746 protein-coding genes, 14 tRNA genes, 1 pseudogene and 2 riboswitches are annotated in these 922,746 nt (G+C 42.3%); of the genes and pseudogenes, 276 read left to right on the top strand and 485 right to left on the bottom strand.

What is annotated here, in order from left to right:
• Window positions 1-22: 22 nt before the first annotated feature.
• Window positions 23-1,216 (top strand): pyridoxal phosphate-dependent aminotransferase, encoded by a 1,194-nt coding sequence (locus AAFF35_RS08840; RefSeq protein WP_342332073.1) that lies wholly within the window; start codon window positions 23-25, stop codon window positions 1,214-1,216.
• Between the two features lie 456 nt (window positions 1,217-1,672).
• Here the strand turns inward: AAFF35_RS08840 and AAFF35_RS08835 are convergent, their stop codons facing one another.
• On the bottom strand, window positions 1,673-2,914 hold the full coding sequence (locus AAFF35_RS08835; RefSeq protein ID WP_342332071.1) for an ABC transporter permease: 1,242 nt from the start codon (window positions 2,912-2,914) through the stop codon (window positions 1,673-1,675).
• Window positions 2,915-3,143: 229 nt separating this feature from the next.
• On the opposite strand from AAFF35_RS08835, the gene queA reads away from it, so the two are divergent.
• Both queA and AAFF35_RS08825 read left to right on the top strand, forming a co-directional pair.
• Window positions 3,144-4,193, top strand: coding sequence for a tRNA preQ1(34) S-adenosylmethionine ribosyltransferase-isomerase QueA (gene queA, locus AAFF35_RS08830; protein ID WP_342332070.1), 1,050 nt, complete (start codon window positions 3,144-3,146; stop codon window positions 4,191-4,193).
• Between the two features lie 85 nt (window positions 4,194-4,278).
• Window positions 4,279-4,953 carry a 2-C-methyl-D-erythritol 4-phosphate cytidylyltransferase gene (locus AAFF35_RS08825; protein ID WP_342332069.1) on the top strand — a complete coding sequence of 225 codons (675 nt, stop codon included), beginning with the start codon at window positions 4,279-4,281 and terminating at the stop codon, window positions 4,951-4,953.
• Window positions 4,954-4,991: 38 nt separating this feature from the next.
• On the opposite strand, the gene AAFF35_RS08820 is transcribed toward AAFF35_RS08825, so the two are convergent.
• From AAFF35_RS08820 to AAFF35_RS08795, 6 genes are all read right to left on the bottom strand, one after another.
• Window positions 4,992-5,153 (bottom strand): lmo0937 family membrane protein, encoded by a 162-nt coding sequence (locus AAFF35_RS08820; RefSeq protein ID WP_124577488.1) that lies wholly within the window; start codon window positions 5,151-5,153, stop codon window positions 4,992-4,994.
• 198 nt (window positions 5,154-5,351) lie between these two features.
• Window positions 5,352-5,573, bottom strand: a complete 222-nt coding sequence (locus tag AAFF35_RS08815) for a DUF2795 domain-containing protein (protein ID WP_008240955.1) — start codon at window positions 5,571-5,573, stop codon at window positions 5,352-5,354.
• A gap of 85 nt (window positions 5,574-5,658) precedes the next feature.
• Entirely contained in the window at window positions 5,659-6,207 is a 549-nt protein-coding gene (locus AAFF35_RS08810; protein WP_342332064.1) for a cob(I)yrinic acid a,c-diamide adenosyltransferase, read from the bottom strand.
• A 96-nt stretch (window positions 6,208-6,303) separates the two neighbouring features.
• Window positions 6,304-7,062: an ABC transporter ATP-binding protein gene (locus AAFF35_RS08805; RefSeq protein WP_073234406.1), complete on the bottom strand. Its 759-nt coding sequence runs from the start codon at window positions 7,060-7,062 to the stop codon at window positions 6,304-6,306.
• A 63-nt stretch (window positions 7,063-7,125) separates the two neighbouring features.
• Window positions 7,126-7,416, bottom strand: coding sequence for an Asp-tRNA(Asn)/Glu-tRNA(Gln) amidotransferase subunit GatC (gene gatC / locus AAFF35_RS08800; RefSeq protein ID WP_342332063.1), 291 nt, complete (start codon window positions 7,414-7,416; stop codon window positions 7,126-7,128).
• Window positions 7,413-8,147, bottom strand: a complete 735-nt coding sequence (locus tag AAFF35_RS08795; protein ID WP_342332062.1) for a lysophospholipid acyltransferase family protein — start codon at window positions 8,145-8,147, stop codon at window positions 7,413-7,415. The genes gatC and AAFF35_RS08795 overlap by 4 nt, the downstream gene beginning before the upstream one ends.
• A gap of 140 nt (window positions 8,148-8,287) precedes the next feature.
• Here AAFF35_RS08795 and trpS point away from each other — a divergent pair, with 140 nt between their 5' ends.
• The 10 genes from trpS (at window position 8,288) to AAFF35_RS08745 (ending at window position 23,229) form a co-directional block, all read left to right on the top strand.
• Entirely contained in the window at window positions 8,288-9,286 is a 999-nt protein-coding gene (gene trpS / locus AAFF35_RS08790) for a tryptophan--tRNA ligase (protein ID WP_124577498.1), read from the top strand.
• A 51-nt stretch (window positions 9,287-9,337) separates the two neighbouring features.
• Entirely contained in the window at window positions 9,338-9,952 is a 615-nt protein-coding gene (locus AAFF35_RS08785; RefSeq protein WP_074605561.1) for a deoxynucleoside kinase, read from the top strand.
• Between the two features lies 1 nt (window position 9,953).
• Window positions 9,954-10,685, top strand: coding sequence for a 3-deoxy-manno-octulosonate cytidylyltransferase (gene kdsB, locus AAFF35_RS08780; RefSeq protein WP_342332060.1), 732 nt, complete (start codon window positions 9,954-9,956; stop codon window positions 10,683-10,685).
• Entirely contained in the window at window positions 10,682-11,233 is a 552-nt protein-coding gene (locus AAFF35_RS08775; RefSeq protein WP_342332059.1) for a hypothetical protein, read from the top strand. The genes kdsB and AAFF35_RS08775 overlap by 4 nt, the downstream gene beginning before the upstream one ends.
• A 339-nt stretch (window positions 11,234-11,572) precedes the next feature.
• Window positions 11,573-14,353 (top strand): outer membrane beta-barrel protein, encoded by a 2,781-nt coding sequence (locus AAFF35_RS08770; RefSeq protein ID WP_342332058.1) that lies wholly within the window; start codon window positions 11,573-11,575, stop codon window positions 14,351-14,353.
• 2 nt (window positions 14,354-14,355) lie between these two features.
• A complete protein-coding gene (locus tag AAFF35_RS08765; RefSeq protein ID WP_342332057.1) occupies window positions 14,356-15,117 on the top strand; it encodes a GLPGLI family protein in 762 nt (253 codons plus the stop codon).
• Window positions 15,118-15,273: 156 nt separating this feature from the next.
• Window positions 15,274-16,890, top strand: a complete 1,617-nt coding sequence (locus AAFF35_RS08760) for a CTP synthase (protein WP_342332056.1) — start codon at window positions 15,274-15,276, stop codon at window positions 16,888-16,890.
• 20 nt (window positions 16,891-16,910) lie between these two features.
• Window positions 16,911-18,713 carry a membrane protein insertase YidC gene (gene yidC / locus AAFF35_RS08755; RefSeq protein WP_342332055.1) on the top strand — a complete coding sequence of 601 codons (1,803 nt, stop codon included), beginning with the start codon at window positions 16,911-16,913 and terminating at the stop codon, window positions 18,711-18,713.
• Between the two features lie 251 nt (window positions 18,714-18,964).
• Entirely contained in the window at window positions 18,965-21,808 is a 2,844-nt protein-coding gene (locus AAFF35_RS08750; RefSeq protein ID WP_342332054.1) for a prolyl oligopeptidase family serine peptidase, read from the top strand.
• Between the two features lie 149 nt (window positions 21,809-21,957).
• Complete coding sequence (locus tag AAFF35_RS08745; RefSeq protein ID WP_342332053.1) at window positions 21,958-23,229, top strand: nucleoside recognition domain-containing protein; 1,272 nt, start codon at window positions 21,958-21,960, stop codon at window positions 23,227-23,229.
• A 63-nt stretch (window positions 23,230-23,292) separates the two neighbouring features.
• Here the strand turns inward: AAFF35_RS08745 and AAFF35_RS08740 are convergent, their stop codons facing one another.
• The 3 genes from AAFF35_RS08740 to AAFF35_RS08730 form a co-directional block, all read right to left on the bottom strand.
• The gene (locus AAFF35_RS08740; RefSeq protein ID WP_342332052.1) at window positions 23,293-24,726 is read right to left on the bottom strand and encodes a SusD/RagB family nutrient-binding outer membrane lipoprotein; all 1,434 of its coding nucleotides are present in this window, start codon (window positions 24,724-24,726) and stop codon (window positions 23,293-23,295) included.
• Window positions 24,727-24,737: 11 nt separating this feature from the next.
• Window positions 24,738-27,962 carry a SusC/RagA family TonB-linked outer membrane protein gene (locus tag AAFF35_RS08735; RefSeq protein WP_342332051.1) on the bottom strand — a complete coding sequence of 1,075 codons (3,225 nt, stop codon included), beginning with the start codon at window positions 27,960-27,962 and terminating at the stop codon, window positions 24,738-24,740.
• Window positions 27,963-28,103: 141 nt separating this feature from the next.
• Window positions 28,104-28,343 (bottom strand): hypothetical protein, encoded by a 240-nt coding sequence (locus AAFF35_RS08730; RefSeq protein WP_342332050.1) that lies wholly within the window; start codon window positions 28,341-28,343, stop codon window positions 28,104-28,106.
• Between the two features lie 154 nt (window positions 28,344-28,497).
• Here AAFF35_RS08730 and AAFF35_RS08725 point away from each other — a divergent pair, with 154 nt between their 5' ends.
• On the top strand, window positions 28,498-28,902 hold the full coding sequence (locus AAFF35_RS08725) for an OsmC family protein (RefSeq protein ID WP_342332049.1): 405 nt from the start codon (window positions 28,498-28,500) through the stop codon (window positions 28,900-28,902).
• A gap of 580 nt (window positions 28,903-29,482) precedes the next feature.
• On the opposite strand, the gene AAFF35_RS08720 is transcribed toward AAFF35_RS08725, so the two are convergent.
• Window positions 29,483-29,556: transfer RNA gene (locus AAFF35_RS08720), tRNA-Arg, on the bottom strand.
• Window positions 29,557-29,735: 179 nt separating this feature from the next.
• On the opposite strand from AAFF35_RS08720, the gene AAFF35_RS08715 reads away from it, so the two are divergent.
• On the top strand, window positions 29,736-30,206 hold the full coding sequence (locus AAFF35_RS08715; protein ID WP_342332048.1) for a YciI family protein: 471 nt from the start codon (window positions 29,736-29,738) through the stop codon (window positions 30,204-30,206).
• On the opposite strand, the gene AAFF35_RS08710 is transcribed toward AAFF35_RS08715, so the two are convergent.
• On the bottom strand, window positions 30,203-31,573 hold the full coding sequence (locus AAFF35_RS08710; protein ID WP_342332047.1) for an exonuclease domain-containing protein: 1,371 nt from the start codon (window positions 31,571-31,573) through the stop codon (window positions 30,203-30,205). The two genes, AAFF35_RS08715 and AAFF35_RS08710, sit on opposite strands and share 4 nt — an antisense overlap.
• Before the next feature lie 271 nt (window positions 31,574-31,844).
• On the opposite strand from AAFF35_RS08710, the gene AAFF35_RS08705 reads away from it, so the two are divergent.
• Window positions 31,845-32,120: a hypothetical protein gene (locus AAFF35_RS08705; RefSeq protein ID WP_073234326.1), complete on the top strand. Its 276-nt coding sequence runs from the start codon at window positions 31,845-31,847 to the stop codon at window positions 32,118-32,120.
• Between the two features lie 170 nt (window positions 32,121-32,290).
• Here the strand turns inward: AAFF35_RS08705 and AAFF35_RS08700 are convergent, their stop codons facing one another.
• Window positions 32,291-32,845, bottom strand: coding sequence for a GNAT family N-acetyltransferase (locus AAFF35_RS08700; protein WP_342332046.1), 555 nt, complete (start codon window positions 32,843-32,845; stop codon window positions 32,291-32,293).
• A 340-nt stretch (window positions 32,846-33,185) separates the two neighbouring features.
• Here AAFF35_RS08700 and AAFF35_RS08695 point away from each other — a divergent pair, with 340 nt between their 5' ends.
• From AAFF35_RS08695 to AAFF35_RS08685, 3 genes are all read left to right on the top strand, one after another.
• Window positions 33,186-34,685 (top strand): acyl-CoA dehydrogenase family protein, encoded by a 1,500-nt coding sequence (locus AAFF35_RS08695; RefSeq protein WP_342332045.1) that lies wholly within the window; start codon window positions 33,186-33,188, stop codon window positions 34,683-34,685.
• 129 nt (window positions 34,686-34,814) lie between these two features.
• Window positions 34,815-38,783 (top strand): Pls/PosA family non-ribosomal peptide synthetase, encoded by a 3,969-nt coding sequence (locus tag AAFF35_RS08690; RefSeq protein WP_342332044.1) that lies wholly within the window; start codon window positions 34,815-34,817, stop codon window positions 38,781-38,783.
• Between the two features lie 3 nt (window positions 38,784-38,786).
• On the top strand, window positions 38,787-39,296 hold the full coding sequence (locus AAFF35_RS08685; protein WP_342332043.1) for a hypothetical protein: 510 nt from the start codon (window positions 38,787-38,789) through the stop codon (window positions 39,294-39,296).
• On the opposite strand, the gene AAFF35_RS08680 is transcribed toward AAFF35_RS08685, so the two are convergent.
• Entirely contained in the window at window positions 39,293-40,294 is a 1,002-nt protein-coding gene (locus AAFF35_RS08680; RefSeq protein WP_342332042.1) for an NADP-dependent oxidoreductase, read from the bottom strand. The two genes, AAFF35_RS08685 and AAFF35_RS08680, sit on opposite strands and share 4 nt — an antisense overlap.
• Before the next feature lie 113 nt (window positions 40,295-40,407).
• On the opposite strand from AAFF35_RS08680, the gene AAFF35_RS08675 reads away from it, so the two are divergent.
• Entirely contained in the window at window positions 40,408-40,746 is a 339-nt protein-coding gene (locus AAFF35_RS08675) for a helix-turn-helix domain-containing protein (RefSeq protein ID WP_342332041.1), read from the top strand.
• 3 nt (window positions 40,747-40,749) lie between these two features.
• Here AAFF35_RS08675 and AAFF35_RS08670 read toward each other — a convergent pair whose 3' ends face one another.
• The 5 genes from AAFF35_RS08670 to AAFF35_RS08650 form a co-directional block, all read right to left on the bottom strand.
• A complete protein-coding gene (locus AAFF35_RS08670; protein ID WP_342332040.1) occupies window positions 40,750-43,158 on the bottom strand; it encodes an ATP-binding protein in 2,409 nt (802 codons plus the stop codon).
• Window positions 43,159-43,340: 182 nt separating this feature from the next.
• Window positions 43,341-44,390: a DNA polymerase IV gene (gene dinB, locus AAFF35_RS08665; RefSeq protein WP_342332039.1), complete on the bottom strand. Its 1,050-nt coding sequence runs from the start codon at window positions 44,388-44,390 to the stop codon at window positions 43,341-43,343.
• Window positions 44,391-44,535: 145 nt separating this feature from the next.
• Window positions 44,536-44,712: a hypothetical protein gene (locus tag AAFF35_RS08660; protein WP_062547595.1), complete on the bottom strand. Its 177-nt coding sequence runs from the start codon at window positions 44,710-44,712 to the stop codon at window positions 44,536-44,538.
• Between the two features lie 249 nt (window positions 44,713-44,961).
• Window positions 44,962-45,825, bottom strand: a complete 864-nt coding sequence (locus AAFF35_RS08655) for an RNA polymerase sigma factor RpoD/SigA (RefSeq protein ID WP_342332038.1) — start codon at window positions 45,823-45,825, stop codon at window positions 44,962-44,964.
• 399 nt (window positions 45,826-46,224) lie between these two features.
• Window positions 46,225-47,307, bottom strand: coding sequence for a Gfo/Idh/MocA family oxidoreductase (locus AAFF35_RS08650; RefSeq protein ID WP_342332037.1), 1,083 nt, complete (start codon window positions 47,305-47,307; stop codon window positions 46,225-46,227).
• A 131-nt stretch (window positions 47,308-47,438) separates the two neighbouring features.
• On the opposite strand from AAFF35_RS08650, the gene AAFF35_RS08645 reads away from it, so the two are divergent.
• From AAFF35_RS08645 to AAFF35_RS08635, 3 genes are read left to right on the top strand one after another with little or no spacing between them, the layout of a single operon-like run.
• Window positions 47,439-48,344 carry a J domain-containing protein gene (locus AAFF35_RS08645; RefSeq protein ID WP_342332036.1) on the top strand — a complete coding sequence of 302 codons (906 nt, stop codon included), beginning with the start codon at window positions 47,439-47,441 and terminating at the stop codon, window positions 48,342-48,344.
• A gap of 11 nt (window positions 48,345-48,355) precedes the next feature.
• Window positions 48,356-48,643 (top strand): chaperone modulator CbpM, encoded by a 288-nt coding sequence (locus tag AAFF35_RS08640; protein ID WP_342332035.1) that lies wholly within the window; start codon window positions 48,356-48,358, stop codon window positions 48,641-48,643.
• A 40-nt stretch (window positions 48,644-48,683) separates the two neighbouring features.
• Entirely contained in the window at window positions 48,684-49,355 is a 672-nt protein-coding gene (locus AAFF35_RS08635; protein ID WP_342332034.1) for an SOS response-associated peptidase, read from the top strand.
• Between the two features lie 3 nt (window positions 49,356-49,358).
• Here AAFF35_RS08635 and AAFF35_RS08630 read toward each other — a convergent pair whose 3' ends face one another.
• A complete protein-coding gene (locus AAFF35_RS08630; RefSeq protein ID WP_342332033.1) occupies window positions 49,359-49,589 on the bottom strand; it encodes a hypothetical protein in 231 nt (76 codons plus the stop codon).
• A 180-nt stretch (window positions 49,590-49,769) separates the two neighbouring features.
• On the opposite strand from AAFF35_RS08630, the gene AAFF35_RS08625 reads away from it, so the two are divergent.
• The 6 genes from AAFF35_RS08625 (at window position 49,770) to arsB (ending at window position 55,423) form a co-directional block, all read left to right on the top strand.
• On the top strand, window positions 49,770-51,167 hold the full coding sequence (locus AAFF35_RS08625) for a DNA/RNA non-specific endonuclease (protein WP_342332032.1): 1,398 nt from the start codon (window positions 49,770-49,772) through the stop codon (window positions 51,165-51,167).
• 129 nt (window positions 51,168-51,296) lie between these two features.
• Window positions 51,297-52,835 (top strand): SulP family inorganic anion transporter, encoded by a 1,539-nt coding sequence (locus AAFF35_RS08620; RefSeq protein ID WP_342332031.1) that lies wholly within the window; start codon window positions 51,297-51,299, stop codon window positions 52,833-52,835.
• 105 nt (window positions 52,836-52,940) lie between these two features.
• Window positions 52,941-53,270: a metalloregulator ArsR/SmtB family transcription factor gene (locus AAFF35_RS08615; RefSeq protein WP_342332029.1), complete on the top strand. Its 330-nt coding sequence runs from the start codon at window positions 52,941-52,943 to the stop codon at window positions 53,268-53,270.
• A gap of 37 nt (window positions 53,271-53,307) precedes the next feature.
• On the top strand, window positions 53,308-53,877 hold the full coding sequence (locus tag AAFF35_RS08610; RefSeq protein WP_342332028.1) for a DUF6428 family protein: 570 nt from the start codon (window positions 53,308-53,310) through the stop codon (window positions 53,875-53,877).
• A 30-nt stretch (window positions 53,878-53,907) separates the two neighbouring features.
• Complete coding sequence (locus AAFF35_RS08605; protein WP_342332027.1) at window positions 53,908-54,324, top strand: arsenate reductase ArsC; 417 nt, start codon at window positions 53,908-53,910, stop codon at window positions 54,322-54,324.
• 4 nt (window positions 54,325-54,328) lie between these two features.
• Window positions 54,329-55,423 carry an ACR3 family arsenite efflux transporter gene (arsB, locus tag AAFF35_RS08600; RefSeq protein WP_342332026.1) on the top strand — a complete coding sequence of 365 codons (1,095 nt, stop codon included), beginning with the start codon at window positions 54,329-54,331 and terminating at the stop codon, window positions 55,421-55,423.
• Window positions 55,424-55,585: 162 nt separating this feature from the next.
• Here the strand turns inward: arsB and AAFF35_RS08595 are convergent, their stop codons facing one another.
• From AAFF35_RS08595 to AAFF35_RS08570, 6 genes are all read right to left on the bottom strand, one after another.
• Window positions 55,586-55,888, bottom strand: a complete 303-nt coding sequence (locus AAFF35_RS08595; RefSeq protein WP_342332025.1) for an SMI1/KNR4 family protein — start codon at window positions 55,886-55,888, stop codon at window positions 55,586-55,588.
• A 119-nt stretch (window positions 55,889-56,007) separates the two neighbouring features.
• Window positions 56,008-56,217: a hypothetical protein gene (locus AAFF35_RS08590; RefSeq protein ID WP_342332024.1), complete on the bottom strand. Its 210-nt coding sequence runs from the start codon at window positions 56,215-56,217 to the stop codon at window positions 56,008-56,010.
• Between the two features lie 4 nt (window positions 56,218-56,221).
• Entirely contained in the window at window positions 56,222-56,611 is a 390-nt protein-coding gene (locus AAFF35_RS08585) for a hypothetical protein (protein WP_342332023.1), read from the bottom strand.
• Between the two features lie 89 nt (window positions 56,612-56,700).
• The gene (locus AAFF35_RS08580) at window positions 56,701-57,231 is read right to left on the bottom strand and encodes a hypothetical protein (protein WP_342332022.1); all 531 of its coding nucleotides are present in this window, start codon (window positions 57,229-57,231) and stop codon (window positions 56,701-56,703) included.
• A complete protein-coding gene (locus AAFF35_RS08575; RefSeq protein ID WP_342332021.1) occupies window positions 57,232-60,483 on the bottom strand; it encodes a DUF6443 domain-containing protein in 3,252 nt (1,083 codons plus the stop codon). It abuts the gene before it with no gap.
• A 12-nt stretch (window positions 60,484-60,495) separates the two neighbouring features.
• Window positions 60,496-63,909: an RHS repeat domain-containing protein gene (locus AAFF35_RS08570; protein WP_342332020.1), complete on the bottom strand. Its 3,414-nt coding sequence runs from the start codon at window positions 63,907-63,909 to the stop codon at window positions 60,496-60,498.
• 273 nt (window positions 63,910-64,182) lie between these two features.
• Here AAFF35_RS08570 and AAFF35_RS08565 point away from each other — a divergent pair, with 273 nt between their 5' ends.
• The 7 genes from AAFF35_RS08565 (at window position 64,183) to AAFF35_RS08535 (ending at window position 74,817) form a co-directional block, all read left to right on the top strand.
• A complete protein-coding gene (locus AAFF35_RS08565) occupies window positions 64,183-64,503 on the top strand; it encodes a DUF6660 family protein (RefSeq protein ID WP_342332019.1) in 321 nt (106 codons plus the stop codon).
• Between the two features lie 90 nt (window positions 64,504-64,593).
• Window positions 64,594-69,021, top strand: coding sequence for a CusA/CzcA family heavy metal efflux RND transporter (locus AAFF35_RS08560; RefSeq protein ID WP_342332018.1), 4,428 nt, complete (start codon window positions 64,594-64,596; stop codon window positions 69,019-69,021).
• Window positions 69,022-69,025: 4 nt separating this feature from the next.
• Window positions 69,026-70,264, top strand: a complete 1,239-nt coding sequence (locus AAFF35_RS08555; RefSeq protein WP_342332017.1) for an efflux RND transporter periplasmic adaptor subunit — start codon at window positions 69,026-69,028, stop codon at window positions 70,262-70,264.
• Between the two features lie 19 nt (window positions 70,265-70,283).
• The gene (locus tag AAFF35_RS08550; protein WP_342332016.1) at window positions 70,284-70,673 is read left to right on the top strand and encodes a VOC family protein; all 390 of its coding nucleotides are present in this window, start codon (window positions 70,284-70,286) and stop codon (window positions 70,671-70,673) included.
• Window positions 70,674-70,676: 3 nt separating this feature from the next.
• Entirely contained in the window at window positions 70,677-71,096 is a 420-nt protein-coding gene (locus AAFF35_RS08545) for a transcriptional repressor (protein ID WP_342332015.1), read from the top strand.
• A 59-nt stretch (window positions 71,097-71,155) separates the two neighbouring features.
• The gene (locus AAFF35_RS08540; protein WP_342332014.1) at window positions 71,156-73,195 is read left to right on the top strand and encodes a heavy metal translocating P-type ATPase; all 2,040 of its coding nucleotides are present in this window, start codon (window positions 71,156-71,158) and stop codon (window positions 73,193-73,195) included.
• Window positions 73,196-73,290: 95 nt separating this feature from the next.
• Complete coding sequence (locus AAFF35_RS08535) at window positions 73,291-74,817, top strand: hypothetical protein (protein WP_342332013.1); 1,527 nt, start codon at window positions 73,291-73,293, stop codon at window positions 74,815-74,817.
• Between the two features lie 480 nt (window positions 74,818-75,297).
• Here AAFF35_RS08535 and AAFF35_RS08530 read toward each other — a convergent pair whose 3' ends face one another.
• The 28 genes and pseudogenes from AAFF35_RS08530 to AAFF35_RS08395 all read right to left on the bottom strand — a co-directional run bounded on the left by AAFF35_RS08530 (window position 75,298) and on the right by AAFF35_RS08395 (window position 127,742).
• On the bottom strand, window positions 75,298-76,722 hold the full coding sequence (locus tag AAFF35_RS08530; protein ID WP_342332012.1) for a GDSL-type esterase/lipase family protein: 1,425 nt from the start codon (window positions 76,720-76,722) through the stop codon (window positions 75,298-75,300).
• A gap of 11 nt (window positions 76,723-76,733) precedes the next feature.
• A complete protein-coding gene (locus tag AAFF35_RS08525; RefSeq protein ID WP_342332011.1) occupies window positions 76,734-78,269 on the bottom strand; it encodes a DUF4955 domain-containing protein in 1,536 nt (511 codons plus the stop codon).
• 95 nt (window positions 78,270-78,364) lie between these two features.
• The gene (locus AAFF35_RS08520) at window positions 78,365-79,693 is read right to left on the bottom strand and encodes a polysaccharide lyase 6 family protein (RefSeq protein ID WP_342332010.1); all 1,329 of its coding nucleotides are present in this window, start codon (window positions 79,691-79,693) and stop codon (window positions 78,365-78,367) included.
• A 7-nt stretch (window positions 79,694-79,700) separates the two neighbouring features.
• The gene (locus AAFF35_RS08515; protein WP_342332009.1) at window positions 79,701-81,137 is read right to left on the bottom strand and encodes an alpha-L-fucosidase; all 1,437 of its coding nucleotides are present in this window, start codon (window positions 81,135-81,137) and stop codon (window positions 79,701-79,703) included.
• Between the two features lie 109 nt (window positions 81,138-81,246).
• Entirely contained in the window at window positions 81,247-82,032 is a 786-nt protein-coding gene (locus AAFF35_RS08510; RefSeq protein WP_342332008.1) for a heparin lyase I family protein, read from the bottom strand.
• A gap of 59 nt (window positions 82,033-82,091) precedes the next feature.
• Window positions 82,092-83,276, bottom strand: a complete 1,185-nt coding sequence (locus AAFF35_RS08505) for a glycoside hydrolase family 88 protein (RefSeq protein ID WP_342332006.1) — start codon at window positions 83,274-83,276, stop codon at window positions 82,092-82,094.
• A 40-nt stretch (window positions 83,277-83,316) separates the two neighbouring features.
• Window positions 83,317-85,197 carry an alpha-L-fucosidase gene (locus AAFF35_RS08500; protein ID WP_342332005.1) on the bottom strand — a complete coding sequence of 627 codons (1,881 nt, stop codon included), beginning with the start codon at window positions 85,195-85,197 and terminating at the stop codon, window positions 83,317-83,319.
• A gap of 29 nt (window positions 85,198-85,226) precedes the next feature.
• Entirely contained in the window at window positions 85,227-86,390 is a 1,164-nt protein-coding gene (locus AAFF35_RS08495; protein WP_342332004.1) for an alginate lyase family protein, read from the bottom strand.
• Window positions 86,391-86,394: 4 nt separating this feature from the next.
• Window positions 86,395-88,539 carry a TIM-barrel domain-containing protein gene (locus AAFF35_RS08490; protein ID WP_342332003.1) on the bottom strand — a complete coding sequence of 715 codons (2,145 nt, stop codon included), beginning with the start codon at window positions 88,537-88,539 and terminating at the stop codon, window positions 86,395-86,397.
• Window positions 88,540-88,542: 3 nt separating this feature from the next.
• Complete coding sequence (locus tag AAFF35_RS08485) at window positions 88,543-91,113, bottom strand: glycoside hydrolase family 95 protein (RefSeq protein WP_342332002.1); 2,571 nt, start codon at window positions 91,111-91,113, stop codon at window positions 88,543-88,545.
• Between the two features lie 9 nt (window positions 91,114-91,122).
• On the bottom strand, window positions 91,123-93,576 hold the full coding sequence (locus AAFF35_RS08480; RefSeq protein WP_342332001.1) for a glycoside hydrolase family 2 TIM barrel-domain containing protein: 2,454 nt from the start codon (window positions 93,574-93,576) through the stop codon (window positions 91,123-91,125).
• Entirely contained in the window at window positions 93,573-94,334 is a 762-nt protein-coding gene (locus AAFF35_RS08475; RefSeq protein ID WP_342332000.1) for a hypothetical protein, read from the bottom strand. The genes AAFF35_RS08480 and AAFF35_RS08475 overlap by 4 nt, the downstream gene beginning before the upstream one ends.
• A 10-nt stretch (window positions 94,335-94,344) precedes the next feature.
• Window positions 94,345-95,895, bottom strand: a complete 1,551-nt coding sequence (locus AAFF35_RS08470) for a RagB/SusD family nutrient uptake outer membrane protein (RefSeq protein ID WP_342331998.1) — start codon at window positions 95,893-95,895, stop codon at window positions 94,345-94,347.
• A 4-nt stretch (window positions 95,896-95,899) separates the two neighbouring features.
• Window positions 95,900-99,037 (bottom strand): TonB-dependent receptor, encoded by a 3,138-nt coding sequence (locus tag AAFF35_RS08465; RefSeq protein ID WP_342331997.1) that lies wholly within the window; start codon window positions 99,035-99,037, stop codon window positions 95,900-95,902.
• 191 nt (window positions 99,038-99,228) lie between these two features.
• Window positions 99,229-100,101, bottom strand: a complete 873-nt coding sequence (locus tag AAFF35_RS08460) for a helix-turn-helix domain-containing protein (protein ID WP_342331996.1) — start codon at window positions 100,099-100,101, stop codon at window positions 99,229-99,231.
• A 217-nt stretch (window positions 100,102-100,318) separates the two neighbouring features.
• Window positions 100,319-104,383, bottom strand: a complete 4,065-nt coding sequence (locus AAFF35_RS08455) for a two-component regulator propeller domain-containing protein (protein WP_342331995.1) — start codon at window positions 104,381-104,383, stop codon at window positions 100,319-100,321.
• Window positions 104,384-104,447: 64 nt separating this feature from the next.
• Entirely contained in the window at window positions 104,448-105,203 is a 756-nt protein-coding gene (locus AAFF35_RS08450; RefSeq protein WP_342331994.1) for a LytTR family DNA-binding domain-containing protein, read from the bottom strand.
• Between the two features lie 96 nt (window positions 105,204-105,299).
• Window positions 105,300-106,625, bottom strand: coding sequence for a RagB/SusD family nutrient uptake outer membrane protein (locus tag AAFF35_RS08445; RefSeq protein ID WP_342331993.1), 1,326 nt, complete (start codon window positions 106,623-106,625; stop codon window positions 105,300-105,302).
• Window positions 106,626-106,636: 11 nt separating this feature from the next.
• Entirely contained in the window at window positions 106,637-109,996 is a 3,360-nt protein-coding gene (locus AAFF35_RS08440; protein ID WP_342331992.1) for a SusC/RagA family TonB-linked outer membrane protein, read from the bottom strand.
• Between the two features lie 37 nt (window positions 109,997-110,033).
• The gene (locus AAFF35_RS08435; RefSeq protein WP_342331991.1) at window positions 110,034-112,721 is read right to left on the bottom strand and encodes a zinc-dependent metalloprotease; all 2,688 of its coding nucleotides are present in this window, start codon (window positions 112,719-112,721) and stop codon (window positions 110,034-110,036) included.
• 128 nt (window positions 112,722-112,849) lie between these two features.
• The gene (locus tag AAFF35_RS08430; RefSeq protein WP_342331990.1) at window positions 112,850-114,478 is read right to left on the bottom strand and encodes a histidine kinase; all 1,629 of its coding nucleotides are present in this window, start codon (window positions 114,476-114,478) and stop codon (window positions 112,850-112,852) included.
• Between the two features lie 140 nt (window positions 114,479-114,618).
• Window positions 114,619-116,037: a Gfo/Idh/MocA family oxidoreductase gene (locus tag AAFF35_RS08425; RefSeq protein WP_342331989.1), complete on the bottom strand. Its 1,419-nt coding sequence runs from the start codon at window positions 116,035-116,037 to the stop codon at window positions 114,619-114,621.
• A 111-nt stretch (window positions 116,038-116,148) separates the two neighbouring features.
• Window positions 116,149-117,588 (bottom strand): annotated as a pseudogene (locus AAFF35_RS08420) (sulfatase).
• Window positions 117,589-117,694: 106 nt separating this feature from the next.
• Window positions 117,695-120,154, bottom strand: a complete 2,460-nt coding sequence (locus tag AAFF35_RS08415; protein WP_342331988.1) for a glycoside hydrolase N-terminal domain-containing protein — start codon at window positions 120,152-120,154, stop codon at window positions 117,695-117,697.
• Between the two features lie 102 nt (window positions 120,155-120,256).
• Window positions 120,257-120,853: an RbsD/FucU domain-containing protein gene (locus tag AAFF35_RS08410; RefSeq protein ID WP_342331987.1), complete on the bottom strand. Its 597-nt coding sequence runs from the start codon at window positions 120,851-120,853 to the stop codon at window positions 120,257-120,259.
• A gap of 29 nt (window positions 120,854-120,882) precedes the next feature.
• Window positions 120,883-123,603, bottom strand: coding sequence for a GH116 family glycosyl hydrolase (locus tag AAFF35_RS08405; RefSeq protein WP_342331986.1), 2,721 nt, complete (start codon window positions 123,601-123,603; stop codon window positions 120,883-120,885).
• A 183-nt stretch (window positions 123,604-123,786) separates the two neighbouring features.
• Complete coding sequence (locus AAFF35_RS08400; RefSeq protein ID WP_342331985.1) at window positions 123,787-126,072, bottom strand: glycoside hydrolase family 95-like protein; 2,286 nt, start codon at window positions 126,070-126,072, stop codon at window positions 123,787-123,789.
• 86 nt (window positions 126,073-126,158) lie between these two features.
• Window positions 126,159-127,742, bottom strand: coding sequence for a thioredoxin domain-containing protein (locus AAFF35_RS08395; RefSeq protein ID WP_342331984.1), 1,584 nt, complete (start codon window positions 127,740-127,742; stop codon window positions 126,159-126,161).
• Window positions 127,743-128,025: 283 nt separating this feature from the next.
• Here AAFF35_RS08395 and AAFF35_RS08390 point away from each other — a divergent pair, with 283 nt between their 5' ends.
• Window positions 128,026-128,316, top strand: a complete 291-nt coding sequence (locus AAFF35_RS08390; RefSeq protein WP_342331983.1) for a putative quinol monooxygenase — start codon at window positions 128,026-128,028, stop codon at window positions 128,314-128,316.
• Between the two features lie 7 nt (window positions 128,317-128,323).
• Here AAFF35_RS08390 and AAFF35_RS08385 read toward each other — a convergent pair whose 3' ends face one another.
• Entirely contained in the window at window positions 128,324-129,088 is a 765-nt protein-coding gene (locus tag AAFF35_RS08385; protein ID WP_342331982.1) for a methyltransferase domain-containing protein, read from the bottom strand.
• 66 nt (window positions 129,089-129,154) lie between these two features.
• Window positions 129,155-130,528, bottom strand: a complete 1,374-nt coding sequence (locus tag AAFF35_RS08380; protein ID WP_342331981.1) for an OmpA family protein — start codon at window positions 130,526-130,528, stop codon at window positions 129,155-129,157.
• 358 nt (window positions 130,529-130,886) lie between these two features.
• Between AAFF35_RS08380 and AAFF35_RS08375 the strand changes: the two genes are divergently transcribed.
• Complete coding sequence (locus AAFF35_RS08375; RefSeq protein ID WP_342331980.1) at window positions 130,887-131,765, top strand: alpha/beta hydrolase-fold protein; 879 nt, start codon at window positions 130,887-130,889, stop codon at window positions 131,763-131,765.
• A 94-nt stretch (window positions 131,766-131,859) separates the two neighbouring features.
• Here AAFF35_RS08375 and AAFF35_RS08370 read toward each other — a convergent pair whose 3' ends face one another.
• Complete coding sequence (locus AAFF35_RS08370; protein WP_342331979.1) at window positions 131,860-132,318, bottom strand: GNAT family N-acetyltransferase; 459 nt, start codon at window positions 132,316-132,318, stop codon at window positions 131,860-131,862.
• 167 nt (window positions 132,319-132,485) lie between these two features.
• On the opposite strand from AAFF35_RS08370, the gene AAFF35_RS08365 reads away from it, so the two are divergent.
• Window positions 132,486-133,955, top strand: coding sequence for a PLP-dependent aminotransferase family protein (locus AAFF35_RS08365; RefSeq protein WP_342331978.1), 1,470 nt, complete (start codon window positions 132,486-132,488; stop codon window positions 133,953-133,955).
• Window positions 133,956-133,977: 22 nt separating this feature from the next.
• On the opposite strand, the gene AAFF35_RS08360 is transcribed toward AAFF35_RS08365, so the two are convergent.
• The 8 genes from AAFF35_RS08360 to AAFF35_RS08325 form a co-directional block, all read right to left on the bottom strand.
• The gene (locus AAFF35_RS08360) at window positions 133,978-136,317 is read right to left on the bottom strand and encodes a glycoside hydrolase family 95 protein (RefSeq protein WP_342331977.1); all 2,340 of its coding nucleotides are present in this window, start codon (window positions 136,315-136,317) and stop codon (window positions 133,978-133,980) included.
• Between the two features lie 9 nt (window positions 136,318-136,326).
• On the bottom strand, window positions 136,327-138,711 hold the full coding sequence (locus tag AAFF35_RS08355; RefSeq protein ID WP_342331976.1) for a discoidin domain-containing protein: 2,385 nt from the start codon (window positions 138,709-138,711) through the stop codon (window positions 136,327-136,329).
• A gap of 15 nt (window positions 138,712-138,726) precedes the next feature.
• Window positions 138,727-140,391 (bottom strand): RagB/SusD family nutrient uptake outer membrane protein, encoded by a 1,665-nt coding sequence (locus tag AAFF35_RS08350; RefSeq protein WP_342331975.1) that lies wholly within the window; start codon window positions 140,389-140,391, stop codon window positions 138,727-138,729.
• Window positions 140,392-140,411: 20 nt separating this feature from the next.
• Window positions 140,412-143,807 (bottom strand): TonB-dependent receptor, encoded by a 3,396-nt coding sequence (locus AAFF35_RS08345; protein ID WP_342331974.1) that lies wholly within the window; start codon window positions 143,805-143,807, stop codon window positions 140,412-140,414.
• 303 nt (window positions 143,808-144,110) lie between these two features.
• Window positions 144,111-145,262 (bottom strand): FecR domain-containing protein, encoded by a 1,152-nt coding sequence (locus AAFF35_RS08340; RefSeq protein ID WP_342331973.1) that lies wholly within the window; start codon window positions 145,260-145,262, stop codon window positions 144,111-144,113.
• A 147-nt stretch (window positions 145,263-145,409) separates the two neighbouring features.
• Complete coding sequence (locus AAFF35_RS08335) at window positions 145,410-145,961, bottom strand: RNA polymerase sigma-70 factor (protein WP_342331972.1); 552 nt, start codon at window positions 145,959-145,961, stop codon at window positions 145,410-145,412.
• 79 nt (window positions 145,962-146,040) lie between these two features.
• Window positions 146,041-147,438 carry a sugar porter family MFS transporter gene (locus AAFF35_RS08330; RefSeq protein ID WP_342331971.1) on the bottom strand — a complete coding sequence of 466 codons (1,398 nt, stop codon included), beginning with the start codon at window positions 147,436-147,438 and terminating at the stop codon, window positions 146,041-146,043.
• A 57-nt stretch (window positions 147,439-147,495) separates the two neighbouring features.
• Window positions 147,496-149,331 (bottom strand): class I mannose-6-phosphate isomerase, encoded by a 1,836-nt coding sequence (locus AAFF35_RS08325; RefSeq protein ID WP_342331970.1) that lies wholly within the window; start codon window positions 149,329-149,331, stop codon window positions 147,496-147,498.
• 229 nt (window positions 149,332-149,560) lie between these two features.
• Here AAFF35_RS08325 and AAFF35_RS08320 point away from each other — a divergent pair, with 229 nt between their 5' ends.
• Window positions 149,561-150,292 carry a GntR family transcriptional regulator gene (locus tag AAFF35_RS08320; RefSeq protein WP_342331969.1) on the top strand — a complete coding sequence of 244 codons (732 nt, stop codon included), beginning with the start codon at window positions 149,561-149,563 and terminating at the stop codon, window positions 150,290-150,292.
• A 79-nt stretch (window positions 150,293-150,371) separates the two neighbouring features.
• On the opposite strand, the gene AAFF35_RS08315 is transcribed toward AAFF35_RS08320, so the two are convergent.
• The 8 genes from AAFF35_RS08315 to AAFF35_RS08280 form a co-directional block, all read right to left on the bottom strand.
• Window positions 150,372-151,673 (bottom strand): hypothetical protein, encoded by a 1,302-nt coding sequence (locus AAFF35_RS08315; protein ID WP_342331968.1) that lies wholly within the window; start codon window positions 151,671-151,673, stop codon window positions 150,372-150,374.
• Between the two features lie 277 nt (window positions 151,674-151,950).
• Window positions 151,951-153,036: a nitronate monooxygenase gene (locus AAFF35_RS08310; RefSeq protein WP_342331967.1), complete on the bottom strand. Its 1,086-nt coding sequence runs from the start codon at window positions 153,034-153,036 to the stop codon at window positions 151,951-151,953.
• A 10-nt stretch (window positions 153,037-153,046) separates the two neighbouring features.
• Entirely contained in the window at window positions 153,047-153,418 is a 372-nt protein-coding gene (locus AAFF35_RS08305) for a nuclear transport factor 2 family protein (RefSeq protein ID WP_342331966.1), read from the bottom strand.
• Window positions 153,419-153,420: 2 nt separating this feature from the next.
• Window positions 153,421-154,155 carry an SDR family oxidoreductase gene (locus tag AAFF35_RS08300; RefSeq protein WP_342331965.1) on the bottom strand — a complete coding sequence of 245 codons (735 nt, stop codon included), beginning with the start codon at window positions 154,153-154,155 and terminating at the stop codon, window positions 153,421-153,423.
• A gap of 13 nt (window positions 154,156-154,168) precedes the next feature.
• Window positions 154,169-154,387, bottom strand: a complete 219-nt coding sequence (locus AAFF35_RS08295) for a 4-oxalocrotonate tautomerase family protein (RefSeq protein ID WP_342331964.1) — start codon at window positions 154,385-154,387, stop codon at window positions 154,169-154,171.
• A gap of 28 nt (window positions 154,388-154,415) precedes the next feature.
• On the bottom strand, window positions 154,416-154,934 hold the full coding sequence (locus AAFF35_RS08290; RefSeq protein WP_342331963.1) for a YceI family protein: 519 nt from the start codon (window positions 154,932-154,934) through the stop codon (window positions 154,416-154,418).
• A 71-nt stretch (window positions 154,935-155,005) separates the two neighbouring features.
• Window positions 155,006-155,578: a Crp/Fnr family transcriptional regulator gene (locus AAFF35_RS08285; protein WP_342331962.1), complete on the bottom strand. Its 573-nt coding sequence runs from the start codon at window positions 155,576-155,578 to the stop codon at window positions 155,006-155,008.
• Window positions 155,568-155,729, bottom strand: coding sequence for a hypothetical protein (locus AAFF35_RS08280; protein WP_342331961.1), 162 nt, complete (start codon window positions 155,727-155,729; stop codon window positions 155,568-155,570). Before AAFF35_RS08280 ends, AAFF35_RS08285 begins: the two co-directional genes overlap by 11 nt.
• 68 nt (window positions 155,730-155,797) lie before the next feature.
• Between AAFF35_RS08280 and AAFF35_RS08275 the strand changes: the two genes are divergently transcribed.
• The 7 genes from AAFF35_RS08275 (at window position 155,798) to AAFF35_RS08245 (ending at window position 161,962) form a co-directional block, all read left to right on the top strand.
• On the top strand, window positions 155,798-156,487 hold the full coding sequence (locus AAFF35_RS08275) for a MarR family transcriptional regulator (RefSeq protein ID WP_342331960.1): 690 nt from the start codon (window positions 155,798-155,800) through the stop codon (window positions 156,485-156,487).
• 12 nt (window positions 156,488-156,499) lie between these two features.
• Window positions 156,500-157,702, top strand: coding sequence for an FAD-dependent monooxygenase (locus AAFF35_RS08270; RefSeq protein WP_342331958.1), 1,203 nt, complete (start codon window positions 156,500-156,502; stop codon window positions 157,700-157,702).
• 179 nt (window positions 157,703-157,881) lie between these two features.
• Window positions 157,882-158,313, top strand: coding sequence for a DUF1810 domain-containing protein (locus AAFF35_RS08265; protein ID WP_342331957.1), 432 nt, complete (start codon window positions 157,882-157,884; stop codon window positions 158,311-158,313).
• A 136-nt stretch (window positions 158,314-158,449) separates the two neighbouring features.
• On the top strand, window positions 158,450-159,769 hold the full coding sequence (locus AAFF35_RS08260) for a serine hydrolase domain-containing protein (RefSeq protein ID WP_342331956.1): 1,320 nt from the start codon (window positions 158,450-158,452) through the stop codon (window positions 159,767-159,769).
• A 59-nt stretch (window positions 159,770-159,828) separates the two neighbouring features.
• Window positions 159,829-160,383: a hypothetical protein gene (locus tag AAFF35_RS08255; protein ID WP_342331955.1), complete on the top strand. Its 555-nt coding sequence runs from the start codon at window positions 159,829-159,831 to the stop codon at window positions 160,381-160,383.
• A 70-nt stretch (window positions 160,384-160,453) separates the two neighbouring features.
• The gene (locus AAFF35_RS08250) at window positions 160,454-160,582 is read left to right on the top strand and encodes a winged helix-turn-helix transcriptional regulator (RefSeq protein ID WP_342333357.1); all 129 of its coding nucleotides are present in this window, start codon (window positions 160,454-160,456) and stop codon (window positions 160,580-160,582) included.
• A gap of 144 nt (window positions 160,583-160,726) precedes the next feature.
• Window positions 160,727-161,962 (top strand): IS256 family transposase, encoded by a 1,236-nt coding sequence (locus AAFF35_RS08245; protein ID WP_342327959.1) that lies wholly within the window; start codon window positions 160,727-160,729, stop codon window positions 161,960-161,962.
• A gap of 29 nt (window positions 161,963-161,991) precedes the next feature.
• On the opposite strand, the gene AAFF35_RS08240 is transcribed toward AAFF35_RS08245, so the two are convergent.
• Window positions 161,992-162,384, bottom strand: coding sequence for a helix-turn-helix domain-containing protein (locus AAFF35_RS08240; protein WP_342331954.1), 393 nt, complete (start codon window positions 162,382-162,384; stop codon window positions 161,992-161,994).
• A gap of 253 nt (window positions 162,385-162,637) precedes the next feature.
• Between AAFF35_RS08240 and AAFF35_RS08235 the strand changes: the two genes are divergently transcribed.
• The 3 genes from AAFF35_RS08235 to AAFF35_RS08225 all read left to right on the top strand — a co-directional run bounded on the left by AAFF35_RS08235 (window position 162,638) and on the right by AAFF35_RS08225 (window position 165,898).
• Entirely contained in the window at window positions 162,638-163,651 is a 1,014-nt protein-coding gene (locus AAFF35_RS08235) for a hypothetical protein (RefSeq protein ID WP_342331953.1), read from the top strand.
• A 167-nt stretch (window positions 163,652-163,818) separates the two neighbouring features.
• Window positions 163,819-164,442, top strand: coding sequence for a nuclear transport factor 2 family protein (locus tag AAFF35_RS08230; protein WP_342331952.1), 624 nt, complete (start codon window positions 163,819-163,821; stop codon window positions 164,440-164,442).
• 253 nt (window positions 164,443-164,695) lie between these two features.
• Window positions 164,696-165,898 (top strand): IS256 family transposase, encoded by a 1,203-nt coding sequence (locus AAFF35_RS08225; RefSeq protein ID WP_342331951.1) that lies wholly within the window; start codon window positions 164,696-164,698, stop codon window positions 165,896-165,898.
• A gap of 278 nt (window positions 165,899-166,176) precedes the next feature.
• Here AAFF35_RS08225 and dnaE read toward each other — a convergent pair whose 3' ends face one another.
• Complete coding sequence (gene dnaE / locus AAFF35_RS08220; protein WP_342331949.1) at window positions 166,177-169,119, bottom strand: DNA polymerase III subunit alpha; 2,943 nt, start codon at window positions 169,117-169,119, stop codon at window positions 166,177-166,179.
• A gap of 4 nt (window positions 169,120-169,123) precedes the next feature.
• Window positions 169,124-170,281 (bottom strand): DNA polymerase IV, encoded by a 1,158-nt coding sequence (gene dinB / locus AAFF35_RS08215; RefSeq protein WP_342331948.1) that lies wholly within the window; start codon window positions 170,279-170,281, stop codon window positions 169,124-169,126.
• A gap of 203 nt (window positions 170,282-170,484) precedes the next feature.
• Here dinB (AAFF35_RS08215) and AAFF35_RS08210 point away from each other — a divergent pair, with 203 nt between their 5' ends.
• Window positions 170,485-171,027 carry a GNAT family N-acetyltransferase gene (locus tag AAFF35_RS08210; RefSeq protein WP_342331946.1) on the top strand — a complete coding sequence of 181 codons (543 nt, stop codon included), beginning with the start codon at window positions 170,485-170,487 and terminating at the stop codon, window positions 171,025-171,027.
• A gap of 163 nt (window positions 171,028-171,190) precedes the next feature.
• Window positions 171,191-171,523 carry a TfoX/Sxy family protein gene (locus AAFF35_RS08205; RefSeq protein WP_342331945.1) on the top strand — a complete coding sequence of 111 codons (333 nt, stop codon included), beginning with the start codon at window positions 171,191-171,193 and terminating at the stop codon, window positions 171,521-171,523.
• Between the two features lie 170 nt (window positions 171,524-171,693).
• Here AAFF35_RS08205 and AAFF35_RS08200 read toward each other — a convergent pair whose 3' ends face one another.
• On the bottom strand, window positions 171,694-172,551 hold the full coding sequence (locus tag AAFF35_RS08200; protein ID WP_342331944.1) for an AraC family transcriptional regulator: 858 nt from the start codon (window positions 172,549-172,551) through the stop codon (window positions 171,694-171,696).
• 81 nt (window positions 172,552-172,632) lie between these two features.
• Here AAFF35_RS08200 and AAFF35_RS08195 point away from each other — a divergent pair, with 81 nt between their 5' ends.
• From AAFF35_RS08195 to AAFF35_RS08185, 3 genes are all read left to right on the top strand, one after another.
• Window positions 172,633-173,733: an alkene reductase gene (locus AAFF35_RS08195; protein ID WP_342331943.1), complete on the top strand. Its 1,101-nt coding sequence runs from the start codon at window positions 172,633-172,635 to the stop codon at window positions 173,731-173,733.
• 138 nt (window positions 173,734-173,871) lie between these two features.
• Window positions 173,872-174,408 carry a DUF2975 domain-containing protein gene (locus tag AAFF35_RS08190; RefSeq protein ID WP_342331942.1) on the top strand — a complete coding sequence of 179 codons (537 nt, stop codon included), beginning with the start codon at window positions 173,872-173,874 and terminating at the stop codon, window positions 174,406-174,408.
• Between the two features lie 3 nt (window positions 174,409-174,411).
• Window positions 174,412-174,621: a helix-turn-helix transcriptional regulator gene (locus AAFF35_RS08185; protein WP_342331941.1), complete on the top strand. Its 210-nt coding sequence runs from the start codon at window positions 174,412-174,414 to the stop codon at window positions 174,619-174,621.
• A 307-nt stretch (window positions 174,622-174,928) separates the two neighbouring features.
• On the opposite strand, the gene AAFF35_RS08180 is transcribed toward AAFF35_RS08185, so the two are convergent.
• Entirely contained in the window at window positions 174,929-175,222 is a 294-nt protein-coding gene (locus AAFF35_RS08180) for a hypothetical protein (RefSeq protein ID WP_342331940.1), read from the bottom strand.
• 141 nt (window positions 175,223-175,363) lie between these two features.
• Here AAFF35_RS08180 and AAFF35_RS08175 point away from each other — a divergent pair, with 141 nt between their 5' ends.
• From AAFF35_RS08175 to AAFF35_RS08160, 4 genes are all read left to right on the top strand, one after another.
• The gene (locus AAFF35_RS08175) at window positions 175,364-175,591 is read left to right on the top strand and encodes a DUF4385 family protein (RefSeq protein ID WP_342331939.1); all 228 of its coding nucleotides are present in this window, start codon (window positions 175,364-175,366) and stop codon (window positions 175,589-175,591) included.
• Window positions 175,592-175,751: 160 nt separating this feature from the next.
• Window positions 175,752-177,926 carry a sensor histidine kinase gene (locus tag AAFF35_RS08170; protein WP_342331938.1) on the top strand — a complete coding sequence of 725 codons (2,175 nt, stop codon included), beginning with the start codon at window positions 175,752-175,754 and terminating at the stop codon, window positions 177,924-177,926.
• A complete protein-coding gene (locus AAFF35_RS08165) occupies window positions 177,919-178,548 on the top strand; it encodes a response regulator transcription factor (protein ID WP_342331937.1) in 630 nt (209 codons plus the stop codon). The genes AAFF35_RS08170 and AAFF35_RS08165 overlap by 8 nt, the downstream gene beginning before the upstream one ends.
• Window positions 178,549-178,657: 109 nt before the next feature.
• A complete protein-coding gene (locus tag AAFF35_RS08160; protein WP_342331936.1) occupies window positions 178,658-179,131 on the top strand; it encodes a hypothetical protein in 474 nt (157 codons plus the stop codon).
• Window positions 179,132-179,203: 72 nt separating this feature from the next.
• Here the strand turns inward: AAFF35_RS08160 and AAFF35_RS08155 are convergent, their stop codons facing one another.
• Together AAFF35_RS08155 and AAFF35_RS08150 are read right to left on the bottom strand one after the other, a co-directional pair.
• Window positions 179,204-181,717, bottom strand: coding sequence for a WG repeat-containing protein (locus AAFF35_RS08155; protein WP_342331935.1), 2,514 nt, complete (start codon window positions 181,715-181,717; stop codon window positions 179,204-179,206).
• 1 nt (window position 181,718) lies between these two features.
• Complete coding sequence (locus AAFF35_RS08150) at window positions 181,719-183,995, bottom strand: WG repeat-containing protein (protein WP_342331934.1); 2,277 nt, start codon at window positions 183,993-183,995, stop codon at window positions 181,719-181,721.
• Between the two features lie 337 nt (window positions 183,996-184,332).
• Between AAFF35_RS08150 and AAFF35_RS08145 the strand changes: the two genes are divergently transcribed.
• Entirely contained in the window at window positions 184,333-184,554 is a 222-nt protein-coding gene (locus AAFF35_RS08145; protein WP_342331933.1) for a hypothetical protein, read from the top strand.
• Between the two features lie 28 nt (window positions 184,555-184,582).
• On the opposite strand, the gene AAFF35_RS08140 is transcribed toward AAFF35_RS08145, so the two are convergent.
• The gene (locus AAFF35_RS08140) at window positions 184,583-185,320 is read right to left on the bottom strand and encodes an SDR family oxidoreductase (RefSeq protein WP_342331932.1); all 738 of its coding nucleotides are present in this window, start codon (window positions 185,318-185,320) and stop codon (window positions 184,583-184,585) included.
• Window positions 185,321-185,414: 94 nt separating this feature from the next.
• Here AAFF35_RS08140 and AAFF35_RS08135 point away from each other — a divergent pair, with 94 nt between their 5' ends.
• Both AAFF35_RS08135 and AAFF35_RS08130 read left to right on the top strand, forming a co-directional pair.
• On the top strand, window positions 185,415-185,768 hold the full coding sequence (locus AAFF35_RS08135; protein WP_342331931.1) for a helix-turn-helix domain-containing protein: 354 nt from the start codon (window positions 185,415-185,417) through the stop codon (window positions 185,766-185,768).
• A gap of 246 nt (window positions 185,769-186,014) precedes the next feature.
• The gene (locus AAFF35_RS08130; protein WP_342331930.1) at window positions 186,015-186,638 is read left to right on the top strand and encodes a DUF5710 domain-containing protein; all 624 of its coding nucleotides are present in this window, start codon (window positions 186,015-186,017) and stop codon (window positions 186,636-186,638) included.
• Between the two features lie 140 nt (window positions 186,639-186,778).
• Here AAFF35_RS08130 and AAFF35_RS08125 read toward each other — a convergent pair whose 3' ends face one another.
• From AAFF35_RS08125 to AAFF35_RS08115, 3 genes are all read right to left on the bottom strand, one after another.
• Entirely contained in the window at window positions 186,779-187,072 is a 294-nt protein-coding gene (locus AAFF35_RS08125) for a hypothetical protein (protein WP_342331929.1), read from the bottom strand.
• A 118-nt stretch (window positions 187,073-187,190) separates the two neighbouring features.
• The gene (locus AAFF35_RS08120; protein ID WP_342331928.1) at window positions 187,191-188,105 is read right to left on the bottom strand and encodes a helix-turn-helix transcriptional regulator; all 915 of its coding nucleotides are present in this window, start codon (window positions 188,103-188,105) and stop codon (window positions 187,191-187,193) included.
• Window positions 188,106-188,123: 18 nt separating this feature from the next.
• The gene (locus tag AAFF35_RS08115) at window positions 188,124-188,867 is read right to left on the bottom strand and encodes an SDR family oxidoreductase (RefSeq protein WP_342331927.1); all 744 of its coding nucleotides are present in this window, start codon (window positions 188,865-188,867) and stop codon (window positions 188,124-188,126) included.
• 487 nt (window positions 188,868-189,354) lie between these two features.
• On the opposite strand from AAFF35_RS08115, the gene AAFF35_RS08110 reads away from it, so the two are divergent.
• Complete coding sequence (locus AAFF35_RS08110) at window positions 189,355-189,678, top strand: hypothetical protein (RefSeq protein ID WP_342331926.1); 324 nt, start codon at window positions 189,355-189,357, stop codon at window positions 189,676-189,678.
• A 61-nt stretch (window positions 189,679-189,739) separates the two neighbouring features.
• On the opposite strand, the gene AAFF35_RS08105 is transcribed toward AAFF35_RS08110, so the two are convergent.
• From AAFF35_RS08105 to AAFF35_RS08075, 7 genes are all read right to left on the bottom strand, one after another.
• Window positions 189,740-190,477, bottom strand: a complete 738-nt coding sequence (locus AAFF35_RS08105) for an SDR family oxidoreductase (protein ID WP_342331925.1) — start codon at window positions 190,475-190,477, stop codon at window positions 189,740-189,742.
• A gap of 76 nt (window positions 190,478-190,553) precedes the next feature.
• The gene (locus AAFF35_RS08100; RefSeq protein WP_342331924.1) at window positions 190,554-191,120 is read right to left on the bottom strand and encodes a Crp/Fnr family transcriptional regulator; all 567 of its coding nucleotides are present in this window, start codon (window positions 191,118-191,120) and stop codon (window positions 190,554-190,556) included.
• A gap of 50 nt (window positions 191,121-191,170) precedes the next feature.
• Window positions 191,171-192,352, bottom strand: a complete 1,182-nt coding sequence (locus tag AAFF35_RS08095; protein ID WP_342331922.1) for a TlpA disulfide reductase family protein — start codon at window positions 192,350-192,352, stop codon at window positions 191,171-191,173.
• 253 nt (window positions 192,353-192,605) lie between these two features.
• Complete coding sequence (locus AAFF35_RS08090; RefSeq protein ID WP_342331921.1) at window positions 192,606-193,025, bottom strand: hypothetical protein; 420 nt, start codon at window positions 193,023-193,025, stop codon at window positions 192,606-192,608.
• Window positions 193,026-193,310: 285 nt separating this feature from the next.
• Window positions 193,311-193,916 carry a hypothetical protein gene (locus tag AAFF35_RS08085; RefSeq protein WP_342331920.1) on the bottom strand — a complete coding sequence of 202 codons (606 nt, stop codon included), beginning with the start codon at window positions 193,914-193,916 and terminating at the stop codon, window positions 193,311-193,313.
• Between the two features lie 40 nt (window positions 193,917-193,956).
• The gene (locus AAFF35_RS08080) at window positions 193,957-194,301 is read right to left on the bottom strand and encodes a DUF2019 domain-containing protein (RefSeq protein WP_342331919.1); all 345 of its coding nucleotides are present in this window, start codon (window positions 194,299-194,301) and stop codon (window positions 193,957-193,959) included.
• 61 nt (window positions 194,302-194,362) lie between these two features.
• Window positions 194,363-195,280 (bottom strand): hypothetical protein, encoded by a 918-nt coding sequence (locus tag AAFF35_RS08075; protein WP_342331918.1) that lies wholly within the window; start codon window positions 195,278-195,280, stop codon window positions 194,363-194,365.
• Window positions 195,281-195,758: 478 nt separating this feature from the next.
• Between AAFF35_RS08075 and AAFF35_RS08070 the strand changes: the two genes are divergently transcribed.
• The 6 genes from AAFF35_RS08070 to AAFF35_RS08045 all read left to right on the top strand — a co-directional run bounded on the left by AAFF35_RS08070 (window position 195,759) and on the right by AAFF35_RS08045 (window position 205,176).
• Window positions 195,759-196,664, top strand: a complete 906-nt coding sequence (locus AAFF35_RS08070; protein ID WP_342331917.1) for an SMP-30/gluconolactonase/LRE family protein — start codon at window positions 195,759-195,761, stop codon at window positions 196,662-196,664.
• 240 nt (window positions 196,665-196,904) lie between these two features.
• Window positions 196,905-197,483, top strand: a complete 579-nt coding sequence (locus AAFF35_RS08065; protein WP_342331916.1) for an RNA polymerase sigma-70 factor — start codon at window positions 196,905-196,907, stop codon at window positions 197,481-197,483.
• 79 nt (window positions 197,484-197,562) lie between these two features.
• Complete coding sequence (locus tag AAFF35_RS08060) at window positions 197,563-198,702, top strand: FecR domain-containing protein (RefSeq protein ID WP_342331914.1); 1,140 nt, start codon at window positions 197,563-197,565, stop codon at window positions 198,700-198,702.
• 219 nt (window positions 198,703-198,921) lie between these two features.
• Window positions 198,922-202,398: a SusC/RagA family TonB-linked outer membrane protein gene (locus tag AAFF35_RS08055; protein ID WP_342331913.1), complete on the top strand. Its 3,477-nt coding sequence runs from the start codon at window positions 198,922-198,924 to the stop codon at window positions 202,396-202,398.
• Between the two features lie 18 nt (window positions 202,399-202,416).
• On the top strand, window positions 202,417-203,832 hold the full coding sequence (locus tag AAFF35_RS08050; RefSeq protein ID WP_342331912.1) for a RagB/SusD family nutrient uptake outer membrane protein: 1,416 nt from the start codon (window positions 202,417-202,419) through the stop codon (window positions 203,830-203,832).
• Window positions 203,833-203,856: 24 nt separating this feature from the next.
• On the top strand, window positions 203,857-205,176 hold the full coding sequence (locus AAFF35_RS08045; protein WP_342331911.1) for a redoxin domain-containing protein: 1,320 nt from the start codon (window positions 203,857-203,859) through the stop codon (window positions 205,174-205,176).
• 424 nt (window positions 205,177-205,600) lie between these two features.
• Here AAFF35_RS08045 and AAFF35_RS08040 read toward each other — a convergent pair whose 3' ends face one another.
• The 10 genes from AAFF35_RS08040 to AAFF35_RS07995 all read right to left on the bottom strand — a co-directional run bounded on the left by AAFF35_RS08040 (window position 205,601) and on the right by AAFF35_RS07995 (window position 211,894).
• Window positions 205,601-205,834 (bottom strand): hypothetical protein, encoded by a 234-nt coding sequence (locus AAFF35_RS08040; protein WP_342331910.1) that lies wholly within the window; start codon window positions 205,832-205,834, stop codon window positions 205,601-205,603.
• Window positions 205,835-205,930: 96 nt separating this feature from the next.
• Window positions 205,931-206,164 (bottom strand): hypothetical protein, encoded by a 234-nt coding sequence (locus AAFF35_RS08035; RefSeq protein ID WP_342331909.1) that lies wholly within the window; start codon window positions 206,162-206,164, stop codon window positions 205,931-205,933.
• Window positions 206,165-206,260: 96 nt separating this feature from the next.
• Window positions 206,261-206,494, bottom strand: coding sequence for a hypothetical protein (locus AAFF35_RS08030; RefSeq protein ID WP_342331908.1), 234 nt, complete (start codon window positions 206,492-206,494; stop codon window positions 206,261-206,263).
• A 409-nt stretch (window positions 206,495-206,903) separates the two neighbouring features.
• Window positions 206,904-207,143, bottom strand: a complete 240-nt coding sequence (locus AAFF35_RS08025; RefSeq protein WP_342331907.1) for a hypothetical protein — start codon at window positions 207,141-207,143, stop codon at window positions 206,904-206,906.
• Window positions 207,144-207,817: 674 nt separating this feature from the next.
• Window positions 207,818-208,966, bottom strand: coding sequence for a site-specific integrase (locus AAFF35_RS08020; protein ID WP_342331906.1), 1,149 nt, complete (start codon window positions 208,964-208,966; stop codon window positions 207,818-207,820).
• A 330-nt stretch (window positions 208,967-209,296) separates the two neighbouring features.
• Window positions 209,297-209,370 (bottom strand) — tRNA-Pro (locus AAFF35_RS08015).
• Between the two features lie 53 nt (window positions 209,371-209,423).
• A tRNA-Pro gene (locus AAFF35_RS08010) sits at window positions 209,424-209,500 on the bottom strand.
• A 59-nt stretch (window positions 209,501-209,559) separates the two neighbouring features.
• A tRNA-Pro gene (locus AAFF35_RS08005) sits at window positions 209,560-209,633 on the bottom strand.
• An 87-nt stretch (window positions 209,634-209,720) separates the two neighbouring features.
• Window positions 209,721-209,807, bottom strand: a tRNA-Ser gene (locus tag AAFF35_RS08000).
• An 80-nt stretch (window positions 209,808-209,887) separates the two neighbouring features.
• On the bottom strand, window positions 209,888-211,894 hold the full coding sequence (locus AAFF35_RS07995) for an HDIG domain-containing metalloprotein (protein ID WP_342333356.1): 2,007 nt from the start codon (window positions 211,892-211,894) through the stop codon (window positions 209,888-209,890).
• A 217-nt stretch (window positions 211,895-212,111) separates the two neighbouring features.
• Here AAFF35_RS07995 and AAFF35_RS07990 point away from each other — a divergent pair, with 217 nt between their 5' ends.
• From AAFF35_RS07990 to AAFF35_RS07960, 7 genes are all read left to right on the top strand, one after another.
• Window positions 212,112-212,969, top strand: coding sequence for an SPFH domain-containing protein (locus AAFF35_RS07990; RefSeq protein ID WP_342331905.1), 858 nt, complete (start codon window positions 212,112-212,114; stop codon window positions 212,967-212,969).
• A gap of 24 nt (window positions 212,970-212,993) precedes the next feature.
• A complete protein-coding gene (locus AAFF35_RS07985; RefSeq protein ID WP_342331904.1) occupies window positions 212,994-213,179 on the top strand; it encodes an Arc family DNA binding domain-containing protein in 186 nt (61 codons plus the stop codon).
• Window positions 213,180-213,251: 72 nt separating this feature from the next.
• Window positions 213,252-214,430 carry an acetyl-CoA C-acyltransferase gene (locus tag AAFF35_RS07980; RefSeq protein ID WP_342331903.1) on the top strand — a complete coding sequence of 393 codons (1,179 nt, stop codon included), beginning with the start codon at window positions 213,252-213,254 and terminating at the stop codon, window positions 214,428-214,430.
• Window positions 214,431-215,351, top strand: coding sequence for a hypothetical protein (locus AAFF35_RS07975; RefSeq protein WP_342331902.1), 921 nt, complete (start codon window positions 214,431-214,433; stop codon window positions 215,349-215,351). It begins immediately after the preceding gene.
• A gap of 182 nt (window positions 215,352-215,533) precedes the next feature.
• Window positions 215,534-217,303: a peptide MFS transporter gene (locus AAFF35_RS07970; protein WP_342331901.1), complete on the top strand. Its 1,770-nt coding sequence runs from the start codon at window positions 215,534-215,536 to the stop codon at window positions 217,301-217,303.
• 64 nt (window positions 217,304-217,367) lie between these two features.
• Window positions 217,368-218,921 (top strand): peptide MFS transporter, encoded by a 1,554-nt coding sequence (locus AAFF35_RS07965; protein WP_342331900.1) that lies wholly within the window; start codon window positions 217,368-217,370, stop codon window positions 218,919-218,921.
• A 102-nt stretch (window positions 218,922-219,023) separates the two neighbouring features.
• Window positions 219,024-219,752 carry a polyprenol monophosphomannose synthase gene (locus AAFF35_RS07960; protein ID WP_342331899.1) on the top strand — a complete coding sequence of 243 codons (729 nt, stop codon included), beginning with the start codon at window positions 219,024-219,026 and terminating at the stop codon, window positions 219,750-219,752.
• Window positions 219,753-219,755: 3 nt separating this feature from the next.
• Here AAFF35_RS07960 and AAFF35_RS07955 read toward each other — a convergent pair whose 3' ends face one another.
• From AAFF35_RS07955 to proS, 5 genes are all read right to left on the bottom strand, one after another.
• The gene (locus tag AAFF35_RS07955; protein WP_342331898.1) at window positions 219,756-220,271 is read right to left on the bottom strand and encodes a YdeI/OmpD-associated family protein; all 516 of its coding nucleotides are present in this window, start codon (window positions 220,269-220,271) and stop codon (window positions 219,756-219,758) included.
• A gap of 288 nt (window positions 220,272-220,559) precedes the next feature.
• Window positions 220,560-221,414 (bottom strand): TIGR02757 family protein, encoded by an 855-nt coding sequence (locus AAFF35_RS07950; protein WP_342331897.1) that lies wholly within the window; start codon window positions 221,412-221,414, stop codon window positions 220,560-220,562.
• Window positions 221,415-221,420: 6 nt separating this feature from the next.
• Entirely contained in the window at window positions 221,421-222,560 is a 1,140-nt protein-coding gene (locus tag AAFF35_RS07945) for a cystathionine gamma-synthase (protein WP_342331896.1), read from the bottom strand.
• Window positions 222,557-223,252, bottom strand: coding sequence for a hypothetical protein (locus tag AAFF35_RS07940; protein WP_342331895.1), 696 nt, complete (start codon window positions 223,250-223,252; stop codon window positions 222,557-222,559). Before AAFF35_RS07940 ends, AAFF35_RS07945 begins: the two co-directional genes overlap by 4 nt.
• A 46-nt stretch (window positions 223,253-223,298) precedes the next feature.
• Window positions 223,299-224,771 carry a proline--tRNA ligase gene (gene proS, locus AAFF35_RS07935; protein WP_342331893.1) on the bottom strand — a complete coding sequence of 491 codons (1,473 nt, stop codon included), beginning with the start codon at window positions 224,769-224,771 and terminating at the stop codon, window positions 223,299-223,301.
• Window positions 224,772-224,875: 104 nt separating this feature from the next.
• On the opposite strand from proS, the gene AAFF35_RS07930 reads away from it, so the two are divergent.
• Both AAFF35_RS07930 and AAFF35_RS07925 read left to right on the top strand, forming a co-directional pair.
• Window positions 224,876-225,814, top strand: coding sequence for a hypothetical protein (locus AAFF35_RS07930; RefSeq protein ID WP_342331892.1), 939 nt, complete (start codon window positions 224,876-224,878; stop codon window positions 225,812-225,814).
• A gap of 116 nt (window positions 225,815-225,930) precedes the next feature.
• Window positions 225,931-227,418: an outer membrane protein transport protein gene (locus tag AAFF35_RS07925; protein WP_342331891.1), complete on the top strand. Its 1,488-nt coding sequence runs from the start codon at window positions 225,931-225,933 to the stop codon at window positions 227,416-227,418.
• Window positions 227,419-227,522: 104 nt separating this feature from the next.
• Here the strand turns inward: AAFF35_RS07925 and AAFF35_RS07920 are convergent, their stop codons facing one another.
• Together AAFF35_RS07920 and AAFF35_RS07915 are read right to left on the bottom strand one after the other, a co-directional pair.
• Complete coding sequence (locus tag AAFF35_RS07920) at window positions 227,523-229,337, bottom strand: UbiD family decarboxylase (protein ID WP_342331890.1); 1,815 nt, start codon at window positions 229,335-229,337, stop codon at window positions 227,523-227,525.
• Window positions 229,338-229,440: 103 nt separating this feature from the next.
• Window positions 229,441-229,920 carry a DNA starvation/stationary phase protection protein gene (locus AAFF35_RS07915; RefSeq protein ID WP_342331889.1) on the bottom strand — a complete coding sequence of 160 codons (480 nt, stop codon included), beginning with the start codon at window positions 229,918-229,920 and terminating at the stop codon, window positions 229,441-229,443.
• Window positions 229,921-230,103: 183 nt separating this feature from the next.
• On the opposite strand from AAFF35_RS07915, the gene AAFF35_RS07910 reads away from it, so the two are divergent.
• Both AAFF35_RS07910 and AAFF35_RS07905 read left to right on the top strand, forming a co-directional pair.
• Window positions 230,104-231,384, top strand: coding sequence for a LysM peptidoglycan-binding domain-containing protein (locus tag AAFF35_RS07910; RefSeq protein ID WP_342331888.1), 1,281 nt, complete (start codon window positions 230,104-230,106; stop codon window positions 231,382-231,384).
• A complete protein-coding gene (locus AAFF35_RS07905) occupies window positions 231,374-232,024 on the top strand; it encodes a uridine kinase (protein ID WP_342331887.1) in 651 nt (216 codons plus the stop codon). The genes AAFF35_RS07910 and AAFF35_RS07905 overlap by 11 nt, the downstream gene beginning before the upstream one ends.
• 564 nt (window positions 232,025-232,588) lie before the next feature.
• Here AAFF35_RS07905 and AAFF35_RS07900 read toward each other — a convergent pair.
• The 6 genes from AAFF35_RS07900 to AAFF35_RS07875 all read right to left on the bottom strand — a co-directional run bounded on the left by AAFF35_RS07900 (window position 232,589) and on the right by AAFF35_RS07875 (window position 242,442).
• On the bottom strand, window positions 232,589-236,278 hold the full coding sequence (locus AAFF35_RS07900) for a gliding motility-associated C-terminal domain-containing protein (protein WP_342331886.1): 3,690 nt from the start codon (window positions 236,276-236,278) through the stop codon (window positions 232,589-232,591).
• Window positions 236,279-236,983: 705 nt separating this feature from the next.
• Complete coding sequence (locus tag AAFF35_RS07895) at window positions 236,984-237,643, bottom strand: CoA transferase subunit B (RefSeq protein ID WP_342331885.1); 660 nt, start codon at window positions 237,641-237,643, stop codon at window positions 236,984-236,986.
• 17 nt (window positions 237,644-237,660) lie between these two features.
• On the bottom strand, window positions 237,661-238,362 hold the full coding sequence (locus tag AAFF35_RS07890) for a CoA transferase subunit A (protein WP_069380508.1): 702 nt from the start codon (window positions 238,360-238,362) through the stop codon (window positions 237,661-237,663).
• A 48-nt stretch (window positions 238,363-238,410) separates the two neighbouring features.
• The gene (locus tag AAFF35_RS07885; protein ID WP_342331882.1) at window positions 238,411-239,508 is read right to left on the bottom strand and encodes a PQQ-dependent sugar dehydrogenase; all 1,098 of its coding nucleotides are present in this window, start codon (window positions 239,506-239,508) and stop codon (window positions 238,411-238,413) included.
• A gap of 49 nt (window positions 239,509-239,557) precedes the next feature.
• Entirely contained in the window at window positions 239,558-241,930 is a 2,373-nt protein-coding gene (locus AAFF35_RS07880) for an endonuclease MutS2 (protein WP_342331880.1), read from the bottom strand.
• A gap of 8 nt (window positions 241,931-241,938) precedes the next feature.
• Window positions 241,939-242,442: a DUF4296 domain-containing protein gene (locus tag AAFF35_RS07875; protein WP_342331879.1), complete on the bottom strand. Its 504-nt coding sequence runs from the start codon at window positions 242,440-242,442 to the stop codon at window positions 241,939-241,941.
• Window positions 242,443-242,513: 71 nt separating this feature from the next.
• On the opposite strand from AAFF35_RS07875, the gene AAFF35_RS07870 reads away from it, so the two are divergent.
• The 6 genes from AAFF35_RS07870 (at window position 242,514) to AAFF35_RS07845 (ending at window position 250,133) form a co-directional block, all read left to right on the top strand.
• Window positions 242,514-243,206 (top strand): YggS family pyridoxal phosphate-dependent enzyme, encoded by a 693-nt coding sequence (locus AAFF35_RS07870; RefSeq protein ID WP_342331878.1) that lies wholly within the window; start codon window positions 242,514-242,516, stop codon window positions 243,204-243,206.
• Window positions 243,206-243,673, top strand: a complete 468-nt coding sequence (locus AAFF35_RS07865; protein WP_342331877.1) for a GNAT family N-acetyltransferase — start codon at window positions 243,206-243,208, stop codon at window positions 243,671-243,673. Before AAFF35_RS07870 ends, AAFF35_RS07865 begins: the two co-directional genes overlap by 1 nt.
• A gap of 71 nt (window positions 243,674-243,744) precedes the next feature.
• Window positions 243,745-244,551 carry an RsiV family protein gene (locus tag AAFF35_RS07860; RefSeq protein WP_342331876.1) on the top strand — a complete coding sequence of 269 codons (807 nt, stop codon included), beginning with the start codon at window positions 243,745-243,747 and terminating at the stop codon, window positions 244,549-244,551.
• A gap of 2 nt (window positions 244,552-244,553) precedes the next feature.
• Window positions 244,554-245,831: an aspartate kinase gene (locus tag AAFF35_RS07855; RefSeq protein ID WP_342331875.1), complete on the top strand. Its 1,278-nt coding sequence runs from the start codon at window positions 244,554-244,556 to the stop codon at window positions 245,829-245,831.
• An 11-nt stretch (window positions 245,832-245,842) separates the two neighbouring features.
• On the top strand, window positions 245,843-247,024 hold the full coding sequence (locus tag AAFF35_RS07850) for a hypothetical protein (protein WP_342331874.1): 1,182 nt from the start codon (window positions 245,843-245,845) through the stop codon (window positions 247,022-247,024).
• 103 nt (window positions 247,025-247,127) lie between these two features.
• A complete protein-coding gene (locus AAFF35_RS07845) occupies window positions 247,128-250,133 on the top strand; it encodes a DUF2723 domain-containing protein (protein ID WP_342331873.1) in 3,006 nt (1,001 codons plus the stop codon).
• Between the two features lie 22 nt (window positions 250,134-250,155).
• On the opposite strand, the gene AAFF35_RS07840 is transcribed toward AAFF35_RS07845, so the two are convergent.
• The 4 genes from AAFF35_RS07840 to AAFF35_RS07825 all read right to left on the bottom strand — a co-directional run bounded on the left by AAFF35_RS07840 (window position 250,156) and on the right by AAFF35_RS07825 (window position 253,830).
• Window positions 250,156-250,677 carry a MepB family protein gene (locus tag AAFF35_RS07840; RefSeq protein ID WP_342331872.1) on the bottom strand — a complete coding sequence of 174 codons (522 nt, stop codon included), beginning with the start codon at window positions 250,675-250,677 and terminating at the stop codon, window positions 250,156-250,158.
• A gap of 69 nt (window positions 250,678-250,746) precedes the next feature.
• Entirely contained in the window at window positions 250,747-251,382 is a 636-nt protein-coding gene (locus AAFF35_RS07835; RefSeq protein ID WP_342331871.1) for a peroxiredoxin, read from the bottom strand.
• A 52-nt stretch (window positions 251,383-251,434) separates the two neighbouring features.
• Complete coding sequence (locus tag AAFF35_RS07830) at window positions 251,435-252,382, bottom strand: DUF72 domain-containing protein (RefSeq protein ID WP_342331870.1); 948 nt, start codon at window positions 252,380-252,382, stop codon at window positions 251,435-251,437.
• Between the two features lie 125 nt (window positions 252,383-252,507).
• Window positions 252,508-253,830, bottom strand: coding sequence for an alpha/beta fold hydrolase (locus AAFF35_RS07825; RefSeq protein WP_342331869.1), 1,323 nt, complete (start codon window positions 253,828-253,830; stop codon window positions 252,508-252,510).
• Window positions 253,831-253,895: 65 nt separating this feature from the next.
• On the opposite strand from AAFF35_RS07825, the gene AAFF35_RS07820 reads away from it, so the two are divergent.
• Window positions 253,896-254,576 (top strand): winged helix-turn-helix domain-containing protein, encoded by a 681-nt coding sequence (locus AAFF35_RS07820; protein WP_342331868.1) that lies wholly within the window; start codon window positions 253,896-253,898, stop codon window positions 254,574-254,576.
• 72 nt (window positions 254,577-254,648) lie between these two features.
• On the opposite strand, the gene AAFF35_RS07815 is transcribed toward AAFF35_RS07820, so the two are convergent.
• The gene (locus AAFF35_RS07815; RefSeq protein WP_342331867.1) at window positions 254,649-255,746 is read right to left on the bottom strand and encodes a serine protease; all 1,098 of its coding nucleotides are present in this window, start codon (window positions 255,744-255,746) and stop codon (window positions 254,649-254,651) included.
• Window positions 255,747-255,753: 7 nt separating this feature from the next.
• Complete coding sequence (locus AAFF35_RS07810) at window positions 255,754-256,320, bottom strand: sigma-70 family RNA polymerase sigma factor (protein WP_342331866.1); 567 nt, start codon at window positions 256,318-256,320, stop codon at window positions 255,754-255,756.
• Between the two features lie 211 nt (window positions 256,321-256,531).
• Between AAFF35_RS07810 and AAFF35_RS07805 the strand changes: the two genes are divergently transcribed.
• On the top strand, window positions 256,532-256,744 hold the full coding sequence (locus AAFF35_RS07805) for a hypothetical protein (protein ID WP_069380494.1): 213 nt from the start codon (window positions 256,532-256,534) through the stop codon (window positions 256,742-256,744).
• Between the two features lie 168 nt (window positions 256,745-256,912).
• Here the strand turns inward: AAFF35_RS07805 and AAFF35_RS07800 are convergent, their stop codons facing one another.
• The 4 genes from AAFF35_RS07800 to AAFF35_RS07785 all read right to left on the bottom strand — a co-directional run bounded on the left by AAFF35_RS07800 (window position 256,913) and on the right by AAFF35_RS07785 (window position 264,739).
• A complete protein-coding gene (locus AAFF35_RS07800) occupies window positions 256,913-257,371 on the bottom strand; it encodes a hypothetical protein (RefSeq protein ID WP_342331865.1) in 459 nt (152 codons plus the stop codon).
• A 232-nt stretch (window positions 257,372-257,603) separates the two neighbouring features.
• The gene (locus tag AAFF35_RS07795; protein ID WP_342331864.1) at window positions 257,604-258,158 is read right to left on the bottom strand and encodes a hypothetical protein; all 555 of its coding nucleotides are present in this window, start codon (window positions 258,156-258,158) and stop codon (window positions 257,604-257,606) included.
• A complete protein-coding gene (locus AAFF35_RS07790) occupies window positions 258,155-261,325 on the bottom strand; it encodes a DUF6443 domain-containing protein (RefSeq protein ID WP_342331863.1) in 3,171 nt (1,056 codons plus the stop codon). The genes AAFF35_RS07795 and AAFF35_RS07790 overlap by 4 nt, the downstream gene beginning before the upstream one ends.
• A gap of 12 nt (window positions 261,326-261,337) precedes the next feature.
• The gene (locus AAFF35_RS07785) at window positions 261,338-264,739 is read right to left on the bottom strand and encodes a hypothetical protein (protein WP_342331862.1); all 3,402 of its coding nucleotides are present in this window, start codon (window positions 264,737-264,739) and stop codon (window positions 261,338-261,340) included.
• A gap of 874 nt (window positions 264,740-265,613) precedes the next feature.
• On the opposite strand from AAFF35_RS07785, the gene AAFF35_RS07780 reads away from it, so the two are divergent.
• From AAFF35_RS07780 to AAFF35_RS07770, 3 genes are all read left to right on the top strand, one after another.
• Complete coding sequence (locus AAFF35_RS07780; protein WP_342331861.1) at window positions 265,614-265,826, top strand: hypothetical protein; 213 nt, start codon at window positions 265,614-265,616, stop codon at window positions 265,824-265,826.
• Between the two features lie 140 nt (window positions 265,827-265,966).
• The gene (gene purB, locus AAFF35_RS07775; protein WP_342331860.1) at window positions 265,967-267,313 is read left to right on the top strand and encodes an adenylosuccinate lyase; all 1,347 of its coding nucleotides are present in this window, start codon (window positions 265,967-265,969) and stop codon (window positions 267,311-267,313) included.
• 77 nt (window positions 267,314-267,390) lie between these two features.
• Window positions 267,391-267,942, top strand: a complete 552-nt coding sequence (locus AAFF35_RS07770; RefSeq protein WP_342331859.1) for a NifU family protein — start codon at window positions 267,391-267,393, stop codon at window positions 267,940-267,942.
• A 74-nt stretch (window positions 267,943-268,016) separates the two neighbouring features.
• Here the strand turns inward: AAFF35_RS07770 and AAFF35_RS07765 are convergent, their stop codons facing one another.
• From AAFF35_RS07765 to AAFF35_RS07745, 5 genes are all read right to left on the bottom strand, one after another.
• Window positions 268,017-268,811 (bottom strand): inositol monophosphatase family protein, encoded by a 795-nt coding sequence (locus AAFF35_RS07765; RefSeq protein ID WP_342331858.1) that lies wholly within the window; start codon window positions 268,809-268,811, stop codon window positions 268,017-268,019.
• 11 nt (window positions 268,812-268,822) lie between these two features.
• Window positions 268,823-269,977 carry a prolipoprotein diacylglyceryl transferase family protein gene (locus AAFF35_RS07760; protein WP_342331857.1) on the bottom strand — a complete coding sequence of 385 codons (1,155 nt, stop codon included), beginning with the start codon at window positions 269,975-269,977 and terminating at the stop codon, window positions 268,823-268,825.
• A 32-nt stretch (window positions 269,978-270,009) separates the two neighbouring features.
• Complete coding sequence (mtaB, locus tag AAFF35_RS07755) at window positions 270,010-271,329, bottom strand: tRNA (N(6)-L-threonylcarbamoyladenosine(37)-C(2))-methylthiotransferase MtaB (protein WP_342331856.1); 1,320 nt, start codon at window positions 271,327-271,329, stop codon at window positions 270,010-270,012.
• A 53-nt stretch (window positions 271,330-271,382) separates the two neighbouring features.
• Complete coding sequence (locus AAFF35_RS07750) at window positions 271,383-271,949, bottom strand: UbiX family flavin prenyltransferase (protein ID WP_342331855.1); 567 nt, start codon at window positions 271,947-271,949, stop codon at window positions 271,383-271,385.
• 179 nt (window positions 271,950-272,128) lie between these two features.
• Complete coding sequence (locus AAFF35_RS07745; protein ID WP_342331854.1) at window positions 272,129-274,243, bottom strand: sulfatase-like hydrolase/transferase; 2,115 nt, start codon at window positions 274,241-274,243, stop codon at window positions 272,129-272,131.
• A gap of 180 nt (window positions 274,244-274,423) precedes the next feature.
• Between AAFF35_RS07745 and AAFF35_RS07740 the strand changes: the two genes are divergently transcribed.
• The 4 genes from AAFF35_RS07740 (at window position 274,424) to AAFF35_RS07725 (ending at window position 278,198) form a co-directional block, all read left to right on the top strand.
• Window positions 274,424-275,293 (top strand): helix-turn-helix domain-containing protein, encoded by an 870-nt coding sequence (locus tag AAFF35_RS07740; RefSeq protein ID WP_124578145.1) that lies wholly within the window; start codon window positions 274,424-274,426, stop codon window positions 275,291-275,293.
• 56 nt (window positions 275,294-275,349) lie between these two features.
• The gene (locus tag AAFF35_RS07735; RefSeq protein WP_342331853.1) at window positions 275,350-277,194 is read left to right on the top strand and encodes an alpha-L-fucosidase; all 1,845 of its coding nucleotides are present in this window, start codon (window positions 275,350-275,352) and stop codon (window positions 277,192-277,194) included.
• A 125-nt stretch (window positions 277,195-277,319) separates the two neighbouring features.
• Entirely contained in the window at window positions 277,320-277,706 is a 387-nt protein-coding gene (locus AAFF35_RS07730; RefSeq protein WP_342331852.1) for a hypothetical protein, read from the top strand.
• Window positions 277,707-277,802: 96 nt separating this feature from the next.
• Window positions 277,803-278,198: a hypothetical protein gene (locus tag AAFF35_RS07725; RefSeq protein WP_342331851.1), complete on the top strand. Its 396-nt coding sequence runs from the start codon at window positions 277,803-277,805 to the stop codon at window positions 278,196-278,198.
• A 98-nt stretch (window positions 278,199-278,296) separates the two neighbouring features.
• Here the strand turns inward: AAFF35_RS07725 and AAFF35_RS07720 are convergent, their stop codons facing one another.
• From AAFF35_RS07720 to AAFF35_RS07690, 7 genes are all read right to left on the bottom strand, one after another.
• Window positions 278,297-279,553 carry a DUF2264 domain-containing protein gene (locus AAFF35_RS07720; protein WP_342331850.1) on the bottom strand — a complete coding sequence of 419 codons (1,257 nt, stop codon included), beginning with the start codon at window positions 279,551-279,553 and terminating at the stop codon, window positions 278,297-278,299.
• Window positions 279,554-279,637: 84 nt separating this feature from the next.
• Entirely contained in the window at window positions 279,638-281,080 is a 1,443-nt protein-coding gene (locus AAFF35_RS07715) for a sulfatase (protein WP_342331849.1), read from the bottom strand.
• A 4-nt stretch (window positions 281,081-281,084) separates the two neighbouring features.
• A complete protein-coding gene (locus AAFF35_RS07710) occupies window positions 281,085-281,855 on the bottom strand; it encodes an SDR family NAD(P)-dependent oxidoreductase (protein WP_342331848.1) in 771 nt (256 codons plus the stop codon).
• A gap of 11 nt (window positions 281,856-281,866) precedes the next feature.
• Complete coding sequence (locus AAFF35_RS07705) at window positions 281,867-283,006, bottom strand: DUF4861 family protein (protein ID WP_342331847.1); 1,140 nt, start codon at window positions 283,004-283,006, stop codon at window positions 281,867-281,869.
• A 62-nt stretch (window positions 283,007-283,068) separates the two neighbouring features.
• On the bottom strand, window positions 283,069-283,911 hold the full coding sequence (gene kduI / locus AAFF35_RS07700) for a 5-dehydro-4-deoxy-D-glucuronate isomerase (protein WP_342331846.1): 843 nt from the start codon (window positions 283,909-283,911) through the stop codon (window positions 283,069-283,071).
• Between the two features lie 103 nt (window positions 283,912-284,014).
• A complete protein-coding gene (locus tag AAFF35_RS07695; RefSeq protein WP_342331845.1) occupies window positions 284,015-285,217 on the bottom strand; it encodes a glycoside hydrolase family 88 protein in 1,203 nt (400 codons plus the stop codon).
• A 50-nt stretch (window positions 285,218-285,267) separates the two neighbouring features.
• Complete coding sequence (locus tag AAFF35_RS07690; protein ID WP_342331844.1) at window positions 285,268-286,302, bottom strand: LacI family DNA-binding transcriptional regulator; 1,035 nt, start codon at window positions 286,300-286,302, stop codon at window positions 285,268-285,270.
• A gap of 258 nt (window positions 286,303-286,560) precedes the next feature.
• Here AAFF35_RS07690 and AAFF35_RS07685 point away from each other — a divergent pair, with 258 nt between their 5' ends.
• The 3 genes from AAFF35_RS07685 to AAFF35_RS07675 are packed head-to-tail and all read left to right on the top strand — an operon-like array spanning window position 286,561 to window position 289,265.
• Entirely contained in the window at window positions 286,561-287,301 is a 741-nt protein-coding gene (locus AAFF35_RS07685; protein WP_342331843.1) for a (Fe-S)-binding protein, read from the top strand.
• 4 nt (window positions 287,302-287,305) lie between these two features.
• Window positions 287,306-288,682 (top strand): LutB/LldF family L-lactate oxidation iron-sulfur protein, encoded by a 1,377-nt coding sequence (locus AAFF35_RS07680; RefSeq protein ID WP_342331842.1) that lies wholly within the window; start codon window positions 287,306-287,308, stop codon window positions 288,680-288,682.
• Window positions 288,675-289,265, top strand: a complete 591-nt coding sequence (locus AAFF35_RS07675; RefSeq protein WP_342331841.1) for an LUD domain-containing protein — start codon at window positions 288,675-288,677, stop codon at window positions 289,263-289,265. The genes AAFF35_RS07680 and AAFF35_RS07675 overlap by 8 nt, the downstream gene beginning before the upstream one ends.
• Before the next feature lie 2 nt (window positions 289,266-289,267).
• Here AAFF35_RS07675 and AAFF35_RS07670 read toward each other — a convergent pair whose 3' ends face one another.
• Together AAFF35_RS07670 and AAFF35_RS07665 are read right to left on the bottom strand one after the other, a co-directional pair.
• Window positions 289,268-289,657: a VOC family protein gene (locus AAFF35_RS07670; RefSeq protein WP_342331840.1), complete on the bottom strand. Its 390-nt coding sequence runs from the start codon at window positions 289,655-289,657 to the stop codon at window positions 289,268-289,270.
• Between the two features lie 162 nt (window positions 289,658-289,819).
• Window positions 289,820-291,742: an ATP-binding protein gene (locus AAFF35_RS07665; protein ID WP_342331839.1), complete on the bottom strand. Its 1,923-nt coding sequence runs from the start codon at window positions 291,740-291,742 to the stop codon at window positions 289,820-289,822.
• Between the two features lie 249 nt (window positions 291,743-291,991).
• On the opposite strand from AAFF35_RS07665, the gene AAFF35_RS07660 reads away from it, so the two are divergent.
• Entirely contained in the window at window positions 291,992-293,521 is a 1,530-nt protein-coding gene (locus AAFF35_RS07660; protein WP_342331838.1) for a choice-of-anchor I family protein, read from the top strand.
• Window positions 293,522-293,598: 77 nt separating this feature from the next.
• Here the strand turns inward: AAFF35_RS07660 and AAFF35_RS07655 are convergent, their stop codons facing one another.
• Complete coding sequence (locus AAFF35_RS07655; protein ID WP_342331837.1) at window positions 293,599-294,141, bottom strand: GNAT family N-acetyltransferase; 543 nt, start codon at window positions 294,139-294,141, stop codon at window positions 293,599-293,601.
• A gap of 144 nt (window positions 294,142-294,285) precedes the next feature.
• Here AAFF35_RS07655 and AAFF35_RS07650 point away from each other — a divergent pair, with 144 nt between their 5' ends.
• Together AAFF35_RS07650 and AAFF35_RS07645 are read left to right on the top strand one after the other, a co-directional pair.
• On the top strand, window positions 294,286-294,837 hold the full coding sequence (locus tag AAFF35_RS07650) for a GNAT family N-acetyltransferase (protein WP_342331836.1): 552 nt from the start codon (window positions 294,286-294,288) through the stop codon (window positions 294,835-294,837).
• The gene (locus AAFF35_RS07645; protein ID WP_342331835.1) at window positions 294,824-295,579 is read left to right on the top strand and encodes a carbon-nitrogen hydrolase family protein; all 756 of its coding nucleotides are present in this window, start codon (window positions 294,824-294,826) and stop codon (window positions 295,577-295,579) included. Before AAFF35_RS07650 ends, AAFF35_RS07645 begins: the two co-directional genes overlap by 14 nt.
• An 11-nt stretch (window positions 295,580-295,590) precedes the next feature.
• On the opposite strand, the gene AAFF35_RS07640 is transcribed toward AAFF35_RS07645, so the two are convergent.
• The 5 genes from AAFF35_RS07640 to AAFF35_RS07620 form a co-directional block, all read right to left on the bottom strand.
• Entirely contained in the window at window positions 295,591-296,991 is a 1,401-nt protein-coding gene (locus AAFF35_RS07640) for a pyridoxal-dependent decarboxylase (RefSeq protein ID WP_342331834.1), read from the bottom strand.
• A gap of 101 nt (window positions 296,992-297,092) precedes the next feature.
• On the bottom strand, window positions 297,093-297,512 hold the full coding sequence (locus AAFF35_RS07635; RefSeq protein WP_342331833.1) for an OsmC family protein: 420 nt from the start codon (window positions 297,510-297,512) through the stop codon (window positions 297,093-297,095).
• A gap of 95 nt (window positions 297,513-297,607) precedes the next feature.
• Complete coding sequence (locus AAFF35_RS07630) at window positions 297,608-297,907, bottom strand: GNAT family N-acetyltransferase (RefSeq protein WP_342331832.1); 300 nt, start codon at window positions 297,905-297,907, stop codon at window positions 297,608-297,610.
• Between the two features lie 28 nt (window positions 297,908-297,935).
• Window positions 297,936-298,244 carry a GNAT family N-acetyltransferase gene (locus tag AAFF35_RS07625; protein ID WP_342331831.1) on the bottom strand — a complete coding sequence of 103 codons (309 nt, stop codon included), beginning with the start codon at window positions 298,242-298,244 and terminating at the stop codon, window positions 297,936-297,938.
• A 15-nt stretch (window positions 298,245-298,259) separates the two neighbouring features.
• On the bottom strand, window positions 298,260-299,132 hold the full coding sequence (locus AAFF35_RS07620) for a pirin family protein (RefSeq protein ID WP_342331830.1): 873 nt from the start codon (window positions 299,130-299,132) through the stop codon (window positions 298,260-298,262).
• Window positions 299,133-299,395: 263 nt separating this feature from the next.
• Here AAFF35_RS07620 and AAFF35_RS07615 point away from each other — a divergent pair, with 263 nt between their 5' ends.
• Window positions 299,396-300,367 (top strand): phosphatidylinositol-specific phospholipase C, encoded by a 972-nt coding sequence (locus AAFF35_RS07615; RefSeq protein ID WP_342331829.1) that lies wholly within the window; start codon window positions 299,396-299,398, stop codon window positions 300,365-300,367.
• Between the two features lie 90 nt (window positions 300,368-300,457).
• Here AAFF35_RS07615 and AAFF35_RS07610 read toward each other — a convergent pair whose 3' ends face one another.
• Entirely contained in the window at window positions 300,458-301,345 is an 888-nt protein-coding gene (locus AAFF35_RS07610) for an AraC family transcriptional regulator (RefSeq protein ID WP_342331828.1), read from the bottom strand.
• Window positions 301,346-301,596: 251 nt separating this feature from the next.
• On the opposite strand from AAFF35_RS07610, the gene AAFF35_RS07605 reads away from it, so the two are divergent.
• The 3 genes from AAFF35_RS07605 to AAFF35_RS07595 all read left to right on the top strand — a co-directional run bounded on the left by AAFF35_RS07605 (window position 301,597) and on the right by AAFF35_RS07595 (window position 304,167).
• Window positions 301,597-302,505, top strand: coding sequence for a M57 family metalloprotease (locus tag AAFF35_RS07605; protein WP_342331827.1), 909 nt, complete (start codon window positions 301,597-301,599; stop codon window positions 302,503-302,505).
• Between the two features lie 210 nt (window positions 302,506-302,715).
• Window positions 302,716-303,405 (top strand): aspartate/glutamate racemase family protein, encoded by a 690-nt coding sequence (locus AAFF35_RS07600; protein ID WP_342331826.1) that lies wholly within the window; start codon window positions 302,716-302,718, stop codon window positions 303,403-303,405.
• Complete coding sequence (locus AAFF35_RS07595) at window positions 303,406-304,167, top strand: transporter substrate-binding domain-containing protein (RefSeq protein ID WP_342331825.1); 762 nt, start codon at window positions 303,406-303,408, stop codon at window positions 304,165-304,167.
• A gap of 84 nt (window positions 304,168-304,251) precedes the next feature.
• Here AAFF35_RS07595 and AAFF35_RS07590 read toward each other — a convergent pair whose 3' ends face one another.
• Window positions 304,252-304,392 (bottom strand): hypothetical protein, encoded by a 141-nt coding sequence (locus AAFF35_RS07590; RefSeq protein WP_342331824.1) that lies wholly within the window; start codon window positions 304,390-304,392, stop codon window positions 304,252-304,254.
• Between the two features lie 164 nt (window positions 304,393-304,556).
• On the opposite strand from AAFF35_RS07590, the gene AAFF35_RS07585 reads away from it, so the two are divergent.
• The 3 genes from AAFF35_RS07585 (at window position 304,557) to AAFF35_RS07575 (ending at window position 307,007) form a co-directional block, all read left to right on the top strand.
• Complete coding sequence (locus AAFF35_RS07585; RefSeq protein ID WP_342331823.1) at window positions 304,557-305,138, top strand: Crp/Fnr family transcriptional regulator; 582 nt, start codon at window positions 304,557-304,559, stop codon at window positions 305,136-305,138.
• Between the two features lie 104 nt (window positions 305,139-305,242).
• Window positions 305,243-306,214, top strand: a complete 972-nt coding sequence (locus tag AAFF35_RS07580) for a zinc-binding dehydrogenase (protein WP_342331822.1) — start codon at window positions 305,243-305,245, stop codon at window positions 306,212-306,214.
• 199 nt (window positions 306,215-306,413) lie between these two features.
• Window positions 306,414-307,007: a sigma-70 family RNA polymerase sigma factor gene (locus AAFF35_RS07575; protein ID WP_342331821.1), complete on the top strand. Its 594-nt coding sequence runs from the start codon at window positions 306,414-306,416 to the stop codon at window positions 307,005-307,007.
• 109 nt (window positions 307,008-307,116) lie between these two features.
• Here the strand turns inward: AAFF35_RS07575 and AAFF35_RS07570 are convergent, their stop codons facing one another.
• Genes AAFF35_RS07570 through AAFF35_RS07550 form a run of 5 tightly spaced genes read right to left on the bottom strand, consistent with a single transcriptional unit; the run spans window position 307,117 to window position 315,458 of the window.
• On the bottom strand, window positions 307,117-307,788 hold the full coding sequence (locus AAFF35_RS07570; protein ID WP_342331820.1) for a DUF4998 domain-containing protein: 672 nt from the start codon (window positions 307,786-307,788) through the stop codon (window positions 307,117-307,119).
• A 21-nt stretch (window positions 307,789-307,809) separates the two neighbouring features.
• Window positions 307,810-308,988 carry a DUF5000 domain-containing lipoprotein gene (locus AAFF35_RS07565; RefSeq protein ID WP_342331819.1) on the bottom strand — a complete coding sequence of 393 codons (1,179 nt, stop codon included), beginning with the start codon at window positions 308,986-308,988 and terminating at the stop codon, window positions 307,810-307,812.
• A gap of 19 nt (window positions 308,989-309,007) precedes the next feature.
• On the bottom strand, window positions 309,008-310,912 hold the full coding sequence (locus tag AAFF35_RS07560) for a RagB/SusD family nutrient uptake outer membrane protein (RefSeq protein WP_342331818.1): 1,905 nt from the start codon (window positions 310,910-310,912) through the stop codon (window positions 309,008-309,010).
• A gap of 11 nt (window positions 310,913-310,923) precedes the next feature.
• Window positions 310,924-314,385, bottom strand: a complete 3,462-nt coding sequence (locus AAFF35_RS07555; RefSeq protein ID WP_342331817.1) for a TonB-dependent receptor — start codon at window positions 314,383-314,385, stop codon at window positions 310,924-310,926.
• A gap of 53 nt (window positions 314,386-314,438) precedes the next feature.
• Window positions 314,439-315,458, bottom strand: coding sequence for a FecR family protein (locus tag AAFF35_RS07550; RefSeq protein ID WP_342331816.1), 1,020 nt, complete (start codon window positions 315,456-315,458; stop codon window positions 314,439-314,441).
• A 261-nt stretch (window positions 315,459-315,719) separates the two neighbouring features.
• Between AAFF35_RS07550 and AAFF35_RS07545 the strand changes: the two genes are divergently transcribed.
• A complete protein-coding gene (locus AAFF35_RS07545) occupies window positions 315,720-316,742 on the top strand; it encodes an LLM class flavin-dependent oxidoreductase (RefSeq protein ID WP_342331815.1) in 1,023 nt (340 codons plus the stop codon).
• On the opposite strand, the gene AAFF35_RS07540 is transcribed toward AAFF35_RS07545, so the two are convergent.
• Window positions 316,743-317,561 (bottom strand): DUF6266 family protein, encoded by an 819-nt coding sequence (locus tag AAFF35_RS07540; protein WP_342331814.1) that lies wholly within the window; start codon window positions 317,559-317,561, stop codon window positions 316,743-316,745.
• A gap of 330 nt (window positions 317,562-317,891) precedes the next feature.
• On the opposite strand from AAFF35_RS07540, the gene AAFF35_RS07535 reads away from it, so the two are divergent.
• Window positions 317,892-318,587, top strand: coding sequence for an FCD domain-containing protein (locus tag AAFF35_RS07535; protein ID WP_342331812.1), 696 nt, complete (start codon window positions 317,892-317,894; stop codon window positions 318,585-318,587).
• A gap of 50 nt (window positions 318,588-318,637) precedes the next feature.
• On the opposite strand, the gene AAFF35_RS07530 is transcribed toward AAFF35_RS07535, so the two are convergent.
• From AAFF35_RS07530 to AAFF35_RS07485, 10 genes are all read right to left on the bottom strand, one after another.
• Window positions 318,638-320,434 (bottom strand): SGNH/GDSL hydrolase family protein, encoded by a 1,797-nt coding sequence (locus AAFF35_RS07530; protein WP_342331811.1) that lies wholly within the window; start codon window positions 320,432-320,434, stop codon window positions 318,638-318,640.
• Window positions 320,435-320,487: 53 nt separating this feature from the next.
• On the bottom strand, window positions 320,488-322,461 hold the full coding sequence (locus AAFF35_RS07525; protein ID WP_342331810.1) for a beta-N-acetylhexosaminidase: 1,974 nt from the start codon (window positions 322,459-322,461) through the stop codon (window positions 320,488-320,490).
• A complete protein-coding gene (locus AAFF35_RS07520) occupies window positions 322,458-323,654 on the bottom strand; it encodes an AGE family epimerase/isomerase (RefSeq protein ID WP_342331809.1) in 1,197 nt (398 codons plus the stop codon). Before AAFF35_RS07520 ends, AAFF35_RS07525 begins: the two co-directional genes overlap by 4 nt.
• Before the next feature lie 10 nt (window positions 323,655-323,664).
• A complete protein-coding gene (locus tag AAFF35_RS07515) occupies window positions 323,665-325,767 on the bottom strand; it encodes a GDSL-type esterase/lipase family protein (protein ID WP_342331808.1) in 2,103 nt (700 codons plus the stop codon).
• 32 nt (window positions 325,768-325,799) lie between these two features.
• Entirely contained in the window at window positions 325,800-327,374 is a 1,575-nt protein-coding gene (locus tag AAFF35_RS07510; protein WP_342331807.1) for an exo-alpha-sialidase, read from the bottom strand.
• A 24-nt stretch (window positions 327,375-327,398) separates the two neighbouring features.
• Window positions 327,399-328,655, bottom strand: a complete 1,257-nt coding sequence (locus AAFF35_RS07505; protein ID WP_342331805.1) for an MFS transporter — start codon at window positions 328,653-328,655, stop codon at window positions 327,399-327,401.
• Window positions 328,652-329,782, bottom strand: a complete 1,131-nt coding sequence (locus AAFF35_RS07500; protein WP_342331804.1) for a galactose oxidase — start codon at window positions 329,780-329,782, stop codon at window positions 328,652-328,654. The genes AAFF35_RS07505 and AAFF35_RS07500 overlap by 4 nt, the downstream gene beginning before the upstream one ends.
• 28 nt (window positions 329,783-329,810) lie before the next feature.
• A complete protein-coding gene (locus AAFF35_RS07495) occupies window positions 329,811-330,734 on the bottom strand; it encodes a dihydrodipicolinate synthase family protein (protein WP_342331803.1) in 924 nt (307 codons plus the stop codon).
• Window positions 330,735-330,828: 94 nt separating this feature from the next.
• A complete protein-coding gene (gene nanU / locus AAFF35_RS07490) occupies window positions 330,829-332,400 on the bottom strand; it encodes a SusD family outer membrane lipoprotein NanU (protein WP_342331802.1) in 1,572 nt (523 codons plus the stop codon).
• A gap of 12 nt (window positions 332,401-332,412) precedes the next feature.
• A complete protein-coding gene (locus tag AAFF35_RS07485) occupies window positions 332,413-335,715 on the bottom strand; it encodes a TonB-dependent receptor (protein WP_342331801.1) in 3,303 nt (1,100 codons plus the stop codon).
• 167 nt (window positions 335,716-335,882) lie between these two features.
• Here AAFF35_RS07485 and AAFF35_RS07480 point away from each other — a divergent pair, with 167 nt between their 5' ends.
• On the top strand, window positions 335,883-336,584 hold the full coding sequence (locus tag AAFF35_RS07480) for an FCD domain-containing protein (RefSeq protein WP_342331800.1): 702 nt from the start codon (window positions 335,883-335,885) through the stop codon (window positions 336,582-336,584).
• A gap of 23 nt (window positions 336,585-336,607) precedes the next feature.
• Here the strand turns inward: AAFF35_RS07480 and AAFF35_RS07475 are convergent, their stop codons facing one another.
• From AAFF35_RS07475 to AAFF35_RS07465, 3 genes are all read right to left on the bottom strand, one after another.
• Window positions 336,608-337,612, bottom strand: coding sequence for an ATP-binding protein (locus tag AAFF35_RS07475; protein WP_342331799.1), 1,005 nt, complete (start codon window positions 337,610-337,612; stop codon window positions 336,608-336,610).
• Window positions 337,609-337,962 (bottom strand): hypothetical protein, encoded by a 354-nt coding sequence (locus tag AAFF35_RS07470; RefSeq protein ID WP_342331798.1) that lies wholly within the window; start codon window positions 337,960-337,962, stop codon window positions 337,609-337,611. The genes AAFF35_RS07475 and AAFF35_RS07470 overlap by 4 nt, the downstream gene beginning before the upstream one ends.
• 215 nt (window positions 337,963-338,177) lie before the next feature.
• Window positions 338,178-338,630 carry a helix-turn-helix domain-containing protein gene (locus AAFF35_RS07465; protein ID WP_342331797.1) on the bottom strand — a complete coding sequence of 151 codons (453 nt, stop codon included), beginning with the start codon at window positions 338,628-338,630 and terminating at the stop codon, window positions 338,178-338,180.
• Window positions 338,631-338,779: 149 nt separating this feature from the next.
• Here AAFF35_RS07465 and AAFF35_RS07460 point away from each other — a divergent pair, with 149 nt between their 5' ends.
• From AAFF35_RS07460 to AAFF35_RS07450, 3 genes are all read left to right on the top strand, one after another.
• A complete protein-coding gene (locus tag AAFF35_RS07460; protein ID WP_342331796.1) occupies window positions 338,780-339,637 on the top strand; it encodes an SDR family oxidoreductase in 858 nt (285 codons plus the stop codon).
• A 123-nt stretch (window positions 339,638-339,760) separates the two neighbouring features.
• Entirely contained in the window at window positions 339,761-340,882 is a 1,122-nt protein-coding gene (locus AAFF35_RS07455) for a hypothetical protein (RefSeq protein ID WP_342331794.1), read from the top strand.
• A 364-nt stretch (window positions 340,883-341,246) separates the two neighbouring features.
• Window positions 341,247-341,714 (top strand): RidA family protein, encoded by a 468-nt coding sequence (locus AAFF35_RS07450; protein WP_342331793.1) that lies wholly within the window; start codon window positions 341,247-341,249, stop codon window positions 341,712-341,714.
• Between the two features lie 2 nt (window positions 341,715-341,716).
• On the opposite strand, the gene AAFF35_RS07445 is transcribed toward AAFF35_RS07450, so the two are convergent.
• Complete coding sequence (locus AAFF35_RS07445) at window positions 341,717-342,346, bottom strand: phytanoyl-CoA dioxygenase family protein (protein WP_342331792.1); 630 nt, start codon at window positions 342,344-342,346, stop codon at window positions 341,717-341,719.
• A gap of 127 nt (window positions 342,347-342,473) precedes the next feature.
• Here AAFF35_RS07445 and AAFF35_RS07440 point away from each other — a divergent pair, with 127 nt between their 5' ends.
• On the top strand, window positions 342,474-343,295 hold the full coding sequence (locus tag AAFF35_RS07440) for a metallophosphoesterase (protein ID WP_342331791.1): 822 nt from the start codon (window positions 342,474-342,476) through the stop codon (window positions 343,293-343,295).
• Between the two features lie 29 nt (window positions 343,296-343,324).
• A complete protein-coding gene (locus AAFF35_RS07435; RefSeq protein ID WP_342331790.1) occupies window positions 343,325-343,783 on the top strand; it encodes a DUF1569 domain-containing protein in 459 nt (152 codons plus the stop codon).
• A gap of 84 nt (window positions 343,784-343,867) precedes the next feature.
• On the opposite strand, the gene AAFF35_RS07430 is transcribed toward AAFF35_RS07435, so the two are convergent.
• The gene (locus tag AAFF35_RS07430; protein WP_342331789.1) at window positions 343,868-345,685 is read right to left on the bottom strand and encodes a DUF4153 domain-containing protein; all 1,818 of its coding nucleotides are present in this window, start codon (window positions 345,683-345,685) and stop codon (window positions 343,868-343,870) included.
• A gap of 334 nt (window positions 345,686-346,019) precedes the next feature.
• Here AAFF35_RS07430 and AAFF35_RS07425 point away from each other — a divergent pair, with 334 nt between their 5' ends.
• Together AAFF35_RS07425 and AAFF35_RS07420 are read left to right on the top strand one after the other, a co-directional pair.
• Window positions 346,020-346,493 (top strand): hypothetical protein, encoded by a 474-nt coding sequence (locus AAFF35_RS07425; protein WP_342331788.1) that lies wholly within the window; start codon window positions 346,020-346,022, stop codon window positions 346,491-346,493.
• Window positions 346,494-346,495: 2 nt separating this feature from the next.
• The gene (locus AAFF35_RS07420) at window positions 346,496-346,978 is read left to right on the top strand and encodes a hypothetical protein (protein WP_342331787.1); all 483 of its coding nucleotides are present in this window, start codon (window positions 346,496-346,498) and stop codon (window positions 346,976-346,978) included.
• A gap of 2 nt (window positions 346,979-346,980) precedes the next feature.
• Here the strand turns inward: AAFF35_RS07420 and AAFF35_RS07415 are convergent, their stop codons facing one another.
• Window positions 346,981-348,474: a PAS domain-containing sensor histidine kinase gene (locus AAFF35_RS07415; protein ID WP_342331786.1), complete on the bottom strand. Its 1,494-nt coding sequence runs from the start codon at window positions 348,472-348,474 to the stop codon at window positions 346,981-346,983.
• 198 nt (window positions 348,475-348,672) lie between these two features.
• On the opposite strand from AAFF35_RS07415, the gene AAFF35_RS07410 reads away from it, so the two are divergent.
• On the top strand, window positions 348,673-349,680 hold the full coding sequence (locus AAFF35_RS07410; RefSeq protein ID WP_342331785.1) for a sterol desaturase family protein: 1,008 nt from the start codon (window positions 348,673-348,675) through the stop codon (window positions 349,678-349,680).
• On the opposite strand, the gene AAFF35_RS07405 is transcribed toward AAFF35_RS07410, so the two are convergent.
• Together AAFF35_RS07405 and AAFF35_RS07400 are read right to left on the bottom strand one after the other, a co-directional pair.
• Window positions 349,671-349,922, bottom strand: a complete 252-nt coding sequence (locus AAFF35_RS07405; RefSeq protein WP_342331783.1) for an alpha-1,2-fucosyltransferase — start codon at window positions 349,920-349,922, stop codon at window positions 349,671-349,673. The two genes, AAFF35_RS07410 and AAFF35_RS07405, sit on opposite strands and share 10 nt — an antisense overlap.
• Before the next feature lie 18 nt (window positions 349,923-349,940).
• On the bottom strand, window positions 349,941-350,573 hold the full coding sequence (locus AAFF35_RS07400) for a LysE family translocator (protein WP_342331782.1): 633 nt from the start codon (window positions 350,571-350,573) through the stop codon (window positions 349,941-349,943).
• Window positions 350,574-350,903: 330 nt separating this feature from the next.
• On the opposite strand from AAFF35_RS07400, the gene AAFF35_RS07395 reads away from it, so the two are divergent.
• Window positions 350,904-351,893, top strand: coding sequence for a hypothetical protein (locus tag AAFF35_RS07395; RefSeq protein ID WP_342331780.1), 990 nt, complete (start codon window positions 350,904-350,906; stop codon window positions 351,891-351,893).
• 15 nt (window positions 351,894-351,908) lie between these two features.
• Window positions 351,909-353,240, top strand: a complete 1,332-nt coding sequence (locus tag AAFF35_RS07390) for a S41 family peptidase (RefSeq protein WP_342331779.1) — start codon at window positions 351,909-351,911, stop codon at window positions 353,238-353,240.
• Between the two features lie 56 nt (window positions 353,241-353,296).
• Here the strand turns inward: AAFF35_RS07390 and AAFF35_RS07385 are convergent, their stop codons facing one another.
• The 6 genes from AAFF35_RS07385 to AAFF35_RS07360 form a co-directional block, all read right to left on the bottom strand.
• On the bottom strand, window positions 353,297-353,935 hold the full coding sequence (locus AAFF35_RS07385) for a class I SAM-dependent methyltransferase (RefSeq protein ID WP_342331778.1): 639 nt from the start codon (window positions 353,933-353,935) through the stop codon (window positions 353,297-353,299).
• 149 nt (window positions 353,936-354,084) lie between these two features.
• On the bottom strand, window positions 354,085-354,942 hold the full coding sequence (locus tag AAFF35_RS07380) for an AraC family transcriptional regulator (protein ID WP_342331777.1): 858 nt from the start codon (window positions 354,940-354,942) through the stop codon (window positions 354,085-354,087).
• Window positions 354,943-355,030: 88 nt separating this feature from the next.
• A complete protein-coding gene (locus tag AAFF35_RS07375) occupies window positions 355,031-356,104 on the bottom strand; it encodes an NAD(P)-dependent alcohol dehydrogenase (protein WP_342331776.1) in 1,074 nt (357 codons plus the stop codon).
• 86 nt (window positions 356,105-356,190) lie between these two features.
• On the bottom strand, window positions 356,191-357,063 hold the full coding sequence (locus AAFF35_RS07370) for a helix-turn-helix domain-containing protein (protein ID WP_342331775.1): 873 nt from the start codon (window positions 357,061-357,063) through the stop codon (window positions 356,191-356,193).
• Window positions 357,064-357,119: 56 nt separating this feature from the next.
• A complete protein-coding gene (locus tag AAFF35_RS07365; RefSeq protein WP_342331774.1) occupies window positions 357,120-357,710 on the bottom strand; it encodes a pentapeptide repeat-containing protein in 591 nt (196 codons plus the stop codon).
• A 27-nt stretch (window positions 357,711-357,737) separates the two neighbouring features.
• Window positions 357,738-358,286, bottom strand: a complete 549-nt coding sequence (locus tag AAFF35_RS07360) for a TetR/AcrR family transcriptional regulator (RefSeq protein WP_342331773.1) — start codon at window positions 358,284-358,286, stop codon at window positions 357,738-357,740.
• A gap of 86 nt (window positions 358,287-358,372) precedes the next feature.
• On the opposite strand from AAFF35_RS07360, the gene AAFF35_RS07355 reads away from it, so the two are divergent.
• On the top strand, window positions 358,373-358,627 hold the full coding sequence (locus AAFF35_RS07355) for a hypothetical protein (protein WP_342331772.1): 255 nt from the start codon (window positions 358,373-358,375) through the stop codon (window positions 358,625-358,627).
• Between the two features lie 2 nt (window positions 358,628-358,629).
• On the opposite strand, the gene AAFF35_RS07350 is transcribed toward AAFF35_RS07355, so the two are convergent.
• On the bottom strand, window positions 358,630-359,157 hold the full coding sequence (locus AAFF35_RS07350) for a hypothetical protein (protein ID WP_342331771.1): 528 nt from the start codon (window positions 359,155-359,157) through the stop codon (window positions 358,630-358,632).
• A 222-nt stretch (window positions 359,158-359,379) separates the two neighbouring features.
• On the opposite strand from AAFF35_RS07350, the gene AAFF35_RS07345 reads away from it, so the two are divergent.
• The 10 genes from AAFF35_RS07345 to AAFF35_RS07300 all read left to right on the top strand — a co-directional run bounded on the left by AAFF35_RS07345 (window position 359,380) and on the right by AAFF35_RS07300 (window position 372,366).
• Window positions 359,380-359,571, top strand: a complete 192-nt coding sequence (locus AAFF35_RS07345; protein ID WP_342331770.1) for a cold-shock protein — start codon at window positions 359,380-359,382, stop codon at window positions 359,569-359,571.
• 246 nt (window positions 359,572-359,817) lie between these two features.
• Window positions 359,818-360,717: an NAD(P)H-binding protein gene (locus AAFF35_RS07340; protein ID WP_342331769.1), complete on the top strand. Its 900-nt coding sequence runs from the start codon at window positions 359,818-359,820 to the stop codon at window positions 360,715-360,717.
• Between the two features lie 12 nt (window positions 360,718-360,729).
• The gene (locus AAFF35_RS07335; protein WP_342331768.1) at window positions 360,730-361,656 is read left to right on the top strand and encodes a helix-turn-helix transcriptional regulator; all 927 of its coding nucleotides are present in this window, start codon (window positions 360,730-360,732) and stop codon (window positions 361,654-361,656) included.
• A gap of 101 nt (window positions 361,657-361,757) precedes the next feature.
• Complete coding sequence (locus tag AAFF35_RS07330) at window positions 361,758-362,321, top strand: RNA polymerase sigma-70 factor (RefSeq protein WP_342331767.1); 564 nt, start codon at window positions 361,758-361,760, stop codon at window positions 362,319-362,321.
• A gap of 87 nt (window positions 362,322-362,408) precedes the next feature.
• Entirely contained in the window at window positions 362,409-363,557 is a 1,149-nt protein-coding gene (locus tag AAFF35_RS07325) for a FecR domain-containing protein (protein ID WP_342331766.1), read from the top strand.
• A 149-nt stretch (window positions 363,558-363,706) separates the two neighbouring features.
• On the top strand, window positions 363,707-367,141 hold the full coding sequence (locus AAFF35_RS07320) for a TonB-dependent receptor (RefSeq protein WP_342331765.1): 3,435 nt from the start codon (window positions 363,707-363,709) through the stop codon (window positions 367,139-367,141).
• Window positions 367,142-367,182: 41 nt separating this feature from the next.
• Window positions 367,183-369,018, top strand: coding sequence for a RagB/SusD family nutrient uptake outer membrane protein (locus AAFF35_RS07315; protein WP_342331764.1), 1,836 nt, complete (start codon window positions 367,183-367,185; stop codon window positions 369,016-369,018).
• 35 nt (window positions 369,019-369,053) lie between these two features.
• Window positions 369,054-370,382, top strand: a complete 1,329-nt coding sequence (locus AAFF35_RS07310) for an IPT/TIG domain-containing protein (protein WP_342331763.1) — start codon at window positions 369,054-369,056, stop codon at window positions 370,380-370,382.
• 14 nt (window positions 370,383-370,396) lie between these two features.
• Entirely contained in the window at window positions 370,397-371,842 is a 1,446-nt protein-coding gene (locus AAFF35_RS07305; RefSeq protein ID WP_342331762.1) for a right-handed parallel beta-helix repeat-containing protein, read from the top strand.
• Window positions 371,812-372,366 carry a LacI family DNA-binding transcriptional regulator gene (locus AAFF35_RS07300; RefSeq protein ID WP_342331761.1) on the top strand — a complete coding sequence of 185 codons (555 nt, stop codon included), beginning with the start codon at window positions 371,812-371,814 and terminating at the stop codon, window positions 372,364-372,366. The genes AAFF35_RS07305 and AAFF35_RS07300 overlap by 31 nt, the downstream gene beginning before the upstream one ends.
• Here AAFF35_RS07300 and AAFF35_RS07295 read toward each other — a convergent pair.
• Window positions 372,290-374,437: an alpha-N-acetylglucosaminidase gene (locus AAFF35_RS07295; protein WP_342331760.1), complete on the bottom strand. Its 2,148-nt coding sequence runs from the start codon at window positions 374,435-374,437 to the stop codon at window positions 372,290-372,292. The two genes, AAFF35_RS07300 and AAFF35_RS07295, sit on opposite strands and share 77 nt — an antisense overlap.
• Before the next feature lie 211 nt (window positions 374,438-374,648).
• Between AAFF35_RS07295 and AAFF35_RS07290 the strand changes: the two genes are divergently transcribed.
• Window positions 374,649-377,027, top strand: a complete 2,379-nt coding sequence (locus tag AAFF35_RS07290; RefSeq protein WP_342331759.1) for a beta-galactosidase — start codon at window positions 374,649-374,651, stop codon at window positions 377,025-377,027.
• A gap of 51 nt (window positions 377,028-377,078) precedes the next feature.
• Here the strand turns inward: AAFF35_RS07290 and AAFF35_RS07285 are convergent, their stop codons facing one another.
• The 5 genes from AAFF35_RS07285 to AAFF35_RS07265 all read right to left on the bottom strand — a co-directional run bounded on the left by AAFF35_RS07285 (window position 377,079) and on the right by AAFF35_RS07265 (window position 382,727).
• Window positions 377,079-377,753: a hypothetical protein gene (locus tag AAFF35_RS07285; protein WP_342331758.1), complete on the bottom strand. Its 675-nt coding sequence runs from the start codon at window positions 377,751-377,753 to the stop codon at window positions 377,079-377,081.
• A 22-nt stretch (window positions 377,754-377,775) separates the two neighbouring features.
• Window positions 377,776-378,771: an alpha/beta hydrolase gene (locus tag AAFF35_RS07280; protein WP_342331757.1), complete on the bottom strand. Its 996-nt coding sequence runs from the start codon at window positions 378,769-378,771 to the stop codon at window positions 377,776-377,778.
• Between the two features lie 72 nt (window positions 378,772-378,843).
• Window positions 378,844-379,959 carry a helix-turn-helix domain-containing protein gene (locus AAFF35_RS07275; protein WP_342331756.1) on the bottom strand — a complete coding sequence of 372 codons (1,116 nt, stop codon included), beginning with the start codon at window positions 379,957-379,959 and terminating at the stop codon, window positions 378,844-378,846.
• A gap of 273 nt (window positions 379,960-380,232) precedes the next feature.
• Entirely contained in the window at window positions 380,233-381,783 is a 1,551-nt protein-coding gene (locus AAFF35_RS07270; protein ID WP_342331755.1) for an MFS transporter, read from the bottom strand.
• 110 nt (window positions 381,784-381,893) lie between these two features.
• Window positions 381,894-382,727: an alpha/beta fold hydrolase gene (locus AAFF35_RS07265; protein WP_342331754.1), complete on the bottom strand. Its 834-nt coding sequence runs from the start codon at window positions 382,725-382,727 to the stop codon at window positions 381,894-381,896.
• Between the two features lie 236 nt (window positions 382,728-382,963).
• On the opposite strand from AAFF35_RS07265, the gene AAFF35_RS07260 reads away from it, so the two are divergent.
• Entirely contained in the window at window positions 382,964-383,170 is a 207-nt protein-coding gene (locus tag AAFF35_RS07260; RefSeq protein WP_342331753.1) for a hypothetical protein, read from the top strand.
• Between the two features lie 65 nt (window positions 383,171-383,235).
• Here the strand turns inward: AAFF35_RS07260 and AAFF35_RS07255 are convergent, their stop codons facing one another.
• From AAFF35_RS07255 to AAFF35_RS07225, 7 genes are all read right to left on the bottom strand, one after another.
• Complete coding sequence (locus AAFF35_RS07255; protein WP_342331752.1) at window positions 383,236-384,924, bottom strand: sodium:solute symporter family protein; 1,689 nt, start codon at window positions 384,922-384,924, stop codon at window positions 383,236-383,238.
• A 10-nt stretch (window positions 384,925-384,934) separates the two neighbouring features.
• Complete coding sequence (locus tag AAFF35_RS07250; protein ID WP_342331751.1) at window positions 384,935-385,837, bottom strand: DUF4886 domain-containing protein; 903 nt, start codon at window positions 385,835-385,837, stop codon at window positions 384,935-384,937.
• A 72-nt stretch (window positions 385,838-385,909) separates the two neighbouring features.
• The gene (locus AAFF35_RS07245; RefSeq protein WP_342331750.1) at window positions 385,910-389,377 is read right to left on the bottom strand and encodes a hypothetical protein; all 3,468 of its coding nucleotides are present in this window, start codon (window positions 389,375-389,377) and stop codon (window positions 385,910-385,912) included.
• On the bottom strand, window positions 389,374-391,959 hold the full coding sequence (locus AAFF35_RS07240) for a glycerophosphoryl diester phosphodiesterase (protein ID WP_342331749.1): 2,586 nt from the start codon (window positions 391,957-391,959) through the stop codon (window positions 389,374-389,376). Before AAFF35_RS07240 ends, AAFF35_RS07245 begins: the two co-directional genes overlap by 4 nt.
• Window positions 391,949-393,514: a RagB/SusD family nutrient uptake outer membrane protein gene (locus AAFF35_RS07235; protein ID WP_342331748.1), complete on the bottom strand. Its 1,566-nt coding sequence runs from the start codon at window positions 393,512-393,514 to the stop codon at window positions 391,949-391,951. Before AAFF35_RS07235 ends, AAFF35_RS07240 begins: the two co-directional genes overlap by 11 nt.
• 32 nt (window positions 393,515-393,546) lie before the next feature.
• The gene (locus AAFF35_RS07230; RefSeq protein WP_342331747.1) at window positions 393,547-396,699 is read right to left on the bottom strand and encodes a TonB-dependent receptor; all 3,153 of its coding nucleotides are present in this window, start codon (window positions 396,697-396,699) and stop codon (window positions 393,547-393,549) included.
• 145 nt (window positions 396,700-396,844) lie between these two features.
• Window positions 396,845-399,121 carry an FAD-dependent oxidoreductase gene (locus AAFF35_RS07225; protein WP_342331746.1) on the bottom strand — a complete coding sequence of 759 codons (2,277 nt, stop codon included), beginning with the start codon at window positions 399,119-399,121 and terminating at the stop codon, window positions 396,845-396,847.
• Window positions 399,122-399,263: 142 nt separating this feature from the next.
• Here AAFF35_RS07225 and AAFF35_RS07220 point away from each other — a divergent pair, with 142 nt between their 5' ends.
• Window positions 399,264-400,277, top strand: a complete 1,014-nt coding sequence (locus AAFF35_RS07220; RefSeq protein WP_342331745.1) for a LacI family DNA-binding transcriptional regulator — start codon at window positions 399,264-399,266, stop codon at window positions 400,275-400,277.
• 112 nt (window positions 400,278-400,389) lie between these two features.
• Here the strand turns inward: AAFF35_RS07220 and AAFF35_RS07215 are convergent, their stop codons facing one another.
• The 7 genes from AAFF35_RS07215 to AAFF35_RS07185 form a co-directional block, all read right to left on the bottom strand.
• Entirely contained in the window at window positions 400,390-401,169 is a 780-nt protein-coding gene (locus tag AAFF35_RS07215; protein ID WP_342331744.1) for a hypothetical protein, read from the bottom strand.
• Between the two features lie 111 nt (window positions 401,170-401,280).
• On the bottom strand, window positions 401,281-402,219 hold the full coding sequence (locus AAFF35_RS07210) for a hypothetical protein (protein WP_342331742.1): 939 nt from the start codon (window positions 402,217-402,219) through the stop codon (window positions 401,281-401,283).
• Between the two features lie 2 nt (window positions 402,220-402,221).
• Complete coding sequence (locus tag AAFF35_RS07205) at window positions 402,222-403,331, bottom strand: DUF3696 domain-containing protein (RefSeq protein ID WP_342331741.1); 1,110 nt, start codon at window positions 403,329-403,331, stop codon at window positions 402,222-402,224.
• A complete protein-coding gene (locus AAFF35_RS07200) occupies window positions 403,328-404,425 on the bottom strand; it encodes a DUF262 domain-containing protein (RefSeq protein WP_342331740.1) in 1,098 nt (365 codons plus the stop codon). Before AAFF35_RS07200 ends, AAFF35_RS07205 begins: the two co-directional genes overlap by 4 nt.
• A gap of 256 nt (window positions 404,426-404,681) precedes the next feature.
• The gene (locus AAFF35_RS07195; protein ID WP_342331738.1) at window positions 404,682-405,464 is read right to left on the bottom strand and encodes a HEPN domain-containing protein; all 783 of its coding nucleotides are present in this window, start codon (window positions 405,462-405,464) and stop codon (window positions 404,682-404,684) included.
• Complete coding sequence (locus AAFF35_RS07190) at window positions 405,465-406,580, bottom strand: DUF262 domain-containing protein (RefSeq protein WP_342331737.1); 1,116 nt, start codon at window positions 406,578-406,580, stop codon at window positions 405,465-405,467.
• 98 nt (window positions 406,581-406,678) lie between these two features.
• Entirely contained in the window at window positions 406,679-407,311 is a 633-nt protein-coding gene (locus AAFF35_RS07185) for a DUF6266 family protein (RefSeq protein ID WP_342331736.1), read from the bottom strand.
• A 511-nt stretch (window positions 407,312-407,822) separates the two neighbouring features.
• Between AAFF35_RS07185 and AAFF35_RS07180 the strand changes: the two genes are divergently transcribed.
• A complete protein-coding gene (locus AAFF35_RS07180; RefSeq protein ID WP_342331735.1) occupies window positions 407,823-409,256 on the top strand; it encodes a hypothetical protein in 1,434 nt (477 codons plus the stop codon).
• A gap of 26 nt (window positions 409,257-409,282) precedes the next feature.
• The gene (locus tag AAFF35_RS07175; protein WP_342331734.1) at window positions 409,283-409,594 is read left to right on the top strand and encodes a hypothetical protein; all 312 of its coding nucleotides are present in this window, start codon (window positions 409,283-409,285) and stop codon (window positions 409,592-409,594) included.
• 77 nt (window positions 409,595-409,671) lie between these two features.
• Here AAFF35_RS07175 and AAFF35_RS07170 read toward each other — a convergent pair whose 3' ends face one another.
• Window positions 409,672-412,044: an ABC transporter permease gene (locus AAFF35_RS07170; RefSeq protein WP_342331733.1), complete on the bottom strand. Its 2,373-nt coding sequence runs from the start codon at window positions 412,042-412,044 to the stop codon at window positions 409,672-409,674.
• Between the two features lie 229 nt (window positions 412,045-412,273).
• Between AAFF35_RS07170 and AAFF35_RS07165 the strand changes: the two genes are divergently transcribed.
• Window positions 412,274-412,966 (top strand): CPBP family glutamic-type intramembrane protease, encoded by a 693-nt coding sequence (locus AAFF35_RS07165; RefSeq protein WP_342331732.1) that lies wholly within the window; start codon window positions 412,274-412,276, stop codon window positions 412,964-412,966.
• 98 nt (window positions 412,967-413,064) lie between these two features.
• Window positions 413,065-413,898, top strand: a complete 834-nt coding sequence (locus AAFF35_RS07160) for an alpha/beta fold hydrolase (RefSeq protein ID WP_342331731.1) — start codon at window positions 413,065-413,067, stop codon at window positions 413,896-413,898.
• A 24-nt stretch (window positions 413,899-413,922) separates the two neighbouring features.
• Here AAFF35_RS07160 and AAFF35_RS07155 read toward each other — a convergent pair whose 3' ends face one another.
• Together AAFF35_RS07155 and AAFF35_RS07150 are read right to left on the bottom strand one after the other, a co-directional pair.
• Complete coding sequence (locus tag AAFF35_RS07155; RefSeq protein WP_342331730.1) at window positions 413,923-414,396, bottom strand: HAD domain-containing protein; 474 nt, start codon at window positions 414,394-414,396, stop codon at window positions 413,923-413,925.
• Window positions 414,393-415,349 (bottom strand): hypothetical protein, encoded by a 957-nt coding sequence (locus AAFF35_RS07150; RefSeq protein WP_342331729.1) that lies wholly within the window; start codon window positions 415,347-415,349, stop codon window positions 414,393-414,395. Before AAFF35_RS07150 ends, AAFF35_RS07155 begins: the two co-directional genes overlap by 4 nt.
• A gap of 187 nt (window positions 415,350-415,536) precedes the next feature.
• On the opposite strand from AAFF35_RS07150, the gene AAFF35_RS07145 reads away from it, so the two are divergent.
• On the top strand, window positions 415,537-416,370 hold the full coding sequence (locus tag AAFF35_RS07145) for a hypothetical protein (protein ID WP_342331728.1): 834 nt from the start codon (window positions 415,537-415,539) through the stop codon (window positions 416,368-416,370).
• 18 nt (window positions 416,371-416,388) lie between these two features.
• Here the strand turns inward: AAFF35_RS07145 and AAFF35_RS07140 are convergent, their stop codons facing one another.
• The 5 genes from AAFF35_RS07140 to AAFF35_RS07120 form a co-directional block, all read right to left on the bottom strand.
• Complete coding sequence (locus AAFF35_RS07140; RefSeq protein WP_342331727.1) at window positions 416,389-416,967, bottom strand: YdeI/OmpD-associated family protein; 579 nt, start codon at window positions 416,965-416,967, stop codon at window positions 416,389-416,391.
• 11 nt (window positions 416,968-416,978) lie between these two features.
• Window positions 416,979-417,362, bottom strand: a complete 384-nt coding sequence (locus tag AAFF35_RS07135) for a DoxX family protein (RefSeq protein WP_342331726.1) — start codon at window positions 417,360-417,362, stop codon at window positions 416,979-416,981.
• Between the two features lie 34 nt (window positions 417,363-417,396).
• Entirely contained in the window at window positions 417,397-417,861 is a 465-nt protein-coding gene (locus AAFF35_RS07130) for an SRPBCC domain-containing protein (RefSeq protein WP_342331725.1), read from the bottom strand.
• 6 nt (window positions 417,862-417,867) lie between these two features.
• Entirely contained in the window at window positions 417,868-418,188 is a 321-nt protein-coding gene (locus AAFF35_RS07125; RefSeq protein ID WP_124578472.1) for a metalloregulator ArsR/SmtB family transcription factor, read from the bottom strand.
• Window positions 418,189-418,289: 101 nt separating this feature from the next.
• Window positions 418,290-418,460, bottom strand: coding sequence for a hypothetical protein (locus AAFF35_RS07120; RefSeq protein WP_342331724.1), 171 nt, complete (start codon window positions 418,458-418,460; stop codon window positions 418,290-418,292).
• A 406-nt stretch (window positions 418,461-418,866) separates the two neighbouring features.
• Here AAFF35_RS07120 and AAFF35_RS07115 point away from each other — a divergent pair, with 406 nt between their 5' ends.
• Window positions 418,867-419,508 carry a DUF6266 family protein gene (locus AAFF35_RS07115; RefSeq protein ID WP_342331723.1) on the top strand — a complete coding sequence of 214 codons (642 nt, stop codon included), beginning with the start codon at window positions 418,867-418,869 and terminating at the stop codon, window positions 419,506-419,508.
• A gap of 48 nt (window positions 419,509-419,556) precedes the next feature.
• Here the strand turns inward: AAFF35_RS07115 and AAFF35_RS07110 are convergent, their stop codons facing one another.
• Complete coding sequence (locus tag AAFF35_RS07110) at window positions 419,557-422,292, bottom strand: glycoside hydrolase family 78 protein (RefSeq protein ID WP_342331722.1); 2,736 nt, start codon at window positions 422,290-422,292, stop codon at window positions 419,557-419,559.
• A 251-nt stretch (window positions 422,293-422,543) separates the two neighbouring features.
• Here AAFF35_RS07110 and AAFF35_RS07105 point away from each other — a divergent pair, with 251 nt between their 5' ends.
• Together AAFF35_RS07105 and AAFF35_RS07100 are read left to right on the top strand one after the other, a co-directional pair.
• On the top strand, window positions 422,544-425,714 hold the full coding sequence (locus tag AAFF35_RS07105) for a two-component regulator propeller domain-containing protein (protein WP_342331721.1): 3,171 nt from the start codon (window positions 422,544-422,546) through the stop codon (window positions 425,712-425,714).
• A complete protein-coding gene (locus tag AAFF35_RS07100) occupies window positions 425,699-426,463 on the top strand; it encodes a response regulator (protein ID WP_342331720.1) in 765 nt (254 codons plus the stop codon). Before AAFF35_RS07105 ends, AAFF35_RS07100 begins: the two co-directional genes overlap by 16 nt.
• Before the next feature lie 8 nt (window positions 426,464-426,471).
• Here the strand turns inward: AAFF35_RS07100 and AAFF35_RS07095 are convergent, their stop codons facing one another.
• From AAFF35_RS07095 to AAFF35_RS07020, 16 genes are all read right to left on the bottom strand, one after another.
• Window positions 426,472-428,763, bottom strand: a complete 2,292-nt coding sequence (locus tag AAFF35_RS07095) for a GH92 family glycosyl hydrolase (protein ID WP_342331719.1) — start codon at window positions 428,761-428,763, stop codon at window positions 426,472-426,474.
• Window positions 428,764-428,769: 6 nt separating this feature from the next.
• Entirely contained in the window at window positions 428,770-429,741 is a 972-nt protein-coding gene (locus tag AAFF35_RS07090; RefSeq protein ID WP_342331718.1) for a DUF4973 domain-containing protein, read from the bottom strand.
• A 6-nt stretch (window positions 429,742-429,747) separates the two neighbouring features.
• Window positions 429,748-431,724 carry a RagB/SusD family nutrient uptake outer membrane protein gene (locus tag AAFF35_RS07085; RefSeq protein WP_342331717.1) on the bottom strand — a complete coding sequence of 659 codons (1,977 nt, stop codon included), beginning with the start codon at window positions 431,722-431,724 and terminating at the stop codon, window positions 429,748-429,750.
• An 11-nt stretch (window positions 431,725-431,735) separates the two neighbouring features.
• Window positions 431,736-434,804, bottom strand: a complete 3,069-nt coding sequence (locus AAFF35_RS07080; RefSeq protein WP_342331716.1) for a TonB-dependent receptor — start codon at window positions 434,802-434,804, stop codon at window positions 431,736-431,738.
• A 17-nt stretch (window positions 434,805-434,821) separates the two neighbouring features.
• Window positions 434,822-436,147: an IPT/TIG domain-containing protein gene (locus AAFF35_RS07075; protein WP_342331714.1), complete on the bottom strand. Its 1,326-nt coding sequence runs from the start codon at window positions 436,145-436,147 to the stop codon at window positions 434,822-434,824.
• Window positions 436,148-436,473: 326 nt separating this feature from the next.
• Window positions 436,474-438,993 (bottom strand): DUF4965 domain-containing protein, encoded by a 2,520-nt coding sequence (locus AAFF35_RS07070; RefSeq protein WP_342331713.1) that lies wholly within the window; start codon window positions 438,991-438,993, stop codon window positions 436,474-436,476.
• A gap of 24 nt (window positions 438,994-439,017) precedes the next feature.
• Window positions 439,018-440,181, bottom strand: coding sequence for an aldose epimerase family protein (locus AAFF35_RS07065; RefSeq protein ID WP_342331712.1), 1,164 nt, complete (start codon window positions 440,179-440,181; stop codon window positions 439,018-439,020).
• A complete protein-coding gene (locus tag AAFF35_RS07060; protein WP_342331711.1) occupies window positions 440,181-442,643 on the bottom strand; it encodes a DUF4965 domain-containing protein in 2,463 nt (820 codons plus the stop codon). Before AAFF35_RS07060 ends, AAFF35_RS07065 begins: the two co-directional genes overlap by 1 nt.
• Before the next feature lie 28 nt (window positions 442,644-442,671).
• Window positions 442,672-444,504, bottom strand: coding sequence for a sugar-binding domain-containing protein (locus AAFF35_RS07055; RefSeq protein ID WP_342331710.1), 1,833 nt, complete (start codon window positions 444,502-444,504; stop codon window positions 442,672-442,674).
• Window positions 444,505-444,692: 188 nt separating this feature from the next.
• Entirely contained in the window at window positions 444,693-445,784 is a 1,092-nt protein-coding gene (locus AAFF35_RS07050) for a glycoside hydrolase family 76 protein (protein ID WP_342331709.1), read from the bottom strand.
• Window positions 445,784-446,938: a glycoside hydrolase family 76 protein gene (locus tag AAFF35_RS07045; protein WP_342331708.1), complete on the bottom strand. Its 1,155-nt coding sequence runs from the start codon at window positions 446,936-446,938 to the stop codon at window positions 445,784-445,786. The genes AAFF35_RS07050 and AAFF35_RS07045 overlap by 1 nt, the downstream gene beginning before the upstream one ends.
• Window position 446,939: 1 nt before the next feature.
• Window positions 446,940-448,076, bottom strand: coding sequence for a SusE domain-containing protein (locus AAFF35_RS07040; protein WP_342331707.1), 1,137 nt, complete (start codon window positions 448,074-448,076; stop codon window positions 446,940-446,942).
• A 29-nt stretch (window positions 448,077-448,105) separates the two neighbouring features.
• Window positions 448,106-449,737 carry a RagB/SusD family nutrient uptake outer membrane protein gene (locus AAFF35_RS07035; RefSeq protein WP_342331706.1) on the bottom strand — a complete coding sequence of 544 codons (1,632 nt, stop codon included), beginning with the start codon at window positions 449,735-449,737 and terminating at the stop codon, window positions 448,106-448,108.
• Between the two features lie 10 nt (window positions 449,738-449,747).
• A complete protein-coding gene (locus tag AAFF35_RS07030; protein ID WP_342331705.1) occupies window positions 449,748-453,101 on the bottom strand; it encodes a TonB-dependent receptor in 3,354 nt (1,117 codons plus the stop codon).
• Window positions 453,102-453,224: 123 nt separating this feature from the next.
• Entirely contained in the window at window positions 453,225-454,361 is a 1,137-nt protein-coding gene (locus tag AAFF35_RS07025; protein ID WP_342331704.1) for a FecR family protein, read from the bottom strand.
• Between the two features lie 106 nt (window positions 454,362-454,467).
• Window positions 454,468-455,031 carry an RNA polymerase sigma-70 factor gene (locus AAFF35_RS07020; RefSeq protein WP_342331702.1) on the bottom strand — a complete coding sequence of 188 codons (564 nt, stop codon included), beginning with the start codon at window positions 455,029-455,031 and terminating at the stop codon, window positions 454,468-454,470.
• 315 nt (window positions 455,032-455,346) lie between these two features.
• Here AAFF35_RS07020 and AAFF35_RS07015 point away from each other — a divergent pair, with 315 nt between their 5' ends.
• Complete coding sequence (locus AAFF35_RS07015) at window positions 455,347-457,869, top strand: beta-L-arabinofuranosidase domain-containing protein (RefSeq protein ID WP_342331701.1); 2,523 nt, start codon at window positions 455,347-455,349, stop codon at window positions 457,867-457,869.
• Window positions 457,870-457,918: 49 nt separating this feature from the next.
• Window positions 457,919-459,523, top strand: coding sequence for a solute:sodium symporter family transporter (locus tag AAFF35_RS07010; protein ID WP_342331700.1), 1,605 nt, complete (start codon window positions 457,919-457,921; stop codon window positions 459,521-459,523).
• Here AAFF35_RS07010 and AAFF35_RS07005 read toward each other — a convergent pair whose 3' ends face one another.
• The 13 genes from AAFF35_RS07005 to AAFF35_RS06945 all read right to left on the bottom strand — a co-directional run bounded on the left by AAFF35_RS07005 (window position 459,524) and on the right by AAFF35_RS06945 (window position 483,634).
• Window positions 459,524-461,527, bottom strand: a complete 2,004-nt coding sequence (locus AAFF35_RS07005; RefSeq protein ID WP_342331699.1) for a sialate O-acetylesterase — start codon at window positions 461,525-461,527, stop codon at window positions 459,524-459,526.
• A gap of 19 nt (window positions 461,528-461,546) precedes the next feature.
• A complete protein-coding gene (locus AAFF35_RS07000; protein WP_342331698.1) occupies window positions 461,547-463,754 on the bottom strand; it encodes an alpha-galactosidase in 2,208 nt (735 codons plus the stop codon).
• Window positions 463,755-463,780: 26 nt separating this feature from the next.
• Window positions 463,781-465,796 (bottom strand): alpha-galactosidase, encoded by a 2,016-nt coding sequence (locus tag AAFF35_RS06995; protein WP_342331697.1) that lies wholly within the window; start codon window positions 465,794-465,796, stop codon window positions 463,781-463,783.
• Window positions 465,797-465,834: 38 nt separating this feature from the next.
• Window positions 465,835-468,174, bottom strand: coding sequence for a glycoside hydrolase family 95 protein (locus AAFF35_RS06990; protein WP_342331696.1), 2,340 nt, complete (start codon window positions 468,172-468,174; stop codon window positions 465,835-465,837).
• Between the two features lie 80 nt (window positions 468,175-468,254).
• Window positions 468,255-469,430 (bottom strand): DUF4998 domain-containing protein, encoded by a 1,176-nt coding sequence (locus tag AAFF35_RS06985; RefSeq protein WP_342331695.1) that lies wholly within the window; start codon window positions 469,428-469,430, stop codon window positions 468,255-468,257.
• 20 nt (window positions 469,431-469,450) lie between these two features.
• The gene (locus AAFF35_RS06980) at window positions 469,451-470,635 is read right to left on the bottom strand and encodes a DUF5000 domain-containing lipoprotein (RefSeq protein WP_342331694.1); all 1,185 of its coding nucleotides are present in this window, start codon (window positions 470,633-470,635) and stop codon (window positions 469,451-469,453) included.
• Window positions 470,636-470,668: 33 nt separating this feature from the next.
• Entirely contained in the window at window positions 470,669-472,564 is a 1,896-nt protein-coding gene (locus tag AAFF35_RS06975; protein ID WP_342331693.1) for a RagB/SusD family nutrient uptake outer membrane protein, read from the bottom strand.
• Between the two features lie 18 nt (window positions 472,565-472,582).
• On the bottom strand, window positions 472,583-475,774 hold the full coding sequence (locus tag AAFF35_RS06970; protein WP_342331692.1) for a TonB-dependent receptor: 3,192 nt from the start codon (window positions 475,772-475,774) through the stop codon (window positions 472,583-472,585).
• Window positions 475,775-476,053: 279 nt separating this feature from the next.
• On the bottom strand, window positions 476,054-477,076 hold the full coding sequence (locus tag AAFF35_RS06965; RefSeq protein ID WP_342331691.1) for a GntR family transcriptional regulator: 1,023 nt from the start codon (window positions 477,074-477,076) through the stop codon (window positions 476,054-476,056).
• A gap of 1,076 nt (window positions 477,077-478,152) precedes the next feature.
• Window positions 478,153-479,340, bottom strand: coding sequence for a cation:dicarboxylase symporter family transporter (locus AAFF35_RS06960; protein WP_342331690.1), 1,188 nt, complete (start codon window positions 479,338-479,340; stop codon window positions 478,153-478,155).
• A gap of 51 nt (window positions 479,341-479,391) precedes the next feature.
• On the bottom strand, window positions 479,392-480,987 hold the full coding sequence (gene pckA, locus AAFF35_RS06955; protein WP_342331689.1) for a phosphoenolpyruvate carboxykinase (ATP): 1,596 nt from the start codon (window positions 480,985-480,987) through the stop codon (window positions 479,392-479,394).
• A 5-nt stretch (window positions 480,988-480,992) separates the two neighbouring features.
• A complete protein-coding gene (locus AAFF35_RS06950; RefSeq protein WP_342331688.1) occupies window positions 480,993-482,300 on the bottom strand; it encodes a cation:dicarboxylase symporter family transporter in 1,308 nt (435 codons plus the stop codon).
• Between the two features lie 14 nt (window positions 482,301-482,314).
• Window positions 482,315-483,634 (bottom strand): hypothetical protein, encoded by a 1,320-nt coding sequence (locus AAFF35_RS06945; protein WP_342331687.1) that lies wholly within the window; start codon window positions 483,632-483,634, stop codon window positions 482,315-482,317.
• 154 nt (window positions 483,635-483,788) lie between these two features.
• On the opposite strand from AAFF35_RS06945, the gene AAFF35_RS06940 reads away from it, so the two are divergent.
• Both AAFF35_RS06940 and AAFF35_RS06935 read left to right on the top strand, forming a co-directional pair.
• Window positions 483,789-484,883, top strand: coding sequence for a sensor histidine kinase (locus AAFF35_RS06940; protein WP_342331686.1), 1,095 nt, complete (start codon window positions 483,789-483,791; stop codon window positions 484,881-484,883).
• The gene (locus tag AAFF35_RS06935) at window positions 484,880-485,557 is read left to right on the top strand and encodes a LytTR family DNA-binding domain-containing protein (RefSeq protein WP_342331685.1); all 678 of its coding nucleotides are present in this window, start codon (window positions 484,880-484,882) and stop codon (window positions 485,555-485,557) included. Before AAFF35_RS06940 ends, AAFF35_RS06935 begins: the two co-directional genes overlap by 4 nt.
• A gap of 50 nt (window positions 485,558-485,607) precedes the next feature.
• On the opposite strand, the gene AAFF35_RS06930 is transcribed toward AAFF35_RS06935, so the two are convergent.
• From AAFF35_RS06930 to ligD, 3 genes are all read right to left on the bottom strand, one after another.
• The gene (locus AAFF35_RS06930) at window positions 485,608-486,096 is read right to left on the bottom strand and encodes a hypothetical protein (RefSeq protein WP_342331684.1); all 489 of its coding nucleotides are present in this window, start codon (window positions 486,094-486,096) and stop codon (window positions 485,608-485,610) included.
• Window positions 486,097-486,178: 82 nt separating this feature from the next.
• Window positions 486,179-486,943 (bottom strand): Ku protein, encoded by a 765-nt coding sequence (locus tag AAFF35_RS06925; protein WP_342333355.1) that lies wholly within the window; start codon window positions 486,941-486,943, stop codon window positions 486,179-486,181.
• 16 nt (window positions 486,944-486,959) lie between these two features.
• Window positions 486,960-489,575, bottom strand: a complete 2,616-nt coding sequence (gene ligD, locus AAFF35_RS06920; RefSeq protein ID WP_342331683.1) for a DNA ligase D — start codon at window positions 489,573-489,575, stop codon at window positions 486,960-486,962.
• A 173-nt stretch (window positions 489,576-489,748) separates the two neighbouring features.
• Between ligD and AAFF35_RS06915 the strand changes: the two genes are divergently transcribed.
• Window positions 489,749-490,534, top strand: coding sequence for a hypothetical protein (locus AAFF35_RS06915; protein WP_342331682.1), 786 nt, complete (start codon window positions 489,749-489,751; stop codon window positions 490,532-490,534).
• A 77-nt stretch (window positions 490,535-490,611) separates the two neighbouring features.
• Here the strand turns inward: AAFF35_RS06915 and AAFF35_RS06910 are convergent, their stop codons facing one another.
• Window positions 490,612-491,379, bottom strand: coding sequence for an NAD(P)-binding domain-containing protein (locus AAFF35_RS06910; RefSeq protein WP_342331681.1), 768 nt, complete (start codon window positions 491,377-491,379; stop codon window positions 490,612-490,614).
• A 216-nt stretch (window positions 491,380-491,595) separates the two neighbouring features.
• On the opposite strand from AAFF35_RS06910, the gene AAFF35_RS06905 reads away from it, so the two are divergent.
• Window positions 491,596-492,666 (top strand): class I fructose-bisphosphate aldolase, encoded by a 1,071-nt coding sequence (locus tag AAFF35_RS06905; RefSeq protein WP_342331680.1) that lies wholly within the window; start codon window positions 491,596-491,598, stop codon window positions 492,664-492,666.
• A gap of 21 nt (window positions 492,667-492,687) precedes the next feature.
• Here the strand turns inward: AAFF35_RS06905 and AAFF35_RS06900 are convergent, their stop codons facing one another.
• Complete coding sequence (locus AAFF35_RS06900; protein ID WP_342331679.1) at window positions 492,688-494,067, bottom strand: MBL fold metallo-hydrolase; 1,380 nt, start codon at window positions 494,065-494,067, stop codon at window positions 492,688-492,690.
• 163 nt (window positions 494,068-494,230) lie between these two features.
• On the opposite strand from AAFF35_RS06900, the gene AAFF35_RS06895 reads away from it, so the two are divergent.
• Window positions 494,231-495,187 (top strand): 1-phosphofructokinase family hexose kinase, encoded by a 957-nt coding sequence (locus AAFF35_RS06895; protein ID WP_342331678.1) that lies wholly within the window; start codon window positions 494,231-494,233, stop codon window positions 495,185-495,187.
• On the opposite strand, the gene AAFF35_RS06890 is transcribed toward AAFF35_RS06895, so the two are convergent.
• A complete protein-coding gene (locus tag AAFF35_RS06890; RefSeq protein WP_342331677.1) occupies window positions 495,144-497,633 on the bottom strand; it encodes a cation-translocating P-type ATPase in 2,490 nt (829 codons plus the stop codon). The two genes, AAFF35_RS06895 and AAFF35_RS06890, sit on opposite strands and share 44 nt — an antisense overlap.
• Before the next feature lie 191 nt (window positions 497,634-497,824).
• Between AAFF35_RS06890 and AAFF35_RS06885 the strand changes: the two genes are divergently transcribed.
• The gene (locus AAFF35_RS06885; RefSeq protein ID WP_342331676.1) at window positions 497,825-498,865 is read left to right on the top strand and encodes a response regulator; all 1,041 of its coding nucleotides are present in this window, start codon (window positions 497,825-497,827) and stop codon (window positions 498,863-498,865) included.
• On the opposite strand, the gene AAFF35_RS06880 is transcribed toward AAFF35_RS06885, so the two are convergent.
• On the bottom strand, window positions 498,862-499,752 hold the full coding sequence (locus AAFF35_RS06880) for a universal stress protein (RefSeq protein ID WP_342331675.1): 891 nt from the start codon (window positions 499,750-499,752) through the stop codon (window positions 498,862-498,864). The two genes, AAFF35_RS06885 and AAFF35_RS06880, sit on opposite strands and share 4 nt — an antisense overlap.
• Window positions 499,753-499,960: 208 nt before the next feature.
• On the opposite strand from AAFF35_RS06880, the gene AAFF35_RS06875 reads away from it, so the two are divergent.
• Both AAFF35_RS06875 and AAFF35_RS06870 read left to right on the top strand, forming a co-directional pair.
• A complete protein-coding gene (locus AAFF35_RS06875) occupies window positions 499,961-500,386 on the top strand; it encodes a hypothetical protein (RefSeq protein WP_342331674.1) in 426 nt (141 codons plus the stop codon).
• 11 nt (window positions 500,387-500,397) lie between these two features.
• Window positions 500,398-501,360 carry a 2-hydroxyacid dehydrogenase gene (locus AAFF35_RS06870; RefSeq protein ID WP_342331672.1) on the top strand — a complete coding sequence of 321 codons (963 nt, stop codon included), beginning with the start codon at window positions 500,398-500,400 and terminating at the stop codon, window positions 501,358-501,360.
• Here AAFF35_RS06870 and AAFF35_RS06865 read toward each other — a convergent pair.
• The 12 genes from AAFF35_RS06865 to AAFF35_RS06810 form a co-directional block, all read right to left on the bottom strand.
• Complete coding sequence (locus tag AAFF35_RS06865) at window positions 501,347-502,096, bottom strand: universal stress protein (protein ID WP_342331671.1); 750 nt, start codon at window positions 502,094-502,096, stop codon at window positions 501,347-501,349. The genes AAFF35_RS06870 and AAFF35_RS06865 overlap by 14 nt on opposite strands.
• Window positions 502,097-502,135: 39 nt before the next feature.
• A complete protein-coding gene (adhP, locus tag AAFF35_RS06860) occupies window positions 502,136-503,155 on the bottom strand; it encodes an alcohol dehydrogenase AdhP (protein WP_342331670.1) in 1,020 nt (339 codons plus the stop codon).
• A 39-nt stretch (window positions 503,156-503,194) separates the two neighbouring features.
• Complete coding sequence (locus AAFF35_RS06855; protein WP_342331669.1) at window positions 503,195-504,076, bottom strand: universal stress protein; 882 nt, start codon at window positions 504,074-504,076, stop codon at window positions 503,195-503,197.
• 6 nt (window positions 504,077-504,082) lie between these two features.
• A complete protein-coding gene (locus tag AAFF35_RS06850) occupies window positions 504,083-505,588 on the bottom strand; it encodes a L,D-transpeptidase family protein (protein WP_342331668.1) in 1,506 nt (501 codons plus the stop codon).
• Between the two features lie 101 nt (window positions 505,589-505,689).
• Window positions 505,690-506,409, bottom strand: a complete 720-nt coding sequence (locus tag AAFF35_RS06845; protein ID WP_342331667.1) for a TIGR00730 family Rossman fold protein — start codon at window positions 506,407-506,409, stop codon at window positions 505,690-505,692.
• 141 nt (window positions 506,410-506,550) lie between these two features.
• Window positions 506,551-506,988 (bottom strand): Hsp20/alpha crystallin family protein, encoded by a 438-nt coding sequence (locus tag AAFF35_RS06840; protein WP_342331666.1) that lies wholly within the window; start codon window positions 506,986-506,988, stop codon window positions 506,551-506,553.
• Window positions 506,989-507,018: 30 nt separating this feature from the next.
• Window positions 507,019-507,231, bottom strand: coding sequence for a hypothetical protein (locus AAFF35_RS06835; RefSeq protein ID WP_342331665.1), 213 nt, complete (start codon window positions 507,229-507,231; stop codon window positions 507,019-507,021).
• A gap of 26 nt (window positions 507,232-507,257) precedes the next feature.
• Window positions 507,258-507,620, bottom strand: coding sequence for a hypothetical protein (locus tag AAFF35_RS06830; protein ID WP_342331664.1), 363 nt, complete (start codon window positions 507,618-507,620; stop codon window positions 507,258-507,260).
• A 411-nt stretch (window positions 507,621-508,031) separates the two neighbouring features.
• The gene (locus AAFF35_RS06825; protein WP_342331663.1) at window positions 508,032-510,218 is read right to left on the bottom strand and encodes an alpha-galactosidase; all 2,187 of its coding nucleotides are present in this window, start codon (window positions 510,216-510,218) and stop codon (window positions 508,032-508,034) included.
• 274 nt (window positions 510,219-510,492) lie between these two features.
• Window positions 510,493-510,930 (bottom strand): Hsp20/alpha crystallin family protein, encoded by a 438-nt coding sequence (locus AAFF35_RS06820; RefSeq protein ID WP_342331662.1) that lies wholly within the window; start codon window positions 510,928-510,930, stop codon window positions 510,493-510,495.
• Window positions 510,931-511,143: 213 nt separating this feature from the next.
• Window positions 511,144-511,467 carry a hypothetical protein gene (locus AAFF35_RS06815; RefSeq protein ID WP_342331661.1) on the bottom strand — a complete coding sequence of 108 codons (324 nt, stop codon included), beginning with the start codon at window positions 511,465-511,467 and terminating at the stop codon, window positions 511,144-511,146.
• Window positions 511,468-511,500: 33 nt separating this feature from the next.
• Window positions 511,501-513,435: a KUP/HAK/KT family potassium transporter gene (locus AAFF35_RS06810; RefSeq protein WP_342331660.1), complete on the bottom strand. Its 1,935-nt coding sequence runs from the start codon at window positions 513,433-513,435 to the stop codon at window positions 511,501-511,503.
• A 129-nt stretch (window positions 513,436-513,564) separates the two neighbouring features.
• On the opposite strand from AAFF35_RS06810, the gene idi reads away from it, so the two are divergent.
• The 3 genes from idi to AAFF35_RS06795 all read left to right on the top strand — a co-directional run bounded on the left by idi (window position 513,565) and on the right by AAFF35_RS06795 (window position 515,687).
• A complete protein-coding gene (gene idi / locus AAFF35_RS06805; RefSeq protein WP_342331659.1) occupies window positions 513,565-514,104 on the top strand; it encodes an isopentenyl-diphosphate Delta-isomerase in 540 nt (179 codons plus the stop codon).
• 27 nt (window positions 514,105-514,131) lie between these two features.
• Window positions 514,132-514,725, top strand: a complete 594-nt coding sequence (locus AAFF35_RS06800) for a hypothetical protein (RefSeq protein WP_342331658.1) — start codon at window positions 514,132-514,134, stop codon at window positions 514,723-514,725.
• 272 nt (window positions 514,726-514,997) lie between these two features.
• The gene (locus AAFF35_RS06795; RefSeq protein ID WP_342331656.1) at window positions 514,998-515,687 is read left to right on the top strand and encodes an OmpW family outer membrane protein; all 690 of its coding nucleotides are present in this window, start codon (window positions 514,998-515,000) and stop codon (window positions 515,685-515,687) included.
• 59 nt (window positions 515,688-515,746) lie between these two features.
• On the opposite strand, the gene AAFF35_RS06790 is transcribed toward AAFF35_RS06795, so the two are convergent.
• The 4 genes from AAFF35_RS06790 to AAFF35_RS06775 all read right to left on the bottom strand — a co-directional run bounded on the left by AAFF35_RS06790 (window position 515,747) and on the right by AAFF35_RS06775 (window position 518,773).
• Window positions 515,747-516,187: a hypothetical protein gene (locus tag AAFF35_RS06790; RefSeq protein WP_342331655.1), complete on the bottom strand. Its 441-nt coding sequence runs from the start codon at window positions 516,185-516,187 to the stop codon at window positions 515,747-515,749.
• A gap of 331 nt (window positions 516,188-516,518) precedes the next feature.
• Window positions 516,519-517,292, bottom strand: coding sequence for a type 1 glutamine amidotransferase domain-containing protein (locus AAFF35_RS06785; RefSeq protein ID WP_342331654.1), 774 nt, complete (start codon window positions 517,290-517,292; stop codon window positions 516,519-516,521).
• Window positions 517,293-517,404: 112 nt separating this feature from the next.
• Entirely contained in the window at window positions 517,405-517,938 is a 534-nt protein-coding gene (locus AAFF35_RS06780; RefSeq protein ID WP_342331653.1) for a Crp/Fnr family transcriptional regulator, read from the bottom strand.
• Between the two features lie 121 nt (window positions 517,939-518,059).
• Window positions 518,060-518,773 (bottom strand): hypothetical protein, encoded by a 714-nt coding sequence (locus tag AAFF35_RS06775; RefSeq protein WP_342331652.1) that lies wholly within the window; start codon window positions 518,771-518,773, stop codon window positions 518,060-518,062.
• A 116-nt stretch (window positions 518,774-518,889) separates the two neighbouring features.
• On the opposite strand from AAFF35_RS06775, the gene AAFF35_RS06770 reads away from it, so the two are divergent.
• The gene (locus AAFF35_RS06770; RefSeq protein ID WP_342331651.1) at window positions 518,890-519,195 is read left to right on the top strand and encodes a hypothetical protein; all 306 of its coding nucleotides are present in this window, start codon (window positions 518,890-518,892) and stop codon (window positions 519,193-519,195) included.
• A gap of 28 nt (window positions 519,196-519,223) precedes the next feature.
• Window positions 519,224-520,024: a hypothetical protein gene (locus AAFF35_RS06765; RefSeq protein WP_342331650.1), complete on the top strand. Its 801-nt coding sequence runs from the start codon at window positions 519,224-519,226 to the stop codon at window positions 520,022-520,024.
• 267 nt (window positions 520,025-520,291) lie between these two features.
• On the opposite strand, the gene AAFF35_RS06760 is transcribed toward AAFF35_RS06765, so the two are convergent.
• Window positions 520,292-521,587 carry an esterase-like activity of phytase family protein gene (locus tag AAFF35_RS06760; RefSeq protein ID WP_342331649.1) on the bottom strand — a complete coding sequence of 432 codons (1,296 nt, stop codon included), beginning with the start codon at window positions 521,585-521,587 and terminating at the stop codon, window positions 520,292-520,294.
• A gap of 103 nt (window positions 521,588-521,690) precedes the next feature.
• Here AAFF35_RS06760 and AAFF35_RS06755 point away from each other — a divergent pair, with 103 nt between their 5' ends.
• A complete protein-coding gene (locus tag AAFF35_RS06755; protein WP_342331648.1) occupies window positions 521,691-522,167 on the top strand; it encodes an NUDIX domain-containing protein in 477 nt (158 codons plus the stop codon).
• A 200-nt stretch (window positions 522,168-522,367) separates the two neighbouring features.
• On the opposite strand, the gene AAFF35_RS06750 is transcribed toward AAFF35_RS06755, so the two are convergent.
• Window positions 522,368-523,060, bottom strand: coding sequence for a DUF2461 domain-containing protein (locus AAFF35_RS06750; RefSeq protein ID WP_342331647.1), 693 nt, complete (start codon window positions 523,058-523,060; stop codon window positions 522,368-522,370).
• Between the two features lie 116 nt (window positions 523,061-523,176).
• Window positions 523,177-523,509: a hypothetical protein gene (locus AAFF35_RS06745; RefSeq protein WP_342331646.1), complete on the bottom strand. Its 333-nt coding sequence runs from the start codon at window positions 523,507-523,509 to the stop codon at window positions 523,177-523,179.
• 119 nt (window positions 523,510-523,628) lie between these two features.
• On the opposite strand from AAFF35_RS06745, the gene AAFF35_RS06740 reads away from it, so the two are divergent.
• Window positions 523,629-523,898, top strand: coding sequence for a hypothetical protein (locus tag AAFF35_RS06740; protein WP_342331645.1), 270 nt, complete (start codon window positions 523,629-523,631; stop codon window positions 523,896-523,898).
• Window positions 523,899-523,974: 76 nt separating this feature from the next.
• On the opposite strand, the gene AAFF35_RS06735 is transcribed toward AAFF35_RS06740, so the two are convergent.
• The 7 genes from AAFF35_RS06735 to AAFF35_RS06705 all read right to left on the bottom strand — a co-directional run bounded on the left by AAFF35_RS06735 (window position 523,975) and on the right by AAFF35_RS06705 (window position 534,383).
• Window positions 523,975-525,159 (bottom strand): TlpA disulfide reductase family protein, encoded by a 1,185-nt coding sequence (locus AAFF35_RS06735; protein WP_342331644.1) that lies wholly within the window; start codon window positions 525,157-525,159, stop codon window positions 523,975-523,977.
• 14 nt (window positions 525,160-525,173) lie between these two features.
• Window positions 525,174-526,244 (bottom strand): TlpA disulfide reductase family protein, encoded by a 1,071-nt coding sequence (locus tag AAFF35_RS06730; protein ID WP_342331643.1) that lies wholly within the window; start codon window positions 526,242-526,244, stop codon window positions 525,174-525,176.
• Between the two features lie 6 nt (window positions 526,245-526,250).
• Complete coding sequence (locus tag AAFF35_RS06725) at window positions 526,251-527,426, bottom strand: TlpA disulfide reductase family protein (protein WP_342331641.1); 1,176 nt, start codon at window positions 527,424-527,426, stop codon at window positions 526,251-526,253.
• A gap of 34 nt (window positions 527,427-527,460) precedes the next feature.
• Complete coding sequence (locus AAFF35_RS06720; protein ID WP_342331640.1) at window positions 527,461-528,867, bottom strand: RagB/SusD family nutrient uptake outer membrane protein; 1,407 nt, start codon at window positions 528,865-528,867, stop codon at window positions 527,461-527,463.
• 18 nt (window positions 528,868-528,885) lie between these two features.
• Window positions 528,886-532,311: a TonB-dependent receptor gene (locus tag AAFF35_RS06715; protein WP_342331639.1), complete on the bottom strand. Its 3,426-nt coding sequence runs from the start codon at window positions 532,309-532,311 to the stop codon at window positions 528,886-528,888.
• A gap of 240 nt (window positions 532,312-532,551) precedes the next feature.
• Window positions 532,552-533,715 (bottom strand): FecR domain-containing protein, encoded by a 1,164-nt coding sequence (locus tag AAFF35_RS06710; protein ID WP_342331638.1) that lies wholly within the window; start codon window positions 533,713-533,715, stop codon window positions 532,552-532,554.
• 83 nt (window positions 533,716-533,798) lie between these two features.
• Window positions 533,799-534,383 (bottom strand): RNA polymerase sigma-70 factor, encoded by a 585-nt coding sequence (locus AAFF35_RS06705; protein ID WP_342331636.1) that lies wholly within the window; start codon window positions 534,381-534,383, stop codon window positions 533,799-533,801.
• 289 nt (window positions 534,384-534,672) lie between these two features.
• Here AAFF35_RS06705 and AAFF35_RS06700 point away from each other — a divergent pair, with 289 nt between their 5' ends.
• Window positions 534,673-534,903, top strand: coding sequence for a hypothetical protein (locus tag AAFF35_RS06700; protein WP_342331634.1), 231 nt, complete (start codon window positions 534,673-534,675; stop codon window positions 534,901-534,903).
• A gap of 18 nt (window positions 534,904-534,921) precedes the next feature.
• Here AAFF35_RS06700 and AAFF35_RS06695 read toward each other — a convergent pair whose 3' ends face one another.
• The 11 genes from AAFF35_RS06695 to AAFF35_RS06645 form a co-directional block, all read right to left on the bottom strand.
• Complete coding sequence (locus tag AAFF35_RS06695) at window positions 534,922-536,961, bottom strand: tetratricopeptide repeat-containing sensor histidine kinase (protein WP_342331633.1); 2,040 nt, start codon at window positions 536,959-536,961, stop codon at window positions 534,922-534,924.
• 101 nt (window positions 536,962-537,062) lie between these two features.
• Complete coding sequence (locus AAFF35_RS06690; RefSeq protein ID WP_342331632.1) at window positions 537,063-537,851, bottom strand: hypothetical protein; 789 nt, start codon at window positions 537,849-537,851, stop codon at window positions 537,063-537,065.
• Between the two features lie 13 nt (window positions 537,852-537,864).
• Window positions 537,865-538,296 carry a TQO small subunit DoxD gene (locus AAFF35_RS06685; RefSeq protein WP_342331630.1) on the bottom strand — a complete coding sequence of 144 codons (432 nt, stop codon included), beginning with the start codon at window positions 538,294-538,296 and terminating at the stop codon, window positions 537,865-537,867.
• A gap of 78 nt (window positions 538,297-538,374) precedes the next feature.
• Window positions 538,375-539,208 carry an AraC family transcriptional regulator gene (locus AAFF35_RS06680; protein WP_342331628.1) on the bottom strand — a complete coding sequence of 278 codons (834 nt, stop codon included), beginning with the start codon at window positions 539,206-539,208 and terminating at the stop codon, window positions 538,375-538,377.
• A gap of 6 nt (window positions 539,209-539,214) precedes the next feature.
• The gene (locus tag AAFF35_RS06675) at window positions 539,215-540,186 is read right to left on the bottom strand and encodes a DUF1080 domain-containing protein (protein WP_342331627.1); all 972 of its coding nucleotides are present in this window, start codon (window positions 540,184-540,186) and stop codon (window positions 539,215-539,217) included.
• A 65-nt stretch (window positions 540,187-540,251) separates the two neighbouring features.
• Complete coding sequence (locus tag AAFF35_RS06670) at window positions 540,252-540,872, bottom strand: hypothetical protein (RefSeq protein ID WP_342331626.1); 621 nt, start codon at window positions 540,870-540,872, stop codon at window positions 540,252-540,254.
• 74 nt (window positions 540,873-540,946) lie between these two features.
• On the bottom strand, window positions 540,947-543,286 hold the full coding sequence (locus tag AAFF35_RS06665; protein ID WP_342331625.1) for a multicopper oxidase domain-containing protein: 2,340 nt from the start codon (window positions 543,284-543,286) through the stop codon (window positions 540,947-540,949).
• 3 nt (window positions 543,287-543,289) lie between these two features.
• Window positions 543,290-543,754: a heme-binding domain-containing protein gene (locus AAFF35_RS06660; protein WP_342331624.1), complete on the bottom strand. Its 465-nt coding sequence runs from the start codon at window positions 543,752-543,754 to the stop codon at window positions 543,290-543,292.
• Between the two features lie 9 nt (window positions 543,755-543,763).
• A complete protein-coding gene (locus AAFF35_RS06655) occupies window positions 543,764-544,339 on the bottom strand; it encodes a DUF3347 domain-containing protein (protein ID WP_342331623.1) in 576 nt (191 codons plus the stop codon).
• 33 nt (window positions 544,340-544,372) lie between these two features.
• A complete protein-coding gene (locus AAFF35_RS06650; protein WP_342331622.1) occupies window positions 544,373-544,846 on the bottom strand; it encodes a DUF3347 domain-containing protein in 474 nt (157 codons plus the stop codon).
• A gap of 74 nt (window positions 544,847-544,920) precedes the next feature.
• Entirely contained in the window at window positions 544,921-545,376 is a 456-nt protein-coding gene (locus tag AAFF35_RS06645) for a hypothetical protein (RefSeq protein WP_342331621.1), read from the bottom strand.
• Window positions 545,377-545,561: 185 nt separating this feature from the next.
• Between AAFF35_RS06645 and AAFF35_RS06640 the strand changes: the two genes are divergently transcribed.
• Together AAFF35_RS06640 and AAFF35_RS06635 are read left to right on the top strand one after the other, a co-directional pair.
• The gene (locus AAFF35_RS06640; protein WP_342331620.1) at window positions 545,562-546,524 is read left to right on the top strand and encodes a 3',5'-cyclic-nucleotide phosphodiesterase; all 963 of its coding nucleotides are present in this window, start codon (window positions 545,562-545,564) and stop codon (window positions 546,522-546,524) included.
• A gap of 55 nt (window positions 546,525-546,579) precedes the next feature.
• Complete coding sequence (locus AAFF35_RS06635; protein ID WP_342331619.1) at window positions 546,580-549,855, top strand: carboxypeptidase regulatory-like domain-containing protein; 3,276 nt, start codon at window positions 546,580-546,582, stop codon at window positions 549,853-549,855.
• Window positions 549,856-549,930: 75 nt separating this feature from the next.
• Here the strand turns inward: AAFF35_RS06635 and AAFF35_RS06630 are convergent, their stop codons facing one another.
• The 5 genes from AAFF35_RS06630 to AAFF35_RS06610 all read right to left on the bottom strand — a co-directional run bounded on the left by AAFF35_RS06630 (window position 549,931) and on the right by AAFF35_RS06610 (window position 554,044).
• Entirely contained in the window at window positions 549,931-551,088 is a 1,158-nt protein-coding gene (locus AAFF35_RS06630; RefSeq protein WP_342331618.1) for a DUF3095 domain-containing protein, read from the bottom strand.
• A gap of 45 nt (window positions 551,089-551,133) precedes the next feature.
• Window positions 551,134-551,892 carry an SDR family oxidoreductase gene (locus AAFF35_RS06625; protein ID WP_342331616.1) on the bottom strand — a complete coding sequence of 253 codons (759 nt, stop codon included), beginning with the start codon at window positions 551,890-551,892 and terminating at the stop codon, window positions 551,134-551,136.
• A 74-nt stretch (window positions 551,893-551,966) separates the two neighbouring features.
• Window positions 551,967-552,350: an AraC family transcriptional regulator gene (locus AAFF35_RS06620; RefSeq protein WP_342331615.1), complete on the bottom strand. Its 384-nt coding sequence runs from the start codon at window positions 552,348-552,350 to the stop codon at window positions 551,967-551,969.
• A 141-nt stretch (window positions 552,351-552,491) separates the two neighbouring features.
• Window positions 552,492-553,133 carry a class I SAM-dependent methyltransferase gene (locus AAFF35_RS06615; RefSeq protein WP_342331614.1) on the bottom strand — a complete coding sequence of 214 codons (642 nt, stop codon included), beginning with the start codon at window positions 553,131-553,133 and terminating at the stop codon, window positions 552,492-552,494.
• A complete protein-coding gene (locus AAFF35_RS06610; protein WP_342331613.1) occupies window positions 553,130-554,044 on the bottom strand; it encodes a hypothetical protein in 915 nt (304 codons plus the stop codon). The genes AAFF35_RS06615 and AAFF35_RS06610 overlap by 4 nt, the downstream gene beginning before the upstream one ends.
• Before the next feature lie 188 nt (window positions 554,045-554,232).
• Between AAFF35_RS06610 and AAFF35_RS06605 the strand changes: the two genes are divergently transcribed.
• Complete coding sequence (locus AAFF35_RS06605; protein ID WP_342331612.1) at window positions 554,233-555,024, top strand: M12 family metallopeptidase; 792 nt, start codon at window positions 554,233-554,235, stop codon at window positions 555,022-555,024.
• Between the two features lie 89 nt (window positions 555,025-555,113).
• Here AAFF35_RS06605 and AAFF35_RS06600 read toward each other — a convergent pair whose 3' ends face one another.
• Window positions 555,114-555,701 carry a murein L,D-transpeptidase catalytic domain-containing protein gene (locus AAFF35_RS06600; protein ID WP_342331611.1) on the bottom strand — a complete coding sequence of 196 codons (588 nt, stop codon included), beginning with the start codon at window positions 555,699-555,701 and terminating at the stop codon, window positions 555,114-555,116.
• Between the two features lie 98 nt (window positions 555,702-555,799).
• Between AAFF35_RS06600 and AAFF35_RS06595 the strand changes: the two genes are divergently transcribed.
• A complete protein-coding gene (locus AAFF35_RS06595; RefSeq protein WP_342331610.1) occupies window positions 555,800-555,922 on the top strand; it encodes a hypothetical protein in 123 nt (40 codons plus the stop codon).
• On the opposite strand, the gene AAFF35_RS06590 is transcribed toward AAFF35_RS06595, so the two are convergent.
• Window positions 555,919-558,684, bottom strand: coding sequence for a TonB-dependent receptor (locus AAFF35_RS06590; RefSeq protein WP_342331609.1), 2,766 nt, complete (start codon window positions 558,682-558,684; stop codon window positions 555,919-555,921). The genes AAFF35_RS06595 and AAFF35_RS06590 overlap by 4 nt on opposite strands.
• A gap of 327 nt (window positions 558,685-559,011) precedes the next feature.
• On the opposite strand from AAFF35_RS06590, the gene AAFF35_RS06585 reads away from it, so the two are divergent.
• Window positions 559,012-562,083, top strand: a complete 3,072-nt coding sequence (locus tag AAFF35_RS06585; protein ID WP_342331608.1) for a SusC/RagA family TonB-linked outer membrane protein — start codon at window positions 559,012-559,014, stop codon at window positions 562,081-562,083.
• 16 nt (window positions 562,084-562,099) lie between these two features.
• Complete coding sequence (locus AAFF35_RS06580) at window positions 562,100-563,611, top strand: RagB/SusD family nutrient uptake outer membrane protein (RefSeq protein WP_342331607.1); 1,512 nt, start codon at window positions 562,100-562,102, stop codon at window positions 563,609-563,611.
• A gap of 92 nt (window positions 563,612-563,703) precedes the next feature.
• Here AAFF35_RS06580 and AAFF35_RS06575 read toward each other — a convergent pair whose 3' ends face one another.
• Window positions 563,704-564,936 (bottom strand): BamA/TamA family outer membrane protein, encoded by a 1,233-nt coding sequence (locus AAFF35_RS06575; protein WP_342331606.1) that lies wholly within the window; start codon window positions 564,934-564,936, stop codon window positions 563,704-563,706.
• A 114-nt stretch (window positions 564,937-565,050) separates the two neighbouring features.
• Window positions 565,051-565,662, bottom strand: a complete 612-nt coding sequence (locus tag AAFF35_RS06570) for an SMI1/KNR4 family protein (protein WP_342331605.1) — start codon at window positions 565,660-565,662, stop codon at window positions 565,051-565,053.
• Between the two features lie 89 nt (window positions 565,663-565,751).
• Here AAFF35_RS06570 and AAFF35_RS06565 point away from each other — a divergent pair, with 89 nt between their 5' ends.
• Together AAFF35_RS06565 and AAFF35_RS06560 are read left to right on the top strand one after the other, a co-directional pair.
• Window positions 565,752-566,732, top strand: coding sequence for an AraC family transcriptional regulator (locus AAFF35_RS06565; RefSeq protein WP_342331604.1), 981 nt, complete (start codon window positions 565,752-565,754; stop codon window positions 566,730-566,732).
• A gap of 2 nt (window positions 566,733-566,734) precedes the next feature.
• Entirely contained in the window at window positions 566,735-567,784 is a 1,050-nt protein-coding gene (locus AAFF35_RS06560; protein ID WP_342331603.1) for an AraC family transcriptional regulator, read from the top strand.
• 22 nt (window positions 567,785-567,806) lie between these two features.
• Here the strand turns inward: AAFF35_RS06560 and AAFF35_RS06555 are convergent, their stop codons facing one another.
• Entirely contained in the window at window positions 567,807-568,256 is a 450-nt protein-coding gene (locus AAFF35_RS06555) for a hypothetical protein (protein ID WP_342331602.1), read from the bottom strand.
• Window positions 568,257-568,334: 78 nt separating this feature from the next.
• Window positions 568,335-568,574 carry a hypothetical protein gene (locus AAFF35_RS06550; RefSeq protein WP_342331601.1) on the bottom strand — a complete coding sequence of 80 codons (240 nt, stop codon included), beginning with the start codon at window positions 568,572-568,574 and terminating at the stop codon, window positions 568,335-568,337.
• Between the two features lie 113 nt (window positions 568,575-568,687).
• On the opposite strand from AAFF35_RS06550, the gene AAFF35_RS06545 reads away from it, so the two are divergent.
• A complete protein-coding gene (locus AAFF35_RS06545) occupies window positions 568,688-568,990 on the top strand; it encodes an isochorismate lyase (protein WP_342331600.1) in 303 nt (100 codons plus the stop codon).
• A complete protein-coding gene (locus AAFF35_RS06540) occupies window positions 568,990-569,331 on the top strand; it encodes a hypothetical protein (RefSeq protein ID WP_342331599.1) in 342 nt (113 codons plus the stop codon). Before AAFF35_RS06545 ends, AAFF35_RS06540 begins: the two co-directional genes overlap by 1 nt.
• 18 nt (window positions 569,332-569,349) lie before the next feature.
• On the opposite strand, the gene AAFF35_RS06535 is transcribed toward AAFF35_RS06540, so the two are convergent.
• On the bottom strand, window positions 569,350-570,183 hold the full coding sequence (locus tag AAFF35_RS06535) for a DUF6266 family protein (RefSeq protein WP_342331598.1): 834 nt from the start codon (window positions 570,181-570,183) through the stop codon (window positions 569,350-569,352).
• 358 nt (window positions 570,184-570,541) lie between these two features.
• On the opposite strand from AAFF35_RS06535, the gene AAFF35_RS06530 reads away from it, so the two are divergent.
• The gene (locus AAFF35_RS06530) at window positions 570,542-573,427 is read left to right on the top strand and encodes a TonB-dependent receptor (RefSeq protein WP_342331597.1); all 2,886 of its coding nucleotides are present in this window, start codon (window positions 570,542-570,544) and stop codon (window positions 573,425-573,427) included.
• A gap of 91 nt (window positions 573,428-573,518) precedes the next feature.
• Here the strand turns inward: AAFF35_RS06530 and AAFF35_RS06525 are convergent, their stop codons facing one another.
• A complete protein-coding gene (locus AAFF35_RS06525; RefSeq protein ID WP_342331596.1) occupies window positions 573,519-574,487 on the bottom strand; it encodes an AraC family transcriptional regulator in 969 nt (322 codons plus the stop codon).
• Window positions 574,488-574,557: 70 nt separating this feature from the next.
• Here AAFF35_RS06525 and AAFF35_RS06520 point away from each other — a divergent pair, with 70 nt between their 5' ends.
• The 7 genes from AAFF35_RS06520 to AAFF35_RS06490 all read left to right on the top strand — a co-directional run bounded on the left by AAFF35_RS06520 (window position 574,558) and on the right by AAFF35_RS06490 (window position 585,713).
• A complete protein-coding gene (locus tag AAFF35_RS06520) occupies window positions 574,558-575,196 on the top strand; it encodes a chloramphenicol acetyltransferase (protein WP_342331595.1) in 639 nt (212 codons plus the stop codon).
• Window positions 575,197-575,524: 328 nt separating this feature from the next.
• On the top strand, window positions 575,525-577,729 hold the full coding sequence (locus AAFF35_RS06515) for a peptidase domain-containing ABC transporter (protein WP_342331594.1): 2,205 nt from the start codon (window positions 575,525-575,527) through the stop codon (window positions 577,727-577,729).
• A gap of 27 nt (window positions 577,730-577,756) precedes the next feature.
• Window positions 577,757-579,070 (top strand): HlyD family efflux transporter periplasmic adaptor subunit, encoded by a 1,314-nt coding sequence (locus tag AAFF35_RS06510; protein ID WP_342331593.1) that lies wholly within the window; start codon window positions 577,757-577,759, stop codon window positions 579,068-579,070.
• Window positions 579,071-579,188: 118 nt separating this feature from the next.
• Complete coding sequence (locus tag AAFF35_RS06505; protein ID WP_342331592.1) at window positions 579,189-580,232, top strand: hypothetical protein; 1,044 nt, start codon at window positions 579,189-579,191, stop codon at window positions 580,230-580,232.
• A gap of 391 nt (window positions 580,233-580,623) precedes the next feature.
• Window positions 580,624-582,456, top strand: a complete 1,833-nt coding sequence (locus tag AAFF35_RS06500; RefSeq protein ID WP_342331591.1) for a M60 family metallopeptidase — start codon at window positions 580,624-580,626, stop codon at window positions 582,454-582,456.
• Window positions 582,457-582,618: 162 nt separating this feature from the next.
• Entirely contained in the window at window positions 582,619-585,009 is a 2,391-nt protein-coding gene (locus AAFF35_RS06495) for a TonB-dependent receptor (RefSeq protein WP_342331590.1), read from the top strand.
• Window positions 585,010-585,119: 110 nt separating this feature from the next.
• The gene (locus AAFF35_RS06490) at window positions 585,120-585,713 is read left to right on the top strand and encodes a class I SAM-dependent methyltransferase (protein ID WP_342331589.1); all 594 of its coding nucleotides are present in this window, start codon (window positions 585,120-585,122) and stop codon (window positions 585,711-585,713) included.
• On the opposite strand, the gene AAFF35_RS06485 is transcribed toward AAFF35_RS06490, so the two are convergent.
• The 4 genes from AAFF35_RS06485 to AAFF35_RS06470 all read right to left on the bottom strand — a co-directional run bounded on the left by AAFF35_RS06485 (window position 585,691) and on the right by AAFF35_RS06470 (window position 591,417).
• Window positions 585,691-585,960, bottom strand: coding sequence for a hypothetical protein (locus AAFF35_RS06485; protein WP_342331588.1), 270 nt, complete (start codon window positions 585,958-585,960; stop codon window positions 585,691-585,693). The genes AAFF35_RS06490 and AAFF35_RS06485 overlap by 23 nt on opposite strands.
• Before the next feature lie 51 nt (window positions 585,961-586,011).
• Complete coding sequence (locus tag AAFF35_RS06480) at window positions 586,012-588,222, bottom strand: family 20 glycosylhydrolase (RefSeq protein WP_342331587.1); 2,211 nt, start codon at window positions 588,220-588,222, stop codon at window positions 586,012-586,014.
• Window positions 588,223-588,376: 154 nt separating this feature from the next.
• Window positions 588,377-590,512 carry an ATP-binding protein gene (locus tag AAFF35_RS06475; RefSeq protein ID WP_342331586.1) on the bottom strand — a complete coding sequence of 712 codons (2,136 nt, stop codon included), beginning with the start codon at window positions 590,510-590,512 and terminating at the stop codon, window positions 588,377-588,379.
• A 125-nt stretch (window positions 590,513-590,637) separates the two neighbouring features.
• Window positions 590,638-591,417 (bottom strand): hypothetical protein, encoded by a 780-nt coding sequence (locus AAFF35_RS06470; protein ID WP_342331585.1) that lies wholly within the window; start codon window positions 591,415-591,417, stop codon window positions 590,638-590,640.
• Between the two features lie 108 nt (window positions 591,418-591,525).
• Here AAFF35_RS06470 and AAFF35_RS06465 point away from each other — a divergent pair, with 108 nt between their 5' ends.
• Together AAFF35_RS06465 and AAFF35_RS06460 are read left to right on the top strand one after the other, a co-directional pair.
• Complete coding sequence (locus tag AAFF35_RS06465) at window positions 591,526-592,017, top strand: GNAT family N-acetyltransferase (RefSeq protein ID WP_342331584.1); 492 nt, start codon at window positions 591,526-591,528, stop codon at window positions 592,015-592,017.
• Window positions 592,014-592,490, top strand: coding sequence for a MarR family transcriptional regulator (locus AAFF35_RS06460; protein WP_342331583.1), 477 nt, complete (start codon window positions 592,014-592,016; stop codon window positions 592,488-592,490). The genes AAFF35_RS06465 and AAFF35_RS06460 overlap by 4 nt, the downstream gene beginning before the upstream one ends.
• A gap of 15 nt (window positions 592,491-592,505) precedes the next feature.
• On the opposite strand, the gene AAFF35_RS06455 is transcribed toward AAFF35_RS06460, so the two are convergent.
• Genes AAFF35_RS06455 through pepE form a run of 5 tightly spaced genes read right to left on the bottom strand, consistent with a single transcriptional unit; the run spans window position 592,506 to window position 596,898 of the window.
• On the bottom strand, window positions 592,506-593,684 hold the full coding sequence (locus tag AAFF35_RS06455; protein WP_342331582.1) for an NRAMP family divalent metal transporter: 1,179 nt from the start codon (window positions 593,682-593,684) through the stop codon (window positions 592,506-592,508).
• Window positions 593,681-594,481, bottom strand: coding sequence for a 5-oxoprolinase subunit PxpA (locus tag AAFF35_RS06450; protein ID WP_342331581.1), 801 nt, complete (start codon window positions 594,479-594,481; stop codon window positions 593,681-593,683). The genes AAFF35_RS06455 and AAFF35_RS06450 overlap by 4 nt, the downstream gene beginning before the upstream one ends.
• Entirely contained in the window at window positions 594,474-595,439 is a 966-nt protein-coding gene (locus AAFF35_RS06445; protein ID WP_342331580.1) for a biotin-dependent carboxyltransferase family protein, read from the bottom strand. Before AAFF35_RS06445 ends, AAFF35_RS06450 begins: the two co-directional genes overlap by 8 nt.
• Window positions 595,429-596,139, bottom strand: a complete 711-nt coding sequence (gene pxpB, locus AAFF35_RS06440; RefSeq protein WP_342331579.1) for a 5-oxoprolinase subunit PxpB — start codon at window positions 596,137-596,139, stop codon at window positions 595,429-595,431. Before pxpB ends, AAFF35_RS06445 begins: the two co-directional genes overlap by 11 nt.
• A 57-nt stretch (window positions 596,140-596,196) precedes the next feature.
• Window positions 596,197-596,898, bottom strand: a complete 702-nt coding sequence (gene pepE / locus AAFF35_RS06435) for a dipeptidase PepE (protein ID WP_342331578.1) — start codon at window positions 596,896-596,898, stop codon at window positions 596,197-596,199.
• Between the two features lie 198 nt (window positions 596,899-597,096).
• On the opposite strand from pepE, the gene AAFF35_RS06430 reads away from it, so the two are divergent.
• Window positions 597,097-597,900, top strand: a complete 804-nt coding sequence (locus AAFF35_RS06430) for a glycoside hydrolase family 16 protein (protein ID WP_342331577.1) — start codon at window positions 597,097-597,099, stop codon at window positions 597,898-597,900.
• Window positions 597,901-597,984: 84 nt separating this feature from the next.
• Here AAFF35_RS06430 and purL read toward each other — a convergent pair whose 3' ends face one another.
• Both purL and AAFF35_RS06420 read right to left on the bottom strand, forming a co-directional pair.
• Window positions 597,985-601,650 carry a phosphoribosylformylglycinamidine synthase gene (gene purL, locus AAFF35_RS06425; protein ID WP_342333354.1) on the bottom strand — a complete coding sequence of 1,222 codons (3,666 nt, stop codon included), beginning with the start codon at window positions 601,648-601,650 and terminating at the stop codon, window positions 597,985-597,987.
• A gap of 194 nt (window positions 601,651-601,844) precedes the next feature.
• Window positions 601,845-602,864: a WYL domain-containing protein gene (locus AAFF35_RS06420; protein WP_342331576.1), complete on the bottom strand. Its 1,020-nt coding sequence runs from the start codon at window positions 602,862-602,864 to the stop codon at window positions 601,845-601,847.
• Between the two features lie 105 nt (window positions 602,865-602,969).
• On the opposite strand from AAFF35_RS06420, the gene AAFF35_RS06415 reads away from it, so the two are divergent.
• The gene (locus AAFF35_RS06415) at window positions 602,970-604,544 is read left to right on the top strand and encodes a TROVE domain-containing protein (RefSeq protein WP_342331575.1); all 1,575 of its coding nucleotides are present in this window, start codon (window positions 602,970-602,972) and stop codon (window positions 604,542-604,544) included.
• Window positions 604,545-605,015: 471 nt separating this feature from the next.
• Window positions 605,016-605,609, top strand: coding sequence for a hypothetical protein (locus AAFF35_RS06410; protein ID WP_342331574.1), 594 nt, complete (start codon window positions 605,016-605,018; stop codon window positions 605,607-605,609).
• 215 nt (window positions 605,610-605,824) lie between these two features.
• Here AAFF35_RS06410 and AAFF35_RS06405 read toward each other — a convergent pair whose 3' ends face one another.
• The 4 genes from AAFF35_RS06405 to AAFF35_RS06390 form a co-directional block, all read right to left on the bottom strand.
• A complete protein-coding gene (locus AAFF35_RS06405; RefSeq protein WP_342331573.1) occupies window positions 605,825-606,826 on the bottom strand; it encodes an NADP-dependent oxidoreductase in 1,002 nt (333 codons plus the stop codon).
• Between the two features lie 11 nt (window positions 606,827-606,837).
• Complete coding sequence (locus AAFF35_RS06400; protein ID WP_342331572.1) at window positions 606,838-607,602, bottom strand: SDR family NAD(P)-dependent oxidoreductase; 765 nt, start codon at window positions 607,600-607,602, stop codon at window positions 606,838-606,840.
• A 20-nt stretch (window positions 607,603-607,622) separates the two neighbouring features.
• Window positions 607,623-608,351, bottom strand: a complete 729-nt coding sequence (locus AAFF35_RS06395; protein ID WP_342331571.1) for an SDR family NAD(P)-dependent oxidoreductase — start codon at window positions 608,349-608,351, stop codon at window positions 607,623-607,625.
• A 114-nt stretch (window positions 608,352-608,465) separates the two neighbouring features.
• Window positions 608,466-609,560, bottom strand: coding sequence for an alkene reductase (locus AAFF35_RS06390; RefSeq protein ID WP_342331570.1), 1,095 nt, complete (start codon window positions 609,558-609,560; stop codon window positions 608,466-608,468).
• Window positions 609,561-609,655: 95 nt separating this feature from the next.
• Here AAFF35_RS06390 and AAFF35_RS06385 point away from each other — a divergent pair, with 95 nt between their 5' ends.
• Window positions 609,656-610,072 carry a helix-turn-helix domain-containing protein gene (locus tag AAFF35_RS06385; protein ID WP_342331569.1) on the top strand — a complete coding sequence of 139 codons (417 nt, stop codon included), beginning with the start codon at window positions 609,656-609,658 and terminating at the stop codon, window positions 610,070-610,072.
• A gap of 287 nt (window positions 610,073-610,359) precedes the next feature.
• Here the strand turns inward: AAFF35_RS06385 and AAFF35_RS06380 are convergent.
• Window positions 610,360-610,436, bottom strand: a tRNA-His gene (locus AAFF35_RS06380).
• A 177-nt stretch (window positions 610,437-610,613) separates the two neighbouring features.
• Here AAFF35_RS06380 and rnhA point away from each other — a divergent pair.
• Window positions 610,614-611,087, top strand: coding sequence for a ribonuclease HI (gene rnhA / locus AAFF35_RS06375; RefSeq protein WP_342331568.1), 474 nt, complete (start codon window positions 610,614-610,616; stop codon window positions 611,085-611,087).
• A 19-nt stretch (window positions 611,088-611,106) separates the two neighbouring features.
• On the opposite strand, the gene fbp is transcribed toward rnhA, so the two are convergent.
• From fbp to AAFF35_RS06360, 3 genes are read right to left on the bottom strand one after another with little or no spacing between them, the layout of a single operon-like run.
• A complete protein-coding gene (gene fbp, locus AAFF35_RS06370) occupies window positions 611,107-612,162 on the bottom strand; it encodes a class 1 fructose-bisphosphatase (protein WP_342331567.1) in 1,056 nt (351 codons plus the stop codon).
• Between the two features lie 22 nt (window positions 612,163-612,184).
• Window positions 612,185-612,676 (bottom strand): metallophosphoesterase family protein, encoded by a 492-nt coding sequence (locus AAFF35_RS06365; protein ID WP_342331566.1) that lies wholly within the window; start codon window positions 612,674-612,676, stop codon window positions 612,185-612,187.
• Between the two features lie 45 nt (window positions 612,677-612,721).
• A complete protein-coding gene (locus tag AAFF35_RS06360; protein ID WP_342331565.1) occupies window positions 612,722-613,372 on the bottom strand; it encodes a methyltransferase in 651 nt (216 codons plus the stop codon).
• 841 nt (window positions 613,373-614,213) lie between these two features.
• Between AAFF35_RS06360 and AAFF35_RS06355 the strand changes: the two genes are divergently transcribed.
• Both AAFF35_RS06355 and AAFF35_RS06350 read left to right on the top strand, forming a co-directional pair.
• Window positions 614,214-616,400, top strand: coding sequence for a glutamine synthetase III (locus tag AAFF35_RS06355; RefSeq protein WP_342331564.1), 2,187 nt, complete (start codon window positions 614,214-614,216; stop codon window positions 616,398-616,400).
• A 116-nt stretch (window positions 616,401-616,516) separates the two neighbouring features.
• The gene (locus tag AAFF35_RS06350; protein ID WP_342331563.1) at window positions 616,517-617,698 is read left to right on the top strand and encodes an AIR synthase related protein; all 1,182 of its coding nucleotides are present in this window, start codon (window positions 616,517-616,519) and stop codon (window positions 617,696-617,698) included.
• Window positions 617,699-618,085: 387 nt separating this feature from the next.
• Here the strand turns inward: AAFF35_RS06350 and AAFF35_RS06345 are convergent, their stop codons facing one another.
• The 3 genes from AAFF35_RS06345 to AAFF35_RS06335 all read right to left on the bottom strand — a co-directional run bounded on the left by AAFF35_RS06345 (window position 618,086) and on the right by AAFF35_RS06335 (window position 622,217).
• A complete protein-coding gene (locus AAFF35_RS06345) occupies window positions 618,086-618,421 on the bottom strand; it encodes a hypothetical protein (RefSeq protein WP_342331562.1) in 336 nt (111 codons plus the stop codon).
• Between the two features lie 306 nt (window positions 618,422-618,727).
• A complete protein-coding gene (locus AAFF35_RS06340) occupies window positions 618,728-620,932 on the bottom strand; it encodes a S46 family peptidase (protein ID WP_342331561.1) in 2,205 nt (734 codons plus the stop codon).
• 64 nt (window positions 620,933-620,996) lie between these two features.
• A complete protein-coding gene (locus tag AAFF35_RS06335; protein WP_342331560.1) occupies window positions 620,997-622,217 on the bottom strand; it encodes an MFS transporter in 1,221 nt (406 codons plus the stop codon).
• Window positions 622,218-622,313: 96 nt separating this feature from the next.
• Here AAFF35_RS06335 and AAFF35_RS06330 point away from each other — a divergent pair, with 96 nt between their 5' ends.
• Window positions 622,314-623,186: a LysR substrate-binding domain-containing protein gene (locus tag AAFF35_RS06330; RefSeq protein WP_342331559.1), complete on the top strand. Its 873-nt coding sequence runs from the start codon at window positions 622,314-622,316 to the stop codon at window positions 623,184-623,186.
• A 127-nt stretch (window positions 623,187-623,313) separates the two neighbouring features.
• Here the strand turns inward: AAFF35_RS06330 and AAFF35_RS06325 are convergent, their stop codons facing one another.
• The 11 genes from AAFF35_RS06325 to AAFF35_RS06275 form a co-directional block, all read right to left on the bottom strand.
• A complete protein-coding gene (locus AAFF35_RS06325) occupies window positions 623,314-624,435 on the bottom strand; it encodes a metallophosphoesterase (RefSeq protein ID WP_342331558.1) in 1,122 nt (373 codons plus the stop codon).
• Between the two features lie 8 nt (window positions 624,436-624,443).
• On the bottom strand, window positions 624,444-625,913 hold the full coding sequence (locus tag AAFF35_RS06320; protein ID WP_342331557.1) for a RagB/SusD family nutrient uptake outer membrane protein: 1,470 nt from the start codon (window positions 625,911-625,913) through the stop codon (window positions 624,444-624,446).
• A gap of 18 nt (window positions 625,914-625,931) precedes the next feature.
• The gene (locus AAFF35_RS06315; protein ID WP_342331556.1) at window positions 625,932-629,168 is read right to left on the bottom strand and encodes a SusC/RagA family TonB-linked outer membrane protein; all 3,237 of its coding nucleotides are present in this window, start codon (window positions 629,166-629,168) and stop codon (window positions 625,932-625,934) included.
• Between the two features lie 321 nt (window positions 629,169-629,489).
• Entirely contained in the window at window positions 629,490-630,638 is a 1,149-nt protein-coding gene (locus tag AAFF35_RS06310; RefSeq protein ID WP_342331555.1) for a FecR domain-containing protein, read from the bottom strand.
• A 79-nt stretch (window positions 630,639-630,717) separates the two neighbouring features.
• Window positions 630,718-631,296: an RNA polymerase sigma-70 factor gene (locus tag AAFF35_RS06305; protein ID WP_342331554.1), complete on the bottom strand. Its 579-nt coding sequence runs from the start codon at window positions 631,294-631,296 to the stop codon at window positions 630,718-630,720.
• A 121-nt stretch (window positions 631,297-631,417) separates the two neighbouring features.
• The gene (locus AAFF35_RS06300) at window positions 631,418-631,966 is read right to left on the bottom strand and encodes a ClbS/DfsB family four-helix bundle protein (protein WP_342331553.1); all 549 of its coding nucleotides are present in this window, start codon (window positions 631,964-631,966) and stop codon (window positions 631,418-631,420) included.
• Window positions 631,950-633,305, bottom strand: a complete 1,356-nt coding sequence (locus AAFF35_RS06295) for a rhodanese-like domain-containing protein (RefSeq protein WP_342331552.1) — start codon at window positions 633,303-633,305, stop codon at window positions 631,950-631,952. The genes AAFF35_RS06300 and AAFF35_RS06295 overlap by 17 nt, the downstream gene beginning before the upstream one ends.
• 86 nt (window positions 633,306-633,391) lie before the next feature.
• Window positions 633,392-633,805: a DUF6691 family protein gene (locus tag AAFF35_RS06290; RefSeq protein ID WP_342331551.1), complete on the bottom strand. Its 414-nt coding sequence runs from the start codon at window positions 633,803-633,805 to the stop codon at window positions 633,392-633,394.
• Between the two features lie 31 nt (window positions 633,806-633,836).
• Window positions 633,837-634,394, bottom strand: coding sequence for a YeeE/YedE thiosulfate transporter family protein (locus tag AAFF35_RS06285; protein ID WP_342331550.1), 558 nt, complete (start codon window positions 634,392-634,394; stop codon window positions 633,837-633,839).
• A 4-nt stretch (window positions 634,395-634,398) separates the two neighbouring features.
• Entirely contained in the window at window positions 634,399-635,190 is a 792-nt protein-coding gene (locus AAFF35_RS06280) for a sulfite exporter TauE/SafE family protein (RefSeq protein ID WP_342331549.1), read from the bottom strand.
• 77 nt (window positions 635,191-635,267) lie between these two features.
• Window positions 635,268-635,909 carry a Crp/Fnr family transcriptional regulator gene (locus AAFF35_RS06275; protein WP_342331547.1) on the bottom strand — a complete coding sequence of 214 codons (642 nt, stop codon included), beginning with the start codon at window positions 635,907-635,909 and terminating at the stop codon, window positions 635,268-635,270.
• A 37-nt stretch (window positions 635,910-635,946) separates the two neighbouring features.
• Here AAFF35_RS06275 and AAFF35_RS06270 point away from each other — a divergent pair, with 37 nt between their 5' ends.
• From AAFF35_RS06270 to AAFF35_RS06260, 3 genes are all read left to right on the top strand, one after another.
• A complete protein-coding gene (locus tag AAFF35_RS06270) occupies window positions 635,947-636,837 on the top strand; it encodes a helix-turn-helix domain-containing protein (RefSeq protein WP_342331546.1) in 891 nt (296 codons plus the stop codon).
• 65 nt (window positions 636,838-636,902) lie between these two features.
• Entirely contained in the window at window positions 636,903-637,481 is a 579-nt protein-coding gene (locus AAFF35_RS06265) for a DUF417 family protein (protein WP_342331545.1), read from the top strand.
• Window positions 637,482-637,585: 104 nt separating this feature from the next.
• Window positions 637,586-640,570, top strand: coding sequence for a glycoside hydrolase domain-containing protein (locus tag AAFF35_RS06260; protein WP_342331544.1), 2,985 nt, complete (start codon window positions 637,586-637,588; stop codon window positions 640,568-640,570).
• A gap of 75 nt (window positions 640,571-640,645) precedes the next feature.
• Here AAFF35_RS06260 and AAFF35_RS06255 read toward each other — a convergent pair whose 3' ends face one another.
• Complete coding sequence (locus AAFF35_RS06255) at window positions 640,646-643,789, bottom strand: TonB-dependent receptor (RefSeq protein WP_342331543.1); 3,144 nt, start codon at window positions 643,787-643,789, stop codon at window positions 640,646-640,648.
• 333 nt (window positions 643,790-644,122) lie between these two features.
• On the opposite strand from AAFF35_RS06255, the gene lpdA reads away from it, so the two are divergent.
• The 3 genes from lpdA (at window position 644,123) to AAFF35_RS06240 (ending at window position 647,059) form a co-directional block, all read left to right on the top strand.
• Window positions 644,123-645,511: a dihydrolipoyl dehydrogenase gene (lpdA, locus tag AAFF35_RS06250; RefSeq protein WP_342331542.1), complete on the top strand. Its 1,389-nt coding sequence runs from the start codon at window positions 644,123-644,125 to the stop codon at window positions 645,509-645,511.
• Between the two features lie 83 nt (window positions 645,512-645,594).
• Window positions 645,595-646,434 carry an MBL fold metallo-hydrolase gene (locus tag AAFF35_RS06245; protein ID WP_342331541.1) on the top strand — a complete coding sequence of 280 codons (840 nt, stop codon included), beginning with the start codon at window positions 645,595-645,597 and terminating at the stop codon, window positions 646,432-646,434.
• A 295-nt stretch (window positions 646,435-646,729) separates the two neighbouring features.
• Entirely contained in the window at window positions 646,730-647,059 is a 330-nt protein-coding gene (locus AAFF35_RS06240) for a YegP family protein (protein ID WP_074605043.1), read from the top strand.
• Window positions 647,060-647,096: 37 nt separating this feature from the next.
• On the opposite strand, the gene AAFF35_RS06235 is transcribed toward AAFF35_RS06240, so the two are convergent.
• Window positions 647,097-647,309: a helix-turn-helix transcriptional regulator gene (locus tag AAFF35_RS06235; RefSeq protein ID WP_342331540.1), complete on the bottom strand. Its 213-nt coding sequence runs from the start codon at window positions 647,307-647,309 to the stop codon at window positions 647,097-647,099.
• A 475-nt stretch (window positions 647,310-647,784) separates the two neighbouring features.
• On the opposite strand from AAFF35_RS06235, the gene AAFF35_RS06230 reads away from it, so the two are divergent.
• Both AAFF35_RS06230 and AAFF35_RS06225 read left to right on the top strand, forming a co-directional pair.
• Window positions 647,785-648,645, top strand: a complete 861-nt coding sequence (locus AAFF35_RS06230; protein ID WP_062547391.1) for an RNA polymerase sigma factor RpoD/SigA — start codon at window positions 647,785-647,787, stop codon at window positions 648,643-648,645.
• Window positions 648,646-648,755: 110 nt separating this feature from the next.
• Complete coding sequence (locus AAFF35_RS06225; protein WP_342331539.1) at window positions 648,756-650,204, top strand: glyceraldehyde-3-phosphate dehydrogenase; 1,449 nt, start codon at window positions 648,756-648,758, stop codon at window positions 650,202-650,204.
• Between the two features lie 70 nt (window positions 650,205-650,274).
• On the opposite strand, the gene AAFF35_RS06220 is transcribed toward AAFF35_RS06225, so the two are convergent.
• Window positions 650,275-651,258, bottom strand: a complete 984-nt coding sequence (locus AAFF35_RS06220) for an aldo/keto reductase (RefSeq protein ID WP_342331538.1) — start codon at window positions 651,256-651,258, stop codon at window positions 650,275-650,277.
• 98 nt (window positions 651,259-651,356) lie between these two features.
• Between AAFF35_RS06220 and AAFF35_RS06215 the strand changes: the two genes are divergently transcribed.
• Window positions 651,357-652,367: a M20/M25/M40 family metallo-hydrolase gene (locus AAFF35_RS06215; protein ID WP_342331537.1), complete on the top strand. Its 1,011-nt coding sequence runs from the start codon at window positions 651,357-651,359 to the stop codon at window positions 652,365-652,367.
• 3 nt (window positions 652,368-652,370) lie between these two features.
• On the opposite strand, the gene AAFF35_RS06210 is transcribed toward AAFF35_RS06215, so the two are convergent.
• From AAFF35_RS06210 to AAFF35_RS06190, 5 genes are all read right to left on the bottom strand, one after another.
• Window positions 652,371-652,637 carry a hypothetical protein gene (locus AAFF35_RS06210; RefSeq protein ID WP_342331536.1) on the bottom strand — a complete coding sequence of 89 codons (267 nt, stop codon included), beginning with the start codon at window positions 652,635-652,637 and terminating at the stop codon, window positions 652,371-652,373.
• 144 nt (window positions 652,638-652,781) lie between these two features.
• Window positions 652,782-654,467, bottom strand: coding sequence for a S41 family peptidase (locus tag AAFF35_RS06205; protein WP_342331535.1), 1,686 nt, complete (start codon window positions 654,465-654,467; stop codon window positions 652,782-652,784).
• A 78-nt stretch (window positions 654,468-654,545) separates the two neighbouring features.
• Window positions 654,546-655,160 carry an HAD hydrolase-like protein gene (locus AAFF35_RS06200; protein ID WP_342331534.1) on the bottom strand — a complete coding sequence of 205 codons (615 nt, stop codon included), beginning with the start codon at window positions 655,158-655,160 and terminating at the stop codon, window positions 654,546-654,548.
• 22 nt (window positions 655,161-655,182) lie between these two features.
• Complete coding sequence (locus AAFF35_RS06195) at window positions 655,183-655,677, bottom strand: hypothetical protein (RefSeq protein WP_342331533.1); 495 nt, start codon at window positions 655,675-655,677, stop codon at window positions 655,183-655,185.
• Window positions 655,678-655,771: 94 nt separating this feature from the next.
• Entirely contained in the window at window positions 655,772-656,422 is a 651-nt protein-coding gene (locus tag AAFF35_RS06190; RefSeq protein WP_342331531.1) for an ABC transporter ATP-binding protein, read from the bottom strand.
• 65 nt (window positions 656,423-656,487) lie between these two features.
• Here AAFF35_RS06190 and sucC point away from each other — a divergent pair, with 65 nt between their 5' ends.
• Window positions 656,488-657,678 carry an ADP-forming succinate--CoA ligase subunit beta gene (gene sucC, locus AAFF35_RS06185; RefSeq protein WP_073231105.1) on the top strand — a complete coding sequence of 397 codons (1,191 nt, stop codon included), beginning with the start codon at window positions 656,488-656,490 and terminating at the stop codon, window positions 657,676-657,678.
• A 496-nt stretch (window positions 657,679-658,174) separates the two neighbouring features.
• Here the strand turns inward: sucC and AAFF35_RS06180 are convergent, their stop codons facing one another.
• A complete protein-coding gene (locus AAFF35_RS06180; RefSeq protein WP_342331530.1) occupies window positions 658,175-659,509 on the bottom strand; it encodes a HAMP domain-containing sensor histidine kinase in 1,335 nt (444 codons plus the stop codon).
• Window positions 659,510-659,650: 141 nt separating this feature from the next.
• Here AAFF35_RS06180 and asnS point away from each other — a divergent pair, with 141 nt between their 5' ends.
• On the top strand, window positions 659,651-661,099 hold the full coding sequence (asnS, locus tag AAFF35_RS06175) for an asparagine--tRNA ligase (protein ID WP_074605033.1): 1,449 nt from the start codon (window positions 659,651-659,653) through the stop codon (window positions 661,097-661,099).
• A gap of 883 nt (window positions 661,100-661,982) precedes the next feature.
• Here the strand turns inward: asnS and AAFF35_RS06170 are convergent.
• The gene (locus tag AAFF35_RS06170; protein ID WP_342331529.1) at window positions 661,983-663,641 is read right to left on the bottom strand and encodes an FMN-binding glutamate synthase family protein; all 1,659 of its coding nucleotides are present in this window, start codon (window positions 663,639-663,641) and stop codon (window positions 661,983-661,985) included.
• Between the two features lie 77 nt (window positions 663,642-663,718).
• Here AAFF35_RS06170 and AAFF35_RS06165 point away from each other — a divergent pair, with 77 nt between their 5' ends.
• The gene (locus AAFF35_RS06165; protein ID WP_342331528.1) at window positions 663,719-664,339 is read left to right on the top strand and encodes an L-threonylcarbamoyladenylate synthase; all 621 of its coding nucleotides are present in this window, start codon (window positions 663,719-663,721) and stop codon (window positions 664,337-664,339) included.
• Between the two features lie 39 nt (window positions 664,340-664,378).
• Window positions 664,379-665,563 (top strand): Na+/H+ antiporter NhaA, encoded by a 1,185-nt coding sequence (gene nhaA / locus AAFF35_RS06160; protein ID WP_342331527.1) that lies wholly within the window; start codon window positions 664,379-664,381, stop codon window positions 665,561-665,563.
• Here nhaA and trpA read toward each other — a convergent pair.
• The 4 genes from trpA to trpD all read right to left on the bottom strand — a co-directional run bounded on the left by trpA (window position 665,553) and on the right by trpD (window position 669,234).
• Window positions 665,553-666,320 (bottom strand): tryptophan synthase subunit alpha, encoded by a 768-nt coding sequence (gene trpA, locus AAFF35_RS06155; protein WP_342331526.1) that lies wholly within the window; start codon window positions 666,318-666,320, stop codon window positions 665,553-665,555. The two genes, nhaA and trpA, sit on opposite strands and share 11 nt — an antisense overlap.
• Window positions 666,321-666,328: 8 nt before the next feature.
• Window positions 666,329-667,510: a tryptophan synthase subunit beta gene (gene trpB, locus AAFF35_RS06150; protein WP_199756964.1), complete on the bottom strand. Its 1,182-nt coding sequence runs from the start codon at window positions 667,508-667,510 to the stop codon at window positions 666,329-666,331.
• Between the two features lie 93 nt (window positions 667,511-667,603).
• Window positions 667,604-668,248 carry a phosphoribosylanthranilate isomerase gene (locus AAFF35_RS06145; protein WP_342331525.1) on the bottom strand — a complete coding sequence of 215 codons (645 nt, stop codon included), beginning with the start codon at window positions 668,246-668,248 and terminating at the stop codon, window positions 667,604-667,606.
• Window positions 668,248-669,234: an anthranilate phosphoribosyltransferase gene (gene trpD / locus AAFF35_RS06140; protein ID WP_124578841.1), complete on the bottom strand. Its 987-nt coding sequence runs from the start codon at window positions 669,232-669,234 to the stop codon at window positions 668,248-668,250. The genes AAFF35_RS06145 and trpD overlap by 1 nt, the downstream gene beginning before the upstream one ends.
• Window positions 669,235-669,431: 197 nt before the next feature.
• Between trpD and AAFF35_RS06135 the strand changes: the two genes are divergently transcribed.
• Window positions 669,432-670,400, top strand: coding sequence for an ion channel (locus AAFF35_RS06135; RefSeq protein ID WP_342331523.1), 969 nt, complete (start codon window positions 669,432-669,434; stop codon window positions 670,398-670,400).
• Between the two features lie 412 nt (window positions 670,401-670,812).
• On the opposite strand, the gene AAFF35_RS06130 is transcribed toward AAFF35_RS06135, so the two are convergent.
• Genes AAFF35_RS06130 through recR form a run of 3 tightly spaced genes read right to left on the bottom strand, consistent with a single transcriptional unit; the run spans window position 670,813 to window position 673,094 of the window.
• Window positions 670,813-671,652: an alpha/beta hydrolase gene (locus AAFF35_RS06130; protein ID WP_342331522.1), complete on the bottom strand. Its 840-nt coding sequence runs from the start codon at window positions 671,650-671,652 to the stop codon at window positions 670,813-670,815.
• A 3-nt stretch (window positions 671,653-671,655) separates the two neighbouring features.
• Window positions 671,656-672,471, bottom strand: coding sequence for an SDR family oxidoreductase (locus AAFF35_RS06125; RefSeq protein ID WP_342331521.1), 816 nt, complete (start codon window positions 672,469-672,471; stop codon window positions 671,656-671,658).
• A gap of 5 nt (window positions 672,472-672,476) precedes the next feature.
• Window positions 672,477-673,094, bottom strand: a complete 618-nt coding sequence (recR, locus tag AAFF35_RS06120) for a recombination mediator RecR (RefSeq protein WP_124578849.1) — start codon at window positions 673,092-673,094, stop codon at window positions 672,477-672,479.
• Between the two features lie 78 nt (window positions 673,095-673,172).
• Between recR and AAFF35_RS06115 the strand changes: the two genes are divergently transcribed.
• Both AAFF35_RS06115 and AAFF35_RS06110 read left to right on the top strand, forming a co-directional pair.
• Complete coding sequence (locus tag AAFF35_RS06115; protein ID WP_342331520.1) at window positions 673,173-674,753, top strand: sodium:solute symporter; 1,581 nt, start codon at window positions 673,173-673,175, stop codon at window positions 674,751-674,753.
• A 19-nt stretch (window positions 674,754-674,772) separates the two neighbouring features.
• Entirely contained in the window at window positions 674,773-675,480 is a 708-nt protein-coding gene (locus AAFF35_RS06110) for a TIGR00730 family Rossman fold protein (protein WP_073231079.1), read from the top strand.
• Between the two features lie 443 nt (window positions 675,481-675,923).
• On the opposite strand, the gene AAFF35_RS06105 is transcribed toward AAFF35_RS06110, so the two are convergent.
• Together AAFF35_RS06105 and AAFF35_RS06100 are read right to left on the bottom strand one after the other, a co-directional pair.
• Window positions 675,924-676,514, bottom strand: coding sequence for a DUF502 domain-containing protein (locus AAFF35_RS06105; protein WP_124578852.1), 591 nt, complete (start codon window positions 676,512-676,514; stop codon window positions 675,924-675,926).
• Between the two features lie 9 nt (window positions 676,515-676,523).
• The gene (locus AAFF35_RS06100; protein WP_342331518.1) at window positions 676,524-678,983 is read right to left on the bottom strand and encodes a bifunctional UDP-N-acetylmuramoyl-tripeptide:D-alanyl-D-alanine ligase/alanine racemase; all 2,460 of its coding nucleotides are present in this window, start codon (window positions 678,981-678,983) and stop codon (window positions 676,524-676,526) included.
• 423 nt (window positions 678,984-679,406) lie between these two features.
• Between AAFF35_RS06100 and AAFF35_RS06095 the strand changes: the two genes are divergently transcribed.
• The 6 genes from AAFF35_RS06095 (at window position 679,407) to AAFF35_RS06070 (ending at window position 684,598) form a co-directional block, all read left to right on the top strand.
• Complete coding sequence (locus AAFF35_RS06095; protein ID WP_342331517.1) at window positions 679,407-680,252, top strand: GNAT family N-acetyltransferase; 846 nt, start codon at window positions 679,407-679,409, stop codon at window positions 680,250-680,252.
• 64 nt (window positions 680,253-680,316) lie between these two features.
• Complete coding sequence (locus AAFF35_RS06090; RefSeq protein ID WP_342331516.1) at window positions 680,317-681,768, top strand: PLP-dependent aminotransferase family protein; 1,452 nt, start codon at window positions 680,317-680,319, stop codon at window positions 681,766-681,768.
• Between the two features lie 64 nt (window positions 681,769-681,832).
• Window positions 681,833-682,321: a regulatory protein RecX gene (locus AAFF35_RS06085; RefSeq protein ID WP_342331515.1), complete on the top strand. Its 489-nt coding sequence runs from the start codon at window positions 681,833-681,835 to the stop codon at window positions 682,319-682,321.
• A gap of 137 nt (window positions 682,322-682,458) precedes the next feature.
• Window positions 682,459-682,531 (top strand) — tRNA-Gly (locus tag AAFF35_RS06080).
• Window positions 682,532-682,580: 49 nt separating this feature from the next.
• Window positions 682,581-682,665: transfer RNA gene (locus AAFF35_RS06075), tRNA-Leu, on the top strand.
• Between the two features lie 364 nt (window positions 682,666-683,029).
• Window positions 683,030-684,598 carry a serine hydrolase gene (locus AAFF35_RS06070; RefSeq protein ID WP_342331514.1) on the top strand — a complete coding sequence of 523 codons (1,569 nt, stop codon included), beginning with the start codon at window positions 683,030-683,032 and terminating at the stop codon, window positions 684,596-684,598.
• A gap of 48 nt (window positions 684,599-684,646) precedes the next feature.
• Here the strand turns inward: AAFF35_RS06070 and AAFF35_RS06065 are convergent, their stop codons facing one another.
• Both AAFF35_RS06065 and AAFF35_RS06060 read right to left on the bottom strand, forming a co-directional pair.
• Window positions 684,647-685,171 carry a DinB family protein gene (locus AAFF35_RS06065; RefSeq protein ID WP_342331513.1) on the bottom strand — a complete coding sequence of 175 codons (525 nt, stop codon included), beginning with the start codon at window positions 685,169-685,171 and terminating at the stop codon, window positions 684,647-684,649.
• A gap of 119 nt (window positions 685,172-685,290) precedes the next feature.
• Window positions 685,291-686,298 carry an AraC family transcriptional regulator ligand-binding domain-containing protein gene (locus AAFF35_RS06060; protein WP_342331512.1) on the bottom strand — a complete coding sequence of 336 codons (1,008 nt, stop codon included), beginning with the start codon at window positions 686,296-686,298 and terminating at the stop codon, window positions 685,291-685,293.
• Window positions 686,299-686,466: 168 nt separating this feature from the next.
• Here AAFF35_RS06060 and AAFF35_RS06055 point away from each other — a divergent pair, with 168 nt between their 5' ends.
• On the top strand, window positions 686,467-686,862 hold the full coding sequence (locus tag AAFF35_RS06055) for a nuclear transport factor 2 family protein (RefSeq protein WP_342331511.1): 396 nt from the start codon (window positions 686,467-686,469) through the stop codon (window positions 686,860-686,862).
• Between the two features lie 139 nt (window positions 686,863-687,001).
• Here AAFF35_RS06055 and AAFF35_RS06050 read toward each other — a convergent pair whose 3' ends face one another.
• Entirely contained in the window at window positions 687,002-687,400 is a 399-nt protein-coding gene (locus AAFF35_RS06050; protein ID WP_342331510.1) for a hypothetical protein, read from the bottom strand.
• Between the two features lie 38 nt (window positions 687,401-687,438).
• Window positions 687,439-688,824: an MFS transporter gene (locus tag AAFF35_RS06045; protein WP_342331509.1), complete on the bottom strand. Its 1,386-nt coding sequence runs from the start codon at window positions 688,822-688,824 to the stop codon at window positions 687,439-687,441.
• A 94-nt stretch (window positions 688,825-688,918) separates the two neighbouring features.
• Here AAFF35_RS06045 and AAFF35_RS06040 point away from each other — a divergent pair, with 94 nt between their 5' ends.
• The 10 genes from AAFF35_RS06040 to AAFF35_RS05995 all read left to right on the top strand — a co-directional run bounded on the left by AAFF35_RS06040 (window position 688,919) and on the right by AAFF35_RS05995 (window position 699,031).
• Window positions 688,919-689,782 (top strand): AraC family transcriptional regulator, encoded by an 864-nt coding sequence (locus AAFF35_RS06040; protein ID WP_342331507.1) that lies wholly within the window; start codon window positions 688,919-688,921, stop codon window positions 689,780-689,782.
• Window positions 689,783-689,894: 112 nt separating this feature from the next.
• Window positions 689,895-693,101 carry a chemotaxis protein CheB gene (locus AAFF35_RS06035; RefSeq protein WP_342331505.1) on the top strand — a complete coding sequence of 1,069 codons (3,207 nt, stop codon included), beginning with the start codon at window positions 689,895-689,897 and terminating at the stop codon, window positions 693,099-693,101.
• Between the two features lie 162 nt (window positions 693,102-693,263).
• Window positions 693,264-694,124 carry a helix-turn-helix domain-containing protein gene (locus AAFF35_RS06030; protein ID WP_342331504.1) on the top strand — a complete coding sequence of 287 codons (861 nt, stop codon included), beginning with the start codon at window positions 693,264-693,266 and terminating at the stop codon, window positions 694,122-694,124.
• Window positions 694,125-694,284: 160 nt separating this feature from the next.
• Window positions 694,285-694,357 (top strand) — tRNA-Gly (locus AAFF35_RS06025).
• Between the two features lie 51 nt (window positions 694,358-694,408).
• A tRNA-Leu gene (locus AAFF35_RS06020) sits at window positions 694,409-694,493 on the top strand.
• Between the two features lie 242 nt (window positions 694,494-694,735).
• The gene (locus AAFF35_RS06015; RefSeq protein WP_342331502.1) at window positions 694,736-695,500 is read left to right on the top strand and encodes a glycoside hydrolase family 11 protein; all 765 of its coding nucleotides are present in this window, start codon (window positions 694,736-694,738) and stop codon (window positions 695,498-695,500) included.
• 129 nt (window positions 695,501-695,629) lie between these two features.
• Complete coding sequence (locus AAFF35_RS06010) at window positions 695,630-696,154, top strand: hypothetical protein (protein ID WP_342331501.1); 525 nt, start codon at window positions 695,630-695,632, stop codon at window positions 696,152-696,154.
• Between the two features lie 421 nt (window positions 696,155-696,575).
• Window positions 696,576-697,214 (top strand): class I SAM-dependent methyltransferase, encoded by a 639-nt coding sequence (locus AAFF35_RS06005; protein WP_342331500.1) that lies wholly within the window; start codon window positions 696,576-696,578, stop codon window positions 697,212-697,214.
• A 214-nt stretch (window positions 697,215-697,428) separates the two neighbouring features.
• Window positions 697,429-697,767 carry a hypothetical protein gene (locus AAFF35_RS06000; RefSeq protein WP_342331499.1) on the top strand — a complete coding sequence of 113 codons (339 nt, stop codon included), beginning with the start codon at window positions 697,429-697,431 and terminating at the stop codon, window positions 697,765-697,767.
• 19 nt (window positions 697,768-697,786) lie between these two features.
• Window positions 697,787-699,031: a hypothetical protein gene (locus AAFF35_RS05995; protein WP_342331497.1), complete on the top strand. Its 1,245-nt coding sequence runs from the start codon at window positions 697,787-697,789 to the stop codon at window positions 699,029-699,031.
• 56 nt (window positions 699,032-699,087) lie between these two features.
• On the opposite strand, the gene AAFF35_RS05990 is transcribed toward AAFF35_RS05995, so the two are convergent.
• The 9 genes from AAFF35_RS05990 to hxlB form a co-directional block, all read right to left on the bottom strand.
• Complete coding sequence (locus AAFF35_RS05990; RefSeq protein ID WP_342331496.1) at window positions 699,088-701,250, bottom strand: c-type cytochrome domain-containing protein; 2,163 nt, start codon at window positions 701,248-701,250, stop codon at window positions 699,088-699,090.
• Window positions 701,251-701,259: 9 nt separating this feature from the next.
• The gene (locus AAFF35_RS05985) at window positions 701,260-702,285 is read right to left on the bottom strand and encodes a hypothetical protein (protein ID WP_342331494.1); all 1,026 of its coding nucleotides are present in this window, start codon (window positions 702,283-702,285) and stop codon (window positions 701,260-701,262) included.
• A gap of 8 nt (window positions 702,286-702,293) precedes the next feature.
• Window positions 702,294-703,745 (bottom strand): DUF1501 domain-containing protein, encoded by a 1,452-nt coding sequence (locus AAFF35_RS05980; RefSeq protein ID WP_124578914.1) that lies wholly within the window; start codon window positions 703,743-703,745, stop codon window positions 702,294-702,296.
• A gap of 3 nt (window positions 703,746-703,748) precedes the next feature.
• Entirely contained in the window at window positions 703,749-706,067 is a 2,319-nt protein-coding gene (locus AAFF35_RS05975; RefSeq protein ID WP_342331493.1) for a PSD1 and planctomycete cytochrome C domain-containing protein, read from the bottom strand.
• A gap of 110 nt (window positions 706,068-706,177) precedes the next feature.
• A complete protein-coding gene (locus AAFF35_RS05970; RefSeq protein ID WP_342331492.1) occupies window positions 706,178-707,359 on the bottom strand; it encodes a DUF418 domain-containing protein in 1,182 nt (393 codons plus the stop codon).
• Window positions 707,360-707,428: 69 nt separating this feature from the next.
• Window positions 707,429-707,935 (bottom strand): DUF302 domain-containing protein, encoded by a 507-nt coding sequence (locus AAFF35_RS05965; protein WP_342331491.1) that lies wholly within the window; start codon window positions 707,933-707,935, stop codon window positions 707,429-707,431.
• Window positions 707,936-708,115: 180 nt separating this feature from the next.
• Window positions 708,116-709,048: an AraC family transcriptional regulator gene (locus AAFF35_RS05960; protein ID WP_342331490.1), complete on the bottom strand. Its 933-nt coding sequence runs from the start codon at window positions 709,046-709,048 to the stop codon at window positions 708,116-708,118.
• A 275-nt stretch (window positions 709,049-709,323) separates the two neighbouring features.
• Window positions 709,324-709,959: a 3-hexulose-6-phosphate synthase gene (gene hxlA / locus AAFF35_RS05955; protein WP_342331489.1), complete on the bottom strand. Its 636-nt coding sequence runs from the start codon at window positions 709,957-709,959 to the stop codon at window positions 709,324-709,326.
• Between the two features lie 56 nt (window positions 709,960-710,015).
• Entirely contained in the window at window positions 710,016-710,591 is a 576-nt protein-coding gene (hxlB, locus tag AAFF35_RS05950) for a 6-phospho-3-hexuloisomerase (protein ID WP_342331487.1), read from the bottom strand.
• Window positions 710,592-710,766: 175 nt separating this feature from the next.
• On the opposite strand from hxlB, the gene AAFF35_RS05945 reads away from it, so the two are divergent.
• Window positions 710,767-711,621, top strand: a complete 855-nt coding sequence (locus tag AAFF35_RS05945) for a helix-turn-helix domain-containing protein (RefSeq protein WP_342331486.1) — start codon at window positions 710,767-710,769, stop codon at window positions 711,619-711,621.
• Here the strand turns inward: AAFF35_RS05945 and AAFF35_RS05940 are convergent.
• Window positions 711,598-712,200 (bottom strand): cyclic nucleotide-binding domain-containing protein, encoded by a 603-nt coding sequence (locus tag AAFF35_RS05940; RefSeq protein WP_342331485.1) that lies wholly within the window; start codon window positions 712,198-712,200, stop codon window positions 711,598-711,600. The genes AAFF35_RS05945 and AAFF35_RS05940 overlap by 24 nt on opposite strands.
• A 145-nt stretch (window positions 712,201-712,345) precedes the next feature.
• Here AAFF35_RS05940 and sufB point away from each other — a divergent pair, with 145 nt between their 5' ends.
• From sufB to AAFF35_RS05905, 7 genes are all read left to right on the top strand, one after another.
• The gene (gene sufB / locus AAFF35_RS05935) at window positions 712,346-713,791 is read left to right on the top strand and encodes a Fe-S cluster assembly protein SufB (protein WP_342331484.1); all 1,446 of its coding nucleotides are present in this window, start codon (window positions 712,346-712,348) and stop codon (window positions 713,789-713,791) included.
• Between the two features lie 28 nt (window positions 713,792-713,819).
• Window positions 713,820-714,584 (top strand): Fe-S cluster assembly ATPase SufC, encoded by a 765-nt coding sequence (gene sufC / locus AAFF35_RS05930; protein WP_342331483.1) that lies wholly within the window; start codon window positions 713,820-713,822, stop codon window positions 714,582-714,584.
• Between the two features lie 27 nt (window positions 714,585-714,611).
• Window positions 714,612-715,916 (top strand): Fe-S cluster assembly protein SufD, encoded by a 1,305-nt coding sequence (sufD, locus tag AAFF35_RS05925; RefSeq protein ID WP_342331482.1) that lies wholly within the window; start codon window positions 714,612-714,614, stop codon window positions 715,914-715,916.
• A 1-nt stretch (window position 715,917) separates the two neighbouring features.
• Window positions 715,918-717,162, top strand: a complete 1,245-nt coding sequence (locus tag AAFF35_RS05920) for a cysteine desulfurase (protein ID WP_342331481.1) — start codon at window positions 715,918-715,920, stop codon at window positions 717,160-717,162.
• On the top strand, window positions 717,162-717,605 hold the full coding sequence (locus tag AAFF35_RS05915; protein ID WP_342331480.1) for a SufE family protein: 444 nt from the start codon (window positions 717,162-717,164) through the stop codon (window positions 717,603-717,605). Before AAFF35_RS05920 ends, AAFF35_RS05915 begins: the two co-directional genes overlap by 1 nt.
• Before the next feature lie 3 nt (window positions 717,606-717,608).
• Window positions 717,609-717,923: an iron-sulfur cluster assembly protein gene (locus AAFF35_RS05910; RefSeq protein ID WP_069380273.1), complete on the top strand. Its 315-nt coding sequence runs from the start codon at window positions 717,609-717,611 to the stop codon at window positions 717,921-717,923.
• A 127-nt stretch (window positions 717,924-718,050) separates the two neighbouring features.
• The gene (locus AAFF35_RS05905; RefSeq protein WP_342331479.1) at window positions 718,051-718,515 is read left to right on the top strand and encodes an Rrf2 family transcriptional regulator; all 465 of its coding nucleotides are present in this window, start codon (window positions 718,051-718,053) and stop codon (window positions 718,513-718,515) included.
• Between the two features lie 3 nt (window positions 718,516-718,518).
• On the opposite strand, the gene AAFF35_RS05900 is transcribed toward AAFF35_RS05905, so the two are convergent.
• The 3 genes from AAFF35_RS05900 to AAFF35_RS05890 are packed head-to-tail and all read right to left on the bottom strand — an operon-like array spanning window position 718,519 to window position 722,520.
• A complete protein-coding gene (locus AAFF35_RS05900; RefSeq protein ID WP_342331478.1) occupies window positions 718,519-719,424 on the bottom strand; it encodes a hypothetical protein in 906 nt (301 codons plus the stop codon).
• A gap of 11 nt (window positions 719,425-719,435) precedes the next feature.
• Window positions 719,436-720,632 carry a family 16 glycosylhydrolase gene (locus AAFF35_RS05895; RefSeq protein ID WP_342331477.1) on the bottom strand — a complete coding sequence of 399 codons (1,197 nt, stop codon included), beginning with the start codon at window positions 720,630-720,632 and terminating at the stop codon, window positions 719,436-719,438.
• A 34-nt stretch (window positions 720,633-720,666) separates the two neighbouring features.
• On the bottom strand, window positions 720,667-722,520 hold the full coding sequence (locus AAFF35_RS05890; RefSeq protein ID WP_342331476.1) for a glycoside hydrolase family 30 beta sandwich domain-containing protein: 1,854 nt from the start codon (window positions 722,518-722,520) through the stop codon (window positions 720,667-720,669).
• Window positions 722,521-722,848: 328 nt separating this feature from the next.
• Here AAFF35_RS05890 and AAFF35_RS05885 point away from each other — a divergent pair.
• Window positions 722,849-722,919, top strand: a tRNA-Cys gene (locus tag AAFF35_RS05885).
• 144 nt (window positions 722,920-723,063) lie between these two features.
• Here AAFF35_RS05885 and AAFF35_RS05880 read toward each other — a convergent pair.
• The 9 genes from AAFF35_RS05880 to AAFF35_RS05840 form a co-directional block, all read right to left on the bottom strand.
• A complete protein-coding gene (locus tag AAFF35_RS05880) occupies window positions 723,064-723,447 on the bottom strand; it encodes a VOC family protein (RefSeq protein ID WP_342331475.1) in 384 nt (127 codons plus the stop codon).
• A gap of 4 nt (window positions 723,448-723,451) precedes the next feature.
• Window positions 723,452-724,474, bottom strand: coding sequence for a YCF48-related protein (locus tag AAFF35_RS05875; protein ID WP_342331474.1), 1,023 nt, complete (start codon window positions 724,472-724,474; stop codon window positions 723,452-723,454).
• Window positions 724,475-724,906 carry a DUF2147 domain-containing protein gene (locus tag AAFF35_RS05870; RefSeq protein WP_342331473.1) on the bottom strand — a complete coding sequence of 144 codons (432 nt, stop codon included), beginning with the start codon at window positions 724,904-724,906 and terminating at the stop codon, window positions 724,475-724,477.
• Window positions 724,907-724,970: 64 nt separating this feature from the next.
• The gene (locus AAFF35_RS05865) at window positions 724,971-726,707 is read right to left on the bottom strand and encodes a HAMP domain-containing sensor histidine kinase (protein WP_342331472.1); all 1,737 of its coding nucleotides are present in this window, start codon (window positions 726,705-726,707) and stop codon (window positions 724,971-724,973) included.
• A 101-nt stretch (window positions 726,708-726,808) separates the two neighbouring features.
• On the bottom strand, window positions 726,809-727,576 hold the full coding sequence (locus AAFF35_RS05860) for a LytTR family DNA-binding domain-containing protein (protein WP_342331471.1): 768 nt from the start codon (window positions 727,574-727,576) through the stop codon (window positions 726,809-726,811).
• Entirely contained in the window at window positions 727,557-728,648 is a 1,092-nt protein-coding gene (locus AAFF35_RS05855) for a sensor histidine kinase (protein ID WP_342331470.1), read from the bottom strand. The genes AAFF35_RS05860 and AAFF35_RS05855 overlap by 20 nt, the downstream gene beginning before the upstream one ends.
• Before the next feature lie 40 nt (window positions 728,649-728,688).
• Entirely contained in the window at window positions 728,689-729,684 is a 996-nt protein-coding gene (locus AAFF35_RS05850; RefSeq protein WP_342331469.1) for an NAD-dependent epimerase/dehydratase family protein, read from the bottom strand.
• Window positions 729,685-730,479: an SDR family NAD(P)-dependent oxidoreductase gene (locus tag AAFF35_RS05845; protein ID WP_342331468.1), complete on the bottom strand. Its 795-nt coding sequence runs from the start codon at window positions 730,477-730,479 to the stop codon at window positions 729,685-729,687. It abuts the gene before it with no gap.
• An 8-nt stretch (window positions 730,480-730,487) separates the two neighbouring features.
• Window positions 730,488-731,054: a hypothetical protein gene (locus tag AAFF35_RS05840; RefSeq protein ID WP_342331466.1), complete on the bottom strand. Its 567-nt coding sequence runs from the start codon at window positions 731,052-731,054 to the stop codon at window positions 730,488-730,490.
• 256 nt (window positions 731,055-731,310) lie between these two features.
• Between AAFF35_RS05840 and AAFF35_RS05835 the strand changes: the two genes are divergently transcribed.
• Together AAFF35_RS05835 and AAFF35_RS05830 are read left to right on the top strand one after the other, a co-directional pair.
• Complete coding sequence (locus AAFF35_RS05835) at window positions 731,311-732,750, top strand: inorganic phosphate transporter (protein WP_342331465.1); 1,440 nt, start codon at window positions 731,311-731,313, stop codon at window positions 732,748-732,750.
• A gap of 40 nt (window positions 732,751-732,790) precedes the next feature.
• On the top strand, window positions 732,791-733,615 hold the full coding sequence (locus AAFF35_RS05830) for a universal stress protein (RefSeq protein WP_342331464.1): 825 nt from the start codon (window positions 732,791-732,793) through the stop codon (window positions 733,613-733,615).
• A 16-nt stretch (window positions 733,616-733,631) separates the two neighbouring features.
• Here AAFF35_RS05830 and AAFF35_RS05825 read toward each other — a convergent pair whose 3' ends face one another.
• Window positions 733,632-733,838 (bottom strand): SymE family type I addiction module toxin, encoded by a 207-nt coding sequence (locus AAFF35_RS05825; protein WP_342331462.1) that lies wholly within the window; start codon window positions 733,836-733,838, stop codon window positions 733,632-733,634.
• 350 nt (window positions 733,839-734,188) lie between these two features.
• Between AAFF35_RS05825 and AAFF35_RS05820 the strand changes: the two genes are divergently transcribed.
• Window positions 734,189-734,770, top strand: a complete 582-nt coding sequence (locus AAFF35_RS05820) for a YceI family protein (RefSeq protein WP_342331461.1) — start codon at window positions 734,189-734,191, stop codon at window positions 734,768-734,770.
• Window positions 734,771-734,838: 68 nt separating this feature from the next.
• Here AAFF35_RS05820 and AAFF35_RS05815 read toward each other — a convergent pair whose 3' ends face one another.
• Window positions 734,839-735,300 carry a DoxX family protein gene (locus AAFF35_RS05815; RefSeq protein WP_342331460.1) on the bottom strand — a complete coding sequence of 154 codons (462 nt, stop codon included), beginning with the start codon at window positions 735,298-735,300 and terminating at the stop codon, window positions 734,839-734,841.
• 226 nt (window positions 735,301-735,526) lie between these two features.
• Here AAFF35_RS05815 and AAFF35_RS05810 point away from each other — a divergent pair, with 226 nt between their 5' ends.
• Window positions 735,527-735,730 carry a hypothetical protein gene (locus AAFF35_RS05810; RefSeq protein WP_342331459.1) on the top strand — a complete coding sequence of 68 codons (204 nt, stop codon included), beginning with the start codon at window positions 735,527-735,529 and terminating at the stop codon, window positions 735,728-735,730.
• A gap of 126 nt (window positions 735,731-735,856) precedes the next feature.
• Here the strand turns inward: AAFF35_RS05810 and AAFF35_RS05805 are convergent, their stop codons facing one another.
• Window positions 735,857-736,387 (bottom strand): NAD(P)H-dependent oxidoreductase, encoded by a 531-nt coding sequence (locus tag AAFF35_RS05805; RefSeq protein ID WP_342331458.1) that lies wholly within the window; start codon window positions 736,385-736,387, stop codon window positions 735,857-735,859.
• 167 nt (window positions 736,388-736,554) lie between these two features.
• Here AAFF35_RS05805 and AAFF35_RS05800 point away from each other — a divergent pair, with 167 nt between their 5' ends.
• The gene (locus tag AAFF35_RS05800; protein WP_342331457.1) at window positions 736,555-736,923 is read left to right on the top strand and encodes a helix-turn-helix domain-containing protein; all 369 of its coding nucleotides are present in this window, start codon (window positions 736,555-736,557) and stop codon (window positions 736,921-736,923) included.
• Window positions 736,924-736,933: 10 nt separating this feature from the next.
• Here AAFF35_RS05800 and AAFF35_RS05795 read toward each other — a convergent pair whose 3' ends face one another.
• The 5 genes from AAFF35_RS05795 to AAFF35_RS05775 all read right to left on the bottom strand — a co-directional run bounded on the left by AAFF35_RS05795 (window position 736,934) and on the right by AAFF35_RS05775 (window position 742,274).
• Complete coding sequence (locus AAFF35_RS05795; RefSeq protein WP_342331456.1) at window positions 736,934-737,917, bottom strand: hypothetical protein; 984 nt, start codon at window positions 737,915-737,917, stop codon at window positions 736,934-736,936.
• A 123-nt stretch (window positions 737,918-738,040) separates the two neighbouring features.
• Window positions 738,041-738,124: transfer RNA gene (locus tag AAFF35_RS05790), tRNA-Leu, on the bottom strand.
• Between the two features lie 21 nt (window positions 738,125-738,145).
• Window positions 738,146-738,910, bottom strand: coding sequence for an MBL fold metallo-hydrolase (locus AAFF35_RS05785; RefSeq protein ID WP_342331455.1), 765 nt, complete (start codon window positions 738,908-738,910; stop codon window positions 738,146-738,148).
• Between the two features lie 93 nt (window positions 738,911-739,003).
• Window positions 739,004-739,654, bottom strand: a complete 651-nt coding sequence (locus tag AAFF35_RS05780) for an outer membrane lipoprotein carrier protein LolA (protein ID WP_342331454.1) — start codon at window positions 739,652-739,654, stop codon at window positions 739,004-739,006.
• A gap of 19 nt (window positions 739,655-739,673) precedes the next feature.
• Window positions 739,674-742,274 (bottom strand): DNA translocase FtsK 4TM domain-containing protein, encoded by a 2,601-nt coding sequence (locus tag AAFF35_RS05775; protein WP_342331453.1) that lies wholly within the window; start codon window positions 742,272-742,274, stop codon window positions 739,674-739,676.
• A gap of 320 nt (window positions 742,275-742,594) precedes the next feature.
• On the opposite strand from AAFF35_RS05775, the gene AAFF35_RS05770 reads away from it, so the two are divergent.
• Window positions 742,595-743,245, top strand: coding sequence for an ankyrin repeat domain-containing protein (locus tag AAFF35_RS05770; protein WP_342331452.1), 651 nt, complete (start codon window positions 742,595-742,597; stop codon window positions 743,243-743,245).
• Here the strand turns inward: AAFF35_RS05770 and AAFF35_RS05765 are convergent.
• Genes AAFF35_RS05765 through pyrF form a run of 4 tightly spaced genes read right to left on the bottom strand, consistent with a single transcriptional unit; the run spans window position 743,242 to window position 746,516 of the window.
• Window positions 743,242-743,466 (bottom strand): PspC domain-containing protein, encoded by a 225-nt coding sequence (locus AAFF35_RS05765; RefSeq protein WP_074604959.1) that lies wholly within the window; start codon window positions 743,464-743,466, stop codon window positions 743,242-743,244. The two genes, AAFF35_RS05770 and AAFF35_RS05765, sit on opposite strands and share 4 nt — an antisense overlap.
• A gap of 1 nt (window position 743,467) precedes the next feature.
• Window positions 743,468-744,748, bottom strand: coding sequence for a DUF2851 family protein (locus tag AAFF35_RS05760; RefSeq protein ID WP_342331451.1), 1,281 nt, complete (start codon window positions 744,746-744,748; stop codon window positions 743,468-743,470).
• A 35-nt stretch (window positions 744,749-744,783) separates the two neighbouring features.
• Complete coding sequence (locus AAFF35_RS05755) at window positions 744,784-745,689, bottom strand: EamA family transporter (RefSeq protein ID WP_342331450.1); 906 nt, start codon at window positions 745,687-745,689, stop codon at window positions 744,784-744,786.
• Window positions 745,686-746,516: an orotidine-5'-phosphate decarboxylase gene (gene pyrF / locus AAFF35_RS05750; protein ID WP_342331448.1), complete on the bottom strand. Its 831-nt coding sequence runs from the start codon at window positions 746,514-746,516 to the stop codon at window positions 745,686-745,688. Before pyrF ends, AAFF35_RS05755 begins: the two co-directional genes overlap by 4 nt.
• A 272-nt stretch (window positions 746,517-746,788) precedes the next feature.
• On the opposite strand from pyrF, the gene rho reads away from it, so the two are divergent.
• Both rho and pssA read left to right on the top strand, forming a co-directional pair.
• Window positions 746,789-748,477, top strand: a complete 1,689-nt coding sequence (rho, locus tag AAFF35_RS05745; RefSeq protein ID WP_342331447.1) for a transcription termination factor Rho — start codon at window positions 746,789-746,791, stop codon at window positions 748,475-748,477.
• Between the two features lie 20 nt (window positions 748,478-748,497).
• The gene (gene pssA / locus AAFF35_RS05740) at window positions 748,498-749,202 is read left to right on the top strand and encodes a CDP-diacylglycerol--serine O-phosphatidyltransferase (RefSeq protein WP_342331446.1); all 705 of its coding nucleotides are present in this window, start codon (window positions 748,498-748,500) and stop codon (window positions 749,200-749,202) included.
• On the opposite strand, the gene AAFF35_RS05735 is transcribed toward pssA, so the two are convergent.
• Entirely contained in the window at window positions 749,199-749,576 is a 378-nt protein-coding gene (locus tag AAFF35_RS05735) for an Hpt domain-containing protein (protein ID WP_342331445.1), read from the bottom strand. The genes pssA and AAFF35_RS05735 overlap by 4 nt on opposite strands.
• A gap of 17 nt (window positions 749,577-749,593) precedes the next feature.
• Window positions 749,594-750,088, bottom strand: coding sequence for a 2-amino-4-hydroxy-6-hydroxymethyldihydropteridine diphosphokinase (gene folK, locus AAFF35_RS05730; RefSeq protein ID WP_342331444.1), 495 nt, complete (start codon window positions 750,086-750,088; stop codon window positions 749,594-749,596).
• Between the two features lie 57 nt (window positions 750,089-750,145).
• Here folK and sppA point away from each other — a divergent pair, with 57 nt between their 5' ends.
• The 5 genes from sppA (at window position 750,146) to AAFF35_RS05705 (ending at window position 755,905) form a co-directional block, all read left to right on the top strand.
• A complete protein-coding gene (gene sppA, locus AAFF35_RS05725; RefSeq protein WP_342331443.1) occupies window positions 750,146-751,921 on the top strand; it encodes a signal peptide peptidase SppA in 1,776 nt (591 codons plus the stop codon).
• A 154-nt stretch (window positions 751,922-752,075) separates the two neighbouring features.
• A complete protein-coding gene (locus AAFF35_RS05720) occupies window positions 752,076-753,752 on the top strand; it encodes a helix-hairpin-helix domain-containing protein (protein WP_342331442.1) in 1,677 nt (558 codons plus the stop codon).
• Window positions 753,753-753,771: 19 nt separating this feature from the next.
• Window positions 753,772-754,374 carry a DUF4254 domain-containing protein gene (locus AAFF35_RS05715; RefSeq protein WP_342331441.1) on the top strand — a complete coding sequence of 201 codons (603 nt, stop codon included), beginning with the start codon at window positions 753,772-753,774 and terminating at the stop codon, window positions 754,372-754,374.
• Between the two features lie 3 nt (window positions 754,375-754,377).
• Window positions 754,378-755,442 carry a glycosyltransferase family 9 protein gene (locus AAFF35_RS05710; RefSeq protein ID WP_342331440.1) on the top strand — a complete coding sequence of 355 codons (1,065 nt, stop codon included), beginning with the start codon at window positions 754,378-754,380 and terminating at the stop codon, window positions 755,440-755,442.
• The gene (locus tag AAFF35_RS05705; RefSeq protein ID WP_342331439.1) at window positions 755,402-755,905 is read left to right on the top strand and encodes a histidine phosphatase family protein; all 504 of its coding nucleotides are present in this window, start codon (window positions 755,402-755,404) and stop codon (window positions 755,903-755,905) included. The genes AAFF35_RS05710 and AAFF35_RS05705 overlap by 41 nt, the downstream gene beginning before the upstream one ends.
• Here the strand turns inward: AAFF35_RS05705 and AAFF35_RS05700 are convergent.
• From AAFF35_RS05700 to AAFF35_RS05680, 5 genes are all read right to left on the bottom strand, one after another.
• Window positions 755,902-756,762, bottom strand: a complete 861-nt coding sequence (locus tag AAFF35_RS05700; protein WP_342331438.1) for an AMP nucleosidase — start codon at window positions 756,760-756,762, stop codon at window positions 755,902-755,904. The two genes, AAFF35_RS05705 and AAFF35_RS05700, sit on opposite strands and share 4 nt — an antisense overlap.
• A gap of 164 nt (window positions 756,763-756,926) precedes the next feature.
• The gene (clpX, locus tag AAFF35_RS05695) at window positions 756,927-758,168 is read right to left on the bottom strand and encodes an ATP-dependent Clp protease ATP-binding subunit ClpX (RefSeq protein ID WP_342331437.1); all 1,242 of its coding nucleotides are present in this window, start codon (window positions 758,166-758,168) and stop codon (window positions 756,927-756,929) included.
• Window positions 758,161-758,862 (bottom strand): ATP-dependent Clp endopeptidase proteolytic subunit ClpP, encoded by a 702-nt coding sequence (clpP, locus tag AAFF35_RS05690; RefSeq protein WP_069380235.1) that lies wholly within the window; start codon window positions 758,860-758,862, stop codon window positions 758,161-758,163. Before clpP ends, clpX begins: the two co-directional genes overlap by 8 nt.
• Window positions 758,863-759,092: 230 nt before the next feature.
• Entirely contained in the window at window positions 759,093-760,439 is a 1,347-nt protein-coding gene (tig, locus tag AAFF35_RS05685; protein ID WP_342331436.1) for a trigger factor, read from the bottom strand.
• 296 nt (window positions 760,440-760,735) lie between these two features.
• Window positions 760,736-760,817: transfer RNA gene (locus tag AAFF35_RS05680), tRNA-Leu, on the bottom strand.
• Window positions 760,818-761,033: 216 nt separating this feature from the next.
• On the opposite strand from AAFF35_RS05680, the gene AAFF35_RS05675 reads away from it, so the two are divergent.
• Window positions 761,034-761,405 (top strand): nuclear transport factor 2 family protein, encoded by a 372-nt coding sequence (locus AAFF35_RS05675; RefSeq protein ID WP_342331435.1) that lies wholly within the window; start codon window positions 761,034-761,036, stop codon window positions 761,403-761,405.
• A gap of 95 nt (window positions 761,406-761,500) precedes the next feature.
• Here AAFF35_RS05675 and AAFF35_RS05670 read toward each other — a convergent pair.
• The 10 genes from AAFF35_RS05670 to AAFF35_RS05625 form a co-directional block, all read right to left on the bottom strand.
• Window positions 761,501-761,582 (bottom strand) — tRNA-Leu (locus AAFF35_RS05670).
• A gap of 167 nt (window positions 761,583-761,749) precedes the next feature.
• On the bottom strand, window positions 761,750-762,547 hold the full coding sequence (locus AAFF35_RS05665) for a helical backbone metal receptor (protein ID WP_342331434.1): 798 nt from the start codon (window positions 762,545-762,547) through the stop codon (window positions 761,750-761,752).
• A 14-nt stretch (window positions 762,548-762,561) separates the two neighbouring features.
• Window positions 762,562-764,940, bottom strand: coding sequence for an FtsX-like permease family protein (locus tag AAFF35_RS05660; RefSeq protein WP_342331433.1), 2,379 nt, complete (start codon window positions 764,938-764,940; stop codon window positions 762,562-762,564).
• Window positions 764,941-764,975: 35 nt separating this feature from the next.
• A complete protein-coding gene (locus AAFF35_RS05655) occupies window positions 764,976-765,665 on the bottom strand; it encodes an ABC transporter ATP-binding protein (protein ID WP_342331432.1) in 690 nt (229 codons plus the stop codon).
• A gap of 39 nt (window positions 765,666-765,704) precedes the next feature.
• Window positions 765,705-768,098 (bottom strand): ABC transporter permease, encoded by a 2,394-nt coding sequence (locus tag AAFF35_RS05650; protein WP_342331431.1) that lies wholly within the window; start codon window positions 768,096-768,098, stop codon window positions 765,705-765,707.
• A gap of 21 nt (window positions 768,099-768,119) precedes the next feature.
• Complete coding sequence (locus tag AAFF35_RS05645; RefSeq protein WP_342331430.1) at window positions 768,120-770,498, bottom strand: FtsX-like permease family protein; 2,379 nt, start codon at window positions 770,496-770,498, stop codon at window positions 768,120-768,122.
• 25 nt (window positions 770,499-770,523) lie between these two features.
• Complete coding sequence (locus AAFF35_RS05640; protein ID WP_342331429.1) at window positions 770,524-772,899, bottom strand: ABC transporter permease; 2,376 nt, start codon at window positions 772,897-772,899, stop codon at window positions 770,524-770,526.
• A gap of 14 nt (window positions 772,900-772,913) precedes the next feature.
• On the bottom strand, window positions 772,914-775,265 hold the full coding sequence (locus AAFF35_RS05635) for an ABC transporter permease (RefSeq protein WP_342331427.1): 2,352 nt from the start codon (window positions 775,263-775,265) through the stop codon (window positions 772,914-772,916).
• A gap of 8 nt (window positions 775,266-775,273) precedes the next feature.
• Window positions 775,274-775,972, bottom strand: a complete 699-nt coding sequence (locus AAFF35_RS05630) for an ABC transporter ATP-binding protein (RefSeq protein WP_342331426.1) — start codon at window positions 775,970-775,972, stop codon at window positions 775,274-775,276.
• 34 nt (window positions 775,973-776,006) lie between these two features.
• Entirely contained in the window at window positions 776,007-777,251 is a 1,245-nt protein-coding gene (locus AAFF35_RS05625) for an efflux RND transporter periplasmic adaptor subunit (RefSeq protein WP_342331425.1), read from the bottom strand.
• 310 nt (window positions 777,252-777,561) lie between these two features.
• On the opposite strand from AAFF35_RS05625, the gene AAFF35_RS05620 reads away from it, so the two are divergent.
• Both AAFF35_RS05620 and AAFF35_RS05615 read left to right on the top strand, forming a co-directional pair.
• Window positions 777,562-778,932: a sigma-54 dependent transcriptional regulator gene (locus tag AAFF35_RS05620; protein WP_342331424.1), complete on the top strand. Its 1,371-nt coding sequence runs from the start codon at window positions 777,562-777,564 to the stop codon at window positions 778,930-778,932.
• The gene (locus tag AAFF35_RS05615; RefSeq protein WP_342331423.1) at window positions 778,929-780,290 is read left to right on the top strand and encodes an ATP-binding protein; all 1,362 of its coding nucleotides are present in this window, start codon (window positions 778,929-778,931) and stop codon (window positions 780,288-780,290) included. Before AAFF35_RS05620 ends, AAFF35_RS05615 begins: the two co-directional genes overlap by 4 nt.
• 3 nt (window positions 780,291-780,293) lie before the next feature.
• Here AAFF35_RS05615 and AAFF35_RS05610 read toward each other — a convergent pair whose 3' ends face one another.
• Together AAFF35_RS05610 and AAFF35_RS05605 are read right to left on the bottom strand one after the other, a co-directional pair.
• Entirely contained in the window at window positions 780,294-781,568 is a 1,275-nt protein-coding gene (locus AAFF35_RS05610) for a glucose-1-phosphate adenylyltransferase (protein ID WP_342331422.1), read from the bottom strand.
• A gap of 14 nt (window positions 781,569-781,582) precedes the next feature.
• On the bottom strand, window positions 781,583-782,989 hold the full coding sequence (locus AAFF35_RS05605) for a glycogen synthase (protein ID WP_342331421.1): 1,407 nt from the start codon (window positions 782,987-782,989) through the stop codon (window positions 781,583-781,585).
• Between the two features lie 376 nt (window positions 782,990-783,365).
• Between AAFF35_RS05605 and AAFF35_RS05600 the strand changes: the two genes are divergently transcribed.
• Window positions 783,366-784,352 (top strand): helix-turn-helix domain-containing protein, encoded by a 987-nt coding sequence (locus tag AAFF35_RS05600; protein WP_342331420.1) that lies wholly within the window; start codon window positions 783,366-783,368, stop codon window positions 784,350-784,352.
• A 126-nt stretch (window positions 784,353-784,478) separates the two neighbouring features.
• The gene (locus tag AAFF35_RS05595) at window positions 784,479-785,168 is read left to right on the top strand and encodes a DJ-1/PfpI family protein (protein WP_342331419.1); all 690 of its coding nucleotides are present in this window, start codon (window positions 784,479-784,481) and stop codon (window positions 785,166-785,168) included.
• A 172-nt stretch (window positions 785,169-785,340) separates the two neighbouring features.
• On the opposite strand, the gene AAFF35_RS05590 is transcribed toward AAFF35_RS05595, so the two are convergent.
• Genes AAFF35_RS05590 through AAFF35_RS05565 form a run of 6 tightly spaced genes read right to left on the bottom strand, consistent with a single transcriptional unit; the run spans window position 785,341 to window position 792,564 of the window.
• On the bottom strand, window positions 785,341-786,591 hold the full coding sequence (locus tag AAFF35_RS05590) for a GTP-binding protein (RefSeq protein ID WP_342331417.1): 1,251 nt from the start codon (window positions 786,589-786,591) through the stop codon (window positions 785,341-785,343).
• A complete protein-coding gene (gene cysD / locus AAFF35_RS05585) occupies window positions 786,591-787,496 on the bottom strand; it encodes a sulfate adenylyltransferase subunit CysD (RefSeq protein ID WP_342331416.1) in 906 nt (301 codons plus the stop codon). The genes AAFF35_RS05590 and cysD overlap by 1 nt, the downstream gene beginning before the upstream one ends.
• Before the next feature lie 10 nt (window positions 787,497-787,506).
• Entirely contained in the window at window positions 787,507-788,211 is a 705-nt protein-coding gene (locus AAFF35_RS05580; RefSeq protein ID WP_342331415.1) for a phosphoadenylyl-sulfate reductase, read from the bottom strand.
• Between the two features lie 2 nt (window positions 788,212-788,213).
• A complete protein-coding gene (locus AAFF35_RS05575; protein ID WP_342331414.1) occupies window positions 788,214-789,683 on the bottom strand; it encodes a TSUP family transporter in 1,470 nt (489 codons plus the stop codon).
• Window positions 789,684-789,688: 5 nt separating this feature from the next.
• The gene (gene cobA / locus AAFF35_RS05570; RefSeq protein ID WP_342331413.1) at window positions 789,689-790,477 is read right to left on the bottom strand and encodes a uroporphyrinogen-III C-methyltransferase; all 789 of its coding nucleotides are present in this window, start codon (window positions 790,475-790,477) and stop codon (window positions 789,689-789,691) included.
• Entirely contained in the window at window positions 790,477-792,564 is a 2,088-nt protein-coding gene (locus AAFF35_RS05565) for a nitrite reductase (protein ID WP_342331412.1), read from the bottom strand. The genes cobA and AAFF35_RS05565 overlap by 1 nt, the downstream gene beginning before the upstream one ends.
• A 387-nt stretch (window positions 792,565-792,951) precedes the next feature.
• On the opposite strand from AAFF35_RS05565, the gene AAFF35_RS05560 reads away from it, so the two are divergent.
• Window positions 792,952-794,139, top strand: a complete 1,188-nt coding sequence (locus AAFF35_RS05560) for a metallophosphoesterase (protein WP_342331411.1) — start codon at window positions 792,952-792,954, stop codon at window positions 794,137-794,139.
• Window positions 794,140-794,211: 72 nt separating this feature from the next.
• Here AAFF35_RS05560 and AAFF35_RS05555 read toward each other — a convergent pair whose 3' ends face one another.
• Window positions 794,212-795,378 carry a cysteine desulfurase family protein gene (locus AAFF35_RS05555; RefSeq protein ID WP_342331410.1) on the bottom strand — a complete coding sequence of 389 codons (1,167 nt, stop codon included), beginning with the start codon at window positions 795,376-795,378 and terminating at the stop codon, window positions 794,212-794,214.
• Between the two features lie 99 nt (window positions 795,379-795,477).
• A riboswitch (SAM riboswitch) is annotated at window positions 795,478-795,580 on the bottom strand.
• A gap of 205 nt (window positions 795,581-795,785) precedes the next feature.
• Between AAFF35_RS05555 and AAFF35_RS05550 the strand changes: the two genes are divergently transcribed.
• The 4 genes from AAFF35_RS05550 (at window position 795,786) to AAFF35_RS05535 (ending at window position 798,383) form a co-directional block, all read left to right on the top strand.
• On the top strand, window positions 795,786-796,511 hold the full coding sequence (locus AAFF35_RS05550) for a CDP-alcohol phosphatidyltransferase family protein (RefSeq protein WP_342331409.1): 726 nt from the start codon (window positions 795,786-795,788) through the stop codon (window positions 796,509-796,511).
• Window positions 796,511-796,957, top strand: coding sequence for a GtrA family protein (locus AAFF35_RS05545; protein WP_342331408.1), 447 nt, complete (start codon window positions 796,511-796,513; stop codon window positions 796,955-796,957). Before AAFF35_RS05550 ends, AAFF35_RS05545 begins: the two co-directional genes overlap by 1 nt.
• 104 nt (window positions 796,958-797,061) lie before the next feature.
• Window positions 797,062-797,931, top strand: a complete 870-nt coding sequence (locus AAFF35_RS05540) for a helix-turn-helix transcriptional regulator (RefSeq protein ID WP_342331407.1) — start codon at window positions 797,062-797,064, stop codon at window positions 797,929-797,931.
• An 11-nt stretch (window positions 797,932-797,942) separates the two neighbouring features.
• Window positions 797,943-798,383, top strand: coding sequence for a DUF983 domain-containing protein (locus tag AAFF35_RS05535; RefSeq protein WP_342331406.1), 441 nt, complete (start codon window positions 797,943-797,945; stop codon window positions 798,381-798,383).
• 102 nt (window positions 798,384-798,485) lie between these two features.
• On the opposite strand, the gene AAFF35_RS05530 is transcribed toward AAFF35_RS05535, so the two are convergent.
• Window positions 798,486-799,286 carry an AraC family transcriptional regulator gene (locus tag AAFF35_RS05530; protein WP_342331405.1) on the bottom strand — a complete coding sequence of 267 codons (801 nt, stop codon included), beginning with the start codon at window positions 799,284-799,286 and terminating at the stop codon, window positions 798,486-798,488.
• Window positions 799,287-799,381: 95 nt separating this feature from the next.
• Between AAFF35_RS05530 and wrbA the strand changes: the two genes are divergently transcribed.
• The gene (wrbA, locus tag AAFF35_RS05525) at window positions 799,382-800,584 is read left to right on the top strand and encodes an NAD(P)H:quinone oxidoreductase (RefSeq protein ID WP_342331404.1); all 1,203 of its coding nucleotides are present in this window, start codon (window positions 799,382-799,384) and stop codon (window positions 800,582-800,584) included.
• Here the strand turns inward: wrbA and AAFF35_RS05520 are convergent.
• The 16 genes from AAFF35_RS05520 to AAFF35_RS05445 all read right to left on the bottom strand — a co-directional run bounded on the left by AAFF35_RS05520 (window position 800,565) and on the right by AAFF35_RS05445 (window position 815,383).
• Window positions 800,565-801,032, bottom strand: a complete 468-nt coding sequence (locus tag AAFF35_RS05520; protein ID WP_342331403.1) for a DinB family protein — start codon at window positions 801,030-801,032, stop codon at window positions 800,565-800,567. The two genes, wrbA and AAFF35_RS05520, sit on opposite strands and share 20 nt — an antisense overlap.
• Before the next feature lie 104 nt (window positions 801,033-801,136).
• Entirely contained in the window at window positions 801,137-801,610 is a 474-nt protein-coding gene (locus tag AAFF35_RS05515) for an acyl-CoA thioesterase (protein WP_342331402.1), read from the bottom strand.
• A gap of 83 nt (window positions 801,611-801,693) precedes the next feature.
• The gene (locus AAFF35_RS05510; RefSeq protein WP_342331401.1) at window positions 801,694-802,662 is read right to left on the bottom strand and encodes a putative sulfate exporter family transporter; all 969 of its coding nucleotides are present in this window, start codon (window positions 802,660-802,662) and stop codon (window positions 801,694-801,696) included.
• Window positions 802,663-802,698: 36 nt separating this feature from the next.
• Window positions 802,699-803,595, bottom strand: coding sequence for a LysR family transcriptional regulator (locus tag AAFF35_RS05505; RefSeq protein ID WP_342331400.1), 897 nt, complete (start codon window positions 803,593-803,595; stop codon window positions 802,699-802,701).
• A 190-nt stretch (window positions 803,596-803,785) separates the two neighbouring features.
• Entirely contained in the window at window positions 803,786-804,181 is a 396-nt protein-coding gene (tssD, locus tag AAFF35_RS05500; protein WP_342331399.1) for a type VI secretion system tube protein TssD, read from the bottom strand.
• A 119-nt stretch (window positions 804,182-804,300) separates the two neighbouring features.
• On the bottom strand, window positions 804,301-804,696 hold the full coding sequence (tssD, locus tag AAFF35_RS05495) for a type VI secretion system tube protein TssD (RefSeq protein WP_342331398.1): 396 nt from the start codon (window positions 804,694-804,696) through the stop codon (window positions 804,301-804,303).
• Window positions 804,697-804,831: 135 nt separating this feature from the next.
• Window positions 804,832-805,227 carry a type VI secretion system tube protein TssD gene (gene tssD / locus AAFF35_RS05490; protein WP_069377472.1) on the bottom strand — a complete coding sequence of 132 codons (396 nt, stop codon included), beginning with the start codon at window positions 805,225-805,227 and terminating at the stop codon, window positions 804,832-804,834.
• A 38-nt stretch (window positions 805,228-805,265) separates the two neighbouring features.
• Complete coding sequence (tssD, locus tag AAFF35_RS05485) at window positions 805,266-805,661, bottom strand: type VI secretion system tube protein TssD (RefSeq protein ID WP_069377473.1); 396 nt, start codon at window positions 805,659-805,661, stop codon at window positions 805,266-805,268.
• A 180-nt stretch (window positions 805,662-805,841) separates the two neighbouring features.
• Window positions 805,842-806,411, bottom strand: a complete 570-nt coding sequence (locus AAFF35_RS05480; protein ID WP_074609953.1) for an NAD(P)H-dependent oxidoreductase — start codon at window positions 806,409-806,411, stop codon at window positions 805,842-805,844.
• 144 nt (window positions 806,412-806,555) lie between these two features.
• Window positions 806,556-807,947, bottom strand: a complete 1,392-nt coding sequence (locus AAFF35_RS05475; RefSeq protein WP_124579111.1) for a DUF5458 family protein — start codon at window positions 807,945-807,947, stop codon at window positions 806,556-806,558.
• Window positions 807,948-807,985: 38 nt separating this feature from the next.
• On the bottom strand, window positions 807,986-808,432 hold the full coding sequence (locus tag AAFF35_RS05470; protein ID WP_124579113.1) for a hypothetical protein: 447 nt from the start codon (window positions 808,430-808,432) through the stop codon (window positions 807,986-807,988).
• A gap of 73 nt (window positions 808,433-808,505) precedes the next feature.
• Complete coding sequence (locus tag AAFF35_RS05465; protein WP_342331397.1) at window positions 808,506-811,022, bottom strand: ATP-dependent Clp protease ATP-binding subunit; 2,517 nt, start codon at window positions 811,020-811,022, stop codon at window positions 808,506-808,508.
• A gap of 10 nt (window positions 811,023-811,032) precedes the next feature.
• On the bottom strand, window positions 811,033-813,390 hold the full coding sequence (gene tssR, locus AAFF35_RS05460) for a type VI secretion system protein TssR domain-containing protein (RefSeq protein ID WP_342331396.1): 2,358 nt from the start codon (window positions 813,388-813,390) through the stop codon (window positions 811,033-811,035).
• A 6-nt stretch (window positions 813,391-813,396) separates the two neighbouring features.
• Window positions 813,397-814,341, bottom strand: coding sequence for a PKD domain-containing protein (locus AAFF35_RS05455; RefSeq protein WP_342331395.1), 945 nt, complete (start codon window positions 814,339-814,341; stop codon window positions 813,397-813,399).
• A gap of 29 nt (window positions 814,342-814,370) precedes the next feature.
• Window positions 814,371-814,859, bottom strand: a complete 489-nt coding sequence (locus tag AAFF35_RS05450) for a type VI secretion system transmembrane protein TssO (protein ID WP_342331394.1) — start codon at window positions 814,857-814,859, stop codon at window positions 814,371-814,373.
• A gap of 5 nt (window positions 814,860-814,864) precedes the next feature.
• Window positions 814,865-815,383 (bottom strand): hypothetical protein, encoded by a 519-nt coding sequence (locus AAFF35_RS05445; protein WP_342331393.1) that lies wholly within the window; start codon window positions 815,381-815,383, stop codon window positions 814,865-814,867.
• Between the two features lie 153 nt (window positions 815,384-815,536).
• Between AAFF35_RS05445 and AAFF35_RS05440 the strand changes: the two genes are divergently transcribed.
• On the top strand, window positions 815,537-815,971 hold the full coding sequence (locus tag AAFF35_RS05440) for a GPW/gp25 family protein (RefSeq protein ID WP_074609939.1): 435 nt from the start codon (window positions 815,537-815,539) through the stop codon (window positions 815,969-815,971).
• Window positions 815,972-816,054: 83 nt separating this feature from the next.
• Window positions 816,055-817,908, top strand: a complete 1,854-nt coding sequence (locus tag AAFF35_RS05435; protein ID WP_342331392.1) for a hypothetical protein — start codon at window positions 816,055-816,057, stop codon at window positions 817,906-817,908.
• Here AAFF35_RS05435 and AAFF35_RS05430 read toward each other — a convergent pair.
• The gene (locus AAFF35_RS05430) at window positions 817,905-818,843 is read right to left on the bottom strand and encodes a type VI secretion system baseplate subunit TssG (protein WP_342331391.1); all 939 of its coding nucleotides are present in this window, start codon (window positions 818,841-818,843) and stop codon (window positions 817,905-817,907) included. The two genes, AAFF35_RS05435 and AAFF35_RS05430, sit on opposite strands and share 4 nt — an antisense overlap.
• 119 nt (window positions 818,844-818,962) lie before the next feature.
• On the opposite strand from AAFF35_RS05430, the gene AAFF35_RS05425 reads away from it, so the two are divergent.
• Complete coding sequence (locus tag AAFF35_RS05425) at window positions 818,963-819,856, top strand: TssN family type VI secretion system protein (protein WP_342331390.1); 894 nt, start codon at window positions 818,963-818,965, stop codon at window positions 819,854-819,856.
• Between the two features lie 9 nt (window positions 819,857-819,865).
• Window positions 819,866-821,023, top strand: a complete 1,158-nt coding sequence (locus AAFF35_RS05420) for a hypothetical protein (protein WP_342331389.1) — start codon at window positions 819,866-819,868, stop codon at window positions 821,021-821,023.
• A gap of 1,277 nt (window positions 821,024-822,300) precedes the next feature.
• Here the strand turns inward: AAFF35_RS05420 and AAFF35_RS05415 are convergent.
• The 11 genes from AAFF35_RS05415 to AAFF35_RS05365 all read right to left on the bottom strand — a co-directional run bounded on the left by AAFF35_RS05415 (window position 822,301) and on the right by AAFF35_RS05365 (window position 839,997).
• Window positions 822,301-825,528 carry a DUF6443 domain-containing protein gene (locus AAFF35_RS05415; RefSeq protein ID WP_342331388.1) on the bottom strand — a complete coding sequence of 1,076 codons (3,228 nt, stop codon included), beginning with the start codon at window positions 825,526-825,528 and terminating at the stop codon, window positions 822,301-822,303.
• 549 nt (window positions 825,529-826,077) lie between these two features.
• Complete coding sequence (locus tag AAFF35_RS05410; protein WP_342331387.1) at window positions 826,078-826,674, bottom strand: NAD(P)H-dependent oxidoreductase; 597 nt, start codon at window positions 826,672-826,674, stop codon at window positions 826,078-826,080.
• Window positions 826,675-826,799: 125 nt separating this feature from the next.
• Entirely contained in the window at window positions 826,800-829,166 is a 2,367-nt protein-coding gene (locus AAFF35_RS05405; RefSeq protein ID WP_342331386.1) for a PDZ domain-containing protein, read from the bottom strand.
• Between the two features lie 23 nt (window positions 829,167-829,189).
• Window positions 829,190-830,638: a RagB/SusD family nutrient uptake outer membrane protein gene (locus AAFF35_RS05400; protein WP_342331385.1), complete on the bottom strand. Its 1,449-nt coding sequence runs from the start codon at window positions 830,636-830,638 to the stop codon at window positions 829,190-829,192.
• Window positions 830,639-830,657: 19 nt separating this feature from the next.
• The gene (locus AAFF35_RS05395) at window positions 830,658-833,936 is read right to left on the bottom strand and encodes a TonB-dependent receptor (RefSeq protein ID WP_342331384.1); all 3,279 of its coding nucleotides are present in this window, start codon (window positions 833,934-833,936) and stop codon (window positions 830,658-830,660) included.
• A gap of 284 nt (window positions 833,937-834,220) precedes the next feature.
• The gene (locus AAFF35_RS05390; protein ID WP_342331383.1) at window positions 834,221-835,375 is read right to left on the bottom strand and encodes a FecR domain-containing protein; all 1,155 of its coding nucleotides are present in this window, start codon (window positions 835,373-835,375) and stop codon (window positions 834,221-834,223) included.
• A 65-nt stretch (window positions 835,376-835,440) separates the two neighbouring features.
• Window positions 835,441-836,028, bottom strand: a complete 588-nt coding sequence (locus AAFF35_RS05385) for an RNA polymerase sigma-70 factor (protein ID WP_342331382.1) — start codon at window positions 836,026-836,028, stop codon at window positions 835,441-835,443.
• A gap of 122 nt (window positions 836,029-836,150) precedes the next feature.
• Window positions 836,151-836,966 (bottom strand): class I SAM-dependent methyltransferase, encoded by an 816-nt coding sequence (locus AAFF35_RS05380; protein ID WP_342331381.1) that lies wholly within the window; start codon window positions 836,964-836,966, stop codon window positions 836,151-836,153.
• Window positions 836,967-837,010: 44 nt separating this feature from the next.
• Window positions 837,011-837,445, bottom strand: coding sequence for a SufE family protein (locus AAFF35_RS05375; RefSeq protein ID WP_342331380.1), 435 nt, complete (start codon window positions 837,443-837,445; stop codon window positions 837,011-837,013).
• Window positions 837,446-837,470: 25 nt separating this feature from the next.
• On the bottom strand, window positions 837,471-838,724 hold the full coding sequence (locus tag AAFF35_RS05370; protein ID WP_342331379.1) for a cysteine desulfurase: 1,254 nt from the start codon (window positions 838,722-838,724) through the stop codon (window positions 837,471-837,473).
• A 340-nt stretch (window positions 838,725-839,064) separates the two neighbouring features.
• Entirely contained in the window at window positions 839,065-839,997 is a 933-nt protein-coding gene (locus tag AAFF35_RS05365) for an AraC family transcriptional regulator N-terminal domain-containing protein (RefSeq protein WP_342331378.1), read from the bottom strand.
• Window positions 839,998-840,135: 138 nt separating this feature from the next.
• Between AAFF35_RS05365 and AAFF35_RS05360 the strand changes: the two genes are divergently transcribed.
• The 4 genes from AAFF35_RS05360 (at window position 840,136) to AAFF35_RS05345 (ending at window position 843,327) form a co-directional block, all read left to right on the top strand.
• Window positions 840,136-841,641 (top strand): aldehyde dehydrogenase family protein, encoded by a 1,506-nt coding sequence (locus tag AAFF35_RS05360; RefSeq protein ID WP_342331377.1) that lies wholly within the window; start codon window positions 840,136-840,138, stop codon window positions 841,639-841,641.
• Between the two features lie 68 nt (window positions 841,642-841,709).
• Window positions 841,710-842,084: a DUF779 domain-containing protein gene (locus AAFF35_RS05355; RefSeq protein ID WP_342331376.1), complete on the top strand. Its 375-nt coding sequence runs from the start codon at window positions 841,710-841,712 to the stop codon at window positions 842,082-842,084.
• Between the two features lie 85 nt (window positions 842,085-842,169).
• The gene (locus AAFF35_RS05350; protein WP_342331375.1) at window positions 842,170-842,430 is read left to right on the top strand and encodes an Ada metal-binding domain-containing protein; all 261 of its coding nucleotides are present in this window, start codon (window positions 842,170-842,172) and stop codon (window positions 842,428-842,430) included.
• Window positions 842,431-842,460: 30 nt separating this feature from the next.
• Window positions 842,461-843,327 (top strand): hypothetical protein, encoded by an 867-nt coding sequence (locus tag AAFF35_RS05345; protein WP_342331374.1) that lies wholly within the window; start codon window positions 842,461-842,463, stop codon window positions 843,325-843,327.
• Window positions 843,328-843,384: 57 nt separating this feature from the next.
• On the opposite strand, the gene AAFF35_RS05340 is transcribed toward AAFF35_RS05345, so the two are convergent.
• The 5 genes from AAFF35_RS05340 to AAFF35_RS05320 form a co-directional block, all read right to left on the bottom strand.
• Complete coding sequence (locus AAFF35_RS05340; protein WP_342331373.1) at window positions 843,385-844,467, bottom strand: AhpC/TSA family protein; 1,083 nt, start codon at window positions 844,465-844,467, stop codon at window positions 843,385-843,387.
• A gap of 11 nt (window positions 844,468-844,478) precedes the next feature.
• Window positions 844,479-845,867 (bottom strand): RagB/SusD family nutrient uptake outer membrane protein, encoded by a 1,389-nt coding sequence (locus tag AAFF35_RS05335; protein ID WP_342331372.1) that lies wholly within the window; start codon window positions 845,865-845,867, stop codon window positions 844,479-844,481.
• 10 nt (window positions 845,868-845,877) lie between these two features.
• Window positions 845,878-849,201, bottom strand: a complete 3,324-nt coding sequence (locus AAFF35_RS05330) for a TonB-dependent receptor (protein ID WP_342331371.1) — start codon at window positions 849,199-849,201, stop codon at window positions 845,878-845,880.
• Between the two features lie 287 nt (window positions 849,202-849,488).
• Window positions 849,489-850,622: a FecR family protein gene (locus AAFF35_RS05325; RefSeq protein WP_342331370.1), complete on the bottom strand. Its 1,134-nt coding sequence runs from the start codon at window positions 850,620-850,622 to the stop codon at window positions 849,489-849,491.
• Window positions 850,623-850,696: 74 nt separating this feature from the next.
• Window positions 850,697-851,266, bottom strand: coding sequence for an RNA polymerase sigma-70 factor (locus tag AAFF35_RS05320; RefSeq protein ID WP_342331369.1), 570 nt, complete (start codon window positions 851,264-851,266; stop codon window positions 850,697-850,699).
• Between the two features lie 320 nt (window positions 851,267-851,586).
• Between AAFF35_RS05320 and AAFF35_RS05315 the strand changes: the two genes are divergently transcribed.
• The gene (locus AAFF35_RS05315) at window positions 851,587-852,498 is read left to right on the top strand and encodes a response regulator (RefSeq protein WP_342331368.1); all 912 of its coding nucleotides are present in this window, start codon (window positions 851,587-851,589) and stop codon (window positions 852,496-852,498) included.
• Here AAFF35_RS05315 and AAFF35_RS05310 read toward each other — a convergent pair.
• From AAFF35_RS05310 to AAFF35_RS05230, 17 genes are all read right to left on the bottom strand, one after another.
• On the bottom strand, window positions 852,470-852,967 hold the full coding sequence (locus AAFF35_RS05310) for a hypothetical protein (protein ID WP_342331367.1): 498 nt from the start codon (window positions 852,965-852,967) through the stop codon (window positions 852,470-852,472). The two genes, AAFF35_RS05315 and AAFF35_RS05310, sit on opposite strands and share 29 nt — an antisense overlap.
• A 1-nt stretch (window position 852,968) precedes the next feature.
• A complete protein-coding gene (locus AAFF35_RS05305; protein WP_342331365.1) occupies window positions 852,969-854,240 on the bottom strand; it encodes a condensation domain-containing protein in 1,272 nt (423 codons plus the stop codon).
• Window positions 854,237-855,490 carry a condensation domain-containing protein gene (locus tag AAFF35_RS05300; RefSeq protein WP_342331364.1) on the bottom strand — a complete coding sequence of 418 codons (1,254 nt, stop codon included), beginning with the start codon at window positions 855,488-855,490 and terminating at the stop codon, window positions 854,237-854,239. Before AAFF35_RS05300 ends, AAFF35_RS05305 begins: the two co-directional genes overlap by 4 nt.
• A 5-nt stretch (window positions 855,491-855,495) precedes the next feature.
• Window positions 855,496-856,704: a nucleotide disphospho-sugar-binding domain-containing protein gene (locus AAFF35_RS05295; RefSeq protein ID WP_342331363.1), complete on the bottom strand. Its 1,209-nt coding sequence runs from the start codon at window positions 856,702-856,704 to the stop codon at window positions 855,496-855,498.
• Window positions 856,705-856,719: 15 nt separating this feature from the next.
• Entirely contained in the window at window positions 856,720-857,919 is a 1,200-nt protein-coding gene (locus AAFF35_RS05290; protein WP_342331362.1) for a nucleotide disphospho-sugar-binding domain-containing protein, read from the bottom strand.
• 12 nt (window positions 857,920-857,931) lie between these two features.
• Window positions 857,932-858,693 carry an alpha/beta fold hydrolase gene (locus tag AAFF35_RS05285; protein ID WP_342331361.1) on the bottom strand — a complete coding sequence of 254 codons (762 nt, stop codon included), beginning with the start codon at window positions 858,691-858,693 and terminating at the stop codon, window positions 857,932-857,934.
• Window positions 858,684-858,983 carry an acyl carrier protein gene (locus AAFF35_RS05280; RefSeq protein ID WP_074609884.1) on the bottom strand — a complete coding sequence of 100 codons (300 nt, stop codon included), beginning with the start codon at window positions 858,981-858,983 and terminating at the stop codon, window positions 858,684-858,686. The genes AAFF35_RS05285 and AAFF35_RS05280 overlap by 10 nt, the downstream gene beginning before the upstream one ends.
• Window positions 858,971-863,266, bottom strand: coding sequence for a beta-ketoacyl synthase N-terminal-like domain-containing protein (locus AAFF35_RS05275; protein ID WP_342331360.1), 4,296 nt, complete (start codon window positions 863,264-863,266; stop codon window positions 858,971-858,973). The genes AAFF35_RS05280 and AAFF35_RS05275 overlap by 13 nt, the downstream gene beginning before the upstream one ends.
• A gap of 2 nt (window positions 863,267-863,268) precedes the next feature.
• Complete coding sequence (locus AAFF35_RS05270) at window positions 863,269-870,285, bottom strand: SDR family NAD(P)-dependent oxidoreductase (protein ID WP_342331359.1); 7,017 nt, start codon at window positions 870,283-870,285, stop codon at window positions 863,269-863,271.
• A gap of 726 nt (window positions 870,286-871,011) precedes the next feature.
• Window positions 871,012-871,782 carry a hypothetical protein gene (locus AAFF35_RS05265; RefSeq protein WP_342331358.1) on the bottom strand — a complete coding sequence of 257 codons (771 nt, stop codon included), beginning with the start codon at window positions 871,780-871,782 and terminating at the stop codon, window positions 871,012-871,014.
• A gap of 439 nt (window positions 871,783-872,221) precedes the next feature.
• Window positions 872,222-873,124 carry a polysaccharide lyase gene (locus AAFF35_RS05260; protein WP_342331357.1) on the bottom strand — a complete coding sequence of 301 codons (903 nt, stop codon included), beginning with the start codon at window positions 873,122-873,124 and terminating at the stop codon, window positions 872,222-872,224.
• Window positions 873,125-873,369: 245 nt separating this feature from the next.
• A complete protein-coding gene (locus AAFF35_RS05255; RefSeq protein WP_342331356.1) occupies window positions 873,370-874,356 on the bottom strand; it encodes a glycoside hydrolase family 43 protein in 987 nt (328 codons plus the stop codon).
• A 104-nt stretch (window positions 874,357-874,460) separates the two neighbouring features.
• Entirely contained in the window at window positions 874,461-876,923 is a 2,463-nt protein-coding gene (locus AAFF35_RS05250; RefSeq protein ID WP_342331355.1) for an outer membrane beta-barrel protein, read from the bottom strand.
• 161 nt (window positions 876,924-877,084) lie between these two features.
• Window positions 877,085-877,906, bottom strand: coding sequence for an SUMF1/EgtB/PvdO family nonheme iron enzyme (locus AAFF35_RS05245; RefSeq protein ID WP_342331354.1), 822 nt, complete (start codon window positions 877,904-877,906; stop codon window positions 877,085-877,087).
• 37 nt (window positions 877,907-877,943) lie between these two features.
• Complete coding sequence (locus AAFF35_RS05240) at window positions 877,944-878,675, bottom strand: hypothetical protein (protein ID WP_342331353.1); 732 nt, start codon at window positions 878,673-878,675, stop codon at window positions 877,944-877,946.
• A 72-nt stretch (window positions 878,676-878,747) separates the two neighbouring features.
• The gene (locus AAFF35_RS05235; protein WP_342331352.1) at window positions 878,748-879,284 is read right to left on the bottom strand and encodes a methyltransferase; all 537 of its coding nucleotides are present in this window, start codon (window positions 879,282-879,284) and stop codon (window positions 878,748-878,750) included.
• A gap of 99 nt (window positions 879,285-879,383) precedes the next feature.
• A complete protein-coding gene (locus AAFF35_RS05230; protein ID WP_342331351.1) occupies window positions 879,384-881,036 on the bottom strand; it encodes an alkaline phosphatase family protein in 1,653 nt (550 codons plus the stop codon).
• Window positions 881,037-881,349: 313 nt separating this feature from the next.
• Between AAFF35_RS05230 and AAFF35_RS05225 the strand changes: the two genes are divergently transcribed.
• The 5 genes from AAFF35_RS05225 to AAFF35_RS05205 all read left to right on the top strand — a co-directional run bounded on the left by AAFF35_RS05225 (window position 881,350) and on the right by AAFF35_RS05205 (window position 885,753).
• Entirely contained in the window at window positions 881,350-881,838 is a 489-nt protein-coding gene (locus AAFF35_RS05225) for a hypothetical protein (RefSeq protein ID WP_342331350.1), read from the top strand.
• 45 nt (window positions 881,839-881,883) lie between these two features.
• Window positions 881,884-882,696, top strand: coding sequence for a 4-hydroxy-tetrahydrodipicolinate reductase (gene dapB / locus AAFF35_RS05220; RefSeq protein ID WP_342331349.1), 813 nt, complete (start codon window positions 881,884-881,886; stop codon window positions 882,694-882,696).
• Between the two features lie 114 nt (window positions 882,697-882,810).
• The gene (locus AAFF35_RS05215) at window positions 882,811-883,698 is read left to right on the top strand and encodes an oxidoreductase (RefSeq protein WP_342331348.1); all 888 of its coding nucleotides are present in this window, start codon (window positions 882,811-882,813) and stop codon (window positions 883,696-883,698) included.
• 77 nt (window positions 883,699-883,775) lie between these two features.
• Window positions 883,776-884,594: an AraC family transcriptional regulator gene (locus AAFF35_RS05210; RefSeq protein WP_342331347.1), complete on the top strand. Its 819-nt coding sequence runs from the start codon at window positions 883,776-883,778 to the stop codon at window positions 884,592-884,594.
• 70 nt (window positions 884,595-884,664) lie between these two features.
• The gene (locus AAFF35_RS05205; protein ID WP_342331346.1) at window positions 884,665-885,753 is read left to right on the top strand and encodes a metallophosphoesterase; all 1,089 of its coding nucleotides are present in this window, start codon (window positions 884,665-884,667) and stop codon (window positions 885,751-885,753) included.
• 10 nt (window positions 885,754-885,763) lie between these two features.
• Here AAFF35_RS05205 and AAFF35_RS05200 read toward each other — a convergent pair whose 3' ends face one another.
• Entirely contained in the window at window positions 885,764-886,372 is a 609-nt protein-coding gene (locus AAFF35_RS05200) for an alpha-ketoglutarate-dependent dioxygenase AlkB (RefSeq protein ID WP_342331345.1), read from the bottom strand.
• A gap of 169 nt (window positions 886,373-886,541) precedes the next feature.
• Here AAFF35_RS05200 and AAFF35_RS05195 point away from each other — a divergent pair, with 169 nt between their 5' ends.
• Together AAFF35_RS05195 and AAFF35_RS05190 are read left to right on the top strand one after the other, a co-directional pair.
• Window positions 886,542-886,949 (top strand): transcriptional regulator, encoded by a 408-nt coding sequence (locus AAFF35_RS05195; RefSeq protein WP_342331344.1) that lies wholly within the window; start codon window positions 886,542-886,544, stop codon window positions 886,947-886,949.
• A gap of 38 nt (window positions 886,950-886,987) precedes the next feature.
• Window positions 886,988-887,554 (top strand): sugar O-acetyltransferase, encoded by a 567-nt coding sequence (locus AAFF35_RS05190; protein WP_342331343.1) that lies wholly within the window; start codon window positions 886,988-886,990, stop codon window positions 887,552-887,554.
• A gap of 58 nt (window positions 887,555-887,612) precedes the next feature.
• Here AAFF35_RS05190 and AAFF35_RS05185 read toward each other — a convergent pair whose 3' ends face one another.
• From AAFF35_RS05185 to AAFF35_RS05120, 14 genes are all read right to left on the bottom strand, one after another.
• Window positions 887,613-889,445, bottom strand: a complete 1,833-nt coding sequence (locus AAFF35_RS05185; RefSeq protein WP_342331342.1) for an arylsulfatase — start codon at window positions 889,443-889,445, stop codon at window positions 887,613-887,615.
• Between the two features lie 11 nt (window positions 889,446-889,456).
• Window positions 889,457-890,200: a rhodanese-like domain-containing protein gene (locus tag AAFF35_RS05180; RefSeq protein WP_342331341.1), complete on the bottom strand. Its 744-nt coding sequence runs from the start codon at window positions 890,198-890,200 to the stop codon at window positions 889,457-889,459.
• 26 nt (window positions 890,201-890,226) lie between these two features.
• Complete coding sequence (locus AAFF35_RS05175; RefSeq protein ID WP_342331340.1) at window positions 890,227-891,846, bottom strand: arylsulfatase; 1,620 nt, start codon at window positions 891,844-891,846, stop codon at window positions 890,227-890,229.
• A gap of 19 nt (window positions 891,847-891,865) precedes the next feature.
• A complete protein-coding gene (locus AAFF35_RS05170; RefSeq protein WP_342331339.1) occupies window positions 891,866-893,416 on the bottom strand; it encodes a RagB/SusD family nutrient uptake outer membrane protein in 1,551 nt (516 codons plus the stop codon).
• Window positions 893,417-893,435: 19 nt separating this feature from the next.
• Window positions 893,436-896,606: a TonB-dependent receptor gene (locus AAFF35_RS05165; RefSeq protein WP_342331338.1), complete on the bottom strand. Its 3,171-nt coding sequence runs from the start codon at window positions 896,604-896,606 to the stop codon at window positions 893,436-893,438.
• Between the two features lie 100 nt (window positions 896,607-896,706).
• The gene (locus AAFF35_RS05160; RefSeq protein ID WP_342331337.1) at window positions 896,707-897,672 is read right to left on the bottom strand and encodes a sterol desaturase family protein; all 966 of its coding nucleotides are present in this window, start codon (window positions 897,670-897,672) and stop codon (window positions 896,707-896,709) included.
• Window positions 897,673-897,709: 37 nt separating this feature from the next.
• Window positions 897,710-897,874: a hypothetical protein gene (locus AAFF35_RS05155; protein ID WP_342331336.1), complete on the bottom strand. Its 165-nt coding sequence runs from the start codon at window positions 897,872-897,874 to the stop codon at window positions 897,710-897,712.
• A gap of 44 nt (window positions 897,875-897,918) precedes the next feature.
• Entirely contained in the window at window positions 897,919-898,143 is a 225-nt protein-coding gene (locus tag AAFF35_RS05150) for a hypothetical protein (protein ID WP_342331335.1), read from the bottom strand.
• A gap of 435 nt (window positions 898,144-898,578) precedes the next feature.
• Entirely contained in the window at window positions 898,579-898,881 is a 303-nt protein-coding gene (locus AAFF35_RS05145) for a DUF3817 domain-containing protein (RefSeq protein ID WP_342331334.1), read from the bottom strand.
• A gap of 3 nt (window positions 898,882-898,884) precedes the next feature.
• Entirely contained in the window at window positions 898,885-899,214 is a 330-nt protein-coding gene (locus AAFF35_RS05140) for a hypothetical protein (RefSeq protein ID WP_342331333.1), read from the bottom strand.
• Window positions 899,215-899,420: 206 nt separating this feature from the next.
• Entirely contained in the window at window positions 899,421-900,011 is a 591-nt protein-coding gene (locus tag AAFF35_RS05135) for a TetR/AcrR family transcriptional regulator (RefSeq protein WP_342331332.1), read from the bottom strand.
• 56 nt (window positions 900,012-900,067) lie between these two features.
• A complete protein-coding gene (locus AAFF35_RS05130) occupies window positions 900,068-900,808 on the bottom strand; it encodes an SDR family oxidoreductase (RefSeq protein WP_342331331.1) in 741 nt (246 codons plus the stop codon).
• Window positions 900,809-900,965: 157 nt separating this feature from the next.
• Window positions 900,966-902,405 carry a SusD/RagB family nutrient-binding outer membrane lipoprotein gene (locus AAFF35_RS05125; protein ID WP_342331330.1) on the bottom strand — a complete coding sequence of 480 codons (1,440 nt, stop codon included), beginning with the start codon at window positions 902,403-902,405 and terminating at the stop codon, window positions 900,966-900,968.
• A gap of 5 nt (window positions 902,406-902,410) precedes the next feature.
• Window positions 902,411-905,599: a SusC/RagA family TonB-linked outer membrane protein gene (locus AAFF35_RS05120; protein ID WP_342331329.1), complete on the bottom strand. Its 3,189-nt coding sequence runs from the start codon at window positions 905,597-905,599 to the stop codon at window positions 902,411-902,413.
• Window positions 905,600-905,847: 248 nt separating this feature from the next.
• Window positions 905,848-905,958: riboswitch (SAM riboswitch) on the bottom strand.
• 427 nt (window positions 905,959-906,385) lie between these two features.
• Between AAFF35_RS05120 and AAFF35_RS05115 the strand changes: the two genes are divergently transcribed.
• A complete protein-coding gene (locus tag AAFF35_RS05115; RefSeq protein ID WP_342331328.1) occupies window positions 906,386-907,225 on the top strand; it encodes a DUF6266 family protein in 840 nt (279 codons plus the stop codon).
• A gap of 10 nt (window positions 907,226-907,235) precedes the next feature.
• Here AAFF35_RS05115 and AAFF35_RS05110 read toward each other — a convergent pair whose 3' ends face one another.
• The gene (locus AAFF35_RS05110; RefSeq protein ID WP_342331327.1) at window positions 907,236-908,255 is read right to left on the bottom strand and encodes a hypothetical protein; all 1,020 of its coding nucleotides are present in this window, start codon (window positions 908,253-908,255) and stop codon (window positions 907,236-907,238) included.
• A 135-nt stretch (window positions 908,256-908,390) separates the two neighbouring features.
• Between AAFF35_RS05110 and AAFF35_RS05105 the strand changes: the two genes are divergently transcribed.
• Window positions 908,391-909,047 (top strand): HAD family phosphatase, encoded by a 657-nt coding sequence (locus tag AAFF35_RS05105; protein ID WP_342331326.1) that lies wholly within the window; start codon window positions 908,391-908,393, stop codon window positions 909,045-909,047.
• 31 nt (window positions 909,048-909,078) lie between these two features.
• Here the strand turns inward: AAFF35_RS05105 and AAFF35_RS05100 are convergent, their stop codons facing one another.
• The 5 genes from AAFF35_RS05100 to AAFF35_RS05080 form a co-directional block, all read right to left on the bottom strand.
• Window positions 909,079-909,516: a DUF4822 domain-containing protein gene (locus AAFF35_RS05100; protein ID WP_342331325.1), complete on the bottom strand. Its 438-nt coding sequence runs from the start codon at window positions 909,514-909,516 to the stop codon at window positions 909,079-909,081.
• Between the two features lie 88 nt (window positions 909,517-909,604).
• Window positions 909,605-910,102 carry a hypothetical protein gene (locus AAFF35_RS05095; protein ID WP_342331324.1) on the bottom strand — a complete coding sequence of 166 codons (498 nt, stop codon included), beginning with the start codon at window positions 910,100-910,102 and terminating at the stop codon, window positions 909,605-909,607.
• Window positions 910,092-910,565: a sigma factor-like helix-turn-helix DNA-binding protein gene (locus AAFF35_RS05090; RefSeq protein WP_342331323.1), complete on the bottom strand. Its 474-nt coding sequence runs from the start codon at window positions 910,563-910,565 to the stop codon at window positions 910,092-910,094. The genes AAFF35_RS05095 and AAFF35_RS05090 overlap by 11 nt, the downstream gene beginning before the upstream one ends.
• Window positions 910,566-910,830: 265 nt before the next feature.
• Window positions 910,831-911,346, bottom strand: a complete 516-nt coding sequence (locus AAFF35_RS05085) for an FKBP-type peptidyl-prolyl cis-trans isomerase (protein WP_342331322.1) — start codon at window positions 911,344-911,346, stop codon at window positions 910,831-910,833.
• 34 nt (window positions 911,347-911,380) lie between these two features.
• Complete coding sequence (locus AAFF35_RS05080; RefSeq protein WP_342331321.1) at window positions 911,381-912,331, bottom strand: NAD(P)-dependent oxidoreductase; 951 nt, start codon at window positions 912,329-912,331, stop codon at window positions 911,381-911,383.
• 129 nt (window positions 912,332-912,460) lie between these two features.
• On the opposite strand from AAFF35_RS05080, the gene AAFF35_RS05075 reads away from it, so the two are divergent.
• Entirely contained in the window at window positions 912,461-914,458 is a 1,998-nt protein-coding gene (locus AAFF35_RS05075) for a M3 family metallopeptidase (protein ID WP_342331320.1), read from the top strand.
• Window positions 914,459-914,587: 129 nt separating this feature from the next.
• Here AAFF35_RS05075 and AAFF35_RS05070 read toward each other — a convergent pair whose 3' ends face one another.
• The 4 genes from AAFF35_RS05070 to AAFF35_RS05055 all read right to left on the bottom strand — a co-directional run bounded on the left by AAFF35_RS05070 (window position 914,588) and on the right by AAFF35_RS05055 (window position 919,770).
• A complete protein-coding gene (locus AAFF35_RS05070) occupies window positions 914,588-916,957 on the bottom strand; it encodes a mechanosensitive ion channel domain-containing protein (protein ID WP_342331319.1) in 2,370 nt (789 codons plus the stop codon).
• A 158-nt stretch (window positions 916,958-917,115) separates the two neighbouring features.
• The gene (locus AAFF35_RS05065; protein WP_342331318.1) at window positions 917,116-917,592 is read right to left on the bottom strand and encodes a VOC family protein; all 477 of its coding nucleotides are present in this window, start codon (window positions 917,590-917,592) and stop codon (window positions 917,116-917,118) included.
• A 66-nt stretch (window positions 917,593-917,658) separates the two neighbouring features.
• On the bottom strand, window positions 917,659-918,480 hold the full coding sequence (locus AAFF35_RS05060) for an AraC family transcriptional regulator (protein ID WP_342331317.1): 822 nt from the start codon (window positions 918,478-918,480) through the stop codon (window positions 917,659-917,661).
• A gap of 51 nt (window positions 918,481-918,531) precedes the next feature.
• Window positions 918,532-919,770, bottom strand: coding sequence for an MFS transporter (locus AAFF35_RS05055; RefSeq protein ID WP_342331316.1), 1,239 nt, complete (start codon window positions 919,768-919,770; stop codon window positions 918,532-918,534).
• Window positions 919,771-920,133: 363 nt separating this feature from the next.
• Here AAFF35_RS05055 and AAFF35_RS05050 point away from each other — a divergent pair, with 363 nt between their 5' ends.
• Both AAFF35_RS05050 and AAFF35_RS05045 read left to right on the top strand, forming a co-directional pair.
• Window positions 920,134-920,397, top strand: a complete 264-nt coding sequence (locus AAFF35_RS05050) for a hypothetical protein (protein ID WP_342331315.1) — start codon at window positions 920,134-920,136, stop codon at window positions 920,395-920,397.
• 126 nt (window positions 920,398-920,523) lie between these two features.
• Entirely contained in the window at window positions 920,524-921,432 is a 909-nt protein-coding gene (locus AAFF35_RS05045; protein WP_342331314.1) for a metallophosphoesterase, read from the top strand.
• Here the strand turns inward: AAFF35_RS05045 and AAFF35_RS05040 are convergent.
• Window positions 921,429-922,562 carry an MFS transporter gene (locus AAFF35_RS05040; RefSeq protein ID WP_342331313.1) on the bottom strand — a complete coding sequence of 378 codons (1,134 nt, stop codon included), beginning with the start codon at window positions 922,560-922,562 and terminating at the stop codon, window positions 921,429-921,431. The genes AAFF35_RS05045 and AAFF35_RS05040 overlap by 4 nt on opposite strands.
• Window positions 922,563-922,746 lie beyond the last annotated feature (184 nt).

Below are 922,746 nucleotides of genomic sequence, written 5' to 3'. Positions count from 1 at the left end.
ATTTGCTTGCGCACAAATTATTATGACATTTTTATCCAAAAGAATCAATAACCTTTCAGAGTCACAGACCATTAAAATGGCTAAGTTAGGCAGAGAACTATCCGCAAAAGGGATAGATGTAATCAATCTGAGCTTTGGTGAGCCGGATTTCTTCACGCCTGAATTTGTTAAGGAAGCAGCGAAGACCGCTGTAGACGAAAACTACTCGTATTATACGCCTGTATCAGGATACCCGGAGTTGCGTAAGGCGATTGCCGAAAAATTATTGAGAGAAAATGGATTGAGCTATAGCTTCGATCAGATTGTGGTATCTACCGGTGCCAAACAATCCTTAGCCAATGCCGTAATGTGCCTGGTAAATCCTGGAGAAGAGGTAATTGTGCCTACTCCATACTGGGTTTCTTATTCAGAAATGATCAAACTTGCAGAAGGTGAAACCGTATTCATCAATGCTACAGTAGAAAACAACTTCAAAATCACCGGTGCACAATTAGAAGCAGCCATCACCCCAAAAACAAAGGTGTTCATGTTCTCTTCTCCTTGTAATCCAACCGGATCAGTATACAGCAAAGAAGAACTTGCAGATCTGGTTGCCGTATTCGAAAAATACCCAAACATTTATATCATCTCAGACGAAATCTATGAGCACATCAACTTTGTAGGCAAACATGCTTCCATCGCTGAATTTGACTCTATAAAAGACAGAGTAGTCCTGATCAATGGATTTTCAAAATCCTATGCAATGACGGGGTGGCGCGTAGGTTATATGGCTGCCAATAAAGAACTTTCCAATGCCTGCGACAAAATGCAGGGGCAAATCACTTCAGGAACATCTTCTATCGCTCAACGTGCAGCTTTAGCAGCTTACCAAGGTGGATTAGAGACTGTAAATGCGATGGTACAGGAATTCAAGAGCCGTAGAGACATCGTTTATGCTTTGTTAAAAGAAATACCTAACGTCAAAGTAAACCTTCCTGACGGAGCCTTCTATTTCTTCCCTGAAGTGAAAGCTTACTTCGGTACCAGCACTGGCGATTACAAAATCAACAATGCCGAAGACCTTTGCTTATATCTGTTAAACGAAGCTCATGTATCTACCGTTACCGGCGAAGCTTTCGGAAACGAAGATTGTATCAGAATTTCTTATGCTGCTGCAGAAGATAAATTAAGAGATGCCGTTTCAAGAATCAAAGCTGCTTTAGAAAAACTAAGCTAGTTACTAGGTTAAGGTTAACATATAGAAAAAGGCCGGTTTCTTAAAGAAACCGGCCTTTTTCTATTTTTCTCTATTGGTTTAGTCTTCTCTGTAAGAGAAATTAAGAACTAATAAAAATGTCCATTTCCTTTTCATCCCCGAATCTTTGCTGAAGGGCAAATATTCGAATGTCTTCAAAGCAAACGGACATTTTTATTTGAAACAATGATTGCTCCATCACATGATGCAAAAACACATCTCTAAAAAACGCGATGAAGGAAAAAAGAAAAACCAACTAAGCTTACACGGGTCGAGGCCCGTCAGTGGAGCGAGTAACAAATCAGTGCAATATTTCTTCAATAAAAAAAGGGCGTGTTCAGAAAAGGCCTGGAAAGATTTTGCCGCCCTTCAGCGTGCAAAAGATTTCAGCCTTTGAAGAATATGCCCTTTTTTTATTGAAGAGGGAGCAAGATTTCGTTAGGAGCGAATTGCTTCAACAGGGTCTAGTCGTGATGCCGAAAATGCCGGCCAAAATCCAGAGATCGTACCGATCACCACAGATATCGTTACTCCCAGCATCACATTCTTCCAGAACAGGATCATTTCAAATCCGCCTGCGGTCAAAGCTAAAGTCAGCAGGTATACCAATAATAAACCCAATGCTCCACCGAGTAAGCAGAGTGCGATCGCTTCAAACAGAAATTGTAGCAGTATAAAATAGTTTTTCGCACCCAAAGACTTCTGAATTCCAATAATATTGGTTCTTTCTTTCACGGATACGAACATGATATTTGCAATTCCGAATCCGCCCACAAGAATCGAGAATCCACCGATTACCCATCCAGCAATATCGACTACACCAAACATCTGATCCAGTTGATTGGAAGCAATGGTACTTTTATTCAGGGCGAAATCATCTTCTGCACCTGGTTTGGTTCTTCTAATGGCCCTCATAGCGCCTCTGATCTCACTTTCTACCTCTTCTAAAGCAATATAATCCTTTCCCCTTACAGTGATCGTTGGATCGTAGCGTTCACTTTCCACATCCATTATACCTTTGGCGAAGTTAAGTGGAATCAGGATGTTTTTATCCTGGGACATGCCCATCATATCTTCTCCTTCTTTCTTGAATACCCCAACAACGGTCAGTCTTCTGGCCATTACGGTAATCGATTTACCGATTGCGGGTTCTCCATTAAAGAGGCCTTCGGCGATATCGGCACCGATAATAATTACGGGTGATCCGGATTTACCTTCATTATCAGTAAAGTATCGTCCTTCCTGAAAATCGAGGTTCCATGTTTTATTAAAATCCTGAGAGGCGGCTCTGATGCCACCACCTTCTACGGAGTTACTTCTGTATTTGATTGTTCTGCCGTTTGCAGAAATTTCGTAGGACACACCTTCTACATATTCCAGTCTGTCTTTTAGTCCTTCATAATCTCTGAGTGAGGCTTCGGGTCTGTTCATATATTTCCACCATGGGTAATCACCGAAACCACCCCATGGCCATTTTTGCACGAACACGGTACTGGAACCTAGTTTATCGATACTGGCCTGCAGTTTACTCCTGAGGGTATCTACGGCCGAGAACACGAAAATGATGGTAAAGATCCCGATGGTAATCCCCAATAGGGAGAGCATTGTCCGCATTTTGTTCTGGCGCAGTGCATCTAATGCAAACCGAAAACTTTCGCCTATTAGTCTGAAAATAATCATAATTGAGGGTTAGACCAAAAGTACTTAAAAAGGTTACAGCAAAACCTTATATAATATAAAAAATACAATTCTGAACGATACGACCTGCTCATTATTAGCGAGGCCATCACATAACGAAATGAACACTAAGATCACGATAGCTTCATCACCGTTAAAAAACAAATGGAATCTAATGAAAAAGAAAATTATATTTCTTAAATTTGCGCCCTTAATTATCACATCGAAAAATATGAAGTTATCTCAATTTAAGTTTAATCTCCCTGAATCATTAGTTGCCAATAATCCTTCAGAACATAGGGACGAAGCCCGTTTAATGGTTTTGCATAAAGATAGTGGCAAAATTGAACATAAAATATTCAAGGATGTTTTGAGCTATTTCGATGATCAGGATGTCATGATCTTAAACAATACCAAGGTTTTTCCTGCCCGTTTATACGGCAATAAGGAGAAGACTGGTGCAACTATTGAGGTCTTTTTATTAAGAGAATTAAATAAAGAATTGCGTTTATGGGATGTTTTAGTAGATCCTGCACGTAAAATTCGTGTTGGAAATAAATTATATTTCGGTGATGACGATTTGTTGGTTGCTGAGGTTGTTGACAACACCACTTCCCGCGGACGTACCATCCGTTTCTTATTTGACGGTACTGACGAAGAGTTCAGAAAAAATATCGAAATTCTAGGAGAGACTCCACTTCCAAAATACATCAAACGTAAAGCTACTGCTCAGGATAAAGAACGTTATCAAACAATTTTCGCGAAGCATGAAGGTGCTGTTGCGGCTCCTACTGCAGGTTTACACTTCAGCAGAGAGTTGATGAAACGTCTGGAACTGAAAGGTATTAACTTCGCTGAGGTGACATTACATGTTGGTCTTGGTACGTTCAGATCTGTCGAAGTAGAAGATTTAACAAAACACAAAATGGATTCTGAGCAGTTCATTATAGAGCAGAAAGATGCTGATATTGTGAATAAAGCTATTGAAGAGAAAAGAAAAATCTGTGCAGTAGGTACCACTTCTATGCGTGCAATTGAATCGGCTGTTTCTTCAGGAAGAATGCTTAAACCAGCAAATGACTGGACCAGTAAATTCATCTTCCCTCCATACGATTTCAGCATTGCGAACTCGATGATCACCAATTTCCATACTCCTGAATCTACTTTATTGATGATGGTGAGTGCATTTGGCGGTTACGACTACGTTAGAAATGCTTATGAAGTAGCATTGAAAGAAAAATACCGTTTCTACAGTTATGGAGATGCGATGTTGATCATCTAATTCCTATAAAAAAACATTGAAAATAGGAGATTTTAAGCCATTATGGACTTAGATCTCCTATTTTTGTTTTAAAGACAAAATACAAATGAAGTATTACGCAATTATCGTCGCAGGTGGATCCGGAAGCAGGATGCAGCATAAAATTGCCAAGCAGTTTTTACTGTTGGATGGGAAACCTATATTGATGCATACCCTGGAGGCCTTTGCGGCATGTCCTCTAAACCCTGCAATACTCCTTGTGCTGAACATTCATCAGCATCAATACTGGGAAGAGCTTTGCAAGGCCCACAGCTTCACGATTCCACACCAGCTCATCAAAGGTGGGGAACAGCGGTTTCATTCCGTTAAAAACGGGCTGAAGGCCATAAAAGGCAAAGGTATCGTCGCTGTACATGACGCCGTACGACCATTGGTAAGTCCTGCTTTGATTTTAAGGTCTTTCGAGGCAGCGGAAGCACATGGAAATGCGGTAGCCGGGATTCCTCCTACGGATTCCGTCAGAAAGGTTTTGTTCGATGGAAAAACAGAAGCTTTGAACAGAAATGAGCTATTGCTCATTCAAACACCGCAAACTTTTGCAATAGAAATATTAAGGAAAGCCTACCAGCAGCCTTTCAGAAATGAATTTACGGACGATGCTTCCGTAGCAGAGTACTCCGGATTTACCATTCACATTATTGAAGGGACCAGGGAAAACATCAAAATCACCTATCCTGAGGATCTGGAGATGGCCTCCATTTTAAAAAAGAAAGGTTCCTGAGTAATTCAGGAACCTTTCTTTTTTATATAATCTGATGATTACGCGGCTCTGTTGATGACTTTCAACAGGATTGCAATGATGGCAATCACAAGAAGGATGTGAATTAAATTTCCTACGTTCGGTCCGAAGCCTCCGAAGAAGAAACCAATGACCCATAGTATAACGAATACTACTGCTACCAAATAAAGTAAATTTCCCATAACGTTTAATTTTAAGTATGTGTTTTTTTAGATAGTTGAAGAGAATTGTCAAACAATCTCATGACAATACATAAACAATGTTCGTTCCAAAAAGTTCATTTTAAAAAAATTGCACAAAAGATGTACAGGAAAAAATGATAAAAAAGAAAGGCCCCGTAACACGGAGCCTCTAAAAACACTACTAAGAAGTACTAAAGATTAATATTCGTCTTCGTTGAAGAAGAAGTCGTCTTTAGTAGGATAATCAGGCCAAATTTCTTCGATGGTTTCATATGGTTCCCCATCATCTTCCAAAGCTTGTAAATTTTCAATCACCTCTACAGGTGCGCCTGATCTTATACCGTAATCAATTAATTCGTCTTTTGTTGCAGGCCATGGAGCGTCTTCCAAATGCGATGCGAGTTCTAATGTCCAATACATATTTCTTATACTATTAAGTTATTCTAATTCGTTTCGCAAAAGTATATTAAAAAACATGAGCAAAACAAACTTTTTTTCAACGTTTTTATAGACGCGGAATCCAGATGTTTTCATCTGTTTTTGCATCTAAATTCAGTTTTCGTGCCAAAACAAATAAATAATCGCTTAAACGGTTTAAATAAATCGTCATTTTTTCGTCAACAAAGCTTTCTGAGGCTAAATGTACCGTTAAACGCTCTGCACGGCGACAAATACAGCGTGCCACATGGCAAAAAGAAACTACCGTTGTTCCACCCGGCAATACAAAATGTTTCAATTCTGGCAGCGCCTCATTCATTTGATCCATCTCCTGCTCCAACAAATTAATGTCGCTTTCATGTAAATCAGGGATTTTCATTCTTGATTTTTCAGGATCTGCAGCCAGCGAAGCGCCTACAGTAAACAGTCTGTCCTGGATTTCTTTCAGTATTTTCTGATGATGAGCGTCAATATCCTGGCACATGATCAATCCGATATAAGAGTTGAGTTCATCTACTGTTCCATAACATTCTATGCGCAAATGGTATTTCGGCACCCTGGTCCCTCCAATCAGTGAGGTTAAACCCTTATCGCCTGTCTTGGTATATATTTTCATTGGAATACAACTGTTTTTTAGCGATTATGAAGCTATCATACGCCTATTCATTACTTTTTGTAAGCGGTAAGCTTATGATGATTTCAGGAAAGAATATTAGCTTATTTTTTCAAAATCATCGCCTTTGGCTTCCAGTTTGGTTAGACGTGGCGATACCGTTTTGATGTCAGTATTCAGGTAATCTTTTTCGATCAGCCCATCACGCATCCGTACAATGCGGTGTGCATGTTGTGCAATGTCCTCTTCGTGGGTCACCAGGATAATTGTATTTCCTTTGCTGTGGATCTCTTCCAGCAAACCCATAATTTCTATGGATGTTTTTGTATCTAGGTTACCTGTTGGCTCATCCGCAAGAATAATAGAAGGATTGTTGATCAGTGCCCTGGCTACCGCTACCCTTTGGCGTTGTCCACCGGAAAGCTCATTTGGTTTATGCGTTACCCTGTTGCCCAGGCCCACATTTTCCAGTGCCTTTTGCGCTCTGGCATCGCGTTCTTTTTTATTTGCTCCGGCATAGATCAGCGGAAGTGCCACATTATCTAAAGAAGTGGAGCGGGGTAACAGGTTAAAAGTCTGGAAAACGAAGCCGATTTCCTTATTACGAACTTCTGCAAGCTCATTGTCTGTCATCTGACTTACATTAATGCCATTCAGGACATAGTCGCCCTTACTTGGGGTATCCAGACAACCGAGGATGTTCATTAAAGTAGACTTTCCGGAACCTGAAGGCCCCATCAGTGCGACGAACTCCCCTTTGTGTATATCCAATGAAACTGATTTTAGCGCATGGATGACTTCTGACCCTATCACGTATTTACGACCTATATCTTTGATGTTGATTAACGCTTTTTCCATTGAAATTTATTTATTCCTGTTTCGTTTTAGACGGTCATCTACCCCCGGATGTTACATCTGTCTTTATTTTTCTATGATCTTTGGGACCATAAAGAAGTTTTCATTGTGTCTGGCGGCATTCTTCAGTCCCTCTGCTACTGTAATCTCCTGCTTCACCTGATCTTCGCGCCATACATTCTCCTCTGTGTTCATATAGACCAGCGGTGCCACCCCGGTTGTATCCAACTCATTGAGCTTCTCCATAAATGTAAGGATCTTATTCATATCAGCCATCAATGTATCGACTTCTTTATCTTCGATCGCAATTCTCGCCAGGTTGGCAACTTTATCTATGGTTTGTTTATCGATGGTCATGCTTTAATGAGTTTACTGTTTATTAAATCAAAGATGCGTTCTTTTAAAAGGTCAGCATCTGCTATTGTTAAATCTGTTGTGTCTACAGGCTTATGGATGTAAATATCACAAATTCCCGGCGTACTACCATACTTCGAGCCATCATCCCACATTTTTTTCCATACATCCGTCAGGCTGACTGCAAGGATGGGAATATTTTTCTCTATGGCCAAGCGGAATGGTCCGTTTTTAAAAGGATGCAAAAACGGAGGGTAATGTGTTCCATCAATCTTTCCTTCAGGAAATATAATGAGGCTCCAACCCTGCTCCAGCGTCTCCTCTGCTCTTTTGAAAGCCCGGAAAGCAGAAATTTTACTTTCCCTGTTTACGGAAATATCTATGGTATTAAAGAAAATTTTCAGGACCGGATTGCTCCGAAGTTCGTCTTTCCCCATAAAATGAAACTTTCCTTTCGCCAGGATACAAAAAAGCATAATGTCCAGATTGGAAGCATGATTGGCACAGTAAATATAGGTCTGGTTTTTATCTAAAGGTTGCTCATAGGTAAAGCGGAAAAATATCCCCGTCAGCCAGCTGCTGAGGATACTTTTTAGTTTTCTCAATTTATTTAAGGTGCTATATCCCTTTGGAGATTGCGCTGCCAGATAATAAAACGGATAAAAAACCACCGACAATACTAAAATAACAAAGATCGAATAGAGGCGGTGGGTGTGCTTAAGCAGGCGGATCATTGCGCCAAAACTACAAAAATTACGATATAAGCGTTAAAAAACGTTCATTCAAATGTAAATTCCCGACAATCCCTATTTATAAAGCATAAAAATAAAATTATAGGCAGACCTAATACCTGTTTTTTATTAATTTCGTCCCTATGAAAGAAACGGTAGTTAGCGGGATTCGTCCTACAGGAAATTTACACCTGGGAAATTATTTTGGTGCAGTAAAGAACTTTGTAAAGATGCAGTATGATTTTAATTGCTTCTTTTTTATTGCCGACCTTCACTCTCTGACCACTCATCCGACACCTGGTGACCTTCATGGCTATGTAAAACACGTTTTAGTAGAATACCTGGCTTGCGGAATCAATCCGGAAGAAACCACCATTTATATCCAGTCTGACGTGCCTGAGGTTACAGAATTATATTTATACCTGAACATGAATGCCTATATGGGCGAACTGGAGCGCAGTGCTTCTTTTAAAGATAAAGTCAGAACCCAGCCAGATAACGTGAATGCGGGTCTGTTAACTTACCCAACACTTATGGCTGCTGATATTCTGATCCATAAAGCGGTTAAAGTTCCTGTAGGAAAAGATCAGGAACAACACTTAGAAATGACCCGAACCTTTGGAAACAGATTCAACAGGTTGTATAATCATGAAATGTTCCCGGAAGTACAGGCCTTTAACTTTGATGAGAACCTGGTAAAAGTTCCCGGTTTGGATGGAAAAGGAAAGATGAGCAAGTCTTCAGGTGATGGCAGCTGCATCTATTTAGCCGATAGCCCGGAAATCATCCGTAAGAAAGTTTCCCGTGCGGTAACTGATGGTGGTCCTACAGAAGACAATCAGCCAAAACCGGAAGCCATTCAAAACTTATTTGACCTGATGAAAATCGTTTCTCCGGCAGATACCATGAAGCATTTTGACGACCTTTACAATACCCGCGCCATCCGTTACGGAGATTTCAAAAAGCAACTGGCAGAAGATATGATCGTCTTTAATACGCCTATTCGTGAAAAAATTGAAGAGATCTCAAAAGATACTTCATACCTCCGTCAGGTGGCCAAACATGGTGCACTAAAAGCAAGAGAAAGTGCACAAAAAACGATTAAAGAAGCAAGGGAACTGATCGGATTTAAATCCTTTTAACCTTATAGTATAAATGATATAGCTACAATAGCTACCTTAAAAGAAAAATATATGCACATAGCTATAGTTGGAAATATTGGTGCCGGTAAAACCACATTAACAGGGTTATTGGCCAAACATTATGGCTGGGAAGCTTTATATGAAGCGGTAGAGGACAATCCTTATCTGGAAGATTTTTATAGCGACATGAAAAGGTGGAGCTTTAACCTGCAGATTTATTTTTTGAACAGCCGTTTTCAGCAGATTGTAGATATTGAGAGTAATAAACGGAATGTCATTCAGGACAGAACGATTTATGAGGATGCGCACATCTTTGCAGAAAACCTGCATGAAATGGGCCTGATGACGACCAGAGACCACCACAATTACCGGGCGATCTTTGAGAACATCACTTCCTTTATCAAACCTCCCGATGTACTGGTTTACCTGCGCGCTTCCGTACCTACACTGGTTAATAATATCCAGCGCAGGGGACGTGAGTATGAAGCAAGCATCAGAATTGATTATCTATCTAAGCTAAATGAGAAATATGAAGCCTGGATCAAAGATTATAGCCTTGGAAAATTACTGATCCTGGATAAAGACAAGCTTGATTTCACGAATAATCCTGAAGATTTGGGTACGATCATTCAATCAATTGACGCAGAAATAAACGGTTTATTCTAAGATGAAAGTATTAGGTGTCATTCCTGCCCGCTACGCCTCTACCCGTTTCCCCGGGAAACCTCTGGTGGATATTCAGGGGAAAAGCATGATCCGCCGGGTGTATGAACAGGCGGCTAAAGCTTCCGGAATAGACAAGGTTGTGGTTGCGACTGATGATGAACGCATTGCTGCAGAAGTTAAAAGTTTTGTCGGGGAATTCATCATGACCGGCAGTCAGCACCAAAGCGGTACTGATCGTTGCGCAGAGGTGGTTGAAAAGGTTCCCGGATTTGATGTCATAGTGAATATACAGGGTGATGAGCCCTTTATTGATCCTGCACAAATCGATCTTTTGATTTCCTGCTTTACCGATCCACAGGTACAGCTGGCCACCTTAATTAAGGAAATTCATACACCTGAAGAGTTGTTCAACCACAACCTTCCGAAAGTGATCCTGAACAGCAAAAGAGAAGCCGTTTATTTTAGCCGCCAAACCATTCCCTATATCAGAAATGCGGAAAAAGAAAACTGGCTGAAGGCACATCAGTTTTACAAACACATCGGCATTTATGGCTATACAGTTCCTGTTTTATTGGAAATAACGAAACTCGCTCCCTCGAGTCTGGAAATCGCAGAAAGCCTGGAGCAACTGCGCTGGGTAGAGAATGGCTATTCCATTCAAACGAGGGTAACGACCATAGAGACCATTGCTATTGATACCCCTGAAGATCTGAATAAAATCATTCGCTCATGAGAAATACCTATTATATCTTTTTGTTACTTTCCCTGGGATTCTTTAGTGCGTGTAACAGCAACACAGGAACGGAGGGAACACAAAGCGGGAAAGCAAACGTGGAGGGCCAAACCTTGTTGAAACCTTTCAGCGATTCGGTAAAACTGGATACGTTTAGAATTGCCCTTAAAGGGGAATCACTGAAAGACATGGTCATGAGTTTTAACATTACCGCACACGATGGGGCTAAAATCTATCAGAAAGATTTTAAAGTAACTGATCTGATCAAGAATTATGAATCTACGCTTGACCTGAAGAAAGAATCGAAACAAAAGGAATTTATTCAGCAGGAACTGAAGTTGTTCTTTGAGGATGAAAATTTTCTGGAGCCCGCAGTAACGGAGAATGAAAATCCGGATGCCAATACCCCGGATAAAGCGTTCTTCGCTGAATTAAAGCACTCAGCTTTAAACGGCTTCAAGTACAGGACATCAAATGAGCAAAAAGTGTATATTGCCTGGTCTGAAAAGGAACATAAAGTGCTTCCCTACTATAGCTGTTGCAAGTAACATTCATAAAAATATAAGCCTCTGGGCGACCACAAAAAGGCTTCCAGGTGCTAAAACAGCATATTTTCGTTCGCTTTATGAAAAAAGTTGAAAATTATATTGCGATTAAAATATATTTTACATTATATTTAGATAATGAAACTGTAAAAAACTAGATTGTAAACAACCAAAACCAGCATATTCTAACCAAATATAATTTAAAAATTGCCCGGAGTTTTTCGGGCATTTTTTTTTATCCTTACTTTTTCTTTCAAAAACCAACAATATTCCTGAAAATTAATAGTTACAAAAAAATAGTTATTAGATTTAGGAACTCTCGATGAAGTTACCCGGTAATTTATGCTGAAAAAAATTTTCATTTATATACTTTTCACTTTATTTTCTTTTACCGTTTTAGCACAAAAGGCAAGTATTAAAGGGATAGTTGTCGATACATTGGAGAAAAAGGTGTTGGAAAACAGCTCGGTGCTCTTGCTCCGTTCTACCGATTCTATATTGGTAAAAACGACGCGTGCGGATAAAGACGGGCGTTTTGAATGGAATAACCTCGCTAAAGGAGATTATAAATTACTCATCAGCTACCCGAAAATGGCCGATTATATCCGTAATTTAAGAATAGCCGAAAATACAGTGCTGGACCTGGGCAGGATCAATATGGAATTAAAATCAAAGCTGCTCAATGAAGTCGTCATCGCTGCAACAAAAAACGCCGTCCGAATGCGGGGCGACACCCTTGTCTTTCAGGCCGATAGTTTTGCGGTACGAACCAATGCCAATGTGCAGGAGCTTTTAAAAAGACTTCCTGGATTTGACATCGATAAAAACGGAATGATCAAAGCACAGGGAAAAGAAGTAAAGACGGTACTGGTAGATGGGGATGAATTTTTTGGAGACGACCCACTACTGGCTACAAAATACCTGAAAGCCAATGCCGTGGAAGAAGTACAGGTGTACGACAAAAAGAGTAAAACCGCAGAATTAACCGGCATTGATGACGGGGTAAAGAATAAAACCATCAATATAAAGCTCAAAGAAAATGCGAAGAACGGATACCTGTCTACACTGGATGCCAATGTTGGCAGTGATGCCTTTCAGGATTACGGCGGCATGATGGGGATCTTTAAAAATAAGCTCAAGACCGCCATTTTCGGTACCTACTCCACCCTCGACAATGAGTCAAAGATCAACAATTCCATGCGAAAGCTGAAAGGAGAAGAATACGACCAGATCGAAGTTGGCGATGATGGCAGTTCGATCATGTATTCCTCAGGAGGTGATGACGATGACGATTATTATTCTTCCACAGGTGGATTACCTAGTAATCTAAACCTGGGAGCACATTACTCTGATAAATTTGACCATAATAAGATGGGCTTAAAGTTAAACTTCAAAGTTTTTGACAATAAGAACACGAACATCAAAACTTCCAGTGCCCAGGAGCTCCTCCCTGATGGAAAACGCTTTTTTAGCAGAGGCAGAACAGAAGACCATTCCAAAGTAAACGGAGAGAATATCCGTGGTACTTATAACTATCACATAGATTCTTTGTCTACACTTAAGATCTCCTTTGGCTTAAAAAAGAACAGAAGTTATACAGAATCCAATACGAAAAATGGCAGTACCAGCGAATCGGATAAAATCATTAGTCAGAATAACCAGTCCAATATTGGCAGCGGCTCCGCCGATGCTTTTAACGGAAACATCAACTGGTCCAAAAGGTTTCGAAAAAAAGGCCGGGTATTGTCTATCGATATCCAACCGGAAAACCAGAATAACAAAGGGCTGGAACGAAGTCTAAACCATACCGAATATTTTGACGCCGACGGATACTGGAACCGCAGTGAAGACATCAACCTGATCAAAGACAACTCCGGAACACAAAATTCTATCGGGACCAGAATAAGTTATGCAGAAACATTGACCAAAAGATGGTCTTTGGAAGCCGGTTATACCTTTAAAACCATTTCCTCCAGCAGCAACAGACTGGTTTCGGATTATGTAACGGGAGTTAAAGCAAAAATAGATTCCCTGAGTAACAATTTTAAATTCATCAATTTCTCGAATATAGGGAAAATGATCTTTCAGTATAAAGCAAAGAATTTCTCCATCTCCAGCGGGCTGGAAGCGACCATAACGACATTTGAACTGAAAGATCTTGACCGTGGCAGTAATTTTCAGCGTAAATACCTGAACCTCTCCCCACGAACCAATCTCTATTACAAACTCAGCAACAATACCAGCCTCGCACTAAACTACAATGGTTTTACCCAACAGCCCAGCATTGAGCAAATTCAACCGGTAAGACAAATCAACAACCCACTGTTTCAGGTGATTGGAAACTCCTTATTGAGGCCTTCTTTCACCAATAACTTTGGTGTTTCCTACAACAGCTTTTTAATGAATTCTGATCAATACATTTCTGGATATCTGAATTATGGCTTTACCAATAATGCAATTGTAAATTCAGAGCATGTGGATCAGTTTAACAAAAGGATCTCCAGCTTCATCAACCTGGATGGAAACAATTCCCTGAGCGGCAATATGTATTATTCAAAAGGCTTTTCCAAGCTTCATTTCCGGATGGGCCTGGATCTGAGTTTCTATAGGTCCAACAATGTGGCCATCATCAATGAGGTGAAAAATAAAACCGCAAATACCCAATATAATGTAAAGGGTTCGTTTAACTATTATACTTCAAAAGTAGACCTCAGTTACTCCCCTTCCGCAACGATCATGTTTGGTAAATCATCCATTGGTGGAATCAATGATGGAAAGAGTATTACCCATAACCATGAGTTTTCGGGTACCGTTCAGCTGCCTTACCGCACAGAGTTCAACAGTACGGTCTCCATTTCCTTAAGACCTGCAAACGCTTCTTTCGGCCAGGACCTGAATGTAGTGATCTGGAATAGCTATCTGGCGACCAAGGTTGGAAAAAGTGAAGCATTGGAACTAAAGCTAACGGTGACTGATATTCTGAACCAAAAGATTGGTTACAACAGATTTGTTGGAGGAAATGTGATTAGCGAAAACACATTTAGCTATATTCCGCGTTATGTATTATTTGGAGCAAGCTGGAATTTAAGTGGTAATTTCACAAAAACTCCGGTTAATAAATAAAGATGATGAAAAGGCTGGCTTCCTTCTTGCTTTTAATTTCCGCATGGACAGGTCTGAAGGCCCAGCAGCTCTTTATTCCATATGGTAAGATCAGCTTTGAGAAAAAAGTCAATCTGCAGCGGAGCCTGGCAGAATGGGACATCCCGGATGAAGCCAAAGAAAAAATAAAAAAATACAAGAGTACGAACTGGGAGTTGTCCTTTAACCGGACAAAATCGATCTTTAAATCCGTAAAACAAGAAGAGGAACAGACAAACAACCTGTTTTTTGACTTTGCAGGAGAACCGGAAAACGAATTATATGCTGATTATCAAAAACAGAACAGGGTATTAAAAAAAAGAATCATGGGAGACGATTATCTCCTGAATGATACCATTCCTAAGGTCGACTGGAAGATTATGCACGACATAAGGAACATCGCTGGCTATGAATGTAGAAAAGCCATCGGCAAAATTAATGACACGGTTTATGTCGTTGCCTTTTATACAGATGAGATCTTATTAAGGGGTGGTCCGGAAGGATTCAGTGGTTTGCCCGGCATGATCCTCGGCCTTGCCATCCCCCGTTATTATACCACCTGGTTTGCAACAAAAGTTGCGGCATTTACCAACCCTTCCACAGACATTGTGCCTCCCTCTAAAGGAAAAAAAACAGATACAGAGAAAGATTTAAAGAAATTGCTGGAAATATTTACCCGATATGATGAGCAAAAAAAAGAAAAACCTGAAGAGCACAAAAAGCGGCTCTATGGTTTCATCCTGTAACATTTTCAGCGATAAGCGCTTACCTCTTCTTTTCCTTAGACAATTTTATTTGTATAATTTGCCCTTCAGCTTCCGTTTTATTTGCTAACTTTGTATCCCGTACAAAAACAATAAAAGTAGCATAAAAGCTGCTTTTATATCAGAAACTCACAAAGCATGACTAAGTATATTTTTGTTACGGGCGGTGTTACTTCCTCATTAGGTAAGGGCATCATCTCCGCTTCATTAGCCAAATTATTACAAGCAAGAGGTTACAGTGTAGCCATTCAGAAATTTGATCCCTATATCAACATCGATCCGGGAACATTAAATCCGTATGAACATGGGGAATGTTATGTGACTGAAGACGGTGCTGAAACAGATCTTGACCTTGGTCATTATGAGCGTTTCCTGAACGTCCCTACTTCACAGGCAAACAACATTACTACCGGAAGGATCTATCAAAATGTGATCAACAAAGAGAGACAGGGAGAATATCTTGGAAAAACAGTTCAGGTAGTTCCTCACATCACTGATGAGATCAAACGCAACATGCGCATTTTAGGTGATAGCGGTAAGTATGATATCGTCATCACTGAATTGGGCGGAACCGTTGGTGATATCGAATCTTTACCATTTATCGAAGCGGTACGTCAGTTTAAATGGGAAGAAGGTGCAAACAATGCAATTGTAATCCACTTAACACTCATTCCTTTCCTTGCTGCTGCCGGTGAGTTAAAAACAAAACCTACACAACACTCTGTAAAAGCATTATTGGAATACGGTATTCAACCGGATATCCTGGTATGCCGTACAGAACACCACATCAATTCAGATATCCGTAAGAAAATCGCTTTATTCTGTAATGTAAACATCAATGCCGTAGTAGAATCTATTGATGCCTCTACTATTTATGATGTTCCATTGCTCATGATGAAAGAGCAACTGGATAAAACAGTATTGAGCAAATTGAAACTTGCGCAGAAAAATGAGCCTGATATGGAGAGTTGGAAAGATTTCCTTGGCCGTTTAAAAAATCCTACTGCCGAAGTGAAGATCGGTCTGGTTGGTAAATATGTAGAACTTCCTGATGCTTATAAATCAATCATTGAATCTTTTGTACACGCAGGAGCGAAAAATGAATGTAAAGTAAAAGTAGAATATATCCATTCTGAAAGCATTTATCCTGATAATGCCAAAGAACGTCTGATGCATTTAGATGGTGTATTGGTTGCTCCTGGCTTTGGAAGCCGCGGTATTGAAGGAAAAATTGATGCCATTAAATATGTACGTGAACATGATGTTCCTTTCTTTGGTATCTGTTTAGGAATGCAATGTGCGGTGATCGAGTATGGCAGAAACGTTTTAGGTTTAAAAGACGCCAATACTACTGAAATTGATGAAAACACAGTAAATCCTGTGATCAATATGATGGAAGATCAGAAAGAGATAACGAATAAAGGAGGAACTATGCGTTTGGGATCTTATCCATGTGACCTTAAAAAAGGCACTAAAGCTTATGCAGCTTATGGCAAAACCCACATCTCTGAGCGTCACAGACATCGTTATGAATTTAATAATGATTACCTGGCTCAATATGAAGCATCAGGAATGATTGCTTCAGGATTAAATCCTGACAGCCATTTAGTGGAAATTGTGGAGTTGAAAAACCATCCTTTCTTCGTTGGTGGACAATTTCACCCAGAATTAAAATCAACAGTTGCTAATCCTCACCCACTTTTTGTTAAATTTGTCGCCGCCGCGATGGAATTTGCGAAGAAGAAAATAAAATAATACGAGTTTAAATAACAATAATGGATAGAAATACGTTTACAGGCCTGTTCCTGATCATGATCGTTTTGGCCGGTTCTTTTTACTTTTTTGGTCCCAGTCAGACTGAAATCAATAAGGAAAAGGAAAGAATTGCAGCAGATTCTTTAAAGAAAGTTGCCGCCGCTACGAAAACTACTGCTCCTGCAATCGCAGCAGCAAAACCTGCTGTAGATTCAGCAACATTATCAGGTCCTTTTGGTGGCAACATTGCGGGTACCGTTCAAACTACCGTCCTGGAGAATGAAAACCTTAAATTAACACTAACCAATAAAGGTGGTAAAATTTTATCTGTAGAGGTAAAAGGCCAGAAAACCTATGATGGAAAGCCAGTGATCTTATTTGATGGAGATCAAAATAAGTTTGGCTTAAAAATGAATATCGGCGGGAAAGAAGTAAATACCAACGACCTTTATTTCGCGGCTACAAAAGCAGGAAACCTGGTGAGCATGCGCGCCAACTATCTGGGTGATAAATACATTGAGTATACTTATGACCTGAAGCCTAAAAGCAATAACGTAGCCTTCAATATTAACCTGAACGGTTTAAATCAGGTGATCCAAACAGATTCTATCGCCCTGAACTGGGAGACAACTTTACTGGAACAGGAAAAATCAGGCAAAAAAGAAAAAGAGCATGCTGCTCCTTTCTATAAATACGTAAATGAAACTCCGGATCACTTGAGCATTGCTAAAGACGAAACTGAAGAGTTGAAAAAAGGAAAAATCGAATGGTTTTCCTTCAAGCAACAGTTTTTCTCGGCAGTATTGTTACCTAAAGTAGCTTTCGAAAGTGGAAAATTGGGTGTTACCGTACTGACACAACCAGGAGAGATCAAACGTTATTCGGCAGACATGAAAATGCATTTCGGACAACTGGCTTCTCAAAACTATGCAATGGACTTCTACTTCGGTACGAATAAATTCGATGTACTAAAAGCACAAGGTCACGAAATTGAGAAACAGGTAGATATGGGTTACTGGCCATTGAAATACATCAACAGGTTTGTAGTATTGCCGGTATTTAAATTCCTGGAAGGCTTTGGCTGGAACTATGGTCTGATCATCCTGATCTTAACCATCCTTCTGAAAGTAGCCATGTCTCCGTTAACCTACAAATCTTATATATCCATGGCTAAGATGAGAATTCTTAAACCGGAGATGGATGAGATCAAAGCTAAGGTTGGTGAGGATAACCCTACCCTATTACAGCAGGAATATCTGAAATTGTATAAGCAGGTTGGTGTAAATCCTTTGGGAGGTTGTTTACCAATGCTCCTTCAACTTCCTTTCGTAATGGCCTTCTTCTTCTTTTTCCCGAACTTATTTGAGCTAAGGGGAGAAAGCTTCCTATGGATGAAAGATCTTTCCACCTATGATGATTTCATCAAATTTGGATTCACCATTCCATTCATTGGAGATCACTTGAGTCTGATGTGTGTATTGATGACGATTTCTACGTTGATCTATACTTATTTCAATAACCAGATCTCTGGTGCTACAGGACAAATGAAATACATTGGATACATTATGCCAGTGGTTTTCTTAGGTGTACTGAACAGCTATCCTTCAGGATTGAACTACTATTACTTCCTGGCGAATATGTTGACTTTCGCACAACAGTTCCTGATCAAATCTATGGTTGATGATGAGAAGATTCACCGTACTCTACAGGATAATAAAACAAAACCTGTGGAGACAAAAAAGAAATCTAAGTTTCAAACCAGATTAGACGATTACATGCGTCAGCAACAACAAACGCAGATCCAGTCTAAAAAGAATAAATAGTCTTTTACAGACGACAGAAGACTATTTCCTAGTCTACATAGCCGGAAGATAAACTCTTCCGGCTTTTTTATTTTCCTTTTCTCCGCCATTCCGGTACTCCTCTCCCTAAGACGCTTGGTACATTGCCTTTTTCAGCTAAAGCAGATCATTCGCATAACCAGCCCTTTCACGAGGCCCTTTTATTGTAAAAATTTGGTTTGTAATAAGGATATGTGTTAAAAAATCACAATTTTTAACAAAAATACCCTTTTATGATGCACAAAAAACTTACTCTAATTTTTCTATTGTTTGGTAGCGCCGCTTTCGCGCAGAAAAAACCGCTGGATCATAGCGTTTATGATTCCTGGGAATCCGTTGGCGCAAAGCAACTTTCCAACAATGGCCAATGGGCGATGTATGGAATTAATCCTCAGGAAGGAGATGCAAATTTATACCTGAGTAACCTGATTAACAATTCAAAGATAAAAGTACATAGGGCTACCAATGCGCAATTCAGTGCAGATTCGAAATATGCAGTGTTTGCCATTAAAGCCTTTCAAAAAGACATCCGCCAGGCCAAAATTAAAAAGAAGAAAGCCGATGACATGCCCAAAGACAGCTTAGGACTGGCTAACCTGACTAGCCTGGGCGTCGTAAAGATCGCCCGCGTAAAGTCTTTCAAAATGCCTGAAAAAGTGGGAGGCTTCCTGGCTTATCAATTGGAAAAACCAGTAGATACCACAAAAAAAGCTCCGGCTTCCAGCAGCCCTGATAAAAAAGACAACCAGGATTTCTTCGCTGATGATGAATCTGCAAATGCAGCAAAACAGGAAGGAACAGACCTGATCTTTAAAAACCTGACTACAGGACAGGAACGTATTTTTAAATATGTTAGTGAGTACGCTTTCAGCAAAAACGGAAAACAGCTTGTTTTTGCCTGTACAGGTGCGAAAAAAGATAAATCGGCTCCCACAGGCGTATTTACATTAAATACAGAAAAAGGAACCTTGAAAACACTCGTTAAAGGAAAAGGAACATTTAAAAACTTTGCCTTTGCAGAAGATGGTGAATACCTTGCCTTTGTTGGAGAACAAAGTCCGGAGAAAACAGAGATCAAAACCTATAATGTATATTACAATTCATTGTCCCTGGATACTGCACAAATTCTGGTCGACAATGAAATCCCTGGTATGCCTTCAAAATGGGCGGTAAGCGGTGATGGAAAAGTGAACTTCAGCAAAGACGGAACCAAATTATTTTTTGGTATCGCTCCGGTTAAAAAAGCAAAGGATACGACATTGGTCGACTTTGAAAATGCAAAGCTGGATGTATGGGGATATAAAGATGATTACCTACAACCGATGCAATTAAAAAATGCAGATCGGGATTCAAAAAAGACTTACCTCAGCGCAATTGAGATCTTCAACAGCGATCCTAAAATAGTTCCTTTAACAGATGTTAAATTACCTGATGCCACGATCATTAATGAAGGAAATGCACCTTTTGCATTGGCTTCTACTGATTTTGGAAACAGAGTGCAACAACAATGGACTGCAAACTCCATCAGAGACTATTACCTGGTTGATGTAAAAACAGGCAGCAGAAAGAAAATCATTGAAGGCTTGAGTGGCAATGCCTTCGCTTCTCCAAACGGAAAATATATTATTTATTTTGACCAGAGTAAATCCAACTGGTATACCTATACCATCGCTACCGGGAAAGTGACCCATTTAAACAATGGCATGAACGTAAAACTGGTAGATGAGGAAAATGATGTGCCGGATGATCCTTCCGCTTATGGAATCGCCGCCTGGACAGAAGAAGACAAAACAGTTCTGATCTACGACAGGTACGACATCTGGGAATTCTCTCCTGAAGGAAAAAATCCACCTAAAAACATGACCAACGGATTCGGCAGACAAAATAGCCTGACCTTCCGTTACCAGAAATTAGATCCGGAAAGCCGTTTCCTGGAAAAGAAACAAACAATCATTATGGATGCGTTAAACAACCTCACTAAAGAGAATGGCTTCTATAAAACCAATGTTGGCGACACTAAGAACCCGGAACTGATGGTGATGGGTAAATTCAAGTACTCCAACCTTGTAAAAGCCAAAGACGCGGAAGAATACATCTACGACAAAGGAAACTACAGCATCTCTCCTGACGTATATGTCTCAAAAGACCTGAAAACAGAGATCAAACTGAGCAATACGAACCCTCAGCAACAAAACTACAACTGGGGAACGGCAGAACTGGTAAAATGGGAAACGCCTAAAGGATATCAATCCAATGGCATCCTGTACAAACCAGAGAACTTTGATCCGGCAAAAAAATATCCTATGATCGTTTATTTCTATGAAAAACTTTCTGATGGCTTGTATAGTTATAATGCGCCGGCTCCTACCCCATCCCGTTTAAACATTCCTTTCTTTGTGAGTAATGGTTACCTGGTTTTCGCACCGGACATCAGCTATGAAAAAGGATACCCGGGAAAATCTGCCGAAGAGTTTATCAATTCAGGTGTAGAAGCTTTAAAGAAAAACGCATGGGTTGACGGTACTAAAATCGGTATCCAGGGACAAAGCTGGGGTGGTTATCAGGTAGCACACCTGATCACACGTACCAATATGTATGCTGCAGCATGGTCTGGTGCACCGGTAGTCAACATGACTTCTGCTTATGGCGGAATGCGTTGGGAAAGTGGTATGAACAGACAGTTCCAATACGAAAGAACACAAAGCAGAATCGGGGCAACCTTATGGGAAAAACCGGATTTGTATATTGAAAATTCTCCTTTATTCTCTTTACCTAAGGTAAACACCCCGGTAGTGATCATGGCAAACGATGCGGATGGTGCCGTACCATGGTACCAGGGAATAGAAATGTTTACGGGACTAAGACGCTTAGGAAAACCAGTCTGGATGTTAAACTACAACAACGAAGCACACAACCTGGTACAACGTCAAAACAGAAAAGACATCCAGATCAGAGAACAACAGTTTTTTGATTATTACCTTAAAGGTGCAAAAGCACCGGCATGGATGACCTCCGGAATTCCTGCTACAGAAAAAGGAAAAACATGGGGTTTTGAACTGACAGACGAAAAACCATAATCATCTAAAAGGTCCTGTAAAGCTTGCAGGACCTTTTGCTTTTTAGCTATTTTTAGATTCTTTTATCCAGACCCGCATTTTATTCTGCTTTATAAACGGATTATTAGAATCAAAACTATAAATTTAACGACTCAACTAATTTTATTTTAATGGCATTAAGTAGAATCTGGTCCGCTTTCATCATCATTGCGATTGTGGTTGCCAGTATAAAATGTTTCTTTTTAGGCGAAACCGAAATCTTCAATCTGATGATCGTTGGAAAAGCCAGTGACCCGGGAAATGTATTAAAAGTAGATGGCATCATTGAAACTTGCTGGACGGCAGTCAACATTTGCTTAAAACTAATCGGTATCATGGCCTTATTTATGGGCTTTATGGCCATCGCCGAAAGAGCCGGAGGCATCCGCTTATTGTCCAGAATCATTGGGCCATTTTTCTCCAAACTTTTCCCTGATATCCCTAAGGGACACCCTGCAACCGGACATATGGTGATGAACTTCTCAGCCAACTTATTGGGTCTGGACAATGCAGCCACTCCTTTCGGATTAAAAACCATGGAAAGCTTACAGGAACTCAACCCCAGTAAAGACACCGCCTCCAATGCACAGATCATGTTCCTTTGTTTACATGCTTCTGGTTTATGCCTGATTCCAGTGAGTATCATTGCCGTGCGTGCTTCTTTAAATTCTGCTAATCCTACGGACATTTTTATTCCTTGTATGATCGCCACCTTTGCAGCGACAATGGCTGCGATGCTCATTGTTTCCTTTAAACAAAGGATCAATATTTTTCAGCCGGTGATTCTGGCTTGGGTGTTGAGCATTTCTGCGGTAATTGCGGTGTTGGTTTTATATCTTACCAGTCTTAATACTGCCGGCTTGCAACAATTCTCCGGAATTCTGAGCAATGGTTTATTACTATTGATATTTCTATTAATTGTCTTGGGTGGACTCTACAAGAAAATCAATGTATATGACGCTTTTGTAGAAGGTGCCAAGGGTGGTTTTGAGACTTCTATCCGCATCATCCCCTACCTGGTAGGAATGTTGATCGCCATTAGTTTACTGCGCACCAGTGGCACTTTTGATATGGTCATCAATGGAATAAAACATGTTTGTGCACTATTGGGCGCGGACACTCGTTTTATCGACGGAATTCCAACTGCATTGATCAGACCATTGAGTGGAAGTGGGGCAAGAGGAATGATGATTGATACGATGACCACTCATGGACCGGATTCCTTTGCAGGAAGGTTATCCAGTATTTTACAAGGCTCTTCAGATACGACCTTCTATGTTATTGCGGTATATTTTGGTTCGGTAAGCATCACCAATACGCGTTATGCCATTGGTGCCATGTTACTGGCTGATTTAGTAGGCGTTTGTACCGCAATCGGTCTATGCTATATGTTCTTTGGATAGACGTTTTATCTAGTCATAAAAAAAGGCAGGTATTTAGAAAAATACCTGCCTTTTTTTATGTGGTTATGGTTTGTCCCACCATACCCGGGCATTCAGATCATCGGCTCCCCCATAAGGGAAGGCTGTGACTGCTGCGTTATAATTTAGTCCATTAGTTGAAATTTCCTGAGTAGGATATCCTTCTCTTCTGGGAATAGCAAGGTTGTTATTGTTCGGTGCAGGGCTTAGCAAAGGATAGCCCGTTCTTCTCCATTCCGCCCAGCCTTCATAACCATGCATAAAGAGATGAATCCAACGTTGTTCTGCGATCTGACGAAGTCCTGTCGCCGGATTATAGATGATTTCTGGTTTTGCCATAAAGGCAGCCAAGCCTGCAGAACTATTCGTCCATTGAAGGATGGATTGTTCTATCGCTTTATCGTAATTGATTTTTGCATCCGTGTCACCTCCTGGAATCCAACCTAGTTTGGCCGCTTCTGCTTTTGCAAATAAAGCCTGAGCATAAGTCACCAGATAAACCGGCGAATTTTGCTGACGGAGTGCCGAACCCAATAAAGAAATGTTGTTGATCACCACGGTTACCGAGCCTGGAAGCCCATATTCTAATCCTACATAATTACCCGCTACATTTTTATCGGCAAAGACAGGTAAACGCGGATCATTCAGTGGCTGCATATAATCGACAACAGGTTTACTTACGGCAAACCATTTTCTGCTTTTCCTGGTGAATGAAGTATACCAAAAGTTCTCATTGACTTCATCTACCAGGTGAACATAGGTAAAGTTATCCTCGTTCTTTTCCATGATTCCGTTTGCCACCGCTTTATTAAACTCTTCTGCTCCTTTAACCGGGTTTACCTTCGAAAGACGCAAGGCCATTAACATGTGAATGGTATTGCCTAATTTTTTCCATTTCGCCATGTCTCCGCCGTAGATAATATCATTTTTGATGGTACCACCAGCTATAAAAGCAGCGTTAGCTTCGTCCAGAGATTTGAAAAGGCCATCATAGATTTGTTGTTGCGAATCGTATTTAGGGGTAAAATTATCACGTCCCTGAAATGCTTCACTATAAGGAACTGCTCCCCAGCGGTCGGTCACATGCCAGAGATAATAAGCCTTTAGCACAGTTGCAACTGCGATCTGATTTGGAATGGGCCCTTCATTTGGGTTATTTGCCATTCTGATCGCCTCTGTCAGGTCCATTAATGGTCCCGCATAGATTGGGTAAAAATTAAAATTCACCGTATTGTAGCGGCTGTTCTCTGTAAAAGAAGTTCCGGAAATGTACTGAGGATAATGTATTCCATAAGGAGAGGCATTTTTATCGAATGCCGAACCAAGATTAGGTAAAGATTGCTGCGCACTGGCGATCAATTGCGTTGCAGAAGCCTTTTCCGGAAAATTGGGATCTTTATTGATATCATCATCAAATTTATTGCAACCTGTTGCCATTAAAGCCAAAATAGCGACCAGGCCTATATATAGTTGTTTCATGTGAGTATAGATTAAAATGTCAGATTCAGGTTTATACCATAAGAACGTACGGTTTGAAACTCTCCTTTTTCCAGCCAGCTGATGGAAGCGCTTCCGGTAGACAATTCCGAAGGATCAAGTCCTTTTGGTGCTTTTTGCCAGATCATCCAGGGATTTCTGGCGATAACAGACAGCTTAGCCGTTTTAAAAGGAGTTTTCTTCATAAAGTCACCCGTAAAATTATAGCCCAGACTAACTTCTCTCAATTTGATATAAGAAGCACTGTACAACCACTCTTCATAAATTTTGGTACCAATAGAATTTCTGAAATAGGATCTTGCATCTACATATCCGTCAAACTCCTGTCCGCTGACATCCACGCCTGCGATTTTAGTTCCGGGACCATAAATTCCGTTCAGCCTTACCCCACCATTACTGGTCAGCGGATCACGTACATTTGCACCCCTGTCGTTCATTACTGCCGTTTCCGCTCCCTGCCCGGATTTTGTAGCCAGCATTTTGGTCCAGCTAAAGAATTTTCCACCGCTTTGGAAATCGATCATGGCAGAGATGTCAAATTTCCCAATTTTAAAGCTGTTCAGGAATCCTCCGGTAAATTCCGGTAACACACTTCCAAAGTCATGATTAGTTTCAACTAATGGTAAATTATCCGATCCCAGAAGAATTTTTCCGGACTGAGGATCACGCGCGTATGCTTGTCCAACCAGACTTCCAAAGCTCTTGTTAACTGTCGCATTCAGGTACATATTTACGCTGGAATACGTATTGATATCCAGTTGATAAACTGTCAGATCCTTGTATAACTCTTTGATCACACTTTTATTACGGTTAAAATTCAGGGTGGCGTCCCAACTGAACAGCTTGGAACGAACAGGTGTTCCCGTTAGTGAAAATTCTATTCCCTGATTTTGAATCATCCCTGCATTCACCACATCCATCAAATATCCACTCGTTCCGGATATAGGTAGTTCGATGATCTGATTTCTATTTTTCTGTTGATAATAACTAAATTCAAAACCTAACCTGTTGTCCAGAAATTTCAGGTCTGTTCCTATCTCAAAAGAGTTTGCAAAAGCAGGTTTCAGGCCAGGGTTATTTAGTTTATCCGGAACAGATAAAGTGTTAATATTAACATTGGTATTCTTATACACGCTTCCAGGAGAGTAGTAAGGGTTTACCCGATAAGGCTTAACATCAGATCCTGCTACCGCATAACTGGCCCTGAGTTTACCAAAAGAAAGTGGTTCCCATTTCAGTAGCTGACTAAATACAAAGCTACCTGAAACAGAATAATACCAATAAGAATTATTGTTCTTTGGCAATGTCGATGAATTGTCGTTTCTAAGAGAAGCATCAAGGAAATAAGTATCCTTATACCCGACCGAGGCCATGGCATAGGCACTTCGAACTTCTTTTCTACGAATATATGAGGTGCTTTCCGGACGATCTACTGAAGCCGCCATACTATAAAAATCCGGGCTTGATAGGCCACCTACTGTGGCTTGAAAAGTTTGCGTAAACTTCTCCATATATAAATTGGCACCTAAGTTCCCTGTTAAGGAAATATCGCCAATCTGTTTGTTATACTGACCTAAAAATTCGTAATTATTGTCGATTCCCTGGTATTTCCCAACAGAGTAGGCATCATTCAGACGACCTCCAAAAGCCTCCTTATGGGAGATATTCTGAGTATAACGGTCTGAGCGCACAAAAGCACTTAATTTCAGTTCCGGTAAGACTTGATAGTTCAGGTTTACATCCCCGAATAAGCGGTCACGATCATCATTATTTAAACTCTTATAAGCATCAAAGAATGGGTTGTTCCAGTCACTGGGCCTATTATTTGCAGCAGTGATCATTCCGGTAGCAGTATTCGGGTTCACATTCCAATTCATGATCGTGCCATCAGCATATTGGTAATTGCGTAACCGGTTGATGTCGATATTACGCTGGAACCATTGTGTTGCTCCTGAGAAGGACCCCTGGTATCCCTGTTCCGGTCGTTGCCCGTTATTATTGGCATAATTTGCATTTACACCAACAGTCAGCTTATCGGTCAGCTTCAAGTCAGAGCTTAAGCTCAAGTTGTTTCTTTTCAGCCAGGTATTTGGTATTGTTCCATTAATATAGGCATTGTTATAGCTCAACCGATAAGAAGAGTTCTCATTTCCACCTGTTACGGATATACTGTTATTAACGTTAATTCCAGTTTCATAAAAGTCACGAATGTTATTCGGTTGAGGAGAAAAAGGAGTTAGTTTTCCAAATTCCGGATCCTGAGGGTAAAAGCTATAATACATCCTTACTGGCGTTCCATCCATTTTAGGTCCCCAGCTTTCGTCATTTCCATTAATGTATTTTTCGCCATTTGCCAGAGTAAGAAAAGTCTGGTTGTTCCCTACCCCATATAGGTTCTGCAAAGGCAAAAAATTGGCGACTTTTTCAATGGAGAAACCGGAATTGAAACGTACGTCTACTTTTTTAGTGCCTTTACTTCCCTTTCGGGTCGTGATCATAATCACCCCGTTTTGTCCGCGGATTCCATAGAGTGCAGAGGCTGTTGGACCTTTTAGGACGTTGAGTGATTCAATATCCTCCGGATTGATGTCCTGAGAGATGTTCCCAAGATCAACACCATTTCCACTGTCGGTACTGAAGTTGGCATCAGAGACAGGTGTACCATCTACAACGATCAATGGAGAACTACTACCACTTAAAGAGTTAACCCCACGGATTTTGATCTTCTGCGTCCCTCCCATGCTTGCTCCCGAAGATCCAACAACTTGTACACCGGCAACCTTTCCAGCCAGAGAGCCCAACACATTTTGCTCTTTTGTCATCGTCAGGTTATCCCCTTTGACCGTTTGTGTCGAATAACCGATGGATTTTTCACTGCGCTTGATGCCCAATGCGGTCACCACTACTTCTGTAAGTGATGTTTCATCCGGCATTAAGTTAATGTTGATCAATGTCCGGTTGTTAACAGGAACCTCCTGTGTCAAAAAACCAAGGTATTTTACAACGAGTGTCGTTGCATTTGCCGGCAAGGTAATGCTATATGTACCATCCGGCTGAGTTGAAGTTCCTGAGGTGCTGCCTTTAACAAGGACACTTGCACCCGGAATGCCTGCTCCATTACCCGCATCACTTACCTTTCCCCGAACAACTTGCTGGGCAAAACCACTGAATGCGAATAAAATAAAACAGGAACAAATAAGGGTAAATCTTTTGTTCATTTGGTTAGTATTTAGGTTTCGATAAAGGAAAATACTAAAAAAATGACCAGAATATCAATAATTGATACGCTTTAGCTAAATTGATACACGATTACCATTAATATGGTTGGCTCAAGTAAAGATATTTACAGAAACTGAAAATCAGGAGGCAAGTTTACTGAGCGACAAGCGATTGATAATTTGTTCGAGTATCCCAGGTTCAACACTTGTATATTTTGAAGACCTCCAGGTACTGGAAGAATCCAGCCATACGCAAAAAGAATGATAGCCATCCAATACTACGGCATAGGTTTCATGAAAATCATCCTGAATCCTCATGCAAAAACCCTTCACAGGTTTTCCCTGAACATCAAATTGAAAGTTTAGATAATTACTTAGCATATTTATATGAGGTTAGGTATTGACAACAAATTTATTGTTGAAATGTTTAGGTAATCTTAACTAAATAATATTTAATTGTGAAATGAGCAAACGTTTTGTACATCCTGTTGTTCCAATATTTACATCAGTTTAACCATTATATCTATTTATCAATATGTCAGACAAACAAATCACCGCAATAACCGAACTGGATAGGTCAAATTATAAGACTAAAGTGTACTCCGATGGACACTTTATTTACTCCGATGAGCCGGAAGAACTTGGTGGAACAAATGAAGGGATGGCACCGGGTGCATTGCTACTTGCCAGTCTGGGCAGTTGTACAGCGATCACGATAAGGATGTATGCAGACCGGAAGGGGCTTAATCTCGAATTTATCCGGATTGAGCTGGCGATATGTAAAGAGAAAGATATGAATGAGGCTACGGTAATCACCAGAAAAATTGAATTAACCGGAGCGCTGACAGGAGAGCAACACGACCGCTTGATGCAAATAGCAGATAAGTGTCCTATTCATAAAATTTTGACTAACCCAATTAAGATTGAAACCAAAGGCTAACGACATAAAAGATCTTCTTTACATGATGCCAAGGTTATCTCTTATTCTATTTTTTGTACTGCATGGGATACATGGTATAGATTTTTCATCCTTTAGTGCTTTTTAAATAACTAATTAGCTTATAGGAAATCCCGATCACCGCAACTGGAATCAATGCACCCAAGACTGTAAAAAATAAGCCAGCACTGTTATAATAATGACCAAGGACGTAAAACTCATACCAGAAATTTATCAGGCAGGCCGCAATGATAACTATTAGAATGTAAAATATTATTTTCATATTGATTTTAATACTTAGTTAAATTTACTGCAAAAGATATGAAAAAGCGCTTCATTTTCAATAATAACAAAAAGAAACCCCATGTCGATTATCATCATGGAGTTTCTTTTTTACATAGAAATCCGTTACTTTATTTTCTTGGTGTAAACAATGGTGTCAACAAATTGAAGCATGAAACACCTAAAATAAATGCCAATACTGATTCATATTTTGCTTAGGAAAGCTGTCTAAAAAACCCTTTAAACAAAAAAAGACGAAGTCTGGAGCAACTTCGCCTTAATTTAAGAGATAAATCCCTTGTACACCCAATAGGATTCGAACCTATGACCTACGGTTTAGAAAACCGTTGCTCTATCCAGCTGAGCTATGGATGCGTTTTCCCTTTTTTGGAGCCCCAAAGATAGGAGTAAAAATGAAGAACCGCAAATCTATTTTACAAATAAATTCAGGTCTAATGCGTATTTCACTGCTTTTAAGCACGATAGGATGCAAAAAAAAATGTAATTTAGAAATACAGAAATAACACGGGGGATTCACCACAATTTAACATCACATGAAAAAACGCTACCTTATAACCACATTAATTATTTGTTTAACAGCTTTTTACGCAGGGGTAAATGCTCAGGAAACCAACAAAAATTACGATGAAAAGCTGGCAAAGGAATTAAATGCCGATGAGTACGGAATGAAGACCTATGTACTCGCTATTTTAAAAACAGGAACGGAAAAAAGTCTTTCCAAAGCAAAACAAGACAGTGTTTTTAAGGGACACATGGTAAATATTGGAAAATTAGTGACCGATGGGAAATTAGTTGTTGCCGGACCTTTAGGTAAAAACGACAAGAATTACCGTGGTATCTTTATCCTTGATGTCCCTACCATTGAAGAAGCAAAAAAATTAGTAGACACGGATCCGGCTATCCAATCAAAATTACTGGATGCAGACCTGATCATCTGGTATGGATCGGCAGCTTTAAAAGAAACCTTGAAAATTCATAGTAAGATCGAAAAGCGGAGCCATTAAACCGCGATTCGTTTTTGGGGATATTGCTCTGTATGTGTCAGGATCAGATGCATAATATAGTCATTCGACGGATACGCCTTTAATGCGGATTTAAGAAGATCAGGCGCATTAACATCTGCATACTGGGAAATATACCCCATTCCATATAATTTGCCCTGCTCTACTAAAATACAGCTCTGCTCATCTTCTGTTCTTCCAGCATCGATAACAGCAAAACTAGGAAGCATAGATCTCAACTGCTCAATGGCGTATTTCACCCTGACATTATATGCAGGGGCCGATTCCTTGCCTACGCAGGCCCCGCTGCAACTTCCCTCCTCATGACCGGTACAGGAGATCCTGTTTTTCTGGATATAGCACAGCTTCTCACATAAAAAATGGTCTTTTATCAAAATCCGTAAAATATGGTGACCTTCAAGAATCGTATTGAAACTATACAATACCGGCATGTTCTTCTTAAAGGTATCGATACCTAACCTGAGGTACCCTTTCTGGTCTTCAAAAGAATATATCGCATATTTTTGCTCATACCGCTTTAACGCGCGGTTATTTTCCGGCCATAGCCTCTTGATTTCTGTTGCTTCCAGAATGAAAGCCATCAATTCAGTCCCACAGACCTCAAAATCTACACTATAAATGTTTTTCAGAAAATCCTGACGTTGTTTACCTGCATTGTTTCCACTGAAATGCGAACACACTCTCTTCTTTAACGTTTTCGCTTTCCCGATATAAATTACTTTGCCCTTCTCGTCTTTAAAATAATAGACACCAGGATTTAATGGAAGCTTGTCTATCTCCGATTTTGGCAAATTAGGAGGCAATACCTGTTCTTTAGAACTAGATTTAAGCGACTGATGAATGAGCCCCTCCGAATCATTCTGAAGCAACATGTGCAACAATTCCGCAGTAGCTTTAGCATCTCCCCCAGCCCTGTGGTGGTTATTAAGCGAAATTTTTAACGCAGCACACAGCTTACCGAGGCTATAGGATTTATGTCCCGGCAATATTTTACGGCTTAACCTTACCGTACATAATTTATTACATTGTAAATCATAGCCCGCTTCGCTGAGGTTGTGTTTAATGAAAGAAAAGTCAAAATTCACATTATGTGCCACGAAAACCTTATCATGCAATAAATCATAAATCTCCGAAGCCACATCAGCAAATACGGGTGCATTCGCCACCATACCATTACTGATACCCGTCAGCGCCTCAATATGATCAGGAATATATTGCTTTGGATTAATCAATGTCTCAAATGAATTGATTACTGATACCCCATCATGAATCAGAATGGCAATTTCCGTAATCCCATTTCCTGAGGCATAACCACCAGTGGTCTCTATATCTACAACAGCGTACAGCATGATTTATTTAAAAGTAGTGATTTCAGGCCGTAAATATGCTAAAAAAATTAGTATAACAAAGGTTAATATAAAATAATATCCCGGATTACAGCTTTCTTAAGAACAAAAACACCTGGCCCCTTCAGTTAAGATAAAACAAATTTCTGAAAGCAACCACACCACAAACTGATTAAAAACACCGGCAGAAACGTCGGATTCCAGTCAAAAACAAGGCTTTAGTCGCAGGACCATTATATTATCCGTATCTTTGTTTATTAAAGTAATATGTGATATGATGGATTATAGTGAATTGATTAATAACGACAAAAGTTCTGGTAGAATTAAAGATCTTGAAGATGCCTTAAATGGTGTTGAAGTAACTTATTCCCGCTGGTTACTGAGTCGTGAAAATATCCACACCGGAGAGAAACCAGATAGATTGGGCAATTATTTCCGTTATTTTTATGATGAAAACGGAATCCAGTTTTATGTAAAAGACGGACTTCCTACAGATATAAAAAACGCATGCTGGTCTGCTTTTAAAGGCGTATTCGTCAACAAAAAGTAGTTTTAAAAGTATTCTTCAGGCAAATAGCAAAGGCAGACGCGGAATTTAATTTCAGCCCTGCCCTGCTCCTACTCAAGCCACAGCCTCAGTAGTAAATCCCCTTCATTAATCAACAAAAAATCTGATTAGTGAGCTGAGAATTGTGCGCCCAAAAAAGCAGGTAAAAAAAACTAAGCTTCCTTAAATTTCAACCAGTTCTCCCGGCTCAATTCCCATATTTCACTTTCTGTAAAAAGGGGATCTACAAACTTTGTCGCCCTGTGACCGATCAGCTGAGCACCAGTTTTCTCTTTAATTCTTCGCGAGCCAACATTACCAAGCGCATTGGCGAACAGCAAACGGTCGAAACCAAGCTCCGCAAAGGCAAGGTCAATCACCGGAAAGTTTGCTTCCGTCATGATTCCTCTTCCCCAAAATGGCTTACCCAACCAGAAACCCCGGTGTTCCGGCTTTCCTTCCCTTCTCAGGTCTATGGTACCAATTAACTGATCTGGTTGTTCTTTTAAAAAAATCCCCCATACCCAATGCCCATTACCTTGTTGAGGTAATACAATATGTTGTAGGTATTCTTTTACCCCGTTTTCCGGATATGGCCAGGGCACTTCTGCCGATAAATAACGGACCACATCGTAATCAACAAAATACTTGGTGTAAGACGCTACGTCTTCCATGCTTACGCCTTTCAGGATAAGCCGCTCGGTGTTTAAGGTCGGAATTGACTGCATAATTGTAAATATAAGAAATTGCCATAGGCCAAAAAAATCGCTGATTCTTACCATTCTTTTGATTTAAACCGTATATTTCCATACTCTCTTTAGCGTGCCCTGGAAGACATAGACTTCCTTCAGGACCTATGGAAAGGATTAAACAGCTGTGTAAGAAGGAATAGGGACCTACTTGGTCATACTAAATCAGAGCAATGTGACCGTGATCATTTTATAGTTCGCCGTATTGTCATTATTTTGAATTTGATATCCAGCAAAAATTGTTTATTATTTATAAAGATTCTAGATAAATATTCACTTATTTGCGAAACGATCTTATTAAAATATTTGTATTCTATATATGACATTAACCGACATCAAGTTTTCTGATTACATCAAAGACTTCGAGCAAACTTTAAAAAATCTATTCCATGTACAGTCCGATATTGATAAGCTAAGTCTGGAAAGAGGTTTACCTCCTGAAATACTGAAGGGAATCATGGACCAGCAGCCCCTTTCGGTCGCTATCCCTACTGAATTTGGCGGACGGGGAAGTATCGTTAAAGAATGCCTGGGCGTTCTGGCTGCAGCATCTTACGAATCCCTCCCACTATCTTTGACCTTTGGAATCAATATCGCCCTTTTTTTAGAGCCGGTTTCTAAATATGCTGATGAGTCCGTAAAATCAGGGATCTTCCATAACTTCCTTGAAAAAGGTCAAATGGGCGGCCTCATGATTACTGAGCCTGATTATGGCAGTGATGCCCTCAATATGAAAACAACCTCCAAAGCGCTGGAGCAAGGTTATCAGATCAAAGGCACCAAACATTGGCAGGGACTTACAGGCATGGCCGATTACTGGATCATCGCTGCAAGAAATGCAAATGAGAATGGCGACCTGGGCAGGGACATTGATTTCTTCCTATGTGACATCACACAGCCAAAACAACACATCGTTGTAGAAGAAGTTTTTGACAATGCCGGCCTTTATATGATCCCTTACGGATTAAATAAACTTGACCTTGTAGTACCTCATAATTTCAGACTGAAACCGGAAACCACCGGAATCAAAATGATGCTGGATATCCTCCACAGAAGCAGAATGCAGTTTCCGGGAATGGGAATGGGCTTTATCAAAAGAATGCTGGACGAAGCCATGCAACACTGCCATAGCCGTATCGTAGGTGCCGGTAATTTAATGGCAATAGACAATGTGCAGTTCCAAATTTCCAGAATCCAGTCGGCATATACCATTTGCTCTGCCATGTGCGCGCACAGCAGTGAAATCAGTGGAATTCAACACAACTTAGCCACTGAAGGTCTGGAAGCAAACACCATGAAAGCAGTGGTGACCGACCTGATGCAGGAATCAGCGCAATTACTGGTGCAGCTTTCCGGTGCTAACGGATACAGAACAACCCATATTGGTGGTCGTGGAATCATGGACAGCAGACCTTTCCAGATCTTTGAAGGCTCCAATGAAATGCTGTATAATCAAACCGCAGAAATGATCACCAGAACGATGAAGAAGCAGAAACAATCAAATCTGTTTGATTTCTTAAACGTATTCAACCTCACCGCAGAAGCTTGTCAGCATTTCAAAAAAGACTTATCTTTTAGTCTTTCAGAGAACCTTTCGCAGCGTAAAATGGTGGATCTGGGTAAAGTATTAACCCGTGTTATTTGCATCGGATACGTACTCAACTTACAGAAAAAAGGATTCAGAAAAGACCTGGTCGACAATTGCATCACCACGGTTAAACAAGAAGTAGCTGCTTTAATCGCCTCCTTCCAATTCGACAATAGCGTTAAGGTAATTGATGATTATTCGGCCGACAGCTCCTGGCTGAATTTCGCATAAACTACCAAACACCAACTCATTCATACCAGCATTCACCTCAAAGGGTGGATGCTTTTTTATTCCATTTCATTTCCCTTGTTTTACCAAAAATTTTCGGTTATTTCGATAAATTAAATTTAACATCGCTTAATGGACTCGAAGAGTATTGTCATCGGCAAACAACATCCGGAATTTATCCGGGAAGAAACAATAGGCGATATTTTCAGGTCTGCCGCAACAAGCTACCCTCAAAAAACAGCTTTTATATTTAATGAGCAATCATTAACCTATCAGCAGCTGGATCAATGGAGTGATGCTGTTGCTGCTTTCCTTCAATCCAAAGGGATCGGAAGAGGCCAGTCTGTAGGCCTTTGGTGGCCCAGAAGTATGGAATTACAGGTTGCCATCCTGGGTATCGCAAAATCCGGCGCCGCATATGTTCCTTTAGACCGGGAAATGCCCGAAGAACGGGTCCATGTGGTGATGGAAGAAGTGGGGGCCGCTGCCTGCTTCAGCGATGCGCTGAGCCCAAACGGTTGCCCTGTCCTTAGCATCCCTCCTTTTCCAACTGAAATCAACCCATTCTCTATAGCCGCCCTGCCCGACGACCGTGCCTATGTATTGTATACTTCCGGAAGCACAGGAAAACCGAAAGGGATCCCAATCAGTCACCGCCAAATTTGTCACCTGATCAGATCGGAACAAAGTGTCCTTCAGATTATGGCAGAAGACAGGGTCTATCAGGGATTTTCGGTATCATTTGATATGTGGTGCGAAGAAACCTGGATCAGCCTTTCTGCCGGAGCAACCATCTGGGTAGCCGATGCCACTACCGCTAAATCTATCGATGAACTGAGTGATATCTTACGCGCGCAAAAAATAAGCATACTACATGCTGTACCAAGCCTTTTAGCGGTCATTGACGATGATATACCAAGCCTTCGCTTAATCAATGCAGGCGGAGAAGCCTGTACCAGTCAGGTGCTGAACAGGTGGAGCAAACCCGGACATAACGTCTTTTACAACAGCTACGGGCCAACAGAAACAACAGTAACCGCCACCATGATCCCTTTAAGGCCCGGTGATGCGATTACGATTGGAAATCCACTGCCAAATTACAACCTTGCTGTGGTAGATGATCAGTTTCAGCTCGTCCCATTGGGAGAACAGGGACAACTGATCATATCAGGCCCCGGTGTATGTGACGGTTACGTGAACCGTCCCGACCTGACTGCAGAAAAATTTCTTGATAAACCGGCCTCCCTTCATGAAGTTCCCGGCGACAGGATTTACCTGAGCGGAGATGCAGTAGTGATGCATGCGGATGGCAGTGTTGATTTTCGCGGCCGACTGGACGATCAGGTAAAACTTCGTGGCTACCGGATAGAGCTGGGAGAAATAGAAGTAAAACTGAATGAACTGGAATACGTTTCCGCAGCTGCAGTAGCTTTAAAGAAAGACGCCAACCAACAGGAACAACTGATCGGTTACGTCACACTTAAATCAGATGCAGCATTTAACGAACATCAGTCAAGAATCGAGCTGGGAAAAGTGCTTCCTCCATACATGGTTCCATTGGTCATTGTGCTGATGGATAAAATGCCACGCCTTCCAAGTGGCAAGATCAATAGAAAAGAATTGCCTGTTCCCGAAGTATTGATGCAGGTAAAACCGGAAGAAACGATTGTCATTCAGCCTGATGACCCATTGCAGAAAAGGGTGATGGCAGGACTGGCCTACCTCTTTCCCGGAAGAACCATCAACCTTGAGGACGACTTCTTCATGGACCTCGGCGGACATTCCCTCCTCGCGGCCTCACTTTCCTCCTGGCTGAGAAAAGAAGGTGGCGTTCATCAGGCTTCCTTAAAAGACATTTACACCAACCGTCCAATCAGTAAGCTGATCCAAACCTGGGAACTGGCAGCAGAAAAAGCGGAAAATAACATTCAAAAAGAAAAAGAACCTTTTCATAAGATCAGCTCTTTACGTTACTGGATCTGCGGCATCGCACAAGGTTTTTCGTTATTGGTCATTTACGGCCTTTTTGCGGCGCAGATCTTTGTTCCTTATCTCGGCTATTATTATGAAGTGGCGAAAAGTGAAACGGATAAAGGGGATACCTTCTGGGCCATCATCACCGCACTGGTCTTGTTCTGCTTCATTGCTCCCTTGTTTTCATTGTTAAGCATTGTCTTAAAATGGCTCTTACTGGGTAAAACGAAAGAAGGGGATTACCCGCTTTGGGGAAGTTATTATTTCCGCTATTGGCTGGTCAAATCTATCCAGCGGCTGGTTCCGCTTCAATTTATGAATGGCACACCATTGTATCCTTTCTATCTGCGGATGATGGGCATGAAAATGTCGCCGGATTCCCAAATCAGCTCCATTACGGTAGGTGTGGAAGATCTGCTGGAGATAGGAAGCGATGTGAGCATCAGCTCAGGTGTAGTCCTCAATAATGCAACCGTAGAAAACGGATTATTGAAACTTCGGAAGATCAAAATTGCAGACCATGCCTATATCGGAAGTGGCGCTGTAATTTCCGGAGGAACAACCATTGAAGCCTGGGGCGAACTTCAGGACCTGAGTCATTTGCAGGCAGGACAAACCATTGCCACAGGGGAAGTCTGGAAAGGAAGCCCTGCCGAACCTGTGGACAAGAAAACACCGGAAGAACTGCCTCAACCGCTCTATGTCTCAGGTTTCAAAAGAAAGTGTTATGGTTTTCTATATACCATCTTACTCATTCTCTTTCCTATTGTGATCTTGCTGCCCTTAATACCGGTAATTGAGATCTTAAATTATATGGACACACAGGCCCCGGATTACAGCTTCAACTACTTTGTTCATATTCCACTGCTCACCATCCTTTACCTGTCACTCTATACCCTGGAAACCGTGGTCCTTTCCAGGTTACTTCTATATAAAATGAAACCAGGCACCTACCCGGTTTATGGCGGGGTATACGTCCGGAAATGGCTCTCAGACCAGCTGATTTCAACCTCACTCATCGTTCTTCATCCTTTATATGCTACGGTCTACATTTCTTCCTTTTTCAGGATGTTGGGTGCAAAAATCGGCAAAAACACAGAAATATCAACGGCCAGCAATGTCACCCACACCATGCTGGAGATTGGCGATGAATCCTTTATCGCCGATGCCGTAACCTTAGGTGAAGAGGACATCCGCGGACAACAGCTGATCCTCGACCATACTAAAGTCGGAAACCGGAGCTTTGTAGGCAACAGCGCCCTGATCCCACAGGGCTATGAACTGGGCGATGACATGCTGATCGGTGTTTTATCAACTCCACCTACCACAGAACAATTGGAACAAACGCATGCCAAAGACTGGTTTGGATCTCCGGCAATTGCCCTCCCTAAAAGACAGGATAGCGGAAATTACCCGGCCTCCTTAACTACTAACCCTTCCATGGGCAGGAAAGCAGCACGTTTTCTCATTGAAGGCATCCGCATTATTCTTCCGGAAACGGTCATCATCTGTTGCAGCGTTTTGTTTGTTGCCTATTGCCATGACCTGGTGAAAGACCGTACACTGTCACAAATCCTGAAGGAAACACCGAAACTTCCATTTTATTATTTATTCTATATGGGGGGCCCTGCATTACTGGTTACCCTTTTGCTGAAATGGATTTCCATAGGAAAGTTCAAAGCAGAACAGCACCCGATGTGGACACATAAAGTATGGCGCAGCGAAGCCAATACCACAACCTATGAGGCACTTGCCGTCCCTTTCCTCCTGGAATTTATGAAAGGAACGCCTTTTCTCCCAATGGTCCTGAGCCTTTTTGGGGTGAAATTCGGAAAAAGGGTCTGGCTGAATACGACCGACATTACCGAGCATGATATGGTGAGCATTGGCGATGATTCGGCATTGAATGAAGATTGTGGTCCACAAACCCACCTTTTCGAAGATCGTGTCATGAAGGTCGGCACTGTAAAAATCGGAGCGAGATGTAGCATCGGAGCCAGATCTATCATCCTTTACGATAGTGAAATTGGTGATGATGTGAAACTGGAACCACTTTCTTTGGTAATGAAAGGTGAAAAACTAGCCAATGGAACAGAATGGACCGGAAGTCCAATCAAATTATTATAAATAATGGAAAACAATCAGGATTTAATTAAAGAACTCATTACCCTCCTTGCAAATAACAGATGGCATGAAGAGGACATCGACGAAATTTCAGAAACAGCAACCTTCGCTTACAATGACCCCGAAGCCTACATTGATTCGGATGAAGGCGCCGAAATGGCCTGGCTACTTGAGGTAGATCCTGAAGGGATCACCGCCTGGGTGATCTTTAATGAATTGTTTGATGTTTTCGTTGTCTGTGATAAGATAGACGAATTACATGAACAAATTCAGGAAGTATTCCCTGAAGCACCCATGCCTGATTTCCCTTACGGTCAGTTCCCTACCACCCCCGACTATTTTATATGGCTGGATAAACTGCTAAAGGGAACACCTCCGGGCTACCAGTTGATTTCATTTGGCGACAGCTATGGCGACAATCTTCAGGGCCTGATCATCAGCCGGGCAGATACAGAAAGGATTATGGATTTATGTAAACAACTGAACATTAAAGCCAGTAAATCCATGTTAGATTAACTGACTTTCATCACGCTTTTCCGACCCTGTCCCTGGTTATTTTCCATTAGCAGATGGGCTTCCTGTACCGTTTTTACACTAAGTTCCCCAACAACATGTATTGCCGGGGGACTAATTTCACCAGCTTCAATCAAGGCGGCAACCTGATTCAACGCTTCCCTGTAATAGCCCAGATTATTGCCTAAAGCATGTGCATAATTGGAAATATTTATCACTACACAGCCCTTATCAAAGAGTAAACCTCTTGTTCGTTCTGTACCTAAAAAGGTCACATCAAGATAGGTACCATTTACTTTCAGCACTTCCGCGGCGACTTCCGAGATCTCCCCTCCAACAATCTCCACCACAAAATCAAATAACAGCCCTTCATTCGCTGTAATGAGTTCCGCAGTAAGGTCTGTATTTCTGTAATCGATCACCTGACTTTCATCCAGGCCCAGCGCCCATAAAGCTTCCGTACTTTTCTGGCTTCCGGCAGTACTGATGATCTGATGGATGCCATGGTATTTCAGAATGCGAATCAGAAAGCTTCCCACCGCCCCGGAGCCTCCGGTAATAAAAACCCTTTGTTCCGCTTGTATATTCATTCGCTTAAAACATTGCCAGGCTGTTAATCCCGCAGAAGGAATTGCCGCAGCTTCTTCAAAACTGATATTGGAAGGTTTATGTGCGATCATTATCGGGTTTATAGCCATATATTCTGCATAACTTCCATTTGATCCTTTACTTCCTGAAGCCGCCATCACTTCATCACCAGGCAGAAAACCAGCTACCTGGCTCCCAACAGCCACAATCACTCCAGACATTTCCCTCCCCTGGATGGAAGAAGTCATGAGTTGTTTCTCCCGTCGCCCTTGTCTCATTTGATAATCTATCGGATTAAATGCTGCCGCTTCAATCCTGATCAATACCTCTTCTGCTTTTGGAACAGGATTTTCTATCTCAGCCAGATGAAAATGATCCACATCACCGAAACCTTCTAATACAATTGCTTTCATTTTAACTTTAGTTTTATATTTGTGAATAGCACCGATACAAACCTACGGGACAAAAAAACAATTATTCATCACTCCCTTTTTTGGAAGTAACTCATAAAAAAATGAGTAGCCCTATGATCAAAGAAAACTCCTCAAATGCAGTCAACAAAGCCTTTCTGCTTCAGTCATGCCGGATTAATGCGGCTCTGGATGCAATTTCCGGAAGATGGAAAGCACTGATCCTCATTCACATCTCGGAAGGCGTAAACCGCTTCAGTCTGTTAAAGACAGTATTACCAGGAATCTCAGATCAGACTCTGGGTAAACAGCTCAAAGAGATGGAGAGAGATGGCCTGCTATATAAAGAGATCATTGCGGAAGTCCCGGTACGGGTAGATTATCATTTGTCTGAGAAAGGAAAAGCCTTACAACCGATCCTGGTTAGCCTTTCCGAGTGGAATGACATGAAATAAGCATTAGGCGTTATTATTGATTACTTCCAGCAGCAAACCGTGCATTTCATCAGGATTAAAGGGTTTGGATAAAACGTATAAAATCCCCATCTCCGTTAACCTCATTCTCACTTCCTCCAGGATATCCGCAGTAAAGATGACCACTTTCGTCGCCGGATGGTCTATCTGCACCTGTCTTGCCAACTGATATCCATCCATTCCAGGCATGTGCAGATCGATTAAGATAATGTCAAATTCTTTCTCTTTAAGCATCTCCAATGCAGTATATCCATTATCAGCCTGTTCCGCATCGATCCCAAAATTCACCAGTTGACGCCTTGCGACCAGCAGGTTAACCGGGTTATCATCCACAATCAACAGCTTTAATCCAGGCAAGATATTGCGGACCTGTCCTTCTCCTTTAAATACTTTCCTCAGTTCCGGTCCTTTGACAATTTTAAAGTCGATTTCGAACTCAAACACCGTTCCTTCATCCATTCTGCTTCGCAGGATGATTTCGCTCTTAAACAGACTCACCAGGCCTTTGGTGATGCTCAAGCCCAATCCTGTTCCCTGCTGTTGCCTGTGGCTCGCCTGCTGAACCTGATGGAACTTATCAAACACCAGGTTATGAAGGTGGTCCGGGATCCCTATCCCCGTATCCTCAACCTTAAAACGCACCCTCACAACCTCCTCTTTTTTACTTACGGTAGTCAGACTCACCACAACTTCACCTTTTTCAGTAAATTTAATCGCGTTCCCAATCAGGTTATTCAGGATTCTTCCGAGGCGCAGTTCATCAAAAATAATAGTGGAAGGAATCCCTTTATCTGCATGAAACTTCAGTTCCAGACCTTTCACCTCGGCCAGTGAATCAAACTGCTTAATGATGTTACCTACCAAAGCGCTAAGGTCCCCCTCAACTTCATTGAGTTCCATTTTTTTATTCTCAATCTTTTCCAGATCCAGGATATCATTCACAAGATTTAGCAAATGGTTGGAAGAAAAACTCAGGTGACTAACATACTCCCTGGTTTGAGGGTCAGGAAAATCCTTCTGATCCAATAGGTTACAAATCCCGATAATCCCATTCAGTGGTGTTCGTATTTCATGGCTCATAATAGAAAGAATCTCTGTTCTCTTCCTTGCAATCTGCTCAGCCAGATTTTTAGCCGCAATCAGCTCCTCCTGATTTTTCCTGTTATGTGTAATGTCTTTTAAAATCCCCCGGAACGACTGCACGGTTTCGTTTTCAAAAACCGGAACTCCTGCAAGTCTGACCCATTTCTTTTGCTGAGTAGCAGAAGTCAGCTCCAGCTCAATATCAAAGGGCACTGACCCTTTAAAAGCCTCGCTAAGCACATTCAGTAAAATTATTTTATTGGAATGGTCAAAATAATCAAATACAGTTTTATAGTCCAGGACGACGTCATGACTCAGGTCCTTGATGTCGTTGATTTGCCGCGTGACAAAGAGATCTCTACTGAGCAGGTGATATTCCCAGCCCCCCATCTTAGAGATATCCAAACCAATGTCAAGTAAATTATTGATCCTTTTCAGCTCTACTGTGTTTTGTTGCAGCTGATCGCTCATCAGCTTTTTGGAGGTAATGTCTTCGATCACACAGATGACCCTCACTCCCTCATTTCCTACATCAATCTTCTGGAATTTTGCGCAGTACCACAAATCTTTATTCAGATCAAAATCAGGATAAACACATTCCTGTCGTTCTCCTGAGATGAGCAAGGTTTGTATACATTCGATAAAAACATAGGCAAAGCCACCCATTACCTCTGTTAAAGTTTTGTCGATAAAGAGTTCCGGTGGCATAAAAAGCTTGGTCTTATCCTTTACCCAGACTTTTTTAATAACAGTATGTTCGTCCAGCTCCAGAATAATATCATCAAGCGATTCTATCAGCGATTGTAAGCTCGCGGTTTTTCTCAATTGAAGCGCAAGCTCCGGAGCGGTCTTATCAGATAGGTTAATAAAAGCCAGCATCCCATTGATCACAGGTATTGCTGATTTTACACCTGCATAATCCTCCGCGGTAAAGGCGCTCCCCGAACGAATAAGGTATAACAAGCCAAGAATTCCATCTGCATCTCTAATACTGCAGATCAGCATGCTTTGTCCTCCAATTTTTTTAATCTGGTAATTTTTTCCGGCAGTAGCACGCGTATTTTGAAAGGTAGCATGCAAAAGACCAACCTGACCGTCGTTTACAAAAATATCTGCTAACCTGTTTTTATTATTGATCAATCCGGCACAATTGCTTTTCGTAACCTCGCACAATTCATGAAGCAACTGTGTCAACACCTCTTCTTTATGCTCCGTTAAATAAAAAGCATTCTGAAACTGCAAAAGCTTATTAAAAAAAGCCAGGTCAGACTCCTTCAGATAATTGTTAGATAGATCAGCTAAGGATCGCATAGGATATATATTATTCTTTAGACGCTTGCTCAATTTACATAAATAACCCAAAAACAAACCTTCTTACCGGAGATTTATGGCATAAGTTAAATAGCAGGCAACATTATTTAGAGAAAGTCATTCTCACCTATGAATCTGGAAACCACCTCCTTACAAAACCGGCATTTCCAGAGCTGCTGAAGCTATGGAAAGAGTCTGGGTTGGTATAACATTCCCTGATCGGCAGCCAGTGCAAAGTTGGAAATGGAAACCCCCAGGAGCCGGACCTTCTTTCCTTCCAGATCTACCGCAGCCAATAAGGATTGAGAAACCTCATTCACCATAGCTATCGTTCTGATCTCTTCCGTAAAAGACTTACTCCTGGTAATCTGCTTAAAATCACTGAATTTAATTTTTATCGTCAAGGTCCTCCCATAGAGCTTATAAAGACTCACCCTTTGAAATACGATCAGCGCGATTCTTTCCAGTTCAGGATTCATTTCCGACAAGGTCTCGAGGTCGTAAGAAAAAGTATCTTCAGCGCCGATGGATTTGGTTTCCTGGTTGGGCTCTACTTTCCGCTGATCAATTCCCCTTACGATCTTATAAAAAAACCGGCCACTCTTCCCAAACAGGTGAACAAGTTCTGCTTCGGTTAATTTCTTCAGGTCAGCGCCGGTGTGTAAACCCCTGATTTTCATCTTTTCGGCAGTCACCTTCCCTACTCCATGGAATTTTTCTACAGGCAGCTGCCCGATAAAGCGTTCTACTTTCGAGGGCCCGATAAAGGTAAGGCCATCCGGTTTATTCATATTGGAAGCCACCTTGGCTACAAACTTATTTATCGATACACCAGCAGAGGCGGTCAGGTTCAGCTCGCTTTTAATCGCTGCCTTGATTTCTTTGGCGATATCTATAGCCGATCCAATACCTAATTTATCATTACTCACATCCAGATAGGCTTCATCCAGCGACAAAGGTTCGATCAAATCGGTATATCGGCTAAAGATCTCCCTGATTTTTCGGGAAACATCTTTATACACTGCAAATCTTGGGTAAACGAATAAGAGATGAGGACAGAGCTGTTGCGCTCTTTTTGAAGACATCGCGGAATGAACGCCAAAAGCCCTCGCTTCATAACTGGCCGTAGCAACCACACCTCCACGCCCTTCCGGTCCTCCGCCAACGGCTACAGGTTTCCCCCGAAGGGAAGGGTTGTCTCTTTGCTCCACAGACGCATAGAATGAATCCATATCGATGTGTATAATCTTGCGCTGGGGCTGTTGCTCTAAAGGATTCATAAGGCCGGGGCCCTAAAATTATAAAATAAAATCCTGAATAGTGATAAACAAGAAAGGCCCGCAAATTGCAGGCCTTTCTCTTGACATTTAAAGTAGATTACTTTGTGTTTTTTTTCTCAGTTACTTCAGTACGGATGTCCTGAGCAAGGCCTTTTAAATCCTGCATTGCTTTACGTACTCTTGTACCAGCAGCACCGTTTCCTGAATTATAAAATTTGTCTGCATCAGCTTCAACGCTTGCAATAAGTTCTTTAAGTTTCGAGAATTTTTCCATGTTTTTCTTTCGTTTAAGATTTTAAATATATGATATAACGCTTTAAAGTTAATAATTATTGGATTTCCACCAAATGAATATTTATGGATAAGACTCTTTTTTTATTCAAAAAGCCCATTTTCCTATAAAAAGCCCCTTAAAAGGCCTGTTTCGTTTAAATAAAACAAGCAAATAGATAAACAAAACAGCACAAATATATTTTCAAAAAAATTACCTGAGGGCCTAAAATAAGGCATCATTGCCATGTTTTTAGTACAAATACTCCCGTAGAAGCGCCGATTTTGAGCTTCTTTGTAAGGTTTTTATCGCTTTATCTTTCAATTGACGGATACGCTCCTTACTCAGTTTAAAGATAGAGACCATATCATCAAGCGTGGTCTGAGGATAGCCATCCAAACCATAATAGTAATAGATGATCTTACGTTCCCTTTCCGACACGATCGTTAAAAAACGACGCATATCTACAGCCAGTGACTCCTGCCATAACTGATGATCCGCAGCTGGTGTATTTTCATTCGGAATCAGGTCTTTTACCGTAGTTTCACCATCCTCGCTAAGCAATGCATCCAAAGATTGCGACAATGGCGCATGAGAAAGAAAATCCATAGCCTGCTCGTCGGAAACTCCCATCTCCTCCGCAATTTCTTCCGCAGTAGGAAAACGCCCCAGTCTCTGTTCCAACACTTCGGCCGCCCTATAAGCTTTCGTAATTCCTACAACCTGGTTTCCCGGCAAACGTACAATGCGCCTGTTATCCGAAATGGATGCCATAATGCTCTGGCGAATCCACCACACGGCAAAAGAGATGAATTTAAAGCCTTTGGTCCCATCAAACCTCCCGCTCGCTTTAATCAACCCCTTATTGCCCTCACTAATCAGATCAGAAAGCCTTAAGCCATGGTCCTGGTAACCTTTCGCCACAGACACCACGAAACGCAGGTTTGCCTTGATCAGCTTATCAGCAGCAGCGCGATCTCCGGCATTAATTCTTTTAGCAAGCTCAAGTTCTTCATCCGGGCTCAACAAATCAATCTTTCCAATTTCATTTAAATACCGCTCCAGTGAATCCGTTTTCCGGTTGGTAATGGATGGTGATATCCTGAAATGTCTCATAAAAAATTTCAATAGGTTAATAATTCAATTGATTAATTAAAATCTGTGATGTAAATCCACAAAGATTTGCCGTTCAAAAAAAACCCTATAGATTAGTTTATAAGAGCACAAGATATTATGAATTATTATCGCAAATAGAAGCCCCGACAAACACCACAAACATGGCTTTCAGCGCCTTCCGAAAACAAACGTATAAAAAAATAAATACACTAAGTGCAAATTAAAAAAATATATTTTATTGATAAAAAGCCCATAAAAAGCACTTTTATACCAACAAAACAAAAAATTATTTAATAATAATATACACTAAGCAAAAATTTGATTAAACATAATTTTATGTGACAAAAAAAAGCCAGCAATCACTTGCTGGCTTCTTTAAGACAATAAGAAATAATACCGTTATTCGATCTTCACTACCGCACCAGTCCTTACAGACTCATCACTGGCAAAAGCAACATTCAAACTATTGAGTGCATCTTGTGTAGGGCCACTGAGGTCCAGGTCCTCCAATATTGCCCTCAGGAAATGGCGCTGCTCCCTACTACAAAGCTCCTGATGATCAGGCTCGTCGCTCAGATCAATCCACTCGTCCGGTCTTAAAAACTGGCTGTGCTCATCCAACGCTGCATAATGAACTTTAATAGACTCTGTCTTGGTATGTGCATCAATCAGGTCAGATTTCCCCGCCGCTCCGGCTTCCTTTGCAACAATCGAAACGGAACCTTTCGGCCCAATCACATCTTTCACAAAAAATGCAGTTTCACTAATCATCGGTCCCCAGCCAGATTCATACCAACCCACGGAACCATCTTCAAAACGAATCTGTAATTGCCCGTAATTATAATTACCCTCAGGAATATCCTCCGTTAAACGCGCACCAATCGCAGTCACCTGTACCGGTTTCGATCCCGTCATCTGACACATCACATCAATATAATGCACCCCGCAATCCACAATCGGACTCAGGCTCTTCATCAAATTCCGATGCACCATCCATTTAGCACCCTGGCTTTGCTGGTTCAGGTTCATGCGCATCACCAAAGGCTTTCCCATGTCCTGCGACAACTCAATAAACCGTTTCCAGGAAGGATGATACCGCAAAATATAACCTACCAATAACTTCTTATCATATTTTTTAGCGGCATCTGCCACCCGCTGTGCGGCTTCCATACTATCCGCCAATGGCTTTTCTATAAAAACATGACAACCCTGCTCCATTGCCTTTATTGCAAAAGCTTCGTGCGTATCCGGATAAGTAGAAATACAGACCGCATCGGGCTTTGTACTTTCCAGGGCCGCTTCATAATCATTAAACAAAGCATAACCACCACCTAACTTTTCATTCAACAGGCTTTTACTCACTCCTCTTGATACCAATCCGCAAATCTCAAATCCATCCAGCTCGTGATAAGCTGCAGCATGGGAGGCGCCCATATTACCGCAACCCACCACAAGTACCTTAATTTTTTTTTCTGACGACATAGCTCAAATTTATTATTTTAATTGAGAAAACGAAGACATCCCCAACACCATCTCAAATCAATCTGATGAAATTTGATTAAGCCTGAAAATCTGAAAATAATACTTAAATTTGAGAACAGATCAATCATTAAATGGCATTCATCGACTATTATAAAATTCTGGGTATTGACAAGAAGGCTTCTCAGGACGATATAAAAAAAGCCTACAGAAAATTAGCAAGGAAATATCATCCGGACCTCAACCCCAACGATAAGGAATCGAATAAGAAATTTCAGGAAATCAACGAAGCAAACGAAGCGCTTAGTGATCCCGATAAAAGAAAAAAATATGACGAATACGGCGCAAACTGGAAAAACTCAGAACAGTTTGAGCAATCTCAAAGGTCTCAATCCAGAGGACGTACTCAAAATCCGTTTTCCGGAGGAGGATATGGTGGTGCCGACTTCGGTGCCGGAGGAGACTTTTCAGACTTCTTTGAATCCATGTTCGGTGGCGGAAACAGAAGCTCAGGCAGAAACAACCTAAAATATAAAGGACAGGATTACCAGGCTTCACTACAGCTTAAACTCCGGGATGCTTATAAAACCCACAAACAAACCTTAACCGTTAACGGGAAAAATATCCGCATTACGATACCTGCCGGTATTGCAGACGAACAGGTCATTAAATTAAACGGGCATGGTGGCCCAGGTGTAAACGGAGGCCCTGCCGGCGACCTTTACATCACCATCAATATTGAAGAAGATGCTATGTTTAAAAGACTAAATAACGACCTTTATATCCAGCAGGAGATCGACCTGTACACCGCTGTATTGGGAGGTGAAGTCACCATAGAAACCCTGGATGGAAAGGTAAAACTCAAAGTTCCGGCAGGAACACAGAATGGCACCAAGGTGAGGCTAAAGAACAAAGGATTCCCTGTCTATAAAAAAGAAGGAGAATTTGGAAATATGTTCATCACTTATTCCATTCGTATTCCTGCTGAACTGAGCGACAAACAAAAAGAACTGTTTAAAGAACTACAAAACCTGAGTTAACACCAGCAGCCATGGAAACAGAATTCATCACCATCACTGAATATTGTATCAATTATGACATAGACCCTTCTTTTATTATTTCTCTGGAAGAGTCAGGCATTATCATATTCACCATCATCGGAGAAGAAAAGTTTATCCATCAGGAACAATTCAGCGAACTGGATAGATATATCCATTTACATTACGACCTGCAGATCAATATTGAAGGAATAGATGCCATCAGGCATTTACTGCAGAAAGTCAGCCAGATGCAGGAAGAGATCAGGGAACTGAACAAAAAACTCCACCTGCACGAATAAAATCAGGCTTGCATTTTACAAAAAATTACTAAATTCACAGATGGCTTCATCTTATTCTCTCGCCGAAGATCTTTCCACCCTCCAGCAATACTACCCTTACGAGCTTGAGGAGCCCTATACACCTGTTTATAATATTGGTATTTACATGCCCGGAATGGTCATCACTGCCGATCAACCCAAGCTGATCAGAAAAATGCACTTCTCTATGGTGCCCTTCTTCTTTAAAGAACGTAAATCAGCGATGTGCAATGCGAGAAGTTCCCAGATCCTGGTCAACCCCATATTCAAACAACTGGTAACTGCCAATAAACGTTGCCTGATCTTAGCCGATGGCTTCTACATCTGGCAGAGATTTGGTGCAGAGAAATACCCTTTCCGCTTCCACTTAAAAGACCGTCAGGTCTTTGCAATGGCAGGGCTGTGGTCTGCCTGGATTGATCCGGAAACAAAAGAAAGATATGAGTCTTTCTGTATCGTCACCACACCTGCCAACCCATTGGTTAGAGAAATCAGGAAGTCTATGCCGGTTATTTTAACTCCGGAGACCGAAAAACTATGGCTGAACAAAGAAACAAGCGAAGAAGAATTACTGGCAAGCTGCATCGCCTACCCAGAGGAACAGATGATCAGATTCCTGGTTTCCAGAGACATTGCCGACAGAAGCATCAACGATGCAAGCCTCATCAAACCCCTGAATTACGTCCCTGCTTAATCCTCAACTCTTTTTAAAATGACTGATCAGGGCAGAAAGCTCCGACTGCCCAATGAGCCGGGGATCTGTAAATTGCTTTTTTAATAAATTTCGGGGAATCTTTACCAGACCAGTGGTCGTCTGCAAAATCACTTCTTTTTCTAACAGGGTATGCGAAAAATAATCTCCTACATTAGGGTTCAGCTCGGATAACCTGATCAACAGCTCATAAAATACAAAAACGGGAATACTCACAGCCCAAAGGTAAAGGAAGCCGCTTTTAATGTTAAATTATCATTACATCAACAAATGCATCAGAATTAACATAGCATTAACCAATCCTTCAAAGCCAAGGTTAAAAAAGATTATCCACATCTGAATAAATTAACATTATTGTAACATTTAACTCATTATTTTGCGACAAATATCAAAACTATGAGAATAAAACACCTACTTATCTACAGCTGCCTGACTATCTTTACGATAGCAGGTTGTTCAAAAAAAGACGACACCCCTACTACCTACAAAATTTCAGAAGATTTCGAAAATGGCCGTAAAACGAGCTATGCTGTTAAAACCGATTCACTCATTACCGGAGTATGGGACTTTGACGATGCATTGGTAGGCAATCAGGCCGGCGATCTAAAAAACGGATTGAGAAGTGCCCGTTTAAGAACGGGTAAGATCACCATGAATTTTGATGTAAGCGGACTAAAGACCTTATACATCAGTCATGGTAAATTTGGTAAAGACGCCAACTCCAGCTGGCAGTTATTAATGTCAACAGATGGAGGTACCACCTTCAACCCGGTTGGTGCAGAAATTCAGGAAAGCAATGTTGCTTTAGTAACAGACTCCTTCCAGATTGATGTAAAAGGAAAAGTACGTTTCCAGATCAGGAAGACAAGCCCGACAACAAGGGTAAATATCGACGACATCACCTTTAAAGGAACGGGAGAGTCAGGAATCGTAATAGGCAAACCTAAACCAGAGACCAACCCTGGAGACGGTGGCGAAAACCCTAATCCAGGCCCGGCTTCCAGAGATCTTGAGGTTGGACCGGACGCACAGCCCCTAACGGGAGATGATAGCAATGCCCTGCTCGGAAACCCTTCAGATGCAAGCACACTTACACCAGAGAACTACCTTTTAGACATGCGTTATTACATGCAATCTTATAGCAGCAGCAGAGGCATACCAAACTGGGTAAGCTGGCATATAGATGCAAAGAGCCTGGTTAAAGGAACCGAAAGACTGGATAATTTTGCTTCCTATACAGGTCTGCCTTCTGCATTCTACAAGGTATTAAACAGCAGTTATAGCGGTTCTGGCTTTGACAGAGGTCACAACTGTCCTTCCGGAGACCGCGTAAGTTCCAAAGCGGCCAATGGCGCTACCTTCTTCATGAACAACATGATCCCTCAGGCACCAAATAACAACCAAAAAACCTGGGAAGGACTGGAAAGCTATCTGCGCGCTCAGGTGACTTCCGGAAACGAGGTTTATGTAATTATGGGTAGTTATGGAGCTGGTGGTGTAGGAAGCACAGGAGCGATGAGCACGACGATTGACAATGGAAAAGTTACGGTACCAGGTTATGTATGGAAAATCGCAGTTATTATTCCTGAAGGAAATGGCGATGTTCAGCGCATAAACGCTTCTACAAGGGTAATCGCAATCAATACACCAAACATCAACTCGGTAGATTTCGACTGGAAAAAATACATTGTAACGGTAAGTGACATCGAGAAAGCAACAGGATACAAACTCCTTTCCAGCTTATCTCAACCGGTTCAGGACGTTTTAAAAATTAAAAAGGATACAGGCAACTAAGCCGGAATCCAAGCCTGTAAAAAACGGTTGTCCCAGGTAGGGCAACCGTTTTTTTATTTCATGACGCGTCATAAAAAGCCGGTTATTTAACGCCTCAATCCTAAGCCGATATCCTATCTTTGCAAAGACATGAAACCCTACCTCCGACTTTTCGACTTTTCCCAGAAAATCAACTATAAAATTGAAATCCTGGCTGGCCTGACCGTAGCCATGACCATGATGCCCGAATCCCTATCCTTTGCCATTCTTGCGGGATTTCCACCTCTGGTAGGCTTATATGCCGCGTTTATTATGGGACTGGTAACGGCCATTTTTGGCGGAAGACCTGGCTTAATCTCCGGCGGTGCGGGCGCTACCGTCATCGTTCTGATCGCTTTAATGAAATCACATGGACTCGATTATGTCTTTGCTGCAGTGTTCCTGGCGGGTATCTTTCAGATCAGCATAGGTCTGTTTAAACTTGGCAAATTTGTACGCCTTGTCCCTCAACCCGTCATGTTTGGCTTTGTAAACGGTCTCGCCATCGTCATCTTTATGGCGCAGCTGGAGCAGTTTAAGGTCAATGTGAACGGAGAAATGCAATGGATGAGCGGCAATGCACTGTATCTTATGCTTGGACTCGTTGCCCTGACGATTGCCATTGTCGTCGTATTACCAAAATTCACAAAGGCTGTACCTGCTTCTCTGGTGGCCATTATTATTGTTTTTCTATTGGTCTTAGGATTTAATATTGATACCAAAACCGTTAAAGACATTGCCTCCGTTAGCGGAGGGTTCCCTCCTTTCCATATTCCGGAGGTGCCTTTTAACCTGCAAACCCTTCAGGTCATCTTTCCCTACGCCCTGATCATGGCTGCCGTGGGACTAACTGAAGGCCTGCTGACCTTAAATCTCGTCGACGAAATTACCGACAGCAAGGGAAACAGTAACCGGGAATGCATTGCCCAGGGAACCGCAAACATGCTCAACGGGGTTTTCTTTGGGATGGGTGGATGCCCGATGATCGCTCAAACATTGGTCAATCTTTCTGCAGGTGCCAGGGCCCGTTTATCGGGAATTATTGCTGCACTAACCATTCTGATCATCATTCTCTTTGCTGCACCAATTATCGAAAAAGTACCTATGGCTGCTTTAACCGGCGTAATGATCATGGTGGCCATTGGCACATTCGAGTGGATGAGTTTCAAAATCATTAACAAAATGCCCCGGCAGGATATATTTGTTGGCATTCTTGTGGCCGGAATTACGGTCTGGCTTCACAACCTTGCTTTAGCCGTGCTGATTGGTGTCATTGTCTCTGCATTGGTCTTTGCCTGGGAAAGCGCCAAAAGAATCAGGGCTAAAAAGTACCTGGATCACCATGGAATCAGGCATTACGAAATCTATGGACCGCTGTTTTTCGGTTCCGTAGCAAATTTTAACGAGAAATTCGATATTGCCAATGATCCACAAGAAGTAATTATTGATTTTAAAGACAGCAGAATTGCCGATATGTCGGGGATTGATGCGCTCAATAAACTCACAGAGCGATACCATAAAGCAGGAAAGAAACTACAGTTGACTCACCTGAGTGAGGATTGCAGAAACCTGTTAAAAGACGCAGAAGAGGTAATTGTAGTCAACATTCTGGAAGATCCCACTTATAGAATCGCTACAGAAAAGCGTTAAAACTGCCAAAATAACCTCCAAAGGCTCATTTCTAAAAAAAAACAATCACATGACTTTGAATTCTCTATATTAATCGTATTATTGCAATGTATTAATCAAGCCAATATGGGACTTACCAGATCAGAGATCTTTACCGACGAGCAAAACCAGTTGTCACAGCTGCTGAAAGCCATGGCACATCCGGCCAGGATTGCCATTTTGCAAAGAATTCTGATTTCCAACACCTGTATCTGCGGAGACCTGGTAGAAGAACTTGGTCTGGCACAAGCCACCATTTCCCAGCATTTAAAAGAACTGAAAACAGCAGGATTGATCCAGGGAACGATCGAAGGTGTAAGCGTATGTTATTGTATCAACCCGGTTACCTGGAAATTGATGGAAAAGCAATTGGGCGCTTTCCTGTCTTCTTACAAAGGCGAAGTCAAATGCTGCTAAAAAAAATTGTCTATATCAATCGTAAAATTGCAATATTATGAACACAACCACATTAATGAACTGGCAAAGCTTTAAATCAAAGCTACAGGAACATCCGGAACTGACACTGCAATTTCAATATGCAGTGAACAAATGGGTAGATGCTTCTTACCACATCACAGAAATCAAACAGGCCCCTATCGTATCGGTAGATTGCGGCGGAGTGATGAACTCCTGGACGGAAATCATTGTTCAGCTTTGGGAACCTTCAGAAAAAGACAGTGATAGGGCCATGCAAGTGAGCAAAGCCTTGTCCATCGTTCAGCTCGTAGAGAAAACATTGCCCCTAAACCCATTGGGTACGGTAAAGATTGAATTTGGAAACTCTCAATTCGACACCAGGCAGATGTTTCCGGGAGAAATCAGCCTGGATGGCGAAAACCTGATCGTTAACCTCATCCCTGATGCCACACAATGCAAAGCCATCGGTCGCGGGGGCAGTTGCGGTACCACCGATACCGGAGAAGAATGTTGTGCTCCTGCTGCGAGCGAATCAAAACCTAAAATCCAATTGATCAACCTTGCTGCTGATGGTCCGGTATGTGGCCCGGATTCAGGATGCTGCTAATTGCTAATTTATAAAAACCAGGAACCCACTATGAAAAAAGTATTGGTATTGTGCACTGGAAACAGTTGCCGAAGTCAGATTGCAGAAGGTTATTTAAGACATTTTGCCGGAAATAAAGCCCTCATTTACAGCGCAGGCATAGAAACCCATGGCGTAAACCCAAAGGCCATCGCAACGATGCAAGCAGATGGGCTGGACATTTCTGCCCATACCTCCAATAACATCGACGAATATCGGAACATCGATTTCGATTTCGTAATCACGGTCTGCGATAACGCCAAAGAAAACTGTCCTTATTTCCCAAGCCAGGCTGTTAAATTCCATTATAACTTCCCTGATCCGGCAAAAGCTACAGGAACCGAAGCGGAAATCAACGCGCAATTTGCAGAAGTACGTGAAATGATCAAACATTATGCGCAAAACTTTGTAAACGAAAACCTCCATTAGTCCTATGTCTGCAAACCATTGTTCCCCCGCAAGCGAAAGAAAGAAACTTAGCTTTTTAGACCGCTACCTCACCTTATGGATCTTTCTCGCCATGGCCATTGGCGTTAGTGTTGGGTATTTTATCCCCTCTTCTTCGGGTCTGATCAATTCCTTTTCCAGTGGCACGACCAATATCCCGTTGGCCATAGGATTGATCCTGATGATGTATCCACCACTCGCAAAAGTGAAATATGAAAAGATGGGGGAAGTGTTTAAAGACAGCAAAGTATTGAGTACTTCGCTGGTATTGAACTGGATTGTGGGCCCCGTCCTTATGTTTATCCTGGCCATTACCTTCCTCAGGGATTATCCCGAATACATGATCGGACTGATCCTGATTGGTCTGGCCAGGTGTATTGCCATGGTAGTGGTCTGGAACGAGCTGGCCGAAGGGAACCGGGAATATGCTGCCGGACTCATCGCGTTAAACAGCATTTTCCAGGTCTTATTGTACAGCGTATATGCCTATGTGTTCATTACGGTACTGCCTCCTTTATTTGGATTGAAAGGACTGGCAGTAAACATCAGTATCGGGCAAATCGCAGAAAGTGTAGCCATTTACCTGGGCATTCCTTTTGCCATGGGCATCATCAGCCGATACAGCCTCATTCGCTTAAAAGGAGAAAAATGGTTTCAGGAGCGGTTCGTCCCCTTTATCTCCCCCATCACCCTGATCGCTCTGCTGTTTACGATTGTCATCATGTTTAGTTTGAAGGGAGAACTGATTGTTCAGATTCCGATGGACGTAGTTCGCATTGCGATTCCATTAACCATCTATTTTGTCCTGATGTTTGTGTGTAGTTTCTTTGCAGGAAGATATTTTGGTGCGGATTATTCCAAAAGCACGTCAATTGCCTTTACCGCTACCGGAAACAACTTCGAACTGGCCATTGCCGTAGCGATTGGTGTCTTTGGCATCAACTCCGGACAAGCTTTTGCAGGTGTAATCGGTCCTTTAGTGGAGGTTCCGGCCCTTATTGCATTGGTCAACGTTGCTTTCTGGTTCAGAAAAAAGTATTACTTGCCTGCCTCTAATTCTTCAGAGAACCAAGACGCCTAACCTACTACTTCAGGATAATCGCATCTAAAGATGCCAATTCTAGAAAAAATCAAACTATTGATTATATAAATATTCAGCAAATTCTAAAAAAGTTTTCCCACAAAACGATATTGCATCTGTCTCAAAATTAAACATCAAGCCGAAAGAATGAATGGTTTTGTCTCATTTATGAAATGCGTATCCGGTGTCTGCAGCATCTTTACCAAACAAGAAATAATCAGGTATCTGTTCCATTAGGAGTTTATAATCGCTATTAGCAATTACCAAATCTTCAACTGGAAATAAGCAAAGCCAACCATTTTCGCCTATTTCACCCTCACCAGCATTGAAATTTTTCATCAATTGAATATAATCTTGAGATAATTCAAAAGCTATCTGCTTTTGTAGCTCCTGAATAGATTTTTCAGACGCACCGATATCATTTTTAACAATTTTCCTTAAAAAATTTAATAATTTGTACATCATCGGTAAAGAACTTAACAAATGGTTGCCCATCTCTATACACTAAATCGAATGTTTCTTCATCCGTTACATTCAGCCAGATAATATTTAAATCAGTCTCATCAGATAAGCCATTAAATTCCTTAGTGATAAAAATACTCCGGTCTTTTAATAAGGGAATATTTGATATACCAATATTCTGCCTGAAATCGCAAAGAGAATTCAACAAATGGCTCAACTTCAAACTCTCCGTAGAGCTTGACCTTTTGCTTAAGTTTTAATAAATCCTTTAAAAAGGCTAAACTTGTTGGTCTATTAATTACTTTGTTATAAGCCGGCACTTCGTTTTCCATTTTTTTAATAGGTGTGTTTATGTGGATTTGATTTTCCTGTTTCTCCATGAGTTGTAAAATGCGTGTCACTCCTTTTTCTACCCTTTGCGTCAAAAGTTGTGCGTTGCGCATAGTTTCCGGAAGCATCTTCTCTTAATTGAGTATGAGCAACTCCTCTTCCTTCCTCGTCTATTTTTGGATTTCCTGCTTTTGTTTTTGTAGTTTTTATCGTAGCTCCAGTTTCGTCCTTTGGGATGAATGGTGTTTTACCAAAAATAGAACTTTCTTTAGAAATAGTTTTTCCAATAGCGCTTACACCTTTTCCAATTCCTTCAGTTGTCGCTACAACGACCCCTTCTGCTAATTTTTCGCCAAATACTTCACCCAACTTTTCAAAATTTCCTTTTGAATCCATCTTGGGTATCCATTCATTATACTGTGCCACCTTGGTCCATTGGGATACTCTCTTATGCAAATGTTTTAAGCTCGCCCTAGAGAAAACTATCAGTTATATTCATAATACCAATTCTCATTTAATTTTTTTAACCCCTTCAAATATTTCATCCATTCTTCATTTTTTATGACTTTAGAATCTGACACATATAATAAAACATCTAATGAATTAAAATATATCTTCATATCAATACCTTGATTTCTAAATTCACAGCTAACGTCCCGTATATCGTAATCATCCATTATTTGGATCTTTTTTTTCAAAAAGGATATGAGCTCTTTGCCATATACTGTCTTATCGTTGAAATGTTCTTTATCGTATTCTATACTATCTTTGCTTACCACATACTCATTTTCTTTTCCCTTTTGAAAAAAAAAACGATTCTTTAATTTGCTTTTGTAGATATCTAGAATAACTGTGTTTTTGCCACGACTTCTTATTATGCTATAATTTAAAAACTCTTTAGCTATGAACACTCTATCCTTAAAAACTCTTTTTGCATATTTATTGGTATAACTACATCCAAAGACTATGTTTAATGTAAAGATTAAGACCGTGGTATTAAAAATTAAGTTTTTCATTTATTTAGGATTATATTTTGGATAAGAATGCAACTCTTTTCTTTTTAACTCAGGATATTTAGGTCCAGACATATACCCTCTAATAAGAGCCTGCTGATCAGCTGCAGAATCAAATACGCCGGGACTGTTATAAGTACCAGGGCCAAAATCATAAGCTGCTGTTTTTTGCCTGCGTCCAAAAAGCATATTATTTCCATGTGCACCAGTCGATGCCATAGTAAGTTCAATACCTAACTCAGACATTCCCCGTCCCCACAAATAATTCCCTATATCCCCTAAATTATAAGCAGTCCCCTCTCTGATGTAAAATGTATTAGATGCTAAATCTCCATTTTGCATTCCTCTTAATCCATAATCCATCCTTGAGCCACCTTCTTGCAATGCAAACAACACTCGATTTGATTTTACATTTTTCACTCCACTTTCATTGATTTGTTTTTCTACTTTCTCGTCGCTCATAATTTCAACATGCGTTATAGCACCATTTCTTATAGCTTTTGTATCAGTTTCTGGATCGTTAAAGTCATACGATTTTGATTTACCAGTTTCAGTATTTTCGATCACCAATTTATCCGGCTTATCGTTTTTGTCAACTCTTTTAAAAACACCATTCTGATCAAAAACAAAATTATCTTGCGGCCCCAGCCCATCAGAATACTCATCAACTATTCCATGATCCGCAAACCTGCTCCATCCATCAGCAAACATCCCATCCGGGTCTGTAAAACGCAAAGGATTGTTAAACACATAAACATAAGGAGAATACCTTCTTCCCTGTTCTGCCAATGGATCAATAACCGTCCAGCGGGCTATCACCGGGTCATAGAACCTGGCCCCATAGTCATACTGTCCTAAACCATCCTGCAGCTCCTTATCATTATAAAGGTAATTATTTTTCGTCCCCAATAAATAACCATTAAACCGCTTTCCAAACGGATAATAATCATCGTGCTGGATCTCCCTTGCTGCTCCGGAAAAGATGTCAAAACTCAATCTGTTGTTCCCCAGATGATCCGAAAGGTTGTATTCATACAAATAACTGCTGCCACTTTTCCTCGCCCTTCCCTCTTCAGTCTGGATAAAATCTATCGCCCCGGAAGTATACTGGATCCCCCCGATATAATCTACGGTTACCCCTGCATTCACCGCCCTCAACTTCCTTCCTCCGGCATCATAGGTATAGGTGATTGAAGTTCCCCCACTCACCGTCTGAGGCAGGTTCAGGTAATTATAAGTAAAGGTGTTTGTGCCATCAGTCAGCACATTCCCATTCAGGTCATAAGTATAAGTTCTCGACGCCCCTCCGCTCACACTGCTCAGCCTGTTTCCGCTATAACTGTAACTCTGAGCAGTCCCGTTATCCCTGGTCAGGCTCAGAATGTTCCCCATCACATCGTAACTGATGCTCTTTTCATCATTCCCGGTTCCGGAGATACCCGATAACAAACGCCCTAACTGATCATAATTGTAAGCATAATTCTTAGTCAGGTTTCCCGGGGTTCCCCAAAGCTGCCCGGTCACATCTCCATTGTACCGGGGCACTGATCCATCATTATATTTCAGCTGAATGGCCAACAGCGAAGCACTTTTATGGGTCAGCCAGCCCCGGGAATTATAAGACATGCTAACCGTCTGGAGACCATTGTGCAGTTTTCTGGTACTTTCCTGTCCCAGTTCATTATACCCCACCTCCGACAACAGCACTTCCGCATCTGTATTGATCTTCTGATAGGTTTTCGTTTTCCTGCCCGAATGGTCATATTCATACCGCATGGCAACCGTTACACTTCCCCCGCTGCTGCTATGCGTCCTGACACTGGCCGTCAGGTCACCTGTAAAATCCCAGGTATTGACCACCCGGTCGGTGCCGCTAAGGTGGTGATCACTGATGCTTTCCTTTAACCTGCCCCGCTCATCATAATAATTCACCGTCAGCAGCATCGTAGCCGTGCCAAGGATGTTCACCTTAGTTCCTGTTGCCAGTCCCTGGGTCCGGCTCGTGACCGTCTGTGTCGCATCATAGGTACTCGTTTTACCCGGAATGGTATAATTATCGTAATAGCTGATCAGCAGCACCTGACTCAGGCTGGTTGGATAAGTATTGGCCGTATATCCCGTTCCTGTGGCTACAGAAGTTTCCCAGAGGGATGCATTTCCGTCAACAGCAGTTTGTTGAGTACTGCGGTAATTTGTATTCGCCGAACTTCCGGTATGACTGTAAATCCCGGTAAATGCCGCCCTGCCCAGTTCATCATACTTAAAGACCGTCCATTGCTGAGGTGTTTTGGAACGCTGAACCGCATCCTGACTCATCACCAGTTTGTCCAGTTTGTTATAGACCAGAAACTCCCAGCCTTTCCCCGGCAGCTTCTTTTCGGTCATCAGCCTTTTACCATTGTAATGGTACCCATAGATAAACTGGTCAAAAGCAGCATCACTCTCGATAAAGCTTGTTCCTGTAAATCCCGGAGGGATCACATAGCGCAGGTTATTCAGCTCATCATAGACATAATAAGTGCTCAGGAAGCCAGCTGGTCCCTGCACCCGTTTCAAAACCACCCGGTTCTGGTCATCTTTAAACGACACACTTTTGTTCCCGTTTTCATCGGTCAGCGTATCTACATAAAGCTTTCCCTTGGGGTAATAACTACTTCCCGTGGCGCCATTGGGCGTTACCTTCCACATCCTCACATCTGTAGCCACATTTGCCGCATACCCGCTACGCAGGGTATGCCCACCATTGATCTTCCAGTCTCCTCCGGGAAAGCCCTGCTGCTGCACCCGGCTCAGCGGGGAAGCTTCAAACTTTGTTTCAGAATAAGCCACCTGCCCCGATCCCGATGGAATACTGACAACCCCGGCAGGCGGGCTGTTGTAAAATGACTGCTGACTGCCCAGTGCAGCAGCCCGGTAATTCCCGGTTGCCGTGCCGTTGTCGGTATAAGGAAGATATTTCTTCGCTTCACGCCCATAGTCATCGTAGGCGAAAGGCAGAATCACATCTTTTCCTAAAGGGCTCCACTGATACTGCACCTGCTGCATCGGACGCCCGAGACCATCCAGGTAATTCACACTTACCTGAACCTTGGTTTTATCGGTAATTACGCTATTCAGCCCGGCTTCGGTGGTAATTCCACTCACCTGTACTTTAGCGGTTTTGATATAGTTCTGATCGGCAGATTGCCCAAAAACAGACAACTGACCACTCAGCAGGAACAACAATACCATCCGTATGATAAGAATATGTTTCATCGTCTTAAAACTTTAAGGTTTATAATGGTACCATTGATTTTCTACAATCTGCCCATCCGCATCTTTCGCCCGTTTCAGCCTGCCAAACGTATCATATTCATAATACACCGTTTCCCCCCTGGCATCGGTCATACTGGTCATTCCCCTTAATATGGCATAGGTATAGCTCGTTACTTTGGCCTTCGGTTGAGTAATGGCGAGGCCGGTACGGATCTTGTTCAGTTCCGTGCGCATTATCGCATCGCTGGGGGGGTCATTGATGATTGCGGTATCGACCAACGCCATTACAGTATTGTAATCACTGCTCAGAACCCTGGCAACGATATATCTCTTTTTATATCCCCAGACCAGCACTTCCTTTACGTCTCCCTCTTTGCGCTGCTCCACTACATTTCCATACGTATCGTACTTATTAAACAGCAACTGGCGTTGATATCTGCTGTCTTTGGCCGCTGTACTTACGGTAAAATTTGCCGGGACAAAATCACTCAGCCCTGTGGTATTGATCAGACTATAAACCGTGTCCGCAGCCGGGATATCCACCTTAAAGGAAGCCAATTGTGCGCTTACCGTCTTTGCCGTTCCTGAAGCCGGTTTCTTCTCCACATAAGTCTCCACCGGAACAGCGATCACATGTTTATCCTGAAGGTTCTTGATTCCTTTGGAAAAAGCAAGGGAACTTGTTCCGGAAATCGTATAATCATAAGGATACTTAAAATTGGTAATGGTGGTATCCCCATCGGAGTTTACGCTGGTCACCTTTGAAGGATTGATAAACCTGGTATTATTGTACGTATACTTTGTCATTTGTTTCAGCGTATCTGTACCATTGAAATACCAGGCAGAATCTATACTGGGGGCAATCATGTTCTGGGTAAAACTATAAGAAGCCCAGGTGGTCCCATAATTATTTCCCGGATTGACAGGCCCTGAAAAGGGATTTACCCTAAGGTACAGGAAACTATTGCCGGGAACTCCGCTCGGCAAAAATGCAAACCTATGTGCCTCCTGACTGATTTTCTTTCCTGAAGCATCCATAGACCATGCTTTTTTCATTCTTCCTCTCAACGAAGAATTATTGTTCCCTGCACGCTCAAAAACCATCAGGTCTGACAAAGCAGTGTAAAAATACTCGTCTTGAATTCCATCAAACAGGGGATCCTGAATGCCATCAGAATAGCCGTTAGTAAACTGCATCACCCTTTTTCGCCCGTCATTCATACTTTCGGTAACCTGCGCATAACCGACCACGCCCCCCTTACCATTCCCCAGGGGAACCAGATTGTTCTGGTTGAGCAGGAAAAAGGTACAGATCTGCGGACCTATGACCACATCCTCACCTTGAGGCCCCTGTCCATATTTTATCCTCATTTCCCCCCAGTAAAGCTTTGAAGTCAGGTTAAAAAAGGGAACCTCAAAAACACCGGAAGTAATGCCTTTATAACTGTAATCATAATTCTTTTCAAAAGAAGAACTGTTTACAGGGCTGGTAAATTTGATTTTTTTAATCCGGATCCCGCCGGCATTATAGACATAATAAGTATTACCGGACTGAGTCCTCCCCGGCTTTTTATACTTGAATTCGCTGTTCTGCTTTATTTCTGCACTGAAACCATAACCCGGGATCTCTGTCTCCAGTTTGTACCTTCCTTCAGTAAGGCTTATGGGGTAGTTTTGCGTGGACGTCCCTTTAGGTTTAACAGTGCCAAAACCGATGCCCGGATTAGGGGCACCAATCCCACCAACCGCAGTAACCGGGTTGAAAGACCAATTGTTTAGCAAATCAAAGACTCCGGTAGCCTCATTATACTTATAAATCCGGGCCATAGCAGGTGCCCCAAGCCCTCCCATATATACATAATTCTGGTAATCAGTCCAGGTATTGATATAGCCTGCCATTCCGAGTTTAGTCTCCAGATTTACGGTCTGATTGTGATGCAGAATAAACTCTGCAGTCTTGGTCATCACAGGAGGAAATCCGCTGGGACAACTCGTTTGTCGGAGGGAATCCATAGCCATTGAGCTCGATTCTTCCGGAAAAACAGGGTAAGCATATTCATTACCTTCGTATTCAAATTCTGTTTTACCGCCTGTAGGATAGCTGATGCTTTTTAAAGCCCCAATCCTGGTGTATTTGAAATCCGGGTTTTTAAAACTGCTGTTGGCAATCGAACCCAGCGTTACGCCGTTACCGTGCAAATACTTAAACCGGAGTAAAAAGCGTTGATCATCAGCAAAAAGCATCTGATCTTCCCCGTTATAATAACCCCAAAAATCTTGCCCCTGATTATTTGGTCCCGGCATTTTCTTACCCATATAAGGTCCGAAATAACTGAAGCGGTAAGCCGGTTCATCATTAATATTCAAACTGTCCAGCAGCATTTTCTTAGCCAGGCTATCGGTAGTGCTGTCACTATAAGTATAAGCAAACCTGGTCCGGCTAATCATTTGTGTTCCGCTAAATAGTTTAATACTATCTAACCTGATCTTATATACATCGGTCCTGGCGCTGTTGTTCCGGTAAAATTTGATCGTATCAGTTTTATGAATGATCGATTTTAACAACAGGTTATTGGTTTTAGTTTGTTCTGATACCGCTCCAACAGCATGCGTCGGATCACAAGCCGGATTTCCCCATCCGTCCTGAGGTGAGCGGTCTTCATACCTGAAGATTTCGTAATAGTCTGTCGGATAATAATTCATCCGATAGGTATTACTGCCTTCGCTTTCATAATTAAATTCGATCTGTTCGTTTTTAAAAGGCTGTCGGATTTTGGTTAAATACCAGGCACTGAAATAAGGATAGGCGCCTCCGGTATTGGTTTCAGCAACGTCAAAATAATACTCCAATCCATTTCCGTCGATAAACTTAAATTTATCACTGGCAAACTCCCCATACAGGTTATTCACCTCCTTCATCATTATTTTACCATCCTGCCCGAAGATGAAATTACCACTGAAACCCATAAAATTAAAATAATACTCATCGCCTTCGGTATCCAGTTTACCCGTGGAAAATTCAGCATCTACATTCGGCATCTTCCTGGCGTCAGGATAAGGCGGTGTAATGCCCCAAAGTGCAGGCCCCGGAAGTCCGCGGACAATCCTCGTAATCACTCCACCCGCATTCAGGCTAAACCCTGCTCCAACCCATCCCGGAATCTCCCGGCATTTTACCCCGGAAGCATGATAGCTCAAAGTAACAGGAACACTAAAATCTTTGGTTTGTAAAACACATAATGGAATGCCAATCTCCGGAATGCCACTGTAATAACTGACTGGCATTTCTACATATTTACCCAGAGATGCGGCATTGGGAGATAAAGGCTGGGACACTGTGGTTTGCATCCCTATTTGAGCTGAACTGCCTGGAACAAAAAAAACCGACAGCAGCAATAAAGCAAGAGCGTTTAAAATTCCTTTCATTGTTTTGATGGTTAAGCGTTAAACGCTGTGACCCATTATCCATTGAGGATCAACAGCATGACCATGACTAATCTATAGATAAACATTCAAAAGAAAAAAATATTCCTTATTATTTTCAAAACAATATTTTGTGTAAAAATTTATTTCTTTGACAAATAAAAATAAATAATCACAATGACTTTAAAATTTTCATAAGAGCAATAAAAATTATGATAAAAGCAGAAAATAACAGAAAATGTAGCCATACTTTAAAAAATTATATAAGTTTGCGATGTGAGATACTTAGCTATTCTATTTACGTTCTGCGTTCTGGCCCTTTCGGTATGGCCATGCTGTGACGATGAAGCTAACCTGAGTACGCATGAAACCCAATACAACGAGGTAAAAGAGGTCCCTTGCGATGCTGAAGAGAGTCCGCATACCTGCTCCCCTTTCTTTCATTGCAGCAGCTGTCAGGCTTTCGCACTGACCAGTCCTGCTTATCTTGTACAAACTACCGCTCCCTTTAAAAAAGAAATCAGTTATCCTGAATTGCCCATTTCTCCTGTAATCGTATTTGCAGGCGACATCTGGCAACCGCCTCAGTTGGTATAAATCCGTTCTCTTTCCCGGTTTATTTATTTACCCAACCATTCATGGCCAGGATTTCCTGCCATTTAACAGGCTATAAAACAGACACGACGTATGTTTGACAAGATTATTTATTTCTCCATCAAGAATAAACTAGCAATAGGTTTAATGACCCTCTCCCTCATCATTTGGGGCGTCTATTCCTTAACAAAGCTCCCCATCGATGCAGTCCCCGACATCACCAATAACCAGGTACAGATCATTACCCAGGCTCCAAGTCTGGGTGCTCAGGAGGTGGAACAATTCATCACCGCCCCGATCGAACTGGCCATGGCCAATATCCCGGAAGTGATCGAGAAACGTTCCATCTCCAGATCAGGAATCTCGGTCATCACCATCGTTTTTGAAGATGAAACCGACATTTACTGGGCAAGACAACAGGTGGGTGCCCAATTGAAAGAAGCAGAAGCCAATATCCCGAAAGGCCTCGCTTCCCCCACCCTTGCCCCGATTACAACCGGGCTGGGAGAGATTTACCAATATGTGCTCCATACCAAAAAAGGATATGAGAAAAAGTATTCTGCCACAGACCTCAGAACCTTACAAGACTGGGTAGTCCGGACACAACTGGCCGGAACCAAAGGCGTAGCCGAAGTGAGCGGATGGGGAGGTTATGTCAAACAATACGAAATCGCCCTGGATAATGATAAACTCAATTCCCTTAACATTACCATTGCAGACATCTATAAAGCCCTGGAAAATAACAATGAAAACACCGGGGGTTCTTACATCGAGCAACAGAGTAATTCTTATACCATTCGTGGTGTAGGTCAGGTAAAAAGCCTGGCTGATATTGAAAAGATTGTCGTTAAAAATATGGGTGGTGTGCCAATTCTCATCCGTGATGTCGCCACCGTTCAGTTTGGAGCAGCCACCAGATATGGAGCCGTTACCCGCGATGGTGAAGGCGAAGTGGTGGCAGGAATCACGCTCATGTTAAAGGGAGAGAACTTCAATGAAGTGATCAAACACGTCAAGCAAAGGATTGTTCAGATTCAGAAATCACTTCCCGAAGGCGTGGTCATCGAACCTTTCATCGACCGGACAGAACTCGTGGGCAGATCCATCAGTACGGTTCAGAAAAACCTGATTGAAGGAGCCCTGATCGTAATTTTTGTCCTGTTATTATTACTGGGCAACTGGAGAGCAGGCCTGGTGGTTGCTTCTGTGATCCCCCTTTCCATGTTGTTCGCCTTTGCAATGATGCGTTTATTTGGCGTTTCCGGAAACCTGATGAGCCTTGGGGCCATCGATTTCGGGCTCATTGTAGATGGCGCCGTCATCATTGTGGAAGCGATTATATTCCGCCTCAGTGCGAGAAATGCCGGCCAGGATGCCATTCCTTTAACTCAAGCCCAAATGGATGAAGAAGTATACACCGCTTCTTCTAAAATCAGAAACAGTGCTGCCTTTGGGGAAATCATCATCCTGATCGTTTACCTTCCGCTGTTATCACTCGTTGGAATTGAAGGAAAGATGTTTAAGCCCATGGCTCAAACGGTGGTATTTGCCATTGTCGGAGCATTTATCCTCTCCATGACCTATGTTCCAATGATGACGGCTTTATTCCTCAGCAAAAACACCACGCATAAACCCAATATCTCGGATAAAATCATGGATGGCCTGCGCAGGGTCTATCAGCCGGCCCTCGTACAGGTCCTGAAATTCAAGAAATTAACCGTCGCCTTTGCGATATTGCTGTTTGTCTTTACACTTTGGGTATTCAACCGGATGGGTGGAGAATTCCTGCCACAACTCGAAGAAGGTGATCTTGCGGTAGAAATCGCGATGTCGCAGGGAACCTCTCTGACACAGGTGGTGGAAACCTTCAGCAAGGCCGAAAAAATCTTAAAAGAACAATTTCCTGAGGTGAAACAAGTCGTCACAAGAATTGGAAGTGCCGAGATCCCAACCGACCCTATGCCGGTAGAACGGGGAGACATGATGGTGGCCATGAAACCTAAAGAAGAATGGACAAGCGCCAGCTCAAAAGCCGAAATGTCGGAGAAGATGGAAAAAGCACTATCCATCTTGCCAGGCGTCAATATCGAAATCACGCAGCCGATGCAAATGCGCTTCAATGAACTGATGACGGGTGTCCGCCAGGATGTAGCGATAAAAATTTATGGGGAAGACCTGGATATTTTAACCCGGCAAGCCAACAAGATTTCCGGATTAATTGCCCCCGTGCAAGGCGTAAATGAACCCTTTGTAGAACAAGTGACCGGTCTGCCGCAAATTGTAGTAGAATACGACCGCGACAAAATTGCACAATACGGACTGACGATTTCCGATGTCAACACCTTGCTAAAAACGGCCTTTGCAGGAAATACAGCAGGTGTCATCTTTGAAGGTGAAAAGCGGTTTGAGATGGTGGTCCGTTTGGAAAGAGAACTTAGAGAAAACATTTCCAGCATTGAAAACCTATACCTGCCCCTTCCTTCGGGAAACAAAGTACCCTTAAACCAGGTGGCGAGTGTTGCGCTAAAAAATGCGCCTGCCCAGATCTCCAGAGAAGATGGGAAACGCAGGATTTATGTAGGTTTCAACGTCAAAGGACGGGATGTGGAACGCACAGTATCGGAGATTCAGCAAATCCTGGATAAGAAATTAAAACTGCCTTCAGGGTATTACCTGACTTACGGCGGGCAATTTGAAAACCTGAACAAAGCCAAAGACAGGCTGTCTATAGCAGTCCCAATCGCCTTGCTATTGATCATGGGCCTCTTATATGCAACCTTCAAATCGTTCGGACAGACAGTCCTCATCTTCAGCGCTGTTCCCCTTTCGGCAATTGGCGGAGTGTTCGCCTTATTGCTTAGAGACATGCCTTTCAGCATCTCTGCCGGAGTCGGTTTCATTGCACTTTTCGGTGTTGCCGTCCTCAATGGAATCGTATTGATCGGATATTTCAATCAACTAAAAGAAGAAGGAATGACAGACATTTATCAACGGGTAATCGAAGGGACTAAAGTCAGACTTCGCCCCGTCATCATGACTGCTGCCGTGGCCTCTCTTGGCTTCCTGCCAATGGCCTTATCCGGCAGCGCAGGTGCAGAAGTACAAAAACCACTGGCGACTGTAGTGATCGGAGGACTCCTTTCTGCTACCCTGCTGACCTTATTCGTCCTGCCTTGTTTATACCTTTTGTTTGCGGATAAAAAGCTGACAAAAATCAAAACAGGAACTTCAGCTAAAGTTCTGATCCTTGCTGCGGTTTTTAGTTTTACGCTTGCAGGAAACAGCAACCCCGCTCAGGCACAAAGCAACCCAATTCAAACGCAAAACACTCAAAATCAGACACAGCATATCAACAGCCCGCTTACTTTAGACAGCATCCTGTCCATGGCGGTCCGCAATAACCTGAAACTGAAATCTGCCAACCTAGGAACCGCACATGCCAAAGCCCTGCAGAAAACAGGCTTTGATCCTGGAAAGACAGAATTTTCCCTTTCTCAGGATCCAACCAGTGGAGGAGGTAACGACAACGCCATCAATGTCACCCAGACTTTTGCATGGCCGGGTTTATACAAGAACCAGCAGAAGGTCTTGAACCTGCAAACTTCCCTCTCCGAGCAGTCGGTCCGTTATACCCGCGCAGAAATCGTCAGAGATACTAAAATCGCCTATTACCATTACCTCTACTTTCAGGAGAGTCTGAAGGTCCTTAATTTCCAGGACAGCGTTTACCGGAACTTCATCAAGAAAGCGGAAGTCCGTTTTAAATCAGGAGAGACCTCCAACCTGGAACTCATCACTGCCAGAAACAAATACCAGGAAGTACAAACCTTAAAAAATGCGGCCAAAGCAGGGTTAAGAGTCCAGGAGTTACAGCTTCAGCAATTGCTGAACACCAAAGCACCGATCTTACTTACAGAAAAAACACTTCCTGTGCTATCGCCTCAGGCAAACGAAACTTTAGGCATCAGCAGCAATCCGCTGATGGATTTTCATCAGCAGCAGATGGAAGTGGCAAAGGCAAAAATCGCTCTTCAAAAGGCGAAAGCTTTACCTGATTTCACCCTTGGTTATAGTCAGCAGCTCGTGATCAGGTCTTTCGACCCCGCAAAGCTGAACCGTGATTATACACCGGGCACCAGGATTGCAGGTCTTCAGTTTGGCGTCGCCGTTCCCTTGTTCAATGGCGCAGGCCGTGCAAAGGTAAAAAGCGAAAAGATCGCAGCACAGATTGCAGAAACAGAGTACCAGAATGCGCAGCATCAATTTGAAATTCAATATGAACAGGCATTTCAGGAGTACCTGAAAAACAAGCAGACCGTTGATTATTACACTTCTGAAGGATTAAAACAGGCCAGGGAACAGTTGCGCATTGCACAAGTCTCCTTTGATCTCGGCGAAATCGGCTACATGGAATACGTCCAGAACATTTCGCTTGCGGTTCAAAGTAAGATCACTTACCTGGAAACCCTCAACCAATTAAACCAAACCACCATTCAATTAGCATTTATCAAAGGAGAATAATCAGATGAACTTATATAAAAAACAATTCCAGCTTGCCCTTATGATCGCCATTTCCATGAGCATCAGCCTGAGTTCATGTACCGGAAGCCAGGAAAAATCAACAGAAAAAACAGCGGCGGTCAAAGAAGAAGGCCATAGTGAAGAAGAACACGGAGAAGAGGGCCATAGCGATGAAATCGAATTAACAGAACAACAAATGAAGGCCGTAGACATTCAGATCGGCAAAATTGAAGAGAAAAACCTGACAGCCGTGGTAAAAGCCAGCGGACAACTGGCTGTACCGCCACAAAATGAAGCCAAGGTAAACCTACTTTCCGGTGGAATTATCCGCAGAATCAGTGTACTGGAAGGTCAGAAAGTAAAAAAAGGACAAGTTCTGGCCATTATAGAAAATCAGGATATGATCCGTTTACAGCAGGATTACCTGTCTTCAAAGAATGGGTTCAGCTTTGTGGATGCCGAATATAAGCGTCAGCAGCAGCTTAAAGCAGCAGATGCAGGAACGGGCAAATCCTTCCAGCTTGCCGAAGCAAATTACCATGCAGAGCAGTCTAAAATCAAAGCTTTGGAACGTCAGCTGCAACAACTGGGCATCTCTCCTTCCAGAGTCTCTTCCGGTAAGATCAGCTCAGAAATCCCTGTCGTTGCCCCTATCGCCGGAACAATAGGTACGATTGCCGTCACCACTGGCGCTTTCATCCAGCCGGGAACTTCATTAATGGACATCGTAGACAATTCCAAGATTCACGCAGACCTCCTCGTCTATGAGAAAGACCTTTTTAAGGTTCACATCGGACAAAAAGTAAGCTTCAGGTTAACCAATCAGGAAAACCAACAGATTGAAGGGGTCTTAAACGGGATCAACAAATCTTTTGAAGACGATACCAAGGGCGTAATTGTCCATGCGGTCATCACAAGACCATTGAGCAACCTCATTCCAGGAATGTATGTAACCGGACTGATCAGCGTAGGCACAGCGCTTGCTCCGGCAGTACCGGTTGATGCCGTGGTTAAAGCAGAAGGCAAGGAATATATTTTCATTGTAGAAGAAGAAAAAGCGGAAGCAAAAGAGGCTGGTCATGGCACACATTTCAAAAAAGTAGAAGTCGTTACCGGAGTTTCGGAACTGGGTTATATCAACATTACCCCATTGGAAAAATTGCCGGCAAATACGCGCCTGGTGACCAAAGGTGCATTTTACCTGCAGTCAAAATCTTCAGGCCCTGCAGAACACAGCCATTAAATTCCTGATTTAGCAAACCATGAAACAACAGATTGGGTACATGGCACTGGTAGTTGCCGATTATGACGAAGCCATTGCGTTCTATACCAAAAAGCTTCATTTCATTTTATTAGAAGACACGGTTCAAAGTCCCACAAAACGCTGGGTTAGAATTGCTCCTCCCGGATCTCCGGAATCCGGGCTTTTACTGGCAAAAGCAGCGAACGCGGAACAGAAAAGCCGGATTGGAAACCAAACCGGCGGCCGGGTCTTTCTGTTTCTCTACACCGATGATTTCTGGAGAGATTATCAGGACATGACCAATAAAGGAATTAATTTTATAAGACTACCAAAAGAAGAAGATTACGGAACTGTGGCCGTTTTTGAAGATCTTTATGGTAACTTATGGGACCTCATAGAATCAAAATAACAGATGACAAAAGACATAGAACACCGGCTCAAAAACAAGGACATCAATCCTACAGCCATGCGCTTACTGGTACTGGAATTTTTGATTAAACAGGTCGCTGCCATTAGTCTAAATGATCTGGAAAAGGGAATGGGCCCTTCAGACCGGATCACCCTGTACCGCACCTTAAAGACTTTTGAGGAAAAGGGGTTGGTGCACAGCATTGAGGATGGAACCGGAGCAACGAAATATGCTTTATGCGAGGACAATTGTGATGGCGATCACCACCATGACCTCCATGTCCATTTCTATTGTAACACCTGTAAAGAGACTTTTTGCCTGCCAAATACCAAAATTCCCGAAATCTCCTTACCTAAAAGATTCCAGTCGGAAGAAATGAACCTGATCATCAAAGGAATTTGTGATCAGTGCCATCCCGGCTAACATTGCAATAGCATTGCATCGTCGTAGCGGCTACATTTGTAGTATCAAAATCTATGACGATGCAAGAATCTAAGAAACTCAAAGACTGCTGCTCTACAGAAGAAGTTACCACTACTCACAAGCACAACGGTCAGGCACATGACCATACAAATCATAACCATGCGGGCCATGATCATAAAGATCATGGCCATTCAGGAGAAGAACACGACGACGACGATGGACACAACCATGGCTCCGGAGAACCTGAAGGATGGCAAAGCCACTGGCCATTGTTAACCTCACTGGCCATCGTTCTCCTGATGTTAACCCTGGAATATGGCTTCAACACCACCTTCAACAATTACATCCAGCTGGCCATTTTCATCCCTGCCTATCTGCTTGCCGGATACAACGTATTGGAACTTGCCTTCAGAAAAGCGCTGAGACTGGATTTTTTCAATGAATTTTTCCTGATGAGCGTCGCCACTCTCGGTGCTTTCGCCATCGGTTCCTATAGCGAAGGCGTAGCCGTAATGGTGTTCTATTCTATCGGCGAATGGTTCCAGGATGCTGCTGTAAACCGGGCAAAAAGAAGCATTAAAGCCTTGCTGGACATCAGACCGGAAAGTGTAGATGTGATCCGCGAAGGAAAAGTAAACACCATTGCCCCTGCAGAAGTACAGATCGGAGAGATCATCCAGGTAAAACCGGGAGAAAAGGTGGCCTTAGACGGGGTTTTATATTCCGACAAAGCGACTTTCAATACCGCAGCCCTGACCGGAGAATCTAAACCGGATTCCAAAGCCAAAGGCGAACAGGTCCTGGCCGGAATGATCAACCTGAACCAATTGGCACAGGTAGAAGTGAAATCCCTGTTTAAAGACAGCAAGCTGAGCAAGATTCTTGAAATGGTACAGGATGCGACTGCCAGAAAATCCCAAACCCAATTGTTCATCTCCCGTTTTGCCAAAGTATATACGCCAATTGTATTCCTTCTTGCCGTACTGGTGGTGGCCCTTCCCTATTTTATTGTCGCCAATTACAGCTTTCAGGAATGGTTTTACCGCGGATTGGTCTTCCTGGTGATCAGTTGTCCATGTGCCTTGGTAGTTTCTATCCCATTGGGCTATTTTGGAGGAATCGGACTCGCATCCAGAAACGGGATCCTGTTTAAAGGATCAAATTTCCTTGATGTGATGACTAAAATTGATACCGTGGTGATGGATAAAACCGGAACCCTGACCAAAGGAGTCTTCCAGGTGCAGAAAGTGGTTACCGCAGGAATTGCAGAAAAAGAGTTCATCCAGCTCCTCGCCGCAATAGAAAGCAAGTCGACGCATCCGATCGCCACAGCGATCGCTCAGTACGCCGAAACGGAACCAAACCACGATAGCATTGGCGAAGTAGAAGAAATTGCAGGACACGGCTTAAAAGGGCTGATCAGTGGCAAGGAAGTACTGGCAGGGAATGCCAAACTGTTAAAAAAATACAATATTCCATATCCTGAAGAAGTGGATGCCATTGTAGACTCTGTAGTCGTGGTGGCCATTAATCAGCAGTTTGCCGGATACGTGACCATTGCCGATGAGATCAAGGAAGATGCAAAACAAGCCATTGCCGACCTCCATGCTTTAAACATTAAAACCGTGATGCTTAGTGGCGACAAACAAAGCGTCGTTGCTAAAGTTGCAGCCTTCCTGGGCATTGACTTCGCCTTTGGCGACCTCCTTCCGGAACACAAAGTGGAGAAAGTAGAAAACCTTAAAAAAGAAGGAAGGTCAATCGCCTTTGTCGGAGATGGGGTAAATGACGCGCCGGTAGTGGCATTGGCCGATGCAGGAATTGCAATGGGTGGCCTTGGAAGTGATGCGACGATAGAAACTGCCGATATTGTGATCCAGAATGACCAGCCTTCAAAAATCGTTTCTGCCATAAAAATCGGAAAAGTAACGAGAAGCGTGGTTTGGCAAAACATCATCCTCGCCATGAGCGTAAAAGTGATCGTGCTGATCCTTGGTGCAGGAGGCGTAGCAACCCTTTGGGAAGCGGTAATTGCCGATGTGGGTGTGGCTTTAGTCGCCATTCTCAACGCAGTACGCATCCAGAGAATGAAAATTTAATTGCCAACCTGATTGAATAATCTGCTCATTTGAGCGACAAGAAAGTCGGATATTATCGCGGTATTGCGTTTGCAACCGATAATATCCGATTTCTAATGAAACACCAATCCATTTTCTCCCTGCTGATCCTTTCGCTCAGCGCGCTGCTCTTTTCTTTTATCAACGACAATGGAATCTGGACTTCCAGATTCCTCCACGTCAATAAAAATGGCAGCATCACCTACCATCCTGATGAAAAAGGCAATACCATTCCTGATTTTAGTGCAGTAGGCTATCACCATGGATTAAAGGAAATTCCGCAAGTCGCGGTTGTGAAAACCTTAAATCCGGTAAACGGCGATGCGGGTAAGATGATTCAGAATGCCATAGATGAGATTTCTGCTCTTCCTGCCGATGCAAATGGGCATCGAGGGGCCATTTTATTGACAAAAGGAACTTATGCCATTGCAGGGACCCTGAACATTGAATCCAGTGGCATTGTTTTAAGAGGCGCAGGAGACCAGGCAGAAGGAACAAAACTCATCGCCTCCGGAAAAGGATTGCGCTCGCTGCTTAAAATCAGGGGTAAAGGGAAAATCACAGAAATTCCGGGCAGCAGGGTTCAGATTACCGACAAATATGTTCCTACAGGCGCTAAATCTTTCAAAGTCAGCAGTACCAAAGGCTTAAAATCCGGCGATAAGATCATTCTTTTCAGACCTGGAACGGACAACTGGATTCATGACCTTCAAATGGACCGGATTGAGGCCAGAGAAGGCACCAAACAATGGACAGGAGCAGATCACAACCTCAGCTATGAACGGGAAATCGTTAAAACACAAGGCAATACCGTTTTCATAGACAATCCGGTGGTGATGGCCATGGATCAGCAATATGGTGGCGGAAGTATCTTTAAATACGAATACAAAGGCAGAATCCAGGAAGTAGGAATAGAAAACATCCTTTTTGAATCCGAATATGCCAGTGATACCGACGAAGACCATGGCTGGATCGCAGTAGACTTCGACCATATCGAAAACGGGTGGGTGACCGGAGTCACTTCCCGCTTTTTTGGCTATGCCTGTGTTAGTCTGGATGGCGGAGCGAAAAACATCACCGTAAAAGATTCCAGATGTCTGGATGCAAAATCGGTGATTACAGGTGGAAAAAGGTATTCTTTCAATAATAACGGACAGCAAAACCTATTCATGGACCTGGAAACGACTGAAGGCAGGCACGACTATGTGACCGGTGCAAAGACCTGTGGACCAAACGTATTCTATCATTGTAAGTCGAGAAGTACCCATGCCGACATTGGCCCTCATCATCGCTGGGCCAGTGGAACGCTATACGACAACATTGATACCGATGGAGAAATCAATGTTCAGGACCGAGGAAACTGGGGAAGCGGACACGGCTGGGCGGGAGTAACACAGGTGGTCTGGAACTGTAAGGTGAAGTCTGCAGCGATCCAAAACCCCTGGGTATCAGGCAAAAACTATGCGATTGGGTTACAGGGTAAAAAGCTTGAAGGGCGGTTAAAAGGTAAACCAGATGGGGAATGGGAAGGGCAGGATCAAAAAGGTTTACAACCAACCTCTCTGTTCCAGGCACAGCTAAGGGCCAGAGAATTGAAGAAATAAAATGTAATTCCATATCCTACAGATATTAGAACGTCTAAGCTGTAAAAATTGACTACTCTTTTTACATTTCGTGCCCCTTCTGGAACTACCGAGTTTTTCTCGGTAGTTCCATGTTTCTGTAGTTAACCATTGGACGAAAAACTACGCTGGCAAAACAAAACACTTTACCGTTAATTAAAATTAAATAATTATCTTTATACAGCAACTCCATTTAACCCGATGATTTCGGAATCATTCGATAGAAAATCAAAAATCCGTTTTCACCTTCCATAATATCAAGCCTGACACCCTCCCTATTCGGGTCGATATCCGGTCGTACTAAGTCCACAGTAAGTCCACGGTAAGTCCACAGTGAGTCCACGTTTTTCCGGTAAAAGCTGGACTCACCATGGACTCACTGTGGAGCAAGCCTGGATTCAGTACGAATGATACCCGGCCACACCCTAACCACAATTAACTTGAACTTAAAACAAGCTGAATTTACTGCCCTGTTGCTTTTAGAACAAAATCAACAATAACCTGCGGATTGGGAAGACTATGGGGGTGGTGTTTCCCTTCCGGCTTATGAATGATTTGAATATCCCCACCGGCAAGTTTAATCTTTTCCGCAAAAGGAAGGCTGTTTTCTGCCATTGGAACGACCTCATCTATATCGCCGCAAACATGCAACATGGGATACTTTCCTTTTACAATGGCTTCAATCTGATCAATCGGACTGCCTTTAAAGGCCATCGCATCTGCATCTGTCTGATAACCATAATCTTTTAGGAAGATTGCCCAGCTTTCTTTACTTCCAGGCCCCTGCCCTTTTCCTCCCGGCCAGCTTTTAAGGTCCAGCACCGGATTATCTGCATACACGCAAGCCACTTTGCCAGGATTGGCGGCCGCCCAGTTATAGACATACACGCCACCCCTGCTCATTCCTTCCAAAACAGCCTTTTTCGCGAAGCCCATCTTTTGCAGCGAAGCGTAAAAATCATTCCAGATCCGGATGGATTCCGCATTGCCAAATAGCTCCGCGACATCACAATACACCAAATAAAAGCCTCTTTCTAACAAGGCAATATCTGTTTGCGGCTCATGGCCCCAAAACCTTGCCCTCCAGATCCAGGGCATTCCTTTGGCCACTTTTTTAGGCTGTACAATTCTGGCTTCACGCCCCTGAAAGGAGAATTTAAGGCTTTCATAGCCATAAAAGGAATCCACTTGTACCGGCGCTTTAAGTTTGGCAGCCAGCGACTTTACCTGCTTTGTTTGTTGTTTGATGAAGGATTCCAGACGAAGCGCAATGAAATTATCACCGGTAGCATTGGGATGGATTTTATCTGCCAGTAGGGCTTCTTTATCGGCAAATAAGGAATAAAGATCCAGGATTTCCAGCTGCTCATCATAGGCAATTTTCTGAATCACGGGAATCATACTGCTTTTGAGGTAAGTTCCGGAAATGCCAAATTTCTCATCCGAAAAGGCCTTGACTGGAAGCAACAAAACTACTCTTGGCTTCGTGCTTAACCCTTTAAAAGCCCGGATCATTTCTTTATAATCAGCTTCAAACCCAGGCATTTCCGCCCGGTTGATCTGCTTGCTGTCGTTGGTCCCCAGTTTAATGAAAACCAGGTCAGGTGCGGAGTTCATGACCTGCTGATATTCAGGCGTATTCCAATAAGGTTTATTCCCCTTTTTCAGCATCGTCGCCCCGCTTACGCCAAAGTTCAACACCTCATATTTGCTCCCCAGTAAAGCTTGTAAGCGGGCAGGGTAAGATTCAGTTAGGCGGTCTTTTAATCCCGAACCATAGGTGATGCTGTTTCCCACACAGGCAATCCGAAATTTCGATTGTGCATAAATCTGGCCGCAAAACGACCACAAAGCCCATATTAAGCAATACTTTAACAAGATTTTCATTCGTATATATTTTATCTGGTCGTTACGATATCCGTTCCTTTTAACCTCAGTTGAAGCTGTGCTTCGAATAAAGAACGCGGAAGAACGGGTGTTCCCTGCAACTCATTTACTCCTGCATTTTCAAAGGTAACTAATCTGTCGGAAGTAAAACCTTCCAGTATCGGCGCAGCGATGGTATAGTTTCTTCTCCTGCTCCTATCCCAGAAATTATAGTGCTGATCCTTAGCAGATTTATGATGAAAATTCCAGAGCACCAATTGCTTACCATGGTGTGGATGTCCGGGTTCCGGACCTCCGAGGTTATAAAATACCCCGCCATCAATATCATCATATAAAGTCGCATAAGGCTGCCCGGAATGGATGTCGAAATTCTGGTCTGTTCCTAAAGAACAATGCGTGATGACCGTTCCAACGGCACTGTAGCCCGTTCCGGCACCGTGATGTTGTGCGCCATTAAAAGAACAGTTTTTAATTAGCACGCCATAGCCGGTGCGGGCATGGATAGATGCATGTCCCTTCTTTCCTCTGAAATGCGTGTTTTCTATGGTAATCTGATATCCTGAACGGATAAAAATGCCTTCATTCAGATCATGAAACTCACAATTCCTGATCCAGCTGTTCTTGACGTATTCCATTCCAACAGCTTCATAAGCATAATCATGGATTTCATTCTTATGGTGAATAAATTCTTCCGGGTAATTTTTCCAGTTGCTGGAAAACAAAAGATCTTCAATGCCACATTCCGTAATGGAAACATAGCTTTCCAGGGTCCAGCTCGCAGCGCGGACCATTTTGATATCCAGGTGTAGCGGGTTCTTAAAAGTGACCTTATTTCCTTCGATCTTTTCAATCGTATGGATCTCATAAATCTGCATTCCACCGGCTGTTCCGAACAGCCTTGACCATTGTGGTTTCAGCTCGAGGGGAGCAAAGTACGCCCTTGTAAATTCTTCACTTTTATGGCGGATCACCACGTCCTGTCCAACCCGAAGCTGAGCCCCGTTTCCGACCCTTACACTGAAGCTTTCTCTTCCTGCATCTTCGACAATTTCGGTTAACTTTTCCGGCGCTGCTCCGGAGGGTTTGAAGAGAAACTGGCGCCCGTTGATCCGCCTGTTTTCCTGGTAGATTTCAGTGCCTCCAACGGTACTTCCACTACCCTTTAAAACGATCCCGCTTTTGGAAATCCGGATCTGTTTTTTAGCATCTCCATCGGGGGATATTAGGTACTTTCCAGGGGAGAAAAAAACGATGCCCCCCTCAGGATTTGCTGCTGCGGCATCCACCGTTTTTTGAATGGCTTCGTCATCGTATTTTTCATCATTCGGCACTCCTCCGTAATCGTCTACTCTGAAGATCTTTTTACCTTCCGGCGCAGGCAGACTTCTTTCCGACCAGTGGTAACCGGCATAAGAGAAATCGGGGAGGACCGGCGTTTTCCCAGTCTGTTTTGCCTTCACAAAATCAACCCAAAGTGGCGCTGTTTTTTGTGCTTTCACAGGCAATACCATCAGTAAGAAAGGAAAGGCAAGAATTGCTTTATTCATGTGTTACATAAGAGATATCAGGGCTATTTTGGTCATAACCTCTGGTAATACGCTATTTTACTTAAAATATAAATACCTAATCCTCAGAACAAAAACTAATTTATGATAATCTTTTTATTTAGATTAGAAAAACCAGATGGCCCGACCTGCTCCGATTTCCAGAAAGGCTTAAAATCAGCTTGTCCTGGTCTTAAAAAAAGCCCATCGCTGTTCTTTTTTAACTGCTCATTTTTGAGTTCAAATCCCCTACCCTTCTCTCCTGAAAAGGAAGTACTGTAGATCAGGTTGTCTTCAAAATTTACGATTACTTTTTCATCGTACCACTTCAAAGGATCGCTATTGCTGACGATGATATTCTTTGCAAAATAAGTATTCAAAGCCGGCAAATACCGGTCCTTTCTATAACCCGCGGCGATGGCAAAAGGCTCCTTACAATTGACAACCAGGTTGTCAGTAATCACCGCATTTTTCACCTGCCAGTGACTCACAAGAATGGGGTTCGGCAAGCCTGCCATCACAGAAATTGCAGCACTGTTTCCGGTACCCGTCAGGTCCTGAAAATAGTTGTCATGAACCCGGTGGTCTTCCCCGATAATCCGGACACCTCCGGTGCCTGGCTTCCCGTTTCCGATGAAGTAATTTCCGGTCACTTCCGAATGGTTTCCATGCCTTAAAGTAAGGGTCGCTTTGCACTCATAAAAGAGGTTATTGCGAATGATATTTTTTCCCGATTTCACAGAGACTGCTTCGATTTCTCCATCGCAATGTTCAAAGATATTTTGCTCCACGATGGTAAAGGAATCATGAAAAGACCAGGTGCTCGTTCCGATCCTGATCGTCTCTCCGCCATTCCTTCCCAGCTCCGGACGCGGACCGAAATAGTTATGGTCGATCTGATGGTAATTTGGTTTTTCGGAAAGCCAGACCACCATCGTTACTCCCTGGTGACTTTTCCCCTGTAGCAGGCAATGGTCAACACGGTTGTGTGTTCCCCTAAGCGAAACCCAGGTATAATCCACCTTATCATCAACACTGTTGTAATCTGTAATGCTGGTATTGGTAAGCCGGCAGGAAAAAGATTTTTCGGAAAAATTGATCACCTCTCCTGAATCCAAAGCACCCTTGGCAAAAGAAAGTCCATCGACCAATAACCATGAACCATCAATGTCCAGCGTAGAGTTTCCATTTAGAATCGTTTTCCCTTGATTTGCGGCCATTAAAACTATAGGACGACCTTGTAAGCCCATCCCTTTAAATTTCAACTGCTGATCCTTCCAATTGCCTTCCTTCATCAGGACGCGGTCGCCGGGTTTTAAGTGAAGGGCGGAAAGTTCTTTTGCAGAACTCACCGGATAATCTTTTGCTGTTGCGCTGAAACCGCCAGCCAGCAACAAGGCAAGACTCAAAAATGTAGTTTTTATCATGATCGTTCTAATCTAATGCCCCTGTTTTCATTTCTTTCTTTGGCTGGTCGCCATGCTGATTGGCAATGCTTCCTTCAAATTCAACCTTAATGACACTCGCTACGGCATCAGGTGCCTGAGCAGGTAAAGTCAATAACAAATCAAATCCTTTTGTCTCTGCAGATACTTTGCCCTTTCCTGCCAGTAACCGCGCAGAAATCACTTTATTTTTCACACCAGGAATCAGCAATTGGCCGTTTGAAGGCCAGTTGAACACCGAAAAATACAGTGTCGTTCCTTTTTTAGTTTCTTTCTTTGTACAACGTCCCCAATCTAATGGCGACAATGGGCTGGCTTTCGTTCCATAGATGGATTCGCTGTTTACTTTCATCCATTTTCCGATATCGCTCAGTCTTTTTACACTTTCCTCCGGGAAGGTTCCATCCGGCTTAGGACCAATATTTAACAGGTAATTTCCTCCTTTAGAAGCAATATCCGAAAGGTTACGGATCAATGTTTCACTGGATTTCCATTTATGATCTGAAGTTCTGAAGCCCCAGGTGCCATTCATGGTCATACAGGTTTCCCAGTCCTGGCCATCCAATTCTGCCTGGTTCGGGATTTTCTGCTCCGGAGTTTTGGTATCTCCAGGGAAGTTCGGCCGTTTTAAACGGTCGTTAGTAATGATATAAGGTTGTGTTTTTAAGGCGTTCTGAAGCTTTAAGGCCGCTTCGTCGGTCATATTTGTGGGCGTATCCCACCAAAGTACCGCAATGTCGCCATAATTGGTCATCAGTTCTTTTACCTGTGGAACGGCAACGTCATCGATGTACTGGTCAAAAGTTTTAGTTTGTTGTGCAGGGTCCCAATGGCCTTTATTGGCCAAAGTATAAGCATCAACCTTTACAGAATCCGGGTTTGCCCATCCTTCATTCATAACTTTTCTCGCGGCTGCACCACCGGGATTGTTCCAATCCTGTGCCTGAGAGTAATAAAACCCCAGCTTTAGCCCATATTTTTTACAGGCTATTGCCAGGGGTTTTAACAGATCTTTACCATAAGGAGTAGCGTCGGTAATGTCCCATTTGCTTGCTTTAGAGTTAAACAGCGCAAATCCATCGTGGTGTTTTGCGGTAATGATCAGATATTTCATCCCTGCATCTTTGGCCATCTTCACCCAGGCATCAGCATCATACTTTGTTGGGTTAAAGCTTTTTGCCATTTCCTGATACTCAGCAACGGGGATTTTGGACCTGTTCATGATCCATTCGGCACCCCCTCTTCGTTGTTCTTCTCCACGGTAGACTCCTGCAAACTGTGCATAGATGCCCCAATGGATGAACATCCCGAATTTCGCTTCACGCCACCAGGCCATGCGCTCATCTTTAGAGATGGATTGCTGACCATTGGCCAGTTGGATAAAGAAAGAAAATGCCAGAAGCAGGGAAAATGATATTTTACGCATGTTGTTTATTGATGGTTTGGTTATACTCGTCTAATTTAACTTCTATTTGGGAATCGGCAGGCTACTCAATTGGCTTATGGTTCAGCAATTTTATCATTTTTTTGTTCGTTTACTGAGCTGCATCGGCATAGGTAGTACCGATTCTGATCTTTTTCACGAAATGGGTCACTTGTGAGGAATCCCCACCGTAAACGCCCCATTTAGGATCGCATTCCGGTACCGCATCCAGGGTTCTGCAATATAAGCGGTCACTGCCGTTGGAGAGCGTTTGTTTCACGCCATTGTACCAGAACTCAATGAATCCTACGGTCTTGTCTCTGGATACTTTCATGCGGATCACGAACTTAAGCCAGGTGCTGGTAGAAAGCGTAACAGACCAGGGAACTGTAGCCACGTGCTGATCGTCAAAATGCTGCAGTTCCAGTTTTCCGTTTTTGGTACGGACCATTAAGGGGTGGTTTTGAAGCGAACCATCTGTAGGATAGGATTTCCATTGGAAAAGGGCGTCAGTTTTCAGGTCGGTCGGCATATAGATCTTACTTGTCCAGCCGATATAGATTTCATCTCCCTCCTGAGCGCTATAGTTTTTAGCCCCACGACCTTCGGTTCTATGGCTTCCCGATGGTTTTAAAAATTTCCAGACCAGGGTCCCTGTTTCATCATTTACAGTGGTTACCGCTCCTGTTCCTTCAATGTTGATGTTTTTCCAAACGTTTGACGAGCCATTGCTCGCATCTCCGTTAAACAGGACAGACATGATCCCGACATCGCCAGACGCACTGGCTAATGCTTTGGAAGCAGACAGGGCCGCATCCGGTTCTTTTTCCTTTTTACAACTCGACAACAATAGGCCTCCACTCATCAATACAGCAATCATTACTTGGTTTGTTTTCATAATTTTTAGGTATATAATTAATATTTGGTTGATTCTTATTGGTTGTAAAAAGGCCTGCCCTATTTCAATTTCTCTGCCCTGAGCAATGCTTCCAGATAGTAATAATCTGCATAAGATAAGGGCTCATTAACCTCTGTATCTGAAGGCTTTGAACCTGTACTGCTGGTGAGGATAAATCCTTTGTTCTCCCCTACCCTGGCAGTATAAATATTGGCCATGCTCTGCATCATCACTGCTGCTTTCTCTCTATAGTTTTTCTTTTGAGCACTATAATCACTCAATTCATAAAGTGCGGAAGCGATCACGGCTCCTGCCGATACATCCCTTGGTTCATTCGGAATATTCGGCGCGTTAAAGTCCCAATATGGAATCAGGTCTTTCGGCATATTCGGATGGTTCAGGATAAAAGCAGCAATATTTTCTGCCTGTTTCAAATACACCGGATCTTTCGTGTAACGGTAGCATAAGGTATATCCATAAAGTGCCCAACCCTGTCCTCTGGACCATGCCGACTCATGACTATAGCCCTGATGTGTGTTCTTTTTTAATACTGCGCCCGTAACAGGATCGTAGTCAATGACGTGGTAAGAGCTGTAATCCGGACGGAAATGATTCTTTATTGTCGTGTTTGCATGACTCACCGCAATCTTATGGAATGAAGAATCACCGCTTAACCTGGTCGCCTCAAAAAGCAGTTCCAGGTTCATCATGTTGTCGATAATTACCGGGTTTACCCATTTCTCGCGACTATGGTCCCAGGAACGGATCACCCCTGTTTTTGGATTAAAACGGGTAGCCAATGTTTTTGCAGACTGAAGAATCACCTCCTTGTAATGTGGATCATTGGTCAGTCGGAATCCTGTCCCGATGCTGCAATAGATCTTAAAGCCCATATCATGAGTTACTCCATTCCATTTTTCTTTTTCGATCTCAGCGGAGAATTTTTCTGCTTCCTGCTTCCAGCTCTGCTGTTTTGTATATTCATAGAGAAACCATAAGACTCCTGGGAAAAAACCACTCGTCCAATCCTTTGAAGCCACGAGCTTCAGTTTTCCATGTTCTATTGTTCTCGGAGAAACCAATCCGGCTTTTCCTGAGCTGTGTTTTGCTTTGTCCACCTCCCCTAACATCACCTTAGTTTGCAGGGCAGCTTTATCAAAAGCCTTTTTAACGTTTACCTTTTGTGCGAAAGTGCTTGTCTGTAATAATGAGAGGGCTAATACGGTAAAGAAGTATCTTTTCATTTTTTATGTGCTTAAGTTTTATACGGTTGAACCCGGCTCGTTAAGGAACAGGGACCAATTGAATTTCCAATAGTTTCATCAGCTCAGTTCCGGAAATCTGAACAGGGCTGATTTTAAGTTGTGTTGCTTCTTTTTTTAAATGAACAATGCCAATTTCCTGAGTCTGTACTCCGGTTTTTAAAGGCAATACCGGAAGCTCTTTTTTGAAATCACCAAGCTGAACAAGGTAAGTCCCTCCGGCTCCTTCCGGCGCCAGGTACCTGATCAGCACCTTATACTTCGAGGCTTGTAATGTCTTAAGCTCCCAGGTAAAAAACTGCGTTGAGGTTTTCCATCCATCCACAAAGTAGCGGCCTGTTTTTCCATCCCCAAAGCCGAAAGCTTTACCATGAAGCAGGGCATCAAAGGATAGGAATCTGTTGGTATTTTGACTGGACAACAGGCGGACTGGCTTCGCTTTTACCGGAGCATTCAGCTCCAGGACAAGCACCGCATCCGAGCCATCAGGCGACAATGCAGGAACATCAATGCGAAGATCCGAACTACTCAAACGCTTTACATTAAGTTTCTTTTTAGTTTCATCTGCAAGCAGGTAAGCAGATTTCACTTCAGTTTCCAATCCCCCAAGAAGCAATTTTCCGTCCTTTGGCCAGTCAAACACATGCAGGTAAACGGTCTGATCTTTCTGCGTCGCTACCCCCCATCCTGGAATGGGTAAGGTAGAGCGCTGAGTTCCGAATACCGCAGCAGCATTCTGCTGCAGCCAGTTTCCTATGCTGTCCAGAATCTGACCGTCCTTCTGGTCGAAACTGCCGTCCCCTTTCGGGCCGATGTTCAATAAAATATTGCCTCCGCGTGAAGCGGCATTCGCCAATAACCGGATAAAGAATTTAGCAGGTTTATGGCTATGATCATGTTTCGAATACCCATAAGATTCGTTCGTTGTCGGAATGGCTTCCCAATCTCCATCTACGCTGCGAAGCTCCGCAGGGCGGTCTCCGGTATTCAGGTAATCCCCAAAATTTTGGGAAGCACTTCTCGCCAAACGCCCGTTAACTACAATGTTCTGATCTGTTTCCCGGATGGCCTGAAGGATGCGCAGGTTCTCCGAAAGCGGTAATTTATGTGGCGTATCAAACCAAAGAATGTCCGGATGGTATTTATTGATCAATTCCTTAATCTGAGGAATCGCCTTCTGGTCTACATATTTCGCCGCTTTTGGCAACCATTCCGGATGGTTATCGAACCAGTTTGCACCGCCAATGAGCTGGTCTCCTCCCGGGTTTTGGTACTCCCAGTCGTTCCCGGGTGCATCGGGATGCTCCCAGTCGAAAGCATGGGAATAATAAAACCCGAACTTCATTCCGTGTTTCTTTGCCGCAGCGGCGAGTTCCGCCATCGGATCACGTTTAAAGGGAGTCTGGTCTATAATGTCAAAATCGGAAAATTGAGAATCAAATAGTGCAAAACCGTCATGGTGTTTTGCGGTGACGATAAAATAATGCATCCCTGCTTTTTTCGCGTTCAGAATCCATTCTTCTGCATTAAATTTCAAGGGATTAAACTCATGGGCAAGCTCCAGATAGGCCGCCCTGCTGATTTTTTCCTTTCTCATCAGGTGCTCGGCATAGCCGTTTACGACTTTACCCTTCCATTCCCCTTCGGGCTTAGAATAGAGCCCCCAATGTACAAACATGCCGAATTTAGCCTCCCTCCACCATTGCATCCGCTGCTCATGGTCTTTCCTGGAATCCGCCCACCATCCGTTTTTGGCAGTATTGATGGCATTTTCATCGCGAAGCTTTGCCTGATTGAACATTTCCTTATCCTCATCACCTGCCACCTGAGCGTATCCGGCACCTGCAATCAAAGAAAGGGAGCAAAATAAAAAGGCCGACTTACAATTCATCCTGAGCTTCATATCTGTTTTGATATTGATATATTATAAGGTTAATTGATCCAGATAATTGGGTTTCTAACCGGCAGGTTGCGAACCACTTCCTCCACCTGAGGATCATGATCCAGCTTTTGCCAGGTCTGCAACCAGTCTTTCTGCTTAAATTCTGAAGCACCCAGAAGTAAAAAGGGTTGTGCCACCGGCCAGTTCTCCCAATGCATCACATCCGGTTTCAAAGGCCATTTGCTTTTGTCTTTTATAAATGGATATAGGTAAGCAATCCCTTTTTTAATGGATTTGCCGTCCGTCGTTTCATACTTCCAGAGGTCATCTGCCGGAGTAGAAAGAATCTGACACAGGGTAGTCATCGCATCTAAATTAAAGATGGAATAACCATAAGGTTTGGTGCGGCTCAGCTCTCTTGGAAAGCTGCCATCCAGGCCCATTTGATTGGGCAAAAGCACTGTTTTATAACGCTCTCTGCAAAAAGACAGGAGCTTTTCATTCCCCGTTAACTTGGCAAAAGCCGCGACCTGCAGGATAAAACAGGTACCGTGGTTGTTCTGCGCATTCATTTCATCCTTACCATAAGGATGGCTCATCAGCCAGTTCAGGTAATCGCCAAACCATTGCCTTGTTCCGGAAAGCACCTCCCTGCTCAATGCTTTTTCCATCACCAGGACACCTTGCGATACTTCCAGCAGCTGAATGGTATCGATAATGCCGATTCCTCTTCCGGTAAATCTTCCCTGAATCGCCTGTGCAAAGGTTAAGCTCGGGTTCATCCGGCTTCCTTCGTTGATGAACCAGGCCTGCAAATGAACCATTGCCTGTTTAGCATATTTTTTATCTCCGGTAATTTTATAGGCGGAAGCCAGGGCACCGATGATTTTACTAAAGCGGATCATCGCCAGTCTGTGGGCGACAAAATTATCCGGGTTCGTCATCCCATCACGCTGGATATAAGGCCCTGCAGGGTTTGCAGGATCCGGCCACCAGTAATCCCCTTCCGAGTAAAAATCATGGATCCCTCCCGCACTTCTGGGAGAACTTGCCGCGGTTACCGTTACCGGTTCCTGCTGCATCGCCCATGCAGCCTGTGCAAGCACTGTTTTTTTCAAAGTCAATACGGCCTGCTTTTCCGGGCTTTGGGAAAAAACATTCCCACTGAAGCCTATCTGAAGCAAGGTAAAGCCTATTATGATTAATCTTTTCATCCTGTTAATTGCTGGTCATTGCTTTAAAAACGATTTGATCAAGGGTATTGGGCTTTCCCTTTTCTGCTTTGGAAACCGAGGTCTTTAACATGCCATCAGCCCCTTTTGTAATGTTGATCTCTCTGAAACTGAAATCTCCTTTTTCATAATTAAAACTCTCCCCATCATCATCATAAAGCAGGTATTTACCTGGTTTACTTCCATAATACCTGATCTCCAGGTTAATCTTATCTGTAGGTTTCGGGGCATGCATCAAAGCAGGGCCCATAGGGATGATCCCACCGTCTTTCACATATACAGGAATCCGGTCCAGTCCGGGGGTAACGGTAATCACTTCTCCATCACCTGCAAATTTGCCGGTATAGAAGTCAAACCACTTTCCCCTTGGCAGGATCACCGTTCTGCTGGATTTACCGGCAAACATCGGCGCCACCAATAGGTATTCTCCGGCCATGTACTGGTCTTTCACTTCTTTACTCACCGCCTCTACGTATGGGTTATCTTCCAGGTTAGTACTTTTCAGTTCCTTTTGCACTTCCGACAGGAATCCCTCTTCCAGGTTCATCGCCCGGAATGGCGGAATCCCCTGAAAATGGTACTTCGCAAACTCACTATACCAGTAAGGCATCATTTGCATGCGCAGCAGGGCCATCTCTTTTACCTGTTGTTCGACTTCAGGATAAGACCATGGTTTTGTTCCGCTGGACCAGGCATTGATCATCGCCATTGGCGAGAATACCACCGACTGCATCCTGCGCAACCACTCTTCTCCCGTTTTCGAAGCCCTGGCTTCCGGAGTCCAGAGTACGCCGGAGAAACTGCTGTTGATCAGCGCGGTGATGAAATCTTCGTGGTTATAGTAATCATTGTAAATCACGTAAGGCAAGGCGGTTCCACCTCCGTTGGAGGCACGAACCAGGCCATAGGTACGCTGATTTCGCTGATGAAAAAGCTCCGCACTGTAACGTTGAATCAGCAGGCCATAGGTCTGACGCAGTTGTTCCGCGCTTTTTCCCGAAGGAAAACTGGTTACATCCGGCCATAAATAATGGTCATAGCCATCCACCTCGTCAAATTTATAGCCGCTCACGCCCAGGTCTACCTGGCCTTTTTTGAGTTGTCCGAACAGGATAGCTCTCGCCTCCGGCATCGTCAGGTCTGCCACCGCGCCCAGCCATACGGTATGGTCGGCAGTATAAGGTTTAATATCTTTATAGATCGATGCAGCAGGAGAAACGTATGGATTGGTCCATAAATTTAGCCTGATGCCTTTGCTGAGCATGTTTTTAACAAAACCAGCAGGGTCAGGATAGCGGCTTTTATCCCATTCAAAAGTACAGGGATAGGCTTTACTTTGCCATCCTGGTTCCAGACCGATATAGTCCAGCGGGAAACCTTTATCCGCAAATGCTTTGGCTTCGTTTTCTACTTCTGTTGAAGTATAAAGAGTTTTTACCCTTTGGGTGAAGCCCAATCCCCAGCGTGGAGGCAAGGGACCGCCACCATTGAACAGGTTGTAACGGCTTACGGCATCCAAAGGTTTAGGGCCTGCAAAAACGTAGAATTCTACTCCTTCTGCAGGGACCAGGATTTCTACGGCATCCGAATAAGGGCGGGAAGACCAGGTTTTATCGGTATTGCGGTCTTTCGCTTCCGGCGCATCTTTGCTGTCTCTTCTTACCGCAGAACCGGCATAAACTTTCAGGTAACGTGCAGAATTGATGAATACGCCATAGCCATCCGAAGACACATAAAAAGGAGTCGGTGCATGGGTCCGCCCGTTGTCTTTACCGCCATAATGGTCTACATGAAGTTCGAGGATTTTCCCTCTTTGATGAACGGTTTGAAAGTTAAGTCCGAAGCCATAAAGCTGTTCTTTTTTGGTCAAAGGGAACCGGAGATAGGTTTTGCCATCATTAAGTCTGGCCACAATTTCTTCTTTAACCAAAGGGAAACCGGCATCGCCAAGGCGTTTTAATCCAGCCATTGCCGGATTTGCACCAGAGGCGGTCAGCAGGTTATAGCTTTCCGGCTTGCCTACGCTTCCTTTCCAGATTCCCGGGGCCACCTGTTCCCATTTAATCTCCTGTGCCTGTACCAACAGGCCCGTCAATAAAAATGCTGCACAAATTAAGATCCTTCTATACATGATTTACAGGGCTATGATTTGATATGTTTTTCCTTTTTCCGTCTTAAAATCGAGCAGGTATCCATGTCCGATATCCAGTTTTTCCAGGCGTACTTTTGAATTGTTCTGATAAGGAGGCAGGTAAGCTTTCTGCGTAAGCGGGTTGCTGTTTCCCCCTTCGACGTCCTTTCCGCTCGCAGCCAGTACTTTTCCATTGACATCAAGCACTTTAACAGGTTCTAACGTTCTCAGTCTGCAATTCCCTCCTATTTCAGATTTTAACCTTGCCGAAGCCAGTTTTCCTTTTTTCCAGCTGATGTCTGCCACAAAATTCCCGCGGGCTTTGATGCCCTGAATGCGGCCTTGTTGCCAGATTTCCGGTAATGCAGGCAATAAACTGATCATGCCATCCTGACTTTGCAACAGCATTTCGGTGATTCCGGCGGTAGCACCAAAATTGCCGTCGATCTGGAATGGCGGATGTGCATCAAACAGATTCGGATAGGTTCCACCCCCGCTCATTTGCGCTTTCGTTAAGGTCGGATCGATATAAGTAAAGGCATCTTCCAGAATTTTGTAAGCATGATTGCCATCCTGTAACCTCGCCCACCAGTTGATTTTCCAGGCCATAGACCATCCTGTGCTCACATCTCCCCTGAAGATCAGACTTTGCCTCGCCGCACTGGCCAGCTCCGGAGTTCCGAAAACGGAAATCTGGTTGCCGGGAAACAGGCTGAACAAATGAGAAATATGGCGGTGTGTATCTTTTGGATCATCCCAGTCCTGGAACCATTCCTGTACCTGACCATACTGTCCGATATGAAAAGGGTATAATTTTTCGCGTGCAGCAGTCAGTTCTGTTCTGAATGCAGCATCTATATTTAAAGCCTCAGTGGTCCGGATTAAATCCGTAAACAATTGTCTGAGGATCGACATGTCCATTGTGGAAGCTTTGGAAAGCTGGTATTCTTTGCCCTGAATTTTAACGGTATTTTCGGGTGAAGTGGAAGGACTGGTTACCAGGTAACCCGTCTTCTCATCCTTGATTAACCATTGCAGCATAAATTCAGCAGCACCTTTCATTAGCGGATAAGCAGTTTGTTTCAAAAAAGCTTTATCGCCGGTAAACTGATAATGTTCAAATAAATGGGTACTGAACCAGGCGCCACTCATCGGCCATGCCGACCATCGCGGCATTCCCTTCGGATCCCAGTCGTAACCTCCCGGAGGAGAAGTTTTGGCCCAAAGGTCTGAATTGTGGTGTGCTACCCATCCTTTATCGATGTTGTAATTTACTTTTGCCGTCTTTGCTCCGTTCAGCGCCAGCTCCTTCATAAAGTCGAACAGCGGCTGATGGCATTCGGAAAGGTTGGCATTTTCGGCCAGCCAGTAATTCATTTCTGTATTGATATTGGTGGTATAATTGCTTCCCCATGGTGGTTGTACCAGGTCATTCCAGATCCCCTGAAGGTTGGAAGGCCTCGATCCCGGGCGGGAAGCGGCAATCATTAAATACCGGCCAAACTGATAATATAAGGCTTGTAATCCCTGATCATTTTTTGTTTTTGCATATTGTTTCAGGCGTTGATCTGTCGTTTGCTTTTCTGCAACAGGGTTGGGGTTAAGTTCAAATTTAACCCGGTTAAACAAAGCCTGATAATCTTTAATGTGTGCTGACTTTAAGCTTTCAAAGCTTTTAGAAAATACCTGGTTCATATTTGCCAGCGTTTCTATTGCTGGATTTTTACCCTGCAATCCGGGAGATTTATCGAAACCATTGAAACTCGTTGCTTCGGTAAGGTAAATGGTCACTGCATTGGCATTTTTTACGACCAGCTGATCCCCCGTTCCGCTGAGGGAGCCGCCTTCATTTTTGATTCTTAAACGAATCTCAAAGGTCATCCCCTCCTGCTCATCGTATTCCACCTGTTTGGGTTCGTAATCCCTGTTGGCGACAAACTTCGGAGCTTTTCCTTTCAGAATCAGCTCATTGCTTCCTGAACTATTGGTTTTAAACCTCAGCTTGCTGATTAATCCGGTATGGAAACTGATGGAGCCGGGTTTATTGGCGGTAATCCTCATCATCAATGCCTTGCCTGGAAAACTCGTAAAGACCTCTCTTTTATAAGAGACTCCTTTTAAAGTATAATTTAGGGTAGAAATTGCATGGTGAAGATTCAAATCTCTTTGGTAGCTTTCGGGAATGCTGTCCTGCTGGTTAAACTGAAGAAACAGTTCTCCCAATGGGAGGTATCTCGCCGAATAAGGCCCCTGCATTTTCTTCCAGAGTACCGCTGCCTCGTCATATTTACCATCTTCAATTGCTTTTCTGACTTCTGGAAGGACTTTAGGTCCGTTTGTATTGTTCCCCGGATCAGGAAAACCCGACCATAAGGTATTGTCATTTAAAGCAATGCGTTCCCTGCCCACGCGGCCATAAACCATTGCTCCGGTTTTCCCATTCCCCAAAGGCAGGGCTTCCTCCCAGACTTTCGCAGGGCGGTCATACCATAGCCGGAGGGGGCCATTGTTTTGCGCATCGGCATTTACACTGATGAATACGGCTCCTACTAACAAAAACTGGGTAAATTTCATTTCAAATCGTTAAAGTTCAATAAATGTGGAAGGCAGGCCATCGGCTTTTACACTTGCCACGCTCTTTCCATTATTTAGTTTGATGCTGATCTCAGCACGTCCATTTCCTAACTGCACCCTGCGTGAACCACGGGCAGTTCCCTGATCATCGATCAGTTTGCCATCACCGGTCAGGCCGAAGCTGATGTAATTTTGTGCATCCAGACATAAGACATTGTTCTTGTCCAGGATTTTTACACGGATCACTGCAATACCTTCCTTTTCGGAGACTTTCTCCAGGATCATTTTTGCAGGTTTATCCCATTTTGCGGTCTGGTATTCCTGGGTAATTTCGTCGGTAATTACTTTACCATCTTTCTTGCCTACTGCTTTGATGGTATTTTTGCCTTCATTGAAACTGACCATCCACCTCAAACCCGCTGCCGGAAAGTCCTGCGAATCGCGTTTCTTCCTGCCCAGGCTTTTGCCGTTCAGGAACAGCTCTACTTCATCCAGGTTGGCATATACTTTTATCATTTTCTGCTCATCCGCATTGCCCCACCTTACCGGCCATGAATGCCCGTAGATGTGCACCATTGGTTCGCTCGTCCAGTACGACTGGAACACGTAATACGCTTCTTTTTTTGTAAAATCACGTTCGATGACTCCTTTCTGGTTCATATACGGAACCGGATTGTCCGGGCGTACAGGTGTAGAAAAGTCTTTAAAAGGCCAGTAGGCCGCTCCGGTTAACCAGGGCATGGTTTCCTGCTCTTTTAAATGCCAGTCGATGAGGTTAACGATGTAACTTTCACTCCAGTCGCCATCTTTAGACACTCTTGCACTTCCTCCAAACAGGGAAGCATCTCCAGCCCTTTCATCCGCTCCTTTGCCTGTTTTTACCTGACTCAAGGCATTGTCAGGATTTTCAGAATGTCTGCCGGCATGACTATCACCACCCCATTCTACATGGAGAAAATGATCTACCTTATCAAATTCCGTTTTGGAAACCTCTTTATACTCCGTATAGATTCCGCGGTACCATCCTGCCCAGATGGAAGGAGAATAGACATCTACAATGTCTTTACAGAAATCACATCTTCTGATCGCTGTTTTTCTGGATGGATCCAGGCGATGAGAAAGGTCATTCAGTTCTTTCATGAATTCTCTGATCTTGTGCTGGTCAAATTCGCTGAAATCTCCGGGCCAGTCGTTTTCATTGCCCATTCCCCAGATGATGATGGAAGGATGGTTAAAATGCTGCTCCACCATATTGGTCAGCATGGTACGTGCCTGATTTTTATAAGATTCTCCACCTAAGCCACCCCTGCACCAGGGAATTTCTTCCCAGACCAGGATGCCCAGGCTATCGCAAAGCTCGAGTACAATTCTGGACTGCTGGTAATGACCGAGGCGGATAAAGTTGACTCCCATATTTTTCATCAGCACCATTTCCTCGCGGATCTGCTCTTCCGTCATCGCTGCTGCTACTCCTGCATGGTCTTCATGGCGATGCGTCCCTCTTAACAGGAGCCTTTTGCCATTGAGCATGAACGGTCCTTTTTTAACGAACTCAAAGTTTCTGAAGCCCACCTTTTCTTTGTGCACTGCAGTTTCTCCATTGGCAAGGATGCTCGTTTCAACCGTATAGAGGTTCGGGTTTTCCGTCGACCATAATTTCGGGTTCTTTATCGTTGTTTCCCAAAGGTCTTTGGTTCCATAAAATGCTTTTAATTCTTTCTTCCAGCTGCTAACTAATTTTCCCTGAGGGTCTTTAACTTCTACCTTAACCAGCACGGTATCTACGCCATCAGGATTCCATAACCTTGTTCCTATTTTTAGCTGTCCGAGGGCTCCTTTCACATCCACACTGGCATGGGCAAAGACCTTTTCTGCGGACACCTGCGGCGCATAAACCAAGTTTAAGTATCGGTACAGACCGCCATAGATGTTAAAATCAGAAAGGTCTGAAGGGATCATTTCCAGATCTCTGGAATTATCACAACGGATTTCCACCGGGATTTTCCCTTTAAACTGCTTTTGAAACAAAGGGTTTTTACGGAAAGCCTCCACGGCTGCCGTAATATCGGCTGTCCATTCATCGTAACCGCCTACATGTTCTGCTACTTTAACATCGTAGATATAGACCTGTGTCTTCTGTCCGGAGCCTTCAAAATGAAGCAATGTCCGGCCATTCTGATAAGGATTGCTGACCGTTAACTGGCTGCGATACCATCCTGGTCCCTGATAATAGTTCAAATCCGGGTCTACGGCATCTGTCGCATTGAAACAATGCGGCAGATTGACGTTTTCCCATAGCGGTACACTTTCCGGGTTTCCTGCTTTCACAGGTCTGATGGCTTCATAAATACCACCCAGATCACCTTTCAGATATTCCCAGTTTTGCGTTAAACGTTGGGTTTGTTGTGCTCGTAAATGACTAAAAAGGATCGTGCAAAAAAGGGTTAAAATTAGTTTTCTCATGGAGTTTTCGGTGTTCTGAAAGGATAGATGGTAGTGCCGTAAACATGTACGACCGAATTGGTAGCAATATAACCTCCAGACCTGTTGACCGTTTTGTCGTTGATCATGATCGGGGCCAGATCATCATTGTTAAGGATTTTCAGTTCCATCTTTCCCTCCTGATCAAATCCGGTTCCGCCATTCAGAAGACCAAGAGAAGAACTTTTGCTGGCGATGCTTCCCGGAGGCAGCATCGTTTGTACGGCGATATTGTTCAATGGAATGTTGTTAAAGTTATAGGTCCCCTGTATCATCAGGTACAGGAAGAAGTTTTTGACATCTTCCTTAGGGTAATCCTCCCATTTTTCCGCGATACGGGTGGGAAAAACTCCTGTTGCCGGATTTGCCGGACCTGTAATGATCGGAAAGTCTACCCATAGACCTGCAGATGTTTTTTTGGTTTTGGAATCATAAACCCTCACGGCATCATTGTGCAGAAAAATGAAGGTCATCCCCTGTTTTTCATAAGTGGCAAGGTCAATTCCTGCATAGTCCAGTCCTTTTCTCATCCATTTAAAAACCGTATCCTTCGTGTTAGTTGCGGATTCATAAGAGCGGTTTTCTAAAAACTGCCTGGCCGTCATATTGATATTCGGGTCCAGTGTTTTATGTTCGTAATCGTATTTTTTCTGCAAGTCCATATCGAATAAAGTACATCCTGATAAGGGCAGCAGTAATAAGAAAGCATATCTTTTTAAGATTAATCTGATCGTATTCATAAGGCTAATTTTAATCTGTGTAACCAGGGTTTTGAACTAATTTGCGATTGGAATTCAGCACATTTCTGTGTAAAGGCCAGTAAGATTTCGTTTCAGGATCAGGGAAGCCCGGAGCTTCAAGGTTTCCTGCAGCGATTTGCCTTCTTTTAAGAATCGGGTCCATTACTTGTTTTACATGGTTGGTACGCACCAGGTCAAACCATCTTTTACCTTCACCGAACAGTTCCAGTTGTCTTTCATTCAGAATCGCATTTTCCATTGCGGTCTGATCGGCAACCAATGGATCATTGGCCAGATATTCCGGTATTCCTGCACGCTTACGAATAAAATTCAGGTATTTCAATGCACCTGCCAGGTCGCCACTGCCATTCAAAGCTTCCGCATATAAAAGATAAATATCTCCCAGGCGGTACATGGTCAGGTAGACCGGCAAATACTGATTGCTTGCAGGAAACAGATCTGCAGCAGTTGGTGCAGCTGCCGTCGGATACCATTTCAGGAAGCGGTCTCTGTTTGGTTTCGGCTGTGCAACAAATACATCCGCAGTTTGTCTTGGTCTGATGTCGGTAGATCTCGTGTTCTGCGACTGAGGCTGGAACCAGGTTGCCCAGATGCCTTCGTCTATATTGATTTGTTTATTGTTGCTCGTCCATGAGGTTTGCATACAGGCACAACCATTTTTCAGGAAATCCCAATGGATGCTCCAGATGGATTCATTGCTCGTTGCCGGTGCGGCGAACAAGGTTTTCCAGCTTGCAGAAGGCTGTAGATTCGCCTCACTCAATCCTGCATAAACGGTCCCCAGTGGTCCTTTTGCCGCAAACAGGTTCTTGATCCATTTGATGGCATTCGGATAATCTTTCTTCCACATGTACACATCAGCGAGGGTCGCGCAGATCGCAGCTTCGCCCATATTGTAGACGATTGGTTTTGACCCTTTTACCACGAGGCTATAGGCTTTTTCCAGATCCGGAATGATCACCTGAGAAATGACCTTATCTTTTGATTCCCTTGGATAATCTGCCTGCTCTGAAATGTCAAGATAAGGCTCCGTTCTGATCGGGGCATCTCCCCAAACCCTAACCAGGTAAAAATAACTTACCGCACGCAAGGCATAAGCCTGAGAAAGGTAGCTATCTGCCAATGCAGGAGTCAGGGTAACGTCCAGGGCTGCTGCCTGAGGCATAAATTTAATGGTGCTATTGGCCCTTCCGATTACGCCATACAAGCCTGTCCAGTCTGAAAACTGATTGGTCGGTGTCAAACCGTTTAATGCAATTTCATCTACGTAATCTTTGGTATAGGCAAGGAAACGGTCAAAATTGTCGGCACGGTATTCCCCCCAGTACAGGTATTTTTCTGTATACTGATCTTTACCGATCATTTCCTGCTGGAAGGCGGAATATACCCCAGCCAGCGAGGCTTCCATATCGTACCTGTTTTTATAAAAATCACCTATGGCTACCTGAGCTAAAGGTTTCTCAGTTAAAAATTTCTTACACCCGCCCAGTAAAAGCACTGTAGCCAGGGCAGACATCGCGATTAACTTTCTCGTCTTCATCTTATTATAAATTAATGTTTACACCAAAACCAAACTCTCTTCTTCTCGGGTATTTTCCGGTATCATCTCCCGGAGTCAATACGTTACCGGAACTGAACTCAGGGTCATAACCACGGTAATTGGTCCAGGTCAGGAGATTGGTACCATAGACATAGGTGGTTAAACCTTTAAGGAAAACACGTTTTGCCCAATCCGGATTTAAACGGTAAGAAAGACGGGCACTCGACAACCTGATGAATGAAGCATTTTCGATATAAAGGCTATTTTGATTGGTTTTAAGGTTTCCACGGTTATTACGCTCCACATAATAAGGGTATTTGGCATTGTCTCCGGGTTTTCTCCAGGAATTGTAGACCATATCCGGAGATCCGGCCCCTGTGTTGGAAGGGTTATTCTGGGTTTGCAAAAGCGAATTGTATACTTCAGCACCAAATGAACCGTTGAACAGGAAAGACAAAGAGAAGTTCTTGTAACGGACATTGTTCATGATTCCGAGGTAGTAATCCGGAGTGGCATTGCCAAGGATCTGACGGTCTGCATCATCGATCACGCCATCAGGTCTGACTTCTTCCCATTCTGCATCTCCACCTTTCAGTTTACCATCCGGAGCACGTTTACTTTTCACACTGCCCGTGTATTCCTGGCCATCTAAAGTATATACTGCTTTTCCATTGGCATATTTAGGTTTGCCATTCTCCAGAACGACATCCAGTTTTCTCCAATTGGCGTCATAGGCATTGGATTCATCCCAGGCATAAACACCCAGGTTTTTCCAGCCATAGAAGTTCCCCATACGTCCACCCTCTTCCACATACCATTTGTTGCCGGCGAAGAAAGGAACGCCATCTGCCAGTGACAACACTTTACCTTTTTCAAAAGAGATGTTGGCGGTCACGTTCCATTCAAAGTTTTTCGTGGCGATAGGTGTGCCATTGAGCACAAACTCCAGACCTTTGGTCTGTATCGCACCTACATTCACCTGTACTTTACTATATCCGGTTTCCTTTGCAATTTCCCTTGGATACAACAGATTCGACGTCTTTTTTATATAATAATCTCCGGTAAAGCCCAGGCGACCTTTAAAGAAGCTCAGGTCTAAACCAATGTTATTTTGTGTGGTAGTTTCCCATTTGATGAATTTATTTCCAAGGATAGCAGTTGGTGCGGCAGAACCCAGACCATTGTAGCTGCCCGAAAAAGCAATCCTGGTCACCGACTCATAATCCCCAATCTGATCATTTCCTAACTGACCAAAGCTGTAACGGATCTTCGCATCTTCCAGGAACGATTTGGACCATGACATGAATTTCTCATCAGAGAAGCGCCATGCTGCAGAGCCCGACAGGAAATTTCCCCAGCGGTTTTCAGGACCAAACCTGGAAGAACCGTCCCTGCGGTAAGTTCCCTGTACGATATACCTTCCTTTATAGTTGTATCCCAATCTGGAAAACATAGATGCAGTCGAATTTGCACTGGCTTCAGAATAGGTATTAGGCCCATTCACATAGTCAGGAAGGGTCACTACGATCTCTTCACTTACACTATTTAAATATTCAGTATGCACACGGTCCATCTTTTTCCTGTCGGCACTGAATCCCAATAAAGCGGAGAAATTATGGTGTTCACCGATGGTCTTATTGTAGTTCATAAATGCCTGATATTCCCAGCTAAAGTTTTTTCTCAGTTCATTTCTTCCTGAATTCTGATCTCTTTTACCGGAAAGGATTCTTGGTGAGAAATAGAGGTTCTGGAAATTATCCAGCTTGGCATTGAATAAGGTGGTAAATTTCAAATCCTTGGTAAACTGATAATCCAGCTGGTTATTGAACTGTCCGGAAAAGGTTTCATCCTCGTCCCTTTCGAATAAAGCCTGGGCAATTGGATTTCTTTTAGAGGCAATATAACTCGTCAACGTCCCATCAGGATAGTAAATCAGGGAATACGCAGGCCTGTCGATCACCACTCTAACCGTATTTCCGACCGGGATCTGATTTCCTTTTTGCCAGCTGAAAGACATGTTATTGGAATATTTCAACTTCTCATTCACCTGATAGTTGACATTGATCCTCGACTGTAAGCGTTTTGCCCAGCTGTTGATGATGATGGACTTATCGTCCAGGTAATTGATACTGGTATAATAGCTCAGCCCTTTTTGGCCACCACTAATGCCCAACTTGATCTCTTTCTTTTGTGCAAGATTTCCCAGCAGGAGTTCCTGCAGGTTGTTATCCGCATTGAAGCTCGGATTCAGGGAATCTGTTCCGTTTGGCCTGGCCTGAATATTTCTGAATTCACGTACTTCGGCCGCGTTGCTCACCGGAATACCATGTGCCAGACGTCCGAATACATGGTTATAGGTCAGGTCGATCATCGGTTTTCCGTCCTGTCCTCTTTTGGTGGTAATCAAAATTACCCCGTTTGCCGCTCTGGAACCATAGATGGAGGCCGATGCTGCATCTTTCAAGACTTCCACATTGGCAATATCTGTAGGGTTGATGTTCGCCCCATCAGGGTTGATCACTCCGTCTACTATATATAAAGGTCCGTTACCACCGTTTAGTGTCGAGGCGCCACGAATCTGGATAGAGCCCGTTGCTCCCGGTGCACCACCGCCATCGTTCACGATCAAAACCCCTGCTGCCTGCCCTTGTAAAGCGTCAAAAAGGTTGACAGGCTGACGTTCCAGGATTGTTTTTTCATTGATGGAAGAACTCGCGCCCGTCAAATCTCTCTTTTTCGCCACCCCACCATAACCTGTTACCACGACCTCATCAAGGTCGGAGAAGTTTTCTTTCAGGCTGATGTTGATGCTTGTCTTAGTTCCTACCGTTACTTCCTGTGAAACGTAACCGATATAACTAAATATCAGTACCGAGGTTTCTGCGGGAACAGTCAGATTGTATACCCCATCTACATTGGTAGAGGTTCCGAGACTCGTCCCCTTTACCTTAACACCTACACCGGGAAGTGGAACGCCTTTATCGTCTTTCACGATCCCTTTTACTTTGTTTGTTTTTTGTGCGAATACAGCGGGTGAAAATAGCATTCCCAGTGCCAGTAAGACGATTACGCCAACCTGACGGATATTGCACACTTTCCATTTGTTAGACAAATAGAGGTTCTTAGTATAAATTTCCTTCATACTTCTGTTTTAAAAAAATGAGTAAATATTTTAATTGATCATCGACTGATTCATCCGGTTTTTCCGGGTTACAGTCGCTCAGGAGGGTGATGCCGGTAATCCCTTAGGCTCGTTTTAATGGTGGTTCTCATGCTCGTTTTGGTTAGGTTTATATTGGTTGGGTATAAGGGATGATTTTCGTTTGTTTTTCTTTATTCGGTTACAAATTCCCGCTGGTAACACAGCGGACTTTTCCCGGTAATCTTCTTAAAACACTTATGAAAGCTGGCAAAATTATTAAAGCCGCTGTTATAACAGATTTGTTTTAAGTTGAGGTGTGCTTCGATCAGGAGCTTACAGGCTTGTCCGACTTTAATTTCGGTGAGGAACTGCGAATAGGTTTTGCGTGTTCTTGATTTAAAATAGCGGCAAAAGGAGTTCGGACTTATTTTGGCAACGTCTGCGATTTCTTCCAGACAGATCTTATTCCTGAAATTGGCATAAGTATATTCATAGATATCGCTGATGCGGTCTCTCTCTACCTGTTCCAGGTCGTATTGAAAACCGATAGAAGCCAATGTTTCCAGCTCTCCACATTTGGCAATTTCCACTAAAGCCTGCATGAGCATAATGATTCTTTCGGTTCCTTCGGCTTTCAGCATTTTCGTAAGCAGGTCTGCCACTTGCTGCCTGTTTTTGCCGGTCACCTTTACCCCTCTTTTGGATTTCTCCAGGACTTCTTTTAACAGCCTGTTTTCCGGCAGGTTCAAAAAGAAATCTCCCCAAAGGGCCTCAGAGAAATGGGCGACTTTCACATCGAGGTTTGCCGTTTTTCCGCCTTCATCAAAATACATCTCATCGAACTTCCAGTAATGTGGCAGGTGTGCCCCTACCAGGACGATATCTCCGGAGTTAAAAGGCTGGATATTGTCGCCGATAAACTGGGTTCCTTTACCTTCATTGAAATAGATCAGTTCCAGTTCCTGATGGTAATGCCATTTGTTATTCACAAAAGGTTCGATATCCTGTCTTACACTAAATGATTGAGCAGGAGCCATAGATACTTTAAGTAGTTGCGCTTTCATAATCAATAATTATTTAGTTGAGGACTCGGGGAATCAGCGTGCTGCAAAACCTCCTTATAACAGGAAGCCACAGAAAGAAGGATCATCGGATACTCGTTCATAGATTGCTTAATCTTAACAGATATTTATAATTGGTTTTGCTAATGTAAGTCTCATCGCAATATCCGAGGGGGTGAAATCTTAAAGAAAAGGGGTGAAATTCTTAAATCAGCGGCCTTTATTCTTCAAAAGCATAATCAGAGGGGGTTCTTCCGAATTGTTTCACAAATTCTTTACTGAAATATTTGGGGTCATTGAAACCCACGATATAAGCAATTTCATATACTGTATATACATTCTGGCGAAGCAGCTGGGCTGCTCTTTTCAGGCGGACGGATTTGATAAAGTTGTTTACGGTAAGCCCGGTGAGGACCTTAATCTTTTTATAGAGGATTGGCGTACTCATGCCCAGATCTGAAGCAAGGGTGTTCACACTGAATTCAGCTTCGGCAAAATTCTTTTCAATGATGCCCATCACTTTGTCCAGGAATTCCTCATCTGCAGACTCTATTAAAATATTGGAAGGCTGCAAGGTAATCTGCTGAGAAAACTTGCGCCTCATATTGGCCTGCAACATCAGCAGGTTGGAAATGTTGAGCTGAAGGCTGTTGATGCTGAAAGGCTTGGTCAGGTAAGCTTCTGCTCCCGTTTTCAATCCATTCACTTCGTGGATATTTCCGGACCTTGCCGTCAGCAGGATGATTGGAATATGGCTCGTACGGACATCTGTTTTTAAAGTGCGGCACAGCTCCAGGCCATCCATTACCGGCATCATGACATCGCTGACAATCAGGTCGGGAATTCTGGCGATGGCCAGCTCCACTCCTATTTCTCCGTTTTCGGCGACCAGAATCTGATAATAAGGACTTAAAGACTGAACAATGAAATCCCTTACTTCGGGGTTGTCTTCGACAATCAGCAGCGTTAAGGTTTCCTCTTCACTGCTTTCCGGGAGCTGTGGGCTCCAGGTATGTTCAGGATCCGTTTCAAATTGATAGTGTTCCGGATTTTCGCTGTTCAGGAACTCTTCCACCAGCTCATCCTTAGAAAAATGATTTTGGCCGAGCTTCAGCTTGAGGCGGAAGCAGGTATGCATTCCCGTCTCCCGGATGTCTTCTTCCTCTGCCAGGAACAATCCCCCATAATGCAGTTGTGCGATTTTTTTAGACAGCGCCAGTCCGATTCCTGTACCACTATTTCTGGACAGGGGATCTTTTACCTGGTAAAAATTGGTAAACAGTTGTGCCCTGCTTTCTTCGGGAATCCCTTTCCCATTGTCAGAAATACTGATCTCCACGAAACCGTAAGCTGTTTTCCCGATAGATAAGTGAATGGCACCACCATCCGGGGTAAATTTAAAGGCATTGGACAGGAGGTTAAACAGGACCTTTTCCAATTGCTCATTGTCGAAATAAACTTCGATCTGCTCTTCTTCTGTTAGAAACTGATAGGAAATCTGATGTTTGATCGCGAGGTATTGAAAGGAAAGGAAAATCTCTTTGGCAAAGGGAATGATATTTCCGGGGGAAATGTTCAGCCTCAGCTTTCCGGACTCCGCTTTTCTGAAGTCCATCAGCTCATTGACCAATCTCGTGAGTCTTCCTGCATTTTTCCTTACCGTGAGCAGTTTCCGGTTTAGTGCCGGAGATTCCTGGGTTTCATTGATCAGGTTCTCCAGCGGGCCAACAATCAGCGTTAACGGTGTTCTGATCTCATGAGAAACATTGGTAAAGAAATCCAGTTTCATTTGATACAATTCATGCTCCCTTCTCAGCAGTGCCCTGATCCATAAAAATCTGGAGAACAGAAACAGCAGACCGAGAAAGCAGCTCAGGTAAATCAGGTAAGCCCACCATGTTTTCCAGAAAGGCGGATTTACATGGATCGTTAAACGTGCCGGTGCAGCGGTCCAGACCCCATCATTATTGGAACCTCTGATCAGCAAGGTATACGTTCCTGAAGGAAGATTGGTGAAAGTGGCTGAAGGGCTGTTCACATAATTCCAGTCTTTTTCAAAACCTTCCAGTTTATAAGCGTACCTGTTCTTTTCCGATTTGATATAATTGAGCAGGGCAAAATCTACGGTAAAAATGTTCTGGTGGTGGGAAAAGGTGACCGCTTTCGTCAGGCTGAAATTTTCAGAGAGCAATTCCGTTTCATCGTTAATGCTCACCAGTTTATTAAAAAGCTTCAGGCGGGTAAATACCGCTTTGGGCACCATGTTATTGTCTTTGATCTGTTCCGGAAAAAAGCTGACCATGCCATTGAATCCACCAAAGAAAAACTCGCCCTTGCTGTCCTTAAAAAAAGAATTGTAATTGAATACATTTCCCGGAAGGCCATCCCTTACGGTATAGGTCTTAAACACCTTATGGTCGAACTTGGAAAGGCCGTTGTCTGTACTGATCCATAAATTCCCTGTGGCATCTTCCAGCATCCCCAATACCACATTACTTGGAAGGCCATCTGCTTTGGTAAAGAAGCGTGTCGTTTTCAGTTCCGGAATATAACGCATCAATCCCGATTCATAACCACCCAGCCAGATGGTTCCTTTGGAATCTTCCTGAATAAAATTGATGTCGTTAAACATGGTATGGTTGTCCCGTGTTTTAAAACGCCTGACGATATTGGAATTGTGTTCCAGAATATAGGTTCCCGAACTGCAGGCGATCCAGATGTTCTTTTTGGAATCCTCAAAGAAACAGCGGACTACTTTTAAATCATGTTGGGCATCCTGACCCGTATAAGGTGCAAAATTATCGGATTTTTCATTGTAAAGGTAAATTCCCTGTGCCCTCGTGCCGATCCAGAAGCGCTGCTGACTATCGTGAAGCAGGGCGACAATCCGGTTGGAGTTCAAGGCATAAGGATCTCCGGGATTGGGCTTATAATGTTTGAAGCTTTGCGATTCGGGAAGAAAAAGGTCCAGTCCGCCTTCATAAGTACCGACCCAGACTTTTCCATTGTGGTCTATCGAGACTGCTTTGACCAGGTTAGAGCTTAGGGAAGCCGGATTTTCAGGATCATGCCTGAAGCTGTTGAACTTCCCCGAACTGCGGTCGTAATAATTTACCCCTTCTGCTTCGGTCCCGATCCAGAGGTTGTGTTTTTTATCTTCGAGTACCGAACTTACCACATTACTGCTCAATGCATTTTTGCCGGTATTTGATTTATACTCTCTGAAAGGGGTAGAATTTTCATGGTATACATTGACCCCTCCATAATACGTCCCCACCCAGATCGATCCGGCAGCATCCTGCATCATGTCGTAAATAGAATTCTGGTTCAGACTGGAAGGATCATCCGGATGGTGGTTCAACACCCTGACAGAATGATCTTCCACATCGATGATATTGATACCGTTTAAGGTCGAAACCCATAGTTTCCCATCCTTTGCCAGCATCATTTTCCGGATCACATTGCTGCTGATGCTGTTGCTGCTTCCTTTTTTGGACCTGAAATGCCGGAAAGCAGTCCTCGCCGGGTCCATCAGTTCCAATCCGGCGCCATGGGTTCCGATCCATAAATTATGCTGACGGTCTTCGAGGATAGAGGCGATGTCATTGTCGCTTAAACTTTCCGGGCGTTTGGCATCATGAACATAAGACTGATAACGGTATTTACCTTTTTCCAGGGTCATGCTGTTCAGCCCTTGTAAGGTTCCGATCCACAATACATTGTTATGGTCCTGATGGATGGCTTTAATGAGGTGATGAACCGGGCCTTTCCCAAGGTCTGCTTTGGTAAAATAACGTTCAAAGCGGTCCTGACCAACGAGTTTATTTAACCCGCTGTCTGTTCCTACCCAAATGTGTCCCTGACGGTCTTCATAGATACACCTGATGACATTATTACTCAGGCTGTTCTTTTGTTCTTTATGGTACTGAAAACGCTTAAAGGAATTGGTCTTTGGCAGGTATAGGTTGAGTCCCTTTTGTGTGCCTACCCATAAATTCCCTTTGCGGTCGGTGAGCAGGGCATTGATGTTCTGGCTGCTCGTTAAAGAAGACTTGTCTTTTCTATGGTATTTATAAATTTCGAAATTCTGGGTATTGAATTTATTGAGGCCGTCTTTGGTGCCAAACCACATAAAACCCATGCTGTCCTGAGTGATGGAGAGCACACTGCTTTGGGAAAGTCCGTTTTCTACGGTCAGGTGGTTAAAACTAATGTTAGACTTTTGCGCATGAGCTCCAATAGCACAGCACAGCAGGAAAAAAAACAATAGTCTGTTAGGGTTCATAAAGGTTGGGGCACTGCATTTGGTCGGAGGTAAAAGTATCGAATTTAATGGAAATTAAAAGCGATTATTGATTTAACCAGTTTTTAAACGCTTCCGCCCTTTCTTCACTGACCACCACTTCCAGTCCTTCTACCGGTGCAGGTTCGAGTACAATTCTCACCCGGTTTCGGGAAAGCTTGTACATCTCCCTGATCGCTTTGATGTGGATGATGAACTTGCGGTTGATGCGGAAGAAGTCGGAACTATCCAGCTGGGGTTCCAGACTGCCTATCGTTTCTTCAATGATGTAATTCTGCTTGTCGTTGGTGACCAGGAACAGGTATTTATCATCCGCCATAAAATAAGCCACATCATCAGACTGTACGGTCTTGATAAGTTTGCCCAGTTTGACCATAAAGCGGTTGCGGATTCTGGCCAAAGGCTCCTCTGCTTTAAAGCGGATCTGAGGGATATTGATTTCAGAAAATTTACGGATGCTGTCCAGTTTGTTCAGGGCTGAAGCTACATCTTCTTCGTCGAAAGGTTTAAGCAGGTAATCGATGCCTTGATTTTTAAACGCTTTTAAGGTATACTGATCGTAGGCCGTGGTAAAGATCACCGGGCTTTCTACGGTCACCTGTTCAAAGATCTGGAAGCTCTCTCCATCGCCCAGGTGGATGTCCATGAACAGCAGGTCTGCCGTGTTTTTGCTCAGCCAGGATACCGCAGCTTCGACGGTTCCCAGGATAGCGAGGACTTCTATTTTCGGATTCAGTTTCAACAGCGTCTTGTGCAACGTATCCGCCGCCAGTTCTTCATCCTCAATAATTAATACCCTCATCTTTTTTTGCTGAACTGTAAATGTAAAAAAAAACTCCGGCCTGTAAAAACAGACCGGAGTAATTCACGTTCAAAAGACGTATACTATATCTCCCCCCTATTGAAGACCAGGATTGTTAGCGATCGCTTCTCTTGGGAAACGGATCGTGTATCTTGGATCATTTTTTTGAAGCGTAAAAGTTACGCCTAACGAAGTATGGCTTAATGCCGGCTGACCATAACGTCTTAAATCGTACCAGCGGTGACCTTCCAGCGCCAGTTCTCTTTCTCTTTCGTTGATGATCTCCTGTAAAAGCGCAGCTTTATCAAGTCCTGAGATCCTGGTTTGTTCTGTCGCGAAATAAGCAGGCGTCAGACGTTTTGCTTTCAGGGCCATTAAACTTTGCAGGGCCAGCGACAAGTTATCGCTCTGTAACGCCGCTTCAGCCTGGATCAAATACAATTCTGAGTTATGGAAAGAAATCTTTAAGGCGTCTAAATTACCTTTAACCGATCTGTAATCCGTTCCTCTTTTACTGAAATACTTTGCAAACCTTTTGTCGTTAACCTCATCATAAATTCCGATCAGGTGTGCAGAGATTAAGGAAGAATTGGTCGCTCCCGGATCAAATGCTTTTTCCATAGACATGATGTTTTCTTTCGACTGGTAGTGATTCGGTAAAACTGAGGTCGCTACATTCAGGTCTTCCAGTTCTCCGTTCAGCGCTAAAGCATCCTGACTGGCCTTCAAGGCATTTGCCCAATCTCCTCTGAATTCGTAAATCCTTGCAGCAAGTGCCAGGGCAGCGCGTTTGCTAAACCTATAGTTCTTGCCCGCCTCGAAAGTCGTTACATTAATCAGTTTCAATCCCTCTGAAAGATCGGCAAAGATCTGATCATATACTTTCTCTACAGATACCGGAGTATATTTTTGTTCCAGATCGATGGTTAAAGAAAGTGCTACACCGCGATCTGTTGCTGCCGTATTTTTATCATAAGGTTTCGCGTACAGGTTGAGCAGCTCAAAATGGCCATAGGCACGAAGTAAGTAAGCCTCTCCTTTTATCTGTTCTGTTTCTGCATTCTTTCCGGCTTTATCGATCACATCTGCAATTACGGTGTTCGCATAAAAGATGGATTTATACATCGACAGGTAAGGAAACTGAAGGGAAACAGGATCCGGAGTAACGTCATTCCATTTATAGATATCGCGGTAATTGTTGGTTTCCGAGTTGTCTTCATTCAACAACAATTCTTCCGTACGATAAGCAAGTAAGGATTTATGGTTAGGAAAGCCCGCGTATCCCGAATTCAGCAATGACCTGAAGTCATCCGCAGTTTTAGGAATGACCCTTCCTATCGGTTCTATATCTAAATATTTCTTACAGCTGCTGGCCGACAAAATCAGGCAGATTACAGCGGTTAATTTTATGATCTTATTCATCAGATTTTTATTTAAAAAGTGGCATTTAAACCGATAGAAATGCTTCTTGTAATCGGTTGTGAATAAATATTACCATAGGTCTCCGGATCAAAGAAGCCTTTATAGCTTGTTCCGAATACAAATGGATTTCTGCCTTCTACACTAACTCTCAAGCTATTTGCTTTAATTTTACCGGCAATCTTAGATGGCATGGTATAACCAAGACGGATGCTGTTGATCCTCACATAGCTGATTTTCTTTGCAAAGATGTCCAGGTCGTTATAGGTATTTCCAGGATCGTTACCACTTTGCCATTTATAAGCCATCCAACGGCTTCCGGCATAGGTATCGTAGCCATAAATTCCAGGCAAGTTACTACCAGGATTCTGTGGCGACCAGGCGTTCAGTACATCTCTCGAGTAATTCCTTCCACGGTCTACTTCAGCTGCGCTATAAGTAGGTCTCGCTTTCACCCACTGGTCAATGTTAAAGATAGCGGTTACCGACAAATCGAAATTCGCATAGCGGAAACGGTTGGTTAAGCCCCCTGTAAATTTAGGGTCCATATCACCGGCATAAGTATACAAGTCCTGGAATCCTTTTCCATCCAATCCACTGCTCACCAATTGTCCGTCAAATATGCCTGCAAGCGGATCATATAATTTATAGAAATCTTCCAGGGAAACTGTTTTTCCATCTCTCTGGAACTGAGGAATGCCGTTGGCATCCAGTCCGGCTGTTTTAAGTACGAACAATGCATTCACCGGATACCCTTCTTTAGATGGGTTCAGCTGGTTCGGGCGAACTTTCTCCCTGATCACCTTGCTTTTGTTACGGGCGATGTTAAAATCTGTAAACCATTGGAAATTATGCGTGCTGATGTTTCTTGTGGAGACAGAGAACTCAATTCCCTGATTCCTTACCTGGGAGAAGTTTGAGCTGGTAAAATCAAATCCATTTTCCAATTGCAAAGCTTCAGTTCCAATCAGGTCATCACTGAAACGATGGTAATAATCTACCGTAAACTGAACGGCATTATTCAATATTCCGAAATCCAGACCCGCATTATAGGTAGTCGTTCTTTCCCATCTCAGTTTATTGTTTGGTGGGCTGTTTACAGAGATTACAGGCTGATTCCCACCCGGAAGGATTGGAACATTACCATAATCACCCACTACAAACGGCGAGGTATTTTTGTCGATATTTCCCTGAAGTCCGTAGGAACCACGAACGCGCAGATTGGAAATCCATTTGACATTTTTAATAAAATCTTCTTCATTGGCATTCCAGGCACCTGAAATCGAATAAATCGGCAGGTATCTGTACTTAGGATCTACCCCAAAAAGATCTGATCCATCGTAACGGATACTTCCATAAGCGGTATATTTTCTGTCGTAAGTATAAGATAAGGTACCATAGAAAGAGGCAAAGGCATTTTCACCTTTTGTTTTCTGATACGCACGGTATGGAGATGATTTTCCATCGTAATTACCATTTGGAAATATAATGTTCTGGTTGGTCAGTGTCTGTTCGTTAAAACCAAAAGCTTTGACATTGATGTCTTCTCTGTTGTTTCTTCTCAACTCTGATCCTGCAAGGGCTTCAATTTCATGTTTATCAGCAAAGACCTTTTTGTACTCCAGAATGGATTTCCAGTTGTATTGAAATAAGGAAGAGGTCTGATTTTGATTCGTTCCACCTACCGGTAAAAAGTACTCATCTTTTTTAGTTGCAGAGTTGTAATATTTGGTTCCTTCTCTCAGTTTACGTAAAAAATAAGAAGACTGACCCGCATATTTCTCTACGCCAACATCCTCAAACTGAAGGCCCAGTTCCGTACGGATTTTCAGGTCTTTATTGATCTGATAACCCAGGTCCATAACCGTTTTCACACTCTTACTGTTGAGGGTATAGCGGGTATTTTCACGTTCTTCTACCAGGTTAAAAGGAAGGTAAACATCTCCGTTTATGTTCCCAAACATATCCGGATCGTAGTTAAAAGCACCGGAAGCATCTCTTACCGTTTGGTAAGGATTTACATTCCTGGTATAAGTGGCCAGATTCGTAAATGAATCTGCATCTGTCAGGTAATTATTACGTTTGGTTTTGGAACCAAAAATGGCCACTCCCGCTTTCAATTTCGGAGAAATGTTAAAATCCGTTTTCAGGGTCATGTTGTAGCGTTCCATTCCGGTTTGCTTCGTCGTTCCTTTTTCGTTATAATAACCACCCGAGAAGTAATAGCTCGCCTGTTCCGTTCCACCAGACAATGCCATCGTGTATTGCTGGTTAATGGCCTGCTGATACAATTCCTTTTCCCAGTCTGTACCTTGTGTCCTCAATGCATTGATTGCATTTTGTGTAGCCGTACTTAAACCTGAGAAACCATTGGTTCTATACGTATTCAGTTCTCCGCTTTTATTAAGAATTCTGGAGATTGCACCCTGGTTATCTCTCCAGGTCAGATCAGATCTGGAGGCTAAGCCCAATTCAAAATCTACCTTTTCATTGGCATTCATCAAATTTAGTTTGCCGAGGTCAGGTCTTTGTGCGATAAAGGTATTGGCGCTGAAATTGATCGACATCGGTCCTTTTTTACCCTTTTTTGTAGTAATCACAATTACGCCATTGGCAGCCCTTGCTCCATAAATAGAAGTTGCGGCAGCATCTTTCAGGATCGTAATGTCCTCGATATCGTCCGGGTTTAGTCCGGCGATCGGCAAATTACGCAACTGGTCAATATTGTCTTTATCTGCAAGTCTGCTTGGCAGATCTGTTCCTTCCAGTGGAAGGCCGTCCAATACCCATAAAGGATCCTGGGTTCCGTTCAAAGAAACCGTACCACGGATTCTGATCTTAGGTGCTGCGCCTGGTCCGCCGGTAATGGTACTTACATTTACCCCTGCTACCTGTCCGGCCAGCATCTGATCAATTCCGGATACCCCGGTCTGACGGATTTTACTGTAATCCAGTTTGGTAGTTGCAGTCGTATTTTTACGTTTGGCAATGTCCGAATATCCATTCACGACAACCTCACCCAATGTATTGTCACTGTTTTTCAGGGAAACAGTGATATTGCTTTTATTGATGATATTGATCAGCACGGCATTGTACCCAAGGTAACTTACTTTTAAAGCAGTAGTTCCTTCCGGTACTTTTAAGCTAAACTTACCATTGCTATCGGTTACCGTTCCGATCACAGAATTCTGGATCACACCAGGAACTCCACTCTGCTCACCAATTACGGCATTGTCTACAAATACAGAGGCCCCCGGGATGGGCAAGCCATCCTTTTCGTCCAGCACCGTTCCGGTGATGGTCGTTTGTTTCTGACTGAAACCCGTCAGGCTTATGCCTAACAGGAACAGTATTAAAAGTAATTGTTTATTCATATCCCCTATATTATTTTATTAGTTTGTTGGTTGTTCTTTAGTTCATTTTAAGGCTCTGACGAATCCTCAGGATCAGGTCCATATAATGGCCTTTTGTGGCATCATCCCCTCTGCCTTTATTTTTTTCTAATAGTGTGACAATCTGTAACAGCTCTCCGCGTTTCGCTGCGGCTACATCAGAGGTCCTGCTCATGGAACTGAATTGAATGTTTCTTAATGAAGTATGATCAGCTCCTGCGGCAGCCTTGCCATTATCGCCGAAATCACAGATCTGCAATTCATTTTTCAGTTTAAATGTGTTTTCTTTTAAGGAGTTTTTGGTGATTTTCTCCAGCATTTTATCTGTGCTTACCAGCAATACATCTACGTAATTTTGCTCCAACATGCGGTCTTCCACAGAAAGGGTTTTACCGCTTAACGTTTTTGCAAAGGCTGTTGATCTCAGTTCTTTCAGTAATTCGGCTACTGTAAAAACGTTTTCTTTACCCAGCATGACTTCCATTTCCATCATTCTCAAGAGGCGCTCCTGGCTGACCAGGCTATACAAGAAACCATATTGAAATTCACGTTTCAGGTTATAAGGGGCATATTCAAACGGACCCATTGGTGATTCTTTAACCGGGAAAGTTTTTTTTAACAGGTCTTTATTGAACAACCATTCCGGAGCGGTGATGGCCTCTTCTTTTAAAAACTTTAATGCTTTTACCTGCATGGTTTTAGGAACCGGTGTATAGGCATTTTTATCGTCTCCTGCTACCGGTTTTTCCAGGTATAAACCACCAATGTTCGCCATCACGTGCTCTGCATAGGTTTGCCATTGATAGATGGCTGCCATAAAGAGTTTTCCAGCCTGAAGATAGTCTTCGCCATCATTGGAAGCCCAGGTGCTGATTTGTGGCACCAGACGCTTCAGGTTTGCCAATCCATATTGACTTGCTTTCACCGCATCGTCTCCTAAATCTTCAGATTGTGCCCTTGGATCGATCACATTTTTAGAGTCCTGTTGTTCTCCATAGTGGTATAAAGGATCGTTGGCATGTACTTTAATCCACTCTCTGAGGATAGGAAGTTCCTGATGCGGATCTTCTACATCTAACCAACGGTATCCCCATGCAATGGCATATTTATCATAAAGTCCGATCTGAGGTGTAATATTAGTCACCTTATCTTCCGGTTGTGCCACATAATTGAAACGTGCATAATCCATGATGGAAGAAGCTGTTCCGCCCATACGGTTGGTAAAGGAAGGGGAACGCAAAGAATCTACCGGAAAGGAGAAAGAAGAGCTCATATTGTGTTTCAGACCTAAAGTATGACCGATCTCATGAGAAGATACAAATCGGATGGCATGTGCCATGCGTTCATCAGAAAGCTTGTTTTTTCTTGCTTCCGGATCAATCACCCCTGTTTGCACCCTCATCCAGAAATTCAAAGAGGTCATGACGTTATGCCACCAGATCACATCTGATTCCAGGATTTCTCCGGAACGTGGGTCAACCACTGCGGGTCCCATTGCATTAGACTTCGGTGAAGCCGCGTAGGTGATCTCCGAATAACGGATATCATCTCCATCATAATCAGTGGTATCGGTCACTTCTCTCGCCTGAATCGCATTTTTAAACCCGGCTTGCTCAAAAGCTTTCTGCCAGTCTGTTACTCCTGCAATGATTTGTTTTCTCCATTGTGGAGGAGTGGATGGATCGATATAAAAGATGATTGGCTTTACCGGCTCCACCAGTTCTCCTTTAAGGTAACGGGCGCGGTCTTCCGGTTTAGGCTCCATTCTCCATCTCGTTAACAGCGCTCTGGTTTCCAGTTTATGCTGGGCATCAGAGAAATACCATCTTGGGGTGGTAAAAAAACCAACTCTATCATCTGCAAAACGAGGTTTCATCGGCTTTTCCGGCAATAAAAGCAGGTTTGTAGTCACCGCCATACTCACGGGTATCGTTGTTGTGCCTTCGGTTACTTTGGTCGTCAACAACGCACGCACCACAATATTTTCCGGAAAGCTCTTGATGTGCTCAATACCGGATAAACTGGTTTTTGGCGCAGTCCCCAATCCAATATCTGTAAAAACATCATTAAAACTCTTCTCCGTTCCATCAAAAACCTTATTCATTTTGATCACTACTGCTGAAGAGTCCGGCGAGTATGCTTCGATCTTGAAAGATTCAATTACAGAACCCACGAAGTTATCTTTCACGGAGCGGGTGATGGCATCCCCTGCCGGCGATTCCACCTGTGGAACAATCGATTTTACCCATATCGTTTTAGCCAGTTTGTTCTGAGAAAAACGAATCACTTTATTGTCATAGTTAACCCCTTTATTTACCCCTAACTCATTTATCGACAGTGGTACGGAAGAGATCTTATTGACAATCAGAAAATCCTTTCCCATTAATTTTAAAGGAATCTCAAAGTAATAATCCATTTCTACCTGATGAACTTTAAACAAGCCATTCAGGGTCTTGGCTTTCTTTAAAAGCTCGGTATAATTTTTAAGGTCTTTGCCTTTGGTGGTATCGGCAAGGTTCTTCTTTTTTAAGGTATCAGTAACTGCTTTCTTAACAATTTTCTTAGGCAATTTATTGGGAGTCTGTGCGTTTACATTGAACGCAAAGAGGCATACCATGCCCAGAAAAAGAGGCATCCTTACAGTATCGGCTAGTTTAATCTGGTGTTTTTTTCCGGTTGAAAAAAATGAAGTCTTATTCAAAATCATGTTCCAAAGTGCTGCATAATTGGCACATTATGAAATTATTAGGAGTGGAATGGCGCATTATGTTTAGTGAAAGCGCAGTTTTAAGGAGTGAAAAAAATCATTGTTAATTAAATATGATGTCCTGATTATTATTCAGTTAAATACAAAACAGGAAGAAAGCACTGATATTGATCCCCTTCCACGCCATACTTTAGTTGTTGATTTCCAAAATAAGCATAGGTACTTTGCAGGTAATTTAAACCCTGTTTTCCGGAATCGCGGACATCGGGGCGGAGTTGCAGGTTATTGCTCACCATAATTCCTTCACCCAGGCTCTCGATCCTGATTTTTAACGGGTTGGATTTGGATAGGATATTGTGCTTCACTGCATTTTCAATCAGGGTTTGCAAACTCATAAAAGGGATTTTCCCTTGCAGGTGTGCTTCAGAAATCTGCAGGGTTAAAGGTTCCAGTCCTTCTCCAAAACGGATCTTCAATAAGAAAAAATATTCATTCATGAAGCGAAGCTCTTCTTCCACAGTTGCCAATCCGTTGGGATAGGATTCCAGTACATAACGGTAAACTCTGGATAGCTTGACCACAAAAGATTTTGCCAGATCAGGATCCTGTGCAATCAAGGCGTTTAAAGAGCTGAGGGAATTGAACAGGAAATGCGGATTCACTTTCTCTTTTAGTTTTCCGAGTTGCAACAGCGCATTTTCCTTTTGTTGCCGCTCGGCAATGAGATTCAAAGCTTGTTTCTCCATAGAGAGTTCCTGCAGGTTGATTTCCACTTCCCTTCTGATGATAAATTCCTTTTGCCATCTGCGCTGATACAGCCAGATCAGCCCTATGATGATGCTTACTGCGATCAGTCCCAGATAAACGGAATAATTCTTGATCGCCGTTACGTCTTCTTCCAGGAGAAAGCTTGGAACATCTACCACCAGTGTCCATTTTAAACCTACGATCGCATTGGGGATATAGTACCTCTTCACCGGGATTTGAATGGAATCTGACATCGCCTTTTCGCTTCGGATTTTTCCACCTCCGATCACCCTCGTGTTCATTTTTTCCATCCGCATCTGGTACAGCTTTTTTCCGATCACTTTTTCGTATGGACTGTAGATACAAACGCCGTTTTCATCCACCAGAAATCCAAAAGTGAAGGTAATGGGGTCGATATCATAAAAGGCAAGCCGGAGTTCCTGCAGGTTGATGTCCAGGCCAAAGATCAGCTTACCTTTTGGGGATTGCAGCAGATCTGAGGCCGTAAGCCAATGCAGGGTATCCCTTTTATCGCTCATACTGGACCTGACCATAGGCCCATTCTGAATAAAAAACTGTTGCTTTGCCCAGGTTTTCACTTCATCCGGCATTGCCGCCTTGTGAACACCTTCCTTGTTACGCACCAGGTAAAAGAAGGAAGTATCCCTTCCTTTTACGACGGCATACCAGGCGCGGTTCACCTTTTTTTCTGCCAGTACAACCTGTCGAAGTGTTTTCTGCAGGTTTTCATCGCTCAGCTCTTCCGTGTAAGGGCCTTTCCCCTCCTCAAACACCTTCACCGCATTCCGGTTGATATTCAGGATATTATTAAACTCATAATTAAAGACGCTGAGCTTTTGCTTGAATAAAATCGCCCCTGCAAATTCCGAAATCCGGGTCATGCGTTTTTCCACAAGACTACCGGTAAAAAGAATGATCCCGATGATACACAGAAATACGGTTAAACCGATGACTATCAGGTATCGGGGTTTTTGTAGGGCAAGCTTCATTGCCGCAAAGATAAGAAAATCAAGCCCATAGCCTCTACAATTTTTAACTCATCAACATTGTGGAGGCAAATCAAAAAGCCCGGGACTGCACAAACGTTTGCGGCAGCTCCGGGCTTCTTATAAAAACGGAATATTCCTACTTATTTCATACTTCTAACCGTGGTATTTCCACCACCTTCCAGGGTTAGGCTAACTGGCTTATTGGCCGTCCATCCACCTCTGGTGAAATCAGGAATATCTACACTGGAAGACCGCTTTGAAACAGATTTCTTGCTCAATGGTACAATACAGCTCCAGGCTGCAGCATCATAAACATCCTGATCTAAAGGAAGTCCGTTGCGCAGGCAATCGATCAGTCGCCAGTCCATCATGAAGTCCATTCCGCCATGTCCACCGACTTTTTTAGCGATATCTCCCACATGTTTGATCAGTTCCGGGGTATACTTATCATATAATTTTTTCATTTCATCCTCTTTCAGCCATTCTTCCCCAAAGGTGATGCGTTCCGGATCAGGCCATTTGCTGGCAAATCCTTTTGTTCCGCTCAACAGGTGGATTCTGGAATATGGTCTTGGAGAGGTCACATCATGCTGCAGCATTAAGGTTTTCCCCTTGCTCGTTCTGATGGTGGTGGTATTCATATTACCTCTGTAGTTTCTACCTACAAATTCATTGTAGAAAGCATCTTTTTTCGCCCTTTCTTTAGCTTCATCACCCATCATAAAATCATTGGTAGATACGGAAACCAGGTAATCCATTTTATCCCCTCTGTTGATGTTCATACATTGTGCAATCGGCCCTAAACCATGTGTAGGATATAAGTTTCCATTGAAATCAATGTTTTCTTTTAATCTCCACATGCTCTCATACCCTTTCTTGTTAAAGTTCAGCCCTAACAGATCATGAATATAAGCCCCTTCTGCATGGATCAGCTCTCCGAACATGCCCTGACGAGCCATATTTAAGGTCAGCATTTCGAAGAAGTCATAACAGCAGTTTTCCAGCATCATACAATGCTTCCGGGTCTTTTCAGAGGTTTCTACCAGTTTCCAGCAATCTTCGATTGTGAGCGCCGCAGGAACCTCTGTAGCGGCATGTTTGCCATGCTCCATCGCATAAACTGCCATTGGGGTATGTAAATGCCATGGGGTACAGATGTAAACAAGGTCCAGGTCTTCTTTATCGATCATTTCCTTCCAGCCATTTTCGCCGGAATACTCTGTTGCTTTAGGCAGGCCTTTTTCGGTCAGGAATTTTTGTGCAGCAGTTGCCCTTTCCGGAAGTTTATCACAGAGGGCTTTGATCTCCACCCCTTCAATAAAGGACATGCGCCCTACCGCACCCGGTCCGCGCATTCCAAGGCCAATAATTCCAATGCGAACTTTATCTATCTTTGGTGCCGCATATCCGCACATGTTAAATTTTGGCGCCGCTTCGCTATAGCGATAACTGCTTTCGGCTTCAGCTCCTGCCTCTTTTGAGAAAGCAGGCAATCCGATGGCTACTGCTCCCGTGCCAATGGCCAGTGATTGTAAAAATTTTCTACGGTTAGGTTTCATTTGTGGTCTTGTTTGGTTAGAATTAATGTATTAAACGAATATAACGAATCTGCCTGCTCCTTTTTAGCGCTTTGTCAACGCAAACGCTTGCGTAAAAATCAGGTGACTGATTTATTCCATTAATCCGGCAGCTTCCTGATCTTCATATTTAAGAATCTGTGCTTTCAACACTCCTTTTAATTCCTTTGTAATCGAATCATATCCCTTTTTTCCGAAAAGGTTATTTTCTTCGCTGGGATCCTTTTGAAGGTCATAGAGCTCCCAGGTATTCACCCGCTCATAGAAACGGATCAACTTGTACCTGTTGGTCCTGACGCCAAAATGTGGTGAAACAGAATGAACGGTATTTTCATAGTAATGGTAGTACATCGCCTCCCTGCCCTTGGTTTTAGGATTTCCTTTGAGTAAGGGCATAAAAGATTTCCCCTGTACCTCTTTTGGCACTGCCAACCCCGCAGCATCCAGCATGGTTGGGGCGATATCCAGGTTCATCACAAAATCTTCAGATTTGCTGCCCGGCTTGATCTTTCCCGGATAACGCATCATCATTGGTGTCCTGAAGGATTCTTCATACATAAAGCGTTTGTCAAACCAACCGTGTTCTCCCATATAAAAACCCTGATCGGACAGGTAGACGACGATGGTATTCTCTTTTAAATCATGTTGGTCCAGATAGTCCAGTGTGCGTCCTATATTGCGGTCTAAAGAAGCTGCAGTACTCAGGTAATCTTTCATATAACGTTGATATTTCCATTCTACCAAGGCTTTCCCTTCCAGTTTTCTGGCTTTAAAATCAGCTTCCACCGGTTGGTAATAGGCTTCAAACTTCGCACGCTGTGCCTCATTCATGCGGTTCACCGCAGGTTCTCCCTTCTTGCTGTAAGAAAGCATTTTCAGGTCGTAACCCAAAGTCATGGTTTTATCTATGGTCATGTCCTGAACCTTTGCCGCTTCCCTGTTCAGGTAAGCATCATAAAAGTTCGCTGGCATTGGAAAGTGCTGCTTTTCAAAACGCCCCATATCTGTGGTATCCGGCATCCAGGAACGGTGCGTGGCCTTATGTCCGATAACCAGGCAGAAAGGTTTGGAAGGATCTCTTTTCTCCATCCATTCCTCTGCGGCATCTTCAATCAGGTTGGACACATAACCTGTTGTCTTTTTCCTGCTCCCATCCATCATCAAAAAATCAGGATTGTAATAATCCCCTTGATCGGGAAGAATCTGCCAGTAGTTAAAACCCTCCGGATTACTTCCCAAATGCCATTTCCCGATCCATGCCGTCTGGTATCCTCCGGATTGCAAATGTTTCACAAAAGTATCCTGGTTTCCATCAAACCTGGAATGGTCGTTGTCTTTGAAGCCATTTTTATGACTGTATTTTCCGGTCAGAATCACGGCTCTGCTGGGGCCACAAATGGAGTTGGTGACTTATGCCTTGTTGAAGATCATCCCTTCCTTTGCAATCCTGTCGATATTTGGGGTTTGCATCAATTTGCTTCCGTAAGCACTGATCGTTTGGAAAGCATGGTCATCAGAAACGATGATCACCATATTGGGCTTTTTCTGGGCAAATAACGCAGAAGACAAAAGCAACAAGCTAATAAAAAGAGGGATTTTTTTCATAGAATAAATATAGTCATCGTCTTTTAATTCCGGGTTAACGGCTTTCGAAACGGTAAGATGAACCTTTAACAGCGTTGAAGCTAAGCACCCCGGCTTTATCTTTTGTCCGGGCAATCGTTTTACCCCCGGCATCTTTCAATAGGGTATTTTCAGGTAAAGCCACCTGACAAGGCCCGGCATTCAGCGCAAGTATTTTACCGCTTTTCAGCCTGGAGTTTTGCCATTCAAAATCAACTACAAAAGCATTTCTGGCCCTCATTCCTTTCACACTTCCATCTTTCCAATCTCTATTGGAAGGCAATGCCGGCAATAAGCGGATCACATTGTCTTTTCCATGGCTCTGCATCAGCATTTCTGCGATCCCTGCTGTTCCTCCAAAGTTCCCATCAATCTGGAATGGCGGATGTGCACAGAACAGGTTCGGATAAGTTCCACCGGAATGCATGTTTAATTTACGGATGGGGTCTACCGGAGTAACCAGTTGTTGAAATAGTTTCAAAGCGTGATCACCATCTCCTAGTCTTGCCCAGAAATTGATCTTCCAGGCTTTCGACCAGCCCGTACCATCATCGCCTCTTTGTTTCAGTGTTTCTCTTGCCGCATTTGCCAGTTCCGGGCTATCCCATGGGGTAATTTCTTCGTAAGGATGTAAGCCATATAAATGTGAGGTATGGCGATGCTGAGGCTCCTCATCTTTCCAATCGTTCAGCCATTCATTAATGTCTCCGGCAGCACCGATCTGATTAGGCGCAAGCCGCTTTCTGATCTTGGTTAATTTTCCTGCCCAGTCCTGATCTTTATCTAAAATTTTTGCAGCTTCTATGCTATAGCCAAAGATTTCCCTGCAGATCTGCATGTCCATCGTTGGCCCCATTGCCGTTTGTCCTTTAAAACCATCTGGCATGATATAGGTGTTTTCCGGTGAATTCGAAGGAGCGGTGACCAGCCATTTGTGTGTCGGCTCTTCAATGAGGATCGCCGATAAAAAGTTAGCGGCTTCTTTAAGTACCGGATAATATTTTGCGAGGAAAGCCTTATCTCCGGTAAACTGATAATGTTCCCAGATGTGTTCACACATCCATGCTCCTCCGGTAAGCGTAGAACCCCATTGCGCCCCCTCTCCCGGAGAAGTGTATCCCCATGGATTGGCAATCACATGTGCTACCCATCCCGGCGCATTGTAATAGGCTTTTGCCGTCTTCATACCAGGTTTAACGAGGCCCGCAATAAAGCGGTGTAAAGGATCTGCAAGGTCTCCTAACCCGGTAGGCTCGGCCAGCCAGTAGTTCATCTGAATGTTGATGTTCATGTGATAATCACCATTCCAGGGCGTCTGGTATTCTTCCGCCCAGAGGCCTTGCAGGTTGGCAGGTAAACTCCCCCGTTGTGAGGAAGAGATCAGTAAATAACGTCCGAAATTATAATACAATGCCGGAAACTGAGGATCGGGCAATTGTTTTGCATAGCGGACTAAGCGTTCCGGGGTACTTAAACCTGCAACTTCAGTACTTGCTCCTTTAAGGTAAAACCGGTTTCTGTTGAAAAAGCTGCCAAAGGCATTGACATGTGCTTTTTCCAGTTGTAAAGGGCTAAGTTTCTCTGCGCGAAGCAGGTTGTTTTTTACAACCTGTACCGGATCTGCCCCTCTTTTGCTGTAATCAGCGATGTTATAATCTGTAGCAGCCGTCCAAAGCAAAATACATTCATCGGCATTGAGAACTTCGATCTCCGTTCCTTTAATGGATTTCCTGCCCCCATTGGCCTGCACCTGTAATCCTGCAGCAAAGCGTAATCCTGCTTCTTTGCCATTTGGCAATTGCCCGGTCATCATCAGGCGCTGGCCCTCACTTTTTACGCTTGCATTTTCTTTCCTGTTGATGCTGGTGGAAAAGCTGATTTTCCCTTTTTCCGAAGCCCTGATTCTGATCATCATGATGTTTCCGGGAATGCTGATCAATGCTTCCTGCGTATAGGTAACCCCGTTCCGCTTCCAGCTCGTTTTCGCGATGGCCTTTTCCAGGTTTAAGGTTCTGTGATAATCTGAATAAGCAGCAGTGGTATCCTTCCAGGAGATGAACAAATCGCCCATGGTCTGATAACAGCCATAAGGAACATTTTGCCCGTTTCCGGAACCGGAGCCTGCTCCTTTCGCTACAAACTGTTGTTGTAACAACTCCTGAGCTTCTTTATTCTGACCTTTCAGCAGTAAATCCTGAATGGGTTTCAGGTGGTTGTGGGCATTTTCATTGTCCGCATCCTGTACCCCGCCAGACCATAAGGAGATCTCATTGAGCGTGATTTTGTCTTTATTAGGGTTTCCACCAATCAGTGCACCGAGACGGCCGTTTCCTAATGGCAAAGCCTCCTGAAAGGAGGCCGCTGGTTTTTTAAAATAAATCTGTATATCGGAGGATTGTGCATGACAGGTTCCGCTCATTGCAAAGAGCAGGCTCTGGCCAATTGCCCCTAAAAAAAAGTGTTGGTACAACTTCATATTTGGTTTGGTTTCAGGTGTGTTACCCAAAGAACGGTACAATTCGCCACCAGAAATTTTACCTTTCTGTCAAATTATTAAGGGATTTTGGCTTTAACTCCTTTATTTCCCCATGGCCGTTCTCAATTCTGATTCTTTAGCTGCATTCCAATATCCACAATCCAGCTGTAGAAATACCGAGGTATAGGGAATGGTTTCATTGGTTTTGATCACCAATACCTTAAACAATTTTGATTCCGCATCCAGTTTCTTAAACACCTCGTCGTGAAGCAAGGTCTGAACGTTTTGTGTGCCAAACATGGCTTTGGAATCCTGAATAAATTGAGTCACTCCTTTTGCCTGTTCTTCTTTAATAAAGCCCAGTTCTTTATCCCGGTAAATGATCGGCTTCACATGTGTAGACTGATTGACCTGACCTAAAACGAGCTTTAACACCGGCAAAAGGTCTTCATTGGCATAGATGTATTCCATACCCGGCGCATTTTGTTCCGGAAAGGCTTTATCTACGATAAGAATCCAGTTCCGATGCCCAAGGAGGGGAAGTTTTTCATCAAACTGTTGTTTCCAGTTGCTTTCTTTCTTTAGGGAAGTAACCGTTGTTTTCTGATTTGCTGCGAAATTACATCCGGCAATCAGGAAAACACTGCTGATCCCTATCGAGAGCAGCAGTGTTTTTGAAGTTGTTGAGCATATTTTCATAAGGATATTTTTTTTAGCAGTTCACTGCATTAAGAAAAAACGACGGTTAAACTTTGGTTTTCTCTGATCAGCAACCGGCTATCAAAAACAAGCTCTAATGCTTCTCCTTGTTGTTTAAAGCGCAATGGCACCTTCAATTGACCAACTGTCGCCGTTACCGACTTCAACGCTCCGCTTCCGATCTTTTCCAGTATCAGCTTTTGCAGGGATAACTCACCATAACTAAGTTTTATGCTGTGCGACTGCTTCATTCCGGTTTTCTTTTGCGCATACGTACCCCATGCTTTGGCCGTAGTAAATGGTGCTTTAAAGTCCTCTTTGTTCCATTTCGGTGCAAAGCCCAGTTCTCCTTTCGGGCCATGACAGGTAAAACCACAAGCCGTGATAAAAGTTCCGTAACTCGCCATTGCCCTGGCATAATGGTCACTACATTCTATTTCATTAAACGGATTTCTTTTTGAAGCATGGTAACGATCCTGAATCACACGGGTCAACACGAGGCTTTCCCCAATCATGCCTTCTGCCATCATGTGTGCAGCCACCTGGTGCTCAAATCCGCTCATACATTCATGGAAATACCCCAGTTGCCAGGTTACATTTTCACCAAAAGGTTGCGATTCATTGTGAGGATTGGTATTCATCACCATCCCACCCTCACCTTCAAGGGCATAAGGACGGCCACCAATATGGGTTTTAATGTAAGGTCCAACATCCATCGTGAAATTGTATTTCCATAATGCTTTCAATGCTGCCAGCGCTTTATCTTTAGCAAGGACCCGGGGCAAGCCCACCTGAAAAGCCCAGCTTTGTCCGTATACCTGATCAATATGACAAGTATTGTAAGAACCTAATTTCTTCCGGCCCTGTACCGGATCAGGACGATGAATAAAGTACTCTCCGTTAAAAAGTTCCTTTTCCATATTCTTACGGCCATTGTCGACATACGTTTCACATATTTTAGCAAAAGTCTTATCGTCCATTTCTTCTGCCATGAGCTGCGCCGCTTTTGCTGCTGCAATACAGAGACCCACAATCCAGGCGATTTCTCCTTCCCAAACCGCATCCAGTGTATTTTCCATCGGCGTATCTGTCATTCCATCTCCGTTTTTATCCTGGGCCAGCATAAACTCTACTGCTTTTTTGATCTTTGGCCAGTTGGTACGCAAAAAGGAGTCGTCGGCATTCATTTGATGCTCCCTGTAAAAGCGCAATACCGTTCCTGCCTGTCCGTCGATTGCGGGATGGGTTTCATTTTCGCCACGGAACATGATCGCCCCGCTTTCTTCTTTAAATCCAAGGCCAAGATCTACACGTTGGCGCAAGTCTCTTTCTAATTCGGGAAAGATCCGGGCAACGGCATGTGCATATTGCCAGACATGGGTACAGGTTCCGGCACAGGCCCCCACTCCTTCCCAGCTCCAGAATCTTCCATCTGCAAACCGATAAGTGTTGGCGGTGGCCAGGGTTCCAATGTTTAAAAACGTCCGCTCCATAAACCAATGCGGTAAAGTCGTGTCGTTCCAGGTTTTTACCCAGCGCTCAGTTGTGTTCGTTAATTTATCAAAATGATCGTTCAGATAAGTACTTACTGCTTTCGCATCTTTAAACCTTTGGCCATATTGATAACCTGCTTCGGCATTCTTCACCAGATTTTTCAGTTTGGGATTGGCATTATTGAAATGCCAGCTGACAGAATAATCGGCAGTCACAGATTTTCCCGGAGCGAGATTTTTATGAGTGCCAATCGCGGCAACCAGCTTTTCGGGGGCCAATGCCGTAGCCGATTCCAATGGAGTCCCGCTAAAACTCTGCGCCTTTACCGGCCAGGGTTGAAAAGCCGCATAGCCCTTCGCATTGCTGCCATGAAAGCTGAAACACATCGTACCATGGTCTATTGCTTTAGCGAGCTCTTCCGATCCCCCAAAAGTGGAATAGATATGGGTAGCGTTTGTCGTAGAAATCACTTCATTTTTGCGTTTCCCGGAACCGTCTTTAGCGCTTAATTTATTGACTCCATTTTCCATCCAGCCAATCAGGGAAACTTCTGCAGGGCTGTTGGTGGTATTTTTAACTTCCAACCTCAATACTGTTGCCGGCAGTGCCGAATCTGCAGCATCCAGGGGAATAAAAGGGGCATAGACTTTCAATTGAACAGCCAGCGGAAAATCCTTGCTGCTATAGCTGATCGTCGCCATCGGATAGGCAGGTGTAAAAGTCACCTCATCCCAATGATCTTCATTGAGTTCTTTTACAATGGTTTTCCCATTGATGACCAATTTAACGGCAAAGCCCTGCTCTAACACCCGTTTATTGCCTGCAATGGCTGGTTCTACATAAGCGGCACCATCCCTCACACGAATCTGTCTTACCGAAGTTCCATCATTCCAGTTCAGGACTTTAGGATCAATTCCTTCCTGATTCCCCTCAAAGGTTTCATTGTAAATCTGCCAAAGCCAAAGTCTTCCATCTCCACCAACATATACCGTTCCTGCATGTAAACCTCCGACAGGCATTCCGATATATTTCAATTCATTCTTAGTTTTAAGATAGGCAGTAGCCTGCCCACGGTTAAAAAGTGATTTCAACCATTGCGGATCGATGTTCTTTTCTTCTGGAATATTGTGTTTAGGATAGTCGAGGGCAAAAATACTTTTTGCCCAGACGGGGAATTGCAAAAGGGCAAAGCCTGCGGTCAGCAAACCTGCTTTTTTGAGAAAGTCCCTTCGGTCTGTAGCGGTGGTTTTTATCATATTTGGTTCTTTGTGTGTGCATCAGGAGATCAGAAGCGCCCGGAGCATCTATAAATAGCAGCCTCTTCAACTAAATCTAATTGGTTTAGCTGAGATAATTTCTGTTATGCCAAAATCACTTAATACAATGTTGAAAGGACACAATATTTACCTGCAGACTGACCGGAGCTGATCACCTGACCCTTAATTTGAACCGGCGAAGGGCTTGGTTTTCAGGCCCCAGCTCCAATTTGTTCTGATCATCGGCTTTACAGGCAGGATGTTAAATTTGCTCGTATCATATCCCTCAGAAAGTAAGATCGTTTCGCCGGGAATGGTAGAAAAACTAAGGTTCATTTTCCCTTCATGTTCAAATACCGTGAAGGCCAGTTCTTTCCTTTTATCAGAACTCACCATGCTCACTTTCATATCCGTCTGTACCTGACAGGTATCTCCTTTGGTGCTAAAGATCCTGATGAATGAAGTGGCTCCATCTTCCCTGTTCGCAGAAACCAGAAAGCCGCCTTCTGCACGGAACTTATCAAAGGATACATTTTTCCATTGATCGGGAACTGCAGGGAAAACCCTTATTTTTCCAGCCCAGCTTTGGATCAGCATTTCCTGAATAGAAGTAGCCGCCGAAAGTGGGGTTTCGATTACCGGACCGGACTCCTGATAAAGGGTATTGGGCTTGATGAACTGATCAAAAAGTTGATTTAACAAATCATAGGACTGATTTCCTTTTCCCATCATCGCATTGATCGAAGCTGCACCGGTAAAGGTGTAACCCTGCAAAGCCCCTTTGAGTGAAATCCAGTGGTTCAGAGATTTCTCGATGAGTTCCCTGTGCTCCGGCTGATCGGTATTGATCAGGCGATAAGGATAAATCATCAGCAGGTGAGAATAATGACGGTGTGAACTGGTCAGCGGTACGTCCTTACCAATCATCAGACCGGTATCGTCTACCGGATAAGGAACCAGATGTGCTAATATCGATTCCCATTTTCCACGGTCTGCATCTTTCAGTTCTTCTTTTTTATCCAGTGCAATCAGCGTTTGTAATCCCCAGCGCAGGCTGGATAAGGCATAATTGGCATCCTCGGCATATTTGTACTCCGGAGAAAAAGAAGAAGGTAAATGAAAAACGCCTGCCTCATCTTTTTTCAAATGATACAAAAGATGGTTTACAGACCTTTTTAACAAAGGGTAAATGTATTTGGTCAGTTCTTCCCGGTCTTTGGTATAGGAATAATATTGATAGTAGTAAAACATCACCCAGGTGAGGTTCCCGAGTTCGAATTGTCCATGCTCTTTATTTGCCTCGAGCAAGGGAGAAACCAGGTCATATCCGGTGGTCCGTCCAATAGCCGCCGCATCTTTCCGCCATTCTTCAGGAACATTACTGATCAGGTTTGCTAAGTTTTTATTCAGGGTATTAAACAGCGATTTTCCCAGTTCCAAATGATTGGAAGCGAAAATCGGGGAATAGGTTAATTGTGTATTGAGGTTCCACCAAATGCCCGGCCATGGCGTTTTACTGGTAAACCATGGCCCCATCAGGTCGACCATCGGCTTATTGGCCCTCGTTGCAGCAGCGAGCTTATACAACTGAATCCAGTAAAAACTTTCCATCCGCTGATCCGGAAGAGAAAGGAAACTTTGCTGGTAAAACTGATGCCACCATTTTTGATGGGCCGCAAAAACAACCGGCATTTTTGTAACCAGGAAGCTGTTGATCGCAGTGGTTGCCTCCTTTATTTCATCCAGCTGCCCTTCTGCATCATATCCGACAGAAATCAGCATGGTGCTTTCGTTTAGCCCTTTTTTAGCCGTCCAGGCTGTGGCATATCCACCACCATTTAACAGCAACTGATGACAAATGGAAAATATTCCTGATTTTTTAAGGGAGAAGGCTGGGTTTTCCGGATATACTTCCGGATTCCCGGTATTGTTCTGGTTCATGCGCGGACTTTTACTGCTTTCCGCCACGAACTGCCAGTTGATATTTTTTTCCTGCTGCGTACCTTTTGCCCGGATATAGATGACATTCGTATTTGCGGGAACAAAGGCGCTGAATTCCAGGGTCCCTTTGCTGGTATAGATCGTCCCCCCGGCTTTGGCGTTATAGAGGTCCAGACTCATCTTAGCTCCGGTGATTTTGCCAATGGTCTTTAATGTCATCCTTCCTATAGGCAACCTTGGCCTGGAGATCAGCGCTTCCGAGAGTGCTGTCCCCTGATGTTGCCGTTGATCAGTTACATCGGTTCTTCCGACATCAAACCGGATGGTATACTCATCTTCTTTGTAGATATTGGTCCCCAGCAAGCCATTCCCCAATAAGATTCCTGTATAATAGCTTGTGCTGATGGAATCCCAACGCATGGTTTGGCGCTTCATGTAATCCGCCCAATTGATTTCCGGATTTTTCACCTGTGCAACCACAGCGATGCTGCATAGCAAAAAGACAAAACAAGCGTAAATCTGTTTCATAAGATTAAATCCTTTAGTTAAATCTAATCAGATTTACTTAAAATTCCGTCAATATGCCAAAATAGCTTAATGTTATACCGAAATCCCTAAATATCCATGAACTGGATATCTTCCAGTCTGTAGGGATCCATTAGCTTATATCCATTGACTAGAATGGTCGGTGTAAAAGTAATTTCAGCCATTTCACACCAGGCCTTTTGCTTCTCCGTTACCGTATTCATTTCCTCATTGATGCTTACCGGATATTGACTGGCCCAGGTATCGTAATCTTTGCTGCTTTGTTTGTACCATCCGTTTAGTGCTTCACCTACATATTTTCCATCTTTCGAAAGGCTTAATGCGGTTACATGTCTGGCTACTTTTGTGCGGGCATCTTCCTCCTTATTTGCAGTGGTAAACAGGATCTTCAACTGCAGGTCTTCTCTGGTCAGCAACCATTCATCCAGCATTTTATGGGTAGCAGCACATGGACCGCAGAATGGGTTGGTGACCATAGTGATGATCGTTTCTGCATTTGGGTTGCCTAGTCTAATGGCTTTCAGGTCTTCGGGCACTGCATAACGCGGTTGTCCGGTGAGCAATTTATTGAACAAATCACTATTGTATTTAAATCCCTTAAGTTGTTGTTTCAGATGTTTGGTTTGTCCGGCTTTAGTAAGGAAAGGTTTAATGAATGCCCAGATGGCGATTGGAAGCAGAAAACAAATGGCAACAGCCGGAAGTACGGAAAAAGGAATGTTAAAAGTAAAAGAGGAATTCATCAGGAAAGCAAAGGCCTCCAGCCAGAGTACGCCTTGTATCGTGCAACAAAGTACACACCAGTTTTTAATCTTCATCTGGTATCCGATGGAGTAAAAGGTATAAGGTAAGGAGGCGACACACAACCAGGCCAGTAAACTGATGGACTGAGGATATAATAACAGGCAAAGAAAGGAGCCTGCAAAATAGAACATGCCCACCTCACTCCAGCTCAGCCAGCTGGTCACTTTAGCGGCGTCCGACTTCAAGATCGCGTTACAGTTGTTTTCCTTTCCAAGACTACATAAATTCTGTATAAAAGGATTATTGCCATCTATACTGTGCATCAATAACAACACGCTGACCACCAGGCCAACCAGTTTTACAGCCAGTAAACCCGCATAAGCAACACTTATTCCTGAGTAATTGATGGAGGCTGCAATACAAGTCAGCAACAGCAGGATTAAAAAAGGAGCACGGGCCTGATCAAACCAGCCTTTAAGCAACTCCATGTTATAGTTTTCTTCACCGCTATCTGTTTCTTTTTGGGCGTACAATATAATCCCATCCCAGTTCCTGAGGAACTCAGCCTCTTCCATCACGGCCTTTTTCTCCCTTTCGTTGGTATAGGTTACTTTCCCGTTTGCAATCCCATGGATCAGCAAAAACCTTCCGCCACTATCTTTGAAATGCGCAATTAAAGGAAAAGAAAGGTCTGCCGCATTATAATCGGCTTTATCTATTCTATACGTTTCATGAGGAATTCTCCAGCCATTCAAGGAATCGCTGATGGCCAGTAAACTCGGGTATTCCGGATGCTCATTCAAATTATTGATGGCCGTAAACTTGCTTACATTAACATTAAGCTCTTTTATAAGAGAGATAACAACGGCTTCAGAATTTTCCAGCCTGGATTGCAATAGGTTTATCATATAGAGAACAGTTGATTTACAAAAAGGAATTTTTACACCTGAATAAATTTACTTTACAAACATTAGGAACAATTGGATTAAACTAATCTACAAAAAACATCATTACATTTGCAATATATTTTCTTATTATAATTTAAATAATTATCACTTTCTTTATTAAATCTGAAAAAGGCAGGAGTTTCATTTGAACGAACATCAGAATTATAATACAAGGGCATGATTCATCTGATGAGAGGAATAGAAAAACTGCCTTACCTTTGCCCCGACATTAAAACATCAAGAAATGAATATATACTTAACCGCTATTGTAAAAAGTAAAGAAGGCGCATCTGATGCGATGAAACCTTTGCTGCAACAACTTGTTGTGGAATCCAGGAAGGAAAATGCCTGCCTGCAATATGACCTTCATCAGGATCATGGAAATAGAAATGTTTTTATTTTCCATGAAATCTGGGAAAGCCATGCAGGATGGGACCTTCACAATGCCCAACCTCATATTGCCCGTTTTATAGCAGATTCAGCAGACATTATTGAGGGCACGGTACAAATTTATCATACAGAAAAGATCAGCTGATCCGGCATTAGAATATTCCCGACATAATGATTCGTTTAAACGGATAGAAAACAGGTTGTTGGGGATATTCTTTTAGCAGTCTCTTTTGATATTCTTTGATAAAATCTTCTTTTAAGTCGCCCTCCAGTCTTTCCACATAAGGGATCATTGCCGTACCCGAGGTCCAGTCGTAGATGGCCATGGCATCTTTCAGCACATGCGGATAAATCTTTTCATAAACGGTGATTTCCCGCGCAGCATTGTCGAACAAAATCCTGGAATAGCTTTCGATGGAAAGTACGGATACTCCCCTTTGCCAACCATTGAACGTGCTTTTAAAGGGTTCTTTCGCGGCGATATCTCTTAGCGTGCGATGGGTAAAATGCTCATGATTTGAGGGGACCTGAACGGCGAGTTGTCCGCCTTTTTTGAGGGAAGAAATAATTTTAGGAAGCAATTGGGGATGTCCGTCGATCCATTGCAGTGCGGCATTTGAAAAAATCAGGTCGTATTTTTCTCCGTTTTGAAGATGTGCCTCAATCTCAGACTGCTCAAAACTCAGGTTCTTCCGGCTAAACGTACTGGCATCTCTCAACATCTCTGCCGAAGCATCAATGCCCAGGACCGCGGCGCCAGGTAAGTAATCGCTCAGCTTACGCGTCAGTTCTCCGGTTCCGCAACCGAGATCTATCACTTTCAAATCCGGCTTCACTTTTATTAAGGACAGTAAATCGTAAAAAGGTTGGTAGCGTTGCTCTTTAAAAGTGTTATAGATATCCGGATTCCATGCCATAAGTGTCCTGTCTTTTTATAAATGCCCGGCCTGTTTCCGGCCGGGCATTGTGTTCGTTGTTAATGATTATTTTTGAATTACGCGAATGTCAATACGACGGTTTTGTGCCCTTCCTTCAGGCGTATCATTGCTGGCAATGGGATGCTCAGGACCATAACCTTCCGCCTCCAGACGCGTCGCATCGACGCCCAGTTTCACCAGTTCCTGCACTGCTGCATTTGCCCTTTCGTTTGATATTTTCTTGTTCACCGCAGCAACACCGGTGTTATCAGTATAACCACCCATTTTGAGCCTTACGTTTGGATAGGCTTTTAAAATGGCAGTGATGTTTTTTAACTGCTCTTGTGATTCTGCCTTTAGTGTACTCTTTCCTGTTTCAAAATATAACCTGTCAAAAGTAAACCAGGTGGTTTTATCAACGGCTTTATCCTTGTCTTCAATAAAGGAGATCAACCTGTTTTCTACAGAATTCTCTCCAATACTGATTTCAGTGCCGTCTGCTAGTTTTTTAGTGATTTTAGCACCCAGGTCCCTTACAAAATCTCCGGCTTCATTTAATTTACCGGCAACAGCGCTTGCCACGGTCCCTGCTCCTGTTTTAATCGCAGTTCCAGCAGAATCGATGCGACTTCCCATGGAATCTACTTTCGCCGATAAAGAGTCTGTAGCATTGCTCATTGATGATTTGTTACAGCCCGACCGGCCCATGATCCACCAGGCGCCTACAAGGATAATCAACAAAGGAATCAGCCATTTTAGAAAACCGCCTCCCGATTTGGTATCGTCGGATGGTCCATAATTTATCGGGGCAACTTTCGGAACTTCTACTTTTGGCACTTCCACTTTGGGGATCTCTACCCTGGGAACTTCTACTTCAGGTATTACTTCTTTAGGAATCTCGACATTTGGCATATTGATGTTGGCTAAGCCTAAAGAGTCGCCTAGGCCTTGCGGAAGGGCGGCGCTAATCTCCGCTTTACTTTCAAAAATTTTACCTAATAAATCGGTCATACTCCATCCTTTACTGGCCATTATCTTTGCAATGAAGCCGGTAACCAAGGGGGCGATCATGGCCAGTAAACCTGAAGATTTATCCGCAGACAATCCGCTGGCCGCAGAAACGGAATTGCTGACTGCATCGCTGTCCTGACCAAATAAGCCACCTAACATTGACTTTCCTTTCTCTAGTAAAGAATCATCGCCACTACCCAATAAATCTTCCGTCTGACTTACCGTACCTGAATTGGTCACATTAGAGAGCATTTTACCCAGAAAGCCTGAATCCCCTCCGGCACCATTTTTAAGGATACCGGCAAGGATGGCGGGGATGCCTGCAGAAAACCCGGTTTGCACCTGGTCTTCAGTTACGCCAGCTTTCTGGCTTAAAGATGAGATCACACTTGGGCTTACCTCATTCTTTAACATTTCAATTAAATTCATGTTTATAGGTTTTAGGTTAGAAATTTTAAATCATCATGCATCTTTCGCAAAAAATATATCCTAACTCGTAATATTCAAACAAACATGACACCGCCCACCTTTAATTTCAATTCGATACTATAACAGCATCTACACCAATGTAAATTCAAACACTTACAGTTGAAAATCAACACCTTAAAACAAATCAACAACAAAATAAGTTTTTTGTTTGCCTATTGTTTATCATCGAATCAGTAATACCTTCTATATACTTACAGGTAAAATATTAATGACGTATGATCCTGTTGCTTTTTGATCCTGCAAAAGCTCCCTATATTTGACGGCATTACTTTTTATGAATAGAAAAAAAAATCACCCGATGAAAACAGCCTCCTTAGTATTATTTCTCAGCTTTTTTATGAACTTCTCTTTTGCTCAAAAGAAAGCAAAAGACACCGATAAAAGCACACCTATGGTCATTGGATCGATCCAAAAGATCCCCTCAAAAATATTAGGAGAAGAAAGAAAAATCAGCATTTATCTCCCTGAAGACTACAAACAAAACGATACCACAAAGTACCCGGTCATCTATATCCTGGATGGGGGTGTAAATGAAGATTTCATCCATATTGCAGGAATTGTCAGGTTTAACACCCAGCCCTGGATCAACAGGTTTCCTAGATCTATAGTTGTAGGGATAGAGAATACAAACAGAAAACGTGATTTCAGCTTTGCGGTACCTAACCTGGATTTCGTGGAGAAAATGGGATTTAAGAAAGAAAGCTTCCCCACAGTAGGCGGATCTGCTAAATACATCGCTTTTCTGGAAAAAGAATTACAGCCTTACATTAGCAAAAAGTATAAAACAACGGCTCAAAAAACGGTGATCGGAGAATCTTTTGCCGGATTGTTGGCCACAGAGATTCTATTGAAACACAGAGATTTATTCAGTACTTATATTATTGTCACACCCAGCCTATGGTGGGGAAATGAGTCTTTATTGGCAGAAGCACCAAAATTACTAAAATCCGGAAGCAAAAATAAAGTTCAGGTTTATGTAGGCGCCTGTAATAAAGAGGAGGATTTAACGATGTATAATGATGCGGTTGCCTTAGCTGAGGTGCTAAAGGAAAACCAGGAAAACCTGAAGCAGGTTCATTTTGACTATATGCCGAATGAGATCCATTCTACAGCCATCCATCAGGCGGTGTACAACGCCTTTAAATTGTTGTATCCTAAAACAGAATATCAAAAATAAGCCGGCAAATCTCCTCCTGTAACAGGAGGTATAATGCCCAACAAAGCCCTTAGCAGGAAATTGCTAAGGGCTTTGTTGCAAATATGCCAGGCGCTTATTTCCTCAGGTCCTTCTTCCACCAATTGTAGTAGTTGTGTTCTTCATCTACTTCAAATCCACATCTTGGATAAAGTTTATTCCCGATATCGTTGGTCTTTTGCGTTTCCAATAAAAGACCACAGGCACCTGTCTCCTCACAAAAAGCCTTACACCGGTCGATGATTTTTACTGACAAGCCAAGGCCCCTGTATTCAGGGTCGACAAACAGGTCGCTCAACAACCACTGGCGTTGTAGTGTTTTGTAATGAAACAAAGAATAAAGCTGTGCAAACCCAACCGCTTTACCATCTACCACAGCCAGAAAGGTATCCGACTCCCCATTGCGGATCCGATCCTTCAAAAAAGCAGTCGCTTTTTCCAGGTCACTTTCCTGTTGATAGAAAATTCTGTAACTATTGAATAGTGCTGAAAACTCCTCCAAATGCTCCATGCCTGCTTTTACGATTTTTTCCATATAGATTTAAATTTTAAAGATTAATAATGCGGCAAAGTTTCCCAAAAACCGAAGAATTGTATTCCTCCAGTTTTTAGAATCTGATGGGTCCAGATCGTTTATCACAGAAAAACAATTTAAATTTGGACCGTTAAGATTACAAGATTCACAGATAAGTATAGGGCCGGATGTTAAGACCATGGAAAACGATTTTCAATATTTCTTTTAATGCTGAACAGACACTTGTGGAGCAAATTGCTTCGGTGATCAGGCAGGAAATTACCAGAGGAAGGTTGGAGAAAGGGGCTTCCTTACCCGGAAGCAGGGCTCTGGCACAAGATCTTGGCGTAAATCGTAAGACGGTCATCTTTGCGTACCAATCACTCATCGCCGATGGCTGGGCAGAAAGCAGGTTTAAGTCAGGAACCTTTGTATCGGAAAATCTGCCGGAAATAAGGAGAGATAAATTCCAAAAAGAGCGGAAGGTAAATGCCAATTTCCAGTTCAGGGAATTTGCCCCGGATCCGCTCACAGATCGCCCGCTATCAGAAAATCTTATTGTTTTTAATGAGGGTGCTCCCGACAACCGCCTGGCCCCTTTGAAAGAATTGTCCAGAGCTTACCGACGCATCCTGGAACGCCAGGGAAGATGGCAGCTGCTGGGCTATGGCGCGGAACGGGGGGATTTAAAGCTCAGAGAGATGCTCGTCCTGTTGTTATCCAGAGACAGGGGTTTTCAGGTGGATGTAAACAACATTTGCATCACCAGAGGGAGCCAAATGGCTTTATACCTCGCTGCAAAAGTGCTGATCAACCCAGGCGATGTGGTTATTTTGGAACAACCTGGCTATCCTGCGATCAGAAAAATCTTTGCCGAAGCAGGTGCAAATGTAAAAAGCATCGAACTGGACCAGGAAGGACTCGATCCGGAGCTGCTGGAATCCATGTGCAAAAAAATGCAGGTCAAAGCGATTTATGTGACCCCGCACCATCAGTTTCCAACCACCGTGACGATGAAAGCCGGCAGGAGAATCAAGCTCCTGGAACTTTCCATAACGTATGGTTTTGCGATAATAGAAGATGATTACGACCATGAGTATCACTTCGGGGCAGGAAATAACCTCGCATTGGCCAGCAGCGATATGGCAGCCAATGTGATTTACATCAGCTCTTTCAGTAAACTCCTGGCACCGGCAATCAGGGTTGGTTATATCACAGGCCCGAAAGCATTTATGCAATCCCTTGTCAACCTACGCATCCAGGTAGACCGACAAGGGGATAACATACTTGAACATGCCATTGCCGAACTGATGGAGGAGGGCATCATCGGCAGGCATTCCAGAAAGGCATCGATGGTTTACCGGCACAAACGGGACTTAATGGCGGACTATCTTCATCAATATTTTGGTGCTGCTATCAAATTCCATAAACCAGAGGGGGGACTGGCTTATTGGCTGGAATTCAATGAAGGCATTGATTTTGAGGCCTATATTCAAGAACTAAAGTATAAGAACGTTCAAATCGTACCTCCCGGAGGTTTTTACGAGGACAACAAAGCAAGAAAAGGGATGCGCCTGGGTTATGGCTCATTAACTGAAAATGAACTAAAAGAAGGCATCCAGTTATTGGCCGATGTTTACCGAAGCATTCAGGGATAAATGAAGGCCATAAGCTGGATTGCTATTCCTTGCTGGAAACGATCTCCGTGGTGATTCCGTTCACCCTTACCTTTACTTTCGATGGTTTAACCGAAGCGATGCGGTAGCTGGTAATTTTTCCGTCTTTCCAGCTCATGTCAACCGTATAATTGCCTCTTGCTTTAAGCCCTTTCACCTTACCGTATTTCTTCCAGGCATCTGGCATTGCCGGCAATAAATCGATAAATCCATCATGACTTTGCAAGAGCATTTCGGCGATGCCCGCTGTGGCGCCGAAATTACCATCAATCTGGAATGGTGGATGTGCGGAAAATAAATTGGGATAAACTCCTCCTCCTCCCCCGCTATTCTTCGGACTGAGGATGGGCCTTAAAATTTCTTTAATCAGCTTGAAGGCCCGGTTGCCATCCTGTAACCTTGCCCAAAACAGTATTTTATAGGCAATAGACCAGCTCGTTCCTACATCTCCTCTTACCTCCAGTGTTTTCCTCGCTGCTTGTGCAAGCTCCGGACTGGACAAAGGGCTAATCAGAGAAGCGGGATACAAGCCATACAAATGAGAAACATGCCTGTGTTTCGGTTCCGTTTCTTTATAGTCTTCCAGCCATTCCTGAATCCGCCCGTCTTTGCTGATGACTCCTGCCGGAGGTACAGATTTTAAACTTTCTTCCAGCTCCTTCCTAAAACCGGCATCGATATTTAAATGTTTTGATGCGGTAATTACGTTCCCGAACAACTCTCTTACAATCTGATTGTCGATCGTTGGCCCCATACAAATACTGGCTATTTTTCCATCAGGCAGGTAAAAGGAATTCTCCGGCGAAACCGAGGGCGAGGTAACCAGCCAGCCGGTTTTCGGATCTTTGACCAGGACACTTTTGTAAAACTCCGCAGAACCTTTTAATACCGGATAAATGCTTTTCAGGTAGCCAAGGTCATTGGTAAAGGCGTAATGATCCCATAAATTATTACACAACCAGCCTGATCCTGCATTGGAGGCACCCCATGAAGCATTTTCGCCGGGCTCCGTAAAACCCCAGACATTGGTGATGACATGTGCAATCCAGCCCTTTGCATTGTAATAGGCTTTTGCGGTTTTTTCTCCCGGTTTAACCAGGCTTTTAACCAAGTCGGCAAGTGGCAGATTTAGCTCGGAAAGATTGGTCACTTCCAGTGGCCAATGGTTCATCTGTACATTGACATCCAAATGGTAATCGCCATTCCAGGCGGTATTGATCTCATGCGCCCATAAGCCCTGCAAGTTCGGCGGCAACAAGCCCACTCTGGTACTGCTGATGCTCAGGTATCTCCCATATTGAAAGAACAGGGAGGCGAGCGCAGGATCCTCACTAAAGTCATCGTAAAATCCTTCCAATCTTTTAATTGTTGTCAGACCTGAAGAGGGCCCCGCTCCGAGGTCCAGATCTACCCTTTTAAATAACTTACTAAAATTAAGAATATGCCTGCTTTTTTGTAATTCGTAGGGCTTTTTCAAAGCAGCAGCTAAAAACTGTTTTGTTTTCTCTTTAAATGCAAAACCTCTGAAACCGGTACCGGCAGAAACATAAATCAGGACTTCAGTAGCGTCCTTAATCACTAAAGTATGACCTTCAGTGCTAACAGAACCGTCTTTTAATTTTGTTTTCAGTCGGGCCAGGTATTGCATCCCTTTGCCATCCGTACCATTGTCCAGCTGGCCAAACATCTGCAGCTCTGTACCTACCGTTTTAAGGGCATATCTTTCCGGCCGGTTCATGGAAATACGGCAGTTCAGCTGCCCTTTCTTATCCGCCGTTAACCTGATGATGCTCACATCATCATCAAAACTGGTAAAATATTCTCTTTTATACTTTACTCCCTGAAGTGTAAAGCTGCAATTAGCCGTAGCCTGATCTAAAGACAAGGCCCTGCTGTAATCTTTAACCTCCGGCTGACCAGCCCGCGAACCTGCACCTGGGTACATAAAATCAATTTCCACCGCGCCCATGGTCTGATATTTACCCCATTGCACACCGGCAGACCCGGGCCCTTTGCAAACAAAATTCTTGTTCACCAAGGCCTGTGCTTCCACATTCTTTCCTTCCAAAATGAGCTTCCGGATATCCGGCAGGCTTTTATAAGCTTCATAATTGTTGGCATCCTGCGGACTGCCAGACCACAGGGTGATGTCGTTGAGTACGATTTTCTCTTTTAAGATCCCGCCATCCGGGGTCATCCCCAGTCTGCCATTACCAAGCGGCAACGTTTCCTCCCAGATTTTAGCGGGTTGATCGTACCATAATTTCAAAGGTTTTTGCTGCGCAATTACCGCAGTAAAAGCGGAGCAATACAGGCAAACCAGGGTTAACAATTTTGTCGTCATGTTCTTTGATTATTTATCTCCGTAAACCTTAAATTCATAAATCCCTGCTATGGTTTTATCGGCAGCAGGCATCAGCGTAAGGCGCACCCACCTGGCCTTGGCAGAACTTTCATCCACGTAACAAGGAATAGATTTTTTGACATTGGCCAGCTGATCTGAAAAAACGGTCCACTTCAGGTTATCCGTTGAATATTCAATTTTATACTGTAAACTTTTATCCACGAAATCTGTAAAAGTTTCGCACCTGGCCATCTTTTGGACGGTTCCAAGATCCACAGTTAAGGTCTGCGCAGCTCCATCTCCTCTGGCACGCCATTTCGAAAGACTATTGCCATCAAATGCATTGATCAGCTCATTACCACTGGGATCTGCAGGAGAACTTGCGGGTTTCCATCCTGACAACAGTTTTCCCGATGCCGGTGTATAGTTGAGCAGCAAATTGTCAAATTTAGCGACGTTAAATCCTGAAACATAACCTGCAGCACCGATCGAATAGCGATCGTCTTTTACATCGGCAACTAGCTTACCATTGAGAAAAGCTTTAATGCTATTTCCTTTACCAACCAGTTTCAGGTTATTCCATTTGCTGACGTCCACATGTCCACTGGCCAGGGTATCGGTTTTAGTCTGCAGTTTCCAGGTTCCATCTTTGTAGATATTGAAACGATAGCCGAAAGGAATATTTGCCTGTGAAGCTTTATCATAAGCGCCTCTTAAAATGATACCGGCATAACCTTTTCCGTTAAAGGCATCATTTTCTACAAAGACATCTGAAGAAATCTGCCCCTGATCCCATTCTGTCCCCTGTGCCACAAAGGTATAGGCACACTCGTCAGGGATCCAATGGGTAATGTCATTCAGCAGCGATTGTCTTAGATATTTATTGTTACCGGCCGACTGATGCAATTCAAAAGCACCGGAGTTGTCGTAAAAATATTTGGGCGATAAAGGTGCCTGTTCCAATGAATACTGGTCGAAATTATCTGCGTAGTTTACAGGGAATGCCTTTTCTTTAGGGATGTCGTGTGTTCCTTTTTGCTGACCTGTAGTGGTCGTGATGGAGTAAATACTTTCTGCATCCAGCGATATGGTAATCGTACCATTGATCGCAATCAGATCGGCCTGCTGCTGAAACTGGTTTTCACTATTCGATTTCCAGACCTGCAATTTATCTTTCTTCAGGTCTGAAATGTTAAAAGTCAGTTGCTGAACTTTTGTACCGTTTGCAATAACAATACTATAATCATTGCTTCCATCCAGGTTTTTATACGTACAATACGCACCTTCTCCTTCCAGTTCGCCGCAGCCACTGTCTATGTATTTCCATCCGGGTTTGGCAAACTGGTTAAAATGCGCCACGGCCCAAATGGTTGGCCATACCTCGTAATAACCAGACCAGGGATTGGTCCCTTTCATAATCCCTACGTTAGAAAAGCAGGAAATATCAGGCATAGAAGCAATAGGACACCACATGTTCACTTTTACTATTTTCTTCTTGATATAGCATTTCAGGATGTTCTTTGCCATATACATGGTATTTCTCCAGGATTTCCCCGGTAAAGAGAAGTCCTCTCCGGACCATAATGGCAATCCGCTGTCGAGCGCATTCTGGTTCATCTCCTCTTTGTTATCACTCCACATGTAAGAATCCGGATAATGATAACTGATCGAAGAAAGGGTGTTTTTGAATTCCTCATCCCTGACCAATAAATCAGCGATCCCCCAGGCTTTACCTGCTCCTTCGGGTGCATTGATTTTAATGTGGCTCAAGCCATTTTTGTTCAGCGTTGGCCTTAACGTATTGACGATCCAGTCGCGGTTGTAATCGCGCTCATTCCAGCATCCGGCAATGTATTTCAAATTGAGGCCCCAATGTTTTGCCCCCTGAATAAACTTAACCAGGTAATCGGCGTTGTCTTGCGACCAGACGCCATTAAACCAACCCGGCATGCTCCATTCCAGTGCATCCAGCTCAATCCCGGGATTTCTGTTTACCGCTTCCCGCATCAGCCAATACTCATACCCTCTGTTGAAATTTGGGTTTTCCATTTCGGCTTTTGTCCTGGCAAAACTTGGTTCCGAGCCACAGGTCGTATTGCCATCACCACCGATTTCGGTTTTAAGGTAAGTAAAGCCGGCACCAAAGCCCGGCTTAAAGAGGTAATCCAGGATATCACTTCTGGATTTATCGGAATAATCGATTAACAATCTGGAAGATCCGCCGGCGCTCACTGCACCGATTCCATCAAAGATTCGCCCTGAGCCATTGCCATCGACTTTAATGAGGCCGGCTGATTTGCTTTGTATCGTATTGCTTTGTGTGGTATGGGTTTGCCCTAAAACTGTCTGCACAAAGAGCGACAGGCAAAGGGTGGTCATCGTAATTTTAAACATCGTTGATTTCTTTATTTACCAGTTTGGATTTTGTGTCAATTTGCCTTTGTACAAGGCGATTTCTCTTGTAGGTAATGGTCTGAGGTAGTGTTTATCCGGACTAAAAGTTCTCGCCGATACCGGCTGAGCAATTAAAAAGCCCATCGCATCTGTTCTGGACTGATAACCAGCTCCACTATAGGGCGCAATATTTTGCCATTCCGATCCTTTGATTTTAATCCCTTTAATGTCCTGCACCAATTCCGTTTCTGCAGTTTTCCACCTTCTGATGTCATCATACCTGAAGCCTTCCAATGCAAATTCTACATTTCTTTCTCTCCTCAATTCGGTCTTCAGGTCCAATCCGTTAGCGGCTAAAAATGAATTGCTCAGCGAGGGCATATTTGCTCTTGTCCGGATCAGATTTACCGTCTTGTCCAAATCAGCATCAGAAAGCATCCCATTTTTTTCAAACTGAGCTTCCGCATAGATCATCAGCACTTCTGCATAACGGATGATGTGGTGGTCGTATCCGAAATTATCTCCGTTATTGGTGTTCCCGTAAACATTTTCTGAAAGGTATTTGTAGGTGATGTACCCGGTATTTCCATTGCGTTGAGGTGAATTAGGCCAGTTAATGACAGGAACAAGTGGATTGAATACTTCAACAATCGAAGTCCCCGGAATTACCATGGTCATCGTCATCCGCGGATCGCGGTTGTCATATTCAGAGCTAATGGTGTTGTATCCCTTAAATTGTGCAGACTTTGTGATGGGCAATCCATCTTTACACAAATACATATCGGCTAACTTTCTGGTAGGAAGGTAACAAACCGTCCCCACCACAGAATAAGGATATTGTTGTCCGGAGATGTTCACTTCATGCCTGCGGTCCAGGATACTTTCTTTCGAATCATCGCCCTCTTCAATAAAGAGATAGCGGTAACTCTGGGCACCTTTAGCGGTATACAAGCCATACTCATTGCTGCTCATTACTGCATTTGCCGCATTGATGGCCGTGTTTAAATATTCCGCAACATCAGCACCCCTGTATTTTTGCCAGGTACCTTCAAATAGTGCGACTCTTGCCATCAGTGCGCTGGCGGATCCACTGCTGATCCGGCCGACATCCATTCCGGCGATTTTACTTTTTAAAGGAAGGTCCAGCGCTGCATCAGCCAGGTCTTTAAGGATCAGATCAACGGTTTCTTTCCTGCTTGCCCTTGGGCTATACAGCTCCGGATCGTCCACATCAAGCACCCTGGTAATTAAAGGAACGCCACCAAAAAGGCGGAACAAAAGCCAGTAGTTATAAGCCCTGAAAAACCGGGCTTCTGCCACATAGTTTTTAATGCCCGGATCGGTTTTACCTGCCCCCTGACTGATGAGGTTATTGGCATTGCGAATGTAGTAGTAAGCATCGGTCCAGCTTTGGACTGTTTCTGAGGGTAAATAATCTCCGGAACTCAGGGAATTGGCGTTGTTAAAAGCAATATCGGTTTCGGTATCACTGAAATTAAAGCCTTCCAGCGAGTTGTACAACCCATTTGCTCCGAGCTTAAAATCTGCCGGAGTTTTATAGAAGATCACATCAGATAAGGTGTCCTTCGGCTTCAGATCCAGTTGTTTTTTACAACCTGAATTAAATATCAACCCGATGCTGAATATGATGGTCAGGAATAGTTTAGAATAATGTTTCATAATCGTCTCTTTATCGAATTCTAAAATTTAACATTCAGGCCAACAGAAGTTACCCTGGTAAAAGGATAGGTTTGCTCAGTGGTGGTCTTATACCCTTCTTCCGGATCAAAAGAATGTCCCCATGTTCCTTTGGAAATGGTAAACAGATCCTGTCCGCTGGCATACAATCTGATCCCTTTGAGCTTTAGCTTTTTACAAAAAACTTCAGGCACATTATACCCGATGGTGATGACCTTGAAGCGCAGGTAGGCCAGATTGTTTACCCGCATGGAAGAGTATCTCCAGTTGTAGCCCAGCAGGCCATCGAAACCTACAGATCCGGGAATCAATCTTGGATAGGGCGCATCCGTATTTTCCGGGGTCCAGTTTTTTCCATGAAAATATTGGAGTGGCTGGAAATAGATCGCACTCATCGGCACGGCGAATGAACCATCTCTGATGTTCATTTGCTTGCCTACCCCTTGCATCATGACAGAAAGATCAAAATTTGCGTAAGACACATTTAAATTTGCAGAAAAGGTATAGCGGGGTAACGTATTGCCCAGGTTCAGCAGGTCACCTTTAGTTCCTTTTGCAGGATCTCCATAAGGCGTAATATTTCCGTCGCCATCCCTATCGCGATACATGACATCGCCAATGGCGATGTTATTCGGAATGCCACCCAGTTTTTTATAATTCGCCAGTTGTTCTGCATTTTGAATGATTCCGGCAAAGTCATAACCGAAATAACTGTTTAAGGAGTAGCCCTGATGGGTAAAATTGAGTCCCTGGAGCAATACATCATTGCCTTTCAGCTCCACGAGCTTATTCTTACTGTCGTTCAATATCGCAGTGATGCTGTATTTAACTTTTCCAACCTCGTCTTTCCATCCAAGGGAGAAATCGAAGCCTTTAGTCACCAGATGACCAAGGTTCTGACTCGGTGGTGTACCGCCCAACGTTGCAGGAACCTGTACATTCACCAGCATATTCCGGTTTTCTTTGTTGTAAACATCGATGCTGCCCGTTAGCCGGTTGTCCAGAAATCCAAAATCAATTCCAAGGTTGGCGGTTTCAATGGTTTCCCATGTTCTTTTATCAGATGCAATACCTGATACTGCTCCCGGAAACCTTGCATTCGGAGTACCAAGAGGATACCCACCACTCACCGTAATCAGCGGAATATAACCGTAATTGCTAAAAGCTTTGATTTCCTGGTTTCCTGCCTGTCCCCAGGAAGCCCTGAATTTAAGGTTACTGATGACGTTTAAAGACTTAATGAATTTTTCTTCCGAAAGGTTATAGGCTACTGATACACCTGGAAATGCCGCACTCCAGCGTTTATCAGGCGAAAACTTGGAACTGCCATCTAAACGAACGGTAGCATCCAGAAAAAGCTTGTTTTTAAAGCCATAGCTGAACCTTCCAAAATAAGAATTCAATGCCCAGTCGGTATTAAAGCCGCTTAAACTCGTATAATCTGCTTTGGTCTGGTCAGCTAAGCCGAAGGTAAAGATTTCGTTCCCGCTGAAGTTGGAACCCGTCACATCTGTTCCCAGATCGGTATTCTTTTCGAAAGACGTTCCTGCCATCAGGCTCAGGTTATGGTCATTTCCAATGACCTTCGCATATTCAATTAAACCGGTGTAGGACTTAAACAAATTCCTGCTATTGGCATAATAGGCCGAATTTAGAGGATTTCGATAACCATCAATATTGCCTTCATAATCGTATAAAGTAAAGGTTCTTGTGTTTGCATGGTCATTGTAATTGCTGGTATTTACTCCCGCCTGTCCGGTAATTTTAAGCCCTTTTAAGATTTCGACATCTGCTTTAACATTAAAGGAGAAAGCATTTGAATTGGATTCCCGAATGCCCCCTTCTTCCAGTTGCTGCGCAGGATTGATATAGCCCTGGTAGGTGTAATACTGGCCCGTGGTATTCTTTAAAGGCACAAAATTAAACAACCTTGGGCTGTGCGACATGATTTCGCCCAGTGCAGAAGGTTCTCTTACGATTTCGTTGTTAAAGCTATTCCGCGTCTGTACATTGATCTTATCCAAAAGTTTAAAATCATAGTTCATCCTCAGGTTGTAGCGGTCTGAGTTATTTTTGCCGTATTTAAAAACGCCATTGTCATTTGCATAACCAGCCGAGAATAAATAAGCACTATTTTCGCCACCACCAGTTACACTGATGTTATGCGTTTGCTGCAGGGCATTTCCATATAATATTTTATTCCAGTTGTTGTCGGTATAAAAGCCCGGATAATCCTGAAGGTAAGTTACCCAGCCTTTATTGAGATCTGCAGGAGCACCTTGTCTGATTTTAGCAAACACATCCTCCGGCACTCCTGGTAAACCCACATTCAGAAGCGCTTCGTTGGTCATTTCTGCAAATTGCTGTGTGGTGGTTACTTCTTTGAGGTAATCGGGCATTTTTAGTCCGAAGTTTGCGGAATAATCTACCTGTGGAGGACCTTTTACGCCATTCTTAGTGGTAATCAGCACCACACCATCCGCTGCACGTGCCCCATAAATTGATGCTGCCGCATCTTTTAATACCGTAACTGTACCAATATCATTGGGGTTTAAACCATTGAGGTCACCAGGGACCCCGTCAATCAGCACCAGTGGTTTATTCCCATTTACGGAAGAAAATCCGCGGATCTGAAGGTCATAACCCTGGCGGCCAGGCTGACCGCTGCTTCTGACCACAGTAAGTCCGGATACGGCTCCCTGCAAGGCACTGGATGCATTTACCAATGGTCTCGATTCAAACACCTTTTTATCTGCCTGAGAAATTGCCCCCGTAACTGATGCTTTATCCTTTGTGGCATAACCGACAACGACAATTTCCTGCAACTGCGAATCGTCGTCATTTAAGCGAACATTGATCTGTTTTCTGCCGGAGAGGGGTTCTTCTTTGGTCTGAAATCCGATGAATTTAAAGACAAGTATTCCATTTCCATCCGGTAAACGAAGCGCATAATTCCCATTGTCGTCTGTCGTTGTTCCGATTTTTGTTCCTTTCAGGATGACAGATGTTCCCGGTAAAGATTTTCCGGTCTGATCAGCAACATTCCCCCTGATCTGAAGGGTATCCTGCAGCCCTTTGTCGAGATTAAAGGCCTGGCTAACCTGCTTTGCAGCCCCTTTAAGAATAATGTTATGGTCTACAATTTTGTATTCAATGGAAAGTCCTTTAAATACCGACTTTACCGCCTCATGAATCGTTACATTTTTGAGTGAAACGCTGATTTTAGGTTTATTCAGGTCATAGTCCCGGCTAAAAAAAACATATCCTGTTTGCGCTTCTATGGTGTTCAACACCACTTTAAGCGGGACATTTTTTTGCTCGAGATTTACTTTTTGACCGAATGTACTGGCATAGACATTCACCAGTGATAAGATCAATATGAAAATGGTCAGTTTCATAATCAATAATAGTTTGAGCGGCAGCCAAAGCTTGGGCATGCCTAGGTAGAAAGTATTTAATTTCATACTTTTGATTGGTTTGGGCTAATTGCTAAATCGGTTCGCATTGATTTATCCCGGTTTTCCGGGAAGGGTTGACCCAAGCTATTTCCGCAGAGGTGCTAGAACACTTCTGCGGTTTTTACCGGCCACCAAATGGACGCTAAAGCCCCTTTCGTAACTGTCTTTTCATAAATTATTTGGTTAGGTTTGGTTTATATATTTGGTTATAGGTTTTGTTTGTTTGCAGGCTTCCCCTTAATCTCAGGGCATAATGACGATGGTTTTCCCTTCTATTCTGAACCTCACATCGGCATATTTCAACACTTCCAGCACTTTTGAAAGGTTCAGGTTGCGGTACACTTTACCATCAAAAATTGCTTTAGGGATCTTTCCTTCATATTTCACATCCATGTCATACCATCTCGAGATCTGTCGCATCACCGTCGGTAAATCATCTTTTTCAAATAAGAAAAATCCGTTTTTCCATCCTATGGCTTCGGCGATATTGGCCTTCCCTACCCTCATGTTCCCACTGGCTGATAACTGCGCCTGCTCGCCAGGTTTCAACAAGGTCTGCTCATTTATTTTTACTGATCCTTCCAGTAAGGTGGTCAGCGTCTGACCTTCATCCGTATAACTATTGACATTAAAATGTGTCCCCAATACCACCAGATTTTGCTGAGCTGTTTTGACGATAAAAGGGTGTGACGCGTCTTTTGCAACTTCAAAATAGGCTTCTCCATTCAAGGTCACGGTTCGGTTCTTTAATGTAGCAAAGGAAGCCGGATAGGTTAAGGTGGAGGCTGCATTGATCCAGACCTGCGTTCCGTCTGGCAACCTGACCTGATAGGTCTCTCCCCTGGCTGTCTGCAGCGTATTTGTTTTGGCCCCTGCAACATTTCCCTGATCTTTAACCTCATATATGAGCTGTCCATCGCTGGTTTTCGTGATCAGGACACCAGCTTCCCTGGCGAGTTCACCAGTACGAACACCGTCCAATGCGATCTTTTGCCCATTCGCCAGGATTAGCGTCGCCGCGTTTTTACCGGGAACAATATCCTTCGCCAGTACGGGCAGATGTTGACTAACCGGATGTTGAGGAAAGAAATAGAGGTATCCACCAAAGGTACAGGCGATTAAAACAGAAGCGGCAATACTGATGCTAAGCCAAAGTTTTTTTGCAGGTTTGATGTATTTACGTTCAAATTCGGAATAGGCATCTGTGGCGTTGAACTTATAAATTATTTTCAATTCCTCCCTGAGCTGATCCTCAGAGGTTAGCCGCTCAAAGAGTAATCGGTTATGCTCCTTAAGTGCCATCCAATCTTCCAGTTCTTTTTTACCAGCTTCCGTAATTTCTCCTGAATTGTAACCGGCAATCAGTGTAATGATCTTATCGTAATCTTGTTTCATGCTAATCTCTTATATCTGGTATATGGTTTAAACCACAGGAGTCTAAAAAAGTACCGGAAAAATTTAAATTATTCTGATGGAAGAGCTCATTGTTCCTGATGCGGGATTACCATACGAAACCGGGATCACCTTTTGGGAAATAGAAAATTATGGATAACCGATCTCTAAACTGTAGATAAGTAAGAAAAGGGCGAAAACGTCAGGTCTGAGATAACGCTTCAAACCATCGAGCCCTTTGGATTTTAGATTTTTCACCGTTTGTACGGAAAGCTCCAGAATGGCTGCAATCTCCTCGTTTTTAAGGCCTTCAAAATAGCTCATTTTGATGATCTCTCCGGAGTGGCCCGGTAGTTTATCGATGACTTTCATCACCTCACGCAACACTTCTGCCTGGATCAGCTCCTCCACATAAGCCTGCTCTTCTGCAGGCAGGCCAGCGTTATAGTGCCATTGTCTTTCTTTCGCTTTTGTCTTGGTTTTTATACGGTTTAAACAGGAATTTTTAACCGCCGTATACAGATAGGCGCGGATGTTCTCCTCTTCAGATGCCGTCGTTTTACGGTGAAGTACTTTCAGGAATACATCTTCCACAATATCTTTTGCTTCCTCCTGATCGTCTAAAATCTTAAATGCGAAGTAGCAAAGGGCCGCATAAAAATCAAGATACAACTGTTTAAAATCCAAAACCACTGTAGACATATTAGCTCAAATATTGATTAATGATGTAAAAGGTAAGAATACAGCTTATTTCTGAAATATTAAGAACCTTCAGATTTTTTTATGATCCCACCTTTTTCTCCTCCCAAAAAGACTCGATCTCTTCCAATGATTTTCCTTTTGTTTCCGGCAGCAGTTTGTAAACGGTGATAAAGGCGATCAGACAGAAAAAGCTGAAGACCCAAAACGTAGCAGGTGTCCCTGCATATTTCAGTAACATCGGGGTCAGCTGTCCCATGATCGTATCCGCAACCCACATCACCATAATACTGATTCCAAGCGCTTTGCCACGGATTCGGGTAGGAAAAATTTCAGAGGCCACTACAAATTTTAATGGTCCTATAGAAAAGGCAAAACAGGCCAGAAAAACAGTCACACTGATAACGAGTAACCATCCGGAGGTCAGGCCCTGGGCAAAAAGAAAACCCGTGACAAATAAACTGATAAAAGCACCTATTGTTCCAACGAGATAAAGGGGCCTTCTACCCCATTGATCGACTTTCCATATCGCTATAAATGTGAAGACCAGATTGGCCGCTCCAAAGATCACTTGCCCAAGAAAAGAGTTCTCCAAGGCAATTCCGGCATCGTTCAGAATCGAAGGCCCATAATAGATGATGGCATTGATGCCACTCAGCTGAGAAAATAAAGGCAATAAGATGCCCAGCAACATGGCCTTTCTCAGTTTCGGAGAAAACAATTCTTTATAAGTCGCCTGTTCTTCCTTGCTTTCGACAGCTACGGTCGCTTCCATTGGTTCTGTTTGTCCATTATTCAAAGCCTTAAGGATGGTCATCCCCTCCGCAGTACGTCCTTTTCTGATCAGCCACCTCGGACTTTCCGGAACAAAAAACAATCCTGCCAAAAACAGCATGGCCAGTACTCCTCCCATGCTGAACATCCCCCGCCAGACTTCCTTCACGTAAATAAGGTCTGTAAGCGCGGAGAACCCTGCAGCAGATGGCGAGGCAGAATAATTCAACAACAGGGAGTTGGACACATAAGCAATTAAAATACCCGCCGTAATCGCCAGTTGATAACAGGTCACCAGGCGGCCTCTGATGGCTGCCGGTGCGATTTCTGAAATGTACAACGGAACAACAATGGAGGCAACACCTACCCCCAGACCACCTACTAAACGGGCAGCAATCAGCAGATCCAGGGAATGAACAAGCGAACATCCTATGGCCGAAATCAGGAACAGGATGGCAGAGAGGAACAACATTTTTTTACGGCCTATTTTATCGCTTAAGCTTCCTGAAAAGGATACGCCGATAATGCAACCTACCAATGCTGAGGACACGAAAAGCCCTTCGTAGAAAGCCGTTAAATCAAATTTCTTTTCTACAAAAGGCAATACACCCGATATCACCGCCATATCGAAACCGAAAAGCAGTCCGCCTAAGGAAGCGACAAGCGTAATCAGCCCCAGATAGCGTTTGTTGTTGTGGTTCATCATTTTATATTTGGTTAGGTTGTTATTTGGTCAGGTTATTATTTAGTGTTTCAATGGTTTTTAGCCCAGGAGCTGGTCTTTAAGGAAAACCTTAATCACTTTGGCCCGAAGCTTTCCGTGATTGATCAGTTTGTAACTACCCGTTGCTGCAGGTACAATGAAAGTCTCTGCATAATTAAACCGGTAGGCATCCCCATCCTTAACTTCCGCTGAAATGGCGGTTCCTTCTACCAGCATCAGGATATGACACTTCTCTTCTGTAGCGATCAGCAGCTCTGTATCAAATTCTACCCTTTCTATTTCGTAAAAGTGGTCCTGATGGGTAGGCAATTTTACCAGCTCCCAGTCTGTTCCTTTTTCTATCACCTGCTGCTTAGAAATTAATTCTTCCCGGACCTTTGCCCCTTTACGTTCAAAGCGCAGGTTGTTAAATGCATGTTCTATATTGATGGGCCGCGGTTTTCCATCCAGTCCCAGGGACAACCAATCGTACATTTTAAAAGTAAAAATATAAGGTGTCGCACTGATTTCAAGCACCATATTGTTGGTTCCGGAGCTGTGGACAGTTCCGCCGGGAATTAAAAACAATTCGTGTTTACGGGATGGAAAGCTCTGAACATACTTCCCGATCTCGATCTTTTCATTATTCCGTTGACTGCTTTCCAGTTCGTTGCGAAATTCTTCCGGATTGATATCCTCCTGAAAACCAAGGTAAACTTTCGCATCCGGCTCACAATCCATGATGTAATAGGTTTCATCCTGGGTAATCGTCTCGCCAAAGTTATCCTGTATATATGCCTTTGAAGGATGACATTGAATGGAAAGGTTTCCGCCCTGAAAAGTATCCAGAAAATCGAACCTGATGGGGAAATACGTTCCAAACTGCGCTGCATGTTTACCCAGGATGGCTTGAGACTCCAGTTCCATTAAAAGGTCGAAGGTAATCTCCAGTAACTTCCCGTCGCTTTCCAATACAACCCCATTTTCAGGCGTAATCAGTTCAAATGACCAGGCGTAATTAATTTCTTCCTTATTCAGGCCTTCGAGATGCGTTTTCATCCATTGACCACCCCATGAGCCACTTTCAAACCAGGGCCTGGCCCTCAATACCGCATGACTCAGTTGGCGCAATCCTTTCTCCAGCTCTTCTTTTAATATCCAGTTGACCTCATCCAACCATTGTCCATCAGCAACGACAGAAATCCTGTTTAGCAATGCCGATCTATGGCTGTTAAGCACTACCCAGTCTACAAAGTAAAACCGCTTATAGAGATAAAAAGGGGGATCAGTAATGCTGCTGCCCAGGTTAGTGACCACCCCGGCTTTCATCCGATACTGAATTTCATTTTTAGGGATTTCAAAATAGATGACAGGAGCATCCCATTTTACTAACCCTGCCCCTGCACCTATAATGATATTCAGCAACTTTGTTTCTTCTTTTTCTATCGCTAAAATTTCATCATACCTGAAGAAATCCTTCAATTCAAGATCGGTTTTCCTACCCCAGACCTCATTTTCGCCACCCAGAAAAGGAGCAGTCAATTGTTCAATTTCTGTTTCGGGTTTAAAGTAATCCGACATCTGGTGCCATTTCACGGAAATGCCACGTTGATCAAGTTCCTTTTGAATCTGAAGCTGTATTTCTTTAAAAAACACCCCGCCGTAACCATCAATGAGGACAGCACCTTGCTGAATGATCCAACTGGTCAGTTCTTCAAATCCATTCGCTATCTTTTGGCTTCCTAACTTGAAAAAAGGTGTCGGTTCATAGTTTTTACTATTCGATACATTACCAGCATCTATAGGCAACAATGGTTGCGAACTCCGTCGCCAGTTATTTATCCCCATCTCCTCATTAGTTTTTGTTTCGGGTATATTTTCAGAATCTTCAATCATATTTACGGGTGTGTTACTAGAATCAACAGTATTCAATATGTACAAACATAAAGAATCAACAAAAATAGGTTTTAACAAACAAAATTAAGCGTTTAACCAAAAATCATTTCAATAAAATTCTATCAAAACCCATATATGTACAAACATAGTTATTTATCAAATATATCCAAATATATTTTCATAATTTTGCTACCTACCTATTCACTAAGGGGGAAGAGAAAAAACAGACATGAAGATAGCGATCAACCACAAAAGCCCGATTCCATTGCATATACAGGCTGAGGAGTTATTACGTAAAATGATAAAATTGCCTGAATTTCAAGACGGCAAGCTTTTGCCTAACGAAATCGATCTTGCTAACCAGTTGGCTATTTCCCGTACTACATTGCGACAAGCATTAAACAAACTGGTTTACGAAGGTTTGCTGATCCGGAAGAAAGGTGTTGGCACCAAAGTAGCTGATGCATTGATCAGTTCTAAATCTGTGAACTGGCTTAGTTTTTCTCAGGAAATGCAGGCAAGAGGGATTCCTATAAAAAATTTCGAACTTCATGTCAGCTGGATTTATCCGACCGAGATCATTGCCAACTTTTTCAACATCAAAACAGATCAAAAAATATTAAAGCTGGAACGGTTGCGTGGCCGGCCGGAAGGTCCGTTCGTTTACTTTGTATCCTACTTCCATCCCCGTACCAGTTTAACCGGAGAAGAAGACTTTAAAAGACCACTTTACGATATACTGGAGACAGATTACAGCATCATTGCTGAACTTTCCAAGGAAGAGATCAGTGCAACCGCAGCAGATAAATTTATCGCATCAAAACTGGAAACAGAACCCGGCAGTCCGATATTGTTCCGCAAAAGATATGTATATGATCAGGCAGAGCGGCCAATAGAATATAACCTCGGATATTATAAGGCCGACAGCTTTGTATATTCTGTAGAAAGCAGAAGAGGATAATCGTACTTAGCTAAACCTGACAACAAGAAAAGCCTGGATGTGTACCATCCAGGCTTTTCTTGTCTAAACCTCTTGCCCGCTATTTCGTTTTCTGTTCAAGCTCCGTGATCGCGCTCCACAACACCCCTGCCTCTCCTCTAAAGCTGGCAGATCCCTGTGGCCTGTTATCCGGGGTATACCATTCATAAAAACCTTTATTTTTAACCACACGGTCCAACATAGGTTTCATTGCTTCACACGCTTCAGCTAACAGGTTATAACGGATCAGCTGAGAGATCATCCGACCTCCAAACCAGGTCCAGTCTCCACCATTCTGATAAGAGTAAGGCCCCATTCCCTTATTCTTGAAGAAACCTTCAGGATATACAGGGTAAATCGTCAGACCTATGGTCGCTGCATTTGCTTTCTTTACATTTTCCTGCATCTTTCTATAAGCTGTTTTCACTTCATCTTTAGTTAAGAGGCCAGCTTCAATTGCCACAGCCGTTCCACCATGGTAATAGACTTCTGCTTCGTTAAATGAGGCAGGAAAAGGCGAACCATTTAAATAAATATGCGGCAGGAATTTCTGACGTTTTTTATCCCAAAGGTGCTTGCGTACATTGCTGGCAATTTTTGTTTTGACCCCTTTCCAGTGTGCCGATATTTTTGGCGACAAGCTTGCGATTTCCAAAAAATCATTGATCGCAATGATAAACATGGCATTGTCGTAAATGTCGATGCTTAAATGCGAATTGGAATCCAACACAACACCCCAGCTATGTTCCGGTTGCACGTCTCCCCAATCGACTGTTGTTGCTCCCCATAACAGGCCATGTTTCTTGTCAAACCGCTTGGTCAGCAAAAACTCCATTGCCTGTTCCAGGCGTTTCTGTACAGGTATTCCGGCGATGGTATTCTTCAGGATGCTTTTATCCCCCGTTCTTCTGATGTATTTCGCTACTGCCTGTACCAATGAAGTTTCCTGATCGGTTTCTACTGTATTTTTATGTCCGGCATATTCTGGTGCCAGATCAGAATGATAATAATCATAACCCACTGCCCCCTTTTTAATTGGCACGTAACCATCTAAAATGGCACCATCCGATTGTTGAAATTGAAAGAAAGTAAGTAAATGTTTTTTTATTAATGCTTTATCATTCACCTTGCTCGCCACAGCAACAAAGGTATTCAGGTCCCTGATCCAGACTTCTCCATAACCATCACCGGCAGTAAAGCCTTTTTGCACCAATTCCTCCGCCATTATTCTTACTGAATCGGCCAAGGGTCTGATGGATTCCAGCTTTTTTGAAACATTTGCAGGCAAAACAGATTGTGCGGTTGTATGCTCGCTTAATGCAAAGACACTCAGACAACCTAACATTAACATTTTTACGTTCATTCGTGTGTAGTTTTATGTGGATTAACATTTAAAATTCAGAAAAACACGCTTTAATTCATCACAGACTTAGTTTTTCAAAGAAAAGCAGTCATCTTAAATTAATTTGTATGTACATATATACATAATCCCAATTCAGCATCAAAATTTTTTAGAAAAAAATAACTTAACCTGACGATTACTCGTCAGGTTAAGTTAAAGGCAGTCAATCCTTAAACACTTTTCATCAGAAAATAAAAATCCGGCCTGTCTATGGGTAATAATGCCGCCATTTCTGAATTTAAGCTTTCAAATCATCAAAATAATTGTTCGCTTCTTCCAGAATAGATTTCATCAACTCAGAGGCCTTTGTATGTTTCAATACAGGTGTAATCTGACCAGCCCAAAACAAGACCATATCCCATTTTTCGTTTGCCATCGCTGCTTTTCTTAAATGCGACATGAACGTTGTCTGGAGTGGAAAAGGTAAAAAGTCTTTTTCCAGGGACACCAGGTCTTTTGCAATGCGGCTGCTGATCCCTCTTCCCAGTCGGCCGGTATATGCCCGTGACAGGGTGGTATACTTTGCAGCATCAGACAACAGCATCTGTTTATGAATCGCTGTGGCATTGGATTCATCTGTTGCCAGAAAAGCAGTACCAATTTGTGCGGCATCTGCCCCAAGGGCCAGTGCAGCGGCCACTCCTTTTCCATTTGCAATGCCTCCGGCAGCAACCACAGGGATCTTTACCCGCTCTTTGATCAGTTGCAGCAGCACAAATGTCCCAATGGTAGAGCTCTCTGCTGAGGCCAGAAACGATGGCCGATGACCACCTGCTTCAAATCCTGATGCGATGATCATATCGACCCCTGCAGATTCCAAAACAATGGCCTCATCCAGGGTAGTTGCCGCCCCAATCGTGACGATACCAAGCCGATGACATTGTTCAAGAATATCAGCCGAGGGGCTACCAAACATAAAGCTGAACACTGGTGGACGTTGATGCAAAATCATCTCGATCTGGTTTTCGAACCTGCTTTTGAATGGCTCAGGTTTTCCGGGAAGCGCGATGCCCAGTTCGTCAAAATAAGGTTTAAATAACTGTTGAGCCCGGTTAAAGTGTTCGTCAGACACGGTACCATTCACCGCATCGGTTTCCGACACAAATAGGTTGATATTGTATGGTTTATTCGTAGCCAGGCGGATCTGTTTGTCCACTTCAAGGATCTCCTGAGGGCTCAAATTATAGGCCCCATACCCTCCAAGGCCCCCCAGGTTTGAGACTGTTGCAACCAACTCTACAGAGGACAGGTTACCACCGAAGGGCCCTTGCAGGATGGGATACTGAATACCTAATATTTTAGACGCTTTTGTTTGATACCACATCGACTTATATTTAAAGGTTTACATCACTGAGCATTTTGTTCACGATCATCCATTGATTGTTGATTTTGTGAAAAGACAGAAACTCGTCATAGTTAAAGTCGTACATTTTAACATGAACTTTAGCAACCGCTATGGTATTGATCACATCGATGGAAATAATCGTTCCCTTAAAAGGTTTCCCGGAATCTTTCACACTTTGCCGGTTCTTTACCACCTCAAGATATTGATTACGGGTTTTCGCATAGGGTTCCCCCTTTACATCTCCAAACAACAGGCTGTCGGAATACATCGCACGGCCTAGCTTTTCTATGTCACCTTCATAAATTCCCTGGAAATAATCATTTTCCAGTACTGCGGTGATCGCTAATGAATCTTCTTTCATAATTAGTTCAGGTTATGACCGGCAGCCATGCCACCATCAACATTAATAATAGCACCACTAACGAATTTGTTTTTCGCAATGGCATAAACCATTTCTGCAACATCCTCTACTTCACCCACCCGGTTCAATAAATGCAAACCTGCGCTCTGATCAGCGGTATCGCCATGCATAGGGGTACGAATTACGCCTGGCGCCACGGTGTTTACCCTGATGTTATTTTTACCGAACTCAGCTGCCAGTTGCAAAGTCAAGGCATGTATCGCAGCTTTCGAAGCAATCGGAGCGGTTGAGGGCGCTCCCCCCAATGCGTGATGCACCAATGGAGTACCGATATTGATGATCACACCTCCCGACTGCTTCAGCATTTGCGGCAGAATGGCCTGAGTGGTAAAAAAAGTCCCCTTCAGGTTGGTATCCAGAAAACGGTCCAGGTAAGCTTCATCAACTTCCAGAAAAGGCCTCGTTTCATAGATCCCGGCATTGTTTACCAATACATCCACGCCACCAAATCTTTCAATAGCCACTGCCAGCAACTGCTCCCCGGTGTTTTTATTTTTCACATCCCCTGCTACCTGTGCCAGCTGATCACCGGCACCTAATTCCTGATACACTTCTTCCAGTTTTTCTGCTGTTGAAGAATTTATGATCACATTATCGCCGTTTTTCAAAAAGTGGCGGGCGATCTCCTTACCGATGCCCGAAGAGGCACCGGTAACAATTATGGTTTGTGTTTTCATTTGATTTTTAAGCTTATTTTTTATCTGCTGTAATTCCCTTAGCCCTTAGTTCCGAGACCTGTTCCCCGGCAAATCCCCAGTCGTCCAGGTCATGTTCCTGAATCACTACATGGGTCAGTTGCGGATCCTTGTTCAATACTTCAGTGATCAGGTCCGTTACCCCTTTGATCAGGGCTTGTTTTTGTGCTTTGGTAACGCCTTCACGGGTTACTTCTATTTTTACAAATGGCATAGCTTTATGATTTATGCGAATGAACTGATTACTCAGCTTTAGCGGTTATACTTACATTTAACTCAAAATCATTATAGATCAGGGTGTCACCCAGATTCTGGAAAAAATTTCCTGAACGGAACTTCATTCCATATTTGGTTCTGTCGATGATTATTTTACCGCTGGCAGTAAATGTATCACCCGCTAAATTGACGACCGTGTCAAAATCTACAGGATGTGTAATGTCTTTAATGGTGAGCTCCGCGTTGATGTGATTTCCGGAAACGGCAATGATGTTCAGACTTGCTTCTTTAAATTGTTCTGTAGAGAAGAAATCGTCAGAGATCAGATGTCCCAGGAATTGGGCATTCGTATCAGGATCAGTAATGTCCAGTATTTTAATAGAAGTGGTATCTACGATAAAGCTACCCTTTGTGATTTGACCTTCATTCAAAATGAATTGGCCTTCTTTAATGGCGATTGTACCATTGTGTGCGCCCGTTACTTTTTTTCCTGTCCAGTCAATATTGCTCTGCGAAGGAAGGATGGTGAATTGTTGATTTTCCATGTGATTTGTTTTTAATTACACCACAAAGTACGGGAGGAAAAACGGTCGGAGCGTGTGACCTACATCACATTTTAGGGATGGTAAAGTCGGCTTAAGGTTTCCCGGGATACACCAAGATAAGCGGCGATCAGGTTTTTAGGGACCATGTTATAGAGTTCCGGATACAGCTTCATTAATTCTTCGTATCGGAATTTGACGTTATTATTCATGAACGACAATAATCGTTTCTGACTGGCCACATAACCTTTATTTGTTCGCCAGCGAAAGAAGTGTTCTACGGAATGGATCTCTCTGCAGATTTTCTCCCGGTTTGCATTGCTAAGGCATAAGACTTCTGCGTCTGTGATGCAATCTAATGCGATGTTTGCTTTGGTCCCATTATAAAGTGCTTCAAAATCGGAGGCCCACCAGGTTGGCATCGCAAATTGCAGAATGAACATTTTCAATTCGTCGTTGATATAAAAGGATTTCAGGCAGCCGGAAATCACAAAGTATTCGCAATCAACCTCGCTTCCTTCGGAAATAATGACCTGTCCTTTTTTAAATTTCTGAAGCTCAAAAAGGGAAAAGAAATAATCGAACTGATCGTCCGTCAGTGTGGTGTTTTTTAAAACATGAGCCTTTAAAACTTCCTTAGCATCCATATAAATTGTAATTTCTAAAAACTTCGTCTAAAATAGAAATGATACCGGGATATTGAGATTGATTTTCGATTAATCCTTCCTGCTTTTTCAGAACGGGGGTAATTCCGTTGCTCATCACTACATAAGCCAACAATAGTACGTAAACATCCATATTTATCAGTTAAAATTATCAATTTTGATTTAGTTTTGTATTTTTGATACGTAAACACACTACAATTAATGAGTAAGAAAGAAATCTTAAAGCAACTGATCGATCATCTCTTTGACTTCGACAGCCAGTATCAGGGGGAAAAGGAATATACGATGGCCGACTTTGCCGGGTACCTGAACGCCAGTCATGGCAGTCAGCTTTCCGGACACAGAGATCTGGCAGGTGGCGAAGAGCAATGGGTAAGCACGCATCAGGACGATAACACACAAATAGCAACCATGCTCGTTTTTATTTACCGTTATGCAGTCATGTATTTTAAAAAAGCGATTAAGGAAGGTAAGATCCATACGCTCGATGAATTTTCTTTTTTGATCGTATTGATGACCTATCCTTCCCTGAGCAAAACGGAGTTGATTCATAAGCTGGTTATGGAGAAAACTTCCGGGACCGAAGTCATCAAACGTTTGTTGAAACAAGAGATGATTGAAGAATTTGCCAATCCGAACGACAAGCGGAGTATTCTGGTGACCATTACAGCTAAAGGAAAAAAGGAAATAGCAGACTTATTGCCGAGAATGGGTTTAGTGGGAGGCGTGGTTGTAGGCAACCTAAGTCAGGCGGAAATAAGTTCCTTGTCATTTCTGCTGCGTAAACTGGATGATCACCATAACGATATCTTTCTAAATCATCGGAATTTAAGCCTGGAAGAACTCAGCGAGAAGACAAAGCACAATCAGATCTCAAGATTGCAATCCTAAAAATTTAAGAATATGAAGCGTGGAAGTAAAAAGGTTCTGATATCCGGAGCCAGTATAGCAGGCCCAACACTAGCTTTTTGGCTAGCTAAATATGGGTTTGATGTCACCGTAGTAGAACGTTCGAAATCGCTGAGATTGGGCGGACAAAACCTGGATGTGAGGGGTGCTGGCCGGGCAATAGCCAGAATGATGGGCATAGAAAAAGAAATCCTGGCTGCGAATACCGGAGAGATCGGCCTTCAGTTTGTGAATAGTAAAAATAAGGTTGAAGCTGCATTTCCCAGAGATGGTGCCGATGGGTTTACAAGTGAAGCCGAAATTCTGCGGGGCGACCTCGTCAATATTCTATACCAGCACACAAAAGAAAAGGCAAAATATGTCTTTGGGAAATACATCACCGTGATTGACCAGCGCGATGACAGCGTTAAAATAACCTTTAGCGATGGCGGGACAGAGGTCTTTGATCTGCTAATTGCTGCAGACGGTGTACGGTCAACGACAAGACAGCTGCTGTTTGGCGATGAGCCGAAAGTTAAGTTTGTTGGACTTTACAATGCCTGGTACACCATTCCCAAAAGAGAAACAGATTCAAAATGGGCGCGCTGGTATACGGCACCGGGATCCAGGGTCATGGTGATCCGGCCGGACAATCAGGGCACTACGAGGGCATCGTTCAGCTTTCTTTCCGACGACAGAAATTATCAAAATTTACCTGAGGACGAACAGAAAAAAATATTAAAAGAAAAGCTTTCAGATGCCGGCTGGGAAGCGGATCGTTTGATGGAAGAAATTGACAAAAATGAAGATGTATATTTTGATGGCATTAGCCAGATACATGCACCAAGATGGTTCAGTGGTCGTGCTGGTATGATTGGAGATGCAGCCTACTGTCCAACTCCGCTCACCGGTATGGGCACCACCTTAGCCATCGTAGGGGCTTACCTGCTTGCCGGAGAACTTGCGCAACATGACCAGCATGAACATGCATTTGCAGCCTATGAAAAACGCATGCGTCCTTTTGTAGAAGATGTTCAACGCCTACCACCAGGTGTTCCCTGGCTCGCACATCCAAAATCGAAGTTTGGTGTGTCGGTCGTGAATACGGTGGCCGGAATCCTGGCAAGCAGTGCTGTTAAGAAAATCAGCAAGCTCTTTGGCAGTAAAGAAAAGGAGGTGACAAAAGATAAGATCGAATTGCCTGAGTTTGGGAAATAACGATCAAAATCAGGGCTTAGGCCAAGGTCCATCATAAATTTCCCGCCAATGATATGATCTGAAGAACTTTCCTGGTTGATATTTGTTTCATTAATACCTAAAAAAACTGTTATGGAAACCAGAGTGAATATGCAAGATAATTACCGCCAGCCACAAGCAGAATTTTAATTTGGCCCTCTATGAAAGCGCATCTCCTGGAACGATTTATCACCGCACAGAAAGCAGTCTATCAGACCGCATTAAATGAGCTAAAGGCTGGAAGGAAGCATGGCCATTGGATGTGGTATATTTTCCCGCAAATCCAGGGACTGGGATTTACAGAAACATCCAGACACTATGCCATTGAAGATTTAAGTGAAGCAACTGCCTATCTTGCTCACCGGGTTTTAGGTCCGAGGCTGATTTTAGCCTGCAATACCCTGATGGAACTGGAGACCAATAATGCACAGCAGGTATTCGGCAGTCCCGATGACCTGAAGCTAAAATCAAGCATGACCTTATTCTCGGCTGTACCCAATGCGGATCCCATTTTTGAGAAAGTACTGCAAAAATTCTACGATGGTTTAAAAGATCACATTACGCTGAAAATACTTAAACTTCAAGATATTTAAAAAACTGATGAGTCTCAAAAGTTAAGCTTAGTAAAACTACACCTATCATCGGGTAAAGAAATCTATTGAATATATATCACAATACAGTGACTTAATATTACATTTGTCATCAGTTGCTAATGCCTCATCCAGAAATATGAAAAAAATATTTATCCTCAGTTTTTTAAGCCTGGCTACCTTAACCGCTTTTTCACAAAATTTTGCTGCCCAAAAATTAGACAGTCTATTTCAGGTATTAAAGAAAAAAGATAAATTTATGGGGAGTATTGCCCTCAGTCAAAATGGCAAAACAATCTATTCAAATGCAATTGGATACAGCGATTTGGCAACCTCTAAGCTAGCAAGCACAGCAACCAAATATAGAATCGGCTCCATTTCTAAAGTGTTTACCGCAACATTATTATTTAAGGCTATTGAAGAAAAAAAGCTGTCATTAAATACAACTATTGACCGTTATTTTCCGCAAATCGAAAATTGTAAAAAAATAACTATTGAGCACCTGCTTAATCACAGAAGTGGCATCCATAACTTTACAGATGACGTTGATTATTTGGCCTATAATACGCAACCAAAAACCGAAAAGCAAATGGTGGAGATCATTGCTAAGGGAAAAAGCGATTTTGAACCTAATAGTAAAGCTAAGTACAGCAATTCAAATTATGTGCTGTTGAGTTACATTTTGCAGAAAGCATATAAAAAGGATTACGCGTCAATTTTAAACGAAAAAATCCTCAGGCCAGTAGGATTAAAAAACACCTATTTCGGAACGAAGAAAACAAATATCCTAAATAACGAGAGCTACTCCTATCATTTTAAAAACGAATGGATCAAAGAAGACGAAACTGACCTGAGCATTCCTATGGGCGCAGGTGCATTGATCGCTAACCCGACCGATCTAACTACTTTTATTACTTCACTTTTTGAACAAAAAATAGTTGGTCAAAAATCATTAGCATTAATGAAAACCATAAAGAATGGTTATGGAATGGGCTTATTCGACCTTTCTCATTCCGATACAAAAAGCTATGGGCATGATGGAGCAATTGACAGGTTTCAGTCTATAGTGGCTTACTATCCGGAAGAAAAACTAGCTATAGCCATTTCCTCTAATGGATCAATCTATAAAATTCCGAATATTTTAGCCTGCGCGGAAAGCTGCTACTTTAACAGGCCATTTGAAATACCAACATTTGAAAAGCTGGCAGTTGCTTCAGAAATATTGGACACCTATGTTGGAACATACGCGAGCGGGCAGATCCCAATCAAAATCAACATCACCAATAAAGAAGCCCAATTATTTGCACAAGCAACCGGTCAGGCAGGATTTGCGTTAGAAGCTACCACCCCTACTATTTTTAAGTTTGATCAAGCGGGAATTGTATTGGAGTTTAAACCAGAGCACAAACAAATGACATTAAAACAAAGTGGCAAAGAATTCTTGTTTAAAAAAGAATAAATTTTAGCGCTTATTTTATTTCCTCACCTATTTGACACCAGAAGAAAATTTCAATTAAAATGAAAAACCTTTTTTTACTCCTTGCAATTTTTCCATTTATGATTTCCTGTAACGGACAAAACGATCCCGACTACAAATATTCAGATCATGAAACTGAACAATTTTTAAATGAAATAACAAAAAATGCCAAGGTTAGCATTACCGACATTACTGAAATAAAAAAACAGCCGACTGATGAATTTGGCGTCATAACAAGGTTTCCTTTATCAAAGAAGGAAGTCGATGAGTATCATAAAAATCACGGAACCATTATAGTTAAAAATGATAATATTTATGATTTTGCGACTTATACTTTAAAAGATTTTGAACTTACAAATGAAAACAATGAAAAACTACGAATTGTAGATAATGAAAGGTCTAAAAACCTGCAAGAACTTCCATTATGGGAATATGAAAAGATCTTGTATAAAAATTTAGGGATTGTATTTAAACTAAACAAAAAATTTGAAAAGCTTAATGGCTTTATAAAAATTGAATTTAAAATGCCAAATGGAATGGAAAAAGAAATAAAAATTCCGGTAAACATCACGATAAATGACACAGTTCCTGAATAAACACCTCCTGAATACATTGCCACGTAGATTTTTTTCCCTGTCACTTTTCTGACCGGACCATTTTTATGAAATCACTGGCATATCTTCTAAGATACTCGCTAAAGAATTAAAAGATCTGGAATTGAATGACTTCATCACATGTACCTTATATCCAACCAACCCGGTAAGTATTATTTATGAAGCCACGGAGCATGTATAGAGCGTTCCCGCAAAACATTGATTGCACAAACGAACAAACAATAGCAATGTTTGAATAATTTTAAATGTATCGGAAAGTTTCAGACAGGAAGAGGGTGTTTCACAAACTGTGTCAATAGTGTAACTTTAAACTATCGACATAATTATGGCAACACAAGAAGACTTTGATTTCGAAAGCTTCAAAAAGGAAGCTATAGCTGGCTTATATGCCGGCAAGAAAATGACTGGCACGGATGGGGTACTAGCCCCGATGATGAAACACTTTCTGGAATCTATGATGACCGGAGAGCTGGAGCACCACATTTCAGAAAGTAAGCTAGCCGGTCAGTCCAACCGTAAGAACGGGAAAAGTAAGAAGACGGTTCGCAGCTTGAGCTCGGGAGAGTTTGAATTGGAAACCGGTCGGGACCGCCTGGGCACTTTTGACCCTAAGGTTGTCCCCAAACGCCAACTGATCATTACAGAAGAACTGGAAGGGAACATCCTCTCGATGTATGCAATGGGGATGAGTACGCGTGCTATGCGTGATTATATCCAGGAAATGTACGCCATGGACATTTCTGCAGCTGAGATCTCACGCATTACTGACAGCGTACTACCAGCCGTGCAGGAATGGCGCAACAGACCCTTAGAAGCAGTTTACCCCTTTGTCTTCCTGGATTGCATGTTCTTTAAGGTCAGGGTAAATGGTGTAGTGGAAACCCGTGCAATCTACAATATCCTGGGTGTGGATATTGAAGGCAAAAAAGATGTTTTGGGGCTTTATACGGCTGAAAACGAAGGCGCCAAATTCTGGCTTTCGGTACTCACTGATCTAAAAACGCGTGGTGTTGAAGATATCCTGATCGCCTGCATTGATGGACTAAAGGGCTTCCCTGAAGCTGTAGAGGCTATCTTTCCAAAGACCAGGGTACAGCTTTGCATTGTTCACCAGATCCGCTGTTCTATGCGCTATGTTCCTGAGAAAGATAAAAAGGCAGTAATGGCCGATATGAAGCCAATCTATCAGGCGAATAATGAACAGCTGGGATATGAAAAATTGCTGGAGTTCGAAGAGAAATGGGGGACGAAATATCCCCTGAGTTGTAAGTCCTGGCTGGACAACTGGGTAAACCTTTCTGCATTCTTTGAATACGATCAAGGGATCCGTAAGATTATTTACACCACCAATCCGATTGAGGGCGTACACCGCCAAATCCGCAAAATTACCAAGACCAAGGGGGCTTTTTCTTCTGAGCAGGCACTGATGAAACTCATGTATCTGGTCATCAAAAACATCAGTAAGAAATGGACGATGCCAATCCATAATTGGGGACCGGCATTTTCACAACTTTATATTAAATTTGGTGACAGAATTCTTCAAGAGAATAAAGGATTCTGAGAGGCGTTAATTTTTGAAACTGACACAGTTCATGTTACACTCCCGACAGGAATGCAAGATTGCTCACCGATCAATTTTTTATGGCTTGTGCCCCAAACTTCTAATTCCATGATAACTGACTTCAATGCATATCCAATTTCTGTCAGCTCATATTCTACACGTGGCGGTACTTCTGCATAAACAGTCCGGCTGATTATTTTATTCTCTTCGAGCTTACGCAATTGCAAGGTCAACATCCTTTCAGTAATACCAGGTAATTTCTTCTTTAGTTCTCCAAATCTAAGTTTACCACTTAATAGCCACGAACATATTACCAATGTCCATTGTCCGCCGATGATATTTGAGGCATATGCTTCCGAACATTCATCGCTCAGAGCAACCTTATTCGAGAAGTTTGTTGAGGTTTGCTTGATCTCACTCATTACTTACATTTTTTATAGTACCTAACAATTAGCAGGCAATATACAAAAGTTTATATGCAACCCTAACTTTGTCTTAAATACACTAATCATTGAAATATGAAAACTTTAATAATTGTGGTGCATCCTAATCTTACTGAGTCTGTGATAAATAAAAAATGGCTTGATGAACGGTTTACCCATGGATGAGTTGTGACCGACTTCACACTTAAAATGAATTGCAAAATGTAAAATTATATAATTTAAAAAATTTAATATGGAATCACAGAAAAAACGAATCTTAATTGTGGGCGGTTATGGGATGGTTGGAAGTAACATCGCAAGACTAATCAGACAAGCTGATAAGCGTATCGAACTTATTCTTGCAGGTAGAAATCCGCAAAACGGAATATCTTTAGCGAAGGAATTAAATCATTCAGAAACAGCCTATATCAATCTCGCAGAAGGCTTCGATCTAAGTGAATTTAAGAAAATTGATCTGATTATATCAGCGGTGGATGATCACAGTAATATATTAAGAGAAACTGCTATCTTAAATGGCATTGCATGTATTGCTGTAAGCGAATTAGCGGATCAAATTTCTCCCACAGCATTTTTGAGCCTTCACAAAACAATTGTTGCGCCTGTTGTATACGCAGGTCATTGGCAAGCGGGATTATTAACTCTTATGGTCAAACAGCAAGCGAATAAATTCAGTCAAATAGAAACTATCGAACTTGCAGGATTATATGACCCAAAGGATAGCGTAGGGCCGTTAGTTGCAAACGAAGTTAGTGGTTTTGTTGGTGAGGCGCTAATTCGCAAGGGGGGAAATTGGCTATCAGTACAAGCAAAAGAAAACCCGAGAACTATTGATTTGCACAATCATTCGTCAGCAATAGGTTACCCACTCAGCACGCTGGATATTCCGAGTATAGCCGCTTTTACGAGTGCGAAAAATATTCGGTTCGACTTTATTATTGGGGAATCGATAGGGACTAGTAATGGCCTGGAAGCTTCCCATGATTTATACATTACTATTGATGGTACCCTACTATCCGGCGAAAAAAGAAAACTCAGCACGATCGTATCCGGCCCAAAAGGGAATTCCCATCTCACAGCTGTGGGCGTATATTTAATCACAGAAAAGATATTGGGCCTAAATGGACAATCTGAACAAAAGACCGGGGGTTTGTACCTTCCAGAAACTATTATCTCAACTCATCATATCAGCAACCGATTAAAAGAATTTGGAATCGAAATAATTGAAGAAACCTTGGAAAGTTTGTAGAACTTATTCAGGATATTCTAAGCACAATTTAACAAAATCACAAAATTGAGCATGACGATTAAGATTAACAAATGGACATATGAAAGAGCGTATAAAGATTAGACATTCAAGGGTTGGATGGAAAGAAAAGAAGTAATAATTAATTGGCACATAATTAAAATAATAACGTGAAAAAACTAACATTAACAATATCCATCTTACTGTCAGCCGGTATCGAAATCATAGCACAACCGGTAAGTTACCTTCCTAATCAAAACACATTTCAGCCTGTTACAAATCCTCAAAAGATAAGGAACTGGGATGACGAAATACGAACCATTGATCTTTATAACTCCAATGCAGGGAAGGTAATTTATTACGGAGAAAGCTTAGCAATAAAATTATATGAAAGCACGCCAGATTCAAGCATTACTGAATCGATTCACATCCAAAAACAAACAAAAATGAAAAACGCAACGATATTACACAAGGCCAACGAATTCGTAAAAAAGGGAAACTATGAAAGTTTTCTAGTCTATTGTACACAGGATACCAAATGGGTTTTTGTAGGCGAACGTATCCTTGAGGGTAGAGATAAAGTACGAGAGTATATGAAAGAATTCTATTTGGAACCGCCCGTATTTACCGTCGAAAAGACCATTGAGGAGGGTAGCTATGTAACCGTAACAGGTGAAATCACCTTGAAGGCTGCAAATGGAACCTATAACCACTATGATTATTGCGACGTCTGGCGCTTCGAAAATGGAAAAATTGCAGAATTGAAAGCTTTTGTCATAGAAAAGAAATCTTGACAAATGAATCGTTAAATGAAACTAAAAGTGGCAATTGGGCGCAATACGGCCACTAAAGCTTTACTGCTGTAACGGAATTATAAATCTGTTAAAAGACCCTAATTAAAATAAGAATAGTAAAAACCGGAGATTTCGCAAGGTGCTAGTCATGTCATTAAGATTATAAGGCAGTATCCAAAAAACTGTGTAAATGGGATTTGAGGTAAAAACTTAGATCCCATTTTTATGTAAATTAGAGAAAGGAATTTAAAAGATGCAAGCAGAAGATTTTTTAAATGACGATTTCCTTAAACAGTTTAAGGACGGCAAAGATTTCATGAGCTTCATGGATCAGATGTATAAACGAGGCGTTGAAAAGATGCTTGAAGGGGAGCTTGATTCTCATCTGGGCTATGTTAAGCACGATAAACAACGCAAACAAACCGATAATTCCCGTAATGGTTATGGCGAAAAGAAGGTAAAAACAGAACATGGAGAACTGGATATCAAAGTCCCCAGAGACCGGGATTCCAGTTTTGATCCACAGATCCTTCCCAAACGGAGTAAACTCTCAGAAGGCATAGAAAAGTTGGTAGTTTCTTTATATGCCAAGGGGATGTCCAATGCTGACATTGAAGAAGAACTTCGTGAGTTATATGACTTTCGTTTACCACCCTCTACCATTTCGACCATAACAGCAAGAGTAACTGATGATATTTTAGCCTGGCAGAATCGCCCACTTGATCCGGTATATATGATTGTGTGGATGGATGGCATTGTTTTCAAAGTAAGAGAAAGTAATAAGGTCATCAATAAAACGATCTATCTGGCTGTTGGACTTAATATGGAAGGCCGTAAGGAAGTATTGGGGCTATGGCTGGGAAAGAATGAAAGTAGTGCTTTTTGGATGAGTGTGCTCACTGATTTGCAGACCAGAGGTGTTCAGGATATTCTGATCACATGCACCGATAACCTGGGTGGCTTTACTCAGACCATCCGTTCTGTATTTCCGCAATCTACCACTCAGATTTGTGTGGTTCATCAGATTCGTAATGCCTGCAAGTATGTGGTATGGAAGGATAAAAAGCCATTTACGGAAGATATGAAGCCCATTTATTCAGCTCCCAATAAGCAGGCAGCAGAAGCTGAACTCACAACATTTGAGTTAAAATGGGGAATAAAATATCCTTATGCGATTCGAAGCTGGCGGATAAACTGGGATGACCTGACGGCATTTTTTGAGTTCCCCCTGGAAATCAGGAAAATCATTTATACAACTAATTTAATTGAAAATTTGAATGGAAAGATCAGAAAATACACCAAAAATAAAATGTCTTTTCCAACCGATGAGGCTGTGAAAAAATCTGTTTACCTGGCCTTAATGGAAGCCACTAAAAAGTGGACGATGCCCATTCATAACTGGCCGTTGATTATAAATCAGTTTATTGCTATTTTTGAACAAAGGGTTAAGGTCTGATACCCTAACCCCAAATTTCATTTACACAGATTTCTGTACACTGCCGATTATAAGCCAATGTGCTTCGCTCAAACTGACCACTATAACATATTGATTGGTTAGTCTCGGCGAAATCTCCATATATACCTATTAACAATATCTCTTTGTGCGGTAAGTTCAAACCTTGTTAACGCTAAGCAGGATGTACTAAATGCCTTCTTCACAATTGCTACTTCGTAAGACAACCTGAGTAGTTACCAAAAAGCAGTTTACCTTCCAGTTCAAAAAAACACTTTAAATCAATCCATTACAGGATTATTGACAATAGGCAATTTCGCAAACTTGATCACCTCAATACTCGGAAAACCAAAATCTTCCACCACTTTTCCTAAAATCAAATAACAACCTGCTCCTCTAAAAGGATAAGTTGGGGTACTATTAGGAAAATGCGTGGTGTCAAAAAAGTTCCCATCTACATCGAGAAAGGTTCCAAACCACATTTTTTTATTGTTTTTGGTATGTACAGTCTTCTCACAGACATATAAACCTACCATTTTAACGGTTTGTCCAATATATTTAATGAGATCATCCGTACGGATGTCGCCACGATATTCCGTTTTAAGTAAATCGAACATGGAAAGTGTAAGTGGAAAACCCAACAATTCCAGTTCATGGTAAGCATCCTCTAATTTGGTATTGATCAGATCGGGCATGATATACTGTTTAGCTTCTACATGGAATAGTTCTGCATGGCTATTTGGTTTCGTTTTATTGCCTAACATGCCATGAGCATCCCATAGCAGCGCTTTTTTACTTTTTCCTATAAAACGTAAACACCCGCAGCGAATTAAAATAATCAATTGTTCCAGACCAATTTCCGTGCGTTTTACAAAATCTTCCAGATCGAGATAATCACCACCTAGTTTTCGTTCTTCCGGGATCAGTTCAATCAATCTTCCTTCGAGCCCTTGTATGCCGACAAATCCAAGATAGGCGTCAGTTCCCTTGATAGAAACTACGGGGCTACTTTTGTTTACACAAGGTAAATGGACATTTGCTCCGGATTTTTTAAGTTCATGAACATATAGCCATCGGGTATAAAAACCACCATAGTTATTCAACACACCCACCATAAACTCCATCGGATAATACGTTTTCAAGTATAGACTCTGATAACTCTCCACCGCAAAACTGGCGGAATGTGCTTTAGAAAAGCTATACCCTGCAAAGGACGAGACCTGCCTCCAGACTTCCTTTGTAATATCTGCTGGCCTCCCTAATGCCATTGCTCCTTCATGGAATTTTTCTACCAGCCGATCAAACTCCACACGGGAACGGTATTTTCCACTCATCCCACGTCTTAGAATGTCAGCATCTGTTCCATCCATGCCTCCGTAATGGATACACACCTTAATCACATCTTCCTGGTAAACCATTACTCCAAAGGTTTCTTTCAGTTGCTCTTCCATTACCGGATGAAGGTATTTGACCTGATCAGGCGCATGGAAGTTCTGGATGTACGTTTTCATCATACCAGATTGGGCCACTCCCGGACGAATGATAGAACTGGCGGCAACGAGTGTGAGGTAGTTATCGCAAGTCAGCTTTGTATTGAGCTGTCGCATTGCCGGAGATTCTATGTAAAAACAGCCGATGGTATGGCCTGTCTTCAGACGATTGTTCAGATTGGGATCTTTGATAAATTCCTGTACCTGATGGATATCCAGTCGTTTTTGCTGATTTTGTTCTACCAATTTGACCGCTTCCTTAATGTGACCAATGCCCCGCTGGGAAAGGATATCGTACTTATCATATCCAATTAATTCTGCTTCATACATGTCCCATTGTACCGTCGGCATTCCTTTAGGCGGAAGGTCTAAAGCAGTATAGTACGTAATTGGTTCTTCTGAGATCAGCACTCCACCTGCATGAATACTTCGTTGATTTGGCATATTGCCCATCATGGAATGTATCGCCATGATCTTTTTAAAAGTATTGTTGTCCCGGTTAACGGCTGCGCGACTCGGATCAGTAAAACCATCGATTTCAGTTTTAGGAAGTCCCATTACTTTACCGATCTCCCGGATTACCGAACGGTCTTTGAACGTAGACATGGTGCCCAACAAGGCCGTATGTGCTTTACCATAGCGTTTGAAAATATAATCCTGCACATCTTCCCGTTCGTCCCAGCTGTAATCAATATCAAAATCCGGAGGTGAGGAGCGTTCCGCATTTAGAAAGCGCTCAAAGTATAAATCCAGTGCGATAGGATCAACATCGGTAATGCGCAGACAATAGGCAACGATACTATTTGCTCCTGATCCCCGCCCAACATGATAATATCCCCTGCGCATAGAATACTGAATGATGTCATTTGTAATCAGGAAATAGGCACAAAAATCCATTTCGACAATCACCTTCAACTCCTGTTTTACGCGTTTCAAAGCCTCCCGGTTCTTATTTCCGTAGCGGTAGCGCATTCCTTCTACAGCTAATTTTTCCAGAAGCGCTCTATCATCGTTTTTGTTTCCGGTAAAGGTTTTACGATTTAACTTAATTTTTCCCTCCGGATAATCCATCGTACAGCTATCCATGAGCCTGCGGGTATTGTCAAGGATAAAAGCATATTTGGAAAACTTCGCTTCCAGCTCTCCAGGTTGGAGAAACAGATCTGTGTCTTTGCATCTGTCTTCTTTTTCAACCATTGTAATTAAGGTATTCAGATCGATTCCTCTCAGGTATTCATGCAGACGGTATTCAATTTTATTAGCCACAAAGACGGGTTGCAGTGCAAGCAGTTTATCCTGATGGTCTTTTAAGTCCTTATTGAAAAGCTGATGTAGTTCATCGAACCGAACGCCTATGTATTCATTACTTTTTAATTCGGCCTTGTGACCATGAGGATAAATAATGTACGCGTTTTTAAATTCCTTCGGCTCATCGGGTAGCTCCTTTTGTTCAAGATTATAATCACTCAAATAATCGTTCAGTTCCTTCATCCCTTCCCTATTCTTAGCGATACCGATATACAGCAGCTTTTTATCTCTGCGGAATTCTATTCCTCCAATAGGTTTAATTTTTTTTGAACGGCATTCGCGCATAAATTCCATGACCCCGGTAGAATTATTGATGTCAGTAATTACCATCTGGGTAATGCCTCGTGCTTGTGCTTCCTCGACTAATGTCTTGATCGACATCGTGCCGTAGCGAAGGCTATAGTGAGAATGGACGTTTAAATACATAGGATTATAATTTAATGTCCATTGTGGAGGCTCTGGTTACCGCGTCCTGCCCGAAACGTCTCCTGATTTTATCTAATGCCTGGACCAGACTGTATTGCTCCTGGGATTCACTGTACAGATCAATCTGTTCAAAACCTGTTACTAAATTGGATAAGCTAACGCCTACGAGCCTCAAAAGCATCCTGCGGTTATATATTTTTTTGAACAAATCTTTTACGGTAGCTATCAGTACGCTATCCAATGAGGTATAAGAAATGGTAGTCTGTTTAGTTTCCGTTTCAAAATTGGCGTACCGGATCGTAACAGTGACGCAGGCGCAAAGCTTCTTTTTTTCTCTAAGCTGATAAGCAATATCCATCACCTGAGCGACCAGTAAGTTATTGATCATGTCGATATCAATGGAATCCGCATGAAAGGTGCATTGGGTACCAATTGACTTTTGTTCTGTATAAGGAATGACCAGGCTATTGTCAATACCCTTTGCCTTTTGCAGCAACGAGAGCCCGGATTTACCCAAAAGTGAATTCATCTGATCCGGATGGATCTGTGACAGGGTGATGATTTTTTTAATGCCCATATCACTAAGCTTGACGAACGTTTTTTCGCCTAAGCCCGGTATTTTACGAATAGATAGTGGATTTAAAAAAGGCTGTACTTCTTGCTGTTTCACGTTCCTCTCGCCACCGGGCTTACATTCATTGGTAACCATTTTAGCTACGGTCTTATTGACGGAAAGTCCGAAAGAAATAGGTAAATCCATTTCCTTGATAATGGTTTGCCTTAATTCGTGGGCATATTGCATACAGTTATGAAACCGGTCCATGCCAGTCATATCAATATAGTGTTCATCAATGCTCGCCTTTTCAAAAAGCGGCACTTTTTCACGGATGATCGCTGTAATTTCATGGGAGGCTTTTGAATACTCGTCCATATTTCCCTTTATAAAGGTAGCATGAGGGCAAAGCATCTTAGCCATGCGGGAAGGCATAGCGGAGTGTATTCCAAACTTGCGGGCTTCATAACTACAGGAGGCAACGACACCTCTGTCAGAAGTTCCTCCGATAATTACTGGCTTCCCCTTTAATGAGGCATCTTTTCTTACCTCAACTGAAACAAAAAAAGCATCCTGATCCATGTGGATGATTTGCTTGCCGCTATCCATGATTTAAAATTTAGGTAGCGACAAAGTTATGCTAATATTTTTAGTATTCTGATTGATCTTCCAGTTTTTTTAGCGATTTACCCTTGTGTAGTTTCTTTATAAAAATGGCGACAATAGCTTGTATAATTAAGAGATTTAATGTTACCATCATTGGCGCCGTAATAATATCCCTTAATGGCATGGAATCTGCTTAGGGATCTCACATGTTTAAGCCTGTTTCTTTTGAAAATGAGAATTTATTGATTCACCCCTTGCGTCCGGAAGATCTGAATAGATATGACGATATCGTAAATGATATTTATAAAATTCTTTCTGATGAAAAGACCCTAAAATTTCTGCCAAGCAAGCGTTTGAACAATCTTTCTGAAGCTGGAGTCTTTTTGAATAATATGATCATCAACTACCATTCAAATCGTAACTACCTCCATTTTATAACTAAAAAAAATTCAGGTAAAGTAATCGGACTTATTGACCTCATATCTCCGAACGTAGCTATGGAACATTATAAAATTGAGCATTACCCCTTTTTCATTGAGTTTTATCTAAGTGGTAACTCCTGCGGATGCGCTATCATGAGTAATATCTTACCCCCTATTATTGACTTGATATTAGACCAGGGTATCACCAGCATCGGAGCAATAGTGCACAGCAAGAATATTGCGGCTAGAAAGGTTCTGGAAAAATCTAAGTTTACCTATAGCGCCAAATTCGATAGAATCCAGGACTTGTTTAAAACGATTGGATAAACATCCAATTTTTAAATCAAAGTCAAACCCAAAAAAATATATAAGAGCAGAATAGTTTAATACAATAATAAATTTCCCCTGGATTTCAGCAATAAAAATGTAATCTGAAAATTGGGTAGCAAGATTACTTTTCTCTAATTTGTGCTACCCAATTTTTAACCATATGGCAACGGATCAGAAATACATAGATTACATTATCGACCAGATCAATCATCCCGCTGGTATCAGCTATAAAAAAATGTTTGGTGAGTACGGCCTGTATGCCGGGATTCGGATCTTTGCATTGGTATGTGACAATAGGCTATTGATCAAACCCACGGAAGCAGGCCAGGCATTTATTGGAAAACCAAACTTAGCACCTCCTTTTCCCGGAGCTAAATCATATTTTTTAATACAGGAGGAATTGGATGATCACGAATGGGTTTCAGGTTTGGTAAAGGTTACAGTAAATGAACTCCCTGATCCTAAGCCGAAAAAACTCAAAAAAAAGATTTAATGTCTCGGTTCTTCTTTCCTCGTTTATTGTCGGGAATCATATTACCAAAAAATGGCGACAAACAGATTCTTAAAAATGGTAAGCTTAGATTACAGGCTACATCCCGAGAAAAAATGTATTGTGGATTATTTTATACCGATTCTGTAGTTTATTCGTTTACTTCGTCAATTTTAATATTTAAACTGTTTTCTGTAAGTAACAGCGGTTATCCCTTTATGTTTTTTGAATTGCCGGCTTAAATGACTTTCATCAGAGAAGCCTAAATCATCGGCGATTTGCCCGATGGATTGCTCGCTATAGGTTAACCGCTGTTCCACAATATTCATTTTATATTGGGTCAGGTAGCAGTGTAGACTGTCTCCGGTCAGGTTTTTAAAATATTCACCTATATAGTTTGCAGACAAGTTAAATTGTTCTGCAAGGTGCTTTATTCTTAAATTTTTCGGACAACCAATATTTTGGTGCAGATAAACCAACATTTTATTAATCAGAGGCTCCTCCATTTTTGCAGGAGAGGTGATCCGCTGAGGATTAACGTTGCGGGAGATGATATTTAACACAAGAATCACCAAATGCTGTATATTTTCATCGTAATAGGAAGGCTTGTTGTTGTACTCGATCAACATGTTTTCAATTAATCCGGCAATCATATCACAATCTCTCTTCTCTTTAATCAAGACCTGATCAAAACGGTTATGGCTGGAGAAAATAGTTTCTAATTGTTTCAACCATTGTATCAGTTTCTCTTTTTCCTGTTGGGTTTTATATTGTTCAAGAAAGACTTCAGAAAAACGGATGGAACAATAACGGGTATCCGTCGTACTTTCAAAACCTCTGCAATCCAAGGGGGTGAATAAAAATACACTTCCTTTGCTATAGGGGAATTTGTTGTCATTTACAATCCTAATGCCTTCTCCATCTATAATCTGTACAATTTCGAAGAACTGATAGATCAGTGGACGCTCATTCCAGTGCTCCATATTGGAGACAAAGATGTCTAAAGGTTTATGTAAATGTTTAGTCTTCATTAGTCGAAATGTACAAAAAAAACCATTCTTTATCCATGTTTTCACATATCACTTAAGACTAATTTTGGTAAAAAAAATATCATGTCACAGAAAAAATTAGTCAGGCCATTTATTAATGAAAATGTTTCTTTTGCTAACAGAGTTGTAATGGCTCCAATGAATCGTCGCAGGGCCATTAAAGGAATCCCTCCCCTATCTATGGTTACGTATTATCAACAAAGGGCCAGCGCTGGATTATTAATAACAGATAATATTGCCATTTCTTCTAATGGCGGTGCTTATATGGATACCCCGGGAATATACAATGAAGAACAAAAAAATGCCTGGAAAAAAGTGGTAGACGCCGTACATGCAAAGGGAGGAAAAATCTTTGCTCAATTGGTTCAGGCTGGTCGTATCGGACATCCGGCAATACAAAACAATGAGCCTTTGGTAGCGCCATCGGCGATACCAGTGAATGAAACCATTCGTATTCCTGATCGTACTCATCAACTCATGACAGTGCCGGTTTCTATAAACATTGATGAAATTCCATTGTGGGTAAATGCTTTTAAACAGGCGACAATAAATGCATTAGAAGTAGGATTTGATGGTATTGAAATTCATGCAGCACATGGTTTTCTGATCGACCAATTTATCAACCCTCTTAGTAACATCAGAACAGATAAATACGGAGGGAGCATCCACAACAGAACGCGTTTTTTGCTGGAAGTAATGCAGGAAGTGGTTGCTGTAGCCGGGAAAAACAAAGTAGGAATCAGGCTTTCGCCTTTTCGTGAAATTTATGATTTGAAACCTTATCGGGAAGAGCTGGCGACACACCAGTATATTCTTGAAGAGTTACAGAAATTAGATATTTTATACCTCCACTTTTCCAATGCAATTACAAATGGAAAAGACTCGATTCCGGTAAGTTTTCTCCACAGCGCTCGACAGCTTTTTAAAAACATCATTATAATTGCCGGTGGCTTTACAGTAGAAACTGCTGAAGAGATTTTGCAAAATCGGTTTGTAGATTTTGTGGCTTTTGGCAAACTGTATATTTCAAATCCTGATTTGGTGGAACGCATAAAAAATGATAGTCCATTGGCAGACTGGGATGAGGAAACGTTCTACCACGGTGGAGATAAGGGTTATATTGATTATCCAAATCTGATTTTTAATAAAGAATGTATTAAATAGCCGGAGCAAATTTAGTGGGTGAAATACGACAGCGGTACGGTAAAGTTGAGCAAATGTGTTTTTATTGAAAAAAAACCTATATTTATTGTTTATCAATAAATATTTATTACCTTTAGGTATGATTTAAATTTTACTACCATGTCAAAAACAAACAACATCGTATTTAAAGGCCTGCATATTATTGCATGGATCATCTTCGTAGGATTGTGTATAGAAGCAGGTGCCTTCCTGGTCAATTTCATTTTTAGCGTCTTCAAGCCTGAATTTGTTGCAAAACTCTATCAAAAACTGGACTTGAGCCAAATGTATAATAGCAGCAAATGGGCTTTTTTCAGTATCTATAGCTTTATCTTATTAATATCACTTCTGAAAGCCTATTTATTTTATATAGTCGTCATGCTATTACACAAGTTAGATCTGTCAAAGCCTTTCAACACTTTCGTCTCCAATCAAATCACGAAAATCAGTTACTTTACTTTCTCTATTGGCCTGCTTAGTTATATCGCGCAACAAACAGCCAGTGACTTTAAAAATTATGGCTACAATATTGGCAACCTTAATGAGTTTTGGACAGACGGGCAGGCATTTATACTAATGGCAGCAGTAGTCTATGTCATTGCAACTATATTTAAAAAGGGGGTAGAAATCCAGAACGAAAACGACTTAACTATTTAAGCTATGCCAATCATTGTAAACTTAGACGTGATGATGGCGAAGCGAAAAATTTCGCTGAATGAACTTTCTGAAAGAGTTGATTTGACATTATCTAACCTGTCTATTCTAAAAACCGGAAAGGCAAAGGCAATCCGGTTTAGTACCCTGGAAGCTATTTGTAAAGCCTTAGACTGCCAACCTGGGGACATTTTAGAGTTCGTAAACGATAAATAAGAACAACGGGCGGCAATACTTTGGATTATTCACTTGCAAATACCTTTAATAAAATCAGCGGATGCATAAACACTGATGTATCTTATAACGAATGCTAAGTCCCTGTCCACGAACAATTCCTCCTCCCATAAAACCATATTTATTCTGCTGCAGTGTAAATACTTCGAGAAATTCCTTCCCTTTCCATATCCGGAAAAGATTAAAAAATCCGGCAACGGGGGGTTCCATAATTTAGGTGTTACACAACACAAATTGAGCTGGTGAATAGTTTTTGGTTGTACCAATTTCAATGCTTAGCTATCGCAACTTATTCCTCAGCTTCCAGATGGTGCAGCTCAATTTCACTTCCAATAGTTTCTACTGTTTGTTCATTCAACTCAATCTCAATTCTTTCTCCTTTTTGGTCCGGTGTATACTGCGGTAAATCCCCGGCCTCCATTTCTTCCGGATCAATTGGCTGCCATTCTCCGTCGGCGGCGAATCGGACGCCTCCAATAATTCCACCGAAATAGATGACTTTATAATAATCTGCCTGCCTCAGGATGGTAAGCGTGACTTCTCTGCTTCCATAGCCAATTTTAATATTAAATGCTTCTTCCATCGTTCTTTTTATTAAAGTTCAAACTGCCACCTTTCACAAATAATCCGTATGCCCGATAACAAATCACGTTTCGCTTGTTCCGCAAGCCTTTAACCATTGCGAAGATGAAATGTTTGGAAGCAGACATAAAAAACAATTTGTATGGCAAGGAAGTATCTCCAAATGGGCTACACGCGGGCAAGACGCTATGCGAACTACAAAGGCGGAAAGAAATATGATAAAACTAACAATCATGCTCCTCTCGATCGGGGAACTGGCGAACAACAAAAAGCAGCAGCGGCAGATATCTTTTATGAAAAATGGAAATTGGCTGAATCTGATCCCCATTATACCAGAATGAAGTTGGAATGGAAGAAGCAAGAAATCTGACCTCAATATGTTCAGCTACCGTTGCACCAGGCAGTACTAAAGCAAGCGCTATAGGAAAGAACAATAGCAAGCAACCATTGGTTAACAAGAAATAGCAGCCCATAATCATTTAGCAGGTTTTAGCATCTCCTTGGCTTGAAACTTGCTCTGAAGATCACCAATGAAAACCCCTAAAAAATTACAATATTATCTGGTGTTCATGATGCTCACGGGGCTTTCCTGGAATTCAAAGGCTCAGAATGCCGTTGAAACCGCAGCCACCGCCTACCATAAGGTTAAAACAGGTAGTGATGAACAATTTTTGCTGGCAGGTAAGTATGCTCATGCCCTCTTCTTCAATGGCCGCAAGAAAGAAGCCATGCAATTATTGCAGAAAAACATCAATAGTGCTGCCAAAAAAGCGGACGGACAATATGCGGCGCAATTAAGCGGTATCGCTGCCATGAACAGCAAAATACTCGATGATACTGTAGCTGCTATGAAATATCTGAAACAGGCAAAAAGATTTGCGGAGCGAACAAAAGAACTAAGCATTAAGGGCTATGTCAGGTATTGTGAGGGCTGGATGCATGCCCGGAACGATCAGGAGCATCAGGCGATCCGGAGTTTCCAGCAGGCCCTGACTTTTTTTGATAAAGCTCCTCAAACTGAAGTCGTCATTTCAAGAAAAACAGCAATTTATAAAGAACTCTCCTCCATATATTCGAATTGGAAGGCCTATGATCTGCAAGAAAAATACGCCACCCTCATGTTGGAAATTGCCAAATCAAAGAACAAGCCGATGGACGTCTTTGATGCCTTCATGTCTATGGGCTATAATTACCAGGAACAATACATCAACCAACCGGATCAACACAAGCTCCGCGACCAGGCAGAAAGGTATTACCTTCGGGCGATCCACTTTTATCAGAAAAATAAAGATAAAATGGCAGTGCCTTCCGATCTGTCATTTGCAGCAATCAACCTTGCCAATCTTTACCTGCAGTTTTATCCCCCATCCTATAAGGAAAAATCAATAGCGTACGCGCAATTGGGGTTGGAAATCGGACAGCAGACCGCACAATTTGCACAGGTGGCTTCAGCCTATGGAATTATGGCAGAATATAGTATGAAAGCGGGCGACAATACAACCGCTAAAAAATATCTGCTGGCTGCCTTAGCTGCACTCGGAAAAGATGCAGTGGTAGAAAATACCATTGCGCTAAGCCTGTACCAAAAACTTGCAGAAGTATACGAAGCAGAAGGACAATATAATGAGGCCTATCATTATTATAAACAATATGTAAAGGTCTATGAAGAGGTTTATAATACAAACAAGATGGAACAGGGCCGCAGGCTGGAAGCGCAGTTTGAAAAAGAAAGGCAACAACAGCAAATCTCCCTGATGCATGCCCTTACCGCTACACAGCGGCAGGAACTGAAAAACCTGAAACTGAGTAAAGAAAATCAGCGCCAGCAAATGGAGGTGATCCAGCTCGAGGCAGAAAACAGAGGACAGGAGCTGAAACTATCGCGCGTTGAGACACAACGACGTGCAGCAGAGCTCGCAATTTCCCAAAAAGAGCTTGCCTACAAATCAAGGATGAATACCGTTTACTTTCTGCTGATCCTAACGTTCATCATCGCTGCAGCGCTGGTATATTATGCGTACCGGCAGCGCCTGAAAGCATTAAAGCAGAAAGAAAATCTGCAGGTTTTAAGTTCGATGCTTCAGGGACAGGAAACAGAACGTGCACGCCTGGCGAGAGACCTGCATGACGGACTGGGAGGTATTTTATCCGGAACAAAAATTACGCTGTCCGGACTAACGCTGAACAACCAGGATAACACGACCAAAAGTACGGTCAGCAAATCACTGGATCAGTTGGATGTTGCTGTAATAGAACTGCGCCGCATCGCTCATAACCTGATGCCGGAGCTGCTGGACAAATATGGCATTGAGGAAGCCCTGAAGGAATATGCAGCGCGGATGAGCAGCGAAGAACTTGAGGTCTCCTGCCATTTTGTAAATTATAAAGACAGCCTCGAAAAAGAAAAACAAATAGTGGTTTACCGGATCATTCAGGAACTGGTTAACAATGCGGTGAAACATGCTGAAGCTGCACAAATTATGATACAACTTTCAGAATACAATCACCAGATCCTGATCACAGTAGAGGATGATGGCAAAGGTTTTGACCTTAACCTTGCAAATGACAGAAAATCAGCGGGAATCCACAATGTCCAGTCGCGGCTTGAGTTTCTGAGTGGCAAGATGCACATCGATTCCATTGCCGGTACAGGCACCACCATAGAGATAGAATTTCCAATTGACAACAACGTAAAATATGGTTAATATAGTAATTACTGATGACCATCCGATGATGCTGGAAGGTTTGAAAAACATCCTTGCCGCAGAGGTCGATTTTAAGGTCCTGAACTGCTTTACCGATGGCAAAATGACGTTGGAGTTCATTGGAACCAGCCAGCCCGACATCCTGTTGCTCGACATCAATCTTCCTGACAGTAACAGCATAGAACTTGTTTCCTTACTGAAGAAAAAGTGCCCGGATATGAAGATTCTGGCAATCAGTGTTCATAATGAGTATGCAGTGATCAATAGTATGCTGGCAGAGGGAGCAAACGGATATATTCAGAAAAATGCCTCAGGACTGGAAATTATTGCGGGTATCCGGACGGTGCTTCAGGGACAGCGTTTTTTATGTTCGCAAACCAGCCTTAAGATGAGCAAAGATGCAGATGGAAGCCTTCAAAAGGTTCCTAAACTTACCCGTAGAGAGAAGGAAATCCTGCTGGAAGCGGTCAGGGGATTAACGACTGCACAAATGGCAGAAACTCTTTTTATCAGTCCTCACACTGTGGAGAGTCATAGAAAAAATCTGATAGAGAAATTTGGCGTTAAGAGCATTACCTCCGTGATCAAACTGGCGCTGGAATATGGCATCATCCGTGAATAGCGAACAAAAACCACGGTATTCAGGGATTTACCGGCATTACCTCATCAGTTAAATTTGTCATGCCCCCAAAGGCATTTAACAAATTATAAAACCTATAAAATTTAAAAAGATGAGAAAAGCAATTTCGAAAGGTACTGTGCTCCTGGCGCTATGTGCAGTTGTTGGCTGTGGTCAAAAAAAAGACGCCGTAGCCTACAACAACGAACTAATGACCGTGATCAATAGTGAAGAGCATCACATCAGTGAAATGAACAGTGCAATGCAGTCAAAAAAATATGAGGAGGCTGAAAAAGTAGCGCTTAAATGGAAAGATGCGGTAAAAGAAGACCTTAAAAAGGTAGAAGAGCTGGGAGATTTTAATGGCGATGATGGACTGCAAAAAGCAGTTCTTACCGGCCTGCAGGGTTATGGTAAAATCGTTTCAGAAGATTACCCGAAGCTGATCAGCATCAGGAAAAACGGCACTCAGGACCCGGCAACAGAGCAAAAGCTGTTGAACAACATTAACAATGCATTTGAAAAGATGGCGAATGGAGTCAACATTGCATCAGATAAGTTTGAGAAAGATTACGCCAACAAATAACTGGTAAAAAACAAGTTAAATAGCCGGTGAGTTCTCCTCAGCGGCTATTTTATAGAAATTTTACTGCTGCTTTTAGTAAACCAGGCGATCTGCTATGATAGGAAGTTTGTCTCCTTTCTCCCTAAGGTACCGCCATTTGTCTCCTTCCTTTACCGGTAAGGGGAAAAGTTGCACTGGTGAAGAATAACCATAAAAATCATACACCCTGAGTCCGAGATCATCATATTGTAAAGGAACCACCCATTTACCATTTGCGTCCGTAAGTCCATATTTACGGTCTTTTTCTATCAATAAATATTGATCATCCCGGACGGCGCTAATCCGGTCATATATGGGTTCTAGAAATACTTTCCCGGTATTGTCGGCAATTCCCAGCTTCAGTTCACCGTTTTCAGGATTATATTTCGACAGCAGAATTTTTCCGGCCAGAAAATGATTGTCATAGAAGGCATCCGCATAACAACTGGTTAATGGAATCACAAACGCTCCTTTTTTGTTCAGGAAGCCCAGTTTGGAATACCTCCTCTGAGTATCTGAACTATCCCGTGCCACAGCTGCCACTCCAAGGCTGTCAAAAGCGGTGGCCTTATCAAATGTTGCCGGCACAATTACCTTCCCCATTTCGTCTATATACCCCAGTTTATTGTGCTGACCGAACTGTGCCATACCATTTTTAAAAAGGTAAAGGTCAGGCAGAGCTGCAGAGATCGGTTTGGGCTCATTCCTGAACGAAAAATGATAAGTTTGCGGAAGTGTTCTTGAAGTATGGAAATTGTAAAGCTTCGCCTGTCCATCTTCATTGGACACTGCCAAGACCTGCTTTGACCCGATATAGCCTACAAAGTTAAAAGCCAAAAGCCTGACCGACTTTTTCACTGCATCATATAAGCCATACTGATTGCTTTTCCAGTCGCCCAGTAAAAAGGTTGTGCTGTCGATACTGGTAATTTCAGTATAGTATTTTTCAGAAAGCAACTGACCATCTTTGAGCATACGCAATTCTATGCGCGGGGATTCATAATTGCCTGAGCGGCAAACCATAGTTTGTTTGTCAGGACCAATAAAATCAAAATAGTCACGATATATGGTTGGAATCATTTCCTGCTGGGTATCCAGATGATAAAGGCCAATTTTTCCTTCTCTTTGTACCTGGACACGCTTGTCACCAAGCTGAGCCAAGAAAGTATAACCATTGTATTTACCGGGAAGCAGTATGTTTCCGTCTAAATCGAACACCGTCTTTATCCCCTGTCTCTCTCCCACAATCAGATCATAGGTTTTACTTCCTGCTTTATGATCCAGGTCAATCTTATAAAACAGCGGTTCATGATACTTATCCGTATTCGCAAAATACAAACCGAAATAAGCCTTCTGAGCAATTCTGAAGATAGGGAGCGGCGCTATTCCTCCCTCATCGCTGCCGTCGATATAAGTGATCTCTCCATCCTCCACACTTTTCAGCTCCTGAAGCGCGCGATTGGTAAGCATTGTTTTGTTTCCCACTTTCAGCACAAAATAATTACCACAAACCTTTACCCGGTCATATTGAGGCGGAATTATAACTTTTCCGGTCAGATCTATCACTCCCTGATGTTTTCCTTTGGTCATTAACAGGTAATTGCCTGGATAGTTCTGATACGCACCAGCTCCCTCCGCATCTATACGATCGTAAATAAAGGGTAAGGTTAGCTTCCCGTTCTGGTCATAAGCACCAAACTTGCCCTGCTCGCTGTAAATCAGCATTCCTTTTAAAATCGCGCTATTTTCCTGCACATCAAACTGTTGCCCGCTATTGACATTCACAATTACGGGTACGTTATTTTTTGAGAAAGACTGTACCCAATTATCACTACGCATTTGCTGATGTTGATGATCATACTCAAATGGAACACGAACCTTCCCATCAAATCCTACTATACCCCATTTGCCTCCGCTTTTTGCATAGACATAATCTGATGTTTTCGCGCATCCGCCACAATAGTCAAAAGCTTCATAAACCGCATTGATGGCCAGCGTTGTTTCCTTTGCATCATAGACCCCCCATTTGTCGCCTTGCCTGATGTCAAAGTAACGTCCGTCAAGATAATTGATCTCCTCAAAAAAGGGAAGCGCTACCCCACCGGGCAGGTAGAGGCTTTGCTTCCCATTTAGCGAGAGCTTCCAGTAGTTCCTGTACGTTAAATCCACCTGATCATATTTTGCTGGTAATATGATCTTTCCATCGGGCGACAACACCCCTGTTTTACCATCTTTTATAAACGGAATGACCGTTTTAGGCATTTCATCTGTATCCAGGATTTCTTTTTGGTAATCCTGAATATCATATTTATCGCCCAGTTTAGCCTGAGCATCGCCCAACATGTAATCAAAGGCTTTCCCTCCATTGATGTCAATGTAAAATTCCTGCCCATCTTTAGAAACCCGGGCATAGCCCCACCTGAAGGGACTAATCTCGGTACCTTTTACCGGCGGGTCCTGATGCCCCGGCTTATATTCAACACTTCCTGCTACAGGTGGCGAAACGACCTGAGCTTTTGAATCAGCAGCAACAAGTACAGTAAGTATCAACAAGCAATTTTTCATCATCTTATTCAATTTTCGATTTTCCTGTAATCAGGGCATGGCTTGCACCTTCATTAATAAATGAGAACTCCTCACCTTGCTGCACCAGGATTGGCCAGGTGCGCTTTATCCCCTCGTAATTTCTCCTGATGGTATCGAACCTGGGTTCCAGGACTATTTTTCCATCTTTATCTGCCAAACCAGACTTATCTTTTAAGCTAAGCTCCAACAGCTCCGGCGTCCATGCACTGATCAGATCGTACCTGGGTTCCAGAATAACCTTGCCCTGGTCATTCACTACGCCATACTTCCCTCCTTTCCTCACCCGTACCAGGTTGACGTGGTCATTGAGCACGTCCAATTGGTCGTACTGCGGTTCCAATACCACATTCCCTTTGATATCAATCAGACCATATAATCCCTGTTCTCCTTTTTCCCGAACTACCCAGGCCAGATTGTTGTAGAATTCGCCCACATAGGCAAAGCCGGGAAAGCGAACTTCTTTTCCCGTTTCATCAATAAACAGGTTGTCATCCTTGATCCGAATCTTGAAAAGCCCGCTTTGAAAAGGACTGGCATGTGCTGTTTTTTGGTCTGGGGTGGTATACTTACGATAATAACTATTCCTGTTCCATTCCGGGTGCTCGAATACTGTTTTCCCTTTGGTGTCAAAAATCAGGTATTTCGATATCGTTTCTGCCATCAGGAGCTGATCGCTCAGCATCTTCAACTGATAAATATCTTGGGTATAAGGGAACAGCAATTCTCCGTTGCTGTGATAAACCGCTGATTCTTTAGTATAGCTGCTGCCTTCCACCTGTCTGGTAACTTCAAAACATTTTTCATTCAACCAGCTAACCTCTACCTCACTTACAGGAATAATAAATTTCTTCTTTTGTACGTCGTAAAGCCCGAGTCGTTGCTCATCGTATACCGGGAAGACATACGGACTGGTATTCAGGTCTCCATAGTTGTATTTCCTGTTCACATACATATCGGTTCCCAGGTTGTATTTCATCGGTAATATTTCATTACCCGGCCTACCGTAAATGGCATAACGGTTCCCGTCAAAAGCATGGAAATAAGTCGCGCCATGCTGATACACTGCGCTGATCTCTGTAAATTTTTCCGGTAGAATAACTTTTGTGCTTTCCCAGTCGAAAACACCAGCTTTCTGATTAAAATTCTTTACCAAAATATAATAAGGTAAGGCCTTCATTTTATCTTCCGCGGCTTTTATTTTAAGGTACGCTGGAGAGAGGTTCGGTACAGGTGACAGGTCTGACATTGTCACGACCGGATCTCCAAAAACCAGTTGTCCCGATGAGTTTCTGAATTCGATCTGATGATAGACCGGCGACAATATCAGCGATCCATTTTTATCTATTACACCCTTCCTGCCTGCCTTTTCTACAACGGCATGCCCTCTTACAAAGTCATTGATCTTATCGTATAACGGCGGGGTGACTTCTTTACCGTTAACATCAATCAGTCCGTATAGGCCACGTTCCTCCATCCGAAGAAAATCACTGCCATTGCAGGAGCTCAACGATCCGTAGACTGCGGGAAGTACGATTTTCCCCAGCGAATCCATCAGTCCCGATTGCTTATCTTTAAAAAACTGCAGATATTTTCCGGTTTTAAGGTAAATATTGTACAGGCGCTCATGTTCCGGGTTGATCATTACTTTGCCACTTTCATGTGCAATCCCCTGCTTGCCCTTGAGATGGATTACGACGCTATGTGCAAACAAATAACTTTTACCGAGTTCGTCATACAATGGCGTCTGCATAATTTTTCCGTCTGCAACGCGCAGCCAGCCCCATTTACCATCTTCCTTAAAGCCGATGATATCGCTGCTCATGACCATCAGTTCCTGAAAACGTGGTTCAGCAATGACCTTTCCCTGCTGGTCAATAAGTCCATACTTCCCGTTTTTCTTTACCTGTGCAAACTGGTAATTGTAAGGAATGCCAGCATACCATTGCCCGGTATAATCGGTTAGTAAGGTAACCTCGTTGTAATCAAAGCTGCTCAGTAAATTCCCGTTTTCATGCATAACGCCATATCCCCCATCTTTAACTACACAGAACAGAGCACCGGCATGATCTTTCAGTTCGTCAATAAGCACCATGGTCTGCGGGTGACAGAGATAAACTTTTCCTTCTTTTCGCACCTTAACAAAGGGTCCACTATCCCGATCAAAACCGATGGCATCGTAGACCATAGGTGTTTGTGCTGATGCGGATACCATTACAAATAACAACAACGGGATTGAGAGCCATGCGCATTCTTTCTTCATAATTACTGTTTTTTCGATTAAAATTTTGGTCAGCGGAAATGTCATTGAGCAAAACTAGGGACACGATGTCTGAAATACAATCCCTGAAATCAGCCAGATTTTCAATGACTTTTTTTAACCTGGCTACTTGCTACAGCCTACCGGAAACACGTATACGATATTTTACCTATTTTTATACCGCAGGGCATTTACTGCTTCGCCCTATTGATATTTTTTGCCTGTGGAAGAAAATAATAACGAGCTGTTCTCTATAACTACGATGCCACCAACCCGGCCGGCCGACTACTACCTATGCTACCTCGATGGTTGCGTTTTTATTGATTTTAATAAAAATCAGATGAAGCAGATACAGCTGGTAAGGATTTCATTTGATGGCTATGGTTGCTGCAATGTACAAAACGCGACACCAATGGAACCAAATGATGCAAAAGCGTTTAAGGCCATGATGAAAGCGCAGATGCTCGATCAATCATTGCTGGAAACCATCGTAAAGAAAACCATAGCCGCGAATAAAGCGCTGCTTTGGGAAGATGCTTTAGCGAGGTACGATCTGTTATAAACAGGCCGCACCTGGGCCTTACCAGCAACTATACCAGTAAGCTGCCACCATCAACCACAATTATTTGCCCTGTGCTGAAACTACCACGCATCAGGTAGAGGTAAGCTTCGGCAAGTTCTTTCGTATTGCCGACCCTGCCAGTTAATAATTTGTCTCCAATACTGCTGAAAAAAGCTTCCCGCTCCAATTCCGGCATACTGGCCAAAAGATTGGTCTTCACCGTGCCTGCGCAGACCGCATTCACTCTGATTGGTGCAAGTTCGACGGCAAGTGCACGGGTAAGCCCTTCGATAGCGCTCGCCATTCCTGAGATCACGAGGGTTCCCTTTCTTGGCCTCCTCCCCAATGCACCGGTGGTCAGTGTAACGGAACCACCGGTTCTAATGTGCGGCGCTCCATGTTTCACCGCCATAATTGCCCCCCAAAAGCGCAGGTTGATCGCTTGTTTTGCGGCGTCAATGTCTAATTCAGGCAAATCACTAAACTTCAATTCATCACCTGCAGTAAAAATCAGGTGGTCAAATTCGCCTATCTTTTTGAAAAGCTGTGCTACCTGTTTTTCATCCCCAAGATCGGCAATGAAGCCCTTACTGCCTTCAGGTAGAACAATCAAAGCGCTATCGACCTTCTGCTGACTGCTCGAAACCACAATGACCGATGCACCTTCTTCTGCCGCAGCCATTGCAGTCTCTAAGCCAAAACCTGATGTTCCGCCTAACAAGATCACTTTTTTACCGGATAAACTGCTTTCTCTACTAGTTCTCATACTGTTGATCATTTCCTTTCTTTTAATGGAACAAAACTATTGTACGAATACAATACTTTTGCTATCCCTTACCTCTGGGATAGTGACTATTTTTATGGAGAAATTTAAATGTGAATCCGCATCTACCGTTGACAGGCAATTGGCCTTAAAGGATGCAATTGATTTACTAAGTGGCAAATGGAAAATTGTGATTTTGCGAATTTTATACCTGGATGGCTCCATGCGGTTCAAAGACCTGCAGGAGAAGACAACGGGAATAACACCCAAAGTGTTGTCGAAGGAATTAAAACAATTGGAGGAAAATCTGCTGATTACCCGGACGGTGAACAATACAAAACCTATCACGGTAAATTATGCCCTTACTGACCATGCCATCGAAACGCTGCCTGTCATTAATGCTTTGATTGAATTTGGTTTGAAGCATAGAAAGAAGATCAAAAACAAATGACTATATCTTCCCTCTACAAATTGCGAACCTTGTCCTGAAGGATTTACGGTTGCTATCTAATATGCTAACATTTTACGCTCCATCAAATTATTGCAGATTATCTACTTATTTGTAAAGCCAAAGCGTTGATTTCGAATCGAATTTTGTAAATTAGGATACTAAAAATTAAAACCGTGGCGAATGTGAATGAAAAAACTTTGCCGCTGTAATATAATTGCGTTAACCATAAAACTTTAAACGTCTCAGATGTCTATAAAAATTAATGTTCCATTTAGCCAAAAAGACGAGGCAAAACAAAAAGGAGCTATCTGGATGAATGATGCAAAAACATGGGTAATCCCTGACTATATTGAGAATATAGATCCTTTCGATCGCTGGTTGCCGGGAGATGGTTTTATTGTCAAGGATCCCTATCTTATCTGTAAGAGCAGCCGCCAATGCTGGAAATGCCAAAAAGAAACGCCACTAATCGCATTGGCTGCAAGAACTTACTACACATGCGATTTGGCATCGGAAATAAATCTTAAATGGCAAAAGATTAAATACCCGGCTTTTTTTATAGGTATCCGATATATGGATCCCATACTTTTGCCGCTACTAAAAGAAAAATATCCCTTTTACCGGGAGATGCCCGCAAAAAAAACAGGAATACTAACCTGGGTGAACACCTGCCGCTATTGCCAAACAATACAAGGGGATGACTATAATACAAACAACTCCGGTTCTCCTTTTGGAGGATACCAAAATGAAAAGAAGACATTGTTCAGAGGTAAAAATATGGAACAAATTCAACTCAGATTTGATTATTATATAGATGGAGTAGTATTTGAAGGAATTTATTATTGGGATGGCTTCTCCGAGGCCGAATAAAAAAATAACAGTAGAGCTACCGAGAAAATAAAAACCTCCGCAAATGCAGAGGTTTTTATCAGCTTCAGACCCAAGTCGTCTTCCCGGTACAATTTTCGAATCATTTTATGACGGATTTAAGCCTATGTAGTAAAGTCGGGCTAACCTGCTTTCAAAGTCAAAAATTCTACCAGATGTTGTTCCAACAATTCCGTATTGTATGTTCCCTCGGTGGTGTGATCTGTGATCTCCAGACTATTGTCACCAACGGTGATCGTATATGCATTACCGTCGATTATTTCAGGAAAACTAATATTAACAATGTCAGATACATGGGCAAACTCAACCGCTAGATTGCTGCCAAGCTGCTCATTTACATAAGCTGGAAATTCAGTTTTCAACAACTCAAATAAGCTTTCAGGACTCAAAGGTTGTACGTTGTTTATAGAAATCATATATTTTTTCCATAACTATCCAATAATGGTGCCCCGAAAGCTAAACAGCCTGCAATGGTCCGACAAACGTTTCAATGGGTTAAATGCACTAAAAAGTGTATGATTTAGACTAACAGTATTAGTTAAACGATTGCCTAAATGCCAAAGGCGACAAATCCGTCTTAGATTTAAAAAGTTTGCTAAAAGACTGAGGATGTTCAAACCCGAGTTTATAAGCAATTTGGCTCACAGACAAATTAGTTGCAGAAAGCTTTTCTTTTGCTTTTTCGATAATTACCTGTTGAATGTATTGTTGTGTGTTCTGCCCCGAAAACGAACCCAGCATATCACTCAAATAACGGGGAGACAATTGTAATGATTGACTGACATACTGAACTGATGGCAAACCATTTTCTAATCCTTTATTTTCCTTAAAATAATTGTCTAGCAATTGATCTAATGATGTGATGATCTCATGATTGACAGCCTTCCTTGTCAGGAACTGCCGATTGTAAAACCGATTGCTGTAATTCAACAGTAATTCGATCTGGTTTACTAAAATATCCTGGCTGAAGCTGTCCGTGTTTATTTCCAACTCATTTGCCATGGTTCCGAATAACTGGCTAATGATCTCTTTTTCTTTTGCTGATAAAAACAATGCTTCAGAAACGGCATAAGAGAAAAAGCCGTATCCGGTTATAGAACTGCCCAATGGATAGTTCCGGATAAAATCTTGATGAAAATATAAGGCAAAGCCCTGGTAACTATCCGCATCTTCAGGTGCGGATACAATTTGCTTTGGCTTCAAAAAAGCCAATCCTCCCTCTTCGAAGTCATAATAACCCTGCCCGTATTTCGTCTGCCCCTTAAATGAAAGTTTGAAGGAGACTTTATAAAAGTCAATGCTGATTTTTTCTCCCTTTTTCAACAGAGGAACCGAAACGTTATCATAATCTACCAGCGCGATCAAAGGATGCAGCGGCGCGGGCAATCCAAGTTCCCGCACTAACTGAGAAATACTTTCAATATGATGTATGTCTGATTTTCGTTGCATTTTCTTGTTTATAAGGTATCAATTTTGTTTTGCGGGGCGAATGACAATATCGCCAATTTCAACGTCTTTTGGCTGGCTGATTGCATAAATTACCGCATGGGCAATGGCTTCAGGACTGATGGCCATACGTTCTACCGCCTCGGAAGCTGCCGTTTTCATCTCCCCGGTATGTACGCTTTTAACCGCAAAATCCGTTTTGATATAGCCGGGCGATATTCCCGTGATCCTGATGCAACCGTCAGATTCCTGCCTGAAAGCCTCCGCAATAGTGCGAACCGCATTTTTTGTGCCTGCATATATGCCTTGTTCCGGTACGATCTTTATTCCGGATGTAGAAATGATATTGACGATATGCCCCGACTGTTGTCGCTTGAATACAGGAAGTGCAGCCGCCATTCCATACAATGTACCTTTGAGATTAACATCAACCATTTCGTCCCAACCGTCAATATCCAAATTGTCTATTCTGCTAATGCGGGCAACACCCGCATTATTCACAATAACATCTAACTTACCGTATTTTTCAACTGCCAAATTTACTAAAGCAACTAAATCAGTTCTATTACTTACATCCGTTTTCAGAAATATAGCTTCACCACCGTGATTTTTAATATCTTCAACCAGGCTTTTCAACTCTTCTGCTCTTCTCGCTCCTAAAACAACTTTTACACCATTGTTTGCCAATTCAATTGCAATGGCTTTACCAATGCCGCTACTTGCGCCCGTAATAACGGCCACCTTGTCTTTCAAATTTTGCATCATATATCTGTTTGTTGGAACAAAATTGATGATTACAGATTTACGAAAAGTAGCCCAATTGGTGTTTGATGTAGTTAAATTGGTAAGTCTATACTTGGGTTAACTCTGAGCTATTTTCTATTAGGTAGTTAGCTGTAATACAGACAATAATGCGCTAACACTCATCAATGAGGGAGCAATGATATAAGATTAATTCCCTTTGTTAATCGATCCAGCACCTTATCTAAGGTCTCATTATAGAGAACAATGTTAAAGTCGGTACTCATCCATTGCGGATAGACAAGCTCGCTTTTAATGAGCTTATCTATCCGAAGAATAAACCTGGCTAATCGGTTGGCATCACGGAAATTGACGATTACCGGGTCTTGTCTTAATATTCCGGATTACTATCTCTGGAAGATATGATATTTCTCCTCTAGCTACACCTAATGATCAGGCATTGATAAGCCATTCTCTATGTGCAGAAGCACATTAATTAATTCAGTTCAGGTTGAATAATAATTTCCGGGCGGCCGATTCAGTTAGAAGGTCCCATGCGGTGCAGTATATCGCCAGTCCAAATTTCGACTGGCCGTTCCTGCGTGAGCGCTTTCCCGAAAAACATGAAAAGGGAATGCCCTCTGACATTGACCCTAATGGTTGGTTTCATGTAAAGCTGGTCCTGTTGACCCGGTCAATAGCGGTATATATCAATAACGATAAGGTTCCCGTTCTTAGGACAAAGCCTTTACTTGAGGCAAAGGGAAAGATGATCGGGTATTTTACCGGCACTGGTTCCGGTGGTGAATGGAAAAACCTCCGGATTAAAAAATAATGCAACCCCCAGGAATCAACACCCAAGCCGGAGTTACTGGCTTGGGTGTTGATTTATCCGCTTACCATGGAATTTCGCCTGTTTCCGGGTTGCTTTCTTCACTAAAAAACTTGCCTGTTGGTCCGTCTTTATCCATCAACGCATATTTCAGTATGCGATTTGCAGCGATCCCTACCTCTCCCCCGTTTTGGTTGGTGAAATCTGTTTTGGTATAACCCGGACAAACCGCATTTACCTTAAAAGGTGTGTCGCGCAACTCATAAGCTAAATGAACGGTATACATATTCATTGCGGCTTTTGACGAGCCATACACTGCATATTTAGCATAATTGTATGCTGGCCAATCCGGATTGCTTTGCAGGGAAAGAGAGCCCACACTGGTACTCACATTTACAATCCTTGGCTCAGGCGATTTTCGCAGTAAGTCGATGAAGGACTGTGTAACCCTAACTACGCCTAATACATTGGTATCAAATGCAGTCATAAATTGCGCTGCGCTTCCTTCAAGCGCGGTATAGGGCATACCTCCGTTGATACCGGCATTATTGATAAGCAGGTCTAATCCCCTTGTTTTCTTTCCGATTTCCTCACGTGCATTTTTTACAGAGCTTTCATCTGTGACGTCTAGCTGTATCGCTTCAACCTGGCTTAATCCCTCAGTTTTAAGTTTTTCAACCGCTTTAATTCCGTTTTTTAAATCGCGGGTTCCAAGATATACGAAAAATCCTTTTTGTAATAATTGTTTTGCTGTTTCAAGGCCTATGCCTTTGTTTGCTCCGGTAATTAATGCTGATTTCATTTTTATATTTTTTAATTGACGAAGCAAAATTGCATCTTATAAAAATGAGGCCGTTTACCATTTGGTAAAAACGAAATTAACGGATATTTTTTCTGATCCTGCTTAATGATTGTTGCGTAACACCCAGGTAAGAGGCGATGTATGCCAATGGAATGCGGTTGATCAGGGAAGGGTAATTTCCCATAAATTCCAGGTAACGGGTCGTCGCATCCTGTGAAATTACCGGAGTTTTCCTCGACTTTTGGTAAAGGCATTTCTGAACCATTTTGTTTTTAATGTTGTCCCATCCAACAATCGTACTTGAAAGTCCTTCCCAATTTTGCTTTGAAAATACAATGAGTTTGCAGTTGGTGCTGGCTTGCAGGTATTCGGAAGAAGCCATGTTGGCCTCAAAATTGGCATAATCAACAGCTAGGCTATTTTCACTGATGAAACAACGTGTAATTTCTTCGCCTTTATTGTTGTAATAACAACCACGCAGCACACCTTCCAGAACATAGGCTACCTGTCCCGGAACTTTTCCTGCTTCGGAAAAGTATTCGTCCTTTTTAAGCGCTATTGCTGAGCTATTTTTTTCAATCAAGTCTATTTGCTGGAGATTCAAATTGCCAAACTGCAAAATGTATTCAATCAGTTCTTCCATCAATATAAATTGGTCTTCTATCGTTTTAAATCAGTGCATTTCAGAGCGATCTAAATACTTTTATCAATCAGTTCCGTTATCTTCTGTGTATCTAATTTACCCGAATAAATAATCAGTCCGGCTTTATCTATCAGGACAACCTGTGGGAATGCGGCAATGCCATAGTTCTTATTTAGCTCCGGATTATTGCCCCAAAAAACAGGGTATTCCACTTGGTTCTTCTTAATAAATACACTTATTGCATTTTGATTATCCTCTGTATTCAGACCCAGGACCCTGAAGTGGGCAGATTTATATTTTTTGTTTAAGGCATTTAGTTTCGGTACCGCTTCAATACAATAACCGCAGTTTTTTATCCAGAATTCAAGCAGTACCACATGTCCCAGAAATTTAGAAAGTTCTTCTTTCAAATCCGTTTCATAATTGGTTAAACTAAAATCAGGCGCAACCTCCCCTGCTTCTATAATCGCTATCGACTGCTGTTTCTCAGGTTTGTACTCATTAAGATAACTGGAATAATACCATGAATGATCTGTCGGCGGCACCGGATTCATCTTGATTGCTGTAAAATCTGTGCGGTTTAAATCTTCGCTTCCTTTTTTTGTCTGGAGTAGTGTTAAAGGCAATAATGTCTTCTTATTCACGATCAACCTGTTGTAAAATATAAGGTCCTGAGTTGTGGTTGAAAATCCTGTTCCCAGGTAATCCGGATATTTATTCCGGGTCTCAAACGTTAGTAAATAATAAGATTTGTTTGCGATCAAAGTATCAGAAACCTTTTTGATGATGCTTTGATCTTCAATGACTAAAGGAAGAATATTTCTCAAAGTGATGATCGAGTTGTATATCGGCGACCTCCCCTCAAAGCTGGATTTATTCAGTTTGCCCACAATATTTATGGTCTTCCGATAGATATTGACATCAAAAGCCTCTGCATTATTAAAAACGGACAAGCCGGCAGAATCCCGGTATTGATACCTGAAACCAACCAGATCATTTTCTTTACTAAAATCCAGATACATTTCGCCGCTGGATTTCGAATGGTAACTTTCTGAAGGATAGCTGAATTCGCGATTATAATGATAGCTAATCGCCTTTATAGTCCTTAATTTTTCGGCGACATTCCGGAACAATGATAAATTATCAAAAGCAATTGTGCTGGTGCTATTGCCGGTAAAAGGAAATAGAAGCAAAAAGCAAACGGAGAAGAGGATAGTATATTTTTTAATCATTGGTATAAAATCAATTCCACTGCAAGTATCAATACTGTAAAAATATATTTCATCTTTAATACTTTAGTGATTACCATATCCTAATACATGGTCAATTAAAGTAAGTTAATAACAATAAAATTAAAGATTGAAAAAAAAAGTAAATAGCACCATAAAAAGTATAATTTCAACCATAAAAATTAGATCCTAGTTAACCCTGTAACAATTCCTCGGACTTGAGCAAAAACTTTTCACATTCGACTTCATTTTATCCTTAGCCCTTTTTTGATTTTAATTTCCCTAAAGCTGCTAAGGCTTGAGGAGCAACCTCATCATCTTCGAGCAGATCTATTAATATACCTTCAGATTTCTCTGTTTTTACAGCGCTTAAAGCCGATACCATTTGTCGTCGGCTTCTACCGTTACTTTTATCCAAGACTGTAGAATATACCCAATCTATTTCATTTAACGTTAATACAGTTGCTATAGCATTTCCGATTATCCATCTTAAATTATCATTTTCCTTCGGCGTTTTTTGGTATTCAGCGATCAATGCGGAAGCTGCTTTTCCTTTTGCTTCCATTACAGTTAAGGCCCTAATTATCCCTTCTTTGTTTTTATCATGATAGGGTTTTGGCAAATGCCTTAGTAAAATATCAATGGCTGTAGGATATTTAACTTTAGTATTTACCAAATCTCACACATCTGAGCATTGAATTCCGATTTCGTTCAATTCGCTGGTCAAATCCGCTAATTCTTCACGCAATTCCATTTCAAATAAGTAAGCAAACTTATTCATGTCATTAATCTCTTGCCTGGACTTCACAGGCTTTCGCAAAAGTTCTAAGAATTTTAATTCGACATTAGATTTCATAATATTTACTTTCTATAGACCACTTACACTCAAATGGTCATTATGCTTGAAGGATTTTTATGATAATAATTTATTATGGAAAGGCAATTCCCGCAACAGCATATTTTATTCAGATTTGACAATAAAGTCGTATTCATGTTCAGTAAAATAGATGGGAATATCTGACCAGCTTAAATATTGCTTTTTTGCTAGTAAGTGAACGTTTCTCATGAGTTCCATGAACCGAATGATGATAATTTGTTCGCACCAATCTCTTGCATCCTGCATTTCCTTAGTCCAATCTCCATTTAGTTTTTTCTTATCTATCTCTGAAAAGGCTGACTGTAGCGCACGATAATCTTCTATATAAAAAACAGAACCTGTTTCTGTACGTGCATCCGTCATAAAATCGGATAACCAATCCATGTCATCAGGATCGGTGTCGCAGTCATCATAAGCGAAACCATCAATAAACCAATAGTCAGTATTGATATCAAACTCATTCAATTCAAAATATAGACCGCAAACCGCAGCGCGTTTTTTGGCTCCATCATAAAAATCATCAATCCAGTTTGCCAAATGTTTAGTCATATGCATTAATGACCTCCCTATTATTGCATGGAAGGGAGAAACAGGTAACGTTTGAAGCTCAGTCTGGGCAATGAGTAACGCTCCTTCAAAGTCAAAAACTTCTAGCCTGGGATTTATTTTTTCGGCGAAAGTGAAATTCATACAATGTCTTTTTTTAAGTATCTAAAACCATAATTGTAATTTACATTTTAAGATTCCCCTTCGTCCATTCACTCAAGGTTGTCTCTGCTATAAGAGAATGAATACCAGCACCTTTAGCAATATCCTCCAAGACCTTTGTAGCTGCTGGTTCATCAAATGTCAATAAAAAAGAGGCTGACCATAAGCGAACTCCTATATTTGGATTAGTCATATAATTTTTAAGACTTGTAAGTTCATCTCCATTTTTCAGGTAATTAACAGCCTTCATAATATTTTTATAAGCTTTATTACCAGTTTTGTAATCTCCATTTTCAGTTGCCTCCGCATGTATTGAGCAAGCTTCTTCAAAAGTGTCTAATGCAGTTTTAATATCTTTAATTTTCATTTAAGCAGCTTTAGATAACAGATAATCGTTACCAGATTGATTTATATGTTTAAAATAATCCTTATAGGTTTTTATATCCTTGAAAATATGTATCACCAAAAAACTCCTTGTTGTGTGTATAATGGCTTCTATTTCTATAAGAAATGGCCTTTAGCTTTTTCAATTTTAAAATCGGCCTCAGATCTCCGTCTTCGATATTTGTAGAGCCAAAAAACATAAACATTTCCAGATCGCTAAGCGCTTCAATCCCATGTATGGTTTTTATTTTTGTCATATCAGTAATAATAAGCCGTTTTAAATGGTGTAATGAAAAGATTTCCTCAATAGCGTTTACCCCCATACAGCGCTGAATCATCAGTATCTGCAACCGGCTCAAATTCCCGATACCATCAAGCATTTTGATTCTATTGAGATTAGCTATTCTTAAATATGTTAAATTGGTCAATGAAGAAAGCCCCCTCAGATCCGCTAAACCAGAATTCATTAGAGTTAGTTCCTTAAGTCTTACGAGTTCAGAAAATACTGAGCTATTTTTTTCCTTATAATTATTGATAGAAAGTGATTCAAGTTTAACAACATTAAATAACGACTCAGACCCCTTTCGCCATTCAATCGTACAATGGATAAGATTTGGAAAAACACTAAAGTCTATTGGAGTTTCACAATAAGTTGAAATATTAATTGTGTATAGCTCTTTTAAATAATAAATAGCTTTAATGGATTTTATGCGAAGATCAAGTATTATCAACGATTTAAGATTAGGCAGAAATTGCAAAAAATCGAGGTTATCGCCTTTCCAGCCTTTTCCCATATTAAGTTCCAATTCTTCCACGTTTTTCTTAAAAAACAGTTTTAAGAACGAACTCTCCCAGGGTGAAGTAAGTATTGCCTTTACTCCATAATCGCCATTTTCAAATTTAACTTTACTCACAAAATAACTTTCCCTTAAGGCAGATAAATATTCTCTGGCTTTTATCAATAGGATTCCGCACATTTTATAAAAAGTTGACACCTCTATTTACTTAGTTCAGTATATGTTTGATGTATGTCTAATTTATATCAGAAATTTTAAATAAAACACAAAATCTCTGAAGATATTTTAGTGAATGCCCAATCTATGCAGCATATACACGCAAAAACAAGTTTTATAGGGCTGTACCAGACGATCAATGACCATACCGAACTAACTTACAGCACCTTATAAATATTAAAAAGCATACTAATCAATCTTATATAAACAATATCCCTCCATATTGTCGGCAATAAATTTATTGACATACTGCTCCGGGAGCTGTTGGTAGTTCACCTCTATCTGATTCTTACCAGTGTATACATCTCACAGAAAAGAGGAAACAGACCTAAAAGTGTTGGCTAATACGGGGTCTTTTAACTTTAGTCAGCTTCAGTTTATTAAATAGTTATAGATTAGGCTTATCTTTTGACAGATCCACACAGAAATGAATATTTATAGAATTAGTTTTTTAATCACAGTAGGATTACTTGCGCCATTTTTTTTGAATGCGCAGTCAGGTATTAGCGCGCCTCTCTTTGTTCAGTCCGACCTTAAACTGGTTTCTTCGGAATTCAGTTTTACGGAAGGTTGCTCTGTTGATAAAAACGGAGATGTGTTTTTTACCGATCAGCCGAATGATAAGATCTGGAAATATAAGGCAAGGGATCAGCAGCTTTCTATTTTTCTGAATAAATCGGGCAGGGCCAACGGAACTTATTTCGATAAAAAGGGTAACCTGATTACCTGTGCTGACGAAGAGGGACAGCTATGGTCTGTAAGTCCTTCCGGTAAAATAAAAATTGTCCTAATTAGCAAGCCTGGCAAACAATTCAACGGACCAAACGATATCTGGATCCATCCCAATGGGGGAATGTATTTTACCGATCCCTATTACCAGCGTGATTACTGGAAAAGGACTGCCCCGGATCTTAAAACTGAAGATGTGTATTATATTCCAAAAGGGAGTAATAACGTAAAAGTAGCTGCCAGCGGGATGGTTAAACCGAATGGTATTGTTGGTACACCCGATGGTAAATATCTGTATGTGGCAGATAACCGGACCGGAAAAACCTACAGATTCCGTATCGAAAAGAACGGAGACCTGATTGGAAAAGAACTGATCATTGAACGGGGTTCTGATGGCATGACACTGGATAACCAGGGGCGTTTATACCTGACTGGTGCCGGAGGTGTTTTTATCTATAGTCCTGATGGCAGGCTGCTCGATCAAATTAAAGTTGCAGAGATCCCTACCAATGTTTGTTTTTTTGGAAAAGATAGGGATCATTTATTTATCACTGCACGCAAAGCCGTATATGTGATAAAGATGCAGAGTCAAGGAGTGGAATAGCATTGGGCGTAGTGTCTTTTAAGATATCGTGGCAATAATTTAATTTCAGATTTGATTGCCTGAAATTGTTCAAGTGATTTATTTTGGCGCTTGATATTTTTTTTATCAATCGTGAATGAATCATAATGTTAACATTTACCAAATATATTTTTAACATTGCACTGGAATTTTAGTAATTTTATATCTAATCTCTATTGAATAATTGATTACGCCTTGTCATATAAATTGGTGAACGTTGTAATGAGATTGTATCATAACCTTTCCGATGTGGAATTGACCGCTTTATTAAAAAAGCATGATCATGTTGCATTTACAGAAATTTACGATCGTTATCGAGGCGTACTTTACTTACATGCCTTCAAACTGACTCAGGATACTGTTGAGGCGGAAGACATCGTTCAGGAAATTTTTATTTACCTATGGGACAAGGTAGCTACAATTGTTTTTCATACAGGAATTAAGTCTTATCTCTATTCTGCGGTACGCTATAAATTCTTCAACCTTCTGGATCATAAAAAAGTGGTTACCAGGCATGAGCAAACATTCAATGACTTTATTAGCAAAGGTGAATTTATTACCGACAACCAGGTGCGTGAAAATGAACTGACCCGCCTTATTGAAATGGAAATTGCCAAATTGCCTGAAAAGATGCGCATTGTCTTTGAGTTGAGTCGAAAAGAGCATTTGTCTGTTTCTGAAATTGCAGGCAGATTGAACATTTCCAACGGTACCGTAAAAAAGCAACTGGGCAATGCGATAAGAATTCTTAGATTAAAGTTTGGAAGCTTGTTCTATGTGTTGTTCACGGGAATTTTATAATTTCTTAAAATTATTCTAACTACTTCTACTCCTTTTTGCTGAGTTGCCTTACATGTACTAAAACGAATCTTGTTTAGACATGAGTAATCAATACAATTTTAAGACGCTAATTGGCAAATACAGGGATGGACAATGCTCCGAAGAGGAAAAGATAGTAATTGAAAGCTGGTTAGCATCTGAATTACAAAAGGATCTACTTTCACCGTCAGTATTCGAGATTGAAGCAGCAGATGTTCGCATGCGTGAGGTAATCGACAAGCATACTCTTATCAGACAAAGCAACTCCTCCCCTCTTTGGCCACGGCTTGTGGCTGCGGCATCAATACTAATCTTTATTGGAATTGGATTTTATTTCTATCAAAACTATGATCCCCTCATTCCTACAGCCAGTTCACAACATGACATTGCACCTGGCGGAAATAAAGCTTTCCTGACCCTGGCCAATGGAAAACGTATTACTTTGACTGATGCCAAAAATGGAGAATTAGCAGAACAGTCTGGAGTTAAAATCACAAAAGCTGCTGATGGGCAACTGGTCTACACAGTTTCTAATGTTTCTAACGAAAACAATAAAAAAGCTTATAACACTATAGAAACTCCAAGGGGTGGAACCTATCAGGTGCGTTTGCCAGATGGGACAAAAGTATGGCTAAATGCCGCATCAACACTCAGATTCCCTTCATCGTTTGCCAGGTTAGTTAATCGAAGGGTGGAGTTGTTGAGCGGCGAAGCCTACTTTGAAGTAGCTAAGGATAAAAAACATCCGTTTATTGTACAGACAGATCGACAGGACGTTGAAGTATTGGGAACTCATTTTAACATCAATAATTATCCGGATGAAGCTAGCGTCAAAACCACTCTCCTTGAAGGTTCAATAAAAATTCGTAACAAATTTAGCCTGGAATCTAAAATTCTCAAACCAAATCAACAAGCGGCATTCACTAAAGAGGAAATAAATGTTACTAATGTAGATGCTGAAGAAGCAATAGCTTGGAAAAATGGCTTATTCACGTTTGACAATGAGTCGATTGAAAGTGTGATGCGTAAAATAGCACGCTGGTATAATGTTGATGTTGAATTTAAGAGCAAGAATAAAGATCAGGTTTTTTCAGGAACGATATCACGTTTTGAGAATGTGTCTAAGGTCCTGGAGAAATTAGAGTTAACAGGTGGTGTTCATTTCAAAATTGAAGAAAGGAGGATTTTGGTTATGAAATAACTTATACTGATTTATACTTATAAGAACGAAAATCAAAAAGAAATTATTTACCAGCAAAAAACCGGAAGTGGTTGCACACTCCCGGTAGTGTTTGATTTCGTTTAAAAATTGCATCTAAACAACCTTAGTACCTAAACCAAAACAATCAAATGTATGAAATTAATTCATGTATTTCGGCACTCCCTACCTTTTAAAGTGCCCAATCAAATAGTGCGAATTATGAAATTAGCCGCTATCATAATGACTGTTTTTCTGCTACAAGTAAGCGCATCAGGTGTTGCGCAGAAAGTGACATTAAATCAAAAGAGTTTTACACTAAAGGAAGTCTTTAAGGAGATCCAGAAACAAACTGGATATAATGTATTGTGGCAGTCTGGAAAACTAGATGATAAAAAGAGGATCGACGTAAAGCTTACTAATGAACCGTTGGAAATAGCTTTAAATAAAATACTGGCAAAAGAACCGTTCACTTATGCAATAAAGGATAAGACAATTGTAATCAGAGAGAAAGAACCATCGATCAGGGATAAGGATATTATTATTCGAGGTAAGGTCGTTGATGAAAACGGTAATCCGATTGCTGGTGCGACCGTTACCGAAAAAGGAACTGATAATCGAGCTATTGCTGGTGAAAATGGAGAGTTTATATTAACTAATGTCGCGGAAAATGCCACAATTGTAGTAACATTTATAGGATTCACTCCAGAAGAGTATCGTTTAACTGGGAAAAAATCAGGAATTAGCATTGTTTTACAGCGAAGTTCTATTAAGCTCGAAGAAGTTGAAATACTTAGTACAGGTTATCAGAAACTACCAAGGGAGCGGTCTACTGGCTCCTTCGAAAAAATTGATAATAAATTATTCAATAGATCAGTTAGTACAGATGTATTAAGTAGATTAGAAGGAATTACAACCAGTTTGTTGTTTAATAAAATCTCAAACGTAAATTCAACAAAAAGCCCGCTTCAACAATTATCCATTCGAGGGAGAGGTACGCTTTCATCTTTTTTTGCCCCGCTCATTGTTGTTGATAATTTTCCATACGAAGGAGATATCAATAATATCAACCCGAACGATGTAGAAAATATTACTATTCTTAAAGATGCAGCCGCCGCATCGATTTGGGGAACCAGGGCTGGAAATGGAGTTATTGTAATTACCACAAAAAAGGGAAACTACGATAGTAGTTTGAAAATTTCATTAAATACAAACGTTGCAATTAAAAGCAAACCTGATTTGTTTTATTACAATGTTATTAACAGCACTGATTTCATAGGGATTGAAAGATTTTTATTTTCAAAAGGATATTATGACGGTCAAGTTGGGGATATGTTTTCTGTTCTGACTCCGGTAGTTCAGATTCTGGATAAACAAAAGAATGGAATAATTGATTCTATTTCAGCAGAAAACCAAATTAATTATTTAAAACAGCAAGACAGTAGAAATGACTATTTAAAATATATATATCGACATTCTGTAAATCAACAATATGCATTAAATGTAAGTGGTGGTAGCCGGCAAATAAATTATTTAATTTCAGGAGGATTTGATAAGAATTTAAATAGCCTTGTTACTTCTAATGATAGCAGGACAACTCTCCGTTCTATAGCCAGCTTTAAACCTATTAAAAATCTTGAGGTACAATCCTCCATTCTTTATACAGAAACCCAATCGAAAAATGCAGGTTCAAAGAATCCAGTTGAGTATGGAGTTATGGATCATTTTATTCCTTATCAACGTATTGTTGATGACAATGGAAAACCAATTGAAAACGATGTTAATACTGCAATTGTCTATCTCAACAGAGCATATAGAGATACTGCTGGGAGTGGTCGTTTACTTGATTATCATTATAGACCACTAGCCGAATTAGATCAAAGCTCCAATATCTTAAAGGCAAGAGAAATTCTACTAAATTTAGGTGCCAGCTATAAACTGAATCCTATATTTAATTTGTCGATAAAATATCAGTACCAAAGAAAAAGCACGCAGGGAGTAGATTGGTCTGGAATTGGCAGTTATTATACACGGGATTTAATAAACCAATTTACTGAGTATGATGAATCTTCTTTAACTCGAGCAATTCCCATTGGAGATATACTAAGTTATAATAATCAAGAATTAAAAGGATATGCTTCTCGTGCTCAAGTAGATGCAAATAAAACCTGGGGTACGAATGAACTAGTTGCAATAGCTGGTGTCGAAATAAGAGAAAACAACAATCGGGCTCAGACAAACATGGTATATGGATACAACGGTGATTTGCTGCAAGCTAGACCTGTTGATTTTGCAGGTGATCATACCGTATGGAACGGTAATGATTCACCACAAAAAATCCCTAATGGCATTAATTTTAGTAATTTGACTGACAGATATACTTCTGTATTTGCCAATGCAGCATACACTTACTTAGGAAGGTACACGCTTTCAGCAAGTGCCAGAAAAGATGGGACAAACTTTTTTGGAGTAAAAAGTAATCAAAAAGGACAGCCTTTATGGTCAACCGGGTTGAGTTGGATTCTATCGAAAGAAGGTTTTTACAAATCTTCTTTAATAGAATTTGTTAAGTTACGAGTAACTTATGGCTTCAATGGGAACGCGGTAAATAATGCCCCTGCCCTTGCTGTATTAAACTATAATTCTGAACCTAATCCGATAACAGGATTACCTTTTGCCTTCGTACCTAACCCACCTAATCCAAATCTCAGATGGGAAAGAGTGCGTGTATTGAACTTGGGAGTTGACTTTTCAGCGTTGAAAAATCGTCTAACTGGTACAGTCGAGTATTTTGATAAACAGTCTTCAGATTTAATTAACCTTGGCCCAATTAATCCTACAACAGGATTTTTAAACTCTCAAACTAACAGTGCCAATATGCGAGGGAAAGGAATTGACGTTAACATCAACTCCATAAATATCCAATCCAAGAATTTCTCATGGTCTTCAAATCTATTATTTAGCTATAACCGAAATAAAATTTCACGTTATTTAGCCAGCAATACGAACTACAATGTACTTATTGCGGCAATAACAGGTACACAAATAAATCCTGTTGAGGGAAGAGATGCTTATGGTATTTACACCTATAAGTGGGCCGGGCTAGATCCTAAAACAGGCGATCCACAAGGTTTTTTGAATGGAGTTATCAGTACAAATTATTCCGCATTGGATTTTCCTACAAAAATTGAAGACCTTGATTACCATGGATCTAGTTTGCCTATATATTTTGGAGCCGTGAGAAATTCAATTTCATGGAAAAAATTCACCATCTCGGCTAACATACAATACAAACTAGGCTACAAGTTTAGACGGCAAGGTATTAGCTATAGCGATCTCTTTGGCTCTTATGGATCCTCAGGCAGTGGTGAATTTGAAAATCGCTGGAAAAACAGTGGGGACGAAAACCATACAAATGTACCTTCAATGGTTTACCCAAATAACTTTTTAAGAGATCAGTTTTATAGGGGTTCTTCTATCAATATTCTGAACGGAAATCATATACGCTTGCAGGATGTTAACCTCAGTTATTCATTGAAGAAGAAAACATCTTATTTTCAGAATGCCAAAATTTATGCAAATGTCAGCAATCTAGGAGTCATATGGCGTGCAAATAAATATGGAATAGACCCAGACTTTGGTCCCGGTCAATTTCCTAATCCAAGAATTTTGGCATTCGGTATAAACGCTGATTTTTAACTTTTAAAAAATATCGAGATGAAGATTAAAAAAAAGAAAGATGAAAGAAACATAGTTTTTTTCGCTAAAATATTTTTTATAATTATTGCTGTATTAAGTTTAGCCTCTTGTAAAAAGTATCTAGATTTAAAACCAAACGCATCACTATACGTTGCATCAAGCTTAAGGGATTGTCAGGCATTGCTAGATGATTACTCGGTCATGAATCTTGCTTATCCGGTGGATGGTGAAGCATCAAGTGATAATTATTACCTAACTGATGCAAGTTGGTCCTCATTACCTGATGTAGAGGCGCAGGAAACCTATATTTGGGCTCTTCAGGCACAGCATAGAACTTCTCAATGGTCAGCACCATATAAAGCCGTATTTAATAGTAACTTAGTCTTACAATTATTGGAGAAAATTAGTCCCTCATCTGGATCTGACTATAATGCAATTAAAGGAGCTGCCTTATTTTTCCGGGGCTATTCGTTTTTTAACATTGCATCACTATTCTGCAAACCATTTGACGCTGCATCCGCCCAACAGGACCCCGGCATTCCCATCCGACAAAGTACGGATGTTGAGGTAGAAGATGACAGAGGTACTGTTCAACAGACTTACAATCAGATTATTCAGGACCTAAAAACGGCATTCGAGTTGTTGCCTGAGACAAGTCCAATTAAGTCAAGGCCAACAAAAACTGCCGCACTAGCTGCATTAGCACGAGTATATTTGGCTATGGGAGACTATAAAAATGCAGGGGAGATGGCGGATGCCTGTTTAAAGAAATATAATATTTTATTAGATTTTAAGCTGATCAATAGTTCCGCGCCATTTCCGTTTTCAAGATTTAATACAGAGGTAATATTTAGTGCATCGATGCCTCCTTCATCATCTTTAACTCAGAATAACGCAAAAATTTTAAAATCATTATACGATTCTTATGATGTTAACGATATTAGAAAAACAGCATTTTTCAGAGCGAATACAGGAATAAATATTGGAACTTTTGCCTTCAAAGGAAGTTACGATGGATCATCTAATTTATTTTGTGGTTTTGCGACTGATGAAGTTTATCTCATAAGAGCCGAGTGCTATGCAAGGGATGGCAAAATTACTGAAGCCTTGAAAGATCTGAATGATTTACTAATTACAAGATGGAAAGATCAAACCATAAACGGGATAACAACTACAACATATACCAAATACGTTACAAGTAGTGCTGATGTAGCGCTAGGGTTCGTATTGAATGAACGTAGAAAAGAACTAATATTTAGAGGAATCAGATGGACAGATCTTCGTAGGTTAAATAGAGAAAGTCAGTTTTCTGTGATTTTAAATCGTTCTGTAAATGGCAATTCTTACACTTTACCCCCTAATGATTTAAAATATACTCTGTTGATTCCAAGAGATGTTATTTCTAATTCGTCGATCTCACAAAACCCAAGATAATCCCTTTTTTAAAGTTAAAAACTCATGAAATTACTAAAAATCACAGCTATACTTTTCTATCTTGTACTTAGTACAGTAGTATATGCCCAACAAAAGACAAAGACAGAATTTAGTCGTCGTCCTGATCCTGACCCTAAAATTCGTAACATAAAGGTAGGCGATAGAGTTCCTGATATCATCATTCCCAAAATTATTAGAGATACCAAATCGAGCGCAAAGATATCTGATTTCAAAGATAAGTTACTTATCATAGACTTCTGGGATACTTTTTGTGGCAGCTGCATTGAAGCTTTACCAAAAATGGATTCATTGCAAAGCAAATTTGGAAGCAGGATAAAGATTCTACCAGTAAGTTATCAAAGTGAGGAAGTAATGACTAAATTCTTTAAAAATAATGGATTCGTAAAAAACGTAAAATTACCTTGTGTTGTTGAGGATAAGGCATTAGGATCCTATTTTCAATATAAGTTAATTTCACATGAAATATGGATATACAAAGGGATTGTTGTTGCGATAACAGGAGCAGATTATGTGACAGAAAAAAATATACAAACGATTTTGGATGAAAAAAAAGTTAATTGGCCAATAAAAAATGACATGGTTATTTTCGATCCTAAAAAACCTCTTTTTGTTCAAACAGATGCAGACCAATATAATACAAAAAGCTTATTTTTGCATTATTCAGGGATCACAGGTCATAGAAATGGTATTGATTACAAAGGTGGGCTTACCGAAACCTATGATTCTATAGGTCGGGTCTATAGATCAACTTTCTACAATTACACCATAGTGGGTGCTTTCAACTATATTACCTATTTGATTAAACCTAGAAACTTTGTACCTCATAAAGACAGACTAATTCTTGAAGTAAAAGATAGATCCAGATATGTATATGATAAGAGTTATGGGTTTAGAAGTGATTGGAATCAAGAAAATGAATTTTGCTATGAGCTATGCACGACGAGACCTATTGAAAAGAAAGCTAAATTTCAATACATTTTGGACGATTTAAATCATATTTTGGGTGTAAATGCGCGTTGGGAAAAAAGGCCAGTTAAATGCTTGATATTGATTAAAACAAAAGAAATCAGCAATTTGGACTCGATTAATTTAAGCAGAAAAGTAATTAATGGTTATAATACAGAGATGTCAGGTATCCCATTGCTATTTTTAGATCAGGCGGAGATTTATCCCCCGGGAATTGATGAAACTGGATTTAAAGGTAATGTAAGAATTGGGGCATTTAAAAATATTCAGGGATTAAGGGAACAACTTCAGGTTTACGGATGCGACGTCATTGAAACTGAAAGAAATATTGATGTATTAGTAATTACTGAACTTTAGCTTATACTGCTTGTTCTAATTTAAATAAGCATGAGTGACTGTATTCATGCTTATTTAAATAGTTATGAACGTTCAATGATGTCCTTTTCTCAAAACTCAACAATTCGATCTTAACGTTACACATGGCTGATCAATACCTAAGCTTAATGCTAAAATCATTTGTTGCATTAAACATGAATCAATGACCGGATAGCCGGTTCCATCGTCTTGGGCACAAATTGAACATACTTTCCCGGTGCCTGGACAACTTGGGGGATTTGACCCCATGAAAGTATAACTTGTTGGAAGAGTTGGATCAGCACCACAAATCCTAACATACCATTTACAATTGCTACAACACATACATTGGAATGCTTTATATATCAAAAGCAAGCGAAAAACTTTAATTTATCGGTTTCAAAAATACAGTAATACCTGCTCGCTTCTAACAAGCTGACCTTAGCAGCACCAATGGCTGATCCACTCCGGTGCTCAATGCAGTTACCATCTGCGATTGAAGTGTCGGTGTAATTATTGGACGCCCGGTGCCATCATCTTCCGCAAAAATTGCACAAATCCGCGTCGAACCTGGGCAAGACGGTTTACTGGAACCAGTTGAAGTATAACTTTCCGGATCATTTGGATCAGCACATAAATGCCTTAAATACCAGTTAAACATAAGCAAGAATGCTTTTATACATCAAAAAACAAGCGAAAAACTTTAGTAAAAAATAGATAAAAGCATGAGGTTTTGTCTCATGCTTTTATGATAATTTTAGGTCGCTGACCTTAATAAAGCATTCGGCTGATCGACATTTGTGCTTAATGCTGCAGCTATTTCAGATTGAAGCGCAGGTGTAATAATGGGTAAACCAGTGCCATCATCATCAGCTTTGATTGAGCAAATTTTTCCTGTTCCTGGACAGGAAGGAGGATTAATGCCCACAAGCGTATAACTTGCTGGAAGAGTTGGATCAGCTCCTGTGATCCGTACATACCAATTTGCCATAATTATAGGATATCTTTATAAATCAAAAGACATCAGAAAACTTTAGTTAGATAATAAATTTAAATTAGTTTTTTTCAGAAAAGTAGATATTCACTTCTAGTCCAAAAACCTAAGAACTACTAATGGCTGGTCTACTCCTGTACTTAATGCTGTTACCATTTGTGCTTGAATCTGTGATGTAATAACCGGATGACCAGTTCCATCATTTTCAGCAAGTAGTGAACAAATCTTACCTGTACCAGGACATCCAGGTTTGGTGCTGCCTACTGAAGTATAACTCAATGGGTCGTTTGGATCTGCAAAATTGATCCTTAAAAAATATTCTGACATCGCATTACTGCTTTTATAAATCAAAAAGCATAAACTTTAATCATATGCTTACTCTATTCCAGGGTTTTCAGCATCTCCCTCTTGCCTACTATGGTAAGGATATTCGGCAACTTCCTTTTACTAATTTGTTTTGCAAAACTTTTAGTATGAACTGTTTTAAGAATCCTTAATACTTTTGATAAATTGTTATCCATTAGATCCTCCCATAAATGCGGATGAAAATTTTGATTATACTCAGCGATTCCTTTGATGTTTGGTTAGCATTATGTACCTGTGAGTGTTATTTCAAAATTTATCAAACGTTAAATATCATCCGATATCTAATGTTAAGTTCGGTAGACTTAAATTCTATTCATAGGGTCAAATGACCCAAAAACTTTTTGAACCAGTTGTTGTCCGAGATTATTAATTAAGGCAGCGACCTTAAGAGTACGTCTTGTTGATCCACACCTGTACTTAAAGCGATAGTTATTTGATATTGCAATGCTGGTGTCAGATTAGGTTTACCTAAGCCTGAACCATTGTCTTCCGCCCGTACCGCACATACATACCCGTTACCGGGACAAGCCGGCGCACTTGAGCCAACAAAAGTATAACTGTTTGGGTCAAATATATTAGCGCCATTACTCCGTAAATACCAATCTGCCATAATAATCAATGCTTTTATACATCAAAAAGCAATAAAAACTTTATGCCTACTCTTCTTCGGATTTTCGGCTATCTCCTTTTTTACCTACTCTATTCAAGGTTTTCGGTTTATCCCCTTTTACTAAGTTGTTTTGCAAAACTATCGGTGTTTATACTTTAAGACCTAATAGAGATTCGATCAAGTCAGTTATCTCTCATTAAATCTTTTAATAAAATCTGTATGAAGATTTTGAATGTGCTCAACCTGCCCTCTGATATTTGGTTAGCATTGTGTACCTGTGAGTCTTATTTCAAAGTTTTTCATACTTTAATATCATCCGATATCTAGTACTAAGTTCGGGAGACTTAAATTCTATTCATAGGGCCAAATGTCACATAATCAACAAGTTGCATTTAAAAAACAATATCCAGCACTTCACAACAAACGAAAGGCCCTCTGAAAGGGCCTCTTGTTCATAATACACTATCGTTATGCCAACGTCCCTTGTATCAGTTGCGATGGTTCAGTCACCAGTACCTTTCACATTTTACTTCATTACAGCTTTTTTCTCCGGGGCACTGTAATAATTTCTGACACAATTACCCCTCCGGGAAAGAGGGTCACACCAGGTACTTACACAAGATTAAAAAACTTCCAATAGTTTTACTTGTAATTTTGCTCTAAGACCTATCATATCATTCAGAACCTTCTTCTTTTTTACTTTTGAATATCTGAGTTGTTCTGATACTTGCGTGCCCAAGCATGTGCGATACACTTTCCATTGGAACCCCGTTTTCAAGTGTAACTGTTGTAGCAAAAGTGTGCCTAGCCAAGTGAAAGGTGACTGATTTATTAATATTAGCCACCTCGGCGATAATTTTAAGATAACGGTTTACAATCTGATTTGAAAAGGATGGGAAAATCGTTTTATTTTCTATCGCAAACTGGTTGTTTTTATATCTTTTAATAATCTCCAGTGCTTCAGAGAGCAATAGAACATGAAATTTACGTTGTGTAAAGTTTCTATTTTTCTGCCTGATCATCTCAATCCAATACTCCCCGCCACTATCTTTAACCAGATGCTCTTTAGCAAGACTTACCAAATCACAATACGCCAGTCCAGTTAAACAACAAAACACAAAAAGATCACGAACGATTAATTGACCGCTTTTCAATCCATCAAGGGCTCTGGTTCGGTTCAATTCTTCAATTTCGAGACAGTCACCATCTTTATGTATTATTTTCCGTTCAAAATGAAGGAAAGGCTGATTCATAGTCCATCCGTTTTTCAAAGCAACTCCAAATACCTTCTTAAAGCGTTCCATGTGCTTCATAAGTGTGTTATTTCCACAAGGCTTCTGCCCCTTATCTGGCACACGGTTAAGCATATATATACCAAAATCGGTTATGAACTTATTGTCAATTTTATCTAGATAAATATCTTTCACCTTTCTCTGTTTTATCAAAAATTCTTTTAAAAAACGTTCGGTAGAAAAATAATTTTTTAAAGTCCCAGGTTCGATTAATGATGCCAGGTCAATATTATGGTGACTCAATAGAGAATTCAGGGTACATGGTTCCTTATCATACCCTTCTACCCTTGCTTTTATAGTTTCCGAAGACAATGGCTTATTTTCATATTTCAGGTCGTTATATGCGTTATTAATATCATTTATCAGTAACCGAATTTTCTCTCTAACTAGTGCTTCTTCCTTACCATTGCCAGAAAGAGTTTGTTTAGTTTGATTCCATGCAGAAACATCAACCCTTTTCTTGGTTGAAATATCAGAAAATTTACTATTTAAAGTAATCCGAACAAATAATGGGGCTCTACCTTCTTTCATTTTGTCCTTTTTTAGGAAAAATGATAGACTAAATGTGTTTGGGCTTTTCATATTTTAATATGATTTATGCCCTTTTATGCCCTTATGCCCTCTCCTGTTTTTAAAGAATTAGAGGAACAAAACACAGGGTTAAAAAAGGCGGTATAACAAAAAACTCAAGTAGTCATTTTTACTTTTTTTTGAAGGACAATTATAGCTGAAAAAAAGAGGGTGTAGAATAGGGCATAAAAACCTTGATATTCATTGCTTTTCTTTGATATGACTAAAACGAAAAAAACCTCTAAACTGTGAAATTTAGAGGGTTTTTGATAGAATTTGACATCTATGTTGTCGGGGTGGCAGGATTCGAACCTACGACCTCCTGCTCCCAAAGCAGGCGCGATACCGGGCTACGCTACACCCCGAACTGGTATCTTCTTTTTTACTGGTCAATATTAAACTACTCTTCCAAGTAATTTGGTCGGGGTGGCAGGATTCGAACCTACGACCTCCTGCTCCCAAAGCAGGCGCGATACCGGGCTACGCTACACCCCGAACTGGTATCTTCTTTTTTTAACTGGTCATTATAAAACTACCTTTCCAGGTAATTTGTGTCGGGGTGGCAGGATTCGAACCTACGACCTCCTGCTCCCAAAGCAGGCGCGATACCGGGCTACGCTACACCCCGAACTGGTATCTTCTTTTCCCTTTTTCGAAGGGCTGCAAAGGAACGATATTAAAACTACATATCCTATTTTGCAAATCACTATTTCAGCGGAGAGGGCGGGATTCGAACCCGCGGTACCGTTGCCAGTACGACAGTTTAGCAAACTGTTCCTTTCGGCCACTCAGGCACCTCTCCTTTTCAATTCTTTTCCGAAAAACGCTCCTGTTTTTCGGGATTGCAAATATAGTAACTTCATTCATTGATCCAAAAAAAATTTACACATTTTGTAAGTAATCTATACGCACATGATAGATGCTCATAAGCATCGTCTTGAAGATCAGCTTTATAGTTTCTAAATCTTTTAAAGTAATATCGCAGTTATCTAATTGATTTTGTTCTAATTTATAGTTAATGATCCGTTCGACGATGTCATTTATACTTTGAGCGTCCGGATTTTTCAGGCTTCTTGAGGCCGCTTCCACCGAATCTGCGAGCATTAAAACACCAGTTTCTTTAGAAAAAGGGATCGGACCAGGGTATCGGAAGATATTTTCATCCACAAATTTCTCCGGAGAATTCTTTAAAAAGCTCTGATAAAAATAATCGACCCTGGTATTTCCATGGTGTGTTCTGATAAAGTCGATGATACTTTCCGGCAATTGATGCCTGCGCGTAATCTCGATACCCTTGTGAACATGTTTAATAATGATCTGGGCACTTTGCTCATATGGCAACTTATCATGCGGGCTAAGGGCTGTATTTTGATTCTCTATAAAATACTGAGGGTTCTCAATCTTACCGATGTCATGATATAAGGCACCCGCTCTTACCAATAGGGAATTCCCTCCTATTTTAAAGATCGCTGCTTCAGCCAGGTTGGCCACTTGTAAAGAATGCTGGAAAGTACCCGGAGCTTTAAATGCAAGCTCCCTTAGGAGTTTGTTGTTCGTATTGGTCAGCTCGATCAGGGCCACATCGGAAGTGATGCCAAACATCCTTTCAAAAGCATAGATTAAAGGGTAAGCCAGTAAAGACAACAATACACTGATGATGAAAGGAACAAAATTAATCCATTCGATCTGGTCGAACGATCCCTCTCTTAATAAACCGATGCCTACAAAGGAAACAAAGTAAGCGGATAAGATGAATAAAGCGGACAATAGCAATTGTTCTCTTTTGATCAGATTCCTGATGCTGTAAATCGCCACCATTCCGGAAGTAATCTGATAGAAGACGAATTCAAAACTATTAGGCACAAAGAAGCCCGCAATGAGAATCACCAGCAAATGCAGGTAAAGCGCCAACCTGGTATCAAATAAGATCCTGATGATGATCGGAACGATACAGAAAGGAATATAATAGATGCTTGGCAGGTTCAGCTTAATCGCCCAGGTCAGACACAACAACATGGTAGTAATAACCAGCAGCAATAAAGACAATTGCCTGTTGTCTGCAAAGATGTCTTTCCGGAACAGTTTCAAAAAGAACATCAGTAAGCTCACAATAAAGCCAACCAACAATATTTGACCCAAATAAACCAATTTGCTATCGCCTATGGTCTTGGTTTGTGCTTCGTAGGCTTCTTTAAAGGAAAGTAGCTTTTGATAGATCTCATCATCCACCACATTATCTTTGGCTATGATCAACTCCCCTTTCTGCACCATCCCTCTGGTGGTAGAAAGACTGCTTACGGTATTGTTCTGTACAATGGTGGTTAATTTTTCATCGAAAGTGATATTGGGGGTCAAATGATCTTCTACGAGATTAACGATCATTTCTTTAACTTTCAGATTGATCGAATTGTAGTTCTTATCAAAATACTCCAGTGCGGACTGAACAGTAAACACATCCTGAGTACTTAAATTCCTGCTGATGTTATTGGTCATCAAAGCAAAATCATAATATTTATTCCCCTTTTGATGTTTGGCATTCATCGCAATGATTCCCCGGGTATAAATCGCTTCGAGCAATTTAAAGGAAGAACTCTTATAACCCGCCTTTTCGTTTTCAGGAAAAGCGTTGGTTTTCCATTTGACATCAAACTCATTCAGGTAAGCTTCTTCCACCGAATGGATCAGGTCCTTATTCATTTTATAAATGGGAAGTACATTATTCAATGCATCCTTCTTATCCGTCGTTACCTGCGGGGTAGTTTTTAAAATGGCAAAGCTGAAAGGAGAAACTAAATCCTTGTTTTTCCATATTTCTCCCTTTTCGAATTCATACCTGAACCGGGGCTGTTTGGGTAAAAATACAGTTATGATCAATACGGAAAGCACCATCATCACATATTTGATGTTTGATGAATACTTACGGTAAAGCACCCTATGGGAATTCTTTTTGATTTTAGCCAAGATAGATATAGATTGATTTCATTCAAAAATAATACAATTTTTCTTCAAATCGTGTTTTGGAAGAGGTAATCATGCGAAAGGATGGGATTTACCTTGTTTATCTGCATAATTATTCTTTACTTTATGATATCAAATCAATATCATTATGTATCAGGAAAAAATCATCACTCCGCCATCTGGCTATTTAACCTTTGTATTATTCCTAGCCTTATTGGGTGGCGGAATTTTTGCATTGGCTGTCGAACAATTTACTGTTGGAGCCATCGCTCTGGCCTTGAATTTCATCCTGGTACTGCCGGGACTGATCATCAACAACCCTAATGAATCCAAAGTACTCACCCTGTTCGGGAAGTATGTAGGCACCGTAAAAACAGACGGCTTCTTCTGGGTGAATCCACTAACCGTTAAAAAGAAGGTTTCCCTTAAAGCAAGAAACCTGAACGGCCATCAGATCAAAGTGAACGACAAACTGGGAAATCCGATCGAGATTGCCGCCGTAGTGGTATGGCAGGTTCAGGAAACCGCAAAAGCGATGTTTGCGGTAGAAGATTACCATCAATATGTAAACATACAAAGTGAAGCTGCGGTAAGACACCTGGCCAATATCTTTCCCTACGACAATTTTGAGGATGAAGAAGCAACAATTACACTGAAAGACGGCGCAGAGAAAGTAAGTTCTCTCCTGGAAGCAGAATTGAGTGAAAGGCTGTCAAGAGCAGGGATAGAAGTGGTGGAGGCCCGGATCTCACACCTTGCCTATGCGCAGGAAATTGCGAGTGCGATGTTGCAACGCCAGCAGGCAACTGCCGTAATCGCTGCCCGTAAACTGATTGTGGAGGGTGCAGTAGGTATGGTAGAGATGGCCCTGGAAAGACTGTCAGAGAAAAACATCGTGGAACTGGATGAGGAACGTAAAGCCGCAATGGTGAGCAACCTGCTTGTTGTCCTTTGTGGCGACCGCAATGTACAACCGGTAGTCAATACAGGAACTTTATACAATTAACATTACAAGGAGTACAAAAAAGATATGTCTGAGAAAGATAAAAAGGCTTTTGTGCTAAGAATCAACCCCGCCCTGCTCAAAGAGATTGAGAATTGGGCCGGGGATGAGTTTAGAAGCACCAACGGGCAGATAGAATACCTGTTGAATGAAGCACTGAAATCGAAAAGAAAACGACGGATAAACAAAAATGATACAGAGGGAGAACGTTAAAAATAACCGACTTTAACCAGCAGATGCCAGTAATTACTTAACTTTGCTTTTAACCAAAATTAAAAGACATCAATGAGAGAAGTAGTTATAGTATCAGCCGTTAGAACCCCAATAGGAAGTTTTGGTGGTTCATTAGCAGGTTTTTCAGCTACCCAACTGGGTGGTTTAGCGATTAAAGCGGCTGTAGAAAAAGCGGGCATCAGCCCTGCTGACGTTCAGGAAGTTTATATGGGCAATGTCTTGTCCGCTAATATTGGTCAGGCCCCAGCTACACAGGCCGCAAAGTTTGCCGGATTACCGGATGTTCCCGCTACCACCATCAATAAAGTTTGTGCTTCAGGAACGAAAGCCATCATGCTTGCCGCACAAAGTATCGCCCTTGGTCAAAACGACATCATCGTGGCCGGAGGTATGGAAAGCATGAGTAATGTCCCTTACTATTTAGATAAAGCAAGAAACGGATATCGTTTAGGTCATGGTCAGATTACTGACGGATTGGTAAAAGACGGTCTCTGGGATGTATACAATGATTACCACATGGGTTCTGCTGCAGAGCTATGTGCTGCTGACTGCACAATTACCCGCGAAGAACAGGATGCTTTCGCCATCAGCTCTTACAAAAAATCGCAGGCAGCCCAGACAGAAGGTAAGTTCGACTCAGAAATTATCGCTGTAGAAGTAAAAGACCGCAAGGGCGATGTCACCCTGATCTCAAAGGATGAAGAACCTTTTGCTGTTAAATTTGATAAAATTCCAGGCTTAAAACCTGTTTTCAAAAAAGACGGAACAGTAACCGCAGCAAACGCTTCGACCCTAAATGATGGCGCTGCAGCATTGGTACTGATGAGTGCTGATAAAGCAAAAGAACTTGGATTAAAGCCATTGGCGAAGATTCTTGCTTATGCAGATGCACAACAGGCACCGGAATGGTTTACTACTGCTCCTGCAAAAGCAATCCCATTAGCGCTTAAAAACGCAAGTAAAAGCATTGCTGACGTTGACTTTTTTGAGATCAATGAAGCTTTCTCTGTCGTTTCTCTGGCCAACAACAAACTACTGGAACTGGACAGCAATAAAGTGAATGTAAATGGAGGTGCGGTTTCTCTGGGTCATCCACTGGGTGCTTCAGGTGCCAGAATCGTCGTTACTTTACTCGCTGTACTGGCTCAAAATAACGGAAGCATCGGCGTAGCCGGAATCTGTAATGGCGGTGGTGGTGCCAGCGCAATCGTTATCGAAAAATTAAACTAAATGGCGAAGGCTTCAAAACCTTTCCTGTTGATCATATTGTTATGCTGCGCAATGACCACAGTCTATGCGCAGCATAGCTTTAAGCTGACCAATATCCCGGGAATGACGAGGTATCAGGATTCGCTGATCAACTTCAGTGAAGGCGTTCAAAATGCTCCGGACAATGCCGCACGCTTTGCTTTAAATGCCCAGTTCATTAAGACACTGGTCAACGCCTTAAAAACCCCATCCTCCTACAGTTACCCTTTCGATTCTTTAAAAAGAATCTCCATACTTCAGTCGCCGGATAAAAACTTTCGCATCTTTTCCTGGTACCTTCCTTTAGACGATGGTTCTTACCGCTATTTTGGCGCGATACAAATGGCGACAAAAGATGGCAAGTTAAAACTATACCCGCTTATTGATGGTACAGACAACCTGAAGGACACCAATGCCCCAACGAGTAATAAAAACTGGTATGGTGCAAATTATTATGAAATCATCCCAGTTACTGCCAATGGCAAAACCTCTTGTTATGCCCTGATTGGATGGAAAGGGAACAATACCAAAACCTCCAAAAAACTGATCGAAGTACTTTCTTTTGAAAAGGGAGAACCAATCTTTGGAAAAGCCATTTTCGATCAAAAGCAAAACCCCGGAAAAAACAGAATCATCTTTGAATACAATAAATTGAATTCAATGACGCTGACGATGGAAAAAAGCATGAACATGATCGTATTTGATCACCTTGCTCCTTTTAATCCGGAAATGACAGGAAATTTTGAATTTTATGCATCCGACCTCAGCTTTGATGCGTATAAACTTAGTGGAGGACGACTAAAACTCGTTGAGAATGTGGAACTAAAGAACGCTCCAAACGATAAGGACGAACTCTATGTAGACCCTAAAAATAAAAAGATACAACCTATTAAGAAGCTTTAAACAATGATTATGGAGTTTTAATCTACGCTAAAAATTTGTGAGTTTGAGTCTGTGTGCCTATCTTGCGCGATGGTTTACTTCAAGAATACACAAAAATCCTACCGAAACACTCCCTACCACCATATTTATTAATAAGAACTAACTGAACCTTTCTATAAATTATTACACAAAAAAACCAACACATGAATGCACAAAATTTGGACTCTCCAAATAACTTTTTTGAGAGTAAAGTACTAGGACATCCGGCGGGGCTGTTTGTTCTATTCTTTACGGAGATGTGGGAAAGATTTTCCTACTATGGGATGCGGGCATTACTCGTGCTTTTCCTGACCTCTTCCATTATCGGCGACAATCCGGGATGGGGATGGCCAAGAGCTCACGCACTGGCAATCTACGGTTCTTATACCGGCTTGGCTTACCTGACCCCTATCTTAGGTGGATATATTGCCGATAGAATCATTGGCTATCGCTGGGCAGTAGTTGTGGGCGCCTTGCTCATGACCTTAGGTCACTTATCTATGGCGATCGAAGTGGACCATATTTTCATGTACTTAGGCCTTTGTCTATTGGTACTTGGTAACGGTTTCTTCAAACCAAACATGACTTCCATCATCGCTCAGATGTACAAACAACACCCGGAGAAAAAAGATGGTGCTTATACCATTTTCTATATGGGTGTGAATTCAGGTGCCTTTTTAGGAATGTTATTATGTGGTTATATCGGAGAAAGTAAAGACTGGGGATGGGCCTATGGCTTCGGATTAGCCGGTATCTTTATGTTTATAGGAATGCTTCAGTTCTATTTCACTCAAAACATTTTCGGTAACATCGGTCTGAAACCAGTTAAAAACAAAGAAGAAGAGGTTTCAGATAACCTGGAAGAATCCACCAGAAATCCATTTTCGAAGTTTGACCTGGTATTAATAGGTCTGATCTCTGTCATCGGCTTATCATGGATCATCAACGATCCGGTTTCCAAAATCACGAGCATGAACCTGTTCGATTTCAAAATCGGCAGCATGGAAGGTAGTAACATCATGATCATGGTTGCACTGGTACTTTTCTTGTTTATCCTGATCAAAAGGATCTCTCAGTACACTCCTGTATTGCGCGATAAGATGATTGCAGTAATCGTTCTCGCCTTCATTACCATCTTTTTCTGGGCTTCTTTTGAACAGGCAGGTGGATCGATGACGATCTTTGCGAAAGATTATACACAACGCTTGTTAACGGGAGATTCCAAAGTCATTTTCAATATTGTGAACACCCTGATTACGGTTGTTCCACTAGTGATCATCTCTTACGTTTTATTGAAACTTTTCGCTAAAACTTTCGGTAAATATTCTATAGGTAACATTATTTTAGCTTGTGGTTTCCTCATCATCTGGGTGATCGTTATTTACATGCTTAAAAACCAATACAGCGAAGTAAAATCTGAAGTTCCTGCCACCTGGTTCGGAATCTTAAACTCTCTGTTCATCATCAGCTGTGCACCACTGGTATCCAAAATCTGGGAAAGTAAATACAACCCTTCTGCAACGTATAAAAACGGTTTCGGAATGATCTTACTAGGTATCGGTTTTGCGGCATTAGCTTACGGTGCAAGTACCATCCCTCAGGGAGCTGCAGTTGCTTCTGTAAGTATGGTTTGGTTAGTTCTTGCTTATTTCTTCCATACCATGGGTGAGCTCTTCATCTCTCCGGTAGGTTTATCTTATGTAAGTAAACTGGTTCCGGGCAGAATGATCGCCATCATGTTTGGTATCTGGTATCTGGCGATTGCAATTGGTAATAAGATTGCTGGTACAATGGGTGGAATGATCGATGAAATCACTTCTAAATACTCCATGACGACCTTCTTCCTGATCTTCACGTTCATTCCAATCGGATTGGGTCTGATCATCATGATGCTGACTCCGGTTCTGAAAAAATTAATGCACGGTGTAAAATAACAAAATCAAGCCTTTGGATCACTCCAAAGGCTTTTTTTGCGCAACAGATAAAATAAATTAAGAGATGGCAGAAAACCTCACCCTCGAACAAATACAGAATTTTAAAGGCAAGTACCCACGGCAACTTTGGTACCTGTTCTTCTCCGAAATGTGGGAGCGTTTCTGCTTCTACGGAATGCGGGGAATGCTTACCTTTTTCATGGTCAGTCAGTTGACCATGACGGATGAAAATGCCAATTTACAATACGGTGCAACACAAGCATTCGTCTATGCATTCACCTTTATCGGTGGTTTGTTTGCCGATAAAATCCTTGGTTTTAGAAAGTCTCTTTTCTGGGGCGGTATTCTGATGATTGTCGGAAGTGCCATTTTAGCCTACGACCCACACCAGTTCTTCTTTCTTGGAATCAGCTTTACGGTAGTCGGAACAGGTTTCTTTAAACCGAACATCTCGACGATGGTAGGTGCCTTATACAAAGGAAATGATGTTCGTCGTGATGCAGGTTTCTCCCTGTTCTATGCGGGGATCAATATTGGAGGTCTATTGGGTGGATATGCTTGTATCTACCTCGGAAAAGAGTATTCCTGGCACCTGGCATTCGGCCTCGCCGGAATCGTAATGACGATCAGTTTACTGACTTTCATCTTTACTAAAAAAAGCCTTGGTCCTATCGGATTATCGCCATTCAGAGATGAAGCGATAAAAGAGACTTTTACAGATGGCATTGATCCAAAAAGCCCTTCAGGCGCAGTAACGATAGAGAGTAAAGCAATCGGTAAGAAATGGTACGATTACGCGGTGTACGCAGGTTCCCTGGCCATCATTCCGGTCATCATGATCATGGTCGCTAAAACCCAGTATACAGACTGGTTTATGTATACCATCGGTCCAGCCACATTAATTTACCTCATCTATGAGATGACTAAATATTCATGGGCGGAAAACAAAAAACTGATTGCAGCCATTATCTTCATTTTGTTCGCCATCATTTTCTGGGGAATCTATGAACAAAGCGGAGGCTCGATGTCGCTGTTTGCAGCCAGAAACCTGGACAATAAATTACTTGGGGTACTTACACTGGATCCAAACGGAGTTAACAATTCTGCAAACTCTTTCTTTGTGATCATTTTTGCCTTTATTTTCAGTCTGGTATGGATTGGACTGGCAAAGAAAAAGATCGAACCAAACACAGTAGTGAAATTCGGTATGGGCTTCTTATTCTTAGCGGGAGGTTTCTTCATCTTGTATAGCACGAGATTTTTTGCCAATGCACAGGGTATTACTTCTCTGGACGCCTTTACTTTGTCTTACCTGGTCATTACCTTCGGTGAGCTTTGCCTCTCTCCTATCGGCTTATCGATCATGACAAAATTATCTCCGGTAAAACTTCAGGGGGTAATGATGGGAATGTGGTTTCTTGCAGCTGCTTATGGCCAGTATGTAGCCGGTATTATTGGCGCAAATATGGCTAAGGGTGGTCAAAATGATACGACCGTACAAAAGCTGGTGACCTTTACTGATGGTTATAAACAGCTCGCCATTTACGCACTAATTGCCGGTGTCCTGCTAATTGTCATCTCTCCTTTGGTGAAAAAACTGATGCAGGATGTCAAATAATCAGCTTTTATAGCTTTTAACATAATTTAACCCTCAGTATATGCGATATACTGAGGGTTTTTTCGTTTAGAATCCATAATTTCGCTCATTAATTTATTTTACGTGTCAGACAGTCTAATTATAATCCCCACTTACAACGAGAAAGAAAATATTGAAAAGATCATCAGGAAGGTTTTTTCCTTACCCTATTTCTTTGAAATATTAATCATTGATGATGGATCCCCTGATGGAACTGCTGACATCGTTAAAAAATTACAACAGGAATATCCGGCATTACATCTGGAAGAACGAAGGGGAAAACTAGGATTAGGCACGGCGTATATTCATGGCTTCAAATGGGCATTATCTCATGCTAAGTATGAGTATATTTTTGAAATGGATGCCGATTTCTCGCATAATCCGGATGACCTGATCAGACTTCGTGAAGCTTGTGTAAATGGTGCAGATCTGGCCATCGGATCCCGCTATGTAAATGGAGTAAATGTAGTCAACTGGCCAATGAACAGGGTACTGATGTCGTACTTTGCCTCGATGTATGTTCGCATCATCACGAGAATCAATGTTCAGGATGCTACAGCAGGTTTTAAATGTTATCGTAAACAGGTTTTAGCAACGATCCCTTTAGATAAAATCAAGTTTGTAGGTTATGCCTTCCAGATTGAAATGAAGTTCACAGCAATCAAATATGGCTTTAAAGTAGTAGAGGTTCCAATCATCTTTACGGACCGTACAGAGGGTACTTCTAAAATGAGTACAAGGATCTTTAGAGAAGCTTTCATCGGAGTAATTCAAATGAAGGTCTGGAGCTGGTTCAGGAATTATAAGAGGTAAGCGCTAAGCTTTTGGCGGCTTGCCCTCCCGCATCATCGTACCGAAATCCCAGTTTTTAGCCATGGCAGAGATAATTCTCACGATTCTTTTTGTTCTTGTGGGTTCTGTTTTCGCAGAATTTAACCAGTTGATGTACCAGTTTTGATGGGACTTAGGGAGCTTTAAGAAGCTTTTTAGGAGTTCAGGTTCATCGTCGGATAAACACAGTTCAAGATCTTCGGGCATTTCTATTTTGAAGGTAGTATCCTCTTCGAGGGAAACATCAAGTACTGCGCCTTTGTCTTTTTTTAGCTTTTTGCGTATGGTGGCGTTTAAGGAGATGATAAAATCGCCCTCTCCCATCGGGATAAGCGCAAGTCCTTCAAAAGGGATCTGGTCTAGTTTGCCTTTGACTCTATAGCTCTTTTTGCAGTTTGCTTTGATTTCACTGGCGATAATTGAGGGAATGAAGATGTAGGTCCAGCCTGTTTTTTCACCCATTTCGGCGAAACGCTCTATTTCTGCTTTGAAAGTTACCATAATAATAAAGGTAAATATATTGTTCGCTATCTCTTAAAAAAAGAGGTGTTTTGTTCTGGCTGGAACCTTTGCCTGAAGGGGCAAAATTCCTAGGCCATCACATTAACACCTCTTTTTTTATAATATTGCTCCTTTGCGGGGAGGCAAAAGCAGGATGTTGGAGCAGGTTTTGTTGAGCAGGGTTATTAAGCAAGATGCCTGAGCAGGATGTTGGAGCAGGGTTTGTTGAGGCTATTAAGCAGGAGACCTAAGGGGAGTGTTATTCCTTAGGTCTGGATGCGATATGTTTTAGAACTTTTCTTCAACGCCGAGGCCGAATAAAGCGAAGTCGTATTTCACAGGGTCGATTGGATCGAATTTGGATAACTCAGCACTTAACTCTACGGCGGTTTGCCAGTCGGTTTGTTTTCTGCTGATCAACCCGAGTTTGCGTGCTACGCGGTCTACGTGGACATCACAGGGACAGATGAGATCCGCAGGTTTAATGGTAGTCCAGATGCCGAAATCTACGCCTTTATTGTCCTTTCTTACCATCCAGCGTAAAAACATATTCAGACGCTTGCAGGTAGACTTTTGTAAGGGGGAAGAGACGTGTTTGATGGTTCTTCGTGGGAAATCAGGGAGACTGAAAAAGTAAGATCTGAAATGGTTCAGGGCACGCTCTGTAGCCGGCACTTCCTTTAATTCAGATTGCAGGCAGGCAGAAGAAGCATATTGTTTTACTGTTGCACTGTCTTGCGTCAGGTATTCCTCTCTGAAGATCGGCTCAGGAGCTAAAAAGGCAGACTCGAGACTTTCAGATTGTTCGTAATGGTGCTTGAAGAAAGACACGAAATACAACAAATCGGTATCGTTGAAGGTACGGTGCTTGAAGTTTAATAAGCGCTTCAGGTCGTCATCACTATGGTTCAACATGAAGTCGTAGGGCTCATTATCCATTCGCTGGAAGAGCTCTGTACATTTGTTAATGATCGTTTTGCGTTGCCCCCAAGCTAAAATTGCCGCAAAGAATGCGGCAATTTCAACGTCTTGTTTTTTAGAAAAACGATGTGGAATGCAAATCGGATCATTTGTGATGAAGTTAGGCCGGTTGTATTGTTCAACTTTGTGGTCCAAAAAATCTTTAAGTTCCAGGAATTCCAATGTTTCTTATTTTAAAGCTTGTTCTAAATCTGCGATTAAATCATCGATATCTTCTACACCTACACTTAAGCGTAAAAGGTTGTCTGTAACGCCCACTTTTTCACGTTCTTCTTTCGGGATAGAGCCGTGTGTCATGCTGACAGGGTGATTGATCAGGGACTCGACACCACCTAAGGATTCCGCAAGCGTAAATACTTTGAAAGAAGAAGCAATTCTGAATGTTTCCTGAAGATCAGCATCCTTTAAAGTGATGGAAACCATACCTCCGAAACCGCGCATTTGCTTTTTAGCGATGTCATGGTTAGGGTGATCTTCAAATCCAGGCCAGTAGATCTTATCTACTTTTGGATGGGTTTTAAGGAAACGGGCAACTTTCTCTCCGTTTTCACAATGTGCTTTCATGCGTAAATGAAGGGTCTTGATGCCTCTAAGTACTAAAAAGGCGTCCTGAGGTCCCGGAGTCGCACCACAGGCATTATAGATAAACCAAAGGTCTTTGTATAATTGATCATCATTTACCAATAAAGCACCCATAACTACGTCAGAGTGACCTCCGATGTATTTGGTTACGGAATGCATAACGATATCAGCACCAAGGTCAATAGGGTTTTGCAGGTAAGGAGAAGCAAAGGTATTGTCTACCGTCAGGATCAGTTTACGCTCCTTTGTAATTTTGGCAATCCCTTCGATGTCAATGATCTGCATCGTTGGATTTGTAGGGGTTTCAATCCATACCAACTTTGTTTTATCATTGATGTAGGGCAGCATGTTCTCTGGTTTTGACAAATCCAGGAAATGGAACTTAATGCCATATTTTGCATATACTTTAGTGAAGATGCGATAAGAACCTCCGTAAAGATCATTACCGGTGATCACCTCATCTCCTGGTTGTAACAGCCTCAAGACTGTATCTGTAGCCCCCATTCCGCTGGAGAAAGCCAAACCATGTTTTGCATTTTCCAAAGCGGCAAGGCAATCTTCTAAAGCCTTACGTGTAGGGTTTGTTCCTCTTGAATATTCGAAGCCCTGGTGGTCGCCAGGAGATTTCTGCCAATAGGTAGAAGTTTGATATATGGGAGTCATTACTGCTCCGGTAGATGGGTCAGGTTCCTGACCGGCATGTATTGCTTTCGTTGCGAACTTCATATGTTATTATTTTGCTCTATTTCTGCTTTAAACTGATATCCAAGGTGTTTGCCTGTCGGGTACCCGCTTGCAGCCAACATGGATTGTTTTTGATTTAAAGTTACTTCTTTTATTTGCGCAAATGGAGGAATTACCAGATCGGAAGCCAAACAGAACAAAATTGACCTTTCAATGATGTCCGTCAGCTTGTCTTCGGTAACCAGGTTATTGGCAATGTCCTGATAAAGGAAATCCAATGCGCCCTCCCCTTCCACCATAAAGTGTTTGTCTTTATTGATGAGGATACGGGCGATCAGTGAACCTTCATCCGCCAGGCGGTTGTATTTAATGGAATCTGCCAAAAAATTATGGATGTAAATCACCCCGCAATAACTCAATGATGGATCTTCCTTAATGTATTTCGTTTGAAATATAGAATGACTGGGTTCAAAATTGAAGATATTACTATGCATCGATACCATCAGCATATCACCGGAAAACTTCAGCTGCGCTTCAAACTTATTGTTCTCTTTATAATCGATTTCTACAGAGGTATCCTTTGCACCGTAATCGTGTTTTAGTCGCCCGGCAGTCTTTGACAATTGCTTTTTTAACAAGTCGAAGATTTCCGTTGTATTTCGATAAATAGACTGCTTTAAAGAAGCTTTATTTTCAAATTCCTTGAGTATTCTACCGTAGTTTTCCGTATCCATTCAGTTTCAGTTTATTTACTGGATTAGCTTAATGCTTCAATCAATATTAATAAGCTCTGGCGAACAATACCCTTTGCTTAGATGGCTGACCAGAATAGATACAAACACCATCTTCCAGCTTATTGTTTAAAGGAATACACCTGATCGTTGCCTTGGTCTCTTCCTTGATCTTTTGCTCCGTTTCCGGTGTTCCATCCCAATGTGCAGAAATGAATCCGGCTTTACCATCCAGCAATTCTTTAAACTCATCATAAGAGTTCGCCTCTGTGGTATGTTCATCTCTGAATGTAGCGGCTTTATTGTAAATATTAGCCTGAATTTCTTCCAGCAACTGAGCGATATGAATGTCAAGGCCTTCCTGAATTACGGTTTGTTTCTCTCTTGTATCCCTGCGGGCAAGTTCAACAGTACCATTTTCCATATCTCTTCCACCAATGGCCAGACGGATCGGTACGCCTTTCAATTCGTATTCAGCAAATTTGAATCCCGGACGTTGGGTGTCACGGTCGTCATATTTTACCGAGATGCCCATCTTTTTCAATTTCGGCATTAGTTCATCGACAAAAGCAGAGATATTTTTAAGGTCTTCTTCTCCTTTATAGATCGGAACAATCACCACCTGGATAGGTGCTAATTTCGGAGGCAATACCAATCCGGCATCATCACTATGTGCCATGATCAAAGCGCCCATTAAACGGGTGGAAACACCCCATGAAGTCGCCCATACATGCTCGATCTTGCCTTCTTTATTGGTAAATTTCACATCAAATGCTTTCGCGAAGTTTTGGCCAAGGAAATGAGATGTTCCTGCTTGTAAAGCTTTTCCATCCTGCATTAAAGCTTCGATACAATAGGTTTCTAATGCACCTGCAAAACGCTCATTTGCTGTTTTTATTCCTTTAACTACCGGTACGCCCATCCAGTTTTCTGCGAAATCGGCATACACATCCAGCATTCTTTCTGTCTCCTCAACAGCTTCCTGTGCGGTAGAATGCGCAGTATGCCCTTCCTGCCAAAGGAATTCTGTCGTACGAAGGAACAAACGCGTACGCATTTCCCAACGTACCACGTTAGCCCATTGGTTAATCAATAGCGGAAGATCACGGTAAGATTGAATCCATCCTTTATAAGTGTTCCAGATAATGGTTTCAGAAGTTGGTCTTACGATCAGTTCCTCTTCCAGTTTTGCCGTTTCATCAACGATAATGTTGCCATTTCCGTCATTTTTAAGACGATAATGTGTCACAACTGCACATTCTGTCGCAAAGCCTTCCACATGGGAAGCTTCCTTCGAAAAATATGACTTAGGAATGAATAAAGGAAAGTAAGCGTTACTATGGCCTGTATCTTTAAATTTTTGATCTAAAACCGCCTGTATCTTCTCCCAAATGGAGTATCCATAGGGTTTTATCACCATACACCCTTTTACAGAAGAGTGCTCTGCAAGGTCAGCCTTTATAACAATGTCGTTATACCACTGGGAATAATCTTCGTTTTTACTTGTAATACCTTTGCTCATAACTATTTGGAACGTTTTTTGTGTAAATTTGCTTGTAATGTAGGCTACAAATTTATAAATTTATACCTACAAAAAACGTGCACACACAAAGAAAACATATAGTTATGAAACCTAACCATTTATTCACCAGCATGCTGGCCCTGACAACAATTGTTGTTGCGTCCTGCTCTGCGCCAAGGTACGCGCAGCAAAGCACTCATGAGGATGATGTTTACGGTTCTACTGCAAAGGCGCAGATCTATACGCCGCAGGAAAGACCAAGAACACAGGCAACTCAGGACGATTACGATCAAAGTGACGAATATTATGGCACCAGTGATCCATATTATGACATGGATTACTCTTCGCGTATCAATAGATTCTCTTACTCCAGTCCATGGAGATCATACTACGATCCATATTTTGACAACGGCTATTATGGCTATGGCAACGGATATGGCTATAATGGCTTTTCTCTAGGCTTAAGCTTCGGTTCTGTATGGAATTCTCCATATTATGGATGGGGTAATTATTACTCTCCGTTTGGCTATAACCCATGGGGATGGAATAGCTATTATGGTGGAGGCTACGGTGGTGGTTACTATGGTGGCGGATACTATGGAGGCGGTTATTACGGCGGTGGATACATCGGCGGAGGAACTTATACCGGCAGAACAACCAACGCACCAAGAGCAACAAGATCATATGGAGACGGAGCAAGATCATCCTACGGATCAGGTAACAGAAGGTCATCAGGAACGGTACGGACTGACTTCAATGGAAATGTAATTTCCAGAGGAGGAAGAGCTGAAGCCTATGCACCGAACAGAGAATCAGGAAGAACCAGCAGAGAAAACACCAGATCATCACGTGGAGAAGGGTACAACCCACCACGTCAGGAAAGATCCAGCCGCGGTGAAAGCTACAGACCAGAACCTCAGCAAAGCAGGCCAACTTATACTCCTCCACCATCACGTGGCGGTAACGAAGGTGGCGGCAGTGGCAGATCTTCAGGTGGAAATAGCGGCGGTGGTGGCAGATCATCGAGAGCAGGAAGAGGCTAACCGAATCAAATATTCTATTATTCAGACATACCAATGAAACCATTATAAGCAGCGCTCTTGCAAATCGCAATGTACCTGCTTATGATTGCTTCGTAATCGTAAAAACATATTTTCCAATGAAAAAACTGATACTATCTTTAGTAGCTACAGTAGCTACTGCAGGATCATTATATGCCCAATATACCCCTGATGCCCTTCGTTTTTCTCAAACAAATTACGGAAGCTCTGCGAGGTTCAAAAGCATGGGCGGCGCACAAATCGGCGTAGGTGGAGACATGAGCTCTTTAGGAGGCAATCCTGCAGGCTTAGGTCTGTTCACAAAATCAGAGTTCAGCCTGACCCCAGAATTCAATATGGTAAAGGGAAAGGCCGACTTTCTGGGTCAGACAACAACGGCCTCAAAAGACAGGTTAAACCTCAATAATATCGGTGCAGTATTCTACAGTCCTACTTTTAAACCTAAAGGCCAGGATCCTTCAAAAGGGGTCATCAGTGCAGTCTTTGGAGTAGGTTATAACCGCAACAATGATTTCACGGCCGACCATACTTACGAGAGTTCAAAGGTACCAAACTCGGTAACCGGTTACTTTTCTGAAGAAGCAAACCGATTCAAATCAGGCTCATCACTGGACGATTATACCATTGAAAAAATGGCTTATGACCAATTCCTGATCGACTACAATGCAGTTTCAGACAAATTCTCCTCAAATGTTCAATCTATAAGCAACCAAAAGCAATCAGAAATCAGAACAGGATCTACCTCAGAACTGAACGTTGCAGGAGCATTAAACATCTCTAATCAATTCTATATCGGAGCGAGTATTGCTTTCGTAAATGTCCGCTACCTGAACGACCGTAATGTAAGTGAATCAGGGTTTAATGGCGTTTATGATTCCAAGTACGACCTGAGCTATAATGTGAGTTCAGAAGTTAAAGGTTCTGGTATCAATGGCCGTCTGGGCTTAATCTACAGACCAGAAAGTAATTTACGTCTTGGGGTAACTTTTCAAACACCTACCTGGCTATATTTTGATGATGTGGAATCGACTAACTTAAGTTCAAAACTATATGCGGGATCAGAGGCTGGAATTTCTTCAAGTCCAACAGCAACATCAAGCCTTACTTATCAATTGCGTACGCCTTTGAAAGGTTCATTTGGCGCAAGTTACGTGATCGGAAACAGAGCATTAATTTCTGCAGACATCGACTATATCGATTACAGTACCATGCATTACTCCTTGGATCAGGACAACAATCAGGGAGCGATAGACGCGGCCAACCAAACGATAAAAGCAAACTACAAAGAAACCGTAAATTATAGAATTGGTGCAGAATATAAGCTGGATAACGCTTTTAGCCTTAGAGCTGGTTACGGCAACAATGGCAGTGCTTTAAAAAATGATAAGGACAATTATTTCGCCACCAAAATATACACCGGAGGCTTAGGCTATCGCATCAACAACTATTACTTTGATCTTGCTTACCAACGTGTTGAAAACAATGTAGACCTGAGTGGTTATTATTTAAATAACGAATCGGAACCTGTTGCAAATATTAAAGTAGCAAGAAACAATGTTTTCTTAACGTTTGGTGTTAGGTTCTAATCAGACATAAAAACAGCTCAGCTTAAATAGAGGGCATAAAAAAAGGAAGTAACTACTTCCTTTTTTTATGCCCTTATCTTTTTTATTTGAACCGCCGCTCTATTTTATTTGAACAATGCGGCAAAGCGTTCAATTTTCTTTTCTACTTCCGGATCTTTAATCAGCTCAGGTGCATGGTGTGGCTTCTTACGCGCATCGATGATCACCGGACCTGTGCAGCCCCAATGTTTATGCTCCGTAAAAGCGCCGATTCCATGAATATCTGACGCAGGGTTACTTCTGGTGAAAGTAATCCAGACCAGGTTATTTATAGTCGCAGCGGCAAATGTGCTGTCGTCAGATAACACGATTAATGCAATCCCCTCCAGGTTTTGCCCTTTTAAGTGTTGATTTAAAGATTCCACTTCCTGATTTGCCTGATCCTGACTTTCGTAAGGCAGCCCCTGAATTGTCAACACCCCCGGAATCGCAACCTGTGCATCCTTAAAAGATACAGGCAGACTGAATCCCGCCGGAAGCTGAGCAGATAATGTTCTGCGCTTTGCTCCCGCAGCAGCGAACACGACTTTAGAACCGCTGTTCAATCCATCGCCACTATAATCCAAGGTATCAATCGTTGTATTGGTATGGAAGTGCAGGTCGGTGCGAAAATCTATCCTGCTCAGCACATGCTGCATAAAAGCAGAAATATCGTGTGTATCTAAAGTTTCGTCATCTTCCCGGGCGGTAATAAAGAGGTATTTCGCCAGACTGAGCTGGTTTTTGCCGAGGATATGATTGGCAATGGTCAGAATCTCCTGAGGTCTGCGTTCCTTAAGAAATGGCGTATAACGCTCACTTCCAATAGCAAACAGCAAAGGGTGTACCCCTGCTGCATCGACTGCATTCAGCTCTTTTAACCCGTGAATCTCTTTTGGCAATGCCGATCCCGCGATTTCATGGATCAGCGCACCGAAGCTGGTGTCCTCCTGGGGAGGTCTTCCAACCACCGTAAACGACCAAATGGCGTCCTTGCGGTGATATACGTTATGGACCTTCATCAAAGGAAAAGGATGAGTTAAGCTATAATAACCCAAATGATCTCCAAAAGGGCCTTCAGGTTTGTTTTCCTGAGGATAAACCGTACCCGTGATGACGAAATCAGCATCTGCAGAAATACAGAAACCTTCCTCATCATAGAAATACCGGAACCTTCTGTTCCCCAATGCACCGGCAAAAGTCATTTCTGACAACCCTTCCGGCAATGGCATTACTGCTGCCAATGGATGAGATGGCGGCCCTCCCACAAAGATGCTCACCTTTAGAGGTTGCCCCTTTGCATTGGCCTTAGACTGATGTACGCCTATCCCTCTATGGATCTGGTAATGCAATCCGATCTCTTTGTCTTTTATATAATCATTGCCGGCAAGCTGGATGCGGTACATCCCCAGATTGGCATTCATGATTCCCGGCTTGTCAATATCTTCCGTATAGACCTGTGGCATGGTGATAAATGGTCCGCCATCCATAGGCCAGTTTACAATCTGTGGCAAAGCACTGATGGTGGTTTTGCTGAACGTAGATTTAAAAGTCTGTTTTAAGGGTAAAGCAGTTAATGCCGTGAAACCTATTCCCGGGAGCTTCAAGGGGTTCTTTAGCACCTTCATCGGATCAGACCTCAACCCTACCAGCTGCTCCACTTTATCCAGGCTATCTCTGAACATAAACTTAGCCCGCTCCAATGTCCCAAACAAATTAGATACTGCCGGAAAAGGACTTCCTTTAACTTTTTCAAAAAACAGGGCAGGTCCCTGCTGTTCATATACCCGTAAATGAATTGCTGCCATCTCCAGATATGGATCTACTTCTTCTTTGATCCTGATTAAATGACCGTGCTTCTCTAAATCGGCAACACATTCTGCTAAACTTTTATATCCCATTACGTGCCAAAGATATTAAACAATTGTTGTTTGACATAAAACCCCATTAAATAGAAAAGACCACACATAAATGCATGGTCTTTATCATTGGGGGGAAGTTGTATTATTTTTTACCGGCAAACGAACGCAACATCCAGGTGTTTTTTTCCTTGAACTGCATAAACCTGTTCACCATATCGTTAGAGCCATCGTCGCCAGCCGCATCGGTTGCATCTAATAACTCTCTTTCTATTTGTATCAACTGAGACATGTCGTCCAGAATGGCATCTACCATATCCAGATCCTTCATTCCAATCGTATCTGCTTCTTTAATCACGGACTCTTTGATATAGTCTGAAAAACGGCTGTGCGGGGCTTTTCCCAGTGTGAGTACACGCTCGGCAATTTCATCTATTGTTAACTGGGCATTGGTATATAATTCTTCGAATTTGATGTGCAGGGTGAAAAAGTTTTGACCTTTGACATTCCAGTGACAGCCTCTTAATTTTTGGTAATGCATGTGATAATTAGCCAGATAGTCGTTCAACATGTCTACTACTGGTTTTACTTTCTTCTCATTTAAACTGATTTCTTTTGCGTCCATGGTATTTATTTTTTTATTTTGTTCCGATCACAGGGATCGCATATATAACAATAGGGGGTATAAATGGTTTTGAAAATTGTTATTTTGGCGTACAATACCACTTTGGAATGAGCGTTTAATATTCAAAATTCCCGCTTTCTTTTATTATTCGTATAATTGCTCATTAAATTTAACAGGACATTAATGTATAAATATTATATAGTATCGTTATTTGCAGTGGTTTTAAACCTATCTACTGCCAATGCCAATACCAACACAAGGGATTCTATAGGTGTAGAAAACCGCAACGGAAAAAAGCTAATTATCCATCAGGTAGTTGCCAAAGACACTTATTATTCTATCGGAAGAAGATACAGTGTGATTCCAAAAGACATTATGAGCTTCAATGACAACAAGTTTTTACAAATTGGCGTCATCATTAAAGTACCTACCAATGTTCCCTTCGTTTCAGAGCCCGCTCCGGGAAGAACAACAGCTTCCGGAAAAACAAGCCCTGCTGCTCAAAGTAACAACGCCAATAGCAGCGTAAATGAGGTAGCAGAAGGTGGCTTGATCGAACATACGGTCCAGAAGAAGGAAAACCTGAATATGCTTGCTGAAAAGTATGGCACCACGGTAAATGAGATCAAGAGGGTCAATAACTTAAGGTCAATAAACCTTCAGATTGGCCAGTTGTTAAAGATTCCTGCAAAAAATGCAGTAGAAGAACAACCCGCAGAAACAGCAAGCACGACAAAACCGAATACCCCTCCTGTCGCAGCTCAGCAGACCCCTCCTATAGAAATTAAGAAAAAAGAAGACGTTCTGGTTCCTATTTTCCCAAAAAAACAACCGGCTAACGTTACTCAAAACACAGCAAATCAAACAAATCCGGTACAGAACACCCCAACTACAACCTCTCCTTCTTCTGCTTCTGAAGAACTTCTGGTACATACGGTTGCTTCCAATGAAACGATATATTCCATTGCCACTACCTATAGGATGACAATGGATCAGCTGAAAGCAAAAAACGGACTCACTAACAACTCACTAAACGTAGGGCAAAAATTATTAATCAGAGGCCAGTATCCGCCAAAACCAGTACCATCAGCCCACAATGAAGTCGAAAATCCGACTGATACCTTAAATTCTATAAAAAATCCTTCGTTGAGGTTACCGGCCAGCAGATATGGCCTGAACCAAATGGACGAAAAAGGAACAGGAATCTGGATTGCTGATCCTGATCTTGACCCCTCAAAAATGCTGGTATTACATCGCACTGCGCCCATCGGAACAGTCATGAAAATCACCAATCCAATGAGCAACAGATCAACCTTTGCAAAGGTTGTTGGTAAATTTACAGAGAATGAGTCCACAAAAGATGTTATCATTGTAATGACTAAAGCTGTTGCTGATGCATTAGGGGCCTTAGACAAAAGATTTTTTTGTAATTTAACGTACGGTGGACAAGACAATGAACAATAAACCATTTATCATTGGTATTGCGGGGGGAAGTGGTTCCGGTAAAACCTTTTTTTTAAATTGTTTCTTACATCATTTTAAAAATGATGAAGTTACCCTGGTATCCCAGGATGACTATTACATTCCTGTGGGGGAAATGACTCAGGAAGAAAACAAACTATATAATTTTGATTTACCTTCTACCATTGATAAAGAGCAGTTTTTGTTCGATATTAAAAAACTGGTAAAGGGTGAAGTGATCTACAAAAAGGAATATAATTTCAATAATCCTTTGGCTGTAACTAAAATTCTGGAGATTAATCCAGCTCCTATTATTATTGTAGAAGGACTTTTCATCCTGCATTTTGAAGAGATCGCAGCCATGCTGGATCACCGGATATTTGTAGAGGCGGAAGATGCAGTTGCCCTGGCAAGAAGAATCAAACGCGATGGAATGGAACGTGGGTATTCTGAAGAAGATGTGACTTACAAATGGGTAAATCATGTGGTTCCGGCATATCATGAATACTTACTGCCTTACCGGGAAAGTTGCGATAAAGTAATCGTCAACAATTTCGATACTCCCGATGACATCATTAAAATCACAGATGAAATCTCTGTTGATTTAAAAGTAAAATACTGTAAACACAAACAAGAAGAATAAAAAAAGGGACGCTAAATGCGTCCCTTTTTATTTTACCCGCCTTTCTCAGCACATTATATTTTCCTGTATTGACTTAGGTCTGAAAAAAATAAATTATTCCAGCTTTCTTCTTAACACCTTAACAGCACACGATACGGGTTAAACGGAGGCGGGCCCGGAAGGCGTTGAGGAGTACCACTAGTCAATGCTATCGGAATCAGATCCAAAATATTTGGATCTATACCCACTGGAGTAGTTGTAGTCTGATTAAGAAAAATAGCGCAGATTCTACAACCAGTACTGCATCCTGGAGGGCTCTCCAGAGTATAAGACAGTGGTAATATTCTATAACTAGTATCAACTAATGGATTTCCATCAATATAAGCATACCATGCCATAATGTAAGCTACTTTTATACATCAAAAAGTATCAAAAACTTTAATATTGCCTACTTTATTAGAGGATTTTCGGCTTCTTCCATAAATTTAATCTACGATTTACATCGTGCTAAATTTATATAAGAAATATCGGGTATAATAGGGACAAAAGTCTCAAAATGAATATTTTTGGTCGCTCAAGTCCTTGTTATCGCAAAAGAGTCAGTGATCCCGAGATAATCTTTCTCCCATTATGTGGATCTATCACATAATAATATACACCAACAGGTACATCTCTACCTTCATACTTCCCATCCCAATTCTTTGATCCTACTGAAGTCGAGCTAAATACTTTCTGTCCGTATCGGTTAAAAACGGTTATTGTAGCATTCGGATAACTACTTAAATACTTGATGTTCCATTCATCATTAATGTGATCTCCGTTGGGAGAAAATGCATTGGGAATTTCTGGGTTCCTTAAAATCCGGACAGATACTTCATCGTTGGCCGCACAACCACCATTTGTCATTACTTTTAGTTTATAGATGATATCCCTATCCGGGCTTGCCAGCGGATTCGGGACATCATCTCTGTTCAGACCTGTAGGAGGGCTCCATTTATAGCTCAAATCAGCTGGATTTAACGCTGTTCCGAGCTGAACCTGGCCACCTTCCAGCAGTACTTGATCTTCACCTGCATCTGCCAATGGCTTGGGAAGAACAGTAATCGTTTGTGTTTTAGAAACAGATACACAGCCGTTATCACTAACGTAGGTATAATTCAGTTGATGGCTTCCCACACCAGCTATTGATGGACTAAAAACTCCGTTTTCTGTAACTCCGGATCCGGAATATTTCCCTGAACCGGAAACTATTCCCCAAATCTCCTTTCCCTGTGTCAGCTGAACAGGGTCTGCATCCTGGCATATAGGAGGAATGACATCAAACCTGACTTCAGGAACGGCATTCAAATGAATAGTTTTAGTGACCTCATCTACGCAGGAGGTACCAGAATAAACAACCATCCTGACGTTGACAGGTTTAACTCCCGGGCTTCGAAACATCGGGTAAGTGTGCGGGTATAAACGGGCAGGCACCTCGCTCCTTTTTTGGGGATGATCTTCAATTTCTACCAAACCAGGAGCGTTTCCTGCGTCGAAATACCATTCAATTCTGGTAATTTCACCAAAATCTACCGAAGCCTTATCTTCAAATATCAGTGTTTCTCCGCTGCAAAGGACTGTGTTTTGCAGTGAAAAGTCGGCTTTTGGAATACTTCCATTAACCGTAAACTCTTTTGATAAGATTGTAGGACAACTCCCCTCTTTGTAAACAGTTAAAGTAATGTTGTAATGACCAGTACGGACATATTTATGTAACCCATCCTTCCCAGAAGAGTGATTTGGATTATTGGAAGTCGAATTCTCTGCGTCACCGAAATCCCAGAGATAAGTTAAGTCAGCATCATCTTCAATTACCGTTTTATTTTTGAATATGGCGGTGCCATCCTTCAGGCAAATATCAGGAAGTTCAAAATCAACAATAGGTAAAGGCTTCAACACTTTAAAAAACACAACATTACTGGAACTTGTCGCGGAAATACATCCCAAAGAAAACACCTGGCGACGGTAATAAGTGGAAACAGTAATCGGTGCAGGATCAAGGTCTTTGGAAACCTCCCCAGAGATATCCGTAAAATTGATGTGATCAGCCGATTGTTGCCATTGGTAGGAAAAACCAGCTCCTATCCCGGTCGGCACCGTTCCAGCAATCAAACCCGGATTTCCGCTGATGCAAATGACCTGACCAGGAGGGATACTGATCACATTATTCTCTATCGATATCGTCTTAATCACCACATCATCGGCAGTACTTGCAGCCAGATTTCCATCGTAATTGCTACCAGGAACATTACCCGCAGATCCGGTTTCATAGCGGGTCTGCGTGTCTTGAAATGCATTGATCAATGGACTTACTCTTCTGTTTGAATCCAGCACCGTGCGTGTCGGATCGAGATACAAAGCCTGCGCACTGCTGTGGTAGGTTCCCGGAGCTGTACTACAAGCTACCTTTGCCTTTATCGTAAGCGTAATTTCATCGCCGGAGAAAAATATAAAATCTCCAAATAAGGGCCGGTTCGGATTGTTACTCAGGTTAGAGATCACATCCGGTCCTGCAGAATATCCCGTATAAGCGGCTGTTGCGCTGCTGAAAGTAAAACCTGAGGGAAGCTGAACTTCCAATCTGACACCAGCAGCATTGGCGGTAGAGGGAGCATTTCTTGTTTTCACTACATAGGTCACTTCATCACCAGGATGTTTTACCAGCCCTGCATTACCTTGCTCCATCGTGGCGCTTAATTCAGGATAACAAGTGCCCATTCTTAAATATGGAGGTAAATCTGAGGACTTAAATGTAACGATATTACCATCCTGGCCTGCTTCACCAAGCGGTCTTGGTTCATTGGGCCTTGGTCTTCCTGCCGTACCTCCTTTCACATTTATAGTTGCAATCCCCGGTGGAAGATTGTGAAAAACCTGTCCACCACCACCGCCGCCGCCTAAACCGGGCATGTAATCATAACCAAATGCTGTTTTATCCCCTGCCGGACCACCACTTGCGTCGATTTCTAACTTTAAGGAGGAAAGAGGAGAATAAGGATTCATCACATTGAGAAAAATGGTTCCCCCTGCTCCTCCTCCATCCCCTTGAGTACCGATACCCTGAGCAAATAAATAAGAATCCCCCTTCAAGCTCCCTGCATGGATCAAGATGATTCCTGCACCCAAACCAGGATAGTTCTGCCAATGCCCCTTTGTTGGAAAAAGATATTGGCTATCTCCTCCTCCTCCTGCCCCGCCCATAATCAAGCGGCTAAAATCAGAAGAACCAGCCCTATACACAGCACTCCCTGGCCGACCTTCGGTCCCAGGTTCACCACCTCCCCGACCTCCGGCTCCACCATTTCCTCCTCCCCCTCCCCCAGCTCCACCTCCGCCAGCATTTCCTGCTGCACCTCTTCCATAATCTCCCATAGGAAGTCCCTGAAAGCCTTGATCTATAGGATATACCCCTAAAGTTGTATACCTGGGTGTTCCGGCAATGCCTTCTCCTTTTACGAGGGAGAGTCCATCCGCTAAAGAAGTCGTATAAGCAGTTCCGGCACGAAAGTCGTCACTCTTATAGCCCGGCCGGAATCCTCTTTGCCCGACATAGAAGCCGGACAAGGTTAGATCTAACATTTGAGCAACATGTATCGCATAGATTCCTCCGGTTCTTCCGTTAAAACAGGAAAGATTCAGAGCACCATAATCGAAATCATTATTTAAAATATTGCTAAACTGAGGAATTCTAACCACCTGAAAAGTTCGTGTGCCCCGGGAGGGAGTCGGCAAACTACTCACATAATTATTAACCGTTCCTCTACCTGATCCTGAACCTATAAAGTTTAAAACTCCACCCGTAGCCGGCACTGAGTTGGTTGCCACAACATATTCATATTTTCCTGTATTTCCCAAATCAGTATAGCCTGTCCCCCCCAGTTGATCCGGACCTGAGTTTGCCGAGTTCCCCCCATACAAAACATCGTTTGAAGCATGAATCGTAGCATCCTGCATTTGAATAATCAAAAGCAGATCACCTGGTTCAACATCAATGAATACTGGAGTAAGATCCCTCCTTACCCCATCAAGCCTGATCTGCCGGGATCCGGCGGGAAGATCCATCTCCCCCGAAGGTGAAAAATAGGTATTCAGAAAATAATCTGAACTATTTACTTTTTTTCTACCAACCCCATCTTTTCCGGGAGTTCCACAAACCTGCCCAGCTGCCTGTAAAAACAAGAAGGAAAGAAAAAATAAAATATAAGTTATCCAATAAAATCTTTTTTTGGAGTTCATTTTTCAGAAATTTATTTCCCCCGTTTAGTCTAGTACCGATACAACTAAAGCAAGGTTAAATAAAGTAGAAAGAAAAAACAAAATTTACCAAACAAACATTTTGATATAAAAATCAATAATTTTTCAATACAAACAAATAACATACAATCTCTAACAAGAAAAGGCTGAAAACTCCCGGGAAGAATTTTCAGCCTCTTTTTTAACACCTTAACAATACATCGTAAGGCGGAGGTGGGAAACCTGCAGGACGTTGCCGAGTTCCTGTAACCAAACCGGTTGCAATCCGATTCATAAGACCTTCACTTATTATCGGTATGTCTGAATTTCCCTCGACAAAAATAGCGCAGATTACGCAACCAGAACCACATGGAGGAGGATTCTCTAGCGTGTAGCCAGGTAATAACCTGTATCTCGCTGCGACCGTTGGATCTCCATTCATTAAAGCATACCATGCCATAACATCAGGTTACTTTTATACATCAAAAAGCACCAAAAACTTTAATAGCGCCTACTCTATCCAGGATTTTCGGCTTCTTCCGTAAATTCTAATCCGAGATATACATCGTTATCTAAATTTAACTAAGAAAACCGTCCTACCATAGGGCTAAAAGTCTCATAATCACTAATATTTAAACAAAAAAAAAAACCGTTAAAGAACTCCTAAACTCAGTTCCTTAACGGTTTCAATTCTATAAAATACCCGTACTAATCAAAAATCATTTCCGGAACATTGTCATCTGCAAACAATTTACCTGTCGTCGCCTGTCTGATATAATCCACACTCACTCCCGGTGCTCTTTCAATCAGTTTAAAACCTCCTTCAGGAAGCACATCCAATACCGCAAGCTCAGTCACGATCTTCTTGATACAATTCACTCCGGTAAGCGGCAGCGTACATTTCGGCAGAAGCTTACTTTCCCCTGCTTTATTTACATGCTGCATCGCTACAATAATATTCTTTGCAGAAGCCACAAGATCCATTGCACCACCCATTCCTTTCACCATTTTCCCTGGGATCTTCCAGTTCGCAATATCACCGTTCTCCGACACTTCCATAGCCCCTAAAATAGTAAGATCTATCTTCTGACTCCTGATCATGCCAAAGCTCAATGCAGAGTCAAAGATCGAAGATCCAGGCAATGTTGTAATCGTTTGTTTTCCCGCATTGATCAAATCTGCATCTTCCTCTCCTTCAAAAGGGAATGGTCCCATTCCCAATAACCCGTTTTCCGACTGCAATACCACATTGATTCCTTCAGGAATATAATTGGCCACCAAAGTAGGAATGCCGATCCCTAAATTCACATAAAATCCGTCTTTGATTTCTTTTGCGATACGCTTCGCAATTCCGTCCTTATCCAACATACTAATAATTTATAGGATTAATTTTTTGTTCTAACTGTACGTTGCTCGATTCTTTTCTCATAACCGGCACCTTGAAATATGCGGTGAACGAATACACCGGGCGTATGAATGTGATCAGGATCAAGCTCCCCTGCTTCCACCAGCTCTTCTACTTCAGCAATCGTAATCTTTCCTGCCATCGCCATTACGGGATTAAAATTCCTGCTCGTCGACCTGAAGATCAGGTTTCCTGCAGTATCTCCCTTCCAGGCTTTAACAATTGCAAAATCAGCATCAAAAGCATATTCCATAAGGTAGTCCTTGCCATTAAAATTCCGCACTTCCTTTCCTTCGGCCACTTCTGTACCTACTCCTGCCGGAGTAAAAATTGCAGGCATTCCATATCCGGAAGCCATGCACCTTGTTGCCAATGTTCCTTGTGGAATCAGCTCTACTTCCAACTCACCACTCAGCAGCTGACGTTCAAATTCCGCATTTTCACCTACATAGGAAGAGATCATTTTCTTTACCTGACGTTGTTGTAACATCAGTCCGATTCCGAAATCATCTACGCCTGCATTGTTGGATATACATGTTAAATCTTTCACGCCTTTCTTTACCAGAGCGGTAATGCAATTTTCAGGAATACCGCACAGTCCAAAACCGCCGAGCATTAAGGTATTCCCATTCTCGATATCGCTGATGGCTTCATCAGCACCCGAAACTACTTTATTGATCATATATAAGGTTTTGCTACTAAATTATAGTATAAAATGTGTTCCAACAATTTATTTAGCTATTTCTATAATTTTATCATTGCCCCCATTACTGCTTCCAATATAAATCTTCCCATCCGGCGACTGACAAATGGCCCTCAACCGGCCAAATTCATTGACCAGAAAATCTTTCGCTCCCGTGATTTTATCCCCCGCAGGGTTGAGGCTCAGCTGTGTCAGCTTAGAAGCCTTCAGGCTAACGAGTAACAAAGAGTTTTTCCATTGCGGGATATAATCCGAATTGTAATAGGAAATGGACGCAGTGGCGATGGTAGGTGTCCAGGCGAACAACGGTTCAACCACATTATTAATCGTACAAAAACCCTGCTCTGCTGTAGTGTTGCAAAACCCTTCCACATTCGGCCAGCCATAATTCCTTCCTTTTAAAATCAAATTGATCTCATCATCGCTATTTGCTCCATGTTCAGAAGCATAGATCTTATCTCCTACCTGGATTAATCCCTGAGGATTTCTATGTCCGAAGCTCCAAAGTGGGCTACCCGCATTTGGATTATCCGCAGGAATGCTGCCATCCAGATTTAAACGAAGGATTTTACCGGAAAGAGAATTAGTATTTTGAGCACTGGAAGCATTACTCGCATCCCCCGTACTGATCATTAGTTTCTGATCGGAGGTAATCAGCAATCTGGAGCCATTGTGAATGTTGGAAGCAGGAATCTGATCTATGATCGTAAACGGGGCAGTCAAAGCTCCATTTGCATAATTAAAACGAACTACCTTTTCCCTGTAATTTCCGCCAGTCGTATAATTATACACTACATAAACCCATGGACTAGTCGTAAAATTGGGAGGTAAAGCCATCCCCAGCAAACCACCCTCTCCATTAGAGACAACATCAGAAATGGTATGCAATAAGGTTACCTTTCCCGTCTGAGGGTCTACTCTGCTGATCCTTCCCGGTCGCTCGGTCATCCAGATCTGCTGATCAGGACCATAAATCATTTCCCAGGGATGAACCAGGCCTGAACTCAGTACACGGGTTTTTAATTCCGCATCGGGAAGCGGATTTCCGTTTCCTCCGGATTTACTTTTCTTGCAGGCAGAAATGCTCAACAAAACTGCAACTACACTGATTATTAAGGATTTCATAGGACATTGCTTTTTATAAATATAACAGCAATGTCCTGAATATGTTTATTTAATTGAAATATACGTAGGTGATGCCATCGCCCCCTCTATCCGCATGTTCATCTTCTACCCGGTTTACCTGACTGTATTTTTTCAGGTATTCACGGATCAGCTTTCTTAAAATTCCGTCTCCTTTTCCATGGATCAGCTTAATGAAAGGAAAGCCCAGCATAATAGATTTGTCCAGATACTTCTCTACTTCATGAAGCGCATTATCGCCACGCATTCCCCTAAGATCCAGTTCTGCCGTAAAGTTGCCAATCGCCTCAGAAATACTTCCGGTATAAGAGTTGTTCTGGATGGCTTTTTTAGCCTGTTTATTGCTGATTTTGTAGACCCTGTTTTTCTTTAAAACAGAACGCAAATCACCTAAGGCGACCACCAGATTATCCCGGTTGATTTCCAATACCTGACCCGTGGTCTCGCTATTGTTCAGCTGTACCCAGTCTCCTACCTCGATAGGCGTATTTAATGGAACCGCAACCTCCGGTTTCTTTTCTTCTTTGACCTGATTTTGAACCAAGACCTTTTGCAGGTTTTGGCGCAATTGCTTGGTAACCGTTTTATCGGCCTGGTTCTCTTTAATTTCGGCAATGGTATTTTCGACCAGCTTATTGGCATTCTTAATGATCGCCTGCGCTTCCAGCTTCGCTTCTTTGAGGAGCACTTTCTTGTTTTCATCTAAAAACAGCTTCAGTTTCTCATTTTCAGCCACCAGGTTTTTCACCTTATTCTGTTGGGTAGATAAATGCAGTTTCGTATCGTAAATCTGCTTTTTCTCCCTTTCCAGATCTACCAGTAAGCTGTCAATCCTGTTCTGGTTCGTTCCTGTTTTTGCTCTGGCCAGTTCTAACACTTCTTTCTGAAGTCCGATGTTCTGCGCAATTTCAAAAGCATAAGAACTTCCGGGTTTTCCCAGCTCCAACACATAAAGCGGCTTCATTCTGTCGTTATCAAACAACATCGATGCGTTTTCCAGTCCGGGGGTATTGCCGGCAAAAAGCTTCAGGTTAGAATAGTGGGTCGTAATCACTCCCCTTACTTTCTTATTGTTTAACACTTCCAATACCGCTTCGGCCATTGGTCCTCCAAACTGAGGATCAGTACCTGTTCCAAACTCATCGATCAGCACCAGTGTTTTCGGAGAAGCATGGGCTACGAAATGACGCATTTTTGTTAAGTGGGCACTATAGGTACTCAAATCACTCTCTATAGATTGATCATCACCGATATCGGCGAAGATATTTTCAAAAATCCCCACCTCACTCGATTCATGAACAGGAATCAGCAAACCCGATTGCACCATCAGCTGCAAGAGTCCTACTGTTTTCATACAAACCGACTTTCCACCCGCATTTGGGCCGGAAACCAATACGATTCTAAGCTCCGGGGTAATGTGAATGTTCAGTGGAACAACAGTCTTTTTATCGGCCTTAAAAGAAAGGTATAGCAAAGGATGACGGGCATTGATCAGCTTGGTTTGTGCCTCCTTGATTAGTACCGGCATATCGCCTTCTACTTCTATCGCAAACAAGGCCTTTGCGCGAACAAAATCCAGTTTGGTCAGGAATCCATGGTACGACAATAACAAGGGCGTATAAGGCCTCAGATCAGTCGTCAGCGCAATCAGGATCTTAATGATCTCTCTGCGTTTATCAAACTCCAGATCTCTCAGCTTATTATTTAAGGTAAAGACCTCTTCCGGTTCCATATACACCGTTTGTCCGCTGGCAGACTCATCATGAATGAAACCTTTCAGTTTTCTTTTATTTTCAGCGAGGATTGGGATACACATCCTTCCATCTCTAATGGTCAGACTTCCATCTGCCACCCAGTTGTTACCCACAGCCTGCTTAAAAATGGAATCCATCCGTTTCCGGACGTCCTGTTCTGCTTTGGAAATCTCGCCGATAATGGTCTGCAAAGTCACAGAAGCATTTGGCTTAATTTTCCCTTTGGGATCAAGAACAGTCTCAATTCTTTTCAGGATATTCTTTTCAACAGGAAGGTGTTCCAATAAGGCTTCCAGGTTAGGGTAAACTTCTTTTCTCTCCTCAAAAAACCTGAGCACCGAAAATACGGTCTGCAGGGAGGCATACATTTGGTGCAATTCCTCTTCTACGAGGTACGTTCCTTCTACTTTGATCTTATCAGCAAGGCTTTTAATGTCAAAAAAGGTACTGATTTGCAGGGGTTCCTGGTTTTCCAGGATACTTTTAAATTCATTGGTTTGTCGTAAAAACTTATTGATCTGATCATACTTCGTCATGACCTGCATTTTATCGACCATCTGCTGTCCCATCGGGCTTAAGCAGTGTTTATGAATAAGTTGTCTGACCTCATTAAAACCCAAACGCTCTAAACAATTCTCCGGATATAACATACTTATATTTATAATTTGGGTTCTTTATAAACCATCTTTGGTTGAATAAAATCGATTTTCTTCTTCGTGGTATCTTTCAGAAGAAAACGGATTTTGTACTCCGGATCCGCTTTCAATAGCGAATCAGCAGAGTTTTTTAACGATAACGCTTTTTGGATTTTCACATTCGACAAGGAGTCCGACTTGACCACAATCGATTTCTGTCTGCTCAGTTCGGCCACCACTTTGGTATAGATCTCATCCAATACTTTTGGCGCACTATTGTAATACGCCATGCTCTTTGCATATTTTGCAGAATCCACTCCATACTTCTTATAGATCCCATTATAATAGGATGCAGCCACTTTTTTCGCAGAATCTGAACTTGGAATCGACGATACATAACCGTCAATGATATGGATATCAGCCAGCATTCCCGACATCTGATCAGGTTGAATGATCTGCTTGGGAATACCGGGTTTACAGCCTGAAATCAGTAAAAAAAGGAAGACTATATATAGAAAGTTTCTCATTATGCTTAAAACATCATTATTTCTTAGACAAAGTTCGCTAAGGTTCTTAATTTTACCAAAAATACTGATAAATGAGTATAGCAGATAACTTATTAAAATATAAAAACGAATTGGATGAGATCGCGGTGAAATTAATTGCCGTCTCTAAATACCAGGAAGCGGCGGCCGTACAGGAAGCTTATGACGCCGGACAAAAGGTATTTGGCGAGAACATCGTACAGGAACTGGTAGAGAAACAAGCACAACTGCCACAAGATATTGAATGGCACCTGATCGGTCATTTACAGACCAATAAGGTCAAATATATTGCCCCTTTCATCAGCCTGATCCAATCTGTTGACAGCTTAAAATTGTTATTGGAAATTGATAAACAAGCGGCAAAAAATAAAAGAGTAATTGATTGCCTGCTTCAGATCTATATCGCAGACGAAGACACGAAGTTTGGTCTGGGCTTTGACGAAGCAATCGAACTGCTGCGCTCAGAAGAATTTGCCGCCCTGAAAAACGTCAGGATCGTCGGCTTAATGGGAATTGCCAGCAATAATGCCCTGGAAAAACAAACCCTTGATGAGTTTACGGAACTGAAAGTCCTTTTTGACGGTATTAAATTGAGCTTCTTCAGAAAAGAAGACAGCTTCAAAGAGGTCTCTATGGGCATGTCCGGAGATTATAAACTGGCCATCGAAGCAGGAAGTACCATGGTTCGCGTGGGCAGCAGTATATTTGGTAAAAGAAAAATTAAACACTGGAAAGAGGAAGCCTAATGGATAACATCATCATCAGAGTTGCAAAACAAGAAGATTGCGCCAGACTTTTAGAACTGATCAATGAACTTGCTATATATGAAAAAGCACCGGAAGAAGTAACTGTAACCCTCGCAGAATTTGAGGATGCCGGATTTGGCGCAACACCGGTATGGAAAGCTTTTGTGGCCGAAGATGAACATCAGATCATCGGCTTTGCCTTATATTACACCAGATATTCGACCTGGAAAGGTTGCCGTTTATACCTGGAAGACTTCCTGGTTACGGAAAGCTACAGAGGGAAAGGTGTAGGGAAAATCCTTTTTGAAACAGTGATGAAAGAAGCACAGGAAAAGAACTATAACGGAATGACCTGGCAGGTGCTCGACTGGAATGAACCGGCGATCAATTTTTACAATAAGTATGCTGCCCAGATTGAAACCGGCTGGTTAAATGCTTCCTTTTCAAAAGAACAGATTTCACAATAATCCGGTGGATACAGATCGACAGGCATGACCTTTGCAGTAAGCAGGGTTGTATTAACTAAATAAAATAACAGATGAAAAGACTAGGTATACTATTGATTTCTTTAAGCGTTATCGCTTGTCAAAGTGAAAAGAAAACAGCCAACTCCGTAGACAGCACTGCCAACAGCAGTTTAACTTACAAGTACGACAGCCTCCAGGTTTTCAGTAAGTCTACTACAGCCGCTGAAAAAGGCAAAGCCGATACCGCTTATGCAAAGATCGTCTATCCGGTATTTTCAAATGAACAATTAAACCAGCTGGTAGAGAAAAAAACCATTGATGCTGCAGGAAATCCAGATAGCCAGAAACCAAAGAATTACAAGGACATGGCCGCTTCTTTTGTTGCAGGTTTTGACCAGGTTAATGCGGATCCGGAAATCGCACAATACGGCGCCTGGTTTTTAGACGATCAAACGAAAGTGCTCGTTAACCAACCGGATTACCTCTGTCTGGAGCATAGTAATGTAAGTTATGCCGGTGGTGCCCATCCAAATAGTGCCATGGTGTACTGGAACCTGGATCCAAAGACCCTGAAAGAAATTACGCTGGAATCGCTGATCAAAGAAGGAAGTCTTCCTGAACTGAATGCTATCGCAGAGAAAATCTTTAGAAAAAATGAGAAGATCAGTCCTGCAACGAGCCTGAAAGACACTTATTTCTTCGAAAAAGATACCTTCGCTTTAAACCGGAACTTTACCATTACTAAAGAAGGATTAAAATTCCTTTACAATCCATACGAAATTAAAGCTTACGCTTATGGAAGCACTGAATTGTTGATTCCCTTCCCTGAACTAAAAGCCGTTGCTAAACCTAATACTTTACTCAGTCCGACACTATAATTATGCTCGTATTTAAATTTGGAGGTGCTTCTGTGAAAGATGCAGAAGGCGTGATCAATCTTGCGCAAATTGTTAAACGCTATCCCAAAGAAAAACTCCTGATCGTGGTCTCTGCGATGGGAAAAATGACCAATAAGCTGGAAGCACTCACCCGCGCCTATTTGCATGGCGAACAGGAAGAAACGCATCAGCTTTTTGAAGAAGTAAAAGCCTATCATTTTGGCATCCTGGAAAAGTTATTCCCGGACCATGAAAATCCGGTATATAATGACATTGCCAATAGCTTTGTGGAGATCGACTGGCTGATTGAAGAAGAGCCGACAGATGCCCCGGATTATATCTATGACCAGATCGTTTCCATCGGTGAAATTGTGTCTACAAAGATCGTGGCCGCCTATTTAAACTTTGCAGGCCACCCTACAAAATGGCTGGATGCCAGAAACTTTATCCAGACCGACAACAATTACCGCGAAGGAAATGTAAACTGGGAGAAAACGGAGGAAGAAATTAAAACCGGGTTAAGCCCTGTTCTCGAGCATCAGATTGGCGTTACCCAGGGTTTTATTGGCGGTACAAGCGAAAACTTCACCACCACCTTAGGGCGTGAAGGATCTGATTACTCGGCAGCGATCTTCGCTTCCTGCCTGAATGCACAATCCTTAACCATCTGGAAAGATGTTCCGGGCGTACTCAATGCAGATCCCAAATGGTTTGATGAAACGGAGCGGATTCCACAGCTGTCTTACCATGATGCCATAGAACTAGCCTATTATGGGGCAACGGTGATCCACCCGAAAACCATTAAGCCAATTCAGAATAAAAACATTCCTTTATATGTGCGTTCTTTCCTTCATCCTGAAGCAGAAGGAACTGACATTACCGCATCGGAAAACCAGTTGCCTGTCCCTTCTTTTATCTTTAAAGTACAGCAGGTCCTGATCTCCATTTTCCCTAAAGATTTCTCTTTCATTATCGAAGAAAACTTAAGCGATATTTTCAGCCTTTTCCATAAGCATAAAGTGAAGATCAATACCATGCTGAACTCTGCCATCAGCTTTTCGGTAAGTATTGATGAGGATCCTGAAAAATTACAAAAACTGATTGAAGCGCTGTCTGTACAGTATAAAGTGAAGTACAATACCGGCCTGGAATTGGTAACCATCAGGTATTACAACCAGCAAACGATTGATCGGGTGACGGTCAATAAAAACATCTTGCTGGAAGTGAAAAGCAGACATACCTGTCAGATTGTAATGAAAGACCAGACTACAGCCTCCTAAATCATCAGCTTTTGAACCCTCATATTTTAGATAGCGAAGTACAACAATACATCAATCATCATTTAAATGATGATGTATCTAAAATCGCTATGGCTAAAAGTCCTTTTCCTGAGGTCAGTTCGAAAGAACTGGCCAACCAGATTGCCGCCAAAAATAAGTCTGTAAAGAAACTACCTACCTGGTATCATCAGGAAGGCATCTATTACCCCCTGCTGCTATCTATTGAGCAATGTTCTTCTGAAAGTACAGCGACCTATAAAGCAAGCCTGACACAAGGAGAAACACTGATAGACCTGACCGGTGGTTTTGGCGTAGACAGCTTTTATTTTTCCAAAAGACTGAAATCTGTGACGCATTGCGAGATCAATGAAGATCTTTCAGCGATTGCAGCCCAGAATGCAAAAGCCCTGGGCCAGGACAACATTCAGTTTCTGGCCACGGATGGCATCGCATACCTGGAAAACACAAAAGCACCATTCGATAATATTTACATTGATCCTGCGAGAAGAAGTCAGGCGGGAAAAGTGTTTATGCTAAAGGATTGTACCCCTGATGTGGTCACCAATCTGGACCTGCTCCTGTCCCATTCCAACAGGGTCATCATCAAAACAGCCCCGCTGCTGGACATTAGCGCGGGTTTAAAGGAACTGAAAAATGTAGCAGAAATCCATGTGGTCAGTGTCAGAAATGAATGCAAAGAACTGCTCTGGATCCTGCAAAAAACAACGGTAGCACAGGTAAAGATCGTCTGTACTACCCTCAATGAACAGGAGAAAAGCTTTAGCTTTTTCAAAGGAGAAGAGGATACTGCTGCAGAAATCACCGCTGTGGAGTTACAACAATACCTTTATGAGCCGGATACCGCCTTGCTTAAAGGAGGCGCATTCAACCTGATTGCTTCCCGTTACGGTCTTCAAAAGCTACATTCACAAACGCAACTTTATACCTCAGCGCATATCGTTCCTGAATTCCCGGGCAGAAGGTTTCGCATCAATCGCCTCCTCCCTTCCACTGAGCTTAAAAAAGAAAAAGATTTAAGGGGAAATGTCATTGCCAGGAACTACCAGGACAAGGCCGAAAACCTCGTAAAGAAGTACAAGGTCAAACCAGACAATCACCGGTTCCTGATTTTCACCCAAAGTAAAAAGGACGGATACCTGATTATTGATGCGACCATCGAGCAGCATTACTAACGCACTATATTTTAACATTCTTTAACATACTTTAACATTTACAAAAGGCTATACTTTAATGATTTAGTTATTTTTGATTAACCAAAAATCAAAACCTTTAATCATGAAAAATTATCGCCGAATCAATAACCTGGTTGGTTTCCTTCTTTTCGGAGTAGCCAGTTTTGTCTACTGGCTGACCATGGAACCTACCGTCAGCTTCTGGGATTGTGGGGAGTTCATTTCCGCCAGTTATAAATTGCAGGTAGGACATCAGCCAGGAGCCCCTTTGTTCATGATGATCGGCAAATTATTTTCTTTTCTCGCCATGGGCGATACCACAAAGGTTGCCTACTGGATGAACTTCAGTTCCGTTTTATTCAGCGGGGCGACGATCATGTTCCTCTATTGGACCATTACCGCATTGGCATCCAAACTCTATTCAAAAGAAAAAAGTAAACTGGAAGTTCTGGGTGTCATTTCTGCAGGTGTGGTGGGTGCATTGGCTTATACCTTTTCCGATACGTTCTGGTTTTCAGCAGTAGAAGCCGAGGTTTATGCCCTCTCTACCCTCTTCACTGCCATCGTCTTCTGGGCAATCCTGAAATGGGAAGCCGACCTGGATAACCGCTGGCTGGTTTTCATTTCCTTTCTTGTCGGTTTATCCATCGGTGCACATTTACTGAGCTTACTGACCATTCCGGCAATTGTATTGGTCTATTACTTCAAAAAAACAAAGCAGGTCACCTGGCTGGGTACATTGAAAGCATTTGCAATGGCCTGCCTGATTGTAGGGACCGTTCAAATTGTGATCGTGCAATACCTGGTATTGTTTGCCGCTAAGTTCGACCTCTTCTTCGTCAACACACTTGGTTTTAGCTTTGGCTATGGCGCAATGACCTTTATCCTCTTGCTCATTGGCGCGATCAGTTATGGCATCTATTATTCTATTCAGCATCGAAAATACAACATGAACCTAAGCTTGTTGTGTCTGGCATTTATACTATTCGGTTTCAGTTCTTACTTTGTTACCCTGATCAGGGCCAATGCCAAACCCAATATCAACCTATCCAATCCAGACAACCCTTTTGCTTTATACAGCTATCTTGGCAGAACCAATTACGGAGAAACCCCGCTGTTGTACGGCAAAACTTTTGATGCCAAACAAACAGACTATAAGGATACCGGAACAGAATACCGCAAAGGAAAAGACCAATATGAAGTTTCCGGTAAATCCTTTAAAGTAAACTATGATAAAAACCTTCTTTTCCCACGTACCCATAGTGGGAAAGACGGACATGCTGCCTATTACAGGCAATGGCTGGGAATGGCAGAAGGCGAGAGCCCAACTTTCCAGCAGAACCTGAGTTTCTTCAGTTCTTATCAGGTCGGCTTTATGTACATGAGGTATTTCCTGTGGAACTTTGTTGGCCGTCAGAACGACATTCAGGGAAATGGAAGTCTGGATGCAGGAAACTGGATCAGTGGAATCAAACCCTTAGATGGATTAAGACTGGGCTCACAAAAGAACCTGCCTCCTTCGATTCAGTCCAACGAAGGACACAATGTTTATTATGGACTGCCCCTGATCCTCGGGATTGCAGGACTCTTCTTCCTTTATAGAAAGAACAAACAAGCCACTTTAGTGATCACTACGCTGTTCTTTTTCACCGGACTGGCGATTATCCTCTACCTCAACCAGGATCCTTTACAACCAAGGGAACGGGACTATGCCTATGTAGGTTCATTTTATGCCTTCTGTATCTTTATTGGATTTGGGGTATTGGCGCTGAAAGAAGCATTACAGCGATTTGCTCCCGGCAGGTTAAGCCTGATCACCGCATCCCTTGTCGCCCTGCTTGCCGTTCCGGTATTAATGGCCAGTCAGGGATGGGACGACCATAACCGTTCTGCGAAAACAACTGCCAGAGATTGGGCACGCAATTACCTGAATTCCTGTGCACCCAATGCCATTCTGTTCACCAATGCAGACAATGATACTTTTGCCATGTGGTATGCCCAGGAAGTAGAAGGAATCCGGACAGATGTCAGGGTGATTTGTATGCAATTTCTAAGCGATGATGATTACATCAATCAATTGAAAAAACAGGTCAACAATTCCGCTCCGCTTCCGGTTACGATGCCCGGCGAGAAATACCAAAAAGGAGTTCGCGACTATATCCCGTATGTTGACTATGGTTTTACCGATAGCGTAGAGCTGAAAGACCTGATGGCGGTGCTGACTTCCGACAATAAAGCCGATAAAATAGAAATGGCTGATGGTTCTTTTGAAAACTTCCTGCCGAGCCGAAAGCTGAAACTGAGTGTAGATGCGGATCAATTGGTAAAAACACAAACGATCAAAGCCGAAGATAAAGAGAAAGCAACCTCAAGCATGGAATGGACAATCGATAAAAAGTTTATCGGCAAGGCAGATCTTGCAGTGTATGATATCCTGATCAATAACAACTGGAAAAGACCGGTTTATTTTGCAGCCAGTTCTTCTCAGGACACCTATATGGGACTGGACAAGTATCTTTATCTGGAAAGTTACGCCTATCGCCTGCTTCCTTTAAAGAGAGATCCGAAAGACACCAGAGATAAATCTCAAATTACAAACACCGAGGTTATGTACGAGAATGTGATGAATAAAATGGATTTTTCAGGTTTCCATAAAGCCAGCTTTCTCGATGAACAAAGTCGCGGGATTGCTCAGGGAACCTGGTCTTCCAATAATACCCTTGCTACAAACCTGATTAATGAGGGCAAAAATAAAGCTGCTCATGCGATCATGCTCAAAAGCGTTAAGGAGCTTCCGCTAAGAAATTATGAAATCCGGGATACGCTCAACAAATTCGATGCGATCAGCATCTTTTACCATCTGAATGACTTGCAGCATGCGAATATGATGGCCAAAGAAACCGTTTCTTTTCTCGATCAGGAGCTGACCTACATCGCTTCTTTATCGCCGGATATTCAGCGCGGCTACCTCAGAAACATACAATGGGGCATGTCTGTCTTGAATGGGCTGGATCAGGAAACGGAGAAAAGCAAACAAACAGCACTGAATAAGGAGATTAAAGACAAGTTCAAAAACTTCGAAAGCATATTTACAAGATCACTCGGATAGTGATGCAGAAAAGAGGCTCTTTTTATAAAAGGGCCTCTTTTTTATAATTATAAAGTCTGTTTGCAAAGCCAGGATCTAAGCCCTGTCCGGGAGAAATTTCCATGAAATACTCCAGTTGCCATTTCTGGGTTTTCATCGCCTGTTTATTAGTTGTCACATCCCATGGGGGATAAACACGAATTGCGCGTTTACCTTCTTTCCCATTATTACTGATGATGCCATGTTTAATCAAAGCCAATTTAGGAAAAACAAATTGCCCAAAGTGATGCGCTGTTCTTGTGCTGACCAGGAACAGGTCAATTTCATCAGCTACCTGATAAGGCTCGATTGGGCCTGCCCCTTTTCTCTTCCAGAGTGTTACAAACTGACCGGTTTTAGTTGGGGTAATCTTAGCTACCCGAAACCTTACTGCCAATCCGTTGAGTTTAAATGAACAAGCCCCATATTCAGCACTTTCCGGTTCGATAATTACTGGGCTGGATTCAAAGCCGAGGTGATCAAACACCTGTTCTTTAAGGATCAGCAAATCAGGAGGTAGCGTCATGGTATAAAATAAAAACCCTGCAATAACCAATCAGATTGATGCAGGGTGATGGTGTAAATTGAATAAATCTTATTTATTTGGCTGAGGTGTAGTTCTCAGATAAGGTTTGATCACTTTGTGTCCTTTAGGGAATTTAGCAGGAATATCTTCCGTTTTAATGCTGTTCATCACGACTACATCATCGCCATCTTTCCAGTCGGCCGGAGTGGCAACGCTATAATTTGCAGTCAGCTGAAGTGAATCGATCACCCTCAATACTTCATTGAAATTTCTTCCGGTAGAAGCAGGATAAGTCAGCATCAGTTTCACCTTTTTATCCGGGGAAATGATGAACAAAGAGCGTACGGTTAAAGTTTCTGATGCATTTGGATGAATCATATCATACAGGTCTGCTACTTTTTTATCTTCATCAGCGATGATCGGGAATTCTACGTTTGTATTTTGTGTTTCGTTAATGTCACTGATCCATCCTTTATGTGATTCTGCAGAATCTACACTCAGGGCCAGAACTTTCACGTTTCTTTTTTCGAACTCACCTTTCAACGCAGCTGTACGACCAAGTTCGGTAGTACATACCGGTGTATAATCCGCAGGGTGAGAGAATAAAACACCCCAGCTGTCTCCTAAGAATTCATAAAAATCGATCTCACCAATAGAGGTATCTGCTTTAAAGTTGGGAGCTGCGTCCCCTATTCTTAAACTCATAATGTTGTGGTTTTAGGGTATAAATATAATATCTACAAATTTAGTATACTTTTTAGAATAATTGTGTCTGTTTTGTAATATCTTCCTCTTTATCGCCAAGAAAAGAAATTTCAGCGATCTGACTTCCCAAATGTTTGTTAAAAGCTTTTATGGTATAGTTTGCCAGAATCGGGGTGTCTTTCTCATCATGTTGATGAAGGAAGAAATAAACCTTTTCCAGGCCCTGTCCCATCCATGTTTTGATCCGCGCTACCCATTCATCAATCCTGGCTTCATCTGAGGCCTTATGTTCCTGTCCATTGCCTACAAAGCGGATAAAGATCTCCGGAGTACTCAATTCCATATGAACGCAATCTCTTCTGCCACTGGCATCGGTAATCACTGCTCCTTTATTCAGCTTTGCCAGCATTTCAAAAAGACGGCTTCGGTTTTCCGCTATAGAGAACCACTCTGCATGCCTCAACTCGACAAATACCGAAAGATCTGTGGGCAGGTATTTTAAGAATTCTTCCAGCACATCAATATTCTTAGGGCCAAAATTATCGCCCATCTGCAAAAAACATGGCCCAAGGTATTTTCCAAATTCAGAGATGTTCGCCAGGAAAAGATCTGTCGGCTCCTCCGCACCTTTAAGCCTTTTGATATGGCTGATGGTTCTGGAGAACTTAGGACAAAACAGAAAGTTATTATTGGAATTTGCCTCTGCTTTTTCCTTCCATTTCCGGATCAGGTCCTGGTTAGGGATACTATAAAATACGGCATTCAGCTCGATGGAATTGAAGTGTTTCACATACTCATCCAGAAAATTGGCTTCCTTGGTTTTAGGCGGATAGATCATATTTACCCATTCCTTCCTCCCCCATTTGGCACAGCCTACATAGCATTCAGACTGCTTTGACGACGCCTTACCTTTCAGCGTTTTACGGGTTTGTTCACCATCTTCGGGCAAGCTGAAATCTACTGTTTTAAGCTCCTCATCGGAAACCTTTCCAAAATCCATATTGTTTTTATTTAAATAAAGCCAGCGAATTGCTATCTGTAAAACTATGAAATTTCAGGAATTGTTTAATTATTTTCATCAGTATATATTTACTTTTTATCGGTTATGAAGCTATCATAAGCATATTATTCATTGTTTTTTGTAAGCGGTATGCTTATGATGGTTTCAGTTCTTTTATCCGGCTTTTGCTGATGATAGGTTTTGCTGTCTTCAGGCGCTTCCTCCCGCTGGAACATCCCGTAATCTCTCCGCACCTGAGCAATCCTCAGCCGGTAATCCTTAAATACCCCATTTCTTCCTTTGGATTGCGTTTCCCGGTGTGCATCCAGGCTTCTCCATTCCTGAATGGCTGTTTCGCTTTCCCAAAATGACAAGGACAATATTTTTTCAGGTTGATAAATGCTTTGAAACCGCTCGATAGAAATAAAGCCTTTTATTTTCTCCAATTCCGGCTTAAGCTGTAAAGCCAGGTCTAAATAGGTTTCTTTAAAACCATCAGCAGGAATAACCTCAAAAATCACAGCAAGCGCATGTTCGTTCGACGCTTTCTTCGCCATCCCTGATTGTAAGAAATGAAGTGTTTCTTCATACAATTGATAACGGCTTTTCTCCAAATGCATCACATGTGTTCCTTTTTCAATGACTACATATTTTTTTTGAGGAGATTGCTTCATCGCAGAGAAGAGTTTTTCTGCATCAGCAGCATTCGGATACTGATCCCATTCCCCCCTGATCAGCAAAACAGGGATGCGGAGCTCAGCAGGGCGATAATAAGCCTGGCCATGCAGCAGGTCTTCCATATCCTGTAAGGGACCCGAAGGAAAATGCCCTTCCCATAAATCTTCCCAGGTCCCGAATATTTCCGGTTCCAGGCGACAAGCTTCGTCTTCAGGAGTTAAAGATTTCATCGCCTCAATCCGCGCGCTTGCAGTCATCCGCTCATAGCGATGCTTAATGATAAGGGGGTCTGTTGTCGCGGCCCTTTCTGTAATCGCTGCAAACAGTACCAGACGGGAAAGCTTATCCGGAAATTTTGTCGCATAAAGCACTGCAACAGAAGCGCCCCAGGAATGACCGATCAAATATACTTTTGATTTCCCCGTTCTTTTAAGAATGAGGTCAACAGCTTGATCTACATCTTTATAAAGCGCTGCAGCTCTTCCTAAAAGCTCCCCTGCAGCCGCGTTCTCTTCGATCTCAGGATACCGGTCGGCATTTCCATAACCTAAAAAATCCAGTGCATAGACCTCATAGCCATTTTCAGTCAAATGGTCCATCCAGGAATAATTATTCATTCGGAATCCAAAAGACTGTGCCGAAGGAAAAGAAGAGCCATGCAGCATCAATACCGCGTAGTCGTTGGAGGTTGTCTTTGCTGCTTTGTACCGCAGGGCGATTTTTAACGGAGCGAAATGGCTCTCTGTTCTTAAAATTTCATCATCATTCATTAAACAAAGTTGAGAAATCATTACCTTCCACACTTCATTCTGTACTTAACTATAGCTGTAATCAAATGAAACAAGAGATTGCTTATATTACCTCTCTGATTGGCGATCCGGTACGCACAAAAATACTGTGGACGCTACTGGATGGCAGGGCTTATACTGCCACTGAACTGGCCATCTGTGCAGATACCTCTCCACAAAACATGAGCATGCACCTGGGCAAATTGCTGCAAGCCAATTTACTGGTGGCTGAACCACAGGGAAGACATAAATATTATCGTTTCTCCCGACCAGAAGTTGCTTATGCGATTGAAGCCATTGGCAATCTTATTCCAGACGAAAAACATAGAAAAATCGTTGGCAATACCAGCAATGCAGCGATAAAACATTGCAGGACCTGCTACGATCATCTGGCAGGTGAAGTAGGTGTTTTACTCACCGCAGAATTTATTCAACAAAAATTCATTGAACAGGAAGGAAAAACTTATCTGGTGACGGAGAAAGGCAGCGCTTTTTTCTCCGAATTTGACATCGATACGGATGAACTTAAAAAGTCGCGCAGAATCTTTGCTAAACCCTGTTTAGACTGGACGGAAAGAAAACCACATCTTGCCGGTGCACTTGGTGCCGCCTTTCTGGAAAAGATGTTGTTGTCTGATTATTTCAGAAAGACGAAAGGTTCCAGAGCCATTGTCATCACTGCTAAAGGGCGACAACAATTGTACGACAGGTTTAAAATCTCCACATAAAAGCAGGTCTTTAAAACAAAAACCCCGAAACACAATTCAGCATTTCGGGGTTTTCAATTTCTTTTCCCTGTTCTATTTATAAACCTTGATCATAAATACATAATCCTGGATTTTCTCAACCTGTTTGTTTCTGCTCAGGCCTTGTAAAGAATTCCTTTTGTTAAAGGCTACTTTTTTACCCAGAGAATCATTAGGAATTGAGTTTAAAGCTTCCTGAATGTATTTCGATTTGATGGCAAATGTAGCACCATCCACTTGTTTTTCTTTCGCAGAGATCACTCCGATGATATTTCCCTGATGGTCTAATAAAGGACCACCGCTATTTCCCGGATTAACCGGAATAGATACCTGATATTGTGTGGTATCTCCGTTATAACCGCTTCTTGAACTGATGTACCCTTCGCCGAAGACTGCATCATCCTTAGGGAAACCAAGGGTATATACGATTTCTCCCATTCCATTTCCACTTTGTTTCAATCGGTAAGGAAGGTTAGACAGCGGGCTAAATGATTTGTCAATTATTTTTAAGATGGCCAGGTCATATTGAGAATCTGTTCTCACTACTTTAGCCTTATAAGAATCTCCTTTATTGTCCTGAACATATACAGAATCAGCGCCATCTACCACATGCAGATTGGTCAGCAGGTAACCATTTGCCGTTAAAGCGAATCCTGTACCGCCATAATTAGCTGGTTTCACATTCTTAGTTGCATTTGGTGTAGTCTTAGAGTTGATGATTCTGATCAGGCTGCTTTGAGAATTTTTGATTTTCGCCATTTCTCTGCTCATCAGTTCTACGCTACCAATTTGTTTGGTATTCTGTTGGATCGAATAAACCGTTACAATCGTTAACAAGATAAACGAAGCGGCCACAGCGATTGCGGCTTTATTCTTGCGCCACATGTTAATAATAAAAGAAGGATGAGGTCTTAGTTCTTCGGTTAAAGTCTCCACGTCGATCTGTGCATGTGCACGGTCCATCTTCGCCTTTAAATCCAATACCTCTGCATATTTTCCTAAAGACTCCAGAAAAACTTTGTGCGCTACCACTTTATGATCCACAATTGGATCATTTTTGCGAAGCTGCTCAAATGCTGTTCTTTCCGCTTCAGAAAGTTTACCATTTAAATAATCCTCAATTATACCCTCTAACTCAATCTCGTTTCTCATATCACCTTTAAACTTGAAAAAACAACTTCTTCAACCGCTGTAAGCATTTATATTTTTGAGTTTTGGCATTGTCCGTATTGGTGTAGCCAAATTTCTCGCAAATGTCCTGCATCGAGAGGTTGTTGATGTAAAAATCCTGAATAATCGTTTTGCAGGGTTCACCTAAATGAAGGAGTGCATCTTGCATTTTATCAAACTGCTTGTCCTTTTCTTCGTGCTGTTCCACATCTACCTCTACTGCCATTACATCCTCAAAGTCCGAAATGTTGCTGGTCTTCTTGCTTTGCTGTGAAAGCTTTTTCAACCAGATTCTTCTGCAAACTGAGTATATATAGGTTTTAAGTTTACTGCTCAATTCAAAATTTCCGCCTTTTATTTTATTATATAAAACGATGATTCCTTCCTGATACACGTCTTTTGCATCATCTTCACCACCGTTATTATTTAAAATAAACTGTAAAATCATCGGGAAATACCCCGTGTACAACTTATTTAGCGCATCTTCTGAGTCATTTAGTATCCCTAAAACTACCTCTCTATCTGTTGGAACTGAACTGCTTAACTTATTACTCACCAATTAATACATTTATACGTGAATGGTAACCCAATGATAGCCAAAAAAAATTTACTTTTTTCTCATCCACCACTTAATACAGTATTAACGTCAACAGTAACCCAAAACGTCAATAAAAATATTTTTATTTTTTTTTCAGATTGATGGGTTACCTTTTAATCTTTCCCGTATTAATCAGCAAAATTAATTAATTATTTAAAATAGAATTAGAATGAAAAACGCATTTAAATTTGGCTTTGTAGCTTTAGCAATCTCTTTATCAGTAGCAGCTTGTTCATCAGAAAAAAAAGGTGAATCAACTGATACTACTTTAACTGATTCAGGTGCAGTTGTTACTACTGTTGATACTAACGTTGTTGATTCAACTGTAAAAGACACTACTGTTAAAACTACTACAGTTGCTGTTGACACTGTAAAAAAATAAGCTGAATAAACTTATAACAAAAAAGGCGCTGGAAATTTCCAGCGCCTTTTTTGTTATTCACCTATACTCTGCGAGTGGGTCTACTATATTCTACCTCCCAATCATCGGATCATATAACTTTCCCCCATAATCGTACTGCTCTAGTTATCTCAATTTTGCTATCTAATCTCACTGATACCTTTTTAACACTTTTCTTTCTAATAGATTACTCGGCCATATTTCAATCTTATAAAAATCATCTCCCTTATCTCCGACAACACTATCCAGATTTGAAGAATACACTCTAATTCTGTATTTACCTGGTTTTAACTTAATTTCTAGTTCATTATTAAAATCCAGGCAGCCTACAACTTGTAAACTCCCAGACTTTAACTCAACCCCTCCCTCAACAACATGGTCATATAAGTTAGGATCGTATTGATTATTTACTGAATCCAAAACAATTAACTCACCTTTAACTGGTCCGTAGCATTCTGTTGCAATACCAATAATTCCATCTTCCATTGCTAACCTATCGCTGTTAGCCATTTTAGTCCAAAAATCGTCAGAATCAGTTCTTCCCTCTGAAGTTTTATCCTGGATATAAAATTGGTGGTATTCTGTATAGAAATTAAATGGATAATTCATCTTAATTCTCAAGTTTAAATAACCGCATGACTGAAAAATAAATAATAATAAAATAAATTTAGTATCGTATATCATTATAACTCTGCATTATTTCAATTTTGATTATACCTTTCGAAGTCATTTAACAATGTATGATCAAATATTGGAAGTGAGATTGTCATGATACTTTTATCGACAGTATCCCCTATAACACAGGTATTTCTGTTAACTATATTTAAAATATAATCCTCAATCAATATCCTGAATACTGCTTTAACACATTCCATTTCGTTGTACTATCTGGCCATATCTCTATCAAATAACGATCATCTCCTTCTTGCTCGCTAAAATCACTTGTTTTTAATCCAGAAGAGTAAACTCTTACACCGTAAATTCCAGGTTTTATTCTTTTTTTAAATTCAACGTGAGAATTTGGACAATCTAAAATCTGAATCTCACCAGTATGTACATCTAAGCCCGCTTCAACTATATGATCGTATTTATCATAGTCTATTTCTTCTCTTTTCATATTCAGAAAGGCCATTTCTCCTCTAATGTGCCCATAGCTTCCCGTTTTAACTATTAATGTGTTTTTAGCTTGTATTAACCGCCCCTCAGACTCCTCCTTGGGCCACTCCAATGCTCCCGGTGTTAACGCTATTTTGCCATTATCACTTGTTAAGTAAAAACCACTGTATTGTGTTTGAAAATCAAATTTATATTTCATTGTATTTTTGTTTTTATATAAGCCACACGATTGAAATATAGCAATAACAATCAAAGTGTAGAAAAATCTATTTGGTTTCATAATTCCATGTTATTACGGTTAGTATCTCGATTGTATTTATTAAAATCATTTAATAACGTTGGATCAAAAATTGGAAGCAACATTCTCATTATTCCATTCCATAATGGTTTTAGAGCTGGTACTGGACGAGGAGCTGGCAATGGAAAAGGCACTGTAACTGGTTTTCTTTCTGCATCAGGTTCTTTGTCTTTTGGAACTGGCAATACTAAAAAAGCTTCACCTTGCTTCATTGTCATGTACAAAGGCCCAAGTTCCGCATAACCTTGTCTCTCATTTTGATCTTTAGGTACATAAGCAACATCTGCACCTAATCCTCCCTCAAAGGTCGAGGCATAAGGATATTCATCTTTTACTAAGCCTTCAGAAAATCTTGACGGGTATAATCCTGTCGCCTCACGTCTCCTCCTCGCTTGTCGCTTTTTATCACTATCATAGTGTAAAATTGCTGGTTTGCCTTTTCTAAGTGAATTCAAAGTATGTCTGTATATATCAGGAGTTAGTGCCTCAGTTACATAATGGATCTTTAGAGATCCTGTTTGTCTATACTGTTCCTGGAGCGCAGTTAAAGCGAACCTTGCATCTTCTCCAGTATAAGATATTCCCCACCAATAATTATATATTTCCTTACCATCAGGATCAATAAATCTGATCGGATTGTTGATTGCATAATTATATGGAGACCATCGTCTTGACTTCTCAGCCAACGCATCAACCACAATCCACCTTCCTATCACCGGATCGTAGAACCTCGCCCCGTAATCGTACTGTCCCAATCCTCCCTGCAACTCCTTGCCATTATAAAGATAATTATTTTTTGCCCCCAGCAGGTAGCTGTTAAACGTCTTTCCAAAAGGATAATAATCATCATGCTGCACATCCCTTGCTGCCCCGCTGTAGATGTCAAAGCTCAGACGGGTATTCCCCAGATGGTCCTGAAGGTTATACTCATACAGGTAGCTGGCCCCACTCTTCCTTGCCCTTCCTTCTTCGGTCTGAATGAAATCTATTACCCCTGAAGTGTAATGAATACCATCAATATAATCTGTTGTTACACCGGTGTTTACAGTCCTAAGTTTTCTTCCGGCAGCATCATAGGTATAGGTAATTGGAGTTCCTCCGCTTACCGTCTTTGGCAGGTTCAGGTAGTTGTAGGTAAAGGTATTGGTGCCATCGGTTAGTACATTCCCATTTAAATCATAGGTGTAAGTCCTGCTGACCCCACCACTCACACTGCTCAGCCTGTTTCCATTATAACTGTAAGTTTGGGCGGTACCATTGTCCCTGGTCAGTGTCAGGATATTTCCCATCGCATCATAGCTGATGTTCTTTTCGTCATTTCCTGTACCGGAGATCCCTGACAGCAGCCGGTTCAGCTGATCGTAATTATAAGTGTAGTTCTTCGTCAGGCTTCCCGGTGTTCCCCAGAGCTGCCCGGTAATGTCTCCGTTATACCTTGGTGTAGTCCCATCGTTGTATTTCAGCTGCATGGCAAAGAGTGCTGCACTTTTCCCTGTCAGCCATCCCCTGGAGTTGTAGGACATGGTGGTCGTGTGCAGACCATTATTCAGTTTTTTGCTGAGCAACTGTCCCAGTTCGTTATAACCCAATTCTGAAAGCAAAACCTCGGCATCGGTATTGATCTTTTCATAAGTTTTGGTTTTCCTTCCGGCGTGGTCATATTCATAACGCATGGCAACGGTCACACTGCCCCCGCTGCTGGTATGTGTCCGGGTACTGGCCGTCAGTTCATCAGCAAAGTTCCAGGTATTCACCACCCGGTCCGTTCCTCCAAGCTGGTGATCGCTGATACTTTCCTTCAACCTCCCCCGTTCGTCATAATAATTCACCGTCAGCAGCATTGTCGAAGTGCCCAGGATATTCACCTTACTTCCCGTAGCCAGCCCTTGGGTACGGCTGGTGACCGTCTGGGTGGCATTGTAAGTACTGGTCTTCCCCGGGATGGTATAATTGTTATAATAACTGATCAGTAAGGTCTGGCTGAGTACCGATGGATAAGTATTTGCCGTATACCCTGTGCCTGTGGCAATCCGGGTTTCCCACAAATCGGGATCTGCATCCACAGCGGCCTGTTGTGTACTGCGGTAAGCGGTATTGGGCGTACTTCCGGTATGATCGTAAATCCCGGTCATCACCTGCCTTCCGGTATTATCGTATTTAAAGACCGTCCACTGCTGGGGAGAAATGGACCGCTGCATGGCGTCCTGGCTCATCACCAACCTGCCCGTCTTGTTGTACACAAAGAACTCCCAGCCTTTCCCCGGGATCTTCTTCTCGGTCACCAGTCTTTTTCCGTTATACCGGTAAGCATAGATGAATTGGTCAAATCCTGCATCACTTTCAACAAAGCTGGTTGCCGTAAATCCCGGTGGAATCACATAACGGAGGTTGCTGAGTTCATCATAGACGTAATAAGTATTCAGGAAACTGCCCCCATTTTGAAGCCGTTTTAGCACTACCCTTCCCTGGTAGTCTTTATACTCCATCGTCTTGTTCCCGTTTTCATCCGTCAGGGTATCCACATATAACCTCGCCTTTGGATAATAGGTACTTCCGGTAGCGCCATTACTGGTTACGACCCATTTTCTCACATCATTAACTGCATTAGCAGCATAGCCTTTGCGAAAAGTATGCGTCCCGCCAATCTTCCAGTCTCCCCCCGGAAAGCCTTCCTGCTGTACCCGGTCCAGCGGAGAAGCTTCGAATTTGGTTTCCGAATAAGCGACCTGTCCTGATCCTGAGGGAATACTGATTACACCGGAAGGCGGGCTGTTGTAAAATGATTGCTGACTGCTGATTGCTGCAGCCCGGTAATTACCGGTGGAAGTTCCGTTATCCGTGTAGGAAAGGTATTTCTTTACTTCACGCCCGTAATTATCATAGGCAAAAGGCTGGATCATATCCTTTCCTAGTGGACTGCCCTGGTACTGGACATTCTGTAAGGGACGCCCAAGCCCGTCCAGGTAGGCAACACCCACCCTTGCCTTGGTTTTATCAGAGATGACTGCGTTAAGCGCAGTTTCTGTGGTTATTCCGCTGATCAGCACTTTAGCCGTTTTCACATAATTCTGATCGGCTGACTGGGCCTGGGTAAATAAAGGAGCCATTAAAACCATTAACAGCATCCTGAATATGGAAATGTATTTCATGGTGGAGCGCGTTTAAGGTTTATAATGGTACCACAGGTGGTCTTTGATGTCATTGTCCGCGTTTTTTGTCCGCTTCAACCGACCAAAAATATCATATTCATAATACACTGTTTCTCCCCTAGGATCAGTCATACTGGTCATTCCTTTCAGTACGGCATAGGTATAACTGGTCACTTCTGCATCAGGGTTAGAAGAGGCCAGGTTGGTACGGATTTTATTTAGTTCCGTACGCATGGCCGCATCGCCGGATGGGTTATTGATCACGGTGGTATCTACCAGTGCCATCACTGTGGCGTAAGTACTTCCGGTAATCCTGGCCACGATATATCTTTTCTGATATCCCCAGACCAGCACTTCCTTCAATTCTCCTTCTTTACGCTGTTCCACCACATTACCATAACTGTCATATTTATCAAAGAGAATCCTGCGCTCATACCTGTTGTCCTTACTGGCCGTACTTACCGTAAAAACAGCGGGACTAAAATCGCTCAGCCCGGCGGTATTGTTCAGGCTGTATACCGTATCCGGAACCGGGATCTCCGGTTTATAGGAAACCAGCTGCGCCATCGTGACCTTTCCGCTCCCTCCCGCAGTTTTCTCCTCCACATAGCTTTCTACCGGGCTGGTAATGACATGTTTATCCTGCAGGTTTTTAATGCCTTTGGAAAAGGAAATAGAACTTGTGCCTGAAATCGTGTAATCATAAGGGTATTTAAAACGGGTAATGCTGCTGTCTCCTGCAGAATTCACCTTAACTATTGCTGAAGGGTTTGCAAATCCGGCATTGAGGTAGCTGTATTTAGTGAGCTCTTTCAGGGTATCTGTGCCGTTAAAATAATAGGCCGAGTCCAGCACCGGAACGAACTTGTCCTGCGTAAAATGGTAAGTTCCCCAGCTGGTTCCATAATTCACATCAGGACTGCCTGGAAGCGCATTGATGGAAAGAAACAGGGAAGTGTTCTGCAGGGAGCCGCTGGCCAGATTCGCAAACCGGTGTACCTCCTGCTTCATCTTTTTGCCCGAACCATCCTGGTACCATACCCTTTTCATCCTTCCCCGCCAGGAAGATTTACTATTGCCTGCCCTGTCAAAAACGGATTGGTCGCCCAGAGCAGTAAAATAAAACTGATCTTCATACCCGTCGAACAGGGAATCTGCATTTACATCGCTGTAGCCATTGGTAAACTGCATGACCGTTTTACGCCCGTCATTCATGGTTTCGGTCACCTGTGCATAACCTACCGTTCCGCCTTTTCCATTACCTAAAGGGACCATCGTACTCTGGTTCAGCAGAAAAAAAGTACAGATCTGGGGATCAAAAATCCCCTCTATCGGCGGATAATACCTGATCCTTTGTTCGCCCCAGTGAATTTTCGAGGTCAGGTTACAAAACGGGATTTCAGACACCCCGGAGGTGATCCCTTTATAACTATAGTCATAATTCTTTTCAAAAGAGGAACTGTTTACCGGGCTGGTAAAAGTGATCTTTTTAATCCGGAGCCCGCCTGCATTATAGATATGGTAATTAAAAGGCCCCTGACTCCGGCCTGGTCGTTTGTATTTAAACTGGTTGGTCACTTTAATACCCGCACTGAATCCATAAGCCGGAATTTCCGTTTCCATTTTATACCTTCCTTCAGTCAGGGACACCGATGGGCTTTGGGTAGAAGTCCCGTTAGGTTTAACAAATCCAAAACCGATGCCGGGGTTTGGAGCGCCGATGCCCGTTACCGGATTGAAACTCCAGGTATTCAGCAGGTCAAAAACACCTGTGCCTTCATTATACTTATAGAGCCTTGCGATACTCAAAGCGCCAAATCCACCATTATAGACATAATTCTGGTAATCGGTCCAGCTGTTGATATTTGGCGACATCCCCAGCTTGGTTTCAAAAGTTGCGGTCTGGTTTTGGTGCAGGATAAATTCAGCACTGTTGTTCGTGCTGGGGTAATTACTGGAGCTTCCCAGCTGCCTGAGCGAGTCCATCGCCATGGCCATACGTTCATCCGATTCCGGGACAACAGGATAGGCATAGTCATTGCCTTCATATTCGAACTCAGTCTTCCCTCCTGTAGGATAACTGACACTTTTCAATGCACCTACCCGGGCGTATTTATAATCCGGGTTTTTGAAGCTGCTGTTGTAGGCAGAGCCCAGGTTAACCACCGTGCCGTGAAGGTTTTTAAACCTGATAAAAAAAGGCTGGTTCTGAGGGCTTAAACTCTTTTCTTCCCCGTTATAATAGCCCCAGAAATCGGTTCCCAGGTTGTTTACCCCGGGCATTTTCCGACCCATATACGGACCAAAATAGCTGAAACGGTAGGCTGGCTCATCGTTGATATTCACACTGTCCAGCAGCATTTTTTTGGCCAGGCTGTCGCTGGTACTGTCACTATAGGTATAGGTAAACCGCGCCCTGCTGACCATCGTTGTTCCGTTAAACATTTTAATGCTGTCCAGCCGGATCTTATAAACATCGGTCCGGGAACTGTTGTTCCGGTAAAACTTCAGGGTATCGGTTTTATGAATGATCGATTTGATCAGCAGGTTATTGGTTTTAATCAGTTCGGGAAGTCCGGCCACGCCAATCACATCGTCACAATCGGGATTCAGAAGAAACTGGACCTGAGGGGAACGGTCCTCATACCGTATAAATTCATATTGCTCCGTTGGATAATAGTTCATCCGGTAACAGTTATTTCCTTCACTCTCATATTTAAACTCGATCACTTCATTTTTAAAAGGTAGCCGGATCCTGGTGAGGTACCAGGCACTGGAATAGGTGTATCCACTGCTCATGGTATTGGTCTCGGAAACATCAAAGTAATATTCGGTTCCCTTTTCATCAATGAACTTAAACTTATCTGCCGTGTATTCCGCATACAGGTTATTTACATCCTTCATCAACACTTTTCCATCACTGGTAAAGCTGAAACTGCCGCTAAGGCCCAGGAAGTTAAAATAAAACTCATCACATTCTGTATCTACTTTGGCCATGCCGTTTTCGTTCTCCACGTTCAGCATTCTGCGTCGATCGGGAGGAGTACCGGGAACATAAGCAGCGCCCAGACCTGGAAGTCCGCGGACAATCCTGGTCACCGAACCCCCGGCGTTCAAACTGAACCCTGCACCTACCCATCCGGGAATCTCCCTTGGTTTCACCCCGGAAGCATGATAACTCAGGGAAACAGGAACACTAAAATCCTTGGTTTTCAGTTCATACAAAGGCACACTGACCTCGGGAATCCCACTGTAATAACCCACCGGCATTTCTACATATTTCCCCAGTGCTGCCGCCTGAGGGGATAAAGGCTGGGTAACAGTGGTCAATAAATCAACCTGCGCAGTGCTGTTCAGAGGGACAAATAAAACAGACAGCACAAATAAAGCAAGCGCGTACAATCTTTTTTTCATCGTTTTAGAGTTTGGCGTTAAACGGCTGTGATCCGGTAACCATTGAGTATCAACAACCTGACGATGTCTAATCTATAGACAAATATTTAAAAGAAAAATATATTACCAATTATTTTCAAAACAATGTTTTGTGGGAAAATTCATGTCATTGATAAATAAAAGCACTTATTTGTAGTAAACTACAAATAAGTGCTATGAACATAAAAAAATGGCAAAACATAAAAAAAATCTGCACAATAAAGGAAATAGAAAACAGGTCAGACCTGCCTTACTAAGTTCGGAATATATCTGAAAAGCCAACAGGGCCAAATGGGTCAAAATTCATGGTAAAACACCATAACATCCGGATCTGATCTTTATAGTGTTATATCCTGATCAGGGCTGTCTTAGGGGTTGGTAAGGATTGGTGGCGTCAAAGGCCTTATCAACCCTCTCCAACCCCTCGGCAACCTCGAAGCCTATACAAATCCCACACTCAGCTTATTTAAATCAGGAAAGAAACAGCTTGCAGGAATACGCATTTCAAGCTCATTTTATACCAGTTGCTTACCCGCCTTTAACACGCTTCTGACCGAGTTAGCACCGAGTATAGACCGAGCTTAGACCGAGGTTAAACCTAGCTTGGGTAAAACGAGTTTTTTACAAGTCCCAAAGCAAGATTTTACCATCTTATTCCTAATCTAACTTTACATAAAAATCCAACTGATTTTGTGGTATTCCTGATAATGGCTTACATTGCCCCAATCCTGACCTGATTCCTTCCCTATCCCTGCCCTAAAAAAATATTTTAAATTATTTTCAAATACCCGGGTTACCTTTCTAACATTAGCGTATTAATCTGTAAAATTAGTTAATTACCTAAAAACAAAATAGAATGAAAAACGCATTTAAATTTGGCTTTGCAGCTTTAGCAATCACTTTATCAGTAGCAGCTTGTAACTCAGAAAAAACTGGTACTTCTACTGACACTACAGCAACTGATTCAGGTGCAGTTGTTACAACTGTTGATACTACTGTAAAAGACTCTACTGTAAAAGATACAACTGTTAAAACTACTACAGAAGCAACTAAACCAGCTGCTCACTAGTTTAAATTAACCCATAAAAAAAAGGCTTCAGATACATCTGAAGCCTTTTTTTTATGCCTTACATTTATTTTAGCCTGGCTTCCCTTCCCAAAAACGGCTAATAATGCGTAACTTCGCGCCTGTAAACAACCATAATATTCATGAATTTATCTCCACTTCAAGCTATTTCTCCAATAGATGGCCGTTATAGAAACACTACTCAAAGCCTATCTAAATACTTTTCTGAATCTGCCCTCATCAAATACAGGGTATATGTAGAAGTAGAGTATTTCATTTCACTATGTGAAATCGGATTACCTGGATTAGCTCAATTTGATAAAGCCAACTATGGAAAACTACGCCTGATTCATGAACAATTTAATGATGATCATGCGCAGGAGATCAAAGACACAGAGAAAATCACCAATCACGACGTTAAAGCAGTAGAATATTTCATCAAGAAACAATTTGATGAACTGGGTTTCCAGGACTATAAAGAGTTCATCCATTTTGGATTAACTTCTCAGGACATCAACAATACTGCCATCCCTTATACTTTCAAGCTGGCACTGAATGAAGTTTATTATCCGAACATCAGCGGACTGATCAGCAGAATTAAAGAGCTGGCTACAGACTGGAAAGATATTCCGCTATTGGCGCATACCCACGGACAACCAGCCTCTCCTACCAAACTGGGAAAAGAATTCCTGGTATTTGCAGAACGTTTAGAAATTCAGTTGAACAACCTTAAAAACATCCCGAACAGTGCTAAGTTCGGTGGTGCTACAGGAAACTTCAATGCACACCATATTGCTTACCCTTCCATTAACTGGGTAGATTTCTCCAACAACTTCGTCAATGAAGTATTGGGATTAAGTCGCGCGCAACATACCACACAAATTGAACATTACGATCAGTTTGCTGCACAGTGTGATGCCTTAAAGCGAATCAACAACATCATCATTGATCTTGACCGCGACATCTGGGCCTATATCTCTAAAAATTACTTCAAACAAAAGATCAAAGAAGGAGAAGTAGGTTCATCAGCGATGCCGCATAAAGTAAATCCTATCGATTTCGAAAACGCGGAAGGAAATGCTGGTGTAGCCAATGCTTTATTTGAATTCTTCGCAGCGAAACTGCCGATCTCCCGTTTACAGAGAGACCTGACTGATTCTACCGTATTGAGAAATGTAGGTGTTCCTATGGCACATACCGTAATCGCCATCGCTTCTACGTTAAGAGGATTGAACAAATTGTTGTTAAACAATGAAGCAATCGCTACAGACTTAGAAAACAACTGGGCAGTAGTGGCAGAGGCCATTCAAACGGTTTTGAGAAGAGAAGCTTATCCGAATCCGTACGAGGCTTTAAAAGACCTGACACGTACCAATCAAAAGATCACCGCAGAGACAATGGCGACCTTTATTGACGGCTTAAATGTTAATGAGGCGATTAAAACAGAGTTAAAGCAAATCACTCCATTTAACTATACCGGAGTATTTTAGGATATAATGACCTAAAACAGACATCGATAGCTTAAATTGCATGTTTGAATTATTTATTTTTGTAAGAAAAAAAGACAATGACGATCAACGTATATACAGAACAAACCCCTAATCCTGCCACCATGAAGTTCATGGTCAATAAGTTATTGATCAACGGCAGTGAAGATTTTGCGACTAAAGAGAGTGCTGAGCATTCCCCTTTTGCGAAGGAACTGTTCAAGTTCAACTTTGTGAACGGCGTTTTTTTTGCAAGTAACTTTGTGACCATCACCAAGACTGAAGATGCAGAATGGGCAGATATTGAGCCTATTTTGAAAGAATTCGTAAAAGGTGCGGTAGAGTCAGAATATAAAATCAAAGAAGAAACGAGCGAAGCGCCTACAGCTTTCGAAGGAACAGACCTGGAGATCAAAATTCAACAGATCCTTCACGATTATGTACGTCCGGCAGTAGAACAGGATGGCGGTGCCATCAGCTATAAATCATTTGAAGAAGGTGTCGTTACTGTAGAGCTTAGAGGTTCATGCAGTGGATGTCCATCCTCTACCATTACTTTAAAATCAGGTATCCAGAACTTATTGCAACGCATGGTTCCTGAGGTAAAAGAAGTGGTATCTGAAGCCTTGTAAAACAAGACCAACGATAAACAAAAAGGCCCATGACAAAAATCATGGGCCTTTCTTATGGAGAATAAATTCTTGTTCTAGCTATTAAAGTGCGTGTTCATGGTCGCAAGAATTTCCTCATGGATCAATCCGTTGCTGGCCAGTATTTCTCTTTTCTCCAGAAACTCTGTTCCGCCGGAGAAGTTCATGATATTTCCTCCTGCCTGCTGTACAAGATAAGCTCCTGCTGCCACATCCCAGGCATTCAGGTTGTATTCAAAAAAGGCATCGAACCTGCCACAGGCCACATAAGCAAGGTCTGTTGCTGCCGAACCAATCCTTCTCAGTCCATGGCATTTTTGCATCATTTCAGAGAAAAGCTGCAGGTATTGTGCCTGCTTATCAAACTGGTAATAAGGGAAACCGGTAGCGAGCAAACTATCCGCCAGTGAGGTCCTTGTAGAAACCTGGATTTCCTTATTGTTCAGGTACGCTGCCCCACCTTTATAGGTAAAGAACATCTCTCCTCTATTGATCTCATACACCACTCCTATAACCGGCTGGTCGTCCTCGTAAAGCGCCACACTGATGGCATAGGTAGGAATTCCATGGATAAAGTTAGTCGTACCATCTAAAGGATCTATAATCCAGTTGTACACCGCTCCCCTGCTGTTGATCGTTTCTTCTTCTGTTGTAAATCCTGCACCCGGAATCAGCTTGGCTAAATTTCTCACCAATTGCTTCTCCGCCGTTTTATCTACATAGGACACCAGGTCGTTCAGCCCTTTGAATTCTACTGCATTTGCGTCAAAATTCATGGACTCCTTGCGGATAAAATTGCCCGTCAGCCGTGTGATGGCAATTACTTTAGAACAGAGTAATTCGTAATTCAAATCTTTGGATATTAATAATTTGCATGCTTTTCTTTATTCTTCACAGAATAGAGTACCAGAAGCAGACCTGAAAGGAATAGGATGCTGGAAATTAATTCCGCCTGTGTAAAACGGATTCCGGCAACATCGTATTTCGTATTCACCCTGATCAGTTCCACAAAGAAACGCTCCAGGCCATTCATCATCAGGTAAATCCCGAACATCATGCCCGGCAGTTTAATGCGGTCACGGATCTTCCAGAGAATAAGGAATAAGATAAAACAAACAATCACCTCATAAATAGGCGTTGGATATACCGGAGCAGCTAACTCATGACAAAATTTACCGACACAACCGGGAATAAGATTCCCTTCATTGGCCACATTGTTTGGATAAGTATAAGCCCACATCCAGTCAGGAAGCCAGCTAAAAGGTTTAGGGTTAAGATTGGTAATTCCCCAATCCCCGTCGCCCGACATATGACAACCGATCCTGCCGACACTGTAAGCCAGCATCATTCCGGGACCACCAATGTCCAGCATGTGTAAGATTTTTACATTGTTCTTTTTGGCGATGTACAATACTGCAGCACCACCACAGATCAAACCACCGTAAAAAGTAAGTCCGCTGAAAGACAGCAAACTTCCGATCGGGTCCTGAACAAAAGTATCCCAATGCTCGAGGTTATCGAATATTTTAGCGCCTAAAAAGCCCCATACCGCTGCCCAGACAATCATATTGCCCATCAGCTCGTAAGGGTGTTGCGTCACCTCCACCGTTTTAGGAGCAGGTAATTTATGTCTGTTTTTTTCTTTATGGTCCCAGTAAGCAAAAAGACCGGCAAAGAATAGTCCGCCAAGCAGACTTCCTTTAGTAGACAGCAATACCGTTTGGGCATCACTTACAAAAAGTTTATAATTTAATAAAGCGTAGACCAGTTTATAGCCAATCAGGAAACCGAAAATACCATTATAGATCAACTCGATAGTCGTTGCCGGCTTACCAACAGTGATCAGTTTTTTTATCGGATGTAAAAGACCCAGGGCCTCTTTACGTTTGAATTCCTGGGTAAAAGCCCAGTAACCTGCGATAAATGCCAGCGCTACAAAAACGCCAAATGTATTAAAAGGAAGGGGTACCTGAACACCGAAAAGATATTCTATAAAATGAGATACGGTTGGAAACATACGGATAAAAAAAGTTTAATGCGAATATAGGATTAATGCGCTAAAACTTCTTCGGTTTCTGCAACTTCTACCTCCCCATCAGCAGTAAGTTCGATCAATTTTACAGTTTTGATCTCATTTACCATCACCGGGTCATATTTCGCTTTCACTTTCACATAGTTTTTAGTAAAACCATGCATGAAACCATCTTTCTGATCATCTTCAAAAAGCACTTGTCCTACTGTACCAATCTGCGACTGGTAAAAAGCTCTGCGTTTTTTGTCCGACAGGATGTGCAACATTTTACTGCGGTCTGCCCTGGTGCTTCCGGCTACACGGCCTTTCATATCCGCTGCAGCAGTCTGCTCACGTTCAGAATAAGTAAACACGTGCAAATAAGAAATGTCCAGTTCGTTTAAGAACTGATAAGTATCTAAAAAGTCTTCATGCGTTTCGCCTGGAAATCCAACGATCACATCCACCCCGATACAGCAATTTGGAATCAATGCTTTGATCGTCGCTACACGTTCAGTATAGAGTTCTCTCTGGTAACGTCTTTTCATCAATCCTAAGATCTTATTGGATCCGGATTGTAATGGAATATGGAAATGCGGTACAAAGCGTTTAGAATGGGCTACAAACTCAATGATCTCATTGCTCAGTAAATTCGGCTCTATGGAAGAGATCCTGATTCGTTCAATGCCTTCCACTTCATCCAATGCTTTGACCAGGTCGAAGAATTTATCTTCCCTCTGGCCATCTCTGATTCCGAAATCACCCAGGTTAACCCCGGTCAATACGATCTCTTTCACACCACTTTCTGCGATTTGCGTGGCGCGGTTCACCACATTTTCTATGGTATCACTGCGGCTTCCGCCACGGGCAAGTGGAATGGTACAATAGGTACATGGATAATCGCAACCGTCCTGAACTTTTAAGAAAGTCCGGGTTCTGTCGCCGATAGAATAGGCTGCAATAAAGTTATGGTTTACTTTCTCAATGTTCTGCTGATGAATAACGGCTTTAGGCTGTTTGGTCAGGTCAGAGATGTACTCGACGATGCGGAACTTCTCCGCTGCGCCCAAGACCATATCCACGCCTTCAATTTCGGCAATCTCCACCGGTTTAAGCTGCGCATAACAGCCCACAATGGTGATGTAGGCATTAGGTGCATATTTAAGTGCTTCCTTAACCACCTTCCGGCATTTCTTGTCGGCATGTTCCGTTACGGAGCAGGTATTGATCACATACACATCTGCTGCCGCTGTAAAATCCACGACTGCATAGCCGGCATCGGTAAATAACCTGCCTATAGTGGAAGTTTCAGAAAAATTTAACTTACAACCCAGTGTATAAAACGCAACCTTCTTCATTAGCCCTGATAAATGTTCATTAAGAATTTGCAAAGATAAGTTTTTAGATGAGATTATTCCTCATTCCAGCGGTAACTATCCATACTAAGCCCCGCCAGGTCGATCACACGGCTGACCACCGTTTGCGCCACTTCTTCAATGCTCTTTGGAAGGCTGTAAAAGGAAGGACTTGCCGGACAAATAATCCCGCCTGCTTCCGTTACCGTCTTCATATTATTGATGTGAATGAGGCTGAAAGGCGTATCCCGCACTACGGCGATCAATTTCCGGCGTTCTTTCAAGACCACATCTGCCGCCCGGCTGATGAGGTCATTGGAGATGCCATGTGCAATTCTTCCCAGCGTTCCCATGGAACATGGAATGATAATCATAGTGTCAAATTTTGCAGAGCCCGAAGCAAAGGGGGCATTGAAATCCATTTTCGGGTAAAAAGTGAAAGGGTAAAGATCATAGTCTTCATTGCCCAGTTCAAAGCGCCAGACTTCCTTCGCATTGTCGGACATCACCACCCCTACCTTTTCAATCTGGTCAGAAAGCTTCAGCAGGTTATCCAGGAGTAATTTAGCATAAATGGAACCACTGGCTCCGGTGATGGCAACGATGATTTTCTTCTTATTCATAACGCCGGTAAAGGTACGGAACCCCTATGAACAAAAAAGGGTCGAAAATAAATTTCCGACCCTACATCTACCTATGAAAAACATACCCTCGAAAGGGTAAGCCCAAATGTAATTAACTTTTTGATTAAATGAAAGTTTAAACACTTTTTTTTGCAATCTAAATGTTCTAAATACAAGGCTTAAAGCAAATATTTTACACCATACAGGTTTTTGTTGCTTAACAATGACCAATCAGATGTGCCTTCTTTATACTTCAGCACCAATTCTTCCTTTTTTCCACCGTTTTTCAACGCATAAATTTTAACCGGATGATATCCCGCTTTCAACTTCACTGTTGTAAAAATTTCTTTACCCGACGTATATCCAAAGTCCGCATCCAGTAATTCTGCCTCATGTAACCGTACATAAGCTTTACCTTTCGTCTGAAGAGAGAAAGTATAGTTTCCATCCTTAGGCGCCTTAAAATAGGCTTCATACAGGACCATCCCATCCGCAGTACCGACAGGAACCGGCTTTAAACTTTCAGCCCCTCCTTTTTGCGGCGTCGCTCTTCCTTTTTCGGAGATTACCCATGGAAAATCACCTTTAAAAAAGCGCCAGTTCAAACCAGGCTTGAGTCCTTTGGAAATGGGCGAAGCAGGAATGGCAGCTCCATCATAAGGGCGGGGAGCTTCGGAATCTACTCTCCTTCCCTGCAAGACCTTAGCCTTCATTTTTTCCTGAATCTTTTGATAGGCAGGACCAGCAGCAAGGTTCTTTGTCTCCCTAGGATCGGTAACGACATTGTAAATCTCAAAATCATCTTCGGCAGATTTGATCTGGTAACGGACGCCCACCAAATCCCCGAAACGAATCATCTGCATCTGATCACGCTTCCTTCCTCTCCGGCTTTCTTCAAACGATTTAAAATCCGGCGTTCTTCCGCCTTCGGTATATTCTACATAAACCTGTCCGGCTTCTTGTTTGCCTTTTCCGGTAAGGGAAGGCAATAACGATACGCCATCCGTTCTTGCCGGAACAGGGATCTTTGCTGCCTCTGCGAAAGTCGCCATCCAATCGGACAACATACTGGGGCTGCTGATGGTTTTTCCGGGAGCAATATGCCCCGGCCAGCTGGCCAGTACAGGCATTCTCAATCCACCTTCCCAGACATCTCTTTTGATCCCGTCGAAAGGGCCAAAGCTTCCAAAAAATTCAGGACTGTTAGGGGCAAATCCCTTTGGAAGGTACGATTCTATGGAAGGACCATTATCAGAGGTAAAAATCACCAGTGTGTTTTCTGCAATATTCAAATCCTGAAGCAATTGGGTCAAATCGCCAATGGCATCATCGATCCTTCTGTTTGCCGTTGCATAGCGTTTATACGTATCCGGCCAGGCCTTTTCAGGAGTACCGGCATTCTGATCATCGTCATAGGTGGCATTCGCATAATCCGGATGCACATAGGTATCAATCTCTCCGGAAGCGGTATTGATCATGCTTCCTCCCTTTCCGGTCCATTGCAATCCGCCTTTCAAACCGCCTCCTTTAGGATAGGCCTGAGTGGGCAATTCCAATACGGCATGAGGGGCATCATAAGCCAGAAACATGAAGAAAGGTTGTTTCGCATCTTTCCCCTGTTCATGGTCTACGATCCATTTTTTCGCATAGGCAGTCCACAAATCTGTGGTATAACATTTACTCAGCTCCGCAGCAACATCGGTATAATTGTCCCAGACCTGCTTTTTGCCCCGATATAATCCTTCATAGGGATAATGCTCGTGGCCATCGGCATGTCTCATATAACCAAAGAACTGATCAAAACCACGTTTTGAAGGATGGGCCGGCCAGTTGGGTTCCTCTTTTGTTTCGCCCTGCAAACCCCATTTTCCAATAGCTGCAGTGGCATATCCACCTGCTTTTAACATCGTGGCAACGGTATGGTTATTTTCGATCTGTTTGTCGAACTGGTTATCTCTTACACTGGCATTGCCCTGATTCATTCCGGTCATAAATGAAGCCCTGGAAGGGGCACAAACCGGGGCATTGCTATACTGATGGGTAAACTTAGCACCGGAAGCAGCCATCTGATCCAAATGTGGTGTCAATTGAAAAGGCAATGCTTTATTCGCTTTCTGCCGGCGCTGATTTTGAAAAAAAACACCAATATCACCGTATCCAAGATCATCGGTAAGGATGAAAATGACATTCGGGGCAGCTTTTGATTGGGTAACCTGCGCCTGAATATGGGCAGGAAAAAGGGCAATAGGGAGCAGAAAAACCATTACTGAGGCTTTCCAGGTTCTTTTAATCATAGTCTATTCGGTTTGTGTGTTGTTAAACCAAAGTTATCAGTTTTTATGAAATGGCATAATTGGAATTATTCAGCGAAATCGGCAATCATTAAGCAATATTGGCAGATTTAAGTGTAATTGTTAAATTACAAGGTATTTTTAAAAGATTTTTATACTTTTATCATTACCTAACCAAATATCATGAAGCCACAACTACTCAAAGTTTCAAATAACCTTGTGAATTCATTTAGTGCAAGAAGAGATAAGGTTCCTTATATCAACAACCGCTGGCATTACCATGCCGAGGTTGAGCTGATCTATTTCAAAAAGGGCAATGGCACTCAGTTTATCGGCGACAACATCAAGCGTTTCCGATCCGGCGATGTCGTTCTTGTAGGTGCACACCTGCCCCATTACTGGAGGTTCGACGACAGCTATTTTAATGAAGATGAGAAGAACAATGCTGATGTAGTCGTAGTGCATTTCAATGAAAACTTCTGGGGAAGTCATTTCTTAAACCTTCCGGAGAATAAAGCGTTAAAGCTAACCCTGGAAAAAGCACAAAGAGGGATTCAAATTCCCGATAAGAACAAAAAAGCCATTGGGGAGCTGATCGAGTCCATCTTGCTTTCTGAGGGCTCTAAACGCATCATCTTATTGATGGAAGCCTTGCTGGCCATTGAAAATTGTACCCCAAACCACCTGCTTTCTTCCATCGGTTTCCGTCATGACTTCGAGGAAATTGAGAACGACCGGATCAATGCCATTTACAATTACTCCCTGGCCAACTTCAAAAGAAAAATCCAGATGGAAGAAATGGCTTCCGTCGCCAATATCAGTCCGAATTCCTTTTGCAGGTATTTTAAATCAAGGACCAGAAAAACCTATACCCAGTTTATCAGTGAAATCAGGGTGGGACATGCTTGCAAACTGCTGATTGAGGACAGCATGAATGTGAAGCAGATCTGTTATGAAAGTGGCTTCCACAACTTCGCCAGTTTCCATAAACATTTCAAAATCATCACCGGAAAAAGCCCTTTAACTTATCAGAAGTCCTATTTACAAAAATAAGCTTACCAACACACACACAAATACAACATTAACAAACGAAACCTACACACAATTCTATGAACAAGAAGACCTTACTGTCTTTTCTGTTTTTGCTGCTGTTCTTTTCAGAGAACAAGGCACAGGAAAGCAAAACCCAGGACAAGAACAATGCTAAAAAAATGGAATGGTTTACCGATGCCAAACTGGGGATATTTATCCATTGGGGCATTTATTCGGTCAACGGAATTTCCGAATCCTGGGCATTTTTCAATAATTACATCAACCATGATAATTACATGAAACAATTGGATGGCTTTAATGCCGCCAGTTACCAACCCGAAGAATGGGTAAAGCTCATTAAAGAAAGTGGTGCCAAATATTCGGTCATTACTACTAAACATCATGATGGCATCTCTTTATGGGACACTAAAGCGCCTAACGCAACGACGACCATCAAACATAGCGCTGCAAAAAAAGACCTCATCAGCCCCTTTGTAAAAGCCTTAAAAGCTTCGGGATTAAAAACAGGATTGTATTTCTCTCTGCCCGACTGGAGTTATCCGGATTATGATGTTTTCACAAGAGAACATAAAAGATACAAGCTGACCGAAGAGCCTAAGCGATGGAACAAATACCTGAGCTATTACCATAAACAGCTGGATGAGCTTTCGGCTAATTTCAAACCGGACCTTTTATGGTTTGATGGAGATTGGGAACATTCAGGCGAAGAATGGCAGGCGCAAAAAGTGCTCAAAGGATTGCGCAGCTATAATCCCAACATCATCATCAATTCCAGACTCAACGGACATGGCGATTATGAAACTCCTGAACAGGGAATTCCAGTGGTAAGACCTGCCGGAGATTACTGGGAACTGTGCTATACGATGAATGATTCCTGGGGTTATCAGCCTTACGATTATAAATACAAATCCCCGAATATGATTGTCAGAACGTTGGTAGACTGTATCAGTATGGGTGGAAATTTACTGCTTGACATCGGTCCTAAACCAGATGGAACCCTACCTGAACAACAGGTAAAAGTGCTTAAAGGATTGGCCCGCTGGACGCAAAAACATGGAGAAGCAATTTACGGAACCCGTGCAGGAATTCCGGCAGGACATTTCGACGGAAAAACAAGCCTTTCCAAAGACCATAAAACATTATATCTATATGCAGACTGGGCACCATATGATGGAATTTTATACCTTAAAGGCATTCAGTCTAAAGTTAAATCTGCTAAAGTTGTCGGCAATAACAACAATGTCGTACTCAGCAAAAACGGAAATGACCTTACCTTAAAAATCTCCGAAAACTCAGTTGACGCTGATGTAACCGTACTTGCTCTTCAATTTGATGAACCTTTAAAACTGGAAAAACAAACCAGTGTCAGCGTAAACCTGAGGGAAAAGAAGAAAGAATCCGGCAAACAACAGATCACCGAAATTGCCAATGCATTGCAGGATGGAAACAATCCCTTCTTAAACACCAAACTGGCGGTAGACGGACTAGGATTTGAAACAGAAAAGAAAAACCTGAACCCTGAAGTATACCACTGGATCACTAAAAATGCAGAAGGCTTGTTTCAAACCGGAAAAGGACTTCCTGAAGGACATTATCAGGGCAACAGTGCCTTATCTGCTGATAAAAAAACCGTTTATCTTTTTGTAGAAGGACAGCCAACAGGGCCAATCGCCTTAAAGGGAATTAAGAACAAAATCGCGAGGATCAGGATTGTAGGTGAAGGCACAATGATGGAGCCGGAAATATATAATAAATTGTATTGGAGTGCGATTCCGGGTATCATTTACATTCCGGTTCCCCAAGATCGCCTGGACAAGAGTTTAACGGTTATTGCGGTTCTTCTGGACGGAGAAGTAGATTTATACCGGGAAAAAGTAGGGGCAATTGAAAGTAATTTATAATCTTTCAGCGCTTCGGATTTCTGATCTTTAAATGACTGATTAAAAAATCCTTAACCTAAAGATAACATCAGTTCCCTGTAGCACTTGTTCAACTATCAACGTTTAGGAAAGAAAAAACATGTTTTATGAAAAAAGGATTACTCTTATTATTCATCGCCATTTCAGGACTTTTCTTCTCCTGTAAAAAAAACAAGGACAAATCAGAAGCTGTGGAGATTTACGGCAAATGGAAACTGACAGAAACAATGGCCGACCCCGGCGACGGAAGTGGCAAATATATAAAGGCGACAGGTGAGCCAAAATACCTCAGCTTTAGTCAAGATGGCAAATTAGAGGGCGATGCCCTCTCTTTTGAAACCTTCCGGTATAGGATCCTGGATAGTGCAAGGATAGAAGTGCTTTATAACGTTTACCTTCAGCCACAAATTTACGGTTACAAACTGAGTTCGAAAACCTTAGAGATCTACCCTCCCTGCATTGAAGGATGTGGCCTGCGGTTCGTAAGACAGTAAAAAAATAGCTTGTCATTGCGGTTTCTTCTGATATAAAATCAGTTAACTGTAGCGTTTACCAAATCAGGATCGTTTAAGTAATAAATTTCTTTAGACATGAAAAAAGTATTACTTATATTATTTATCAGTATTTCCGGACTCAGCATCTCTTGTAAAAAAAGTAAGGCTGATCCAGCTCCGGGTCCCGGTGAGATTTACGGCAAATGGCAACTTACTGAAACCAGGAATTATGGTACAGAAAAAGGCAGTGGCAAATATCAAAAAGAAACCGGTCCGGCAAAGTACCTGACCATTGATAAATCTGGAAAAATAGAAGGACTTGGCCTGAGACAAGAAGTATTGAGTTACAAGGTTGTGGACAGTGTAAAACTGGAAATTACCTATAAGGATCATCCTAGCCCTCAAATCGTCTCCTACACGGTCAACGCAAAAATTTTAGAACTTAGTCCGCCATGTGTAGAAGGATGTAATTTTCGGTTTATAAGACTTTAGAAAATTAACCGAAAGCAATCTTTAATAAAAAAGCGGCTGTGTTTATGAACAAATTCATAAACACAGCCGCTTTCAATTTTAAAACCTTATTGCCTGTTTTAAAAATTTACCGCATGGTCTTCCTGGTACATGCCCCCTGACCAGGCCTTTTTCCCTGACCAGTCTTCTGCCGGACTTGTCCAGAAAACATCATCCGCAGGTAAGCCTAAAGGCAAAAACCCCACACTGCATAAATATAAACTTCCGGTACTGATATAGGTTTCTGCAGCCTGTGGCTGATGTCCGCAGAACCCCAGCTGTAACCATCCTGTTTTACTAAACGTACCTTTCATTTCGAATTGTCTTTTCATAACCGCCGTGAGTGCAGAACGAACCTGCGCCGGACTGATCATCTTTGGCAACTGACCATTCCATGCCAATTGTGCCAGTGGCTGGAAAGCCCCCACCCGATAAACCACAGACCTTCCGATTGCCGGATAAGTCGCTTCAGGAGAGATCATGCGCTCCTGACAGGCGGCATAACGCTGCATTCTTTTCAGCATCAGCTCATATTCCTCTGTTTTCGCCAATCCTTTTTCTACCAGAACTTTCAGAATATCCACCAGCATGGGCTGGATCACAAAGCCATTGTAATAGTCAAAATGAAACTTCTCACCATCGCCATACCAGCCATCCCCTTTGTACCATTCCTTATGTTTGTCAATGGCATAAGTTACCCGTTCCTGCTCCCATTCTGCACCAACTTTCAATAAAAATACTTCTACCATTGCCGAGAACAACAACCAGTTGCTTGGTCCGGGTTTAATCCAGCGAAGGCTTTTCAATGCACTGATGACCTGCTTTTTCCCCTCCTCCGGAAGCGGTTCCCAGAGTTGTAAAGGAGCGCGCAAAAGAGCGTGCGACAAAAATGCCGCATCGACAAGCAATTGAGATTCTCCCCTTTTTACAAAATCGGTATAATCAGGAGAAGCCGGATTAACGATATTCAGAATGCTCTTTCTCGCCATTTCCGCGAACTCGGCCCTCTTTTCACCTTCTGCACTTTGATCAGCAGGTAAAGACAGCCATCCTGAAATTCCTGCCAGCGTACGCCCCAATGCTTCAAGATAAGTAACCTCTTCTACCTTCTTTCCATAACCCACAGGTTTTTCCAAAGGCATATTTTTCTTTAACTCCCCTTTGCTCAGGTTTTTCAATACCGGCTCTGCAATGCGGGTCATCAGTGACACCCAATACTCCCGGTCCGACTTTGCAGGTATGAAAGTCTCTGGAATGGCAGCGATGGCCTTACCCGGACTTACAAACCCGAACAATCCGGCTAAAGGGGCAATCTTAAAAAAGTTTCTTCTTTTCATTAGAATATATTTGGTTGTTTTCGTATTAACCCATGATCAGCAAGGCAAAGGACCATGCTTTAATTTTCAATTTCATCATCAACATTAGTTTACTTTTCCTGCAGGTCTTCTGTTGGCCCCGATACGTTTCGTCAGGTCATCCCCCAGATCCTGCCTTGCTTCTTCTGCATATCCTTCGATTTTTTTAACGATCTCCGGATAGCTCGCCTGTACATCATATTGTTCTCCCGGATCGTGAGAAAGGTTGTACAAGGCCATTTTCACCGGAGCATCAGGTGCAGGTCCCGGATATCCGTTTTTACCCGGTAATCCGGCAGTATATGTTCTGGAGCTATGCGGAAAGACCAGCTTCCAATTTTGATAACGCACTGCTTTCAGGTTATTGACGTCATAATAATAGTAAAACACCGTTCTTGGTCCCTGCTCTGTTTTCCCGGTTAAGAGCGAAGAAAAATCCATTCCGTCGATTCTGTTTTTTGGCAAAGCCGCTTTCGTGATGGAAACGATCGTTGGTAATAAATCGATATTAACCATCAGCTGGGAGTTGACACTTCCTGCCGCGATTTTCCCTGGCCAGCGGATGATACAAGGTACTCTTGTTCCGCCATCCCAGGCCGTTCCTTTTCCTTCTCTTAAACCTCCTGAAGAGCCCGCATGATCGCCATAGTTTAACCATGGGCCATTGTCGCTGGTAATGATCAGGATCGTGTTTTCAGACAATTTCAGTTCGTCCAGGCGTTTCATGATCTGTCCTACCGACCAATCCAGTTCCATCACGACATCTCCAAACAGTCCTTGTTCACTTTTCCCCCTGAACGCCGCAGATGCTGCTAAAGGAACATGTGGCATCGGCTGTGCAAGGTATAGGAAAAAGGGTTCATTTTTATGACTGCTGATGAAATCAACCGCTTTCTTTGTTAAGGTTCCAGTGAGTTTTCCCTGGTCTTCCAGGTTGTCATTATAGGCCACAACACGATCTCCCTCCAGAAGGGGCAAACGTGGATACTTTCCTCTGTAAGTACTGGAATCCAATGGTTTTCCATCGTATCCTACCGGCCACATGTCATGAGAATATGGGAGGCCGTAAAAACTGTCAAAACCGAAATGCACAGGCAGGTAAGGTGCTTTTGAGCCCAGGTGCCATTTGCCCAGCATCCCTGTTTTATATCCTGCCTTTTTCAATAAGGAAGCAATTGTTTCTTCCGAAGTACTTAAAGCCGTTTTGGCTTCAGGACTTAAAGCATGGGCCAGGCTCAGTCTGGTTGGATAACATCCGGTTAACAATGCCGCTCTGGAAGGACTGCAAACTGCCTGCGCTGCATTAAAATGAGTCAGCCGCATTCCTTCTTTTGCTGCCCTGTTAAAATTAGGCGTTGGAATACCCGTCATCCCATAAGGTTCTGTATCTCCGTAGCCCATATCATCCATGTTGATGATGATGACATTGGGACGGCTCGCTTTTTTGTCTTGTGCGTGCATAGAAAGCCCTGACGTGAGCATTCCTATCAGAAGTAAAAGCCTTTTCATGCGCTTATCTCCCCATCCATCCGCCATCTACCGTCATCACTGTCCCATGCATGTAGTTGGAAGCTTCAGAAGCCAGGAAAACAGCCGGCCCTTTAAAGTCTTCCGCTTCTCCCCATCTTCCGGCAGGAATGCGTTCCATAATGGAGCGGCTTCTATTTTCATCAGCCCTTAAAGCCGTGGTATTATCGGTAGAGATATAACCCGGTGCAATGGCATTCACATTCACCCCTTTGGAGGCCCATTCGTTGGCAAAAGCCTTCGTCAGCTGACCAATCGCGCCTTTACTTGCCGCATATCCCGGAACGGTAATTCCGCCCTGGAAAGTAAGTAAGGAAGCGGTAAAGATCACTTTTCCACTCCCTCTCAAAATCATCTCTTTTCCAATTTCACGGGTCAGGATAAAGGGAGCCGTCTGGTTTACCGCAATCACCTCATCCCAATATTCGTCTGAATGTTCTGCAATCGGCTGTCTAAGGATCGTTCCGGCATTGTTTACCAGGATATCAATCACCGGATGCGCTGCTTTCACCGTTTCAATAAAGCTTTTCAAAGAATTGCGGTCGTTGAAATCACATTGATAAGCGGAGAAATTCCGGCCCAATGCTTTTACAGACTGCTCAACGGCACTATTTTCCAGTTCCAGGCTTGCAGAAACCCCAATGATGTCTGCTCCTGCTTCTGCAAGGGCTTCGGCCATTGCCTTACCAATTCCACGTTTACAACCGGTAACCAAGGCTATTTTGCCTTTTAAATTAAATAAATTCAATACTGACATATTTTATAAGTTTATTGAACAGTTACTTTTAGTGGCTGTTCCAGTGCTTGTTTAAAATTATTCAGGTAATCAAACCATGCGGCTGCAGTGGTGATTTCCTGTGCTTTGTTCCATGCCGTGCCATTGTAATACACGATCGCTGTTCCGTTTTTTGTACTCGTCTGGGTTAACAATTGTTCATTGCTCACCTTCATTTTCAGTTTAGGGTCAGCTACGATGGTACCGACTCCGGTGATGCCATCTGCGCCATGCTGAGGCTCCCAGTATCCCATGATCCCTTGTTGCTCATCCAATAAAAGCTTTCCGGGTTCTGCCCTTTTGATGATGCCCACCACGACTGGCAAGTCATCTGTCCCTGCATATTCATAATTCGCTTCCACCCTGTTCAAATGAGAACCGGCATCCAGTGAAATCGTTTTGGTCACTTTTACCGATTTTCCATCCACATCCCAGTTGTCGTAGATCAGCTGGAAGGTAAAGCGCAAAGGTCCCTGATCCAGGATTTTCCAGTTGCGGTAATTCATCGGGTAATAGATTTTATCTTTCACAACAGGCGCAATATCACCTCCACCCAAAGTAAGGCCGACATGGTAATAGTCGTTGCCATCCCCATGGTCTACATGGTATTCTCCTCTTTTATAACGCTCATTCAGAATCATCCTGCTGGTCCGTTTACCCCAGATGTCTACGCCATAAGCCATTTCTTTTGGGGTCGCTTCCAAAGCTTTGCCATACATTCTGAAGGCCACTTTATCATTTTCCCAGGCAAAATCATCTTTACGTTCCGGCACATAACGGCCGAAAGTCTTCTGAACAGCCTTAGCCGCTTTCCCCGGAACAATGGATAGTTTAACAGCAGCATTTGGCGCCACATCCAGTTGAACCAGCAATTGCTGAGGATCGGCCTGTCCTTTATAGATCAATTGAAAAGGGACTTCCTTCCGGGCAGCATTGAGGACTTTAAAATTTCCCGTATCAATGCCCGGGAATTTAGAAAGTATGCTTTTCCAGGAGATTGCCGTTACGGCTCCCGTTCTTTTAATTTTTGAAGTATTCTGAATGCTGACGATCGCTTTGCCATTTTTTGTTTGCGCAGAAAGCACAAAAGGCAAGGTCGCACATGCACACAAAAACAAGATTATTTTCTTCATTGGTTCCTACAGTTTAAGTTGATAAGGCTGCTCAGAAGATTCCGGGCAGCCTTATGAATGATTTATCTCAATTCGGTGATGGCACAATGGTCCATATCTCCGTAATCCAGGTTCTCTCCCGCCATGCCCCAGATAAAGGTGTAATTGCTCGTTCCTGCTCCGGAGTGGATAGACCAGTTCGGTGAAATGACCGCCTGCTCATTTTGCATCCAGATGTGTCTGGTTTCCTGAGGTTGTCCCAGAAAATGACAAACACTTTGTCCTTGTGGCACTTCAAAATAGAAGTATACCTCCATCCTGCGGTCGTGGGTATGTGCCGGCATGGTGTTCCATACACTGCCGCTTTTCAGCTCCGTCATTCCCATTTGCAGCTGACAGGTAGGCAGCACACTGTTCACGATCAGTTTATTGATCACCCTGTGGTTGGCCGTTGCTGCCGAACCCAATTCTACCACTTCCGCTTCTGCTTTAGAAACTTTCTTTGAGGGATACGTTTGGTGTGCCGGTGCAGAGTTAATATAGAATTTTGCAGGAGCATTGGCATCGGCCGAGCTAAAACTTACTTCCTTTGTGCCTTTCCCCAAGTATAAAGCTTCTTTGAAATCGATTTCATAACTCGTTCCATCAGCAACTACAGTTCCTTTTCCACCAACATTGATGATGCCCAGCTCTCTTCTTTCCAGGAAATAGTTTGCCTTCAGGTTTTCCGGATTAGAAAGTAATACCGTTTCCTTTACCGGCATCACACCACCAAAAATATAGCGGTCGTAATGAGATAAAGTCAGGTGGATGGCATCCGCTTCAAAAAGCTTTTCCATCAGGAAGTTATCGCGTAAAGCCTGGGTATCTAATTGTTTTCCTTCATTAGGGCTCAGTGCGAACCTGCTTTCAAAATATGTTTGCATCTTATGTTTTTTATGTTGTTAATGTTATGTTTTCGCCCCTATTCTTGCTTAATTAAACTAAAAAGTGATTTTCAGGCGTATTTTTAGTGTTTTATTGGATGTTTTATGATTTTAAGTACCAGTTTTTATAGCGGTGTAAAGCTTCCAGGAAGTAGTAATCCGCATAAGTTAAAGGCACATCAATTTCTGATTTATGAGGGATAGAACCTACGCTATGCATCAATAGAAAACCACCATTTTCTCCAAGTTTAGCACGGTAAGCATCTGAAGCAAGGGAGCGGATCATCTTTTCTGCTACAGCCACATACATTTTACGGTCTTTTTTATCCGAATATTGCGCCAGTTCCAATAAAGCAGAAGCATTTACAGCAGCTGCAGAAGCATCGCGAAGTGCATTCGGAATTTCCTCCGCATCAAAGTCCCAGTAAGGAACCAGGTCTTTCGGCAGGTGTGGATTGGTCAGGATAAATTTGGCTATATTTTTTGCCTGGGTCAGGTAACGTTTGTCTTTCGTAAAACGGTACATCATCGTATAACCATACAGTCCCCAGCTCTGTCCTCTGCTCCATGCCGATTCATCAGCAGCTCCCTGAGCCGTTTGTTTCTTTACAACTTTACCCGTTTTCATGTCATAATCTACGACGTGATAAGAACTGAAATCCGGACGGAAATGGTTTTTCAAGGTCGTGTTTGCATGGGTAATCGCAATCTCTTTATATTTTTTATCCCCGCCATGGTCGCTCACCCAGCTCAGCAATTCCAGGTTCATCATGTTGTCGATGATCACCGGACCGCCCCATTTTTTATTGGCATTCCAGGATTGGATCACTTTCGCTGCAGGGCGATATCTGGTCGTTAGCGAAGCCGCAGCAGTATCAATCGTGGCTTTATCTTCCGGTTTATTAAAAAGACGGTAGGCATTTCCAAAACTGCAATACATCATGAAACCAAGGTCATGGTTACCGGTATAATGCTTTTCTTTTTCCAGGATGCCAAGGCGGGCATTCGCTTCTTTCAGGATCTCTGCATCTTTGGTATACTCATAGATATATAAAAGGGTTCCGGGATAAAAACCACTACACCACCATTTGGTATCACTCGTTTGCACTTTATCTGTCTTGGCATTATAGGTCTGAGGCATTACATCTGCCGGAACATTTTTGGCCAGTACCTTGTATTGCTGCTCCGCAAATTTAAACTGTTCATCAATCAACTGCCCCATTCCAATCTTTCCCGCATCATTCTGGGCCATCGTGACCATGCTGTTCATCATCAAACAGCTAAAAAAAACTACAAGTTTCCGCATAATCAATTATTTATTTCAAATTTTATATTAAACACATTATTCATTGCCCCTTAAGAGGACATTCTTCTGATCAGGTCTACCGGAATCACATAAGGTCTGGCTTTGACCTCCGTGTTTTCATGTCCGTTCTTCAGTAAATCCATCAATACTTCTACAATCTTTTTGCCTACCAAACCTGGATGCTGTTCAATCGTGGACAAGGAAGGGGAAATGATCGAGGTCCTGGGATCATTGGAATAGCCGATCATTTTCAGCCCATCCGGAACAACAATCCCATTCTCTTTTGCAAATTCCAAAGCGGCGATGGCCGTCACATCATTGGCCGCAAACAAAGCGTCAGGAACCACTGGTCCTTCGAACATCCTTGTCATCGCTTCCCTGGCATTTTCATGCGTCAGTTCCTGATGAAACACCCAGTCTTCATTAACCGGAAGCTGGTGTTGCTCCATCGCCTTCCGGTATCCTGCCGTCCGGTCCTGGTAAAGGTTAGAAGTCAGTTTTCCGGAAATGTGCGCAATTCTTTTGCAGCCCGTTTCGATCAGGTGTGAAGTGGCCAGATAACCGCCTCTGAAATCATCTCCTTTAATAAAAGTAGCATTGTAAGGATCGAGCGGAACACGATCGTAAAAGATCACCGGAATTCCGCTGTCTACCAATCTATTGAAATGACTAAAATCTGTAGTTTGTAAGGTACAGGCCACGATCAATGCATCTACTCTCGAAGAATATAAGATCTCTGCCAGCTCCTGCTCCATCGTCAGGAGGTCATTGGATTGACAAATGATCAGGTTGTATCCATGTTTATGTAAGCTATTCTGAATGGTAGTGATGACTTCCGCATGAAAAAACATAGAAATACGGGGAACGATCAGTCCGACCGTATGGGTTTTATTGCTCCTCAATCCGGAAGCCATCTGGTTTCTTCTATACCCCAGTTGAGCCGCCATCTTCAGGACATCATTTTTCGTTTTCTCTTTTACATGAGGATGGTTATTCAGCGCCCTTGATATTGTTGCCGGAGAAAGCTTTAAAGCTTCCGCAATGTCAAGAATCGTGTTCTCTTGTGGTTTTTTGTCCTTATTCATTAATAAAATTGAAACTATTGGAAATTAAACAAAGGCAAGCTAGTCATTTCTGCAACAAAATGAAAACGTTTTCAGTAATTTAAAGGTGACAATATTTCCTTCATTATTTTGGCAATATATTAAGCGCAATTGACGCTGTTTCCGTAAATCCCCGTTCCCTTAAGATCAGGGCCAGAACGACCATACCAACGTTTTACCAAGGTTTTCATAATTCAATAAAAAAATCTACCTTCCATTTTTTATAGGAATTTTCCAGCTATGCGCGTAGGCCTTTTTATCCCCTGTTACATTGACCAGTTTTATCCGAATGCGGCAATTGCCACTTTGAAACTCCTGCAGAAATTGGGCGTTAAAGTGAGTTATCCCATTCATCAGACCTGCTGCGGGCAACCGATGGCCAACTCCGGATTTGAGCACCTCACGACCGGCTGTAATGATCTTTTCATTAAAAACTTTGCGGAGTTTGATTACATCGTCTCTCCTTCCGGGAGCTGCGTTTTACATGTTAAAGAACACCTGCACAGTCATGAGGAGGAAGAAAAGGCGGTCAGCGTCCGTAAAAAAGTATATGAGCTGACAGAATTTCTAACCGACATCTTAAAGGTGGAGCAGCTAACCGCACGTTTCCCTCATAAAGTAGGCGTACACCAAAGCTGCCATGGTCAGCGCGGATTAAAGATGTCGCAGATGACAGAACTCGTTGCCGCTCCATTTTCAAAACCGATGCAACTGCTGCAAATGGTGCAGGATCTGGAACTGGTAGAATTGAGCCGTCCGGATGAATGCTGTGGTTTTGGAGGTACCTTTTGCGTAGCAGAAGAAGCGATCTCCGTGAAAATGGGGAAAGACCGCGTGGCTGATCATGTCAGCCATGGTGCCCAATACATCACCGCGGCAGACATGTCCTGTCTGATGCACATGGAAGGAATCTTACGCCGCCAGAACAGCCAGGTGAAGGTTTTACATATCGCTGAGATCTTAAATGCAGAAGAAGTTTAAACAGATGAACACAGGAACAAAGGACCACGCAGGATTAGCCGATATATTTAACGAAGATGAAGCACGTGTAGACTGGCATGATGAAACCCTTTGGTTTGTTCGTGCCAAACGGGATAAAGCCGCTCATACCCTTCCGGAATGGGAAGCACTCCGCGAAAATGCTTCGCAAATCAAAGACAATGTACTTTCCAACCTGCACGATTACTTATTGCAGTTTGAAGCTAAGGCGCAGCAAAACGGCATCACCGTACATTGGGCTGCCGATGCAGAAGAACACAACCAGATCGTCCATTCCATCTTAAAAGCAAAAGGCGTTACCCGGATTGTAAAAAGCAAATCCATGCTAACGGAAGAATGTCACCTGAATGAGCACCTTCAAAAGAGCGGCATCGAAGTCATTGATACCGACCTTGGCGAGCGCATTGTTCAGCTCGCGGAAGAACCACCAAGTCATATTGTATTGCCCTGCATCCATAAAAAGAAAGAAGAGATCGGGGAATTGTTCCACGAACACCTCGGCACGCCTAAAGGGGAGTCAGACCCTCAGTTTCTGACTGCCGCCGCCAGGGTTCACCTTCGGGAAAAGTTCCTGACCCGGAAAGCCGCCATTACCGGTGTCAATTTCGCCATTGCCGAAACGGGAGAATTTGTCGTTTGTACCAATGAAGGAAATGCAGATATGGGAGCACACCTTTCTGAGGTACACATTGCCTGCATGGGCATTGAAAAGATCATCCCGAAAAGAAAACACCTGTCGGTATTTTTAAGATTACTTGCCAGAAGTGCGACCGGACAACCGATCACCACTTATTCCAGTCATTTTAACAAACCCAGAGCCGGACAGGAAATGCACCTCGTTCTGGTAGACAATGGACGGACCAAACAACTGGGAAGAGCAGATTTCCGCAATTCCCTAAAGTGTATCCGTTGTGGAGCCTGTATGAACACCTGCCCGGTTTACCGCAGAAGCGGCGGACACAGTTACCATACCGCCATTGCCGGCCCGATAGGTTCCATCCTTGCGCCTAACCTGGACATGAAGGAATATGCAGATTTACCCTTTGCCTCTACGCTTTGCGGTTCCTGCACCAATGTATGCCCCGTAAAGATCAACATCCATGAGCAGCTGTATAAATGGCGACAAGTCATCGTAAAAGAAGGTTATGCCGACACGAAGAAAGCAGTAGCCATGAAGGCGATGGACTTCACCTTATCCAGTCCTTTCGTCTATAAAACCGCAGGAAAAGCTGGCCGTTGGGTGATGAAAAATATACCTTTCCTGGTCAACAATAAGCTCAATGCCTGGTATAAACAACGCGATATGCCGGAGCCACCAAAACAGTCTTTCAGTGAATGGTACAAGAAAAATAACAATGAATAGCAGAGCAGAGATCCTTTCCCGCATCAAAGAAAATCAACCGGAATTAACCAGTTTACCTGCTGAATTAACAGCCCCGCTGCAATATGCGGATCCTGTAGCCATGTTCAGTACCGTGCTTGGCAACATTGGCGGAACCGCAGTTCCGGTAAGCAGTTATGAAGAGATTCAGGACTATATAAAAACACATTTTGCAGATCAAAAAAGGATCATTTCGACCCTGCCGGAGCTTTCCGGCGTTACAGAAGCAGGATGGGAAGGACAAGATCCGCACAGCTATGAAGACATAGACATCGCCCTGATCAAAGCCCATTTTGGGGTCGCAGAAAATGCCGCGCTCTGGGTAACAGAAGAGTTAATGCAACAAAGGGTGATTCCTTTTATTTGCCAGCAGTTGGCTGTGGTGGTTCAGCAGAAAGAGATTTACTCCAATATGCATGAGGCCTATGGACAGGTAGCCGATGCGGTGTATGGTTTCGGAACGTTCATTGCAGGGCCTTCAAAGACGGCTGATATCGAGCAGTCGCTGGTCCTGGGTGCCCATGGGCCAAAAAAAATGACGGTCTTTATTATGGCTGACAGTTAAGCTCAGTTCAGCTCTACCACAACCAGCTCATTGCCATACAAATCCAGACAATGAAGAAAGCGGAAGCTATCGCCCAGCATGGGTTTCTTACTGATCTGCACTTTATTCACGATCAGCTGCTGGTAGAGTTCTATGATATCGGAGGTATAAATCACCATTAAGGGTGCGCCTCCGGTCTGATGACCAACTTTTTGCTGCTGCTCCGCTCCTGTTGCCAGCATCAGCCAGATGCCAAGCACGTTTTCCCCCTTTGTGCCCAAATGAAGGTACCGCTCTCCCTCAGGCGAAGTCGTATCAAACAGGCGATGAAAGCCAAAGTTCTTTTCATAAAATTTTGCAGCGGCCTCATAGTCATTGACCAAAACGATCATTCTTCCTAAATAATTTTTCATCTGTATATCTTGTTTTCCGAGGGTGATGAGCCGATCATGCTTTCATCATGATAAAACTAGCGATTTAATTTTTCTTTAAAAAAAATATTTAGCGATCCTTTCCCTTAAAAGAACGGCTTGTAAAAAATAGAAATGAATAATCAGGAGATGGGAAAGATATTTTTAGTATCCGGCTTGGATCGGTAAACTGAAGAAGAAAACACTTCCCACCCCAGGCTCACTTTTCAAACCGATCTTCCCGTCGTGGCGGGCGATGATGTCTGCACAGAGGTACAGGCCGATGCCAAAACCCGAAGCATTCTTTACCTGGAGATCATCAATCCGGTAAAAGCGGTCAAAGATCTTTTTAGTATGGTTGTTGTCGATTCCAATTCCATGGTCTTCCACCGCAACCAGGACCTCCTGATCTTGTCGTTTTGCCGTCACCAATACCTTTCCTCCCTGAGGAGAATATTTAATCGCATTGCTGATCAGGTTGTCGATCACTTGTGTAATTTTATGACGGTCTGCGTAGATTAAAGGCAGTTCTTCCGCCTCAAAAGTAACGGGATGATTTTTCTCCTGAAACAGGTAATCACTGGCCACATCAGAAATGATCTGGTTCAGGTCGATCAGTTCCCTGGTCAGCTCTATTTTATTCGATTCTATTTTAGAAAGGTCAAGGAAGCTATAAACCAGCTTCGTCATCTTATTGATCTGACCTTCTATCCTCGTTCCAATGCTGCTTACAAAAGTCGGATCAGACACCCCTTTCCCTGTTTTAAGCAATTGGGCATAGGCCTTTAAAGAGGTTAATGGCGTTTTTAACTCATGACTAGCGATGGCAATAAAGTCGTTCTTTTGAATTTCCTCATGTTTGCTTTCCGTAATGTCCATGACCGTCCCCAACATCCTCAATGGTGTCCCCTCTTTGCTGAACAAGACTTTTCCCATCACTTTAATCCAGTAAATAACTTTGTCCGGGCGGATGATTCTGGCCTGATAATTATACTTCCCGGAGATCAGCGCAGTTTGAAAAGCGATTTCTACCGCTCCGGTATCTTCAGGGTGGATGAAAGCGCGAAGTTGCTCATGAGTCAGGTTAGTAACTCCCGGATACCCAAACAGGTCTGCCAGACTGGAAGAATAAATGATCTCCCGCGTTTGAAGGTCCAGGTCCCAGCTTCCTATTCCTGTGGCTTCAGATGCAAGGCGGAGTCTCTCCTCTGCATTTTCAATATTTTTTCTCGTCAACACCTGCTCTGTCACTTCATTTGCCAGGGAAAGCATGCCTGTAATTTCTTTCTTCAGTCCGTAGACAGGTTCCAGGTTCAGGTCAAAGTAATACGTTTCCATTACCCCGTTACGGTCGTAAGTCACAGGCGATTCTTTGCTGAGATAAGGAATACCTGTTTCGACCACCTGCTTATAGATTTCCCGGTAACCGGCTTCTTGTAAAGAAGGAATCAGGTCAAAGATGGAATGTCCAAGAACCTCTTCGGGTGCACCTTTGTTCCACATTTTACAAATGGCTTCATTGGCATATTCGATCACAAAATCGTCTTTTGAATATAAGGCAATCCCCATTGGTGCCTTCAAAAACATCTTGTTTAAGCGTTGCTGCTGCAAAACCAGGTTCTCTTCTGAAGTCGCAGCCATTTCTTTCAGCATCACCTGTGCCGTAACGTTACTGGTGGTATTCACGATATAGCTCACTTCTCCAGCTTCGTTGAAGATGGGCTGATTCGAGTTTGACCAATAAAAAGGTTCCATCTTACCGGTTTCACTGGAATAGATGTCGTATTTATAAATGGGAAGGTCTACTTTCTTTTTGGTTTTCATCACCTCTGTGATGGCCGACAACGCACGTTCCTTCCCTGAAGGATCTTTTGTATTGTCCGGAAAAACATCAAACAGGTTTTTTCCGAGCAATTCCCCCCTGCTTTTCAGCGAAATGTCTACAAAGCGGTCGCTGACTGCGAGAATGGTAAAATAAGGAGCATTTGCCTTAATCACAACAGATTGAGGAGCGTCTTTAAAAAAAGACTGAAACATCGCTCCTGTGTATAGAGAATCGTCCAAATCTTTTGAGTAACCATTATTCATATCTGTTGAAATTAACCTTTAAATCAGGTCTGGAGAAGTACAATTTTTATGCCCATGTTTCTTTTAAGCACGAAATAAGAAGGAAGTATTTTCAATAATGTCTTTTATCACTAAATGCTCCGCTATCGTTAACAATATCATAATCCAGACCTTAAGGCCCGATAACATCTCAAACCTACTTTTGTCGGATTGGAACCACCATAAATTTTATAATCAAGCCACATTTACTTACCTAAAGAACCTCCTTTTATGAAAAAAAACTTACTATTTGGTTTAATGTTACTCGCCTTCCTGGGTTGCAAAAAAGACACCGTTAAGACACCGGAAGAAACACCGGAAGTCATTGTTAACGAAGATCCTGCTACTTTTGCAGAGATCGGCAGCCTGGATATCGGCGATGAAGGAGCGGCAGAAATTACAGCCTTTGATCCGATCACAAACCGTTTATTTGTGGTGAACAATACCGCAAACAACAACAGGATAGATGTGATTGATTTCAAAGACCCGAAAAACATGACAAAGATCGGGACCATCAGCATCGCTCCATATGGCGGCCTCGTGAACAGCTTAAGCGTGCACGATGGAAAGCTTGCCGCAGCCATTGAAGCGGTTAACAAAACAGAAAATGGCAAAGTAGCTGTTTTTAAAACGAGTGATTACAGCGAAGTCAAAGTGATCACGGTAGGTGCACTTCCGGATATGATCACCTTCTCTCCTGATGGAAAATATATACTAACTGCCAATGAAGGTGAGCCAAGTGCAGATTATACCGTAGACCCTGTTGGTACCGTTTCCATCATTTCCGTAAATGAGAATTACCTGGTCAACACCCTTAATTTCGCTGGCTTTTCCGGACAACAAGAGGCATTGGCAAAAAAAGGCTTCCGCATTTTTGGTCTTGGTAAAGACTTCCTGAAAGACATCGAACCGGAGTACATTACCGTTTCTGAAGATTCAAAAACAGCTTGGGTAACCCTACAGGAAAACAATGCCATCGCAAAGATCAATATTGCCACGAAAACCATTACAGATATCTTCCCTTTGGGCTTCAAGGACTACAATACAGACGCAAACGGAATCGATCCAAGTGATAAAGACAAGGTGACCACCTTAGGAAAATGGCCAGTGAAAGGCATGTACCTTCCTGATGCCATCGCACTGCTAGAATCCGGAGGAACACCATATTTGTTCACTGCAAACGAAGGTGATGTGAGGGAATATGCGGCAGCTCCCTTCCTGGAAGCAAAAAGAATCAAAGATGTAAAGCTCGACCCAACCGCATTCCCTACCGCCAGCCTGTTGCAAAAAGAGGATCAACTGGGAAATCTCAACATCACGACGACTATGGGAGATACCAATGGAGACGGCATCTTTAAAGAACTGTATTCCTTTGGTGCACGCTCATTCAGTGTATGGAACGGCAATAGCGGTGCGCAGGTGTTCGACAGCAAAAACGAACTTGAAGTAAAAGCCATCGCTGCAGGTTTTTACGACGATAAAAGAAGTGACGACAAGGGTGTAGAACCGGAAGGCATAGCGATTGGCTCAGTAGGTACTAAAAAACTAGCCTTCGTTGGGATGGAAAGGGCGACTTCTGTCGCGACCTATGATGTAACCAATCCTTCAGCCCCTGTTTTTCTTCAGATATTAAAAACTGGTGTAGAACCGGAAGGGGTACTTTTTATCTCTGCCAAAAACAGTCCGACGAAAAAGAGTTTGCTGATTGTCAGCAGTGAAAAAGATGGTGTAGTCAAAGTGTACACGCCAAAAACGATATAAATCACTTGAATTTAAAAAGGCAATACCAGATTTGGTATTGCCTTTTTTTATCGCTTATACTGGTACAATATCCTGGACTAAGAAAGGGCGCTGATTAGCTTTGAACCAGGTTCTCTTAGCAGAAACCAATGCACCATCTCTTCTTTGATCACTTTCTGATAAAAGCCCAAACGTTCCAGGGTCTTGGTAGAACCTTCATTCACGTGCATACAGCGGGCGGTAATGACCTTCACCTGCCGTTGCTTAAATGCCCACTTGATCAGTGCTGCTCCGGCTTCAACGGCATAACCTTTGCGCCTTGCTGCATCAACAATGCCATAACCAAGGTCTACTGATCCTTCCAGATCCGGCTTCCCTTTAAAACCGATATCCCCGATGATTGCTTTACTGTCTTTCTCAACGATCAGCCAGGATTCAAAACCCGATGGCTCCTCCACCAACTCCAGATTGGTTACAATTCTGGGCAACGTTTCCAACATGTCTTCATCAGGCCAGCCCTGATTAAGATTCAGCCCCATATCCGACAAGATCGTGTATCGTTGATTCAGTACTTCCTCTGCAATGGGGATCGTAAATGGAATTAAGTAAAGACGTTCTGTAGTTATCTTCTTGATTTTCATAGTGATTGAGCGCTCAATATTAAGAATATTTTTCTTCCTTAAACTATAGAATCAAAAACTTATTTACAAATAAAAAACATCACTCAATTGAAATTGCAGAAGATTATGCCGATTTTGGCCAGCAGCGCCATAAAAAGAAGAGATATGAAAATTTTTGCAGAAACAGAACGGATCATTATGCGGGAGCTCCTATTATCTGACAGTCAAAAAATGTTTGAAATGGACTCAGATCCTGAAGTTCATCTATATCTAGGAAACAAACCTTATACCCAGCTTTCACAAAGCGAAGAAAACATCCGGTTCATCAGACAGCAATATGAAGAAAACGGCATTGGCCGATGGGCAGTTATCGATAAAGAAAGTAATGAATTTGTAGGTTGGGGTGGTTTAAAATTCATCACTACAGAAACCAATAACCGCATTCATTTTTATGAAGTAGGTTACCGCTTTCTTAAACAACATTGGGGCAAGGGTTATGCCACCGAATCGGCTAAGGCAGCCTTGAAATATGCTTTTGAGGCGCTTCAATTAACCCATGTCTATGCCATGGCACATGGAGAAAATGCAGGTTCAAGACATGCCTTGCATAAGTCCGGGCTTAAAATCACGGAACAATTTGACCATGAAGGGATCACCTGCGACTGGTTTGAAATCACAAAAGAAGACTGGTTAAAAAAACAACATGAAGGATCATAAAACCATTATAGCGGCTGCCCAATCCATTTCTAAACGAGGTGACGTGGCCGCCAATACCGAAAGCCACCTGCAACTGATTGCGCGCGCAGCGCAACATCAGGCAGGATTGATCTGCTTTCCGGAGTTGTCGTTAACAGGATATGAAATGGACCTGGCCGATGAGCTGGCATTCTCCTTAAATGATCAAAGACTGGAAGTTTTCTCTCAGGCAGCCCGGCAACACGACATGATCATCATCGTTGGGGCACCAGCACGGTCTGATTCCGGTCTTCATATCGGTTCCTTCCTCTTTTATCCGGATGGAAAAACAGACTTATACACCAAACAATTTCTTCATCTGGGTTCTGAAGATGCTTTTTTCACCGCTCAGGCAGATCAGAAAGACGTCATCATCCATCTGGATGAAGAAAGAATTTTCTGCGCCATCTGTGCCGATCTGACGCATCATGAACATGCAGCAAAGGCTTTTGAAAGCAAGAGCAGTATTTATTTCCCGAGTGCACTGATCAGTAAAAAGGGTTATGCAACAGACGCAGCCTTCTTAAAAAGTTATGCCTCAGAATTTCAGCTGACCGTGATCCTGTCCAACTATGGCGCCCCTTCCGGAGGTTACGATGCCGCAGGACGGAATGCCATCTGGACTGCCGGTGGAACGCTCCTGCATGAAGTGGAAGGAACAGGTGAAGCCCTGCTCATCGCCACAAAAGAAAATGGTGTCTGGTCTGCAAGAACAGCAAACTAAAGCAACAGGTCTTAAATCTTTTTTAAGGCCTCGTTTAATGCTCCAATCGCCATCAACACATCGTTTTCTGTAGTTCTCCAGTTCACAAAAGCAGCCCTGATCGCATGCTTCCCGTCGTAAACAGTGGGCGTCATAAAGACCACTCCCTGATCATTCAGGATCCTCAGAAATTCAAAGGCCTGATCCGCTGCTCCTTTCAGCGTAAAGCAAACCGTATTTAACCGTACCGGAGCCAAAAGCTCAAAGGCATCCTCTTTTTCAATAAAATCTGCCAGTTGCTCTGCTCTGGCAATACAGCCTTCCACAATATCCTGGTATCCTTTGGCACCATAAGCTTTCAGGGAAAACCAGGCCGGCAAAGCCTTCAAACGCCTGGAATTTTCAGGTAAGAAATTCAGGTAGTTAAAGTTGTCCAGGGGATCTCCAAGATAAGGAGCATTGGAATTTTGGAAACTGGCCATCTGCAACAGGCGATGTTCTTTTTTAACCAGGAAAAAGGCATTCTCATAAGGAACATTTAACCATTTATGGCAATCTACTGTGATGCTGTCTGCCTGCTCCCATCCTTTTAACAGATGCGCATAAGCCGGGGCACATGCCGCAAAAGCACCAAAAGCTGCATCGATATGCCACCAGAATTGATAGCGCTCCCTTAATTTAGAGATCGCTTCAAAATCATCAAAATCTACGGTATTTACCGTTCCTGCACTGGAAATCAGAATAAAAGGTGCTCCTTTTAATTCCAGCATCTGTTTTTCCAGATCGTTCAGATCCATGGCCTCCCTGTTGCCGGGCATCACCTTTACTTTGATCAGGTTCTGACTCCCCAATCCCAATAAAGCGAGTGATTTTACCGCAGAAGAATGTGGCATTGCCGATAAGACCTTCAACGTCCCGGAAACCCCGGTTTTAGCAATGTCTTCTCCCTGTTGTGCACCAAGCCATTGTCTGGCGACAGCCAGACAGCTGAAATTAGACATCGTTGCACCGGTTACAAAACCACCAAGATAGGCCTCCTCCGGAAGTCCGAGTAATTGCAGCAGCAACCGGACGGTTTCCAGTTCAATATTGGCAGAAATGTCTCCCTGTCCTTTAACCGTCTGGGTATTCTGATCGTAAATCGTAGCGAGCCAGTCGCCTGCAATGGCCGCCGGAGTTGATCCTCCGGTAACGAAACCCCAATATCTTGGGCCGGTAGAAGCCACAATAATAGCATCGAAACGGGATTTAAATGCGGCGAGCGCAGCAAGCGTACCTGAACCTTGTACTTCCAGATCATCGTACTGCATCGGCTCAGTGTTTGTACTTGTTCTCCTGTCGTTGATTCCATTTAAAAATTCCAGCCCCTCGGCTTTCACCTGATTTAAAATCAATTCCAGGTCATTCAGGTCCCCTTTTAAAATCTCGTTCATGTTATTTCTTGTTAATCGATAACACAAATTTTCAACAATAAATCTGCATAAAGACCATGCAGATTTATTTATTTTGAGGGTGACAGTTGGAAGAGGTAGAATTAAAAAACGTCGTCAATGATCTGCACTTCGTTCTTTAGAATTTTGGAAATCGGGCAGGATTGCGCGATTTTCAGCAGCCTGTCTTTTTGTTCAGCCTCCATCGGCTGGTTGAAAAAGATGGCCCTTTCAATGGTGGTGACTAGTTTTCCTGCTTCAATTCTCTGGAAGAGGTTTGCTTTCACCGTAATTTCAGGAACGCTCCATTCCTTACGGTCAATATACATGCGAAGGGTAGCGAGGGTACAACTTGCCAGGGAGGACAACAATAGAGTGTAAGGATCAGGCCCAAGGTCCTGTCCGCCTAAACTTACCGGCTCATCCGAAAGTAATACGCCATTTCTCCATTCTATTTTCGTCTGGTATTTGATCTCAGCAATGCTGGCCACCAAAGGTTCGGTCAGGATATATTTTTTTTCCATTTTTGTAAAAGCGTCTGTTCGTTTTTATAGGACTCGTTTTATAGGTCATTGCCTCAGCAGGCTTATCAGGCCTATTGAGGCAATGTGTGTATCATTTATTGACGGTGATATTCCGGGTCCAGCTGTTTGCGGTATTCCGGATGTTTCTTGATGAATCCGGAAACAAAAGGGCAATACACCATGACCGGTTTATGTTGCTCAGCGGCATACTGAAAAGCATACCTTGCCAATGCAGAAGCAATGCCTTTACCTTCCATTTCTTTAGGCACCGTGGTGTGCATCATGGCAATATCTTTCTTATACAAACGATAAGAGAGGATCGCTTTCTCCCCATTCAGGGCAACTTCAAACTGAAGCTGTTCTTTATTATGTGTGACTTCAAAAGTTTCAGACATCTGTATTTCAATTGGAGTGTTAAACCTCTTAATGAGGTTTAACACTTGGGTCTAAAATTCTGTTCCATTCCGGGTGGCGTTTCAGATAAGCCGCTACCAGCGGACAGATGGGAATAAGTGTATATCCGTTTTCTTCAAGATAAGCCAGGGTTTTCTCGATCACCGCTGTTGCGGCCCCTTTACCCTGCAATTCGGCAGGAGCTTCTGTATGAATCAGCCAGATCTTTTTATCGTGCTCCTTATAGTCGATAAATGCAGTATACTCACCTACCTTTAGTTCAAAACGTTTCTCCTCTGAGTTCTTAACCAGGGGAAGTACTTCATATTCCTCATTCATATCTTTAAATATTAATTAATCTGCTAATACACCAAATTTACCCATATTGAAATCAACGATAGCCTGACTGATTTCTTCTTCTGTATTCATTACAAAGGGACCATAACTGACGATAGGCTCATTCAAAGGCTCCCCACTCAATACCAAGATAACACTTTTCCGGTTGGCCTTAAGGTGAATTTCCTCTCCTTCGTTTCTGAACAAGACAAAGCTGTGTTCTCCGGCAATCTCTCCATTCACTTCGACGCTTCCATTGACCACCAACAATGCGGTATTGTGTCCGGCCTGGATGCTGGTACTCACTTCTCCACCTTCATTCAACTTGATGTCAAACAAATTCACCGGGCTGTAAGTTGCTGCAGGACCTGCCACACCATTAAAGTTTCCGGCAATGACATTCACTACGCCTGCATGATCCGCCAATTCTATTTTCCCCATTCCCGCAGCAGTCAACTCCTGATAATGTGGCGTAGTAGATTTGTCTTTTTTAGGAAGATTTACCCACAATTGCACCATTTCAAAAGGACCACCTTTTTTAGAGAAGGCTTCTTCATGGTATTCTTTGTGCAGGATTCCATTTCCTGCGGTCATCCATTGTACGTCTCCGGAATTGATGATTCCTGAGGCTCCGGTACTGTCATGGTGTGCAACCGTTCCTTTATAGGCGATCGTTACCGTTTCAAAACCTTTGTGTGGATGGACACCGACTCCTCTCATGTGATTTGAAGGACCGAAATCATATTCAGGATTAAAGTCCAAAAGTAAAAACGGACTTATTCTCTCCTGAGGAATGCCTGCTCCGGGGATATAATTAAATACCCTGAATCCATCACCAACCATATGTGGTCTGCCAGAATTTGTCACGATTTTTTCAATTAACTTTTTCATTTTGTTTCTCCTTTTTTTAGGTAATCACCCAAACAATATTCTTTGTTTGAATTATTGTATACAAAGATACCCAAGCGCTGCGACCCCCACATTGATGTAGGATAAGAAGTGATTCGAAAAAACTTAATCACTGATTAACACAGCTTTAATGAAAGACACGTTTATTTAGGGTCATGCATTATTCCTTTAACCAAAACGCTAAAACGCTTGAGCACAACAATTTAATTTCCTATCTTACTATTTAAATCAAACCCTAAATCATTATGAAAATCAATCCCTTAAAAGTCCAGCTCATCCTGGCCGCAGCCATTTCTTTTACCGCCTGTAAAAAACAGAACTCCGAAAATGCGCCAATGGGCATCAGATCCGAAAAATCAGTCATGGCCCTTCCCACTGTAACCAGCTTTACCATGAACAACTGGATGGGTGCTTTGTCAGACACGATGAGCCTTGCCCAGCTTTCCATTCCGGGTACGCATGATTCAGGTGCAAGGACTGAACCCATTTCCGGAACAGCAAAAACACAGAACTTAAGCATTGCAGAACAGCTGAATGCTGGTGTAAGGTACCTGGACATCCGCTGCAGACATATCGGCAACAGCTTCACCATTCACCATGGCGCGATCTATCAGAACTTAAACTTTGATGATGTCCTGAATGCCTGCATCAGTTTTCTGAACAGCAATCCCAGCGAAACGATCATCATGAGCGTAAAAGAAGAACATACCCCTACTGATAATACCCGCAGTTTTGAACAAACCTTTGATGCGTATGTGGCGCAGAATGCTTCAAAATGGGACTTAGGAAATGGCATTTCTACTTTAGGATCTGTACGTGGAAAGATCAAACTTCTGAGAAGATTCAGCACAGGCAATACCAAAGGAATCGATGCCACCAATTGGGCAGACAATACCACCTTTGAGATCAACAATCCTGCTGCGGGTTTAAAGATTCAGGATTACTATAAGGTAGAGGACCTGAATGCAAAATGGACAACGGTGGAAAGCCTTTTAAATGAAGCAAAAAACAGCACGGTTAAAAAGCTATATGTGAATTACGGCAGTGGTTATAAACCAGGGATCTTCGGAATTCCGAACATCAATACCGTAGCCAATTCCATTAACCCTAAGATCAATACTTATTTCAGTGGCGCTGCTCATGGAAGATATGGAATCATCCCATTGGATTTCATTGACGCCACCAGAAGTCAGTTGATCGTAAATACCAATTTCTAAAAAGACCTGAAATACAAAAGGCCGACAAATCTGTCGGCTTTTCTATAGTTAACGCTTTTATCTTTGCTCTTCGCTGCTCGTTAATATAGGTTAAGAAAAGCCCTTAATCTGCGATAAATTGCTGTTCTGATAATTTAAAGGGCTTAAACCTGTCATTTCCTTGAAGTGACGGTGGAATCCGGCAAGACTGGAAAAGCCACTTTCATAGCTCACCTGTTTCACACTTAAATCCCCTCTTCTTAAAAGCTGACAAGCATATTTCAGACGTGTTTCTATCAGGAAGCGCATATAGGTGCGCCCCGTCTCCGTTTTAAAATACCGGTAAAAGGAATTCGGACTGATATTGGCAATCCTGGCCATGTCTTCAATTTCTATCTTTCGCTGAAAATTGGCCATGATATAGTCGCAGATCGCACGAATGGGTTTGTTTCCAGCTCCCGGCATTGCATTCGGAGTCATTGCAGTGCATATCAGATTTTCATCAGTATACAGGTTCCCGATATAGATCAATACATCCATCAATAACAAGATTCTGGCAGCTCCTTTTACATGAACAATGCGGTGCATCAAATAGCCGATATACCGGTTCGTACTATCCTGCAAAAAAACACCTCTTTTAGATTTTTCAAATAAGGTTCTCAGCACTGCATTTTCAGGTAAAAAGAGAAATTCCGAGCCCCAGAAGTTCTCTGCAAAATGAATCACAAAGAGCTCTACCCCAGGACTGGTACGCTCACTAAGGTAGGTTGCGTCAAACTGATGCCGGTGAACCAAACCAGGGCCAATCAACAAGACATCCCCTTCTGCAAACCGCTGTTCTTCCTCTCCGAGGATCCAACGGCCTTTTCCCCGCTTTACATATACCAGTTCAGATTCAAGATGGTAATGTAAAAAATTATTAATGTTCGGAGAACGGTCGAATCGCACATGGAATGAGCTTCCTAAATTATCCGCCGATTTGATTAATTGTGGTTTCATTCTGAATGAGAAATTAAAATATTTGGTTTGCAGGTAACAAAGCCATTACACAGCTTCTAAAGAACAGACCCCATTCTCCTTCAAATTGCCTACAGGAAATAAAAATAGTCTTCTCTTTCTACAAAGCATACCAGATAAGTATACTTTCTATACAAAAGCATATACATTATTTACATAATCACTACAGTCCATAGCGGGAATATGCGCTTTAAGTATATTGAATCCATTAACTAAATTTATTCATCCCATTTATGAAAACAAACCTATTATTCAAATCAGGGACCATCACCCTGGCTGTGATGATGGTCTTCACGACGATCATCAGCTGCAAAAAAAACAGGAACAATGCTGAGGTACCTACAGAAACAGGATCAGTTTTAACCAAAGAAGAACAGCTCGGCATTGCCAAAGCTGGTTTTTCGCCAACAGGAGCTTTCAAAGCAGATGGCGGATACATTGTGGAAGGAGACATCTTCCTGAAGCCTTCAGATCTGATTACTCAGGCAGCCCTGATTAAAGAACTGCAATCTGGCAAGCCAGTTACGGAGCAGTACAAAACCACCTTCCAGGTCACCGGATTACCAAGAGTCCTCAAAATAAAAGTGAGTGCAGGCGCGGCCCAGAAAGTATTTACAGACGCCACCACAGAAGCCATTAAAAGGTATAATGACCTTAGCCTGAAGTTAACCCTGACTTTACTTGATTCGGCCTCAGCGACGACCGAAGACATCCTGATCAAAGGAGAAACTTTTAGCGATCCCAGAGTTTTAGGACAATCGGCCGGTTTTCCGGATGCCAATGGAAATCCTGCAACACCGATTAAACTCAGCAATACCCATTACAATAAAGACTTTACCAATAATAATCTACTGGCAACGGTTGTTGCCCACGAAATCGGACATGCGATTGGTTTCAGACATACGGATTACGCAGACCGGACCTATAGCTGTGGTTTAACGCCATGGGAAGCTTTTTTAAGGCAACTAGGCATCAGTGTGGGTAATGAAGGCGATGGCGGAGTTGGTGCCATTCATATTCCGGGAACACCAGTAGGTGGAGAACCAGGTTCATGGATGCTGGCTTGTTCTGATGGAACGAATCGTCCTTTCACTGCCAGTGATGTTGTAGCCATCAAAGCTTTATATCCAAAAACAAATTAATTCATCTGCATCGGTTGATGCATTTTATAAAGAAGGAGTTGCCCCTGTTCATCCGGTCTACCCATGGAAGAGCTTGCGGCAACTCCTTTTTAATGGTGCTCCATGTATCAGGTCAACTGCCGGCTCCGGCAAGTTTAAAAGATGAAAATTCTAAAAGAATAGATAGAGAAATCCAAAGACATCGTACTTTAGTATGAGCAAAACGAAAACATGAAATTATTAGGACTTATTGGCGGAACCAGCTGGGTATCAACAGTAGAGTATTATACCCTCATCAATCAGGGAATTAACGAAAAACTGGGAGGATTAAACTTCTCCGAGTGTATGATCTATTCTTTCAATTTCGCAGACATCAAGAAGAATATCGATGCCGGCGACTGGGACACCATTTTCCAAATGTTTTTAAAGGCCTGCAATGCTTTAACCGCCTCAGGAGCGGAAGCCATTGTTTTATGTGCCGCTACTGCACACAACATCGCAGACAGGCTGCAAAAAGAAACCCATTTGCCCATCCTCCACCTGGCTACCGCAACAGCGGTTGAAATCCAACGACAAGGTTTAAAAAAGGTGGCATTATTGGGAACCCGGTTCACGATGGAATTTGATTTCTTCAAAACAAAACTCGCCGGTCATGGCATTGAAACGCTGATCCCAAATGCCGAAGACCGGGCTTATATTCATGCTTCGATTTTTGACGAAATGGCCCAGGGCATTTTTAAAGCGGAAACAAAAGCCGGTTATTTGTCCATTATCCAGAGATTGATCAATGAAGGTGCAGAAGGCATTATACTCGGTTGTACAGAAATTCCTTTACTGCTGAAACCGGAAGATATCCCTGTCCCTTCATTTGACACGGTACAATTGCACACCAGAGCAGCCATAGATTTTTCCCTTTCTTAAATGAACACGATCCAACATTTCTACCGGTATTATCTGGCCTGTATTTTACTTCCTTTATTGCTTGTGGCCTGTAGTCCAAAAATCAGCAGGGATTCCATACTTCGGGTGGGCACCACCGGTGATTATCCACCCCTGACCAGCCTGGACACCCTGACCGGTAAGTTTAGCGGGGAAGACATCAATATGGCATTGGCACTCGCCAAACATCTGGGTAAAAAAGCGGTGTTCGTAAAAACAACCTGGAAAACGCTGAGCGAAGACCTGCTGGCCAACAAGTTTGACCTGGCGATGGGTGGGATTTCCATCAATGCAGCCAGAGCAAAAACATTTAATTTCTCCTCCCCGCTCCTGCTGGACCGGAAAGTGGCGGTTTTTCGTTTATCGGATCAATCCAGATTCCGGGATTTCAAATCTATAGACCAGCCAGACGTCAGGGTGATTGAAAACATTGGAGGAACCAATGAAGCGTTTGCCCGATTGCACATCCGACAGGCAAACCTGCAGGTGATTGCCGACAATCAGCAGGTTTTTAAAGCCTTGTTGAATAAAACTGCGGATGTCATGTTTACGGATGAGACAGAGGCAAAATATCAGCAAACAAAACACCCGGAACTTTCCTGGCTCCGACTGGACGAAAACATCAGTCCTCCCTATGCAAAGGCCATTATGTATGCCAAAAAAGATACCCTTTTGCTGCAGAAAGTAAATCGTTGGTTAAAAGTCAAGCCAAAGGTTACTGAAGGTACTCCATATAGAAAATAGCAGGTCGCTGATCAAATCAGCACATGGGGCTATTCAATTTCAACAATTGATCAGCCCCATGTTCAGTTTGGCCTGGTTCGAAGCTTACCTGTCGCAATTACAATTGCCTCTTTCGTCGCAATATCCACTCCCCAGACCGTCGTTCCCTCTGCAGGACAAATCGCAGGCGCGCTCGCCTTCAGTCCAGCAAATTTTAGGCTCAGTACCGCCCATTACGTTTTTCATTTCGGCGCGATTCAGTTTTCTTAGATTTAATGATTTTTCCATTGTTTTAAGTTTAAATTCGGTTTTGTTTTGATTAGAAAACAAGCTACGAATTAATTACATTAAAAGAAAAAACAACAATCATTCTTTACTATTTCTTATGTTAGAGAAAAATAACCATCGATATGTTTTTTCAATTTAAGGAACAACTGCCGCAGCTTGCAAAGTATTGGGATGCCTTTATGGCGATGCATCAACGTATTGAAGTGCCTGCAAAAACCATTCTTTTGGCGGAAGGCGAGGTTTCAAAGAAATCTTTCCTGATCGAGAAAGGCTGTTTGAGGGTTTGGTTTAACAACAATGGTAAAGATACCACCTTCCAGTTTTTCTTTGAAAACGAGGGGCTCTCCTCTCTGGAAAGTTTCCGGAAAAACATCCCAGGCATGTTTAGCATTGAAACAATAGAACCTTGTGTCCTTCATGTGCTTCAAAAGAAGGATTTCAACCGGATGATGGAGGAACTGGAGCAGCAGCCTGCAGTACTCAGGGAAATGATGAATGTGATGATGGAAAGGCAGCTGCACTACATGAAGGAATTCCTATCTTTCATCAGACATAGCCCCCAGGAGCGTTATTTAAACCTGCTCAGGGAGAAACCAAAGTTGATTCAGCGGGTTCCACAACATTATATCGCTTCTTATCTCGGAATTACCTCTGTTCATTTGAGCAGGATTAAGAACAAAATCCTTAAAGAAAAGCGGGTTTGATTTGATAACATATGTTATCGTCCATCCTGCTTATTGCCGCTACTTTTGTTAAAAAAGAATAGGAACCCAACCAAAGGTTCCGCCTCACTATTAAAAACAAATAAATGAAAGCAGCAATATTATACGCCCTTGGCGAAACCCCAAAATATGGAGAATTTAACACCCCAATTCCTCAAAATCCAGATCAGTTATTGATCAGCATTAAAGCAGCCTCGGTAAAAAATCTTGACAAAAGCATCGCCAGTGGCGCACATTATTCCAGCAATACAGGTTCATTTCAACCGATAGTGGTTGGCATAGACGGTGTTGGTGTATTGGAAGACGGCAGCAGGGTTTATGCCCCAGGTCTTCAGGGCATGATGTCAGAAAAAGCCTTGATTGATAAAAACCGGTTCGTCCGATTACCCGATCATCTCGATGAGGTGACCGCAGCAGCATTACCCAATGCAGTTCTTGGGGCAGCAGCAGGGTTGCGCTACCGTGCAGAAGTTAAACCCGGAGATACGGTATTGATCAATGGTGCAACAGGTGTTACCGGCAGGATTGCTGTGCAGATTGCAAAACACTATGGTGCCAAAAGAGTGATTGCTACCGGTAGAAACGCAGCCTCCCTGGAAAGCCTTAAAGCCCTTGGCGTTGATCAGGTCATCTCCTTAAAAGGGACTGATGATGAAATCCTTCAGGCCATCAGAGAAATCCACCTGCATACTCCCATTGATTCGATGATTGATTATCTATGGGGCCATCCGGCCGAACTGATCCTTCAGGCTTTAGGCGGAAAAGGGAAATTCACACATCCCCTGCGTTTTGTTACCGTTGGAGGAATGGCTGGCGACCAGATCCGGTTGTCGTCGGGAATACTGAGAAGTGCTGACATCACCTTGATTGGTTCGGGAATCGGGAGCTTATCGGAAGGATTGATGCAACAACTCTTCAAAGAGGTCTTACCGGAAATGTTCCTGCTCGCTGCCGATGGAAAGTTAAAAATTGATACGGTCACCGCTCCGCTTGAAGAGGTCGAAAGCGCATGGAACGAGGACATCGATTCGGGAAAAAGATTGGTGATCCTGATGTAGACACCAGGCCTAAAGTCACGGGCATGCCGCCGATAAAGGAAAATGAAGGAATATGTGCCCGGCCGGGATGGAGAAAATGGCGAAGAAATCTGGCTTTCCTTCGCCAAAATCACTTAATCAATAGACAAAATGATAAACTAAACTAAGCTGTAAAATGCGTTCTTTGAAATGACCAATAATAAATTTCAAAGAAAATCAGATGTCTACCCTGGAAGCAAAGATGAAGATCGATCTTAATGACCAGCAGTCATTATGGATCGGGTTGAGGGCAGGAGAAGAACCTGCACTTTTCAACTTATATAAGCAACTCTACAATCCCCTGTTCAATTATGCTTTTATCCTTTTTAAGGAAAGGGAAAATGTGGAGGATGCCATTAATCAGATGTTTCTGGAACTCTGGGAAAACAGGCTGAGTCTTAAACCCGTGAGCAATGTAAAAAGCTATCTGTTTACTTATCTGCGGCGGAAGATCAGCAGGGAAAAAGCGGTCATCAACAGAGCGGTCCTTCCAACAGTGGAAACCTTTGAACGATCCATCATGGATTACATCATTGAATTACAGGTGGAAGAAGAACTTAGGGACAGTATATTTAAAGCCATCAACAAATTAACAGGGCGACAAAAGCAACTGATCATGCTCCGGTTCTATGAGGACCTGGAGTATACTGAGATTTCAGAAAAAACGGGCCTGGCGACACAAACCGTTTACAACAACATCCACCAGGCGATCAAAATTTTAAGGACCGATTTAAAAATTCCAATGTACATCCTGATCTGGCTCCTCAAAAGATAAAGAACCAGGCCCCTCAAAAGAGCAGAAATCTGGTTCATAGAAAGACAGGAAAGAGGATCAGGATGACTCCCGGCCCGCTCTCCTGTCTTTTTCTTTTAAGCGGATCCCGCTAAGGATCAACCAGTAAAAAATCCTTCTTTGCGACCCTGAAAGTATCCGTAGATAAGGCTTCCGGAAGATAAAGGCCCTGAAAGGCAATTGAACTTCCTTTTTTCACCCTTTTGACCACTGATTTTTGTTCCGTAGATTTAACCAGGAGCCTGCGGTCTATACCATCAACATCGGTATAGGTCAGCGCTGTGGCTACATTTCCCCGCTCTGCACTGCCCCAGTTGATGAGGACAGAATCTGGGTTAACCGACGTGGAAACAATATTTCTGTTTAGAATTGAATTCTGGTAATTGTTACCATAAGCACTTCCGGCAATGGTTAAGCCTACAGATTTATTCCCGATCTGGTCTTCGGTAAATACGTTAAATAAATAAGAACCTTCGGCCATCGGATCCAGAAGCCCTTCATACATACCCGTAGCTGAAGCGGGCAAAATAAACTCTTTTGTGTTTTTACCGGCATTCCAGTGAATGATGGTTTTAACCGCTGTTTTATTCGGCGGGAGGATCCAGGTCAGCCTGATCCGTTCTTTGCCTCCGATCACCTTTAGGGAATCTACACGGGTTGCGTAAATGAGCTCCCCATTTTTCACGTATGCTGCAATGGGATCTCCCATTTTGGAACAGCCCGCCAATGTAACGGCCAATAACAATATGATGATATATTTCATGATGCGTAATTCTTAATTGATTTATAACTCAGGTTGTCCCCAGAATTGTAGTTCCATAATGTGTATAAAGTCGGTATTAGACCAGTTTTGAAGCATTTTAAGACGGATATACCTGACCGGTGGATTATTGATATCGAAATTAAACTCTTCTCCTGCCTGCGCATACTTGATGTCTTCAGATGAATTCTGCCCATTGGGAAGTCCGGAAGGCTTCAAAGATTCATATTCACCCAGTTTAATCCAATTCGTCCAGCTTCCATCTGAAGGAGGATCATTGGATCCCCAAAGTTCAAACTTCCGGACATTGCCATGGTTAAATTCATAGTAATTTTCTCCACGCTGATATTCTTTAAAGCGGCTCAATTTCGCTTTGGTTCCAAGATCAAAGGTGAACCAAAGCGGCAGTCCCAGCCCGGGATTGGTATGAAAACCAGTTCCACCGGTAGAATTGTTCCATAGATTTTCCATCACCCAGCCATAACCATCCCCCCTATCGGTGGGGAGCTGCACTTTGTTGAATTTCGTACGGTCGAGCCTGATTTCCAGAATGGGTGTAATCTCTTTAAACAAGGTATCAGACAAGTTGCCAAAACGGTCCCTGATATAAGCGCCTACCCGTATCGGTTTCGGCTCATATCCTCTGATGCTAAAATTCCCTAGTTTTGCTTTCGTATAATAAGTATCAATCGCAGCCATCTCCCCATTTTTATCCGGCATAATCACCACAATGGCAATATCCGATTCGTTTTTGTTTGTAAAGGCGACATTCATTCCTCCGAAATCATCTTTCAAAACCAGTTCCTTAAAAGCCTCTGTAAAAGGAGGACTTAATGGATTTACCGTAACCGTTACGGCATCCGACAGGTTCTCTCCTTTATCCACGGCATACAGCTTCACCTCATAAGCTTTGGTCTGCCCGAAACCATCCACAATCAGGGAATCATTACTGTAAGAAGCTTTTATTTCTCTCTTTACCCCCGGCCGGATTTCGTATTCTGCCTTGATGTAAGACAGGTCATTGTCTGCAGGAATTTTATAGGTAATCTTTGCCGCGCCATTTTTATTCGTTACGACCACACCGGTCACCACCCCCGGCTTCTGCCCGTCCTTAAACAAGGGTTTATTCAAGCCGTTGTCTTCCTTACAACCATACATCATGGCGAATAAAAGCACAGGAACCATTAATTTATATATTTTCATAATGCTGTTTTTCTAATGTCTACCAACCAATATTTTGAGCCAGATTTCTGTTGACCGTGATGTTACCTTCCTTGATCGGCCAGAAATAATCTTTCAGGGCAAAGGCCTGCACATACAATGTTTTCTGGCGGTAATACCCTTCTGCAGTTTCCTGCTCCAGGTCCCATCCTTTTACCGGTCCATTAAGCACTGCGGGCGCCTCCTTCCAACGGCGAAGGTCCCAGAAACGGCTTCCTTCAAATGCCATTTCGATCAACCTTTCCTGATGAATAATTTCCCTTAACCCATCTTTTGATCCTGGTTTTGCAGGATTTGTTGAAAATGCTGCCCAGGATTCTACCACTCCTTTTAATCCCGCCCTGTTCCTCACCTTATCCAGGTACTGGTAGGCTTCCTGTCCCGGCCCTCTGACTTCGTTCGCGGCTTCAGCATGCATCAGGTAAAGGTCGGCAAGGCGAACAATTGGCCATGGATAATCCAGGACCCTATAATCCGAACCATCGTTAATGACATTTAAATAGCTGACCAGCTTTTTGGGCCAGTATCCCGTTACGGAATAGAGCTGCGCTCCTTTTCTTGAGGCTGTCCCGCCCGCCCGTGCTTCTATAGGCCATACATCGCTTCCGTCTTTAAATTTCCCCAGACCATACCAGATTCCTCCGTCAAAGCCCATATCGGCATAAAAACGGGATTCTCTGTTGAAATGCAATTCTATGGTCTGGTAACCTGGTTTGATATAAAATTTTTCATTTTCCGTACCTGTTCTCAGATTTAAGCGGTTGGCATAATTCCAGGTTTTATCTTCTGTAATCGGGACGCCATTGCGGGTATAAAACAGCTCTGCAATCTTAATCGGCGGAGCAAGAATAGACTGTACCGTTTCATTCAGGAATTTTGAGGGGTCTAACCTCGCCTGGGCTTTTCTTTGCAGATCGTAGGTACGACTGTTGGAAGCCCCCCAAATCTGTTCCGTATTCCACCTTTCCGTCACGGCATTCTGAATGCTCAGCGTTCTTAACGTTTCCGGAGAAAGTGCGCCGGTAGTTGCGTTAGGGATAAATTCATATAGCTTAACGCCTGCGCTTTCTGCTACAGAAATCGCTTCGTTGCAGGCCAATAAAGCACGTTCCCATTTTTTCTGATCTGGAGCCGGATTAAAAAGTACAGTTCCATCCGGACTCTGCAAGCTGGAGAAATCAGGATTCCCATTAAAAAGAGGGCTGGCCACGAGCACCAGCATCCTTGCTTTAATCGCCAGAGCAATCGGTTTGGTGATCCGTCCAAGATCTGTGGTCGGCTTATCTAATATGTTGGGTAAATCTGTTGCCGCTTCATCCAGCAATCCGGCAAGGTAATCTGCACATTTATCGATGGGCTGCCGGAATACCTTGACCTCTTCAGGCGAAGCCGAAACGGGCATATTTTTATCAATGATGGGAATTGGTCCATACATCCTCAGGAGGTAAAAATGATAATAGGCTTTTAAAAATTTCACTTCTGCCCTCCATTTTTTCTTCTCAAAATCACTCATATCCAGTACAGAATTGATGTTTTCAAGAAAGATATTGCAGTCTCTGATCCCTCTGAACAAAGGCTGTCCCAGATTCTCTCCATCCCAAAAGTTAAGATAAGGACTGGTGACGCCCTGCTCCCCTTTTGCAATGCGCCAGGCCGTAGGGTCAATATTTTTAATGTTGTCAAAAAACCAGTATTCATCGCCCGCAAGCATGGCCGGATTTTCACTGGGAGAACCTTCTCTTGGCAGGTAAGAATAACAGGTAAACAGAAATTTCTCTGCCTGCGACCTCATAGAAAATGCGCTGCCGATAGTGGCGATATTATCAGGAACAACATCCAGGTATTTCTTACAGGAATTCAGCGTAGAAAGTACGATGATCAGGATTAGTATATTTAGTTTCTTCATTTCTTTATTTGTTAAAAGGTCACATTAACACCAAAATTGAATACCCGTTGAACCGGATAATTGAAGGCATTACCGCCCAGCTCGGGATCCCAGAGGGTGAATTTGCTAAACGTGAGCAAATTGCTGCCATTGGCATAAATCCTTAGCTTTTGAATGTAGAATTTGCTCGTCATTTTGGTAGGAAAGGTATAGCCCAATTCTACCTGTTTTAACCTGAGCAAAGCGCCATTACGCATAAACCAGGTACTCGTCTGACTGTTATTCGCAATATTATTGGTCGATAAGCGTGGCCATAAGGCATATAAATTTCGGTTGTCTTCAGACCAATGGCTGTTTGCATAAGCAGATAATAAAGCCCGGCTATCGTTAATAAAAGGAGAAGTATCTCCATTTCTGGCCAGATCACCATCTGTCTGATAATTGGTAATCCAGAAAGAAGTACGGCCCAGGCCATTAAAGAAACTTGAAAAATCAAAGCCTTTATACCCAACCGAGAAACCGAATCCATAGACAATCTCCGGAGAAGTTGGGAAACCAAGACCAATTCTATCGGCGGGTGTGATTTGTCCGTCGCCATTCAAATCACGGTATTTGATGTCGCCGGGTAAATAAGTTCCGAAAGTCTGCACCGGAGAATTTTTAATGTCTGCTTCGTCTATAAATAAGCGTTCCGCAATGTATCCTTCCTGCTGATTTAAAGGACGCCCCACTAAGGTACGGTAGGCTTCTGCATACTCCGGCTCTTCGACCTTCAGGTAGCTGTTGGTGGCATAGGTAAAGTTTGCAGTTGCACTCACAAAAAAGGAATTATCAAAGCTTTTGGTATAATTGACAGAGGATTCAAATGCTTTGGACCTTGCCTCACCAACATTTGCCCGGACTCCCGCAGATAAACCCATGGTAGTCGGAATAAAGGCCCTGTTCATCAGGATGCTTTCCCGTTTATCGGTTGAATAATCCGCAGTGATGTTAAAATCTTTGATCTGCAGATCGAAACCGAGATTGAGCCTCCTTGCGGTTTCCCAGGTGATGTTCCTGTTGTCGTACCTGTTTACCGATACACCGGGCCGGTAATATTCAAAATTTTGTCCGAAGGTAGCCCCTCTATCTCCATTATTCAGGTTAACATCAGAAAGGTAAAAGAAACGGTCGCTCTGATCGCCGATGGCGTCATTTCCGATTAAACCGTAGGTCGCACGCAGTTTAAAGCTGGAAACGATCTTCTTTAGTCCGCTCCAGAAAGCTTCATTGGAGATGTTCCAGGCAATTCCTGCCGATGGAAAAAAGCCAAAGCGTTTATCTTCAGAAAAGCGCTCCGATCCATTGTAACCAAAGTTCAGCTCTGCCGTATACCGGCTGTTATAGCCATAAGAGAAACGCCCGGAAAAGCCTACATTCCGGAAAGGAAGGGAAGCTTGTAAGGAACCGGAATTGGCAGCAATGCTATTGCGCAGGATGCCAACCAACATGCCGCTGATGGCATGTTTACCTCCAAAAACCTCATCATAATTCAGTGCTGTTTCCATATAGGAAGAGGTAGAAATCTCTTTGGAACCTTCCCTGTAATCCAGGGTTTCAGTTCCGCTGGATTCGTTGAGTACATTTAAGACATATTCATTCGTCGATTTATCGTAATTGCTTAAATTATAATAGAAGGGATTATAAGTTCTCTGCACATCGAAGTAAGACCTTCTTTGTGTACTGGCCATCAAACGCGCTTTTAATCCGGGGAAAAGGAAACCAGACAGGTCTTGTTTAATTTCTATCTGTGCCAGCATCAATGACCTGGAAGAATCTTTATACCCTTTAACCATATCTGCATAGGGGTTTAGAAAACCACCGGTTTCCGAATTCCCGAAAAGGATATGCTGGGTATGCTGGTTGGCTGCATCGGGTGCATAATAAGGAAGGAACAAGACAGGATTGGTATTCATAATTTTCTTATACACCCCTGTTCCCCCATCAACAGGTCCGGTATAGTCATCGAAATTTCCATAAAGCCTTACCGCCATCTGGGTGGTTGGGGTAATGTTGACATCCACATTGGAGCGCAGGGAGTAAGAGCTCAGTTTGATGTTATTATTGAAATTATTACGGTTGTCGACCTTCATAATCCCGTTGTCTTTATTCATCGTTCCGGTTACAAAATAGCTGGCTACTTTTCCTCCACCCGTGATGCTTAAATTGCTTCTTTGGTTCTGCGTGGTTTTCATCAACAGGAGGTCCATCCAGTCTGTGGCAGGATAAACGATCGGGTTAATTCCCGCAGCCGTGGCATCAATTTTATTCTGCGAATAGAGTAATTTCCCTAAGGGATCTCTGGTAGAGATCGCCTCATTATGGAGGCGCATAAAAGTAATGGGATCTGCAAGATCTATATTTTGAGTGGGCTGTGACAAGGAATAATTATGTTCAAGATTAATTTTCGCTTTCCCATCATACCCCCTTTTGGTCGTCACGAGGATAATCCCGTTTGCTCCCCTCGCACCATAAACAGCTGCAGAGGTCGCATCTTTAAGGACAGAAAAACTGGCAATATCATTGGGCTGCAAGCGAGCGAGGTCCGTTGCGGTCAATTCCAATCCGTCAATTAAAATCAGGGGTTCTTTTTTATAGCCGAAAGTTGCCGCACCGCGGATAAAGAACTCTGCATTGTCCTGTCCTGGTTCTCCACTGCGCTGGTAGGCAATCATCCCGGCCACACGTCCGGATAAGGCAGTGGTGAGGTTGCTGGAAGGAACCTTTAGTTCAGAGGGTTTAATCGTCGTAATCGCACCGACCACACTCTCCTTTTTCTGGGTTCCAAATGCGACTACCTGAACCTCATCGAGTGTAGAGTTGTCTTCTCTCAATGACACATTTACAATGGGCTGATTGGCCGGTTTCTCTACGGAAATATAACCCACCATTTTGAAAACGAGAATTGAATTTGCCGGTACTTTAATAGAGTAACGCCCATTGACATCTGTACTTGTCCCTACGCCGAGCTTAGTTTTTACATAAACGGAAACTCCCGGAAGCGGTCTTTGCAGGCTGTCCATTACTACGCCCTGAATCAGCGTATCTGCTTTTACTTTCTGCACAGGAATGGCTTTTTTCTCTGGTTCCAGATCGAAATCTTTCCGGGGCAGGACCGCAACAAGGTTCTTTGAAATGTTGAAATTAAGTCCTGATTTGGTGCTCAGTTCTTTTAACAGCTGAATGATGTTTCTTTCTTTCTCTGCCATCGTAATCGGGACTACCTTTTTCATATCCTCCCGGCTATACGAAAACCGTAAATCGGAAATCCGCTCAATTTTGGAGAAGACCTCCAGAATGGGTTCTTTATTAAAGCCGATGGAAAAGACCTCCTTTTTTTTCAAGCCCGTTGCCTGTGCTGTGGAGGTCGTCAGGATTGAGGGACCGGTCAGCAACAAGAGTAACAGTAAAAAGGAGAAAAAATCGTCCGCATGAAGTAGCTGCTTTTTTCTCATAGAATTAGAATGATTTGGTTGGTTTATATTTAGTTAATTAGGTTTATGGAGAATTATGGCAATGGTTCGAAAATAATGTGCTGTTCCTCATCAATCCTCCAGCTCAGGTGGTTGATATAGGCAATGGAACTCAGGATATTGGAAAGCGGCTGACCGGAATAATCACCAGTAATTTTCTTCAATTCGCCATGACAACGACTGATATCGATTTCTGCGCCATAGCAGATCTCCAGCTTATCGATCACATTGATCGTATTGCTGTCGTTGAAATACAGCTTCTGCTCCAGCAGTTCGTTCAGTTCCTGTTTGCTTACCGTTCTTTTCTCGGCAGCGCTGGTTTTATTGTTGACCAGCATCATCGTTCCAGGCTCCAGAATTTCGGCCTGCTGAATTCCGGGCGGTTGTACTTTTACGTTACCGTTGACCAGGATGACAGCCGATTGCAGGGCGTTTTTAAAATCCCGGACATAGAAAGCCGTTCCCAATGCAGTCGTCGTGGTATGCTTACTATAAGCGATGAAAGGTTTGTCTTTCTGAGGGAAGATTTTAAAATACACCTGCCCGTAAACGGCAACTTCCCTGAAATCATCATTGTAATCATCAGAGATGAGCAATTTCGCGCCGGGATAAATAATCGCTTCCGTACCATCCGCCAGGGTAATACTTTTTTGGCTTCCCTTCCCTGCTTCAACAGATCTTCCTGCTAAATTCTCATAAGTACTTTGCGGCCGCGTTCTGGTTTTAAAAAGAATAATGGCCGTACTGAATACAAGGAACAAGGAAGCGGCAATTCCTATCCACAAGTATGGAGGGCCTTTTTTAGCCTTTTCCTGCTGTACTTTTCTAAACAATGCGATGAAGTTAAGCTGCTTCGCTTCGATGAGCTCTTCCGGCATTTTCCCTTCCAGCAACCATATACATGTCTTTGCTTTTTCAAAGGTTTTCTGCTCCTGAGGATGATCCAGGAGCTGTTGCCGCCATTTGTCGGGAACCTGCGTACCTTCCGTTAAACAGTAATCTATAAATTCAGTATCGTTCAGTAATTCTTCAATCGTAAGTTCAGGCTGTTTCATTAAATCATGTCGTTGGTATTTTATAGTGCAGAAATGGGCTTTGTTCTACTCGTTTTTTTTGATAAAAAATACAAACAACTGATAATGAGTGAATTTATTTTCAAAATATATCAGTAAAGCAGATCTTACCATACCTCAAGATCAGTGTGATTTATCTTCCTTACGTTTGTATGTACCGGATGTTCGAGCATAAATATTTAGGAAGCACATCAGGGAAAATATAATTTTCAAAAAAAGACAGCAATTAAAACGAGGTTTGATATGGAATTAGGAATAGACAGTTTTGCAGCGAAGTTTAATATAGATGGGCCGGATGCCCCGACTGACGCAACAGCTATTGCGCAGTTACTGGAAAGGATTGAATATGCCGATCAATCGGGAATTGATGTTTTCGGAATCGGGGAACACCACAGGCGTGAGTTTCTGGATTCAGCACCCAGTAATATTCTTGCTGCCGCAGCCGGCAGAACAAAAAACATCAGGTTAACCAGTGCGGTAACGGTTTTGAGTGCCGCTGATCCGGTTCGCGCCTTTCAGGATTTTGCAACCCTGGATCTGATTTCTCAAGGTCGTGCGGAGATGGTCGTTGGCCGTGGTTCATTTACGGATGCTTTCCCATTATTTGGATATAAACTTCAGGATTACGATCAGCTGTTTACCGAAAAACTCGATTTGTTACTACAGATCCGTGACCATGAAAAAGTAACCTGGTCGGGTCAGTTTCGCCCGGCTTTAGTGAATCAGTCGATCTATCCAAGACCGGTTCAGGAGAAATTGCCGATCTGGCTTGGTGTTGGTGGTACGCCACAATCTTTTGCCCGTGCAGGAATGCTTGGATTGCCATTGATGGTAGCGATTATTGGCGGCCAGACACACCAGTTCCGCCCTCTGGTAGATTTATACCGTAAAGCAGGAAAAGAAGCAGGCTTTTCAGAAGATCAGCTGAAAGTGGGTATCCACTCCCTTGGATATGTGGCCGAAGGAAGTCAGCAAGCAGAGGATGAGTTCTATCCCGGATATGCTAAATCCATGACCAATATTGGTAAGGAACGCGGATGGCCACCAATGACCAGGGATCGTTTTGAATCTCAGTTGGGTCCTCAGGGCGCACTTTTAGTGGGTAGTCCCGAAGAAATAGCTGCAAAAATCCTTAGGCATTCGGAAGCACTCGGCGGTGTATCGAGGTTTACTTTCCAAATGGATACCGGGAATTTATCCCATGAGCAACAACTAAAATCCATCAATCTGATTGGTACAGCGGTAGCACCACTGTTAAAAAAATAATCAAGAGGGCGCAGTTCGCTTAGATAAAGGGGCCGGGCCGGAATTTTTCTGCCTGGCCCTGTTTTTTGGCAGCTTTCCTTTTTGTTTAACTACTTTTCTGTTTTGCAGGGTATCGGCCTTGATCTGCAGTGCAGGCAGGGTTTCTTCCTGATCTTTGCTTTCGATTTCCGGAATTTCCGGTTGAACCGCGTCGAATGCACCTGCATATACGCTGTCTGAAACCTGGGTTCCTTCGGCGTTGACAAAGGAAATATAGACTTCCATATGTTCCTCTTTATAGTCCTGATCAAAATAGAGCAGGTCTTTTCCTTCGATGCGCTTTGAACCACTTGGATGATAACTCACCAGGCCCAGCTCAGGAAAAGAAACCAGTAACATTGTACGGTCATGCCTGCGCTGACTCGAAATATCCGAGGTATCCCATGTAAATGCGATTCCATGCTCCGTTTTTTCAATCTGAACTTGTTTCGCAGCAGGAAGTTCCCCTTTACTCAGCAGTACTTTACTGTAATCGATACTGATGTCTGGATAGGCTCCCTGAAGGGCATTCATTTTGTTATAAGAAACAGCCTCATTATAGGCATTTCTATTGGTTCCGGCTGCTTCGAACCGAAAGCCCAGCTGGATAAAAGGAAGTGCTGGTTGTAAAAAATGGTTCACCACGGTCATTTTTTCACAATTCGCCCTCCTTGCCGGCGTTAAAGGTTTACTGCTCTTGCCGATCTTTCTCATGATGTTCTCTCCATTGAGCACATAAGCGACCAGATTTCCGACCCGTCCATGGAGCATTCCGAACGGACCACCTACTAATTTTCCCATTTATTTGTTTTTAAATTCTTTAATAAAAATTATTCTACTCAATATACGGAATAAGTTTCATATGCGATTAATTTGCGCTTTCTTTCTTTTCAGCTATGATTGGGAGATAAAAGAGGGTTTAAAGGTCCGTTGGACCAATGAAGGATCAATCAACCCCCTATGATAGATCAAGTATTGTTCAATTGAAAGTAAGCGGAAATAAAGCGCAGATACAACGCAGTTCTTAAAACCTTTTTCCATGCTTTTAAGCAAGCTTTAATTTTGTTTAATCTGTGCATACGACTATATTTGAGCTCCAACGCATAGGTTGTTGTTAAATTAATTCCCGATATGGAGCTTCTTGAATCTATTAAACTCGTTGATACCAGTTCTCTTGTCGATCGTGTAGAGGCCAATTTAGTTCAGCTGCTACAAGTAAAAAAACTGAAAATCGGCGACAGTATTCCGACAGAAATGGAACTCTGTACTTCCCTGGGTGTGAGCCGGACGGTAGTAAGAGAAGCCCTTTTACGATTGAGGATGATGGGATTAATTGAATCTAAAAAAAAGCGGGGAATGATCATCACCAGCCCCGATCTGTTTGGAATCCTCAGAAAAAGCATGAACCCTCACATCCTGGATGAGGAGACGTTAAAGGAAATTTTTGAAATCCGCCTGGTCTTAGAAATTGGAATGGCTGATTTCTTATTTAACCGCATCACTGCCGATGACATTAAAGATTTGAAAGAAATCATTGAAAAACAACCCGAAACACCAAAAGACTATATTTTTGAAATAGAACATGAGATCACTTTTCATGGAAAATTATATGAGATCGCAGGGAATAAAACCTTAAAGAACTTCCAGAAAATGCTGTTGCCCATCTTTGATTACGTACACAATAGCGGTCTGCTCAAAGAATCGGTGAACATTTCTAAGTTTGTATCTCATAAAGGCCTGGTCGACATTCTGGAAAATGGTTCTCCTGAATTGTTCAGGAATGCCATGCGGAACCATCTGGAAACTCATTTCCAGCGATTGTTCTAAATTAGCATTCCAGCTCCATCCTCAGCTTCAGTTGGGTTCAGGCATTCTTCCTATTTTTTTAGGGTGATGCGGCTACTGATAAATTTCCCCAAACGCTCATATCCGTTCTCATTTGGATGTAAACCATCGCTAAACAATGATTCATCAATCTGTTGATTTGATTTTAAAAAGAGTGTTCCTGCATCTGCATATGGAACTCCTTTCTTCTTAGCCATCAGTGCGATTTTTTTATTGAGATTTGAAACCCGGAGTTCCATCCCCCGGCGCGGCAGGATTCCCATGCACAATATCCCCGATCCAGCTTGTCTGGAACGGATGGCCTGCAACAGAAAATCCAGTCCTGCCACCATCTCCTCGTCGGTATTGACTTCCAGGTTATTGGTCCCAATCATCAGCACGATCTGCCGGGCAGAAAAACCATCCAATTCTCCATGGTAAATCCGCCATAAGACATTTTCAATGCGGTCCCAGCCGAAGCCCATATTGACGGTCTTAGGCCCACCGAAATAGGTTGACCATGATTTTTTCCCCCTTGCAACAGGTCCTTCGGGCATCCCTCCCCAGAAATGGGTAATAGAATTTCCGATGAGCACCATTTCCGGATGCTGTGTGGCAGCATATTTCAGTACTTCACGATGACGGGTCTCCCAATCATAGGTAGCGGCATCCCTTCTTTGTGTGCGTGGGATCATCGTGGAGTTTGCCCCTTCTGCTTCTTCAAAAATGGCTTTGATTTTCCTTTCGTAAGCATTTGCATAATTCATCATGCCCAGATCATTCGGATGCACCCCATCCACCATACTCTCTATATCCTGTCCGGTTTCCGCTTTTGAAAGCAGGTAAATCTTCTTTACTCCTGCTTTTTTCAGGGAATCAACTGTCAAATTCAGCAGCATGTTCACCCTTTCATATTCCGTTTTCTTCATTGGCTGCATGGCTGCTTCCGAATATCCATCATGTTCCGTTAAGAGAATAGGGATTCCGGGTCTTTTGAGCTGAATGCTTGCTACGGCATTCGCAATTCTCTTCCTGAACGTGGCATCAGTCATCTTATTACCGGTCATATTTGGCAGACAATCCAGTACATATAACCTGGCATCGATCTGTGTGATATAATCCAGTACTTCAGGTTCCAGCATCCCATTTCCCGAAAAACCAAGATTGACCAGCTGCCGGTCCAGCTTCCTTCCTAAAATGGAAGTCCAGGCCATCCCCGGGCGCGACGCACATGCTCCCTGAGCGATGGAAGTCCCGTAAACCACAATTGGTTGCTCCGGATTTACCGGCAATGCCTTAAAATCGCTCGCTTCCGGCACTTCAATCTCGAGCCAACTGACGCTGTTGTATAAAGGTAGGTACAAGGTATACTCCCTGTCTTTCAGGTGCTGGTCATTCCCGGAAATCTGGTTAAACCGATAGCTAATGGTATCACCGAAGGAAAATTTTCCCGCACACCAAAGCCATTTTCCATTCAGGTCTTTGGCATACAAATCTACCCCACTTACGCCTGTAGCAGGCATATGAGGCATCTGAAGCGCGCCTTTAACTGCAAATTTAACGACAATATTTTCTGCGTTTGTTCTGAACCTTAAAGTTAATCCTGCACTGTTTTCCGCCAAATTCCAGACTGCTTTCCTGACCTGCTTTTCCGCACTGGCCGGCAATCGGTCGTAATCACTTTTAAAGCCCTTAGACCAGCCCCTTCCCTGGATCACATTCAGCGTGTCGTTTACCGGATTCCATGATTTGAAGCCAATGTTGCTTTGTGCCACACAAAACCCGCCCGGGATTATGGACAGAATGCCGGAGATCATCGTCAGGGTCAGGATCAAAAAGTATCTTTTCATTTTTCAGGAATTATAGCGAACAAGGTTTACTAAGATAAAAGAAAGATTCCACATCAATAAGGTACCATCGTAAACATCCATTTTTGGGGATTTTTCCAGTCAGCCCCCTTAAAGGAGCCTATAGGAAGCTTGATCAGGACTTCGTTCCAGCCTTTTTTTAACCTGACTTTTGTGGGCTTCCGGAATTCATATCCCTCATCGGTTAATGGAATTTCCAGATCTCCTTTTAATCCCGGTTGGGCCCAATCCGGCGGAGCGATCGGCACTCCGTTTACCTGTATACCACTTTTACGATGGTCCCAGCTTCCTTTCTCCGGCGAATCGGAAGCATAAGAGCGCGACAAGTTATTGAACCCAATCCAAAACTCTTTACTTCCCTCCTGATCAGCCCATAACTTCGTATAAGCATACCAGGTGGTATTTTCCTGAGGGTTTTCCAGTTCGCCTTTTACCTCCGGCGCCCACCAATGCCTCAGGATGATCGTTCCGCCAACCGCTTCGAAAGCGGCCGGAAGCTGGTCTTTATCCTGTCCCTGTTGTTCCGGCATAAAGGAAGCAGACAAGTCCCCTGCATTGGTAAAAGGACCAAAAAACTTCCATTTCATTCCCGACTGGCGGACATAGGGAAATGGAAGCCCGGAGAAATACAATTCCTTATGGCGTAGTAAACGATTTTCAAAAACGGCAAAGCGGATGGCATCCTCCGATTCCGGCCGGCCAATGTTGGCAATCCAGCCTGACTTTCCTCCTCCTCTCCAGCTTCGTTCTGCAAAGGCCAGCATTGCCGGATAAACCGGATTCTGAATCAATGCATCTGCTGCTTTGGCGATCCTGCGGTCAGGCCAGTTGCAGATAATCCCACCCAGCGCATTTTCATTCCCCTGATCCAGGTTGGCAATTTGTCTGTTAAAAATAGTAACGACGCTCTCCAAAGGATCCATATGGTTCAGGTAAAGGTGCCTGGAATCAATGTACCGGATATTTTTATTCCGGCTTACTTTGGTCGCATCCTCCATCCAGAGCTGACGGATCGTGCCTTCTGTAAAATTCCCGCCGGGTTCCCATCCAATCATCTTCTTATTTAGCTTTTCAAGGGTTGCAGTGACCTCCGGAAGAAAGTTTGCATTCGTGATCCTGACCTCATCCGCCCCAATGTGCAGGTAAGGAAGGTCATAAGTCTGACAAAATTCAGTAATGATATTTTTGACGATGCGAAGACCTGTATCGCTTTGCATCTCTGTTTTCATCGCTCTTTTGAAGGCCGCACTATGTCCCGGCATGTCAATTTCAGGAATCAATTGAATATGCCGTGCTTTACAAAAGGCAATCAGCTCCTTCATTTCTGCCTCAGTATAATAATTTCCTTTGTTTCGAAGCATATTTTCCGGCGCGTGGAGCTGAGGATAAAGTTTACTTTCCAGTCTCCAGGCGATGTCTTCTGTCAGGTGAAGATGAAAAACATTTAATTTATAAGTCGCCATGACCTCAATCTGCTGTTTTAACAAAGCAACAGGCTGGAAGTTCCGGCCCACATCTGCCATGTATCCCCGCCAGGAGAAAGCAGGCCAATCTACGATTGTACAGGCGGGGATGCTTTGCGCTTTACCTGCCAATTGCCGCAAAGTTTGAAAACTATAGAACAGGCCTTTTCTATTGAATCCAAGAAGTGTGATTTTCTTTGCATTCACCTGAATCTGATAGGATTCTTCCGGAAAGGTTACCTTTTCTACCTTTCCGGTATCCAGCAGAATAAAGGAGGATCCCTTAACCGGGTTCATGCTGATTTTCAGGTTTAATCCAAGGTTGGCCAGCATCTTTTTCAGGATAACGGCCTCCTCCATCAGGCTCTTGTGCTTTAATACAATAAACTTGCAGGCCTTCAGGTCAAATGTCTCTTTTTCCCAATTCAGTTGCTGAGGTAAAGGGATTAAAGCAGGCCGTTCTGCGGTTTTCCACAGCGGTTGTGCAATTGAAATATCCGCTAAAAAAGCTAAAAGTGCAAAGATGACAAATTTCCGGAACCTCATACCTTGGTTTCTTTCTGCAGGTATTCTTCCAATAGTGTCGCACAATACCATTCCTGTCTTGGGAGATGGAAAGGTCCTTTAAACAGGTTTCCTTTTGCGGTTTGAGCCAGACTTCCATCTTTATGCAGGTACCCGAACCATTCTCCGTTTTCTTTATCGTGGAAATGTTTATAGGAATAGTCATGAACCATTTTATGCCATTTCGCATACTTTTCATCTCCGGTCATGGTATAGGCCAGTAAGGTTGCGATGATCACCTCATTATGTGGCCACCAGAATTTCATATCCTGCCAGTACTCCTGTACCGGTTTATCGTAAACATCTCTGAAATACAGGATTCCGCCATGTTCCTTGTCCCATCCCCGCTCCCACATATAGTCCAGCATCCGGCAACCAAGATCGATCAGCCGGGGATCATTGTCCCTGTATTTGGCCTCATGAAGGATAAACCAGGCCCCTTCTATCGCATGGCCCGGGTTTAATGTTCTTCCGTCAACATGGTCGATAATGCTTCCATCCGGTGCCACCTGCTCCATCACACAGCGGATATCGTCTTTCACGAAAAAAGTCTCAATCTCATTGATCCAATAGTCAATCCATTCGTCACATCTCGGATCACCAATAGTTTCTCTGAGCTGTTGTGCGGTATTCATCATAATCATCGGAACACCAATTCCTTTGGCAGGCCTGGTATCCGTAAACTTCGGCGGAAGCAGGCCTTTCTTGCTGGAGTATTCGATACATTTCCCGAACAGGTAGCGGGCTTTTTCGGCCGCTTCAGGATCTCCGCTTGCTTTTGCATAGGCTGCATTGGCAATTACCGCGAAAGTTTCTGAAAAGTAATACCGTCGTTTACGGATCGGTTTTCCATCTCGTGTGACATGGAAGAACATCTGTCCGTCTGTATCAAAGCAATATTTATTGAGAAAATCTATTCCCGATTTAGCAGCCGTCAGCCATTCGGCTTTGGCTTCAAAAGTAGTGTACAAAGTAGACAGCAACCAGGCTGCCCGGCCTTGAATCCATACGGCTTTATCGTCGTCGATCAATGTTCCATCCTGATCACGCATCAGGAGATAACCTCCAAATTCGGTATCTACAGATCTGGGAAACCAAAAGGGAACCGTATCATTTAATAATTGTTGTTTATAGAATTGACAAAGCTCTTCTAAGTGCTCTTTGGTATAGTTCATTTTTGTAAGTTTAGTTGATAGCGATGGGCATGGTAAATGTGGCGGCAGGCAATCCGGATTTATTGGTCAGATTGGCCCTGTTGAAGGGTCGCCAGCCATAACGGACCGTTTTTATCTCTTTTCCTGCCGGTAGCCGCAGCTGAACTTTATGGCCAACTATTGTTCCCGGTACCGCCAGCGTTTCCCCCTTTGCGGAGTTGAGTTCAAAACCGCTTAAAGGTTCATTATTTTTCGTTCTAAGTGTTGTACCCGGTGCAAATGAAAGCAGCAGGATTTCTCCCTGTTTTCGGGCTTTAATCGGGACAGGCCCCTTTGCGGTTACCCGTTTATGATACGTATTTTTCAGGGCCAGTAAAGCCAGTCGCATTCCGATTTCTTTCTTTTTCTTCGGATGGACATCCAGGGAATCTCCAAGATCGGAACTTACCGCCATGCCGCTATGGACAATGGCTTTTTCCAGTCTTTGCTGCATTGCTCTGAACTCCGGCCAGGCCGGATTGTCGAGCGCAGAAAGCTGGACATAGTAAACCGGAAAATCGTAGCCCCATTTCTTCCGCCAGCTATTCAGCAGGACGGGAAAGCTATGCGCATACAGTTCCGGATTGTGTACATTGCTTTCTCCCTGATACCAGATCAGGCCTTTGATTGGAAATTCAATCAGTTGAGCAATTCCGGATTCATAATTATAAGCAGGCTCATAAGGATGACGTTGCCTGATTTTAGCTGCATTTTTAAGATTGACATCCACCCTTCCCCGCGCCCATTCCATCATAAAGTCAGATTTTCGCCAGTTGGCCAGGACATCCACCAACTGTGCATCCTGTTCGAGGGTATTGCGGTCTATCCAGGATTCTATTGTTGATCCACCAACTGCCAGCTGGATCAGGCCGACAGGTACGTTTTCCGACTTCCCGATTTCCTTTCCAAAATAATAGGCGATGGCAGAAAAATCTGCCGCATTGGCGGCATTGCACAGCTTCCAATTGGCAGAGAAATAGTTCAGCTGATTTACGTTCTCCATCGTCAGGCTATCCCAGGCCGAGTTATTCGTTTCGGCGATAGACTTAAACTGCATCAGGCGTATGTTTTTATTTTCTGAAAGCCCGCTCAGTTCTGCTTTTCCTGTTTCCGCATTCCGAAGCGGGAAAACCATATTCGACTGGCCAGAGCAGAGCCATACCTCTCCCATCAAAATGTCATTTAGGGCGATGCTTCTTTTCTCCGTCTTTATGTGCAGTTCGTACGGCCCTCCTGCGGGCATTGCCGGAAACCAGACTTTCCATTTCCCATCCTTTCCCGCAGCAGTAATTTGTTTTTGATGATGAAAAACAACCTCTACCCTTTCGCCTGCATCTGCCATTCCGAATACCGGAATCGGTTGGTTCCTTTGCAAGATCATATGATCGGCAAATACGACCGGAAGTTTGAGTCCCCCGAAATTTCCGCTCAAGTTTTGGTAGACGGTTTGCGCAATGATTGCTGCCCCTTCTTTGTCCGGATGAAGGTTGTCGGCAAATAAATCCGGCCTCCGGTGCAGCGGTGTATTGAGGTCGATCAGTTCCGTCTGATTTGCTTTGGAAATCACGGGAATGAGTTGCTGAATCTGACCGTACCATTCCCTCGTACCCGATTTAAATCTCGGATGTTCGCTGAAGATCGGTGTTAACCGGCAGATGTACAGCTTAATTTCAGGATTGCTGTGCTTAAGTGTATCCAGCAACCAGGCATAATCCTTTTCAAAATCATTCCGGTATTGTGGCCAGTTTCTCGGATCAGTATCATTTAATCCAAGGTGGACAACCGCAATATCGGCTTTAAAATCAATTGCCTTAGCGAATGCCTTGGTTTGATCATAAGGCCGATGCCCTTTTTTTAACAGCGTTGCACCACTAAAGCCGAAGTTTTGAACGTCATAACCCTTTCCCAATAAATTTTGTAATACCGAAGGATAGGCTTCCTTTTCAGGGACTTTCAATCCATAACCAGCGGTCACGGAGTTGCCGATACAGGCTATTTTTATTTTTGCGTTTTGTGCCAATGCCTTGCTGTGGAAACACAGTAAACACAGGCAATAGCATGCTATTTTTTTCAAACTGCTGTTCAGGCTGATCATTTGATACCATTTTATTTGACGATCCTCTTTGTTTATTTGATAATGTCCTTTACGGGAATGCGGACAAAATAAAGGTCCCGGATTCCTTCGTATAAGATCCCCAGGGTATGGTCGTCGATCTTTGTCAGCGCCGAATAACCGAAAGAACCTCTTTCATCGACCAGCAATTGATTTGCATCCATCCAGGTTTCTCCCAGATCCAGACTCGCTTTTATCGTCAGGTCTTTACGTTCGGAAGAGGAATTGGGATTGCTAAAAAAAAGCACGTCCTTCATTACGCCTTTCACTTTGACCTTTGCTTTGATCAGGCTGCCCATGCAAACCGGATCTGCAAGGGTATGTTCGGTGGTCGGGTGACTGCTCCAGCTTTGTCCCATATCTGTGGTTGTGGCTACGCTTCTGAACTTACCACGGTTATCTCTCATGTTTAACATGATCGTTCCCGGACGGGTTTCTACCAGCTGACTTTCGGTGGTATTGGATTTTGCACCCAGACCTGCTTTCCAGCTTTGACCATGGTCATCACTATAGATCAAAGTAGAATGCGGCATTTTCTTTTCATCCCAGTATTGGGCAGGAAAAACAAGCTTCCCATCTGCCATGGCGATCCCATTTCCAGGACCCGGAAAGAACAATCTCCATAAAGGGTTTTTCACCTGAGCGGTGATGCTGTAAGGTTTTGTCCAGGTCAGGCCGTCATCGCTGCTGCTCGTCACTGCAAACTGCCCGGTCTCTTCTTCCGATAAACCCGGCCTGGAACCCGCGATCGAGCGGTTTCCCTTGCTCCATAATGCCGCAACCCAGATTTTTTTGGTTATCGGGTCAAATAAAACGGAAGGGTCCCCTACGCCATTGTTTTCATGGGGAGCACCCATATCCATAATCACTTTCATCGCTTCCCAGGTTTTCCCTCCATCTTTACTCCTGCTCATGCCCACATCAATATTTCCAGGCAGATCTGCGCTGTTCTTATAACGTGCATCATATACGGAGATCAAGGTTTCCTGGTCCGTGGTAACGATACCGGGAATCCGATAAGAGTTTACGTCGTCATCATTTGGCTTTCTCAGGGCAATTCCGATTCTGCTGTCCCGAAACTGCGGATTGCTGATCTGATGGGATTTATTCGTTTCATCAAGGACGTTCAGCAGCTTAATGGTCAGGTGATGATCCGGATCTGCGTTCTCTTTTAAACCCGCAGAGATCCAAAACAGGTGCTGACCAGGTTTCAGTTTCAAGGGCAATTCCATCTGAAAATTTTGCGATGAAAGGCTGATCGCGCTAATTAAATTCCGGGAATCCAGTTCCTGTTTTTCATTGCTGCCGTATATTTCCAGGCGCTGAACGTCCTGTAATGTTTCCTTACTGACTGCAGCACGGATCGACTTAAATGAAGTCTCCCCGGCGGCTTCCGGAACCTCCACCATAATGCTAATCAACGGATTTATGGCATTCCTTTTCAGAACCGGATGAACCGGTCTGCGTTCGGTGATTTTAATCCGGCCGGCGAGTTGCTGATCCGTATTTAGTCTTTGGCTGCAGCTGCTCAGGCCTACCATGACCAGGAGCATGGAAAAGAGGAAACATTTATATTGTTGTGAAATCATTTCTTTTAATTTTAATTTAAGACACTAGTTTTCTGCAAAGTCGTTGGCTTTGGGACGAAGGAAATAGAGCTGTACGATCAGGGCCAGCAGGACGATAATTGCCAGCATGGCAAAGTCTTTCCCCAGGCTGCCGGCATCTGAAGATTTACCCAGCAGATCGGTAATAAAAGCACCAAAGAATACCCCCGTCATGTTCATCAGCCCATAAGCAGTTGCCCTATACTTTGCAGAGACAAACTGACAAAGAATGGGCATGTTATTGGCATCAAACATACCGAAGCCCAGGCCAAAGCAAAGTGCAGCGCCAACCACATGAAAAAGGGAATGGCCAAAACCTAAAAACAAGAGCGAAGGGATCGTTAATCCCAGGCCGATGGCACTGGTATAGATTCTTCCTTTAATATTTTTTTGCACCCATTTATCTGACAATATTCCGCCGAATATTACGCCGATAAATGAAGAGGCAGCGATCGTAATCGTCGACAAAGGACCGGCAGTGGCCATAGGAATATCCAGATTTTGCGCAAAAAGCGTAGGCAACCAGTTCTTTGCTGCCCATCCCGGCAGACTTGGAACCGCAAAATAAAACAAGATGATCCAAAAGGAGATGTTGGTAAACAAAATGGCGAAACCTTTAAACAGAGCAGGTTTCGTGGCCTTCTGCAGGTTCATCTTTATGGCATCCACTGAAGGATCAAGATCATCCGTAATGTTCTTTTCTCTCAGAAAGAAAACGAGAATCAGGGCATACACCACCCCAATAATTCCAAATGAGTGGAAGGTGGCCTGCCATGAAAATCTATCGGCGATGGTCGCGCCAAATCCCCCCAGGGCCTGGCCCATGTATAAACCCGTCATATGGATTCCAATCGCCAGAGATCTGGTTTTCGAAGAATGGAAATCGGCGATCAGCGACAGTCCGGCGGGAATATATAAAGCTTCACTTACCCCCATTAAGGCCCTCAGCCAATAAATTTGATTGAAAGTTGTTGCATATCCCATCAGATAGGTAACCAGTGACCATACAAACAGACTTCCTACAATCAGCCATTTCCGGTTAAACCGGTCGGCGATAATTCCGGAAACCGGACTCATGAAGCCATAAATCCATAGAAAAATTGCCATCAGGTAACCAAAATTTGTGGCCGACTGTAATTCTGCGATATCTATTTGCATCGCAGGTTTCATCGTAGACAACATCTGTCTATCCATATAATTTAATAAAGCCACCACCCATAGCAATCCAACGACTACCCAGGCATATCTCTTTGAGTTCTTCATTTCTTATTCTTTATTTTCCCCAACATGATGTTGGGTGTCCGGATTCCTGGTTTAATCTCTCCGCTGGACAGTACAATCCCCCCGTCCCATTTTGTGGCACTGGCAGTTACCTGTGCAGGGAAAGGCAATTCCCCTATTTTAGTCCAGGTATTTGTGCTGATGCGGTATTGTAATATTCCTCTGTAAAAACCCTGATGCTGAGTACTCAGTTTGTTTTTTTCTGTAGTCAGCCTTGCCCGTTCTGCGGCATCATTACTTGTTGAAATCTTAGAAAGATAGGTTTCAATCTGATGAAAGACCTTTCCATTGTCGCCACCAAGAAGAAGGATATGGTCCTGGTCTGCCATGATCCCCGCACCTGCAGAGAAATTAAGGGTTTTTGTCCCCTCTGAAATACCCGCAAGCCGGGTCCAGCTTTGTTTGAGCGTATGGTAGGCAAACACCGTCGAGTTTAATCCGCTGATTCCCGAAGGATTTTTTGTTCTTCCACCGATCACATAAATAACGGCTTTCCCATCTGCGACCACCACTGCATTGGCCAGTGCAACCGGGAGATCCGGGTGTGCTTTCCATTCTGCAGCGGGAGTTTCCAGATCCAGGCTAAAAATGGCATTTGAAGAATGGTCAGACCCGTCTCCACCAACGGCATAAACTACGTTTCCAATGGCGGTTAATGCCAGGTTAGTCAGCGCTAAAGGCAGGTTTGGCAGCGGTTTGATTTCGATCTTATGATCGGAGGAATTCCAGTTGAGGAGGAAAGCCTTATCGGACAGTCCTTTTTCATTTTCTCCTCCCGCATACACCAATCCGGCTTTTGTCGAGGTATTTCCGCAATAAGCAATGGCCTCAGGCAATTGTTCGGTTATCTTTTTCCAGGCGAAGCCGGGACCTGATTTTTCCAGGATATGAATCTCTTTTGAATACTGTTTCCTGCCACCTTCCCAGGGCATTTTATCAGGAAAGTTAGCGCCACCGGCGATGATCAGCTGATCTGCAGATACGGCATTAATCGCTCCTGCAAAGCCAATGGAGGTACTGCCATCCTTATTTTGCAGTTTGGCTGCAACAGACCATTCGATTTGTTGCATGGGCGTTCTCTGAGCGAAAACAGCTGTTGTCGTCAACATAAGAGGGATTGATATATAAGATAAATAATTACGCATTTGATTTGAAAGTATCGAAGCCAAGTGCTTCTACCTCATTTTTAAAATCCCCGAACCGTTCCTCAGTCATATTTTTTACCGGCAGTCTGAAGCCACCACAATCCAGCCCTACGACTTTCATATAGGCCTTGCCGGTAGCTATTCCTCCATATTTACCTAATAATCTGATCATATCAATTGATTTTTGCTGGAGGAGTTGTGCTTTTTTAAGGTCGTTATTTTCAAAGGCGGCGATCATATCGTAATACAATGGCGCGGCATAATTGAAGGTACTTCCTACTGCGGCTTTAGTACCTAAGACCAATGCCGACAACATATTTTCATCACGCCCCCAAAGCATGTCGTATTTACCATCGTTGAAATGTATACAAGATAAGAAATCCATAAAATCTTCGTGGGTATATTTTACCCCTGCAAAATTAGGCACCCGTCCATCGATCGCCTGCAACAGATCATACATGGCAAAGCCCACACCGGTAAGGACAGGAATATGGTAATAATAAAAAGGCATTTTGGGAACTACTGCGGCGATCTCTGCGCAGATATCAGCCAGGACCTGCACGTTAGCCGGTTTGAAATAAAACGGAGCTGTAAAAGAAATGGCGTATAAACCGATTTGTTCGGCATATAACGCCAGATCCTTACAATCAGCAACGCTGGTTCCCCCCAGAAACATCATTACCTTAAAGTCTGTATCTTGTGTCGTGCAATCGGCCCATGCCTTTGCCACCTGTTTCTTTTCTGTCATGCTGAGCGAAACGCCTTCCCCCGTGGAACCACAAATGAAAGCTCCGGTCACCTGATTTGATTTTAGAAACTGATAATATTGTGGAATCAGCTCCAGGTTAACTGCGCCGTTTTTCTGCATTGGGGTAAAAGGGGCTGCAATCAGACCTTGTAAATGTTGAATTGTCATTCTATGTAATTTTAGCTTTCGAAATGTGTTTTCTTTTAGGAATGGCCTGAACTTAACGTCCCACCATTCCTAAGGTATAGCGGTAATAAAAAGGTTAAAACTGCGGATAACCCTCTGTCTGTTTCAGGGCCCGGTTATTGGTCAGCGAGGCCCTGTCTACCGGCCATAATAATTTATAGGCCTGTACAGAAGACAGCGTCGTATTGGCAAAAACAAAGCTATCGCCCATACGTCTGAGGTCATACCAACGCTTTCCTTCTCCAATAAATTCGAAGAAGCGTTCTTTCAAAATCGCTTGTTTGACCTCTGTATCACCTGGCATATTGGGAAATCCCTGAACAGCTTCGCTATAATTCGCGCCATAAGCTCTGGCCCTGATTTCGTTGATTTCTGAAGCCGGGCTTTCTCCCAGTACCTCTTTAGCCTCTGCCAATAACAAGAGCAGATCAGCATACCGGTAGATTGGAAAATCATCCGTATACTTTCTGTTTCCTGCATCCTGCTGTCCCTGATATTTTCTTAGGAAACACCCTGCAATCTTATACGTTCCCGGAGAAGGCAAGGTATAAGCCGCCTGAATAGAAACATCCCTTCTCGTATCCTTTTCATTGAATTTGCGGTAGGTAGCGGTTTTTACCGGAGCACGCAATAATCCCCCATAATTTTCGGCCGTTACCGTAAATTTCCTGTTCGCTAAAGAATCGTAAAAGTTGGCAATCAATCCTCCCTGAGGCGTAAATGCTGCCGGGATGAAACTCATTTCCGCTTCATTCAAGGCATTACGGCTGGCCAGAATAATTTCTTTATTTCCTTTATTTGTTCCCGAAAAAACTTCTGCATAAGGTTTGTTCAAAGGATTGGCAGAGGTGGTCAGTAATCCCAATCCGGGTACTTTGGACTGGATGTCTGTCAGCGCTGTTTTTGCGATCAGGGCATCGGCAGCTCCACCTGCCCTATGGGCAGTCCACAGGTAAACATCTGCTTTTAACATCAGCGTTGCTGCTTTAGACCAGTACCCTTTATTTCTCTTAATCGTATAATCTGTTCCGAAGTTTTCTTCAGAGCGGTTAATGTCCTCCTTAATGAGTTTCATGACCTCCGTTTCCGGTGAAGCTGCTTTGGCCAGGTTAAACAAATCCAGGGACCCTGCATCCACAAACTCGGTTTGAATCACCGTTTTACCCCAACTGCGGTACAGCTGGTAATAGTATTGTGCGCGCATGCCATAAGCAATGCCCAGGTAATATTTCTTATTCGTTTCCGTCACGACATTACCCGTATTGAGCTTATTGATAAAGAGGTTCAGCTGATTGATGTTCGTATAAAAACCACCGAAATTACTGATACCAGGAATGTCCAGGTTCAGATCATGGAGCCACATGCGCTCCAGCCCCTGGGAAGCCTCCCCGGTAAAAGAGCCTGTAGTTCCCGGATCATTTCCATAGATATCCGACCTGAGTTCTCCAAGGTACATAAAGCTGGAATTGTGACCACGGAATTTACTATGTACCCCGGAGAGAAATGCATCGTACTGATCCGTTGTTTTCCAGAAGTTCTCATCACTCAGGTTACTCACCGGTGCTAAGGCCAGGTCTTTTTTACAGGCACCTAAGGTGACCATCAGCAGGCCTGCAGCTGCTATTAAATTTCTATAATTCTTTTTCATGAGCTGTAATGATTAAAAAGAGACTTCCAGTCCGAATACAAATGATCTTGCTGTTGGGTAGGTTCCGGTATAAATACCGGTCATGTTGTTATTGGCATCTATTGGTGCTTCCGGTGTTGGACCGCTAAACTTTGTCAGATAAAACAGGTTGGTTCCCGTCGCATAGATTCTGGAATTGGCCAGAATTTTTGTCTTTTCCATCCACGCTTTAGGCAAAGTATAAGATAGTGTTACTTCCCTTAGCGCCAGGTAATCTCCTTTTTCATAGAACCTGGAATTATTGCCGTTTAAGACCGAAGATGCATTATTCGCCCTGGTGTAATTTTGTTTTGAGCCGACTACCTGATCTGCGAAATACACTTTAGGTACGTCCGTATCTGTATTGGCAGGTGTCCATGATTGTTTCATCAGATCGATGTAATTGAAGGTCCCCTGGTAATTCCCCATCGTTCTTGCAACCAGGTCATTGTAAATCGTATGTCCTAAGGCAAACTCAAATCTGGTATATAAGGAGATTCCTTTATAGCCCGCATTGATGTTAAAACCACCTGTCCATTTGGGCATGATGTTTCCCAGGTATACCTGATCACGGGAATCAATGATGTGATCTCCATTTACATCTTCCCAGTTTACATCTCCAGGCGTAATCTTCCCTCCTGTTCCTGCCGGAAGGTTTGGACCGGTAATGTTGGCAATGGCATCCGTTCTGTTTCCGGCGATGCTGGCAACTTCCGCTGCATCTTTAAATATAGAAAGCTGTCTGAAGCCATAAATATCACCTATAGCATGTCCTTCCTGAATTCCACCCACCCAGATCAGCTGGCCTGACTTCTGATCGAAGACCTGTAAACCACCCTGTCTGTTGTTTTCATTTCCATTGAAAGGAAGTTGCAATACCTTGTTTTTCACAAAACTCGCATTGGCGCCAAGGCTCAGGTTAAATCCACTTTCTGTGCTCAGCACCCTTGCATTTACGGCAAATTCATAACCTTTATTCTGCAGTGTTCCTGAGTTTGTTTTTAGTGGCGGATAGCCGATATAGCTTGGCAAAAGCAGGTCCGTTAACAAATCAGAAGTGCGGCGGTCGTAATAATCAAACAACAAAGTTACCCTGTCGTTCAGCAAACCGATATCAATCCCCGCTCCGGTTGTTTTGCTCTTCTCCCATCTTAAATCCTGATTGGGTAGTTTATCATGGAAAAATCCACCAACCCCATCATAATTTGCAGGAGAACTATAGACCCCCTGAACTTCATAACGGCCCAGGCCGGCAATGTTGCCATTTACACCATAGCTTAGTCGGGGTTTTAGGGTAGACACGTATTTATTCAAGCCTGATTTACTGAAGAATTCTTCTTTATGTACGTTCCATCCGGCAGAAATTCCGGGAAAATAACCCCATCTGTTCTGTTCCGGTAAACTCGATACGCCATCCGCTCTGAATACTGCAGTAAACAGGTATTTTTGATCGTAATCATACACGAATCTGCTGAATACCGAATTGATCTGGTATTGAGATTTTTCACTATAATTCACTTTTTCCCCGTTCAATGTCGCAGGGAACACTGTAGAGGCATTGATGGTTGGAATTTCGTCTGTAGGCGCATTCTGACCATACAGCTGTGAATTTATGGTCTTCACTAAAAATGTTTCCATTCCGCCCATGACATTAAAACTGTGCTTGCTGACTGTTTTATTGTAATTTAAGATCCCGTTAAACTGCGTTTGAAAATCTCTTCTCAAGGTATTCTTTGCATCTCTGCTGCTGCTGGCTACAGACTGGGGATTAGAAAAGATATTCGTGTAAAGCTGGGTTGATTTCTGAAAAGATTCATCCCTGCGGTCCAGTAGATAAGCATTTCCTGTTCCTTTAAAATATAGGCCAGGTAAGAGGTCCCATTTTACGGAAGCATTTGCCACCACTTTATTCACTTCATTGCTGCGTTTTAAGCGGCCCAGCCAATACAATGGATTTCCATCGCTAACACCGTTTCCCGGATTGGGTTGTGTTTTGGCTTCATCTATCCATGGATTAAAAGTAGGCCAGATGGCCATGCTCCGATACAGGGAATTCACTTCGCCACCCACGGTTCCGATTTGGGAAGAGGTAGAAAGCGTCACGCCTCCGGCAACTTCAACCGTTGGTTTCACTTTATAGGAACCGTTTATGTCGCCGGTATAACGTTTGTATTTAGAGCCGACAATTACGCCATCTTCATTATAGGCATCAAAAGCGGCGAAGAACTTACCTTTATCGTTGCCACCCATTGCATTGATATAATGGTCCTTAGTATAGGTATTTTGAAATACCAGGTTTTCAATTTCCCCACCATGATCTTTATACATGATCTGTCCACCATAAGGATCATCCATAATATCCCATCCGGAAGGGAGCTGTGTTGTTCCCGGAACATAAGAGCGGATGTCGAAACTCGCCAGGTTGGCCACATCAGTGAGCAGGCCCAGACCTCTTGAACTATTTACCTGGGCCAGCGTTCTGTTGGCATTCAGGTAACCCTGACGGGTATAATAGATATAATCTTTTGCCCCTAAATATTGGTAGCCTTCCCTGTTTTGGTTGTATCCGCCTGTAAATTTATAGGAGATCTGTGCGGCGCCCGCTTTACCGGTTTTGGTAGTAATTAAAATCACCCCGTTATTGGCTCTTGCGCCATAAATTGCTGTGGCAGAAGCATCTTTCAGGACTTCCATGGAAGCAATATTTTCAGAAGAAATGTCATTGTAATCCCTGATCACTCCATCTACGATCACCAAAGGTGACCCCGGACTATTGATCGAGGCCCCACCCCTGAGGAAAACGACTGGCCCGGCACCGGGTTGTCCTGTTTTGTTAATGACCTGCAGACCGGATATCGTTCCCTGCAAAGCACTTCCCACATTGGAGCGTGGCGCATTGGCCAGTACTTCCTTATCCAGCTTTGCAATAGAGCTGGTTACGCTGCGCCGGTTTTGGGTACCATACCCTACCACCACTACTTCATCCAGATTTGCGGAAGCAGGTTTCAATACCACTTTTAAATTGTTGGTGTTCCCGACCTTGACCTCTTGAGTCAGATAACCGACATAAGTAAAGACCAATACATCGTTTAAGGAGGCTTCTATGCTGAAGTTTCCACGGAGATCCGTTTGTGTACCTGATTTGGTCCCTTTCAGGGAAACACTTACACTGGGAATGGACTGCCCATCATCCTCGCCGGTAACCGTTCCGGTTACCTTTTTGCTCTGTGCAAATACGGCTGTTGAAAAAAGCAGGCCGCAGATCAGAACAATTGGTTTTAAGTAAAACTGGTTCATACTATTGGTTTATGGTTAGCATTATGTTATACATAATATCACTAATATGAGGGTTATATTTATTGAATGCAAGAAATATTTAAAGAAAAAATCTTTAAATATTGATAAAACGCCTTAATTATGGTATTTTAGGGTATTATTTAAATATTTTATTGTTATACATAATAATGAAAACTGATATACATACGTTTAGCCAACTGGATACCAGCAGCTTGGTGGATAAGGTGGAAGCCAATCTTGTACAATTATTGGTAGATCAGAAGCTAAAAATTGGAGATGTGATCCCGACAGAAATCGAATTGTCCAAAAATCTGGGGGTGAGCCGGACGGTGACCAGGGAGGCCCTCCTGCGACTCAGGATGCGGGGTCTGATTGAAACAAAAAAGAAAAAAGGTTCGGTGATCACCAGTCCGGATATTTTTGGCATCATCGGAAAGACCATGGATCCGCATTTACTGGACCAGGAAACCTTAAAAGAAATTTTCGAGCTCAGGCTTGTTCTGGAAATCGGGATGGCAGATTTCCTATTTCAGAAAATTACCGCAGCTCATATCCGGGAACTTAAAGCGATTGTAAAAAATGAACCCGATACTTCAGAGGATCATGTGTTTCATATAGAACATGAAATTGCTTTTCATGGGAAGCTTTATGAAATTACCGGTAACCAAACCCTTAAGAAGTTTCAGAAAATGCTCTTACCAGTATTTGATTATGTGCACAATAGTGGTCTGCTGAAGAAGCCGGCAACCGTAAAGAAATTTGTTTCCCATAAAGGATTGATCGACATCCTGGAAAACGGATCACCTGAACTGTTCAGGAATGGAATGAGAAATCACCTTGAAAATCATTTTCTAAGGATCTTCAGTTAACATTTTGGCTGGAACGGGAATGATTAAAGCGGCAGGAAAACAGAGAAGGAAGTTCCGTTTTTTCCGTCACTTTCCACCTGAATACTGCCATCATGTAGCTCTACAATTCTTTTGGTGAGGTACATCCCTAAGCCCGTAGTCGGTTCACCTGCAGTTCCCGGTCTTTTGGCACGGGTAAATTTATCAAAAATCTGTCCCTGAATATTTTCGGGAATGCCGATACCATTGTCCTTCACCACCAGTTTCAACATATTATCGGTGATTACCGTAGACAACTCAATTTTGCCATTCTGATTGGTAAATTTAATGCTGTTGGAGATCAGGTTGTAAATCGCTCTTTTAAACTTAGGGCGGTCCATCTTTACCGACTTGCCAAATCTCAGATTGGTTTGCAGCTCCAATTGCTTTTTTTCCAGTTCCGTAGAAAGGCCAGCCGCACATTCTTCCACCAGCTCATCAAAATTTTCTACCGAATAATTCACCATTTCCTCAAAGGTCTGCTCTGTCAGCAGGATATCTTCGATTATTTTCTGTGCAAAGTCACAGCTTTGGTTTAAATAATCTACCAGTTGTTTGTTCTCCACCAGGATCAGGTTCTCCTGCAGCATGTTCCCCAGCATTTTAATCGAGGCGATCGGGCTTCGCAGGTCATGGGCTACCGATTGCAGTGAAAGCCGCTGGCGGTTCAGATTGGCATGTAAATGATTGAGGATATCATGCTGTGAAATCGTACCCAGAAAAGTTTGCTGATCATAGACCATCAACACATCATGCCCGCTCCCCTTCATCACCTCCAGCACCTTACTGATCTTATCGACTTTGTCTACTGTAGGCTTCGGACTTAAACAGTCCATAATGATCGTGTGGTGTTTTCTGGCCAGGTCTACGGAGGTCAACACCCCTACAGGCAGGTTTTCGTCTAAGACCACCAGCCCGTTTGCGATAGCCGAATGGCTCCTTGCAACATGTACTCCCTGGTAACCATCAAGACTCACATAATCATATTTAATGAGAGAAGCTATATTCATAAATCCGAGTCTTTAAAGACGATATCTTTCACTGAAATATTTACTTTGAAATTCACGCTGATGAGTTCTCCTTCTGAGATAAAAGGAAACACATTATTTTGTAGAATCTGTATCACTTTTTCTTTTGAGATCTTGGCAAGGATGTTCTTATGGACAAAAATGGTTTCGATCATGCCTTCATTAATGTCAATAATCTCGAAACCATTTGGCACGAGTAATTCAAATGATTTAGAAAGTCCTATTTTCCCCTGTACCGAGTTTTTTGCGAGCACCAGAATATCCTGAAATGGCGGGAGCTTTATTTCCTCGAAACTTAAATTAATATTATAGGTCCTATCCACTTCATTCATAAAACGATTTTTTAATTAATTATTGAATCAAATATACATTTATCTACCAAAAAACAGGCAATAGTGCATGATTGCTGCCTTTTCTTTTTCCTATTTCTTAATCATATTCCTGAACAGTTTCAAATTCAAACCGTTATAAATCCGGGCAACAGCTCCTTTCCGACCCGGCTATTTTGCTGAATTCTCAGTCGCTATGTATAGATTTATCCTCCGGTTTATTTTTTATTCCGGAAAGCAAGAATTTCCGGACCATTTGCTTCGGCCCATCCAATAATTCCGGACAACTGCTGCATCAGGCTATTTCCCAGTTCGGTAAGCTCATAATCTACTCTTGGCGGTACCTCTGCATGAACCGTTCTTTTGATAAAGCCATCCCCTTCCAGGTTTCTCAGGGTGACGGTCAGCATCCGGTGGGAAATGCCGTCGATCTTTTGGATCAGCTCACTGAAGCGAAGTTTCCCGTAAGCACCTAAGGCATAAATAGCCAAAATGCTCCACTTATCACTGATTCTGGCAATGACATCTCTGACGGGGCAAATCTCATTGGCAATCGTATTCGCATTCTGAAAAATTTCCTGTAACTTTCTGCTATCCTTAAGCTCCTCATTCCCAGCAATAGTTACACCTGTGTTATTAGGTAACGTTGCTGTACCTTCTTGTTTATCCATTGGTTACCTCTTATTATTGTATTACTAAAAGTAACTATTGAAACCATCATGATCTTAAAAATCACGTAACGAAATGACTATCAAGACCATGATCGTTTCATGACCTTTAAAAAACAAATATATTCCGATGAAAATAAAATACAGAAAAAATGGCAAATAAAATTTTAGTAACAGGCGCTACGGGCGCAATTGGTAAAGCACTCATCAAAGCCCTTCAGGCAAAAAACATCCCCTTTCTTGCGGCAACCAGGAATATAGAAGAATCTAAAGCTAAGCTTGGATTATCAGATGAACTGGTTCATTTCTCTTTTGATGATCCTTCTACTTTTGAAGCGGCCACTGCCGGAGTAGATAAGGTGTTCCTGCTTGGCCCTGCTATGGTTTTGGAAATGGATCAGCTGATTAATCCTTTCCTTGATTTTCTAAAATCAAAAGGCATCTTAAGGGTAGTTTATCTATCTGCCTTAAAATCTGAAGAGATGGGCGAGCAGATGTCCTTCCACTTAAAAACAGAAGCCAGACTGGAGAAAGACGGCTTTGATTATACGATCCTGAAGGCTTCCTTTTTTGCACAGAACTTCAAAAATTACGAATGGGAAAACATTATGCAGAGAGGCATTACCTTTGCCACTGCAGGTGATGGTAAAGTAGGTTTTATCGACGTGGCAGATATAGCGGCTACTGCTGCGGCAGTGCTGACTGAGGATGGTCACCACAAAAAAACCTATGAGCTGACAGGCCCTGAAAGTTTAACTTATTTTGACGCTGCTGCGATTCTGACTGAAATCACCGGTAAAACAATCGTTTATCCTCAGCCAAGTCCGGAACAATACGTCGCAGTACTTAAAGAAGCAGGCGCTCCCGATTTTGTGGCACATTACATGAACTCGGTATACTCCGTAATTGCGAATCACCATGTCGGCTTTACGACCGGTGATGTGGAAAAGGTGACCGGAAAGAAACCGAATACATTGAAATCGGTCATCAGCAACGATTTCTCTAATTAATAAAAAATGTGCCCGGCTGAGCAAGATCTCCACCGGGCGCATTTGTGAATTAGGTTTTTACCCGCAAAAAATCCTAAAGGCGATTAGAATTCCATATCTTTAAGTAAAGCTTATGGTAACGCTATGAAAACGCTATTCAGATTAACGATCCTGCTCCTCTTGTTTTCTTCCTGTCAGTCTACTCAGAAACTCTTTGACAAAGGAGAATATGGCAAAGCCTACTATGCGGCAATTAACGATCTGAAGAAAAACCCTTCAGATATCAATGCGCAGAAAATCCTACCCATTGCTTATCAGGAAGCAGCTGCAAAATACGAGCAGGACATCGCTACAGCAAAAGACAGCAAAGGTAAAAGAGGTCAGGTTCTGGACCTGATCTACGATGGTTATGAATCCTTACAGAAGATGTACGATGCCGCAGCAGTTCTGAAGGCAGAAAGCGGTACTTTTCATCCAAAAAACTACCATAAGGAATTAGAGAAGGCTGCTTTAGAAGCCGCCGATGTCAGGTACAACAGAGGAATTGCACTGTTGGCACGCAACGACAGAATGAGTGCCCGAAAAGCTTATGATCTCCTGAAAATTGCCGACACCTATGTGCCCGGTTATAAAGACGTCATCCTCAAAAAACAGGAGGCTTACGATGCAGCAATCACAAATGTAGTGGTGAGCAAGCTGGATCAGCGCTTTGGCTATTATTCCATCAACGGCAATTTTTTCGAGAACGACCTATTGTGGAACTTAAATTCCATTGGAGAACGAAGTTATTATAAGTTCTTTGGCCTGTCTTACGGACAACAATCCGACATCAGGGTTGACCAGTTTATGGACATCAATATGTACGACATCTGGTTCAGCAACCTGGCTACCAATACTTATTCTTACAATGTTTCCAAAAAGATTCCTGTAAAAAGTGATAAAATGGCCGGCTCAGAAAGCAGCAGAACGATTTCTGCAACCGTATATGTGACCCGTAGAGTGATCAATTCAAGAGCAATAATGGATTACCGCATTACTGATGCACATACGCAAAAGATCATCGCTTCAGACCGGATTCCTGCACAATATACCTGGGAAAGTCTGAGCGGCAGGTATACCGGAGATTCCAACGCTCTTAGCGCAAGAGATCAGGCCATTATCAATGGGGTAGCCAATAACAAACCTAGTTATGATGAGCTGTACCGGGAACTGACCAGACAGATCATGACTCAGTTTAATTTCGCTATGAGGGATTTCTACCGTTAGCATTCTCCTCAATACCTTTAGGCTGTTGATCTTTTCATCGGAAATTTAAAAGTGGGTACGCGACCAAACGCACCCACAACCTAAACTACCATAGCGACCAAGCCATGATATTTCCTTTATAATTCCATTACGATCAGCGGATCATAACGATTTAATCCTTTAAACGGGTAGAGATAATAAATAAGGACGAAAGTAATGATTTTCTTTAAATAACCTGATTATAATTTCATGAAAAATATTTGTGATTATTTACAATAAAATGACGATTAGAACAAAAATAACAGAATTATACGACCATCAATGTAAATTTAATGTAGCAAAGCATTAAATGGTTTGGACTTTAATTAGGTTTACCATAAAAAAAATGAACAGGTTATTATTTTCGCTCTTCTTATTTTTCCCAATAGCCATGAATGCTCAACAAAAAAGTGATCCGGTAAAATTCTTCAGTACTCCTTCTGTTGCCCCTACGACAGGCTATTCTCAGGCCGTTGAGATCGACCTTGGCCATAGCAAAATGATTCTGCTTTCGGGACAGGTTCCACTGGATGTCGATAGAAAAGTAGTAGGCACCGGCGACCTTGGTCTGCAAAGTGAGCAGGTATTTGAAAATATTAAAAAGATTATTGAGGCTGCTGGCGGTACGATGAACGACCTTGTGAAGACGGTGATCTATACCACAGATATCTCACAAATTTCGAAGTTTCGGCTTGCCAGGGATAAATACATCAATTTAAAACAGCCACCGGTAAGCACGTTAGTAGAGGTAAGTAAACTTTTCCATGAAGAGGTGCTGATTGAAATTGAGGCCACTGCAATCATCAAAAAATAGAATTAACGCGGGTCCTTTTCTGCCCAATTGATTGCTTCGGGTAGTTCCCGTTTAGAAAATTCGATATGGATGACCCTCCTTTTACTGTTATTGGTGGTTCTTCCCGAACTGTGTAATAGCAGTGGTTTCATGATCATGACCCCACCTGAACTGACCTTGCAACTGGCTTCCTTTTCAATGGACAAGTCCAGCGCTGCCGGCCGGTAGATTCCCTTTAAATGAGATCCGGGAATTACTTTTAGTGCTCCGTTATTTTCATCCGTATCGTCCAGGTGAATTCGAACCGTATACATTTGCTCCAGGACATCCAAAGGCGGTTGAACTGCAAATTGCCCCTGCTTTACCGTCCAGTTTCCATAACCGGGAAGCGCTTCCTTTTTATCTACAGATATGGTCAGGTCCTGATGATAGGCGACAAACCAATTGGATTGCTCCGGTTTATCGAAGTAGATTGATTTCACCACAAAATAACCTTCGCCAAAATATTGCTGAATCAGATCTTCAAAATTCCGGTCAAAAATGATGGGATTGATTTCAGGGATTTCTCTCAGAAATTGCCGGATAGCGAATAAATCAGCTGATTTCCTGAACGTACTTTTAGAAGTATCGGCAGCTTCAATGATTCGGAGCATCTGTGTGACCTTTTCTTTTGAGAACACGGAATCAACAATAGTAAAACCGTTTTTTTCCAGCGCAGCGCAGTGTAACTCCAAATTCAACATGATAACGAATATATAAGAAAATTTGTAAATTAACCTCATGAATTCATCACGCAGACATTTCATCAAGAACCTCTCTTTTGCGACAGCTCTGCTTGTCGGAGGTGGGGTTAAATATTTAACCGCATCGGAAGTCCATGAACTAAAGACCGAGGTCAGGCTACGCTTTGTTGTCGCCTCTGATGGCCATTACGGGCAACCAAAAACTCCCTTCGATGAATCTTTCTCTGCCATTACTCAACACATTAATCAGTTTCATCAGCAATATCCGCTGGATTTCTGCGTCATCAACGGCGACATCATCCATGACCATAAAGATTTGCTGCTGACCGCAAAGCAAAAGCTTGATCATTTAACCATGCCTTATTATGTGACCAGGGGAAATCACGACAAAGTGACGCCTGCTCATTGGGAATCCGTTTGGAACAGCCCTTTAAATCATGATATTGTCGTTAAAAAGAACGCCATCCTGCTTGGCGACACCTCTAATGAGAAAGGAGAATACCTATCACCAGATCTAAAGTGGCTGGAAGCGAAACTCGAGGCACATAAAAAGTTAAAGCATGCCTTTATCTTTCTCCATATCCCACAGGCCAAATGGACTGCCAATGCCATTGATACCCCTGCTTTCTTTGATTTGCTAAAAAAATACCCGAATGTTAAGGCTGTTTTTCACGGACATGAGCACGACCAGGATGGCGTTAAGATGAGGGATAACATTCCTTTTTTGTTCGACAGTCATTTTGGTGGCAACTGGGGAACGAATTACAAGGGCTTCCGGGTGGTGGAATTGCTAAAAGACCATTCGATGCTGACCTATCTGATGAATCCAACAGAAAAAATTAACCTGAACACTTATTAGTTGTATTTTTATTAAAAGATATCACACCTATGGCCTTACCAAACATTTTCAGTCAGCCTGTTGCTGACGACACCATTCAACGCATCAATACCCTACGTTCGGATACTCCTGCACAATGGGGCAAAATGAATGTTTCTCAAATGCTTGCACATTGCTGTGTAACGTATGAATTGGTCTATGAAGACAAACATCCGAAACCAGGTGCCCTGATGAAACTGATACTGAAATTACTGGCGAAGAACAAAGTGGTTGGTGAAGCCCCTTTCAAGCAAGGCGGCCCAACAGCACCTGCATTTATTATAAAAGAAAGTAAAGATTTTGAATTAGAAAAAGGCCGGTTAATTGCTTTTATCCAAAAGACACAGCAATTAGGCGAGGCTCAGTTTGATGGAAAAGAATCCCATTCTTTTGGAATTTTGAATAAGACAGAATGGAACAATATGTTTTACAAACACCTAAACCACCATTTAACGCAGTTTGGGGCCTAATAATTTTTTCATACGCTGCACCTCATTCCTGATGTGCAGCGTTATGCTACAATTGATCCTCCCCGGGTCATTAACGGAGCGTTACTATTTCAACCTGATCAGTAAATAGCCGGAAAAGCTAGTCCAGTTGTCGCTCGCCTTATCGTTCTCAGCATCCTCATAGAGCGCAACAGAAGAGGCTACAAAGGTCAGGTCATAATCGTCAAACTTCTTAGTGATACTCATAGACTCCTGCGGCAGAGAATAAGTATTGCTACTGTTCTTTACCGGCATAAACTTATCCTTATTGCCGTGCTTAAATTCGTTTCTTAGTGCCTTTCCGAGAAGGAATAGATCAAAATCAGCCTTAACATCCTTTCCTATCCTCACCTTCAGCATCATCTCTGAATTTTGTCTTTCTATGACAATGGGCTTTCCATTTAACCTCTTTTCCTGTGCCCCTCCGTATTCCTCCATCTTAATCAGGTAATCATAACCTTTGATAGCGGTTAAGCCTGTACTTTCATTTACAAAAGTGAGGTATCGCTTGTTTGCGGCCGACAAATCTTTGTCGATTTTAAGTAAAGCCAAAGCGCTGTCAATTTTATCATATTTTAAATTATAGAAATCATTCCTTTTCCTCTTCTTCTCCATCCGGCTTTCCAGTTCTTCCAGGTTAACCTTTGTAAAAGGCTGTAAAGAAATCAAACCATGCCTTTCTACCAGGTATTCTACAACTTTCTCCCGCTGCAGGATATCTTTCTGAACCTTGGAAGCGAACAGGCTTTTTAACCGATTGATCTGCGCATATTTCGAGACCGAAGATGCACTTTGAGGACCATAGATGGCCAATATACTGAGGATACACAGACTGATTGGAATCAGCTTTATATTTTGGGCTTTGACCAGCAGGAAATACCCGGTAATGAACAATAGCCATAGGGAAAGCATCATCAACACATACCTGGATTCCGTAATGCCATAGTTCCCTACCCTTTTCCAGATCGCCAGCAACAATAAGACCACCAAAGGGATCATCATCACATAGAAAAATTTTGAAAACAGCTTGATCCATCCGTTCCCAGCTTTCTCCCGGATGGGATAAATCAGTAATAAGGACAGGATTCCAAATATGGCATAGCCTAAGATCAGCGAAGAGACCAGTCCTTTAGGAAGCTGCCAGTTGATGGCGATTTTCACTTCATAAACCAACAGGATCAACAAATAGACCGTCATAAGAGGGATCAGTACATACTGTGTAAATATTTTAAGTCCTTTAGGATAGAATTCTTCCTTGTCCAGCGCTTCGAAATCTTTCGGTACACCCGCCAGGAAAAAGACCGTCATAAATCCGGAAAAAACAACCGACATTAACCTGATATAGGTCGCACCGCTGATTTGTACATTGAACAATCCATTGATCGAGATCAGGGCAATAGCCAGGCCGGCATACAATACAGCTGCATATAAACCAGAGGTTAGAAACCTTAGAAATAAGGTCTTATTAAACTGCCAGAAACCGTTAAGCGTTCCCTTTCTGATGAAAGGTGCAAAAGCAACGAGCAGGTGTCCGGCAACGGCCAGAAAAGCAACACGGTAAAGATCTGCAGTAAAGCGGATGGGATGCAAGGCAAAATACAGGCCTGTACAAATCAGCAAAACCAATCCCCGGAGTCCCCATTTCTTTTTAGCATCAAAACCGTTCAGTTCGGCATACAGATCGGCCGAGAGTAAGAACGTTAAAGCCAGATTACAAATCAGGACGATCTTAGACAGATATTCCTCTTCTATAGCGCCCTTATGGGAGTCGGCCAGGTAACAGCAGACTCCTGTTGCGACCACTGCAGCAAGCACCTGAAGAGGAAAACGAAGTACAACCTGTTTTGCACTTAACCAGAGAGAATATATAGAAGGAAGTTTCATGTGATGATTTATCTTGCAAAGATGTAATTTACAAATTAATTATTATCCCGTTCTGCACAGTGATATTCCAACTTTTGGCCTGCAAACAAAAGAGTTCTATAAATTTAGGTACACACCAAATACCTGTCATTATTCCTAATAGAGAATAAAAATCATTTTTATTAACCAACAACTTAACTTGTTAACAGGTATTCATAAATATTTGTCTGATACAGATAACTCTTGGCATTAATTTTGTCCTTACAGATCTTTTCTTTGATACAAAGGAATATATTTTTAACAATTTTATATTTTATTATTCTAAAATTTAATCTCAAAACCTCTAAAACTCCCTATGAACAATTACAAATACTTTGAGCAGGAAGGCAACAAATACCACCTGAAGACACAATTCTTTTTTATCGGATTTATTGGCGGGCTGTTCTTAATTGGCGGACTTGCCTTGGTTTTCACTAAAGGAATGACAGACAAAGCGAACCTATGGATCGGCATAGGTATGGCGGTATTAGGTGCGATGTCCATACTTCGTCTTACGGCAAAAACAACCATAGACATGCAATCTAATCAGATTCTCATGAAAAAGAATTTTTTCTCTTCTGAAGTGGCCTATAGCTTAGACAATTTTGAAACCTTTCTTGTTTCCCGGACAGTTTCGTTATTTGGGCTGACGATGAATGGTGCAGGAAGTATGGTTCTGAATATCAATGGCAAAGAAAAAATCCTGTTGCTGAACCATTCCATTTTTACGATAAAGCCATTAAATGACATGGTTAATGAAGCTTTGCATATCATGAAAATAGAGGATTAATTATGGCACTCTATAATTTAGAATACTCAGGTAACAGGATGAGCTTTCAGCCCAACCTGAGTATATATACTAAAATAAAAGCCTTCCTGGTTGCTATTTTTATATGTTTTGCCGTTGTTCCTTTCTTACCGATCGGATTCGATGTAAAACGAATTGTTTACCTGATTGGAGCAGGTTTATGTGGTTATGTGATTTATGATTTTGTATTCATAGCCAAAGTCACCATGATTTTCGACAAAAACACACGTAAAGTATATAAAAAAATACCAGGTCTTTATACCAAAACGCTGATGGATTTTGATGAAGTAAGATTGGTAAATGACACCAGTTATGGGACATTGATGTATACTATTGGTGCGAAAACCACTCGTTTTGTCAACAACTATCCCATTAGTGATAATTTTTCAGACAGCAAAAAAGGCATTAAAAAGCAGGAAGAATTTGAAGCAACCATTCTGGAACCCTTGCTGGAATTCATCAAATAAGCTTAATCCTGCAATTGAAGCGGCAGTTTGAAAGAGAAGGTTGCTCCTTTTCCCAGACTGCTCTCCACCCAGATCTGTCCCTGGTGACGGTCAATAATTTCTTTACTGATGTACAAACCTATTCCCAAGCCTGATGCATTGCCATTAGGCTTTTTTATTTGGTAGAACCTGGAAAAGATATGTTCCTGCTCCTGCAAGTCTATTCCCGGTCCGAAGTCCTGCACAGACAGTTGCAGGTGATGCGGAGCATTCTGCACAGTAACCCTTATTTTGTGGGTATGGGACGCGTATTTGATGGCATTAGAAAGGAGGTTAATGATGACCTGTTCCAGGCGCTGCTTATCCGCATGAACCTGCAGCATTCCAGCGGGATGATTCAGGTTGATCTCATGACCGGGATGGTTCTGCTGCATCACTTCTACCACTTCTTTTAGTAAGTCATTGAAATCAAAGTTGGTAAAGGTATAGACTAATTTTCCGGTCTGGATTTTCGTCACGTCCAGCAGATCCGAGATCAGGGAAATCAGCTTTGCGACCTGATTTCTGGCCTTAAATACCAGCTCTTTTTCCCGATCTTCCAGCTTGAGTGAACGCTGGACCAGCTGGAGGAAAGCATCGATACTCGTTACCGGTGTTTTCAGTTCATGGCTTGCCATCCCAATGAACTCGTCTTTTCTGGAATTCATGGTCTGAATATCATCGTATAATTTTTGCAGTTGTGCTTCTGATTGTTTCTGTATACTGATGTCGCGCGCGATTTTAGAAGCTCCGATAATGCGTCCCTTTTGGTCTCTTATCGGTGATACGGTCAGGGAAATTGGAACAGATTTTCCACTTTTAGTGATGCGGACGGTTTCAAAATGTTCAATATTCTTGTTGTTGCGCACCCGGTCGATAATCAGGTTTTCTTCCTCGAGGCGATCTTTAGGTATCAATATAGAAATGTGCTTACCCAGGACTTCCTCTTCTGTATAGCCGAATAATTTTTCTGCCCCCTGATTCCAGCTCGTGATTAGGCCATCCAGCTTTTTACTTATAATCGCATCTTCAGAACATTCGATGATTGCTGCCAGCATTGCCTGCTTCTTTTCTCCTTGCCGCTGTTCAGTAATGTCCAGCAATGTATTTACAGCACCTTGCAACAGCCCCGATTCATCAAATATCGGAACCGGACTTGGCAGTATATTTTTCATCGTTCCATCGGGACACTGAATCACGATCTCCTCCTCTGTCACAGGCTGTCCTTCTTTCAAGGCACGGGCCATCGGACAAGCATCCAGTGCCATCGGTGTACCATCCGGCCAGAAAATCTTCCAGGAACCACACCAGAGCTCTTTTCCCAGTTCAGGTTCCCTCCCCCATAAATCAGCAGCAGCTTTATTATAAAAAGTAAGGTATCCCAAACGATCACAGATATATACTGCCACTGGCAGACAGTCATACAATTCAACAGGCAATAATCCTGAACTTAGGTTAGCGGGAATTTTAGTTATCATTTGTCTGATCCGGTCTCATTAGGTTATCTAATGAACAAGTTAAACAGTTTTCCACTGAAAATGTTTACCCCGCTGCAAATATGATGGCTTAGCTTTAATGCCAGGTAATACTTTAGCTACAAACTATTACAGATATGATTAAAATATCCTATTTTTATTAAAACGAGAAAATAACCAAATATTTAAATTACTGATACAATGACGGATTTCTTTAAAACGATTTATGAATGGGTTTATGGCTTTTTTGGGGTGGAACAATTTATCAAGATCCTGAATTCAGGAAATTACAGTGCCTTCCTCACTTACGACGGAATTGTTTCCCTGATTGCGCCATTGTTCCCAATTGTGCTGGTGCTGGAAATCCTGACTGCCTTGCTGTACAAAAAGTTCAAGGCGCTGGACTATAAAATTCCATTGTTCTCTTATATTCTAAATGCGGTTATCGGGCGGTTTATCTCTATTGGCGCGATTGCATTTTGTATTGGGTTGTTTCAAAAACATGCGGTTTTCCAGGCAACATTTACCTGGTACTGGTTTATTTACGGCTATATCGTCTGGGAATTTGGCCATTTCATTTACCATTACCTGGGACATAAGGTCCGGCTGTTCTGGTGTCTGCATTCTACGCATCATGCACCTCAGACGATGAACCTCTCGGTTTCCTACGCTCATTTTTTCCTGGAGGGCCCCTATGCCGATGTCATCAGGACCACCGTATGTATCTTATTGGGTGTCCCTCCCGCCATGTTGTTTGTCATTATGTTTATTGATGGTTTCTGGGGCAGTTTTATCCATATCGGAGAGCATATGCTGAAAGATGGAAAACTTGGTTTCCTATACCGGTTTATCCTTACCCCTTCCCATCACCGGGTCCACCATGCTAAGAACCCGGTCTATATGGATACGAATTTCTGCAATCTGCTGAACATCTGGGACCGTGCTTTCGGCACCTATCAGCCTGAAGACAGCCGCATCCCTATCGAATATGGCATTACCCGGGAGATGATTCCAAACAGCTTTCTAGACAGCTATTTCGGTGAATTTTCAGGATTGGCAAAAGACGTTGTAAAGGCGCCTGGTCTGAAGAATAAAATCCTATATATTTTCATGCCTCCCGGCTGGAGCCATACCGGCGATCATAAGACCGCAAGTAAGGTCAAAGCGGAGATTAATCCATTGAAATCTGTCGCCATTTATCAGGAATAAGATCCGTAGTATCCAGTGGGGATACTCAGCCATTCTTTAGGCGCAAGGATGAGGCTATTTTCAGTGCTTCCGGGATAGGCGGCCCACCATGAGAAGGAGCTATTCGCGATAATAAAGTGTTTGCACAGGTTCATCAGCTTAATATCCAGATTAAAAATGTCCGGATTAGAAGTTCTATCCGGATTTGCCGCCAGGCTGAGAGCATGATCGTCTATCAGCAATTGCCTGTTGAGCAGGAGCAACAAACGATCAGAAATCCCTTATTTTTTTGATAAAGCAACTTTTAATCCAAGGAGAATAAACACAATACCAGTTGTTTTATTCAGGATTGCCTCTGCTTTTTTGTTTCTATTGAAAAGGGCTGCCACTTTACTTCCCAATAAGGCCAGTAAGGTGCACCAAACCAAAGTAATAAAAAAGATAATGGAACCCAGTAATAAATAAGGGACTGGATTATTAATCGCTGAAGCATTGATAAACTGCGGTAAGAAGGCCAGGAAGAAAATAGCAATTTTCGGATTTAAAACATCACTTAGAAATGCAGTAAATAACATTTTGCTATTGCTGACCGGTTTTGCCTGACCGGATACAATTTCAGTTTGAGGTGTCTTGGCCCTAAGGGATTTATATCCGATATAGATCAGATAGGCGGCTCCCAGATATTTAATCAGGTTATAGGCGAATGCAGATTTCGCGAGAATCAAGGACAATCCAAACGTAGCCGCACAAGTATGTACCAGCAAGCCTAAACTTACGCCAATTGCAGAATATAAACCTGCAGTTTTCCCCTGAGAAATACTCCTCGTTAACACCATGATCGTGTCTATGCCCGGAGTGACGACCACAATAATCGCTGCCAGGACAAATGTTGCCAGATTTTCTATGCCGTACATTCTGATGTGATTTTAAGCTAAAATAATATTTTTATTACCAATAAAGAAATCAGCTTTCTGAAATTAGAAAAACAAGAAGACCTATCCAATCTGGATTTCAGCGTCAGAAGTTATTGCTCATTGTTGTTTGAAGATTCAACAGATCATTATTTACATGATGAATATAGTTCTTCTATAAGACCTCCTGATCAACGTTTCAGCGGAGGTTTACGAAAGGTTATTTGATAATTTCTCTATCAGATGACCTTTTTATTTGAAATGAAAAGCTTTTATTTATCTTCGAATTAGATTTACAGCGTTTTGATATCCGTTGTAACATAAGCTGTCTATATGAATAAATTTAAGCGTTCAGTAATCGTTTCATTTTGTCTGGTAAATCTGATTTTAGGTTGTACAACCAGTCAGAAGAAACAGGAAAAAGTAGCAAAGCAAGATACATCGGGCCATAAAGTGCCTGAACCAGCAATTTCAACCGACAGCCTGACTACTCCGCAACAAACGCTCCCCCAACTGATCAGTTTATTCCAACAACAACCCTCTTTCTCCGCGCTTGATTCGGTAGAAAATGCCATACAAATACAACTTCCCGGGCTCCCAATAGAACAACGGTATAAATTATTAGTCCAGTGGCAAAAAATACTAACGCCTAATGTTCATCGTCTGGATGCACGACAGGCAAAGTTATTGCCTCTATTTGATCAATTGGAAATCAGCTGGATTGATGGAGAAACCGACAATAACCGCAGGAAAAGAATAGAAACAAAATTCCAGAAGGGCTTGTCTCCAGAACAAAGGCTAGTTTTTCAGCAACTGCTCAACCACTATATTGAAATCAAACATGAAGAAGAAACAGGCGCCATTTTTCACCTCAGCCCCAGTTACTGGAAATCACTGTTTGCGTCAAATCTGGAAAAGGACGACCGGAAGTTCTGGGATCAGACGGCATTAGAGAATGATCCTGTCATTGATTATGATGCCGGTTTAGTAATAGACAGGGTTACGCTTGGCGACTGGGCCTTTTACTGGGAGCAATTTTTAAAGCAATACCCGAAAAGTCATTATAAAAAGGAAGCACAACAGAATTATCAGAATTACCTAAGCCATTTATTGGTTGGCCTGGAAAATACCCCTACAACAGAAGACAATTCGAATAAGGTCTTACCAGAAGTAGCGCAAGATTTTGATAAGATCAGCAAACGCCATCCCGGCAGTGATGTTGCCCTTTCAATTGCGGCTTTTAGAAAGGCATTAGCGGCATCTACCGAAAAAACAGACCTTCTTAACCTTGGCAAATCATCAATTATAACTGTAACTAAATAGCCTGAGGGCATAAATATGAAAAAAGCTTATACTTTACTGTTACTGGCGTTATTTTTTCTACCTGTTAAGGATGCCTTTTCTCAGGTTAAGCCTGACCATACTTTAAGCAAGCTAGAGATCCGTGGTTTGATTGACACTTTAAGAAGCACTTTAAAGCGCCATTACATCCTTCCTGAGCAAGCCGCCCGGATGGACAGTTATCTAAAGGCTAAACTACTTAAAGGAGGATACGATAAGCTCACAGATCCAGGTAAATTGGCCCGCCAGCTGGAAACAGATATCAACGCGATTCATTTTGACGCCCATATGCATATCATGTATGAACCTGGGATGCGTCCGCCGGCAGCACTCTCTCCGGAAGAACTTAGTAAAGCCCAACAAGAGCAATTGACCGTCGAAAAAGACAATAATTTCAACCTTCAAAGGGTGGAAGTACTTCCCGGAAACATCGGCTATTTTCTTTTTAATGGTTTTACGCCAAATGTGGAAGAGGTAAAAGCAACGATGTCTGCTGCCTTAACTTTTTTATCCAATACCAAAGCTTTGATTATCGACCTAAGGTACAATGGCGGAGGGAATACTGCCAACCAGTTCTCCAGTTATTTCTTCAAAGAGAAGACCCATTTATATGACCAGGTCAATACCTTTAGCAAGGATACCATTTCCTTATATACAGATCCACTGGTTACAAATCAGCTAACGCTGCTCATGCCCATGTATATTCTTACCAGCAAGAATACGGCTTCTGCTGCCGAAGCTTTTAGTGCTTCCATGCAGGCACTGAAACGCGCTACCGTTATAGGAGATACCACCCTGGGTGCCGCGCATGCGACAGGCTTCTTCCCGATGAGCAAAGGTTTCATCGCAAGGATACCCTTCGCCAGACCGATCAGCACTTCGACCTTTAAAGACTGGGAACGTATTGGGGTCATTCCTAACCTCCCTGTTCCGGCAGCCCATGCATTACAAAAAGCACAAGAGACCATTTATACAGATTTACAGTCTAAAGCAACAAGTGATAAAGAAAAGAGGTTTTTCCAATGGGCCATTAATGCGTTAAAAGCGAATGAAGGTGTTCCGGGTCCAAACGTGGAAGTATTAAACCGCTATAGCGGCACTTATGCAGGAGGCATTCGTTTTTACGTAGAAAATGGCAATCTTTTATGTAAAAACCCGGAACGCGGAAACAACGAGACTTTTACACTGAAAGCCGTTTCTGAAAGCACTTTCGTCCTTGACGAAAATGCTCAGGTCGAATTTGTAAAAGATCAGGATGGCGATTATTCCGGCATCAATTTATTATGGAAAGATGGAAGCATCAGTCAGAAAAGTAAAGAAGCAAAATAAGGTTTTGCAATCTATGATCATGATTAAGCCCTTTTGATAGTTCCTGAGGAGTTAAATCATCCACGTTTTATGCCTACAAATCTTACTACAGCACCTTTTCCAATGTGATACTTTCCTTCATTTAACACGATTTCCTCTTCTCCCAACATTAAAAGGTCATAGTTTTCAAAATCAGCTATGATTTCCTCTTTGGAGAGCAACATATCCAGTTCTGCAGGTCCGCCAACTTTAGGATCAAGTTCCTTTAGTTTCAGGTGTTCCTTACAAAATGCTTCCAAAATAATGAGCCCTCCAGGTTTGAGGTACTCATTTAATTTTTGATGAAATAAAGACTTCTGATCAGCAGCAAAATGGGCATATATCAGTCCGATGGCATCAAAGGAGGCAGGTTCAAACGTCAGTTGATCCAAATCCCCGACAATGTAAGAAATAGCAACATCCTGCGTTTCGGCAAGTTGTAATGCCTTTGACCGACCCTCTACACTCAGATCAAAGGAGATCACCTTCCATCCAAGTGCTGCAGCGAACACGCCATTCCGTCCTTCACCATCGGCGGGCATCAATATAGACCCGGGTTTAAATTTCTCGATCCATTCTTTAAAAAATAGATTTGGACCCTTTCCGTAAACATATTCTTCCTCTTTATAGCGTTGGTCCCACTTATCTTTATATTCCTCGTTCCAGGATTTATTCATGTCTGTTTTGTTTAAAATTTCAATAATAATTTCGTTGTTTGTTATCCCCCGGTGTGTCAATCGCAAACCTGCCGGCTTTTGTTTTGATGCAACAAAAGTAAGATCAGCATTACGCTGCAGTGTAGGACAAAAATTCAGTTGTATGGGATTTATCTAAAGTTCTGTCTGAAGGCCTCCGGTGAATGTCCGGTATACTTTTTGAAGAACCTGATAAAATAGGAAACATCTTGGTAGCCCAGACTATAGGCGATCTGATTGACCTGATTGGATGTTGCCAAAAGGTATCTTTTAGCTTCCAATACCAAGTATTCATTGATCAGCTCTGAACAGGTTTTACCCAGCATGGTCTTCGTGATTGCATTCAGCTGATAAGTGGAAAGGTTCAACATCTCCGCATATTCCGCGACCTGCTTATGACTAAAAACATGGCGTTCTAAAAGCGACAAAAGTTGCTCCAACCGTTCCTGATTATAAAGGCTACCCTGATCAGCAGTACTGCTGTTCTGTGCCCTGAACAACTCGATAAAGAAGATGCCCATATTTGCTTTAATCACCTCCTGGTACTGCTCCTGCTGATGGGTATACTCCTGAAAAACAGGAAGCAGGACCCGCATCAGCTTCGGAAACTGATCCGCATTCAGTTCGTAATGGTTCCGCTGGCTTAGCTTCCGCAACAGCTGACCCGCGTTCTGGTCATGAGGCAAATAAAATTCATCTCTGAAATGAATCAGATATCCTGTACTGCCTGCCTTTAGCTCAATCTGATGCACCTGACCGGGCCGCATAAAGAAAACAGTATGATCAGTGACGGTGTAAGGCCTGAAGTCGATTTCGTGATGCCCTTTTCCATTTTCCAGCACAAGAATATAGAAGAAATCATGCCTGTGAAGCTCCTGCAGCATGTCTTTTCCGCCAAGTAAATCGACAATCTTACGGATCCCGAAGTTTCCAAAAAGATCCGGTTCTGCTGCTGTCGTACTAAGATGTCTGATCGGTATTCTTTCCATTTAAATCATTACGATAAAGCAGCGGGTATAGACGTTAAGCTAATGTTTAGCCAAATGTAGCGACATTTGGCTAAACATTTCAGCGGAATTAATTCTTTGCTTTCAGCGATGCCATATCGATTACAAAGCGGTATTTCACCTCCCCTTTTAACAAACGTTCATAAGCATCGTTCACTTCATCCACACCGATCAGCTCAATATCGGAAACAATATTATGCGCCGAGCAGAAGTCCAGCATTTCCTGTGTTTCTGCAATACCACCGATCATTGATCCGGCAAAGCTTCTTCTTCCCAGGATCAAGCTAAAGGAAGTCACCGGAAGTGGTTCCATTGGAGCACCAACCAATGCCAACGCGCCATCAACTTTGAGCAGGTTAAGGTAAGCGTCCATATCGTGTTGTGCAGATACACAATCTAAAATAAAATGCAGGCTCTTCGCGTACTTAGCCATTTGTTCCGGATCGGTCGATAAAACAACTTCATCCGCACCCAGGCGTTTCGCATCTTCCTGTTTAGACAATGAAGTGGTAAAAACTACCACATGGGCGCCCATCGCTTTCGCAATTTTGATCCCCATGTGTCCGAGGCCACCGATGCCTACGATTCCCACTTTTTTTCCCAGGCCAACGTTCCAATGTCTTAATGGCGAATAGGTCGTGATCCCCGCACAAAGTAAAGGCGCTGTGGCGGCAAGATCCAGATTTTCAGGTACCCGCAAAACATAGTTTTCGTCTACCACTACACTTTCGGCGTATCCGCCAAAGGTTTGTCCGCCCAGATGTTTATCAGGTGAATTAAAGGTTAAGGTGCTTCCAGGTTCGCAAAACTGCTCCAGACCTTCCTTACAATATTCGCATTCTCTGCAAGAGTCGACCATACAACCTACTGCGGCCAGGTCTCCTACTTTAAACCTGGTTACATGAGGTCCAACATTTGTGACCCTTCCTACCACCTCATGGCCGGGAACAATGGGATAAATGGTATTGCGCCATTCATTTTTTGCGGAATGCAAATCCGAGTGGCAGATGCCGCAAAACAGGATTTCAATCTCCACATCATGTGCAGTGACTGTTCTACGTTGTATATTCAGTACTTTTAGAGAATCAGTGGCGGCAGCTGCGCCAAACGCTTTGATGTTATTTACTGTGCTATTTCCGTTCATGATCTTTTTTTGATTTCACAAAGCTCCGCCGAAAGCGGGTAGCTTACAAATAGATTTCAAACAGAAAAGTAAGAATTTCAAACAATCTACGCACGAAGTGATTTAGGGATTGTTCCGGTGATTCTTTTAAAGAAATTATTGAAATAGGTAGGATATTCAAAACCGAGCGCATAGCCGATGTCGGCAATGCTCCAGTCTGTATGGATCAACAAGGCTTTTGCTTCGCTGATCACCCTTTCAGAAACATGGGTAGTAGTAGATTTCCCCGTCACTTCCTTCACTGATCTATTGAGGTGATTCACATGTACTGCCAATCCGTTGGCATAATCCTGCGCTGTTCTTAAGCTCAAAGGTTGCTTCGGACTTTCTATTGGAAACTGTCGTTCCAACAATTCAAGAAATAGCGAGGTGATTCGGGCGGAGGCATTTTTATGTTTAAAGAAATTCTCCGTCGGCTGCATTTTTAAGGCTTCATGGATCAACAGATTGATGTAATTACACATCAGCTCTTCCTTAAAAAAGTAGGTTGTATCCTGTTCCGCTAACATTCTTTGAAAAATGGCGGTCATAAAAAGCTTTTGTCCCTCGTCCAGTTGAAAGATCGGCGTTCCTCCTATTTTAAATAAAGGCGATTGTTGCAGGCTTTCAAAACGTTCATGGCTTTTCAGAAAATCCTCTGTAAAAACACAGGCATAACCGGTATAGGTAGGAGAAAGAACTTCCCAGGAATAAGGAATGCGGGGATTGCCAAAAAAAGCAATCGTTCCCTCCGTCTGGATTCCTTTGTTGGCATAATGGATCAGACTTCTTCCGGTATTGATACAGATCTTATAAAAATCTCTTCTGTTATAAGTGGGCACGGCATTTACCCCGGTTCCCACTTCATACACTTTAAAGCCTTTTAGTTTCAGTTCGCTCGCATTACAATCCGCAGTCCCGGAAGGAATCTTCTTATCCATACCACAAAGTTAAGAAAATCAAACACATCCTTAAAGATCAATATCCTCAATAAAACTTAACCCTCATAATCGATATCCAGCTGATACTGGTAAAGCAATCCGGCCAGGTTTAGCGCCGAAAATTTCGCCTGCTTTACTTTATTCATTGCGGGGTCCAGACTAAAATTCCTTGCCGTCCGGAAATCTGTTTTCTCTAAAACACACCTCACAAAGCTTGCCCCTGACAAGTCGCAATTATGAAAAATGCCAGACGTTAAATCTGCTTCTTCAAAATCGGTTTCTTTAAGTGAGCAATCTATAAATTTAGTTTTCCTGAGTTTAGCGCCGTAAAAGATCGAATAATCCAGGTGACACTGTTCAAAATGGAAAGAAAACAAGAACTTATTACAAGTGGAAAAGTTAATGCCCAGAATTTTACAACCTGTAAATCTGGCATCTTTAAATCCGGTGCCTTTCACAATGGTCATGGAAAAATTGCACTGTTTAAAATCACACTCCATGAAATCATTATGACTTAAATCGCTCTTGGAGAAATCGCAGTTTATAAATTCACACCTTATAAATTCCCGGTTTTCCAACCGCTTTTCTGCATAATTGATACCAGTAAATGTTTTGCCCTCGTGGACTATAGTTTCTTCAAATCCCATCGTATATTTTATTTAAAGGGTGCTGTTTTATAAGGTCAGTAATTTGTCGATGATCTCCGCTTTCTTTTGCTCGCTAATGTTATAGACGCCAAGGTTGTCTGCAAACCAAAGGCCATCGGCCACCAGCATGATGATTAAACTGTTGACAGGCTGATCTGCAACTGCACCGGCAGTAATGTGCTCGGTAAACCAGTCCTCCCACATTGTCCTGTACTCTTCATTGACCAATGCTGCCTGTAAAATTACTTTCATCGTTCTTCGGTAATGCAGGTCGCCGCTCTTTTTGACCACAAAGCGAAGAAATGCCATAGGAGCAACTTCAATGCCCGAAGCTTTCTTTTCTTCTGTAATCCATTCCGTCAATTCAATGAGGCTTTGCCGTACCAATTCTGCCAGTAGTTCTTCCTTATTGCGAAAATGATGCATAATGCCCCCTTTACTCAATCCGATTTTATCGACTATGGCCTGAAAGGTCACCTGTTGCCAACCGGCTGTCGCTCCTATTTCCGCAGCAGCCTCCATGATCAGCTGTTTGTTAACTTCTGGTTCTTTCTTTCTCTTATATGGATTTTCCATACCTCAAAGATACCGTATGGTTTGTTTGTTTGCAAAAATATGATACATTTGTTACCTCAGTTATACCTATTCATTTAGCCTCAGTTATGTCCAGTCACATCATTATTCTATCAACAACAGTTAATAACGCCATTGATTTACAATACGTTTCTCAGGTAATCACCGGCTTTCCGGAGGTCAGGGAGTGGTCGGTTGACCTTGAAGATTGTGATAAAATATTACGGGTAGTCTGCGACCACAATATCGGGGAGAAGCTGGTAAAGCAGCTTGCTGTACTGGGAATGTATGCCGAAGTGCTTGAAGTTTTTAATGAAAGTGGCAGGTCCCTGAGCCAAATTTAAAATTATTCAAATTCGATCCATTTTTTATCTATAAAAACCCTGCCCAGAATCGCTTCTTCCTTCTTCACATTTACTTCTATAAACTTGTCCCCGTCCAAAACAAACTTCAGCTCCAGACCTTCCATCTCATTGGTTTCATAGAATGAACCATATGGACACCGGTATGGGTTTCCCTTTACATCGCTAGTGAAGATTGACAATAAAATCATCTTCTTCGAGTTCGTATCCGGTTTTTCGTAGCCAAATATTCTATGGTCAAGTCTCATATTTGCAGACAAACGGATCAGGCTGTCCTTCATAGAAACTTCAGCCTTGTTCAGCAGATCTTCGCTGATGACTTCCTTAGCCCCAATAATCGCCGTATCGGCCGGAACCATGGTCCCTTCCACAACGCCCTTATTTGCTGCAGCTTTCGTTACTCCTGCACTATCGACAGTGGCATTCCCGGTTTGCACCGGATTGGTTTCCCCTCGATTGTTACAGCTCAAAAAAAGCAATGAACTGAGTATGATCGATAATTGTATTCTCATTTGTTATCGCTTTATGATTAAGCCCAGAGGCAAAGATCCACCTGGACAGCGTTCCTGCAATTTAAGAAATTCAATTTTATTCAGCAACCTGATGTCCTAATCCATATGGCTATATTAAGGCAATCAAAATCCCCTGGCGGCCTTTGTTTTTTAAATTCCCATAAACAAAGTATAAAACTAAACTGTTATACAGGATCAAAAGAATCACTAATTAAAAACACCATGCCACAAGGAACAGTAAAATTTTTCAATGAAACAAAAGGATTTGGTTTTATCGTGCCCGACAATGGGGATGCTGAACTATTTGTTCACGCTTCAGGGTTAACTACCCCCGTAAAAGAAAACGACAAGGTCAGTTACGAAGTAGAAAACGGAAAAAAGGGACTCAATGCCACCCAGGTAAAGAAAATCTGATCGATTAAACGTCAGTATAAAGCATCCCTTTTTCGGGATGCTTTCTTTTTCCCCTAAAACTGCATCATCGCGTTCAAATTCCTGCAGAGCCATTTTGTATTTTGCTCCAAAAAACAATTGATACCGGCCTCATCCGCTCATTTCCTCCTTAAGCAAATCAGACTACAACAACAATAGATTCGGCTACATTTGCCAATTTTAGCATTCAGACCTTTGGTGTATAAAAAACAAGAAAACTATACCCCAATGAAAATCACAATAACGGGCTCATTAGGCCACATCAGCAAACCATTAACCGAAAATTTAATCGGGCAAGGTCATGAGGTTACCCTCATCAGCAGTAACCCTGAAAAAGAAGCAGATATTAAAAACCTGGGAGCAAATCCCGCCATAGGTTCACTGGAAGATCTTAATTTTCTGACGCATGCTTTTACCGGAGCAGATGCGGTTTATACCATGGTCCCCCCCAACAATTACTTTGACCATAGCCTTGACCTTCTTGCTTATTACCGCAGACTGGGCGGCAACTATACCAGGGCTATTGCACAATCCGGCGTAAAACGGGTGGTCAACCTCAGCACGATTGGCGCTCATTTAGCGCAAGGCTCAGGCATTTTAATTGGTGCTCATGATATAGAGCATATGCTTAACGAACTATCTCCGGAAATCGCGGTCACCCATATGCGCCCCACCTCTTTCTATTACAATTTATATGGATACCTGGATATGATCAGAACGGAGGGTTTAATCGCAGTGAATTACGGCGCAGAAGCGCTGATACCATGGGTTTCTCCGACAGATATCGCTGCTGCAATTGCAGAGGAAATCGCAATACCGCTTACCGGCAGAAAAATACGCTATGTGGCGAGCGAAGAACTTACCGGAAACGAAGTTGCCCGCATCCTGGGTACAGCCATAGAGAAACCCGATTTGAAGTGGGTCATTGTCTCCGATGAACAAACACAACAGGATTTGGAAGCGATAGGAATGAACCCGGGTATTGCGGCCGGTTTGGTGGAAATGTACGCCAGCCTTCATAACGGCTCGTTATCAGAAGATTACTACCGCAATAGGCCTGCAGTGATGGGAAAAGTAAAGATGACTGACTTTGCAGCTGAATTTGCAGCAGTCTTTCATCAAAAATAACTAAATTGGAAGATGGCAGGCACCACACCACATAGAATTAAAACCATCAGTGAATTTCATCAGTTCAGGCAATTGTCTAAACCGGAACATCCCCTGATCAGCGTCATTAATGTGGCATCCTTTAAGCGCCTAAACAACAATGAACCCATAAATATCGTCGCTGACTTCTACTTCATTGCGTTGAAAAGAAATTTCAGCGGCAAGATGAAATACGGGCAACAGGAATATGATTTTGATGAAGGCATAATGACCTTTATGTCTCCAAATCAGGTTTTTAGAATTGAAGTCGACCATCAGCCTAAATTTGAACAATCAGGATGGATGGTATTGATCCATCCTGATTTTCTCTGGAATACCCCATTGGCCTCCAAAATAAAGAAATACGAGTATTTTGATTACTCCGTACATGAAGCCTTATTCGTTTCTGAGAAAGAAGAGGTGATGCTTGGGAGCATTATGCAAAACATCGAACAGGAATACCGCGCCAACATGGACAAATTCAGCCAGGACCTCATTATCGCTCAACTGGAAGTCCTGCTGACTTATGCCGAAAGATTCTACCATCGCCAGTTTCTTACCCGAAAAATAAGCAACCATAAAATCCTGAACCGGCTGGAGGAGTTACTTACCGCATTTTTCAACAGCGATGATTTAATCAGAAAAGGATTGCCTACTGTCGGATACATTGCCGAGACCTTAAATGTATCGCCAAACTATTTAAGCGGCATGCTTAAAACGTTAACCGGACAAAGTACGCAGCAACACATTCATGAGAAACTAATTGAAAAAGCAAAGGAAAAATTATCTACGACCGATTTATCGGTCAGTGAAATTGCCTATGCATTAGGCTTTGAGCATTCACAGTCGTTCAGCAAGTTATTCAAGACAAAAACCAATCTGTCACCTTTGGAATTCCGGAATACTTTCCTCTTACCATAGCATCCCCATCTTGCCAGCCTGGCAATCCCTCCGTACCTGACCACAGCATCTTTTATTTTGATCAAAAATAATATTTATGTACGTTAGTGTATCCAAACAAGATGTCCTACAAAAGCCTTAATGATCAGGAACTAGCAGATTTACTCAAATCTGATGACAAATTAGCTTATGCCGAAATTTATAATCGTTATCATGCTGCCTTATACATTCATGCTTACAAAAGACTTCAATTAAGGGAAGAATGCAAAGACCTGGTCCATGAGCTGTTCACCACCTTATGGCACAAACGTCAGGAGATTACTTTTAAAACCAGCCTTTCTGCCTACCTTTATACCTCGGTTAGAAACAAAATATTTGACCTCCTTGCCAGGAAGAAACTAAAAACATCCTATACCCAGTCTATTCAGTCTTTTGCAGAAACTGGTGTGGTGACTACCGATTACCTGGCCCGACAAAACCAGCTTACTGCCCTCATTGATCAGGAAATCGCAAACCTTCCCGAGCGCGCCCGTCAGATTTTTGAATTGAGCAGGAAGAAATTCCTCAGCCATCAGGAAATCGCAAAAGAACTTAACCTCTCTGAACAATCCGTAAAAAGTGCCGTAAATGGTGCATTAAGGATACTTCGCATTAAGTTTGGCTCCATGCTCTTCCTCTCTTTATAATTTTTTTTATTTTCTTTACCCCCCAAGCACATTCTGCTTCGTCTCTACTCTCTAAATGCGGAAGGTACGCTCCTTCCCTAACCAAGAATGATGCAACAAGAGGAAATAGATCAGCTTTTAGAAAAAAAACAGGCAGGCAACTGTACACCTGAAGAAATCGCTTTTTTAGAAAGTTGGTATGTCCAGTGGAACAAAGACCTTCCGCTGGGCTTAACTGCAGAAGAACTGCATGAGGACCTGCTCGACATCAAGACGATGAACACCATCCTTCCTTCAGAAACCAAAACCAAAAAATTAAAACAAAGCTTATTGATCGCAGCATCGCTGTTCCTGATCCTGAGCACCGGCCTGTTCTTTTACCTGCAAACCCAAACTATAAAGAACGGCACCGATCAGCTGGCACTTCATGATATTGACCCGGGAAGCAACAAAGCAACCGTCACCCTGGCAAATGGCCGGAAGCTGAATTTAAACAGCCTTAAAGGCGGAGTGATGATCGACAAATCCGGTCTGGCATATGCCGATGGAACAGACATCAGCCAAATAAATCCCGCTCCTGAAGGAACCGCTCAGCAACTGACACTGGCGACCCCCAAAGGAGGTCAATACCAGATCACCCTTCCCGATGGAACCAGGGTATGGTTAAATGCCGCATCTGCTTTAAAATTCCCATCCAGCTTTGCAGGGCTTAAAGAACGCAGGGTTGAGTTGAGCGGTGAGGCCTATTTCGAAGTTACCCATAACGCAAAGCAGCCATTCCGCGTCCAGACGGCAACGCAAATTGCAGAAGATCTTGGAACATCCTTTAACATCAACAGCTATAGTGATGAAGCAAGTGCCAAAACAACGCTGATCAGCGGCGCCATGCAAGTTCAAAGCTTAAAAGAACCTCCCGGTAAAAAGCAAGCGGCACAGGTATTAAGCCCTGGTCAGCAGGCTTCTGTTGCGGCAAGCGGAATCATCAATGTGCGGACTGTAAATACCGCCGAATCCTTAGGCTGGAAAAACGGGGATTTCGTATTCGATGGCGAGAATTTAAAATCTGCCATGCGTAAGATCGCAAGGTGGTATGATGTCGAAATCGTTTACGAAGCCGGCGAAAAGACCAGTTCAACCCTGATTCTGGATGGATTGCTGTCCAGAAAAAGCAAATTATCTGAAGTACTGAAATGGATAGAAACCGTAGGTGGTATTCGTTTCAAAATTGAAGGAAGGAGGGTAACTGTGACAGAATAACTACCATTCAGAAATGCCAAATCACCAGGGGTGCTGGAAACACCCCCGATAATTAGCTGGCATCCGTTAATAAATAATTCTACTAACCGAAACTTGCAGTTGCCGAACAATTCGACCTGAGCGGCCCCTGCACAACCAAATATAACAAAATGTATAGATTTTATGCCAGCAAGCCGGGTATAACAGACCGTTATATCCGTAAAATATGGATGATTATGCGCCTAACCACCACAGTGCTCCTATTCAGTTTAATGCAGGTCAGTGCAGCAACCTTCGGGCAACGCATTACCCTTAATGAAAATCGGGTTTCTTTAAAAAATGCATTAGAAAAGATCCATCATCAAAGTGGATACAACTTTCTGTTCGACCGCAAAGTCATCAACGGAATCGACCCCATTACTATTTTCGTAAAGAACGAAGAACTGGAAGTCGCCCTGAAAAAAATTCTAACCAACCTTCCCCTGACCTATGTCATAGACGGAAAAACCATTCTGATTAAACCGAAAGAAAGTTCAGTGCTGGATAAGGCCGTCGACAAACTCGTAGACCTGTTCACAGCGCAGGAAATCCGTGGTCAGGTAACCGATTCAAAAGGTATGCCCATTCCCGGCGCAACAGTGTTGATTAAAGGCAGCAAAAAGGCAACCTCCACCGATTCCAATGGAAATTTTAAAATCCAGGTAGATCCAAAAGACATCCTCCTGATCCAGATGGTAGGCTTTGTCACCAAAGAAATCCCTTTAAATGGCCGGACGGAAATCAATATTACCCTGACAGAGGAAGACAAAGCACTGGATGAGGTCGTGGTGGTCGGTTATGGTAAACAGAAAAAAGTAACCATCACCGGAGCGGTCAGCACCATCAATATGTCAGATATGCTGACGCCTAACCGTTCCCTCTCCAATTCATTGGCCGGTAAAGTTGCCGGGGTCATCTCCATGCAGAGAAGCGGGGAACCGGGATATGACAACGCCTCCTTTACCATCAGGGGGATTGGTACTTTCACCGGGAATTCAGAACCACTGATTATTATTGACGGGGTGCAGCGGGATGACGTGAACAGCTCTTTCGGAGGCTCCTATAACAACATAGATCCAGAAGACATCCAAAGCATTTCCTTACTAAAAGATGCCTCTGCAACCGCCGTATACGGTGCCAGAGGTGCCAATGGGGTCCTGATCATCACCACCAAACGCGGTGTGGCAGGCAAACCGCAGATTTCCATTAAAACAGAAGCTTCCATGTCCGGTCTGACCAAAACGCCAAAAATGCTGGAAGGTGTTTCCTGGATGCGGTTATATAACGAAGCCAATATTAACGATGGCAACCAACCCGTATATTCTGAAGAAATCATCCAAAAAACGGCCAGCGGTCTGGATCCATACCTCTATCCAAATGTGAACTGGATAAAATCTACCTATAAAGACTGGGCACCAGGTTTCAATACCAATTTAAATGTAAGCGGCGGATCCCAAAGTGTAAGGTATTACGTGTCCGCCTCTTTTTACAACCAGGATGGCAGTTATAAAGTGACCAAACAAAACGGCTATAATCCGAATCTAAACTTTAAAAGATATGATTTCAGGACCAATCTTGATATCGATCTAAGCCCTACCACCCTCTTGTCCATGAACCTGGATGCCATGCTGGTGAGCAGCAGATATCCGGGCTTATCCGCCAGCAAAATCTGGTACAATGCTTATTTAACCCCACCCATTGCCTTTCCTATCCAGTATCCCGACGGATCATGGGCAGGCCCTTTTAACAATGGAGGGAGCAATCCACTTAACGAAATCCAGAATTCCGGTTATGCAACTGAGTTCAGGCCAACCATACAGTCTATTTTTGCCATCAACCAGAAATTAGACCGCTTTACAAAAGGATTAAGTGCTATGGCCAGGTTTTCCTTCGATTCCTATAGTGAAAACAACAACAGAAGATCCGGAAGAAACAACCTTTTCCTTGCCACTGCAAGAGATGCAGAAGGCAACCTGATCCTGAACCAATCCAGGGTTGGAGATCAGTTTCTCGGTTATTCCCAATACTCGCAGGCCGAAAAAAAGATGTACCTGGAAACCAATATCAATTACGACCGCAGCTTTGGCAATCACCATTTTGGAGGTTTGTTTTTATACAATATGCGTTCAAGGGTAGTGAGTTCTGCAGGAGACGTCATTTCTTCCATCCCTTACAAAAACCAGGGCATGGCATTCAGGGCGACCTATGCTTATGCAGACCGGTACATGGTTGAATTTGATGCCGGTTATACCGGTTCAGAGAACTTTGAACCCGGTAAAAGATTTGGATTTTTCCCTTCCGTTTCTGCGGGCTGGGTGATCTCCAAAGAACCCTTTTTCAACAAACTGTCTTCCAGCATGAACCTGCTGAAAATCAGAGGCTCTCATGGCATTGTAGGGAACGATCAGATCGGATATCAGGCTGGTCTGAAGAGGTTCCCTTACCTGAATCAGTTTGGCCCTGGCCGTTCTATAGGCTTAGGCTTTAATGGCGCCATCTTCAACGGGGTTACAGAAAGCGTGATCGGCGTAGAAAACCTCACCTGGGAAAAGGCCACTAAAGACAATATTGGGATAGAAATCGGTTTGTTCAATAAACTAAACCTCACCATAGACCTCTATAAGGAAAGAAGAAAGAACATTTTAATTTCCCGCAGCTCCCTCTCCGGAATCCTGGGTGTAACCGGAACGGTATACGCCAATTTAGGAGAAATGAACAACCACGGTGTGGATGCCAATATCGAGTATAACGAAAACATTGGGAATGTATCCCTTCGCCTCTATGGGAATTTCACTTATAATAACAATAAAATCATCCAGCGGGATGAGCCTAAACAGCTTTATGCCTATCAGCAGGCAACCGGACAAAAGTTAGGCGATAACCTCATGTATGTTGCTGAGGGTTTATTTACCTCTGCAGAACAAATTGCCGGCAGTCCAAGTCAGTTTGGCGCGGTATTGAGGCCCGGCGACATCAAATACAAGGATGTGAATGGCGATGGTGTCATCAACCCTTTTGACCGCGTATATACCGGCAAATCAGATATTCCTACCATCTTGTATGGATCAGGGTTTACAATAGGTTATAAAGGTGTAGACCTCTCCCTTTTCTTTCAGGGAATTTCCAATGCGACCTTTATGGCCAATGGTTCTGCGATCACAGGTGATGGTGCAACCGGAGCCGGCATTGTACCCTTTACCGGCATGGGCCAATATCCTTCGGGAATGCTGGCCAGTCTGGAAAACAGGTGGACCGTTGAAAACCCAAGACAGGATGCCTATTACCCTAGATTAGGAATAGCTAACCAGAACAGCAACAACTACCAACCCAGCACCTGGTGGTCTAAAGACGGTAGTTTCGTTCGTTTAAAACAGGCCACTTTAGGGTATAAACTCTCAGATACCTTTCTTACCAAATCCGGTATTAAGTCGGTCTACTTTTACCTGACCGGCCAAAACCTGCTCACCTTCTCCAAATTTAAGTTATGGGATCCGGAGCTGGGCGCGAACGCTTCAGGTTATCCACCTTTGAGAACATTTGCCCTCGGACTGAAAGTCGCATTTTAACAAGAACCATTGATCAATTACAAGCATTAAAAAATATTCCGATGAAAAAGAAATCTATCACTCTCTTCATTATAGCCGTAGGATCATTGTTTTTAACAAGCATTTTATCCTCCTGCAAACATCTGGACGAAAAACCGGATAACCTGCTCACCTCAGATATCCTGTGGAGCAACCGCGCCAATGCAGAATCCTATCTATACAACATCTATGGTGCCGTACTTGAAATAGACTATGCACATATTGGCATTAGCGATGAAGCCTCGGTTTCCATCCCAGGTACCAATATCCGGCAAATGGTGGCCGGGAACTGGAGCTCTGTAAATGCCTATTACGACCATTGGGACAATTATTACACCGGTATCCGTTCCTCCTTCATCTTTGAAGCCAATGTAGATAAAGTACCGGAATCCCAACTCGGTTCGGATTTAAAAGCCCAGTATAAAGCAGAGTCTAAATTCTTAAGAGGCTGGTTTTACTGGCAGCTGATCAAACAATACGGACCAGTGGTTAAGCTAACAGGTGCCCTTGCCTTAGATGAAGATTTCAATAAATATCCAAGGGCCACTTTCGACGAATGTAAAGACTATGTGAACCAGCTAATGGACGAAGCAGCAGTTAACTTACCCGTAAGCTGGGCCTCTTCCAGCAATTATGGCCGCCCTTCAAAAGGATCCTGCCTGGCCGTGAAATCACAGCTCGCGCTATGGGCAGCAAGCCCTTTGTGGAATGGAAACCCTGCCTTCAATTCCCTGAAAAATCAAGACGGGACCGCACTCGCTCCTGCAACATATGATGTCAACAAATGGAAAATTGCGGCAGATGCGGCAAAAGCAGTGATAGACCTCAATGCCTATAAGCTATTTACCAATCTGGACAATGGCGGAACCACCTTTGACCCCTACCTTTCCGTACGGGATCTTTTCCTGACCAACTGGAACAAAGAAATCCTGTTCTCCAGAAATTCCTGGAATTATTGGGGATATACCAAAGCATCTTCTCCCAACCCTGGAGGAATTAACCTGTACAACGCCACTCAAAACGTAGTGGATGCTTTTTACATGGATAATGGACGCAGTATTGAAGATCCTTCTTCAGGCTATGACGAAACCGGTTTTGCAGAAAACAACAGCAGTCAGTATTGGGCTCATAAAAAAGGCCAATGGAATATGTATGCCAACCGGGAACCTCGTTTTTACGCCTATATTCAATACAATGGCCGCCCGGTATTGCCGGCACCTACCATTGATGATAAAAATTACTACTCTTCAGCAGGTAATGTAGACGGGACAGGTCGTGTAGAATTCTATTACGGCGGGAAAGCAGGAGCTAAAGCCACCGGAATTACCAATAACATTACCGGTTACAATTTCCTGAAAAATGTGAGTCCGGCTGATAATATCAGACAGGATGCCACCAATTACAGGCCTTTTATCCTCATGCGCTTTGCAGAGATTCTCCTGAATTATGCAGAAGCCCTGAATGAGTACGCGCCTTCCAACCCGGATGTGGTGAACACGCTCAACCTGATCAGGTCCAGAGCCGGACTGCCAGGTATAGAAACCGTTTATCCTGCCGCCGTTGGAAACAAGGAACTTATGAGAAAGTACATCCTGAAAGAAAGACAAGTGGAGTTGTGTTTTGAAGGAGACCGGTATTATACCCTCATCAGAAGGTTACAGCTGGGGGCTACCGAAAACCAAACCATCTATACGATGAATGTGAATGAAGACGATGGAGGCCAGGGATTTGGGTTTACCCGCTTTTACAACCGTACCTTCTTTCAAAAAAGAGCCTGGGCGGATAAAATGTACCTGTTCCCTATTTCCCAATACCAGCTGGACCGCGACAGGGCCCTGGTACAGAATCCAGGTTGGTAAGACAACGCATCATTAATGTATTTAAAACAGCGATCATGAAACAATTCATCAATATAAAGGCTAAATGCAGGTATTTCTTATGCTTTGCAGCCTGCCTGCTCTTCCTTTTTACCGGCTGCAAAAAAGACAAAGAAGCCAGCCATAACCCTTCGGCTCCCATCAGCATTTCGGATTTCATTCCTAAAAAAGGCGGAGGTGGCACAGAAGTACTCATTACCGGAAGCAATTTTTCTTCCGACCTCTCTAAAATCTCCGTGACCCTGAATGGCCTGGCCCTTAAAGTAATTGGCGCCAGTGCAACACAGGTAATGGCCGTAATTCCAAAAAAATCAACCTCAGGCCCCTTAAAAGTAACCATAGAAAAAGCGGAAGCTTCCAGCGAAACCATTTTCAATTATGAGTATACCCGGACGGTGAGTACCCTTGCCGGATCTGGCGCCGCAGGATTTGCCAATGGCAAAGGAACTGACGCCTCCTTTAACTTTGCAGGTCAAAACTGGTACCGAAGTTCCGGTATCGTGGTAGACGATCAGCTCAATGTTTACGTCGCGGATCCAGGCAACCATTGCATCCGGAAAATCGACCCTGATGGAAACGTGACCACACTGGCCGGCAATCCCAATCTTGCGGGTTATGCCGATGGTAAAGGTACTGCCGCAAACTTCTCTTTGCCCTACGACCTTGCAATAGACGGACAAGGAAACCTGTATTGTGTAGACCCAGGGAATTGGGACATCAGAAAGATCACACCCGACGGACAGGCCACAACCTGGGGCTTCGGAAGTCAGGCACCATGGAGTGTCGCTTTTGATAAGGTGTCTGGAAAAACCTATTACGCCAGCTGCTCCAGTCCGGGAAATATTTATGAAATCAATGCCCAGGGTGTCAGCAAGGAAGTCATTTCCGGCCTCAATTATCCGGCAGGTATTAAATTCGACAATAAAGGCAATTTATTTGTCAGCGGACATGGTGATCAGGTGATCAGAAAATTCGATGCAGGTACCTGGCAGAGCAGCATTGTCGCCGGACAGCCGGGAAATGTCGGTTATATAAACGGACCGGCTACCGCTGCACAGTTCGCTTATCCCTGGGGAATTGCCATAGACCACAACAATAACATCTATGTTGCCGGCAACGGAACCGGCGGTGGAAGCACCAGCAATCCAGACCAGAGCATTCGCTACCTGCAGGCAAATACTTACGAAGTCAGCACATTTGCCGGAAGCGGAAAAGCAGGTTATACCGATGGATTTGGCGGATTGGCCACCTTTAGTGCACCCGGTGGAGTTGCAGTAGACAAAAACGGCACAGTGTACGTATTGGACAAAAACAACAACAGAATCAGGAAGATCATTTCCGAATAACACAATTTTAACCTATGAAACCATTTGCTTTTTTAAGCCTGGTTTTAGTTGTACAAACGCTCGTTTGTACAACTAAAACCTTTGCCGCTATATCCCAAACCAAGGAAAATCCGCGTAAGTATTATGTAGCCATGAATGGCTCCGATACCAATGCCGGAAGTATAAACGCACCTTTCCAAACCATAAATATTGCATTGAGTCATGCTGCGCCCGGAGATCAGGTCATTGTCAGAGCCGGAACCTACCATCAGGAAGTTAAATTCCCCAAATCAGGCGAACCTGGAAAAACCATCAGCCTGCAGCGCTATCCGGGAGAAAGACCAGTGATCGACGGCAGCAGGATTACCGTTACCGGATGGCAGGCATTGGTGACGATCAATAATGTAAGTTATGTAACCATCGATGGCTTTGACATTTGCAACCTCCACAGTTCTGCGGTGAATACCGATCCTCAGGGCATGGCGATTATAGGCAGCGGACAACACATCACAGTTAAAAACTGCAACATATACAACATCAAAAACAACACCACCCTGGCACAGGGACGAAGCGGACATGCCATACTCGCCATTGGAAGCGGCAAAACCCCGATCTCCAACCTGTTGATTACCGGATGTACCGTTCATGACACCCAAACCGGAACGAGTGAAAACGTGACCCTTGCCGGAAACATAGATGGTTTCCTTTTCAGTCACAATCAGGTATATGATACAGAGAACATTGGGGTGATTGTTGCTGGTGGCGATGGCCTGAATCCTCATGGTGCCGTTGAAAGCAATTATGCCCGCAATGGTGTCATCAGAGACAATATCTTTCACCACAATACCATGACCAGAACACCGGAAACCTGGGGGCCCGACCGCTTTGGCGCGATTTCCATTTATGTTTGCGGAGGCGCCAATACCCTCATCGAAAGAAACATTGTTTATGAGAGCGACAGGGGAATTGGTCTGGTCAGTGAAAGCAATATTTACCCTACAAGAACCACTACGGTAAGAAACAACCTCGTTTACAACTGTTACCGGGCAGGCATTTACATGGGTGATTATTTAAACTACACCATCGCCGGAACAAAAAACTGTGCGGTGCTGAACAACACCCTGTTTCAAAACAACCGCGTTGCCGGTGCATTTGGAGAGATTGAAGGAGAAATCAGGCTCACCGAACACTGCGACAGCAATGTGATCAAATACAACAAGGTCTATGCCGGGCCTAAAGATGTCCTGGTTCATAAATACACCTTAACCGGAAGCCATAACCTCATCGACCACAACAGTTATTTTAGCACAGGGCAACCGCAATGGATCTGGAACAGTACTAATGACGCTCCGGTTACCGACTTCCAAATCTGGAAAAAAACCAGCGGGCAGGATGCCAGTTCCAGTCATAAAATAGTGAGTCCTCAATTTTATTCTAATCTCCTCAGAAAATGGAAAAGATCCCCACAATCAAAGATATAGCCAGACAACTGAAACTTGATCCCTCTACCGTCTCCAGGGCATTGCGAGGACATCCCAGCATTGGGCTGGTCACGACCATGAGGGTCAATAAAATGGCCAAAGAGTTAAACTTCCATCCCAACCAGAATGCGGTCTTCCTGAAGCAGGGTAAGACCTTTACCATTGGTGTGGTCTTACCCGATATTGGAGAGACTTTTTACTCTTCCCTGCTCAGTAAAATAGAGCGTTATGCCCACAGCAAGAATTACAATGTGATTTTTGGTCAGTCATTTGAAAAACAGGAACGGGAGAAACAAGTGCTGGACAATATGAAGAACCTGAGAGTAGATGGGATTCTGATTGCGATGAACAAGCCTGCCGCACCTTCTGAGCAGATTGAACAGCTCAGAAGGTACAACATTCCCGTGGTCATTCTGGAGCAAAGGAATACCGATCAATCTTATCAGGCTATTGAACATTTGTTTTCAATTTTAGAATTTCAGCCATCACCTGATCTAAAGGCTTCGCAGAACTTTCCGGCTTGATCTCCATATTTCGCTCTACCCATGCGCGCTCCCACCAAAAAAAGTCGGGAGCCTGCATGTGCTTACCCTGCAGGTTGTTTTGTAGATGATCGATATACATTTCCCATCGTACGAGGTAATAATCCTTCATTAATCCGCCCCATTCTTTGTAAGCATATTCATGCAGGTTATCTTCCGCCGGAATGTTTTCCCCCCAATAGGTGATCAGCATCATGGCATTCCTGATGTTGAGCTTTTTCTCTTCTTCCGTTTTCCCCAACCTTAAGGCCTGAGCTTTGTAGGTATTTAACTGATAATACGGGTGTGTAGACAGCAGGTCGTCTGTTAAACGGATCATGTCCAGAAACTGCGCAGACAAGCAGTTAAACTGTTCCGTGTCTTTCGCGTTGTAGGCTTTTACCATCGCCTCAAAAACCTGTTCCCCATCATTGGCCAGCACCTGCCGGAAGACATTGATCAGGTCAATCTGATAGGTATCCGAGTTTTTAAATTCAGGCGCTGCTTTTGCAAATTCCAGAGCTGCCGCTTTAAATTTCAGCAGGTCGTAAGTTCTGATGCGTGTTCCCCAGCGGGAGGCGGGTTTGGAGTCCAGCGCAGGGCGGATACAAAACACCGATTCGCTTGCCCCTTCCTGGTAACCCGGGATGCTTTGGTAAATGGTTTCCAGGAAGCCTTGCCAGGCCTGATCAATATGGGAGTTTGAACTTCCATAACGATATTTAGTATAGCCGTTTAGCCAGTCTTTAACCTCCACATGTGCTGCCCGCCAACCCAGTTCCAGCATCAGGTCGTAAACCGGAGGATTGTTATTGAGGCCTTCAGGCATTACCCCTACGCCTTTTAATACGGCTTTATACGGCCCTTTCCTGATCCGGTCAACCTCATCTGCGAAGCGCTGTAGTTTTCCATACAGACCTGGTCTTTCGCCAAAGTTGTTCACGACACACCAGATGAACGGTGTGGAATCGTAGCCATTTCTCTTCTCCCAATTATTGGTAAACTCACCAAACAATTCCTGCACCAGGATATGTGATTTATCAAGACCTTCGAGCATTTGCTGTTTCGGATTGTCCTGCCAGCCCTGTAATACCCAGGTTGACCCTGGAAAACTATTTTGCATCTCGGTTTGAATGGATCTTCCGGCCTTGCTTAAATCTATCCCTTCGGTAATCCCGCCTTCATGAAAAGGATCTCCGGCAAAAAAACGAATGTTCTTGCCATAAGCTTTTTGTAATTCTTTATAATAGATCCCAGCTATTCTGGAAAAGTCAGGAGTACCGGGAACCAGGATATCCGGGCGTTTAAAGGCGCCCCAGGTCTTCTGGTCGATGATTTGTGCTTTGCTCTTTTCTTTCAAAGAACCAGGGACCATTCCATAAAAACCTTGCAATACGGGTTCTATACCCAGTTCTTTCATCCGCTTCATCATGCGCTGCTGTAAAGCCTTGCGGCCATCAATCTGACTTTGGGGCATCGGACCTCCCCAGCCCTGGATATTTCCCATGAGCCACCAGGCAGTATATGCAGGGCCGACTAAAAAATCATTCACTTCCTGATCGGTATATCCAATCTGTTTGAGTGTACTTTGCCACACCGACTCCATTCCGCTGACGGTGAGCATCAGGTTTACCCCGTTTAAAGCCATCCAATCGAGCTCATGCTCCCAATCTTTCCAATCGTAAAAACTCATGGTATAGTTATAAGTGCAATAGTTTAAAGCGTAACGGTATTTGGCCGGGGCCTCCACACGTACTTTCTCCTTTAACACCGGAATCGGATATACAGGGGCCAGGTTATCCCCCATGTGCGACATAGACCTGTTACAATAGTATTTCAAATACCAGTTCAAGCCCACTGCCGCAGCGTTTGGACCAGAGGCACTGATGAGAAGTTTATCTCCTGCACTCTGCAATTCCACCACGTCCTGCTGATCGCTTTTCAACGGCTTAAAAACAACATGTTGTGCCAACCAGGGCGTTCTTCGTTTCAACAGTTCCTGGATCGGTTTAAACTGCTGCGCCAAAAGGTTTAAAGGAAGTAAGAGTAAAAGCAAATAGCTGAATTTTCGCATAAAATTAACTGGTTTTTCCATTTCAAAGAGACCGAAACTAGTTAAAATCATTCGTAAAAAAACCCTTAAAGCAGGACCTTAACGGCTGTAAAAATCACACAATCGATTGTATGATGTTACGCAATCGATTGTGTGATTTTTCATTATTTTAATTCTTCTTTTTTTGCTTAGCATTGTAATAAACGTTCGTGTTTTTATCAGTTTTAATTTTATGAAGAAACAGCTAATTGGCTTATTATTTCTAATCCTATCCGGATCTTATGCACCACCTGTGTTTGCACAACAGAAAGCAGATGCCCAACAAAATACTTTCGCAAAGCAAGATGCAGATGCCCCTTTTAAGATCAGTACGGAATCCTTTATGTTAAATGGTAAGCCCTATGTGATTCGTTGCGGTGAGCTCCATTTTGCAAGAATCCCAAAAGCTTACTGGAGACAGCGCCTGAAAATGGTCAAAGCTGTTGGTCTAAATACGGTCTGCGCGTATTTGTTTTGGAATTACCACGAAACCAATCCCGGCAAATTCAATTGGGAAGGACAGGCGGATGCTGCCGAGTTCTGTAAAATAGCACAAGAGGAAGGGCTGTATGTGATCTTGCGCCCAGGTCCCTATTCCTGTGCAGAATGGGAATTTGGCGGTTTTCCATGGTGGCTGCTGCAAAAGAAAGACATCAGACTGCGGACTCAGGACCCTTACTTTTTAGAACGGAGCAGGCAGTACTTAAAAGAAGTGGGACGTGTGTTAAGCCCCTTGCAAATTACGCATGGCGGCCCCATCCTGATGGTACAGGTAGAAAACGAATACGGAAGTTACGGTACAGATAAAGATTACCTTTTAAAACTTAGGGACTACCTGAAAGAAGCGAAATTTGATGTGCCCCTTTTTACTTGTGATGGGGTGGTACAACTGAAAAATGATGTCCAGAAAGACCTTTTTGCAGTCGTCAATTTCGGGAGTAATCCGGAAGCAGGATTTAAAGCTTTGCGCGAAGTTCAGCCTGAGGGTCCTTTAATGTGCGGCGAATATTACCCTGGCTGGTTTGATTCCTGGGGAAATGCCCACCATACCGGTTCCAGCGACAGGATGGTAAAAGAGTTAGACTGGATGCTGCAACAAAAAGCTTCCTTCAGCATTTACATGATCCATGGTGGTACCTCTTTCGGTTTATGGGCAGGCGCCAATTGTCAGCCTTATTTACCCGAAACATCCAGCTATGATTACGATGCACCGATCAGCGAAAACGGATCTGCTAATCCTAAATTTTATGCCTTGAGGGACATGCTTAAAAAGCACCTCCAGCCAGGCGAAGTCTTGCCGGAAGTACCTGCCGGAATTCCCGTACAAAAGATAGCTCCGTTTAACCTGACGATGGTGGCCCCTATCTTGCCACAATTGACCAGGCCTATCATTTCTGACACCACACTGTTTATGGAAGACCTCGGACAGGGATATGGAATGATGGCTTATGAAACGACCCTTTCTGCCGGTGCAAAAAGCAGCCTCGATCTTACCGGAGTGCATGATTATGCAGAAGTTTATTTGGATCAGAAGCTCATTGGCGTATTAAACAGAATGAAAAATGAGCATCGCATAGACCTTCCTGCGTTATCTAAAAACACCAGACTTCGGATCCTGGTAGAAGCCATGGGCCGCGTGAACTACGGAGATTACATGCACGACCGTAAAGGACTGCAAGGCGAGGTTTACCGCATCTCCAATACGGCGAAGTTGCAACTCAAAGGATGGAAACATTATTCGATTCCATTGGGAGAAGGTAATCCGGCATTCAAATATCAACACATCAAAAAGACAGGAAAGTTAAACCAACCTGCTTTCTATAAAGGCAGCTTTAACACCAAAAACAAAAATGATTTTTACCTCGATATGCGCTGGTTCAAAAAAGGCGTAGTCTGGATCAATGGACATTGCCTGGGTCGTTACTGGAATATTGGCCCTACCCAAACCATGTATGTTCCGGGAGTCTGGTTAAATGCAGGAAAGAATGAAGTGGTGGTCCTTGACCTTCACCGCCCTTTTGCCCCGCGTTTGCAGGGTCTGGAAAAACCGATCCTGGATAGCCTTACCCAGGTGAAAGCACTGAGCAGCAATCATCGTAAAGCCGGACAACAGTTTGGCAACAATTCAGCTAATCTGATCTATAGCGGAACAATGGAAAACGCTGCCGCCTGGCAGAACGTTACTTTCCCGGTAAAGAGCGGCAGATATATCGCCCTGGAAGCCTTAAACAACTTTGCTGACAACCCATTTACTGCGGTGGCGGAGTTAGAGTTACTGGACGAAAATGGCAAACAAATTCCAAGGAATTTATGGAAAGTAGTCTATGTAGACAGCGAAGAACTGAACAGCGAAGATGGTAAATCGGAAAATGTATTCGATCTTCAGTATACCAGTATCTGGCATAGCCAATGGAAAGACAACAGTCCGAAACATCCCCATCAGCTGGTCATTGATTTAGGCGTACAAACGAGCATTAGCGGAATTAAAGTATTGCCCCGTCAGGATATGGAAACCGGAAGGATTAAAGATTTCAGACTGTACCTAGCCAGTAAGCCCTTTAAAGGCTTATAGACTACTCCAAATAATTTACCTGGCCGCTGATTTACAGTGGCCAGGTTGATCTTACCTAAGCTTAAGATTGTAACCTAATTGTATATAGATCGGAATCGTGGGTGATGTTTTAAAGTCCTGTGCAATAGTTTTTCCTCCTTTTAAATACACATCGCTATGATTGAAGGAATAACCAACCTGCATCCCACATTGGACATTCCCACCTGTTGAAGGCTCATACCAGCCATCTTTCACTTCAGGAAAATTGCTTTTGTAGGCATCTTTATGTTTAAAATGCGTCACAATGGCCTTGTCAAAACCAAACTCGCCGTTTACATACCATTTAGGTCCATAATAACCAATGATCACATTGGCCGTCGCTCCGAAGTTTGAAAGCCTGACCAGGGTATTTGCATATCGCCTGAAAACACCGTTAACATTTACGCTAACTGCGATATTACTAACTTCAAGCAATTTCACATGCGCTCCGATTTTAGTTTTAAAATCATCAAAAAATCGATTCCCTGATGGTATTGAAAACTCAGCATTGAATATTACCGGCAGTTTTGATTTGAGCTGATAGCCATAGCCGATGCCATAAATCACACCATAATCTATCCCTACATTTAGGTTTAGCAAGTGTCGGTCTTCTTCTTTTAATCCTGCCCAGTTTATACTTTGTGCATGGCAATAACTACAAACGGTGCACAACAACACCGTTATCATGATGATAATCTTATGTTTCATTTGAATATTTTCTTTGAGGGGCTTATTTTAAAGCGTTGAAATAGTTAAGAATTGTTGGGAGGGTATTGTTCCAGCCGGTTGAAAAAGAAAGCATATCATGCCCCGCAGCTTTGGTCTCAAACAGCTGAACATTTGGAAAGGCAGCGGATACTTTTTCTGCATGGGCTAAACCATAAGCTTTGTTTCGCTCGCTATAGATAAACAAGATCTTTGTTGTAAACCGGTTTAAATGGGTAGTCCAATCGGAATTTTCTTTTTTAATGAGGTCAAAGTAGACGTCCTGCAACACAAAACCGGAACGCCAGAAAGGCAAAAGTCCCTCATTGCCTACATTCTCATTCTCGTCGCCAGTTGAGGCCAGTAATTTATACTTGTAGTCTAAAATGGCATGTTCATCTTCTTTACCCGTCAGAAACTGATCCATATAGGTTGCATTGTTTAAGGCTTCGCCCGTAATGTCCATCTTCCGGGAGCGCTTTACATAGTCGTCAACATCCTTCCATTTTAAGCCCCCAGGTTCTGCCAATACGGCTCCATCTACGGCATTGGGATATTGGTTGATATAGGCGCCGGCCAGCATCGCACCCCAGGAGTGTCCCAATAAGAAAATTTTCTGTGCTGCTGATTTCCGGTAATGTGCAATTACGCCATTCAAGTCATCAAAAGAGGTTTGGATCCCTGTGTAATACGAACGGGGAAACCTTTGCGACAAACCGGTTCCACGCTGGTCATAAAACACCACAAAATATCCGTTGTCGGCCAGTTCCCTGCAATTGAGCAGGTATCGGTAATCTGATGCGGGTCCGCCATGTAAAATGAAAATAATCGGGTCGCCGGGATTGCCAAAAGTTTCCGCATGTAATTTTGCCCCATTGATCACAATGGAAGGAAGACTGGAATTCTGGTCTACTGTTTTTGGAACCAAGTTCCCGGGTGCATCAATTCTCATTTCCTTTTTACAGGAAAAGACAAAAACGGAGAGGAGAAAGATGGAATAAAATAAGCTGTTTCGATACATTTTTTGAGTTTTATAATGCTGCAAAAATGACCTAAACATCATGTCCCATCGTCCCAAAGGGTAAGTTGGTACTTATTTCAACTGTATTTTTTGTTCCTTTAAATAAGCGGTTGGGGTCTGCCCTGTTGTATTTTTAAAATTCCTGTTAAATGAAGTCTTAGAATTAAAGCCCACTTCAAAAGCCAAAGACAACAAGGTGAACCTGCTGTTTTCCGGTAAGGCAACGATTTCTAAAAATTCGGCGATCCGCTGTTCATTGATATAATCGAAAAAGTTTTTGTTTTCAAGGGAGTTAATTACCTGCGACAAAGTATTGGGATTAACATTTAGTCTTTGTGCCAATTCATTTAAGCTCAGTTCCGGATCCTTATACAACTTCTCCTGCTGCATTAAAGCCAGGAGATCCTGATGAATTTTTAACAATAAGGTTTCATCGGCAGTAGATCTTTGGTACTTGACTTTTTCTATGGCTTTCTCAGTTGCCTTTTCCTCTACACTCCCGGCAATCGTCTGACTGCTGGTGTTATTATTTGTAAAAATCCCAACTTGCTTTACGCCAAAATACCCGATAAACAGGATAAAAAGATCAATTATGGTAAAGGTAGAGATGTCATTGCCAAAAAACACAGATATCCAGGTTAGCCCGATTCCCAGTATTAAGTACCTTAACCAGTTTAGGTTTATCCTTTCCAGATCAGAAAACTGATCAGAAATATAGGCGGAGTATTTTTTCAGCAAAGACAAGGAGAAAATAACATATACCACTCCAGATAATAAGGTCAGCAGGTATATACACCTCAGGATATTTTCAAAACCAGCACCCGCTTCTATGTACACCTCAATCTTCTTGTCAAAAGAAAAAAGAAAGAATTTAAATAAGAGGCCAATTGCCATCACAAATGGCAAAAAATGAATGGCCCAATGTACCCTTCTTTTATTTTGGCTGGTTAAAGATCTGATGTATAGATACAAAAATGGCCCGTGGACTAGTGGCAGAGGAATTTCAAAGCCAAGAAAGTAAGGAAATTTAAGGTATTGACCGGTAATGTGAATGTAGAATACAGACAGATGAAAACCAATAAAGAACAGCCAGACGGCAAGAATTACATCAGCCTGTGATTTTCCCTTTTTTGTAAAAAGGATAATGGAAAGAAAAAGAGAAATGATGATTCCAATTAAATGCAGCATAATGTGGTATGGTTTATTTTGATCAGCGCTGCATTTTTCCTTAACATGGATCAGATGTACTACCTGTAAAGCTCCTGGTCTGCGAAACTACAAAAAGTACGGATGCCAGGTTAACAAATGTCATTAAAAATGTTCATTTCGATTCCATCACTCCCTCGATATTAAAAAAAACAGGGTCTAATGGAAAAAACGATCCAGAGATTTTTCATTAATTATTTTGCTTTGGCCAATATTGATAATTTACAGGCCAAAGCAATTAAAAAAATCCGGACGCTACTGAGGATTTATACTGATTTCCTCTACCCTCTTCCTGCCGAAAGTGAGAAAGCTTAACAGAGATAAAATCCAAACACCAATACCGCCATATAACAATATCCAGTCAAAGCCTTGCACAAGTGCCACGTGTACCGCAGTTCCGGAGGGATCTAAAACAGACAGTTGTGGAAAATCGCGCTGAAGTGTATCAAAGCTTCCAGAGGCTACTTTTTCGGCCAAAGCCCGCAATGGCAATCCATGGAGAGCATCCTGTGCAAATGCAATTTTCAAATGAGACAAAATTCCTTCTACCAGAATAAAACCCATAAGCGCAATATTAACGGCCAATGTAATTAACCTCGCACTCATATCTATTCCGGAAGCCATTCCCGCCCGATTGCTGGAAACAGAGCCCGTAGTGGTATTGGTTACAGGTGTATTGGTTAAGCCCAATCCAATACCAGCCAACAGGGAACCTGGGAGCATTGTGAGCCAGCTGGGCTGATCAGCAAGACTTCCATACCTCATCACAATAAATCCCAGGCCTATCGTAAACAACCCAAAGGGAATGACAATGCCCGGGCGATAACGAACAGAAAGACGCTCGGCTAAAGGAGGCATCACCAAGGTAGGAAGTGTATAGGCCAACAAAGAAAGTCCGACAGTCATCACATCGTAACCCAAACAACCCTGAAAATAAATAGGCAGGTAAATGATGAATGGCCAAAAGCTAAAATTCATGCCTATAGAACCAAAAATGGCCCCCGAAAAATTACGGATCTTAAATACCGAAAAGTCGAACATAGGGTGCTCATTGTTTTTTTCAACCCATACAAAAATGATAAAGCTTATCGCGGTAGCAATGAGGATACAGATCGCAATGGGGCTGCTAAAACCAATATCACCTCCCTGAGTGATAAAATAGGTTAAGCCAAAAACGGATAAGGATAAAGTAACCATTCCTAAAATATCCAGCTTTTTTGCCTGTGGATCTTTAGATTCGACCACATTGCCATAAACAAGAACTGAAGCAAGAACAGCGATTGGTGTATGTATCAGGAACACCCATTTCCAGGATAGTAAACCCACAATCCCGCTTCCTATAATCGGCCCGAAACCCAGGCCCAGTCCGAGGATAATGCCCCAAATACCAAAGGCCTGACTGCGCTCTTTTCCTTCCTGAAATTGGTGCGAAAGCGCTGATATTTGGCAAATCAACATCGCACCTCCACTTATTCCCTGAAAAAAACGGCTTACAATCAATACAGATGTATTTTCCGCCAAACCACAAACCAAGGAAGCAATGCCAAACAAAATCAGGGTAATCAGGAGTATTCGCTTGCGGCCATACTTATCAGCCAGTGTTCCTGCCGCCATTAGCACCGTTGTACAGCCAATCGTATAAATATTCATGATCCATTGCATATCTTTAAGGTTGGCGCCTAATACCTTTTCAAGGGTGGGGAGTATGACCGGGACACTGGAAATTTCTAATGAAAACATTAGTGTAGCCATACAAATAGCGATCAGAGCAATGTTGTTCTTACTCAAGTAATTTTGATTCTTCATTTTTACATTTATCATATGTGACAAAAATAAACTGAATATTATCAAAAAGTCAGTACATTTCAATGATAAAGAGGTACTATTATCATATAAAAAAGGAGAATGATGCAATGTTATCTTTCGATTTCTCTTAACAAGACCTCCCATATCCGGGTTCTTGATGGCTCCTGAAAGATCCCGAAATGCCCTATGCTCTTCCTATCAAAATCGCCGGGATTTAAATGAATCCTTGTAACCGCTGCCCCGCTATATTGTCCCGTTAACCAATCCACATTTTGTATAGGCGCAAAGGTATCGTCGTCTATACTGATGGAGGTTAATGGTGCAGTTATCCTGTTAAAATACAAATCGGCTTCCGGAGTACTTCCAAAAAGGTAATTCGGATCCATACACCATTTGCACCATTGCCTGGCCACATGCTTAGGCAGGTTCTCCATACCCATTAATTTCTTCGAAGGCATATATCCAAAAGTATAGACCAGTGCAGGAAAGAGAATATTCCAGTTGGCCCACATCCTATACCTTCTGAAACCGGTCCAGAATTTCCAGTATCCCGTTTGAGCGGCCACAAGAATAATCTTACTGGCATCAACAGCAGATTTTGAAAGACCAATAAGTTGTCCGCCAATGCTATGACCCATAATATTGATTTTTGACCCCGGATAATGTTCTTTTACATATTGAAGCATGGCCTCCAGGTCTATCTTCCCCCAATCAGATGCCTGGTTGTTATTGTCTTTGATGGCCCCTGTTAAAGAATGTCCAATTCCGGAATAGTCGAACGTAATTACTGTTATTCCAGTCGCAGCAACATATTCAGAAAATCTCTTGTAATAAGATTGTTTTACACCCGTGGCGGAGGAGATCAGCAAAATTGTCCGACTTCCTTTCGCCTCGAAAACAGTTGCAGTAATAAAATATCCTTTTTCCGTTTTAATTTGCTCCATGTTCCTAGCTGCAATGACACCTTATGTGATAAAGTTATAAGAATTAATTAAGTGCTTTCTATAATAGAATAAACTTTTAGGAGATGAACAGGTCTATGAAATGGTGTTTCTATAAATTGAACTAGACCGAAATTCAAAACCTCAGTCTTTTTTTCATCGCACAGGGTGAATGATGACCTCTTACTTTCGCGGTAGGCTATGCGGTTAAGAAAAATGAGGATCAGTTTTTATTTACAATGACAGACACACAGACGATACCAGCAAATGACCTCAATCTAACAGCAGCTCCATTTTTTAAGTTTAAAGGACTAGGTAAAGCGGACAGTAATGGAAAAACGGAATACAATAAACAGTTTGTAGCTTATGGAGACCTTGATGAGATTAAAATCAGCGCAGTAGATATGTATCATATCAGAAAATTTGACAACACACCGCTCTATTGATCAATTCGACAGATCTGAACTAACGACCAACAGGCAGACGATGTCTGACCTGTTGGTCGTTAGTTCTATCCTTCTATCGGAGTTTTTCTGGAAGCATTAAATGGAATCCAGGCACTCAACAATATAATCGTTGCTATTCCCGCAACCATCCCTGTCCCTTTCGCCGTAAACGCGCAAAGCACATATAACATCAGTGCAATAAAACCCAATGAAAATGAGATCACCTGTAAGCCAAACTTGTTTTGTCTTTTGATTTCAGCTGCTTCTTCTTCATCCACTACGATGACCTTTGCATTTCGTACCCCTTTACGCAGCTGTAATTGCTCGTATTCTGAACTGATTAAACCTTTTGAACGCGCATACAGTTCATAGGCCAATAACAATACAAAAGGAAGCAATACCCCCAGCAACATTTCATTTGCGCGGCTCAGCTTCTCCTCTGCCACAAGTGGCAATACGATCTTAAATACCAGGTTCACCGTTAAACTGATCATGGTAATCCAAATCGTCGCTTTACCAGTAATCCTTTTCGAAAATAATGCCCAGATCGGCGGCGCAAGCAAAGGGCCACCCGTGATTGCGCCAACACTCAGTGTAAACTCCACAATACCTCCGATATAAGGCACAATCAGCGCAATCAAAATCATCCCGAAACCAAAACACCAGGACGAGGCACGCGCCACCTTCATGAGCTTTTCATCAGATGCTCCCGGATTGATCGTTCCTTTATAAACATCATTGGTAAACACCGCAGACACGACATTCAAAGCCGTATTTGCGGAGGCTGAAGTCGAAAAATACATTCCCGTCAGAATCAAGCCCATCAATCCTGCCGGAAGCACCTGCTTACAAACCATTAAATAAGCGTTTTCTGTTTCCAGACCAGTTAAGCCAGGATTAATCGTTTGATAGATCATCGGTGGAAGCATCCATAAAACCGGACTTACAATGTACAATCCAGCAAAAAGGAAGGCTACTTTAGAAGCAGATTTTGGCGTATCCACACTTGTGTAACGTTGTACAAAAGTCCAGTTTCCACCAATATAAAAGATGTGGTAAAGGGCAAAGGCAGCAATAAAACCCCAGGTATACTCCCCATTAACGACATTAAAAAAGTTATCCGGAACCCTTGATACAAAGGAATGGATCCCTCCTGCTTCTGTAAAAGCCAATGGAATAATGAGCAGCACTGCAGTAGTTAAAATTGCAAACTGTAAAATATCCGTCACCATTACTGCCCATAAACCACCTACTGCGGTGTAAGCAATCATAAAGATCCCCAAGACCAGCGTAACCGGGATCAGCGGGAATTCCAATGAGGAACCTACCAGTTTAGATACAGAATACAATACGGAACCTTTAATGAATAGCGACACCAACATAAAAATATAGATAAAGCTCTTTTGAACATGTTCTCCAAGCCTTTCCTTAATAAATTCCGCAGCGGTCAGGCTCCCTGTTGCCTTCCATTTTGGGGCGATGTATAATCCGGTAACCAATCCTCCGATACACATCGTCCATTGAATGGTCACTGCTACCCAGCCGTATTTATAAGCAATTGATCCCCAGGCTACAAAAGTACCCGCAGAGAAGAAACTCATAAACAGCGATAAGCCTCCTATAAACCAGGGTACAGCCTCACCACCTGCAAAAAAAGACTTAAGATTTCGTCCTGTACGTGAAAACAGTAATCCTATAATCATAATGAATACTGAAAATACAACGATAACTGTGGTGTCTATTACTGAGTTCATATTTTTCTATTTATAAATCCTTAACCGTTTTTGCGGCAACACTTCTTAAATATGCAGCAAATCCTGCAGGAACTTCCTTTGGCTGATATTTTACTTTTTCCGGCGACTCCTTAAATAAAACCGCATACCAGATTAAAGAGCCCAGGTATCGTCCTGCTTCATTGGCATGATTAGGGTCAAATACCAGTACATTGTCTTTCCAGTAATAACCCATGTTTATGGAGTTGGTCTGGATGGGAAGATTTGGAAAGACCGGATGATCGTAGTCAAAATTCATATCTTTTGTAAAGCGGTATTCGCTCCCCGTAGCCACTGCGTTAAAAGCATCTCCCACAGGGATAAGACTCACATTCAATTGCTTCGCTACCGCATGGTAAGCAGCCCTTGATTTCTGCCACATTTCTTCCTGAGTTTTCGCTGGCTGTTCAGGAGCAACGCGACCGAACTTCTTTGCATCCGAGCGATATGCCCATCCCTGGTGTAAAAGAATCTTTGCATTGGGTTGCAATGATTTAATGTAATTATAAAGCTTTTGAGCATAAGGGCTGTAACTGTCCACATCTGCCGACAAATAAGAAAACTGCTGCATCGTTACCACATCCCAGGTTCCGGCAGATAAAAGCATCCGCAATGATTTTCCATTGTAGGGCTTGCCCTTAGGATCTTCAGGATTGGCCTCTGCAGCTTCCGCGTATTCCCAATGCTGCTGTAAAGAGTGGCCGCCAAGCTCAGCCCGGCCAACCACCAGTTGCTGATTATTTTCCTTGACCAAATTCGGTAAATAGGCCGTCGCATTTTGCGAAAAACTGTTGCCGATGATAAACAATCGTAAGGCTTTTTCAGCAACCTGTCCGAATGAAACCTGGCTGATCAACAGCAAGGAGAGCAATAAGGCTTTTTTTAGGTATTTCATTTTTTGTGTATTATATTTTAATCATTAATATTTTCAATGTCCGGGTCTAAGTATCCATCTGATCTTCCGGTGTTATTTTTTATCAACCTCAAAGACAACATTTACCTGTTGAACCTCAGTACTTCCCTCCTTCTTTAATTTTAAGCTGATCGAGGCTGGTTTAGCCGGATCAATCCCAGGAAAAGACCATTCAAAGGGATAGCCAACACACTTTACAACAGTAGCAGAATCTTCGTTCAACACCATCTCCGCCGCCGCTCCTGCCAGCGGTGGTGTGCTCAGGTAAGCATAGATAGAATCCCAGCCAAAGGGCGAGCGGATCCTGAAAGCGTGGAGCTTGCCCCATGGCGCACCAATGTTGATCTCCTGCATCCCATTTTTAACCGGTAACAAAACTGTCTCTGCGACAGGCTGCTGAAGCGGGAAGGAATAGGCCGTTAACCCTTTGCCCGCAATAACAGATTTCATTGTCTTTCCGGAAAGCACCATCTCTTTTGGTTTAGCCGTTATTCCCTCGTAAAATTTAATCCCTGTATTTTTAACTGCGAGCTGATCCGGATCCAGTCCGATTTCAACCTGCTGCTCCTGCTGAGCTTCATTTAACAGCACCAGCCAAAAACGATCATCCGAAATCCCTGTAATATAATTAATCGCGGGATTGCCGATATGAACAAGGCCTTTCTTTAGCCAAAGTTTTACACGGCTATCGTCAAAAACAGTTCCCTTGCCGGCCCCATAAATCCGGTTGTTAAACCAAACAAAGCCCTCTTGTTTCCCCCATGGGAAAGTGATCTTTCCTTTAGACCTCTGGATCGCTTCAGTAACCAGAAAATCAAGGGTAAAAGCAAGGTGTGGAGAGATGTGGTGGTAATAAATGGAATTGATATCCGGTCCTTTGTACGGGTAATTTGCCTGGTAAGTCAGGTCGGTAAAACCTGTTGCATAATACCCCGGATAATTAGAGAAACGACCAATGATGGAATTCCTCGCATAGATTTCAAAAATATCCTTGTTGCTTTCCGCAGAAAGGCGCAGTAAATGTGGCGCCCAGGTCGACATGAAGATATGGCGTACATTTTTATTGGGAAGAAAGAAGGTCACAGGTTGTTCGAGCCCCAGTCCTACCGGGGAGATCAGCGATTGAGGAACTTCTTTTTCTGTGACATCTCCGTCTATTCGTGGAAATCCTAAACGGAATTTCTTTCCGTCTTTCCACCATAAATTCGTATTGCCCTCGTAGCGCCCTCCTTCATGAATCCGCTGTTTTTGATTTTGAACAAGCGGATAGGAACGGATCCCCGCGATGGTAAAAAACGAAGCATATTTAGCTGCATCTAAAAAGACTTTGTCTTTATTGATTTCATACAGGTCCATCAAATCCCACCAATAGGGATAAAATGAGGTATTGTAAAATGGCTGTGCCGTTAAGACTTCTGTCTTTTGCCCATAAACTTCTTTTTGTAAAAATTCCCTGGCATGTAAAACTGCTTTATCCAGCCATTGTTTATCCTTTGTGAGTCGGTAGGCCGCCAATTCCTGTGTCCATGCCGGAAGGTTTACGCTATAGCCCGACAGCTTTCTGGGTTGCTGATCCGGCATTCCTACCTGAACCAGCCATGGGTTCTTTTCCTCCAACAACTGGTTTAACGCATCAAAATAGGCCGTATTAAACTGTACATTTTTATAAGGGTCTAATACCAATGAAGCCTCTTTGAGGTTATATGGCGCACCAACCGCCTTAGCCCATCTAAATGCACTTCTTGATAAAGTATATTCTATGGTAGGCAAAGCACGGCTTAGGTAAAGCTCTTCATCCCGGCCCATTATCGCTGCAGAGATCAGGGCCAGTGGGGCCGACTGAGCCACCGTTGGCGCAATCTTCGGATCGGCTTCTATATCGTAAAAGCCTTTCAATTGTGCATTCCATCCTGAAGCGTCGTCATTTTTGACCAGATCAATCATGTTAAATGCAGCATTGGTTAAGGAGCTGGAGTCCTGAGCACGATAGTCCTTTACCTCGTAAATAGAATTGGAGATGTATTCCAATGCCCCATTCCAGTTTTCAGCTACCGCTCCCAGGTTAAATGTTCTTTTTAAGGACTGACCTGCACGCAGTTTTGAATCTTCCAACCCCAGAACAGGTGCAAATGCAACAGGCTGAATCTGATTAAACGCATTCTTAAGGGAGAAACCAATCCGGGAGGTATTGTCCTTACCCCAGTCTAATGGAAAATCAGTTAAAGAACCCGTTACAAAGAAGCTCAGTGGCTTGTCCCGGCCAAGCTCCACGATGGCCAGAGGTTGGGGAGTCATCGCTCCCGGAATCAGGATCGGGTCTGTTGGCAAACGTTTATAATTAAACATCGGTGGAAGCTGTACCTGCTGCACCTCCTGCTCAGAAACATCCTGAAAGGCAGCAACTACAAAGCTGTAAAAGCCTTCTTCTTTGGCTGAATATTCCAAACTCAGCTCGTAATGCGATGCTCCGGGTTTAAGTGTCCAGATTCCTTTAACCTCTTCGCCTTTATCCGTCAGATAAGTTACCCAAAGCACTTCTGGAGACACCTGTTTCACCGCTGAAGGCTGACAAGCAGAAAGTTCGCCAGCCAGAAAAGGATTCTTCGCCCCGTTCTGATCCATAGGCTTATAGGTTTTACCTTTAACCACAAACTCCGTTAAACTTGCCGTATTCTTCCAGGAGGCAAAGTAAGCCCCAAATTCTATTTTAGCTTTTTTAGTACTCAACAGGAAGACCCGGTTTTCTTCTACCTGCGCTTTTAAAGTCGCCCATCCTTTATCCTGAAAGATGGCTGTAGTCGCCACTAGCTGACGTTTCCCCGTCTTATCGTTTATCACCTCTTCGAAACTCAGCTTTAGCTGAGCATTAGAAAGTGTACCAAGTAGTTTTTCCTTCTTCGCAAAAGAAGCCGCTTCGGCTATATTTAACACTGCGGGAGTTTCCTTCACCCGGGTTGGTTTTATGGCATAAGCTGTAAGGGATAAGCCTTCCTTACCCGGATTAAAAGCCTCATCGGTGCTCAACACTATCGCATCACAACGCACAAAATTCCCACTGGTATTTTTTAAGCTCAACACATTTTCACCAGTATCAAGATCAATACGACCTACCTTTTCCCATGCATATCCTTCAGAAAGATGTCTGCCGGACTCCAGACTCATCTCCTGCTCATTTACCGACAACAGGTACTTTCGCGTTCCCGGTTGATTCTCTGCATAGCCTCTGGATCTGGTCCAGACAAAAAAGCTGCCTTTCGTTTTTAGGGAGATCACCGTCATGGCATCCGGAACCGGATCTTTAGATGCCGCTGCAAATAAAGCCCCTTTACCAGAAACATTTGTTCCGGCTTCCTTACTAAAGACCCAACCCGCAGGAAACTGGAAATCTTCTGCTTCTATAAAATAAGTATTTTGTGCCTGTCCATACACTTTACCGGAGGTAAAAACACAGCAGGAAAACACCACATACCTAAAATAACAGGCGTAGCTCAGCTTGTTTATCTTCTTTATTGTCTTTTTCAATAGCATACTTCTATTACTTTTAAGCCAAAAGGGGCTAATTCAATATTCAGAGAATTGGAATTGCTGCTTAATACCGTTCGCTTGCCAGCTGTATCGATAACAGCAAGTTCTTTTGACAATGTCCCGGAAAAGCCCGGAATTTTCTCCGGATTAAGCAAAACCTCCGTCTTCAGGGGCTGCTCACTATTGTTCATCAGTACCACAAAACACTTTCGTTGATCCGCATTAAATGCCGTCACATATTCTACATAAGGACTTTCGACCTTCAGCAAGCCCTCCCTTAAAATTAAGGACGCGGTTGTGCCATACACTTTACCCGGAGCAAAACCATAAGTTTGATGCGGACCTACTTTAGGGGTAATGAAACCTCGCGGAAAGGAGATCTGTCCCTGCGAGCGAAGGTCTGCTTCTGAAAGCAAATAATCCATGATCCAGCCAATCTGCCACCAGGCATGATGCGGAAATGGACCTGCTCCCTTATCCATTGCATCCCAATAATAAGAAGCCACGCCTGTTTTTTGATCCACAAAAGCATCCCTGCCCCATGCCGCAGCTCTGGACATCGTTAGAAACAAAGAATCTTTGGTAATTGAAAACATCCGGAGAAACATCCCTGCATGACTCGCCAATAGAATTGGCCCATGGTGATTGGCAGATCCAAGGATCCCTCCATGCTCAAAACTTAATCCCGCCTGACTGATTTCCCAGTCTGCTCTTTTAACTCCATTTACCTGTTTTTGCGCCAGGGAAGGAATGGGATGCGTATAAACAGATGCCGTATAAATTTTAGCCGCAGCAATGGCCGCGTCTTGATATTTACTTTCTTTAACCACATCGTAAAGATCCAGTAAAGCCTGTACGCTCTGTGCCGTTGCAAAATCGGGTGCAAACCTCGTATCCCCACAAACACCGATAAAAGATCCTTTATTGATGGCCTGTTCGATATACCAGTCGGCCCCTTTTTTGGCCGCTGCTAAGTATTTTTGATCTCCTAATAATTTATAGGCAATGAATAAGCCGTAGAAGGTAGGCCTCAGGTCTAAAACATCCTTAAACATTGCTTCATTGGTCTTATTGTCGTAGGCAACTTCCCAGCTTCCATCCGGTTTCATCCAGGACAATAGTTTCTCAGCGGCCAGCTTTAATTCCTCACGCAGACCAGCATCCTCCGGATTAAACAACAACATGTTTCCAATGTCCATCATCAGGTAATAAGTACTTCCGATAGGTTCTGTATAAGGCCCCCACTCTTCCGTAAATTTCCCGCTGTTTTGCAAAAAGTATTGTCCTTCCGAAGCACCATAGAAAAAACCTTTGGCCGAATGCTGTTGCGCCAGTTTAAAGTTTCTCGCATAAGGAAGGCGGCTATTGATCAGTTTCTGATTGCCCGTTAACCTCGCAAGCATCCACATCGCTCCATAGTCTGAATTTTTGATCGCATCTTTTTGGGAGCCATACACGCCACCCAGGTATTTCTGCGCACCGATTTCCAGGTTTTTATAGGGCGACAACTGCCACATAGAAAGGCTGTCGTCCACTACATAGTTTGCCATTCTCCATACCCGGTTGGTCAAAGAAGAAGCTGTTTTCTTCAAGGCCAGCACCTCTTTAAACCGATATACGTCATTCGCCGCATGTTTCATGACCGCAAACCAATCCTCCGCGCGGATGGTATACCTGAAAGAAAAGCTAACCGAATCATTTTTCTCCAGATAAGATTTCTTTTCTCCCAGTACCGGGTGATATACCGTTGGCATCATATTGCCCTTTCTGTTCAGCACAGATAGCCCAATATTCCAGTTCCCCTGAGTTTTGGCATCAAATGCCCAGGGATCCCGTCCTGTTCCAGGCTCCGGAATTACCGCCAGGGTGATGTTTTGGCTGTTTTGCACCAAGGGCGATAATGTGGAAGCCGTACGCTCCCTTACCATCACCGGCACATCCGGGATTCCCTGCCCATAGGCATAGGCATTGATAAAATTAGCATTTAACTGATTCCCCTGAAAAACGCCCGGAACAGTAGCCCATTTAAAATTACTTTTATCAAAAAGAGCCAGCTCCGGCGAAGCAATGGAATAATAACCAGCCTTTTTCGCTTTCAATTTTATCGTCACTTTCAAGTCGTTCGGGTGCTGTGCATCAAAGGCCCAGGCAGCGTTTAGGGAAAACAGCTCATGTTCCTTCTGAAAGATCAGCTGGTCCCTGATTTCCTTTTTCCTGTCCGGATAAAAATCAATCGCTTTCCCCGCCTGATTTAGCTGAACAGCAGAAATCGCTTGCTTCCAGATCGGTATAATATAGCGGTAAATAGATTCCGGAAAATCAAGCCCCTTCGTTGTTGGTTTTACTTCCTTCAGGGATAGCGTATCCGCAGCATACAGGACAGAAAACTCCCCTGAGGTTTTTGCAGATAACTCCATCCATGATCCTTTGTTAAGGACCGATATTTTATTCAGGTGATACCCTTTTGCAGAATTTACCCATTCGAGATTCAACTGACCATTAGCAAGCGAAGGTCCTTGGGACTGCGCAAAAACGGAAAATGGAAAAAGGCATATCAGCCATCTTAATTTACCAGCCATTATTTTGTTTGATCAGCTTGTTTACAGTTAATTCAGTCGTAGGAATGGGAAAAAACACATCTCTTTCTGTCGTATTTTTACCGGCATTCGCTGCGTATTTATAGTTGGAAGGTGCTGTAGCCGTAATGCTCGTCCCTAAGTCGTTCATTGTTTTCACGTAGATGTCCCAACGGATCAGGTCATGCTTACGAATTCCTTCAAAACACAATTCTCTTGCACGTTCATCCTGAAGGGTCGCTAAAAACTGAGTTTTACTTAATCCTGCCGGGATATCACAAATGGCATTTGCAGTCCCCAGAGGTTTATTAAATGCCCTTCTTCTTACCTGATTGATCGCATCGTAAGCTGCCGGTGTAGGGCCACCATTGACTTCGTTTTCCGCTTCTGCCTTCATCAACAAGACATCTGAATATCGGATCACAGGAAAATTAGTCGAGGTAAAGCTCCTTGCTTTAGACCCGGTTTCATACTCTCTTCTCCATTTGCCGGGATTCCTGTCGTAGATCTGCTTGTCTGTAAAATTTGTCTTTACCGTATTGCCACCTGAGGCAACAAACCGGTAAGGCGCTATGCTCCAGTTTCTCCTTGCCGTATCTGCAGTACCAAAAAGTTCATACAATTTAGCCGTGATCTTCATCGCTCCTCCCGAAAAGCCAATTGCCTCACTTGGACACTCGATCCCATTTTCTACGCCCATGGATCCTGCAAGGTCTACTGTTCCTACTTTATTGCCATACATTCCAATTTCCCAGATACATTCTTTCTTTTCATTGATGTCCTGGGTATGGTTGATGAAGATCTGTTTATAATTCAGATTAAGCGCATGTTTGTTTGAGGAGATCACTTTGTCTGCATATGCTAAAGCATCTTTATAACGGTCCACGTCTTTTAACGGTGCTCCTGCCATTTTCAGAAAAACTCTTGCCAATATCGCCTGCACACCCGTTTTGGAGATCCGTTCGTTATAAGAGAAATAATCAATATCGTTCACCAGCTTTTCTGCCTGTTGCATGTCATTTACAATCGAAGCATAGACTTCCGCTAAAGGAGCGCGGGGAAGGTATGGATCATTAGGTGATTTGGTAGAAGTCAGTTTTAAGGGAACAGGACCAAAAAGATCTGCAAGGAGGTAATAATAATAGCCCCGTAAGAATAAGGTCTCCCCTTTGATGGCATCCCGTTGCTTTTGATCCATGCTCACCTGATCCACCTGTTCCAACAGCAAATTTGCCCGGTTCACTCCCTCGTACAATACTTCCCAAAGCCGTCCAATATCCAAATGACTTGCATCCATCGCCATTACGCGGATATTGTTAATTGAAATGCCTTTAAAAAACGCTTCATCACTCACTACAAAATAGCTGTATAATCCACGGCCATACATCCGTCCATTAGGATCAATTAATCTATTGTATACTCCATTAAGGCCATTTCTCAGGTCTTCTTCGGTGTTATAATAAGTATCTGGTGTTACGAAATCAGGATCTTTATTTAACAGTTTGGAGCAGGAAAGCATCATGATGCTCATCAGCAGTATTAATATTTTCGTTTTCATATCTCTATAATTTTTTTAGTGATAGATCTTATTTAAAAATTAGCATTCAATCCGATCGTGATCGACCGCGGTCTTGGATATGGCGACCAGTCGAATCCCGGAGTAAGGGCAGAATGTCTCGTCGACACCTCCGGATCCAGACCAGAATATTTGGTCCAGGTGAGGAGATTTTGAGCCGAGACAGAAAACCTCAGACTTCTCATTTTTAAGGATTTCATCACCGATACCGGTAAATTATAACCAAGAGATACCGTCTTTAACCTTAAAAAAGAGCCATCTTCGATCGTACGTGAAGAATAATAGGCCGGGCCTTGTCCGCCTAATCTGTATAAATCATTGGTTTGATTTTCAGGGGTCCATCTATTTGCAAAAGAAGCAAACATGTTCAGCAGGTTTCTTTGGGTCGGATCTCCTCCTTCAAACTCAATGCGATTGGCATTTAAAACATCATTGCCATAGCTCCATTGCAGGAAAATGTTCAGGTCAAAATTACCGTAGCTGAAGTTGTTGCTAAAACCGCCGATATGAACAGGATTTGGATCCCCGATCACACTGCGGTCCGAATCATCGATCTGACCATCACCATTCATATCCCTAAACTTGATATCGCCGGGAAGGATGTTCGCACGTGGATTCCCATTGTTTGGTACATTAGGTTTCAATACATAAGAACCATTTGGCTGAACATCAAAATCACTATACTGATAAACACCATCGAACTTCATCCCATAAAACTGGGCAATAGGTTTTCCCGGAACAGCGATGTAAGGGAAGGCATTGTTGAAATTCCCCCAGGTTACTCTCGAAAGCAGGTTTGGTTCGTCGTCATTGAGTGCAAGCACCTTGTTCCTGTTAAAGGCAATGTTGAAACTGGAATTCCAGGAGAACTTCTCCCCTTTAATATTATTCGTGGTAATGCTCAGCTCAATACCACTGTTGGAAACCTTCCCTACATTTTTAAATGCGGTTAAGAAACCCATGCTTGGTGGCAAGGTGGCATTCAGCAAAAGGTCATGTGTTTTTTTATGGTAATAATCGGCGGTGAAGGCGATCCGGCTATTAAAGAAACTCAGGTCAATCCCGACATTAGACTGCACGGTAGTTTCCCATTTCAACTTTGTATTTCCAAGGTTCACCGGCACGATTCCTTTTCCCGGAACATTTCCTGTAGGATATCCGGAAGAAGGCAACATTTTCAAAGCAGTAAGGGATGCATAGTCGTCCACCCGGTTATTCCCGGTATGTCCGTATCCTACCCTCAGTTTTCCATCAGCTAAAAAGCCCAGTTTCTTCATGAACGGCTCATCGGTAAAGCGCCAGGCAAATGCTCCTGAAGGGAAATATGCCCATCTGTTTGCTGTCGGAAATCTGGAAGACCCATCAGAGCGGAAGGATACCGTGATTAAATATTTCGATTTATAATTGTAATCGATCCTTCCCAGGTAGGAAAGCAAACCGTTCTTCAGATCTGAAGTTGGCGCCACTGTAATCTGCCCTTCGCCTATTCCATTCATTCCCAGCGACTCGTTAGGGATTAGAATCGAAGAGAAGCCATTCGAATACTCCCTGACATCCTGCATCGTTAAACCGGCCAGCACCTTTAAGGAATGTCCTCCCTTAAATTTGGTCTGGTAAGTCAGTGTGTTTTCGTTCAAAAGGTTGGTGATCTCGGTATTGTTAACCGAGCCATTTACTTTGTTATTGTTGTTTGGGTTTCCAAGACGGGAGGAGGAATTATTGAAAATATCCCGTCTGATGTTTGCTTTGTTTAGTCCCCCTGTAATTCTCAGCGACAGGTTCTTCAAGATCTTGTAATCCAGATAAGAATTGATCACGAATGTATTGTTAAAAACTGGTTTATACTCGTTCTGCGCTGCCAGGAGTGGATTAATCCGGTAATCTGCAGTTGCATTTAAATCCGGATCATAAAGCTCATCGATGATATTGGCGTCGAAATCAATATTTCCGGTTACCGGACGAAAGCCCCAGGCGCTGTACATCAAACTGGCAGTCGGACTGGTTTGTGACTCAGCCACCACTGTTCCAAATTTCTTTGAAGCCACATAGTTCAGGTTTACGCCTACTTTCAGTTTTTTATTGATCTCCTGATCCAGCACAATACGTCCCTGATAACGGCGAAAACCACTGTTTACAATGATCCCCGGTTGTTCTAACAATGATCCGGAGATGGCATACCTTGTTTGTTCGGTCCCTCCGCGTAAGGAAAGGCTATGGTTCTGCACATAGGCATTGCGAAAAATCTGATCCTGCCAGTTGACCCCTTTCCTGTCTCTGTAACTTTCCAGCGTTTGTCCATTTTTAAGGTAAATATCCCCGGACAATTCCGGATTTAATTCCAACTGATATTTAACAAACTCGTAAGGACTCAATACCGCTTGTTGTTTAAGGATAGAATTGATGCCTGTCCAGCCATCATAGCTGATTTGCGGCGTGCCGACTTTTCCTTTTTTGGTCGTAATCAAGACAACTCCGTTTGCACCACGGGCCCCGTAGATGGCCGTAGCCGAAGCGTCTTTCAATACTTCAATCGATTCAATTTCTTCACTGTTGATGCTGTTGGCCGTGGATGTCTCCGTAGGAAAACCATCAATGACGTATAAAGGTGCATTGTCCTGTGTAACAGAATTGGCTCCCCTAACTACGATATTGAGTTCATTTCCCGGTTGTCCATCGGTAGAAGAAACCTGTACCCCGGCAATCCTACCCGCCAAAGCTTCGGTAAAAGTACCCACAGGTGCTTTGTTCATGTCTTTCATATTTGCTGAACCCACCGAACCGGTCAGGTCCCGCTTCGTGGTGGTGCCGTAGCCAATTACAATCACTTCATTCAATCCCTTGGGATCCTCATTTAGCGTTACATTGTAGGTACTTCCTTCCGCCAGGCTGACTTCCTTTGCCACAAAGCCGACATAGGAGAATACTAAAATTCCTTTCCCACCGGGAACGCCAATTTTATAGCTCCCATTATTATCGGAAGAAACAACCGTTGTTTTTCCTTTTAACTGGATGCTAACACCAATAAGGGGCTTTCCTTCCTGATCGGATACGATTCCGGTAATCAATTTGACAGGTAAAGCTGACTGTCCGTAGAGCAATTGCAGGGACATACAGAGCACTATTGATAACAATAGCCTTGTTCCAAAAATCGGGTAAATTTTTCTCATGCACTTAGTTTATATTTGGTTATTTGGTTCAGGATCATTAGATCCGGGGTTTTATCTTCCCCGGACCCTGTGGCGGTTTATGCCGAAAATAGCAAAACAAGGTTACCTAAAGGATAACAAATGCTTTACGTAGGTCGGTAAAAACCTAATTATAGCATCGTATTGCAAATAATGCAGCTGGTATCTCCGCCGATGGATGTTCAAATTGCAAAGTCAATTCATCGGTTAACACGGTCTCTTTCAGTTCAATAATATTGATGGATTGGTAATTGTCTTTTTTAACAAAGAGCTGATTTCCGTTCCCATCTGTGATGGTATAATTTCTAATACAAAAAGGCATTGTTCTTTCCGGATGGGTCATCAGGACCGATTCCATGGGATGATCGTAATCGGTATCAAAACAAAGTTCTATCCTGCTGATGCTGGTTTGCTCCGCCCACTTTAAAGAGAGCTTAGGTTTTTGATCACTGATTGAAGACACCCAGGCATTCGGTTCATTGACAGGTCTGCCGATTCCATTTTTTAGTTGCTCAACTGTAAATGGATTCAATGGCGGATCTATTTTCAAGGCGATGTTATGACCTTCAGGTCTGCGTTGCGGGCACCAGAATTCAAACTCGTCCACGCCAATATCTTCTGTTGGCTTTTGACTGCCAAAATTGGAGACTGCTTTATTTACGGAGTTGAAAACGGATAACACACCAGTGATGCGGGTATTGGAAAAGCCGAGTTTAACTGCAGGATTTTTCCGGAAGCACAGGTATACGTAGGCGTTTTCGTTCAGCTTACAGCCGAAGCTGGTGCTCAATACCTGCGTGCCGGTTTTTACCGGAATTTGCTGAATTTCTAATAATTCATCCGGACTAAAGTTCCCGGATTTAGCACTGATTCTAAGTTCCACTTGTAAGGTGGTTTCTTCCGATGATTCCAACGTAAAAGTAAAAGAGGGAATTGTGCCAGCTTGTAAAGGAATCATTTGTCCGGCGGAGATGTCGAGGTTTTTCATGAAATCAAAAGGGATTTCTTGGAGCTGCATTTCAGTGGAAGCGGTAATATTTGCCGATTGAACCAGGTCTGCGGAATCTGTTAATGTCAGCCCTGGAATGTGCTGACCGCTCTTCATCAGTTCCAGTTGCAAGGATTTCATGATTCCTTGCTCGTTAAGTTCTTTGGGTTGCAGTTTGTTTTTCTTTGCAATGAAGGCTGCCATACCAACGGCTTGGCCCAGGTATGCTCCTGTGGCCATTACCCTCGAAGAGGCAAAAGCGACATGACTAGCGCTAATGATCCTGCCGGTAAGGAAGAGATTTTTGATGTTTCTACTGTACAGGCATCTGTATGGAATCTGATAAATGCCTTTACTATGCCATTGGTTACATCCTGGTTTATTGCTAAAAATCCCATCTGCCGGATGCAGGTCAATAGACCAGCCACCATAGCCGATGGCATCTTCATGCAGATGCTGCGAAACAATATCCTGCTGATTGAGCATGTAATCGCCTTCAAACCTCCGGCTTTCTCTTTTCCCAGGGATGCTTCCCACCCATTCCAAAGTCATGGTTTCAGCTTCTGGAAATTCACCAGAGTTTTTAATGTAATTCCAGACGCCGTATACCACTTTCCAAAGCTCTTGCTTGATGTTTTCACTTTCATGAACGGTATCCATGCGACCGCCATATTCCAGCCACCAAAGTTTACATCCAAACTCTTTGGCGTTAAAACTTTTGAACCTTGGGATCTTGGTGATGTCTTGTAATGCAAAAGAAGGGGCAATATATTTGACAGGTTTACCAGTGTCTTTACTATAGAAATAAATGCTATGTCCCAGCAGTTCTCCGTATTCCTGATCAGGCGCAAACTTCTCTCCAAATTCGTCTTTATTCTCTGCGCCCATTCTAAATGCAGCTCCGGCTAAAAAGCCTAAAATGCCATCGCCTGAAGCATCACAAAACAGATTGGCGGTTAAGATGTATTCCGTTGAATTCTGACTGCAGAAACATTTTACAGAGGAGATTTCATCGGCATCAGACTTTTCCAGATCATAGACCGCTGTATTTAACAGCAGCTTAATGTTGGGTTCCTGATATATTTTATCGAGTAATACGGTGTCAAAAATTACGGGATTGCCTTCCGGATTGCGCTGCATGTTTTCGAGCAGGATTTCATCGACCATCCCTCCTTCTCTTGCCCAGCGGTTGTTGTTTCCCATATGGGATGTTGCACCCAGGATCCACAACCTCACTTCACTTGAGGAGTTGCCGCCTAAAACCGGCCGGTCCTGTACAAGAACTACTTTGAGTCCTTTTCGTGCAGCGGTGATGGCACAGCATACACCGGATAAACCTCCTCCTACAACAACCAGGTCATAGCCGGCAGATTCTGATTTAACAGCTCTTTTCTTTTGAGATTCTTCCCTTATCATTTAGAAATATATTTGGTATTGGATTCAAATGTATCCGGTACCTGATAATTACGTATTGAAAATCAGGGGAAAATAAATTGGGAGCGTTCCCAATTTTAGGGACCGCTCCCATGAAACAGATTTTATGATATATTTGATTTGTATGAAAAATCATCAGATCACCATATTCGACCTGGCAAGGGAGCTGAACATCTCTAAATCAACGGTATCGAGGGTATTGACGGGTCATCCGAACGTACATCCGGATACCAGGAAACGGGTATTGGACCTGGCGGAGAAACTAGATTACCAGCGCAATATGATTGCGATACAATTGGCTACGCAACAAAGCAGGACGATTGGAATTATTATTCCCGAGATTTTGAGTTCGTACTTTCCTTATGTGATTGCAGCGATTCAGGAAGAGGCGCGGAATGAAGGATATAATGTGATTATTAGTCAATCTAATGAGTCGTATGAGACGGAGGTAACGAATGCGAAGGTGATGCTGGATAATCGCGTGGATGGGGTTATTGTGTCTATTACTAAAGAAACACTAAACTTCGATCATTTGAAGGTGTTTCAGAAAAAAGGAATCCCAATTGTGTTCTTTAACAGGGTGTGTAATGAGATGGTGGTACCAAAGGTTATTGTGGACGATTATGAAGGGGCATTTGGAGCGGTAGAACATTTGATCTTGTCGGGCAGAAAGCGGATTGCACATTTATCTGGTCCGTCATCATTGGCCATTAGCGTAAAAAGATTGAACGGTTACCTGGCTGCGTTAAAGAAACACAATATCCCGGCAGATCCGGAGCTGATCATATCCTATGATTTTAGCAAGGAGAAAATAGCCATTTATGTGAATCATTTGATTAATCTGGACAATCCACCTGATGCGATCTTTGCGATCAATGATCCGACTGCAATTGATACGATTCAGATTATTAAAAAAAATGGTTTAAGAGTTCCGGAGGACATTGCCGTGGTTGGTTTTAGCGACGATTATGTTTCTGCACTGATTGAGCCACCATTGACCACAGTTGCGCAACCAGTTAGAGAGATTGGAATCACTGCAGCGCAGTTGTTGTTTGATCAGATCAAGAAGGATTCCTCACAATGGAAGACACCTGTTAAGGTGCTTAAAACGAAGTTGATTATTAGAAAATCATCTTAAACCGATTATTCACTATCTTTCACTTTATGATCATGATTAAAATTTACTAGAAACATGTGAACTTAATTAAAGCGCCGAATTTTCAAGTATAACTTAAACATTAAGTTTAATACTAATTGCTAACTAAATAACTTTGAACTCTAAAATCGGGGTCGTCACCGTCAGCAATTTGATTACTGTAAAAATCAAGTAACTGTCCTTTATAACCTTGAGTTTTAGAATACAAAGCTAATAAAAAGGCCGAAACACGAAGCTCTGCCTCAATAGGATCTTTGCTCATACTGAATCCGCCAAGAATAAGATTACTCGTCCTTAGACTATCTAACTCAGCATCTAGTTGATGAATATCCGAGCATCCAGTGATATTTGTAATTTCTAACAAGTCCATTTTCATTTTCCCACCAATTAAAAGTCCATTTCCACAAACTTTTACCTTACAATTTTGGCATACGTGGTTAATCAACCTAGCCTGAATAGCAGTTAGCTGTTTTAATGCATTTGCAAACAATAAATTCTGGTCATTACTCTCGCCAATTTCTATCGATACAAAAAGTAATCCACTCCACATTTCTTGCAATTTGTCATCGTCACACAGTGAGCCATGTTCCAATAGCTCATTAGCGATTCTTGGGTGGAGGGAAAGTTGTAATTCACTATCTAAAAAATCAATCTTATTTTTTGACTTATCAATGATTTTAATGATGTTTTTTAATCGCCAGAACTTAATTTTATCCCTATACATTAATCCTAATTCTTCAGCCGCAGGTAAGCAAATCCTACTCAAAACAGCGCTAGCTGCATCAAATCCTTTTTCTATGACTAATTTTAGAGATTCCCCGTAAGGAGCAAGACCTAACAAGTCATTAACATTTGGTTTATTATTTGTTTCCATATAAGATTACATTAATTATTTCCCCCTACCCAAGTTTAAAACAAATTGTTCAAGTTTATATCAAAACTGCAGTCGGTCGAACTATATTTAACGTCATATTAGGGTTAATACTCATGCCTTCAATTTTATCGAATGATCCGACTTTTGCTCTCCATTTTTTTTCCCATTAAAAAGAATTTCTTTTGTGTGGGCGCCATTGTGATCACAAACTTCAAATGCACCTTTCTCAACATCTACAGAAAGATACCATTTTCTACCTTGCTTATTATTAGACACATAAATATCTCTTTTATGTTTAGAATCAGTGTTGAGTCTACTTAATTCTTTATCAAAACGATAGTGATTCAGAACTGCTACTCTTTTACCCATTGTCCGAGCCTCTGCTAATTTTTCTCTCTCACTCAATCCAGTAAATTTTTCGTAAAACTCAGAAATCCCTAACATTTCCTTACTTGATTCAACATTAGGGAGGTGGCTTTCCCATGGTTTCCAATCGTCAGGAACCGACTTTGAAGACAAACGGGACTCAGCATATGATTTGTGATCTTTTATATGCTCATCAGAAGATACGTTTCTGACCGATACTAAATGCATTCCAGTTCCGTCCTCTTCAAGATACTCATATAACACATTATGTATTTCAGAATCTTTCCAATCTTCATGAGTTTGGAAACTTACAACCACTGAAGATAGCAGATGAGCTGCCCCTAGTCCCTCCGATTTTATTGTTTTAAAACTGAAGTTACACCATTCCGCTTTTTCCATAATATCATTTTCATCAGTACTATGGAATAATGGTGCATTTAAAGACAGGCTTTTGAATCTACTTTTCAACTCTCTATTTCCTGTTTCACGTTTTTTAGCCCAAGAGCCTAAAGTTAAATCCAGACCAATCTGTACATCTAAAGGATAAATCGTAGACCTCATTTCTGTAAAACCAATATCTTTAAGACGAATACAATTCATCATAAAAAGGCAGATCTTTTCTTCCAATTGAATTTCATCAACTGGAAGATTGTTGAGAGAAAGCTCATTTAAATAAAATCTCATAACTATATCAGCTGGTCCAACATGTTATCCCACTCATCAAAAAAACCGTCAGGCCAATTATCAATTTTACCATCAGCGTGGAGTTTTGGTCTACTAATTTTCGTAGAATGTTTTTCGCTATTGATATCCCTACTAAAGTAAAACAAAGAAATTTTCTCATTATCCAGTTTTAGAATTTTAGTGGCTACGCGTATTCCATTTAGTACATGGTCACTATGTGTCTCTATAACAAGCTGTACGCCGCAGGAAGAAGCAAGAGCAAACAAATAACCCAATTTTGATTGCCCTCGAGGATGAATATGCGCTTCTGGGTTTTCGATTAACAAAAGATCTCCTGGTTTTGAAAACAGAATTGCGGTTAAAACTGGAAGTACATAGTTTAAGCCAAACCCAACATTCGTAGATCTGAATCTCTTGGTCCTTTCTCCTCCAAAATCAAATTCATAAAATTGCCTCGCCATTTCAGAATCAACGATAGATTGAGGTACAAAAGAAACTCCAGGAGATATCTCACTCAGCCAAGCATTAATTTGGATGCCTAAAGAATCTGTCTTATTATCGTCGTGAAGCAATTCTTTAATTGTAAGCGGTTCCTTTGAATACTTTTCCAAAAAATAGGTAGTATATTCACCATTAATTCCCAGCGACCTATTGTCAGAAACCATAATCTCAGAAGCAGGATAAGTATCCCTTTGACCGATACGTTCTGCATTTAAATATTGAAAATTATCATTAAAAAGGGAGTTCTTAAAGGTAAAATCATCAACACTATTAATACTTATAATTGGCAGCACATCTTCTTCCGCTAAATACTTAAATTCAGATTTAATCGAAGTATTATTATCCCATTCTAAATTAATAACAATTACATCCTCGTCTCCGTGGATCCAATATGCATCTTTCCCTTTACCAATTTTAACGTAATCACCATTTAAAAAAAGTCCTTTTTCGGTAAGCTTTTGCATTTGGTAAGATTGTCGCAAAAGCAATAAGGATTGGATAATAGTGGATTTACCCATTCCATTTAAACCCGTTATTAAGTTAAGAGAAGAAAGGTCCTCCTCAAATTCACCAAATGCTTTAAAATTTCTAAGTCTCAGTTTCTTAATCATAAAAATCGTCTAATCAACCCTTCAATCTCTCCATATCTTATTAGCACCGCATTTCGACTAGCAGTAGTTGTGGAAATGGACATATTGAATTCCGAATTTTCCAGTAACATAAAATATGCTGTAGTAAACTCTAGCCTATTGATAAGCAAAATATTTTTCTCTTCAAAAGCCAAATTCGCAAAACAAACCGTTAAAACTTCAAAAAGAGCTTTATTAAACTTACCCCTTCTATAATTTATTGATGGTTTACTAAAGACTTGATCCCCGAACAAATCCTGTAAAAGGATCAAACTTTCCTCAAAGCGGCGTCTTATCGAACGAATATGCTCTAAATCTATATTTTTCAGGTATTCCATCTCCCGATCAAGAAAAAGAGACATTGGCGGTTGATAATTATCAACATTTCGACGATAAAAAGAAATAAATCTTAGAGCAAGTTCATTATCCTCCATCCGATTTTTCTTAACTTTAACCAGAGTTTTAAATATCGGTATCGAAGTGAAATCAGTTAAAATAAGTGATGATTTATGATTCAGGGCATGTCGAATTTCTTGTGCATTGAGCACTACTCCACCAGTATTGAGTCTCCGAAAAATATCATAAATTACAAAACGAGGTACACCAGGTCTTAAATCATAAGTAACAACATTATACTCATAAATCCTTCTCTGATGTTGTTTTTGAAGGTCGGAAAACCTTAAACCGTTAATTTCAGATAAAACTGTCAATCCTTCTAATTTGAAACTACTCTCCAAAATAAAACTTTTGAAAGTCCATAATCTTTGAAGTCCATCGATCACAACACTTCTATCATTAAAACTCATAGCAAAGTATAATGGAGGAATCGGAAAATTCAATAAGATGGACTCAATAAGCTGGCTTTTAAGACGATTATTCCAAAGGTCAAATTTTCTCTGAAAATCGGGAAAGAGGTCAATTTCATTATGTTCTATCTTGCGAAGTAATGTACCTATCGAATAGTTTCTTATGTCAACAGAAACATCTTTAGGATCGAATTCTTTGAATGGGTTTTCAGATTGGCCTTCGTCATTCCACCATTTCTCTTCATCATTTATGTTCTTATCTGTGCTCACTTTAAATTTCCGAAATTAACTCATTAAAAAATCAAATCTAAGATATAAAAATGCTTCTTTTTAATGACAAAACATTCAATTTAGATCATCTATAAAAAAAATATTAATTTACATCTTTAGCCCAGAAGCAATCACAATACTGAGTACCGTCAACTAATCTTAGTAACAGCGAACTTACTAATAAAAACCATCCGTCAACAGTAATAGAAAAAGCAGAGGCTACATAGCTTTCTAAATACTTTAAGAAAAGTAAAAATTACAAGACAACAGGGTTACCACGTAGAGACAATAAATATGTTATAGATAGGAGCAATATTTCAATTTTCACGATATTAGATGCAATGGAAGTGTGGGAGACTGAATTAATCATACTTCCATGAGCTATTTTATGACGATCGGCTAATATAGCTTGAATAAAAATCTCCCAAAATTTATCTTTGGCAAGCGATGTTTGATCAACATTTAAAATCGAGTCATCTTGAATATATGGATAGACTTCCACTGAAGAAAGCAATTTTACCCTCAAAAAATCTCTTAGAAGTATATTTTCCGGATCAGTATTCGAAAAAACAGCAGAAAGATCAGAGTTATTTAATTTGAAAAACAGCTTATCTTCACCGAAATTTTCAGCTATATTATTTATAATACTCTCCTTAGGATTCTTATTAGACTGATAAAAAGAGTTAGCGTCAAATTTTGTTTCTAAATTCTCAAGCACAGCAATTAGCTCAACTATTTTCGCATGATTAAGTTTTCCTGTTGCTAATGGTGTTATAAATTTTTTGCAGTACGTAAACTTTAGATCATTTGATGAATTTTTAAAATCGGAGTTTGCATTTATATCATCTAGAATATTTTTAACAAGATCTTTTAAATAACCTTCAAAATGAGAAACCGAAAGTACTTGAATTGATCTACAAAGGGCAGAATACAATTTTTGTTGGCTAACTACATATTTATCTGCCTCTTCAAGAAGCACATTAAGTTCTTCAATCCTTTCAGCCAATAGTTGGATCCCATCTTCTACAAATGAACCCATTTAAAATATAGATCTTGTTGTATCAATCCTATAGATTATTTTACCACTATCTAGTATTGAGCCTGAAACAGATTCATGAAATTTGGCATCTGAAAACAGTTTTAGAAACTTCTCGCTAACCGAACTCATACTTTCATTGTGTTGACCTTTTTGTACGACTTCCGTTGCTACTGCGATTGCTAAAGCATCATAAACCGCTGCATTAAATTTAGATTGAAGCACCAATTTCCCACCTTCTTCTTTATATTTTGCGAACGCATTGTCACCAAAGCATTTTCTAATAAATGACATCGTCTCAGCAAATAATTTCGCATACTCGGCAATCTTCTTAGTTGTTAATCTATTCTTCTCGCCCAAGTTATCTGACAAAAAGTCTTTGAAGTTTTTGTCTTTTGATTTTTTGTATTTTTTATAATTATTTTCAATTAACGAAAAGAATCGCAAAACCAATTCTGCGTCTTCCATCTTCTTAACTTTTACATTGGTATCTGGAGATGTTAAAGAAATTTGATTTAAAACTCTAAAATCTTCGTTCTTAGCCAATAGTTTGCAAGCATTATTAAAAGGACCTCTCAAAACAGCATTTCTTAATTCATGAGAACCCAATACGACAGATCCAGAATTTAGTCGCTCGAAAATATCATATTTAACTTGTGGATCGACTGTGGAATCTATCCTTAAACATTTGATAGTTCTTTCTTCTAGTCTTCTCAATAAAAAGGGTGGTAGATCTCTATAAAAACAATTTTCAAGAGCTTCAAGTATATCCAACCCCTTTAATGCATATTTGTTGTCAAAAAAATTAAGGATTGCCGTTAATCGCTGTTGTCCATCAATAACAGAATACCTTGCTTCATTGTCCTCAGGATCTTCATCTACATCAACATCATATGAAAGATATACTGTTGGGATCGGAATATTTAGAATCAAACTTTCTATTAACTTAGATGACGTTTCAACATCCCATCTATGCCTCCTTTGATAATCAGGATCTAGTTTTATTACCCCTTTTTTAATCTTCTTAACTAATGTTTCTAAATCATACTCGATACTTTGAGTTCTGACAGTTCTCTCTTTGGCTATATTTTGAAGACTTTCTAAATCATTTTTCAGCATAGTACAAATGTATCAAAAGTAAATAAGTTTTTTAATTCAAATCAGGTAATTTACAACTTCAAAAATTAACTAATCCGTACATTTAATTAGATAAACTATTAAACGATGTTCATTGTTAAATATTGACTATCCGATTGCTTGGATCTATCTCTTGCTATCATTCCAATATAAACCTCCACTACTTTTCCAACCAAATCAACAGAAAGCCTCAGTACATCAGTTCCAGAACTCCTAAAACCACCATACGCTACATAACTCGCCTGCTTACCTTCCAAATCAATAGCCAACATCATTACCTGATCCTGCGGAGACGAATCTGGAACAAATTCCTTATCCCAATAAAACCTGAACAAATCCTTACCTTCCTTTTCCACCCTCACCTCCTTCAAACCTGGAAGCGTACCACCACTAAACCTAAATTCTTCCGGATCAATAGAATATGCTCCCTCCTCTTCCTTCACTGCAAACATTTTGTTATACGAAACTGCCCCCCTCATCCCACCTGTCTTTGTCCAATAGTTATTAAAACCAATCTTGATCAATTCCTTACAGCAATTCAAAGTATCCTGTACCAACTTAAACTTTGTTCTGTTCTTAATTTCTGCGACTGTGGCCGGAGCTATACGCTCAGGCAAACCTCTCATCCTGTCCACACCATAAGAATTGTAGCCGACAACACTGCCAACTTTACCACTAAACCCTCCTAAAATCCCATTTTTATTTCGTGCCATAATATCATTATTTAATTAAAAGATATACGAACATACTAAAAAGTACGTACCAGATTGTACGCTCACTTTTTGCTTACCCGACTTTCACTCACTACTTACACGACTTAAACTCGCTCATGACCGAGTTAGCACCGAGTATAGACCGAGCTTAGACCGAGTGTAAAGCCTGTTAACTTCAAACGAGTCCTGAACAAGGTAACAATCAGGTCAAAATCAGCTTAAAACCACATAAAAAGACCATTAATAGAACGATTACCTGTCCCAATAAATACAACAAAACAAGAATACCAGGATGAAAATTCAGCAAAAAAACTATACACATTTTCTATTTTCTCACCAAAAAAACATAACAAAAACACCGCTCCTTCCGTTCATGGATAAGAATGACAAATTGCCTATGGATACCCACCAAGACCATGAATCCACAGACAAAAACAGCAACAATATTTAACAATAGATTATTTTAGTATTCAAATTAATAAAGTATTTTAAATAATTTAATAAAAATTACATGAAAAAATTATGGTATGAAAACTTCAGATTAACGGGGGCCAAAATTACTTTCCCCCGACAAATTCAGGTCCAGATCGAAGCTAAAATCAAAACCGGGTTCAGGCCTCCAAACCTCCGTATGCCTGGGATCCAGGAGTTTGCAAACAGCCTGTCAAAGCACAACAAAGTGGACAAATTGTATCACGATGTAGAATCCGCCTACAAAGCCCTCTGTAAGGCAGGCATTCTATACACAAAAGGAAAGATCGGAACTTTTATTAGCCCCGAGGCATTACCCAATGAAAACGCCACAGCTTCACCAAAACAAGTTGCGGGTTTCAGTTTTAATAAACAGCAACTTCCGGAAAATACCTTTATCACCCTCGGTCCATACTACCCCGACCATCAGGTTCTCAACCTGCCTAAACCATCTTTACTCTATGAAGAATTACATGAATGTTCTACCGAATGCCCCGCGCAAACCAGGCGTATACCTGATCAGAATTTTCACAGCCTGATACATCGGGAAGTCAGAAGCCGCTGCCTGAATATTCAACCTTCACATCTCGCCATTATTCCAGGTGCAGGAATGGCATTAAAGATGGTATTACACACCTTGCTTAGAAACGCAGACAAAGTAATCCTTTCCGGCAAATGCGATTCGAGGGTTAAAGAACTCATCACATCGACAGGTGCGGAAATCATAGAAATCAGCTCCGATCAGCAAGGAATCAAGATGACTGAAATTGAAACAAATTGCAAGGCAGCACGCATAAAACTGGTGTATGTTGAACCCGCAGGACAATATCCGGATATGATCTACCTAAGCCCCAACCGAAGGGATCGTTTGCTGCAACTTTCAGAGCTCTATAACTTTGCGATCATAGAACATAACGAAGAACACGGATGTTATTACAGCGCTCCCGGAAGGTCATTGTTTGACAAAGACGAAAAAGCAAAGGTCATTTACATCAGCTCACTCAGCAGGCATACACCATGGCTCCATAATTTAGGTTTTGTGCTCGCACCCAAAAATTTCATCGATCATATCGTCATAAAATCAAGATACCTCTATGAAACCTGGGACATTCACTTTGAACGGGCACTGGTAAAACTATTGGAGAAGAGCATATTTCAAAGCATTATCCATAAGGTAAACCACTGGTTACGCAGCATTCAAAAAAAGGTAAAAAACCTCTTTAAAAACATGCAGCTGACCAGGTATGCGGTCCTGTCAGACACCAGGGCCGGAATCTTCATTTTTATCCATTTTGCCAATGACATCAACGCTTTAATTCCCAAGCTCATTGACTCAGGATTCTATGACCCACCTGATCAAAATCCAATTCCGCAGCATCAAATCACAGGTTTAAGAATCAGTTTGTTCCTAGGTAGTCAAACCAGATTCAATAACCTTTTTAAAATCCTGAAAGCTCATTTCAAAAATTCTTAATTCAATCACCCTAAAAACACACACAAATGCATTTACACGATTTTCTTTCCACCATCATTACCCTCCTGAAGGAACACAGTTCCCTATTCAAACAATTAACAGACCGGCAAGACAATGCCCCGCAACCGATCCAGCTGATCTCTCCTCCAAAAGACGAAATTCTGGACCTCAAAGAATTTATGAACGCCATGCACATCGGACCTTCCACCTACAGGCGAAGAATATTGGATGGAACATTTGTTCCTAAAATAATAGGCGGGAAAAAGTACTTTCTCAGATCAGAGATGGAACACCTGATCCGCCAGAAGAAAAACAAAAAACCTAAAAAACCAGTATAACACAATGATCACCATCAGGCCCTTAGATAAATCAGCAGGCGAAAAGACCTGCTGATTTACCGCTTAGACAGCTAGTTTTATTCGTACTTCAAGGCTTCAACAGGATTGGCTTTTGCTGCTTTATAAGCCTGAAAACTAACGGTCAAAAATGCAATAATTACCGTTCCGCTTATGGAGATCAAGACTATTGGCCAGGATATGGTGGTTCTGAACTCGAACTCGCCGAGCCATCTGTTCATGAGGTAATAAGCCAGAGGCACACCGATACACACGGCGATAAACACCATTTTCAGAAAGGAAACCGAGAGCAATCTCATGATATTGCCAATTGAAGCACCTAGTACACGACGCACACCAAACTCTTTGGTACGCTGCTCTGCGCTGTAAGCAACAAGGCCATAAAGTCCCAGACAAGAGATGAGTATCGCAATGCCTCCAAACAGATTGGCCAGAATGCCCAGAATCCTTTCCGACTGCAGTTTTTCCGAAAACAGGTCATTGACAAACTTGATTTCTACCGGATATTCCGGATTGATATTTTTGGTAATGGTCGAGATCAGCTCCACATTTCTGCTCACACTATTGGCAGGATTTAAGCGCATATTAATGTTTCCTCCCGGATTTTTATTAAAGATGATCACCATCGGATTTCCGGAACGATAAGGGGAAGACCAGATGAAATCTTTAAAAACGCCGATCACCTTCAGCTGATTTCCAAAGAGATTTACGTTCGTTCCCAATGGATTTTTAAGCTTCATCATCTTTACGGCGGTACTGCTCAGCATAATTCCAGCACTATCTGATGCGAAATCTCTGGAGAAATCGCGGCCTGCCACGAGTTCTACACCGTTGGTCTTTACGAAATCATATTGGGTCTCCAAACGGTTAAAAACAATTTCTTTTCCCTTTTCTTCCATTCCCGGCCATTGGAAGCCATAAAACCAGCTGCCCACATTGGTCATACCTCTGGAAGATTTGTTGACAGCAGTGACCGCTCCGCTTTTTAACAGTTGTGCTTTAAGCAGATCAAACTTATTATTCAATTCTCCATCCTGAGGCATCTCCGCCAGCAAATTAATGTTATAGCCTATCGGTCTGTTCTTTATAAACTGCATCTGTTTATAGATCACAAGCGTAGCGATGATGAGTATAATGGCAAAACAAAATTGCACCACCACCAACACCTGCCTGATGTTAAAAGGAATGAGTTTCGTCCTTGCTGTTTTCTTTTTTAAAGTCTGAATCGGGTTAAAAGAAGAGAGGAATAGCGCCGGATAAGTACCGGATAAAAGGCCAGTCAGCAATGCTACGGACAGGATACCCAGCCAATAGCCGGTATTGGTATAACCAATTGCAATGTCTATCCCCAGCAGGTTATTAAATACGGGTAAAGTAACTTCTACAATGGTAATGGCAATCAGGACAGCTACTGCAGTAAGGACCATCGCTTCGGTGAGGAACTGAATGACCAAAGATCCTCTGGTTGCGCCGATAGTCTTCTTGATCCCTACTTCCTTCGCCCTGCGCTCTGACTTAGCCGTGGCCATGTTCATGAAATTGATGCAGGCCACCAACAAAATACCAAAGGCCAATGCAATAAAAAGATAAACACGTTCAATGTCGCCACCTATACTTTTGCCGTTCAGAAATTCGCCATGCAAATGTATATCGGTTAAAGGGAACAGGAAATTCTCATTCCTTTGTGCCGTATAGTTTTCATTGAACAGTTTTTTCACCTTAGCATTAATCAACTCAATATTGGCCGGATCATTAACCTTTGCCATTACAGGAAAATTAAAATCTCCCCAACTCGGTTTCTTAACGTAATCATTTATACTTTCATAAAAAGACCAGGACATCAAATAATCAAACCGGAATGAAACATTGGCCGGCAAATTTTTGATTACACCAGTAACCTTTAAATCGTTTCGGTTTTGATACCTGACCGTTTTGTTCAGCACATCGGTACTACCGAATAAAATTTTCGCAGTAGTCTCTGTCAATATTATAGCATCAGGTGTATTTAATGCCGTCACTGGATTGCCGGTGATGAACTCGTAATTGAAAATTTTCAGGATCTCCGGATCGGCAAAGAGATCTGATTTTTTAAATATTTTTTCCTTATTGGCAATGAGCGATTCATCACCACCACCAATTCTGGCAATCGCGTCGACCTCTGGAATTCTAGTTTTAATGGCCATGGCGATCCCGTTTCCCGGTACATCTCCTGTACTTGTAATCTTTCCGTTAGCATCCTGAAAATTCGTCATCACCTGATAGACTTTATCTGAATCCTTAAAGTGACGGTCGAAATTCATCTCGTAATTGACATATAACAGCAATAGCAGACAGGCAGATAGACCAACCGCCAAACCAACAATATTAATAACGGAAGAAGTCTTGTTTCTCCAGAGATTACGCAAGGCGATTTTTAAATTGAGTCTGAACATGGCAGCAATTGGTTTGTCAATTAAACAAATACGATTGACCTGCAATTTACTAAGTTTATGCCAAGAGTGAATTAAATACCAAGCAACTGAAATACAGCGACTTAATTGTTTGCGTTTTATTAAACCGTTCATTATCGAACGGTAAGCGTACACTCTCGGACAGTTCAGAATTAAATACCTGTCAGAATCACACATCTTTATATATCTTTAGAAAATCCTGATACTGAAAATGATTGAAACGCTCTCCACCTATTGGCAATATCTAAAATACCCACGCTTACCCCTACAGCTCGCAGACAAGAAAGCAGTCTGGAAAGAGCTGTTATGGCTCCTTATTTTAGACCTTGCATTTGCCCTTGTCATTACCATAATTTATTATACGCTCCTGAAATTCCAATTAATTGTGAAATATGAGGATTCGGATCTCTTTAAATATGGATTCCCTCTAGCTATGCTTTTGGGAGTGGTAGTTGCGCCTCTTGCTGAGGAATTTGTCTTTAGATGGCAACTTAGAAAACCTAAGGTCAGCATCTGGTTTGTAGGAATCTCAGCTGCGCTGATTACCGGCTCTTTCCTCAAAAATGACAATGTGCTATTCGCTATATATATTGTCTTTTTCATCGCTACGCTGACGGTAACTATACTGACAGACAAATTGAAGCGACTGAAAGCTGTTCATCTATTCCGAAACTATTATGTATTCCTGTTTTACTATACGGCAATTATTTTTGGTTATGTACACATGAGTAACATCAAGGGCCTAACCTTGTCTGATCCTTCTTTTATACTATACATTAGTTCTCAGATATTCGGTGGTTTAACAATGGGATATATCCGGGTAAAATATGGCTTAAAGTATAGCATGTTGCTCCACGCAGTTTTCAATGCAATCATGGTCCCTTTAGCCTGGCTCAGCATGTAAAAAAACATTTTGAGGACTCACAACACTTGCCCGGCGGATTACAATTTAATAATATGGAGACTTTCATTTAATCGATTAGCTTTGCGAAAAAATTTGGAATGAAAAACGCTCATACGAAAATGATACTTATGGCTTTTGCCAGTCTTTTTTTGGTTTCTTCCTGTAAAAAAAAGAATGACCCAAAATCGGTTTTTACCGAAACGAAGATCAGTTTAAACACCCACAAACTAGCGTCATTCTCCGCAATAAAAAACTCGAAGTATTTGGTTGTTTTTGAATCTGGATTAGGCAATGACCATACCGTATGGAGCAGCAATGCTGTTGCTTCACAAATAAGCAGCGTTACCGACATACTCATGTACGACCGTGCAGGTTATGGGAAATCAGAGAATGGCCCGGGCCCAAGAAATATAGAACGGTTAAGAAGTGAATTGGAAAACGTAATTGATAAGTTTTCAAACGGAAGAAAAGTCATATTGATCGGGCATTCATTAGGCGGTATGATCATCAGAGATTATGCGATTAAAAACCCAGTCAAAACGGCAGCACTGTTATTTGTTGATCCTTCACACGAATTTTACAGTCACCCCACCCAAGCCGAGGAAGATGCGCTTTATGAGGCTTCCAAAAATGCCAATGGTGCAAATTTCGGAGGAACACTTGAAGCCAGGGAGTTCATAGAAGACTTACAGTACGCCGGCACCTTACCTTCTTTGCCAAACGTACCGGTAATTGTATTAACCAGTATGAAAGTGGATGCCAGCACTTCATCATCAGCTAAGCAAATCTTCTATAATGCACACGAGTTATTAAAAAATGGGGTAACCGATTTCACTCATATTGCCACCACAAATTCGGGACACTTTATCATGATTGACGAGCCAAACCTGGTAATTGATAATTTAAAATTATTGATTTCAAAATTGCCATAAAATAATGACGGTTCTTCTTATGAGTTAAAGGAAGCTATTTTTGGGCTTTCTGTTTAGAATTCTGCTTAAATCTGAATTGCTGTTCAAACCAATATAAGGATCTGTCAATACCAGTCTTTGCTTTAGATGAGCCGGCAATTCATTTAGCGATTTATCATCGTCAATGATGACAATTTCGTTCGGACTAAATTTACTTTCGCTCAGCCAATCCAGGATTTCAGTTTTTCTATTAGACTTATATTCAAGTGGCAGATTCAATATCGATAGTTTATTTATGGCTATTCCCCTACTCCGGAAAACTGCTATCCATTGTGGAATATCAAATCGAAATCTATGGGAAGTTGACAATATGAGTTCGTCTTCAACCTCGTCTATCATCGAATTTAGGACTTCAACGGCCAGCGGATTAAATTTATAAAATCCATCCTCCTCCAGCGCTACACGTCTATGTGGATTGGCATGAACCATCACTCCGTCTATATCTAAGAAGATCTTCATATTGATTTAAAAATTGTCTGTCCTTTTCGCAACATTGCGCAAGTTAGTTCAAAATTGAACCCGTATTCTTTTATGTCTTGGTCGTAGGGAATTACTGAGCTTGCCAATGGAGATGCAACCAATTCTTCTTCTTCACTAAAACTGTCTTTGATTTTCTGCGCTTCAAATCCTGCCACACTGTCTATAGGATCAAAACTATAACATATCCCATTAGTGATACCCTCTACTTCGATTCGGTACATAAATCCGTTTAACAGATACCTGGTTGTCAGATTGCCTTTTACCTGAAGCCTGCCGCCCGGCTCTCCAAAGTAACCGAATACCATATTACCTATCGTTGCGTTTCCTGCGACAATGATATCTAACCAGCCCGACAGGATAAGATTTTCTGCGTTTAGATCACCTGTGATGTATACAAATTGTGGAAGTGCTTCTATGTCCTGTCCGGCATCGAAATTACCTTTTATGGTCAGGTTGCCGTTCACGATGATGTTCCTTGTTTTAGTCTGAGCCGTTGTTGCCAGTTCAGAATAGTCAATAATGAGATCTCCGTCTATAAATGTATCCCCAGCATATACACAAAAATTACGGAGTTCAGGGCTTTCTAAGTATTCGTTAGGATCATTAAAAAAACCGGGATAGAATTGCATTTCTACTGCTGCCCAGGGAACAATATGACACGTCTCACCCTCCGGCTCTTTCCCCTCATTGGATAGCAAAGTCGCCGATGTTTTCAAATATCTGGCGTATTCGAATTCAGTTATAGAAATGTATCCCTGTTTTAATAAGCGCTCAAGAAAGCCAACAGACATTTTTTCATCTTTCGCCCAGGTTTCAAGTATACCTGAGGTGATCCGAAATCCTTTCATCTGAAGACTTAATTTCCCATCAAAGGCATTTGAGGCAGATAGAAGCCGTATTTCGCCTGGTGTCTGAAGAATGAAGTATTTCATATAAAAGTGAATGATTAATTGCTTCGTTTCGTAGGTAAGGAATATGCTTTAATCAAATATATTACTAATCAGAAGAAGTTTAGATGATCGTTAAAGCAAGATGTTAAAAATCGACAACAAAGACTCATAAATAAACTTAAAAGAAATACTATATATTTATTAAATTAATTATTTATACATTTGTTTAATGCTAAAGCAAAACAACAATAGAAGACAGGGTAGTCAATACGACAAAATCATCAGGGAGAATCTTGAAGTCACGCTTCCAATGATTGTCCATGATGTGCTGAATCTCGATGTTTTGGTGAGTGAAGAATTACCTGATGATGTACAACATACTAAAGAGAGAAAACCAGACTCACTTAAAAAAATAACTGATACTGATGGGAATACCTATGTATTGCAGGTAGAGTTCCAGCTTGAGGATGAAAAAGAAATGGTTTATCGGATGGCAGAATATAACATTATGTTGATGCGTAAGTATCGGCTACCCATAAAACAATATGTGATCTTTTTAAAAGAGAAGAAACCGGGTATGCCAACTTTTCTAGATACACCAAATCATAAATACAACTACAATCTTATTTTGATTACAGAAATAGATTACAAGCTATTTACAAAATCATCCAACATAGAAGTGAAAATGTTAGGTATTCTAGCTAACTTTGGAAAACAAAATAATCAAGAGGTAATAAATTACATTTTAAAGGAATTAAAACCCCTTATAAAGGGAGATTTTGCGACAAGTAGATATTTTAATCAATTGCGTATTCTCTCACAATTACGGACAGGTATTAAACTAGAATTTGAAAACACTATGCAGTCAATAAGCACATTTTTTAAGGAAGAAGACGATTTCTTTTGTTGTAAAGTTGAAAGAGAAACAAAAGAAAAAATGAGCCATGCATTTGTAAAAAATCTAATTGTAAAATTAGGATTTACAGATAAACAAGCGGCAGATTTTGTAGAAGTCGATGTAGACTTTGTTAAAAAAGTCCGTGCTGAAATGGGAAACAAATAAGGCTCCTATATACCATTACTAATCATCTAAGCCTTTTCCATTGAGGATCTGAGGTATATATTTTTCAACCCTAGACTCCCGGGTTTTGGCTTGTTTAGCTGCAGAAAAATGCAACAGATATCCTCTTTGCCTTCCCGGCGTCAATGCGTCAAAAGCAGCTTTTAGGGCAGGGATCTGATCTAATTTACATTGAAATTCAGGAGACATCTGAAATTCAGTAGTTTTTTTAAAATTAACTTTCAAACCTGCCTGCTCTACTTCGATCGCTTCCTGAATATAGGCTTTTAAGGTCGCCTTCATTGCCACTATTTCCAGCACATTGCTGAATCGAATCTGCCGCGTTGCCTGTGTATTTTTTGATTGCTGGACCAGAATACCGCCAGCATCATTTAACAAGGCGCCTTTGAAAAACAAAAGCGCACAGTATTCTTTAAACACATGTATTAAAACAATGTTGTTTCCCTGAAAGGTATAACAGGGAGAACCCCACTTCAACTCTTCAGTGAGCCCACAATCCAAAACGATCACTCTCAATTGCTCTATTGCTTTCTGCCACTTTTTGGCTTCCTTAAAATAAAAATCTGCTTTAGGGTTCATATGATTTATGATTATAAGTTAACGGAAACAACTTTTCTGTCTGCAGGCCTGAAATACCAGGATACCACAGTCAGGATTAACAATAACAATGAAGGTAATATTTCATTTATCGGATTACCAGAGGCAATATGCGAACATATCGCCCCGGACATGGCAAAGAAAAAGCCTGCATAAGCCCATTCCTTTACTAAAGGAAATTTAGGAAGAAGGACTGCGAGAACCCCTAAAAATTTCCAAATACCTAATATGGTTAAAAAATAGACCGGATAGCCCAAATGCGTAATCACATCTACTTCCGTTTTCACCTTGAATAGCTGTACGCCACCGGTTGACAGCATTCCCAATGCAAGCCAGAGGGTAGCAATCCAATAAATAATTTTGTTTCTCTTTGTCATAATCTGTTATTTTAGTTGGTTGATTTTGGTTGTTTTATTTTAATTTGTTAACGATATCCTGCAACCGGTTATGTGCCATATTGATGCCTGGTGCAAAACCCATTTTTATCATTTGATTTCGAAGTTCAACAGACCTATATACAATATGCATATTGAGTTTACTGGTGTCTTCTGTAAGTGATTCAAATGCTAAGAATTCCAGCTGGACAGCAAAAGCGGAATTCTCCATCTCAAATGTCCTTGTGATTTTCTCGTTCGGAACGAACTCATGAATCACCCCATTGAATCCATGTTTGTTTCCCTTAGGATCTGTTGTTTCAAACTGGTAACTGCCGTGTATTTTACTCTCGAGTTTCAAGACTTTAGTCCCCATCCATTGCGCCACAATTTCGGGTTCTACATACGCTTTGAAAAGCAACTCCACCGGTAAATCAAATTCCCTGGTAATCGTTAATTCCTGTTTGCCCTCTTCCGCGTTGATTTTTGTTTTCATTTCCATATCAGTCTATTTTTTCTTGTAGTTTTTCATGATGGCTTCCAATTTATTAAACCGCTCATCCCACATTTCGCGGAATGGCTCGATAAAGTCTGCTATTTCTATCATTTTCTTTGCGTTGATGTGGTAGAAAACTTCCCTCCCGTTTTGCTCTTGTTTCAGCAATTCGCACTCGGTAAGTATTTGCAGGTGCTTTGAAACGGTTGGCCTGGCGGTGTCAAAATTTGAGGCAATTGCTCCTGCGGTTAGAGATTGCGAAGCAACCAATAACAAGATGGCCCTTCTTGTGGGATCGGCGATGGCTTGAAATACGTCTCTTCTTAAATTCATTATGTAGCTATTTGACTACAAATATACATGTAGTCATTTAACTACGCAAATTTTTATTCATTTTTTTTAACGAATGCTTTATGTGTTGTTATTGGAGTCGATTATGCCTTTTTGGCATCTCTGATCAAGTCGTTCAACAGATCGAAAAAGTCTTTCGAAAATTTAGTAACATGCATTCCATCAAATCCTTTATCATTCAAAACGGTTTCCGCCGAATGCGCAAGTGAATCTGTACTAACGGAATGTACTCTTCTTCCCGGGTCTGATAACATGCTTCTAAATCCTCAAGCCGGTCCTGACTCCAGGCGATCCCACCTACAATCGTACAGGTTGCTACAGTTGTAGCAACAACCGCCGGGAATAAGAATTAATAGCATAAGAGCGAGTTTAATTTAACAATTAGAATCCATCGGGCTTCAACGGAAAGTCGCCAAATCACAATAAAGCTTAAATGAACTAAAATACTGATTGTTCAAAGACGTCTATTTTTGTTCAAACCCATCCAAATTAAACCACAACAAACAGACATACAAATAGTTAAAAATTATCGACTTATGTTTGTGGTGTAATAGTTCAGCGATGATTTAAATCTTCCTGCCGGCGGGAAAGGATAAAGAAAAGCAGCTTGCAAGCGAACTTACAATAAACAGAATTTTTAACATTTTAAATATTACCGTAATGGGAAAATATAAAAAAGGGATCCTCGGCCCTTTCCGCGGAATTATCGGAACTGTAATAGGCAGTATCTGGAATGGAGTTCAATACATGAGAAGTTTACCAGAACTGAGTGGTAAGAACCCATCCACCGAACAGTTGAACATCAGGTTTCGCTTTAGTCTAATCGGATCCTTCGTAAAAGTAATGCAGAACCACATCTCAGTGGGTTATCAATCTTTTAAAAATGGAATGACACCCGCCAATGCGGCGACTGGTTACCATCTGAAAAATGCAATAACAGGTATTGCACCGGATTATAAAATTGACTTCGCAAAAGTGGTTTTAAGCGTAGGTAAGCTGAACGATGCCAATAAGTGCAAAGCCGTTCCAACTGCCAACGTAGAGATCAACTGTGAATGGGAAGCCAGCAGTTCAACCGAGTACAACGACAAATTGGATCTGGCTACAATTGTAGTCTATCATCCGGAACGAAACATTGTTGTTTCTGCCAAAGGGGTAGCCCCCAGATCGGCACTGAAATACAAAATGACGCTTCCATTTGATTTTGCCGGAGACGAAGTCCATTGCTGGATCTACTTTGTATCTCCAACAGGTAAATCAGTAAGTAACAGTAGTTATCTGGGAAAACTAACTGTACTGTAATTCCTCAGAAATCCCCTGCAACGTTAGCAGGGGATTTTGTATAGGTAATTATAATTTTATCAGGTACTCGAATTGATAGGTTCCTGAACCAATATTGAACTCCATATCCTTGCCTTCAGTAGCGACTTTACCAAGTCCTTTGACGGCGTTTAATGCCGTTCCGCTTTCAGTAACGGTCTCATTGGCTGCACCGGGCAGTCTGATCTGTCCGCTGGTATTTGCAGGAATCACCACTTTTAATTTAAAAATCCCATTTTCTATCTTCCAGTCGCTCAGCGCCAGGCCGTATAAAGTTTCAAGTTCTGCCGAAGCATGGCTGATATTCCCGCCGGGCTTTGGGGAAATGATTACTTTTTTATAGCCAGGTGCAGACTCATCAGTATCCAGACCTGCCATCACCCTGTACATCCAATCGCCTATTGCACCATACGCATAATGATTAAACGAATTCATATCGGTAGTTTGGAAGCTGCCGTCCTGTTTAATCCCATCCCAGCGCTCCCAGATGGTCGTTGCCCCCATTTTGACAGGATACAACCAGGAAGGATAGCTTTCCTGCAGCAAAAGCCGGTAAGCCACATCCGTCCGACCAAAGCGGCTCAACACATGACAAAGATAGGGCGTACCCAAAAAGCCAGTTGTTAAATGATTGCCATAGCTTTCTATATTCCTGACCAGGAAATCCACCGCCTGAGCTCTTAAATTTTCCGGCAGCATATCGAAATTCAGGGCCAGAACATAGGCAGTTTGAGATCCTGAGACCATTCTTCCATTTGGGGTGATGTATTCTTTCAGGAATGCTTTTTTAATGCGATCCAATAATTCGGTATACTTTTCTTCGTCTGATTTTTTCCCTAAAACCTTTGCCGTATTCACTAATAATTGAGTAGAATGTGCATAAAAAGCCTGTGCGATCAGGTATTTATCGGTAATTGCCGAACGACCATCATTGTCGTCATTCGGACGGTAAAACAACCAGTCGCCGAAATGAAAACCTGTATTCCAAAGGTCGTCTTTACTTTTGCTGGTCATAAAATCAACCCAGCCTTTCATACTTGGATACTGTGTAGCCAATATTTCTTTATCACCATAGGCGATATACATATTCCATGGAATAATGGTCGCCACATCCCCCCAACCGGTTGAACCGGCATCATTGCTGCCAAGGACATTGGGTACTACAAAAGGGATACTTCCATTGCTCAACTGGTCTGAAGCCACATCTTTCATCCATTTGGTAAAGAAACCGGCTACATCCATATTAAAAGCTGAAGTACGGAAAAACACTTGCGCATCTCCCGTCCATCCCAGGCGCTCATCACGCTGAGGACAATCTGTTGGCACATCCATAAAATTACCTTTCTGCCCCCATTGTATATTGTGTTGTAATTGATTTAGCAAAGGATTAGAGGTATTAAACGTCCCTGTCGGAGCCATGTCTGAATACACCGCAATTGCTTTAAAAGACGTAGGATCGATCTGAGCAAGATCCCCCGTTACCTTTACATAACGGAATCCCTGATAAGTAAAATGAGGTTCATAACTTTCCAGCCCCTTTCCTTTAAAAATATACTTCACATGTTGCTTGGCATGTCTGAGATTGGCATCGTAAAAATTGCCTGCTTTATCCAGCACTTCGCCATGTTCCAGCTGAATCCAGGAGCCCGCCTTCGCAGTCAGTTTAAAGGAGACCCAGCCTACCAGATTTTGTCCAAAGTCAAGAACCGTTTCGCCCTTAGGGGTTTTGATGATTTTAACCACATTAAATTGTTCATGTTTCTGGGCAAGCGGACTGATGCTGCTCTCCAGCACTTCTTTATCAGCCTGAATGGTCCCGGCTTTTTTCCAGTCTGCATCGTTATAATCGGGACTTGCCCAATCTCCCTTTTCCAACCTGGCGTCATAAATTTCTCCATTATACAGGTCTGAAAAAAGAATCGGTCCTGTACTGTATTTCCAGCTGTCATCACTATTGATCGTTTCCTTTGTCCCATTGGTATATTCAATCACCAGTTGTACCAGAGCACTTAATCGCTTGCCGTAAAAGTCACGTCTCCGGTCAAAGGCCAGGTATCCACGGTACCATCCATCGCCTAAGCTAAACCCGATGGCATTCTGTCCCTTCTTTAACAAGGAGGTCACTTCATAGCTTTGGTATAACAGGCGTTTATGATAACTCGTCCAACCGGGTGCGAGATGATCATTCCCGATCCGCTTTCCGTTTAATTGCGCTTCGTATAAACCATGTGCAGTGATATAAAGCACAGCAGATTTCACCTTTGCTTCGGTAGAAAAGACCTTTCTGAAAATAGGGCTTGGTCCGACAACCGTATCTGCGGGGGAAGTGGTGATCCATTGAGCGGACCATTCCGCAGCACTCCGCAAACCGGTATGCCAGGAATTAACGGCGCTCCATGCAGAACTATTTCCCTGATTGTCTTTTACCCTTACCTGCCAGTAATAGCGGGTACCCGATTTTAAAAGCGAACCTCCATAACGCACAAAAACAGAAGCATCACTTTTCTGATTCCCGGTATCCCATACTACCGCCCTACCTGCTGATAGACCCGCAGAATCTATACCTACCCTGATCTGATAGGCACTTTGCATCACATTACGCCGGGAAGAGATGACCTTCCAGCTTAAACGAGGTTCAGCAGCATCGATTCCCATTGGGTTTTTACGATATTCCGTCCTTAAACCATTAACGCTTAACTGTTGGGCAAAGCCTGGTAAATTAAGCATCGTGCAAAATAGTACAATTCCTATATGGTAATTTCTCATAGCTGTTTGTTGAATATTTGGTGTTCCGGGTTCATTTTTTCAAGGAAACCACCCGAAGATAAACCAATGATTTACAGTCGGCAACCTGCTCCATCCTGTACGTAGTTTTATTGAATATGCTCCTAAAATAAAGCAATATTCTCCGTTGATCCCGCAGATTTGACTCAATATTTCAGCATTTTGTCTCAATCGCTCTGAGATACTAAAAGCAATGTTATCTTTAATATATTTGAACAACGAGCCAAATAATTTTGAAAATAACCGCCTTCATTTTCTTGCTGCTATTCGCGGAAATCTTACACGCGCAACCCTATTATTTTAAACACTATCAGGTAGAAAACGGACTGTCCAACAACAGCGTCTTTGCCAGTGTTCAGGATGATAAAGGCTTCATGTGGTTTGGCACAAAGGATGGATTGAACAGGTTTGATGGTTATTCATTCAAAACGTATCGTCATGATCCGGCAGATCCGGCAAGTCTGGGAAATGACAAGATCTATTCCCTGCTGAGCGACAAAACTGCGGGTCTTTGGATTGGTACAGACCTGGGGCTTTACCAGTACCACCCTGAAAAGGAAACCTTCAGCGCAGTAAAAGAAACCCTTCAGATTGGCATTCGCAGCATACACATTGACAAGATTGGCAACCTATGGCTCCTCTCCAACAGCAAGATCTATCGCTATAACCCGATAAAAAAAGAGTTTTTACAAATACCGATTGACGACTCATTTGAGGTCGGTTCCGTTTATTGCCAATCGGACGGAGCGATTCTAATCACGAGCTCTGATGGTAAGATTGCGGTATATAACCCGCGGAGCAAATCTTTTCAGACCCGTTATCAAATGAACAAAAAAGGTTCAGTTAACATTGGATGGATTCCGGTATTTACAGAAACCAGAGACCATCAGCTCCTGCTTGGATCCAGCAACCAGGGGATTAAGCTGTTTAACCCTAAAACAAACGTATTAAAAGATGTCATTACCCAGAATAAGGATAAAACACACATTTATGTAAGAGATATACAGTCCATAAATGGAGATGAATTCTGGATCGGCACCGAATCAGGATTATACATCTATAACCATCGGGATGGAAGTATTTCTCACCAGCAAAAACACTACAGCAATCCTTATACACTTTCAGACAATGCCATTTATTCGGTATGCAGGGACAGAGATGGGGGCATGTGGATGGGAACCTATTTTGGTGGGACCAACTATTATGCGCCCTCCTCTTCTATTTTCAATAAATACTTTCCGGAGCAGCAGCAGAACTCCATTAGCGGAAGCGATGTCCGCGAAATTTGTAAAGATAAAAACGGCAACTTCTGGATTGGAACGGAGGATGCCGGTCTGAATAAACTGGATCCAAAAACAGGTCGCTTTACCTCCTTTTTCCCTACCGGAAACAAGACTACGATTGCACACTCCAATATTCATGGTTTAGTGATCGACGACAATCACCTGTGGATTGGTACTTTCGAGCATGGTTTAGATGTGATGGATATCAATACGGGCATTGTCATCAAACATTATGTACCAGGAAAAGGAAATTCATTACGGTCCAGTTTCGTGCTGAGTATGTTTAAAACCAGGACTGGCGATCTGCTTCTGGCAACAACAGTAGGACTCTATAAGTACAACCGCAAAAAAGATGATTTTGACGCAATACCAGGAATCCCCTTTCATTTCTACAACAATATCCTGGAAGATAGTGAAGGGAACATATGGGCAGGAACCTATGATAAAGGGCTATTCCGCTTCAGGCTGGGCGACAATAGGTATACCAATTTTGTCAACGAACAAGGCAATAAAAACAGCCTGAGCAGCAACACCATCAATGGAATCTTTGAAGACAGCAAAAAGAACATCTGGGTAGTCACAGATGGAGGTGGTTTATCCTTGCTGGACAAGAAAAAATCAAGCTTTAAATCTTACAATACCAACCAGGGGCTTCCGAGTAATTTCCTTTTCAGAATCCTGGAAGATCATGACCATAAACTGTGGATCAGCAGTACCCGCGGACTGTTCCGATTTGATCCGCAGACGGCTGAAGTGAAAACATACACCAAGGCCGATGGCCTCCTGACCGATCAGTTCAATTACAATTCTTCTTATAAAGATACGGATGGCAGGATGTATTTCGGGAGTCTGAAGGGAATGATCAGCTTCTTACCCGAACAGCTCAATACCACTTCTAAAACCGCAGCTGTATTTTTAACCGGTTTCCAGATCGACAATACAGAAAGTACCGATCCCACAGTGGATAAGATCCTGAGCAAATCTGTTCTTTACACCGATCAGATCACCCTGAAGCACAACCAATCTTCCTTTAGTATAGATTTCGCCGGCCTCAGTTATGCGTCCCCGGTAACTACAGAATACGCCTATAAAATGACCGGATTATACAACAGCTGGGAATATTTAAAAACCAACAGAAAAGTCTATTTTACCAAACTGGCACCGGGAACCTATATCTTTGAGGCCAAGGCGATGATTAACGGAAGCAAGGAATGGAGCAAAAACAACGTTAAGCTCCGCATCGTGATCCTCCCCCCTTTCTGGAAAACCTCATTGGCTTATGCCCTTTATTCCATTCTGTTTTTGGGGATAGCTACCGCAGTGATCCTGCAGTACCATCAAAGAACAGACCTTAAAAATAAAAGAAGGATGAAGCTCTTTGAACATCAAAAAGAAAAAGAGATCTATCAGGCGAAGATTGAGTTTTTCACGAATGTAGCACATGAGATCCGGACACCCCTCACCCTGATCAAAGGGCCGATGGAAAAGATCATGAAACTTTCAAAAGAGGTGCCCGTCATTGAGAAGAATTTGAAAACGATGAACCGAAATACGGATCGTTTACTAAACCTCACCAATCAGTTGCTGGACTTCAGAAAGACAGAGGTTCAGGGCTATTCTTTAAATTTTGTGAAAGTAGACATCTCTGAACTTATTGAGGACATCAAAATGCAATTTCAGGATGCCGCGGAAAGCAAACAGATCAGTTTTGAAACCCTATTGCCCTCCGTACATTTTTTTGCTTATGTAGATACGGAGGCCTTGTACAAGATCATGAGTAATTTGGTAGACAATGCGATCAAGTATGGCAAATCGAAAGTAAAGATCGTACTTCGCATCAATCCGGAGGAAGACCAGTTTAGCATTCAGACCTTCAATGATGGACTTAAAATCCCTCCGGAAATAAAGAATAAAATTTTTGAGCCCTTTTTCAGGTCCAGGGAAACAGAAATGCAGCGGGGTACCGGCATTGGCTTATCCATCTCGAGATCGCTGGCAGAGTTACATCAAGGCCGCCTGTACCTGGAAGAAAGTGGGCCGGAAGGCAATGTATTTGTAGCAGTATTCCCGATTCATCAGGCCATGGAATTTAATTTAGACGGAAAATGGAAAAAGAGATAACGATTCTACTCGTAGATGACAACGAAGAAATTTTAGAGTTCATCGCTGATGACCTAAGTGAAAAATTTCAGATCCTGACGGCAACGAACGGTCTGGAAGCCCTTGCCATTTTGGAAACAGCGCTGGTCCATTTAATTATCAGTGACATTATGATGCCGGAAATGGATGGTTTTGAGTTTTGCATGAAGGTCAAGTCGAGCATTGAATTTAGCCATATCCCCTTAATTCTTTTGACGGCAAAGGATACCTTGGACTCAAAAATACAGGGACTGGAACTGGGCGCCGATGTATATGTTGAAAAACCATTTTCACCAGAGTTCCTGCAAGTGCAGGTGAGCAGTCTGATCGCCAACAGGAATAAGATCAAAGCTTATTTCTCCAGTTCACCACTATTGCACCTGAAAGGAATTGCCCATTCCAAAGCGGATGAACAATTCCTGGAGAAGATCCAAAACATCATTGATAAAGACATCAGCAACCCAGATCTGGATGTAGAACACCTGGCCAATCACATGAACATGAGCAGGCCTACTTTGTATAGAAAAATCAAATCGATTTCAAACCTCAGCCCCAATGAGCTGATCAATATTTCCCGTTTAAAAAGGGGTGCAGCGCTGTTGCAAGAAGGTGAATTAAAGATCTACGAGATTTCCGAATTGGTTGGATACAGCTCTCAAACTCATTTTGGAAGAGTTTTCTCCAAGCAATTCGGAATGTCACCTACGGAATATGCAAACCATAAATCATAACCTCAGCATTATTTACCTTTACCGGAACCAATACCGCTGCTTAAAGAAAACGGCTGATCTGCTTCGGCCAATCCTCTGCTCAACGCCGGCTGGTCTGACATTTCCAGTTTCAGGATCCCGCCGTTTACCAAATCGCTGTGGCGGATAAAATTAGCCGTATAAGGTTTTCCATTTAAAGTGGCAGATTTGATATATACATTTTTGGCGCTGTTTGCCGGAGCTTCAATAATAAACTGCTTTCCGTTTTCGAGATTGATGGTCGTTTTCTTAAACATAGGACTGCCCATCACATACTGATCTGTACCTGGGGTGACGCTATAGAATCCGAGGGCACTCAAGACATACCATGAAGAGGTCTGGCCCTGATCTTCATCACCGGGATAGCCATTTTCTGTAGCATCATAGAGTTTGCTCATCACATTCCTGGCATGAAACTGCGACTTCCAGGGTTGGCCTGCATAATTATACAGATAAACCATATGTTGAATAGGCTGATTTCCATGTGCATACTGTCCCATGTTTGCCATCACCATTTCCGTCATCTCATGAATCATCCCACCATAGGTACCTACATTCACGGTATTGGGTTCAGAGAATACAGAATCCAGTTTAGCCGTAAAATTTTGCGGACCTCCCATTAAATTGGCCAGGCCCCTGATGTCCTGAAATACGGACCATTGATAATGCCAGGCATTCCCTTCCGTATAGGGACCTCCCCATTCAAAAGGATCAAACTTTGGCGTCCATTGTCCTTCAGCATTCTTCCCCCTCATAAATTTGGTAGAAGGATCGTAGACATTTTTATAATTGTACATCTGCCTTTCGAAAATACGGGCATAGAAATCGTTTCCGGTCATCTTAGCCAGGGTCCATGCGCAATAATCATCATAGGCATATTCCAATGTTTTTGCCGTCGCCTCTCTGTATTTAGGATAAGGCACATAGCCCAGTTCAAAGTATTCCTTCCAGCCATCTCTGCCATTTGCAGGACCCCATGGGCCTTTATTGGTCGCTTCGTGTAAATATGCGGCTAAGGCTTCCTTAGGGTCAAACGTTCTGATTCCTTTTGCCCAGGCATCTGCAAGCAGGGAGATCGCATGGTTACCGATCATGCTCCCAGCCTCGCTTGGAAAAGACCAGGAAGGCAACCATCCGCATTGTTTATAGGCATCGATTAAAGCCTGCATATAGCGGCCATGCATCTCGGGATGCATGAGGGTATTTAAAGGAAACTGGGCACGGAAAGTATCCCAGAAACCAGTATCGGTAAACATATACCCCGGATGTACTTTTCCATCATAAGGACTGAAGTAATAAGGCTGCCCACCGGCATCGAGTTCGTAAAATTTCCTGGAGAAAATGCTTGCCCTGAAGAAACAGGAATAGAAGGTCGCTTTATCCGCTTCGGTTCCACCCTCCACCATCACTTTCGACAATGATTTGTTCCAAACTTCAGCAGCCTTAGCTTTGGTTACTTCCAGGCTTTTATCGGCCCCCAGTTCCCTGCTCAGGTTTAATTCCGCCTGTTCCATACTGATATAAGAAGAGGCTGTTTTAACCTGAACTTTTACGCCATCCTTAAACTGAAGATATGCCCCCTTGCCTGAACCTTCCGCCTCTTTATCATTTGCGTTAATCGTGTTTCCCTTGTTTTCCCAGGTTCCATAAGCGGTAAAGGGCTGATCAAAACGGACGACAAAGAAGCTCTTGAAACCTTCTTTGAAGCCCTCTCCATTGTTCACAAAGCCTGTGATCTTGTTTTCCTTAGGATAAATTTTAACTCCACTGATGCCGGTATATCCATCCAAAACCAGGAAGCTTTTCTTCCCTGCCGGATAGCTGAACCGCAAATGAGCACCCCGCTCAGAAGGGGAGATTTCGGTACTGATCTGGTTCTCAAACTTAACTTTGTAATAATTGGGTTTCGCAATTTCATCGTTGTGACTAAACTTCGCTTCCCGGTCATTTTCATTGACCACCAGCTGGTCTGTCATGGGCATCAAAGAGAATACCGCATAATCCCTGGACCAGGAACTGCATTGATGCGCCTGTTGAAATCCCCTTATTTTATCCTTAAAATATTGGTATTTCCAGCCATCTCCGTTTCTTCCGGTTTGAGGCGTCCAGGTATGCATGGCAAAGGGCAAGGCCGTAGTAGGATACGTGTTGCCCCTGGTCAGTTCATGTTTTGAATTGGTTCCTTGCAGCGTGTTTACATATTTTACGAGGTCGGCCTGTTGGGCCGAACCTCGCATACTCCACTGCAGACAAATAAAAAAGACAATAAATTTAAGTTTCATGTGTCGTTATGGTATAATGATCGTTCCCTGCTGATCTTCATCAGGAATTAAGGTATTTCTTTTTCTTTCCAGTACCATTGACCCAACAAAACGGTAAGCAATGGGGAAGGCCGGATTCGAAATATCGCTATACTCATATTCCAGCACAACGGTGGTATAGGTTCGCTCCAGATATGGGAGCACCCCATCCTTTTCCTTCTTTACCGTAAAGGTTCCGCGTTGCTGGGTAAATTTAATAGCCGGGTTTTCAGAACTCAAGGTGACGCTTTTAGTATCCGCATTAAAGGAAGCCTTGATCTTATACTCCCGACGGTCCAGCGCTTCTTCTTCCGTTACTCCTGCAAAGAAAAAAACCGTCTTTTCGTCTACTACATAGGCATTTCTGAAAGGCACCGTTAATGGCTTCTGCTCATTCTGAGGACGGCTCCTATCCCATACTTCACCGGCAACGGAATATCTCCCTGAGTAGTCATTAAATGGAACGATCCGCATCAGGGACTTTTTATAGCCCCTGCCTGTAGCGATGGCCAGTGATGAGGTGGAAATGATCTGCACAGGTAAAATATACTTGTTGCTAAAATCCAGACCTGCCAGTTTCAGATTCAGGTTAAATGACCCCATGTTACTGCCAGCCGGGATCGTCGTATTCATGGAGCTGAATTGATAATACTCCTTAGGAAGTTCATTAAAATATAAGTCGTTCCTCAGTCTGAACCGCTCGAAGTTCAGGTTCTGAAGGGTATCTGCATCCGTATTTATGGTCACACTCACCTCGCCGCTATTCTCTGTAGACCCGCTTACAATGATGGGTACCTTAACAGGGATGGCGCCCCCCTCAGCATTATATTTCACATGGACTTCCACCACTCCGTTATTCACGAAAGACACCGATTTCCGGAATAATTCATCCTCCCATTCTTTATTACAGGAGCTGACGAGCATGCAGCCGATTAAAGCCAATATATATCCTCTTTTCATAAAATTTTAGTTAAAAGTAGTCCAACCTGGGTTTTGGGTCAATTTTCTGTTTTTTCTCAGTTCGCTATGGGAAATGGGCCACAGGTACATTTTATCCACGAAAATGGTGGGCAAAGAGGGAATAGGTACAGGCGTATCAAATAGTTCCCGCTGGCTTTCCGTCATGTTCATGTTGCAGCCCACCACCGGGGTTGCTTCTTCTACCGGAGCATCTTTCCAGCGCCTGAGGTCAAAATACCGCTGGCCTTCTGCGAACAATTCAATCTGCCGTTCTCTTTTTATTGCCTTTCTTAACAGCTCCGGACTTCCATAAACATCATTTCCATAATCCGGAACACCAGCCCGGATGCGGACCTCACTGATGTATTTACTCATTTCTGCCATATCCCTGGTTACGGTTATCGTTTCCGTACCGGTATAGCTCGGAATGGAATAACTGCCTGTTAACTCGTTCAATGCTTCCGCATATATCAATAAGATATCCGCATACCTCATTGCCGGCTCTACTTTTGGTACGATGAAACCACCTTCCATATAAGAATCAATAGGGTTGTAATATTTCTTGATGCCCAGACCTGTCCTGATGTAGAAATCCGGAGAGGACGCCTGTTTCCCATTGGAATGATCTCTATAGTAAAAGACCTGTATATGGCGGTCGTCGGGCCTCAAGGCACTGATGTTTTCCCAGATACTTCCATTATAGGCCACAGAAGCATAAAAACGGGGCTCCCGCTCTGCATACTGCAAAGAAACTTTGGCAGGTAGCGGTAAATGAGAACTCGCATCAGTCGTGTAACCTTGTCGGCGGGGAGAGGTAGCAATATTAGTTCCGTCATTCATAGAGTAAGCATCCGCTTGTTTCTGTGTAATTCCATGGGTATTCCATCCTTTCATAGAAAACGGCATCTGATGCAGGACCATTTGATCAATCCCTTCGCTGCTTTGTTCTGTCACCCTGGAAAAAATCAGTTCAGGATTGTCTGAATAAGAAATGGCACCATTGAACAGCTGCCGGTAAGATTCAAAAGGGTCAATATTTTTCCATCCCATCGGGAAGTTCTGATCAGAATATTTTGCATTGTAGGGAGGCACAATAGTTTTGGCCTGGCCCGGTCCCTGGTCTGCAGCTTTGAAGGGCGCGGTGAAAAGACGGTATGCGTTCATATTGATCACATCCTTTGCCGCTGCTGCAGCTCTGGCCCATTTTTCATTATTATACTGCTGTGATACCAGTTGTCTACCCTCATGATCTACCAATCCGGCAAGCCCCGGGTTCCCGTTAAACAAAGGACTTGCGGCAAAAAGATAAACTTTTGCTCTTGCCGCCAGGGCAGCACCCCTGGTTGCACGTCCCTTATCCCTGTTGGTATTGGACAATGAAAGGTATTTTGCCGCTTCGGCAAACTCGGAGGTGATGAATGCCACACATTCATCGTACGAGCTTCTCGGTCTTGCGATCTCCTGATAACTTTTGGTATAGTCCTCCCCTTCATCAGGCAATAGCGGAATCGGCCCGTATTTCCTCAGTAGCAACCAGTAATAATAAGCCCTCAGAAAACGCGCCTGTGCCTTTGTATCGGCCACTTCGTTGGCAGTCATTTCTTTATTAAGGTCTATGTTGTGGATGAAAATCGAAGCGTTACGAATCCCTTCATAGCAGGATCCCCAGCTCCCCTGTTCATCTCCTTCCGTATATTCTCCGTTTTTGAACCTCTTGTAAGCATTACTCCGGTCGCCAAAGAACATATCATCTGAGATGAAATTAAATGGGGTAAGTCCTTTACTCGCCACCTCTGCGTTTGATCCGCGAAGATGCGTGTAGACATCAGCAAGCCACTGATTGGAATAATCTTTATTCGTAAAGACTTTATCCAGACTCAGACGGTCTTCTTTAAAATAATGCTCCGTGTTCAGGTATTTTTTACATGCTAACAAGGAAAGCAGTAAAACAGATAAGGTCGCTGTATAAATGTATTTGTTCATGTCTGTATGATTTAAAAATTTACAGTTAATCCTAAGGTCATTGTTTTCGAGATCGGATACTTCATTCCATCGCCGCTACCCAATTCCGGATCCCAGATTTTCAGGCTGTCCCAGACCGCAAGGTTATAGCCCATGACATATACCCTGGCCTTGTTGATATGAATGGATGAGGTCAATCGGGAGGGCAAGGTATAACCCAGCTCCACATTTTTCAGGCGCAGGTAAGCACCATCTCTGAGCCAATAGGTAGATGTCCTGTAGTTGTTGCCACTACCACCGTAACTTAATCTCGGGTATTTGGCATTGGGATTTTCCGTTGCCGGGTCACCTGAAATTTCTTTCGAAATCCAGCGGTTTTTAGGATTACCCAGATCTGTCAGCACATTTCCCCAGGCTCCCTCTGCGAAGGGATAAACACTTGGCCCGTTTATAAAATAAGAAGAGCTTCCGGCACCTTGTAAATGAATGTTAATGTCAAAACCTTTCCATAATACAGAAAAACCAAATCCATAGATCATGCTGGGAACACGCGATGCACCAATCGGCACCACATCGTCATCGTTGATGATCCCGTCGCCATTCACATCTTTGTATTTGACATCGCCCGGCATATATTCGCCAAACATCTGTTTAGGACTGTTTCTGATTTCTTCATAAGATTGAAACAAGCCTAGGTCGATCAGTCCTCTCGCCTGTTCGTAACGAAATCCCTGAGTCATCCGATAAGGTAAGTTATTTGCCTCTTCATCAAATTCAAGCACTTTATTTTTGGAGTAAGTGACATTCCCACGTAAAGTAAGCTCTACCTTATTAAAGCGTTTGTTCACATTAAACTGTCCGTCAAAACCTCTGGACTCCATCTTTCCAACGTTTGCCCAGGGCCTGCTTGGCACACCGACCATGTCAGACAAATGATCTCTACGTTTGAATATTTTTTCCCGGGTATCTTTAAATACATCTAATCTAAAAGAGAACAGATTCCCCAGCACGTTCATGTCAAAGCCTAAATTATGCTTCTTTGCCACTTCCCATGTCAGCTGATCAGAGGCGACCTGGGAGTAATACAATCCCGCGTAATAATTAGGGCTAATGCTCTCTCCGAAATTGTATCCCGCTCTTTCCTTGATCTCACTCAGGTAAGGAAAACGATTGGCACCAAAATTATCATTACCGACCTCACCATAAGAATAGCGGACTTTAAAAAGATCCAGCCACTTCGCATTTTTCTTCAGAAAAGCTTCTTCAGAGATGTTCCAACCTACCGAAACGGCAGGAAAAAACCCGAACTGGTGGCCTACTTTAAAGTTCTCTGAACCGGTATAGCCGAAGTTAAATTCTGCCATATAGCGGTCTCGGTAACCATACATTAAGCGACCGGATACGCCCATATTACGTCTGGCAATCCCCTTGATGATGTCTCCGCCAACGTTAGAGGTTTCCCTTTGTTCACGCTGGTTGTACTTAACTAAAGCACCTATATTATGTCTTTCGTTGATCACGGTATTATAGATCAGATCGGTTTCGAGTACATTGATCCGTTCTCCCCAGGCATTCGATTCCTGGAACATCAGTCTTTCCGGGGTGATCCTTTTCATGATCAGGTTGCCATCTCGATCCCTTCTGCGTTCTACATTATATTGTTCCGGCCATTTTAAGCGGTTGATGTTATTGTCGTTATTGGTATCATAGGCAAACCGGCCAATTGCCTGCAAACCTTTGGTGATAAAATCCAGCTTTTGTTCCAGGGTAACATTGATCTCATTTTTATTTTTCCAATACTCCCTGTATCCTGTTTGCGTGGCCATCACCCAGGGATTGGTGCGATCGCCGGTACCAAATGCAGGAACCAGGCCGTTGGAATACAAAATAGGTGTGGATACCGGCGACTGCCCCACCAATGAATTCCATATTCCTGAGGTGATGCCTGGAAAATTTTGCTTTTCCAAAAATCCGGAAACGCCCAGTTTCAATAAGGTGGTTTTGGTAATGTCCATATCTATATTGGCCCGGTAATTTGACCTCGTCATATTCGCATTGGTATTATAGTCTTTCAGCGACTGGTCTGATTTGTACATCCCTCCTTCGTTGAAATAACTTCCCGACACATAATAGCGAACGGTTGATCCCCCACCATCCAGGTTAACCGAGGCACGGTAAGTATTGGCTCCATCGCGCAGCATGACGTCCTGCCAGTTTACATTTGGGTACAGGTCTGGGTCCAGACCATTTTTAAAAAGCATCAGTTCGATGTCTGAATACATGGGTTCCTGATTACGGGTCACCTTTGCCTCATTCACCAGGGCGGCATACGCTGGTCCATCCACAAATTCCGGTGTTCTCGTCCGGGTCATGTAACCGAATTCGGATTTACCATTGATATTGATTTTCCCTGCATGTCCTTTTTTAGTGGTGATGAGGACAACTCCATTTGCGCCCTTTGACCCATAAATTGCGGTAGCAGAAGCATCTTTCAGAATGGAAAAGGATTCGATATCCTCGACATTAATTTCATTAAATGCCCGTTCAAATCCATCCACTAAGACCAGGGCCGCCGTATTGGCGCCAAAAGTAGAAATCCCGCGGATCCAGAATTCGGACCGGTTATTTCCCGGTTCTCCGGATCCCTGCATGGCGATCACACCGGCCACATTTCCGGCCAAAGCGTTAGTGATATTTCCTGTTGGTGTCCGCAGATCTTTTACGTTCACGGTGGTAATCGCTCCGGTTACCGTCACCTTTTTCTGGATTCCTGTCCCTGTGACCACTACATCCGTCAGGACATTGGCCTCACTTTCCTTTAGCAGGATAGAAATGACGGTTTTTCCCGCTACCTGAACTTCCTGTTTTTCGAAACCCAGATAGGAAAAAATCAGCGTGCTATACATTCCGGTTTTGATTTTATATTTTCCGGCTTCGGTCGTCATTGTTCCCAGTCCGGGACGGTCTTTTACGACCACAGTTACTCCCGGAATTGGTTTATTGTTCAGGTCTCTTACAGTTCCTGTTACCTCTATATCGCCCTGCGCATAAATGCTTATGCTGCAGAATAGCAGAAGTAATGTGATATAATATAGTTTCATTTTAAGGCGTTTTTAGGTTATTCGATGGAAATTGTGCGTATGCGACGGTTTATCAGATCAGCCACATAGAAGGTACCTGTTGCTGAATCGTAGATGATCCCATAGGGCTGATCAAACTGTGCATCCCTAAGCGCTCCATCTGCATAACCCGCACTGCGCGGCCTGCCTGCAAAAGTGCTGACCACCCCCTCCGGAGTTATTTTTCGGATACAATGATTGAAGATATCGGCCACATAGAAATTGTCATTTTCATCGAATGCCCCCTGATGAGGCTGATCGAACCTGGCATCTACGCCCACCCCATCATTGTGTCCCGCACGGCCTCTGCCTCCAACAAAATGTACCGGAGCCTCCAGTTTCCTCGTTTGGCGGTTATACCTTGATTTCAGAATATAATGTTGATTGACCACAACGATGTAAGCGAAATCCCCACTCGGTGCAAACTGGATGTTAAACTCCCAGTTATTGTCGTCCACCCGGAATAACAACTCCGAAACATTGTTTTCTTTGTTCCATTTAAATACCTCACCTTTTACATAGCTGTTGTAAAAATAATCTCCTGTCTGCGGATGCGCAGCCCCACCGTTAGTGGTTCTGTTATAGATCAGGGAGTTCCATTCGGTAAAACCGGAAGCGGGTGTCAAAGCGGCCGTACTCAGGCCTCTTTCATCCCACTGGTCATTGGTCACATATAAGGTATTCCAATCCGGACTGAAGGAAAGGGTTCTGGGTCTGTCCATTCCTTTACCCGTCCTGAACAAGGTTTTAACCTCTCTTTTTGCCATATTAATGAACCGTAATCCCCTGCGTTGCTCCAGTAAATAGATGTTTTTGTTCTGATCAAATGTCATCCAGTAAGGTTCTTCAAACTGGGCTTTTTCGAAAGGTCCGTCTACAATTGCGGTCCTTCCATCTTTATCTGTAAAGCCCACCAGCGTGCTTACCGCCGGTCTGAAAAGGTATCTGAATTCATTCTTTGAAATCGTTTCCTGAACCTGATCGCCCTTGCCCACCTGTACTTTTACCAGACCATTGTTGGCGCGGGAAGGAACCAACACATACAATGCGGAGGTACTGGCACCTATAAGTGGTGCACGTTTGTCATTGACGAATACTTTAATCATCGAGGTATCCGTTCCGAAGTTGCCACCTTCGATCACCATTTGTGTACCTACTCCTCCACTATCCGGAAGAAAACGTGTCATTTCAATGGGCTTATTTGGATCGTAGACCTGCTTAGCTTGTCCACTTTCTTTCTTGCATCCCCAAAGGAAGAAAAGGAGTGCAAGAAAAAAAAGGCATATCCTGATATGCACTTTTAGGAGGGTAAAATTTTTATTCATATTTGTTTATTTGGTTAGTGATTTAGCTCGTTAACTGACGGCTCATCCGGGCTCAGAATTTGTGCAATACAATCCCTGGCAACCCGAAATAGGTCGTCGATTAAACATTTAATAAAAACGCACAGAAGCTTTTCTGCAGGAGTTAACGAAAGGTTAACCTGCTAAGTTGAGTTTCCGAAATAACAGTTGCTGTTCATGATTTGGCTTGGTTTAATATATTGGGGTTATTCTTTTGAATTCAACTTAATTTTGTCGCTCACCACGTTTAAACTTCCTCTGCTTCATCACCTCATTTAAACAATATGGATTGAAAAAGCTTTTCAGGGCTACTTCTTTGTATGGGTATTTCCTTCTTTATGCTGGTTCCATTGATGCTCCAATAGCTTTATAAAATATCCACCCACCACGCTCCTTGCAGTAAAATTCTGACGAACAGCATCTTTTGTTTCATGCCAGTCGCTGATTGGGGAGCGGGAAGGTGTTTCTATCGCATATAAATAAATCGGATCTATAAAAGCATCAAAATCGGCACGATTGTCGGCCAGCACCGAAGTCCAGAGCACCCAATCCGATTTGGTATAAGATTTACGGCTATCCAGGGGTAAGCCATACTTATTCTGTTTACCTAAATAATACTTCACCTCTTTATCATAAACCGTTTTAGTAAATAGTCCAAGATTTAGCAATTTATCCCATACCAAATTATACTTCTGGCTCCAGGTTCCTTTCTGACCGAAAGCGAGGCTATAATGATCGCCATCATCGGCCAGTTCCGCCCATTTCTTAGCCATTTCTTTGGCCATATTCGTATACTTCACAGCAGTTGCTGTTTCTCCGAGTTCCTGTGCCATCCAGCCATAGGCCCCCAGTGCAACAATCGCTTTGACTGATAAATTTGCATTTCTGTTCAGGTGTCCGGCAAAATCATCCGTACACAATTGATTTCCGGGATCAAATCCCTCTTTACTCAGGTATTCAGCCCATATACTTAGGGTAGACCAGTGTTTTTTAGCATAGGCCGCATTGCCTTCCGCTTTGACCGTGGCCGCCGTAGTGATGATCATATTCCCGGATTCCTCTACCGGCATATCTTCCCCATAAGTCTGTCCATTTGCGACAGGATAAGTTCCCAAATCATGCGCAGGATATGGCTTTTTCCATCTTCCACTTTCACTGTATTCGAATATTCCATTCATCAGACCTTTCACCAATTCCGGGTTATAAGCCAGAAACAGCGGAGCAGATGGATAGGTAATGTCTACCGTATGAATAGAGCCATTGCTATAGTTCTCTTTTGACATAAACAGCAATTCTCCTTTTGGGCTCTTCACCAGTTTATGGGCAGAAATGGCTTGCCGGTAAGCGATGACACATAAGCCCGCGTATTTCTCTCCTCCGGATTGTACCGCAGCAGCATACATTTGGGCATCGAAAGCATTACATTTCTCTATGATTTGAGCATATTCATCCGCAGATTTTTGAAGCAGGGAGCTGAAGGTTCTTGTGCCACCATTGGTCCACCAGGCTTTCAGGTTTTCACCAAAATATTGTACAGATTCCAGATCCTCATAAGCCAGCATCACAAATTGCTGCTTTGTCTTATCGTCTACCTGACCGAAATCCAACACGGTATTCAGCGCGTACTTTGTTCCTTTAACTTTATTTGTGTTTATTCCGCTGGCCTTATCCCTGTTCAGACTTTTACTTCCCGATTGGAACAGCGCCGGAGTCCCGCTTGCTGCTGCGATAAACTGGGAACTTTTTTGTGATTGCGGCACTGCCACATATGCATATCCCCAATCTATGCGCACATTATCTCCGGTTTTTTGCAATACCGGCTGGGCAGTTGTTCCGGCTTTTAAAACGCATAATCCCTGCACATTTACCGATTCCGCTTCAATTTCCTGACTAGGCGTATTTACCGCGAGATCCGATGCTGCACTAAAAAGAACGCTGACCTGATGTTTCTTTTTATCATTGGATTTAACCCGGTAAGTAAGGTAAGATACCGGTCTGGAAATGAGTTCAAGATCATTCATCAGCAAGGGGGAAGTAAAAGTAAGGTCTAAATCTACACCTCCGCATTTAAATGAATACTCCGTCTGTGTCGCTTTGATCATCCGGTTGGTCTGCACCGCCTGAGCTATTTTCCCATTATTTGCAGGATCATCCGTCACCAGGCCTGCATCCAGCCATTGGCCGCCGCCGGTATTTTCAATATGAATGGCTAAGACATTCTTTCCCTTCTTCAGGCTTTTTAAGGCTACTCCTTTTATGGGAACATATAAGTATTTACCTGCTGTAAATCCTTCTTTACCAAGAATCTGCAGGCCGTTCAGATATACTTCAACACGATCATCATGATTGATTTTCAGATACATCACTTCTGGAATACGGTCATTAAGCTGAAAGTTTCTAATTGCCCAAAGCTTTTTGCTTTTCCATTCTGTACCCGCCTGAGCCCAGAGATCTCCAAAAGGTGCAGCTCCTGATTTCCATGCGGAAGCGTCAAAATCAGGTGCATTCCAATCCTCTTTTGGAGCCCTCTCCGTAAAACTGAACTGATAGGCTTTTTCATCTGCAGTGGCCAATATCGCTTTGTAAACTTTCTCCGTATGGCCCATGAAACGATAGGTTTTTCCATCTACCTGAATTAATCCGCCGAGTGCCTGTTCTGCACCGGTCCAGTGTGTCGTTGCCGATTGGTTCAACTGATCTGTATTGGACCAGATGCTAAAGTAAGGATCATGCGTAATTAAAGGATAGGAAGGGGCTTTACTTTGCTGAGCCTGAGCAGACAGCAAAGTAAGTCCTGCACCAATAAAGGTTAAAATTTGACGGATCATATTTTTAGGGAATCTTTTCAATGGTTATTTGGCTACTGAAAATTTATAAATGGACTGGCTTTGATAAGCCGCTCCTTTTTTTAGTACCGTAGTTGGAAAGGACGGTTGATTTGGGCTATCGGGAAAATGCTGGGTTTCTAAAGCAAAAGCAGTTCTGAAATCATCTTTATGATTTCCTTTCATCGTATTTTTACTTTGCATGAAATTTCCACTGTAAAACTGCAAACCAGGCTGATCGGTATAAACACTCATTACAATTCCGGTTTTATCAGCGGTAACGATGGCAACAGGATCAGTTATTTGGTGTGGATTTAAGACGAAATTATGGTCGTATCCCTTCCCGTTCTCCAATTGTAGATTTTTAACTTCGATATCCTTTCCTATTGTTTTCGCTTGTGTAAAATCAAAGGGCGTGTCTTTTAGCGCTTCTATTTTACCGGATGGAATTAAGGTAGAATCGACAGGGGTATATTTATCTGCATTGATTTGGAGTAAATGGTTTAAGATACTTCCGCTTTGCGATCCATTGAGGTTGAAAAAAGCATGGTTTGTAAGGTTTACCACTGTGTTTTTATCAGTAGTAGCCTTGTAGCTGATTTTAAGCGCATTGTCGTCGGTTAAGATATAGGTAACGGTAACATTCAGGTTCCCGGGGAAACCCTCTTCCATATCTTTGGATAGGTAACGTAGTTCTAAAGTTTGCGCATCAGGTTGTGTGGCATCCCAAACAACATCCTGATAACCTTTTTTTCCACCATGTAAGGTATTCGTTCCATTATTGGTAAAAATCTGGTAGGCTTTACCATCTAAGGTAAAGCGCCCTTTAGCAATGCGGTTTCCGTAGCGCCCAATCGTTGCCCCAAAATAGGGCTCCGTTGAATTCTGATATCCTTCAATGCTGTCAAATCCAGCCACAACGTCTATCAGTTTACCTTCCTTATCGGGCACAAATAATCCAACCAGCCGGCCGCCAAAATTGCTGACCAATGCTTTCGATCCGGATTTATTTTTAAGGCTGAACAAGTGGACCGGTTTACCATCTATCTCTTTCTCAAAAGCTTGTGCTGAAATACCAGTGGTATCTGAAACAACAGGAGCGGATTTTTGCGTTGTAGAATTACAGGCAACTGCGAAGAGCATTGTTCCTAATGCTAAAGCCGGGATGGTTTGTTTTAAATATGCTTTCATTACCTTTTATTTAACATATGATCCAATAATTTTATAGAATACCCACCCACTACACTACGTGCCTGGAAACCGGATTGTTTTCCATTCGTTGTCTCATGCCAGTCGCTCAACGGAACCCTGTCTTCGGTTTCCAGAGCAAACTTATACACCGGGTTTACCAGTTTATCAAAATCAGCGCGGTTGTCGGTAAGTGTTGCCGTCCAGATGATCCAATCTGATTTGGTATAGGTCCGGCGACTGTCCAGTGGCAGGCCAAATGCATTTTGTTTATTCAGGTAAAATTTGATTTCTTTTTGATATACCGCCTCAGGGAAAATATCCAGGTTCAGCACCTTATCCCATACCAGGTTGTATTTTTGGCTCCAGGTATCTTTATGATCAAAGGTCAGGGCGAAATGGTCTCCGGCATCGGCCATCTGAATCCACTTTTGCGCCATTTCTTTGGCCATATTTTTATACTTTTCTGCGATCTCCGTTTTACCTAATTTTTCCGCAAGCATGCCGTAGCTACCCAGGGCAACGATCGCTTTCACCGATAAATTCGTATTGCGGGCCAGGTGACCTGCAAAATCATCCGTACAGAGTTGGTTGGCCGGGTCAAATCCTTCTTTGCTCAGGTAATCTGCCCAGATGCTTAACGTTTCCCAATGCTTTTTGGCATACTCCGCATTTCCTTCCACCTTCGCGATGGCAGCCGTCAAAATGATCATATTGCCGGATTCTTCCACTGGCATATCTTCCCCATAAGTTTGTCCGTTTGCCAAAGGGTAAGTTCCCAGATCGTGTGCTGCAAAAGGTTTTTTCCATCGGCCACTTTCACTGTAATAGAAGATTCCGTTGAGCATGCCTTTCAGCAAATCCGGATTATAAGCAAGAAAGAGTGGCGCAGAAGGATAAGTCACATCTACCGTATTGATCGATCCATTGCTAAAATTTTCTTTGGAAAGGAACAGCAAGTCGCCCTCCGGGCTTTTCACCAGTTTGTGTGCGGAAATGGCCTGTCTATACGCCAATACACAAAGCTTAGCGTATTTCTCGCCTCCGGCTTCCAATGCAGTTTTGTACATTTTTGCATCAAAATCATCACATCTTTTGATGATCTGTTTGTATTGCTCTGCTGCACTGATCAACTCACTTTCGAAAGATTTGTCTCCATTGGTATTCCAGTATGCTTTCAGGTTTTTTCCAAAATATTGAACCGACTCCAGGTCATCATATCCAAGCATCAGGTATTGTTCTTTTGCTGAACTTCCTACCTGTCCGAAAGAAAGCAGGGTACTCAATGATAATTTAGTGCCCGTAGCAGCTGTTTGTCTGGCCGCGTTATTGGGTTTCACAAAGTCATCAACTGCATTTTTTAATGGAACTACATATTGACTGGTCGAAGCTGCAGATGGAGCGGCCACATACAGGTAACCCCAATCTATCCTGAGGTCATCACCCGATTTCTTCATGACCGGCTGATCCACCGTTCCTGCTTTCAGTACTGCCAGACCTTTCGCATTTGCTTTTGTCACTTTTACACGTTGTCCGGTCGTATTCACTGCAATATTCGTTGAAGCATTGAAAAGTACAGCTACTTCGTGTTGTTTTTTGTCGTTAGATTTTACGCGATACGTCACATAAGATATGGGTCTGGAGATCAAATGCAGGTCGTCCATCAATAAGGGAGAACTGAAGGTCAGGGAAAGATCTACCCCTCCTGCTTTGAACTCATAATTCGTTTGAGTGGCTGTAACCTTAGCCCCTTTTTGTTGCGCCTGAGCAATTTGCTTTACAGGTACCGCACTGGAAATCAGTCCGGCATCAAGCCATGCGCCACCAACCGTATTTTTGATGTGGATGGCGAGTACATTTTTACCTTTTTTAAGGTTTTTCAATACGGCATCCTTTAAGGGAATATAAGAAAAGCGGTTACTCGTCCAGCCGATAAAGCTATACACCAAGTCTCCATTTAAGAAAACCTCCACATTATCGTCGTGGTTTAGTTTTAAGGTCAGGTCTTTTAGTGCAGGGTTGCTCAGTTCAAAAGTTCTCCTAACCCAAAGTTCCTTTGAGGTCCATGCGGTACCTGCACCGTTGACCACATCACCGAAGGGAGCTCCGCCAGATCTCCATCCAGATTCTTTAAAGTCAATGCTGTTCCAATTTGCTGCCGGGGCAGACTCCGTATAACTGAACTGATAATCTTCATCGTCGGATGTTGGCAGTACATTGGCGTAAGGTTTTGACGTTGCCCCTAAAAAGCTATAAGGGACACCATCTACTTTAATGATGCCTGTTAATGATTGTTCTGCACCTGTCCAGTGTTTGGTAACAGATTGATTGACCTGATCTGTAGCAGACCAAATGCTAAAATAAGGATCGTGAGTAATTAAAGGATAGGATGGGGCAGTACGTTCCTGAGCGGAAGCATTCCACAGCATAGCCGATAAACCTAAAGTAATAAATAATTGTTTCATATGTTTGGTTGTGTGTTTTTAATAAAAATTAGGGCGTGATCAGGTACAATCTGTCGTTAGCCGCTTTTACTTTTGCTTCAGGCAGTTTTAAGATCCTGTCGTAGGTCATCAGTCCATTCGTTTCCTGCTCTACATCGGTGGTCTGGGTATACACCGCCGCAGACAATCCCTTTTTGATTAAACCTTCGATGCTTCGGATAAAGGAATCATACTTATCGAAAAGCTCATTGGCAGTTTTGAACGATTGATACCCCCAATTGTCTTTTTCTTTCCAGGTATGGCCCGGGACCGGTAGCCCCAGTCCGCCAAATTCACCTAAAACGATGGCATGTGTAGGGCCAAAAAGGTCTGGCCTTGGCATTTTTGGTTCCGGATAATGGTGTAAATCCACGATATCTCCGGTGATCACATGATTGCCTCCGCTTGCACTGTTTACCAGTCTGGAAGGATCTTTTGCTTTAGTCCATTCTGCAATCTCTTTGGTTTTAAATTGTCCCCAGGCTTCGTTAAATGGCGTCCAGACTACAATTGAAGGGAAATTATGAAGGACCTCCATGATTTTATTCCATTCTTTGCGGTACATCGCTTCTGATTCCGGAGTACGGTTCTTATCCGTCCCTCCCATTGTGCCAAGGTTAGGTTCCCAATGGTTACCAAGGTCACCGCTAGGCATGTCCTGCCATACCAGCATCCCTAATTTGTCGCATTCGTAATACCATCTTGCCGGTTCTACTTTGATGTGCTTCCGGATCATATTAAAGCCCATTTCTTTGGTCTTGATGATGTCAAAGATCATGGCTTCTTCTGTAGGCGCAGTATATAAACCATCCGGCCACCAGCCCTGATCTAATGGACCATATTGAAAGAGAAATTCGTTGTTAAGCAGCATTCTCTGGATGCCATTCTGATCCTTGCCCATCGATGATTTACGCATTGCAAAATAGCTGTCAGCCTGATCAATGACCTTTCCTTTGCGTAACAATTCAATTTTCAGATCATATAAGAAAGGTGTTTTTGTGGACCATAGTTTTGGATTTTCTATGGTTAAAGAAAGCTGCTCCGTAAGCGCTGCTTCTTTTTGGGAAATTTGATGTTTCCCCTCAAATGCAGTAATCCTCACCTGATCCCCCGGCTGGGCAGATTCCACGTTTACGCTTACAGTAAGTGTTTTTGCATCGATATCCGGAGTTTGTTTAGTCGCAATGATATGTGTTTTTGGAACGCCTTCCAGCCAAACCGTCTGCCAGATGCCGGTAACCGGGGTATACCAAATACTTTCCGGTTTTCTGACCTGTTTGCCTCTGGGTTGTGGTCCTTCATCTGTTGGGTCCCAGACCCGGACTTTGATTTCCTGTGTTCCTCCTTTTTTAAGCAGGCTGGTAATGTTAAAGGTAAAAGGATCAAAACCTCCCTGATGCTGACCGGCGCTTTTGCCGTTCACAAAGATTTCGGCCTGCCAGTCTACCGCACCAAAATGCAGCAATACTTCCTGACCCTTCATGGCAGCAGGAATGGTAATGGTATTTTTATACCATAATACACTGTCTTTACCTACCGTTTTTGCTACACCGGACAAGGCCGATTCTACTGCAAAGGGTACAAGAATACTTCCTTGATAATTAACAGGATCTTTTTGGTCTTTAGGGGTAATGGCATAACTCCATAAGCCGTTCAGGTTTTTCCAGTTTTGTGAACGTACCAATTGTGGGCGGGGATAATCCGGCAGGGGCGCTTTAGGATTTACCTTTTCTGCCCATGGCGTTACAATTCTATCTTTATTTAGCGTCCATTTTTTTTCTTGCGCATGTAATGAAGAATAACCGAGCAGCAACAGCACTGCGACAGATAGAAGTTTGTTCATAGAATTTAAATTTGGTTACCAAATATTGGACTTTTACCTTTATATCATTCTATAGTTTTGTATCATAATTTCTTCATTTCGTCTCTATTTAGTTAAAAATGAGACCGTAAAAAACAACCCTTACCGTTTTATTAATCGTGTTAACAAAACGGTAAGGGTTAATCCTACTGCTTTTAAAATGCCGAAAACTATTTAACTTGTTTTTCTAACTGTATCAGGCGGGCATAGATCTCCAGCATTGCGGCCTGATCAATTAAAGACTTTTGTGTATTCTTTCCAATCAGGTTCGCTCCATCCCTTTCGGCTGTCCAGATTCGTTGCGCCTCATTTCTGAAAATATCGATCCAGTCTTGATTCCTGTCGATTTTGTACAGTTCGATGCAGCCTCTCAACAGTACCGCATTAAACCAATAATGTCCGGGTAAGCGATTGTTTTTATAAAAATAGTCTTTTGACGCTTTGCCGATCTGTTGTGCTTCCAGCAGATATTTTTTATTCCTGGTGATGTTATACAACAAAGCATTGGCCTGAAGCATCGCACCAGCATTGTAAGTATAGAACTTGCGGTCGATTTCGCCACCGGGTATTTTCACATGATCATAGAACAGGCCTTCCGGAGAACGAAGCATTTTATTGGTCCAGTTGTACACTGCCAAAGCCGTTTCCAGATACTTCTTTTCTTTTGTAACCCGATACAACTGCAAAGCCACCAATACTGCAGGTGCATTGGAACAGGTATTTTTTGTGCTAAAGTCTCCCTCCTTCCAATACAGACCACCACCTGCTTTATCGTCCATTCCTGTGATCATATAATCATAGACCATGATCGCGTTCTTCAGATAATGTTTCTCCTTAGTGCGATTATAGGCATCCAGGTAAGCAATAGCGACCCATTGGTTATCGTCATAAAAACGGGAACTTAGCCGCTCTGCGGTCACATAATCCTGATAAGCTACCGGCGCTTTTTCACTATAATACTGATCAATCGCTTTCACTACCGGCTTCAGGTGTTCCTGCTTAGGATATAAGACATCCATTTCATTGGCTGCCTGTACCAGCGCACAAAGCGGCCATAACCAGGAATGTGGGTTTTCTTTCTGTACCGCATCCGTAGTTTCAAAATAGAGACCTGTTTCCCCGTCTTTCAGCCGGAGATTGATGTTGTTATTGATATCCGAAACATGCTGCTCAAAATCAGACTTTTGTGCAAAAGCAGCTGGTGTTACAGACCCGGTCATGAACACCAAAACAGTAAATATAATTTTTCTTCTATTCCTCATTATTTCAAAATTCCGGCCGCACTTAATTGTGCTGCCGCTTCTATTAACATCATCCCACTCAGTTGAGTGGTCAGGTCTGTTTTACTTTGGGGCGCTTTATTCCAGGCCGGGCTAATTAACAATCCAGGTCTGCTGATCCCCTGTTTATACAAGGTCTGCGCATTGTATTTCATAAATTTAATCAGCTTCTCTTTATCCGCTACAGGAACATCCGGTTCATTGACCAGTAAATTCAGGTAACGAACCCATACCCCTTTAAATAAACCTCCGTCTCCCTGTCCTTCATCTTTCATCAATCCACCAGGAGCCAACTCTACATCATTGATGCCCGCAATTGCCGTTTTAACTGCATCATCCAGATAGGTTTTCTCTTTGGTTGTTTTATACAACTCCAATCCGGCACCCATAAACAACCCTACATTATAGGTATACTTATTCTTCGAAATTACGCCGGTACCATCATAGTTAATTCCATCCCATACGGTAAAGGTAACCGGTTCTACCAAGGTACTTTTTAGCCAGGTATAAAGCGTTTTGGCAGTCTGCAGGTCTTCTGCTTTGTTCTGCAGGCGGTATAACCTCGCCGCCAGAATAATTGCAGGTCCGTTGGCTGGTGTATTTTTGAAGTTTGGCTTCCCCTTACTCCATCCCATGCCGCCACCCTGCACCTCAGTAATTCCTTTTTTCATGTCCGCCCATAAAATATTCGTCGCCTGAACATAGGCTTCCTCTTTAGTCGCGTCGTAGGCCCTCAGGGACGACAAGGCCAACCAACCCATATCATCATAAAAATCATTCGGAAAGGCATTGCCATTTTGCAGCCTAATGCCATTCAGCAAAGCCTTCATTTTTGCTACATAAACCTGATCTTTAGTCCTCAGAAAGCCATCCGCCAGGACATCCAAGACATGTGCATTGGGCCAGTAATGAAAAGTGGTATTGCCCTGGTTGTCCTGTATCAGGTAATTTCCATTGGAGGACAGATAAGTACTATAAAGTTGTCGTTGTAAGGAATCTGCCAGTCCGTTGTAATTGTAGCTCGTTAGCACAATCGCCTCGTTGTAAAGCGGAAACACGTCCTTCTCGCATGAATTCAGTAACATGGAGCCGGCAAATGTGCCGGCTACCATGATCAGTTTGGTTAACTTTCTCATCTTATTTAACAGTAACAGTATGGGTATAAGCTGATGTTGCATTTAGCTTTAAATTCACATCTACTTTCTTATTGTCCGCAGCCTTGATAAACTTGAATGCGAAATCATATTGAGAATTGTTGACCGCATAAATGTAAAAATAGGGAGCCGGGGTATCTGCTGTTGGCGGCTGGTTATCGCTATTTACACTACCCAACCATTCGGTAGCGCTGTTTCCATCGGGATTTTTCACTTTTACCTGAAATTTATAACGTTCATCTCTACCCCATGATTCCTGCTTAAAGGCAACCGGAGCGTCCGTCGCCACAAATTGCCCGTTGTTTGTATAAGGAAGGTCGATGATGACTTTATTATCGCCACTCAGGAATAAGCCAACTGAAGTAATTTCAGTATAAGTCACCGAAGCACTGTTAAAATCTACTTTAATCCGGTAAACCTTTGTCCCTCCTGTGGCCGTAATCTGTCCCAGATTTTTAAGATTCCCGTTCTCAGCAGAAAAAGTTTTAGGTGTACCACTGTTGCGCTCTGCAAAGTTGTAGGTACCATCTTTGATCCTGCTGTAAATCTCAAATACACCAGTCGCCGTTTTTTTAAACTGCCTGGCACTGGAAAGCTCAGCACCTGTTTCTGTAGCCGATCCCGTTAAGTAAAGGTCTGCAGGGATTTCCGAGAAGCCAGCCGGACGTTCCAACTCTATCGTACGTACCTGTGCCGATTGCTGAACATTGATCCCCTTCGACGAACGGACCGTCCATTTGATCTTTCCGCTGCTGAGCGGCTCGATGCCTCCGCTGGCCGCGATCTTATTCAATTCTGCATGGGAAAGACTCAGCTTATTGTACAAGCCATTCCCTTCCGAAGCATAGCTGAATAAAGGATTTGAAAAATCACCCGTCAGTTTATCAAAAACAACCTCGTATAAGACGACGCCATTGTCTGCTGCCCTGGCCTGTTCCCATTGGAAATCCATGGTACCAGCCTTGGGATCTAATTTTACGAATACATCATTTACCGGAGCAAAAAGTGTGTTTACTGCGGAAACCTGAGTGTGGTCAAGGCCTTTATCTTTTTTACATCCTGTGATGACAGTGAAGATCAGCAGACCTATGAAGGAAACTTTATATATGAAATGTTGCATGTGATGTTGAATTAATTAAGGTGAATAAATTACCAGCCCGGGTTTTGAGAAAGATTCGCATTTAAAGCTCTTTCATCCCTGGGAACAGGCCATAAATAGTGTTTATTGCTGTCAAAGACCCTTTGATTTGCGCGGATATACCCTCCATCAATAGAAGCAGGTCCATATTTGGCACCATGTGCCCATCCGTTTAACACCTGATCTGCGGTTTTCCATCTTCTGATGTCGAAAATACGGAGCCCCTCCATGGCAAGTTCTGATCTCCTTTCTACACGGATGGCGGTCCGCAGTCCTGTTTGTCCCAAACCTGCATTGAAATCAAGTGCTGCAGGATCTACAAATCCGGCCCTGTTTCGCAAGGCCGTTATCGTCTTAGCCCATACGCTGCCATCCATTTCATTCAGTTCATTTTTCGCCTCTGCATACATCAGCAATACATCTGCATAACGGATCAGAATCAGGTTTAATCCGGATACGAAATTCGCCAGCGAAGTAGGATCGTAATATTTACGCAGGTAATAGCCTGTAGGAGAACTCACTCCACCGGCTGCATATTCGTCCATCTTCTGACTCTGATCCGGATCTGTTCCCGGTTTGATATAAATCGTTTTGATGTTCCCATCCGGATTCTTCCATTTATAATTGTGGTACACCAGGGTATAGGTCAGCCTTGGATCCCGGTTCACATAAGGATTCTCCGCATCATAACCAGAGCCCGTTTCAGCAATCGATTTACCATTGCTCATCAGGTAATTGTCCACCAGCTCCTGTGTGGCCGACATCGCGTTCAATCTTGCACCAACAGAGATAGGCGCTAAATCGAACAGGTTGTTATAGGTCCTGTCTACCGGAACATACTGCAAATCCAGCAATACTTCCTTATTGTACTCATTGGCTGGGAGAAAAAGACCTTCGTAAGAAGGGAATAAGCCATAAGTTCCATTGTTGCCATTCATGATGGCCTCGCAGGTATTGGCGACCTCCTGCCAGCGGCCTTCATACAATAAGACCCTCGCTTTAAGTCCTAAAGCAGCACCTTTACTAATCCTTCCTTTATCTGCATCGGCATATGCGGTATTTAAAGGCAGCGCAGCAATGGCATCATCCAATTCCTTAAGAATAAATTCCAGGACCTGTGCACGGGGTGTTCTTCCGATTTTCAGCGATTCTTCCAGGCTGATGTCTTTATCAAACAGTGGTACATCTCCATACCAGGTCATCAGTTGAAAATACTGGAAAGCCCTGAGGAAACGGGTTTCTGCTTTCATTCTTGCTTTCAGCACGGGATCCATACCAGGGACCTTATCTACATTATCCATAAACAGGTTACAGGTTTTGATCCCGGTATAATGGTCGTTCCATTCATTTTTAATGCGTCCAAGCGAAGCATCATAGATTCCTGCAGCAATAGAAGCCACACCTTCCCCATCGCCCCGGCCACTATAAGCGTTATCCGACAGTGCTTCATTCAGAAAAAACCGGTTGTTGTTGAACATCTGGGAATAGGCTGTGTTAAGGACACCATTCGCCTTTTCTGCGGTGGTCCAATAGTTTAGGTCCGTAAAACGATCTGTGGGTACCAGGTCCAGCTTCTTGCAGGAAGAAACAAGGCATCCCAGAAACAGTACGGACAAGCTTATTTTTATGATAAATAATTTCATATCGATTCGATTAAAAAGTAACATCAAGCCCCATTCCCACATATACAGGAGTCGGATAGGCTCTGGCGCTATTGGCGCCACTACTGGACAAATTATTGCTAAATTCAGTGTTCTCCGGATCCAGGAACTTCAGTTTAGACAGCGTCAGCAGGTTCTGCCCCGTCGCATAAATCCTCAGCTTCTGCATGCCCATCTTTTTAGCCAGTCCCGGCGATAGAGAATAGCCAACCTGTACATTTTTAAGCCTCGCATAAGCCGCATCGTACAAATAGGCATCCGATCCTCTTCTAAAATTATTGGTATTCGACTGACTGCCATTGGCTGCTAATCTGGGATATCGGGCATTGGGATTAACTGGTGTCCAATAGTCCAGCTGGTGCTGATACATCACCTGTCCATAGTTGTAATGGAAAGGTTCTACCATCTCCCCGCGTATAAATGCATTCCGTTTACCTACGCCCTGAATAAAGACACTTAAATCAAAGTTTTGATAACTCATCGCGTAAGTGATGCCAAAGGTGTATCTCGGAAAAGCATTCCCCAAAACAAAACGATCCCTGTCGTTGATTACGCCATCTTTATTGACATCCACATAGCGGATATCTCCGGGAACGACCGTTAAACCTTCGGGTACCGGTCCATTGTTTACTTCGTCAATGTTCTGGAAGTATCCATCCGTTTTCAGTCCGACATAAGAATTGTAAGGCAATCCTTCACGGATGATGTATTGCATCTCATCTGAGCTGGAGATTTTCTCCCTTCCTTCGTAACCCAGCACCTTGTTTTTCGAGTCGCCGATGTTAAATCCGATCTGGTGTTTAAAATGCTCCGCGTTGATGTGGTAGTTCACACTTAGTTCCCAGCCTTTGTTCTGCATTTTAGCCGCATTAAAATCCGGCAATGAAGTTCCAAAGAGGCCCGGCACCGTTGGTGGCACAAGGATGTCCCTGGTTATTTTATTAAAGTAATCAAAAGAAACCGTCAGCTTATTCTTAAAGAAGGAAGCGTCAACGCCCATGTTAAAAGTCGCTGCTCTTTCCCAGCGGATATCTGGATTTGCAAAGGTAAAGCCGGTACCACTAACAGATTTATTACCGAAACTATACGCATTGGGGAAACTAAAATAGGTGGTCTGAAATTGATAATTACCTACATTCTGATTCCCCAGAATCCCATAAGATCCCCTGATCTTCAGGTCACCAACCCGGTTGCGGTAATCCTGCATAAAATCTTCCTGACTCAAACGATATCCCGCCGAGATCGCCGGAAAAAATCCCCATCGGTTTTGTTTACTAAATTTGGAAGATCCATCCACCCTGAAATTGATTTCCGTATAGTACTTATCCTTATAGGCATAGTTTGCACGACCAAATAATGAATTCAAGCTACTTTCCGAAGTACGTTGATTGCTGTTTGTGGAAGTCGCATTGATCACCGTTTCTGAAGTTGGGGTCCCCAGCTCCGGATCTGTAAATTTCCGGTAAATGGCATTGCTTTTATTATCAGCAGATTCATTGGAAATCCCCACCAGGGCCGTTACCTGATGGTCTTTATTAAAAGTTTTATTGAACTCAGCCATAAACTGAGTATTGAGGAAAAGGTTTTTATCATTTACATCATCGGTATTCCGGTCTGAACCGGAAATGCCTTTTGGAAAATAGTTCACCTGCATTGTTCTTGCAAATAAGTGATTTGCCGTTAACGTTCCGCCAAGCACCGCTCTTAATTTAAGGTAGTCTGTGGCGGCAAACTCGGCATTCAGGCTTCCGAAAAGATTGTCGTTGTCATATTTACGGTACCCTCCATTTCTTAAAATTCCTAAAGGATTAAATTCCGACAGGACTTCATTGGTCAGGTATCGGCCCTGCTCATCCTGGAGTTTATAGATCGTAGGTACCCTTCCCGCATCTACAATTAAAGTCGAAGTACTGGAAGCATGATCTTTGATCTGAGATTTCACATAAGATAAGATCGAGTTGAGTTTAAATTTACCATATTCATTATTTAGGTTGATCCGGTAATTGTATCTTTTTAAGCCATAATCGGGGCCAACGAGGTTACTTCGCTGATCGACATAACCCATGGAAACAAGGTAGGTCGACTGACTCGTTCCACCCGATACGCTGACATTGTGATTTTGTTGCAGGGAATTTTTCAGGATGGAGTTTAAAAACCATTCCTCATCTCCTCTTTTCTGAAAGTCTCTGATCTGGGCCGCATTATAAATGGGGGTCAGACCTGCATTTACATTGGCTTCATTTCTGAGAATGGCATTTTCATATCCTTTAACCGGTTTATACAAAATGTGTGGCACCTGTATACCAGCCATGCCATTCAAGACGATTTTCATTCCCGAGTCCTTTTTTCCTTGTTTAGTGGTGATCAGGATCACTCCGTTGGAGGACCTGGAACCATAAATCGCGGCACTCCCTGCATCCTTTAATACGGAAACACTTTCAATATCGGAGGGGTTCAGGAGGTTGATGTCGCCACCAACCAGACCATCTATGACCACCAAAGGGCTATTGTCGCCCATTGTGCCTACCCCTCTGATGTTCAGGTTCATTGCGCCGCCTGGTTCTGCATTACGCTGCTGAACGATCAGGTTGGGAGAAACGCCTTGTAAGGCCTGAGTCACATTCATGACCGGCTTTCCTTCAATAGCCGCCGCATTAATGCGATCCACGGCACCGGTCAGGCTCGATCTCTTCTGTGTTCCATAACCGACTACCACCACATCATTCAATGATTGTATGTTTTCAATCAGGGTGATGTTCAATTCGTTTTGGTTATTTACCGGCTTATCCTGGCTTTCAAAGCCCAGGTAGCTGAATGACAGTGTTCCGGAACCGTCTGGAAGGCTAAGGTTAAAGCGTCCGTTCTGATCGGTCACTGCTCCTATGTTCGTGCCTTTCAACCTGACATTAACGCCGGGCAATGGCGTGCCTTTAGTATCACTTACTTTACCTTTCACCGGAAAGACTACCGGATCGCCGGTTTTACCAGTTAAGGGCGTAATCGTGACGGTTTTTTTATTGATCTGATAGCTGAAGGGCTGGCCTTTCATACAGCTTTTCAATGCTTCTTCGATGGAAGCATCTTTTAGCGATAAGGAAACCGGCTTTGCCGTCTTGAGCAACTGTATGCCATAAAGGAAGTCATAACCACTCTGTTGCCTGATGGTCTGCAGGACCTCTTCCATTGGGGCATTCTCAAAATGGAGACTGATCTTCTGTGCGTAAGTCGATGCATTCACTTGTAAAACTGCAAGGAAAAATAGAACACACACCAGTTTGATCATACGGATAATTTTGAGCTTTACACAGGAATCCCACCTGCTTGATGCAGTAAATTTTTTATACATTTGGTCGTTAAGTTTAATTTATATTTGGTTGTTCGCGCAATCTTTAAGTTATCTTACACAATTGATATGGACCATACTGCGGCAAACGGTATGGTCTTTTTTTGTCAGGATAACTGTAATCTTTTAGTCCATTACAATAATCCTCCTTCCTTCAATTTTATAATGAATCATTCCCGTTAATTCCAGTCCTTTCATCAATTCATGAATGTCTTTATCCATGGAATAGGTTCCTCCAAACTGCTGATTGCTCCTATTGCCACGGTATTCTACCTCAAGGTCATACCATCGGCCTACCTGCTTCATAATGTCTTCAATCGTATCACCGGTAAACATAAAATAACCGTTTTTCCAGGCTACAGACTTATTTTTAACTGCGGTAGTAATGCGGATGTGTTGATTTTCTCTATTCAGATCTGCCTGCTGTCCAGGATATAGTAAGGATTGTTTGTGATTAGCGGCGACTTTTACAGCGCCTTCCAGCAAGGTGGTTCTGATGATTTTTTCATCGTCATAGGCCATGACGTTGAAATGGGTGCCCAATACTTCAATTTCCTGAAAAGTGGTCTTTACCCTGAAAGGCAAGCGTTCATTTCTGGCGACTTCAAAATAGGCTTCTCCATTCAACTCTACCTTCCTGCTGTCTTTTGCAGTGAAGGATACTGGATAAGTCAGTTTAGATGCCGCATTTAACCAGACTTTAGTTCCATCTGGCAAAAGAACCTGGTAACGTCCGCCTTTGGGTGTTTCGATCGTATTGATCAGGGTCTGGTCTGAGGCCCGCTGATCTTTGATGGAATAGACCAGTTGACCATCCCCTGTTTTACGGATCTCCACGCCGGCTTCTTTAGCCAGTTGTCCGCGGGAAGCATCGTTGAGTATAATTCGTTTGCCATTGCCCAGCGTTAAATAGGCTTTATTTCCACCGGGAACAATGGTCACTTTCTTAGCGGTCTCATTTTCTTTAACAGGGGGATGGAGATGGGGATAAAGGAAGGTGCCGACTGCAATCAATAGCACTGCTGCAATTGCGAGCTTAAAAATGAGCGGCCTTAGGGATAAGGTTGGTTTTGTACGAATCTGCGCAAAGACCAATTGATCCAGTTTCAATTTGAGCTCCTGCTGTTGCCCCATTTCAGACTCCTCCCATTCCTCAGATTTCTGGTAGGCATGGAAATATCGGTTGTACAAAGCGAGCTCGTGATCAGTCGCCATTCCATCCGACACTTTATGTATCAGCTGTTGGTATTCTTCCCTATTCATACTTGGTGTATATGATGTAAGGCACTTGCCGGAGACTCAGCACCCACGCTGATTTAAAATATTTTTTTATTTTGATAAAACGTTTTTTCAATTCCTACAAAAAAAGCTAAAGGCTCAGGAAGATAGAAAACTTACCGAGGTTGGTTTTCAGCTTTTTAATCGCTTTATTGATCTGGTTCTCCACTGTTTTTTCGGTGATTCCCAGTCGCTCAGCGATTTCTTTATTCGTCAGATATTCTTGCCGGCTAAGCCGGAACACTTCTTTACAGCGGTCGGGAAGCTCTTCTGTAAAATGGCGGATCATTGCGCTTAGCTCTTTGACCTCTAATGCTTCATTCGGAAAGGCCGAATCCAGATCTACCTTAGGAATTCCTTCATAAAAAGAAGCCCGTACTTTTCCACTCCTGATGTAATTAGCGACCTTATATTTTACTGCTGTCAGTAAATACCCTTTAATGGAATTGACTTCAAGCCGTTCCCGGTGTTCCCAAAACCAGATAAAGACCTCCTGCACCACATCCAAACTCCCTGCTTCTTCTCTAAGTACATTATAAGCGGAGCGATAGAGTACCGTCCAGTGCCGCTCATAGATTTCCTCAAAGGCAGCTTGATTCCCCGATTTCATAGAGACGATCAATTCCTGATCCGTAAATACTTCGTATGAATTCATGATGGTTATCTTATGAGAATGTTTGTCACGGTCTGTACAATTTTAAATAATTATTTTCACATTCTACCGCGCAATTAATCCGTTATGTCCATATGTTGAATCTCGTTGATCATAATTCTTTTATCATTTATCAGGGAAAGGCGTTATTATTTATCTAAATAAAGCCAAATGAGTTCTGCTGGTTTTAGCTAAAAATCAAAGATAAGTTAGGCTATTTGTATCAAAATTCTTCAGATCGTATCAATGTGTTCTTCTGCGATAAAATATCCGGTATTTTACAATAAACTTGTGCTGCAAACCACCATTTATAAAATTATGAGCATCAGGAAATCTATGATTTTGGCGTTGGCTATGGTTCCATCATGGCTATTTGCCCAACAGGAATCTGGCGGGTCATATGTATTTAACCGAAGTCCACTCTATGCAGCTGCTGATGTACAATTGCCATTAGGTAGTATCAAAGCTAAAGGATGGTTGCTAAAGCAACTTGAACTGCAAAAAGATGGTGCCACAGGAAATGCGGAAGCACTTTATCCGGAAAGCGGGAACCTTGGAGCTAATTCCGACTGGCTGGGTGGTACCGGCGAAAGCTGGGAACGTGCCCCTTATTACGTAAAGGGACTTGTTGCGCTTGCTTACACCTTAGGAGATCCCGGATTGAAAGCCAAATCAGAGAAGTGGATCAACTGGACATTGGACCAGCAACGGCCCGATGGTTCTTTTGGGCCAGTAAAAATGAAGGACTGGTGGCCAAGAATGCCCATGATGTATGCGATACAAAGTTATTATGAAGCTACGGGCGACAAGCGTGTAATTGGCTTTTTTAGCAGGTATTTCAAATACCAGCTCGACAATCTGGATAAACAACCTTTATCTGAATGGAGCAAGTCAAGAACGGCAGACAACATAGAAATCGTCTTGTGGCTATACAACAGAACCGGAGAAAAATCACTCTTACAGCTGGCAGAAAAATTAAAATCACAAGCTTATCCATGGACAGCTATTTTTACCGGCAATCAATTTTACCATTATGGAGATGATTTCCATACCAAACACAGCGTTAGTGTAGGTCAGGCACTGAAATTCCCTGCAATCTACTCCCAACTGAATAACAGCCCATTTTACAGAGCGGCTACTCAGAAAGGGATTGATCATTTGATGAGAGACCATGGGCAGTCGACAGGGATTGCTTCCGGTACCGAGTTTCTTGCGGGAAGAAGTTCCTTTCAGGGCACCGAAACCTGTACCGTAGTAGAATGGATGCAAAGTCTGGAAACCGCAGCAAGAATAATACATGATGCGAAACTTGGAGACCGGCTTGAAAAGATAGCCTTTAATACCCTACCGGCACAGTTTAGCAGGGACATTAAATCTCATTTATACTACACACAACCGAACCAGGTATATTGCAAACATGGCAATTCGGGTTTTGATGAAGACTATGATGGTGCTTTGCTGCTCAGCCCCTATTCCGGAATGGGCTGCTGCAGGTACAATATGCATATGGGCTGGCCCTATTTTGTTAAAAACAGCTGGGTAGCAACGCCAGATAAAGGCCTGGCGGTAATTGCCTACGCTCCGGTTGAGGTCAGTGCTTTTGTAGCAGAAAACGTCCCTGTAAAACTCCAGGTGATGACCAATTATCCATTCGAAGAAGAGATCAGAATTAAAGTATTGTTAGAAAAGCCAAGCTCATTTCCCCTAAAACTGCGCATTCCGGAATGGTGCAAAAACCCACAGATTTCCATTGATGGCAAAACATTGCCAGGCGTTAAAACCGGTCAGATTTATACCATTAACAGATCATGGAATACCAAGAATCTGGTGCTGATCAACTTTCCTATGGAAGTAAAACTCAGCAACCAGGTCAACAATTCAGTAACCGTAGAACGCGGACCAATTGTATACGGACTTAAGATGGATGCGAAATACAGCATCAGCAAAAAACATCCTGTTGATGGCTTTTTCGACTATGAAGTTTCCCCATCCGCCGCCTGGAACTATGGATTGGTTTTAAGTGGTAATGACCGTACCGGAACAATTAAAGTTCAGCGTAGTGCCATGCCCGAAAATCCGTTTATACAGGCCAGCACTCCGGTAAAACTAACGGTTACGGCAAAGAAAATACCATCCTGGACTTCGGCATATAATAAGATGCATGCACTTGAAGTACCACGCAGTCCTGTGGCTTCATCCGCACAGACGGAGGAAATCACACTGACACCATTTGGATCAGAAAACATCAGGATCAGTAACTTCCCCGTCATCGGTGTTCCGGAAACTGCCGGAAAAACATATCAGGAAAATTTCAGTCAGGCCACACTTAAAGACTGGCTCCTATATGGTGGCAGCTGGTTTATTAAAGATGGCGCCATCCATGCTGCCTCCAACAAAGGCTCCTGGGGGTATGGCATCCATGGATCTAAGGCTATTGCCGGCAGTACCCTTTTTGACGACCTCAGCTATGAGGCAACGGTACAACTAAACTCGAAAGGTGATGCCGGATTGATCTTTAGGGTTACAGATCATGTGATCGGAGCTGAGGCTTACAATGGCTACTATTTAGGCATCAACGCAGATTCCGGTCAGATACAACTGGGCAAATCCTCCAATCAAAAATGGATGGTTCTTGCCACAGCACAACAAAAACTGGAGCTTGGCAAAGCTTATCAGGTTAGCATAGAGGCCAAAGGTGCGGAGATTAAAGTCTATTTTAACAAGGGGTTAAAACCTATATTTTCTGTGACCGATGATGAATTCAAGAGCGGATCAATTGGCGTAAGGGCTTACGATGCGCTGGCCAGTATCGATAATTTAAGCGCCAGATCGCTCAAATGACAGCAGTCTTTTGTCTATATTAGGAGGACCGGTATTATACTCTTAAAAAATGAACGTTACTGCCTTTGCTACCTTTATTATCGTCACCTTTCTGGTTGCATTGATTTCCTGGTTTAAGACCCGAAGGCATAAAATAACCACCTCTGCAGGGCTCTTTTTGGCCAACCGGAAGCTCAGCTTTACGGCGGTCGGTACGGCTCTGTTTTTTACCAATATCAGCGCGGCGGAATTTGTAGGCAACAGTGAATCTGTATACCTCAACAACATGACGGTCATGGCCTGGGGAGTAAGTTCTGTATTCGCCATGCTGATTGTCTCTGAATTTGTGATCCCCGTTTATTTGAAGGGCGCCATGTCTACCACACCCGATTTCCTGGAAAACAGGTATGATCCGCAAACCAAGAAACTGGTGTCTCTTGTTTTTCTGATCGGCTACATGGTTAATCTCTTACCTATCGTATTGTACACCGGTGCCATCGCCTTAAATGGTCTGTTTCATTTTTCAGACATCTGGGACATCAGTTATGGCAGCAGCATCTGGATCCTGGTTTGGTGCATTGGACTGATCGGGAGCTTATATTCCATTCTCGGCGGACTAAAAGCGATTGTAATTTCGGACCTTGTTTTGGGTATCTGCATGTTCACCGGTGCTTTATTACTCGCCTACTTCGGATTAAGACATGTTGGAAATGGCGATTTTCAGCAGGGCATACACACCATTCTTTCTTCAAAAACAGCACATTTCAACTCCATAGGAACCGCCAGTGATGCTGTTCCCTTCTCTACCATTTTCACCGGGATGATCTTAATGAACCTGTTTTATTGGGGCACGGAACAGGTCATCGTACAACAAGCCCTGGCCTCCTCCAATCTTGAAGCCAGTCAGAAGGGCATTGCACTTGCCTGCGCAGGAAAGCTGCTTGGTCCCTTACTTTTTATTTTACCGGGGATTATTGCCGTTCATATGTACAGCAATATGGAAAACACGACTGAAGTATTTTCCAAGGTGGTCAGTGATGTATCTCCGCCTGTACTCAGTGGCTTTATTGCTGCCGTTATTTTCGGTGCAGCCATCACCTCCTATTCACCGGGACTGAACAGCGCAAGCACCTTGTTTATCTTAAACCTCTACAAGCCTTTTAAAGAGAAAAAAGGCATTCCGGTTACCGAAAAGAATTTGCTCAAGACCTCCAAACGGTTTGAAATGTTTGCTTCCTTACTGGCCATGTTCATTGCCCCGTTGTTTCTTTTTTCAAGCGATAGCTTTTACACCTTTATGCAGAAGATCAATGCCGCATTCAGCATCCCGATCTTTACCATCATGTTTGTGGGATTTGTCACCAAAAAGGTTCCACCAATTGCCGCAAAAATAGGTCTGGCATTTTGCCTTACCGGATATATACTCACACAAATGGTATTTGATACCGGCATCCATTTTCTACACGTACTTGCGATTCTCTTTGTCCTCACTTCGGCCATTATGCTGATCATCGGAAAACTATATCCGATGGAAAAAGCTTATATAGCGCAGGACAAGCCGGTTGTCGACCTCAAGCCCTGGAAGAATCGCCACTGGGTAAATGGGCTTCTTTTGCTCATCATGATCCTTTTGTTCCTGCTCTTCTCTCCTCTTTATCTTGCGGCGGCCGGGTAATTACTTTGTGCTATCGGCCCATTGATCTGTCCGGAATGGTGATGCAGGAAGTCCGGCTGCATTGACCAGATTACATACCGGGTTATTGCCCCAGGCATACCTTACTGAAACCGGATTGGTCACCTCAGTACTACTGACCATAATCTGATTCCCTTTTATTTCTGCTTTAGCCCAGTGAAATTTCTGGTCTGATCCGGCAATGGCAAAGCCTTTCAGTTCTGCACCATCACTGCTTTTTAAACCTTCGGCCGCAGTAAAGTTCAATTTAATAGTACCAGATTCTATTTTAGCAGATTGGTATACAGGACCTGTATAAGGAACATTAACACCATAGGTTTTTGCGAGTGCGATTAAAGCCAGTCTTTTACCGACATCCTGTTTGTTTTTTGGGTGGATGTCTGCGGCATCACCGAGATCGATAGACACCGCCATTCCGGTATTTGGAAGGGAGAGTGTTCCGCGTTGTGCATCTCTTAGTTCTGCCCATGCGGAAGCAGTTGGTGGTGTAGCATCAACCTGCATGAAGTTAGCCAGCTGTACAAAATAGAAAGGAAAATCTCCAACTCCCCATTGCTTTCTCCAGTCTTTGATCATTGCCGGGAAAAGGGTACGGTATTGATGCGCACGATCTGCATTGCTTTCTCCCTGATACCAGATGGCTCCTTTGATTGGAAATTGCAGGAAGGGATGAATCATGGCATTGTATAACACAGTCGTCCGGTTAGGGCCGTCATTTGAGGCCGGTGCTTTTGCGATATCTTTCAGGCTCATGCCCACTTTATACTGCCATTCTCCATCCAGGGAAAAATGGGCTCCACCTTCAGAAACAAGCGACATCCCCTCTTTATTGCCGTATATTCCACCGCCACCGGCACCATCAAATACCCTAACCACCAGCGCAAAGGTTCCTGCTTTTACTTTATCTCCCGGAATGGTATAGCTACGTGGTTTATTGTAGCCCTCCGTTTCTCCTATTTTTTGACCATCTAAAAACGTGATGTCATTGTCGTCAATAGTCCCCAGGTTAATGGTCAGCTCTTTGCCCTCCCAAGCCTGGGGAATGGTAATGTTTTTTCTAAACCAAACTACCCCATCAAATTCGGGCATTCCTGCTTGTTCCCATACCGTTGGCAAAGACATCGTTTTCCAGGAAGAAACATCCATTGAGTTGGCAATCCAGGCTGGCTTACCTGCTGCCATACCTGCGTCTTTTGCCAACACCAACTGTTGCCAGCTGGCCAATTGCTGCTCATAGCTGGGGCCGTTTTTATCCTTTTCCGAATTTTCAATTTTGTTGACCGCTTCCACAAAATCAGGCATTGTTTTAAGCGTCGAGCCACTGGTCCATGCTTCGGCAATCGTGCCACCCCATGAAGTATGAATTAATCCAATCGGGATTTTAGTTTTATTATAGATCTCTCTGGCAAAGAAATAAGCCACAGCCGAGAATTCAGGAACAAATTGAGGGATGCAAAGCTTCCATCCAGAATTGGCCACCTTAGCATCATCCAAAGGAACATTACTGGTCACATGATCCACCTGCAATATCCTGATCTCCGGATATCTGGCCGATGCAATTTCCTGCTCATAATCATTCACCTTTCCCCATCCCGCCAAAGGCATCTCCATGTTAGATTGTCCGGAACAAACCCATACTTCGCCAATCATGATATTCATTAAGATCAATGGATCTCCATCAGAGATCGTCATTGCATAAGGGCCGCCATAAGATGGGGTGGCCACCAGCATCTTCCAGTTTCCATGTTCATCTGCTTTTGAGGTATAATGTGCACGGCTCCAGGTGGTAGTGATGCTGATCGTTTTTCCCGGCTCTGCTTTACCCCAAACCGCAGCCTTTGTCTTTTGCTGGAAAACCATGTAATCGCTAAATATAGAAGGCAGCTTTACTTTTGCCTGAACAAAACTGCTGATACAAAGTATTACAGAAAATAGGGTTAGAGATAAAAGCTTTTGCTGTTTTTTCTTTTTAAGATTCATGGTCATGATTGGTTTTTAACAGGGCTTAATTTACGGCTTCAATTTTTAAAACCACACTTGTTCTTGATGAATTTACATCGGGATTAAATCCTGCTTTCATCAGGAAATCGCCGGTATAGGTTGCTTCCCCTTTAATGCTCGATTTTGTACCGGGATAAAGGTTTATTTCCTGGATCTTATAATTTTTTGCAGGGTCAAGTCCCTTTAACAGCATAGGCGAACTGCTGTTTACGGCATATCTGTAATTAACAAGGTAATTGAAGATAACGCCTGATGATTTGTTTTCATCAAGATAAAGCATGGAAGCGACGCTTGATTCTGTTGGATTGGACAAGCGGTATTGATTTCCCTGCCAGATGATCCCTTTTAATGCATCGTAATTTTTTATCGCATCCTGGCAATATTTAAGTTCATCTGCACTGAGTTTGCTCACCACAATATCAAAACCCAGTTTACCCATCATGGCAACGTCTGTACGGAATTTTATGGGTTGTTTACCCCAGTCTGTCACATGGTTTGAAGTCGCTATTGCCGGATAAAAGTAGGAATATTCCCATTGCATAAAAATACGCTCCAGGGGATCTGTATTGTCACTCGGCCAGAATTCGGTAAAGTACTGCAGCGCAGCATAATCTACCCTGCCACCACCACCGGAGCAAAGCATCATGGGTACTTTAGGATATTTTGCCCTGATTCGTTCCAACACTTTGTATAAGCCTTTTACATACTCTATATAAAAATGATTCTGGTTTTTAATCGTTGCCGAATGCGCATTATAAATTACCGCATTACAATCCCATTTAATATAGGCCAGATCGGGATTCTTGGTAAACAGTCCATCTATCACCCCATAAACAAAGTCCTGCACTTTCGGATTGCTGAGGTCCAGCGCCAGTTGGTTTCTGAAATAATGTTCTTCTCTTTGCGGCTGTTTAACGACCCAATCCGGATGTTTTTCGTACAATTCACTTTTAGGATTCACCATTTCAGGCTCTATCCATATCCCGAATTTCACCTGATTATTTTGTGCCTCTTTAACCAGAGAAGAGATCCCGTTTGGCAATTTCTTTTTATTTTCCTGCCAGTCGCCCAATCCCGCAACATCACCATTACGAGGGTATTTGTTGGCAAACCATCCATCATCCAGCAGGAAAAGATCTACTCCCAGTTTCCTGGTGTCTTTTAACAGACCGGCAAGCTTGCTTTCATTAAAATCGAAATAAGTGGCTTCCCAATTGTTTAAAAGTGTTAAGCGGGTCCCTTTACCATCTAACAATTTGTAATTTCTCGCCCATTGTTGCAGGTTCCTGCTTGCCAGACCTTTGCCGCCTGTAGATAAAGTATATAGGAATACCGGCGTTACAAAAGCTTCCTTTGGCTTTAAAGTATAGGTTGAAGCATAGTTGTTGATGCCGGAAACAATCCTTAGATTGTCCTGAAAGTCGACTTCCAGATCGGTCCGGAAATTACCACTCCATTCCAATGAACCAAATAAAACAGTCCCTTCATCTTCTGTTGCAGGTTTCCCCAGGGAGACCATAAACACTGGAGGCTGGAACAGATTGGCCCTTGTACCCAATTTGCTGTCCAGTGTTTTTATGCCATGTGTAAGTTTCGATTCTTCGGCCTGCATCTCTTTCGCCCAATCTCCATGATATTGATTTAACCAATAACCCGCACTTTTTATATATAAGTTTGCGGAAGCAAATTTATGTAAGGTCACATTGCCTTTTTCCTGATGCTGAATGGAGCTCCATTGTTCTACCACATCTTCTTTAAAATAAGTTTTATAGTAGAGTGTAACCGAGAAATTGTATACCGGATCTTTTAAAACAATGCTGAGTAAGGAAACATTGTTGTCAATTTGCTTTAAATCATGACTTACATATTTCAGGTCCAGGGAATTGTTCCCATCTGCATGGGTTACGCTGATGGCAGGTTCGACCAGATTCCTTGAACCAGACGAGGCATAGGCAGAATTGAGAACACCTGTATAATCTGAAGTTTGCTTGTACAAAGCTGGAACCTGTAAATATTCCTTGTTGTTTGTTAATTTCTTACCGAAATAAATGGTCCCCAGATGCTTATTGGTATCTGTTTGCAGGACCAATGCATTATTTTGTGTTTCAATAGGGATGATTACTGATTGTGCTACAGACCTGAGCGGAATGGAAGCGGAGAAAAGCAGTAGTAAGCAGAAAGGGATGAAGGTATTCAATGGGACTTTAAACATTATCAATGGTTTTATAGCTTATATAATTATTTCGTTATTTTAATCAGTGTGGCATCACCGGCAGGCAGCACAAATTCAGCAGCGTTAACAGAAGTTCCGGATTTATGGGTAAAAAGATCTTCCAGCTGGTATCCACTAAAGGTTTTTAAGCCAAGGGCAGCAGCGTTGACCACAAACTTCTTTTCTTTATCTCCATAATTGAAAATAGCCAGGTAACGGGTATTACCTGATTGCTTAACAAACATTTCCGAGGCTTCTTTATCTGCTTCAAGGGGTTGGAAGGATTTTCCATCTCTAATAACGGCCAATAATGCCTGATTCTGGAACAGTTCTTTTGCACGTCCGGTCCATGGACCTTTCGCTGAAAAATCATCGCCAACAATAAAAGAACCGGTCACAATTGCAGAAAGCGTTCTCGCCCGGTTGGCACCAATATCTTCGGCTCCAAGCACCACATGGTCTGCATCCATATAATCATACAAATGGGTCTGCCACCAGCCATAACTGAGGCTATTGAGGGTATATTTCGTGTCTCTAATAGACTTAAAAGCATCGCAGGCAATCCTTCTCACATGAATGTACCTACCCGAAGCCATGGTTGGAGAAATAGCAGCATAGACCAGCATTTTTCCATCCAGTTGTTTGAGCAAAAAGGACATCCCCTGGTCATAGGCCTGCATTCCTGTGGTCACTTTTGGATCATAAAAATGATCAGATTCTATGGCTGCATGTCCCAGGAAATCAATTTTGATCATTTCATAGCCACATTCTTTCAGCTTCCCGATCACGAGGGCGATTCTTTGCTGAGTGCCTGGATGCGTTGGATCTAATGCCCTGGCGCCGTCAATATCGTGGTAACCCGAGCCTACTTTGGTCCAGAGTTCCCCAAATTTGTAATTCCCGCCTTCTGCCCTTCTGTCGCCGCCCGACTTAAAGCCCCAGTCTGTAAAAGGAGCCCAGTAAATGCCCGGTTTTAATCCTCGTTTTTTAACGTAATCTGCAAATTCTTTTAGCTTTGAATAATCACCCTCCAGTCCGCCTTTCAGCATATTGTCCCAAAAGGAATCCAGGTCAACATATAAGGTGCCCTCACTTCTGAAAGCTTTCAGGCTGTCTGCAAAGAAATCTGTGACCTTTACAATTTTATCAAAGGAAATTTTTTCCTGCATCACGCCCCAGCTGTTCCATCCCAAAGGGGTCGGATGCTTCCATTTGAATACAATCGGGGGCTCCGCGGTTCGGTTTGCTTTGGCATAGGCCTCCATTCCCATTCTCCAATCTTCAAATAAACCATAAAAAACCTTCGGAGATTTAACCACATTGCCTGTTACTGTACCATGAGCAATGGTATCCCTGGTGATGCTTTTTTCTGTAAAACCAGCTTGTACGCTGATAAAGGTATTGCCTGCGCTGTCGATACCTGTAACCGTACCTGTTTTCCAAACCCGATGGTTTACTGATCCGGAGATCAGGCCTTTGAACGAACTGTTGTCGTAAATGGCCGCGACCTCTGAACTGACCTGTTGCTCATTTTTCGACAACTGCTTTGAATTATAGCTGATAAAGGTATCGTTATCGAAAGGAACAAATACACTTCTGAGTGCTTTGATCCCGTTCAAAATAGGAATAAGGCCCTGAACAGGAATCATTTCATTACTGCTGACACTCGTCCCTGAGACTTCGATTTCCACTAAAAAATAAGGCAGCTGATCGTAGGTGTAAAAGATCTGCCTCATATCCGGTTTTCCGGCAGCACTCAGGTTAATGGTATGTCTTATACCCTTTCCAAATTGATCTGAAATCTGAATACTGGTATAGTTCCTTGTTAAATAGTCTTTTGAACTATAGACCTTTCCATTTTCTTTAAGGGTTGAAAATCCGCTTTTTAAGAACTCATCGGAATTCTGGTAGACATTAAAAGTTCCTGATTTCAAGTCGTAGATAATTTTCCCTGACCTGCCAAATTTAAAGGTAAGGGCATTGGCCTGGCTCAGAAAAAAGACCAGGAAGAACAAACATGAAAGTATCTTATTTTTTATCATCTTATGTGTTTTGAAAAGATTTCCAACAGAATATCTTATTAAAGACGCTGAGCTACTACCTCTTTTAGCGCTCCATTTACTTTTACCTTTACTTTTTTGGCCATTGGCGATGCAATCCGGTAATTGACAATTTTGCCATCCTTCCAGCTCATGTCTATCGTGAAATTACCTCTGGCTTTAAAGCCTTTAATATTTCCGTACTTTCTCCAGGCATCCGGCAATGCAGGCAAGAGCTCGATAAAACCGTCATGGCTTTGCAAAAGCATCTCCGCAATACCGGCAGTGGCGCCAAAATTACCGTCAATTTGAAAAGGAGGTCCCGCCGACAAAATATTAGGATACACCCCTCCTCCTGCACCATAATTGATATCCGTCCTTAATGTTGGTTTTAAGATCTCTTTCAGTAGTTTAAATGCACGGTTCCCATCCTGCAACCTTGCCCAGAACAATAGTTTATAGGCTATCGTCCAGCTAGGTCCATCATCGCCCCGCACTTCCAGTGTTTTCTTTGCTGCTGCGGCGAGTTCAGGTGTAGAAAACGGGCTGATCAGCGATGCCGGATATAAGCCATATAGATGAGAAATATGTCTGTGCTGAAGATCCGTTTCTTTATAATCTTCCAGCCATTCCTGGATGCGCCCGTCTTTACTGATCACCCCAGCAGGTGGCACAGATTTTAACGTTTCCTTTAACTCCGCTCTAAATGTGGCGTCGGTATTTAACAGGATTGAAGCTTTGATCACGTTGCCAAATAGTTCTCTTACAATCTGGTTGTCGATCGTTGGTCCCATAGAAATGGCAGCAGTCTTTCCATTGGGAAGATAAAACGAGTTTTCAGGAGATACGGAGGGTGAGGTAACCAGCCATCCTGATTTTGGGTCTTTGATCTGCGCGCTTTTGTAAAACTCGGCAGAGCCCTTTAATATCGGATAGATACTTTTCAGGTATTTTAAATCCTGACTAAACTCATAATGTTCCCATAAGTTGTTGCACAGCCATCCCGATCCGGCATTGGAAGCACCCCAGGAAGCACTTTCTCCAGGCTCTGTAAAGCCCCAGACATTGGTGATCACATGTGCAATCCAGCCATTCGCGTTGTAATAAGCTTTAGCTGTTTTCTGACCTGGTTTTACCAGTCCCCTCACCAGCTCCGACAAAGGCAGGTTCAGTTCAGAAAGATTGGCGACTTCTACTGGCCAATGGTTCATCTGCACATTGACATCGAGGTGGTAATCACTGTTCCAGGGGGTATTTATTTCTTTGGCCCATAAGCCCTGAAGGTTAGGTGGAAGTAAACCCACTCTGGTACTGCTGATGCTTAAATACCTTCCAAACTGGAAGAATAAAGCCGCAAGAGAAGGGTCTGTTTCATAGTTTTTATAAAAGCCATCTAACCTGAGATTGGTAGGAAGCTTTGCCGATGTTCCTTCTCCAAGGTCAATGCTCAGCCTTTTAAAGAGCTTGCCATAGTTGGCGATATGTGTGCTTTTTTGCAATTCATATGGCTTTTTAAGCGCGGCTGCAAGCACCTGTTTCGTTTTTTCTTTAAAAGGAAAACTTCTGAAATCTGTTGCTGCAGCGATATAAATAGTGACTTCTGTAGCATCTTTAATGATCAGTGAATTGTGATTGGCGCTAAGTGTTCCGCCTTTCAGTTTGGCGCTAACCCTGGCCATGTACTGCATCCCTTTACCATCAGTCCCATTATCCAGTTGCCCGGTCATCTGCAATTCATTTCCCTCCGTTTGTACGGCATAGCGTTCGGGTCGGTTCAGCTGGATGCTGAGGTTAAGCTGACCAGGCTGATCGGCAGTTAAGCGGATCACACTGACATCATCATCAAAGCTGGTAAAGTAGGCTCTTTTATAGTTTACGCCATTTACATTAAAACTGCAATTGGCCATGGCCTGTTCCAAAGACAATTCCCGATGGTATTGTTTAACTTCGGGTTGTGCAGTGCCGATTCCCTTGTAACTGAATTCCATTTCCAAAGCGCCAAGGGTTTGATACTTCCCCCATTGCGGGCCGCCGGAACCAGGGCCTTTACACACAAAATCTCTGTTGACCAGGTCCTGAGCTTCGTCATTTTTTCCTTCAAGAATGAGCTGTCTTATTTTAGGCAGGCTTTTATAGGCCTCATAGTTATTGGCATCCTGCGGACTGCCAGACCATAAGGTAATGTCGTTGAGGACTGTTTTTTCTTTGGAAATGCCCCCATCGGGAGTCATCCCCAAACGGCCATTTCCTAAAGGGAGCGTTTCCTCCCACTGGGCAGCCGGTTGATGATAGAATAGCTTTAAATTTTTGTTCTGGCCAAAACTGAGTAAAGCAGCAGCAATACATGCAGTGGTGAGCAGGCATTTTTTGTTTAGGTTCATTATTTCAATTTGTGTGTGTGGTTCAATAAAAAAATCACCTATCGATCAATTTAACGAATCGATAGGTGATCAGGCAACAATTATAAGGCATATAACCTTAAACTTCTGATTTTCATATAATGATCAGTATTAAAGGACAAGACCATTCCCAAGGAAACTACAGTCGTTTGCTTTAACTCAAATTCAAAGCGATTGTTTCTAACTGCAGTACTGCCGAGCGCTGTTCCAAGGTCCTCGACATTTGGAATTCCAGTTCCCGACGCTGCCACGATATAGGCAGGTGGATTACCGTCGTAATTGTTGTCAGACAGCTCGCTGGTAAATGAATACTTGCCTGGAGGTAAGGTAATCGTCTGATAAATTTTTCCGTTAGTGATGGCACTTGAGCCCCAACCGGCTTCAATATTTATGATTCCATCATTATCACTGGCATATCCCCCCATCCCATTGTGGTTCTTCATGGCCGTGTTGGTTACCCAGTCGGCCAGGTCTCCCCATCTGTTATTGTCGTAAGCTGATCTCTTAAAAGGCACCATGTTATTTTTTAAATATATGGCACTTATTTCTCCTTTTAAAGAAAGTGTTTCATAGTTCGAGTAGAACTTATCTATGCTCAAAGGATCGGGCTTATTAATGATCCGGTATTCGATCGGATTACTTTTAAACTTAGGCAGGGTCACTACCTGATCTTTAAGCTGGGCAACAACTACAGTATCATGGATGGTATTGTCCGAATGTTTGTAGCGAATCTGCATCCCAATTGTACCACTTGCCGCGCTAATGTCCTGGAATTTAAGTTTTGCTTCCCCCTGGGTATTAAATTCTGTGCTTAGAATTGCCCTGTTGTTCAGTGCCGAACGGTAACGTTCACCGTAAACATTCCCCACCACATTCATAGGTACCGAAATATGTCCTTCTGAATCATAAGTACGAACCTCGAAGCTCAGTGGACCTTCCTCAAGGTTGCTGATCACGTAATTCACGCTGTCTACCCCTCCTGTACGTTTCACAGGCACATCAACAGAATCAAGCTTGCTGTTCCAGAATACCCTGAACCGGACTACTTTCGGATCCGGATTTAAAGCACCCGATACTTTAATCCTCCCATTTCCGGAGAGGATTCTTAAAGAATCGATCTTGGCAGGATAAACGACTTCACCATGCTCCGTAAATTTTTTATACTCATCTTTTTTCTGACATGCAGTGACCATTAAGGCAAGCCCCAGTATTCCGATGGTTTTATTTATATTTTTCATGTTTTCTATGCTAAAATCAATTAATATACGCCCCATATTGACACCTGAGCTATTTCCATGAAATAACTGCTTCGCCAGTTCTTCAGATTTTTTATCCTTAAATACTTGTATTTAGGGGCATCTTCAGGAAAATCAAATGACCAGCCTGCTTTACCATAGGCTTCATCCGCACCAGTGTCGGTACCTAGCGGTGATCCCGAAGGTTTTAGCACGTTACAGGTCATCAGTCTGGTCCAGCTCGCCCAGCTTCCATCCTGACTTGGATTATTGGATCCCCAGACCTCAAAATCTTTAAGGTTTCCTTTGTCATAGTACCCGGCTTCTCTTCTTGGATAGATTACAATCCTGCTCAACTTTGCTTCTTTGCCTATGCTAAAACTCACGGTTTGCGGACTGCCGGCACTTTCCTGAGTATACATACAAGGCCATTGCCCATTGTCGGTTCTTTTATCCCAGATCAGGTTCAAAGTGGTGCTGTACATGTATTCCGCATCGCCTGGCAACCTTACTTCCTGAAAAAGATCTTTGTTCAACAGGTTCTCTTCCAATGGTGTCAGGTCAATCAATAAGGTATCAGAACGGTTCAGCCACCTGTCGCGCACATAAAAAGCGAATTTTCCCCGCTTTGGTTTCAGCCCTCTGATACTGGCATTGATCACAGAATCCTGCGTGTACACATTCTCCAGATTGGCCCAGTCTCCGTTCCCTAAAGAATCCAGTAAGGGAACAATAGCTACTGTTGCTTTGAACTTGTTGATCGTGTTTACCCTGACCCCGCCAAACGTAGCGCTGGCTTTTAGCTCATTAAAGATCAATCTAAACGGAGCAATCAAAGGGGTAACCGTAACAGAAACCGGTTCAGAGGCTTTTTCACTTTTGTTTACTGCATATAATTTGATCTCATGCGGATTGGTATCTGCAAATCCATCTACAATCATCGTATTGGTATAGCCTGAAGCCAGGACTTCCCGTTGCTGCCCGGTGGCGATGCTGTACACCGCTTTAACATACAGCAGGTCTTTATTATCCGGCAGGTTATAGCTGATTTTTGCCTGGCCATTTTGGTTTTCTACACGCACATTGCTCACTTGTCCGGGTGCAGTCTTACTGTCTTCCAAAATCCCGTTGATCTCCGCTTTGTTGCAGGAAACCAGCACAAGCAGTACATACAAAATAGGGATTATGATATATTTATTTCTTTTCATCTTAAAATCAGTTTGAGGTGTATCCATATTTAATTACCATCCCGGGTTTTGAACAAGGTTGGGATTGACCAGTAAATTGTTCTCTCTGATCGGCCATAAATAATCTCTCGGCGCTATGAAACGCTGCGTATAAATATTTGTTAGCCTGTAAAACAACTCCGGATGGTCTTTATCCTGATCCCTGTCCCAGCCTGTTATATTTTTATTCAGCTCCTGCGCTGCCAGTTTCCAGCGGCGAAGATCCCAGAACCTGCTGCCTTCAAACGACATTTCAATATTACGTTCTCTGCGGATGATGGACTGTAAGCCCAGTTGAGTACCCGGTTTACCTGGATTAACCGAGTATTTGTTCCATGAATCCACCACACCTTCCAATCCGGCACGTTCCCTGATTTTGTCCAGGTAGGTATATACTTCTGAAGAAGGTCCGTCTGCTTCATTTAAAGCTTCCGCATACATTAGATAAAGATCCGCAAGCCTGATCATTGGAAAAGGATACTCTTCAATGTGATTGCTGTTCCCTTCTTTAAAAGCAAACTTCCAGTTGACCAGTTTTTTAGGATAATAGGTAGTTACGGTAATCGATAAACCACTGCCATACTGTCCCAGTTTAAGCTGGGCAGAAAAAGCATTGTCATCACTCCTGTTGCTTTCCATATACCACTTACCCCCATCAAAGCCCAGATCGGCATAAAACCTTGGTTCCCTGTCGAAATTTATCCTTGCCGTCTGATAATTTTCAACGATGTAATAGCGTTCGCTGTTTGTTCCCGTACGCAGTTGTGCTTTGTTAGAGAAATCCAGTGTTTTATCTTCATCAATTGGAACACCGTTTTTAGTATAAAACTGCTCCACAATTTTCATTGGAGGGGCCAGCGTTCCATGTACACTGTTGTTACCGGAGAAAGAGGGATCAATATGGGCCATAGAAGAATATTGCAGCTGCCATGTCCTTGAATTGGGATTCCCCCAAATGATCTCTGTATTCCATTTCTCTGTCACTGCATTTCTAATGCTCATTTCCCTCATCGTCGTACTGGAAAGTGGAAAGGTCGTACCGGGAAAAGTATACAGCTTAATCCCTGCTGTTTCCGCAGCGATAATTGCCTCTTTAGCCGCATTGGCAGCCTTTTTCCATTTATCGGTACTTACCGTCTGATTGAACAGCAGCTGTCCGTCAGGATTCTTAAAATTAACATAATCCTTATTCCCGTTAAACAGCGGACTTGCGGCGTACAACAGTACTTTAGCCTTTATGCTCAAGGCAATTGGTTTGGTAATGTGGCCGAGATCTGTTGCCGGAATCATCACATTGTTTGGCAACTTTGCAGCAGCCTCATCCAGTAATTTCACGATATAGTTGACCACAGAATCAACCGGCTGGCGTTTAACTTTCGTTTGTTCGATCGGGGCATTTACCGGGAGGTTTACATCAACAACAGGGATTGGCCCGTAGTGTCTGAAAAGCAGGAAATGGTAATAAGCTTTCAGAAATTCCACTTCTCCAAGCCATCGGTTGCGCTCATCAATGCTCATGTCGCGGACTTTGTTCAGGTCACGCACATTTTCCAGAAAAATATTGCAATCCCGAATGGCATTGAACATCCCTCCATCCCAGTAATTGACCAAAGGATTTACCACGCTCTGATTTCCCCTGGCCATCGCCCAGTTTGTGGCATTGATACTTCTCGATGGAAAATCCAGCCAGAATTCATCTCCACCCATATAGGCGATATTTTGGGTAGGCTCCCCATCATTTGGCAGGTAAGAATAACAGGTAGCCAGGTATTTGATGGCTTCATTGCGCATGGTAAAGGCATTGTCTAACGTGGGCACATTGTCTGGCACTACATCAAGGAAGCTTTTTTTACAGGCATTCAGGCTAAATAAAAGCACTAAAACCGGTATGATATATATTTTCGTTTTCATGATCTTCTTTATCTTTAATTAAAATCCAACATTCAGACCTATATTGTATACGGCCTGAACAGGATATCCAAGACCTTTCGATCCCATTTCCGGATCCCATAATTTAAAGGGGCTGAACACAGCGAGGTTGGAACCATTTAAGTATAATCTTAAACTGGCAAGCCTAAAACGGCTCAGTGCTTTTTTCGGTAAATTGTAACCAATTTCCACAGATTTTAACCGGAGGAAGCTGCCGTCACGCTGCCACCAGGTAGAAAACTGGTTATTGTTATTATTGAAACCATCGGTAAGTCTTGGCCATAAGGCGTGTAAATTCCGGTTATCTTCCGACCAGTGGTCGTCTGCAATTGCTTTAAGCAATCCATTCTGGAAAGAGCCATTCAATGCAAAAGGCGTAATGTTTCCCGGGTCAATAAAGAAGGAAGACCGTGCGGAGCCCTGGAAGAAAGTACTCACATCAAAGCCCTTAAATCCTAAAGAGAATCCAAAACCATAGATGATCTCCGGATCTGTTGATAAGCCAATCGGCACTTTATCCTTATCAGTGATCTGACCATCGCCATTAATATCGCGGTATTTGATATCTCCACCCATGGTAGGGATCAGTCCGCCAAAATTCTGTGTCGGCGAGTTTCTGGCCTCTATGTCGTCAACAAACAGACGCTCTGCAATCAAACCATATTTTTGTTCAAAAGGATAACCTAATCTTGAAAGGTGTTTTAAGCCCTCCGGATAATCAGGCTCTTCGTTCACCATGACTTCATTTTTTGCATAAGTGAAGTTACCCCTTGCCTGGATCCACCAATTGGAACCAAATGTTTTACTGTAGTCCAGTGCCAGGTCAAAGCCCTCGTTTTTTGCTTTACCAACATTGGCTTGCACAGTGGTATTAAAGCCCATTGTACTTGGAATATTAGAGCGGCCCATCAGGATATTACTGCGAACGGATTTGTAGTAATCAAACACCATTGAGAATCCATTTTTGAAGTTCAGGTCAAAGCCCAGATCTGTTGTCGTGGCCTTTTCCCAGGTGATGTCGTAATTCTCATACCTGCTGACATAATAACCCGGTCTGTAAAAATCCCATTTATCACCCCAGGTATACCCCCTGCCAGTACTATTCGGATCGACATTGGAAAGGTAAAAGAACCGGTCTTCAGACCTTCCGATCTGGTCATTTCCAACCAAACCATAAGTACCTCTAAGCTTAAGCCTTGTGATCACTGGTTTAAGCGGTTCAAAGAAGTCCTCCTCAGAAACATTCCATCCTACACCTGCTGAAGGGAAAAAACCAAAACGGTGGTTGGCGGCAAAACGCTCAGAACCATTATAGCCAAAGTTACCTTCGAAAAGATAACGGTTATCATAAGCATAGGTTAATCTACCTGAAACACCTAGATTCCTTGAAGGCAACGAAGCCTGCAGATCGCCCCCGTTAGCGGTAAGATAATTTCTAAGGATCCCGATGAGCATCCCTGTAACCGCATGTTTTTCTTTAAATGTTCTGCTGTAGTTAACTGCGAGCTCTCCATATGTGGTGGTATTCTGGTTTCTGTTTCCTTGATTATAACTTAGAAACTCAGTGCCTCCCAGGGGGTTTAAAGGAGAAAGAATCCGCTCCGTACTGCCTGGAATAACGGTCAGATTGTAAAAGAACGGGTTAAAACTACGGGCTACATCAAAATAGGAATAGCGTTGAGTATAAGCCATTAATCTGGTCGACAAGCCTTCTGTAATTGCCTTCAGGTCCTGTTTCAATTCCAGCTGGACGTTAACCGTTGAGGTATTGTATTGCTGATAGCCCGAAACCATCCTCGCATATGGGTTAATGTACATATTTTGTGAATCGCCTATAAAAGCGTTACCAAACAAGGGGTGTTTTGAAAACGGCGAATACTCTGCCGGATATACTGCGGGGAACATCACAGGATTAGACCACAGCGCCGTTTGAAATACTGCCGCACCACCATTGATCAGATTGCCCCATTCATCGCGGCCGCCAACCGGACCAGTATAATCATCAAACTGAGCAGAAGTCCTTACGATGGCTTCTGTAGTTGGTGTAAGCTTTAAATTCACATTAGAGCGCACCGCATAGTTCTTAATTTTAATGTTGTTATCTAAATTGTTTTTCTTGTCGGTTCTTAAAATACCATTGTCAACATTATAGGTTCCGGCAACATAATAGCGTGCGGTATTCCCTCCCCCGCTTACATTCATATTGAAACGCTGGTTATTGGTATAATCCTTAATCAGCTGTTCTATCCAGTTGTTATTTGGGTACAGTAATGGGTTGTCGCCCGCTGCAGTATGGTCAATTTTGTTGGGGAGATAAGGCAGGCTTTTTTTAGGATCTCTTGTTAAGACTGCTTCATTTGCCAGATTCATATATGTGATGTTATCTGCAAATTTGAAATTTCTGGTATTGGACGACAATGAGTTTTCAAACCTGACGTTAAACTTGGCGGCACCGATTTCACCCTGTTTGGTCGTCACCAATACCACCCCGTTTGCGCCCCTTGCTCCATATAAAGAAGAAGCTGCAGCATCTTTAAGTACGGAGAAACCGGCGATGTCATCTGGTTGAAGTCGGGCAAGGTCTGTTCCTGTCGATTCCATTCCGTCAATCAATATTAAAGGGTCTTTCTTTCCGGCACCAAAACTACCTACCCCTCTGATAAAGAAGGAGGCATTGTCCATACCAGGCTCACCGCTTCGTTGATAGGCCACCATCCCGGCAATACGCCCGGCCAGCATTGTGGTCAGATTTGAAGTAGGTCCCTTTAGTTCTTTTGGATCTATGGTGGTGATCGAAGCCACCATGCTGCTTTTCTTTTGTGTACCATAAGCTACAATTGCCACTTCTTCCAGGCGATCCTGTGCAGAGACCATCCTTACCGTTACAGGTTTGCCCTTCTGAACGTATAACTCTCTGGGTTTATAACTCACAAAAGAAAAAACCAAGGTGGCGCCTTCTCCGGAAACATCCAGGGTAAATCTTCCCATATTGTCTGTCTGAGTTCCCTGTTTTGTTCCTTTTATCATTACAGAAGCGCTTGGAATGGGTGCCCTATCGACGCTGTCAAGGACAACCCCTGTAAGCCGTTGCCCGGTGGTTTGCGCATTAAGCGAAGTTGCAGTACCAATGCAAACCAGCAGCAATAGCCAACAGCTGTACATTGAAAAAAATCTGGTAAAATTATATTTCATATTCATTTAGTTTGGTTCAGAGAAGAATAATAAACCAGACGAATACCCGCAGGTAGATCCCATAGATGCAGCATGCTTTCATAATTTATATTTGGTTGGCTCGTTGGTTTGTTCGTGTAGCTTAGTTACACTATACTACACTACACTAGTGCCAAGGTTGTGAAAATATTTTACATTCCAAAATTTATTTTTCAGAAGTCATTTTGAACAAACAGAATTAAGACCTTGCGAGCCATGACTCCGATAAGAGGATGAAAATCAACGCGATATAAAATTAAATTATAAAGAATTTCGTCTAATTAGCGTGTTCTTCATGATGTGTTGTATCGGTTTTCTGAAGAGTACAAACTCTGCGGCCATTTCGCCCATTTGAGCAAAATCAATAGAGAATGTGGTAATTCCGTCAAAGATTATTTCTTTAATATTATCGTCATTATGAGATAATATGCCTAAATCTTTTCCGGGTTTCAATCCTTTAATTTTAGAGTCTTTAAGGATTTCCCATAATTCTAAATTATGGATGGTAAAGTATACTTTATTTGGCGCTATGCTGCCCAACTCATATTTGCTTTTTATAACGCCATTGACATCATAGTCCTTGATAAAGCGTTGAAACGAGTCCATAACGTCATTTGGCTCCGCAGATTTTTGCTTAAAAAAGAAAACAAACTCCTCGAATTCCTTAATACGCTCTGCCAGTTCCACAAAGGCATTATAGGATGATTCCTTAAATTCCTGTACGATATAGGAATGTTCTTCAGTCAGGTTTAATTGTCTGTCGACGATCAGCAGCTTATTCATCGGAAACTGCGCAACCAGAGGGATGGACTCAGGAAGGTCAATCGGAGCGATCACATACATGCCATACTTGCCTTTGATGTTGTTGATCGTGTTCTCAAATACAGCAAAGTTATTATGATGAAAGAAAAGATCCAATTGGATGTTTTCGCCTAATTTATTTCTGAAACTCTGGTAAAATGTCTCCTGGAAGGTATCAAATGCATATAATAACAAACAGACCCTTAAATGCTGCTCCGTATCTTCTGTCGCAACAAAGTATCCCTTTCTGTTTTTGGATTCCAGGATACCTCTGCTCACCAGTTCTTTATAGGCCTTTGCAATCGTTTCCCCTGCAAAACCAATTTCCTTGATCATCCGGTTTACTGAAGGTAAAGCATCTCCCCTGACCAATATTTTCTGATCCAGCGCATTAATAATTCCCTGAACCAATTGTTCATGTTTCGAAAATGTGGATACATCTTCCAGCGCTTTAATTTCTGTAATTAATTGATCTAGTTTCATGCAGAAATGCGATAAACAGCAAAGATTAATATTGGCCGTTAATAATTATATTCTGCGGTGAAGATATAAAAGTTTTTAGATTTTTAGGATTTCGGAGATTTTTCTCACTTCATAGTACACCATTTGGCATTCTACATCAGGACATCTTTGCGATGTAAAAAATTATTGTAGTGCAACGCTAATCACTGACGTACATTTTACTTATACCATAGTATTCTCATTGGGATTTCATCTTTAAATTAAATATTGAATTATAATATTACATAAAAAAGAAATAAATACAGAACAGATCAGGTTTTTAACCAAATAATACTTAAAATCGCTTAACGACAAGAAAAAAATGTTTAACACCCCTTTGCCCTATAAACTCGTACAGGTGAAATCAAATAAGTATATCTCCACTGAGAGCTATTCCAATGAGATGATATTTAGATTTTATAGACACAATGAAAAATGTTGCATTAAATATATTGTGTCAATAAAAAGCTATGATAATTCCTTCCTAACATTAGACTTCTATCCAAAAATCAATCTTAGTCCCAAACGGCACTATTGCGATTCTATTCAGGATTTAAGATATAGAATGTTAACCGGACAAAACTCTTTTGGGTATATAGGAGGAACGATATTAGATATTATGAATTATATTCAACAGCAAACAAACATACGTACCTGGGGATTTCTAGCCGCGAATCTTCCAAATGAATTTACAAACTATAATAATAAGCGCTTTAACGTATATAAGGAAGTATTAAGGAGAACTTTTATCCGTCACCAGACCGTCTTTGGGAATAAAGACAAAAGCGCTATTTTTGTAATACCAAATAACAAACTGAAAAACAAGGATTTAATAACAACAAACCATGAGCAGATCTTTTCAGAAACAAATTAAATATACAGGACCAGTAGGCCTATCAGCTGATGTAGCGCGTTCAATAGCAAATCTTCGGCATCTGTCCGGATCTAAAGGAAAATGGTCTTCAACAGCTAAGGAAAACAAGTTTAAAGGAATGGCTGAAAACATTGAAGTTGTCCAACCTTTAATCATTCCAGGATATAAAATCCGGGGGTAAAACCTATTTTTCACTTTTAGATACCACCAATGCAGCCACACTATGCCCTATTGTGTTCGTGATCGCCCTGGCTTCACTCATAAAACGGTCGATACTTAGCAGTACTGCCAGGCCCTCTACCGGAATTTTATGAATACTGCCAACAGTGGTTACCAAAGCGAGAAATCCTGTGCCCGGTATCCCGGAAGCCCCCTTTGAAGTCAACAAAACAATCATCACGATGCTGCATAGTTCAGAGAATGAAAAGCTGATGTTATTGAGTTGTGCCAGGAACACGACCGACATTCCCAGATAAATACAGGTTCCATTCAGGTTCAGGGAGTTGCCGGTTACGGTAACAAGCCTCACTACTGGTTGTTTCAGGCCAAGCCCCTCCAGCCTTTCCATCAATAAGGGAATAACAGAACTGGACGAGGACGTACCCAGTGCATATAAAAGTTCATTTTTGATGTTCCCCAGGAAGGTAAAAACATTCACCTTGAAAGTGGCCAGGAGGCTTCCGAGTACGATGAGTACGAAAAGGAACATCGCGATGTAGGTCCCTGCCAGCATCTTACCTATAGGAACCAGGGTATCCAGTCCATAACGGCCAACCGTATAAGCGATCCCGCAAAAAGTAACGATTGGGGCCAGCAGAAAAATATACCTTAACAGCTTCAGCAAGGTCAGTTTTATTTGGTCAATGACCCTGATCACCTCATTTCTGTATTTGTACTGGTTGATAAACAAGCCTATCGCGATGGCCAAAACAAGGATGATGAGCATACTGTTTTGCAGGACCACGTTTAACCATTCATGATAATTGCTTTCTTCTACCTTTGGAGGAGAGATCGCGCCAAAAAAGCTTTTGTCTATTCGCCCCGGCTTAATCAGCAAGGCACTGCAGATGCCAAAAACAATTGCCATGGAACTCACAATGACGAAATAAACAAGGGCTTTAATCGTGATTCTTCCCGCAAGTCTCAGGTTTTCCAGGCTGCCAAACAAGCTCACAATACTCAGGAAAATGATCGGCGGCACAAAGGGTTCGATAACGGTGACGAACGAGGTTCCCACCCATTGCATTTGTATGGCAAGTTTCGGAAAATAAACACCGCACAAAGTTCCCATCACGATGGCACTGAGTATCTGTAAGCTTAAATAACGGTTCAGCTTATTCGGGTTCAGGTTTGTATTGGTCAGGATGCTCAAATCGTTTCGCTATAGTATTTGCTTCTTGATGAATATACTTAAAACCATCAATTAACCAAGAATCAATGGCGCTCCATTTTTTATCGCTTCAGTTGCCTGATCTTTATAATTCGAAAAATGTTGCTCAAAGCGTCTGGCCAGTTCATTTGCCTGGACATCATATTCCTCCTCATTTGACCATAAAGCCCTTGGGTTAAGGATTTCGGAAGGAACATTTGGACAGCTTTGTGGAACTGCAAACTGAAAAACAGGATGCGGAACAAAACCGACATCGCTAAGTTCTCCATTCATTGCCGCTGCAATCAATGAACGGGTATATTTCAGGCTGATCCGGTTTCCTTTCCCATAGGCTCCTCCAATCCAACCGGTGTTTACGAGCCATACATTTATCTCCGGATTTGCATCCAGCTTCCTCCCCAAAAGCTCCGCGTACTTTAACGGATGCAATGGCAGAAAAACCCGCCCAAAACAGGCAGAGAATGTAGATTGAGGTTCAGAAATTCCCATTTCTGTTCCCGCAACCTTGGCGGTATAGCCGGAAATAAAATGATACATCGCCTGTCCCTTATGAAGTTTAGCAATTGGAGGCAGAATTCCAAACGCATCACAGGTAAGGAAGAAAATATTTCGGGGTATTCCAGCCGAAGAAGGAATTTTAACATTTTCAATATAATCGATTGGATAAGCGACGCGGGTATTCTCAGTTTTACCCGTATCTGAAAAGTCGACGATGCCGGTCTTACCCTCAAGGACCACATTCTCCAGAAGGGCTGATTCTCTTATCGCTCCAAAAATCTCAGGTTCTTTGTCGGCATTCAGGTCTACAACTTTTGCGTAACAGCCACCTTCAAAATTAAAGACCCCATCATCAGACCATCCATGTTCATCATCTCCGATCAGGGAACGGTTAGGGTCTGCGCTAAGTGTCGTCTTCCCTGTTCCTGAAAGACCAAAAAACAGGGCCACATCTCCATCTTTTCCTTCATTGGCAGAGCAATGCATACTCAATACGTCTCGCCCTTCGGGCAAGAGATAGTTCAACACACTAAAAACACCCTTTTTCATTTCACCAGTATAGGCAGTACCACCTATGAGTATGATCTTTTTACTAAAGCTGACCGCCGTAAAATTCTGTTGTCTCGTGCCATCTGTTTCAGGATCGGCTAAAAAACCAGGCGCTTGTAAAATCAGCCATTCCCTGGTTTCCGCTAACTGATCCCCTTCATTTGGTCTCCCAAAAAGATGATGACAAAACAAATTTGCCCAGGGCGTTTCATTGACCACACGGATGTTTAATCTGTACCGCGGATCTGCACAGGCGTAGGCATCTCTTACCCATACTTCTTTGGCAGACAGATAGCTTTTCATTTTAGCATGCAACAAATCAAAATGTGCTTCAGAAATCGGTCTGTTCACCTCGCCCCAGTCGACCGTATTCAGGGTAATGTCGTCGATTACCGTGAATTTATCTTTCGGAGAGCGGCCCGTAAATTTGCCGGTATCCACACAAAGTACACCGGTGCTGCTTAAAGTCCCCTGTCCTTTTTCAAGAGATTGCCGAACAAGCACTTCCGCGCTTAGCTGGTAATGAACATGCTTCCCATATTCACTCATCTTCAGTTCCTGAAATGTTGCCGTTGTTTTCATTTGATTTAGTTAATGTTCGCAAGTTTTCCTTTTTCAATTTCTGTTCCTCCAAGGCTCCAATCCTGTTCCTCCCCGTTTTCTGTTACCGGATTGAACTCCTTCTCACTTTTGGCGATCACGATGGCTGCGACGCCATTACCGATGATATTGGTAAGCGCACGTGCCTCACTCATAAACTTATCTACGCCGAGTAAAAAGGCCAGTCCTTCGATCGGTATTTTGTGCAAGGCTGCCAAGGTAGAGGCCAGGACGATAAACCCGCTACCGGTAACCCCTGCAGCTCCCTTTGAAGTGACCATCAATATTCCAATAATGCTGAGCATCTCCAGCGCAGATAGTTCAACCCCATACAGCTGAGCAAGAAAAATCACCGACATAGAAAGGTAGATTGACGTTCCGTCGAGGTTAAAGGAATAGCCTGTTGGAATAACCAGTCCAACTACAGACTTGCTGCAGCCCATTTTTTCCAGCTTCTGCATAATCGATGGAAGGGCCGATTCTGAAGACGATGTGCCCAATACCAGCAGCAATTCTTCTTTTATATATTTAATGAATTTCCAGATGCTCATTTGATAATACTTCATAATTCCGCCGAGAACGAGGAAGATGAAAATCCCCATGGTCAGGTATACCGTCCCCATGAGTTTTGCCAATGGAACGAGCGTATGAAGACCGAATTTACCTACCGTGTAAGCCATTCCACCAAAAGCACCAAGGGGTGCCAGGTACATCACGTACTTTAGCCCGAGAAAGACGATTTTAGACAGGCGTCCTAAACCGTTGACTGCTTTTTCACGGTGTCTGGAGTAATTGAGAATAATCCCTACAATAATGGCCACCACCAGTACCTGAATGGTCACGTTGTTCATAAAGAAATGTACCCAATCAAAATCCTTTGCAGGTCCGGAAGTATATTTCGAGGCATCACCGATTTGAAGTTTAGACTTATCGATATTTCCGGGCTTCAACAAAACAGCCATTAAAATTCCGATGGCCAGAGAGAACGTAGATACGATTTCAAAATATAAAAGTGATTTCAGGCCTATCCTGCCCACCTTTTTCAGGTCTCCCATCCCACTGATTCCCAAAACGATGGTTAAAAAAATAATGGGCGCGATGAAGAGCTTGATGATGTCGATAAAGGTCTTTCCTATAATTTCCATTTTCACAGCAGTTGCAGGCGCATAACTGCCCAGCACTACACCGGCGATAATGGCGATGAGTACCCAGAAAGTTAAGTTGGCAAGGATCCGCAGCCATACTGGCTTTTTGTTCTGCTGAAAAGCAGGTTGAGGTGATTTTTCGATTAACATGTGGCTCTTTTTTATTAGTCTATATTGATATGGTACATCAGAACAAACATCATTTTCCTATCGGTAACTTGGAGTGCTGTTTCCTGGGTCGTATAAATTGGCCTGCTCTGGGCATTGAAAACAAATTTGGAGGAATGGTCTTTAAGTAGCAGGCTCAATCCGAGGTCATAACTGAACATGGGATCCGATAAGCGGTCGAAGCGGGAATATTGGATTCCAAAAGCGGGCATTAACCGGGTTTTTCTAGTTCGGCGGTTAAAATATGGCAGGGTAATTCCCGATTGAAGAATCAGGCTTTTTCCTGTTCCAACCACAGGGTAGGCATTTCCGGCTCCATTAAAGGCAGCTATTTTACTTTCCATACCATTTGCCATATTGTTTATTCCCAGGTTGCGAATATAACCAGGTCCATAATCATGGAGAAATGCGGCAGCATAAATATTCAGCGAAGTGCCGGTTTCTTTATTCAGCGGCGTATCAAAAAAGACATCTGCGCTGAAAATTTTCATGTTATTTAAAACCGTATCACCAGAATTGAGGCTCCATAACAGGTCTTTTTGATATTCTGCACCGATACCTATTGCCAGCACTTTTTTCTTGCCCAGGTAAGTTCCGGGAGAGATTGGAGAAACATTACTTTCTCTCTCAAAAAACTGCCATTTTATATAAGCAGAGAGGTTAGGTTTTACCTTCAGGTTATTGAAGTTAGCAATTCCTTCCTGGGGTTTCGCCGTTACCGGGATATAAGGTTTCGCTAGGATCAGTCGGTAATCTAATGACCCAAGCTGTCCCTTTGCAAATAGGTTCAGGTTTCGAAGGGTAAGGTCTGTACGGTTCACATTTCCAAGGATCAGGAATGGAACGTCATATAACAAAGTTGATCCTGGGCCTGAGGCAAATCTGGTGAGCCCTTTCCAGTTCGAACGCCCGCCGCCAAGGCTCAGCTGCTTATTCAACTGATATTCGCCATAGGCATCCAGCAGCTCAACCGGGCTTTCATTGTGGGATAAAGCGGTCAGATTGGTGGTACCTGCCTGAACCACAAACATCAGGTGATCCATTGGATTGGCAGTCACTTTCACTCTGAATCTTCTTAGAGACAGGTCTGCAGTATTCGCTACCTGACTTTCGTTGATCCTGCTGCCTGGGTTCATCATCGTATACCTTGCCCAGAACTGCGCATAGGCGGAAAACCTGATCAGTTTATCCGGCTTTTTCTCCTGACTAAAAGAAGGATCCGGAAAAAAAAGGGCAATTCCAAGGGCCAGGATCATTCCTAAAAAAAGAAGTCCTGTATTTCTGATCACCGAAAAAATAGAGATATTAGCCCTCATCTATTCTAAGTTTTATATTTGGTTGTTTCCCGGACAGCAAATAGCTGCACCCGGAAATTAAATATGAGTATAAGGACCGTCGAAAAGGATTTATATCAATAAACGACAGAATAAATAAACGAACGACCAGAACTGACCAAATCGCCATGAACAAATGATCCTGTTATTAAACCTTGTCTTTTTGATTTTGATCCTGAGGTTATCTTTTGAAAAAAAGGTCATGAACGTCCTGCTGAATGGAAAGTGGCCTGGCGTGATCTATATGCAGCATGTCTTGTTCTGGCTTGGATTTATTGGCGTTAGTGCTTACGTTTCCCTCAGCTTATTTAGCATGCAAGATGCTTTATATCGGTTGCTGTTTATGCTGGTTATCAATATCCCGCTGTACCTTTTATGCTTCAAAAGGCTCGTTCCTCAATACTACCAGACTAAAAGATATGGGGAATATGTGTTGTACACAGCTGGTGTTTTTGTGATCTCCAGTCTGATCAGAATCCTGCTTGAACCTGAACTTTTCGACAATGGGGTGGCAGCAGAGGGAAAATACATTTTCATGATCTACCTCACGCAGCTCATCATTATACTCGTTCCTTCCATGCAAAGTATCTCCAGGTATAAACTGATCGTGGAACAGGAACTTGTGGAACTCCTGATCAGGAAAAAAGAAGCAGATCTGGAACTGGTAAAATCAAAGATTAACCCGCATTTCCTCTTCAATACGCTAAACAACATTTATTCTTACAGCTATGCAACGGATAGCGTTTCGGCAAACCTGATCAAACAGCTCAGCCTCTTAATGCAATACACGACCTATGAAGTGGAGAAAAAAACGATCCCCATAGAACGGGAAATTCAAATGATTACCGCATTGGCTACCCTTTACCAGTTAAAAAGTAAAAACAAACTGGATATGGAGCTTGACTTTGAAGCGAATGAGCTTTTTAGTGTCGTAGAAATCCCCCCAACCATATACCTTACTCTTTTCGAAAATGCAGTCAAGTATTCCGTTATAGGGCAAGATGAAAAGGCCTATATCAGGCTTAAATTATCGCTAAAGGACGCTGTAGCTGAGTTTTCGATCTCAAATTCTATCGCTGATAAAAAGACAACAGACCATTCCCCATCCTATAGAGGGGCGGGACTCCAGGTATTAAAAATGATTTTGGACAATCAATATGGGGAGAACTATAATTTGGAATCTATGCAGAAGGGCGTAGATTACAGCACTGTATTAACCATCAGAATATGACCGCAATCAAAGCCATTTATGTGGATGATGAGTCTCCGGCATTGGAGCTCATTCGTAAATATTGTGACGACCTTCCTGAGATCGAACTTCTGGCCTGCTTCCTCAATCCAGTGGAAGCACTTAATTACAGTCGTCTTGATGAAGTGGAGTTGTTTATCCTGGACATTGAAATGCCCGGGCTTTCCGGAACAGAGATGTTAGCTCTGATTCCTAAGGGAAAATTAGGCATTTTTATTACCGCCGACCCTACCCATGCAGCGAAGGCATATGACCTGGATGTAATCGACTATCTGGTTAAACCGGTATTTCCAGAACGTTTCCTGAAGGCGGTTCAAAAGGCAATTGACTATAGAAAGCTGACTGACCCCGAGGTAGAAAAAGAATTCCTGACCTTCAGATCAGACTATATGTTAAATAAAGTACCCCTGAACGAGATCCAATGGATCGAGGGATTTGGAGAGTACCTAAAGGTCATCACAAGGTATAAACAGTACCTGGTTTTACAACGCTTTTCTGATTTCATTGAGAAGAATGTAAAGCTTGGTTTTGTCAGGATTCATAAATCTTACATCGTTCAAAAAACGCACATATTATCCCATAACTCACAGTTTGTAGTGCTGAAAGACGGCAAACAACTTCCGGTTGGAAGGACGTACAAAGATGCGCTTAAATAAAAATCAAAGATCTACCTCCTGTAATACAATGAGGCAGACCTTTTAAGACATTAATTAACTGGTTGTACTTTTTTAATGATTAGCCTGCCATTCGTTTTAACGATGTCAACGTTATTTAATTTTGCTTTATCGAGGACAGCTGCCTCACATGGCTCTTTTGATGGCTTAAGGGTGAAACTGAATACATCTACAGCCTCATTTCCTCCCGATATCGGTAATTTCATCAGGAGTGTATCTACAGATTCGGCGCCAATAGTGACTGTAAAATACCTTTGTGCACCGGATCCAATAACTTGCGGCTTCCAACCTTCTTTAAAAAGCTTATCTTTTGTCTTAAAAAAGGCAATTTGATCCACGGTATACCTTGGATTATCTGAGAAGAATAAGTCTTTCCCTGTACTTGCATCTACAACATTAAAGTTCATGTCGGAATACTTGATCTGCATTGAACAATAAGTAACTGGATCAGATTTAGTGCAGGCTGATCCTAAAACAACGATAAGGAGGGCGATAAAAAAGAATTTTGTTTGGTTTGTCATGATTTTTGGTTAGTGGCGATCAAAGATTACTTAGTATTAATTCCCTAAACGAGAGCAACATAGATTTCGCTACACCCTACGGTTATGCCCGCTTATTCAGACTTTGCAATAACTGCTCATATAAATCATCACTAACCGCCTTTTGAGGTTTAATCTTTTTAACGGTCGCGCGTTTCCCTTTGGCTTTAGATTTTATAATCTTTAACAGTTCTTTAGAATAATCATTTTTAAAAGCGGCAATATTAAAGGACCCTGAATATTCTTTGATTAAGGCCAACCCCACCTGCAACTCCTTCGGCTTAATAGTGATTTCTTCTTTCATTTGAACCTCTTTCGTACTACGTATCTCTTCCTGAAAGCGAACTTTTGTGATGACAATAATGCCATCCAGCGGATGAATGACACAAAGGTGTTCCTGATTTCTTAGTACAAAACGCGCTACTCCTGCTTTTTTTGATTTCAGCAATGCCTGAAGTAACAGCGCATAAGCTTTCTTACCCTGAGTTTCGGGTTGCGTATAGTAAGAAGTTTCATAATAAATCGCATTGATCTCCCTGATGTCTACAAAACTTTCTATTTCTATAATTTTTGTTTTTTCTGGTTTTACCTCCTCAAAGTCATGATCGTCCAGTATGATATACCGGTCTTTCAGAAAATAACCTTTTACAATATTTTCAAAAGGCACTTCTTTATGTGTTTTCTCATTTACCCTCTTGAATTTGATGTTGGAATGGTCCCGTTCATCGAGCATATCCAAATCAAGATTACTGCTGGTCACCCCTGAAAACAGTTTCACAGGAATATTCACCAAACCAAATCCAATAGCACCTTTCCAGATCGATCTCATCATTAAATTATTTAGGTTAGCGGTTTTTTTTAATAACGGCAGCAAGATTGATCCCTTTGCCAAGCACTGGTTTGAACAGGTCTCCCATTTCGTTTGCTCTGGAGACCGCATTATAAATATTAAAGTCCTTCATTTGCAGGCCTTTTTTTACCTCATCCCAATGCAAGGGCATCGAAACGGTAGCTCCAGGCTTAGGACGTAAGGAATAAGGGGCTGCAATGGTAGCCTGCGGCCTGTTTTGCAGGAAATCCAAATAGATCTTCCCTTTGCGATCAGCCACTCCCCGTTCCATGCTCGTCGTTTTTGGCAGCTCACGGTTAACAAGGGTGACGATAATTCTGGCAAACTCCTTACTCTGATCGTAAGTGTATTTATTTCCCAGGGGGATGTAAATGTGCAAACCTGTAGATCCACTCGTTTTACAATAACCTGGAACACCCATGTCATCCAAAATAGCTTTGGCTACCTGTGCTACCTCAATCGTTTGATCAAAGGGTTGTTTATCCGGATCCAGGTCGAGAATGCACCAGGTTGGATGGTCTGGTTTTTTAATCGTGCTGCTCCATGGATGTATTTCTATACACCCCAGATTGGCCATGTATAATAAGGTAGCTTTATCCTTTCCAACCAGAAAATGTTTATCAGTATCATCCCCCTCAGCATGATATAGATACGTTTTAATCCAGTCTGGCACTTTTCCGGTCACATCTTTCTGGTAAAAATTCTGACCTGTAATCCCATTCGGGTACCGGTTTAAAGACTGTGGACGGTCTTTCAGATAAGGCAAGATAAAGCCGGAGATCTGATCGTAATAATTGATCAGGTCGCCTTTGCTTATTTTTTCAACCGGCCAGTATATTTTGTCCGGATTGGTGAATGTTAACTCCTGTCCATTTATCTTTTTCACCTGTGTTTCTTCAGCTTCTGTAATTAACATGTCTTTAGGATTAATTGATTTAGGAACAATTTTATCGGTTTCAGCTGCCGTTTCCAGCACGACTTCTTTTGCTTTTTTATCCCCCCTGATCCCTTTAAACGAAGGATGTCTCATTAGTCCGTCTGTAGTCATTTCTGCAAAATTCACCTCGCAGATCAATTCGGGCTTTAGCCAGGTCGCTTTCGCCTGAGGGGAATTGAACCGAAACCTATTGGGTTTATTGACATCTGGTTCTTCAGAAAATGGGGGTTTATCTGTAATCAGCGGCTCGAACTGAGTAAGGAGTTCTTTTTGAGTATTCAAACTAAAGCCTGTCCCGATCTTTCCGGTATATATAAATTTTCCATTTTTGAACAGGCCTACCAGCAGCGAACTAAAAGGTTTTGGGCTCCCTGTAATTTTGGTAAAACCACCAATTACGACTTCCTGACCTTTGCTGGCCTTAATTTTTAACCAGTCATTTGTTCGGTTCCCGGTATGGTAAATACTGTCGGCCCGCTTTGCCATGATTCCTTCCAAACCAATGCGTTTTGCGGCATTTAGAAATTCAATCCCGGACGTTTCAAAAGCTTTGCTGAGCAGGATGGGAGATTGATCGGGAATGAGCTCAGCAAGAATTGCTTTTCGATCAAGCAAGGGCAAATGGCTGAGGTCATAGCCATTGTACCAAAGGATATCGAAAACATAGTACAGCAGTTCTCCGTCGGCTTCGCTATGCCAGTTTTGTAAGGCCCCAAAATTAGCGTCTCCCTTTTTATTTACCACTACAACTTCCCCATCTATAATTGCATTTATTTTCAATGCATTCAATTTCTCGTAGATGGGATAATATTTCTGGTTATAGGATTTATCATTACGGGATTTGAATGTCACCTTTCCCTTATTCATAAAGGCAATTGCGCGATAGCCATCCCACTTGATCTCGTATACCCAGCCAGGCTCATCAAAAGGCTCGCTAACCAGGGTCGCCAGCATAGGCTTAACCTGATCATAAAAAGCTTTTTTTACCGCTTTTTTTAGCAGGCCCTTCAACCTGGTACCGACAGCTGCGATAACTTTACCTTGCTTTTCCAGCACTCTGGTTACTTTTTCGGCCTTTTTATTGGGTTTATGATCAGCCTTCTTTTCCATTTGTGCAATCGTTTTCCCGGAAATAACAGATTTATCTTTTAAAAGGATGTCACTGTCCTGTGCGTACTTATCTTTCAGTTTCATGAGCAACCAGCCGTTATCTCCCCTGCCATAAGCTTTGACCAATGCATAGGCTCCTTTGAGTTTCTTACCCTTCAAAATGACTTTAAGCTTCCCAGCCTTTAACTGACTTAACAACTGTTTTTCCTGCTGCTGTAAATCATCAGATTCGGGCTCGAAGGGCGTGTAACTTCCCTCGTCCCATACGATTACCGTACCTCCTCCATATTCCTCCTCAGGAATGATTCCTTCAAAATTCCGGTAATCGTAGGGATGATCTTCCACCATCATGGCCAAGCGTTTAATTTCAGGATCGGCAGATGGCCCCTTTGGAACTGCCCAGCTTTTTAGTACCCCATCCATTTCCAAACGAAAATCATAATGCAAATGAGTAGCATCATGTTTCTGAATCACAAAACGCAATTCCTTTCCTGTTCCCTCTCCCCCTTCGGGCTCAGGTGTTTTCTTAAAGGAACGTTTCTTTTTATATTCAGTAAGACTCATGGAAAAATTATTTTGAAGGACTTAGCTATAAAACAACCTTTGGGGCAGAAAGTTTATTGGAATGTACTTCTGGTTCGGCATTCACAATATTTAACTATTTTTAACAGACAGTTGATGCAACTATGTTGTATATTTAAACATGATTTAATTAGGGATGATTAAATTAGTTGATTATGACTGGTAGCAGTTTGGTAGCTGCTACCACTTTTTCCTATCTTCGGGATATGAAATACATCCTCATCATGGCTTTCGTTTTAACGACCTTGAATGCCATAGCTCAAAAGGCAGTTTACAAATGGGAAGACGAGCTTTGCCTGTATGAAGGTACATACGATGCTAAAAAGGTCACAAAGGCACAACTCAAAGCCTGTTATCGCCTGGCCTTACAGAATGATTTAGACATCAACACCTCTCCTATGGTCTTTAAACCGGAAGACATTCAAAGCCGCTTGCAACCGGAAAAACTGGAAGAAGAATACGCCACCAAAAATGAACAGCTCAAGAAACTCGAACTCCCTCAAACGCCTTTCTGGAAAGGATTCAAAGCAGCCAAACTTAAAGAACAGCAACAACGTTACGAGTTTAACCGCAGCGCTTTCAAAGCCTATAAAGAGGTTAACGCGTTAAAAGAATACCAGTCAAAAAATGCAGCTGCACAACGCTATACAACCATACTGTTAGCTGGTGGCGATACCCTGCTGAAGGAATGGAAGGAATTGAGAAAGAAAATGGCCGAAAGAAACGGTGACCCTGAACGGATTATCCGTGAGTATGAGGCCCGTCTCGCATCTCCCGAAAGACTGAATTATGCATTTGTAGACGTGATGACTTTTGGATGGTTCAACAGTGCCAATGAAGGCATTGAACTGGCTGCCGACATTTACCCTTCCGAAATGGTAAATAAAGAATGGAAAAAACTGTTTATCAAAACAAAAACCATTCATTGTGATGAACCATGATGACAAATCTGTTTACCTTTAATTGCTAACTGTCTGTTTATGTATCAAAAGAAAATCCCGGAAGTGCTGGATTGCGGTCAAAGCATTACCATGAAGGTGCTGGGTGGAAAATGGAAAGTCTGGCTTTTAGGCTTGTAAAATTCATCATGGGCAATCACTTTTCCCATGTGTTCTAATTCTGCACCCAAAACCGGCGACAGCTTGTTCATCAGCGCACCAAAACCTTCCACATCTAAACCCTCTGTTTCGCAGATCAATGCCCCATGACAGAAGCCAATCCACTGCCCCGCAAGATAGGCCAACACTGCAGCGAATAATGAGGATGCACCTCCTATGGCTTCGCCCATAGGTATAAGATTGCCTGCCAGCGCTTTCATGATCGGCTCAATGTTTTCAAAAACCGGCTTCTTCCCAGACACCAATATGGTAGTCTCTTCTCCGCTAATATGGCTTGGCCAGGCTAAAATACTACCATCCAGATAAGCCACTCCTTTTGAGCTGATCAGTGCTTCCATATCACGGGCTTCTTTTGGGGTTCCGGTACTCAGCTGAATAAAGGTTTTATTTTCCAATGCCTCTGTTACCCCCTCTTGTGCTAATATGACAGTTGATACATTATAGTTCGACACACACATGATCGTTACCGGACTTGCGGCAATTGCTTCGGCAGCAGAACTTGCCAATTCGGCTCCTTTATGAATCAGTGGCTGCGCTTTATTAAGGTCACGGTTCCATATGGTTATTTTAAATCCTTTATCGATCAGTGTTCCGGCCAGCGCCGAACCCATGGAACCAAGACCGATCAGCGAGACGCTTAAATTGTTGTTGTTATTTGCTTTCATCATCTTTAATTATGCTGTAAATGTAGCGTCGCATTTTAAGCGTTGCAATGAAGGAAAAACTATTCAGGAGCCTGAAAAATTTCTCCCTATTAATTTCTTTAGACATCTATCACACAGGTCGCATCACAAAACTATAACATGACGAATAACAACCACTTACATGACATAAATCATTCTTCAGCAGTCTGATTAATTGAATATTTGTTAAAAACAATGGTTATGAATTTTGAAAAAATAGTGGAACTTGCGGGAACAAAAGAAGACCTTTTCTCTCATACCTGTCAGACCATTCCAAAAGAAAAACTACACCTTCCAGGCCCGGACTTTACGGACCGGATATTTAGTCAGTCGAACCGGAATATACAGACCCTTCGCAGCCTGGAGAGCATTTACAAATCAGGCAGGCTTTCCGGAACTGGTTACCTTTCTATTTTACCGGTCGACCAGGGCGTTGAACATAGCGCAGGTGCATCTTTCTGTACGAATCCTATGTATTTTGATCCTGAAAATATTGTTAAACTCGCCATTGAGGGCGGTTGTAATGCGGTGGCAAGTACGATCGGAGCCTTAGGTATAGTGGCCAGAAAGTATGCTCATAAAATACCATTCATTGTAAAACTGAATCACAATGAATTACTCAGTTATCCCAATAAGTACGATCAGATCCCATTTGGCTCTGTGCAGGAGGCCTGGAATCTTGGCGCCGTTGCCATCGGTGCCACCATCTACTTTGGCTCGGCAGAATCCAGCCGACAAATTGTTGCGGTTTCGCAGGCCTTTGAACAGGCACATCAGCTCGGAATGGCTACGGTTTTATGGTGTTATCTCCGCAATGAACACTTCGTTCAGGACGACGTAGATTACCATACTGCTGCCGATCTTACCGGTCAGGCCAACTACCTTGGCGTAAGCATTCAGGCCGACATCATTAAGCAAAAGCTTCCTGAAAATAACGGGGGTTATAAAGCCTTATGTAAATATGGAGCAAATTATGGTAAGTATAAAGAGGAAATGTACAGCAAATTAACCACCATTCATCCGATTGACCTTTGCCGGTACCAGGTATTGAATTGCTACCTGGGACGGGCCGGACTTATCAATTCCGGGGGGCCATCTACCGGAATGCAGGACCTGAGCGCCGCAGTCCGCACTGCAGTCATTAATAAACGCGCAGGTGGCATGGGAATGATCGCCGGAAGAAAAGCTTTTCAGAAACCTTTTGAAGAAGGAATTCAGCTCATTAATGCCATTCAGGATGTTTATTTGGAAAAACAGGTTGATATTGCCTGAGTACAACACCTTCAGGCGATATCATACGGTAAATAAAAGTACATCCTGATTGCGTTTCATAATTTTTACCGGAATTTGTAGTTCAGTTTGTATTTTAACCCGTAATGCTTCCTGGGCTGAAGGCTCTCCATGAACGAGCATAATTTGCTTGGGAGCCGGAACGTATTTCCTGATCCAGTCCATCAGTTCGGCCTGATCAGCATGAGCAGAAAGCCCCAGAATCTCAGCAACATTGGCTTTCACACCATAATACCTCCCATGGATTTTGAGCTCATGTGAATGGTTTAGCAAAGCCCTTCCCCGTGTTCCCTCTGCCTGGAAGCCAATGATCAAAATGGCATTAGAGGCGTTTGTGAGGTAATGTTTAAGGTATTCTAACACGCGTCCTCCCGATAACATGCCACTGGCGGCGATAACAATTTTGCTTCTTTTATCCCTGATGGTTTGAAGTGTACCTGCATATTCTTCATTGATCGTAACGCGATTACTTATCTTCAGATAGGTTTCTTTACTGATCGTGGAGTATTCATCGGCATAACGGGTAAAAATCTTTGTTGCCGAGGCCCCCATTGGGGTATCCAGGATGACCGGCAGATGAAAAGGGATTTTATGCTGCTCCTTTAACAATCCCAGCATATATATAAGTTCCTGTGCCCTTCCCACAGCAAAGCTGGGGATCAGCACATTTCCACCACGGGATACCGTTTCGTTGATCAGATCGGCCAGCGCCTGATAAACATCAGCATCGCCATGAAGCCTGTCGCCATACGTAGATTCCATTACAATGTAATCAGCATTGGTAAAAAAATCAGGCTTTGGAAGTAAGGCGCTTTGATTTCTACCAATATCTCCGGAGAAAACAATGGTCTTCCCATAACAGGAAAGCGCTACCGAACAGGCACCAAGGATATGTCCACAGGTTTTGAAACGAAAATGAAGGTGATCACTTAAATCAACCCTAACATCACAATCTACAATTACGAAATGTTTAAAAGAAGCCTTTGCTTCTTCAATGGTATATAGTGGCTTTGCTGGTTTATGTTTCGTATAGTGGTATCTGTTTGCTTTTTCTGCATCCTCTTCCTGTAGCTTTGCACTATCCAGCAGAATCAGCTCACAGAGCTCGCTCGTTGGCGCAGTCATGTAAATACGTCCCTTAAATCCTTTCTTCACCAGTAGCGGAATGTAACCACAATGGTCCAGATGTGCATGCGTTAAAACAATCAGGTCAATCGCTGATGCCTCTATATTCAGGGATTCCCAATTCTTTTCACGTAAGTATTTGATGCCCTGAAACAGACCACAATCGATCAGGATATTTAGCTCAGGTGTTTTCAACAAGTGTTTTGATCCTGTTACGGTCTCTGCAGCACCAAGCGATTGTAAGATGACTTCGTTCATTTTAATATAGATTATTTCAGCTAAAGTTGGGAGGATAATGCCACAACAACAATGATCCGAAACACCTGAAACCGTGACAAAAAACATGTCGATAAGTGTCTGATGTCATATCATTTAACACAATCAAAAGCGACATTTATCTACACCTAATTCCCTTTAAACCATGAGTTCAATTCTAACCATCACCTTTAATCCTGCTATTGATAAAAGTACCCTTGTACCTGAATTAATTGCCGAGAAAAAACTGAATTGCAGCAGCCCTGTTTATGAAGCAGGAGGAGGAGGTATCAATGTTTCAAGAGCGATCAAAAGACTTGGGGAAAACACAACGGCAATCTATATGGCCGGAGGATATACCGGAAGGGCGTTTACCAGACTCCTGACCAGAGAAGGTTTTGACCTTATTCCCATAAAAACAAAAGAAAGCACAAGAGAAAATCTGGTTGTAAAAGAAATCTCCACCCAGAAGCAATACCGTTTCGGAATGCCGGGACCTGAAACCAGCAAAAGAGAATGGCAGAACTGTCTGGCGGCAATGGCCGGTTTTAAACAGGCAAATTTCATGGTGGTGAGTGGTAGTTTAGCGCCAGGAATTCCAACAGATATTTTTGCAGAAGTCTCCCGCATTGCTAATAAAAATAAAGCGAAGCTGATTGTAGACACCTCCGGCGAAGCTTTAATACAAGCTGCAAAAGCGGGTGTCTACCTAATTAAACCCAATCTAAGAGAATTGGGAACCCTTGCAGGCCGGGAAGTCCTGACACTGGAGCAGGTACGTATTGCTGCCAGAGAAGTTATTAAAAGATTTAACTGTGAAGTGATTGTGACCTCTATGGGCCCGAAAGGAGCAGTACTGATCAGTAAAGACTTGTTTATTACCGTTCTCCCTCCGGATGTAGTGGTGCAAAGCACGGTTGGTGCAGGCGACAGCATGCTTGCCGGTATTGTACATAGCCTTGCTTTAAATAAAAGCCTGACTGAAGCGGTTCAATATGGTGTAGCCTGTGGAACCGCAGCCACGATGAATCCAGGTACAGAACTTTGTCACCCTGCAGATGTGGCCCATTTGTATGCACTTATCCGGTCCTCTTCCTCCATTTCAGCAATTCATACCAAATGACACTAAGGAAACCAGCCAATACACTGATGGACAGCTGAGTGGCACTCAATGATTCAAATTCGAAAAACCTGCGGAGTGGACCAATAAGGAGCAGCAGACCATAACTGATCACCGTAATACTGATCACCAATGGCACCAGGTTGTTTTTATATTTTATTGTGGTTAAAAGGCTGTAATAAAAAGAACGGTTCACCAAGGTTAAAAAAACATTTGCAGTGATCAGCACAGTAAATACCATCGTTCTGGTCACCTGTTCATTCCAGTTAAAATAAGTGGCATATCTATAAACGAGCAAGCTGCCAAGGGTAATGACCAATCCCTGCATCACGCTGCTGAATAACTCCTTACCATTAAAAAAAGTGTTGATAAATGGTCTGGGTTGCTGAAGCATGGTGTTCTTTTCCATCGGCTCATTTTCATAAATAATGGAACAGGTAGGCCCCATAATGAGTTCAAGAAAGATGATGTGAACGGGAGAAAATATATTTGGATAAATCCATCCCAAAGCAAGGGGAATAAATACGGTAAGAATAATCGGGATATGAATGGAAATGATGTACTGAATGGCTTTCTTCAAATTGGTGTAAATCCTTCTGCCCATCGCAATCGCGAAGACCATTTTTTCGAGGTCATCGTCCACAAGAATCAGAGAAGCGGCCTGTTTTGCGATCTCTGTACCTTTTTTTCCCATCGCAATACCGATATGAGCCGATTTTAATGCCGGACCATCATTTACACCATCTCCGGTCATGGCAACCACCTCATTGTTGGCTTTGAGTGCATTGATAATTTTAAGTTTTGCTTCCGGAAACATCCGGGTAAAAACAAACTGTTCGTTTACTGCTTTCCGCAACTCAGCATCTTCCATTTTCATCAGCGCTTCGCCACTAACAGATTGATCATAGCCTCTGAACCCTATTTGTCTCGCAATCGCAGTTGTAGTCAATGCATTGTCTCCGGTGATGATCTTAACAGCAATTCCGGCTTCATAAAAACGCTCAAATACAGACTGGATATTTTTCTTTGGCGGATCATAAAAAGCAAGGAGCCCTCTGAATACGAACTTAAAGTCCTGCTGTAGGGCAGGGAAATCAAGTCCTGGAAAAATGGCATCAGCTACTCCGAGGATCCGGTATCCCTGTCCCGCCAGTTCTTTTACAGCCGCTCCTATTTTGTTTCTTTCTTCTGTGGTCAGGCCGGAAACTTCCATTAAGGCCTCAGGTGCTCCCTTTGCAGCGATAATGCGGCTTCCGGAGTCGTCCTGAAAAACATGCGTCATCATTGGCGGTTTCCCTCCCAATGGATATTCATGAATCATTTTATAGTTGGGTCTTTCATCTATCTCATTTACTTTAGCATACACCTGATGCAGCGCAATTTCCATGGGATCAAAAGGAATCGGTTCACTAGCCCACATCGCCGTCCGAACCAGCGCCTGCTCCTCTGTCTTCAGTGTGTCTTCCGGGCTGGTCTTTTTTTGAAATAATGGCACATAGAGCCAGGCAAGGCTCATTTTATTCTCTGTAATGGTTCCTGTTTTATCCGTACAGATGACCGTAGCACTTCCAAGTGCTTCGACGGTTTTCATCTGTTTAACTACGACTCCCATCTTCATTAGCCGCCATGCCCCCAATGCCATAAAAGTGCTAAAGGCTACAGGAATTTCTTCCGGTAAAATACTCATAGCAATGGTTAAAGCCTTCATCAAACTATCAGTTACACTCCCTGAACGGTAGAAATTGATGGCCCAGACAATGATTAAGACAACCGCACCGGCCAGCACCATTTTCTTTACGAAATTGCCGATTTGCAATTCCAGAGGGCTTTGCTCTTCTTTAATGCTTTCCAGACTTTTACCGATTTTACCCAGTTTTGTTCCATCGCCGATGGCAGACACCTCAATAATCGCCAGTCCACTGGATACTGTGGTGCCTGAGTATACCTCTTTATCGTCTCCAATGTGGTCTTTATAGACCACCATAGATTCTCCGGTAAGAATGGATTCGTTCACAGAGAAATCATTTGCATGAATAATAGTTCCGTCAGCCAGAACAACGGTCCCTTCCTCAGCAATTAAACTATCACCTATCACAATGTCTTCGGTTTTGATCTGCCGGACCTCCCCATCCCGGATTACTTTTCCTTCAGGTTTGGTCAGTTGTTTGAGCTGAGCCAGTGCATTTCTACTTCTTGAGTCCTGATATAAGGAGATGACAGATACCAGAACTATGGCTGTAGCAAGAAAAAGCCCGTCTCCAAATTCCCCGTTAATAAAGTAAATACCTGAGGCAATAAACAGCAGAATCACCATTGGTTCTTTGGCCAGGCTTTTTAAGGCATACCAAAAACCATTTTCCTTTTTATGGGTCAAAAAATTAGCCCCATATTTTTGCCTGGATGCTATCACCTGGCCAGCATTTAATCCTTTGATATGATGTGTTTCCATCTGCTGTTCTGATTACAACATTTAAGATTGATAACAATAACTTAAAGCTAAGCAATTTAGTACCTGGAAAACCAGGGTATTGCACATTAGAAAAAATGATTATGATCATGGGAATGAATTGAAAAATAATATATAATTTTATTGTGTATTGAGTTCTCAATACAAATGAGTTGACTCTTAACCAGCTTATAATGAATACCATTCTGATCATAGAAGATGATGCGGATATTCGGGAAAGCTCCGCAGAAATACTTGAACTCTCAGGCTACCATGTTCTACAGGCCGAAGGTGGAAAATCTGGCGTTCAACTGGCCATTCAATATCAACCGGATTTGATTTTATGCGACATCGTAATGCCAAAACTGGATGGATACGGGGTACTTTACCTCCTGGCTAAAAACAAGGCAACATCCGAAATACCCTTTATATTTCTTACCGCTAAGACCGAACGTGATGATTTTAGAAAAGGGATGGAAATGGGTGCTGATGACTACCTGACCAAACCTTACAATGACATGGAGTTATTAAATGCTGTGGAAACCCGAATCAGGAAGCAACGCAGACAGCATGTGCATTATCAATCTATTTTTAAAGGACTTGAAACCATTGACTCAGCAGAGGGAATGGAATTGAAGGAACTAATTACGGACAAAAAGCCGAAACAAATTAAAAAGAAACAAATCCTCTATTATGAAGGAGATCATCCTCAGGGCTTATATCTGGTTGTGGAAGGAAGCGTCAAGACGATAAAGATTGCTCCCGATGGCAGACAGCTCATTACCGGCATCTATAAACCCAATGACTATATTGGGATGGATGCCCTGATTATGGATGAGCCTTTTAAAGACACGGCGGAAGCGGTAGAGCAGACCTCTTTATATTTATTGCCAAAGGAGTTGGTGCTGAACCTGATCAATAAATCACAAAAGATAAGCAGGCAATTCATCAGAGCCCTATGTAAGAATGTTCAGGAAAAGGAAGAACAGTTGTTGGAACTGGCCTACCTTTCTGTTCGCAAACGCCTTGCCCAGGTCCTGGTCCGTTTAAGTAAAAAATCGCCGGTTTCACAGCAGCTGAGCGTGTCAAGAGAAGAACTGGCCGAGCTGGCAGGAATTGCCATTGAAAGCGTAAGCAGGACATTAACGGATTTTAAAGACAGAGGAATGATTGAAAAAAATGGCAGTATGATCCAACTCCTGAATGTAGATAAGCTTTCAAAAATAAGAAACTAAGGCTTATTCATTCCGGGAGGAAAGATCAGCATCGGAAACTCCTGAGCAGCTAGAGATTTCCTCACTGTTCCTTCTTTGATCATTCTGGAAAGCAGGGAATGTGGCTGATGTGTCATCGATAGAAGATCTGCTTCTCTTTCTTTATAAAACTGTGCAAGGCGATGAGACAGATGTTTTCCTTTAATGTGCTGGAATAATACCCTTGGATAGATGTCTTCACTTAATTTCTTCACAAAACCCATGACTTCATTATTGTCGTCAACATCTTTAGAACCATATAAGCTAACGTGAACAACTTCCAGTTGATATTCAAACAACTTACCAAGTTCAACAAGATATTCAATGGCAAAAATATCGGATTTGCTGTAATTCGTTGCAAAGATAACGCGGTCTAAAGCGGTCATGGATCCGGTTGCCGGCACCACCAATACCGGACATCTTGCGGCTTCAATCACAGATGCAGTATCACTTCCTAACAAAACATGGTCAATTTTACTGCCCGAAGCTGCTCCCATAGCAATCATCTCTATATTTTTGCTTTTTTCAAGATCTGCCACATGACTCGCAAGATCTCCTTCAGCAATTGTACTGGAAACCGTCGGTTTACGCTGATCTGTCTTTATTAAGGAAAGGAATCTCCTGAGGTGATCCTTAACTTTATCCATCTCAGCTTCGCAATGCAGTTTCCATGAATTACTGTCTGCTTCCTGAAAAATTCCAGGATAAAAAGGGTTTACGGGAACCGAATAATCTGTGTGAAATAACAATAAGTTGGCATGGAGCTTTCCTGCAAGTATCGCAGCAGTTTCAGCGGCAATTAAAGCATTTTTTGAAAAATCTGTTAATACAAGAACCGTTTTCATGATCACAAACATTAGTTTCAGCATGACCAATTTCTTAAGATAACGGTCCTTTTCCTATGATTGTTATCAGACAATTCCATGATAGCGGTCATTTTTCGGGACTTCCCTATTCACTAAATTGTATTGGTTATTTTAATGAAACCATCATAAGCATACCGCTTACAAATAGCAATGAATATGCTTATGATAGCTTCATAACCACTAAAAAACAATTATATTCCAATGAAAAAAGATGCATAAGTCCAATAGAACATCAAGAGGCTTTTACCAGCAACTGGCAAAATTGTTTTATGCCGTTGCAGCAACAGATGGTAAGGTAAGACCCGAAGAAATAGAAGAACTGAAGAAAATTGTAAAAAATGAATGGCTGGCCATTGATAATTCCTTTGATGAATATGGAACCGATCTGGTTTATTATATTTTAATCACGTTTGATTGGCTACACGAAAATAATTGGGACATTAAGCAGTCCATCCCTGAATTCAAAATCTATAAGAAAAATCATGAAGAGTTATTTACTGCAGCTGTTAATCAGCTCATCTTCAAAACAAGTTCGGTTATTGCTTCCGCTTTTGCCCAAAGAAACAAATCTGAACTCGTATTTCTAAGCCAGCTGGAAGTGATATTGAATAACAACAATCAGCCCTTGAATAAATAGGAGATAAAATTATGAAAGCAATTTTTTACAGTACTAAAATCAATGAGAAGGATTTGCTCATAAAATCCAATCAGGATAAACATGAGATTACGTTCACTTCAAAGAAATTGAGTATAGATACCATTTCCTATGCAAAAGGCATGGATGCAGTGATAGTTTTCACTAATGATGAAGTAACGGCACCCGTCATCAAAGCACTGGCAGAACGTGGGATTAAATATATCGCGACCAGATCCGTAGGCATAGATCACATTGATCAGGAAGCAGCAAGAAAGCATGATATTAAGGTTGCTAATATTCCAGACTATTCTCCACAAGCCATTGCAGAACATGCAGTAATGCTTGCCCTGGCATTAAGCCGGCATCTCATTCAGTCAAACCGGCAATGCCGGGTATTTAATTTCTCTCTTGATGGCCTGACGGGTTTTAACTTTTATGGAAAGACAGTAGGGATAATTGGTTTAGGACACATCGGAACGGCCGCTGTCCCCATCTTTCATGGGCTCGGATGTAAAATACTAGGTCATGATATCCGTCCAAAAAAACTAAATCATGTGAAGTTCGTCGACCTGGATACCCTGTATCGGGAATCAGACATCATTTCACTTCATGTGCCGCTGAATCCGGAAACCAAACATATGATTAACACAGATTCCATAAAAAAGATGAAAGATGGCGTGATGATCATCAATACCGCAAGGGGAGAACTGATTAAAACAACAGCAGTACTGGATGCCCTGAAAAGCAGAAAAATAGGCTACCTGGGCTTAGATGTTTATGAATATGAAAAAGGGCTTTTTTTTGAAGACCATGAAACCGACGAGTTCAGAGACTTTTTGTTTTCTGAACTGATGAAATATCCGAATGTACTGATCAGTCCACATCAGGCATTTCTAACTAAAGAAGCTTTACAGGAGATTGCAACTCAGATCATTGCAACACTGGACCGTTGGGATGCTGCTATTCCGGAATAACAAGTAACGGAATTTCAGTGTGCCCGGATAATTTATCATCAAGGTTCTCTTTAAAAAAACGCTTAAGCAGGTTCGTTTTATGATGAACCATCGCCAGAACATCCAGGTGCCCATGGATTTTATCAGATGACACCTGACCTTTAACGTCATCGTCTATATGAACTATTGATAATTTTGCCTCAAAAGCACGGGAAAATTCCTGAAGAAAAGGACGATCAGGTATTTGATTAACGGACGAACCGCAGGCAAAGCCGATTTCTTTAACCTCATCCGGCAATGACTTATAAGGAACCAAAAGCACTGGAATATCAACCTGATCCAGTACCTGCTGACTGACACTGCCGATGAAAAGTCTGACAATTCTGGGGGCTCCATACATCCCCATTACAATCATAGAGATTTTCCTGGAAGCGATCAGTTCTGATATCAATACAGGAACCTCCCCTATTTCCGCTATGCAGCTGATTTCAGGAAAGTAATCTCCGGTAAGGGATTCAGCGTCATCGCGTAATTTATCCGCCAGAAAATCAAGCTGCAAGCGGGCTTCCTTAAGAATCGCTGCCGGATTTTCAAGCGTTACAGCTCCCTGAAAAGGAACCTGCGTTTTCATTGCCCTTACCCCGGCATGAAAGAGAATAAGGTCTGCTCCTGTATGCTTTGCCATGTGCCATGCGAACTCTGCCGCATTTAAAGCTGGAAGAGAAAAGTCAGTGGGCACCAGAATAGTTTTCATCATTGTCTCAGTTAAAATGTAATTTTAATTATTATCCGGAGATCAGGGTTTTGCTATTTCCAAAACCATACGCCCCTCAATTTCACCCACCTTCATCTGATCAAATACCGTATTAATATCGTCCAGCCGCGCAGCATGAACATCGGCCTTTACTTTTCCATCTACAGCAAAAGCAATGGCCTCCTGCATGTCTTTTCTTGTGCCGACAATAGATCCTCTCACGGTGATCCTGTTTAAAACAGTGTCAAAAATAGGCAGTGGGAAATCTCCCGGAGGCAATCCATTCAGAGCTAAAGTTCCCTTACGCCTTAAAGCGGAAAGCCCCTGACTAAATGCAACAGGAGAAACAGCGGTCACCAGTACCCCATGCATTCCACCTGTTAGTTTCTTTAAAAATCCGCCGGGATCTTCCTGTTTGGCATTAACGGTGATTTCTGCGCCCAACCTTTTGGCCAGCTCAAGCTTATTGTCGGAAACATCTATCGCTGCCACATGCATGCCCATTGCTTTCGCATACTGAACAGCAAGATGCCCCAATCCTCCAACACCGGAAATGGCTACCCATTCCCCGGGCTTAACCTCTGTTTCTTTCAATCCTTTATATACCGTTACTCCTGCACATATAATGGGAGCCATTTCGTTAAAACTAATGTTTGAAGGGAAATGTGCCACATATCTTGCATCTGCAATGACATATTCCGCAAATCCACCATCCACGCTGTATCCGCCATTCTGCTGTGTATCACAAAGTGTTTCCCAACCGGTAATGCAATATTCACAACCACCACAGGCACTATGTAACCATGGAACACCTACTATATCTCCTTCTTTCACCTGATGCACTCCTTTGCCCAGGGCAGCAACATATCCAATGGCCTCATGACCGGGTATGAGCGGCATTTTTGACTTTACAGGCCAATCGCCATTACAGGCATGAAGGTCGGTATGACAAACACCACAGGAAATCACTTTCACCAGAATTTGATTTTCCTGAGGCTCCTTTACCGGCATTTCTTCTATTTTAAGTGCGGCTCCGAATTCATGAATTACGGCAGCTTTCATCGTTTTTGGTATCATATGATCAATATACAGTGGTAAACATTAGAAATTTCTATGTAAAGATTCCGGAAGCACGAGCAAGGGAATATCTATCTTATTTTTAATACGCTGGGTATGGCTTCCTTTAAATATTCTGCTAAAAAGGCTTTTATTTCTATGGACCATCGCCAGTATACTGATCTTCCCTTGTGCAATGAGCCAGTCTAAACCACGATCAACGTCTACATTCCAGACGTATTCGTAATAGATTTTATGGTAATTGACTTTATTGGTAATTTCATTGAGAAAAATGTCTATCGCAGGCTGGTCCTTAGGCTGGTGATCTGCACTGGAATCACTGATGTGTATAAGAAGAATTTCTGCATCAAAAATACGGGCAAAACCCGCGAGAAGGTGGATCATCTCCACATCTCCATCACCTAAATCGGTTGCAAATGCAATTTTTTCTATTTTTTTGAACCGGGCCTCTTTCGGGATCAGCAGGATAGGGAAAGCTGCAGCCTCAATCAATGCACGGCTATTTCCTCCCATCAGAAACTTTTCCGGACCTGTAGCTCCCGACATTCCCATAACCACCAAACTGATGTCCTGATGATGAGCCAGGTTAGTCACTACATCTTTAACCCAACCCACGTCGGTTACAGCCTCAATTCTGGGATGATAAAAATCGGTCGGACTTTCCAGTTCAAAAAGTGCCTTCATATTTTCAACCAGGCTCCTCAGCTCTACCTCAGATTCAGATTTTAGCGTACTGTAATCTGCCAGTGGCCAGGCAACACGTTCCGCCATTGGTGCTTCCGCAGGCACCAGAATGGCATTACATAATTTTACATCTACTTTCATCTCTTTGGCCAGATGCATGGCATAATGTGCTGCATTTTTTGCAGCTGAAGAAAAATCGGTGGGTACCAGGATCTTTTTCATAATGAACTATTTAATGTTTTTTATTTTGGTAGTAAGCGCAGCTTCAGAACTTCCATATAAGGCCAATTCAAGCGCCTTGTCCTGGTTGTAGATGTCTTCATAGTTTTGAATGAGGCCATCTACAATTTCACAGCTGAGGTAAAGCGTTTGTATGGGAATCCTTCTTTTCAAAGTGAAGGTTTCAGGTTCGTAAAAGACCATTGCCCGATGTAATGTTTTGATATCTTGTGGCTTTCCATCGGCCTTTAATAAAAGGGAAGCCAGTTTTTCGGCATCTTCCACCCGGATACACCCATGACTTAAAGCACGTATGTCCCTGCGAAACAATTGCTGTTCCGGCGTATCATGAAGATAGATCCCAAAAGGATTGGAAAACCTGAAGACCACCCGTCCCAGGGCGTTGTCACAGCCGGCAGACTGACGGATAAAATACTTCCCTGGATTTCTCCGGACCAGGGCTAAATTCCGTTCATCAGGATCAAGATACTTCCCCTTAAGATCATAGATTGCAAAATGATTTGTTTCCAGAAAAGCAGGATTCTTGATGATTTTAGGCAACAGCTCCGTAATAAAAATTTTCCCCGGAACCCTCCAGTCCGGGGCGGTGCTAAAATGACTCAGCACACTTTGGAATACCGGGCTTGGCGAGCTGGCCTTTCCAACAATCACTTTAAACTGATAGACACTATCGGGCAGATGCAGGCTTAAAGTATAGGAAGGAATATTGATCCGGATCGAAGGTATTTCTTCCGCACCGGCCCAGCGTAACCTTTCCATATTGATGGCCAATTTCCTGACGCTTTCCTCCGGAGCCTCGTAGCAATCATCCAGATATTGACCTTTCATTAATCGCATCTGCTCTTGCATCAGACGATATACGCCCGATTTGGGCTGTGAATTTAAGACCAGGGTCATAAATTCTGGTTGCTGCTTCGCTTTATCTAAAATTTCCTCTGCACAAAAACCAGGAGCCTCCCCGTTATCTAATTTTTCTGTAGTATATACCGGGTTTAACTTTCCAAAATGAAGGTGATAGATAAAGGCAATCATCGCATCTGTAAGCATCATATCAAACCGGGCTTTTTGGTCAGGACTTACCTTGGAAGGCCTTCTGTAAATATCATGCATCATCGCATAATCCAGCTCATTGGGATGGTAATCCTTATGACTCAGCCCAAACTGTAAAACGCAATCCAGCATCAATAATGCCTCCCATGTTCTTCTGATCTCTTTTTCCTCTTTTATCCAGCCGGGATTATATCCTGACCGTAAATAAAAACGTTCCACCGATTTAGGATAGTGAAAAACCGGAGCCATTGTTTTCTTTGTCAGGATTTTCCTGATGGCAGCTTTTAGCGTAGTATCGTTTTCAATTAATGAAGTCCTGCCGTAAACAGGATAAACAGGAGATGATTTAGATTGAAAAGATAACTGCAGTAACCAAATAATCAAGGTCAAAATGGCGTATATTTTCCCTTTGTCAGCAAAATGAATGTTCTTCAACTGTTTCATAATCATCACATTTAATAGATTAAAGTTGAACACTTTCAGGCAGAAAAATAATGACAGAAATCACCTTTAACATTGATAATCAACACGAAACAGCATAAATATCAACCCCGTTCAAAAAGCCAGCGGAATGGCTTCAGTCTCTGTTCGGGCTTTAGCCCATATTGCGCGATACTTTTTTCTTTGATCAGCTGAACCGCTTCTTCAACACGGTCTGTGACCAAAAACATATGCCCGTCGGCAAGCGTAATTGTGCCTTCCTCTTGCATTTGTACAATGTGCTCAAGCAACTCCTTATGATAGGCTTTTCCGAAAATAATAATTGGAAAATCTTTAATCTTATGTGTTTGCATAAGTGTCAATGCTTCAAAAAACTCATCCAGAGTCCCATATCCGCCAGGCATCACTACAAAAGCAAAAGAATATTTAACCAGTAAAATTTTACGAATAAAGAAATGATGAATATATACCCATTTATCCAGATAGGAATTAGGTTTTTGTTCGGTTGGAAGTTGGATATTACAACCTACCGACCGACCGTTTACATCTTTAGCACCGCGATTTGCCGCTTCCATCAATCCAGGGCCTCCACCTGTGAGAATGGTAAATCCGAGTTTAGCGAATTCGACAGCTGCAGTACGGGTTAACGTATAATACGGATGCCCCTCTTTAAAACGGGCAGAACCAAAAATAGTAATACATGGTCCGAGAAAATGAAGTTTTCTAAAGCTCCGGACAAATTCCAGTAAAACCTTCAGGGTAAACACGAACTCCTTCCATCGCGATTGAGGCCCGGCAAGGAAGACAATTTCCGATTTGTTCATTTTGATCACATTTAGCTGCTACTAAATATCAGTACCTGAACAATCAAAAGAAATGACCACAAACACCTCAATTTTTGATATCGGTCATCAAGGCAAAAAATAACCGCCTCCTTACGAAGGCGGTCATACATAAACCCGGACTTATGTAATTTCAATCTTTCTGGTCACCTGTTTGGCTTCTTCTTTTTTGGCCACCTGAATATTGAGGACCCCATCTGTATAGCTGGCTTCTATCTGAGCATCATCGGCACTTTCAGGTAATGCAAAAGAACGTACAAAAGAAGTGTAACTAAATTCCCTCCGATTGAACTGTCTGTTTTTTTGCACATCCTGCTGTTGCTGCTCTACAGATACCGTAAGCATATTCCGGTCCAGCTTAATGTCAAAATCGTCCTTTTGTAATCCCGGAGCGGCCATTTCGATATGGTAATCATCTTCAGTCTCACTGATATTTACCGCAGGGACCCTTGATATCATCCTGTCGGAGAAAAACGAATCATTAAAAATGGATTCAAAAACATCATTGAATCCGCTGGTTAATGAATTAGATCTGTTTCCATTAAATTTGATAAGTGACATATTAAAATCCTCCTTCTTAATTTTTGATCGTTAATCTTTCTGATGATCTCTAACCAACTCAAGCAATCTGTCAAGTCTCATTTTCAGCAAATCAATTTGTCGTTGATTCTTTGAAAATCTGAGTTCAGTAAGATGGCTTTGAATAAATTGTTCTACATCAGTAATATATACGCCAGGCCAGAGCTTGACTTCCCCAGGCAGATTCACCTGCTCAAGTATGGCCTGATATTCATCGGCATTCATATGGTTAAATTAAAATCCCCCTGGAATTATATTCTGGTATATTTATGCTCCAGACCAGGATAATAGTTTTTCAAAAAGTTATTTCTTAATGAATCCATTTGCCTCATGAACGACTTCATATCAAACTCTTTATTCAGCCATTTTTGCATAAAATAATCCGGCTTGGTAAAGTTTTTATAAAATAGTTTATCATTCCAGACAGGTTGACCAAAGTTTTGTCTGAAGATGTAATTAAACTGTCCGTCAAAGTTTTTTCTAAAATTATTCAGGACACTGTCAACGCTTACCTGCCTGTGGTTTCCTCCGTCAGCGTATGACCATACATAGGTCGAATCATATCGGATCACATTGCCTTTATCATCGACCTCTTTATTTACTTTCCAACCCACTTGTGGTTGGTTTTGCTCAGTCTTTTTTGTCGTAATTACTGTTGTCTTTTTCTTATTTTGCTGAGCTTCGCAAGCAATGTTGCACAATATAAGAGACATTAAAAACACTAACGCTTTCATACTATTATTGCTACAAATTAATAATAACTGTTAAAAAAATTCTTGGATTGGGAGACGATCTGAATGGGCTGATTCGTCTGACCCGTTATCTAATTACCCGGGGCCGGGAACTGTAAGTTCTGATCGACCGATTGAATTAAAGACATAAATACCTCCTTTAATTTAATGATTAAACCATATTACAATTTTCTGTTTTAAAGGTGATTTCACCTTCTGTTTTTACCACAACTGCTGTGCCAATCTTAGCATAACTGACACCCTTTCTGTTTCATGTGGCTGTCTGTATCTCTCTTATTCTATCAGCACCCAGGTATAGCTTTCAGGCTCCAGCGTACAGGTATATTCAACTTCATAGTTCCTGTTCAAAGTATAGCTTTTTGCAGCTTTCCCCTTTTCCATCAGCTTAGCAACAGAGGTTAAACCGGTATAATAAAGAGGAACCTTAATTGTCCGCGTAATTTTCTCTTTTAATGGATTGTACAGCATCAACATTCCTTTGTTCTTTAGCCTAGGGTTTACATGGAGCAAACCATCCCAGTCTCTTCCATCCGCTCTGCGCAAATGGATGATTTCTGAATTCAGAATGTCACGGTATTTCTTATACCAGTCTATCACCTTGACTACGGTCAGTCTTGTATTTTCAGTATCGTACAACCTTGGGCCGCGATAGCAGGCCTGAACACCGGCACCATAATACTGCATCATCAATTGCTCGTAATCTTTAAGGTGGTCTTTTAAAGGTTCCAGGACAGCCTCAGGTCCTCCACCCTGATATTTAGTGAGTGGAACAAAGCCCCAGCTCATAGAAGCGGTCTTCTCCCAGGTCCCATCAAAGATATTCTGACGGTTCAGGATCAATTGGTTTTCTCTTGGCAAAGAAAAGTTCACTTCCCGGTAGCCAATTGCAATTTTATTCGTTCCGTCCAGAAAATACCAGTCGGGCGCATTGATATAGACGCCCCGTCCATTTAACCAGCGGTACAATTCCTTCTGAATATTGATCTGCTTCCATTGAGAATCTTCCAATCCCTGGTGTCCCGGATGACTGGTTGAAGCGCAGACATCGCCTGGATATGGCCCATCATTTTCCCAGATATCAAAACCTGTTTTCGAATAAAAGGCCTTAATCTTATCCCGGTATCCCAATCCCCATTTACTGCCAAAACATGGAGCATTGCCAAAAAAGGCGCCACCAGGTTTACCTGTTTTGGGGTTAATGACATCATCTTCATCGCTGATTCTGCGGGAGCTGAAAAGGGAATAACTGCCAATAAAAACCTTTTTTTGATGCGCATAGCCGGCAAGGTCTTTCCACTTCTTAATATTTGTGGCACTGGTATCTTCTACATTACAATGACTGCCAAAACTGAGTATAAGTGCTTCATACCCCGTTGCCGCACATTGGTCTATAGCATTGCGTACTTCATCATCGTTCTTGCTCACGAGGTGCATAAATATCGGATTTGCCGTTGTCCATGGTGCAATGGAATTATACATTTTCCGTATAGCAAGGCCTCTTCTTTCCCTGTCATAGCTGTCCATCAGCAATTCATAAGTACGTATGGAGTTAAATACTTCTCCTTTTTTAAATTCGATTCCGGAGACCTTATCCGGATAAATTTCCAGCAAACAGGGTGTTTGATAATCGTAATTTACTTGTGAGGTGTAGGTCGAATCTACCTTCCAATGGGTAGTCTGATCGCTCAGATCATACCTCATGGCATTATTAAAAGCATAATTACTTTCAAAATAAATGCCTTGAGGTTTTGCCATTTTATCTACCCCTCCCACTACCGCACTTTGTTCTTCTACCATTCCTAAGATCTCATTCACTACACGGCCAATCGTAAAGGTTTGATCACCCTTATTTTGGATGGACAGCGATTTTACAATTAAAGGAAGGCCATCATAGAGCTCATAGTTTATACTGACTTCCAAACCAGATAATTGAGGCGAACTTCCACGATAATGAAAGGAAAGTACTTTCCCAGTGGCTTGCTGATGATTGGATGCCCAGAATTTACTTTTCCAGTTTAATTGCGAACGGATTGGATTGACTTCAAAATTAATCATCTTAAAATCCTGATCACCCGGAGTAAAACGATCCAGCCATTCCGGTAAAATATAAGCATTCTCTTTCTGCCCGGTCAGGCCACCGATATTGTAATCTTTCCCATTGATATTAATCCTGGCCTCTGGTTTTACTGATCTCAGTAATTGTTGCCCGTTTACCTGGTTCAGGTAATCCATACAAACCACATTGGGTTCAATCCTGAATGTCCTTTTGACAAGACCATTATCGAGCGTGACTTCTTTCTTTGTTTCCTTTACTTTAACGCTTGCGGTATATGCAGTTGCGTTTAACAACCAGTCTTTTTTTATCGGTTTCTGAGCCATCAAGGCTGATGTAGAGCTGATCAGACCAAAACCAATCAGGGATAAATCAAGCAGGATCTGCTTAATGGTGATTTTTTTCATTCGTGTTTATTTGGTGTTTGTTGGTTAAGCAGCTGGCATATACTGATGCCAGCTGCTGTGGTTTCTTGTTTTAAAATTAATACATTTTAGCTAATGGAAGTGATAACTCTGCCTACAATTTATCGAATGCTTTTTTATGAACAGGCATTGGAAGGATATTCCGGATGGAAAAGTAATTGCAGGAAAAAGGAAAACTTAAGATCAAAAAAATAACCGCCCCTTATAAAGAGACGGTCGGGTTTGGAAAGGTATAGATAAACGCACAAATTTGAGTTTACGAGATTTCAATTCTTCTGGTCACCTGTTTGGCTTCTTCTTTTTTCGCCACCTGGATCTGAAGCACTCCATCCGTATAATTAGCTTCTATTTTTGCATCGTCAGCACTTTCAGGTAAAGAAAAAGAACGTACAAAAGAAGTATAGCTAAATTCCTTTCTGCTGTACTGCCTGTTTCCCTGAACCTCTTGATTTCGTTGCTCTACAGATACACTGAGTATGTTTCTATCCAGCTTAATATCAAAATCCTGTTTATTTAGACCGGGTGCTGCCATTTCGATATGGTAGTCATTTTCGGTCTCACTGATATTTACTGCCGGTATTTTTGACATCAACCTGTCAGAGAAGAAAGAATCGTTGAATACAGATTCAAAAATATCATTGAATCCGTTAGTTAGTGAATTTCTTTTGTTTTCATTAAATTTAATAAGTGACATAATAAATCCTCCTTTTTGTTTAGAAAATGATACATCAGATAAAAAAAATACATTTAATTTCGTAATGCATACTTCAAGTCTGGTGCCAATTCAAAAAAGCAGCGAAAAAGAAAGCAACAAAGTACCAATAAACTGAAATAAATTCATTATTAAGGAAAAAATGACAGTCTAAATGCCAGATTTTCCTGTAAGATCGTTTAAGCGTGATTTATCCTAACCAAGTTCCATTCCATTAGGAGCAGAAACTTGTCCTCCGGATCCGAATCTTGCGACCAATTGATAGAAATTACTCAATTGCCCATTTGCATTTCGATCTTTATATAAAAAGTCTAATTCTTCTTTTTCGAAATCATTAAAGAAATCTGCCCAGGTGATCTCTTCGAGGTCTTCCTGCTTTCCATGTTCTGAAAAATGGATTTTCAATATTCCTTCTCCCCCATTGGCCTCAGCTCCTGTCATCCTGCAAGGAATACCTTTTCGCTGCTCAGCCCATCTTCTGATGACCTGATGATCGTGTGTTTGATTGGAACTACTCATGATGAACTTGTTTAAACTGTTTATTTACTGATATTAAAGACGTATCAAATTTACCTCTTCTGTTTTTGAGACAATTAAAGGAACTTTTTCCACGGTAACAAAACTCAAATCCAGTCCGAATCCCTTTTCCTCAGATAAACTAAAATGTTTCAATGTATTATAGCAGGCAACGATAAACCTCTCCATAATACTTAAAGTATTACTGCGGGAAAGTACCTTTTGAAGTACCACAAATCTAAAATCTCCAATGATATGATGTTTTCTTAAAGATTGATATTGACTAATAATGTCTACTTCTTTACTTTTAACCAATTCCTGTACCACCAACCTGAACAAATGACTAATCCTTTGCTCTATCCTGAAACCTAATTTAAAATCTATTCTGATCAGCTTTCCAGAGATGAGAGGAATTACCTTGTAGTGTCGGCCATAAGGCTGATCCAGAACATCCACATGCACCAGCCAATACACATCAGCTCTTTTTGGCTGCTTTTGAAGGATAGAATAAATGATCGTCGACTCCAGCTCCGAGCTGAATTTAGCACTCGTTAAATAGACCAGTTGAGAAGCATATTTAGGAACAGAAATATCTGAACTTAATTCCCGGATGATGGAGTAATAATTTTCCAGGTCCACAAACCTGACATATTTATTCTTTATTTTTCTTCCTTTAGACCAAGACCACATGATAAAGAACAACACACAGCCTACAGTTAAAGCAAACCAGCCGCCGTGAAAAATCTTAGCCAGGTTTCCAATAAAAAAAGTAAGTTCAATTAATCCATAAGTCAATAAAAAAAGAACTACCAGATAACCTGGCACCTTTTTAAGCCGCAGATATATGGAAACCAATATCGTAGTCATTAACATCGCAATGGTAATTGACAAGCCATATGCAGCCTCCATATAAGTAGATCTTCTAAACAGGAAAATCACCGTAATACAACCAAGCCATAAAATGAGATTCATAGAAGGAACATATAATTGCCCCTTCTGAATGGTAGGATAGTTTATTCTCACCTTCGGCCAGAGGTTCAACCTGACCGCTTCCGCAATTAAGGTAAATGAACCTGAGATTAAAGCCTGACTGGCGATAATCGCGGCAAGGGTAGCAACCCCTATACCGTAGTAAAGAAACCAGTCGGGCATTAAATGATAAAAAGGATTCTTGTCATTCAGGCGAGTCCCCTCCTGTGTCATAAGCCAAATGCCTTGTCCGAAATAATTCAATAAAAGGCATGTTTTAACGTAAATCCAGCTGATTCGGATGTTGGACCTCCCACAGTGTCCCAAATCCGAATATAGGGCTTCCGCACCTGTGGTGCATAGGAAAACACCTCCAAGGATGATCAAAGCTTCAGGACTTGTCGTTAGAAGATGGTAGGCATAATAAGGATTTATCGCTTTAAAAACTTCAGGTGCTCTGATGATAAAGGTTAAGCCCAAAATTGCGAGCATCGTGAACCAGAGCCACATTACCGGCCCGAATGTTTTACCCACAATTGAAGTCCCATATTGCTGAATAAAAAAAATGCCGGTAATGATGATAAGAACAACAGGAATGGTAGGAAGTCCCTGATATTTAATTTCCAACCCTTCAATGGCGGAGGAAACAGTAATGGTCGGCGTGATGATCCCATCGGCCAGTAAAGCGGCCCCTCCAATCATCGCAGGAATGACCAGCCATTTCCCTTTCCGCCGTACAAGAGAATATAAGGAGAAAATCCCTCCCTCTCCTTTATTATCAGCCTGTAAGGTGATCAGAATGTATTTTACAGTGGTCTGGAGCGTAAGAGTCCAAAAAATACAGGATAAACTGCCAAGAACAAGCTCAGAAGTAATCAGCCTGTTTCCGATAATCGCTTTAAAAACATATAAGGGTGAAGTACCAATATCACCGTATATAATACCTAAACTGATCAATAGCCCCGCAGCCGATAATTTATGGACCCTTTTATCTGTTAACATGACCTATAAAAAACAAACGAAATTTGCTAAGGTTTAAAAAAGTTCTTCCTGTCTAAGACTTTATAAATAGAATGAGGATATCCCTAAAAACAAAGTATTTTTGCATCAGGAGTATAAAGCAATCAGATTATGATAGAAGAAGAGGAAGTGATACTTGTAAACACCAACGATGAGGTGATAGGAACGATGCCAAAATTGGAAGCACACCTCCAGGGCAAGCTTCACAGGGCATTCTCTATTTTCATTTTTAACGCATCAAAGCAACTGTTATTACAACAACGGGCGTTAAATAAATACCATTCTCCTGGCGAATGGACCAATACCTGCTGTAGTCACCCCAAGCCTGGAGAGGAAACTACTGATGCAACGGTAAGGAGGTTACAGGAAGAAATGGGCATGGAATGTAAAATGGAGCCGGTTTTTAGTTTTCTTTATGAAGCTGAAGTTGGGGATGGCTTGATAGAAAATGAATATGACCATGTGTACTTCGGAACAAGCGATAATCTGCCGCAACCCAATGCCGAAGAGGTTAGTGCTTTCAGATATGTAGATATGGAAGAACTAAAAGCCGACCTGATTGAACATCCGGAAAACTACACTGCCTGGTTAAAAATATCGTTTGAGCAGGTCCTGTTTCATTATTATAAAATGTTTGATAAGGAATTTTAGTAGATTTGTCTCTATAATAAACGCTCCATGCACAAAATCTGGTTTACTTCTGATCACCACTTCGGGCATAACGGAATCATTCAATATGCCGGAAGGCCATTTGAAAGTGTAGAGGAAATGGACGAAACCATGATCCGGAAATGGAATGAAAAGGTAAATGATAAAGATGCAGTCTATTACCTTGGAGATTTTGCACTCAACCGTCCCGAACGACTAAAAGAGATTCTTAAACGCTTAAACGGAAGCATTTACCTCATCACCGGTAATCACGAAGTCTCCGCCCTTTCCTGTAAAAAGAGGTTCGAGTGGGTGAAAGATTATTATGAACTGAAAGTGAATGACGATACCGTACCAGGTGGAAAACAAAAAATCGTGCTGTTCCACTATTCGATTAGAAACTGGAATGGCAAAGGAAAAGGAAGCTTCCATTTATATGGCCACTCCCATGGAACACTGGAAGAAGATAGGAATTCACTATCCTTTGATATTGGCGTAGACAACCATGATTTTTACCCACTTGAATATCAGGAGGTGAAGGCTATGATGTTAAAAAAGGAATCGGCACTTCAGATCCTCAGACGCGAGCCTACGGATAGCAAGTCCATAGAAAATCTACTGTAATCAGGCTAATTTACAGCGCTGATTTAAATGAACGTGGACTTTCTCCAACCTGTTTCTTAAAGAAATTATTGAAATTCTGTGGGTGGTAATAATGTATAAGGGTTTCTTGCTTATCCACAATGACCAAAATTACATATTTATACCTGCCGGCGATGCGAATTTCATCAAATCTGTATAAATATATATTGAGCAATATCATTTTTATACCTGCTTTAAGGCATTTTTATCCTTGGCATACACCTATAGATTTGCTTCAAATAAATATTACTGATATGAAAAAGTTAATTGTATCTATGGCGCTAATGATGGCCGGACTTTACGCTTATCCTCAATCCTCCCAAACCGGAGAACAGTGGAGAGTCAGACTTAGAGGAGTCGCAGTTATTCCTCAGGAAAGTGCTTCAATCGGAGTGATAGGTGGTGATGCCAAAATTTCAAACTCCTTTATTCCGGAACTGGATTTCACGTACTTCTTTAACAAACACTTTGCGGCGGAACTGATTCTTGGAACCACCAGACATAAGGTGAGTACGGTTGGTTCTGACCTCAGTGCAATAGGTGCAGCAAGCTCGGCAAAGGTAGATCTGGGCAAGGTATGGTTACTCCCACCCACCCTGACCTTACAATATCATTATCCCGTTGGAAAGTTTAATCCTTACCTTGGAGCAGGTGTCAATTACACCATTTTTTACAGTGCTGATGAAGGTCCGGTAGTCAAAGGAATAAAGTATAAGGACAAGTTTGCTTTTGCAGCACAGGCTGGCTTTGATTACGACATCAGTAAAAGGTTGTTCATCAATGTGGATCTGAAGAAAATATTCCTTTCTACCACCGCTACTGTTGATGCGTCGAACCTTACACCCTCAGGAAGCCCACAATTGGCTCCAGTGCTGAGCAATATAGAAGCAGATGTAAAAATCAGGCCCTGGTTATTGGGTGTAGGCATTGGCTGCAAGTTTTAGCCGTTTGAATTTCTTTGAAAACTATTTTACATGGCCTTTCCGGAATGATTTCGGAAAGGTCATATCTGCCCGTATAATGTGGCAATTCCTTCTTCTTTTTCTGCCAATTGAAGCAGTTCTTTCTGAAAACGATCAATCGCAGCCGGCTCCACAATAATTTCCAGCTTGAGCTTGTCTTTTTCCTCTTCCCGGTATTGGGTACATACATTAGATTCCAGATGTACTTCTACACCCACAATTCCATTTACCCCAACAGGATAGTATTTCATAGAAAAATAAGAGATGCTATCTTTCTCCCCTGCTTCATAAAATAAAACCTCCCTGCCTTTTGGATAAGCAATTAAAGACCTCGCAAAGGCTGATAAGGGCTTAGATTGTTCATATACTTCAGTCCTACCATAAAAGCCACCGTTAAAAGCACTGACAGACATTTCAAACATATCGTCATCTTTCCAAATCACTTTTACTTCAATAAATGGTTTTTGCAGGTTTAAATTCATTTTGACAAGTTAAGGATCAAACCTATCATTTCTTTTGATTAATTACTCCAAAATGATCACCTTTCGCTACCTGCCTTTTCGCAAACATCATCAAGGGACACTGCTCGGGTAGTGTTATGGTTGATTTTTATCGTTCTCTATGTTCTGGCCGAATATGGTGCGAAGTCTTTGCAAGTATTCTTCGACTCCGACCCGAAGAAGAGTCGAACGAAACATAGAGAAGAGTCGACCAGTATCACAACTCAACCATAACACTACCCGAGCAGTATACCGACTGTAGTTTTAATCGCAATTCAGCATTTCTTTATTTTGATCTGCTATGAACAGGAAGTTATAAATTCTCCAATGCTTTCTTTACGCCTTCACCTACTGCTTTCGCAGATTGTGGGTTTTGTCCGGTTACCAATCGCTGATCCGTTACCACATGTTCCTGCCATGGAGCTGATTTCTCATAAATTCCGCCACGTTCTTTCAATTGATCTTCCAGTAAAAACGGAACTACATTTTCCAGTTTAACAGCTTTCTCTTCTTCATTCGTGAACCCACTTACTTTTTTACCATCAATCAGGAATTTTCCGTTGCTTAGTTTGATGTTTACCAATCCGGCTGGTCCATGACAAACTGCACTAACCACCCCATTGTTTTCATAAATTTTAGTGGCAATACCTGCGATTTCCTGATTATCAGGAAGGTCCCAAACTGCTCCATGCCCCCCGGCATAATATATCGCTACGTAATCGTCTGCTTTTATTTCCGAAGGTTTATGGCTATTGCTGATCTTTTGATGATATACCTGATCTTCCCAAAACTCTTTGTTCACGGCATCCGAAAGATCGAATCCATCGACCGGTGGATTGCCACCTTTAGGACTCACAAAATCTATTTCATAACCGGCTTCTTTTAATACTTTCCAGGCGTGACTAACCTCTCCGAGGTAATAACCTGTAGCTTCTCCGGTACTTCCTTTTTTGTCATGGCTAGTCACCACAAATAAGACTTTCTTTTTCATCTGATTAGATTTGAGGGTTTGCGCATTTGCTGTATTTACAGAGGAGAAAATGGCGCAACATGCAAGAACCATCATTCCCTTTTTAATCATTTTCATAGTATTGAATTTAAACACCTCCATTATTACAATGGACAAGGGCACAAAGTTTCAATAAAAATAGAAGCACTAAAAGGAAGCTGGTCACAAAATTTATGTGATTACAATCACACTATGGATGACTGAGACGACTCAATGTTTCTCTTGATACGCCTATATAGGCAGCAAGCAAGGTTTTTGGTAAACGTTGCAAGAGCTTAGGATTCAATTTCAAAAACCGGTTATATCGTTCCTGTGGATTCTTGTTCAACAGGAACAAAATCCGTTGTTGTAAGGCAACATAACCGGCATGGGATTTCTTACGGAAAAAATTGGCCATCCCCTTTATCTCATTGCAAAGTAACTCCCTGTCTTCCGCAGAGATCACCAACAGCTCACTGTCTTCAATACAGTCGATATTAATGCATGCCGGAGTATGGTATACCAGAGATTGGTAGTCTGAAATCCACCAATCTTCCATCGCAAATTGAAGGATATGTATCTTTCCATCCTCATCGGTATGATAGGCTTTAAGCAGCCCTTTGACTACCCAGTAATCATGAAGCACCGTTGAACCCTCTTGTACCAAAAACTGATGTTTTTTAAGCTTCTTAACACTAAATTTAGAAATCACCTCATCAAACTCTGCATCTGTTAATATGGTCATTTTCTCTATGTGTTGACGGAAGGCTAGGCTCATCTTCAAATCTATTCAATTTTTCAAAATAGAAGTACACAATAAGTTTAAACATGGTCTTTTTTACTAAAACAAATACCGACTAAACTGATTATGGAAATTTACTCCTATTGTTTTCTACAAAGTGGTAAAGTGTATTGATAAGTACCGGTCTTTGTGTTTCAAACAAATTGCTTTGTGCGGTAAGTTCGGCTGTCTGGCTTACAAACCCATCTTTTTCTAAAAAAGCTTTTTGCTGAGGAGCCTGAGCGATAGCAATTGCCCGGGCTTCTTTTAAAGTCCCGGCTATTTCAGGCAACAAAAGTTGCCTATGGATCAGATCGGTTACCACATCCAGGTGAAAATATAACGCAGTTTCAAAATCCTCCCAACCAGCAAAACCAAGCCATTCCATCAGCATGACCAGACAAAACACTTCCGGTTGAAGCCGACTCAAAGCATCAGGATGCAGCCAGTATTCCCGGATCAGTTGCTCTTTTTCTACTACTGCCGCGGCGATTTTTTCCAGCGCTTCTTCCTTATCTTTATTTCTTCTGATGATCAGTTCTGTAAGGGTAAAGCGCGCTTCGTCAATATGCTTTAATGTCGCAGCAATATCAAAGTTATGCTCCAATAAATGTGCTGAGGCCTCCAATTCAGAAACACCGGTCTTCTGTACAATTAAGGCGATACACTCCTGTCTGAAATAACCTGCCGCCGCTTCCACATTTCCACCTGCCTTTTCAAGGAGACTAAGTCCATGACGCAGTCCTATAGGGAGCTGCTGCCTTAAATTTTCCAGTTTATGTTTATCAATTTCGTCCACAGTTCCAATTAAAGCTGATCATGCCAGTGCTTACCATTAAAAAAAAGCTTTGCGCTAAGGTAATTATTATTGACCCATGTGAACAAGAGTTTCGTTTTTTCATTATTTTGGGCATTATGGCATTGGATTTTCACCGGCTCGATAACAGCGACTACTTATTTGGACTCGACACAGCTAAATACAACAGGCTTGAAGAAATATTTGAAACCTTTAAACATTGGACGGGCTTAGCAATTGATCCTTATACGGACAATCGCCTGTCGGTCGACCATCAAAAAGTACTCCTCAGAATAATTGATGATTATGTGGCTAAAACAGACCTCAACAAGGATAAATCAAAGACCACTGCGATTTTGGAATTCAGGGGATTATTAGCCTATTTATCAACTAACAATTGGGAGATAGAACTCCTGGGAGATTAAAAAAACTCCTTTAAACCACTAACATATCATGACACATCAACAGATCCTGGCTAAAGTTGCCAATAAATATTTTGCACGTTGTATTGACGACGAGATTGCCTATCTGACCTACCAGGCAATGCTGGGTCCGCAGGCCAAAAACAAAGCTCCGGAAGAATGGCTGACAGAAATCCTTCCTCAACTATTAGCGAGATGGAACTGTTTGCTTGAAGCCCCTGAAGTAAGCGAATCAACAGTACATTCCACCTGGCTTGCCATCGCAATCACCTTACACAAATATGGATTTCAGGACAAAGACCTCACACAAAAAGCAATAGATGCGATTGACTATATGAACAAGCATGTGTTGTCAAGCGATGATTTATTTAGAAAATCCGAAGAGATAAAAACATTCCTGAAATCCAGTCCGGAGCCCTTAAAACGAAAACCGGCTTACCAGGACAGTGTCACCTTTTTTAGAGCGGAAGATGTCATTTCTATACAATACAACAAGCATTTCTACGTAGCCTATGTTCATGAAGTAAATACAGGAAATGAAAGGCCTGTGGTTGAGTTCTATGATGGTGTATTTGAAAGCATTCCAACTTTAGACCAGGTGAAAAATCTCAAAGCAAAAGGTCGGGGAATTGAAAAACCAGTCATTTCGAAATTTGGGATCTACAACAGAACACATTTACCGGATTTTGCGAATCAATTTGTTTTACTGGCCATTGGCGTAAAAGAAAAACCGGATAACAGTATGTTGGAAATACCTGCCGGACTTTATACCATGAGCAGTTTATATGACATTCAACTTAACATCAGACAACTATTTCTTCTAAAAGGCTAACCTTAAAGCAGGATTAATCCAGGTATAGATCTTTTAATTATTTAATTTCAGAACATTAAATTTTGGGACGAATTGCCCTATTTAACGGCAATGGAACTTCGTAAATTTAAAAACGAAGGGACATGCCGAAACCCCTGAAAGCAGTAGGCAAAAATTAGAGTTTTATTCTTTTTGATCTATAAAAGAAACGCGATGAACAATCCTGCTGATTTTCGGATCAGCAGGTTGTTTAATTGCGGCTATTTCATAAAAAAAAATCCCCTCACCTTACAACTTGACTTTCACAAAATACAACCTGTTCCGGTCTACAGATTTGGTAAAGGGCAAAATTTTCTGTGCAAAAGTTCCTCCCGGCCCTGGAATTACACCAAAATCATCGTCGTTGGAAATGACCAATGTATTTCCATTGATCAGCGCCAGGCCTTCTGCTTTATCATGAGGGTAAATCGAAGGCAAATTCTTTAGCAGATCCAGAACAACGGACTTACTTACGGGAACAATACCGGCGGTAGTCAAACCTGCCTGATCTTTCAGTTCTTCTACCGTCTTACCGGAATACAGCTTACCTGTAGCGGAATTGTTGGGATCAGAGATTTCAGTTGCTCCGGAAAGATCAATCTTAAAAACCTTTTTAAAGGTCGCAGCTGATGTTGACGCTCCACCATAACCTCCGTCTCTTTCGAGTGTCAGAAAAGTAGTTGCGTTGACCGCCAAAATCTCACTTACCCCTGTTAAAGAAGGGTTCTCCATTAAGTAAACGTATTGTTTTGTAGCTGCAGTGGCGATGTCAAAAGTAAGAATCCGCAATACGACAGAATTTGTTGCAGCTGCAGCATTAGGGTTGGACATTGGCGACTGCATAATACCGACCAGTGTTTTTCCATCCGGAGTAATGGCCAATCCTTCCATTCCGCGGTTTGCTTTGCGCTTCGCAAAAACAGCAGGGATACTCCTGCCACCTGTTCCATTGCCAAAAGGATTGATCCTTTCCATGGTACGTCCGTTCGCATCCACATGGAGAATATGAGGACCATATTCATCACTGATCCAGAAACTGCCGTCTGAGGCCCTTACGAGTCCTTCAGAATCTATACCATCGATACTTGGGTTAAGGGTCTTCCCTGTCAGGTCGATCGCTGTTTCACCAGTGGAACCTGATCCCTCTGGATTAGGCAATCCGTTTAACTTTTGTCCGAGGGCATTTTTAAGTTCTATAGTTTGCTCCAAAACAAGCTTTCCGTCTTTTAGTCGGAATTTACCAATCTGAGGCGTAAAATCAGCCTTGCCGAAGATTTTTATATTTGAAGTAGGCCCTTCGGCATTCGGACCACGGTCTGTTAAAAGGTAAAATATATCGGCCGCATTTGGATCTGTTGCCACTGCAGATCCAAATCCCCCATTGTATACTTTCACGCCATTGGATGCCTCGAATAACAATGCCGGATCTGAGGCCTCTGCCATATCAGGATAACTGATCTGTGGCTCAGTACGGTCATTGTGTTTTTTGCAGGAAGCAAAGAGTACCGCAAGGGCGACAGAAGAAAGTAGTAATGTTCTTTTCATAGGTGCTTATTTTTTACAAAAAGAGCATCAGACTATGAACAAATTGTTAAGCCCGGGATAAGTTCCTAAATTTAATACTGATATATTTACAACATCAGTTGAAATGGAATTGATAACGAACACGACGCCCGATAAGAAAGAACAAGAATACATGAATACTGAAATTGTAAAACTGCATACCGCAGGACTAGTGGTCCTGAAAGATGGAAAGCTACTCCTGGCTTTTAGCAAAAATAAAAAGGCCTGGTATCTGCCGGGCGGAAAAATAGATGCGGGAGAAACTTCGCTTCAAGCCATCATCAGAGAGGTAAAAGAAGAACTTAACCTTCACCTCAATAGTAAAAAGCTCATACTTTATAAGCACATTACCGCAGCGGCCTATGGTGAACATAGCCATATCCAAATGGAACAGGACTGTTTTATGTACAACCTGACAGAAAAAATAACACCCTGCAATGAAATTGAAGAGGTACGCTATTTTGATCTGGAAACCTATCTGCAGGAACCAGCTCAGGTTCCCGGTGTTTTAATGCTTTTCAAAAGCCTTGAAAAAGACGGAATAGTACCTGCTCATATTTAAGGGCAGCTAACTATCAACAAAATAACTTTTTTCCTCCGCTTTCTTTTAACACATTTTAACCTTTCTTTAACATTATTTAACGCAACTTGGTTGTATTTTAGAAGCTTTCAAAGTTAGCAATCAGGAAGTCCCCCCGACTTGATTGTTTTATCATTAAGCCAGGCAGATAGATGGATGTCTTTCTACCTGGCTTTGATTAATTAACCGTTGCCATCCGTGCTCAGTATCTCGCTCATATAATCGAAAAACGGACGCATTTCCAGAAAGGTTTGCCCTGCTTCTTTTAAAAAATCTTCACTAAGCACCTGCTCATCTGAAAATGACCTGATCAGCAAGAACTGCTTATACCTTAACAAATCAATTGCTTCATGCTCCAGATCGAATCCCTTAGGCTTTGTTTTTAACTGATCGCCCTTTAATCCGCCAAAACAGGAGACAAACGAAGGGCTGTTGATGATCTTTCTCAAAGGCCCATCATCAAAAGAGATGTCATCTCTGATGAGTTTTAAATCTGCAGATGATGGTCCCCAGAAACCTCCGCCAATAAAACTCCTGCCTTGTTCAAGATGGAAATAATATCCGCCTCTGCGGAATTTGGTGGCGCGGGTAAAGCTTCCGCCCCAATAGGTCTGATAAGGTGTTTTATCATGGGAGAAGCGAACATCTCTGTAGATGCGGTATAAAGCGCGTTTTCCGGAGGCAGTCTCGATCAGATCATGAGTCCGGAGTCCGGCTAATAAACCCTCTGCGAAACCTTCCATAAGGATCTTTTCCTGCTCAAATTCAGGTTTATGCTGATTGAACCAATCTCTGTTATTGTTGTTTTTTAACTGATTTAGAAAATCAAAGCCAGACTGATGTACTCGTAATGTTTTTTCAGAATAATTTGCCATGGGGCGTATAGAATATATTTTATGTTTATGCTTTAGCAAGCAGTTTAATATCTGTTACTTCGAGAATTTATTTTGGATAGCCTTTTAATACACTGTTGATCATGGCCAGTCCAACTTCATGCATGGTGCTGACGCGATCTGGCATCAGCATTTCTCTGCAAATATAGGATCGTATCATAAGTAATATGACTATAATCAGACTCATTTATGCCGTTTGAACTGATCCCTGCACAATAAAAACAAGCGTCACAACCGGTTAACTGCCCGGAAAATTCATCCGGATTCAGAAAAGAGGGAAGGATACATTCTTTCAACCGGGGATGCTTCAGGCCCTTGGATTTGCGGTTTACCATCAGTACTTCCTTTACCAGAGGATGTTCCAGGCAAGCCAGCAGCCCCCCTTCCCCCTCCAGGCCGGTAGCTCCTGTGAGGTTTACTTTGATTTCCATGATTCAATATACAAATATGAAAGCAAACCTATAAATATTACAAACCAGGTCCTGATCCGGAAGATTTATTTAGTAATATTGAATAAACACTTATTTCGAAACCTTATTATTTCTCAAACATGAAAATTACACTAGACCTTAAATCCATCATGATTGGATTTTTAGGGGCCGCTTTGCTGGTCTCTATCATTAGTTTCAAAAACAATAGCGATGAAAACGAGGGTAAATTTAAGACCGTCATCGGAGAACAGGGCATTGTGATTCTGGATTCACAAACAGGAGCCTATATCATTGCCCCGGTCATGAGGGATTTTGGTAAGGTCCAATGGATCAAAGGAGATTTTTACAATACCCATAAAACAGGGAAAGACAATAAAAAAGAAAACTAGAGCGTAAATCCCTGCCTTCTTACTTAGAAGACAGGGAATTTATTTAACGTAAAAATTGATTTAAACCACAATTCGACTACAACAACGCTTTCAGCTTCTGATCAATATCTTTCTCTTCTCCTGAACGAACAAGGATCTTTCCCTCCTTATCCAACAAAATGTAAAAGGGCAAAAAAGGAGCTTCATACTGAGAGATGACCCTGGCCGTTCTGTTTTTTACCGGGAACTCATCAGCCACCTGGATCCAGGGCATTTGTTCCTGATCCAAAGCCCTGATCCAATCCGATCTCCGGCTATCATTAGTAATGCTGACGATCTCAAATCCTTTAGGCTGATATTGCTGATAGACCTTTTTCCAATGAGGGATTCCTTCCCGGCATGGCTTACACCAGCTGGCCCAGAAATCAAGCATCACATATTTCCCTTTTAAGGAAGAAAGCTTAAATGAACTGCTATCCCTTTTTAAAAGCTGGAAGTCCGGCGCATTTTTCCCAACCATCACTGCCTTTCGGGAGTTGACACGCTTCAGAATCCCCCGGTAATAAACGGATTGCTTCGCTGCTCCATCCATTTTGCTCAACAGCGCATCTATTTCGGGGATGGCCATATCGGAATTCATCCGGTAATAATTGGATAAGATGTACGCGCCTGCTACCGATGACGGCTGTTTAACGAGGTATTCATTAATCCATTTCAACTGCCAGGCATTACTCAGTTTACCCAAAGAATCAAACTTCAATTTCATTTTTTCCTTTAGCTTCGGATCCTTCTCTGCATCATATGCTTTATTCAATCCTGCAAATGCATCCGCAAATTTCAGCTGTTGAGGCTCCTTGTCAAAGGTCTGGTAAGACTCCTGATTGCTGGAACCAGTAATGACCGGATCTTTTAAATTCGCCCCTTTATCGCCTCCATATCCGGTATAATCGTAATGGAGTGCCCCTGCAGTGTCCGATGCGAAAGTCATATCGCTGTTTTCTACAAAAACATTGGCTACCCAATTGCCGGGCTTAACGATAATCGTCATCATTTCCGGATTTTCCACTTTTCCTTTTAATTCAAAGGCACCATTCCTAAAGACGACACTGTCCAGCACTTTCCTGGTCCGTTCCTCTTCATCAAACTGCTGAAGGACCACGACTCCGCTATCCACTCCTTTTATGGTTCCTTTAATGCTAAAACTATCTGATGCAGAGGGCTTACAACCCGCTCCCAGCAGCAACATCAGGCCACCGGAAAGCATTATTGAAGTATATTTCATGTACAGTTTAAAGATTAATTGAACAATTCAGCCAGTTTTTTTGTCAGGGCTAAACCACGCAGGTCTTTGGCAATAATTTTCCCCTGAGGATCAATTAACAAGGTGCTTGGAATTCCCATGATGCCATAATAAGTGGAAACCTCATTTTTCCAGCCTTTCAGGTCTGAAACCTGTGTCCAGGGCATGTTGTCGTCCTTAATTGCCTTTTTCCAGTTTTCCCCTTTATCGTCAAGAGAAACCCCGACAACGGTAAAATTCTTGTCCTTATATTCATTGTAAAGCTTCAGAACATTAGGGTTTTCCGCACGACAAGGTCCGCACCAGCTCGCCCAGAAGTCTACGAGCACATATTTACCTTTGAACGCGGAGAACTGTACAGGCTTACCATCGGTATCATTCTGCCTGAAATCCAGCATCGGTTCTCCAATCGCACTTCTTTTTAAAATGGCCAGACGCTCAGAGATGCGCTTGCCCTCCTCACTTTGCTGCGCCGATGGAGCAAGTTTATCAAAGGCCAATGCCACCTCATCATAACTTCCCATCATTGCCTTTTCTGAAACCATACTAATGCTTAAAGGACTTGCAGGGTGTGCAGCAATGTAATTGTTGTTCCGCTCCCTCCGCTGTTTCCTTAAATCATCGACCTTTTCCTCCAATGCAATCTGCTCATCCTTGCTTACCTTCCCCCATTTTTTATACAAAGGAGATTCCTGATCATCAAGGTCTTTCAAGGTTTTATCATAAGCCTCATATTCGTCCTGCGACTTAGATCCGGTGATCTTTATTTCGTCAGTGCTTTTTCCTCCGCTGATTTTAATGTTTCCACTTTCCACGAAAAACTGATAATACCTTCCGAAAAGCATCGTGCCTACCTTCTGTGGTTCAGCCATTTTCGTCACCCATTTAAACTGGCCGTTATTGACCTTAACAGTATCCGTCACCGCTTTCCCATCTTTAAAGTAATAGATAGAGATTTCTTTTTCTTTCAAACCTTCCAGCTTACCTGATACGTTTGCCGTTTGCGCATAAACCGTAATGCCGCAGCACAACAAGGCGGGCATGATTAATTTTAATTTCTTTATCATCTTCGATTATTTTAATAGTTCTGCTAATTTTTTATCGAGGTCCTCATCAGAACCACCATTGTGATCTCCGTACCTGCCTATAATCTTTCCCGATGGATCGATCAGGATTTTTGTAGGTAAAGAATGAATGCCATACTTCTCAGAAATGTCTCCCGGATTAGGTAGATCTTTCATCCTCAGGTCCATATCCAAGCCACGCAAAACGTGATGCCAAATGCCTATTTTATCCTGATTTACTGCCTTTTTCCAGGCTTCATGATTGCGGTCATCATCAGAAACACCGATAATTTCCAGGCCCTTCTCATGGTAAGTATTGTACACATTAATCAGGTGTGGATTTCCCTTGCGACAAGGCACACACCAGCTGGCCCAAAAATCAATGATCACATATTTGCCTTTGAAATCTGAAAGTGACAGCGGCTGATCATTGAGGTCTTTCGCCGTAAAATTTGTAGCCACACTTCCAGGCATTCCGGATTCAATCTTGCGGATTTCCTTGTCCAGCTCCTTTACCGCTTTCTCTTTTTTCATCGCCGCGTTAAAGTTATTGTACACCCTTTTGGTCGAATCCAACCCCATTTGGGCGAGGTAAAACCGCATCATATCTGCAGTCACATAAGAATTGGGATGGGCGATAAAAAAATCATAGGTGATCTTTTTAATCCTGTCGTTATATGGTCCCAGCTGGTCCCGGATTTCTGAAGCTTTTTCATGATCTTTTTCTTTTTCTAAAGCATCGATCACGGGCTGCATCTCCTTTCGGATCCCGGCAATACTTCCCTGGAGCTCATTCAACTCCAATTGGGTTTTCGAACCGGTGATTTTAAAGTTTTTCGGCTCGGTGGAAATACCGGAAATCGTAAGTATTCCGGGCTCCAGGTATACTTCTGTCATCCTTTCCCAAAACTGTTGGCGGGGAATCACCTCCCCTTTCTTTTTAAATAGAATTCTGGCGCCCACAGGCTTATTGATTTTGCCGCTAAGGCTAAATTTCCGGTTCACAATCGGTTTGGATACCTGAACCTGTTTTCCTGCAGCATCGGCATAATAAAGCAGTACAGAATCTGCAGCGCTCACATTTCCGTTAAGCTGGAACTGATTTTTTGCTTGCCCCGTCTGGGCAAAAGATGCTTGTCCCTGGTAAAACAAAAAGGGCAGCAATAAAAGGTGACTTATTTTCATGATTTAGGGTTTTTATAGGTGTTAAAAAAAGGTGTTAATTTTTGCTATAGCCAGGGTTCTGATCACCAATCATTGGATTTTTATCAAACTCCTCTTTTGGAATTGGAAGAATAAAATGGTTCTTATCTGTAATTGCAGGCTTTACCGTCAATACAAAGGACAGTGGCATTCTCAATAGCGCAGACCAGTCCTGACCATCTTCAAAAGATAAGTTCCTGGCAGTTTCATTATAGATCTGAATCAATAGTGCATCTGGTGTATTGGCATTGTCTACTGCAGAGAAATCGCTTACCCCCGCATGTGTCAGCACCGTTTTAAGCAAGCCCTTTGCGGCATTAAGATCCCCACCTGAACGTGCAATCCCTTCTGCCTGGAGTAAATAAACTTCAGTCAACCTCAAGGCATAAGAAAACTCGACCTTTGGCCCTTTATATTTAAGAATCCCATCAGGTTCTGTCCCTACCACACCAATCATCCAGCTGTTTCTCGGATCAGTTGCAAAGAGCGCTTTTAAGGATGCTGTAGCAGTATAGCCCGGACTATTTCTATAAAAATAAGTATCGAATTTACTCACCTGGTTCACTTTTGGAAACAGTCCAAGCATTACTTCTTTACTTTCCAGTCCCTTAGCACTAAAGATGTCCTGAAGATGAGTTTCCAGCAAATACGGGGAATTCCGGATGATGTCGTCCGTCAAAGCAACCGCCTGCGCGTAGTCGCCGGCAGCTCCCCTTATCATAAGGACCCTTGCTTTAAACGCTTTGGCCACCCATCTGTTGGTATAGTAATTTACACTGCTCACTGGTCCATGCGCAATCGCATCATCCAGATCGGCCAGAATAAAATCGTAACTTTCTTTGACAGAGCTCCGCTTTTGAGCAATGTTATTGGTGGTGACGAATTCCTTCCTCAGCAATACACCATAATTGCTGTTGAGGTCATGAAACTCCGCGAAATACCGCAGCAAGCCCTGATGACCATAAGCCCTTAAAAGCCTTGCTTCAGCAATAATCTCCAACTTCCGGCTCCCGGAAAACTGTTGATCCTGAAGTTTAGAAACCTGCTCAATGACCCCATTTGCTGCATTCAACAGGCTATAATAGGTTTCCCACAACCTTGCAACAGAATAATCCGTTGCCGAAATGAGGTTGTTCTCATCCAATGATGATCCCCCATGCGGATAGGTAATATAACCGGCCAGATAAGTGGGGGTAATTTCATGGTTCCCGGACCACAGTATACTAGGTGTCCCCCGATCATCCCCACCCTCAGCCAACCGAAGGTAGACACCGTTTAAAGCCACTTCCGCACTCTTTTGATCAATGATCGCATTTCCTTCCACCTTAGACTGGGTAGGCAATGCATTTAGTTCCTTTTTGCAGGATACTGGAATCCCCAATGCCAAAAAGCACAGGCTGTATATCAGAATTAATTTCTTCATCGCTTTAATATTTTATGATTAAAATCCCATACGAACACCAAAGGTGTATGACTTCACTGTTGGATAAGTGCTCACATCACGTCCGCCTCCGATCACACTTCCCGGATCATCACTCACTTCAGGATCAGGCCCAGGATAATTGGTCACCGTGAAAATATTGGTCCCTGTCGCATATACCGACAGGTTGCTCATCCTCAGTTTCTTTAAGATCTTTTGAGAAACATTATAGGCCAGCGTAAGTGATTTAAGTTTCAGATAAGAGGCATCGTATACGTTTAAATCGGTGAGCATTGGTGTATCATTGAATACATACCTGGGTCTTTCTGATCCGGTATTGGATTCACTATAATGTTCCAGCGCCCTGATCCCTTTATTGGGCAAACTATTGAAGCCCATATCACTCACATCCTTCTGATAAATCAGGTCACCGCCATAAGAAAAAGTAAACAGGGAGATCAGGCTAAAATTCTTGTAGGAAAGCGTATTGGTATAGCCACCAAAGAATTTAGGAGCTGCATGTCCGATGATGTCCTGCTTCCAGAAACTATCTTCAATTTCATACGACATATCTCCGATGTTTAACAATGGGCTGAAAATGCTCCAGTAGGGAAAAGCATTTTTATAATCCTCCAGCTGTTGCGGGGTCTTGATCACCCCTTTTGCTACCCTGCCATACAACAGGCCCAGAGGCTCGCCTTCTTTCACTATACTGGTGCCCAGGTTCAGTGCATTCCGGTCATTTGGATTAGAAAAAGGACCGCCGTCTATATTGATGACTTTGGAAATGTTTCTTGAAATATTGATAGCACCATTCCAGCTGAAGCCTTTACTCCTGACAAAATCGCCATGAAGATCCAGTTCTAATCCCCTGTTCCTGATTTTGGCAATGTTGTAAATCACACTGCTGTAAGAAGAACTGGGTGCAGGTGTAAGGTTTAAAAGTGCGCCGTCGGTTACTTTATTGTAATAGCCGAAAGTACCACCGAGCCTGCCTTTAAAGAAGGAGAAGTCTAACCCAAGGTCCTGCTGACTGGTCGCTTCCCATTTGATATTTACGTTACCGAGTTGATTGGGGACCAGGGCATTTTTATCCGCATAAGCATCCGGAGCGTACAAAGTACGCCACATATGGTCGCCAATGCTTTGAGTTCCGGTCTTACCCATACTGGCCCTGATTTTAACCTCATCGATCCATTTCACTCCTTTCAGGAAGTTCTCCTGAGAAACTCTCCATCCGATGGCTCCCGAAGGAAAATAACCGACCTGATTGGAAGGAGAAAACTTGGAGGAAGCATCAGACCTGCCGGTAAAAGTGAAGAGGTATTTATCCTTAAATACATAATTCGCACGGATATAAAAGGACAAAAGGGAACTCTGGCTAGCCGGATTTGCGCCTTTTACCGATACTGCCGTCGCTGCCGAGCCCAGGTTATTGAGTATAAAATCATCCGGAAAACCTCTTCCTGTAGCGGAAAAGAAATCAGCTTTATTGTTTTCCCAGGAAGTACCTGCCAGAACGTTTAAACGATGATCATCATTAAACTCTTTATTCCAGGTCAGCGTATTTTCAATAAAACTACTCAAAGAGTTAGAACTGGCCTGAGTACCTAAACCGCCCTGGGAATTTTCACGACCATAAAAACCACCGATCTCGACAAAACTTGGCACATAATTTAATTGGTTATAGGCTCCATAGTTGACAGATAGTGTACTCTTAAATTTCAGGTCTTTCAGGATGTCGTATTCAGCGGAGACAGAACCCATCAAGGTATAATCTTTTGCTCTGTTGGTTCCTGCAATTACAGCCAATGGGTTTTGATAACCTCTGTAATCTGAACTGAGCAAACCCAGCTGGGAGTAGGAACCATCGCTGTTGTATGGAGAAAATGTAGGCGGCGCAGTGAGTGCCTGACCATAAACACCGTTCGTAATGTTGTTTTGTGTATAACCAAAATTCAGGTTAGTGATCAGACGTAAGCGTTTGGAGATTTCGCTGTCCAGGTTTATTTTCCCGGAAAGACGGGTAAAATCAGTTCCTTTTATCGTTCCGTTCTGATTGGTATAATTAAGCGAAGTATAATACCTGGACCCGATCCCACCACCGCTTAAAGCAAAATCCGCATTCTGGGTAACACCTGTTCTTAAAATCAGGTCCAGCCAATCGGTATCCGCATCTCCAAAGAAGGAAGGATCATTCAGGATGCTCAGGGCCTGTTTTGCCGTACCTGTTGTTAAACTCAGGTTCAGGCGTTTACGTTCATTGATGTAATTATTGGCTCCTTCTTTAAGTCCGGCTTTATACTGCTCCGCATTCAACACCTTTTCTTTAATCGGATTGTTAAGGCCTACATAATAATTGGCACTAAGGAGTGGTTTGGAGTTCAGCTTTCCCTTTTTCGTGGTAATGATCACTACGCCATTTGCCGCTTTCGATCCATAAATTGCCGTAGCAGAAGCATCTTTAAGGATATCAATACTCTCGATATCGGAAATGTTCAGGCCGGCAAGGTTGTTTAGCCCTCTGGAGAATGCGCCGGAAACACTGTTGTTAAAATCTTCTCCGTAATTGGCAGCCTCTACCGGATTCACGATGTCAGACTGCCCGTTGATGTAATTATTAGAGATCACGGTAGGAATTCCATCAATCACATACAGGGGATCATTTGTTCCAAGAAGAGAGGCCCCTCCACGAATTCTGATCCTTACCGCTCCACCCGGAGATCCGTCTGCCTTGGTTACCTGTACGCCTGGCGCTTTTCCGGCAAGTGCATTGTCGATACTCATAAAAGGAACATCTCTTACTTCATTCACATTTACGGAAGAAACAGATCCGGTCAGGTCCTTTCTTCTGGTGCTTCCATAACCCACTACGACCATCTCATTGAGTTTGTTCAGCTCAGGCTCCATCTGCACTACCATCCCCTGCTTTGCGGGCAGTTCTTTCGTAGCAAGGCCTACACAGGAAAAAACAAGAATCGTGTTTTCATCCGGCGCATTGATAGAAAACTGACCTTCTACATTGGTTGCAGTCGTTTTATTCCCTCCTTTAATTCTTACGCTGACCAGGTTAAGTGGATTTCCATTGAGGTCTTTAACGGTACCATTAATGATCATCACGGTCTTACTTTCTGTCCGAAACTGTGGCTCCCTGAGCTTTTCCTTCACCAGAATGGTTTTATCAAAGATGCTGAAGGTAAAAGGTTGCTGACTGAAGATCTGTTCCAGTGCAAAGGCAATCGGAACATTCGTCAGCGTTAAGGTAACGGGGCTCGACTTCTCAATGAGCTGTGCATCATACAGCAACTGATATCCGCTTAGTTTCCTAAGTTTTTGCAAAACATTTTTTAATGGGGTATTCTTCTCCGTCAAGGTGATCTGCTGGGAATACCCGGATGCTGAAACATGAAGACAGCAGATCAGGACGATAATTGCAGTCAATTTCATAATTAAAATTAATTTAGATTTTAAATCGAAGAATGAAGGGAGACCTTTTTTAGGGCAATAGGGTTCCTTGTATTGAATTTTGAAATTCATACATTTGTTAAGTTAAGGTTGTGGTTCGTTGATTGAGTTATTTTTTTTACGGCTGTGCCTTAATAGAACCAGATGCGGTGCAACGCATCTGGTTTAATTTTTCTTGGCGGTGTATAAATGACTACATAAGCATTGTTTTTAGGTTAATATTTAGTGTTTTAAGTTGATCACTTTAATGGTCTTTTGGTCTATTTCAAACTGTATCCCTCCCGCTATTTCCAACATCTCCAAGACCTTTGAAAGGTTCACACTCCTGGAAATAAATACGGTAAAAAATCTGTTTTCCGGAACATGGCTATAATCGACCTCTACATTATACCATCTGGAGAGCTGCTGTAAGATACTTTTCAGGTCCAGCTCATTAAACAGAAAATTCCCGTCTTTCCAGGCCGTAGCCATTTCAATATCTGCAGGACCAGTCTGAATGGTCTTCCGAAGTGTCGCTTGCTGACCTGGTTTAAGCAGTGCAAAATCTTTCCCCTCAATAGGATTCAAGATGTTCCCGAGACGGTGAACAAGTACTGCTCCCTGAAGCAAAGTCGTTTTCGTGACGTCCTCCTCAGCATAACTGCTCAGGTTAAAATGAGTTCCCAATACCGACAGTTCCTGACGGGCAGTTTTTACAATAAAAGGTTGCTTTTTATTATGGGCAACTTCAAAATAGGCTTCGCCGTTTAATTCAACTTCCCGTTTTTTCAAATTTGTAAACATGGCCGGAAAGCGGAGCGATGACGCGGAGTTTAGCCAGACTTTCGTCCCATCCGGCAGAACAACCTGATATTGCCCGCCTTTTGGCGTTTCAATCTTATTGTATATCGGTTGACCAGTTTTAGCTGTATTTGAAAGCGCAGAAAGGGTATAAATGAGCTGTCCATCTGCCGATTTACTAATGGCAACCCCGGTTTCCTTAGCCAATTCCCCGTTCGCGGCATCGCTTAATACAATTCGTTTTCCATCTGCAAGGGTCAAATAAGCTTTGTTGCCTCCGGCAGGAACATCTTGTTTTGCAATGCTCACAGAAGTTGATCCGCCACGGTGGAGATAAAAGAACAAACCGCTGCTCAGGGCAATCAGAATGACCGCTGCAGCTGCAAAGCGAGGCCACAAACGCAACGGAGTTTTTTGAACTTCCGGCTCCTCATCGAGTCTGCTCCAGATATGATCTATGCGTTGTTCGGCTTCTGCATCGGCGAGATCAATCTCTTCATCTGTTCTCCATTGCAAATACCAGCTTTCCAACATGCCGACCTCTTCTGCAGTACATTGCCCTGCATCGAATTTTTCAAGTAATGATTTTAGTTCTTCTTTGTTCATCTTCTGAGGACACTAATGATCTGGGTTTAAAGATATAGACCATCAACTCCTGCCGAACAGGTAGATCATTTTAAAAAAAATTATTAAGGTTTAATAAAAAAGGCCAGGAAGGTTAAAAACCAGAGTTTTGCCCGCAGGATTCTCAGTGCATTGGTCACCTGCTTGGAAACTGTTTGCTCAGAAAGCTGTAACTGATCAGCGATTTCTTTATGAGACAGATGGTGCTTTCGGCTCAACTCAAATATTTCTCTCATTTTCGAAGGAAGCGCAGCAATCTCTTTCTCAATGAGTACGGTCATTTGATGCTCCCGGACAAGATGATCCGTAATATTAACAGTGCTCTTTGCAGTTTCAAAAAAGGAAGTAATGTAGGCCGATTCGATGTCTTTATGCGCCATGAATTTAAAGACCCGGTTTCGCACCGCTGTATATAAATAACCGGACAGGTGTGTTTTTAAAACAAAGGTTTCCCGGTTGTTCCACAACACTGCAAAAAGATCATGAATGATGTCTTCCGCTTCATCGGCATTTCTTAAACGCTTGTAAACATGCAGGTATAAAAGATACTTATACCTGTTGTAGATCTCGGTAAAAGCAGCCCGGTCTCCCTGCTGCAATAAAATAGCCAATTCACCGTCACTAAGACCAGTATAAGTTATCATCCCCATGTTCCCCTTAACATAAAGGTAACAAACACCTGTCAATGTTGATTAAACAATTTTGAATTTTGAGGGTACTTCCTATTGGCCTTCAGACCTCAGACCATAAAACCATTGGTTAAAAGAAACGGTTAAAGGCCTTAAAAAGGCTTAACCAATTTCTAATAAGTAGAATGAAAAATAATTACAGAAATTAAAATACAAATCCACAACAGTTAAAAATATTTATTTTATAAATTAGTAAACATTTTAAACAAAAAACCGTTATAAGAGTTATAATCATCTAAAATATAAGCCAATGAACCCATTTGACATTGAAGTAACAGTGAGCAACAAAAAAGAAAAGCTACAAGTAGTTCCTTTTGACAAAGAAAACAAGTACAAGCTCCTTAATGGAGAGAAAGAAGTAGGAACAGTATGGCCTGCTGACGGAGAAAATGGCGGTCTATGGAAGTCAGATGTATTCATGACCCACCAGCAGCTGATTGAAATCGGTCAGAAAATTGCACAGCGTAACCAGTACGTATAACACCTACGGGTTACTTTTTTAAAGCGGAAGTTCGATATAGAAAATGGATCCTTTTTCAGGTTCACTTTCCACCCATATCCTTCCTCCATGAGTTTCAATAATCTGTCTGGAGATCGCAAGTCCAAGTCCATAAGGTTGTTCACCTGCAGTTCCCGACCTTTGTCCTTCGCCAGACATATCAAAGATTTTGGTTTTAATTGCTGCCGGAATTCCGATCCCGTGATCTTCCACAGCAATTAAAACCCTTTCTTTTTCTTCCTTTACGCTGATGTTAATGATTGCCGATTCCGGGCTAAACTTAACCGCATTTCCAATCAGGTTACTCATCACACGCCACATCTTTTCTGTGTTTACAGGTATGGTCACATGCACTGCATGCAAAATTAACTGCTGCTTCTTCTCTTCTGCTTTATGACGAAGCAGGTTTACACAGTAATTAAGCAATACATATAAGTCTACTGGTTCTTTCTGCAGGTTTTCGGTCTTACTATTCACCTTGAGCAGATCATTGACCAGATGAAGCGAATTTTGTCCCGATTTCTTAATCATTTCCAGCATCACCAGGTCGTCCTCAGGACGTTCCTGATCTACCAGCATTAAATCAGCCATTGAGGTGATGTTTCCAATCGGATTGCGGAGGTCGTGGGCCACAATCATCATCATCTTCACATTTTCTTCCTGGCTCTGTTCCAGGGAACTCAGTGTTTTCTGCATATTGATGTTCTGTTCAGAAATCTGCTTATTTATCCTTCTGGAATGCCGCAGGTTATACCAGATAAAGAAAAGAATGATCATGACCATAATGATACAGATCACTGCAGCAGCGAGGTAAGCGGTCTTCAATTGATTGTCTTTATTCAATAAGGCCAGACGATATTTCTGCTCGCTATCGCTGAAAACTTTATCAATATCAAAATCCTTTAACTCCCTGTCGGCCCTAATCACAGAGTCGCGGGACACATCGCTCTTTTGCAAATAAGGGTAAGCGAGTAAAGGCTCCCCTCTTTTATGGTAATACTCATACTTCAGCCTCACCCATTTTACCCTGATGTTATTGTTCCTTTGTCCTAAACCATATTTACCGGACAAATAGCCTTTCAGTTCATTTAAAAGCCTTTCCGCAGGGATAAAATCCGAACGTCTGATGTACAAATCAGCAAGCTTTAATTTAGCTGTTTGCGCATCCTGAATCTCATAACCCGCCCGGTCGTTGATGGCAATACTTTCCTTCAGGTATTTTTCCGCTTGTTGATCATCTCCTTTTTTAGCGTAAATCCCACCTAAATTTCCGTAGATCACCCCATTTGCCCCGGTTATAAAAGCTTCCCGTTTTGGAAAACGAGCCTTACTGGCAGCAATAAAATCCAGTGCTTTATGATAATAAACGATGGCGCTATCAAGCTCCCCCGATTTCTCAAAACACAACGCAATGGTGTTCAGATAATTCTGAGGATTGATAAAGAGGTAATCAAAGCCAAAGCCCGGGGTACAACCCTTATTTTCAATGATCGCTTCTTTAAAGAAAGGGATGGCCTTCCCGTATTCTTCCTGAGTATACCTGACCATTCCAAGCCTATAACTAAAAATAGAAAGCGGACAGCCTTCCAGGTTTTTATTTGCAAAAGACCGCCCATCATAAAAAGCCTTAAACGATTCTGTGTATCTCTTTTCGGCCATTAATACCTCTCCAAGAAAAAACAGCGCATTGGTGTATTCGTTTTTATAAATCGTTTCCTTCCCTTTTAAAAGGAAAAAAATACTGTCTGTATAAAGCTTGGCCTTTGGGATATTGAAATCATAATTCAGGTAAATGTTAAACAGGTTATCATATTTCCGGTATAGGTCCTTAATCCCCGGATGAGGAAAGACCCCATAAGCGGAATCCAGATGCTTAATTGCGCTTTTATTCTGACCATCACCAAGATAAGTGCTGGCCTGATTAATCACCGTATCGAAGTGTACCTGATGATTGGCCGGCTCCTTTACAATTTGTTTGCAGGAGAAAGTCATAAGCGTATAAACTAAACACAGAAAAAATAAGGTTACTCGAAAAGACATCAGCAGGTTTTATCCTTTGTTCATATCACAAATCATTCCATTGTCAAATGATCAGGACATCCTCCCTTTCTTAAGTCGGTTCTACGCTATGAAATCCATCTTTAAACGTACCTGCTCATGGAAGTTTCTAATACTTCTTTTGCGACTAAGTAAACATTCTGATCCGCATAAAACCCATGCATAGTATCGAAGTCCAGCTGATGCATGAGCGCTTTAATCCGTTTAATTTCTTCCAGAGGTAAAGGAATCCTGTTGGGATAACTGTACATCGCAGCCATATGTTTTTTACTTGGAGAAATGTAAAAGGTGTCCCCGCAAAGCACTACTCCCTTCGGAGAAAGAAAAGGAATATGTAAAATGCTGCTACCCGGAAAATGCCCACCTACATTGATGATGCTGATTCCATCCCAGAGTTCCTGCTCTGCCCCCTCCCAGAGCCTCACCTGATCTCCCTTATTGAAAATCCACTGCTCATCATTCTTGTGGATATATATCGGACAGTTAAAGGTGGCCGCCCATTCATTCATTGTCGTATAATAATGAGGATGAGAAAAAGCAATGGCCTTTAATCCGCCTTTGGAATTGATAAATTCAATGATGGGTTCATTTAGAAGGGAAATACAATCCCATAAAATGTTTCCTGCAGGTGTGATCACCAACAATGCCCTTTGTCCAATGCCAAACGAGGGCATCATCTTTAATTCATAAAGATGGTCGTTCAACTTTTTAGTAACCATAAGGTGATTTTTGGAGAGCTCATCCAGATCGGTCCAGGTCTGGCCTGTTTCAGGGATGTATTGCCGGTCGTCAACACAGATAGGACACAGTTTAATGGGTTTGCTGCTCATCGGCAACTGCGTACCGCAAGCGGTACAAATCTGATTCTTCATAGGGGATTTAAGTTTATCGGTTTTCTTTTTTTAAGATCAGTTCATCGATGCTCCAGGGATATTTTGGCGCAGTAGACAAGAGAAAGGCAGCAGCACTAAACGCAAACACAGAATAATCTAAGGGATCTTTGAGGCCAAAAGAATAGGTCATCGCCAATGCGAATGCTAAGGTTAATGCGGCAGCTCCAACAGAAATCCAGCGGATTTGATAACCGATGAGTAGCAGGATCGCAAAGCCAGCTTCAAAAATGGTACTTGCGATCGCAAGAATTAAAACTGAGCCCTCCGGAGCAAAAGAGTTTACCTTTCCAACATAAGCTAAAAAGTTCTCCCAGCCTGAAGAATGACTGCCTAACAAACCCAGTCTGCTGCTTACAGCAGATAAAAATCCCATGGCTAATGCAAATCGTAAGAGAAGTGTTGCGGTGTTCTGATATCTTTCCATATTTGTTTTGATTCAGCTATAAAGGTGCAACAAGAGGCCTCCCTAAAGAATAGAGAATCCCGGAAAAAGCATATAAGATTAATTCAATACCGTCTCTTTATAAGACTTTGGAGATATGCGCGTGTGTTTCTTAAAGAAATTAGAAAAGTAAAAAGGATCGTTAAAACCTAAAGCATAGGCCACCTCTTTCACCGATAATTTTTCGTAAGTAAAGAGCCGTTTTGATTCAGAAACAATCAATCCAAAGATCACGTTCTGTGCTGTTTTATTGGTATGAAGTTTTGAAAGCTCGTTGAGCTTTGCTTCCGTGGTCCCGAGAAGCCCGGCAATATCATTCACCGACAAGTTGTTCTTAAAATTACTCAATACAGCTTCCAGAAAACGAAGGAATAAAGCATCAGGCTTATAGAGCTCATCACCCCGGTTAATTTTGGTACGGTTGACCTCAATCAGGATCAGCTCAATCCTGCTGTGTACTGAAATCAGGTATTGATAAGGTCTGGTTAAAATTTCCTGTTCAATTTCTTTCAGCAGCTTAACGATCATTGTGCCATTTTCTACTTTGATGGCTTCATTCATCGCAAAATGACAAAATAAACCATTGTGAAAGATAAGTTCCATATCATGGTCTCCCTTGATAAAGAAGTCGTAGGTAAATTCCAGGATAATGCCTTCTGCGCCATCCAGTGCTTTGAAATAATGGATTTGGCCGGAAGTAATCGTAATCACGGTGTTTTCAGAAAGTTCAAATTCGTTTTCATCGACCACTAATGTTGCCTTCCCGGACGTACAAAAAACCAAGACGTATTTTAGAATACGTCTTGGCTGCTGCAAATCAATCGCGGTATCAAAGTTGGTGACATCAATCATTTGACGGCTATAAATAGAAACCCTGGTCAGCAAGGCCTCCATAAATATCTATTTTGCTGGTGTGATCACAATTTTTCTGAATTCGATCGGTCCATGATCTCCCTGAATGTAGATCGGTCCTGCTTCTCCCTCATTGCTGTCCAGTGCACCGCCGGTAATCCCCGGAATCTCCTGATTGCTGATCACCGTTTTCCCGTTTGCTACGACCGTTACCAGTCGACCAACCAGGGTAATATCATAGCTCTGCCATTTGTCTGGTCCTAAAGCAGCAATTTCATTGGGCGGTAAGAAACCATATATCCCGCTAAACAATACGCTCGAAGGATGTGCATCTTTCGGACTGTCTTCGATTTGCGCTTCATAACGTCCTCTTAAATACACCCCGCTATTGCTGCCTTTCTGATACCTGAATTCTACATGTAGCTTAAAGTCGTTAAACTTCCGATCAGAAATCAGATTGGCACCAGACTGCGGACTGGTCAATACCCCATTTTTAACCAACCACTGATTTTTACCCAGTGCCTTCCAGCCTTTAAGGTCTTTTCCATTGAATAAGGTAATAGGTTTTGCCCAGGCGGTTACTTTTCTTTTTAATGCTGGTGCTTTTACACCTTTCCAGCTATATTTTTTCCCTTCACTACTCACCAGGGTACCATGAATTTCAGTTCCTGATACTTCTCCTTCAATCACTACATCCTGAGTTCCTTCCTCCCATTGTGGTGGAATGGCAAAACTGAACTTGCCTTTATCAAAATTTACTTTTGAAATGGGACGTGCACTGCCTGACGGGCCTACAAAATAACCAACCAGTGTACGGTAACCGGAAAGCTTAACCTCCAGCCAGGAAGGTACAGACTTTCCATTTTCGTCCATGGTAATGTCCCAGCGACCGATTAAGTCTTTTGCAGTTACTTCCTGCTTAACGTCAGCGGATGGAAAATGGTCTGCTGCAAATAGTGTATTTGCCGACCGAAATGTTAACAGGCTGCTTAGCCCCAATAAGAGAAACTTTTTATTCATATGTGGTTCGAATGATAATAATTAGGTATCGTAAGATAGGATTTATTCCGCAATTGCACTAACGGCTATTTCTTCATAAGCAGCCTCAAATCGTTCAGATTTTTCTTTAAGCCAATGATCAGCCCGGTCAATAATTCCACGGTATGGTCATCATGATTCAACAAGCGGAAACTTTCCTCATCCGGAAGGACAAAACGCTTTTTCAATACCAATGGAATCTTATAACTCTCTGCCGTTAAAGCGCAGGCATAGAAATACAAGCTCTCAATAAACTCAGCCAACGACCGTTCATAATAAAGCTTTAACTTTTTATAGCTTTTGGACCTTTTAAAAACGAGTATATACGGCCTGAAACGTAAAGCCTGTACGACCATTAAAGGATCTTCCAAATCTTCCACCTCATCAATGCCAAATCTCAAAGTCAATTCTTGTTTACAATGGATCAGTTTCAACTGGGCTTCAAGGCAGTTTTGGACAAAGGGATCTTCAATTTTTTCGAAGAAATCCAGCTCCTCGATGCTTTGTTCCCATGGATCATTGAAATCTTTAGCATAGGATTTCATAGATTTCTTAAACGTCAGGAAGTAGGTATATTCATAAAGGTCGGAATGCATCTGCGTAAGCAACACACCTAAACCTCTGATACACAGATTCGAATCATAAGGGTCATTTCTTGAAATTTTCATACTACCTCTATTTTCTTAATCACCCAAAAACGGGGATTCCGCTCGGTTTTAAACTTAAAAATAAAAAAGCAGACTTAATAACTTAATGTGATTCCTCCACCATAGCCCATATCGCTATCATAGTGTGTAGACAAAGAGAAATATTTGGTAACGATATACCGGAAACCAGTCATGTATTCTTTGTCCGTATTTGCAGAAAAACTGAACCTTAATCTATTCGTAATCGGCACATCTTCACGTTTCAATTGAAAGCGCAGCTTGCCCTTGCTGTCGACCCTTGCTTCAGCAACAATCAACATTGGCAAGGTATACTGAATACCGGCAGTAATTGCCTTTCTGTTCTTCTGATTGCTCAGCTGTCCAAACATATTCTTTTCCCTTTCATTTCTGACCGGGTTATAATGATAATCGAAACCTATAAAAGGAAACAGCCATTGCGTTTTACCCAAATACCTGCCGAAATAAGTTTCGCTTTCCATGCCATGGTGTGCTTTGAAGCCTAATCTCCATTCCGTAGAAAGACGGTAACGGGTATTGGATAACATCAACTGTCCGTCGCTTCCATTGCTTTCCAATCCGGCCATTCCCATCAGATGAAACTTCCTGTCGTCGCTGTTTAACATGCGTTGCGCATACTTAGGATTTGGAATTTCAGGATTTGGAGGGGAGTTTTCATAACTGAAGACCCTTCCCATCCCACTCATCATGTGGTAAAGAATGTGGCAGTGAAAAAACCAATCGCCACTTTCTGTAGCCGCAAATTCCAGGGTATCAGTTTCCATAGGCAGGATATCCAGCACATTTTTTAACGGCGCGTATGCTCCCTGTCCGTTTAATACCCTAAAATCATGTCCATGTAAATGCATCGGATGACGCATCATAGAGTTGTTATAGAGGATAATTTTCACATTCTCTCCTTTTTTTATCAGGATTCTATCTGATTCCGAAACGGTTTTATTATCCAGCGTCCAGACATAGCGGTCCATATTTCCGGTCAGCTCAAACTTTAACAGCCTTTCCGGTCCTTTTCTCAACGTGGTCTTCTCTGTAGCACGCAACATTCCGTAGTTTAGGGTTACAATTTCGGATTCGGCTCCCCCCATCTCCATCCCTTCCATATTGCCCATGGTTTTCTTATGATCCATGGTTTCCATATCATGGCCTTTCTTTTCCGCTTTCTTTTTGGTTTTTCCCGCTTCGGCTCCTGTAATCTCCGGATACATGACATTGTTCATGTCCATTTGCTGATTGCTCATTTCCATCCCTTCCATTGGCGCCATGCTTCCATCCATTTTCATCATGTCGTTCATCATCTTCATCCCTTCAAAATACTTCAGTTTACCTAAAGGTTTTGCCGGCATTTTCATCCCGCTCCCCAACCAGATGGAAGTCGAATTGGTCCGGTCTTCTGCGGTGGATAAAAACTCGTACTGCATATTTTCAGGAATGGTGACCACCACATCGTAGGTTTCAGAAGGAGCAATAATCAGGCGGTCTACTTCCACAGGTTCGACATCGTTGCCATCGTTTCCGACCACAGTAATCTTTCCACCGGAGTAACTGAGCCAAAAATAAGTAGAGGCTCCCCCGTTAACCATCCTCAGTCTGACCTTATCCCCTGCCTTAAACTGAGCATAACTAAGCGTTGGTTTCCCGTTGCTGAGAAACTTTTCATAATAGACATCACTCACATCCATGGCACTCATCCGCTTCCATTCGTTGGTCAGCTTGGTCTTAAAATGGCCCTTTTGTATCGCTTCAGCATAACTTTGAGTCGTTCCTTTTTTAATGGCAAACCAGTCGTTCGCCGTATGTAAAAACCGGTCTGCCTCCATTGGATTCATATCTGTCCAGTCGCTCAATACCACGGGAATGGTCGGAATCTCCGGTTCATTCACCTTATTAAAGATCAGTGCTCCATACATTCCGCTTTGCTCCTGCATTTCCGTATGACTATGGTACCAATAGGTACCGTTCTGGATGACCGGGAATTTATAAACAAAGGTCTCATGAGCTTTAATCGGCATTTGTGTCAGATAGGGAACCCCATCATAGCGGTTAGGCAAAAAGACACCATGCCAGTGGATTGAAGTCTCCATATGCATGAGGTTGTGTACATATACAACCGCAGTATCCCCCTCGGTAAAGGTCAATACCGGTCCGGGAATACGACCATTAATGGCAATTGCCTTTTTCTCCTTTCCAGAATAATTAACCGTCGTATCCTTGATGTACAAGTCGTAACGCACTGATTTCGGTTGCGTTTTTACTTTCAAACTGCTTTTCTCCAATACAACGGGCTTTCCTGTTTCCGCTTTTTTCGGTTGTTTGACTGGCATTTGATGCCCTTCATGTTGTGCAAGAACCATTTGCGAAAAGCCAAACAACAGTATCATGATTAATGTCCTTTTCATAGGTTATTTGTTTAATGAAATGCGGTCCCTTGTGCTGTTCAGCCAATCCATAACCAGGGCTTTATCGCGTAAAGACAACGTTGCATTTTTGTGAATGAGGGTATAAGAAGACAAAGGCATGCTGTTGTCTTCTATACTACCTGCAATAGATTTTAATTTACTTTTCTGCTTACGCAGGGAATAAGTTCCAAACTCGTTAAAATTCAATTCTCTTTTACCTTCCCGGATGTGATCTGCCAGCCACCAGCCCAGAGGCTGAATCTCTGCGTACCAGGGATAAGTTGTGCTGTTGCTATGACAATCATAACAAGCCCTTCTAAAAATCCCATGTACCTGCTCCGGCATTCCATAAAGGCTCTTTATATCAGCTTCAGGAGCCTGCCCGCGTTCATTGCGGACAGGCCTGATCAACTGAATAATTAGAAATAAAGCGAATAAGGTCAATAGCACCACCTTTGTCCTTTTCATGAATATTGTCTAATTAAGTTCTTCCTTCAGCGATCCACAGGTAGGCATTGACTTCCCTAGATATGGATTTTGGATCTCTTTTGTTTCACTGATCCAATTCGCTCCTTTTTTGTCATTATACATTGGACAATGGTCAAAATACAACTTCTGACCAGTTCCTACAGCCTTTGCCAGGTCATAGATATCCTGACTTAAACTTTCAAAATGTTCTCTTTGATGGTGAATATTCCCAACATTCTCTCCGATATGCTCCGCGTGTTCTTTAACACCGGCTTCTATGTCATTATAGATTTTAGCCTGCTCAGCGCTTAACGCTGTTTTATCAAATGCAGCCATGGCTTTCGTCATTACATTTCCAGCCTCCGCTGCCGCTTTATCATCATCTGCCACCAATGCATTTTTCAGCTGCAGGTAGCCATTGATGATTCCGTCTGCCGGAGCAGGTTTTGTTTTTTCTGATGAGATGACGGATGCAGTGCTATCGGTATGTTGTGTAGCTTCAGATGGACTGGTCGTAGAACTGCTGTTGCTGCATGCAGCAAGAAATAAAGTAGAAAGCAGCGTACTAAAGATGAATAGTTTCATTTTATTAGATTAAGATAAGTTAATTTTTTAAGATTATTTAAGTGTTTCCGCTACTTTGCCGCAAGTCAGCATGGCGCTTCCGTAGTAAGGGTTTTTGATCGCCGATTCCTTACTGAGCCAATTGACCTTTTTCATCGGGCAATAGATCTTGTAAATCGGATCAGTGCTCAGCTTCACAGACTTTGCGAGTGCAAACATATGCTCGGAGAAATCCGCAAGATAAACCCGCTGTTCTTTCAAATCTTTTGTCGAAGAAATTGCCGCAGCATCTTTAAGAAGTACTTTACGATCAGCCTCAGGAAGGTCTTTTGACGCTAAGGCTGATTTTGAAAACGCTTCGGCCGCACCGGCTGCCAGCGTAGGATTACCCTTTACCAGGGCATCTTTGATCTGATAATATAAATCGAGTAACTGACCCGGTTTTGAGTCATTGTTATGGTCCTGTGCAAAACCATTTTGCACAGAGAAGGTTGCTACGAAAGCAACGATAAGAAATATCTTTTTCATTTTGATTGATTTGATGTTAAAAAGCAAATGGGATTAGCGCAGTGCTAACCGGAAAACGCTGTTAAAACATCATCTCAAATCTGAAAACTTTGCAGGGCAATCCTGATGTCAGGAATGGGGGGATGGTCATCCCGAACAAAATATTTGGGACGAAGGGTGTACAATGAAGACACCGAAGCCTCCAAAAGGACGTAATTGGGATAAATAAGGGTATAAAATGGCTGATAAGTACTGAACTCCAAAACCGGAGGACTCAGCTTATCGGTCTTTTCAATTTTTTGAACCTGATCTGTACAGCAGTCCTCGGTTGTTTTCTTTGAGGAATGATCGTGATCTCCTTTTACGGCATGATGATCATCTTCGCCTTGATGATGATGATGAGCTGCCTTCGATTCCTTAACCTCATGATGATGGGCTTTAACAGCTCCCATTCCCAGGCCTACACAACAGGCAAAACCAACCACCGTATTCAAAAGGAATACGATCAGCAGGAAAACTGCCTTTCGCGATATGCCAGAGTTTCTGTTCATCAGACACAAAGTTAATTCAGTTATGCTACAACAATTTATATAATTCTGTGAAAATTTTATAAGATACGGTCAGTACAAAAAGGCTGACAAACAAGCGCTTATTGAAAACGTTGAAATTCCTTTTTCAGGACCTGGGAATTACCGCTTTCTGAGCGGTATCTTTGCTCCGGTTAACACCATTGATTATGCTAAAAAGAATCTCCTGTATTTTATCATTCGTACTCCTTAGCGGACTAAGTTCCTTCGCACAGCAAACGAATACTTCCTTTAAAATTGTCCCTCTTGGCGTTAAAGGTGGCGATGATGAAAGCAATCTTTCTGCTTACCTCCTTGCCCCTCTTCAGAGCGACAACTATATCGCACTTGATGCGGGAACCATTCATGCAGGCATTCAAAAAGCAATTCAACGTGGCATCTTTAAAGGCTCCACTCAGGAAGTCCTGAAAAAACAGGTAAAAGGCTATTTAATATCCCATGCCCATCTGGATCACCTGGCCGGCCTGATCATCAATTCTCCGGCAGATAGTTCCAAAAATATCTATTCGATGCCAAAAGTTTTAAACATCATCAGGGATAAATACTTTACCTGGGATGCCTGGGCAAACTTTGCGAATGACGGAGAAAAACCTCAATTGAAAAAATATACTTATACCCCACTCGAAGAAGATAAATCTCAGGCTTTGGAAGGAACAGAGATGACAGTTCAGGCCTATACTTTGAGCCATGGTAACCCCTATCAAAGCACCGCTTTTCTCGTTAAAACCAATGAAAGTTATGTTTTGTATTTGGGAGATACCGGAGCGGACGAGATCGAAAAGTCAGACCGCTTAAAGAAATTATGGCAAAAAGTGGCACCATTGGTAAATTCAGGCCAATTAAAGGCGATATTCTTAGAAGTCTCCTTTCCGAATGAGCAACCCGAAAATCAACTCTTTGGGCACCTGACTCCAAAGCTCTTTTTTAAAGAACTTCAGCAATTACAACAACTAACTGAAGCCGCAGCTTTCAGGAAACTCTCCTTTATCATCACCCATCGGAAACCGCCAATTTATAAAGAAGAAAGAATCAAAAAACAACTCAAGGCAGCAAACGACTTAAATTTAAAGTTAATTTTCCCACAACAAGGACGGATGTTAATAATAAATTAACATCAAGCTACCATAAAGACTGCTTTCAAGAAGTAATTTTGCAGAAAAAAACTTCATGAAAAAACATCTATTCCTTTTTCTCTTTACTACGTTTTTGATGCTGAGCGGACAATTGGTCCGGGCACAAAATGAGACTACCGCTTCCATCAATGGTTTGGTTGCAGATGCAGGAGGCCCGATTGCCGGTGCATCTGTAATTGCAGTTCACGAGCCATCAGGAACCAGATATGCTACATCAACACGGTCAGATGGCCGATACAATATTCCAGCAATGCGAATTGGCGGTCCTTATTCGATCACTGTTTCCTTTGTGGGTTATAAAAGCAATACCGACCGCGTAGAAAAACTGGCCCTGAGTCAGAATGCAACCTTAAATGTGAAGCTGAGCGAAGACGCCAATAACCTGTCGGAAGTTACGGTGACCGCTACTCAGAGTAAGGTATTTAATTCTGGCAGAACAGGTGCCGCACAAAATATTTCCAGAACCGCAATTCAGAACCTACCGACGTTAAACAGGAGTTTTACAGATTTTGTAAAGCTTACTCCTCAGTTTTCAGTTCAGTTTGGAAGTCCGAGCTTTGCCGGAAGAAGCAATGTGGGTAATAATTTCACAGTAGATGGAGCCTTGTTTAACAATGCTTTTGGTTTACAGGGAACAATTGGTAGTCAGACCGGTTCTCAACCCATTAATATGGATGCATTTGAAGAGATCAATGTAAACATCGCCCCTTACGACATCCGTCAAAGTGGCTTCACCGGAGCTGCGATCAATGCAGTAACGAAAAGTGGAACGAACGAATTTCAGGGAACACTAAACAGCTACTTCAGAAACCAGGACCTGGTTAGTGATTATAACTATGCAGGTTTAAAAGCACCAGTAACAAATTTCAGCCTGAAAGGCTATGGATTGACCTTAGGAGGTCCGATCATCAAAAATAAATTGTTCTTCTTCTTAAGTGGCGAGCTGGAAAGACGTACCGATCCGGGAACCGGTTTCGTCGCGTCCCGTGGTAACACAGGCCCGAATGTTTCTCAGGTTAAAGCGGAAGACTTAGATGCATTGAGCGGTTATTTGCAAGGATTGGGCTATAATCCTGGTCCTTATGAAAACTATGCACTGAATACCAGAAGTGATAAATTATCAGCCAAGGTCGACTACAACATTGACGATAAGAACACATTAAGTTTAAAATACTTCTATTTCAGATCTTACAAAGACATCCTGCCAAGTAACAGTGGTGCACCTGCCAACAACCGTCAGCCTTCCAGACAAGGGCTTCCTTTTCAGTCTGCCGGCTATGGGATCAACAACAACATGGACAACCTGAACCTGGAGTTCAGAACCCGCTTCAGCAACAAGATCTCCAATCAGCTGACTGTCGGATTTAACAACATGAACGATTTCAGGGAGTCTAAAGGTGGTAAACCATTCCCATTGGTAGACATCATGAACTCTGATGGAACCTCCTCTACGGCTTTTGGTTACGAGCCATTCACGGCTTTCAACACCCTAAAAACAAAAGTATATCAGGTAACAGATAACTTAAATATTTATGCCGGACGCCATGAAATCACAGTAGGTCTTAATTACGAAGGATACAGAACCTTAAATGGCTTTGCTCCTAATTATTATGGAGCTTATTCTTTTAAAAGCCTGGATGATTTTTACAACAGTGCAAAAAATGGGTTATCTAATGCCGCCAATTACAGCATTCAATATTCTGTCCTTCCCGATGGTTCTTTTCCTTATGCCAAAACGCAATCTAACACCTATGGTTTATACGTGCAGGACGCTTTTACCATCAGTGATCAGTTTAAGCTAACCGCAGGATTACGTGCCGACTTAAACGACATCTCTTCTTCATCAGGTTTAAGAAACGAGAATGTAGAAAAACTAAGCTTTGTAAACGGAGAAAAGATCGACGTCAGCAGATTCCCAAAAGCCTCGATATTATGGTCGCCAAGGCTGGGCTTTAACTGGAATGTAAATAATGAAGGCAAAACACAGGTTCGTGGTGGAACAGGGCTATTCACCGGACGCCCTCCATTGGTATGGATCTCCAATCAAGCCAGCAATAATGGCGTTCAGTTTGGATCAGAAAACACCGCAAATCCGACAAACCGTCCATTTACCCCGGATGTTGATGCATACAGGAATGTAAACAAATCTACTGCAGCGAACAATACCGCTTACAGCCTTGCAGTTACCCAACCAAATTTCAAATTTATGCAGGTATGGCGCTCCAACCTGGCAATAGATCAGAAACTTCCCGGAGGTCTGAACGGAACAATTGAAGCCTTATATTCAAAAGATATCAATTCTGTTTATTTCAGAAACGTGAACCTGAATACCAACGATTCATCTCCATTGCCAGGTGCAGATAACCGTCCGGTATACAAAAGCTCCAGAATCTATGGCCCAGACGCGCCAACTCCTGCGAAACCAAACATTTCTGAGGCTATTGTGATGACAAATACGGATAAAGGCTACAGTCTTTCCTTAACCGGAACACTCTCTAAAGAATTCAAAGGAGGATTTTTCGCAACTGCGGGCTATACCTATACAGATTCCCGTTCCGTAAATGATGGTGGTACAATTGCTCAATCCATGTGGAGAGACAGACAGGTTTCAGGAGATCCCAATTCCGAAGCCATGTCTTACTCTACCTATATGGTTAAAAGCCGCTTCATCGCTTCTTTAGTTTACAGAAAAGAATACATCAACCACCTGGGAACAACCATCTCCATGTTCTATCAGTTACAGGATGGTTTCAGGTACTCCTACACGTATGCCAACGACCTAAACAATGATGGGCTGAAAGGCAATGACCTGATTTATGTACCGAGAGACAAATCGGAAATTTTATTAGTGGCTGAAAATACCGGCAAAACGCCAGACTTGCGTACACCAGATCAAATCTGGTCACAATTGGACAGCTACATTAGCCAGGACAATTATTTAAATAAAAGAAGAGGAAAATATGCCGAAAGAAACGGACTTGTAGGAAATATGGTAGGCACATTAGACCTGCGTATTGCACAGGATTTATTTACCAGTTTCAGCAACAAAAAACACGCTTTGCAGTTCACATTTGATGTTTTCAATTTCGGAAACCTGATCAACAAAACATGGGGTGTTCCTAAATTTGCGAACAGGGCGAATGGATTGCTAAGCTATAAAGGCATAGATCCTGGCACTAAAAAACCAACCTTCTCTTTCCCTTACATAGATGCAACGAGCGCTTCACCAATGGTGAATTCTTTCTCTAACAGCATCGATGAAACCGCAAGATGGAGAATGCAGTTCGGTATTAAATACCGCTTTAACTAATAAAAGACACCAAAAAACAGAAAAGGTGATGTAGGATAATATCCTGCGTCACCTTTCCTGTTTGGCAGTAAATCTTTAGATCTTATGAATGAGTTTTGCTTTCAACTGACGCGCGGCCTGTGTATAACCTCCCTCCGATCCGTCTACAAAATGAATATGCCCGTCTTTCAGGTCCCGGACATAACAGGACATCACCGAATCTCCGCTAACATGCACACCATAGACCAGCTCTCCTGCCTGCTCCAGTTCATCAAAAACCTTCAGCAACTGAAAACGTTCAGCTTGATTACCGGAAATCACAGTATTTATTCTCCCATCCATGACCAATGTATCTGACATTTCCACCAGGCGGTTCAGGTAATTCTTCCCGCTTGCCGTTTGAAAATAAATATAACCATACAGGTTGATCAACCAGCTCTTCAGGAGTTCAAAAAAACGAATCTTTCCGATCCTGGCGCGCATCTCCACACTCAACCGGTCGAAGCTGGATTTCAGTTTAAGCTTAGCTACCGAAATGGGTTGCCTTTTTTGAGGAGGCCCGTAAATCTCGTCAATGTGCCGGATCACTTTGCTAAAGACCAATGCCGGGGAAACAGTACCTACAGCCATAACCAGCAGGGTTACAATTTCCTGGCTGTGCTCCGGCGGATCAATTTTATCCCAGCGACATTGCATTCCGCTGAGGTCCAGCTCTCCTGCAGGCGCCAGTTCAGAGGCAAAAAGATAGTCTTCTGCTTTGATCAATTGCTCTGCAAAGCTTAAACCTTTCCCCAGTATAACAGGAATGGAGAAAGCATCAGAAAGGCTGAATTTGCTGATGTTCAGCTCATGGCCTTCCTGATAAATTTCCTGCACCGGCACCACGCCGACACGCAATTCAAGGTTAAAGTTCTCCGAAGTATTGAGCTGATATAACAACAAACCTTGCATGGCTTGATCTACAATAGATGGAGGAACGATAAATGTGGCCCCATCTCCCCCAAAAAAGAATGGAACCGTGATGCCTGCCCTGAAAGCTAAATTCAACACCGTCACAATGCTTCCTGTAGCGATCAGATTTACCGTTTCATGAAGACCAGACTGCACCGCCTGGGTTGATCCTTTAATGTCCGTGATGATCACATGCCAGTTCGCCGGAACGGGATGGAACAAGGAAGCTTTTACCAAAAGATCAGCAAGTGCCATTCGATTGGCAGGCAAGTCATTATAAAAATGATCCGTAAGTTGAGGCATCCATAAAAATAACCATCCTCTTTGTAATTACGATATTTATTTATCCTATCTGGTGGTATAACCTCCATTTGCAAAAATGGTCTGTCCGGTGATCCACCAGCCATCCGTTACCAAAAACTCCACCAATGGAGCAATGTCTTTGATGTTTGTTAAACCGCCCAAAGCAGAGGCCGATTGATGATAAGCTACCGCCTCCGGAGATTCCTGTCCATAAAAGAATGGCGTATCCATAGGTCCCGGAGCAACGGCCGTAACTGAAATCCCACGTCCCCCGAATTCTTTGGAAGCCGCACGGGTAAAATGTTCTACCGGTGCTTTCGCTCCCGCATAGGTGGAATATAAGCCGGTATAAGCAGCAAGTAATGAAGTCACAATGGTACAAATTCTGCCATGATCATTTATTTTCTTCCCCGCTTCCTGAAGGAAGAAATAAGCAGATTTGGAATTTACGCCAAACATGGTGTCATATTCAGCTTCCGTGGTTTCAGCAAAGGGCTTTTTAAGCACCATCCCTACCGTATTTATGGCGATATCAATCCCGCCAAACCTCGCAATGGCCGCATCAAAAAGCAGGGTTACATTGGCAGGAACCGTCAGATCACCTTGTATTATCATCGCTTCGGCACCTATGGCCTCTATTTCCGAAAGTGTTTTTTCGGCATCCGCTTTTGTACTGTCGCTATTGTAATGGACCACCACCTTCGCTCCTTTTTTAGCAAAATCAAGGCTCAGTAAGCCACCCAGGTTTTTAGCACCTCCGGCAATCAGTACCACTTTTTCTTTTAAATCTTTTCCAGACATCATGTTTCTTTTTAAGTTAAGACTGAGGTAAAGGTCTGGAGAAGAAAGTGCTACATTATGGTGAACTTTTCGGTTTTTTAGAAACCTTGTTTTTTTCTGAATTGTCCTGGTGTCTCTCCGGAGTACTTTTTAAAAAACTTGGAGAAATTGGAAGGATCGTAGGTTAAGCGTCTGGCAATCTCGGCTACGGGTAAGCTCGTCTCTTTAAGCAAGCGCCGGGCAACTGCTAAAATTTTAGAGTCGTAAAAATGACAGGGATGATTGCCGCTGCTTTGCTGAATCACAGCGATCAGGTGCTGATGAGAAACACAAAGTTCCCTGGAGATTTCACTTAACTCCAGCATCTCTGTAGCTTTACCTTCAACCAGTTCAGACAGGTGTTTATCCAGAAAGGCAAAATAGGCAGTTGTCAGTTCCTCTACCCTGGAGGATGGTTTCTTCAAACCCAGGCGATCGGTCATAGGTTAAGTTCTTTATAATCTCTCTTTATTTTATTTTTATACTGGGCTCCCCAATTGATCTTTTCCCTGAGTTCTGGCCCCAAGGGATAACGTGTTTTCTTCTAAATATGTTGTTGGACGGCTCCCAAAAAAACACAACGTTTAAACGAGTTTATTCTCTTTAAGATAAACCAAGCCATGAATGAAACCTCCGTAGTATAACTTATTGTCGATTACCCTGTAATTCGCCTGTTTAAAATAAGGTTCCATATCAATCAGTTCCGATGCCTCCACAATCCTGATGAGCTTAAAGAAAACATACATCACCTGAAGGAATATAGATTTCCACCATTTCCCACTCCCCCCATTCAAACTAAAATCTACAAAAAGCCAATGTCCTTTTTCTTCCAGCAAGTCATCCAGCTTTTCAAAAATCAGCCAGGCCCTGCGCTCAGAAAAGTTATCAAACAAAAACGGACTGGAAATCACGTCAAAACTTAAAGAAGAAGAAAAGTCTTCTATCCCCATGTTGACAAATTCAACGGTGTTCGCTCCTATATTTCTGACTTTAGAAAGCGCGATCATCTTTGCGGATATCTCCACATAAACGATATGCAGGCCAGCAGGATGAACTTTTGCAAGTTCTTCCAAAATCCAGCCCGTTCCTCCACCAACAATTAACACCCTGCTATTTTCGGGAATGTACTTCAGTTGATTAATCTGGGCATTTACCTGAGATTTAAAAAACACCAGACGACTCAGTCTGTCGTAATATCTGGCTATTTTATCGTAGTTATTGATCATAAGACCATGAATTGCATGGCAATGATGCCACAAACCGCTTTAAACAAAATCAATCCGTCAATAACCATCAGATAATATAAGATGTTTTTCCTTCTGCGCATGGAATAGGCGATATAAATCGTCAGGAGAAAAGGGAGTATATTCAATAAGGTCGGGATAGGTCCAAATCCTTTATACCCGGCAAATATAAAAAGGGAGACCATACCAATGATCAGCAAGGGAATCAGGATATAAAATATGGTTCGCCTTAAACCAAAACTGACGACAAATGTTTTGAGGTGTTTATTGGCATCCGTAGGATAATCCTTGATGTCGAATAAGATCGCGTTCACCGTGCAGAACATCCAGTTCTTGATGAACAGCCAGGTCCATAACAGTGGATCGTGATAACCGATCCCGGTTTCTATTTTGAGCATAATCAGCGGCAGAACATTTGCACAACAAGCCCATACAAAGCCAATTACAAAAGCTTTTAACCATCCGGTATTCCGTAAGTTGAAGTTCAGGAAAGACCTGGGCAAAAGCCGGTAATACAATCCTCCTGCGAGGATAATCACTACAATAGCGATCCAATAATTAAAGGGCAGATCCAAAATATTATTGTAGTTTACATAGAGCAGCCGGAAAGCCAAAGCCATACATAAACTAAAAAGAATCCCCTGACTCCAGCTGATAAAAATCCGATGTTTCGCGTACCACAGACTGCGTGGATTATTCGGAGCAGGCTGAGCCGAGATCTTGTGATAGGCGTAGGTATAATAAATGGTCGGGGCCAAAAACAGCAGTAAATAATAATTCAGGGAATTATAGGGAAGCCGGAGCTGCTGAGTCGCTTCTACGGTAAGCGCAACCGCAAGCAATCCTACAAAGTAATTCCCAAAAAAAACGAACCTGACGATTTTGTTGCCCATTAATAATTTAATCACAAAGCGATGTGCAGGCCAATTTCGGATATAAAATGAATATTCTTACTATAAACCACCGGTTTATTGATATCAAATATTTGATGTTGTTGACAAAAAAATATCAGTCATCCCATAATGTATCAAAAAAATTACCATACCTTGGGATTAGTATCTACCGAGAAACTAACCATTTTATGAAAATTACAAAAAACCTATTGTTCATTGCAGTTACGCTTTTAATCATGGCAGGCTGTAAAAAAAACACTGACAATTCATCCCAGGAAGAAGCACCTGTTTCAAAATCAGCATCCACTGCCCCGTTCTCTTGTGAAATGAAGGTCGATTCACCTGATGGTAAAACACCAGGTACAGAGTCGAACGGACCGGCCAATAAAATATGGCCAAATGGAAGTACCATCAAAGTTAGGTTTAGCGGAGGAAGTACTTATGTAAGATCTAAAGTTCAGCAGTATGCTAAAAGCTGGGAAACTTATGCCAACCTTACCTTTCAGTTTGTAGCAGACAATGCCGCAGCAGACATTAAGGTTGCTTTTGATGCAGGAGGATCCTGGTCTTACATCGGAATAGACACCAAAAACAAAACCGTTTCTATGAACTATGGCTGGTTCAATGACAATACCAGCGATACAGAATTCAGAAGGACAGTAACCCATGAATTTGGTCATGCTTTAGGCTTGAACCACGAACAATCGCATCCTGATGCCAATATTCCATGGAATACTCAAGCCGTTTATAATTACTACATGGGTGCGCCAAATTATTGGACAAAAGCACAGGTAGATTATAATGTGCTTGCTGTTTCTTCGAGAACCGGATTGTACTATTCCGCTTACGATAAAGCTTCGATCATGCACTACCCTGTTCAGGCTCAGTTTACAACGAACAATGTAACCATTGCCGCTAACAACACTACGATTTCAGCAAACGACGCATTATACATGACCAGCATTTATCCTGGCAGATAATCATCGTTAAACGCGCGCTCATAACTCATCCTAAAAATTCATTCGGGCAGATACTGAACCTTCGGAAGCAATGCTTCTGAAGGTTTTTTTTATCCATTGTAAATCCAGAGCAACACAGGTTTATTCTTTTTCTTTAACAGCCGATCAACCTTGCGCATCACATCATCTGCCAGGACCGGACATCCTGCACTTTGTCCAAATAAAGTGTTTGGATAAATCTCATGGTTCTGAACGGGTGAATAGGAATGCAACACGATGATCCGAGCATAAGCATTATCATTGCTTTTTTCCAGGCCATGCATCTTATAGTTGATGTGGATTCCCCAATTGCTATAACCGCGTTTCCCAATCCTGTATTTCCCCAACGCTGTGCAATTGCTTCCAATCGTGTTGCTAAATACCGGTTTATTCGCCGTACTTCCCCCGCCCACTCCATGTGCACAAAGACCGGTGATCAGCACTTCCTTTTTCTTAAAATCCCATACAAATATTCGGTTTTTACCGGAATGGATCCTCATGTCGACCAGAATACAGATCGAAGCATCCATATTTTTCTTTTTGACAAAAGCTTCCGCTTCTGCTATTGGCAGCTTTGTACTAAAGCCGGACTCTTGCGCGGAACCAGAAAAACAAAACAGGAGGCAAAAGCAGGTCAGGAGCAATATTTTACGCGTCATAAGTCTACAGGAAATACCTATAACGGCTATACCTGTTTTTAATTGTAAATCATTGGCTAATTGGTTTTTCTTCCTGTTTATAAGTGATAAATTTAGTCATGAAACAACTATTCTCCTCCCTGGCTGATCAATCGAAACAAATAGAAAATGGGGTAATGAAAAAGACCAGCACCATTCAGATTTCTCAGAATGATGCTGGTCCTGATCCCTATAGGTACTAAAAATTAAAACCGATCCTGGCAAAAATGCGCCTTCCATTTCCGCCCATCTGAACGGCATCAAACGGCCCTGCAGGCTCGTTATTATAAGCCCAGCCCTTGGCACCCGGGATATAGCCAAGATCAGGATGGACGTTGAATACGTTATCCGCGCCCAGCGAAATCCTTGCGTATTTATTCAGTTTATAAGATAAATACACATCGCTTACCAGCTTTCCGCTATAGTTGTAGAGGTCTGCAACTGAACCGGAACCATCATCTTTTGGAACCACAGGTGAAGTCCCGGTTCCGTCGCCATATCCATAGATGTCTACTTTTCCGAAATAAGTAAAACGCAGACCAACGGTCAGGTCCTGATGTCCATATTCAGGATTCAAAGAAAACTTTACTTTCGGCGCAGAGGCCAAAATGAATTTCTTCTCTCTTGAACTCAGAAAAGTCTCTTTTAAAGCCTCGGTCTTACCCAGAATAGTCGGGTAGTTTACTTTATCAATGTCCATGCTTTGGAAATTCCCGGTAAACAAAATCCTGTAGCGGTTGTCTCCTATTGTTTTGTTATAATCCAATACCACATCGAGTCCACGGTTGGTAGTGTTCACGGCATTGGCAAAGAACTGTGCGGTACCTACCCTCAGTGCTTTTAAAGCATCTGTAAAGGAAGGATCCAATGTCGCATCCTCTGCGCTAAACTGCCCCGACAATACCACCCGGTCTTTTACATTGATGATATAACCATCTACAGTAATGCTAAATTCAGGAACTGGTTTAAAGGTAAAGCCTAAACCTGCATTTTTTGAGGTTTCCTGTTTCAGGTTTGGAATTCCCGCCGCTTTGGTAATCGAACTGGTATTCGGTGCAATCTTTACTTCAGAAATGATAGATCCCTGCACATTAGTGAAGGTTGAGCTGTAATTGATCTGCTGTAAAGAAGGCGCACGGAACCCCGTACCTACTGAACCACGGATGTTAAAATTATCGGCGATTTTATAACGTGTGGCAAACTTGGTACTGAAGTTATAGCCGAAATCGCTGTAATGTTCCAGGCGGTTCGCAAAATTGATCAGCCATTTGTCGGTCGCATCCAACTCAAAATCAACAAAGCCTCCAAATACGGAGCGGTTCGAATTCGTGGCATCCCCGGGCTGAAAACCAGGAAAACCCTGTGATCCCGCAGCCTTAATCCCCGCCGGATCGTAATTCTTATAGGAAGCTTCCTCCCCTGCAGAAATTTTATAACGTTCGTAACGGTATTCGGCACCAAAACCGAGGTTAAATCCGGAAAGGACTTTATCAAAACGTTTACTGAAGTTCAGGTTTGTTGTATTCTGTAAAAATTCGGAACCTCCATCATCGAAAGAAGTTTTATCTGCACCCAGAGAAGCATTGAACGTCTTTTTTCCATAAAAATGAAAATCATTGTTTCCGGTATTATTGCTCAGGTCCCAGTTCCAGGCCTCTCCAAAGCTTCCTTTAATCCCCGCAGCAAAGCCCAGGTCTTTAATCTTTGTTTCAATGAGCGGATTGTAATAGGATTCCCCGTCAGGCGTCTTTATAATGATGCCATCCACAGGAATGATATTCGCACCATTGGTAGGGAAACGTTCCGGTCTGGAAGAGAAGTTACGGGTAAAAGCATAAGCATCCGAGCCTTTATAACTGTAACCACCAAAGCTGTAAAAGGTAGTCTTGGTACTTACCGGAATCTCACTGTTAAAAAAGATCGTCCCTCCTTCTGACGATCCATCGCCATTTGCCCGTCTTGGCGTATTTAAAGGCAATGCTTTAGGATTTGCAGTTGCCGTATCCTTTGTCTGACGGTAAGTCTTTCCGTTTTTAGAATAGTCGGCAGTCAGGTTAAGAAAACCAGTTTTTCCGATTTTCAGGCCATAGTTCGCGTCAAAAGTAAAGGCATTGCCGTCAATAGTACCGCCATGCGGATATTGAGCAGCGGCCACACTTTTCTTGCTGTTAAAGGCAGGATCATAATATCCCGAATAGCCTGCATTGGCAGTAAACTCATCGACACTCTTTTTAAGCACCAGGTTAATTACACCCGCTATTGCATCAGAGCCATATTGTGCAGAAGCGCCGTCACGCAGGATTTCGACCCGCTCAATGGCAGCGGTAGGAATGGTACTCAGATCGACACCTGAGTTTCCCCGTCCTCTGGTTCCAAATACAGAAACAAAGGCGGTGGAATGCCGGCGTTTACCGTTTACCAGGACCAGGGTCTGATCCGGCCCCAATCCCCTCAGCGTTCCGAGCTCCACATGGTCTGCACCATCAGAACCGGACTGCTTGTTGTAATTAAAGGAAGGTGCCGCGTAATTTAAGATATCAGTCAGCTCCAGTCTGCCAGTCGTAGCTGCGGTCTTGCTGACATTCACAATGTCTACCGGAACCGCCGTTTCCAGCTTTACCCGCCCCGCAGAACGTGTACCGATCAGGACGACTTCATCTAACTGAGCCGTATTGCTTTCCAAACTGATTTGAAAGCTGGCATTGGCACCAACCAATTGGGTAACCGGCTTATACCCGGTATAACTGAATATCAATTGATCGGTTGGCGTTGCCTCAATGGAGAACTGTCCGCCGGAATTGGTACTTGTTCCTTGTTTACTTCCTTTGATGTATACCGATACACCAATTAAAGTTTCTTTGGTTGTGGCATCGGTTACCGTTCCGGTAATGGTCTTTTTTTGTGCAAATGTCAGTTCTGAGCCCAGAAACAACAGCGCAATGAGGAGTAATAATCTTTTTTTCATAGTGGTGAGATGATTGAAAAATCAGGTTTAGGTTTTCTAACATAAAATACCAATTATTATCAATAAAACCATACACAATATCATTGACAGGCAGATATTTAAAACAAAATTTCAAAATATTATTAAACGCTATTTTTTATCTAAAAAATCAATGATTTGCTTCATTTCCAACAAAATTGGACTTTATCAAATTATAAACTATCTTAGGTAATGGCTTTCAGCCATATAAACCAAATATTGCACCTATAAAAGGCAAATTTTAGCCTGGGTAAAACACCATTAATTTCCTGCCATAAAACCCTATTTACTAACCATACCTAATCAATTATGACGAGCAATTTTTTACTCAGAAATGCCGGAGTCGTTTTCAGAAACAGACCCGATGCAAAAACGCTGCAAAAAACAGCAATGTCCCTCTTTATCTTACTCTTGTCCTGTTTTACCGCCTATGCCCAATCGGTTGTAACAGGAACAGTTACAGATAAGGAGAATACCACCCTCATTGGCGTAACGGTTTCCGTTGAAGGTAAAAGCGTCAGAACTCTGACCGATGCCAATGGAAAATATGCCATCAATGTGCCTGCAGATGGAAAAAAGCTAACCTTCAGTTATGTAGGCATGCAAACCCTCACGCTCGATATTGACGGAAAGAAAGTCCTGAATGCCGTATTGGGATCCGCAAACGAACTGACTGAAGTGACCGTTGTCGGTTATGGATCAGTAAAAAAAAGTGACCTTACCGGTGCTGTGGCCACCATCTCTGCAAAGGATTTCAACAAAGGTCCGCTCATCGCCCCCGATCAATTGATGCAGGGTAAAGTTGCCGGTGTCCAGATGATCAATAACAGCGGTCAACCAGGAGGTGCCACTACTGTAAAAATCCGTGGAAATACGGCCGTTACAGGAAGTGGACAACCTTTATATGTAGTAGATGGCGTTGCCCTTTCCGGGAACTCGGCAAGACCAAGTGCCAGTCCCGCTTCAGTTGGTGGAGTTAAGGCTTCTCCAGGAGGAGGTATTGGTGCCGCTCCCGGAGGAAATCCACTGAGTTTTATCAATCCCAGTGATATTGCCACCATGGAAATCTTAAAAGATGCTTCTGCGACTGCAATTTATGGTTCCAGAGCAGCTTTCGGAGTGGTCCTGATCACGACAAAAAGAGGGGCCAGCGGGGCGATGAAACTGGATGTGAATGCCTCAACAGGGGTAAGTAATATCATGAATCAGATTGATGTTTTAGACGGTAATGAATACCGTTCTGCATTGAGCAAATATGGTTTAACTGCAGGTGATTATGGCGGCAATGTAGATGCGATGGATGCCATTATGCGTACTGCTTACAACCAGAATTATGCGGTCGGGTTGAGTGGCGGGAACGATGCCAGTACCTATCGTGCTTCTTTTGGATACCAGGATCAGCAGGGGATCATCCGGAAATCGGACCTCAAAAAATATACGGCTTCCTTTAATGGCAACTTCAAATTTCTGGACAGCAAAAAGCTCGGAATGGACGTTACCATGATCAGCAGTCAGTACAACGAGAACATTGCCCCGATTACCAATGATGCCGGATTTACAGGCAGTTTAATCAGTCAGGCTTTAACATGGAACCCAACAAGACCGCTAAGAAATCCTGATGGCTCCCTGTTCATAGAAAATGGCAGGATCATCAACCCCCTGGCCATGTCTGAAGCCTACAGTGATAAATCTAAAGTATCTTCTATTTTAGGAAGTGTCTCTCCTTATTATAAGATTACCCCATGGCTGGAATACCGTATGCTGGTGAGTCTCAATTACAGCTCAGGTGTGAGGAGAAGCTCTACGCGCAGCTTTATTAATATAGAAGGAGTTCAGGCAAAACCTGCAGATAATTTCCCTGGCGGTTATGCCAGTTATTCAAACAGCGAAATCCTTACCCACCAATTTACCAATACGTTGAATTTCAACAAGGAAATCGCATCGAAACTGAATCTGAATGCCATCATTGGTTATGAATACACCAATAATGTCAACAAAGGAACAAACATGAATGCCACTGGATTTGGTGATATTCCTGTAGATTATACAGATGCGATGCAGGCCACGCCTCCAAACAACAGAAGGATGAGCTCCTTCAACGATCCGACGTATGAGCTGCAATCTTATTTTGCCCGTGCCATCTTTAATTATGCAGGTAAATACCTGTTAACAGCAACTGTAAGGGCAGATGGATCTACCCGTTTTGGTTCCAAAAACCGATATGGTTATTTCCCATCCTTCTCTGCGGCATGGAATATAAAAAATGAAGATTTCATGGCAAATGTAGCCTGGCTGGATCAGCTAAAGATCAGGGCTGGTTACGGTAAAACCGGAAATCAGGAATTCCCTTCAGGTTCTTCCCAACAACGCTATGCTTATGTCTATGAAGGTACCGGAACCGCTTTAAAACCCATCAACAACGACAATCCGGATCTAAAATGGCAGTCAGATGAACAAATGAACATCGGTGTCGATTTTGGCCTTTTTAAAAGCCGGATCACTGGTTCAATTGACGTATTCAGGAAAAAAACAACCGACCTTCTATTTCCTCAAAGTCCGCAACAACCCACAGCAGCTGATGGTTCAGTTACCTGGGGTAATTTACCCGGATATATCCTGAATAAAGGAGTCGAAATTACCCTGAACGGCAGCATTATAGACCAGACTGATTTTTCATGGTCATTAGGAGGAAATGCAACTTTCCTTAATAACAAAGTAAAAGATTTCTCTACCCGTCTGATCAATACCGGAGCCTTAAATGGACAAGGGTTAAGCGATGTGAATATAGAAGTGATCAAAGACGGTTTACCCCTGTTTGCAATGGTCACCAGAAAGTACGAAGGTCTGAATGCAGATGGCTTTTCACAATATGCAGATGATGGCTATACCTATTATTATGTAGGAAATCCAAACCCAAGTCTTATTCTGGGCATCAGCACCGATTTCAGGTATAAAAAACTAAGCCTCGGACTAAACTTTAACGGATCCTTCGGACAGGACATTTACAACAATACCGCCAACTCTGTTTTACCGATTACCAATTTGGGAACAAGAAATGTGGCTTCGGTTTTATTGAACTCTGCTATCAGGGAATCTCTTGCAAATCCGATTGCCGCATCTTCACGTTACATCGAAAAAGGAAATTATTTGAAGCTGGCAAATGCAACCATTAATTATAACGTTGGCAACATAGGAAAAACTATCAAAGGCTTAAATGTATATGTAAACGGACAAAATTTACTGGTAATGACCAAATATTCCGGATTCGACCCGGAAGTAAATACGGACAAAAGCATCAATGGAGTTCCTTCAATGGGAATAGAATACGTCCCTTTTCCATCAGCCAGAACCTTCAATTTTGGGGTTAACTTTTCTCTTTAATTTAAATATTCGACACATGAAAAATAGCTATATAACTGCTTTAATGATGATGTTCCTCTCCTTAACAGCATGTACAAAACTAGATGAAAAACTTAATGGACAAATTGATCAGGGAAATGTTGACATCGGCGATGTACCAGCCTTGCTAAATGGGGCCTACAATTCTATGCGCGCCGGATACCAGGGGCCATATGGCTGGTGGGCATTACAAGAGTTCCCTACCGATGAAGCCATTGTACCTACCCGTGGTGGAGATTGGGACGATAACGGAGCATGGAGAGCCTTGCACCTGCACCGCTGGGCTGCTGACCATACCCGAATCAATAGTGTCTACAGGGACTTAAACGGAGTGAACTATGCGACGACCAACCTGTTAAGGTTTGGTCCATCCCTGCAACAGGCGGCCGAAGCCCGTTTCTTACGTGCTTTCGCTCAATTTTCCATTCTTGATGGATGGAACCAGGTGCCCTGGCGCGATCCCGGAGAACGCGTAACAACCTCTCCAAGAGTCAGACAAGCGCCTGAGGCCATTGCCTATATCATCGCAGAGTTAAATGAAGTGCTCCCGAATTTACCTACCTCACCAGTCACCGGAGCCACTAAAGATGCGGCAAAGATGTTACTCATGAAATCTTACCTCAACAAAGGGGCATTTCTAAATCGTGCGGCTCCAACCTTTGATCCTGCAGATATGGCCAAAGTAATTGCGCTGGCAGATGAGATCATCGCCGGAGGCAAATTCTCTCTTACCCCAAATTATTTCGACAATTTCGCGCCTGCAAATGATGTACTGTCTAAAGAGAACATATTTACAGGCAGAAACATAGGCGGAATAGATGCAGGTGGTTTAAATTCGATGTGGGTTGCTCCATTACACTATAACCAGAGCCCTAGTGGAAACAATGGCTTCTGTACCCTCTCCGATTTTTACAATAAGTTTGAGGCTTCAGACTCCCGCAGAGGAGGAGCATATGCCGGGGTGACAGATGTATCCGGTGTGCGCGTAGGCTTCCTGGTGGGCCAACAAGTGAACAAAGATGGCGTACTGATTAAAAATCGTTTGGGAGAAAACTTAATCTTTACCCCTGATGTGAACATCATCGAACGTGATCAGAAAAGACTGGAAAATGCCGGAATTCGTGTGATCAAATATCCAATTGATTACAAAAACAGTTCTTCAGGATTTCCTGACAATGACTGGGTATTTTACCGCTATTCAGATGTGTTGCTGATGAAAGCGGAGGCTTTATTAAGAAGCGGACAAGCTGCACTGGCCCTACCATTAGTCAACCAGGTAAGGACAACCCGTGGAGCTTCACCCTGGGGAAGTGTATCGCTGGATCAGTTGCTGGACGAACGTGGCCGTGAGTTCTTCTGGGAAGGTGTAAGAAGACAGGATCTGATCCGCTTTGGTAAGTTTTTAACGCCATGGCAGGAAAAACCAAGTGATGATCCGAAGTACCTGCTCTTCCCGATCCCTGCCAATCAGATGGCAAACCCTAACTATACTCAAAATCCGGGATATTAAGAATCAATTCCATATAAAAAAAACCTGTTTTGAAATTCAAAACAGGTTTTTTTTATGAGGTCTCCTCCTGAGTCAACCGTAAAAACAACCGCTTAGAAAGTTTCCCCAAGACTAAAGCTAAAACTATTATAGCCTTTGCTCGTTCCATAGTCAACACCAATATTAGTATTAGAGCTCTTATTGAATTTCACCCGAAGTCCGGTACCGACAGCGGGTTTCCAGGAACTAAACATATCCCCAGAACCACTAACCGTATTGACATTTGCAAATACCACAAAGCCCAGCAAACCATTATTGGTAATGTCTCTTCGGTATTCGCTTTCTGCATAAAACAAGGATCTCCCACGGTAACGATTCTGGTCAATCCCCCTGCCTGAGCGGTTAGCGGGATCCCAACCGATACTAGGTAAATCAAGATAAGGCGTTTTATTTCCCAATGTCGCCCAGAGGTAAGTCCAGAAAGCCAGTGTATTCTGCTGATCAGGTTTGGATGGATTCATGGAAATATATTTCCTCACATCCAGGTACAACGAGCTCCATGAATCATTACTGCCTAAAAATTTCGGATTCACCCGATAGACCAGGTTGCCATACATACCTGGGAGTGGATTGATGGAGTTGCTCCTCGTATCGTACAGCAAATTGAAGGTGATCCCGGACGAAAAAGAATTACTACCAGTCCCGTATTCATAGTTCGTATACTGCTTCAGGTCCACATTCGGATCTTCAGTTTTTATGTTAAAACGGTAATCAAGATTATAACCCAATCCTGCAAAGAAATAGGGTTTGATTCGTTTCAATGCACTTTGGTAAAAACGAATGTACTTGTAATCTACTAAGGTAGGCGCTGGATTTAGGGCTTTACTGCCCAGTCCCCAGGTATATTGCGGGTACACCAGAAAACGCGTATCCCCCTGGATTACCCATTTATTATCAGGAAGCCACATGGTGCTGCGCAAGGGTAAACCAAAGCGGTTTCCCAAATTCCAGTAAGGCGTAAAGGTGACAGAAGACAGGTTTGTCGTCTTTCTCGGTCCAAGATACATGGCTGCAGTTGTACTGGTAACCAATGCGCGACCACTACCTCCCGGCACAGTACTACTCACCGGAAGTATAGAGAAATATATCTTTTTACCCCGTTCCTCCTTGATTTTTTTCGGTTTGATCTTAAACAATGACTTGGCCACATCGATCAGATCTTTCTGAGCGGAGGTATCGGTTTCAACCGTTTGTTGCGTAGCGATGTTGCTCACATTCTGGGCATATAAACCACAGGGGAATAGCAACAAGAAAAATAAACTTGTTTTTACTGGAAGTCGTTGCATAAGAAATAACTGAATAATTAGTGATTCAATAAACGTGCCTGTAATTAGCGGTTATTTCCGATTAGGGTTTATATACTTCAAAAGTATTGTCAATAAGATCATGAATGGTCAATTTTAGTTATTGTCGAACACACCACACCAGATTTCGTAATGGTCGCCTGCCCATGTCTTCATTTTTGGGAAATACCATTTTGCAGCCCCCTTCGCCAAACAGAATCCCTTATCATCATCAACGATACTTTCCTCCTCGAAATTGCTCAGGGCATGATGTAATGCTGCGCTACAAAGTAAAAATTGTGCAAAATTGTCTGCGACTACATCTCCATAATCCCAATTTCCGGCTCCATGTTCCAATCTTAAAATACCATGTTCCGGTTCATCCATGTTCACAAGGATGGGGTCTGCCCCTTCATCGGCAAAGATGAAATGACCTTTATCCCAATCTTCCAGTTCTGATTTTGCCGATGCATCGTAATTGTATCCGTCCTGAATATATTTTAGATGATCAATACCATATACGACTATTGGATTTCCGGCAGTAAGGAAATAAAAGTCCTCTGCAGGTGCAAAGCTGCTGATGTATTTTTTTAAGTCTTCCGGCAATGCCCGGCCAAACTCTTTTTCCAGTCTTTCAATATGTTCAGCATGATCTGATAACCCGAAAGGTAACTCCTCTTCATCCTTCCAGAACATTTTTATTTCTTCAATAGCAGCTTCTATAGTCATATTAAATTTTATTTTCATTGGTTTCTATATTCGACAAACATACATTATTCAGAAAAACATATTCCTATATTTATCCAAAGGTTAATTTAATGAAGGAAGTTATTCATCAATATGGGGTAGAATTGGATTGGGTGGCAGGTTTAGCTGCTCAGCTGGGTGGCCATGTGGAAGGGAACCGCATCATCATTCCTGATGAGGTCCGTCAGGGAAACCGCTATATCCTCCCTATCAATGAATCTTTAACAGCCTTTATTATTGATGTAAACTATCGGCAGGATGTTGTCTTTAAATTAAGAAATACCAAAAGTGATTTTGTAGGCATCTATTTCAACCTTACCGAAGGAGATTCCATCCATATCCTTGATGAGGTATCCAGAACTGCAGGACGATGGGGCTATAACCTGGCTATCTTTGACGCAGATATGCAGGGCGATTTCCAGGTCAAAGCGGAATGCACCACGTATATGATTGCCATTTTTATCAAAAAAACCGCCTTAAAGCAATACATCTCTAGTATCCCCGAATACAGGCAAATTGTAGAATCCATATTTAACCCTAAGCTCAATACCATTGTACGTTTTGACCGGATGAGCAATCAGGCCTGGTGGCTCATGAATGAATTGCGAAAAGTATCACCCGAAGGCCCTTTATACGATGTATTTGTCACAGGAACAGTCTATGGTTTAATTGGGGATTATATGGACCAGCTCATCAATCAGGAAATCATTATCGAACAGGTAATCGCAGAAGATGTAGTCAACATCATGAGTTCTCAGGCTTTTTTAATCGAAAATATTGAAAACGCTTTTCCCGGGATTGCCGGGCTTTCTTCGAAAGCAATGATGTCAGAAACGAAGTATAAAAAGCTCTTCAAAAAAATGACTGGTGTAAGTCCCAATGCCTTTTTCCTGAGCAACAAGCTTTCCTTTGCGAAGGAGGTACTGGAAACGGGCAATTATACCATTGCAGAAATCGCAGACCGGTTTAATTTTTTCGGTGCTTCACACTTCATTGAACAATTTAAAAATGCCTACGGTGTTCCTCCAAAGGAGTACCTGAGCCAATTATAACCATGACAACCGAAAGAACCGAGTTTTTCTACCACTATACGCTGGGCCCGGAATGGCAGCAACAGATCGTTGACAAATTCGGTGCAAGCCTGGTCGACAATAAGATCATGATCATGCCAGAGGGAATCGCATCGGGAGGCTCCATCTTTCTGGAAGTATTGCCAGGCTTATCGGTACTGCTGCTGGACATGACCTTTCATGTTCCTGTAGCCATGACCAGAATTCCAACCGATCACCACTATTACATGGTCTATTTTGATATCGGCGATGAGATTACCACCCATATTGTAGAGGATAGCATTCATAAAGCCGGATACCATTCGAAGTTAGGCATGAGTTTCATGGATGCCAATTCAAAGGGAACGATCATGCCTCCGGTTGGGGAGCGCTCTTATAGTTTAAGGTTGTTCATAGAAAAAAGCTATTTGAGAGAATTGGGTGCCTCAACGAGGGACCTTTCTGTTAACAATCAATTGTTTGACGAGACTAAAAACACGCTCTTCTTTTATAGTCATATCGATAGCAGAAGTAAAGTCCTTTTAAATAACCTGAAAGAGCAGCCTTTTACCAATCCATCTTTCGAACTAAAGCTAAAAAGTGCGGCCCTGTATCTTCTGGGATATCTTGTGGATCGGGTCAGTCGTTTTGAACCGATCATCAATAAACTCTCCCAGCAGGACATCGATAATGTACTCAAAACATCTCAATACCTGTTGGATCACCTGCTCGATGAATTTCCGGGATTGCAGAAAATGGCAGATTTAGCGGGAATGTCAGTTTCTAAATATAAAATACTGTTTAAGAAAATGCTGAAGGAAAGCCCAAACAACTTTTTCTTAAATGAGAAACTGCTGCTGGCGCAAAAGCTGTTACAAAGCGGCGACTTTAACAGCGTTCAGGAGATTGCTTATGAACTCGGATACAGCAGTCCGAATTATTTTGCTAAAGTCTATAAAAAGATGTTCGGCTTGTTACCGGCAGAAGTGCTGATAAAAGTGGATACAGAAAAAGCAGGCATGCAAAATAGCACGCCCGCAATCCCTCTCTACTAATTGATAAAGAAACTCCTATAGGTTATTTTTGCATACTGAAGACCAGGTAGCCTTTATCTTTGGTATGGATAATTACAGTTCCACCTTTGGTTTCAAACTGTTGTCCAAGTTCTAAAAACTGAACAACCTTCATATCGTTCTCAGCAGGAGCAATTTTAGAGGTAGAGATTTTTGCATCTTTCAAAGTATTGTTGCTCCTTACCGTATAACTTCCGGTCAATTGAACAGTCTCTGGCTTACCAGTTAGGTTTGCAGTTCGTGTTGCCTGATCAAACGTAAGACTAAGGCCGCTTACCGGAAATTCAACTGTTGCTGAATCCTTTCCCTGAGCATTAAGCTCATGCATTTCAATTAATCTGTATTGTCCTTTTGGAAGTGTTGCTCCATCTCCCGGATTTTGATCATTGTCTTTTTTACATGCGGTAAATGCGGCTGCGATAACTACTAGTGTTGCTAAAAATTTGATTTTCATGATGTTCTTTTTTTAAATTATTTAATTGTTTGTATATATCAGTTATGTGTTGTGTTTAATTCTTCATATATGTAGAGATTACTCCAGGCCGAGATAGCTTGCGATCAATTTCTGATCGGTTTCCGGTTTACTTGAAATTGATAAGGAGGTACTCTCCCCAATGCAAATCACCCGCTTCCGTCCTTTTTCTTTAACTACTACAAAAAAACCGGCACTGTCTACTTCGTTGTGTTTTCCTGCCACCTCTGCATGGATGAGCTCAGATGGAAATAAAATTGGGTTTCCTTTTACGACGATATACTTTCTTAGTGACAACATATTTTGTTTCAATTATTTATGATACAAAAGTACGGTCGGCCTGAATCAGCGAGGGGTAGGATCAGACATTTAACTATTAAAATAAGACCAAATGAGATCTTATCTTTGTGCTTATGAAGAACGCAGCAGCATGTGAAAACATGGAAGAAATCCGCGAGGAGATTGATCAACTCGACAAACAGGTGATCAGCCTGATAGGCCAACGTTTTAAATATGTGCAGGCCGCCGCCAAATTTAAAAAGGATGAAAACTCGGTAAAAGCACCGGAAAGGTTTAAAAGCATGTTGGAAAAAAGAAGGGAATGGGCGATAAAAGAAGGACTTTCTCCTGATGCCGTAGAAAAGATGTTCCGTGATCTGGTCAACTATTTCATCTCCGAAGAATTGAAAACCTGGAAAAAGGAAGGGTCTGCCTGATGATCGCTAAAGACAGCTCATTGAAAAATAAAGTACGGATTGCGCTTTGCCTGGTCTTCCTGTTCGGTCTCTTTCTGATGAATACCAATACCTTCGCCAACCTCTGGTCAGTTGCCACAGGGCGAGGTTATCTCATTCCGGAAGAAAGCTCCATGATCAGGTTCAGGGTCACCCAAATGAACGGGGGCTCCGGAGAATACTGGCTTTACGCAGAAGATGAAAACAACTACTATACGATGATGGAAAAATCAGGAGCAAAGCCTTACCTGTCCTTCTCTAAAGAGAAAGCTGCAAACTGCCCTCATTTCGACAAATTTGATGTTAAAACCTGGTGTAAATAAAAAGTTAAAAAAGAAAAATCAGGAAGGGGCCGTTCTGTTCTTTAATGCTTCCAGAAACCAAAGCCTGTTCCGCTCCTGTCTAATCTTTAGCGTTGGAATTATGGGTTCTTCTCTGTTTTCAGATACTTTAGAAGTAGGTGTACTTTTTCTTTCTACAGCTGTTTTCTTTTCGATACGCTGTTGATTTTCAGTTTCAATTTCCTGGGGTTCCTGTGCAACCGCTTCGAATGCCCCTGCATGTACGCTGTCTGAAACCTGGGTTCCTTCGGCGTTGACAAAGGAAATATAGACTTCCATATGTTCCTCTTTATAGCCCTGATCAAAATAGAGCAGGTCTTTTCCTTCGATGCGCTTTGAACCACTTGGATGATAACTCACCAGGCCCAGCTCAGGAAAAGAAACCAGTAACATTGTACGGTCATGCCTGCGCTGACTGGAAATATCCGAGGTATCCCATGTAAATGCGATTCCATGTTCCGTTTTTTCAATCTGAACTTGTTTCGCAGCAGGAAGTTCCCCTTTACTCAGCAGTACTTTACTGTAATCTATACTGATGTCTGGATAGGCTCCCTGAAGGGCATTCATTTTGTTATAAGAAACAGCCTCATTATAGGCATTTCTATTGGTTCCGGCTGCTTCGAACCGAAAGCCCAGCTGGATAAAAGGAAGTGCCGGTTGTAAAAAACCATTCACCACGGTCATTTTTTCACAATTCGCCCTCCTTGCCGGTGTTAAAGGTTTACTGCTCTTGCCGATCTTTCTCATGATGTTCTCTCCATTGAGCACATAAGCGACCAGATTTCCGACCCGTCCATGGAGCATTCCGAACGGACCACCTACTAATTTTCCCATTTATTTGTTTTTAAATTCTTTAATAAAAATTATTCTACTCAATATACGGAATAAGTTTCATATGCGGTTAATTTGCACTTTCCTTTTCTACGATGACTATTAACCAATAAAAGGGCTTTCAAAGGACCACTGGACCAATGAAGGATCAATCAACCCCCTATTACTAGTCTACTGTAAATCAATTGAATAAAAACGCAGGGCAAGCGCAATCCAGGGACAGCTCCTCAGGAAAATCCGGTAAAAAAACGACCGTATAAATATAAAAAGCTGTTTTACCAAACATTTTTGTGTCCAGGTAGCTGTACTTTGAATATTCGTGTAATTTTTTTGTTATATTGCTATATAAACCTACAACCCTATGAAAAAAATTTTACACACCACCACTTTTCTGATTTTCTTTCTCCTGTTCTCCGGGCAATTATTTGCTCAGGGTTTAAAAGGAAAAGTCACCGATTCTACCGGCTCCGTGATTCCCGGGGCAACCATTCAGGTGATCGGCGCTAAAATCGGCACCTCAACAGATGGCAACGGACAGTATGCCTTAAAATTTCCGGCAGCCGGAGCCTATAGGATCAAGGTTTCCTTTACCGGGTATGAAACTTCAGAGACTGAAGTCCAAATTGACAACACGGTAAAAACTCAGGATTTCACACTTCGGGATGCCAGACAATTATTGCTGGACGTGATTGTAGTCGGCTCGAGGTCTTCTGTTCCGAGAACGAATATTCAAAGTTTAGTTCCCGTAGATTTAATTACCAGTAAAGATGTCCGCACTTTTGCTCAGGTAGATGTTACGCAGATCCTCAACTATGTGGCCCCGTCTTTTAGCTCCAACAGACAAACGGTTGCAGATGGAACCGATCATATTGACCCGGCTTCTTTACGCGGCCTTGGTCCGGATCAGGTTCTGGTATTGGTCAATGGCAAGCGCAGACATACCACGGCCCTGGTTAACATTAACGGTACTTTCGGCCGTGGTACGGTAGGTACAGACATGAACTCCATCCCCGTTGCCGCCATTGAGCGCATCGAGGTTTTACGTGACGGTGCGGCTGCACAGTATGGTTCTGATGCCATCGCCGGGGTCATCAATGTGGTCCTTAAAAAAATTACCCCCTATAGCTTCTCTACTTCCTTTGGACAATCTGACACCAAAGCTTTAGGTCGTGAATTTAATGATGGCCGTACTTTTCAGGTGGACTTCAGTAAAGGATGGGCGTTTAAGAACGACAGAGGCTTTATCAATTTCGCCGGACAATATCTACAACGGGGTTTTACCAATCGTGGCGGTTTAGATACCCGTCCTCTATTGTATTCTGCCTCGCCAACCAAAGGGGCTACAGAAACTGAAGCAGATTTTCAAGCCAGATTTGCCAGTCTGAAGGCAGCAGATGATGCAAGGGCAGCAGCCAACGGTCTAGACAGAAACAACATGCGCGTAGGAAATTCAGATTCCAAAAACGGCGGTTTCTTTTTGAATGGACAATACAACTTCTCTGATGCTGCGGAACTTTATTTCGCAGGAGGTTATACCCATAAAACAGGAAGTGCTGCAGGTTTCTTCCGCCTGCCTACACAAACTACTCAGATTGACCTAAGCATATATCCTAACGGATTTCTTCCGCTTATTGATACCAAAATCAATGACCTCTCCTTTTCTGCCGGACTGAAAGGCAAACTTGGCAGCTGGAATTATGACCTGAGCAATACCAGTGGAGAAAACAACATCGGATTCGACATTAACAATACGGTCAATGCTTCCCTCCCAACTGGAACAAGTCCAACCTCATTTTATGCAGGTAAACTATTTTTCAGACAAAACACGACGAATTTAGACCTGGACAAGAAATACACTTTCGATGGTGGTTTCCTCACTTCATTAAACACGGCTTTCGGCGGAGAATTCAGGATAGACAATTATCAGATTAAACCGGGAGAAGAGCTCTCTTATTCTTATGGACAGCCTTCAAAGAACATTCCAGGTCGAATGGTAGGATCTTCATTTACAGCAGCTGGGGCGCAGGTCTTTCCAGGTTTCAAGCCTGCGAATGCACTTGATAAATCCAGACACAATACCAGTGCTTACCTCGATTTAGAAGCTGAATTCGGCTCAAGAATCATGTTGGAAGCAGCCGGACGCTACGAAAACTACAGCGATTTTGGTTCCAATTTCTCCTATAAATTTGCAGGTAAAATAAAACTATTCGGGGATATTTCCATCCGTGGTGCTTATGCGACTGGTTTCAGGGCCCCTTCTTTACACCAACGTTTTTTCAACAATGAGAGTACACAATTTGTTGCCGGAAATCCTACTCAGGTGCTTACGGTAAACAACGATAATCCCATTGTTGCCCAGTTTGGTGTAGGTTCCTTAAAACCTGAAATTTCCAGGTCAGGAAGTTTAGGGCTGGCAGGAAGAATTGCGAAAACATTTACGTTTACCATTGATGCTTACAACATTGATATTGACGACCGCATCGTTTTCTCCAGTCAATATGCCCGGGAACGTGGTGCCGGAGGTGTGCTCATCCCAACGGGTGTGGTAAACCAGATCTTAAATACGGTAGATCCAAATGCACAGGTAAATAGCGTTCAGTTTTTCACCAATGCCATCAAAACGAATACTGCCGGTTTAGATGTGGTACTGACCAACAGGTTTACTTTAGGCACTTCCAGCAGTTTGTTACTAAGTGTAGCCGGAAACCTGAACAAAACGATTGTCAGAAGCGTTCAGGGTTCTGCAAAAATAGAAAGCGATCCAACCTTGAAAGCCAAGTTGTTTGACCGTTTGGAACGTTCCCGTTTTGAAAGCTCTGTTCCTAAAAACAAATTGAACATCACGGCCAATTATACCGTAGACAAATTAAGCTTTGTAGCGCGGACCGTTCGTTTTGGGGAGGTGACCTTTTTGAATGCAGTAGATCCAAACGTTCCGGCCAATGGATTACCCGTACAACTGGATCAAACCTTCGCTCCAAAATGGGTAACCGATTTCTCGGTAAGTTATGCGCCAGGCAAGGCATTAACGCTAACTGTGGGTGCCAACAATATATTTGATGTATACCCTGATAAATTATACATCGATCCCCGCAATAATGAAAACAATTTGAGTGGTGTTTCTACAACTAACTATTCAGGTGGTTTAGACAATACCTCTAACGGAAGGTTTTTATTCCCAAGGGCGATCAGTCAGTTTGGGTTTAGCGGCCGCTATGTATATGGTAAAATTGCCTGTACTTTTTAGCCTCCCGCGCCAGCAAAAGCGTTAGCAATTGTGTTAGCCTGAGCATCAGTGCTATAAAGAGAAAGCCGGTCACACTGACCGGCTTTCTCTTTTAAAAATTCGGGCTATACTTGCCTGGGGAATAACCATAATACTGTCTGAATGCGCGTATAAATGCGGAATCCGAGGCATAGCCGATAACCGCAGCAACCTCTCCAACAGTAAAGCCTCCACTAAGGAGCAGCATTTGCGCATGATTTAACCTCAGTTGCTGGATATAGCCAAAAACCGTTGTTCCAAACAGTTTCTTAAATCCTCTTTTCAGCTTAAACTCATTTAACATAAAATTTCTCCCAATCTCCTCCAATGTCAGTTGCTGTAAAAAGTTCTCAGACAGATAGGCCTTACAGCTAATCAGCCGTTCTGTATCTACAACTGAAATATCATTCGTTTTAAGACTGTCGTTTGGCAGGTCATGGTTCAGTGTTAACAAGACAAGTTCCTTTACTTTAGAACTGACATAGCTTGTTTTTAAGGCATCTGCAATTGGCGGAGCACTGATCAAATCAAGTGTGGTACAGAGCCAATGGTCCATTCTTTTGTTCTGGGTGAACAGTGAAAACGATTCTGCGCGCTCGCTTCGGTCAAAAGTCTCCTGATAAGCAGGTCCGCATTCTGAAAGTATTTGCCGGAAGAATGCAGGCCTTAGTCCCACACATAGGTACTCATATTTCTGTTGCTCAGGAAAGGTAAAAGTACTGATCGGGTCCACACAATTCATCACGTTAAAATGGCCTTTCTCCATAGAGATCACCTCCTTAAATCCGGTAATTGAGGCATCCGATCTGCCGGAAAGCTGGAAATGGAAACTGACATGAGTCATGTCCTCCAATGCGTTAATTCTGACCGTATTCTTAAAATCAGAGCAAAAATGTAAAATGTCAAAATGCGCATTTCGAAAGCTTTTTGTTTCACATTCAAACCTATCCTTTAAGGTTACCGAGGTTTTCTGCGCCTGAAATCCCTCCACAAACTCCCGTTTCATCAATTCTGCGAATTCTTTTCCTTCGATTTGATACATAATCCCTTTGGGTCAATTTTAAATCCTTTACTGCATATGATAAGATCCGCTGATCTTGCAATTTGCGCAGATGAAAGATCCAAACAAATCTATAATAGATATTACAACCTGGAAAAGAAAAGAGCATTATTATTTCTTTAAGCAATTTGAACAGCCGTTTTATGGAGTCACGACAGACCTGAATTGTACAGCCGCTTATCAGTATTGCAAAGCTTACGACATTCCTTTTTTCTTATTTTATCTGTATAAATCACTGAAAGCTGTTCAGCAAATCAATGAACTTAAATATCGGATGGAGCAAGACCAGGTATTCGAATACCAGCAAATTTCCGGATCGGTAACCGTTCTGAGGAATGACGAAACCTTCGGCTTTGCCTATTTCGACTACCACGAGGATTTTACGCGGTTTATGACACAGGCTAAAATCGCCATTGCAGCAGTAAAAGCAGCAAAGGGTTTACAAATAAGGCCGGAATTAAACAACCTCATTCATTACACCGTTCTTCCCGGGATAAAATTCTCCAGTATGCAACATGTGCAATCGACCTCTGTAAATGACTGTGTTCCAAAAATTGCTTTCGGAAAGCTGACTTTCGAACATGGGCAGGTTTTATTGCCGCTTTCCATCCATGTACACCATGCCCTCTGTGATGGCTTACATTTAGCCAAATACATCGCCTGTTATCAGCAGGAGCTGGAGCTTCATTAAACCCTCCATTTCTGAAATCTGCGGCAGCATCAGTTGCCGCAAAAAGGCGAAGCTCCTCAATCCGATAGGCTTTCTGTTTATTTTAACCGCAATAGTGACAGCAGTACATCTGAATATCGAAACAAAAGGCCGTCCTTATCGTGGCCATTCATTTTACATAGATTAATTTTATTTTTCAATACAGCAATTTAATTTGCACGAACAGGAATATTATTTGCTATGATCCTATTAATTTATATATATTTAAAACACTAAGGAAAGGACGGCTCTGCAATGGCTAATTGCAGATTAATCCTAAAGATTTTAAACATCATAAATGCTGTAGCCCTTGAAAAAATTTCCATTTTATAAACAACCGGACCAGATGGACTGTGGTCCAACCTGTTTACGTATGATCTCGAAATACTATGGCCGCAACTATAGTCTGCAGCGCCTGCGTGAAATTTCGGGAATCAATAGAGAAGGGGTTTCCCTTTTGGGGATCAGTGAGGCTGCTGAAAAAATCGGTTTCCGGACTACCGGTGTCCGGATTGACCTGGAGATGCTGTTGGAAGTGGAAATGCCCTGCATCTTACATTGGAGTCAGAACCACTTCGTGGTATTATATAAAGTCCCTTCAAAAACCAATTTAAAAGGAAAGAATTATTTAATCGCAGATCCCGCAAAAGGACTCATTGCTTATACAGAACAGGAATTAAAAACACATTGGATCAGCACACAGAATGATGGTCAGGGAGAAGGTGTGCTCCTGATGCTTTCTCCGGCTCCGGATTTTTATGCCCAGGGTGGCGACCCGGATAAGGGCTTAAATTTAACTTATCTGCTCAGCTATTTACTCAAGTATAAAAAGCTGCTCTTCCAGTTATTTGTTGGATTGGGTGTAGGTAGCATCCTGCAATTGATCTTACCTTTTTTAACACAATCACTCGTTGATATCGGGATAAATTCGCGGAACCTGAACTTCGTTTATATCATTGTCATTGCACAAACCATGCTCTTTCTGGGCCGGTTGAGCATTGATTTTATCCGTTCCTGGATTTTACTGCACATCAGTACAAGGATCAACATTTCCATCCTGACGGACTTCCTGATTAAGATCATGAAACTCCCGATGAGTTTCTTTGATACGAAGATGACGGGAGATATTATGCAGCGGATGAGCGACCAGGGAAGGATTCAGAGTTTCCTGACGGGCTCCTCCTTAAACACCATCTTCTCCCTCTTCAACCTCGTCGTATTTGCCTTTGTACTGATGTATTATAATGTCACCATCTTTATCATATTTTTGGTGAGCAGTGTCGTATATACACTCTGGGTGGTCTTCTTCCTGAAAAAAAGAAGGGAACTTGATTTTAAGCGTTTTGACATTTCCTCCAAAAACCAGAGCAACATTGTCCAGCTCATCAGCGGAATGCAGGAAATTAAGCTGAACAATTGCGAGCAGCAGAAAAGATGGGAATGGGAAAGGATTCAGGCTTCCTTATTTAAGTTTAGCGTAAAGAGTCTTGCATTGGGCCAGTATCAGCAGGTTGGAACTTTCTTCATCAATGAGGGTAAGAACATCCTGATTACTTTCATTGTGACCAAAGCGGTAATTGACGGACAGCTGACACTGGGTGCCATGATGGCCATTCAGTATATCGTTGGACAGCTGAACAGTCCGATCGAGCAATTGTTGGGTTTCTTACAACAATTCCAGGATGCAAAGATCAGTTTGGAACGTTTAAATGAGATCCATGAACTTCAGGACGAAGAGCCCCTGGATAAATCTTTCATGACCGAATTGCCTTTAAATAAAAGCGTTTCTTTTCAAAACTTAACGTTCAGCTATCCGGGAGCAGGAAATGAACCTGTTTTACAAGACATTTCCCTGAGCATTCCGGAAGGAAAAACCACAGCCATTGTGGGAATGAGCGGCAGCGGAAAGACCACCATTTTAAAACTGCTGCTTAGATTTTATGAACCCCAAAAGGGCGATATTAAAGTGGGCAGCACCTATTTAAATCAGATCGGTTACCGGTATTGGAGGGGAAAATGTGGGATTGTGATGCAGGATGGCTTTATCTTTTCGGATACGATTGCCAGAAATATCGCCGTTGGTGATGAATATCCGGACATGCCGAAATTACTTCATGCCATCAAAATCGCCAATATCAGTGATTTTATTGAAGAACTTCCACTCGGCTTAAACACCAAAATCGGTGCCGCCGGGAATGGCATTAGTCAGGGCCAGCGACAAAGGATGCTGATTGCCCGTGCGGTATATAAAAATCCGGAATACATCTTTTTTGATGAAGCCACCAATGCCCTGGATGCAAATAATGAAAAAACGATCATGGAAAACCTGGAGACCTTTTTTAAGGGCCGGACGGTAGTCGTAGTTGCCCACCGGTTGAGTACGGTAAAAAATGCAGACAACATCATCGTGCTGGACAAAGGCGCTATCATTGAACAGGGAACGCATCAGGAGCTGACCAACAATAAAGGCGAATACTATGAACTTGTAAGAAACCAATTGGAACTGGGCGCTTAAAAACCGTCTTTGTAATAGATAAACACCATGGCTAAAAAAAATATTGAAGAAATAGAAGAAGAAGAAATAATTGAAGGATACGAAATCAATAGTGAAGAAGTTCAGGAAATTATCACTGCGGTACCTTCCTGGATCTTGCGGAGAGGAAGTACGGCAATCTTTCTGATTTTATTCTCTATTGTCCTGGCATCGGCATTTATACAGTACCCTGATGTGGTTAAAACCCGGTTAAAGGTCAACTCACTGAATGCCCCAAAGCTTGTATATGTAAAGCAAACGGGCAAGATTGTGTCGCTTTTGGTAAAGGAAGGCGCTCAGGTGAAGCAAAATGAACCTTTGGCTTTTATGGAAAGTACCGCCAGTCATCGGGACATCCTTAAATTACATGAAGCCTTGGCCCAAATTTCGGAACAATTGAACAAAACAGGCCTGGCAAAGGTAGTGGTGATGGAAAATTTACGCCTCGGTGAATTACAGGCGGCTTACCAGAATTTTTATCAGCAATACCTGCAGTTCATCTCTACACAAAACGGCGGTTACTATCTGAACCGAAAAAAATACCTGCAACAGGACCTGGTGGAAATTGAGAAGTTAAAGAACCAGATTATCATTCAGAAAAAGATTCAGGATAAAGAATATGCCAATGTGGAACAGGAATTTGAAGCGTATAAAAAGCTGCATCAAAAAGGGGTGATTTCCGTTAATGAGTTTAAACAACAGGAAAACAAATACCTCGCGGGCAAGTATCCGCTGGAGCAGACGGTCACGTCACTCATCAACAACAATACAACTTACGCCGCCAAGCAAAAGGAAATCCTGGAAGTTGACCATACCATTCAGGAGGAAAAAGCAAAATTCATTCAATCGCTGAGCAATATGGTGACGGAAACCGATGCCTGGCTAAAGCTATATGTGTTGAGCGCTCCTGTAGCAGGAATTGTGAGTTATGCCGGAATTGTACAGGAAAACCAGACGATGAATGCCAACCAGGAGCTGTTTGTCATCAACCCGGCGAACACGAATTTCTTTGGCGAGGTCTATATCCCACAGGACAATATGGGTAAGATAAAAGTTGGTCAGCGGACACTGGTAAAAATGCGAAGCTTTCCTTTTGAACAATACGGGCTCATCCGCGGCAACGTCAATTACATCTCAGATGTGGCTTTTAAGGATAGCGTATTTATTGCCAAGATTGCTTTCGACCAATTTGAAAATAAAGATCCTGAGCATAAAATCGTGCTGAAAAATGGAATGCAGGCAGAAGTTGAAATTATTACGGAGGAAAGCTCCCTGCTGCGCAGGTTTACCAGGAACATTACCAAAATGCTAAACAACAATTAGAAACAGGTAGATATTCCGAACAAGACTAACAATAATCAAAAGACAACCTATAAATACGTTTTACAGTTATAGAGAAATTGACTGAAGAAAATACTACATTGGGTTACAAAATCTGACAATGGAACCTACAGACGTAAAAATATCCCGTAAGAAACCGGTTTTCCCGGTCTCTCCTGCTTTGCAGAAATACCTGAAAAGCTATCAGCGGGATTCCAAGCTTCCGATCACCTATAATGATTTGCTGATGTTTGATGAGTCTTATCCCATTATGGATAAAAATGGAAAAGACACGCTCTGGGAAGGGCCGATATATCCTTCCGATCAGCTGGAAAACCTGCACAATGGTTTAAAAGTGATTTATGCCAATCTAAAGGCATCCGGAAACCTGCGGATCGTTCAGCATAAGTATATCGACAAGATTGAATACTGCACTTTTGGGAATACCCATCCTTTCCGCATCAGGATTGTAAACCGCTTAAATGATGTGTACGACTATTTTTATGTTAAAAAAGCAGATGCTTCCAGAATTTACGGACTCGAGATGGAAGAGATCCTCTCTCCCAACCAGGTCAATTATTTGGTAGACCGGGAGACACTGATTGAAGAACATATTGCCGGAATCCCTGGTGATGTTTTTGCGAAAACATACCTGTATAACCCGGAATATAACCAGACCCGGATTGCCAAAGAATTTGTGAAATTTAACGAACGTTGCCTGGTGATGTTACTGGGCGACATGAGGGCCTACAATTTTGTGGTTCAGATTACACCAGATTTCGATGATATTCAATTCAGGATCAGGGCCATTGATTTTGATCAGCAGTTTTACGAAGGTAATGTAAAAGTATATTTGCCGCAGTTTTTCAAAGAGAATTTCCCTTATGTCAAACTGTGTATGGAAGAATTGACCGATAAGACCTTTCTGCAATATCAGCAGGAAGAAAAATCATCCATACTGCATCGTGTGCGGAGTGAAAGGCATCGCCTCGCTGATTTAAGAGATGTATCCAACGCAGATACCTTAACCACTGCAGAGAATACAAATACGTTAAAAATAGGCATGGCGGAACATTTTGCAGATCCGAATTACCTGGAATGTAAGACCATGACGGACATTATTGAGCTGAACGTTAAAAACATCATCCGACAGGTAAAGCTATAATTCAGGTTTATAAATGTGATTACACAAACGTTTGCGTAGTCAGCAGTCCGGATTCTACTGTAAACACCTGATATCCTGACAAAAAGAAAATTTAAAGGGCGACAAGAACAGGCGGCATAAATTCTTGTTTTTAAGCCCTAATCATGGCCAGCGGTTGCCAATTCCATCATTTCTGCAGCCTTTCACACTTCCTTTCAAACACCTCATTTCTGTCATATCTAACTGATGATCAACCGGTCATGCAAACGTTTGCGCTGAGCTTTCTCCCGGTCTTTAAGGACATTATTTGTAAATTTTATTCAGCACTAACCCTGCTACACTTTAAGGCTCAGGAATGAGTCGATACCTTAAACTGACCATTTAAAACCTAACCTAATCAATCCCAACCAACATGAATTTAAAACCTCTAAACTTTCTCAGTGCCATCATCATAGGTATGGTGCTTTCCAGTGGATGCAAACAGCAAAAAATACTCCCCGAACAAAACATTGCTGTCCATGATCAAACAGCGGCCAACAGCAATAACCCCAATATCAACACGACCATTGGAACCAATATTCAGGTCTTTAATGAATTAAAATCGGGGACGGCTGAAGGCACACGCCTGAACATTAATCCCTGGTCTGATTTTGACGCAACCGGTTTTTATTTAGCCCCAAATGCGACCTTACAGGTCACCGTGGAGCAACTTACCGGAACCGCAAAGCCAAAGATCCTGGTCGGTACTTATTCCAGATATGAAGTGAAAAATAACCCTCAGGAATTTGCGTTAACCATTGGAACGAACAACATCACCGCCGACCAATATGGAGGCCTGATCTGGGTTCGCTTTGGCACCTCAGGTACACCTTCATCCAGTGCAAAGATTACTTTTGTAAGCGGTCATCAAAGGGTTCCGGTGTACATTAAAAATCAAACCACTCCTACCGACTGGGCCAATCAGCTTTCTACCTATACCAGTTCACCTGATGTGATTCTCATGGGCGACCGGGTCTATCAGGTCTATTCCAGAACAAGGGCTGTAAATACACAAAGCCAGGACAACAATTATGTGCTGAGCAAAGCCGATCAGACGATGGAAGTCGAAGATGCTTTTAGTGGAATGGATGGTTCTGCTCCCCAGCATCAGCTAAATGTGAATCAGCGCATGCTGATGACCGAGAACGATGGTACAGGCTGGATGTTTGCCACCTGGTATCGCACGGCTTATGTTACCGCCGCGGCACCCGCTGCCTTTACCTCAACTATTGGTACCGTTGATGGCTGGGGTCCATGGCATGAACTAGGGCACATGCACCAACAAGCTGCCTGGAAATGGAGCACCCTGGGGGAAGTCACGGTGAACATTTACAGTCTGGCTGTGGAACGTGCCATGGGCGTTAGTCCGTCGAGGCTTAAACGGGATAATGTATGGCCTGCCGTTGCCACTTACCTGGCGAATACCAGTCCGTCTAAAAATTTCAACAGCGACGCCATTATGACCAATGGCACCTGGGTCAGACTGGCGATGTTCCATCAACTCTGGATGGCCTTCGGTGATAATTTTTACAAGGACCTGCATAAAATAACCCGTGTTGAATTGCCTAATGTCAGCACTGATGCCGAAAAAATGCGCTACTTTATGCTCAAATCCTGTAGTGTATCCGGCCGGAACCTGACCAATTTCTTCAGAAAATGGGGTTTTCTGGTCAACGAAAGCGTGTACACCGAAATTGCAGGTCTGGGCTTACCTCAGCCGTCCGTTGAGCCAAGTACCCTCAGCGAAGACAATACCGGCATTGAGTCCGGCGCAACTTATAAGCTCATTTCTGCAGTAAATAACACCAGTCTGGTTGATGTTTCAGGGAGTGGTACTGCCAACGGCACATTGGTGGCCCTTTGGAGCAATAACAGCCCCAGTACGTTGAACCAGCAATGGAAAGTAACCAGTGTGGGCAGTGGTTATTATAAATTACAGCCTTTGCATGCCTTGACTAAAGTGATGGATGTTACCGGCGGACTCAGTACCAATGGTACACAGATTCAGCTCTATGATGATGCAGGCACAAATGGACAAAAATGGCAGATCAAAGATGTAGGAGCGGGTTATTATAGCCTTGTTCCTGCCTGTGCACCTTTGTCACAACTGGATGTTAACGGAGGTTTCACTGCCGGAGGAACTAAAATTCAAATATGGACCGCAAGCTCCGGGAATTCACAAAAATTCAAATTTGTAAAGCAATAGCTTAACACTCCCTTATTTCGGTTTAAGTGAAAAAGCATCAGGAAATCCTGATGCTTTTTTTATGGCCTAAGAAAAATAGCACAGCACGCTGTTTGTAATTAATCTAAATAAAGACTTACTTTGCGCGTAAATATTATTTAAACCATAAAAATATACGCGTATATGAAATTTTTACGAATCCTGTTGTTATTGAGTGTCAGCTTTAATCTTGCCATGGCACAACAAAGTGCAGGGATAAAAGGAAGGGTGACGACCGCTGATGGCCATGGGGCAGGTTATGTTTCTGTTAAATTACTGGGAAAACCATTTGGGGCTACCACAGATAAAAACGGTGATTATACCATAGCACAGGTAACTCCGGGAAAATATACCATTAAGGTCAGCGCAATTGGCTTATCTTCACAAACAAGGTCGATAGAGGTGATCGCTTCTGCTATCGTTACGGCCGACTTCATTCTGAATGAAAAACTCAGTACCCTTACTGAGGTCAACATTTCGACCAATAAAAGGAAGTATAAAACCGATAAGGTCTCTACTTCCCTAAGGTTAGCGGCACCATTGCTGGAAATCCCTCAAAATATTCAGGTGGTCACTTCCGCAGCATTGGCAGATCAGCAGATCATCAGCATGAGTGACGGTTTGATCCGAAATGTGAGTGGTGCAGTAAGATTGGAACACTGGGGTGATTTATATGCCAATATCCTGATGCGTGGATCACAAATCCAGGCTTTTAGAAATGGTTTTAACGTAGTGAGTTCTTTTTGGGGGCCACTTACCGAAGACATGAGTTTTGTAGACCATATTGAATTTGTAAAAGGCCCTGCAGGATTTATGCTCGCCAACGGTGATCCAAGTGGTCTGTATAATGTGGTGACGAAAAAGCCTACGGGAGAAACCAAAGGAGAAGTAAGCATGACTTTAGGAAGTTACGACCTATACCGCACGGCTGTAGACCTGGACGGAAAATTAAGCAGAGACGGACGTTTATTGTATCGCCTGAATGCAGCCGGACAAAACAAAAAATCACACCGTGCCAATGAGTATAACAACAGGTATAGCTTTGCTCCTGTAATTTCTTACCAGCTGGACGATAAGACAAAAATCACTGCGGAGTATACACTTCAATATGCAAAAATGAGCGACATCGGTTCTTATTATGCCTTCTCCCCTTTTGGATACGGGACACTACCTGTAGATTTCACTGCAATGCCTCCGGGCCTGAGCCCAACAAGAATCAATGACCACAGCGCCTTTCTGAACCTGGAACATCAGTTGAGTGACCAATGGAAATTAACCGCTCAGGGTTCCTATTTCAACTATTCACAAAGCGGAACAAGCATGTGGCCATCGGACGTAAATGCCCAGGGAAAAATGATCAGAGCGGTAGGCATCTGGGATGCTAAAAGCGAAATGACCATGGGTCAGGTGTTCCTGAATGGCGCGGTTAAAACGGGCAGCGTTCAACACCGCATCCTTGCCGGACTGGACGTTGGGACGAAGGATTATATGGCAGATTGGGCACAAGGCCATAATCTGGATACCGTTGGCGGAGAATTTGACCCCTTAAATCCGGTATACGGCGCTCCGGCAAACGGTTACCCTCAGTACGACCGCACATTGGATTTACCGGCAAGAGCCGTTAAAGCAGGTGGAATAATGGACCAGAGGTACAGTGGGATTTATGTTCAGGACGAACTTGGTTTTCTTGAAAATAAGATCCGCCTTACCCTTGCCGGAAGGTACACCTATGTGACGCAGTCGCAATGGGGAGGCGCACAAACCAAAGCAAAACATTTTAGTCCGCGTATTGGTCTAAGCGTGTCTGTAGATAAGAACCTCTCTGTTTATGGTTTATACGATCAGGCATTTATCCCGCAAGGCGGAAAATTAGCTGGTGGAGGAAACATAAAACCGGTGACCGGAAACAATATGGAAATCGGTCTAAAGAAGGATTGGTTTGATGGCAAATGGAATACCACCATTTCTGCTTACCGGATCATCAAGAAAAATGAGCTTACCGGAGATCCGAACAGTGCGCCAAACTCAGGATTAAGTGTTGTACTTGGAGAAAAAACATCACAAGGGATAGAATTTGATTTAAAGGGGGAAATCCTGACCGGATTAAATGCCATGGTTAACTATGCGTATACCGATTCAAAAGTCACGGAAGCAACTGCCGGAACGAGCTTTATCAAAGGACAGCTGACTCCTGGTTTTGCTAAACATACCATCAACTCATGGCTGGAATATAAAGTTCAGGATGGAGCATTAAAAGGCACAGGACTTTCGGGGAGCTTTACTTACCTGATTGACCGGGCAACTGCAAACTACAGCACCACCAATCCGGAACAAAATTTACCGGATTACTTTAAGCTGAACGCAGGTGCATTCTGGGAAAAAGACAAGATTAAGCTCACACTGAATGTGTTCAATCTCTTAGATAAATATTTATATAGCGGAAGTTATTATACCAATTATTTCTCCTCGCCAGCCTATTCATGGCAAACAGAAGCGCCAAGAAATTACAGGTTAACCCTGGCTTATAAGTTCTAAAAACCTTTTTAAATCCAGCAAGCCAGCCTTTCCGGCTGATGCTTGCTGGACATTGCACAATAGTTGTAAGTTCATCTGTTAATATTTAAATTTGATTCCATAAGACCTATATGTTTAGCGAAATCAGTCAGCCATTAAAAGAAAGAATGCAGTATCTGGAAGCGATCGACCTTAGAGACCGGACAGATGGAACACCCAGAAGTAAGAGACTGCGACAGATCAATGCGGATACCGGAAAATTCCTGTCTCTTCTTGCCGTTAATTTACCGGAAGGGGAAATCATTGAAATCGGGACCAGTGCCGGTTACTCTACCCTATGGCTGGCTTTTGCAGCGAAAGAGCAGGGAAGGATGGTCAGGACTTTTGAGATTGACGAAGAAAAAGTGAAGCTCGCCAGGGAAACTTTCCGGATTGCCGGATTGGAAGCTCATATTGAGCTTATCCATGGAGACTTTTTAAACCATGCCCCGCAGCTGGGTCCAATTGCTTTTTGCTTTATGGATGCAGAAAAAGAAATCTATAAGAATTGTTTCGAAGCCATTGCTACTAAAATGGTATTCAATGGACTGATCGTCGCCGACAATGCCATAGATCAATATGAAGGCATCAAGCCGATGATTGATCAGGTGCTTAAAGACGAGCGGTTTGATGCCTTAACCGTTCCAATTGGCAATGGAGAATTTATTTGTAGAAGGAAGGCTTAAGCTTAATCACTTCTCCTTTTTTATTCAGCAAGACCTGGATCTTCGTATTCTTAGACCTCGCAGTCTTACACTTTCCTTTGAATGAGCCGATTTCAGCAAACCTTTGTCCTGATCTGTTGATATACCCAATCTCATAACCACCCTCCCAGGAGTAATGTCCGGTTGTCATCAGCCGTTTTCCTGCAAGTGCATATTCGGTGGTAACGACACTGAACAGTGTCATTACCGAGAGCATTAACGTTTTCATAAAGGTAAAGTTATCATTATTTACATCAAACCAGTCAGTTCCTTTACCTTCTTAATTTTTTCTGATCATGACCACACCATTGCTATCGTTACTCACGTCTCCACGTACTTTAGCTTTGATACTGAAAGCAGCACCGGTTTCGTAATTGCTGATCTGAAACTTGTACTCATTGTCTTTCGTCGATCCTCCGGTAAATCCTTCATGTACATCTTCCGCAATCTTCTGTCCGTTTTTAAAAACCTCTACGCTCTGGATATCCAGTCTGGACGTTCCTTCGGTATACCAGAAAGAAAGCGTATAAGCTCCGTTTGCATTGATCTTTCCGGAGCCATTCATTTCAAAAACAGCGAAGTCTTTACCTTTTACTTTTGAAGGGTTCCAGTCTGCCACAAATTCCCCATATTTCCTGAACTTCTCATATTTCTCTGGGAAGTATAATGGTAGAGAATACTGGTTGCTGTTCATCACTGTAATTGCGTAAAAATCGTTCAGTTTGGCAACCGTTACTGCTCCGTTGTAGATCGCAGAATGAACATTTGGAAGTGTTCCATCGGTTGTATACCTGATTTGTGCGTCCTTTACCGTGTTTTCCAGCTTTATGGTATATCCCTGATCTCCTTTTTCATTGCTGATCAGTTTAGGCTGAGGCAAACGATAGCCATAACCCGCCTGATCGTAACGGTTGTAATGCGTGCTCTGGCGTTGTTCAAAAGCAGTCCAGCTTTGTCTTGCTACCGGTGTCCAGCAGACTTCAGCCAATGCAGACATCCTTGGAAAGGTCAGGTAGTCGAAATATTTCTCCGAACGGTTTTCATTGAGCTGTGGAAGCTCCTGAAGTATGGTTCCATGGATAAACTGGTCTGACCATAAGGTTGCAGATGCACCTAAGATCAGGGGGCGGTATTTTTCGTCCATACCTTTCAGCATCGGGTTCAATTGGTAGACCTTTTCCAAAGAAATTGGCGGAAGCCATCCGGCGGCTTTAATTTCTCCGGGAATACTGCTTTCAGCAACATCAAAATAGCAATATCCGGTCAGCGACATCACAGAATAATGTCCTGCTTCTGCGGCCTTAAATGCTTTTTTCTCATCGTGCCAAACCATTCCTACCGCTTTCTCTTTCAAGCCATCTTCAATGATTTCATCCCAGCCAACAATGGTCTTTCCATATTTCTTAACCATCGTTTGTACCCTTTGATTAAAGTATACCTGCAATTCCTTTTCTGTTTTCAATCCCAGTTCATTCTTTTTCTTCTGGCAATGCGGACATTCTTTCCAGCGGTCGTAAACGGCTTCATCACCACCAATATGAATATATTTAGAAGGGAATATGGCGAACGTTTCTTTAAATACGTCTGCTAAAAAATCGAAAGTCGATTCTCTGCCCACACAATAGATGTCTTTGCTGATGAAATGCTGAGCCGGAACTTCATGTTGTTCTCCTGTACAAGCCAAAAACGGATAAGCAGCGATAGAAGCCAGCGCATGTGCCGGCAATTCAATTTCCGGAATGATGTCTACGTTTCTTAAGGTCGCGTAAGCCACCATTTCTTTCATGTCTTCCTGGGTATAATAACCTCCTGTTCTTTCTGGCCCCACTCCTCTCCAGGCTCCTATTGAAGTTAACTTTGGATATTTTTTGATCTCCATACGCCATCCCGCATCATCGGTCAGGTGCAGGTGAAGGGTATTCATTTTGTACATGGCCATCATATCGATGAACCTCAGTACATAGTCTTTTCCGAAAAAATAACGGGACACATCCAGCATCATTCCCCTCCAGGGATAAAGCGGGGCATCTTCGATTAAGGCACCTTTAACCTCCCAGTTCACTGATTTTTGGCGTTGTTTGTTATAGATTTCTGCAGGCAGCATTTGCAATAGCGTCTGGATGCCATAGAAAACACCCGCACTGTGCTGACCAGTGATCTGGATCAGGTCTTTATTCACACTGAGACGATAACTTTCCTTATTAGCTGATCCCGGGTTGCCGGTGCTCAAAACAATTCCTTTGGTTGGATTTTTCGCTTCTTCCGGTATAAAGTCAAATCCCGTAGCCGGAGATAACGCTGCAGCCAGTAGTTCTGCCTGAGGCTTCAGGCCTTTTTCAAACCAGATCTTAGTTTGTGGCCTGATCACAAACGGACTTCCCCGTTCTTCTACTTTTTTAGGAAGCGGAATAATGTTCAGTTGTGCCAAAACCGGAGCGCTTACAAATAGTATTGCAGCCATTAACAGGAAACCATGGAGTTTATTTTTCATCACCTACTTTGTTATCGTCAATCACAATTTTAGTGAAATAATAACCAAAAACAGCTACTGAAAAACAGCATTCTGTACACAAACGATTGCATTTCGCATTTCAATCGTTTGCGTAATTTTACAATGACTGATCGGCAGGCTTAAAAAAACAGAATTAGTTGATGTAATCCAGTATTTTCTCCATCAATTCTGTTTCTGTAAACGGTTTGATGATGTAATCATTAAGCCCTGCAGAAATATAGCGGTCATGTGATTCACTGGTGATTTGTCCGGTGATGGCGATCACAGGCAATTGTGCCTTGGTGGGATCCTCCAGCGCACGGATTCTTTTGGTCAGTTCAATACCATCCATTTCGGGCATCTGGATATCTGTGAGGACCATATCATATCGCTTATCCTCCAGGAAGGTGAGCGCTTCCTGTCCGTCATTTGCGGTATCAAAGCTAATTCCCAGTTTCTTAAAGATCATTTTTATGACCAGCAAATTCATTTCCGAATCGTCGACCACCAGGAGGTGAAGGTCTTTGAACCGGTCGCTGTTGATGACCGGAGATTTCTCCCCTGCACGGTCTTCTGTATCTTTTGGGGCAATGGCATAAGGGATTTCCAGGATAAAGGTAGAGCCCTTACCCAGGCTGCTTTCCACAGAGATCTTTCCTCTATGCAATTCCACAAGCTTCTTGCTGATCGGCAAGCCCAGTCCTGAGCCCTTTTGCCAGTCGCTGCGTTTCGAATTGATGACCTGTGAAAATTCATTGAAGATCAAAGGAAGGTTCTCATTTGAAATCCCTATTCCCGTATCTATGACTTTAATTAATAAAGTAGCTTGTTTTTCATCTGCCTTCTTAACACTCACATGAATGCTCACTTTTCCTTTATCCGTAAACTTGATGGCATTGGCGGTCAGGTTCATGACGATCTGTTTCAGTCGGTAAGGATCGCCATCGAGCAACAGGTCCGGAGCTGCGCCCTGTACCAATTCCAGAATTAATCCTTTCTGATCTGCCAGAACCCTAGCGGTTTCAGAGATTTCTTTCAGAATCCTTTTATAGCGGAACGATGTTTTCGCCAGGGATAACTTTCCTGTTTCCAACCTTGAAAAATCCAGCACTTCATTTACCGCCGACAATAACATGGAAGAAGAGTTGTCCAGTAGTTTAGACATGGAGCGCTGGTCTTCATTCAGCGGCGTAGATTTCAACTGTTCTGACACCCCTATGATCGCATTTAAAGGCGTTCTCATTTCATGGCTGATGCTCGTAAAGAACCTCGATTTAATGACCACCTGCTCTGCCGCCAGCTGGTTTGCTTTCACCGTCTTATCATAGGCATTATAGAGCTTCCACATCAACAGAATGATGGCGAGGTAAGACAATATGCTGATTCCAAAATTGATCTGTCCTGATCTGCCTATGGCCTGAACAGAGCTGTTTGCCCGATCTTTTAAAGAGGCCTTTTTTGCTTCAGAATTGATGCTCTCCTCATTTCTGAATTCCTGAAACAATTGTTTTATGCTTTGAAATATTTTTTCATTGAGCTTCAAAATGGCCTCTTCCTTCTGGCCCAGTTTTTTACGGTTATTTTTTAAGTCTTCATACAGACCGGCATAGAAACGCTCAATCCGCTCCAGCTGCTTTTTATTATATTCATCTACATTGGAAGGAGCTTGTTCATAAGTCACTTCTGTTTTGAGTGTTTTAACCGAATCTTTAAGTTCTTCTTTATTCAGGATGGCGTTTTTCAGACGCTTAAAGAACTTCTCTTTTTTTACTTCCGGGGAGGCTTTCAATTGTTCTACCTTGGTTGTCTTTTTCAAGGTGGCCTTAGGGGTAGGTCTTAACTTGGGTACATCTCCGGTGATCTTGAGCAATTCCAGTTCCACATTGACGTTGTTCAGGGAATCGGTCAGCTTCTTAATTTCACCGTAAAGCATCATTTGCCCTTTCTTACTCTTCAGGTCGCCGACAATATGACCGGAGATCTTGCTGGTGTCTTCCACGGTCAGGTCTTCCAGCAAACCAGAGATCAAAAGCACTTCTTTGGTATATTTTTTAAAGTATACGGTATCCCACAAAGTGGTGTACATTCTGAAATTATTCTCTGCAGTTTGCAGGCTCATGGTAATGGTATCCAGCTTAGAGATCTGACGGCTGTTTCCTTCTAATTCTTTAAGACTTGATATCAATACCCGTTGTTCCGACCGCTGAACTACTGAATTACGAAAAAGAAAAGCAATAAATAAAAGTATTATTACCGATATAACCAGGAAAGAGCGCTGCTTGTTTTTCATTGATAAGAAAACTGGACCTATAAAATTTTCAGTAAGACCTCTGGGTGTTAAGGTTACAAAATTCAAAGTTAAACATAATTTATAAGAACGCTAAAACAAGATACTAATTATGAGCCGATATAGATCTACTGTATCGGATTGTTTACACCACAGAGCATATAACCGAGCAGCGGTTGGCATTTTTCGGCACAAGAGGCATAAAAACCGCCTTCTTTGCGGTGTCCGGAGGCAGTTTCCTTTCCCCAGAAAAACTCAGCCATGCTGATGGGTTTCAAATGATGTATTGCTGCATAATTCAATAATTTCGGTGCACAGCAATCGCCGGTTCCTACAGGAATTCCTTTTTCCAGGTAAAAAGCAGCTTCCAGTGATCGTTTTTCGTTCCTGAAATTGTGAATTTCGTAAAGGGCATTGAGTTTCGCGAGGATGCCATGGGAAACGATTCTTCTTTCGGCGATCTTCAAATACCATTCTTTAGATTCTTTAGGCAAGGTAGCAATCAGATCTGTGAGGGGATGAATGTCGAGATTTCCAAGGGCTACTTCGGCTACAAAACGATGTTCATCTACCAATGGAGGAACCCATCCGGAAACATTCCAGACCCCATTGTGCCGGGAAGAAAAAGCGCGTAGGATCACTTCTTTCCCTTCCGCATCCTGGCAGACCAGGATGCCAAACATCCTGCCTCTCATCGCAGTATATAGTCCATCTGTAGACAAGCGCGGATCCGCATCTTCCAGTGCAACATCAAAGTCTATTCTCCGGTGTTCCGCAAGTTCAGCCATCAGCGCATGGCAATGAGGTATAGCGAGTTCCGATGGCAACTCGTGCATTTCCCCACAATCCTTACAATAGCCAAAACAGGAAATGGCATCTGTATTTTCTTTCCCTTCATCTGTTACCATATCTTCCCTTAGCCACAATATTTCAACAAAGATAAGTAAAAAAACAAAATCAGCTTGTATATATGTAGTCAACTACGTAGTTTTGAATTACAATAATTCAAATGACAAATGGAAGTTTTAATCGTACCCATCAAAAATGAATCTTCGGCAGCAGTGATCGACATCATTCTGCCCATTCAGCAAATAGAGTTTAATGTTCCGATTACTTTAAATGATCAACCCGATTTACTGGACATTGAAAATGCGTACTATCAGACCGGCGGCGGTTTCTGGGGCGCAAAGGTGAATGAAGAACTTGCCGGTACCATTGCTTTGATTAAGTACGACAACGATTCGGCAGCGATCAGAAAAATGTTTGTGAAAAAGGATTTCAGAGGTAAAGCGCTTGGACTGGCGCAGCTGCTGCTGGAAACACTCATTGCGTACTGCAAAGAAAAGAACATCCGCCACCTGTACCTTGGAACGGTTTCTGTGCTCCAGGCGGCCATGCGTTTTTACGAAAGAAACGGATTTGAGAAAATTGAGAAGTCGGCACTTCCCGAATTATTTCCACTCATGAGTGCTGACAATGTATTTTATCATTTAGCGATCAAATCATGAATGTAATTGATGAATCGGGCATTCTTGCCATCTCTACAAGGCTTCAAAGGTTGAGCGAGCAGTTCAGAAAGGACGGGGCATTGCTGTATAAAAGTTATGACATTGATTTTGAGCCCAAATGGTTTCCTGTAATTTATACCCTTCATCACAAAGGGATCCTGGGTGTCGTGGATCTGGCTTCTGAAATCGGATACACCCACCCTTCCACCATCAGCCTGTTGAAAGAACTGGAAAAGCAAAAGCTGATCCGCTCTAAGAAGGATAAAAAAGACGAACGGAAACGCCTGATTCAATTGAGCAGCAAGGGAGAAGAACTGATTATCCGGATGCAACCCGTCTGGCAATTAATGGTCGGCGTCTTTACCGAAATTACTGCCACAGAGAATAACCTGCTCAAAGCCATTACCGAGGTAGAGGAAAAGCTGAAACAACAAGGTTTTCTACAAAGGGCATTACAGGCGGCGGCTAAGTAAGCATCCGCCTTTTGCTTAGCTGATCATTCCAAACAGCACTTTCCCACTCATGAAGGTCATGATCAACACCACCAATACGCCAAAGCAGGTCAGCCAGACCGGGTGTTTATAATCCCCGACAATACGGGTTTTGTAAGCCGCAAAAAGAATGGTAGCCAGGGTAACCGGCAGGATAAAACCATTCACCACTCCGGCAAGGATCAGGAGCTTTACCGGTTTCCCGACCAGGATAAAGATGAAAGTCGAAACCAGGATAAAAGCAATGATCACTTTGTTTTCATTTTTAGCGATCTTAGGACTGAAAGATTTCACAAAAGAAACGGAAGTATAAGCAGAACCAATCACTGAAGTTACTGCAGCAGAAAACATCACCAGGCCAAACAGGCGATAACCGATTTCGCCCGCAGCCAGCTGAAAGACAGAAGCCGTAGGATTACCCGCATCGATCGCCAGCTCCTTACTGATCACACCCAACGAAGCCAGAAACAGGAAGATACGAACCAGCGAGGCTACAGAAATTCCCATTACCGCACTCGTGCTCACTTCCTGCAAAGCCCCTTTTCCCTTAATTCCGGCATCCAGTAAACGGTGACCTCCGGAGAAGGTGATGTACCCCCCAACCGTACCGCCTACTAAAGTAACAATGGTAACCAGGTCTATTTTTAAGGGAACGAAAGTCCTCAGTACGGCCTCTCCTACCGGAGGAGCTGAAGTGATGGCGATGTAAATGATGACAATGATCATGATGAAACCCATGACCTGTGCAAAACGGTCCATGGCCTTTCCCGCTTCCCTGATCAGGAAAATGGCAACGGCCAGCGCAGCAGAAATCACCGCTCCGGTAGTTACCGAAACGCCCAATAAAGCCTGAAGCCCCAGTCCCGCACCCGCGATGTTGCCGATATTAAAAGCCAGTCCGCCTAAAACAATCAGCAGGGAAATGAAGCCTCCCAAACCGGGAAGCAGCATATTTGCAATGTCCTGAGCTCTTTTTTCGGAGACCGCGATCACCCTCCAGATGTTCAGCTGGACACCAATATCGATGATAATGGAAGTGAGGATAACGAATCCAAAGCTTGCGCCCAATGATTGCGTAAAGACCGTGGTCTGTGTTAAAAAGCCCGGGCCAATGGCAGAGGTTGCCATTAGAAATGCGGCCCCCATAAGGACACTTCTGTTTTTTATGATCTTCATTCAGCGGAATTATTGGCGATCGCACGCGGTTGATTGGTGGAAGATAAGGTAATCCCTTCCTTCTTAAAAGCAGCATAAATGCCTTTGGCAAATGCTACAGCCGAATGTCCATCTCCATGAATGCAAATGGTATCCGCTTTAATGCTAACCGGAGTCCCCTGTTGAGAAAGCACCTCTCCTTCTTTGATCATTTTAATGACCTGAGCGATGGCCAGCTCATGATCGGTGATCAGGGCATTGGCTTGTTTCCTGGAGGTCAGGCTGCCGTCCTGCTGATAGGTCCGGTCTGCAAAGACCTCATTGGCCACCTGTAAACCGACTGCTGTTCCGGCATGGATCAACTCCGAACCAGACAATCCATATAAAATAAGTTCCGGATCAACTTTGTATACTGCTTCTGCAATCGCGACTGCAAGACCTTTATTTGCCGCGGCCATATTGTACAATGCACCATGAGGTTTCACATGCTGCATTGATCCGCCTTCGGATTTCACGAAAGCAGTCAGGGCACCGATCTGATAAACCACCATATCATAAGCCTCTTCGGGGCTGATCGCCATTTCCCTTCTCCCGAAGCCCTGTAAATCGGGCAATCCCGGATGTGCACCGATAGCGACACCATGCTTCAGCGCCAGGCGAACGGTCTTTTTCATCACCGCAGGATCTCCTGCATGAAAACCACAGGCAATGTTGGCCGAAGAAACGAAAGGCAATATGGCTTCATCATTTCCGATATCGAAAGCCCCAAAGCCTTCCCCCATATCGCAATTCAGATCAGCGGTATAACGGTTAACCATTGATTGGATATTTAAAAGTTAATGTTTGTTTGAGTTGTCTGAGTTCCTGTTCCGCAGAAATCAGCAGGGTTTGTGCCTGAGCTAAGGTAATTAATTCAAAGCTTAAAAGATCGCCGGTCTGGAATTGTGCCAGCTTACCTAAGTCCACACTGACTACCTGTAGGATTCTGGGATAACCACCGGTCGTCTGATGATCCGCCATTAAGACAATCGGATTTCCTTCCGCAGTTACCTGGACCGTTCCGAAAGCCACCGCAGAAGATAACATGTCTTGCTTTTTACGCAGTTTTAATTGAGCCCCTTCCAGGCGATAGCCCATCCGGTCTGCTTCCTTACTGATCTTAAATTTCTCTGTAAGTATTGCGGCGATACTTTTTTCATGAAAGCCTTCAAATTCAGGTCCTTTAACCACTCTGATAACCTCATCCTGTGATCGCTGATACATTTTAGGGCTGAGCGACCACTTGAATCCAACTGGCAGTTCAGGTGTAGCAGATTTGAAAGGGATCAGGTCTCCTGTTTTTAAAGCCCTGCCTTCCAAACCGCCAAAACCAGCACGAAGGTAAGTGGAATAGCTCCCCAATACCTGTGGCAGGTCGAAACCTCCATGAATCGTCAGATAAGTACGGCATCCTGAGCGGGCCTGACCGAAAGATAACACTGCGCCTTTATGGACAAATACCGGACGCCACATTGGAGCCGGGATGCCGTCAATTTCAGCAGAAAGATCGGCACCGGTAATGGCCATGAGCTGATCTTCTTCAAAAAGAAGAAAAGGCCCCATCAATGTGCATTCTATACCGGCTTCTCCGCCTGTATTTCCAACGAGCATATTGCCTAATTTCAAGGCATGGGCATCCATTGCACCAGCTACGATGATCCCATCTTTACGGTATCCATAACGTCCGGCATCCTGAATGGTCGTGAGTAAGCCTCCTTTAAGCACCTTAATCCCCATTTTTACTCCTCCTTATTTTCTTAAACTCTTTTTCGGAAATTGCGACAAAGCGTACTTTATCACCCGCTTTAAGGAATGCAGGAACTTCCCTGTTCAGGTCAAAAAGATCAATCGGACTTCTGCCGATGATCTGCCATCCTCCCGGGGTTTCAATGGGATAGATCCCTGTTTGTTCCCCTGCGATGCCTACCGATCCGGCAGCAATTTTCATTCTTGGTGTATCTTTTCTTGGGGTAGCAATCAATTCGTTCATTCCGCCGAGATAAGGAAAGCCAGGTGCAAAACCGATCATATACACCAGGTATTCCGGGGCGGTATGAAGGGCAATTACTTCAGCGGTGCTGATCTTATTATGACTGGCTACAAAGTCCAGATCCGGCCCCCATTCGCCCCCATATAGAACGGGAATGTCCAATACCGGGCCCGATGGAACCTCCTGTTCTTCCAGCACTTCATTTGCCATTTCCTGAAGGAGCGGCAGCAATTTAGTGTAGTTGATGACCCAGGGTTCATAATATAAGGTCACCGTAGTAAATGCAGGTACATATTCGATAAAACCTTCAAAGCTATACTCATCCAGGTAAGCACATATCGCCCGCACCTTTGCATTGATGGCAGGACTGATCTGATCACCAAGCTGGATCACGACTGCGGCATCACCAAGCGGATAGCATTTAAAAGAATTTGTTTTCTGTGTCATTTAAAAATCGCCTCAAAACAAATATAATGATATAATACCGGCGATTTCCGTCCCGGGTTAAAATCTTAATACCGAGCCTGACTCCAGTTCATAAGGTGCCATTTGTGGTCTGAATATGCGGGAAGGCCTGTTTCCTACAGTCGTTACCTCTTCCCCCTGAACGCGGATCCAGCTTCCCTCCCTGAGCCCCACTACCGGAGTGTCATTAAAGACATGGAATTCTTTGATCCGGGTTTCTCTGGTTTCGCCGTTATGTGTGCTGTTTGGATCCGGATCCAGATAATGCGCATTAATGTTAAAAGGAACAAGTCCCATCGTGGTAAAATCAGGAGGATATACAATGGGCATATCGTTTGTATTCTTCATATTGAGGCCACCGATATTGCTGCCTGCGCTCGTCCCCAGATAAGGGGTGCCAGCTTCCACGGCTATTTTAAGGTCCTCCATCAGGTTGAGTTGATGAAGCTGTTGAACCAGCAGGAAGGTATTCCCTCCTCCCGTGAAAAAACCTTCCGCCTGTTGGATGGCTTCCAGAGGATCAGTAAAAGTATGAAGCCCCCTTACGCTAATGTTCAGGGAATGAAATACCTCTCTGACCTTCTCTGTATACTCATCATGGCTGATGCCTCCGGGACGTGCAAAGGGAATAAATACAATCTCAGAAATCCCTTCAAAGAAAGACTTTAATTCGGGCAGGAGATAAGCCAGATATTCTTCTCCAAACAGGGTTGAGGTACTTGCAAGCAGTATATTTTTCATCAGTACATAATTATTAATGGTAGTGAAGCTATCATAAATAGCTTCATTGCTTTTTATAAGCGGTATGCAATATTAAACACTTAGGCGGAGCTATAAAATTTATTCGTCCTTTAATTGGTAAAAGTCCGGGTTTCCCTGCACTTGTGTTTAGACATCAGAGATGTCTGACAAAATTTATCAACCCTATAATCAACCAAAATGAAAAAAATCTATGTTATGGCAATACTTGCCATCGTCTTCTTCTCGTGTAAGAAAGACTCAAATGCTGAAAACGCAGGTCATCCTAAATCAGAAAAAGTAAATTCAAAATCAGCAGTAGTCCCTGTTCCGGGGGCAACCATCATCAATTTCAGTGGCTATACCTGGCAGGTTAAAAATGTAACAGATCTCGCTGTGGGTGGTCCCGGACCTAATTATTGGGCCAACAGCAGTGTATGGGTAGATGCACAAGGTCTGCTCCATTTAAGAATCAAAAGAGATCCCGCTACGGGAAGGTGGAATTGCGCTGAGGTCAGTTCCCTGCAGGAGTTTGGCTATGGTTCTTATGTATGGAAAGTGGAAGGCGCAGTAGATCAACTGGACAAAAATGTAATCTTAGGCCTGTTCAATTATAAAAGCGGCGATGACGGACATCATGAGGTAGACATCGAGTTTGCAAGATGGGGCAATTCGGCATGGCCTAATTTCAATTATACCGTTTATCCGGCTTATGGAGATCCTGCAACGCGTAAATTCAATACTTATGAGCTTGCGCTAAACGGCACTTACTCTACCTACAAATTTCAGCGAAACAGTCAGAAGGTGACTTACAAAGCTTATCACGGACACAATGAACTCGAAGGCAATTCCTTCTTTCCATGGAGTACTCCGGATTCGGGTTTCCCGGTGAGCACAGAAGCTTTGCCTGTACACATGAATTTATGGTTATTCAATGGACTCGCGCCTTCAAATGCACAGGAAGTGGAGATCATCATCCATTCTTTCCAGTTTACCCCTGCCTAACTTTAAAATTAAAAATCCCCCCGGTACAAAAAGAGCAGCCTTTTGGGCTGCTCTTTTGTTATGAATTGTCTTTTAGATCTGCTATTATTTGCTGGTATTTTCCAACCATTTTCTCGCATTTACAAAGGCTTCCATCCATGGCGTTACTTCATCTTTACGTCCCTGAGGATAGTTAGCCCAATGCCATTGGAATAAAGAGCGCTCAATGTGAGGCATCATTACCAGGTGTCTTCCTGATTGATCACATAACATTGCAGTATTGTAATCCGATCCGTTTGGATTTGCCGGATAGCTTTCATAGCCATATTTAGCGACAATACCGTACTGATCTTCCGCATATGGCAACTGGAATTTACCTTCTCCATGAGATACCCATACCCCTAAAGTACTTCCGGCAAGACTGGATAACATCACAGAATTGTTTTCCTGTATCGTTAATGAGGTGAAAATACTCTCATGCTTCTGACTTTCGTTGTGTAGCATTTTAGGTTTTTCTTCATGGTTTTTATTGATCAGGCCTAATTCCACGAATAGCTGACAACCATTACAGATTCCCACAGAAAGGGTATCCTCACGTTTGAAGAAATTCTCCAATGCGACCCTTGCTTTTTCATTGTATAAAAATGCACCTGCCCAACCTTTAGCTGACCCCAGTACGTCTGAGTTAGAGAAACCTCCTACCGCACCGATAAACTGAATGTCTTCCAATGTTTCACGACCAGAGATTAAATCGGTCATGTGTACATCTTTTACATCAAAACCAGCAAGGAACATGGCATTGGCAAGTTCACGCTCCGAGTTACTTCCTTTCTCTCTAAGAACCGCAGCTTTAGGCCTTGGTTTAGATTCGTCGATAACCGGTTTTTTACCATCAAACTGCAATGGGAAAGTATAGTTCAGGACATGGTTCTTATAGTTGTCAAATCTTTCTTTCGCTTTAACAGGACCAGCTTGTTTTTGGTCTAAAAGGTAAGAAGTTTTGAACCATACATCACGTAGGTGATCAATATCAAAAGTATGGCTTGTTGCTGAGTTTTTAACGGTTAAGGTCGCTTCACTTTTTACTTCACCAATTTTATGGTAAGCAACACCCGCTGTAGTAAGCAATGCTTCTACACTCGCGTCTGCCTGGAATACGATTCCGATATTTTCTGCGAAAAGCACTTTAATCAGGTCTTCATTTCCTAAAGCAGAAAGGTCGATTTCCGCACCAAGGTTTCTATCGGCGAAGCAAAGCTCTAATAAAGTAGTGATCAAACCACCACTACCAATGTCATGACCTGCCTGGATTTTCCCTGCTTTGATCAGTTCCTGAACCGTATTGAAAGCGGTTTTAAATGCTGCTGCATCCTTTACATCCGGAGTTTCATTGCCAATCCTGTTTAAAGTCTGTGCAAATGAAGATCCTCCAAGTTTATAGGCATCACCGGAAAGGTTGATGTAATAAACTGATCCACCATTTTTCTGAAGTACCGGTTCTACGACTGCGGTAATGTCGTCACAATGACCACCTGCAGAGATGATTACTGTACCTGGGGCGATCACCTCGCCATCAGGGTATTTCTGTTTCATCGACAGGGAATCTTTTCCTGTTGGGATATTAATCCCTAAGTCGATTGCAAATTCCGAGCATGCTTTTACCGCTTCATATAAACGTGCATCTTCTCCTTCGTTCTTACAAGCCCACATCCAGTTGGCAGAAAGTGAAACACTTTCCAATCCATCTTTTAAGGGAGCCCATACAATATTTGAAAGTGATTCTGCAATGGCATTGCGACTTCCTGCTGCTGCGTCGATCAGTGCAGATAGTGGCGCATGTCCTACAGAAGTAGCGATACCATCTTTTCCCTGATAATCAAGTGCCATTACACCACAGTTATTTAAAGGCAACTGTAATGGTCCTGCGCATTGTTGTTTGGCTACTCTTCCACCTACACAACGGTCAACTTTGTTTGTTAACCAGTCTTTGGAAGCTACTGCTTCCAGCTGTAGGACCTGTTCCAGGTAAGTATCGATCTTAGTATGATCGTAAGCTACTGCTTCGTATTTCCTGTCGACCGTTTTATCTTCCATCACCACTTTCGGTGAGCTTCCGAACATATCTTTCAGCTCCAGATCCATTGGTTTTAAGCCAGTGGTTTTAGAAGCAAAAGTAAAGCGGTGATCGCCGGTTACTTCTCCAACAGTATACATTGGGCTGCGTTCACGTTCCGCGATTTTGTTTAAGGTATCGATATGGTCTTTTCCGATCACCAATCCCATACGTTCCTGAGATTCGTTTCCTATAATTTCTTTGGCAGAAAGTGTAGGATCGCCAACCGGCAGTTTATCCAGGTCAATCAGACCACCAGTTTCTTCTACAAGTTCAGAAAGACAGTTTAAGTGTCCTCCGGCACCATGATCATGAATCGAAACAATCGCATTCACATCACTTTCCACCATTCCACGAACGGTGTTTGCCGCTCTTTTTTGCATCTCCGGGTTGGAGCGTTGGATGGCATTCAGCTCAATGCTGGAACCCAGGGCACCGGTATCTGCTGAAGATACTGCTGCACCTCCCATACCAATGCGGTAATTTTCACCACCAAGGATCACAATCTGATCTCCTGTAGATGGTTTATGTTTTTGAGCCTGATCCGCTTTTCCGTAGCCTACGCCACCTGCAAGCATGATCACTTTATCATATCCTAATTTACGGCCTTCTTCTTCGTGTTCAAAGGTTAATACTGATCCTGTGATCAGGGGTTGTCCGAATTTATTTCCAAAATCAGAAGCACCATTTGAGGCTTTGATCAGGATGTCCATTGGGGTTTGATACAACCATTTTCTTTCGTCCACTCCTTTTTCCCAGGGACGATCTTCTGTTAATCTGGACAAAGCAGTCATATATACTGCTGTACCTGCAAGAGGTAAAGATCCTTGTCCGCCTGCCAGCCTGTCTCTGATCTCACCACCTGATCCTGTAGCAGCACCATTAAAAGGCTCCACAGTGGTTGGGAAGTTATGGGTTTCCGCTTTTATAGAGATGACGGAATCAAAATCTTTCAATTGGTAGTATTCAGGCACATCTGCTCTTTTAGGAGCAAACTGCTGTACCCTTGGTCCTTTAACAAAGGCCACATTATCTTTATAGGCAGAAACAATCCCGTTAGGATTTAATTCTGATGTTTTACGGATCAGTTTAAACAGGGAAGAAGGTTGCTCCTGGCCATCGATCACAAAAGTTCCGTTAAAGATTTTATGGCGACAATGTTCAGAGTTGACCTGAGAAAAACCAAATACTTCTGAATCCGTTAATTTACGGCCCAGATTTTCGGCCAATTTATTTAAGTAATCAACTTCTTCGTCACTTAATGATAGTCCTTCCTGTTTGTTGTAAGCTGCAATGTCGCTGATTTCCAGGATTGGCTCCGGCTGAACGTTCGTAGTGAATACCTCCTGCCCCAGTCCGTCGTATTTTTGAAACAACATGTGGTCATAATTCGAGGCATCAGCAGTTGACTGCTCAAACTCTTCAATCCGGATAATGCCCTGAAGGTCCATATTCTGGGTGATTTCTACGGCATTGGTACTCCATGGGGTCACCATTGCTGCCCTTGGGCCAACAAAGAATCCACTTAAAGATGTTTCCGATTTAACTTTTGCGCCTCCAAACAGCCAACTTAATTTTGAAATATCAGATGGTGTAAGGCTCCGGTTTATTTGCAAGACATAAATCTTGGCAGATGGGGTTTCGAAGAAAAAGATCATATTCATAAAGTGATGCAAAGATACTTTAAAAAGTAATAATGATGCAATTGAAAAGCAATGAAAATAACGGTAGTCCGAAGCTTTGACCCGATGATACAAAAAAGACAACCGCTATAGATTGTCTTTTTTGTATCAATAGTAATATATCTAAGCATTTTTCATTCTTAGTCTCTGATCTTGCTTTGCCCAAATTATCAGTCGATCATTTCATAATGTCCCATCATATTCTTCAGGTGCTCTTTCATTTGAAGGACAAGCACCTCAGGGCTCAGGACTTTTACTTTAGCACCAAATCCCAGTAACTCGCGTTCCAGCTCAAAATTAAGCACCACCTGAATGCTAAAAACTTTGCCGTCTTTCTCTTCCCTGATTAAGCGTTGGGAACGATGTAAAGGTTTGGTCATCATATAAGGTGCATTGTCCTGGTCAGACCAGAATATCACTTCCGTATCTTTCTGATGAGGATATTTGGAGACTCCGATTACGTTATGATAGAAATTGGCAAAATCATCGATATTGTTCTCCTGATACTCAGCAGACCCCTCGCTGATGGATTGAATCCTATCCAATGCCAGGTTATATAACAATGCATTACTTCCCTGAACCACACCTATAACAAACCATCTGTTGCGGTATTCTTTTAATAAGTAAGGACTAAAGTTAAGCTCATTGGCTTTTTTAGCTTTAAAAGACTGGTAAGTAATGCCCAATGTTTGTCTTGCGACGATTGCTTTACGGATGACCTCAATATATTCCAGTCCTTTCAGGTCGTCATTCTTTTCAAAATCGATCAATGGCTGCGTTTGCATTTCCTGAGCATATATCTTATCTTCCAGTTTGCTTAACATTTCATTAAGGTCTGCAAAATGACTAAAGCCTTTAAACTGGCTCAGCAAATGAGAAACTTCGTTCAGCACCTGCATGTCTTGTTGGTTCAATGGACTATTGGTAATGCTGTAATCCTTGTCCGCATAGGTATAGTATTTTCGATCCACCACGACGATGGGTGCTTCATAGCCCAGTTTATTACTCCGCATCATTTCAAGATCTGCCTGTATTGACCTGCGGCTTACTCCGGTATCAATTCCCTGATATTCATATAAAGCATCCGAACAGGCGGTAATCAAATCTTCGAGGCTCCACTTTCTCCTTCTGTTTTGCAGGCATTGATCAATGGTCCGGTAACGGAGGAGTGCATTGCGGTTTACGGGCATAATTAAATATTTTTCGAAAAATATAAAAATAAATTGCACTGCGCAAATAGACTGCGCAAGGCCTCCCAATCTTTGTTTCAACAAATAAAGAAAGGGAGGTTCCCAATGAAATTTAACAGATTAATTCAGAACATTATAAGGGTAAAAAATCACGAAGGCGAAGATGCTTTTCAGATGGATCAGGCAATGGAGCTTTACACAGCTGTAGTCACCTGGAACCTCAATGATTCCTTCTATGAGAAAAATACCACACGTTTAACTCGTGTAAAGACACTCATTTTAAAGAATGACCCGGTGTTTGTTGGTAAACTGGCCATTTATGCCCGAACCCAAATGCACATGCGTTCTGTGCCATTGGTCTTGCTGACGGAATTGGCAAAACTGCATTCCGGAGACAATCTGGTTTCCCGTGTAACGGAAAAAGTAGTGATCCGTGCAGATGAGATTACAGAATTATTGGCTTGTTACGAGTTGCTGAATGGCCGCAACAGGAACAAAAGACTGAACCGGCTGTCAAAACAACTGCAAAAAGGCCTGCAATCTGCCTTCAATCGTTTCGACGAATACCAGTTTGCAAAGTACGACCGGAATGCCGGTATAAAGCTACGTGATGCTTTATTCCTGGTACACCCAAAAGCAAAAGATGATGCTCAGCAAAGCATATTTGATAAAATTGCTTCCAGTACCATGCAAACTCCCTATACCTGGGAAACAGAGCTTTCTGCTTTGGGTAAGGTATATTTCGACGCAGAAAGGAAAAGAGCCGCCGCCTTTAAGCAGAAATGGGAAGAGTTAATTGACAGCGGCAAGCTGGGCTATATGGCCCTATTGCGGAACCTTAGAAATATAGAAGCAGCAAATGTGACTGAGAAGCACCTGGAAAAGGTATGTGCGATACTGACCTCCGCAGAAAATATAGCCAGGGCTAAACAGTTTCCCTTCCGCTACCTGTCTGCCTACAGAGAGCTACTGGATACACCTGCAAAGACCGGCTGGGCCTCACAACTGAACAATTTCTTAACCGGTACTGATCAGCGGTCCGCAAAAGAAAAACTACGGAATGCTTTGGAGAAAGCAGTATCCATTAGCGCAGCTAATATTAAGGGATTTAATGAGCAAACCAGGGTATTGATCGCCTGTGACGTTTCCGGATCCATGCAAACGCCAATATCGGCCAAATCTAAAATTATGCTGTACGATATCGCGTTAATGCTGGCCATGTTATTACAGTCCAGATGTAAAAATGTACGGACCGGCATGTTCGGCGACTTCTGGAAGGTGATTGCTATGCCAAAGGATAATATCCTGCATAATGTACAGGAATTTTATAAACGTGAAGGTGAAGTAGGTTATTCGACCAACGGCTATCTGATCATCAAAGAACTGCTTTTAGATAAGGTGAAAATGGATAAAGTAATGATCTTCACTGATGGACAGTTATGGAATAGCCATGGTTATGGCGGACAGATTAATGAATTATGGGAACAATACTTAAAAAACATTGCCCCTAAAGCCAGGTTGTATCTGTTCGATTTGAAAGGCCATAGCACGACTCCTTTACAGGTGTTGAGCAACAATGTTTACCTCATAGCCGGTTGGAGTGATAAACTCTTTGAAATACTCGATGCACTGGAAAATGGCGGATCAGTACTAAATGAGATTCACAACATAGAAATATAAGGATACCTGATATATTAAGAACCTAAAAGAAGGTGTCGTAGATAAGTGTTACTTCGTCCAAGGTCCAGATGCCGGTTCAAATCCGGTCTTTGATCTAAAAGTCAAAGTAGTTTAATTGGTAGAACGGGAAATAGTCACTTATCGCTTGTTACCCTTCTTTTGATATTCCCCCCTGATGTGCAGCGTCAGTTGAGACGTCCCATAACCTCAACTGCGTTGTGCTTTAGAAGGCTCTGGAAAACTTCTTGAAAATTGCCGATCTTAAAAAACTCCTCTCCTATTACTTTTGATGAAGATAAAAAAGACATCACCATATTATGCGGATACCTGGATAGAGCCCTGATTTGTATCCAATTTCAGATATTTTTTGCTCAGGGATTGATCACTAACGAACACCAAATGCAAGGTATTTACAAGTTAGGGGTATCAGAAGGTTTTTAACCTGTATCTTTGCAAAAATTTTTTAATATAATGTCTGAAATTAAACAATACGCAGCACTGGAATATCTTGTAGATGTACTGCAAAAGGCCATCATTGGCTCCAAAGTTAAACAACTAACACCTGATGAATCTGCCATTATTGATGGCAATGCATCGATAAGACTAAAGCAGCACTCAGAAAGCAATGGAAATAATGTAGCGATTTCCATTAGGGACGAAAAGGAAATTCTGTATAGCGAAGAATTGTTAGAGGAAGTATATAAAATTCAGGAAAGAAAAGATTGCCCTGCTGGACTTAAAGCAGCATTAGCTCCTGCCAATATCGTGATCAATGGTTTAAACATAGAGGCAGAGCTGATATTTCATGCAGTAAGAGATCAGTTCTATGCCCTGAACGGCAGTTACGAATTTAAGAAGTTTATCGAGCGGAACAACCAGCAGATAAAGTTCAGCATGACCTTTGGAGATGAGCTTACATTTGAGCTCATTATTTTCAATGAAGGAGATTTGGTAGCTATTGAAGCTGTGGTTGGAGAATCAGTGCCATCTGCTGTGAAAGCAGTGATCAACGCAGATATGGAAAACGTACGCATGGAGATCAACAAGGAATTTAAAAAAGGCTAGGTTTAGAAAAAGACAAAAGACTTTAAACTAAAATCAAAAGCCCTGTTGTGAAACAGGGCTTTTGATTTATTCGGATATGTTTGTTCGATACGGCCAACATATCCGGTTTACTTTTGACCCAAAAAAATTCCGCTTGATCCTTAAAAACCTTTATAAACAAAAAAAGCAGTCTTTTCAGACCGCTTTCAAAACTGGGGTCAGAGATTATGCAAAATTTACTTCATTTTGATGACTACTTTTCCTTTGGCACGCCCACTCTCTACATATTTCAAAGCTTCATTAGTTTTCTCAAACGTAAATACCTCGTCTACCACTGGTTTGATCACTTGCTGTTCGATCAGTTTGGAAATCTCTTGCAATTGCTTTCCATCATCTCTCATAAACAGAAATGAATAGTCTACACCCAGTTTCTTTGATTTTCTAAGTATACCTAAGCTCATCACGAATAAAATAATCTTAACAAACCAAGGAGCTCCAATGGTTTTGGCAAATTCTGGGGTTGGCGGTCCCGAGATTGAAATTACCTTCCCTCCAGGTTTTAAGACCTGTAATGATTTTTCGAGTGTCTTAGTATCTTGGCTGTTCAGCACAACATCATAATCTCTCAGGATGGTTTCAAAATCCTGTGTTTTATAATCGATTAGCACATCTGCTCCTAATCGCTTTAAAGTTTCAAAACTCTTTTCACTTGCCGTTGTAGCAACAGTTGCACCCAGATGTTTGGCCAATTGTATAGCAATAGTTCCAACACCTCCTGAGCCTGCCTGAATAAAAACTTTCTGTCCTTTTTTAAGGTTTGCTTTTTCTACCAGAGCTTGCCAAGCAGTAAGTGCTACCAAAGGAATGGAGGCAGCTTCTTCCATAGAAATGCTTTTAGGCTTTAAAGCTACATCGCTTTCGTTAATGGCGATATATTCGGCAAAAGTACCAATACGAAAATCAGCCACACGAGAATAAATCTCATCACCTATCTTAAACTGCTGTACATTTTTTCCAACTTGGGTAATTACACCCGCCACATCATGCCCCAAGATAAGCGGTAATTTATAAGGCAATATCAACTTAAATTCACCAGATTTTATCTTTGAATCCAAAAGGTTAACCCCCGAAGCGCACACTTCTACAAGTATATCGTTTTCTCCAACTTCTGGTTTTGGCAAATCGGTTAGTTTCAAACCTAACTTCTTATGATATTTTTCAACTATATACGCTTTCATATTTTTCTCAATTACCTTAGGCTGTTGTATATTTTTTTAGGATTTACTAGGTTAAATGCCAATTTTGGAAAAAATCTATTTATTAAATATATTAATTTAGCATCCCCAACCCGAATAATAAACTGATTTTTTTTTATTCCGGAAACCAATGCTTTTACCAATTCCTGAGCAGAAATTTTCTTATCATTTCTTTTTGCAGTCATATCTGTAGCTACAAGTGGCGGCAATAATTCGAATACTTTGACGGTACTATCTAATATTTCAAGATCTTTCCTTAGTAACTTGGTATAAAAGCCCAAAGCCACTTTGCTAGCCGAATAAGTTGGTTCTTCTATTCCTGGAACAAGGCTGAGTAGCGAAGTAGTAATAATTATCGCACTTTCTGCCTTAGATTTCAACATATTTAAGAACAAATTATTTAACCTAAGGACACCAAAGTAATTTACGTTCGTTTCATAAATGGCATTCTCTAAAATCTGTACATTTGCTGTACCAAGGTTTAAACCTGGGGTTCCAACACCTGCATTATGATATAAAATATCGATGCCACCAAGCTCATTAACTTCATTAAAGAGCGCTGTTGCATCATCCTGATTGTCGACATCGCTTCTAATTGCAATTAGCGAAGGAACACTTTGCTTTGCCGCATCTAACTTATTTTGGTTTCTACCAGTGATTATCACCTTCGCACCAATTGCCAAAAATTGCCTTGCGGCTTCCAAGCCTATTCCTGATGCTCCGCCAGTAATTAGAATTGTTTTTCCATTTAAGTCCATATTTTAACGGATAAGGATGATTAATGAGGAACTTGTTCTGTAATTGAAATAACTAGTTCGTGGATTTTTTTTGTGTCGCCTACCGGAACTTCAAATTGATTTTTTTCTAGCGCAATAAACAACTCATCAGCTACTTCTGATGCTGGAATTCCGTTTGCGCCACCAATCTCCGCCGAAAATTCGGTATTAACCAAAGGCGGATAAAGTTCGTACACATTTAGGTTTTCATTTTCTGAAAAAGTATCTCTAAGCCCTTGCGTGTAGCTATGTAATGCTGCTTTACTTGCAGAGTAAGTTGGCACATATTTGTTTGACCTAAATACGGCTATCGAAGAAACATTTACAATTGCAGCCTCTTTTTGTTGTAAAAGCAAAGGCAAAGTTAGAGCTGTAAAATCTATTACACTGATATAATTGGTATTAATTTCCTCGTAAGCTTTTTCAGCAGTATTATTGTTGCTGTCGCTCAAATCGTTCATAAAAGCTGCACCAGCATTATTGATGATGATGTTTACATATGGATGGTTATTTTTCAACTCTTCAGCAATTCTTAATCTATCTGCTTTTACTGATAAATCGCCTGGTATAGCAATGGCATTATCTAATTGTTGTAAGGCACTTTGCAAGCGCTCTTCATTGCGACCATTGATTATGATTTTGTTGCCTGCTGCATTAAATTTTTTAGCGATTGCCAAGCCAATTCCAGCACTTCCACCGCTTATAAATATGGTATTTCCAGTAGTTTTCATTTTTTTTCTTTCTTATTTTTTTATTGCTATTGTTTTGCGGCAGGGATTGCAGTGGCATCCCCCGATTTTTTATTGGGGATATAGCGGAAAGCCCGCCCGGTCGCGAAAATATTTCTAACTGTTAAGGCTGGGATAATCTGTGTATCCTTTTTCGCCCGGCGTGTAAAAAGTAGCCTGATCTGGTTGATTAAGGGCTGCGTTTGCTTTGAAACGTTCTACCAAATCGGGATTGGCGATAAATGGAACACCAAAAGACACCAAATTAGCGTCGCCATCATTCAATACCTGATTAGCTGCTTCTTTGGTAAAAGCTCTGTTAATGATAATGGTGCCATTATAGATTTTACGGAAATGCTTGGCAACTTTCTGGATCGCATCTTGAATTGCAGAAACATCCGTAAAAGGCTCTATCAGATGGATGTAGGCTAAACTGTAGTCGTTCAACCTGTTTACGATATAATTATATAATGCTTTGCTTTCATCATCTACTAAAATACCCATAATTCCATTTAATGATGGATTTAGGCGAACTGCAACACGCTTCATATCGACAACTTCTTTCAATTCATCCAGAATATCAAATAGAATTCTTGCACGGTTTTCAACAGTGCCCCCATATTCATCTTCCCTATGGTTGTTGTTTTTGCTAAAGAACTGTTGTAGTAAATAGCCGTTGGCGCCATGCAGTTCAACACCATCAAAACCAGCTTCAAATGCATTAATAGCTGCCTGTTTAAAATCATTTACTGTTCTTTTGACATCATCGATAGTCATAGGTTGTGGCGCCACAGATGGCTTAAAACCCTCTGCCGTAAACACTTGTTGCCCAGGATTTACGTCTGAAGGTGCCAATGGCTTTTTCCCATCATGAAGATCAGGATGAGAATATGCTCCGGTATGCCAAAGCTGGGCAAATATTTTTCCGCCCTCGCCATGTACTGCATCTGTTGTTAATTGCCATCCCTGTATTTGCTCTTGGCTATAAATACCTGGTACATTTACCACGCCAACAGCCTCCTTGCTAATAAAAGTTCCTTCGGTGATGATTAGTCCGGCACTTGCCCGTTGTTTATAATATAATGCTGTAAGCTCTGTAGCTACATTCCCAGGGTTTGCAGAGCGGCTCCTGGTCATTGGAGCCATCACAATTCTATTGTTTAGTTTTAGCTCGTTTAAGCTATATGGTTCAAAAATTATTGCTGTTTCCATTGCACTTGTAATTTAATTTCGTAAATTCGCTTGCGTTTTGCAAGTGCAAATATACAAACAACTTTCATTTTGCAAGTAATTCTATAATTTATTTTATGCCTGATTTAAAAAAGCGGTCTGAATGCCCTATTAGCAGCTCATTAGATATATGGGGAGACAAATGGTCATTACTTATTGTTAGAGATTTAATGTTTTCTAAACAATGTACTTATGGGGACTTTCTAAAATCTGACGAAAAAATAGCGACGAACATTTTGGCTTCTCGATTACAGATGCTGGAAGAGAATGACGTAATTACGAAGCAAGACCATCCAGATAGCAAGGCCAAAGTTTTATATAAACTAACAAAAAAAGGCGTTGATCTGCTCCCTTTAATGATCGAAATAAATTTATGGGCTGATAAATATTTTACGCTTCCAACAGAAAGAAGAGAAATGCTTGAAGAAGTAAAAAAAGACAAGGAAGCGTTTATAACGGAGAAAGTAATGGAGTTGCTAAAGCATACAGCCTAATTGGAAAGCACAGCAGAGCTTTAATCCTATTGAATTTAATGACAATTATCTTTTTTACAAATTCATTATTTAGAAATTTAATGGTATCTCCATACTCTAAGTTTGAATCTTCGATTCATCTTAAAATCTTCAAACACACGCAACCCTAGAGAATTTAGCGTTAAAAATGGATAATGCCTTATTAAATCGTTGAAGACGATTTGAGAGCATTGCGAATATGTCTAGATGGGGTGTTGGTTGGCAGGTTTTAAACAAAAAAAGCAGTCTTTTCAGACTGCTTTCAAAACTGGGGTGGAATATGGGGCTCGAACCCACGACCCTCGGTACCACAAACCGATGCTCTAACCAACTGAGCTAAAACCACCATGTTTTTTTCAACGTCACAAAAGTACGATTAAAAACATTTTAATCAAATAATTTTAACATTTAGGTCACACTTTTCTTTTAATTCCCTCTATTTCAGCAATTTTATTTTTCATAAAAATATTAATTGATCTTCATAAATTGCATTTAGAGCTTAAAAACATAGATTTGCCCGTATATGATTGAAATTTTTACTGACGGAGCAGCAAGTGGAAATCCCGGACCAGGAGGTTACGGCGTGATTTTACGCTCGGGCAACCACTATAAGGAATTGAGTGGTGGCTTCCGCATGACTACCAACAACAGAATGGAGCTCCTGGCGGTTATAGAGGGCTTAAATGCCTTAAAAACACCCGGCCAAGATGTTACTGTGGTTTCGGATTCTAAATATGTGGTGGACTCTGTGGAGAAGAAATGGGTATTTGGATGGGTAAAGACGGGCTTTAAAGGAAAGAAGAACAAAGACCTCTGGATTCGTTTCCTGAATGTATATAAGTTACACAACGTAAAATTCGTATGGATCAAAGGTCACAACGCCCATCCGGAGAATGAGCGTTGCGATGTATTGGCAGTAGCCGCAGGTAAGAACCGGGCTGCACTTGCTATTGACTTTGAATTTGAAAAAGAAAGAGATAAGCCAACCTTATTATAAGGTTAGCTTATTTCCTTTATTATCCTGCCTGATCTAATTTTGCCGGAACCACGGCATTTACATTCTTTTCTGCCGAAAATTCGGCCATCATATCTTCCGCCATATTTACCATTTCTTTGGATCCGATAAAGATGGAACTGCGCTGATGTAATTCCGTAGGTTCGATATCCAGGATTCTGTTAAAACCATCTGAAGCCACACCACCAGCCTGCTCAACAATAAAAGCCATTGGATTACATTCATACAATAACCTTAATTTCCCTTTTGGAGAGCTGGCCGTCGTCGGATAGATATAAATTCCGCCTTTAATCAGATTTCTATGAATGTCACCAACCATTGAACCAATATACCTTGAAGTATAAGGTCTGTTGGTTGTCTCATCATGAACCTGTACATATTTTAAGTATTTCTTTACGCCTTCCGGGAAGTGAACATAGTTACCTTCGTTTAAGGAATAGATATTACCACCATCAGGAATTCTCATATTTGGATGAGATAAGCAAAACTCCCCTATGGAAGGGTCTAAAGTAAAGCCATTCACACCTTTTCCGGTCGTATATACCAACATGGTTGAAGAACCGTAGATCACGTAACCTGCAGCCACCTGCTGTGTACCTTTCTGCAATACATCTTCCAGGGTAGCCTCTCCTTCCACAGATTTCCTGCGATAAATGGAGAAGATCGTTCCAACTGCTACATTACAATCAATATTTGAAGAACCATCTAGGGGATCAATACAGACAATGTATTTCGCATTTTTTGAGACCGGGGAGTCGATGCGCACAAAATCATCCTCTTCTTCCGTCGCTACAATACAGCATTCTCCGCCACTGGTCAGTGCGCTGATGAATTGGATATTCGCAAATACATCCAGTTTTTTCTGTCCTTCACCCTGAATATTAACCGTTCCGGCATCGCCTAGAATATCCACCAAACCGGCTTTATTCACCTCTCGGTTCACGATTTTTGATGCGATTCCTATGTCCCTCAGCAATCTGGAGAGCTCTCCTTTTGCATAGGAGAAATCTGCTTGTTTTTCAATTATAAATTGGCCTAGTGTTTTAATGCCTGACATATTACTTAGTGTATTTTATACGTTATCTATTTCCTATTTCTATGGCCTCTAAGGTATGGATTTTTTCATCCGAAATACAAAATCTAATTAATGTTTTCACCCGGTGCCATCCCGAATTTCCCGCTGCACCGGGATTTATATGCAAACAATTAATCTTTTTATCAAACATCACTTTTAGAATATGAGAGTGCCCTGCAATAAACAACATTGGGGGCTTAGTGTATATTTCACCCTTTACATTAGGCGCATATTTTCCCGGATATCCACCGATATGGGTCATCCAGACATCGACCTTTTCGCAGTTAAAACGCAGGTGTTCCGGGAATTCTGAACGGATTTCTTTTCCATCAATATTCCCATAAACTCCTTTAAGCGGTTTAAAGGCAGCTAATCGATCGGCAACATCGGGGCCAAAGTCGCCCGCATGCCATATTTCATCGCATTCATCAAAATGTTTAAAAACCGCATCGTCAAGAAAACCGTGCGTATCGGAAATGAGTCCTATTTTTTTCAAAGTATAGCTTTTTTTGTTGGTTAGACAAAGCTATGGATATTGAGATCAGAAGGCAAGAAAGAAATCTTTTAACAACAAACGGTAAGCATCGGTATATACCCCTTTCGATTCATAGATATAAAATGTTTCTCTTTCGGTTGTCTCTTTTAATGCAGACAGGCAAATGACCTGACGGATGACAGGTTTACGCTCGTCGGAACAAATGTCAATCTGTTTATGGAGCGATAAGTTAAAAGCGGCCGCACTTTGCACCAGCAATTCCGCCTGCTTAACCGGTAAAATCACCCAGAAACGCCCTCCCTCATTCATCATCTCTGAAACCTTACTCAGTAAGGATTCAAAAAACTGTGCATCTGTATGCCTTGCAATCCCCTTTCTTATTTCAGGGTTTTTGAGATCATTTACAAAATACGGAGGGTTGGAAACAATAAGGTTGTACTTTCGCTCGGTGACATAATCTTCTATGGCGCTGAAATGAGCCCTGGTGCGTTCAGAAAAGCTAGATCTTGCAAAATTCCCTACGGCGGCATTTGCAGCAGATTCATCAATCTCTACGGCATCTACATTGGCATCAGGAAATCGCTGAGCCAACATCAAAGCAATCACTCCGGTACCTGTACCGATATCGAGTACAAAACGCGGATTGGAGTGCAACACAACCGCCGCCAGCAACACGCCGTCCGTATTGATCTTCATCGCACACCCAGATTGGTCTACCTCAAATTTTTTAAACCTAAAAACACTCCCCATGATGGTATCCGAAGTTTTGTATACTATATATAATATATAGCCTGTTGTCTATGGAACGGGGACAAAGGTAAAAAACAACCATCAGGATCTTAGTTCGGGGAGGAAATAAAATTCCTGATGGTCGTTAATAAAAAATGCATCCATGACGTTTTGGGATCCCCCATCTCCGTCAGATCAGCATTCATCATTGCCTGAAAAGGTGTTAAACCACCTGAGCAGGCAAACATCCATATCAATATGATTAGGGGTCACATCAAAAAGGGTTGTTTCTCTTTTCTTTCGCAATACCAGGATCACGAAGTTTTCATTAATTGCCGATGCCCCCTTTATCATTCGTCGGGATAACGCTTGTATTTTTATGAATTGTCTTATTATTGTTTTTTACATTATATTATAAAGAATACACGGTTATAGTAAAAGAGATTGGAGTACCCCTAAATCATAAGCGCTATCACTTTATTTCTGTTTACAAACACAACATCAAGCCAATCAGTCTGGTACAGATCAAAAGAAGAATTTATCATGGCTTAAAAAGGTTTATTTCCCTCTATGATGCAACGATTATGCGCATTCCATAACCAGAAGGCAGATAATCTCACAATATTCTAAAAACAGTAAAAGCACGAAACAAGCCATAGATTAAGCCTATTTTCCTAAACGCTCCCCACAAAATATCCAAAAACATCAAATATTTCTTTGATTATTTCCTGACATTCGTATTTTTACAAACAATTCACAGAAAATACCAAACAAAAATTATATTTTTGACCAAATTTTAAACAAATAAATGAAAAGCTTAAGAACAATTGCATTAAAAGAGGCGCAATCAAGAATTTCACCGGAAGTAAAGTCTCCTTCGACTAAGATTTCTGAGTTTTTTGGCGTTAATGTTTTCGATAAGAAAAAAATGAAAGATTTCTTATCAAAAGAAGTGTTTGAGAAATTGATTTCGTCCATTGACCAGGGCGAGTTAATCAACCATGAGGATGCCAATCACATCGCTACAGCCATGAAAAGCTGGGCAATGGCTAAAGGTGCAACACACTATACTCACTGGTTTCAGCCATTAACAGGATCTACTGCTGAAAAACATGACGCTTTCTTTGAGCCAAGTAAAGATGGTGCAATTGAAGTATTCGCAGGAAGTGCATTGGTTCAGCAAGAGCCGGATGCATCCAGCTTCCCTAACGGAGGAATCCGCAATACTTTCGAGGCCCGCGGATATACTGCATGGGATCCTTCTTCTCCAGCTTTCATTATGGAAAGCAAAGCCGGTAAAACGCTTTGTATTCCTACAGTATTTGTGGCCTATACTGGTGAAGCTTTAGATTATAAAGCACCACTATTAAAAGCGCTTTCTGCTTTAGATAAAGCAGCAGTTGATGTTTGTCAGTATTTCGATAAAAGCATCACTAAAGTAAATGCATCTTTAGGTATTGAGCAGGAATATTTCCTGGTTGACCTTGCTTTATATAATGCACGTCCGGATCTTGCCTTAACAGGCCGTGCCCTATTCGGACACATGTCTGCAAAAGGACAACAATTAGAAGATCACTATTTCGGATCAATTCCTGAGCGTGTATTTACCTATATGGTTGATTTTGAAAACGAAGCCCTGAAATTAGGTATTCCTTTGAAAACACGCCACAATGAGGTAGCTCCATCTCAGTTTGAATGCGCTCCGATCTACGAAGAAATCAACCTTGCAATTGACCACAATCAGTTGTTGATGGACTTAATGGAAAAAGTTGCCTTAAGACATAATTTCAAAGTTTTATTACATGAGAAACCATATGCAGGTATCAACGGATCAGGTAAACACAACAACTGGTCATTGATCACTGATACTGGTAAAAACTTATTATCACCAGGAAAAACGCCTAAAAACAACTTAATGTTTTTAACGTTCTTCGTAAATACCATCAAAGCAGTTCACGAACATGCAGATTTACTAAGAGCAAGTATTGCTTCTGTAAGTAACGATCACCGTCTGGGTGCTAACGAAGCTCCACCGGCAATCATTTCGATCTTCCTTGGTTCACAACTTGCTGATGTATTAGATGAGATCGAATCTTCACGCAGCATCATTAAAAAAGTGAAAAGCGAAGATTCACTATGGTTAGGTATTCCTAAGATCCCACAGATCTCTTTCGATACTACCGACCGTAACCGTACTTCTCCGTTTGCTTTCACAGGAAACAAATTTGAGCTTAGAGCGGTAGGTTCTTCTGAAAACTCTTCTGCTCCAATGACTGTTTTAAATGCAATCGTTGCTGATCAGCTGAATAAATTCAAGGTTGAAGTAGACAAACTGATCAAAAAAGGAGAGAAAAAAGATGTGGCTTTATTAACCATCATCAAAAAATACCTTAAAGAATCTAAAGACATCCGTTTTGAAGGAAATGGTTACAGTCAGGAGTGGGAAGAAGAAGCTGCAAGACGTGGCCTTTCAAACATCAAGACTACACCTAAAGCTTTAGATGCTTACCTGACAGAAAAAACTGCAGAGCTGTTCACCAATACCAATGTATTCAGCACACGCGAGTTACATGCACGTCATGAGATCTTACTGGAAAGCTATTTCAAGAAACTTCAGATCGAAGCAAGGGTAATCGGTGAGGTAGCAAACAGCATGATCATTCCTGCAACAATTGCTTACCAAAATACCTTGATTGAGAATGCAAAAGGATTGAAAGACCTTGGTCTGGGTAAAGATGCATTGGAAACTCCTCTAGCGATCATTAATAAAGTTTCAGAGCATTTGGGTATCCTTAAAACCAATATCGATAAGATGCTGGAAGAACGTAAGAAAACCAATGCAATCGAAGATTCACGCGATAAAGCAATCGGTTATGATGAGAATGTTAAATCTTACTTCGACACCATCCGTTACCATACAGATAAGTTAGAACAAATTGTGGATGACAGCGTTTGGCCTCTACCTAAGTTCAGAGAATTGTTGTTTTTAAAATAAACCAAACCTCCATAAACCATCTATTTTAGTTTTGTAACCCTTCAATTAATTTTGAAGGGTTATTTTTTTACGGTTAACGCTTTAACATTCGGGCGTTTCCCTATCTTTGCAGCAACATGAGTGATAACAGGTACAACCAACGTGGCGTTTCTGCGTCAAAAGAAGATGTGCACCAAGCCATCAAGAATATAGATAAAGGTATTTTTCCGCAAGCCTTCTGTAAAATCATCCCCGATATACTGGGAAATGATGATGCATTTTGCAACATTATGCATGCAGACGGAGCAGGCACAAAATCATCTCTGGCCTATGTTTACTGGAAAGAAACAGGCGATCTTTCTGTATGGAAAGGAATTGCTCAGGATGCCATCATCATGAATATTGATGACCTCATCTGTGTAGGTGCAACAGACCAGATCCTTTTATCCTCTACCATTGGCCGTAACAAGAACCTGATTCCAGGAGAAGTGATTGCAGCGATCATCAATGGCACGGAAGAAATCCTTGCAGAATTAAGGGAAATGGGAATTTCCATTTACTCTACCGGTGGTGAGACTGCTGATGTTGGCGACCTTGTTCGTACCATCATTGTTGACTCTACGGTAACCTGCAGAATTGAAAGAGACAAAATTATCAGCAATGATAAGATCCAGGCGGGCGATGTCATTGTAGGACTTTCTTCTTACGGACAGGCCAGCTATGAAACTGAATATAATGGCGGAATGGGTTCTAATGGATTAACCTCTGCCAGACATGATGTTTTCGAAAAATCTATTGCGAATAACTATCCTGAAAGTTTTGATCCATCTGTTCCTTTTGACCTGGTATTTTCAGGAGGCAAAAAACTAACTGATCTGATCAGAATTGATGAAGAGACGGAGATTACCGCAGGGAAGTTGGTACTTTCCCCTACCCGTACCTATGCTCCTGTTATTAAAAAGGTATTGGAAGCACACAGAGATCAGATTCATGGTATTGTACATTGCAGTGGTGGTGCTCAGACTAAGGTTCTTCACTTTGTGAACGATGATGTACATGTAATTAAAGACAATCTATTTCCTATTCCTCCCTTGTTCCAGTTGATTCAGGAGCAGTCGGGCACAGATTGGAAAGAAATGTATAAGGTATTTAATATGGGGCACAGAATGGAATTGTATGTTCCTGAAGCTATTGCACAGGAGATTATAGCGATATCTGAAAGTTTTAATATTGAAGCACAGATTATTGGCCGTGTGGAATCATCTGCACAGAAACAAGTAACGATAGAAAGCGAAAAAGGAACGTTTGTATATAACTAAATAAAGTTCTATTGAGGAGACCGGCGTTATTTTAATGGCCGGTCTTTTTTTTGCTGTTTTTTATAGTTCTCTCTCCCTAAAATTAAGTATTAAAAAAGAAGCATTACTCTTCAAAGGCTGAAAACCTTGCGCTGAAGGGCGCAAAGCTTTCTAGGCCTTTTCTGAGAACGCATTCTTTTTTATAGTAATATTGCTCATTCCCACCGGGAGTTATACAGCAGGATGTAGTTTTTCTTTTAGCAGGATTCAGTTCATTTTCCCAGCAAGACACAGCCGTTCTCCCAGTAGGATATAGCTCATTTCTCCGGCAAATAGCATAAAATACAATAAAAAAAGGATCAAACTTTACGCTCAATCCTTTTTCTGTTTATAGGAAAAAAGCTTTATTTACTCCAGTTTCAATATGGCACCGTTATCTACTTTTTTCAGTTCTGTTGCACTTAGAATTTCAAATTTATAAGTGTTTTTTTCTTCTTCTACCACCAGAGAAGAACCGTCGATTTTATAAGTTCCCTGACGCATGATATCGCCACCAGTCAGAATTCCAGCCTTTCCATCCGGCCGAAGGGTTAGAATAAACTTATTGCCCATCATTGGGTTATCAGGTGGCTTAACATTAGTCTCCACAAAGGTCTTTTCGACATCAACCTTTAACAATTCCTGTTTACATGCACTCATTCCAACACAAAGCAGTATAAGCAGTGATAAATAGATCTTTTTCATAAATAGATAGATTAGTCTGTCTACCTAAGTTAAACAATTGCAGACAGCGCGCAAAACAAAGCAGTTTTAAGACAAAACAATCCAAATCAGTAACCTGAAACAGGATTTTTTCTTCAAAACAACAAATGCCCCCTAAAAAGGAGGCATTTGTCATAAGTAATGATCTGGATAATTTGAAACCCTGCAAAACCCTTAATTTGGAGCAGGATTTCTCTTTCCCTAAAAAAATTGTTCCTCTTTGAAGGCCTTAGGAGATTTGCCCTTCAGCAAAGATCCGAGCCTGAAAAGAGGAATATTTTTTTACTTTTACTTCTTTTTAGCAGCAGCAGCTTTCTTAGGAGCTACTCCATCTCTTCTGATATCCAATTCATCGATAATGTTTTTAGCACCACCCAGTACATCAATACACCACAATACATAGCGTACATCCACACAGATTGTTCTTTTAAATTTCTTATCAAAAGCGATATCACCGCTCATTGCTTCCCAGTTACCATCGAAAGCAAGACCGATCAGTTCACCGTTACCATTGATCACAGGAGAACCGGAGTTACCACCAGTAATGTCATTATTGGTAATAAAGCCTACTGTTAAAGTACCATCGTTACCATATTGGCCGAAGTTCTTTTTATTGTAGTTTTCGATCAGGTTTGCAGGAAGGTCAAACTCACTATCTCCGGGAACATATTTCTGCATGATTCCTTCGATTGTGGTCGTTGTTTTATACGACATCCCATCTTTTGGAGAATAGTCCTGTACATTTCCGTACGACAACCTCATGGTAGAGTTTGCATCAGGATACATGATTTTTCCGGCGTTTTTCTCCAGGATTGCTTTCAGGTAAAGGTTATCCAATTCCGCTTTTTTTGTTTCAAAATCAGCCACTAAAGAGCCGAAGTTTGCTTTTACATAATCTGCAGGAAGCAGGTTTACGGCATATTTGTATCCTGGATCTGCTTTGATGGCATCAAGACTTGGGTTTGAAGCGATGAATTTCTTCAGTTTCTCCGGTTTGATGAAATTACTATTTTCCCATAGGTAATCTGCGTACTTCTCGAAAGTTGTTTCCGGGTTTCCTGTCCAGTATTTCTCTGCGATTTCCGCGAAGAATTTAGGCTGTGATTTTGTAGGGACATCATTGTAGAAAGCCGCAAGGATCTTAGCGAAGATCTTTTTATCCGCAGCTTCCACATAAGTTTCTTCGTAACCAGCGATGGTCGTGTTGATTCCCGATTTCACTTTTTCGGCGAAGGCAGCATCTCCTTTTTTCTGATCCATGGCAGACCATGCGCGACCGATACCGATAGCAGTTGGCACCCATCCTGAAGCCATAAAGCCTTCATTGATGTAAGTACGTTGTACAGAGATCGGATCGATGTCTTTATAGATTTGAGCATATTGATCCATCAGGCCGGCAAATTCAGTTTTCTGAGCTGCCCATTCGGTAAATGCTTTTTCTTCTTTTCTTTTCGAGTCTGCAACTTTAAGTCTTTTCAACTGTTCTGTCTGACCGATAAAGTATTTCCAGTAATTCGCGATGTTTGCGTACTGTGAAGACAATTTAAGGCGTGTATCTACGCTTTTATCCATTTCCTGTTTCCAGGCTTTCAGGCGGATATCACGAAGCTTAACGATCGTAGGGCTTACTTTTTCAGTCGCCAGATCTACACCATAAGAAGTCAGGTATCTGTCTGTACGTCCAGGGTAACCATAAACGATAGAGAAGTCACCATTTTTCACTCCTTTGATTGAAACCGGAAGGAATTTTTTAGGTGCATAAGGAACGTTTTCCGTGCTATATTTTACGGGTTTATTGTCTTTACCGGCATATACTCTGAATACAGAGAAATCACCGGTCTGACGAGGCCATTCCCAGTTGTCCGTATCGCCACCAAATTTACCAATGTTTTGAGGAGGTGCTCCTACCAGACGAACATCATCAAAGCGTTCATAAACAAACAGGATAAACTGGTTTGATTTATAAAAATCTTTCACGTTTGCTTCAATTGTCGGGCCTGTTATTGCAGCTTTAGCAATTGCAGTAAATGCTTCGGTCATTTTTGAAGCTTTCTCTGCACCTTTCAATCCTTTGGTTGCAGCTTCCACTTTATCCGTTACATCTTCCATTTTTAGCAGGAAACGAACGAATAAGCCGTCAATAGGTTTTTCCTCACCATAGTTCTTTGCGTAGAAACCATTGTCAAGAATGTTGTTTTGAGCGGTAGAGTTAGAAGCGATTGCATCATAACCACAGTGGTGATTCGTAAAGATTAGCCCTTTATCAGAAACGATCTCACCGGTACAGAAACCACCAAAATGAACGATGGCATCTTTCAGACTGGAACCATTTGCATTGTACAGGTCTTTTGCTGTTAGCTTAAAGCCTTGTTTCTTCATTTGCTCATAGTTCTTTCCTATCAGCATCGGGAGCCACATCCCTTCATCTGCTTTAACTGTATTCGCAAAGGAAAACACCAATGCACACAGCAACAGATAAACTGTTTTTTTCATAATATAATAAATTAGTTAGTGATATTCCAAAGTTAAGGAATTGGGATCAGTAATAGGGCAGGATTTATAAGCTAACCGTCTTTCTTTGGGAATATTTGCTCCTGTAAATGATAAAAGCTACTGTTGCTGTGAGGCCAATCGTTCCTTCGATGAAGATGGCAGGTCTGGGGCCAATCAGGTTTGCTGCCCATCCGATCAGCAGGCTACCTATCGGGATAATGCCCTGATAGGCCATCACATAATAACTGATCGCCCTGCCACGCATCTCCGGAATGGAATGTGTTTGTATATAAGTATTGATCGCTGAAGTCTGCGCCATCATACCTACCCCTGCCAGCGTCATGAAGAACAAAGCGAATGGCAACTGCGGTGCATAAGCCAGAAACAGCAGACTTCCACCCAGAATCACACCTGCGATGGCCACCATTTTGATCAGGCCATTGCTGTTTTTGCGGTTAGCCAAATATATTGCGCTCCCGATAGAGCCCAGTCCTGCAGCACTTTCAAACCAGCTGAAAGTCCTGGCATCCCCATTAAAGATGTCTTTTGCGAACATCGGCATCAAGGTATTGAAAGGCATCACGAACAGGCTGCTCATGCCCAGGATCAGGATCATACTGCTCAGGTCTTTGTCTCCGGATACATATTTAAACCCTTCTTCCAGCTCCGCCCAGATACTTTTCTCAGATTTAGGCATTACCGTGATTTGGAGTTTCATCATAAACAAACAGATCAGGACAGGAATATAGCTCAGGAAGTTCCCGATGAAACAGAAATCGGTACCGAAGGCGCTCAGGATAATCCCTGCTACTGCTGGTCCGGCGATACGGGCGAAGTTCACCATCGTAGAATTTAGTGCGATGGCATTTGGAAGGTCTTCCTTATCATCCACCATTTCCACCATCAGTGATTGGCGACAGGTCATGTCAAAAGCATTAATGATCCCCTGGATCAGACTCAGCAGGATGATCAATAAGATATTATGGTATCCAAAAAAGATGATTCCTGCCAGTGTACCCGCTTGCATCATCGATGCGATCTGTGTAATCACCATGATCCGGTAGCGGTTATGTCTGTCGACCAGGCTTCCTGCATAAGGAGAAAGCAATAAGGAAGGGATCAGGCTTACAAATCCTACTACCCCCAATAATAACGCAGATCCAGTAAGCTGATACACCAGCCAGCTCACCGCTGTCTTCTGCATCCATGTTCCGATCAGGGAAATAGATTGACCATAAAAAAACAGTTTGAAGTTGCGGGATTTGAGGGATCTGAATAATGCCATAAGATTTATTGATGTGATGGCTCAAATTTCGGCATTAACTATATATTTGTAAAATTGATAGTTTTAATGATATTAATTAGTTTAAACGATTGATTTATGGAATTTAGGCAACTGAATTATTTCATTAAGGCAGCAGAGCTGCTCCATTTCACCGATGCGGCGGCGGCATGTTTTGTCACACAATCTACCTTATCACAGCAGATCAAACAGCTCGAAGAAGAACTGGGGATGCCCCTCTTCGACCGGATCGGGAAGCATGTCCAGCTGAGCGAAGCAGGAAAATTATTTTTAAACCATGCCAGGGAAATCTTAATCGAAGTTAAAAAGTCAAAACAAGCCATCTTTGAATTGAACAACCTGCTCAACGGCGAACTCAGGATTGGTGTTACTTATGCTTTCAGCTCCTTGCTGCTCCCCTTCCTCACTCCTTTTTCCAGGAAATATCCAGGCATCAAGCTCCATATTGAATCCGGTATTGCCGGCGAGCTCGAGGTCAGGTTAAAAAATGCAGACCTGGACTTCATCCTTGCTTTTCATGAACAATCCGACAATGAAGGCTTAGACATGCAGTTATTGTTTACCTCCAGAATTAAGATGGTTACTTCTAAGGATAACCCTATGGCAAAGCTTGGGAAGATCTCATTGAAGGACCTCGGACAGACGGAAATGGTATTGGCCAACAAGGGCTTTAGCTCCAGAGATATGCTCGATCAGATCTTTAAAAAGAACAACATTATTCCAAACATCAAAATCGAAATGAACGATACCCATTCCTTACTCTCGCTGGTCGACACCGGTAATTGGGTCACCATCATCAGCGAGAAAGCCATTAGTGGCTGGAAAAACCTCGTTGCCATTCCAATCATCGGAAAGGAGTTGCATAAGGAGGCATTCATCATGTGGCAGAAGGGAGCATTTAGAAAAAAATCAGCAACCCTTTTTATAGAAGAGCTGCTGAAGATTATGTAGGAGAACGTACAGATTCGGTTTTCCTTTCATTTGTTACATTAAAAATAACATTTTTATTTCTATAATACAATAATTAAATCAATAATTAAAGTAAAAAAGGAGTTGTTATCCTCATTAAGCTGAGGCTTTATTCTTTCGGTAAAGGGATCTTATTTCCTGTCGTATTGACCTTATACCAGGTTTTATTTTCAAATAATGCCCCCTCATGTTTTCCGTTGTGTTGGTCGACATCTATTCCCAGGACTTTTCCCTTGTAATAAAAACCTACATTGGATTCCGTAATCGTATGACCAACGATAATCGTTTTCACCTGATACAACGCAAGCGTTTGCTCCACTTCAGCTTCCGTAGCTTTCGGTTCTACAAAATACCCCCGGTACCAGAATAAGGAATAACGCGTGCCATCAAAGAATGTTCTCACGATGGTATCTGTAAAAAGTTTTTTATCTTTTGCTTTATCATAATACGGCCGGCATCTGGCATTGATTTCCTGAAGTTCCATCGCCAGGGTATTGATCACCGGGGCGACTCCCGCATGCATACAAAGGTTGTCACCAATCTTTTCAATCAGGTTTTTACTCCTTAACCAGCGTCCGAGCTCGGTATCCGGGCCATACAATGCTTTATAATCCAGGCCCATCAGCTTTGCATTTTCAAAATATTTCGGTTTCACATAACGGAGGTCACCACTCAGGTTCATGATGTCGTGATTTCCAAGAATCGTATGCAGGTATCCTCCTTTTGCTTTCGCATCCTGCTCTAGTTTATAGAGCAGCCAGATCGTGGCCGATACTTCCTTACCACGGTCAAACAGGTCACCGCAGATCACCAGATGTCCTTTACCAAAGGTCCAGTTGTATTGCTCATCAATGACCTTATTGGCCAGCAACAGCTTTCTGAAAGCCTCAAACTCTCCTTCAATATCTGAAAGTGCCAGTAAATTATCCGGTTGTTTAAATTCTGAAGGTTCATTTTTAAGGCTCGCCTGCATTTTCACAGAGAAATCCCATTCCGGATGATCCGAGAACTGTACCTTTAATGGAACAGCAGATTTCTTTTTAAGGGTAAAGGTCTCCACCTTTACCCTCCTTATGGTATCTTCCAATACAATATTTCTGACGACGATCTGATCCTTCTGATACGATACATAAGGTCCGTCATTTTCATTCCTTTTCTTTTCTTCCTTAGGATCAGCCTGAAATACAAGGCCATTGATCAGAAGCGGCAATACCATCGTCAGTAAATTCATATCTTTGGTTATTTTACAGTTTTATAGCCTTCATTTTGCTCCATATTCGGGTTTGCATTCATTTCCGACAAAGGGATCGGCAGAACAGTCCTTAATGAAGTATTAGGAACCGGAATGGTCAGTCCACCTGTACGGTATTTCGTAAAAGCCAATTTATGACGGGTAAGGTCGAACAAACGATGTCCTTCAAAGGCAAATTCCTTACGGTTTTCAACAAGGATCAGGTCTTGTAAATCCTGTCCGGTTGCAGTAGTTGTTACTGCTGTTGCATCTGCACGTTTTGCCACCACATCTAAATCCGCTGCTGCGAGTTCATCTTTTCCACCTTGTTTGGCTCTCGCTTCTGCGCGGATCAGGTAGACTTCCGATAGGCGAATTACTTTTACCCCTTCTTCATAAGTAGAGATGTTATTGTACTTCGTGATCACGAAAGCAGGATCTTCCCCTCCGCTACCACTTCTTTTACTTTTCGCCATAAAACCTCTGCGCACATCAGTACTCTTATATAAGTTGTACAACTCATCTGTAGCCAGACCATCGCCATAACTTGCGCCCTGTAAAAGAAAGCTCGACAAAGCATTCTGTGCCAGGTTATTTGTTGCTGTATACTGGACTTCAAAAATCGCTTCCGCATTGTTTTGCGTTCTGAAATTGGTAGCACCTGTTACGTAACTGGCATTACTCAACATCGTATACTTATTACCTGCAATTACATCCGTTGCCATTGCTTCTGCATTTACCCAATCGCCCATATACAAATAGACTCTTGCAAGAAGAGCTTTTGCCGCATAATGGCTGATATGCCCTCTGTTTGACGCCGTAAATCCTACTGGCACTACCGGAAGTATGCTGATCGCTTTTTGCAAATCAGCTACAATCTGCTTATACCCTTCTTTCACGGTATTCCGTTTAGGAGAGATCACATCTTCCTTACTCGTTCCGCTTTTGATCACTACCGGGACCCCAAGGTGACTTGCATCAGCTGTTGCATGATAGGGTGCTGCAAATAAACGCAGCAAATCAAAGTGTGCCAATGCCCTTAACGTATACGCTTCACCGATCAGGTGCTTCATTTCTGCCACCTGAGTCTCAGGAACCACCAATTGTTCTCCTTTAGCAATAATGATATTACTATTTACCACCGTCTGGTATCCCTTTTCCCAGGCACCTGAAGCACTGCCATCATTGGTAGTGGTGATGTACTGATCATAGGTGATATATCTTTTGGAGTTCTTCCTGCTGATGTACATATTATCAGCGATCAGATCCGGCAACACGGTAAATGTACGGCCATAATAATCGGCACTTTGCAAGAGTCCATAAGTGCCCATTACCGCAGCTTTTGTCGTTGGTAAATCAATCACGACCAAATCTACTGCGGTTTGTTGTTGCGGATTAATTTCAAGAAATTCCTTTTTACAAGAGCCAAAGGACAAAGCCACCATCAGTAGTGGTAATATTTTATATGAATGTTTCATCGTTTTCTGCTTAGCTATTTAAAATTTAAGATCAAGACCCAGGAGTGCCGTTTTATAAACCGGTACATTTTTATCCGCAAGACCATCTATTCCTACCTCAGGATCGAAGCTAATGCGTTTGTCCTTGATATACGTATACAAGTTGTTTGCTCTGAAATAAATCCTGGCGCTCGAAAGTTTCGCATGTTTGATCCAGCTCATTGGCAACTGATAACCAAGAGAGACATCGCGAAGGCGGATATAATCACCATTATAAAGGAAACGGGAAGAAGTTTGCCCCGAACCGCCGGACTGCGTTCCATTGAAGACCATTTTAGGCTGATCGGTCATGTCGCCAGCATTACGCCACCTGTTTTCATAAGCATAACGCGTCATCTTTGTGGTAGGTGCAAAACCACCTGAACCATCAGAAGCACTCGTTGCTCCATAATTGTCGTACACCTTGTTTCCGAAGTTAAAGTTCAGCTGGAAGCTCAGTGAGAAACCTTTATAGGTAAACGTATTTGTTAAACCACCAAAGAAATCAGGCAATGCGCTTCCCTGATTGAAGGGGCTGGCAGAACCATAATCATTCGTTGTTTTTGATTTCGTACCATCAGTATACCACAAAGCTTCTCCATTAGCAGGATCAACACCAGCATAACCCACCATATACAACTGGTAGAAATCACCACCTTCAAAACGGTTGTATACGCCTGAGATAATAGGACTGCCCAATTTGGTCACCTTATTATTCATCGTAGAGATGTTAAAATTGGTCGTCCATCCGAAACCATTATCTTCAGGCTTAAAGTTGATGCTGCTCAGTTCGAGTTCCAGTCCTGTATTCTTCATGGCACCAATATTATCCATATAGCTTTTCAATCCGTTTGTGGCCGAGATTGGTCTGTTCAATAACAAATCTGAAGTTGCACGTGTATAATATTCGAAAGTACCTGTCAGCCTGTTGTTCAGCACACCAAAATCCATGGCGATATTAAAAGGCTTATTTTTCTCCCAGGTTAGCAGGTTATTTCCATAATTAGAGAAAACCAGACCAGGGGCATTGTCATAACTTGAGCTACTATATAGTGCGCGGGAAACAAAATTATCAACATCCTGGTTTCCGTTAACGCCATAACTCGTTCTCAAACGCAGATCAGAAATCACGTCTTGCCCTGTCATAAAGTTTTCTCTGCTCAGGTTCCATGAGGCACCTACAGACCAGAAATTACCCCATCTTTTTTCAGAACCAAATCGCGAAGAACCATCACGACGTGCAGAAGCACTTAAATAATATTTAGACTGATAATCTACCGAAGCATTTAAAAACACGGAATTCAGCGCATTGTCTGTACCGAAAGATCCTCCATCAGATAAAATCGAGGCATTGTCCAATGTGTAAGTATTTGGCAGGAAATTCTTTTTAGTCAGGTTATTACCTACGTTCACTACTTTTTGCGCCTCATAACCCAGATAAGTTTTAAGTCCGAATTCTCCAAAAGTCTCATTGAAACGAAGGATCGTGGTATTTACCCAGTTCGTTGCACGGGCTGTTGAAGATGTTGCTCTTCCACCATCTGTACGTGAAGTACCCACACCGGATTTATTATATTCCAGACGTTCATCATAGCCAAAGCTGATATTCGATTGGTTTTCGACAGACAAAGAAGGAATAATCTGATATTTTGCAAGGAAATTACCCAGCATTCCATAAGAATCTCTCTTGTCAAAACTTTCCAGTACCTGCGCCATCGGATTGTAGCGGTTAAAGTAACTGAAATCATAAGTGCCATCATCATTATATGCCCTTAACCAAGGTTGATAAATGGTATACATACGAACAGGGTTTCCAAATGTTCCCCCATCAGCCTGACCTTCGGTATGGCGATAGTTGATTTGAATCCCACCGTTAAATGAAAGGTTTTCTGTGGCCTGATTGCTCAGTCTTAAGTTTCCTGTACTTCTGGTAAATTCACTGCCCAATAGTGCAGCCTTAGCAATATAATGACTTCCGGAAACATAAAACTTAGTTTTCTCCGTACCTCCACTTGCCGAAAGGTCCAGTTGCGTATGGTTTCCTGTTCTTGTCAACAGGTCAAACCAATCTGTATTTATGGTCGGATCTATCGCATTGTCCTTCAATTCCTTCTCATAAAGCGCAAGGTCATTGTCTTTTGGTTTATTAACCCAACCTTCTTTTAACAGCTCCAGCATTTCAGTCGTATTCAAAGGTTTATGTCCTTTGATATTCGTCACACTATTTGCCCCTGTCTGCGCAGAAGCTGTAATCACAGTTTTACCCGAGACACCTCCTTTAGTGGTAATTAAGATCACCCCATTTGCCGCTCTTGATCCATAGATCGAAGCTGCAGAAGCATCTTTTAAAACCGTTACCGTTTCGACATCGAAATTGTTCAGGCTATTGATTTGTCCGGATTCCAAAGGAATTCCATCCACTACATATAGCGGACCACTTCCGGCAGTTACCGAACCAATACCACGGATCCTTACATTAGGAACCGCACCTGGTTGTCCTGAACCATTTGAAGAAACCAAACCCGCTACATTTCCCTGCAAAGTCTCCTGAATACTCGCCCTTGGGCTACCATTCAAAACATCAGATTTCAGTGTCTTTGCAGATCCTGTAAAGGAAGCTTTAGTCTGTGTGCCATAAGCAACGACCATTACTTCAGCAAGATCCTGATTAGAAGGGACTAAAGTAATGTTCTTCAATACATCCCCTTTTGAAACCTCCACAACAGCGATCTGTTTTTCATAGCCGATAAACGTAGCCGTCAGCTGATATTTACCTGCTTTTGAAAGATTAAAAGCATATTCTCCGGCTGAGTTTGTCTGCGTGCCTTGTTTAAAACCTTCCGCATGCAGCTGGATGCTCACCCCTGGAAGCGGCAATCCCGTCTCATCGATGACCTTCCCTTTTAACACCATTGCCAGGGCGATTCCTTCAGATTTGATCAGGTCCAGCTCTTTTCTTTTTAGCAAGACATTATTTCCAACGACCTTAAAAGTTAGCGGAAGGACCTTTGAACATTCGTTTAAAACCGATTCCAATGAGGCATTTCTTACTTCGATAGAAATCCTGGTCTGGCGGATATCATTATTGTCGTAAAAAAAGACATATCCGGTTTGTCTTTTAATGGATTCCAAAATCCTTTCTAAAGGCGCATTTTTTTCCTTCAGGCTGATTTGGCTGTATCCTTTTGCACTGGCCTGCATCAGGGCCAGGAACAACAAGATGGAAGTCAACTTCATAATAAGTAGCAATTTAGGAGGGAGCCATGCCTTGGACATAGCTGTAGTAATAGCATTAAAATTCATACTTTTGTAATGTTTGGGTTAATACAGTAAATAGTTCGCAAGATTGTTTTGTCCCGGATTTTCCGGGAAGGGTTAACTCAGATATTCCGCAGTTGTGCTCGAACACTTCTGCGGTTTTTTTATGGGCAGATGGTTCCTTTAGGAAACACCGCTTTTTGTTGAATTACCCTGACCTGGGATCAGTCTTTTCGTAGTTTTCTTTCCATTTCTTTTTTTGTTTGTTTGGTGAGTATGGTTTGGTATTTATAAGTTGGTCTATTTTGTGACGGTGATGGTCTTTCCGTCTACTCTGAAATGGACTTTAAAGAAGCTCAGGATGTCCAGTACTTCCGATAAGTTGACGTTGCGATGGATTTCCCCGGAGAATTGTCTTACCGGCAATGTGCCTTCATAATTCACCTGTACATCATACCATCTGGCAACAGATCTCATGACCGTTTGCAGGTCTGCATCTCTGAACCTGAACATGCCATTTTTCCAGGCGATGACTTCTTCTTCATTCACTTCAGCAACATTCAGCTGCGCTCCACGTAATGCCGATTGCTGCCCCGGTTTTAAGATCAATTCTTTTACCGCTGTTGCAGGGCTGATCACTTTAACCGCACCTTCCAGTAAAGTCGTTTTTACAGCAGGCTCATCCGTATAGGAATTGATGTTAAAATGAGTCCCCAGCACTTCTACCGTTTGCGTGGCCGTTGACACTTTAAAAGGCATTTCAGAGCGTACTTTAGCCACTTCAAAATACGCTTCTCCCGTTAAACTGACCTGACGGACCCCGGCAGTAAATGCCGCAGGATAGCGTAGTGAAGAGGCTGCATTGAGCCATACTTTTGTTCCATCGGGCAGGTTAACCTGATATTGTCCGCCTTTAGGCGTAGCGATCATATTCATGGCCGGTCCTTTAGCCGCAACCGCTGAGGGGGAAACCGTATACACCAGCTGGCCGTCTTTAGTTTTGGTAATTGTGATGCCAGACTGCTCTGCCAGCTTACCATTTCCGGCTTCATCAAGCGTAATTTGTTTGCCATCGGCAAGCGTCAATACCGCCTTATTGCCACCTGGAAGAATCACTTGTTCCGTTGCCGGATTTATGTTCGACAACTGTTCCTTTGAAGGATTTAAAGGGGAAGGGTTGAAGAAATACAAAGCCAGAGCGCCTAACAATACGACTGCCGCAGCGGTCCCAATTGCCGGCCAAAGGTTGCGCCTAACTGGTTTTATCTCTTCCACCTCATGAATCGGCATCCGATTCCAGATCCGGTCAGTAGCCTCAGTGATTTGAGTACCGGAAAGCAAATTGCCCTCCTCCTGTTCAAACTTCAGATACCATGTTTCTACAATTGCTTTTTCTGCATCTGTACAATTTCCTGTCCTGTATTTCTCTAGTAATTCTTTTGCCTCCATGAGCTTTATCCGCTAATTAAGGTATAGACGGTTAGCTCAGGCTTAGGGCGTAAAAGAAAATGAAAATATTTTCAATAATTTAATGATGTCCGAGATAAAGCAGAAAACTGATCAGGCCGAACTTGCTTCTAAGGATCTTCAACGCATTGTTGATGTGTTTTTTAACCGTCATTTCGGACAGTTCCAGTTTACCTGCGATTTCTTTATGAGAAAGGTTTGCTTTTCTGCTCAATTCGAAAACCTCCCTCATCTTGGCCGGTAGAGCACTGATCTCTTTTTCGATCAGGGCGCTCAATTCATTTTCTCTCACCAGGTGATCGGTAACCGCTTCGCTATGGTCAATAAAATGCTGAAGGGACACCATGTATGCTGATTCTACTTTTTTATGGGAAATCACATCAATGATTCTGTTTCGGATCGCCTGATAAAGGTATCCGGAGAGGTGTGTTTTTAAAAAAAGGTCTTCTCTTTTGGTCCAGAGAGAAGCGAAAAGCTCATGAACCACATCGTCTGCTTCCTGTTGATTTCTCAGCCTGTTATAGGCGTGAATATACAATAAGCCCTTATATCGATTGTAAATTTCGGTAAAAGCAGTTTTGTCACCATCCTTCAGAAATGCAACTAATTCATGATCGGTTAAAGTCGTGTACAAGGTCATACTTCGGAATCAGCCCCCATTTTTTGAAGATTCCGCTCAATATTAATTAAATTTTCTGTAAAAGCTTTAAAAAGCCAATGTAATCAAATTGTTAAGTCCTATACAAAACACTGAGCACTAATCACATTAGCTTCATTTCCTTTTTCCATTTACGGATGCGCCCTCTGGCATTGGTATATGGGGAGGAAGTGTTAAACTGGATCATCCTCCCCATCGTCCATTTGTCATACCAGGCAATACCATAAAGTGCCTCATTACTTTTTCCTTCCACTACAGACAAGATCCGCTGTACGGCCTGCTCCAGTTTCCCGCTAATCGTTTCCAGGCTGTCCCCCTCATAATCTTTATAGAATTTCTGCGCCAGTTTCCCCAGCTCATTCCATTTATATCCGGTTTCCGGAAAATCTACCGGCAAAGCAAGCTCCTTTCGTTCCTGCCATTTCAAGACCAGTTCTGCCCATCCACAGAGGTAAGACAACAGGTTGACCACTGTCATTTTGGTATCTTTCGCATGCCCTTCCAGTTCGGGCACTTGTGCCTGATCTTCTGAGATGCCTGCCAGATCTACTTTTAACTTCTGATAGGTTGTCCGGATTGCGCTTAAAAGCTCTTCTTTATTTCGGGGAACTGCCATGATCTGATACTGATGGATGTTATTTTTCTGATGCATTAAAATCGCGAACCGCTCCCCCTAAATCATAGACCGGAATTTCTGCACCCAGTTCCGCAGCAATGATGCTGCTTCCGGCGGCACTTCTGCTTCCTCCGGCACAGTGTACCACAATCGGCTTTCCTGCCGGAACTTCTTTGATGCGCTCCCTTAATTCTCCAAGCGGAATGTTCAGTGAATCTGCAAAGATGGTTTTCTTTTTCACCTCATTTTCATTTCTGACATCAATGACGGTAAAATCATCCGGATTGCTGATAAAATATTCCAAAGGCATTACCGGCATGATCACATCTCCTGTATAGGTTACAAATGCAGCTTCGATAAAATCTTCATAACCAATGCTTGCTGTTCTCCGGATCAGTTCGGTTAACTGTTCCTGGTCGGCAGCCGTCAGGTAAAATTTCTCCCCCGGTCTGACAATACTTCCCAGCCAGGTTTCAAATTTCTTGCCATAGACAATGTTGATTGCTCCCGGTAAATGTCCTTCCTTAAAAATGTTTTCGGGACGGGCATCCACCACTAAAATAGCTGCCTGAAGCACTTCCGCATCCGGGTGATTTAAAACCTTCACTTTTTCCATCTGCGGGTTAAACGCAGCAGCACCTTTACGGTTCAGGTCTACATCAAAGCCGAAATATTTAGGAATGAATGGCTGATCAGCGATGAGCTCCTGTACAAAGTCATCTTCCTTCATTTCCTGCAAAGACCAGTTGCTTAGCTTCTCTGCCCCTATCGTACTCAAGTTTGCAGTACTCAATGCTTTACCGCACAAGGTTCCTGAACCATGTGCCGGATAAACCAATACCTCATCCGCTAATTTCATCAATTTATTCCTCAGCGAGTGGTACATTTTTCGGGCCAGCTCTTCTCTTTTCGCCTGCAGGTTCCCTACTGATTCCCTTAAATCCGGTCTACCGCAATCCCCGATAAACAAGGTATCGCCCGTGAACACCGCTTTATCGCGGCCATCATGCTCCAGGACAATGGAAATACTGTCCGGAGAATGTCCAGGAGTGTGCAGGCTTTTCAATTTTATTTTACCGAAACTGATCTCATCACCTTCATCAAAAGGCGTAAATGGATAAGATACACCCGTTAAACTGTGTGCATATATCGTGGCTCCCGTATCCTGGTGGATCTGCAAATGACTGCTCACAAAATCAGCATGAGGATGCGTTTCTATGACGCCAATGATCTCTGCTTCGAATTTCTTAGCAAACTCATAATAAGGTTCCGGATTACGGGAAGGATCGATCAGTATGATCTTTTGTTCACATTCGCTGACTATTGCATAGCTGTAATGGGCTAAAAATTCATCTTTAAATTGTTCTATAATCATCTTTGTTGTTTTTAACGTAAAACCCTTTGTCCTTACAAATTTGGGCATTGTGGACTACTTTTTTAGTGATGAAAGTCACACATTGTTTAATGTGGCAATTTATCTTTGATCAGTCCATAAAGAAAAGTTCCCAGGAGCGCACCTATAATGACGATCGCCATTGTTAGATAGCCATAACCCAGGTTCACAAACATTGGCCCCGGACAGGCACCGGTTAAAGCCCATCCCAGACCAAAGATCGTTCCGCCGATCAGGTATTTTGTATAAGGACGTTCCTTATCTTTGAATACAATCGGAAGGTGTGAAGCATCTTTCCAGTTCATTTTTTTAATCAGAAATACCGAGATCGCACCCAGAACAACTGCTGTTCCGATGATGCCATACATTTGAAAAGACTGGAACCGGAACATCTCGTAAATCCGGAACCAGGATACCGCTTCCGATTTGATCATGACAATGCCAAAAAGGATTCCGGCAAGGATATATTTTATTGATTTCATGTGCTGCAGATTTATAATTACAGGTTTATGTTTACAGGATAAAAGGAAGAATCAGCCAGGTCATCAGTAATCCGCCGATAAAAAAGCCAACTACCGCGATGAGGGAAGGAAGCTGCAGGTTCGACAAGCCGGAAATCGCATGTCCCGAGGTACAGCCACCTGCATATCTGGAACCGAATCCAACCAGAATTCCGCCCGACAACAATAACAACCAGGTCTTTGGACTGGACAATGCAGCAAGGGAAAACAATTCCTCAGGGTTAAGCGACCCGTTAAAGTGGATGCCAAGGTCTTTCAGCTCCGCAACCGTATTCGCCGACAACTGCAGCTCATTTGGATTGCTCAGGAACTGGGCCGAGATCCAGCCCCCAATGATGGAGCCCAATAAAAACAACAGGTTCCATTGCTGCGCTTTCCAGTTGAAATCAAAGAATTTCACTTTCTTTCCTGCACCCGCCATGCTGCAAATGGTTCTTAAATTGGAGGAGAAGCCGAATGATTTTCCCCAGAAAATCAGCATAAGCATGATCAGTACGATCATAAAACCTGAGAAATACCATGGCCAGGGTTGTTTGATGAAGTCTATCATGATGTTAAAGAATTTCTTTTAGGAGGATATAAGTCCCCATTAATAATACAAACCAACCGAAGCCGGTTTTTAGCTTTTTACTATCTACTTTCGCGCTCATTTTACCTCCGACAAAAATTCCTATCACTGCGATTGCGGTGATCTTTAGCAAAAAGAACCAGTCGATCTCGAAATGGCCTAAGTCGCCGGAAAAACCAATTAACGAATTGAGTGCGATGATAAAAAGAGAGGTACCAATCGCTTCTTTCATCGGAAGGCCTACCAATACCACCAGGGTTGGAATCAGCAGAAATCCACCTCCGGCGCCCAGCAATCCGGTTGTTAAACCGATTCCTACCCCATAAAACAGCAATTTAGGCAAGTTCAATGGTGGTTCTGCCTTGTTACAAACTTCCCCGCTCTTACCATTTCTGATCATGGCAATCGCTGCTGTCAGCATCAAAATGGCAAACAACACCATCATCAGCATTCTTTCCGTCAACTCAAAATGGTCGAATGTGGCGATATGCTGAGGGATTGCCGGAATCAGAAACTTCCGCGTCAGCCATACCGTACTGATCGAGCTGATTCCGAACAGGAAAGCGGTTTTCACCTGAACCAGCCCATTTCGATAATTCTGCCAGGCACCAACCAGACTGGTACATCCTACGATGAATAAAGAGTAAGAGGTAGACAGCAAAGGAGGGATTCCAAAAAGATAAACCAACACCGGAACGGTCAGAATCGACCCACCTCCTCCTACCAATCCCAAAGAAATACCAATCAGCGCTGAGGCCAGGTATGCAACAACTTCCATAAATAACATTAAATAATAAGCTTAGGACAAAGATGTAGAATCTTCCGCTGACATCAGGTGACTTTTGTCACCGGACATCAGTTTAACAATTCTATATAATTTCTGTACAAGCGGATTTCGCCTCTTTGTTCCATCTTTTTCAGTAACCTGGAAATCACTTCTCTGGAAGAGTTCAGATCAGCAGCAATTTCCTGATGGGTTAAATTCAGTTGTTTAGTGCTCAGGTGCTCGCCTTGTTTTTTAAGGTAAAAGCCCAAACGCTCATCTAATCCCTTAAAGGCAATGCCATCGATCACCAGCAATAGTTCTTCAAATCTGGAGCGGTACGTTTCCATCACAAAGTAATACCAGCTGGGATACAATTTCATTAACTCGTCCATCAGGGCAATGGGAACCATTAAAATCGTGCTGTCCTCTATTGCTTTTCCCATGATTTTGCTCGATTCCTGTTTTGCAGCGCATATCATAGAAAGGGCACATGCATCTCCTGGCTGGAGGTAATACATAAAAAATTCGTTGCCATCCGTTCCCTCCCGGTAGAGTTTTACTCTTCCTTTTACGATCAGGACGGTGGACCTGAAATACTGTCCTGTTTGCATCAATAACTCCCCGGCTTTAAAGCTTTTCATGGCTACATGTGCGATTAGTTTTTCCTTTAATGCAGGTTCAAATTGAGGAAATAATTCATGGATGTAATCACTAATGCTGTTCTGAGTCATGTTTTAAGATATTTTAGGTGTTTCCCGCCTTAAATGTATGATTAATTCTAAATTTGAAATGATGGTCAGCCTTGTCGTTAAAAAATATCCCTCCAGCTCCGGAGATGGTATGTTATCCCTTCAGGAAACAGAGGCGGGGCTATTGGTGCATCCCAGTCAATATTCACGTTATACCATTTTGTTTGTTAAGGAAGGAAAAGGTGTTTTTCAGGCAGACTTTGGAAACTTCTCATTTGAAGGACCAGTCATCTTTTTTGCCACTCCCTATCAAACCATTCATTTTAAGGAAGCTCCCTTATCGAAGGTACAGATGCTCCAGTTTCACGGTGATTTTTATTGCATAGAATACCATAAGGCCGAGGTGGCTTGTAATGGACTGCTGTTTAACAACATCTTTCTCGAGCCCTCGATTGTCTTACTGCCGGAAGAGTCTGTTTCATTTTCAACGCTAATGACCCAGCTGGATGCAGAACTTTCCACGCAGGAACCTAACGAAGCCGTTCTTACCGCGTATTTACAGTTGTACCTCGCGAAGGCGAGCCAGGTCAAGTTAAAGTCCATGCCTACTAAACTTCCAAAGAATGATTCCCTGCTGGAAGATTTTAAAACTGCACTGGAAGCCAACTTCCTCCGGATGCGTAAGCCGGCTGATTATGCCGCTTTGCTCCACCTCAGCCCCAATGCACTTGCCAAACGCTGCAACCGTTATTTCGGTAAATCTCCTTCCCGGCTGATTCAGGAACGTGTGGTATTAGAAGCTAAAAAGAAGCTCCACCTGAGTCGGCAAAGCATTAAAGAAATCGCTTATTCGCTTAATTTTGAAGACGAATATTATTTCAGCCGCTTCTTTAAAAAGCTGACAAAAGTCTCTCCGCAAACCTTCCGCGAGAAAACAGGAATTTCCATTATGGCTGATTTGTCCATCTGATATCCTTTATTGTCCATGGCAGCAGCCGGAGACAGGTGGTAATTTTGCAGGATAACAACCAAATTATGTCCAACAAATTATCTTCCTTAGCCCAATCCCTTGCTGGTTTATCTACTTTAAGCATTCGTCTGATCCGCATTTCTATTGCCATAGTCCTGATCTGGATTGGCGGTTTAAAAGTCTACAATTATGAGGCCGAAGGTATTGTGCCCTTTGTGGCCAATTCTCCTTTGATGTCTTTCTTTTACGCACATCCTGAGGATTACAAGACACATATGCAGAAAGAAGGAGAAGCCAATGCCGACAAGATTGCCTGGCATGAAGCGAACCATACGTATCTTTTTTCCTATGGATTGGGCAGCGTTCTCGTAGTTCTTGGTTTCTTGTTGCTGGCGAACAAATACCATCCCGGAATCGGAATGATTGGGGCTTTCCTCGTGATGATCATGTCTGTTGTCACCTTATCTTTTCTCCTAACCACTAAGGATTCCTGGGTTCCTGCTTTAGGAGATCCAGACCATGGTTTTCCTTTACTTTCTGCGAGAGGCAGATTGGTGATTAAAGATCTCATTATGATGGCAGGAGCTTTTACCGCGCTCTGTGATTCGGCAAAACAATACCTGAATTTAAAGGCTTTGAAGTAAGGCAAGCCATCGCATAGCCTTTACACAAACGATTGCGTTGATTTATTTTCAGCGGCAGGGTAAATAACTGCTAATTTTAAATATAAATCAACACAACCGTTCGTATGAAAAAATACCTTGTACCATTTGTTTTAATCTTTCTTGGCGGTAGTGCTACTGCCCAGGAATTAAAATACACCAATGGAAATGATGCCTGGAACCCCGACGCTCTGGGCAATCATCGTGTGGTCCTTAATGTCAGCAGTGCCGGGAAGGTTGCTAAAGCAGTCATCCCATGGAGAAGAAGGGACCTTCAGCCGGAACAAAAAGAACTCTGGGTAGTGGATGCCAAAAGCAATCAGAGAATCGCCCATGTAAAAGTTGCCGATATCAACAGGGAGCAGGGAACCATTTATTTTGAACCTACTTCCGGAGCCGGAACTTACTACGTTTATTATATGCCATATAAAGTAGATGGCCGTTCCAATTACCCTAACGCGGGCTATCTAAAAAGATCGGTGACTAACAATAGTACCTGGCCGGCATCAACAGACAAAATCGCCCCGGTGAAAGTGCAGGAAATTCAATCGGTAAACGCGATGAACAGCAATTACCCTATGGAGGTTATTGCAACAGCACAAGAAACCAGCAACCTGATCAAACAGCATCCGGATAAATCTTACTTTGTTTTTCCTGAAGACCGTCTGAATCCAATAAAGATGACCGCAGACCTGCCGCAGCGCTGGATGCTAAAAGGCTTAAAAAACAGCTTTTCGGCAACTGCAGCAAGAGGCGAAAACTTTGCTTTTCAGCTTGGAATTTATGCGGTTAAAAAGGACATCAACCATGTTGAAATTAAGTTTACCGACCTTAAAAGTAAAACCGGAGGACGCATCCCTGCCAGTCTGCTTTCCTGTCTGAACACCGATGGAACAAACTGGAATACCCTTCCCTTACATAAAACCGTAAATGTTGCTAAAGGTAAGATTCAGGCGCTTTGGGTACTGGCCAACCTACCAAAAGACGCATCCGCAGGAACCTATACCGGAACAGCTACGGTTTCCGCCAAAGGCGAAGCGAAGACGACTATTCAAATCAGCCTGCAACTGAGCAATCAGCTTGCCGTAGAAGGCGGAATTAACGAGCCCTGGAAACAAACCCGGCTAACCTGGTTAAACTCTACCCTGGCACAAAAGAATGAGGTCATCGCGCCTTACATTCCTTTAGTGGTAAAAGAGCAGACGATCTCCTTGCTGGGCAGACAAATCTCTCTAAACAAAGATGGTTTACCTGCACAGATCCAGACGTTCTTTACCCCGGAAATGACGGAATTATCAGCTACAGCAAAAGACATCCTGACCGAACCGATTCACTTTCATGTGACCGGTACCGACCATAAGGACATCAGCTGGAAAAACGGTCCGGTAAACTTTACAGAAAAGCAACCGGGAACGGTACAGTGGAATACCATCAATACTTCCGATAAGTTAACGATGCAGGTAAATGGTGCTGTTGAATTCGACGGGTTTCTTTCTTACACCGTTCAGCTGATCGCGCAACAGGACATCAGTCTGGATGACGTCCGGCTACACATTCCATTTACCGAAGCGGCATCAAAATACATGATGGGCTTAGGACTTAAAGGAGGCAACAGACCGGATACTTTGAAATGGAAATGGGATGTAGCCAACAAAAATCAGGACGGCGCATGGATCGGAGATGTGAATGCCGGTTTACAGTATTCCCTAAGAGATCAACATTATGTCCGTCCGCTGAATACGAATTTCTACCTGCAGAAACCATTGATCCTTCCCTCTTCCTGGGGAAATGAGGGCAAAGGCGGAATCCAGGTATTTAAAAAAGGAAAAGCGATCCTGTCCGACAATTACAGCGGCGCAAGGACGATGAAAAAGGGAGATACTTTGTATTACAATTTCACCTTACTTATTACGCCTTTCCATCCGATCAATACCGATTTTCAATGGAGCAACAGGTTTTATCATAAATATGAGAACCTGGATACGATCAAAGCAACCGGAGCTAACCTGATCAATATCCATCATGCTACCCCGATCAATCCGTTCATCAATTATCCTTTCATTGCACATAAAGAGATGAAATCTTACATCAATGAGGCACATTTGAAAGGGCTGAAAGTGAAAATCTACAATACGGTACGTGAACTGTCTAACAGTGCCTACGAGACCTTCCCGCTGCGAAGCCTTGGTCATGAAATCTATTCTCCTGGAAAAGGTGGAGGTTATTCCTGGTTGCAAGAACACCTGGGGGAAGACTATATCGCCGCCTGGTATGTGCCGGAAATTAAGGATGCAGCGGTAGTAAACAGCGGAATGAGCAGATGGCACAATTACTACGTGGAGGGCATGCACTGGCTGGTAAAAAATGTAGGCATTGATGGCATCTATCTGGATGATGTCGCCTTCGACCGGACCACCATGAAACGGATAAAAAGGGTCTTAACAACAGCTGGTCATCCTGGAATTATTGACCTGCACTCGGCCAATCAATACAATAAGAGTGATGGTTTTAACAATAGCGCCAACCTTTATATGGAGCACTTCCCCTACCTGAACCGACTGTGGTTCGGAGAGTATTTTTACTATGATAAAAACAGTCCGGATTTCTTCCTTACGGAAGTTTCAGGGATACCTTTTGGACTGATGGGCGAAATGTTACAAGATGGCGGAAATGCCTGGAGAGGGATGGTTTATGGGATGACGAACAGGATGCCATGGAGTGATGGTGCTGATCCCCGCCCGATCTGGAAAGCATGGGACAACTTTGGCATGCAGGGCAGCAAAATGATTGGCTACTGGGTGGAAAATAACCCGGTGAAGAGCAATAATGCAAACGTACCTGTGACCATTTACAGAAAAGAGAAAAGTGTTTTGGTAGCCCTGGCCAGCTGGGCAAATGAGGATGTTAAAATTAAGTTGAACATCGACTGGAAAGCTTTGGGCATTGACCCGGCTAAAGCGACAATCACTGCGTCGGAAGTTAAGAACTTCCAACCCGCTGCCAGCTTTAAGGATCAGGAAGAAATTACTGTGCCGAAAGGAAAAGGCTGGATGATGGTGATTAAGGAATAGTCCGAAATACACCACATAAAAAATCCCCGTTCCTTTATCAGAAACGGGGATTTTTTATGTGGTATTGAATTGGTATTAGTTAAATAAGTATCTGATACCAACCTGCCCTTGCCATCTTGAATCAAAAGATTCAGATGAAGTATTTGCTGGTGTCTCAGGAGAGTAGGTAAAGCCTTTTAATCCAGATTCATATTTAATTAACTGATATGCCTGGTTACTATAGAAGTATTGACGTCCCCATTTTTTGTTCAATAGGTTGGTAAAGTTAAATACATCAAAAGATAGTTGTAAACGATTTTTGGTTGTTCCAATCATTGTTCCAATATCTTGCATGATTCTTAAATCAACCTGATGTTGCCAAGGTAAACGTGCACCATTTCTTTCTGCATACTGACCTCTGATAGTTTTAAGATAAGGATCATTACCAATGTAGTTATTTAAAGCTTCCCATTGTTGTTCAGGAGTGAAGCTCTTTACTACAACCCCTTTGGCATCTTTAATGTCTAATTTAACCAGATTAATGTCTTTCATTGTTCTTGGAACAAATAATAAATCGTTACCAAAAGCACCATCATTATTTAAGTCACCATTGTAAAGGTAGGTGAATGGAGTACCTGAGCTACCTGCGTAAAATACAGAGAAGGTTGTACCGCTTGCTCCACCTTTACCGTAGTTAAATCCATAAGATAAACTTCCAATGATTCTATGACGTACATCCTGATTTGAATATACTAAATCCGGATTGTTTGGATTGTTCACGATTTGAACGAACTCCCAGTTAGATTGAGCAGTACTGTTTGCACCTGAATTCACATCTCTGGATTTACCATAGTTATAAGCTACGGTCGCGAATAAACCACTGCTAAAGTTTTTCTTCAATTCAGCAGTTAAACTGTAAGAAGATCCTTTGCTGGTATTCTCTAATAAATAAGCACCGGTATAAGTTGAGTTAACCCTGTTGTTATAAGTAGTACGTCCATCAGCACCATTAGTCAATGCAGCACTAATAGGTACGCCTCTATCTTGCACATTAAGGTTTCTGTAAAGAACGTTATTGATTGTTTTTGAATAGATACCTTCTAAAGTACCTACGATTCCAGCTGGCAATTTGAAATCGGCAGCAAGATTACTACGGAATACCTGAGGAATTCTGAAGTTAGAGCTCATTAAGTTAACCTGATAAGTATTACCTGCATTACCAACGGTAGATTGTTTTTCCGGATCAGGTTGAAAACCTGCATTGTTAGCTGCTGCATTAGATAATGAAATAGATTTATAATCTAATCCTGTGTTTCCATATTGATTAGAGAACCAAACAAATGGCGCACGACCAGTAAATAATCCGGTACCACCACGCAATTGAATTGTTCTATCACCTGTTAAGTCCCAGTTAAAACCAATACGAGGAGAAACTAAGATTTGCCCACTTGGCAATTTACTCGTTCCGTAACCTGGGAAAGAAGCAGAAACAGCAGGGTTATCAGCTGGTTTATCAAAGAACAAAGGTACATCTACTCTTAAGCCGGCAGTCAATCTGAAGGTAGGATCCACCTGAATCTCATCCTGGAAATAGAAACCCAATTGGGCAGCTTTGAAAGCAGCGGCAGGTACAGTACCAGCAACTGATGGATAAGTTACATCAATGTTTTTTGGTTTATTAGCATAGAAATCCTGTAAATTATCGAAACGATAACGGCCTCTGTAGTTGTTCACAAACAGATTGCTGAATTTAAAGAATTCATTATGGGTTCCCAACGTGAAAGTATGGTTACCAGCTAATAGCTTCAGGTTATCTGTAAACTCGAAAATATCCTGATCTAAAGTATTTGCCGTAGAACTTCTTTCTGAACCGAATTGTACCGTATTTCCGGCTTTTCCATCCCAGTTCATGATTTCTACCTGTGGAAATAAATTACCACTTGTAGCACGTGAATCTCTGATTCTTGAATAGCCAACGATTAAGTTATTGGAAAGATTGGAATTGAATTGTGTTCTCAATTCTAAAACACTAATGTTTTGAGTGTTATTAAATTTATATCCATTGTTTTCTAAACGGAAGAAAGAAGCACTTCTGCTTAAGTTATCATCAGAAGCTTTAATGTAATTGTGACGCAAAGTCAATTGGTTTTTACTTCCTATATTCCAGTCTAAACGAGCAAAGATTTTGTCACTTTTAGTTTCCTGGTTAATTTGTCCAGCGCTTCCAAAATCATAACCATACTTGCTCTTTACATAATCACCTAATGTCTGTGCATCAGTAGCAGAAAGAATAGAACCTGCATCACCAACGTTGTAAGTTGTAGGAACTTTATCTCTTGTCTGCTCAGCGTTAACGAATAAAAACAACTTATCTTTTACGATTGGGGCTCCAACGCGAACACCATATTGTAGTCTATGAAAATCTGATGCTTTTTCTCCGGCTGCATTTTTACCAACTAACTTCTGGTTTCTTCCAAAAAAATAGGCAGATCCTTCAACCGTATTCGTACCTGATCTTGTAATTGCATTGATACCACCTCCAGTAAAGTTACCGTAACTTACATCATAAGGAGCCAATACCACCTGAATCTCTTGTACCGCATCTAATGAAATTGGTTGAGTTTTAGCTAAACCACCTGGTGCAGGAGAACCCGCAAGGCCAAAAATATCGTTATTCATAGCACCATCAATGTTGATGCTGTTATAACGGGTACTTGAACCTGAAAAGGAGTTACCGTTTGCCTGTGGCGTTAATCTTGTGAAATCCTGAAGGCTACGGCTTAAAGTAGGTAGGTTTTGAATCTGCTCTTTAGATACAGTTGTAGAAGCACCCGTTCTCTTACTGTTCATAGTAGCATCTTTTTTACCTGAAACTACAACTTCATTAAGCACTTTACTATCGTCACTAAGAACTACATTAAGCGCATAAGGATCTCCTAGTTTTAAATAAATATCAGTTACTTTTTCTTTTTGAAAACCAACGAAGTTGATCTCTACTGTGTAAGGTCCACCTGGACGCATGTTACTCATGCTAAAGCGACCATCACCATTCGTAGATACTGAATAAGACGTACCTGTAGGGACGTGTATTGCTTTAACGCTCGCACCAGGTAAAGATCCCTTAGCGTCGCGGACACTACCTGTCATTGTTGATGTGGTAACCTGAGCCATTGCTGTAGAGAACGTTCCCGCAAAGACTAAGATCATAACCACGAATTTAATTAGTAATGATTTCTTCATACTTTTTTTAATTACTTTTCGTTTTTTTATGATATTCCAATATTAAATATCGCGACAAAGGTAAATATTAATTTATCCAGTGCCTTGGTTTCAATGTTAAATTATTATTAAATATCACAATATTTTTCAACATTTAACATGTTATTTAACATATCTAACTTTCAGTTTACCAGCAAATTGTTTTTTCTCCAAAAAACAGATCTCCTTCATAAAAATGTAACATCTTCAAATTATATCGACTAAAACGTCTTTACAAAAATCTTAGAAGCGGTATTAATGAACAATTTTTTTAATTTTGGCAATTACTTAAGTTAAAATTCCTTTATATAAGATATGAACTACGATGTAATTGTAATAGGCAGCGGTCCTGGTGGATATGTAGCTGCAATAAGAGCTTCTCAGTTAGGTTTGAAAACTGCAGTAGTAGAACGCGAATCTTTAGGCGGAATCTGCCTTAACTGGGGTTGTATCCCTACCAAAGCCTTGTTAAAAAGTGCACAGGTTTTTGAATACATCAACCATGCTGCGGAATACGGAATCAAAACTGCAGCGGCTGAAGCTGATTTTGCAGCAGTAATTAAACGCAGCCGTGGTGTTGCCGATGGCATGAGCAAAGGTGTTCAATTCTTAATGAAGAAGAACAAAATTGATGTGATCATGGGTACCGGTAAAGCGAAACCTGGAAACAAGGTGGAAGTTAAAGCTGCAGACGGAACACAGAAAGAATATACTGCAACCAGTATTATATTGGCTACAGGTGGCAGATCAAGAGAATTGCCTAACTTAAAACAAGACGGTAAAAAAATCATTGGCTACAGACAGGCAATGGTCCTTCCTGAGCAACCGAAATCTATGGTTGTTGTAGGTTCAGGTGCTATCGGTGTGGAATTTGCTTATTTCTATGCCACCTTAGGAACGAAAGTAACTGTAGTTGAATTCATGGAAAACATCGTTCCTGTAGAAGATGAAGACATTTCAAAACAATTATTACGCAGCTTCAAAAAAGCAGGCATCGAAGTGATGACTTCTTCGAGCGTAGAATCTGTTGATACCAGCGGTACAGGTTGTAAAGTTCAGGTAAAAACAGCTTCAGGTATGCAGACTTTAGAATGTGACATCGTTCTTTCTGCTGCTGGTGTAGTGGCCAACATAGAAAATATAGGTTTAGAAGAAACCGGCATCAAAACTGAAAAAGGTAAAGTTGTTGTGGATGAATTCTACAATACCAACGTAAAAGGTTATTATGCAATTGGTGATATCGTTTCTGGTCAGGCTTTAGCGCATGTCGCTTCCGCAGAAGGAATCATCTGCGTAGAGAAAATCGCTGGACATAAACCAGAACCTTTAGATTACAACAACATCCCGGGATGTACTTATTGCAGCCCTGAAATCGCTTCTGTTGGTTATACGGAGAAAGCTGCCAAAGCTGCCGGATATGAGTTGAAGATCGGTAAATTCCCTTTCTCTGCTTCAGGTAAAGCCAGTGCTGCCGGTGCTAAAGATGGTTTTGTAAAAATGATCTACGATGCCAAATACGGAGAATTGCTTGGCGCACACATGATCGGTGCAAATGTGACTGAAATGATCGCTGAGATCGTTGTAGCCCGTAAACTGGAAACTACAGGTCATGAAATGCTGAAATCTGTCCATCCTCACCCAACTATGAGTGAAGCGATCATGGAAGCAACTGCTGACGCTTACGGTGAAGTAATTCACTTGTAATCCATAAATAAACGAGAAGAAAAACCTGTTGAGCTTTCAACAGGTTTTTTTTTACTTTTATATTTTCCTTAACCGAATGCGATATGAACTTACATACGATTGATACCGGATTGTTTAAATTAGACGGAGGTGCCATGTTTGGTGTCGTTCCAAAATCTATCTGGCAGAAAAGTACCCCTGCTGATGCGAATAACATGTGTACCTGGGCCATGCGCTGCCTGCTGGTTGAAGACGGAGACCGCCTGATTTTAATCGACAACGGCATTGGCGACAAACAGGACGAGAAATTTATGGGGCATTATTACCTTCATGGAGAAGATACATTAGACAAATCTCTGGCTGCAAAAGGTTTCTCCCGGGATGACATTACCGATGTCTTTTTAACGCATTTACATTTCGACCATTGCGGAGGTTCGATTGTCCGCCAGGGAGATAAACTTCGCCCTGCGTTTAAAAATGCCTTTTACTGGAGCAATGCCAAACACTGGGACTGGGCGGTCAATCCCAACGACAGAGAAAAAGCTTCCTTCCTGAAAGAGAACATCCTGCCCATCCAGGAAAGCGGACAATTGCGTTTCGTCGAAGATGTAGAGGGCGTTTCCTTTCACGAGGGCATCAACATTCGTTTTGCTTACGGCCATACCGATGCAATGATGCTTCCACAAATTCAATATAAAGGTAAAACCCTGGTATATATGGCAGATTTACTGCCTTCTGTAGGACACATTCCTTTGCCTTACGTCATGGCTTATGACATGTTTCCTTTAACCACCCTGACGGAGAAGAAATCTTTCCTTCAGGAAGCCGCAGAGAAGGAATACATTCTGGTATTGGAACATGATGCGGTTAATGAATGTTGTACGCTTCAACAGACCGAAAAAGGCATCAGACTGGACCGTACGTTTGACCTGGCGAGCATCTAATACGGTTCGGGTAGCGTTGTGGTTGAGTTGTATCGTTCTCTGTGTTCCGGCCGAATATGGTGCGAAGTCTTTGCAAGTGTTCTTCGACTCCGACTCGAAGAAGAGTCGAACGAAACATAGAGAAGAGTCGACCAGTATCACCACTCAACCATAACACTACCCGGACACGACCAGCTGAATCCCCCTCCTGTTAAAGCTTTAACAGAAAAATAACAGCTTGGATTTTTGTTTAACCTTTGTTTTTTATAAATTGGATTATTAAAGTCAACCTAGAAAACAAACTAAAAGAACAATTATGGGAAAATTCGAGATCAAAACACGAAAAAACAACGAATTTCAGTTCGATCTGAAAGCAGGTAATGGCCAGGTTATCTTAACAAGTGAAGGCTATACCACCAAAAGCAATTGCATCAATGGAATTGAATCCGTTAAAAAGAACTCAAAAGACGACAGCAAGTTTGACAAGAAAACCTCGACAAACGGAAAACCGTATTTTAATTTAAAAGCCACCAACGGACAAGTGATCGGAACGAGTGAAATGTATGAGTCAGAAGCAAGTCGCGATAACGGAATTGAATCTGTGAAAAAGAATGCGCCGGAAGCGGAGATTTCAGACCTGACTTAATCCGCATAAAATGATAGGGACATTCCGGAGTACAGGGCTATGATTCGATCGCACTGTACTCCAGAATATCTCCAGGCTGACAGTCCAATACTTCGCAGATGGCATTCAGCGTCTCCAGCCTTACCGCCTTTGCTTTACCTGTCTTCAAGATAGAAAGATTCGACATCGTAATTCCTACCCGCTCACTTAACTCAGTAAGAGACATCTTTCTTCTCGCCAGCATCACATCAAGATTTACAATTATTGCCATATTTACACGATTAACTCCAATTCCTCAGTCCATTGATGCCCTTTTTTAAATACATCAGCTAAATACATCAGCAAAGGCATGTGCATGTTTATCTGTCAAAAAGGTAAATTGCAACTTTTTTCAATTCTTTTCATTTTATGTCAGATGGCAGTGTCCTATCATTGTCAGAATAAAAATTTCAGCTTTAGGTAATTTTCACTTTCTGACTTCTGCAAGACAAAGCATATTTCTATGCAAACATAAGGCATTTATTATTACAAATCATAACATGTTTATTGATTTACAATAAATACATGTCAACAATCAATAAGGGCTCAAAATACTGACAAAAGTATTTTGGAATAATTATTGCTGTTAAAATATTGTAGAAATAACAGTTGTAAACTGTAACATTTTCAGGAATTTATGTTTTCAAATTACCTTTAAATTCTTACTTTTGCACGTTCAAACACATAACGAGTACCAAAGCATATAAATGAGACAACTCAAAATCACGCAATCCATTACCAATCGCGAAAGTCAATCTTTAGACAAATACCTTCACGAAATTGGTAAAGTAGATTTAATCACCGCCGAAGAAGAAGTAATATTAGCAAGAAAAATACGCGAGGGAGATCAGGCCGCATTAGAACGTTTAACAAAGACTAACCTACGTTTCGTGGTTTCCGTAGCAAAACAATATCAAAATCAAGGTTTAACGTTAGGAGATTTAATTAATGAGGGTAACCTTGGTTTAATTAAAGCTGCAAAACGTTTTGATGAGACCAAAGGTTTCAAGTTTATCTCTTATGCGGTGTGGTGGATCCGTCAGTCTATATTGCAGGCTATTGCAGAGCAAAGCCGTATCGTTCGTTTGCCATTAAATCAAGTTGGTTCCCTAAGTAAAATCAGTAAAGCCTTCTCTAAATTAGAGCAGGAATTTGAGCGTGAGCCTTCTCCGGAAGAATTAGCAGATATCTTAGAAACTACGGTAGATAAGATCTCCGATACTTTAAGTAACTCCGGACGTCACGTATCTATGGATGCTCCATTTGTTCAGGGTGAAGAAAATACATTATTAGATGTATTGGAAAACCATGAGCCAAATACAGATAGCAGCCTGATCAATGAATCTCTTTCTGAAGAGATCAAACGTTCCCTGTCTACACTAACAGAACGTGAACGCGAAATCATCGTTCTTTTCTTTGGATTAAGCACCAATCATCCCCTGTCTCTTGAAGAGATCGGAGAGAAATTTAACTTAACCCGTGAACGTGTTCGCCAGATCAAAGACAAAGCCTTACAACGCCTTCGTCATACTTCCAGAAGTAAAATATTAAAATCATACCTGGGATAAGCAAAATTCAGCTCAGCCAGCCAGGGTGGTAAATTATATAAGTAAAAAAGATTGGGTACTCGCTCAATCTTTTTTACTTTTGTGCCATTCTAACCAAAAATATTCCACGCATGCTAAAGAAATACCAATCCGAATTCCAAAGTTGGATTGAAAAAGAAAAAAAAGCGATTGAATTGATTAATGTTGTTGGCCAATTGTGGTTCGACAGATCTATTGAACTGGTACTATTCCGTAAACCTTTATTTGATGTTGGAAGCAGTGAAATACTTGCGCATCACCAATATGCAAAAGAAGTAAGCGGCAAAGACATCAGCATTTACGAAACACTGGAACTTGCTGTGACCATTTCTAAATGTAACCTCGCCCCATCACGTGTTGACATTGGCAGACTAGCTTCAGAATGGCTGGAAGACAACAACAATTACCCTACAATGCACGACTTTGTAGTGAGCAAACTTAGCAAACACATCGGTAAAGACAAAATCAGCTTAAAACCGAAAGACGTTGTTCTTTTTGGTTTTGGGCGTATTGGACGTATCGCCGCACGTGAACTGATCCTTCAGGCAGGTAAAGGAGAACAATTGCGTTTAAGAGCAATTGTAACCAGAAGCTATAGCGATGAAGAACTGATCAAAAGAGCAGAGTTATTGCGCACAGATTCGATCCACGGTCCTTTCAATGGAACGATTATCGAGGATTTTGAAAACAAAGCACTGATCATCAATGGTCAGACGATCTTTTTCATCGAAGCCAAGCAGCCCGATGAAGTTGATTATACGCTTTATGACATCCATGATGCTTTACTGATTGACAATACAGGGATTTTCCGCGACCGCGAAGGGTTAGGCAGACACCTGACTGCCAAAGGAATCAGCAAGGTTTTATTGACTGCACCTGCTAAAGGAGATATTCCTAACGTGGTGGCAGGAATCAACGATGCGCATATTGATTACGCAAATGAAACCATTTTATCCAATGCATCCTGTACTACCAATGCCATCGTACCGGTATTGAAGTTAATTGATGATGCTTTTGGAATCGAAAAAGGACATATCGAAACGGTTCACTCTTATACAAATGACCAGAACCTGTTAGACAATTACCATAAAAAATATAGAAGAGGCAGAGCTGCAGCATTAAACCTGGTGATCACTGAAACCGGTGCAGATAAAGCAGTAGCAAAAGTAATCCCTCACCTGGGTGGAAAGCTAACCGGAAATGCCGTGCGTGTTCCTACACCAAACGTTTCCCTGGCGATCCTGAACTTATCGTTAAACAAAGTGACTTCCAAAGAAGAAGTAAGCGAAATCTTAAGACAAGCTTCTCTTTTCGGCGACCTGTCTGAACAAATCGAATATTCCATCTCCAATGAGCTGGTAAGTACCGATTTAATCGGAAACAGTCATGCTTCCATCGTTGATGGCCCGGCAACGATTATGGCAAAAGATAATAAATCAGTAGTACTTTATACCTGGTACGATAATGAATACGGCTATACCAGACAGGTGATCCGTCTGGCTAAAAAATTAGCAGGAGTAGTGAGGTTAACTTATTATTAGTCCCTTTTAAAGCAATAAAAAAGGCCGGTGTTTGCATAAAACACCGGCCTTTTTGTTTACCCTGCCGATCTTAAAACTGCGGCAAATGAGGCTTGGTCTGCATGATGTCTTCTATTTTCGTCAGCACTTCTTCCGTTAACAAAGGAAGCACTTCCAGAGTAGTCAGGTTTTCTTTTAACTGTGCAGTCTTCGAAGCACCCAAAATCACCGTACTTACATTCGGATTCTTAAGGCACCAGGCCAACGAAAGTTTCGCCAAAGGCACGTTTAGCTGATCTGCCAATCCCTGCAGTTTCTCCGCCTTTTTAAGCTTCTCTTCATTTAAAACCGCATCTTTCAGCCATTCCATCCCTTTCAGTTCCAGACGGGTATCTTTGGTATTTCCTGAAGTATATTTACCAGACAATAAACCGGATGCTAATGGCGACCAGATCGTGGTGCCCAACCCGTATTCTTTGAACAGTAACAAGTATTCGTTCTCCATCTTATTCCGCTCCAACAGGTTGTATTGAGGTTGTTCCATCGTTGGACCGATCAAATTGTATTGCTTTGCAACCCTGATCGCTTCCATGATCTCCGAAGCACTCCATTCAGAGGTTCCCCAGTACAGAATTTTCCCTTGTTGTAATAAGGTATTCATTGCCCATACGGTTTCTTCAACCGGCGTATTCTTATCCGGCCTATGGCAGAAATAAAGATCAAGATAATCTACCTGTAAGCGTCTCAATGCGGCATTACAAGCTTCTATCACGTGCTTACGCGATAAACCAACTCTATTTGGCCCTTTATTTTCCGTGCCAAAAAACACCTTACTGGACACCACGAAAGATTCCCGCTCCCATTTATGGGATTTAAGAATTTTACCCATCACCTCTTCCGATTTCCCTTCCGCATAGCCCTCAGCATTGTCGAAAAAGTTAACCCCGGCATCATAAGCAATTCCCATTAACTCATCGGCTGTTTTATCGCTGATCTGTTGTCCAAAGGTTAGCCAGCTTCCTAAAGAAAGCGCACTCACCTGTAATCCTGATTTACCTAAACGTCTATATTCCATTTATATCTTATTTTTAATGATGTACTGAGCTCAAATTAACTCCTATTTTAAAAACATTCCATGCTGATTTAAGTTTTGACAATCAGATGTCGAAGGAGATGTCAGCTAATATAATTACCTTTAGCTACCTGGAACCAGATCAAAAGATGAAATTATACCTGTTATTACCATTCGTTGTGTTGCTGAGTTGCAATTCTGCAAAGAAACCTGCACAGGCACAAACTGCCCTACATTTCTCAAAAGCAGAACAACAATTGCTTAAAGATGTGGAGGTACTCTCTTCGGATGCTTATGAAGGACGCAAGACCGGCACCAAGGGCGCAGAAATGGCTAGGACATATCTTAGCGCCAGATTTAAGCAAATCGGCTTAAAACCCATCCCTTTGCTTTCTGGATATGAGCAGGTTTTCTCTTTCAGAAACAATAAAGGAGTAGAGATCTTCGGAAAGAACATGCTGGCCTGCATTCCCGGAAAAAATGAAGAGATTATCGTGATCTCCGCTCATTATGATCATGTGGGCATCATGAATAACGAGGTGTACAATGGCGCGGACGACAATGCCTCTGGTATCGCTGCCTTGTTAAAATTTGCGGAATATTATAAAAATAACAAGCCCAATTACACACTAATCTTCGCCGCTTTCGATGCGGAAGAAATGGGTTTAAGAGGCTCAAAGGCATTTGTAGAAAAACCGCCGGTAGCATTGGAAAAGATTAAGCTCAACATCAATATGGACATGATCAGCCATAATGACAAAGGTGAATTGTATGCCTGCGGGACTTACAAGTATCCCGAATTAAAGAAGTATTTCATCACTACAGATCCCCGGATCAAGGTATTACTGGGGCATGACGATCCTAAAACAGGTCATGAAGACTGGACGAATCAAAGTGATCAGGGTTCATTTAATGCAAAAGACATTCCTTTCATCTACTTCGGTGTGGAAGACCATAAAGATTACCATAAGGCCTCAGATGAATATCAGAACATCAACAAAAAGTTCTTTATCGATGCTGCGGCTTCCATCCTGGAAATCATCAACAACATCGATAAAGAACGTAATCTACAATCCATCTTCAGAGAGAAATTGCGGATGAAAAAGCAATAAGCCTTAAAATTCTATAGCTAACAAACTGTTCAAAGGAATGTGAATCCCGTTTTTCAGTTGAATGTACTTTTCTGTTACTGACCAAACGGTCGTAGAAACCGTTCGCGGTCCTTCCTTGGTATTGAAGGAGATATCTGCCTTAGATTTAAACTCATTTCCAAGTCGCTGTGCAGAGTTCAGCTTATCTCTCAATTCTTCTGTATGGTTTTGTTCAGCAGGTATGATCTGACTGATGTCAATTGACTCTTTTTCGATTAATTCCCCTATCATAATATTATGCCTTAATTCTTATTAAATATGCGTTTAAACAATTAAAATCGCAATAAAAACAGATAGTTCAAAGTCATTTTTACATAATTGTGTAAATAGGCTTTTACATTCAAAAAAATGAACTGATTAACAGCAATTTAACAGTTAACGTCTTTTTACAGGAGTTTTAATCATTCCGATAAACTCAGTGGTTCTTTCCTTAGATACCAGGATCATTGGCGGAACAGCAGTAGTCGTGTTACTTTCTTCCCTAACGCTCATTCGTGCACTTTTAGCCGAAGCCAATGCAGAAGATCCGGCAGTTCCGGGAATGACAGCTACCGCCTTCGCGAGATACCCTTCTTTTACATCTCCAAATTCATATAACGGATTATCAAAGAAACTCGCTTCGGTTGACGTTGCCGCATCATAATCAGGAACCATTCCATTGAAATAGCCGCCCTCTTCATTGGCATTTTTCGTTTCAAACATCGCATAGAAAACATCATATCGATTTTCAATCCTTATCGGAAAGAAGCCTACGGGTTTTCCATAAGTAGTTTCCCCCACCAATTTAACATTCACAAAAGGCTTTAAGCTATTGATCACCAGCTCGCTTGCGGAAGCAGTTCTGTCTGATACAATAAAAACGACGTTGGTCACACCTGCCAATGCGCCTTTTTTGCTAAAGGATACATATTGAGCTTCAGGACTATAATCGTCATCGGCCTGAGTCAGGTTTCTTCCGAGCGTCCTGTCGTATATTAATTTGCCATTGATATCGGTCACAGGTTGATTGATCAGAATTCCCGCTTTTCCATTTCGCATGGTACTGTTATAATATTCGCGGAACATCACTTTCCCATTGAGGCCTGAAGGAGCAATCAGGTTGATCAGGTATTCTGCAGTGTTGATATACCCGCCACCGTTATAGCGTAGGTCAATCACGAGGTCCTTAACCCCATTCGTAGAAAAATTAGCAAAAGCGGCATCCAGGTCTGCTTTCGTCGTATTGTCTAAAGTCGAGAATCTGGCGAAAGCCAGATAGCCAATCTTTTTTGTTCCCGCGGTAAGCGTAACCGCTTTATAAATTGGACTACTTTTATAACTTCTCTTCGTTAATGTTTTTGCAAAGTCTATCCCTTTCACTCCTCCCGTAAATACGGTTCCTGTGATCGACACACTTGATCCTTCAATGGCATTAAAGGCTGAATTTACCTCTGTATTGATATTGGCTCCAAAGCTCTGCCCATTAATGGTTCTGATCACCCATCCCCGCTGTACACCAACCTCAGCTGCCGGAGAACCAGGATAAACGGCAGTAACAATTAAACTGTAAGTCAGGGGATTATTTGGATCAGTTCTATAGGCATCAATCCTGATTCCTACATCATTACCATTACCCTCTGAATCTACGGAGGCTAAAGAATTAGGCAAGCTGGCCTGAGGATTTGCAGCATTAGCATCCTCTATAAAGGAGTATTTTAAGGAAGAAAAACCGGAGGTATAATCAACAGAACCGGAAGCCTTACCTAGGTTGAAAAGGTTATTTTTATACTTATCCAGATTAGCGGCACCACTTGTATATTTCCTTGGCAGGTATTCATCATAAGTTGGTAATCCTGCATTCCAGTAATACACTTCTTTAGCATAAAGAAACAAGGAATCGTTCGTTAGCTGAACTCTATCGGTCGTAGGGGTTTGCTGACTGTTTCCGGTAGCCGGATCACTCGTCTGTGGTGGTTTCTCCGGTGTAGGCTCTACTTTATTCTTTTTACAAGCTGTAAATCCCAGCGCAAGCACTATGATGGCCAGTGCTGCATAACGTCCGGAGGATATGTATTTTATCATCGATATAGAGTTAGATTATAACAAATTTAAGATAATTAAACAGCATTACCGCAGGTTGTTATGCGAATACTAACGTAATTAATCCTGCAATAGTTTATCTACTGCTAAAAAATCAATCTTTGCATTCAAAGCGCATTCCTGGTCCAGCCCTTCCCTGCCTACAAACAATAGCTCTTCCCGTTTTAAGCCATGTTTTTCCAGGATTAATTCCAGTCCGGCAGCGGATGGTTTTTCGCCTATTTCTGCCGCAAAATAAACCAGCAGGTTCTGCTCCAGACCGTTCCATTCGATCTGTCTGATTTTATTCAGCTGCATCGCAGGATCTCCGGAAACAAATAAGAACAACTGCTTTCCTTTGGCTACAATTTCCTGTAGAAAATTCAGCATTTTATTAAAGATCAACAGTTTTAAAGGAAGCCTTGCATTTTGAAGCAACAGGTCAAAGTTAACCTGATATTTTAATGGGATATTAAATTTAGCAGCAGTCTGGGTAAAAACATCTTCAGGGCCTTCTGCAAGATGTTTTTCCTGCATAAACTGGAGAATCTCTGTTGCATTCAACTGCTCTCCATATTCAATAAACTGTGCAAACAGGTAATATACCTGGAGCAGATAATCTTTTTCGGGATAAAGCACATCGTCAAGTTCAAAAACAAAAGCCAGTTTTTCTTCTAAGCGTTTTTCAGATACCATGAATATATAAAATGATGGGGTATTAATTGATCGTAAATAAGATAGGTTCCAGTCCTTCGGGACCGGCAGTGAGATAGAAAGCGCCGTTTAAGCGGGCTTCTTTTCCAAGTGCAAGCTGTTCTTCAGAAGGGTCTGAAGAGAACAACAGAACGCCATCCCGATAAATGGCCCAATTGCCCGATTGCTGCGTTGCGCTCAGATATTGATCCAGTTTGCTGATTTCAGGCAGCAATACAGAGATTCCAAATTCTTCGAACAAGACGATAGATCTGGAAACCGCTTCTATTTCAAAGGCATGTAGTGGCAGAATCATTTCCACCCCTTCATCCAGGCAGTTATTTAATAAATTATGTGCTGTAGTATCGTCGTTCCGTGTTCCTAAAGAATGCATCTGATAAGCAGCAGAGCTGAAGGAAGGCATATCGCCGTAATCTGCCAATAATATATGGTCATCGGCAAATGCTTTCAGCAGCTTTAATGTTGCGGCAGATTTACCTCCTGTAATTAATATTTTCATTGGAATGTATTTGTTTTTTCAATGGTAATGAAGCGATCATGATCCTGGTATACATTTCCTTGTATGATCTGTAAGATCATCATGGTTCAAAATGTTATATGATTAATCCGTCTTTCATTGTGACTACCCTGTCACTGATTTTTGCCAGTCCTTCGTTGTGTGTCACGATGACGAAGGTCTGCTTAAAGTTATCTCTAAGGGTGATAAAGAATTCATGTAATGCGTTTGCATTGGCGGAGTCCAGGTTTCCTGAAGGCTCATCAGCCAATATGATGGATGGCTTGTTAACCAATGCCCTTGCGACGGCAATCCGCTGTTGTTCTCCTCCGGAAAGCTCGTTGGGTTTATGTGTTGCCCGGTCCTTAAGGCCTAAAAGGTCTAACAATTCCATGGCGCGTTGTTCTGCTTCCTTTTTACCTGTTTTAGCGATAAAGGCAGGAATACAAATGTTCTCCATTGCATTGAATTCGGGTAGCAGATGGTGAAATTGAAAAACAAAGCCTATATTTTTGTTACGAAAGACACTTAACAGCTCGCCGGAAAGCAGATTCACTTTGGCGCCGTTCAATTCTACCATCCCCTGATCGGGCTTATCTAAAGTCCCCAATATATGTAACAATGTGCTTTTCCCTGCTCCGGAAGCACCGATGATACTCACAATTTCTCCTTTTGCCACTTCAAAATCCACCCCTTTCAGGATGGGTAAATTTCCATAAGCTTTCTTTATACCTTTAGCTTTTAGCATAAATGCAAACTTACTGTTTTTAAAACCAATCTGAAATTGTAGATTTGGACAAATTTTTTCAGCAAATGAATATCCACGAATATCAAGGTAAAGAAATACTTAAAAGTTTTGGTGTAGCCGTACAAGAAGGCATTGTTGCCGACACGGTTGAGCAGGCTGTAGAAGCTGCTAAAAAAATGAAAACTGACTTCAATTCTGATTGGGTTGTGATTAAAGCACAAATCCATGCAGGCGGAAGAGGTAAAGGCGGAGGTGTAAAACTGGCCAAAAACCTTGATGAGGTTAAAGAAAGAGCTGCTGCAATCCTGGGCATGCAATTGGTAACCCCACAAACTGGTCCTGAAGGTAAGAAAGTAAACAAAATTTTAGTTGCACAGGATGTTTATTATCCTGGAGCTTCAGAAACTAAAGAGTTCTATGTAGGCGTATTGCTAAACCGTGCAACGGGCAAGAACATCATTATGTATTCTACCGAAGGTGGAATGGATATTGAAGAAGTAGCAGAAAAAACACCTCATCTAATATTCAAAGAAGAAATTGACCCTAAGGTTGGTCTTCAAGGATTCCAGGCCCGTAAGGTTGCCTTCAATCTTGGATTAAGCGGAGCTGCTTTTAAAGAGATGGTGAAGTTTGTTACTGCGCTTTACAAAGCCTATGACAGCATTGACTCAGCTATGTTTGAGATCAACCCGGTATTGAAAACTTCTGACGACAAAATCATTGCGGTAGATGCTAAAGTTGATTTAGATGAAAACGCTTTGTTCCGTCATCCTGATTATGCAGCAATGCGTGATAAACTGGAAGAAGATCCAACAGATGTTGAAGCTAGCGAATCAAACTTAAACTACGTAAAATTAGATGGTAATGTTGGCTGTATGGTTAACGGTGCTGGTTTAGCTATGGCGACCATGGACATCATCAAAATTGCAGGTGGTGAGCCTGCCAACTTCCTTGACGTTGGTGGAACTGCAAACGCACAAACCGTAAAAGCAGGTTTTAACATCATCCTTAAGGATCCTAATGTTAAAGCAATCCTAATCAATATCTTTGGTGGTATCGTTCGTTGTGACCGTGTAGCTCAAGGTGTAATTGATGCTTACAAAGAAATCGGAGATATTCCTGTTCCAATCATCTGTCGTTTACAAGGTACTAATGCCGCAGAAGCAAAACAGTTAATTGATGAGTCAGGATTAAAAGTATATTCAGCAATCGCATTGAAAGATGCTGCTGCTTTAGTTACTAAAGTACTTTCGTAGTATCAGGTAATTACCTATCATAAAAAAGGTCAATTGAATGAACAATTGACCTTTTTTTTATGACCTATATTTTCAAGACTTCTGGTTTCTATTGTTTTCATGAACAAACAGCGCAGGCCCGAATCATTTCCCGGTTACTGGCAGGGTACAAAAATAAGAAGCCTCCAGTCATCCAACGGGAGGCTTCTTTAACCAAATATAAATTAAACGAGCTGACACAAATATACAACTTAAAGACAAAAAACACAATTTATTTCAATAAAAAATCACAAAAATACAAGAAACATCAAAACAAAAGACAATAAAACAAATTAAAACATATAAAAATCACAAAAACACACAAAAACAAATAAAAAGAAGCTAAATAATCGTCAATAAATTTAAAAAATCAATTAAAATCAAAAATAAATGGACAAAAACCACAAAAACACCAGACATAAACAAGTAAAATAGACACATTTCACCAACGAAACTCAAAAACACCAAAAACAAATCACTAAACAGCCCCTAATTTAAAAGAAATGTAAAAAACAGAGCCTTTATCTTCCTTACTCTCAAACCAGATCTTACCTTGCTGTTGTTCGGTAAACTCTTTACATAGCAGCAGTCCTAATCCGATTCCTTTTTCATTGTTGGTACCATAAGTGGCGGAAGCATTAAGATGAAACAGGTTCTCCTGCTTATCATTGGAGATCCCTATTCCATTGTCAGAAATAATAATCATTCCCTCGTCATCACGATACCGGGTGGACACAATAATCTCTCCTCCGGCTGGCGTAAACTTCAGTGCATTTGACACCAGATTCCTGATTACCAGATGTAACATATCATGATCCGCCATTAAATTTAATTGTCCGGCGGTTAACACATTCAATCGGATCCCTTTCTTGTCGGCTATTGCCTTTTCAATTTTCAACCAATTCTTCAGTGCCTCATTCACATCCAGGGATTTCAACTGAACATTAGTTCCCATCAGCTGAGTTCTCGACCAGGAAAGCAGGTTCATGAGCATCTCAGAAGTATCTCTGGTGATCTCCAGCAATTGCTCTTCTATAAAAGACTTCTCCCCTTCTTCCAGTCCTACTGCATTCAGCAATTCCAAATACCCCTGTATAGAACTCAATGGCATCCTTACATCATGCGCCACGATAGAAAGCAAGCGGTCCTTTTCCCGGTTCAGATATTCCAGCTCCCGCTTTTGAAAAAGTATCTCTTCATTCTGAACTTCTATTGCCCGGTTTCGCTCCTCAACAGAGGACCGCTCATGGTCATAATTCTTGCGCATATAGCTAATAGAAAATAAAATAAGCGTGGTGGCAACAATATAGGTTACTCCGAAATCAATCGTTCTCACCGCATTATTCAAGTATAGATTTGGAATTAAGTGTGGACAATAAAGTTCCACCACCAATACCGTAAGTACAACGAGCAGATTGAGCGGCACCCAAAATACATATTGCTGCTTAGGAATAATGGTAATGATGATAAAAAAAGAAAGTGCAAAGAGCAAAATATTCGGACCAAGGATTCCTGAATTATAAAAATAACAGAAAACAAAAGCAATGTTACAAGCCAGGCAAAAAACCATAATGCACAACGAAGACTTCCGCTTCACCCTGGAGCCATAATATAAAGCTAAGATAAACAACATGCATATACAGCAAAGCCATGCCAGTACTTTCAGATTCACAGCATAGTTATAAGGAGCTTCCACCAACATGGCAAAGAAAGCAAAGATGCACATGGTATTAAAAATACGTTCTTCGAGAGAAAAGTTATAGACATCACCAATGGCATTTTGCCAGAAGGAAAGTTTACGATTTGGTTGCACGTTAATATGATTGAGAATGAAACGCAAACTTAATATATTAAGAAACATAAAAAAAATCATTATACAATTGAATATAAGCGGACTATTCCCTCTTATTTATTGAATGAAATCCTTATTTTTGACGCTCTCCACAATAAAATCATGATAAAACGAGAAAAAGTAAAAAGCCTGTTAGAGACAGAGCAGTTCGACAGAGAAGTGACCGTTATGGGTTGGGTACGTACCTTCCGTAACAATCAGTTTATAGCTATAAATGATGGTTCCTGCATGGGAAATATCCAGATCGTTGTCGACTTCAATAATACCCCTGAAGATTTATTAAAACGCATTACTACAGGAGCTGCAATATCCGTTACAGGAATCATTGTAGAATCCGTTGGTAAAGGCCAGAGAGTTGATATAAAAGCAAATTCCATTGAAATATTAGGCGATAGTGATCCGGAAAAATTCCCTTTACAACCTAAGAAACACAGCTTAGAATTCCTGAGAGAAATTGCGCATCTACGCTTCCGCACCAACACTTTCAATGCGGTTTTCAAGTTACGTCATGCCCTGGCTTTTGCCATTCATCAGTTTTATAACGACAGAGGCTTTGTGTACATGCATACCCCTGTCATTACAGCTTCCGATGCTGAAGGTGCCGGTGAAATGTTCAAAGTAACGACTTTAGACTTTGACAACACCCCACGTACAGAAGACGGCAAAGTAGATTTCTCACAAGATTTCTTTGCCCGTGCAACCAACCTTACCGTATCCGGACAACTGGAAGGTGAGCTTGCTGCAATGGCCTTTGGACAGATCTATACTTTCGGCCCTACATTCAGAGCTGAAAATTCAAACACCACACGTCACCTTGCAGAATTCTGGATGATTGAGCCTGAGGTTGCTTTTGCAGACCTGGAAGACAACATGCAGCTGGCAGAAGACATGATGAAATATGTCATCGACTATGCCTTAAAAAACTGCCCTGAAGAAATAGAGTTCCTGAACAACCGTTTGCTGGAAGAGGAGAAAACCAAACCCCAGAACGAACGCAGTGAACTTTCTTTAATAGAGAAACTTAACTTCTGCCTGAACAATGACTTTGAGCGCCTGACCTATACGGAAGCCATCGCCATCCTAAGGTCTTCCAAACCAAATCAAAAGAAACAATTCAAATATCTTATTGATGAATGGGGAGCAGACCTTCAGTCGGAACATGAGCGCTATCTGGTAGAAAAACATTTCAAAAAACCAGTGATCTTAACAGACTATCCGGCAGACATCAAATCATTCTACATGCGTCAGAATGAACCTGATGCCCAGGGAAGAAAAACAGTGGCCGCAATGGACATCCTTTTCCCTGGAATCGGAGAAATGGTAGGTGGTTCTGCAAGAGAAGAACGTATGGATAAACTTGTTCAAAGAATGGAAGAGCTGAATATCCCACAGGAAGAACTATGGTGGTATTTAGATACCAGACGTTTTGGAACAGCTCCACATGCAGGATTCGGATTAGGCTTCGAAAGACTGGTACTTTTTGTGAGTGGAATGACGAATATCAGAGACGTGATTGCTTTTCCACGTTTCCCAAGAAACGCTGAGTTTTAATCTCATTATAAAATGAAAAGGCCGGTTCCATTTAGTTGAAACCGGCCTTTTTGTTTGATGTGTTTTTTGGTTGGAGAAATTAAGTATTACAAAAATATCCCATCTTCTTTTCATCCCCGAATCTTTGCTGAAGGGCAAATCTTCGAATGTCTTCAAAGCAGAGGGACATTTTTGTTTAAAAAATGATTGCTCCTTCGCATGATGCAATTGAATGCTCTACCTTTAATAGCACTCAATTAAACATTCTTTCCTCTACATAGTTAAATCAAATATCCTATTCTACATACCATCCAATTGAACGTTCCAATATTTCAATCGAAAATTCTATTGTACATATCATCCAATTTAGCGCTCTACCTATCCATAGCCCAATTAAACATCCATACCCAATAACCCAATCGAAAATTCTATTCTACACATCCTCCAATTTAGCGCTCTACCTATCCATAGCCCAATTAAACATCCATACCCAATAACCCAATCGAACATTCTATTCTACACATCCTCCAATTGAACTCCCTACTCACCCATAATCTCAATTAAACACCTCATACTCCAATACCTCAATCGAACATTCTATTCTACACATCCTCCAATTGAACTCCCTACTCACCCATAACCTCAATTAAACATTCCATTCTACCTATCACTCACCTACCCCCTCTACTAATCGGACGCCCTAAATAACAAGCTTAAAATAATACCCGGGTCGAGGTTTAGCCTGTGGAGCGAACCTTAATTCTATGCAGGATTTCTCCAATAAATGTGGAGTTCAGAAAAGGCATAGAAAGATTTGCGCCCTTCAGCGCAAAAGATTTCAGCCTTTGAAGAATCTCTACATTTATTGAGAACAGAAAGCCTGAGATACTAAGCGAGAGCGGAACTAATTCCCTTGCGTTAAATTGTCATTAAAAGAATTCGCATGCGCATAATCGACAATGGAAACCTTGTAATCCGTAGGTGTAAAACTGGCAGAAGTACTCAATGCCATGCCCAGCTCAAATCTCAAAGGGTAAGGCGTTCTCAACAAACTGCCTTCCGGAATATAAGGGAAACTCTCCATATAGGACTGCATCACATTGGGAGCAATCCTTCTATTGATATAAGCTCTGGTCAACTGATAAGTATGGTGTAATCCCGCAGCACCGAGCAGTTCTACGGCACTTTCTACGGTAAGCTTATGAAAGTTAAACACCCTGACTCTTTTATCTTCTACAACCAGTCCTTTCATCAGACTCGCATCTTGTGTCGCCACACCAGTCGGACAAGTATTGCTATTACATTCCAACGCCTGTATGCAACCCAGTGCGAACATCATTCCTCTTGCAGAATTACATAGATCTGCACCTAGAGCAATGTTCTTTACCAGATCAAATCCGGAAGATATCTTTCCTGAAGCAATGATTTTGATGTGTTGTTTCAGGTTAAACCCACTCAATACATCATACACAAAGGCTACTCCTTCTCTTAAAGGCATGCCGACCGCATTAGAGAATTCCTGAGGCGATGCACCGGTACCACCTTCACCGCCGTCAACTGTAATAAAATCAACATAAGTTCCTGTTTCTGACATCGCTTTACAAATGGCAAAAAATTCACTCCTACGACCAATACACAATTTTATCCCTACAGGTTTCCCGCCCGACAATTCCCTTAATTTCTGCACAAAAGCCACCAGCTCCAAAGGCGTCTTAAAAGCCGCATGTGCAGGCGGAGAGATCACATCAAAACCTTCCTTCACCAACCTGATCCTCGCGATTTCCGGAGTAACTTTCTTGGCCGGCAAGATTCCTCCATGCCCTGGTTTAGCACCCTGAGAAAGTTTAATTTCAATCATCTTCACTTGCTCAGACTGGGAGCGCTCTGCAAAGGCGTCATAATTAAAACTACCATCGTGATGGCGACAACCGAAATAACCTGTTCCAATTTGCCAAATGAGATCTCCGCCTGGATTAGCATGGTAATCACTGATTCCGCCTTCACCTGTATTGTGGGCAAAGTTCCCTAGTTTAGCGCCTCCGTTTAAGGCCAGAATCGCATTCTGACTCAATGAGCCAAAACTCATGGCCGATATATTATAGATACTTGCAGAGTATGGCTTTTTACAAGCAGGTCCGCCGACAAGTACTCTTGGGTCTTCATCCAGCTCCGTATGACTGATCGCGGCAATGCTATGACTCAGCCATTCATATCCGTTTTCATAAACATCCAGCTGTGTACCAAATGGAATGGTATCGTTCTCTTTTTTTGCTCTTTGATAAATCAACGAACGGTTTAACCTGCTGAATGGTTTTCCATTGGTATCGCTTTCCACAAAATACTGATAGACTTTTGGGCGCAGGTCTTCCATAAAATACCTTAACCGGCCAACTACGGGGTAATTCCTGACGATGCTATGTTTGGGCTGGTAAAGGTCGTAAACCCCTAAGATGACAATCGGTCCGATAAAGATAAAAGCCCAGTAGAATGGTGGCCAGGCCAGGCTGATCATGACCGTTGCGGTCACCAGAAATGCAGCAATTGCGATAAAAGCTTTTCTCATATGGTTTAATTTAATAAAAACATACTAATAGAACAATAATAAGCATAATAAGGTATAAAGATTTTGTAATTTTACATATGCTTATCAAAATCTATCCTGAAAATCCGAATCCCAAAGCAATAGAACAAGCGGTGGAGGTCTTAAAAAAAGGAGGCATCATCATTTATCCTACCGATACCGTTTACGGCTTGGGTTGCGACATTACCAATCAAAAAGCCATAGAAAAGATTTGCCGGTTGAGGGGCATCAAACCTGAAAAGGCCAACTTTTCCTTCATCTGTTCTGACCTCAGACACATTTCAGACTATATTAAACCCATTGATACCACTACATTCAGGGTGTTAAAAAAAGCATTACCAGGCCCCTTCACCTTTATATTCAATGCCAACAACAATGTACCAAAGCTGTTAAGCTCCAATAAAAAAACGGTCGGTATCCGTGTTCCTGACAATGCCATTGCCCGGGAAATTGTGCTATTGCTTGGCAATCCGATCCTATCGACTTCCATAAAAGATGACGATGAGTTGATTGAGTATTCTACAGATCCGGAATTGATCCACGAGAAATACGAAGATAAAGTAGACCTGGTGATTGACGGCGGATACGGTGACAATGAGCCTTCTACCGTTGTAGATTGTACCTCCGGAGAGTTCGAAATCATTCGTGAGGGTAAAGGCGATCTGGAAAGTTTCCTTTAATTTGTTGCCTAACTCCCCCTTGAATGGTATCTTTAACACATGTCGAAACTATTCAATTTACAAGCGTTCAGAGATTTCATTCGTTCAGGACAAATCGGAGGTATTATCCTTATGGTGTGTGTTGCCATCTCTTTATTTATTGCAAATTCCTCCTATAGTGAAGGGTTCGCCAATCTTTTAGCCACAGATTTAGGAATTACCTTTGGTAGCAGCACCTATTCCTTCAGCATTTCAGCATGGATCAATGACGCCCTGATGGCCATTTTCTTCCTGTTGGTAGGGCTGGAAATTAAAAGGGAAATGCTGGAGGGAGAATTATCTTCGCTCAAAAAGGCCTCCTTGCCGGTAATTGCGGCATTGGGCGGAATGCTCGTTCCTGCATTGATCTATTTTGCTTTTAACCACAATACGCCGACAGCTTCAGGATGGGGAATTCCGATGGCTACCGATATCGCCTTTGCATTGGCCATCATTTCAATGCTGGGCAAAAGCGTCCCTACTTCTTTAAAGATCTTTCTGGCTGCATTGGCCATTGTAGACGACCTTGGAGCGATCCTAGTTATTGCAGTATTTTACACCAATGAAGTTCATTTTGATTACCTGTTAATGGCTGCAGGAGTACTGGCAGTATTATTTCTATTCAATTACTTCAACATAAAACCCTTATTCTTTTACCTGATCCCAGGCATCTTTTTATGGTATTTCATTCACCATTCAGGAATCCACGCCACGATTGCAGGCGTACTACTTGCCTTCACCATCCCTTGTAATGAGACCAATATAGAATCACCGCTGGAAAAACTGGAACACCTATTGAATGGCCCAGTAAATTACTTTATCATGCCTATTTTTGCTTTGGCGAACACCAATATCACCTTTCAGAAAGAGATGCTTGGCGGCCTGGTTTCCCCATTGGGAGCGGGAATTATCCTGGGCTTATTTGCCGGAAAAACAATAGGGGTTACGCTATTTTCATGGTTGGCGGTGAAGCTAAAGCTAGGCACCTTACCTTCCCGATCCGGTTGGAAGCACATCATTGGATTGGGTATGCTTGCCGGAATAGGATTCACCATGTCCATTTTTATTTCCCTATTGTCTTTCAGCGACGAGATGCATGTTACGGAGGCTAAATTCGCCATCCTTTGTGCTTCTATCATTGCCGGATTAATTGGTTTTATCTACCTTAAATCCATTAAAAACACGAAAAAAGAAGTTACGGCTTAAAGGTTTTCATAAAGTCCCTCACACTGGCAGTTACGTTATCGGATTTCAGGCTTTTAACAAAAGCACTGCCGATAATGGCGCCATTTGCATACTGACAAGCCTTATCAAAGGTCTCTTTGCTGCTGATGCCAAAGCCGATCATCGTTGGATTATTGAGCTTCATCTCCGCGATTCTCGAGAAATACGCTTCTGTATTTTCTGAAACCTGCAGGTTTTGCCCTGTAGTAGCAGAAGAAGACAAAAGATAAATGAAGCCATTACTTAGTCCGTCAATCTTACGGATCCGCTCGGTAGAAGTCTGCGGGGTCACCAGGAAGATATTGGTCAATCCATTATCTTTAAATACGCCGCTGTACAGCTCTTCATACTCCACCATTGGAAGATCCGGAACGATACATCCATCCACACCTACTTCTGCGCATGACTTACAAAAATTCTCGACCCCATATTGCAACATCGGGTTCACATAACCCATTAGCAATACCGGAATGCTTACTGTTTTACGAAGGTCTTTCAATTGCTCAAACAACAGTTTAAGCGTCATTCCACCATCCAGGGCAGTCTTGCTGCTCGCCTGAATAACCGGACCATCCGCTACCGGATCAGAATATGGGAAACCAATTTCCAGTAAGTCTGCGCCTGACCTTTCCAACTCTTCTGCAATCGCTACGGTATCACCTAAGTTTGGGTATCCTGCAGTGTAATAGATGGATAATATATATTTTTTCTCCTGAAATAACTTATTAATTCTGTTCATTGCTCTTCTTATAAACCAAAATACTTCATATAGGTATCCATGTCTTTATCTCCCCTTCCGGACAAACAAACGACCACATTTTCCTTACCTGTAAACTTCATTTTCTCTAAATACGCCAGGGCGTGTGCGCTTTCGATGGCTGGGATAATTCCTTCCAGCTGTGTCAGCAGCAATCCCGCCTGTAAAGACTCATCATCCGTTACCGATACATACTCCCCTCTCAAAGTCTTAAACAAATGCGCATGCTGAGGGCCTATTCCAGGGTAATCCAAGCCCGCAGAAACCGAATAAGGCTCAATCACCTGCCCATCTTCCGTTTGCATCAGGATGCTTCTGCTGCCATGTAAAACGCCTTCTTTTCCTAAAGAAGTTGTGGCTGCAGAATGCCCGCTGTCTACGCCTTTTCCTGCGGCCTCTACGGCAACCAGTTTCACGTTTTCGTCATTAATAAAATGATAGAACATTCCCATGGCATTACTTCCGCCACCCACGCAGGCAAGCACATAATCAGGCTGATCGTTTCCGGTCTGTTCAATTAATTGTTTTTTTGTTTCCTCTGAAATGATCGATTGAAATAGTGCCACCATATCCGGATAAGGATGCGGACCTACCACAGAACCGATAATGTAATGTGTATCGATAGGATTATTGATCCAGTCGCGCATGGCTTCATTGGTCGCATCTTTCAACGTTTTACTGCCTGAAGTTGCAGGAACCACGGTTGCACCGAGCATTTTCATTCTCGCTACATTGGGCGCCTGACGTTGAATATCAATCTCTCCCATGTACACTACACATTCCAGGCCACGTAAGGCACAAACCGTTGCTGTTGCCACACCATGCTGTCCTGCTCCTGTTTCTGCAATGATCCGCTTTTTTCCTAAGCGTTCTGCCAGTAAAATCTGACCGATGGTATTGTTGATCTTATGCGCACCGGTATGGTTCAGGTCTTCTCTTTTCAGGAAGATGTTTGCATTGTAGCGCTGCGATAAACGCTTTGCCAGATACAAGGGAGAAGGCCTTCCTACATAATCCTTAAGCAGTTGATGAAACTCCTTTTGAAAGTCTTCATCTTCGATAATTTTCAGGTAATTGGTTCTCAGTTCTTCCACATTGGGATATAACATTTCGGGAATGTACGCTCCTCCGAAATCTCCAAAATAACCCTTCTCATTTACAAAATAGTTCATAATCCTGTTCTTATTTCTTTAGTATTCCGTTATCCATGGCACCTAATAACGCTTTTCTGTTCCTTAATATATTCCCTGAATGGCCATAAGGCATCAGGACAACTTGTTTTTAAATTCTTTCAATTTACCTGCATCTTTCCATCCCGGTTCCAGTTCAAACCTGCTGTTGATGTCGATGGCAAACAGTCGCGGGTCGCTGATCCCATTCAAGGCCTCCACACTTTCCGGTCCGATTCCTCCACTCAAAAAATAAGGGACATCGAGCTTGTATTTGTCCAGCAGGTTCCAGTCGAACTTCTTCCCTGAACCACCATGATCGGGTGTTTGTGTGTCGAACAAAAAGTAATCTACCACCCCGGGATAGGCCTCCAATTGCTGGAAATCAAAATCGGCATTGACGCCAAAAGATTTGATCACTTTAAATTCAGGTTGTATGGCTTTAACATATTGAGCTATACCCCTGCAATATTCAGAACTCTCCGCTCCATGTAACTGTACCGCATTCAGTCCGTATTGATGAACCAGCTCCAGCACTACTTCTGCTGCTTCATTTACAAAAACACCAGTCCGCCGAATCTGTTCCGGTAAAGCTTTAACCACTTCCGGATCTAAATCACCAGCATATCTTTTGGAGCCTTTAAAGAAAATAAAGCCCAGATAATCCGGCTGTAATCCGGCCACTTCCGCAATATTCTCCGGATGCAGCATGCCACATATTTTCAGTTCAGGCCTTTTCATCAGGACAACAAGCTTTTAAAAGTATTCAAGGCCCGCTTACTGAACAAAGATTCTTCCGCTTCATAGAAGCAATCGGCAAAAGTCTTGCTGCTGTCTATTGTTTGTATCGCCAATGCTGCATTACACAACACGACATTATTCTGCTCATTTTCTCCTTCCCCATTCAGGACTTTCATAAATATCTCCGCGGAAGAAGCTACCGTATCTCCACCTTTAATCAATTGCTCATCAATCTCTTCAAAACCAAGGTCAGACACTTTTCTCAGGGCTTCCCCATTTTTGCTGAACGTCTTAAAATCGCAGGTTAAAGAAACCTCATCAAAACCGTCGACCGCATGAAGGATGGTATAATTCTTATCCGTATCCTGATACAGGTACGCATACAAACGTGCCAGCTCCAGGCTAAACACGCCAACCAATTGATTTTTAGGCTGTGCCGGATTACACATTGGCCCCAACATATTAAAAAAGGTTTTCACTCCCAATTCTTTACGGATGGGGGCTACTGTTTTCATCGCCGGGTTAAACAAAGGCGCATGGATAAAGCAAATCCCCGATTTATCAAGGCTCCTTTTCAGTACATCCTGATCACTCGTGAACTGGTACCCCAGATACTCCATTACATTGGAAGATCCGCAGCCCGAAGAAACACCATAGTTACCATGCTTGGCTACTTTATGCCCTGATCCTGCCACCACAAAGGAAGCCAGTGTAGAAATGTTAAAAGTATCTTTTCCATCACCACCTGTTCCACACAGATCGATCAGTTCATGATTGGAGAAATCCAGCTTTACGCATAAGTCCAGCATGGCATCACGGAAGCCCTGTAACTCTTCCACCGTAATGTTACGCATCCCGTAAACTGTAATAAAAGCAGCGATCTGGGAGGTATTAAACTCACCCAAAGCAATGGAAGTCAGAATTCGCTGTGCTTCAGCTCTGCTGAAGGTCTTGTTTTCAAATAAGTGGTTGAGTATTTTCTTCATGGGTATAAAACAAAAAAGGTTGCCCTAAGCAACCCTCAAAATATTTTTATGTAAAATAAAACGTTCAAAATAGGGGTTACACTACGCTAATGCGTTGTGCCACCACCAAAGATTAAGTCCGTTTGTTTGTATCATCTAAGCAAAGATGGAATAGTTTTTAATAATTGCAAAATTTTTCTTGAAATTAGTAAGAAATTATGGCATTATTTAAACGGAAATCACAAATAGATGATGATTTAGGCTTTGGTACACAACCTGTTAGCGCGAATCAAAGATTAATGAATGCTGATGGTTCTTCCAACGTCCGGCGGACCGGTCTTCCTATTTTCAGAAGTGCCGATACTTATAACTGGCTGATTTCCATGTCCTGGAAGAAATTCCTGTTCATCATCCTCCTAGCCTACCTCATCGTGAACACCCTCTTTGCCACGCTATATGTATCGATAGGAATTGAACACCTTAAAGGAGCCGACGGTCTCAGTCCCAGAGATCATTTCTTTGATGCCTTCTTCTTTTCCGCGCAAACCATTTCTACTGTGGGTTATGGCCACATCAGTCCGGATGGCTTTGCCACGAGTTGCCTTGCCGCTTTTGAATCCATGCTGGGTTTACTTGCATTTGCCCTGGCCACAGGTTTATTGTATGGCCGTTTTTCCAGGCCCACCGCAAAAGTAGTTTATAGTCCAAACATGGTCATCACCCCTTATAAAGGAATTAAAGGACTAATGTTCAGACTTGCAAACCTAAGAAACAACCAACTCATAGAAATTGAAGTTCAGGTTGTAATGTCTTATAATGAGCTCGTTGACGGAAAAAAGATCAGGCGATTTTACCCCTTAGACCTGGAAAGATCAAAAATCGGATTGCTGAGTTTAAGCTGGACCGTTGTACATCCCATTGACGAACATAGTCCCATTTTTGAAAAAACCGCAGAAGATCTTGCCGATGCAGAAGTAGAGATCCTGGTTTTGTTAAAAGCCTTTGACGACACCTTCTCTCAAACGGTACATACCAGAACCTCCTACCGTGATGAAGACATTATACACAACGCCAAATTCTCCAGTATCTTCTCGAGAGATAACAGCGGACGAACTACGCTTGACCTTTCCAGAATTGGCAATACCGAAATGGTTACAGATGCTCAGCCGATCTCATCATCTGTTTAAAAAAGGTCAGAGAAATTAAGTATTACAAAAATATCCCTCTCCTTTTCATCCCCGAATCTTTGCTGAAGGGCAAATATTCGAATGTCTTCAAAGCAGAGGGACATTTTTGTTCAAAAAATGATTGCTCCTTCGCCTGATACAATGGACATTTCTGACCAATTAAATGCCCATGACTACCCAAAACATTCTTAAAATTCCCGGTTCCCGGATCGAGGTTTAGCCTGTGGAGCGAACCTTAATTCTGTGCAGGATTTCTCCAATAAATGTGGAGTTCAGAAAAGGCATAGAAAGATTTGCGCCCTTCAGCGCAAAAGATTTCAGTCTTTGAGGAATCTCTACATTTATTGATATAGAAAAACCTGAGATACTAAGCAAGAGCGGAATCCCTGTTAATAAAGAAAGTCCTTAAACGCTAATGCCCTGCTATAAAATCCAGAATGGCCTTATAAAGCGCATTACTTCCGAAAATCATCTGACTGATCATACCGACATGCTTTTTCCTACGAATCAGCTGTAGCTCACAAGGTACTTGCTGCCCCATTAACTGCTCATACATCCGTTTCGACTGAATCTGAATCGCGGGATAAGTATTTTCCCCATAAAAGATCAAATGAGGATTACGAATATTATCCAAATAATTCAGGGGAGAACCTTTGGTCCATACTTCAGGACTACTGGTAAAAGTGCGGATAAAATTGCGGTAATTGTTGTCATGTTCTGCTTTGCTCAGATACTCGTTCATATCCAGGCCAAAGGCATCATTTAAAATCACGCCATTAATTTTTCCTCTAAAACCAGCGTTTTTTAAGTATTGCGGGTCAGCATTGATCAATGCTGCCAGGTGCCCTCCTGCGGAATGTCCCATCAGAAAGATCCGTTCCGGATTTCCGCCATAATCGGCGATATGATCATACACCCATTTCACCGAATTGGCGCAATCAGTAGCCATTTGTCCATATTGCTGATCCGGCGCCAGACCATAATTTATCGTTACTGCGACCAAACCTTTTCTTGCCAGGTTCCTTCCCAGCCACCAATAGGTTTCTTTTTTTCCGCTGCTCCAGGAACCGCCATGAATAAAGATCAGGACATCTTTCTTTTCCAGACTTGCCGGATAGTAGACATTCAGCTGATTGCTAATTTTACCTTTATCAGCACCGTAATCAATATCCTTTGCCACTTTAACCTTTGCAGACAAAGTGACTATTGATGAAGTAAAAGCAAGTAACATCAGCAACAACCTGGTTTTCATTTTCTATTTGATCAATGCGTTCTTTTCTTTTGTAAAGTGGTTAAACACCAGTTTATCCGCCAATGCAGGAAGCAATTTATTGATCCACACCGTTAATTTACCCTGCCCCGTCATGATCAAAGTGCGTTTTCTTGCCGCAATTCCATCAACAATACGGCCGGCAACCTCATCGGCAGTCATCATTTTCCCCTCTTCCATACTTGTTTCTCCATGTGAAGACCCGTCTTTAGCTAAAGCAGTTACCCGGATATTTGAAGCGGTAAAACCAGGACAAGCCACCATGACATGCACTCCTGTCTTTAAAAGCTCAGTCCTCAGTGCTTCCATAAAGCCATTCATGGCAAACTTAGAAGCAGAGTAACCTGTTCTTCCCGGTAATCCACGATAACCTGCAATAGAAGATACGCCAATTATACTGCCTTTGGTTTTCAGGATTTCCGGTAACGCGTATTTTGTACAATATACGGTGCCCCAGAAATTCACATCCATCAGATTTTTCAGGACAGAAAGGTCCAGGTCATCAAATAAGGCGCGCATGGATAGTCCGGCATTATTGACCAGGACATCTATTTTATCGAAAGTGACCAATGCCTGTTTGATCAGCACTTCACAATCGTGTTCCTTACTTACGTCAGCCTGTACCGCCACAGCACGAATGCCATACCTGTTTTCCAGATCAGCAGTAATTTCGCAGAGGGTTACATATTGTCTGGCAGCGAGGACCAGATGGGCACCACGTTTCGCAAATTCTTCGGCACAAGCCTTTCCTATACCGGAAGATGCACCGGTAATGATGACTACCTTATTCTTAAAATCCATGCTGGTTATTTGATTAATGAGTTTTCATAAGGCACCCTGGTAACGATAGAGCGGCCCAAAGTGATTTCGTCTGCGTATTCGAGTTCACCGCCAAACGCAATTCCACGGGCAATTGTCGTGATTGGGATCTGGAAATCTTTAAGGCGTTTGTATAAATAAAAGAGCGTGGTATCCCCTTCCATCGTGGCACTCAGGGCCAGTATAACCTCTTTTACCGGCGTAGTTGCAACGCGTTGCACCAGAGAGTCAATAAAAAGATCGGAAGGTCCTATGCCATCCATTGGGGAGATCAGGCCTCCCAATACATGATAAACTCCAAAATACTGACCGGTATTCTCCACAGCCATTACATCACGGGTATCTTCCACTACGCAGATCACTTCTTTGTCCCGCTTATTGGCGGTACAGATCTCACAAATGTGCTGGTCAGAGATATTATGACAAACGGTACAGTGTTTAATCTCCTGCCGGAGTCTGATAATCGCATTTCCGAAGTTCGAGACCTCTTCCTGCTCCTTATTCAATAAATGCAATACTAAGCGTAATGCGGTCTTTTGTCCAACTCCTGGCAACTTTGAAAATTCATTGACAGCGTCTTCAAGAAGTTTAGAAGAAAAGTTCATTCTACAAATTTATATTTATCTTCCGTTAATTGATTTTTAAAATTTGATTTTCTTACATTTAGCTGCTAAAAACATACTATGAGCCCAGCTATACTTTTGTCTTTTTTAATTGGTTATTTTCTGATCCTGATCATTATTGCGTTTGCAACATCGAAGAAATCATCTGATAACGCTACTTTTTTCATTGCAAACAGAAACTCAAAATGGTACCTCGTAGCCTTTGGAATGATTGGAACCGCCTTATCCGGCGTAACTTTCATTTCCGTTCCCGGGGAAGTTGGTGCTCCCTCAGGCAACCAGTTTCAGTATTTCCAGTTTGTGCTGGGCAATGCCATTGGCTTTATCATTATCGCAACAGTACTCCTGCCCCTCTATTACCGGATGAGGCTGACCTCGATTTACAGTTATATCGAACAAAGGCTCGGTTTCTATAGCTATAAAACCGCCGCTTCTATTTTCCTGATTTCCAGAACCATAGGCTCAGCCTTCCGTTTGTACCTGGTAGTCATTGTATTACAACGCTTTATATTTGACAGTTATGGTATTCCTTTCTGGGCAACAGTACTGATCTCCCTGGGACTGATCTGGTCCTATACTTTTAAAGGCGGACTGAAAACCATCATCATTACCGATACCTTGCAAACATTCTTCCTGGTATTATCGGTATTTCTGACGCTTTACTTCATTTGCAGCAGCCTGAATATGGACATTCCAACGGCCTTTGAATCGATAAAAAACAGCGGTTACTCCAAGATCTTTTTCTACGAAAACTTCCTCACCAGCGATTTCTATTTCAGTAAGCAGCTGATAGGTGGAATATTCGTCACCATTGCCATGACGGGATTAGATCAGGACCTGATGCAGAAAAACCTAAGCATGAAAACCATTGGTGAAGCTCAAAAAAACATGTTCACTTTCACCGGAGTGTTCGTTGTACTGAATATCTTCTTTTTATCAGTAGGTGCTTTGTTATATATATACGCCACTAAAAACGGGATTGAAATTCCTTTAGACCATGTTACCGGCAAACCAAGAACAGACTTTCTTTTTCCAGAGATTGCGTTAAACCACCTGAGTGTTGTTCCGGCAATCGTTTTTATGCTGGGCTTAACGGCAGCAACTTTTGCCACAACAGACTCGGCATTAACCGCATTGACTACCTCATTCTGTGTAGATTTTCTCCACATGGATAAAGAAAACGCCCCTGTTGTTCATGAAACCACAGACAAAGAATCTATGGCTGCAGCAGATCGGCAACATAAAGAGGCGGCCGACAAGAAATCGAAAGCGGCAGTCAGCAAAAGACATATGGTCCATGTTGCTTTTTCATTATTAATGTTTGTCGTGATCATTATATTCAATGCATTTAATGATGAATCAGTAGTAAAAGGCATTTTTAAAGTCGCATCCTATACTTATGGCCCACTTCTTGGTCTGTATAGCTTTGGTCTTTTTGTTAGAAAAAGAGGACTTCATGATAAATTAGTACCTTTAATATGTATCATTTCACCAGCATTATGTTACCTCCTGAATGCAAATTCCGCGACCTTACTGGGAGGATACAAGTTCAGTGTTGAGCTGATTCTGGTAAATGGGCTTATCACCTTTATCGGGCTGTTACTGATCAGCAAAAAAACAGATTTACAAACTAAATTTTAATACCTTAAATATCTATAGAATGACAAGTGAAGAGAAAATAAGAAGTGCGTTTGAGAACAAAAACTGGCAGGAGATAAAGGTTACAGACTCTTGGCAGATCTTTAAGATAATGGCCGAATTCGTAGACGGCTTCGAGAAATTAGCAAAAATAGGCCCTTGTGTATCCATCTTTGGATCAGCAAGAACAGCAGAAACCAATAAGTATTATGAGATCGCAGTAGAATGCGGCAGACTGTTAACTGAACGTGGTTACGGTGTCATCACTGGTGGTGGTCCCGGAATTATGGAAGCAGGAAATAAAGGTGCACATATGAACGGTGGAAAGTCAGTAGGCTTAAATATTGACCTTCCATTCGAGCAGTTTCACAATAAATACATTGACCACAATAAGTTATTGGAATTTGATTACTTCTTCATCAGGAAAGTAATGTTTATGAAGTATTCTCAGGGATTTGTCGTGTTGCCAGGTGGTATGGGAACAATGGATGAGCTTTTCGAAGCGATTACGCTGATTCAAACCGGAAAGATTGCAAGATTCCCGATCGTATTGGTAGGTAAAGATTATTGGGGTGGCCTGGTAGACTGGATCAAAAACACCATGCTACAGAAGGAACACAACATCCATGCTGAAGATTTAAACCTGTTCAGGTTAGTGGATACGGCGGAAGAAGCAGCAGAACATATTTTCAGGTTCTATGATAAGTATGTCTTGAAACCGAATTTTTAATCTTTCGGGAGGCTTCAATTTATTTTATTTGCAACGCTTTACTTTTGTAAGGCGTTTTTTATTTGGCGCATATAGAGGGCTTAATCCGGAATTAAGGTCCAACAAAAAAGGATATAATTATTCGTCTCCTCAAATCTTTTGCTGAAGGGCAAAACATTTGAATGTCGCCTCATAACCATATCCTTTTTGTTTTATTTAATCTCCTTAGAAAGGACTAACCACCGTCTGAAATACCCCATTTTATCGCATAGGCAGCACTCCTATGGATTTTTTAAGGCTTCTTTAATGCGTATAGGTCAGGAGCTTTATTTTGGAACTTAATTTAAAATAAAAACCATTTGGTTATGAGACGACATACAAATATTTTGCCCTTCAGCAAAAGATTTGAGGAGGCGAATAACTATATGGTTTTTATCTAATTATTCTTAATTATCATTAGAAATCTAAAAATGACTAACGCCACCTGAAACCACCAGCTTCATTGCATCGGCAGCGCTCATGTTTAGCGGTTTTATCTTTTCATTTTTCACGACATATACCTGGCCGGCAAAAGAATAAGAGAAGGGGAAATACACCACTGCTTCTCCGGGAAGGCCAATATTTGTAAGGTCACTTTGGGTGAGGAAGCCGATTCGTTTCAGATCACCTTCCACTTCTACCAACACAGGGTTATTGAATTTTTTCTCATCCCCCACAAAGGCTTCAGTCAGGTCCTTTATCGACGAATAGATGAATTTCAGGATGGGAAGTCTGTCCAGTATTTTCGTAAACCAATTGTACATTGGTTCCGTTACGAAGTTGGTGACAAATATTCCGGCGATGAGTGTGATGGAGATCACAAGCAATAGCCCCAACCCCGGGATGTTCCTACTCGCTCCGGTTCTTGGATCAACACCTAAAATATTGTTCACGTTCAACCAGCTGTCTACAGTTGTGACAGCCCAGATTACAATAAAAATACTAAGCGCAATAGGCAATACGATAAGGAGCCCCTTAATGAGGTACCTTAAAAAAGCCCGACCAATTCTGTTCATGCTGCAAAACTACTCATAAAAATAGACCCGTTTAACCCTTTGTGAAATATTTGTTAAGATCTCATAAGGGATGGTTTCAATTTGTTCTGCCAGGTCGGCGATGGTCAGTTCTCCATTGAAAACGATCACCTCATCCCCTGTTTTTACCGGTATTCCAGTCACATCTAACATACACATGTCCATACAGATGCTGCCAATTGTAGGCACCAGCTTTCCATTGATCAGCATTTTACCTCTGCCGTTTCCAAACCTTCGGTTATAGCCATCTGCATATCCGATTTTTACAGTCGCCGTTGTTCCTCCATTGGGCAGAATTCCATTTCGTCCATATCCGATGGTTTCATTTGGCTTGACCTCTATGACCTGGGTAACGGTGGTTTTTAGGACAACAGCGGTTTGTAATCCATTCTTTTTAGGGAGTCCTCCGTCATAACCATAAAGCCCTATTCCTAACCTTACCATATCCATCTGGGCTTCCGGATGACGAGTAATCCCGGAGGTATTGGAGATGTGCCAAATGAATTTATAACCTAAGCCCTCTGAAATTTGTTGAGCAAATGCACTGAATCTTTCAATCTGGTGTTTCGTAAATGCGTCGTGATGTTCATCCTCACTTCCAACAAGATGGGAAAATGCAGAGACTACTTTGACTTTCCTGCTGCCATTGATGGTTTCCAGCAATGCGGCAAGGTCGGTTTCTTTGAAGCCTAAACGATGCATTCCGGTATCTATTTTCAGGTGGATCGGATAATCATACACATCTGCGGACAGGAAGCTGATGAAACTATTTAAAATGTCCAGATTGTATATTTCGGGTTCCAGTTTATATTTTACGATGGCGTCAAAAGCCGATGGTTCAGGACTCATCACCATAATTGGCATCGTAATCCCTCCTTTTCTTAAGGCGACACCTTCATCTGTATAGGCCACGGCAAGGTAATCTACTTTATGATATTGGAGCACGTTTGCAATTTCAAAGCTGCCACTTCCATAGGAGAAGGCTTTCACCATTGCCATTATTTTCACCTTTGGTTGTAGCTTATTTCTGTAAAACTGCAGATTACCGGCAAGGGCATTCAGGTCAATCTCCAGCACCGTATCATGTACTTTTTGGGTGATCAGCTTACTGATCCGTTCAAATTCAAATTTTCTCGCTCCCTTTACCAGGATGGTTTCATTGCTGAAATGAACTGCAGGAAAATGATCTATAAAATCCTGTGTACTTTCAAAAAAAGCAGCCTCCATATCGAACAAGGATGCTGATGCAGAGATATGAGGGCCGATTCCGATGAGCCGGTTCAGGTTCTTTTGCTTCAGCAAAGCCGCTATTTCGGTATAAAGCTCGACTTCATTTCTGCCTGTTTCATGTAAGTCAGACAGGATCAATGTTTTCTTAGGGTGTTGGTTTTGCAGGTTAAGGAAATCCAGCGCAATCGCTAATGAAGAGGTGTCAGCACTATAGGAATCGTCAATCACGGAGCATTGATTGATGCCGTTTTTTAGTTCCAGCCGCATTCCTACTCTGGTAAGTTTCTCTAAACGTGCATCAGCTTCTTCCGGAGTGTAGCCCATAGACAATAAGCTCGCCCAACAGATTATTCCGTTTTCAACCGAAGCTCTGTCGGAGAAGGGAATCAAACATTCTATCTCTGCTCCCTTAAAGATCGCCCTAATATAATTGCGGTCTTCAATTGGCTCAATAAAAGAAATTTGCAGGTCAGCCTTCTGTTTCATGCTCCAGGAGAATTTTGTCTGCCCCGGTAACTCTGATGTGGGAAGGCCAAGCGTATATTCCGGCGAGTAAATAAATAATTCGGCATCTTTAAAAAGCTTTAACTTTTCCAGGAGCTTATCTTTCTGAGAAGCAAAGCCTTCTGCATGAGCCTCTCCCAGGTTCGTTAAAATCCCTATAGTAGGCCGAATAATTTTCTCAAGCGCCTCCATCTCATTTTCTTTGGAAATCCCAGCCTCGAAAATCCCTAACGTATGTTCTTCAGAGATGTTCCAGACAGATAAAGGCACCCCAATCTGGGAATTAAAGCTTTTTGGGCTTCTGACAATATTAAAATCAGCCGCCAGCAATTGATACAACCATTCTTTAACGACGGTTTTCCCATTGCTTCCTGTGATGGCCAGCACTTTCAGATCATACTGCTCCCGATGAATGATGGCCAGGCTTTGCAAGGCAACAAGCACATCAGCTACCAGCAAAACATTGGCATCAGCAAAAGTTTCCAGATATTTAGAGTCACTGATCACAAAACTTCTGATCCCATTTGCGTAAGCATCTTCCAGATATTCATGACCATCGCGCTTCCCACTCAAAGCAAAAAACAAGGAGTTCTCCGGATCAATGACGCTTCTGCTGTCAATTACCAGCCTGGTAATTTCAAGTTCCGGATTAGAAATAAAGGATTTTGCCTGAAGAATTTTCGCAAAATGATCAATCGTGTAGATGACATTACTCATGCGTCAAAATTAAAGCATTTATATTAAAAATCTAAGGCATCCTGAGATCTCCAATCATTTATTTAAAAATCAGAAAACAGGAACATCTTTTATGTAAACCCATATCAGGAATACCATGATTTGGAACCTATAAAAAATTGCCTTGCGACAGCCAAAAGACAGCTTCGGGAGCGCCTTGAAACCGCTACTACCTATACGCGCTCTAACCAGGCTCTATACACGCTCTATACTCGGTGCACACCCGCTTGAAAGCGTGTTAAAGGCGGGTAAGCAACGCGTCAAAAACGGACCTATATTGGGGGATACTGCAAGCTGTCTCCTACCGCTCTCAAAGCATGTAAAAATCTTAAAACATGAACCTCCATCACCTTCCCTTTAAAGAGAAATATATAATTTAGCAAGCAATACGGAAACACAGATCGCATGCTACAATTTAAAAATTTAGAAAACATATCTCTTGAGGTTTTACTGGAAACCTTTAATGAATCTTTTTCGGATTATTTCGTCAGACTACAGCTAACAAAAGAGCAATTAGAGCGGAAATTAGTTTCAGATTCCATAGACCTTAGTCTTTCGGCAGGGGTTTTTGAGTCCGAAAGACTAATCGGTTTTATCTTACATGGAATTGCGCTTGTAAATGGAGAAAAGGCAGCCTACAATGCAGGAACAGGAGTGATCCCATCGAAAAGAGGTCAGCAGCTGACCAAATTAATTTACCGGTTTATACTGCCTTCTTTGGAGGCAGCCGGAGTAAAGAACTGCTACCTCGAAGTGTTGGAACAAAACATTCAAGCAATCAAAAGCTATGAATCAACAGGGTATAAGATACACAGAACATTGATTTGCTTCAAAGGCATTCCGCAAATTCAGGAAGATAGCAAATCATATCCCGTCCTTGCACTGAAAGAGATGGACTGGGACACATGGGCATCTTTCTGGGATTGGCAACCTACCTGGCAAAATGCGACCACTGCTTTAAAAAATATCGGAAGCGGAAACAATAGTATTGGAATTCATCTGGATGAAAAATTGGTTGCCTATGCCAGCTACAATCCACAAAACAACCGGATTTCTCAGTTCGCGGTGGCAAAAGACTATAGAAAACAAGGATTGGGCAGTGCCCTGTTTCAACACATCTATAATGAAAATAAGGCAGAGCTCTCTTTGGTAAATGTAGATGCGGCCGCGACTGACACCCTTAGCTTCTTAAAATCAATTGGCCTTACAGCGTTTGTGAATCAATATGAGATGAAAAAGAAAATGGACTAATCTGAAAGGATAAGAACCACTACAGATACAATTTGATTACATTTGATCAATACAGTTATCTGAAATGAATATAAAAAGCAAGCCATTTTTATACCTGAAAATTGCTGACAGGCTGGAAAAGCAAATCATAGATGAGGTTTTGAAGGCAGGTGATAAACTGCCTTCTGTAAGGATGCTCTGCAGGGAACAGGGATTGAGTATGAGCACCGTAACACAAGCTTATTATGAGCTGGAAAGCAGGTCTTTAATCGAAACCCGCCCCCGTTCCGGATATTATGTCTGCATCCCTCCCGTAAAGCGTCTGGCTATTCCTGAAACCAGTAATCCATCTGCGTTAAATGGCTTGTTGACCCCAGACGATCTGGTGAACAAAGTTTATATGGATCGGGAAGACCCTAAAAATACCCTTTTTTCATTGGGCATGCCACATGACGACTTCTTACCTATTGCCAAGCTAAATAAAGGGCTGATGCAAGCGATGCGCAGCCTACCTGCCAGTGGGACAAGTTATGAGCCGACTCAGGGAAATGAAGAGCTGAGAAGAGAAATCGCAAAATGGTCCTTTGGCTGGGGTGCTGACCTCACCGAAAAAGACCTCATTACTACTGCAGGATGCATCAATGCCATTTCTTATGCCCTGATGGCAGTGAGCAATCCCGGCGATACCATTGCCATAGAAAGTCCGGCTTATTTTGGAATCTTACAGTTGGCAAAAAGCCTTGGCCTGAATGTCCTGGAGCTGCCTACGAATGCCATTACCGGAATTGAACTCGAAGCTTTAAAGAAAGCCCTCGCGAGCAATAAAATCAAAGTATGCCTTTTTGTAAGTAATTTCAACAATCCCTGCGGCTCCTCCATGCCGGATGAACATAAAAAAGAAGTCGTCAGGCTACTCGAACATTACCATGTTCCGCTGATAGAAGACGACATTCACGGCGACCTCTATTTTAGCAACAACAGACCAACAACCTGCAAAACATACGATGAAAGCGGTTTAGTCCTCTATTGCAATTCTATCTCCAAAACACTCGCTCCCGGTTATAGGGTAGGCTGGATCGCTCCCGGAAAGTTCAAAGATCAGGTGATGAAACTTAAACGGTACCATGCACTTTCTTCTGCTCCCCTAACCTCAGAAGTCGTTTCCATCTTTCTCAAAAATGGCCGTTATGAAAATCATCTGAGAAAATTACGTCAGTCCTTATACCACAACAGCAGGAAATATATTGGCGCCATCGCCGATTATTTTCCTGAAGGAACTAAGGTGAGTCAGCCACAAGGAGGTTATTTTTTATGGGTTGAACTGGATAAAGCGGTCAACACTGTAGACTTATACCAGCAGGCGATGAAACAACACATCAGTATCGCTCCGGGAAGAATGTTCAGCCTTCAGGCTCAGTTTGACCATTGCATGCGTCTGAGCTTTGGATTGCCATGGACCTCGTCATTGGAAAAGAAGCTTCAGCAATTGGGGAAGCTGGCCACAAACATTCAGAGGTCATCATTGGCATCGGTTTAAATTTTACTCAAAAACAACTCAGTTCATGCGCCTGCTTGTTGTCGAATATGTAATATTGTAAGCATTGGAAACATCAGATAAAAAAACCGTCAGACTGGATAAGAAGACCGCTTTGTTTAAGGCCGAGCATTATTGTGCCTATCAGGAGCGCGCGCAACAGGAAGTTCGTGATAAGCTTTATGAATTCGGATTACACAAAGATGAGGTCGAAGAATTGATCTCCGAACTCATCAGCACCAACTTTTTGAATGAAGAAAGGTTTGCCCAGGCTTATGTTTCCGGAAAGTTTAACATCAAAAAATGGGGTAAGATCAAAATCAAGCAGGCACTGAAACTGAAAAAAGTTCCGGAGAAAATGATTTTGAAAGCCTTAAATAAGATAGATTATGATGAATATTTGAAAGCCATACTCGCTTCCGCGGAGAAAAAGTCAGCATCAATCACTGAAAAAGACCCTTACAAAAGACGAAATAAGCTCATTACCCACCTCATGAGTAAAGGTTTTGAAAATAATTTGATCATGGAAGTATTGAAGTCCAATGACTTATACTAAACATTCAAATTATTTATAAAAAAAACTTGACAGGAAAATAAAAGTGTCTATATTTGCATTCCCAAACGAAACAAAGGGTATTACAAAATACACTTTACTAGAATGGCAACATCGGATGATGTTAAAAGCAAAATCATGCGAAAGTAGCTCAGTTGGTAGAGCACGACCTTGCCAAGGTCGGGGTCGCGAGTTCGAATCTCGTCTTTCGCTCTAAATGCCTTCATTACATGAGGGCATTTAATTTAAAAGGTTAACACCTGCTCAGATGGTGGAACTGGTAGACACGCAGGACTTAAAATCCTGTGACCTTAAAAGTCGTGCGGGTTCGATTCCCGCTCTGAGTACTGAAAAGAGTTTAAACACTCTGTAAAAGCTAACAATTGTATTGTTAGCTTTTTTTTTAAATCTGATTTATCAGCGTTTTCAACCGAATAATTTATTTGCGATTGAAATCACCTCCCCCAAAACCGGTGTCTTACCTATCCTAATCACTACCCGCAAGGGCTTAATATCTTATGCACTCATCATCAGGAAATTGCATAATTATTCATTTTAAATGGTAACAGACAAGACATCGCTGAGTCTTAAAATATATACGCGCTGTAAAAGGTAACAAAACAACTATTATTTCATAAATTAAAAATGCTGCGTACATTAGAAAAATCCGAACTGTCTACAGGAAATAATGATAAATTAAATAAAAATTAAATGAACCAATTAAAATCAATACTATCTCTTTTCACGTTGTTTATATTTTTTGCAGACAATCCTTCTTATTCCCAACTACCGGATAAAGACGTTGATGTCCTTGTAGAAAATGCCATTAAAAAATTTAACGTGGCAGGTGCCTCAGTAGCTATAGTGAAAGATGGCAAGGTAATTTACAAAAAAGGTTTTGGTGTAAGCTCCATTGAAACCAAACAGCCTGTAGATGAAAACACCAATTTTGCGATTGGCTCAAATAGTAAAGCGTTTACAACCGCAGCACTGGCTATTTTAGTGGAAGAGGGAAAACTATCCTGGACCGACAAAGTAAAAGCGCACATTCCAGAATTCAAAATGTACAACGACTATGTAACAGAGAACTTCAATATTCAGGATCTGTTGACACACCGAAGCGGACTTGGTCTGGGAGCCGGCGATTTAATGCTTTTTCCCGATGGTTCTGATTTCACGATTAAAGATGTGGTCAGTAACTTTCAACATTTCAAACCTGTATCTGCATTTCGAACCCATTTCGATTATGACAATCAGCTTTATCTTGTCGCAGGCGAAGTGATTGCAAGAACAAGCGGAATGAGTTGGGAAGATTTCGTGCAAAAACGCATTATGCTGCCATTAGAAATGAAAGCATCCTATAGCTCCCTCGCAGGAATGAAGGAAAAAGGCAATCTATCCTCGGCACACTCTTCCTCCTCTGGCCTAATCAAGAAAATAGGAACATTTGGGGACATGATGAACGGGGCAGCTGGTGGAATATTTTCCAATGCCAATGACATGTCAAAATGGATGCTTACACAGCTAAATAAAGGCAAATACGGCACAACTTTACAGTCCCAGCTCTTTTCTCCGGAGAGCCAATACGAGATGTGGAAAATACATACAGTAGAAGATGCTGACCAAAACCCGAGATATAACTCCCATTTCAGAGGTTACGGATTGGGCTGGGAAATAGCAGACATCAAAGGCAATCTGAGTGTTTCCCACACGGGAGGAATTCCTGGAATGCTCTCTATTGTAACCATGATACCAGATTTAAATCTTGGCATCACCATACTGACAAATACTGAAAACGGTGGTGCAGGTGTATTTTCAGCGGTCAGCCAAACGATTATTGACAGCTATTTAGGATTGCAGGATTTTGGATGGACCGAAAAATACTACGGGTATTTTAATTCACAAAAAAATACAGGAGATGATATCGTCAAAAAAGTTTGGGAAACCGTAAAAGCCGGAAAGAAAACCAGTATAAATCAGGAAAATTTTATAGGCCTTTACCAGGACAAATGGTTTGGAAAAATAGAAATATATCTAAAAGACAAACAACTCTGGTTTAAATCCTACCGATCGCCAAAATTGACCGGACAGATGCAATTTTATAAAGCAAATACTTTTGCCATAAAGTGGGATTATCAGGACATGAACTGTGATGCCTTTGCCATGTTTGCGCTGGATGAGGAAGGGAAGGCACAAAGCATAAAAATGAAAGCAATCTCCCCTAATACTGATTTTAGCTTTGACTTTCAGGATTTAGACCTCCTGAGAATAAAACCATAAAAACTGCATGATGGCTGTCTCAAAATAATTTTTTCAATTTGAGACAGCTCAAAACAAAGATTCCACATTCAGCAAAATGTTGCGAATAGCTGCCAGGTGATGGTCATCATGCTCTGCCACAAAATAAGCATGATCAACGATACGCATCGGTATTTTCATTCGTGGATGCAATGCAGAATTAAACAACTGCTGATCCGGCAAACGGTCAAGGCGAGCCACCAGCCTTGCTCTTTCTCCACGGAATTGCGCTGTTAGCAGCTTTATGTCCTTTGCATTATGATTTGCTTCATGAGTTTTTCGGTTGGTTAAATCTGCCATTCTCAACTCCAGCTCATTATTGATCACATCTTCTACCCTTCCGAACCATAAAGGCTCCATATCTACCAGGTGGCCTATCTCTTCCTTTATGCTCCATTTACCTTCGGATTTCAGCTCCAATAAAGCAGAGTTTACAGATGTTATTAATTCTTCGATCCTTGCTGCTGTTCCTGCAAGGCGCCCGATAATAGAAGGCATCAAACCGTTGTCCTCAATGAGCGGGAATTTACGATCAAACCATTCTGTTCTTTTCATATGGATATAAAATTAATGGATTACGCCATGTTTAAGATAGCGCAAGTTCATCAATAACGGCTTTAACCTCAAAATGATTGTCATCAGTGCCATCTTTTTCATTCTGTTCTTTTTCCGGATCAGTTCTCGTTCTTTTGATAAACCGCAGGCGTTGTTCCTGTCCATCGTTTAAATGTACGCGTGAACGCGGTGATTTCATTATAACCCAACATATGGGAAATCTGTTTCAAAGGATACGATCCTGATTTCAGATAATTAATGGCCAAAGCTTTTCGTGCATCATCCGCCAATTGCTGAAAGCTAATTCCTTCCTCCTTCAGTTTGCGCTGTAAAGTTCTTGTACTGATATTGAAATTTGACGCAATTTGTTCCTGAGAGATGATGCCCAGGTAGGCATTGCTCATCAGGTAATTGTAAATCCTCGTCTGCAAGGTCATCGTTCCGTCGATCATTCCACTAAATGGCTTTATCTTTTCTACCAGCATTCTTTGTAATTCAAAATTAGCAGAAAGGATAGGTTCCTTCCAATAACTCAGATCGAAAGTAATCGCATTCTCCAACTGATTAAACTCCGGCTGGCAACGCATCACCCGTTCATATTCCTTTTCCTGATTCGCACTTGCAGTATATTTGACAGCAATCGGCCTGACCTTCTTTAAAAGTAATCCGTCCAGTTCATGGATCACGAATACCATTAAAAAGTCCAGTGTTTGCAGCAATGCAGGAGATTGCTCCCATTCCTCTATCTGCGGCACAAACTTAACCGTAAACGTATTTTCATCCCCGGCTAAGACCAAACAGAAAGCATTGGTCACCAATGGCGTTAGTGATGCAGCGATTGTCAATGCTGCGCCAACCGTATCACTGGCCTTTATGATTTCACCTACAATCCCTAATGCCGACAATTGCAGGGATTCTCCAAAATGCAAGCCAAAACATTCATCCTTAGTTAAATGTACTGCATTCAACCAAACATCATTCAGCTGTTTAGCAGAAAGCGGCACCTCTCCTTCCTTTAACTCTGCGATGGTCACATTTGACAAACGGCACAATACTTCGGCTGATAGGTCACGTTGTACCGCATAAGCCAGGATGCTCAACACCAATTTCTTTACCTGATCTTCCATTTTATCAATTTATAACCTGAAGATAAGGAAGTCAGCAGGACAAAAACGAGTTATGGCGCGAAATGGTAATCCTATGTCGTCAAAAGGTATCAGCCCAGCCGCTCCTATTGCTGACCTTTGTTTCAACAACAACAAGAAAATAAACAAACCTTTAAAAATAAAAACAACATGAAAAACGAAGCAAAAAGCGTAGTTAGCGCATTCTTAACAGCAGTACAAAACGGTGATAATGAAAAACTGGCCACCTTGTTACACCCATCGGTTACCTGGAGTCAGCCCGGAGAAAATCAAATCTCAGGAATCAAGAAATCTAATGCGGAAGTCTTCCAGATGGTAGGGAAAATGTTTGAACTTTCGGCCAATACCCTGCGGTTAACGGACATCACTATGATCGGTGCAAATGGCAATAAAGCATCCTGCGTTTTACGTTGGACTGCCAGTCAGCCGAACGGGAACACCATGGAAGTCGACAACATTGACGTCTATACTGTAGAAAACGGACAAATCGTCCAGGCAGAAATCTTTTCTGCAGATCTGGAAAAGGAAAACGAGTTTTGGGCTTAATTGAGTGAAACACGATCCCCAGTCTCTACCAACTAAACACTTTTAAATTAGCTTAAAAGTGTTTAGTCATTTCAATCATTTTGTTTTAAAAAAAAGCATTACCCTTTTTTCGATGGGGTCTATTTTATGGCAGGAAGTTCTATGGAAGGAAGGTTTCGTGTAGATTCCACCATTGCAGCTGTCCGTTTTCGTTCTGCACAAACAAAGCCGTTGAAATCCGCGTATTGTCCATACCTCCTCCGCTTTGTGTCTCTACATATTCCATTAATAATCCTCCTCCCTGTTCAAAACGCAAGCTGACGTTTTTTACTTCCAGGACAATGCCGGGCTTTGCGCCATAAACCGAAGGCAACCAATCCGCCAGATCACTGCGGCTCTTGTAAGCTCCTGTAGGACTGATCATCTTAAAGTTTGCATGAAAATTATGTAATGCCAACATTGCTTCTTTTTCATTTGGGCTCATCTCTCCGCGAAACCATTTCCCAATCTGCTCATGGAAATGAACAATTTCATGGATGGCCAATTCGTTTAAATTCATATGATTAATATTTACTGTTTTTATCGGTTATGAAGCAATCATGACCGTTTCATTTTTATTCCATAGTATAACGCCGTTAATTCCAGTGATCCCAGTACAAGGAGCGCAATTATAAAAGCATTCGTATAACTGCCAACGAACGGAAGAATACTGAAGAATAATGTTCCGATCACCGCAACTCCCAAGGCACTGCCCAACTGAATGGCCGTACTTACAATGCCTGCCGCCAGGCCAGCGGTGGCGATGGGTATATCTGCCAGAACCATTCTCACCACAACCGGCATCACAATACCATGACCTATACCAGCGCACAATAAAGCGCCATATAAAAACTCGCCTGGTAATGGATCATACCACAATACTCCCGCCGACAGGATAAATCCGATGCTCAATAAAGACAGTCCGATGGTCAGTACATGATCCTTATATTTCTTCGCCAATACCGCGCTAAGCAACGGCCCTATAAAGAATCCTGCCGCATAAGGCAATACTGCCAGACCTGCAGACAACACCGTCCAATGAAAGCCACTTTGCAAATAAACCGGATAGATCATAAAAAAGGAAGCGGTATTGTTAAAAAGAAAAATAACTGCCAGTCCTGTGACAAATCTCTTGTCCTTAAACAACTTTAAATAGATTAAAGGGTCTCGCCCCAGGGCAGTAACGCGTTGTTCTGTACGTATAAACCAGAGTCCAAAAGGCAAGGACATCGCCATGCAAATGAATACCCAGAGCGGCCATCCAGCCTCCCTTCCCTTGATTAAGGGATAGATGAACAGGAACAAAGTAATAGAAATGAGGACCACACCGGGTATATCTAGCTTAGGTCTTTTTTCTGGCCGGTTTTCCGGAATAACGAGCAAGGCCAGCACAATGGCGATAAGGCCGATAGGAACATTAATCAGGAAAACCGTTTCCCAGGTTAGTCCGAAGGGTTGCCATTCCAGTAAGACTCCTCCGCAAAGCTGTCCGGCGATAGCTGCCAGTCCGAAGGTAGCTCCAAATAAACCCATCGCCTTTGGCTGTTCCATTGCCGGAAAGATCACCCTGATGGAGGAAAGCACTTGTGGGGCCAGCAATGCTGCTGCCAGGCCTTGTAAGATCCTTGCAGCAATCAGCACTTCCGCATTTGAGGCCATTGCACAAGCAGCAGAAGTCAGGGTAAAGAGACACATTCCGGTCATAAAAATGCGCTTCCGACCATATATATCTCCTAAACGTCCACCAGTCACCACAAAGACCGCATAAACAGCACCATACCCGGTAACGATGAACTGAAGCTCGGAACTGCTGGCATGTAAATCCAGTTGCATCGCCGGTAAGGCCACATTTACGATAAAGAAATCCAGGGGGGATAAAAAGGCGCCCATCAATAATACCGCCAAGGCCTGCCAGCGGGCGGAATAAGGTATTGTGCTGTTCATTTCTGCCATATCAATTCATTCAGGGCACAAAGGAAGCACTAATGTCCGGGAGATAAATTGGACTTTAAAAGGATTATCCTGTACATTTGCCGAGATGTATACCAAGGAAAAAAAGCAGCCTTTTGACCTGTTTCTACTGGAAACAGCGGTATGGAAGGGCCCTGCCGTACACCAGGTGTTTGAACTGGCATATGTGATCTCCGGAACGGGAAAGGCATTGATCAATGGAAATACCCACGATTATTCCGATGGTAAAATATTTCTGCTCAGTCCACAAGATAAATACTCCTTTGAGTTGCAGTGCAAGACCCATTTTCTTTTTATCCGCTTCAATGACTTATCCTTCTCTCAGTTTAAAAATGAAGTAGAGGCGTTGGAATTCTGCGACTGGACAAAGAAGGCGCAATACCTCTTCAATAACCTCCATGCGAAAGCAGGATGTGTATACCGCAATCCAGACGATGAACAGTTTGGGAAAGCACTCCTCTCGGCCATCATCCGGGAATACCAACAGAAAGAAGCCGGTTATCTGCTCGTCATCCGGCAGTCTGTCTCTACCTTAGTGAATATTCTTGCCCGTAACATTTCCTTAACGGAGCCTCCGAAATTGCGCAGGAAAACACCAAAGAACGACATCATTCAGATTGTTGCTTATTTACAGCAATACATTGCAGAACCTGAGCGTCTGAGAATCAAAGCCATTGCCGATCATTTTAATTTCTCCCCAAATTACCTGGGAGAACTTTTCCGGGAACGGACCGGAGAAAGCATCCAGGAATATGTGATCAATTATAGGTTAAAACTGGTAGAAACCAGACTTGCCCATAGCAATATGAGGATTAGCGAGATCGCAGAAGAACTCAATTTCACAGATGAAAGCTATTTATCGAGGTTATTTAAAAAACATAGGGGAATTACTCCGGGCGCTTATAGAAAGCAATTGACCAAGTCGCTTTAAAACACGAATAAACGGCTCATTCCCGGAATTATAATGATATATTTGATCTGCTCCTTTGCCCATTCTACCGGGAAACTGATCTGATGCCCTAATTAATTCTAAAAATCATACCATGCCTACAGTTAAACCTCACCATATTATTGCAATTGGTGCATCCGCCGGCGGCCTTGAGGAAATCAATTCTTTCTTTGACCACACCCCTTCGGATGGCGTGTCTTATATCATTATTCAGCATTTATCTGCAGATTTTAAAAGTAGGATGGTGGAATTATTGGCCAGACATAGTAAGCTTGAAGTGAAACAGGCGGAAGATGGAATGACCGTAAAATGTAATAAGGTATACCTGATCCCGAATGATCAATTGATGACCATTCATAACAACAGGTTACACTTAACTCCTAAGAAAAAGGGAAGCGCTACTCACCTTACCATTAACATTTTCTTTAATTCACTGGCCATTAACAGTCAGGAAAAGGCAATTGGGATCGTTCTTTCTGGTTTGGGCACTGATGGTACAGAAGGGATTAAAGCCATAAAGCATGTGGGAGGAATGGTGATCGCCCGAAATCCGGAAACTACAGCCTATGCCAGCATGCCTTCCAAAGCAATTGCAACGGGAATGGTGGATTTCATTCTCGAGCCGGAACTCATGCCCAACGTTATTGAAGATTACATCAAACATGGAGGAGAGCTGCTGTACGACAGTCAGGAAGACAAGAAGAATATCGTGGCCATTGTTGACCTGATCAAGGAAAATTCACTTCTTGATTTTTCAGAATACAAACAAACCACTATTATCAGAAGAACAAAAAGAAGAGCGGCTTTCAGTAATTTCAATACACTTGAGAGCTACCTTGATTTTCTAAGAGCAAACCCGGAAGAAGTAGAGGCCCTTTCAAAAGATTTTCTCATTAGTGTCACCTCTTTTTTCAGGGATAAAGGAGCGTTTGACTATATACAAAGTAAGGTCTTGCCTGATATACTGGAAAAACTTGTTCCCGGAGAAGAACTAAAGATCTGGATTGCAGGCTGTGCCACCGGGGAAGAGGTCTATTCCATGGCTATCCTGATCGCTGAACTGCTGACCGGAAAATTTGCGGATACGGTGGTCAAAATATTTGCGACAGATATAGACAGTGCAGCCCTCGTTCATGCAGGTAAAGGGATCTATAACCAGGCCATCGAAAAAGAGGTATCTCCCGAGCGTCTGGAAAGATATTTCATAGCAGATAGAAACAGTTACAGGGTAAAGTCGGAGATCCGAAAAATGGTCATTTTTGCACAGCATGATCTCGTAAAAAACCCACCTTATTGTAACATGCACTTTATCAGTTGCCGCAATTTACTGATATACATGACTCCCATCCTGCAGAAAAAGATCTTCACCATGTTACTCTTCGGACTAAAAGTAGATGGGTATTTATTCCTCGGTTCCAGTGAGAATCCGATTCCCATCATTAAAAATCTGGAAGTGGTAGACAAAAAATGGAAGATCTACAAGAACCTGGAAACAAAACGAACTGTTCGTTTTGATACTTTTTCCCTTCCCGAATTGTTAGATACGAAACGTGCACCCTACCTGCTTTCCAGGGAGGAAGGATCTAAAAATACCAATCAGACTTTAGCGGAAGCAGTCAACAACAAACTCACGGAAGAAATGGATTCCCTGATTATATGTATTGATGAAAATAACCATGTCATAAAGACCTATGGTGATACAACCAAATATTTATTACAAAAGAACTTCAACTCAAATCTTGCAGAGCTTTTACCAAAAACGCTTGCAGTAGCCCTAAACACCCTAAAAGCCAAGAGCCTAAAAACCAATAAAAAGGTAACGGTTAACGGCATAAAAATAAAATATGGACAATTGCCGCTCAGTGTGAGTCTGTCTGTTAGCCCGCTTGTGATCAAAAAAGAGGAACAATTGTTATTTATGGTTACTTTTAATGAAGATAAATCAAGTACTGGCCCCATTCCCAATGACATCGCATTTGACGAAAAACTATACCTCAACCAATATATTCTGAATATTGAAGAGGAGCTGAAAGAACTTAAAAACAAACTTCGCTCTGCCTATGAACAGCTGGATGCGTCCAATGAGAACATGCAGTCTTTTAATGAGGAACTACTTTCGGCAAACGAAGAGATGCAGAGTACCAATGAGGAAATGCAATCTGTAAATGAAGAACTGGATACCATTAATTCCAATTATCAAATCAAAAATAAGGAGTTGCTGGAAATTAATGACGACCTGAATAACTATTTCAGGAGTAACATCAACGGACAGCTTTTTATTGACAATGAGCTGCTCCTGATGAAATTCTCACCGGGTACAGTACAACAAATCAACTTATTGGAGAGTGATATTGGGAGGCCGATCAGTAATATCTCCACAAATATCAAATTTGAAACGATCATAGATGACATCAGGCAGGTCCTGGTAGAAGGAAGCATCATTACCAAAGAAATTGAGACCAATAATGGCAAATGGTATCAGATCATGACCATGCCTTATATACAGGCGGATAATAAGAGCAATGGTGCCATCATCACCTTCAACGACATTACGGAACTGAAAAGAACCCAGCACGAACTGGATAAGAAAAACAAGAGTCTCTTGCGGATTAATGCCGATCTTGACAATTTTGCGAATACCGCTTCTCATGATCTTTTAGCGCCATTGGGCAATATAGAAGTCAGCATTAGCATGATGAACAAAAAAGTCACGGACCCGGATCTCAACAAGTTTCTAAGCATCATCAATTCCTCTGTTAAAAAATTCCGTGCGCTTATTGACGACATTGCCATCGTTGCTAAACTGGAAAGCGACATGATCACCATGGAAACGGTAGACCTTGAGGAAATCATAGACAATATCGAATGGAGTCTGGATGACAAGATCAAATCATCCGAAGCAGTCATCATCAGGGATCTGAAAGTTCAGCATGTTTTATTTTCAAAAAAGAACCTGAGAAGTATCTTATACAACCTGATTTCCAATGGAATTAAATTTAAGGGGGATAAACATCCTTCCATATGTATTAAAACCTACAAAGAGGACGATACCGTCATATTATCCGTAGAAGACAATGGAATTGGCATGTCTAAAGAAGGTCTGAATCGTATTTTTGATATGTACGGCAGATTGCATCAGGATATTGAAGGCCGGGGTATTGGTTTATATCTTGCTAAAAAAATAGTCGATGCAACGAGTGGTAACATTACTGTAGAGAGCCAGCCAGGAAAAGGAAGTAAGTTCATCATCAGCTTTAAAGCAGAGCCTGAATATTTAACTATAGCTCCTGTCCCTCAATAGCCAGCACCTAATTTTTAACCCTGTTCTGTTTCTACTCAAGAGAAAGGTTCTTGGAAAAACCAAGAATTTATCATCGATGATATTCTTCCTGATTTAAGTAATTTTGTGTGCAGCAGTTGACAGATCGGCCCTAATCCAAGGGAGGATAAAATGCAGAGCAGTATGGAGGAAAAGCATTTTGATTCCAATTTATTTGAAGTTGAAGCACCACTCAATGGTGTTTTAAGTCATTTTTACCATTTTGAAACTTCTGCAACAGCGGAGACAATGATCAAACACCTTTCTCCGAATTTTGAGATGTTACTGATTTTCAATTTCGGCAGCCCCATCCGTTTTTCATTTAATCAGGAAGAAATTGGAACAGCGCGCATTTTACGAACCGCAGCAATAGGCCCGCTAAGAAAGCTATTGAATTATGAATTGGCTCCCGGAACTCAGGCAATTGTAGCAAATTTTACCCTCAACGGATTTTACAGGCTTTTTAAAATCCCCATGAATGCGCTCGGGGCAGGGGAAGTTTTTGATCCGGATTTCCTCATCGATAAAACCTGTTTCTCGGAGCTTTGGGAAAAGCTGGCCGCATTGAAAGAGCTAAGAGAACGGATTCAGCTCCTAAGTACTTATACTGCTCAGTTTATGGAATCGAATGATTCCGCATCGCAGCCTTTACTCGAAGCTGCCCCCTATTTTCACAATCCAATGGTTCAGCCCGTGAAAGCAATCGCTGCGGAAACAAAACTGACGGAGAGAAGTATTCAGCTTCGTTTTCAAAAATATGTAGGGTATTCACTAAAAGAACTCCTCAGGTTTTTGAGATTTAAAGAGGTAATCCATCAAATCATGAATCAAGGAAATGAAAAACTCAATTTATTTGAGCTGATTCATACGCATGGCTACCATGATCAGAGCCATCTCATCAAGGATTTTCAGCATTATTTAGGTACTACGCCGCAGAAATTCTTAAAAGAAATGCTCGGAAAAGGATTTTGTATCCCAAAAAGCGATGGTCATACACCGGGATGAAAAGCCTAATTGACGCAAAATGATCATAAAAACCTTTAAAAAGGGGCATTCAGAAAAAAAATATTAATTTTTATTGCTTGAAATCCAGTCCATTCGGTAAAATCTTGAAAAGAGAGTATGGAAAAATGAAAAGTATATCTATCTTCGTGACGTCATCAACGCGAAAGTAGCTCAGTTGGTAGAGCACGACCTTGCCAAGGTCGGGGTCGCGAGTTCGAATCTCGTCTTTCGCTCTAAATGCCTTCATCACATGAAGGCATTTATTTTTAAAAGGTTAATCACCTGCTCAGATGGTGGAACTGGTAGACACGCAGGACTTAAAATCCTGTGACCTTAAAAGTCGTGCGGGTTCGATTCCCGCTCTGAGTACTGGACGGGAAAGAGTTGTAAAATCAACATCTTTCCCGTTTTTATTTACCGCTATTTTTTTGTTAATCTGATAGATAAGGATCGGATCCCCCAAACGAGAATTTCCATTTTGAGTCAAAGCCGGGCAAACCTGATCAGTTTAGCAACGTGTGAACATTTGTGTAACAAATTTGCTGATTATTAGCAATACTCCATTTCCAAATGTGTTTTTTTTGCTTCCCTAACCAATATAAATCCCTAGTATGAAAAAACAAAACTCACTAACAAGAGTAACCAGGAAGGTTGCTTTTGGCGTTACTGCAATCATTGTGCTTGCAGGCTCCACAATGTTAACAAGCTGTAAAAAAGAGAAGGCGAAGCCTGAGGTAGTTGCGGTTGAACCTCCTTCCAAAGGCAAAATCACGGAAGAAAGCTACCAATCCGGCACACATAACGGCTTCTTTTGGTCACTTTGGAAAATTGATGGCGCTACCGGGACAGTTAATTATGCAAATGGTGCGGGCGGAAATTACAGTGTTAACTGGAACGGATTTAATGGCAATTTTACCTGTGGCAAAGGTTATTCTGTAGGTTCCCCATCCTACAAAATAGGATACAATCTTAGCACTTATTCAAATTCTGGCGGTGGTACTTTCGGCTGGTATGGATGGAGCAGAGGCCCTTACTATGAGTATTATGTAAATGAAACATGGGGTGCAGTGTCACCTCATACCGGCACTTATCTGGGTACATTTGAAAGCGATGGCGCAGGTTATAACGTATGGACCCGTTGGATGACAGGTAAAAATATTGACGGTGGTGACGGTTTCAGACAGATTTATAGCTCCAGGGTTACAAAAGTTCCTACCGGACAAAATCGTGTCATTACTTTTGCCAACCACTATAACAAATGGCAAAGTTTAGGGTATACCCTGGGTCAGTTGAATATTCCCGCTATTATGGTTGCAGAGACATGGGGCTCTAATACCAATGGCAATATCAACTGCACTATTTGGGCACAACCATAAATACTGGTTTAAATCAATAACAGACACTTACTGCCTGGCAAAAAGCCGGGCAGTATTTAGTGCAGGTATTTCCCGTTATCTACCTGGATTAAGAATGCCTCTTTTAACTTTATTTAACAATTAATCATAATGAGATCAATCCTTTATTTTCTTGCTTTTTTCATTTTTGCGCTTTCTGCCTGCGATTCACCGAATCTTAAAAAGACAGCAGGAAATAAAAAATCACTAACCGGAAAATGGCATAGATTTTCTATGACAAATGGATATAGTGAATTTGATATTGATTCGCAATACATAGTTTTCTATAATCAGAAAGTTGGCCGGTTCAGGCTTCCTTATAAAATAGAAAATGATTCCTTGAAATACCTTACGAGTCCGTACGCGGCTAAAATTACAAACTATGGTGATTCCGTACTTCTTGAAGGCAACGACAGTACTAAAGCTACTTTACGCAGGTTTAAAGAACCGAATGCTCCTTTTAAGACAATTCCTGAAGAAAAAGATTCTTTATCATTTGTATCCTACATCACAGATTTCGATAAAAGATTAATCCGGGAGTTTGAGAAAGCCGGAATAAAGATTTCTGATGGCATGGAAAAGCCTGAGGAGCCTGCATATGAAGAACTGTTAAAAAAAAAGATCAGTAACAAATAGAAAGACGACCTAAGTTAGCTTCCCAGGCTAAGTACAAACTTCAATTACGAATTGATAAGAAGCCTGCAAATTAATGATTTGCAGGCTTCCTGTTGCTCCCCCACTTCCAAATCATACACGCCCACATTACCTTGCATCGAAATCCTCAGTCCACCCTATCATAAAATTCAGATTTATAGGTTTTTACAAAACAAATTGTCTCGAAAAATGCTTCTATTTAACTTTGTCCCGAAAAGTACAGTGATCACCTTAAATAACAAATCCGGGCAAACCACTACCATTTAAAAGATGATCAAATAAGTCGTATCTTACCTGTTAATCAGCACAATGACAAAGAGATACGGGTTGAGCGTGCAGGATACCCGTAAACCAGGCGCGAGAGTAGTCCAAATCCGGTTGGTATTGGAAAATAATGAATAATATGAATTCACAGGAGAAAGTATTAAGCTGTTACAATAAGGTAGCCGACGATTATGCAGCTGATCGTTGGGACGAACTCTCAAAAAAAAATCTGGACCGTTTGTTATTGACAGAATTTGCAGCTGTGAATAAAGACAAAGGGCAATGTGCCGACTTTGGCTGTGGTCCCGGACAAACAACAAAATTTCTATACGAAAATGGTATAAAAGACATCGTCGGCATTGACCTGTCGCCAGCTATGATTAGCGCCGCCCAAAGGCTTTCTCCTGAGGTTCGATTTGAGACCGGCGACATGCTGAACATCGCCTATCCGCCAGAATATTTTGGAAGCGTACTTGCGTTCTATTCCATCGTACATTTTGATATTGAACAGGTCAGAAAGTGTTTCGGAGAAATAAACCGGGTATTGAAGACCGGGGGGAGTTTTTTATTTTCCTTTCACGCAGGAGATCAAATCGTTCATTTTGACAAAGCTCATGACAAAGAAATCGATATTGATTTATATTTTTTTCAAACAGATGATATCATAGAATTACTCTCTGGAACGGGTTTTAATATCATTGATGCCATAGAGAGGCGCCCACATGAAAGCATGGAATATCCGACCAGGAGAGCCTATATCTGGGCGGAGAAAATTTAACCGCCATCTCAGGAAACTTGGTTTCCCTAACCCTAAAGTACAGATTTAAAATATTTTACCTAAATTCTTTGAAATACAAAGTACTTTTATTTAACTTTGTAACGCAAAGTACTTTTATCTAAATCAGAAAAGGAATTAAAAAGCAGTAGAGAAAGTACAAAGCACAGCAAATGGGAATAAAAACAAAACTTAATAACCAATAAAACTAAACATCATGACCCAGAGAAAAAATTTAACGGCTCAGTCGGTTCATCCGGTTTCATTAGGCGGCCGGCTCCTGCTCGGCGCAGGAATTGCTTTAATTCTAATCACGGTTTTTCTACTTCAGGTTAAGGGGGCAAACCCGGAATGGGGAGAATTATGGATGCTTAGACCTTTGATTATAGTACCCCTCGCAGGCGCAATGGGTGCTGCATTTTATTTCTTTATGGACCACCTGCGTGATGAAGGCGGCTGGAGAAAAATATTGGCCAATGTATTAAGCCTGGTTGTATACCTCATCGCGTTATGGTTGGGTACGGTTCTGGGATTAGATGGCACTTTGTGGAATTAAACTAAAAAAGCACACCATCATGAAAGACGAAATAATCAACCATCTAAACGAGCCCGGACACCTTGAAAAGATGTACCGTAGCAACAAGTTAACTTTTAAACGGGAGTTCGGTTTACTATATTCAGAACTTAAAGGCAATCCAATCGCTGATTTCTGGAATGAAAGACTCAATTACAAAAGCGATGAAAGCTATAAAGGCACAGGAAAGGAGTTATTATTTATTATCATTGCTGCCCTGATCGCAGGTCTTATTGCAAAGTTGCCGGCATTTCTAGCTTTAAATGAAGAATCTTTTTATCAAAGGAACGTCGGTTTTATCATTTTTCCGGTGTTATCTGCTTACTTTGCCTGGAAGAACAAATTATCAACCGGAAAAATCGCCTTCATTGCGGTCACCATTCTTGCTGGAATCCTGTTTATCAACCTTTTACCTCAGGTTAAGAAAAGCGATACCCTGATTTTATCCTGTATTCATCTACTCTTGTTTTTATGGTCCATATTGGGTTTTGCTTTTGTGGCAGAGCATAGAAATAACGACGAGAAGCGGCTCAGCTATTTAAGGTATAACGGAGACCTGGTGGTGATGACCACACTAATCCTGATCGCAGGTGGCCTGATGACTGCCATAACCATTGGTCTTTTCTCTCTGATTGGCTTTAATATCGAAAAGTATTATTTTGATTATGTGGGGATTTTCGGGCTTGCCGCTGCACCAATTGCAGGCACCTATCTTGTCCAGACCAATCCACAACTGGTCGGTAGAGTTTCACCTGTAATTGCCAGACTATTCAGTCCTTTGGTATTGGTAATGCTCATCATTTATCTGCTGGCTATCGTTTATTCAGGTAAAAGTCCTTATACCGACCGGGAATTCTTACTCATATTTAATGCTTTATTAATCGGTGTTATGGCCATCATTTTCTTTTCCATTGCCGAAACGGCTAAGAACACTGCAAATTATGCGGAAACCTGGGTTCTCTTTCTGCTATCTATTGTTACCATCGTGCTCAATAGCATTGCGCTTTCTGCCATTTTGTTCCGGATTTCCGAATGGGGAATCACTCCAAACAGAGCGGCGGTGCTGGGTGGCAATGTTTTGATTTTGATCAACCTGATTTTGGTAACCCTGAAACTTTACAGGGTGCTTTCCAAAAAATCCGACCTAAATGGGGTGGGAAAGGTTATTGCTTTTTACCTGCCTGTTTACTGCGTATGGACCATTATTGTCACCTTTATATTTCCGTTTATATTTGGCTATAAATAAAAAGACAGTGTGCATTATAGGTTGAGCCTCGTCATTCAATATCATCAGTTCTTCCCTTAATTCAAAAATATTTCATCGACAAACAGCCATGCTGGCTCCCCTTTACCCGGATGCCAGTTCGGAAGTACTTTCAGATTTTTAGCAACGATCTTCAGATAAGAAATACCTTGCGCTTTAAATTTCGCTTCGACTTTTACCAATGCCCGTTCCGCTCCATTTTTGGTCGCTTCCGGTTTTACTTTACTCAATAGGCGAAGGTTGTTTTTCTCCGAACCTCCCCAGATCTCGACCTCTGTTGGCGGAAAAATATACGTGGGCACCAGCCTCATTACATTTAAAACCACGGATTGTATCATTAATGGTTGCTTGAAAAAGAATAAGGCCTCCATATTATTCTTTCTAAAACCTACCCATTTTCCGGAATTGATCTCATAATCTCCTAACTGGTGATCTGACAGGGTTTTGGATGCTCCGGCGCTATATTTATCTTCAGGGGGCAAAAGAAACTGGATCGTGTCTGCCTGATAACTGCTCTTATAGAAATTAGCGCTAAAGGTCTCACTGCCATACCAGCCTGATTTATACGCTTTCGCTTTTAAGGTTGTATTTTCTTTAATCAGAACCGACTGATCAAATAACTTCGATTTCAGGCTGTCCGGCTCTGTTCCATCTGTAGTATAGCGGATTTGAACGCCATTGATCGGATGTTTCATCTGCAAAGCAAGCGATGTTTTGAAAACAGTAACGTCTGTGGTGACGCGTGGCTGATTTAACCGGATCGGATGTTTACCATCATCTTTAAAACCGGAAATCACTGCGATTTTAGGATTCGCTTTCTGCAATTGCTGCAGATCAGCTTCGCTCAGTCCGGTATTCCATAACATCAGCTTTTTAAGGCTTTTGATATTGCCGATCTGTTTTACAAAACCAGAATTCAGCTTCGTTCCTGATATAGAAAGCGTACGTAAATATTTTAAGGCCTGCAGCTCTTTTAAACCCGAGCCTGTGATATTGGTAAAATTCAGGTTCAGTTCTCTCAGATTTTCAAAGCGCGCAATTGTTTTCAACTCCTCATCACGCACTGGCAATCCTTTCAGATCCAGGGAAACAATTTGCTTTTTAACCTCTTCCAGTTCTTTTACAGCCTCTGGCTTATATTCACTTCTGTTATAAATATTCACCGCCAGTGCCGGCGATTCCTTCGCCACTGCATATACAATCCGGTAATTGTTGTTCAGTTTTTTAACCGCACTTTCATCCGCAGCTGCAAAGGCATACTTTTCTTCAGTAGTTTCCGATGGTGCCAGGAAAGTAGTCGCCAGGACCCTTAAAGAATCGTTTACAGGCAAATCAACCACTTTTTTCTTCAGCTCTGCATTTCCTTTAATCCATAAGCGCAAAAGCGCGATTTCTTCATTGCTCAGCTGGTCTTTTCCTTTCGGAGGCATGTGTTTTTTATCCTCCATGGGCAAATGGATCCGTTCCAGGAGCAAGCTGATTTCGGGTTTCCCGGGAACAAATAACTTCCCGCTTTTCCCTCCTTTAAGCAGCGCGGATACATTGTGCATCATCAAACTTCCTTTTGCCTTTTCCAGATTATGACAACTTAAACATTTTTGAGAAAAGACAGGAAGGATGACATCTTCAAATACCCTGGCCTCCGCTACAGGGACTTTAGGCAAAGCTTCCGCTCCTGTTACAGATTCCAGCACGAAATTGTCTCCGTGTGTTAAGGAGGCCCCATAGTGGCCTGCAAGAATGATACATAAGGTAGTCGCGATCGCTCCTATCCTGGCCAGCTTAACCTTATACCAGGAAGTATTTCTACACCAGTAGACGATGGAAGCCACAAAGACGATGCTTACCCCTGTCCATTTATGCCATTGGAGCAGACTTCCGGAATAGCCATCTTCTTTCGACAAGAACAAGCCCATGATCACTGTCAGCGCCGAAAAAAGCGTTCCCGAAAGCAATAGACCGGAAGTAAAATTCTGATACAACGGTTCTTTAAGATAAGCTTCTTTAAACCGGAAAAACTCCAGTAACATCGCCAGCATCAGGATGACAATCGGGAAATGCAGGATCATTGGATGCATTCTTCCAAAAGGCTGCAACCAGTAGGGTACTCCTATTTTATCCTCAAAAGCAAGTAAAAAGACAATAAAGACAATAGCTGCAAACAAGACATGCTCCGCAAAACCTTTAAAAGTAATCCTCATAAATAAAAATTATACCCTTGTAAATTTATAAGGATAGACTTTCCCCGAAGCCCATTGTGCGACATACAGGTTTTCATCATTATCAACACAGACATCATGCGGGTTTAACAAAATCTTTTCTGCCTGCGACATGGGCTGTAATATCCCATCTTTATATACCGGTTCGGTTCCACCCAGATTGGAAACCACTTTGTTATTTTTATCCAGGATTGTCGTAAAACCACTTCCTTCTTTGTTCAGGTCCGGCGAACGCAACACAGCAGCATAGAGGTAGTCATTTTTAATCACCGGTCTGCAAACACAGGCTCCCGGAAGCTGGATAATTTCCTTCAGGTTACCCTGAAGATCAAAACGTTTAAAACAATTCCTTGTGCGATCGGTCACCAACAAAGAAGGGGTCCCCTGACGCTTATCGATACATACACCATGGGCATTGTCCAGGTGTTTTGTTTCCGACCCTCTGCCACCAAAATAGCTGAGTAATTTTCCGTCGGCACTATAGTGAAAAACATATTGCAAGCCATAACCATCAGCAATAAAGAAATCTCCATTGTCAGCCACCGCTGTCTCGGTCGGCACAAACTCCTCCTTTTTTTGATACAAACCTGTCTCCATAGGACATTCAATCGTCATCAGAATTTTTCCATCGAGGCCTGTTTTATAAACCTGATGTCTGTTCGTATCCGTGATAAAAAGATAGTCCTTACCATTTTCTTTTGCCAGGGTAAGCCCATGTGCTCCCGGAAATTCATGTCCCCAGGAATCCAGCAATTTGCCCGATTTATTATAGATTAGGATATTGTTTTTGGTCTCATTAGTTAGTAAAATGATTCGTCCTTTTGAATCCTGCACCATTTCATGACAATCGTTTACCGGATTTTTCAAAGGGTTGAGCTGTCCCCATTTTGTATCCAGTCGGTAACGCATATCGTTATGCCCGTAAACAGGTCCCCCTGGCTTTGCAAACAGGTCCTTTGCAATAAAAAAGCTGGCTGAAATCACAGCAGTATGTTTTATAAATGTTCTTCTTTCCATAAAATATTTTAGATTAAAATGTCTTTTACGACCTTACCAGAAACATCCGTCAAGCGGTAACGGCGCCCCAAATGTTTAAAAGTCAGTTTTTCATGATTCAGTCCCAGCTGATGGAGCACGGTAGCCTGGAAATCATGTACATGCACAGGATTCGAAATGACGTTATAGCCAAACTCATCCGACTCTCCGTATACGATGCCCGGTTTTACGCCTCCTCCGGCCATCCAGATGCTAAAACAACGCGGATGGTGGTCTCTTCCGTAATTGTCTTTGGTCATCTTCCCCTGACTGTAATTGGTACGGCCAAACTCGCCACCCCAGATCACAAGTGTTTCATCCAGCAATCCCCTTTGTTTCAAATCGGTAATCAACGCCGCCGAAGCCTGATCCACATCTTTCGCCTGTCCTGCCATTTCCGAGGGAAGGTTTCCATGCTGGTCCCAACCCTGATGGTACAACTGAACGAAGCGCACCCCATTTTCACTTAATTTTCTCGCCAGCAAACAATTGGCGGCAAAAGTTCCCGGCACCAGGCAATCGGGGCCATAAAGTTTAATGATATCGTCGGGTTCTTTACTGAGGTCTGTAATTTCCGGTACTGCAGTTTGCATTCTGTAGGCCATCTCATATTGCTGGACTTTCGCACTGATTTCCGGATCACCAAATTCCTGGTAAGAGATCTCGTTTAATTTAGCCAGATGATCCAACATTTTTCTTCTTTCAAACCTGTTTAATCCTTCGGGATCTTTCAGGTAGAGTACCGGATCTTCGCCACTGCTAAATTGTACGCCCTGATGGGTAGAATCCAGGAATCCATTGGTCCAGAGTTTGGAATAAACTCCCTGGCCATTGCCCTTACCCCTGGAAAGCAATACCGTGAAAGCAGGCAGGTTTTTATTTTCACTCCCCAGGCCGTAACTCAGCCATGCGCCCATGCTCGGCCTGTTGCCTTGCTGGGCACCCGTTTGAAAGAAAGTCAAGGCCGGATCGTGGTTGATCGCCTCGGTATGCATGGATTTGATGATACAAATATCGTCCACTACCTTCGCTGTATAAGGGAACAGGTCACTTACCCATGCCCTGGAATCACCGTATTGTTTGAAATCATAGTAGGAACCTACCAAAGGAAAAGAAGCCTGATTGGCCGTCATTCCGGTCAGGCGTTGCCCGGCACGGATAGACGCAGGAAGTTCCTGCCCCATCATCTCCCTGAGCTTAGGTTTATAATCAAAAGATTCCAGCTGTGAAGGCGCTCCGTTCTGAAACAGGTAAATCACTCTTTTCGCTTTAGGTGCGAAATCAGGAATTCCCGGAGGCAGGCTACTTTCGTCCATCCCGCCTGTAAAAAGATCAGGGATCAGTAATGATCCTAAAGCCACACTGCCAAGGCCTAAACTTAGCTTGGACAAGAAACGGCGCCTGTTAAAGTTAAGGCCATGTTCTAAAAAATCCTTTTCCATATATCAGGTTTTTGTAATCGTTTCTTCTAAATTGTAAATGGTCGTCATGACCCCCATCATTGCCGCAAGATTGCTTTTATTAATTTTCTCGGGAATCGGGTACTCCCCTACCGCCAGCACCTTTTCTGCCTTTGATTTTTGCGCAAAGACCTTTAACTGATCTGTATAGTAGGAACTCAGCAATTTGATTTCCTTTTCATTTGGATTCCGGCAAACGATCAGTCGAAATGCTTTAATCACTTTCGCCTCTACCGCAGTATTTTCCTGTAATAATTTTGCCGCCAATACACGGGAAGCCTCCAGCACGGTCGGATCGTTCAGCATTACCAATGCCTGTAAAGGTGTATTTGTATTTAACCGTTTCACCTCACACTGATCCCTGTTACTCGCATCAAAAATGGCCATTGTTGGAGGCGGTACCGTACGCTTAATAAAAGTATACATGCCTCTCCGGTATAAGCTCTGGCCATGGTCCTGCTTATAATTGGCCAGGATGCCACGTCCTGAAGTGGCTGCTTCCCAAAGTCCGCCGGGCTGGTAAGGTTTTACACTTGGCCCGCCGATGGTTTTCACCAGCAGTCCGCTGCTTGCCAATACCACATCTCTAACCGATTCGGCCGGGATCCGGTAACGTGGGGCCCTTGCCAGCAGGATATTTTCGGGATCTGTTCTTAGCTTTTCTGCAGATACGACAGCTGATTGTCTGTAAGTTGCAGAGCTGACGATTTGTTTCACCAAACGTTTGATGTTCCAGCCATGGTTCATAAAATCTACCGCCAGCCAGTCCAGCAATTCCGGATGGGAAGGCAACTCGCCCTGCATTCCAAAATCTCCTGAGGTCTTCACCAGGCCACGTCCAAAAAATTCCTGCCAGACCTGATTCACAAAGACCCTGGAGGTCAGCGGATTTTGTTTATCGAACAACCATTTAGATAACCCAAGTCTATTTTTAGCGTACTGCTTTCCGAAAGGCAAAACCGATTTAGGTGTTCCAGCCTCGACTTCCGTACCATGGGCATCATAGACTCCCCGGTTTAGGATGTATGTTTTTCTTAAAGTATCTCTATCGCCCATCACGGAAACGATCAAACGGCTCGTATCCTGCTTATTGACAAAGGATAAGATCTTTTTAACGTCCTCATTACTGATTTCCATCAAAGGCTTCTTGGCATAGGTTTCCGGTCCTCCAACTGTGGCTTCCAGTCCCACTTCCTTTACATTATTAAAGAAAGCAAATACCTGATAATATTCCTTTTGAGAGAAGGGATCGTATTTATGATCATGACAATGTGCACATTCTAAAGTGACCCCCAATAATGCTTTACCAAAGGCATTGGTCCGATCGGTCACATACTCTACACGGTATTCTTCGTCGATCACCCCACCCTCTTCTGTGATTTTATGGTTGCGGTTAAAGCCCGTAGCGAGCAATTGTTCTTTCGTCGCATCCGGCATGAGATCACCTGCAAGCTGCCAGGTAATGAACTGGTCGTAAGGTATATTTTTATTAAACGCATGAATCACCCAATCTCTCCATGGCCATTGAGAGCGGTAATTGTCGTCCTGATACCCATGGGAATCCGCATAACGGGAAACATCCAGCCAGTGAAGGGCCATTTTCTCACCATATGCAGGACTTTGCAACAACGATTCTACTACTTTCGCATAGGCATTACTGCTGCCATCGGCGAGAAATTTGTCCATGACATCTATACCGGGAGGTAAACCGGTCAGGTCGAGGCTGAGTCTTTTCAATAGCCTTTCTTTATCTGCTTCGGCATTGGGTTTTACCCCTTTTTGTTCCAGCTTTTCCAGGATAAAATGATCGATTTCATTCTTTGCCCAGTCTTCTGTTTTCACTTTAGGGATGGCCGGAGCTTTTGGAGGGTTAAAGGCCCAATGGCGTTCATATTTAGCACCTTGTCTGATCCATTTCTCTATCATAGAAATTTCATGGGCAGTCAGCTTCAGATTAGAAGATTTGGGTGGCATCATCAAGGCGGAGTCGGTAGAAGAAATGCGAAGAAAAACCTCAGAAGCCTCAGGTTTGAAAGGAACAAGCGCATGTGCAGAAGGGTTTTCCTTTAGTGCTTTATAAGCTTCTTCAGCGATATCAAGCCTTAGTCCTGCCTCCCGTTTGTTCGCATCGGGCCCATGACAGGTGAAACATTTATCAGACAGAATTGGTCGGACATGAAAGTTATAGCTGACCTTATCCGGTATCTGCTCCTCAACAACCTGACTGGCCGACGAATTGCAGGCCTGTATGGTATATACAACCGCCACAAACGCCAGCATTAAATAAAAAAGCCTGCGATACATACAAAGATTTATTTGGTTTCTTGTGTTGATCAATTTAATTCCCAACCCTATCCATAAATTTATGATAAAATGATTAAAAATTTGATGGATTTTACAAGGAAAAAGATGGACTATGCTTTGATTTCCTTTACTTTCTTAATCGGTAATCGCTTCCCATAACTTAACTGACGCCAGATCCACTCCATAGGACCATAGTTATAATGGCTTAACCACCATTTGCTAATGAATATCTGGGCAACAAAAACCGTTACCGCAGCCAAGACATAAAACCAGTAGGGTTTCGTATTAAACCACCCGAACCCAACATTTAAAAACAGGAATGTTGCGATCACATTTTGCGTCATATAATTGGTCAGGGTCATCTTGCCCATAAATTGCAATCCAGAAAAAACGGACTTTAGCTTGCCACTGATATAAAGCCAGCAAATACCAGACATGATACTCAGCATGGTACTTAAAATCACCCAAAACCCGGGCCTAAAAAATTTTAGTAGTTTCAACTCATGGCTAGCCGCCATCTTTAACACGACATTTAAGATAATCGCCGCTGCCAGACTGATCCAAAACAAGGTTTTTAATTGCTTTTTAAACTCGGGCAATCTGTCAAAAAAGCCAATCCGCTGGGCAGCAAAACCAAGCAACATACAGGCAAACATCACAATGTGAACAGTGATTGCATATTGGGGATTGATCACTTCCAGGAAATAAGTTCCCTTGAGGTTCATGACAAATACATCAATCCAATTGTGACTGTAATAAAGCGGCAAAATTTTCGCCATCTCTTTACTGTTGTCATAATGAGAAACAGAAGCCAGCCAGGCCGAAACAAAGGGAACAATGAGCAGCAATAAAATACTTGTTCTAAAGGCTGTTTTTGCAGATGCCTGATAAAACAGCAACAATACCAGACCTAAAAAAGCATAGTCTTTTAAAATATCGCCAAACCAAAAGGCAGAATTGATGAAGGCAAGAACAAACAGCCAGAACATCCGTTTAGAAAAAAATAAGAATGGATTTTTGCCTTTCTCTGCGATGTTATTCATTAAGACGGCAAAGCCATAGCCAAATAATACGCTCAGTAAGGTCCATGATTTTGCGGCAAAAAAGTACTGATTTACCAGGGCCAGGACATCCGATACTTTATCCGGAGCATGTTTTATGGGCTTCCCTATGCCAAAGTAATCGACGTAATTTCCGATGGCTACACCAAGCAAGGCCCATGCCCGCAGAATGTCGACTATAACTGTTCTTTCCTTAGACTTAACAGGCTGGATGATTGTACTTTCCGTCATCCTTAAATATAAAAATATTTAAACCATTATTCTACGGGGAAATATTATTTTTTTCAAATTGCATTCGGATTATTTAGCTTTTGCCGCCGCATTCACCAAAGCGGCCAATCCGGCTTCCATCGTTTTTTTAATGCCTTTACTCTTATCCGTTAAGCCATGTCTTTCTGCCATCCAATTGACATCATTATAGTGTAGCCAGACCTTTCCTGTCTCATCTTCCCAAACCAATACTTTTAGCGGCAGGTCAAGGCCGGAAATCTGCTGATCCTGCATCAATATGGTTCCTGCTTTAGGATTTCCGAAAAAGATCAGTTCCGTTGGCCTCAATTGTAAGCCTTGTTTAACCGCATTTTCTGCATGATCCATCCTCAGAAAAACCGTCATCCCTTTTGATTCCACAGCCGCTACCAATCTGTTCATGGTTTCTTTGACTCCATAATCACTCTGTACATTAATCAATCCCTTCCCAACCTTTTTATCTATATGGCTTTCGGGCAGCGTTTTTTTTATTTGCTGGGCAAATGACAGCTGGATAATTAAAGTGGCAAATAACAACAAGCCTGTTTTTTTCTTCATTTCATGTGGTTAAATAGGTAGCATCTAAATGCTATTTAAACATGCAACAGCACGCTTATTTTGTTTGATGATAATGATAAGAAAAACAAACCACAAGAAAGAAATCACGAAGTAATGTAGCTAATTCGTTGCTGCCGAAAAAGTGCAGATCCTAAGGCCTTACCTGCAAATCGCTAAGGTTTAAGTAAGCTGTTGCCCTTTACGATACGATACAGGAGACAGTCCGGTATGTTTTTTAAAGTAATTGCTGAAATGGGCGGATTCAGAAAACCCCAAAAGAAAGGCCATCTCTTTGATTGAAACCGGCGACTGCTGTAATAATGATTTTGCTTCTGCGATTGTTTTCTCTGCAATCCAGGTACCGATGGCTTTTCCTGTTTTGCTTTTCAGCACATGACTTAAATAGTTGGGATGCAGATTTTGAGCATCTGCATATTCCTGAACACGAAAAACCTGGCTTATTTTTCCGGCGCTTAAATCCCGGTAATGTTTTTCAAGGTTCTGTTTAAAAATTTTAACGATCTGAGAACTTCTGTCGCCTTCATAAATCGGGTTATAATCTTTCCAGAAGTATTCTTTTATTTTCCATAACAAGACAACAAACAGGTTTCCTATGATCCTGTTCCGGTACGGAGAAGCTGCTAAATATTCCTTTCGGATCTGCAGGTACAATTGTTCAAATTCAGAGAATGATTCCGGGGCCAGCAGTCTTGGCAAAACTGTTTCCGCCAGGAGAAAAGGAAACTCTTCGAAAACATCATGATGTACATTTTCCTTTAAAAAAGATTCACTGAGGGTGATCAGACAGACCTCCTTCAGGTCCTTCCATTCATGGGATTTATAATGGCCGGGATTGGTGAAATAAATCGTTCCGGGCAAGGTATCGAAAACAAGTTCGTCGGTGGTGTATTGACCATGCCCGTCTTTCACGAAAACAAAAGAGAAAAAGTTGGCCCTGTAAACCGGAGATTTAAAAGGAAGATCCAGGTGAATGTCCTGCAAATGATGAATGGTAAAATCAATTTTCTCATCAATTTCATCTACCGGCAACCCAAAATGAAGGTACTGCTTTAACAAGGAATTAAAGACTGGTTTCTTTTCTGTTTCTTTCATTTGAACTTGCCGGATAAAGCTATTCATCCGCCTATCCAGCCTTAAAAGTAGCAACAAATTCCCAGAATAACTTCTCCCTTTATCCAGAAAAGCCCTTCCTGTTTAAAACCTCAGGTTAACGACGGTCCCGGGACTTTTAAATTCCATACCAATATCTTGTGCAAATGAAAAAGAAACGAGTATATATAACGACTATTAGGAAATAATCAGGATTAAAAAAAAGACCGCCTGAAGATAATTCTCCAGACGGTCAGTTTCAACAATTTATTTATACGTTATGCTACTGCATCAATCGCTTCACGTAAGCCTTTTGCCGCAGCTGCAGGATCTTCTGCACCATAAATGGCTGCACCAGCTACTGCTACGATTGCACCAGCTTTAATTACCGCAGTCACGTTATTGAGGTTTACACCACCTGCAATAGAAACCGGAACACCTGCTTTTGCCGCTTCATCGATCAACACCTGGATGGAATATCCTTCGGTCCATTGCTCATCTAAACCTGCATGTAACTCTACAAACTCAGCGCCCAATGCGATCGCTTCCTGAGCACGTTTAACACGGTCAGCCACGCCAATGGTATCTACCACCACACCTTTACCGTGTGCTTTTCCTGCTTTAATCGCACCAGCGATGGTAGCATCGCCTGCGGCACCTAAAACCGTTACCAGATCTGCACCTGCTTTAAATGCGATATCCGCTTCCAATTCTCCGGCATCCATTGTTTTTAGATCAGCAAAAACGAGTTTGTCCGGATAAGCTGCCTTCATGGCTGTCACCACAGCTAAACCTTCTTTTTTAATGAGAGGGGTACCTAATTCAATAATATCAATATAGGGAGCAATCTTGGCCACCAATGCCAATGCTTCTGTTGTACTCAATAAATCTATTGCTACTTGTAATTTTGCCATAATATGATTTGTTTTTATTTCTATTCCGATTCTTTTCTATTCAAGTTCTTTATTACTTATTCCAGGTTCGCATGTCTTTTCCAAAGTACTGCTGCCGGAACCTCTTTTTCTGCCCACATCGTTTGAAAGATCGCATCGGTAAGCAGCCACAATCCCTGTTCAAATAAGCTTCCGGCATATTGTTCAGAAATACTTTTGCCATGGTCTTCTTTCTGTGCAGCAGGAAGAATGATCGTATGTGCGGCTAATTTTGCCAGGGGCGAATCCAATGTGGTAGAAAATGAAAGCACCTTGGCGCCTACCTTTACGGCCTTTTCTGCAGCGGTCAAAATGGAGGAAGTGGTACCTGAACCGGAGGCTGCAATCAAAAGATCTCCAGCGCCAATTGCGGGAGTCGTGATTTCACCCACCACAAACACTTTCAGTCCGAAATGCATTAAGCGCATTGCGGCAGCCTTTAAAGCTAGTCCAGAGCGTCCGGCGGCAATTAAAAACAGGCGATCTGCACTATACACATAGGGAATAAAAGTAGCGACCTGCGTAAAATCTATCTTTGCCGACAAACTGAGCTGTTCCTTTAAAATCAACTCCATATTTGCCTTGATTGCTATTGAAAAATTCTGTTCTTTCATGATTTCCCCGATCTTTATGGCGCAAAGGTATCTTCAGCAAATCCCTCATCCCTTATACATTCTGCGCATTATATTGGATTATCTGGAAAAAAGACAGGCCCTTTAGAAATAAGTCCACCTGAATGTCCGGATTATCCAATGCACCAACTGCGGATACCTTATATTTGTATCCTCAATGAAAGAACAGACCGTACTTGGATTAGAAAAATCCCTGATCTATATCAGGAACCTGGAAAATTGTCCACCCAGTTACCTCAATGATCCGGGGAGAAAGGATTTCTTTGAAATCGTCTGGTTAAAAAATGAATATCCTTTACATGCGACCAAAGAAGGAGAAGAACTGGGAAACTGGATCTATCTGATTCCCCCTTACCGCGTACATCAATTGAACAAAGCAGGAAAAAACGGCGTTTTACTTTCTTTCAAAAGAGACTTTCTTGGAGAAGAGGATAAAGAGTTTTACCTGGATATCTTTAAGATTTTCAACATTCAGGGAGAGTTCTCCTTTCTGCCACTCCAGCTTGAAAATGCAGCGGAACTGGAAAAGATCTATGCCCTGATGGAAGAGGAATACCTGCTTCAGCAAAACAATTTCTCCATCCTGAAAGCTATGTTAAAAGTTTTTCTGCTGAAACTCATCCGCATTAAGGAACATGTTTTTACCAGTCAGGACCTCAATCAAAAACGGGTATATGAGTTTATGCTGTTACTGGAAGACAATTACCTTCAGGAACGCAATGCGGATTTCTACGCCGCAGCATTAAATTTAAGCTCAAAACGCCTGAATCAGGTGCTGAAGGAAAAACTCCATAAAACCAGCATGCAACTGATCCACGACCGGATCATATTAGAGGCCAAAAGAAAGATCATTCATAGCGAGCAATCTTTAAAGCAAATTGCTTACGACCTGAATTTCACAGACCGGCCTTATTTCAGCAGATTTTTCAAGAAACAAACCGGACAATCCCCTGAAGAGTTTCAGAAACACGCCAGAAATCACATTGCCTCAAAATTCAATACCCTGGTCTGAGGCCTCCTCGTCTACCTGTTTTCTTAACCTGTTGATCAATTGCGGACTAACACCAAGATAGCTGGCCACGTCATTCAAAGGAACCCGCAAGGCGATATCGGGTTGGTCATTTATAAATTCTTCATAACGGAGCGAGGGTTCCATTTCAAGATAGGCATTCCTGATCTGGTTTTTCTCCATCAGAGATCGCTGAATAATTTCATCAATCAATACCTTTAGGTAGGGCAAACGCTTATACAAGCTGATCAGGTTCTTTTTAGAAATCGCCAGGACCTGAACATTACAGACTGCCTGAATCAATTCAGGGGCAGGAACTTCATGGTTAAAGCTATTTAAAAGCGTACAAAACTGATCTGCCGGCAATAAGTAACGGGTCAGTTCTTTCCCTGCTGCCTGATGTACCAGAATCCGGAGAATCCCATCACAGATAAAGAAAAGTTCCGAACAGACCTTCATTCCTCCAAAGAGGTAACTCCCTTCGGGAAAGGTTTTATACTCAAATTCAGCGGAAATCAATTCCTGATCTGCTTCGCGGATTGGCTTGTACAATTGGAGAAAAGAGATCAGCTGGTTCGACATCAATTCAAATATCTATTTTTTTATGGTAAAACCATAATCTGTAAATCTTACATTTCACTGTTTATACTATTTTGTATAAACAGTGAAAGAGCCGTACCTTTGTCAGGTAAATTATTGCGATTATAATAGTTAAAAGACCGATATCATGAATGAAGATTTAAATATGCTTGAGCAAACCGCACTAAATGATTACAAGTACGGCTTTGTTACAGATATTGATACGGATATTATTCCCAAAGGACTCAGTGAGGCTGTTGTGGAGCTCATTTCAAAAAAGAAGAACGAACCGGAATGGATGCTGAACTGGCGCCTGAAAGCCTATGCACACTGGCTGAAGCTGGAAGAACCCAAATGGCCCAATGTGAAATACCCTCCTATCAATTACCAGGATATCATTTATTATGCTGCCCCGAAAAAGAAAGAGCAGCTCAATAGCCTCGATGAGGTAGATCCTGAATTGCTCCGTACTTTTGAGAAGCTGGGCATTTCATTAAATGAACAAAAAAGGCTGACTGGTGTTGCAGTTGATGTTGTCATGGACAGCGTTTCCATTGCCACCTCTTTTAAAGAGCAGCTTTCTGAAATAGGCGTTATTTTCTGCTCCATCAGTGAGGCAATTCAAAAACATCCGGAACTGGTAAAAAAACACCTGGGCTCGGTAGTGCCGATGACAGACAATTACTTTGCGGCCTTAAATTCGGCAGTTTTCACCGATGGGTCCTTCTGCTATATCCCTAAAGGGGTGCGATGCCCAATGGAGCTTTCTACCTATTTCCGGATCAATGCAGAAAATTCAGGTCAGTTTGAACGGACCCTGATCATTGCAGAAGAAGAAAGTTATGTCAGCTATCTGGAAGGATGTACCGCTCCGATGAGGGACGAGAATCAGCTGCATGCGGCTGTCGTTGAACTGGTAGCGATGAAAAAGGCAGAGATCAAATACTCTACTGTTCAAAACTGGTATCCTGGGGATAAAGACGGGAACGGCGGAATTTATAATTTCGTTACCAAACGGGGCATGTGTCAGGGTGAACATTCGAAAATCTCCTGGACACAGGTGGAAACCGGATCGGCCATTACCTGGAAGTACCCAAGCGTAATTCTTAAAGGAGACCATTCTATAGGTGAATTTTATTCAGTAGCTTTTACCAACCATCACCAACAGGCAGATACCGGAACGAAAATGATTCACCTTGGGAAAAATACCCGCAGCAGAATTGTTTCCAAAGGTATTTCCGCCGGACAAAGTCAGAATAGTTACCGCGGTTTGGTCCGTGCAAGTAAAGGAGCCACCAATGCCAGAAATTATTCACAATGTGATTCCCTTCTGCTGGGCGATAAATGTGGTGCCCATACCTTCCCTTATATAGAAGTAAAAAACAAAACCGCCATTGTAGAACATGAAGCAACGACCTCCAAAATCGGAGAAGATCAATTGTTCTATTGCAGACAGCGGGGAATAGATGCGGAAACAGCCGTAGCCCTGATTGTCAATGGATTTGCCAAAGAAGTGATGAACCAGTTGCCTATGGAGTTTGCCATAGAGGCCCAAAAACTACTTGCCATCAGTATGGAAGGCAGTGTAGGATAATTTAAGTACCCATAAAAATTTACAAGACATGTTATCAATTAAAAATATACACGCAAATATTGAAGGTAAGGAAATCCTGAAAGGAATTAACCTTGAGATTAAAGCGGGAGAAGTTCATGCCATTATGGGACCTAATGGTTCCGGCAAAAGTACCCTTGCCTCCGTACTTGCAGGAAGAGAAGAATATGAAGTAACTGAAGGTGAAGTGACCTTCCTGGAAAAAGATTTATTGGAGCTTTCTACAGAAGACAGGGCACGCGAAGGCCTTTTCCTTGCCTTTCAATACCCTGTAGAAATCCCCGGAGTAAGCACCACCAATTTCATTAAAGCTGCCGTAAATGAAAAACGTAAGTATCAGGGTGAAGAACCCTTAGATGCAGTGGCCTTCTTAAAAATGATGAAGCAAAAGATGGCTTTAGTGGAAATCGATCAATCACTCCTTAGCCGTTCCATCAATGAAGGTTTCTCCGGTGGAGAAAAGAAAAGAAATGAAGTTTTTCAGATGGCGATGTTAGAGCCCAAACTGGCCATCCTTGATGAAACAGATTCAGGACTCGACATTGATGCTTTACGCATCGTGGCAAACGGGATCAATAAGCTGAGAAATGAAAACCGTGCTATTTTGCTCATCACCCACTATCAACGCTTGCTGGATTATATTCAACCTGATTATGTGCATGTCCTTTACAACGGAAAGATTGTAAAATCCGGAACGAAAGAACTGGCATTGGAACTGGAAGATAAAGGATACGATTTTATTACGGATGAAGCAGATTTAGCAGCCAGTCTGTAAGCAGATCATCATCAAAAAAGGAAGATAATGACGAATGTAAATTATTTTAAAGATCAGTTTGAGCAACTTCAGGACTCCGGTCCCGCAACTGCCATTGCTGAACTCAGAACCGATGGTTTCCAAACCTTTAACAAATCAGGCTTACCGACTTACAAGTTGGAAGAATGGAAATACACCAATATCAGCAGTTTATTTGACAAAGATTATCAGTTTGCAAACGAGGCCCCGGCGGTTCAGCTTTCGGATATAGATGCCATTCGCCTGGCGGGCCATGAGCAGGCCAATGAACTGGTTTTCGTGAACGGAAGATTTGTCCCTGCCCTGTCGACCATTCGTTCTAGGGAATCTCAACTGGTCATCTTAGCTTTGGAAGAAGCTGCAAAAGGGAAATATGAGCAGCTGGTTAAAGCGCACCTGGGACAAAGCAGTGAATACCTGAAGGACGGAATCCATGCCCTGAATACCTCTTTTATACAGGACGGTCTGTTTCTTTTGATCCCTAAAGGACAGCAATTAACGCACCCGGTTTATATCTACCATATTGCGGATGCAAGGCAGCAAAACACACTTTCTCAACCCCGCAGTTTGATCTTTGTAGAAGAAAATGCAAAATTACAGCTAACGGAAACTTATACCACACTAGGTACAGCAGAAAGCTTTACCAATGAGGTCCTGGAAGTAGTGGTGAAGGAAAATGCGTTTGTAGAATATTATAAAATCCAACACGACGGTTTAAATGCCAGTCAGGTAGGCAGCACACATATTCACCAGATTGGCAGAAGTTATGTACATACAGTAGTGGTTTCTCTGAACGGTGGCGTAATTCGCAACAACCTGAACCTGATACTGGATGCTGCAGGTAACGAAACCCATCTTTATGGATTGTACCTCCTAAAAGGGAAGAGTCATGTAGACAACCATACCTTAGTAGACAATAAACGGCCAAACTGCTTTAGTAACCAGCTCTATAAAGGAATTGCGGGTGATGATTCGACAGGTGTTTTCAGTGGAAGAATCATTGTACAACCTGATGCACAGAAGACAAATGCCTACCAATCCAACAAAAACATCATCTTATCTGATCAGGCGACCATCAATACCAAACCGCAACTGGAGATTTTTGCAGACGATGTCAAATGTTCACACGGCTGTACCGTTGGTCAACTGGATGAAGAAGCTTTGTTCTACCTAAGGGCAAGGGGAATTCCTAAGGAAGCGGCAGAAGTATTATTATTGGAGGCTTATGCAGCTGATATCCTGGATCAGATTAAACCGGAGCCCTTACGCAATCATATAGCAGAACTGATTTACGAACACTTATCTATATCATAAAATGACACAGATAGATTCCATAGCACTGGATTTAGACCTGCAAGCAATCAGGTCCCAGTTTCCCATTCTCAGCAGAACGGTAAATGATAAACCATTGGTTTATCTGGACAATGCTGCGACCTCCCAAAAGCCACAATGCGTAATTGATGCGCTGAGTGATTATTATGGGCGTTATAACGCGAACATTCACCGTGGCATCCATACCCTCGCTGAAGAAGCGACTTTGGCCTATGAGGCCACACGTTTTGCAGTACAGGAGTTCATTGGAGCAGCATCGGCAGAAGAAATTATCTTCAGCAGGGGGACGACAGAAGGAATCAATCTCGTAGCTTATACCTGGGGTCGTCAGCACCTAAAAGCTGGTGATGAAATCCTGATTTCCGGAATGGAACACCATTCGAATATCGTCCCATGGCAAATCCTTTGTCAGGAGAAAAATGCCGTATTAAAGGTGATTCCAGTTAGCGAGGAAGGGGAACTCTCTATGGAGAATTACAACAGCCTGTTGACAGAGAAAACCAAACTGGTTTCCATTGTTCAGGTCTCCAATGCCCTGGGAACGGTGAATCCGGTAAAAGAAATGATTGATGCCGCACATGCGGTAGGTGCAAAAGTATTGGTAGACGGGGCACAGTCTGCAGTACACCTGGACATTGATGTTCAGGCGCTGGATTGCGACTTCTTTGCCTTTTCGGGCCATAAAGTATATGCGCCAACAGGGATCGGTGTACTTTACGGAAAAAAGGAATTGCTGGACAGCATGCCGGTATTCCACGGTGGCGGAGAAATGATTAAGGAAGTCACTTTTGAAGAAACGACCTATAATGACCTTCCTTATAAATATGAAGCAGGCACACCAAACATTGCTGATACCATTGCCTTAAAAACAGCATTGGACTACATTCAAAATATAGGTAAGGCTGCCATCAGAAAGCATGAAAACGAGCTATTGGTTTATGCAACGGCACAGTTGGAAAACATTCCTGGTTTGCGCATCATTGGGAAAGCCAAAGAAAAGGTAAGTCTGGTTTCTTTCATCGTTAAAGGCATCCACCCTCAGGACATTGGCATTTTGCTGGATAATCTGGGAATTGCAGTAAGAACAGGACACCATTGTACACAACCACTAATGAAACGTTTTGGTATTCCAGGAACTGTTAGGGCTTCCTTTGCACTTTACAATACCAAAGAAGAAATAGATATCCTGATTGCAGGTATGCACAAATCCATTAAAATGTTATCCTGATGAGTCAGCAACCAATTCTCGAAATAGAAAAAGAGATTATCGAAGATTTCTCCCTGTTTGACAGCTGGGAAGATAAATATGAGTACATTATTGACCTGGGGAAAAAACTCCCTGCACTGGAAGAAGAATATAAGATCGCAGACAATAAAATTAAGGGTTGCCAGTCTACCGTTTGGCTGGCCGCAGCACATGAAGATGGCCGGGTATTTTTTAAAGCAGACAGTGATGCGGTGATCGTAAAAGGTTTGGTGAGCATGCTCATCAAAGTATTATCGGGACATCGCCCTGAAGAAATTCTGGAAGCCAGACTGGACTTTATCCGGGAAATAGGAATGATGACTCACCTGGCACAAACCCGTTCTAACGGGCTGCTGGCAATGATTAAACAAATGAAAAATTATGCCTTCGCTTACCAAACGATTCAGGGATTAGAAAAGAAATAGATCATGGATAAAGAGGAATTAAAACAAAAAGTAATTGACTGCCTGCAGACCATATATGACCCCGAAATACCGGTCAGCATCTATGAACTTGGGCTGATCTATGAAACGGAAGTGATGACACCATTTAATAACGTACAGATCGTCATGACCCTTACCGCTCCGGGTTGTCCGGCAGCACAGGACATTCCGGTTGAAGTGGAACAGAAAGTAAGACAAATTGAAGGTGTCAACGAAGTATCGGTGGAAGTAACCTGGACACCACCATGGAATAAGGACATGATGTCTGAGGCTGCAAGGCTGGAACTGGGAATGATGTAAGCGATAAACCTGACGGACTCATGAATACAAAAAAACAATAACAATGAAACCATCATCAGCATGCCGCTTACAAAGTGCAATGAACATGTTGATGATCTCTTCATAACCGAAAAAACAAGATATACTAATGAAAATTACAGCCCAGGAAGAATATGGATTGAGGGTACTCCTTCGGATTGCCAGGCATGAAAACGGGGAAGGCATCAGTATTCCTGCCCTCAGCGAAGCAGAAGGCCTCTCCACTGCTTATGTGGCCAAGTTAACCAGAATGCTGCGCATCTCGGGATACATCAACAGTACCCCCGGATATAAGGGAGGATATGTACTTGCACAACCTGCTGATCAGGTCAACATCAATAAGGTGTTGAAAGTTCTTGGCGGTGCCCTGTTCAATAAAGCTTTTTGTGAAGAATATCCAGGCGCAGTAACGCTCTGCACCAATTCTATCGACTGTTCTGTTCGTTCCTTATGGCAAATGATTCAGCTGACTGTAGATCAGCTATTAGATAAAGTTTCTCTTCAGGATCTGATTAGTCCGGAACAGGAATCAAGCTTTTTGCTCGAATCTATCTTAAAGCAAAATGCGAAATAAACCTTATCTGAGGCTAAAAATAATGCCGGCGCCTATTCCTTTTACTTTCCTCAAGGCTCCGTTGAATTGGGATTCCCGCTCCTGCCCATCTGCCAGGAAGAGCTGATCGATTCCTTTCCCCGTTTCGGCATAACGGTATTCTCCCCTTAAATAAGCAGCGCATATGGAATTGATTTTGAAGCTCAGGCGCAATAAAACCTGACTTTCAAAACCTTTCGCGGTATGTTTGAAACTCAGTGGATGATCAAAAGCATCAATCAGGTTCCAATCAGCCCGGCCAGTGTAATGAAGTTGCTGATAACTGAATCCTGCATTCAAATTAATTCGCCGCAGCTTTGCGACCTGCAGGTCAAAGCCAACAACCGGACCCTTCCAATCGGTCTGATAACTGCTGTTCAGCTCCTTCCCTCCTTTTCCTTCTTCAAAATTCTTTAGCGAAAGCTTCTGCCCATTGTTCGCATACCCTGCCTGAGGCATTACAGTCAGCAGTTCATGGAGCTTAATCTTATAGGCCAGAGCGATTGAATAACGGGAAGTATGCCCTTCATTGCTTTTTAAAAAGGCACTGTAGGTTGGCTGAGTCCGGTCATCCGCTGCATAATCATGATCGGTAGCCCTTCCGCTTCGGATAAAAGCTTTATGGTAGCTGCCTTTAAAGAAAATATGGGACCAGATATTTAAATCTACATCCAGTCCCACACCTGCTCCCTTCAATTTCGTCCAGATAACTTCTGATAAAACATTAGGATTTTGCCCATTGCTGTTGCCAGCAATTGACCATTGAAAATTCTCGGAGCTGTCATCACCATAAAAAGCAAAAGTCCACCTTTTTCGCTGTTCCTCAGCCGACTGTCCATAGGCAGAAAAGCAACAAAACATTAACAAAACATAGATCAGGTATCTTTTCATGGTGACGGCCATTATAAACTAAATGCTTCCCATCCGGAGATGGTTGTTCTGTTACAGGTCATTGAAGTGGTGCCGTTTTCAGAAGAAATATACCGCCCATTATTACCTCTTAGGGATATTTTCCCATCAGCATTAACGATCCAATCGAATTTTTCCCAATCGCTGATGGTAGTTCTGTTACAGGTGATCGGGGCTGCTCCGTTTTCTGAGGATACATATTTATTCATGCTTCTTAAAGCCACTTTACCAGCTCCGGCATCTACAACTGTAAATTTCTCCCAGTCTTGCGAAGTTGTCCGGTCGCACATCATGGGGCCTCCTCCATTCAGACCGCTCACAAACAGGTTATTGATCCCTTTCAGAGAAATCGTCTGACCTATAGGCGGATTAGATGATCCTTCGGTCAGCTGATATACCTTTACATAATCCACGTACATACTCGCGGGTAACCGGCTTTCATCAATATTTTGTCCGGGTAGGTTACCTCCGACAGCCAGATTGAGCAGCAAAAAGAATGGATCGTGAAACTCCTCTGTTCCATTGATGTTGTTTTCAATATTGGCGACATGAAATTGAACATTATCTACAAACCAGGTAATGGAGCTCGGCGTCCAGTCTACCCGATAGACATGGTAATTAGTAGGTGTGGTATTCGTATTTCCTCCATAATAAGTATACTGGTTACTGAACCAATGCATCGTTCCCAATACGGTATTTGAAGTATTGGTGTTTTCCATGATGTCAATTTCACCGCATTTGGGCCATGGAGTCGGTCCAATATTAGCACCCAACATCCAGAAGGCTGGCCATTGTCCCTGCCCCTGTGGCAATTTAATCCTGGCCTCGAAACGCCCGTATTTATATTCCCGTTTTCCTTTACTGATCAATCTGGCAGAAGTATAGGGCAAGCCGCCAACACTTTGTTTTTTTGCAGTGATCACCAGGTTACCCCCGGAAACGGTGGCATTCTCTGCCTGGTAAAACTGTTTTTCATTATTGCCCCATCCACCGCCACCGGTTTCGAAGCTCCAGTTATTCGTGTTCACCGCATTTCCGTCGAATTCATCCGACCAGACCTGCTGATAGGTTAGGGCCCTTGGGGCAGTGAGTTGATCGTTTTCTGCTCCAGCAGTTTTAAGGTCCTTTTTACAGGCCGTCAGAATTTGTGAAACTGCCAGCAGGCAGATCATCAGGTTTACTTTTTTCATTGTTTTAGGGTTTGATGATTAGATTTGGTTATGATTAGTTTAGACTAAATGCTTCCCATCCTGAAATTGAGGGCCTGGTACAAGTCATTGCATTTGCCCCATTTTCAGAAGAAACGTAAAGGCCATTATTTCCACGGAGGGATATTTTCCCGTCAGCATTAACGATCCAGTCGAATTTCTCCCAATCTTCAATAGTCGTTCTGCTGCAGGTTAACGGAGCGGCACCATTTTCTGAGGAAACGTATTTGTTCATACTTCTTAGCGCAATTTTCCCTCCCCCAGCATCGATTACTGTGAATTTCTCCCAATCTCCCGCACTGGTTCTGTTACACCACATTGGAGAAGCACCATTTTCTCCGCTGACAAATTGATTGTTCATTCCTCTAAGGGAAACCACCTGACCTATAGGTGCAGTCCCCGGATTTCCAGAGGTCGAACCCGACCATTTGAAAGTCGCGACCGCTCCTGCAGGAAGTGTATAACTAAAAGACTGCGTGCCCCATTTTACTTTAAAAGTGCCACTACCAGATCCGCTGTTGGAAACGATCAGCACTTTGGTTCCATCTGCGTTTTTAAAAGCCACATTCTGAAAGCTTCCTGCAATATTAGAACTGATCCTTGTTGCTCCGGGCCTGGCAAACTTCGAAGCATGAGCAATGATATAATAAGACACATTTCTGGATACGTTGCTGCCGTTGATCGTTAAGGCTCCTTCACAGGTGCTACAGCCACCATTAGTATGTGGACCATAGTTTTGATCAGCAGCAAGGTTCCATTCCAATACATTTCGGCTCCAGTTCCTGGTTGCGCCAATAATCAAGGTGTTTACATGCCACTGCAGATCACCAGCGAAATTACTGGGGCCTCCCACCCATTGTTCTGTGAAATAGATATTTTTGTTGGGATAGGCGTTATGCACTTCTGTTAAGGCGCTGATATTTCCTCCGTAAAGATGAAAAGCAGAGCCGTCGACATAATTTCTGGCGGCAGCATCATTCAAAATGGCAATTGGATAATCCGGACGATCTGCATTATGGTCGTAGGAAATGATTTTAGTACTGATATTATTGGCACTAAACTGCGGCCCAAGGTTGTTCTTAATGAACGCTGCCTGCTCTGAAGCCTGCATGACCATACTCGGGTTGTTGTAGGGATTTAAAGGTTCATTTTGAGGGGTAATCGCATCGATGATAATTCCCTGGGCACGCATTGCAAGAATGTATTTAACGAAATATCTTGCATAGGCATCGTAATATGTGGTATTCAAACTTCCTCCAACATAATTGCCATTGGTTTTCATCCACCTTGGAGCCGTCCAGGGACTGCCAAGAATTTTAATCGAAGGGTTGATCGCAATAATGCTTTTTAATATCGGAATCAGGTCTGTCATTTCCGGAGCAATACTAAAGTTGTTAAGGCTGTTGTCCGTTTGTCCTGCAGCGACTTCATTATAGGTAAAAGGACTGGCACTGAGATCAGATGCGCCGATGGTAATCCTCAGGTAGCTGATTCCGATATTATTCCCGGAGGTAGCAAATAACTCCTGCAATAAATTGTTCTTTTGTGTTGCACCAAGACCATTTAGGAGTGAAGCACTTCCGCCGGTCAGCGTAAATCCAAAACCGTCGATCCCCTGATAGCTGGTATTTTCGTCAACGACAATGGTATTTGGATTTGTTCCTGCATCTGCCGAAAAGGTGACGTTGTTCTGGGATTGCAGTAATTTACTTTTGTCTGTCGTCGTCATCCAAATGCTCACAGATTCATTTGCACGGACAGTTGTTTTTTCGTTCAGATCTAAGTTGGAATTGGACCGGAGTTCCTTTTTACAGGAGAACAAGACTGCACAAAGCATGGCGCAGCCTGTCAAAATCAGACTTTTTTTCATAGGGATGAATATATTTGGTTACTCAAATCTATATCAGCCGAAAAAAAATTGTACATATTGCCGGGCCTACACAGCCACTACAGAAAGGATCAAAACATCAGATTTTAAGATCCAAGGACCCTACTTACCTACTACAAACAAAACATAATCAGTTCACTAATAAACACTTACAATCATCCTATACAAATTGTAACCTATTAATTACCAACTCGTTTCGCCTACAAAGCGCTTCCTTCATTTTAACCTGCTTAAGAAAAGTAAAATAAAATCTACTAATTTAGTATACTTTATATATATTTGCTGCTGTAAATCATGGAATACCCTATATAGTCATGTGGCCGAGTGGTTAGGTATGGGTCTGCAAAACCTTCAACGGCGGTTCGAATCCGTCCATGACGTCATCAAAAGCTTGCCTTCCGGCAGGCTTTTTTTTGGACATAAAAAAACGGGGATACAGCTTCCAGCCACATCCCCGTCATCTAAATTAACGCTCTCATATATATAGACGCCAAAATCCCGGGTTTATTATATCATCGTTAAAAATTATTTTTCATAGAACTCTATAGGCAAACCATCGGGATCAGCAATGAAAGTAAATCGCTTTCCGGTAAACTCGTCAATTCTGATGGGTTCTGCCAACACTCCTTTTTGTTCCAATGTTTTTACAACAAGATTTAAATCATCAACCTGAAACGCAAGATGCCTTAAACCGGCAGCTTCAGGCCTCGATGGTCGTTCGGGAGGTTTTGGAAAAGAAAAAAGCTCTATAATGTATTCCCCGTTAAGGGCAAGGTCCAGTTTATAGGAATCCCTTTCTTCCCGATAGACCTCTCTGATCACCGTAAGGCCTAAAACATCTATGTAAAAGGCTTTTGAAACGTTATAATCTCTGCAAATAATCGCGATATGGTGAATTTTACTTAGCATAGCCTTATTTTGCAGTGATGACTAACTGATAAATTTGCCCTTTATTTCCGGCAAGCAGGATCAGATCGCCTTTTTTTGATTTCTGAACAACATTCAGGTTCATTCCGGAGATGTTATACCAGTATTTTCCCCCATCAGAAGAAACATCTATTCCTGAAGTTCCCGCAGCAATTAAAGTCTTTTCGCTGATATAAGTTACACCGGATCGATAACCATCTACTGGCTTTGCAGGTTTAGTCCATGTTTTACCGCCATTAGTAGTGAGTAAAACATTGTTCTCATTCTCTTTATCTTTCAGGTAATTCCCACCAACAACCACACCTTTATCTTCATCAAAGAAAGACATAGAAAAGGGCCCTGTACTGCTTTCTCCCTGTAAAATCGGGCATTCAAAGATCTGCCAGGTAGAACCAAAATTACTCGAGTAATAGATATTAGAGACCTTGCCTCCGGTAGCAATCCAAACCTTTCCATTTCCTTTGGTCTGAATGGTAGATCCGCTGGCCGCAAAAGCAGCTTCACCAACACCCATTTTTGCCTGTAAATTATCGGAAATATCATTCCAGGATACACCTCCATCAATCGTTCTTAAAAGCTGCATTTTATTATTGATGGGATCACCAAAGACAATTCCACGCTGATCATTCCAAAAGTCCATTCCATCTAAAAATATAGCGGTATCCAGATTCTTGTAATTTTCTTTCCAGGTTTTACCACCATCGATGGTCATCAGAATATAAGCGGGCGAACCTGCATTCACTGCAATCGCTTTATCCGCATCAAAAGCTTCAATATCTCTAAAATCAAGCTTCTCATAACCCACAGGTTTGATCCAGTCCCAGGTCTTACCTCCGTCTACTGTTCTGCCAATATGGCCATTACTTCCGCTTACCCATGCCACCTGATCAGAGACAATACTCATTCCTCTTAAACTGGTATTTGCTCCTGAAGTCAACGGGATCAGGTCGTAAGTTTGTGCAAAACCGAATAATGGGAGGAATAACAAACAATAAATTAGTCTCTTCATCTATTTAGCTCTTTTCCAGGTGTCAGATCTACCTATCAATGAGATGCCAATATATCCTCTGACATTTAAGTCACCATTGGCTTTAATGTTCATATTACAGCTGTATGTTTTTCCGGTTTTTGGATCATAAATCTTTCCATCAACCCATTTACCATCATCATAAACAAAGTCTTTTAACATTTCAAGGCCCAGAATCGGTCTTGTTTTTAAATTTGCTTCCGGATTTTTCACATCCAGTTTAGGCTGCCCTTTTTCATCTTTAGGCGCTTTCAACCATACAATTTTACCGAAAAATTTATCTCCTTTTTTGGAAATGTCTATGTGCGCTTCACCTGAAGAATTTATCCATTTTCCTAAAATAGCATCACTTGTTTGGGAAAACCCGGAAAAGGAAATCGCTGTGAAAAGAAGTAATAACGAAATGTATCTCATATCTCATGTTTTAAATGTACCTAAAGTTACTAATTACCCGATAGAATAAGAAGCATCGGAAAAATTACTCCGTTTTCTGATAAGGAAGATCAAATTTAAAATGGCATCCTTTTCCAGCTTCACTTTCGACACTGATATGGCCATTTTGAATGTCGATCAGCTGGCGGCAGATATATAGGCCCAAGCCTGTTCCCGGCTTACCTGCAGAACGATTTGCCTGGTAATACCTCGTAAATAGCTTTCCCTGCTGTTCTTTAGGAATGCCTATTCCTGTATCAATGATACTAACCTTTAAGCTCTCGGTCTGCTCATCTATGCTACTTAGATTAACTTTGACCACTACGCCACCCTGATCCGTATACTTTACCGCATTATTCAGCAGGTTGATCATAATTTGTTTCAAACGAAAAGGATCTCCTTTTACCATTGCCTCTTCGTTTCCGGTAAATTCTGCGGTCAGCGAAATCTGTTTCCGTTCTGCGGTAAAGCTCATGGCTGCAATGGTATCTTTGATTTCAACGCAAGGCTGAAAAGAAACAATGTTTAGCGCCCCTTCTTGTTGATTGTCAATCTTGCTGACATCAAGAATATCATTTACGGTATTGATCAGCATACTCGACGATAAATTAATCGAGTTGAGTTTCTTTTTCTGATCATCTGTAAGTGGCGTCCGGTTCAGCAAATAGATAATCCCTGTAATCGTGGTGAGTGGGTTCCTGATTTCATGACTCATGATCGCCAGCATTTCGGATTTCTGTTCTGCAAGGGCAACCGCTCTTTCATTTTCCCGGATATAATTATCCTCGGACATTCCCGCTTTACGGATATATACAATCAGCAAAATAATAAAGATCAACACCATCAGCACTGCAATTCCCGTGAAATTGTTCATGTCTTTGGTAGCCGATTGGTACTGATTCAGCATTTCCGTTCTTGTTTTCTCCCAATCGTTGAGATGAATGTCTTTCAATTCCTGAACAAGTTGATGTAGCTGAATGACCAGGCTGAGGTTGGCAGAAATGAGCTGCTGATTTGATTTCGCCAGTCGCCCGTTCTCTTCATTTAATTTTCTAAGTAAATTCTCCTGTGAATTGCTTTGTTTCTTAATCACAGAACGGCTAATGGAATCGCGAATTTGCTTTTCCCTGTTCACCGTAACGACCCTGATGGATTGTGCATTTTCCTGCTTGTTCACGATCGCATCCTGTAAACGCTTGAAAAGCCCTTTCTTATTAGGCTGCGGATTGATCATGCGTACCGAAGTATCGGCTTTTCCAGAGCTTCTCTTCACCGTACTTTTCAATTGATATTTTTCAATGATATCATTTGAAGCTTTTCCGGTAATGCTCTCAATATTGGTGATTCTTAATAAAGAATCAAAATTATGTTTCAATCCAAAAACTTCATTGGAGATCTGCAATTTTTCTTCAAAAGATTTTCCGATTTTTTCCTTACTTGCGGATAAATTCCTGGTACTGTCCAGGTCGTATTTCTTCAGAATGGCTTCAATCTGAAGAAAGGTATTATTAAGCTTTGATTTATAGTCTTCTAATTTTTCATTCTGTCCATACAAAATGGCCTGTTGAAAATCACTTTCTGCACCATTCAGATCCAACAAGATGTTACTGATCTCCTGCGCCTGTGAATGTCCCCTTAAATTCTCGCTTAACGTATCTAGTTTTTGGAAGATAGAGTGTCTGAGTAATAAAGAACCTGCAGCAATGAGAAAGGTAAAGATCAGGAATAGGATAAAAAGTTTACGGAGATTCTTTGAAGTTTCACCGGATTTATTGACAAACATAGATTTCATTAAATTTTCCTCCAAAAATATGATGGAGTGCAAATTTATTAATAATTATCATGTATAAAGGAAGAAACGTCAGGAAATCAACAGAATGGCCCTCAGGAGGGCGGCATTTGTCCTTCCAGCCAGCTCTTAAAACTACTGACTCTTTCCCTGCTAATGACGGCCTCCGTATCCATTAAAGGAAACAACTGAATCACCAATCGGCTATTGTAATAAGTCGTAATCTTTTTAATGGCATCGATATGAACGATGAGCTGCCTGTTGATCCGGAAAAATAAGTTTTTGTCCAACAACTTCTCAATCTGATCTAATGAATAATCAAGTGGTGTCTTTTGATTGTTCAGCGTTATTGCCCAGGTGAGTCCATCAGAAGAATGGAGATAAGCAATGTCTTTAGCCTTGACATAAACCAGCTGGTTGTTAATCTTCCCCATAAACCGGGTATGCTCCCTTTTAAAAAATTCTTCTGCAATTCTGGAGATGTTGACGGCTGGTTCTGTCGGTAATTTAAAGTATTCATATTTCTCCAATGCCCTTTTCAGATCCTTCAGATCTATAGGTTTCATCAGATAATCCACACTATAAACCTTAAACGCCTGAAGGGCAAAGCTGTCATAAGCCGTGGTAAATATGATCGGGATTCTGATGTCAACCTGCTCAAACATTTCAAAACAATTGCCATCGGAAAGCTGGATATCCATAAAGATCAAATCTGCCTGGCCGACAGATGTGTTAAACCATTTCACACCTTCTTCAACGGATTCAATAACAGCAATTACCTCTAAAATGGGAACACATTGCTGCAGTAAATGAATCAGTCTTTCTGCATTATGTTTTTCATCCTCAAATATGATAATCTTCATGAGTAGTTAAAATAGGGATTTTGACAATAAACAATGTTTTCGTTTCTGTGACCTCAATTCTTTTTTCACCGGTTAATTCATACCGCTTGCCAATATTATCCAGGCCGAGTCCTATCGAATTCTGAACGACCGCTCTTTTCCGGAGGTCATTTGTCACGATTAAAAAACTCCCTTCATCTCTGATGCGGATATGGAGCGGATCATTTGCGGAAAAACGATTGTGCTTAACGGCATTTTCTACCAGCATTTGCAAAGTTGCCGGAGGAATCAGACCAATATACTTTATATTTTCATTGATCTGAATATCAAATTCTATACTACTTTGATGCCTGATCCGAATGAGAAAAGAATAGGATTCCAGAAATTCCAGTTCAGTCTGGATAGATACCAGGTTTTCAAATTTCTTATCCAGGATATAGCGGTAGCTTTTCGCCAGTTGAGTGATGTATTCGGCAGAGAGATCCGGGCTTTTATAAACCAGGTTGGTCAATACACTTAAGGAATTAAAAAAGAAATGCGGATCGATCTGACTTTTTAATACATCATATTTGGCCTGAATATTTTCGCGCATCAACCTTTCCGTATTCAATTGTGATTCCTTCCAGTTTTTATAATAGAAAGCGATTCCGTTATACCCCAGCAATAAGAGATAGAACATAAAGATCCCAAAATAAAGGTCATAGCTGAGGGAGCTGAAACTATCCCAGGCGTCGTAGCGATGAAACAAGACGATGTCGAACACGGAATAACATAAGCCAAACAGAAAGGAAACGATCAATCCGTAAACCAGCAATGATAAGCACAACAGCAATAACCGTCTGGAAACATTTTCTTTTGAGGTATTCCGCTCCATCCATCGGGAAAGTAAAATCGCGCCTTCCCAAACCAACAATCCGAAGAGCACATACATCAAACTAAATGCCTGCCCCCTAAATAGAAAGGTACTGAAATTATGAGGAAAAGTCAGATCAAAAGACTTAAAGACCACACTGAACAGGTATAGAATCAGGATTCTCAGTCCATAAACAAACCATTTACTTTGGAAAACAGATTCCACCTTTGCTGTATTCATCTTTAAAAACAGAACATGATTAATTTATCCATCTCATTGCTTAACAGTAATTATTCTCCCGGAACCATTTTAAGGCCTTGTCTATCGCATTTTCTATAGGGGTATAATTCAGCAGCAACTCTCTTTCGGATTTCTTTCCGGAATAGTAATTATATATACACAGCATATAGGTAGCGGAATAGTTCAATTTTCGGGATACCGGACTAAAGATACCAGACAATGTACCTATTATTCCTCCAACTTTTAAAACAAATCCAGGGATTTTGACCAATATCGGTTCCTGACCAGAAGCCTTATTCAATAGCCGGAAAAACTCTTTATAGGATAGATTTTCTCCCGCCATTAAATAGCAATCCCCAATCTTTCCAATTTCCAATGCGCTGGCGATCCCTGCACATACATCACCGATGTATACAAAATTCTTACCACCCGGCGGATAAAAAACGAAACGCTTATTCATGCCATGCAAGATCAGTTTACCAGAACTGGGTTTTGCATCGTATGGTCCTATCATAAAAGTCGGATTAATAATGATCGCCGGTAATTTTGACCGCTCGACCTGCTCCAGGACATACTGTTGTGCAATGTATTTACTGCTAATGTATCCGGAATTCACATGGAGTAAAGCGAAAGAATTCAGTTCAGTACCTGGTTTATTTTTATTTCCAGGACCAATGGTATTAGCGGTACTGATGTGAATCAGCCTTTCCACCTGATGCGCCAGACAAGCTTTCACAACATTTTTTGTTCCGGTTACATTCACCAGTTCATACGCTTTAAAAGTGACATCCCATTGCGCAGTCACCGATGCCGTATGAACGACAAAATTACAACCCTCCACAGCCTTCATCACATCCCCTTCATTACTGATATCTCCATAAAAAATCTCCGAAGGAATATCCGCAATAACCGAAACATCAGCCGAAGGCCGGATCATTAGTTTCAGTTCATATCCTCGCCTATACAAATCCCTTGCGACATTCGATCCTAGAAAACCATTGGCTCCGGTAATCAATACTTTCTTTATTTTCTGCATCTATCTAATTGCCATTTCTTTTTTCACTGCCCCTGATACGATTCTAAGTTTTATTTCTGTGGGAAGGAGACTCATCAAACGATGATTAATCCGGTTCCAAAAACCCGGGATAATAACTCCCTTCCCTGCAAGCGCCTGCCTGAGCGCAATGCCTGCAATCTCCTTTGTACTGAGCAGTCCTACCCTCCCTTTCATTCCTTGTTCCACAATTCGGGCGGAAACACCTGAATTGGTCATGATGGGACCCGGATAAACTACGCTCACCGAAACCCCTGTTCCCTGTAACTCTTCTCTAAGCCCTAAAAAAAAGGAAGAAATGAAGGCTTTGGAAGCGGGATATACTGTTTTATATGCTATCGGTGTAAAAGCGGCCATACTGGAAATGTTCAGGATGTGGCTTTTTTGCTGTTTTAGGAGGTGCGGTAATAAAGTCTGAGTAACCAGCACCGTCCCCCGAACATTAAGCTGAATAATTCTATCAATAGATTCCATGGAACTTTCCATAATCGAAACCGTTCCGCCAATCCCTGCGTTATTAATCAGAAAATTGATCTCAAAGTTATTCATCAGCTCATTTAGCGTCTTAACCAGCAAATAGCTATCCGTCAGGTCAAATTCGAAGACCTGAACATCAACCTTATACTCCATTATTAATTGGGCTGCCAGCGAAAAGGTATTACTTCCGGGAAGCGCAATCATCATGACATTCATTCCCATCGAAGCACATTGTATCGAGAATTCCCTCCCAAGTCCGGAACTGGCACCTGTAATGAGTGTATATGCGTTATTATTCATAACATGAGTTAAATCCGGACAAACAATCCAGCGATTAAAGGAATCAAATACCCAGTCATGGTTTGGAGTGACATTTCTTCTGATTGCTCCTGTGTATGGTTACTATAGCACCTGAAATCCTGTATAAAGCGTTTAATCCCTGAGGACTCCATACTTTGACGAATGCGTTCTTTAATCGTTCCTACCTCCCTTTGATCCATATTGGACTGGGCTCTTTTAGCGAGGTACTCCAACAGGTAAATATTGACCTCATCCAGCTCATTTATCATCAGGAAAGGGGAAAGTTCTCTTAACACACTACTCAGTACCAAGACTTCCATTGGGGAAGTTTCAAAGCTATAGTAATTGACTTCTGCTTTGCCATAGACCGAATTTCTTCCCGGACTCCCAGCCCACCATGCAGATTCTGTCTTTTGAGAAAAATGGGTAAGCAATAGAAACAGATCAGAATCTTCCAGTTTATAGCCGGCAACCAGAGAGGTTACTTTATATAATGTTTTTTGCAGCTCTGCCAAATCCAGGGCATCACCCATGATCTGCATGTTTGTCTTATTTTCAAAATTACCTGTCAACATAAGCCTTTGTATAAATGGGTTTAACCATGGTACAAAACTGAGTATCTGCCGGCCTAAAAAAGACAAATAACTGATGAAGTGTAGAAATTTCAGACTGAACCGTATGAATTTATAATCCTACCGGCTAAGCAAGATAAATTCACCTGCAATAAAGACAGACAACGATATCATAACAATTACTTAACACCAAAAACTCTTTAAACCAACGACTTATGCAGTTATTTGAACGTAATTCAATTAATCGCATATCTGCAAGATGATCATCGTAAACATTATGCCTGTATTTCTTAATATGACCATTCCTTTCTTAGGCGCCATTGATTTAAGCATTCCGCTCTTCCTGGTTTTTATCGTCTGCTTACTGGCTGTTATCGGCTTTGAGTTCGTGAATGGCTTTCATGATACCGCAAATGCAGTAGCAACCGTGATTTATACCAAAGCATTAAAACCGGTCATTGCAATCCCATGGTCTGGTTTTTGGAATTTCCTAGGTGTTTTCAGCGGAGGTATTGCAGTGGCGATGGGTATTTTAAAGCTCGTTCCCCTGGATAGCCTCATGACCCTTCCTATTGCTGTTGGTGCCTGCCTGGTGCTTTCGATTTTACTTGCTTCCATCGCCTGGAACCTGGGCACCTGGTACCTTGGCATCCCCTGCTCCAGTTCACATACCATGATCGGGGCGATGATTGGCGCCGGACTGGCTTTTACCTGGTATTACGGCGGTGCCGGAGTGAATTGGGGCAAAGCAGAAGAAATAGGTCTGTCACTGATCCTCTCCCCCCTTGTTGGCTTTGGTTTTGCAGTATTACTCATGTATTTCTTAAAGCATGTGATTAAATACAACGCCTTATTTCACATTCCAACTGGTGAGGATGACCGGCCACCGATATTGATCAGAATTCTACTGATCATCACCTGTACCCTGGTCAGCTTTTTTCATGGGAGCAATGACGGACAGAAAGGAGTTGGCTTATTTATGTTGATTTTAATTGCTTTTGTACCCGCGAAGTTCGCGATCAACCATGCCATTTCAAACGACAAAGTGCTGTTTGAATTAAATCAGGCCGAGCAGGTGTTGAAAAATACTTCGGGAATAACGGCGGCACAGACAGAAGCCTTTCATAAATTAATCGCAGATATAGAAAATACAAAACTGCACCTCGCCCTGAAAAATGAGCAAGATAAAGAAAAGACGTATCGTTTTAGAAAGGAAGTAGAAAATGTGGTTCATTCTCTAAAGAACATCACGGCCGACAAATCCATTGTACTCCCGAAAGAGGCGCAAGATACCCTATCTGAATCTTCGATTGGCTTAAAAAAGCTGACCGATTTCGCCCCCATCTGGGTGATCGCCATCATATCCGTCTCCCTGGGACTTGGGACCATGATCGGTTGGAAAAGAATCGTTGTGACTATTGGAGAAAAAATCGGAAACGAGCATTTAAACTATGCACAAGGTGTGACTTCCGAAATCGTTGCTGCTTCTACCATAGGACTTAGCACCGGATTAGGCCTCCCTGTCAGCACTACACATGTATTGTCCAGCGGGATTGCAGGTGCCATGGTGGCCTCTGGCGGCAAAGGGAACCTGAACAGCAATACGCTAAAAAATATTGGTCTCGCCTGGGTGCTCACCCTTCCGGTATCCATCGCCTTATCTCTTTTGTTGTTTATGTTTTTCCACCTGTTTATTTAGTCCTGTTGGGCTATATTTAATGACCTCTTAATCTGAAAAAATGAAACAAATACTTGTTGCCACAGATTTTTCAAATAGTGCAAGCAACGCGATGGCTTATGCCATGACCCTGGCTAAAATCCTGCAGATGGAAATCGTTGCCATACATGCCATCCACCCTACTGAGGGTATAAATAACAGCACTTACAATGCCATTTTCATCGAAGATTATTATCAAAATAAGAGAGATGCATTAAAAGAATGGGCTGCGGCTTTCAGTAAGGATAAAGCTAATGCTGGGGTAAAAGTGAGCAGTATTTGTGATGTCGGTTTTTTAAAAACAGTAATTGGTAAACACGTAAAAAATAATGCTGTTGAATTACTGGTGATGGGAATTACCGGATCAACAGGAATCAGTGGCATTGTAGGAAGCAATGCCAGTATGATCGTTACCAAGTTGAAAATTCCGACACTGATTATTCCGCTGGAGAGCATATTTCCTACCGAGCCATTGATTACACTGGCCACAGACTATGAAACCAGGTTATCTCCAAAAGATATAAATGCGCTCAATGAAATGATCAAAGGATTTAATTCCAAAAAGATACAAGTTGTTTATGTGGCTGAAAAATCCGACCAGGCTCATATCAAAACAGGAGAACGCAGGATTAGAAAATTGATTGATCAAAACACGGATATTGATTTCAATTACATAAGCGATAGCAGCGCAAGTCACGGAATTATGGAATTCATCACAGAAAGCCATACAGATATCCTATGCCTGGTTAAACATCACCACAACATTTTGTATCGCCTGTTTACCCGCAGCACTGTTAACCAGGTCATGAACAAGTCTGTAAAAGCAATTCTGGTATTACATGAGTAACCGGAATATATTCCGGTTACTCCACCAACCTGATGATCAACATTTTTTCTTCGGCAGTAACCGTCACGTAATGTGCCGGGGTAAAACCTAAGTCATTAAGCCATTTGCCACTGAGCTTAATCTCCGGAACGGTTTTTTGACTCAATCGGTTCTGTCTGATTTGAGGTTGAATTTTTAAGCTCCTTATTTTTTGTTTTTCTGTATCGTTTTCTTTTAGTTCCATAGCCGCTCTTTATACTTATGATTCACTGTCTAATCTAATAAAAACAAAGAACATTATTTAATTTTAAATATAAAATATTCAGTAAGTATTTCGAGCCATTCTTTATTATTGAGTGGTAAATCCTTCTTAAATGCGGCTCTATCCAGTCCATCTAACAAAGCAAAATTATCGTTTAACTACATTAAAAAATCTAGAAATCAAGTAGATTATTTTCATTTCTTACCATAGATCAATGATTTAACAATGGCAATTCGTTCAATTTGCATCAAATTATTAGACAAAGTCTGCGCCTGTTTCCATAATTATAAAACAGCTGAAGGCGATACCCCAACTCAAAAAAATAAAAGATTATGAAAAAGTTATTCTTATTGGCTGCAGTTTTAAGTACTGCCCTTTTCGCTTTCAAAGCTGTTGCACCTGCTACATGGGAAGCTGACACCTCACATTCAAAATTAGGATTTGTAGTTACCCACTTAATGATCACTGATGTAGAAGGATCTTTCAAAAACTTTCAGTCGACCATCACTGCATCAAAACCTGATTTTTCTGATGCCATAGTTGAACTGACTGCAGACGTAAATTCAGTAAATACAGACAATGATAAAAGAGATGAGCATTTGAAAGGCGCAGATTTCTTTGATGCCGCGAAATTCCCGAAATTATCGTTTAAAAGCACTTCAGTGAAGAAAGTTTCTGCCAACAAATTCAAAGTGAACGGAAACTTAACTTTTCACGGTGTAACTAAACCCATCACTTTAGATGCGACATTAAGAGGTGTAACCACCAATCCAATGTCTAAAAAAGAAACTGCAGGTTTCAAAGTTACCGGAACAATTAAAAGAGCAGCTTTCGGATTCGGAACTAAATATGCAAATGCCATGTTAAGCGATGAAGTAACATTAAATGCAAACACTGAGTTTGTAAAAAAATAATTGACCGATCCTGAGCAATTCGGGAGTTAATGAAAAGGAGGAGATCTTAAGATTTCCTCCTTTTCTATTTAAAGAAGATGCCCTGTTGCTCTCCCTTTAGAAAAGTATTCATCAAGACTCCATTTATAGCCAGGAATTGTGCTCAGTAAAAGACAGGCCGCACTCACTGCAAATACCGAATAGTTTAAAGGGGCTTTAAAGCCTAGGAATACTGCCATACATAAGGCAAAGCTCAGGGTAAGCAGGAAACTACCAAGAGCTGCTACACGGGTTTTCAAGCCAATGATCAGCATAATTCCAAAGAGGATCTCGGCCAATGTAGCGACTCCTCCCATCACATTAGCTGCAGGCCGCCCCAAAAAGGGCAATAAGGTATTCGTATAAGCCACAAAATTATCCCAGTTCCCCCAACCAATATTTTTACTTCCCGCCGGCCCGAGCCAGCCAAGACGGTCTAATACAGGAATGATAAAGCCAATACCTACAGCGATTCTCAGGTATAATTGCGGAAGTTGGTTGTAATTCTTCATAGTTTTTAATTGAGCTCACATTTAGATTGAATTTTCGATCTCTCCCCTGGAGTTAATATAAAGATACCTGGAGATTTCGCCTAAAAACTTAATCTGGGTTAAGAAATGTAATTCCATGAAGTTTTATTAAGAAAAAAATATTTACCAATTAAACATTTTAAACACTTAAGATTATTTCATTTGACATTCTTATTGTATCTTGTTCTAAACCAATAAAAAACTATATATGACAACAAAATCAAACATTTCTCTAAGCAGGGATCAAATGAAAAACATCAAAGGTGGCCAGCTTTACAGACCATTGTGCCCGGAATGCTATTATCCTTCAGGTCCACCAAGCTGGTGCGATTTTATTCCTTGTCCAACAGAAGTTGTACCAGACCCAATATTAGAACCTATAACTGATGATCCTGGTCTTCTTAAGCCATAGAGACCGGAACCACATGCTGATATTGAACAGCATCTAATCGCGCTCAGATTAAAAGAAACGTTTTTATTTAAAATGGCTTGTATACTTCATACACAGGCCATTTTTTTATTCATGCGTGCTAATTTTTCATAACTCATCTATGAAGCTTACATAATCACCGGCACTTTTTTCTATTCTTTCTGCCGTGGCATTATGTTCTGCACCATAGAAGGCGAAGAGTGGCTTGTACTCCGCTTTTACATAATCAAAAGTGACCTCAAACGGAGCCGTCAATTGCTCCAATGTATATTTATACCGACCTGATGCATCGTAATCTCCTTCATTAATACCAGCTGCAATCGCTAATGCGATCTTCTTCCCAGTCAATTTATAACCGCTCCCCTTCCCGTATGCCCATCCATGACTTAATACTTCATCCAGCCACTTTTTAAAAAACGGCGGACAATTAAACCAATAAAAGGGAAACTGGAATACAATCTTGTCGTACATTTCCAGCAATCGCTGCTCTGCCCCAACATCAATTCTTTCATCCGGATATAAGCTATGCAATTCATGCACGACATACCTACCCGGGTATTTCTTTAATTCTTCTATCCATCTCTTATTGATCACCGAATTTTCAAGATCAGCATGAATGACAACTACCAGCGTTTTCATTTTATAATATTTAGGGGTAATTCCTTTAAATTTGCTGGAACAAAGATGGGGTCCCTAAACTTTTGGAACAATAAGAGGCAAATTAATCCCTTAGTGATAATTTTATCACCATTCCTTAACAGATCCGTTTCTTTACTTTTGCTCATCTAAACAGAGAAACTAAGCCTATGTATCAGCGAAAAATTCCAATTGATTATGATTGTGGCCTCAGCGTTGCCATGGAAGTGGTGGGTTCTAAATGGAAATTTTGTATACTAGATGAGATTTCAAAAGGAATAAAACGCCCAAAGGATCTTGTCAATGCGATCAATGGAATTACCAAAAGGGTATTACAAAAACAACTCAGAGAACTGGAATTACATGGCTTGTTGGAAAAAACAATTTATACCGAAGTTCCTTTAAAGGTGGAATATCACTTAACAGCATCAGGAAAATCGCTCTTACCCTTAGTTTCCGCAGTTGACCAGTGGGGAATGGGATTCTCATCCCGTTTAAAAACCATATTGGAAACAAAAGCCACGATGAATCAGCGATAACATCATATGTTCAGGGAATAAGTACTTCAATTGTGTTGTTATCTACGCGAACTGCAATTTGAGATGTTTGTCTGTTAAAGCAAATTTGCGGTAAGTTTTCAATGGCGCCATACATAATTGATGAGGTTTGAAGCCCTGAATTAATTTCTTCTATTTTACTTTCAATCTCGCCTGTTTGAATATTTATGATTTTTGGAAACTTAAACATATCCCAGGCTTGCCTTTGATTTATTGCAAACAAGTTTCCGAATTCCCCCTTAACCTTTATGGGTGACGTGATTTCGTTTTTCACAAAGTTCCAGATTGCAAGATGCTTTTGTGGTAAAAGTGGTGGTATTTCATCATCGAAGGGTTCTTCGTCTGTTGAAGCAATGAGAATTCTCTCACTGTCGATAAAACTAGCTGAATTTATTTCTGTCCCAAGGTTTGGAGACACAAAACCTGTATCTAATAACAGCGGATTTTCTAAACATGCCGCGATGTCAAATAACTCAACTGTATCCACGGGATGCCATACCCAACCACAGACCATTAAATACTTCTTGTCTGGGCTAATTGAAAGTCTGGAGTGAAAAACATCGGATGGTTTTCTTCCTGGAATGTTTGAAACAATTTCACCAGTTTCCACATTTTCAAAATCAAGTTGACAATAATCAATTGGGCAATGAACTAAATAGGTTTCCTTGCCGACAGTAACAAAAGCAGCAGGAAACTCATAGTTCTCCGCACAATAATAGGTACGATTAATTTCCCGTATGACTTCAGCATCTTTCAATAAAAGGCCTTTTGTTCCAAGCCGTTTGTAAATAAAAGCATATTGTCCATTTTGAGAAGTAATTGAAGCGTCAAAACCAAAAGCGTAATGGTATTTTCCAATTTGCCGCTGTTCTCCGTCAGAAGAATATAACTGGCCTCCGGAAGCCCAATCTACGATATCGTCTTTACGCCAATCGATTGTCTTTAAATAATCTGTTTTAAATGTTTGTCGTGTCATAATTAACGTTCGGAAAATATCGCGGTTTACGTTCTTTTATAGCAGTTGGACTCTTTTCAGTCTGGAGATCTCAAAACAAAAAACCTAATAATCAGATTATTAGGTTTTAAAATTCATCATATGTACCCAAGAGGAGATTCGAACTCCCACACCGTTGCCGGCGCCAGCCCCTCAAGCTGGTGCGTCTACCAATTTCGCCACCTGGGTATTTGTTCTGCAAATATATATTTATTCGCAGAATATACTCAACCCATCGTAAGCTAATTTTATATTTTCCGGTAATTCTTTTTCCACCTCTTCATGAAGGCCTAAATTATGACTGATATGCGTCAGGTAAGTCATATCCGCTCCGATCCTCTGTGCAAAATCAACTGCTTCCTGTAAGGTAAAATGAGAAATATGTTCTTCATGCTGTAAGGCATTGACCACTAACACCTTTGTTCCCTTAACTCTCGCTATGGTCTCTTCAGAGATTGTCTTTGCATCCGTGATATAAGTAAAATCATGTACCCTGAAACCCAATATCGGCAATTTATAATGCATGATATTTAGCGGGATGATCTCTGTCTTCCCAATTTTAAAAACTTCATCGGAAATGGTATGCATATCAATTTGCGGTAATCCGGGATAATGCACTTCCGAAAAAATATAAGAAAACTCTCTCTTCAGCGCCTGCTGAACACGCTCTGTAGCATAGATGTCAATGTTCTTCTTCAGCAAATAATTAAAGGGCCTGATATCATCTAAACCAGCCACATGATCCTTATGTTCGTGGGTATATAAGATGGCATCCAGGTCTTTTACATTTGCGCGTAACATCTGGTACCTGAAATCAGGACCGCTATCAATTACGATTGTCTTATCACCCATTTCCAGCAAAACTGAAACCCTTAAGCGCTTGTTTCTATGATCTGCAGACTGGCAAACCACACAATTGCAAGTGATCACAGGAATGCCTTGGGAAGTACCTGTTCCTAAAAATGTAACTTTCAAAATAATTGAGTTGGGACCATATTTTCAAAAATAACAAAAAAAGGGTTTAAACAAATTGCTTAAACCCTTTTTAAAATTTTAATCGTTATCCGATTATCTTAAGTCTACCACTTCTACTCCCGGATACTTCTTAGTATCAAAAGCGAAGGTACTTTCCGGTACTTTAACGCTAGAAATTATCTTTTTCACATTGTAAGTATACTTATTTCCACTTTTATCAAAAATCACCACACTTCCAATCTGTTTCGCTGTTTTGTCGATACCCAGACGGATCTTAAAATAGGATTTAGTAACGTCTATTGGTGCCAGGTCAATCATTTGATAAACCTTTCCCCCTACTTTAGACTCACCGGTATAAGTATATTTAAATCCCTTTTCATAAACAGTAAATATCTTGGCAGGGTTTAAAGCATCGCCGTTGTTATCTGCATTGGTCACCTGAACCTCTTTATCTTCTTTCAAATAAGTCCATTGATTTTTGCCATCACTAATCAATTCCTGGTTAGTCATGGTTACCCGATATTTGTTTGTTTTGGCTTTAACAATCAAAGTCCCCTGCTGGGTTTCTTTAATCTTAGCCTGTGGATTATCTAAAATAAAAGTGAAATCTGTTTTCACAACATCATAGGAACGATACTTCTTACTTACATCGGCTAATATAGCTTTGGCTTTAGTATCTGTCTGTGCATAAGAAGCACCTACAAAACCTGCCGCAACCAATAATGACAATACTATCTTTTTCATCTTTTTCTCTAATTACGTGTTAATCGTTATTGAGATTATTCAAGAACTGTTCCAAAGCATAATCATCAGGAATGAGTACCTCCCTGGCTTTACTACCTTCAAACGGACCTACTACACCTGCAGCTTCCAGCTGATCAATGATTCTTCCTGCCCTGTTGTATCCCAACTTCAACTTCCTCTGAATCAGAGAAGTAGAACCCTGCTGATGCATTACAATTAAACGCGCAGCATCTTCAAACATGGCATCACGATCATGCGGATCGAAGTCCATTTTGGCAGATTCGGCAGCTTCATCAATGTACTCAGGAAGCTGATAAGCCTCAGGATAGCCCCTTTGGTTACCAATAAATTCCGAAATACGGTCTACTTCAGGTGTATCAACAAAAGCACACTGCAACCTGATCAGGTCATTTCCGGTCGACAATAACATATCCCCTCTACCAATCAGCTGATCAGCACCTCCGCTATCCAGGATCGTTCTCGAATCAATTTTCGACAACACCCTAAATGCCAGCCTGGCCGGGAAATTAGCCTTAATTGTACCTGTAATGATGTTCACTGAAGGCCTTTGCGTAGCCAATACCAAGTGAATACCAACGGCACGTGCTAACTGAGCCAAACGGGCAATTGGTGTTTCCACTTCCTTACCTGCAGTCATCATTAAATCGGCAAACTCGTCCACAATCAATACGATATATGGAAGGAACCTATGCGAATTGTTTGGATTCAGTTTTCTCTTGATAAACTTCTCATTGTACTCTTTCAGGTTTCTCACCTGTGCATCTTTCAACAAATCATAGCGTTGATCCATTTCAATACAAAGAGAATTTAAGGTATTGATCACTTTCTTGGTATCAGTAATAATCGCATCAGCCTCCCCCGGTAATTTCGCCAGGAAGTGGCGTTCAATTTTATTGAATAGGGTTAACTCTACCTTTTTAGGATCGACCAATACAAACTTCAATTGTGAAGGGTGTTTTTTATACAGCAGGGATACCAGAATAGAGTTAATTCCGACAGATTTACCTTGACCTGTAGCACCAGCCACCAGTAAATGGGGCATTTTCGCCAAATCTCCGATATAAACTTCATTGGAGATCGTTTTACCCATGGCAATCGGCAAGTCCATCGTCGTCGTCTGGAATTTCTCTGTTGCAAGGATGCTACGCATAGAAACCATTTCCGGATGCAAATTAGGCACCTCAATACCGATTGTTCCTTTTCCTGGCATTGGTGCAATAATCCTGATTCCCAATGCCGCTAAACTTAAGGCAATATCGTCTTCAAGGTTCTTAATTTTCGAAATCCTTACTCCCGGAGCAGGAATGATCTCATATAAAGTAACCGTTGGACCAATTGTCGCTTTAATTTTATCAATTTCTATATTGTAGTGATTCAATGTCTCTACAATTTTATTCTTATTCGCTTCCAGCTCATCTGCATTTACGGAAATTTTATTCGAACCATAGTTCTCCAACAAGTCCAATGTTGGATATTTATAGCTGGAAAGGTCCAGTGTCGGATCATAATTCCCGAATTGTTCCACCAGCTCATCGGATTTAATTTCCTCTTCCGACTTCTCAATCACCAGCTCCAATTCTGGTTCTTCTTCTACCACTGGAGTAATCTCCATTGGAAGAGATACCGCCACAGGAGGAACTGGAACTACTAGCGGAGGGGGAGGCGTAACATTCATTACATTAACAGGAGGAGCTACCGGGACAAATTCAGGAATGATTTCTTTTTCCAGCTCGCGCTCCTGTCTTTCTTCGAATCTTGGAGAAGGATTAAGTACAATATTCTGTTCTTTCTTACGGTCCCTTGCCAGACGCTCATTTACTGTAAATTCAACCGGTTCGGAACGAATTTCATTTTCTATTTCTATATCCTCAGGAACATCAGGAATGAAGGCTTCTTCCTTTTTCCTTTCTGGTAATTTAAAATCAATATTATAGGCTATAATCAGGATGGAAAGTCCTAGAAATACAATTAATCCTGCTACTCCGGCCTTGCCAATCTGTGCGGTGAGCAACTTATTGGTCCAAAAGCCGAACTCCCCTTCCAGGAAATGTGGTGCATCACTGATAAAGGAATGCGCAAAACCAAGCGTCAAAGAGATAAACAGCAAAAAGAATAAGCTATAGCCTAATGTTTTTTCAATAGAGAATATCTTCACCTTGAACAACAAGCGATATCCAATTACAAAGAATACAAAGATGAATAAGAAGGAAGCTAATCCAAACCACTCATAAATGAACTGATGAGAAAGTAAAGCACCTATTTTACCCAGCCAGTTAGACACGACCGGAGTAATGTTGACCTGTTGAAGTTCTTCGTAAGTTTTAAAGAGATTGCCCCATCCTCCATTTGCATCAATCACATAACTATGATCTTCCTGCCAGGTAAAGAGATAGGAAGTAAAGGCAATCAGGAAATATAAGGCCATGATAACAAATACCAACCCAATGATTTTGAACAGCCTGCCATTCTGAAAATCAAGACGCGGCATAATGTTAAATCTCTCTCTGGCTGGTCCGGCTGCTGATGACTTTGAGCTTTGCTTCTCCCCGGACTCGTTTTTAAATGAATTTGACCTGAATTGATTTCCCCTTACCGACATTTTTCGTGACTAATATTATAATCAACAAATATAAAACATATAGTTGTATGTACTAAGTTATTATAAATACATTTAAACCTGAACTTATTGAACAAATTTTATTGTCCTCATAAATCAGCACCTAAGCCTATTTCTGAATCCGGATTAAACCTTCTAATACCATTATAGTCATATACATAGCGTTTGAGTTTTAATTAGAAATAAGTTTTGTTTTAAGGTAGTCCCGTTGGATATTTTTATCTGGCGGGATTTTTTTTTGCCCTCATATCATTTTAAATTTGTTATTTTATTTCTGTATTTTAAGACATCTAAACCCAACAATGGACATCTCTCAGCTTGAAACATTAATAGAAACAGATAAAAAACAAGAAATTTCAGACTTGTTAAGCAGACATCCGGAATTGACAACAAAAGAAACCAGTCATGGGGTATCTCCTGTTTTATTGGCCTGTTACTATAAAAAACCGGTAATTGCTGGCTTAATTGCTGCTTTTTCTAAGCACATCACACTTTTTGAAGCCTGTGCTTTAGGCAAGTTTCAAGAAACAGCCGACCTGATTAGCCAGAACCCGGAGCTGATCAATTCTTTCTCCAGAGATGGCTTTACTCCGCTTGGATTGGCCGCCTATTTTGGTCACGAAGAAATTAGCAGACTACTCATCTCAAAGGGAGCTTCGGTAAATACGGCAGCTAATAATGGATTTAATGTATTCCCGATTCATTCTGCTGTTGCAGCCAAAAGTTACAACATTACCAAAATGCTTTTAGAAGCAGGAGCTGAAGTAAATGTAAAGCAACAGGCTGGTTTTACAGCCTTACATGCAGCTGCACAAACTGGTAATATTGAGCTGATCGTGCTGTTACTCGAATACGCGGCAGACTTAAACGTACGAATGGAAGGCGGAAAGCTACCTGCAGACCTTGCGGAAGAAAAGGGTTTTGCAGAAATCGCTGCTATTCTTAAAATTTAATCGGCATCCCAAAAGCGCAACCTGATTTTTTTAATGTAATGTCTCACATCAAGCACCAGTGCGGCAAGGATATAAAATATGATGGGAAAGCCTACGGCCAAAAACGAAGAGTATATAAAAAATAACCTGATTTTACTGATGGACATATCGAGTCGCTCTGCAAGGTAGGTACAAACCCCAAAACTTTGTTTTTCAAAAAATGTAATGATTCGCTGGAACATGTTATTTGTTTAATATCTTAATTCCGATACCACAATTTAAGCATTTTTTTTGAGCACAATAGTATTTATTTAATTGGAGTAGTGCCTGAGAAAAAAAAGCACTTTCAACGATAAGGCCTGAATCCCTATACCAGTCAATAATTACATTATTTTCTGCGGGCATTTGTTCTAAAAATTTAATGCCCCGATTGATTAGCTGCGGCTGATCTGCATACTTACCATAAGAAAACAGAAAAAGAGAAATAACATTAATGATCAAATGATAGACTGATCTTTTTCCTAACTGTAACTTCACTGTTTTCGTTTCCTTTTGAAAGTGATAATGGTTAAGCCAGTAAGGATTAACCGGCAGGTTTTCCAGATGCTTAACCAGATCCGGCAATGTTTCGATCTCCAGTACCGTTGAAAATAACCGGTCAGACCTGAGCATCAGTCCACAGAATTGAGCCAGTCTGACTGTAGGGAAATTCTGCGGCCGCATTCTTAGAAAACGCCATGCACTAACCCCGATCGGCTTTAGCGCGTATTTCTTTTGCAGGAAAAGGTATTCTTTTTTTAATCTCCGGGGATATTCGTCTTTAAATGATCCCGACAAAAAGCCGGCCTGTCCAAAAACCAGGGCTTCTATCTGCAGGGCATTATCCAGGTGTTTTCTAAGTACCTGGAGTGGAAGTGCATCTGCAAGAAGCTCAAAAGGGATTTCATTGACCTTAAACCCAAAGCTTTTGGCCATAAAATGATAAAAAGTACGTTCCCAATCACCCGTTAACCGGACTAATTTATCCAGTACCAATGCCGACTTATGTTCGAAACGTTCCACCATCATCCTTGATAAAAACCCGTTGACAATGACCGGATCTATTTCCCGAATCTGCTTTTCACAAGGAAAGCGGTGGATTACATTCATCAGTTGATGGTAATGAGCCAGGAGATGCTCCGGAAACAGGTGTTCCAGAATGAGTACCGGAATCTGGCTGCCATCCTTTCTGTAAATTGGCCGGTCATATTGATAAACCACATGCAAAATCACTGCATCGTAAGCCGGATCATGTTGATGGCCATGTAGCAACCAATCCGAAGATTTGAGATGAATTTCTATGTCGCCAACCCAGATCGTCTCCCCGATTGATAGTTTAGCATGATTAAAATCAGGTCCTGCATTTTTATTGTGCAGGCCCGGGTTCAATATTCGCAACTGCTCTCCTGCTATACAAAACAAGTCTAATGTCTTGTACAGCCGGAACTGCCAAATAAAATGCAGGAAATTTTCAGAAAAGCTCATTAAGCCTAATTTAACTCAAAAGAATTAAATTATCACTACGGGAGCTGTTTTTTTTGTCTTTTATAATTTGTAATAAATACGCCGAGGATAATCAGCACCGTGGCAATCAGGATATCGATAGTAATAACTTCATCAAGAATCAGCCATCCCAGGAACAAAGCGATCACGGTATTAAAATAGGTTAAGATGGAAACTTCTGTCGCCGTTACCCTTTTTAAAGCATAATGGTAGCAGAAAAAGGTAAACACAGAACCAAAAACAGCGAGATACGTCACCGCCATCAGGCTGCGTCCAGTCCAATTCTCCAGGGCAATATTATCGGAAAACAGGAAGGCCAGAATAAATTGAGCTACTGCAGAAAAGACAAACTGATAAAACAGATCCAGGAAAATATGGTCAGATTTATGGTTGTTCTTTTTCACGTAAACGGTACCAATGGTCCATCCGCTAATCGCGAAGCACAGGAACATGATTCCTGTTTTATAATTTGGGTCGAGCAATTCACTGATGCCTTCTCTAAAAATAAAAGCGACCCCGAGAAAACCAATGATCACGCCTAAAAAACCTTTCCAGGAGGGTTTCTGCAAACCAACCAACACACAGGTAATAAATACCACCAGCGGATTTAAAGCATTCAGCAAAGACGTTAGTCCACTGGGAATGGTTTGCTCTGCCACAGTAGTCATCCCATTCGCCATTACAATCATCAAGGTAGACAAAATCATTTGCCTCCTGAAATATGGCCAGCCTTTCCAGACGAGTTCCTTTTTCCGAATCAGAATAATAAGTAGAATGAGGGAGGCAATAGTTTGTCGCATGGCAGCTACAAACCAGGGTGGAATGTTCTCCACTGCCACCCTGATTCCAAGATAGGTCGTTCCCCAGACAATGGCAACGACCAATAAAGCACCAATAAGCTTTAAATCGGTTTTTTGGGTCATATCAATTTCGCAGATGCTAAAATCTGCTCCATCTCCTGTTGTAATTTCAGTGCTTCCGCTCTGGCACGTTCGGCAAAATCTTCTCCATTACTGGCGTAGATGATTCCTCTTGCTGAATTCACCAATAGTCCGCATTCCTTATTCAGGCCATATTCACAAACATCGGCAAGGCTTCCACCCTGTGCACCAACACCTGGTACTAACAGGAAATGCTCAGGAGCCAGTCTTCTGATGTTTTCAAATTCTGCTCCCCGGGTTGCGCCAACTACATACATCAATTGCTCACTACCTGCCCATTGGGAAGAAATACGGATCACTTCTTCATACAATTTTCCTTCAGGGGTCTGGTGTAGCTGGAAATCACTATGACCTGCATTAGAGGTCAGTGCCAGCAGGATCACCCATTTGTCTTTATGATTCAGAAAGGGGCCCACAGAATCTTTACCCATATATGGTGCAACCGTAATCGCATCAAAACTCATATCAGATTTCGCTTCATTGAAAAAAGCATCGGCATACATGGCTGAAGTATTTCCGATATCTCCTCTTTTCGCATCCGCAATGGTAAAGATATCTTTAGGAATATATTGCCAGGTTTTGATCAGCGTTTCCCATCCTTTCAATCCCATAGATTCAAAGAAAGCCGTGTTAGGTTTATAAGCCACACATAGATCTTTAGTCGCGTCAATGATCTGCTTATTAAATTCTAAAACCGGATTTTCATATTTTAAGAGGTGTTTAGGGATATTCTCCAATACTGGATCTAAGCCAACACATAAAAAAGATTTTTTTAATTGGATCTGCTCAAATAGCTGTTTTTTATTCATCTATGGGTAATTTTGTGTGCAAAGATGCCAAATTTTGCAGTGATTTAAGGCCTCTTTTTAAACTTTTAAATGTAATTTTTATAAACATTTTTAAGTTTTACTTGGAGATTAATTTACAAATACATACAATTGTAGCGTAATTCCCTAAAGTTTATCTGACCATTCCAGAAAATCTCAATAAAATTTTGTTCCATACCATCTTTTATAAACGCATTTTTTGCTCTGTTCATTGGATAAATACTTTTTTTTAAAAAATTCTCTACACCTACATAATGTTTAATAAAACAGAATTAAATGAAAAACTCACCGCCGAATTGCGTGAGATTGCTAAGACTCAAGGTATCCTAAATGCTGATGAGTTGCGTAAAGCTGAACTGGTTGAAATTATCGCTCAAATCACCGAACAGCAACAGACTAGTGAATCCATTGAAGGCGAAGCGCCTGCAAAAGTGGCAAAAACAAAAGCTGTAAAGGAAAACTCCGCTGAAAAAACGACCAGAAAAAGGATTAGAATAACACCTAAAGAGGAAGAAGAAAGCAAAAACAACAACTTTAACAGGGCATCGTTATTTGACGATCAGCCTGCTCAGGCAACACCTGTTAAAGAAGAGAAAAAAATATCGGCTCAGGCTAAAGTTGTAGCAGACGCTCCGGAAACCGCCACAGAAGTCATTTCTGAAGTGAAAGAAGAAGCTGTTGCTGCTCCGGCACCAGAGATCAAAAAACACCGTCCCGTAAGAGACGAAAACAGGGCTCCTAAAAACCCGAATAACAATAACAACAACACCGGAAACAACAACGGTGGCAATCAAAAACAAAACGAGAACAGCTATTCCAACCTGGATTTCGACAATACCATCACCAATGAAGGGGTATTGGAGATCATGCCGGATGGATATGGCTTTTTAAGATCTGCTGATTACAATTACCTGTCTTCACCGGATGATATTTATGTATCTCAGTCACAAATCAAATTATTTGGTTTAAAAACTGGTGATACGGTAAAAGGAAGCATCCGCCCTCCGAAAGAAGGCGAAAAATATTTCCCATTGGTAAGGGTAGAAACCATCAATGGACGTTTACCTGCTGATGTAAGGGATCGTGTTCCTTTTGACTACCTGACTCCCTTGTTCCCTACAGAAAGGTTAAACCTTTTCACAGAAAGCAATAACTACTCGACCAGGATCATCGATTTATTTACCCCAATAGGTAAAGGACAACGTGGTCTGATCGTAGCACAGCCTAAAACCGGTAAAACCAATTTGTTAAAAGAAGTGGCCAATGCCATTGCTAAAAATCACCCTGAAGTTTACCTGATCATTCTATTGATTGATGAGCGTCCGGAAGAGGTAACAGATATGGCAAGAAGCGTAAGAGCAGAAGTGATTGCTTCTACTTTTGATGAGCCTGCAGAAAGACATGTAAAGATTGCCAACATTGTGCTTGAAAAAGCAAAACGTCTGGTAGAATGTGGTCATGATGTAGTGATCCTTCTGGATTCCATTACGAGATTAGCCAGAGCTTACAATACGACTGCTCCTGCTTCAGGAAAAATCTTATCAGGTGGTGTGGACGCGAATGCATTGCACAAGCCTAAACGTTTCTTCGGTGCCGCACGTAACATCGAAAGAGGTGGTTCCTTAACCATTCTTGCAACTGCATTAACAGATACAGGATCTAAAATGGACGAGGTGATCTTTGAAGAATTTAAAGGTACCGGTAACATGGAGCTTCAACTGGATCGTAAACTATCGAACAAACGTATCTTCCCTGCGATTGACATTACTGCTTCAAGCACACGTAGAGATGACTTACTGCACGACAGAGACACGTTACAACGTGTTTGGATCTTGCGTAACCATCTTGCAGATATGAACGCTCAGGAAGCTATGGAGTTTGTACAGCAACAAATCAGAAATACAAAGACCAATGAAGAGTTCTTAATTTCCATGAATAGCTAATTCATCAGAAAAGCTTTTAAATGATAATTAAACAGATCCCCAATGCCATTACTTCCGCGAACCTTTTCACCGGATGTATTGGCATTGTTTTCGCTTTTAACCAGGATTTAAGGTCTGCCGCTTTGTGCATCCTTATTTCACTGATCATCGACTTTTTTGATGGTTTTGCTGCCCGTCTGCTGAATGTCAGCGGGCCTATGGGCAAAGAACTGGATTCCCTGGCAGATATGGTGAGCTTTGGTGTATTGCCTTCGGTCATCCTCTTTCATATGGCTCCGAAATCCTTTTTCGGCTATACAGAGTTCCCTATACTTTCCTACCTGGCATTTTTTGTAGCCGTATTTTCGGCTTACCGCCTGGCAAAATTCAACCTGGACACTCGGCAAACTGACAAATTCATAGGTGTTCCAACACCCGCAATTTCCGCAGTAATTGCTTCGGTACCATTTATTTACGAAAGTGACACTTTTTATTTCGACAGCTCGACGCTTACAGTAGTATTATACCTGGCATTTATTCCCCTGGTATGTTACCTGCTGATCAGCGAGCTTCCATTAATTGCACTAAAGTTTAAAAGCTTTGGTTTTGCAGAGAACAAATTCAGGTATATTCTAATCCTGTCAGCAGTTGTATTACTGCTGATCTTTAAATTTGCGGGTATTCCGCTGATTCTGGTGCTTTATATCCTGTTATCCATCATAGAACAAAAAACGGCTAAAATTTAAAGCCGTTTTTCCAGTTCTGCCTTGGACTGATCCAATTGTTTATACAGAATTTCTACGAAATCACAGACCTCGCTAAACGCCTTTGGTAAATCTTCCACGTTGTTCAGTTCTCTTGCATTCCGCTCCATCATTTGCATGTGATCTTTAGCATCATTACGACCTACATAAGCAAACGTAGGTTTTATTTTATGTGCACAGCTCGACGCCCGTGCCCAATCTTTATCTGCAATGGCCTTTCCTAAATCCGCCACATAGGCCGGAGTCTGTGCCTTAAATAGGTCCAACATTTCTATAATAAACTCGGCACTATCTCCAGACATATCCCTCAGGTACGAAAGATCCAGAGGCTCGTTATTTTTAATTGGGTCGATCATTAAACAAAACTAATAAATTAAATTTTTGTTACAGTTAAATTATCATCTAATATACCTAATATTTCTGATACACTCTTCTTCAAAACGGGATGAATTACTTGTCCTGCAATCTCCGTTAAAGGTTCAAGAACAAATCTTCTGTATTGCATCTGAGGATGAGGGACTTGAAGCTGCACACCAAAATCTACAATCTCGTCAGCAAAAAGGATGACATCAATATCGATCAGGCGGGAACCCCATTTCTCTTTTCGGATCCTTCCTAGCTCCTCTTCAATTCTCAACACTTCCTGTAGCACTTCCAAGGCGGATAAAGTCGTATTTACACCTACCGCCATATTCAGGAACGAAGGCTGATCAGCCTTCCCCCAGGCGGCGGTTTCATAAACTGAAGACCTGGAAAACACCTCACCTACCCTACTTCCAATTTGTTCAACTGCTGCCGTTAGCAGTATTTCCCGATCCCCTAAATTACTTCCCAGTAACAAATAAACATTTTTACTATCCAACTGCATATAAAAGCCTCAGGTATTTTTTTACCTATATTTACAAATTAAATATTTAACCGTCAAATGAAAGAATTTTTTAAGTATGTTTTTGCAACTGTCGTAGGCGTAGTATTGTCTATAGGCTTGCTTATCGTTCTCTTTATTGTTCTTGTTGTGGGTATCGTTTCTTCCATAGGTGAAGATAAAAGCGTGGTCGTAGACAGCAATACCGTACTATATCTGAATCTGGATCAGTCCGTAACGGAACGTACCTTCAATGATCCCCTATCCGATCTTCCGATTGTTGGAGATGAAGGACAAAAAAGCATCGGTTTTACCGATATCATCAAAGCCTTGAAAGAAGCTAAAACAGACGATAACATAAAATGTATTTACCTGAATGTGACCGCTCCGAATGCCGGATTTGCCAATATGAAGGAAATCAGAGAAGCCCTGCTCGACTTTAAAACCAGCAAAAAGAAAATCATTGCGTATAGCGAAGTGTATACCCAGGGAGCCTATTATCTGGCTTCAGCGGCTGATAAGGTCTATTTAAATCCTGAAGGAGCCCTGGAATTTAAAGGATTGAGCTCTCAACTGGTTTTCTTTAAAGGTGCCCTTGATAAATTAGGAATAGAAGCACAAATCATCAGAGTAGGTACTTATAAAAGTGCCGTTGAGCCTTTTATTGCTGATAAAATGAGTGATAGGAACCGGGAACAGGTAACTGCCTACCTGAATGGTTTATATACCACCTTCCTTGGCGACATTTCCAAAAGCAGAAACATCAACAAAGACAGTCTTTTCAAGATTGCAGATCAATATAAAATTCAGCAACCAAAGGATGCAGAAAAATATAAAATGGTGGACGGCTTAAGGTATAAAGACGAAATTCTTGATGAACTAAAATCACTGAGTGGAACAGATAAAAAAAGCAACCTTTCTACCGTATCCATTAATGATTACGCAAAAAATGTAGTCATGTCCGCTAAAGGAAACACCAATAAAACGAAGATTGCGGTTATCTATGCCAACGGTGACATTATGGGCGGAGAAGGCAATAACGATCAGATTGGCTCGGAAAGAATTTCCAGAGCAATCAGAAAAGCCAGAACAGATACGAACATTAAAGCCATTGTTTTAAGGGTCAACTCACCAGGCGGCAGCGCATTGGCATCAGACGTGATCTGGAGAGAAGTGGTGCTAACGAAAAAAGTAAAACCAGTGATTGCTTCATTTGGTAACGTGGCTGCTTCAGGAGGATATTACATTGCCTGTGGTGCCGACTCCATCTTTGTTCAACCGAATACAATTACAGGTTCAATCGGCGTTTTTGGTATGATTCCTAACTTCCAGAAGCTGATGAATAAAGAACTTGGAATTACTTTTGATGGGGTGAAAACCGGACAGTATGCAGACATCATGAGCGTCAACCGTCCGATGACTCCCGGAGAAAGACTGATCGTTCAGAATGGAGTAAACCGTACATACGATGCCTTTATCAGTCGCGTAGCTGATGGCCGTAAGAAAAGTAAAACCTATATCGACAGCATTGCAGGCGGACGGGTATGGGTTGGAACGGATGCGGTTAAAATCGGACTGGCAGACAGAACCGGTAGTTTCCAGGATGCCATCACAGCAGCAGCTAAAAAAGCAAAGGTCAAAGAATACAGAATCGTAGAGTATCCGGAAATGCTGGATCCGATCAGGTCCCTGCTTGAAAACTCTACAGACAAAATAAAAACCCATTACGCAAAACAGGAACTGGGTGCCAATTACCTGATTTATCAGCAAATAAAATCTGCGATTTCCAAATCAGGAATACAGGCAAGAATGCCTTTTGACATTACTGTACAGTAAGTTAAAACTTTCAAAAAGGTGTCTGAAGAATGGCGCTCCAATAGCGGAGACTCATTCTTCAGACACCTTTTTGCATTTCTGAGAAAAAACAGAAAGGACAAGTGCCTTGTAAATAATCGGAAAATCGGGGCTTTTTATTTAATTTAGCCCTCCCATGGAAAATAAGACCATTGCACGCAACTTGCGCCTGCTTTCTCAATTGATGGAATTGCACAATGAGAACCCTTTTAAGATCAAATCAGTAGCCAATGCTGCTTTCAAAGTAGATAAACTGCCCTATGCTGTTCTGGGTAAAAGCCTGGAAGAAATCGCACAGATCGACGGACTTGGAAAGAGCATCTCTTCCAAAGTCTGGGAGTTGCTGGAAACAGGAACAATGACCGATTTAAAAGATATCCTTGCGGAAACACCGGAAGGTATTGTAGAAATGCTGGGCATCAAAGGCATTGGTCCTAAAAAAATAGGGGTCATCTGGAAGGATCTTGGCATTGAAAGTATCGGGGAACTCTATTATGCCTGTAATGAAAATCGTCTTATTGAAGCCAAAGGTTTTGGTCTGAAAACCCAGGAAGAGATTAAAAAGATTATTGAATTCAGAATGGCCGGACAGGGAAAATTCCTGTATGCCCATGCGGAGCGTTCAGTAAACACCCTATATTCCGATTTGGCCGTTTGGCTAAATGCCATTAGCGGAGAGCCCCTGTTGGGAATCGCTGGTGAATACCGCCGTTGTATGGAAATCATAGAGGGCGTACCCTTCCTGATTGGTGCAGATCATATTGCCGAAATTCAGGAAAAAATCGCCTCATTTGAAACGATTGCTTTCGAAGAACAGGCGGATGGTACTTATGCTGCAACCAATATCTCCGGACTAAAAGTACAATTACACCTTGTTCAAAAAGAAGATTTTTACCTGAACTGGTTTAAGCTGACTGGGAATGAACAACATGTAAGTGAAGTTCTTGCCCTGGCAGGAAACGGACCTTTTGAAGATGAACAGGCAATTTATAACGCTGCAGGCCTCGCTTTCGTGGCTCCTGAGCTACGCGAAGGACTCAATGAGGTTGAACTGGCAAAGGAGAACAAACTTCCTGAGCTGATCACTTATGAAGACCTGAAAGGCAGTTTGCACAACCACTCTACCTGGAGCGACGGAGTGCATACTTTGGAACAAATGGCCACTTATTGCAAAGACAACCTGAAAATGGAATACTTTGGAATCTGTGACCACTCTAAATCGGCATTTTATGCCAATGGATTGAATGAACAGCGTTTATACGCCCAACACCAGGAAATTGATGCTTTAAATGCAAAGCTTGCGCCCTTCAAAATTTTCAAAGGAATTGAAAGTGACATCTTAAACGATGGTTCTCTGGACTATAGTGATGACATCCTGAAAACCTTTGACTTTGTCGTAGCCTCTGTACACAGCAATTTACGCATGGATGAGGAAAAGGCTACAGCGCGACTAATTAAAGCGATTGAGAACCCTTATACGACTATTCTGGGCCACCCTACCGGAAGATTGTTACTGAGCAGAAAAGGATATCCGATTGATTTTGCAAAAGTAATAGATGCCTGTGCGGCAAACAAGGTGGTGATAGAGATCAATGCAAACCCTTTACGGTTAGACCTGGACTGGCGCTGGCACCGTTATGCCTTAGAAAAAGGCGTGTTGCTTTCCATCAATCCGGATGCACACCGCATGGAAGGATTTTACGACATGCATTACGGTACCCTCATCGGAAGAAAAGGAGGCTTAACCGCGGCACAATGTCTCAATGCCATGTCCCTTCAAGATATCTCAGAATACTTCAGCAATAAAAAATAGTTATCCTTACCTTTGATTCATGATTAGTAAGCTTTGCAATAAAATATTTCAGGATGCGATTAATGATTATCACCTCCACAACAACATTGACCAACCGATCCACAATACCTATAAAATAAGCACCATTGAACACCTGCTTTATTTGAAATGCTGGATTGATACCGTACAATGGCATATGGAAGATGTGGTTCGTAATCCTGAAATAAACCCGGTAGAAGGCTTGCACTGGAAACGCCGCATCGATGCTTCCAATCAGGAACGCACGGATGTGGTGGAATATATTGACAGTTACTTTCTGGAAGAGTTTAAAGATATCGTCCCATCAGCTACGGCAAAGATCAATTCTGAAAGCCCGGCATGGGTAATCGACAGATTGTCCATTCTGGCCTTAAAGGTATACCATATGGGCGAAGAGAGTCAGCGCAGCGATGCTTCTGAAGAACATAAACAGAATTGTACGGTTAAACTTAACATTCTGTTAAACCAACAGACCGATCTTTCTGCTAGCTTAGATGACTTAATGGCTGACATTAAGAGTGGCGCAAAATACATGAAGGTTTACAAACAAATGAAAATGTATAATGACCCGAGTCTTAATCCGGTGCTTTATAACCCAAAATAATTAATGCCTAAAGAAACTACTAAAATATTAGTAATCCGTTTCTCCGCAATGGGGGATGTAGCCATGACGGCCCCCATTTTAAAAGAGTTCAACCAACATTACCCTGATACCCAACTCCTTTTCATTAGCCGGGAATTTTTCCGGCCTTTCTTCCATGGTGTAGAGAACCTGACCTTCCTTCCTTTTGATCCTTCAAAAAGACATAAAGGCTTTTTCGGCATCGTCAGGCTTTTTCTGGAGCTAAGGAAACACAAAGTTACGGCAGTGGCCGATCTTCATCAAAATCTGAGAAGCCGGATATTGAGTTTACTGTTCTTCTTCCAGGGCGTAAAGCGGGTAACGATCAACAAGGGCAGAAAAGAAAAGTCCCTGCTGACCCGGAAAAAGGATAAGGTTTTTGCCCCTCTTCAGCAAACCGTAGAAAGGTATGCGGAGGTATTTCAAAAACTAGGCTATCCTTTTCTTCTTTCCAATACCTTAAAACAGGTTTCGCCAGCCCCGCTGAATCGGGAAATATTTCCCCCTAAAACAGAAAAATGGATTGGTGTAAGTCCTTTTGCCCAACACTTACAAAAAGTCTACCCCCTGCATAAAATGGAATCAGTGGTCTATGCGCTGGCCGACTTAGGACATCAGCTGTTCATTCTTGGCGGAACCCCGGAAGAGGAAGAAATCGCCGACAGCTGGGCCACAAAGCACAAGAACGTACGTTCCCTGGTCAGGAAGATTAAACTGGAGGAAGAATTGCAGTTTATTTCCAACCTGGATGTCATGCTGAGCATGGATTCTTCAGGAATGCACCTCGCTTCTTTAAAAAACATCCCTGTAGTTTCTGTATGGGGTGCTACCCATCCTTATGCCGGATTTTTAGGCTATGGACAATCTATGGCCAATGCGGTTCAGATTGATCTTTACTGCAGACCATGTTCAGTCTATGGAAATGTGCCTTGTTATAGAGGAGATTTTGCCTGTATGAACAATTTAGCCGAATCAACTGTTGTTAATAGTGTAATAAATAAACTCAATAATGGCGAAGCAACTTCTCTTAGTACGGCACGGAAAATCTGAATGGGGCAATAGCCACCTTTCTGATTTCGACAGGCCATTAAATTCCAGGGGCTTAAGAAACGCTCCGGAAATGGCAACCCGGATTCTTCATAAAGATTTGGTCCCACAGCTGGTGGTCAGCAGTCCGGCTTTACGTGCCCTTACTACCGCTAAAAACTTTGCAGAGGTATGGAACAAGCCTTTGAGCCAGATCCAGGAAGAAACTTCTATCTACGAAGCCAATGTAACAGCCCTGTTAAAGGTCGTCAATAAGCTGAGTGATAAATACGAAAGGGTTGCTTTGTTTGGTCACAATCCAGGACTTACAGATTTCGCCAATTACCTGAGTAATGCGAATATCTATAACATCCCTACATGTGGTACAGTGCTTATGGAGTTTCCATTTGAGAAATGGGAACAACTAAGCCACCATACCGGAAATTTATTAGAATTTGATTATCCTAAAAGTGCAGATGAAGATTAAAAGTGCAAGTGTTTCACTGTTAATCCATTATTAATCAACTGTTTTAGGGAATCTATTCCTATTTTCAAGTGTGTTTCCACATAAGTGCTGGTTACATTGCTGTCACTTTCTGCGGTTTTTACGCCTTCAGGAATCATCGGCTGATCAGAAACCAGTAATAATGCACCTGTTGGAATCTTATTCGCAAATCCTGTAGTAAAGATCGTCGCAGTTTCCATATCTACTGCCATCGCACGCAAGCTTTTCAGGTATTTTTTAAAGTTCTTATCGTGCTCCCAAACCCTGCGGTTCGTGGTATAACAAGTTCCTGTCCAGTAATCTCTGGAATGGTCACGGATGGTGGTAGAGATTGCTTTTTGTAAAGCGAAGGCCGGTAATGCTGGCACTTCAGCAGGAAAGTAATCATTGGAGGTACCTTCTCCCCTGATGGCTGCAATAGGAAGAATCAGATCACCAAGTTGGTTTTTCTTCTTCAATCCACCACATTTTCCAAGAAACAATACTGCTTTCGGACTGATTGCAGTAAGCAGGTCCATCATCGTCGCTGCCATTGGGCTTCCCATGCCAAAGTTGATAATGGTAATTCCGTTAGCAGTTACACTTTGCATCGGTTTATCCAGACCTAGAATAGGCGCATCGTCGTGCCATTCTGAGAACATCTGAACATATTTACTGAAATTTGTCAACAGGATATATTGTCCGAATTCTTCGAGTGGTCTGCCTGTATATCTTGGCAACCAGTTCTTAACGATGTCACCTTTAGATTTCAAACCTGATTTTACCGGAGATTCTACTTCTTTAGCTTTCTTTCCTTTTTTCTCATTTCCGTCTTTGTTTACTTCTAATTCTTCATTCATATATTTTCTCCTTTACTATTATTCATATTTCTTGCTGTTTTATACAGCTTCCGGCTCTATCGATGATCGAAGGGTAATAACCTGGGGGTATCGGGAGGCTTAGCAGGATCAAATCCTGATATATCAAGTTAAAAAAAATCCCCGTAAAACGGGGATTAAATTTTCTAAGCTGCTTTTAACTTTTTAAAGTCGGCCTTTTCGAATTTCTCTACCGCGTAGTCGAGCGTAATGCTCAGCTCCTTTATACTCGGATCGGAAGGGATGTCAAACATGGCATCCAGCATAATTGCTTCGCAGATAGAGCGTAAGCCCCTTGCTCCCAGTTTATATTCCATTGCTTTGTCGACAATAAAATCTAACACCTCATCTTCAAAAACCAATTTCACCCCTTCAAATTCAAACAGTTTCACATACTGACGGAATAAAGAATTCTTAGGTTCTGTCAGGATATTACGTAATGCCTGTTTATCCAATGGGTTAAGGTGTGTTAACACCGGTACACGACCAATCAGCTCAGGAATCAAACCAAAAGATTTTAAATCCTGAGGCGTAATGTATTTGTAAAGGTTTTTAAGATCAAGCTCTGCATCATCTTTTTTCACTTTATAACCAACGGCTTGCGTACGTAACCTGTTCGCAATCTTACGTTCAATACCATCAAATGCGCCACCGCAGATGAAGAGGATATTATTCGTGTTTACCGGGATCATTTTCTGATCAGGGTGTTTACGTCCGCCCTGAGGTGGAACATTCACTATCGTTCCCTCTAAGATCTTCAATAAAGCCTGTTGCACGCCTTCTCCCGACACATCTCTGGTGATGGAAGGGTTGTCGCTTTTACGCGCTACTTTATCCACCTCATCGATGTAAACGATTCCGCGTTCTGCCGAAGCCACATCATAATCCGCAGCCTGAAGCAAACGGGTCAGGATGCTTTCCACATCTTCTCCTACATAACCAGCTTCAGTCAGGACCGTCGCATCGCAAATGCAGAAAGGAACATGCAGGATCTTAGCGATCGTTTTCGCCAATAAGGTTTTTCCGGTTCCGGTTTCCCCTACCAGCATGATGTTCGATTTTTCAATCTCTACCTCATCCTCCTGGTTTACCTTTTGACCTAATCTCTTATAGTGGTTATAAACCGCTACAGAAAGGACTTTCTTAGCATCATCCTGACCAATTACGTACTGGTCAATATGTGCCTTGATTTCCATAGGCTTCAATAAGGTAACTGAAGAGTCTAAAGATTTCGCTTTCTTACTCCCAAGCTCCTGTACCAGGAGTTGATTGGCCTGAGTCACACATTTATCGCAAATGTACGCGTCCAGACCTTCAATAAGCATTAATGTATCCTGCTTACCTGAGCCACAAAAAGAGCAACGAGATTCTTTATTTTGTTTAGCCATTATTTTCTTTGTTATTCGCTCCCAGCACTTCATCAATCATTCCAAAGCTTTTCGCCTCGTCAGCTTTCATCCAGTAATCACGGTCTGAAGCTTTCTCTACCCATTCGTACGATTGTCCGGAGTGGTTTGAAATGATGTCATACAATTCTTTCTTTAATTTCAGCATCTCTCTTAAGTTGATCTCCATATCTGAAGCAACTCCCTGTGCACCACCTGAAGGTTGGTGAATCATCACACGCGAGTGTGGCAATGCAGCACGTTTTCCTTTCGCTCCTGCTACCAATAGTACGGCTCCCATAGAAGCTGCCATACCGGTACAGATGGTGGCCACATCTGGTGTGATGTATTGCATGGTATCATAGATACCCAATCCTGCATATACAGAACCACCTGGTGAGTTGATATAGATCTGAATGTCTCTGTTGTTATCTGTAGATTGTAAAAACAACAACTGAGCCTGTATAATGTTCGCATTACCATCATAAATGGCATCACCTAAAAAGATGATACGATCCATCATTAAACGGGAGAACACATCCATTTGTGCCACGTTAAGCTGACGCTCTTCAATGATGTAAGGAGTCATACTTTTTGGAGAATTATTGGTTGCACCAATAAAACGATCCACGTTTAAACCATTAATACGATGGTGTTTAACTGCGTATTTTCTAAATTCGTCTTTGTCTATTTTCATCAGTATATCTATTTTTCTTTTAATTGTGATGAAGCTTGCTTCGCAGTTTTTGCTCCGCAGGTTTCATCAGTATATCTATTTTTCTTTGTCAATTTCACCAAATTAATTAAACTAAATTGGTTATTTATTGTGGTATTGTAAAATTCTCGAATCTCTTTATATAAACAAGGCGGCCTTAATAAAGCCGCCTTATCTGTAATTATAAACTAAAAGTATTGGGTTTCCCTGAATTACTTCAATTCTATAAATTTATTATAAGCGATTTCTTTTTGGTCTAAAGTGGCAACTGATTGAATATATTCAAAAACCTTAATTGCTTTCACTTCATCAAAAATGCGGTTTGCATTGTCTTTCTCTTTAAGGAAAGTAGCCGTGTATTGCGCCAACTGATCTTCCGGCATTGGGCTTGGGCTATACATTCTGAACTGTGCATCTAAACGTTGTTTAGCAGTTGCGAATACATCCTCATATTTAATTTCGATGCTATTGTCTTTAATCAGTTTGTTCTCGATTAAAGTCCATTTAAGGTTTTTAGCGAAATCTTCATATCCTTCTGCAAGCTCAGCCTCAGTTAGTTTTTCGTTTGTAGCTTTTAACCACTTACGTAAAAACTCATCAGGCAATTCCATTTTCACACTTTCAATTAGTTTAGTGTACATGTCGTTCTGCAATTTGCGGTCTGCATCTTGTTTGAACATGCTTTCTACTTCCTCAGTGATTTTAGCGGTAAAACCAGCTTCGTCAGTCACTACACCTTCACCAAATAATTTATCAAAGAACTCCTGGTTTAAATCAGATTCCTCTAAGCGGTTTACATTTTTAACCGTTACCTGGAATTTAGATTGTAATTCTTTTGCATCTTCTTCAGCAATGTTTAACAATTTGGCGATGATCACCTCATTCTTATCAAAAGCTTTTTGAACATCAAGTTCAACTACATCATCCTTTTTTAAACCTACTAAAGATTTTAAGATCTTTTTATCAGCTACCTGATCTAAACGAATAGAACCTGTACTGTTGATGCCACCTTCAAAAATTGAACCATCAGCAGAAAGTTGTGCTAATTCGGCATAAAGGACGTCATCTTCTGCCGAAACTTCAGGGTTTGTCATTTTGCCATAGCTTCTTCTGATGTTTTTGATACGGGAAGCTAAAGTTTCTTCGTCTGCTTTAACGTTGAATTGAGTGAATTTATCTTTGGATGTGATTTTCACATCTACCTCTGGGGCAAGACCCAATTCGTAATCAAACTCGAACTCATCTGTATTGTCCCATTTGAATTCTTTAGTATCATCCATCACCGGTAAAGGCTGACCAAGGATCTCTACTTTATTATCAGTAAGGTGTTTGCTTAATGTTTCGCTCAACAGGGTATTGATTTCTTCCACCAAAATGCTTCTGCCATACATTTTTTTGATGTGTGCTGCAGGAACCATTCCTTTACGAAAACCAGGAAGGTTTGCTTTTTTAGCTTGCTCTCTTATAGATTTATCAACCTTTTCAGTATAATCTTCAGGTGAAATCTTAATCTTTACAACTGCATTTAAGTCGTTAATTTTTTCCTGTGTAATGTTCATCTTTCTGAATCAATAATTATTAGTGTCTTTATACAAAAAATCCTCCGGGATGCGGAGGAAATTTATTGCGGAAGAATTGACTTCCAATCCATCGCTCAAATTTCCCTTTCGAGGGCGCAAATATATTCTTTTTTGTTGATTTCAAAGTGTATAATTTAAAAAATTATGTCTGCAGATTGTCTGAATCTCATGGACCTACACTAAAAAAAAGAAGCTGATTTCTGTCTGTTAAGGACCAGCGAAATTTTGCGGTATAAAAGAAAAACAGCCCTTTTGAGACTGTTTTTCAATTGTTGTGCGGAAGAAGGGACTCGAACCCCCACGCCGTGAAGCGCCAGATCCTAAGTCTGGTGCGGCTACCAATTACGCCACTTCCGCAGTTAGGATTTATTTATTTTGGATTGCAAAGATAGAATAGTTTTTTAGAAATCCCAATAAAATCAAAATATTATGTAATTTTATTAAAAATCAAGCCCATTTGGATAACAAAAGGGATTTCCTGACAGCGCTCATCTGTAGCAATCAGATCTTTACCCACTTTCAATTGTTTCTATAAAAATTTACCCTCGATCTCTGATTTTAAATAAAACTGAAATGAAAACAGAAGAAGAACTGATTCAATTTGAAAAACAGTGGAATAGCGCCCTGGAAAACAACAATGCGGATGAAATCTCTAAATTTATGTCCCCCGACTGGATCATTGTCGGCTCCGATGGCATCACTGGCAAATCCAGCTTTCTGGAATCAGTAAGAACAGGAATACTCACACACAACAGAATGGATTCCGATGAGATGACCGCTAAAATTCATGGAAATACCGGCATCATCATCAGTCGCGGAACAAGCGCGGGGATTTACGATGGCCAGGCTTTCGAATTGTACGAATGGTCTTGCAGTACCTACATCAAAGAAGACCAGCAATGGTACTGCGTATCTACAATGGTTACAAAAGCCAATCGCCTTTAAACTAAAGAACCGTAATTTCCGGCCCCAGTTCAGAAACCAGGAATAAAAAATGCTTAAAATAAAAAACCCGATCGGATGGATCGGGTTTAGTTTTGTGCGGAAGAAGGGACTCGAACCCCCACGCCGTGAAGCGCCAGATCCTAAGTCTGGTGCGGCTACCAATTACGCCACTTCCGCAGTTAGGATGTCATTGTTTTGGATTGCAAAGATAGATATTGTTTCTATATCTCAAAACTCTTTTTAAATTAATTCTGGCATCTAAAGCTAACATATTGATCTTATACGCTTTAAATTTCAATCTTTTTTTCCCTTTTCTCTGGTACAGACATCCAGCCAGACAAAACTCAATACAATTCCTTCTGAAACTGAAAAAAATATTGAACGGCCTTTACCAACCGGCTGCCATACCAGGAAAACATTTCTCCATCTACCAGCAGGACTTTCGCCTCCGGCAGTACCGCTCTGATTTCTTCCAGGTGTTTTTCCTTAAAAGGATAAGGTTCTGAAGATAGGAACACCAGCTCCGGCTTCAGAAGACGAAGGTCTTCCAGGCTCATTTCGGGATACCTATTTTCTTTGACCACATTGTTAAGCCCGTTTACCGCCAGCAGATGATTGATAAATGTATTTCTTCCGGCAAACATATATGGGCTTTTCCAGATCAGATAGGCCACACTCTTGTTCAGATTATTTTGCAGTGCCAGGGTCTGAAGGTCATTAAACCCGGCATTGATCAGGTGATTCAGGTATGCTGCTTCGGGTTCCCGGTCTACCAATGCCCCAATTTGGCTGATGGTTTGCTTCGCATCTTCCAGGTCATAAATATCGCTCATCCAAACCGGAAACTCTCCCATGAGCGCCTCTATCTGCAGTTGCTCGTTTTCTTCCTTATTGCCAATGATGAGGTCGGGTTTTAAGCTTCGGATCAGGTCCAGGTTTAATTTCTTTGTCCCCCCTATTTTGGTCTTCTCTTTAAATTTAGCTTCCGGATGAACACAAAATTTAGTAATTCCGATCAGCTCCGCATCCAGCCCCAGGTTAAATAGCAATTCTGTTTGAGAAGGAACCAGGGAGATGATTCTTTTTGGCGGATAACTGATGTTTATCGTACGGTTAAGCTGGTCTGTAAAACTGCGTTGCATTTTACAAAGATAAGCTACTCGTACTTTAATGCATCCACAGGATTTGATTTTGCAGCACGATAGGCTTGCCAGCTCACCGTCAACAGCGCAATCATTACCGTTGACACCCCCGTAATCAGGAATACCTGCCAGCCTATGGAAATATGGTAGTCAAATTTATCCAGCCAGTTCTTCATGAGCAGGTAGGCAAGCGGCATCGCAATAAAAAGGGCGATCAAAACTGTTTTCACAAAATTGACGGACAACAATTGCACAATTCCAGACACAGAAGCTCCCAGGACTTTACGGACCCCGATTTCTTTGGTCCGCTGCTCTGCACTGAAGGCAGATAAGCCAAACAAGCCGAGGCAGGAAATAAATATCGCAAGGCCTCCAAACAGGTTAGACAACAGACCCAGGGTAGCTTCATTCTTCATCTTTTCTGCAACCAGACGATCCAGAAAGCGGATATCTATCGGAAAATCAGGATTGATCTCCTTTGTGATCCTGCCAATCATTTCCAGATTTCCTTTAAGGTCTTTCTCCGTATTTAGCCGCATGGTAATCACATCGCTGTTCCCCTGATTAAAGGCAATAATCATCGGTTTCTCTTTTGCCGTCAGCGGTCCCCAGGTGATGTCTTTAAAAACACCGACTATCGTTCTTTTAACATCCTGAAACACCACATTTTGTCCCACTGGATTGGCCAGCCCCATTCGTTTTATTGCGGACTCACTTAACATCACCGCAACACTATCTGAAGCCAGGCCTTTTTTAAAGTCCCTGCCCTCCAAAAGCTGAAGCCCATTTGTTTTCACAAAATCATAACCCGTATAAATCTGGTTGACAGACATCTTCTTATCTGCTTCAGACATCCCCTGCCATTCCATTCCGGTACTGTTAGAATTTTGCTGAGAGATACTTCCTGACGAATGACACATCGCAGTGACGGTGCCGGAAGACAATAGCCTTTCCTTTAAAAGATCGTACTTCAGATACAGGTTGCCTTCATGAGGCATCTCCACCAATGCATTCGTCTGATAGCCCAAAGGCTTATTTTTCAGGTATTGCAATTGCTCATAAATGATTAAAGTAGCAACGATCAGAATCACCGCTAAGCTAAACTGAACGATCACCAGTATTTGTCTGAAATTCAAAGAAAAGCTATTTTTTAGTTTAACCGTTTTCTTTAACGTTTGGATCGGATTAAAAGAAGAAAGGAAAAAAGCAGGATAACTTCCGGCCAGAATTCCGGTAAAAAAGATCAATGCGATTACGCCCAGCCAGTTTAAAGGATGAGCATAAGCAATTTTCAATTCGATATCCAGCAAATGGTTGAATTTGGGCAGACAAAGCTCCACCAATACAACTGCAATGACTACGCTTACAAAAGTCAGGATCAGGGACTCCATAAGAAATTGGGAAATCAAAGATTTTCTTGACGCCCCAATGGTCTTTTTTATCCCTACCTCTTTCGCCCTTTTCTGGGACCTTGCGGTAGAAAGGTTCATAAAATTGATACAGGCGATGATCAAAATACTCAATGCCAATATGGTAAAGATCTTCAGCTGCTCAATCTGTCCTCCTGCGGCTTTACCATTGATAAACTTTCCATAAAGATGCAGGTCTGCCAATGGGTAAATAAAAGGCTCTGAATCAGTGGTCGTACTCGCCGCATGTTTTCGGCTCATGCTCTTTATCTTCTCATTAAAAGCCGGAATATCAGTTCCCTTTTTTAGGATCAGCAAAGTATAAAATGAATAATTATGCCAATTTGGCTGAATCACCCAATCGTTCAACTGTTCGAAGAGCTTCCAGGAATTCAGACAATCAAAACTATAGCTCACATTTGGAGGCAGGTCTTTGATAACTGCAGTAACTTTCAGATCAACCTGATTCTCAAAACGGAGTACTTTATTCAACACATCTGTACGCCCAAATAAGCGTTGCGCAGTACTGGCAGTTAACACGATGGAGTTCGCATCACTAAGGGCATGATCCAGATTTCCATAAAGGGCTTGAAAATCAAAAATCTTTAATATTTCCGGATCCGCATAACGTCCTTCTACTTTAAAAGAGTGCTTTCCATTTGCCAATAAACGTTTCACCGGCCATAAAATCCTGCTGATGTGTTCCACCTCGGGCATCTCTTCCTTCAGCGTTCCGGCAATCGTATTTGGCGATTGATCTCCGGTAGCAGTAATGCTTTTATCAGCCCCATAAAAATTAAACATCACCTGTTGAATACGGTCTGCATTTTTAAAGCCCTTATCGTAATTCCATTCGTAGGATACATACAGCAGTAACATCAGACAAGCAGCCAATCCAATTGCCAAACCACTGATATTGATCAGGGATGCCGTCTTATTCCTTAACAGATTTCTTAAAGCAATCTTTAAATTGAGAATATACATTTTAATTCTAATGGTTGATCATGATCAAAAATCCGCTACACGCCCTGCGGAACGCTAAGGTCTTCCTTAATCACGCCATCCAGCAAATGCAATATCCGGCTTCCATAAGCAGCATTAACTTCCGAATGCGTTACCTGAATAATGGTAATGTTCTCTTCCTCATTCAATTTCTTAAACAACTCCATAATCTGAAGTGCCTGTGGAGATTGCAGGTTTCCCGTTGGCTCATCGGCCAGGATAATGGAAGGTTGTGCCACTAAAGCTCTGGCAATTCCTACCAACTGCTGTTGCCCACCTGAAAGCTGATTGGGAAACAGGTCTTTTTTAGCAACCATATTAAAGCGATCCAGGACATCTGCAATTCTGCTTTTACGTTCCGGTCCACTCACCTTTTTATAGAGTAGAGGCGCTTCAATATTTTCTGCAACAGTCATCTCATCGATCAGGTGGTAAGCTTGAAATACAAAACCAATATGGTTCCGGTACAACTCAATCCGTTTCCGCTCATTTAGAGAAACCACATCCTCCCCCATAAACTCATACGCCCCATAAGTAGGCTCTTCCAGCATCCCAAGGATATTCAACAGGGTAGATTTCCCTGCACCCGATGGACCCATGATCGAAACAAATTCACCCTGTTTAATACTCGTGGTCACGTGGCGCAGGACATAACTTTTAACTCCTTTATTCGCGTAATACTTCTCTATATTTTTAAGTTCTATCATCTTTGTATGTTTTAGTATTTAATTCTTCTCAGGATAAGTTTATTCGTATTTGAGGGCATCTATTGGATTCGTGCTGGCCGCTTTTAAAGACCGCAGACTAACCGTAACCAAGGTAATGACTACCGATAATACCATGGCAATCATAAATGGCCAGATGCTGATTTCTATGCGGTAAACGAAGCCATTCAACCATTTGGAAACAAAAATATAAGCCAATGGCCAGGCCACCAGATTGGCGATCAGCACCATCCATAAAAAGGAACGGTTGAGCATTTTAACTAACTCTAAGGTAGAGGCACCCAACACCTTACGGATGGCAATTTCGCGCGTTTTCTGCGCAGCAATAAATGACACCAATCCGAACAGGCCGATAAAGGAAATGAAAATCACTACTCCCGCAAAAACTTTGAAAAGTACGCCCATGACCTGCTCCGTTCTATAAAAGTTAAGAATGTTCTCATCCAGGAACTGAGCCTCATAAACATGATCAGGGAAAGTGGCATTCCACTCTGTTTCTACGGCTTTCATGATCAACACCATCTCCTTCGTATCGATCTTTACCGCCATCGTATTGTAGTCTTTTTTATCAGAATAAATAGCAATCGGAGAAATGGCACTTTTGAAGGTCAGGTTGTTAAAATCTTTCACGACTCCGACAATAGTCCTGTCTTTACCCCCTAAACTCATGGTTTTTCCTATGGCATCTGCAGGGCTCTTCACTCCCAAAGATTTCAGCAATTGCTCGTTAACCACAAATTCCTTAAGTGTATCACTTTTCGACAAGCCTCTACCTGCAATCAGTGGTAAATTGAAAGTTTTCAGGTAATGTTCATCGGCTTTTTTCAAGTTCAATTGAATCTTTTCATCATCAGCACGATGATCATAGCGGAAACTTGAAGTCATATTATCCGTAGAAACCGGTGGAGCGCTGGCAAAACTAATTTGCCTTACTCCCGGCTGTTGCATTAATCTTTCTCTTAATCCTTCATATTTTAACCTGCTAAGGCTATCTCCGGGAATATTGACAATTGATACTGCTTTCGTATCAAAGCCAAGTGATTTCTCCCTCATATATCCCATTTGCCGAACCACCACCAGCGTGGCAATGATCAATATGGCAGTAATGGCAAATTGTGCAACTACCAGCACTTTCCTCAGTCCCAATCCTCCTGCATTAGCAGAGCTGATCTTATTCTTGATGGCCAGTGCCGGACTGAACCCTGACATTACCAATGCAGGATAGAGTCCTGCAAGAAAACTCACGACCACAATTAAAATCAACATGAATATAAAAACAACCGGCTCAGAGAACAGGTGAAAAGAAACATTAGCCTCCATCAGACTTTCCATCTTCGGAATTGCCAGTTCTGTCAACACACAGGCAAAGCCTAAAGAAATCACCGTTATTAAAGCGGTTTCACTTAGAAACTGCCAGATCAGCTGCTTACGTCGGCTCCCCATTACTTTTCGGATACCCACCTCTTTAGAACGGCTGATGGCTTGCGCTGTTGCCAGGTTAATAAAATTGATACATGCCGTAATCAACAAAAAGAGTCCGATTACAGAAAGGCCAATCAGCTCTTTATAAGGCATAGTTTTATACCGGTAATTTCCAAACCGTGAATCGTGATGAACCTCAGAAAGCGGCTGGAAATAATGTTTTTCCTGAGCCGGGCTTTTCTCCACATAATATTTAGTTATGAATTGTTTTAAAGGTTTTTCAAGATCCGCAGGCGTCAGTCCTTCCTTCAACAAGACATAACATTCTGACCTATTTGTCACCCAGCCCCAGGCTTTACTGTCCTTTTCCGCAAAGGACGCATAAGAAAACACGACCTCAAAAGGGAAGCTGCTGTTTTCCGGAAAATCCTTAAAAACCCCGGTCACCTTATAATCCGCTTTGTTGTTATAGCGGATACTTTTACCAATTGCATTTTTCCAATTCCCAAAATACTTTGCCGCTGTTTTTTCTGAAAGTGTGACCATATTAGGTTGCGATAAAGCCTGTTCTGGTTTTCCGGAAAGCCACTCAATTTTGAAAATTTCAAAAAACTGAGGCTCCACATAGAAGATGTCCTGTTTTAATTTCAGATCAGCATTTCCCCCCTCATTTTTCACTTTAAGAATCCCTCCACCCTGACGAACCGCAGCGACTTTTTCAAATTCTGAAAAATCATTCCGCATCGCCGGAGCTAATGGAACCGGAACTCCACTGGTAAAAAATTCCTCTTCAGGATAAATCCAGGAAGACACCACCCGATAAATCCGATCCTTTTTTTCCTCGCTTTTATCGAAACTCAGCTGAAACTTTAAAAAAATAAAAATCAGCAAACAACTCGCCAGTCCAATAGATAATCCAACAATATTTATTGCAGTATAGCCTTTGTATTTCCAAAGGTTACGCAAAGCGATTTTAAGGTTTAATCTGAACATATCTCTACTAATTAAATTACATTATTCATATTTCAAAGCATCAACCGGATTTGCTTTTACGGCCTTTCTGGCCTGGATGCTTACCGTAAGGACTGTAAGGACCATAGTGATGAGTCCGGCAAGTAAAAATGGCTGTAAGGGGACATCAATTCTATAAGCAAAAGTATCCAGCCATCTCGTCGCCACAATATAGGCGATTGGCCAGCCGATCAGGTTGGCAATTAAAACCACCCAAATGAAAAAGCTGTTTAATAAACTGAGCACTTGAAGGTCTGTTGCCCCTAAAACCTTTCTGACTGCAATTTCCTTTCTTCGGTTATTGGTACTAAAAGCAGAAAAAGCAAAAAGCCCCAGAACCGCTATAAAGATGGTCAGCACCGTTGCACCATAAAATACCGATTGAAGCTGCTCCTGCTTTTTAAATAACCTGCCATATAACTCATCCAGAAATTCATACCTGAAGTCGTCCCCATCCAGTTTATTCCAATCCTTCCAGTTTGTCTTCAGCGTTGCAAGAACGGCAGCCATCTTTTCCTGATCGATATTTACCATCAGCATAGACTTCTCGTTAATGCTGCCACAGGGATTTTTTATGGCATAAACCGTCGGTTCTACCGCCGTTTCAAATCCCTGTGCTTTAACATCCTTAACTACACCTACAATCCTGTAATCCATATCACAGCCTCTGATCGTCCTTCCTATGGGATTGCTCATTCCATAAGCAGCTACCGCACTTTCATTCAGGACAATTGAATTCAGCGTATCTGCATTAAAACTTTTAGAAAAAAACCGACCTTCTTTAAGTTTCAAATGAAGGGTTTCGAAATAGTCGAAATCAACATTAATGATGTCCAGGTCCTTCAGCTTTCCTTCAAAAGAATAACTGTTTTTCAACGCTTTGGAACCATCCGGGACAATGGTAGCTACAGTAAAAGAATTTATCCCCTGAATTCCGTTGACCTTCGCCTTCAGCTGTTCAAAATTGTCGCGCTTAAACCATACCGTATTTTGTATAAAAACTACCTGTGCTGGATTAAACCCCGTATCTTCCGTCTTCATGTATTTCAACTGAGTACTCACGATCAACAGACCCGCAATAAAGACAATCGCTACACTAAACTGTGTCACCAACAACGCATTTCTCAGCCAGAGGGTTTTATAACTCGTTTGCAGGTTTCCTTTTAAAACATCAGCAGGTCTAAAACCAGACAACACCAATGCCGGGTAAACGCCCGAAATCAGTGTAATCAAGATCAAAATAGCCGGTAGCTGCCAGGCCAGCGCCCCATTCCCTTTCCATAAGGATAAGGAAGTCTCAAATAAGCCATTGAAATAAGGAAGAAACAACTCAGTCAATGCCAATCCAATTACCAATGCCAGAAGACATTGCATCAGAATTTCGATCAAAAACTGAAAGACCAGATTCATGCGATAAGCACCAAGTACTTTTTTGACTCCGACCTCTTTTGCCCTTCTGTTCGTCTGTGCGATGGTGAGGTTGGTAAAATTGATACAGGCAATCACCAGTACTAGCAAACCCAGTATCCCTAATGCCAGGACAATTTTATAATTGGTATTGTTTCCGGCAATGGGTTTTAAATGTAAGTTATCCAGGGGATCTAAAAAAATAACCGGCCTTCCGGAAATCATTCTGTCGGCAGCGCTCATTCCATTTTTAATCATTTCCTTTTTGAACAAACCATCTATCTTGTGTTCAAGCTGGGCAACATCTGCCCCTGCTTTAACTTCGATATAGGTATGGTAATTCAAAGCATTGGGATCCTGATTGGCACCAACGTCATTTGAAATTACCATCGCATCAAACTTTAAATTGGAATGATCCGTACGGTAGTTAATAATACCCTGGATGTTTGCCGATTGCCCGGCGTTCTTGGGACCAATGGTCACCAAGCGGGGGTACGCGAGATTCTTGCGGGGGAACAAGACATCGGCAAACTCCTTAGGTACATATAAATCATAGCCATCAGCAGCTGGCTTTTTTAAGCCGCCATCTGGCCACAAATGGAACATCCTTGCCATTTCATAATCTACAGAAAGTACATTTTTACCGTAAATCCTACCCTCATCTGTACTAAAAGCAAACTCAAATCCTGTTTTTTTACTTCTTCCAACAGCCTCAATCTCCGGAAAAGCATCTTTCATGGATTGTGCCAGGGAAGCCGGGGTGTAATTCGTCTTGCCATCAGGCAGACTTCTTCCCACCAGATAAATGCGATTGTGGTTCGGAATGTGATGATCGAACGTTGTTTCAAAACCGACATACATAACCACCATGATAAATGCAGACAGCGCAATGGCTAATCCACCAATGTTAATTGCCGTATATCCCTTATTCTTCCAAAGGTTCCGCAAAGCGATTTTAAGATTCAGTCTGAACATATTCCGGTATCAATATTTTTTAAATCTATTCGTATTTTAAAGCATCAATGGGATTTGATTTGGCCACTTTAACCGATTGTGCACTCACAGTGAGCAATGCAATGAGTAAGGATAAACCTATCGCTATTGCGAAAGGAATAAAAGAAATACTGACCCTGAATTCAAATGCAGACAACCATTGGTTAATCATAATATAAGCTAGTGGGAAAGCGATCAGATTGGCAATCGCCACGAGCTTAATAAAATCTTTGTTCAGCAAGGTTAAAATATTCATCATACTCGCACCTAACACTTTACGAATGCTGATTTCCTTTTTACGTTGTTCTGCCATGAATAAACTCAAGCCCAATAGTCCCAAACAGGAAATAAAAACAGAGAATCCACCGAACCAATTTGCGAGGATACCAAGTACCTTTTCATTCTGAAACTTGGCTTCAAAGCTATCGCTCAAAAATGTTGCATCTACCGGAAAATCAGGATTCATCTCTTTTACCAGTGCTGTAATCTGCTGCATCGAAGTACTGATACTTTGCGAAGGATTTAAACGCATCACCAACACCCCTTCTCCATCTCCGGTAGAATTAACCATCATGATCATCGGTGTTACGGTCTGATAAGGGGTTTCCATCACAAAATCCTTCACCACACCGATGACGGTCAGTTTATCGCCTCCCCAGGTAATCACCTTACCCACCGGATTTGATAAACTCATTACTTTCGCCGCTGTTTCATTGATGATGACATTTCCACTGTCTGCATGCTGAGGCAAAAACTCCCTGCCCATCACCATTTTCGTTCCAAGGGTGGCTGCGAAATCGTAGTGAGCAAACCTAAAATTAACCAGGACATCCACTTTTGGATTTTTACCCGGCCAGCTCACCCCGGAGGTATTGTTGCCTCCCCTGCTTAAACTGGTACTGAATATGCTGGCATTGGTTACTGCCCCAGACTTTAGCAGCTGTTCCCTGAGCAGTTTCATCTTCCCACCACTCAGCAATCTGCCTTCAACCGGAATTTCGACCAATCCGGCTCTATTGTATCCCACAGGTTTATTCTTAACAAAATTCAGTTGCTGGTAGATCACTACAGTACATATAATTAAACAGACTGCAAATACAAACTGGAACACCACCAACACCTTTCTGATGGATAAGGAAGAATTCCCTGGCAGATTAAATCCTTTCAATACCCTCACCGGATTAAAAGAAGAGAGGTAAAAAGCCGGATAACTGCCCGCAACCAAACCGGTAAATAAAGTCAGCCCGATCAGAACCAACCAAAACTCCCAGTCTTTATAATTGATGGTCAGATTTGTATTTAAAATGCCATTAAAGTAAGGAAGGCTGACCTCCATTAGCATAAAAGCCACCACCATCCCAAAAAAGGCCAGCAATATAGACTCCATCATAAACTGAGCAATCAATGTCTTTCTGGCCGCCCCAATTGCTTTACGTACGCCGACTTCTTTTGCACGTTTTTCAGACCTCGCCGTAGAAAGGTTCATAAAATTGATGCAGGCAATTAATAGAATACAAAAGGCCAGCAACAAGAAAATCCTAAGGGTATCTATTTTTCCGCCAACTGATTTTCCATTCTCAAATTTATCATATAGGTGCCATTTTGAGATGGGGTGTATCGAAGCCATATTCCTGTTTTCCTTTTGATTCCGCTGATAAATGCCTTTAATTTCTGCGGATACCTTTTCAAAAAAACTATTGTCCTGAAGCTGCAGTACCGTAAGGCAATAATTATTACCCCAGTCTTTTTCGGCCCCTTTTGCCCATGGATTTTCCTTTAAAAACATCGCCCATGAACCCAGGTAGTCAAACTGAATACTACTGGTGACAGGCACATCTTCGATTACCCCTTCTACGATCAGGTCTTCTTTGCCACCCATTTTAACCGTTTTATTGATCGGGTTCTCGCTTCCAAACAAGATTTTCGCCATACGCTGCGTAAGTACTACAGAGTTTGGATTTTTCAGCATCTGATCTCTGTTTCCCTGTAGAACTTTATAATCAAAGATTTTAAGAAAAGTAGTATCTGTAAATACCGCCTTTTTCTTAAAGTTCTGATGGTTATAGCTAATCAGGTGTTCCGCAGGATAAGTTGATTTTGAGGCCCTGGAGATTCCCGGTATTTTCGTCCGCAGCTCATCAGCCATCACCCCTGGTGTCCAGGGATAACTCACCGTATGATCTCCGTTTTTCTGATTGTTGTAAATGACATAAGTACGTTCGTATCCGCTGGTTTGTTTATCGAAGCTCCATTCGTAAGCCACATACAGCAACAGGATCATGCAGCTTGCCAGCCCTATCGCCAGTCCGCCGACATTGATCAAAGTATACCCCTTGTTTTTCCAAAGGTTTCGCAAAGCGATTTTTAAGTTAAGTCTGAACATATTATATAATTTGACTATTCGTATTTAAGTGCGTCAACAGGCTTCGCATTCGCTGTTTTAAAGGTCTGAAGACTTACCGTGAGCACCGTGATCAGCACAGAGATGATGCTTGCGAAAACAAATGGCCACACGGTGATGTTGGTCCGGTACGCAAAACCGGAAAGCCAGTTACTGGATAAAATATAGGCAACCGGAATGGCAATGAGGTTCGCGATCAGGACCAAAACTAAAAAGCCCTTATTGATCAGCCTTAGTATATCCGTTGTCTCTGCTCCTAAAACCTTTCTTACCCCGATTTCCTTGGTACGCTCCTGAACGGAGAATGAGGCCAGCGCAAATAAGCCCAATACAGCAATTGCAAGCGTCACATAGGTGAATATGTTGAAAAGCTTATCCAGCCTTACATACTGTACATAAACCTGCGCAAAACTCTGATCCAGCCAGGTGTATTGAAAAGGAAAAGGCTCCACAGATGTCCATACTTTTTTGAGTCCCTCAATCGTCTCCTGTGTATGCCCTCCATCCACTTTTACAATCACATGATCAGCAGAATTTGTTTGCCTTCCTTCCAACACAAATGCAGTAGGTTCAGCAGCGGTCTCCATTCCTTTCTGAATATGGTCTTTAACCACACCAATGATGACCCTGTTATCGATCCATTTGCTTCCAATCAGCTTTTGTAAACCGTATTTTTTAACTGCAGATTCGTTCACCACGATAGCACTACTATCGGTAGCAAATTTATCCGAGAACACACGTCCCTTTTGAGCCGGCATTCCCATCACCTGGAAATAATCAAAATCTACCGTAATGTTGCTTAGATTGGAGACCTTCCCTCCATTGAAATCACGCTCAATCACCTGCATTGCTTTTACACCAGGATAGTAATTCACACGACTCACCGCGTTTATTCCGGGTACTTTGAGCAGTCGCTGTTTAATCTGGCTAAAATCCCGTCTGCTGTCGCCTTTCCTAACCTTAAATACCAGAACATGGTCCTTCCTGAAACCCACATCCTGATTTTTGATGTAAGTCACCTGCTGACGGATGATCATTAAAGCCACCATAAACACTGTGGCCACAATAAACTGTATAGAAATCAATGTTTTGCGCATCCATAAACTCCCCATTCCTCTGGAGAAGTTCCCTTTCAGCACTTTCACAGGCTCATAACTCGAGAGAAAAAATGCCGCGTAACCACCAGCAAGAACAATGACCAATATCATCACCAAAGAGAGCTGAAGGATCAGTTGCCCTGGATTTGAATAACTCAGAAGAGAGAGTTTTACCTCCATCAACTGGTTCAGCACAGGCATGCCTACCTCTGCAATGGTCAGGGCCAATAATAAAGCCAGGAGGCATTGGATCCCCGTTTCTGTAAGAAAATAAATAATCAGGTTACTCTTTGCAGCGCCCAGGACTTTTCGAACCCCGGTTTCTTTGGCCCGCTTCACAGATTGTGCAATAGATAAATTGGTAAAATTAATGCAGGCAATGATCAGTAACAAAGAAGAAAAGAGGACTAAAATCGTGACAATTTTAGCATTTCCTCTTTTGGTAGGATCCTGAGCACTGCTGGCATGCAGGTAAATGTCAGGTACCGAAGTAAGAAACATTTCTACGTCTTTCAATCCTTGATCTTCCTTTACTATTGGCAGTTTTTTAAAAGCCTGGTTTAGTTTTTTAACGAAAGCCTCTTTATCTGTTCCGGCTTTCAATTTTAAGTACGTGTAATAATTCCCGTTCCCCCAGCCATCACCAGGTGATGACATTTTCACAAAACCATCGTGTTCCATATGTTCCGGTGTATTGGGTTCTTCATATACCCCACTTACCACATAACGGTCTTTGGTGTTAATCAGTAACGACTGCCCCACAGGATTCGTTTTTCCAAAAAATAACTCACTTGTTTTTTGACTTAAAACAATCTGATTGGCCGATAAGATGGCTTTTTTCGCATCACCATAGATAAATTTATAGGGAAACAGTTTAAACCAGGAGCTATCAACCCCCATGATATGGTCTACAAAATTTTCATTTTTATCCTTAGCCAGCAGGCGTTGCCTCATGTCCCAGACATAAAAACGACCGTAATCGACGATTTCCGGTAATACTTCCTTTAAAGCAGGAGCCAATTCCGCAGGGCTTGAGGAATATTCTTCCTGTCCAGGTCCCCATTTGATAGAAATCCGGTAAATGTCTTTTGCATCCGAATTCCAGGTATCATAGCTCCGTTCATGGTTGGCAAATAACAGGATCATGATAAAACCTGCCAATCCAATAGAGAGTCCAAAAATATTTAAAGTAGAATAACCCTTGTTTTTCCAAAGGTTTCGTAACGCTATTTTTAGATTGAGTCTGAACATGGTAATGCTTATATAAGTTCTTCTGTACGGTTCTTATTGATCTTTTCAGAGATGACATGCCCATCTTTTAAATTGATGATCCGGTTAGAAAAACTGGCATCATGAGAAGAGTGGGTCACCATGACAATCGTCGTTCCTGTTTCATTCAATTCACAAAGCAATTCCATCACTTCATTACCGTGGGAACTGTCCAGGTTTCCTGTAGGCTCATCCGCCAGGACCAGTTTAGGTTTGGTCACCAATGCTCTGGCAACAGCTACACGTTGCTGCTGTCCACCTGAAAGCTGCTGAGGGAAGTGTCCGCTCCTATTCACAATATTCATCCTTTCAATGATCTCATTGACCAGCTTTTTACGTTCTGTAGCCGGGATTTTGTTATAGATCAATGGAAGTTCAATGTTTTCAAAAACGGTCAGCTCATCGATCAAATTGAAATTCTGGAATACAAATCCCATATTACGTTTCCTGAAGTTGGAGCGTTCCTTATCGTTTAGTTTCAACAATTCCGTATCAATGAATTTATAGCTGCCACTTTCGGGCTTATCCAATAAACCCATTACATTGAGCAAGGTAGATTTACCGCAGCCCGAAGGCCCCATGATAGAGACAAACTCGCCTTCTTTAACATGAAGGTTTATCCCATTTAAAGCAGTCGTCTCTATTTCTTCAGTTTTATAAACTTTTTCCAGGTTTTCTATTTTTATCATGGCTATATTTTTATTCGTTTATGTCTTTAATGCACTATTTGCTTATTTCTATAATATCGTACTGATTGAACTGATCGTAAGATGAAGTAATCACCTCCTCTTCTTTCTGAAGTCCTTCCAATACTTCATAGTACAGGAAGTTTTTACGTCCGATCTTCACGTTTCTTTTCGTGGCCTTGCCATTCTTCACCACAAATACCCAGGTGCCACCAGTGCTTTGGAAAAATTGTCCCTGCGAAATGAGTAAAGATTTAGTGTTATCAGACAAGGTAAGTTTCACCTGCATAGACAAACCTCTTCTCAACTCATCCGGAGATTTCCCTTCGAATACCAACTCCACCTGAAACTGCCCTGCGGTAACTTCTGGAATTACTTTTCTGACCGATAACTTATAGGTTTTGCCATTAAACTCGACATTCGCACTTTGCCCTTCCTTCACCCTGTTGACGTAATATTCATCAACCGCTGCCTGCAATTTATATCCCTGCATGACATCAATCTTACCCAACATTTCGTTCGGAGCATAAGATTTCCCTGTTACCGGGTCATAAGAAGATAAACGTCCGGCCACAGGTGCCTTAATCGTCATATTCTCGATATTCTGTCTGATCGTTTCCAGACTTTCATTCATCCTGCCGATAGAGATGTCAATTTGTTTAAGTTGCATGATCCTTCCCTGGTTCTCTTGTTTCACGGCCTGCTTCAGGATCGTCTTTCTACCTTGAAAATATTCGTAATCCTGACTTGAAATATTAAATTCTTCACGGGTGATCACATTTTTAGCGAATAAAGTGCTGTCGATTTTATATTTTCTGCTCGCAGTTCTCAAACTGTTTTCAATCACCATCATATCCTGGCTCATCACCCTTTGATTTTGTTCCAAATCCAGACGCAGTTTTCTCAATTGATTGATCTGCTCGGTAATGCTCGTTTCGCTGGAAGTATAATTGGATAAGGCATTCGGATTGGTGATCCTCAACAATGGAGTTCCTTTCACTACTGAAGCTCCGTTTTCAGTAAAGATCTCCGCTACGGTACCACCTTCCGGTGAACTTACAATTACAGAGGTTAAAGGGACCACACTCGCATTGAGCAATACAACATCTTCAAAGTCGCCATATTGAACTTTACTTACCGTGATCTTCTCTGCATCTGCTTTATATACCTTGTTTAAAGAAAGACTGTATCCATAAGCTACAAGCCCCACTAAAGCTACCGCACCGGCTATGGTTAATATTGTTTTTTTACTGAACCTCTTTTTCTTAATGATCTTATCCATTTTTGTATTACGCTTAGTGATTAGCCATAAGCCAAGGGTATGCCAATCGAAAAAAACATATTTATACCTCTAATTATCAGATGATTAAATCAAACATCAATCAAAAACCGTTCATAATCGGACACTAGCTGTACAGCATCGAACAGTTTCTATTATTTTTGACCATTGCTTCTGCTTTACCTTTATATGAAGTACAAGTATAAGCAGCAAACCTTACCCGATGCCCTTAGCAAACTTCAGGGATGAAAGGTAATTATGTCTGACACACAATAACGAATAATAAGGAAACCATACCGTTAAATTCATAAAAATGATAGATGCAAATGTTTTAGTAATCGATGACGATGACGACATCCTATTGAGTGCACGTTTATTCTTAAAACAACATTTCAATCAGGTCGTAACCTGTAAGTCTCCTAAGGAAATCAATGTACTGCTCAGTCATAATGAGGTAGACATTATTCTGCTGGACATGAATTATCAGAAGGGAGCCAGCAACGGACGTGAAGGATTATACTGGCTGGAACATATCCTCTCTATTGATAAAGATTATGTCGTGATCTTAATGACGGCCTATGGAAATGTGGAACTGGCCGTTCAGGCGATAAAAAAAGGGGCTACAGATTTCATTCTTAAGCCCTGGGAAAATGAAAAGCTCTTCGCTACCCTATCGGCGGCATCCCGTTTAAGGCAATCCAACAAAAAGGTAAAGAAACTGGAAAAGATCCATTCTTCCTTACAGAAAGACCAGGCCAGACAGTTTGAGCATATCGTTGGAAATTCAGCGCCCATAAAACACCTGCAAAATACCCTCGTTAAAGTAGCGCCAACAGATGCCAATGTATTGATATTGGGAGAAAACGGAACAGGGAAACAGGTTTTCGCTTATGAACTCCACAAACATTCCCTGAGGAAAAACCACATTTTCATGCATGTAGATCTGGGTTCCCTGAATGAGAATCTTTTTGAAAGCGAGCTATTTGGTTATGCCAAAGGGGCATTTACAGATGCTAAAGACGATAAACCGGGTAGGTTTGAACTTGCAGATGGAGGAACGATATTTTTAGATGAGATCGGAAATCTATCTCAACCACTACAGGCAAAATTATTAAGTGTGCTGCAAAACAGAACGGTCACCCGTCTGGGAGAGAGCAAGGAACGCAAGGTCAATGTGCGGCTAATTACGGCCACAAATATGCCACTGAATGAAATGGTTACCAAAGGGACTTTCAGACAGGATTTATTATTCCGGATCAATACGGTAGAACTATTGCTGCCAGGCCTAGCACAGCGTGGTGAAGACATCATCCTGCTGGCCAACCACTTTCTGCAGAGCTTCAGTACCAAATACCATAAAAGCCTGTATAAATTCGAGGCAAAAGCCGAGAGCCTGTTATTGGGCTACCATTGGCCTGGAAACGTACGCGAACTGCAACATGTAATTGAACGTGCAGTGATCATGGCTGACGGTATGGAAATCAGTGCAGGCGACTTACAACTGAGCCCTCAGAAGTTCGGTGGAAATACCGTTATACAGTCAGAAATGGGCCTGGAAGAAATGGAAAAGCTCATGGTTCAGAAAGCAATAGACAAACACAAAGGCAATATTTCCAGAGCTGCCCTTGAACTTGGCCTCACCCGTGCTGCACTATACAGGCGCATAGAAAAATTTGACCTATGACCTTTTATAACCGCTTCACCTTCCGCTTAATCAGTCGCCTGGTATTGATCAATGCATTGGGAATTTTACTGTATTACCTGATCAAAAAAACGGAACTCTGGTTTACCATTTCCGGCTTAGCCATCCTGCTGATCTCCGCCTTACTGAATTTATACTTTTATATCAACCAGATCAGGGAAGACATCAAGCGTTTTATCCTCGCCGTAAAAACCCGAGATAGCACCCTGAACTTTAAAAATAAAGCCACAAAGGGCAGCTTTCCAGAACTTTATGAATCCTTCAATGACATCATACAAACCCAAAAGGACATACAGCTGGAGAAAGATTCCATGTTTCTACTCATTAAGACGATTCTGGAACAGGTTCCTGTTGGTGTAATTGTGATCAAAGACAATATACAGGATGCCAGACAAACAGAAATTGTGTTTTTTAACCAGGCGGCAACCAATCTATTAGGCATTCCAACCTATAAATACTGGCACCGTGTGGCCCAGCATAGCCCTGATTTCTCGAAAGAGATCGAAGCGATTGGCAAGGGCGGAAAACGTTTCATGGAACTGAAAATCCAGGACAAGCTCATCCAGTTGTCGACCGAAGTGATCCCGCTCAATTTGTACATGACAGATTATACGATCATCTCTTTTCAGAATATTAAAGATGAGATCGAGCAAAAAGAAAGTGAAGCATGGAACAGGCTAATCGGTGTCATCTCCCATGAGATTCTCAATTCCATTACACCCATCAGCTCTTTATCCGATACCGTAAACAGCATGATTTCGAATAAGGAAACCCTAAGTCATGAAGACCTTGAAGATTTAAAACCAGCCATAAAAACGATCAAAAGAAGATCCGAAGGTTTACTGGATTTCGTAAAGGACTACCGCTTAATCGCAGAACTTCCTACCCCCGATCTGGAATACCATACCATTGGAGAAATCCTGCAACACATCAAAGTACTGATGCAGCCTTTTGCCAATGGCAGGAATATCATGCTTAAAGTGGAGCAAACCTCTTCGAAAATCACCATACAGATGGATTTGAAACTCGTGGAGCAAGCACTGATTAACCTGGTTACCAATAGCATTTATGCTTTGGATGAAGCGGAGCACCCGGTGATAGAGATTAACTACCGGCTGGATCAGAATAAATTGTACCTGGAAGTAACAGACAATGGCAAAGGAATCGATGCAGAGCTGATTGAGAAAATCTTTGTACCCTTCTTTACGACTAGAAAAAATGGTTCGGGTATTGGCCTGACCATTACCCGAAACATTATGAAGATGCACCATGGAAGCCTTGAAGTGAACTCTATCCCTTTTGAAAAGACGGTATTCTCCTTAGTCTTCCGGTATCAGTAAAGATCATTTAATGATCGTTCCATCAGGAATAATGGCTCCCTTTTTCACGACAACAATGCCATCTTTCACGGTATAAAGTGCATGATCGCTATCAGGAAGGTGTGCCCCGCCAATGATCTGAACGTCATTTCCAATCCTGCAGTTTTTATCTAGGATGGCATTGGTGATGATACACCTGTCGCCAATTCCGATCCATGGCTTTTTATTTTGCAGATCGACCTCCATCTCTTCCAGGACCTGGTATTTATCACTACCCATAATATAACAGCTGTCCACATTCGTCTCTTTTCCGATTCGCGCACGAATACCAATCACGGAATGTTTGATGCTTTCCGCATGTAAAATACAGCCCTCAGCAATGATCGCCTTATCAAGCGTTGTTCCCAGAATCTTAGAAGGTGGCAACATCCGCGGGCGGGTAAAAATGCTGTGATGGCTATCGAAAAGATTGAATTTAGGCAGGTCATCGGTCAGTCCAAGATTGGCTTCAAAGAACGAAGATATATTTCCTATGTCTGTCCAATACCCCTCATACTGAAAGCTCAGCACGTCATAGGTATTTAACATCCTTGGAATAATTTCCTTTCCGAAATCCTTTTCATCCGCATTTTCAGCAAATATTTTAATCAGTAAGTCTCTGTTAAAAATATAAATCCCCATCGATGCCAGGTGCTCACGCCCTTCCGCACGCATCTCTTCTCCGGTATCAGAAGTCCAGTCGGCCAGAAGCGACGCAGCAGGCTTTTCGATAAATGAAGTAATGATGTTCTGCTCATTGGATTTAAGGATCCCAAATTCCGGTGCCTCTTTCTCGGTTACCGGAATCGTCGCCAGTGTAATCTGCACGCCGCTTTCAATGTGCGCATTCACCATCTTATTGAAATCCATCTGGTACAGCTGATCTCCCGATAAAATGAGTACGTACTCAAATTCATGGTTTAACAAATGGTGCATGGTTTGCCTTACCGCATCTGCAGTCCCCTGAAACCAGGTTGGGTTGTCAGGCGTTTGCTCCGCAGCAAGAATGTCTACAAAAGCAGCACTGAAATGGCTAAAATGATAGGTGTTCTTAATGTGCTTATTCAGCGAGGCTGAATTAAATTGCGTAAGAACGAACATGCGGTGTATGCCTGAGTTTAAGCAGTTTGAAATCGGAATATCAACCAGCCGGTACTTGCCGGCTATAGGAACCGCTGGTTTAGAGCGCGTTTGTGTAAGTGGGGACAACCTCGATCCCTGGCCACCACCAAGGATGACCGCCAATACTTTATCAGTCATAGCTATTCAGTTTATTATATTTGGTACAAATCAATGTATTGTTGTGCCGCTCTATCCCAGGAGTGGTCTAATTGCATCATATATTTACGGATCTCCTTCAGGTGCTTTTCATCATGGTAAAGCTCATAAGCTCTCCCTATCGCATGACCAACATCCCAAACACTGGTCTGATCATGACAAATTCCGAAACCGCCGTCCCCAATATCTACCACCGTATCCTTTAATCCTCCTACCCTCCGCACAATCGGAACAGTCCCATAACGCAGTGCATACATCTGGTTTAAACCACATGGCTCCACCCTGCTTGGCATGAGCAGAAAATCTGCCCCCGCATAAATCTGATGGGACAGCTGCTCATTATAACCAATATAAGCATTATAATTTCCCGGAAAAGCTTCCTTCAACTGCATTAGTCTTCCTTCTACCTGGGGATCTCCGGAACCTAAAACCAATATATTTATTCCTCCATTAGCCTGTAATAAAGCATTATAAAATATATCCGGTAAGAGGTCGGCTCCCTTTTCTCCGACTAATCGTCCTATGAAAGTAAAGAGTGGCTTCAGAGGATCTAAGTTGAAAACACGACATAAGGCCTCTTTGTTTGCCTTTTTTCCATTTTCTACGGTACGAATCGCATATTTTTTTTCCAGCATCGGATCATTTTGCGGATCCCATACCTCATTGTCTATCCCATTCAGAATACCCACCGACTTAGCACGCTCCTGTGCGAGTAAATCTTCTAAGCCATTTGCCTTAAAGCTAATCTCTTCCAGGTAACTTGGGGAGACGGTGGTTACCCTCCAGGCACATTTTATCGCCGAAGCCAATGGATTGATGGAACCTTTCCAGTCTAACTGTCCGGATTTCCATAAATCAAAAGGAGGAACATAGTGAAGCTTATCCCAACCAAACTGCCCCTGGTATTGCGCATTGTGTATGGTCAGTATCGATGGTACAGTACTCAATTTCTTGAACTGATGACAATAAGCCATCATAAAAGGAACCAAACCAGTATGGTGATCGTGACAATGAATCACATCAGGACGGTGTTCCCATTGGGTAATCCAGTCGAGCACCGCAATCTGATAGGCAAGAAAACGCTCAGTATCGTCGTCGTAACCGTAAACATTAGGCCGGTCCAGCAATCCGGAAATGTGGACAAGGTAAAGGTCGAAACCCAACTTGTTCGTTTTCTCCCTGAAAATACGAACAGGAAAATTGTGAAAACCTAACTTTCCCCATCCATCATAAACCACCTCAAACTCGTTTTCCTGCATGAATTTAGTCTGGTAAGCAGGCATCACCACTTTCGCTACATGGCCAAGCTTGTTCTGGTATTTTGGCAATGCGCCAACAACATCGCCCAGTCCACCTACTTTCGCAATAGGATAACATTCCGCACTTAGGTGTATAATCTCCATAGTTTTATTTGGGGGGTTAAAAAGTATCTTAAATTAGGAATTATTTCTTAAAAAAGATATGCTATTCAAAGACTGAAATCTTTTGCAGCGAAAAGCTGCAAAATTTTCTAGGTCTTTTCACAGCACTATCTTTTTTAAGCAATAAATATTACCCGGAATTAAGCTGGGGAAGGGGGAAAAGCAGGATGCTGAGCAGGGTTTTATAGCGGGTATAGGAAGCATTTATCGTAAGGGTATTGAAAGGTATTTATTTCAAGGCACCATACCAGGTTGGCTTGCTATCTTACAAAGGTCATTTTTTGGCAGAAATGCACGTAAACTTGTCATTGCGGACGAGGCCTGGCGGCCGTACCTTTGTGACGTAATATAAAGATCAATGGAGAAGCGGTTAGTTGTTATTGTTGCCATGCCTGATGCCCTAACACTTGACATTATAGGCCCTGCCGATGTATTTACGGGTGCAAATCATTTTTACCCTTCAGAAATACTTAAAAAAATTGATGTGGAGTATGAGGTGCTTACGGTATCGGCTACGGAGGATCTTGATGTCAGTACCAGAAGCGGCATTGTGATCAGAACCAAGAGCAGCATTTATACGATCGACAAAAAAATCGACACTTTACTCATCGCCGGATTCCCCAGTCATAGGGAATGGAAAAGGTTCCCAAAACTGGTGGAATGGATAAAGGCTAAAGCACCTGAGATTCGAAGAGTAGGCTCCGTATGTATTGGCGCCTTTGTTTTAGCAGAAGCAGGTTTGTTAAAAAATAAAGGGGCAACAACACATTGGATGAACTGTCAGGAGTTACACAGTTCATATGAGAATATCCGCGTTAATCCTGATCCGATTTTTGTTAAAGACGGTAACATTTATACTTCAGCGGGAGCTTCCGCAGGGATTGACCTCGCACTGGCAATGGTAGAAGAGGATCATGGTCCGGAGTTGGCTTTAACCATTGCCCGATACTTAGTCTTATACCTCCGCAGACCGGGCAACCAATCTCAGTTCAGTAACCTGCTCAGTCAGCAACTCTCGAGTAAAAAACCAATCCGGGACCTGCAATTATGGATCGCCGAACACTTGCAGGAAAACCTGAACGTAGACCGCTTATCTGGTCGCCTGGCAATGAGCCCAAGGAATTTTGCCAGAGTATTCCATATAGAAACAGGATTCACTCCAGCCCGATATATCGAAAAGCTACGCGTAGAATCTGGACGCAGATTTCTGGAAGAGACCAAATTCTCCCTTGATGAGATCGCTGAAAAATGTGGCTTCGGTAGTTCAGACACCATGAGAAAAGCATTTCTACGTCACCTGGATACCAGCCCTTCCTATTACCGAAACCTGTTTGGCTCCTCCTAAAATAATTTAATCCCAAACCCCTTTAAATAACTCAAACGATGGCTTTCAACCATTGTATGGCTAAGTATTGTCCAATATTTCACCTCATAATTCAAAAACATGACATCAATTAAATTTCTAATCACCATGACTTCAATTATCTTCAGCACGCTGGCCACCCAGGCACAGCAACCAAAAAATCAGTTGTCCGAACTAAAAAAAGAAAAAAAGAAAATCAATGTTGCCTTTCTCATCTACGACCAGGTAGAAGCAATGGACTTGAATGGCCCGATAGATGTCTTTACAAAAGCAAATGCATTGGACCCAAGCTACCACCTATATACCGTCTCCGCATCCAGTAAAAAACTTGTCCCTTCAGAAGGAAGTACCATAATGATGCAGGCTACTTACGCTTTTGAAAATGCACCCCAGGCGGATATCCTGGTCGTTCCAGGCGCCGCACCAGAAGTAATAAAAAGCACCTGCGACCATCAACCTGAACTCTTGAAATGGATCAATAACCAAAATAAAAACACAAAGCTAACGATGTCCGTATGCACCGGATCTTTACTGTTATCACAAGCAGGAGTGCTGGATGGCAAGAGAGCCACCACCCATTACCTCGCCCTGGATCTGCTCAAACAGAACAAAAAAATAGAAATCATTGAAAAGGTTCGTTTCACCGAAGATGGAAAATTGCTAACCACCGCAGGAATCACCTCAGGACTAGATGGCTCCCTCCATGTAGTAGAACTGATCAACGGAAAAGAAATAGCAGATCAAATCGGAAAAATTATGGTCTACAACAGGAATGGCGATCTGTCTTTCATGGAGTAATTATCCAAAAAAAAAAGAAGCGTTCTAAGAAAAGGCCCTAGGAAGATTTGCGCTCCTTCAGCGCAAAAGATTCCAGCCTTTGATTAGTAATGCTTCTTTTTTTTAAAGTAATATTTTTAAAAATAATATCACTAAAAAGTAATCCTGCTAAAAAATCCTGCAAAAAACGAATCTAATCAGCTACTGCCCTGAACATCAGCGCCGCTACTGTCAAATTCGTTCTGCTGTCAATCAAAATCGCAGCACCATTCGCCTTATTATCGGTATAAAGATCAAAAGCAAGTTCATCAGCAGTCTTAATCACCACCCTGCCAATGTCATTAAGCTTAAAATCAACTGCACTTTGTTTTTCCAAAGTATTGATATCAACCTTATAAACGATCTCGTTGATCTTCGCCTTAGTCACCTTGCTATTGTGTTGCAACAGGTAAGTAATGCTTTCATCCAAAGGACGTGTATCCATCCAGCAAACATCTGCTTCGATGAGCTTTGAGTTCTGAGGCAAATGATTTGCATTTACCAATACATCGCCCCTGCTGATGTCCACATTATCTTTCAAATGAAGCGTAACCGATTGCCCGGCATGAACCTCTTCCGGTCGCTGGTCAAAGATTTCAATTCGCTCAATGACAGAACTGCTTCCTGATGGCAATACCGTTACCTTATCATTTACTTTAAAAGAACCGCTCAGCACTCTTCCGGCATACCCTCTGTAATCGTGAAGCTCATCAGTTTGTGGCCTTACAACCCACTGAACAGGCATTCTGGCCAGGTTGTAGCTTTGCTTATCTTCTACATCTACAGTTTCCAGAAAGTGCAATAAACTACGTCCCTGATACCACTCCATATGCTTGGACTCATGAACGATATTGTCTCCTTTTAAGGCACTAACCGGAATAAAGGTAACTTCCTTAAGCTGAAGCTCAGCTGCCAGCGTTTTATATTTTTCAGTGATGGCATTGAATACCGTTTCACTGTAATCTACCATGTCCATTTTATTCAGGGCCACGACCACATGTTCAATACCAAGTAAAGAAACAAGATAGGAATGTCTGATGGTTTGCTCAACAACCCCGTTTCTGGCATCAATTAAGATGATGGCCAGTTTGGCGGTAGAAGCACCTGTAACCATGTTTCGGGTATACTGAATATGACCTGGGGTATCTGCAATGATAAACTTACGTTTGTCAGTCTGGAAATATTTGTAGGCCACATCAATGGTAATCCCCTGTTCTCTTTCCGCCCTTAACCCATCTGTTAGAATGGCAAGGTCAATTGTCCCGTCGTCATTCTTACGGTTGGATTGCTGTAAAGCTTCCAGCTGATCGGCTAAAATAGAATCTGTATCGTAAAGCAGTCTTCCGATAAGTGTGCTCTTTCCGTCGTCCACACTTCCTGCGGTAAAAAATTTCAATAAATTCATTAAAAATACCCTCCTTTTTTGCGGTCTTCCATAGCAGCTTCGGATACTTTATCGTCCATGCGGGCTCCACGTTCACTAATTTTTGATGCACTGATCTCGGCAATGATATCCCCTATTTCGTCTGCTTCAGATTCTACCGCTGCAGTACAGCTCATATCTCCTACCGTACGGAAACGAACTTTCTTATTTTCGACAACATCTTCTTCATCCATATTCAGGAATGGGGAGGCTGCCATGAGTTGTCCGTTTCTGGTGATACAATCCCTGTAATGGGCAAAATAGATAGAAGGAAGGTCGATATTTTCTCTCTTCACATAGTTCCATACATCCAGTTCTGTCCAGTTGCTGATCGGGAATACCCTTACGTTTTCTCCTTTATGGATCTTCCCGTTATAGATGTTCCACAGCTCCGGACGCTGACGCTTAGGATCCCATTGTCCGAATTCATCCCTTACCGAGAAAATTCTTTCTTTGGCTCTTGCTTTTTCTTCGTCTCTCCTTGCACCACCAATGCAGGCATCAAAGCCATGTTTGGCAATGGTATCAAGAAGGGTTACTGTTTGCAATGCATTTCTACTGGCATTTTTTCCGGTTTGTTCTACAACTTTCCCCTGGTCAATAGATTCCTGAACATGGCCAACAATCAGTTTCTCTCCCAGTCGCGCCACCATTTTATCGCGGTAAGCGATGGTTTCTTCAAAGTTATGTCCGGTATCGATATGCACTAATGGAAAAGGAAACTTTCCCGGACGGAATGCTTTTTCAGCAAGCCTCACCAGGGTGATCGAATCTTTACCTCCGGAGAATAACAATGCTGGTTTTTCAAATTGCCCTGCTACTTCACGTAAGATGTGAATCGCCTCGGCCTCCAGTTCGTCTAAATAATCTAAATTATACTTACTCATTTTCGTTTAATTACGAAGTGGCATGTAAACCACATTCTTTCTTTGATTGATCTTCCCACCACCAGCGTCCGGCTCTAAAGTCTTCCCCTTCCCGTACGGCTCTCGTACAAGGGGCACATCCGATACTCGGAAATCCTTTATCGTGCAGGGTGTTGTATACGATATTGTGTTTTTTAATGTACGCTTTTATTTCGTCCAGCGACCAGAAGAAGATGGGATGGAACTTTAACAACTCATTTTGTGCATCCCATTCTATATTGGCCATATCATGTCTGTTTAACGACTGCTCGGAACGGATTCCGGTAACCCAGCAATCTTTACCGGTAAGTGCCCGTTTTAAAGGCTCCAATTTACGGATATGGCAACACTCCTTTCTATTTTCTACACTTTCGTAAAAGCTGCTTGGTCCTTTGGCATTGACCATTTCCTGCAAGGCTTCTGCCTGAGGATGGTAGGCCAGGATCGGCTTTTTATAATTCTCCAATGTACGGTTCCACACGTAATAAGTTTCGGGAAAGAGCCTGCCTGTTTCCAGGGTAAACACTTCGATTGGAATATCATTGGAAAAGATCATGTGTGTGATCACCTGATCTTCCCATCCGAAACTCGTAGAGAAAACAATTTTTCCAGGGTAAGTGACGGCAAAATACCTCAGCGCTTCCACAGGATCTTTATCTTTTATTTGTGCTGCTATTTCTGCTAAATCTACTTTCATGACTATACGAGTTTAAGGATAAAATTGACGATGCTGCGAAGGCTGACTAAAACCACCAGTACCCCCACCGACACCATGATCGTCTTCACGGAAATCTTATTGGAAACCCTTGCCGCAATCGGCGATGCCAAAGCACTTCCGATCACCAAACCTGCAACCGCTTCCCAATGGGCTCCGTTTAACATCGTGATAAAGGTCAGCGAGCTCATCAGGGCGATGAAGAAACGGGTAATCTTTACCGTTCCCAGGGAGAACCTTGGGTTTCTTCCGCCTGCAATTAAGCTCGACAAAACGATGGATCCCCATCCGCCGCCACCAACAGCATCAATAAATCCACCAAACAATCCCAATAAAGAGATCTTTTTAATTTTACCCTTCGGGTCTTTATGTTTGCGGTTTACCTTAAACGCTTTGGAAAGAATTACCCCTCCTAAAATCAGCGTATACAAGGAAACCAATGGTTTGGTATAATGGCTGTAATGCTCCAGGGAAGACAGTAAATAAGCACCTGTCACTGCCCCAATGATTCCGGGAATCAACAAGATGCGGAATAGCTTCCAATTCACATTTCCAAAACGGTAATGCATCCATCCGGCGATTCCGTTACTTAATATTTCTGATAAATGTACCCCCATACTGGCCGAGGCAGGTGGCACACCCATGGCCAGAGAGAAGGAAGTAGAGGTCACCCCGTACGACATTCCAATGGCACCATCAATCATTGCAAAGATAAAACCACCGATCAGGAACCAATAAAACATAGGGTTCAGCTGCGATATATAGGCCTGAAATTCCGGTTCTTTATGCCAGAAAGCAGTGATGACAATCACAAAAGAAAAAACAATCGAAGTCCAGATCAGCCATTTGAAGTTCTTCTTTACTTTATCTTCGCTTTTCTGTTTTACCAGAATGGCAGTCACCTCATTCAGCTTTTTAACTTTCGAGCTAAAGTTCCCGTTCAATGTATTTCTCAATGCCTGCATTTGCTGCAGCGTATCGTTCAGTTCTTCCGGCAAATTATCATTCAGCACCTCTTTTAATCGCTTTGCTATCGTCGGCGATTTCCCATTGGTGGAGATCGCAATTTTCAGGTCTCCTTTTTTTACGATGGAACCCAGGTAAAAATTACAAAGCTCAGGCTTATCCGCAAAGTTCACCAACAGGTTACGCTCATCAGCTTCCTTCCTGATTTGCTGGTTGAGGGCATCATTATTTGTTGCTGCAACCACCAGATCCGCATCATCCAGATCTGCCGGGTCAAACGCTCTTTGGATCAGCTTTACTTTTTCATAACCTTTGGCCAGCTCCTGCAATTCGGGTAAAATATCCAATGCAATCACCGTAACCCTGGCTTGCGGACTATTCGTTAATATGGCCGACAATTTCTCCAGTCCCACCGGTCCTGCACCAATCAGCAACGTATGTATCGTATTCAACTTGATGAAGACAGGAAATAATTGGTTGCCTTCCATAGGGTTTATTGTTCCTCTTTTAGCGCGTTGAAAAATTCCCTGATCGGCTGGAAAGAAGGATGCAGGGATACTACTTCTCCAAAGACCAGTAATGCAGGTGCTTCAATTCCTCTTTCTTCCACTACTTCCACAATGGTATCAACGATGCCAATGGCCAGTTTCTCGTTCTCTGTCGACCCGCTTTGAATCGCAGCTACAGGAAGCAGACCTTTTCCTTCGTTTTGGAAAAGCTTCACAATCTCTTTCAGCTTACCTAAGCCCATCAGCACCACTACGGTTGCTTTAGATCTGGCCGCTTCATAAAGATCATTAGAAATCTTTCCTGAGGTCGTGGTGCCGGTTACGACCCAAAAGCTTTCACTTAATCCTCTATGTGTTACCGGAATTTGTTGTAAACCAGGTACAGAGATCGAACTCGATAAGCCCGGAACAACGGTTACAGGAATGCTGTAACCTGCCGCGAAATCCAGTTCTTCATATCCCCTGCCAAAGACAAAAGGATCACCACCTTTTAAGCGCACTACATGCCCGTAATTGATGGCATAATCTACCATCAGTTTATTGATCGCATCCTGAGCATAAGAATGTTCTCCGGAGCGTTTACCTACATAGACCTTGATCGCATCCGGGCTTGCGTAGTCCAATATACCTTCATTCACTAAGGCATCGTACAATACGACATCTGCTGATTTCAAGGCATTGGCACCCCTCATCGTGATCAATTCAGGATCACCAGGTCCGGCACCGACCAGGGTAATCCTGGGTTCTTTAGGTTTTATATGTTGAGTGATCATTAGATTTTCTCCTCTCTTTTTGCGGTAAGCTGTTTATAAAAATTCTCTACTTCATTTAAATAGGCCGCAGCAAATTCTTCTGAAGGCTCATTCTTGTTGATCTGCAGGACAAGCTCATTAAAGGTACCTTTCAGTTTAATCTCTCCTGTTTCCACGTAGTTGGTGTCAAATTCACGGATAACGCCAATCTGTGTGCTGCTGCTTACCCCTTTGTCCAGTAACATCGCCTTAGCACTGTTTACAAAGACGGCATAGGTATGGTAAATCGCATCAGACCATGCACCAGCTGCATAAGAAGCTCTAGCCCAGTCCAGCTTTTCACCTGCCTCTAATAATAAGGTCGCCACAAGATCAATCACCACTCCGGCACATTCTCCTACTCCGATGGCGGTATTAAAGATTTCTTCATGTCCCCAGTCTACATATTCTTCATCCTTCAGGTTGGTCAGGTCTGCCAGTGGTTTTAGCAGCTGATAGAAATAATCCTTCCCTTGTCTGTCGTAATAATGGTGGAAGCTTTCGCTTGCTGCTCCATTGCCGGCGTAATCATTTAGAATGGTCCTCAACACTGACGTTGCACGCTTTGAAGGTGCTTTAATTACCCGCTCTGCGACTCTTCCAATCCCATCACCTACGGTACCGCCTCCAAGCATTACCTGTACAGCAGGGACTACTTTTCCGTTGGCTTTTACCGAGCTGCCATGAAATCCGATATGCGCCAGACCATGCTGACCACAGGAGTTCATACATCCACTGATTTTAATCTTGATTTCTTTATCGTAAATCAATTCCGGGAATTCTTCATAGATCACTTCTTCCAGTGCAACAGATAACGACATGCTATTGGAAATTCCAAGGTTACAGGTATCTGTTCCCGGGCAGGTGGTCACATCGCCGATGCTGTCAAATCCCGGAGTTGCAAAATCCAATGCTTTCAGTGCTAAATATAAGGAAGGCAAAGCACCTTCTCTAACAAATTTTAATAATAAACCCTGGTTCTGAGTGATGCGGATTTCATCGGCAACATAAGGAGAGATTCCTTCCACCAGCTTACGGGCACGGTCCGTTTTGATGTCTCCTACCGGAACTTTAACGTATACGCCGTAAAAGCCTTTTTGCTTCTGCTCCACCACGTTCGTCGCACGCCAGTGTTGGTAATCCAGGGTATCGATCACTTCCAAATGAGGATATTCCAGCAAAGCCGGAGGCTCCGGCAAAGGAACCGCATCTCTGTCGATCGGATAAGACTTGGATTTATTGGCAATTCTTTCTTCGTCGATTAAACGCAATAGTTCTTCCAGACCAAGTTTCTGAACCAAATATTTAAGACGCGCTTTATTGCGGTTGGTACGTTCTCCATAACGGTCAAACACCCTCAATACAGATTCTGCGTAAGGAATGATCTGATCTTCCGGAAGGAAATCATGTACAAAGCTAGCCAGGAAAGGTTGTGCACCCAGTCCGCCGCCCAACATCACTTTAAAACCGCGTTCTCCTTTTTCGTTTATTTTAGGAATAAAACCAAGATCGTGAATGTAGCTGTATGCCGTATCTTTTTCATCAGAAGAGAAAGAAAACTTGATCTTCCTACCCATCTCCTGGCAAATCGGATTTCTCAGAAAGTAAGTAAAGAAAGCATGTGCATAAGGAGAAACATCGAACAACTCGTTCGGGTTAATTCCCGAATCCGGTGAAGAGGTTACATTTCTGACCGTATTTCCGCAAGCTTCACGAATCGTTACATCATCACGTTCCAGCTCCTGCCATAGTTGAGGCGTCCTGTCCAGGCTCACATAGTGAATCTGAATGTCCTGTCTGGTGGTTAAGTGTAAATTTCCACTTCCATACTCATCAGAAACATCGGCAATGCGTAAGAGTTGTTTGAAGGTTACTTTTCCAAAGGGCAGTTTAATGCGCACCATTTGCACACCGGGCTGTCTTTGTCCGTAAACACCGCGGGCTAAACGCAGGCTTCTAAATTTCTCCTCATGGATTTTCCCTTCGCGGAAGTCCCTGATCTTTTTCTCCAGATCAATGATATCCTTTTCTACGACAGGATTTTCTAACTCTGTTCTAAAACTTTGCATAGTACGTTTGGTCTTATTTAAAAAAAGCTCCTTCTGTCTGGGAGACTGAAGAAGCTTTTAAATATTTTTATTTCTCTACAGCCGAAATCATTACCTACACATGCAGTGGGTAAACATCAGATTTCCGTTGTAAATTGTTTGGTTCATACAGCAAATATATAAAGTATATAGGTTTAGTAGTACATGGCTTTTGTAAAAAATATGCAATAAACTGTATTACAAGGAGTTAATTTACAATCAGCACAAACAAAAAGTAGTCATTTTTCCTTATTAAGCCTTGACTGGTACGAACTTAGCCCAGGTTCAATCCTCCTGGCAATGTCAAATTGGTGCCGTGGCGCATTAAATCAATGATGATGCAGTACATTTATCTAGTTTTAAATTTCTATGAAGAGAAAAATCAATCTTTTACCCTTTGCAATTATCACTGCATTCGTCTTTTTGTTAAACTGGTATGTGCTCTCCGGAATCCAGACTTTAACCCTCAGCAGCTGGCTCAGCCCTATTTTCTGGGGCTTTATCATTTTCATTACCGCGGCACTCGCTTATTCCATTCAAAGGATGCGGGACAATGGAATGGATATATTCTTTAAAATCACCACCCATACCTTTTTGGTTTTACTCGCCAGTGAACTCGTTTTTATCATTGTATTATTCCTTGGCGACGGCTATCGCCTGATTACCGGAGGGGCAAGAAATGTCTACTGGGTGGAGTTTGGCCTGCTGCTCTTTGGGATCACGGTGCTCATTTTCCTGTATGGCATTATCAAAGGAAAATATGCTTACCGGGTGATCAAACATACTTTATACTTCGAGGATCTGCCGGAAAATTTTGATGGCTTCCGCATTACGCAGATCTCAGACGTACATGCAGGCAGCTTTAAGAATGCCAAAGCAGTGCAAAAAGGGATTGATCTGATTAAAGCACAAAATTCAGATTTGTTTGTGTTTACGGGAGACCTGGTCAATAATAAAGCGGAAGAAATTCTGCCCTGGATGGGACATTTTTCGCAGGTAAAAGCGCCTTATGGTCAGTTTTCCATCCTTGGGAACCACGATTACGGAGATTATGTGAAATGGGAAAGCGAACCTGTTAAACAAGCCAACCTGCAGGATTTAAAAAGACACCATGGAGAAATGGGCTACCGTCTCTTGTTAGATGAACATGTGGAACTCGAAAAAGATGGCCAAAAGATCATTCTTGCAGGGGTTGAAAACTGGGGGATTGGGTTTGGTGAACGCGGAGACCTTAAAAAGGCACTTCAGGCTGCTGATCCACAAAGCTTTAAAGTATTGCTTTCCCACGATCCGACACACTGGGATGCGGAAGTTAAAAAATGGCCTTCAAAAATCCACCTGACCTTATCGGGGCACACGCATGGCATGCAGTTCGGAATGGAAGCATTTGGGATCAAATGGAGCCCTGTTAAATACAGGTATGCGCATTGGGCTGGTATTACCTCAGAAAATGGCAGATATCTGAACATCAACAGAGGTTTCGGCTTTCTTGGCTTCTCCGGAAGGGTTGGCATCTGGCCGGAGATTACCGTCATTGAATTAAAGAAAGGGAGATAAAGCAAGTGTCCCGAATAAGCTGGCTGCTTATTCGGGACAATACATCCAAAACTTTCATCCAAAGCTTTTCTGCTACGAATAAGCTTCAGTCGTTTCCAGTAATGATTCCCTGATGTATAAGCTGGCCAGTTTTTCAACCGCGTAATCGATTTCTTCTTCTGTATTGTAACGGCTAAAGGAAAAACGCAGGGTTGGTCTGCTAAAATCATAACCCAGGGCAGAAAGCACATGCGATCCTGCGCCGGAATGACTGTTACAGGCACTTCCTCCGGAAGCAGAGATCTGATGCTGATCCAGGTAGTGAAGCGGGCTGATCCCACTTTGCAGTTCAGGAAGAGAAACACTCAGGACACTGTTTAAGGTTCCATGATTTTGTGCTGAATTCCCGTTAAAAGAGATTCCCTGAATTTTATCTGTCAGCTTAAAAATCATTCTTTCTTTTAATTTAACTAAGTGTTTTTGGTTGGCCGACTGGTTCCGGTAAGCGATTTCCAATGCTTTCGCCAATCCCACAATTCCGGTTACATTTTCCGTTCCTGCCCGTTGCTTGTATTCCTGAGCTCCCCCATTGATCAATGGCTGTAACTCATGAGCGGTATTCCGGTAAAGGAAGCCCACTCCTTTCGGTCCATGAAATTTATGTGCAGATCCAACAAGGAAATCAACATTTAAAGATGGTGTATCGTACCGGTACTGGCCCATCGACTGAACCGTATCTGAATGAAAAACAGCCCGGTACTTTCTACAGACCGCAGCAATAGATTCGATATCATTGAGGTTTCCTATCTCATTATTTCCATGCATTACAGAAACAAAGGCCTGTTCATTGGCAGCAAGGAGCTGTTCCAGATGAGCCAGGGAAATGTTTCCTCTTTCATCATGCTGCAAATAGACAATCCGGATTTCTCCGTTCTTCTCCAATGCTTTTAAAGTATGAAGCACGGCATGATGCTCAAAAGGAGTCGTAATCGCTAAGCGGATGTTATGGGCGCGGATGCCCGAAAGAATGGCGGTATTGTCTGCCTCCGAACCTCCGGAGGTAAAAACGATATGACGTGGCGTCGCATTTAACAAATCGGCAATGATCCCTCTTGATTGCTCAATGGCTACTCTTGCTTCCCTCCCATGAAAATGAGAAGAAGAAGGATTACCGAAGTTTTCAAATAAATAAGGCTCCATGGCCAAAAATACTTCTCTGTTTAAAGGTGTTGTTGCAGCGTTGTCTAGATAAATTCTCATGTTAATGGGTTTAATAGATTAATAAAAATCTACTTAATCAGCTTCGAGAAATAAGGCAATGGATGAGTCAAAAAGAAACCGCAAGCATGGGTTTCAAACAACTTATCTCTTCCGCAATTTTGCGGACAGGAATTAGCACCTTATTATTCAACAGGTTGCTAAGACATCACAGGGCCTTTCCCTCAGTCTTTCTGGATAAGTAAATAAATGTAAGAACAGTTACTGTCAGCAAAGATATGACAAAGACTACTAATTTCATAGACTTTATGAAAAAAAATTACAAATCAGAGAATTTCAGTCATCCAATTGCTACTTCTACCTAATATTTAACTTTTTTTTCCTTTAAGTCAGGATTCATTTACATATTTTTGCGGGATATTCAAAAAGAATATTTTTATAAAGCCTGAATGGAAGAAAACAAATTGAGAGAAGAAGTGCGCCCGGTAACCGGCGACAACAGTATTTTAAAAAGGATATTCCAGGATAGAAAGAGGACTAATATTTTAAGTGGTGTAGAGCAAAGCACCATTTCCTATCTCGTAAAACGGGTTCCTTCCTTTATTACTTCAGATATGCTCACCTTTATCGGTACTGCAGGTTCGGTACTGGTACTGCTCGGATTTATCCTTGCTACTTATGTCAGCAGAGAATACCTGTTGCTTGGCGTATTGGGTCTGGCCATTAACTGGTTTGGCGATTCACTGGACGGCAGGATTGCTTATTACAGAAATATCCCCCGCAAATGGTATGGTTTTTCATTAGACATCATCATGGACTGGGTCAGCACCGTACTCATTGGCTTAGGCTACCTCGTTTATGCGAGAAATGAATATGAACTCATTGCCTTCGTTTTTGTGGTCCTTTATGGCTGGGCGATGATCATTTCACAGCTCCGTTATAAGATCACCGACATTTACAGCATTGATGCAGGCCTGGTTGGCCCTACCGAAATCAGGATCATCCTCGCCCTGATCATCATTCTGGAAGTCATCTTCGGGCATTTAATAGAATATTTTGCCGCCGCAATCTGTGTTACCTTATTTATCATTAATTTCATAGATACCCGGAAGTTATTAAAGCTTGGCGACATCAGGGATAAAGCCGAGCGCGAAGCAAAGAAAAAGGCCAGCTAATGAGCATCATGAAATCTGTATATGTTTTTGCCAAGGCACAGGTTTCGGCTTTTTCCGGTGGAATGCTGGACTATGGCACCATGATTCTCTGTACAGAGCTCCTGCACATCCATTATACCATTTCCATTGCCATTGGCGGAGTGGTCGGCGCTGTTGCGAACTTTTCCATCAACCGCTACTGGACTTTTAATGCCAATTCGGCCCACAAAACTCCCGTAGGTGATCAGCTGACAAAGTTCATTTTTGTAGTGGCAGGAAGCATCGCACTAAAATCCTCAGGCACCTGGCTTTTAACCAACTGGCTTCATCTTGATTATAAGATCACCAGAATCATGGTAGATATCATCGTTTCTTTGAGTTTCAACTATGTTTTACAGAAGTATTGGGTATTTAAAAAAACGGCTCCGGAATTAAAAACACCACAAAAGGAGGAGATAAACGCCTAATCCGAGCTATTCGACAAGAGCAATAGAAAACAAATCAGTAAATAGTACCATTTTATGAAGAATTAATACCGCTTATAAATCAGGGGTAAGAAGTATCTTTGTATATGAAAAATGACATCCCTGTTTACGACATCAGTACTTTTGAAGAATACAAAAATGCCGGTATCCTTGTCAGCAGATTTGGGCATTATTCTAAACAGTATTTACACTTACATTCCGCACACCGCCACTCTTTTTACCATTTGGTGTATTTTACCAGTGGCAGCGGGACCCAAACTATAGATTTTCAGAATTATCCGGTCATGCCCGGTTTGATTTACTTTATGACCCCGGGACAGGTACACAGCTGGTCTTTTAACACGGAAGTAGAAGGTTATATCATCAATTTTTCTGAAGATTATTTCAAATCCTTTTTATACAACCCCTTATATCTGGAGAATTTCAGCTTCTTTGATGAACATTCCGGAGATGCAGTATTGGTATTGCCCAATGAAGCAAGGGAGAAAGTTACGGCACTCTTTGAAGAGATCCTTAACGAAGGAAAGGAAGCGCGTGCCTTTGATGCTGACCTGGTCAGGATCTTAATGTTAAACATCTTTATTCAGGTATCCAGGGGCCTCAGCTTGAAACAGCAGACCCAAACCAATTCCTACAACCAAACCCTGTTGAAGAGCTTTAAAAAATTAATCGAAACTAATTTTATTGAATTGAGGTTTCCTAAACAATATGCGGAGTTATTATACATTACCCCGAATCATTTAAATGCATTATGCAATGACCTTTTAGGAGTTCCTGCAGGGCAACTGATTCGCGACAGGGTAATTTTAGAAGCCAAACGACTATTGATCAACATGGAACTCTCTATTGCTGAAATCTCGGAGAAGCTCGCTTTTAGTGATCACTCCTATTTCATTAAATTCTTTAAAAAACAGGTGGGCGCAACACCGGATAAATTCAGAAAACAAGACAATTAAAACACACAGATATGAGCAGCACAGATCAATTAAATCATACACCACACGTTTCTCAATGGTATGGCATTACACATTCCAAATGCCCAAGATGTAGAGAAGGTAAAGTTTTCACCGGCGCCACCTATGGCTTCAAAGTACAAAAAATGAACGAACGTTGTCCGCATTGCGACTTGAAATTCGAGCGTGAACCCGGATATTTTTATGTAGCCATGTTCGTGAGCTATGCCATGAATGTCGCACAGATGATCTCCATGAGCGTTGCAGCCTATGTTTTAGGCTTGCCATTGACTTATGAAAACCTATGGTATTATGTAGGCATCCTTCTGATAGGCGTATTTTTGTTCTCTCCTTTCAACTACCGCTATTCCAGAATGATCCTGTTATATTGGTTATCTCCGGGATTACATTACGATCCTTCAAAAGTAAATAAACCAGCTGTAGCGGCTAAATAATTCAACAATACCTGATAAAAGGGTTGACAGGAAATCTCCTGTCAACCCTTTTTTATTGATCAACCGGTTTTACCGCTGACCGATCGGTATAAAGATCAGTTTTTATGGAACCATCATTTCCTGCGGACGAAGCCCCAGCACCTTATAAAAGGTATTACTAAAAGTAGAAACACTATCATATCCAACCTTCACCGCTACACTCTTTACGTTCTCTCCCGAAACAGAAAGCAACTCTACCGCTTTTATCACTTTATACAATTTGATATATCCGGCAACCGTAATTCCAATATCCTGTTTAAAAAGCCGTTCCATTGTTCTTGCCGAAAGGTTAAACCGCTTTGCCACTTCCGGTATTTTGAGTTCATTTGCCATATCCCCTCCAATCTCCACGCAATCGGTCAGGTAATCGATCATACTGGCAATCCGGGGGTCCTGAGGAACAGGAAGGACCAAAGGCAGTGCTGAATTAAAGGTCAAGGGTAAAATCCCTATCAATGCTTTCAGGAAATCCAGTTCCAGTGCATCTTCTTCTTCCAAACGGGACCATTGTTCTGTAAAAAGGATCATTTCCCGCAAGACCTTAGAAGTATGAAAGATATTGAGTTCCTGAAAAAAGGGATCATTTGCTGTTTTACTCAAAAAGATACAACGCAGATAAACCTGCTTTACAGGACTGGATGTCCGATGAACCAATCCAGGGGGAATCCAGGCACAATGATGTGTAGGCAGCAAATAAGTCCTTTCCGCAGTATGCAGGTATTGCACGCCTTTTTCGACAAAGATCAACTGTCCCATGTGATGGGCATGCCATTCATCAGAAAACTTCCAATCGGCCTCATGCCATACATAAGCCTCTTTTTGTACCGCATCAACGGTTAAGTGACAAAACCTCGCGCTATTCATTTGTCGTATATTAACATGTTATTGGCAAATATAGACATTTAAAGACAGCTACATTTCCGGACCTTTGTGCTTGTAAATCTTAAATCAATAATCACATGGATTCAGTAAACTCAATGCGCATCAAAACAGGTATTTTAATATTCCTATCACTGTTTAGCTGTTCACTATTAAAAGCACAAAGCAAAATGCCCCATCATAATTCAGAAACAAAGGTGCTCGTTCTGTTCAATACAGAGAGCGGAGGAACCTATAAAATGGCGAAAGAGATCGCTGCCGGAATAGAAAAGCTACCCGGAGCTAAGGCCATATTGAAACAAGTTCCCAGAATTAAGCCACTGGAGAACGAAGCTAAACAGGTCTTTGGCAATATTCCATATGCAAACATCAATGAATTGGCGGAATACGATGGGATCGCCTTCGGCTCTGCTGTCCATTTCGGAAACATGTCTGCAGACATGCGTTACTTCCTCGATCAGTCGGCCGGGCTTTGGACTGCCCATAAACTGGAAGGAAAACCAGCCACCGTATTTATGTCGGCAGGAAGTGGAGCGGGCAGAGAAGGCGCGATATTGTCCTTCTGGAATACCCTTGCCGTACATGGCATGACGATCGTATCTCCGGGGATCATGGGTACTTCTGAAATCGACAAATCCATTCCTCAGGGAAATACGGTATTTGGCGCTTCTTCCCTTGCTGGTGCAACCGGCGAAAGACCTTCTAAAGGAGAATTACACATTGCTGCACTGCAGGGATATGCCCTGGCTAAAGCGGCGAAAGGATATCAGCTCACGAAAACAGAGCCGGCAATTGCTCCATTAACGTCTTCATTGCCAAAAGTGAGCCGTATCGAAGCGAGATTAAAAGAATTAAACATTGTTCTTCCGGATGCCCCTGCCCCGGTTGGAAACTATAAACCTTTCCGGATTTCAGGTAAACAGGTTTTTATCAACCAGATTGCTTTAAAAGCAGGAAAGGTAGAACACCCCGGAATCGTAGGGACTGAAGTGACCGAAGAGCAGGCCAAACTTGCCACCCGTCAGACTTTATTAAACGTTCTTGCCGTCTTAAAACAGGCAGCTGGCGGAGACCTGGATCAGGTGAAACAGGCGGTACAGTTAACCGGTTTCTTTTACACGCCCGCCGGATATACCAAACATGCAGTATTGATGAACGAAGCTTCTAATCTGCTTGTAGAAATTCTTGGCGAGAGCGGAATGCACACCAGGGCTACTGTTGGTGCCTCCTCCCTGCCAATGAATTCTTCAGTAGAGATCCAGGCTATTTTTGAGCTGGAATAACCGCTGTACTCAGCAACCTTCTATGGTAGTTGATCTGACCGGTATGGTAGGCCAGATGAGCCAGCAAATGACCCAACATAAAGTCGATCGACTGGCCTTCACATACGTCTTTGATCAACTTAGGATAAGGGGCTTGTAAATCGTCAATGCGCTTAATGCTTTCTACCACTTCGGCTTTAAGTGCATAAAGTTCTTTTAGCAGCTCCCCATAGCTGAATCTCCTGGAATTAAACTCTGCATCTCTGTCGCGCTGATAAGGAAACCCAGCAAGTTGCTGGGTCACAAAAGTTTTTAAGTTCCCAATCAGGTGCTGTGCAAGATGCCCTGCCGAATTGCTGATCATTGGCGCAACGAGCCAGATTTCCTCCGGATCGGTATAGGCTTCCATTTCGGTGATCAATCGTTGTAAATCTCTGTCGTAAATATGGATATAATCGTTCTGAGTCATGTTTTTTCTGTTTACTCAAAATTGGTTAAAAAAAGAGGATTTGTAAACAAGAATACCTTAAATAAAACAATCTAGAGGCATTCTTAATTACAACACCTCCGATCTTACTCGTTGAAATAATACTGCATTTCCTGATTGATCTCTTTCCTCATATCTGCCAGACGAATCGCATATTTCTGAAGGGCTTTCTCTTCTTCCGTTTCGGGAACCCATTCCGGAACAGGTACCGTTTTCCCTGCATCATCTACCGCCGCAAAAACAATCACACAATGCGTTGCCTTGGTTTCTACTTTGGTCTTAGGATTGATCGTCATGATGTCTACGCCAATGTGCATGCTGGTTCTTCCGGTATAGAGAATTCTGGCCTGAACTTCTACAATGTCGCCGATATGAATCGGATTGACAAAGCGGATCCCTCCAACATATACCGTTACGCAATACTGACTGCTATATTTTACCGCACAGGTATAAGCAGTCTGGTCAATCCATTTCATTACTGCCCCACCATGGACCTTACCACCAAAATTTACATCTCCGGGTTCGCTCAAAAAGCGAAAAGTAATCATGTTCTTCTGCATAACGCACTGAATAAAGGTTGAATTTAATACTTTAAATCTCCCTTATTTATTGCTTTTATCCTAGACAAAAACACATTCTTTTGTTAAACGAAGCTCATAATTGCCCAGAGTGAAGCGCAGGAAATGGCAGTCCATAAGATCAATCCCTGCAAAAAGGGCTTTACACCAACTACACGGATGACTTTAAAAGACAGCCCGCTGCCGATCAGGAATAAGGTTAAGGTCAATCCTGATTTGGCAATCATCACCAGGTAAGGAGCCATCAATTTCACAAAAGGCAGAAAAGTATTGGCCAGCATGGCGATGATAAACAAACCGATAAAATAAGGGAGCTGAACTTTACGCTGGCTGCTGTTAAAAAGAAAAGCAGTTCCCAGTGCTACAGGGATAATCCATAGGGCACGCGCAAGTTTAACTGTGGTTGCGATCTGTAAGGCCTGCTCTCCGTATTTACTGGCCGCACCTACTACAGAGCTCGTATCGTGGATCGCTATGGCACACCACATGCCGAACTGACTTTGCGATAGTCCCAGTAGATGACCTATAGCCGGAAAGAGGAATAAGGCTACGGAATTCAGGATAAAGACAATCCCCAGGGAAACAGAAATCTCTTTTTCTCCTGCATTCATTACCGGCGACAATGCCGCGATGGCACTTCCGCCACAAATCGCCGTCCCCGACGAGATCAGAAAAGAGGTTTTCCTTTCTATTTTGAAAATCTTACCGAGGATGAACCCTAGAATGAGCACTCCGAAAATCGAAACAACTGTGAATAAAAAGCCTTCCCCACCAGCGCGGATGGCCGAAAACACATTCATTCCAAAGCCCAATCCCACCACAGAAACTTTCAATAATAAATTGGTTGCTTTTTGATTTAGATGAAGGTAAGGGTGTTTCATCAGCTGCGCGAGAATCAATCCCATCAGCAACGCCAATGGTGGCGACATAAAAGGCATCAGGCACAACAATGCGGCTAATAAAAAAACGACTTTTCGGGTATTCAGGCTCAGTTCCATAATCTCTTCCATTGTTGGAACAAAGGTCCGGATCATGGCCCTGCGGGTCAAATTGCTAATGTTAATCTCCCATTACTTCAAGTTATAAAACAAGCGGGCATGACGCAGGAATACTTCCGACAAACCATCCAGTATTCCCTGAAGATGAATGAAATAGAAGTAACGCTCAATGCTCAGTCCGGCAATATCTATAATGTGCAGGCTTCCGTTTTGCAGTTCTTTACTCAGCGCATGAATGGAAATAAAAGCCAGGCAGGAAGAGTTCATTAAATAAGATTTGATACTTTCCGTACTTCCCAACTGGATTTCCATTTTCAGATCGGACATTTTCAAGCCTACCTCTTTGAGTGCATGATCAATCACCTCCCGCGTTCCGGAACCTTGCTCCCGCATCACAAAAGCATGTGATTTTAAGGCTTCCGGATCCAACACGCCTTTCCTGGCCAGAGGATGATCATTGCTGCAAACCAATACAATCTCATCCTTGATGAATTCCGTATAACTGATCTCCTGATTTTTGGATTTGCCCTCTACAATCCCCAGATCAATCTCTTTATCGAGTAAAGCTTTTTCGATCTGTTCTGTATTTCCATTGATGAGGTTAAGCCGGATGTCTTCAAACTTCTTTTTGAATCCCGCCAATAAGGGGGCAACGATATAATGGGCAATGGTTGTGCTGGCCCCAAGACTCAGCGAGCCTTCCTTTTTATGAACCAGGGAGTTCATGTCAAAATCAATGTTCCGGTAAATGGCAAAGAGTGTTTCCGTATGACTGAGCAATAACGCTCCCGCTGAAGTCAGCTGAATGCTATTTCCTTTGCGCTCGAATAACTTGTTATTATACTGTTGTTCCAGTTCATGAATATGCTTCGTTACCGCTGGCTGGGTAATGAACAGCGTGGCTGCTGCTTTGGTGAAGCTGAGACGCTTGGCTACAGTATAAAACACTTCTAATCGAAAATCTGCCATCTTATTAATTTGAGCTTCCCTGGACGAGAAGTTCAAAACTAGCAAAATCCTTTAAGGTATTCGTTCTGAAGGTTATTTTCTATTGGTTTTAATCAGAATTTACGTTGCATAACCGCCAGATGATGTTAAGCCTATGAATCTATGAAGATTTAAAGCCAGTCCGAAGACCGGCCTTAATTTTATCTTAGGATTAAGCTTTTGGCCAATCGTTGGTATGTTCTGCGTTTCCTAGTTTCAATTTCCTTGCAGAAATGACAAAGCTTAAAGTCATCGGTGTTTTGTCATTCACAGCAATTCCTTCATTGTACTGAATGATATATCCATCTTCAAATGAAAGTTCTTTCATCTTTGCATCCTCTTCTCCTTTTTTGAAGATGATATTTCCTGCTAATGCTTTGTATTGGTTGTTCACCATTGATTCAATGATTGAAGTATCCTCAGTAGATTCCACTTCAATGTGAATGGTTCCACCATAAACACCTGAAGATGGACGACCTTTTGCGTCAACATCTCTGTTTAATGAAAAACTGCATTGCAGCACATCGAATTCTTTAGATCCTAAAGTCAATCTGGTTTTAAAAGCCATGATAGTATTATTTTAATTTGTCAATAATGTTGTGAATTGATTTCTTCCCTAAAATTAAATCATTATCTGATATAACAGTATGCTGCTATGAAAAGATGAGGAAATAAAATGAAGGTAGATTACGCTTTCGGCCAGTCGTTGGTATGCTCAGCATTGCCAATCTTCAGTTTACGGGCAGAAATCTGGAACTTCAAGGTCATTGGGTTATCGCCAACGATGTTGATTCCTTCGGAATACTTCACAATATATCCGTCCTCAAAATGAAGTTCTTTCATCTTCGCATCTTCTTCTGTCTTTTTGATCAGAAGCGTGCCTGTTAAAGGTTTGTATTGATTGTTTACCATAGACTCTACGATTGAAGTATCTTCCGTCGATTCAATCTCTATGTTGATTGTTCCGCCATACACTCCGGAAGAAGGCCTTCCTTTTGCATCTACATCACGGTTTAGGGAATAAGAACAATGGAGCACATCGTACTCCTTGCCCGAAAAGTTTAATCTTGCTTTGAAAGCCATAACTTTATTTTTGGGTGAAAAAAATTTATTTACTGTTTACAATAATACAAAAAGTCTGCCAACATTGTAATTTTTACCCATAAAAAAGCAGGACCAGCAATTGGTCCTGCGTATTTTTCACCGAACTGAAAAAGCTTATGCTTTCGGCCAGTCGTTGATATGTTCTGCATTACCGATCTTCAACTTACGCGCCGATATTACAAAACTTAAAGTCATTGGTGTATTGTCGTTAACGGCAATACCCTCATTGTACTGGATGATGTAGCTGTCTTCGAAAGACAATTCCTTCATCTTTGCATCTTCTTCGCCTTTTTTAAAGGTGATCGTGCCTGAAAGTGGCTTGTACTGGTTGTTCACCATAGATTCAATCACTGAAGTATCTTCTGTAGATTCTACTTCAAGATGGATTGTTCCACCGTAAACACCTGATGACGGACGTCCTTTTGCGTCTACGTCTCTGTTCAATGAAAAGCTGCACTGCAACACATCGAATTCTTTTGAACCTAAGTTCAGCCTGGTTTTAAATGCCATGATAATGTTTTTTAAATGTTAAACTTCCTGAATTTGAATTATGCCTTTGGCCAGTCGTTGGTGTGCTCAGCGTTGCCGAGTTTCAGTTTACGGGCAGAGATCTGGAATTTCAAGGTCATCGGGTTATCCCCAACAATGTTGATTCCTTCGGAATATTTCACAATATATCCGTCTTCAAAATGAACTTCCTTCATCTTCGCATCTTCTTCTGATTTTTTGATCAGTAAAGTTCCGGTTAAAGGTTTGTACTGGTTGTTTACCATTGCTTCGATGACAGAGGTATCTTCGGTTGATTCGATCTCGATATCGATCGTTCCACCATACACTCCGGAAGAAGGTCTTCCTTTTGCATCTACATCACGGTTTAGGGAATAGGCACAGTGAAGTACATCGTACTCCTTGCCCGAAAAGTCTAATCTTGCTTTGAAAGCCATAACTTTTGGTTTTAGGGTTGTTATTTAATTAACTAGTCCTATAACGTCAAAAAGTTTGCCATTATTACCTAATAATCAACAGGATATCAGAAAAAAAATAAAAATATTTTCAAAACGCGTTTTCCGGCGTAATAACTCATTTTCTTTCTGAAAAAATAAAAATCCTTTCTTTTCGTTGTCTTACATCATCTTTGAACCGAAGCTCTCTAATTTCCTCAGCCATTTCTTACTGTAATCATTCTCAAGGGAATACAGCTGGCCGATTGTACTCGTATGCACGGGATGAAAACGACAGTTTTCAAAAACGTTTCTTTTTATAGACAGGTAAGTGACTTTCTTGTCTTGTTTCCAATACTCAAAAGTCTCCTCATCCAGAATGGAGATAATGCGTGCTGATTTGCCGCTGAAATTATTGCTGATGTTCTGAAATTTGGATACAAAAACCTGATCGGGCATAAAGAGCCTGTCGAAGAATCCTTTAATTCTGGTAGGGATCGATGATAAATATACCGGACAGAATAAAACGACATGGTTTGCCCACATGATCATATCCAATGCGCGTTTCAAATCCGGCTCCAGTTCAGGAACCCGGTTGTTGAATTGCTTATTGGAATTAAAGATCAGATCGATAATTGCAATCTCCTTCACATGTGCACCGGCATCCGCGGCTCCCTTATGGTAAGCCTGGATCAGGTGGCTTGTCGCAGCGGTCTTTTCAGGATCACCATTGATGATCAATACTTGTTTCATTTATTCCCCGGCCTAAGTAAACATTGAGGTGCTAAATTATAAAGAAATTGTTAAGTCAGGAAATGCAATCCGGCTTAAAAAAAAATCCGGAGCAGATTTATTCAATCTGTCCGGACATTGTTTAAAAAAGAAAAAAATTATTAGCTATTGCTGTGCATATTCTGAGCTCCAGGTGGTTTCCTCATCCTCCCCTTTCTGCCCATCCAGTTTCACGACGAAACTTTTTGCAGGGAAATAAGGAGTAATGTGAATGTCCAGGTGGATTTTATCTTTCTGTACTTCATCACGCTCAAAACGCATGATTTTAAAACGCTCGATCAGACGCTCAGGTCCCTGAATACCATCCAGGAATTTCACGATCTGTCCGCGGAGGTCCTGTTCTGTTTTAGAAGTCCAGTTTTCAAAAGCCCTTCTGTTCAGGAAGTCGAACAATACTTTGGTTACGTAATCAAATACACGTACTACAGAATAAGTCTGCAGACCGATGTTGTCTCCGTTGAATAAGGTTTTAGCCGAGAAGGCCATTACTTTTCCATACTCATTTACCATAGGTACCAAACCAATCCTTTCCAGGTGCGAGATTTCACTTTTCTTCAGGTCAAACTTCACCCCGTCAATATCGTTGATGGCACCATGTTTCTTACCTGCAGTTACCTGCGACATCAAAGTATAATACATCTTACCAGCCAAAGCTGCAGATCCGGGTACCGTTAAATCATCTTCTTCACCTACTTCAGCAACCTTTCCTCTTCCCACCAACCAGTTACAGGTCATGATGGTATTTGATTTGAAAGCATCACCACCGGTTAGGTTAGCAGCCGTAAACAAGTCAATCACATCATCCGGCTGATCAAGATCCGCGAAATCAGTAACCAGCATTGCTTTATTTTCATAGGCAATCTTGCTCCATTTCTCTACCACTTTATTAGAGCCCATATATCCCGGGATGACCATTAAAGAGTAGTTCTCGCGAAGATCCAGCCTATCGTATTTTTGTTTCAGCTCATCGCTTACATAATCGATAAACCTTGGGTTGTCCAGATCTTTGATCTGGTCCATTGAAGCATTCATCATGATCACATTCTTCACTTTGTCTGCTTCTGTATTTTGATAGAACAAGTTTACCGAACGGTAAGCCTGCTCCAGTTCTCTCGTACTTTCCAATGCTGAAGCGATGTTCTTATTCAGGTTTTCTTCTGCATTTTTTAATTTCTCTGTGCTCTTATCTACCATAGAAGCTACAGAATCAGAACCCTCCAATACATCAATCCACAACTGGATTTTCTTTTTCAGTTCCTCTCTTTCCTTTTTCTTTTCATCACCGGTCAGGAAGATTTGCTTTCTTGCTTTTCTTTCCGGGTTTAAGTTCTGTAAACCATCTACTGTTGCTTCCAACAGATCAAAACCACCTACCCTTGCCAGTTTATCCAAACTGTCCTGAAGGGAAAGTTTCTCTTGACTTTGCTTTTCCGCCGGCTTAAATGCCGTTTCCTGTGATGAATCCTGTGCTATTTTTTGTTCTTCTGGAGTTGCCATGCTAATATTTTTAAATCGTTCTTCGGGGGATTACTGAATTATTTATTTTCTTCTAATTCAGCAACAAAATTTTTCAAAGCACTGATAAAAGCACTTTTAGTTTCTTCATCATCAAGCGTCGCTTTCAAAGTCTTGTTCGACTTCAGTTGCTTGATCACATTCAGGGACATTTCCCTTTCGATGTTCACATTGCTCAGGTGGGTACTTTGAGTGATGATATGCTTTACGGCAAAGTCGCCCAGATTACTGAAATGAAGGGTTTCAGGTGTGGTAGATCCATCTTCTCTTTCAAATGCAACATTCACCTTTGGTTTATAATGATTAAAAACTTCCTGTACAGTTTTCAAACCCTCTACTTTTTCAGGTTTGATCGGATCATTATCTGTCAGCTTCTGTATGAATAAAGTTTTATTATAGGCAATGTCTGCAAACGCTTCGGAGGTATCTATTTTTCTTTCGTTACCACCAATTTCATAGTTAAACATAGTGTTGATATTTAAGGGTTTAAGATCTTTTTTTATTAAAAATATTGAATTTAATTAAGAAAACATTATTTACTTATATTTTGTTTTCCAGTTCAGTTACAGCGCTTTGTTCGATAATTTCCCATTCCAGACGTTCCTCATTTTCGTGTTTTTTAATCACAATCAGGTTTCCTTTCTTCAGTTCTCCGGAGATGATATATTTGGAAATCGGCCTTCTCAGCTCATTCCTGATCACTCCCGACAACTGTCTGGCGCCATACTTAGGGGTAAATCCACTCAGGGCCAGCATCTTGATCGCTTCCGGTTCTATCTCAAAAGCAATGCCTTGTTTGTCCAGCGCCTCGATTAAGCTCTTCAGCTGAATCTCAAAGATGCGCACCACATTGTGTTCTGAAATTGGCGCAAAAGGCACAATTTCCGATAAGCGCGCTAAAAACTCCGGTCTGAAATGTCGGGCCATAATTTCCATCAACTGTTGTGAAGTTGGAATCTCTCCTTTGGCCACCTGTTCAGCAATCCATTCACTTCCGATATTCGAAGTAAATAAGATCAGGGAATTGGAGAAGTCACCTTCTTTACCCAGCCTGTCGTGCATATGTCCTTCATCTAAAATCTGAAGAAAAGTATCAAAGACCGAAGGGTGTGCTTTTTCAATCTCATCAAAAAGCAAGACCGAATAAGGCTGTTGTCTGATTTTATTGACCAATAAACCACCTTCTTCATAGCCCACATATCCCGGAGGCGCACCATACAGCAAGGCTGCAGAATGTTCTTCCTTGAATTCGGACATGTCAAAACGGATCATTGCTTTCTCATCATTGAAGAGAAACTCGGCGATAGATTTGGCCAGCTCCGTTTTACCGGTTCCTGTTGGCCCCAATAAGAAAAACGATCCGATCGGTTGTCCTTTTTTGTTCAGTCCACTTCTGGATTCCAGAATCGCATCAGAAACCGCCCTTAAAGCCTGATCCTGTCCTACGACCCTTCTCTTCAGAAACTGTTCCATATTCAGGAGTTTTTCTTTTTCCTGAGCCTGGATCTTTCCTAAAGGAATTCCTGTTTTATAAGAGACAATAGAAGCGATATCCTGTTTGTGGACTTCATCTGTTTTTTGCTCCGCCAATAGCTTTAATGCCGCCAGGTTCTTGCTCAGGTAATCATGGTATTCCTCGATCGCTTCAAAGGCTTCTACCTGCGTTTCGTCAGTCAGCTGACCAAGAAGTACAGGACTGACCTTATCCATCAGCTGACTGTACAACCAGCGGTAATCTGCCAACCTGATTTCTTCGGCTTCTTCCGAAATTTCCAGTTCGCCAAGTCTGGCCGACAATTCCTCCAAAACTTTATCGGAAGTATCGTTCATCATTTTCATGGCTGCCATGGTCCTGTCCAGCAAGTCAAAAGCAGAATCCGGAAGACGGCGGTCTTTCATATAACGTTTGGCCAGTCTTACACATTCAGGGATCGAATCCGGCTGAATTTTCAGCTGGTGATGATCCTCATATTTTTCCTTCAGTTTCTCCAGCATTTTAATGGCTGAAGCCTCATTCGGTTCATTGACCTGTAACACTTCAAACCTTCTGCTGAAAGCCTGTTCAGGTTCTATGATCTTACGGTATTCATCGATCGTGGTCGCACCGATAACAGTGATTTCTCCCCTGGCCAGTTCCGGTTTGAGCAAATTGCCCACGCCACCGCCAATAGGGCCTTTATTGTCCAAAAGGGTATGGATCTCATCGATAAACAACACTGCTTTATCAAATTGCTTGATCTCTTTCAGGATGTTCTTCAGACGGTCTTCAATCTCCCCTTTATAAGAAGCCCCTGCGATTAATGAACCCAGATCGAGTTCAAAAAGCTGAACTCCTTTGAGCAGCTCAGGAACATTATCTGCAATGATATCTTGTGCAAAACCATCTACAAGCGCTGTTTTACCTACCCCTGCATCACCTGTGATGATCACATTCGGTTTGGTACGCCTGCAAAGAATCTCCATAATCATCCTTGCTTCCCGGTCTCTGCCGATGATCGGATCTGTCTTTCCATCTCTGGCAAGGGCAATCCGGTCAATACAGTATTTGTGCAATGCGCCTGCTGCACCAGAAGACTTGGCTTCTTTCCCTGTTCCTCCGGCAGGAGAGACGACCTGCTGAATCTCTTCATCTTTGATATACAAATCCAGCAATTCTCTTTCCTTGATCGGGAATGATTTCAACTCGTCCGGTTTAAACCCAACAGTTGGCTTACACAATGCCGTCAGGATACATACCGGAGTAATCAGATCCAGTCCGAGTTTAATCCTGATGTGATCGGCTTCTTCAAAAACCTTAGCAATCTCAGGACTTCCTTTTACTTCGTCCGGAGCAGAAGCCGCTTTATCGAGTTCTTCAATTCTTACTTCTGCCCATTCACTGATGTATTCCTCATCTTTGCCGATGGACGATAAAAACTGCCTCAATCCCACGTCTTTATGCATCAACCCTTTTAACAGGTGTGCCGCAGTAAATTCCGGGTTATGGTATTCCTTAGCCAGAGATTGTGCAACCCTGATGGCTAGCTTTACTGATTCACTGATATTTGTAAGACTCATAATCTAAATACTAAGGGGTTTCTTTTTCCACAGGTGCAATAAAATTCTGCTCTGTGATGTAGTAATAAGTCTTTCCATTGGAAATGAACTGCTGACCCACCTGAGTACTCCTCTTGATGCGCTCACTCGATCCGATCAAAAATTTCAAATAGTTCTCAAAATCCAACTGTGGCATTTTACTTCCTCTCTTCAAATCCACTACCGTGTATTTGTTTAACAGGTCATTTTGAATCGGTAAACCGGTTACCGTTCTGAAATATTTAGCCAGGCTCATTTTCCTGATGTCGCTTTTCGAGACATCCATATCCAGAAGCTGACGTTGAATATTGATGTAATTCTTTACCAGTTTACTTCTGAAGGACGACTGATCCGGCTGAAGGTTCTGTCCGATCATCAAAGAAAAGATGTCATTTAGCTGCTTAAATTCCATGGTATTTAAAACCACCGAGTATTGTAACAATGATTTATTCTTCGCTACGATATCATCAGCAACAGAATTGGTCATGTAATATTTAAACGCATTGTGCGGCATTTTATCCGCTACATCACCATACACCGGAGCTTCCAGCTGCGACTCTACAATAACCGATAAGTTTTTACGCTCTATCCCCGTTAAACGGAAAGCACTATCCAGAGAACTGATCTGGCTGGTAATGTCCATATCCGTTTCCTTGATGAAACGTTTCAGGGCGATATTCATAGATTCCGCAGAATTCACAGAACCTTTTGTCGGGAAAACTACCCCACCTTGAATCAGACTGTTTTTAGGGTAATCCAGGTAGTAAGAAATAGAATCCAGTTTACTGGTATTGTAAGCCTGAGTACTATTTAACCCCTCTCCTTTTACCAAAAATCTTTTCTTTCTGTCTGCCGCATAAACCGCCGCATCAGATACCAGTTTTTTAGACTGCAATACGAAGTTGTTAAACAACTGATCGTAATCACTATACATTTGGATCGCCAATAACCTCGCATCGACCTGAGCAAAATCTTCCGTCAGCTGGTTCAAACGGTAAGCCGTAGCCCCCTCATTTCCAGTACTTCCGATCAATACAATCAGGTTCGTTTCATTATGGTGATTTTTCAACAGGTTTAACCCTGCTTTAATGCCGTCATAAACCGGCTGGTGAGCGATCCTTCCATTACATCCTTCTGTTTTCTTCGCCTCTTTGGAAAGGAAAGACATCAGCGTTCTGTAATCCGGAGATAAAGATGGAGAACTTAAAATCCCGGTAGAGGCGCAACTTACACCATCTCTGTAAACCACAGCACCATAGCTTAAATTGTGTTTCTTACCATATTCATTGAAAACATTTTCAAATGATTGAATCGTGTTCGTCAATCCCGAGAAATACCTCGTCATCGGACTTCCGCCATCGACTACAAAAACCACATTGATCTTATGAATGTTCTTTCTCAAGTCAAGATAGCTCAGGTAAGGCAGTGCCGAACCGCTGATCGTGATGACTTTATTGTCCGATTTGTTATATACATCAGCGGCAGTACCCAATACATAACGTCCGTTTCCTTCCTCCGCAACTACCGGAGAACTTCTCAGGATCAGATCATTGGCACCAAGAAGCGGATCCATGTGTACGCCATGAAGGGCGAAAGCCACAGAATCACTTTGTTCGTAAGAGTTGATCTGTAATGGAGAAATGAATAACCTGTTTCCCCAGTTATGAACAGCATCAGCTGCAATCCATCCATAAACACTTTTTCTTGCACTGTCTGCCACCAGCTGATCTTCATTTCCGATCAGGTATTTCTTTCCATCTTCAGATTTTTTGAAAATGTAAGAGATCTCATGAAGCCTTACTTTTGACGAACGTTGTTTCAATTCCGGAGAATTGTAAACATAAGCAGAATCGGTATTGTCATAATAGAACTTCGATTCTGTCATCGGCATTTTACCATTGATGACGGTGATAGACTTTTCCGGATAACCTGATTTCTGATTGGAATAAGAACGCTGCCAAAGCAACAACTTTGATTTCGGAATCCAGCCATAACTGATCGCACTTTTTTTATCATTGATCTTTCTGCCCCTGATCATTCCTGCTTTGTACTTGATCAGTTTTAAATATCCGTTTTCTTCTTTGGACACATAAAAAGGTTCCATGAAGTTCAATTTCTTCATGATCAGACTTCCGCCAGGAGCGGTCGTGGTATAGTTTTCGTCCCTGTCGGAGAAAACGATCCAGGGTAAGTTTGTCGTTTTGCCGTCAGTGCTTAAATCAGTACCCGCAGACGGCTTTTCGAAAGCCTTGGGCATATATTTTACTTTCTTCCCAAATGCGGCCGGCGACTGTGCCATAACAAATGCAGCTTGGGTGATGAGTACTAAGAGGGAGATCATTCGTTTCATAGGTGGTTATTTTACAGTCTTGGCTGAATGTTGTTTGATATTTACCAGGATGGCACAGTTAGAAGTAGGGCTAATGGTCAATTGTGCTTCGTCTACGACGATTTCACCGCCAAAAGTTAAGCCCATGCAATAAGAGTAAAAGTCGCTGGATTTTTTCACGTTATCCTGCTCTACAGCAACGGTAACTTTCTCATTGTTACACATGTACTTCCGCGTCAGGTAATAATAATTCGAGTTAAAATCAGCTCCATTGGCTATGGCCTGCAGCCTCGCCCTGATGTCATCAATCACTTTACGTTCCCCTTCTCCCGGTAATACCAGTTCGGTATCAATTACCGCATTCGGGTCAGTGATAAAGATCGTATGGTACACCGGTCTGTGACCTTTATCGGTACTTAACTTCACCATGTATTGTCCTGGTGAATGGAAAGTGTACAATGCGGTTCTGCCTTTCACATCCACGCGTCCTGTTTCTCCAAAAGCCCATTCATATAAGCCTGCTTTTCCTTCTGCTTCCAGTCTCACTTCCTCATTAACCACCCCTGAAGTGGGTCCGTTAATGCTCACTAAAGTATCGATCGCGGCAATTGCAGTATCCCTTACGTTTACTGGAAATTGCTCACGCAGCTCTCCGTCAACGGTTAGCCTGACAATGTAAGAACCTGACTTTAAATAGCGGTAGCTTCCGTTTTGTGTATTCGATTTGGCACCATTACCAAATTCCCAGAGCCATTTTTTGGCATTTCTGGTATTGTCTGTAAATACGAGGTCTTCATTTAAGTACATCTCGTCTTTTAAGATCCTTGCATCAACAGTACGTTTATCGAAAACGGAACTCTTAAAGAAAAAGATGATTGCGGCGAGAACGAGTATTGCAATAAAAATGTACAGAAATATATATCCCTGCGAATTACTGCTCACTGATTTTCCATTGGTAGTAGTGTCGGCCATATTCTTGTGGTTTGATTGTTTTTATTCAGTTATTTCTGGTTGCCCATGGTCTGTTTCAACTGATTGGTAGAGAGCTTGCAATCCTTCAGAGAATTGTTCAGTCCTTCCATATCATTGTTATTTCCTTTCAGCTCTCTCCTGTCGTAAAAAAGGTCATTGTACAATTGTGAGGCTTGAAGAAATGTTTTATAGCGTAAGTCTGAAGCCCTTCTCTCATAATTTGACTTGATAGAGTTCAAAGAATTTTTGATGTCATTCTCCAGGAAAACAGCTTGTACCCCCGGATCAAACTTGATGATCTGCTTGTAAGTGGTATCTACCGTAGCACGCTGATCTTTCACCGTTTCTTCAAATTCGGCGTTCTGCGCTAATTTATCTGCAAGATCCTGTTTGGACACCATTCTGCCATTTCCATAATCATGGAAAAGGCCAAAGCTCAATAATGTAGCAGTAAACAGGAAAATTCCGATAAAAAACAGAAACTGTTCTCTTCTTTCTTTTATACTTAATTTAATCATCGTGCTTATTTAAATATTCCTGATTTCAATTTCTTGGTCGCAGCCTGATTTGTTCTCAGGCAAGATTCCAGCTGGCTCTTCAGGTTGGCGATTTGAAATTTTGTTCCAAACAGAGAATCCTGAATCCCTGCCATCTGCGCAACGTCATCGGTCATTTTTTTATACAGCTGAAAACTGCTTGCATCAGACTTCTGTTCTTTGATGATTTCTCTGATCCTAAAATTTTTGTTCTGAATATCTTCCAGCATGATCGCCTGATTGTTCATTTCGGCAGAACCAATAGAAGTATACTTGGAAAGTTGCTGGAAGCGCTGCAAGATCATATCAAAATTGGTATTGATTTCTTTTCTTTTGGCCAGCAGCATATCCGTTTGCTTCACTTCTTTTTCCAGCAGCTGGTATTCGAATTTTGAGGATACAAAAAACAGGTATACACAAAGAATGGCAAAAGAAGTCAGCAGGATAAAATTCAAAACAAAGAGCCGGTAAGATTTGCTAAGTTCCTGAGCGTTGATTGGTTTCATAGTGGGATGGTTGGTTTGGCATTGAGCTGCATTAAGTTTTTAAATACGAAAACATTTTTTTTATAATTTTCTTAGAACGTCACCCTATTTCATTTTTTGGACGTAATATTGATTAACCTTTTACCAATTATTGTTCCATTTAAGCACAACGTCATGTCAGATTTCTTATATAATAAACCGTTTCGGCTAAAAAACATCTTCGAAAACAAGGATTTGAAAGAGGCGGATATAGGAAAATCTATCTCTCAAAACATAGAACTCATCATTTTCACGAGGTATGGAGAGCATCGGCACAACCGCAATTTCGGCTGCGAAATCTGGGATCTGGACTTTGAATTAATTGTAAGCGAAACCACCTGGGAAGAAAAATTCCGACAATCCTTATTGCGTTCCATCACGCAATATGAGCCCAGACTGTACCAGGTAGAGGTAGAAATTAAAATGAGTGAGGTAGAGAAGATATTTTCCATCAGAAATGTTACAGAAATTAAGAAAAAGGTAGATATCTCTATCTGGGGAAAAATGAATATAACAGGAGAAAAATATTATTTCAACACCGGTCTCTTTTTAAGTCCATTATCCAGCTAAATCAAATTGTTCTATTTTAAGGATACTATGCACACAATTATAGACAGTCCTGTTAATCCATCAAACCAATCATTCTCCACAAGATGAAAAACATATTTTACTCTTCAAAAGACGAAATCCGAAATAGAATCCTTAAAAACGCACAAGACTATTGGGGAATAAAAAATACCAATGATTTTGATCCATTGGTAAAACTGATCATTGAAGCGCTGAGCACGGAGATATTCGGAGTTTCCAATGATGTTAAAAATCTGGAAAACAGAATACTCGATAAAATATCCAGAATCCTCGCATCAGACACCTTAACCTCTGCGCTTCCCGCTCATGCAATCCTTCATGCAAGGCCTTTTGAAGCAATAGAAACCATCGATACCAAAACACAGTTTTTTCACCGGAAAAAGTTAAAAGACAAAAATGAATCGAATAAGGAAAATGCGGTAGACGTATTTTTCAGCCCGCTGAAACCAGTAAAAGTATTCAATTCGGGAGTTTCTTACCTCGCCAATGGAAATAACTTGTTTCAGATTGACGGACAGCACAACAAATTACTACTCAGCAATACCATTCCCGGAAATTCACTGGAAAACAACACCATCTATGTTGGGGTAGAAGTTACGCCCGGACTCTCTACATTTAAAGGGATGAGCTTTTATTTTGACTGGAGAAATTATGTCGTAAATGACCATACTTACGACCTCCTTTCTTTGTCCAAATGGTCGATCAACAATGCTCCGGTTAATATTTCCCTGAATAAGTTCCATATGGAACCGGAAAACAATTTCCAGTCGCCATTTGAAAAACACGATGTCCTGAACCTCCTCAATGAGGACATTCAGGCCTTTTATTCCAGTCGCTTTCTCACCATCGACGACGAGAACATCTTCCTTCCCCACCCATACTTACAACTCTACCCTAAGGAATTCGAAAATGTCTTTCAACCGGGAAGCCTGGTCAGCTTTAAAAAGCCGGTCCTTTGGTTTAAAGTCCAGTTTCCGGCAGCCATATCTGATGTGATGCTCGATGAGCTCCACATCTCTACCAATGCCTTCCCTGTCGTGAATAAGCGGATGTTTGAGATTAAACACCGCCTAAAAATGATGACCAATATCATCCCGGTAAAGCTGCAGGACCATGACCAGTTTTTATCCGTACATGCCCTTAGCGACAAGCTCGGAAACACCTATACAGAAATCCCGCATACCCATTATGACGACCGTAATGTAGGTTCTTTTTCCATCCGTTACGGTGGCTCAGAACGCTTTGACGGCCGGAATGCGAAAGAAGTTGTCGATTATCTTTTTGAGCTCCTGAGGGATGAAAAAGCTGCTTTTTCTGCTTATGGCTCTGATTTTCTAAACAGCTCTTTAAAGGATCTGGAACAAAATATCTCGATCATCGAACAAAAAACAAAAGCACAGTTGAGCATGATCAAAGAGCTGTTGAACTATGTGATTGTAAAGCCATTGAACAATGCAGACATCATGTTTCTGGAGTTCTGGACCACCAATGCCGAAATGGGAAATCAGATTCGTTCGGGAAGTCACCTGCAATCTTTTGAAAGCAGTAAAGTGATGCCGGAAAGCCTGTTCCTATTGAGTAATTCTAAAGGTGGAAGGGCGCGGTTAAATGCAGGAAACCGGGTTCAGGCTTATAAATATGGCCTTACTACGGGAAACAGACTTGTGACTCAGTCTGACATTATTAATTTCTGTTTCTATGAACTGGGGACAAAGATCAAGGCGGTCAACATCCGGAAAGGACTCATGGCGACCCCAAATCCAAAAGAAGGTTTTATCAAAACGACCGATATTGTAATCACACCCAGTCAGCAGAACGAACTGAGCAGAGAGGAATGGAAGTCTATGCTGGAGCTGACCAAATCAAAACTTGAAATCCGCAGCACGATGAACATCCATTACCGCCTGATCCTCGATTAAAGGTAAACGGTAAAACCAAGATAAGCATTTTCACTATCAGCACCTAAAGAACCCAACCTGTTGGCCTCGCTGGCGAGCAGGTTGACCTTCACTTCCGTCTCTACCGGAACCAGATAAGACACTGCAAGATCTATGATACGGGAATGCGAAGTCCCTGGCATAAAACTAAGCAGACGGTGTGTATCTGTAGGTCCAATATTAATGATCATTTCCTCTTCATCGGTGGCAAAACTATTGCCGATGATGGAGTTGATGCCAAGCGCACCAAAACCAAGTTTAAACTGCATATGCTCGTCTATTAACTTAGGCTTAACATTCGACTGTTTCATCAGTACCTCCACCGGGGTTTTAAAAAGAACCGAAAGCAGCTGTCCGAGGAAGATAACGTCGTTACGTTTCTGATGAATGACCGGTAAAAGGTGCATCCAGATGATGCTTTGTTCTTTATCAAACAATTCAAATTCCTTCCATTCTGCGGCAAAGATTCTGGTCAGGTCGCTATAGGTTGTTTTTTTATCCAGTCTGTTTTCATAAAGCTCCAGAATGGTTTTCAGCTGATTGACCTCTGCTTCGAAAGGCATAAAAAACTTTCTGGCATCTTTCTCCTCCGTTCTTCTAAACTGGACATCTTCAACCATTTGCTGCTCCGACATCCCGGAGCTTCCGGTAGGTGGATTATGAAAAAGGCCTTCCGGCAGCATATCATATAAACCTTCCTGATGACTTTCAATATTGATGCAATCCTTCCGTTTACTCTCGGAATAATAAAAGGTATGGCCACCAATTTCTTTGGCAAACGCTCTTTTTCTGGGGCCAACGGGAAGTACGGCAATCTGATCGGCTTCAAAATCTCCCGCTTCAATCAGTTCCGCAGCCAAAGCTGTAGCCTTAAAATCCGTTTGGAGATCATTTTTCAAATGTAAACTCTCTTTCATATATTTATTTACCGCATACTTAAACCTACATACCCTAATAATTATACCATTTTTATATTAAAAAATTTAAGGTACTATATTTGTTAACAGATTAAGCATAAATCATCAAATACTATTTAATGGACGTTCAATCATTTTTTATTCGTTATTTACTTTTTCCTTTAATCTTTATTGTCTCCGCTGCGCTACTTTCTATTGTCAATAAGAAAAATCAATTTCTAAACAACAAAAGGCTAATAGTTAGCATTTTAGTACTTAGCGTATTCCTTGCACTCCCTGGATTTCTTGGCTTTTTGAGCTTTGATTTTATGCCATGGGGATATATCATTTGTCAAATCTATTTTATAGGACTCGGAATTCTTTTTGTATACCTGTTCACAAAATACTACCCAAAAGAATTGCTCGAGAGAAAGTTCTTTGTAATATTTGCGATATTAATTAGCTGCCTGCTCAGCTTCTACCTTTTCCAACTGGCTTTCAACTGGCTTAGTGACATTCATTTCGGAATCTGGGCCGCAACGAGCCTGGTGACCTTCTTTGTTCCTGTTTTGTTCTGGTGGGCCTATGTCGCACTGATCAGCATCCCTACAGAAATTTATAAGATCTGGCAATATCCATCAAGCCCGCTGAACATCAACCTGGATCACCTTGATTTTGACCGCATGCTCGTGCTCGAACTGGAATTGTATAAAAATACCAACGACCCTGAACCCCTGAAAGTAAAAGCGAAAGCACCCGAAAATATGGTATTTGGTGATTGGTTCTACAAATTCATCGAAGATTATAACCTGAAATTCCCAAAAACTCCGGTGAAATATATGGGAGAAGATTTTGAATCTTTTAAATGGATATTTTTCATCAAGACCTCCTTCTTTAAGAAGAACATCTTTATTGATCCGGACCTGGACATCATCAACAATGGCATTACAGAGAAGATGACCATTTATGCAAAAAGAGTATCTGAAAACGCTAATAAACCAGAAAAAGTAGGTGACGAATCTATTTTTATATAACCGACGACTATGATTTCACCATTAAAATATAAGCCCGTTAACTGGGTGGATGGCATGAAGCTTTCCAGCAATCATTTTATTGCTACAGATCAATTTAACCAGGATTTTGTCAGAGATGCGAATTCTGTTTTTATCAACCACTTCAACTATGGTTTGCTCCCTCCTTTTGCAGGGCAACGCTTGTCGCACGACATCGAGATCATGGAAAAGGCAACGAACCATATTGAGGTTAAAGTGAGGCATTGTAATGCCATCACTGCCGAAGGTTGCAGAATAGACATTGAGAGCTCTTCCAACTTCGAGGATCAGCTGACTTACAGTCAATATTTTAGCAGTGAAAATATAGATCATTCCAGAGTGATGGTATTTAACATTCTGCTGATGGTGAACCCATTCGAAAGGATGCCTTCAGGGAATCCTGATCCGGAAGACAATCCGCCAAGGTATCCGGACATTTCTAAAAATTACAGCATTACCATTTTACCGGCATCTGAAATGGCTCCAAAAGCCACAGACAGTTATCACCTGACCATCGGACAGCTGATCCAGGAAAGCGGCAGAATTACCATCAATCATAATTACATCCCTCCCAGCAGCAGCATGATCAGTCATCCTGGCTTAACGCGTTATTATGAACTGTTTAGCAGCCTCATCAATGATCTGCAGCTTGCGGCCTTTAAGATCATCGACAAGACTACAGGAAAAGATTCCATCACGCCATTGGGTAAAAATATCCGGTTGCTGTCTGAAAAACTGCTGGATTACATTGCACAGATCTTCTTCAACTATAGAAATTTCGGTTATCAGCAATCTCCGGTCTATATCGTAGGCTATTGCTCAAATCTTGCCCATGTGTTCTTTACCGGAATCAAACTGGTAGAATCTAAGGAAAGAGAAGAAATGCTAAAATATTTCTACGAATGGAGAGACGTAACACCAGGAAACTTCGAAGAAATCCTTGCCCGTATGATCGAGATGGTCTATGACCATCAGAACATCTATGCTTCCATGTCTATGACGGAAGAGTTTTTAAAAGTAATGGTTGCCCTTTGGAATAAGCTGGGTATGCTGGAATACATTGGTCAGCGCAAAGAAAATATCGTTGTCGCAGAACAACAAGTGGTGCAGCAGGTTCAAACGAAAAGAAGCTGGACATTGCTGGATTAAAAACCAAGAGAAAGACCTCATTTTACTTATTGATAAAAATCCCGTTGGAAGCAATTTCAACGGGATTTTCTCGTCAACATAGTCATGTTATTTAGGTATATAATTTATTCTTCGCCACATAAATAGATATCCCATCTACCTTTCTGTTTGAACCGTTGGTCTATCTCTTTTACCATTTTTTGTAACGAAATATTCATTAACCTTTTTGTCATATCCGAAATGTACAGATCAGCTCTGACACTTAAGATTTCACTAAATCATACCCCTCCGGTGAATTAACATTTGACACCAAACGCCAACCAGCATCCAACTTATCTTCAGCTTCCTGCCCGACATAGAACACACCAATACGCTTAAATTCATTCTTAATTTTCTTTGAAAAAGACTTATATAGGTCTGATGAAACAGGACCATTGGAAGTGATCTCAATGCTACTTGCAATCAAAACATCCTCCTTTTTCGTAAAGATGCCCCCAAGCTTTAATTAGATTCCCTGAGGGTTAATTAATAAATCTACCGCATATTTTATTCCCCCCTTTCTTTACTCAATTTCTCGAATTCCAAGTTTAGCATTCTTTGGGATAATTAAATACCGATCAGTAAAACTCCAATCTCCAAAAGATGCAAAATCAATATTAGGATCATCAAATATTGAATTATGATGAGTAATGACTAGATTATCAAAGAGTCCCATCAAAAAATATTGAATATCAAAAGATTCTTCTATCTCTTTTAATATTGGTTCAATATCCGATTTTGTTGTAAAAAACAATCTGCTTGCTACTCATTGTTTTTTGATTAGTAATAAATGATCTCCTGGCGTTTGAAGCCTTATTCTCGCAGCATAATAAACTCTCGTGAAGTTATTGCCCGCTTTATTGTAGTTTATTTTTAACTAAATGATTTTCCCTAAAGCAATTTGCGATCAAAGTAATGGACGTTCCCAAATAAAAAAAAAGTGGATATAATAATATAATTCTACGAAAAAATGAGCCGCCATTATTTTTAAACCAATATATTTCATTAGTGAAATTCATAAAAGTAGCATTGTTATCATTTGCAGACGCAAAAAAGTCAAAGACTCCATAGAGACAAATCAATAGTAGTATTAACCTTGTTGTCTTGTTTTCATAAACCAACAAAATAGTCATTACAATCATTAACAACATATTGGAATGTCTTATACTCAGTTCACGATTCGCAATTAAATACATTTCAATACTTGTTATTATAATAAAGACTATGAATGTTACTAACTTAATCACTCTCATATCTTATTATTTTTTATTATAGTAAAACAATTGACTCCCGTAGTCATTCTTTAATGTCGAGAACATTTCGATTTTAGGCGTCTTATAATAACCATTCTTACTAAAAGCATACTGAGTCCCATTTCTAGATGTCCCTAAGTATATGACCGCATGATTAGGTTCATCAGAAAGAAGATAATTTTTTCCAAAACTGACAATGGTCATACCAAATTTATAGCTCTCCTTTCTCCCTGTCACATTTACAAAACCTCCTCCTCTGACGTTAGTTAAGAAATCCTCACCACTAACTTCCGAATTTTTAGGGAAGCGCCCGCTAGAGACAGATAATGCACAACCAAAACAATTATAATTTGCATCCGTAAATAAACCCGGAGCAAAATTATCATTATACTTATCTGGATTTTTTTTTGTATCTGCAATTATTGAATTCATCGTTCCTACTCCGGGGATATCATCCGTAAGTTTTATACTCCCAAGCTTGTTTATTTTACTATAAAGCTTATTAGCCACCTTTTGATCTACACCTAAAAATTTGGCCAGCGTTTTAGGATCATCTCCTTTCTCTGCTTTGAGCGTTAAATTTCCTTTCGAATCCATCCCAGGTATCCATTCATTAGACTGTGCCCCCTTTGGTCCCTCAGGATACTCATCAACTATTCCACGATCTGCAAACCTGCTCCATCCATCAGCAAACATCCCATCCGGGTCTGTAAAACGCAAAGGATTGTTAAACACATATACATAAGGGGAATACCTTCTGCCCTGTTCTGCCAACGGATCGATAACCGTCCACCGTCCAATCACCGGGTCATAGAACCTGGCCCCATAGTCATACTGTCCTAAACCATCCTGCAGCTCCTTATCATTATAAAGGTAATTATTTTTCGCCCCCAATAAATAACCATTAAACCGCTTTCCAAACGGATAATAATCATCGTGCTGGATCTCCCTTGCTGCTCCGGAAAAGATGTCAAAACTCAATCTGTTGTTCCCCAGATGATCCGAAAGGTTGTATTCATACAAATAACTGCTGCCACTTTTCCTCGCCCTTCCCTCTTCAGTCTGGATAAAATCTATCGCCCCGGAAGTATACTGGATCCCCCCGATATAATCTACGGTTACCCCTGCATTCACCGCCCTCAACTTCCTTCCTCCGGCATCATAGGTATAGGTGATTGAAGTTCCCCCACTCACCGTCTGAGGCAGGTTCAGGTAATTATAAGTAAAGGTGTTTGTGCCATCAGTCAGCACATTCCCATTCAGGTCATAAGTATAAGTTCTCGACGCCCCTCCGCTCACACTGCTCAGCCTGTTTCCGCTATAACTGTAACTCTGAGCAGTCCCGTTATCCCTGGTCAGGCTCAGAATGTTCCCCATCACATCGTAACTGATGCTCTTTTCATCATTCCCGGTTCCGGAGATACCCGATAACAAACGCCCTAACTGATCATAATTGTAAGCATAATTCTTAGTCAGGTTTCCCGGGGTTCCCCAAAGCTGCCCGGTCACATCTCCATTGTACCGGGGCACTGATCCATCATTATATTTCAGCTGAATGGCCAACAGCGAAGCACTTTTATGGGTCAGCCAGCCCCGGGAATTATAAGACATGCTAACCGTCTGGAGACCATTGTGCAGTTTTCTGGTACTTTCCTGTCCCAGTTCATTATACCCCACCTCCGACAACAGCACTTCCGCATCTGTATTGATCTTCTGATAGGTTTTCGTTTTCCTGCCCGAATGGTCATATTCATACCGCATGGCGACCGTTACACTTCCCCCGCTGCTGCTATGCGTCCTGACACTGGCCGTCAGGTCACCTGTAAAATCCCAGGTATTGACCACCCGGTCGGTGCCACTAAGGTGGTGATCACTGATGCTTTCCTTTAACCTGCCCCGCTCATCATAATAATTCACCGTCAGCAGCATCGTCCCCGTGCCAAGGATGTTCACCTTAGTTCCTGTCGCCAGTCCCTGGGTCCGGCTCGTGACCGTCTGTGTCGCATCATAGGTACCCGTTTTATCCGGAATGGTATAATTATCGTAATAGCTGATCAGCAGCACCTGACTCAGACTGGTTGGATAAGTATTGGCTGTATATCCCGTTCCTGTGGCTACAGAAGTTTCCCAGAGGGATGCATTTCCGTCAACAGCAGTTTGCTGTGTGCTGCGGTAATTTGTATTCGCCGAACTTCCGGTATGACTGTAAATCCCGGTAATTGCCGCCCTGCCCAATTCATCATACTTAAAGACCGTCCACTGCTGAGGCGTTTTGGAACGCTGAACCGCATCCTGACTCATCACCAGTTTGTCCAGTTTGTTATAGACCAGAAACTCCCAGCCTTTCCCCGGCAGCTTCTTTTCGGTCATCAGCCTTTTGCCGTTGTAATGATAACCATAGATAAACTGGTCAAAAGCAGCATCACTCTCGATAAAGCTGGTCCCTGAAAACCCCGGAGGGATCACATAACGCAGGTTATTCAGCTCATCATATACATAATAAGTGCTCAGGAAGCCAGATGGGCCCTGCACCCGTTTCAAAACCAGCCGGTCCTGGTCATCTTTAAACGACACGCTTTTGTTCCCGTTTTCATCGGTCAGCGTATCTACATAAAGCTTTGCCTTGGGGTAATAACTGCTTCCCGTGGCGCCATTGGCCGTTACCTTCCACATCCTCACATCTGTAGCCACATTTGCCGCATACCCGCTACGCAGGGTATGCCCACCATTGATCTTCCAGTCTCCTCCGGGAAAGCCCTGCTGCTGCACCCGGCTCAGCGGGGAAGCTTCAAACTTTGTTTCAGAATAAGCCACCTGTCCTGATCCCGAGGGGATACTGATCACCCCGGCAGGCGGGCTGTTGTAAAATGACTGCTGACTGCCCAGTGCAGCAGCCCGGTAGTTTCCGGTTGCCGTGCCGTTGTCGGTATAAGGAAGGTATTTCTTCGCTTCACGCCCATAGTCATCGTAGGCGAAAGGCAGAATCACATCTTTTCCTAAAGGGCTCCACTGATACTGCACCTGCTGCATCGGACGCCCGAGACCATCCAGATAACTCACACTTACCTGAACCTTGGTTTTATCGGTAATCACACTGTTCAGTCCGGCTTCTGTGGTAATCCCGCTCACCTGTACTTTAGCGGTTTTGATATAATTCTGATCAGCAGACTGTCCAAAAGCTGCCAACTGTCCGCTCAGCAGCAACAAAGTAAGTTTCTGTAAAAGTCCTTTCATCGTTTTAATGGTTAAGCGTTAAACGCTGTGATCCATTATCCATTGAAGATCAACAGCATGACGATGACTAATCTATATACAAATATCTAAAAGAAAAATAAACAACCAATTATTTTAAAAACAATATTTTTTAGAAAAATTAATTTCTATGGTAAATAAAATAAGATAATTTCAATTATTTAAAAAATAAAACACAAATCATAAAAAATTGATTAAACCAGAAAAAAAGGTCTTCATTCATTATCCATATAAAGGTGATGATCAAATCATTAGACCAATGGGATATATCACTTTCAAACCTATTTAATGCTGACAGGAATCAAGTCAAAGACTGCCTGCAGTATCCCTCAATATAAACCCGTTTTTTACTCCTTGCTTACCCGCCTTTAACACGCTTTCAAGCGGGCTTGCACCGAGTATAGACCGAGTATAGACCGAGTGTAGACCTAGCTTAGGTAAAACCGATCCCGAACCTTTCCCGAAGCGGTATTTACCCTTGCTTTTCCTGGCATAACTCCACCTAAAAACTATACATTTTCCTTGATATTCCTACTGGAGCTTTACCTTACATCTTTCATTTTCGAACAGTTGCTCCAGCGATTCCAGATAACCTTTCCTTGTCTCTTCATCACAGGTAATTACGTTAGAGAAAAAACGGTGTTCCAAAATTCGCATTCCTGTAAAACCAAAGGTATTTTCGGCAACAGTCCTCATGGCATCAAAAATACCTTTATCCACATAGTTCTGTTCTTCTGATCCAACAGTGTTGATGAGGTAAAGATCTTTACCCTTTAACATTTGCTCCAGCCCATTTGCCCCATAACCATAAGCAAAGCCATAGCTCAGCACGCGGTCAAAATATCCTTTCAAAATGGCCGGCATTCCCGTCCACCAAACCGGATGAACAATGGTAATGAGTTCCGCCCAAAGAAAGTATTCCTGCTCCACAAGTATATCTTCCGGGACTGCCCCTGATTTAAAAGACAAAATATCCTCCGGCGTTAAAACCGGGTTAAAGTTTAAAGCATAGACATCGCGAATTCTCGTTTCATGTCCTGCGGTCTGGGCATAGTAATTTACAGCGTCCTTAATCGCATGGTTAAGGCTCGCCGGATTTGGATGACAATAAATAATGAGGTGTTTCATGGTTCCTTAAATTTGTTAAGACAAACTTAGGACGCCTGCAAATGGGGATATTGTAAGAAAACGAAACAGCCCCTTCCCTCCGGACAGCAAAGACTTTTACCATCCTAAAGAAAGGGGCTGAATGTTTATTTCAGAGCGATTTCAATTTTTTTCGAAGCTTGATTTCTAAAGACTTCTAACGTTGCCTTCTGACTCAGCTGTAAGCCCATCTGAATCGTCATCAGGTCTTTCATATTCTTTACCGGCGCATCGTTAAATTTCAGGACCACATCATTAGGCTGCAGCTTTCCATAAAGGATACTCTTTTTTGGAACTTCCAATACCAGCACTCCTGTTTCTGTGGCCATCCCCGTTGCAGAACGCTCGCCAAGGGTATTTAGGTTTTTTACCTTTGCGCCAAGAAAATCGTAGCTATCCTGCCCTTCCGTTTTCATTTCTGAAATCAATACCGGTAATTTCACCGGCCTCACTAAAGCTTTCAACGAAGGAGAAGTGACCCCAAATTCGTTCATAGGAAAATTTTTAAAGCCCAGTTTAAGCGCAGGAGAACCAGGTTTCACCCGATAATCTCCGAGAGTTGCTTTTACAAATTCTGGATCTCCAAATGCAGAATGTGCATCCGTACCTGCCTTTTGTGCCGCAGCAAGTGCCTGCTCATCCGGAAACAGGTTCGCATCCACCTCTTTACCCCAGTCATTCACACGGATAGGGAAATAGTTGCGGGTTACAATGTTATGTCTGAATACATCTCCGCTATCGTTAAACCATACATGGGGATGAAAGGAATTGTTCAGGATCACATTGTTCTCTACCGTTCTGAAGAAACCTTCCCGAAGTTTCAATCCTCCATTCAGGCAGACATTGTTGTAGATATGATAGTTTGAGGAACCATCGTCCAGGTCAATATCCCATCCATGATCGCAACGAAAACGGTTGTCATGAATCACGATAGGCTTAATCACATCAGCAGTGATCAATGCAGGATTGTCTTTTGCAATCCCCGCCATCACTGCATAATCCGGATGCCAGTAACGGTCGCGGCCCCAGGAGTTAAAAGCACCATGATCTCCCGACTCCAATACCGTATTGTATACATCATTGTATTCAATCAGGTGTCCTCCCCAGGTTCCTTCACTAATGTTTATTCCTGCTCTGGGCACATCATAAATCGTGTTATGACTCACCTTAATGTCCATAGCCATAGAAATCTCCACTCCTGCAACCTGCTTTTCCACGGTTCCCAGGCCATACATCAAAGTATTTTCTACCGTACAGTTTGAAGGATAATTGTTTGTTTTTGGTCCCGTTACCCGGTCTATTTCATTTAATGGCACAAACTGTCCATATTCAAAACTCGGAGACCGGACCGCTTTAGGGTCGCCCACAAAGCAAACACCACTTGCTCCGGCAAACGCAATATGACATCCTGAAACCAGGTTGTTCCGGTTGTAATTGCTCATAAACACCGCGTTACCACCAACCGTATTGAAAAAACAAGCCTTAACCACACAGTGCTCCGCACCTTCCATCACTACTGCTCCTCCGCGATAAATGGTCCAGTCGCTACGCAACAGCGGTTCTTTTGTCTCCATGAAGGTCCTTAGTGTATGACTCAGCTCCATACCTTCAATCTGAATGTTCTTTACCGGTTGTTCCGCCGTTCCGCGAAATTCAAAAAGCGATTTCAACTGTGGGATTTCGACCACTGCTTTCGTTAAATCTGTCTTTTGTTGCGGATAGAAATAAAGGATCTTTTCTCTGTTATTGAAATACCATTCCCCGGCGGTATCCAGCTCTTCAAAGATATTTTCTACATAACGATATTTATCGTGCATCCCCATCTGACGGTTGTTCTGAAAACCGCCTTCAAGAGCCAATTTCCCTTCCCCGTCTTTTCCGGAAATCAGGTATTGATACCCTCCCCATTCATGCTTATGAAGCGCATGTACAAAGCCACCTTCCGGATGACTCCATCCTTTAACGCGTTCCGGGCTGATGGCATCGGCCGAAGCACCGCCAAAAAACCTGATGTCCGGGTTATAATTCGGATACCTTGCCATACGTTGCTGTTTTCCATTCAGGAACAACTGATCGAAGGCCAGCTCCCCGCTCAGCTTAGCTTGTTTAATGAAACCTTTGTAAGTCTCCCATTTGAGCGATAAAGGCTTTGCGCCACTTACTTTCACCTGCTCTCCCGGGTAGGACTTATAAGTTACCTTCTCTCCGCTATTCCGGGAATCTAAACCCGTAAAAATCACCGGGGCAGTCAGGTAATAGGTTCCTCCACGCACATAAACCGTTATCGCTCCTTTCATAGACCTTAAGGCCGTCTGTGCCCTTTTAAAAGTGGCAAAAGGTTTTTCTTTACTGCCTGGATTTTTGTCATTCCCTTTGCTGGAAATATAGAGGTCTTTAGCAAAACTGTTGCTGCTTAAAAATAAACACAGCAAACAGCTGAGTAAGATGATCCGGGGCCTTGTCGTACGTTTCATAAATCAACAGGATTATTTTTTAATTATTTATATACTGGGTTTTGAGCAATGTTATTGTTGACTACCTCTTTATCAGGAATCAACCAGGTTTGGTTATAGGCACCGATCGGATTGATCAGCCCTGTTCCTCTTCTGTTTTGAATATTTTGCAGGGTATTCGTCCTTTTCAAATCAAACCAGGTACTTCCTTCCAGGCAAAGCTCCCATTTCCGTTCCATCCAGGCTGCTTCGCGAAACTGTTGTTGCGACAATCCGCTTAAGTCGGGCACATTCGTCGCATTCGCTTTATCGACCCTTGCACGTTTTCTGATTTCGTTGATATAAGTATAGGCAGCTCCGGGTCCGTTTACTTCGTTTTCAGCTTCAGCAGCGATTAAATACATTTCTGCCAGTCTGAGGTAGGGAAAGGTATAACTCACAATTGCCCCGGAAGAAGTGGTTCCGGAAGCCACCCCCGATGCATCGGCGAACTTCTGGAAGAAAGGGTTGAGTATCGTTCCTTTCGGACCAGCATAATTTTGAACAATCCCCCATTCTTTTCTCTGATCGCCGGTGGCAAAACTATTGATAAACCAATCCGCAGGAACAAGGATCGGGTTATAGGTGGCCGCAGTCAGGGTAAGCCCATGCACCGGATTGCCACCCAGGCCAGTCACATACAGTTGCTCCCAAATCGACTCAGAAGTATACACTGTTTTATGAAAGACACCTGCAAAATCATCTGCCAATTTGAACTTTCCGGAATTGATTACCGCTACTGCTTTCTCTTTTGCATTGGCAAAATATTGGGTTTGCTTTAAAGGATTGCCTCCCATTGTGAGGTAAACCTTAGCCAATAATGCGGTAGAAACCAATTTATAGACCCTGCCCTGAGCTGTGGTCGATTCAGGAAGATTTGCTTCCGCATAATTTAAATCCTCCAGGATGAGTTTGTAAATCTCTGTCTGCGCTGTTCTTGGCATTTGTAAATTGGCATAATCTGTAATCGGCTTCACAGGCATAGGAACATCACCATACAGCTGTACCAAATAAAAATAAGCATAAGCCCTCAGAAAACGGGCTTCGGCCATCAGTTGTTTTTTCTTCAGCTCTTCCAACGGGCCTTTAGGCAATTCGTCCAGGATAAAGTTTGCATTTTTGATGATGGAGTACGCGCCTCCCCAGGCTTCTCTGGTATTGTAATAAAAAGCCGCCGGAGCATTCTGGTACATCGGTAATGCCTGTTCAGCAGCAGCGGAAGGAGCACCGTAAATATCGGTACACATCTCCAGCATCATCGCCGTGTTTCCGGAGTATAAGGGCAGGCCTGAATAAATCCCCACTACAGCCAGTTCATAACTATCAGGGTTCTTAAAAAAATTCTCCGGGGAGATAAATGTCTTAGGATCTTCTTCCAATGCCTTTTTACATCCGGAAATGACGGTGGCCATCAACATTAAAGTAAGCAGGGAATAGGTGATATATCGTTTCATGATCTGTTCTTCTAAATGATTAAAAATTAACTTTAACACCAGTGGTAATCGATTTTGCAGCAGGATAATTTCCCCTGTCCCATCCGTTTACCGTGGCCGCAGACCAGGAAACCTCCGGATCATAACCAGAATAGTTGGTGATGGTAAAGTAGTTCTGGGCACTCGCATAAAGACGAATAGAAGCGATGTTCAGGGCCTTCAATATTCCCGGAGAGAAGGTATATCCCAGGGTCACATCTCTTAACTTCAGGTAGGAACCATTTTCCACCCAAAGGCTATTCGCATAATCTCTGGTATTCTGCATGCTCGCACTTGAAGGCTTATCGCCGGTATTACTCGTTCCAGGTCCTTTCCAGCGGGCATCAAAAGCTTCCTGTGTTGGTGTCCACAGGCCATTCAGTGTCAGGTTATATTTCCTGAACTCATTGACAATTTTATTCCCAAAAGAGCCTACAAACAGCAAACTCAGGTCGAAATTTTTATAACTAAAGCTGTTATTAAAGCCGAAGGTAAATTTAGGCGTCATGTTCGCCAGCACATGTTTATCTGAATCGTCTACCCTTCCGTCACCATTGTGATCCAGAAACCGGTATTCTCCTGCATGTTTTTGAGGCTCTCCATTCGCTGCTGCTTCGGCATCGGTCTGGTAAACACCAGTTACCGTTTGTCCGTAGAAGGAATGCATCGGCTGACCAAGAATCATAGGGAACCAGTTTCCTCCGGCCCTCACCTCTTTGTATAAGATTGGGCTTCCATTAGCTGCCTTGCCCAAATCCGTCACTTTATTGGTGTTATGAGAAAAGGTCAGGGAAGAAGACCATTTGAAATCCAGTCCTTCTATATTTCTGGTGTTCAGCTGGAATTCAAAACCACGGTTTTGTACCGAGCCCAGATTTTGAAGTACAGAACCAAAACCAGAGGATTGAGGTAAGTCTACATTCAATAACAAATCATTGGTTTTTTTATCGTAGTAATCCGCCGTTAGCTGGATTCTATTCTGGAAGAGTCCTACATCGATTCCCAAATCCAGTTCTTTCGTGGTTTCCCATTTCAGGTTCCTATTGGACAATGAACCCAATTCATAGCCCAATACCGGTTGGTTATTAAAGACAGGGTTTACTGCCGATACGCTGGCCAGCGTTTGATAAGGATCGATCGCCTGGCTTCCGGAAGCACCATAGCTCGCCCTCAGCTTTAGATTGGAAATCGAGCTGTTATGCTTCAAAAAGTCTTCTTCCGACACTTTCCAGGCCAGTGCCGCGGAAGGGAAAAAGGCGTACTTATTGTTTTCTCCAAAAACGGAGGAGCCGTCAAACCTTCCGGTAAAGGTGGCAAAGTACCTGCCCATGTAATCATAATTGATTCTTCCCAGATAAGAAAGCAGGCTTCTTTCTCCAAAGTAGGTATCCGGCAATGCTTTATTGGTGGCTCCCTGAATGTTATTATTCAGGTAGTCATCCGTCACAAATCCTGAGGCCACATTGCTGTTCAGTCCTTCTCTTTTATCATACTGATAACTAAATCCGGCCAGCAGATCCAAGTGATGTGCAGCAAAGACCTTATTATAGTTCAATGTATTTTCATTTACAAAAGAAGAGCTGTTGCCATAACTTTTAGAAGCTTTACCAGCGGGCTGTCCAAAAGTAATGCTCGGTGGATTATACATATCTATTTTATTATTGTTGGCATCAACACTCACACTGCTTTTTAACTTCAGGTCTTTGATCACTTCATAAGTAAAAGCAGCACTTCCTAAAATCCTGAGGGTATTGCTGGGATTGTATTGTTCTTTTGCTACCCCTACCGGATTTGTTTGTCCCCAGCTCACTCCTGTAAAGACGGTATATTTTCCATTGGCATCGTATACGCCCTGGGTAGGCGGCATGACCATCGTCTGAAAGGGCACACCACCAAAATCTGCACCGGCATAGTTGGCCTGTTTATACCTGTCCTGAACAATCGATAAGTTCGTATTGAATTTTAATTTCTCACTTAATTTCTGGTCCAGGTTGATTCTGGAAGAAAACCTTCTGTAATTTGAATTTTCAATGATTCCATTCTGATCAAAGTACCCCAGAGAAGTATAATATTTTGTGTTTTCAGATCCCCCGGAAAAAGATAAAGTATGGTTCTGAACCGGAGCAGTTTTATAGACCAGGGCTTGCCAGTCCGTACCTTTCCCCAATCCTTTGATTTCTTCAGCAGTATAAGGTAAGGGTTTGCCATCATTGGCCGCCACTTCATTCTGGAGCTGCCCGTATTCCGAAGCATCAATCAGGTCTTTTCTTTTTCTGAGGTTTTGAAAACCATAGTATCCATCATAATTCACCTGCAATTTTCCACTTTTTCCGCTTTTCGTGGTGATCATGATGACCCCATTCGCCCCTCTGGAGCCATAGATTGCGGTGGAAGATGCATCCTTCAACACATCAATCGTCGCGATATCGTCCACATTGAGCTGGGCAGAAACCCCTTGAGATAAAATCCCATCGATCACATATAGCGGTGAATTATCGCCACTGATGGAATTGGTTCCCCTGATGGAAATTTTCATCCCTTCGCCCGGCTGTCCTGAGCCCTGGTTCACCTGGACACCAGCCATTTGCCCCTGTAAAGTTTGCGCCACATTGGAAACACCCTTCACCTGTGTGATCTTTTCAGCACCAATGGAAGATACTGATCCGGTCAGGTCGGTCTTTTTTACCGCACCATAGCCAACCACCACCACAGATTCCAGCTGTGCGGGCTCTTCTTCCATAATAATGTCCGGCAGCGCAGGTCCCTCTACCCTTATTTCTCTCTTTTTAAAACCGATAAAGCTAAACAAAAGCAAGTCTCCAGGATTTGCACTGAGGGAGAACCGGCCTTGTGCGTCGGTGCTGGTGCCCTTTCCTGTTATTCCTTTTACGATGACACTTACTCCGGGAAGCGGCTGTCCTTTCCCATCCAACACTCTTCCTTTGACGTCAATCGCAAGCACAACAGAGGTATTGAACTGATTGCTTATCACCTCCTTTTCAACGATGGCTATATTTTTACCGATCACTTTAAACGTTAAAGGCAGGTCTTTAAGGCATTGGGTTAAAACCTCATTAATGGAGGCATTTTTCAGCTTTACCGAAACATTTACCCGGCTTGCATCATAGTTCTTTATAAAGAAAACATAATCCGTTTGTTTTTCTATCAGCTGGAAAACTTTATCCAGCGTGGTATTCCGTTCGTTCAGGTTGATTTGGCTATATCCTTTTGCACTGGCGTACATCAGGCCTATCATCATCAGGAAAGTGGTTAATTTCATGACTATAAGTATTTTTCTTGGGCGCCATCTTTCGGGCACAGCTAGGTTAAAAGCATTTATTTTCATACTTTTGAATGTTTGGGTTAATACAAGAATTCGTTTCCAATTGATTTTTTTATTCCTGATTTCATCAGAAATCCGGGCTGACTCAAATACTTACCGTGGAAGTACTTCGAATACTTCTGCGGTTTTTTTTGTGCGCCCCTTAACGGTGGATCACCGTGACCTGACTGCTCTTTTCATGTGTAAATTTGGTTTAGATTTGGTTGTTTGTTGGTTGTTATTTATTGTTTTTTAGCCGAAGGAGATAGAATGCTCATTTTTTTTCCTTCGATCTTAAAATTAACTTTCGAAAAGCTGAGGATTTCCAGGGCCTGCGCAAGGCTGGTATTCCGATATACTTTTCCGGAGAATAAGGTTGGCGGAATCTCCCCTACGTAGGTCACCTCTACATCATACCATCTGGACATCTGACGCATCAACGTTTGCAGACTGGCATTTTTAAACATAAAATATCCTTCTTTCCAGGCGATGGCCATCTCCGTATCCACCTGATCCACGGTCATGCGGTTTCCTCTAAGCAGCGCTTGTTCTCCCGGCTTAAGTAGAGCAAGATGCCCGGATTCCCTGACCTTAACGCTCCCTTCCAATAAAGTGGTCCTGATGCCATTTTCATCGGGATAAGCATTCACATTGAAATGCGTTCCCAATACTTCTACTTCTTGTTGATTGCTCATCACACGGAAAGGTTTTCCTAAATCACGGGCGACTTCAAAATAGCCTTCTCCCTTCAGTTCTACCCTTCTTTCTTTGGCGACAAACCGGGTTGGATACTTCAGAGCCGAAGAGGAGTTTAGCCAAACTCTGGTCCCATCGGGTAAATTGATCTGATACTGACCTCCTTTCGGAGTTTCGATGGTATTATAGGTAATCGGAGCATTTGCATTTTGAGCATTGGAAGGATCTATTGAATAGATCAATTGCCCCTCTGCCGTTTTACGGATACTGATTCCCGCCTGCTCTGCAATCTTGCCTTCTCCGACATCGGTCAGGATGACTTTTTCGCCATTGGCTAAGGTGAGGATGGCTTTGTTTCCTCCTGCGGGGATATCCTGAACATAGGATGGTGTTTTCTGTGGGGGAACAGGCTGGTAAGCTGTTCTATAGAAATAAGTTCCTGCAGCGATGAAGAGTAATACCGCAGCTGCAGCCGCTATCCGGGACCAGATTTTAGGTTGTGGCTTCTTTTCTGAAAGCCCGGCCCTTTTAAGGGTACCTACCCAAATCTCCTGATTCAGGTGTTCGAAATCCTGATCTTCCTTCAATTGTTTTCCGGAAGCTTCTTTAATATACCAACGGTCTACCCATGCCCTTTCTTCCGGGCTTGCAGTTCCATTGTTATATTTATCGATCAATACCTGTGCTTTCTGTTCGTTCATTAAAAATAAAACACATGAAAGATCCCCGGGGGGTATCGGGTATTAAAAAAAAATTAAACCAATGATTAGCGAAGAAAGGCAAGGGCTAAGAGCGCTGCTCCTCCCGATGCTTTCAAATGATGTTTGATCGCTTTGATCGAATTGTGGACCTGCTTTTTAACGGTTTCTTCTGAAGTCCCCAATCGCTCCGCAATCTCTTTGTAAGAGAGGTTTTCTTTTCTGCTCAATTCAAACACCTGTTTCATCCGGGGCGGAAGGCTTTGAATTTCCCGTTCAATTGCTGCTGCCAGATCTCGTTCGTTCAATTCATCCATCGTTACCGTACTGGCCTCGTTGATGAATTTTGCCAGGGAATTTAGATAAGCAGTTTGAAATTTGTTCTTCCGGATCAGGTTTAGCACCTTATTTTTCGCCATCACATAGAGGTAGCCGGAAAGGTTCAGCTGATCAGGAATCCGGTCAGAATTGATCCATAAGGAGCTAAAAAGTTCCTGAATGACATCTTTTGATTCTTCTTCATCCAATAACATTTTATACACATGGCCATACATGATCCGCCAGTACCGATCGTAGATTTCCGTAAATGCGGCCTGATTACCATTTTTTAAAAGAGTCACCAATTCCTGGTCAGAAAACCTGTGCTGAAATGCCATTCGTTATTTATCCCCAACGAATATAGGAAAAAGCAAATTACTTAGTGTGAATGGCCAAAGACTTTAGAATCTGACCATGCCGGATCTCCTGTCCGGGCATGGTCAATATTCCTGAAATGGTATTATTTTCTGGCAACCGTTACGATGGCTTCCAATGGTACTTTCAGATCTTTTGAGCCAAAATGAGTCGTCAGGCGTTCAGCCAATACTTCTACCAGCTCGGGTAAAATCTCTGCATTCCGTTCTGTAATCCCTACGGATATTGGGGTCCCTTCCAACAATCCTTTTGCCGCACTATAAGCATTCGGACTATAGCCGTTTACTTTTACCAAAGTGGTCTCTACATGAGCAAAGCCACCTTTACTCAAGTCCATCTTGATTAATCCGGTATCAAAATATGAAAATGGAATGTCATAAAAGTTAGGTGGGTTTTGTGGGAAATACTCATCCAGCAGTTCTTTTACCATTTGAACGGCGATATTTGCCGACATCATGTTCCAGCTATTGAAGATCATTGTGCCTCCGTTTTTCAATACGCGGTAAGCTTCGTGATGGGCTTTCACCTTATCGCTATAAAACATCACACCAAACTGTGCAACGATACAGTCGAAAGCATCATTACCAAAAGGCAAGGCCATGGAATCTGCCACTTGCCATTTGATCCCTGCTGTTTCTCTTACCATTTCTTTGGCCAGGCTGAGCATGGCGGGATTGATATCTGTGGCAACCAGGGTCGCATGCTCAGGCAATACCTTCAAGAGGTGATTGGTTACCCTTCCCGTTCCGCAAGCGATTTCCAGTACCGCTGAAGGGTTTAATTTCCGAACCCTTTCTGCCATGTCGATAGCATAGGATTCAAAAAGCAGAGGGCCCAGATGCTCTTCATAATTGATCGGAATATTTCCCGAAAATGAGGTTGTTTTTGTTGCAGTGTTCATACAATAGGATTTTGGTTTTTTTATGATGATTGTTTTGTTTTGGTCTATATGGTGCAGCTCGCCGCCACCAGCCTTCCCTCCGATGCTAAAGTTTGTATTCCATTGATCATTGCCAATATTCCATTGGACTTATTGGGGGTGAGGTGTTCTTTAAGGTTAATTTTATCCATAAAATAAAGCGAGGAGTCTGCGATTTCCCTGATGCGATGTCCGGAAAGCACATAGAGCACCAGCGCAATCAATCCTTTGGTAATGAAGGCATCGCTGTCTGCCGTTATAAAGAGCCTGCCATCTTTCTCTTCGCTATGCACCCATACCATCGCCTGACAGCTCCAGATTAAATTTGCGTCCTTACGGTAGGCGGCATCCATTGCCGGAAGTTCTTTGCCCATCTGAATGATACAGGTATATTTTTCCAGCCAGCTTTCCATCTTGCTGAACCGGGCGATCAGCTCATCCTGTCGTTGGTTAATAGTCATATTTGATTTTTTTAGGTAAAAAAGTTTATGATTTCAAGATGCTGATGGCGTTTTTCAAACCTGAAATAAAATCATCTATTTCTTCATGGGTATTGTAAAGTGCCAGAGAAGCCCGGACTGTTCCCTTGATATTGAATATTTTCATCAAAGGTTGCGTGCAATGGTGACCGGTGCGAACGGCAATTCCCTGTTGGTTTAACAATTCACCGATATCCGAATTGTGCTGACCGGAAATCACAAAAGATGCAGCTCCGGCATGACGCTTTGCGGTCCCGATCATTCTGAGTTCTTCAATTTCTTTCAACGCGCCGATCAGGTGATCCGTCAGCTCATGTTCATAAGCAGCGATCTCCTTCATCCCAAGTGCGTTCAGATAATCCACTGCGGCCCCTAAACCAATGGCAGCAGAGATGGCAGGTGTCCCGGCCTCAAACTTATAAGGCAGCCGGTTATAAGTACTCCGTTCAAAAGTAACTTCCTTAATCATATCTCCTCCTCCCTGATGGGGTGGCATTTCCTCCAACCAGGCTTCTTTTGCATAGAGCACCCCAATTCCTGTAGGGCCATACATTTTATGGCCAGAGAATACCATAAAATCAACGTCCAGCTCCTGAACATCTATAGCCGTATGAGCGATCGCCTGTGCAGCATCCAACAACACCGGAATGTCCTGCAGATGTGCCATTTTTATAATTTCTTTTACCGGATTAATTGTCCCAAGCGTATTGGAAACATAGGTGATCGAAACCAATTTCACTTTTTCATTCAGCATCGACCTGAAGGCATCCATATTCAATTCTCCCGAAGCCTCGATCGGGACCACCCGAAGTTCCACCCCATTCTCCTGTCCGAAGATTTGCCATGGGACAATGTTGGCATGGTGTTCCATGGCCGAAATCAACACCACATCTCCTTTCTTCAGAAACTTTTTATTGAAACAACAGGCCATCATATTAATGCCATCGGTAGTCCCTTTATTAAAAATAATTTCATGGGCATACCTTGCATTAATAAAGCGGGCGATTTTAATACGTGATTCTTCATAAGCCAGCGTTGCCTTTTGGCTGAGCTGATGGACCCCTCTGTGAATATTGCTATTATAAGTGCTATAATATTCATTCATGGTGCTGATCACCTTTAATGGCTTTTGGGTGGTCGCTGCGTTATCGAAATAAATCAATGGTGCCCCGTTTACCTTTTGATGAAGGAGGGGAAATTCTGAGCGGATCTTAAAAAGTTCCTTATAAACGGAATTACAAACAATGTCGTTGGGATTCATGAGGCGATAATTTTCAGTGATTTCATTAATTATAAACGGGAGCGCTTATTTATAAGAAAAGGGAAATACTAAAACCAATACACATCAGAAAAATAAGGCACTCAAAATCTATTCAAAAAATTATCCATTAAAAAACTTAGAGAATTTTATAATGATTTTTTTTATTTAAAATTAAATATTCATCCATAAAAGTGTATCATTCAATTTGTTCATTGATTGCTTTCGTACAAATTATAGCTAAGAAGGGGATTTAAACTTTCCCCTGTTCAGTATATTCCCTTCGAAAAAGGGGTTTTGCTTTTCTGAACAGAAAAAATGAAATGGACTCCAATGAGATGGGTTAATTTTTCAGACTGCTGCGGTCAATCAACTGGAGCTGATAATTTCCAGGGGTAATGCCTTCCATTTTCTTAAAGGCACGAATAAAGTAGTTCGCGTCGCTAAATCCAAGTTCGTAACTTACTGCGGCGACTTTTGCGCTTGGATTGCTCAGCAATTGCTTCGCCCTGCTGATCTTTTCTGAAAGGATAAAGTCGTTGGGACTGATGCCAAGCTCCCGTTTAAACAACCTGTAAAAACTCGCTTTGCTCATACAAGCTTTATCGGTGAGGCTATTGATGTTGATTTTTTCGCTGAGGTTGGCTTTGATGTAGTTGAGTACATAGGTTAGCGGATTGCGGTTGGTATTGCCGCTATCTCCGGCCATGGTATTCAGGTTTTGGCTCTGCATGATGCGAACCAGCAACTCTTTCAGGGTGAGGTCGACAAGGATATCTTTTGAACCCGATCTTTCTGCGCAAATCCTCACCACCTTATTGATTAAACCAGCAATCTCCTCATTGTTCTGAAAGTGGTATTTCTCGTAATCCAACCTCCATTTACTGGAAGGATCTTCTTTTGGAAAAAATTCATTCAGGTAACTGATCGTTTTTTTGATCTGTTCCTGATCTATCGCCAGTGCGATACATTGTGTAGGGTTCTCATTTGTCGCTTCCGGAAAATCAATATTCATCGCTAAAGAAGGAGGAATAATTACCGTTTGCCCGGGATAATAATCAAACTCCTCCCGCTCCTGTAAATGCATCACCTTTTTCCCCCTCAACATACTGGTGATCACAAAATCATTAAAACTGAGCGGCACATTGTACGATTCCCTGTATGTTTCAAAAACATTCAATTCACAGCTTTCCAGGGTATAAGCCGTTCTGTTCTCCACAAGGGTTAATAAACTTTCTGGTCGGCTAAGGCCTAATGGATTTAGTCTGTGTTGCATATCAATATGATTTTTTAGTGCTATACAATGAAACAATTATACTATCTACCGGCAACGCATTGCCCTAGGTTTGTATAAGCGGGGATGAGCCCGTAGAAATAAATATACTTCATAAATCATTAAAAAGACGATATATTCATGGAAAATCAAGTAAAAAGACCGTCATTTAAACCACAATACGACAATTTCATTGGAGGCAAATTTGTAGCTCCTGTAAAGGGTGTTTATTTTGACAACATCTCCCCAATTGACGGAAAAGTGTTTACAAAAGCGGCAAGATCCAGCAAAGAGGATGTGGAACTGGCCCTTGATGCAGCACATGAAGCTTTCAAAACATGGAGTAAAAGTTCGCCTGCCTACAGGAGTAATATCTTACTTCAGGTGGCACAAAAAATCGAAGACAATTTAGAATATCTGGCCACAGTAGAAACGATAGATAACGGAAAAGCCATCCGGGAAACACTGGCCGCGGATCTACCATTGGTGGCAGACCATTTCAGGTATTTTGCAGGGGTGATCAGAGGAGATGAAGGCGCTATTTCAGAACACGATGAACATACGGTCAGCATTGCTTTACATGAGCCGATCGGTGTGGTGGCGCAGATCATTCCATGGAATTTCCCCTTATTGATGGCCACCTGGAAAATTGCACCAGCCCTTGCTGCAGGATGTTGTACGGTTGTAAAACCGGCAGAACAAACACCGGTTTCCATTATCATTCTAATGGAACTTATTGGCGACATTCTTCCTCCAGGAGTATTGAACATCGTTAACGGATATGGCATAGAGGTCGGAAAACCATTGGCTACCTCTTCCCGAATTTCTAAAGTCGCCTTTACCGGCAGTACCACTTCGGGACGTCTGATCATGCAGTATGCAGCAGAAAACATCATTCCTTCGACGATGGAACTGGGCGGAAAATCACCAAACATCTTCTTTGAATCGGTAGCTGATGAAGATGATGCCTTTTTCGATAAAGCCGTAGAAGGTGCAGTCATGTTTGCGTTAAATCAGGGAGAGATCTGTACCTGTCCTTCCAGATTGCTGATTCAGGAAAGCATTTACGATAAATTTATTGCCCGGGTGATTGAACGGACTAAAGCAATAAAAATAACACATCCGCTGGATAAAACCAGTATGATGGGCGCTCAAACCTCTAATGAGCAGTACCAGAAAATCCTTTCTTACCTGGCCATCGGTAAAGAAGAAGGTGCGGAAGTGCTGACAGGTGGCTCGGCCAACAAACTCGAAGGCGACCTGGAGACCGGCTATTATATTGAGCCCACCATTTTAAAAGGGCATAACAAAATGCGCATCTTTCAGGAAGAAATTTTCGGACCAGTAGTTTGTGTAACCACCTTCAAAACAGTAGAAGAAGCGATAGAAATTGCCAATGATACCTTATATGGATTGGGTGCAGGGGTCTGGACCCGTGATGCCCATCAGCTTTATCAGGTGCCAAGAGCCATACAGGCAGGACGAGTATGGGTAAACCAATACCATGCCTACCCTGCACATGCGCCATTCGGCGGATATAAGAAATCCGGTTTCGGCAGGGAAAACCATAAAATGATGTTAGATCATTACCGCAGCACAAAAAACATGTTGATCTCTTATGATAAAAACAAATTAGGATTTTTTTAATGGTTGAAGTTCATTCCCGGGTTAACCGTGTTAATCCGGGAGTTTTTTAATCAAAACCATCAAATACCATGAGCATCAAAAGAATCACAACTACAGAAAAAGCCAGGGAAGTTATTGCAACATTAAAGGAAGAATATGGGGAACTGATGTTCCATCAGAGTGGCGGTTGTTGTGAGGGCTCTTATCCGCATTGCTTTGAAAAAGGCGGATTTCTGGTCGGCTCCAATGATGTCTGCATCGGGGAGATCGAGGGTTGTAAATTTTATATGGCCGGAGATCAGTTTGAATACTGGAAACATACCCGGCTTACCCTGGATGTCATCGCTGGCCGTGCTGCCAGCTTTTCCCTGGAATCGACCCTGGACATGGGCTTCCTGATTCATTCCAGACTCTTTACCGAAGACGAGCTCAAAGATCTTGAACCGGTGCTCCCTATGGAATAAACCGCAAGATCCGGATTGCTACCGCGCGATCGATGCCTTACCTTGCCCCTGCCCTAAACCTTATGGCATTAGCCCCCATTAGTATATGATTTTTCATTTGCAGCTTGGCCATGATCCCGATGAACGAAAAAGAAAGCTCTTTTCTTTAATCAGGACCGGAAAGATCAAACTTGCAGGATACAAAAAAAACAAAATCTACGGGCTGCTGAACTGCACCTCCGGGAAAGGCATGAAAATAGAAAACAGGGTTTTCTTCAAAGATGAAGAGGAAGCCCTGCAGGCAGGTTACAGACCTTGTGCCCATTGCCTTCGGGAAGCCTACAAAATATGGAAATCAGCCCATTAATGATATCTTTACCACCTAACCTTTTTTTATATGAAGATCGCTTATGTTTCTTACCAGATCCAGGAAAAATACACCTCAGCTACGGTAGATGAGGATAAAACCCTATTAGACTTCTTAACCAATAAAGGACTTTCTATAGAACGTGTCATATGGAATGATCCCGCAGCAGATTGGAAAAGCTATGACCTTGCTGTCATTAAATCCCCATGGGATTACCACGAACATATCGCAGAATTTAAGCAATGGCTGAACCATCTGGAATCATTGAATGTAAAATTACTGAACCCTTACGAACGTGTCAGCTGGAATATGGACAAGCATTACCTTGCTGAAATTGCAGCTTCGGGCTTAGCCGTAATCCCTTCCTTCTTCCTTGAAAAAGGAGATCGACTTGATTTGAAGGTACTGACTGCTCATTTCAATACCGAAAAACTAATCATCAAGCCTTGCATTAGCGGAGGCGCTAAAAACACCTATATCTTAACGGCGCAAAATTTTGCGGATCATGAAGTTCAGATCAACGAACTGTTGCAGGAAGAAGCTTTCCTTGCCCAACCCTTTATGCCGGAAATTCACGATGGGGAATGGTCTTTCCTGTTCTTTAACGGAACGTATAGCCATAGTCTGTTGAAAGTACCAAAAGATGGCGACTTCAGGGTACAGAGTTACCTTGGGGGCAGTGTTAACGTACAGGAAGGCCTCGATAAACATGTAGAGACTGCCGCAGCTTACGTGGAACAATATGCCAGGGGCTGTTTGTATGCCAGAGTTGATGGATTGATCGTCAACGGAGAACTGAACCTGATGGAGCTGGAACTCATTGAGCCTTATCTTTTTTTAGACACGCATGAGGAAGCTGCAGAAAATTATTACCAGGCTTTGTCGGCCAACCTATAAACACAAAAAACGGCCTGGGGATTTACCCAGACCGTTTTCGCAGGACATTCGTCCTTACTATTTCATCAATTCTTTTAACTTCTCCTGCAATGCCTCTCCCCTCAGGTTTCTGGCAATGATCAGTCCATTCTGGTCTACCAGGTAGTTGGAAGGAATGCCCTGAATTCCATAATAAGTAGAAACCTCATTTTTCCAGCCTTTTAAATCAGACACCTGAGTCCATGGCATCTTATCTTCCTTCACTGCCGCTTTCCATTTATCACCACTGTCGTCCAGCGAAACACCCAACACTGTAAATCCTTTATCTTTGAAGTCGTTATAAGCTTTCAACACATTTGGATTCTCTGCTCTGCAGGGTCCACACCAACTTGCCCAGAAATCCACCAATACGTATTTCCCTTTAAATGAAGAAAAACGAACGGGCTTACCGTCCATATCATTCTGGGTAAAATCCAGCATCGCCTGACCATTACTTCCTTTTTGGAGCACTGCTAAAGTGGCTTCCATCTTTTTCCCTCCGGGACTAGCCTTCAGGCTTGCATCCAGTGATTGATAAAGCGCAGCCAGCTCCGCATAATCCGTACTCATGCCCAGGTCCTTAATATTGATCAGGCTCACATAACTTTTAGGATGCTTCCTGATAAATGCCTTATTCAACGCATTTGATTCGTTGTAGATTTTAAAAAGGTCCTTTTCTATGCCTGCGATTGCCAGGCTATCTTTTGCTTTTTCTGCCTTTTCGTACCTGACAAAAAGCTGTTTTTGCTCTTTATCCAGGCCTTTCTTAGTCATCTTTAACACATTTTGATCCTGTTGCGTTTTTCCTCCCGAGATCAGCATATCTTCAACTGCATTTACATCACCCCTGATGCTTACCGGAACATTTTCAACATACAACTCGAACTGCATTCCTGTTCGATCGGTCAGGTAAATCCGGGTAGGTTCCTTCACGCTCCCCTTATAGCTAAAAGCGCCATTTTTTACGGAAACAGAATCGCTTCCTCCCAAACCGTAGATATACAAATGTGAACTTTTTAGTCCTTCAATTTTTCCGTTGATGGTATACCCATCTTTTTTTACCTGCGCAGTTGCAAACAGGCAAATGCTGCTTAAGCTTAATAAAATGATATTCTTTTTCATATTTAGTGTTTTTAGTATCCAGGGTTCTGTTTAATTAAGTGATTTGAAGCGTCAACACTCACTTGTGGTATGGGAAGAATCAGTTTGTTCTCGTCTGTAAGGCTTTGCTTTACCGCTGATGCCTGCAGGTCTCCGTTTTTGATATAACGAACAATATCATACCAATCTTCTCCCGATTCTGCGCCCAGTTCCAGTTCTTTCTCTTTCCTGATCAGGCTCAGTAATTCTTGCGGTCCGGAGGCGGTCAGTTCCGGATTACCCCGTTTCATATGCAAGGTATTCAATGCTTTAAGTGCATCTTCTAAATTCCCTCCTGGCCTTCTTGCCTCTGCTTCTGCATAAATCAGGTAGGCTTCTGCCAGTCGCAAATAATATTCTGTATCATTCTGACTCCCTTCCACACCCGTACTGAACTTTCCATTACCTTGCCATTTCAACACATCCACAGGATCTCTGGGTGTCCTCACAATAATCGATTTTCTGGTATCCTGTCTTAACAGTGTCGTATACCGTTCCGTTAATTTAAATCCCCCATAGGTCCAGTAATAGGATTTTCCATTTTCATAATAGATATTGTTGTTATTTGCAAAAGTGATGGAGCCCAAAAGTACTTCATCCGAATTGTACTTTTCATTTGTAAAAAGGTTGACAAAATCTGCGGACAATACTGCCGGACCGGACATCACCTCTTTAGCCAATACAGCGGCGGCAGCATACTCTTTTTCATACAATAAAACCCTGGCCTTTAAAGCTTTTGCAGCGAGTTTTGTGGCATAACCCTTCATGACTCCCGTCTTATACTCCGGGCAATCCCGAATGGCCACATCCAGATCTGCAAGAATAAATTCATAAGATGCTTTGACGCTTGCCCTCGCAGCAACAGGCGAATTCGGAATGTCCTTGATTTCCATTCCGTAACTGGAGCCCATATCCCAGAACTGACCGAAAAGACGAAGGATGTAAAAATGTCCCATTGCACGGAGAAACTTTGCTTCGGCAATAATCTGTGCCTTCCGCGGATCTGTGCTGGTTAATGCCCCTGTTTTCAAAATCACAAAATTAGCCGTCTGAATCAGTTGATAGGGCCCGCCATATAAATAGCTGTTTAAATTAGTGTTATTAGGAGGAACATTGTTCGTGAAATAAGGATTGCTGGATGTACCGCTGGCCGTTACGTTCAGCCCCATCAGTCCCACATAAATTGGTGTCTGATTGGCAAGAGGTTCATCTCTTAAACTATAATAGGCACCTGCCAATAATTTCTCAGCAGAAGGAATATCGACTACCACAGTACTTTCATCCAGCTTATTTTCCGGCTTAAGGTCTGTAACGTCTGTTAATTTACAAGCCTGCAGTCCCATGAAGAGCATACAGCTTAAAGCGATTGATATAGATTTCATCGTCATCTTTTTAAAATTTAAGATTAACACCAAACGTTATACTTTGAGTAGTTGGATAAGTAGCCGTGTCCCTTCCATGATCTGTAAATGTATTTTCACTGTTCACTTCCGGATCCAAGCCTTTATACTTTGTCCAGGTAAATAAATTCGTCATTCCGGCAAATAACCGTAGCTGCTGAATGTGCATCTTTTTTAGCAGTGCATTATTCAAAAGATAACTCAGCTGCACGTTCTTTAACCTCAGAAAAGAAGTATCTTCAATAAAACGGTCTGTATTTGTATCCACATTCTGTGCAGGCCCGTTGATCACATTTCTAGGCTGCTGTGTATTTGGATTTTCAGGCGTCCATCCGGTCAGCACCAATGAAGATACATTGGTAAAGTAACCACCGAAAACATCATTATTCTGTTCCCTTGACACCTTACTTCCCACATCAAACTGAAAAAGGGTACTCAATTCCAACTGTCCGTATCGGAACGTATTGTTCCAGCCTCCAAAATATTTTGGGTTTTGAGAATAGCCCAGAATTGATCTGTCTTTGGTATCGATCCTTCCATCTCCATTAAGGTCCACAAACCTGACATCTCCGGGAGCCGTCAGTGCAGTCTGATAAAATGCACTTGGATTCCCTGTAGCTAGCCTCGCTTTGGCATTTAAGGCATCTATTTCCCCCTGATCCTGGTAAAGCCCATTTGTCCGGTATCCTCTGATTCCATTCAGGGGAAGTCCTTCCGTCAGAAGAATAGTACCATACAATGCGGTTCCATAGGTTTTTTCAACTTTGTTCTTATTAAAGCTGATGTTAAAATCAGAGATCCAGGTAAACTTGTCCGTATTTACGGGAATAGCCGATACAGTAAACTCCCAGCCCTGATTGCTGACATCCCCAATGTTTTTGTTCTGGAAACTGTAACCATTGGAGGAAGGAATACTAGGCCCGGTAATCATGCCCTCTGTATATTTTCTATAAAAATTGACGGTAGTTTTTAACCTTGACTTCAGGAAACTCAGTTCCAATGCAGCATCTGTCTGCGTCGTTCCTTCCCAGCGGATGTCCGGATTGGGCTGTCCGTCATCAGGATTTGCCCTGAGTCCGTTTATTCCATTGTAAAAATAGCCCGTATTAAACAAGGTTAAAAAGCCAAAACTTCCAAATGCAGAGGTTCCGGTTTTTCCCCGGGTTAGCCGTAATTTTGCATCATCAATAAAGGAGAGTCCTTTCATAAAGTTCTCCTGAGAAAATCTCCAGGCCAAGCCCACTGAAGGAAAATATCCCCATTGATTTTCAGGTCCGAATTTGGTGGAGTTGTCTGCACGCCCACTTACCGTCAGGTAATACTTTCCATCGTAATTGTAATTCGCACGAAGAAAAAAGGACTCCAGTCCGCTGCTTTCCCCTCCGCTACTGTATCCATTGACCATTCCCGCAGAACCAAGGTTGTTCAGGACATCATCGTTAGGGAAGTTAATGCTGCTGACGTTACTGAAATTACTTCTGTTTAACGTCCAGGAAGCACCTGCAACGGCATCTATATGATGTTTATCAAAAGCTTTGGTAAAACTGAGGGTATTGTCAAATATCCGGTTCGTATATTCAAAATTCCGATCCGTTCTCGATCCCTTTTGATTTGCATTGATGGAGGCGAGCAGCCAGCTTGGCGTATACAAAAATCCGGCATTGTGGTTTACATCATAGGAAAGGGATGACCTCGCTTTTAAACCCGGAATGATCTCCAGCTCCGCATATACGGAGGCGAGTAACCGCTGACTTTCATTAATATCAGTCGCCATTCTGGTTGCTACAGGATTATCGCTAAGCCCGTCATTTGCATAAGATCCATCCGGGTTTCGAACCGGGACATCAGGTCTGTAGTTCGCCGCTCCATAGTTCGTATACATAGATGAAGAGCCACCTGTTTGCTTACTCAGGCTATAATTCAGGTTTGTCCCGATTTTTAACAGGTCAAAGAATTTAGATTCTACGTTGGCACGCAAGGAGTAACGCTTAAAACCAGTATTGATCAGCACGCCTTTCTGATCTGTTAAACCTGTCGAAAAGCCATAATTCGTATTGCCATCTTTGGATGCGCCCATTACGCTCAGATTGAGGTTCTGGATCAGGCCCTTCTGGATCACTTCCCTTTGCCAGTCTGTATTTGCTGTACCCGGGAAACCCGCTGCTTCAATCGGAACCCCAGCTTTTTCATAGGTTTCGGTCATGAATTTTACATATTCCGGACCAGACAGCGCATCAAGAAATTTATTCTGGCGATCCATGGAAACATCATAATTAAAACTAAAAACAGGCTGTTCCCCTGCCCGGCCTCGTTTTGTCGTTACAATAACGACCCCGTTTGCAGCCCTTGAACCATAAATAGCAGTCGCTGTGGCATCTTTTAAGACTTCTATATTCTCCACATCATTCATATCTATCCCTGCCAATGGATCCATCAATCCATTTGCGGGCGTAGAGCGCGCAGCATCTGTTCCACCCCCATTGAACAATTGGACCGGAATCCCATCAATCACAAATAAAGGATCATTCACCCCACTTGCAGTCGACAAGCCCCTGATTCTGATTGAAGCTCCTGCACCAGGATTCCCGTTAGGTCTGCTCACCTGAACACCTGCAGCTCTTCCTGCCAGGGCCTGTGTGAAATTAGTAGCCACCTGCTTTCTCATGTCATCTCCACCAATAGTGGCTACTGTGCCGACAAGGTCTTTTCTTTTCGTTGTTCCATAACCGACAACCACTACTGCTTCCAGCTTCTCCTGACTTTCAGCAAGGGTAATTCTGAGGTTACTTTCGCCCTTCACCGCGACATCTTTAGTCTGGTAACCTAAATAGGAAACCGACAATACCGCGTTTTCTTCCACCTGCTCCAGGCTAAACTCACCGCGGCCATTGGTCTTGGTTACTTTGTTACTGCCTTTGACCTTTACACTCGCCCCTGGCAATGGAAGTCCCTTTTCATCAACTACAAGTCCATGAATGTCTATTGCCTTAAGATAGCCAACCAGGCGATCAAAGAATGTTTTATCTGTTTTTTGAATAACAACGGTTTTATCCTTAATGGCATAAGATAAACCACTGGCAGCAAGCGCCTGTTTCAATACTGTTTCCAGTGTTTCATTCCGGAAAGAAACATCTATATTTTTGACTTGCTGAATTTGTATCGTTTGCCACAGGACATCATAACCAGTCTGTTTCCTGATTTCATTGAAGATATATTTAAGCGATGCATCTTTCTTATTGATCGTAATCCGCTGTGCAAATCCACTGGCATTGACCTGTAACAGGAGGCCAGTCATTAAAATGATAACTAACTTCATCACTAAAAGAAGTTTAGGCGGCAGCCATAGTTTGGGCATACCAAGGTTAAAAGCATTTATTTTCATACTTTTGGTTTGTTTTGGGTTAATACATGAATAGTTCTCTAAAACTTTTTTCCGGTATTACCGGAGGGGTTAACTCAAAATTATGGCGCATCCCGAGGCCAATCGGGGTGTGCTTTCTTTAGGTTACCCGCAATGCTTAAGTCTGGCCCTGTAGTTGTTTTTTCATTGTTGGTTGTTTATGGTTTGTTGATATTTATTTGAACTTACGATACCTGGTGGTCTCAGGGCATTACCGTAATTTTTCTTCCTTCAATTTTAAAATGAACGGCATTGGTCAGTTCCAGCATCTCCAGTACTTTGGAGACATTTTCAAACCTGTTCACTGTTCCTCCAAATACCTGATGAGCGGTGATCTTCCCTTCGTATACCACTTCTACATCATACCATCTGGAGATCTTTCTCATAATGCTTTCAATGCTTTCGTCATTAAACATGAACCAGCCCTTTTTCCAGGCAATATCATATTCCGGATCTACCGTAATTACCCGAATCAAGTCTGTTTTTTTATCGTTCCATGCCTGTTGATTGGGGCTCAAGATAAGGGCATGGTTGGTTTCAGGATAACTGACAGCTACTTTCCCTTCGAGTAAAGTGGTTTTGGTAAAAGGCTCATTGTCGTAAGCATTGACGTTAAAATGCGTGCCCAGCACTTCTACTTTAGCTCTGTCGGTCTGCACAATAAAAGGTACTTTCTTGGGCAACTGTTTGGCCACTTCGAAATAGGCTTCTCCTTTCAAGACCACTTTTCGCTGTACTGCAGAAAATGCGGTAGGATATACCAATGAAGAGGCCGCGTTGAGCCAAACCTTAGTGCCATCGGGAAGAATAATCTGGTATTGTCCGCCTTTAGGAGTAGTGATGGTATTATAGCTGATCTGTTCTGCTGCGGATTGCTTACCGTTTAATACATATAACAGCTGGCCATCCCGGGTTTTCGTCACCTTGATTCCGGATTCCTCCACAATCGTTCCATTGACCGCATCTGTTAACGAAATCTGTCGTCCGTTTGAAAGGGTTAGTACCGCCCTGTTTCCTCCAATACCGATATCGTTATGCTGATAGGAAGTCCTTTCCTGTTTTAGCGCAGGGCGAAAAACAAAGAAAGCTCCAATGCTCAGAACGAGGAACAATGCCGCTGCAGCAACTATCCTCGGCCACAACCGCAGGGAAGAAGAGCGGTCCATATGACTGGTCAATGCTTCCAGCCCAAGCAGGTATTCCTGCTCTATTTTCTGCTGACTAAGGTCAGTAGCTGCAGTCTTATATTTAAGATACCAGCTTTCTACGGTTGCCTTTTCTTCATCCGTAGCCATTCCTGAATTGTACTTATCTAGTAGATCCGTTGCTTTTTCCATTGACTTGTGCTCCCATAAATATTACGGGCTATAAACAAATGACACCTAAGCCCGGCTCATAGAGTAGATGATTTTTAAAAAAAGATTAAAAAGATATTTACCCCTAATTTCTCTCTCAAAATACGAAGTGCATTTCTAACCTGGGTACGTACTGTATGTGGGCTTAGATCAAGCTCCAGCGCAATTTCATTATGGCTCATCTCCAGGTTACGGCTCATTTCAAAAATCAAGCGCATCTGTGAGGGCAAAGCGGCAACCTCCTGCTCTACGAGCTGCACAAGTTCCTTTTCCCGAAGTGTTTCTTCTGTAATATTACTGCCCTGCTCCATAAAATTCTTTAACGAAAGACTATAATTATCCCGCACTTTTTGATTTCTATACAGGTTCAAGATCCTGTTGCGTACGGAAGTATACAGATAGGAAGCCAGGCTTCCATGGAGTTGAAATGAATTGCGGTTGTCCCAAAGGGTGATAAAAAGCTCCTGAATGAGGTCCCTGATTTCCTCCTGATCGGGCAGTCGCCGGTAAGCATGACTGTAAAGAAGCGGTTGATAACGCTTGTAAATTTCTGTAAGCGCTCCTTTTTCGCCCTGCCTTAACATGACGGTTAATTCCTGATCAGAAAAAGTATGGTAAGTCTTCATTAATTGAATACGGATGCACCTCGGACACAAAATGCTCCAGAATAATATTTCCCCCTTTCAATGATAGCAAATTATTTTTGAAATGCGGTCATGATCAAATCAGGAGGAGATGACCATAAACACGTTGCAGAATTTAAACAAGGTATTAAAACAGCTGACCTTTCATCTTCTTTATCGACCATAGTATCGAAATAACCGTCAATATTTCCGCAAGAGAAACAAGAGCCAACAATCAAATAAGATAAATAAATATCACAATAGTTAAATATACATAAATTATATACATATTAGTCCATCTGCAAATAAACAGACTGTGTTGAATGGAAAAAACTGTATTAATAATTGATGACCAGCATTTACAAAATAATGCCCTAAAGAAAAATTTAACGGATCTTTTACCTGAGTATCAATTTGAGGCCTATAGCACTGTATCGGAAATCGGTTATGCTTTAGAAAACAGGTTCTGCACATTGGTGATTTTGAATATCAGAATGGATAGACCAGGAATCAATGGAGTCGAGGTCATAAATAAAATATTTGAGTTAAACCCAATTGCCCATGTGCTACTGATGTCTCCAGATAGAGAAATATATGACGGCTTATTAGCGACTGTTCTAAAAACAGGAAAAATCATAGATATTATTACCAAAAAAGTAGAAACTTATAGCACTGCAAAACTCCTCGAGCCGATTATAGTAAACTATTATGGCCGTCTTTCAGAGGATATTTCCGTTCTAAATACAAGCTTGCTACATTATTATTCTGACGCAAAGAATGAAACAGATCTTCATAAAAAGGGCTTATTATTTGAAAGGTTCATCTGCTTGTTTTTTGGCTTTCTGGGATATAGAGATATTCAAAAAAGAAAGATCGACTTTTCCAGAAATGAATTAGACTTATCCATCCGAAACGAGACAAAAGACTCATTCCTAAATAAGTTCGGAAAGTATATCCTTATTGAATGCAAAAATAAACCAGGTTATCATATTGGAAAGAATGACTTTATCATTTTTAACACCAAGTTAAAAAACTCCAACGGTCTATCCGAACTTGGCATCATTGCAACTACAGGTGGTTTTGCAAAGACAACTTACCTGGAAGCCATGAGTGAATCAGGTAATTCCAATAAAGTATTATTTTTATCAAATGTCGAATTTCTCAGGCTGATTCAATCTGACAATAAGGTCGAAGAATTTAAAAAAATCATTGATGAACAGCACTCAACTCCTTAACCTTTTTTATCGGCCATAGGGTCGAAATAATCGTCAGTGTTCCCGCTACTGCCCCGAGGATCAAAGAAAGCGAAGCGGCATCAAAACCATAACCTTTAGGCACATTCAAATGAACACAAAGCATCATCAGCAGCAGCACTACCAAAGAGGCGAATCCGTTCTGCCCGGCCATTTTAAACATGAACTTATTCTTGCTGAAATGATCGGGCAGCACAAAACCTGCTCTCCCTTCTTCCGACAGGATAATGGTCTTCCTTAACATATCAAAAGTGATGATAAAGGGCAGAAACAAGGCCATCGGCAATAAAAAACGGGCAAAGCAATACTCGCCCTGAAACAAATAAACCGGCCCCAGGTTACGAAGGGTGAGGTAAGGGATTACCGTATTGAAAATAACGTTAGGAACGATATAAAGCAACAGCTTCTTCTGTACAAACTTTTTCAATATCGCATCGCCCTGTGTTTTCATATTAAGCATAACTAACCATCATCTCTGCCTTCAACAATTCCATTGCCTGATCTCTGATTGCCTTTGCCTCCTCTTCCGGCAAAAAGGAATCGTTGGAGAGAAAAGTGAAATCCATTCTCTTTTTAAAAGTACTGACCACCAGGGTATTTGCATTCCTCCATGGAAAACCAACATTGGGACTGTATAAGGTTTCCACCTCAAAGGAATCGTAATGCTCCGCAATTCTGAGCCTTCCCATGTTGGAAAGCGTAATGTCATGCCCACCATCTGTTGTTTTCAGGTGTTTCAGCATCTTATTTACAGAACCATGAAAATACTCACTCATCACCAGGAGCTCATGTACTTTCATGGCAGCAATCTTATTTTTCAACGCTGTTTTTAACTCCGTTGCTTTCGCCCAGAAATCCTTGCCCTTATCTTTGGGCAGCGCAAGCTCTGCGATGGGTGCAAAGGCAAACAGGGCATCTTTCTTAATCTCTTCCACAAAATGCCGCACATCTACCGGACAAATCACCTTTCCTTGTGCTTTTGCGCCTCTTACCAATTGAAAGGCTTCCATAAAAGCGACACATAGCGCTGCATGCACCGTCACTCCTGCGTCTTTACAGGCGCCTGCCAGGGTTAAAGTTTCCAGCTCCGTCAGCTTCCAGTTCAACAGATATCCCTCGCCTTTCGGATGTTTGTGCTTTGACGACTTCAGCAGAAAGAATAACCTGGCTAAAACTGCAAAAACCTTCGTTTTTAAAACCTTGCCAGTGCTGCTTGTAAATGAAGAAGAAAGCAATTCCTCAATTGAATTAAAAGGCGGGTAAGGAATCAATTCCTGCTCGGGGTGATCCAATAGCTGGAGCATTTCCGACATCAATGCCACAAAGCCGGTCCCATCGCAGATACAATGCGGACAGACAAGCAACAGTTCAGAGCATTCCGTTCCCTTAATCCAGACCAATCTCGCCAGGGGCAGCGATTCTCCTTCAAACAGTGTTTTCCATTCTACTTTAGACTGCTCCTGCCAATCCGCTTCACCGAGTCTTTCTACCATTCTTAGCGGAATTGCCGAAAGGTTATTGCTCGAGACAAAATGGGGCACACCGGCATCATCTTCCTTTATCCGGGTACGCAACAAGGGATGCTTTTGCTGGATTTTTGCCAGGGCAATCCGCAGGTTCTCTAAGAGAATAGTGCCCTTTATTTTAACTACAAAAACACAGTTAAGGGGTGTTTCTGCATCTACATACATAATTCTTTCGCCAATGATCAGTCTTCTTCTCATAGTTGGTTGATGATTTCCATTAGTTTCTGTTGTATCCCGAGGGCTTCCTTATAAGGAATAAACCCTTCGCTGGCAATGAAGGTAAAATCCATCTGTCCGCGGTAAGTGGAGGTCACCAGTGTCGTGGTATTGCCTAAAGGCCCAATCACGGAAGGACTGAAGATCGTTTCGAGTTCAAAGTTTTGGTATTGATGTACGATGTCTATTTTCCCGAGGTTGGAGAACATACAGTCATTACTTGATTTCCCATATTTTAAAAACTCCGTAAACCTGTTTAAGGAAGCATGGGATTCTTCCATCATCATGATGGTTTCATAGGCATCCAATTTAGCCGTTTTCCGGTCTATATCTTCCTGCATCTTCCTGGCATTGCCAAAGAAATCCAGCTGCTGATCTGCGGAGACCACGAACATCAATCCGAAAGCAAAGATATGATCCCTTTTGATTCTTGGTGCAAACCTGCGGATGTCTACCGGACAAGAAATCTTATTGTGAAAACCTGTTTTTCTGACCTCCTGAAAGGCTTGTAATACCGCCGCACAAAGCACCGTATTCACTGTTACCTTTTCAGCTTTACATTTGAGCATCAGACGGTCGCTGAGTTCCTTTTCCAGCTTCCAGTGCAACATGTAATCTTTCTTCCGTTCTACCAGGTGTTTTTTCAGCGGAACGATCCAGAGTGCAAAGGTCGCCACTCCGCCAATCAGCTTCGCCTTGATGATTTTTGCCCTGCTTTTCAAAATCTCTGCGGGGATAATGTCCTGTATGCCCATAATCGGCTCTTCTTTGCCGATATCTACCGTACCATCATCCAGCAGGAGTAGTAATTCCGCCAGAATTGCCATTGCTGAACCGCCATCACAAAGGCAATGGTGAATCACCAGAATCATTTCCGAAACTTCGGCTCCCTTAATCCAAACCACCCGCATTAAAGGTCCTTTAGCGGTGTCAAATGCCCTGGACCATTCCTGCATCGATTCGCTTTCCCAATCCTGATCTCCTGCTCTTTCTGTAATGCGGATCGGAATCGGGCCAACAGTTCCTTCCTCTACCACAAACCAGGGCATGCCCTGCGGATCATTTTCTACCGCTGCATTCAGTAAAGGATGTTTCTCCTGAAGTTTCCTTAAAGCATGCTGCAGGCCTGACTCCGAAAAAGTTCCTTTGATTTTTATCGGAATGACGGCATTAAAAGGCAGCGTTCCATTTCCATGGAGCATCCTTTCAGCAAATAGCAATTTCCTTCTCATACCGATCAGCTGAGGGCCACCAATTCCTGTTCCGTAGCCGCAAATTCTTCCAGCAGCTGAACTGCTTTATCATTTCCTCCGGCAGCAATAAAAGTTTCTTTAATCCGCAATGCTGCGTTTCTGTACTGAGGATTTTCCAGCAGTTCAAACACGGCATTTTTAAGGTCTTCAATGCGGAGTCGTTTATAACGGATCTTGATGCCGCAACCTGCATTTTCAATGAGCTTAGCCGTATGAAAATGATCGTAGGCAATCGGTGTGATCAGCATAGGCAATCCATTCATGAACGTGTCGTTCACCGTATTGAATCCACCATGACAAATCACCATATCCATCATCGGCATCAGTTCTGCCTGAGGAACAAATCCGTTGACGATAAAGTTATCCGGCCATTTCTCGAAGATATCCGGGTTTGTTGCCGCCACAATCGTCACCGGGGCATCGGCAAAAGCATCGATCAGTTTCTGAAAGAAAGCCGCCCTGATGTCGACCAGTAAGGTTCCCAAAGAAACAAACACCTTTGGTGTTGTCGCTTTTTCCAGTCGTTCCCAATCAAAGGCAGCGTGGTTTGGCCTTCCTTTAACGGGACCAACGAACTTCATGTGTGGTTCAGGATTTTCAATTCCGGCAAATTCCGGAGACGTAAAAACCAGGTTCAGCTTGCGGGAATGGATCACAATATCATCTCCATATACCTTAAACTCCCGCTGTAAACCTTTTACCAGGTTTTCCTGCCATTCAAATATTTTAGGGGCGCTGTTCGCGGTATCTCCCATCACATCGGGAGGTACAGGCGTAGTGGTGACACTGGGAATGCCCCTGATATGGGCCAGTAGCGCTCCGGCAAAAGTGATGCAATCATTTACGATCACATCCGGTTGCCAGGTATCTACAAACCTTCCCAAACCTTTCATCATGATCCTGGCAATCGGAACATAGGTTTCTTCCAGCGCAAGTTTCATCACTTCAGGACCTGAACAGGCAGGACCATCATCCTGGCGTTTCAGGATCTGTTGAAGTTCTTCCTGGTATTCTGCCAGGTCTGCTTCAGGGTATATATATGCTCCACCTTCAGGGATATGTTTTGTATCAACAGGGATCACGCCGAGCCACTTTACCTCATGCCCACGGGCAATTAAACTGGCACCAATGCTTAGCGTAGGACTGATATGACCAAAAAACGGCGGTACAACGAATAAAAACTTTGACATCATTTCTTCTTTAATTGTTTAACAATCTATTACAGGTTCCTTAGCCAGCTCCACCAACAGGTCGGCTGCTTTTTCTGTGCCCCCAGCCTTGCGGAAGGAATGACTGATTTCCGCAGCAGCATCCTTAAAACTGGCATTATCCAATATTTCTGCGACCGCTTCTTTCAGGTGTTTCGCTTTAAAACGGTTAAAATTCAACCTCAAACCTGCGCCTACGCGGACCACCCTTCCTGCTACGTGCGATTGGTCGTAGGCGATAGGTACCACGACCATGGGCAAGCCATGGGTTAAAGTTTCGCAAACGGTATTGTGGCCACCATGACACACCACAGCATCCAGATGAGACAGCAATTCCAGCTGCGGAACACTGCGCTGAACGATGAAGTTGGAAGGCCATTGCTCAAATAAAGAAGGGTCAGAAACCACCACCACCGTTAAGGGTTCATTTTCAAATGCTTCGATTACTTTCGCAAAAAAGCTTTTTTTATGCTCATGGTCGAACGTAGTCCCAATGCTGACGAGGATTTTTTTGTTTTCCGGCTGCTGGTTCAACTGTGCCCAATTGAAAGCTGCCTGTTCTGTTCTCTGATGAATCACCGGGCCCACAAAACGATAATGTTCCGGCAGTTCCATTTCCCCAAAAAATTCTTTGGAAGTCAGTACCATGGTCAGTTCTTCGGAACAGGCAATCGCAGTTTCGCCATCGATGCCGAATTCCTTTTGCAGGGCGATCACCTGGTTCATTTCCCATTCATGTACCTTAGGAAGTTCATCCATCACCTTAATTGCAGCAGGTGCAGTAACTGAAGTGGCATAGGTATAATCTTTATTTGCCGCAGCAATTGCACCGGCAAACATCTGATGATCATTGATCACGAGATCGGGTTTAAAGCGGTCCAGCCAATCGGCGATTCCTTCGTAACTGTGCCTGTTTAAAGGAATGAGCACCTCTTCATACAAAAATTTAATGCTGTCTATTCCGTAAACAATCTTTTTAGTGATGATGTCCAGGTACTTTTCACTTTCCTGCTTCTGAAGGTCATTCTCTTCATATTGGATGAGCAAGAGCTCCCCACCTGTCGGAAGTCGCGATGCCAAAGCACGGTCTAAGCTAATCCATCCAACCTGATGCCCCCGTTGCAGCAAGACTGCACCAATGCTCAATGTCGGATTGATATGACCTGTTAAAGGCGGAACTATAAATACAAATCTTGCCATAGGGCGATTTCTTTAATTCTTAAAAAATGTTTCCATTAGGTTTCCTATGCTTACCGGTTGCTGGATGGGCACGTTATGGTCTCCATCAACTTCCATCAGCTCCACTCTTTTTATTTTCTTTTTTAACGCCTTACCCGCTTCCAGACAATTGGAATTTGCGCCATAGAGGAGCAGCGTTTCCTGAGAAATCCCGTCGATCTCCGTTGCGCTGAAAAAATCCCGTTCCCTGATCATATCGCTTTTGATGCTCGTTTCATGAAACAGGTATTCGTACATGCGGTGATTTTTTTCCATCTGCCGCTTCCCCATTTTTGATTTGGTGGTATCGGCGAAATTCTGAACATAATACTCCAGAAACTCCCTGCTGTACTCATCAATGATGTCTCTGGTTTTATCGTCGTTCGGATCAGGCGCTTCGATCACCGCCAGCTTCTTTACCTTGTGAGGAAAACGGGCCGCCATCTTCAGAGAAATCAATCCTCCGAAACTATAGCCTGCCAGGTGTACCGACGACAATTCCAATTGGTCCAGCAAGGCAGACAAATCATCGGTCATGCTGTTCAGGTCGTAACCATCCGCGATCTTTTCGCTCATGCCATGACTTTTCAAATCATACATCACGACATGAAAATGTTTCGCAAGGATCGGGGCAATGTTAAAATAATAAATAGAGAGGTTGCTGAACATGCCATGAACGAGAAGTACCGTCTCTGCGGCTCCTTTATTCAGCTCCTGAACATGAACAGCACGCGTTTCTACGTTAATTACTGGCATTCTTCGATGTAATTGACAATCGTCCCCAGGTTCAGATTAATCAGTTCATCCAGGTCCATATTGGACAACCAGCCGGTAAAGTCAATCTGTTCTCCGAAATGAATCTTTATTTTTTCTGAGAAAGAGACTATCTCTATGCTGTCCATTTCCAGGTCTTTAGTGAAGGAGCTTTCCATCGTGATGTCCATCTCTTCCACAAATTCTTCGCCGATCACTTCCGTAATAAATTGTTTCATAAGATCAAAAATCTCGCTGCTGTTCAGTTTCGTTGTTGAGGTTATAGTGTCCATCCGATGATATAGTTTTTATGTTTAATAGTGCTGATGATGATGTTGTTAATTCTTAATTCTTCGCCCATGATTTCTTCAATCACATAGGCTCTTGGATTTCCCTGCAAACCTTTTCCAAGGAATTTGCCATAGGCTTCTTTAGCTACCCAGAAACGGGTTGCCCATTCGGCTTTATCCTTACCGGCAAGTAAAACCTGCTCTGCTGCTGAAAATACCAGTTCATAAAAGCCCTCACTGCGTTCCTCTATCTTTTCAATGTCGATCCCTACAGGACCGCCATAATGGGCAATCCCTACGGCATCTGTACCTTTATGGGCAATAGAAATGGCAATTCCATCCGTCAAGGGCCCGTACAGATAAGGTTTATGAACTTCATCAGAACGGATCTCAAAAGAGATCGGGTAACAAGCTTCGTTCTTTTCCTGGTTTAACAGGTTCCTAACGGCATCCTTTACCGCCACGCGGCTGATGATCCATTCCTTTCTCTTATTCGGCAAGAGCGACAGGTGGTGTTTTTTCTCCTCCTGATTGAAATAGCGTTTCAGGATGAAATCCCAGGAAACCACCCGTGTATAGGCATTATGGAATAGAAAAACTCCCGGAGCGACCTCTTCCGACAAGCGGTTGTGTAGCGGCGACATCGATACTTTCCATAAGGCTTCATCGATTTCCAGCCTTCTGTTTTGCCAGCCGGTCACGATGGCCCAAACCTCGTCGTCCCTTTTCATGACAAAATCTGCAGTAGCAAATTCATCGTTAAGTTCAGTCAGCACACAGGTACATTCGAAAGTTCCCTGCTGGTCCATTAATGCGCCAAAAAATTCTATTTCCTGGATTTTAACCGGAAAAGCAATCCGGTCTTTGGTCAGGGTCAGCTGCAGCCATAAACCAAACAATTGTCCGGCATTGTCCAGCAAGGATCCTTTACCGCTCCCTCCTTCAATGATTCCGGTGATGCCTTTCTCTCCTACTTTGACCAATTTCCTGATCCCCTGATATCCGGGACCATGAAACATATGTTCTTCATAGATTTGTGTGGCTGTCCGGTCGATATTCAGGGATTTGCCAATGTCGAAATGCCGTTTTGGGGCCGTGGTCAGCTCGCTGTTCAGCAGGACTTCTGCATTTGCAAAACGTTCCAGGTTGAGGTATACCAGATGCTCTGCCTTCCATTCTCCGGTAATGGTTTCCCGGAAAGGTTTCGCCACATTCATCCATTGAAACACTTTTATGTTCTGAATCTTGTGTACACGTTCTGCCGGAGCCTGTTCTGCAGCGATCTCCCCGAACATTTCGAAGATCATCGTCATGGGGATTACCGGATCCATATCGTCCACACAAGGCCAGCCTTTGGGTTGCCTCAACAGGGAATGGTCTACGAGGTAAGGGCAATTCTCCAACGTAATGTCTATGGCCTTGACAAAGGGCATTCTTACCGGGGTGATCACCAGCGGTGGGGCCGCTGGTGATGTCCCGGACCTCGGAGCGTACGCATTGAGCGTAAATGACTTATTCTGAAATAATTGAAATAATTCGGATTGAATCTCCATCATCTCTTCCACATTTTCATTAAATGCTTTCATCAATGGATGGGCAATATCTTCCATAATTGCTTCCCTTCGGGGCGTTTTATTTTGCTGTTGAAGGGCCAGGTTTTTAAGCCCAGTCATATTGCTGATCAGCGGTAGTCCGAGTTGCAGTTTCAGCCCTTTTTTAAGCAATGGCTGCTGTTGGTCATAGCCCATAAACTTCATCCCGGCTTCTTTTCCTTCCACAAATAAAGCGGCCAGCACACGTTGTAATTGTTTAACACCAGACCTCAATGCGGTATTTGAAGATACCGTGCTGCAATTTTTTCCTTTTAAGGTATCGTCAATAAATCCGATCAGTCCGCCGGAACCCACCTGAATAAACATCCGCGCACCTTCTTCATAAAGCTTTTCAGTCAGCTCGCGAAAGCGGACAGGCTGAATGAGGTGTTCTACGCTGAGCCTCCTTATGGCTTCAAAGCCTTCAGGGTACAATTCCAGTGTGGTGGCAGACCATAAGGGAAATTTTGTTTTCCTGAATTCCATCCTGCTCATCCCTTCGAGCATCACATCCAGCTTATCTGCCACAAAGGGAGAGTGAAAACCAGATTGAAAAGGAAGAACCTGATGGAAGATCTGTTTGGCTTTTAAAATTGGCACAAGGATTTCTAAGGCGGTATTACTTCCACAAAGAATCACTTGCTGCGGACAGTTGTCATTGGAAAGATACAGCTGTTCAATTCCCTCGATAATGGGTTCCAGCATTTCAATACCGCATCCTACGGCTATAAACCTGGAATCTTTCAGTTCAAAAGTTTCGGGATTGAGGAAGCTGAGCAATTGCAATACAGAGGATTCTTCTGCGAGTTCCGAAGACCTTGCGGCAAGCCATTCCCCCAGGCTATGCCCTGCATTCATTTCCGGAAATACGCCCAGTTGCTTAAGTGCCACATCAAGTACACTGCTTTTGTTTAAGATCTTGAGTGCCTCCTGGAGGAGGCCTTCGGCTTTGGTATGCTGGTCTTGTGGAATGTTAAAATATTCCGCTACGCTATTTACCTCTCCACCTGCAAGGCCATCAAGTCCGGGAAAGACAAAGGCAATCTTGCCGCCTTTGCTCAGCAAGGGTTCATTGCTGTACCAGATGTCTTGCTTATTGCGCCATGCTAAATTTTTAGCAGCAATTTTAATGGCTTTCTTTAACCTTTCGGGATTGGGATCAAATACAGCGATCCGATAATTGCCCTTCCCCGGGTTCCGGTCATTGTTTTCCAATGCGCTGATCAATTCGGCATGACTTTCACGGGCAAGCAGCAATACCTGATCTACGGCAGCTTTTTTTGCTTCAGGTATATTGCTTTGCAGGCCTTCCGCAGGGCGATACCCTTCCAGTACGACATGGGCATTGATGCCTCCGAAACCAAAAGCATTTACTCCGGCCACCTTCGGCAAACCCGAAGCCTCCCAGTCTTGTGCTTCCTGAACGGCCTCAAAACGGCTGTCTTTTAACAAGCTTAATGGTTCATCACAATGGAGTGTAGGTGGAATAATCCCATGGTACAGGGCGAGGGAAGTTTTGATCAAACCGGCAATTCCGGCAGCAGGCATCGCATGTCCGATATTGGATTTTACCGTCCCTATCCCTGCTTTTGGCAAAGATTGATCCTTTCCGAAAAATTGAGAGAGTGTTTCTATTTCTGTTTTATCACCCAATGGGGTTCCTGTTCCATGTGCTTCAATATAGCCGATCTTTCCGGCTTCCAGTCCTGAGTTCGCCCAGGCCTGTGCAATGGCTTTCAATTGTCCTTTTACAGAAGGGCTCATCACACTGGTGCCACTGCCATCACTGCTCAGTCCCACTCCTTTTAATACGGAGTAGATCTTATCTTGGTCGCGAACCGCATCAGCAAGGCGTTTAAGCACGACAAAACCGCAGCCTTCACCAATCAGTAATCCATCCGCATTCGCATCAAAAGGGCTTATTTTTCCTCTTTTAGATAAGGCACCCAGCTGACTAAAAATGCTCCAGAAAGCCGCATTTTGTCCCACATGTACGCCTCCGGCAATCACGAGGTCACAGCGACCGCTATCAAGCTCCTGCACCGCATGGTCTATGGCGAGTAAAGAACTCGCACATGCTGCATCCAGGGTGTAAGCGGCGCCGCCAAGGTTCAACCGGTTGGCCACCAGGGAAGCAACGAGGTTAGGAATCAGCCCCATGGCGGTGTCAGGACCAAAACGGCCTTTACGCAATTGGTATTCTTTTTTTACTTTTTCAATTTCTTCTCCGGATAAATGGGGCATCAGCTCTTTTAACAACTGCACAATCTGCTCCCCTGTCCGGACGATCTCGATGGCCCGGGTAGCACCGGGTCCGGAATAATTTCCTTTACCAATGATGATTCCTGTCTTTTCAAGAATGGGATCTTTCTCCAAAATCCCCGCATCACCCAGTGCTTTATGCACCAGGCTCAGGGTCAGTAAGTGATCGGGTTCCGTTCCCTCTACTGCAAGGGGGAGGATTCCAAAATTCGCAGGGTCAAAAACGAATTCCGGAATAAACCCTCCCCGATTGCAATAGAATCGATCTACCCCCGTAGCGTCGGAATCAAAGTGTACAGGATCAATTCTATCAGCAGGCACGATCTGCGTGGAATCTACCTTATTGATGATATTTTGCCAGAACGCCGCTACATCTTCCGCACCAGGGAAAATGCAGGACATCCCAATAATGGCTACGTCGGTCTTTTTCATGGCTACCAGTTGTTTCCGGCCATGATCAGCACCTGACTTTCATTTCCATATTTCATCTCATTGAGGAAGGTTTCCATGCCTTCATCCAGAGGGATCATGGAAATTCCTCTTCGTTCATATTCTTTCTCTAAAGAAGGGGAGACCATTCCGGCGCCTTTCCAGGGCCCCCAATTGATCGACATCACCTTTCCTTTGATCTTTTCTTTTAACGCCCAGGCATACCTGTCCATCACACTGTTCGCCGCAGCATAATCTGTTTGTCCGCGGTTCCCATAAACAGAAGCGATGCTCGAAAACAGGATAACAAATTGTGTATCGGCTTTAAGTTGTTCCGCAAGAACCCTTAAGGGGGTTACTTTGGTTTCAAAAACCCGTTTAAAGGAATCCAGGCTTTTCGCATGAAAGAGCTTATCTTCCAGCAAACCTGCACCATGCACCACCCCGTCAATCCTTCCATACTCCTGATAAACGTTACCGATCAACGCACTTAAACCTTCCTCATCACGAAGGTCCAATGCTTCATAGGATACCGTAGATCCGGTGATTTCCATAGAACTGATCGTTTGCAGGATTTGGTTGTTCTTATAAATCCTTGAAGTCTCGAGTTCAATTTCAGCTGGTTTTTTGAGGTTCCCAAGTTGAATCAGGTGGGTTCTGATCTCTTCTTTAGTTTTCAGGAAGGAGAATTGTTCCAATCCGTTTGTTCTGGGATCAGAGGAACGGCCAACCAGGATATACTGGCAAGGATAATCCTTCGCAAAGCGCATCATCAGCTCCGAAGTAATCCCCTGAGCACCTCCGAGTACCAATACCACGGCCTCCCGATCCAGCTGGATATGGGAATCCCCCAGTCCGGTAATCAATTCTGAAGGGATCAGCTCCAGCGTCTGCCTGCCATCCCCGTTATAAATGACTTCCGAAGGGTCGTCAGGATTTAAAACTTCATTCAGCGCGATGTCCGCAACATGCTTAACCGTTTGTTTTGTGGCCAGGCTGATGACCCTGAACTTAGTGTTTTCATATTCTTTATCCAGGCTTTTAAATAATCCTGAATACCCCTGAAAACGCCTTAAAAGTGTGGCATCTGCCTTTTCCGACATGTGGCCTTTGGTATCAGAAATAACGTATACCCATTTGACCTCTTCCAGGTCCAGCTGTTTGATCAGGGCGATATTGTCGATAATTTCCGTTTGATTCGGAGAAGCGAACATATTGAGGATCACCAATCCCTGGTATCCTTTGAGGTTATCATTTACAGACACAATATCTACCAAGGCACCTTGTTTTTCAAAAGCACGTTTAATGGCGATCGATTGAGGCCCTTCATCATCTGTTACGGCAAAACGCTGTCCTTTAAGGGCGGTAAATTCCGTGTTCAGTAATTCAGATGGCGTCAGTTCAAAACGAAGCCGGGATAAGCTCTCTCCTGAGTTGTCAGCAGCACTTTCTTCAATAATTTTCTGTGCAGCGGTTACCGTCTCCATTCCTTCTGTTTCAATTTCCGAAATCCAGTTAACCAAGCCATTCAGCGTTTTGATGGCTGCAAGTTTCTCCATCAGGTCATCTCCGGCATCTTCGCCTTTACTGAATCCGATTTTAACTTTCAGCTCCCCAATGATCTCCATCCGTTTAATGGAATCGATGCTGAGGTCTGCTTCCAGATCAAGGTCCATACCCAGCATATCCTGAGGATAGCCTGTTTTTTCACTCACGACTAAAAGGATGGCCGATTTGATGTCTGCGGCAGTAAATTTAACCGAAGCAATTGTTGCCGGACTGATGACCGGAGGCTCGGGCTCTGCACTATTTTCTGTTACCGGGCTATTTTCTTTAATCCAGTTGACCAGACCATTTAAGGTCTTAATGGCAGCCAGCTGCTCCATAAAGGTATCTTCATTTTTATCAGCCTGACTAAAGCCGCCAAGCGCTGTACGCAACGCGCCGATAATTTCCATGCGCTTAATCGAATCGATGCTCAGGTCTGCTTCCAGGTCCATTTCCATCCCCAGCATTTCCTGTGGATATCCTGTCTTATCGCTCACAATCTGCATCAGGACCATTTTTACATCGATCTGTATTTTTGCCTGCTTTGCAACAACAGGTTGAACTGTTGTCGTTACCACAGCAGGAATCACATGCTGAGTAACTGGTTCTGCGCTGTGCAATTGTTGGAAAGCCGGCGGTGTTCCTTGCGGAATGGCTTGTCCAAGGAAAGTTAACATGACATCACGTTGTGCCTGAATCATCATTTTCATGCTGTTCAGGTATTCCTGCATCATCAGTTCAGCACCATTGGAGGGGGTGTTGATGATTTCAGTTCTTCCTTCTATATTTTTCATTTTAAGCGGTTCTATGATTGGTAATGCACCATAAGCGGGAAGCTTACCTACAGTAGGGACCGCATGTTGTCCATTAACAGACCATACGGTTGGGCTTTTTTTATACTGTCCGGTTTCATTCAGGTTGAGCAGTTTCCCTTCACGTCCATCAAAAAGTTTCTCCACGTTCAGCGCTCTTCCCGTAGCCATATAGCTGGCGAGGGTACAAAGCAAATGGGTAATTTTATTGTGTCCGTTATCCTCCGCATACAGGAGGAGCTCATCCTTGGCCAGACAGGCTTTTACCAATGAGGTTAATACTTTGCCGGGGCCCACTTCAATAAAGATCCGGGCACCATCAGCATACATTTGCTGTACTTGTTCCACAAACTGAACCGGTTGTACGAGATGGTCAGTAAGCCTTTCTTTTACCGCTTCGGCATTTACCGGATAGACTTCAGCGGTGGTATTTGACCAGACAGGTAAGCTCAGGTCATTAAAATTCACCTGGCTCAGGACCCTTTGATAGTTCTCTTTTGATTTGGCAACGACCGGGCTATGGAAAGCACAGGCAACTTCCAGTGGTCTGAAGGAAACCTTTGCAGCTTTCAATGTCTCTGATAGCTTTTTTATCGCAGGAGTTGTTCCGGCAAGGACCTGCTGTGTTGGAGAATTGAAGTTAACGGCATAAACGTCCGCAACACCGGTAATCCATTTAGACAGGTCTTCCTGACGACCATTTACGGCGATCATTGCTCCGGTATCTTCTCCTACTACAGCATCCAGAATGGATTGGGCACGTTGTTCACTCAGGAACACAAGTTGATCTTCTTCAAAGGCACCAGCAAAACACAAAGCCGGCAACTCTCCGTAACTGTGTCCGGCAACCATATCGGGTACCATTCCAAGTTCTTTCAGGAAATTAGCAAGAGCAAGGTCAACAATGCCCAACAGTGGCTGCGCCATGCGGGTATCCTTAATCCTGTCTTTCTGGGCTTTTAATGAACCTTCATCAAAAACCGCATTTGGGAAGAGTACTTTTTCGTATTCCGGTTTCCCTTTCAGCAGTTTGCGCATAGCCGGAAAGATGACAAAAAGGTCTCTTGCCATATTGATCCGCTGACTGCCCTGTCCGGGGAACATGAAAGCCACCTTTCCATCTTTCTTCCTGGTGATGTAGGTATCTTTACTTTCAATTCCTGATAAGGCCAGGTCAATTTTCATGAGCAGGTCTTCGGGTCTGTCGGCCACAATACTAAGTTGTACCGGTTGATCATTTTCTACAGCCAGGCTATAGGCAATGTCTTTAAGGTCAATATTATCATTCTCGTCCAACAGATTTTTTACGGTAGTCAACCTCGCTTTTGCGGCTTCATAAGTATTCCCTCTGAAGACAAATAATTCTGATGGCCAGGATTTCATGGCAGGAACAAGGTCAGAAACCTGATGGTTGCTTTCTATTACTGCATGAAAGTTCGTTCCGCCAAAACCAAAGGCACTCACCCCTGCATATCTTTTCTCTTCCAGCCACAGTGCAGCTTCGGTATGGAAAGCGAAAGGACTTGTGCTTCCGTTGTAATAGCTGTTCGGTGTTTTAAGGTTGATGGTAGGCGGTTTTATTCCATAATAAGCGGATAAGGTTGCTTTGATCAAACCAGCCAGCCCGGCGGCACATTTCGTATGTCCGATCTGTGTTTTTACGGAGCCCAGGTGAGTCTGGTTGGCAACAGCTCCCGACTGGTTTAACATATCGGTGAGCGCCGTCAGCTCGGTGCGGTCGCCGACAACAGTTCCTGTACCATGGGCCTCTACCAATCCCAACAGAGATGGAGAGATTCCTGCCTGCTCATAAGCACGTTCCAGTGCTTTTACCTGGCCGGATTTCCTTGGTGCAGTTAAGCCGAGGCTCTTGCCATCACTTGAGCCACCAATCCCCTGAATCACCGCGTAGACGGTATCGCCATCTCTTAATGCATCTTCATGCCTTTTTAAGACCAGCATTGCCACCCCTTCACCAAGGGCAATACCATCAGCTTCTGCGTCAAAAGTAGCACACCGTCCTTTGCGGGATAAGGCATGTGTACTGGAGAACATCAAATAGTCATTTATTCCATTGTGCAGGTCGGCTCCACCAGCCAGTACCATATCTGACTTTTCCAGAAATAATTCCTGACAAGCCAGGTCAATCGCTGCAAGAGAGGAAGCACAGGCCGCATCTACGGTAAAGTTGCGTCCGCCAAGGTTCAGCCTGTTGGTGATTCTTCCGGAGATCACATTGGCCAGAATTCCGGGGAAAGAATCTTCCGTCATCTTTGGCAATGCCGCATCCAGCTCTTCCGGCATTTCGCCGAAAACCTGTTTAAAGAAACACCTGAAGCTATAACTGTTGGCGAGGTCATTCCCACCTTCCGCGCCAATGATCACAGATACATTATCGGCGTTAAAGCTGCCTTCTTTATATCCGGCATGTTCCATTGCCTGCCTGGCTACCATGAGGCTCAGCAACTGAGTAGGCTCAATCGCGGCCAGCGACTGTGGAGGGATGCCATACTCCAGAGGATCGAAATCAATTTTAGGAATAAAGCCGCCCCATTTAGAATGGGACATGTCTGCGGCGGTAGATGCAGGGTCATAGTATAATGCTTTATTCCAGCGCTCATCAGGAACTTCGGTTACAGCATCCGTTCCAAGAATGATGTTGCGCCAATATTCTTCTATATTTTTTGCTCCCGGGAAGATACAAGCCATCCCCACAATAGCGACATTTAATGATTTCTCTTTTGCTTCTGGCGGGCTTGATAAAACAGCTTGCTGAATGTGTTGGAAATTACCATCGGCAACTTCCTTATGGAGGTCAAGGATGGAAACAATCTCATTACACATCGATGCAATTTGTCCGATCATATACATACCCAGGTTCAACTGTTCCTGTTCATTGATCGTTACCAGCTCATCTCCTCTGCGTTCAATGCCCTTCGCTGCAATACGCAAACGACCAACATTGAGGGTTTCCAGTTTTGCCCAAATCTCTTTTTTGTCGACCCCCTCTTTTTGAAGTTTTTCCTTTTCCTGATTAAAGAAGGTGGCAAAGGGAGAATTCAGACATCTGGTTTCATGCCCCGGGGCTGTTTCCAGTAAGATGGTATCATTTGATAACCTTGCCTGTTCCTGAAACTGATCCTGAATGGCACCGGTACTTACGGCTTCCCTGGTATAGAGATAAGAAGTCCCCATCAACACCCCTACTTTCACGCCTTTTGCAGCTAATGGAGCTGCCATTACCGCGATAAAAGCAGTAGATAAGCTATCGTGGATACCACCGGCAAAAAACACGCTGATCTGCTCGGGATGGTCTTCTTTTAACAGGCGCTCAATTTGTTTTTCCCAAAGGACCATGCTCGATAAAGGCCCAACATGCCCTCCGCATTCCCTTCCTTCAAAGACAAACCTTTTGGCACCTTCTTTCAGGAACATGTCTAACAAGGATACTGAGGGAACATGTAAAAAGGTTTTTATTCCTAATTTTTCCAAGGGCTTGGCCTGCGAAGGTCTGCCACCAGCGATGAGTACTACAGGTGGCATTTGCGCTTTAATATATTCCATCTGTTCGTCACGCAGTTCCTGCGGTGCGAAACCAAGGATTCCAACGCCCCAAGTCTTGTTTCCCGCCAGTCTTTTCGTTTCAATGATCAGATTTTTTGCCGTTTCCCCCTTTAACAGCGAAAGAGCGATAAAAGGAAGTGCTCCCGCTTCAGCAACAGCATTGGCAAAAGGAGCCACATCGCTCACCCTGGTCATCGGGCCCTGAGCAATGGGATAAGTAATGTTGAGTTCTTTCGAAAGGGCATTACCTGCACTGATCACATTCAATGATTTGGCCTGATTTAAATGACCGTAGACCGCTTCTTCGATCCCAAAGACCAATCTAGCCAGTTTTCGATAACGTGCTTCCAGATCTATGGCCAGGGCAATATCCTGACCCATAGGCAAGAAACTCTTTTCCAGGTCAAAATCCCCGAAATACTTTTCCAGGTCTTTAGCATGCGCATCATTATCTAATGGAGGAGAATTTGGCCTTACGAGCACACGAAAATCACCAATCAGGCGGGTTTCATTTCCGCTGAGTTTTTCGCAAACCTGCTTGATGTCTTTTGGAACTGTACTTTCCGGAAACAAGGCCAGCTGACTATCCAGCACCACTCCTTTTGCACCAGAGGCGATTAAAGCAGCAGCAGTATGGATACCTACACCTCCCTGAACATAGAGGTGTATATTTTTTATTTCTTTAACAATGCGCTGAAAGAGGACGTACGAAGACTCGTAGCCTACTTTTCCGGCACCTTCATTGCCTTTTATAATTATCCCATCCGCACCTTCAGCCTGCGCTTTCCGTGCTTCGTGGACATCATGAACCTGGTAAAACAGCTTTACCTGCTTCGACCTTGTCCTTTTCATGCCATAGGGCAAAATCACCATCGTTACCTGATCAGGCAAAATGATGTCATTCAACTCTTCCGAAACAAGGCAAACGCCAAATTCCATGGAGGATTTTTTTGTTAACTGTTCAAGTGCTTCGCCAGCCCTGTCTTTATCTCTGCCGAGATGGAGTACAGGAAAAGCCTTTGCATTTGATAAAGAGAGTGCGAGATTTACATCGGGCCTTTCAAATGGAGTTATTCCAATAATTAAGGGAGTTTTCATATAGGTTGAGGGGATGATTAGGGATTCAACTTTCGAGCAATTCCATAGATATTGAAAACAATAGCCTATAGAAACAGGATTTTTAATCAGAAAACACCTTGATTTTTATTCAAAGTAGCTCTATATCAAGAAAATCATCGGTTTTTGGTTATTTTTTCAATAGGGATTCCAAAAACACGATGAAAAGCAATAATCCTACGCTTTTATAAGCGCAAAACTACTACTATAATAACGGAGAGCCATAAAATCGTTAAAAATGAACAAAAAGAACAAGCTCAAAGAGATGAGGAACAAGAAAAATAAGCGATAATTTAATAAGTAATTAACGCAAAGCTTAAATAGGAGACAAAACTTCTGTCAGATGACTGGAGAAATATTCCTATTTGTGCTGAAAAATAAAAACTTTGTTAAAAAAAAAGAAGCATTACCATTCAAAGGCTGAAATCTTTCGGGCTGAAGAAGCCCGAAATTTTCTAGGCCTTTTCCTGGAACGCATCTTTTTTTTGAAGAAAAATTACCTGAATTAAGTACCAGAGAGGGCTTTTTAGGAAAATTACTGGCAAAATTCCATGTGATGATTGCATGCAGGATTGCAAAAAAACCGTTGTCCCTTTGAAGACATTCGAGTATTTGCCCTTCAGCAAAGATTCGGGGATGAAAAGAACAACGGTTTTTGAAAATTTCTTCACAAAGGAGAACCCTCCCTCAGAAAAATGTAACACTAAATTACCAGTATTCGTAGGTGATTTCTTTTTTATAATTGCTGACGCTAAAAGTACTCACACTTTTCTCAGGCAGGCCGTTTGCCGAATACTGATAGCTGATGGAATTCCATGACACCGGGTTTCCCTCATAGGTTAACACTTGTTTTATTTTGTTATTTGGATCAAAATAAGCTTTAGCATCAAATTCATAATTATAAGTCTGAGTTCCACTCAAAAGAACCGGATGAATCCATAATAAGCCGTACAAAGGATTTGGATTACTATCATACTTATACTCCAATACCGGCATTTTTGAATTCCCCGGAGCACCACCACCATCCGCAGGTGTCCATCTATTTCTATATTCACTATAAAGATTTTTGAAATCAATCTGGTCATTAAAATAAGAATAGGTATGAAGACTTCCATTATCAAACTGGTAGTCGGTAACAGGCAAATCTGACCGCCTATCTACCGGTTGAATGAAAATCTTAGAAAGTTTTCTATTGGTGTAGTTTGGGCTGATCGTTGCAACAAGGTTGGCATCCACCGCAGCGGCACCTTCATAGTGCAAGATCTGGGTCAATACACGATCGGCATACTTATAACTGAAATAATGTTCAGGGACCTGATTCAAATACTGTCTGGATGTTTCCAGATTTCCATCCTTATCATAAAAGAATTCTACCCTCTCCTGATTTATACCATCATTGTTAAAACTGATGGATTTAAGCTTAGGTAAAGCTTCTGATTTTCGGTCTTTCTTACAGGACGATATACTTAAAATTATCATCAGGAATAGACAGATTAATTTTGTTGAGATTGTTAATGCATTCATACCAAGTTAAATTGTTGATTCTAATTTAAATACAAAGATTAGAAAAAAACAAGCCTTCGGCACTTATTTAAGTAACAATGTTTTGGTTAAAAAATCAATTTATTTACACTGTGAATCAAATAGTTACATGTAAATAAATTTTATTACAATCATTTTAAAAACAGAATATAAAATTACCGGAAAAACACGCTGGCTCTCTTCTGAATTTAAACCAGGTAAAAGCTTAAATCTCATTATGTACAGAATTTCAGGTGATGATTGCATGCAGGATTTCAAAAAAACCGTTGTCGCTTTGAAGACATTCGAATATTTGCCCTTCAGCAAAGATTCGGGGATGAAAAGAACAACGGTTTTTTGAAAATTTCTTCACAGAGAAGAACTACATTATGGAGTATTAATTGATCTTATTGACCGCTAAATTGTCATAGTAGATATAATCCGTTGTGCTGGTTTTCCAGTAATCCTGACTTCCTCCCCTGAAAGTATGGAAGGTCAGGTTATTGATCAGCCTTTTGCTGTCGTTGGTAGTCCAGCGGATATCCGTGTCCAGAATTGTTGTGCCGTTAATGATGATCTGTGCACGACCATTGGTGCTGGATCCGGTATTGCTCTTGATGTACATGTGAACATGATACCATACTCCCTTCTGAAGTGCTCCCGATGCAGGAAAACGTTGAGTATAGGTATCCCCATATTCTGTTGGCTGATCTTTATGATACACATAGGGTTGAAAAAACACCCGGTTTGGATTGCTATCTGGAGAATACCACATTAACCTTAAACTACCACCATTGCCATCCCAGCCTGGATCTCCTCCTGTGTTTCCCTCACCAACGGAAAATCCGAATCCGATTTTCCCTCCCCTGCTGAAGTTAAACTGACTGTGAAATTTCACATCGAAATCCAGTTCATAGGCGCTGCCATCAGTGATGTCAACATTCGTGACCATCCCACCGGCACCAGAGAGTTGATTAGGCAGTAAAGTAACTCTCAGTCCATTGGTTCCATCTTTACCATTAGTAATGAAGGCCCGGGACTCCTGCCAGCCGGAAACATTCCCAAAGTCGGAGGAAGCTTGTGAAGAAGTATAGGTAGATCCATTGGTTCGGTTTTCCCAGGTCAGGTTAAGCGAAGGCGAAACTGCGGCTGCACTAAGTGCTGCGCTTTTCTGGTTGACACTGATCTGTTCCTGATTTTCTGCTATCCCTTTAGTATCCTTCTTACAGGAAGTGACCGCCAATACGGCCAACAGTAAAATGCCTGCAGTAAATTGAAATTGTTTGGTTGGATTTTTCATTGCTTCGTTTTTAGGGTTTATGATTTGGTTGATAAATAAAAACATCTGGTTAAGTAAATTTAACATAGTTTTAGTTTAAAAAACAAACACAAATAACTGTAAAACAATTAGTTACAAAACAATCGATACGCTTTAACCACGAATCTGATTTTGTAAAAAGCACCCTAAAGCAGTCCTCAGGAAAGGGACAGTCCTGATTTAAAAATCAAGGCAATACGGTTACACGACAAGAAATATTTTTTAATTTATTTTATGGGGTTGGCTTTTACACCTTCAAAGGTAATTTTGACAGGCTTAATGTATCCATTCGCATCAAATTCCATCCGGTCGATACAAGTAACCCGATGATTTCCGTCTGTTTCCCCAAGAGGCCTTCTATGGTAAACCATGTAGTAATCATTTTTCTGAGGGTGTTTGATTACAGAATGGTGTCCTGCACCGGTAGCGATTTTAGGATCTTGCTGCAGCACTTTACCAATTCTTTTAAATGGACCTAGTGGGGAATCAGAAATGGCATAGGCGACAGAATAATCAGGGCCCGTCCAGCCTCCTTCAGACCACATGAAATAGTATTTGCCATTCCTCATAAACATATAGGGACCTTCTACATAATTGTCCGGAGTAATTTCTTTAAAAACGGTGCCGTCAGGAAAGGGAATAAATCCCGAGAAATCCTGGTTAAGCTTTGCGATGTTGCAATGTTTCCAGCCTCCGTAAATCAGGTAATGCTGTCCGTCTTTATCCTTAAAAACAAACTGATCGATGGGCTGGGCACCATTATAAAATTTATCTACCAATGGCTTTCCCAGGTGATCTTTGAAAGGTCCTTCAGGCCGATCTGCTACACCTACACCAATTCCTCCGATTTCCTGATCGCTTTGAATGTCATTTGCCCCAAACAACAGGTAGTATTTTTTGTCTTTTTTTATGATCGAAGGCGCCCAAACAGCTTTCTTTGCCCATTTAAATCCTGCGGTATCCAATATTCCCGGATGTTTCTTCCAGCTCAGCAGGTCCTTGGAAGAAAAAGCATCCAGAAAAACCTGCTTTTCGTACCGGTCAGAAAAGGTTGGATAAATCCAGTAGGTCTGATCGAATACCGCCCCTTCTGGATCAGCATACCAACCCGGAAAAACCGGATTGCCGGAACTTTTAGCCGGTTTCCAGGACTGCTGACTGTAAACGGAAAGGGTCGAAAAAGACAGAATTGCAAAGGCTAGAATTGAACGCATTGGAATGATATTTTTATATCCTAAAATAGCAATACTTTATCATAAATCCTTATGCTAAACCGTTTTTTTTTATCAAAAGTAATCTTCTGACCTTCTCTCCGCCTCTACCTTCCGGATTTTACACGTTTTCCTTCTGCTTCAGAACTGCTTGAGCGCTGACGGGCACCTTTAATATCTTTACTTCCAAATCGATAAGTACAGGTTAAACGGAACACCTGACTCTCCCATCTTTCATTAACTATGTAGTTTTGTGAAGGAATAGCGCTGGTAATCTGGCTTTTCTGCAATTTAAAGATATCATTAGCAGCAAACTTGATATTCAATTTATTGTCCATAAATGACTTGCTTGCACCAAGGTCGATTCCATACTGAGGCGCAAGCAACAAAGTTCCATAAACCTGTTTCGATTGGTAATAACCCGACCATTCAAATTTGGTGGTGGAGTTCAAGCTGATCGTCTGACTGGTATTCAGGTTAAATGCAGTTCTTCCGCTTTTATAAGGAAGACCCAGCAGATCAGGGGTTTGGAATTTGTTATAATAGACTGTCAGGTTGTTATTACTGCTCCACCATTTCGTAATCTGTACCGGATAACTCATGTTCATGTTATAGGAATCCTGTTTGGCCAGGTTCTGAACGGAAATAAAAATCGTCTTTTTAGTGGTATCCGTTAGCAGAACTTCCGTCATCACATCATTGGTATGGCTATATCCGAAAGTCACATTTAAGCTCTTTTTAAAGGAATAAGAAAACTCAAAGGAATTGGTATACTGAGGTTTCAAAAATGGATTTCCCTGTCTGAAGGAATACAAATCAACATAATAGACAAAAGGATTTAAGGATCCGTAATCCGGACGGTCAATCCGGCGACTGTAAGATAAACCAACCTCATGATCTTTGGAGAGTTCCTGATTGATAAAAATGCTGGGAAAAAGGTTAAGGTAATCTCTTTTCACCACTTTCTGATCTGTTACGGAATTGCCTTTAGAGTTGGTCTGTTCCAGCCTCAGCCCTAACTGTACCGTTGTGCTTTTAAATTTCTTGTTTAAGTTGGCGTAGGCAGCATTGATATTTTCATCGTATAGAAATTGGTTGCTTTTACCGGAATCACTGGCCCACTGGTTGTTATTAAAGTTCTCAAACAGGAAATTGTTGTCTGTTTGCACAAAGCTTGTTTTCAGGCCCAGGTCCAATTTCATCTCTTTATTAACGGGTAAAGTATAGTCGACCTTTCCGCCCCATATTTTTACGATGGAAGGGGAAGCATTCCTGAAAATATAGGCAGGCTTTAAAGGCTGACCTGAAGCATCTTTATACATGTTATTAAAAACGGTGTTCTGCTTTCCGTAATAGCGGGAGTAATCCACATCTGCACTGATTTCCTGACCAAGGGTATCCAATGTTCCTTTGTAATTCAAGTTATAGGTAATCCCGGTGTATTTCCGGGTATTGGTATTTGGTGCAACTACAGACGAATCCGTCTTTCCTGGCTGGTCTCCAATCAGGGTTAGCACATCGGCGGCATCATTTCCATTGGTATAATAACCATTCAGAAAGAAACCAAGGGTATGCTTATCATTTATAAAATAATCGATCCCCGCTTTATAATTCCGGTTGGTTCTTTTGCTCTCTGTATGGCTGGTTTGATCAAAATACGTCGGCTTTGTAGTAGTACCATTTACCCGAACAATATCTGTTTCATTAAAACGCTTATGTAAACCATAATCTATGTTCCCGAAAACATTGAACTTTTTCTCTCTGTGGTTCATGTTCAAGCCACCATTTACTTTATAATTGGAACCATAACCCGCTCCGGCAGAAGCAGTACCATTCGTTCCATAATTTCTATTTTTCTTTAGCTTGATATTGATGATCCCGGAATTCCCTGCCGCATCATATTTAGCAGAAGGATTGGTAATCAACTCGATAGACTGGATTGCGTTCCCTTCTGTAGAACGGAGCAAATTTGCCAGCTGATCCGCTGATAAATACGTTGGTTTTCCATCAAGCATTACATTTACCCCTTGTTTTCCCCTCAAACTGATTTTACCGTCTTTATCTACGGTTACTCCGGGCGCTTTTTGCAAGATCTCCAGCGCTGTATTTCCCGCAGCCAACACACTGTTTTCAATATTCAATACTGTCTTATCGATCTGTCGCTCTATTAGTGGCTTCTGTTTTACGATCTCTACCCCCTTCAACAGCTTTGCATCCGTTGCCAGTTGTACCTGACCAACTTCGTATAGCTTGCGTTCGGCACCAATGGCGTAAGGCCCTTTGAAGGTTTTTTTATAGCCCACTACATAAATGGCAACCAAATACTTTCCAGCATTCAGGCCTTTAAATTCATAAGTTCCATTATCTCCTGTGAGTGTACCTTTTACCGCAGTAGAGTCTTTTGCATTGAGCAGGCTGATGGTCGCATAAGGAAAGGCTTTCTGATCTTCATCCAATACCTTACCGGATATTTCTCCTCTGATCTCCGTTGTTTGCGCTTTTACCGAAGTAAAAAACAGGAAAGCAAGACCTAAACTGAGGAAGAAAGAAGTGTATATTTTCGTTTTCATACAGACATAATTTTGCCACATACGCTTTTAAGCATATCCTGAACGTATGTGAATGGTTGTTAATGATTAGGGGTTATCTGTACATAAGACAAGCTTCTAAAGCAAAACGTTACACAGAAACAGAAAATATTTTGATTATTTTGTAAAAAAGCTGACTAAAGCTAGTCCAGCGTTGTTTTAGCAATCCGGAATCCCTGGTTGCTAAACGATGCATGAGGACTTACCCTTCCAATATCTACAGAATTAAAGAATCCGCAGGAATTCCTGCTGCACCACCAGGATCCTCCACGGGCATGTACTACCTTCCGCTTTTTAGGATCATTCTTTAAACCGCCTTCACAGAACTCAAACACATTTCCATACATATCGTATAATCCGAAAGCATTGGCTTTAAAACCAGCCACCGGCGAAGTATACATATATCCATCCGAAACATCTGCAGTCAGGTGGTCCCGGGCATTCCAGATATTGGCATAAGTCCCGATTTGCTCCTGATCTTCGCCCCAGAAATAGGTACTTTTAGCGCCTGCACGGGAAGCAACCTCCCATTCATCCAAAGTAGGTAACCTTACTTTTGCCCATTTACAATAGGCTTCGGCATCTGCATAGCTGATGCTGGTTACCGGGTGATTCATTTTATTTTCAATTCCTCCTCTTCCTTTTCCATTGGGAAAGCGCCAAAAGGCAGTGCTATCTCTAAGCCATTTGAATTCAGCCAGTCCCGGTTCAAAAACCATCGCATTTCCCAATCGCTCTGCATCGGTTTTATAGCCTGTAGCCCTGACAAATTCCTCAAACTGAAGGTTCGTCATTTCTGTCTTCCCAATATAGAAAGCCGCAAGACTGATCTTTCTTAAAGGGTTGAGCTGATGGGTCTGTCCGCCGATAGAATAGGTCCCCGCAGGAATTTTCACCAAACCACTATCCGGTTGCGCTTTCAGTTTAGAAAATGAAACCGTCACCAGCAGTACACTTACCAACAAACATAAACAGGTTTGGGAGCGCAGCAGAAAAATTGCTTTATTTATGCCCATTGTAAAATGCCGTTGCCCGGTTGATGATCAGTTCTTCATTGGCTTTATTGTGGTCGATAAAACTAAGATAGGTGCTTTTTGAGCCATATAATTTGACAAATGAAGCGGAGGTCATAAAGGGTTTATATTCTCCTTTTTTCATCAGTAACATCAGCACAGTTAAAATATCATAATCTTTCTGGTCGCGCTTATAGGTTTCGATTAAGAAAGGAATGAGCGCTCTTCCATTTACCTGAACAATAGCGGCCTTATAATTTAAGCCAACCCTATTTGTCCGGCTAACAGATGCCTTGATCAATGCCAGTACAGAATCTCTGTTGCTAACGAGAAAATTTTCCTGTCTTTCGCTCCAGGCAGCTTCGTCAAAAGCATCAGGAAGATTTCCGAATATTTTTTTATCCTCGTCGAGAATAGGTGGGCTCACGTCGCAATTCTGACTGGAAACTTCTGCATGAATCATGTGGTAAGTAAACTTTTCCCTAAGTGAGAGCGCCATATAAGCTTTATTGCTCAAGCCAGAGATTCCATTATCCCCATCATTTTCCAGGTATACGATTCCGCTAATCAGCTTTTTTACTTTCGCCAATCCATAAGGAGGAATCGTAGTTTTTTGCCGGTATTTATGGTAAGCCTGACTGCTTGCACTGGCTTCTTTCCAGGGAAGTTCTTCCTGCGAAAAAGCAGTAACAGGAACCAATGAGGCCATAAAAACGGCCATTAGAGAGCTATTTATTATTTTCTTAAAGTATAAGCTTGTCATATTGCGTTAAATAGAAACCTAAAGGTATTCTTATTTTTCGGCATAATAAATAAACGCAGGAGGAAGATTCAAGAAGGTAAATTCGCAATGCACCTGCTCAAATTTCCTTTTGATCAATGCCAGGTCTGTTTTACAGTATTGAAACTGAATGTAACAACCTCCTGGTTTTAACAACTGATAGCAGTCGTTCAGGAGCCTTGCTTTTTTGAGCCCTCCCATATTCGCCAGTGGCAATCCTGAAATGATGTAGTCCACACTTCCCGCTTTGAAATACTGCGTAATGTTCATTACATCATCATGAATGGGAACAAAACGGTAATCTTCTTCTTTTTTCAATTCCTCAAAAAGTACCGTATTCATTTCAAACCCTGACAATTTCGAATGAGGATTCATCTTATCCAGCAGGTGTCCGGTGATACTCCCCTTTCCTGCCCCCAGCTCTACCAGCTGAAGTGACTTTTCAAAATCAATAAACTGCATCATTTTCCGCGCCAGGTAAGGGGAACTCTCAATGATAGAACCAGTCTGTACTATATTCCGATACGCTTCTTTTACAAATACAAACATGAATCACAGGTAAAGGTACAGCACCGGCGTGAGTACCATGTTTTCAAAAAAGCCGGACGATTTGAATTTACAAATTTATCCGGCTTTATGAAATATTCCTTAGAAGTTAATCAACGATTGTCCGTCGTAGGTTGCCGGGATGCCGACTCCTAAAAATTTAAGAATCGTTGCTGCAACGGCGTACAAATGTGGAGCGCCTTTAAGATCGGTCGTCTTTTTAACAAAAACAGGCGCCGTAATATTCCCCCAGCTTGCTGTAAGGCCATTCTTTGTTCTGATTGGCAGCGCAGGGAGCCCAAGGCTTCCTGCATAAACAGCACCTGTACTATCATTTCCTTTGGCATAGATCAGCAAGTCGCTTTTGTTCGGGTGATTCTCGTTCAGGTCTGTAAAAGCATAATTACTGATCGCTATTGCGTTAACCGCCGTTTTAAAAACACGGATTCCGGCGATATTACCTGTAAAATTGGGATTATAAACTCCTGTTCCATCCTGTGCAATTTTAAAAGCAGTACCGCTTTGCAGGTCTCCTACTTTGGAGATATCTCCTTGCGCAACAGGCAATCCGCCATCATACATTGTTACTTTTTGTAAAGTCCGGTCGACAACAATAGCCACATGATGCCAGTTCTGATCCCTAAGGTCAACGCCATCCACATCAAGCCTGTTCGTCGTCCCATCGCCAAAGTTTGCCCTGATTGTTCCACCATTATTTGAAATGATGATGCCTTTATTTCTGCCATTGGCCCAATTTTTATTTCCAATGATCACCGGATCGCTGTTCATAGCGGTTGCCCGAACCCTGAATTCCAGCGTAAAGCTTCCGGTGGCATTGAGGTCAAGTCCGGGTAAAGCGGGCAATTCGGCATAAACATCCTTTTGGAAATTCAGGGTATTTATCTTGTTAGGTTTGGTTTCTATCGTGATTTCAGGCTCACCTGCAACGAGCTTTGGCGCAATGGCTTTATTGTTCAGGATAATAAAAGCATTTTGCTCCTTATAGCCGCTCCCTCCATGGGAATTATCGCCACCATGATCCGTGGCAACAACGATCAGCCAATCTTCATTTTTATAATTTGCCCTTGCTTTAAGTGCTTTGATGATCCTTTCTACGCGTTTATCTATCAGGGTAACCGCAGCAACATACTGCGGAGTTTCTGGTTTAAAATTATAGGCATGCCCCGCATGATCGACATCATCAAAATGACTGAACAACACATCCGGATTGTTGGTCCCCAATTCATTGATGAGGCTTGCTTCGGTCTGGTTGTCGTCTGCTCCTTTTATTTTAAAGCTGATGTCCTCAGTTTCAATAATTTTGTCGTTAATAGGAGCCCATGTTACAATTGATCCTGTTCTCGCTGTTGGAAGAGCCGTTTTTATGGCATGGAAAAATGAAGGATAGGTTCCAAAATCAGCATTTGCAAAAGAATTTTCATTTGCCTTATGTTTGGCCACACCTGTTCCGGTTAACAAGGCAGCCCATCCATTAGCGCTCCAGGTTGGGATTTCTGCCAATGCATTTGTACTTGTCCAGGAGCTATCCATTAAGGCTTTTAAGGTTGGTGCATTTGCGGCTGTAAGTGTTTTCCATACCAAACCGTCGATACCGATGAACAATACTTTCCTTGGCTTAGGACTAACATCCGTTCCCGGACTTTCGGTAGTGGTGTCCCGTTTACAACTGGAAATAACTCCTGAAAAACACAGGATGAGCAATAGAATAGTTTGAATTTGGTTTACTTTTCTCATAATTTTTTGTGTTTATTTTGATGACACAGCTCTTCTTTAATAGGGATGATTAAAGAGATCAGTAGGTTAAAGATAAACATTAGTTTAGCATAAGTATACATATGTTTACAAATATTAACACATTGATCATATTGGCTTTCCCGTCTTAATGCCCTGTTAACAACGGCAGTCCTGTCTCTTGAAAAAAGCGCTTAAATCACGCTGTCCTTTGCTAAGCACAGCGAAATGTCATATCTGATTCTTTCTCCTTAAACCATTATTTTCTCCTCGGGTGAAATCCTATCTTGTACTGAATATGAAAACAATATAGCACATGGAAAAACATAAATTTTGGGGAGAAGTGGCAGAAGACTGGGCCGGATTTTCTGCAGAAAAGACCTTTAACATTCCACATTTCGAGCAGGAAGTAACCGTATTTTTAGGAGAAGAGTTTGATGAGGATGGAGAAGAAATTGAAACCCCTCCAACCGTAGAAGAACTAGACGCCTATGCAGCAACCTTTTCCAGCTTTCTTGAACACCTGGATTCCACGATCATAACGATCAAAGAACAAACGTTTAACAGATACCAGAAACGCTACGCTCATTATTTTGAAGATGAAGCAAAATCCGGAGAACCGCCATTAAACCTAAACACCCCTGGCAAACATTTTCAACATTTAAAAGAAATCAACTATATCCGGATTCTGGATAATCATACCCTGCAAATCCCGATCAGGTATGGTGTAGACACAGAACACGGATTGGAGATAAGATTAGAAAACAATAAAATCGTGGCCATGGCAGGAATCGCCGAAACCTAAGCGTTAACGATCAGCAACGATAAGTCAAAATTTAATTTAAATCAGATGGCAAATCAACCAAAGATAAAAGTATGTGTAGCCGGAGCAACCGGATGGGCGGGATCAGAACTCGCTAAAGCAATCGCAATTTCGGAAGAACTGGAGCTGGTGGCCGCAATTTCCCGTCAGCATGCCGGAAAGAGTTTAAATGAAGTATTGGACATCACAGGAACCAAAATTCCTGTTTTCGCTACGATAGAAGAAGCCTTAACGGTTCCCTGTGATGTCTTGGTAGAATACACCAAACCTGACATTGCAAAACATCACATCCTGACGGCCATTGCCAAAGGGGTAAATGTGGTGGTGGGCACTTCCGGACTGAGTGATGAAGATTATGAAGAAATAGCAATCAAGGCAACAGCACATCAGCAATCCGTGCTTGCAGTCGGCAATTTTGCCATCAGTGTTGTACTGTTAAATAAGTTTGCAGAAATGGCGGCCCAATATATGTCCAACTGGGAAATCATCGATTATGCCAGCGCCGGAAAAATTGATGCTCCGAGCGGGAGTGCGAGAGAACTGGCTTACCGTTTATCACAGGTTAAAAAACAGGAATTACAGGTTCCTATTGAAAACACCCGGGGTGTAAAAGAAACCAGGGGAGCTGATTTAAATGGTACCCGGGTTCATTCCCTGAGGCTTCCCGGATTTGTGATCTCACTGGAAACCATATTTGGCATGCCTGATGAAAAACTGACCCTGAAACATGAAGCCGGCAATAGCTCTAAACCTTATGTAACAGGCGCATTTCTGGCCATCAAAAAGGTCAGCTCCTTTACCGGACTGAAAAGAGGTCTGGACAGCGTGATGGATTTATAAAAAGAACTGAGCTTTTCAACACAATAGATTGAGCTTTTTAACAAAGCGCCGTCCGCTCATCCTGTATACCTTTGCTTTAGAAAAATTCAGAACCATTAAATAACAATATAACTGATGAAAAAAGTTTGGTTTATTACAGGTAGTTCCAGGGGACTGGGACGGAGCCTTACAGCGGCGGTACTGGCCAATGGCGATTATGTTGCCGCGACAGCCAGGAAACCAGAACAATTAAATGACCTGGTTGAAAAATATCCGGATCAGATTTATCCTATACAGCTTGATGTTACAGAATACGATGAGGTCTATCAATCTGTAGTTGCTGCTGTGGCTCATTTCGGGAGAATTGATGTCCTGGTGAACAATGCCGGATTCGGCATCACCGGAGCCGCAGAGGCCTTTACCGATCAGCAAGTCCGCAGTCAGCTGGAAACCAATCTCTATGCGCCTATAGAAATCACCCGTGCAGTATTGCCGTATATGCGTCAACAAGGTTCAGGAAGGATTCTTCAAATCAGCTCTGTCGGCGGACGGGTGGGCGGACCAGGTCTGACCATATACCAGGCTGCAAAATTTGGATTGGGTGGCTTTTCAGAAGCATTGGCTAAAGAAGTTTCTCCTCTTGGCATTCATGTCACTTGTATAGAACCTGGGGGATTCCGTACAGATTGGGGTACTGAATCGATGAGTTTTGCCCGCCAAATTGCAGGATATGAACCTACAGTTGGCCGCATGTCGGAATTCCTGAGCAGTGGCAATTACATTCCCATGGGAGATCCTGATAAAGCCGCAAAAGTGATGATCGAGCTTGTGGATCATCCAAAACCACCCATACATCTGATTCTTGGAAGCGAAGCCATCTCCATCGTAAAAAGTGCTGAGGCCGCAAAAAAAGCAGAATTAGAGCAGTGGGAAAATACCAGTATTTCTACCGACCACAATGAGGCGGTAAATTTCCTGGAAAGCCCGGAGGGAAAATTAATATCCGAGCTAAAGAACTACTAAATTGCAAAACCGGGCTATTCTAAAAGACATTTTCAGGATAGCCCGATTCTGTTTACTTTTATAAAGGATTAATTCAGATGCCCCAGCAAGAAGAAAAAAAGAAACATCCGGATATTATGTTTTCCTGCTATATGCAAAAAAGCAGGTCAGGAGAACAGTTCGTTGCCGAGCATAGTCTTGGCTATAATATCTCCGGAACAATGGAGGTCTTTATTGATGGTAAAACACAAATCTTTGAAGAAGGTGAACTCCGGTTCTTCAGGAGAAACCGTTTGGCCAGATTTTCAAAACAACCTCGTCCCGGCGGCGTATTTCAATCGGTTACCATTTTTTTGGACCAGCAAATGTTACGTAGCATTAGCGCAGAACATCAACTCCAGGCCAAAGGACTTTATTGCGGAGAAAATGCACTGCTTATAAAACCTAATCCTTTGTTCAGGAATTATATGGATTCCCTGACACCTTACCTGGATGAAGCCAAGCCCGTTAATAAAGCTTTAACGAGTTTGAAGGTAAAGGAAGCGGTCATGATTTTACTGGAAACGAATCCCACACTACAGCATGTTCTGTTTGATTTCAATGAACCCGGAAAAATTGATCTGGAGGCATACATGACTGAAAATTATAAATTTAACGTCGACCTGAACCGCTATGCTTACCTGACCGGAAGAAGCCTCGCCACCTTTAAAAGAGATTTCGAAAAGATCTTTAATACCTCACCCAACAAATGGCTTCAACAGCAACGTTTACAGGATGCCTACTTTTTAATCAAAGAGAAGGGTGTAAAAGTCTCCGATGTTTACCTGGATGTCGGTTTTAAAGACCTCTCTCATTTTTCCTTTGCTTTTAAGAAGACTTATGGCATTACCCCCTCTAAACTGAGTTTACAGGTCTGATGACCTGCCTGCTTATTGGATCTCCTGCCCTGCTTAAAACAATCAGCGAAATTTCCTGTTCCAATTATATATGCGTAAATTTTTACAAAGGCTGCTTACCGGGCCGATCATCAGACTGGCCAATAAATACTCCTCCAGACCGGATCAGCAGCGGGTGCATGAAGCTTTAACATCCTTGTTCAATAAGATCCGGGAAGAACCTGGTAAACGTGGTCAGCTGATTGATTTCGACCCATCTGCCAAGCTCATTATCTTTTCCGATCAGCATAAAGGCAGCAGGAATTACAGCGATGACTTTGCCCTTTCTGAAAAGAACTACCTCGCAGCACTCCGTTATTACAATGAACAAGATTATCTTTTTTGCAGTTTGGGCGACAGTGAAGAACTCTGGAAAAATACGCTTCTCGGGGTCATCAGGAACAACAAATCGACCTTTGAGCAGGAAAAGCTATTTCTAAAAAGAAATGCTTTCATTAAAATATTTGGCAACCATGATCTCTATTGGGACAATGACCCCCTGGCAGGTTTCACCCTTGAAAAGGTGTATGGGCAAAAGATAAAAATCTATGAGGGCGTCATTCTGCGCATTCCCATTAAGGATCAATTGTTGTCGATCTTTATGACCCATGGTCACCAGGGAGATCTGCAAAGCGATGGAAACTGGTTCAGCAAATGGTTTGTTTCCAATGTCTGGGGTCCGCTCCAGGCTTACCTGCGCATCAATCCCAATACTCCGGCTTACGACAATCAATTGAAATCTGCACACAATGCCATTATGTACGACTGGACGGCAAAGCAATCTGGCCTTGCTCTGATTACCGGGCATACCCATCAACCAGTATTCAATTCTTTAACACACCTGGAACGGACCTATATCCGGCTGGAAACCGCAAAGAAAAACGCAGACCAGGCGGAAATCCAAAAGATAACAGCAGAATTGCTGGCCGGAAAAATCAGCGGAGACACCTCCCCCAGACTGGACTATTCTAAAAACACCTATTTTAATACCGGTTGCTGCTGCTTTAACGATGGAGACATTACCGGAATAGAACTGGAAGCTGGAAAAATCAAACTCGTCAAATGGAAATCCAATCCGGAATCCGGTCCTACGCGCATTGTTCTGGAAGAAACAGAATTAGAACATCTATTAGATGTCTGATCCCTCTTTCCTAAATCACGACCCTAAAGGTGAGGTTCAGTCTTCCTTTCATCGGCTTCCCGGACTTTGCAATGCGATGGTCCCAGTTGGCCTGCAAATCACCTTTCATCATCAGCAATGAACCATGCTCCAACCTTATAGAATATTTCAAACGATGATCTGTTTTGTTGCGAATGTCAAAATTACGAACCTGTCCAAAGCTGACCGAAGCGATCACCGGATGAGTCCCCAACGCCTTTTCGTTGTCGCTATGCCAGGCCACAGAGTCATTGCCATCCCGGTAATAATTTAAAAGCACACTGTTAAAAGAAATCCCGGCAATCAATTCCACTTTTCTTCGAATCATGAGCAGGTCTGCGGTCCAGGGTAAAGGCGCAGATTTCCCCAGTATGGTATAGTTATAAGCTTCCGGATCACCATACCATGCGGTTAACCTCGGCGTTATCACCTCCTTATCATACATTTTCACGATCCGATGTTTCCATTCCGAGTCCCTGATCAGCCGCTCCATCAAGCTTTCCCCCTCTTCCTGCTGGAATAGTTCCGGACGATAATCCAATAACGAGACCGGTAATCCAGGTGTTTGTCCTTCTTCCTTAAAAAAGCTTAATTGCTCCATTGTCCTATTCTTTTGAAATTCAGCTTCGCAATTTACTAAAAATATTAGTAAATTAAAACAAAAAAACAACTCCCAGAATTGTCAAAATTACCCCTCGCATTTGTCGCGTTTACACAGTTCCGTTTGCAGCTCCAATCGCTAAGTTTGTATAGACCAAAAGCAAAATATTATGGAAAAATATAACTTAGATCAGGACCTTAAAATCTTTTACGTAACCGCATCCTCCTTTCCCCAGGGGATTCCTGCAGCTTACCAGGAGCTGGGGAAACGGGTTCCTTTAAGCATAGGTCGGACACTCTATGGCATTTCAAGACCAGAAGGCGGCCCCATCATTTACCGGGCTGGTGTAGAAGAATCTTATGAAGGGGAGGCAGAAAAATATGGTTGTGATTCTTTAATTCTGAAAAAAGGGACTTATATCAGTTCTGTCATGAAAGATTACATGAAAGCGCCGGAACTCATTGGCTGTGAATTCAAAGCACTACTGGACAGCCCGGGTCTGGACCCAGAGGGCTACTGCGTCGAAGTATACCTGAGCAATGTTGAAGTCCGATGCATGATCAGAATGGAAGCTTAACTATTGCTGAGTTCATAAAATCGGGCTATCTTCATCAAATGAGAACAGAGAAAGAGAAAATGATTGCAGGCGAGCCTTATCTCGCCGGAGATGAAACATTGACACAAGAACGTTTGCATTGTAAACAGCTATTGTATGAACTCAATATAAAAGAATACATCATGAGCGAAAAAGGAAAAGCCATTTTAGCCCGGCTGATTCCCAATGCGCCTAAAAGTTTGTATATAGAACCTCCTTTCTTTTGTGATTACGGGTACAACATCTTTTGCGGAGAGAACGTCTACTTTAATGTGAACTGTGTGGTATTAGATGGTATGCCGGTTAAGATTGGCAGCAATGTATTTTTTGCACCTGGTGTACAGCTCTATACCGCTTCTCATCCTTTAGATGCAGCACTGAGAAAAAGTGTGGAATTTTCTAAACCCATTACTATTGGCGACGATTGCTGGATTGGCGGTGGAGCGATCATTTGTCCGGGAGTAACGATTGGAAACAGGTGTGTGATTGGCGCTGGTTCGGTAGTGACCAAAGACATTCCTGATGATTCCCTCGCTGTGGGAAATCCCGCACAGGTCAAAAGAAAGATAGTTCCTGAAGATAAATAAATGAAGAAAGGGCTGATCATAAATTGATGATACAGCCCCATTCTTAGTTTAGGTGGTTTTAGTAGTTCTTGTGAATCCTGGTATGGTATACGTCATCCCAGGTGATATATGGATAAAGGTTAAACTTCTTAGCCTGAACTTCAAACAGCGCCTTCAGTTCTTCCAGCTTTGCCGGATTTTTCTTTGCAAGGTCGATGCGTTCGTTAAAATCTTCATTCAGGTTATACAGCTCCCATACATTCTCCACATAGTTTTTCGGAAGTCCTTCTTTGTTGTTCGACAAATCCAGCAAGTCCGGATGATAAGAAAGTGCAGCCTTCCAGCCATCTTTATAAATCGACCTTGCGCCAAAAATATAATAGTGCTGAATGCGGTGTTGTGAAGCTGCTTTTGCGTCATCAAAAGAATAGACCAAGGAGGTTCCCTGAATCGAATCCTGTTTAATCCCTCTGATGTATTCCGGTGCTTTTATACCCGTATATTCCAATGTAGTTGGCAGCAAATCGATCACATGACCATATTGGCTACGGATACTGCCTTTGTCTTTTATGCCTTTAGGATAATAAACGATCAATGGATTTCTCGTTCCTCCTTCGGAATTTGCATCTTGCTTCCACTGTTTGAAAGGGGTGTTCAGGGCCTGTGCCCATCCTAAAGGATAATTACCCTGGATCGATTTGGGTGTTCCGATCTCCCCTGAAGCTTCCAGATTGTGTTTAATAATTTCCTGCTGACTCAGCTTATTGGTCGCCCCTCTTGGTAAATCTATTGTCCCGCTGAAGGTTCCTTCTTTACTCGCCCCATTGTCGCCGATGATCACAAAAACCAGGGTATTTTCCAATTGTTTGCTGGCCTTCAGGTAATTGATCACCCGACCAACTTCATGATCGGTATAACTCAGATATCCCGCATAAACCTCCATGAAACGGGCATATAGTTTCCGTTCCTCTTCAGGAAGCTTATTCCAGGCTTTTATATTTGAATTGCGTCCGGGCAAGACCGCATTGGCGGGAATAATTCCCAGTTGTTTTTGTCTTTTGAACACCTCATCTCTGAAAACATCCCAGCCTTTATCAAATTTACCTTTATAAAGGTCGCTCCATTCTGTAGCCACCTGATGTGGGGAATGGGTGGCACCGGGTGCATAATACAGGAAGAAAGGTTTCCCTGAATTGGCCTTTTGTTGTCTTTCAATAAAGCTGATTGCCTTATCAGTGATCTGCTCATTCAGGTGTCTGCCATCCGGTTGAACATGTGCATTATCTTCTACCAGATCGGGTTTATACTGATCCGTTGCAGAGCCCAGGAAGCCAAAGAAATGATCAAAACCTTTTCCGGTTGGCCATCGGTCAAAAGGTCCTGCATCTGTGGCGTCCTCATCAGGTGTCAATCCATATTTCCCTACCGCAAAGGTATTGTATCCACTCTCGCGGAGGATTTCGGCGACCGTACCTTTATCCGAAGGGATGCGTCCATCATAACCTGGAAATCCGGCCGACATTGCCACATGCGCAAATCCACCCATGTGTACAGAATGACTGTTCCTACCCGTCAGCAATGCGGATCTTGTCGGCGCACATATTGCCGTCGTATGAAAATTGGTATAGGTTAATCCCTGATGTGCAAGACTATCAAAAGTAGGGGTACTGATCACTCCACCCAATGTACTGGTGGCCCCAAAGCCCACGTCATCGAGTAAAATCCAGAGGACATTTGGTGCCCCTGCCGGAGCCTTCACCGGCTTTGTCCAGGATTCTTTGGAATCGGCCAGGGTCCTGCCGATAATGCCCTGAAAGGCCTGCTGTTGCTGTGTTATATTTTGTGGATAGCCCTCAAGATAGCTAAACGCGCTGCCCAGGAGGATCCAAGCCGTAATGATTCTTCTTTTCATGGATTAATTTTCTAATTGCTTTTTGCCGGTTCTGTTTGATATTGTGCAACAACGGCTTCAATTTCCGCTGAGGTCGATTGTCCTGCTTTCTTCCAGATTTCTTTTTTATGGTGATACAAGACTAGTGTTGGAAGCTGATTAATTTTCAATGCTTTGAGTAGTGCCGTCTGGTCATAGGCTTCAATCCTTACTATTTTAGCGGAAAATCCTGCTTTCTTTTCCAGCGTGTCCAGCACAGGAATCAGTTTCCTGCAGGCGCCACAGTATTTAGAGCCAAAGTCTACCAATACAAAGTCTGAAGATCCAGTTAAGGTCTGAAACTGAGCAAGGGATAGCGATACGCCTTTCTTCGCATGGTTTACGATTGGATATCCTGAACCGATCCAGTTGGCAATTCCACCCGGAAGCACGATTACTTCTTTGAAGCCTTTTTCTCTGAGTTCTTTTGCCAGGGCTACACTTCGGCCATTGGCAATGGAGTAAACAAAGGTGGGTTTCGCTTTAGATAAAGCCGCGATGTCTTTTTCGTGACTGGTGGAGGCAGGATCAATATTGATCGCCCCTGATAAGTGATTCTGTGCAAATTCTTCAGCGGTTCTTGCATCCAGAATCTGCGCATCCGCAGCTTTTGATTTTGTGGCCAATGCGGCAAGTGAAGAAGATCGTTCTTTCGCAGCTGATGAAAACTGCTGGGCTTTAATGAGGCCTCCCCACAGGAGGAGCATCATTAAAAAAAGATGTTTTAAGTGTTTCATTTTTTGTCGATTTAGGTTGTCAATGATCATTTGATTTTATTCCAGTCCTGAACCCCAACTTTGGCGGCCCATTTCAGGTATTTTTGCTCCAGTTGTCTGACCTTCCCCGGATACTTCAGGGCAAGATCATTTGTTTCCGTTCGGTCTGACTTCAGGTTGTACAGCTCCCAGGGCGCATTGAGTTCAGCAACGAGCTTCCAGTCCTGCTCCCGAACTGCCCGGCTTCCTTCATGCTCCCAGAATAGTGTAGCATTCACTCCTTCTTTTTTTCCTTTTAAAACCTTTAACAGGCTATGTCCGGGCAATGCGGTCAGGGCGTTCCCTTTAAACAAACCCGGATATTTTACCCCCGTAAGTTCCAGAATGCTGGGTAAAATATCGATGAGGTGTGCAGGCTGTTCATTTAAAGATCCCGACGGGATTAAATCCGGATACCAGGCAATAAAAGGACTGGAAATCCCTCCTTCATGCGTATTTTTCTTGAACAAACGAAATGGGGTGTTGCTCGCATTTCCCCAGGGTGCTTCATAACTGTCTATGGAATTTACACTTCCCGGCTTTCCGTTTTTTTGAATGACATAATTCCAGTTTTTCACTTCATCGGCACTGCCTCCATTATCAGAAAGAAAGATCACCAGTGTGTTTTTATCTCTTTTGATCTCTTTCAGTTTATTCAGGATCTCTCCTATTCCTGCATCCATGCGGTCAATCATGGCCGCATAAATCGCCATGCGTGTATCCCAACTGTCTTTTTCTTCCGCAGATAAGGATTTCCAGGCTTTTGCATTTTCGAACCTTGGCGATAATTGCCATTCCTGCTTGATCAAACCTGAGGCCCGAAGTTTCCGATAACGTTCCTGTCTCAATTCATCCCAGCCAGACAGGTACCGGCCTTTATATTTCGCGATGTCTTCCGGCAGGGCCTGAATTGGCCAATGAGGTGCATTGTAGGCTACATAAAGAAAGAATGGATTGGGTTTATCCTTGATCTCGTCCAGAGATTTCAGCGCGAAATTGGTGATGGCTTGTGTGAGATACAACGAAGTATCCTGACGCTGAATTTCCTCTCCGTTCAACTGGAAAGTGACCGTTCTTCCATCGTTATACAATGGCTGGGAATTAAAATAACTGCTGCCATTGTTTTGCAGCGTGAAAGATTTATCAAATCCCCTGTTCAGCGCAAAAGCCGAAGGAACCAGGCCCACATGCCATTTTCCGGAAACTATCGTTTGGTATCCCTGCGGTTTCAACAACTCCGCAATCGTCGCGCTATGTTTACTCAGGTATCCCTGGTAAGCTTCCGTTCCTTTATTCTGAACCATATCCCCCACTCCGGCCTGATGCGGGTAAAGACCTGTCAGCAAAGAAGCGCGGGAAGGGCAGCACCTTCCGGCATTGTAAAACTGATTTAAGATCATTCCGTCTTTTGCCAGTTGGTTTAATGCCGGAGTATGGATCTCCGAACCAAATGCACCAATATCAGAGAAGCCGAGATCATCAGCGAGAATGATCAGCACATTGGGCTTATTCTTCCATGTTTCAGTTCGAAAAACACCTGGCTCCCGGCTTCCCGATTGCGCGAAACCTGAACAAATATTCAGTCCAAAAAAGAGAACCGTCAGGAAATGGATTCGTTGATTCCTCATTGTTGCTTCATAAAAAGGTTTACCACCCCGGATTTTGGATGAGTTTAGTATTCAAATCGATTTCCTGTTGAGGAATTGGAAAGAGCAGATGTTTTGGAACAGAGACATTGACTTTTCCTACTTTCTTTAATGCATCTTCCAGGATAATTTTTCCGGCCCCATCTTTCTCCCTGATCAGGTCAAACCAGCGTTGGTTTTCCCAAACCAGCTCCAGACGACGGTCAAGGTATAGCGCTTCCCTGAATTGATTTTTGGTTAAGCCGGACAATGGTGTTAAACCTGCCCGTTCCCGCACCCGGTTATAAGCCGCATAAGCTTTCGCTGTGGGTCCGTTCAATTCATTTTCTGCTTCTGCCAGGATAAGCAATACTTCCGAGTATCTGATCACAGGTACATTGGCAGCAGATTCACTGAGGTTCGAAGATTGGTTTGGATCCCAATATTTATTGAGATAAGGGATGGAATCTCCCGGAATAGATTTATCATTTAAATCTCCATACCACTTGCCATCGGTGCCCAGGAAGTGGGTTACAAAACTGCCATTCTTCTTTCTCTTATCATTGGCTTCGTAGAGTTTATAGATGCTGAAAAACTTATCCGTTCCCTGGGTATAAAACCTCACCTGATCGGTATAAGAACCGACCATTCCCGGAACACCTGAGCGCGCACCCCGTGGTGCCTGATTATTTCCCTGGCTCAGGGAATTAGATTTGAACTGTGCAGAAAAGATATGTTCTTTCCCATTTTTATACGCAGGAAGAAAGACCTGTGCATAGTCTGCAAACAAATCATAGCGGTAAGGACTCGATCCGGCGGCGTAAGGAAAAGCTCCGGTCACCTCTTCTGCTTTTGCCACTGCGTCAGTCCATTTGCCCTGCGTCAGGTATACTTTCGACAACAATGATTTTGCCGCGCCAGCGGTGGCTCTTCCGATATCCACTCCGGTATAGCTGTCCGGTAAGGCCAATGCCGCTTCTGTAAAATCCTTTTCAATCTGGACATATACCTCAGCCACCGTGTTACGGGCGATCTGGAAATCCGAGATGCTTACTCCAGGCTGGTCGTGCAGGATCAACGGTACTCCGCCAAACAAACGAACCAGGTTAAAATAATACAAGGCCCTCAGGAGTTTAGCCTCTCCGATCAGTCTTTTTTTAAGGGCATCTGTCAAAGCCACATCTTCAATTTCCGGAACCTTATCTATGGCAACATTTGCCTTTTTTATCCCGGCGTAATGTTGTTGCCATAACTGCAGCACCCTCAATCCCGTAGAAGAATGATTGAGTACTGCCTGGGAACGCACATCCGCATTGGTTGCTCCGGGTCCCGGATCAATGTCGTCAGACATAAAGTCCATCCCGGTAGCAAACAAAGTATTGTATGGAGTTTGAACGGAAGGCCCTCCTGAGTTTAAAAGGAAATACGCTGCATTAACCGCGTTTAAGGCGTCTGCTTTTGTCTTATAGTATTCTGCTGCGGTAATAAAAGCTCCGGGATCTTCTTTTAGTTTAGCGCAGGAACTCAGTACAGCAAGAGCAATCAGGAATGAAAAATATTTGAGGATATTCATTTTCTTATTTTATATAGGATTAAAAGGAAAGGGACGCACCAGCCATGATGGTCTTGCTATTGGGATACACGCCGTTGTCTACACCCGAATTAATCGCCGACTGTCCGTTAAAGTTCGCTTCAGGATCATAGCCCGTATAATTGGTCCAGGTCCAGAGGTTCTGTGCAGAAACGTAAAACCTCAGGTTTCTTAACCTCGCTTTATTTAAGACTTTTTGAGGTAAGGTATAGCCGAGGGAAAGGTTCTTTAAACGCAGGTAAGAAGCATTTTCAATAAAGCGGTCTGCAATCGTTACTGCCGGATCGGTATAGGCACTGTGCACATCTGTATTGGTATTGGATGCAGAATATCGGTTCAACAATGTACGGGGGGCATTTGTATAACCCGTTCCCAATTCCAAAGTACCCCTGTTCTGGTTGTACAGTTTATTTCCATAGGAGGTTTGAAAAAAGACAGACAGGTCAAATCCCCGAAAGCTAAAATTATTGGTTATACCACCCGTAAATAAAGGCTGGTTGGAGATGATGAACCGATCGCCGGCCTGGGTAATGACCCCATCTCCGTTTTTATCTACATATTGTTGTCCGCCTGCAACTTTATTCGAAGAAGGCGTTAAAGCCTTTCCAGGAGGAGTTCCTGCAGGAATCAATCCATTTGTTTTATAGACAATAAAAGAACCGATGGGATAACCCACTGCAGCAATAGAAGGTAAGGAGCTGTCCGGAATGATCTGGTTCACCTTATCCAGGCTCAGCACTTTATTCCTGTTCACCGCAAAAATCACATTGGTTCCCCATTTGAAATCCCCCACCAGGTTTTTAGTATTGATGCCCAGTTCAAAACCCTTATTCTCTACGGCTCCGATATTTTGATAAATCTGACTTTGGAGGGTCGAGAAATCCAGTAGTCCACTTGTTGCAGGTACGGTAATGTTGTACAACAGGTCTCTTGTTTTCTTATAATAGACATCTGAAACCAGGCTAATGCGGCTATTAAACAGAGACAGGTCGATTCCCAGGTTGTACTGTGCTGTTTTTTCCCAGGTCAGGTTAGGATTGGCATTTGTACCCGGAGCAAAGCCAGATACATTATTGCCATTGAAATTATAACGGTAAAAAGTTTCTCTCGCAAAGGATTGATAAGCGGGAATTTCCTGATTTCCAGTCAGCCCGGCACTAAAGCGAAGCTTTAGGTTGGAAATGTAGTGATGGTCTTTCAGGAAACTTTCTTCGGTTACGTTCCAGGCGATGGCAGCCGAGGGAAAGGTCCCCCATTGATGGCCATCCGAAAAACGGGAAGAGCCATCTGCACGAAGGGTCAGGGTTAAAAGATATTTATTCGCATAACCATAATTTACCCTCGCCAGAAAGGAATTCAGTGCGGTAGCATAGGACGATGAAGAAGGCGTTTGAGAAGTGATCCCTGAAGAAAGGTCATTAAAACTCGTTCCATCTGAAGCAAAACCCGCCGCCGCAGCAATCGCGCCTTTGGTCACCGCAGCTTCCTGTGTAAAACCAATTAAGGCGTTAAGGTTGTGGATCTCATTGATCTTCTTCGTATAGCTCAACGTATTTTCATTGAGCCATCGGGTGGTAAACAAACTTCCTACCTGTCCAAGGCCGGAAACGCCCGTACCTTCGTATACGGTAGAAGGCAAATACCTGTTTTGTTTATTGTCGACGATCAGAATACCTGCAGAAACCTTGGCTTGCAGGCCTTCAATAATCCGGTAGTCTGCGGAAGCATTTCCCAGGACCAGATTGGTGCGGGTTTCGTTCAGCTGGTGGTATAAAGTATTGATCGGATTGCCATAAGCCCCTTCAAAAGGGCTTTTCAGGTAAAAAGAACCATCGGGATTATAAAGGGGAACTGCCGGAGACATCAGCAATAAATTGGGCACCACTGCCTGAGGAGCAATCTGTGCTTTAGAATTGCTTCCGGCAATGTAGGAAACGATTTTCAAGCGTTCATTGTATTGATGTTCTACATTTAACCGGCCTGAATAACGGTTAAAATCTGTGTTTTGCAAAACCCCTTCCTGCTTGAAATAATTTCCGGAAAGGGCAAATTTTGTTTTTTCAGAACCCGTTAATACGGAGATGTTATGACTTTGAACCGGAGCGGTACGAAAAGCAGCAGCCTGCCAATCCGTTCCGGTCCCCAATGCGTCAATCTGAGTCTGGGTATAATAAGGTGCTTTTCCCGCATTGATCAGCGCATCATTTCTGAGCGCCCCCCATTCAGCAGCATTGAGCAAAGGAAGGGTTTTCACCACTTTTTGCGAACCATAATAGCTATCGAAATTAATAGATGATTTCCCTGCCGTGCCCTTTTTTGTATTGATGATGATGACGCCGTTGGCCCCTCTGGAACCATATATAGCGGTAGAAGAAGCATCTTTCAAGACGTCAATCGACTCGATATCTCCCGGATTTATCGCAGAAAGCAGGTTAATTTTTGGTCCGTTACTCACTCCGGCATCCGCCAGTTTTTCATCATTATAAAAAGGAAAACCGTCAATCACGTATAGCGGCTGCGAACCAGCAGTAAGCGAGGCGGAACCACGAACCTGTACGCTTACCCCTCCTCCTGGTTGTCCGGTAGATTGCGTGACCTGAACTCCGGGAATAGATCCTTGCAGCAAGCGCTCCGGAGAACTCACCGGCTGTCCTTTTACTTCTTCCAGTTTCAGAGAAGAGACAGATCCCGTCACATCTTTTCTGCGTTGTGTTCCATACCCCACCACCACCACATCGTTCAGGTTGTTGCTGATCTCTTTTAATAAGACCTCTACCGGGCTTCCGGTAACATTCAGCTCGATCCTTTCATAACCGATATAGCTAATGATTAAAGTATATGGGAACTTCTGTCCTGTTTTAAAGTTGAAGCGGCCTTTATCGTCTGTGGCCACCTTATGTGTCGTTCCTTTGATCTGTATCAGCACTCCCGGCAATACCTCTTTGGTTTTTGCATCGAGCACTTGCCCCACCAGTGTAGAGTTAATAATCGGTTGATTCTCCTGCGCTTTTAGCACAAAGGGAAATAAAAAAAGCAATTGCAGGCAAAAGATGATCAAAAAAACAGCCTGTAGCGGTTTTGGCTTTTCAGTAAATGAAGCGGAAGTTTTCCAGACTCCCGGATGGGTTAAAGACAGGGCATAACGCTCCCTATCCTCAGCAAGGTATTGCATATTTGTAGGATTTAAAATGACTTGATTCGAACAGGTCCAACGCCAATTGATTTCCTGATCTTTATACTATTAATCGTTAGGGATGTAGGGTTTGTTTGCTTTATCCTGCCGCTGCCGGTACTTTTTTCAAGACCAGTTCCTGCTCTCCGTTATTTTGATGAACAGCTCTGATCGTTAACAAATCTCTTTCTTCGATCGGAATATCCTGTTTCACAATGGGTCCATCTGCTGCCAGTTCACTTCCCGCCACATTGGATTTAAAGATAGGCCATAACAATTGCGCATACCATGGATCTCCTTCGTAATGAGAAATCCCATAAGCGGAAGGATATTGTCTGGAGATATGTGCCGTTCCAAAGATGACATCCCAGAGGAAAAACATGTTTCCAAAATTTCCCTTATAATAACCTACCCCATCATCTGTGGTTGCTGCGTGATGTGCATGGTGGGTGGCAGGTGTCGAAATCAATCGTTCCAGGACCCAGGCGATCGGATGCAACACTTTATATTTATAAAAAGGCTTGTCCCATGGAATGCTGGAATGGGCCAATGTGGTGATGGTACTTTTAATCGCCCCTACGATAATTCTTGGTGCTCCCAATCCCAGATAAACGAGAATCGTGGTCACATAAGTTTGAGAAAAGAACAAGGTATACAATGCGTTCTGGCGACTGGCCATTGCCATCCCCATATAGGAAGCCGAGTGGTGGGTACGGTGAAAGCGCCACAACCAGGGAATTTCATGGTGCAGACGATGATACCAATATTGGGTCAGGTCATCTGCAATCGCGATAATGAGCAATCCCCAACCGAAGGAGACCCAGTCGAACTCGTTCCTCAATGCAGGAATTACCGCGGGTAAAAACTTCAATCCGAAGAAAGCAATGGCCGGTCGGATGACCAGTTTCGGTAAAACAAAGCAGGCGATGTCTACCAACTTTTCATTTTTGTTCCAGCGTTTTTTATATAAGCCGAAAGAGAATTCCAGGACCCCTAAAATGAGGACCAATACACTGAGTCCATAACCATTCAGGTTATCGATCACTTGTTGGATAATTTTAATCATGTTATTGGTTTATTTGGTAGTTTATTTGGTGGATTGTTTAGGGTTTAATCAGTTGGCCGACTTTAGTTGTTTTCTTTAACCAGGGCCGTTGCCCGGTAAAATAAAAGGTAAAAAACATCAGCAGTATGGGTAGTGCATAGATAAACAGGCTCAGGAAGATGTTCCTGATGATTCTTTTCTTTACTGATTCTTCAATTTTCATAAGCGTGTTTTTTTAATGGTTACCATCATGATGACCTCATGATCTTATTTAAGGTTTAAGGTGCTGACCTGCGAAGCAGGCTGATTTGTTAAAATTTTCTGGATAAGCCAAAGGCCTCCTAAAAGAATGACCAGTGGAACGGTAGCTACTACAATTCCCACTGCAATCTTCTTTCCGATCAATTGTACGTCTGAAATGGTCATATGTTGATTTTTTGGTGTGACAGGAAACAGCAAGCCATGGCAATAGCCTTCAACATGAAATTTCATGATGCTTTTTGAACGGCTGTTCTTTTACTAAATATTAAGTGCTTTTTGGGCTGTCGGGAGGGTACAGCAGGTTAACAGCAACAACAGCATCCTGCCTTAGAAAGGGAGGACATCAAATATTCATTTGCAATAATGAATTTTAAATCGGGATGTAGGTTTAAACTTAACATCGTTATACTGTGTGAGTTATATTGTTAATACAAATATAGAATTTGAATCCAACAATACAAATTAATTCTACTAAATAAGTAGAATTAATTTAAGAATCAGGTGAAATTCAGCCATGATCATTTACAAAAATGAATTAATTAACTTTGATCAGGTTTAAATGACAAGATTGGATCAGGTCCAACGCCAAAATGAGCACCTGGTTTAGTTATTAATCCTTAGGGGAATACTTTGTATTCCCCTTGTTTTCATGATCAAAAAATCAGCTTATAATTTGCTCAGTATTTTTTTATCGATATAAAAAGTTCCGAAGGGAATAAAGCAGGCAAGAATTACCTTCCAGGTAGTTTCCCTGAACTTCCAGTTATATTCAACACCAACACTTAAAGTGTTAAACATAAAAAGAAGAAACAACATGCCATGAACAGGACCCAGAATTTTTGTAAATGCCGGATTGTCCATTCCATACTTTAAAGGTGCCGCAACGAAAACAAGCAGCAGAAGAGAGATTCCTTCCAGGTAACAAATAAGGCGTAAACGTCCAATTGGTGTGGTCAATAAAGATTTCATAAGCTATCTGAAATAAGGTCTGTTCGCAAGCGGAGAAAATGGCCAGGGGATGGCGATGAAAATAATCAGCAAGGCAATGACATACCAGACCAATAAGGTCTTGAATTTTTCTGTATCTCTTGCTTTCCTTTTGGCCAATGCTGATCCAATGGTCAGCACAACAATGGCAATGAGCATGAGCGTGCTGTGTATCAATCCGAAGAAGATCAAATCAAAACTCTGCCTGGCCTCATTGAAATTTTTTAGAAAATATTTTATGACCGGACTTTGAAAATATAAAGTGATCCCTATCAAAAGCTGGATATGGGCAATAGTGGCTGTCCAATGACGCACAGCATTATCACTGCGCTTAAATTCCAATTTGAAAAAATATCCTTTAAAGGCTTTATATATGGCAAGAAGCAGGCTTGCCAAAACCAACCACCTAAAGGAAGAATGTAAAAATGTAAGCGATTGATACATATTAAAATGCTGTTGCTATTTATTGCATAGCAAAAGTAAACAAAAACATACCAATTAGTATGTTTTTGTTTACAACACTATTTAAGCCCGCTCAAATAACTTTTAAGTTGCTCTAAATAAATGAGATAAACAGATCTATCATTAGTCAATTTACCTAGATTTCTAATCCCCCAATAACCCGACATCATAAAAACAGCCACCTGTTCTGCTTTTACTTCCTGCCTTACACTCCCCATTTCCTTTCCCCTTTCAATACTCATCACAATACCATTTTTCCATTGCTCAGACAAATCATTCAATGATGCAGTAAAGTCTTTGTTCCAGGGCGCCATTTCCTGAGTGAAGTTTGCAGCAGGACAACCATATTCAACGCTTAAAAAATCATTGTTCATCAGAATCTCATACATCATATCGTATAAGGTCTTCAATATATTGCCTTCAGTTTGGAGCGGTTTCATAAACGCAGCCTCAAAAGAAGGCTTCAGCAGCTCATTTATGATCGCGATGCCCATTTCATCTTTATTCTTGAAATGGTAATAGAAAGCTCCCTTTGTAACCTGAGTAGTCGCCAGTATTTCATCAATACTTGTGGTCTGATAACCTTTTACATAAATAAGTTCAAATGATTTTTGTAAAATATTCAGTCTGGTTGCCTCAGCCTTTTTCATATTAAATAACTTGATATTCGCCTAAGATATGAATTTTTGCAAACCACTGTTTTTCATTAAGCCATACCTCCATTAGCTCCGATATTCTGTGCAGTAATCCAGCTGGCTTCCTCACTGGCCAGGAACAACACCACTTTCGCGATATCTTCAGGCTCAGCAATTCTGTTGAAAGCAGACAAAGCAGTCAGACGGTCGATCACTTCCTGAGGTTTGCCATTGGTAAACAATTCGGTATTTGTCGGACCCGGAGAGACAGAGTTGACATTAATTCCTCTTGCGCCTATTTCTTTGGAGAACACACGGGTAAGTTGTTCTACTGCAGCTTTCGTGGCCACATAAGTGCTATATCCGGGAAGCATAATCCGGTTTACAGAAGTCGAAAAATTGATAATGCTCCCATTGTCGGCCAGCCTGTCCGCGGCTTCACGCATCGTATTAAAAGTCCCTTTCACATTGATATCAAATTGTCTGCTGAAATCATCATCAGTGGTATCTTTTAACAGTTTAGTGATCATGATTCCGGCATTGTTTACCAATACATCGATTTTTCCATAATGAGCAATCCCCTCATCAAACAATCTTTTTACTTCATCGGTTTTGCTGACATCTGCCTGTACGGCAATCGCATCAGTGCCTTTTTGCTTCAGCTCATTTACCGTTTGCTCCGCGGCGGCAGTACTTCCAGCATAGTTGACAATAATTTTTGCGCCTGCTTCAGCTAATTTATGTGCAATGGCTGCTCCTATACCTCTGGAAGCACCGGTGATTAAGACTACTTTATCTTTTAATGTTTTCATAATTCTTTCTTTTATTGAAGCACAAAGTTGGCACATTTGAGCAGGCAAAAAGTACTGATATTACAGCATTACATGCAAATTTTCAAGATTAAAAAAAGAGGCCATATCAAAACGATTGATACGGCCTCTCTGGCATTGATATGATCTCCCGATCGATTTATTTAAGGTCGAACCAAAGGCGGGTGGTCAATAAATCCGCACCTTGTCTGGCTACTGCCTCCTGATAATTTTTTCCATTCAGGGATTGCTCCTGCCCCGGATAGATAAACCTGAGCGGCAACTTTCCGCCCAGAACACCTGCTACTGCAGGAACGAGTTCCGGGTAATCCAGTCTGCGCCATTCCGCAAAGGCTTCCAATCCTTGTCCGAATAGCGCAATCCATTTTTGATTGCCGATAGACTTCCTGAAATTAGCAGACTCATACTGCACAGCGGCAGATTGAGTATAGGTGGCAATCGCCGCCGCTCCAACTCCATATTGCTGCAACGATGCTTCTATTGCCTGTTTGTACAATACTACGGCATCCTCATTGCTCCAGCCTCTCGCGGCTACTTCTGCACGGTCAAACAATACTTCCGCATAACTGATGATCACTGCAGGAGCAGTTGGGGCCAGGAAATAAGTCCCGGGTTTGGAGGTTTTACTGAGTCCATAATTACTGGCATCTCCGGTCAGCAATCCGTTTGGAATGCCGATATAGGTTTCTGTCGTCACATCTTTTGTTGGGCTCACAAAGATGGGAAGTCTCGGATCATTCAATGACCTTAGCTTATCGACAATAGTTTTACTCATTCTGTAATCGTCACGGGTATCAAATAAATTGCTTATCGGATTTTGATTGGGAGAAGTGGAATAGGTTAGCTGTGCATTTTCCAGATTGGATGTAATCAGGCTCCCTCCTTCTGTGCTAAGTTCGGCCAATACCGACTTTGATTTTTCAGGTTCTTTATCTGCAATCCGGAGCGCAATGCGCAAACGTAAAGCATTGGCAAACTTTTTCCAGAGTTCAATTTTCCCATTGTAAACGATGTCTCCTAAGATTGGCTTTCCGGCCACGTTCAAATCTGTCTGTGCAGATTTTAAATCGGCAAGTAATCCGTAATACACGTCTTTCTGCGCATCATAAACCGGATTCACAAAGGCATTAATCTGCACCGACTGCGAATAAGGAATATCTCCGTAAGCATCTGTCAGCAATAAAAACACCCATGACCTCAATACTTTGGCGACGCCTCTGTAATTGGTATTTCCCTGCTCATCAGCCAGGCTAACCAGTTTATTCAGATTGGTCACTCCCTTTGTATAACCAGATACCCATAATTCCTGAAGGTCATTATTGGTAAAGATATACCTGTCCGGATCTGTATATTGGATTTTCGACCAATGCTGAACGAATAACAAACTGGAATTCATGTTATTAGTTACGCCCCAATAAGTATCGGCCGTGCTTTTAATCGCTCCCGTAAGCAGGTAATCCGGTTGTGGAGTTTCCGCAGAATTTGGATTCTTATTCAAATCTGCCAGCTCGTCCTTGCAGGAGCTGAAAGATAAGACAAGAATCGTTGAAAATAGAATTGGAATATATTTGAATTTCATGGTGTTTAGAATTTAAGGTTAAGGTTGAAACCGAATGATCTTGCTGTTGGGAGACTCAAGTCTTCCAGTCCTTGTGCATTTCCGGTATTAAATGCAGTTTCCGGATCAATATTTGGCACATTTTTATGAATGATCCATAAGTTTCGTCCTACCAATGAGAAGACGGCATTCTGAAAACCTATTTTTTTAGTCCATTGTGCTGGCAAACTATAGCTGAGTTTAACCTCTCTCAATTTGATATAAGAAGCATCATAGATAAACTGCTCATCCACATTGGTAATGCCTTTATAATATTGCTGAGCAGGAACAATGCGGCCATTTTTTGTTCCATCGGCCAATACACCGTCGAAAATCATCCCATCCGTATATACCACTTCGCCTGCCGGGGCCTGTCCACCATTTGATAGGCCAACTGCTGTTCCGGAATTCACATTACCTGGAAAATAATAGCTAAGCCCACCATTTTCGGTATTTCTACCTCTTAATGTACGCTCAAGCACACCGGTATAAGTTCCGGTACGATTTGAATTGGAATATACTTTACCCCCGATTCTGGCATCCACCAGGAAGTTCAGGTTGATATTTTTATAGGTAAAGCTGTTGCTGATCCCACCAAGCCAATCGGGCGTAAACTTACCCAGATATTGTTTTGCCGGATTAATTACCGGTGTTCCTCCCGCACCGATGACAATCTGACCAGCAGCATTTCGCTGATAAGCAGTTCCAAAAAAGGTACCATAAGGCTTTCCGATCGTTGCCAATACATCAACTGTTCTGTTGCTCCCGATCGTATAACTGCTTATCAGTCCTTCTTTATCCAATTCCGTTACTTTACTGCGGTTCAGCGCATAATTCAGGTTGATGTCCCAGCTAAAGTCCTGCGATTTCACCGGGGTTAATCCCAGTTGAACTTCCAGTCCTTTATTATTGATGCTTCCGCCATTGATTAATTTCTGATTGTATCCCGTCGAAGAACTCACATTCACCTTTAAAATCTGGTTGATACTATTGGTATTGTAAACACTCAGGTCCAGCTTTACGCGGTTATTAAACAGACCGACTTCAATCCCCGCTTCAGCAGATTTAGTAATTTCCGGGAGCAGGTTTGGATTTAGTTCCACCAGACTCGCCGCCTGCTGTGGATTTCCATTAAAGGGTGCAGTAAAACTATAGGTATTGACCAGTTGATAAGGTTCTGTCGCCTTACCTACTTTTGACCAGCCCCCTCTGATTTTGGCAAAACTCAGCACTTCATTTTTTAGGTCAAAGGCTTCCGTAAGGATCAAACTTCCATTTACTGAAGGATAGAAATAAGATAGGTTTGGTCTTGGTAAACTGGAATCCCAATCGTTCCTGGCCGTTAAATTCAGGAAGGCATAATCTCTATAGCCAAGCTGTCCCGATCCAAAGGTACTATAGGTTCTTAGCTTGCTGTAAAAGTTAGAAGAAACCAGCGGATCTCTGGAATTATTTAAGGTATACAAACCATTTACCGCTAATTTAGTCGCCATCTGGTCATTCTGTTCCAGCGTATTGGTCCTTACATTCACACCCGCCAAAATGTTAAGGGAGAAATCGTTGTTGAGCTTTTTATTAAACTCTAACCTGCCTTCTGTATTGTTTTCATTTACCGTATACGCATCTTCCTGATAAGATCCGAAAGGAGTTCCGTTTGTACCGTAAGCAATTTTTATCTTTCTGCGGTCCGTATAATAGTCAGTTCCTGTTCTGAAATTTGCGGATAGTGCCTCCGTAATTTTATAGTTCAACTCTGCACTTCCAATGATGCGATCCCTTTTCTGACCCACTGTATTTTCATAAGCGATGAAATAAGGATTGCTATAATAGCTGTTGTTCCAGTTGATGTTATTTCCATTGTCATCCTTATATTTTTTAAGCTGACTGACATCTACCTGTCTTCCGAACCAGGTAAACTGAAGCATTGGCCCCGTAGCCCGTTTACCACCTGATGCTGGTAAGTTTGCCGCACTGCTTTTGACATAATTGACACTGGCATTTAAGGTCAGCTTTGGCGTAATGCGGTAAGTGGTATTCAGAAGTAAGGAGTTTTTATTTTGGGACGAATTGGGCAATATTCCACCCTGCGTCAGGTTGTTATAAGAAAAACGAACGTCTTGTTTCTCTCCAGATCCGGCGATGGCTACTCCATTGCTCAAGGCATAACCCGTTTCAAAAAAGTCTCTTACATTATTTGGATGTGCAATAAATGGTTCCGGTTTTCCATTGGTATTGAACTGAGGAATCAAACGGCCATCCAATGCCGGGCCCCAGCTTTCATCTACACCATCATTCAGGCCTCCTCCTTTACCATCCACATAGCTAAACTTACCATTTGAACCTTGGCCAAAAGCATTCTGATATTTTGGAAGCGTTAACAAATTAGAGATCGTGGTGTTCGAGTTGATACTAATGCCCAATCCCTGCTGTCCTCTTCCTGTTTTTGTTTTAATGAGAATAACTCCAGCCGCGGCCCTGGAACCATATAAAGCGGCTGCATTCGGCCCTTTCAATACGCTGATGGATTCTATATCTTCAGAATTGATGTCGGATATCGTATTGGCAAAATCTCTGGAACCGCCACTGCCCAGAAATTGAGAATTGTCTACCGGAACACCATCTACCACGAATAAGGGTTGATTCTGACTGGAAATAGAAGTTTCTCCACGGATGATGATCCTCGAAGAGCCCATGTCTCCCTGACTATTGGTGGTTTGTACACCGGCAATCTTTCCTGCCAATGAATTGATCAGGTTGGTTTCTTTAGCTGTAGAGATGTCCTTGGATTTTAGCTCCTGTGTGGCATAGCCCAATGATTTCTTGGCCTTAGTAATCCCTAACGCAGTTACCACCACTTCATTCAAGTCATTTAAAGATGGTTCAAGGCTGATCTTCAAATGACTGATTCCTGCGGTAATCCTGATTTCTTTAATGGCATAGCCAAGATAACTGACCCGAATCACATCGTTCAGGTTTGCCTGTAGGGAGAAGTTACCATTTCCATCTGTAATCGTCGCATTGTCTTTTCCTTTGATCGTTACCGAAGCTCCTGGAATTACCTGTCCGTCGGCACTATCGCTCACCACACCGGTAACTTTAACAGACTGTGCCTGGGCCGTTAGCAGGAAAAAAAAGGACAAAGCAATCCCTATAAAAATTTTGTATATTTTTAACATATTGGTTTTTAAATAAGTGTAAGAAATTTAGAATTTGGCAGGGCTAGATGCCGCAACAACACATGGGTATGGCCTTGCACATATAGCGTTCCGGTGCAGGAAGGTAAAAAGATTCAGCGCAATTGGTTTTGTAAACAAGTAATTGTAGGTTCATATGTTAACATTTTAAGTTTAAGATGCACCTGCATTTCCTTCTTTTTCTCTGATGAGGTATGGCTTGATGAGCAGCAGCTTTGTAGCTGTGAAACTGCTTATCTTATTCGCTATTTGCGAATTGGAATTAGCACCTTTTACCGGGTTAACAGGTATAGGTTGCTAAGACATCATAGGGCCATTCCCTCAGTCTTTCTGGATAAGTCGGAAGATTAAAGAAGCATCTTCGACAGCAAATATACAAATATTCTAGTAATCCTATAGGAATTAATAATATTTATTATTTCATTAAAGCAAAGCCTTTAGATAAGGATATAAAATAGCTCCTTATACCAGGTTCAAGTCCTCTTCTGAGACAATATAACTTAGCATTTCAATCATTGGAGAAACAGTTTACACAGTCTTTTCAATTATGCGGATTTTATAGCGGTATTAAATGGGAGTTGCTAGGGCCTCGACCGACCTGTAACCCATTCAGAGGCTGCCATAATAAGTCCCAGATTTATTTTAATTTCTAAAAAAGGGAAGAGCCTATATACAGCTTCTGTCTTTTCTTTGAAAAAAATTACCATACAGATATTGTTGTAACTGAAAATTAAACGTATATTCAATTACACAATTAACTTATAAATTATGGCAATCTTATCAAAAAGCGCTTTTGGTTGTCCCAATGGGAAAATCGGAAACATGGTTTACTACATGCTCAAAGGACAACCAGTCTGCAGGCTGATCGGTGAACAAGGCGAGCCGAGCATTAAACAACTGGCCAATTATCAGGCCATGAAGGTCACAATGGTTCTTATAAAACAGATGAAAGAGTTCATTACCAACAGTTTTGAACTGGAAGCGAGGGGAACCGTGAAAAATGCACACAACCTTGCGGTCTCTTACAATAAAAAACAGGCATTGCAGGGAGAATATCCTAACATCAGCGTAGATTACAACAAGGTGGTACTCAGCTATGGGGAACTTCCGGGAGCGAGGGATTTCAGCATCAGTAAAACGGAAACAGGATTGATCATAAACTGGAATCCGGAAAGCTATGCGGGAGGGCACGACGGTGATGACATCCTCATGATTCAGCTCTATTATCCCTTGATAAAAAAAGGAAGATCCTTACTGAATGCATCAAGAAGGGATTCTGCCCAGGTATTTATCCCCATAGAGGAATCGATGATTCAACAGCCCATAGAGGCATATGCCTGCTTCAAATCAGCCGATGGAAGGCAGATTTCAAACAGCATCTATCTGGGAAACATAAATGGAACCGTAAAAAGTGCCCAGGAACAAGCTGCTCAGGAAAGATATATCACCTTAAAAACCAGGTTTGATCAGATTGAAACCAACTATCTAACCCAGCAAAGACAGATTGAAATGGCCCAGAAGGACGAAGACAAAGCTTTTCGGAATCTGAAAGTAGAATACCTGTCTCTGAAGGAGCAATTAGCGCACCTTCCCGGAGGTCCTGGTTAAAGATCAGCCTTTAGGGTTGGTCTTGCATATATTTTGTAAATACGGGCTGAAAAGCGGCTAAAGTCTTTGGTTCCTTCTTGCTCAACTTACCTTTATTATAGATCTCATAATAAGGGCTGGAGCCTGCTGTCCAGTTAATTCCGGAAATAACCTTTCCCTGAGTGTCGGTTTGCAAATAGGTTAAAACCTCCGCTGTTTCTTTAACAGCCCCACTTTTATAAATGGCAAGGAGTGCTTCTTCCTTAGAAAAGGAATCACCAAGATGCTGAAAGACCAGATTCAGGTCGGTTGTTTTGGGCAGGAATAAACTGAAAAAAAGTTTAGTATTGATTTTATGGACATGTAAGGGCTCAACGGTCAATTCTATGTTTTTACTGGCATTATAATAGGTAACGCCGTCTTTTTTCATCCCGATTATTCTGCTGTTTGCCGGAAGCTTGTCCATATTAAAAGTGATCTGCTGATTGTAAAACAAAGGCTTTCCTGAGACCGACATTTCGGTGGTCAGGCATTGATCTTTGTAATAGATTTTGATGTTGGATACCGTGTCTTCCAGATTACGGATCAGGATCGTATCTGCCTTTTTTTCAAGGATAATCCGGTTGTAATAATTCAGGGCAAAAAGGTCTACCGTAAAATGCTCCAATTCCCCCTGCTTCCAGTCCTTTACTGTTAATCCACCTTCCAGTTTAAAATATTCCGGCCCATCTATGATTTTTCCATCCTTATAAACCGATCTGGTTTCAAGGAAATTCTTCCCTCCTTCAGCTCCCTCCTCTAAACCGGATTTCGAATATTGATACCTGGCCTGGCCATTTTCATATTCATCCACCAGGTAAAGGTTTAATCCCGAAAGCACTGTTTTAAAGAAACCACTAAAAGGTTTCCCATCTTTATACGTCCGCGAATAAACTGCTGCCGGCTTGCTGGCAATCACAAAGGAACTATCTGTTTCAGTTCTGTTTTCCTGATTTTGTGCGTAAAGAAAGGAAGTCATCAGGCTTAGGATTAGGGTGAAAGTTATTCTCATCTGTTACAATTGGTTCATCAATATTACCATTTTAATTTAAACTCACCTATCGACTTATTGTTTGCTTTCGGCTTAATTATATTTGCTGGTCTGTTTTTATGATTCGCAAACCACCTACTTTGTTAACTTTGCCGGATGAATAAAGAAATTGCTGTGATCTTTGACATGGATGGCGTGATCGTCCATACCAATCCATACCATTCCCTTGCTTTTCGTGATTTTTTCGCTGTAAGGAATCTTGCCCCTACTGAAGCTGAGTTTGCCCAACACATGTTCGGAAAAAGTAACAGTTATATTTTCAGTCACTTTTTTAAGCGCCCGGTTCAGGGAGAAGAATTTCTGGAAATGGAGCGGGAAAAAGAAGGTTTATTCCGAAAAATTTATGAGCCGCATGTTGATCCAATTTCTGGCTTCTTAAAATTCATATCAGATTTAGAAGCGAATCAGGTCAAACTTGGTGTAGCCACTTCAGCTCCTGCTGCGAATCTGGATCTGATCCTGAGCAAGATCGACCTTCGCGAAAAATTAGGCTCTATTTTGGCTAGTGAAGATGTGAAAAAACATAAACCAGATCCGGAAGTATACCTGAGTTCTGCTCGCAATCTTGGCGTATCACCAGATCAATGTCTTGTTTTTGAAGATTCTTTTTCCGGGATATCCGCCGCCTTAAATGCAGGAATGCGTGTAGTTGGTGTACTCAGTTCCCATACCATTGAGGAGCTTCCTAAATGCGATTTATACATCGACAATTACGACGAACTCACTTACGATAAAATTATTGCATTATTTTAAAAGAAGGGAATCATCCCTTCTTATTTCATTTCTAGTTTGGAACATGTTCCACATCTACCACCTCTCCCTGAGGATTGGTAATGCGGTAAGTAAAAACATTTTTATTGAGCACCAGAACATCCACCACTCTTGAAAACGAAGCACCTGAAGCGGTCGTACCGATCAGCATTCTCTTTTTACCATCGGCTGTCAATGCCCATTGGCCTGAGCTTCTCAACGCGCCATCGAATCCTTTGATTTCAAAATCACCATTCACATTGTATTTCGCGATGCCAACATATCCACCGTTCGCAGCGGTCACATCCTTCACTGTTTGATCCTTAACCGTAGTAGATTTCCAGGTCACCGAAGCGAGAATTTCTGAAGGACTTGCAGTAGGTTGTTCCGGAATTTTGTTCTCGTCTTTTTTACAGGAAGTGATGCCAAGTAAAAGCATGCAGCAGATCATAAGTACTGTTTTTTTCATCATTAGGTTCATAATTTGTTTTTTTAGTATCACAAAACTATGTTCCAAAGAGATGATTCAGATAGGACTGGTTAGCGCATTAACAGCAATTTTATTTGGTCCTTTTATTTTCCAGCTCTGTTTTCAACTTTTCTATTTCCTCCTGGGTATGGCGATTTTCCAGATAATAGTAGATGGCAAAGGCAAGGAATATCTTTCCAAGTACAAAAACGGCAAGAAACACCCACCTCCATATTTTACGGATGCGCATGTGCCCTGATTCGGCCTCTACTTCTATGAACTGTGCACTTTTTCCTGATCTGGAACCCCGACTACTTTCTTTAGGCTCCTCTCCTATTAAGTATTCAAACTGAGGTGTTTTAACCAGCTCATTAATTCCTCCTTCAATTTTAGCCCAGGCATTGGGAGGAGGCGTAATGGCCATATGTTCTGCTATACGTTCCAGATCTGACTCCAGTTTAAAGAGTGCATCTTCAATCTGTGGATGTTGCGCTTTTAGGTGTAGCAGCTCGTTCGCTTCCGCTTCAGAGGCAGAACCTAATACATACGCTTCCAATATTCCGCTTTCGATGTATTCGTTAATTTTCACTACCTTTTCTCATTATAGCGAAAGCCTCTTTTAAAGTCTTCCGGGTTAAATCTTCTGTTTTATTTAGCGTTCTTGAGATGTCTGCAATTGTTCTTCCGTTATAATAAACATCGCAAAACACCTGTCTCTGCTCCTCAGTTAACTGTCTCAGATAACTATTTGGAGAATCGGATATTTTTAATCCGGCATTCAGGCTTGCATACCTGGGACTGCCCGGTAAAGACAATAGTCTTTCCCTTGCAAATTTCTGCAGCTGAGGCCAGCCACTGATTCCGGTCCGGTTGACATCATTAAACCGAACGGACAGGTCACAAAAAACTTTAATCAGGTATTCTTCGGCTAGTTTACGGTCTTTTACAACCTCAAAAATATAGCCCAGTAACATGCCTGCATGTCTGTCATACAGACTGCGTATGCTTTCCGGCTGATGTTCTGTTAAGGAGTGAGGCGTAGTTTCGAGCATAGGATTACATCTTCTTCAAAAGTGCCAATTGTCTTCATTAGACGCTTAAGGAAGGAGGGCGCTTCTTAATAAAATAAAAATAGACAAAGTTTACAACATACAGGAATAATTTTTCACAAAAAGCAGATAACCAATCTAATCGCGATTGAATTTTGCCATCTCCGTCCAGTAGGGTGTAGAAAAACTGATATTTATAAAAAAACCTGCAATGAATTCAAAAATTGATTTCATTGCAGGTTCCGCTATATTAAGATTCGATGCGTCTTTAGTTTACATTTTTCAGGTCGATGGTAAAATCAAGATTTGCATTCGCTGGAACTGGTCCTACCGCAGCTGTTCCGTAGCAAAAAACAGAAGGGATCAAAAGTCTGATTTTTCCTCCTTTTTGAATCTTAGGAACACCAACCATCCAGCCCGGAATTAAGCGACCCAATTGAAAGGCCGTTTCAGCTCCTTTAGTGCTGTCGAAGATTGTACCGTTCAACAATTTACCTTCATAACTAATGGTAATGTTTGAACATAAGGTAAAATGATGCGTACCGGTACCGGGCGCTAAAATCTGATAAAACACACCATTTTCATCTTTCTGCACGTCAGGAATGTTGTTGTCAACTACAAATTTACGAATTGCAGTAGTGTCCAGTTGAAACTGAGCCATTGCACTCGAAGACAGTGGGAATTTTGGGATCTCACCAGAACATTCAACCGCTTTGTCTTTCGAACAGGCTGCAAAGCATCCGGCTATGCAAACCAATAATAACAGGTGTTTTAATTTAGTCATATTCGCAAATATATCATATATATTGTTTTTTTTATCACACATGATATCCTTTTGATCCGACCAGCTTTGCCAGCGGACTTTGCAGCTCATTTCCCTGCTTCAATTGCTCCAGAAGATAGCTAAAAGTATATTTTGGTTTCCAGTCCAATGCTGCCCTGGCCTTATCGTTCACATATACCCTATCTATGTCTGTCAGCATTTCCCAATTATAGCCTTCATATACTTTCTGATAATCAGGAAAATATTTGCCCAGCACCTGCGCCGCATTCGTTCTTAGTGCAACTAAATCCTCTGGTAAAAATGGAGAAGTGGCAGAGATAATGTATCTGCCAAAGCCCAGGTCCTGCGCCTTTTCTGCTGCAAGGAGTTGTGCCTGAACCACATCTTCCAATTCCACCCTACGGAAGAGAAACTCATTTGTTTTGAGATTTTCTCCGGCAAAAGCGTCTCTCTTTCCTTTTTCATCATCATCTTCCGGAAAGAACCTGGAGGTACGCAGGACGATGCAAGGCAAACCATGGTTTCTATAAAACAATTGACACAGCTCTTCTGCCGCTAGTTTTGTAATCCCATAGATGTTTTTAGGAACCGGTATCAATTCCTCTGTTACCCAGGCAGCCGGACTCCCCGCAGGAGGTGACATCGCCTCCCCAAATACACTCGTGGTGCTGGTAAAAATAAAACGCTTTACTCCTTCGGCCAGCGATTCCTGAAGCAGGTGTAAGGTTCCCGTAATATTGGTATCAATAAATTGCTGCAGATCGTGCGTAGCCACATGGGGTTTATGTAAGGTAGCGGTATGAAAAACAGTCTCTACTCCTTCCATACAGGCTTTCACAAAAGAGCGATCGGAGATCGAGCCAACATGACTGGTAAAAGGAGATTTGATGAGGTCCAGACCAATTACCTCATGGTTCAATTCTTTCAATCTTCTCGCCATTGCTTCCCCAAGATGTCCGGAACTTCCGGTTACTAAAACTTTCATATCATTCTGTTTAAAATATCTCCTGAACTGCCACAAATTTACAACGTTCCGCTCAGGTAAAATTTCTTACTTTTATAAAGACTTATCACTTATAAATAGACAATGAACCGAATATCTTACTTACCAATAATGGCTTTACTTGCAATAACCAGCGCCTGTAATCAGCCGAAATCCTCCTCTGGAGGAACGGAGGAAAGCATCTCTCCTTCCAATCCATTTTTAAACGCCAGTAAACTTCCATTTCAGGCACCAGCTTTTGACCAGATCAAAGACGGTGATTTTAAACCTGCTATTGAAGAAGGAATGAAACAACAACAGGCTGAAATATCGAAAATTGCAGATCAGACGGAGCCTGCCACCTTTGAAAACACCATATTGGCGATTGAAAAGAGCGGGCAATTGCTGGGTCGTGTAAACCGGGTTTTTAGTTTAGTTACCGGTGCCAATACCAATCCGGATCTCCAAAAAGTACAGGAAGAAGAAGCACCCAAATTAACGGCAAACAATGATGCCATTTACCTGAACACCAAACTATTCAAACGGGTAGAAAGCGTTTATCAGGAGCGCGCTAAATTAAAATTAGATCCGGAATCTCTCCGTTTAGTAGAATATTATTACCAGAAATTTGAGTTGGCAGGAGCTAAGTTATCCGAGGGCGACAAGGAAAAACTGAAAGAACTGAATAAGGAAGAATCTTCACTTTCCACCAAGTTCAGCACTCAATTACTGGCGGCAGGAAAAGACCTGGTGAATACGACACAGCAGCCTGCCCTTCAGGGCATGGCAGACCGTGCTGCCCGTCAGGAGCTTTTTGAAGCCTCTTGGAACCGCACAGAAAAAAAAGATGCCAATGATACCCGTAAAGTAATTTCCAGAATTGCACAAATCCGTGCGCAGCAGGCGCAACTCTTAGGATTTAAGAACTATGCCGCCTGGAAACTTCAGGATCAGATGGCTAAAACTCCGGAAGCTGTGGAAGCCTTCTTCCAGCAACTTGTTCCGGCAGCAACGGCAAAAGCAAAAGCCGAAGCCAAGGACATTCAGACGCTGATTGACCAGCAAAGAGGAGGATTTAAACTATGGCCATGGGATTGGACCTATTATGCGGAACAGGTTCGAAAAGCAAAATACGACCTCGATGAGAACCAGGTAAAGCCTTATTTTGAGCTCAATAAAGTCTTGGAGAACGGTGTATTTTACGCTGCCACGCAATTGTATGGTATTACTTTCAAAGAGCGGAAGGATCTTCCAGTTTATCAGAAAGACGTACGCGTATTTGATGTGATGGACAAAGATGGCAGTCAGATTGGACTGTTCTATGGTGATTATTTCAAAAGAGACAACAAAAATGGCGGTGCCTGGATGGACAACATCGTTCCTCAATCCAAGCTGATGGGCACAAAACCGGTCATCTATAATGTATGTAACTTTGCCAAACCTGCTGCCGGACAACCTGCACTGATCAGTTTTGACGATGTGATTACCATGTTTCATGAGTTCGGACATGGCCTGCATGGCCTCTTTGCCAATCAGCAATATGTAAGCCTCTCGGGCACCAATGTTGCCCGTGATTATGTTGAATTCCCTTCTCAGTTCAATGAACACTGGGCTTCAGACCCTAAGATCCTGAAGAACTATGCAGTCCATTATAAAACAGGTGAAGCGATGCCACAGTCGCTCTTAGATAAAATCAAGAAAGCAAGTTCATTTAACCAGGGATATGAATTTACGGAAGCCCTGGCGGCCGCGGCGCTGGATATGCAATGGCATACCCTTCCCGCAGATGCCCCCTTACAGGATGTAGATAAATTTGAAACGGACGCTTTAAAGAAAACACACCTGAACTTAACCGAAGTTCCTCCGCGTTACCGCTCCAGCTATTTCTTACACATCTGGAGCAATGGTTATGCGGCAGGTTATTATGCTTACAGCTGGACCTCTATGCTGGAAAACGATGCTTTCTCCTGGTTTCAGGAAAACGGCGGACTATCCAAGGCTAACGGACAACGTTTCCGCGATATGATCTTATCAAAAGGAAATACAGAAGACCTTGGAAAGATGTTTTTTAATTTCCGCGGACATCAACCGGACATTAAGCCAATGCTGGTTAAACGTGGATTGCTTTAATCCCTTTTTTTCCAGGAATAAAACAGGAATAGCCCTGACATTAAATACAATGCCCCAAAATCAGACAATTTTGGGGCATTTTTGTGCATAAAAATATAGCCTGGAATTTAAAATATAGTCAAACAGGTTTTAACTCAAAGGCCTGATTTGCAATTGAACTCCAGCTTCTGCCAATGCCTTTTTAACATCAATCATTGCCGCAGAGCGAACCCCTCCGCCAACTGCCAGGTCTCCAACCCATAACAGAATCCTTACGCTGATGGCATATTCTCCAAAATCCTGCACGATCACCACAGGTTCCGGGACAGGCAGGATGTTCTCATTTTTTTTCAGTGTCTCTTTGATCAGCAGGATGACTGCATCCAGATCACTGCTATAAGGTACTCCGATCATAAATTCCACTCTTTTACTTCTGTCCTGCATGGTCCAGTTGATCAGGTGTTGCGACAACAAATCCCCATTGGGAACGATGATATCTGCCCCTTCTGCATTGTGGATCTTGCTGGAACGAACACCAATCTCTTTAACTACACCGGACTTGTTTCCAATTTCGATCTGATCCCCAATTTGTATCGGTCGTTCAAAAGCAAGGATAATTCCTGAAACCAGGTTGTTCACGATATTCTGCAGACCAAAACCAATCCCCACACCAAGAGCACCAAGCATGATGGAAAGCCGGTCGATCGGGATTCCTGCAGCAGCTACCGCAATGAGAAATCCTACCGTCCATATTGCCAGGCGGATGAGCAGCATCATAGAATTTAAGCCACTTCTTTTGCCTCCTGCCGTTGCTTTTTCGTGTCCAAAGAAGAAACTGATAAAACTGGAGATGAGTGAAGAAAACCAGATGATACAAAAGAAAATGCCTATGCTGGCAAAAGTAAACTGATAGCTCCCGATGCTTCTGGACTCCTGAAGGAAATCAGCCGAGAGGCGGAGCATCAGGTCGTAAAGCGTTAGGTTTCTGATCAGTCCGATCGTCCAGATGATGCTCGCCAGAATCCATAAAGTTCGCTGAAAGCGGTGCTGTAACTCTTTGAAATTGATAAAATCTGAAAAACGACTGGATTGATAAGCCTCCGTCTGAAGGTAAATTGCTTCCAGAACCATGGTACAAAAAACTTTTAACGAAATCCCAAGCATCAGACATTGTATCGCGCTCACTCCGAAAATTTTAGCAAGAGATAATCGTCCCGACAAGTTAAACAAGATCGAGAGTACGACCTGCGCAAGTGTAAAAATGATCAGCGCTTTGGTAACGGGAGATTCTTCAATTTTCGAAAAGAAAGCCGTTCTCCTTCGAATCATATCTACGCAGAGTAAAAACAGCAAGACCCCGGCAATAAACAGTCCCCAGCGTTCGCCAAAAGAACTGTCCAGGAGGATGTCGTCAACCGCATAGAAGAACCAAATCAAGACCAGGCCAATCCATAAATATTTTGAGGATCCATTTAAAAAAGGAAATAGTAAAAAGCAGATTGCGATGATCCGAAGAGCCTCAATGGCATGTAACAAGGACATCGTTGGGTTGCCGAACAACAAAGGTGCATAAGTAAGTAAGCCCACTACCGAACCGATGATCACACTTCGTTTCAGGAAATTAACCTGCAGCAACACACTTTCTACTTCTTCCTGTTTCTTAATTCGGCACATGTTGGACAGGAGCCAGGCAGTGATAAAAATAAAGATCAGCAAAGCAAGGGTGGTCAGGTGGCCTTTTCCTGCAAGGTAAATGGAAATGATCTTTCCGGAGCGCTCAAAGGCATTCAGAATCGTTTCTCCAAAGGACTGCTTGTATTTTTCGGCTTTGAGCTTAAATAAAGGGGCCTCCTCTCTGGAGAACATATTTATCTTTTTAGAGATCGACAAATAGCTCATATTTGAGGAAAGGTCATTCAGCTGCAACAGATTAATTGACAACCTGTTTCTTAATAAATTAACACGGGACAGCATCTTTCTTTGCAAGGTATCCAGGCCCTTCCCATCTTTAACCATACTGTTCAGCTGCTCATTTAGAACGGAATCCGGAATAATTACATTTAAATCCGGATCAGCAAGTATTTTCTTGACTTCAGTATTGCTCTTGCTGAGCTGATCTCCAAAAGAAACAAGTATTTTTTTATAATTCAATAAATTATCAGATTGCTCTTTCAAAAGAATCACGGCACTATTCAAGCTCCGCAGGTTCATCTTCTGTCCCTGGGTTTCAAACCTCTTTTTGAAGGTTTTCAATTTTGTTTCTATTTCTGATAAAGGCGTTTCAATTATACTGAAATCAAAGCCGATCTTGATGATAAAATTATTCTTATCAATGGCCAGTGTATACGTTTCCACCTTATTGACCAACAAAGGAATTTCAGATTCTGTAACAACATGTTTTGGCTTTTTCTGCGCAGTTTGTTGTTTATTCTGGGCAAAAGAAAACTGAAAAGCAGCCAATAAGCAGAGGAATATCAAAAATACCCGAAAATTCTTGCTGTAAGAACCCATTAAAATCATATGATCAATCAATTTATAGTAGAGAAAAATACCTTTAGCAGTATTTATGCCAAGTATTAAATGCAAGATAAGTTCAGGTCACTTAATGCTTCAGTATTTCAGATACAAGATAGGTTTTGGATTCGAATGCAGTGCAGAAATTTCAAATATTGAAAAGATCAGGGCTTTTCAGGATCGGTATATTTTACGATATCAATGGCGATTCCATTTGGATCTGTAATGGCAAAATGACGATCGCCCCATGGCTCATTCCGGATATCGATCTTTATATCCACTTTTTTCTTTTTCAGTTCCTGATAGATCAGGTCCACATCTTCTACTTCAATGGTAAGGTACATCCCCTGCCCTTGAAAAACCGGATGGAATAAAGGTTGCTGAGAGGCGTGTCCGGGAAGTAAAAAACTCAACTCCGCCTGTTTTCCCGGCGTATGAAGAAGGAGGTAAAAATCATTTTCAAAGCTAACCCCAAACCCCAGAAGATGGGTATAAAATGCTTTTGTTTCGGTCAGTTTACTGGTTACAATTCCTGCGTTTAATTTCATTTTCCGTGGTGATTTAAGTTGTTGAGCAATAGACAATCCCGGCTGAAAGCAGCAAAACAGGACCATGGTAAATAGGATAGTTGATCTTTTCATAATGGCTAATTATTAACCACAAATCTAATCCCCTGATCAAAGCAAAAATTGTAAAAAATGGACAACTTAGCCGGAAAACGCTTTAAAAGGGGTAGTGCCATAAAGCCTTTTAAACTCCTTAATAAAATGTGCCTGATCGTAATATCCGGCATCGAGGTAATGTTGCCCTTGTTCCGGACTTCCTGATGCCGATTGCTTTCGGATATAATTCTGGAAACGGACAATTTTACTAAAACTCTTCACCGTATCTCCTGTATAATATTCAAAAAGCCGGCTCAGTTGCCTCGGACTTAATCCTACATCCAAGTCTCTTTCCACATTTAAGACCCCTGCACTTTGCAATATGATCTCCATTGCATGTGCAATCCGGCTATCATTTTTTAGTCTGGAATGTTGTAAAAGATTCAAAAAATAGTCGTCCAACAAGTTAACAATTCCCGTTGCTCCCATTTCTGTGGAAAAGTTATCCCTGATAAATGAGGAAGTTTCAGGCAGAACCTGTTCCATTGGTTCGCAGAGATCAGTGAGCTCAGCGGCACTGATTCCATAAAGCTGGGTGAATTTTGTCGGAAGAAACCGGATCCCGATGTAATTAAAACTATTATTCAACTGAAATTCAGTATAACAACTGCTCAGACCCATCAGGTAATTTGCTCCAGGATTATCCAATTCAAAGAAGATATCAATACAGCCATCTGCCACCACCCGATAAGGGTAAGCCTCTGCTAAATGCAGCTCGGATTTCAATTGCCAGTAACAGTAAATAAAATCCTGAAGCCCAATATCCGGCAGAAACTCCCGATAAGTTACAGGTCCGCTCCCGATGCCGGTTGTAGGTTGAACCGGATGAAACAAATTTCTGATCTTATGGATATTACTTAAAGCCATAGCTGGAGATAATCTCTGCTAAGATAGGCTTTTCCGGGATTTGTTGCTTTCCTATACAGCGGCTTCTGCTGCCGCCTTGTTATCTTTTTTGTTCATTTTAAAGATCACAAACATTACTATGATCGACAATAAAATGAGGATCAGGTAGCTATAGCTCAGGTTTCTTTCATCTTTAGCAGGAACAACATTTACAATACCGTAGCTTAAAAAAGAAACAATTACATAAGTGATTCCGCCTGTAAGTCCGCCGGCAATACCTGCATTTTTAGGGAATTTACCCAAGCAGAAAGTAAAGTAATTATTGAAGGTATATCCAGCACCAATATGAATGATAAAAGCAAAAAAGATCAGGGAATATAAATTGGTGATAAATTGCAAACTGAAGATCATTAAAGCAACAAATACAAGTTGCATGCCCACATTTACCACCAGCCTTCTGAAAAAGGGTTTATTGATGGTTGCCTTTCCAATAAAACCACCTACCATCCAGGCAAATCCCAGAACGAGAGAACTATATCCGGCAATAACGGGCGAAAGTTCTAAATGATGCTCAATGATAAAAGGTCCGGTCATGTTATACACCATGACCATACAATAGGCTAAGCCCAGCATCACAATACCCAATGTAAAACTGGCGGTTTTGATCATATTGACATAGATATCTACAATCTTACGGAAGCGGAATTCGGTAAAATGAACCAATGTTTCCCCGCTATAGATCAATTCCAAAATGGCAAATACCAATGCAAATCCTGCTAAAAAGTAAAAGTTAGACTCCCAGCCAAAGACCGTTTGCAGATATCCGCCAACAAAAGGCGCGACAATAGGTCCGGTAGACCATATGATCGAAAATAAACTTAAATAATGTTTCAGCTTATCACCACTAAACAAATCTACAAAGTAAGCACGTTTAGCCACCACAATGGCACCTACGGTAAGGCCGTGGATGACGCGCATGACATAAATAAGGTAGATATTATGCGTCACCGCAATCACCATACTGGCAGCAGCAAAGATCAGCAGAGAAACCAGACACACTTTATACCGCCCAAAGCTGTCCAGCACACTTCCTATAAATAACTGGGAGATTCCATAGCTGATTAGAAAAATACTCAGGGTAAGCTGAACCTGGATACTGCTCACCTGCATCTCCCCTGCCATCGTAGGTAAAGATGGAATATAAATATCGGTGGCAAAGCCGGATAAAGGCAGTAATGCGAAAGCCAAAAGCGTAGCAATGCCCTGATGGCTTTCTTTTATTTCTTTTGTTTTGGATGTAATCGTAATCATAGACGCCACAAAATTAACAATTTCCCGGGAGCCCAAATTATGATATTCAAACATATACTTACGAAAATCAATGAAAACGCAGTCTTGCAATCGACACAAAAGTACCAACATCAGTTAAAACAACTCATAACCGCCTTTTAATGGTTTTATAAAATTACACAATTCAAACAATCCAATTTAGAAAGTGTAAAGTCAGCAGAAGTGAATTTCCCACAAACTCACAAAGCTATGAAAAACATAAAAATAACGAAAAAAGCATTTCATCTACCGTTAAAAAATAAAAACATACCGTTTGCGAAATTTAAAAACAAAATTAACTGATATTACAGTAGATTAACGAAACTAACCTAATCATCCTAAAACATGAAACAACTAATGATCATTGGTATGCTCGGCCTTGGCTTTGCAGCAACCGCAACACCGAAAACGGCTCCTGTTAAACCGGCCACTACGCTCGCTTGTACAATGACTGCTTATGTAGCCTATAATGCGGGAAATACCATTTATTTCGCCACTGCTGCTTTAAGAAACTGGTACTTAACATCGCATCCCGGTTCATTCAATGGCGGTGTAGCCTACAATGTTCCCTGCAACAAAGTACTTCAGCCGGCAGAGCCAGGCCTTTAGAAGAATTCCAGTCATTCCGCAAGAGCCCTTCAGGGGCTTTTGCCCCTATTCAACAGAAAAACCTTAATATATTCATAATACAGTATCTGCTAAAAGGGAAAAAGAACTGCCTTATTTTTGCTGTTCATGAACAGAAGATCAGCACTCAAAAATATAGGCATTGGCGGTATCCTCCTATCTCCCTTTACAGCGTTCAGCAAAAGTCCGGCAGCAACCGCGCCCGTTTTAAGAATTGCACACCTTACAGATGTGCATTTAAAAAATGATTTTGATGCCCCTGCAAAATATGCGAAATGTTTGCATCATGTTCAGCAGCAATCCCCAAAAGTGGAACTCATCCTAAATGGCGGAGATATCGTATTTGACATGAACAAAGAGCAGATCAATGCCATTGATGCGCAATGGAAATTAACCCACCGCTTATGGAAAGAAGAATGCAGCATCCCGGTTCAATACTGTCTTGGAAACCATGACATCTGGTGGGATGAAGACAATAAAGGACAAACCATCTATGGGAAGAAGTACGCGATGGACCAGCTGCAACTGTCCAAACCCTATTACAGTTTCATGAAAAGCGGCTGGAAGTTTATTGTGCTCGACAGTGTCCATCTGGACATCGATCAGACCTGGTACATTGGTAAGCTTGGAGAAGAACAGTTTCATTGGCTGGAAAACGAGCTTCGGCAAACCAAAGCAAATACCCCGGTACTTATCATGTCGCACATTCCGATCCTGACTGCTACCTTAATGATAGAAGACGATGTGGTAAATAAATGGGAAATGCTGGGTGGAGATATGCATACCGATACTGCAAAAATCATCAGGTTGTTTCATCAGTATCCAAACGTTAAACTCTGTCTGAGCGGACACATCCATCTCAGAGATAAGGTCACGTATAACGAGGTCACCTACCTCTGCAACGGCGCGGTAAGTGGCGCCTGGTGGAAAGGCAATAAAAGAGAAACTGCGCCCGGCTATGGTCTGATTGATTTATATGCAGATGGTAGATTTGAAGAGCGTTATGTCAATTATTAGAGTTTTGCCCTGGTAGATAAGATTACAACGCTGGCACCCATCAAAGCAATAAACATAAAGGAGACTTTTAAAGTAAATGCTCCTGCAAGGAAACCAATCACAGGTGGCCCAATCAGGAAGCCAACAAAACTGATCGTCGAAACTGCGGCAATTGCTGCTCCCGGCGACATCGTTGTTGATTTCCCTGCGGCGCTATACACCATAGGTACCACAGAAGAGACACCCGCACCAACGAGCATAAATCCGATAATTGCGGTCGTCAGTGTTGGAAAGATTACAGCGATCAGCAAACCCAGGGTAGTCAATATCCCGCTAACTTGTAAGGTCCTTTTCAATCCAAAACGGGCCGCAAAACGATCCGCTACAAAACGCCCCATCGCCATAGTACACATAAAGGCGGTATAACCAGCGGCCATCCAGGCCTTTTCTGCAAGCACAATCTTCTTAAAATAAATGACACTCCAATCAAACATTGCCCCCTCGCAAACCATAGAACAGAAGGCAATTAATCCCAATGTAAGCAGAGATTTATCCGGAATGGCAAAGGCAGCACCTGTTTTTACCGGGTTCTTGTCATTGTGCAGGTAAGACCAGCAAAATATAACAGAAAGGGTCGTAATGACAGCGATGATCATAAAATGCGGCATCGGGCTAATGTTCTGACCGATCATTAAAGTTCCGATCCCTGCTCCGATAAAGCCCGCCATGCTCCATAAACCATGAAAGGAAGCCATAATAGGTTTCTTATATAAAGCTTCCGTAGCGACTGCCTGTGTATTCACCGATATATTCGTGGCATTGCTCGCCAACCCAAAGAGCACCAGGCAAATCACGAGCTGGTAAACCTCCGTAGCTGCGCCAAGTGTGATCAGCATCAGACCATAAGTGATCAAAGCAACCGCAAGAAGCCGGCGGCTCCCAATTTTGGTTACTGCCCAGCCCGACAATGGCAATGACAACATCAATCCAACAGGCAATGCAAACAATACACCACCTAATTCGGCATCCGATAGGGAAAGCTTTTGTTGTATGGTCGCAATACGCGATGCCCAGCTTGAAAAGCATAAGCCGGTCATAAAAAACATAGCAGCCACTGCCGCACGTATCACTTTTGAAGAATGTTGTTTCATTGAAATATTTTGGATCTGATCCATAATGATCAGGCTTATCACCTGCAAATATATGCAATAAAAACCTAATTTAATTGCGGTATTTTGCAACATAATGAGACTAGCTGCGAAAAATAGCCGCTAATAAGCTGATAATCAGAAAATGGATATCTTTTTGGGTCAATTGCTTAAAAAACATTCTTGA

It is taken from the genome of Pedobacter sp. FW305-3-2-15-E-R2A2 (assembly GCF_038446955.1).
Classification (GTDB): Bacteria; Bacteroidota; Bacteroidia; order Sphingobacteriales; family Sphingobacteriaceae; genus Pedobacter.
This window is presented reverse-complemented; position numbering and strand designations above follow the sequence as displayed.

Coding starts and splice junctions, on each gene's coding strand:
- AAFF35_RS07725 (WP_342331851.1), top strand. CDS start 277,803: ATGAAAAAAGTATTACTTATATTATTTATCAGTATTTCCGGACTCAGC.
- AAFF35_RS07840 (WP_342331872.1), bottom strand. CDS start 250,677: ATGACGCTACCTCCTGATTTGCTGATCCTTAAAGAACAGGTGTTTGAT.
- AAFF35_RS08640 (WP_342332035.1), top strand. CDS start 48,356: ATGGAAACAGAATTCATCACCATCACTGAATATTGTATCAATTATGAC.
- AAFF35_RS05700 (WP_342331438.1), bottom strand. CDS start 756,762: ATGAATGAAGAATTAGAAGTAAACAAAGACGGAAATGAGAAAAAAGGA.
- AAFF35_RS05210 (WP_342331347.1), top strand. CDS start 883,776: ATGCCCCAGCAAGAAGAAAAAAAGAAACATCCGGATATTATGTTTTCC.
- AAFF35_RS08795 (WP_342332062.1), bottom strand. CDS start 8,147: ATGATCCGCCTGCTTAAGCACACCCACCGCCTCTATTCGATCTTTGTT.
- AAFF35_RS05185 (WP_342331342.1), bottom strand. CDS start 889,445: ATGAAAAGAAGAATCATTACGGCTTGGATCCTCCTGGGCAGCGCGTTT.
- AAFF35_RS06390 (WP_342331570.1), bottom strand. CDS start 609,560: ATGGAAACAGCAATAATTTTTGAACCATATAGCTTAAACGAGCTAAAA.
- AAFF35_RS08160 (WP_342331936.1), top strand. CDS start 178,658: ATGAGAAAAGCAATTTCGAAAGGTACTGTGCTCCTGGCGCTATGTGCA.
- AAFF35_RS07415 (WP_342331786.1), bottom strand. CDS start 348,474: ATGATAACTAAAATTCCCGCTAACCTAAGTTCAGGATTATTGCCTGTT.
- AAFF35_RS07500 (WP_342331804.1), bottom strand. CDS start 329,782: ATGTTGACGACAACAGCTGTTTTCGCTCAGAGAACGCCCATGCAACAA.
- AAFF35_RS05835 (WP_342331465.1), top strand. CDS start 731,311: ATGATCATCGTAAACATTATGCCTGTATTTCTTAATATGACCATTCCT.
- AAFF35_RS07290 (WP_342331759.1), top strand. CDS start 374,649: ATGAAGAAACAGCTAATTGGCTTATTATTTCTAATCCTATCCGGATCT.
- AAFF35_RS06270 (WP_342331546.1), top strand. CDS start 635,947: ATGATTAATTCTAAATTTGAAATGATGGTCAGCCTTGTCGTTAAAAAA.
- AAFF35_RS06780 (WP_342331653.1), bottom strand. CDS start 517,938: ATGACCATATTAACAGATGCAGAGTTTGATGAGGTGATTTCTAAATTT.
- AAFF35_RS06125 (WP_342331521.1), bottom strand. CDS start 672,471: ATGGATTTTAAGAATAAGGTAGTCATCATTACCGGTGCATCTTCCGGT.
- AAFF35_RS06050 (WP_342331510.1), bottom strand. CDS start 687,400: ATGAATTTAAACGAATTGGCCATCCATGAAATTGTTCATTTCCATGAG.
- AAFF35_RS05810 (WP_342331459.1), top strand. CDS start 735,527: ATGACAACAAAATCAAACATTTCTCTAAGCAGGGATCAAATGAAAAAC.
- AAFF35_RS06620 (WP_342331615.1), bottom strand. CDS start 552,350: ATGACCGATCGCCTGGGTTTGAAGAAACCATCCTCCAGGGTAGAGGAA.
- AAFF35_RS07880 (WP_342331880.1), bottom strand. CDS start 241,930: ATGTTATATCCGGAGAATTGTTTAGAGCGTTTGGGTTTTAATGAGGTC.
- AAFF35_RS08340 (WP_342331973.1), bottom strand. CDS start 145,262: ATGAAACAAGATTACGATAAGATCATTACACTGATTGCCGGTTACAAT.
- AAFF35_RS06065 (WP_342331513.1), bottom strand. CDS start 685,171: ATGAAAAGAACAGAATGGTTTGATCGTAAATTCCCGCTCATTGAGGAC.
- AAFF35_RS05940 (WP_342331485.1), bottom strand. CDS start 712,200: ATGTCGAACCAGCTGATCTCTTTTCTCCAATTGTACAAGCCAATCCGC.
- AAFF35_RS08670 (WP_342332040.1), bottom strand. CDS start 43,158: ATGCGATCCTTAGCTGATCTATCTAACAATTATCTGAAGGAGTCTGAC.
- AAFF35_RS06135 (WP_342331523.1), top strand. CDS start 669,432: ATGGCATTATTTAAACGGAAATCACAAATAGATGATGATTTAGGCTTT.
- pckA (WP_342331689.1), bottom strand. CDS start 480,987: ATGAAAACAACGGCAACATTTCAGGAACTGAAGATGAGTGAATATGGG.
- AAFF35_RS05125 (WP_342331330.1), bottom strand. CDS start 902,405: ATGAAATTCAAATATATTCCAATTCTATTTTCAACGATTCTTGTCTTA.
- AAFF35_RS06820 (WP_342331662.1), bottom strand. CDS start 510,930: ATGTCACTTATTAAATTTAATGAAAACAAAAGAAATTCACTAACTAAC.
- AAFF35_RS08530 (WP_342332012.1), bottom strand. CDS start 76,722: ATGAAAATCTTGTTAAAGTATTGCTTAATATGGGCTTTGTGGTCGTTT.
- AAFF35_RS07540 (WP_342331814.1), bottom strand. CDS start 317,561: ATGGGAAAATTAGTAGGTGGTCCGTTCGGAATGCTCCATGGACGGGTC.
- AAFF35_RS07475 (WP_342331799.1), bottom strand. CDS start 337,612: ATGAATATAGCTTCTCTCATTAAATATGATTATGTGAGTCTTGATGGT.
- AAFF35_RS08360 (WP_342331977.1), bottom strand. CDS start 136,317: ATGACGACAAAATTGTTAACCCTGGTTTGCCTGTATTGCTCCGCTTTT.
- AAFF35_RS06985 (WP_342331695.1), bottom strand. CDS start 469,430: ATGAAAAATATAAATAAAACCATCGGAATACTGGGGCTTGCCTTAATG.
- AAFF35_RS07690 (WP_342331844.1), bottom strand. CDS start 286,302: ATGAATAAGGACAAAAAACCACAAGAGAACACGATTCTTGACATTGCG.
- AAFF35_RS05450 (WP_342331394.1), bottom strand. CDS start 814,859: ATGATTAAATTAAGTATAAAAGAAAGAAGAGAACAGTTTCTGTTTTTT.
- AAFF35_RS07480 (WP_342331800.1), top strand. CDS start 335,883: ATGAAAACTGATATACATACGTTTAGCCAACTGGATACCAGCAGCTTG.
- AAFF35_RS06645 (WP_342331621.1), bottom strand. CDS start 545,376: ATGAACAGAAACTCTGGCATATCGCGAAAGGCAGTTTTCCTGCTGATC.
- kdsB (WP_342332060.1), top strand. CDS start 9,954: ATGAAAGTATTAGGTGTCATTCCTGCCCGCTACGCCTCTACCCGTTTC.
- AAFF35_RS08325 (WP_342331970.1), bottom strand. CDS start 149,331: ATGATTGAAGATTCTGAAAATATACCCGAAACAAAAACTAATGAGGAG.
- AAFF35_RS05590 (WP_342331417.1), bottom strand. CDS start 786,591: ATGAATTTATTGAAATTTTTTACCGCAGGAAGTGTGGACGACGGAAAG.
- AAFF35_RS08515 (WP_342332009.1), bottom strand. CDS start 81,137: ATGCGTAAAATATCATTTTCCCTGCTTCTGGCATTTTCTTTCTTTATC.
- AAFF35_RS06510 (WP_342331593.1), top strand. CDS start 577,757: ATGGCTAAAAAAAATATTGAAGAAATAGAAGAAGAAGAAATAATTGAA.
- AAFF35_RS05120 (WP_342331329.1), bottom strand. CDS start 905,599: ATGTTAAAAATATACAAAATTTTTATAGGGATTGCTTTGTCCTTTTTT.
- AAFF35_RS05365 (WP_342331378.1), bottom strand. CDS start 839,997: ATGCAACACAGACTAAATCCATTAGGCCTTAGCCGACCAGAAAGTTTA.
- AAFF35_RS06520 (WP_342331595.1), top strand. CDS start 574,558: ATGAAAGATCCAAACAAATCTATAATAGATATTACAACCTGGAAAAGA.
- AAFF35_RS06205 (WP_342331535.1), bottom strand. CDS start 654,467: ATGATAAAATACATATCCTCCGGACGTTATGCAGCACTGGCCATCATA.
- AAFF35_RS06765 (WP_342331650.1), top strand. CDS start 519,224: ATGACACATCAACAGATCCTGGCTAAAGTTGCCAATAAATATTTTGCA.
- AAFF35_RS07080 (WP_342331716.1), bottom strand. CDS start 434,804: ATGAAACTATATTATATCACATTACTTCTGCTATTCTGCAGCATAAGC.
- AAFF35_RS05075 (WP_342331320.1), top strand. CDS start 912,461: ATGGCTTTACTTGCAATAACCAGCGCCTGTAATCAGCCGAAATCCTCC.
- AAFF35_RS08520 (WP_342332010.1), bottom strand. CDS start 79,693: ATGATAAAAACTACATTTTTGAGTCTTGCCTTGTTGCTGGCTGGCGGT.
- AAFF35_RS06675 (WP_342331627.1), bottom strand. CDS start 540,186: ATGAATAAAAAGTTTCTCTTATTGGGGCTAAGCAGCCTGTTAACATTT.
- AAFF35_RS08590 (WP_342332024.1), bottom strand. CDS start 56,217: ATGGAAAACGAAGTGCCGGCTTATAACAAAGTAATTAATAGACCAACA.
- AAFF35_RS07320 (WP_342331765.1), top strand. CDS start 363,707: ATGTATAGATTTTATGCCAGCAAGCCGGGTATAACAGACCGTTATATC.
- cobA (WP_342331413.1), bottom strand. CDS start 790,477: ATGATCACTCAACATATAAAACCTAAAGAACCCAGGATTACCCTGGTC.
- AAFF35_RS07905 (WP_342331887.1), top strand. CDS start 231,374: ATGAACAATAAACCATTTATCATTGGTATTGCGGGGGGAAGTGGTTCC.
- AAFF35_RS05400 (WP_342331385.1), bottom strand. CDS start 830,638: ATGAAACGATATATCACCTATTCCCTGCTTACTTTAATGTTGATGGCC.
- AAFF35_RS07955 (WP_342331898.1), bottom strand. CDS start 220,271: ATGGTAACTTTCAAAGCAGAAATAGAGCGTTTCGCCGAAATGGGTGAA.
- AAFF35_RS08175 (WP_342331939.1), top strand. CDS start 175,364: ATGGCAAGGAAGTATCTCCAAATGGGCTACACGCGGGCAAGACGCTAT.
- AAFF35_RS05880 (WP_342331475.1), bottom strand. CDS start 723,447: ATGCTAAGTAAAATTCACCATATCGCGATTATTTGCAGAGATTATAAC.
- nanU (WP_342331802.1), bottom strand. CDS start 332,400: ATGAAAAAGAATTATAGAAATTTAATAGCAGCTGCAGGCCTGCTGATG.
- AAFF35_RS08580 (WP_342332022.1), bottom strand. CDS start 57,231: ATGAAAAACTTAATTTTTAATACCACGGTCTTAATCTTTACATTAAAC.
- hxlA (WP_342331489.1), bottom strand. CDS start 709,959: ATGGCAAAATTACAAGTAGCAATAGATTTATTGAGTACAACAGAAGCA.
- AAFF35_RS07025 (WP_342331704.1), bottom strand. CDS start 454,361: ATGAATAGGGAAGAATACCAACAGCTGATACATAAAGTGTCGGATGGA.
- AAFF35_RS05915 (WP_342331480.1), top strand. CDS start 717,162: ATGAGTCAGCAACCAATTCTCGAAATAGAAAAAGAGATTATCGAAGAT.
- AAFF35_RS05545 (WP_342331408.1), top strand. CDS start 796,511: ATGAGCATCATGAAATCTGTATATGTTTTTGCCAAGGCACAGGTTTCG.
- AAFF35_RS08605 (WP_342332027.1), top strand. CDS start 53,908: ATGAAAAAAGTATTGGTATTGTGCACTGGAAACAGTTGCCGAAGTCAG.
- AAFF35_RS08390 (WP_342331983.1), top strand. CDS start 128,026: ATGAATATATACTTAACCGCTATTGTAAAAAGTAAAGAAGGCGCATCT.
- AAFF35_RS08195 (WP_342331943.1), top strand. CDS start 172,633: ATGTCACAGAAAAAATTAGTCAGGCCATTTATTAATGAAAATGTTTCT.
- AAFF35_RS08225 (WP_342331951.1), top strand. CDS start 164,696: ATGCAAGCAGAAGATTTTTTAAATGACGATTTCCTTAAACAGTTTAAG.
- AAFF35_RS07895 (WP_342331885.1), bottom strand. CDS start 237,643: ATGTTGGATAAGGACGGAATTGCGAAGCGTATCGCAAAAGAAATCAAA.
- AAFF35_RS05055 (WP_342331316.1), bottom strand. CDS start 919,770: ATGATTACGATTACATCCAAAACAAAAGAAATAAAAGAAAGCCATCAG.
- rnhA (WP_342331568.1), top strand. CDS start 610,614: ATGATTGAAATTTTTACTGACGGAGCAGCAAGTGGAAATCCCGGACCA.
- AAFF35_RS05260 (WP_342331357.1), bottom strand. CDS start 873,124: ATGAAAAATCCAACCAAACAATTTCAATTTACTGCAGGCATTTTACTG.
- AAFF35_RS07575 (WP_342331821.1), top strand. CDS start 306,414: ATGTCTACCCTGGAAGCAAAGATGAAGATCGATCTTAATGACCAGCAG.
- AAFF35_RS07645 (WP_342331835.1), top strand. CDS start 294,824: ATGAAGGATCATAAAACCATTATAGCGGCTGCCCAATCCATTTCTAAA.
- AAFF35_RS05560 (WP_342331411.1), top strand. CDS start 792,952: ATGAAGAGAAAAATCAATCTTTTACCCTTTGCAATTATCACTGCATTC.
- AAFF35_RS06725 (WP_342331641.1), bottom strand. CDS start 527,426: ATGAAAATAAGTCACCTTTTATTGCTGCCCTTTTTGTTTTACCAGGGA.
- AAFF35_RS07185 (WP_342331736.1), bottom strand. CDS start 407,311: ATGGCACGAAATAAAAATGGGATTTTAGGAGGGTTTAGTGGTAAAGTT.
- AAFF35_RS06885 (WP_342331676.1), top strand. CDS start 497,825: ATGAATACCATTCTGATCATAGAAGATGATGCGGATATTCGGGAAAGC.
- AAFF35_RS08460 (WP_342331996.1), bottom strand. CDS start 100,101: ATGAAAGCGCAACTACTTAAAGTATCTATGGCTCCTGCTCAATCATTT.
- AAFF35_RS08725 (WP_342332049.1), top strand. CDS start 28,498: ATGTCAGACAAACAAATCACCGCAATAACCGAACTGGATAGGTCAAAT.
- AAFF35_RS05505 (WP_342331400.1), bottom strand. CDS start 803,595: ATGGCAGATTTTCGATTAGAAGTGTTTTATACTGTAGCCAAGCGTCTC.
- AAFF35_RS08475 (WP_342332000.1), bottom strand. CDS start 94,334: ATGAATACGATCAGATTAATCTTAAAAAGATATGCTTTCTTATTACTG.
- AAFF35_RS06095 (WP_342331517.1), top strand. CDS start 679,407: ATGCTACAATTTAAAAATTTAGAAAACATATCTCTTGAGGTTTTACTG.
- AAFF35_RS07545 (WP_342331815.1), top strand. CDS start 315,720: ATGGAATTAGGAATAGACAGTTTTGCAGCGAAGTTTAATATAGATGGG.
- yidC (WP_342332055.1), top strand. CDS start 16,911: ATGGATAGAAATACGTTTACAGGCCTGTTCCTGATCATGATCGTTTTG.
- AAFF35_RS08305 (WP_342331966.1), bottom strand. CDS start 153,418: ATGAAAGAAGATTCATTAGCGATCACCGCAGTACTGGAAAATGATTAT.
- AAFF35_RS08500 (WP_342332005.1), bottom strand. CDS start 85,197: ATGAAGCTCAGGATGAATTGTAAGTCGGCCTTTTTATTTTGCTCCCTT.
- AAFF35_RS06870 (WP_342331672.1), top strand. CDS start 500,398: ATGAAAGCAATTTTTTACAGTACTAAAATCAATGAGAAGGATTTGCTC.
- AAFF35_RS06680 (WP_342331628.1), bottom strand. CDS start 539,208: ATGGAGGCCTTGCTGACCAGGGTTTCTATTTATAGCCGTCAAATGATT.
- AAFF35_RS08440 (WP_342331992.1), bottom strand. CDS start 109,996: ATGAATAAACAATTACTTTTAATACTGTTCCTGTTAGGCATAAGCCTG.
- AAFF35_RS07195 (WP_342331738.1), bottom strand. CDS start 405,464: ATGGGTTCATTTGTAGAAGATGGGATCCAACTATTGGCTGAAAGGATT.
- AAFF35_RS06640 (WP_342331620.1), top strand. CDS start 545,562: ATGCTAAAAAGAATCTCCTGTATTTTATCATTCGTACTCCTTAGCGGA.
- AAFF35_RS07945 (WP_342331896.1), bottom strand. CDS start 222,560: ATGAAGTTCGCAACGAAAGCAATACATGCCGGTCAGGAACCTGACCCA.
- AAFF35_RS07000 (WP_342331698.1), bottom strand. CDS start 463,754: ATGTTTAAAGTCCCATTGAATACCTTCATCCCTTTCTGCTTACTACTG.
- AAFF35_RS06990 (WP_342331696.1), bottom strand. CDS start 468,174: ATGAACCTAAACAAAAAATGCCTGCTCACCACTGCATGTATTGCTGCT.
- AAFF35_RS07820 (WP_342331868.1), top strand. CDS start 253,896: ATGAAACAAGAGATTGCTTATATTACCTCTCTGATTGGCGATCCGGTA.
- AAFF35_RS08690 (WP_342332044.1), top strand. CDS start 34,815: ATGGACTCGAAGAGTATTGTCATCGGCAAACAACATCCGGAATTTATC.
- AAFF35_RS05425 (WP_342331390.1), top strand. CDS start 818,963: ATGGACGTTCAATCATTTTTTATTCGTTATTTACTTTTTCCTTTAATC.
- AAFF35_RS06215 (WP_342331537.1), top strand. CDS start 651,357: ATGTCAGCTAATATAATTACCTTTAGCTACCTGGAACCAGATCAAAAG.
- AAFF35_RS05735 (WP_342331445.1), bottom strand. CDS start 749,576: ATGATCGACCCAATTAAAAATAACGAGCCTCTGGATCTTTCGTACCTG.
- AAFF35_RS08330 (WP_342331971.1), bottom strand. CDS start 147,438: ATGATGAACCACAACAACAAACGCTATCTGGGGCTGATTACGCTTGTC.
- AAFF35_RS07160 (WP_342331731.1), top strand. CDS start 413,065: ATGAAAAACGCTCATACGAAAATGATACTTATGGCTTTTGCCAGTCTT.
- AAFF35_RS05630 (WP_342331426.1), bottom strand. CDS start 775,972: ATGATAAAAATAGAAAACCTGGAAAAAGTTTATAAAACTGAAGAAATA.
- AAFF35_RS06500 (WP_342331591.1), top strand. CDS start 580,624: ATGAATTTAAAACCTCTAAACTTTCTCAGTGCCATCATCATAGGTATG.
- AAFF35_RS05445 (WP_342331393.1), bottom strand. CDS start 815,383: ATGAAACCAATCAACGCTCAGGAACTTAGCAAATCTTACCGGCTCTTT.
- AAFF35_RS07660 (WP_342331838.1), top strand. CDS start 291,992: ATGAAAAAAAACTTACTATTTGGTTTAATGTTACTCGCCTTCCTGGGT.
- AAFF35_RS07615 (WP_342331829.1), top strand. CDS start 299,396: ATGAAAATCAATCCCTTAAAAGTCCAGCTCATCCTGGCCGCAGCCATT.
- AAFF35_RS07855 (WP_342331875.1), top strand. CDS start 244,554: ATGCTCGTATTTAAATTTGGAGGTGCTTCTGTGAAAGATGCAGAAGGC.
- AAFF35_RS07295 (WP_342331760.1), bottom strand. CDS start 374,437: ATGCGAAAATTCAGCTATTTGCTTTTACTCTTACTTCCTTTAAACCTT.
- mtaB (WP_342331856.1), bottom strand. CDS start 271,329: ATGAAGAAGGTTGCGTTTTATACACTGGGTTGTAAGTTAAATTTTTCT.
- AAFF35_RS05045 (WP_342331314.1), top strand. CDS start 920,524: ATGAACAGAAGATCAGCACTCAAAAATATAGGCATTGGCGGTATCCTC.
- AAFF35_RS06430 (WP_342331577.1), top strand. CDS start 597,097: ATGAAAAAAATCTATGTTATGGCAATACTTGCCATCGTCTTCTTCTCG.
- AAFF35_RS05240 (WP_342331353.1), bottom strand. CDS start 878,675: ATGGCCGTTTTTATGGCCTCATTGGTTCCTGTTACTGCTTTTTCGCAG.
- AAFF35_RS08355 (WP_342331976.1), bottom strand. CDS start 138,711: ATGTTTAAAATTACGATGACCACCCTTTGCCTGTCGCTCTTTGTGCAG.
- AAFF35_RS07520 (WP_342331809.1), bottom strand. CDS start 323,654: ATGAACTATACCAAAGAGCACTTAGAAGAGCTTTGTCAATTCTATAAA.
- AAFF35_RS05145 (WP_342331334.1), bottom strand. CDS start 898,881: ATGAAATCTTTATTGACCACACCAATTGGACGTTTACGCCTTATTTGT.
- trpA (WP_342331526.1), bottom strand. CDS start 666,320: ATGAACAGAATTAATAAGTTATTTCAGGAGAAAAAATATATATTATCC.
- AAFF35_RS06650 (WP_342331622.1), bottom strand. CDS start 544,846: ATGAAAAAGATATTTCTTATCGTTGCTTTCGTAGCAACCTTCTCTGTG.
- AAFF35_RS06550 (WP_342331601.1), bottom strand. CDS start 568,574: ATGTTGTCACTAAGAAAGTATATCGTCGTAAAAGGAAACCCAATTTTA.
- AAFF35_RS08435 (WP_342331991.1), bottom strand. CDS start 112,721: ATGATTTTGAATAAGACTTCATTTTTTTCAACCGGAAAAAAACACCAG.
- ligD (WP_342331683.1), bottom strand. CDS start 489,575: ATGAGTCTTACTGAATATAAAAAGAAACGTTCCTTTAAGAAAACACCT.
- AAFF35_RS07120 (WP_342331724.1), bottom strand. CDS start 418,460: ATGTTATCAGACCCGGGAAGAAGAGTACATTCCGTTAGTACAGATTCA.
- AAFF35_RS07685 (WP_342331843.1), top strand. CDS start 286,561: ATGCGCGTAGGCCTTTTTATCCCCTGTTACATTGACCAGTTTTATCCG.
- AAFF35_RS07240 (WP_342331749.1), bottom strand. CDS start 391,959: ATGGCTGGTAAATTAAGATGGCTGATATGCCTTTTTCCATTTTCCGTT.
- AAFF35_RS07380 (WP_342331777.1), bottom strand. CDS start 354,942: ATGGAAAGAATACCGATCAGACATCTTAGTACGACAGCAGCAGAACCG.
- AAFF35_RS05290 (WP_342331362.1), bottom strand. CDS start 857,919: ATGGCAAGATTTGTATTTATAGTTCCGCCTTTAACAGGTCATATCAAT.
- AAFF35_RS08020 (WP_342331906.1), bottom strand. CDS start 208,966: ATGAAAGAAGGTAGAGCCCCATTATTTGTTCGGATTACTTTAAATAGT.
- AAFF35_RS08705 (WP_073234326.1), top strand. CDS start 31,845: ATGATGGATTATAGTGAATTGATTAATAACGACAAAAGTTCTGGTAGA.
- AAFF35_RS06600 (WP_342331611.1), bottom strand. CDS start 555,701: ATGACGCGTAAAATATTGCTCCTGACCTGCTTTTGCCTCCTGTTTTGT.
- dinB (WP_342332039.1), bottom strand. CDS start 44,390: ATGGATTCATTCTATGCGTCTGTGGAGCAAAGAGACAACCCTTCCCTT.
- AAFF35_RS05830 (WP_342331464.1), top strand. CDS start 732,791: ATGAAACAAATACTTGTTGCCACAGATTTTTCAAATAGTGCAAGCAAC.
- AAFF35_RS07300 (WP_342331761.1), top strand. CDS start 371,812: ATGGAAAAGATCCCCACAATCAAAGATATAGCCAGACAACTGAAACTT.
- AAFF35_RS07095 (WP_342331719.1), bottom strand. CDS start 428,763: ATGAAACTTAAATTTATTGTCTTTTTTATTTGTCTGCAGTGGAGTATG.
- AAFF35_RS05085 (WP_342331322.1), bottom strand. CDS start 911,346: ATGACTAAATTAAAACACCTGTTATTATTGGTTTGCATAGCCGGATGC.
- AAFF35_RS08260 (WP_342331956.1), top strand. CDS start 158,450: ATGAAAAAAATATTTATCCTCAGTTTTTTAAGCCTGGCTACCTTAACC.
- AAFF35_RS07230 (WP_342331747.1), bottom strand. CDS start 396,699: ATGAGAAAAATTTACCCGATTTTTGGAACAAGGCTATTGTTATCAATA.
- AAFF35_RS07605 (WP_342331827.1), top strand. CDS start 301,597: ATGAAAACAAACCTATTATTCAAATCAGGGACCATCACCCTGGCTGTG.
- AAFF35_RS06720 (WP_342331640.1), bottom strand. CDS start 528,867: ATGAAGAAATTAATTCTGATATACAGCCTGTGCTTTTTGGCATTGGGG.
- AAFF35_RS07065 (WP_342331712.1), bottom strand. CDS start 440,181: ATGAAAGCATATTTAAAACAAACCATCCCGGCTTTAGCATTAGGAACA.
- AAFF35_RS06795 (WP_342331656.1), top strand. CDS start 514,998: ATGAAAAAGTTAATTGTATCTATGGCGCTAATGATGGCCGGACTTTAC.
- AAFF35_RS05265 (WP_342331358.1), bottom strand. CDS start 871,782: ATGATAATTTTAAGTATATCGTCCTGTAAGAAAGACCGAAAATCAGAA.
- AAFF35_RS05840 (WP_342331466.1), bottom strand. CDS start 731,054: ATGTTGACAGGTAATTTTGAAAATAAGACAAACATGCAGATCATGGGT.
- AAFF35_RS07720 (WP_342331850.1), bottom strand. CDS start 279,553: ATGAAAAGAAGAAACTTTTTTAAGATTGCCCCTTTAGCCGGATTGTTC.
- AAFF35_RS08405 (WP_342331986.1), bottom strand. CDS start 123,603: ATGATAAAAACCACCGCTACAGACCGAAGGGACTTTCTCAAAAAAGCA.
- rho (WP_342331447.1), top strand. CDS start 746,789: ATGTTTAATAAAACAGAATTAAATGAAAAACTCACCGCCGAATTGCGT.
- AAFF35_RS07580 (WP_342331822.1), top strand. CDS start 305,243: ATGAAAGCAGCAATATTATACGCCCTTGGCGAAACCCCAAAATATGGA.
- AAFF35_RS06525 (WP_342331596.1), bottom strand. CDS start 574,487: ATGTATCAAATCGAAGGAAAAGAATTCGCAGAATTGATGAAACGGGAG.
- AAFF35_RS08380 (WP_342331981.1), bottom strand. CDS start 130,528: ATGAATTTAATTGAAATGTTAAAGAATGAGGTAAGCCCAAGTGTGATC.
- AAFF35_RS08445 (WP_342331993.1), bottom strand. CDS start 106,625: ATGAATAAGATCATAAAATTAACCGCTGTAATCTGCCTGATTTTGTCG.
- AAFF35_RS06305 (WP_342331554.1), bottom strand. CDS start 631,296: ATGACCTTGTACACGACTTTAACCGATCATGAATTAGTTGCATTTCTG.
- AAFF35_RS05105 (WP_342331326.1), top strand. CDS start 908,391: ATGAATAAAGAAATTGCTGTGATCTTTGACATGGATGGCGTGATCGTC.
- AAFF35_RS08815 (WP_008240955.1), bottom strand. CDS start 5,573: ATGTATTGGACATTAGAACTCGCATCGCATTTGGAAGACGCTCCATGG.
- AAFF35_RS07675 (WP_342331841.1), top strand. CDS start 288,675: ATGAATAGCAGAGCAGAGATCCTTTCCCGCATCAAAGAAAATCAACCG.
- AAFF35_RS06800 (WP_342331658.1), top strand. CDS start 514,132: ATGCACAAAATCTGGTTTACTTCTGATCACCACTTCGGGCATAACGGA.
- AAFF35_RS07210 (WP_342331742.1), bottom strand. CDS start 402,219: ATGAGATTTTATTTAAATGAGCTTTCTCTCAACAATCTTCCAGTTGAT.
- AAFF35_RS06950 (WP_342331688.1), bottom strand. CDS start 482,300: ATGTTAATCGAAAAATCACCTCAACCTGCTTTTCAGCAGAACAAAAAG.
- AAFF35_RS06625 (WP_342331616.1), bottom strand. CDS start 551,892: ATGATGTCTGGAAAAGATTTAAAAGAAAAAGTGGTACTGATTGCCGGA.
- AAFF35_RS07630 (WP_342331832.1), bottom strand. CDS start 297,907: ATGTCTGAAACTTTTGAAGTCACACATAATAAAGAACAGCTTCAGTTT.
- AAFF35_RS05795 (WP_342331456.1), bottom strand. CDS start 737,917: ATGACACGACAAACATTTAAAACAGATTATTTAAAGACAATCGATTGG.
- AAFF35_RS06690 (WP_342331632.1), bottom strand. CDS start 537,851: ATGAAGAATCAGATTTGTACCGCTTGCGGTACGCAGTTGCCGATGAGC.
- AAFF35_RS08235 (WP_342331953.1), top strand. CDS start 162,638: ATGGAATCACAGAAAAAACGAATCTTAATTGTGGGCGGTTATGGGATG.
- AAFF35_RS08710 (WP_342332047.1), bottom strand. CDS start 31,573: ATGCTGTACGCTGTTGTAGATATAGAGACCACTGGTGGTTATGCCTCA.
- AAFF35_RS07830 (WP_342331870.1), bottom strand. CDS start 252,382: ATGGATTTTGGAAAGGTTTCCGATGAGGAGCTTAAAACAGTAGATTTC.
- AAFF35_RS06790 (WP_342331655.1), bottom strand. CDS start 516,187: ATGAATTTAAACCTGCAAAAACCATTTATTGAAGTAAAAGTGATTTGG.
- AAFF35_RS07040 (WP_342331707.1), bottom strand. CDS start 448,076: ATGCAACATTTCATATATAAAGTTTCCTTCATAGGTCTGCTGATCTTC.
- AAFF35_RS08805 (WP_073234406.1), bottom strand. CDS start 7,062: ATGGAAAAAGCGTTAATCAACATCAAAGATATAGGTCGTAAATACGTG.
- AAFF35_RS07555 (WP_342331817.1), bottom strand. CDS start 314,385: ATGAGAAAAAAGCAGCTACTTCATGCGGACGATTTTTTCTCCTTTTTA.
- AAFF35_RS07680 (WP_342331842.1), top strand. CDS start 287,306: ATGAACACAGGAACAAAGGACCACGCAGGATTAGCCGATATATTTAAC.
- AAFF35_RS06385 (WP_342331569.1), top strand. CDS start 609,656: ATGCCTGATTTAAAAAAGCGGTCTGAATGCCCTATTAGCAGCTCATTA.
- AAFF35_RS06275 (WP_342331547.1), bottom strand. CDS start 635,909: ATGACTCAGAACAGCATTAGTGATTACATCCATGAATTATTTCCTCAA.
- AAFF35_RS08735 (WP_342332051.1), bottom strand. CDS start 27,962: ATGAACAAAAGATTTACCCTTATTTGTTCCTGTTTTATTTTATTCGCA.
- AAFF35_RS07265 (WP_342331754.1), bottom strand. CDS start 382,727: ATGGAGCAAATTAAAACGGAAAAAGGATATTTTATTACTGCAACTGTT.
- AAFF35_RS05335 (WP_342331372.1), bottom strand. CDS start 845,867: ATGAAATCTATATCAATCGCTTTAAGCTGTATGCTCTTCATGGGACTG.
- kduI (WP_342331846.1), bottom strand. CDS start 283,911: ATGCAAACATATTTTGAAAGCAGGTTCGCACTGAGCCCTAATGAAGGA.
- AAFF35_RS06615 (WP_342331614.1), bottom strand. CDS start 553,133: ATGATCAATAACTACGATAAAATAGCCAGATATTACGACAGACTGAGT.
- AAFF35_RS06665 (WP_342331625.1), bottom strand. CDS start 543,286: ATGAAAAGGACATTAATCATGATACTGTTGTTTGGCTTTTCGCAAATG.
- AAFF35_RS07995 (WP_342333356.1), bottom strand. CDS start 211,894: ATGGTGCTTTCCGTATTGATCATAACTGTATTTTTACCCAAACAGCCC.
- AAFF35_RS08170 (WP_342331938.1), top strand. CDS start 175,752: ATGAAAACCCCTAAAAAATTACAATATTATCTGGTGTTCATGATGCTC.
- AAFF35_RS06540 (WP_342331599.1), top strand. CDS start 568,990: ATGATCGCTAAAGACAGCTCATTGAAAAATAAAGTACGGATTGCGCTT.
- AAFF35_RS06875 (WP_342331674.1), top strand. CDS start 499,961: ATGCATAAGTCCAATAGAACATCAAGAGGCTTTTACCAGCAACTGGCA.
- AAFF35_RS05650 (WP_342331431.1), bottom strand. CDS start 768,098: ATGTTCAGATTAAACCTTAAAATCGCTTTGCGTAACCTTTGGAAATAC.
- AAFF35_RS07915 (WP_342331889.1), bottom strand. CDS start 229,920: ATGGACGCAAAAGAAATCAGTTTAAATGAGAAGAAAGTAAAACCAGTA.
- AAFF35_RS05640 (WP_342331429.1), bottom strand. CDS start 772,899: ATGTTCAGACTTAACTTAAAAATCGCTTTGCGAAACCTTTGGAAAAAC.
- AAFF35_RS06905 (WP_342331680.1), top strand. CDS start 491,596: ATGAATTTTGAAAAAATAGTGGAACTTGCGGGAACAAAAGAAGACCTT.
- AAFF35_RS08120 (WP_342331928.1), bottom strand. CDS start 188,105: ATGCAACGAAAATCAGACATACATCATATTGAAAGTATTTCTCAGTTA.
- AAFF35_RS07370 (WP_342331775.1), bottom strand. CDS start 357,063: ATGGATAAGAAGATTCCTTCCGGGACTGCGGATTGTAATGCGAGCGAA.
- AAFF35_RS06400 (WP_342331572.1), bottom strand. CDS start 607,602: ATGGACTTAAATGGAAAAACAATTCTAATTACTGGCGGAGCATCAGGA.
- AAFF35_RS06090 (WP_342331516.1), top strand. CDS start 680,317: ATGAATATAAAAAGCAAGCCATTTTTATACCTGAAAATTGCTGACAGG.
- AAFF35_RS06480 (WP_342331587.1), bottom strand. CDS start 588,222: ATGAAAAATAAACTCCATGGTTTCCTGTTAATGGCTGCAATACTATTT.
- AAFF35_RS05470 (WP_124579113.1), bottom strand. CDS start 808,432: ATGTTTAACTATGAAATTGGTGGTAACGAAAGAAAAATAGATACCTCC.
- AAFF35_RS06130 (WP_342331522.1), bottom strand. CDS start 671,652: ATGAAAACCAGGTTGTTGCTGATGTTACTTGCTTTTACTTCATCAATA.
- AAFF35_RS08485 (WP_342332002.1), bottom strand. CDS start 91,113: ATGAAATTTACCCAGTTTTTGTTAGTAGGAGCCGTATTCATCAGTGTA.
- AAFF35_RS08290 (WP_342331963.1), bottom strand. CDS start 154,934: ATGGAAAATCAACAATTCACCATCCTTCCTTCGCAGAGCAATATTGAC.
- AAFF35_RS05760 (WP_342331451.1), bottom strand. CDS start 744,748: ATGAGCTTTTCTGAAAATTTCCTGCATTTTATTTGGCAGTTCCGGCTG.
- AAFF35_RS08300 (WP_342331965.1), bottom strand. CDS start 154,155: ATGAAAACACAAACCATAATTGTTACCGGTGCCTCTTCGGGCATCGGT.
- AAFF35_RS07665 (WP_342331839.1), bottom strand. CDS start 291,742: ATGAATAATGGTTACTCAAAAGATTTGGACGATTCTCTATACACAGGA.
- AAFF35_RS08620 (WP_342332031.1), top strand. CDS start 51,297: ATGAAACCCTACCTCCGACTTTTCGACTTTTCCCAGAAAATCAACTAT.
- gatC (WP_342332063.1), bottom strand. CDS start 7,416: ATGACCATCGATAAACAAACCATAGATAAAGTTGCCAACCTGGCGAGA.
- AAFF35_RS06635 (WP_342331619.1), top strand. CDS start 546,580: ATGAAAAAACATCTATTCCTTTTTCTCTTTACTACGTTTTTGATGCTG.
- AAFF35_RS05165 (WP_342331338.1), bottom strand. CDS start 896,606: ATGCAATACCTTGCTGAGGATAGGGAGCGTTATGCCCTGTCTTTAACC.
- AAFF35_RS07335 (WP_342331768.1), top strand. CDS start 360,730: ATGGCAGGCACCACACCACATAGAATTAAAACCATCAGTGAATTTCAT.
- AAFF35_RS07920 (WP_342331890.1), bottom strand. CDS start 229,337: ATGGGATATAAAAGTTTAGCAGAATGTGTTGCCGATTTAGAGAAGCAC.
- AAFF35_RS06310 (WP_342331555.1), bottom strand. CDS start 630,638: ATGGAGGCAAAAGAATTACTAGAGAAATACAGGACAGGAAATTGTACA.
- AAFF35_RS05815 (WP_342331460.1), bottom strand. CDS start 735,300: ATGAAGAATTACAACCAACTTCCGCAATTATACCTGAGAATCGCTGTA.
- AAFF35_RS05565 (WP_342331412.1), bottom strand. CDS start 792,564: ATGCAAAGTTTTAGAACAGAGTTAGAAAATCCTGTCGTAGAAAAGGAT.
- AAFF35_RS07165 (WP_342331732.1), top strand. CDS start 412,274: ATGATTGAAACGCTCTCCACCTATTGGCAATATCTAAAATACCCACGC.
- AAFF35_RS05100 (WP_342331325.1), bottom strand. CDS start 909,516: ATGATGAAAAAAACAGTACTTATGATCTGCTGCATGCTTTTACTTGGC.
- AAFF35_RS05765 (WP_074604959.1), bottom strand. CDS start 743,466: ATGTTCCAGCGAATCATTACATTTTTTGAAAAACAAAGTTTTGGGGTT.
- AAFF35_RS07590 (WP_342331824.1), bottom strand. CDS start 304,392: ATGAAAAACGTAATGGGCGGTACTGAGCCTAAAATTTGCTGGACTGAA.
- AAFF35_RS05865 (WP_342331472.1), bottom strand. CDS start 726,707: ATGTTTGTCAATAAATCCGGTGAAACTTCAAAGAATCTCCGTAAACTT.
- tssD (WP_342331399.1), bottom strand. CDS start 804,181: ATGGCTTTTAAAACCAGATTGACTTTAGGATCTAAAGAATTCGATGTG.
- AAFF35_RS06975 (WP_342331693.1), bottom strand. CDS start 472,564: ATGAAAACGAAAATATATATCATACCGGTTTTAGTGCTTTTATTTAGC.
- AAFF35_RS07045 (WP_342331708.1), bottom strand. CDS start 446,938: ATGAGAAAGTTAACCAAACTGATCATGGTAGCCGGCACATTTGCCGGC.
- AAFF35_RS06715 (WP_342331639.1), bottom strand. CDS start 532,311: ATGAAATTGACTGCAATTATCGTCCTGATCTGCTGTCTTCATGTTTCA.
- AAFF35_RS05510 (WP_342331401.1), bottom strand. CDS start 802,662: ATGATCCGGACCTTTGTTCCAACAATGGAAGAGATTATGGAACTGAGC.
- AAFF35_RS07425 (WP_342331788.1), top strand. CDS start 346,020: ATGAACAATTACAAATACTTTGAGCAGGAAGGCAACAAATACCACCTG.
- AAFF35_RS07670 (WP_342331840.1), bottom strand. CDS start 289,657: ATGAAAAATTATTTAGGAAGAATGATCGTTTTGGTCAATGACTATGAG.
- AAFF35_RS05280 (WP_074609884.1), bottom strand. CDS start 858,983: ATGGACACTATAACCTCAACAACGAAACTGAACAGCAGCGAGATTTTT.
- AAFF35_RS06940 (WP_342331686.1), top strand. CDS start 483,789: ATGATCCTGTTATTAAACCTTGTCTTTTTGATTTTGATCCTGAGGTTA.
- AAFF35_RS05270 (WP_342331359.1), bottom strand. CDS start 870,285: ATGAAAACTCCCTTAATTATTGGAATAACTCCATTTGAAAGGCCCGAT.
- AAFF35_RS07330 (WP_342331767.1), top strand. CDS start 361,758: ATGTCCTACAAAAGCCTTAATGATCAGGAACTAGCAGATTTACTCAAA.
- AAFF35_RS07870 (WP_342331878.1), top strand. CDS start 242,514: ATGAGTATAGCAGATAACTTATTAAAATATAAAAACGAATTGGATGAG.
- AAFF35_RS08555 (WP_342332017.1), top strand. CDS start 69,026: ATGAACTTATATAAAAAACAATTCCAGCTTGCCCTTATGATCGCCATT.
- AAFF35_RS08080 (WP_342331919.1), bottom strand. CDS start 194,301: ATGAAAATTAAAGATATTAAAACTGCATTAGACACTTTTGAAGAAGCT.
- AAFF35_RS06565 (WP_342331604.1), top strand. CDS start 565,752: ATGAAGGAAGTTATTCATCAATATGGGGTAGAATTGGATTGGGTGGCA.
- AAFF35_RS06170 (WP_342331529.1), bottom strand. CDS start 663,641: ATGAGAAAAGCTTTTATCGCAATTGCTGCATTTCTGGTGACCGCAACG.
- AAFF35_RS06360 (WP_342331565.1), bottom strand. CDS start 613,372: ATGAAGATCAATACGGACGGCGTGTTGCTGGCGGCGGTTGTGTTGCAC.
- pxpB (WP_342331579.1), bottom strand. CDS start 596,139: ATGACACAGAAAACAAATTCTTTTAAATGCTATCCGCTTGGTGATGCC.
- AAFF35_RS08365 (WP_342331978.1), top strand. CDS start 132,486: ATGTTAAGACCATGGAAAACGATTTTCAATATTTCTTTTAATGCTGAA.
- AAFF35_RS06355 (WP_342331564.1), top strand. CDS start 614,214: ATGAAAAGCTTAAGAACAATTGCATTAAAAGAGGCGCAATCAAGAATT.
- AAFF35_RS07865 (WP_342331877.1), top strand. CDS start 243,206: ATGGATAACATCATCATCAGAGTTGCAAAACAAGAAGATTGCGCCAGA.
- AAFF35_RS05615 (WP_342331423.1), top strand. CDS start 778,929: ATGACCTTTTATAACCGCTTCACCTTCCGCTTAATCAGTCGCCTGGTA.
- AAFF35_RS06855 (WP_342331669.1), bottom strand. CDS start 504,076: ATGAAAAAGATCCTGGTACCCACCGATTTTTCTTCAGCTGCAAAAAAT.
- AAFF35_RS05190 (WP_342331343.1), top strand. CDS start 886,988: ATGAGAACAGAGAAAGAGAAAATGATTGCAGGCGAGCCTTATCTCGCC.
- AAFF35_RS06965 (WP_342331691.1), bottom strand. CDS start 477,076: ATGAAACTAGATCAATTAATTACAGAAATTAAAGCGCTGGAAGATGTA.
- AAFF35_RS05155 (WP_342331336.1), bottom strand. CDS start 897,874: ATGAAAATTGAAGAATCAGTAAAGAAAAGAATCATCAGGAACATCTTC.
- AAFF35_RS06420 (WP_342331576.1), bottom strand. CDS start 602,864: ATGCCCGTAAACCGCAATGCACTCCTCCGTTACCGGACCATTGATCAA.
- AAFF35_RS05225 (WP_342331350.1), top strand. CDS start 881,350: ATGGAAAAACATAAATTTTGGGGAGAAGTGGCAGAAGACTGGGCCGGA.
- AAFF35_RS05405 (WP_342331386.1), bottom strand. CDS start 829,166: ATGAAACGTACGACAAGGCCCCGGATCATCTTACTCAGCTGTTTGCTG.
- sufB (WP_342331484.1), top strand. CDS start 712,346: ATGAATGAAGATTTAAATATGCTTGAGCAAACCGCACTAAATGATTAC.
- trpS (WP_124577498.1), top strand. CDS start 8,288: ATGAAAGAAACGGTAGTTAGCGGGATTCGTCCTACAGGAAATTTACAC.
- AAFF35_RS06585 (WP_342331608.1), top strand. CDS start 559,012: ATGACGAGCAATTTTTTACTCAGAAATGCCGGAGTCGTTTTCAGAAAC.
- AAFF35_RS05250 (WP_342331355.1), bottom strand. CDS start 876,923: ATGAAAACGAAAATATACACTTCTTTCTTCCTCAGTTTAGGTCTTGCT.
- AAFF35_RS06845 (WP_342331667.1), bottom strand. CDS start 506,409: ATGAACAAATCGGAAATTGTCTTCCTTGCCGGGCCTCAATCGCGATGG.
- AAFF35_RS05910 (WP_069380273.1), top strand. CDS start 717,609: ATGGATAAAGAGGAATTAAAACAAAAAGTAATTGACTGCCTGCAGACC.
- AAFF35_RS05080 (WP_342331321.1), bottom strand. CDS start 912,331: ATGAAAGTTTTAGTAACCGGAAGTTCCGGACATCTTGGGGAAGCAATG.
- AAFF35_RS08025 (WP_342331907.1), bottom strand. CDS start 207,143: ATGGCAGATTGGTATTTACGGAGTAATGGCGCTAATATATTTGACCCA.
- AAFF35_RS08680 (WP_342332042.1), bottom strand. CDS start 40,294: ATGAAAGCAATTGTATTAGAAGGTTTCGGTGATGTGGATCATTTTCAT.
- recR (WP_124578849.1), bottom strand. CDS start 673,094: ATGAACTTTTCTTCTAAACTTCTTGAAGACGCTGTCAATGAATTTTCA.
- AAFF35_RS08595 (WP_342332025.1), bottom strand. CDS start 55,888: ATGATGTACAAATTATTAAATTTTTTAAGGAAAATTGTTAAAAATGAT.
- wrbA (WP_342331404.1), top strand. CDS start 799,382: ATGGATTCAGTAAACTCAATGCGCATCAAAACAGGTATTTTAATATTC.
- AAFF35_RS06330 (WP_342331559.1), top strand. CDS start 622,314: ATGGAATTTAGGCAACTGAATTATTTCATTAAGGCAGCAGAGCTGCTC.
- AAFF35_RS07735 (WP_342331853.1), top strand. CDS start 275,350: ATGAACAAGAAGACCTTACTGTCTTTTCTGTTTTTGCTGCTGTTCTTT.
- AAFF35_RS06755 (WP_342331648.1), top strand. CDS start 521,691: ATGGAATTGATAACGAACACGACGCCCGATAAGAAAGAACAAGAATAC.
- AAFF35_RS05465 (WP_342331397.1), bottom strand. CDS start 811,022: ATGAGTCTTACAAATATCAGTGAATCAGTAAAGCTAGCCATCAGGGTT.
- AAFF35_RS05610 (WP_342331422.1), bottom strand. CDS start 781,568: ATGACTGATAAAGTATTGGCGGTCATCCTTGGTGGTGGCCAGGGATCG.
- AAFF35_RS06700 (WP_342331634.1), top strand. CDS start 534,673: ATGAACCCATTTGACATTGAAGTAACAGTGAGCAACAAAAAAGAAAAG.
- AAFF35_RS06320 (WP_342331557.1), bottom strand. CDS start 625,913: ATGAAACATTCATATAAAATATTACCACTACTGATGGTGGCTTTGTCC.
- sufC (WP_342331483.1), top strand. CDS start 713,820: ATGTTATCAATTAAAAATATACACGCAAATATTGAAGGTAAGGAAATC.
- AAFF35_RS05715 (WP_342331441.1), top strand. CDS start 753,772: ATGATTAGTAAGCTTTGCAATAAAATATTTCAGGATGCGATTAATGAT.
- AAFF35_RS07835 (WP_342331871.1), bottom strand. CDS start 251,382: ATGAGTTTAAGAATAGGGGACGCAGCTCCCAACTTTAAAGCAGATACC.
- AAFF35_RS06740 (WP_342331645.1), top strand. CDS start 523,629: ATGAAAATTACACTAGACCTTAAATCCATCATGATTGGATTTTTAGGG.
- AAFF35_RS05130 (WP_342331331.1), bottom strand. CDS start 900,808: ATGAAAACATTAAAAGATAAAGTAGTCTTAATCACCGGTGCTTCCAGA.
- lpdA (WP_342331542.1), top strand. CDS start 644,123: ATGAACTACGATGTAATTGTAATAGGCAGCGGTCCTGGTGGATATGTA.
- AAFF35_RS08295 (WP_342331964.1), bottom strand. CDS start 154,387: ATGCCATTTGTAAAAATAGAAGTAACCCGTGAAGGCGTTACCAAAGCA.
- AAFF35_RS08455 (WP_342331995.1), bottom strand. CDS start 104,383: ATGAACCCTAACAGACTATTGTTTTTTTTCCTGCTGTGCTGTGCTATT.
- AAFF35_RS05395 (WP_342331384.1), bottom strand. CDS start 833,936: ATGAAATTAACCACTTTCCTGATGATGATAGGCCTGATGTACGCCAGT.
- AAFF35_RS07130 (WP_342331725.1), bottom strand. CDS start 417,861: ATGGAAATGAAAACAAAAATCAACGCGGAAGAGGGCAAACAGGAATTA.
- AAFF35_RS06315 (WP_342331556.1), bottom strand. CDS start 629,168: ATGAAGTTGACTTCCATCTTGTTGTTCCTGGCCCTGATGCAGGCCAGT.
- AAFF35_RS08315 (WP_342331968.1), bottom strand. CDS start 151,673: ATGAACGTAAAAATGTTAATGTTAGGTTGTCTGAGTGTCTTTGCATTA.
- AAFF35_RS08750 (WP_342332054.1), top strand. CDS start 18,965: ATGATGCACAAAAAACTTACTCTAATTTTTCTATTGTTTGGTAGCGCC.
- AAFF35_RS07825 (WP_342331869.1), bottom strand. CDS start 253,830: ATGAATGATGATGAAATTTTAAGAACAGAGAGCCATTTCGCTCCGTTA.
- AAFF35_RS06485 (WP_342331588.1), bottom strand. CDS start 585,960: ATGAAAACGTTAATGCTCTCGGTAATGACACTGTTCAGTGTCGTTACC.
- AAFF35_RS08760 (WP_342332056.1), top strand. CDS start 15,274: ATGACTAAGTATATTTTTGTTACGGGCGGTGTTACTTCCTCATTAGGT.
- AAFF35_RS07910 (WP_342331888.1), top strand. CDS start 230,104: ATGTATAAATATTATATAGTATCGTTATTTGCAGTGGTTTTAAACCTA.
- AAFF35_RS06530 (WP_342331597.1), top strand. CDS start 570,542: ATGAAAAAAATTTTACACACCACCACTTTTCTGATTTTCTTTCTCCTG.
- AAFF35_RS08575 (WP_342332021.1), bottom strand. CDS start 60,483: ATGAAACATATTCTTATCATACGGATGGTATTGTTGTTCCTGCTGAGT.
- AAFF35_RS06340 (WP_342331561.1), bottom strand. CDS start 620,932: ATGAAAAAAACAGTTTATCTGTTGCTGTGTGCATTGGTGTTTTCCTTT.
- AAFF35_RS07570 (WP_342331820.1), bottom strand. CDS start 307,788: ATGAAATATATCATCATATTGTTATTGGCCGTTACATTGGCGGGCTGT.
- AAFF35_RS07090 (WP_342331718.1), bottom strand. CDS start 429,741: ATGAAAAGAGGATATATATTGGCTTTAATCGGCTGCATGCTCGTCAGC.
- AAFF35_RS05780 (WP_342331454.1), bottom strand. CDS start 739,654: ATGAAAAAGATAGTATTGTCATTATTGGTTGCGGCAGGTTTTGTAGGT.
- dapB (WP_342331349.1), top strand. CDS start 881,884: ATGGCAAATCAACCAAAGATAAAAGTATGTGTAGCCGGAGCAACCGGA.
- AAFF35_RS08700 (WP_342332046.1), bottom strand. CDS start 32,845: ATGCAGTCAATTCCGACCTTAAACACCGAGCGGCTTATCCTGAAAGGC.
- AAFF35_RS05435 (WP_342331392.1), top strand. CDS start 816,055: ATGAAAAACATATTTTACTCTTCAAAAGACGAAATCCGAAATAGAATC.
- AAFF35_RS05300 (WP_342331364.1), bottom strand. CDS start 855,490: ATGAGAAGGAAATTGCTATTTGCTGAAAGGATGCTCCATGGAAATGGA.
- AAFF35_RS05455 (WP_342331395.1), bottom strand. CDS start 814,341: ATGGCCGACACTACTACCAATGGAAAATCAGTGAGCAGTAATTCGCAG.
- nhaA (WP_342331527.1), top strand. CDS start 664,379: ATGTCGAAACTATTCAATTTACAAGCGTTCAGAGATTTCATTCGTTCA.
- AAFF35_RS08145 (WP_342331933.1), top strand. CDS start 184,333: ATGAAGCAGATACAGCTGGTAAGGATTTCATTTGATGGCTATGGTTGC.
- AAFF35_RS07980 (WP_342331903.1), top strand. CDS start 213,252: ATGAGAGAAGTAGTTATAGTATCAGCCGTTAGAACCCCAATAGGAAGT.
- AAFF35_RS06445 (WP_342331580.1), bottom strand. CDS start 595,439: ATGGGGATTAAGGTGCTTAAAGGAGGCTTACTCACGACCATTCAGGAT.
- AAFF35_RS06945 (WP_342331687.1), bottom strand. CDS start 483,634: ATGAGGGCTAATATCTCTATTTTTTCGGTGATCAGAAATACAGGACTT.
- AAFF35_RS05150 (WP_342331335.1), bottom strand. CDS start 898,143: ATGAAATTTCATGTTGAAGGCTATTGCCATGGCTTGCTGTTTCCTGTC.
- AAFF35_RS07925 (WP_342331891.1), top strand. CDS start 225,931: ATGAAAAAACTGATACTATCTTTAGTAGCTACAGTAGCTACTGCAGGA.
- AAFF35_RS08245 (WP_342327959.1), top strand. CDS start 160,727: ATGGCAACACAAGAAGACTTTGATTTCGAAAGCTTCAAAAAGGAAGCT.
- AAFF35_RS06605 (WP_342331612.1), top strand. CDS start 554,233: ATGAAAATTACAAAAAACCTATTGTTCATTGCAGTTACGCTTTTAATC.
- AAFF35_RS06010 (WP_342331501.1), top strand. CDS start 695,630: ATGAGATCAATCCTTTATTTTCTTGCTTTTTTCATTTTTGCGCTTTCT.
- AAFF35_RS05970 (WP_342331492.1), bottom strand. CDS start 707,359: ATGACGGAAAGTACAATCATCCAGCCTGTTAAGTCTAAGGAAAGAACA.
- AAFF35_RS08180 (WP_342331940.1), bottom strand. CDS start 175,222: ATGGAAGAAGCATTTAATATTAAAATTGGCTATGGAAGCAGAGAAGTC.
- AAFF35_RS06980 (WP_342331694.1), bottom strand. CDS start 470,635: ATGAAAAGAAATAAATATATCATAATCCCTATTTTGTATGTACTGCTT.
- AAFF35_RS06495 (WP_342331590.1), top strand. CDS start 582,619: ATGAAATTTTTACGAATCCTGTTGTTATTGAGTGTCAGCTTTAATCTT.
- AAFF35_RS07085 (WP_342331717.1), bottom strand. CDS start 431,724: ATGAACAAATACATTTATACAGCGACCTTATCTGTTTTACTGCTTTCC.
- tssR (WP_342331396.1), bottom strand. CDS start 813,390: ATGAAACGAATGATCTCCCTCTTAGTACTCATCACCCAAGCTGCATTT.
- AAFF35_RS07175 (WP_342331734.1), top strand. CDS start 409,283: ATGCATTTACACGATTTTCTTTCCACCATCATTACCCTCCTGAAGGAA.
- AAFF35_RS07795 (WP_342331864.1), bottom strand. CDS start 258,158: ATGAAACCAAATAGATTTTTCTACACTTTGATTGTTATTGCTATATTT.
- AAFF35_RS07345 (WP_342331770.1), top strand. CDS start 359,380: ATGCCACAAGGAACAGTAAAATTTTTCAATGAAACAAAAGGATTTGGT.
- sucC (WP_073231105.1), top strand. CDS start 656,488: ATGAATATCCACGAATATCAAGGTAAAGAAATACTTAAAAGTTTTGGT.
- AAFF35_RS08165 (WP_342331937.1), top strand. CDS start 177,919: ATGGTTAATATAGTAATTACTGATGACCATCCGATGATGCTGGAAGGT.
- AAFF35_RS07410 (WP_342331785.1), top strand. CDS start 348,673: ATGACGGATTTCTTTAAAACGATTTATGAATGGGTTTATGGCTTTTTT.
- AAFF35_RS05390 (WP_342331383.1), bottom strand. CDS start 835,375: ATGAACGAACAGAAAGCACAGGTATTGATCGATAAATATAACAATGGA.
- AAFF35_RS07465 (WP_342331797.1), bottom strand. CDS start 338,630: ATGGATAAACAAGAAGGTACAGCAACGTTACCTAATAACACAGGTGTA.
- AAFF35_RS05330 (WP_342331371.1), bottom strand. CDS start 849,201: ATGAAGTTAGTTATCATTTTAATGACTGGCCTCCTGTTACAGGTCAAT.
- AAFF35_RS06610 (WP_342331613.1), bottom strand. CDS start 554,044: ATGGGCAACAAAATCGTCAGGTTCGTTTTTTTTGGGAATTACTTTGTA.
- AAFF35_RS07525 (WP_342331810.1), bottom strand. CDS start 322,461: ATGAGGTTCCGGAAATTTGTCATCTTTGCACTTTTAGCTTTTTTAGCG.
- AAFF35_RS07055 (WP_342331710.1), bottom strand. CDS start 444,504: ATGAACAAACTTCTATCTGTCGCAGTGCTGTTGCTGCTCGGTTATTCT.
- clpX (WP_342331437.1), bottom strand. CDS start 758,168: ATGGCTAAACAAAATAAAGAATCTCGTTGCTCTTTTTGTGGCTCAGGT.
- AAFF35_RS06195 (WP_342331533.1), bottom strand. CDS start 655,677: ATGAAAATATTAATTACAGGAGGTAAATCTGCCGCAACATTAAAGCTG.
- AAFF35_RS05595 (WP_342331419.1), top strand. CDS start 784,479: ATGACTTCAATTATCTTCAGCACGCTGGCCACCCAGGCACAGCAACCA.
- AAFF35_RS06570 (WP_342331605.1), bottom strand. CDS start 565,662: ATGACTATAGAAGCTGCTATTGAAGAAATAAAAATGTTCTGGAAGGAT.
- AAFF35_RS06655 (WP_342331623.1), bottom strand. CDS start 544,339: ATGAAACTATTCATCTTTAGTACGCTGCTTTCTACTTTATTTCTTGCT.
- AAFF35_RS05635 (WP_342331427.1), bottom strand. CDS start 775,265: ATGTTCAGACTCAATCTAAAAATAGCGTTACGAAACCTTTGGAAAAAC.
- AAFF35_RS08495 (WP_342332004.1), bottom strand. CDS start 86,390: ATGAAAAGATTAATCATAATAGGCTTTACCTTGCTTCAGATAGGCTTC.
- AAFF35_RS07400 (WP_342331782.1), bottom strand. CDS start 350,573: ATGTACGGCATAGAAAATCTGGCAACATTTGTCCTGGCAGCGATTATT.
- AAFF35_RS07235 (WP_342331748.1), bottom strand. CDS start 393,514: ATGAAAACGAAAATATTAATACTGCTGATGAGCATCATGATGCTTTCC.
- AAFF35_RS07470 (WP_342331798.1), bottom strand. CDS start 337,962: ATGAATGAAGTGGATAGGACCTATAATATTAATTTAAGTTTCGAGGAA.
- purB (WP_342331860.1), top strand. CDS start 265,967: ATGAATTTATCTCCACTTCAAGCTATTTCTCCAATAGATGGCCGTTAT.
- AAFF35_RS05985 (WP_342331494.1), bottom strand. CDS start 702,285: ATGGAAAGAAGAACATTTATAAAACATACTGCTGTGATTTCAGCCAGC.
- AAFF35_RS06735 (WP_342331644.1), bottom strand. CDS start 525,159: ATGAAATATACTTCAATAATGCTTTCCGGTGGCCTGATGTTGCTGCTG.
- folK (WP_342331444.1), bottom strand. CDS start 750,088: ATGCAGTTGGATAGTAAAAATGTTTATTTGTTACTGGGAAGTAATTTA.
- AAFF35_RS07440 (WP_342331791.1), top strand. CDS start 342,474: ATGAATTCATCACGCAGACATTTCATCAAGAACCTCTCTTTTGCGACA.
- AAFF35_RS06880 (WP_342331675.1), bottom strand. CDS start 499,752: ATGCTGAAACTAATGTTTGTGATCATGAAAACGGTTCTTGTATTAACA.
- AAFF35_RS08745 (WP_342332053.1), top strand. CDS start 21,958: ATGGCATTAAGTAGAATCTGGTCCGCTTTCATCATCATTGCGATTGTG.
- AAFF35_RS05315 (WP_342331368.1), top strand. CDS start 851,587: ATGGAAAAAACTGTATTAATAATTGATGACCAGCATTTACAAAATAAT.
- AAFF35_RS05855 (WP_342331470.1), bottom strand. CDS start 728,648: ATGAATACAGCAAAGGTGGAATCTGTTTTCCAAAGTAAATGGTTTGTT.
- AAFF35_RS05965 (WP_342331491.1), bottom strand. CDS start 707,935: ATGAAGAAAAAAACAGGCTTGTTGTTATTTGCCACTTTAATTATCCAG.
- AAFF35_RS08540 (WP_342332014.1), top strand. CDS start 71,156: ATGCAAGAATCTAAGAAACTCAAAGACTGCTGCTCTACAGAAGAAGTT.
- AAFF35_RS05320 (WP_342331369.1), bottom strand. CDS start 851,266: ATGAAGACTTACCATACTTTTTCTGATCAGGAATTAACCGTCATGTTA.
- AAFF35_RS05410 (WP_342331387.1), bottom strand. CDS start 826,674: ATGAAACACCTCATTATTTATTGTCATCCAAATCCGGCGAGCCTTAAC.
- AAFF35_RS05475 (WP_124579111.1), bottom strand. CDS start 807,947: ATGGCAACTCCAGAAGAACAAAAAATAGCACAGGATTCATCACAGGAA.
- AAFF35_RS08550 (WP_342332016.1), top strand. CDS start 70,284: ATGAAACAACAGATTGGGTACATGGCACTGGTAGTTGCCGATTATGAC.
- pyrF (WP_342331448.1), bottom strand. CDS start 746,516: ATGAATAAAAAACAGCTATTTGAGCAGATCCAATTAAAAAAATCTTTT.
- AAFF35_RS08840 (WP_342332073.1), top strand. CDS start 23: ATGACATTTTTATCCAAAAGAATCAATAACCTTTCAGAGTCACAGACC.
- AAFF35_RS08470 (WP_342331998.1), bottom strand. CDS start 95,895: ATGAAGACGAGAAAGTTAATCGCGATGTCTGCCCTGGCTACAGTGCTT.
- AAFF35_RS05040 (WP_342331313.1), bottom strand. CDS start 922,562: ATGAAACAACATTCTTCAAAAGTGATACGTGCGGCAGTGGCTGCTATG.
- AAFF35_RS07020 (WP_342331702.1), bottom strand. CDS start 455,031: ATGAATTCATACGAAGTATTTACGGATCAGGAATTGATCGTCTCTATG.
- AAFF35_RS06810 (WP_342331660.1), bottom strand. CDS start 513,435: ATGTTAACAGATAAAAGGGTCCATAAATTATCGGCTGCGGGGCTATTG.
- AAFF35_RS06285 (WP_342331550.1), bottom strand. CDS start 634,394: ATGATAGACTTCATCAAACAACCCTGGCCATGGTATTTCTCAGGTTTT.
- sppA (WP_342331443.1), top strand. CDS start 750,146: ATGAAAGAATTTTTTAAGTATGTTTTTGCAACTGTCGTAGGCGTAGTA.
- AAFF35_RS08535 (WP_342332013.1), top strand. CDS start 73,291: ATGAAACACCAATCCATTTTCTCCCTGCTGATCCTTTCGCTCAGCGCG.
- AAFF35_RS06035 (WP_342331505.1), top strand. CDS start 689,895: ATGCCTACAGTTAAACCTCACCATATTATTGCAATTGGTGCATCCGCC.
- AAFF35_RS05520 (WP_342331403.1), bottom strand. CDS start 801,032: ATGACTCAGAACGATTATATCCATATTTACGACAGAGATTTACAACGA.
- AAFF35_RS05555 (WP_342331410.1), bottom strand. CDS start 795,378: ATGAGAATTTATCTAGACAACGCTGCAACAACACCTTTAAACAGAGAA.
- AAFF35_RS08510 (WP_342332008.1), bottom strand. CDS start 82,032: ATGAAAACAAACCAAGTAATGATTGCTGTATTGATGAGTGGAGGCCTA.
- AAFF35_RS05340 (WP_342331373.1), bottom strand. CDS start 844,467: ATGAAAAAGAATATCATTTTATTAAGCTTAAGCAGCATTTGCCTGTTT.
- AAFF35_RS08410 (WP_342331987.1), bottom strand. CDS start 120,853: ATGAAAATATGCTCAACAACTTCAAAAACACTGCTGCTCTCGATAGGG.
- AAFF35_RS07365 (WP_342331774.1), bottom strand. CDS start 357,710: ATGGGATTTGAAGAAACTATAGTCCACGAGGGCAAAACATTTACTGGT.
- AAFF35_RS05800 (WP_342331457.1), top strand. CDS start 736,555: ATGTATCAGCGAAAAATTCCAATTGATTATGATTGTGGCCTCAGCGTT.
- AAFF35_RS08280 (WP_342331961.1), bottom strand. CDS start 155,729: ATGGATGTTTACGTACTATTGTTGGCTTATGTAGTGATGAGCAACGGA.
- AAFF35_RS05195 (WP_342331344.1), top strand. CDS start 886,542: ATGGAAAAATATAACTTAGATCAGGACCTTAAAATCTTTTACGTAACC.
- AAFF35_RS08345 (WP_342331974.1), bottom strand. CDS start 143,807: ATGAAACTGACCATTTTCATATTGATCTTATCACTGGTGAATGTCTAT.
- AAFF35_RS07760 (WP_342331857.1), bottom strand. CDS start 269,977: ATGTTTCCAACCGTATCTCATTTTATAGAATATCTTTTCGGTGTTCAG.
- AAFF35_RS06910 (WP_342331681.1), bottom strand. CDS start 491,379: ATGATGAAAGCAAATAACAACAACAATTTAAGCGTCTCGCTGATCGGT.
- AAFF35_RS06005 (WP_342331500.1), top strand. CDS start 696,576: ATGAATTCACAGGAGAAAGTATTAAGCTGTTACAATAAGGTAGCCGAC.
- AAFF35_RS05580 (WP_342331415.1), bottom strand. CDS start 788,211: ATGAAAGTAGATTTAGCAGAAATAGCAGCACAAATAAAAGATAAAGAT.
- AAFF35_RS07460 (WP_342331796.1), top strand. CDS start 338,780: ATGGCAAATAAAATTTTAGTAACAGGCGCTACGGGCGCAATTGGTAAA.
- AAFF35_RS08610 (WP_342332028.1), top strand. CDS start 53,308: ATGAACACAACCACATTAATGAACTGGCAAAGCTTTAAATCAAAGCTA.
- AAFF35_RS05945 (WP_342331486.1), top strand. CDS start 710,767: ATGAAAGAACAGACCGTACTTGGATTAGAAAAATCCCTGATCTATATC.
- AAFF35_RS08285 (WP_342331962.1), bottom strand. CDS start 155,578: ATGGATGCTAAGGAAGTTTTAAAGGCTCATGTTTTAAAAAACACCACA.
- AAFF35_RS05625 (WP_342331425.1), bottom strand. CDS start 777,251: ATGGATAAGATCATTAAGAAAAAGAGGTTCAGTAAAAAAACAATATTA.
- AAFF35_RS05380 (WP_342331381.1), bottom strand. CDS start 836,966: ATGAACACTGCAACAAAAACAACCTCATTTTCGGGAAATATTCCGATC.
- AAFF35_RS06105 (WP_124578852.1), bottom strand. CDS start 676,514: ATGAACAGAATTGGTCGGGCTTTTTTAAGGTACCTCATTAAGGGGCTC.
- AAFF35_RS06750 (WP_342331647.1), bottom strand. CDS start 523,060: ATGGCAAATTATTCTGAAAAAACATTACGAGTACATCAGTCTGGCTTT.
- AAFF35_RS05200 (WP_342331345.1), bottom strand. CDS start 886,372: ATGGAGCAATTAAGCTTTTTTAAGGAAGAAGGACAAACACCTGGATTA.
- AAFF35_RS05375 (WP_342331380.1), bottom strand. CDS start 837,445: ATGACTATTAACCAACGACAGGATGAGCTGATCGCCCGGTTCAGCAAG.
- AAFF35_RS05890 (WP_342331476.1), bottom strand. CDS start 722,520: ATGAAAAAAAGTCTGATTTTGACAGGCTGCGCCATGCTTTGTGCAGTC.
- AAFF35_RS06575 (WP_342331606.1), bottom strand. CDS start 564,936: ATGCAACGACTTCCAGTAAAAACAAGTTTATTTTTCTTGTTGCTATTC.
- AAFF35_RS07790 (WP_342331863.1), bottom strand. CDS start 261,325: ATGAAATACATTTCCATATTCAGGATGCTGTTAATGGTTTTAATGGCT.
- AAFF35_RS07965 (WP_342331900.1), top strand. CDS start 217,368: ATGGCAGAAAACCTCACCCTCGAACAAATACAGAATTTTAAAGGCAAG.
- AAFF35_RS07455 (WP_342331794.1), top strand. CDS start 339,761: ATGAAAACGCTATTCAGATTAACGATCCTGCTCCTCTTGTTTTCTTCC.
- AAFF35_RS05755 (WP_342331450.1), bottom strand. CDS start 745,689: ATGACCCAAAAAACCGATTTAAAGCTTATTGGTGCTTTATTGGTCGTT.
- AAFF35_RS05675 (WP_342331435.1), top strand. CDS start 761,034: ATGAAAACAGAAGAAGAACTGATTCAATTTGAAAAACAGTGGAATAGC.
- AAFF35_RS07420 (WP_342331787.1), top strand. CDS start 346,496: ATGGCACTCTATAATTTAGAATACTCAGGTAACAGGATGAGCTTTCAG.
- AAFF35_RS05575 (WP_342331414.1), bottom strand. CDS start 789,683: ATGGAAGGCAACCAATTATTTCCTGTCTTCATCAAGTTGAATACGATA.
- AAFF35_RS07985 (WP_342331904.1), top strand. CDS start 212,994: ATGTCTGAGAAAGATAAAAAGGCTTTTGTGCTAAGAATCAACCCCGCC.
- AAFF35_RS06475 (WP_342331586.1), bottom strand. CDS start 590,512: ATGAAAAACAAGCAGCGCTCTTTCCTGGTTATATCGGTAATAATACTT.
- AAFF35_RS08140 (WP_342331932.1), bottom strand. CDS start 185,320: ATGAGAACTAGTAGAGAAAGCAGTTTATCCGGTAAAAAAGTGATCTTG.
- AAFF35_RS05710 (WP_342331440.1), top strand. CDS start 754,378: ATGCCTAAAGAAACTACTAAAATATTAGTAATCCGTTTCTCCGCAATG.
- AAFF35_RS06235 (WP_342331540.1), bottom strand. CDS start 647,309: ATGGCAATAATTGTAAATCTTGATGTGATGCTGGCGAGAAGAAAGATG.
- AAFF35_RS07930 (WP_342331892.1), top strand. CDS start 224,876: ATGAAACCTAACCATTTATTCACCAGCATGCTGGCCCTGACAACAATT.
- AAFF35_RS07430 (WP_342331789.1), bottom strand. CDS start 345,685: ATGAAACTTCCTTCTATATATTCTCTCTGGTTAAGTGCAAAACAGGTT.
- AAFF35_RS05770 (WP_342331452.1), top strand. CDS start 742,595: ATGGACATCTCTCAGCTTGAAACATTAATAGAAACAGATAAAAAACAA.
- AAFF35_RS07730 (WP_342331852.1), top strand. CDS start 277,320: ATGAAAAAAGGATTACTCTTATTATTCATCGCCATTTCAGGACTTTTC.
- AAFF35_RS06895 (WP_342331678.1), top strand. CDS start 494,231: ATGAGTTCAATTCTAACCATCACCTTTAATCCTGCTATTGATAAAAGT.
- fbp (WP_342331567.1), bottom strand. CDS start 612,162: ATGTCAGGCATTAAAACACTAGGCCAATTTATAATTGAAAAACAAGCA.
- AAFF35_RS08660 (WP_062547595.1), bottom strand. CDS start 44,712: ATGGAAAAATTCTCGAAACTTAAAGAACTTATTGCAAGCGTTGAAGCT.
- AAFF35_RS07785 (WP_342331862.1), bottom strand. CDS start 264,739: ATGAAAAAAAGATTGTACGCGCTTGCTTTATTTGTGCTGTCTGTTTTA.
- AAFF35_RS07745 (WP_342331854.1), bottom strand. CDS start 274,243: ATGATTAAAAGAACCTGGAAAGCCTCAGTAATGGTTTTTCTGCTCCCT.
- AAFF35_RS05370 (WP_342331379.1), bottom strand. CDS start 838,724: ATGAATCCCAACGACATTGTTTGTAATTCCGTTTATAAGGAACTTTTT.
- AAFF35_RS05845 (WP_342331468.1), bottom strand. CDS start 730,479: ATGAATAATAACGCATATACACTCATTACAGGTGCCAGTTCCGGACTT.
- AAFF35_RS06850 (WP_342331668.1), bottom strand. CDS start 505,588: ATGAAACAGTTGAAGAACATTCATTTTGCTGACAAAGGGAAAATATAC.
- AAFF35_RS06030 (WP_342331504.1), top strand. CDS start 693,264: ATGGAGGAAAAGCATTTTGATTCCAATTTATTTGAAGTTGAAGCACCA.
- AAFF35_RS06560 (WP_342331603.1), top strand. CDS start 566,735: ATGACAACCGAAAGAACCGAGTTTTTCTACCACTATACGCTGGGCCCG.
- AAFF35_RS07565 (WP_342331819.1), bottom strand. CDS start 308,988: ATGAAAATATATAAATTAATGGTTCCTGTGCTTTTATTCGCCATGATG.
- AAFF35_RS08785 (WP_074605561.1), top strand. CDS start 9,338: ATGCACATAGCTATAGTTGGAAATATTGGTGCCGGTAAAACCACATTA.
- AAFF35_RS06460 (WP_342331583.1), top strand. CDS start 592,014: ATGAATGTAATTGATGAATCGGGCATTCTTGCCATCTCTACAAGGCTT.
- AAFF35_RS05665 (WP_342331434.1), bottom strand. CDS start 762,547: ATGCAACGCAGTTTTACAGACCAGCTTAACCGTACGATAAACATCAGT.
- AAFF35_RS05230 (WP_342331351.1), bottom strand. CDS start 881,036: ATGAGAAAAGTAAACCAAATTCAAACTATTCTATTGCTCATCCTGTGT.
- AAFF35_RS07435 (WP_342331790.1), top strand. CDS start 343,325: ATGGCCTTACCAAACATTTTCAGTCAGCCTGTTGCTGACGACACCATT.
- AAFF35_RS07350 (WP_342331771.1), bottom strand. CDS start 359,157: ATGAGAATACAATTATCGATCATACTCAGTTCATTGCTTTTTTTGAGC.
- AAFF35_RS07060 (WP_342331711.1), bottom strand. CDS start 442,643: ATGAAACAATTATTTATTACTTTAGGTTTATCGGCTATGCTGTGGAAT.
- AAFF35_RS08265 (WP_342331957.1), top strand. CDS start 157,882: ATGAAAGCGCATCTCCTGGAACGATTTATCACCGCACAGAAAGCAGTC.
- sufD (WP_342331482.1), top strand. CDS start 714,612: ATGACGAATGTAAATTATTTTAAAGATCAGTTTGAGCAACTTCAGGAC.
- AAFF35_RS08395 (WP_342331984.1), bottom strand. CDS start 127,742: ATGATAAACCTATTGCAATCCAGGCTGGAAAATTCTGAAGCCGTTGTT.
- AAFF35_RS07115 (WP_342331723.1), top strand. CDS start 418,867: ATGGGAAAATATAAAAAAGGGATCCTCGGCCCTTTCCGCGGAATTATC.
- AAFF35_RS05295 (WP_342331363.1), bottom strand. CDS start 856,704: ATGATGTCAAAGTTTTTATTCGTTGTACCGCCGTTTTTTGGTCATATC.
- AAFF35_RS06410 (WP_342331574.1), top strand. CDS start 605,016: ATGTCTGAAATTAAACAATACGCAGCACTGGAATATCTTGTAGATGTA.
- AAFF35_RS06040 (WP_342331507.1), top strand. CDS start 688,919: ATGTATACCAAGGAAAAAAAGCAGCCTTTTGACCTGTTTCTACTGGAA.
- AAFF35_RS05975 (WP_342331493.1), bottom strand. CDS start 706,067: ATGTATCGCAGGCTTTTTTATTTAATGCTGGCGTTTGTGGCGGTTGTA.
- AAFF35_RS08100 (WP_342331924.1), bottom strand. CDS start 191,120: ATGGAAGAACTGATTGAATACATTTTGCAGTTTGGCAATTTGAATCTC.
- AAFF35_RS05960 (WP_342331490.1), bottom strand. CDS start 709,048: ATGAAAGAAACAGAAAAGAAACCAGTCTTTAATTCCTTGTTAAAGCAG.
- AAFF35_RS06015 (WP_342331502.1), top strand. CDS start 694,736: ATGAAAAAACAAAACTCACTAACAAGAGTAACCAGGAAGGTTGCTTTT.
- AAFF35_RS05850 (WP_342331469.1), bottom strand. CDS start 729,684: ATGCAGAAAATAAAGAAAGTATTGATTACCGGAGCCAATGGTTTTCTA.
- AAFF35_RS05205 (WP_342331346.1), top strand. CDS start 884,665: ATGCGTAAATTTTTACAAAGGCTGCTTACCGGGCCGATCATCAGACTG.
- AAFF35_RS05170 (WP_342331339.1), bottom strand. CDS start 893,416: ATGAATATCCTCAAATATTTTTCATTCCTGATTGCTCTTGCTGTACTG.
- AAFF35_RS06165 (WP_342331528.1), top strand. CDS start 663,719: ATGCTTATCAAAATCTATCCTGAAAATCCGAATCCCAAAGCAATAGAA.
- AAFF35_RS07385 (WP_342331778.1), bottom strand. CDS start 353,935: ATGAATAAATCCTGGAACGAGGAATATAAAGATAAGTGGGACCAACGC.
- AAFF35_RS05600 (WP_342331420.1), top strand. CDS start 783,366: ATGGAGAAGCGGTTAGTTGTTATTGTTGCCATGCCTGATGCCCTAACA.
- clpP (WP_069380235.1), bottom strand. CDS start 758,862: ATGAAAATAGACAAAGACGAATTTAGAAAATACGCAGTTAAACACCAT.
- tig (WP_342331436.1), bottom strand. CDS start 760,439: ATGAACATTACACAGGAAAAAATTAACGACTTAAATGCAGTTGTAAAG.
- AAFF35_RS08125 (WP_342331929.1), bottom strand. CDS start 187,072: ATGATTTCTATAAACAACGTACAACCTTTGAGTCCTGAAAGCTTATTT.
- AAFF35_RS05920 (WP_342331481.1), top strand. CDS start 715,918: ATGACACAGATAGATTCCATAGCACTGGATTTAGACCTGCAAGCAATC.
- AAFF35_RS05530 (WP_342331405.1), bottom strand. CDS start 799,286: ATGAATAGCGCGAGGTTTTGTCACTTAACCGTTGATGCGGTACAAAAA.
- AAFF35_RS06555 (WP_342331602.1), bottom strand. CDS start 568,256: ATGAAAATCAAATTTTTAGCAACACTAGTAGTTATCGCAGCCGCATTT.
- AAFF35_RS05305 (WP_342331365.1), bottom strand. CDS start 854,240: ATGAGAAGAAGACTGATCATTGGCGAAAGAATTATGTATGTAGATGCA.
- AAFF35_RS07140 (WP_342331727.1), bottom strand. CDS start 416,967: ATGAACCCTAAAGCAGATTTTTATTTTAAGGAAGCCAAAAAGTGGCAG.
- AAFF35_RS08825 (WP_342332069.1), top strand. CDS start 4,279: ATGAAGTATTACGCAATTATCGTCGCAGGTGGATCCGGAAGCAGGATG.
- AAFF35_RS08310 (WP_342331967.1), bottom strand. CDS start 153,036: ATGTGGTATCAAACAAAAGCGTCTAAAATATTAGGTATTCAGTATCCC.
- AAFF35_RS07100 (WP_342331720.1), top strand. CDS start 425,699: ATGGAAAAAGAGATAACGATTCTACTCGTAGATGACAACGAAGAAATT.
- tssD (WP_069377473.1), bottom strand. CDS start 805,661: ATGGCTTTCAAAGCAAGATTAGACTTTTCGGGCAAGGAGTACGATGTA.
- AAFF35_RS05440 (WP_074609939.1), top strand. CDS start 815,537: ATGTCAGATTTCTTATATAATAAACCGTTTCGGCTAAAAAACATCTTC.
- AAFF35_RS08775 (WP_342332059.1), top strand. CDS start 10,682: ATGAGAAATACCTATTATATCTTTTTGTTACTTTCCCTGGGATTCTTT.
- AAFF35_RS06145 (WP_342331525.1), bottom strand. CDS start 668,248: ATGAAAAGGCCTGAACTGAAAATATGTGGCATGCTGCATCCGGAGAAT.
- AAFF35_RS06580 (WP_342331607.1), top strand. CDS start 562,100: ATGAAAAATAGCTATATAACTGCTTTAATGATGATGTTCCTCTCCTTA.
- hxlB (WP_342331487.1), bottom strand. CDS start 710,591: ATGAAAGAACAGAATTTTTCAATAGCAATCAAGGCAAATATGGAGTTG.
- AAFF35_RS06815 (WP_342331661.1), bottom strand. CDS start 511,467: ATGAGTAGTTCCAATCAAACACACGATCATCAGGTCATCAGAAGATGG.
- AAFF35_RS06335 (WP_342331560.1), bottom strand. CDS start 622,217: ATGGCATTATTCAGATCCCTCAAATCCCGCAACTTCAAACTGTTTTTT.
- AAFF35_RS06930 (WP_342331684.1), bottom strand. CDS start 486,096: ATGACAAACCAAACAAAATTCTTTTTTATCGCCCTCCTTATCGTTGTT.
- AAFF35_RS05605 (WP_342331421.1), bottom strand. CDS start 782,989: ATGGAGATTATACACCTAAGTGCGGAATGTTATCCTATTGCGAAAGTA.
- AAFF35_RS08150 (WP_342331934.1), bottom strand. CDS start 183,995: ATGAAGAAAGAATGCGCATGGCTCTCAATCCCGTTGTTGTTATTTGTA.
- AAFF35_RS06935 (WP_342331685.1), top strand. CDS start 484,880: ATGACCGCAATCAAAGCCATTTATGTGGATGATGAGTCTCCGGCATTG.
- AAFF35_RS06265 (WP_342331545.1), top strand. CDS start 636,903: ATGTCCAACAAATTATCTTCCTTAGCCCAATCCCTTGCTGGTTTATCT.
- AAFF35_RS05515 (WP_342331402.1), bottom strand. CDS start 801,610: ATGCAGAAGAACATGATTACTTTTCGCTTTTTGAGCGAACCCGGAGAT.
- AAFF35_RS05655 (WP_342331432.1), bottom strand. CDS start 765,665: ATGATAGAACTTAAAAATATAGAGAAGTATTACGCGAATAAAGGAGTT.
- AAFF35_RS06210 (WP_342331536.1), bottom strand. CDS start 652,637: ATGATAGGGGAATTAATCGAAAAAGAGTCAATTGACATCAGTCAGATC.
- AAFF35_RS05990 (WP_342331496.1), bottom strand. CDS start 701,250: ATGAGGATTACTTTTAAAGGTTTTGCGGAGCATGTCTTGTTTGCAGCT.
- AAFF35_RS08835 (WP_342332071.1), bottom strand. CDS start 2,914: ATGATTATTTTCAGACTAATAGGCGAAAGTTTTCGGTTTGCATTAGAT.
- AAFF35_RS07600 (WP_342331826.1), top strand. CDS start 302,716: ATGAAATTATTAGGACTTATTGGCGGAACCAGCTGGGTATCAACAGTA.
- AAFF35_RS07845 (WP_342331873.1), top strand. CDS start 247,128: ATGAAAAATTATCGCCGAATCAATAACCTGGTTGGTTTCCTTCTTTTC.
- AAFF35_RS07495 (WP_342331803.1), bottom strand. CDS start 330,734: ATGACAATTCAACATTTACAAGGTCTGATTGCAGCCCCTTTTACCCCA.
- AAFF35_RS06745 (WP_342331646.1), bottom strand. CDS start 523,509: ATGGAAATCAAAGTAAACCTCACAGGAGCTACCGGCCTGGAGGGGGAA.
- AAFF35_RS08065 (WP_342331916.1), top strand. CDS start 196,905: ATGAGATTGTATCATAACCTTTCCGATGTGGAATTGACCGCTTTATTA.
- AAFF35_RS07135 (WP_342331726.1), bottom strand. CDS start 417,362: ATGACAAAGAGAAACAAAATTATTTATTGGATTGCTACCCTCTGGCTT.
- AAFF35_RS08635 (WP_342332034.1), top strand. CDS start 48,684: ATGGCTTCATCTTATTCTCTCGCCGAAGATCTTTCCACCCTCCAGCAA.
- AAFF35_RS08350 (WP_342331975.1), bottom strand. CDS start 140,391: ATGAAACATTATTCTAAACTATTCCTGACCATCATATTCAGCATCGGG.
- AAFF35_RS07075 (WP_342331714.1), bottom strand. CDS start 436,147: ATGAATAAAAATTTTACCCTCCTAAAAGTGCATATCAGGATATGCCTT.
- AAFF35_RS07715 (WP_342331849.1), bottom strand. CDS start 281,080: ATGAAAAGGCTTTTACTTCTGATAGGAATGCTCACGTCAGGGCTTTCT.
- AAFF35_RS06110 (WP_073231079.1), top strand. CDS start 674,773: ATGACAAGTGAAGAGAAAATAAGAAGTGCGTTTGAGAACAAAAACTGG.
- AAFF35_RS06200 (WP_342331534.1), bottom strand. CDS start 655,160: ATGGTATCTGAAAAACGCTTAGAAGAAAAACTGGCTTTTGTTTTTGAA.
- AAFF35_RS07155 (WP_342331730.1), bottom strand. CDS start 414,396: ATGAAGATCTTCTTAGATATAGACGGAGTGATGGTTCATGCCAATCCA.
- AAFF35_RS08810 (WP_342332064.1), bottom strand. CDS start 6,207: ATGAAAATATATACCAAGACAGGCGATAAGGGTTTAACCTCACTGATT.
- AAFF35_RS05420 (WP_342331389.1), top strand. CDS start 819,866: ATGATTTCACCATTAAAATATAAGCCCGTTAACTGGGTGGATGGCATG.
- AAFF35_RS05550 (WP_342331409.1), top strand. CDS start 795,786: ATGGAAGAAAACAAATTGAGAGAAGAAGTGCGCCCGGTAACCGGCGAC.
- AAFF35_RS06415 (WP_342331575.1), top strand. CDS start 602,970: ATGAAATTTAACAGATTAATTCAGAACATTATAAGGGTAAAAAATCAC.
- AAFF35_RS06000 (WP_342331499.1), top strand. CDS start 697,429: ATGACCCAGAGAAAAAATTTAACGGCTCAGTCGGTTCATCCGGTTTCA.
- AAFF35_RS05775 (WP_342331453.1), bottom strand. CDS start 742,274: ATGTCGGTAAGGGGAAATCAATTCAGGTCAAATTCATTTAAAAACGAG.
- AAFF35_RS07010 (WP_342331700.1), top strand. CDS start 457,919: ATGAACGTTACTGCCTTTGCTACCTTTATTATCGTCACCTTTCTGGTT.
- AAFF35_RS07710 (WP_342331848.1), bottom strand. CDS start 281,855: ATGTCAGTATTGAATTTATTTAATTTAAAAGGCAAAATAGCCTTGGTT.
- AAFF35_RS08095 (WP_342331922.1), bottom strand. CDS start 192,352: ATGATTAAAAAATATACTATCCTCTTCTCCGTTTGCTTTTTGCTTCTA.
- AAFF35_RS08190 (WP_342331942.1), top strand. CDS start 173,872: ATGTCAAAAACAAACAACATCGTATTTAAAGGCCTGCATATTATTGCA.
- AAFF35_RS05160 (WP_342331337.1), bottom strand. CDS start 897,672: ATGATTAAAATTATCCAACAAGTGATCGATAACCTGAATGGTTATGGA.
- idi (WP_342331659.1), top strand. CDS start 513,565: ATGATAGAAGAAGAGGAAGTGATACTTGTAAACACCAACGATGAGGTG.
- proS (WP_342331893.1), bottom strand. CDS start 224,771: ATGAGCAAAGGTATTACAAGTAAAAACGAAGATTATTCCCAGTGGTAT.
- AAFF35_RS07550 (WP_342331816.1), bottom strand. CDS start 315,458: ATGAAACAGCCTGAACTTACGATTGAAGAATTACTGAACGATACTGAA.
- AAFF35_RS05480 (WP_074609953.1), bottom strand. CDS start 806,411: ATGAAACAAGTATTGATCATCAATGGTGATCCTGAAAAGACCGCTGCG.
- AAFF35_RS07340 (WP_342331769.1), top strand. CDS start 359,818: ATGAAAATCACAATAACGGGCTCATTAGGCCACATCAGCAAACCATTA.
- AAFF35_RS06835 (WP_342331665.1), bottom strand. CDS start 507,231: ATGAATGCCGATGAATATCAGGCCATACTTGAGCAGGTGAATCTGCCT.
- AAFF35_RS08105 (WP_342331925.1), bottom strand. CDS start 190,477: ATGAAATCAGCATTAATTACCGGAGCAAACAAAGGCATAGGCCTTGAA.
- AAFF35_RS06685 (WP_342331630.1), bottom strand. CDS start 538,296: ATGGAAAGATATCAGAACACCGCAACACTTCTCTTACGATTTGCATTA.
- AAFF35_RS08560 (WP_342332018.1), top strand. CDS start 64,594: ATGTTTGACAAGATTATTTATTTCTCCATCAAGAATAAACTAGCAATA.
- AAFF35_RS05980 (WP_124578914.1), bottom strand. CDS start 703,745: ATGGAAAAGGATTTTTTAGAACATGGCCTTAACTTTAACAGGCGCCGT.
- AAFF35_RS08255 (WP_342331955.1), top strand. CDS start 159,829: ATGAAAAACCTTTTTTTACTCCTTGCAATTTTTCCATTTATGATTTCC.
- AAFF35_RS06630 (WP_342331618.1), bottom strand. CDS start 551,088: ATGCCTCAACTTACGGATCATTTTTATAATGACTTGCCTGCCAATCGA.
- AAFF35_RS07970 (WP_342331901.1), top strand. CDS start 215,534: ATGAATGCACAAAATTTGGACTCTCCAAATAACTTTTTTGAGAGTAAA.
- AAFF35_RS08685 (WP_342332043.1), top strand. CDS start 38,787: ATGGAAAACAATCAGGATTTAATTAAAGAACTCATTACCCTCCTTGCA.
- AAFF35_RS07360 (WP_342331773.1), bottom strand. CDS start 358,286: ATGGAAAATCCATATAAGAGAAAGAAAGAACCAGAAGTTAACAAACAG.
- AAFF35_RS07510 (WP_342331807.1), bottom strand. CDS start 327,374: ATGATTTCACAACAATATAAATGTTTCCTCTTTTCCATGCTCCTGGTC.
- AAFF35_RS05905 (WP_342331479.1), top strand. CDS start 718,051: ATGAAAATTACAGCCCAGGAAGAATATGGATTGAGGGTACTCCTTCGG.
- AAFF35_RS06295 (WP_342331552.1), bottom strand. CDS start 633,305: ATGATTATAGAACAATTTAAAGATGAATTTTTAGCCCATTACAGCTAT.
- AAFF35_RS08055 (WP_342331913.1), top strand. CDS start 198,922: ATGAAATTAGCCGCTATCATAATGACTGTTTTTCTGCTACAAGTAAGC.
- AAFF35_RS07030 (WP_342331705.1), bottom strand. CDS start 453,101: ATGTATAAAAAATTTACTGCATCAAGCAGGTGGGATTCCTGTGTAAAG.
- AAFF35_RS06045 (WP_342331509.1), bottom strand. CDS start 688,824: ATGAACAGCACAATACCTTATTCCGCCCGCTGGCAGGCCTTGGCGGTA.
- AAFF35_RS06225 (WP_342331539.1), top strand. CDS start 648,756: ATGCTAAAGAAATACCAATCCGAATTCCAAAGTTGGATTGAAAAAGAA.
- AAFF35_RS05285 (WP_342331361.1), bottom strand. CDS start 858,693: ATGCCAGTAATTAACGTAGAAACGCGTGCTGTTCATGTTCAGGAGCTG.
- AAFF35_RS07015 (WP_342331701.1), top strand. CDS start 455,347: ATGAGCATCAGGAAATCTATGATTTTGGCGTTGGCTATGGTTCCATCA.
- pepE (WP_342331578.1), bottom strand. CDS start 596,898: ATGAAAAATATACTGCTTGCAAGTACCTCAACCCTGTTTGGAGAAGAA.
- AAFF35_RS08270 (WP_342331958.1), top strand. CDS start 156,500: ATGAAGCGTGGAAGTAAAAAGGTTCTGATATCCGGAGCCAGTATAGCA.
- AAFF35_RS07805 (WP_069380494.1), top strand. CDS start 256,532: ATGAAAAACGCATTTAAATTTGGCTTTGTAGCTTTAGCAATCTCTTTA.
- AAFF35_RS07585 (WP_342331823.1), top strand. CDS start 304,557: ATGTTTTTTCAATTTAAGGAACAACTGCCGCAGCTTGCAAAGTATTGG.
- AAFF35_RS06545 (WP_342331600.1), top strand. CDS start 568,688: ATGAAGAACGCAGCAGCATGTGAAAACATGGAAGAAATCCGCGAGGAG.
- pssA (WP_342331446.1), top strand. CDS start 748,498: ATGATAATTAAACAGATCCCCAATGCCATTACTTCCGCGAACCTTTTC.
- AAFF35_RS05180 (WP_342331341.1), bottom strand. CDS start 890,200: ATGAAACACTTAAAACATCTTTTTTTAATGATGCTCCTCCTGTGGGGA.
- AAFF35_RS05175 (WP_342331340.1), bottom strand. CDS start 891,846: ATGAGGAATCAACGAATCCATTTCCTGACGGTTCTCTTTTTTGGACTG.
- AAFF35_RS05385 (WP_342331382.1), bottom strand. CDS start 836,028: ATGGCATTTCAGCACAGGTTTTCTGACCAGGAATTGGTGACTCTTTTA.
- AAFF35_RS06060 (WP_342331512.1), bottom strand. CDS start 686,298: ATGGAAGATCAGGTAAAGAAATTGGTGTTGAGCATCCTGGCTTATGCG.
- AAFF35_RS05325 (WP_342331370.1), bottom strand. CDS start 850,622: ATGGAAAAAGCAACGGATCTACTAGATAAGTACAATTCAGGAATGGCT.
- AAFF35_RS08210 (WP_342331946.1), top strand. CDS start 170,485: ATGTTTAAGCCTGTTTCTTTTGAAAATGAGAATTTATTGATTCACCCC.
- AAFF35_RS07220 (WP_342331745.1), top strand. CDS start 399,264: ATGAAAAATCATCAGATCACCATATTCGACCTGGCAAGGGAGCTGAAC.
- purL (WP_342333354.1), bottom strand. CDS start 601,650: ATGATCTTTTTCTTCGAAACCCCATCTGCCAAGATTTATGTCTTGCAA.
- AAFF35_RS06300 (WP_342331553.1), bottom strand. CDS start 631,966: ATGCATCAGAAAAATAACATCCATCAGTATCAGATCATGGCAGTTCCC.
- AAFF35_RS07530 (WP_342331811.1), bottom strand. CDS start 320,434: ATGAAAAGATACTTTTTGATCCTGACCCTGACGATGATCTCCGGCATT.
- AAFF35_RS05415 (WP_342331388.1), bottom strand. CDS start 825,528: ATGAAAGGACTTTTACAGAAACTTACTTTGTTGCTGCTGAGCGGACAG.
- AAFF35_RS07390 (WP_342331779.1), top strand. CDS start 351,909: ATGAAAAAAGCTTATACTTTACTGTTACTGGCGTTATTTTTTCTACCT.
- AAFF35_RS08650 (WP_342332037.1), bottom strand. CDS start 47,307: ATGTCGTCAGAAAAAAAAATTAAGGTACTTGTGGTGGGTTGCGGTAAT.
- AAFF35_RS08240 (WP_342331954.1), bottom strand. CDS start 162,384: ATGAGTGAGATCAAGCAAACCTCAACAAACTTCTCGAATAAGGTTGCT.
- cysD (WP_342331416.1), bottom strand. CDS start 787,496: ATGAGTAAGTATAATTTAGATTATTTAGACGAACTGGAGGCCGAGGCG.
- AAFF35_RS07260 (WP_342331753.1), top strand. CDS start 382,964: ATGACAGACACACAGACGATACCAGCAAATGACCTCAATCTAACAGCA.
- AAFF35_RS06865 (WP_342331671.1), bottom strand. CDS start 502,096: ATGATGAAAACTATTCTGGTGCCCACTGACTTTTCTCTTCCAGCTTTA.
- AAFF35_RS08320 (WP_342331969.1), top strand. CDS start 149,561: ATGAAGATAGCGATCAACCACAAAAGCCCGATTCCATTGCATATACAG.
- AAFF35_RS06115 (WP_342331520.1), top strand. CDS start 673,173: ATGAGCCCAGCTATACTTTTGTCTTTTTTAATTGGTTATTTTCTGATC.
- AAFF35_RS05900 (WP_342331478.1), bottom strand. CDS start 719,424: ATGAAAAGATACCTGATCTATGTTTTGTTAATGTTTTGTTGCTTTTCT.
- AAFF35_RS05275 (WP_342331360.1), bottom strand. CDS start 863,266: ATGAAAAAGACCGACGTAGCCATTATTGGGATGTCCTGCATTTTCCCT.
- AAFF35_RS05110 (WP_342331327.1), bottom strand. CDS start 908,255: ATGAGAATAACTTTCACCCTAATCCTAAGCCTGATGACTTCCTTTCTT.
- AAFF35_RS06785 (WP_342331654.1), bottom strand. CDS start 517,292: ATGAAAATGATTAAAAAGGGAATGATGGTTCTTGCATGTTGCGCCATT.
- AAFF35_RS05090 (WP_342331323.1), bottom strand. CDS start 910,565: ATGCTCGAAACTACGCCTCACTCCTTAACAGAACATCAGCCGGAAAGC.
- AAFF35_RS07815 (WP_342331867.1), bottom strand. CDS start 255,746: ATGAGAAACGAGATTGAGTTAGAGGGTATAATTGAGGATTATTTAAAT.
- AAFF35_RS08490 (WP_342332003.1), bottom strand. CDS start 88,539: ATGTATAGAAGGATCTTAATTTGTGCAGCATTTTTATTGACGGGCCTG.
- AAFF35_RS05360 (WP_342331377.1), top strand. CDS start 840,136: ATGGAAAATCAAGTAAAAAGACCGTCATTTAAACCACAATACGACAAT.
- AAFF35_RS06345 (WP_342331562.1), bottom strand. CDS start 618,421: ATGAAAAAGATCTATTTATCACTGCTTATACTGCTTTGTGTTGGAATG.
- trpB (WP_199756964.1), bottom strand. CDS start 667,510: ATGAACTATTTTGTAAATGAGAAGGGTTATTTTGGAGATTTCGGAGGA.
- AAFF35_RS05620 (WP_342331424.1), top strand. CDS start 777,562: ATGATAGATGCAAATGTTTTAGTAATCGATGACGATGACGACATCCTA.
- AAFF35_RS05050 (WP_342331315.1), top strand. CDS start 920,134: ATGAAACAACTAATGATCATTGGTATGCTCGGCCTTGGCTTTGCAGCA.
- AAFF35_RS05720 (WP_342331442.1), top strand. CDS start 752,076: ATGGAAAATAAGACCATTGCACGCAACTTGCGCCTGCTTTCTCAATTG.
- AAFF35_RS07190 (WP_342331737.1), bottom strand. CDS start 406,580: ATGCTGAAAAATGATTTAGAAAGTCTTCAAAATATAGCCAAAGAGAGA.
- AAFF35_RS06350 (WP_342331563.1), top strand. CDS start 616,517: ATGAGTGATAACAGGTACAACCAACGTGGCGTTTCTGCGTCAAAAGAA.
- AAFF35_RS06770 (WP_342331651.1), top strand. CDS start 518,890: ATGGCATTGGATTTTCACCGGCTCGATAACAGCGACTACTTATTTGGA.
- AAFF35_RS08050 (WP_342331912.1), top strand. CDS start 202,417: ATGAAGATTAAAAAAAAGAAAGATGAAAGAAACATAGTTTTTTTCGCT.
- AAFF35_RS07535 (WP_342331812.1), top strand. CDS start 317,892: ATGGAGCTTCTTGAATCTATTAAACTCGTTGATACCAGTTCTCTTGTC.
- AAFF35_RS08715 (WP_342332048.1), top strand. CDS start 29,736: ATGAAAAAACGCTACCTTATAACCACATTAATTATTTGTTTAACAGCT.
- AAFF35_RS06505 (WP_342331592.1), top strand. CDS start 579,189: ATGGAACCTACAGACGTAAAAATATCCCGTAAGAAACCGGTTTTCCCG.
- AAFF35_RS05895 (WP_342331477.1), bottom strand. CDS start 720,632: ATGAAAAAAGTAAACCTGATGATCTGCCTGCTGGCAGTTTCACAAATT.
- AAFF35_RS08480 (WP_342332001.1), bottom strand. CDS start 93,576: ATGAGAAAACTAATTTTAACCCTTTTTTGCACGATCCTTTTTAGTCAT.
- AAFF35_RS06925 (WP_342333355.1), bottom strand. CDS start 486,943: ATGAGATCGATCTGGAAAGGTGCTATTGGATTTGGTTTGGTGAATATT.
- AAFF35_RS06260 (WP_342331544.1), top strand. CDS start 637,586: ATGAAAAAATACCTTGTACCATTTGTTTTAATCTTTCTTGGCGGTAGT.
- AAFF35_RS07225 (WP_342331746.1), bottom strand. CDS start 399,121: ATGATAAGGGAAGAATCTCAAAAGAAAAGAGCTGTTAAATCAGAATCT.
- AAFF35_RS05660 (WP_342331433.1), bottom strand. CDS start 764,940: ATGTATATTCTCAATTTAAAGATTGCTTTAAGAAATCTGTTAAGGAAT.
- AAFF35_RS07900 (WP_342331886.1), bottom strand. CDS start 236,278: ATGAACTCCAAAAAAAGATTTTATTGGATAACTTATATTTTATTTTTT.
- AAFF35_RS07800 (WP_342331865.1), bottom strand. CDS start 257,371: ATGAATTATCCATTTAATTTCTATACAGAATACCACCAATTTTATATC.
- AAFF35_RS05255 (WP_342331356.1), bottom strand. CDS start 874,356: ATGCGTTCAATTCTAGCCTTTGCAATTCTGTCTTTTTCGACCCTTTCC.
- AAFF35_RS08430 (WP_342331990.1), bottom strand. CDS start 114,478: ATGAAGCTTGCCCTACAAAAACCCCGATACCTGATAGTCATCGGTTTA.
- AAFF35_RS06670 (WP_342331626.1), bottom strand. CDS start 540,872: ATGAAAATTTCAAGAAATGACCCTTATGATTCGAATCTGTGTATCAGA.
- AAFF35_RS07975 (WP_342331902.1), top strand. CDS start 214,431: ATGGCGAAGGCTTCAAAACCTTTCCTGTTGATCATATTGTTATGCTGC.
- AAFF35_RS07990 (WP_342331905.1), top strand. CDS start 212,112: ATGTATCAGGAAAAAATCATCACTCCGCCATCTGGCTATTTAACCTTT.
- AAFF35_RS08070 (WP_342331917.1), top strand. CDS start 195,759: ATGAATATTTATAGAATTAGTTTTTTAATCACAGTAGGATTACTTGCG.
- AAFF35_RS07050 (WP_342331709.1), bottom strand. CDS start 445,784: ATGAGGAATAGAAGAAAAATTATATTTACTGTTTTGGTGTTCATGACC.
- AAFF35_RS06590 (WP_342331609.1), bottom strand. CDS start 558,684: ATGAAAAAAAGATTATTACTCCTCATTGCGCTGTTGTTTCTGGGCTCA.
- AAFF35_RS06325 (WP_342331558.1), bottom strand. CDS start 624,435: ATGAATTTACTGACGATGGTATTGCCGCTTCTGATCAATGGCCTTGTA.
- AAFF35_RS07285 (WP_342331758.1), bottom strand. CDS start 377,753: ATGAAACATAAGATTATCATCATGATAACGGTGTTGTTGTGCACCGTT.
- AAFF35_RS07170 (WP_342331733.1), bottom strand. CDS start 412,044: ATGTTCAGACTCAATTTAAAAATCGCCTTGCGTAATCTCTGGAGAAAC.
- AAFF35_RS05860 (WP_342331471.1), bottom strand. CDS start 727,576: ATGAAGATTATCATATTTGAGGATGAAAAACATAATGCAGAAAGACTG.
- AAFF35_RS08765 (WP_342332057.1), top strand. CDS start 14,356: ATGATGAAAAGGCTGGCTTCCTTCTTGCTTTTAATTTCCGCATGGACA.
- AAFF35_RS07315 (WP_342331764.1), top strand. CDS start 367,183: ATGAAAAAGAAATCTATCACTCTCTTCATTATAGCCGTAGGATCATTG.
- AAFF35_RS08545 (WP_342332015.1), top strand. CDS start 70,677: ATGACAAAAGACATAGAACACCGGCTCAAAAACAAGGACATCAATCCT.
- AAFF35_RS06405 (WP_342331573.1), bottom strand. CDS start 606,826: ATGAAAGCGTATATAGTTGAAAAATATCATAAGAAGTTAGGTTTGAAA.
- AAFF35_RS07780 (WP_342331861.1), top strand. CDS start 265,614: ATGAAAAACGCATTTAAATTTGGCTTTGCAGCTTTAGCAATCACTTTA.
- AAFF35_RS05870 (WP_342331473.1), bottom strand. CDS start 724,906: ATGAGATACATTTCGTTATTACTTCTTTTCACAGCGATTTCCTTTTCC.
- AAFF35_RS08335 (WP_342331972.1), bottom strand. CDS start 145,961: ATGTCTACAGTGGTTTTGGATTTTAAACAGTTGTATCTTGATTTTTAT.
- AAFF35_RS06730 (WP_342331643.1), bottom strand. CDS start 526,244: ATGATAAAGAAATTAAAATTAATCATGCCCGCCTTGTTGTGCTGCGGC.
- AAFF35_RS08425 (WP_342331989.1), bottom strand. CDS start 116,037: ATGAAACCTAACCGTAGAAAATTTTTACAATCACTGGCCATTGGCACG.
- AAFF35_RS05345 (WP_342331374.1), top strand. CDS start 842,461: ATGAAGATCGCTTATGTTTCTTACCAGATCCAGGAAAAATACACCTCA.
- AAFF35_RS06450 (WP_342331581.1), bottom strand. CDS start 594,481: ATGGTTAACCGTTATACCGCTGATCTGAATTGCGATATGGGGGAAGGC.
- AAFF35_RS06710 (WP_342331638.1), bottom strand. CDS start 533,715: ATGAACAAAGAAGAACTAAAATCATTACTTGAAAAATTCGATGCAGGG.
- AAFF35_RS06100 (WP_342331518.1), bottom strand. CDS start 678,983: ATGAGTAATGTCATCTACACGATTGATCATTTTGCGAAAATTCTTCAG.
- AAFF35_RS07940 (WP_342331895.1), bottom strand. CDS start 223,252: ATGGATACGGAAAACTACGGTAGAATACTCAAGGAATTTGAAAATAAA.
- AAFF35_RS08085 (WP_342331920.1), bottom strand. CDS start 193,916: ATGAATTTCACTTTCGCCGAAAAAATAAATCCCAGGCTAGAAGTTTTT.
- AAFF35_RS08740 (WP_342332052.1), bottom strand. CDS start 24,726: ATGAAACAACTATATATAGGCCTGGTCGCTATTTTGGCTTTAATGGCA.
- AAFF35_RS08115 (WP_342331927.1), bottom strand. CDS start 188,867: ATGATGCAAAATTTGAAAGACAAGGTGGCCGTTATTACGGGCGCAAGT.
- AAFF35_RS05355 (WP_342331376.1), top strand. CDS start 841,710: ATGAGCATCAAAAGAATCACAACTACAGAAAAAGCCAGGGAAGTTATT.
- AAFF35_RS06280 (WP_342331549.1), bottom strand. CDS start 635,190: ATGGAAGTTGTTGCATACCTGGCCTCAGCGCTGATTGGTATTTCTTTG.
- AAFF35_RS07770 (WP_342331859.1), top strand. CDS start 267,391: ATGACGATCAACGTATATACAGAACAAACCCCTAATCCTGCCACCATG.
- AAFF35_RS07070 (WP_342331713.1), bottom strand. CDS start 438,993: ATGATCCGTCAAATTTTAACCTTTATTGGTGCAGGACTTACTTTGCTG.
- asnS (WP_074605033.1), top strand. CDS start 659,651: ATGATAAAACGAGAAAAAGTAAAAAGCCTGTTAGAGACAGAGCAGTTC.
- AAFF35_RS07150 (WP_342331729.1), bottom strand. CDS start 415,349: ATGAAATACTTCATTCTTCAGACACCAGGCGAAATACGGCTTCTATCT.
- AAFF35_RS08385 (WP_342331982.1), bottom strand. CDS start 129,088: ATGGCATGGAATCCGGATATCTATAACACTTTTAAAGAGCAACGCTAC.
- AAFF35_RS07355 (WP_342331772.1), top strand. CDS start 358,373: ATGTCCAGTCACATCATTATTCTATCAACAACAGTTAATAACGCCATT.
- AAFF35_RS07635 (WP_342331833.1), bottom strand. CDS start 297,512: ATGGAAAAAAAATATATCCTGACCGAACCTTTGGTGGCCAGCATTGCT.
- AAFF35_RS06465 (WP_342331584.1), top strand. CDS start 591,526: ATGGAAGTTTTAATCGTACCCATCAAAAATGAATCTTCGGCAGCAGTG.
- AAFF35_RS06490 (WP_342331589.1), top strand. CDS start 585,120: ATGTTTAGCGAAATCAGTCAGCCATTAAAAGAAAGAATGCAGTATCTG.
- AAFF35_RS07655 (WP_342331837.1), bottom strand. CDS start 294,141: ATGAAAATCAAGAAGATAACTACAGAACGTCTTTACTTAATTCCATTT.
- AAFF35_RS07180 (WP_342331735.1), top strand. CDS start 407,823: ATGAAAAAATTATGGTATGAAAACTTCAGATTAACGGGGGCCAAAATT.
- AAFF35_RS07640 (WP_342331834.1), bottom strand. CDS start 296,991: ATGAACGAGATTTTAAAAGGGGACCTGAATGACCTGGAATTGATTTTA.
- AAFF35_RS06595 (WP_342331610.1), top strand. CDS start 555,800: ATGAAACAACTATTCTCCTCCCTGGCTGATCAATCGAAACAAATAGAA.
- AAFF35_RS08655 (WP_342332038.1), bottom strand. CDS start 45,825: ATGAGACATTTCAGGATATCACCATCCATTACCAACCGGAAAACGGAT.
- AAFF35_RS05705 (WP_342331439.1), top strand. CDS start 755,402: ATGGCGAAGCAACTTCTCTTAGTACGGCACGGAAAATCTGAATGGGGC.
- AAFF35_RS06995 (WP_342331697.1), bottom strand. CDS start 465,796: ATGATAAAAAATAAGATACTTTCATGTTTGTTCTTCCTGGTCTTTTTT.
- AAFF35_RS06660 (WP_342331624.1), bottom strand. CDS start 543,754: ATGAAAAGGACAAAGGTGGTGCTATTGACCTTATTCGCTTTATTTCTA.
- AAFF35_RS05540 (WP_342331407.1), top strand. CDS start 797,062: ATGAAAAATGACATCCCTGTTTACGACATCAGTACTTTTGAAGAATAC.
- AAFF35_RS05645 (WP_342331430.1), bottom strand. CDS start 770,498: ATGTTCAGACTGAATCTTAAAATCGCTTTGCGGAACCTTTGGAAGAAT.
- AAFF35_RS06970 (WP_342331692.1), bottom strand. CDS start 475,774: ATGAAATATAATTTTACCAGATTTTTTTCAATGTACAGCTGTTGGCTA.
- AAFF35_RS06470 (WP_342331585.1), bottom strand. CDS start 591,417: ATGGTAACAGATGAAGGGAAAGAAAATACAGATGCCATTTCCTGTTTT.
- AAFF35_RS05060 (WP_342331317.1), bottom strand. CDS start 918,480: ATGGCTTTAAGTAATATCCATAAGATCAGAAATTTGTTTCATCCGGTT.
- AAFF35_RS08060 (WP_342331914.1), top strand. CDS start 197,563: ATGAGTAATCAATACAATTTTAAGACGCTAATTGGCAAATACAGGGAT.
- AAFF35_RS08275 (WP_342331960.1), top strand. CDS start 155,798: ATGAGTAAGAAAGAAATCTTAAAGCAACTGATCGATCATCTCTTTGAC.
- AAFF35_RS06220 (WP_342331538.1), bottom strand. CDS start 651,258: ATGGAATATAGACGTTTAGGTAAATCAGGATTACAGGTGAGTGCGCTT.
- arsB (WP_342332026.1), top strand. CDS start 54,329: ATGTCTGCAAACCATTGTTCCCCCGCAAGCGAAAGAAAGAAACTTAGC.
- AAFF35_RS07035 (WP_342331706.1), bottom strand. CDS start 449,737: ATGAAATTATTTATCATAAAAATAAGCTTGTCCGTACTGTTTCTGGGA.
- AAFF35_RS07375 (WP_342331776.1), bottom strand. CDS start 356,104: ATGAACGGAAATAGCACAGTAAATAACATCAAAGCGTTTGGCGCAGCT.
- AAFF35_RS06455 (WP_342331582.1), bottom strand. CDS start 593,684: ATGAAGATCATAAAAAACAGAAGTGTCCTTATGGGGGCCGCATTTCTA.
- AAFF35_RS07445 (WP_342331792.1), bottom strand. CDS start 342,346: ATGCTCCGAATCATTGAAGCTGCCGATACTTCTAAAAGTACGTTCAGG.
- AAFF35_RS07750 (WP_342331855.1), bottom strand. CDS start 271,949: ATGAATAAGAAGAAAATCATCGTTGCCATCACCGGAGCCAGTGGTTCC.
- AAFF35_RS08415 (WP_342331988.1), bottom strand. CDS start 120,154: ATGAAGTTGTACCAACACTTTTTTTTAGGGGCAATTGGCCAGAGCCTG.
- AAFF35_RS08035 (WP_342331909.1), bottom strand. CDS start 206,164: ATGGCAAATTGGTATGTACGGATCACAGGAGCTGATCCAACTCTTCCA.
- AAFF35_RS07325 (WP_342331766.1), top strand. CDS start 362,409: ATGATGCAACAAGAGGAAATAGATCAGCTTTTAGAAAAAAAACAGGCA.
- AAFF35_RS07705 (WP_342331847.1), bottom strand. CDS start 283,006: ATGAAGAAAATAATCTTGTTTTTGTGTGCATGTGCGACCTTGCCTTTT.
- AAFF35_RS07610 (WP_342331828.1), bottom strand. CDS start 301,345: ATGAAACCACAATTAATCAAATCGGCGGATAATTTAGGAAGCTCATTC.
- AAFF35_RS07250 (WP_342331751.1), bottom strand. CDS start 385,837: ATGAAATACCTAAAAAAAGCCTTATTGCTCTCCTTGCTGTTGATCAGC.
- AAFF35_RS06230 (WP_062547391.1), top strand. CDS start 647,785: ATGAGACAACTCAAAATCACGCAATCCATTACCAATCGCGAAAGTCAA.
- tssD (WP_342331398.1), bottom strand. CDS start 804,696: ATGGCTTTCAAAGCAAGATTAAACTTTTCGGGCAAGGAGTACGATGTG.
- AAFF35_RS06705 (WP_342331636.1), bottom strand. CDS start 534,383: ATGGGGATGATAACTTATACTGGTCTTAGTGACGGTGAATTGGCTATT.
- AAFF35_RS07890 (WP_069380508.1), bottom strand. CDS start 238,362: ATGATCAATAAAGTAGTTTCGGGTGCTGATGAAGCCATCAGCGATATC.
- AAFF35_RS05825 (WP_342331462.1), bottom strand. CDS start 733,838: ATGGAACTAAAAGAAAACGATACAGAAAAACAAAAAATAAGGAGCTTA.
- AAFF35_RS06395 (WP_342331571.1), bottom strand. CDS start 608,351: ATGAAAACTACTGGAAATACCATATTTATAAGCGGTGGAAGTGCTGGA.
- AAFF35_RS07145 (WP_342331728.1), top strand. CDS start 415,537: ATGCTAAAGCAAAACAACAATAGAAGACAGGGTAGTCAATACGACAAA.
- dnaE (WP_342331949.1), bottom strand. CDS start 169,119: ATGTATTTAAACGTCCATTCTCACTATAGCCTTCGCTACGGCACGATG.
- AAFF35_RS07205 (WP_342331741.1), bottom strand. CDS start 403,331: ATGATTAAGAAACTGAGACTTAGAAATTTTAAAGCATTTGGTGAATTT.
- AAFF35_RS07305 (WP_342331762.1), top strand. CDS start 370,397: ATGAAACCATTTGCTTTTTTAAGCCTGGTTTTAGTTGTACAAACGCTC.
- AAFF35_RS08130 (WP_342331930.1), top strand. CDS start 186,015: ATGTCTATAAAAATTAATGTTCCATTTAGCCAAAAAGACGAGGCAAAA.
- AAFF35_RS07875 (WP_342331879.1), bottom strand. CDS start 242,442: ATGAGAAACTTTCTATATATAGTCTTCCTTTTTTTACTGATTTCAGGC.
- AAFF35_RS07005 (WP_342331699.1), bottom strand. CDS start 461,527: ATGACCATGAATCTTAAAAAGAAAAAACAGCAAAAGCTTTTATCTCTA.
- AAFF35_RS08450 (WP_342331994.1), bottom strand. CDS start 105,203: ATGAGGGTATTAATTATTGAGGATGAAGAACTGGCGGCGGATACGTTG.
- AAFF35_RS05820 (WP_342331461.1), top strand. CDS start 734,189: ATGAAAAAGTTATTCTTATTGGCTGCAGTTTTAAGTACTGCCCTTTTC.
- AAFF35_RS07110 (WP_342331722.1), bottom strand. CDS start 422,292: ATGAGAAATTACCATATAGGAATTGTACTATTTTGCACGATGCTTAAT.
- AAFF35_RS06240 (WP_074605043.1), top strand. CDS start 646,730: ATGGGAAAATTCGAGATCAAAACACGAAAAAACAACGAATTTCAGTTC.
- AAFF35_RS07280 (WP_342331757.1), bottom strand. CDS start 378,771: ATGTATCGAAACAGCTTATTTTATTCCATCTTTCTCCTCTCCGTTTTT.
- AAFF35_RS07255 (WP_342331752.1), bottom strand. CDS start 384,924: ATGAACTCAGTAATAGACACCACAGTTATCGTTGTATTTTCAGTATTC.
- AAFF35_RS08570 (WP_342332020.1), bottom strand. CDS start 63,909: ATGAAAGGAATTTTAAACGCTCTTGCTTTATTGCTGCTGTCGGTTTTT.
- AAFF35_RS06900 (WP_342331679.1), bottom strand. CDS start 494,067: ATGAACGAAGTCATCTTACAATCGCTTGGTGCTGCAGAGACCGTAACA.
- dinB (WP_342331948.1), bottom strand. CDS start 170,281: ATGGATAGCGGCAAGCAAATCATCCACATGGATCAGGATGCTTTTTTT.
- AAFF35_RS08155 (WP_342331935.1), bottom strand. CDS start 181,717: ATGATGAAAAATTGCTTGTTGATACTTACTGTACTTGTTGCTGCTGAT.
- AAFF35_RS07270 (WP_342331755.1), bottom strand. CDS start 381,783: ATGAAGAATCAAAATTACTTGAGTAAGAACAACATTGCTCTGATCGCT.
- AAFF35_RS07450 (WP_342331793.1), top strand. CDS start 341,247: ATGAACAGGTTATTATTTTCGCTCTTCTTATTTTTCCCAATAGCCATG.
- AAFF35_RS05065 (WP_342331318.1), bottom strand. CDS start 917,592: ATGAAAAGATCAACTATCCTATTTACCATGGTCCTGTTTTGCTGCTTT.
- tssD (WP_069377472.1), bottom strand. CDS start 805,227: ATGGCATTTAAAACCAGGCTGAACTTAGGTTCAAAAGAATTCGATGTG.
- AAFF35_RS08375 (WP_342331980.1), top strand. CDS start 130,887: ATGAAAACAGCCTCCTTAGTATTATTTCTCAGCTTTTTTATGAACTTC.
- AAFF35_RS06290 (WP_342331551.1), bottom strand. CDS start 633,805: ATGAAATCAATAAAATATATCCTTGCCGGAATCCTTTTTGGCATTGTC.
- AAFF35_RS07860 (WP_342331876.1), top strand. CDS start 243,745: ATGAAAAGACTAGGTATACTATTGATTTCTTTAAGCGTTATCGCTTGT.
- AAFF35_RS07620 (WP_342331830.1), bottom strand. CDS start 299,132: ATGAAAAAGTTAATTGAAAAAATCGTGACAAATTCTGGCAGACCACAT.
- AAFF35_RS07125 (WP_124578472.1), bottom strand. CDS start 418,188: ATGAATTTAAGAAGAGACGTATTTCAAGCCATCGCCGATCCCACAAGA.
- AAFF35_RS08040 (WP_342331910.1), bottom strand. CDS start 205,834: ATGTTTAACTGGTATTTAAGGCATTTATGTGCTGATCCAAATGATCCG.
- AAFF35_RS08370 (WP_342331979.1), bottom strand. CDS start 132,318: ATGGAAAAAATCGTAAAAGCAGGCATGGAGCATTTGGAGGAGTTTTCA.
- AAFF35_RS08645 (WP_342332036.1), top strand. CDS start 47,439: ATGGCATTCATCGACTATTATAAAATTCTGGGTATTGACAAGAAGGCT.
- AAFF35_RS05115 (WP_342331328.1), top strand. CDS start 906,386: ATGGCAATCTTATCAAAAAGCGCTTTTGGTTGTCCCAATGGGAAAATC.
- queA (WP_342332070.1), top strand. CDS start 3,144: ATGAAGTTATCTCAATTTAAGTTTAATCTCCCTGAATCATTAGTTGCC.
- AAFF35_RS05805 (WP_342331458.1), bottom strand. CDS start 736,387: ATGAAAACGCTGGTAGTTGTCATTCATGCTGATCTTGAAAATTCGGTG.
- AAFF35_RS08585 (WP_342332023.1), bottom strand. CDS start 56,611: ATGGATTCAAAAGGAAATTTTGAAAAGTTGGGTGAAGTATTTGGCGAA.
- AAFF35_RS06245 (WP_342331541.1), top strand. CDS start 645,595: ATGAACTTACATACGATTGATACCGGATTGTTTAAATTAGACGGAGGT.
- AAFF35_RS05995 (WP_342331497.1), top strand. CDS start 697,787: ATGAAAGACGAAATAATCAACCATCTAAACGAGCCCGGACACCTTGAA.
- AAFF35_RS08615 (WP_342332029.1), top strand. CDS start 52,941: ATGGGACTTACCAGATCAGAGATCTTTACCGACGAGCAAAACCAGTTG.
- AAFF35_RS08030 (WP_342331908.1), bottom strand. CDS start 206,494: ATGTCAGAATATTTTTTAAGGATCAATTTTGCAGATCCAAACGACCCA.
- AAFF35_RS05875 (WP_342331474.1), bottom strand. CDS start 724,474: ATGAAGAGACTAATTTATTGTTTGTTATTCCTCCCATTATTCGGTTTT.
- AAFF35_RS08505 (WP_342332006.1), bottom strand. CDS start 83,276: ATGAAAAGATACTTCTTTACCGTATTAGCCCTCTCATTATTACAGACA.
- AAFF35_RS08400 (WP_342331985.1), bottom strand. CDS start 126,072: ATGAAACAGATTTACGCTTGTTTTGTCTTTTTGCTATGCAGCATCGCT.
- AAFF35_RS05215 (WP_342331348.1), top strand. CDS start 882,811: ATGAAAAAAGTTTGGTTTATTACAGGTAGTTCCAGGGGACTGGGACGG.
- AAFF35_RS05430 (WP_342331391.1), bottom strand. CDS start 818,843: ATGAAAGAGAGTTTACATTTGAAAAATGATCTCCAAACGGATTTTAAG.
- AAFF35_RS07695 (WP_342331845.1), bottom strand. CDS start 285,217: ATGCGGAAACTTGTAGTTTTTTTTAGCTGTTTGATGATGAACAGCATG.
- AAFF35_RS06915 (WP_342331682.1), top strand. CDS start 489,749: ATGACTGGTAGCAGTTTGGTAGCTGCTACCACTTTTTCCTATCTTCGG.
- AAFF35_RS06695 (WP_342331633.1), bottom strand. CDS start 536,961: ATGTCTTTTCGAGTAACCTTATTTTTTCTGTGTTTAGTTTATACGCTT.
- AAFF35_RS07595 (WP_342331825.1), top strand. CDS start 303,406: ATGAACACGATCCAACATTTCTACCGGTATTATCTGGCCTGTATTTTA.
- AAFF35_RS07885 (WP_342331882.1), bottom strand. CDS start 239,508: ATGAAATCCTTAATAATCAGTGTAGTTGCAGTTTTGTTGAGCATTTCT.
- AAFF35_RS08135 (WP_342331931.1), top strand. CDS start 185,415: ATGGAGAAATTTAAATGTGAATCCGCATCTACCGTTGACAGGCAATTG.
- AAFF35_RS06535 (WP_342331598.1), bottom strand. CDS start 570,183: ATGGGAAAATTAGTAGGTGGTCCGTTCGGAATGCTCCATGGACGGGTC.
- AAFF35_RS06890 (WP_342331677.1), bottom strand. CDS start 497,633: ATGGAAACACATCATATCAAAGGATTAAATGCTGGCCAGGTGATAGCA.
- AAFF35_RS07625 (WP_342331831.1), bottom strand. CDS start 298,244: ATGAATGAGGAATATGAAGTACTTCCCCTGGTTAAGAACTCAGAGGAG.
- AAFF35_RS07650 (WP_342331836.1), top strand. CDS start 294,286: ATGAAAATTTTTGCAGAAACAGAACGGATCATTATGCGGGAGCTCCTA.
- AAFF35_RS06840 (WP_342331666.1), bottom strand. CDS start 506,988: ATGTCACTTATCAAATTTAATGGAAACAGATCTAATTCATTAACCAGC.
- trpD (WP_124578841.1), bottom strand. CDS start 669,234: ATGAAGAAAATACTCAACCACTTATTTGAAAACAAGACCTTCAGCAGA.
- AAFF35_RS08200 (WP_342331944.1), bottom strand. CDS start 172,551: ATGAAGACTAAACATTTACATAAACCTTTAGACATCTTTGTCTCCAAT.
- AAFF35_RS08625 (WP_342332032.1), top strand. CDS start 49,770: ATGAGAATAAAACACCTACTTATCTACAGCTGCCTGACTATCTTTACG.
- AAFF35_RS08820 (WP_124577488.1), bottom strand. CDS start 5,153: ATGGGAAATTTACTTTATTTGGTAGCAGTAGTATTCGTTATACTATGG.
- AAFF35_RS05535 (WP_342331406.1), top strand. CDS start 797,943: ATGAGCAGCACAGATCAATTAAATCATACACCACACGTTTCTCAATGG.
- AAFF35_RS07560 (WP_342331818.1), bottom strand. CDS start 310,912: ATGAAGAAACTAAATATACTAATCCTGATCATCGTACTTTCTACGCTG.
- AAFF35_RS05070 (WP_342331319.1), bottom strand. CDS start 916,957: ATGATTTTAATGGGTTCTTACAGCAAGAATTTTCGGGTATTTTTGATA.
- AAFF35_RS05310 (WP_342331367.1), bottom strand. CDS start 852,967: ATGAAAACACAGGGCGATGCGATATTGAAAAAGTTTGTACAGAAGAAG.
- AAFF35_RS08465 (WP_342331997.1), bottom strand. CDS start 99,037: ATGAAGGAAATTTATACTAAGAACCTCTATTTGTCTAACAAATGGAAA.
- AAFF35_RS08675 (WP_342332041.1), top strand. CDS start 40,408: ATGATCAAAGAAAACTCCTCAAATGCAGTCAACAAAGCCTTTCTGCTT.
- AAFF35_RS06070 (WP_342331514.1), top strand. CDS start 683,030: ATGAACCAATTAAAATCAATACTATCTCTTTTCACGTTGTTTATATTT.
- AAFF35_RS06190 (WP_342331531.1), bottom strand. CDS start 656,422: ATGCTAAAAGCTAAAGGTATAAAGAAAGCTTATGGAAATTTACCCATC.
- AAFF35_RS07505 (WP_342331805.1), bottom strand. CDS start 328,655: ATGAAGAACTCAAAGAGATATGCCTGGGTAGTCGTTGGATTGCTATGG.
- AAFF35_RS08525 (WP_342332011.1), bottom strand. CDS start 78,269: ATGAATAAAGCAATTCTTGCCTTTCCTTTCTTACTGATGGTATTGCCT.
- AAFF35_RS08185 (WP_342331941.1), top strand. CDS start 174,412: ATGCCAATCATTGTAAACTTAGACGTGATGATGGCGAAGCGAAAAATT.
- AAFF35_RS07515 (WP_342331808.1), bottom strand. CDS start 325,767: ATGATCAGCCTGAACAGCAGTTTGAAAAAAATAGCATGCTATTGCCTG.
- AAFF35_RS06255 (WP_342331543.1), bottom strand. CDS start 643,789: ATGAAGAAATCATTACTAATTAAATTCGTGGTTATGATCTTAGTCTTT.
- AAFF35_RS08770 (WP_342332058.1), top strand. CDS start 11,573: ATGCTGAAAAAAATTTTCATTTATATACTTTTCACTTTATTTTCTTTT.
- adhP (WP_342331670.1), bottom strand. CDS start 503,155: ATGAAAGCTGCCGTAATTCATGAATTCGGAGCCGCACTTAAAATAGAA.
- AAFF35_RS08045 (WP_342331911.1), top strand. CDS start 203,857: ATGAAATTACTAAAAATCACAGCTATACTTTTCTATCTTGTACTTAGT.
- AAFF35_RS06055 (WP_342331511.1), top strand. CDS start 686,467: ATGAAAAACGAAGCAAAAAGCGTAGTTAGCGCATTCTTAACAGCAGTA.
- AAFF35_RS07395 (WP_342331780.1), top strand. CDS start 350,904: ATGAATAAATTTAAGCGTTCAGTAATCGTTTCATTTTGTCTGGTAAAT.
- AAFF35_RS07740 (WP_124578145.1), top strand. CDS start 274,424: ATGAAGCCACAACTACTCAAAGTTTCAAATAACCTTGTGAATTCATTT.
- AAFF35_RS07485 (WP_342331801.1), bottom strand. CDS start 335,715: ATGAACCAGTTTTACTTAAAACCAATTGTTCTGATCTGCGGCCTGCTT.
- AAFF35_RS05135 (WP_342331332.1), bottom strand. CDS start 900,011: ATGAAAAAGGCTGAGGCAACCAGACTGAATATTTTACAAAAATCATTT.
- AAFF35_RS07275 (WP_342331756.1), bottom strand. CDS start 379,959: ATGCTGCATTTAATTGGAATCATCATTTCTCTTTTTCTTTCCATTATC.
- AAFF35_RS08730 (WP_342332050.1), bottom strand. CDS start 28,343: ATGCTAAGTAATTATCTAAACTTTCAATTTGATGTTCAGGGAAAACCT.
- AAFF35_RS08205 (WP_342331945.1), top strand. CDS start 171,191: ATGGCAACGGATCAGAAATACATAGATTACATTATCGACCAGATCAAT.
- AAFF35_RS05235 (WP_342331352.1), bottom strand. CDS start 879,284: ATGTTTGTATTTGTAAAAGAAGCGTATCGGAATATAGTACAGACTGGT.
- AAFF35_RS08695 (WP_342332045.1), top strand. CDS start 33,186: ATGACATTAACCGACATCAAGTTTTCTGATTACATCAAAGACTTCGAG.
- AAFF35_RS07310 (WP_342331763.1), top strand. CDS start 369,054: ATGAAACAATTCATCAATATAAAGGCTAAATGCAGGTATTTCTTATGC.
- AAFF35_RS07215 (WP_342331744.1), bottom strand. CDS start 401,169: ATGGAAACAAATAATAAACCAAATGTTAATGACTTGTTAGGTCTTGCT.
- AAFF35_RS06825 (WP_342331663.1), bottom strand. CDS start 510,218: ATGAAAAAAATCACCATTAAGCAGATCCTGCTTGATTTATCCCTGATT.
- AAFF35_RS05350 (WP_342331375.1), top strand. CDS start 842,170: ATGATTTTTCATTTGCAGCTTGGCCATGATCCCGATGAACGAAAAAGA.
- AAFF35_RS06760 (WP_342331649.1), bottom strand. CDS start 521,587: ATGAAAAGAACATTACTACTTTCTTCTGTCGCCCTTGCGGTACTCTTT.